Genomic DNA, 865,177 nt, shown 5'->3' with positions numbered 1-865,177 from the left:
AATAGAAACCGTTACTTCAAAACGACTCGAACTTTCACAACCACTAACAGTCTGTGTTGCAAAATAATCTTCGCCATCAACCAGAACTGTTGTGCCTGCAAGTGGCGAACCTCCAGTAGCATTTGCATACCATTGTATACTAGAACCCGTAGCAACTAAATCAGCTACAGTTGCATTATCACTTTCACAAAAACTTTGAGTTGCAGATCCTGTAGGAGCGCTAGGTAAAGCTGGGTCTGATAAAGTAATATTAATTGGACTACTAGAACAACCAGAAGTAGTAACAATTATATTTGTATAATTTCCCGCGTCTAAACCAGTAATCTGAAATACACCTCCTGGGTTAGTATTTACATTTATTGGTCCTACAGGAACCCCATCATCTAAATATGAAACTGTGTAGGCCGTACTACCTTCAAGTTGATTAAAAGTAATAGAACCGTCAACTCCTCCACATGTGGTTGGATCCGTTCCTCCTCCTCCAAAAGAAACATCAGGAACCGTTAATATAGCTGCATTTGAATTGACATCTCCACAGACATAAGCACTATTACCAACTATTACTCGATATTGATATGTGTCAAGACTTTCTGTTGCTCCTGTAATAACTAATGTAGAAGTGTTAACTCCTGAATAAACACCTCCATTAGATAAGTCATTAAAACCACTACCCGTATCTAACTGCCATTGATATGTTAAATTTGAACCTGTCGCAGTAACACTAAAACTTCCATTTGCTCCAGCACAAATTATTTGACTTGAAGGTTGCACCGTTATACTTGGTCCTGTTCCAACCTCTTGAAAATCAAATACCGTATTTGAATCTGCATCAGCGGGTGTTGTATAACCATCAGATCCACTTGTAACCAATCCATTGCCATTTACAGTAACCGTTAATGGTCCTAAAATACCATCGCTATTATCATCTGTATATCCGGCTTCAACTACATCGAAACAACCATCATTGTCTGAATCTAATTGATAAGGATCGTATGTTGAGTTGGAATCTGTATCTGCTATCGTATATGCCAAGAGTCCACTTTCAGCTACAGTTTCCACTGTATCAAAGACACCATTAGCTCCAACTGTTGCTGAAGTAGCTCCATCTATTCTACCATTATCATCGGCGTCTGCAACTCCTGAAACACTGTCTGCATTGGCTTCAATAAGATCAAAGATCCCATCATTATCTGAATCGAGATCTAAGCTGTTAATAATACCATCTCCATCCGCATCTAAGCTTGCTGCTACTCCATTCGAATTTATAGTGGTTCCGTTGGCAACTGCCCAATCAGGGTCCTGATAATTTGGTATGGTGTCAGTATCGTCATCGCCTGCCGGATCAGAAGTAAAACAAGAGAATGCATTATATGGAGGAGTGGCTATTGTAAAATCAGTAGACTCTGAAAATGCGAACGCTCCTCCTGAGGCTACCGTTGTAGCTCCGACGGTTACGGTATATGATCCTGTACCAAAACCGCAACAAATTCCATCTCCGTATGAATCAAATATGGTAAAGTTGAATTGACCGGTTTCTGTTGTATTTACAACAGTATTGAATGTTGTGCCTGCACTTCCATAAGGACCTCCACTGGCAATTTGACCGGAAGGAGCAGTTAAAATCCACGTAGTTTCATTTGGGAAGTTATCTGTTAATATAGAAACTGTTATTGTAGAATTTGTAACTGGTGGTGCCGTTGGATCGGTTCCACATAATTCTTGTGTATCTGTAATTCCGTCATTGTCATCATCAAAATCATCAATATCAAGAATACCATCGGCATCTTGATCTCCAACAATTATAGGGCTTACTGAAACGCTATCTTGATCATCTTCGGTTGGATTATTGTTATTTGGAGTAGAATCTGGATCAGGGTTATTACTCGCTGTTACCTCAGCAGAATTCAAGTAGGAGCCTGTTGCGTTCACAGTAGCAACGATCTGTAAAGTTACTGAAGTACTACTGTTTAAATTGCCTATATTCCAAAGGCCTGTACCCGAATTATAAGCTCCTCCTCCATCATCACTAACATATGTAAATCCTGATGGTAAAAGATCTGTAACCTGAACTCCAGTTGCATCGCTTGGCCCGCCATTTAATACCGATATCGAGAACGTAACATTGGTACCTACAGGTGGTGAACTATCATTTACCGACTTTGTAAGTACAAGATCCGCACTGTCGTTGGTAGTATCTCTAAAATCTACATCACCTCCTGAATTTGCATCTCCGTCAATGTCTGGTAAAATGACCGCCCCAGACAAGGGATCGTCTATAGTACCTCCGGGATCTGTATAATCTGCCGTAGCATCGGTGGCATCATCTAAACCATCACCATCGGTATCTGTATTTGTTAAAGTGATATTGGCCTCGGTGGTGTCATTGGCTCCTTCATTATCACTATCGGTATCTAAGTAATCTGGATTATCGGCTCCGTCTGTATTTGTAGGATCTATACCTGTTAAATAGGCCGTATCTACTCCAAATGAGTTGTACACTCCGTTCGGTGCAATGTACCCTACCGTTGTTTGACCTTCGACATTATCTGGTATCCCATCGCCATCACTATCTAAATCTAAAAAGTTTACTATGGTATCGGTATCGTCTGTGCTTTCAGCAATGGTGTATGCTAACAAACCGCTTTCGGCTACGGTTTCAACAGTGTCAAAAACTCCGTTTGCTCCAACCGTCGCAGCATTGGCACCATCAATCATACCATCGTTATTGGCATCAGCGACACCGCTTACGGAAACAGCATTTGATTCAATTATGTCGAAAATACCGTCATTATCTGAGTCAAGATCTAAGCTATTTATGATTCCATCACCATCTGTATCTAGATTTGCACAAACACCATTGGCATTAAGTGTACAGAAATTGGGATCTTCAAAGTTCAATATTCCGTCGCCATCATCGTCTTCATTCGGATCTCCTGAAAGACAAGAAAATGGGTTTATATTTGTACCCACAACAAAATTTGTTGTTTCTGAAGCTCCAAAACTACCTCCACTTGCTACAGAGGCTCCATTGACAGATACATCGTAAGAACCATTTCCAAATGCACAGCAAATCCCATTGCCTCCACTATCATTAATCGTAAATGAAAAGGCTCCTGTTAAAAGTGTTGGAACTGATGTAGTAATTGTGGTATTTGGTTGCCCTGGGTATGGCCCTCCTGTGGCCAGCACCCCTGAAGGACCGGTTAACGTCCATGTGGTCTCTGCGGGAAATGCATCTGTTAAAATAGATATTACAATGGTAGACGGAATTACAGAAGTTACAGGGTCTGTTCCACATAATTCTTGCGTATCTGTTATACCATCGTTATCATCGTCTAAATCTTCATTATTTAAAATGCCGTCGCCGTCAAAGTCATCTACATCAAAAATATCTCTATAGTCTACATCTCCACCCGTGGTTGCGTCACCATCAACATCTGGCAGTGTTACCGCCCCACTTAGAGGATTGTCTATGGTTCCTCCGGGGTCTGAATAATCGGCTGATGTATCTATATTGTCATCAAGGCCGTCGCCATCTGAATCAGTACCTGCTAATACAATCCCTGCTTCAGAAGTATCATCACCACCATCGTTATCACTATTGGTATCCAAGTAATCGGGATTATCGGTACCATCGGTATTCACTACCGTAATTCCTTCACCATTGCCCGGTGCACTTTCATAGGCATCGTCAAGTCCGTTGTTGTCAGAGTCTATCCCACTTGGGGCTATGTAACCTGTTGTAGTTTGTCCTTCTATATTATCAGGTATACCGTCTCCATCTGAGTCAAGATCGAGATTGTTTATGACTCCATCACCATCAGTATCTCCAACACCTTCAACAGTATCTATAATTCCGTCATTATCATCATCAATATCTGATTCATTATAAATACCGTCATTATCTGTATCTACTAGACATGTTGGGAAAAAGACAACTTGTTGTGTAAAATTATAACCTTGTAGGTCGCCATTATTACAAGTGGCATATGTGCTTATATCTAAAAATTGAAAATTAGCACTTGCTGCCGTAGTTACTGTATTAGGATTTGTTAAATAGTACACATTCCCGCTTCCATTGTCAGCCATGTACATTTGGCCGTCTGGTCCTAATTGTACACCCGCCCAAGCTCCTAATGTTCCATTTTCAATAAGTACCGAGTTGGCGGCACCAATAATATGCATGTATAATGGACTAGCCCATCCAATGGTTGTACTGTGTGCATAATATATTCTACTACCATCAGGTGAAAACTCAAGGCTATATCCAGCTGTTGTAAGTCCGGCAGTAAACGGTACATGAGTCCAAGCACCGATTGCGCCCGTGGTTGAATTAAAGTTGGCATAAAAGATTCCTCCATTTTCAATCGCTATTGCAATCCGATCATTTTGTTGCGAAAATCGGATGGATGCTCTTTCTCCACGAACTGGAATATTAATTGGTAAACTTACTGATACGTCCGGCGCATTTGCTCTTGCCGGTGATAATAAATTCGCCTCATCCACTCTCCATAAATTGATGCTCCCTGCACAATTTGTTGTGCAGCCCGCTACATCATTCGCCATGGTTGCCACCCACGCGCCACATAAAGCCCCATTGTTGGTACCATACAAGGCTTCGGTAGTCGAATTATTTAATAAGGTGTTTTTACTTAAAACGGTATTGGTGGTAACATCAATTATAGAATAATATGCCGTACCGTTGTTACTTTCGTTACTCCCATCTCCATGAAGCAAGTAAATTTGATCTAAATTGGTCCCTGGTACCGGCATGGCCACCGCCATTTGGGTACGTGTAGCATTGGTATTGATGCCTGTCCCATTTGTAAAAAGTGTCCCGGTATTATCTCGTACTGTTCCTAAGTCCGCATAGAACAATAAGTTTCCGGTAACCGGATCACTCCATGCAGAAGTTGCTTCAAAGGCACCATCTGACGGTAAGCTACAGGTAATGGTAGGGGGTGAAGTTCTAAAATCCATGAGATACCCTCTGCCATTCCACCAATGGGCGTCAAAAGTTTGAGCTATCGTCGAAGTCGACAATAACATCATAAAAATTGATAAAAATACTTTTACCTTATTTTTAAGGTTACTCAAGGTTAGTTTAAATTTTGGTTTACTGAGTATTGTTTTTACCATACAATGATTAACATGTTCGACCCTTTTTTTTGATAAAGTCACATTTCATATTTCTTTTTCTTTTTCTAAACAGCCTCCCTTGCCAGTTATAGAACACCCTTAAAACCAAAGCACCCGCTAAGCATTAAAAAAAACTTAATGCCTAGCAAGTAGCAGTATTGCAAATATTTTTAGTGAAAACACCCTTTTTATTTATTCATTATGCAGCTGCAATTTTATGAGCTAAATCGTTACTGCTTATACTTAAGATAAATTACACAAATATATATTTTAGACCTAATGTTGTTAACATTATGTTAATAACCTCAAAAATTTGTTGATAACTTATTTCTTATGCCTATTATAAAAACGCTAAAAGAGTGGATATAGTATTGATTACCTCATATTTATACATACAAAATGTTATAAACAATTATGACGAAATTCATCTAACTCTTGAGGTTTTCTATTTAAGCTAATTAATGTACCTTTGCACTCTATTTAATTTCAGCAAAAATTGAGTTATGATTCAAGTTTCTGATGCAGCAAAAAATAAGGTAATACAGCTCATGAATGAAGGAGGCTTTGACGCTACCACTGATTTTGTTCGTGTAGGTGTTAAGAGTGGAGGATGTTCAGGTTTATCTTATGAATTAAATTTTGATAAAAACCAACAACAGAGTGATAAGGTTTTTGAAGATAACGACATTAAAATAATCGTAGATAAAAAGAGCTTTTTATATTTAGTTGGAACTACTCTGGAGTATTCTGGAGGTCTTAATGGTAAAGGATTTGTATTTAACAATCCAAATGCCAATAGAACATGTGGTTGCGGTGAGAGTTTTGCGCTTTAATTTTTTTACAGCATGAGTAAGTACACAGAAGATGATTTAAAGAAAGAACTCGAAACTAAAGAATACGAGTACGGGTTTTATACAGATATAGAAGCTGATAAGTTTCCTGTAGGCTTAGATGAAAATATTGTTAGAGCAATATCTGAAAAGAAAAATGAGCCCAACTGGATGACAGAATGGCGATTAGATGCTTTTAGAATTTGGCAAAAAATGGAAGAGCCAGATTGGGCCAATGTAAATTATCCTAAACCCGATTTTCAAAATATCTCTTATTATTCTGCGCCAAAGAAAAAGCCAGAATTAGAAAGCTTAGATCAAGTAGATCCTGAACTATTAAAGACTTTTGAAAAATTAGGAATTTCAATTGAAGAGCAAAAACGCCTTTCGGGAGTTGCAGTAGATATTGTAATGGACTCTGTTTCTGTAGCCACCACATTCAAGGAGACTTTAGCCGAAAAAGGAATCATTTTCTGCCCTATTTCAGAAGCCATCCAAGAACACCCAGAGTTAGTAAAAAAATATATAGGGACAGTAGTTCCAAAAACCGACAATTTTTATGCTGCATTGAACAGCGCTGTATTTAGCGACGGCTCTTTTTGTTATATTCCAAAAGGCGTAAAATGCCCAATGGAACTATCTACCTATTTTCGTATTAATGAAGGAGGTACGGGTCAGTTCGAACGTACTTTAGTAATTGCCGACGAAAGTAGCTATGTGAGTTATCTTGAGGGCTGTACAGCTCCACAACGTGATGAAAATCAATTACATGCCGCAGTAGTTGAACTCATAGCTTTAGACAATGCTGAAATAAAATATTCTACAGTACAAAATTGGTTCCCTGGTGATAAAGAAGGTAAAGGCGGTGTATTTAATTTTGTAACTAAGAGAGGATTGTGCGAAACAAACTCTAAAATTTCATGGACTCAGGTTGAAACCGGCTCTGCCGTTACTTGGAAATACCCAAGTTGCATACTTAAAGGCAATAATTCTATTGGTGAATTTTATTCGATAGCAGTAACCAATAATTACCAGCAAGCTGATACAGGAACCAAAATGATTCATTTAGGAAAAAACACGAAAAGCACGATTATTTCAAAAGGTATCTCAGCAGGAAAATCACAAAACTCCTACAGAGGATTAGTGCAAATTAGTTCAAGAGCAGAAAATTCTCGAAATTTTTCGCAATGTGATTCTTTATTAATGGGAAATGAGTGCGGAGCACATACGTTTCCATACATTGAGGCAAAAAACAAATCAGCTCAAATAGAACATGAAGCCACCACCTCTAAAATTGGTGAAGACCAGTTATTTTATTGTAATCAAAGAGGTATCGATACGGATAAAGCTATTGCCTTGATAGTGAATGGTTTCAGCAAAGAGGTGTTAAATAAATTACCGATGGAATTTGCGGTAGAGGCTCAAAAATTATTAGAAATAAGCCTTGAGGGATCAGTTGGTTAATTAATTACTTTTAGCATGAAAAAAATCATTCTTCTTCTTGTTGTATTTACCGTTTTTGCCTGTAAGGATTCTAAAAAAAATCAAAAAGTCACTGAAACAAATGTTTCAAAACCTAAAATCACCTTACATGCTTTAGATGGAGGAACAATTAATGTTAATAAATTAGAACTGTTTTCTCAAGACACCACATACCAAGGAAAATCAAAACAATTTGCTGATGCTTATTATATCATTGAACATCCTAAGGGGGTTTTAATGTGGGATGCCGGTTTACCGGAAAATCTGGTTGGGCAAGATCCTTTTACTGACCCTAGTGGAGCCTTTACTGTTTCGAGAAAAGACTCTCTAAAAAATCAATTAGCAGCAATTAATATTTCATTAGATAGTATTGATTTTATAGCACTATCGCATTCACATTTCGATCATATTGGCCATGCAAATCAGTTAAAAAAAGCTACATGGTTGGTACAAGAGAATGAATACAATTTTGTGACAAATGACTCAGCTCGCTTAAAAGATCCAAACACTTACAATTCAATTAAAGAATTGACAAAGGTTCAAAAACTGAATGGTGATCATGACGTTTTTGGAGACGGTAGCATAGTTATAAAATCGATGCCTGGTCATACCATTGGCCATCAAGTACTTTATGTTAATTTGGGTTTAGAGCAGCCCATTTTACTAACTGGCGACCTATATCATTTTGAAGAAAATAGAAAACATAAAATTGTTCCGTCATTTAATTATGATGCCGAACTTACTAAAAAGAGTATGGAGAATTTTGAAGCATTCGCCAAAGAGAAAAATGCAACTGTAATTATACAGCATTCTCCAAAAGATTTTAGAAGATTAAAAGAATTATTAAACAATTAAAAGCTTACTGCTTAAGATGTTAGAAATAAAAAATTTACACGCAAGCATAGAGGATAAAAACATTCTTAAAGGGATTAATTTAAATGTTAAGCCCGGAGAAGTGCATGCCATTATGGGGCCAAACGGTTCTGGCAAGAGTACTCTTTCTTCGGTTATTGCCGGAAGAGAAGACTATGAAATAACAGAAGGAAAAATCATTCTAGATGGCGAAGATTTGGAAGATCTGGCGCCAGATGAGCGTGCTCACAAGGGTATCTTTTTGTCTTTTCAATATCCTGTGGAAATCCCGGGGGTTACGGTTACTAATTTTATTAAAACTGCCATTAACGAAACGCGTAAAGCGAATGGCAAAGAAGAGCTTCCCGCTAAGGACATGTTAAAGAAAATTCGTGAAACAGCCGAATTATTAGAGATCGATCGTAAATTCTTATCGCGTTCTTTGAACGAAGGGTTTTCTGGTGGTGAAAAAAAGCGTAACGAAATTTTCCAGATGGCCATGCTAGAGCCTAAGTTAGCCATCTTAGATGAAACAGATTCTGGTTTAGATATTGATGCACTTAAGATAGTGGCGAATGGTGTAAATAAACTAAAGAGCAAGGATAAAGCCGTAATTGTTATTACGCATTATCAGCGTCTTTTAGAATATATTATACCAGACTTTGTGCATGTTTTACATGAAGGGAAAATTGTAAAATCAGGTAACAAAGAATTGGCCTTAGAGTTAGAAGAAAAAGGCTACGATTGGGTTAAATAAATAGTTGACAGCGACAAGGCAGATTAAACCACTTGTTGCAAATTGGAGATTGAAAATCAAAGCAATGGATTTAAAAGAAAAATTAGCAGCTTCTTTTTTAGCGTTTGAAAATAAAGTGAGTACAGATATTGAAAGTTCTGTACACGAAATACGTTCAGAAGCATTTACGCATTTTGAAAAAAAAGGATTCCCAACTCGTCAAGATGAAGAGTGGAAATACACCTCGTTGAAGCCTGTATTAAAGCATGACTATAATGTATTTCCCGAGACTGAAACTGCTATTGAGTTCGCTGCTGTAAAAAAATATTTTTTACACGAAATAGAATCCTATAAAATTGTTTTTATTGACGGCGTTTATAGTTCTTTTTTATCTGAGACCTCACATGACGGCTATGATATTTGCTTACTCTCTGCAGCTCTTAAAAAGCCAAAATATAAAATGGTTGTTGACCATTACTTTAACACTATTGCCTCTAAAAAAGATAGTATAACTTCTTTAAATACTGCTTTTTCCAAAGAAGGAGCTTATATTCACGTTCCTAAAAACACTATACTTCCTAAGCCAATTCAGATCGTGCATTTTTCAACAGGAAGTGAAAAAGAAATTTTGCTACAACCCAGAAATTTAATTGTTGTTGGTGAAAATTCTCATGTTCAAATTATTGAACGTCATCAAAGCTTAAGCTCGAATATAACTTTAACAAATTGTGTTACCGAAATTTTTGCTAATAGACGTGCCATTGTTGATTATTATAAAATTCAAAATGACGAGAAATCAGCTTCATTAATTGATAATACTTTTGTGAAACAGCAAAAAAATAGTATCGTTTCTGTAAATACGTTTTCTTTTGGAGGTAATTTAACCAGAAATAATCTTGATTTCTATCAAGAAGGTGAACATTGTAATTCTAACCTAAACGGGATCACCATTATCGGTGAAAAGCAACATGTTGATAACCATACCTTAGTGCATCACAAATTTCCGAATTGTGAAAGTCATGAATTATATAAAGGCATGTATGCTGATAAGTCTACGGGTGTTTTTAATGGTAAAGTAATCGTTGATAAAATCGCACAAAAGATCAACGCCTTTCAACAGAATAATAATATTCTGATGGATGATGGTGCAACTATCAACTCAAAACCTCAACTTGAAATATTCGCTGATGATGTGAAATGCTCTCATGGTTGTACGATTGGTCAATTAGATGAAGACGCTTTGTTCTATATGCGCTCTCGCGGAATACCTCAAAAAGAGGCAAAGGGATTATTACTCTATGCTTTTGCCAATGACGCATTAGAACAAATTAAAATTCCAGAATTAAAAGCTCGTATTACAAAATTGATTGCTAAAAAGTTAGGTGTTGATCTTGGGTTTGATTTATAATAACCACTTAATTTATTGTTGAAACAACACCTTTCAACAATCCATTAAAATCCATTGTACTAAGACCCATTCTAACGATTACCAAATCTTTTGATGGCACTATAAAAACGCGTTGTCCTTGATATCCATTGGCCGAATAAGTATCTTTAGGAGCATCCGGATAGAATCCTCCTGCATTTAACCAAAAATGACCTCCATATCTGCCTTCGGATGTATTTGTTGGTTTAATTACGTAATCTACCCAAGATTCGTCAAAAATCTTTTGACCATTCCAACTACCTCTATGGAGATATAATAAACCAAATTTTCCCCAATCCCTAGGTGTTGCCCACCCATAAGAAGACCCAACATAATTACCATCTAGATCTGTTTCAATCGTCATAGAATGCATACCAATTTTATCAATGAAATCACCATACCAAAAATCTAAATAGGTTTGATGCGAATCAAAATAACCCCTTGAAATATTTGATAAAAGATTAGAAGTTCCAGACGAATAATTCCAAGTTTCATTTGATTTACCCACGAACTTTTTATCTTCTTGCACCTTACCCATGTTTTCAGCTAAAAACAACATCTTCGTAACATCAGAAATGTTATTATAGTCTTCGTCCCACTCTAGACCGCTATTCATTTGCAATAAGTTATTAATTGTTATTTCAGAACGATCGTCGCCTTGCCATGACGTAATTGGAGCTTTATCGTCAATATTTAACTTACCCTTGCTTTGTAGAATTCCAAAAACAGTACTTGTTAAACTTTTAGTCATAGACCATCCTAAAATCTTAGAGTTCTTATTGAATCCCTCAGCATACTTCTCAGTTATAATTTGATCTTTATATATTACCAAAACAGCTCTTGTTTTATTAATACTATCAAAAGCATCGTTAATTATTTCATCTAAATTTTTATAATTAACATTTTTGAAAATGGTATCTTTTTGAGCCAGGTCCCCATATGGATATGGTAAATTCGTTTTGATTTTAATTCTTTTAGGCGATAGAAAAGTTTCACCACCAACATAATCTTTAGGTACCAAAACACTGCCTAACCCATCTCTGTAAATTGCTTTTCTCGTTAAAAGCCCATATACAGAAGCTGTTGTTGATTTTTCTTCTGTATCCACCTCATCTGAAGCTAAATTTACCGGCGAAAAGTTATTATCATGCAAATCTGTAAATTCTAAAGACCTTTTGGCAAGAAAAACTGATGAGCTCATGTTTTTAGCAGAATAACCCGCCAAAATATTAAGCCTAGGATATTGATTATAAACTATATAAACAAGTGCTAACAAAAGAAGTAATAAGAAATATTTTAGAAACTTTTTCATGATTTAATATGCCATTAGATTGAACGGTAAACAAATATATACGAATCGATTGAATTTATACTTTGTTTTGTAGTTTTGTGTTTCATTTATCAACATGTTAGACGTAGAAAAAATAAGAGCTGACTTCCCAATTTTACAGCGCAAAGTAAATGGAAAACCTTTAGTGTATTTTGACAATGCCGCCACCTCGCAAACTCCAAAAATTGTGATTGATAGCATTGTAGATTATTACTCAAATTATAATGCTAATATTCATAGAGGTGTGCATTCATTAAGTCAAGAAGCAACCGATGCTTATGAAGAAGCTCGTAATAAGATTCAAAAGCACTTTAATGCACGTCAACCGCATGAGATTATTTTTACTTCTGGTACAACACACAGTATTAATTTAGTAGCTAATGGTTTTGCTTCACTTTTGAAAAAAAATGATGAGGTTATTGTTTCTGCACTTGAACATCATTCTAATATTGTTCCTTGGCAAATGCTTTGTGAAAAAACAGGAGCCGAGCTTAAAGTTATACCAATGAATAGTGATGGTCAGCTTAATATGCCTACCTATCATAAATTACTTTCTAAAAAAACCAAACTTGTTTTTGTAAATCATATCTCTAACGCTTTAGGGACGATAAATCCAATTGAAGAGATTATTGAGAAGGCACATCAAGTTGGAGCTGCTGTACTAATTGATGGAGCACAAGCTTGTCCACATATTAAACCTGATGTTCAAGCATTAGATGTTGATTTTTATGTGGCTTCAGCACATAAAATGTGTGGTCCAACGGGAGTTGGTATCTTGTACGGAAAAGAAGCTTTGCTGAAGCAATTGCCCCCCTATCAAGGTGGTGGTGAAATGATTAAAGAAGTTACTTTTGAGAAAACCACCTATGCTGATTTACCTCATAAATTTGAGGCCGGAACACCAAATATTGCTGGTGGAATTGCTTTTGGAGTTGCGATTGATTACATGAACAAAATTGGGTTCAATCATATTGCTCGCTACGAAGAAGAATTACTTGAGTTTGGCACTAAAAAACTATTAGAAATTGATGGGCTAAAAATTTACGGAACATCTCCAAATAAAACTTCGGTTATCTCTTTTAATATTGAAGGCATCCATCCTTATGATATTGGGTCTATCGTTGATAAACTAGGTATTGCTGTACGTACGGGTCATCATTGCGCGCAACCTATTATGGATTATTACCAAATTCCAGGCACCGTTCGCGCTTCATTCGCCTTTTATAACACTAAAGAGGAAATCATTAAATTAGTAGAAGCCGTAAAACGAGCAAAGACGATGTTATTATAAACTGGTTATATGCTAAAAGTTTTCTCTTTACTATTCTTAGGATTAATTATCAATTCGTGTGATAAAAATAAAGTTATATACATTGCTCCAAGGCTGGTTGATTGTCAAGGTACTGGAAATCAAATGTGCATGCAAGCTAAAGAGCAACTCGAAGATGAATGGAGTTTATTTTATAATCAAATTGAAGGATTTGATTTTCAAGAAGGGTTTAACTACAAGATTGAAGTTGCCGTTAGTAAGATTGAAAATCCACCCAACGATGCATCATCGTTAAAGTACACCCTCTTAAAACTTATTGAAAAAAAAGCGGTTAAAGAAGAGGTAAATTCATCTCAAACTCTTCAAGGAAATTGGAGAGTAGAGAGAATGAAAGGCATAGCTTCTTTTGAAAAAAAGCCAACTATAAGTTTTATAGACGATCAGATTTCAGGAAATGCTGGGTGCAATAACTATAGCGCAAATTATACTGGTAATAATGCTGAAATTTCTATCGGTCTTGTTATGGCAACAAAAATGTATTGCACAAATATGAACGTTGAAAAAACATTTTTTGATTGTCTGCGAAAAGCTAAATCATATAAAATAGTTATGAATGAGTTGGTAATTTATGACAGTGATAACGTTGAATTACTGACTTGCAATTTAAATAACAAGTAACTATTATTTTCGCCCAAAATCCGCTGGAATTTCACCCCAAGCCTTTGTTTCCCATTTCAAAATTGGGTTTTGGTACGAATTTTCTTGTAACCATTTCTCTGCCCTTTTTATCAAATCGGTTAGATCCTTATTATCTTCGTTAAACAAAATACTTGTTCTACATTGCTTTTTCTTTACCCATGAGATGGCAATTCTAGAATCAGAATAAATAGGATATTTATAAAACTTCTTGCTTTTTAGTAATGAGATACCATGCACTAAAGCTAAAAATTCACCGATATTATTGGTGCCATTTTTAAACGGACCCTGAATAAATACCTGCTTTTTAGAATCAGTTAACACACCTCTGTACTCTAATATTCCAGGATTCCCACTACAAGCAGCGTCAACCGAAAGGCTTTTTAAAATCGGCTGACCATATTTAGCCTTTTCGGATGCAGTAAGTTTTTTCTTCTTGGTATCTTTACCTTTATAATCACTGTACTTTTTTTTGGATGCTTTTTCGGCCTCCTTTTTGTCTGTAAAAGATTTATACTCTGCACCTACAAAACCTGCTACATGCTTTTTACATTCTTCCCAAGAATCAAATACTCCTGTTTTATGGCCTTTCCAAACAACGTAATATTTTTTCTTTTTAGCCATTTTTTAATTTTAACGCAATTAAGAATCTATATTAGTAAGATTCGGTATTTCATTAAGTATTACAGCTTCAATAACCTTGGGGAAATACTTATATTCAAGCTCATGTATTTTTGAAGCTACATCCTCTGGAGTGTCATTTGGATTCAGTTTAACTGACTTTTGAAAAATAATAGCTCCCTCATCATAATTTTCATTTACATAATGAATTGTTATTCCACTTTCTTTTTCTCCATTTTCAACCACTGCTTTATGCACATTCATTCCATACATTCCTTTTCCCCCATACTTTGGTAGTAAGGCCGGATGAACATTCACAATTTTATTAGGGAAGGCTTCTACAATTTTCTGTGGAACACGCCATAGAAATCCAGCCAAAACAATAAAGTCAGCTTCGTCTTTTAATAAATTCAAAACACGATCTCCTGACATAAAGTCTCTTTTATCAAATGCTAATGTGCTCACTCTTAAGTTATTAGCCCTTTCAATAACTTTGGCATGCTCATTGTTTGTAAGCACTTGAACAACAGTAACTAAAGTGCTGTCTTTAAAATATCTTATGATGTTCTCTGCATTAGTGCCAGAACCAGAAGCAAAAATTACAATTCGATTCATGAAGTGCTTAGAAATTGTTTTCGCAAAAAAAAGAATTATTATTAACAATTGAAGTTTAATTGAATTAAAAATTGAAGTATTTTTTTTAAATTAGACGTCATATTTTCGTGGTAAAAGATTGTTTTAAAGCAAAGTTTTATATTTTTGCCCCGATTTTAAATTTAAAAATTAGAAAATTATGTCAGACATTGCATCAAGAGTAAAGGCAATTATCGTTGATAAATTAGGCGTTGACGAGAATGAAGTAACTACTGAAGCTAACTTTACGAACGATTTAGGCGCAGATTCTTTGGATACTGTAGAGCTAATCATGGAATTTGAAAAAGAATTCGATATTCAAATCCCAGATGATCAAGCAGAAAACATTGGTACTGTTGGCCAAGCAATAAGCTATATAGAAGAAGCTAAGAAGTAATCTAACGATACTTATTCAGACTACGAGCATCACCATGGTGATATGCTCGTAGTTCTTTATTATTACAGAACCTAATTAAATTACCGATTTAATATGGAATTAAAACGAGTTGTTGTTACAGGGCTTGGAGCCCTAACTCCAATAGGAAATAACATTCAAGAATATTGGGATGGTCTTGTGAACGGTAAAAGTGGCGCTGCTCCTATTACTTATTTCGATACCGAAAAATTTAAAACTCGTTTTGCATGTGAAGTTAAAAATTTTACAGCTACAGATTTTCTTGACAGAAAAGAAGCTCGTAAAATGGATAAATTCACGCAATATGCCATGGTTTCATCAGATGAAGCCATTAAAGATGCCAACCTAGATCTTGAAACTATCAATAAACTTCGTGTAGGTGTTGTTTGGGGAGCTGGTATTGGCGGATTAGAAACTTTTCAAGAAGAAGTACTTAACTATGGTCGTGGTGATGGAACTCCACGATTTAATCCTTTCTTTATCCCAAAAATGATTGCAGATATTGCTCCAGGTAATATCTCTATTAAGCATGGGTTTATGGGACCAAACTATACAACTGTTTCAGCATGTGCTTCATCTGCCAATGCAATGATAGACGCTTTAAACTATATCCGTTTGGGTCACTGCGACGTGATTGTTACCGGAGGTAGCGAGGCTGCTGTAACAATTGCCGGTATGGGTGGTTTTAATGCAATGCACGCATTATCAACAAGAAATGAAAGCCCAGAAACAGCATCTAGACCATTTGATGCTACAAGAGATGGATTTGTTCTCGGTGAAGGAGCCGGAGCTATTATTCTTGAGGAATACGAATATGCAAAAGCTCGTGGCGCAAAAATTTATGCCGAAGTTTTAGGCGGAGGGTTATCTTCTGACGCACATCATATGACTGCTCCACACCCTGAGGGCATTGGGGTTATGGCTGTTATGCGTAATTGTTTGGAGAATGCTGGAGTTCAACCTTCTGAGGTAGATCATATCAATACGCATGGTACTTCTACCCCATTAGGAGATGTAGCTGAATTAAAGGCTATAAAAGAAGTTTTTGGTGATCATGCCAAAAATATTAACATCAATTCAACAAAATCAATGACCGGTCATTTATTAGGCGCCGCAGGAGCTATTGAATCTATAGCTTCCATTCTTGCCTTAGAACACGGTATTATACCACCAACAATTAACCACACAACGGTAGACGAAAACATTGATCCTGAATTGAATCTTACATTAAATAAAGCTCAAAAACGTGATATAAAAATTGCAATGAGTAATACCTTTGGTTTTGGAGGCCATAATGCTTGTGTTTTATTTAAAAAGATAGATGGATAGATAATACATGAATTTTATCAAAAAAATAATACAATCTCGCTCTAAAGACGACGAGATTTTTTTTGCTGAAATTCAAAAAGTAATTGGTTTTAAACCAAACAAACTTCGTCATTTTAAAAAAGCATTTACCCATAGCTCTTTAAAAAAAACAGCCTCTGATGGAAAGCCTTTAAACTATGAGCGTTTAGAGTTTTTAGGCGATGCCATACTTGGTGCGGTAATCGCACATTTCTTATTTAAAAAATTACCTTTAGGTACAGAAGGTTATTTAACACAGATGCGCTCAAAAATTGTTAGCCGTGAACATTTAAATGAAATAGGGCGTGATTTGGGTCTTATTCGATTCGTAATTAGCAATGTGCCGAAACAAAATTTTGGGGACAACATACATGGTAATGTTTTTGAAGCCTTAATTGGAGCCATTTTTTTAGATAAAGGCTATAAATATGCAGTACGCTTTATTTATAGAATAGTTATTGAACCTTATGTTGATATAGAACGTCTCGAAGGAAAAATAACAAGTTACAAAAGTCTCTTAATTGAATGGTCTCAAAAACAAAAAAGGCGCATTAAGTATGATGTTTATGAAGACACCGGTAACGACTCGCATAAGCATTTTAGTGTAAAGCTTTATTTAGACGAAGATATCATCTCGAAAGGTCGCGCAACCTCTAAGAAAAAAGCTGAAGAGATCGCCTCTAAAAGAGCTTATTACCGACTACAAGACAAAATTGAGCTTCATTAAGACAGTGCTAAAACGTTTTCGTTGAATTTCAGAAATTGTATTAAAACAATACTTAATTTAGCATAAAAGAAAGTGAATGTCAAAAGTTCTTGTCTTAGATTATGAAAATGACCATGACTATAACCTAATCGGGTTACATACGTCGTTAGAAGATTATAGACTTGCTTTTTTTTTGAATACAAATTTAAACATCCAGCTAAACAGAAATTCGGAAGACTTAGATTTTGACTCAAGCCAAGCACATTTTTCATTATTTACTTTTGACTGTGGCAAAACATTTACCTACTGGTCGTTAATCGCCAACAAGTATAATTATGTGTCCAGTGAGGATACATCAAATAATCTATTTAAAGAACAGTTACACACATCAGTTCTGATACCAGAAAAAAAGCAAATCGATTATTTTTTAAAAATTGAAGCCGATATGGATATGCCAAAACTTGACACTATCCTATCAAAAATTAACAACATAAAGAATATACTTACATCATATTCAATTAACCCCAAAACCTTAAAATCGAAAGATTTTTTAATTTTTTAATTATGCGTAACCGTAAAAAAACAAAAATAGTTGCAACACTTGGCCCTGCCTGTAATAATAAGGAAGTCATTGAAGAAATGATGGATGTAGGCGTTAATGTTTTTCGTGTGAACTTTTCTCATGCCGATTATGATAACGTGCGTGAAAAAATAAAAGAAATACGCGAAATTAATAAACGTAAAAATTATAATGTTGCTGTTTTGGCTGATTTACAGGGGCCTAAATTACGCGTTGGGGTGATGGGAGAAAAAATAAAACTTAAAAAGGGGGAGACCTTTACATTTACCACCGAAGAAGGAGAAGGCACTCAGGATAAAGCTTTTATGACTTATCAAAATTTCCCTAAAGATGTGAAAAAAGGAGAGCAGATCTTGGTTGATGACGGCAAGCTACTCTTTGAAGTTTTAGAAACCGATGGAGAAAGAGAAGTTAAAACCAAAGTATTGCGCGGCGGAAAATTAAAATCAAAAAAAGGAGTGAACCTTCCTAATACCGATATTTCATTACCGGCGTTAACTGAAAAAGATATCAAAGATGCACTTTTTGCAATTAGCCTTGAAGTAGATTGGATAGCCCTTTCTTTTGTAAGAAACACCCAAGACCTTATTGATTTGAGAGAATTAATAGACAAACATTCAGATCATAAAATTCCTGTAATCGCTAAAATAGAAAAGCCAGAAGCGGTTGGAAATATTAAGAAAATAACTGCTCATTGTGATGGGTTAATGGTAGCACGTGGTGACCTTGGCGTAGAAGTTGAAATGGAGCGTGTTCCATTAATTCAAAAGAAATTGGTATTGCAAGCCAAAAAGGCAAGAATTCCAGTAATCATTGCTACTCAAATGATGGAAACTATGATCTCGAGTCAGGTGCCAACAAGAGCAGAAGTAAATGATGTTGCTAATTCTATCATGGATGGGGCCGATGCTGTAATGTTATCTGGTGAAACCTCTGTTGGCGAATTCCCTATAGAGGTTATTAGAAAGATGAGAAGGATTATTGAAAGTGTAGAAGATTCTCCGCTTATAATTAAACCGGAATCTTTCATACAAAGTGTTAATGACCGTTTTATTTCAAAAACTATATGTCATCAAGCAGCAAGTATGGCTGATGAAATTAATGCTACAGTTATTTCAACCTTAACTAATAGTGGTTATACGGCTTTTCAAATTTCTGCTTGGAGGCCTAAAACTCATATTCTTGCTTTTTCCAATAACCGAAGAATTTTAGCGATGCTAAATTTACTTTGGGGCGTTAAAGCGCTATACTATGATAAATTGGTAAGCACTGATGACACCGTTGAAGATATTAATGAAATCGCAAAAGAAAAAGGATATACAAAAAAGGGCGATTATGTAATTAATTTAACCTCAATGCCTGTACAAGCTCAAGGGATGGTAAATACATTACGAGTTAGCCAAATTGATTAAGTTTTTCTTGTAGCAATTGAATACCGCTTTCTACGAGCTTAGCAATCGCTTTATTTTTTTCTTTTCTGGTATCTAATTCTTTTAATATCTGCTTGTCGAGATTGTTTTTTTTGGTTAAAAGAGCAATTTCATAAAGTTCTAATAGTGATAGCCATTCTAGAGGATAATCAGATTGAATGGTTCTAAAAAGAGTAGTTAGTTTAATTATATCTGGATTATGATCCTTCCTTAGTCTTCTTATTTCTAGATAAATATTCTCTAATACTTCTCTCTTTGTGTTTTTGGAACTTTTAATAGTCCTTGTTTCTGAGACATGATATAAGTTATTAAATGATTTATAATCAGCACCTCCCGCATAAGCTGATACAATTGAAGAGCCCACCACTAAATTTAGAATTCCATCTTGGGGTGAAAATAAAATTTCATCTTTATGTGATACTGTACATTCTTTTAGCTGAATCAAAATTAGCTTACCATTAACATTTCTTAAACCCGTGATGTTAATTCCTTCTACTGTGATTCCACTTTCATATTCAAATGATAAATATTCTCCATCATAAAAATTATAAGCCTTTAAGTCTCTAGGCCCCATGTTTTCTATAGCGAGGTTAATCCCCTTTAATTTTCCTAATGGTGAACTAAATCCGTTAGGATACATGTCAATACCGTGACCTATTAATTCTTTTTCTCGATATGCCAAGGCAGACGGACCTTTTGTTTTAAAAAAGACCACCTCGTTATCTTCATTTAAAATTGTTCTTGTAAATACCCCTGAAATTTGAAGCCCGGTATTTAACTCAATTGTACCTATTTTTTCTGATTCTATTAATTTTTGGACTCCTCTAAACCCTCCTTTTCTTAATGCCATTGTACCGGCAAATTCCTCCAAAATTTCCATTAAATACGAAAAATCTGGAGTAACAAACAATTGAGGTTGGGGTTTCGTTATATCAAAATCTTGCTCAACAGCTTGAATGCCATAAGGTAACTTCTCAACATTATCAGACATACACCATTCGCTCTCTCCTATAGAAGACAGCAATCCCGCACCATATATTTTCGGGTCATCCAAAGAACCTATCATTCCATATTCAACGCTCCACCAATGCAAGTTTCTAATTTTAGCCATCTCAGAAAGTGGAACCTTCTTATTTTGTAAAGTTTCAACTCTTCTTTCGGCTTCTATCACATCTTTTTCTTCAACGTTGGAGGCTTCTTTGAGTATAGATAATCTACGTACAGCTTCATACATTTCATTATCATGAGATGATAAAATTGCCTTTGCTCCTATTTCACCAAAACGTCTTAAATATTCAGCGTAATCGGGATTGGCAATAATCGGTGCATGCCCCGCGGCTTCATGAATGATATCTGGTGCCGGAGTATATTCTATATTTTCTAATTGTCTAATCTCTGACGCTATAACCAAAACTTTATATGCTTGAAATTCCATGAAAGCATTAGGTGGAATAAATCCATCAACCGCAACAGCTGCCCAGCCAATATCTTTTAAAATCCGATTCATTCCATACATACTGGGTATAGTATCGATGGAAATCCCTGTTCTTTTTAAACCATCAAGATAAGAGTGATGTGCAACTTTACTTAAATACGCAATGCTTTTGCGCATAACATATCTCCAAACAGCCTGGTTAATAGGTGAGTAATCATCGTAATTCTGCGGCTTAATAAATTGTTTTAAATGCGGTGGTAATCGATCAATAATAGGATTACTTTCTATATTTTCCATAGCTTGATATTGTATCCAAAGTTATAAAATTTAAACTTTTAACTTGAATGTACATTGCAAATCAAAATGATTAAATTTACATTTTAATCAACTTTAAATGAGAAAAGTCCTTTTTGGGGTAATAATCACATTGTTAATTCTTTTGCTTTTTAGGTTTTATGAAAACAGAAAAGAAAACAACACAATTCTTAAAGAAAGTTCAACCCTAATTCAAAAAGAAATAAAGAATGCGAGTAAGCTAATTGTTACTGAAGGGCACTTTAGTAAGATTTACGATTATAAAAACTCTCGAACGCTTTTTGGCAATTTAATCTCCTCTGAAAAAAAAGCACTTGTTGTTGCTAATGCAGACGTAAGTGTTTCGTATGATTTAAGTAAAATTGAGTTTAAAATTGACAAGGCGAGCAAAGTACTTCAAATTAGTTTTATTCCAGAACCTGAAATTAAAATTCATCCCGAGTTAGAGTTTTATGATTTACAACAAGGCTTTTTCAATCCATTTAGATCGAACGATTATAATAAAATTAATAAAACCATTAAAGCGGCAATAAAAGAAAAAATAGATGATTCAAATCTAAGAACGAATGCTAAAACTCGACTAATGAGTGAGCTATCAAAATTTTACTTTATCACAAATTCTCTTGGATGGACATTACAGTACAATGAAACTACCATTAAAAGCCCCGAAGAATTTAATACTTTAAAACTGTAATGAAGCCTGAATCACGTAAACAAGAAATTATACAGACAGCTGCAAAACTATTTAAAGAGAAAGGTTATAGTGCTGTAACCATGCGAGATCTCGCCGCAGAAATGGGAATTAAAGCTGCCAGTTTATATAACCACATAAATTCAAAACAGGCTATTCTTAAAGATATTATAATTTCTATCGCCGAAGAGTTTACCTTAGGAATGAATCAGATTCGATCTTCAAATCTAAATACTATAGATAAGCTTAAAGTTATTATCAAATTACATGTTGATATAACCTCGAAAAATACCTATGGTATGGCATCTCTAAATAATGACTGGATGCATTTAGAAGAACAACTTGACTATTACTTAGAACTACGTCATAATTATGAAGACAATTTTAGAGATATTATTCGGCAAGGTATTGAATTGGCTGATCTAAAAAATGAAAACCCCGAGACCATCTTATTTTCCATTCTCACAACACTGAGATCTCTGTATTTATGGATTCCTAAAAAAGAAGATCTGAACCCAGAAGAATTGGCTCAAAGCTTAAGTCAAATCCTTATCAACGGTATTAACAAATAATTACTAAATATTTTGTAAATTTGTCAATCAAACTAACAAGTGTTAGTTTTAGATTATTTATTGAATATGGCAGAATTTCATACCATAAAGGTTACAGATATCTATAAAGAAACCGAAGATACTTCTGTGGTTACTTTTGAAGTTCCTTCAAATTTGCAGGAAACTTTCAAATTTAAACAGGGGCAGCATTTAACCCTTAAAACTGTTATTAAAGGTGAAGATGTGCGTCGCTCGTATTCGTTATGTTCTAGCCCAATCGAAGGACAATGGAAAGTGGCGGTAAAACAAATTCCGGAAGGAAAATTTTCTACCTACATAAATGAAGAGTTAAAAGCCGGTGACGAAATTGAAGTAATGGCACCTAGCGGCACATTTGGTGTAAAGTGTAATCCAGAAAAAGCAAAAAACTACTTGTTTTTTGCCGCAGGCAGTGGTATTACTCCCATAATATCAATGATCAAAACGCATTTGGCTCTTGAACCAAACTCTACTTGCAAGTTATTTTATGTAAATAAAACAGCAAAATCTATTATCTTTAAGGAAGTACTAGAACAACTTAGAAACACCTATTTCGGTAGACTCGAAATCTATTACTTTTTAACCAAGGAGCGAAGAGATATTGAATTGTTTAACGGAAGATTTGACGATGAAAAAATGCAAGTTCTTACCAAAACATTTATTGATATTCCAGATACAAGTGAGGTGTTTCTTTGTGGTCCAGAGCAAATGGTTAATTATGTAAGCGACTATTTGGTTAATGCCGGATTGCCTAAAGATTTTGTTCATTTTGAATTATTTGTTACAGGGCTTTCTGAAGAAGATATTAAAAGAGCAGAGCGCTTAGCTAAGCAGAATGTTGAAGGAATTGAAGTTACCATTGTTGATGGTGGTAAAGAATTTGACTTCACCATGACTAAAGAATATGATAACATTCTAGACGCTGCTCTGAGTGCAGGAGCAGATTTGCCTTTTGCTTGTAAAGGTGGTGTTTGTAGTACTTGTAAATGCCAAGTTATGGAAGGAGATGTTGAAATGAAAATTAATTATGCTCTAGAAGATAAAGAAGTTGCTCAAAACTTTGTGTTGAGCTGTCAAGCAGTGCCAACATCAAAAAAAGTAGTGGTCGATTTCGATGTATAAAATAAAACTCAAAACTATGAGTGAAGAACAAATAAAAAACTTAGAAGCCCAATTTGAAGCGCGCATTGCTCGCGACGAAAAAATTGAACCTAAAGATTGGATGCCCGAAAAATATCGACAAACCCATATTAGGCAAATGTCGCAACATGCACATTCTGAAATTATTGGAATGCTTCCTGAAGGAAATTGGATCACTCGCGCCCCATCATTACGTCGTAAGGTGGCTCTCTTAGCAAAGGTACAAGATGAAGCAGGTCACGGATTATATCTATATAGCGCAACAGAAACTTTAGGTATTTCACGAGAAGAATTGTACGAGCAATTACACACCGGGAAGGCTAAGTATTCAAGCATCTTTAATTATCCTACTTTAACCTGGGCAGATATGGGTGCTATCGGTTGGTTGGTAGACGGTGCTGCAATCATTAATCAAGTACCTTTATGCAATACTTCTTATGGCCCATATGCTAGAGCGATGATTCGGGTATGTAAAGAAGAAAGTTTTCATCAACGTCAAGGCTATGAAATCATGCTAAAATTAGCAAATGGAACCCCTGAACAAAAAGAAATGGCTCAAGATGCTTTGAATAGATGGTGGTGGCCAAGTTTGATGATGCTTGGACCAACTGATGATAAATCTGTGCATACCGCCCAATCTATGAAATGGAAATTAAAACGTAAAACCAACGATGAATTGCGCCAACAATTTATTGATCAAACAGTTCCTCAAGCAGATATTTTAGGACTTACAATACCTGATCCAGATTTAAAATGGAATGAAGAACGAGGTAGTTACGATTTTGGAGAAATCGATTGGGATGAGTTTTGGCAAGTAGTTAAAGGTCATGGTCCAATGAATAAAGAGCGTATGAAAGCAAGAGTTGGTGCATGGAACCGCGGTGAATGGGTTCGCGATGCTGCCATGGCTTATGCAGAAAAAAAAGAAAGAAGAAAACAAGCAGTTTAATTTGATGTGAGATTTGGGTAGTAAGATTTTAAATGATCTTCTCAATACTCAATACTAACTTCTCAATACTAGAAAATATGGCAACAAAAGATTGGCCACTTTGGGAAATCTTCGTAAGAAGTAAAAACGGATTAGAACATAGACACTTTGGTAGTCTTCATGCAGCAGATGCTGAAATGGCATTAGAAAATGCTCGAGATGTATACACAAGACGTAATGAAGGTGTTAGCATTTGGGTAGTAGAATCAAAACATATTACAGCTTCAAACCCTGAAAATAATGGTGAGCTCTTCGAACCAGCTCAAGATAAGGTGTATCGACATCCAACATTCTATGATTTACCAGACGAAGTAAAACACATGTAATGAAGGAAAGCTTATACAACTATATACTCGGTATTGCAGACAATAGCCTGATTCTTGGCCAGCGTATGGGAGAATTATGCGGCCATGGCCCTACTTTAGAAACTGACATTGCTTGTACCAATATCTCCTTGGATTTATTTGGCCAAGTACGTAGCTACTATCAATATGCTGCAAAAATAGCAGGAGACGAAAGAACCGAAGATGACATTGCGATGTTACGCAAGGAGCGCGAGTATAAAAATGTGTTGTTGGCTGAACAGCCAAATACAAACTTTGCCTACACAATTGGCCGGCAATTTTTATTTGACATTTATCACTTAGCACTCCTTAATGAGCTTCAAAAAAGTAATGACTTAACACTTTCTGCCATTGCAAAAAAATGTATAAAGGAAGTGAGTTACCATGTACGCTTTTCATCAGATTGGGTGAAGCGATTAGGAGATGGTACAGATGAGAGCAGTCAGAAAATGCAGGAAGCCATCAATGATCTATGGACCTATACGGATGAACTATTTCATCAAACTCAAGCAGATATAGAAATGGTGGCCGAAGGTGTTGGGGTTGATGTAACAATACTAAAAGAAGCCTACTACAATAATGTTTCAGAAATATTAGAAGAAGCGACCTTAAAGGTTCCTGAGTCTAAATGGTTTCAAAAAGGGGGTAAACAAGGGATACATACAGAACATTTAGGATATCTATTGGCAGATTTGCAATACATGCAACGTACATACCCAAATATGGAGTGGTAAAGCCCGCATTAATCCTCTGAAAGGAGGAAAATAATATGAGTGAGATAAAAAACATATTGAGATTGAGTGAGAATTCTTCCCCTATAGGGAAGATAGATGAGACTTTAATTTCAATTTTAGAGCAGGTTTCAGATCCCGAAATACCGGTATTATCAATTATGGATATGGGAGTTGTGCGCTCTGCAATTATTGAAGGTGATATTGCAAAAGTTGAGATTACTCCAACATATAGTGGTTGCCCGGCAATGGATGTAATAGGCGATGATATTAAAAAAGCTCTAAAAGAGGCAGGTTATAATTCAGAAGTTGAATTAATTCTTGCTCCTGCTTGGACAACCGATTGGATTACGCCTAAAGGCAGAAAGGCTTTAGAAGAATATGGCATTGCAGCACCTTTAGAAGCTGAAGAAGACAAAAGTGTACTCTTAGATGGAAAACGACTAGTAAAATGTACCAATTGCGGCTCACAAAATACGAGATTGGTAAGCCAGTTTGGCTCTACAGCTTGTAAAGCACAGTTTCAGTGTGATGATTGTCAAGAGCCTTTTGATTATTTTAAATGTTTAAAATAATGCTAGGACTACGTACAACCATCTATAAAGTGCCAGATTTAAGTACCGCAAAAGAATGGTATACAAAAGCATTTAAGACAGAACCTTATTTTGATGAGCCCTATTATGTAGGATTTAATATTGGAGGCTTTGAACTAGGCTTATTACCAGAAGGAGAAAAGCCAGTTGAAAAATCAGATAATGTGCTTTCTTATTGGGGCGTTGAAGATATTGAAAAAGAATTTCAACATTTATTAAACTTGGGAGCTTCAGAACATGAAAAACCAACAAACGTTGGTGGTGAATTAATGGTAGCAACCGTTACAGACCCTTGGAAAAATGTAGTAGGGATCATTTATAATCCTTATTTCAAAATATAATTCCTTTTAAAAGAGGAAAATTAATAATTAGGTATGAGTACGAATTCAATTGAATTAAAAATTGAAAATAAAATAGCGTATATAACGCTCAACAGACCCGAGGTATTTAATAGCTTTAATCGTGAAATGGCATTGCGGCTGCAATCGATTTTGGATGATTGTAATACAAATAACAACGTTAGAGCAATTGTTCTTACCGGAAACGGAAAAGCTTTTTGTGCGGGGCAAGATTTAAAAGAGGTAACTTCTCCTGAGTTAAACCCTGGTTTCAAAAAAATATTAGAAGAACATTACAATCCAATTATTAAAAGGATTCGTACAATCAAAAAACCAATTATTGGAGCTGTCAATGGTGTAGCAGCTGGTGCAGGTGCTAATATTGCACTCGCATGTGACATCGTAGTGGCCCATGAAAAAGTTAGCTTTATTCAAGCTTTTAGTTTGATTGGACTGATTCCCGATAGTGCTGGAACTTTCTTTTTACCACGCTTAATAGGGTTTCAAAAAGCACAAGCTTTAGCCATGTTAGGAGACAAAGTTTCTGCAGAAGAAGCAGAGCGTATAGGAATGATTTATAAGGTCACCTCTTTAGAAAATTTTGAAGAAGTGATCCAGAAGCTTGCTTTAAAATTAGCAAATATGCCTACCAGAGCTCTTGGTATGATTAAAGAATTATTTAATGCGTCTATGACAAACACTTTAGATGCGCAATTAGCGATGGAATCAAAATATCAAATAGAAGCAGCACAAAGTGAAGATTATGCTGAGGGAGTAGTAGCTTTTATTGAAAAACGTAAACCAGAATTCAAAGGGAAATAGATATGAATGTAGGAATAATCGGTTCTGGAACTATGGGAAGTGGCATTGCACAGGTGGCGGCTACTGCTGGTTGTAAAGTAAAATTGTACGATACTAATCAAGCTGCTTTAGATAAAGCTCAGCGAGCTTTAGAAAAAATATTATCACGACTTATTGAAAAAGGACGAATTGATCAGGCTGAAAAATCAAGAATCCAAAAAAATATAGATTATGTAGATAGCTTGAAAGATTTGAGTGATTCTAACCTTACAATTGAAGCCATTATAGAAAGCTTAGACATTAAGCAAAAAGTATTTTCAGAATTAGAAAATTATGTTTCTAAAGACTGTATTATAGCGTCTAATACCTCTTCCTTGTCAATTGCTTCAATTGCTTCGTCGTTAAAAAGACCCGAACGTTGTATAGGGATACACTTTTTCAATCCCGCTCCTTTAATGAAATTGGTTGAGGTGATTCCTGCTGTACAAACCTCTAAAGAAGTTTTAGATCATTCTATTGAAACGATTTCTAATTGGAAAAAAGTGGTCGCTGTAGCAAAAGATACTCCAGGTTTTATTGTGAATCGCGTGGCACGACCATTTTATGGAGAATCTTTACGAATTTATGAGGAAGGTCTAGCCGATTTTGCAACGATTGATTGGAGTCTAAAAACCTTGGGAGGCTTCAAAATGGGACCTTTTGAATTGATGGATTTTATTGGTAACGATGTAAACTATACCGTAACCGAAACTGTATTTTCGGCCTTCTACTATGACCCAAGGTATAAACCATCATTTACACAAAAGCGTTTGTCTGAAGCAGGTTATTTAGGGCGTAAATCTGGTAAAGGCTATTATGATTATACGGAAGGTGCTACGAAGCCAAATCCAAAAGAAGATAAAGAGTTAGCGCAATATATTTTTGATCGTGTATTAGTCATGTTAATCAATGAAGCAGCTGATGCTTTATTCTTAAATATTGCTTCGGAAGAAGATATTGATAATGCCATGACGAAAGGCGTAAATTACCCAAAGGGGTTGTTGGCCTGGGCAGATGAAAAAGGGACTGAATGGTGTGTAAACAAATTAGATTTACTCTATAATGAATATCATGAAGATCGCTATCGATGTAGTCCGTTATTGCGAAAAATGAATAGAGAAAATAAAACATTCTTTTAATGGAAGGCGCTAAAATTCCATATAAAATGTTAAGTCAAGATGCTTATAGCCAATGGTTGGGTATTGAGATTCTAGAAAGTGAGGTTGGTCGTGTAAAAATAGCTATGACCATACGCAAAGAAATGTTGAATAGCATGAGCTATGCACATGGTGGTATTAGCTACTCTTTAGCCGATACGGCGTTCGGTTTCACATCTAATACGCATGGTAAATACGCAGTTTCCATTGAAACATCAATCAATCATATTGAAGCATTAGAAGAAGGAGACCATTTAATTGCAGAGTGTGTCATCGAAAAAGTAAATAACAAATTAGGGTTTAACATTGTTGAGGTGAAGCGAGGCAATGAATTGGTTGCTTTATTCAAAGGAGTAGTATATAGAACTCAAAAAGATTGGGAAGAATAAAATTATGAAAGAAGCATATATCATAGATGGGGTTAGAACACCCATAGGAAGTTATAAAGGCACTTTATCAGCAGTAAGAACTGATGATTTAGGCGCAATTGTCATCAAAGAATTAGTAGAACGAAATTCGAATATTCCAAAAGACGCTTATGACGATGTGATTATGGGTTGTGCAAATCAGGCAGGTGAAGATAATCGCAATGTAGCCAGAATGTCTTTGTTGTTGGCTGGTTTACCATTTACCGTTCCCGGCGAAACTGTAAATAGATTGTGTAGCTCAGGATTGTCAGCTATCATTCAGGCAAATCGTGCTATTAAAGCTGGAGATGGAGATCTCTTTATTTCTGGTGGTGTTGAGAATATGACGCGTGGACCTTATGTTATTGCGAAGCCTTCTAGTGCTTTCGGTAACGATTCTAAAATGTACGATTCGAGTTTTGGATGGCGTTTTGTGAATAAAAAAATGCATGAATTATATGGTACCGATGGGATGGGAAATACCGCTGAGAACTTAGTAGAGAAATACAATATTTCTCGAGAAGATCAAGACAAGTTTGCCTATTGGAGTCAAATGAAAGCAGCAAAAGCACAAGAAAAAGGGCGTTTAGCAAAAGAAATTGTTACGGTTGAAATTCCTCAACGTAAAAAAGACTCCATTCAATTTTCAAAAGATGAATTTGTAAAACCGAATACTTCTCTTGAAGTTTTGGCGAAGCTAAGAGCAGCTTTTAAGAAAGAGGGAGGCAGCGTTACCGCAGGGAACTCTTCAGGACTCAATGATGGTGCTGCTGCAACAATTATTGCTTCAGAAGATGCAGTGAAAAAATACAGCCTTAAGCCATTAGCACGAGTTGTAAGTTCTGCAGTAGTAGGTGTTGAGCCAAGGATTATGGGTATTGGCCCCGTTGAAGCATCGAATAAAGCATTGGCGAAAGCCGAGTTAACCATGGATGATATAGATATTATAGAGTTAAATGAAGCTTTTGCGGCACAAGCTTTGGCATGTACAAGAGCATGGGGCTTAGCAGATAATGATGCTAGATTAAACCCTAACGGAGGCTCAATTGCTATTGGGCATCCATTGGGTGTTACCGGAGCCCGAATTGCATATTCGGCAGCTTTAGAATTACATGAACAACAAAAGCGCTATGCCTTAATTACCATGTGTGTTGGGGTTGGACAAGGATATGCAGCAATAATTGAAAGAGTATAAAATGAAGATTTTAATTATAGGAGGAAACGGCACGATTGGCAAGAAAGTTACAGAAAGACTTTCTAAAAAACATGAAGTTATTATTGCAGGTCGTAATTCTGGTGATATACAAGTAGATTTTTCTGATTCAAATTCTATAGAAAAAATGTTCGAAGAAACAGGAATAGTTGACGCCATAATTGCAATAGCAGGTGATGCTAAATGGGATAAATTTGATAAACTCTCAGAAGATGATTTTTATATTGGAATCAAAAGCAAGTTGATGGGACAAGTAAATACGGTTAGAATAGGCAAAGGCTATTTGAATAAAGGAGGTTCTATCACCTTATCTACCGGAATTTTAGCCGATGATCCTGTAGATATGACTACTAGCGCCGCAATGGTTAACGGCGCTATAAATAGTTTTGTAAAAGCAGTAGTATTAGAATTAGATGACATAAGAGTTAATGTAGTGTGTTCTGATTTAGTAGAAGACTCTTTTGAAAAATATAAAGACTATTTCCCTGGCAATACACCGGTGCCTATGCATAAAATTGTTGATGCTTATGTGAAAAGTGTAGAAGGGAAAATTAATGGAAGAATATTACGAATAATGGCATAATAAAGACATTATGAAAAAAATACAACATTACGTTCAAGGTCAATGGACAGAAGGCAAAGAAGAAGGCACTCCCGTATACGATGCTATAACAGGGGAAGTTATTTCTAACATTGCTATTGAAGGTTTAGACGTTCCTGAAATTCTTCAATACGGCAGAACAAAAGGAGGAGAAGTTCTTCGTAAAATGACCTTTCAAGAACGTGGTAATATGCTCAAAAAATTAGCATTACATCTTACCAAAAGAAAAGATGCTTTTTATGACTTAAGCTATCGTACTGGAGCAACTAAAGTTGATAGTTGGATCGATATCGAAGGCGGTTTTGGTAATCTTTTTGCGAATGCATCCTTAAGAAAATTATTCCCAAATCAACCCTTTCATGTAGAAGGTGATTCTATAGATTTATCAAGGGGAGGTCGTTTTATGGCACATCATATTATGGTTCCTAAAAAAGGTGTTGCCGTTCATATTAATGCCTTTAACTTTCCGGTTTGGGGCATGTTAGAAAAGTGTGCTGTAAATTGGATGGCAGGTGTGCCAGCTGTTGTACTACCAGCCCCATCATCTTCATATTTGGCAGAAGCAGTGGCTAGAGAAATTATTAATTCGGGTATTCTACCAGAAGGAGCTTTACAGATCATTAATGGTACCATAAGAACCATTTTAGACACCATTGAATCACAAGATGTTGTAACTTTTACCGGATCGGCTGCTACAGGTCGTTTATTGAAGGCACATCCAAGAATTATTCAAGAAGCTGTGCCATTTACAATGGAAGCAGATTCGTTAAATGCTTCTATCCTAGGAGAAGATGCCGTTCCCGGAACTCCGGAATTTGATCTTTTCATAAAAGAGGTACGTAAAGAGATGACCGTGAAATGTGGTCAGAAATGTACAGCAATTCGTCGAATAATCGTTCCAGAGAACCTCGTCGAAGATGTACAAATATCCTTAGGTAAAGCATTAGATAAAGTAACTATTGGTGACCCACGCTTAAAAGAAGTTAGAATGGGGTCATTAATTAGTAAAGAACAAGTGGAAGAAGTTAAAAAGTCTGTTCAAGATATTGCTAAAGAAGCGCAAATCGTTTATGGTAATTTAGATAAAATAGATACCATTGGTGCAGATGCTAAAAAAGGCGCATTTATTAGCCCTATTTTATTGCGTGCTGATCATCCTTTTAAAAGTACCGCTATTCATGAACGCGAAGCTTTTGGGCCTGTAAGTACAATCATGCCTTATAAAAACCTTGAGGAAGCTGTGCAACTAGCTCAAATGGGTAAAGGGTCTTTAGTATCTTCTATCGCAACATTTGACGACAAAATTGCAAAAGATTATGTTGTGAATGCTGCAAGTCATCATGGCCGTATATTAGTGATTAACCGTGAAATGGCAAAAGAAAGCACTGGTCATGGCTCGCCATTACCAAATTTAGTACATGGAGGTCCTGGACGTGCAGGAGGTGGAGAAGAAATGGGTGGTATGAGAGGCATTAAACATTACCTGCAACGAACAGCTATTCAAGGCACACCAACTACTTTAACAGAAATCACGGGTATCTATCAGCCTAATGCTAAGTATAAAGAGGCGGAACAACATCCGTTTAAATATCATTGGGAAGACATTGAACCTGGAATGTCAATGAAAACGCATAAGCGAACAATTACAGATACAGATATTATAAGTTTCGCGAATGTTACCTGGGATCATTTCTATGCACATACCGATATTACCTCTTTAGACGGAAGCATTTTTGAAAAAAGAACAGCCCATGGTTATTTCATTATTTCTGCAGCAGCAGGACTATTTGTTTATCCAAATAAAGGCCCTGTTTCAGCCAACTACGGATTAGAAGAGTGTCGTTTCTTACGCCCTTTATATCATAATGATACGATTTATGTTCGTCTTACCTGTAAGCAGAAAATAGATCGTGATGTGAACAGCGCAGAGCACCCAAGTGGTATTGTGAAATGGTTTGCAGAAATTTTTGATGCCGAAGATGAATTAGTAGCGCTAGCTACCGTTCTAACTATGGTTCAGAAAAAACAAGAAACCTTCGCTGATATTAATAAACAAACTATTGAAACCTATCTGAATCTATTAACAGAAGATACCAAGCCTGTTTGGGGAAGCATGACACCTCAGCACATGGTTGAGCATCTGGAATATTCTACAAGAATATCTTCAGGAGAAATTCAAGATTTTGAGTTTTCAACGCCTGAAAAAATTATAGAAAAAGTTTATAATACCCTATATAATTACAAACCGATGCCTAGAAATCATGCGGCTCCAGATTTATTAGAAAAAGAACTTCAAAAGCTAAAGCATGATAGTTTAGAAACGGCAAAACAAAAATTATTAGAAGCATATGATGATTTCGAAGCTTATTTTAAAGAAAATCCCGAAGCAACATTAAAGAATATTGTTTTTGGAGACCTTAATAGATATGAATGGAACTTATTCCATAGAAAACATTTTAATCATCATCTTGCGCAATTTGGATTAATATAACATGACACAACCATACGTAAAACAAACCATAGAAAAAGGAGTAGGAACGATCGAATTTTTTCATCCTGCTCATAACTCCTTACCCGGAGATATCTTAGCAGAATTAGCACAAGCTATTACCGATGCAGGAAGCAATGATGAGGTAAAAGTTATTGTTTTAAAAAGTGGCGGAGAAAGAACCTTTTGCGCAGGAGCTAGTTTTAAAGAATTAATAAATATTAATGATGAAGCAACCGGTAAAGTATTCTTTTCTGGCTTTGCCAACGTAATTAATGCGATGCGTAAATGCCCGAAATTTATTATTGGTCGTGTGCAAGGAAAAACTGTTGGTGGCGGCGTTGGTTTGGCCTCAGCAACAGATTATTGTATGGCAACGAAATTTGCAGCAATCAAGTTAAGTGAATTGAATGTGGGCATTGGTCCGTTTGTAGTGGGGCCGGCGGTACAACGTAAATTAGGGCTTAGCGGTATGTCTCAAATTGCCATTGATGCGAATAGTTTTTATCCGGCAGATTGGGCAAAGCAAAAAGGGTTATTCACGCAAGTTTATGAATCAACAGAAGAATTAGATGATGCTGTAAAAGCTTTTGCAGAAAATCTCTGCAATTACAATTCGGAGGCCATGAGAGAGATGAAGCAAATGTTTTGGAAAGGAACAGAAGATTGGGATACTTTATTAGCCGAACGCGCAGCAATTAGCGGGCGTTTGGTACTAAGTGATTTTACTAAGGAAACTTTGAAACGTTTTAAATAAATGATCTACGAATTTCAAGGATACAAACCGGTAGTTCATAAAAGTAGCTTTGTACACCCTTTAGCTGCCGTTACCGGTAATGTGATAATTGGTAAAAATTGTTATATCGGTCCAGGTGCTGCTATTCGAGGCGATTGGGGGCAAATTATTTTAGAAGATGGCGTAAATGTTCAAGAGAATTGTACAATACATATGTTTCCCGGTAAATCTATGGTACTAAAAGAAAGCGCTCATGTTGGTCACGGAGCCATTATTCACGGAGCCAATTTAGGCAGAAACTGTTTGATTGGCATGAACACCGTGATTATGGATGATGCAGAAATTGGTGATGAGTGTATTGTTGGCGCCATGGCATTTGTTAAAGCTGAAACGAAAATTCCTAAAAGAAGTTTGGTAGTAGGTAATCCTGCCAAAGTGATTAAAGAAGTAACTGATGAGATGATTAACTGGAAAACTAAAGGCACACAATTATACCAACAATTACCTAAAGAATGTCATGAAACTTTAAAAGAAGTGGAGCCCTTAAGAGAGGTTCCAAAAAATCGAATGGTTCAAGAAAATACGTATGAAACATTACGAGATTTTATGAAAAAATAAACTAACAAACGCTAGTTAACTTAGATGTCAAAATTAGAATTAAAAATGCCCAAAATGGGTGAAAGTATTACCGAAGGTACTATCATCAATTGGTTGGTCAATGAAGGAGAATCGTTTGAAGAAGGCGATGTGCTTTTAGAAGTAGCTACCGATAAGGTTGACAATGAAGTGCCTGCACCAAGTGCTGGAACTTTGGTTAAAACCTTATTTCAAGCTAAAGATGTAGTTCCCGTGGGTGTAGTAATTGCTGTCTTAGAAAGTTCTGAAGAAGTTTCAGAAAAAAAACAAGACGTTATATCGAACGACGTAGACACTTCTCAAAAGAAAAAGGCAGCCAAAAAAGTAAAATCTACTCAGACGGCTGTTACAACTTCAACCAATTTTTCAGTAAACAATACTAACACTTTTTTTTCACCGTTAATCGTTTCAATTGCAAAAGAGCATCATATTAGTTTTGAAGAATTAGCAAGAATTCCCGCTACAGGAAATGAAGGGCGCTTGCGAAAAAGTGATGTATTTCAATATATAGAAGAAGGAAGACCTTACAAATTTGCACAACCAGTAGTGCAAGACCCAACAGCGTATCGTATTCCTCAGTTAAATTTAGATAAAGGCTCTGGTAAGATTGTAGCGATGGATCGTATGCGTCAAATGATTGCAGATCGTATGGTGTATTCAAAACATACGTCTCCACATGTTACTGCATATGTTGAAGCCGATTTAACCAATATGGTTAATTGGCGAAATACAAATAAAAAAGCCTTTCAAGAAAAATATAATGAGCGCTTAACCTTTACTCCACTATTTGTTGAAGCCGTTGCTAAAGCAGTAAAGGATTTCCCTATGATCAATGTGTCTGTTGACGGTTCTAATATAATAGTTAAAGAGAATATCAATATTGGAATGGCTACAGCGCTACCAACTGGAAATTTGATAGTTCCGGTAGTTAAGAATGCTGATACGAAAGATTTAAAACAACTAGCCTCTGAGGTAAACGACTTAGCTTCAAAAGCAAGAGAAAATAAATTAGGAGGTGATGACATTAAGGGAAGTACTTTTACAATTTCTAATGTTGGTACGTTCGGAAGTGTTATGGGAACGCCTATTATAAATCAACCCGAAGTAGCTATTCTTGCATTAGGTATTATTAAAAAACGACCAGAAGTTATTGAAACCGAGAATGGAGATGAAATAGCTATAAGAAGCATGATGTACTTATCACTATCTTTTGATCATCGTGTAGTAGATGGTTTCTTAGGGGGAAGTTTTGTGCGTCGTGTAGCCGATTATTTAGAGAAGTTTGATGTTGATAGAAAAATTTAAGATTTGGAAGTAAAAACAAGTAACAAAACAATATTAAGAGAAGCCTATTCACATCTTTGCACAGCAAAGGCAATGACTGAACTCTTCGAAGAAAATTTTAAAGTAGTTTCAAAATATGTACATGCAACTTCTAGAGGTCATGAAGTAATTCAAATAGCCTTAGGAATGCAATTGCTTCCTCAAGATTATGTTTTTCCATATTATCGTGATGATTCGATTTTGCTATCAATTGGCATGCAACCTTATGATTTAATGCTACAAGTTTTGGCAAAGCGTGATGATCCGTTTTCAGGAGGACGCACCTACTATTCGCATCCAAGTTTAAAAGACGCCGACAAACCGAAGATACCACATCAGTCATCTGCTACCGGTATGCAAGCCATTCCAGCTACAGGAGTTGCAATGGGTATGCAATACTTAGAAAAACAAGGTTTAAAAAATACTATTCTTAGTGAAGTACAACTTTCAGATGAACTTCCCATTACAGTTTGTTCATTGGGAGATGCATCGGTAACGGAAGGTGAAATTGCTGAAGCTTTTCAAATGGCTGCTTTAAAACAAATGCCAATTCTTTATTTAGTACAAGATAATGGTTGGGATATATCGGCCAACGAAGAAGAAACGAGGGCTCAAAATGCTGCTGAATATGCCGCCGGATTCCATGGTCTCGAAGCGGTTTCTATTGACGGGGCCAACTTTGAAGAAAGTTATAATGTACTGCAAACGGTGATTGAAACAATACGAAAGGAGCGTCGACCATTTTTAGTACATGCTAAAGTTCCTTTATTGAATCATCACACCTCGGGTGTTCGCATGGAATGGTATCGCGATGATCTTGATGAAGCTCGCTCTCGTGATCCATACCCTAAATTAAAAGAGCTACTTCTTGAAAACGGATTTTCATCAAAGGAACTTGAAAAAATAGAATCATCTGCTAAAGTAATCGTAAAAAAAGATTATGAAAGAGCATTAAATGCTGAAGATCCTAAACCTGAAGATTTATTTACGCATGACTTCGCTCCTACTTTAATCACCGAAGAAGTTGGTGAACGTTCACCTAAAGGAGGAGAAAAAGTAGTAATGGTAGATTGTGCACTTTTTGCTATTGAAGAATTAATGGCAAAGCACAAAGAATGCTTACTATATGGCCAAGATGTTGGAGGAAGGCTTGGTGGTGTTTTTAGAGAAGCCGCTACATTAGCCCAAAAATTTGGTGATGACCGCGTCTTTAATACACCTATTCAAGAAGCATTTATAGTAGGTTCTACTGTTGGCATGAGTGCTGTAGGTTTGAAACCCATAGTTGAAGTGCAATTTGCAGATTATATCTGGCCTGGGTTAAATCAATTATTTACCGAAGTAAGTCGAAGTTGTTATTTATCGAATGGTAAATGGCCAGTTTCAATGATCTTACGTGTACCGATTGGTGCTTACGGAAGTGGAGGGCCATATCATTCATCATCAGTAGAAAGTGTTGTCACTAATATTAGAGGTATTAAAATAATATATCCAAGTAACGGTGCTGATTTAAAAGGGTTGATGAAAGCGGCATATTATGATCCGAATCCTGTAGTTATTTTAGAACATAAGGGCTTATACTGGAGTAAAGTTAAAGGCACAAGTGGAGCAACCTCTTTGGAGCCTAGTGAAGATTATGTGTTACCCTTAGGGAAAGCTTGGTTACTACAAGAAATTTGGCCACAAGAAGAAGTAGAAACTGCATCTATCATAACTTATGGTATGGGTGTTCACTGGGCTTACAATGCAACAAGAGATATGAGGGACACAATTGAAATAATTGATCTTAGAACTTTATATCCTCTTGATGAAGATACCATTATGAAATCTGTTAAGAAAACCGGGAAATGTTTAGTTGTTACTGAAGAACCTTCTAATAATAGTTTTGCTTTGGCCTTAGCAGGAAAAATTCAAGAAAAGTGTTTTAAATATTTAGATGCTCCAGTTATGACTATTGGTAGTGAAAACATGCCTGCAATTCCATTAAATTCAACACTAGAAGAAACAATGATTCCTTCTACTGAAAAAGTGAGAGTCAAGCTCGAAGAGCTATTAAATTATTGATTTATCAATCGATAAATTAAAATAGCGGCTCTTTTTGTTAGTGCCTCAATTGTATTAAGGTTTACTGTTTCTTCAGGGGTATGTGCTCTAGACCCCATAGTACCCAATCCGTCAAGACAGTCAACATATTCGGCAACAAAAGAAACATCTGCAGCCCCTCTTTTAGATGGATCATATCCTAGTACTTCGCCATAACCTAAATCGACACTTACACCACTTAGTACCTTTAACAATTCTTTATTTCCTTCTGTTGGACCCATAGCCGGATAGCTATCAATAAAAGAGATTTTTGCTGAAGTTTGTGGTAAATTATTTGCAACGATTTCACGCATTTTTTTCCGAGCATTTTCTTTTTGTTCTTCAGAAATGAAACGTAATCCGCCATCTACAACAGCAGTTTGAGCTACCACATTACTTTTACCAAATGCATTTCCTTTACTATTCGCTTCATCAAAATCAACAAAGGTGCCTCCAAGTAAAACTCCAGGATTGAATGTTAAATACTTCTCTCCCTTAACTTTTGTGTAAAATTCATTTAAGATTCTAGACATTTCAAAAATAGCTCCCGCTCCCACTCTATCATTAAATACGCCTGAAGAGTGTGCACGTTTTCCCTTCACCTTTAATTTCCATCCAGAAGAACCTCTCCTGGCGATGGTAGCGTTATTAAATCCGGTAGCATTTTCAAAACCTAAAGCAATATCACTGCGTTTAGCAGCATCGATCAAATCTTTTCTACTAATACTTAACGGCTTTCCGGTACTTTCTTCATCACCCGTAAAGGCAACGATCACCTGTCTATTTTTTAAAAGCCCATTTTCTCGCAAAGCTTTCAAGGCATACAAAATAATTACATCGCCACCTTTCATATCATTTCCTCCAGGTGCGTGCGCTATACTATCATTAACCATCTTAAACTCTTGAAACGGACTATCTTCCTCAAAAACAGTATCAATATGACCAATAAGTAATAGTTTCTTTCCTTTGGTGCCAGAAGTCTCAGCAAAGAAATGACCTGCTCGGTTCATTTCTTGCGGCATCTCTATCCAATTTGTTTTAAAACCAATACCGTCAAAAGCATCCTTAAAAACCATTCCAACTTTTTTCACACCCTTAAGATTCATGGTACCACTATTAATATTTACCACCTCCTTTAAAAATTGAATCGCCTGTTGATTATTATTTTCAACTGACTTTGCAATCTTTTTTTCTACCCTCGATAATTTTTGAGCTTCACAGTAGCTGTTCTGAATTATTAAAAATAAAGCCGCTAAAAAAAGTTTTCTCATAATCTATGATTTTTGAATTCTTAAAGTTATGAAAATCTTAATTGAATTTGATTATCATGAAATTTGTATATTTCGATTAAAAATTTTCAATGTATACCAGACGTATTTTCCCTATAAGAGGTGTTATTCGATGGACGCGCCGCCATATTTACTTATTTCTATTATTAGCTACTATTCCAGTAATTTTATATGAAATTTTTCGCTGGAAATGGTTACACATACCATGGCTTCCACTGGGTGTGCTAGGTACCGCTGTAGCTTTTATTGTTTCTTTTAAAAATAATGCCTCTTATGACCGACTTTGGGAAGCTCGTAAGATCTGGGGAGGCATTGTAAACGCCTCTCGATCATGGACAGTTATGGTAAAAGATTTTATAACCAACGACCATGCTGAGAAAAAATTATCTGATGACAAATTGTATGGAATTCATAAAGAACTGGTACATCGCCATGTTGCCTGGTTGACAGCTTTGCGCTATCAATTGCGAAAAGATAAACCATGGGAAACACATCTAAAAAGCAGTAAATCGAATCGTGAGTTTCGTGAGACACAATTATATGTTTATGAAGATCAAGTACCTATTGAAAATGTAATTAAAGATTACATCTCAGAAGAAGAATATCAAGAGCTTTTTGCTAAAGGTAATCAAGCATCTCAAATTTTGGGAATTCAATCTAAACGACTGCGTGAATTGAAGCAGCAAGGATATATTGAAGATTTTAGGCATATGGAAATGAACAATATGATCACCGAATTTTATACACTACAAGGCAAAAGTGAGCGCATTAAGAACTTTCCATACCCCAGACAATTTGCTACATTAAACTATATTTTCATGTGGTCTTTTGTATTGCTAGTACCGTTTGCAATTATGGAAGAGTTTCAAGTTATTGGCGAAAAAATAGTTGATTATTTAACTGAAAATCCCGCTTACTTCGAAATTTCACAACGGATAGAGCTTTTTATAGGCAAACATTTTGTTTGGTTTTCAATTCCGTTTAGTGCGTTGATTGGTTGGGTATTTCATACCATGGAAGCAATTGGTGAAAACACTGAAAATCCTTTTGAAGGTGGCCCCAATGATGTACCAATAACAGATATGAGTAGAGGTATAGAAATAGATATTCGGCAGTTAATTGATGATACTGATATTCCTAAGCCCTACGAGTGGAAGAATGATATAGTAATGTAATAATTTAAAAAAATGTATACCAAAAGAAACTACTCCATTAAAGATATGCTGTCGTGGACGCGACGTTATATCTATATTTTTATTGTACTATCACTGATTCCCGTTTTACTTTATAGCGGTTTACATTGGTATTGGTTACATCTACCTTGGCTACCTATAGGTTTAGTAGGTACAGCTCTAGCGTTTATAATTTCCTTTAAGAATAACGCATCATATGGACGTTTGTGGGAGGCGCGTAAAATTTGGGGTGGTATTGTAAATGCCTCACGCTCATTTGCTATTATGACAAATGATTTTATTACCAATGAACATGCAAAGGAAAGACTTTCTGATGAAGAGTTTTTTAGAATTAGAAAACAACTAATTCTTCGTCATGTGGCATGGATGACCTCATTACGTCATGCCTTACGCACGCCAAAGCCATGGGAAATATCAAACTATAATAAGTCTGACAGAGAATATATTGATAATCGATTGAAAGTTAAAGAACGCACAACAAGTCTAGATGAAGAATTAACAGGCTATGTGTCTGACGAAGAAAAACAGTTTATTTTAAGTCAGCGTAATAAGCAAGGCGCTTGTTTAAATTTGCAATCGAAACAACTGCGAGCGCTAAAAGAAAAAGGGTATATCTGGGAATTTTCATATTTAGAAATGGAAAATATGTTGGTAGAGTTTTTTACGCTTCAAGGAAAAGTAGAGCGTATTAAAAATTTTCCATACCCCAGACAGTTCGCTACCTTAAATCGTTTTTTCATTTGGATTTTTGTGTTTCTATTACCTTACGGAATGATGCATGAGTTTAATGGAATTGGCAATCAAATTGTTGAATTGGCTCAAAGCTGGAAGCCATATCCGCAGGGAGGATATCATCATATTATTGAGTTGATAGGAAAGTATTTTGTTTGGTTCACTATCCCTTTTAGTGTGATTATTTCATGGATCTTTCATACGATGGAACGCATAGGTGAAGTGTCAGAAAATCCGTTTGAAGGCACGCCGAATGACGTACCAATTACCACCATGTCTCGTGGTATCGAAATTGACATTCGTCAAATTATTGGAGATGATCCTAACGATATACCCGAGCCTATTCCTACGGTTGAAGGAGCACAGATGTAATACTAAATGATCAAATCAAAATATTTGTATCTTTAGCTTTCATTAATACAAAAACTAAAAAAATATGTTAGGAAGAAGAAGCGGAGGGTTTAAAATACGATTGTTGATTGGTGCGGGTATTGTACTTTTTTCATTATTTCAATATTATTCTAGAAGAGAAACGAATCCTTATACCGGTAAAAAACAAAGTATTGCACTTACAGCTGATGAAGAAATTAGACTCGGCTTAGAGAGTGCTCCGCAAATGGCGCAACAACATGGAGGTTTATATCCAGATCAAGCTGCTCAAAATTTAGTAGATCGCGTTGGGCAACGATTAGTAAATAGTAGTGTCGCCAAAAAAACTCCTTACAGATACGATTTTCACTTGCTTCGTGATCCGCAAGCAATCAATGCGTTCGCATTACCTGGTGGGCAAATATTTATTACCTATGCACTATTCTCAAAACTAGAAAATGAAGATCAGCTCGCTGGTGTTTTAGGGCACGAAATTGGCCATGTTTTAGGTCGTCATTCAGCCGAGCGAATGGCGAATCAGGGACTTACTCAAGGCATTTTATCTGGAGTAATGGTAGGCGGCGGTGCCGATACCGGGCAAATGGCTGCTATGATTGCTAATGTAATAAATATGAAATATGGTCGCGGTGATGAGCTTGAAAGTGATGACTTAGGTATTAAGTTTATGATCAATGCAGGATATCAACCCGAAGAAATGATAGGAGTTATGAAAATATTAAAAGCTGCTGCTGGCCCAAATAGAGTACCTGAATTTCAAAGCACACATCCTGACCCTGAGAATAGAATAGAAAAGATTAAAGAAGCTATCCGTAAATATAGGCAATAGCCCTCATAGGTTTGTTATTGTAACATTTTCACCTTTTTAACTACCAATATTATAAGTGTATGTAATTATATGCTTACAAATATTCATTAATCAAAAAATCAACTATTATGCCTGGCGGTGGATCAATTCAAGGAATGATCACTAGCTTAAAGAATAATAAACGCCCAAGAGCTAGTGCATTCAAAAAGTTAAAAAGGTATCAGAACGTTAAGTACAGCGAAGGGAAAATTGAAAAAAAAGCGACGCCCAAACAACTTAAGTTAATTAGAGAACGTATTCAAAATCAAAACAAGAGGAATCAAACATTTAATATTGTTTTTGTAACGGTAACACTAGTTATTCTCTATATTCTGTTTAATTTTGTCAAGTTTTAAAAATTTGATGAATTATGATGAATCCTTGGCACGAGGTAAGCATAGGTGAAAATACACCTGAAATAGTTACTGCAATTGTAGAAATTCCTAAAAATACACGCGCAAAATACGAGTTAGATAAAGAAAGTGGTATGCTAAAATTAGACCGTGTACTTTACTCGTCTATGTACTATCCAGCAAATTATGGTTTTATTCCACAAACATATTGTGATGATAATGACCCTTTGGATATTGTAGTGCTTTCGCAAGAAACTATTGTGCCAATGTGCTTAGTTGATGCTAAAGTAATTGGAGTAATGCGTATGCTTGACGGTGGCGAAAAAGATGATAAAATTATAGCTGTAGCAGCAAACGACATGTCTGTAAATCACATTAATTCTATTAAAGAATTACCTCGTCACTTTTTTAGGGAACTTAAAAATTTCTTTGAAGACTATAAAAAATTAGAAAATAAGACTGTGGTTGTAGAAGAGTTTCAAAATAAAGAAACAGCATTAGAAATTGTAGCACAAAGTATCGTGGATTATAACAAAAACTTTAAATAATAGAATGTCATTAAAAGCGAAGTGAAGAATCTTAATTAAAAGATTTTTCGCTCCGCTCTAAATGACACCTATTTAAGCTCTTCTCTTTTTTCTTTTATTCTTTCTTTCAAGCTTTTTAGCCTCTATTGCATCAGCAATTATCTTATAAGTATCGTGCGCTTTAGACATTTTAGCATACTGTAATGCTGAGTAACCTCTATCAGATTTAATTTTTAAATCTGCGCCATTACTAATTAATAGTTCAACTATTTCTGATTTATTGTAACGAGCGGCATACATTAAAGGAGTCATCCCCTTAGACTTCTTATTTACGTCTGTACCAGCAACAATCATACTTTTAACTGCATCAATGTCACCTTTTGTAATTAGCTTACAAAAAGTACTCACTTCTGTACTATATACAGATTCAACTTCATCAAAAGAGTTTGTGTTTAGATCCGTTGCAACCGGAGCTGCATTTACAGTTAGCCCTAAAGCTAAAACTGAGGCAAAAATTAATTTTTTCATGATAATTAGGTGTTAAGTTTATACCCTAAAGGACGACAATAACATAACTCTTGTTACTTGCTTTAACAATGTTTAACCCAAATTTAACGACGGCTAAACAAACTGTTAAAACTGTTAACTTTGTTAAAAAATGCAATCGTTATCGTAAAATCAAAGTTCAGGAAACAAATAGCTCTTTTAACTTTAGTACTTTTATACTTTGTTTAATTTTGAAGATTATATTTAATGCAAAAAAAGGTAATTCTACTAATTCTTGATGGTTGGGGCATTGCAAAAAACCCTGAAGTATCTGCTATTGATCAGGCGCAAACTCCATTCATAGATACTCTTTATAAAAAATACCCTCATGCTACACTTAGAACTGATGGCCGCCATGTTGGCCTCCCCGAAGGACAAATGGGAAATAGTGAAGTGGGTCATATGAATTTAGGTGCGGGTAGAATTGTGTATCAAGAACTTGCGAAAATAAATATTGCAGTAAGTGAAGGAAAGCTTGAGAATGAGAAAACCCTACAGCATGCCTTTTCGTATGCAAAAACAAATAATAAGAACATCCATTTTTTAGGGTTGGTATCTGATGGCGGCGTACATTCACATATTAATCATTTAAAAGGATTAGTTGCTGCTGCAGCTAATTCTGGTGTGAACAGTTTTGTTCATGCTTTTACTGACGGCCGTGATGTAGACCCAAAATCTGGTAAAGGATTTATTGAAGATTTAGAGCTTTTTCTATCTAACAACAATAGTAAACTTGCTTCTATTGTTGGGCGCTATTATGCAATGGATAGAGATAAGCGCTGGGAACGTGTCAAACTAGCCTATGATCTTTTGGTAAATGGTATTGGTCAAAAAACAACTAACCCGATAGATGCTATTCAACAAAGCTATGACAATGGTGTTACCGATGAATTTATAAAACCAATTTTAGTAACTGATTCTAAAGGAGAACCTGTTTCGGTCATCAAAGAAGATGATGTTGTTATTTTTTTCAATTTTAGAACTGATCGAGGTCGTCAATTAACTCAAGCTTTATCACAACAACATTTCCATGAGCAAAATATGCATAAAATGAACTTGCATTATGTAACCATGACCAATTATGATGATACCTTTAAAAATATTGAGGTAATATATCCTAAAGATGACCTTACCGAAACCTTAGGTGAAATTTTAGCTAAGAATGGTAAAAAGCAAATCCGTATTGCAGAAACCGAAAAATATCCACATGTTACATTCTTCTTTTCGGGCGGCCGTGAATCTGAATTTGACGGTGAGAAACGACTCTTATGTCCTTCACCAAAAGTACCTACATACGATCTTCAACCTGAAATGAGTGCGCAAGATATTACCGATGCAATTTTACCAGAGTTAGATAGGCAAGAAGCAGATTTTATATGTTTAAATTTTGCAAATACCGATATGGTGGGACATACAGGAGTATTTGAGGCTGCCATTAAAGCCGCTGAAACCGTTGATAAATGCGTAGAAAAAATCATTAATTCAGCTCAAAAGAACAATTATACTGGTATAATTATTGCTGATCATGGTAATAGCGAAGTAATGATTAATGCTGATGGCTCGCCAAATACAGCGCATACCACCAATCCAGTTCCTATCATTATAGTAGATGATGATTTTGAAGCTGTAAATAATGGTATTTTGGCAAATATAGCTCCAACAGTTTTAAGTTTAATTGGTATAGAAAAGCCAGCAATTATGAACGAAGACTCTTTATTATGAAAAAAATCATCTTCTTTTTACTATTTCCTGTAGCCGTGTTGGCGCAAGAAAAAATAACAATTACACAAAACAGGGCTGATCATATTGGAATAAAAACTAAGAAAGATTTTAAAGCAGAGCCTCATGTAAAATGGTTTGATGAAAGCTATAATAATTATGAATTAGATCAAAAAACCGTTAAAAAACTTGGTAAGCTTAAAGAAGGTATTCGTATAAAAGTATTTATGTCTGTTTGGTGTCATGATAGTCATCGAGAAGTACCTCAACTATATAAAATATTAGAAGCCATAAAATTTGACTTCAATAATTTAGAAGTAATAGCACTAAACAGGGCCAAGAAAACACCCAATAACCTACAAGAAGGCTTTAATATTAAAAGAACACCTACATTTATTTTTTATAAAAACGACATAGAAATAGCTCGTTATGTAGAAAAGCCTAGAGCCTCTTTAGATAAAGATCTTATTAAAATTTTTAGTGGAAGGCCTTACAAACACTCTTATGCAAATAATTAAACTTTAAAACACTAAATTTGCAAAAATTAAAAGAGGGACTATGTTGCCGAAAGATCATTTGATTATTGCAATAGATTTTGATGGAACCATTGTTGAGGATGCATATCCAGAAATTGGTGAACCAAAGATATTTGCATTTGAAACATTAAAAGAATTAGAAAAAGATGGGCATCGTTTAATTCTTTGGACCTACAGAAATGGATCACGTTTGCAAGAAGCGGTTGATTTCTGTAAAAAGAAAGGGATTGAATTCTACGCTGTTAATAAAAACTATCCTGAAGAAATATTTGAAGGGAAAGTAAGCCGTAAAATCAATGCCGATATTTTCATTGATGATAGAAATATAGGAGGCATGCTTAGCTGGGGAGAAATCTATCAAAAGATAAAAGGTAATCCTAAAGCTGATATATCAAAGAAAAAGAAAAAAAGCTTTTGGCGTTTTTAAAACCTAGTTATGATTAAGATAAAAACTGCAGAAGAGATTGAATTGATGCGCGAAAGCGCATTAGTGGTATCAAAAACATTAGGTATGCTTGCTAAAGAAGTGAAGCCAGGTGTTACTACCTTACAGCTCGATAAGCTTGCTGAAGAATTTATTAGAGATCAAGAAGCCGTTCCCGGATTTTTAGGACTATATGATTTCCCTAATACCTTATGTATGAGTCCAAATGCTCAAGTGGTACATGGCATACCAAACGATAAATCTTTAGAAAGTGGCGATATTATCTCAATTGATTGCGGCGCGATTAAAAATGGCTTTTATGGTGATCATGCCTATACCTTTGAGGTTGGAGAGGTAGATGAACCTACCAAAAAGTTACTACAGGTCACCAAGGAAAGTTTATATGTAGGAATTCGCGAATTCAAAGCGGGCAATCGCGTTGGAGATGTAGGGTTTGCTATTCAAAATTATTGTGAATCACATGGCTATGGTGTAGTTCGCGAACTAGTAGGCCATGGCTTAGGTAGAAAAATGCATGAAGATCCTGAAATGCCAAATTATGGAAGACGGGGTCGAGGAAAAAAATTTAAAGAAGGGATGGTTGTCGCCATTGAGCCTATGATAAATCTAGGAACTCACAAAATAAAACAACTCAAAGATGGTTGGACAATTTTAACTCTTGATGGAAAACCTTCTGCTCATTTTGAGCATGATGTTGCTATTGTAAACGGCAAACCAGAATTACTTTCTACATTTGCTTATATCTACGAAGCCTTAGGTATAGAGAGTAATGAAGAGAATGAATTTCGTCAAACAGAAATAGCCTTATAATCATGTTTAAAGATATTACCAGCATTCCCTTAAAAGAAATCACGAAAGGTATTCGTGCACGCTTTGTTCATACTAACAATTTCACATTAGGCTATGTTTCATTAGATGAAGGAGCCATTTTACCAGAACATTCTCATATACATGAACAGACAAGCCAAGTAATGGAAGGAGAACTGGAAATGACCATCGAAGGCAACACTACCATCCTTAAACCCGGAATGATTGCGGTTATACCAAGTAATGCTAAGCACAGCGCTAAGGCCTTAACAACTTGTAAGGTGGCAGATACATTTTGTCCTGTTAGGGAAGATTATAAATAGTCTCTTTTGAAACTATTTAAATACATACTCAATACCATCCCACGCCCTTTTTTAATTAAAGCCAGTTATTGGGCACGCCCAATATTTGCTTTTTATTTAACGGGAAATAAATATACAGATCCGATTGACGGGAAAAGCTTTCGAAGGTTTTTACCATATGGATATGGAAATCAAAGACCTAATGTACTTTCACCTAGTACACTTTCATTAGAAAGACATCGTTTACTTTGGTTATACCTAAAAAATGAAACCAATTTTTTTGATAGTGAACAGCCAAAGCATGTACTCCACATGGCTCCAGAACAATGTTTCTTAAAGCGCTTTAAAAGTTTAAAACATATAACGTTGGTTACAGCCGATTTATACTCTCCGATCGTAGATGTAAAAGCAGATATCTGTGATCTTCCGTTTAAGGATAATGAATTCGATATTATTTTCTGTAATCACGTATTAGAGCATATCACAGATGATAAAAAAGCTATGCAAGAATTATATCGTGTTATGAAACCTGGTGGTTTTGGTATTTTTCAAATTCCTCAAGATTATTCACGTGAAATCACCTATGAAGATTTTTCTATTACATCTCCCGAAGAACGCGCTAAACATTTTGGGCAATATGACCATGTGCGTGTTTACGGCAGTGATTATTTTGACCGATTGCGATCTGTTGGCTTTAAGGTTGACGAGGTTAACTACTCGAAAAAGATAACTGAAAAAGATATTGACAAATACCGTTTAATGAAAGATGAAATTTTGCCAGTATGCTTTAAATAATTTGGCGTTCTTAAAGATGAAATTATTTGATCTCCTTTAAATCTTCTTTAGGCATCCAGCCAATTTTACCGTCTACTAGTTTTATTTTATACCAATTATCAACACTTTCTATAAGCTTTACTTTTGCTCCTTCATGTAGCTCAAAGTTCACCTCACCAGAATTTGTTGGCGCACTTCTTACAGCTATCTGCTGGGCAAAAACAATTGCATATTTATTGGTTTTAACATAGTTGAAGTTACTGTAAGCAAAGGTTGTAAGAACCAATACTAAAATAGCACTTATAATACTTGTTATAAAATAAAATCGCTTCCTTGAAGAGCTATAGGAAAAATGATACAATAAAAACAATGTGGCAAACAGAACGCCAAAGATTACAGCAAGCCAAGCCCAAGTATTGTAACTCATTTTTTGAATAAGCCCTTCTGAAAATCGCTCTCCAATGGTCTTCGGTAATGCTTCGATATTATCTATTGCCATTTGCTTTGCAAAACCAAGATTGTATTTAGCATCTTGATTATTTGGGTTAAGTAATAGCGCTTTTTCATAATAATAAATGGCGGGTGCTACTTGATTCATTTTGTAATGCGCGTTTGCCATATTATAATACAAATCATCAGAATGCAATTGGTTATCTTCTATCTGCTTGTATGCCGTTAAAGCTTCACTATACTTCTCTTGCTTATAGAGCTTATTTGCGTCAGAGAATAAGCTGTCTACTGTTTGGGCAAACAGAAAGTTCGATAGGACTACAAATATTAATAGTAATATACTACGCATTACAATTGTTTATCGATTTTGGCAATTACATTTTTTGCCTTGTTATATTCTTGCTGCATCATCACATTAGTTGTTGGAGTATAGCGCGCATAATCACTGTCATCTAACACTTTAATGAATTCTTCGACAGCATTAGCATTTACTTTTCTATCTTTTAATATTGACGCAATCCGTTCTTTACTGATATCGGATGTTTCTACTTGTAATTTTGCTTTTAAATAGTTATGCAATGCTTTTTCTAAGGCAATATAAAATTCTTCTTTTTTACCCAATTGCTTTTTAGCTTCAGAAAGATATTTTCGTGCTAAACGATCTGCTTTTCTCCGTTTATTTCCAATTATATCACTATCGCGTTCACGTTTTTTCTTGCCAATAAAAATTCCAACCGGAATTACTAGTAGGGGAAGTACGAGCAAGGCATAAAAAAGGTCTGATCCTAGAAAATTTTCTTTCTTTTTTATTGGTTCTAGATTCGCATTGCTACTAATATAACGAATACTACTTCCTGTAGCCACTACATCCCGTTTAACCGAGTTATTAGATTCGGCTGTTGGTATCTTTCCTTCGTTAGCATTCAAAACAATTGCTTCCGTAGTGATGGTTTTATAAGCTTTATCTGCCAAACTGAAATATGAAAAAGATACAGGTGGTATTTTATATTTACCTTGATATTGAGGTACAATAGTATACTGATCGTAGACCTTGCCGCTTAATCCACTTAAATTAGTCCGTATGCTTTCTTTATGCTCAGGCTCATATCGCTCAAGTCCATTTGGTGTTTCAATAGAAGGTAAATCGATTAATTTAAGATTTCCTTTCCCAGAAACTTCCACCTTAATTTGTGCAGATTCGTTCGCTTTTAAAATTGCTTTACTTGTACTAACATTAAAATCAAAGTTCCCTACCGCTCCGGAAAAATCTACCGGACGCCCTTCTAAAGGTAAAGGTTTAACATTGATTGAACGTCTACCTGTGGAAACGGTATAATTAGTATTTCTGGTTATCATATTACCAAACAAATCACGTCGACCAATTGGAACACCTGCAGAAATTTCCATTTCCATAGGATCAATTGTTAATTTTCCGGATTTCTGTGGAATTAAAACGGTCTTCTTCACGATTACATATCTTACCTGTTTTCCTTGATACGTTCCGTCTTTAGCCCCTAATCCGTTTACTTCAATATTTTGATTCCAAAACCCATTAAAGGCCGGAGATTCCACTTCGCGAGTATTGCGCACAGAAACACTATTAATATCTACATAAAGCTTATAAACTACCGAAATACTTTCTCCAACATAAGGATTTGCATTGGAAACTTCAGCGACCAAATGAATATTTTGTGAAGCTACATAACGTGGGTCATTCGGATCCTTAGGTATTTCTACAGCTTTTGTAACCGTTACTTTTAATGTATTTGTTTCAACCGTCTTATCTTCGTATTTAGCAGTAGCCCCTCCTATTGTAAAAACTCCTTGGTTCTTCGGTTCTAACGTATAGCTATACGATTGTTCAAAAGATTGTTTACCGTTGATATAAGAAAAATTAGTAGAGGTCATAGGGCCCGCCACTACCTTAAAATTTTTAAAGTTAGGAGGCTTAAAATCATCTGCTCCTTGCTTATTAATAGAAAAAGTAATGCGCAAACGCTCATTAACCCCAAGCCTATTCTTACTTACTTTAGCCTTAAATTCAACATCTTGAGCAGTAATAAGCTGAGTAAAAAATAATAGTATAAATGCTATATTATATTTTTTCATTATCTATTCTTCTAGACGCCAAGGTGGGTTTTTACGATAGCTACCTCCGTTAAAAATAATAATTTGATTATTGTCTTTATCTTTTAAACGTGCCTCTCTCCAGCCCCATGATTTATCATTAGGCAATTCATCAAACTCAATCCCTTTTTCAATTAATACCTTAACAGTTGTATCCAAATCTTGATCTTCAAAATAAATAGAAACCCCGGCGCCTTTTGGTAATTCTTCAACCAAATGCACTGAAAACGTGGCCTCTCCATCTGGGCACTCAAAACGAACATAACGTGGCAAAGCATCTACAATTAGCTTCAAACCTAAGGTTTTATAAAACTCAGTAGACTTATATACATCGATGGACGGAATTGTTACCTGATTTAAGTTCATTACCAGTCTTTTTCTTGTTTCACCTTTTTGCCTTTTGCTTTTTTGGCATTAATTTTTTTCTGCGTCTTATTCTCTTCATTATTCATAGCCTCAAGCAATTGTTTTATTTGTTGGGGTGATAATTTATTAGGCTGAGGCCTTGGCTGTTGTTTATTATCGTTTTGATCTTGTTTATTGTTTTGATCTTTGTCGTTCCCTTTTTGATCTTTATCCTTATCTCCTTGATCACTTTTATCTTTATTCTTGTTCTGATCTTGGTTCTCTTTATTTTGATCTTCTTTATTCTTATCGTTTTTATCTTTGTTGTCTTTATTCTTTTTGTCGTCTTTATTATCGGCTTCATTTTTACGCAGTTTCTGTGCTAAGGCCAAATTATAACGCGTTTCATCATCTTTAGGATTATTGCGCAGTGCGTTCTTATATGCATTAATAGCTTTATCATAATCTTTCTGCTTCATCATTGCATTTCCAATATTGTGGAAATTCTCACCTTTTACAGTTTTATCTTTAGTTGTTTTAGTTACTAAATCATATAATGGCACAGACTCCGTAAACCGATCTTGTTGATAAATAGCGTTCCCCAAATTATAGTTTGCTTTTTCATAATTAGGATTAACTTCTAGGGCTTTTTTGTATTGAACTTCGGCGTCTTCAAAATTATTCTGATTATAGAACTCATTCCCTTGACGGATAATTTGTTTTTCTACCTGTTGAATTACAGGTTTTTTGTCCTTTTTCTGTGCAAAGGAAACCATAGACATTATAATAAAAAGAATGCTCAACTTTTTCATCATTCTGCTTTTTTCTCGTTAAACAGGTTTAATTTTTGTATCCACTTTGTTTTCTTATTCAACATCAAAGTATCGAGTACTAAAAACAGTAGTCCTAAAGCCACAAACCACTGAAATTGATCTTTAAAATCTGAAAATTGCTTCGTTTCAAATTCCTTTTTATCGGCGGCAAGTAATAATTCATCTATATATTCTACCGTATTACTTGTATTATTCCCGTAAAGGTATTCACCTTTTCCATCAGAAGCAATGGTCTTTAAAGTTTTATCATTCAGTTTAGTTATTACAGCCTCTCCTTTTCTATCCTTTTTATATCCAATAAGTGTACCATCTCTTTTAATAGGAATTGGCGCTCCTTCACTGTCACCAACTCCAATTGAGTAGATCTTAATCCCTTCTTCAGTAGCTTCGTCAGCAATATATTTTACATTCTCTTCATGATCTTCACCATCAGAAATAACGAACAAATAGCGATTTGTTTGCTCATCATCATCAAAATAGCTCTTTGCTAATTTAAGAGCTTCATTAATAGCCGTTCCCTGAGAAGAAACCATATCAGGATTTGCATTCTGCAAAAACATTTTTGCAGCTGCATGATCTGTAGTAATTGGCAATAAGGGATATGCATTACCTGCATAAATAATAATACCAACACGATCGCTCCCTAGCTTATCGATTATTTTTGAAATCAATTGTTTAGCCTTCTCCAAGCGATTGGGAGCTATATCTTCGGCGAGCATACTTCTAGAAACATCTAAAGCAAAAACGATATCAACTCCTTGGCGCTTCACCGTCTTTAATTTTGTTCCCATTTTCGGATTCACTAATGCAATTATTAAAAAACATAATGCCAAAGCAACCGTAAGCACTTTTAAGAATGATTTAAACGAAGAAGCCTCAGGGCTTAGTCGTTCTAGTAATGCAGAATCAGCGAACTTTTTTTGCTTATTTCGCCTCCAAAGAACTACCATAACATAAGCAACGAGAAGCACAGCGATTGCTGCAAAATAGATAAAGTATTGTTTTTCTTCTAATTGATACATTTTCTTAATTATTAAATGAAGCTACGGAAAATGGTAAATCTCAATGCCATTTCCAGCAACACCAAAAAGCCTGCTAATAAAACCAGAGGTCTATAACGTTCTTGATAATTATAATATTTAAATTCTTCAATTTCTGTTTTTTCTAACTTATTAATGTCTTCATAAATTGAAGCCAATTTTTTATTGTCTGTAGCTCTAAAATATTCTCCCTCGGTTTCGGAAGCGATATATTTTAACAGCTTCTCGTCTATTTCAACCGGAGCATTTCTAAATAATAAACCTCCAGAAGCGTCACGAGCGTAGGGAAATAAGGCAGTACCATTTGTTCCTAACCCTATAGTATATACTTTAATGCCTAGTTCCTTAGCCAGTTCGGTTGCAGTTTTTGGATCTACGAAACCTGCGTTATTAACCCCATCTGTCAAAAGGATAATGACCTTACTTTGAGCGCGACTCTCTTTAAGTCTATTAACAGCAGATCCTAAGCCCATACCAATTGCTGTACCTCCTTCAAGGTCGCCCCATCGAATCTTTCTAACGGTATTTTTTACAATACGCTTATCGCTAGTAATAGGAGTTTGTGTAAAACTCTCACCCGCATAAACAACAATTCCTATCCTATCATTCGGACGTTTGTTAATAAAATCGGTTGCTACCACTTTTAATGCTTCTAAGCGATTTGGTTTCAAATCTTTTGCAAGCATACTTGCTGAAACATCAATTGCCATAACAATGTCTATACCTCTTGTAGTCTTCGTACGTTTACTAACTTCTACATTTCGTGGCCTTGCCAGTGCCAAAATCAATCCTGTCAAAGCCAATAAACGCAATACATATAATATTGGTTTAAGTTTTGCCAAAATTGACTGTTGCGCAAAACCTTTAGTGTTGGCCATTGTTAATCTGGCGGCATCTTTTTTTCTGTTAAAAATATACCAAGCAGCTAGTAAAGGGACTAATACTAGCAACCAAAGAAACTCAGGGTTTGTAAATTCTAAATTATTCCACAACTTCATTCTCTTCTACAATAATTTTAGGTTTCAGATCATCTATTACTTCTCGGGCATCTTGTCTATGCAGTTCAATTTCATTAATAAGCGGTTTGAACTTAGCAAACTTCACCAAATCAGCATCTTTTAGTAATTTATTTAGCCTATCAATAGTTTCTGGAGGTATATTCAATGCACTAGATGAATTAAAATCTGTCATTGTTTCCAATAATTCATCTGTAGTAGATTCTAGCGCTGGAATGTTCAATTCTCTTTCAATATAAGTTCTAATAATATCTGTTAGCTCAACATAATATTGTTTAACCTTATTTCTTTGCCATAATTCTTTGGCGTCTAATTCTTTCAGTCGCTTCAAAGCTAACTCATAAGGAGGTATTGCCGCTTCAATCTCTTCAATAGTTTTCTTCTTACGTGACACCAAGTAGAAAATAAGAGCTGCAAGAAGAAGTATCCCTAGAATCCACCATAAATATTTCTTAAAGTCTTCAAAAGTATAGGGTTCATTTTGAATCGCCTTAATCGGAAACATTGCTTGTTTGGTAGTATCAACGGCCACTGTAGCCACATCTACTACAACAGAATCTGTTAAATACTCTTGAGACCAAATTTTGATTCGTTGTGCGGGAATAACATACTGACCACTATCAAAGCTGGTGAGTACATATTTTTTAATTAGTTTTTCTTTTAAAGTATCTATCGGTTTTGCTTCCACAATTTCTACCATTCCTAGGCTATCTAGCTCTAACTCTGGAAACTGAACACCCGTATCTGCATTCTCTATCGTAATTTGATAGTTTATTTGCTCACCAATCCTGATTTTAGTGGTATCAGCTTTGGCCGTTACAACGGGTAGTTCTTGTGAAAAGCTTATTAAGCCAATCCACAAAAAAACAAATAGTAAGTAATATTTCTTTTTAAACTCCATTAACAATCTAGGCTCCTTTACGTTTAAAATATCCTAGTAATTTTTTAACATAGCTCTCATCTATTCTAGTACTAATGGTTCCTGAACCACTTCTCTTAAATGTGTTTTGAAACTCATCAACTTTTTTCAAATAGTGCGCTCTATAATTGGTTCTAACCTGTTTTGAATTTGTATTTACCAAAATTGTTTTACCTGTTTCGGCATCTAACATTGGTACCATTCCTAATTTTGGAATTTCTTCTTCATATTTATCATAAACCCTTATACCCGTTACATCATGCTTTCTACCAACTATTTTTAAGGCATTATCATATCCTTCATCCATAAAGTCAGAAAGAATAAAAACTATTGCTTTCTTCTTCATTACATTTGATAAATATCTTAATGCTTGTTCGATATTTGTTTTTTTACTTTTTGGCTTAAACTCAATAAGTTCTCTGATAATTCTAAGTACATGTGTTTTTCCTTTTTTAGGTGGAATAAACAATTCAATATCATCTGAAAACAAAAGTAATCCTACTTTATCGTTATTCTGAATTGCCGAAAACGCCAGTGTAGCACTAATTTCGGTTATAGTATCTCGTTTAAATTGTTCTGAAGTGCCAAAAAACTCAGATCCGCTAATATCAACCATTAATACCATCGTAAGCTCGCGCTCTTCTTCAAATACTTTTACAAAAGGCTCATTATAACGAGCAGTAACGTTCCAATCAATACTTCTAATATCATCTCCATATTGATATTGGCGCACTTCAGAAAAGGTCATACCACGCCCTTTGAATGAACTGTGATATTCTCCAGAAAAAATGTGATCAGACAAACGGCGTGTCTTAATCTCTATTTTTCGAACTTTTTTAAGTATTTCTTTGGTATCCATTTTTCTTTAGTTGTCATTTCACTTTCTGTGAAATCTAAAATTGAGTAGTTAAGAATAAGATTTCTGCTTTCGCAGGAATGACATTAAAGATTAAGGTACTTCTACTTGATTTACTATTTTATTAATAATATCAACAGAAGTTACATTTTCGGCTTCGGCTTCATAGGTAATGCCAACTCTATGGCGTAAAACGTCATGAACAACGGCACGTACATCTTCTGGGATTACGTAGCCTCTTCGCTTTATAAATGCGTAGCATTTAGAAGCCATTGCTAAATTAATACTTCCACGAGGTGAAGCACCAAAACCAATTAATGGTTTTAATTCGGGCAATCTATATTCTTCAGGATAACGTGTTGCGAAAATAATATCGAGTATATATTTTTCGATCTTCTCATCCATATATACTTCTTGAACTGCACTTCTAGCACTTAAAATTTGTTTTAAATCTACAACAGCATTTACCTTTTCAAAACTTCCCTTTAGATTATTGCGCATTATCAATTGCTCTTCAGCTTGTTTTGGGTAATCAATTACTGTTTTTAACATAAAACGGTCTACCTGAGCCTCTGGTAAAGGATATGTTCCTTCTTGCTCAATTGGGTTTTGAGTAGCCATTACTAAAAAGGGTTGATCTAACTTAAAGGTATCGTCGCCAATAGTAACTTGGTGTTCTTGCATGGCTTCCAGTAAAGCTGATTGTACTTTTGCCGGTGCACGATTGATCTCATCTGCAAGGACAAAATTCGCAAAAATAGGCCCCTTTTTTATAGAGAAGTCATTCTCCTTTATATTATAAATCATAGTTCCGATAACATCGGCAGGCAATAAATCAGGGGTAAATTGGATTCTACTAAAAGAGCCTTTTACAGCCTTAGACAATGTGTTTATGGCTAACGTTTTTGCTAAACCAGGAACACCTTCTAATAAAATATGTCCATTTCCTAAAAGACCTATCAACAATCGTTCAACCATATGCTTTTGACCAACAATTACCTTATTCATTTCAAGGTTCAATAAATCAACAAAAGCACTTTCTTTTTCTATCTTCTCATTAATAGCTCTTATATCAACACTAGTAGCTGTTTCTTCCATACTTTTCAAAAAAATTTATGCAATACTAATTTAATTTTTAAAGGAAAGCAAACATAATGCTAAACCTAGGGTTTTCTTGTTAAAAATTGGTTAAATGATAAAACATAAGATATTCTCAAAATACTTGATTCTTTGCAGTTAGTGTATTTTTTTAAATTTATAATTTCTTTAACAAAATTTTACGACTCTGTTAAATTTTGAGGCATATTATTGCTATGTTAGAAAAAAATAGCAATATTTGTTAACGTACTAACTAATTAATTCAAGCATATGAGACAAACACTACGAATTAAAAAGGTGTTGTTCTTTGCTATGTTTTTGATACCGCTAGGTATACTAGCGCAAACAATAACTGGTAAAGTTACCGACACTCAAGGCGAAGCAATTCCTTTTGCAAATATTATTGAAAAGGGTACTTCAAATGGAACCACGGCCGATGGTGATGGAAATTTTTCTTTAAATGTTTCTAACATTCCGGCTACACTCGTTGTTTCTTCTTTAGGCTTTACAACCAAAGAAGTTCAAGTTACCGATGCGAGTCAATCAATAACAATTGCATTATCTGAAGATGCTGTAGGTTTAGAAGAGGTTGTAATTACAGGTCTTGCATCTACTACCAAACGATCTAACCTAGCTAATACAGTGGCATCGGTATCAGCTGCCGATCTTGCAGGTGTAACAACCCAATCTGGCTTTGATTCAGCCTTAACTGGTAAATTTACTGGAGCTGAAATTCGAGCAAACTCAGGAGCACCAGGAGGAGGTATTTCGATGCGATTACGTGGAGTTACTTCAGTTTTTGGAGATCAACAACCTCTATACATTGTTGATGGGGTTTATGTTGACAATTCTTCGATCTCTCTTGGTAATAATATTGTAAGTGCTGCTGCTGGAGGGGGAAATCCTTCAAATACTCAAGATGATGCTTCTAACAGGATCGCCGATATTGATCCTGAAGATATTGAAAGTGTAGAAATATTAAAAGGAGCTTCTGCAGCCGCCATTTATGGTTCGCGAGCAGCGGGTGGTGTTGTTATTATAACAACAAAAAGAGGAAGACAAGGAAAAGCACAAATTTCTTTCTCACAAACAGTAGGTTTAAGAAGCCCAACACAATTATTAGGTCTTAGAGATTGGACCGAAGCTACAATTACCGGCCGAGGAGGTCCTTCAAATGCTACTTTAAGAGATTATGAAGCAGAGCTTTTTGATCACACTAGAGTTTCGTCTACCAGTAGATTTACTACATCTGGCGCAACTGAAAAAACTGATTACTTCTTTGGAGCTACTTATAAAAATGAGCCAGGGCTTGTTGAAAACACTGGTTACGAAAAAGCTTCAATTCGTTTGAATATTGGTCAAAAATTTAATGATTGGCTAGATCTATATGTTACTACGAATTATATAAACTCTACTTCTGATAGAGGATTCTTTAATAATGGTAACGCAAATAGAACTATTGGTTATGCACTCGCTTTCACCTTACCTTGGGAAGATTTATCTCCTGTTAATGGTGTTTATCCTGCAGGAGGTGCAGGTTCAAATGTTTTAGAAACTGTTGCGCTTACTACTAATAGGGAAGAAATAAACAGGTTTATTGGAAGTGCTACTTCTAATGTAAGAATACTAACTAATGATAAACATCAGTTGAAATTAGTTTTACAAGGTGGTTTTGATCAATATTCACTAAGAACCACTAGTATATTCCCAAGAGCTTTATCATATTTTAGAGGTGATGGTACTCTTGGTGGTGCTTCTATCTCTGGTACTACAGTTAATACTAATTATAACTTATCTGCTTTCTTGGTTCATAACTTGTTCTTAGATAATGGCCTTAGTTTTACAACACAGGCGGGGGGATTCTTCCAAGAGTTTGATAGAAATACTGTAATTACAATAGCAACAGATCTTATTGGTTCACAAACTAATATTGGTCAATCTGGTAATGTATCAACACAACAAACAATAATCCCTCAGAAGGATACTGGTTTCTTTGTGCAAGAAGAAATTAATTATGATGATAAAATAATAGGTTCTTTTGGTGTTAGAGGAGATCGTTCTACAAATAATGGTGATGCTAATGAGATGTATTATTACCCTAAGGCTAACTTAGCCGTGAATCTTCATAATTTTGATTTTTGGCCTGATGGATTTATTACTAGTTTTAAACCAAGAATTGCTTATGGTGAATCAGGTAGATTCCCAAATTTTAATGACCGTTTCTCACTGATGAATGCCCAATTTATTGGCGCTACTTCTGGAGGTGGAGCAACTGGGTTAAGTCCAGCTGACCTTAGAGGTACTCCCGATATTGAACCAGAACGTCAATCAGAATTAGAATATGGTATCGATTTCAGCTTATTTGAAAGCAGACTTAATTTTGAAGTTAGTTTCTATAATAAAAAAGTAGACGATTTATTAATCCAATCACAGGTTCCCACATCTTCTGGTTTTACAAGAAAAGCTATAAATGGTGGTGAGCTTGAAAATAATGGTATCGAGTTGGGATTAAATGCACGAGTAATTGATAATGATGATTTCTCTTGGGATTCTAATGTTAAATGGTGGAAAAACAAGTCTGAAATTACACGTTTAGATGTGCCGAGTTTTACAGTAGGTGGTTTTGCATCTTCTCTTGGTACATTCCAAATACAAGAAGGATTTAGTGCCACACAAATTGTAGGTACATACGATGCAACTCAATTTACTGCAGCCGAAATTGCTGCAAGAGACCCAGAAGGAGATGGATTCTTTGTTTATGGAAATGCTGAGCCAGATTTTCAAATGTCATGGCAAAATAACTTGTCATACAAGAACTTTGACTTATCTTTCTTATGGCACTGGAAACAAGGAGGTGATGGTATAAATCTTACTACTTTACTTTATGATTTAGCACAAACAACTTGGGATTATGATGACTTTGGTGCAGATCCATCCGGACAATTAGCAAATGGTCCTTATAGAGCAAGTCAAGCATTCGTGAATCCAGATCCTGTAATTGAAGATGCTGGTTACGTAAGATTAAGGGAAGTTGGTCTTTACTATACATTCCCTAGTGAAAAAGTTAAATTTGCTGATAAAGTAAGAGTAGGTATTTCAGGTAGAAACCTAATTAATATTTTTGATTATAATAGTTATGATCCAGAGGTTTCGAATTTTGGAAATAATGTATTAGCAAATAATGTGGAGGTAACGCCATATCCGGCTTCAAAGTTTATTAACTTTCATTTAAACATAAATTTCTAAGATATTATGAAGAATATATATATAAAAATATTTCTATTCTGTGCAGTTTTGATTATACCTAGCTGCCAATTAGATGATATAGAAAATCCAAATGCTCCTACGGTAGGTAGTTTTGATGAAGGGGCTTCAAGGAATGATGTACAGCTTTTAGCTACTGGGCTTGATGCTGTGATGCGTAATGATCTTGCTTTTCATTATGACACGGTAAGCATACTTGGCAGAGAATATTATGACCTTACCGGTGTAGATCCTCGTTTAACAGGAGAGTTATTAAAGGGGCCATTAGATAATAATGGGTTTTTAACTACACGTGCTTATGCAGCCTGGTACAAAATTGTAAAGTCAGCAAATATACTAATTCAAGCTGTTCAGAATAATTCGGCAGGGCTTTCTAATGAGGTAGTTAATAGTTATATTGGATATGCCAAAACATTAAAGGCATATGCATTGCTAATGGTGGCAAACAGACAATATACTAATGGAATTAGAATCGATGTTGAAGATCCTGATAATTTAGGGCCTAATGTTGGTTATGACGAGGCATTAACGGCAATCATGGCGTTATTAAATGATGCAAATACTGATTTATCAGGTGCGGGGTCAAGTTTTGATTTTGATATTAGTGATGGGTTTAATGGTTTTAATACACCAGCTACATTTAGCGAGTTTAATAGAGCATTAGCAGCGCGTGTTGCTTTGTATCAAAATAATAAAACACTTGCCTTGTCTTTATTAAATGACTCGTTCTTAGATTTAGGCGGAGATCTATTCGCTGGTGTAGCACATGTGTTTGGAGGTACAGGTAATGATATTTTAAATGCGCAATTCCACACGCTAGAAGGTAGTGGTACCAACGATGCGTTTATGGCGCATCCTTCTTGGATAGCAGACGCTGAAGCAGGTGACACTAGAGTAACTAATAAATCTCAACTTTTTGAGCCTGGTACAAGAACATTCGATGATCTCACAGCAGACTATCAAATAGCAGTATATAAAAGCAATGTTGATCCTGTTTATTTAATAAGAAATGAAGAGTTAATTCTTATTTATGCTGAAGCAAACATAGGTACTGATAATGCTGAAGCCGTAGATGCAATTAATGTAGTAAGAAATGCAGCAGGTTTACCAAATTATTCTGGTGGAACTAGCGATACTGAATTACTGGATGAAGTGCTTAATCAAAGAAGATATTCTTTATTTGTAGAAGGACATCGTTGGATTGATTTAAGGCGTACAGGAAAATTAAATAGCACTTATATTCCTCTTGATCGAGCTGGAGATAATGTAATAGATGCATTCCCAACTCCTTTTACTGAAAGTTTATAGAAGGAGACAAATTATTTAATAAAAAAACCTCGCTAAGGCGAGGTTTTTTTATTTCTAATATTGTTCTTTCTCATTCGGAAAGTCTAAGCTTTTCACGTCTTTAATATATTCCTTAAAGGCTCCGCTCATTTCTGTATAGAGATCAAGATAGCGCCGTAAAAATCTTGGATTAAATTCATGCGTCATACCTAACATATCATGTATCACCAATACTTGCCCATCAACGCCATTCCCTGCACCAATTCCTATAATTGGTATTGAAACACTTTTAGCCACTTCTTCAGCAAGTTTTGCCGGTACTTTTTCTAAAACAATTCCGAAGCATCCTAATTTTTCTAAAAGCAAGGCATCTTCTTTTAATTTTTCAGCTTCAGCCTCTTCTTTGGCTCTAACCGTATAGGTTCCAAATTTATAAATAGATTGAGGTGTTAATCCCAAATGCCCCATTACAGGTATTCCTGCATTTAAAATACGTTTTATTGATTCTTTCACCTCTTTTCCTCCTTCAAGTTTAACAGCATGGGCTCCTGATTCTTTCATAATTCGTATAGCAGATCTTAACGCTTCTTTAGGGTCAGATTGGTAACTACCAAAAGGAATATCTACTACAACCAAACAACGATCTATAGCTCTAACTACTGAAGTAGCATGATAGATCATTTGGTCTAAAGTAATTGGTAAAGTTGTTTCATGACCTGCCATTACATTAGAGGCAGAATCTCCAACTAAGATTACATCAATTCCGGCATGGTCTACTATTTTCGCCATGCTATAATCATAAGCTGTTAGCATTGCAATCTTTTCACCATTGCGTTTCATCTCAACCAAAGTATTGGTTGTAATCCTTTTATACTCTTTTTTTGCTGTTGACATCTTTTATATTAGTTGTTAGCCTTTAAAAAGCTATGCGTTAGTATCTATAAATTATCCTTTTTTAACGGCCTCCCATTCATTTTCTAAAATTGAAGGAAATATCATTGGGGCAAGATTCTTAACAGGTTCATATAAGATTGAGGCCTGTATTTTTTCTTCTTTTATGAAGGGTAAGTTTTTATTCAACTTATCAAATACAATTAGAACCACACTCAAAATTAATCCTATTTTAACCACCCCGAAAATGGCTCCAAATACTTTGTTCATAATACCCAAAGAAGCAGCGTCTGCTAATTTAGTAAGTAATTTTCCTGATAACGAAATCAATACAACGATTATTAAAAAAGTACTTGCAAACGCAATAATCTGAATATATTTTTCTGACCACTCAACGCTGTCTTTTAAGAAATTAGCCATAAAATAAGAAAAATGTATTGCGCCATAAAGCCCTAAAACCAAGGCTACCAAAGAAGTGATTTCAATAAATAGTCCTTTCATAAATCCTTTAACCAATCCGAAAAGTAAAAGGGCAGTAAGAATGATATCTAATATACTCATTAGTTAATTTGATAAGAATCTGTCAAAGATATTATTTTATTATAAAAGCAGGAAGCCTAAAACTTAAACTCATTTTATAGAAAAAGTATCTTACTCAGATTATATTTCTTCAACCTTTACAGGATCATCAATATAAACCAATAATTTTTCTTCTACTTCATAGCCCAATTCTTTAACCGCCGATTCATACTTATAAAGTTGTGAGTGGTGTTTCTTTTCTGGTTTTCCTGTTTTATAGTCTATAATAATAGCCTTATTATTAGTATTAATTACCAACCTATCTGGAATAACAATTTCTTTATCTGAAGTCAGAATTTCTCGTTCGCAGTGAACGGTTAGGTTTTGTTGAAAATATCTTTTCAATTTTGAGTGCGTAACAACAAGATTAACGGTTCTTGAAATTTCTTGGGCTTCTTGATTTGTAATGGTTCCATTAATAAGATAATGATCAATGGCATTTTCAATATCTCCAGCTGTCTTTACTTTTGATAAAACTTCATGAATTAAATTTCCGTATAGAATGGATGCTCCTTTTTCTGAATCCCATAATAATCCCGAAGTTGCAACTATATTTACATTATGATCTTGCCATGAAGAGCTAATAAACTGTTCTAACTCGTAACTTTTTTTTACGAGTTCTTTCTTTAAAGAAACACGCTTTTTTGATCCAAATTCATATTCACATTCTTGATCATTATATCTATCAATACTTCTCAAGTATTCAATAAAAAACTGTGAATACCATTTGGGTTCATCTGTAAGTTTTCTTCTTTCTGAAATTATATAAAGTTGTTCAACGGCTCTCGTTAGAGTTACATATAATAGATTTATATTATCTAACTCTAATTCTTTCTTTCTTTGTTGATACAACAACAAGCCATCTTCACTTGCTTGCTCTAGAGCTTTATTCGCATTAATTAAAAGGCTATCAAAGCCTTTAAATTTTTCTTTTACAGGATACCAAACTTTAGGATTCAACTCTCGATAGATATCCAAATCATATGGAAAAATAACAATTGGAAATTCCAACCCCTTTGATTTATGGATCGTCATAATTCTTACTGCATTTTTCTCTTCTGGAACCACAATGCTAAGGCTCTCTTTTTTATCATGCCAGTATTCCAAAAATCCTGATACACCTTCTGATTTTCTAATTGAATACTGTAATGTTTCATCTAAAAAGAATTGTAGATACGCATCGGAAGTTTCGGCTAGTTTAAACGTCTTAATTACGTATTCTATACTTTCATAAAAGGGTAGTTGAGTATAATTAGAGCTGCTGAAATCTACTTCATACTGATTTAATTTTTCAAAAAATTCTACCGTTTCGCAACTAATAAATTCATTTAAGAAATCGTGTTTATCCTTTTTGATCTTTAAATGGTCAAACAAGAAATATAAAATTCTTAATTGGGCTTCTTTATTAGACTGCTGCTGTAAGTAAGTTAGTATATTAACAATGAATCGCACTTTTTTTGAATTCTGCAACAACAACGTTTCTGAGCTAATAATATCAATGCCATTCTGGGTTAAATGGTTCGCTACAGCCACTCCTTGTTTTCTTGTTCTTGTGAGAATACATATTTCATGTAAGTTAAAATCATCGTTTACATCATTTATAACCCTTAAGGCTTTCTCGGCAAAAACTTCATCTTTTTCTTTGACCAATAAACCTTCTTCTATAAAAGACAGGTTGACATAGCCTCCTTCTTTAGTTGTATGCTCTTGATGGTTTTCATTAAAATACATTGCTAGATATTCTTTCTTCTTAAAATATTTAGAGAGAAATTGAAAGAAGTTATTATTAAAGTCAATAATTTCTGAATAGCTACGATAGTTAGTATTTAATTGTGAAATATGTTTTTCAATAAAAAACGGGTTCTCATTGTTGGTTAAATTAATAAACTGCTCAGCTTCTCCTCCTCTCCATCGGTAAATAGATTGCTTTGCATCGCCAACCATCAGCAAACTCGCATTCTCTTGAGACAACGCGTTACCGATAAGGGGAATTAAATTTTGCCATTGTAATTTAGAAGTGTCTTGCATTTCATCAATGAAATAATGCTTATACTTTTCACCGATTCTTTCATAAATAAATGCTGCAGGTTGCTCTTTTATATGCTTACTAATAATTTGATTAAACTCAGCATTTAAGTGTATGTTTTTTTCTTCTTTAAGTTCTTCTAAATTTTCGTTAATCGTACTTAAAACGGCTAAAGGAATTAAACTATCTGAAAAGAGTTTATAGAGTGTATATTCTTTATATTGTTTTTCTGATTTAGTATAGAGATCTAAAAGAGGATTTATAATACTATCAATTGCAGTTTTAACCTCTTCTGGTTTATTTTTAGTATAAAACTGATTAGCCGCAATGCTTTTAGCCAATCCTTTATTGACTTCGAAGCTAGTCTTTGTAACGTCATTAATTAAGTTCTGAAAGTGCTTTGGAAACTGAGAATAATAAAAATCTTTGTATTCAATATCAAAATTGTCAATAAGTTGTAGCCCTTCTTTACCTATATCCGCTAATTCCATTTCAAGCAACGCTACCTTTTGTTGAATATGTTTCTTCAGCTCAATAAAATCATCAAAAGATTTATCTTTTAGTAACTGTACATGCAGCAAGTCATTTTCGTTTAGTAAAATTTGAGCAATTTCTTTGAGCTCTCTTGAAACATCCCATGACTTATCTTCATTCGCTTTTTGTAATGAAAAGTCAATTAGTATTTTGGTTAAATATTTATCTTCCCCAATCTTAGAAATCAATAAATCTACAGCTTCATTCAATAAAGACTTCGCATCCATCTCAACATCAAAATTGAGCGATAAGCCTAGATCAAATGCAAAATTCCGTATCAATCTGTGTGTAAAACTATCAATAGTAGTTATATTAAAAGCTGAATAATTGTAAAGTATACTTTCTAATACTTTTTTAGATCGCTCATGCAGCATTCCATCTTGCAAATTGGTTTCATGCTCAATCTGTAAGAACATTGCTGTTTTTTCTTGTAATATTTTGGGTTTTGAGAAATCACGTAAGTTATTAATTACGCGTTCTTTCATTTCGGCTGCAGCCTTATTTGTAAACGTAATTGCTAGAATATTTTGAAAGCGATTCGAATCTGATGTGCCTAATAAAATCTTTAAGTATTCTTTTACAAGCGTAAAGGTTTTACCACTTCCGGCCGAGGCATTATAGATTTTAAATGTGGTCGTGTTTTGCACAATAGAATTTTAAGCAAAATAATAAATTTGTGTTGTCTTTCTGAATTTATTTTAGAATCTCATCATAAAGATTCTCGTTTTAAGGCCCTGCAACAAGTTCACGGTGACAAAAGCATCATCCTCTAAACAAAAAGAAATCTTCTTTCATTGATTCTATTTCGGTATCATCATTTGTGATAATATAATCAATGGCTTTGCCTGTAAATGATTTTCCTTTTTCAGTAAGCGAAATAATCTGGTTGTTTATAGTAACCATATTATTTTTTAGAGCCAAATCGACCACTGATTGCGATTTTACTTTATGCCAATTTATATGCTCATTCAAATGATTGATATGACGCTCGCGTTCTTCTTGATGATTATTTAGATGCAATAAGAATGTTAATAATTGCACTTCAATTTGTTGTTGTTTATTGCGATAGAGTACTGAAATTAATCCTCTGTTTGGAGCAAATAAATAAACTAATAAAAATACAATCCCTAAGACAGTGGTCATTGAACCCGAAATGGAAGCATCTAACCAATGTGCTACCCAATATCCCATTATCGCAGAAAATACTCCAAAAATTACTGATAGAAACAGCATCTTTTTAAGATCGTCGGTTAATAGATATGCTGTAGCGGCTGGTGCGATCATTAAGGCAACCACCAAAATAGCTCCAACAGCATCAAAAGCACCAACCGTAGTTATTGAGGCAATGCTCATTAATCCATAATGCATTACGACTGGTGAAAAACCTAAGGCAGTCGCCAATCCTGCATCAAAAGTACTCACCTTTAATTCTTTGAAAAAAGCAAATAACAAAGCGACTGTTATTAACAGTATTGTGCCAATAACCCATAAAGATTTAGGGCCAAGATCAATTCCGTTAATAATAATCCTATCAAACGGAGCAAATGCCAACTCACCTAGTAACACCACATCAATATCTAAATGCACATCATTCGCATTTTTAGCAATTAATATAACGCCTATGCTGAAAAGCGCAGGGAACACAAGTCCAATTGCAGTATCTTCCTTTACTAATCCCGTTTTTTGAATATATTCAACCAATACTACCGTTACGATACCTGATAAGGCAGCCATAACTATTAACAAAGGAGAACCTAAGTTATGTGTTATAAAAAAACCAATAACCAAACCTGGTAAAATTGAATGGCTAATTGCATCGCTTATTAACGCCATCTTTCTAAGTACGAGAAACACTCCTGGAATGGCACAGGCTATTGCTACCAGACTAGCAATTAATTGTATTTCTATTTGAGCACTACTCATCTTCCTTACTCGTTTGTTGATTGTATAAGTTACTTGCAAATGCATATCCATCATCTGTCATTGACCACATTTGCCCATCAATAGTTATATAGTTACGATCTTCTAATTTCTTTAAAGTACTTCTAGTAAATCCTTGAAAATTATTCAGAATCTTTATTGTGTGTGGATGTGACTTGTCATCATGCGTTTCTGCAATTCCAAACATAAACGCTAAGGTTTTATGTAACTGTAGATCTCTTCGGTTTTTAATCAATCGAATTTGGCGAAAAAGTAAACCTCTTGAAGGCGAAAAAACAAATGAAAAGATAACAAAAACTGCAGCCACTAACACAATCACCGGACCCGTAGATAGGTTGCTTTGACTTGCGCTAATTCCTGTTCCTACTACGCCTGCTAAAGCGCCAAAAACAGCTGCCAAAACTACCATAACACCAAGACTATTTGTCCATTGTCTTGCTGCTGCTGCCGGAGCTAAAAGCATGGCACTCATTAATACTACGCCCACGGTCTGTAATCCCAAAACAATGGCTAAAACAATAAATGAGGTAATTAAAATATCTATGAACTTAGTATCAAAACCAAGGGTTTTGGTATAATCAGCATCAAATAATAAGAGCTTAAATTCTTTCCAGAATAACACTAAAACAAATAAACATATTCCGGTAACAACAGCCATAAACCAAACATCTCTTGCTAATAGTGTTGCTGCCTGGCCAAATAAAAATTTATCTAAACCAGATTGATTTGCATTTGGTTGTTTTTGGATGAATGTGAGCAGCAACATTCCAAATCCAAAAAAGAGTGATAAAATTAATCCTAAAGCTGTATCTGATTTTAAGTGTGTTTTATTAATGATCCCTCGAATCCAAAATGCACCAATTAAACCGCTTATCAATGCACCAATTAGGAGTATGTTGGTTTCTTTTGTTCCGGTAATCAAAAAAGCAATTGCAATTCCTGGTAATGCAGCATGAGAGATAGCATCTCCTAGCAGACTTTGTTTTCTAAGAACGGCAAAGCTTCCTAACATACCACAGATAGCCCCCAATATGGCCGTCCCCAAAGTGATTGTTCTTAAAGTATAGTCGGTGAAAACCAGTTTAAAATATTCTTGCAGGTCCATTACTGTTGAATACTTACTTTATAATTGATACCATACGTCTTGGTTAAATTGTCATCATTAAAAATATCTCGTACCGGGCCTGTTGCGATCTTCTTGACATTTAAAAAAGTAACCCAATCAAAATATTCTGGTACTGTTTGCAAGTCATGATGTACAACTATTAATGTCTTGCCTTCCTTACGTAATTCTTTTAAGATATTAATAATTGCGATCTCGGTGGTGGCATCTACTCCTTGAAATGGTTCATCCATAAAATAGATAGATGCATTCTGCACCAATGCTCTAGCTAAAAAAATTCGTTGTTGCTGTCCTCCCGATAATTGTGAGATTTGTCGATCTTTAAATGCCAGCATCCCTACTTTTTCTAGTGCTTCTAAGGCAGCTTTCTTTTGTTTTTGACCTGGGCGCTTGATCCACCCTAAACTGCCGTAGGTTCCCATCATAACTACATCGAGTGCTGTTGTTGGAAAATCCCAGTCTACACTTCCTTTTTGCGGTACATAAGCTACCAATTTACGTTGTTTGCTATAAGGTTTTCCGTAAATGGAAATACTCCCAGCAATAGGCTCTATAATCCCTAAAATGGCTTTTATTAATGTAGATTTTCCTGCTCCATTAGGTCCAACAATTGCCATTAAAACACCTTCTGGGATTGCCAAATCTATATCCCATAAAACGGGTTTATAATTATAGGCAACGGTTAAGTCATCAACTGATACTGCAAGTTTTTTACCCATAGTTTTATTTCAAAGCATCAACAATTGTCTTTACATTATGTTTATACATACCAACATAAGTGCCTTCTTCGGTTCCATCATCTCCTAATGCATCTGAATATAAAGTACCACCAATTGTTGTTTCAAATCCTTTTGATTTTACCGCTTCTTGTAAAGCTTCTATTGTACGTTTAGGAACAGAACTTTCAACAAAAATGGCTTTTACCTTATTGTTAATTATAAATTGTGCCATCTTTTGAACATCTAGAACGCCTGCTTCGGTAGCCGTTGATAAACCCTGTAAACCAACCACCTGAAAATCATATGCTTTCCCGAAATAATTAAATGCATCATGCGCCGTTACTAAAATTCGATTTTCTTCCGGTAATTGATTTATTGTTAAGCCTATAGCTGTTTTTAAAATTCTCAAACGGTCTAAATAAGCCTTTCCATTTGTTAAATAGGCTTTAGCATTTTTAGGGTCTAGATCAGATAACTTTGTCGCCACATAAAGCACAACGCGCTCCCAGTTTTTGATATCAAACCAAATGTGCGGATCATAATTTGAAGCAAAATATTCTGATCCTATTAACGTGTTTTCATCTACAGCGTCGGCCACCGCTATAACCTTTTTATTTTGATGACGCATTTTTTCAAAAACCTCCTCAAGTTTGCCTTCTAAATGAAGTCCATTATAAATCACTACATCAGCATTAAATAACTTACTTACATCTCCCTCACTCGCTTTGTACAAATGTGGGTCTACGCCAGTACCCATCAAGCCTTGTACATCAATCTTATCTCCGCCAATATTTTTTACTAGATCGGTGATCATAGTGGTAGTTGTAACTACTTGTAGTTTTCCGTTTTTGTTCTGTTCTTTGGTTTTACAACCTACTATTACTAATAATAGAAGTATGAATATTTTATTCTTCATTTCAATTTTTCTAGCAGGTTTTAAACCTCTTTTACAAATAAGTTTTTAGCCACTTCTTCGGTTATGAGCAACTCGTTAGCGTCTAACATAATTTGCATCGACTTATCAAAAGGTTCAATATTTAAAACCTTTATCGTGCTCCCTAAGGCTATGTTTTTTTTACTCAAGTATTTTAAAAACTCATCAGACGAATCTTTAACTCCCAATAGGATGCTTTCTTCATGTTCTTTTAGCGTAGATAGTTTTACCTTTTTACGTCTTTTTATGGTTCCATTTTTATCTGGTATTGGGTCTCCATGCGGATCAACACTAGGAAATTCTAAAAACTCATCTAATTTATCTATTAAAGCTTGCGACTTTATATGTTCTAATTGTTCGGCAATATCATGAACTTCATCCCAAGAAAAATTTAGCTTATCAACTAAAAAACATTCCCATAAACGATGTTTTCTAACTATTGAAATGGCAATTTTTTCTCCTTTTTCAGAAAGCCTTACACCTTGGTATTTCTTGTAAACCACCAATTCTTTATCAGATAATTTTTTAATCATATCGGTTACCGAAGATGCCTTTGTTTGCATTTTCTTCGCAATAGAATTAGTACTTACACCTTTATGCTCGTTATAATCTAAATGGTAAATAGCCTTTAAATAGTTTTCTTCAGAAAAGCTCAGCATTTTAATTTCTTTAGAATACAAATATACATTTTTTTAACTTTTAAAATTATTTTTTAGACTTATCTAAAAATTAGTTTAAATTTGCATAAATTTTCATTCTTAGTGAGACCATTATCTGTTTTAATTATTTTGTTAATTTCAATATCTTCTTATGCTCAAGAACTGAGCATAAGCGGTACTGTAACAGCCAATGGCAAACCACTTCCCTTTGTGAATTTATATGTGTCAAAATCAGATAAGGGGGCAGTAACTGATGAAAACGGAAACTATAAAATTATCAATTTAAAGCAAGGAACATATACCCTTTATGCTTCTTTCACAGGATATACCACCTTAAAAAAAGTAGTGACTATAACCGATGGGGCACTAATTGTGAATTTTGATTTCAAAGAAAATTCAACCTTAGATGAGGTAGTTGTTACTGGCACGTTAAAGGCCGTAAGCCGACTAGAAAGCCCAGTACCCGTTGAAGTATACACACCTACTTTTCTTAAAAAGAATCCTACTCCTAATATTTTCGAGGCCCTGCAAAATGTTAATGGTGTGCGGCCTCAGCTCAATTGCAATGTCTGCAATACAGGTGATATTCATATTAATGGTTTAGAAGGACCTTACACCATGGTATTAATAGACGGAATGCCAATTGTAAGTGGTTTGTCTACAGTATATGGATTATCGGGCATTCCAAATTCTTTGATAGAACAAGTAGAAATTGTTAAAGGGCCTGCTTCTTCTTTATATGGAAGTGAAGCAGTAGGTGGCCTTATCAATATTATTACCAAACACCCTGAAAATGCACCACGAATTTTTGTAGATGCTTACAGCTCTTCATGGTTAGAAACTAATTTTGATCTTGGTTTCAAGTCATCAGTGGGTAAAGATGCATCAATACTATTTGGTGCAAACTATTATAAGTATGATAATCCTATAGATGATAATAATGATAACTTCACAGATGTTACACTTCAAGACCGCCTATCTATCTTTCAAAAATGGGATTTTAAAAGGAAAGAAAACCGTAAGTTCTCTATAGCTGGGCGTTTTTTTTATGAAGATCGCTGGGGTGGAGAATTACAATGGAATCGCTCTTTTCGCGGCGGAAATGAAGTCTATGGCGAAAGTATTTACACTACGCGATATGAAATACTTGCTAATTACCAATTACCAACTAAAGAAAAAATGTTTCTTTCTTTTTCATATACTGATCATGACCAAAATTCGGTATATGGTGACACACCGTATTTAGCAAATCAACGCATCGGTTTTACTCAATTCACGTGGGACAAGCCCATTAAAAATCATGATCTTTTATTTGGGGCCGCGGCACGCTATAATTACTATGATGACAATACGCCTGCAACGATTGAAAATGATGAGCTTATTATACCATCTCTTTTTATACAAGATGAAATTAAGCTAAATTCTAAAAACACCTTACTTTTAGGAGCGCGGTATGATTATGATAATCGCCACGGTAGTATATTTACACCACGCCTTGCTTATAAATTTAAGCCTTCTGACAATGCTGTTTTGCGATTAAATGCTGGTACGGGGTTTAGAGTGGTAAATCTATTTACAGAAGAGCATGCTGCTTTAACCGGATCAAGAGATGTTATTATCCAATCAGAATTAAAACCTGAACGATCTTATAACATCAATCTTAATTATTTGAAAAAATGGTATACAAAAAACGGTATCGCCTTATCTTACGATGCTTCAGCTTGGTATACTTATTTTACAAACATTATTTTACCCGACTATGATTCAAACCCCAATCAAATCATTTATGACAATTTAGATGGGTATGCTACAACTTATGGAATAAGCAGTAATATAGATGCTAATTTTGGCAACGGACTTAAAGTACTTATTGGGGCAACGCTGCAAGATGTTTCGAAAAAAGAAGATGGTATTAAAACGAGGCAAATTTTAACCGAAAGATTTACCGGAACCTGGTCTATTTCTTACGAATTCTTTAGACCTAAACTGACTATAGATTATACAGGTAATATTTATGGCCCCATGCGTTTACCTTTATTAGGAGATTTAGATCCTCGTTCGGAATATTCGCCTACATGGAGTATTCAAAACATTCAGTTTACCTTTAAAGGTTTGGAGAATTTCGAAATCTATGGCGGGATTAAAAACCTACTTGACTGGACTCCAAATAAAGGAAATCCATTTATCATTGCCAGAGCAAATGATCCTTTTGACAAAAATGTTGAATTTGATACAAATGGAAACGTAATCGCCACAGCTGAAAATCCTTATGCTTTAACATTTGATCCATCTTATGTGTATGCTCCCAATCAGGGTATAAGAGGTTTTATAGGGCTGCGTTATCGTCTACATTAAGTATATTTGGGCATGGAAACGATACAAATGCTCAATTGTCAAAAAGATAAATTTAAACTAGAAGACCATATTACTTATTTAAATGGTTCTTATATGTCACCTTCATTAAAAAGTGTTGAAGAGGTTGGCCATAAAGCAATATCTCAAAAATGCAGACCTTATGAGATTAAACCCGAAGATTTTTTTGTTCACTCTGAGCGATTACGCAAGCTTTTTGCTCAATTCATAAATGCTTCAGATTATAAAAATACGGCTATTATTCCATCTGTTTCGTATGGACTTGCTACTGTGGCAAATAATGTAAAACTAAAAGCTAATGACGAGATTGTTTTGATAGATGAGCAATTTCCCAGTAATGTTTATGCCTGGCAAAAACTAGCAAAAAAATGTAATGCAACCATTAAAACGGTTTCTGCTCCAAAATCTCATGAAAATAGAGCTAAAAATTGGAATAAAAGCATACTAGATAGTATTTCTAATAATACTGCATTGGTTGCAATGCCTCCGGCACATTGGGCTGATGGCACCTTATTTGATCTTAAAGCCATTAGAGAAAAGACCAAACAGTATAACGCATTATTAGTCATTGATGGATCGCAATTTATTGGTGCGGCTCCATTTTCTGTAGAAGATATTCAGCCAGATGCCTTGGTTACCGTAGCTTATAAATGGATGTTAGGACCCTATTCTATGGGAATGGCCTATTATTCAGATACATTTAACGAGGGCGAACCAATTGAAGAAAGTTGGATTAACAGATATAATAGTGAGGATTTTGCAAAACTGGTTCATTATGAGAATAGATATCAGCCTAAAGCAGGTAGATATAATATGGGCGAATATTCAAATTTTATTAATACTCCCATGTTTATAAAAAGTATAGAGCAGTTACTTGAATGGCAGCCTAAAAATATTCAATCTTATTGTCATGAAATTTCAAGAAATGCCATCACAAAATTAAGAAAATTAGGCTGTTATATTGAAGATGACACTTATAGAACCAAGCATTTATTTGGTGTATACTTACCTCAAAGTATAGACTTAGAGAATTTGAAAGCCAACTTTTATAAACAGAACATTTACGTTTCATTTAGAGGAAATGCCATTCGTGTTTCACCAAATGTATATAATGATGAGCAAGATTTTGAGCGATTCATTGCTTGCTTTTAATCATCAATAACAACTAAAACTCATCATTTATTTAGAATATCATTACCGAAGTATTCCCCGAACTGAATTTAGAATAAAGTCTTATTCTAATTAAGTATTTACGATCTTTTACCAGTTTAATTTTTATATAAGAATTTAGTTCAGAACCACTATCATCATCGCCTGAAAGATAAATTTCATTATCACCGTTTATCTCGTATATAACCATTACGGTATCCATGTGTCCAAAAGTTCTAATATCATAATCTCCTGTTAAAGGTGCTGTAAAATGAAAATTTTGCTGCTCTCCGGGTTCTAAATCTATAGACTCACTTCTAAAAAGTTCTAATTCTTGAATATTATCATCAGAAGATGGAGGATAAAATTTTCTAGCCCATACTTTATCCTGATTTGATAAGCCTGGGGCAGGACTAATTCCATCTGTTAATTCTGGAGGTGCTTCTATCCAATTGCCCGGCATCGGATACATCATAATAGAATCTTCATCAAGGTCTGAACCCTCAATTGAATTCGCACTTTTCTTATCAAGCACATTATGTTTAATGGTATCTAAATCCCAGTTATTGGGAGGGCCACTTAAATCATTAATAACATTTTGTTCATTCCAAATAATTCCGGCAAAAGGATTTTGATGTTCGTGAGGGAAACCCATTGAATGGCCAATTTCATGTAAAATTGTGTCTAGATCATTAACAATATCCCAACCAAAATTCATAGTTCTTCTTTCTTTCGGTATATTCCACAGGTCTCTTCCAACATAAGACCAAGAACCATCACCTTTCATAAATCCAATTCTTATATGAGCATTTTGTCTATCATGAACTTCTTCAAAAAGTAATCCTATATTCACATCACTCCAAGTAGTAAACCCCAATCTAACGGCATCCATTTCTTGTTGTGTCCCTTTCCATGGTATAAATGTTAATTGTCCATTCATCATTACATTTGTTCCATCGGTATCTCGATCAAAAAAATAGTATTTAAGTTTCGTTCCATTAACCCATTTTTTTGACATTAGTATGATCATTTCCTCTATCCTTGGGTCATGACCCGGGCGAGGAGCGCGATTTTCAACTACAGGCATACTACAGAAGCGCTTTTCTGTTAATTTACTTGTGCCTTTTTTCTTTTTTGTTTTTTTATATTCTTTCTTAGTCATAACACTAACTTTTATTCTTTAAATTTCTAAAAATTAGTGCTTCAAGACAAGAGGAATTTTCCCGTTTTTGCAAAGGAAAAACACCATGAATCATATAGGAGAAACCCTTTTGATCATAAGCCTTATAATTAACTAAAACAGAAATTTAAATGGTTATCAATGACTGTTAACGGTTTCATTTAAAAACATATTTCAAATTAATTTTCTAGTAACAAACCAAGTACTATATTTGCCCAAAATTTAACACATTGAGCAAACAATCTGTTGTTTCGCTTTACGAACAATCTCCAAAAATCAAGCAGATTGTTCAACATCTCCAACAAGAAAACCAAAAGCTGCAATTACAGCATTTGGCAGGATCTTCATTGTCTTTTATCATCTCAAGTAGCTTTAAACAGCTAGAAAAACCATATCTATTAATCTTTAATGATAAAGAAGAAGCTGCTTACTACTTAAATGATCTTGAGCAATTATTAGGTGATGAGAATGTGTTGTTTTATCCTGGGTCTTATCGCAGGCCTTATCAGATCGAAGAAACCGATAACGCAAATATTTTACTACGATCAGAAGTTTTAAATCGTATTAACTCGCGGAAGAAACCCGCAGTAATTGTTACATATCCTGATGCGCTGTTCGAAAAGGTAGTTACAAAAAGTGAACTAGAAAGAAACACCTTAAAGTTACGTATAGGTGAGCAGTTATCGTTAGATTTTGTGAATGAAACACTATTTGAGTATCAATTCGATCGTGTAGATTTCGTAACCGAACCTGGAGAATTTGCGGTTAGAGGAGGCATTATAGATGTCTTTTCATTTTCAAACGAAGAACCTTATCGTATTGAATTTTTTGGTGACGAAGTTGATAGTATAAGAACATTTGATGTAGAAACACAGCTTTCTACTGATAAGCATAAAAAAATAAGTATTCTCCCAAATGTTGAGAATAAACATCTACAAGAAAAGAGAGAAAGTTTTTTAAAGTATATTTCCAATAAGACAATCATTTTCTCTAAAAACAAAGATTTTCTATTTGGCAGATTAGATAAGTTATTCGAAAAAGCAAAAGTAGCTTTCTCAGAAAATAAAGGGGAAATTAAATTAGCCGAGCCCAGAGAATTATTTTGTAATAGTGATCTTGTTAAAAAGCAACTGGAAGAATATAATCTCGTTGAATTTGGAAATTCTCGTCATTCCGAACTTGTTTCGGAATCTCATCATGAGATGCTGAATCAAGCTCAGCATACCCATGAAATAAAATTTCAAGTGTCACCCCAGCCTTCGTTTAATAAGCAATTTAATCTACTTATTGAAAACCTAAATCAAAATACAAAAGAAGGGTTAGAAAACTATTTGTTTTGTGCTAATGAGCAACAAGCAAAACGTTTTAATGACATTTTTAATGATGTAGAAGAAGAGGTGTCTTATAAAACAATTGTGTTTCCGCTCTATCAAGGTTTTATAGATAATGAGCATAAAATTGTATGCTATACCGATCATCAAATCTTTGAACGCTATCATAAATTCAGGCTAAAAAGTGGCTTTGCAAAAAAACAAGCCATTACATTAAAAGAACTAAATACGCTTGAAATTGGTGATTATGTTACTCATATAGATCATGGTATTGGTAAATTCGGCGGGTTGCAGAAAATTGATGTAGAAGGAAAAAAGCAAGAAGCCATTAAATTAATCTATGGAGATAGAGATGTACTATATATAAGCATTCATTCTTTACATAAGATATCAAAATACAATGGTAAAGATGGTAAGGTTCCAAAATTATTCAAACTTGGTTCTGGTGCCTGGAAAAAGCTTAAGCAAAAAACTAAGAAGCGGGTCAAAGAAATTGCATATGATCTTATACAGCTCTATGCTAAGCGTAGAATGCAAAAGGGCCATAGGTATAATCCTGATAGTTACATGCAATTAGAGCTAGAGTCTAGTTTTATGTATGAAGATACCCCAGATCAATCTAAAGCCACTGCAGATGTAAAGCAAGATATGCAAAGTGAGCGACCCATGGATCGTTTAATATGTGGCGATGTAGGTTTCGGTAAGACTGAAGTTGCTATTCGAGCTGCTTTTAAAGCAGTTGATAATGGAAAACAAGTCGCCATACTGGTACCTACAACGATTCTTGCTTTTCAGCATTTTAAAACCTTTGGTGAGCGTCTTAAGAATTTTCCGGTAACTATAGATTATTTAAATCGATTTAGAACTACAAAACAACGAAATGGTGTATTAGATGGCTTAAAAGATGGCAGCATAGACATTGTAATTGGCACACATCAATTGGTTAATAAAAATGTTCAATTTAAAGATCTCGGATTACTAATTGTAGACGAAGAACAAAAGTTTGGTGTTTCTGTGAAAGATAAACTAAAAACAATTAGAGAAAATGTAGATACCTTAACATTAACGGCAACGCCAATACCTAGAACATTGCAATTTTCTCTAATGGCAGCTCGCGATCTTTCTGTAATCAACACGCCACCTCCAAATAGACATCCCGTAGAAACTAATGTCATACGGTTTAGCGAAGAGATTATACGCGATGCTGTTCAATATGAAATCTCAAGAGGCGGTCAGGTCTTTTTTATTCATAACCGTATTGAAAACATTAAAGAAGTTGCAGGGATGTTGCAGCGACTATTACCGAATGCTAAAATAGGTATTGGTCATGGGCAAATGGAAGGCAAAAAGCTAGAACAGCTTATGCTTTCATTTATGAATAATGAGTTTGATGTATTGGTTTCTACCACTATTGTAGAAAGTGGTCTTGATGTACCAAATGCCAATACTATTTTTATCAATAACGCCAATAATTTTGGTTTATCTGACCTACACCAGATGCGTGGTCGTGTTGGGCGTTCAAATAAAAAGGCGTTTTGTTACTTCATTACACCTCCTTATCATATGATGACAGACGAAGCAAGAAAGCGTATTCAAGCTCTTGAATTATTTTCAGATCTCGGTAGTGGATTTAATATTGCCATGAAAGACTTAGAAATACGAGGTGCCGGCGATCTATTAGGAGGTGAGCAAAGTGGATTTATTAATGATATAGGTTTTGAAACGTATCAAAAAATATTAAATGAAGCCATTGATGAGCTTAAAGAAAATGAATTCAAAGAACTCTACAAAGAAAATAAAGATGCTCCTAAAGCATTTGTAAAAGACACTCAAATAGACACCGATTTTGAAATTCTTTTCCCAGATGATTATGTAAATTCTATCAAAGAACGCCTGAGCTTATATAATGAGTTGAGCGCCATAAATACAAAGGAAGAATTAACAAACTATGAGCAAAATTTAATTGATCGATTTGGTGAACTACCAATACAAGCACAAGATTTATTGAATAGTGTTCGTATTAAATGGATTGCTAAACAACTAGGTTTAAATAGACTAATCCTCAAGAAAGGAAAAATGATCGGGTATTTTGTATCCGATCAACAATCTCATTTTTACCAAAGTGAAGCATTTACCAAAATCTTGCAGTTCGTGCAACACAACGCTGCTAGTTGTAAAATGAAGGAAAAAGAAACGAAGCATGGCTTACGCTTGCTTTTAACCTTTGATACTATTAACTCCATAGATGCTGCGCTCTCAATGCTTCAAAAAATAATGCATTGAAAAAAACTAAAAGAACTTGTTAAAAAGGCTATTGAAGTCCATTAATGTCATATTGAATTAAGCGTATCAAAGTTTCAGTAAATTGTTCTTACTTTGCCATTCCTTCCTTTGCAAGAACGATATAAATTAAATGAACAATAAACACCTTAAAAATATAGCTGAATTAAATCTGGCTATGCTATTTATTAGCACTTCTGGAGTTTTAGGCAGGTATATTTCCATTCCGCCTCCGGTAACTATTTGGATTCGTTGTTTAATTGCTTTATTTATTATTGGACTATTCTGTAAATACCGAAAAGTTAGCCTCAATGTTTCAAGAAAATCTGATCTTAAAGTCATCATTCTTAGTGGCCTATTTTTAGGCGCTCATTGGATCACGTATTTTTATAGCCTTCAACTTTCTAATGTTGCAATTGCTATGTTGTCACTATTTACCTATCCGGTACTAACCACTTTTTTAGAACCCTTATTTTTTAAAACAAAACTGAACAAAAAGCATGTTTTGTTAGGATTTATCGTTTTAATCGGAATCTATTTTTTAACTCCCAACTTAGACTTAGAAAATAATTATACAAAAGGAATTGCTTTTGGTTTACTATCTGCTCTTTTTTATGCTTTAAGAAATAGCATTCTAAAAAAGAAAGTTTCAAGTTATAACGAATCCATGCTAATGTTTTATCAATTAGCAGCTTTATGTGTTGCTCTTTTACCTGTTCTTTTGTTATTTGAGATAAGTATTACAGTAAATGAGATCAATGCAATTATAGTATTAGCTTTACTAACCACTGCGATTGGTCATACCTTATTTGTAAAAAGCTTTAAAAACTTTACCATTAGTAGTGCGAGTATTATGAGTAGTATTCAACCTATTTATGGTATTTTGCTGGGAATGTTATTCTTAAATGAAATCCCTGCTCAAAACACAATAATTGGTGGTATTCTTATCCTTTCTACTGTGGTTATAGAAAGTATTCGGTCAAGAAAATTAGATGGATCAGGTCACAGCTAATTTACGTATCATCGTAGCCAAAACTCTTGGAAAAAAACGTTTAACATACACCGATAATTTTTCTAAAAAACCACCAATCACAACTTCTTGCTTTTTTCGTTGAATGGCTTTTAGCATTTTCTTTGCAAAATAGTTTGGTGGCAATCCGGCCTCAGTTTTTTTGTCCATTGAATTTTGAGGCGATCCATCAAAAGTTAATGCATTTCGTGATATCTCTGTTTTTACATAACCTGGGCATACTAGTGTTACATTAATATTATCTTTATACACTTCTGCCCGAAGGCTATCAAAAAAGCCATGTAATGCATGTTTTGATGCAGCATAGGAAGAACGTAACGGAGTTCCCAGTTTTCCAACAACCGATGTAACAACTACGATATGTCCTTGCTTTCTTGCTACAAAATAAGGCAACATCGCTTTTGTTAAAGCTACTGTACCAAAATAATTTGTTTTAAAAATACGCTCGTCTATTAGCATTCCGGTATCAATGGCCAATGACCGTTGGCTTATTCCTCCATTATTAATAAGAACATCAATCTCGCCAAACAATGCCATCGCCTCCTGAATAAGTTTCTCTAGATTTTTATAGTCATCTAAATCTACTTGTAGTATTTTTACTTTATCAGGATTTTCACATAACAATCTTACTTGTTCTAGTTTTTCAGTATTTCTAGAAGAGATAATAACATTAGCACCTTGTTTAGACAGCTCTAAAGCAGTAGCCTTACCGATTCCAGAAGAAGCTCCTGTTAACCAAACCGTCTTATTTTGAAAACTCATAAAAACTCATTTTAAACAAATGTACTAATTGATTTAAAACTGTATTTTTGGTTCGGTTTTTGTAAATCTTAAAGCATGACTAAAAAACTATTCTTTCTTTTTACACTTTTTACATTAGTAAGCTATGCCCAACATAGTATTAAGGGACAAATGCATCCAACTGAGAATTATCCTTGGATGCTACTTTATAAATTACAAGGTGCTAAGCAAGATTTTATTGCATATGACTCCATTAAAGGAGGTGCTTTTGAAATCACCATCCCTATGGGGGCTACAAGTGGTGTATACCGATTGATTTATGACAATCAAAATCAACTATTCGTTGATGTAATTTATGATCAAGAAGACATTGATTTTAATTTTCACCCAAAACATCCTAATCGTTTAGTACAATTTCATAAATCAAAAAATAACAAGTTGTATTCTGATTATTTAAGAGCCGTTTCCAAACCACAACAGCAACTAGATTCTTTGCAAGTTGCCTTCTTTAGTTCACCTCAAGCAGATGAATCTAAAATAAAAGCCGTTTATCAAAAAAATAAAACCTTAATAGATAAAATTCAAACAACTTTTGAACGCGAATCTCAAGGTTATCTAGCAAGTCATTTTATAAAAGCGAGTAGCAGATATAATGCTGCTGAGCCAATAAAATTACCAGCAGACTATTTAAAAGAAACACAAACACATTTTTTTGATAATATAGATTTTAATAATACCGAGTTAAATAATTCAACTTTTAAGCATGATAAAATCAACGATTTTATCTTCTATCTAAATAGTTCTGATGATCATGAAACGCAGATAAAATTAAGGAAAGAAGCGATCAATCTGGTTTTAGAAAAATTGAAATCTAATATTGCTTTATCTAAAGATGTACAAGAAAGTTTATTGTATAGTTTTGCGCAGCAGCAAGATGTAATAATGACCAATCATATACTAAATCATTACTTGCAACTACCCAAAGAATTACAAGACGTTGGGTTTATTAATGATGTGAAAGGTCAACTACGAACTGCCGTTGGAAATATAGCTCCTAATATTTTATGGGAAGAAAACAACGTACCAAAAACCTTACATAAATTAAGTGGGGCACTTAATTATTTAGTGGTGTTTTGGAGTTCTGGCTGTTCGCATTGTTTAAAAGAGTTGCCGCTATTGAAAACATATTTAAAAGATCACCCAAATGTGCATGTTGTAGCAATTGGTTTAGAGGATAAGAACAGTACGGCAAATTGGCAAAAAGAAATTGCCAAATATCCTAATTGGACTCATGTTTACGGTAAAAACAAATGGAAAAATACATTTGCCAATATTTACGGCGTTAACGCAACACCTTCATTCTTTTTATTAGACAGCAAAAAGAAAATTTTGACTAAACCAGATAGTGTAAAAGAGTTGAAAAAATTCTTAGGTAAGAAATAGTTTTGCTCTACAACTGAACTATTAAAAATGCAAAAAAGCGTCTTCTAAATGCTCAATTGTAAAATTAGTACCATCTTTTACAATAGCAATAATATCAAAACGCACGTTTACGTCCAAATCTTTAGAAGTAACATATTCATCAATGGCCGAAACCAATAATTTTATCTTTTTAGGGTTTACAAAGTCTTGAGGGTTACCGAATTCAATCGTTGATCTCGTTTTCACTTCAATAACGGCTAGAATATCTCCTTTTTTAGCTATAATATCTACCTCAGCTTTTTGATAGCGCCAGTTTTTATCTAAAATAGTGTACCCTTTTTTCTTAAGAAATTCTAAGGCTAATTGCTCTCCTTTTTTGCCTAGCTCGTTGTGTTGTGCCACTAATTTTTAAATTTTACAATTGTTTTGTTATCACGAACTTTTAAAGAAATTTCTCTTCCTAATATCAATGCCCTATTATCTCGTATATGACCTGCAGGAAAATCAAAAACTACCGGGAAATCGTATTCTTCAACTACATCAAGAATAATTTGTTCAACCGGTTTACCAAATTCAACATCATTTTCACGAACCTTAGTAATACCTCCAACAATAAGTCCGTAACAATTCTCGAAATAACCATTGCGTTTCAGGTTTTGCATCATTCGATCTACATGATACGCGTATTCACCTAAATCTTCAATAAATAAGATTTTCCCATCTGTTTTCAGTGAGGTTTTAGAACCTAATAGGCTATATAGAATGGAAAGGTTTCCACCAATTAATTGTCCTTTAGACTTTCCTTTTTTATTGAACTCTGAACTCTTAAATTCATATTCAAGAGATTTTCCAAATAATGCTTTACGTAAAGATTCTTGTGATTGCCGTTGCTCTTCGTTTCCTAACTTTAGTGTAGATGGCATTAAAGCATGTAGAGACTCTCCTCCTCTATTATGAATGGCATTATGTAAGACGGTAACATCAGAAAAACCAACAATCCATTTTGGGTGCTTTTCAAAATTCGAAAAATCTAACTTATCTACAATACGTACCGATCCGTAACCCCCTCGAGCACACCAAATAGCTTTCACTGTTGGATCATCTAAAGCTCTTTGAAAATCTTCTATTCGCTCCTTATCAGTCCCAGCAAAATGTCCGTTAGGCTTGTATAGGTGTTTTCCTAATTTAGCTTTTAATCCCCAGCTTTTTAAAAGTTCAATTCCGTTATCAATAATTGTTGAATCAGAGATAATTCCAGCAGTAGCCACAATCATCACTGTATCACCTTTTTTTAAATAAGGGGCTTGCATACGTGGTGAATTGATAATTTTTGCTTTTCGTTGTGAAAAACAAATCGTCATGTTAAACATTAGTATAACAATGAGTGCGATTTTATGAAAACCATTACTAATCATTGTTTTGAGTAAAAATACACTTTTTCTATAAACGTCAGATACTTGCTTTTTCTTACTTTTGCCCTTACAAATTTTGATAATGAGCAATCCAAAAAGATATACTATTACCGCAGCATTACCTTATACCAATGGCCCTATTCATATTGGGCATTTAGCAGGAGTATATGTGCCTGCTGATATTTATGCGCGCTATTTACGATTAACCGGAAAAGATGTCATCTATATCTGCGGAAGTGATGAGCATGGTGTAGCCATCCCCATGCGTGCAAAAAAAGAAGGTGTTTCGCCTAAAGAGATAATTGACAAATACCATACTATTATCAAAAACTCCTTTACAGAATTTGGAATTTCTTTTGATAATTATTCGCGTACTTCTGCTCAGGTACATCATGAAACTGCATCAGAATTCTTCGAAAAAATGCATAATAAAGGGCAGTTTATTGAAGAGGTAACCGAACAGCTATATGATGCAGAAGCTGATCAGTTTTTAGCTGATAGATTTGTAATTGGTACTTGCCCTAATTGTGGGTTTGAAGAAAGTTATGGTGATCAATGTGAAAATTGTGGTACGAGTCATAATGCGACCGATTTAATTAATCCGAAATCTGCAATTACCGGTAATGCCCCAGATCTTAAACAAACAAAGCACTGGTTTTTACCGCTAGACCAATATGAAGGCTTTCTAAAAGAATGGATACTCAAAGGGCATAAAAATGACTGGAAACCGAATGTTTATGGCCAATGTAAATCATGGATTGATGACGGTTTAAAACCAAGAGCCGTTACGCGTGATCTCGATTGGGGAATTCCGGTGCCGGTTGAAGGTGGAGAGGGAAAGGTTTTATATGTTTGGTTTGATGCTCCAATCGGATATATTTCTTCAACCAAAGAATGGGCTGCACGTGAAGGAAAAGATTGGGAGCCTTATTGGAAGGATAAAGACACTAAATTATTACATTTTATTGGTAAAGATAATATAGTATTTCACTGTATTATTTTTCCAAGCATGTTAAAAGCTGATGGCGATTATGTGTTGCCTGATAATGTTCCGGCAAATGAGTTCTTAAATCTTGAAGGAAATAAATTATCAACTTCAAAAAATTGGGCGGTATGGTTACATGAATACCTAGAAGAATTTCCTGGCAAACAGGACGTATTGCGTTATGTATTAACAGCAAATGCACCAGAAACTAAAGACAATGATTTTACCTGGAAAGATTTTCAAGCTCGCAATAATAATGAATTAGTTGCCATTTTTGGGAATTTTATTAATCGTGTTGTGGTGTTAACCAATAAGTACTACAATGGTGAGGTTCCTGTTGCTGGCGATCTATCTCAAGTTGATAAAGAAACACTAGAACAACTACGAAAATATCCTCAAACTATTTCGAGCTCTATTGAAAGATATCGCTTTCGAGAGGCTTTAAATGAACTTATGAACTTGGCTCGTTTAGGTAATAAATATTTAGCAGATGAAGAACCTTGGAAAGTAATAAAGGAAGATCCAGAGCGTGTTCAGACCATTATGAACATAGCGTTACAGATTGCTTCTGGATTGGCTATTTTATGTGAACCATTTTTACCTTTCACATCTCAAAAGCTTAAGAATATATTGGCTCTGCAAGAGAATTTAAGCTGGAATGATGTTTCTAAAAATAAAGAGTTGATTGCTGCAGGTCATCAAATAGGTAAGTCCGAATTATTATTTTCTAAAATTGAGGATAAAGACATGCAAAAGCAGCTAGATAAACTAGCAGCGACAAAAATAGCAAATGAACAATCTTTAAAAACAGTTGAACCTCAAAAAGAAACCATCGAATTTGATGATTTTACCAAACTAGACATACGTGTTGGAACCGTTTTAGAAGCTGAAAAAGTGGCAAAAACAAAAAAGTTACTCCAATTAAAGGTTGATGTCGGTATAGATGTGCGTACTATTGTATCCGGTATTGCTGAGAGTTTTTCTCCTAAAGAAATTATCGGACAACAAGTAACTGTTTTATGCAATTTAGCCCCAAGAAAAATTCGTGGGGTAGAAAGTCAAGGCATGATTTTAATGACCGATACTCCCGATGGAAAATTAGCCTTCGTTGAGCCTGAAAGAGAAGTTATAAACGGGCAGCAAATAAGTTAAGTATATGAAGTTAATCGCTAAATGTAAGTCTTGCCAAAAAGAAAATGTAATTCTTCATTCTTCTATAAATGATAGAGCTGAATTATCATTTAATAAAGGTAAAGAGTTCTTGGCAACATGTAAAAACTGTCTTTCTAAGCAAAAATATCATGTAAATAATTTTAGAGCTGAAAGCTCAATTAGCTTTAAACTATTCGGCATCATAATGGTAGCGGCAATTGTTACTTCTATATTATTTCTTGAATATACGCTACTTAATTATGGATTTATAGTTATCGGTGGAATATTTCTAGTTCCTTCGATTGCCTATGGTATTTTAAAGCAGCAAGAAACTGTTAAATTAAATTCATTTAATAGATATAAAGTCAAAGAATAATTGTTCTTTTTTAATTGACAATCCGCATTGATAAATTATATACGCTCCAAGACCAGTCTCTCTCAAAAATCAATTCAAAACACAATTGAATTGCTAAATGAAGATTGTACAATTCCGTTTATTGCGCGCTATCGTAAAGAGAAAACCGGTAATTTAGATGAGGTTCAACTAAGTGAAATTGTAAAATTTAAAGAGCTATTTGAAACACTACAAAAGCGCAAAGATGCTATTTTAAAATCGTTAGAAGAGCAACAGGCACTTACTAATGAGTTAAAACAAAAAATTTCTTCTTGTACTGATCTTACCTTGTTAGAAGATCTTTATCTTCCTTATAAAAAGAAGCGTAAAACCAAAGCCGAAACGGCTCTTAATAATGGATTAGAGCCCCTGGCAAAGATCATAATGAGTCAGCGAGCAGATGATTTAGATTATATTGCTTCAAAGTATGTTTCCGCAACCGTTGAAAATGAAGTTGATGCTTTAGAGGGAGCGCGACATATTATTGCAGAATGGATCAATGAACGTACTGATATTAGAAATAATATTCGTTATCAATTAGAGCGATTTGCGGTTATTTCAACAAAGGTGGTAAAAGCAAAATCTAATGATGAGAAAGCACAAAAATTTAAAGACTATTTTAATTGGGAGGAATCATTGTCTAGAATTCCATCTCATCGTCTTTTGGCAATATTGCGTGCAGAAAAAGAAGGTTTTGTTCGAATTAAAATAGAAGTAGATCATGAACGGGCATTGCAAAAAATAAAAGATAGAATTATCCGCTCAAATAATGTGTGTGCTGAACATATATCTATTGCCATTGAAGATGCTTATAAACGTCTACTTTATCCAGCGCTATCAAATGAAACCTTATCTATTGCCAAAGAAAAAGCCGATGATGCGGCAATTGCAGTATTTGCCAAAAATCTGAGACAACTACTTCTAGGCGCTCCTTTAGGTGAAAAGCGAATCTTAGCCATTGATCCAGGATTTAGAACAGGGTGCAAGATTGTATGTTTAGACGCTCAAGGCGGATTGAAACACAACGAAACCATGTATCCGCATCCACCGCAAAATGACCGTAAAGGGGCAATAAAAAAAATAAGTTCGCTAGTCGATGCGTATAAAATAGAGGCTATCGCTATTGGAAATGGAACTGCATCTCGAGAAACCGAGCAGCTTATTAGGCGAATTCAATTTAAAACTGAACTTCAAGTCTTCGTGGTAAGTGAAGCAGGTGCTTCTATATATTCGGCCTCAAAAATCGCCCGTGAAGAATTCCCTAACTATGATGTTACTGTTCGTGGAGCAGTCTCTATAGGAAGACGATTAACTGATCCTTTAGCCGAATTGGTAAAAATTGATGCCAAGTCAATTGGTGTTGGACAATATCAACATGACGTAGATCAACCTAAACTTAAAAAATCACTAGATACCGTTGTTGAAAGTTGTGTTAATACTGTAGGGGTGAACATCAACACCGCTAGTGAATCTTTATTAAGTTATGTTTCTGGGATTGGGCCAAAATTAGCGGAGAATATTACTAATTATCGATCGAAAAATGGCGCCTTTACTTCTCGCAAAGAGATTAAAAATGTAGCACGATTAGGAGGAAAAGCTTTTGAGCAGTCGGCTGGTTTTTTAAGAATAAAGAAAGGTGAAAATCCACTAGATGATTCTGCAGTGCATCCCGAACGATATGATTTGGTACGTAGAATTGCAAAAGATTTACAAGTTGATGTTTCAGATTTAATAGGTAATATTAGCTTACTTCAAAAAATAAACCTTCAGAATTATTGTTCAGAAGATATCGGTTTACCAACCCTTGAGGATATTTTAAAGGAATTGGAAAAACCAGGACTAGACCCAAGAGAAAAAGCCAAGGTTTTTACTTTTGATCAAAACATTAAAACCATTAATGATCTTCGTGAAGGGCAGCTCTTGCCCGGTATTATAAATAATATTACCAATTTTGGCTGTTTTGTTGATATTGGAATTAAGGAAAGTGGTTTGATTCATGTTTCGAATCTATCTGATGACTATGTAAGCGATGTAAATAGCATCGTACGTTTGCATCAACAAATAATTGTTAAAGTATTAGAAGTTGATAAGGTTAGAAAGCGCATTCAACTTAAACTTCACAAATAAAAAAAAGAGGCTATCTTAAAAATTCTTTATGATTCTCCAATGCCGAGTTTTACGGGAGGATACATCAATTTTAAGATCAGTCTCTCTCTTTTATGCTTACAAATATATCAATCAAATCTGTAGTAAATCTAAAGAAATCAGCTAGTTGAGAAATAAAAGAGCGGCAAATTACCACTCTTTTGACAATTTTATTATTTATTTACTTTCCGCCCAGCATAAGTAATTCATTGCATACAATTTCGGTAACATATCTTTTCTCTCCATTTTTATCTTCGTAACTTCTAGATGTTAACTTTCCTTCGATGGCAATTTCATTTCCCTTTACCACATATTTTTCAATGATTTCAGCAGTCTTATTCCATGCTATAATACTATGCCATTGTGTATCTGTCACTTTTTCTCCCTTAGCATTTCGATAAACTTCATTGGTTGCAATTGAGAATTTTGCTAATTTTTTACCCGAATCAAGCGTTAAGATTTCTGGGTTATTTCCTAAATTTCCAATCAACTGTACTTTGTTTCTAAGTGTGCTCATAATTTTAATTTTTTGTTTAACAGTTAAGCCTATTGAATATCATTTGTTCAATTCAACGCTGCAAAGATGTATTGATCATGAAACTATTATCGGTTGTTAATCATTTACTTTCGATTGTAATTGAATGTAAACGAATAAATCGTATATTGCATTACTCAAGAATTTTTTATGGAAATTTTCGCTGAAACCGAAAGATTGATCTTAAGGGAAATCGTAGATACTGACTTAAATGCAATGTTTGAATTAGATGCAGATCCAATAGTTCATAAATATTTAGGTAACAAGCCTATAAGAACAAAAGAAGAAGCCCAAAAAAATATTGACTATATCAGACTACAATATAAGGAAAGAGGGATAGGTCGTTGGGCGGTCATTAATAAAACTAACAATGAATTTATGGGTTGGTCTGGATTGAAACTCAATACCGAAGCAGTTTTAAATAATCACTCAAAATTCTATGATGTTGGTTATCGATTTATTCCTCGTTATTGGGGAAAAGGCTACGCCACAGAATCTGGGAAAGCAGCAATAGATTATGCTTTCAATACAATGAAATTGAACATAATTTACGGTATTACCGAAATGGGGAATGAAGCATCTCATAATGCATTATTGAAAATAGGACTTACCTATATAGAAGACTTTTACTTTGAGAAAGAAAATTTGCAATTAAGGTGGTATGAAATTAAAAACAACTTGTAATGGACAGAAAATGCTTAGAATGCGGTGAAAAAGTACTAGGTAGAAGTGATAAAAAATTCTGCTCAGATTATTGCAGAAACACCTACAATAATAAAGTTAATAAAGAGAGCAAAAATCTTATTCGGAATATTAACAATCGCTTACGAAAGAATTACAAAGTACTTTCTGAACTTAATAAAAGTGGAAAAACGAAAGTGGGTAGAAATAAACTGTACGACCGAGGTTTTGACTTTCAATTGTTCACTTCTATTTATACTACTAAAACAGGTAATACTTACTTCTATGTATACGATCAAGGTTATTTGGCCTTAGAAAATGAATACTATCTACTTATAAAAAGAGATTAAAAAATAATCTCTAATTTTTAGCTTCACCACATAAAATATAATTTAAAATAAACTTTATAGTAGGAGTTTTCTTTGTTCGATTGTTTAATTCACGAAGCCAAGAGAATACAGCTTCAATCGACGTACAAAGGGAAAATTGCTATGAAAAATCTTTTGAAGTCGTTTATTTTCTTCTTTCTCCCCTTAAGTAAGAAAAGTCTTGCTAACAAGAATGTAGTATCTGTTAGTTATTTATTGGAAGTCCACCGAAAGGTGGGCTTTTTCATTTCCAGTTCTGGCCCTTTTGTTCTAAAGCCGCAATTAAAACATCTTTTTGACTTATCTGCCCTACGAGTTTTCCATTTTCTACTATTGGAAATCTTCTACGTTTAGATGTTAAGAACTGTTTTGCAGCATCAAAAATATTTAAATTACCATCGATCGTTTCCACATTTTTTACCATGTGCTTATCAACCGTGTCATTATCTATAGGCATATTATAATAACGACTTTCAGAAATTTGCTTAATACAATCACCTTCTGAAATAATACCTAGCAATTCATTCTTTTCATTCACAACAGGCCCTCCAGATATCTTATTCTTAATCAAAATTTGCATTACCTCGGCAACGGGTTGATCTGGTTTAAAGGTGATTAACTTTTTGGTCATATAATCTGAAACCAATGCTGGTTTTAACTCCGCTTTTTTTGGTTGACTTCTACGTCCTTGAAAACTTTTTATAGCCATAATTCTAGCATTTTATCTCTTAAATATAGATAATAAATCGATAAATGACCTTAAATAGCCCTAATTATGTTATCAACAACTATAAAAACCGCTAAAAATAATTGTAGATACTTTATATTTGGTTCTTCAAAAAAATTACCAGATGAAAACCATAAATGATTTTGATTTTAAAGATAAAAAAGCTTTGATCAGAGTAGATTTTAATGTACCTCTTAATGATGAGTTTCAAGTAACAGATGATACTAGAATTAAAGCAGCAATGCCCACTATTATTAAGATACTTGAAGATGGGGGTAGTTGTGTGTTAATGTCGCACTTAGGACGTCCAAAAGGTATTGAAAATAAATTCTCTCTTAAACACATTTTAAACAAAGTAAGCGATGTAATAGGTGTGCAAGTAAAATTTGTTGATAATTGTGTAGGTGTAAAAGCTGAAAAAGCCAGTGCAGAATTACAGCCTGGCGAGGTACTATTACTCGAAAATCTACGCTTTCATAACGAAGAAAAATCTGGAGATGAAACTTTTGCTAAACAACTTTCAAAATTGGGCGATATCTATGTAAATGATGCCTTTGGCACGGCGCATCGTGCTCATGCTTCTACAACAATTGTAGCGCAATTTTTTGAAAACAAAAAATGCTTCGGAGCACTACTAGCCAAAGAAATTGAAAGTATTAATAGAGTTCTTGAAGACAGCGAAAAACCTGTAACGGCCATTTTAGGCGGTGCTAAAGTATCTTCAAAAATTGGAATTATTAAGAATATACTCGATAAAGTAGATCATATTATTATAGGCGGTGGGATGACTTTTACCTTTATTAAAGCCCTTGGCGGAAATATTGGAAACTCTCTTGTTGAAAACGACAAACTTGATCTAGCATTAGAAATTTTAGAGGAAGCCAAAGAAAAAAACACGAACATTCATCTTCCAATTGATGCTGTAATTGCAGATGATTTTAAAAATGATGCTAATACACAAATCGTTGAGATCAATGATATCCCAGACGGATGGATGGGCTTAGACAGTGGCCCAAAAACCAACGTAGGCTTTTCTTTTGTGATTGCACAATCAAGAACCATTTTATGGAATGGTCCGTTAGGTGTTTTCGAAATGCCTAAGTTCGCAAAAGGAACTATAGAATTGGGTAATGCCATTGCAGAAGCCTCAGCAGACGGTGCTTTCTCTCTTGTTGGAGGTGGAGATTCTGTAGCTGCGGTAAAGCAATTCGGATTTGAAAATAAAGTTAGCTATGTTTCTACTGGTGGGGGTGCCATGTTAGAAAGCTTAGAAGGAAAAACATTACCCGGAATTGACGCTATACTAAATTAGATTTTGATCTTTAGAGAAGGAAATATTTCTGACTTAGCGCAATGTAAAGAAGTTGGGTTAGCATCGTATTCTCAATATTTCGAAGTTTTAGATCCTGAAAACAGAGAAAAGCTAAATCAAATATTGAACAATAGTGATAACGTAAAAAAGTTTATTACTAACAGTACTTCTTTTGTTTGCGAAGTCGAGAATGAGATCGTTGGAGTAATTTATTATTTCGCTAGTGGCAATCCTACCGACTTGTATTCTAGCAATGTTTCTTATATTCGTTCATTAGGTGTAAAACCAGAATATCGGGGCTTAGGTGTTGGAAAAAAACTAACACAATTATGTATCCAGCATGCACTAGAAACCAATGAAAAATTAATAGCCCTACACACCTCTGAGTTTATGGACATCGCTAGAAGTATGTATGAAAAAATGGGGTTCAAAAAACAGAAAGAAGTTCAAAGACTCGGAAAAAAATATTGGATTTTTATTAAAGAACTAAACAAATGAAGTATACCAATCTACCAACCACAGCTATAAAAGTTAGTAAAATATGCCTTGGTACAATGACTTGGGGCGAACAAAACACGGAGGCTGAAGGTCATAAACAGATGGATTATGCCTTAGATCAAGGTGTTAATTTTTTTGATACTGCAGAGCTCTATTCAGTTCCAGCAAAAGCAGAAACCTATGGTGCTACCGAAAAAATTATTGGTACTTGGTTTAAAAAAAGTGGTAATAGAGATAAAGTTATATTAGCCAGTAAAATAGCCGGGGCAGGGCCTTATACGGCTCATATTAGAAAAACCGGATTTTCAAAAGAAGCAATTGCCGAAGCAATTGAAGGTAGCCTTAAACGATTGCAAACAGACTATATTGATTTGTATCAGTTACACTGGCCTGAACGTCCCGTGAATTGTTTTGGAGTCCGTGATTTCCCGTATCATCAACAAACACAATGGGATGATAATTTTGCCGAAATTCTAGAATCTTTAAATGAGCATATAAAAACAGGTAAAATTCGCCATGTTGGTCTTTCAAATGAATCGGCTTGGGGTGTTATGCGTTACCTTGAGGAGTCCAAACAAAAAAACTTACCACGTATGATTACTCTGCAAAATTCATATTCTCTATTACATAGAATGTATGAAACCAATCTTTCAGAGGTTTCTATACGAGAAAATATTGGTTTATTGGCATATTCTCCTCTTGCCTTTGGTGTATTATCAGGTAAATATTTAAACAATCATATGCCTCATGATGCTCGTGTTACTTTATTTCCTAATTACAACAGATATAGTAGTAAAGAATCTGAGAAAGCCGTAATTGCATATAATGCCATTGCAGAAAAGTATGGACTTAGCTTAACACAGTTATCATTGGCTTTTGTAAACCAACTACCATTCGTAACTGGTAATATTATTGGAGCAACAAAAATGAGTCAATTAAAAGAGAATATTGACAGTATTAACATAGAATTATCTCAAGAAGTTATAGATGAAATTAACGTCGTTCATGCTAAAATACCAAACCCTGCAGCGTAGAACATGTCATTTGTGATACTAATAACTTAGTAACCTAATTTTTCACGAACTCGGTCAAGTACTTCCTGTGCTATTTTTCTTGCCTTCTCTGCGCCAATGGCTAGTGCATCATCGATTTCGTTCAGATTATTCATATAATGATTGTAACGCTCGCGCTCTTTTGCAAATTTGGTGACTAGTAATTCAAAAAAGGCTTGTTTGGCATGGCCATAGCCATAATTGCCCCCTAGATAATTGGCTCGCATTTCTGCAATTTGATCTTCATTTGCAACAAGCTTATACAAAGCAAATAAATTACATGTGTCTGGATTCTTAGGCTCTTCTAATGGTGTGCTATCTGTTTGAATTTTCATGACCTGTTTGCGTAATTTTTTATCATCTAAAAACAGGTTAATATCATTCTTTCGAGATTTACTCATCTTTTCACCATCAGTTCCAGGCACCAACATGGTATCTTCTTTCAACCTAATTTGAGGTGGTAATAAAACTGCTCCTACTTTATGGTTAACTCTATTAGCAACATCGCGCGTCATTTCCAAGTGTTGAGATTGATCTTTTCCTACTGGTACAATATCTGCATCGTATAATAAAATATCTGCTGCCATGAGCATTGGATAGGTAAACAATCCTGAATTTACATCTTCTAAACGATCCGCTTTATCTTTAAAGCTATGAGCCAATGTCAATCTCTGATATGGAAAAAAGCAGCTTAAATACCAAGATAACTCGGTAACCTCAGGAATATCACTCTGACGGTAAAACACGGTCTTCGCTATATCTAATCCAAATGCCAACCAGGTGGCCGCTGTGCTATATGTATTTTGTTTTATAACCTCACCATCTTTAATTTGCGTAAGCGTATGCATATTGGCAATAAACAAAAATGACTCATTTGCTGGGTCATTAGCCATTTCAATTGCGGGTATAATTGCTCCTAATAAATTTCCAAGGTGCGGAGTACCTGTGCTTTGTACACCTGTAAGTATTCGTGCCATAATTTACTGCTTTCCCATTTTTTGGGATGTGTTTTGCGTTGGCAAAAATATGAATTAAAAACCTCAATCAACAAATTTCAAACTTTAAAGACGGCCCTCGAATTTTCAATTTTACTATTTGAATATTTTTATTGTTACATTTGACTGCTATGGAGCTATTTAAAAATATCTTCCGCATCTTTTGGCGCGCTTGGTTTTATGGCTGGGTTTTTTTTTCAATTCTTTTTGCATTACCCTTACTTATCTTTGTAATTTATGATGAAAGGTATTACAAAACCTTTTTTAAAATTGCCATTGCTTGGGGAAAAACCATTGTTTTTGTTATGGGCTTCAAGCCTGTTGTAACATATGAGCAAGATATTTTAGCTAATAAAAACTATATGTTTATTGCAAATCATGCATCATTGATAGACGTAATGCTGATGCTATCTGTAATGAAAAATCCTGCAGTTTTTGTAGGGAAAAAAGAACTGCGAAAGCTTCCTGTTTTTGGTTATGTGTTTAGAAAGACCAGCATCTATGTAGATCGAAGCAGTGAAAAAAGTCGTAAAGAAGTATATGTACGCGCTCAACAGAAATTAAACCAAGGATTAAGCATTGCAATTTTTCCTGAAGGATTGGTCCCTGAAGAAAGTGTAATTTTAGCTCCATTTAAAAATGGCGCTTTTAGAATGGCGATAGAGCATCAAATACCCATAGTTCCAATGACATTTTATGATGTAAAAAAACGTTTTTCTTGGACTTTTTTTAGTGGTTGGCCAGGAAAACTAAGAGTTAAAGTTCATCCATTCATAGAGACTAAAGGATTAACCATAGATGATATGGAGCCTTTAAAGCAACAAGCCTTTGATTTAATTCTTAACGAGCTAATTCAAGATATGAAGATTAATGGATGATAAACACTTAACATATTATTCTAAAACCGAAGAACAGCTTAATGTTGTCACACACGGAATAGGATTTCTTCTTAGTATTGTAGCATTAATTCTTCTTGTGAATCATGCAAGTAAAATGGGAACTGCTCGGCATATTGTAAGCTTTACCATTTTTGGAGCGAGTCTAATTTTATTGTATTCTGCCTCGACATTTTATCACTACGTTCAACAACCAAAACTTCGTAAAAAGCTGAACATTTTGGATCATTCTGCCATTTACGTTTTAATAGCTGGCACCTATACCCCGTTCACTTTAGTAACCTTAAAAGGCTGGCTAGGCTGGACTCTTTTTGGAATAACATGGGGAATTGCACTTATCGGCATATTCTTTAAACTTTTTTATACCGGAAGATTCGATAAGATTTCAACGATTGCATACGTTGCGATGGGATGGATTGTAATTTTCGCTATTAAACCTCTAATAGAAAATCTTCCAATTAATGGTTTGTATTGGTTATTATCAGGAGGTGTTTTTTACACGGTTGGCGCAATTTTATACAGCATTGAAAAATTAAAATTCAACCACGCCATTTTTCATGTTTTTGTTTTACTCGGGAGTTTTTCTCATTTTATGGCTATATACTACTACGTATTAAAGCACTAAACGGTTTCCTTTTGATATAAAAGTCGTGTAAGTTTGATTGAAAGATCGAGTAATATAATTTTGGCATTACCGTTTCGCTCAATATGGTAGATCGCATTATTAAGTTCGTTACTTATTTCCAGAATATTACCACTATGTACAAAAGGAGCGAATTTTTCCAAACTAAAATTTGACGTTTTAGGTTCTAAAAAAACTAGTTTATCGGCTTGATAGTTTTTCAGCATCGCTTGTCTAAAAAATTGCAAACAATACTGTAAAAAATTCTTTTGTACTTCGCGCCCTGAAACGGCAATTGCATCACTCCAACCTATAAGATCTTGTATAACAGCTGCATTTCCTCTTGCCCTAAACGCAGTACGAACCCAAGTAACAAACCATTGTTCAAACTGTTCATCACTATCCTCATTATGTGCCAATTTCAATGCTTTATTCCAATTACCATCTGCTTGATGCGCTATTTTTATAGCCTCGTTATCAGTTATATGCTCATATTCAAGCAGTCCGTTTTTAATTTCATTTTCACTTAAAGAAAATAATTTAACAACTTGGCAACGCGATTTGATAGTGTCAAGAATTTGATCTTCGTTTTCAGTAATTAAAAGTAAGACCGTCTTTTCAGGAGGTTCTTCTATCAATTTTAGTAATTTATTAGATGCTGCAATGTTCATTTTTTCGGCCATCCAAATGAGCATAATCTTAAAATTACCTTCAAATGCTTTTAATGATAGCTTTTTAACAATACTTTCAGCCTCATCAACTCCTATTTGTCCTTGTTTCTTTTCAATGCCTAATTGGCTATACCAATCAAATAGGTCACCATAAGGGCTATTGGCCACAAAATCTCGCCATTCATCTAAGAACAAATCACTAACCGGATGCTTTTTTACATTGGCATTTACTGCTACCGGAAATACAAAATGCATATCGGGATGCATCAATTTATTAAACTTTAAATTACAGGCTTCATTCCCGGTAATATTTTCGCCATTAGAGTTTTGACATAAGATATATTGAGAGTAAGCAATAGCTAAGGGCAAAGCCCCGCTACCCTTAGGAGCTACAAATAATTGCGCATGAGGAATACGCTTATTTCCAACCGACTGTATCAATTGTTTTTTGGCCTTTTCTTGCCCAATAATTTCCTTAAAAAGCATAAAGCAAAAGTATGTGAATTTTTTAATTCATTAACGAAGAAAGCAAGATGAAAAAACTTGTCTGTACTTAAAATGATTATTGTTAGTTAAAGAATTGTAGTTAAGAGGCCCCGTTTAAGCCTATTTATAATTTAGCAATTATCACTATCTTTACCAATGATAACTGATTTATGAATTTAGAATCGAAAACTAAGTTTTCGATTTCAAAATATACTTACATATATGAGCTGTAATAGTTGCTCTACAGATACTAATGGTATCCCTAAAGGCTGTAAAAGCAATGGCAGTTGTGGTACAGGAAGTTGTGATAAATTAACAGTCTTTGATTGGCTCTCTAATATGACGCTGCCTAGTGGTCAACAGCCATTTGATATCATGGAAGTCCGTTTTAAAAACGGACGGAAACACTTTTATAAAAACACTAAAAATTTATCTATTACTGTTGGCGATGTAGTAGCCGTTGAAACCTCACCAGGACATGATATTGGAACCGTTTCTTTAACCGGGGAATTGGTAAAAATACAAATGCGAAAAAAGAATGTAAGCGACGACAATGATGCTGTTAAACAAATCTATAGAAAAGCAAGTCAAAAAGATATAGATGTATGGCAGTCTGCTCGTAATAAAGAGCAAGAAGTTCAAAGAAAATCACGTTTAATTATTAGCCGACTTGGTTTAGAAATGAAATTATCTGATGTTGAATTTCAAGGAGACGGAAACAAGGCTACCTTCTATTATACAGCAGATGATCGTGTAGACTTTAGGCAATTAATAAAGGAGCTGGCTTCTACATTTCGAATACGTATAGAAATGAAGCAGGTAGGGCTCCGCCAAGAAGCAGCTCGTTTAGGCGGGGTAGGATCGTGTGGGCGAGAATTATGTTGTTCTACATGGCTGACCGATTTTAGATCTGTAACCACCTCTTCTGCGAGATATCAACAATTATCATTAAACCCTCAAAAGCTAGCTGGCCAATGTGGTAAGTTAAAGTGCTGCTTAAATTATGAGTTAGATTCATACATGGATGCTTTAAAAAGCTTCCCCAATACCGATACCTGGTTACAAACTGAAAAAGGTACAGGTCTTTTTCAAAAAATGGATATTTTTAAAGGGTTAATGTGGTATGCATACAAAGAAAATCCTATACAGTGGCATCAGTTAAGTGTAGAGCAAGTAAACGATATTATTACTTTGAATGGTAATAAGAAAAAAGTGGCTAGCCTTGAAGAATATGCTTCCGAATTTGAGTTCGAAAAAAGTGATGAAAAGATTTTTAGCGATGTTGTTGGGCAAGATAGCCTCACGCGCTTTGATAAAAAAACTAAAAAAAGAAGAAGAAATAAAAATAATAAACGAAGAAAACCACGTAATAATGCCTAAAATATTAGCGTTTATATTATTAGCAATATGTTTTGTATCATGTGGGGATGATAAAGAGTTTGATGAGTATAAATCTATTACAAATGCACAATGGAATAAAGACTCAATTATGAACTTTAAGTTTTCTCCAACTGATACCATTTCACGAAACAATCTTTATATTAATTTGCGGAATAATAAAGACTATGAGTTTAATAATCTTTGGTTAATTGTTGGGATTGACTTCCCAAATAACACAAGTATTATTGATACTTTAGAGTATGAAATGACCGATGCGCAGGGACAGTTTTTAGGCTCAGGGTTAACAGATCTTAAGCAAAACAAGTTAGAGTATAAAGCAAACGTTATTTTTCCATTGAGCGGAGAATATAATATCAATGTTCAACATGCCATGCGCAAAAGCGGAGAAATTGAAGGAATAGCCAACCTTAAAGGCATTACAGATGTTGGAGTGAGTATAGAAAAAGTAACAAACAATGAGTAAAAAAACAAACGAACAATTATCAAGCTTTAAAAAATATACGCGTTGGTTATGGCGTCTCTTTTTTGGAGGAATTGGTGCTATTATTCTTCTTTTTTTATTGGCAGGTTTTGGTGTTTTTGGAAAACTTCCAACTTTTGAAGAATTAGAAAATCCAAAAAGCAACTTGGCCACAGAAGTTATTTCCATCGATGGAAAAACCATAGGAACCTACGCGGTTGAAAATAGAACTCCGATAGGTTACAGAGATTTACCACAAAACCTAGTCGATGCCTTAATTGCAACTGAAGATATTAGATATTATAACCACTCGGGGATAGATGTAAAAGGAACTATTAGGGCTTTTGCTTTTTTAGGTAGCAGAGGTGGTGCCAGTACAATTACACAACAGTTGGCAAAATTATTGTTCCACGGGCAAGGCTCCAAAAATAAGTTTAGTAGAGGATTACAGAAAATTAAAGAATTGGTTATTGCTATTAGACTAGAGCGGCAATACACTAAAGAAGAGATCATCGCCATGTATCTAAATAAATATGATTTCTTAAATCAAGCCGTTGGTATACGTTCTGCTTCTCGCATCTATTTTAGCAAAGAGCCTAAAGATTTGACCCAGGAAGAATCAGCAATGTTAGTTGGCATGCTCAAAAATTCATCGCTATACAATCCTTTACGAAGAAAGGAAATGGTGAAGAATAGACGTGATGTTGTTTTAGCTCAGATGGGGAAATATGATTTCTTAACAAAGCAAGAAAAAGATTCGCTACAAAACTTACCATTAACACTAGACTATTCTCCTGAAGATACAAGTTTCGGCGTTGCTACCTATTTTAGAGAATATTTACGTGGTTTTATGAAAGATTGGGTAAAAGAAAACCCAAAACCTGATGGTAGTGATTATAATATATTTAGAGATGGTCTTAAAATATATGTTACTATAGATTCTAGAATGCAAGAATATGCTGAAGCGGCAATGGAAGAACATATGTCTAACCTACAACGTGTGTTTTTTAAGGCGCAAAAAAATAATAGAACAGCTCCCTTTTATGATTTAACGAAGAAGCAGGTTGCAAGTACTATAGAAGGGGCTATAAAGCGTTCTAATCGTTGGAAGCGTATGAAAAAACAAGGTAAATCTGAAAAGGAAATCCGTGAATCTTTCAATAAAAAGATTGATATGCGAATTTTCTCTTGGAAGGGTGAAATTGACACGCTAATGACTCCTAAAGATTCCATTATTTATTACAAGCATTTTCTTAGGTCTGGCTTACTCTCTACAGACCCCCAAACAGGTCATGTAAAGGCATGGGTAGGTGGTATTAATCATAAACATTTTCAATATGATCATGTAAAACAAGGATCGCGGCAAGTAGGCTCAACATTTAAACCATTTGTATATGCTACTGCAATTAATCAATTACAATTATCACCCTGTCGCGAATTAAATAACACCCCCTACACTATTCCTAAAGGAAAATATGGTTTGCCAGAAGATTGGACTCCCAAAAACTCTGATGGAAAATATGGTGGGGTTAGAACTTTAAAAAATGCACTGGCAAATTCCACCAATGTAATAACCGCTACGCTTATTGATCAAGTTACACCAACCAACGTTGTTCGTTTAGCGAAAAATTTAGGTGTAAAAAATGAAATTCCCGAAGTTCCTTCTATTGCTCTAGGAAGTGTCGATTTAACACTTTACGAAATGGTAGGAGCCTATAACACATTTGCTAATAAAGGGATGTATGTAGAGCCAATGATGATTTTACGAATAGAAGATAAAAATGGCACAGTACTTAGTGAGTTTACACCTAAAACCAAAGAAGTTTTGAGCGAACAATCAGCCTATACCGTAATTAACCTTTTAGAAGGTGTTACTCAGGCTGGTTCAGGTGTTAGACTACGTACGTCTTGGAGTAAATATCCAGACAGTATTGCATCTGGTTATCCGTATAAGTTTACCAACCCTATTGCAGGAAAAACAGGAACTACGCAAAATCAATCTGATGGGTGGTTTATGGGTATTGTACCCAATCTAACAACAGGTGTTTGGGTAGGTGCAGAAGACAGAGCTGCTCATTTTGAAGATTTAGCACGTGGACAAGGAGCGTCAATGGCCTTACCAATATGGGCTTTGTATATGCAGAAATGCTATGCCAATGAAGATTTAAAAATTAGTAAAGAAGCATTTGAAAAACCAGAAAACCTAAGTATTGAACTAGATTGTGAAAAATACAAGAATCCTGAAAATGGTGATGACGGTGAAGAAATTATTGAAGAAGTAGATTTTAATCAATAGATATGATAAATAAAGTAGTAAAAGATGCTCAAGAAGCTTTACAAGGAGTAACATCGGGCATGACTTTTATGTTAGGTGGTTTTGGACTTTGTGGTATTCCTGAAAATAGTATCTCAGAATTGGTTCGCTTAGGTATCAATGATCTAACTTGTATATCAAATAATGCAGGGGTCGATGACTTCGGCCTAGGCTTATTACTGCAACAACGTCAGATAAAAAAAATGATTTCCTCATATGTAGGCGAAAACGACGAATTCGAACGACAAATGCTTAGTGGTGAGTTGGAAGTCGATCTTATTCCGCAGGGAACGTTGGCAGAGCGATGTAGAGCAACAGGTGCAGGTATTCCGGCATTTTATACACCTGCTGGTTATGGCACCGAGGTTGCCGAAGGAAAAGAAACCCGTGAGTTTAATGGTAAAATGTATGTTTTAGAGCATGCTTTTAAGCCAGATTTTGCATTTGTAAAAGCCTGGAAAGGTGATACCGCAGGTAACTTAATTTTTAAAGGAACCGCACGAAATTTTAACCCAATGATGGCAATGGCCGGTAAAACTACCGTTGCTGAAGTTGAAGAGTTGGTTCCTGCCGGAACATTAGACCCAAACCAAATTCATACTCCAGGAATTTTTGTGCAACGTATTTTTGAAGGAAAAAACTACGAAAAGCGTATTGAGAACAGAACCATAACTCCTAAAAATTAATTGTATGAGCCTTGATAAGATCGGAATTGCAAAACGAATTGCCCAAGAATTACAAGATAGATGGTATGTGAACTTAGGAATAGGTATTCCAACACTTGTAGCAAACTATATTCCAAAAGGTATTCAAGTAGAATTTCAAAGTGAGAATGGTTTACTTGGCATGGGGCCTTTTCCATATGAAGAAAATGTGGATGCCGATTTGATCAATGCAGGAAAACAAACTGTAACCGTTTTAGAAGGAGGCTCGATTTTTAATTCTGCAACTAGTTTTGCAATGATTCGCGGTCAACATGTACAGCTCACTGTTCTGGGGGCGATGGAAGTAGCACAAAATGGAGACATTGCTAATTGGAAAATCCCTGGAAGAATGGTTAAAGGCATGGGTGGTGCAATGGATTTAGTTGCTTCTGCAGAAAACATTATTGTTGCTATGATGCATACCAATAAGCGGGGAGAATCAAAACTGCTTAAAAAATGCTCATTGCCATTAACAGGGGTTGGTTGCGTAACTAGAATTGTAACTAATTTAGCTGTTCTTGAAGTGAAAGATAATGCTTTTCATTTACTAGAGCGAGCACCTGGAGTATCGGTTGAAGAAATAAAGAATGCTACTGAAGGAACACTTGTTGTTGAAGGTGAAATTCCTGAAATGACTATTAACTAAAAACTCAAATTCTAAATACCAAATTCTAGAATTTTTGAAAAAATCTACTGTTAGGATTTGATATTTAACAATTGAAATTTATGAATATAATCTCTTACAACGTAAATGGCATTCGCGCTGCTTTAAAAAAAGGGTTTATAGATTGGTTACAAGCTGCCAATCCTGATGTGATTTGTATTCAAGAAACAAAGGCACATAAAGAACAGCTGGATCTAGCCATTTTTGAGCAAGCTGGTTATCCTTATCACTACTGGTTTTCTGCACAAAAAAAAGGGTATAGCAGTGTAGCCGTCCTGTCAAAGATTAAGCCAAATCATGTTGAATATGGTACCGGAATAGAAACAATGGATTTTGAAGGTAGAAATCTTCGATTAGATTTCGACAATGTGTCTGTTATGAGTTTATACTTGCCCTCGGGAACCAATGACGACCGGTTGAATTTCAAACTTAATTATATGGCCGAATTTCAAGAATATATTAATCAGCTAAAACAAGAAATACCAAACCTCGTTATCTGCGGAGATTATAATATTTGCCATGAAGAAATTGATATTCACAACCCAAAAATGAAAGGGGTTTCCGGGTTTTTGCCTGTTGAGCGTGAATGGATTGGCAAGTTTATTGATAGTGGGTTTATTGACACCTTTAGGTATTTTGTAAAAGAACCTCATCACTATAGCTGGTGGAGTTACCGTGCAAATGCTAGAGCAAATAACAAAGGTTGGCGTATTGATTATTGTATGGCCACAGAACCTTTAAAAGATCGATTAAAGCGTGCTTATATTTTACCAGAGGCAAAACATTCAGACCATTGCCCTATTGGGGTTGAAATAGAAACTTAAAACACAAGTGATGAAAAAATTTCTTTTTATTCTAACACTTACCAGCCTTTTAACTTCTTGCGTATCGAAAAAAGTTTACACCGAATTAGAAGATAAGTATCATCGATTGCGCGATAATAACTCTGATCTTTTTGATGAAAATCAAAGTTTAATTGATACAAAAAAAGAGTTAGAGGCTAACAAAGCAAAGTTACAATCTGAAGTTGATAATTTAAGTGCAGATAAAAGTAAATTGAATGACGAGGTTGCGCGATTAGCCGATAAAAAAAGTAAGCTTGAAAAAGAATATGATGAACTCTCACAAATGAGTGCCGAGCAACTTTCTGAAAAAGAAAAGCAAAACAGAACCTTGCTAAAACAACTTCAAGATAAGGAAGCGCGTTTAGCTGCTGAAAGCGGACGTTTAGAAAAACTGCAAGGCGAGCTAAACTCAAGATCAAAACGTGTAGATGAATTAGAAGGGTTAATTGCTGCTAAGGAAGCTAAAATGCTACGCTTAAAAGATGCTGTTTCAGCTGCTTTAAGTGGGTTTGAAGGAAAAGGTTTAACCGTAGAGCGTAAAAATGGGAAGGTTTATGTTTCAATGGAAAACAAATTACTTTTTAGTTCTGGTAGCTGGGCCGTAGGTTCACAAGGGCGAACCGCAGTTGTGAATTTGGCAAGCGTATTAAGACAAAATCAAGACATTGATGTTTTAATAGAAGGACATACCGATAATGTGCCTTATGGCGGAAAAGGTTCAATACAAGATAACTGGGATCTTTCTACAAAAAGAGCAACGGCTGTAGCAAGAATATTAACGAATAATAATGTTTCTCCAAAACAAATAACCGCCGCTGGTCGTAGCAAATTTTTACCTGTAGCAAGTAATAATTCTATTTCGGGTAAAGCGAAAAATAGGCGTATCGAAATTATTCTAGCCCCTAATTTGGATGCGATAAATCAATTATTAAATGAATAGTAGACCTTTGTAATGCTCAACATGATTCAGCTTCCATTAATTTAAAAAGTTCCTGCGCTTTTAAGAGTTTTGCGTGAAGGTTAAATTAGGTAGTCTTATTTGCTAATTGACCACAGGCAGCATCAATATCTTTACCTCTACTACGGCGTACATTAACTACAATTCTATTTGCCTCTAAGGTTTTTATATACATATCAATCGCCTCGGGTGATGCCTGTTGAAATTCGCCATCGTCAATGGCATTGTATTCTATTAGGTTTACTTTACACGGTACTTTTTTGCAATAGGCAACCAATGCATCAACATCTTTTTGGGTGTCATTAATATTTTTCCAAACTACATATTCAAAAGTGATTCTCTTTTTAGTTTTGGCATACCAGTACTGTAATGATTCTAGAAGCTCGGCCAAATTGCTTTTTTCATTTATTGGCATCATTCTACTTCTTACCTCATCAATAGCTGAATGTAGTGAAACGGCGAGGTTAAATTTCACCTCATCATCTGCCATTTTTTTAATCATCTTTGGTATACCAACCGTAGAAAGTGTGATTCGCTTTGGAGACATCCCCAAGCCCTCGTCTGAAGTAATCTTATCAATTGAAGTTAGTACATTTTTATAGTTTAAAAGAGGTTCGCCCATCCCCATAAAAACTATGTTTGATAATTTATGATTATGATATAACCTACTTTGTTTATCTATTGCTACAACTTGATCGTAAATTTCATCAGGGTTTAAATTTCGCATTCGCTTTAATCGGGCCGTTGCGCAAAAGTTACAATCTAAACTACACCCTACTTGACTTGATACACATGCAGTAGTTCGTGTTTCTGTAGGGATCAATACCGATTCTACAATTAAATTATCATGGAGTTTAATAGCATTTTTTATGGTACCATCTGTAGATCGTTGCATTTGATCTACTTCAACATGATTAATAACAAAATGTTCCTTGAGCATGGCCCTTGTTTCTTTTGAAATATTCGTCATATCTTCAAAAGAATGAGCAGCTTTATTCCATAACCATTCATATACCTGATTCCCACGAAACGACTTATCGTTATTTTCTACAAAAAAATTTCGAAGCTCTTCTTTTGTTAAGGCCCGTATATCTTTCTTTTCTATCATTCCCGCAAAAATATAAAATCCTGCCGAAGCAGGATTTATTATATAAAAAGTATTGAAAATTATCTAGCTAGTATCACTGGTTTAATCACCTCTTCACCACTTATCTGACTAGTAATTCGAATAAAGAATATATTCCCCACAAGATGAGAAATGTCTAATTCATTAGTTTGCAATTGTCCATTATACACCTTTTGGCCTAGCTGATTAAAAACCTCGTATTCTAAACCAGAAACAAAGCCTATAACATTATAAATTCCATCTGTTGAAGGGTTTGGATATAACACAATATTTTCTGGTTGAAAATTAAGATCATCAACCTTTATTTTGGTAATGTCTTTAAATTCAAATGTACCATTACTTTCGTAGATAACGGTGTCATTGTCTAGCTTCAAGCTAAAAGAACCGTTGCCCGAGTTACAGCAAATTCCATTACCCAAACTGTCATTAATTTCAAACGTATAACACATTTGACTCTGCACTATAAATGACTCTTCAATAGTGATCCCCTGCTGGTTAGAACTATAAGGGCCACCACTTGCAATAACAGTATTATTTTCATCTTTAAACTGCCAAGACGTTTGATTAGGGAAATTATCTGTTGTTAATGATAGTTTGACAATATTTGTTCTTAACCCATCGGCAATATTGAAATTTACGTTGCTTTCATTATCTAAGCTATTCTGATCTGCAGCTTCATTTAGGCTAATAATATTTGCTCTCAATGTATGAGTTCCTGCATTCACTGTTACAGAGGGTAATTGAATTGATTCTGATGCACCACTTTCCAATGATCCTGTCCACTGAAACTGAGTTTGGCTTTGATTATCTACAAACCAATCTATGTTCGCACTTGTTAAGGTATTTAACCCTTCATTTCGAAGAATGATACTTGGGGTGGCAGAAAAATTATCACAATTGATACTAACTGAAGATGAATTCAAAGATCCATCAAGAGCCAATTTTTCTTCAGCGATAAAGCTATCTAAAGTTAACGGACTCAAATTAAGAGGGTCTAACCAATCTCTTAGTCTCTCAGAAGAACTTGCTCCTTGATCCCAGGCTACTGCAAAACGTCCATATATATCAAATTCATTATTATCGATGGTTCCGTTACATGCTGCCTGCCCGGCGAAAAGCTCACCAATAATATGTCCGTTTTGATTAAATAATGGGGACCCCGATGAACCTCCTTCCGTTACACCTATTTCCCATCCGTCGCCGCTCCCTTGGCTACCTCCTCCTATAAGCCATACTTCGGTTCCACTCGCATTTGCTTTGGTGGCACCCGAGTCATCTCTGGCAACTTTCATAATATCACCTGAAGGATGATGAATTCCAACCTCAAATGATGGGTTGCTGTCAGATCTGTCCCACCCGGCATAGGTTAATTCCCAATCTTCCGGAATAGCATTATTAATTTCAACAAGCATATAGTCTGATCCTTCATTTCTAGCTCTTAAAGTAGCACCGCTCATGGTGAGGTTTTCTGCACTATTAGTACTGTTTGTTGTAGAACCACAAACCGGGTTTGGGCTTATCCAATTAAATCGCATCGAATACAGTGCTGGATTCGATGGGTTATCATTATTATCAAAAAAACAATGATTCGCAGTTAAGAAATATGGTGTTTTATCTTCTGCAGTATTATTCACTAAAGCTCCAGAGCAAATAAATCCATTACCCATACTTAAAAAGGCAACCGATTTCTTTAAAAGATTTTTTTGATCTTCAAAATCTTGACCAATTGGACAATCAACATCGTGATTACAATCTCCCGAGTCGTTTAGCCCTTTTGTATTTAAGTTATAATTTTTTTGAAATTCTTTTCCTAAGCGATATCCGTGAACAAGCGAAGAAATATGTAATTTGCCTTCATTCTTTACTTCTTTGGGTTCAAAATATTCTAACCACACTTTATCACCTCTAACTAACCAGGTGCCTAACATTTGATGCTCATTATTTACTTGGCTCGTGTAGGCTCCTAATAGATCTGACCTGTCATCATTATATAAATACAAATTTGCGCCATTGGGTAGATAAAAATTATCAAAATTAAAGCTCAGGTTTATTGCTTGTGGAGAATGAAATGCTATACGCCAAATTCTATCTCCATTATCAAGTTCAGTCCACACACCTCCATTTGCTAATCCATAGTTTACCTCACGTTGAATACCGTAGCGCCATGGTTTTCCTTGAATCAAATCATTTTTTTGATCCTCTTCTTTTATTTGTTTTATATCTAATGCTGGTAATTGAATAGATGTTAATCCGAGCTTATTGTTATTTAAACTCCAACTAACAGGTTTACCTTTGTTGGTAGTTTGTGCAAAGCTGTAAGAAAAAATTAAAATTAAAGCACTGGTAAAAATAATTCTCATGTCTCCCCTTTATTGATGAGGTAAATATACTGTTTTAAAATAAAAAGCCTTAAGAAAATTCTTAAGGCTTTTTAAATATAAGTAATATCTTTTTACAGTATTAGCATGGCGTCACCATACGAGTAAAAATTGTATTTTTCTTTAATTGCTTCAGCATAGGCCTCCTTAAGGAAATCGTGCCCGGCAAAAGCTGCTGTCATCATCATTAGTGTTGATTGCGGTGTATGAAAGTTCGTAATCATAGCATTAGCGATACTAAAATCATATGGAGGAAAGATAAACTTATGTGTCCAACCTTTAAATGGTTTTAAACGATTATCTGCAGATACCGAACTTTCCATAGTTCGCATTACTGTAGTACCAACAGCACATACCTTTCTTTTATTGCTTAGCGCTTCATTGACAGATTTTGCAGCATTCTCTGGTATGTGAATTTCTTCTGAATCCATTTTGTGCTTAGATAAATCTTCTACTTCTACTGGTTGAAAAGTACCTAAACCAACATGCAGTGTCACTTCTGCTAAATCAACTCCTTTAATTTCTAATCTTTTTAGTAAATGCTTAGAAAAATGTAGACCTGCCGTTGGTGCTGCAACGGCTCCTTCATGTTTTGCATATATTGTTTGGTAGCGTTCGGCATCTTGAGGCTCTGCTTCTCGTTTAATATATTTTGGCAATGGAGTTTCTCCTAAATCCTGCAATTTTTTTCTAAACTCTTCATAACTACCGTCAAATAAGAAACGTAATGTTCTTCCACGAGAAGTTGTATTATCAATTACCTCTGCTACTAAATCGTCATTGTCTCCAAAAAATAATTTGTTCCCAATTCTAATTTTACGAGCCGGATCAACCAGAACATCCCATAAGCGGCTTTCTTTATTCAATTCTCTTAACAAGAATACTTCAATTCTTGCTCCAGTCTTCTCCTTATTACCATATAATCTGGCCGGAAAAACTTTAGTATTATTAAAAACCATGATATCGTCTTCGTCAAAATACTGAACTAAATCTTTAAACAATTTATGTTCTATAGTTTGATCTTTACGATTTAACACCATTAGGCGTGCTTCATCTCTTACCTCTGAAGGATATTCGGCTAATAATTCTTTGGGTAAGTCAAATTTAAAATGTGATAATTTCATGTGAGTTCTTAATCTATTTTCGTGAAAATGAGCGCAAATATACAATATCAACATAGGGCTTGTCAAGTAAATAACCAAATATTTAATTCTTCTGTCTTGACTGATTATGTATCTTTGCCGAAAATAGATTTATGGCCGCTAAAGTTACACCATACAAGGATGCTAGAAGTAAAAAAGAGCAGGTAGCTGAAATGTTTGATAACGTTTCTTATAAATACGATTTTTTAAATCGACTACTAACTTTTGGTATTGATATGAAATGGAGAAAACTAGTGGTTAAAACAGTTGCTAAGAAAAATCCGAAACAAATACTTGATATTGCCACAGGCACAGGTGATTTTGCTTTAATGCTTTCTAAATTAAATCCTGATAAGGTCGTTGGCCTCGACCTCTCACAAGGGATGCTTAACGTGGGAATTGAAAAAGTAAAAAAGAAAAATTTAGAACATTTAATAGAAATGGTTCAAGGAGATTCAGAAAATCTTTCTTTTGAAGATAATAGTTTCGATGCTATTACCGTTGGCTTTGGCGTAAGGAATTTTGAAAATCTTGATAAGGGATTGCAAGAAATTTATCGTGTTTTAAAACCAAATGGAGTCTTTGTAGTTTTGGAAACCTCTCAACCAGAAGGGTTTATTATGAAACCTTTATTTAAATTCTATTCGAAATATATCATTCCAACCATTGGAAAAATCTTTTCTAAAGATAAAAGAGCTTACGATTATCTACCCGAATCTGCAGCTGTTTTCCCTTATGGAAAAAACTTCAACAATATTTTGCAAAAAAATGGGTTTATTAATACAACTAACAAGCCTTTAACTTTTGGAATTGCTTCCATGTACACAGCAACAAAGTAAATTTTAGCAATGAATCGATTTTTTATCCCCTTACTAAGCATAGTATTGTTAGTATCTTCAAATTTATATGCTCAAAAAAGAGATAAGGTAGAGTATCTCCCTAATTTTGACAAGAAACAATTACATTTTGGATATTATCTTGGCCTCAATAAAAAAGGTTTTAAAATTAGATATAATGATATTAATGGTGTTGTAAATAATTTTGACACCGATTATATAACCGTTGAAGAGTCTTATGGGTTTAATATCGGTCTGGTAATCGATTATAGATTACATGACAATATTAATTTAAGATTTGAACCAGGACTTTCAAGTAATACTAAAACTCTTACCTACAATCCGGTTGTGGTTGATCCAAATGATGCTCAACTTGCTGGTAATGTCAGGGATGTTCCGGGCACTTATGCTCGATTTCCATTATTATTAAAATTTAGCACAAATCGAATACATAATATGCGTGCTTTTGTTATTGGAGGTGTATCTTATGATTATAATTTTTCTAGTAATCAGAATAACTCCGATGATAATTTTAGTGGTGAATTTAGAATGAAAACAAGTAATTTCTCTTATGAAATTGGGCTAGGAGTAGATATATACCTATACTTTTTTAAATTTTCTCCATCAATAAGAGGTGTTTTTGCAATTAACAACGAGATTGTTCCTGATAATTTTAATGGAAGTCCTTATACTGGCCCTGTTGATTATTTTGGTACGCGAGGCGTATTTTTAAATTTTACTTTTGAGTAAGCACTTAAGCTCTTCGAAATTCATTAAGGAGAATTGCAGTAGCTGTAGCCACATTTAAACTTTCTGTTTGCTGTAAATTTCCAAATCTTGGTATTGTAACTTTATGAGTTAATAGTTTCGATACTTCTACGGAAATACCATTGGCTTCATTACCCATTACCAAAACCCCTTCTGGGTTAATTTTTGCTTTATGAATGTTTTCACCATTCATAACGGCACCAAAAACAGGCATATCAATATCATTTAAAATATCTGTGAGGTTTGTATACAAGATTGATACACGAGTTAAAGATCCCATGGTTGCCTGAACGACCTTAGAATTATAACAATCTACTGTATCTTTCGAACAAATAATTTGTTGAACACCAAACCAATCACAAAGTCTTATTATGGTTCCTAAGTTGCCTGGGTCATTAACTGCATCAAGCGCGATGATCAGTCCTTTTTTATCTAAAGGTTTTTCTTTTGGCATTTTAAATACTCCCAATACTTTATTAGGGGTCTTGAGTGAACTAATTTTTTTCAATTCAGTTTCACTTAAAAAGATTGCATCTTTAATTGCATTTTTCTCTGAAAAATCTTCGCTTTGAAATAAAAATTCGCATTCAAAGTTTGAGTTTAAGAACTCATTTACCGTTTTAACACCTTCTGCAATAAATAAACCATATTTATTTCGGTACTTTTTTTGCTGTAAACTTGTAATTAATTTTAATTGATTTTTGCTCAGCATTTAAATAATATTACATTTGGTATTATTTGGATATTTTTGCTTTTCAGAAAACTAAAAATTGGCTTGTATTGCTTAACATTTGTACGAAAATAGTATTATTTATTCTATTACTAGCCTTTCTTATTTCATGTAATGTTGTTAAGCATGTTCAAGATGGAGAGTACTTACTTGATAAAAACACCATTTTAGTCAATGGTAAAAAGAAGGTCTCATTAGAACTTCAAAGTTATTTACAGCAAAAACCCAATCAGCGCATCTTAGGGATTCCGTTCTCGCTATTAATCTATAACCTTGGGAATTTAGACACCACAGCGGTTCAATGGCCAGATAATAAGCCGCGTTTTAAAAATTGGTTTGCTAAAACCTTTTCTGATAAACAGCTAAACGCCTTGCGAAGAACTTCAATTGGCTTTAATAGATGGTTATTAAAAAGTGGTAATGCACCGGTAATCTCAGATCTTGATAAAGTTGAAAAATCTGCATCTGCCCTAGAGCGTTATTATTTTAATAATGGATTTTGGGATGCCACAGCCTCTTTTAAAGAACTTCAAGCAAAAAATAAAAGAGTCCAAATAGAATATTCTATAGTTACAGGAGAGCCTTATTTTCTCGATTCTATAGCTGCGCAAATAGAGTCTGCCGTGCTAGATTCAATTTATAAACGGCATATAGACAAATCTATAATTGCTCAAGGTCAGCAGTTTAAACTTAAAAACTTCGAAGATGAAGAAAACCGCATAGTCTCTCTTTTTAGAAATTCTGGTATTTATCATTTTGGTAAAAATATTATGACTTTTGATATTGACACTACAAGTAATCAAGAGCATAAGCATGGAGTTCAACTAAAAATTCCTAACAGATTTATAGAAGTAAACGATAGTATTTACAGTGTGCCGTATAAAATCCAAAAGATTAAGGCTGTAAACGTTTATACCGATTTTTCATTTAATACAAAAGATCAAAAAATAAAAGATTCCGCAACCTATAACAAGATTAATTTTTATTCAATTGATGAGTTAAAATACAACCCGAAATACTTATCAAATTCAATTATAATTCAGCCAGATAGTGTTTATAAAGATTCTGAGAGAGACCTTACTAGAAAGTATCTGAGAGACTTACAAAATTTTCGGCCATCTATTGATATTAAGTATGTAGAAAATGAAGATGAAACATTAACCGCTAATATATTTTTAACCCCTCTTAAAAAATATTCTTTAGGATGGGATACAGAATTCACCACATCTAATATCAAACCTTTCGGGATTTTAGGCAAACTCTCTTTTTTAAATAGAAATGTATTTAAAGGAGCTGAAATATTTGAATTATCATTTCAAGGATCATTCTTAAATACGTCTATCGCTGCTGATGCGAGTAATAACTCTTTTTTTAATGCTTTAGAAATTGGATCAAGTGCTTCATTAAAAATTCCAAGGATATTATTTCCGTTAAATACCAGTAAAATCATTCCAAAAAGAATGACCCCAAAAACTAATATAAGTTTGAGTTTAGGTTTTCAAGAAAATATTGGTTTAGATAGACAAAATATTACGGGTAGTCTTGATTATACTTGGCAAAGTTCAAGAACCACAAGCCATAAGTTAGAGCTTTTAAATGTTCAATACATCAACAATAGAAATGAAGGTAGATACTTTGAAGTATATAAATCAGAATTCAATAAGCTAAATGCTATATCTGGTGATGCTTCCCCAATTAATGGTTTGGGTACTATCGTTGTTCCGGAAAACGAGCGAGATAATTTTTATACACTTGACTCAGAAGGGAATGAAGTGTTGATTGCCCAGGAGTATATAAATTATGTTTTAGATTCAGACAATCCGTTTGCCATAAGTCAGCCAGAGGAATTCAATTTTGTCAATAATGTAGAAGAGCAACGTAAAATTCTTGTGGAGGATGTTCTTGTTCCGGTTATTTCTTATGGCATTACTTATAACAATCGAGAAAACTTTAGAGATAATAGCTTTTCGACCTTTTCGGGTAGATTGATTTCTTCTGGTTCTGTTACTTCTTCTTTTACTAATAAAACGAATGAAAATGGTAGAAAGGTTCTGTTTGGTTTGCCAATAGCACAGTATATAAAAACAGAACTAGAGCATAAAAAGTATTGGGCTTTTAATGAAAACAGCACCTTAGTATTTAGAAATTTTATTGGTATTGCCGTTCCATTTGGAAACTCAGATGAAATTCCCTTTAGTAGAAGCTACCGTGCAGGAGGGTCTAATGATATTCGCGCTTGGAGAACTTTTGACTTAGGCCCGGGTTCAGAATTAAGCACTTTAGAATTTAATGTTGGTAATTTAAAATTCACCTCTAATCTTGAATATCGATTTAAGTTGATTAATAGCTTAAATGCTGCACTTTTTATCGATGCCGGTAATATATGGGATATTGCTAATTCTTCAGTTTCTTCGCCAGAAGCTAAGTTCACAGGTTTTAATTCTGTAAAAGACATTGCTGTTGGTTCAGGTTTTGGAGCACGTTATGATTTTAGCTTTTTAATATTTCGATTCGATATTGGGTTTAAGACCTATGAACCTTACCTGCCTAATTCTAATAAATGGTTTAAAAATTATAACTTTAATCGCGCTGTTTATAATATTGGTATTAACTATCCCTTCTAGATTTCATCTCTATCGATTTCGTTGTTTTATAATTAGCGTAATTAAAAAATAACTACTTTTATATCCTTAAATTTTACATTCAAAAAACTGAAAAAATGAATCATCAAATCAAACCTGGTGTAGCCACAGGAAGAGAAGTTCAAGAGATATTTAAGCTAGCCAAAGAAAAAAGCTTTGCATTACCAGCTGTTAATGTAGTAGGTTCAAATAGTATTAACGCTGTTTTAGAAACAGCTGCTGAACTAAATTCACCTGTAATTATTCAATTTTCTAATGGAGGTGCTCAATTTAATGCTGGAAAAGGGTTGTCTAATGAAGGGCAAAAAGCAGCAATTGCCGGAGCTGTTGCTGGAGCTAAACATGTACACCTAATGGCTGAAGCTTATGGTGTTCCTGTAATTTTACATACAGACCACTGTGCTAAAAAATTACTTCCTTGGATTGATGGTCTTTTAGATGCCAGTGAAGAGTATTTTGCTAAAACAGGTAAGCCACTATATAGTTCTCATATGATTGACCTTTCTGAAGAGCCTATAGAAGAAAACATTGAAATATGTAAACAATACCTAGAGCGAATGAGCAAAATGGGGATGACACTTGAAATTGAATTAGGTATTACTGGTGGTGAAGAAGATGGTGTTGATAATACCGATGTAGATGATTCAAAGCTATACACGCAACCAGAAGAAGTAGCATATGCATACGAAGAACTAAACAAGGTGAGTGATCAATTTACAGTGGCCGCCGCTTTTGGTAATGTTCATGGAGTTTATAAACCAGGAAATGTTAAACTTACTCCAAAAATTCTAAAAAATTCACAAGAATATGTTTCTGAGAAATATAATGTCGATCATAATCATATTGATTTTGTTTTTCACGGAGGATCTGGTTCTACATTAGATGAAATACGTGAGGCGATTGGTTACGGAGTTATTAAAATGAATATTGATACTGACCTTCAGTATGCATTTATGAGTGGAATTCGAGATTATATGGCAGATAAATCAGATTATTTACAAAGTCAAATTGGTAATCCTGACGGAGATGATGTTCCTAATAAAAAATTCTACGATCCAAGAAAATGGCTTCGTGAGGGAGAATTTACCTTTAAAGATAGACTAAAGCAAGCTTTCGAAGATTTGAATAATGTGAATACATTATAGCACTTACTTCAAGTAATTTTTTAGTAACTTGCCTGCCCAAATAATTAGATAGCCTATGTCTGCTTGGTTTAAACGTAAAGATAAGGGGATACAAACTCCTACCGAAGAAAAAAAAGATGTTCCTAAGGGGTTATGGTATAAAACGCCTAGTGGAAAAATTGTAGATACAGAAGAGTTAAAAGAAAATTACTATGTGAGTCCTGAAGATGGATATCATGTACGAATTGGAAGTAAAGAATATTTTGAAATTTTATTTGACGATGATAAGTTTGAGGAGTTAAATGCTGGTATTACGGCAAAAGATCCTTTAAAATTTGTTGACACAAAAAAATATACCGATCGCTTAAAGGATGCCCAAGAAAAATCAAAGCTTAAAGATGCAGTTCGCACAGCTGTAGGAAAGTCACTTGGAAAAGACTTGGTAGTTGCATGCATGGATTTTGCTTTTATTGGAGGTTCTATGGGTAGTGTTGTTGGTGAAAAAATAGCACGTGCCATTGATTATTCAATACAGAATAAAATTCCATTTTTAATGGTTTCAAAATCTGGCGGTGCTCGTATGCAAGAGGCTTCTTTATCGCTTATGCAATTAGTAAAGACTTCTGCTAAGCTTGCTCAACTTTCTGAAGCTAAAATTCCTTACATTTCGTTATGTACAGACCCTACAACTGGAGGTACTACCGCTTCTTATGCTATGCTAGGAGATATAAATATAGCTGAGCCAAATGCTTTAGTAGCTTTTGCAGGACCTCGAGTAGTAAAAGATACAGTGGGTAAAGATCTTCCTGAAGGTTTTCAACGTTCTGAATTTGTATTAGAACACGGATTTTTAGATAAAATCATTGAACGAAAAGATCTTAAAAAACAAATAAATCTTTACCTAGATTTAGTTCAAAATAATCCTATTAGATCATAAAAAATGCGGACCAAGGTCCGCATTTTTATTTTCCCTTTTTTAATTATCTCAGGTTACTCAGGTGAATTTCTCTTTCTTCACCACCATTAATACTCACAGTCGCTAAGTCATCACATTCGCCATCTCCATAATTCAGTATTGCATTGTTTTCGTTTTTATTCAATTCAATAATACCACTCACCAAAAATTTACATGCTAACTCTCTTCTTAAAGCTTCAATTACTTCAGCAGAAAGTACTGTACCATTTCTTTTAGTAAACATCCAATTACCAGTAATTAAAAACACATTATCTCCCCAAGCAGAAGTCCCTTGTCCTTCTATCATCTCTCTTATCTTAGTTCCTTTTTTATTTGCTGATGTTTCATCTGGCCAAGTTACCGTGATATCAAAAGTTTTTGTTGACTGAGGATTTCCATTTTCGTTAGACTTTTCTCTTAAAATAGATCCACTTCCTTCAACATTCTTATCATTAAATGTAAATCCATCAAATTCAAATGATTTCATAGCAGATACGCCAGGATCTTTTTCGTACGTTAAAATAATTTTCCCGCTCACTAGGTTTCCATTTCGTAATTCACACCCATCTCCAAAATCAATGGTTACCGTCTTCATATTCTGCACAAGTACTATAGTAATGGTAACACAGTCAGGCAAGTATCGATCGGTTGGACTTGATTTTGTTTCAGGAAACTCTGCCGTTGTGAAAGCTTCTTCAATAATGGCGCTCGTTTCGTCAGAAATTTTATCAACCTCTGCTTCTTCTTCAGCTGCTTTAAGGTCTACTTCAGAAGATAGATTATCGTCTATTACCTCTTCACTATCGCTACAGCTAGTAAACACTAAACTAAAAAGTGCTAAAGCTATAATTCCAATTCTTAAATTAATTTTTTTCATCACACAAATTTTAAAGTTCTGTTTCTAAGACTTACGATATGTAAAAAGGTTTAATCTATCATTTTTAAAATTATTACGGGAATCCTCAAAATTTTAATAAAAGCTTTTCTTTTTTTTGTAATCTCACTCTATTTAGTTTTACTGATAATCTAAATGCTATTAACCTAGAAGAATCAATACAACCCTTCCCTTATGAAGCTAAATATTATTACTCTTATACTTATAAACCTATCTTTGGCCTTTAATTTAGCTGCCCAGGATTTTGATTCAAAACTGGAAAGATTAGCCGAAGATTTATCGAATAAAATTAACACTAAAGACAAGAAAAAAGTTGCTGTTTGGGGCTTCGTAACAGAGGGAGGGGAAAGAACTTCTTTGGGTAATTTTTTAACGGAAGATTTTTCTGTCTACATCACAAATTTTGGGGAAAATTACCAGGTAATCGATCGAAAGCATCTTGATATTATATTAAAAGAACATAAGTTAAACTCAGAAGGTTATATTGATGAAAAAACGGCCAAAGAACTGCAAAAAATTATTGCGGTTGATGCTATTATTACCGGCACTTATACGGTCTTAAATAAAACTATTAAAATTAGAGCTAAGGTATTAGATACAGAAACTGCTTTACAGTTTGGTGCAAATATGTCTAGTTTACCATTAAATGAAGACGTTGCTTCTTATTTGGGTATTAGTGTAAGTACTGAAAGTGAAGAAAACGCTACTAATAAAACCGTTACCTCAAAAGGAAATACAACGAATAAAGGGTTTAATATTCCTCTAAATTCTAACGAAACTATTAATAATCCGGAGACTGTCGATTCAAAATGCAAGGAAACGAGCACAGGTGATATTTGCTTTAGTAATTCATTAGATGAGAAAGTAATTGTTAGAATTGCTTATTACTCTAATGCAACGTATTATCGACAAAGTGCCTATAAAACAATTATTCTAGATGCGAAGGAAACTAAATGTGCATTTGGAATCATCAATAGGCCTATTACGTTTTATGTTGCGTTATGGACAGATTTTATAGATGACAAGAAGTTTAGAGGAAGTGAGTCTTGGTTATCGTCTTATTACCCTAAGTTTCTTAAAGATAAAGGTGAGCTTAAAATAGAAGCCTGTAGATCTAAAACATACACAATCAAATAAAACCAATTACAATTTAATTCTTTTAATAGCATTGTCTACTGCCTCTTGTGAAGTTTTTAAACCTTGCCCCTTAAACGTGTGAGATTTTGATAAGATTCTTACTCTTTTTCCTGATGTTGTATACGTGGTGAAATTCAATTCTAAATAGCATATTATTACTTCTTCTGTACCCATTTTACTGTTGCCAAAAAAATGCTTGGCAGTGCCAATGCAGATATAGTCGGTATGCTTATTAAGGTTATTCCCTAACACTGAAATATTACCAGCAATTAAATTTTCTTCAATATCTGCGGTGAGCTTTTTAGGTAATACCAGATTTCCCGTTGTATTGTAATCATTAAATACTACATCTTGTAACTGCCTACCAATTTTATTGTTTAATTCTGAGTCTGGACCGAAAACAAAAACCGCCAAATCTTTTACCTCTTCCGTACTTATAACCAAAGGATTTAATGGGTCATTATTAGAATTGTCTTGCCCTATAACTCCTCTGGCTGATTTTACATTTTCATCTATCCTTTGGCCTTCTATTTGTTCGGGGGTGGCAAATGGTTCAGTAGACTTCTCTTTCACATTAGCACTATCCGTCAAAGAAGTTTCAGCTGCTTCTTCATGTATACTTGTATCATCTCTTTTATCGATTATATATGTAGAGATTTTAAACACTACTAAAACAACAATAAGTATTTTTACCAGTATTGATAACCAAAATTTAATTTTTCTCTCAGAATCAAGTTTCATAAAAAAGGGATGTATTGAAAAGGTTATAAGATATCATCAATTAAATCATCATTTTCAACCCCTTCATGATCATCTATTATATCGTTTAACACATTTGTAAGGTTTACTTCATTGTAATTTATTGGTACAAAAAACAACCCAATAGATCCAAAAATTCGATAGAAAAATGTAGCTCTTTTTCGTTCTCTTTTAACCTCTTTAAGTTGAATCTTTAAGTGTTCAATGATATCGTTTTGGATTTTTAGGTCGTCATTTACTTTCTTCTGGAACTCGCTAAAACGTTTATTTGCATCAATTAACTCATTGTTTAAATTTTCAAATTTTTCTTCAGTTATTTTGTTCAAAAGGTTTTCTAAATCTCTTTTCTTTTTATCAATGAACTGAACTTTTTCTGGGTGATCATCAAAAATAAATGCAATAATCTCATCTGAGGGCTTATTTTCTTTATAATGCTTTTCAATTTCTTCTTTATATGTTTTAGCGAATACTTTAAATCTTGTAGGTTTCTTCTTTTCAAAGAAATAGTAGGTAAGTACATTTAATGTTTTAATCTCGGGCTTATTATAGTCTTTGCGTACAATTTCGCCTTTCTTTAAATTCTCTCTCAGATTAAAGGCTCGCCTAATTGTTCTATCTGAAATGGTTTCATTATACAACCCCACTCCTTTAATCGAAATAATTTTATAGATATTATCTGACTCTGCTTCTTCTGATGTAAAACTGTATGCGAGTATTTGATCTGTTAGATATATAAAATCTGGTAAATATTCTTTGGTTAGCAGGTTAGATTTCATGGATTAAAAGTAGAAAAACTATTTTATTAAAATAGCCTTTCAACTTACTTAGAGTAATGCTTTTGTATGACACGTGTCTTTTCGCGTCATGACAAGGAATTAATTGTCAACGCATTAACAATTCATTTGTGACATAAACAATAAAAAATTTATGTCATGAAAAATTTAGTAAAAGCAATCGTTTTAGTCTTTTTATTTAATGTAGTAGCAACTTCTTGCACCCAAGACGATGTCATACTACAAAAACAGCAACAAGAAGTTTTAACTACAGGCGATGATGGGCAAGTTGAACCACCCAGAGAAGATGAAGATGGCGATTAATTAGTGTATTAAGCGTCTAAATTGTTTTCAGTTGTATTCTAATTAAAAATAAGCCTCTGCATGGAGGCTTATTTTTTTATTTTTACAAAGTCCAACCCAGCAGCTATGAAATTATTCAAATTATTTCAACTCGTTATACTCTTATTCTTTATAATAACATGTAATACGCAAAAATCTTCAGAAACAGCGAAGATAGAAGATCAAGAGGTCTTAAACCTGCTTGCAAAAAGTAAAGACAAAGTTTTCACGAAAGAAGAGCGATTAAATTTCATCAATAAAGCATATTCAAAAGTATCTACCAGCCTTTTAGACTCTTCCTCATTAGCGATTGTCTACAAAAAAAGTAGCTTACACTATAGTCTAAATCAGAAAGACAGCACATTTTTTTACGATAAATTACTCTTAAGAAATGCAATACAGACTAAAAATAATTACTTTAAAGGAAAAGCAAGCGCGGCATTAGCCCATTACTATAAGAATAAGGGTGTTTACGATAGCAGTTATTACTATTATAACCAATCTAAAAATTCTTTTTTAAAAATAAGTGATAGCGGTAAGGTAGGAAGGCGCTTATTAAGTATGGGGCTAATCCAACAAAATCAAGGGGATTTTATTGGTAGTAAAGAAACTATTACCGAAGCAATACCTTATCTTAACACAAAAAAAGAGGAAAAATATCTGGCGTCATCATACAGTGTTTTAGCCACCAATCATAGAGAGTTATCCAATTTTGAAGATGCGATCGAGTATTATGAACTTGCAACAAGAACTACTAAAACCCAAAAGGATAAGTTAATCTATCAAAATAACCTAGCAACTACATTTATAAAAAATAAAGAGTACGATAGTGCTATTTCGATTCTAGAAGAAGTTATAGCAGATTCGATCCTTAAAAAAGGCTCAAGACAATATGCCAGAATATTAGATAATTTAGCTTATGCGCAATGGTTAAAAAGTAAGAAAGATGTATTGCCTGATTTTTTAACAGCTCTAAATCTAAGAATACAACATAAAGATAAACGTGGGCAAATAGCTAGTTATTTACATTTAAGTGAGTACTTCTTAAAAAATGATAAACGAAAATCAAAAAATTACTTAGACAAAGCCATTCAAATTTCTAAGCAACTAAAAATCCCTAAAGGAGAGCTAGAGGCATTGCAGTTTTTGATGCAGATAAATCCAAATAACATTAATATAAAAACCAGGTATATTAAGTTAAATGATAGTTTATATAAACAAGAATTGAAGGCAAAAACACAGTTTGCTAAATATAAATATGACGATAAATTAAAGCAATTAGAAATTGCTAATTTAACTTTAGAGAATGAACGTAAAGTGGTAGAAGTCTCAAAACAGAAGAATTTAAAAATTATCGCTTTATTATCTGCTATTGTGGTGTTCATATCAAGTTTATTTCTGTTTTATTATCTAAGAAATAAACATAAAATAGATACGCTAAATGAGGTATACACCACTGAAATCCGGCTATCTAAAAAGGTACATGATGAGCTCGCTAATGATATTTTTAACATTATGAATACTATTCAAAGTGCTCCCGAATTAAAACGAAATCCAGTATTAGATCAGTTAGATAATGTATATCAAAGAACCCGAGATATCTCGTACGAAAGCGGTACAATTAATCTTGATGACGAATTTTATTACTTAGAATTAAAAGAAATATTAGGCGTATATCAAGATCAGAATACAAGAGTTTCTACAATTGGGCTTACTAAAGAATTATTTGAAAATGTAAGAGATCATAAGAAAATTGTTATTGAGCGTGTTCTAAAAGAGCTAATGACAAATATGAAAAAGCATAGTGAAGCTTCAAACGTTGTTATAAGCTTCAAAAAAAATAAAAAGAACCTCTCAATAGCATATTTAGATGATGGTATTGGCCTAGAGGAAACCAACAATTTTAAGAAAAATGGCTTGCTAAATGTGGAAAACCGTATTAAAAACATAAACGGAAGTTTTACCTTCGATTTGAGTTTTGAAAAAGGAGTTAAGCTAAAAATATCAATACCTTATTAATCAGAGCATCCCAATGTTAAATAAAGCCTTAATTGTAGATGATCATTCTAGTGTAAACAACGGAGTTGTTCAGGCGCTTATTCAAGAGGCAAATATCTCAGAGATAGAGCATACTCAATATTGTGATGATGCTTATTTAAAATTTCAAAAAGCAATCTTTGATAAAAAACCATTTGATTTATTGATTACCGATTTATTATTTGATGAAGATTATCGTAAAGAGAAGCTAAAAGGTGGCTTAGACCTCATTGAAGCTTTAAGAGTAAAGCACCCACAATTAAAAGTTATTGTTTTTTCTGTTGAAAATAGGCCAACAAAAATTAAAAATTTGGTTGACAGATATCATATTAACGGCTTTGTCTCTAAAGGAAGAAATGGTTTAAAAAATCTTTTAAAAGCCATTAATAAGGTTAACAATAACAAGAGCCATTATATTTCTAACCAAGAAGATATTGACTTAAATAAGAAGGATATTTATGAAATCAGTGATTATGATATCGTACTTTTAAAGCAACTATCTATAGGTAGTACACAAGAGCAAATTGCTAGACATCTTTTTAAAGAGGGTATTAAACCAAATAGCTTGAGTTCAATTGAAAAGAAAATCAACAGTCTCAAAATACATTTTAAGGCTAAAAATACTGTCCATCTAATTTCCAAAGTAAAAGACTTAGGTCTAATTTAATTTTCTGCGGAAAACCGTAATTTTTTTTTTTCGTTAGTTCTTAGATTTGTTTACTAAACCCCTTCCCTATGAAAAAATTACTGTGTCTTTGCTTACTATTATGTGTGAATATAACTTTTTCACAGAAAGCCAAAAAAGAAGACGAAAAGAAAAAGAATAAAGTTGTAAAAACCGTTGACAAGGTTGGTTCATCTGTTAGTGAAGTAAACGAAACAGTTAAACACACAAATGAAGCTCTAAAATCTTCTGTTCAAACTTCAAAAGAAACATTTACAGAAATTAAAGGACTCTTTAAATCTAAAAAGAAGAAAGCCAAAAAAGAAATTCTGATTACCATTAAGAACATTGATTATGGTAATTCAAACCTTAGCGCCTTACAAAAAGCCATCTCAAAAGCCAAAGGTGTAAAAAATGCCACAAACCTTTTTGAAAATGGTATAGCTACCATATTAGTAGAATATTCAAAAGGAGCAGCTGATAATTTGTGGCAAAATATCCCTGAGAAAATTCGTAGCCATTTTAAAGTTGCATCAATTGATAGTAATAAGATTTTTATCAGCCTAAATAAGTAGGTCATTTTCGCGCTGAAATTCTTCTTGCTACTCATTAAAAAGCCTCGTTTTTAGAAACTCTTATTGTTAGTAACTAATTAATTATCAGAATCTTAAAATTTACATCGTAAGTGAATAAATAGCAAGGTATACTATTAATTATCCTTTAAAAAAAACTTCTTTTTTGTGGCAAACCGTAAGGTGAAGTTCTCTTTCATTTTTAGGTTTGCTAAGTAATTATAAGCCAATTGCTATGGAAGTGTTATTACTCTTTTAGTACATCTAATTTCATTCTCCATCAATATTTGGAATTCTAATTAATGCTGTTGATTTATAATTAACCTTATAAGTCGATTATAAAAATTTAGATAAATAAACCCTACCCAATTATGAATTTAAAAGATATAGATTTTGGTAAAATAATTTTAAAAACTTTACAGTTAATCATCGTAAAACCTTTTACGCTGCCACTAAGAATTTATAAAAATGCTCTTGTAAGTCTATCTAGCACTGATGCCGAAGATGCTGAAGAACGTAATCTATCTAGTGATTTCCCCTTATACACATGGTTAGTTAGCATTTTTAATGCCTTAATTTTTTTGGCATATCCCATAGGTATTATAACGGCAATTATAAGTGGAATTAAATCTCCATATGGAGGTTTCTCAATATTTATTGGTGTCTTAATCGCTTCTTATTTCTTGCCTTTATATCTGGGGCTTATAAGAGAATTGGCTCAAGTTATTCTAAAGATGCTACTCTACTTAAAAATTATATCTAAAAAAGAAACTATTTAAAAACAATTATAATTAAATCCTCTTTGACTATGAAAAATGTATTACTAAAATTCACCCTATTCCTACTAGTTATTCCTTTTGTCCTCAACTGTTCAAGTGACGATGGTTCGCCGAATGAGCCTTTTTCAAATTTAAACGACTTTTCTACTACGGCTATTGAAACAACCATTCCAAGGTTAGAAATTTCTCAAGTTGGAAACCAAATAACACTATTATTATCTGTGACCGATCAAGACGGAAACCCGCTACAAAAATTCACTTTAGGTAATTATGAAATTGAAATTATTACTAATTCATCAACTGAGATTCTAAGCAATAATACTATTACTTTGACTGAACTTGATGAATTTTCAAACTCAGAACCTCTGGCGGCTGCAACTACTTTAGATTATTCTGGTAGCATGTCTTTCAATGATAGAATGAACATGGAGGCTGCAATAAAGAATTTTATTGCACTTAAAGATTCTGATGATCTTGTGTCTATAATTAAATTTGCTTCAACCGTTCAAGAAGTTCAAAGTTTTACTACAGATTCTTCGTTACTCAATACAGCAGTAGATACGAATCATGGAATTTCAGGGTCAACTGCATTCTATAGTGCCTGTGAGCTAGGTTTAGACAAGGCTAATGAAATGACAAATGTACTGCCATTGGTGATCGGGTTTACAGATGGCTTTGATAACAGATCTACAATTAGTCTTAACAATTTAATTGCAAAGTCTCAATCGCTAGGAATTCCTGTATATACCGTTGGGTTTGGTGGTGCTAATGAAAGTAGTCTACAGAAATTAGCAGATGATACTGGTGGAAGATATTATTACGCGCCTAACAGTACGGATATAGAAAGATTATATGAAATCATTAATAATCAATTAAAGAAATTATATGTTTTTTCTTGGAGCGTTAATTACCCAGCCGGTACAACAATTACTATAAAAATTACCACGGAGTATACTGCTGGTAATGGAACTTTTAAAAACGTTTCTACCAAAACGATCACATTATAATATTCACAACAATTTCTTTTTCTAATAGCATGTGGGCTTTTTTTGAGGCCCACATGATTATAAAACACATTAAATTATGAAAAATACTATTTTAATTGTACTCTTTTTGATACCTTCATTATTGGTTGCTCAAGAGTTTAATAAAGGGACAAATGCTATAAATGCAGGAATAAGTTTTGGTGGTTATTATGGTAGTTTCGATTCTTCTTCTGAAGGGATAGGATATGGAATTAATTTCGAACGAGGTATTTGGGAATTGCCGGGCCCAGGAGTAGTAAGCTTAGGTGCACATATAAGTAGAAAAACGTTTCGTTATGACACTTCATTAGTTGATTATAAGTGGTCTTATACAACAATTGGTGTACGTGGCGCCTACCATTACAATGGCCTGAATATTAAAAACTTAGATGTTTATGGCGGTGTAATGCTTTCTTATGATTTTGTTTCTTCTGATGGTGGAGGAAGTTATTCAAGTAGATTTGGGCCAACTGGCTTTATAGGGGGGCGTTGGTATTTTTCAAAAAATATTGCGGTTTTTGTAGAAGGTGGTTATGGCGTTGCTTTCTTAACTACTGGTCTTACATTAAGAATCTAGCTTAATCTACTGGTTAAATAATAAGAATAAACCTAACTTCGTTTTCCTTTTAACTATTTAATTCTTAGGCTAGTTATAATATATAACTCATCTTATTGCCAATCAAAATAATAGTTATACCTTTGCCGCTCGATTTATTAATCGGTACATAAAAATTATTAATAAAATTAATGTTAGCATGTATTTAACAAAAGAAAAGAAAGCAGAGATTTTTGCTAAGCATGGAAAGTCCGCCGGAGACACTGGTTCTTCTGAAGGGCAAATTGCATTATTCACTTACCGTATCAATCACTTAACAGAACACTTAAAAAACAATCGTAAAGATTTTAATACAGAGCGTTCTTTAGTAAAGCTTGTAGGTAAACGAAGAAGCTTACTTGATTATTTAAAGAAAAATGATATTGAAAGATATCGTGCAATCGTTAAAGAATTAGGATTAAGAAAATAAATAAAAGAGAGGCTTCGCGCCTCTTTTTTTCTTTTATAAGGTTCTTTACAAGCTCATCTTTTCTTAAAAATCCACTTTAGTGGATAAACTAAAAAGCTTATTAAACTTTTCATTGGTTAATACACAACACAACAACTTAAAACCAATTGTTTAATTAAAAAATTATTTATGATACCTAAGGTTCATACAGAAATTATTGATTTAGGAGATGGAAGAACCATCTCAATTGAAACAGGTAAATTAGCCAAACAAGCTGATGGTTCTGTTGTTGTTAAAATGGGCAATGCTATGTTGTTAGCTACTGTTGTATCTGCAAGAAAAGCAAGTCCAGGTGTAGATTTTTTACCATTAACTGTAGATTATAGAGAAAAATTTGCAGCTGCTGGTCGTTATCCTGGTGGGTTCTTTAAAAGAGAAGCCAGACCAAGTACTGAAGAGATCTTAACAATGCGTTTAGTAGACCGTGTTTTGCGTCCGCTTTTTCCAAAAGATTATCATGCCGAAACACAGGTGATGATTCAATTAATGTCTCATGATGAAAATGTAATGCCAGATGCCTTAGCAGGATTAGCTGCTTCTGCATGTATTGCAATTTCAGATTTACCATTTGAAACACCTATTTCAGAAGCTCGGGTTGCCAGAATTGACGGTGAGTTTGTAATTAACCCCACTCGTGAGCAATTAGGACAAGCAGATATTGATATGATGGTTGGAGCATCTGCAGACTCTGTGATGATGGTTGAAGGAGAAATGGATGAGGTTTCTGAGGAAGAAATGGCAGACGCAATTAAATTCGCACACGAAGCAATTAAAGTTCAATGTGCTGCCCAAGTAGCTCTTGCAGAAAAAGTTGGAAAACCAGAAGTAAGAGAGTATGATGGTGCTGTTGAAGATGAGGAGTTAGCTCAGAAAATTCATGAAATGGCATATCAAAAGAACTACGATATTGCTAAGCAAGGAACGTCAAAACAAGAACGTGGGTTAGCCTTTAGCGAATTAAAAGAAGAAGTATTAGCTTCTTTTACTGAAGAAGAATTAGAGGAAAAGGGCGAATTGATTTCAAAATACTTTGGTAAAGCACATAAAGAAGCTGTTCGTAATTTAACTTTAAATGAAGGAATACGATTAGACGGAAGAAAGACAACCGATATTAGATCTATCTGGTGTGAGGTTGATTATTTGCCATCTACACATGGTTCTTCTGTTTTTACCAGAGGTGAAACTCAGGCTTTAGCTACAGTAACTTTAGGAACGTCTCGTGAAGCTAATATGATTGATTTACCAACGCATCAAGGTGAAGAAACATTTTATTTACATTATAACTTCCCTCCATTTTCAACTGGAGAGGCCCGTCCGTTAAGAGGTACATCCCGACGTGAAATTGGTCATGGTAACCTCGCTCAACGTGCATTAAAAGGAATGATCCCTTCAGATTGCCCTTACACAGTACGTGTAGTGTCAGAAGTATTAGAATCTAATGGTTCTTCTTCTATGGCTACTGTTTGTGCCGGTACAATGGCCTTAATGGATGCTGGTGTGCAATTAAAGAAGCCTGTTTCTGGTATAGCAATGGGATTAATATCTGATGGTGATAATTATGCTGTTTTATCTGATATTTTAGGTGATGAAGATCACTTAGGCGATATGGATTTTAAAGTAACAGGTACAGAAGAAGGTATTACCGCTTGTCAAATGGATATTAAGATTAAAGGTCTTTCTTACGAAATTTTAGTAAATGCTTTAAAACAAGCTCGTGATGGTCGTTTACATATTTTAGAGAAATTGACCGATACGATTTCTACACCTAATGCTGATGTAAAAGCGCATGCTCCAAAAATGGTTACTGAAACTATTCCTGGAGAATATATAGGGGCATTAATAGGTCCTGGTGGTAAAGTAATTCAAGAATTACAGAAAGAAACTAAGACCACGATCGTTATTAACGAAGATCCTGTAACAGAAGAAGGAATCGTTGAGATTCTTGGTACAGATCAAGAAGGAATTGATAAAGTATTAGCGAAAATAAGTGCAATTACTTTTAAACCTGAACGTGGAAGTGTTTATGAAGTGAAAGTAGTGAAATTACTTGATTTTGGTGCCGTTGTAGAATACGTTGAAGCTCCTGGTAATGAAATATTATTACATATTTCTGAACTTGCTTGGGAACGCACCAACAATGTTTCCGACGTTGTTAAAATGGGTGATACCCTAGATGTGAAATACTTTGGCTTTGACCCAAAAACAAAAAAGGAAAAAGTATCTCGTAAAGCTTTATTACCTCGTCCTCCGAGACCTGAACGTAAAGAACAAAAACAAGAAAATTAGAATATTTAAACCCTCAAAATTTTGAGGGTTTTCTTTTTTTATTCCATTGCAAAACAATCCCAGCATTATAAATAGTATTAACAGAATTTAGGTTCACTTGAAGTTGTAAACCCAAAGAAAACCTTGACCCTGTTTTAAATCTAAGTTTGCCTATCATAGGAAAACCTATATTCGTTTGTCTTTCATACCCGCTTCGTTCTCTATCTATATTAGTTGATTTCCACGAAAAATATCCTAAGCCCGCATGTAAATCAATAAAGATCACCCTGTTCAAAGCAATTTCTTTTCCATAGAGTATATTTAATTGCTCATAACTATCTGGTTTTGCTTCACCCAGAATACTAATTTCGTATTCAGATCCAATAGATGCCGAAAAGGTAATGATACTCTTTCTATAAGTAAACCCAACATCAGCGTTTAATGCCAAGCCTCCTGTGTCATTATCAAAATAAATATTTAATAAAGGCGTGAATGAAAATGATCTATATCCCAATTTATTCTCTTGAGAAAAGCTACTTATAGTTAATAGGAAGAACACTGTAAAGATTAAGTTTTTCATAATAAATATGCTTATAAGGTATATCGCAAATCTAATTGTGAAAAACGCATCTCTTCTTTTTAATTTGATGAGTTTTTATTATTTTTTTATTAAATTTCACAATAAAAAATTAATTCTTATATAATTTTTGTAAATAATGCAAAAGGAATTTTTTGATAAAATAAGTCAGGTAATTTCAAAAAATGCTTCTCTTATCGACGAAGTAGCCACCGTCTTAGACATTGGTTATGATGCCGCTTATAGAAGGGTAAACTTAAAAACAAATTTAAGCCTTGACGAAAGTGTTAAACTAGCAAAACATTTTAAAATATCATTGAATAAGCTATTCGAAGTAGGAAGTCAAAACACCATTCTTACCGAAAGATCGCCAAGTATTATCAACGAAGAGCATTTAGAATCTTACTTTTCTAAATCAATTGAAAATCTTACTCCTTTAACGAAGCTTAAAAGTGCCTCAATTATATATTCTGCGAAAGACATCCCTTTATTTTACACCTTAAAAGATTCCTATATAACAAGATATAAGATCTATGTTTGGTTAAAGCTCGCGAATAAAGAAATGACCAAGAACAAAATTTCATTTGATGAATTCGTTAAAAACACCCCACATACTCTTTTAGAAAAAGCTTTTGAATTGGGTCAAATGTATAACTTCATTAATATTACCGAATTTTGGAATGACAATACTATTAACGGCACTTTAGAACAAATAAACTATTATTTTGAATCTCAATTACTCTCTAAGAAGCTGGCATTAAAAATATGTGATGACCTTGAAGAAATTATTCACCATGTAGAAAAACAAACTATCCAACAAAGTATTATTAATTCAAAAACCAACGCGTCGTATCATTTATATAAAAGTGATTTACTAACCATGAGTAATATACTTTTGATCAAAACTTCATTTAACAAAGTCTTTTTTGTTCCATTTACTGTTTTAGAATATTTTAAAGTTGAACATCAAGAAACATGTTCAATTATGGAAGAATTTTTTAATAAACAAATGACTAATTCTAAATTACTTGTTCATTCTGGTGAAAAAGATAGAACTTTATTTTTTAATAAAATGCATCAAAAAATAAACAACCTCCGAGATACTATTATAAATGAAAGTTTTAGGTAATTAAAAAGTGAAAGCTCCTCTTGCGAGGAGCTTTCTTTTTGATAAAACAATCTTAATTACCCTTCTTATATTTCGATTGAATTATCAATATCGAGAAATAGATCAATAAAATACAGGAGTCATTATCACTATTTCTCTTAATTAGAACCTAACTAATCTCTAATTAAGGGAAAATACTCTTGAGCCAAGAATTATTCGTTTTTTGATTAATTCAAATAATATTTATTCTTTTTCACAATTTCCCAGTATAGGTCAAGAGTATTAATATTTTAATCTATAATTTCAACAATACTATCATTTACTTGTTTAATAGGAATCATTAGTTTTCCTGAATTCGTTTTTAGCGTAAGGCATATATTATCAATGGCATCGATTGTTCCTTCTAATTCTCCCATCTTTATTCTCTGTCCTACCGCCAAGTTTTTTCTTGAGTAAAACCCAAATAATAATCGTTCGATAACACTTTTAGATCCTAAGCCAAATGCAATGGTAAATGCAAGTAATAATGATCCAAAAATTATAGTTAGATTATTGGTTATTATATCTGTATTGATACCCGCTTGATTCAACGCAGTTATGGCTACAATTACAACCATTGCATAAAAAACGATGTTGCCAATTACATTTGAACCTGTTAGACCAACAGATTTAAATAGTGATTGAATTGCGTTTTTTATAATGCTAGCCAAGTAAATGCCTACCATTAAAATGGCTATCGCGCTAAATAACTGAGGTAAATATCTAATTAAAGCCCCAATTTCTTGCGAGACCATGGTCAATCCAAGTATGTCAGATGCCACTATTACTAATATTAATAATAAGAACCATTTTACGATACTTACAATAAAATTGGCAGGTTTAAATTTAAAGTTTGAATTCTTAAAAATTTCTATCTCATTTAATTTATCAGCCCAAGTGTCAATCTTCGTTTTATTTAATATTTTTTTGAGCACCGATGTTATTATCTTTATACATAGCCAGCCAACGATAGCCACTGCGAGTGCCGCCAATACCTTAGGTAAATACATCAAGAGCTCTTGTCCTAGCTCTTTTATTGAAGAAAGATTAATACTTTGAGTTTTTAAGAAGGGTGTCATTTTAATTATTTTGAATTATTGTTTTCAGAGATTTTTAATAAATTTTCTAAGGTTCCAGGATATTTTACAGTGAATAAATCAGCCACATCAATGGTTAATTTTATCATAGAAATATCGTTCATTACCTTTTCCTTCAATACTTTCGGAAGCTCTTCTTGATGTAATATTTTTTTAAACGGATTCTCCATGATTACAAAGTTTTGTATACTTCCATTACCTTCTCTCTTGCTCTCTTCAGTCGCATCTTTACCGCACTTTCACTTATTTCTAATACTGTTTGAATTTCTTTTACAGAAAATTCATCCTGATATTTTAATAGTAAGATCATTTTATCCTTAGGTTCTATCAGAGACAATACTTTTTTTAATTTCTCTGTCTTAATTTGAAAGATATCATAATCTGTTACTTCATCAACCGATTCTTCTTTTATAATAACTTCTTTTACCTCTTCATTTTTATTATATGCATTGCGCTGTACATAATTCACACAAAAATTATATGTAAAAGAATATAGCCAGGTAGAAAACTTCGATTTTCCTTTGAACGTATCAAGTTTAACAAATAATTTAATAAAAATATCATGTGTTAAATCCTCTGCTTCAACTTTAGATTTTGCAAACCCAAGGCATTTGTTATAGACAGTTGCAGCATAGCGATCATATAGTTCTGCGAACATGACGCCATCTTTTGTTTTCACAACTTCTCTCACCAAATCCTCATCGGTTAACTGATGAATTTTGTTCAGGGTACTCAATCTGTTAGGTTTCTACTTTTCAAACTATAAGACACATAAATATTATGTAGGTCACTTTTTCTTTAAAAATTACTACTTTTTTAATAAATAAAGGCAAGAAGTGATTCTTCTTGCCTATTAAAAACTAACTCTAAATAAGTATCTCTTACTTTACATAGCATTTTTCCACTTAGATATGACACCTTATTTAAAAAAGGTCACATTAGTCTATACTTAAAATAAATTTTTACCGTTTTGTAACATTCTTGCCCAATACTCCGTATATATAAGTACGCAAGAAGAATTAAAGCAAGTATTAATTAAGACAATTATATGAGACAACTTAAAATTACTAAACAGGTTACCAACAGAGAAACCGCATCGCTAGACAAGTATTTGCAAGAAATAGGTAAAGTAGATTTAATCACTGCCGACCAAGAAGTTGAATTAGCTCAACGTATTAAGGCTGGTGATCAGGTTGCTTTAGAAAGATTGACAAAAGCAAACTTAAGATTCGTAGTTTCTGTTGCTAAACAATATCAAAATCAAGGATTAACATTGCCTGATTTGATTAATGAAGGTAACTTGGGGTTAATCAAAGCTGCAAAACGTTTTGATGAAACTCGTGGTTTTAAATTTATTTCATACGCAGTATGGTGGATTCGTCAATCTATCTTACAAGCGTTAGCTGAGCAATCTCGTATTGTACGTTTGCCATTAAATAAAATTGGTTCTATTAATAAGATTAATAAAACTTTTGCTCGTTTAGAACAAGAAAATGAAAGACCTCCTTCGGCTGAAGAAATTGCTAAGGAGTTAGATATGACCGTAAACGATGTAAAAGAATCTTTAAAGAATTCTGGACGTCATGTATCAATGGATGCACCGTTAATTGAAGGTGAAGATTCAAATTTATATGATGTTTTACGTTCTGGTGAATCTCCAAACCCTGATAAGAGTTTATTACACGAATCTCTTAAAGTAGAAATAGAGCGTGCCTTAGAAACATTAACTCCTCGTGAAGCTGATGTGGTACTGTTATATTTCGGATTAGGTGATCAACATCCAATGACTTTAGAAGAAATCGGTGAAACATTTGATTTAACACGTGAGCGTGTTCGTCAAATTAAAGAAAAAGCAATACGTAGATTAAAGCATACTTCAAGAAGTAAAATTTTAAGAACTTATTTAGGTTAAGAACCTAGTATTTCATAATTTTATCAACATGAGTAGTCAAGAACTATTCGTTTTTTGATTAATGAATGGAAAACTCTCGCTATGCGAGAGTTTTCTTTTTTTGAGCCATCGGCTCTTCTGTTTTGATTATATTTGCTCAATCTTAATATTTCAACTTTATTCAATGTCTCACTTAATAGCTCCATCAATTTTAGCCGCCGATTTTGCCAATCTACAGCGTGATGTCGAAATGGTAAATAATAGTGATGCAGATTGGTTTCATATTGATGTAATGGATGGTGTTTTTGTTCCAAATATTTCATTTGGAATGCCCGTAATACAAGCCATTAAAAAACATGCTAAAAAAATAATGGATGTGCATTTAATGATCGTAGATCCAGATCGCTTTATCTCTGATTTTAAAAAAGTAGGGGCAGATATATTAACTGTACACTACGAGGCTTGTACCCATTTACATAGAACTGTTCAGACTATTAAGGCTGAAGGAATGCAAGCTGGCGTTGCTTTAAATCCGCATACACCAATAGCTTTGCTAGAAGATGTCATTAGAGACATCGACTTGGTATGTTTAATGAGTGTAAACCCAGGCTTTGGAGGGCAATCATTTATCGAAAACACTTATAAAAAAATCATTCAACTCCGTGATTTGATCGATAAATCTGGCTCTTCTGCAAAAATTGAAATCGATGGTGGCGTAAACGATAAAAACGCTGGTAAATTATTAGCGGCAGGAGCTGATGTTTTAGTTGCCGGAAGTTTTGTGTTTAAAAGTGAAACCCCAGCGCAAACAATTACCAATTTAAAGTCTATATAATTTTTTTAGTACGATTATTCGTTTTACTAAGATTGACACTTAATATCCTTTACATTTAATTGCAAGGATGTTTTTCCATTCCAAACATTTTCTTCAAGGGTGAAAATACAATCAAAAGATTGTTTATCCTTTATTTGTTCATAACAATTCCCTAAACCAAAACCTATAGCATCAAAAGCATACTTGCCATCGGTAATTTTTAATTTTAAATGACTTTCGTCAGATCCTACCAGTCTTGCATACCCGGTATCAAAAACATTTTTAACCATAAATACCGGTTTCATATTTTTTGGGCCAAACGGACCAAATTGTCTTAAAATTCTATAAAACTTTGAAGTAATATCAGTAAGTTCTATTTGATCGTCTATTTTAATCTCGGGGCTCAACAATTCCTTTGAAATTGTATTTCTAACAACCTCTTCAAACTTTTGTTTGAATGAATTATACTTTTCTGGCAATAATGTAAGGCCGGCAGCATATTTATGCCCTCCAAACTGTTCTATGTATTCTGAGCAACTATCTAAGGCCTTATACACATCAAATCCCGAAACCGAGCGAGCAGATGCTGCTAGCTTTTCTCCATTTTTGGTAAAGACTAGCGTTGGTCTATAATACCTTTCTATTAAGCGAGAGGCTACAATACCAATAACTCCTTTATGCCAATCTTGTTGGTACACTACCGTTGTAAAATTATCTTGCTCTTTGTTTTCTTCAATCAACTGTAATGCTTCAGTAGTGATTCGCCTATCCAGGTCTCTTCTATCTGTATTGTAGGTTTCAATAGCTGCGGCATGTTCTAGAGCCAATTCTAAGCTATTAGACGTTAATAATTCAACGGCATAGTTACCATGCTTCATCCGCCCTGCTGCATTTATACGAGGAGCAATAATAAAGACTACATCTGTGATATTTAACCTTGGTTTGTTTAATTGATTGATAATTGCTTTTATTCCCAATCTGGGATTAGAATTAATTCTTTCTAATCCGTAATATGTAAGAATTCTATTTTCTCCAGTTATAGGAACGATATCTGCAGCAATAGCCGTTGCCGCTAGATCTAGATATTCAATTAAATCATCAATGGTTTTTCCTTTTCGAGATGCTAAGGCTTGAATTAGTTTAAAGCCCACTCCACAACCACATAGTTCGTCATAAGGGTAACTACAGTCTTCTCTTTTAGGGTCTAAAACAGCAATTGCTTTAGGTAAATTATTTCCAGGCCTATGATGATCACAAATAATAAAATCAATCCCTTTATTTTTAGCGTAATCAACTTTATCTATGGCTTTTATACCACAATCTAACGCGATGATTAAAGAAAAGTCATTATCTTCTGCAAAATCAATTCCTTGATAAGAAACTCCATAACCCTCTTGATATCTATCTGGAATATAAGTAGCAACATTTTGATAATATGATTTTAAGAAAGATGAAACTAATGAAACCGCAGTAGTACCATCTACATCGTAGTCACCATAAATTAAAATGTTTTCTTCTTTTTCAATAGCTTTTTCAATACGCTCAACGGCCAAAAGCATGTCTTGCATCAAAAACGGATCATGAAGGTCATGTAATGATGGTCGAAAAAAGGTCTTTGCTTTGTCAAAAGACGTAATACCCCTTTGAATTAATAAAGAGGCTATGTTTTTAGCTACCGATAATTCGTTTGAGAGCTGGTTTACTTTTTCTTTATCAGGTCTTTCCTTAAGCGTCCAGCGCATATTATTCATTGTGAAAATTCACTTTCACTTTTACGTCAGCAAATTTTTGAAACATTGCCATTACTCCGCAATATTTTTCGATAGATAAGTCTACTATCTTATTTAATTTCTTTTCATCTAGGCTTTTCCCATAAAAATGGAAATTCATTGCTACTTTATCATAATATTTAGGATGCTCTTCTGTCAACTCTCCTTCTACTTCAATATTAAAATCTGCTACTTCAACACGCATTTTTTTGATTAGTGAGGCAACATCTAATCCTGAACATCCTGCCAGTGCAGATAGCATCAACGCCTTTGGTCTATAACCTTCACTATTCCCTCCATTCTCTTCGCCGGCATCAATCATTAAATTGATTCTCGAAGGATTGTCAGATTCAAATAACATATTTCCTTTCCAGACAGTATTTACTTTATTTGTCATATCTAGTGCTTTTTTGTTTCTTTGAGCATCAAAAGTAATTAAAAAATATACGAACTATGCCCTTAGTAACACCTTTAGATCCGAATCATGATGCTGAAACTAAAAGATTAGCTGATTTTTATAATGAAACCTTAGGGTTTTGCCCTAATTCTGTATTAACAATGCAGCGTAGGCCAGAAATTTCTAAGGCATTTATCAATTTAAATAAAGCCGTCATGGCTAACCACGGACGTGTTACTTCTACACTAAAAAGAATGATCGCTTGGGTAAGTAGTAATGCAACCGGATGCCGTTATTGTCAAGCACATGCTATTAGAGCCGCTGAGCGCTATGGAGCCGAGCAAGAGCAATTAGATAACATTTGGGAATATAGAACACATCCTGCTTTTTCGGAAGCCGAACGCGCTGCCCTTGATTTTTCATTAGCAGCTTCAGGTGTTCCTAACATGGTAGATGAAGAAATAAAGGAACGATTACATGAATACTGGGACGAAGGTGAAATTGTAGAAATGCTTGGTGTCATTGCTTTATTTGGATATCTAAATCGCTGGAATGATTCTATGGGAACCTCTATTGAAGATGGTGCCGTAGAAAGCGGTGAGCAATATTTAGGAAAACACGGTTGGAATAAAGGAAAGCACATTTAATTATAGTATCGTCACTCTGAACTTGTTTCAGAGCCTTATTGTGATGTAATGCTGAAAAAAAATTAGCATTACATGGCTTCGCTTTTTAGACAGTAGGCTTCTGTCATTGTGCGAAGTAAAATGACATAACAATCTTTTAAATAAGATTAGCTAAGGTTTCTAATTTGATTAAAAGCTTAAAATAGTCTTTTGTAATTTTGGAATCACCTCTTCTTCGAACCAAGGATTTTTAGTTAGCCAAAATCGATTTCTTGGTGATGGGTGTGGCATCACAAAATATTTAGGAAGATATTCTTTGTAATTTGCTACTGTTTCAGTGAGCGTTTTTTTTGCTTTATCTTTTAAGTAATAATTCTGGGCATACATCCCAATAAGCATAATAAATTCTAGGTTTGGCATCAGGTCGAATAGAGCTTTGTGCCATTGAGGGGCACATTCGGATCTAGGAGGTAAATCGCCACTTTTTCCTTTACCCGGATAGCAAAACCCCATAGGTACAATAGCAAATTTTGTATCATCATAAAACTCTTCTTCGGAAACATTCATCCATTTGCGCAATTGTCTTCCGCTAGCATCGTCCCATGGTATACCCGAAGCATGCACTTTAGTTCCTGGTGCCTGCCCAATAATCACTACGCGTGCATCTTTATGAGCTCTAACTACCGGTCTTGGCCCTAAAGCTAAATGCTTTTCACAGATGTTACAGTTTTTTATTTCTGATAGTAGTTTTTGCATTTCGTTATCTCTTTGTCATTCCAGACGAAATAATGTGAAATAAAGATTCCCTATATAATCTAGATTCTTCATCTCATTTGATCGGAACCCAGAATGGCTGTTATTTTCTCCCAGCAACAACAATTACAATTTCACCTTTAGGTGGTTTCTTTTCAAAATAAGTGAGCACTTCATTAGCTGTTCCTCGAATGGTTTCTTCATATAGCTTTGTTAGTTCTCTCGACACAGAAACATGTCGGTCTTCACCAAAATACGCTATAAATTGACCTAAGGTTTTAATGAGTTTATGTGGGCTCTCATAAAAAATCATGGTTCTGTTTTCTTCTGAAAGTAATTTTAGTCGTGTTTGGCGGCCTTTTTTTACAGGTAAAAACCCTTCAAAAACAAACTTATCATTTGGCAATCCGCTATTCACCAATGCAGGGACAAAAGCTGTTGCGCCAGGTAAACATTCAACTTCAATATTATTCGCTATACAAGCCCGTGTGAGTAAAAATCCAGGATCAGAAATTGCAGGAGTTCCCGCATCAGAAATTAATGCGATGGTTTCGCCCGATTGAATGCGCTCTACAAGTTTATTCACCATTTTATGCTCGTTATGCATATGGTGACTTTGCATAGGGGTATTAATATCAAAATGCCTTAATAACTTACCAGAAGTTCGAGTGTCTTCTGCTAGTATTATATCTACTTCATTCAAAACCTTTATAGCACGAAAGGTCATATCTTCTAAATTACCTATTGGAGTAGGCACCAGGTATAGTTTGCTCATTGAAACAAATATAGAAACTATCTTTTACAACAAGTCTTTAATCACTAAATTTGCGCATTCTAAAAAAGGAGTGATGTATAGAACACATACAAATGGTGAGTTGCGAATAGCAAACGTTGGAGAAAAAGTAACACTTTCTGGTTGGGTACAAAAAGTGCGTGATAAAGGATTTATGATATGGATTGATTTACGAGACCGTTATGGAATCACACAATTAATCTTAGATGAGGAGCGTACAGATAAATCATTATTTGAAAAAGCAAAAGTTTTAGGACGTGAGTTTGTAATCCAAGCATCTGGTGAAGTAATTGAACGTCAGTCAAAAAATCCAAATATTCCTACAGGAGAAATTGAAGTTTTAATCACGGAATTAATGATTTTAAATCAGTCTGCTACACCTCCTTTTACTATCGAAGATGAAACTGATGGCGGTGAAGAATTGCGTATGCAATATCGATATCTAGACATTCGTCGTAATCCTGTTAAAGATAATTTAATCTTTCGTCATAAAGTAACGCAAGAAGTTCGTAATTACCTGTCAAATCAGGAATTTATAGAAGTAGAAACACCTTATTTAATAAAGTCTACACCCGAAGGTGCACGCGATTTCGTAGTGCCTAGTAGAATGAATGAAGGGCAATTTTATGCCTTACCGCAATCACCACAAACTTTTAAGCAATTGTTGATGGTTGGCGGTATGGATAAATACTTTCAGATCGTTAAATGTTTTAGGGATGAAGATCTTCGTGCAGATAGACAGCCAGAATTTACGCAAATAGATTGCGAAATGGCCTTTGTTGAACAAGAAGATATTCTGAATGCCTTTGAAGGATTAACACGTCATTTATTAAAAAAAATAAATGGTGTTGAAGTAGGTGAATTTCCAAGAATGAGTTATGATGAAGCCATAACAAAATATGGAAATGATAAACCGGATATTCGTTTCGGAATGGAGTTTGGCGAACTTAACCAAGTAGCACAACATAAAGACTTTAACGTATTTAATAATGCCGAATTGGTGGTAGGAATTGCCGTTCCTGGAGGAAATTCTTTTACCAGAAAAGAGATTGATAAGCTAATTGATTGGGTGAAGCGCCCTCAAATTGGTGCTTTGGGCATGGTGTATTGTCGTTGTAATGAAGATGGTTCTTATAAATCATCTGTAGATAAGTTCTATGATCAAGTTGATCTTGCTAAATGGGCAGATAAAACCGGTGCTCAAGCAGGAGATCTCATTTGCGTGCTTTCTGGAGGTGCTAATAAAGTGCGTTCGCAGCTTTCCGCATTGCGTATGGAGCTAGCAGAGCGATTAGGATTACGTAAAGCTAATGAGTTTGCTCCGTTGTGGGTTGTTGACTTTCCATTGTTAGAGTGGGATGAAGAAACAGAACGTTACCATGCGATGCATCACCCATTCACTTCACCTAAACCTGAGGATCTCGCATTACTAGATACAGCGCCTGGAAAAGTAAGGGCTAATGCATATGATTTAGTATTGAATGGAAACGAGATTGGTGGCGGTTCTATTAGAATTCACGATAAAGAAACACAAGCACTAATGTTTGATCATTTAGGCTTTACACCCGAAGAAGCAAAAGAGCAATTTGGTTTTTTAATGAATGCTTTTGAATATGGTGCTCCCCCACATGGAGGCATTGCTTTTGGATTAGATAGACTGGTCGCTATTTTAGGAGGTCAAGAAACGATACGTGATTTTATTGCGTTTCCAAAAAATAATTCAGGAAGAGACATAATGATCGATGCTCCTGCTTCCATTGATGATGAGCAGCTAAATGAACTCCATTTAAAACTGAATTTATAAAATGAGAATCCCGCTTGCGCGGGATTTTTTTATATTTAACCATGCCTAAGTCTAAATCATTACTAGCCAAATTCTTAATCTGGAGGTATAAATATATTTCTGAGCGGAATTTTATATACATTCTAAGTATACTAGTTGGCTTTTTAGCAGGTATTGGTACAGTACTACTAAAAAACTTCACTTACTATATTCAACTTATTTTAGACTTAAACATTTTTAAATCTATTCAAGCATCTCTATATTTTATTTTACCTATTATCGGACTCGTTATTGTGTACTTTATAAAAAAGCGTTTCCTAAAAAAAGAAATTGGTCATGGTATTTCTACAACCTTATATGCCATTTCTAAAAAAAGTGGGATCATAGAGCGTTATAAGATTTTCGCCAATCTTATTACCGCACCAATAACAGCTGGTTTTGGAGGTTCGGTAGGATTGCAAGGCCCAGCAGTAAGTACCGGAGCTGCTTTTGGATCTAATGTAGCACAGCTGTTTCATATGAATACCAAAACAAGAATGCTGTTAATTGGTTGTGCTTCAGCCGGTGCCATGGCCTCTATGTTTAAGGCTCCTATCGCAGCATTAATCTTTGCATTAGAGGTCTTTAGTTTAGACGTAGCTTTTGCGTCGTTAGTTCCGCTATTATTAGCTTCAGTTTCTGCCGTTGTAACCTCTTATTTCTTTACCGGAACTGATGTATTACTTCGTTTTGAACTCGTAGACAAATTTGAAATAAGAGACATTCTTTTCTATGTGATTTTAGGCATTGGTACCGGAATAGCATCTGTATATTTCTCTAAAATGTATTTTGCTATTATTAACTTCTTCAAGCGTTTTAAATCTGCAAAAGCTCGATTACTAGTTGGGGCTATTGCTATTGGTATTATGCTTTATTTTATTCCTCCACTATTTGGAGAAGGATACGGTTTAATCAATAATCTAATTGAAGGAAATCAAGATGCAGCAATTGGTAGCACACCATTCAATGCTAATTTAAATAATGTATGGATAGTTATTGGCTTATTGGTAGGCATTACTGTTTTTAAAGCGGTGGCGATGACCACCACATTTGCAGCAGGCGGTGTAGGTGGTATTTTTATACCAACACTGGTAATGGGTAGTGCATTAGGGAACGCTGTTGCCTTAACCATTAATAATTTAGGGCTTGGGTTTAACGTGTCAGAATCTAATTTCACGTTGATCGGGATGACGGGCTTGATGGCCGGTGTACTTCATGCACCACTTACTGCCATATTCTTAATTGCTGAGATTACAGGCGGTTATGATCTTTTTGTGCCATTAATGTTGGTTGCTGCCATTTCATTTGCGATCACTAAATATTTTGTTTCGCATTCTATTTATACCTTAGAACTTGCTCAGAGGGGAGAATTACTAACACATGATAAAGATAAGAATGCACTTCTATTAATGGATCTTGACAAGATTATTGAAACCAATTTTATAAGTATTAATCCCGATATGAAATTAGGAGTTGTGCTTCAAAATGCTGTAGCAAAATCTAATAGAAATATCTTTCCGGTAGTGAATGAAGAAAATGAGTTTTTAGGTGTTTTATTGCTCGATGATATTAGAAAAATTATGTTTGATGCTAAATTTTATGATTCACTAACGATTAATACATTAATGCAAAATGCACCAGATATTATTAATTATGAAAAGGATGTAATGCAAACGATTATGAAGAAATTTGAAGATAGTGGTGCATGGAATCTTCCGGTGGTTAATAACGGAAAGTATATGGGTTTTATTTCTAAGTCTAAAATGTTAACTGCCTACCGTAGAAAATTAATAGAAGTTAGTTCTTAGCCTCTATAAACTTAACTGTTTCGTCAGGATGATCCGTAAAAATGCCATCAAAATTTAGATGGTTAAATCCATGCTCAAGAAGTGATTCGAAATTTTTGAAAGCGCCAAGATCATCAGCCCGAAATGTATATCCGTGTACTTTTAATCCTAGCTTTTGAGCATTTCTAATAAACTCTGAAGAAACTTCTTTATACCAAGGGCCAATCCCATCTGCATAGGTTGCAAATTCGTTTAGATCCTTTTGCTCATCTTTAAATTCAATAAGTTGCACTAAGAAAAGCTTAGAGCCTAACTCCTCCCTAATCCGCTTTAATTCTTTATGGTCAAAACATTGTAAAATACATTTATCCTCTTTTGTTTTATAACCATATAACGACAATACTTTTAAAACAATTTTAGAGATGTCTTTTCCCTCTTTTAAATGAAATGCCGGTTCTTTAATTTCAGGATAAATTCCAATATCATTATCTGTGCTTCGATTTAGCCCTTGAATTAATTCTATTTCTTCATACAAAGAATGTAATTGAAAATTACTCTTCCCCTTGGGAAACCTATTCGAATATACTTGCTCTTCAGTTTTATGGTCAAAACGCTCAAACGCCTGTAATAATTTTAACTCTTCGAAGTCGAAATCAATCACATAATAACGACCATCTTTTCTTTTTCTGTTTGGAAATTTTTCGGCCACATCGGTAACCTCGTCTAGGTAAATATCATGAATAACTATAGGAATATTATCTTTACTCAACACGATATCTTGTTCAATATAATCGGGATGCATTGCGTATGCCATCGCTTTAGAAGGCAAAGTATGTTCTGGTAGATACCCTGATGCTCCGCGATGAGCAATAACTATTTTTTCTGGTTTCTGTTCGGTATTCATTACTTCTTTCGTAGGTCTTTGACATCCAATTACTAAAACTACAATTAAAATGATTGATAAACGCATCTCTTTATATTTACAAGCATAAATTTAGTAGTTTCGCAAAAGAATATTCGTTATGAAACTAGTATTAAAAATATTATTTTTCTTGTTCTTAGTTACACTTATCGTTGGCCTTTATTTAAAGTATTTTACCGATTATGATAAAGCTGATGCAATTATAGGTTTAGATATCTTATTTCTTTCTTTTATTCTAATGCCGCTATTTATATATCATCGTCACCGTTTAGGGAAGTATAAAAAATATGTATTAGATGGCAGTAAAAAGAATCCGTTTAAGATTGACGAAGATAAAATGGTTTAATTTATAGTCAATTCGTAGTCTTCATGCTAAACTTTTTTCAGCATTATATATTTCAAATAAAATTAGGTTGATGTTAATTTAAATTACGTTTTTGAATAAAAAAGCGTTTGATCAAATTACCACACTCTTCTTCTAAAACACCTCCAACTACTTTTGTTTTTGGGTGTAATTGAGTCTCATAATATTGAAATCCTCGTTTAGGGTCGTGAGCTCCAAAAACAATCTTATTCAATTGCGTCCAATAGCTAGCCCCGGCACACATTTGACACGGCTCTAACGTAACATAAAGTGTGCAGTCCTTTAAGTATTTTCCCCCTAAATAATCTGCTGCCGCGGTAAATGCTTGCATCTCGGCATGCGCAGTAACATCGTTCAATGTTTCGGTTAAGTTATGTGCACGAGCTATTATCTGATCATTTATAACAATAACAGCACCAATAGGTACTTCATTTTTTTCAAACGCAGCTTCTGCTTCTTGTAAAGCTCGCTTCATAAAGTAATTATCATCAAAAGGAGATTGCATTGGTTAAATTTTGAAAAGACAAAGCTATCAAAATTTGTCTTTATAAGAGCGAGATAGCGGAATTTGTATTTTGTCTATTAACGTTAACGAACTACTATTGATTTGTTTTACAAAATTAGAATTCACAATAAAAGAGCGATGACATTGTATAAAATTAGGAGGTAATTCTTCTTTGATTTGACTTAATTTACCCCTTACAAAGTGATTTTTACCATTATCTAAAAATATATTTAAATAATGGTCATCTGATTTTATGTACAAGAGGTCTGAGATGTAGACTTTTGTTTTGTCTTTTAAAACTATGTGATTCTTGATAACTATACTCTTAAGGTGTTCTATCTTCTTTGAACTTTCTATTTTTTCTAATTTTAATTCTTTCTCCAATAGTACTTTTTTGTTTTCAATTTCTTTAACATGTCTTGTTACACCAATAGTGAAAAATATTATTTCTAATGTGCTTCCTAACATATAAGATCCTTCAAAAGCAAATGAAAAGTCCAAATTGAATTTTCCACTAGATAAAAAAATCAACTCCAATAGAATAGATAAAATAGTTGTCAATAAAAGCGAACTATAAGCTAATAAATAAAGTGTACTTTGCTTTCTGTCCTTTTTTATATTTAATACACCAACTGTGATGAGGCTAATAAAAACTATTGCAACAAAAAAGTACTGTTGATACATTAATATTGAAATATATGCTTCAAAAAAATCTAAATAAACTAGAATTCTCAATATTATATAAAATAGAAAAAGAGTTATTGCCAATAATTTTAAGTAATTAGCCCATTTAGGAAGGTTTTGCTTCAGATTTAAGAAAGACCGAGCAAAAAAGAGCATTGATATTAATGTTAATGTAATTATATCTTGATAAATAAAGTCTAAGTAAGGGTGGCCATTCGTAATTAAAAATCTATGATTAAAACCACTTAAGCAAAAGACCATAAATCCAAATATTAATAAATAAAGAGCATACTCGAATAGCATTCGGCTTTTTGTAGAAACCCCTAAAAACAATGCATAAACAAAGAGAACAATAATTAACCCAAAATAAATACCATAAAGTAGATGTACTCTTTGGTTCATTCTCTCAAAAACATGAGCTTCATATATTCTTATTGGAAGCTTTATTAAAGATGTTTTTTTTAGCTCTACTAAAACCTGTTCTGATGTATAGGAAGGAACTATTAATTTACCATTGGCATACCTTTCAAAAGTTGTGCGCTCATCTATTGGTATTAAGGTTCCTGTTATATCAAATAAACTATAATTATTAGATGCCTTGTAGAATTTAGCTGAGTGGATATAATGATTGCCAATTTGAATAACGATATCTAAATCTGAATCTGAATTATTTTTTATGTTCATTAAAATCCACCACCCACGATTATGTCCAGAAAAATTGGCAATTCGATCAAAAACTAAAAGAGAGTCAGGTTGGTTATTGAAAATGTTTAAAGCTTCGCTAGTAGAGTAAGCATTATTATTAATAACTTTTATTTTATCACTTACTTCGAGTTTTTCGAAATCTTTTGATAGATTTATATAGTTACTAGTGCTACTCTGAGAGAATATAACAAACTTTATAAACACAAAAAGATAAGAAAAAATGTATTTTTTAATCAATTGGGTTTTATTAAGTTTAGTTGCTACAAATTAAGTGTTAATTATTCTTTTTACAAATTTTCTCAACGTAGACAGGTCTATCCAATACCTTTGTCATATCCTCTATTTTTGTACCTGGTTTTGTAAAAGTAAAAATAGCAAACCCTACTGTGGAATATAGTTTATAACCTCCATTTTGATAAACAATTTCTTCTGTACCATTTTCAACTTTAAATGCTTTTATCTTTTTGTATTTACCAGTTGTGTGATTCCTGGATGCTAGTTGAATATAAAACTTAGTATCTTTTTTATCTGGGCAGCTAACCTGCACGTGTAGTTTTATAGCAGTTGAACTACTAGACTTACAAAATAATACTGGCCTAACAGTATAGTCTATTTGCACACATGATTCTTGAGAAGAAGCCGAGTAAGTAATTATCATAAAAATTAATGTTATTAAAAAATCTTTCATGGTTTTAAAATTTAAGTTTTATCGTTTATTCAATTGGAAAGGCAATTCCTACGTATAATTTAAAATCTCCTCCAAAAGTTGTTAATTCGTCCCAATCTTCATTAAGGTTAGAGGTTGTATCAAAATAAGAGCTTTCTCCACTTTCATCTTCAATCCCTTTTCTTTTCTGCCAAATCACTCCTACCTTAAGGTATTCTAAGAATCTTAACTCGGCTCCTGGGCTGACATGACTACCTTCTAATCTTTTAAAATCTACAGCGTCATCACATCCATTAACACATACTTCATAATTTTTTATTTTATTATAACTTATAAATGGAGTGAATTCATTAAAAACCTGAAACTTACTTTTGTTCTGAGTTCCTATCGAAAATCCTAACTTAGCGACAAATAATGTAGCCTTGTTTTCTGAGGGAATATTAAATCCTTCTGGTATTGCATTCGTATCTTGTATATCAAATTTTGAGAGCGGCATTGTATTTTTTTCTGAAACGACACTAATCGGCCAACTTGAAGCAATTCCTATGGTAAATCCAAGCGCAAGTTTTGAATTTATTAGCCCATATGTTGAAGAATAATCCATTCCTAAAAGATTAATGTCTCCTGGGTAAAAATTATAACTTAATGCGCCACCATCTTGTGGAGGAGTAGAATCTATAATAGAAGTTAGTACTTGCGCCCCCACTTGACCAAGAGCATGAGCATTCACTGATTGTTTTTCTTTGTAAGAATACAGGTCAGAATTATGCATTAGTTGAGATGCTCTTACATAATCTCCACGAGCCAAAGCACTAGAAACATCTTTTCTTGTTTGCTCATCCAGCTCAGCTTTTATTCTCTCATACTTACTTTTAGCTGAGGATTCTGCTTCAAGTTTAATGGTATTTTCATTTTTTTCTTTTTTAGCTCTTGTACCTACTCTCGTATCTGAACTACTTATTCTGTCTTTCTTTACCTCATTATTTTCTTTCTCTATTTCTCGGTTAATTTTAGAATTTAAATAATTGATTTTATTAAAATCACCTTCTGTTTTAGCGAGCCTTCTAGCTTTTTCAAGCAATGATAACCTTTCTTGTAAAGAATATTTGTGGCTTAAACCTGCTTGAAAGATTAAGTCTTCGAATTTTTCTTTCTTTTTTTGATCGCTTTTATATTTATCAACCGCTCTTGAAATTATTCCTAAATCCCCTCCTTTAACATTCCGAATTGTTAATCTATCTACTTTACCATTTTGAGCCCATGCCGAAGTGTTGTTTTCTGCTATATACCTTCTTAATCTTCCTAATACTGTTTCATTAAATTGCGGCCTGTGAATTGAATAATCTCTTTTGTGTATTGAAGCAGACGTATTAAAATAAGTGTCATAATAGGCTGAGTTCATGGTAAAAGATACCGCTCCTTCAGCATAGAAATGACAATTGTTACACTCGAATGGGAATTTAATCCCATATGAATCTAAAACAGAACCTTCAAACCACTGATTGATGCCTCTAACTCCTGTTACAACCGTTCTTAATTGTTGTATATGTAGTGAAGGTTCACTATCAATTTGTCTTGGTAACGTGATAACTTCTACATAGCCTTGAATGCCGCTGTCGGTTTCAAAATTTCTGGTAAACTTTTGTTTGTTTTGAGAAAAACCAAAATTCAGGAACGTAGTTAGAAAAAATAAAAGAATATAATTTTTCATAATAGTATAAAGTTTATAAATGACGTAAATTTCAAATCAATTATGGAATCAATGTTTAAATCAAAATTAGATTAGAAAGTGTCGCGAAATCAAAAAAATGTCGCGAATGTTATAAGAAATAACGTGAATTACATTTCTTTAAAACATTACCTCTTCTTTGCACCTACTTATCAAACCAAAAAGGAGTATTTTTGTCTTCTGTTTTTATGTCAAGAAGCCTATTAAACAATATTACGCTACCAGAAGATTTGCGTAAACTCTCGGTTGAAGAGTTACCGCAGCTCGCGAAAGAATTGCGTGAATTCATTATTAATATTGTAGCTACAAAAGAAGGACATCTAGGCGCCAGCTTAGGAGTAGTTGAATTAACTATTGCACTTCACTACGTATTTAACACACCAGAAGATTTATTAGTTTGGGATGTTGGTCATCAAGCTTACGGGCATAAAATCCTAACAGGAAGAAGAAAAATATTCGAAACCAATAGGCAATTTGGTGGTATTTCTGGATTTCCAAAACGAGCAGAAAGCGAATATGATGCTTTTGGTGTAGGACACTCATCAACGTCCATTTCAGCCGCTTTAGGAATGGCCATAGCTTCTGCTTTAAAAGGTGAAAGCGAAAAGCAACATATAGCGGTAATTGGTGATGCTTCCATCGCAAGTGGAATGGCTTTCGAAGGCCTTAATCATGCGGGAGTTTCTAAGGCTAATATATTAATCGTTCTCAATGATAATGCTATGGGTATTGATCCTAGTGTAGGCGCCCTGAAAGAATATCTTACTAATATCAAAATAGATAAACGAGTAAGAAAACATAACATTATCAAAGCCTTAAACTTTGATTACTCAGGACCTATTGATGGGCATAATTTAGATGCGCTGGTTTCAGAATTAAGTCGTTTAAAAAAGATTAAGGGGCCAAAATTTTTACATGTAATCACTACAAAGGGAAAGGGCTTGCAAAAAGCAGAAGAAGATCAGGTAAAATATCATGCTCCTGGAAAATTTGATGCAAAAACAGGCGAAATTTATACCAAATCTACTTCCAAACAGCCTTCAAAATATCAAGATGTATTTGGTTTAACACTTGTAGAACTTGCTAAGCAAAACAAAAAAATTATTGGTATCACACCAGCCATGCCAACAGGCAGTTCTTTAAAATATATGATTGATGAGATACCTGGCAGAGCATTCGATGTAGGTATTGCCGAACAGCATGCTGTGACTTTAGCTGCCGGAATGGCAACACAGGGAATGATTCCGTTTTGTAATATCTATTCTACCTTTTTACAGCGCGCATATGATCAAATAATTCATGATGTTGCTTTGCAAAAACTACCTGTTGTTTTCTGTTTAGATAGAGCTGGTTTAGTGGGTGAAGACGGTGCAACCCATCATGGCGTCTTTGATCTCGCTTACTTACGCTGCATCCCTAATATGATTGTTTTTGCGCCTATGAACGAGCTAGAGCTAAGAAATATTATGTATACTGTTCAATTGGGTATAGATCAGCCAATTGCGATTCGATATCCTAGAGGTAGCGGTGTTATTCTTGATTGGCAACAACCTTTTGAGCCATTAGAAATTGGAAAAGGAGAAATCGTAAAACAAGGGGAAAAGCTGGCAATTTTAAGTATTGGCCATATCGGGAATAAAATAATAGATATTTGTAATTCATCATCAGCATATGAGGGCATAGCACATTATAATTTGCGCTTTGTAAAGCCTCTTGATGAACAGTTACTTCATGAAATTTTTAACAGATTTGATACTATTTTAACTATTGAAGATGGTACAATAGTAGGTGGTTTTGGTAGTGCTATTCTTGAATTTGCTCAAGAAAATAATTACCATAAAAACATTAAAATTTTAGGAGCTCCAGATAAGTTCATAGAACATGGTTCTACAGAAAAATTACTCGATTCTATAGGATTAAGTGAAGAAAAACTAAAAAAAATAATACATTCGCTGCTTTAAAATTGTTTTTTAAGTAATATTTATCCCTATTTACTTCTAAACATTTGCAAAATCTAAAACAGATGAAAAGAGTTGCAGTCCTTATTCTTTTTAGCTTTTTATTTCAACTATCGTTTTCGCAAAAGAAAATTACGCCTCCATTTAAAAGCTTTGATACTCTACCTACGGCTTTTAAAATAGATCCCATAAAAATTAAAAAAGCCTATCCTAACGCTATTTACACTAGCAAAGATTCATTACTTTTCGAATTGTATGCTATGGCCAAACCGTTTTATGCAATACGGCATGATTCTATTCTAAATAAAGTTTCTTTTAAACAAAAATATAGGTTATTTGTAGATGAGCTTAGCGGTGATACTACATACATACCCTTGCCTAAGGTCGAAAATTTTATATCATATACTCCTAATCTTAAAATTGATACCATAAGAGTAATGCATGCTATAAAGCCTGTATTTATAGATACATTAAAAAAAGCTGCCGATCCGGTTTGGTGGGCTTATAAAAATAATTTTGCTTTTGATATCAGTGAAGCCGCTTTTGTAAACTGGAATGCTGGTGGAAATAACTCAATTTCGGGACTATTAAAATTATCTTTCGAAAGAGAATATAAGAGACTTTATGTGTTGTGGAAGAATGAAGTGAAGATTAGATATGGATTAAATAGTCAGGAAGATCAAGAGCTTAGAAAAACAGATGATCAATTATATATTAATTCAACATTTGGATATAGAACTGATACCGTCTCCAATTGGTATTATTCGGTTAAATTTAATTTTAGAACACAGTTTACAGATGGGTTTAATTACCCCAATACAGACACGCCTATTTCTCGATTCTTTTCGCCAGCATATTTATTTTTAGGTGCTGGTGCTCAATACGACATTAAAAAAGATCAGTTCTATATATATTTATCTCCAGTTACCTTAAAGTCAACCATAGTAAGAGATCAAAAACTTTCTGATGAAGGAGCCTTTGGTGTTAATCCTGGCAAACATTCAAGAAATGAATTTGGTTTTTTAGTTCAAAGCTCTTGGGACACTGAGCTATTTAAAAATGTTATAATGAAAAATGATGTCACCTTGTATTCTGATTACGTACGAAAATTTGGTAATATAGATATTCGTTATGACCTTACATTTAATTTTACAATAAACAATTTCTTAAAGGCAAATTTAGGTGCGCATATTATCTATGACGATGATATAAAATTTAGAGAAGATACCAATGGCGATGGTGTTTTAGAAACATTCGGGCCCAGAGTACAGTTAAAACAACTATTAGGTGTTGGTGTTTCTTTTAACTTTTAAATTTCAACTCCTTTAATCTTTTTGTGTAACAAAATAGCCGCACTGTCAGACATGCCAGCAATAAAGCTACATACAGATAGAATTCTTTCGTAATTGTTGTTGGTATTTACTTTATATTTTTCTGGTAATAAATTCATTAAAAGCTTATCATAATTTGAAGCTGTTTTATTGTAAGCATTGTTAACCGAATTTATAAATACATCTAGAAGATCTGCTAAAATTCTATAACCTGAAATTTCCTTTTCAATAACCTCTTTACTACGATAAATTCTATCAACACTAATTTTAATGATATCATTTATCTGAGCTTCATATTTACATTTATCCAATAATGAGATCTCATAGGTTCCGGCTAAAATCGAAGCTTCATTTTCTAAAAAAATATTTGCTGCTTCGGTAATCAAATTGCCAATTGCCAATGCTCTTAGATAACTTAGCCTATCTTGCTTTGTTTTTAGTTGATAGTATTTTTCGGTATTGATGGTGTCGCGCACTAAATTAATAAGGTATTCTAGTGCAAATTCTTCTTCAATTAATCCGAGATTAATCCCATCTTCAAAATCGATAATAGTATAACAAATATCGTCAGCGGCTTCAACTAAAAATGCCAGAGGGTGGCGACTAAATGTTACATCATCTCCATCACGAATTTGTTTCAAACCAAGGTTATGAGCAACATCAATAAATACCTCTTTTTCTGATTGAAAGAAACCATATTTTTTATCAATAATATTGGTTGTTGGTTTTTTTGGCAACGATTCTTTAGGGTATTTCATAAAAGTTCCTAAAGTAGCATATGACAAGCGTAAGCCTCCTTCTATGCCTTCTCTGCTTTCGGTTAGTATTCTAAATCCGTTAGCATTTCCTTCAAAATCAATCAGGTCTTGCCATTGTTTTGGGGTTAATTGGTCTTTATATTTTAGTCCATTTCCTGATTTAAAATATTCACCAATAGCCTTCTCACCGCTATGTCCGAATGGTGGATTTCCTATATCGTGTGCCAAACATGCACTTGCCACTATTGCTCCAAAATCATTTATTTGATAGCCGAGTTCTTTCAGGTCTGGATACTTCTCTAATAGTTTCTTTCCAACAATTCTTCCAAGCGATCGGCCTACTACCGACACTTCTAAGCTATGTGTTAATCGTGTATGAACAAAGTCTGTCTTTGAAAGTGGAACTACCTGAGTTTTATCTTGTAAGCTCCTAAAAGAATCAGAAAAAATAATTCGATCATAATCTACCTCAAAACCAACGCGAGTTTCATCTTGATCTTTTCTAATTCTTTTCTGCGTATCGCCAAAGCGTTTCAATGAAAGTAGTTGCTCCCAATTCATTTTTTAGTATCAATTTAAGACCGTGCAATGTACATTATTTTAGAGTTTTTCTACTTAACATTAAATTAAAATTGGAGCTTTTATGGTAACATTTGTCTAACCTAAACATTAAGAATCTTTAACCTCCATTTAACCCAATCTTTACATTAACATTCTTTATTTGCATCAGAAAATAGATCAGAATTAAAATGAAAAAATTCTTAGTACTAATATTCATATTTACAGTCGCTTTAGTAGCAGCACAAGACAAGGGGACTATAAGCGGTGTAATTTTAGATAAAGAAGTAAATAATGAACCTTTGGCATTTGCTCAAGTCGAAGTTAAAGGGACCTCAATAAATACCACCACCGATTTAGATGGTATTCACAAATTAAAAGTAGCTCCTGGGGTATATACCCTAATATTTAATTTTCCTGGCTATCAAAAAGTTGAGGTTACAAATGTTGTAGTTAAAAAAGATAATATAACAACTATTAAAGATATTTCATTAGAGGCAATCACCCTATCAATTCCTGGAGACGTTGGCGAAACGGAGGAAGCTTCTAAACCGAAAAAATAATTCAAAAAAGCATAATGAGACTATTCACTTTCATACTGCTAACTTTAGCAGCATCGATAGCTAATGCCCAATCTAAAGGGACGATACAAGGAACAATATTAGATAAAGAATCTGATAATCAACCTCTTCCATTTGCAAATGTATTTATTAAAGGTACTCAAAGTGGAACAACATCAGATATTGACGGTATTTTTACTTTTCAAGCTGATCCTGGAACTTATACTTTAGTATTTAGCTTTGTAGGGTATCAGAAATTAGAAATACCTAATATTATTGTAAAATCGGGTGAGGTGACTACCTTAGATAATGTTGTAATGAATGCCACCGAAGGAGTTTCTCTTAAAGAAGTTATTGTAAAAGCTACAACCAAAAAGGAAAGTGTTGCCGCTTTATTGACAGAACAAAAGAAGGCAACCGAAATTAAAACTGCTATTGGTGCTGAAGAACTTTCTGCCAAAGGTATAAGCGATGCCGCCGGAGCTGTGAGTAAAATTTCGGGAGTTTCAAAACAAGAGGGTTCAAGTAATGTATATGTTAGAGGGCTTGGCGACCGCTATTTAAATACAACATTTAATGGATTATCTCTTCCTTCAAATGATATCAGTAAAAAAAATATTGATCTAAATATTTTTGGTTCAGATGTTATCGAAAATGTCTCTATTAGCAAGGCATTTTCATCAAAATTCTACGGTGATTTTGCAGCTGGAAACATTGATGTGAAATCAAAAAACTATAGCGGAAATGGTTTCTTTGAAGCCTCTATTAATAGTGGTTTTAATAGTAGAGCTATTAGTGAAGACTTTGTGAAAAATACTGGCACAGGGCAATTTGGTTTTTATGGAAGGTATGATCATGAACCTTTCGCGGTTGTATTATCTCATGGTGTAGACCCTATTGAGTCTCCAATGCCGCCAATTAATCTGGGTATTGGTCTAAATGCTGGTAAATCTTTTAATCTTGGTGATGAATCTCGACTAAATCTTTTCTTTACTGCTTCTTTTGATAGCAACTATGAATATAGAAAAGGTGAAACTACTGATTATACATTAGTAGAAAACAAAAGCTTCGAGCAAGCTGAAGAGTATGAATACGGCACTACCACTACCATAATGGGAAATGTTGGTTTTAAAATAGATGATCATCACAATTTTAAATTCAATTCTTTATTTATTAATAAATCTTCTGATAAAACCAGTTATTTCGGCACCGATGGTTTGGGTAGAAACCGTGATGCCATTGTAAACAGTGATGAAGGATTTTATCAAATGAACGTTCAGTTCAATCAAGATTTAATTACGGTAAATCAATTATTAGGATCACACACCATAACTGATAAATTAAAGTTAGACTGGGGTGTTGGATATAATCGTGTTTTTGCTCATGAACCAGATAGAAAGCGTATTAGTATAGAGAACTATCAATTAGCTTTAGATAATGATCCTAATACAAACCCTGTCTTTTTTACTAACAATGAATTCGACAATCAACGTTATTTCCAAGATATCGAAGATGAGGAGCTCAATGGGCGAATAAACCTTTCATACAGCCCTTCTGATAACATAAAATTTAACTTAGGTTATAACGGTAGAACAAAAGAAAGAGACTTTGAAAATATTCGATATGGTTATCGCTTTTCAGATGATAATCTACCGATTACCGACGTAAATAATTTAGATGCTATTTTTAACACGAGTAATCTAAATACAGATAATAATGGATTATTCTCAACAGTTGTATTTAGATCTGTTTATCCACAGGCTGGTTCTGTTAATGTTCCTGGAAAGCCAGAAAATACTTACAACGGGAAACTAGATGTGTATGCAGGTTATGTTAATGCAGAGTTTAATATTAATGATAAATGGTTAATAGTTCCAGGGTTTAGACTTGAATCTTTTAGTCAAAAAATCAACTACGATGTAATTAACCTACCTCCTAATGATCCTGGATTTAGAGAATCGTCAGAGAACTTTTATCTACCAAGTTTAAGTATTCGTTATGCCATAAACGAAGATCAGAATATACGTTTGGCATTTAGTAAAACCGTTTCAAATCCTGAGTTTAAAGAAATCGCCCCTTTCGTATATGAAGGAGTTTCACAACGTATTGGTGGAAATCCAGATTTATTAAATGATCCATCATTTTCTGAGGTCTTTAATTATGATCTAAAATATGAATGGTTCTTTGGAAGAAGCGAAATTGTTTCATTAGGTGCTTTCGCAAAACAGATAAATAATCCCGTTAATCTGGTTGTGGCATTCGATGCTACTGGTACACAACGTTATTTCAGAACGGGAGATAAGGCTAACATTTATGGTGTTGAGCTAGAATTCAAGAAGAACTTCTTCTTAGATGAAAACGAACAACCAAAGCTCTCAACTGGTCTAAACATAACATATATGTATACCAAACAAGATCTTTTTGAAAACATTGATGGTTCAATTTACGATACAAGCTTTAACAGAAGTGAAGATGAGTTACAGGGTGCTTCTCCATTAATTATAAATGCCGATATTAATTACAGCCCAACCTTTAAAAATTACAAACCAACTGCTAGTTTAATCTTTTCTTACTTCTCTGATAGAATCGATGCACTAGGTTCGGGTCAGCTAGGTAATGTAATCGAAAAGGGAGTGCCTACGCTAGATTTTGTCTGGAAAAATAGAATCAACGAAGGTTTAGAATTTAATATTGGTGTTAAAAATATCTTAGACCCTTCAATTAAATATGTTCGAGAAACAACCGCAGGTGATGTTATAGTTACTTCAGCAAACGGTAAAGGTGTTACCAACTATAAAAGAGGAATCACAGTTGGAGCATCATTAAAGTATAATTTTTAATCAGTCATAAATAAACAATCAAATTAACATTTAAAATGAAAAAAACACTTTTAGGTTTAGCGTTGGTTTCATTATTGTTTTCATCTTGTGGAAATGATGATACCGCTGATATTATTATCAACATAAATGGTGAAACCGGTACTAATGATGCAATAGAATTATTAGGAAATCAAACTTCAGATTTGACGCTAGACGCCAATGAAGATTATATAATTACTGGTCCGCTTATTATGGAATCTGGTACTACATTAACTATTCCAGCAGGAATGACGATAAAAGCAGCTGCAACAGGCGCCGATGTTTATATTGCTATTTCGCAAGGCGCAAAAATTATGGCCAATGGTTCTGCCAATAACCCTATTGTATTTACCTCAAATGCCAATGCACCTAATGCTGGTGATTGGGGAGGTCTTATTCTTTTGGGAAAAGCACCTATTAACTCTGTAACTGGTGGCGACGCTACATCAACTTCAGAAATAGCAAGTTTACCTTATGGCGGATCTGTAGTTGATGATAATTCTGGTACGCTTCGTTATGTGAGAGTTGAATACTCAGGTGGTAAAGCAGATGGCCAATCAGAAAATAATGGTTTTTCATTCTACGGAGTGGGTAATGGAACAACCGTAGAATATGTTCAGGCTTTCGCCGGAAAGGATGATGGTATTGAGTTCTTTGGTGGAACTGTTAACGCTAGTTTTGTCGCAGTACTTAATTCAGAAGATGATTCTGTAGACTGGACAGAAGGTTATAATGGTACACTAACTGATGTTTATATAAAACATGGTACAGATCATGACAAAGGCATCGAAGCAGATGGTTTCAATACTGATATTGGTAATAATTCAAATCCAAAGTTCTTCTCTAAACCTACTGTAACAAACTTAACAATAATAGGCTTAGGTTCTGGCACAGGCAATGAAGCTGTACGATTAAGAGCTGGTACGCAGGGTATTTTTACCAACGTGTTCATTCAAGGTTTTGAAGAGGCATTTGACCTTGATGGTGATAGTGGTGACAGTCCAACGGGTACGGGAGTTACAAATGGTGATTTAAGCGTAACAGATACTAAGTTTGAGGATGTAACAACTGTACTAAAAAATGATACCGGCGTAAACTTTTCACAAGCAGATTTTATTAAAGGTTCTGTAGAAGCAACAGGAACAGATTTTACAAATTGGGGTGCGGGTTGGACAAGACAATAAACTAACAATATCCTTTAAATAAAAAAGCCTGCAATGATGCAGGCTTTTTTATTTAATATCTTTTTGTCTAAGAATTGGCTTCTGTCTCTTTTACACTAATTATTCTTCCATTATCATAATCAACTTCTTTTAAGGTTTTTTCGTAATAGAAATACCACTTACCTGTTTTTACACCCATTTCATAATTACCTATAGCGGTCTTTTTTCCTTGTTCATTATAATAAGTCCAAGTGCCATGCAATTTTTTATCCTTAAAAAATCCATGCTGCTCAATTTTACCATTATCATGATATAGTGTTGCTTCTACCAAATCGCCTTTTTGTACATATGTATCTTCTTTTTGCTGCGCGAAGCCTATACCAACAAAAAGCATTATTAAGAATACCACTATATTTTTCATATTATAAGTTTTGTTTAACAATAACGAAACAAATATAATAATTATTTTACATTAAATCAACGTTTGCTTAACATTAAATTAACATTGGAAATCTAATTCATTATCTATCAGGCAAATAAAATATCATTAACAAGACATAAAAGGTAACATTAAATATTTTTAAATTCGTTCAGGTTTTAAATTATAGACCGTTTGATTACTGTTTAATGATAACATTAGCATAATATTTAACTTATCTATATTTAAGATTTTTGCACGTAATTTTATCTGAATGGAAAATATTTACATTTTAATGATCGCCGCTCTAACCATTTTAGCAATCGCTGATTTGGTTGTAGGTGTAAGTAATGATGCTGTAAATTTTTTAAACTCTGCTATTGGTTCTAAAGCAATCTCTTTTAGAACTATTATGATCGTTGCCAGCTTGGGTGTCGCTTTTGGAGCTATATTTTCTAGTGGTTTAATGGAGGTTGCTCGTAAAGGAATTTTTGTGCCAAGCGAGTTCTATTTTAATGAGATTATGATCATTTTTATGGCAGTAATGCTTACTGATATTCTGCTTCTTGATTTTTTCAACACACTTGGTATGCCCACTTCTACCACGGTCTCAATCGTATTCGAGTTACTAGGTGCAGCGGTAGCCATGGCCTTAATTAAAATAGCAACAAACAATGACTCTTTAACTGAGTTATCTCAATATATTAATACAGAAAAAGCAACCGAAATTATTATTGGTATACTCGCTTCAGTGGTTATTGCCTTTACCATTGGTGCAATTGTTCAGTATATATCTCGTCTTTTATTATCTTTTAATTTTGAACGTAAACCTGACTGGGCTGCGGCCATTTTTGGTGGGCTTTCATTAGCCGCAATTACCTACTTCATAATCATTAAGGGCCTTAAAGGAACCGATTATTACGAACACATTAAACCCTATCTCGAAAACAAAACAGCTCTCATAGTAGCCATAAGTTTTGGTATTTGGTCACTTCTGTCTTTCTTAGTTATAAAGCTGCTCAAAACCAATATCTATAAATTAATTATACTTGTTGGAACTTTTGCTCTAGCCTTAGCCTTTGCGGGTAATGACCTAGTAAATTTTATTGGCGTGCCAATTGCCGCTTGGCAATCTTATGAAGCTTGGGTGGCTTCTGGAGTTCCAGCAACAGAATTTACTATGGGTGTATTAGGAAATAAAGTAGATACTCCAACGCACTTGTTGCTTATTGCTGGAATTATTATGGTGCTTACTTTATGGTTTTCAAGCAAAGCCAGAAGTGTATTAAAAACTTCAATTGATCTTTCTAGTCAAAGTGAAACAAAAGAGCGCTTTGAGCCAAATTTTTTATCAAGAGTTGTAGTTAGAAGCTCTATTTTAGCGTCACGATATTTTAGTGCTATACTCCCTAGATCAACTAAAGATCGAATTGAAAAACAATTTGAAAAACCTATTATTGAGCTCCCAAAAGACAAAACTTATGAATTGCCCGCTTTTGATATGGTGCGGGCGGCAATTAATCTTGTTGTTGCGAGCGTTCTTATCTCAATAGCCACATCAATGAAACTTCCTTTATCAACTACCTACGTAACTTTTATGGTGGCAATGGGTACTTCGTTAGCTGATAGAGCTTGGGGTGCAGAAAGTGCTGTATATAGAGTAGCAGGTGTCTTTAATGTTATTGCAGGATGGTTTGGAACGGCATTGATTGCTTTTATTGCTGCTGCAACTGTTGCTTATCTTATCCATTTAGGTGGTGGAGCTATGATTGCTGTTTTGTTAGGTCTTGCTGTTTTCCTTTTAACTAGAAACTACATTAGCCATAACAAAAAGAGTAAAATAGTCAAAGTTGAAGATAGCTTGAATAAAGCTGAAAGTCAATCTGTTCAAGGAGTTATTGAAGAAAGTGCTGACAATATTTCAAAAGCTCTTAAACGCATCAGCAAAATAAATGAAGCCACGATTAACGGTTTAATTAAGCAAGATTTAGCTTCATTGAAAAAGGCAAAAACCACTGTTGTTAAATTAGAATCAGAAATAGATGATATTCAAAATAACATCTTCTACTTTATTAAGAATCTTGATGATTCATACTTAGGGGCAAGTAAACTCTACATAGATGTTATAGGAGACTTACAAGATATGGCTCAATCTATAAGTTTTATTGCAAAAATTAGCCATAAGCATATTAACAATAACCATAAAGCTTTAAAAAAGAATCAAGCCAAAGAACTTAAAGAAATTGAATTAAAGCTTAGTGATTTATTTGCAAAGATTCAGCAGGTTTTTAATGAAAGATCGTTCGATCAACTTCATGTTATTTTAGAGGAAAAACAATTATTGCTTAATGATGTAAGAGATTATATTCAAATACAGGTAGAGCGTACGAGAACCACAGAATCTAGTCCAAAGAATACCACTTTATATTTTAGCATTTTATTGGAAACCAAAGACCTGTTAAAATCTACATTAAGCTTACTTGAATTATATGCTCAAGAACCTCCTCAGGGAACTTTAGAGTAAAATGTTAAAATTTTTAATAGAAGAATATTTCTATTATATTCGCGTTCTATGAACGCTAAACATTAACAACTTTAACCTTATCCCTTCTAAATGAATATTGCAATACAAGGAATTCAAGGCTCTTTTCACCACATCGTAGCTAACGAATATTTTGGTGAAGATATCTCCTTGGTAGAATGTATGTCTTTTTCAGAAATGCCTGAGTTAATTGCTACCAATACGGTAGAGGCCGCAGTCATGGCAATTGAAAATTCTAATGCCGGAGCCATACTTTCAAATTATGCTTTAATAGATAATTATGATCTCAATGTAAAAGGTGAATTCTACCTCCCAATGATCCATAATTTAATGGCCTATAAAGGGCAAACCATTGATGATATTAAAGAGGTTTGGTCACATCCAATCGCCATACAACATTGTAAGCGCTTTTTTAAAGAACACCCTCATATTAAAATTATTGAAGAAAGAGATACAGCATCGGTAGCAAAATATATCAAAGAAAATAAAGTAAAAGGCGTTGCCGCCATTGCTAGTAAAAAAGCTTCTGAAATCTTTGATCTACCTATCTTGGCTGAAGAAATTCAGAATGATGTGCATAATATGACACGTTTTTTTATCCTAACCAAGCGAAGAGAGCATCAACCTGATGATTATCTAAATAATAAAGCTTCTTTAAAATTTATTACGCATCATCAACTGGGTAATTTAGCCGAGATCTTGAATGTTTGTGTAAAACATAAACTTAATTTATCAAAAATTCAGTCTATACCTATAACTGAAGAACCCTGGCACTATGCCTTCTTTATTGATCTGTGTTTTGATGATTATCATAAATACTGCAAAGCATTATTAGAACTGGAACAAAAAGTAAGTAGCTTAAAAATTTTAGGTGAATACCTAGAAAGCAAGCCAAAGTTTAATAAAATGATCGCCTAAGAAAACGTTGTAGTAACTTTTTTTCATTAAAGCAATAGAAAAATTTGTTTTTTCAAATTTTACGTCTAGATTTGTCTTATAAATATTTCGCATGAACTTAATAAACACTTGGCAAAGTCATTTTTACTTTTTTTATTTTTTTAAAATAAAGCGAGGCTTTGTTGTAGTTTATTAATATAAATAAATATAGAATAAAAAAAGCCTCGAAATTTCGAGGCTTTTTTTTGTTAAAGACTAATCATGAATATAGCAATTCAAGGCATTAAAGGATCATTTCATCACATTGTAGCTAATCAATATTTTGGCAATGACATTACTTTAAATGAATGCATGTCATTTGTGGAAATTCCAGAGTTAATAAATAATAAAATGGCTGATGGAGCAGTAATGGCTATTGAAAATTCTTTGGCCGGAGCTATTTTACCTAATTATGCATTAATCGATGAATTCGATTTAACCATTCATGGTGAAGTTCACCTACCTATTCATCATCATTTAATGGGATTAAAAGGGCAAAATCTTGAAGATATTAAAGAAGTGTGGTCTCACCCGATGGCGATTTTACAATGCAGAAAATTCTTTAGACAACACCCTAATATAAAATTAATTGAAGCAAGCGATACTGCAGAGGTTGCTTCACAAATTCATAAAAGAAAACTTAAAGGTATTGCCGCTATAGCTTCAAAAAAAGCAGCCAAAATCTATGATCTTGAAATTATTGCAGATAAAATTCAAACTCGTAAACATAACTACACCAGGTTTTTTATTCTTAAAAAACAAAATGGTTCTCTAAGTAAGAATTCATTAATTAATAAAGCCTCCTTAAAACTTGTCACAAAACATCAAACAGGAAGCTTATCAGAAGTGTTGCAGATTTTTGCTAAGTATAATTTGAATCTTACAAAAATTCAATCGATGCCAATTATTGATGAACCTTGGCAGTACGCCTTTTTTGTAGATGTTATTTTTGATGATTATCAAGTATATCAAAATGCTCTAGCTCAAGTTGAGCATAAGGTTTCAAATATTAAGATTCTAGGCGAGTACAAACAAAGTAAACGAAAATATGACCTCTAAGGCTAAAAGACTACATAATGTTACTGAGTATTACTTTTCTAAGAAATTGCGAGAAGTTAAATCACTTATTGCTGAAGGAAAACCTATAATTAATGCCGGTATTGGCAGCCCTGATTTAATCCCTCCTAAAGAGGTTATAGAATCATTAAAAAATTCACTAATTAATCAGAATATTCACGGCTACCAGAGTTATCAGGGACTTCAAGAGTTTAGAAAGGCAATTTCAGGTTTTTATGAGAACTACTTTAAAGTTTCTATAAATTCAGAAAGTGAAGTGCTCCCATTAATGGGTTCGAAAGAAGGAATTATGCATATCTCTATGGCTTTTTTAGATCCTGGGGATGGTGTTTTAATTCCTAATCCTGGTTATCCAACATATACCTCTGTTACAAACCTATTAGAAGCGAAGCCTATTTACTATAACCTCGATGAAAAAAACAATTGGTTTCCTAATTTAGAAGAATTATCACAACAAGACTTATCGAAAGTAAAGTTAATGTGGATTAACTATCCGCACATGCCCACAGGAGCAAAAGCTGTCAAAGCTCAGTTCGAAAAACTTATAGTGTTTGCAAAAAGGAATAATATTTTATTAATAAATGATAACCCGTATAGTTTTATTTTGAATGATCAGCCCGAAAGCATATTGCGCATAGACGGCGCAAAAGAAATTGCCTTAGAGCTGAACTCGTTGAGTAAAACTTTTAATATGGCAGGATGGCGTGTAGGAATGGTCTTAGGTTCATCAAAAAATATTCAAACCATTTTGCAAGTAAAAAGTAATATGGATTCTGGTATGTTCTATGGCATACAGCAAGGCGCAATCATAGCGCTAAATACAACCAAAGATTGGTTTGAAAAGATAAACGAAATCTATGGAGAGCGCCGAAAATTGGCCTGGAAAATTTTCGATACCCTACAATGCACATATAGTAAAGATGCTGCTGGGCTATTTGTTTGGGCAAAAATTCCTAAAGGAATCAGTTCTAAGGCTTTTGCCGATGAATTATTATATAATAAAAATGTATTCTTAACTCCGGGAACCGTTTTTGGATCGAATGGGGAAGGATACATAAGACTATCATTATGTGTTTCAAAAGAAAAATTACAAGAAATACTCAAAAGAGTCTCAAAAAACAATTGATATGAAAAAAGTTGCCGTTATCGGATTAGGTCTTATCGGTGGGTCACTAGCTTTAGAACTCAAAAAGAATACTTGGGCAACGATCTACGGTGTAGATTCAAACCCAGACCATTTACAAAAGGCACTCGATCTTGGTATTATCTTTGAAAAAGCGAATTTAGAAATCGTTAAAGAAGTAGATACCGTTATCATTGCTGTGCCGGTAGATAAAATACCAGATATTACTTTAAAGGTTCTCGATTTAATCTCAGAAGACACGCTTGTTTTTGATGTAGGCTCTACTAAATATGAAGTATGTAAAGCTATTACCAAACATCCTAAAAGAGCGAATTTTGTAGCCACACACCCTATTGCCGGAACTGAATTTTCTGGACCCGAAGCGGCCATTTACAATTTGTTTTCCGGTAAGATTAATATTATTTGTGAACAAGAATTAAGTGACCATTCTATGGTGCAAAAGACAGTTAATCTATTTAATAAAATGGATATGGAAACTGTTTTTATGAGCTCAGCCAAACAGCATGATAAACATATTGCCTACGTTTCTCACTTATCACATATTAGTTCTTTTATGTTAGGGAAAACAGTTTTAGAAATTGAAAAAGACGAAAAGAATATTTTCAATATGGCAGGAAGCGGTTTCGAATCTACGGTACGTCTCGCAAAAAGTAATCCACGAACATGGACACCAATCTTTATGAAAAACAAGAAATATATATTGAAATCACTAGATGAATACATAAAAAACTTAGAAGAATTTAAACAGCTTATAGAAACTGAATCTGAAAATAATATTTTCAATACAATGCAAAGTACAAATCGAATTAAATCTGTTTTGACAGGTATCAAAAACAATAATAAATGAACAACACAAATTTTTCAACATGGTTAGACGATATGAAGTTATCGCACCCGCTGGTAATAGCTGGACCATGTAGTGCAGAAACGGAAGAACAAGTATTAAAAATAGCTCATCAATTAAAAGAAACTGACGCTACCGTGTTTAGAGCTGGAGTTTGGAAGCCACGAACGCGTCCGGGTAATTTTGAAGGACATGGTGTACGTGCGCTTCCTTGGATTGCTAAAGTAAAAGAGGAAACAGGTTTATTAACCACAATCGAAGTCGCAAATGCCGAACATGCAAAATTAGCATTAGAGTTTGATATTGATATTATCTGGATTGGAGCGCGAACTACAGTCAACCCTTTTGCTATTCAAGAATTAGCTGATGCTTTACAAGGTACAGACAAAATTGTATTAGTTAAAAACCCTGTTAATCCAGACCTTTCTCTATGGTTAGGAGGCATTGAACGTTTACATAAATCCGGTATTAAAAACTTAGGCGCCATTCACCGAGGCTTCTCTTCTTTCAAAAAGACAAAATATAGAAATAATCCACAATGGCAGATTCCTATAGATTTAAAAAATCAATTCCCAACGCTGCCCATAATTTGCGACCCATCACATATTTGTGGTGAAAGAGAGGGTATTTTTGATGTGTGTCAAACTGCACTTGATCTAAAGTTTGACGGACTAATGATAGAAACGCATTTCGACCCAGACAATGCCTGGAGTGATGCGAAGCAACAAATAACGCCTAACCGTTTACAAGAAATTACAGAAGACCTACGTGTTAGAAAAGATAGAGTTGAAGAGAAAGATTCTCTTAAAAAGCTTGAAAAACTACGTGATGAGATTAATATTTTAGATAAACAGTTGATAGAGTTACTTTCTGAGCGTATGGATGTTGTTGAAAATATTGGCCGTGTAAAAAAAGAAGGAAATGTGGCTATTTTACAACGTAGTCGATGGCAAGAAGTAATTCAAAAAATGATCAATTTAGGTAAAGAAAATAAGTTAAGTGCTGATTTTGTAGAAAAAGTATTTAAAGCTATTCATCAAGAATCTATACAACACCAAAAGAACATCGTTAATAGTTAGCTTATTGTTACCTTTGCATCGTTAAGCATAGATTTAAATGGCTAAAAAATATATTTTCTGCATGAAATGGGGCACTCTATATGGCCCTGAATATGTAAATAGATTGTACGCAATGGTAAAGCGCAACCTCTCTTATGAATTTAAGATGGTTTGTTTTACAGACAACGAGAATGGAATTATTGATGAGGTAGATTGTTATCCGATTCCCGAAATTGATGTTCCTGGCAATCTGCCTGAACGCATGTGGAAAAAACTGACAACTCTTAAGGGTGATTTATACGGGTTGGAAGGAACTGCCATATTTTTAGATTTAGATGTGGTAATTGTAGCTAATATCGATTCGTTTTTTGATGTTCAAGGAGATTTCTTAATCATTAAAGATTATTTAAAACCTACTGGGAATTCATCTGTATACCGATTTGAAATTGGCAAGCACCCTTATGTATTTGATTATTTTGTCAAAAATTTTGATTCTATCAGAAAACGGCATAGAAATGAACAAGAATATTTGACACAATCAATTAAAGATCATGGAAAGCTTGGTTTTTGGCCAACAGAATGGTGCCCAAGCTACAAATACGATTGCGTTTCTAGAATTCCATTTGCTTTTTGGAAAAAGCCGCGAATCCCTGAAGGTGCAAAGATTATTATCTTTCATGGGGAAATTAATCCTCCAAAAGCAATTAAAGGTGGTAGAGGGAAGTGGTATCGTTATGTAGCTCCTGCCCCATGGGTAGCAGATTATTGGAAATAAAATAAGCCTAAAAAATACTCTTTATTACTTGTACTTCGCAGCAAAGATTATATGCAAGATTATAAAAAACAAATAATCGAAAATTATATCAATTCATATAATAATTTTGATATTGAAGGAATGATTCAAGATCTCCATGTTAATATCATCTTTGAGAATATTTCTAATAATAAAACCGAGATCAGTATTAAAGGCTTAGAAGCTTTTAAACAACAAGCTGCCTCTGCAAGAGAATATTTTATTTCAAGAAAGCAACACATTTGCTCTTGGAGCCAAAACAAAGAAACTGTTACGGTTGGCATTGATTATGAAGGGATATTGGCCATCGATCTTTCTGATAATCTTAAGGCAGGAGATACTTTAAAATTAAAAGGGCAATCAGAATTTACTTTTAACGGTCAAAAGATTATAAAAATTAAAGATATAAGCTAAAAAGAAACCTCGGCTAAATAGCCGAGGTTTCTTTTTTTATTGGAAAAATAAAAGTGCTTTTACGATTCTAAAGCTGGTATACGCAATACTTGACCAGGGTAAATTTTATCAGGGTCAGTTAGCATTGGTTTGTTCGCTTCAAAAATTACAGGGTACTTCATAGCGTTCCCATAATATTTTTTAGCGATTTTACTTAAAGAGTCACCACTAACTACTGTGTGAAATTGAGCTTCAGGTTCTTGTACAGCCGTGGTCATTTGATCATCTACGCTTGCAATCCCTTCCGTATTACCAACAACTAGTACAACTTTCTCTCTCGTTGCCTGATTCTCAGCCTCACCATATATTGTGGCTAAATCGTCATCGACAACAATTTTTAACCCTTCTACTTCTAATCCTAAAGCGTGAACCGCTCCAGATAGTTTTTCTGCCTTTTCCGCAGCAGCTTCAGCAGCTTCTTCGGCTGTTGTTTTCCCTATTCCGAAAATTTTAGCTCCTGCGTTTTTAATGAAAGAAAATAATCCCATAATTTAATTTTTTGTTTATTGATTAATAATTAGTTTAATGTATGTGAATATACAATAAATTTCACAAACTTATTGAAATACAACCCTTATCTTTGGCTATATTTCAAGCATGGAATAGCAATTTTAATGCCAATAATATTTTTATAATTTTTAAATAAAAATTTGTGATAATTCATCATTTAGAAAATCAACACTCCGTCCTTAATAAATTTATTGTAGAGGTTAGAGATCATGTAATTCAAAAAGATCGCCTCCGGTTTAGAAGAAATATAGAACGCATTGGTGAAATACTTGCCTATGAACTTAGTAAGTCTTTAAATTACAGAAATACCGAAGTAAAAACTGACCTTGGAGAAAAGAAAATGTTGGTCCCATCAAATGATATTGTACTTTGCTCTATTCTTCGTGCTGGATTGCCTTTGCATAATGGACTTTTAAATTATTTTGACAATGCCGAAAACGCCTTTATTTCTGCATATCGTAAACATTCTAAAAATGACAATGAATTCGAGATTGTCGTAGAGTATTTTGCTGCTCCTTCTATAGAAAACAAAACTTTAATCTTAGCAGATCCAATGTTGGCAACCGGAAAATCAATATTAGCAGTATATGAAGCCATCAAACAACATGGTGTTCCAAAAGAACTGCATATTGCTTCGGTTATAGGTTCTACAGATGGTATAAATTATGTTCGAAATCATTTGCCTAAAAACACTCATTTATGGATAGCTGCTATTGATGACAAACTCAACTCAAAAGGATATATTATTCCCGGTTTAGGAGATGCTGGAGATCTTTCTTATGGAGAAAAGCTATAAGAAATAAATTACTATTGTTAAAGCAAAAAAGCTATATAAAAAAACTTCCTTAAACCAATATTCTTCAACTATTTGTAGGTAATTTGTGTAAATAATTGCCATTGGAAAAAAAAGAAATAATAATTCTGAGCCATTTTTATTTGGCCATGGTAAAACCACAAATACTAAAATAAAAAAATGTGTTATTAGCAATTGCCAAGAACTCTTAAATTCATTATTTACAGCCGTTATTTTTAATGTAGTTGGAAACACTGCCCACAACATTAATGAAACTACAATTGCTAGAGGAACTAATAATTTAAATGAGTTATAACCATCAAATTTAAAATACAAATCAAAATCAAAAATGGTATCAATAAGTTCTAGCTTGCTAGTTACAGCTAGATAAGCAATATAAATAACTATAGGGCAAAAGAAACCGGTTAGCGGTATTAGTATATTTCGAAAAGTCCATTTATCAAATAGGAATATTGCAACAAAAACAAGTAGCAAAATCAAAGCACTCCAAGGGTAAATTAACGTAGCAATTCCAATCCAAAATGCGCTATCAAATAATTTTTCTTTTACATCTTTCTGTGTTCTAAGGCTATAAATACGTCGATAAGAAAGCAAAAGAATAAAATTTGTTATTACCAATTTAAAATCTAATACGGTTAAAGGAAACATCCCAATTAAAATTACAAATAAGAACAAAGTGTAAGAATTATCCTTTACCAGATTATTTTTCCTTATAATGAAGTTTACAGAAAATAGAATAATTAAAAGCAATAAGAAATATGATATTCTCGTAAAGAAAAATGGAATAGAAGCGCCTCCTTCAAAATTTACAAAAGTAGAAATAGTGTAAATAAGAAATAATAATACAACAATTGCCAGTGTATTTATGGGCTTTGTTTTACTAAAAAAATTGGCAATCATCGCTATATTTTATACTTTTGTGCTGTAAATATAATTAAGATATGATTGTGAGCAATATTTTTAGAGCTATAGGTAATTTTTGTACTGAATATGCATTTGCTATTTATGATGCCTTTCGTTTTACTAAAGGCTGGTGGGCTTCGAACATTGTAAATACAATTATTATTATTATTGGCTTCGTTGCTATGTTTTATTGGTTAGGACAAATGTCTACACATGCAAAAACAGGCGATTCTTTATAAACTTGTTCTTTTTTCAAACCTTACATTTTGGGAAGCAAAAATAAATTGAAGCGATTTCGCGAAAATGAAAATTTTGCTAATGTGATTCAGCCATCTCGCGAGGAGGTACTCAATAATTTCTACTTAAAAGGTAATTGGGCAACTCTTTTTAAAAATAATCATCCTATTATCTTGGAATTAGGCTGTGGTAAAGGAGAGTATACATTAGCATTGGCAAAAAAGAATCCCCACTTAAACTATATTGGCGTTGATATAAAAGGCGCTCGCTTTTGGCGTGGGGCAAAAACCGCATTAGAACAAAGTTTAGAAAATGTTGTTTTTTTAAGAACCCAAATAGAATTGATCGATTTTTGTTTTGCTGAAAATGAAATCCATCAAATTTGGATTACCTTTCCAGATCCTCAAATAAAGTTTAAGCGAATGAAACATCGTTTAACAAATGTTGATTTTTTAAAAAAATACCAGCATATTTTAGAAGAAAAAGGGTGCGTTCATCTTAAAACAGATAGTGAATTCTTACATGGATACACCTTAGGTTTATTACAAGAAGGCAACCATGAAATTATATATGCTCACCACGATATCTATGGTAACCCTCATGCACCAGTGGAGGCCACACTTACCCAAACTTTTTATGAAAAACAATTTTTAAAGCAAGATAAAGCCATTACCTACGTCAAATTCAGAACAAAATATTAAAATGAGTTTGATTATTCACTTTTTACTTGGTTTTGCAATCTCTTTTGTAGGAACAATTCCTCCTAGTATGCTTAATATGACTACTGCGAAAATAAGCATTGAGCGAACAAAAAATGAAGGACTAAAATTTGCCCTAGGAGTTTCTTTAATTGTATTAATTCAGGCCTATATTGCTATTTATTTTGCAAGATACATCCATAATAATGTTCATTTTGAATGGTACATTACTGTTTTCGGAATCTTTATTTTCATTTTTCTTTCCGTGTATTTTTTAATGCAAGCAAGAATTGAGAAAAGAGAAAGCTCAAATTTTAAGTTGAAAAATAGTTTTAGAACCGGTGTTTTATTATCAATGTTAAATATGTTTGCCATACCATTTTATTGTGGTGTAGGCAGTACGCTTAGTATGTCTGGATGGATTAATTTTGAGCAATCAAGTATAATTCTTTTTGTGTTAGGAGCGGCAATAGGAACTTATTCTTTATTATATGTTTATGCAAAGTCTGCAATAAAAATAAGAGAAAGAGCTAATTTACTTACGAAGAATTTAAATTATATTCTTAGTATTTTAACAGCAGTAATAGCGCTAATAAGTTTAATCAAGGTACTATGACAAAAACAGACAACTTCTTCGAAAAAGTTTACGATGTTGCTCGGCAAATTCCTTTTGGAAGAGTGACTTCTTACGGGGCCATTGCCAAGTTCTTAGGTGCTGCTCGATCGGCCAGGATGGTAGGTTGGGCCATGAACGCCTCAGGATTAGATAACACCGTTCCTGCTCATAGGGTTGTGAACAGAAATGGAGTTTTAACAGGTAAACACCACTTTCAAGGGACTAATTTAATGCAGCAACTATTAGAAAATGAGGGGATTGTTATTAAAGATAATAAAATATCAAACTTTGATCGTATTTTTTGGGATCCGGCAGAGAATATTAATCAAAACATATAATCGTTACAATATTTTTTTATATTTTTAGTTTGTATTTACACTCAGTCAGATGAGCTGGCTGCTTTTTTTTTTATAAATTGCGCTCAAAAAGGGATAATACATGAAAGCTTGTTATAAATTAATAGTATTAATCTTACTATTTTCATTTACAAAATCGTTTTCTCAATTAGATTTAAGTCACGAAATTGGCATTGTTGCTGGTCCTTTGAGTATGCAAACAGATTATGGTGAGAGACATCATTTTCCAAGTAGCAATGAAACAACTTTTGGTGTAGCAATTGTTCATTACTTAAGTTTTTATGGTAACAACTACAACTGGAGAAATGGAGCAACTTTTTTTTCAGATCATTTTAAGTTAAGAACCGAATTTTCATATTATTTTAATAATAGCCTAGAGCATGAAGGACGTTATGTTGAACAAAACTCAGCAATTGCTCCTCAATTACGCGCCATGAAAGGTGAAACCAAGATTTATAATGTTGGTATGCAATTAGAATATTATTTTAAAAATCTTGAAGATTATGGCTTATTATTTAATACAGCTGATAAGTTTGCACCATATGTTAGTGCCGGTATTCATTATAGTAGGTATGATGCGGAACTAACAAATACTCCAAGTGGCGGATTAGACGTAAATAATTTACCAACAAAATGGCAAGACCGTTTCTTTATAGAGCCAGATAATACCTTTTCATATTCTTTAAGTGTTGGCTCTAGATATAAACTTAATAATGTTGATTTAGTTGCTGATCTTAGATGGCAACAGTTCTTTTCTGATAAGGTAGATGGTCTAGATCAAGTAGATGGATCTAGTAAATACAACGACACTTTAATTTTGTTAAGTGTAGGTGTTATTTTTGATCTTTCTAATATCAGCCGATAAGAACTACTAAATTTTGCTAATTCAATGCTCTTTCTAAGTCTTTTAGAAGGTCTTCTATATCTTCTATACCTACGCTTAGACGAATTAATGAATCTGTTATTCCGATTTTTTCACGCTCTTTTTCTGGAATCGAAGCATGAGTCATTGTTACAGGGTGATTCACTAAGCTTTCTACTCCTCCTAATGATTCAGCTAAGGTGAATAACTTAAAACTTTCTAAGATTTTAAATGCAGCTTTCTGACTTTCATCTTTGAGCTTAAATGAAACCATTCCTCCAAAACCATTCATCTGTTTTTTAGCAATTTCATGATTTTTGTCAGAGGGTAGTCCTGGATAAAAAACTTCTGCAACTTTATCATGTTTTTCCAAGTATTTCGCTATTGCCATGCCATTCTCACAATGCCTTTGCATGCGTATATGTAGTGTTTTGATTCCTCGTAAAGCCAAAAAGCTATCTTGTGGTCCGGCAATTCCACCACCCGCAAATTGAATAAAGTGAAGTTTCTCTGCTAGTTCGGCATTTTTAACCATTAATGCACCCATAACCAAATCAGAATGACCTCCTAAATATTTAGTTGCTGAATGCATAACAATATCAGCTCCTAAATCTAATGGCCGTTGCAGATAAGGTGTAGCAAAAGTATTATCAACTGCAACTAAAATATCTTTACTCTTCAATTTTGTTAGCTTACTAATCTCTTCAATATCAGCTATCTTCATTAATGGATTTGTTGGTGTCTCCAACCAAATAAGCTTCGTATTATCATTAATCAGTTTTTCGACATCCGAGGCGTCTTCCATATTGATAAAATGAAATTTCAAGCCATATTTTTCGAACATTTTAGTAAACATTCTATAAGTACCTCCATATAAGTCATCCCCGGCAATAACTTCATCTCCGGGATTTAATAATTTCAATACACAATCTATAGCGGCTAAGCCAGAAGAAAAAGCAAATCCATGAGTTCCATTTTCTATTGCTGCTAAATTATTTTCTAAAGCAGTTCTTGTGGGGTTTGCAGCCCTAGAATATTCATACCCTTTATGTTTTCCTGGACTACTTTGTGCGTACGTTGATGTTTGATAAATTGGTGGCATCACTGCGCCAGTAGCTGGATCATGTTCTTGTCCTCCATGAATGGTCTTTGTATTGAATTTCATTCTAGTAAGTATTATTAATGGGTTGTTTAGACGTAAAAAATTAGCATTTTATACATGCCTTCAATTTGATGCCTAGAATTTCTGTAAAAGTATTGAATTTTGTGTTTAAAACAAGTTATTTTTATACGATATAAAGACGAGAATAAAATGAAAAAAATCTATCATTTAAAAACATGTGATACGTGTAAACGAATATTAAATCAAATTAATCTCGAAGGAGTTGTCTTACAAGAGATCAAAACAGAGCCCATTACCGTTTCTCAAGTTGAAGAAATGCATGTTTTAGCTGGAAATTACGAAGCCCTGTTTAGTAAGCGAGCAAAAAAATATAAAGAGATGGATTTAAAAAACCAAAACTTAACCGAAAAAGACTATAAACAGTTAATTTTAGACGAGTATACTTTTTTAAAACGACCAGTAGCAATTATAGATGATGAGATATTTATTGGGAATTCCAAAAAAGCAATAGAGTCTTTAAGTGAAAAATTATCTTAAGCAATCTCAAGGGCTCATAAATAACCTTTGAGATTACCATAACATTATCATTTTTTACTATATAACATAGGGTTTAACTCATCATCATTATACATCTTCATTTGCTTATAAACCTTCATGTATTTTTTACCAAAAGAAATATCTTGTAGAAGATTATCTATGGCAGAAGACAGGTCATTTCGTTGCTCCAAAAGAACATTCAATTTTTGCTGACATTGTTGGCGATGATTTTCTGAAGCAGATTCTCTGGTTGCCTCTTCGTTCATATGATAAATTTTCAATGCTAATATAGATAAGCGATCTATTGCCCAAGCTGGGCTTTCCGTATTTATACTTGCATCAGGAAGCACAGACACGCCCTTGTACTTATCTAAATAATAGCTATCAATGTATTCTACCATGTCTGTTCTATCTTGATTAGAAGCATCAATTTTACGTTTTAGCGTTAAAGCTTCTATTGGATCAATATCGGGTAAACGAATAATATCTTCGTAATGCCATTGTACTGTATCAATCCAACACTTACGATATAATAAATGTTCTAATTTATCAGATGTATATGGATTATTGAATTCTTGATCAACTGTATCAACAATATGGTAATTTTTAATTACCGAATCAAATAGTCTATTAAAATCGTTCGATTTCATGTATTAAGTAAATTTACGTTCAATTAAAGCTAAGAATCTTTCTTCATATTCTTCTTTGTTTGACCAATCATAATCTGGTTTAACCATAGTGATTAAAAATTCCTTTGCTTCTTTTTCTGTTTTAAAGGTATTTAGTTGAGATAAGACCCTGTTGAACTCAGATTGATTAAAGTTAAATAAGTTATTTACAAAAGCGATTCGATCATTTAAACCAACCGCTATACTTTTATTAACTAATTTATCATTTAGCGTTTTCTTTGTTGAAGCTTGATTCTCGTCATCATCAAAAAGTGTTGCTGTTTTATCAGCTGAAATAGCATCTTTAAATTCTTCTTTAGAACTGATCTGATTTGCTTTTAACCCTTGCAAATCTATTTTAACCGATTCGAATTTAGGTTCAAACACCGTCTCTTCCTCCTTCGCAGACTTGATAGTTTCTTGTTGTTGTATCAAGCCACCCTTTTTTATTTTTGTTTCCTCTTTAACAACTTCAGAAGATTTTATCTTTAGGGTTTTATCTATTTTTTTAAGAATTTCTTCTTTGGAGCTGGTAAGCTGTGGCGTCGTTTCAACATATTCATCTACATAAGCTAAAACAGCTAATTTCTCATAAACTTCTCTTGCCTTATCGCGCAAAGCGGCAGCCTCATCCTTATTTTTCATTTGCAAAATACTATGCGCTAAGCTTACTAATTCTGCTTCTAATTTTTTGTGCATAAATTGAAGTATTAAATTAAAAAAGGACTACTATTTTTAATACATTTGCTTTCAATACAAAAACAGTATAGTTAACCTTTTCAACGCCGAAAATTACAAAATGTTTCTTGAAAATACAGTAAATCACGCAGAACAATTTGGTTGGATAGAAGTAATTTGCGGTTCAATGTTCTCAGGTAAAACCGAAGAGCTTATTAGGAGATTAAAGCGCGCGCAATTTGCGAAGCAAAAAGTAGAGATTTTTAAACCCGCTGTAGATATACGTTACGACGATGAAAAAGTAGTTTCTCATGATTCGAATGAGATACGCTCTACCCCGGTTCCTGCTGCAGCTAATATTCGAATTTTAGCAAATGATGTGGATGTTGTTGGTATTGATGAAGCTCAGTTTTTTGATGACGAAATTGTTGCTGTTTGTAATGACCTTGCTAATAGAGGTATTCGTGTAATTGCTGCTGGATTGGATATGGATTTCAAAGGAAATCCTTTTGGCCCAATGCCTGCTCTAATGGCTACTGCCGAATATGTCACTAAGGTGCATGCTGTTTGCACTAAAACCGGAAATCTTGCTCACTATAGCCATCGAAAAGTAAAAAATGATGATGTGGTTTTTTTAGGAGAAACCGAAGAGTATGAACCTTTAAGCAGAGCAGCTTATTATAAGGTTATGCTTCAAGAAAAAGTGCAACAGTTAGAGGTGAATGATCCAGAGGAAATTTCACCCCGAGAAAAATAAATTTATGTCTAAAGCTCAAGAAACTATTTTAGAAATAGATCTCAAGGCTCTTGAGCATAACTATCATTTTTTAAGATCAAAAATTAAATCTAGTACTCGGTTTTTAGCTGTTGTTAAAGCTTTTGGCTATGGTAGTAATGCCATTTTAGTTACTAAGCATTTAGAAAAATTAGGTGTAGATTATTTCGCGGTGGCTTATGTTAATGAGGGGGTAGCTTTAAGAAATGCTGGAGTTGCATCCCCTATTTTGGTCTTACACCCACAACCAATTAATTTCAACCTTCTAATTGAGAAATCTCTTGAACCCAGCTTGTACAACACAAGAGTATTAAATGCTTTTTTAGAAATTGCTCAAAAACAACATCTTGAACGTTATCCTATTCACATAAAGTTCAATACTGGTTTAAATCGCCTAGGATTTTGGGAAAATGACTTTGATTATATCATAGATAAATTAAAAAACTCTTCCTCCTTGAAAGTGGAGTCAATATTCTCTCATTTGGCTGCCAGTGAAGATTTAACCGAAAAAGAATTCACTCTTAATCAAATCAATAATTTTAAAAAAATCTCGGTTCAATTTCAAAAAGAAATAGGCTATAAACCTTTACTGCATCAATTAAATACTTCTGGCGTGCTAAATTATGCTAAGGAAGCACAGTTTGATATGGTTCGTTGCGGAATAGGTCTATATGGATTTGGTAATGAGAAAAAGTTTACTTCCCAATTACAAAATGTTTTTAGCTTAAAATCTATTATCTCTCAAATTCATAGGATTGAACCAAATGAAAGTGTTGGCTATAATCGTGCCTTTAAGGCAAAGAATTATATGAAAACGGCAACGATTCCATTAGGCCATGCTGATGGCATTCACAGAAGTTTAGGTAATGGGAAAAGTTACGTTAAAATTAATGGTAAAAAAGCCCCTTTAATTGGAAATGTATGCATGGATATGATTATGGTAAATATTACCGATATTGATTGTAATGAAGGTGATGAAGTGATTATTTTTGACTCACAAAAAACGATCAATGAGTTTGCAAAAAATGCAAATACTATTTCGTATGAATTACTTACCGCCATATCTCAACGCGTAAAAAGAGTGATAAAATAGTTGGAGTAATTTTGTTATATTGCGCTTATTATTAACCAAATAAACGAAAAACATGTTAAAAGAATTTAAAGATTTTATTATGACGGGCAATGTAATTGACTTTGCCGTTGCCGTTATTATGGCTGGTGCTGTTGGCTTAGTTGTTAACGGGTTTGTTAATGACATTGTAATGCCAATAGTAGGTCAGTTTGCTGGTGGAATGGACTTTGCAAGCCTTAAATACGTACTAACCCCTACTTCTGGAATAGAAGGAGAGGAAGGGTATGTAGCAGAGAATGCGATTCGCTACGGAGCATGGATAAATACTTTAGTAAACTTACTCATTGTAGGGTTTGTAATGTTTTTAATTGTAAAGGCATACAATAAAACTAAAAAACCTGCTGAACCAGAAGCTCCTTCTGGGCCATCTGACAATGAGCTTTTAACGGAGATTAGAGATTTATTAAAGAAATAATAATCTTTTTTCAATTACAAAATTTAAGCCTCGCAAAATTTGCGAGGTTTTTTTATTTTTAAATGTAACCTTTTCAAAAATGTCTGGTATTAAATACAGAAACTAACCAAAATGACCAATAGTTTGAATCATTTAACCGATGAGGAATTAATGCAAAAAGTATCTAAAGGAAACTTAGATCTTATGACCGTTTTGTTTGACAGGTATCATGTGCGCATATTTAATTATTTCAATAAAATGGTCCAAAATAAAATGGTAAGTGAAGACCTAACGCAAGATGTTTTTGTAAAAATTTTAAAATACAGGACTTCTTATAAGAATGGAAATTTTGCTTCCTGGGTTTTCACTACCGCGAGAAATATTTTTTCTAGCTATTATCAAAAGTTAAAAAAAGAGCGTGAAAATTTGGCTGAAGCTAATGAATTTAAAGATAAAGGAGAACTAATTGATGAAGGTAATAGCGAAGAACTAAGTCATTTACAAAAAGCGTTGTCACACCTGAATCATTCAGATCGAGAATTGATCATTATGAATCGCTTTCAAGAAATAAAATACCAACAAATTGCAGAAATTATTGGTAGTAACGAAAATGCAGTTAAAGTGAAAACCCATAGAGCATTAAAAAAATTAAAAGACATTTATTTTAAAACTGCTCCTAATTAAAAAGTAAAATGGATTGTAATACTATTAAAGATTGCCTAGTTGATTTTATTGAAAATAAATTAACTGAAGAACAGTATTCGCAAGTTGCTGCGCATATTGAAAAATGTGAATCTTGTGAAAACGAACTGGCCGAAATGAAAGCGTTTTTGGATGTTTTAAAAGAAGAACCGATCGAAACTCCATCTGAACGTTTAAAAATGAGTTTTGAACAAGCTCTTTTAGATGAGAAGCATCAACAGACTAAAGTTGTCTCACTAAAAAACAGATATAATTACAAAACATTTTTAAAGTATGCTGCCGGATTCGCTTTATTAATTAGCACATTCTTCTTCGGTCGTTATCAACAATCTCAACAAGTTGCCAAATTGAAAGAAGATGGTTTACATGTTAAGCAAAAAACTATGCTTACTCTTATGGAAAACCAATCCGCCAGCAAAAGAATAAAAGGGGTTCAATATATCGAGGAATTTTCTAATCCAGATCCTGAAATAGTAGATGCATTGGTCAAAAGAATGCTTTATGATGAAAATACAAATGTGCGTTTAACCGCAGTGAATGCATTGGAAGTTTTCATCGCTTCAGAGACCGTTAAAGATGGGTTTATCAAAGCCTTAGAAACGGAAAAAGACCCTACAATACAGATAAATATCATTAAAACATTAGTGAAAATTCAAGAAAAAAAAGCATTAAAACCAATGCAAAAATTACTTGAACAAGACGAAACTCAATCATTTGTTAAAGATGAAATTAAAACAGTATTAACGAATATCATATAAATTAAAAAACGAATAGTTATGCAAAAAATTAAATTCTTTTATTTGGCTTTTCTTTTAGCCTTTGCAGTAAATGCTCAAGAATATACACATTCATTAGACGGTGTGCAGTGGGTAAAAATAGAGTCTAAAGCAGACGTTACCGTAAAAACACACAATAAGAGTCAGCTATTAATTAAATCTGATAGCCATTCTGAGGTGCCAAGAAGGGCAAAAGGGTTAAAACTGATTGGTGAAAGCGGTACTGATAATACAGATGTAGGATTTTATGTTGTTAAGGAAGGAAACAACTTAATTGTTAAAAACCTTAGAAAATCTCAGCATTCTGAAATTTATTTACCTGCTTCTCAAAATATTTCAGTAATTACCAATGGGCATGGCGATATTGAAATCGACGGTTTTTTAGCTGAAATTGAGGCCACCGCCAAGTTAAATGGAGGAATCGCTATTAAAAATGTTAGTGGGCCATTAACAGCCAATACACTAAATGGAACTATTGAAGTTACTTTCAACAAGGTTACACAAGACTCTCCTATTACAATCTTTTCTACTAATGGCGCTTTAGATATCGCCTTACCGGGGCAAACTCCTGCAGATGTTGCCTTAGGCACCATTAATGGTGAAATCTATACTAACTTCGATTTGAGATTGCCCGATAAGGATGGTTTACGCGCCATTGCTTCAAAAAAAGTTAGTGGTTTAATCAATAATGGGGGCGTAAATATTCAACTTAAAACCACAAACGGAAACATTTATTTAAGAAAAAAATAAAAAGTCATGAAAAATATACTAGCACTATTATTTATACTAACCATTGGTTTTGTACAAGCACAAAAAATAATTGAAAAGAATATTGACTATAACAATCAATATATCGATGTGGAAGTTAAATTCGCTTCAGAGATTGAGGTAAAAACATGGGATAAATCTACTATTTATTTTAAAGCAGATGTTTATACCTTGGATGGTAAATATTTAGACCTTTATGAAATCGATATTAATAAAAATAGTTCTACAATAAGTATAGAATCTGATACAGAAACTATTTTAAAAAAGTTCTGGGAAGATCGTAAAAAAAGTTCTGGTAAAAAAAGGTACTCTTATAACTCAATAGATTGGTATGAATTTAATTATACGTTGTATATTCCGAAAAATGCAAAATTTAGAGTAAGTAGTATCAACGGTAGTCTAAAATCAGATCTAATTGAAGGAAGCTTCACTGCTGATTTGATTAATGGCGATATTGAAATTGCGAAATATTCAGGTAATTTAGACTTAAAAACCATTAATGGTGAAATAGATCTCAAAATGATTAATGCGGATCTAGTAGCCGAAACTATTCATGGCGATATTTATGCCGATGAAAAGTTGAAGTTCACTTCTAAAAATCGTCATGTAGGTCAGAAAATATATGGTAGAACATCTACTGGTAAAAATAGACTACGATTAAACACGATTAACGGAAACATGTACCTAAGGCTTTAAACTATACACGTAAAAAAACCCAAGTTAAAAACTTGGGTTTTTTTTATACTTTAACTATCACATAACCTCTTCGTGTTTTTTTGTAATATCTACCATTCCAGGTATAATATCTTTTCCCTTTTATTACAACTACTTTATGGTATCTTGGTGCCTTTTTAACAACGACCGTGTGATTATGAGCTGGCCTTGTGTGTACAACACAAGAACTACCTAGTAATAACATGGCACAACCAACTAAAATTATTAATAACTTTTTCATTTTTCCAGATTTTTATTTTTCTCTTTGACTGGTTAAAACAAAAAAGGTTTAAAAAAGTAAGGTTATTTTCCTTTTTGAATTCTTTTAGCGGTGTAAGCTTGAGCTATTGTAGCATTCTCCGGTTTATTTTCAAGAAGAACAAGCTCATCTCCCACTTTTACGTTCCCTGTATGTAGAATTTTAAAATAAATCCCACTTTTTGTAGAATGCCAAAAATCTTTCACAATTTTTTGATTATTAAAGCGAAGTCCTAGTTTCATACAAGGCTGACGGGGTTTGGTTACTTCAATTTTAGTTTCTCCTAATTGGTAAATCGAACCAACATGAATTTTGGTTTCATCAAAATCAGAAATAGTAATGTTTTCACCAAACATGCCATATTTCCAGTCTTGACTTGGATAAAGTTCTTTCCAATAGCTATAATGTTGTTCTCCATAAACATAAACCGCTTGCTCTATCCCGCCATGATGAATTCTGTTTTCAATCTTATCACCACGAACATTCTCCGTGTCCAAAAAAATTGGATGGTCTACCGGATATTTAAAAATACCTGTTTCAATGGTCTTTTTTCTCCATTGCACTTTGGTAAGTGCTCCTATATTTACTGAAATGACCTTCATTCAACTAAAAAATTTTGTAAAACATTAGCGATTTTGCGATTGTCAGATAATTGCGGAATTTTATTTTGTCCTCCAAATTTACCAATAGACTTCATATATTCATGAAATCCACCTTTTTTTATTTTACTTATAACCAACGGACGTAAAATTTTTCCTTCAATTAAGTCAAAATAATAAATATTCTGCTCTTGCATGGATTTATCTATTTTTTTGGCAAATTCATCTAAGTCTTCTGGCTCTGTTTCAAATTCTATGAACCATTCATGATATGGTAATCCTTCTTCAGGGTTTACTTGTGGAGCAACCGTAAACTCGCTTACATGAGCATTAGAAAGGCGTATCGCTTCATTGAGAGCTTTTTCAACTTCTTTACCAATTACATGTTCACCAAAAGCCGAGATATAATGTTTTATACGCCCAGTAACCTTAATACGATAGGGCTTTACTGATGTAAATTCGATGGTATCGCCAATATTATATCCCCATAATCCGGCATTGGTATTTAAAATGATTACATAATTAACTCCAAGCGTTACATCTTTTAAAGAAACTCTGGTTGGATTATCACTAAAAAACTCATCTGCTGGAATAAATTCATAGAAAATACCGCTTTTTAACTGTAAAAGCATTCCTTTCTCTTGTTGACTATCTTGAAACGCAATAAATCCTTCTGAAGCCGGATATAATTCAACATAATCAATTTTTTTGCCTATTAAGGATTCAAATTTTGCCTTGTATGGCTCAAAATTAACTCCTCCATACACGAAGAAATCAAAATTGGGGAAAATCTCGCTGATCGACTCTCCTGTTTTCGCAATTAGTTTTTCAAAATACATCTGCACCCAAGATGGTATACCACTTATAATGGTCATGTTTTCCGTTAATGTTTCCTCAACAATTTTATCAACTTTAGTATCCCAATCTTCAATGCAATTCGTTTCCCAGCTCGGTAAGCGATTTTTTTGTAGATATTTTGGTACATAATGCGCTACGATTCCACTCAATCTTCCTAATTTAATTCCGTTCTTTTCTTCTAAAACCGGGCTTCCTTGTAAAAAAATCATTTTGCCATCTACAAAGTCTGCATTATTCTTGTCAGCAATATACATTAACAAGGCATTTCGAGCAGCCTTGATATGAGTGGGCATTGATTCTTTAGTAATTGGTATGTATTTTGCTCCCGATGTAGTTCCTGAAGTTTTTGCAAAATAAAGCGGTTTACCTTTCCAAAGAACATTTTCTTCACCACTGACCATTCTATCAACATATGGCTTTAATCCTTCATAATCATTAATTGGAACTCTTACTTTAAAGTCTTCATAGGTTTTGATCGAGGCAAATTCATGGTCTTTACCAAAAGCTGTGTTCTTCGCATGTGAAATTAGCTTAGAGAAGACTTTCTCTTGAGTTTTTATTGGGTTATTGGCCCATTTATAAATACGTTTTCTTACACGTTTGGCAAAAGGAACTGCAAAAACTGATTTTACACTCATTTATTCAAAATCTATATAATTCATTGGGTTTACGGGATAACCGTCATTCCATAATTCAAAATGCAGGTGAGGGCCGGTAGTAAGTGTTCCGGTAGAGCCTGCATCTGCTATTACTTCCCCTGATTTAACTAAATCTCCTTGTTCTTTATGTAATGCTGAATTGTGCTTATAAACAGTGATAAAGTTCTTAGCGTGTTCTAAAATGATTACGAAACCCGTTTCTGCGGTGAATCCGGTGAAAATTACGGTGCCATCTGCAGCCGCTTTCACCGGTGTATTTTGAGTAACGGCAACATCAACCGCAAAATGCTTTTCTTTTGGGTTATACTTATCTGTAACCTGCCCTTTTACCGGTGTGAAAAATACTAAATCTGCCTTTCGAGTTGCTTTTTCGAATACGCTATATCGATCTTCGCGCTCAACTTCTTGCCTAAAGATTGAATCTTCAACCGATGGGGCAAGATTTGCATCTTCAATGCGCAATTGCTCCATAATAGAGTCTTTATTAACATTTACATCTTTTATTTTACCCGTTAAAACTTCACGAATGTTTTCAATATATATGTCATTAACCGCCAACTCTTGTTCTAAAGAATCTACCTTATAAACTAAATCTGTAGCTTGTTTTTTTAGTTTGGATGACGAATAACCAGGTATGTATTCTCTTAATGGGGTAAAAGCAATCAAAATAGCGGTTAAACCAACTAATAGAATAGCACTTATTCCTGTTAAAACAAAGACATTCAGTCGGTTTAACTTAAACGAAAACCGTTCTTCAAACGTATCTTCGTTTAGCACTACTAACCGATATTTAAAGGTGAGTTTTTCTTTAAATTTATTCTTATTTTTCTTCTTTATTGCCATAAGTCGAATAGCAAATATACAACGGATATTTGAGTTAAAATTGTGACAAAAATCCTATAAAAAAGTTAATTTTTATAGAAGTTCATTTCATCAATATATTGCCAAACATTACAGGGCAATAGTGGTTTAATATTTTTTTTGTCTTTAATGGCTTTTCGGATAAACGTGGCAGAAATTTCCATAATAGGAGCATCAACTTTGTGTACTTTGGGGTGCGTATCAAATTGCGTCTCTGCTACTCGCCCATTGTAAATACGAGGATACACATAAACATCATGATGCTTCAGAATTGTTTCATAATTCTTCCATTTATGAAATGACTTTAAATTATCCTCTCCCATGATTAAATGAAAGCTACCATTGGAGTATCTTTCTGTTATATGTGCCAACGTATTTACTGTATAATTGGGCTGAGGCAATTTAAACTCAATGTTTGAAGCTTTAAGTTTAGGGTAATCTTCTACAGCAATTTGAGTTAATTGATAACGGTGATTGTCATCTAAAAGTGATGCTTTTTTCTTAAATGGACTATGTGGTGTAACTATAAACCATACTTCATCAAGATTTGAAAACTCAACCATATGGTTAGCGATTGCCAAATGGCCAACATGTATGGGGTTAAAAGTGCCAAAATAGAGTCCAATATTCTTCATTATTATAATTCTTTCCCTTTTTTGTTTTCTATGGGTTTTTGAACTTCAACAAAATCAGCTACAAGTTCTTCAGCTTCCTTTAACGCTACCTCTAAGTCGTAATTCTTAATTATATTATCAAACTGAGGTGCCGTAGCCATTTCAACCGAAGCTTTAGCTACTCGCATATTAATTTTATCTTCACTCTCTGTGCTCCGCTTTTTGAGCCTTATTTTTAATTCGTCTACACTTGGAGGCTTAACAAAAACCGCTAAAGTCTCTTCAGGAAATTTCTTCTTAATACGTAAACCACCAACCACATCTATATCAAATATTACATGCTTGCCTTGCGCCCAAATACGCTCCACTTCACTTTTTAAAGTTCCATAAAAATTATCTCGATAGACTTCTTCCCATTCTAAAAACTCATCATTTTTAATTTTGTCTTTAAACGTTCTTGCCGAAATAAAATAATAATCTTTCCCTTCTTTTTCCTTCCCTCGTTTTTCTCGTGACGTGGCCGAGATAGAAAATTCTAAATTCAAGTAATCAAGCCCTAGTAGGTGCCTTACGATTGTTGTTTTTCCTGAACCTGAAGGCGCTGAAAAAACGATCAATTTTCCTTTATGTTTAGTCAATGTTTTTATTTAATTTATGTTTTTGTTAAAAAATACGAACCAGTTGTATTTTATTTTCATTTAAAGCTGTAATATTTTAAACATCAGTAACTTATATACTATTAAATACTAGATAGTATGTTTTAAACTAGTAGATATTGCTTAAAAATTGTGGTTTTAATCTATAAAACGTTTAATAATTGTTCTTTTATCTTTTCTAGCTCGTCCTTCATTTGCACAACTATTTTTTGCATTGGGGCATAATTAGATTTTGAACCTGTTGTGTTAATTTCCCTTCCAATTTCCTGAGTTATAAAGCCTAATTTTTTACCGTTTGAGATCTTTCCGTTGAGCTCTTCGAGAAAATACTCTAAGTGGTTCTTCAAGCGAACTTTTTCTTCGGTAATATCTAATTTTTCTAAGTAATAGATCAATTCTTGCTCAAAACGGTTTTGATCTATATCTTCTTTAAGCTCATCTACCGCTTTTTGCAGTCTTTGTCTTACATATGATAGGCGTTCTTCATCCAAATCAATTACTTCTTCAGAGAGTTTTTGAATTGTTTGAATCCTAATTTTAAAGTCATCCTCTAACGTTTTGCCTTCATCTTTACGATAGTGCTTAAGTTTCTCTACTGTAGTACTGATTCCGTCTGAAATTACCTCCCACTCTTTAGCATCTAGTTCCTCTCGTTCTGTTTTTAATGCATCTGGTAATCGCATTGCTATTTCTAGCGTGTTTTCTGGACTCGTAACAGCAATTCCTCTTAGTTGGTCTATATAGCTATTAACAACCTCTTTATTTATCTTGGTAGTTGTTTCTTCTCCTGTAATTTCAATATAAATAGATAGTTCTACCTTGCCTCTTACCAGTTCTTTTGATAATAATTTACGAATATCCAATTCTTTTTCTTTATAAATCGTTGGTATTCGAACGTTTAGATCCAGATTTTTACTATTGAGTGACTTGACTTCTATAGTTACTTTTTTCTGGGGTAATTGTACTATGGTTTTACCATAGCCTGTCATCGATTGAATCATAAAATATTATAAAAATTAGGCTAATTTAATCAAATTATCATTTGTAAATTTTCACGAATTAGTTAAGCCTTATTTAGTTCTTTTTTTGCATTACTCTTAGTAACAAGATAAACACCTAAAAAAATCAATAATGCTGCAATAATTTTTACGCTATTTAAACTGTCTTTTTTCATTAATAAAGCGTAACTAGAGGCTAAAAGTGGTTGCAAATATATAAAAGCACTCAACGTGGTTGGACGCAATCTTGTAAGGGCAAAAAGATTTAACAAATATGCAAAAAAGGTAGTAAAAACTATTACATAGCCAATGTTAAAGTATATGCCATTTGGAATCTCATTCCATGTAATTTCTTGCATTTCGGCAAAACCAAACGGAAGCACTAAGATTAGACCAAACAGATATAACCACTTAATAAGTGTAATCGCATTGTACTTTTGTGTTAGTTTTTTAACAATAATTAAGTACAGACCATACGACGTTGCGTTTACAAAAATTAGAGAGTTTCCTAATAATGGATCATCTCCTTTTATTGAGCTTTTACCGTAAACAATTAATAATATGGCTCCCGCTAAACCTACTATAATCCCTAATACTTTAACAAAAGTTATTTTTTCTTTAAGGATAATGGCAGAAAGCACCAACACCAAAATTGGAGTATTCACCATAATTACCGAAGCATTAATTGGGCTAGTTAAGCTTAGTCCTTTAAAAAAAGCAAGCATATTGATACATACTCCAAAAAGTGCTGCTAGAAAGATTCTTCCAAAATCTGATGTGTCTACTTTTTGTTTTTGCGTAAATAAGCTTAGCGCCCAAAATAATAACGCAGCGCCCAAAACGCGTAATAAAATAAATCCATAAGGCTTAATATAGATTGGCATTACGTCTTTGGCTATTGTGTAATTAACACCATAAATAATAGCAACTATAAATGCGGCCAATAATGCAATAGATTTACCCTTCATTAGATTTAGTTAAAAGAAAAATTGCCTGAAATGAATTTTTCAGGCAGTTTTCATTTGTTTCCTTTAATTAGGAAAGCATATTTGTAATAGCCCTTCGACGGTGCTCAGGGCGACATTTTTACTTAGATTCAGCGTATCGACGCTCTACTTCATTCCAGTTAATTACATTAAAAAATGCTTGAATATAATCTGGTCTTCTGTTTTGGTAATTTAAATAATAAGCATGCTCCCAAACATCAATTCCTAAAATTGGTGTTCCGCCACAACCAACCTCGGGCATTAATGGATTATCTTGATTTGGTGTTGCACATACTTCAACTTTTCCTCCTTTATGAACACATAACCATGCCCAGCCAGAGCCGAACTGCGTAGCCGCTGCCTTAGCAAAGGCGTCTTTAAAGGCATCTACCGAACCAAAGGCACTTTCAATAGCGTCTTTTAGCTCTCCAGACAAATATCCTTTACCTTCTGGGTTCATAACACTCCAAAATAAACTGTGATTGTAAAAACCGCCGCCATTATTACGAACGGTTCCATTGCTCATATCTAAATTCCCTAAAATATCTTCTATTGATTTTCCGTCAAGGTCTGTTCCTTCAACAGCAGCATTTAACTTATTCGTATAGCCGGCGTGATGTTTAGAATGGTGAATTTCCATTGTTCGAGCATCTATATTTGGTTCTAAAGCATCATATGCGTAGCCTAATTCTGGTAATTGAAAAGCCATATTTTTATATTTTTAATGATTAAACTTCTTTTGATTTCCTTTTTTATAAGAAGGAGACCAAAGATAAAAACTTTACTGCTAAAAGCCTATGTGCCGAGATAGAATGTTTTTATGAAATAATAGTATCAAATTATACATTAAAAAGATTAGCAATAAATAAAATTGTAATGATGTAACCGGTAATTAAATTTCTTGCGGAAAATTCTTTAGATTCAAAAGTTTATATTCTTTTTTGCTTACAGATAAAAGCCAAAAGAAATAGCTCCGCATATTCTAGTTAAAACCATACATGACCCTAGTGATTAGGCATTCGATTTAATTTTTTCAAATGCTTCTACTACTGCATTATGAGTTACAGGTCTTTTCTTAAAATATTCGATTAATCGTTGTTTTTCTTCATCATTTGCTCCTAGTTGATTTAGAATATTCTGCAAATGCATTTTCATATGCCCTTCTTGAATACCTGTGGTTACCAACGCTCTTAATGCTGCAAAGTTTTGTGCTAATCCTACTGCAGCAGTAATTTGCATTAATTGCCTTGCTGAAGGTTTTTGCAGCATTTCAAGAGACAATCTTGCTAAGGGATGTAATGATGTAAGACCCCCAACTGTACCCAGAGCTAGTGGAATTTCAATCCAGAATTTAAAAATGCCTTTATCGATTGTGCAATGTGTTAAACTTCTATATTGGCCATCTCGAGATGCAAATGCATGTACTCCAGCCTCTACTGCTCTAAAGTCATTGCCTGTAGCTAACACAACGGCATCAATACCATTCATTATTCCTTTGTTGTGTGTTACTGCTCGATAAGGTTCTACTTTCGCTATTTGAACGGCCTGATGAAATTTTCTTGCAAATTCATCATGATTTTCACCTAATTCTTCAATACTGCAACTAACTTCCGCTCTTACCAAGCACTCAGGAACATAATTTGATAAGATGCTCATTACAATTTCTACATCATTTTTCTTAAATGTTTTTGCGATGGCCTCTAAGCATGAATTAATAAAATTAGCGCCCATACTATCTTTAGTTTCAAAGGCAACATGAAGCTGGTAATAATTATCTAATTTGTCTGTTTTATCTTTTAATTCAATATCTAAAATTCCTCCACCTCGTTTACGCATGTTTTTAGTAATGGCTTCCGTTGCTTCTAACAATTGTGGCTTAATTTGACTAAAGTATTCTTTTAATTCATCAATATTCCCACTATACATAAAATGCACTTGGCCAATTTTAGTTGTAGAGATAACCTGCGTTTTAAACCCTCCCCTGATACTCCAAAATTTAGCTACTAATGAGGCGGCAGCCACTACTGAGCTTTCTTCAACAGCCATTGGAATAACGTACTCTTCACCATTAATAATGAAATTTGGTGCTACGCCATAGGGTAAATAAAAATTAGAGATTGTATTTTCTATAAATTCGTCATGCAGTTGCTGTAATTGCTCATCTTTATTCCAATATTTCTTTAGCGTTTTTTTTGCGGTTTCAGCATTGGTAAAAAATGTTTTGGCCAGCCAATTGATTTTTTCCTTTTTGGTGAATTTTGAAAATCCTGCAATCGTTTTAGTCATTAAAACTGCGGTTAAGGTTAGATAAGCAAAGATACTAAATTAGAGGTTTTGCTATAACAATCTCGGGGTGTTAACTAAGTGGGGTATGCTTAGATCACCTCTTTTTCCAAGAAGTAGTTTACAATGGCCTCTTTCATCATAATACTCTGTTCTCCGGGTTTTAAGAATGGTAGCTCTTCTTTAACCTTATAATGTGGCCATCCATCTTCATCAAAAAAATCAAACTCATAATAACCCAGAGGTTCTAAAAGACGACAGATTGCTATGTGCATAAGATTCACTTTTTCGTCTTTTTTAAATTTCCGATACCCTTGCCCTAATTCCTGAATGCCAATTAGATAAATTATTCCATCAACATCTAATTCATCTCCATCTGCAAAACGATCTGATAAAATTGACTTTAAATTTTCCCATCGTTCTTTTAATTGCTCATCTCTGGTCATATTCAAAATTTGAAACAACAAAGTTAATTTATCTTATGAAATTAATCGTCAGATTTCAATTACCTTTGTGAAGATTTATAGATTTTAATTATAAAAAATTATCATACAAAATGTACGGAAACATACAACAACATTTAAAAAATGAAATTCAGAGCATTAAAGATGCGGGTCTATATAAAGAAGAGCGCATTATTACATCGCCTCAAGAAGCGGTAATTAAAATTTCAACCGGTGAGGAAGTAATTAATTTTTGTGCTAACAATTACCTCGGATTATCTAATCATCCAGAAGTAATTCAAGCCGGAAAAGATGCTATGGATTCACATGGTTTTGGTATGTCGTCCGTTCGATTTATATGTGGTACACAAGACATTCATAAAGAATTAGAACAAAAGATCGCAGATTATTACGGATTTGAAGATACCATCTTATATGCAGCATGTTTTGATGCCAATGGCGGCGTTTTTGAACCATTGTTAACCAAAGAAGATGCTATTATATCTGACTCTTTAAATCATGCTTCGATCATTGATGGTGTTCGTTTATGTAAAGCGGCTCGCTATCGCTATGAAAATAACAATATGGAAGAGTTAGAGGCTCGGTTAAAAGAAGCGAATGAAGCCGGAGCCCGTTTTAAAATCATTGTAACAGATGGTGTGTTTTCTATGGATGGTATTGTTGCTGATCTTGATAAGGTTTGTGATCTGGCTGATAAATATGATGCTATGGTTATGGTAGATGAATGTCATGCGGCCGGTTTTATCGGTAAAACCGGAAGAGGAACATTAGAGTTAAAAAATGTATTAAAACGTGTTGATATTGTTACCGGAACTCTAGGAAAAGCTTTAGGAGGTGCAATGGGTGGGTATACTACCGCTAAAAAAGAAGTTATAGATATACTACGTCAGCGCTCAAGACCGTATTTATTCTCAAACTCGCTAGCTCCGGCTATTGTAGGTGCTTCTATAAAAGTATTTGATCTCTTGGCAAATGACACATCTTTGCGTGATAAATTAGAATGGAATACAAATTACTTCCGCAAAGGAATGGAAGAAGCCGGCTTTGATTTGGTAGGTGCGGATGCCGCAATTGTTCCAGTTATGTTATACGATGCTAAATTATCACAGACCATGGCCAATGAATTATTAAAAGAAGGTATTTATGTAATTGGTTTCTTCTTTCCTGTGGTTCCTAGAGAAAAGGCCAGAATTAGAGTACAGTTATCGGCCGCACATGAAAAAGAACATTTAGACAAAGCGATTGCTGCATTCACAAAAGTAGGTAAGGCTCTGAATATAATATAATGCCTTGTCATTCTTGCAAAGCAAAATTATTGAACGACAAGGAATCCCTCGAGATTTCTCGCCTTCGTTAGAAATGATAAAAAGAATGAGAAAATGAGTATCATACGTATCACCAAACATTTTGATTTTGAAACTGCACATGCCTTGTATGGTTATGATGGTAAATGCAAAAACGTACATGGGCACAGCTATCAACTATATGTTACAGTTATTGGTAGCCCTATCAATGACTCCAAGCATGTAAAAAATGGAATGGTGCTTGACTTTGGCGATTTAAAGAAGATTGTTAAAACACAAATAGTTGATGTTTTTGACCATGCTACCATCTTAAACAAAAACTCACCACACGCTGATCTTGCCGAAGATATTAGAAAACATTCGCCAAAAGTTATATTGGTTAATTACCAACCTACGAGTGAAAATATGATTGCTGATTTTGCATCCATAATTCAGCAACATTTACCACAAAGTGTTAAATTGCATTCGTTGAAATTGTACGAAACACAAAATTCATATGCTGAGTGGTTTGCTTCAGATCAACACTTAGACGAATATCAAAAAGCCTTAAACGTCTTTAATAAAGGATGACCATAAATCTACCTGCTAATAAAAAAGTTTATATCGCTTCTGATCAGCATTTGGGCATTCCGAATCACGCTGAAAGTTTGGTGCGTGAAAAGAAATTTGTAGCTTGGTTAGATGCTGTCAAGCAGGATGCGCATACTATTTTTTTGCTAGGAGATTTATTTGACTTTTGGTTTGAATACAAAACAGTAGTTCCTAAAGGATTTGTACGCGTTTTAGGAAAACTTGCTGAACTAAAGGATAATGGCATTGATATTCATTTTTTTGTGGGAAATCACGATTTATGGATGCGCGATTACTTTGAAACTGAATTAGAAATTCCGGTATACCATAAACATAAAGAGTTTGTCATTAATGATAAGGTATTTCTTATTGGACATGGTGATGGATTAGGCCCTGGTGACAAAGGATACAAGCGCATGAAAAAGGTGTTTACAAACCCATTATCAAAATGGTTATATAGATGGTTACATCCAGATTGGGGTATTAAACTCGGTGTTTATCTTTCTACTAAAAATAAATTGATCTCTGGTGATGAAGATGCAAAATTCTTAGGTGAAGAAAATGAATGGCTGGTGCAGTATTGTAAAAGAAAATTAGAAACCAAACATTATGATTATTTTTTGTTTGGCCATCGTCATTTACCAATGACCATTAAGCTAAATGATAAGTCTACCTATATCAATACTGGTGATTGGATTACACATTTTACCTATGCCGTTTTTGACGGGAATTTAACGGAATTAAAAAATGCCTAAAACCAAAACTTCCTTTTTCTGCCAAAACTGTGGTACTCAATACGCTAAATGGGTAGGTAAATGTACGGCTTGCAATGAATGGAATACTATTGTAGAAGAGGTACTACAAAAAGAAGAAAAAAGAGCTTGGAAACAAACTTCAGCAGTCAAAAAAGCAGCTAAACCAATTGAAATCCGCAAGGTGGCAATTACCAAAGAAGATAGAATTCATACTCAAAATAATGAATTAAATAGAGTTCTTGGAGGTGGATTAGTAAGGGGGTCTGTCACACTTTTGGGCGGAGAACCAGGTATAGGTAAATCAACATTACTTTTACAAGTAGCACTAGCGATTACTAAAAAAGTATTGTATGTTTCTGGTGAAGAAAGTCAATCGCAAATTAAAATGCGAGCAGATCGAATAAATAAGGAAAGTTCCAATTGTTTTGTGCTTACGGAAACTAAAACACAGAACATTTTCAAATCTATAGAAGATGAGCACCCAGAAGTAGTTGTAATCGACTCTATTCAAACATTGCATACTGATTATATTGATGCTTCGCCTGGCAGCATCTCGCAAATACGAGAAACAACTGCCGAACTCATAAAGTTTGCTAAAGAAACTGCAACTCCAGTTATTCTAATTGGTCACATAACCAAAGAAGGAGCTATTGCCGGTCCAAAAATCTTAGAGCATATGGTTGATGTAGTACTACAATTTGAAGGTGATAGAAACCATACTTATCGAATACTCAGAGCACAAAAAAATCGTTTTGGATCCACAGCCGAGTTAGGCATTTACGAAATGCAAAGTGCGGGGTTAAGAGAGGTTGAAAATCCGTCAGAAATATTAATTTCAGAAAAAGATGAGTCATTAAGTGGTACTGCTATTGGAGCCACTTTAGAAGGAATGCGTCCATTAATGATAGAAGTACAAGCCTTGGTAAGTACAGCGGTCTACGGAACTCCTCAACGATCTGCTACAGGTTATAATATTAAACGGCTACACATGATCTTAGCTGTGCTTGAAAAAAGAGCTGGTTTTAGATTGGGTGCAAAAGATGTATTTCTTAATATCGCTGGGGGTATAAAAGTAGATGATCCGGCAATTGATCTAGCTGTAGTAGCATCCATTTTATCATCAAATGAAGATATCGCTATTCCTCAAGATCTATGTTTTGCTGCCGAAGTTGGTTTGGCTGGAGAAATACGCCCTGTAAACCGAATTGACCAGCGCATTTTAGAGGCCGAAAAGTTAGGATTTTCAACAATTATTGTTTCAAAATTTAATAAAATAGCGAAGTCAGATTATATAATTAAAGTAATTTTAGCTTCAAAGGTTGAAGAAATATTTCAACGGCTATTTTAATTTTCTTTTCGCTTTTTGGAGTTTAACTTCAAGTTTTTTAATCTTATTCTGCCACTTCTTCTCGTCGTCAGGAGAAAGTTTTCCTTTTCGTTTTAGCTTTTCATACCTCTTTTGAGCCTTCTCTAAACGTGTTTGCGCACTTTTGTAATTGTCTTTACGCTGCTTTTTGAGTTTTTCTTCAGCTTTCTTTTTTTCTTCTTTCTTCCGTCTTTTAGTATTTTTTTTATTCTCTTTTTTTCTAGTCTTAAGCTCTTTCAATTTTAAAAAAATGGATTCTTTTTCTGAAGTTGAAAAAGAACTTGTAACATCTTCACCATTCAGAAAAATCTTATCTCTTTTAATTTTATACTCTTTTCCTGCAAAAGCTACTTTTTGAGCATTTAAAATGGTTAATGAGAAAAATAACAGCGTAGAAAGAATTATCTTTAACTGTTTCATATTGATTATTTTTAGTGCTTAGAACAAATGTAATTCTTTTTTAGTTTCACCTTATGGAAGTCTCTTTTATAAAATGTTTGCCTTCAGATTATAAAAAACTGACGGAAATCTCTAAAGTAACGTTTATTGATGCTTTTGAAAAAGATAATAATCCTAATGATTTTAAAGAATATTTAACCTCGGCATTTAGTGAAGAAAATATTAAATCTGAGCTTCAAAATCTTAATTCTACTTTTTATTTTATTTTTTTTGAAAAAACATTGGTTGGTTATATTAAGCTCAATGAAAAAGACGCGCAAAACGAACAATTCACTCAAACTTCAATTGAATTAGAGCGCATTTATGTTTTAAAAGAGCTACAGGGGAAAAAAATTGGACAAAAAGCACTCTTTAAAGTACTTGATATTGCTAAAAAAAGTAATGTCGCTTTCTTGTGGTTAGGTGTTTGGGAACATAATCATGCTGCCATACGTTTTTATGAAAGACATGGGTTCAAAAAATTCGGAAAACACCCTTATATGTTAGGTAATGATGAACAAACAGATTGGCTCATGAAATATAACCTGTCTTAATCTTCAGTAACCGGTTCTGAGCCCCAACCGCCATAGTCACCATAAAAAATAGTTGCCATCTTTATAAACAACTCTGAGAGTTCTTTAATTTTCTTTGGGTTGACCGAGTCTTTACGAGATACTACCGCTCTATAACGATAATAACCCCTTTTTTCTTCTTTTAAAGAATCTACTGAAAATTCCAATTTTTTTGCTCGGTCTAAAAATTGTTTTCTTCTCTTCTCATTTTTAAAATTAATCCAATGATTAACTTTTCTTGGCTTATTTAATTGATCACCATCTATTACCAGTTGGTTTAAGAATTCATGATTGAGAAAAAAGCCATCAGAAAAATCCTTAGGAACAAGGTTTTCTTTATAATGACTCCATTTTTTATCTTGTTTCAAAAGCAGATAATTTTTAGAAAAAGCATAATTATAGTCTAAAAACTTTTGAATGGTGTCTCTAACATTTGTAGTGTCTTTTAAATAATAAACATCAAATCCAGAACACTGGTAAGTTAAAATCCCCACCAACCTCTTTTTTGTTAGTTTACTTAGCTTACTCGAAATAGAGTCTGAGAACATATAAAATTTTGCTAAACCTAATTCTTCTGGATAGCCATTCTTTTTACAATGCCTGGTGTTTGTACCAACAACTAATAAGTTCTTATAATTAGGTTTACCCATAAAGTTATAATAGATATTGGTGGTAATAACCATAGGGCCCTTTTCTTTTTCGGTAACATAAGTTACCCAATCTTGTTTATAGCCTTGGGAGAATCCTAACATAGAAATAGATAAGAAGGCTAGTTTGATTAAGAATTTTGTTTTCATTAAACCATTTACCACAAAAATTATGCCCTTACTTTTTTTCCTTAATCAAATAAATATATGAAGGGAAATGATCGCTATAACCTCCTTGATAGGTGCCATAACTATAACTCCTAAAAGGATAGCCTTTATATTTTCCTTTTTGATTCATTAAATAACGCTTGTTATAAATACCCGCCTTATAAAATCGATAAGAAGTATAATCTTTCTCTAATAAAGGTTGTGTAAATATAATTTGATCAAACAAATTGAGAATCCCTCTATAAATTAAAGTGTTTAAGCCCCTTCTAAACATATTAGCCATAGGGTTGTACAAGCCTGTTGGTTGTTTTACATCGGCTTTCTTTTCTTTAGCATTTAAAACCTTTTCGATGCTATGATTATTGGGGTCGTCATTGAAATCTCCCATGGTGATTATTTTAGCCTTAGGATTGATTTGCTGAAGTGAGTCAATAATTTTGACATTTATTCTTGCAGCAGCCATTCTTAAGGGTCTGCTTTTAGCTTCTCCTCCTCTTCTTGAGGGCCAATGGTTTACAATCAAATGTATTAATTCACCATCTAATAAACCAGAAACCAATAATTGATCTCTCGTATAATCGCGTTCTCCATCATCTTTATATATAAGTAATTTATGCTTTGATTGACTAATAGGTTTAAAATGTTTTTTTTGATAAAGAAGAGCAACATCTATACCTCTTTCATCTGGTGAATCGTAATGCACAATGCCGTAATGTTTCTCTTTCATTTTTTCCGAACCCACTAAATCCTCTAACACAGCTCTATTCTCTACTTCACAAACTCCAATAAGTGCTGGGCTCGCTTTAGCCTCCTCAGACCCTATTTCTGTTAAAACCTTGCTGAGCTTGCCAATCTTATCCCAATAAACCTCTGATGTATACTTGTCTTTACCATTTGGAGTTCTGTAATCATCCATTTTTTTAGGATCATTAATTGTATCAAACAGATTTTCAACATTATAAAATGCAATGGTTCTAATATCGTATTGCTTTTCTTCTTTCTGAGCAAAAAGAGTAATGACGCTAAAAAAAACAAGTAAAAAAGTTAGTGCTCTCATAAATTTATTTATTACTAGCAAAAGTAAAAACAATTTCTGAGCCAAAGTCATTGTTTACGATAACTTAATATACACCAATAGCTAAAAATTGTACTTTAGCTACGCATAAAATTTTGTGCTTAATTAATTTAAAAATGCTATGAAAAAAAAAGTTATAACACCCCTACTGGGTGTTTTCTTCTTTGCAGGAGCTTTAGCTCAAACCTTGAGCTCTATTAAAGGAAAAGTGGTAGACTCAGAGTCACAACAGCCGCTTGACAATGTAAAAGTAATTATAGACAAAACCCTTATTTCTACATTAACAGATGTTAATGGAAATTTTCTTTTGTCTAACATCACTTTAGGAGATCAAATTGTACAGTTTCACTTAAACGGTTATGAAATTCAGAACTTCTTTATTAAAGTAGAAGAGGGAAAAGAAGTAGATTTAGGAACCATCTTTTTATCTATTGATTTTTCAATGATAGAAGAAGGTAGTGGATTAATCTTACTTACAGAAGATGATCTCAACTATGATAATGGTAAGGCCGAAAATACCACTGGCTTACTGCAATCATCTAGAGACGTGTTTCAAAATAGAGCTGCTTTTGATTTTGGGCAAGCTTTTTTCAGAATTAGAAGTTATGATTCAGAAAATGCTACAGTACTAATCAATGGCATCTCCATGAATAAGCTATTTAATGGAAGGCCACAATGGAACAATTGGGGTGGACTAAATGATATTACTCGTAATCAAGAATTAACTACAGGTTTAGCGCCTTCTGATTATACCTTTGGAGGAATCTTAGGCGCTACAAATATTACCGCTAGAGCTTCAAAGTATAGGCCGGGGTTGCGTATTTCTGGCTCTTATTCAAACAAGACTTATTCTGGGAGAACAATGGTAACATATAGTTCAGGCTTACAAAAAAATGGGATAGCATACTCTTTTTCTGCTTCAAGGCGATGGGGTAATGAAGGTTTTGTTGATGGAACACTTTATGATGCCTATAGTGCTTTTGGTTCTTTAGAATATAAACTAAGTGAAAATCATAGTATTAATGTGGTTGCTATGTTTTCGCCAAATAGAAGAGGACAAGTTTCTGCAATTACAGAACGCGTTTTTGAGGAGTTAGGAAGAAAATATAATCCTTATTGGGGAGACCAAGATGGAGATCTTCGTAATTCAAGAGTTCGCGAAATTGAAGAACCCATATTAATGTTTAATTACTTTTTTGAAGGTAATAAAACCTCAGTAACAACTAGTGTTGCGTATCAATTTGGCAAGCAAGGTAGAAGCAGGCTTGATTATTCAAATGCCCCTAATCCATTGCCCAATTACTGGCGATATTTATCAAATATTCTTGAAAAACCACAAATAGATTGGAACGCATTATATGATGCCAACCGAAACACGGCTAACATTTTTGATGGAGGCGCTGCACGTTATATTTTATACGAAGACCGAACCGATGATAAATTGCTTACACTCAATGCCACTCTAAATACCGAATTAAGCAAAAACATTCGTTTAGACATAGGCGGCACTTATAAAAAGCTAATTTCAGAGAATTTTGCTACTCCAATAGATCTACTAGGTGCACAGTATTATGCAGACGTAAATCAGTTTACTATTATAAATGGTAGTCCATCTAGAAATGATGTTTTAGGAAATCATCAAAAGGGTGTTGATGATAAAATTAAATACAATTATGATATTAATTCTGATCAATTAAATGTTTTTGCTCAATTACAGTTTAGCTATAATAACATCGACTTCTTTTTAAGCGGTTCTTATTCAAACACCACACATCTTAGAGTTGGCAAATTCTTAAATGAAAGCTTCGAAAATAATTCTTTAGGTAAAAGTGAAAAGTTAGCATTCAATAATTTTGGCATAAAAGGAGGATTAACTTACAAAATTACCGGACGGCATTTATTATTACTTAATGCGGGCTATTTAACTAAAGCACCAACAATTAGAAACTCATTTGTGAATTCAAGAGAAAACAATATTACTGTAGACGACATCGATAGTGAAAAAATCTCTTCAATAGAAGCTAGTTATATTTTCCGATCATCAGAAATTAAAGCGCGATTAACGGGATATCTTACCAACTTTGAAAACGGTACAGATGTTAATTTCTTTTTTGCTCAGGGAGGTTCAGGTTCTGATTTCTTTCAAGAAGTGGTTACAGGTATTGATAAAATGCATACCGGAGTTGAAATTGGAATTGAATATCAAGCAAACCCAATGGTAAAAACATTTTTTGTAGCTGCTTATGGCGAGCATATATATAGTAATAATGCCAATGTGAGTATAAATTTTGATACTACAGGTTTCAATGATGAGGTCATTAATAATATCGGATTTAAAGATCTTGGCGAGGCGGCTATTAAAAACTTAAGAGTAGCAAATGGCCCACAACAAGCATATTCTTTAGGAGTAGAATATCGCGATCCTAAATACTGGTGGATAAGCGCCACTGCTAATTATCTTTCTAATTCTTATGTAGATATTTCAACTATCAAGAGAACATCTGATTTCTTTATTAATCCTGACGATCCATTGGGGCTTCCTTTTGACGATATCGATACAACATTAGCTAACAAATTACTTGAACAAGAAAAACTTGATGGTTTTTATTTATTAAATCTTACTGGAGGTAAATCTTGGAGAGTTAATGATAATTACTTCAGCCTATTTGTGAGCATCAATAATGCTTTTGAAACGATTTATCAAACAGGAGGATACGAACAATCTCGTACTGCAAATTATGCTAGTTTAATAGAGGATACAGCAAACGGAGATGGTCAACGTAATTTTGGGAACAAATACTGGTATGGCTTTGGAAGAGCATATTTTATAAATCTTACCTTGAGTTTCTAATTACAGAGCTATGAAAACCATCTATAAATTCAATTACTTTTTCCTTACCCTATTAACTTATAGTACTTTTTATTCATGTGTTAAGGGAAAAGACTTTGATCCTCCCAAAGAGGATTGTAATAACACTATAAACACTACAAAAAGTGTACAAGAGATTTTAGATATTTCTTCAAATAATGCGGTTAAATATTCAAGCGTAGATTATATAGAAGGGTATATAACATCTAGCGACCAGGAAGGAAATTTTTTTAAAACTATCTCATTACAAACTTTAGATGGTTCATTAGGCTTTAGCATAGCTTTAGATCAAACCGATTTGTTTACTGTTTACAACCCGGGGAGAAAAGTGTTCGTTAAGCTTAAAAATCAATACACCGAAATTGATAATGGAGCATTAAAGATTGGTAGTTTATTTGTCAATAATTTTAATCAAGAAACGGTAGGTAGAATTACGTATCCAGCTTTTCAGAAGGTCATTATAAAATCATGTGAGGTACTTAGTGAAGAAACTTTAGTAAACAATCTTTCTTTTAACAATATTTCAGATAATTATTTAAATACACTTATTGAATTTAATAATGTTCAGTTTACAGAAGATGCTATAGGGAATACTTTATATGACATTTCAAATGACCTTGGTGGTTCGGCCACTAATCATCTTATTGAAGATGGTAACGGTAATACATTAATTTTTAGAACTAGCGCTTTTTCAGATTTTTCCAATTTAGATGTTCCTAACGGTAATGGAACTATAAGAGGTGTGCTTACTAAGTTTGATAATGAATATCAGCTCTTAATACGAACAATAAATGACTTAAACTTAAATAATGATAGAATAGTGATTGTCCCTAAAAACAACCTCTTTTTTACAGAGTTAGCAGATCCAAATAATAATAGTAAGGCTCGTTTCATTGAAATTTATAATGGCGAAGGAGAAATGATTAATCTCAATGGTTGGCAAGTTAGAAGGTATACAAACGCAAGTACTTCTGTTTCTTCAACTATAGATTTATCGGGTTTTAGTATAAACTCAGGACAAGCTTTTGTGATCGCTGCCAATGCTTCTGAATTTGAAGCCACATTTGGTTTTGCGCCAGACCTAGCTGCTTCATCTGGTGGGCCTGCCGATTCTAATGGTGATGATAATTTAGAGTTGGTCGACCCTTTTGGAACCGTAGTTGACATCTTTGGTGTCACCGGTGAAGACGGTTCAAATACAAACCATGAATTCGAAGATGGAAGAGCTTATAGAAAAGCCTCTATCATAAAAGGCAATCCAACATATACTTTTTCAGAATGGAATATTTGGAATGACTCCGGAGATGCCGAAACAATAAACGCGCCCCAAGATGCTCCTGGTAATTTCACTCCTGGTGTTCGATAGAAAGAAAGCACTTTAAGGGTTTCTTATAGCGCCTGTTTTAACATTTTTCTAAAGTTTATGAATGGGTTAAATGGATCGTTTATTTCTTTTTAGGTATCTTATTTATTGATAGCATCTGTTTTTAATCAGATTTCTTCTTCAAATTTTAAAATTTGCTAAATTCTAATTAAAAATTCCTGCTTTAAGTTTATGTAAATTCACTGTTTTCTGACCTTTCTTTTAACATAAGAACAACCTTTTCGTAATAAAATAACATTACAGCTATTCTATCTTTGGAGCGCTAAACATAAACACTATTAATTATGAAAAAGTCAATTATTCTATTCGCAATGTTTGTATTAAGTGTCTATTCGTCTTTTGCAAGCAATCCTGATTCTGAACCTAAATCTAAAATAGTTTTTGAGATTAAAAACTTATTAGAATCGCCAAAATTTGATTTTGGAAATGAGGAAAAAGAAGCAAACGCTGTAATCATGTTTACGCTTAACAACAAAAATGAAATTGTTGTTATTGACGTGGAAAGTAGTAGCAAAAAAGTAAAACAATTTGTAAAAAACAGGTTAAACTATCACCAATCATCAGATTTATCTCTCATAAAAGGTAAAATCTACGAAATACCATTAAAAATTATAAACTCTTAAAAAAATCGTTTAGCATAAACTCCTACAATTAAACTGTGGGAGTTTTTTTATTCTTTTCAAGAATGATATATACTGGAAAGTGATCGCTATAACCCCCTTGGTGCCACTTACCAATATAAGTTCTAAAAGGACTTCCTTTCCTTTTTCCTTTCCATGATTTTAAAAAATATTCATCAAATATTTTTGCTTGTCTGTAAGCTATTAGCTCTTCTTCATTAAAGAAATTTCGGCTAAAGATAATTTGATCAAATAAGTACCATTCTTTTTCGTGCGTAGCAGTGCCTTTTCCTTTATCAAACAACGACTCATAAGGGTTATAAAAATCATTAGTTACTAAATGCTGTTTAATACTTGGGCTATTAGGATTATCATTAAAATCTCCCATAACAATAATCTTGGCATCTTCGTTTTCGTTCTTAATTCTTGTTATGATACCATGTACCGCCTCCGCAGCTTTAACTCTTTTATGTTCTGTTTCTAATGTTCCTTTTCTGCGGGATGGCCAGTGATTTACTATACAATAAACCAATTCTCCTTTTAATTTTCCTTTAACCATCAAGATATCACGTGTATAATCGCGCTCTCCCTCATCATTGAATAATAACAAAGGAAAAACTTCAGAATCTATCAACTCAAAATCTTTCTTATTATACACTAATGCTACTTCAATTCCGCGTTCATCATTTGAATCATAATGTACCACATCATAAGCGTGTTCTTTAAGTTCGTTGGTTTGAATTAGATCATTTATAACTTCATAGTTTTCAACCTCGGCAACGCCAATAATTGAGGGAACATTTTGAGTTTCATCTTTGCCTATTTGCGAAATCACAGATGCTAACTTTTTTACTTTCCTGAAATACCGTTTTTTATTCCATCTCTTCCTCCCGTTAGGAGTAAAATCATCATCTAAAGTTTCTGGATCGTCTACAGTATCAAAAAGATTCTCGAGGTTATAAAATGCAATTGTGTATAATTCTTTTAGGTCTTTATTCAAAGCATAAATTTAATAAAGCTGAAAAGTACGAAAAATAGACAAACTTAGTACCTTTGCCTAATGTTAGAAAAAAAGAGCTTAGACTTTGAAAAAACTGTCTTGATTGGGGTAATCAATCAGGCACAAGATGAAACAAAGTCTAAAGAATATTTAGATGAATTAGAGTTTTTAACTTTCACGGCCGGTGGAGAAGTAATAAAACGTTTTACCCAAAAAGTAGATACTCCCAATCCAAAAACTTTTATTGGAAGCGGTAAAATGGAAGAAGTCCGTGAATTTGTAGACCATCATAAGGTTGGGTCTGTTATTTTTGATGATGAATTAAGCCCAGCGCAACAAAAAAATATAGAACGTTTACTTCGCTGTAAGATCTTAGATAGAACTAGTTTAATTCTCGATATTTTTGCACAACGCGCACAAACTCACTATGCACGTACGCAGGTTGAATTAGCACAGTATCAATATTTACTTCCTCGGTTGGCTGGATTATGGACACACCTTGAAAGACAACGAGGTGGTATTGGTATGCGTGGTCCAGGTGAAACTGAGATTGAAACCGATAGGCGTATTGTTCGTGATAAAATCTCTTTACTTAAAAAGAAGCTCGTTACCATAGACAAGCAAATGGCAGTGCAACGTGGCAACAGAGGGAAATTGGTTCGGGTTGCGCTTGTTGGTTACACAAATGTTGGAAAATCAACATTAATGAATGTAATAAGTAAGAGTGATGTCTTTGCCGAAAATAAACTTTTCGCCACTCTCGATACTACTGTTAGAAAAGTAGTTATTAAAAATATTCCCTTTTTATTATCTGATACAGTTGGGTTTATTAGAAAGCTTCCAACACAATTAGTAGAATCATTTAAATCAACATTAGATGAAGTTCGTGAAGCAGATCTGCTATTACATGTCGTAGATATTTCACACCCTAATTTTGAAGAACATATTGAGTCGGTAAATAGCATTCTTGACGAAATTAAAAGTGCCGATAAACCTGTATTAATGGTTTTCAATAAAATTGATAACTACTCGCATGAAGTAATTGCTGAAGACGACCTTGTTACAGAAAAAACGAAAGCACACTTCACTTTAGATGAATGGAAAAAGACCTGGATGGCCGAATTAGGTGATAACTGCTTGTTTATTTCGGCTTTAAATAAAGAAAATTTAGAGGAGTTTAGAGTTAAGGTTTTTGAGGCAGTTAAAAAAATTCATGTCACACGTTTCCCTTATAATGATTTCCTTTATCAGGAGTATGACTGATCTTTATTTGATTTGAAAATGGATATGGTCGTCATGTCTAACCGCTTGACACCCGTGGAACCTCACTTTACTATTAGTTAAATTTAATCGCTGCTTTAAGTGAGGTTCAATAAATAATTTATCAATTTTCGGTTGTTTAAGAATTATCTGGGATAGGTTTTTGGTGCCTACTTTAGAAAATTTAATATTTTTATTAATCTTCCCTAGACTTAGGTATTTCGAAAAATCATACTGCCAATACTTCAATCTTTTACAGTTACTTATCTGGTTAAATTCATTCTTTTTTGGAGCTTCATATACTCCGTATCCGCTAATTGAAGGTTTTTTATTTGTTAGTAGTTTTTCATCTTCATAAATAAAAGAAATATCGATCTTTTTTCCATCATTATGACTCAAATGGGGTAATAAGGGGAACCCATTAATAAAAGGAAAGTTAGCGTCAAGATATATAAGTTTAATTCCCTTGTGCCGCTCGGAAATCTCTTTAGAAATTTTATCAATTACTCGGTTTAAATCTGGTTCAACATAATTTCTGTTCATTAATTTGTAAATGAAACTATGCGCTTCTAAAGCTTTCGATTCTTTAATTTTTTCTCTACCAAAAAAAGGGGCAGCGAATGGTATAATTAAAAAAGTAGCTGTGGTATATAAGGTAGAAAATAGAATTACAATTTTTAGCCGTTTGTATTTTGAATTCTTCTTAACCGTAAATAGAGTTATTAAATATACAATACCACCAGTTTGCGTAATTATTGTTAACAACAGAGTGATTAAGAGATGTATTACGCTCTTTATTATACTCATGAATCCGAAGCGCCATCTTCAATAATCCCTAAACGTTTAGCTCTTTTTTCCCAGTTTTTTCGAGCCAATTGTTGCATATCAGAATCAGTATCACTTTCGTCCATAATCTCTAAACCTAGCAAGGTTTCAATCACATCTTCCATTGTTACCAACCCACTAATTGACCCATACTCATCTACAACAAGTGCTATATGTTCTTTCTCTGCAACAAGCTTTTCAAATAAATTTGGAATAGCTACATTGCGATCTACGGCTAATAACTTACGTTTTAAGTCTCCAAGACTTTGTCTATACTTATCTTCCGCTAATTCTTTATAGACATCATCCTTTAAAACATAACCTGTAATGTTATCTTGATTTTCCTTATAAATTGGTATTCTAGAAAAACGAAGGTCTTTATTTTCTTCGAAAAATTCTTTAATATTTTGATCTTCAGAAGCAATCTTAAGCACTGTTCTAGGCGTCATTACGTCTTTAGCTAAGATTGTTTTAAAATTAAGTAGGTTTTTAATCACCATAGATTCCGATTCTTCAAAAACTCCTTCTTCTTGCGCGATGTCTGCCATCGCCGTAAAGTCTTCACGGCTCAATACGCTGCCGTGGTGGCCTTTACCTCCAATTAATTTAGTGGTAAGTTGTAATAGCCATAAAATTCCGGTCCATTTCAACGGAAAGATTAAAACATTTAAAGCTTTACTGGTAAAGTTGGCAAGTTGTTTCCAATAGGTAGCACCAATGGTTTTAGGAATGATTTCTGAAGCCACTAAAATTAAAATCGTCATAATTGTAGAAACTACCCCAACCATAACATCTTCGGTAAACGCTATACCAAAAACTGTTCTTGTCTTTGAGCCATATATTTCAGCATACGCTACTTTTGCTTGCACACCTACTAAGATTGCACCAACAGTGTGCGCAATAGTGTTAAGTGTTAGTATTGCAATCAATGGTTTGTCAACGTCTTTCTTTAAAACCTCTAAATTTTCAGCGTAGGCTTTACCTTCTTTTTTCTTTACATTAATAAATGTAGGGGTTACACTTAGCAGCACTGCTTCAAGTATTGAACATAAAAAAGAGAAGAAAATGGAAATAATTCCATAGAAAATAAGTAAGCCCATTAACGTTTTATTTAGTAGCTAAGTTAATAATTTGATCGTATAAAAAAAGAGTTCTCGAATGAGAACTCTTTAAATTGAAATATTATGATTTTAGAAAGAATAATTTAAGCCTAAAAGCCAGTATGATTGTAAATCATTATCTGTATTAGACAAAGTTGGCATTATTTGAGCAGGAACTGCAGTTGCATCAAAATTAGATAAAGCGTTATTAAACGCTTCCTGTTTGTTATTTCTTAAACCAAACTCAAACCCTAAACCAATACCTTTCCAGAATGTGTAACCAAATGAATTGATCCATGTCCAGTTAGAATAATCACCTTCTTCATAACTCATAAATGCAGAAAGGTTAGATTTGAAATTAATTCCTCCTGGCAATTGTCTAGTATAGTCTGCTAATATTTTAGCTCCTAAAGAAGATTCATACATTGCAGCTCCACTACTAAACACAAAATTATAATTTAGTGGATGGATGGTAACTACCAGATCTTTTACAGGTGTCCAAGTTGCACCAACACCCAGATCTAAATAACCAGGATCGTTAAAATTATCGATGATACTCGTTCTGTATTCAGCTAAACCAGAAACCGCCCATTTGTCACTTAACTTACGTCCGTAAAGAGAAGTTAATGTAAATACATCTGAAGCAGCATCAAAACTGTCACTATCATTTGGATTGTCTTTATCATCATTTTTTACCCAAGCAACATTAACGTTTGTTGAGTTTCTCCAGAAATATTTCTCTTGAAGTAAGTTAGCAAATGCGTTTACAGTAATACCAATATTTCCTGTAGAAGTGTTAGGAGTTCCTTTAGAATACCACTTATCAAAGCTGGCAATATTTCCCCCTATTGTACCAAAAGCTCCAAGTTTCCATCCTGGTAAGGCATCTATCTGTGCCTGTATTGCGTCTACTTCTGATTGAAGTTTTGCAATAGAATCTTTTTTAGGCCCTTGTTTTGCTATAAGTTCTTCTTTTGTTTGTGCAAACATTGATGTTACCCCTAGTATCATTATGCATGCAAGCACTAATTTTCTCATTTTTAATTAATTTTTAGTTTTTCTTTTTTCGATGTGCAAAAATATGCTTTTATACTTAGACCTTAAAACAACAAAAAGTCACAAAAAGGCTATTTCTTTGTTTTAAAAAGAGGAACGGTAGAACATGCTTCACCAAACATAATACTTTTGGCCACAGTTTGTAGTTTTTCAATAAGAAATACTGAAGCCGTAGGTGGTATCGGTTTATTAGCACAACCCTTAACGATCACAGGTTTATCTTTATAGTCTGCTACATCTAAATTTTCTATAATTTCTTGAAAAATTACTGTTTCTAAAAGCTCAAAATCACCTACTACTATTTTTTTTGCATAAGGAGTTAAGTATGTTGTAATTAATAGGTAAGCCCATGAAGGGATTATTGCATCGGTGCTACATGTTAAGGCTACGTAGCTATTTGTATACTGTTGCCAATCATGATTTTTTATGCTTTCTCGAAAGTCTTTTTCGCGTAAAAGTAGACCTTCATAAAGCCAATTAGAAATATCAAGCAAAATGCGTTCACCAGAAGGGTAAGATTCCTCGAGATCAATGGTAACGAGTTTGCTTTGAGAGACTCTATTTATTATTTCTTTAGACATCGTTTACAAAAACCCTAATTCTAGCTTTGCTTCCTCACTCATCATATCTTGACTCCATGGTGGATCAAACGTAATTTCAACCTCAGCGCTGTCAATTTCTTCAAGTGTTTTTACCTTTTCTTCAACTTCTACAGGCAATGTTTCTGCAACCGGGCAATTAGGAGAAGTTAAGGTCATTAAAATCTTTGCCTCTTTATTTTCATTAACAAATACATCATAGATAAGGCCTAATTCGTAAATATCTACCGGAATTTCGGGGTCAAAAATGGTTTTTAAAACCGCTACTATTTTATCTCCTACTTCTTGTACTTCTACTTCTGTCATTAATTCAACTTTTTACAATTCAAAGATACGACTATTGTGCTAATTTTGCCTGAAAAGCAACAGCATACAGCTTTAATTGCTTAATCATTGAAACAAGTCCGTTTGCACGTGTTGGGCTTAAATGTTCCTTTAAACCAATTTCATCAATAAAGTTGGTGTCGGCCTCAATTATGTCTTTGGGTTTTCGATCTGAAAAAACACGTAACAATAGCCCTACCAGGCCTTTGGTTAAAATTGCATCGCTATCAGCTGTAAAAACAACTTTATCATTTTGCAATTCACCATGAACCCATACCTTAGATTGACACCCTTTAATGATATTATCTTCGGTCTTATATTCTTCTTCTATTAGTGGAAGTGATTTTCCGATTTCTATCAAATGCTCATAACGTTCCATCCAGTCATCAAACATTGAAAATTCGTCTACAATTTCTTCCTGTATTTCTTTGATAGTCATTTTTTAAACTTATTTTTGCACAGCCAATAGCTGTTGTAGCTATTAAGTCGGCAAAATTACATTAAAAAAACAAGAATGGGTAAATTATTAGCAGTTGGTACTGTTGCATTTGACGCTATAGAAACGCCTTTTGGAAAAACCGATAAAATCTTAGGTGGTTCGGCCACTTTTGTTGGGCTCGCTGCTTCGCAATTCGGTATTAAAACTGGTATTGTTTCTATTGTTGGAGATGATATGCCTCAAGCATATCTCGATATGCTAAATGAACGAAACATAGATACCTCTGGTGTAGAGATTGTTAAAGGAGGTAAAACGTTCTTCTGGAGTGGACGCTATCATAATGATATGAACTCGCGCGATACGTTGGTTACTGAATTAAATACGTTGGCAGATTTTAATCCTAGGGTACCAGAAGGTTTTAAGGATGCTCCAGTTGTAATGCTAGGTAATTTACATCCATTAACACAAGCTTCAGTACTAGATCAAATGAATGAAAAACCAAAAATGGTCATCTTAGATACCATGAATTTTTGGATGAATTCTGCTTTAGATGATTTATTAGACGTTATTAAGCGCATTGATGTAATTACCATTAATGACGAAGAAGCTAGACAATTAAGTGGTGAATATTCGCTGGTAAATGCGGCAAAGAAGATCCATAGTATGGGGCCACAATATGTTGTGATTAAAAAAGGAGAACACGGAGCCCTATTATTTAATAATGGTAATATGTTCTTTGCTCCCGCTTTACCTCTAGCCGAAGTATTTGATCCAACCGGAGCAGGAGATACTTTTGCAGGTGGATTTGCTGGATATATTGCTAAAACGGAAGATATCTCTTTCGAGAACATGAAAAATGCCGTAATCTATGGTTCTAACCTCGCTTCATTTTGTGTAGAAAAATTTGGAACCGAGCGTATGGAAAATCTCGAACCAGAAGAAGTGAGAAAACGATTGCAGGCATTTAAGCAACTAACACAATTTGAAATAGAATTAAATTAATAGGAATCCGCGTCTAAACACGCGGATTTTTTATTTAGACACTGTTAAGAACAGCGCTAGAAGTAGTATTGAAATTAAGATCAAAAAATTTAGGGCTATCCCAAAATTGACAACAAAATATCAATGAGCGACGCTATTAAGCATGAATGTGGTATTGCTTTAGTACGATTACTAAAACCACTAGATCACTATCAAAAAAAGTACGGTACATCTTTCTATGGCATTAATAAGATGTACTTGATGATGGAAAAACAACATAATCGAGGCCAAGATGGAGCGGGCTTTGCCAGTATAAAATTAGATGTTGAACCGGGTACTCGTTACATCAGTAGAGTACGCTCAAATAAGCAAGCGCCCATTCAAGATATTTTTGGGCAAATTAATGAGCGATTAAACAAGATCTTAGATCAGCATCCTGATAAAAAAAACGACGTGCAATGGCAATTAAACAATATGCCATATGTTGGTAATTTATTTTTAGGTCACGTTCGTTATGGTACATTTGGTAAGAATAGTATTGAAAGTGTTCATCCTTTTTTACGCCAAAATAACTGGAAACATAAAAACCTTATTGTTGCGGGTAATTTTAATATGACAAATTCGAATGAGTTATTGCAAGAACTCATAGAACTTGGTCAGCATCCAAAAGAAAATACCGATACCGTGACCATTATGGAAAAGATAGGGCACTTTCTTGATGATGAAGTGTCAAATCTATATCAAAAGTGCAAAGACGATAATATTAGCAAAAAAGATGCATCGCCTATTATAGAAGAGCAATTAGATATAAAAAATGTACTACAGCGCGCTTCTAAGAATTGGGATGGAGGTTACGCTATGGTAGGTTTAATTGGTCATGGAGATGCTTTCGTTTATCGTGATCCTGCTGGTATCCGTCCAACATATTATTACAAAGATGATGAGGTAGTTGTTGTAGCTTCAGAGCGGCCTGTTATTCAAACGGTATTTAATGTTGACTACGAAAAAATTAAAGAATTAGAGCGAGCACACGCACTTATTATCAAAAAAAACGGATCAACATCAATAGCGCAAATAAAAGATCAATTGCCTAAAAAATCGTGTTCCTTTGAACGCATCTATTTTTCTCGAGGCAGCGATGCCGAAATTTATAATGAACGTAAGAATTTAGGGCGATTGGTGTTTCCTAACATACTAAAAGCCATAAATAATGATGTAAACAATACAGTGTTTTCATATATACCTAATACGGCTGAAACTTCCTTCTTCGGTATGGCGCAAGCTGCTGATGATTATTTGAAACAACATAAACTGGAGACCATATTAAAAGGAAAGCGTTCATTATCTTCTGATCAGGTTACTGAAGTTTTATCTGAAAAAGCGCGTTTCGAAAAAATTGCAATTAAAGATGCGAAACTTCGAACGTTTATTGCTGATGATAATAGTAGAGATGACCTTGTGGCTCATGTATATGACGTAACCTATGGAGTTGTTAAGTCAACCGACAACCTTGTTATTATTGATGATAGTATTGTTCGTGGTACTACTTTAAAGAAAAGCATTATTAAAATTTTAGACCGTTTAAATCCAAAGCAAATTGTTGTGGTCTCTTCGGCACCACAAATCCGTTATCCCGATTGCTACGGTATAGATATGGCACGTATTGATGAATTTATAGCTTTTAAAGCAACTCTAGAGCTTTTAAAAGAAACCAATCAATATCATATTATAGATGAGGTATATAAGAAATGTAAAAATCAAGAAAATATTGCGGTAGAAAATATTGAAAATTATGTTCGAGCTATCTACAAACCATTTTCGGCTGAACAGATTTCAAATAAGATAGCACAAATGCTAAAAACCGAAGATATTAAGGCTGACGTGAAGGTAATCTTTCAATCTATAGAAGGTCTACATGAAGCATGCCCTAATCATTTAGGTGATTGGTACTTTACCGGAAAGTATCCAACACCTGGCGGAATAAAAGTGGTTAACAAGGCATTTATTAATTTTTATGAAGGGAATAAGAAAAGAGCTTACTAATTTGGCATTTTAATTGCTTTAAGTACATTAAAATTATTATTATGAAGAAAATATTACTTATTCCGGTATTTGTAGTTTTAATGAGTTTTTCGAAATGTGATAAAGATAGTTTTGATAAAAAACCTCCTGTTACATTCGGTGAAGTTTATTCACAGGATTGGGCAGGCGGCAAAGCTGGCTCTAGCGGCACCTTAATAACTCTAATGGTAGAGAAGCCTGTAAAAGAAATTGCATTTGATTCGATTTATTTCAATAGAAAAGTTGCGAAAATTAATTCTCAATTTATTGACGACCGATTAACACTTACCGCAAATTTTATAAAGTTGAACCCTAAAGATAGAGATCTAATTATATCTTCAGATCCTAGAGAAGAATTTGGTAATAAACCAACCAGGCGCGAGCCAGCTATTCCTTTTAAATTGTCTGAAAATGAAGCCATTGTAAGTTATATTGTCAATGATGAAAGACGCTATTTTAGGTTGCAGAATATTAAAAAGAAAGAGACCTTATACTATCAATAATTTTTTTTGGCACAGCATTTGATTTCTGACTAACAGAATACTAAAAATTTGTGCCTTATGAAGCTGTTAAAATTACTTTCAGGACTATTTCTAACCATTACCTTATTAAGTTCTTGTGTGGTTTCAGTTGATAATTTTGATGATACTATAACATTAGAACAACTTGTAACCTCATATGATTTGTGGTGTGTAGATTTTAATCGTACTACCGGTAATGGAGATGTTCCTTTTTTATCTAAAGCTTTTACAATTTCATTTCAAAACGGACGTTTATATGCTAATAACAATCTTGTAGGCATTGGTTCTGTTGGAAACGGATTAGGGCTTCAAGTAGGTTATTATGATACTTTTAACGGGGTATTAGAAGTAGACCACAATCAAGACGGGTTCATTGACTTAGAGGTAGATCAATTATCTAGAGATGAAATTGTGATTACAGATACTTTTTCAAATACATCTTATTATTTAATAGGACACTTAAGAAGTAGTTTTAATTACGATCAGGTATTTTATGATAATATTGAATATTTCTTGCAAGAATATGTTGCTTGGGAAAAAACATTTGTAAGTGAAGAAGGTGTTTTGAATGAGTTTGATAATGAGAATTATTTAGAATTTACCCCGAGCTCAACCAATACATTTAGATCATCTCAAGATGATAATGGCACGAATCTTGATAATATTAAATGGGATTTTGTAGGTGACTATGAAGTGTTTGATGTAGAAGGAAGAAGTGACCTAAAAATTTTAACATTAGATTATGATTTCTTTGACAATGAAGAGTTTGAATTGAGCGTTATTAATGATGGTTTAGTTAGTTTATTCCATCGCGCTTCAGGAACAACATATGAATTTACTGGTAGGGGTAACATTCAGTTCAAAAACGGAGCATCAAAGCAAAAGCAAAGAAATACGAAACGATTCAAAACGAATCGCAAAACTAAAAAGATAGCTGTAAAAGCATAAAAATAAGGTTTGGTTAGTTGATTTTGGTTGATTTATTTCAACCATGCCGCCTCAGAAATCTGAGGCGGTTTTTTTATTAATATCTTAACCAAAGTCTCTTAGTCATTAGCTGTCAATTACTTATATTGCATTGGTTTTCGCTAAACTCATTTCTAAAAAATGATTAATAAACGCCTTTTAATTAAAAACTTACTCGCATACAATGATGAGAATAGTTTTTATGATAAAAAGCTAAGAGTTGATTTTGGTTCTAAAGAAGGTAAAGCAAAGTTCTTAAAACATGTATGTGCATTATCTAATTCTAATCCAGAAAATAATTCATATATAATTGTTGGTGTAAAAGATCGAGGTAGTGAGATTATTGGTGTAGATTTTTTCGATGATAGTAAGATTCAAAATCTTATAAATGCTTATTTAATTAATCCACCTAAAATTCAATATGAAAATGTGTCTTTTCCAAGGTTATCTAGGCATAAGGTGATTGGTTTAGTGACTATACATCCAATAAATGAAGTTACTTACTTAAAAAAAACGATCTGGAAATATCCTAGAGATACTGTTTTTTATCGTGCAGGAAGTAATTCCATGCCTGCCGATTACTTTTTTAAGCTAAAAAGCACTAATAAATCTATTGTTGCTTCCATTGAAAAAAATGCTGCCAATAATATTAAGTTGACATTAAATGGTGTATTTGATTTTGTGAATTCTCATGCAACAGAGTTAAATCCGGTTTATAACGTATTTAAAGATCAGTTTGTGTTGTGCTGGGCAGGACTACCTAAAGAAGTTGATAATGAAACTTATTACTCTAGAGTAGATATTGCATTGATTAACGAACAAGTTCGTTTATTTTATTCAGCTTTAGATGAGGTTAAAATTCAGTTTAATACACAATCTTTCATTATAACTGAATTTATACAATTAGGTATTCAACCAGACTTTAAGTTATACCCGTTAGAGAAGACCATTATTAATTTTAAAGATAACGGTACGCACGACATTGCTTCTGAATTACTGTTTGAACCCCCAAAGTTCGACCCTATTGTATTAAAGCATTTATACAATAGTAATAATGCAATTATTGAAAAACTAAAAAAAGGTTTAGCACTTAATAAAAATGAAACCTATGATATGCAACATTTACCCACAACGTACTTGATATGCGCTTTAAGTGGGTTTGAGCGTGCCAAAGATAAATTGGTGCAAGCCAAGCCTTTTCTTAGGTCATTAAGTGATAAAACAGCTTATATTAAATATAAAGATGTGCTTCGAGTATTACGTAAATTGAAATACAGTTAATTATCTAGGGAGCGAACATAATTTACTACATCCCAGCGCTCACTTTCAGAAAGAATTGGACCCCATTTAATCATTGCATTACGGCCATTAGAAACTTTCCAAAAAATCTCACCATCTGCTTGTTTCTGTACCATGGGTAAAGTTAAGTTTTGTGGTTTCGGGCTTAAAGCCTTACTTCCAGGGCCATTACCAATACCCGTAGGACCATGACAAATCATACAGCGAGTTTTAAAAATTCGCTTACCTCTTCTGGCTGACAATGCTCTGTCATTAGGTTTAACTGGGTTTTTAATCGTCTTAGCTTCCTCTGGAGCCTTCCAACGATCTTCTTGTAGGTTCACTCCTACAAACCCAAAAAATAGTAATGAAAGAAATATAATGAGTAATTGTTTTTTCATATAAATGTTTTAACATTAAATAATTGATATTTAATATATTAGTATTAATTTAAAAACAATTTTCATACCAATTTAAGCGATAAATATATAAAACCGCTTCTAAAGAAAAACGCTTTTTAACCTTTTTTATTCTATTGAAACGTTTAAGCTTGGGTAAAGAGTTGGTGTATTTATAGGAAAAATCCTATTTAAAAACAGTGTTTTTCCTGTTGCTAAGACGCAACCTCTTTATGATATTTGTATCCTATTATTAGTTGATATACGTTCAACTTAAAATAATACCAGATTTCTCCCGACAAAGATCGGCATTGAAACATGGTTTTTAATAAAAAAAAGCCCTCGAATTCGAGGGCTTTTGTTATTTCATTATCAACACTAATATTAGTGCCGAATAGTATTTACATAATTTTTTTATAGATCAAATTTTATTCCTTGAGCTAATGGTAAATCTGCCGTGTAATTAATGGTGTTTGTTTGACGCCTCATGTATATTTTCCAAGCATCAGATCCAGATTCGCGACCGCCTCCAGTTTCTTTTTCGCCTCCAAAAGCACCACCGATTTCTGCTCCAGAAGTACCAATATTAACATTTGCTATACCACAATCAGATCCTGCATGAGATAAGAAACGCTCTGCCTCACGAAGATTATTTGTCATTATAGCTGATGATAATCCCTGAGCTACACCATTCTGTATATCAATTGCGTCTTCAACATTGCCAGAATATTTTAATAAATAAAGTATTGGAGCAAACGTTTCGTGTTGTACAATCTCAAATGAATTATCAGCTTCAGCAATAGCAGGTTTTACATAACAACCACTTTCATAGCCTTCACCTTCTAATACGCCACCTTCTATGACAACATTTCCTCCTTCTTGTACAACTCTTTCAAGAGCACTTTGATACATTTTAACTGCATCTTTATCAATAAGTGGTCCTACGTGATTGTTTTCATCTAATGGGTTGCCTATTCTTAATTGTTTATAGGCTTCAACAACTGCGTTTTTCACTTTATCATAAATAGATTCGTGAATAATTAACCTTCTAGTTGAAGTACAACGTTGTCCGCATGTTCCAACAGCGCCAAATACAGCACCAATCACAGTCATTTTAATGTCTGCATCAGGAGTAACAATTATTGCATTATTGCCTCCTAGCTCCAGTAAAGACTTTCCTAGACGCTCACCTACAGTTTTTGCTACAATTTTACCCATTCTTGTAGATCCGGTAGCAGAAATTAATGGTATACGTTTGTCAGTAGTCATGAACTCACCTACTTTGTAGTTACCATTTATTAAGCAAGAAATACCCTCTGGTAAATTGTTTGCTTTAAATACCTCAGCTGCTATATTTTGACATGCTACACCACATAGTGGTGCTTTTTCAGATGGTTTCCAAATACATACATCTCCACATACCCAAGCTAAAGCCGTATTCCAAGCCCAAACGGCAACAGGGAAGTTAAATGCCGATATAATTCCAACTGCTCCAAGTGGATGATATTGTTCATACATTCTGTGTCCAAAACGTTCACTATGCATTGTTAAACCATGAAGTTGACGAGATAAGCCAACAGCAAAATCACAGATGTCTATCATTTCTTGCACTTCGCCTAAGCCTTCTTGATAGCTTTTGCCCATTTCATACGAAACCAATTTTCCTAACGGTTCTTTCAATTCACGTAGTTTCTCACCAAATTGACGCACGATTTCGCCTCTTTGAGGTGCTGGCATAACTCTCCAAGATTTAAAAGCAGTAGTTGCTGCTTTCATAACTTTATCGTAATCCTCACGTGTAGAAGTTTTAACACTTCCGATTAATTGTCCATCTACAGGTGAATAGCTTTCAATGATATCGCCATTAGAGAACCACTGAGAACCGGTTGATGTTCCTTCATTTATTTCTGAAACCCCCAATTTTTCAAGTGCTTCTTTTATTCCAAAATCAGTTGCTACTGCTTCCATATATCGTTTATTAAATTTTTATTAGTATTGGTGCTGCGAAAATACAAATATTGATAGGCTTATAAAACAAAACAGCCGAACTTTTAAAAGTTCGGCTATTTGCTATATTTGGTAACCAACCAAATATAATTAACCAACTAAAACCTAAAGTTCAATCCGGTGTAAATCCCTAAATAATAAGGTTTAAAACCACCGTTACTTTTTGAAAATGTATTCATTTGATATTTAAACATCGGTGAAACATTAATAAAGAGTTTTTTACCTAGTTCATAATCAAAGTCAAGGCCTAGATTTCCACTAAAATTGATATCATTTACGTTTGATGCTTCGCCTAAAGTAGTGCTACCATTTTGATCTAATAAAGAAATTTGATTTTCATACAATACATACGTACTCAAACCGCCCACTACATGTACTCCAAATTTCTTGTTTAATAGTGCGTATTTTGCTTCAATAGGAACTTCAATATAGCTCAACGATTGATTTAAGTCTCCTCTTAAGTTTAAAACACCTCTTTGCGCGTTGAGCTCTGAAGATTGATTTGCTATTTGATTATTTGAAATTGCTATGAGGCTAATCCCACTAATATTTGTGTCAATATTTGTGTCTGATGGCTTAAATTCTCGTGACGCTATTAAAGCGGTAACTCCCTGGGTTTTATAAGCCATTTCAACAGAGCTGATACCCGACTGTAAGCTTAATCTATCGTTTATTTTATAGTTTACTTTAATCCCATAAGCAAGTGAGGCATTTGTTTCTTTATTATTACCAGCTAAAGACGAGCTAATTGGTGATCCTTCACTCAATGTATTAAAATATACCGGGGCAATGGTTGTTCCCACCGACCATTTTTTCTCTACGTCCTCAATAGCATTTTTTTCGTTTAGCTGATCCTCAATGGCATTTGCAATATCATCTTTTGTAATTTCAAAGTCTTCTGGCTTTGTTTTTTGATTATTAGCGATGGTTTCATTTTCTTGCTTTACAAGTTCTTTTATTTCTTTATTTGAATCTTGAATTGCATCTTGAGCTTGCTCTTTCGAATCTTTTTCAGCGCCAACTTCTGTTTCTTTATTTTTGGTGACAGCATTCTTCTGATTTATAACTTTATTGGCTTGAGCTGTTTGCCTTTCTGAGTTAACAGTAGTTGTTAATGATTTTTGAGCTTGTCTAACTACTGTATTAACCGTGGAAACTTCATCTTGTTCTTGAGGATTACTATTAATTGGCTGTAACTGTGAATTATTACTCTGATTTTCTGATTCTTCAATTATTGAATTATTCTGCTCGGCATCAGAAGGTTGTTCTGTCGTTCCATCAATTATAGAAGGAATTGACTTTGGCGTAATTGGTTCTTCAATATTGTCTTGATTGAAATACCAAAATCCTATGCTGGTTAACAACAATAGAATTGCCGCTGCGCTACCTAACCGCAGCCACAGCGGAACAATTCTTTTCCTTTTCTTTTTCGTCAATCGTTGTTCAATCTGCTCCCAAACGTTAGGTTCTGGAAACTTTTCAAAATCTTTTAATTTCTCTTGAAATAGTCTATCAATATGTTTCTTTTCTTCCATTACTCAGAAACTTTATTTTTTTTTAATGTCATACTTTCATCTAATCGTTTCTTTAGAGCCATTCTTGCTCTAGAAAGGTTTGATTTCGATGTTCCTTCAGAAATACCAAGCATTTCTGCAATTTCTTTATGCGAGTACCCATCTAGCACATACAAGTTGAATACAAGGCGATATTGATTAGGCAACTGTTGAATAAGGTTGAGCAAAAAATCTAAAGACACTTGTTCTTCATTTACCTCCACCTCAACCCGTTCTGGGATTTCTTCCGTTACTAAATTCAATACGCTTTTCTCTCTATATTTTTGTAAAGCAGTATTAATCATAATACGCTTTAGCCATCCTTCAAACGACCCTTTAAACTGGTATTGCTCTATTTTTTTAAAAACAGTAATGAAACCATCTTGTAAATTATCTTGGGCTTCTTGATAGTTCTTAGAGTATTTTAGGCATAGCGCAAAAAGTTTACCCGCAAAAAGCTGGTAAACTTCAGATTGAGCTTTACTGTCTCTTTTTTTACATTTTTCTATGAGTTTTTCTAAACTCATTCTTTATATAAGGGTCATTTTTATCTACTCATTAACTGGCACTATTACTTCTTCAAATATATTTTCTCCATCTCCATCTACTCCTTTCCAGAATCTTAAAACATAGTCTGCACGTTGCAATGCCGTAATCTCAAATGTAAAGCTTTCTTCTCTAAGCTCCTCTGTACAGGCAGATACTATATCTACAATTGCATTAATTGCTACCGTTCTTTCATTGGCATTATGCTCAAAAAACAGGCTATGAAAAGAATGACAACCGTTTGGTAAATCATAGGTAACTGTAACTTCATGCGTTTCACCAAAATTAAATTCTGCCGGTACTACAGCTTCTTTAATTGGTAATGTTCTTAGCTCAAAATTATCACCATCATCACTTAAACTACAAGATAAAAACAGTAATACTGTTGCAGCATAGAAAAAAAATTTCTTCATATTCCCTTATTAATTGTGCTTTAAAGATGCTTTTCTTTAAAATGGTTGCGTAAAATTTTATTTAATTTTCCCATAATGTAATTGGGTTTTGAGCTTGGTTTTCAAAGTCTGGACATGTATTATTTCCTGCAATACCGCCAAACTCGCAAACAATCTCTTTTTTGCAATTATAGACCACCGTAATTGCATCTGGACATTGAAAACAAGCATCAATTAAAAATACACTGTCATTATTATAATCGTATTGAATTATCATCTTTTTACTCGGTGATGCAGACACCTCAAAAGCAGTCTTAATATCGCTCAGCCATGCCAGATCTTCTACTGGGTTACTAACTCCACATTTATTTGGAATAGCATCATCACTATTATTGCAAGAGGTTAGAAACATAATCATAACTAACAGTAATAATCTATTTAAGCTTCCAAGTTTCATCTAATCTTGTTTATATCAAAAGATGCTTGTATTATAAAATTAGTTGCGTTAAATAATCCTATTTTTGCCAACTATCATGTTTCCTATATTTAATATACAATCTGAGTTAGAGTTTGAACAATTAGCTTTATCAATTTTCAAGCATCAATTTGAAAATAATACGGTATATCGTTCATTTTGTGATCTACTTAATGTGCATTATAGTGATGTGTCTAAAGTCTCTCAAATACCATTTTTACCCATTGAGTTTTTTAAAACGCATCAAATTCTTTCGTCATATGGTGATGTACAGCAGACCTTCACAAGTTCTGGCACCACGGGGACTTTAACAAGTAAGCATGACTTACTTGATGTTTCTATTTATGAAAAGAGTTACTTAAAAGGCTTTCAACATTTTTATGGTGACATTGAAGATTATGTAGTACTTGCTTTACTTCCCAATTATCTAGAAAGGCAAGGTTCGTCTTTGGTATATATGGTACGTGATCTAATTAAGCGAACCAAAAGCTCAAAAAGTGGTTTTTTTCTAAAAAATCATCAAGATTTGGCCGAAAAACTGGCTTTTTTTAATCAAAATGGGCAAAAAACGCTCTTAATTGGTGTTTCGTTTGCCTTATTAGATTTTGTGGAAACCTATCAGTTTAAGTTAAATAACACCTTAGTTATGGAAACTGGTGGAATGAAAGGAAGAAGAAAAGAGCTTATTAGAAGTGAGCTTCATGCGTTTTTAAAAAAGGGGTTTGGAGTTTCTGAAATACATTCAGAATATGGCATGACCGAATTATTAAGTCAGGCCTACTCTAAAGGAAATGGTCTTTTTAAATGTCCTCCCTGGATGAAAGTAATTACTAGAGACACCGAGGATCCATTACATATACAGCCTAATAATAAAACCGGAGGAATAAATGTTATTGATCTCGCTAATTACAATTCATGTTCATTTATTGCTACGCAAGATCTAGGAAAAACCCATGCCGATGCTTCTTTTGAGGTATTAGGGCGCTTTGACCATTCAGACATAAGGGGTTGTAATCTAATGATTAGTTAGTGTTTATCAACTTATTTCTAAGCGTAGCGATCTTATAATCACTAATTGTTAAATATTCTTGCCTTAAATCTCGTAAGTACTTCACAACAGCATCACGATTTTTATAACGGGGCGATAAACAATCTTTCATTTGATTGTCTAAAACTGTTACGACTATATACCAATGGCCTTTTCTTGTGGCATAAAGATCTCCAAGCATCGGATCCATATCTTTATTATTGAGAGCGGCATCAATTAATAATGGCGCTATATTCAATGTTTGTGTAGATTTCTCTCTTTCGTAAAAAGTAAGTGCATACTCTTTACCAGCTACAAAAAAGGGAACGTTTGATTCGACCAACTCAAAGTTTAATTCAAACCTAGAATTAATAAAATGATAAAACTCATCTGCATTCTTGGGGTCTTCAAAGATAAATGCATATTGATTTGGTAGGTCTCGTTTAAATTTTCTTGCAATTTTCACCTTGTCAGTTTCTATTTTAGGTGCTACCTGTAAAGGAATGCAAGAGGCCGTAAAAAGCAAGATAACTACGATAAGAAAAGGTTTCATATTTGAGTTTTTATAATTGCATCAACTTTTATACCATCTATATAGTCATCTATAATTTTATCAAATAAGTTGTATTTTTAGCTAACTAACATCAGTATACATGAAAACGTTCATATCGTTAATTCTCATTTTTGTCCTTGTTTATTATAGTTTTTACAGTTTAATGCCTCAAGATGGTACTCCAACTACCATTTCACAAACTGATTTTTCAACTGAAAGGGCGTTAATTCCTTTAAAGGAGATTAGTAAAAATCCACATTATATTACATCAGCAGCGCATACCGATGTTAGAAACTATATTATTGATGAGCTTAAAAAATTAGGTATAAGCCCTGAAGTTCAAGAAGGATATGTGGTCAACTCGTATAGCGGAATAGCTGAAGTTGATAAGCCAAAAAATATTCTTGCAAGAATTAAGGGCAGTGCCAATGGTAAAGCTTTAATGCTTATGTCTCATTATGATAGTGCACTTGTGCCATCGCATGGTGCCAGTGATGCCGGTAGTGGTATTGTAACCATTTTAGAAGGTTTGCGTGCGTATTTGGCAAGCGGCGCTGAGCCAAAAAATGATATTATAATTCTATTTACCGATGCTGAAGAAGTTGGCTTAGATGGCGCCAAGCTATTTGTTAGAGAACATCCTTGGGCAAAAGAAGTTAGATTGGCGTTAAATTTTGAAGCACGTGGAAGCGGTGGTCCTAGTAATATGATTGTTGAAACCAATGGTGGTAATGCAGAATTAATACAGCATTTTATTGAAGCTAATCCTAAATTTCCAGTGGCTTCGTCACTCATGTATAGTATCTATAAAATGCTTCCAAATGATACTGATTCAACCATTTTACGTGAAGAGGCCGATATAGATAGTTTCTTTTTTGCTTTTATAGATGATCATTTTGATTACCATACAGCACAAGATAATTTTGAAAACTTAGATAGAAAAACGTTACAACATCAAGGTTCTTATTTAATGCCTTTATTGAGCTATTTTGCTGATGCCGACCTTTCTAATCTAAAATCGCAAGAAGATTATGTATATGTCAATTTCCCATTAATAGGTATGATTAGCTATCCTTTTCAATGGATTTTACCTATGCTTATACTGGCTTTTGTTGTTTTTATAGCTTTAATTGTTTACGGCGTAAAACTGGAAGCACTTTCTTTTAAAGAAATAGGTAAAGGTTTTATACCATTAATATTTTCATTAATCATTAGTGGTTTAATCGGTTATTTTGGGTGGCAACTATTATTAAATATTTATCCTCATTACACCGAAATACAACATGGTTTTACCTATAATGGCCATAAATATATTGCGTTGTTTGTTTTTTTAAGTTTAGGCGTACTTTTTTTATGTTACAAAAGATTTAAAACTAAAAATGTAGCCAATGCCTTTATTGCTCCTTTGTTTCTATGGATACTTATTAATGCTTTAGTAACAGTTTACCTTAAAGGTGCGGCATACTTTATTATTCCTGTATTTTTTGGCTTATTATCTCTTTGGGTATTGATTCGCCAGGAAAAACCGAATGTATTTTTGATGCTACTCTTAGCCACCCCGGCACTATTTCTTTTTTCGCCGCTAATTCAGTTCTTCCCTATTGGTTTAGGCTTAAAAATGTTAGTGGCCAGTTCTGTTTTTACTGTTTTACTATTCGGTTTATTGCTTCCAATCGTAGGATTTTATAGTTCTAAAAGAGCATTGTCATACTTAAGCTTTTTGATTGCAATTGTTATTTTCTTCAATACTCATTTTTCTTCTGATTTTAATGAAGATAGAAAAAAGCCTAATAGCTTAATTTATTATCAAAATGTAGATGCGCAAAAAGCGTATTGGGTTACCTATGATAAAATACTAGATGAATGGACTAAAGGTTATTTGGGTGATCAACCAGAAATAGCATCAAAATATGTAGAGAGTGCAGCCGGAAGTAAATATAATACAGGTTATAGTTATGCTGCTAGTGCACCATTAAAATCTTTAAGCGATTTTAAAGTGCATATTAAAAAAGACACAGTTGTTAATGATTTAAGACAAGTAGATTTTACTCTTAAGCCTCAGCGTAAGGTAAATTTATTGAGGTTTTATACAGGCAAAGATGTTGTATTCGACTCTTTTTATTGTAACGGTAAGGAACTAAAATTTAATGAAAAAAGAGATAATAATTACTTATTTAGGTATTATGTGTCAGACCAAGATTCGCTAGAAATATCTTATAAAGCCCATAAATCATTGAAGGTTAGTTTTAATATTCTAGAATATTCTTATGATTTACTTTCGCATAAAGATTTTACTATTAATAAAAGGCCTATGCATGCCATGCCAAAACCTTTTGTTAATACAGACGCTATTGTTTTAACTAAAAAAGTTGTTATTGATTCACTAGCGTATCACCAAAAAAATCAACCTAATTTAGAATAAATTGTAATTTCAGTTTTAAAGTTGCGACTTATCGCAAAACTTTATTAAAATGAAAAAACTTTTATTTTTTGCTTTGTTTATTTGCTCAGTAGGTGTTTTTGCGCAACAAATAGATTATAATGAACAAAAAAAATTCGTTGCTGGCGGTTATGATGTTGTAGCATACTTTTCTAATAAGGCAAAGAAAGGTAATTCTAAATACGAGTATACTTACGATAATGCTAATTACCGGTTTTCTTCACAGCAAAACTTAGACGTTTTTAAGGCAAACCCTAAGAAATATATTCCTCAATATGGCGGATGGTGCGCGTATGCCATGGCTGATAAAGGTGAAAAGGTTAGCATAAATCCAAAGACTTTTGAGATCCGTGATGGCAAGCTCTATCTTTTTTACAATGCCTATTTTACTAATACTTTTGAGAGTTGGTTAGAAGAAATGCCTAATAAGCTTATAAAAAAGGCAGATGCAAGCTGGGAAAAGATCAAATTTAAATCATAGTGTCTTTTAAGAAGCATCTAAATAAAAGCGTTGCTCTTCCTTTATTGGCTTTAAGGTATCTAAATAGTTCTTAAATTGTTCCATATAGTTGTAAAACAATGCTTTATTATTTGTAGTACGCTTTAAGGTGCGTACACCTTCTAACGAATTAATAATGAATTCTGCTACTGGTTCTGTGTTGATGTGTCTACCTAAATAGCCATCTTCGATTCCTCTGTATAACAGATTAATAATTGCTACTTTCCATTGATCCAAGATATCACGTACTTGTGCCTGTAATTGGTATTCATTGTGCTCATAGCTCAACGTAACAACTAAGTTGGTTAAAGGACTTCCTAAGTTTGCCTCCAATGAATTATCATTTACTAATTTATCTTGTAGTAAGTCTCCTAAAATAAATATTGGGTTTCCTCTTCTATTTATAGGCTCTATAAACTCGCTATGAATTTCTTTTTCTACTCGTTCGTTAATTATTGCCAAAATAAACTGGTGCTTGTTTTCAAAGTGATAATAAAAAGCACCTTTGGTAAGATTTACTTCTTTAATAATAAGGTCTATACTCACCGCATGATATCCATACATATTTATTAACTCATATCCTTTATCAATTAGCTTTTGTCTTGTTAATTTTCGTTTAATTTCCTGTGTCATAACCTTAATTTTTATGCTTTGCTAGTATAACAACTTACTATAAGGAGTTCCTACCTGCAAAATACTTATTAGTTTCTATTCTAGATCAATAAAATCATATTTATTAATTGATTATCAGTTATTTAAAGTTTCTTTTCGCTAAAAAAAATACTGTTTAGTATGTTTAAATTAAAATCGTTAATTGTGTTTTAAGAATAATTTACCTTGATTTTTAGCTAATTTTCGGCGAACTTCGCTCAACAAATGTTAGCCTAGGTTTGGATGGATTTCGAAGAAAAAGTTATTACATATAAAGGCAGAATCGTTTTTGTTAAACTATCAATGCCCTCTTTTAGTAGAACATTAAAACATTATGTTGAAGATGAAGCTTGTTTTATGTTTGTTAATAAGGGAGAGGTAAATGTTAGAGCGCCTGAAAAGCACATTAAACTTGATAAAAACACGGCAATGATTGCTAAGTGTTTAAACTACTTTTTTGAACCAAGTAATAATCAAAAAATTTGTAATAATGGTATTGAATCCGTTGGAGTTTTCCTATATCCTGCTCTGATTAAAGATTTATTCGACTTAGATATTGTACCTTCAAATTATAGGAGTGACTATAATATAAAGCAAGTTAAGGTGGATCTAATGTTAAATAATTTTAGACAAAGTATTGATATACTACTCGAAAATCCTGAACTGGTTGATGATACAATGGTAAAAACCAAATTAAGAGAATTTGTTCAGTTACTTGTAAAGTCTCAAAACACTCCTTCGCAATTAGATTTTTTAGTTGCACTATTTAAGCCCAATGAAATTGAATTTAAGAAAGTTATTAAGCAAAATATTTACGCTAACCTTTCTATTAAAGAGTTGGCGTTGTTAACACATTTAAGCGAATCTTCTTTTAAAAGAAAATTTAAAGAAGTTTTTAATGACAGTCCTAAAAAGTATCTTACTCAAAAAAAAATAGAGCGTGCGGCAGAATTATTAAAATCAAATACTCATCGAATTTCAGAAATAGCATATGATGTGGGGTTTGATTCTGTATCAACTTTTAATAGAAATTTTACTCTTCATTTTGGAAAATCGCCCTCCGATTATCGTTTGAACTAAATTGAGTAGTCTTTGATCTAAACTGCGCCTAAGACTAGATCTATCTTCATGACTTTTGTATCAACATTTAAAATACAAGGTTATGAACAATTTAAAAATCTTAAGAATTTACCTCTTTATTGTAGGGTTAATTTTAGCAGCTATTGGAGGCTTAACCGCTTTTAATTCTATAGCTGTTAAAGCAAATGAAGGCATCAAAATTGCAGGAAATGCTAGTGCACTAAGTGATGTTCGCTCCTTCGGAATATTATTAATCGTCATAGCGGTAATTTCCTTCTTAGGAAGTTTTAAGAACTCATTCAGAAAATTCGCAATACAGTCTACTATTCTACTTTTTCTATCATTAGGGTCTGGAAGATTATTGAGTATGTTTCTAGATGGAATGCCCTCGAGTGGAATGGTAAAAGCAACTGGAATAGAGATCATTTTAGGCTTAGTAGGTCTCTCACTTTTTATATCTAATCGTAAAAAATAATCTTCTTAAAAAATTTAAAAAATGAATAAGTCAATATTAATAACAGGAGCAAATGCCGGAATAGGTAAAGAAACCGCAAGACAACTAGCTCTACTAAAAGAAACTGAAATAATTTATTTAGCTTGTAGAAATTTAGAAAAAGCAGAAGTCGCAAAAAGAGAATTAATTGAAGCTACAGGAAGAGTTATTTTTGAAATCTTAATTCTAGATGTGTCAAAACCAGAAACCGTTAAGCGCGCTGTTCTACAACTGCCTAACTCGATCGATGCTTTAATAATGAATGCCGGGGGAACTGGTGGAAAAACGCCCGAAAAACTAACAAAAGATGGGGTAACCGAGTTAACAGCTAGTAATCTTTTAGGGCATGTTGTACTTCTTGATGAGTTGATCAAACATAATAAGCTTAATAATGTGGCCTTATTTGCCAGTTCTGAAGCTGCCAGAGGTGTTAAAAAGATGGGGATGAAGCGTCCAAATTTAGATGAGAATTCCATAGAAGAATTCGTTTCTATTTTTAATGGAGCGAAGTTTAAAGGAAATTTTGATCCTTTTCAGGTTTATGGATGGATTAAATATGGAGGGACTCTTTGGATGAGTAGTATGGCTAAAAAGCATCCTAATATTAAATTTATAAGTATGAGTCCAGGAGGAACTCGTGGTACAAATGGTATGGATGACCTACCTCTTATAAAAAGAATATTCTTAAAACATATTGGAATGAAATTAATTATGCCTTTATTAGGAATGTCTCATTCTGTAAAAGAGGGGGCTAAGCGCTTTGTTGAGGGTATCAATAATCCAAGATTCAAAAGTGGTGTGTTTTATGCTAGTAAAGAAAATGTATTAACCGGGTCAGTAATAAATCAAAGTGCCATTTGGAAAGATTTAGGTAACCATTCATTTCAAAATAATGCAGATATAGCAATTCATAGGTTTGTTTAATAAATTAAACGCTATTTGAGGCTTATATAATTAATAACAACCTGAATTATGGTTCAGGTTGTTATTAATTTCGGCGAAATACTATTTGGTTTTTAATTAAGTGCTAAAAATTCAACTTTTACGCTTAAAACAAACCGATTAGTTTGTTTTTAAACACTAAAATTTAGCTTAATTCTCTACGTTTAATAAGAAATAGCTCTTTTTACCACGCTGTAAAAGCACATATTTATCTGCTATTAAATCTTTCTCAGTAATTAAGTAATCTTCTTTTACTTTTTCTTTATTAACAGAAATACTATTTTCTTTTAAAGCACGTCGTGCTTCACCATTTGAATTCAAAAAGTTTGTTTTTGCTGCCAAAGCACCAATCATATCCAATCCGGCATCAATATCACTTTTTGAAACGGTTGCTTGAGGCACACCATTAAAAACATCTAAAAAAGTTTGTTCATCTAAGTTTTTTAAATCTTCAGCAGTAGACCTACCGAAGAGTATATTAGAGGCAGCTATTGCCTTTTCTAGCGCTTCTTTAGTATGTACCAATGTAGTAACTTCTTCGGCCAGTTTTTTCTGTAAAGCGCGTATATGAGGTGTTTCTTTATGCTCAGCTATTAAATTTTCGATGGTTGTTTTATCTAAAAAAGTAAAGATCTTAATGTATTTTTCAGCATCTTCATCGCTAGTATTTAGCCAAAACTGATAAAATTTATATACAGAAGTCTTATCAGCATCTAACCAAACATTACCACCTTCAGATTTACCGAATTTAGAACCATCAGCTTTTGTAATTAGCGGACACGTCATCGCAAAAGCTTTGGCCTCTTCGGGAGCATTCATTCTTCGCACCAATTCTGTGCCTGTGGTAATATTACCCCATTGATCTGAACCTCCCATTTGTAACAAGCAATTATGTTCTTTATGCAGATGATAGAAGTCGTATCCTTGAATTAGCTGATATGTAAACTCTGTAAAGCTCATCCCAGATCCTGCTTCGCCAGAAATACGATTTTTAACTGAATCTTTCGCCATCATATAGTTTACCGTTATTCTTTTACCTACATCCCGTGCAAACTCTATGAAGGTAAAGTCTTTCATCCAATCATAATTATTGACTAAAATGGGCGCATTCTTCGTGTCAGCGTTAAAATCAAGAAAACGAGCTAATGTATTTCTTATACCTTCAACGTTTTTGGCCAACGCCTCTTCATTAAGCAAGTTTCTCTCATCTGATTTCCCAGAAGGGTCACCGATCATCCCTGTTGCCCCTCCTACTAATGCAATAGGCTTATGTCCGCTGTTATAGATATGTTTTAGTAGAATTATTGGCACTAAACTGCCTATATGTAAAGAGTCTGAAGTAGGGTCAAAACCAATATATGCCGTAGTCATCTCTTTTTGTAGTTGTTCTTCAGTACCAGGCATTATGTCATGTATCATACCTCTCCACTGTAATTCTTCTACTAAATTCTTGGTCATTTCATTAAATTTTGGGCAAAGATATATTTATAACAACTAAGATAAAAGACAAATAGAAAAAAGACTAAATTCGTTTCATGATTTTAGTTACCGGAGGTACAGGTTTAGTTGGTTCTCATTTACTGTATCAACTCATACAACAAAACGAAACTGTAGTTGCCATTCATAGAAAATCGAGCAATCTACAAGCTGTTAAACGAGTTTTTAACTATTATTCAAACGATGCTGAGGTTTTATTTTCAAAAATTACTTGGAAACAAGCAGATATTATCGATATCACTTCTCTAAAAAAAGTTTTTAAAGACCGCTTTAAACAGGTTTATCATTGTGCTGCCATGATTTCTTTTAATGCAAAAGATTATTATAAACTTCGTAATATTAATATTAAAGGAACCGCCAACCTTGTAAACCTCTCTATTGAAAATGCTGTAGAAAAATTTTGTTTTGTTAGCTCTATCGCTACTATAGATGAAAGGCCCGATCACCAATTTATCACAGAAGAAAATGAATGGAATCCTGAGCAAAGGCATCATGGATATGCTATTACCAAATACGGTGCTGAAATGGAGGTATGGCGAGCATCACAAGAAGACTTAAATGTGATAATTGTAAATCCAGGCGTTATTTTAGGGCCGGGATTATGGAATACGGGTTCTGGCAAATTATTTTCTTCTGTTGCCAATGGATTTAAATATTATACAGAAGGTATTACAGGATTTATAGGTATAAACGACGTAGTAAGCAGCATGTTAATCTTAATGCAAAGTGCCATAAAAAACGAGCGTTTTATTTTGGTAGCTGAGAACTTAAAATTTAAACGTGTTTTAGATGAAATTGCTGATGGGCTATCAGCAAAACAACCTTCTATAAAAGCAAAAAAGTGGATGAGCGAACTTGCTTGGCGATTAGATTGGTTAAAGAGCTTTTTAACAGGTAAGGAGCGGTTATTAACCAAGTACAATGCGAGATCTGGATATCATATTAGTTATTACAGTTCAAAAAAAGTAACCGAAGCTATTGATATAAAGTTTACACCAATAGATGAAGTAATAAAACGAGTATGCAAAATTTACACAAAAGAAAGTATAAATTAATCTTCCTTTTTAACTGGTAATTTTTTTTCTCGTAGCTCTTCAGGCATTTCTTCTTTTTTTAATTTTCGAGCTTTTCTAATAGAATCACGCTTCCAAATTGGCAAATTACTGTCTATATCGGCCATATCCGGATCGTAGGTATCACGTAAATTTTTAATCTTAAGTTCTACGCTCTTAAATAGTTCTTCATAGACTTCAATTTTTGAAGTATAATAAATATTACTTCGCATAAATCGTGCACTATCAATCTTATATTTTTCAAAAATAAAGGGCATATAGTTGATCTTACGCTCAAGTCTTTTATTTTTTACCGCACGTGCTCCATTGGCAATATAGAGATCTGCCCATAAATCAACCATTTTATCTTTTGGTATAAGGTCTTTTGGTTTTTTATAAATGGTTCTACTCGTGCAAGCAACCATTAAAAAAATTGATATTATTCTAAGAATACGTAACATTAGCGGTTAAAAGTTAATCGTTTTCCTTTAATTGCGTCATTAAATTCACCTTGATTGTAGATTAAGTTTCCATTAACAAAGGTATGAGTAATCGTTGAATGAAAGGTGGTTCCTTCAAAAGGAGACCAGTTACATTTATATAGAATATTTTCTTTCGCAACTGTTTGTGGTTGATCTGGATCTACTAAAACCAAATCGGCATAAAAACCTTCTTTGATAAATCCTCGTTTTTCTATCTGAAAAAGTGTAGCCGGATTATGACACATTTTTTCAACCAGTTTTTCTAAAGTAATTTTACCTTGCTTATTTGCCTCTAACATGGCTAATAAAGCGTGTTGTACTAAAGGGCCTCCGCTGGGCGCTTTTGTATAAACTTGCGCTTTTTCTTCTAAAGTATGTGGCGCATGATCTGTTGCTAACACATCTATTCTATCATCTAGCAGGGCCTTCCATAAGCCTTCTTTATCTGCTTTGGTCTTAACTGCTGGATTCCATTTTATATGTGTTCCTTTTTCTTTGTAATACGAATCATCGAACCATAAATGATGCGTACAAACCTCTACCGTAATCTGTTTTTCCTCTAACGGAATATTATTGTCAAACAATTCTGTTTCTTTCGCCGTAGATAAGTGGAATACATGTAAACGAGCACCTGTTTCTTTAGCTAAAGCAATTGCTTTTGATGATGACAGATAACAGGCCTCTTCACTACGTATTTTAGGGTGTAATTCAATAGGAATATCATCGCCATATTTTTCTTTAGCTTCCGCTAGATTCTTACGGATCGTAGCTTCATCTTCACAATGTACTGCAATAACCATTTTTGTTGATGAAAATATTTTTCGTAAAACGTCTTCATCATCCACTAACATATTACCTGTTGATGATCCTAAAAATAATTTAATTGCAGCAACCTTTTTAGGGTCCGTTTTTAATAATTCGTCCAAATTATCATTAGTGCCTCCAAACATAAATGAGTAATTTGCATAAGAGGTTTTTGAAGCGTTATCAAATTTTTCTTCTAGTAATTTTTGAGTAGTCGCTTGAGGAACCGTATTTGGCATCTCAATAAAAGTTGTAATTCCTCCGGCTACAGCGGCTCTACTTTCTGTTTCTATTGTGGCCTTATGTGTAAGTCCTGGCTCTCTAAAATGTACTTGATCATCAATAGCACCTGGTAATACTAGTCTGCCTTTTGCATCAATAATCTCGGCTTCAGAATCTTCAACCGAAGTAGCAATTTTTCTTATGAATTCATCTTCAATTAATATATCTGCCACAAAGGTTTTACCTTCATTAACAATTGTTGCGTTTTTAATTAGCTTCTTTTTCATTATTTAGGTAATCCTTTTAATCTCATTTTAATAACACCAAAAACGGCTTCATTAATAATTTTGCCATTCATTTTAGAAGTACCATATTTTCTATCTGTGAAGATTACAGGTATTTCTTTTATCTTAAATCCATGTTTCCAGGCCTTGAATTTCATTTCAATCTGGAAAGCATATCCGATAAATTTTATTTTTTCAAGATTAATGGTTTCTAATACTTTTCGTTTATAGCAAACAAATCCTGCTGTAGTATCATTAATTGGTATTCTTGTTATAAATCGTACATAACGTGAGGCAAAATAAGAAAGTAAGAGGCGTTTTATATCCCAATTAACTACATTCACTTGGTTGTCTACATAGCGTGAACCTACCGATACATCATTATCGTTCTCTTTACAAGAATTATATAGTCTAACTAAATCTTCTGGGTTATGAGAAAAATCGGCATCCATTTCTATTACATATTGATATGTTTTTTTTAATGCCCATTTAAACCCATGAATATAAGCAGTTCCTAACCCCTTTTTATTTGTTCTTACCTCTAAAAACAGCCTGTTAGCATACTCTTTCTGTAATTTTTTTACAATAGTTGAAGTACCATCTGGCGAATTGTCATCGACTATCAAAACATCGAACCCTTTTTCTTGTGAAAAGACTGCATTGACAATGCGTTCTATGTTGTCTTTTTCGTTGTATGTCGGGATAATTACAAGAGTATCTTGCATTAATCTAAATTTAGTTGGCAAAGATAAAACTTTTAATTGCTAATTTTGTGTTAAGATTCCTCGCATAAATGCAGTATATTTTAATGATAGAAGCTACAGAACGTTTTGTATTTACCAAAGATTGGATTACCATTATTTTTACTGTGTTGTTTGCTTTATTCGCGCTTTCGAAATACCTCAATAATGATCGGTTTTCAAAGCTTTTTTCGTTAATATACTCTCGAAATTATTTGGTATTATACCAAAAGCAAACACCTATCTTGGTGAATTCTTTTCATATTGTTTTTAGTATAATACAAGTTTTAACCTTTGCATTAACCATTTTTATTGGAATAAAGGCTTATAATTCTGTAGCTAGAGAATTAGAAATTACATTTTTTCTTACCATTCTAGCTGGAGTTTTTACATTTTTCGTTTTACGTTTTTTTATAGGAAAGTTATTAGCGCTCCTTTTTGAAAAAGAAAAAGAGTTTGAATATGTTACCTATCTAAAAATGAGTTATCTAAGTAACTTTTGTCTCCTTATTTTTCCTTTATTACTTTTTTCTTATTACGTGCAGTATAATTCTGTCAATTTTTCATTTTTTGTGTTTATTGTAGCTGTAGTTTTATTACTTTTCTATTATGCTCTCATTATAAAAAACAACCAAAAGATGATATTAGGGCGATTATTCTATTTTATTTTGTACCTTTGCGCCCTCGAAATAGCACCTATCATCTTGTTATATAGGCTATTTATTTTGTAAAAACTAAAATTAATGAAGAGTATGAAAGTTAAAACCATTTTAGTTTCTCAACCTGCACCAAGTCAAGATAAGCCATCTCCTTATTTCAACTTATCGGAAAAACAAAAAGTAAAAATCGATTTTCGATCTTTTATTCATGTAGAAGGTGAAAGTGCAAGAGAGGTAAGAAATCAAAAAATTGATTTCTCTAATTTTACAGCGGTTATTTTTACTAGTAGAAATGCAGTAGATAATTACTTTAGGTTAGCTGAAGAAATGCGTTTTAAAGTACCTGATGACATGAAATACTTTTGCCAGTCTGAGGCAGTGGCCTATTATTTACAAAAGTATGTAGTGTATAGAAAGCGTAAGATTTATGTTGGTGAACGTACATTTCAAGATTTAACAAAGCAGATTAAGAAGCATAAAAACGAAAAATTTTTATTGCCATCATCTGATAAGCTTAAGTCCATCGTCCCTCAAATCTTAGATGAATTAGAGGTAGATTGGAAAAGAGCAATTATGTATAGAACTGTAGTTAGCGATCTTTCTGATTTAAAGAATGTATACTACGATATTTTAGTATTCTTTAGTCCTTCTGGTATTCAATCATTATTTGAGAATTTCCCTGATTTTGAACAAAACAAAACCAGAATCGCCGTATTTGGTAATACTACGGTAAAAGCTGCTGAAGAGCATGGGTTACGTGTAGATATTGCTGCTCCCACTCCAGAGACACCATCTATGACTATGGCTTTAGAGAAATACATTCAAGTTGTAAATAAATAAATTTTATTTAGAAATTAATTATAGATAAAAAAAACCTGCTCAGAATTGAGCAGGTTTTTTATTTTTTAATAAGTAGAATTTTTTAGCCTATTTCTTTGATTATTTTTTCTTCTAATTCTTCTGCGAGTTCTGGGTTGTCTTTAATTAATGATTTTACCGCGTCTCTACCCTGGCCTAATTTGGTGTCATTATAACTAAACCAAGAGCCGCTTTTTTTGATAATTCCGTATTCAACTCCTAGATCCAAGATTTCTCCTACTTTAGAAATACCTTCTCCATACATGATGTCGAATTCTGTAGTTTGAAATGGCGGAGCCACTTTATTCTTCACTACTTTTACTTTAGTACTATTACCAATTACTCTATCTCCATCTTTAATTTGCGTTCTTCTGCGAATATCTAAGCGCACAGAAGCATAGAATTTTAAAGCATTACCACCTGTTGTTGTTTCTGGATTACCAAACATTACGCCTATTTTTTCACGCAATTGATTAATAAAAATAACTGTACAATTAGTTTTACTAATGGTACTAGTTAGCTTACGAAGTGCCTGCGACATTAACCGGGCATGTAATCCCATTTTTGAGTCTCCCATCTCTCCTTCTATTTCGCTTTTAGGAGTTAAAGCAGCAACAGAATCAATTACAACTATATCTACTGCTCCCGATCGGATTAAATTATCAGCAATTTCTAGAGCTTGTTCTCCATGATCCGGTTGAGAGATTATTAAATCAGCTATTTCAATACCTAATTTTTCAGCATAAAACCTATCGAAAGCGTGTTCTGCATCAATAAAGGCTGCGATACCTCCAGCTTTCTGTGCCTCAGCAATTGCATGCAACGTTAATGTTGTTTTACCTGAAGATTCAGGGCCGTAAATTTCAATAACTCTTCCTCTGGGATATCCTCCAACTCCAAGGGCTAAGTCTAAACCTAAAGAACCTGACGATATTGCATCTATCTCTTCTGAAACATCATCACCAAGACGCATTACAGATCCTTTACCATAGGTTTTATCAAGTTTATCTAATGTTAATTGAAGTGCTTTAAGTTTTGCCGTTTTTTCTTTGTCTTCTGCCATAAATCTTGCTTAAAAAAATTATAAAATAAGATGTGCTAATGTACAAAAAGAACTTTAATGAATTTTCGTTTTTATTTAGTAAAAAACCGATTTATTATCAATTCTTCATAATTTTCTTTAGTACATTTTTCCTGGAGATAACACTTGCGGTAAGTACTCCTGAAAATAAAGCGGACGCAACGCCTGCAGTTACAATATCTTGGCCAGTTAAATAGAGGTTTTTAATCGGGGTTTTAGGCCTTAAGAATTTTTGTCTAAACCTTTTAGGGGAGTGATCTAGTCCGTAAATCTCACCTTTATCGTAATTTATAAAATGCTTTGTTGTAAGCGGTGTTGAAAGTTCATAATAATCTACTTTACCTTCTGTTTGAGGAATATGCTTATAAAGTTCTTTTAATAAACGCTGTGCAATTTGTTCTTTAAAATCTTCATAGTCTTGTCCTCGTTTTTTCCAACTTGTATCTGACCAATTTTCAAAAGGCTCATATGGTAATAGTGTAATTATATCAATAGTACTTCTATCTGGGTATCTATTTTCCCAATTTGGGTCCTTAGCGGATGGAAAAGAGATATAAACTACTGGAAAAGGTTGATTAATATCTTTAACAAATCTAGAAATACATTCATCATGACCCAGATCTTCAGGATAAATCCAATAATTGGTCTTTGGTAATTTGAGATCTTTTGGAGAGCCTTTTAATCCTACATATAAACATCCATGTGAAACAGAGCGATTAATCTGTTTTAGTTTATTCATAAAATTATACTTCAAAGCTATTTCTTTAGGTATCAATTTAGTATAAGTAGTAAAAATTCCTGCACCACTTACTATGTGTTCTGCATAAAATTGTTTACCATCTTTCATTCGGACACCTTTAGCTTTATTTCTTTCAATAAGAACCTCATCTACTTCAGCACTTATTAAAACCGCACCACCTGATTTATGTATAATTGGTAAAATTGTTTCGGTAATTTTAGAGGAACCGCCTATCGGAAAACTTGCACCACTAAAATAATGTCTGGCTACTGCTGCATGCATTGAAAAGCTACTTTTTTTAGGTGCGAGACCGTAATCTCCATATTGACCAGATAGTACCTTAATTAGTTGTTCATTTGAAGTTAAAGAACGTAATACTTCGTAGGTAGTTTTATCTGAATACCTACGGTATTTTCTTCTCAAAAAACCTCCTATAATTTTACTAGGTAAGAACGATAAAGTTTTTTCTAAATAAAAATTTTTACTCGCCTTGTTTGCTGAAAAAACCAAGTTCACATACGTATCAATAGCTCGTTTTTCACTAGGAAAATATTCATGTATTTGATCTTTAAAATTTTGAACACCTTTTCTAAAATCATATTCTTTATCACCAATAATAATTTTATCATAAACATCACCCATATCAGCCCATTTCAACTGGCTATTAGTAATATAATCGAATAGTCTTTTTACAATGCTTTTTTCCTTTTGTACTTCACCTATATAATGAACACCAACATCCCATTCATATCCTTTTCTTTTAAAAATATGTGTAAATCCGCCAGCTGCATAATGGCGTTCTAGAATCAATACTGTTTTGCCTTGTTTAGCTAAAATTGCTCCAGTAGTTAAACTGCCTATGCCCGATCCAATTATAATTACATCATACTTTTCTTTTAAAACTGGTTTTTTCTTATATGATTGAATCATTTGGTTAATTCTATTGTGAAAGTTATAGGTTATTTAATTTAGCAACATATCTATATGTGGAATACCATCATCTAAATATTCGTCGCTTATTTGTTTAAAACCAAAAGATTCATAGAACTTTTTTAAGTATGTTTGAGCACTTATTCTAATTGAAGCGCTATCTAATTCTTTTGTAATAAAGTCTACTGTTTTTTGAACAAGTATATTTCCTAATTTCTTTCCTCTATCATCTGGGTGGATAGCTATTCTACCAAAAGCAGCTTCTTGGTAATAGTCTCCTGGTTTAAAAATGCGAGAATAAGCAATTATTTTTTCTACATCGTTCTCATCAAAAGCAAATAAGTGAAATGCTTTTTTGTCTTTACCATCTAGCTCACGATAAGCACATTTTTGTTCTACAACAAAAACATCAATCCTTAATTGTAAAATATAGTGAAATTCAGAAAGTGATAATTCTTGAAATGTTTTACAATACCATTTCATTTTTAACAAGCAGTAATTTTCTCCACTCTATTTTGATGGCGACCACCTTCAAATTCTGTAGTTAAAAATATTTCAACAAATGCCATAGCTTGGTAAACAGATACAAATCGTGCAGGTATACTTAATACATTTGCATTATTATGTTGACGTGCAAGTGCAACCAATTCATTGTTCCAACACAAAGCCGCTCGAATACCTTGATGTTTATTAGCAGTAATTTGGGCACCATTACCGCTGCCACAAATAATAATTCCAAGTTCAGCTTCATCATTTTCAACTGCATTAGCGACCGGATGAATAAAGTCAGGGTAATCTACACTATCTTCTTTATCAGTACCATAGTTTACAACCTTTATTCCCTTCTTTTCTAATAACTTTACTATCTCAAATTTATAAGCAGTTCCGGCATGATCATTACCAATGGCTATTGTCTTCATAACTAGTTAATTTACCTTAACAAAGTTACAATAAATGTAGGTTATAAACAGAAATTAGTATGATTGTTAATCTTATTTTATAAGTCTGTAAAAATCAAAGGTATGTGTGAGTTAAGAGAATGTTAACAAAATAACTACTAAATCTTATAATTAAATTTTGAGATATAAATTTTATTTCCAATACAAATATTATAATGATAAAACCAAATTATCTTTTGAGATTTTAAGGATTAATTATAAACATAAAAAAGAAGACTTATAAACAGTTTATTATTCATCAATTATTAAAAAATAGTGTTTATAAACGTTATTAATACTTTGTTAATAAGGTAAAAAATTACATTGATTTTAAACTAGTTAAAAAAAAAGTAAATGTTAATTACTGTTGATTCTTTTTTAAAAGTGAAAAATCAAAATAAAAGATCATTTTTTTATTGCACAAATTAACAAGCTATAATAACTACCATAACTTTTTTAAAATTTTAAAATAACCTAATAGTTATAATTAATATTGTTAAAAACTTATTAGCTAACCTTTGTTGTGTTTTGAATAAGGGAAGAAGAAACTTTAGTAATAGATACCTTAGTAGTGTCTTCATTAAGTGTTGAAGAAATAGTAAAATAACTGATTAAAAAACCAGCGCAGAAAACAAGAATAAATGCTATTACTATTTTATAGAAGTTTTTCATTTTTTAGGTACTTCCTTTTCATTATAGACGAGCCTTTAACATTTCTGTTACACTTTTTTTAAGAAAATTTTAAGATTTAAGTTGTATTTTAGCCTTTGCTACAAACTATTTAATTATTTGGTTATGAAAAGAAATTACCTATTAATGGTATCCTTACTATGTACTATCTTTATTTACGGTCAAAAAATCACAACAGTAGTAGGAAATGGTAAGACAGGTTTTTCCGGTGATGGTGATAAAGCTACAAATGCCCGATTAAACTTACCTTTTAACCTTACCTTAGATGAAGAACAGAATATTTATATAGCCGATACATATAATAACAGTGTTCGAAAAGTAGATGCTAAAACCGGTATTATATCTACTGTTGTTAGAAATGAAGATAAATTTTCTGTTGATGCTTTAAAAGATCCAACAGGGATTGTGGTTGATAAAGATAAAAATTTATATATAGCCGAATTATCCAATCTAAGAATAAGAAGAGTTAATGTTGATTCTGGTAGTGCCATGACGTTGGTTGGAAAAAAGTCTGAAAAAGAGCAGCCAAATATTGATTCTGATTTATCTGGTCCTTTTAATATGGTATTTGATAATGAAGGTAATATGTATGTTTCTGTTATAGGTGAAAATAGAATTAGACGTGTTGATTTTGCGAGTGGAGAAATTTCAAATTTTGCAGGAACCGGAGAAGCCGGTTTTTCTGGTGATGGAGGTAAAGCAGGTAATGCCAAGTTAGCGAATCCTACAGGGCTCGCTATAGATTCTAAAGGAAACTTATTTGTTTCTGATAGTGGGAATGAACGTGTTAGAAGAATTAACTTAGAAACAGGTATTATTACTACACTTGCTGGAACAGGAAGAACAGGTTTTTCTGGAGAAGCTGTTGTTGCCAATAGAGCTAAACTATCAAATCCGTTAGGATTAGCAATTGATAAAAATGATAATTTATATATCGTTGATCGAGGAAATAATAGAATTCGAAAGGTTGATGCGAAAACCGGATTCATTACTACCGTTGTAGGAACAGGAAAATCTGGTTTTTCTGGTGATGGTGGATTAGCTATTAATGCTAAATTAGCGAATCCTACTGGAATTGCTTTTGATGCTCAAAATAACTTATATATAGTGGATAGAGGTAATAATAGAATTAGAATGGTAGCTGGCTTAGTAGACGAATTCTAAATTATATTTTTATGGAATTACAAATTGCAAGCTTCTAGGTATAATTTTTGCTGTAAAGCTTTTAGTACCAATGAGTTCTCCATCAGCTTGAATATATGTTTCTTTAGAATTACTTGTAATATTTATATAGGAAGTTTTATAGGTTTCTACATTTTTATGTTCTACAATTTTTCCATTGTAGAATTTTAGAATGTTCATAATCATTGCTAGTAAACTAAAGTTCTTAGCGATTGAAATGTCGAATAGACCATCGGTAGTATTCGCATTTTTTGTGAGCTTCATTCCTCCACCTGAATATTGACAAATACCAACTAATGTTAAAAGTGAAGTGGTATTAATTTCCTTATTATTAAACTGTATAGTAAGCTCACTTTTTTTATAATTAATGAAACTCACTAAAGTTGCCCATAGGTAACTAAAAGCGCCTAATTTTTTAAATTTATTAATATTTTTTACAACAAATCCATCAAACCCCAATCCGGCAAGATTATTAAAATAAACCTTTTGTTTATTGTTCAATAATTCAATTAATCCTAAATCTTGTAATACAGTTTGTTCTTTTTTAATTATTGAAATCGCTTTTGAAATATTTTTTGGAATTCCATAGGTCTTAATCCAGTCATTACCGGTTCCTAAAGGAATAACCCCTACTTTGAAATCAAAACAGTTTATTTTTTTATAAGACATGATTCCGTTTACCACATGATGTAAAGTGCAATCACCACCAATGCTTATAAATTTTCTAAACCCTTTTTTAATAGCATTTTGAACGAGCTGTATTTCATGTAGATGATAATCAGTAAAAGAATATTCAAATAATAGATTATTATTATTAAGAATAGAAACAATAGTATTCCATTTCTTTTTAACAGTTCCATTACCTGAAACCGGATTTGCAATAATATACCAATGATTTTCTATCACAAAAGATGATTACTTTAAGCAAAGTACAAATAATTAAATAGCAATTTGTACATTTAGTCAACTTAATTTATAAAAGAATACATGTCGAAAAGAAAAAAAGGCTTCTACAAGAAAAAAGGAAGCGTTATTAAAGATTTAGCTTCTAAAATCTTAAAATTTTTAAATAAAAACTCCACACAATCTTTTAATTATAAACAAATAGCAGCTCATGTTGAGGTAAAAGATCATAGTGGTAAACAACAAATAATAAAGAAACTAGAAGAGCTTAAACAAAAAGAACGAATTAAAGAAACTAGTAGAGGTAAATACCAAATAATACAAAATGAACATTATTACACAGGAATCTTAGATGTAGTTTCAAGTGGTAATGCATATTTTATGTCTGAAGATTTAGAACATGATGTATTTATTCCTTCCATTAATCTTAATAACGGTTTAGATAATGATCAGGTAAAAGTTTATGTATATAGACGCAGAAATAATAATCGTTTTGAAGGAGAGGTAATTGAGATTTTAGAACGTGCTAAAACCGAATTTGTTGGAGTTTTACAATTGAGCAAAAACTTCGGATTTGTTTTACCGGATAATCAAAGTATGTATGCCGATATTTTTATACCAAAGAGTAAACTAGGCAATGCTGAACATGGTGATAAGGTATTGGCAAAAATTACAGATTGGCCAGAAAAATCAAAGAACCCATTTGGAAAAATAAAACAAGTATTAGGTAAACCAGGTGAACATGATACTGAAATTCATTCTATTTTATTAGAATATAATTTACCGTATGAATTTCCAAAAGAAATTGAAACCGCAGCACAACAATTACCAATAGATATTACCGAGGCAGAAATCAACAAGCGTAGAGATATGCGTAACGATTTAACCTTTACTATAGATCCTAAAGATGCTAAAGATTTTGATGATGCGTTATCTTTTACCATATTAGAAAATGGTAATTATGAAGTAGGTATTCATATTGCTGATGTATCGCATTACGTTAGACCTGGTACTATTTTAGATGATGAGGCATATCATAGAGCTACTTCTGTATATTTAGTAGATAGAGTTGTACCAATGTTGCCTGAAATGCTATCTAATGGAGTATGCTCATTACGACCAAATGAAGAAAAATTAACATTTTCGGCCGTATTTGAACTTAATGAAAAAGCAGAAGTTCTAAATCAGTGGTTTGGTAGAACCGTTACTTATTCAGATAAACGATTTGCTTATGAAGAAGCTCAGGTTATTATTGAAACAAAAGAAAACAGTATTCCGGCTGAAATTTCTTTAACCGGAAAAGAATATAAGGTTGATAAGGAAATTGTTGAAGCTACTTTAAAGTTAGATGAGCTAGCGAAAAAATTGCGTAATAAACGATTAAAGCATGGAGCAATAACTTTTGATAAAATAGAAGTTAAATTTCATTTAGATGATAATAGTGAACCCGTTGGCGTTTATTTTAAGGAAACTAAAGATGCAAATAAACTTATAGAAGAGTTTATGTTACTCGCTAATAAAAAAGTTGCAGAATTTATTGGCTTAGAGAAAGGAAAGCCTAGTAATAAAACTTTTGTTTATAGAGTTCATGATGAACCAAACCCAGAAAAATTAGCTGGTTTACAATCTGTAATAAGTAAGTTTGGATATAAAATAGATACACGAACTCGTGAATCGACGTCTGATTCTTTGAACAAATTGTTAAATGATGTACACGGTAAAGCTGAATCTAATATGGTTGAAACCTTAGCAATTCGGTCAATGAGCAAGGCATTATATACTACAGAAAATATTGGGCATTATGGATTGGCATTTAATTACTATTCACATTTTACGTCCCCAATAAGACGTTACCCAGACGTAATGGCACATCGCTTATTGCAGCATTATTTAGATGGAGGAAAATCACCTAAAGCAGCTATTTACGAAGAACGCTGCGAACACTCCTCAGATAGGGAATTACTAGCAACTAAAGCTGAGCGAGACTCTATTAAATATATGCAGGTAAAATACATGCAAGATCATCAAGATCAAGAATTTAAAGGGGTTATTTCTGGAGTTACAGAATGGGGAATCTATGTAGAAATTCTAGAAAATAAATGTGAAGGTATGGTGCGCATTCGTGATATTAAAGAAGATTATTATATCTACGATGAAAAACAATATGCGCTAGTAGGTCAGTCAACACAAAACTTATTACAATTAGGTGATGAAGTAATTGTAAAAGTGAAAAAAACAGACCTTGAACGTAAACATTTAGATTTTGACTTAATAAGTTATTAAACGTTTATTTTTATAGCCTTCTTTTTAACATAAATTTTAACAGATTAAAAACACTTTTTACTCAAAAATTAAGTTGCTATCTTTGAATAAAAATTCCTCTTTATCATGAAAATTTTTACTAGCTCGAAGAAATTACTTTTATTAACTTTTCTCTTTACTATAACACTATCCTTCTCTCAAGAACGTGTGATTAATTTAGGCGATTTTAACGTACTTAAAGTATTTAGCGGTGTTACGTTAGAATTAATCCGTTCTGATGAACAAAAAATCGTAATCATTGGCGAAAAGAAAGAAAATTTAACCGTAAAGAATACGAATGGAAGACTAAAAGTATTTTTACGTTTCCCTGAAATTTATAATGATGAAGATGTGAACATTAAGTTATACTATAAAGAAGATCTTGATATCTTAGATGCTAATGAAGGAGCAGCTATTTTTTCAGATCAAACTTTTAGTCAGCAAAATGTTACTATTAGATCTCAAGAAGGTGCATATATTCATTTGGTATTAGATGTTAAATATGCTACTATAAAAGCTGTTTCAGGTGGAAATATACGCTTACGCGGAAAAGTTACTGACCAAGAAATAGAGGTAACCAGTGGAGGTGTTTATGAAGGATATGAATTAGATTCAGAAATTGCTGAAGTTACTTCTGCATCTGGTGGTAGAGTAGAAGTAAAGGCGAGTTCATTTTTAGATGCCAAAGTTCGCTTTGGAGGAAAAATAGAATATAAAGGAAATCCGGTTAAGGTAAAAACCAATAAGATTATAGGAGGAAACATTATTAACAAAGGATGAATAGCATCATTTTGATTTAATTAGTACCTTTGTTACCTAAATTTAGAAAAGATGATTTCAACAACAATATTATTAGGGTTTGTAGGACCATGGCAATGGATAATTATTGGTCTAGCTATTCTGTTGTTATTTGGCGGAAGAAAATTACCTGAACTTATGAAAGGTTTAGGAACAGGGATCAAAGAATTTAAGGATGCCACTAAGACCGAAGAAGAAGAAAAGAAGGTAGAAGAATAAAAATACTATATAGTTTGTAAAAAGGCGCTGAAAAGCGCCTTTTTTATGTTTAGATACAAACTACTTGGTATCTTTTTTATTATTTTTTGCGTTCTTCATGGCTTCACCTATCTGATTACTAGCGGTAAAACTAGCCACCATATCATTTAGCATCTGACTACCAGCTTGAGGAGAATTAGGCAACAAAATTAAATTACTATTTACTTCTTGCCCAATAGATTGCAACGTATCATAATGTTGTGTTACTACTATCAAAGCTGACGCTTCTTGAGAATTGATTCCCACTTTATTTAATACTTCTACAGATTCTTCTAAACCGCGAGCAATTTCACGACGCTGATCTGCAATACCTTGTCCTTGCAAACGCTTGCTTTCGGCCTCAGCCTTCGCTTTTTCAACAATTAAAATACGTGCAGCATCACCCTCAAACTGTGCAGCAATTTTTTCACGCTCTGAAGCATTAATTCTGTTCATTGCTTCTTTTACCTGTGAATCAGGGTCAATATCTGTTACTAGGGTTTTAATAATATCAAAACCATAATTGACCATTGCATCTTGTAATTCAGACTTCACTGCAATAGCAATATCATCTTTTTTTACAAAAACGTCATCTAATTTCATTTTTGGAACCTCGGCCCGAACGACATCAAAAACATAACTGGTTATTTGATCATGCGGATATTCTAATTTATAAAACGCGTCATATACTTTTTCTCTCAACACGACATATTGCACAGACACCTTAAGTTTTACAAATACATCATCTAAGGTTTTCGTTTCTACAATTACGTCTAATTGTTGAATTTTTAAGCTCATTCTACCAGCAATACGATCAACTAAAGGGATTTTAAGATGCAATCCAGAGTGTCGAATACTTTGATATTTACCAAAACGTTCGATGATAACTGCAGTTTGTTGCTTTACAATAAAAAAGATTAGCGGAATTAAAAATAATCCGATAAAAAGAAAAGGTATCAACCCTATGTATGACTCCATAATGTTAAAATTTTAATTTGACTAATGAATAATTATTTCTGTCTTTAAATTTAAGAATTAAAAGCCAAATTGGATATTTTTGAATAAATTAGTTTTATGAAAAAGATACTAGGTATTTTTATAGCTATTGTAGCCGCCATTACGCTGATCTATTTTTTATTTATCTACTACGCAACCTTTAGTGAAGGTTATCGATCTGGTGAATTAATAAAAATAAGTCATAAAGGCGTTCTATTTAAAACCTGGGAAGGTGAAATTAGCCAAGGTGTGTCTGAATCACAACGCTTTGATTTTTCTGTAGAAAGCTCTGAAAAAAAAGTAATAGAACAACTTAAAGACATGCAAGGCCTTAATGTAAAACTTACTTACAAAGAACGGTTTGGTACATTTCCCTGGCTGGGAGATACTAAATATTTTGTTACTAAAGTTGAAAAAACAAATTTAGAATAGCTGCTATTCTTTAATTAATTTTCTTCTTAAAATACCTTCATTTGTATGTAATTTTAGAAAGTATACACCGCTAGACAATGATGTATTAAGTGTAATGTTTTTTGGATCGGAAAATCGATTAAGCTCTCTTATTTTTTTACCACCAACCGAATAGAGCTCTACCTTTTTAAGCGCGTAATTTCCAACGTTCTTAATTGTTACATCTTCTTTAATAGGATTGGGATATATAAAAATAGTATTTGCGAGCTCTTCTTCAGGGGTTGAAAGCACTTGCTCTAATGTGAAAACAAAAGTTCCAACAATTTGATTTGAAAAAGGAGCAATTCCTTGTAAACTACTCATTTCAATGTGCGGTGTTATATCTGCATCACCAGAATTGTACGTAGTTCCGCTATCGGTGCCGGCATCTACCGCATATATATCAACAGAAATCATATTTTCCCAGTTGTTGTCATTATCGGTTAGTTTTTGATTGCCAATCATGGCTACCCAATCTGGGCTAGGCGCAATCATAGTAATTAAACTGATATACGGAAAATCTTCATCAACGCTAACATTATTAATAGTGATTGTTCCGGGCCCCGAACCTAACCCCGAACCATTTATTACATTATATGCCAGCCCGGCATTAATCAATGAATTAATTTCTTGTGTAATAATTGAGGTTCCACCAGTTTCTGCTACTTGCTCAACCCCATCAGAGGCAATAACCTCCGTTTGCAATAAAACGGCAGCATCTTTATGTGTTGTACCAATAAGTGGTGACCAATGCGCTGAAGAAGAAGGGTAGTCTATGGGGTGTGTAGCACTAGACCAATTACTCATAAATTCAATTTTATAAATTGCATCTTGAGCGCCCGAAATATTTGATAAAAAGAGAATAAGTGAAAAGGAAAAGATAAAACCTAGCTGTTTCATGTTGATTAGGTTAAGTTAAATCAACAGTCGACGCTACGAATCAAAACTTACACAGATAATGTATTTACTGTTCTTTTTATACTCGCAATAGTTTCTTCTTTACCAATTAATCCCATAATACTAAATACATCTGGCCCTTGAAGTGAACCAACAAGACTTAATCGTAATGGCATCATAACCTTTCCAAAACCTATTTCTTTAGATGTAATCCACCCTTTTACAATCGATTGAATGGAATCACTTGAAAAATCTTCAATAGACTCAATAACTTCAACCAATTCACTCATTAGTTTAGGAGTATCTTCCTTAAAAGCTTTTTTCGCCGCTTTTTCATCATATGTAGACGGAGTTACAAAGAAGAATTTTCCAAGCTCCCATATATCAGAAACGAAAGTAGCTCGCTCTTTAATTAAACGAATTACTTTAGTTACATAATCATTGTTATTCTCAACAAATAAGGCAATCTGATCTTTAGCACCGTCTTTATCTAGAGCGGCATCTAGCAGTTTCTCTTCAAGAAGAGGGATAAATAATTTGGTAAGGTCGGCATCAGATTTTTTTTGCAAGTATTGTTGATTGAACCATTTGGTTTTATCAGGATTAAACTTAGCGCCCGATTTACTCACATGTTCTAAACTAAAGGCAGCAATAAGTTCTTGTAAAGAATAGAGTTCTTTTTCTACACCATCACCCTCATTCCAACCTAAAAGGGCAAGCATATTTATAACGGCCTCATTAAAATAACCATCTTCGCGATATCCTCGTGAAACACTGTCATTTACGTTCCATTCTAATGGAAATACCGGAAAACCTAATTTATCACCATCACGCTTACTTAATTTACCCTTTCCAATTGGTTTTAAAATTAAGGGTAAATGTGCAAATTGAGGAGCTTCCCAGTCAAAAGCTCTATATAGTAAAACATGTAAAGCCAATGACGGTAACCATTCTTCACCTCGTATTACATGAGATATTTTCATTAAATGGTCATCAACAATATTTGCAAGGTGATATGTTGGCATTCCATCAGATTTAAATAAGATTTTATCATCAAGAATATTCGTGTCTATTTTTATTTCACCTCGAACAATATCGTTTAGATGAAGTATCTCATCTTTAGGAGACTTAAATCTAATTACAAACTTTTCACCGGCATCGATTCGTTTTTCAACTTCATTTGCTTCAAGGGTTAATGAATTATCTAACTTTAAACGATTATGCCAATTGTAAATAAAAGTTTTCCCTTTTGTTTCATGATCTTTTCTATGGGCGTCTAAGGCTTCAGGAGTATCAAAAGCATAATAAGCGTGACCGTTTTCAAGCAGCTGTTGAATATATTTTTTGTAGATACTCTTTCTTTCAGACTGACGATAGGGGCCGAAATTACCACCAATTGTCGGACCTTCATCGAACGGAATGTTTAACCAGTTTAACGCCTCAACAATATAATTCTCTGCACCCTCAACGTAACGTGTCTGATCTGTATCCTCAATTCGCAAAATAAAATCTCCAAGGTGTTTTTTAGCAAATAGATAATTGAATAATGCCGTACGCACCCCTCCAATATGTAAGGGCCCTGTTGGGCTAGGAGCAAATCGAACTCTTACTTTGTTAATCATTCTGTTAAAATTTGGCTGCAAAGATACAGCATGGCAATGAAAATAGTACTTTTAGAGTTTAATAAATATGACCAGCTTTACCAACATACAAAGTAAGCTTCAACAATTCATTAAAAAATATTATACGAATGAATTGATTAAGGGGATTATTCTTTTTTCTGCCTTTGGCTTGTTATATCTTATTTTCACTTTATTTATTGAATATTTTCTATGGCTGTCACCTAATTGGCGCAGTGTTTTATTCTTTTTGTTTATAGGTGTTGAGACTGCCTTATTAATTCGGTTTATTGCTTTTCCATTATTTAAATTAGTTGGCTTGCAAAAGGGGATTAGCTTAGTAGAAGCTTCAAAAATTATTGGAAATCATTTTCCTGAGGTTGATGATAAACTATTGAATGTACTTCAATTAAACCAATCAACTAATAAATCGGAGCTTTTTTTAGCAAGTATTGAACAAAAATCTTTGCAATTACAACCCATTCCATTTCAATCTGCAATTAATTTTAGTGGAAATAGAAAATACTTAAAATACTTAGCGATTCCGGTATTAATTTGGTTTTTCACTTTGTTATCTGGAAACAATGGTATTTTTAAAGACAGCTTAACTAGAGTTGTAAATTATCAGACCGAGTATGAGCCTCCAGCACCTTTTTCGTTTAAGATAGTAAATAATACTCTGAATGCTATAGAAGGGAAATCATTTGAACTACAGGTTGAAACTAAAGGAAATGTAATTCCTGAAAATGCACAGATATATTTTAATAATGAAAGCTATTTCTTAAAAGATGAAGGAATTGGACGTTTTGGTTTTCAGTTCGAAAATCTTAAAGAATCGGTTGAGTTCTATATAAGCTCTAATGGTATAAGTTCTAGACCCTATAAGATAAATGTGATCAAAACCCCCTCGGTTACTGGTTTTACTATGATTCTTGATTATCCTAATTATACGCAGAAACGTAATGAAACGATCCAAAACACCGGTAATGCTATTATTCCTGAAGGTACACGAATCACCTGGAATATTGATACACAACAAACGGATTCGGTTCACTTTTTTAGCACAAATACTGAAAGTTTTCGTTCAAATGATAATGGTTCTTTTTCATTCAGTAAAAGAGTAAAGAAACCTTTGAATTATCAAATCGCTACAAGCAATCGAAATTTAAGAAATTATGAACAATTGGCTTATGGTATTCAGGTGATTAAAGATGAATTTCCGAAGATTGTAGTGAAATCTGATATTGACTCTATCACGAGAGGACCGATACAATTCGCCGGACAACTAAGTGATGATTACGGGGTATCTAAACTTCAACTTGTATACTATGAACTAGAAAATAAAGAAGCAGTTAAGAAACATCCTATACCAGTTAAAAATTCATCTTTTGAAGAGTTTTATTATTTGTTTCTTCCTGATGGAGAATTAGACTTTGAGGCAGGAAAGAATTATGAACTTTATTTTGAGGTATTTGATAACGATGCTGTTAATGGCGTTAAATCTGCAAAAAGTGAAGTGTTTAAGTTTCATAAAAAAACGCAGCAAGAGTTGTCGGATGATTTATTAAATGAGCAGAAACAAAGCCTGGATAACCTTGATAAAAATGCTAAGCAAACAGAAGAATTAAATAAGGATTTTAAAGAATTTACCGATAAATTAAAAAAGAAATCAGAGTTAGAATGGAATGATAAGAAAGAATTTGAACAGTTTCTAAAAAGACAAGAGCAATATCAAGAAATGTTTGACAAACAAACTGATAAACTCAAAGACAATCTTGATGAACTTAATGAAACTGATGAAACTATTAGGAGCAAAAAAGAAGAACTGCAAAAACGTATCGAAGAAACCAAAGAATCTCAGAAAAAGAAAAAGCTATTGGAGGAATTAAAAAAGATGGCTGAGAAATTAGATAAAGATGGCTTGATCAATAAGTTGGATAAATTGGCGGAACGGCAAAAACAAGAGAAAAGATCTTTGGAGCGTTTGCTAGAATTAACAAAGCGGTTTTATGTAGATAAGAAAGCTGCTGATATTTCAAAAAAACTAGATACGTTATCCAATAAGCAGGAAAAATTATCGAACTCAGAGGAAAATGACGCAGAAAAGCAAGACGAATTAAATAAAGAGTTTGAAGATATAAAAAAAGACCTGGAAGATATGCGTAAGCAAAATCAGAAGTTACGTGATCCGATGAGTTTACCAGAAACCAAGCAGGATGAGAAGAAGGTTGATGAGAAGATGAAAGAAGCTTCTGATGAATTGAAAAAACAAGGAGAAGAACGTCAAGAGCAAGAAGGGGAGCAGAATAAAGAACAAAAGAATAGCTCTAAACAAAAAGCGCAGAGAAACCAGAAATCTGCTGCTAAAAAAATGAAGCAAATGAGCCAGTCTATGCAACAATCAATGGCTGGAATGCAAGGAGAGATGATGCAGGAAAACATTGAAACCTTAAGAGCTATTTTAGAAAACCTTGTTACATTTTCTTTAGACCAAGAAGCACTAATGTTATCATTAACTGATGTTGATGCCTCACATGCTTCATTCCCTCAGAAACTAAAGAAGCAACAACTACTTAAGGAGCATTTTGAACACATAGACGATAGTCTTTATGTCTTATCCATGCGGCAACCAAAGCTTTCAAGCAAAATACAAGAAGATTTAACAGAAGCGCATTATAATATTGATAAGTCTTTGGAGAATATTGCTGAAAATAGAATGCAACAAGGTAGATCTAATCAGCAATATACAATGACGGCGGCCAATAATTTGGCAGACATGCTAAGTGATATGTTAAATAGTATGATGAATCCCAATATGGGAAGTGGTAAAGGACAAGGAAATGAGATAAGCCTTCCTGATATAATTAAAAAACAAAAGGGTCTCACTGAAGAAATGAAAGAAGGGATGAAAAAATCTAAGCAAGAAGAGGAAGGACAAGAAGGCGAGCAGGGAAAATCTCGTGAACAAATGAGCGGTGAGCAATATCAAATTTATCAAGAACAGCAAAGATTAAGAGAACGACTGGAGGAGCTTATGGAAAAGGAAGGAGAGGGCGGAAGTCAAGGTAAAAAAGCCCTCGAAAAAATGAAGGAACTTGAAGAGCAGTTATTGGATAAAGGGTTTGATAATGACGTGCTGCAAAAAATGTTGCAACTTGAGCATGAGCTTTTGAAACTCGATGACGCCCGTTTAAAACAAGGAAAAGAAAATAAAAGAGAAGCGATTACGAATTTCAAATCTTTTCGAGATCGAAAAATTGAAGAATTACTGCAAAAAAGTCATTTTTTTAATCTTAAAGAAATTTTAAATCGCGAACCACTACCTTTGCGAAATAATTATAAGAAGAAAGTTCAAGATTATTTTAAAGCGTTAAATGATTAGTTTTTATTCTGAAACTGATTTCGAGTTGTCAAATCAGTTAGAAGTTGCAAACTGGATATCAGAGGTAATTGCAACCCTGGATTTTAAAGAAGGCGACCTGTCTTATATTTTTTGTGATGATCAGTATTTGCTTGAAAAAAATGTTAAATATCTGAATCACAACACTTTAACTGACATAATTAGTTTCGATTACACCATGAGAAGGTTAATTTCTGGAGACATATTTATATCAGTTGAGCGAGTTAAGGAAAATGCTAAGGACTTTAATGTAACTTTCAATGATGAATTACATAGAGTAATTATACATGGTATTTTACATTTTGCGGGATTTAAAGATAAAACGCAAGAACAGAAGAAGTTAATGAGAGAAAAAGAGGATAATTGTCTATCTTTGCGCACTTTTTAATAAAAACATGTTCCACGTGGAACACTTTAATAGGAGATTGAATGTTTAGCAATGAATATGATGTTATAGTAGTTGGTGGTGGTCACGCCGGTAGCGAAGCTGCTGCGGCAAGCGCTAATCTTGGAGTTAAGACGCTACTTATTACGATGAATCTGCAGAATATAGCTCAAATGAGCTGTAATCCTGCTATGGGCGGTATTGCTAAAGGGCAAATTGTTCGTGAAATTGATGCGCTCGGTGGTTATAGTGGAATTGTAACCGATAAGACTGCTATTCAGTTTAAGATGCTTAATAAGTCGAAAGGTCCTGCTATGTGGAGTCCAAGAGCACAGAATGATAGAATGAGATTTGCTGAAGAATGGAGAATGCTGTTAGAGAAACTTCCTAATCTTGATTTCTTTCAAGATATGGTTAATGGTTTGATTGTTGAAAATGATAAGATTGTTGGGGTTAAAACGGCTTTGGGTGTTACAGTTAGGGCTAAAACGGTAATATTAACTACAGGGACTTTTTTAAATGGATTGATCCATATTGGTGATAAGAACTTCGGTGGAGGAAGAGCAGGCGAACGGGCTGCAATTGGTATAACAGAAGACTTAGTAAAGTTTGGCTTTGAATCAGGGAGGATGAAGACCGGTACGCCACCAAGAGTTGATGGTAGGTCTTTAGATTTTTCTAAAATGATCGAACAACCAGGTGATGAGAGTCCTGAGAAATTTTCATATTCAAATAGTACGAAACCGCTAAGTGAACAGCGCTCTTGTTATATGACGTATACGAGTAATGAAGTACATGATTTGCTTCGCGAAGGTTTTGATAGATCTCCGATGTTTAATGGAAGAATCCAAAGTATTGGGCCTAGATATTGTCCTTCTATAGAAGATAAGATTGATCGATTTTCCTCGAAAGAAAGACATCAACTTTTTATTGAACCTGAGGGATGGAATACTGTAGAAATCTATGTTAATGGATTTTCTACATCTTTACCAGAAGATGTTCAAGATAAAGCATTGCGTAAAGTTGCTGGATTTGAAAGCGTTAAGTTTTTCCGATTTGGCTATGCTATTGAGTATGATTATTTTCCCCCAACACAGTTAACACATACGCTTGAAACAAAGCTAATAGAAAATCTCTTCTTTGCAGGTCAAATAAATGGAACTACTGGTTACGAAGAAGCTGCCGCCCAAGGCATGATGGCTGGAATTAATGCGGCATTGAAAGTAAAAGAACAGTCTTCTTTTATTTTAAAGCGAAACGAGGCCTACATAGGTGTTTTAATAGATGATCTAATTACTAAAGGAACGGAAGAACCATATAGAATGTTTACATCTAGAGCTGAATATAGAACACTTTTAAGGCAAGATAACGCTGATTTACGCTTAACACCCAGGTCTTTTGAAATTGGTCTGGCTTCAGAAGATAGAATGAATCGGGTTTTGGAAAAGCAGCAAAAAACAGATTTATTTGTCAACTACTTAAGAGATTCGAGCATTAAGCCAAACGAGGTCAACCCGATTTTAAGAGGTAAAGATTCTGCTGAAATTTCTCAGTCTATGAAGATGTTTAAGATTGCTGCCAGACCTCAATTAGATTTTAATGATGTACGTCAGTTCCCTGGAGTAAATGATTTTATTATTGATAATACTATCGACAACGAAATTATTGAGCAAACCGAAATTCACGTGAAATATGCTGGCTATATTGAGAAGGAAAAGAATAATGCAGACAAGCTAAATAGGCTTGAGAATATTGCAATTCCTGCTGATTTTGACTATTATAAAGTAAAGTCTTTATCATACGAAGCGCGTGAAAAACTAACTACAATTCAACCAACCACCATAAGCCAGGCGAGTAGAATCTCGGGTGTATCACCTAGCGATGTGTCTGTTTTGTTGGTTTATATGGGTCGTTAAATTCATTGTTCCACGTGAAACATATAGATAAATCCCCTATAGATAATTCGAAATTGAAATCGTTTTTGAGCTGCAAAGACTACACTGTTTCTCAAGAAAGGTTCACAATTTTAAAAGATGAAACTAATGAACTTTTAATTACTTCACCCAGACCTTTGGAGGAAAAATTAGGTGAATATTATACCAGCAACGATTATATTTCGCATACCGATTCTAAAAAATCTATATTAGATAGTGTTTATCAACTTGTTCGTAATTATACACTAAAACAAAAACTTAAGCTAATCAATTCTTTTAAGCATGAATCAAAATCTGTTTTAGACGTTGGCGCAGGAACGGGAGATTTTTTATTGACGTGCCAAAGAGGTGGATGGAAAACACATGGTGTTGAACCTAGCAAAAAAGCACGTAACACTGCAGAAGAAAAACTTGATAAAAAACTAGTATCACATATTTCAAAACTTCCTCCTCAAAAGTTTGATATTATTACCTTATGGCATGTACTAGAACATGTGCCAGATTTAAATGAAACGATTGCACAACTTAAACGACTTTTAAAATCTAATGGAACTTTAATCATCGCCGTACCAAATCACAAAAGCTATGATGCAGATCATTATGGAGAATATTGGGCGGCTTATGATGTGCCTAGACATTTGTGGCATTTTTCTCAGAGCGCATTGAGTGCATTATTTGCAAAAGAAAATATGCACATAGAAAAAATAGTACCAATGAAATTTGATGCCTTTTATGTGAGCCTGCTTTCAGAAAAATATAAGAATGGCTTTATGAATCCTTTTAAAGCATTTTATAGAGGACTGCGTTCAAATCTTAATGCTAGAACAACAAAAGAATATTCATCGTTAATTTATGTTGTAAGAAACGATGAAATCGCAGTTTAAGGCGGTATAAGACGTTTTTTAACAACTCCACGCGTCATAATATTAAGAGATGTCGAAACGCTCTAAGAAGCCTTAATTTTAAAGCCTGTTTTAATAATTAAAAACTATGTAATACTTTTTTAACATAAGTTTTAATTATACATTTTTTTAAAGCCCTGACCTGATCGAATTTTATATATTTGCCGCTCAAATATTAAACAAGTAAAATGAAAAAAATAGTAGCAGTATTTGCATTAGCTTTTTTGGTTGCGTCTTGTAACCAAACAAAAATTGCTTATGTTGATGTAGAAGAAGTATTAAAAGAATACAAGGGAACAAAAGAAGCAGAGAAAGAAATGACTAAAAGGTCTGATGAATTAAAAAAGGAATTAGATCAATTAGCGGCTGATTATCAAAATAGAGTAAGGGATTATTATGCAAAAGCTCAGAAAATGTCTAATAAAGCAAGACAAGAAACTGAAGCCACTCTAACACAACAGCAACAGTTGTTAAATCAACGTCAGCAACTTGCACAGCAGGAAGTTCAAAAAAACGGTCAAGAAAAAATGGATGAAATAAATGAAGAAATCCAAGACTTTGTAGCCGATTATGCTAAAGAGAATGGCTATACCTACATATTGGGAACCTCTGAGCAAACCAAAGCAGTGCTTTACGGAGACTCTAAAACAGATCTTACTGACATTATCTTAGAGGCTTTGAATGATGCGTATAGAAGTGAAGACAAAGAAACGAAAGAAACCAAAAAAGATTCAGTAAAATAATATAAATTACTGTAGATCAACACATAAGCGTTGCGAAAGCAACGCTTTTTTTGTTTAAAAACACCTATATTTTCTAAAAACAGAGATACTTTTCAACAAGAAATTAACAATTTAAATACTTAAACAAAATTTTCTTCGTTATAACTTCACTTAACGAAACCATTTATCTTATCATGAAAAAGTACACATTATTAGCAATTTTAATGTGTTTTAGTTTAATCACTAAAGCCCAAACCTCCTCTGGCAAACATCATATAAAGTATTTAGATATCAACTCTGGAAATCCAGATAAAGGAGTGGCATTTATCAATGACAATAAAGTGGTTTTTACCGCTACGGTGTCTGATAGAGTAATCAATACTCAAAAATACAATCCTTATTTAGATTTTTACACAGGTACCGTTGGAGACGATGGCGCGATACTTGAAAAGAAACGATTAAATACAATTAAAAACAAGAAGATTAGTAAAAATGCAGCTACATTTTCGAAAGACGGGAAAACAGTTTACTATTCTGCGAATAAATATTCTAAAAGAAAATCTAAAGCACCACTCTATCAGATATTTAAGGCTTCAATAAACGAAAATGGTACGTGGGAGAACACAGAAAAACTGCCATTTAACAATAAGAGATATTCCTATAGTTATCCTACCATAAATAAAGATCACTCTAGGCTTTATTTTGTATCTAATATGACCCCATCTCATGGAGGAACGGACATCTTTTATGTTGAGATTAAAGAAGATGGTTCATATGGAGATCCGGTGAATTTAGGAGAAAAGATCAATACATCGGGTGATGAAACCACACCATTTATAGCCGATAATAATTTTCTATACTTTTCTTCAAACGGACACAAAGAATCTATGGGAGGAATGGATGTATACACGGTTGAAGCGTTCGAAAACACATTTTCTGACCCTTTACATTTAGCATCTCCAATCAATAGTATCAATGATGATTTAGGATATATTGTTAATACAGAAAATAAAGGTTTTTTTGCTTCAAATAGATTACAAGGTCAAGACAACGATGATATTTACTCATTTTACATTGAGCCTGATAAACCTATTGAATGTTTACAAGAAATTGTAGGAACCGTGCGCGACAAAGAAACTGAAAGTTTAATTGCTGACGCTTCAATTACGGTAGTTGATGATGACGGAAAAGAAATTCATAACTTAAAGACTGATGATTCTGGTAATTACAGATTCACATTAAGTTGTAGAAGCACGTACACTGTAAAAGCTACTAAATTGCAATATGATAAAGAAGAACATATTGTGAATACTGCTAATTACTTTAACGCACCACCATTAGAGGTAAATCAATTGTTAGAAAAGCAGATCAAACAAATTACTGAAGAGAAAGTGGTAATTAAGGCAAGCCCTATTTATTTCAGATTTGATAAACATTCTATCACAAGAGAAGCAACTAAAGAGCTTGATAGAATTGTTGAGATCATGAAAGAAAATCCTTCTTTAATTATTGAAGCAGCTTCACATACAGATTCTCGAGGGCCAAAAGCATACAACCAGAAACTATCTGAAAGAAGAGCTAAGGCTACAGTAAATTATATAGTTTCTAAAGGAGTTTCAAGAGATCGTATCACGGCAAAAGGTTATGGAGAAAGTCAATTAATTAATAATTGTAAAGATGGTGTTAGATGTGGTATCGAGAAGCATAAACTTAACAGAAGAACTGAATTTGTAATTATGAATAAGCAGGTGCTTAACTTACCTCAAAATAATGGTAAACCTGTAACCGCAATTACGAAGAAAGATATAAAAACCATATCAACACCTAAGGTAACAACTGCTCCACCTAAGAGCCCAGTGAAAGAAGGAGCAAGTAATGATTCAAGTAAAGGAGAAATAATATTCTTAAGCGATGAAGAAGAAACCGAAACCGAAGAAGTAGCTCCTAATGAAGAAATAGATCAAGCAAATGATCAGGCAAGTGTAAATATTAAACAAGATTCTGAAAATAGGCTACCAGCTGTAAAGTATGAAACAGAGATTGCAATTAACAAAGCAACAACAAAAAATGAGCTATTAACCGTTACCGAAGATAGTCAACAAAATAACCTCAATAATGATTCTGAGGTTGCACGACGGATAAGAAAAGATAAAAAAGACATGACCAATATTTCTGAGAGTGCTCCTAAGATTAAAGGAAAGAGATTAGGAAAAACGGTCTTAGTTGAAAACACAAAAGATTTTAAAGAAGAACAAAAAGAAGCGAATATCACCGAACAAGAAGCTATTCTGGTTGCAGAGATAAATACAAATAAAGTCCTCCCAGATAAAGATGATGTAGAGTTCAAAGTAATTGATGAAAATAAGATTACGGCCAACACTAATGGAAAACATATCGAATCAAACATAAACCTAACCGAAAAACCGACCCTTAAGTCGGATTTTTCTATTACCAAAGAAACGGGTGATAAAAGTGAAGTTGCCTTAGAAAAACAAAAGAAAGATTACGAGCAATTCAATAGAGATTTCGCGAGTGAAGAAAACAATATAAGCGCTGTTTCAAATACTTTATTTAATGATGAAGATGACTTTGAATCTTATGATGATAAAGCAACAACAATCAATAGGTTTACCTCTAAGAGATCATCTGGACCTAATCCAACAAGCTATGACGATACAGCATATTTTGAATTACAAAAATCAATTATAAAAAAACAATTTATTGAAAGTACCAAAGACGTACCTAAAGAAGAGGTTTTAGTGGTAAATTCAATAAATATTACACCAATGTCTGTTAAGAAAAAGGGCAATTACAAAGCAACCGACCAAGCAAGCAAAGTAGATGTAATGCGCATTAATTTTCTAATTAATAACAATCAATATATCACACCCGGATATAAAGAAGTATATATACTGATTCAAAACCCAGAAGGTAAAATCTTAAATAGAAAAGGTGCGTTTAAGATGAATAATGGAGAGGAGCTTACCTATACCGAAAAGACAAATGCTTATTATAATAACAATCACTTAAATTTATCAATGATGACAGATAGGTTTATTCAGAAAATTGTGAAAGGTATTTATACGGTAATTATTTATATAGAAGGCTATCCGGTTGGCCTAGATATGATAACTCTTGGTTGAAAAGCTTATTACTCTAACTTTATATATTTTTCTTTGCAAGGCTCTATACACGGGTAGTTAATTTCAAGAAACTTATCGTTAACCGCATAGGTATAAAACATTCCCATCAGCGATCTACAATCGTTAATTGTTAACCTGTTTTCGGTGAACGTCCCACTACTGTTTGTTCCGGCTTCACTAAACATATTACACATATTACCGTTTGAGATAAATGTACTGTCGCTAAAGAAAGTAATCGTTTTATCGCTGTCAACATTTGTAAAAACACCGCTTCCATCTCCAGGGTCTGCTAAGACTTGAACAAGTTTCCATTTACCGATAATCTCCATATTCTGATCATCTTCAGAACAGCTAAAAAGTATAAAGATGATGAGAAAAGTTAAAAGAGTTCTCGCTATATATTTCATAGAATTATTTTTTAATTAGATGAGCCTGATTCTAAAACCGTTGCGTAAAGAAGCTATAAATTCTTCTAATTGACTAAAAATTGTGTACTTTCATTAGCCGTAATTTCAATTAAAAATCTGCTAAGATGAAAGTCAAAAACGTACTTCTTTATATAGCTATTACCTCAACATTTATTACTTGTAAAAAAAAGAGTATACAAGAAGAAACAGATAATCTTTTTAAGTTTAAAGAGTATATAAATTATACAACCTCAGGCATAGTTTCAAAAGCATCTGTTTTACAAATTGGTTTAGCAAAAGAAGTTGAAGGCTGGCAGCCTAATGTAGAAATTAATGACAGAATTATATCGATTACACCTTTGGTAAAGGGAAAAATAACAGTATTAAACAGTCGTACATTTACTTTTCAACCTAATGAAGATCTAAAGCCTGATACTGAATATTCAGTGTCGGTAGATTTAGAGAGAATTTATAACAATGTGCCTTCAGAGTTTAAAACCTATAATTTTAAATTTAAAACAATAAAACAGAACTTTTCCATTAGCACTACTAATTTACAGTCATACAGTAAAGAATGGCAATATTTAGAAGGAGTAATAAAGTTAGCAGATGTTTTAGAGCTAGAAAAGGTAAAACAACTAATTTCTGCCCAGAAGAATAAAAAATCGTTAACAATTCAATGGTATGAAGCTTCAAAAGCTTCTAGAAACTATCAATTTAAAATAGATAGTATCAAGAGAGAGGTTGAAGATTCAGAAATTCTCATAAAGTGGTCTGGAAAATCAGTTGATATTGATAATGAAGGTGAGTCGATTAAACGTATTCCTGGCAAGAATAATTTTTCAATTGTAGATGTAAATGTATATCAATCTCCAGAACAACATTTGGCAATTAATTTTTCTGACCCGCTAAAGAAACAACAAAACTTTAATGGTTTGGTAAATATAAAAGGCACTAAGAGCTTACAGTATGTTGCTGATGGTAATTTGTTAAAAGTGTACCCAGACACAAGACTTACAGGTAGCGTGCAGGTAGATGTTTTTCAAGGAATTAAAAGTATTGACGAATATAAACTCAAACAAACATTTACCGAGAATATAGCCTTTGAACAATTAAAACCTTCCGTTCGCCTTATAAGTAATGGTGTAATCTTACCCAATTCAAATAATTTAAAATTCAATTTTGAAGCTGTTAATTTGAAAGCTGTTGATGTGCGTGTTATTAAAATCTATGAAGACAACATATTACAGTTTTTACAAGAAAATAATTTAAGTGATATTAATAGATATAATATTAGAAGAGTTGGTCGTAGAATTGCTAAAAAAACAATGCAACTTATAAAATCTGATATAGAAGATGATGGAAAGTGGAAAACGTACGCGATAGATCTTTCAGAAATTATTAAAACAGAGCCAGGAGCTATTTATAGGATTGAACTTGACTTTAAAGAGAAATATGCCATTTATAATTGTGATGGCGGGACTAGAGCTTCAAATAATGAAGAAGATTATGATCATTATGAAGAAGACTACTATTACAATGAAAATCATCAATATACGGTTGCAGAAGCAGAAGAATTAGACGAAAGAGAAGAACAATATTGGGATAATCTTATATACAACTATAGAAACAACAATTATTACAATTGGCAAGACAGAAATAATCCGTGTAAAAGAGCATATTATCTTAACCAAAACAATATCGTATCAGCCAATATATTAGCAACAAATATTGGAGTTATTGCTAAAAAAGGAGAAGATAAGTCATATCATTTCGCAGTAACAGACTTACTAACCATAAACCCTTTGAATAATGCCACAATAAGATTATATAATTATCAACAACAGCAGCTAGCGTTGATTAAAACCAATCAAGAAGGCTTCGCTACGTACGCCGCAGATAAAAATGCATATTTCGCTATTGCTGAAAGCGGACAGAATAAAACCTATGTAAAGCTAGACGACGGACATGCTATCTCAATGAGTAAGTTTGATATTTCAGGAAAGAAACTGCAAAAAGGCCTAAAAGGATACATTTATGGTGAACGAGGTGTTTGGAGACCGGGTGACACGCTGCATTTAAATTTTGTGCTAAATGATATGGCAAATCCTTTACCAGACAATCATCCTGTAAGAATGGAAATAACAGACCCATATGGAAAACTCTCTTACAAAAAAGTGCTCACCAAAGGCGTTAATGGGTTTTATGCTTTTACAGTCCCCACCAGTTCTTCAGCAGCTACAGGTAATTGGAGTGCTAAGGTAAGCGTTGGAGGAGCTAATTTTTATAAGCCTTTAAAAATAGAAACGATTAAACCAAACCGGCTTAAGATCAAAATTGACTTTGATAATGAAACGCTTTCTTCTCAAAAACCAATGAACGCAGATATTGATGTGAAATGGCTGCATGGAGCACCGGCCAAAAACCTTAAAACAGAAATAAAAGCAAAATTCAAGACTACACAAACATCATTTAGCAAGTACAGCAACTATCTATTTAATGACCCAACACGTAAATTTTCAACTGAAGAAATAACCATTTTTAATGGAACACTAAATCATGAAGGGTTAGCGCATTTTAGCAAAAAAATAAATTTTGACACCAAAGCTCCAGGCATGTTAAAAGCTTCTTTTTTTACACGTGTTTTTGAAAAAGGAGGGGATTTTTCAATTGATGTTGTTTCAAAAAACTATGCGCCTTACACATCTTTTGTTGGGCTTAAATCGCCTAAGGCAAGAGCATATGGATCGTATTATACAGATGAGAACATTAATTTCGATGTAGTTACAGTTGACACCAAAGGAATTCCCATTTCTCGTAAAGGATTAGAAGTGAAGGTATATCAAATAAAATGGCGCTGGTGGTGGAATTCTTCGTATGATGATTTAGCCTCTTATGTAAGTAGTCAATATCATAAACCGATACATTCTGTTAAGTTAAACACTAACGCAAGTGGTAAGGCAAACTTCAATATCAATATACCTGATGAAGAAGGTGGTAGGTATTTAATACGAATTTATGATCCGGAGAGTGGGCACGCTACAGGCAGAACTGCTTATTTTTATAAAAACTGGTGGAAACGGCCAAGTGACAGCGACCCTCAAGCTGCTAAAATGCTTGTCTTTTCATCAAATAAAGACACCTATAATGTTGGAGAAACAGCAAAGGTAACTTTCCCTTCGGGTACTGAAGGCCGCGCACTTATTAGCCTGGAAAACGGCACAAAAGTATTAGAACAGCGATGGATAAAAACACAAAAAGGAGAAACTACTGTAGAAATACCAATTACAGAAGAAATGACACCTAATGTGTTTATCAATATTTCATTATTACAACCACATGCTTCTACAGCAAATGATCTACCAATTAGATTGTATGGAATCATTCCAATACTCGTAAATGATCCGAGTACAATTTTAGAACCTAAAATTAGTATGCCAAGTGTTTTAAAACCCGAAGAAAACTTTACAGTCAAGGTTTCAGAAAAACAAGGAAAAAGAATGACCTATACACTTGCAGTAGTTGATGAAGGCCTATTAGATATTACACGTTTTAAAACACCGAATGCTTGGAATGAATTTTATACCAAGGAGGCATTAGGCGTAAAAACCTGGGATGTTTTTGATGATGTTATTGGCGCTTATGGTGGCAGTATCAAACAAGTATTTGGAATAGGAGGAGACGAAGAAGCGGGAGCTACTGATCCAAAAAAAGCAAATCGCTTTAAGCCGGTGGTAATGACACTAGGGCCTTTTACACTTGATAAAGGGAAAACACAAAATCATACTATTACAATGCCGAAATATATTGGTTCAGTGAGAACAATGGTAGTTGCAGGAGATAATTCAAAAAGTGCTTATGGAAGCGTAAATGAAGCGACGCCAGTTAGAAAACCACTAATGGTATTAGCTACGCTTCCTAGAAAATTGAGTCCTGGAGAAACAGTTAGATTACCAGTAACAGTTTTCGCTATGGAAAACAAAGTTAAAAACGCCACAGTTAGCTTAAAATTAAGTGAGGGAATTAAAATTATTGGCGCTAAAACGCAGTCGGTTTCCTTTAATAAACCAGATGAAAAAATGGTTTATTTTGACTTAGATGTGAGTGAGGCACAGGGCATCGGTAAAGTTGAGGTGCTGGCATCAGGCAATGGACAAAGATCATCGTACGAAGTGGAGCTCGATGTTATTAACCCCAACCCTACAAGCATAGTTGCAACGGAAATGGTTCTGGAACCTAATGCTACACAGAATATTAATTTTAATACGTTTGGAGTGGCGGGAACCAATTCGTCGGAGGTAGAATTCTCAACCTTACCTCCAATGGATTTTACCAGAAGACTTTCATATCTTATTCGCTATCCACATGGATGTATCGAACAAACAACTTCAAGTGTATTTCCGCAATTATATCTTTCTGATATTCTAGATCTTGATTTTACAAAAAAGAGGGAGATTAAAAGCAATATAGAAAAGGCAATTAATAAACTAAGTGATTTTCAAAGACCCTCAGGAGGATTAAGCTATTGGGAAGGGCAAAATATCGTCAATGATTGGGGAACAAGTTACGCCGGACATTTTATGATGGAAGCTCAGAAAAAAGGTTACGTTATGCCGTTAACTTTTATGAGCAATTGGATAAAATACCAACAAGAAGCTGCTAGAAACTGGCGTTCCGGACATAGAACACATAATACAGATCTAGCTCAAGCCTATCGATTGTATACGTTAGCATTGGCAGGACACCCAGATTTAGCATCAATGAACCGACTGCGAGAATTTAATGCCTTGTCTAATGATGCTAAATGGCGATTAGCAGCAGCGTATGCTTTGGCAGGGCAAAAAGAGGCCGCAGCAAAAATCTCAGCTTCTGCAAATATTAGTTTTAAAGTTAACAGAGGTGATTATTATACCTACGGATCGATAGATAGAAATAGAGCAATGGCTATGGAAACCTTACTTTTATTAAAAGACAATCGTTTTAGAGAGCAAGCAGAATACCTGGCTAAAAAATTATCATCAAATAACTGGATGAGCACTCAAACTACAGCGTATGCATTACTGGCTATGGCAAAAATGGTTGAAGTTAACGGTGGCAAATCGATCAAAATAAACTTTTCGTTAAATTCTAATAAAAGCACTAATGTAACTACACAAAAAGCAATAGCTTTAAGAGAACTAAACATAAAAGAAGGCAAAAATATATTAAACGTGGCCAATCATCAAGCCAATGTAGTTTATATTCGTGTTTTGAATTCAGGAATCTTACCTCTTGGTCAAGAATTAGCGGAAAAACGAAATTTGAGTGTTAATGTTCAGTATAAAGATGCAAATGACAATTCGATTAACATTAATAAATTAAGTCAAGGTACCGATTTTAAGGCAATTGTAACGGTTAATAATCTAAGAGAAGAAACGGTTCGAGATATTGCCTTAACAGAGATCTTTCCGTCTGGATGGGAAATCATTAATACCCGCTTTACCGATTATGGAAGTACTACAACTGATACTGTCGATTTTACTGACGTTAGAGATGATAGGGTAAATTTCTATTTCTCATTACAACCTAGAAAATCAACAACATTTACAGTACAGCTTAATGCATCTTATCTGGGGAGGTATTACTTACCAGGTATTCAGGCAGAGGCCATGTACGACAATGATTATTTTGTAAGAACTAAAGGGCAATGGGTAGAGGTTGTAAAATAACCACTAGCAAAAAATGAAAAAGGGAATTACTTGGATAAAAAACAACAAGGTTAAGTCGCTACTCTTTTTAGTGGTGCTTATTTGGTACTATTTTTCATTACCCAAACAATTATTTGATAACCCCACTTCTACTGTTATAGAAAGCACTGAAGGACATCTTTTAGGCGCTCAAATTGCCGCAGATGGCCAGTGGCGATTTCCTCAAAATGATAGTATTCCTCCAAAGTTTAAAGAATGCATTCTAACCTTTGAAGATGAGTATTTCTTTAAACATCTTGGGTTTAACCCTGTTTCAATGGCTAAAGCCTTTTGGCAAAATGTGCAATCGGGCTCCATTAAACGCGGAGGCAGTACCTTAACGCAGCAGGTAATAAGACTTTCCCGTAAAGGAAAAAAAAGAACCTATGTAGAAAAATTTATAGAAATCATTTTAGCAACACGCTTAGAACTAAGAGAAAGTAAAACGAAAATTTTGGCACTATACACTTCAAATGCTCCTTTTGGAGGAAATGTTGTTGGTTTAGATATTGCTTCATGGCGTTATTTTGGTAGAAAAGCTAGCAATTTATCATGGGCAGAAAATGCAACATTGGCAGTATTACCAAATGCTCCAAGTTTAATTTATCCTGGCAAAAACCAAGATAGATTATTAAAAAAAAGAAATAGATTACTTAAGAAGCTTTTCGAAAAAGAAAAAATAGATGAATTAACCTATCAGTTAGCTATTCAAGAAAAGTTACCACAAAAACCATATCGATTACCACAAATAGCTCCACACTTATTACAAAAATTTGTAAAAACACATAAAGGAAAAAGAATACAAACCACAATAAAAAGAAGTCTGCAGGCACGAGCCAACGATATTATAACAAACCATTATAATAACCTTAAGCAAAATAACATATATAATGCTTCGATTCTGATTTTAGAAGTAAAATCGCGAAAGATACTGACTTATATTGGCAATACACCAACAGATAATGCACATCAAAAAGATGTAGATATTGTAGATAAGCCTAGAAGCACAGGTAGTGTGTTAAAACCTTTTCTTTTCGCCGGAATGTTAGACGCAGGCGAGCTCTTACCGAATACTTTGATTGCAGATGTACCCACTCAAATTGCAAATTATAACCCCAAGAATTTTGATCTTGAATATGACGGCGCGGTTTCAGCGAGCAGAGCATTATCGAAATCATTAAATGTACCATCCGTTAGAATGTTACAGAAATTTGGTTTAGACAGATTTCATCATTATTTAAAAGAATTACAACTTCAAGACATTACATTTAATGCGAATCACTATGGCTTGTCTTTAATATTAGGTGGCGCTGAAAGTAATTTATGGGATTTATGTAAAAGTTATGCGTCATTATCATCTACTATTAATCACTATGATAGTACAAACGGAAATTATTATACCAATGAATTTATTGAACCCATATTAGAAAAGGACATTCAACCTAATTTTGGAAAACTTTCAACAGAGAAAACAGTATTTGATGCCGGGTCTATCTATCTTACCTACGAGTCTTTAAAAGAAGTAAACAGGCCCGAAGGCGAAGAAAACTGGCAGTTCTTTGATTCATCGAAACAAATAGCATGGAAAACGGGAACCAGTTTTGGTTTTAGAGATGCCTGGGCTGTTGGAACTACTAAAGATTATGTAGTTGGCGTATGGGTAGGCAATGCTGATGGAGAAGGTAGAACAGGATTAGTGGGACTGTCAACAGCGGCCCCCATATTATTCGATATTTTTGGCTTACTACCTAAAAGTAAATGGTTTTCAAAACCTTTTGATGAATTAAGAAAGGTTGCGGTTTGCTCAAAAAGTGGTTATAGGGCTAATGAGTTTTGCGAAAAAAAAGATTCAGTTTTTATTCAAAGTTCAGGACTTAAAACCAAACCATGCCCGTACCATTTCTTGATACATTTAGATACCAATGAGCAGTTTCAAGTGAACTCATCTTGTTACCCATTTCATAAGATGAAACATAAAAGCTGGTTTACATTACCGCCCTTAATGGAATATTACTATAAAAGTAAAAACCCAACTTATAAAACACTTCCAAAATTTAAAGAAAACTGCTTATCAGGAGCCATAAAAACAATGGATTTCATTTATCCTAAGGAAGCAGTAAAGGTATTTTTACCTAAAGATTTTAATGAAAAAACAAATGAGGTTGTTTTTAAATTGGCACATAGTCATCCCGATATCAAAGTGTTTTGGTATCTAGATCAACACTTTATTGGCAGCACACAAACCTTTCATGATATGGCACTCTTTCCAAAAAAAGGAAAACATATAGTTACTGCCGTAGACGAATTGGGAAATGAAATAAAAAGAATAATTGAAATTTTAGAATAAAACCACGAATTATTACTATTGCTAGTATTCTGTATTTGTACTATCTTGCTAGCTCTTTAATAACTCTAAGCCATGTTAAAAACTGTTCTTATTGATGATGAGATTAATGCCTTGGAAGCTCTAGAATGGAAGCTCAACAGGTATGCTGCAAACGAGGTCAACATTATTAAATGTAACTCACCATTACAAGGAATAGACATTATCAATAAAGAAAAACCAGATATTGTTTTTTTAGATATTGAAATGCCCGAAATGGATGGCTTTTCTTTACTTCAAGAATTAACGTATAAAGATTTCAAACTTATTTTTACGACAGCGCACGATGAATTTGCGTTAAAAGCAATTAAGGTTTCAGCTATTGATTATTTATTAAAGCCTGTTGATAAAGACGAGTTGATTACTGCATTAGAGAAGGTAAAATCGTCTAAGAAAGATGTAAACCTTGAAGATAAACTACAATCTCTGTTCACAAATTTAAACTCAGGAAAGACAAGTAAAATTAATGTTTCTGCAGACGGTAAGGTTTTTTTATTAGATGTCGATGAAGTTATTATGCTAAAATCTGATAAAAGCTACACAACGGTTTTCTTAACTGATGATCGTGATATTTTGGTATCAAAAACCTTAAAAGATGTTGAAAAGAAGTTCGATTCTCCAGTATTTTTTAGAGTTCATAATTCGTATTTAATTAATATTAACCACGTAAAAGAATACATAAAGAATTTAGGAGGTGAACTGATGATGAGTAATGGTATGCGTGCCAGCATTAGCAGAAATAAAAAAGCTGAACTTTTAGAAAGGCTAGCCTTAGACAGATAAGATGTTATTAGATTTAACTTCAGAGTTATACTCGTGGATACGAGGTGGGTTATTGATTCTTTCGATTTATCATTTAATGATATTTCTTCAAAATAAGAGAAAGCTTTACCTATTTTACAGCCTGTATTCTTTTTCAATTTTCATTTACTTTCTAAGTCATGTTTGTCCAGAACCATATTTATGGATCTATGACTATATTAATTTTGCAATACAATTTGTGGCTTTTGGTTTTTATGTATTGTTCGCTAGAGATTTGCTAAAAACAAAAAAGCATATTTCAGATTGGGATGTTTTACTCGTACTTGAGTATAGGGTATTCTTTCTTTTATCAATTGTCTTTATAAGTGTGCAGCTATTTTTTTCTTATCAGCATCAAGAAAAATTATTTTTAACCCTAGCCCCTATTTTTACCGTATTTTCTCTATTAACCTATGTAGTATTAACTAAAATTAAAGGGCGTTTTGTTACCTTTTTTATAATTGGCTCCTTGACCTATGTAATTTTGGCTAATTGTAGTTTGTTATTACCAATGATCTTAGGCAATGAATTTTTTGTTAATATAAAAATTGACCCTATGTTTTTTACCTATGTAGGTGTAACTATTGAGTTGATTATGTTTGCCTTAATTGTAGGCTATAACGTAAATCGTATAGAGCAAGAAAAAATTGAAATTGAAGAAGATCTTGCCGAAAAAGTCAAAGAAATGTCTGATCTAAAAATGACCGCTTTACAGAGTCAAATGGATCCACACTTTTTATATAACTCATTAAACTCTATTAATAATTTTGTTTTACAAAATGATGCTGAAAAAGCCTCAGATTACATCACTAAATTTTCTAGGTTGATTAGAGAGATTTTAAAAAAATCATCGAATAAAACAATTCCATTAAGTGAAGAACTAGGTATTTTAGGATTGTATGTACGCCTAGAACAAATGCGCATGGATGGTGGATTCGATTATATTGTTACAGTTGATGATAATATAAATCTTGAAAAAATTGAAGTGCCTCCTTTGTTTATCCAGCCTTATATAGAAAATGCTATTTGGCATGGATTTGTGAATAAAATTGGCGGTAAAAAAATCAACTTATCAGTATATGATGAAGAAGATAAAGTGCGTTGTGAGATTATTGATAATGGAATCGGTATTAAAAAATCTAAGAGCTTAAAAAAATCATCAAGTCATCATAGAAAATCATTTGGCTTGCAAAGTTCAGAAGACAGAATTAAATTACTACATGAAAACCAAAGAGTATATGTAATTATTGAAGATATTACAGATAGCCATTCTTCTGGTACCAAGGTAACTATCAAATTCCCAAAAAACACCGAGTAAGAGCAGCGTTTTTTATAAATAACTGAAAATTAGTCTTCTTTTGGTATAAATTTCCTAATGAAAACCTACTAATTATGGCTAAATTGACAACTTTAAAGCGTTCAAAAGAATGTGGCTTAATTACCATTTATTAGAGAATTTATACCATTTATTGCTTATTTAGATTCAATTGTTTGTTTGTGAGAAAATGAAAGCAAAATAAATGTACATTTGAATAGAAACTAACTCCCTTTTATTACATGTCAATTATTTCATTCTCCAGACCTTCTGACACGGAAATTCTTCAAAAAATTACCAAAAAAAATCAAGTTATAAGTTTCGTAGGTGAGGGAAGTGTACGTCAAAATGCAAACGAAACGGTATACATTCGAACTGTAAAAATTCGGCAAAAAAAAGAAGAACTACTAAAAAATGTTATTTATATAAAAAGAGGAACCTCATGGTTTTTTAAAGCTATGGAAAGCGCTTCTTCTGCCTGAGCAAGAGCCAACTTGCGTTCGTTGGGAAATTACTATACGAAAAAGAAACCCCTACTATTAAAGCCTCAATCTCTATTGAGGTTTTCTTTTCCCCAGTTTTTATACGAGTGCTTACTTAACTGCGAATTGTAATATTTAATTTCTCCCGTTACTTCTTTACCTAGCCAATCTGGCTTTAGAAAATTTTCATTTTCGTTAGATAATTCTATTTCAGCCACAATAAGCCCATAATTATCCCCTAAGAACTCATCAACCTCAAAAATATGTGTATTATAATTTATAAGATAGCGGTATTTTTCTATAATACCTTCTTCACACAAAAGCATTAGTTGCTTTGCGTCATCTAAAGAAATTTCTTTTTCCCACTCAAAGCGACTCGTACCTGCTTCATTAGATTTTCCTTTAATCGTTAAATACCCTTTGTTGTCAGCGATACGAACTCGAATAGTTCGTTTTTTATGTGTGTTTAAAAAACCTTGCTTGATATATAGCTTTTGGTAACTATTCTTTTTATAGATTTCAGAATTCACTAAAAACTTCCGTTCAATTTCTAAATTCATTATCATTTCATTAATGACCATAAAAATACATTTTTATCGTTATGTTTATATTAAATATCTTTGAGCACTATTTACCATTTTCATGAAAAAAATTTTCAATCTTTTTCTTCTTCTTTTTTGCTTGCTTTCTTTTGGGCAAACAGACTTTTCTAATAGCTGGGAAGATTTTTATTCATACAATAATGTAAAAGATTTTGTGAAGGTCGGTTCAAAATTTTACGCTGTTGTTGATAATGCCGTTTTTATCTATGATACCGTTAGTCAAGAGATAGAAAAACTATCTTCTGTTCAAGGTTTATCTGGTGAAACGGCCACCAGTATTTACTTTAGTGAAACCCAAGAGAAGTTGGTAATTGGTTATCAAACGGGGTTAATAGAAATAGTTGATGCAGACGGAAAGATTACACTTTCAAATGATATTGAACGATTAAGCATTACAGGTGAAAAACAAATCAATGATATTGCAGAGTTTAATAATACCCTGTATTTAGCTACACCATTTGCCATCGTTGAATATGACCTTATTAACCTACAATTCGGTGATACTTTTTTTATTGGACCTGGTTCTTCAGAAGTGGTCGTAAATCAAATAGAAGTATTTCAAGATATAATATATGCGGCCACCGAATCAGGTGTATTTACCGCAGATGTTTCTAACCCTAATTTAATTGACTTTAATAATTGGGCACAACCCCAAGGAAGTTTAACAGGTGATTTTAGAACGATGGAAGTATTTGGCAATCGATTATTTACATCAACAGGTGCTTCATTTTATGAGCTTCCCTCTGTAAATACAATTCAGTTTATTGCCGCTATGCCACAAACAATAAATGACTTAAAAGCATCGTCAGAATTTATAACTATTGCTACTAATAAGCAGGCACAAATATTCAATACTTCGTTGGCACAAACTGTAGTTTCGAATGCTATTGACCAATTCGACTTTAATTTGAATACCGCTTTTGCTGAAAATCAAACGATTTTTTTAGGCACCACAGAATTTGGTATTTTACAACGTAGTTTCGCCGACTCGGTAACTCATACAGAAATTCATCCTGAAGGCCCTATTGCAAATGATATTTTCTCTATAACTGCCCAAGACGACCACCTTTGGGTAGTATATGGTGCTTATGATGACGCCTTTACACCATTAAGTACAACACGTGACCTCGATCATTTTAACGGAACGAATTGGACAACGATTCCACTTAAAACAGAATTTCCGGTAAGAGATTTAGTTCATGTAACGATTGATCCCGATGATCAAGATAAAGCATATGTAAGCTCTTGGGCACAGGGAAATGTTAATACACCAACTTCAACAGGTGGACTTTTAATTATAGAGAATGACCAGGTAACTTCTTTTCTAAATCAAGATAATAGTGGACTTGAATCGGTTATTTTACCAAGCATACCAGATTATAGAAGTGTACGGGTAAACGGAACAGCATTTGATAATCAAGGAAATTTATGGGTAACCAATGGTTTTATAGACAATCGTTTAAAGAAATTATCGCCCAATGGCGGTTGGAACAGTTACGATTTAAGTAGTATAATCACCAATGAAGCGTTCGGACTAACCGAGTTAAAAATAGATAGAACTGGTAGTATTTGGATTGGCACCAGAAGGAATGGAGTGTTGGTATATAATGAAACTGGTGATAGAAAGAGAGCGCTAATCACAGAAGCAACGAAAGGCTCTTTACCCGATTTGAACACCAAAAGCTTAGCCATAGATAGAAGTAACAGAATATGGATAGGAACTAAAAAAGGATTGGTTGTATATTCAAATGCAGGCGGTATTTTTGATAGTGCTATTTTTGATGCATTTCCGGTAATTATCGATGATGATGGAATTCCAAAGCGTTTACTGGGCGAACAACCGGTAAATACAATTGCAATTGATGGTGCTGATAACAAATGGTTTGGTACAGATACTGGAGGTGTACTGGGCACAAACCCCTCAGGACAAGAAACATTGTTCAATTTTAATAAAGACAACTCACCGCTACCATCAAATAGAATTATTAAAATTCAAGTAGATAATAGTAATGGTAAAGTATTTTTCGCTACCGATAAAGGAATTGTAGCTTTTAATAATAATGTGGCACCGTTTGGGGATAGCTTAGGTGAAGCCTATGCTTACCCGAACCCTGTACGCAAAGAGCACTCTTTTGTAACGATAGATGGCCGAAATGGCACTCACCTACCTCGTGGAACCAATGTTAAAATTCTCGACGCAGGAGGCAGATTGGTTCACGAAACCAATGTTGTAGAAGGACAAGAGCTCAAAGGAGGAAAAGTTGTTTGGGATAAAACCAATTTAGCCGGAAGACGCGTTGCTTCGGGTGTGTACATTGTATTATTAACCACACCAGATAAATCTGAAACATCTTCTACCAAAATAGCCATTATTAATTAGTATGACTGTTGAAACCAAAGCCATAGTATTGAATTCTATCAAATATGGCGATACAGACCTTATAGTGAAATGTTATACGCAAGAAGGCCTTAAATCATACCTATTAAAACGTGTTTTAAAAGCTAAAAAAGGAAAGTTAAAGGCTTCGTACTTTCAACCTTTAACGCAACTAGAGTTAATCGCATCGCATAATAATAAAGGGAACTTAAACTATATAAAGGAAGCTCGAATTGGTAAACCCTATAAGAGCATTCATATAGATATTATTAAACAAACAATAGCGATATTTTTATCAGAGGTGTTATCAAAATCGATAATTGAAGAAGCGCCCAATGAACAACTTTTTACTTACCTAGAAACTTCATTGATTTGGCTAGATACGCATGACACTATTTCTAATTTTCACTTGTTGTTTTTATTAAATCTAACCAAGCATTTAGGATTTTATCCTGATAAAGAAAACGATCAGTACGATTATTTTAACCTAGAAGAAGGATTGTTCACAAGTCAAACCCCGCTTCAGCAATATATTAAGGGTGAAAATTTAACACTTTTCAAAGAGCTGCTCGGCATAAATTTTGATAGATTACATTCGTTAAAATTTAGTGGCAAAGAACGCCATCAATTATTAGAGGTATTGATTAAGTATTTTGAATTACATTTGCCCATGTTTCAAAAACTCAAATCGCTTACTGTACTAACAACTGTTTTTGTGTGAAGATGAAGAAGATCTTATTTTGTATTGTTTTACTGTTCGGATGGACTACTTCAGCTCAAAAGATTACCATTTTAGATAAAGAATCAGAGTTTCCGATAGCTAATGTTACAGTTGTTAACGAAGATAACTCAAAACGCGTGGTATCGAATGCTGATGGTATAGCCGACCTATCAATATTTGGTGATAACGATATCTTAACCTTTAGCCATGTTGCTTATATAGAATTTGAGGCTTTAAAAAGGCAATTAACCAAGGCAAAATTTGTCTACTTGCACAGTAAATCAGAGCGCTTAGCTGAGGTGTTTTTATCGGCTTCAAAAGGAGAAGTTTCCATTAAGCGTATCGCCGAGCAGGTTGCTGTTTTTTCAAGTAAAGACATTCAACGAACCGCACCACAAACATCTGCAGATATGTTAGCGGAGATTCCAGGGATTAAAGTACAGAAATCGCAGTTTGGAGGCGGTAGTCCCGTTCTAAGGGGTATGGAGGCCAATAGAGTACTATTGGTGGTAGATGGTGTACGCATGAATAATGCCATTTATAGAAAAGGGCACCTACAAAACTCTATTACCATTTCGCCAAATTTACTCGATAGAACAGAAGTTATTTTTGGTCCGTCTTCGGTAATCTATGGTTCTGATGCGCTAGGAGGAGTGATCCACTACTATACAAGAAAACCAATGACGAGTGAGAAAACAAGAGTGAACACTTCTTTTTTAGCACGCTATAGCACGGTTAATAATGAAAAAACTGTGCAGGCTGGTATCGAATTACAGTTTAAGAAATTTGCTTCTTACACGAGTGTTTCCTATAGTTATTTTGGAGATTTACGTATGGGAAAAAACCGCTCTCATGATTTTGATGATTGGGGATTAGTTCACGAGTATTCAAATAACACGGATTCATTTTTTAATGAAAACCCAGTAAGTAATTCAGATCCTGACATCCAGCGAAATACCGGATACAATCAAACAGATATATTACAAAAGTTCTTTGTTCCATTATCAAGTCAGACGGATCTCTCTTTTAATATTCAATACGGCACTTCTTCTGATATTCCACGTTTTGATAGATTAACAGAGCGCAGAGATGGCGAACTTCGTTTTGCTGAATGGCATTATGGCCCGCAAAAGCGATTATTACTTTCTTCTCAATTATCTATAAATCCTGATAAAAAATGGATTCAAAAAGGAACAATAACCGCTGCCTATCAGAATATAGAAGAATCAAGAATAAACAGACGATTTGGGAGCTTGAACAGAACCACAAGAAGTGAAGAAGTAGATGTTTTTAGCATAAATGGTGATTTTTCGGTACCGCTCACCAAAGACAACAAACGTATTTTGTCTTATGGTGTAGAAGTAACACATAATGACGTAAGCTCTACTCCCAAAGGAGAGATACTTTCGGTTAATGGTAACCAGATTACCGGCGTTTCAACAAATTTTCCAGTGCAGTCTAGATACGCCGACGTAGGTAGCACCTATACCAGTGCCGCTGCATATATAAATTACCGACAAGATATTAGCGAAAAGTCAACACTAAATACAGGTGTGCGATTTACAGATACCTATTTAAATGCGAAATGGATTGACGAGACCTTTATTACCTTACCTGATAATGACATTTATTTAGCAAATTCTGCATTTACGGCAACCATTGGTTATGTTTATAAACCCACAAATCAATGGCAGTTTAATGGCGTATTATCATCTGGCTTTCGATCGCCAAATATAGATGATGTAGGCAAGGTGCGTGAAAAAAACGGATTGGTTACGGTACCTAATATTAATCTAAGACCTGAATTTGCATACAATGCTGAATTAGGAATCTTAAAATACTTTGATGATAAAAGTACCTTTATAGGTCTTACGGGATATTATACCCTGCTAAATAATTATATTATTAGAGATAATTTTATGTTGAATGGCAGCTCAACAATTATTTTCGATGGCGAAGAAGGAGATATTGTTGCGAATATAAATAAAGGGAATGCCTATGTAATTGGTGGTACGTTTAATTTCAAGTCACGCTTGAGTAATTACTTTACTACACGAGCTAGTGTAACGTATACCAAAGGTAAAGCTTATGATACCGATGAGCCATTGTCTTCGATTCCTCCAGTTTTCGGCAGGGCCGAACTTAATTATGCAAAGAATAAATTTGAAGCTGGATTCAATATTCGCTTTAATGGAAGAAAAAAGATTACCGATTATAACTTATTAGAAGGCATAGACAATCAACAACAAACACCAGTTATTGATCCTGATGCCGAAGAAGACATTAATAAATATTATGGTACACCTTCTTGGGTTACTTTAAATGCGAATTCAAAATATAGACTTACTAAAAATATTGACTTGCAAGTGGCCATTGATAATATTTTGGATGAACATTACCGTGAATTTGCTTCCGGTATTAGTGCTCCTGGCCGTAATTTTTCATTTTCGGTATTGGCAAATTTTTAGGCATTTTTTATTATACTATTTTAACTGAATATGGCACCTCTTTGTTAATATACTTAATGAGCTACTTAACGTTTTCGGGGTATAACATTGCTTAAGAAACACCTTTATTACTGAACATTTTTATGCTTATGATAAAAAATAAAATAACTTTATTTTTATTAAATCTAAATAAGCGTATATTTGCAGGGTTTTATAAAAAGAATAAATGTTAATCATATCGCAAGACAATGCAATCGTTTCTATTGAAAGCCCTCCAAAAAAAATAAAGGTAGCAAAGAACCTAAAAACGAAATGTTGTAAGAAATATAAAAAAGACAATCGCTGTAAGCGTTGCCCTTGTTATGATTTACTTCAAAAAGCTTCTTAATTCAATATCTAATCAGAATTTTCTAATAAGACAGTTGTCTGCTTAAAAGCCGCAGAAATATTAGGTGTTTCTTTAGGTTGTTTTTTTCTTAACGGAATTACAATGCTTGCTCCAAAAGCACCACCCAAAGTAGTATATAAAGCATCAGTTGGGTTTCTAACTCTACTTAATAAATTAGGGTCTATCAGCTCTTTTAAAAATCCAACTGCAGAAGCAGTCAATGTGCCAAATGCCCAAGCTTTAAACTTATTATCCGTTTTCTTAAACACATAATAAGAAGTAACACCACCAATAAGAGTTCCGGCAATAAAATGTTCTGGATATCCTTTTTCTGAGAATACAGGTTGTGCGTACAGCTGCCAGCTAAAACCAACAAACAGTACGAGTACTAAAATCTTTTTCACACGTCTAAATTTTAATAATTCTTTAAGAACGAGTTATTTACAAAATTTGTTAACATTCGTTCCATGCTTTAAATGTAATTAAAATTACTTAAAAGCATTTAAACCTGTAATGTCTAAACCTGTGATTAATAAATGTATATCATGTGTACCCTCGTAAGTAATTACACTTTCAAGGTTCATAGAGTGTCGCATAATGCTGTATTCTCCAGTAATACCCATACCGCCCAACATTTGGCGTGCTTCACGTGCTATGTTAATCGCCATGTCTACGTTATTACGCTTTGCCATTGAGATTTGTGCAGAGGTAGCTTTTCCTTCATTACGAAGTACTCCTAAACGCCACGTTAATAATTGCGCTTTGGTAATTTCGGTGATCATTTCGGCCAATTTCTTTTGCTGTAACTGGAATCCTCCAATAGGCTTTCCAAACTGTATGCGCTCTTTACTATAGCGAAGTGCAGTATCGTAGCAATCCATAGCGGCTCCAATTGCGCCCCAAGCAATACCATAACGCGCAGAATCTAAACAACCTAAAGGTGCTCCTAAACCAGATTTATTGGGTAATAAATTCTCTTTAGGCACTTTTACATTATCAAAAATAAGCTCACCAGTTGCAGAAGCTCTAAGTGACCATTTATTATGTGTTTCTGGAGTTGTAAAACCTTCCATACCGCGCTCAACGATTAATCCGTGAATACGACCTTCTTCATTTTTGGCCCATACTACAGCAACTTGAGCAAAAGGAGCATTAGAAATCCACATCTTAGCACCATTTAAGAGATAATGGTCACCCATATCTTTAAAATTGGTCACCATACCACTAGGATTAGAGCCATAATCTGGCTCTGTTAACCCAAAACAGCCCATCCATTCACCACTAGCCAATTTTGGTAAATACTTTTGGCGCTGCTCTTCATTGCCATATTTCCAAATAGGGTACATCACTAATGATGATTGCACCGAAGCCGTAGAACGCACACCAGAATCACCTCGTTCAATTTCCTGCATGATGAGTCCGTACGAAATTTGATCTAAGCCGGCACCACCATACTCCTCCGGAATATAAGGTCCAAAAGCACCAATTTCGGCTAAACCACCAATAATTTGTGTTGGAAATTCAGCTTTTTGAGCATAATCCTCTATAATGGGTGAAACTTCTCTTTTCACCCATTCTCGTGCAGCATCGCGCACTAATTTATGTTCATCTGTAAGTAATTCGTCTAGTTGATAATAATCAGGTGCTTGAAATAGATCCTGGCCCATAAACTCGTTTTTAAGATTCTCCAAAAATAGTAATTCCTGCATTTTACAAATGTATTTTTACAAACTAATTTATTAGCTACTTTTGTCGTAATGCAATATACATTTACGAAAGATGAAAAACTAAAGAGCAAGAAGCTCATTGAACAATTGTTTTCTAAAGGGAAATCGGTGAGCGTATATCCAATAAAATTAATCTATTTTAAAACAGATCATCAAGGTAATTATCCAGTGAAAGCTGCAGTTTCCGTTTCAAAACGGAAGGTGAAAAAGGCCGTTCAAAGAAATAGGGTTAAAAGATTACTTAGAGAGTGCTACCGTAAGCATAAACACTTAATATATGACCAAATAGGCGAAAAATACATTTTTATGTTTATCTATTTAGACGAAAATGAGCATAAATACGTTGTGTTAGAAGAAAAAATGATAGATTTATTAGAAAAATTTATCAGAAAGACTGGGAAAGATAGTTGATTAGTGGTTATATATATGTAAAAATCCTCTTGTTCAAAGAAGCCCCGAATAATAATAGTATTGTATCTGTCAAAAGATAGCTTCTGTTTAGAGTGTTAAAAAAAGAATAAAATTAACCATAGAAGTGAGGAATCATAATTTTTAAAATTACCTTCACAAAAAGGAACTTTAAAAGCTATTTGTGAGAACAAAACAATACTATACGATCTCAAATAATAATTAAATTATTATCAGAAAACACTAAAAATTAAACTTGTGAAAAAGTTAAAAAAAATAGGTCTTACACTACTATTATTTAGTACGATAGTGATTTCTTTAGCATACAAATCAGATTTTTTTGAAGTAGCTAAGCAGATTGAAATTTATACTACATTATTCAAAGAACTGAACATGTATTATATCGATGAGACCAACCCTGCAGACCTCACTGATACAGCTATTAAAAACATGCTGAATGATTTAGATCCTTATACCGTATACTATGATGAGCAAGGGGTTGAAAATGCGCGTATAAATGCGGCAGGAGAATATGGAGGAATTGGAGCAGCTTCTGCATATATTGATGGAAAACTAATTGTGGTTGAACCTTATCAAGATTCACCAGCAGATAAGGCCGGACTTAAAGCGGGAGATGAAATCTTAAAAGTAGACGATGTTTTAGTAACCGATAACCAGAATGATGCTGCATCTTCACTTTTAAAAGGATTACCTAATACTAATGTAAAACTTCAGATAAAGCGACAGGATGAAACCTTTGATGTAGCGTTAACACGTGAAAAGGTAGTAGTAAATCCGGTACCATATTACAAAATGATTGACGATGAAGTAGGTTATATTTCATTTATAAAATTTAATCAAAAAGCATCTACCGAAGTAAAGAATGCCTTTGAAGACCTTAAAGAACAGGGTATGAAAAAGTTAATTCTCGATATTCGAGGTAATCTCGGTGGATTGGTAAATGAAGCTGTTGAAATAGTAAACTTTTTTATCCCTAAAAATGAAGTAGTTGTAAATACAAAAGCGAAAGTAAAGAAGTGGAGTGATACTTATAAAACGAGAAAATTACCGATTGATTTAGAAATTCCTATTGTTGTTTTAATTGACGGTCGTTCAGCATCAGCTTCAGAAATTTTGGCAGGTGCTTTACAAGATTTAGATAGAGCTGTAATCATGGGAGAGCGCTCTTTTGGTAAAGGTTTGGTACAACGTTACCGTAAACTTACCTATGGTACACAATTAAAACTAACCATTTCTAAATATTATACACCTAGTGGTAGAAGCATACAAGAATTAGACTATACCAATAGAGATAAAAAAGGGAATATTCCAAAATTTTCTGATAAAAAAAGAAATCCGTTTAAGACAAGAAACGGAAGAACCGTTTATGATGGTGGAGGAATTGAACCCGATATCAAATTTGAAAGCCCTAAACGTTCAAACGCCACTGAAGCATTACTAAAATCAAATACTATTTTTGACTTTGCAACGAGATATTATTATTCTAACCCAACGATTTCAGAATCAAAAGACTTTAAGATATCTGAAGACGTTTATCAAAACTTCGTGAAATTCTTAAACTCTGATAAAGCATCATTTAAAACAGCTACCGAGACTTATTTTGAAATGGCCTCGAAAAAAGCGGCAGAAGAAAATTATAAAAAGGCAATAACGCAAGATTATACGAAGCTTTTAAACAAATTAAGAACCGAAAAAATAAATGATCTTGCTGTTAATAAAGAAGAGATCAAACAAAACCTTCAAAACGAAATTATAAAAAGGTATTACTACAAAAAAGGAGAGTATATCAATAAGGTTCATAATGATATTGCTATTACCAAAGCTGTTGAAGTACTTAAGAATACCAATCGCTATACAGACATCTTGAATTAAAGACTAATCTAAAAGCATCTGAGTTTTATTCACTAAAGAATTGATATATTTGATCAATTATTTAAAACGAATAGAATGATTAGAACCAAATCTCAAGAATCTTCTAATGCTATAGAACGTCTGTACATAACCATGCGCCATTTATTTAATAGAGGTTTTTATAAGCCCATGGGCGTCTCTGGTAAGACCTTAAGGCAGTCATTATTATTACTTCGCCCTGAGATTTATGGATCTATAGCAGAAGAGAAGACAGAGTTAAATGGATTGATCTATGTTATTGACCGTTTACCGGAAGGGATTGAAGAATGTCAATTTATCAATCTTACCGCAGACGAAGGTTATAAAGATTCACACTTTACACCAATTATTCCACCCAAAAGACGACGTAACTGCTATAGGATCGATAGAGATCAGATGAATATCGAAATTACGCGTGGTCGATCTGAAATCTATGATATTTTAACACACCTCACCTTCTTATTTATAGAGTCTCACAAAATAAAAAATAGAGTTTTAATTGATGAAGATGAACGTACGATTCGCGAATGGAAACACCTCAAAGAGGTCGTTTTACATAATAAGAAACTTAACAATAAAGAACACGAGGTACTTTTAACACATGTAGGGACCATTTTGGGCCGTACTTTTGAAGAAGTACAGGAGATCGATAAAACATTTGCTACAGAGGCGAATCCATATAAGTTTTTCAATACTATATTTTGGTTAGGGCAATTGGCATTAGATGAAGAACTTGAGAATAAAAAACGTACAATCACTTTTAGTTCTACATTAAGAGAAAGTATTGGCCATCATATTTATGGAGAAGTATGGGCGAATAATATTAAAAGCGTTCTTGAAAAAGAGCTCTTAATTAACAGACCGATTAATATTATTAGTGCCAATATGCATAGCGTGATGAATTCTATTTATGCTCCTATGTTTTTAAGTAAAGAAGCGAAAGAAAACGAAGGTATCAAGCTATTTGAATTGTTAAGTAATGATGCAAATGAAGATTTACGTAAAAAAGTAAAAGAAGAAGCTTCAAAAAAAGGCTTGTTCTATGTAAAAGATACATCAGGCACAAACATAAATGTTCAGATTATCGACACCTCGAAAATAGATTTTAGTAAAAGTAATTATAAGATTGAAAATGCTAAAACCGATAATATGCCCGTTATTATAGTGATGGACTACGCTTTTGGAGAGCAGGCATATGAAACCATGGATGAACTGCTAAAACCATATATATGTGAAAATAATAATTTGCACTATATGAATGTAGAATCGGTTTCTATAATGGGTAAAGCAGGAATTCTTGAAGGTGGTAAAAGTGATATTATGATTCCTTCGGCGCATATTTTTGAAGGAACAGCTGATAATTATCCTTTTAAAAATGAATTAAGAAAAGAAGATTTAGAGGGTTTTGGCGTTGATGTTTACGAAGGCTCTATGGTGACCGTTTTAGGAACCTCTTTGCAAAATAAAGATCTATTAACATTTTTTCATGACTCTACATGGCGCGCTATTGGCCTAGAAATGGAAGGAGCACATTATCAAAAGGCAATTCAATCGGCTTCAAAAATTCGGGGAAATATATCACAAGACGTTAAAGTACGTTATGCGTATTATGCCTCAGATAACCCGTTAGAAACAGGAAGCACATTGGCTTCAGGAGGCTTGGGAACATCGGGCGTTGGGCCTACATATGCTATTACACAACGAATATTAGAACAAATTTTTTAACAATTGCAAATCGTATTTTATAGAACTGTATGTCAACAAATCAAGTAAATAATGAAGAAGTAGATTTAGGGAATCTTTTTAAAATTATTGGTAAAGGTTTCAGTAATTTATTTAAAGCAATTGGCAACTTTTTAAAGGCTATTTTTCATTACTTCATAGTACTGCTTATTTTCCTTAGAAATAATGCTTTAAAACTTGGATTGGCAGCAATTATTGGTGGGGGAATAGGACTCTATTTAGATTTAACAAAACCTAAGGTATATAGTTCAACCATGATTGTTGAACCCAACTTTGAAAGTACTCAACAATTATATAACAATATTAATTTTTATCATGAATTAGTAAAACAAAAAGATAGTATTGTTTTAGCTAATGTATTAGGGATTACGCCATTTGAAGCTACTAAATTAAAAGGATTTCGAATAAACCCTATTAGAAATGAAAATGAAAAATTAGAATTATTTGATGAATTTATAGAAGAGGTGGATACCACAACTGTAAAAAATATTAATATTAAAGAGTTTAAACGAAACTTTACAGATTACAACTATAAATATCACAAAATAAAAGTCCTATCAGAGATCAATAATATTTTTGGCAAAATAAGTAGCCCTATTATTAATTCAATTGCAAATAATAACTATTTTAAAAATCAAAAGCTGATTAATGATGAGAATCTTTTGGAGAATGAAAAATTATTAAAAAAATCGCTCACAGAAGTAGATACATTACGTAATGTGTATAATGAAGTCTTACTTGCTGAAGCTAAAAAAATAGCGCAAGGCACCAATATTTCATTAGCTGAAGGATCCAAAAAAAGAGGTGAAATAGAACTGTTTAATCAACGATTAAGATTAGGAAAAGAACTAATTGAAAATAATAAAGAAAAAGCAAATACTACAGAAATTTTAAATGTTGTATCTTCTTTTAATAGTGTGGGGGCAAAAGAACGTAATTTATTTAAAAAATATACTTTTCAATTAGCAGGATTGTTATTTGGGTTAATGCTTCTATTAATTTTAGGCCGACGATTGAATACTTATCTTATTAGTTACATAGACTAGTTATTTAGTACTCACAAAATGGTTGCCATAAAAAATTCTAAGAATTAATAACGCAATGTTATTACATTAATTTAAAAAATGTAAAGTCGCTTCTAAAATGTTTCTAAAGTTTATACTAAAAGATAATTCATTTGCTTTTTTTATCACAAAAAAATAAATTTTTTTCTAGTCATTTTTCAATGATGAAATTGATAAATGTTGCTCTAAGAATTGGAGGGGTAGGAAGCAAGTTTGTGGTCTTAACTTTACTATCAAAATACTTTAGCGCTAGTACTTTTGGAGAATATAGCTTAATAATATCTTTAATTACTATTTTAATATTCATTCTGGGGTTAGATTTTTACAATTTCAGCATTAGAAATATTTTAGTAACCAATTCAAAACAAGAAATTAAGAATAAAATCGCTACACTTAGTTTGTTTTATGCTGCAATCTATATTTTTTTCATCGGAGTTGCTTTGATTGCTTTTAATTTTATCCCCTATATTAGACCCTATCTTACATTGATAATTCTTCTATGCATTACTGAACATTTATCGCAAGAAATTTATAGACTTCTAGTTGGTTTTAAAAAAGTACTATTAGCTAATATCTTACTCTTTATAAGAACATTTGGTTGGGCCATAATTATTTTTTATTATGCCGTTTTCAAAATTCCTTTTAATATTGAGTTTGTTTTTGTGCTTTGGTTATTAGCCAATTCGCTTACTATTTTTTATGTTTTTGCTATGATAACATGGAAAAACTATCAATCACTTAATAAAATAATTGTAAGAATTCAATGGATAAAAGAAGGAATAAAAGTTTGCTATTTGTTTTTTATTGCAACCATTTCTTTAAAGATGATTGAGTACGCCAATAGATTTATAGTAGATTATTATTTAGGCAGTGAAATGGCAGGAATATTCACATTTTACTCTAGTATTTCTATTTTAATAACGGTGTATGTTAATACCATTGTAACATCATTTGAAATACCTGAATTAATAAAATCTGCTTATTCTGAGAAGATAGAAAAATTACTTTTAAAGCTTAAAAGATCCTTAATAATACACACTGCAATTATTTCCATCACTTTATTAATAATTATTAAGCCATTATTATATTGGCAAAATAAAGAAGAATTTAAAGAATACCTACCACTACTATTGTTCATGATTGTAGCAGTTGGATTAATGAATTACTCATTACTTTATCATTTTAAACTATATATTTTTCACAAAGATAAATCACTCTTTAAAATAATGATTATCGGCGGAATATTTAGTTTATTCGTTACCATTATGTTAACAAGTTTAATAGGGGTTTATGGAGCCGCAATTGCGTTTGTTCTCACTGGGATAATGTTGTTTTATTTGCGCTATTATGAGGCTAAAAAACTAATAAATGATTAATCTTTTTGTAGGAATATCAAAAAATCAAATAACATCGTATGAAGCTATATTGTTAGCCATTGAAAGTAATTCTCATGTTAATATCTTAATTACTAGCTCTACTGTTTCAGTTAATAAAGACTTTTGGGATAAAATTATATTCGCAGAAACTTCGTTTAGTAATCAAGCATTTAATATAAAATCGTCCTTTAAAAACATTATAAAAAAAATAAGAGCGTATAAAAAGATTATAAGACAGTTAGAACAGTATAAAAGTGAAAAAGAAATAACGCTATATTTTACATACATTGAAGATGTTCTTACCAATTATTTATTATTATCATTTAATAAAAACCTTAATGGAATTACAGTTGAAGATGGCACACTAAACTATTATTACCATACCATAAAATCACTCTCTAAAAAGAAAATTCTTTCTAAATGGATATTAAGTAACATGTTGGGAGTACGATTTAAATATTATAAAGGACATTCTAGCGGTGTAGAATATGAACATGTTTTAAAGCAATATGTTAGGGCTCCAGATTTAGCAATTTGCCACAAAAAATCTGTACAATTACCATACAACCTCAAAAAACCGAAATTAAACAATACATTACTAATTGTGGGTCAAGAAGCATATATAAACATGTTCGGAAGAAAACTTTATGAAAAACGATTAACTGAGCTAATTTCTATAGCAAAGAACCAGCCATACTTCAACTCAATTACAAAAGTGTATTATAAACCTCACCGAAACGGTGAAAGAATTGATTATAGTAAATATCGTTTGATGTTTAGAAGTATTGATTTTGAAATTTTAAGCGTAGAAGAACCCCTAGAACAGTTGTATTTTGAGAAGTTGGGGTCAAAGTTTATTTATTCTTTTGATTCAAGCGCACTATTAAATATTTTTTTGGAAATAGACAATGGATTAAGAAAATTAGTTCATTTTAACGTGTTGTTAAAATATAATATTCTTTTAGAGCCGATGTATAAAAAGCTAGATTTTAACATTTATAAATGATCTTTTTTGTAAATATAACGGTAACAATTATAGCAATTTTATTATTGCTTTATTTACTTGAAAAAGACTTAGGACTTTTCATTATATCTTTTATGATTCTTGTTCAATATTTATGGATGTTTATGTCTATCATAAAAATTGAGTCAGGTGTCTTTATTAATGAGCAAGGAAAGGATGGTTATTTTGTTTATAGTAGCTTGATATTAATGTTATTTTACGTTACAACTTTGTTATCACTGATTTTTTTCAAGAAGGTTTTTAATAAAGTGTTTGATAAAATGAGAACGCCGAAATTAAGAATTGCTAAGATACCCGAAGAAAAGTTAACAATATTGCTAATATTTGCGGTACTTTTCATCGCTTTTTTAAATTTACTTTCGTCGCCCATTCCTTTGTTTTCGGAATCTGTGGATAAATTTAATTTCTGGGAATATGCACGCTATCCATTCTTAAGATCTATTGTTGGTAATGTTATGGGGTTTGTAATTTTTGGTGCGGCATTACTTTTTAGATATTCCAAGAAAATATCCATTTTTTTTATTCTAATGTATATTATATATTTATTAATGATAGGACAAAAATTCACGGGTTTTTTAATTGCAATTTACGCAATAGCTGTTGCGTTGTATTATTCTTCAAAAAAGAAAGTACATTTCCAATTTAAATGGATTGTGAATAAATATACAATTGGCGTTCCAATAATGTTGTTTCTTTTGGTTTGGTACAAATATTATATAAAGAACCCATTTGAATATATGGGACTCACACCTTTTGAGTCAGTTTTTTACCGAGCGTTTGGTTTACAAGCGCATTTATTTTGGGGTGTAACAGAACAATATGTTTATTTAGATAAACCAAACTCCTGGAATATCGCAGAGTTATGGAAGGGAATGCACGTACTAATGTCAGAATTTTGGCCATGGAAACAAGAAGTTCTAATATCAGTTACTCAAAGGGGAGTTAGCTGGACAAATGCATACCCTTCAATTCTAATAAGAATTTTTCCTCTTAGCATAGCTCTAATAGTAAATTTCTTTTTAATGTCAATAGTTTCTCTATTTCAATCAATACTTGTTAAATTTATTAAAGGAAATTCTATTCTATTGAGTATCGTTTTTTTCCAGCTTTTAGTATGGGTAAACTATACATATAACATGGCCTACTTCCATCGACTAACAATACCTTTTATTTTTCTATCACTTTTTTTAATTTATAAATACCTAGTTTATAAATCAACTCGCAAAATAGAAATAAATAAATGAAATCAGCTTCATTAATCAATATAGGTCAATATTTTTATTATGGCTTGATGCTTTTTTTACCATTGTGGCTTTTTATTGATAACATTTTTTTGATACTTTTATTCGCCAGTGCTATTTTATTTAAAAAAGAAAAAGTAGACCCAAAAAGCTTAACATTTCGCTCACTAACCGTCTTTACCGTTTATATTTTAGTATTAGGAATTTTCTCAAACAAATTTTCAGAAGAAATAAATAATTATATTAAAATAGTACCTTTAGTATTAATACCTATAGGCTTAGCACCTTTATCAAAAAAAGAGTTAGAAAAAGGACTTTTTTTTATGTTATTAGGAATCTTAGTAATGCAAGCTGTAGCTTTATATGGAATACTAGATTACTATTTCTTTTCTGAGGGCAAGAAAGTGGCATTAAGAAGCTATGCTAAGGTAAATGACATTTTAAGATTTGAGAGGCCCTATGTTGGTTTTTTTTCTGCTCTAGGGCTAATAATTAGTTATTATTTATTTAAGAATAGAAAATACTGGTTAATCTTATTGCCCGCCGGGATTTCTGTTCTAGTAATTATTACAATTTCTGCAAGGTTGGCGGTTATGATCGTTTTTTTTTCTGCTATGGTAATTATTGTACATGAAATCAAATCTCTTAAATATAAACTTACTTTTTTAGCGAGTATTATTTTATTAGGAATTCTTACGCTAAAACTAAGCGATACTCCATTACAACACAGGTTTTCAGAAATGAAATATGACGCTCGTATAATTATATGGAAAGGAGCATCAAATATTTTCGAGATGAACTCTAAATATATTTTTGGATTAGGCGGACAACAAGAAATAAGACATTCTCTTTTGAACTATTATAAAACTTCTGCCGAGTTCGAATACCCACCAGACAAAACAAGGTTTATAAATCAAAATTACAATACTCATAATCAATATTTAAATGAACTATTAAGAGGCGGTGTTATTGGATTGTTTTTTTATATAATTCCATTTATAATATTGATTTATGGAGCAATTAAAACGAAAAATATATTATCAATATTATTGTTATTTTCTATAGTTACTTTTTCTATGGTTGAAAATGTCTTAGATAGACAAATGGGTGTTTATATTGTGGCATTAATAATATCTCTTGCAAGTACTTTTATGAATGAAAAAATTTAGCTTTATAATATTCCTAATTGTTTTTTTTCTTTCCTGTAATAAAAAAGGAAAACCAGAAAAAGTTAAAATAAATATAGTTGATTCTTTATATACTATTAACGCTTCGTATGCCATTGATGATGTAAGAAGGTATGGTATAATTCCTGGAGAAAGTATTGGAACGCACCCAAAGCTGTTAAAGGACAAAATGGATGTTATACTCGATCTTGCGCGAAGCGGAGTAAAATTGAACTTTCCACAAGGAACTTATAAAAGAGCATTTAATATTGAAGACGTCGAAGATATAGAAATGCAATTTAACAAAGCAATATTTAGCGGCGCAATTAATATTAAAAATTCTAATAATATAAAACTAACTGGATCAATCACAACTTTGGTTAAACTTTACATAAGAGAATCTGATAGAATAGAGCTTGATAACGTTGTAGTGAGATCTGATACATTATTAAGTGGTAACAAAAAAAGAAGCATGGGATGTTCTATACATTCTGGAACAAATAATATTAAAATTAACAAACTTATTATAGAAGAATTAACATCGGGTATTGAAGAAAAGCATGTTAAAGCTGCGTTAGCAATACATGGCCATAATAATGAACCAACAAAAGTATATATCGATTCAGTACATATTAAATCATCAGATCGACATGGAGCGTACTTAACAGGTGAAAACATACATATTAAGTTCCTGTACGTTGATAATTTTGGAATAGGATCTTCGGAAGGAATGAAACCTATGGAAGGGGGAATTGAAGGGGAGCAGAAAGAATTTTCCGGATTATGGATAAAAAATGCTCATAACTCGACTATACAAAAAGCAATTATAAATATTGAAAACTCTAACGCTACTTATAGTACAAATTTTGACATTGGAGAATCTTTTAGACCATTTAAAATAGACACCCTCATAATTAAAGGAGAAAATAAAAACCTTAAAAATAAAAGTTTACAGAGAACAGGAGTCAATGTAAAAGTAAGCCTTCATGAATAGAAGCATATTTTTGTTAACATAAATTTCTTTACTTTTAATAAAGTAATAAGCTAATGATTAAAATAGCGCACATTGCAAATCCTGTTGCGGGTGTAGGGGTATACCTAAACTTACTAGTTAGGCATTCAAATAAAATAAAATTTTCACATATAATTTTATGCGACTCAGATATCAAGTTTTCAAATATACATTTTGATTCAATCCATAACGTTACACTAACTAGAAGTATAAATGTCACACAAGATATTAAATCTCTTCTTAACATAATAAGTATCTTAAACAACATAAAGCCAGATATAATACATTGTCATAGCGCAAAAGCAGGAGTTCTGGGTAGAATAGCTGGTAGTCATTTAAGCATACCAACTTTATATACTCCGCATGCGTATTCATATTTAAGTGCAGAATCAAAAGTCAGAAGAATATTTTATAAAAATCTTGAAAAATTTTTTCGTTTTTTTCCATCAAAAACTTTGGCTTGCTCACCATCTGAATATAATAGAACAGTGAATGAACTAAATTTTAAAGTAAATAAGGTGTTTTTATGGAATAATACTATAGAAGACATTTTAGAAATAAGTAATTCTGAATTACCGATTAAATTTCCTAATAATTTTATATGTTCTGTTGGGAGACCGTCTTATCAAAAAAACACAAAGCTACTTATTGAAACAATATTTGAAGTAAAAAAGGAAATAGAAGACATTCATTTGGTAATTTTAGGAGTAGGCTTCTATTCCCCAGATTTAAAAGTTATTGAAGAACTTATTAAAGACTATAAGCTAAAAGATAATGTCACTTTAATAAAATGGTTAAAAAGACCAGAATTATTAGGAATAATAAAAAAAAGTTCATTGTATATCTCTACTTCGAAATACGAGGGTTTACCGTATGCGGTCATCGAAGCATTGGCACTTTCAAAGGCTTGTATCGTAACCAATGTAGATGGTAATAAGGATTTGATTAAAGATAAGCTAAATGGTTTTTTAGTTGAAGAAAATGCACGTTTGATTGCTGAAAAAATAGTTGAACTCTTAGAAAATAAAGTATTGTTGAAACAGATGTCTAAAAACGCAAGAAAAGATTTTGAGGAAAAATACGTTATACAAAATAATATCTCTTCTTTAGAAAAAATTTATTTATCTCAAATAAAAAACAACTGTATTGAAGAATAGATACTCTCATCTTATAACTCCTTTACTTTTGTTCATTGATTTATTACTAATCAATGGGGTGATTTTGTTCGTAAATAATGAAGAATTTTTAAATACCAAATTTTTACTTTATATCAATTTTTTCTGGATTGTTACCTCTTTTTTTATTGGGTTTTATAAAGTTTATAGATTTACCAAAATCTATAGAATTTTCACTTTATTATTTATACAATCTTTCCTTATTACTTTAGTGTATTTTAGTTATTTCACCATTTTTAGAGAAGGTTTTATTGTAGGGGATCAATTTAAGATTTTAGTATCGATTCTTGTGGGAATAAGTCTTTTAAAGTTACTTTCCTTTTATGCATTGAAGGCCTACCGAAAAGGGGGAAAGAATTATAGAAATGTCGTTATCATTGGTCAAGATGATACTTCAAAGAATGTAGCTCAAATATTTATCGAAGAAGAAGTTTTAGGGTACAAGTATCATGGGTTTTTTTCTAATAAGCCAAAAAGACAAGAGAAGTATCTGGGGAAAATTGAAGAATGCTTTGAGTATATAGTTAACAATAATATTGATGAAATTTATTGCACAGTATCTGTAATGAAAAAAGAGCAAGTTAAGGAATTAACAAAATTCGCCAATAGACATTCAAGAGTGATCAAACTGATACCGAACTCAAATGAGTTGTATAGTAAAAATTACAGCGCTGAATATTATAGCAATACTCTTGTTTTAAATGTTAATAGGCTTCCTTTAGATATTGCAGAGAATAGAGTAATGAAACGTACCTTTGATATTGTTTTTTCTATTTTAATTATTGTATTCGTGCTTTCTTGGTTACTTCCTTTGTTAGCCATACTTATTAAATTAGAATCTAGCGGTCCGGTACTTTTTAAACAAGAACGTGAAGGTTTAGGTGGATACCATTTTACTTGTTACAAGTTCAGATCAATGAAAGTAAATAAAGAATCAGATAAGATGCACGCAAGAAGAAATGATGAAAGGGTTACTAAGATTGGTGCGTTTTTGCGTAAAACTAGTATTGATGAACTACCACAATTTTTAAATGTTTTTATTGGAGATATGAGCGTCGTTGGTCCAAGGCCACATATAAGTGCATTCTCTGAAGAATACCAAAAAGAAATAGATAACTATATGGAACGGCATGCCGTTAAACCTGGGATTACAGGACTCGCTCAAGTAAGTGGTTATCGAGGAGAAGTAATTGAGCATTCAGATATTAAAAACCGAGTACGATTAGATATTTTTTACATAGAAAACTGGTCTCTTTTATTGGATATTAGAATAATAATACAAACAATACTTAATGTGCTAAAAGGAGAAGAAAATGCCTATTAATTACAATTGAAGAATTCTTTACAAATAACGGGAGCAATTGTATTATACAAGGAAAGCGAAAAAGAGCTTACCAAAGCGATTAATAGCTTTTTAAGAATAAAGAATGCAAAGAAGCTTTACTTAATAGATAATTCACCTACCGACTTAATTAAGGATAAATTTAATCACCCCGATATAGAATATATATTTAATAATTCGAATCTTGGCTTTGGAAAAGCACATAATCTAGTTTTAAGTAAAATTGAAAAAATATCTTCTCACCACTTAATATTAAATCCCGATGTAGAATTTTCATCAGATGTTATATCCACTTTAATTGAAGCATTAGATAATGAAAACGATGTTGCAATGATAGCCCCAAGAGTGATTTTTCCAACCGGAGAACATCAATATTCTTGTAGAAGATACCCTTCTTTGTTTGAATTAATTATTAGAAGACTATCGGGAATAAAAAGATTATTTCATTCTTTAATAAAAAAAGGTGAATATGGAGAGAAAGATTTAAGCCAACCTTTTTATCCTGATTTTCTTCAAGGATGTTTTCAGCTTTATAAGACCAAAGATTTGGTGAAGATGAAAGGCTTTGATGAACGTTATTTTCTTTATATGGAAGACGTTGATATTTGTCGTAAAATTGATCAGATTGGCAAGAAGAAACTGTACTATCCCCAAGTACAAATTATGCATACCTTGAAAAAGGGCTCTTCCAAAAACCTTCGATTATTTTTTATACATCTCATATCTAGTATTAAGTATTTCAAAAAATGGGGATTTTAGCTTGACAAGCTTTTTAGACAGTGTATATTTGCATCCAAATTAACAACACAACATGAATATTCTTATTTTGGGCTCTGGTGGCCGTGAGCACGCTTTTACTCTAAAGCTCAATAAAAGCACTAAAATCAATCAATTGTTTGTTGCTCCGGGTAATGCGGGAACTGGTAAAATTGCAACAAATCTTGCGATGGATATAATGAATTTCAATGCTGTTAAGCAAGCGGTTTTAGATAATAAAATTGAAATGGTTGTAGTGGGTCCAGAAGCACCTTTGGTAATGGGTATCCATGATTTTTTCTTATCTGACAATGATTTAAAAGATATTCCGGTTGTAGGCCCTAAAAAAGACGGTGCTTTACTTGAAGGGAGTAAAGATTTTTCAAAGCAGTTTATGCAAAAGCATGAAATACCTACTGCACAATATAAATCCTTCACAAATGAATCATTAGAACAGGGCTATGCATTCTTAGAAACACTAAATGCACCGTATGTTTTAAAAGCCGATGGGCTTGCTGCTGGTAAAGGAGTACTTATTTTAGAGTCTTTAGAAGAAGCTAAAAAAGAACTTAAAGAAATGTTAGCCAATAAAAAATTTGGTGAGGCATCTACCACCGTAGTAATCGAAGAATTCTTAAAAGGAATTGAATTATCGGTTTTTGTGCTAACCGATGGTAAAAGCTATAAAACGCTACCTTCAGCTAAAGATTATAAACGCATTGGTGAGGGTGATACAGGTTTAAATACTGGAGGTATGGGGGCTATTTCGCCAGTTCCGTTTGCAGATGAAACTTTTTTAAATAAGGTTGAAGAGCGTATTATAAAGCCAACTATTAATGGTCTACAAAAAGATGGAATAGACTATAGAGGTTTTATTTTTATTGGACTTATGAATGTTGATGGAGAACCTTATGTGATAGAATATAATGTTCGTATGGGTGACCCCGAAACCGAAGTCGTTTTACCAAGAATTACTTCTGACTTATTAGATCTTTTTGAAGGTGTTGCAAATCAGACATTGCATGAAAAATCTTTTGAAGTAAGATCTCAAACGGCAATTACAGTAATGCTGGTTTCTGGAGGATATCCAGAGGCTTATGAGAAGAATAAAAAAATAAAGGGAACAGAGGAGGTAGAAGACTCGATTGTTTTTCATGCCGGAACGAAGCACGAAGATGGAGATATTTTAACAAGTGGAGGTCGTGTATTAGCCATCACCTCGTTTGGAGACTCAATCAAAGAAGCATTAGAAAAATCATATAAAAACATAGAAAAGATTCATTTCGAAAAAATGAATTATCGTACCGATATAGGATTTGATTTAACCTAGTTGTTTTTCTAGATGTACGATTTCCATATTTGATTTTAGCGCTTCAAATCGTATTATGAAGGATAAAAAAGTTCTTGTTGCACCACTCAATTGGGGCTTAGGCCATGCAGCGCGTTGTATTCCTATTATTAATGCACTACAACAAAATAAATTTACTCCTGTAATTGCCTCGGATGGCGCCGCGCTTAAACTACTAAAGAAAGAATTTCCTGCGCTCGAAAGCTTAACTTTGCCTACTTATAATATACGCTATGGTAATCATTTAAAGCTGAGTTTACTTTTACAAGCTCCAAGAATTTTAAAAGCGGTTAAAAAAGAGAATAAGATTATCAACAATTATATAAATGCAAATGAAAACGTAGTTGGTATTATTTCTGATAATCGTTTTGGAGTTAGAAGCAGCAAAGTGTTTTCTGTATACCTAACACATCAGCTAAAAGTTTTATCAGGAAGGCTAACCACTATTACTACTAGAATTCATAGATTTATTATTAGAAAATTTGATGAATGCTGGGTTCCCGATCTAATGGGAAGCGTATTTTCTGGGGAGTTGTCATCATTTAAATTAAAAGATACACAAGTAAGATATATAGGAATTTTAAGCAGGCTTACTAAAATGAATATCCCTAAAAAAAATGATGTTTTGATCATACTCTCTGGGCCAGAGCCAAACAGAACAGATCTAGAAAGCAAACTTTTAAATGAATTCACCAATTTTAAAGGAAGGGTAACTCTAGTTAGAGGAGTAATAGATAATAGATTAAATAAGCATATTCACAAAAACATAGAGGTTTATAATTATTTACTTTCAAAGGAATTGGAAAAAGAAATCAATCAATCAGAATTAATTATTTGTAGGTCAGGATATTCGTCTGTAATGGACCTAGCAATTTTAGGTAAAAAAGCATTTTTTGTTCCAACTAAAGACCAAAACGAACAGCAGTATTTGGCTGAGCATTTAAAAGGACAGAAAATTGCTTATTTTGAAAACGAAGAAAGATTCAAAATTTCCATATTAGAAAAGACAAATGAGTATACTGGATTTAAAGAAAAAGAATATTCAACATTCAATGTTAATTTATTGCACCTTTTCAAGCGTAAATGAAAATGTAGAACCATTACCATAAGTACTTTCAACAAATACTTGTTGGTTATGACTTTCAATAATATGCTTTACAATTGATAAACCAAGTCCAGAACCACCTTGCTCTCTTGATCTACTTTTGTCAACTCTGTAAAAACGTTCAAACAACCTCGAAATATTTACTTCTTTTATACCCTCGCCGTCATCAGTAATTTTTACAATGAGGCTATTATCATTATAATTGCCGATACTAATAACCGTATTACCGCCATTTTTACCATACTTAATAGAATTTTCAATTAAATTAATAAGCACTTGTTCAATTCTATTAATATCGGCATATACAAAAACCGGAATGTCATAAACCTTATCAAAAGTTAAAATAATATTGCGTTTTTTTGCTTTCATCTCTAAAAGTTCAAACACATTTTTTACAAGCTCTATAACATTAAATTTTTCTAAAACAGGATTGAGGTTTCCAGTTTCAAGCTTTGAGATCATATCTAAGTCTTTTACAACGTCTATTAAACGTTCTACCCCTTTATTAGCACGCTTAAGATATTTTTCTCGGATAGACTTGTCATTTATAGCGCCCTCAATTAGTGTAAGTATATATCCCTGAACAGTAAATAAGGGGGTCTTTAATTCATGAGCAACATTCCCTAAAAATTCACGACGATATTCTTCACGAATTTGTAACATTTCTATTTCCAGACGCTTATCTTCGGCAAACTTTTTCACCTCTTTAGATAGCGTTTCCATATCAGATGTTATTGATTTTTTTTTCAGATCATTAACATCTAGAAGTGTTACTTCGTCATAAATTTTCTTTACACGTTTATAGATAAATAACTCTACGCGAAACTGAATAATTAAAAAAGAGAGTACATAAAAACAAACGGAGGTAATGAGAATAAACCAAAAATTGGTTTCTTTATTGAAAAAATAAGATAAAACCGTTGTTAGAAAAACAACAACAATTGTTAATAATAATGAGGATTTAAAAGCAAATTTATAGGTGCGTCGTAATTTCATTAAATATTGAATTTATAACCAACGCCTTTAACAGTTTTAAAATAATTATCTCCTATTTTTTCACGTAATTTTCTAATATGAACGTCTATAGTTCTGCCGCCTACAACAACGTCATTTCCCCAAACAGTTTCCAAGATGACTTCTCGCTTAAATACCTTACCCGGTTTAGAAGTTAATAAAACGAGCAGTTCAAATTCTTTTCTTGGAAGCGAAATTTTTTCATTTCCCATTTGAACAAAGTATTCATCTTTATTGATGGTAATATCGCCTATATTAACCACATTTTCAGTTTCACTGGAAGTATCTTTTAAACGCCTTAACAGTGATTTTACCTTACTAACCAAAACTTTTGGCTTTACAGGCTTTGTTATATAGTCGTCAGCACCTGCCTCAAAGCCAGCTACTTGCGAATAATCTTCGCCACGAGCCGTGAAAAAAGCAATGATCACATCTTCTAAGCCTTTTGTTTCACGAATTCTTTCACAGGCTTCCATACCATCCATTTCGGGCATCATTACATCTAATAAAATAAGGTGAGGAGCAACTTTTTTAGCAGCTTTTACGGCCTCGATACCATTTGATGCTGTGAAGATTTGATATCCCTCGTTTTGTAAATTGTAACTTACAATTTCTAAAATATCGGGCTCGTCATCAACTAATAGAATTTTAATATCTTTTTTCTTCATTGAAATGGTTATTAAAAACCAAAAATAACCATTATATCTTTTGATTTGTAAACTTAACAATTTGATAACACTAATTAAAAATTAGAAATATCAAATTTTAATGTGTTGATGCAATAATATTTTAAATTTTACGTTACCCAGCGAAATTTCTGGGATATTTTTTTTAACTTTACTGCTAGTCAACTAAGCTAGAAATGGAACATCTATGAAGAAACACTACTTTCTTTTTTTCTTTCTTTTACTTAGCATCACTGCTTTAGCTCAAGTTGATGATAGCAAGACTGCAACTCAAGATAAGCATTTACAACAAAAAGAAATAGATGGATTTAAAATGTACCCTAACCCTGTTGCGAACGGTATATTGAGTATATATACTGCCAATAATGCTATTAAATCTATAGAGATTTTTGATGTATTAGGCAAGAGAGTGTTGTCTAAAAAGATACTCAATCCTCAAATAAATGTTGCTAGTCTTAAGGCAGGAGTGTATATCTTAAAAGTTACCGAAAATAATAAAACAGCTACACGAAAATTAGTTATCAAATAGTATAAACCAAACCTAATTTTAAGCGAACTTTTAGTTCGCTTTTTTTATGCGTTAAAATTTGCTACTTTTAAACTAAATTTATGATGCTAAACAAAATTAACTTAGAAAATATCTTATTTCTAGATATTGAAACCGTCCCTGAAGTCGAAACATATTCAGAGTTATCAGAAGAAAAACAAGAACTATTTTCACTAAAAACGGCCTATCAGCGTAAAGATGAAATTACTGCTGAAGAATTTTATGATCGCGCTGGAATTTGGGCCGAATTTGGCAAAATTATTTGTATTTCAATTGGTTTTTTTACGAGCATTGATGGTGTTAGAAATTTTAGGGTTAAATCATTATCAGGAAATGAAAAAGAACTCTTAGAAGAGTTCAAGAATTTAATAGAACAACACTTTAATAAACCACAGCACTTACTTTGTGCACACAATGGTAAGGAATTCGACTTTCCATACATTGCCAGGAGAATGATTATCAATAAAGTAGTATTGCCTGCTAAATTAAACTTGTTTGGTAAAAAGCCTTGGGAAGTAGCACACCTTGATACCATGGAACTATGGAAATTTGGTGATTATAAACATTATACTTCACTGCGCTTACTAACCAGCATTTTGGGAATCCCATCTCCAAAAGATGAAATTGACGGAGGCGATGTGGCACATGTATTTTATAAAGAGAATAATTTAGAGAAAATTATAAATTACTGCGAGAAAGACACGATAACAGTAGCACAATTGTTACTTAGGTTTAATAATATGGAGTTGCTTAAAAATGAAGAAATAATAAAGGTTTAATTTATCCTTCTAATTTCATAGAGAGTTCAAGCCAACGCTCTTCTTTATATTCAATGTCATTGATAATTTCTTGAAGTTTTTTTGAAAGGTCGGCGATATCATTAGCGTTTACTTTGTTAGTTTCAAATTGATTTTCTATTGTTTTCTTCTGTTGCTCTAGTTTCGAAATTTCTTTTTCAAGATTTTGAAACTCTTTATTTTCAACATATGATAACTTACCTTTCTGAGGCGTTTTTATACGGGAGTCTGTTTTTTTCTCCTTAATCACTTGATCTTTGGGTTGAGAGTCTTCATAAACGCGATAATCAGTATAGTTTCCAGGGAAATCGGTAATATTCCCTTCATTATCCAAAACAAACATGTGGTCAATAATCTTATCCATAAAGTAACGATCATGTGAAACCACCAAAAGATTTCCGGGATAATCTAACAGAAAGCTTTCCAATACATTTAGGGTTAAAATATCTAAATCGTTTGTTGGCTCATCTAGTATTAAAAAATTCGGATTTTGAATCAATACGGTACATAAATACAGTCTTTTTTGTTCACCTCCAGAAAGTTTTTCTACATAATCATATTGTTTTTTTCGATCAAATAAAAAGCGTTCTAACAATTGGCCAGCAGAAATTTTTCGTCCTTTAGTTAAAGGAATGTACTCACCAAATTCTTTAATAACCTCTATAACTTTTTGGCCTTCTTTGATCTTAATTCCTTTTTGAGTATAATACCCGAACTTTACAGTTTCTCCAATAATTACTTTACCCGAATCAGCAATAATCTTTGAAGTAATAATATTTAGAAATGACGATTTCCCTGTTCCGTTTTTTCCTATAATACCAATACGTTCTCCACGCTTAAACACATAATTGAACTTATTGAGTACAACTTTTTCGCCAAAAGATTTTGAAACATTATGAAGCTCTACAATTTTACTGCCCAAGCGCTCCATATTAATCTCTAAGGTTACTTTATGCTCTTTTCTGCGCTGATGTGCTTTTTCTTTTATCTGAAAGAAATCATCAATTCTTGACTTTGATTTTGTTGTTCTCGCTTTTGGTTGTCTTCGCATCCAGTCAAGTTCTTTTTTAAACAAATTCTTAGCTTTCTCTAAATTGGTTTGCTCAATAATTTGACGCTCTTCCTTTTTTTGAAGATAATATGAATAATTACCTTTGTAAGTATATAATTTTCCTTGATCTAATTCAACAATTTCATTACAAACGCGCTCAAGAAAATATCTATCATGTGTTACCATAAAGAGCGTCATTTTTTCTTTATTAAAATAGTTTTCTAACCATTCAATCATTTCTAGATCCAGGTGATTGGTTGGCTCATCTAAAATGAGCAGGTCAGGTTTATTTATAAGAATAATGGCTAGGGAAAGTCTTTTTCTTTGTCCACCTGAAAGGTTATTTATCTTTAGAGATAAATCTTCTAACTGAAGTTTAAATAATATTTGTTTGTATTGTGTTTCAAAATCCCAGGCATTATGTTGATCCATTAGTTCGAATGCCCTTTGATATGTTTCGGTGTCTTCAAGATTTTTTAGAGCATTCTCATATTGACGTATAATTTTTAGCGTTTCATTATCTGAGTTGAAAATAGCCTCTTCTATAGTTAGAGCTTCATTTAAGGTATCTTTTTGAGCTAGAAAAGCAATATGAAGCCCTTTTCGAGAAATCACGTTTCCTTTATCTGGAATATCGTTTCCCACAAGAATATTTAATAAAGATGTTTTACCGGTGCCATTTTTTGCAACAAATGCAATTTTTTGATCTTTATTAATTCCAAAAGAAATGTTTTCGAATAATGCACGTTCTCCATAAGATTTAGAGATGTTTTCTATAGAAAGATAATTCATAACTGCAAAGAAACTAAAAAACCCGAGCAAATGGCTCGGGTTTTTACTAAACAAATGAATGATCTCACTATCTAATAATTAACTTTTGAGTTTCACTAAAGCCATTTGAAGAGCTTATGTTAACAAAATATAAACCACTTTGTAAAGCAGAAACATCAATTGTTTTGTTAAAGAAACTGTTTTGAACAGCATCCCATGTTTTAGATTGTATTAATCTTCCTTGAATATTATAGATATTCATTTTTACATCAACAGCATTTTCATCTTCAATATCTAATTCAACTTTTAAAGAGGCTTCTGCTGAAGCCGGATTAGGTGAAACGGATAGCCCATCAATTTCTAATGAATTATCGTTATCAGACGCAGCAAACCCATTAAACCCGCTACCCAAACTAGCAATTGAGTTAGGAGCAAAAGCGCCACCGCCAGAAGTGGCCGTAATTTTAACCTTGTCAATATATACTTGATCGGCATTTGCGCTAGCATCACATCTAAATCTAAATTGTGCATTCGAAGAGAATGTATAACTAGAAGATGGAATATTTACAGTTGCCGTGTAGAAGCTTCCATTGTTAAAGCTAGAACCACTTGCATAGCTCGCAACAGTATTCCATCCAGAGCCATCATTATATTGTACCCAGAAATCTTCACCATTTTCCATACTATTGGGATAAAAGAAGAATACAATTTCTATATTATCATAACTTGTAACATCAAAAGATCCTAATGTCATCGAAGAGGCAGTGCCAGAGTTATCTCTTAATCTGATCGAATAGGTACCATCGTACGATCTGCTTCCACTATATCTAAAAGCATCACTCCCACCATCAACCCAGCCTTCCCAGCCGGTCTCAAAACTACCGTCAAATAGTACCTGAGTAGTTCCTCCTCCGTTTGATTGAGTAGTAGCATTAACGGTGTTGCTTGCAGAAGAGGTATTCCCCGCCGCATCTTTAGCTACTACATAAAAAGCGTAGCTTGTACTTGCTGTTAAACCAGTAATACTTGTAGATGTTCCTGTAGCGGTGCCTATATTCGTTCCGTCTTGATAAATATCATAGCCTGTTACACCTACGTTATCTGTTGAAGCTGTCCAAGATAAATCTAAAGTAGTTTGAGTTACATTAGATGCACTTAGGTTTGTTGGAGCAGTAGGAGCTTCGGTATCAGCTCCTGATCCAGTTGTAAAAGTAACAGTGTTACTTGAGGCCGATTCATTACCAGCAGCGTCTTTTGCTCTTACAGAGAATGTATAGCTTGTATTAGCCGTTAAGCCTGTGATATTAGCAGTCGTTCCAGTTACATTACCAATATTAGTACTACCTTGATACACATCATATCCTGTTACTCCAACATTATCTGTTGAGGCTGTCCAAGATAAAGTTGCGGTGGTCTCGGCAATATTAGATGCTGTTAAGTTAGTAGGTGCAGTAGGAGCCTCAGTATCCCCGCCAGAGGCACCAATATTTATAGTATAATCTTCTACTTCACCATATGTAAACGTTTCACAAGCTGTTGGAACCCCATTGTATTTCATAGATACACGCATTCTTGTTGCTCCATCTGCTGCTGATGAAGGTACCGTGAACGATCCACTTACGGGAGTTGTTTGTGTTGGAGATTGACTCCAAACTAACTCTCCAGAGTCACTAAAATCTCCATCGCTATTATAATCAATCCAAACTGCATATCCCTCGGAATAAACAGTACCAGTCCAAGTTGGCGTTACTGTAATCGTATATTGTGTATTTTTAGATAGATCGGTTGAAACTGAAGTAAAATCACTGTAAAACTGAGCGCCAGAAGAGTTATCAATTGTATTTAGTTGTACACGACCAATGTATTCATCATTTACATTTGTACTAGCAGAAGCACAATATGACGGGCCACTACCATATGCACTTCCAACTCCTACAGCATGCCAGGCATTTGTTACTGCAATCTCTTCAGCTGATCCAGCCCCATGTAAGTCAATTGCAGATTGAATGCCTTGCGTTCTAGCATCAGAAAAAGTTGAATTAGCTGATAGATATACGCTCTCCAACCTATAAGCAATGTTAGCCGCTTTTGCCATACCTATTGAAGATACATTAAAGCTACTGCCAATATCATTAGTTCCAGAGCCACCTACTACAAGTAAATAGAACCAATAGTTTAATACTCCAGAGTTGGTATGAACACCACAATAGTCATTACTCTGTGTTGGAGTGCCACATTGAGGGTTGATCCAATTAGTTCCGCCATAGGTGTCTGGTTGGCCTAAAGAAGTAGGATTACTCATAGAGCGCAAAGCAGCTGATCCGTTTCTTCTATCTATTTCATCACCGATTAACCATATTGAAGGATCAGGATTAGCGTCGTTCCCGTTACCTTTTGCAAAGTGCTCAACGGCAGCACCCCAAATATCAGAAAACCCTTCGTTCATAGCTCCAGATTCTCTTTGATATGCTAGGTTTGCCGTAAATTCGCATACGCCATGCCCAATTTCGTGAGCGGCTACATCAATAGAGGTTAAGGCATCAAAAAAGCCATTTCCTTCATTACCATTTGAACTCCCATCACCATAAGACATTACATTTAAAAACCAAAAAGCATTATCATAATTATTATCAACATGTACATAACTTCTTAATTGAGAGCCATTACCATCATAGCTATCTCTACTATGGACGTTATTAAAATAATCATAAGTCATCATTGCTCCCCAATGTGCATCAAGGGCTGCATTGTCTTTATCGGCATTGTCATGTTCTGCTGCCGTCCAATTATTATCATTGTCAGTAAACTCAGAATAATTAGTGATATATGGTAGTGAATTACCTATAGGTGCCTGATTATTAGCATTTCTTGTATATACTTTTCTTGAAGCGTCGTTTAGGGTATAATTTCCACCACTTAAAGTAGTCTCAATAGTTTGAGTACCACTATATCTTGTTTGAGCTGTACCCGCAACTAACATTGGTGAAAATGTTTTCACAATATGTTCCGTTGCTTCTGTTGAATTTACCTTAGCCAGGTGTCTACCATCGTGCCCAAAATTATCAACATGCTTTACTCTGGCATTGTAAAATAAGATTTCACCGGTTTGAGCATCAACATAAACATCTGCCCCTCCCATTGGTCGTATACTAAATATTTCAAACTTATAAGCAAGTTTTAATTGTTCTTCAGTGCCTTTTTTGCCTATTTTATCAAAGTTTGGCAATAACACTAATTCTCCCTCAGGTTTTTGATAGCCTAGTTCTTTGGAAGCTGCTACATCTTCCCATAAATATGCTTTAGCTCCAAATCGATTAATGGCATTTTGAAATGCTTGAGACTTGGATAAACGCGGAGCAACATTCACATTTTTTGTTTCATAAAATTCGCCACTCATAGATTCAATTTTTCCCTTTTTTGAGTGAACGGTATAGGTGCCAAACTCTACTTTAACTCCCTTAAAGTATTGTTGGTGTTTTTCATGAATAAACCCTAAGCGATCTTGTTCTGTTTTGATCTTTTTTAGATCGTCATTTGCCTTTAATTTTAACTGACTTTTTAATAATTGTTTTGATTGATTTTGATTGTAGTTTGAAGATTTTTCGAGTACAATTAAGGAAGGATTTCCGTTAGCTCCAGCAATTTTTTGTTTTACGAGATTTTCTTTTTCTTGTGCCGATAATGAAGACGCCCCCAAAATCATTATGCAAGAAAGAAGAAAACCACAGAAGTAGTTTTTCTTCATTTTTTTGAATTTTGATTGAATTAATATTTTGTTTATTTTCTTTTAAAAAATTCATTTTTTAAAGCTTAATTTGCTAATATTTTAAAGAATTCATCAAAAGATTGCCAAATATATAAATATTTATTAAAAATGCAATTCATGGAAAATGGTGATTTTTTTCTAGTGGTTTTCCACTAGTTTTAGCTTGTTGTTTCAAAAAATAAAGTACATTTAGGAAATATAATTACGAGTTTACGATGCTAGAAATAAAAAATCTTAATATTTCTTTTTTGTCTGATGGATTAAAAAACCAGGTTGTTTATAATAGTAGTTTTCACTTAGGAAAAAATGAGATATTAGGGATTGTTGGAGAATCAGGTTCAGGCAAGTCTGTTTCTTCGTTAGCCATTTTAGGCTTATTACCAAAGAAGAATGTAATTAAAGAGGGTGAAATTCTTTTTAATAATCAAGATTTAATGACCCTCTCTGAGAAAGAATTCCAGAATATTCGAGGGAATAAGATTTCAATGATTTTTCAAGAACCGATGAGTTCACTTAACCCTAGCTTAACATGTGGATATCAAGTTCAAGAAGTACTTTTGCAACATCAAAATATTTCAAAAAAAGAAGCAAAAAGCGAGGTTTTAGAACTATTTAATAAAGTAAAATTACCTCGAGTGACCAGCATTTTTGATCAGTATCCACACCAGCTGTCTGGAGGGCAAAAACAGCGCGTAATGATTGCATTAGCCATTGCTTGTAAGCCATCTATTCTTATTGCTGATGAACCTACTACGGCCTTAGATGTAACGGTACAAAAGGAAATAATAAAACTTCTGAAAGAGTTGCAGTTGGAAACTCAGATGAGCATTATTTTTATTTCGCATGACTTGTCTTTGGTGTCTGAACTGGCAGATAATATCATTGTAATGCATAAGGGAATGCTATTAGAACAAGGTGCTGCAAAAATGGTATTTAAAAACCCTAAGCATTCTTATACAAGAGCTTTAATTAAATCTAAACCGAATTTATCAGAACGATTAGTAGAATTACCAACTGTAGAAAGTTTTTTAAATGATACGGTTAATGAAGAAGTTATTTCTGAAAATGCTAGGAAAGTGCGCCATAAAGAATTATATAAGGAAGTGCCCTTATTAGAAGTTAGGAGCCTAAAAACCTATTTTAATACTGACAAATCGCTTTTTGGAAAAAGTAATATATTGGTGAGAGCAGTAAATGATGTTAGCTTTGAACTATATGAAGGAGAAACATTAGGATTGGTGGGAGAATCGGGTTGCGGGAAGACAACTTTAGGAAGAACCATTATGAACCTTGAAAAAGCTACAGCAGGTGAAATTTTATATAAGGGTAAAGATATCACTAAACTTAAACCCTCTGAAATTAAAAACCTGAGAAAAGAAATTCAATTAATTTTTCAAGATCCGTATTCTTCCTTGAACCCTCGAATACCTGTAGGAAAAGCCATTTTAGAACCAATGAAGGTTCATGGTTTTTGTGCGTCAGATGCTGAATGTAAAAAACAAGTAATAGATATCCTTGAACAAGTGGGGTTAAATGCCGAACATTTTAATCGCTATCCTCATGAGTTTTCCGGAGGACAGCGTCAGCGAATCGGTATAGCCAGAACTATTGCTTTAAAACCAAAATTGATTATTTGCGATGAGTCAGTGTCGGCTCTAGACGTGTCGGTTCAAGCACAGGTGTTAAATTTGTTAAATGAGCTTAAAAGAGAGTATAAATTTTCATATATCTTTATTTCACATGATCTAGCTGTAGTAAAATACATGTCTGATCAATTAGTGGTTATGAATCAAGGCAAAATTGAAGAAGCTGGTGAGGCGGATAATGTTTATGAAAGCCCAAAAACAAATTATACACAGCAATTAATTGATGCTATTCCAAAAGGAATTTAATTTATGAAACAACTAACTAAAGAAGAAAAATCTATTTTTAGAGCTTTATTGTTTAAACATCAAGATGGTTTGGCGATTTCTAATACCATTGCCGTGCTTCAAACCAATGGAGTGTTTAATTTCATAAACCAACAGCAACAGACTACACTTCAAAAAATTACTCAAAATTTTTTAGGCTTAAACGCCGGTTATTTAAATGTTGCTTTACGGAGTTTAGCATCTCAAGGTTTTTTCGAATATCAGGTAACTAAGACTAAAATAGAAATTAAGAGTACTCCGAAATTTCTAAGATTACAGAAGTATGTTAACCTCTATGTGATCTTCTCTGAGGTTTATGATGCTCAATTAGAATTATTAAAAACAAATTTCAAAGCTTCTTTTGCTATTAACGAGAATGTGGTAGAACTATCAAAGAAGTTGAAAGAAATACGTCAAGAGAACATAGAGGATGAGTTTTATCAAAATGAGGTAATTGTGCATTTAGAAGGGATTTTACTTTTACCTGTTTTAGTTTTTCTAAATTTTAATGCAGCTATTGAAGATATAGAAGTTAAACAGGTTATTTCAGAAAACGGTAAACTAAAAAATCTTTTAGAAAACTTATTACTTGTTCAAGGAGGTGAGTTCACGAAAAAAGGCAGGTTTCTCTTTGATAAAAGTTATGCCTACGGCGTAACCACATCGTATTTGCCCATTATGGCAAATGTAGAAGATTACCTTAACGGAAATTTTAGGCGTTATTTCGAAAGAGATAATGAAGGTAATGAGCAACATGTTTTTAGAACCATTAATGTTTGGGGAAGCGGTGGCTCTCATTCTACCTATTTTAAACGAATTGATGAGGTATTACTCGATATTTTTAACCAGCCTTTAGATCAACAACCGAAAGGTATAATTGATGTTGGCTGTGGTAACGGTGCACTACTCGAGCACATGTTTAATTTAATATGGAATCAAACCAATAGACGAGATGATTTAGATAAGAATAAACTTATTTTAATTGGTGCCGATTATAACAAAGAAGCTTTATTAAGCACTCAGCGAAATTTAAAAAGAGCTGATGTTTGGGCCGAAGTAGTATGGGGAGATATTGGAAATCCTGCCGAAATTGATGAGAAGCTTGGAAATCTTTACGGAGTAAAACTAGAAGATTTATTGAATATTCGATCATTTTTAGATCATAACAGACCCTTTAATACACCTAAATATAAAAGTGAACACTTACCCATATCAACAGGAGCTTTTGCGCACCGGGGCATGTTATTGAATAATGCAGATGTAGAACAAAGCCTAGTAGAACACTTACTAAAATGGAAACCATATGTTCAAAAACATGGATTGCTGTTAATAGAACTACATACAATTAATCCGAAAACTGTTAGTTTAAACTTGGGAAAAACTCCTTGCACTGCTTACGATGTTACACATGGTTTCTCTGATCAATATATTATCGAAGTGGAGGTATTCAATAAGGCATTAGAACGTGCAGGATTGAAGATAGATCAAGATCATTACTATAAATTTCCTAACTCTAACCTTTCAACAGTAAGTATTAATCTTATCTCTTAAAGTAATTTATTTAAATTCGGGCTTAAAGTTTTTTTGGTAGGTCGCCCACTGGTCTTTAGTCGTCACTGATTTGTAATCGTTTGTAGCGAAAACCTTTAAATAGATTTCCAACTGCTTAGGCCTTAAAAATCCCCTTACAGGGGTTAATAGGTCCGCATTTTCATCTAAAAAAACAATTGTTGGATATGCAGAAACACCAAAATAACTTGCTAATTGGTGTTGGCTATTTCTACCTCTTCTGGAAGCATCATAATTAGGGTTTGAAAAGGTTTTATCTTTAAACTTCACTTCTCCATCACCTTCAGCATTAAACTTTACTGCATAATAATTTTCATTGATGTAGCTTGCCACATCTTTATTTTGAAAAGTATGTTTATCTAACATTTTACATGGTCCACACCAATTTGTATACATATCAACAATAACTTTTCGAGGTTCTTTTTGTTGCGCAGCAAGAGCCTCCTCAACTGTCATCCAGTTTATTTTATGTTCTTGAGTATACCCAGTTAGAGTATAGCCTACAATCATAAATAATATCAATAGTCTTTTCATTAAAATTCTTTTATCCTCTTCAAGAGACGCAAATAGTGTGCCTAAATTACAAAAGAAAACGCTCCAAAGGAGCGTTTCGTATATTTTTTATCTCACACCATGCATGAGTTTTTTTAGAACTGGATTTAACAATATGGATATAATACCAACTCCAATTGGAATTAATGTAAATATTAAGAAGAAGGTACCCATAGAATATTGCTCCGATATTTTATCAATCATTCCACCCATAGTTCCTGCTGCTTTTTGTCCAACCGCAATAGCTAAATACCATACACCAAACATAAATCCAATCATTCGGGCAGGAACTAACTTACTTAAATAAGATAAACCAACTGGTGATAAGCACAATTCACCCATCGTATGTAATAAATAGGCTACGATTAGAAATATCATACTCACTGATGCGGTTTTCGCTCCTTGAGGAATATCTGAGCTTCCATACGATAAAAAGGCAAAACCTAACCCAAGTAAAATCAGTCCCAAACCATATTTCATAGCGGCACTTGGGTTGTATTTACTTTCCCACCAGCGAGAAAATAATGGTGCAAGGGTAATAATGAAGAATGAATTTAAAATGCCAAACCAGGTAGCATCAATCTCAGCGGCATCATTAGAAAACTTGTCATAAACTCTATAAAGAACTAATGCCCAAATGCCTACAAAGGCGACAGCTAATACTATATTCGAAAGTCCAATCTTAGAATAAGTCTTACTAAATAATAAGTAAAGCACCCATGTAATTATTGCTAAGGGCCCAATGGTTAGGATAGCATCTACAATTTTAAAAATCATTCCAGAAGATCCAATTAATTCACGGTTGGTATAATCGCGAGCAAATAGAGTCATAGAGCCTAGAGATTGCTCGAAAAAAGCAAAAAAGAATACAGTGAATACTCCAAAGATAGAAACTGCAATAATTCGATCTCTTACTATAGGAATATATCTTGATATTCTGGTGACCAGAAGTATTAAGAATAAAATTAATGCACCCAAAACTATAGCATTTGAACCGCTTAATCCAAACAATTCAAAAGGTGCTAAGCTTTTTCCTCCTATCTTTTCTAAGGGATCATTGAATAAATAGATTAAACCTCCTATTGAAGATAAAGCGATCAGTATTTTATCAAATAAGGTAAAAGGGTTTAATTTTTCATTCGGTTTTGCATCTTCTTGCTCGGCAGGAGCTTCTTCATTTATATTTTGAGGCAACTCAACTTCATGTTTTTTACTAGGTTTCGCACCAATACTTCCAAATAATGGCCCTGCAAGCCAAAATTGGAGCATACCAATTAACATAAAAATACCTGCTAACCCGAAACCATATGACCACCCAAAATTTTCGGCCAAATAACCACATAACATCATTCCAAAAAAGGCCCCTGCGTTAACACCCATATAGAAAATAGTATAGGCGCCATCCTTTTTCTCTTCTTTACCCTTATACATTTCAGAAATAATAGAGGCAATATTTGGCTTAAAGAACCCGGTTCCTATAACCAATAAAGCCAATCCTGCATAAAAACCAAATTGAGTTTCTAATGCCATAGCACCATGTCCTAAGGTCATTATTAGACAACCAATTACAACTGCTAGTCTATATCCGGTAATTTTATCGGCAATCCATCCTCCAACAATTGGAGTAAGATAGAGTAGTGAAGCATAAGTCCCTATTAGTGCCAAGGCGTGCTCTCTGGGCCATTCCCAACCCGGATTATCACTTACAAAAGGAGCAGTAAGAAACAATACTAGTAGAATGCGCATTCCATAAAAAGAAAAACGCTCCCACATTTCGGTAAAAAACACAATGAACAAACCAGCAGGATGCCCAAGAACTTTATCTTTAAAAAGATTTTCAATATCAGTATTCATAAACGTTATTTAGGTTATATAAAAAGAAAAGCCCTACTTTAAAAGTAAGGCTTCTGTTTAGTAATTTTAATTGCTAGCTATTTCTGATTGTTCGGAAACGTCAATTACTCTTTCATTGTCTTCAGCACCATGAGTTAAAGCTTTTAATTTTTTAAAGAAAGCCCAAATCAGAAGACCAAATAAAATACAGAAAACAGCAATTCCTGTAAAAACTGAGAATTCCCCAAACTTAGAGGCAGATTCCCCTAATAATCCTGCAACCTTGTTTCCTAATCCCGTAGTAGCAAAGTATAAGCCCATCATTAATGAAGCATATTTAGCCGGAGCTAATTTTGTTACAAATGATAATGAAACAGGAGATAAGCTTAATTCACCAACTGTATGAAATAAATAAGCTAATACTAACCAATACATTGCTGAAGATCCAGAATTTTGATATTCGACAGATGCTGCAGACATAAATAAAAATCCTGTACCCATTATAATGAGTCCCATAATCATTTTAAATAAAGACGATGCTTGTTTTCCCTTTAGTTGTCTATTGGCCCAAAAAGCTGCAACGGTTGTTCCAAGAGTTATTATGAAAAATGCATTAAGTGATTGAAACCAAGAAGCCGGAACTTCCCAGCCCATCAACATTCTATTTGTGTTATCATTTGCGTAAATATTCATCAACCCACCAGCTTGCTCAAATGCTCCAAAGAATACAATTACCATTAAAAAAGATAGAATTAAAACAATTACTCTGTCCTTTTCAATTTTAGTTAGAGGCTTTTTTAATAAAGCTCTTTCTTCTTCATTTTCTGATTTCCCTAAGAAATCGCCAACGCCTTTAAGATACTTTTGTCCAGCAATAAACTGTATTAAACCAAATAACATACATATTCCTGCTAAACCAAATCCATAATGCCAACCATGTACTTCACCTACATAACCCACTATTAAACTTGACAGAAAAGCACCGACATTAATACCAATATAAAAGATAGTAAAACCTTTATCTCTTCTTATATCTCCTTCTTTGTATAACCCCCCTACCATTGTAGAAATGTTAGGTTTCAACATACCAACTCCAGCGATGATAAAACCTAAACCGGTATAAAATGCCCACATCTCTTCTATTGCTAAGATACTGTGCCCAATCACTAATAAGATGGCGCCAACAACAACAGATTTCTTTTGACCGAGAAAATTATCAGCGATCCAACCACCAGGAATGGAAGCAACATAAACAAGCATCGTATACCATCCATAAAGCGCAAGCGCTTCAGCATTTGACCATCCTAATCCTGCATTTTGCTCTGTAGTTTTAGTAACGAGATATAAGACAAAAATGGCGCGCATTCCATAATAGGAAAAACGCTCCCACATTTCTGTAAAAAATAACACATATAATCCAACAGGATGTCCAAAAAGTTCCTTTTGATGAGGTTGTTTCACAATATCAGCCATAAGTTATAAGGGTATTTATTTAATGTTTAATTTCTTGTTCTTGCGTAATTTTATTTGAAGCACTACCTAAATGCTCATCTATAAAATCAGACATTTTTTTATATAAGTGTAAACGTGTATTCTTACCTCTATAAATTCCATGCGCTCTATCTGGATATACAAATAAATCAAATTGTTTATTAGCTTCCACCAAAGCATTGATCATTCGGGTAGTATTTTGTACATGTACATTATCATCACCAGTACCATGCACTAATAAATAAGCTCCTTTAAGCTTATCTACATGATTTATTGGTGAATTGTCGTCATAACCAGAAGCATTATCCTGAGGAGTTTGCATATATCGTTCGGTATAAACGGTGTCATAAAAACGCCATGAGGTTACTGGGGCAACTGCAATAGCCATTTTAAATACATCGGCACCTTTAGTAATTGCTAATGACGACATGTAACCACCATAGCTCCATCCCCAAATACCTATTCTATCTTCATCTATATATGGCAGTTTACCTAATTCTTTAGCTGCTTCAATTTGATCTTCAATTTCATATTTTCCTAACTCTTTATAAGTTACCTTTTTAAAATCTCTTCCACGATACCCTGTACCACGCCCATCCACACAAGCCACAATATATCCTTTTTGAGCTAGCATTTGATACCAATAATCATTACTTCCTCCCCAACGATTGGCAACAGATTGCGATCCTGGTCCCGAATATTGATACATTAATAACGGATATTCCTTATTTGGATCAAAATTTGTAGGTTTCAACATCCAAGCATTTAAGTCGCCATTTTTTGTTTTTAGCGAGAAGAATTCTTTTTTAGAAACATTATAGTTGTTTAGTTTTTCAGAAAGCGCTTTATTATTTTTAATCTCTTTGAGTTGTTTTCCAGATTTAGCATCGTTAAGTGTATAAATGCTAGGAGTGTTAGCACTAGAAAATGTATTTATAAAATAGTTAAAACTATTGCTAAAAGCAGCACGGTTCGTACCACTATTTGAACTTAATAATTTCTTGTCTTTTCCATTTAATTTAATTGAAAACACGGCTCTGTTAATTGACCCGCCTTCAGTTGATTGATAATAGATGCGTTTCGTATTTGGATTATATCCATAATAATTGGTAACTTCCCAATTACCATCAGTTATTTTATTTTTTAATTTTCCGTTTGCGTCATAATGATAAATATGATTAAAACCATCTTTTTCACTTGTCCAGATAAAACTATTATCTTTTAAGAAAGTTAAATCGTCAGTAATATCTACATACGCCAAATCTTTTTCATTTAATACCAATCTAGATTTCAAGGTTTTTCCGTCAACAAAAATTAAATTTAAATCATTTTGATGCCGATTTAAGGTAATTACCGATAAGGTATTTGGTTCATTAGTCCACTTAATTCTTGGAATATAATATTGAGAGACACCTTCTAAAACTACTTGTTTTCCTATTTTATCGTTTAAGTTGTACATGTGTAATGTTACTAAAGCATTTTTCTCACCTGCTTTAGGATATTTAAACACTTGTTGCGTTGGATAAAGTGCTTTTCCATAAATATCCATGGAAAATTCTGGAACTTCTTTTTCATTAAAGCGCAGATAGGCAATCTTATCTGAATTTCCATTCCACTGAAAAGCTCTTACAAATGAAAATTCTTCTTCATATACCCAATCAGCAATTCCATTAATAATCTCGTTTATTTTACCATCATTGGTAACCTGAACAGTGATGTCGCTAACCAAGTTTTTAAAATAAATATTATTATTATAAACAAAGCCAACTTTAGTCCCGTCTGGTGAAAATGTTGGCTCTTGTATTTTATGGTTTGACACTAATTGAAGTGCTTTTGAAGCAATATCATATACATAATAAGTGCCCCTTGAAGAGTGACGATAAATTTGCTCAGAATTAAAACCTAATAAAAGTTTTGTTTCGTCATCATTAAACTCATAACTTTCAAAATAAGGTAAACCATTTAAATTTTTGCTATCTACTATAGTTTCAATTTTTTCTAAAGTCTTATAATCATATTTATCTAGACTTGTACTTTTACTTTCATGATTAAAATTTAAGATGGTATAATAATCACCTTTATTCATAGAATGAAATGAGTTAAGGTATTCAGCTCTAAATGTTCCATCAGACCAAATGTCCTCTAAAGTTATGTTCTTTTTTTGGGCTATTAAGGTTGTGGAAAAGGCCAAGAACAGGATGAGAAGTTTTTTCATTGTCAAATTGAGAAATTGGAAAAATTTTGCCAAGTTTACGGAAATTTCATCAAAAATCATCCCAAAAAACAGACAAAATAAGATTTTAACGCATTTATGAAGAGTTTGTTAGAAGGAAAATAAGACTCTTTTTCTTAATTTTAATAAGTCATTTAAGTAGGTGTAGTGCCATCTGGCTAAATTGCTTCAAAAAATTTACCCGGTAATGGACGTATTACAGATTTGAGCTCTAAGTTTAACAATAAGGAGGCTGTTTTATGTATGGTATAATTACAATGAAGTGCTATAAAATCTAATTGTTGTTTCCCTTCTTTTAATAAATAATGATAGACCTTCTGTTCATCAATGGCTAATTCATTAAAAAGTCTTTTTTGAATAGGTTTTTGTTCAGACTCTCTTTTCCAATTTAAAATATATGCCAGATCTTTGGCGGAAGTAAGTACAGAGGCTCTATTAGTTTTTATAAGATTATTGCAACCGGCGCTATAAGCATCTGTAACTCTACCAGGCAAGGCAAATACATCACGATTATATGAATTTGCAATGTCAACAGTAATAAGAGAACCACCCTTTTCTGCAGATTCTATCACCAATGTTGCTTGAGATAATCCGGCAACGATTCGATTTCTCTTAATGAAATTTTCGCGATCTGGTTTTGTACCAGACCAAAAATCTGTAAACAAGCCACCATTTTCTTGCATTTTTCTTGCTTCTTTATGGTGCTTTGAAGGATAAATTCTATCAAGACCATGTGCGAGTACAGCTATTGTTTGTAGCTTATGATCTAATGCTAGCTGATGCGCATAAACATCTACACCATATGCAAGACCACTTATAATAATAGGGTTGTAGTCTTTTAAATCTTTAAATAATGTTTTTAAAAAATCTTTACCATATGCGGTGATTTGTCGCGTTCCAACAATGCTTATTATATTTTTATGCTGAAGACTAATTTTCCCTTTCTGAAACAGGATCAATGGAGCATCGAAACAAAATTTTAAATATTTCGGATAACGATCATCATAAAAAGAAATAACTTCTATATCATTTTTAGTTATAAATTCTAGTTCATTTTCAGTTTTAGCAAACACAGATTTGCTTTTTAAAGCCTTAATTATAGAATCACCAATACCTTGAATTTTTAGTAAGCTGCTTTTGTTTTCTTTAAAAACAGCTTCTGCACTCCCGCAATACCTAATAAGTTTTTTTGTATAAATGTCTCCTACCCCTTCAACTTTAGTAAGAGCCATCAAATAATATTGATTTGTATTCAAGATAATTAAACATTGGAGCGCGAAATATACAAAGTCCTTGTTAATAAAAATTGGGTTACCTACTTGATTAACCTACTTTTTTTTTTACATTTGCTTGTAATGAAACTGGCCGAATATATTAGTGATCTCCTCTACCGGTATGAGTGTGTTATAGTACCAGAATTTGGTGGTTTTGTAACCAATACGCAATCGGCCAAGGTAAGTTCTTATTCTAATACCTTTTATCCGCCTCACAAGAGACTTACTTTTAATAATCATCTAAAAAATAACGACGGATTATTAGCGAATTATATAGCTTCAGTTGATAAGATGCCATTCAAGTCTGCTATGAACTTTATTAATTTTGAGGTAAGTCAATGGAAAGAAGAGCTGGCAAAAACAGATATTTTCTTAGATGAGATAGGTAAGCTTAGCCTCGAAGGTGATAAAATTTTGTTTGAGCCCCAAAAGGAGGTTAATTACCTAACAGATGCTTTTGGATTAAGCACCGTTGTTTCTTCTGAAATCAAGCGAGAAACCTATATTAAACAGGTAGAAGAAATTGAAGAGAAAGCACCAATTTTAATAACAGAGCAAGCTAAGAATAAGCCAAATTATTTAAAATATGCAGCTATTTTCATATTGGGGATATCCCTTTTAGGCTTGGGAGCATATCAATTACATAAAGATAGTAAACGGACTCAAGAAATAGCAATAGATAAAGAGCGAAAGAAGGAAGTTGATCAAAAAATTCAGCAGGCTACCTTCATCGTATCAGACCCACTGCCATCAATTTTACTAGACGCTACTAGAACTACGTATCCTTATCACGTAATTGCAGGAGCTTTCCGTTTCCCTGAAAATGCAGATAGAATGGTAAAAACTCTAAGAGAGCAGGGTTTTGAAAATGCTCGTATCTTAGGGATTAATCATTGGGGTTTAACACAGGTGTCTTTTAATAGTTTCGATACACGTTCTGAAGCTAAAACTTCTTTAGCTACAGTTAGAAAAACCATGAATAAAGACGCTTGGTTACTCGTACAAGACTTATAATTTTTTCCTAAAAATTTCTTCTATTTAGGCTATTGAATTAGCTATCTTTGCCAAGTTTTAAGACATTTTATTCTACATACATTATAGAACACTACAAATAACAGTATTTATGAAAGCAAAGACATCTAAGGAGTCATTAACCGTAGTTACCGACCTGATATTACCGGGAGAAACAAACCCACTAAATAATCTATTTGGAGGAGAACTTCTGGCAAGAATGGATAAAGCATGTAGCATTGCGGCAAGAAGACATTCGAGTAGAATCGTGGTAACTGCTTCGGTAAATCATGTTGCTTTTAACAAAGCGGTTCCTGTTGGTAGTGTTTTGATGGTTGAGGCAAAAGTTTCACGTGCATTCAAATCTTCAATGGAAGTTTATGCTGATGTGTGGATAGAAGATCGTGAAAGTGGAGAGCGTACAAAGGCAAACGAAGCTATTTATACTTTTGTTGCTGTTGATAGAACGGGCACTCCAGTAAAAGTTCCTGAAATTATTCCTGAAACCGATCTTGAAAAAGAGCGTTATGATGGCGCATTACGAAGAAAGCAATTGAGTTTAGTATTGTCTGGAAGAATGAACCCAGAAGACGCGCACGAATTAAAAGCGCTATTTACCAGCTGATGCAATAATATTTCCGCCTTGACTTATCCAATTCTCGGGATTTTGAATGGATGCATTTTTAAATAAACCAAATTCTAAGATGGTTTTTCCCGTAACCGCATCGGTATGAATTGTGCCAATTTCTTGTTTTGTTGTTATAGACTGCCCTCTTTTAACTGAGACGGTTTTAAGGTTTTTGTAAACAGTAATATAGTTACCATGTTGGATTAAAACCATTTTTTTTCTACCTGGTTGTAACTGAATAGCCAGTACTTTTCCTTTAAAAATAGAACGAGCTTTAGCATTGGTTTCAGTGGCTAAATGCAGACCATGGCTTTGGATGGTAATTCCAGGCATTGTAGGGTGTTTTTGTTTACCATAACGCCTAACTACAACGTAACGTTTGATGGGCCATGGAAGCTTACCTTTATTGGCTGCAAAATTTGAAGCCACAATTTTATCTTCAGGAGACATACTAAAACCCGAAGATTTAGAATTTCCTTTTTTATTTGATTTTGCAATGGCTTCTCTAATAAGTTTTTCTATCTGCTTATCTAAAATGGCTTCTTTGCGCTGCTTCTCTTTAATTTGAGAAACATATTTTTGCTCTTTCTTTTTTACCTTTTCTACTAATTTTAACTGAGAATCTTTTTCTTCCTTAATACTATCTTGCTCTTTGTTATGTAAAGCAAGCAGCAGCACTTTTTCATCTTGTTTTAGAGTTAAAGAGTCAGTTAAAACGGTAAGCTCAATTTGTTTATGTTTAATTTCTTCTCCTTGTAATTTTCTATAAGAACTATATTGCTTAAGGTACTGTAACCTCTTATATGCTTGCGCAAAACTTTCTGATGACAATAAGAACATAAGCCTACTTTGTTTTGTCTTAGTTTTATATGACTTAACAATCATCTGGGCATATTCTTCTTTAAGGCTCTTAAGAGATTTCTCTAAGCTGGTAATTTCTTTCTTGTTTTTTTCAATTTCACTAGATAGTTCTAATTCTTCTTTTTCTATAGTACTAATTAATTCAGAACGTACATTAATAAGTTTATTAATATCACCGAGCTCTGATAATAACGTTTCTTCTTCTTGCTTAGATTTAAACAATAAGTTCTGGGCTTCTTTTATTTCTTTTCGAAGTTGTTTTCTTTTTTTCTCTAGCTGCCACTTAGATTGGGCGTTGACATTAATTGTCACAGCAAAAAAGATACTTATGAAGATAAAAAAATGTAACCTCATATACACAAAGCTATTTCTTTTTTGTGATTTTCGCTTCATTTTAGCTCAATTTCTTTATATCCATTTGGTATAGAAAACGGAAAACTTATCGATTTATTAAATTCTACTGTGCGATATTCCACATTTACCGTGGTTGTATATTTTTGATCTTTTGCAGTTATTAATAAACCTTTTGGAAAAAATTCACCATCAATTTTCTCGTAATTACTATAGTCGACACTCAATTTTTTATGTTCATCAGGTTGATCAACTTCTTGCTTAATAAGCTTAAAATTATGAGGGTCAAGAAGGTATAAAATATCAAATAGCTCGTTAGCTTTTTTAGGGGTGAGCTCATAGTATTGATTTTGCAGAGTAATTTCATGCTTCGTATCTTTTAAATTTAAAATAGCTTGGCCTAATAATAAATTCTGCACTTTTTCATAATCTAAATCAGTACCCAACCAATTACTTAATAAAGCAAAATCTCCTTTGAAATAGGTTTTATTAATCTTTTCGTAATAACTAACATTATCTTTTGTAATAAGTGCTTTTCCAATCGGAAATCCAAGTTTTGTTAGACTTATCCAAATAGTATTATCCTTTTTAATGCGAAGGGAAGCTGTAACACTAGGTAAGCTCTCTTTACCTCTATATTTGACTTTCATTTTCGCCGAAATAGTTTCTTTGTCAAAACTATTATTGTAATGATTTTTAATCACTTTACTCACAGATAATGGTTTAGTGGTTGTACCAGTAACTACTGATTTTGTTTTACATGAACTAATCACTAAAAGAATAACTAATATAAAATAAACCCTTTTAAACATAATTACGACTTTTTTTGACGTTTCTCCATTGCCAGATTATAATATTTGCTTGATTCTGTGTTTTTACGTAAACCTTTATAACTTAAACTTAATTCTTCGTAAAAATCAGCTTCAACAGTATTATCATCTATTACATAATCTAGGCCATTTTTTAAATAAGGGACCGCTTCATTGTATTTTTTGAGTTTATTTAAAGCTTTACCGTACATTAAATATACATATGGTTGTGCTGGAAATAAATCTAATCCTTCTTTACTGTCTTTCTCTAGATCTATAAATTGATTTAGTTTTAATTGCTCGCTTAATATTTGTTTTAGAACAGCGAAGGTTTTTTTATTTGCATATATAGCTTTCAGTTGATCAAGCGATTGTTTTTCTAGTTGCTTTGGGGTTTCATCTGAAGAGACTTCTCTATTACTTCCAGGGAATAAAGAGTCTTTAAAAGGAGCCAGACTTTCAGAAAGCAATCCTTTTTTTTCTAGATCGACTAATAAATTCCTTGCGTCTTCTATACGATTATTCCGTATATAAAGAATTATCAGGTCGGCCTGATTCTGCGGCTTGAAATCAACAATTTTTAACTGAATCTCTAAAGCTTTTTTATAATCTTTTTGACGAACATAAATATCTTTAAGATGCTCTAGTAGAAAAATGTCATCAGGATTCTTTTCTAAAGCCTTTTCAGCGAAAGCAATGGCTTCAAAATACTTTTCTTGGGCGAAATAATTTTTTGAAAATTCAAATATTACAGCCAAATCATCTTTGCGTATGTTCTGGCAATTTTCTAATGCTTCAATCGCTTTATCGTAATTACCAATGGCTTTTTGTTGCAGAGCCTTAAAAAAGTAATCTTGGAAATTAAGGCTTTTTTGTTCTAGCTGTAATTCCTTTAGATTCTTTTGTGCCGCCAAGGTATCTATTTCTTCTTCTTGAGCCTGTATACAAGTGACGGCTAGTAGAAAAAAAATAAAAAATAAATATGTTTGGGGCTTCGCCATAAAACGCTTTAAACCAACTTAGAATAGTCACCAATACTTACTGAGGTAAACTCACCATTATATTCAACGTGATTTCCTATCATGGCATTGTCTAAAACAGCATTTTTAACAATTGTGTTTGTTTGTATTAATGAATTTTTAATTGTTGAGTTTTCTACAACACTATTTGTGCCAAGTGATACATTAGGGCCAATTTTTGTATTAATAAGTTTTACATTTTCACCAATATAGCAAGGTTGAATAATTTCAGAATTTTCTAGAATAACCGAGTTGGCAACTAAACTTTGTCCTTCGGCATGTGTGAATTGTAAAATACGACCATTAGTTTCAACAGTAATTTCTTTATTTCCACAATCCATCCACTCATCGACTTTTCCCGGAACAAATTGTGCACCTTTTTGTTTCAAGTTCTCTAAAGCATTAGTTATTTGATATTCTCCTTTTTCTTTAATATCATTATCAAGTAAATATTGAATTTCATTTCTCAAAGCTGCACCATTCTTAAAATAATAAATACCGATTATAGCGAGATCTGACACAAAACTTTGTGGTTTTTCAACAAAATCTGTAATAATGCCATCTTTGAGTTTAATTACGCCATAAGCACTTGGATTTTCTACTTGTTTTACCCAGATAGCTCCATCTTTAGAAGCATCTAATGTGAAATCAGCTTTAAATAAAGTGTCTGCAAAAGCAATCACACATGGACCATCTAATGATTCTTTAGCGCATTGAATTGCATGTGCAGTACCCAAAGCTGTTTCTTGCACGGTAACAACCCCTTTTGCACCTAAATCATTTGCAATTTTCAATAACTTCTTTTCAGTATCGTTAGGAAAAGTTGGCCCAATAACAAATGCAATTTCCTCAACATCTTGATTTAATACTTTTACAATATCTTCTACCAAACGTTGAACGATTGGTTTACCGGCAATTAATGTTAGAGGTTTAGGTATAGTAAGTGTATGAGGGCGTAATCTTGAACCAATGCCCGCCATAGGTACAATAATTTTCATGAGCTAAATCTTTTTTAATCGCACAAATATAGCCAAAATAGTAAGAGCTTAGAGGTTTATTTTGTTAGTATAAAGGCACCATCTTCATTGGTATAATGAAATGGAATTTTGTAATTATAGCAGGTTTGCTTCCACCGTGTTACAAAACTTTTATAGTTTGAATTATCTGCAACTATTTCTTTAGGCTGAATGATTTTAATTAAACGTTCTAAATTAATCTTAGGTGATTGTGTAAGAAGTATAGATTTTGGTTCAAAATTTTTTATCCTGTATATGTTTAGGCTATCAATTAATAGGACATTTCTTCTCAAAAAGGCATTGTTATTTACAGAGTCAATAAAAACAACTGTATCTATATTATTTGAGCCGATAATATAAGATTTAAGAATGTGATCATTAATGTTCAAAGAGTCTAAAGAATGGTTTATTATTAATTGACCACTTTTTCTTTCCCCAATAATTGACCCTTTATTTTTATTAAATACAATTAGTTCATTCTTAGAAGAAGTTGACCATTTTTCATAAATAAAAACAGATTGTAATACGATTAATGAAAACAACGCATATAAGAATCGATGGTATGTTTTCTTTTCAATCCAACGAAAACCAAAAACAACAACAAGATAAGAGGAAATCATTAAAAAGATTGAAAATGAAATATTTTGAAATATAAATGATTCTTCATTAGCAATTAAACCAATAAACTGGTTCATAGAATAGATAAGTTTTTGAAAAGCAGATGCTAAAAACGTAGGTATTAAATCTATGATAGAAAGGAAAATAACGAGTAGTCCAAACCCAAGAATAAATCCTAAGACAGGAATGATTAGTAGGTTGGTTACAAAAAATAAACTTGGAAATTGATGAAAATAATATAAACTCAAGGGCAAAACTCCAATTTGAGCTGCAATCGACACTGTAAAAATTTTCCAGAAGTAATCAATAGATCTCCATTTTGGTTTCCAAACTTTATAAATAATTGGTTGCAACCATACTATAAAAAAGACAGCCAGATAACTTAATTGAAAACCAACATTGAATAAATACATCGGGTTTAATAATAATAAAAAGAAGATTGAGATGATTAGATTATTATAAATGCTTGATTTGCGACTTCCTAAAATACTTATTGCTACAGCGGTAAACATTGTTACGGCTCGTACAACCGATGGCGATAACCCAACAGCAAAAGCGAAACACCATAGCAGAAGCAAGGCAAGGAGTAGCCTTATGGTTTTTCCATTTTTAAAATACGTTATTGGTTTTAAAGAATAGTTATTAACCAAAGAACGATTCCCACATGTAAACCAGAAATAGCTAAAATATGTATGGCCCCGGCCTTCGTATAGTTTTCAATAAGTTCTTTAGAAACTTCTTGTCGCTGACCTAACAGAAGTGCATTAATTATGTTCAATTCGTTGCTTTTAAATCCTGCAGCAATTAAAGAACTATTAATTTTTTCTCTAAATCGATTCGCAAAACCACTTGAACTTATTTTATTGGAATCTAGAAATAGGTAATCATCATGACCAATAGTTATCTGCCTATAAATTTGTTGCTTTTCTAAATGTACTTTATAGTTAAACTGATGCGGATTTTTAGGCTTATGAATTTTCTGGAGCTCACCTCTAATGAGAATTTTATCCCCAATACCAAACTTTAATAAGGAAGTATCTTTAATTACATTGAGTAACAATTTTCCCTGTGATTTTCGGGTATTAATTTGAAGCACAGAAGCTTTAAATTTTTGATGATAAGAACTAGATTTTAATTTAGTATCAATCTTTAAAACATAATTATTGAACTTGTTTTTTTCAATATTATGTGCGGTATAATGATAATTCTTGTTAACATTATTTTGGAACAAAACTGAAACCAACCCAATACCAAAAAATAGGATTAAAGTAATTATGGTAAAACTTGTAAAGCGCCGTAAATAAAGTCTTTGATGGAGATAGGCTATTGTTAATAATATAAATAGAAAAACCAGTATATTAGAAACTAAAGATGTGTTTAAGCGATAAAAATACCCAGTAATAATACCGAGAACTAAAACGAAAGTTAGTTGCAATGGTATGAATTTCAAAAGCTTCAACTAACTAAAAAGGACTAAAATTCTCAATTTTCAACTTTTTTGCCATTTATTGGCAAAACTAAACCATTTGTTAAGAAATTACAGACAATTATTTATTTAATACTAAAAAAGTAATTTTTGCGTTTAACTTTGAGGAACAAAACAAAATTGCCTATAGACGGAAAGTTACTATTGTAAAAGAAAAATTTAGAGTTATTTAATAAAAAGCCTCACAACGTTTTCTCATGACGAAGGGAGGTTTTTTTCTTTTACAAGTATAGGCTTTTTTACGAACTTCGCAACTTTATTTGAAGTTGAGCAATTGAAATCCAAAATCACATTTAAATATATAAACCAACTTGCTATACCAGCTATTATATCTGGTATTGCAGAACCTTTATTGTCAATTACAGATACTGCGATTGTGGGTAACGTAGCTATTAATCCGGTGGAGTCATTGGCTGCAGTTGGTATTGCAGGTTCATTTCTGTCTGCTCTATTCTGGATATTGGCGCAAACGCGTTCGGCGATATCAGCCATAATTGCGCAATATTTAGGAGCGAATAAATTGAACGAAGTAAAAACCCTACCAGCACAAATCATTGTAATAAATGTTTTAGTTAGTGCTGTTATTTACATCGTTACAATCTTTTTTGTAGATGAAATTTTTAGGCTTTACAATGCCGACGGCTTAATTTTAAACTATGCTGTTGATTACTATAAGGTAAGAGCTATTGGTCTACCATTAACCTTATTTACGTTCTCAGTATTTGGAGTATTCAGAGGGATGCAAAATACGTATTGGCCTATGATAATTAGTATCATAGGAACTGTTTTAAACATATTGTTAGACTATATGTTGGTTTTTGGGATAGAAGGATTTATCCCTGCAATGCATATACAAGGAGCGGCTTATGCGAGTGTTATTGCTCAGGCTGTGATGGCTTTGATTGCTTTAGTTTTAATGCTTCAAAAAACACCTTTTAATTTAAAACCCTCGATGCCCTTTAACAAAGAAATTAAACGTTTAATTTCTTTAAGTTTCAACCTGTTCATACGAGCTTCGGCTTTGAATATTGCGTTATATTTTGCAAACGCCTACGCAACAAAATATGGCGATAGTTACATTGCTGCTCAAACTATAGCCTTTCAAATTTGGTTGTTTTTTGCCTTTTTTATTGATGGTTATTCGAGTGTAGGAAATATAGTTTCAGGGAGATTGCTCGGAGAAAAAGATTACAAGAATCTTTGGAATTTAAGCATAGATCTTACCAAATTTGCAGTTATTATTGCGATCATTTTAGGAACTGTTTGCTTTATTCTTTATAAACCGATAGGTCAACTATTCACCGAAGATTCTTTGGTTTTAGAAAGTTTTTTTGCCATTTTTTGGATCGTGATAATAATGCAACCATTAAATGCTATTGCTTTTGTCTTTGATGGTTTATTTAAAGGGCTGGCAGAAGCTGTTACACTGCGTAATACACTTTTAATAGCTACTTTTTTAGGATTTATTCCTGTGCTATTAATTAGCGATTATTTTAATTTAAAATTATACGGAATATGGATTGCATTTACCGTTTGGATGTTTTTAAGAATGGCCATTCTTGTTATAAAATTCCGCAAAAAATATCTAGTATAAAGTCCGCTTACTTAACGGGAATGCACAAATCAACGATCGCTTTTTTTTCAGGATGCTGATTAAAATCATTATGATAAATTCCAAAGGGTTCGCGCTCATTGTCAAACTCATACCCTTTTTCGTTCATCCAAATAAACATGCCTTCCCAAGCTTCGGTAAATTTATCTACAGTAATTTCCATGTGCCCAATAATACATTTTCCAGGTGAGAAATCACGTTTAGAAATGTCACCACTTGTTTCAATATTCTCATCAATAGTAAAAGATGCACTTATACGTAACTTGTCTTCTTCGGTAACTTTAGGGCTATCATGGTAAATAGTAACCGCCTTTAAATGGGGTGAAGCTAAAACACCTTTTGGACCAGCCCATTTCATGAGTTTAGCATAGGCTTCACCTATTTTGTCAAGGCTTCCTACTTGTGTTATGTATGCCAATCTCATTTTCGGCAACTCTTTTATGGTAATGTCTGCATTCATACTAATAAAATTTAAATGATTATTTATGTTGCAAACATAAGGTTCAATCAAAAGTATGTTTTTACCATTCTTGCTATTGACTTTGCATATCTTGCTAAATTTCGAATCAGTTAATTTTTTAAATTTAGAAGGACTTAATCCATAAAATTTATTGAAAGATCGGGTGAAAGACGCATTGCTATTGAATCCACAAATTGTAGCAATTTCACCAATTGTCAATGTTTCTTTATGCATCAAAAGTGAAGCTGCCTTTTCAATACGTTTTCTGTTAATATAAGTGTTTAGGGGCTCGCCAATAATCGCCGTGAAAACTCTATGAAAGTGATATGGAGAATAAAAAGCACGTTTGGCAACGTGTTCTAGCGTCAAATCTTGACTTAAATTTTCCTCAATATACTCTAAGGCATTATTGATTCTTTTTATATAGGTATTGGTATCCACCAAAATCAAGAAATAGATTCGTAGATCAATTTCGCTGCTTTCGCACTAGCACCCTTACCCCCTAATTTTTGTTCTAAATCATAGTAGTCTCCAAATAGTTTCTCACGATGTTTTTCATCTAGAATTTTTTGAAGTTCTTTTTCTAAACGTTGTTCGTTTAAATCATTTTGAATCAACTCAGTTACTACTTCTCGATCCATAATTAAATTCACTAAAGAAATAAACTTTAAAGTAATTATACGTTTGGCAATATAATAAGAAATAGCTCCAGCTTTATAGCAAACTACTTGAGGAACTTTAAATAATGCTGTTTCTAAGGTCGCTGTACCCGATGTAACTAAGGCCGCATAAGAAATAGCTAAAAGATCATAGGTTTTATTAGCAATAAACCTCACATCGTTATTACTTATAAACCCTCGGTAAAATTCGTAATCTTGACTTGGGGCTCCGGCAATAACAAATTGATAATCTTTAAACCTAGTAACCATTTTTAACATCACAGAAAGCATTTTGGTTATTTCCTGCTTCCTGCTTCCAGGCAACAAGGCAATAATAGGCTTATTTCCTAAATCATATTCCTTTCTAAAAGTATTTTCAGCAACTGTCGGTCTATTTGCAATGGCATCTAATAGTGGATGGCCAACGAAAGAAACTTCGTAGTTGAATTTTCGATAGAACTCTTGCTCAAATGGTAAGATGACATGCATATGATCTATATCTCTTTTGATAGCTTTCACCCGACTAGCACGTGATGCCCATACTTGAGGAGAGATATAGTAATTGGTTTTAAATCCGGCTTTTTTTGCCCATTTGGCAATTCTAAGGTTAAACCCAGAGTTATCAATAAATATTAAAGCATCTGGGTTATATTGGGCGATATCTTTTTTGCAGAAAGAAATAAGCCCAAAAATTTTACGGAGATTAGAAAGCACTTCAGCAAACCCCATAAAAGCACGTTCTTTATAATGTACTACTAATTTACCACCAACAGATTGCATTAAATCGCCACCCCAAAACCTGAACTCAGCTTTTGGGTCAACCTTTTGCAATGCCTTCATCAAGTTCGAAGCATGCAGGTCGCCTGAGGCTTCACCAGCAAGTAAGTAATACTTCATGTTAGATAAACTGAGATATCAATATCATAAATGCAATAAAAAAAGTAGCGATTAAAACACCTCTAGCTCTATAATCTTGTTTTCTTTTTATAAAAACAAAAAATGCCAATAAGTTGGGTATGGCAGCAATACTTAACACCATACCATATAATTTTCTAGACTTAATTACCTCTAATGCCTCAGTAAATGACCCTTTCAAAGCAAATTCTACATATAGATAAAACCCAATGGCTGTAGCCAATAATCCTGTTAAAATTCCAATGCCAATTTCTTTTCGCATTATAAATCCCAATTATTTAGTTTATGAATAAAATGATGTGCAGTAAGATCAAATTGTACGGGTACTACCGAAATATATCCGTTTTCTAAAGCCCATATGTCGGTATCTTCACCATGATCCAGATTAACAAACTTTCCCGAAAGCCAATAATAATCTTTCCCAAGCGGATTGGTACGTTTATCAAAATCTTCTTCCCATAAACCATGTGCTTGACGACAAACTTTAATACCCTTAATAGCTTCTTTTTTTGCTTTAGGAATATTAACATTTAATACAATGCCTTCTGGAAGTTTATTCTCTAGAACGTTCAGTGTAATTCTTTTAACAAACTCTCTAGATGGACGAAAATCAGCATCCCAATTATAATCTAATAAAGAAAAGCCAATGGCTGGTACACCTTCAATTCCTGCTTCAACTGCAGCACTCATCGTGCCCGAATAGATAACATTGATTGATGAATTTGATCCATGATTTATACCAGAAACACAAAGATCGGGCTTCTTATTTAAAATTTCATTAACTGCCATTTTAACGCAATCAGCAGGAGTACCAGAACAACTATATTCTAATTGCGGGCCATCATCAACTGTAATGGGGTTACAATACAAGGTTGAATTTACGGTAATTGCGTGCCCCATACCACTTTGAGGACTATCAGGAGCAACTACTACTACATCACCTATTTCATTCATAATAGAGATCAACATTCGTACACCTGGTGCAGTAATGCCGTCGTCATTGGTTACTAAGATTAATGGTCTGTCTTTCATTTTGATTTGTTAGCCAAACAAAACTACTACTTTTTTATAGGTTGACCATCGATGTATGGTTTAACATTTTGTTAGTATCAGAAACTATTGAAAATCACTAACTTTGTTATTCATCCAAACCTACAAGCAATGAAAATTAGAAATTTTTTTCTAGCAGTAGCACTATTTTGTGCTACTTCTACGGTAATAATCGCTCAAGAAACAACAAAAAAATCATGTCCTTGTTGCACTGATGAACACCAAGCCTTTGATTTTTGGATAGGTGACTGGACTGTTTATAATACTGATGGAAAGGTAGTTGGGACAAATCTAATTACTAAAGATAAAGAATATGGAAATTGTGTTTTGAGAGAGCAATGGAAGTCAGCTAGTGCAAACAGAGGAACGAGTTATAATTATTACAACTTAACGGATAAAACATGGAATCAGGTGTGGATAGACAATTCTGGCTTCAGTTTAACGTTAAAAGGTAATCGCGTTAATGATAAAATGATTTTAAAAAGCGAATTGCTTGACGGTAAAAATGGAAAGTATTATAACCAAATTACATGGCAATTAAGTGAAGATGAGTCAGTTACGCAAACCTGGGATATTTTTAATGAACAGGGTAAATTAGTACAACAAGCCTTCAAAGGCATTTACAAAAAAACTGTTAAATAAGCTTTTTATTAAACAATTGGCATTATTTTAGTAGTTTGATAAGAGAATGTTAATGAACCGAATGATAAAATTTATGAAAAGAAATTATAAGATTATAGTGCCATTGGTACTATTGACAGGAATTTTATTGAGTTTTAGTATCAAAAAAAATTCTTCTGACCCTGAAAAAGATAAAGTTCTATTAGGATTAATTCGTTATGCCCTTACCCAAGGTCATTATGAGCCTCAAGATATTAATGACGAATTCTCCGCTTCTGTATTTAATGACTTTATCGATGGATTAGATCCTACAAAGCGATTCTTTACTCAAGAAGATATCAAGCAATTTGAATTTTATAAAGATAAGATTGACGATCAAATAAAAAATGAAGACCTTACATTTTACAATGTGGTTTATAGCCGCTATGCGAAACGTTTACGTGAAGCTAGAAATCTATATAAAGAAATCTTAAAATTTCCCTTTGACTTTAATAAGGATGAAGAATTAAATGTAAACTACGATAAAAAGGCATTTGCAAAGAATGAAGTGGAGCAAATTCGTAATTGGCGTAAGCAATTGAAATTAAATACCCTTGTGCGTTTGCATGATAAGATTGAAACAGAGAAAGACAAGCAAAAAGAAGATGCTTCGTATAAAATAAAACCTTTTGAAAAGCTTGAAAAAGATGCACGTATGGCCACTTTAAAAAGCACGGAAGAATTTTTTGACTTCATGGATGATCTCGATGATAATGATTGGTTTTCGGTTTTCGTAAATAGTATTTCAGGAGAATTTGATCCGCATTCAAATTATTTTGCCCCTAAGATCAAAAAGAGATTTGATATAGATATGGCTGGTAAACTTGAAGGTATTGGAGCTCGGTTACAGCGCAAAGGAGATTATACCACAGTCGCTGAATTAATCTCTGGTGGACCTGCATGGAGAGCAGGTGAGTTAGAAGTAGGAGACGTTATTTTAAAAGTTGCGCAGTCTGATCAAGAGCCTTTAGATATTGTTGGAATGCGTTTAGATGATGCGATTGAGTTTATTAAAGGTAAAAAAGGAACTGAAGTTAGACTAACCATTAAGAAAATTGATGGATCTACTAAAGTAATATCTATTATAAGAGATGTTGTAGAACTCGAAGAAACTTTTGCTAAAACGAGTATTGTAAAGAAAGATAATCGCAAGTTTGGAGTGATTAATCTTCCTAAATTTTACATAGACTTTAGCGAGCGTAATTTTAGAAACTCAGCAACAGATATGGCACGTGAGGTTGAACGTATGAAAAAAGAAGGCATTGAAGGGCTATTGATAGACTTGAGAAATAATGGAGGAGGTTCTTTAGAAACGGCCATTGCTATTGCGGGATTATTTATTGAGGATGGCCCGGTGGTACAGGTAAAGTATAGAGAAGGTAAACCTAAAATAAGAAAAGATCGTGACCAAGAGATTCGTTGGAATAAGCCATTAGTTGTCTTGGTTAATGAATTGTCGGCATCAGCCTCAGAAATTTTTGCAGGGGCAATGCAAGACTATAACAGAGCAGTAATTATTGGTAGCAAACAAACTTTTGGTAAAGGAACCGTACAAACGGTAATGCCTTTAAATAATTACATTAAATACGATAAAGATCTTGGTGCATTAAAAATGACAATCCAAAAATTTTATCGAGTAAGTGGTGGTTCTAATCAGTTAAAAGGAGTGATTTCTGATGTGGCTATGCCTAGCAGATATACTTACATGAATATTGGCGAGCGAGATGAAGAGAACCCGTTACCATGGGATAAAATTGCAAATGCTAACTATACCGCATGGGATGGTTATGATAATTTTTACGAAGTAGTGAATAACAGTAAGAAACGAATAGCTGCAAATCCGCACTTTAAACTGATTAATGAAAATGCTCTTTGGCTAAAAGTTGGTCAAGACGATGAAACAGTAGCGTTGAGCTACGAAAACTATGTAAGAGACCTAGAAACGAGAGAAGAAGAAAGCAAAAGATTTAAACCTATCTACGACTATAAAAACAATTTAGTATTTGAGTCTCCTGAATATGAAAAACCATTAGTGGCGAAAGATGACGTGTTAGCAGATAAAAGAAGGGTTTGGCATAAAAACTTAAGTAAAGATATTTATATTGAAGAAGGTTTAAATGTATTAGCCGAATTGAAACTTAGAAAACCTATTACATTTGTAAAAAATTAATTTCACGTTAACGTGTCAAATTCACTTACCCAATTAGCCCTGAAAAAATTCAAAAAGAATCGATCAGGGCTTTTTAGTTTCTGGTTTATTATTCTTGTTGGTATAGTAGCGATATTTGCTTATGTTTTTGCACCGGATGACTCTCAAAATGCCAATCAAATGCATTTAGAAATCCATTCTAAAAAACCTGGATTCACTGTTCAAATGCTATCAATACCATCAGAGCAAAAAACAAAGGATTTTTTTTTCAAAACATTGTTTTTTGGCAAACAAAACACCTCTACTGAAATACCAATTTCTAACTTTAAAATTACAAACGATCAATTAGAAATTGTGCAATATGCAGAAGAAGAAACTCAAAGGCTTGTTAAAACATACCCGCTATCGCAATTTCAAGGAAACCCCAATAAGTATATTAAAACCAAGAAATTTATTTTAGGAACTGATAAGTATGGTCGAGACTTATTAAGTAGAATGTTGGTAGGAGCTAGAATTTCTTTTTTTATAGGCTTCATTGCGGTATTCATTTCATTGATTATAGGCATTACTATTGGAGCAGTTGCTGGTTACTTTGGAGGTAAAATAGATGCTTTCATTATGTGGCTTATTAATATTACATGGTCTATTCCAACCTTGTTGCTTGTAATAGCAATCACATTGGCCTTGGGCAAAGGATTTTGGCAAGTATTTATTGCGGTTGGCTTAACGATGTGGGTAGAAGTAGCACGAGTAGTACGAGGTCAAATTATAAGCGTTAAAAAAGAGCAATATGTTGAGGCTGCTAAGGCATTGGGCTTCTCAAATGCACGAATTATTTTTAAACATATTCTGCCAAATATTATGGCACCGGTAATTGTTATTTCAGCAGCCAATTTCGCTGCGGCTATTTTGATAGAAAGCGGACTTAGTTTCTTGGGCATAGGAGCACAACCACCTACACCATCTTGGGGAGCAATGATCAAAGATCACTATAGCTATATTATTCTTGGTAAAGCATATTTAGCGGTTATTCCTGGTTTAGCAATCATGAGCTTGGTAATGGCTTTCATGTTAATAGGCAATGCACTAAGAGATGCCTTAGATGTGAGAAATTAACTATGATATCTTATTCTTAATAATAGGTAAAAATTCATAATAGCTTTACCTTTGCTACGTTTTGCTAGCAAAATTTCAAGAACATATTAACATTAGATTTCCCTTTTTAGAGGATAAAAAACTATTGATTGCCATATCAGGAGGAATTGATAGTGTTGTACTTGCACATTTACTACATCAATCTAATTTAGAAATAGAGTTGGCGCATTGTAATTTTAAATTACGAGGAAAGGATTCAGATGCAGATGAGCAATTCGTGAAAATTTTGGCCTCGAAACTAGGTTTAAGAGTTTTTATAAAATCATTTAATACTAAAGAATATGCATTAAATAAAAAGCTTTCAATCCAAATGGCTGCAAGAGAATTACGCTATAACTGGTTTGAAGAGCTTTCGCAAACTAATAAATTAGATTATGTTGTGACCGCACATCATCTAGATGATAATTTAGAAACCTTTTTAATCAATTTTATAAGGGGAACTGGTTTATCTGGTTTAGTTGGGATTCCAGAAATAAATGGAAAAATAATTAGACCGTTATTATCATTTTCAAGGTGCCAAATAGAAGAATATGCCGCAGAGAACAATATTACTTGGCGTGAAGATGGTTCTAATGCAGATACAAAGTATACCCGTAATAAAATTAGGAATGAAATTATTCCTTTGTTAAAAGAATTAAACCCAGGTTTATTGAAGTCATTTAAACAAACTTCAAAGCATCTAAAACAAAGTCAAGATATTATTACTGAAGAGGTTTCTAAAGTAATTCCAGAAGTTTTTGAATTCAAAGGGAAAGGGGTATATAGAATAGACATTCAAAAGATTCAGCAATTGGCGAACCCCAAGGCTTATCTGTATGAAATATTAAAACAATATGACTTTACCGAATGGAAAGACATTACTGATCTTATGAGTGCGCAATCTGGCAAGCAAATATTTAGTCATACACATCGATTGATAAAAGACAGAGACCATTTTTTATTACAAGAACTTCATTATACAGAAGTGCCTCATAACTTTTTGATTAAGAAAGAAGATGAACAGCTGACAACTAAAGAATTCTCTCTTCATCTAAAACGAAAAAACGTTGAATCTAAAGTAGATAGGCAAGAGCTTATTGAAAAAGGTGTAGAAAGTTCAAACTTAGTTTTTATTGATGCCGATAAGTTGCGCTTCCCTCTTATGCTTAGAAAATGGCAAAAAGGTGATTATTTTTATCCGCTTGGCATGACCGGCAAGAAGAAGCTAAGTAAGTTTTTTAAAGATGAGAAATTTTCGCTTATTGACAAAGAAAATGTTTGGTTGCTTTGTTCAAAAAATCAAATAGTTTGGGTAATAGGTAAAAGATTAGATAATCGATTTAAAATTACAGAAAACACTAAAAAAATAGTACAAATAAAATACAACTCTTAGTATATTGTACAACATATTACAGATGGATAAAGAAATAGAAAAACAGGTACAGCAGCTCAAAGCAAAATATGATGCAATTGGGCAAGATCTAGATACACATTTAGATGGTTTGCTACAGAGTAAACCCATGACATATTGGGATTATATTCAAACCGACGCCTTACTCAATTTACAAGTACAACGTACCACATTACCTGATGAAATGGTTTTTATTATGTATCATCAGATAAATGAATTGATATTTAAGATGATTTTATGGGAGATCAAACAAGTTTCTCATAATGATAAATTAACAACTGATTTCTTTGCTTCAAGGCTCATGCGTATTAGTCGTTACTTTGATATGCTGGCCACCTCATTTGCGATTATGCAAGAGGGAATGGAAATAGAGCAGTACATAAAATTTAGAGATACTTTAACGCCTGCTAGTGGCTTTCAGAGTGCACAATATAGACTGATTGAATTTTGCTCAACAGAATTAATCAATTTAATTGACTATCGCTTTAGAGGTACAATAGATAGAAACACACCATTTGAACATGCTTTTGAGCATTTATATTGGCAAGCAGCAGGGAAAGACTACAAAACAGGCAAGAAATTGTATTTTTTAGAAGAATTTGAAGAAAAATATAAAGGTAAGTTTATTAGAACCATGAAAGAATACAACATGATTAATTTATGGACAAAGTTTAAAGCTTTACCTAAAGAAGATCAAGATAATGTTGACTTAAAAAATGCAATGAGACATTATGATCATACGGTTAATGTACGGTGGGTAATGGCACATTATAATGCTGCTCAAAAATACATTGGGGGTGAAGATATTGAAGCTACAGGAGGTAGCGAATGGCAGAAATACATGCATCCTAGATATCAACGACGTATATTTTTTCCAGATTTATGGAGTAAAGATGAACTTGAAAACTGGGGTATCGATAATTTAGTAACGCATAAAGTACTGAGTTAAACTAAAATTTTAATTAAAAAATAAACTCCTTTAAAGGCACAACTTTTTAGGAGTTTTTTATTTTTGGAACAGTAATTGTTTTAAGCTGATTGGCTAAACATATAAAAATGAAGAAACTACTAACAATATTAGCGTTTTTTGTACTATTTACCACCATGGCGCAAACTGATGCCAAGGCTTTTAAAACAGGAGAATGGCTTCGTTTTCGAATTAGTTATAGTAATTTTTTTAATGCAGGTAAAGCTACTTTAGAAATAAAAGATGCTAATCACAGGAGTAAAGAGGCGTATCATGTGGTAGGTAAAGGAAAAACCACAGGAGTGATAAGTTGGTTTTTTAAAGTTAGAGATAATTATCAAACATATTTTTATAAAGAATCACTTTTACCATATCATTTTGTTAGAAAGATCAATGAAGGAGGGTATACTAAGAATAGAGAAATCTTTTTTGATCATGAAACCAATAAAGCAATGGTTAAAGACCACAAAAGAAAAACCGAAAAAAGCTTTGATATCGAACCATCTGTACAAGATATGTTATCTACGGTATATTATCTCAGAAACAAAGACCTGAGTACAGTTAAAAATGATGATGAGATACTGCTAGATATGTTCTTTGATGATGAAAATTATAAGTTCAAATTAAAGTGCCTGGGTAGAGAAGTGATACGAACAAAATTTGGTAAAGTAGCTACGATTAAATTTAGACCAATTGTGCAATCTGGACGTGTATTTAAAGAACAAGAAAGTGTTACCGTTTGGATAAGCGATGATAAAAATAAAATCCCTCTACGTATAAAGGCCTCCTTAGCTGTTGGTTCATTAAGAGCTGATATTGATGCTTATAAGGGGTTGGCAAATCCGTTTCCAATTATTTTTTAACAAAACAGTTTTTTCTTAATTACATTAAAAATAGTAGATTTGTCAAATTATTTTCAAATGACGCTGCTAACATGAAATATATACTTCCCCTGCTTCTAATCTTAGTATTTTCTTGTAAAAATGAAAAAAAAATAGCTGAGATACCAGGGAAAATAGCTACTGAAGTTCCTCTTATCGAAAGGTATGGTTTTATATTTAATGATTTTAAAGTTGTTGAAGATACCATTCAAAAGGGAGAAAGCTTTGGAGCAATCCTTGATAGAAATCATGTGGCAGCATATGAAGTATTTAAAATCGCCGAAGCCTCCAAAGACACATTCGACGTCCGTCGTTTAAGAGCTGGAAAACCGTATACTATTTTAGCAACAAAAGACACTACAGAAAAAGCTCAGGTGTTTATTTATCAACCAAGTAAACAAGAATATGTTGTTATTGATTTTAGAGATTCAATAACAACAAAGTATAAAAGAAAACCGATTAAAACGGTTACTAGAACAGCAGCTGGCATTATCAGTTCAACACTTTCTGAAGCAATGGATGAGCAAGGATTAGACTATGCTATTGTGAATGAAATGTCTGATATTTATGCCTGGACCGTTGATTTTTTCCATCTGCAAAAAGGTGATAATTTCAAGATTATTTTTGAAGAAAAGTATGTTGATGATTCTACATATGTAGGAATAGGAAAGGTAAAAGCGGCATATTTTGAACATAAAAATAGTCCGTTTTATGCATTTAATTTTGTTACAGATTCAACAAAGAATATTTTTGATTTTTACGATGATAAAGCCGACAATTTAAGACGTCAATTTTTAAAAGCTCCTCTACAGTTTAGTAGAATATCTTCACGATATAACTTAAAGCGTAGAATACGTTATTATGGCCGTGTAAGGCCACACAGAGGCACTGATTTCGCCGCACCTGTTGGCACACCAATTAAAAGTACGGCAAACGGAACGGTTGTTGAATCTGCAAGAAGAGGCGGGAATGGCAATTATGTAAAAGTTAAGCATAATTCAACGTATACAACGCAATACCTTCATATGAGAAAACGAGCAGTTAAAGTTGGAGATTTTGTTAAACAAGGAGATGTAATTGGTTGGGTTGGAATGACAGGAAATACATCTGGGCCACATGTTTGCTATCGTTTTTGGAAAAATGGCGTACAGGTAGATCCTTTCAGACAAAAATTACCTTCGGCAGAACCTCTTAAAGAAGAATATAAAGAAGCATATTTTAAGTTTATTGAGCCGTTAAAATATGAGTTAGATTCTATTATTATAAGTGAACCAACTGCCTTGGCAACAATTTCTGAAGACGAGCTGTAACCAAACTCTTAATTCTTAACTTTCCGATAAGGTTTTCGTAAAATAATTACCAACATACTTGTTGATTACACTTGTTAGGTTAATTTTACTGTTCAAATAATTTAATAAGCATGGCCTTAAAAACCATTAATCCCTCTACCACAAAATCTTGGGTAAAACTTCAAGAATACTTCCAGCAAGTAAAAGACACCACAATCAAATCATATTTCCTTAAAGACGATAGAAGAAAAGAAAGATTTACAGTTAGTTTTAATGAGCTAGAGCTTGATTTTTCTAAGAATAAGATTGACCAGAAAGCATTTGATTTGTTGATAGAACTTGCTTCTGAAGTCGACTTAAAAGATGGAATCGAAAAGTTATTTTCTGGAGATAAAATTAATGCCAATGAAGAAAGGGCAGTATTACATACAGCCCTAAGAAATAAGGGGAAGAATGTTGTAAACGTTGAGGGTAATGATGTAATGCCAGAAGTAAGAGCATGCTTAGAGAAGATTAAAACTTTCTCAGAAAAAGTAATTTCGGGGGCTCATAAAGGATATACAGGTAAGGCAATTACAGATGTTGTAAATATTGGTATTGGAGGATCAGACCTTGGACCACGAATGGTAGTCGACGCGCTGCAGTATTATAAAAACCATTTAAACACCCATTTTATTTCAAATATTGATGGAGATCATGTAGCCGAAACTCTTAAAGATTTAAATCCAGAAACAACCTTATTTATTATTGTTTCAAAAACATTTACCACGCAAGAAACTCTTACAAATGCATTAACGGTAAAAGATTGGTTTTTGCAATCTGCAAAAGAAAACGATATCCAACATAATTTTGCGGCGGTTTCTACGAATCTGGAAAAAGTGATAGAATTTGGTATTTCCAAAAACAATGTATTTACAATGTGGAATTGGGTCGGCGGACGTTATTCTTTATGGAGCGCGGTAGGTTTATCAATTAGTTTGGCACTGGGTTTTGGTAAGTTTAGAGAATTACTCGATGGGGCTTATGATATGGACACACATTTTAGAACCAGCTCTTTTGACGCTAACATACCGGTTGTATTGGCAGTGCTTAGTATATGGTATAATAATTTCTATGGATCTGATAGCGAGGTTGTAATACCTTACTCACAATATTTAAGTCAATTGGTTCCTTATTTGCAGCAACTATCTATGGAAAGCAATGGTAAATCCATTGATAGAAATGGTAAAGAGGTTGAATATCAAACGGGCAATATTATTTGGGGTAATACGGGTACCAATGTGCAACATGCTTTTATGCAATTAGTTCATCAGGGCACAAAGCTGATTCCTGTTGATTTTATAGGCTATAGAAATTCATTGTATGGATATAGTGACCACCATAAAAAGCTAATGGCAAATTTTTATGCACAAGCAGACGCCTTGTCTATAGGCAAAACAAAAGAACAAGCGCACTTAGAACTAAAGTTGTCTGCCAATCAAAATGCATCGACATTATTGCCATATAAAGTATTTGAAGGAAACCGTCCTTCTAATATGCTGCTTTTCGAAAAACTAACTCCATCTTCCTTAGGGGCCTTATTAGCATTGTATGAGCACAAAACTTTTGTACAAGGCTACATATGGAATATCTATAGTTTTGATCAGTACGGTGTTGAATTAGGGAAAGAAATGGCTAATAAACTTTTAAAATAGCCTGATAGTTTTTTAATTTAGAGTTAAGGTTTTATAAATTTTCTGCCCTAAAAAACTTAACTAACTGTTTATTAGAAAATTATAAAAATACATATATTTGTCTGTTGCAGCAAAAGTTAATGTTTTCTTAAAGTTGGAAATAACTTTAAATATTTACATTTGCCGCGCGAAACATAAACTAATTCAATTTACGCATGAAAAAAATTACATTATTGTTAATGGTGATGTTGTTTGCCACAACGTCTGCCATTTTTGCACAAACACTTACGGGAACTGTTAACGCAGATGATGGACCGCTTCCAGGAGCAAGTGTCATTGTTAAAGGTACGGCTACTGGTACTCAAACTGATTTTGATGGAAAATTCTCTTTAGGAGTTTCTGAAGGTTCAGGTACACTAGTTATATCATTTGTAGGATTTAACTCTAGAGAGGTTACTTATACTGTAGCGGCTGGAGAAACAAAAGACTTAGGAACTATTACTTTAGAATCTGACAACACGCTTGATGAAGTTGTTGTAACAGCCACATCGTTTGCGATTGATAGGCAAACACCAGTTGCTGTATCTACGGTTAGAGCTGTAGAGATTGAAAATAAGTTAGGAACCCAAGAATTTCCAGAAATTTTAAAGAATACTCCAGGGGTATATGCTACAAAATCTGGAGGAGGTTTTGGTGATGGTGATTTACAGTTAAGAGGTTTTAACTCAGAAAATGTAGCCGTTATGATTAACGGTGTACCAGTAAATGATATGGAAAATGGTAGAGTTTTCTGGTCTAACTGGGCAGGTCTTGCAGATGTTACTGGAGCAATGCAGGTACAAAGAGGTCTTGGTGCTTCTAAACTTGCAGTGCCTTCTATTGGTGGTACCGTTAATATTATAACAAAAACTACTGATACAGAATTAGGTGGTAATGTTATGGCTGCTGTTGGTAATGATAACTATTTAAAATATGGAATTACATTATCTACAGGTTTAATGGACAATGGTTTTGCTGCGTCTGTATCTGCATCTAGAACTACAGGTGACGGATATGTAGATGGAACAGAATTCAAAGGAGCGAATTACTTTGTAAACATTTCTAAAAAGTTAGGTGACAAACATAAATTATCACTTACTTCTTTTGGAGCACCTCAACGTCATGGACAAAGACAAGATAGATCTTTAATTTCTGCTTATAGAAATGCGGAACAAGGGATTAAATTCAACCCAAACTGGGGTTATAAAAATGGTCAAGTGGTACATATAGAGGATAACTTCTACCACAAATCACAAACATCTTTGAATCACGAATGGATCATGTCTGATAACACCTTTTTATCTACCGCTCTTTACGCCTCTTGGGGTACTGGTGGTGGTGGTGGTACTGCAGGAACCAACAGAGATTTATTTAGAGTAAGATTAGGAGGAGATGATCAACCTGTTGATTTAGATAATATTGTTGAAATCAATCAAGCGAATGGTGCTAATGGTTCAGAAGCTATTCTAAGAGCGTCAAGAAATGACCATAGCTGGTTCGGATTATTATCTACTTTTAAAACAAATTTCTCTGAGAAATTAGCGTTCATAGGAGGTATTGATTTAAGAACGTACACAGGTGAACACTTTAGAGAAGTTACAGACTTATTAGGAGGTCAATATTTCTTAGACAATGATAATGTAAACAATCCAAATGCTGCAGTAGGTGTTGGTGATAAAATTGCTTATCACAATGATGGTGAAGTGGGTTGGCAAGGAGTTTTTACACAATTAGAATATAATAATGATGTTTGGGCTGGTTTTATATCGGCTGCAGTATCAAATACTTCTTATAGAAGAATTGATTACTTCAATTACTTAGATAGCGATCCTTTACAAGAAACAGATAAATATAACTTCTTTGGTTATAGTGTAAAAGGTGGATTGAACTTTAACATGAATGAATATAACAACGTTTTTGTTAATATTGGTTATTTTGAAAAAGCAGCTGGTTTTGACTCGGTTTTCTTAAACTTTAATAATGAAAACATCAATGAAGATGCTGAAAATCAAAAAATATTTAGTGCTGAAGCTGGTTATGGTTTAAGAGGAGAAAAGTTAGCAGCAAATATTAACGTATATTATACGAAATGGGATGATAGAACTTTAACAAGATTCTTCCAAAATCCTGATGGAACAAACGGTACTGCTAACATTACAGGTGTAAACGCAGTTCACCAAGGTATTGAGTTTGACTTTGAATACCGCCCTTCTGATAAAATTCGATTTACTGGTATGCTATCTTTAGGTAACTGGGAATGGGATAATAATGTAGAAAATGTTCAGATTTTTGATGAAGAACAAAATCTTATTGAAACAATTGATTTATTCATTGAAGGATTGAAAGTAGGTGGGCCAGCTCATACTACTGCTGCATTAGGAATGGATTGGAGAATTATGGAAAAAGCCAATTTCACAGTAGATTATAACTATTTTGGAGATATCTATGCTAGATATGATCCGAATGATAGAGGTGAACCTGGACCACAAGCATGGGAATTGCCAGACTACCATACTTTCGACGCTAGCTTAAGATATAGATTTAAAATCTTAGACTTAGACGCAAATATAACGGGTAGAATGAACAATGTGTTTAATACTGAGTATATTCAAAATGCTGTAGATGGTTCTGGATCTTTAACTAGTACTGCCTTAGTATGGTATGGCTTTGGTAGAACATTTAATATAAGTGCAAAGATTAATTTTTAAGAAATAGAAAAATGAAAAAAATAATATACTTATTAGCGGTTGTTACAACATTTTTCACAAGTTGTGACCCATTAGATGATATATATGACGAATTAGATGCGAATTCATCTAATGTTATTGTTGGAGAAGCAAAATATACATTAACAGATGAGGATTATGATGATTTAGGTTTATCATTCCCTAATTTTGGTTCTACTGATGACGCAAAAGCTTTGTTACCTGCTTTTTTAAGCGATTTATATCCTGTTTGGGGCGAAGGATCTCTAGCTGAGGTTACTTATGACTTATGGGCTCCAAGAAGAGATGAAAGAAGTTTAATAAGATACACTGTTACTTCAGATGATTATGATGAGCTTGGACATAGCTTTGGTAATTTCTCTAGAGACAGTCATTTATACGATTTCTTAGAGTATAAATATCCAGACCCAGATGATAGAACATTAGTTTCATTAACATATGACTTTTGGAATGGGAGTAGTGTAGATGAATTAAATAATGGCTTCTTATATCTTAATGGAGAATGGGAGTTTATCTTAGGATTTACAGATGAAGAGTATACATTGATGGGAGAAAGTTTTCCAAATTTCTCTAATGAAGATGAAGCTGATGCTAAAATTCCAATTATCTTATTAGATAAGTTAAAGTTTGATGGCTATGAGGCCGGAGATGTTGTTGGTATTATGTACAAATTATTTGTTACTGATGTTGATGATATTGATATGGATGGAAGAACAGATGATAGAACGACTTATAGCTATGTGAAATACTTCGTTTTTGATGGTTCAGCATGGTCAGTTTATAATAATATAGTATCTGAGTCATTACAATTTGGTCATGACGGAAATACTTGGGTGCCAGATAATACTATTAGATATAGAATTACGAGTGCCGATGTAACGTTTATATCTAATACGTTCATCGATATTTATCCTGGGCCAGCAGATAACGTTGGTTTCTTCGGTTCTTTTGATAGAAGACCTGGTAGTAGCAACTACTGGAATGATGATATGCTATTAGAAGCATTTAATGCACTTTTAGATAATATTAATCCATCAGCTGAAGAAGGACAAAAATATGTGCTTACGTACGTTATTTACAACGGTTCAACTGTAGATGAAACAATGAATGTGATTAAAACTGGAGGTGAATGGGTTTATAATAACTAAACCTTCTATTTTTAACATATAAAACTATAAAACCTCTTATCTTTACACGGTAAGAGGTTTTTAATTAAAAAGTAAATGAAAAGAGTTGTAATAATAGCATTATTAAATCTAATATTCTTTGGTTGTAGCAGTGATAGTGGCGGAACAGAACCAGCACCACCACCTCCTACAAATGAAAAACCAGTAGCTGTTGATGATGCTGTTACCTCGGTAGAAGATTCAGAATTTGTAATCTCAAATTTATTGTCAAATGATACTGTAATAACAGGGGCGAGAATCACCTCTTTTGATGCTACTAGCTCAAATAGCGGAACAATCGTTGATAATAGAAATGGGACTTTCACCTACACTCCACCAGATGGTTTTGTGGGCAATGACACCTTTACATATACAATATGTGATAATGATTCAACTCCAGATTGTTCTACAGCTACAGTCACAATAACAGTTACTGACGAGGGAAACCCTACAGCAGCAAATGATGTAGTAAACACCGCTAAAAACACTTCGGTAACGATTAATGATTATGCACAGAATGATGATACGGTAGACGACACTGAAATAGACTCAGTTGATTCTTCAAGTACACAAGGAGATGTTACTTTAAATAATGATGGTACTATTCTGTACACACCTCCAACAGATTTTATTGGCGACGACACTTTTTCGTATACTATTTGTGATGACGATCAGCCAAACGCCAGCTGCGCTACCGCTACAATTACGGTTTCTGTTTTAGAAACAGTTTCTTTTAATATTCCTGCGAATTTAATTAGCTATTATTCAGACTTATTAATAACATCAGATACAGACTTAAATTATACGTTTGTAAGCGATCTCACTATAGACAAACACACAACAATACTGTCTTATGGACAAAGACATAATTATTTGTATGATGCTGATGAAGATGAAGCAAATGCAGCCAATGTGATATTAATGTATACAGGAGAAAGTAGAGATGAAAGAGAATATACATCTGGAAATAACTCACATTCACCACAAACGTTTAATACCGAACACGTATATCCACAATCAAGGCTGAATGCTGATGATGCTGTGTCAGATCTACATCATTTAAGAGCATGTGATGCAGATGTTAACTCTGATAGAAGTAATTTCCCTTTTACAACTGGAAGTGGCTCAAACGGCGTTATCGATGGTGATAAATGGTATCCTGGTGACGATTGGCGAGGAGATGTAGCAAGAATGATTATGTATTTGAATGTTCGATACGGAGAAACTTTTGATAAGGTAGGAACATTAGATTTATTTTTAGAATGGAATGTTGCTGATCCTGTTTCTTCATTTGAACTACAAAGAAATGATATATTCCAAGGTGCTCAAGGAAACAGAAATCCTTTTATCGATAATCCATATTTGGCTACCCTTATTTGGGGAGGTACACCGGCCGAGAATAAATGGGAATAAAATTGAAATAATATAAACTAAAGAGATAACTAAATATTTTGCCATGATGAAACTTATCCATTCTTATTGGGCGTACATAGTACTTATAATCTTAATAGCTGCGGTTATAAATGCGATTAGCGGAATGTCATCCAAAAGAACATTTAAAGATAAAGACTTACGCATTTCTTTATTTGCTTTGATTGTAACGCATATTCAGTTATTAATTGGATTGGGTTGGTACTTTATGAGCCCATGGTATAAGTCGATGAAAGAAATAGGTATGGGAGAAACTATGAGTAATTCAGCACTACGTTTTCAGGCGATAGAACATCCTATCACAATGATTTTGGCAATTGTATTAATTACGATGGGCTGGTCTCGTCATAAAAAACAAACTACAGATAGTGGTAAGTTTAAACAAATAGCTATTTTCTATGGCCTAGGCTTGGTTCTAGTTTTAAGCAGAATCCCCTGGAATCAATGGTTTTCTTGATAGAATTCAAGAAGTGAGAGAAAATTCATCTCTATCATTTAAAAACTGTAGTTTTTCTCTATATTTTTTAATTAAACCTTTATCAAGAGTTATCACTTCTATTTGTTCAATATCAGGAGTAATAGTTGATATTTTATTGCCCAAAACATCATACGCGGCTGAATGCCCATTATATTCATAATTATTTGCATCAAAACCAACTCTATTTACACCAATACAATAGCTCATGTTTTCTATCGCACGAGCTTTTAAAAGTGAATTCCAGGCAGTAATTCTAGGCTTTGGCCAATTTGCAACGTAAAAAAGTAAATCATAGTCATCAACATTTCGAGCCCAAACAGGAAAACGTAAATCGTAGCAAATAAGAGGATAAATTTTCCAGCCCTTATAATTCACCAATAGCTTTTTTATGCCAGCGGTATACACTTTGTCTTCTCCTGCCAAGGTGAAAGTATGTCGTTTATCATATGTTTCAATTTTACCATCTGGATGAACAAATAACAATCTATTAAAATACTGATCACCTTCTTGAATAACCAGACTACCCGTAATGGCAGTTTCCCTCTCAATAGCTATGGTTTTCATCCAATTTACGGTTTCACCTTGCATAGTTTCAAACACTCTTTCGGGATACATCGTAAAACCAGTGGAAAACATTTCTGGAAGTAGTATTAAATCAACAGGTTGAGAAATTGAATTAATCTTTTCTGCGAATTGTAATCGGTTTAACTTAGGGTTCTCCCAAGCTAAATCGGGCTGTATTATAGCTACTTTTAATTCTTCTTGCATACTTAAATACCATTTAAAATTTCGGCCGCACTTTTAAGGGTTTCATCCGTTTTTGCAAAACAAAAACGAAGCATTTTATGATCTTCATTATTTTCATTAAAAACAGATATTGGAATTGACGCTATTTTGTTTTCAATGGTTAATCGCTTGGCAAAGTTCACATCATCTTCATTTGAAATTTTGGAATAATCTAATGACTGGAAATAAGTTCCTTGCGCAGGAATAAATTCAAACCTTGAATCTTTAATTAAGTCTAAAAATAGATCGCGCTTTTGTTGAAAGAATTGAGGTAAAGACTCGTAGTGTTCTGAATTATTTAAATATTCTGCCAGAGCAATTTGCATTGGATGGTTTGCCGAAAAGACGTTAAACTGATGTACTTTTCTAAACTCTTTCATTAATTCTTTAGGCGCACAGCAATATCCTAATTTCCAACCAGTATTATGAAATGTTTTTCCAAAAGAAGCAGTAATGAAACTACGCGATTTTAAATCATGATATAAGCAAACCGATTGGTGTTGCTCATTATCAAAAATAATATGTTCATAAACCTCATCGCTTAATAGTATAATGTTTGTTCCTTCAGTTAGTTTTTGAAGCATGTGCATGTCCTCTTTCGTAAAAATACGACCACTGGGATTTTGAGGCGTATTAATGATGATCATTTTGGTTCGATCATTAATTTTTTGCCTGACCTCGTCCCAATTAACATTATAATAAGGAGCTTTTAGCTGAACTGAAATAGCCTTACCCCCGTTTAATTCAATTGTGGGCTCATAGCAGTCGTAAGAAGGCCTAAATATAAGCACCTCATCATCTTGTCTTATAAATGCCGAAATAATAGTAAAAATGGCCTGTGTAGCTCCAGAAGTGACTGTTATTTCAGACTCTGGGTGATATGAAGTAGTGTATAAATGCTCAAATTTTTTAGCAATGGCTTTGCGCAAGCTTAGTGCTCCTGGCATTGGTGCATATTGGTTATAATTTGAATTCATGGTTGCACTCACAAGATCAATAAGTTTTTGATCGCTCTTAAAATTTGGAAAGCCTTGTGATAGATTAATGGCATCATGCTTATTGGCCAGTGCACTCATTATTGAAAAAATTGTAGTACCAATATCAGGTAATTTTGAAATGTGCTGCATAGGGTAAAGATAACAACTTATGAAAAAGAAATAGCATTGAGAACTTTGTTATCTTTGATCGCAATCTAAAAATATAATGATGAAGCTTTTAAAATTTTTATTACTGTTTGTAACAATTCAAATTTCGGCTCAGCAAGGAGGAATGTGGATACCTTCACTTTTGGAAGGAATGAACGAGGAAGAGATGAAATTACTTGGGAGTAAGCTTACTGCTAATGACATTTATAACGTAAATAATTCTAGCTTAAAGGACGCGATTGGTCATTTTAATGGCGGCTGCACAAGTGAAGTAATTTCCCCTAAAGGATTATTATTAACAAACCACCACTGCGGATTTGGCCAAATACAATCACATTCATCTTTAGAAAATGATTATCTAAAAGATGGTTTTTGGGCTAAAAATTTAGAACAGGAATTGCCTAATGAAAGCCTATATGTTGAATTTATTGTTAGAATAGAAGATGTAACAAAAAAAGTACTTGCTGGCGTTTCTGATGCAATGACTGAAAGAGAAAAACAATCACGAATTGACCAGAATAGTAATGCGGTTCAAAAGGCGATTAAAAAAGAAGCATGGCAAGATGTAAAAGTGAAGGCTTTTTATAAAGGAAATCAATATTTTTTATTTGTTACAGAGCGCTTTGAAGATATTCGCTTAGTTGGTGCACCACCAAGCAGTATTGGTAAATTTGGAAGCGATACAGACAACTGGGTTTTCCCGAGACATACAGGCGACTTTTCGTTATTTAGAATTTATGCCGATAAGGATAACAGACCGGCAAAATATAGCAAGGAAAATATACCGTATAAGCCAAAACATTTTTTACCAATATCATTAGATGGCGTTTCTGAAGGAGATTTTACAATGGTATTTGGTTTTCCGGGAAGAACAAATGAGTATTTACCTGCTGTAGCGATAGAACATATTACAAAAGAATTCAATCCTACTAATATTGCCATTCGAGAGGCAGCTTTAAAAGTCATTGACGAGAAAATGAAACAAGATGATGCAGTAAGAATTAAATATGCCTCAAAGCAGGCAAGAATCGCGAATGCCTGGAAAAAGTGGATAGGTGAAAATTTAGGGATAGATAAGAGTAACGCTATTGAAGAAAGACAAAAATTTGAAAAAACTTTTAAGAAAGCATTAAAAGAAAAAGGCTTAGAGGCTACTTATGGTGGTATCTTACCTCAATTTGAAAAGTTATACAAAGAGTACGCCTCTATTAACATTAAAAGGAGAAACTTTATTGAGGTTTTTTTAGTGACAAATGAATTAATGCAAATGGCCTTTAGAGCTTATCAATTAGAGCAAGCTATAGAGCGCAATCCAGCTGCATTTAAGAAAGCAAAAGCATCGCTTATAAGTAGGCTTAAAAGGATTCATAAAAACTATGATGCAGGAGTTGATAAGGAAGTTTTTAAAAGTGTAATGCCATATTATTCTAAAGATGTTGATCCAACTATTTATGAAAAAACGGCATTTGTAAACCTTGATCAAGCCTTAAAATTATTAGAAGGTTCGCCTGAAGAAGTAAAAAAGAACCTCGATAACGACCCCGCATATAAATATGCAAAATCAATGGTATCTGAATTTTTTAATGTAATGAATCCAGAATTCCAACAAAGAAGTCAGGCCATTGCGGCTTTACAAACTAAATATATGAAAGCGCTAATGGAGGCATTACCGAACGAACGTTATTTTCCAGATGCCAATGGCACCATGAGAGTTACATATGGGCAAGTAAGCGGATATTCACCAAGAGATGCTGTTTACTATCAGCCCGTAAGTTACTTAGATGGTGTAATAGAAAAATATGTTCCCGGAGATTATGAATTTGATGTGCCACAGAAACTAAGAGATTTATATAAATCGAAAGATTTTGGGCAATATGCAGATAAAAATGGAAAGGTTCCTGTTTGTTTTTTAGGCACCAATCATACTACTGGAGGTAATTCTGGAAGTCCGGCAATTGATGCGCATGGAAATCTAATTGGGTTAAACTTTGATCGGGTGTGGGAAGGAACCATGAGCGATATGAACTATGACCCTGAGATATGTAGGAATATTATGGTTGACGCGCGTTATATTTTATTTATAATAGACAAATATGCCGGTGCAAATCATCTTATTGAAGAAATGAAATTGGTACATCCAAAGCAAAAGTAGTAATACAAAAAAAGCTCTAAACTTTACCTGTTTAGAGCTTTTTTATATTTTCTTTATTATAATCTAATTATCCTTTTAAGCTGGCTTTTAGATATTCTGAATTCATTCTTGCAATATTTTCAAGTGAAATTCCTTTAGGGCATTCTACCTCACAAGCACCCGTGTTGGTGCAATTTCCAAAACCTTCATCATCCATTTGTTTTACCATATTTAGTACACGGTCAGTAGCTTCTACTTTACCTTGTGGTAACAAAGCAAATTGAGAGACTTTTGCAGAAACAAATAGCATTGCACTAGAGTTTTTACAAGTAGCAACACAAGCTCCGCAACCAATACAAGTAGCGGCATCAAAAGCAGTATCAGCATCGTGTTTGTTAATTGGCAGTGCATTGGCATCTTGAGTGTTACCAGATGTATTTACTGAGATAAACCCACCAGCATGCTGAATTCTATCAAAAGAACTTCGATCTACAACTAAATCTTTAATTACAGGAAAGGCCTTTGCTCTAAATGGCTCAATATAGATAGTATCACCATCTTTAAACTTACGCATGTGCAGCTGGCAAGTAGTTACTCCTCTATCTGGCCCATGAGCTTCACCATTAATATAAAGTGAGCACATTCCGCAGATACCTTCACGACAATCATGATCAAAGGCTACCGGTTCGTCACCTGTTTCAATTAATTGCTCATTCAAAACATCTAACATTTCAAGGAAAGACATATCTGGCGACACATCATTGATTTTATAGTCTACCATTTTTCCTTTATCATTTGCGTTCTTTTGACGCCAAATTTTCAAAGTTAAATTCATAGCTCTCCTATTTATATGAACGTTGTTTTAATTCTATATCTTTAAATTCTAAATCTTCCTTATGTAGTACAGCATCGCTTGGTTCACCTTTGTATTCCCAAGCAGCTACATAAGCAAAATCTTCATCATTACGTTTGGCTTCTCCTTTTTGAGGGCCATCTTCTTCAACAGATTCTTCTCTAAAGTGGCCACCACAAGATTCAGAACGATGTAAAGCGTCTTTAGCAAAAAGCTCACCTAACTCTAAGAAATCTGCTACACGACCTGCCTTAGCAAGTTCTTCATTATATTCATTTGCAGCACCGGGCACTTTTACATCTTTCCAGAATTCTTCACGCAATTCTTTAATTTCAGAAATAGCCTCTTTTAATCCTTGCTCATTACGTGACATCCCAACTTTATTCCACATGATCTTTCCTAGTTTTTTATGGAAATAATCTACAGAATGTTTTCCTTCATTATTTACGAAGAAATCAATACGCTCTCTAACATTTTTTTCAGCAGCTTCAAATTCTGAAGTATCAGTAGAAATTGGTCCTGTACGAATATCATCGGCTAGGTAATCACCAATTGTATATGGTAACACAAAATAACCATCTGCTAAGCCTTGCATTAGTGCAGAAGCTCCTAATCGATTGGCGCCATGATCAGAAAAATTTGCTTCACCGATACAGTATAAACCTGGCACCGTTGTTTGTAAATTGTAATCTACCCAAACTCCACCCATAGTATAATGCACGGCAGGATAAATCATCATTGGGGTTTCATATGGATTCTGATCTACGATCTTTTCATACATCTGGAAGAGGTTTCCGTATTTCGTTTTTACTACCTCTTGACCAAGTTTTTTAACTAAAGCTTTATCGTTTTCATCTAAGCCCTTAATATGTGCTTGCTCCTTCCCATAACGCATAATTGCAGAAGCGAAATCAAGATACACTGCTTCACCAGTTGCATTTACACCATAACCGGCATCACATCTTTCTTTAGCAGCGCGCGAAGCAACATCACGAGGGACTAAGTTACCAAAGGCAGGATAGCGCCTTTCTAAATAGTAATCTCTGTCTTCTTCAGCTATCTCAGTAGGTTTTAGCTTTCCTTCACGAATAGCTTTTACATCTTCCATTTTTTTAGGAACCCAAATGCGCCCATCATTACGTAACGATTCAGACATAAGGGTTAATTTGGATTGATGATCACCTGAAACAGGAATACATGTAGGATGAATTTGAGTATAACATGGGTTAGCAAAATAAGCACCACGTTTATGAGCTTTCCAAGCAGCAGTTACATTAGAACCCATGGCATTGGTAGACAAAAAGAATACATTTCCATAACCACCGGTTCCTAATACCACAGCATGTGCTGAATGCCTTTCAATCTCTCCAGTAACTAAATTTCTAGTAATAATTCCTCGAGCTTTACCGTCAATAATCACCACATCTAACATCTCATGGCGATTGTACATTTTTATTTTACCACGACCAATTTGTCGATTCATAGCAGAGTAAGCGCCTAATAATAATTGCTGACCTGTCTGTCCTTTCGCATAGAAGGTTCTTGACACTAATACACCACCGAATGAACGATTGTCTAACAGACCACCATAGTCACGCGCAAAAGGCACTCCTTGCGCTACACACTGATCGATAATATTTGCAGAAACTTCTGCTAAGCGATATACATTTGCCTCACGAGAACGATAGTCTCCACCCTTTACGGTATCATAAAATAATCGATAAGTAGAATCACCATCACCTTGGTAATTCTTAGCAGCATTAATTCCTCCTTGAGCGGCGATTGAGTGCGCACGTCTTGGAGAATCTTGAAAGCAAAATGCTTTTACGTTATAACCTAATTCAGCTAAAGTTGCAGCAGCTGAACCTCCGGCAAGACCTGTACCAACAACAATAACATCAATGAGTCGTTTGTTTGCTGGATTCACTAGGTCGATTTTATTTTTATGATTGGTCCATTTATCAGCGATCGGACCTTTAGGAGTTTTAGAATCTAAAGCCATACTTTATTAAGTATTAGTGATTGTGATTAAAATGGTGAAACAAAGCAATAATTATAAATCCTAACGGAATTAATATTGCGTATAATTTTCCAAAAGTTTTCAATCCTTTTGTGTATTTATTATTTGCTCCAACCGATTGAAATGCTGAATTAAATCCATGTAATAAATGTAATGCCAAGAAAATGAATGCTAATACATAAATTCCTACACGAACCGGACTTAAAAATTTCTCTTGTAGCTCATGAAAGTATCTAAGCTGGCCATCATATAAACCAGACCAGTCTCCATCAATGAATTTGGTAGTAATTTCAGGAATCCAGAAGTCATAAAAATGCAATCCCATAAAAGCCAAAATAACTAAACCACTCCATATCATATTTCTACTCATCCAAGTAGAATTTGCAGCACCATGGTTTTTGGCATATTTAACCACTCGAGCATTTTTATTTTTTATTTCTAGAATAAAACCCATTACAAAGTGAAAAATCACACCGAAAATTAACACGGGTTGCAAACCATATTGAACAAGTGGATTCGTACCCATAAAATGAGAAAGTTCATTAAATGTTTTTGCACTAAAGATGGATGTTACGTTGATTGCAAAATGTTGCAGTAAGAAGATCATCAGAAAAAATGCTGACAAAGCCATGGCAAATTTTCTTCCGATAGAAGATTTTAAAAATCCGCTCATTTTGATTAGTTTTATATAGTATGCAAAGGTAGCATTTAGTTTTTGCTCTTAAAAGTTGAGAGCTTTATTTTTTGTTATTTAGAAAGATTATAAAGATATTATATATGATTGACTTTAGGTAAGTTATTCCTATAATGTAAGACAAATCAACAAACAAACTTTAATTCATGTATAGTAAAAAGCTTCAATTTAAAAACAAACAAGGTTTAATGCTTGAGGGAAGTATTGATTTTCCGATAGATCACAAGCCTAGAGGTTTTGCCTTATTTGCCCATTTTTTTACAGGAAACAAGAACTTTACAGCGGTAAGAAATATATCTAGGGCGCTTACGAAAAACCGCATTGCTGTTATGCGCTTTGATTTTATGGGATTAGGTAATAGTGAGGGAGACTTTTCAGATTCTAATTTTACAACAAATATTGACGATCTTATTTCGGCAGCTAATTATTTAAAAGAAAACTATCAATCGCCTAAAATTATTATTGGCCACTCCCTAGGTGGAGCTGCTGCCATTTATGCGGCAGATGCTGTTGATTCTATTGAGGCAGTAGTGACAATTGGCTCTCCCTCTAACCCATCGCATGTTGAACACTTATTCGAAGATCATATAGAAGATATAGAATTGCAAGGAGAGGCTACTTTTGAGATATCAGGAAGGCAGTTTACCATAAAAAAACAGTTTTTAGAAGATGTTGAATCTAAAGACATGACACAACTACTTCGAAAATTAAGAAAGCCATTATTAGTTTTACATTCTCCTCAAGATAAGATTGTAGAAATAAAAAATGCTAAAGAAATTTATAACGCTGCATTTCATCCAAAAAGTTTTATATCACTTGATGGAGCAAATCATTTATTAACGAATAAAGAAGATTCCTTTTATGTAGGTGAGATTGTTGCCAATTGGGCAAAACGCTATGTGTCTTTTAAAGAAGAAAAAGATTTAGAAACAGATAAACAAACGGTAGTGCGAATTGGGCGTTCTAAATATCGCACTGAAATAGCCGCACGGTCACATTCAATAATTGCAGATGAACCAAAGAAATATGGAGGCCAAGATACCGGTTTAACACCTTATGAGTTGTTACTTTCTGCTTTAGGCTCGTGTACTGCCATTACTTTACGAATGTATGCTGACAGGAAAAAGTGGGATTTAGACGAGGTTTTAGTTCATTTAGAACATTTTAAACAACATGCCGAAGATTGTAACTCTTGTAGTGATGATCGAACGGCAAAAATCGATAAGTTTGTAAGAACTATTGAGCTAGTAGGTAATTTGACTTATGATGAACGAAAACGATTATTAGAAATAGCTAATAGATGCCCGGTTCATAGAACATTAGAAAACAAAATTGAAATCGATACTGTATTACGCTAACATTTACCATGAAAATATTTGTACTCTCTGTTGGTGAAAATATCTATTCTACAAAACGATTAGTAGATGAGGCAGAAGAACGCGGTCATGATGTTCGTGTTGTTAACCATACAAAGTGCTCTGTGCATCTCGGTAAAGGGAGGCCACAGATTATTTTTGAGGGAGAGAATATTATTGATAAGGTAGATGCAATTGTTCCAAGAATTGGAGCATCGGTAACACGGCATGGAGCGGCTATTGTTAAAGAATTTGAAATGAATGGTGTTTTTAGTACAGCACGTTCACTAGGTATATTAAGAGCTTATAATAAAGTGCGAACGCTCCAAATTATGAATAGAAAGAATATACCAATACCTCAAACGGTATTTTCTACAGATGCCAAAAGTATTAGTCAGCAAATTGAATTACTAGGTGGCCTCCCAATCATTATAAAATTACAAGAAGGAACGCAAGGCTTAGGTGTGATTTTAGCTGAGACCAAAAAGTCAGCCAAATCAATCATGGATACCTTTTATAATATGAATACCAGTTTTATGCTACAGGAGTATATTGAAGAATCGAATGGTGAAGATATTAGAGCCATTGTGGTAGGCAATAAGGTGGTTGCTGCGATGAAACGAAAGGGAGAAGTTGGAGAGTTTCGGTCTAATATTCATAGAGGTGGTACGGGAGAAATTGCCGATATTACAGAGAAAGAAATACGTATAGCATTACGAGCTACTAAATATTTAGGGTTGCCGGTGGCAGGAGTAGACATGATTCGATCTAGGCGAGGACCTTTACTGATTGAAGTCAATGCTTCCCCCGGTTTTCAAGGAGTAGAAGCATACACAAAGGTTAATATCGCCGAAGATGTTATAAAATTTTTAGAAAAAAATGTTCGACGAAAATTTTAGAAATGAACCTGTAGAAATACGAGGACATACTGTTGAGTTAGGAGAAAATAAACTCATAAAAATTGAAATAGATCGGTTGCCTACGGGCACGAAGATTGAGGTACCAATCTATGTTTTTAATGGCAGAGAACCCGGCCCTACAGTATTAATACAAGCAGGCCTTCATGGAGATGAAGTAAATGGAATAGAATTAGTTAGACGCATGCTTTCGCGCGATTATTTTAAAGTTCAAAAAGGGTGTGTGATTGTAGTACCATTGCTTAATGTATTTGGATTTTTAAATTTATCTCGCGATTTACATGGTAAAGATTTGAATCGCAGTTTTCCGGGAAGCAGAACGGGTTCTTTAGCAAGTAGGATTGCGTATTTTCACATGCGTGAGATAGTGAACAACATTGATTTTGGTATTGATATTCATACTGGTGGCGCACAACGAAGCAACTACCCTCAAATTCGCTATACGCCTAACTGCGATCGTAGTAAGAAATTAGCCGAATTGTTTAATGCACCTTATAATTTTACATCTAAGCTGATTCCAAAATCATTTAGAAAAGAAGCTAGTAAATATGACATTCCAATAATTGTATATGAAGGAGGTGAGTCATTAAGAATTAGTAAGACGGCGGTAAAACATGGCATTGATGGTGTTTTAAATGTATTAGAGCATTTTGAAATTATTCCTTTAAGAGAAGAAAAAAGGTCATTAATTAAATCTGTTGAACTTAATAATCGTAAATGGATTCGTGCAAAAATTGCAGGCTTATTCAATATAAGAGTTAAAAATGGTGAGGCCGTTGAAAAAGGGCAAACCTTGGGGTATATTACAGATACCTATGGTGAAACGGTTGCCAGTGTAAAAGCACCATTTGATGGCTATATTTTTGCCATAAATAATTTTCCAATCATTAATAGAGGCGATGCACTTTTTCACATTGGTAAATAATTTATGTTTGATGTAAAAGATTGTATATTTATCGTCTAATTGTCGAGAATCAACTATAATGGCAGAAGTCAAAGAACATACTTTAAACCCAGATAAATGGGTTGATCTACATTCAGATTATCTATATAATTATGCTATCACCCGTGTTGATAATGATGAGTTAGCAAAAGATATTGTTCAAGAAACATTCTTTTCTGGATTAAAAGCAATGAAGAATTTTAGAGGTCAGGCCGCCGAACGTACTTGGCTCATATCAATTCTAAAACGCAAAATTATTGATCATTATCGTAAGATAAACTCTGCAAAAGGTAAGGCTGAGGTGCGAATGAATTTCTATGAAGATGGTGATAAGAAAGGAAGTTGGATTGAAGAAAGGGTGCCGAAAACTTGGGATAATGAAGCTGAACGTGATATTGAAAATGTAGAACTAAAAAATGCAATCGAAAAATGTATCGATAATTTACCCGATAAATACAGAATTGTCTTTTTGTTAAAAAATGTACAACAATACGAAACCGAAGAAATATGTAATGAGCTAGACATCACGCCGTCTAACCTGTGGGTAATCATCCATAGAGCCAGACATCAATTGCGTAATTGTTTAGAAAGTAATTGGTTTGCTAAATAGAATTAGTAATGAGTAAAGGATTTTTTATTAGTTGTGATGAAGCAACAACAATTTGTACTAAAAATCAGTACAATGAAGCTACACTTTGGGAAAAAATAAAGCTCAATATTCATATATTGACTTGTAAAATTTGTGGCTTATATTCAAAGCAAAACGGAAAGCTAACAGAAGTGTGTAATCAGCATCTTAAGAAGCCTGATTGCGAGCATACGTTAACAGATGCCGATAAAACAGCATTAAAAAAGAAGTTAGCTGAAGTAGATAAATAAAAAGGTAGTTGAAGTTTAAACCTGGCGACACTTGTGTCGCTTTTTTTATGATTTTTTGTTGCACTAATAACGAATACTATTTATATACTCCAAAAGCGTATTTTTATCCTAAATTTAATTGCAAATGCACTTTATACCCGAGAATATAGACAATTATGCTGTTGAGCATACAGAAGACGAACCAGAATTACTAAGGAAACTAGCCCGTGAAACTTGGCAAAAAGTCTTAGTTCCACGTATGTTGAGTGGGCACTATCAAGGACGCGTATTAGCATTATTGGCAAAACTGGTAAATCCAAAAACTATTTTAGAAATAGGAACTTACACAGGATACTCAGCTCTTTGTATGGCAGAAGGATTGCAAAAAGAAGGTGTATTGCACACTATTGATAAGAACGAAGAGCTCTTTGATTTTCAACGAAAATATTTTGACCTTTCTGAGTATGGTCATCAGATAAAACAGCATTTAGGAGATGCTTTAGAAATTATTGAAAATCTAGACACCAAATTTGATATGGTTTTTATTGATGCAGACAAGAGTAATTACCCAAATTACTTTCATGCAATTATTGATAAAATGAATTCGGGAGGAATTATTTTATCAGATAATGTTTTATGGAGTGGGAAAGTAACCGAAACTTTAGCTCCGAAAGATGAAGATACAAAAGCGTTAGTGATGTATAATAAATTACTTAAAGACGATGATCGTTTAGAAACGGTATTATTGCCAATTCGCGATGGTTTAACGATTTCTCGAGTGAAATAACGTCATTTTGAACGAAGTGAAGAATTTCGGTGATGGTTCACTTCGTTCGTTATGACCAAAACTATTAGATTCCGTTTCCGGTAACCGCTTTTAAAGCGTCTATATTACCATATCCAAAATCATTATTTTTATTAGGATATAGATCTGAAGATTCCTTTAGTCGATGTAAGACTTGATCTCGATTCCAATATGGATATTCTGACCAAACCAAGGCCGCTACACCTGCGGTAAATGCTGTTGCCACAGACGAACCGCCAAAGTATTGAGATTGTCCATTATTAAACCCTAAAACTGGTTGATTATTATTGTTTCCACGCTCCATGATGATCGTGAAATCCATATCACCGATATGGCAGGTATCACATTCTTCATAACCCGCTCCTTCTTCCACGCCGGTTACTGCTACAGTTTCATTCATACTTGCCGGAAAAATAATACCATACCAATTGGTAAAATTCGTTGAAGTGCCACCCGCTGCAAAAATCAATTTTCCTCTAGAATGCGCATATCGAACGGCGTCGGCAATACTTCCAATACTCCAAGGATAGCCAATCGACATTGAGATAATTTGAACATCTCCACGATTACCCAGAGCGGTTAATGCATTAGCCACACCTCTGCGTTCATGATACCCATTAAGTACCACATCACTGGTTGCTCTATATGATATTAAGTTACACTCGTAGGCTACGCCTACAAATTGTCCTGAGTTATTGTTGGGTGCTGCTATCGTAGCAGAAGCACTTGTGCCATGCCCACACTTATCATTAGGACCGTCAGTTCTGGTTGACCAAGGCCACCAAGAATCTACATAAGTGCCATATTTTTGTACATATCTTCCAGAATAAAAATCATCGAATTTATAGCTTAAATTAGGTTGATTTGAAGATAAGCCTGTGTCTATAACGCCAACGCCAATACCTCTACCTTTACTATATATCCAGGCGTCGTCTACATTATGATCATAATAATTCCAAGGTACTTTAGCGCCCGAAGTAAGTGTGCTATAATCTGCTGAACTTATTGATTGCCCTGATTGACTACATCCAGATGATGATTTTTCTATAGAAGTTTGAAAGGTGTAGCCTTCTGGCTCAAGATAGCGAATGTTATGGTTTTTTCTTAATTCTGATACTGCTTCTAAGGTGTAAACTCTAACATCTATAAGATTTAAAATTGCATCTTCATAAACTAAAGTTTCTTCCCCACTTTTCTTTTGCTCATTTATAGAAACTGTTTGAATAATCTCAGCTTTAATATCATTTAAAGCTTGATTTTTGGTGATTGAAAAGCTTTCTGCTCCATAACCTACACTTAGAATATTGCCTCCATGAACGGTGGCACTCCATAACATGTGGTCATCGGCGTCTTTCCAATTAAAAGATCCGGTAGTTTCGAAAGCTTTTTGAATTTTTGCATTGATTTGTTCAATGGTCAATGCATCTTTTTGGCTGATTTCTGTTTGAGGCATTTCCTGAAATTGAGAATCATCTTTTGCGCATGAATACACGAAAAGAAGCATCACAAAAACTGAAAACAAATTCGTTTTTTTCATTGTTGATTTGTTAGTTTAAGTTAAACATTCATTAAAAAAATAGGTACAGATAAGGGGAAGTTTGAACATCTTTTTAAAAAAGATTTTCTGTACGGGAATCGAATTTAATGAATTTTCTTCAAAAAACTAACACTTATTTTGAAAAATGTGTAACCTATTAACAGTCCTAATAACATTCCTACAAAAATATCAACAGGAAAGTGAACACCTACATAAATACGACTGTATGCAAAAAGTAGAGGCCAAATTAAAAGGAGGTATGGGTATTTGTAGAATTTCTTTAGTGTTAAGATCATAAATGTAGTTACCGCAAAAGAGGTAGTAGAATGCCCAGATACAAAACTAAAACTGCTTGGCCTTTTTAAAATGCGAATAACTTCATTAATGCTCGGATCATTATTTGGGCGAAGCCTTCCAAAATAATCTTTAATAAAATTCACAAATTGATCAGAAAAGGTAACTAACAAAGCAGCAATGAGCATTAATAATAATGTTTTCTTCCAACCATAAGCCCTGTAAATTAGAAAAAGCAATAAAACAAATAAAGGAATCCAGCTAAACTGGTTGGTAACTGTCATCCAGAAGCTATCCCAGGTTTCGGTACCTAATGAATTAAGGTATACAAATAGTTCTTTGTCTTTGGTGATGATGGAATCTAGAAAGCTCAATTATAAATTACGTTTTATAGGTCCAGTAATTTCATCAACGCCTTCTTTTACAGAGTTAATGCCTTCATTTAGGTCTTTGGCGATATCTGTATCTATGCCATGTTTTTCTGCAGAATCTGAGATTTCGCGTTTAATCTCATTGGTAGCATCTTTTAATTGGCGCATGCCTTTACCCAAACCGCGTGCAAGTGTAGGTATTTTATCCGCCCCAAATAGCATCAATACGATTACTAAGATCACAAATATTTCGGCACCACTTATAAATAGAAAATGCATAGTTTTAATACTTGAGGCAAAGATAGTACAATTGACTTAGTAGTTAAGTTAAAATTTTACTTTCCCGTTAACATCCTTTTAATCTCATTCAATTTCATTAAAGCTTCAATAGGCGTTAAGGCATCAATATTGGTTGAAAGAATCTCTTCTTTAATATCTTCTAATAAAGGATCGTCTAGTTTAAAAAAACTTAGTTGTAGATCGTTTTCGGCTTCTTGTTTTAGTTTTTCCTTGATTTCTTCAGAGCTATGACTTTGCTCTAATTTTTTGAGCATTTTTTCCGCACGATGTAGAACAGAGGTTGGCATTCCTGCTAGTTTAGCAACGTGAATACCAAAACTATGCTCGCTACCACCAGGTACTAATTTTCTTAAAAAAATTACATTATCTTTTAGTTCTTTTACCGAAACATTAAAGTTCTTAATGCGTTCAAAAGTTTCGGCCATATCATTCAATTCATGATAATGCGTGGCGAATAGTGTTTTGGCTTTTGAAGGATGTTCATGTAAATACTCAGCAATTGCCCAAGCAATTGATATACCATCATAAGTTGAAGTACCACGACCAATTTCATCAAGTAATACAAGGCTGCGCTCAGAAATATTGTTCAAAATATTGGCGGTCTCGTTCATTTCTACCATAAAAGTAGACTCCCCCATCGAAATATTATCACTAGCACCTACACGCGTAAAGATTTTATCTACTACACCAATACGCGCTTGTTGCGCGGGTACATAACAGCCCATTTGCGCAAGTAAAACAATAAGTGCTGTTTGACGAAGGATGGCTGATTTACCACTCATATTAGGTCCGGTGATCATAATGATCTGTTGTTGATTTCTGTTCAAAACCACATCGTTGGCAATATATTCTTCGCTAATAGGCAGTTGTTTTTCAATAACCGGATGACGTCCATTTTTAATTTCTAGATCAGTACTATCATCCATTACAGGACACACATAATTGTTATCATTGGCAATCTGTGCGAACGAACATAAACAATCTAGATAGGCAATTTGTTGCGCATTTTGTTGCACTTGTTGTATATAAGCTAGCATAAAGTGCAATAATTCGGCAAATAACTGCTGTTCTAATTGTGCTATTTTTTCTTCGGCACCTAGAATTTTGGTTTCGTACTCTTTTAGTTCTTCAGTGATATAGCGCTCAGCATTCACTAAGGTTTGTTTTCGAATCCACTCTTCAGGAACCTTATCTTTATGCGTGTTACGTACTTCAATGTAATAGCCGAATACATTATTAAAAGCAATTTTTAAACTTGGTATACCGGTTCGTTCTGTTTCACGAGCTAACATGGCATCTAAATATTCTTTTCCAGAATTAGCAATGCCTCTTAATTCATCGAGCTCATTAGAAACACCTTCGGCAATGGCATTTCCTTTATTAATATTTACAGGAGCATGATCATAAATGGTTTCAGAGATCTTATTAATTAACTCTTGACAAGTAAATAGGTTTTTCCCTAAGCTTTGAAGTGATTTGTTATTGCTCTTTTCTGAAGCTTCCTTAACCGGAAGAATTGCTTTTAGTGAATCTTTTAATAAAACAACTTCTCGAGGATTAATTTTTGCAGTAGCAACTTTTGAAATCAAACGTTCAATATCACTAATTTGCTTAATTTGGTAGGTAGCTGTTTGATAAAAACTGTCATTATTGATTAGGTATTTTACAATTTCATGACGTTTTTTAATTTGTTTTAAGTTTTTTAATGGTAAGGCGAGCCATCTTTTTAATAATCGCCCTCCCATTGGAGAAATAGTTCTGTCAATAACCTCTAATAGGGTGACAACTTCAGGGATAGTTGAATAATAGAGCTCAAGATTACGAATGGTAAATCGATCCATCCAAACATAGTGATCTTCTTCAATTCTATGAATCGAAGAAATATGCTCAAGCTTATTATGTTGTGTTTCAGAAAGGTAATATAGAATGGCGCCACCGGCAATGATTCCGTATGGAAGGTCATTGATACCAAAGCCCTTTAAAGACTTCATTTTAAAGTGATTGGTTAGGCTTTCGTTAGCATAATCTTCCTGAAAGACCCAATCATCTAAATAGAAAGTATTAAAACGCTCACCAAAAAACTCATTGAACTTTAATTTGTGTTGTTTTTGAACCAATACTTCACTCGGACTAAAATTCTGTAGCAATTTATCAATGTACTCTTCATTTCCCTGAGCAACTAAAAATTCTCCAGTAGAAACATCCAAAAATGAAATACCGATTCGCTTTTTTGTAAAGTGTATTGCGGCTAGAAAGTTATTGGTTTTTGATTGTAAGACCTCATCATTTAATGCCACACCAGGAGTAACCAACTCCGTAACCCCCCTTTTTACAATTTTTTTGGTCAACTTCGGATCTTCTAATTGATCACAAATGGCAACACGAAGCCCGGCTTTCACCAGTTTTGGCAAGTAGGTATTTAGTGAATGGTGCGGAAATCCGGCTAAAGCTGTTTCACTTTCGCTTCCCGATCCACGTTTTGTTAACACAATACCTAAAACATGAGCTGCTTTAATGGCATCTTCACCAAAGGTTTCGTAAAAGTCACCTACCCTAAACAATAACATTGCATCAGGATACTTAGCCTTAATGCTATTATATTGCTTCATTAAAGGAGTGACTTTTTTCGCTTTGGTTTGAGCCAATTTTAGCAGTTTTTACGTTAGTTTTGCGAAGATAAAAAAAGTGCGCTGTTGGTAATGGGTGGCGGGCGGTTTTTTATTAAGATTTACTAAAAGCGATGAGGAAATTAAAAAATAGCGAATTAGATAGATTGAGCAATAACGCTTTTAAAGAAGCAAAAAAGACACCGTTAATTGTTATTTTAGATAATATACGTAGTCTTAATAATATTGGATCAGTATTTAGAACTAGCGATGCTTTTTTAATTGAAAAAATTTATCTCTGCGGTATTACAGCGAAACCACCACACAAAGACATACATAAAACCGCTTTAGGATCAACAGAATCTGTAGACTGGGAATATGTGGAAGACACCTTGCAGTTAATAACAAAACTTCAAAGGGAAAATGTTGAGATTGCTTCTATAGAGCAGGCTGATGCTGCTGTAATGTTAAATGAATTTCATCCTGCTAGAAATAGAAAAATGGCGGTGGTTTTTGGTAATGAAGTAAAAGGTGTACAACAAGAAGTGGTTTCAGCTTCTAATTATTGCATTGAAATACCTCAATTTGGCACGAAGCATTCACTAAATATTTCGGTAAGTTGCGGTGTGGTTCTGTGGGACTTATTTAATAAACTTTCAAAAACTAAACTTTAACAAAACCTTGTGTAGAAGACCTTGTGTAATTTGTAATTTGACCTTCTATTTTTATTTAAAATGGATGACTTTAAACTTTTTCTAGAATTAGCCTTTCGTCATGTTTTAGACTGGAATGCTTATGATCATATATTATTCTTTATTGTTCTGGCTGTTGTTTACAGCTTTAAAGATTGGAAAAAAGCACTTTGGCTGATTACTTTTTTTACCATAGGGCATACCATAACTTTAGCATTGTCTGTATATGAAATAGTTAAAATCAAAGGAGAAATTATTGAGTTTTTAATTCTTGCTACCATATTTATTACGGCTTTTGTAAACTTAATTACCGTGGGTAAAAAGAATTTTCACCAGTCGAATATTAATCAACTTTTCGCACTTTTCTTTGGTTTAATTCATGGCTTAGGATTATCTACAATACTTAAAATAACAATTGAAGATTCTGCAAATAAACTCTTGCCCATGTTATATTTTGCTTTGGGTGTTGAACTTGCTCAAATAGTGGTTGTAACCGTTATTATTTTGGCAGGAATTATCGCTCAAGATTTCTTAAAAATAAAGCGCAGAGATTGGGTTTTGATTCTTTCATCCATAGTAATAGGCATAATTTTACCCTTACTTTTTGAGCGCAAATTTTGGTAAAAATTTAACAGGCCTCAAACAATTTTTACCTGTTCTTTGTTATAATTAAAATAAACTGTTAGTTTCACAGTTCTATAATACTAACAGCTTACATACCTAATGACCGAAGAGAAACAACGCAAATACGATGTAGCTTATCTCAAAATGGCGAAAGAATGGGCAAAACTATCGTATTGCAAACGTAAACAAGTAGGGGCTTTAATAGTAAAAAATAAGATGATCATTTCAGATGGTTATAACGGCACTCCTACTGGTTTCGAGAACATATGCGAAGATGAAGCTAATTACACAAAGTGGTACGTATTGCATGCTGAAGCAAACGCTATTTTAAAAGTGGCTTCATCAACACAAAGCTGTAAAGGAGCCACATTATATATTACAATGTCACCATGTAAAGAGTGTAGTAAATTAATTCATCAGTCTGGGATAAACCGTTTGGTGTATGCAGACGCATATAAAGATGACTCTGGATTAAAATTTTTACAAAAAGCTGGCGTTGAGTTAGTACATATACCTCAAAATGAATTCTAAGAATAAAGTTTATATTCCCCTTTTTTTAGCATTAGCAGTTGCATTAGGAATATTTATTGGAAGTACGTTAAATTATCCTAAGAAGAACACTGTAATGCTCTTTAATAGGAATCCCCAAGAAGCGAAAATTAAAAAATTAATAGACTATATTCAATATGATTATGTAGATAAGATTGATACTGATAGTTTATTAGATGGTACGATACGGCAGATTTTAGGAAAACTAGATCCACATTCTGTATATATTCCCGCATCCGATCATGACGATATTACCGAACGAATGAATGGTAAATTTGTAGGTATTGGAGTGCAATTTAGAATGCATCAAGATTCTATAACGGTAATAAGTGTTATCCCAGATGGACCAAGTGATAAAGCCGGGTTAAAAGCTGGAGACCGTATTTTGATTGCTGAAAATGACACACTTTACGGAAAACAGCTTCGCAATGAATATGTTATTAAAACTTTGAAGGGAAAACCTAATACCAGAGTGAATGTTAAAGTGTTTAGAAAAAGTGAAAACAAACATTTAGATTTTAATATTAAACGTGGTAGTGTTCCTATTAAAAGTGTAGATGCTGCGTATATGGTAAATGACAGTCTGGGTTATATCAAAATCAATCGCTTTGCAGCTACAACTTATAAAGAATTCAAACAAGGTTTAGACGAGTTGATAGTTCAAAACATGAAAAATCTGATTTTAGATTTAAGAGGAAATCAGGGAGGATTTTTAGGAGTAGCCACTCAAATAGTCGATGAGTTTTTAGAAGATAATAAACTCATTGTATTTACTAAAAATAAAGGGGGAAGAGTCGATAAGTCATTTGCAACCAAGAAAGGTGACTTTGAACAAGGAAAGATCTATGTGCTTATAGATGAGAATTCTGCATCGGCCAGCGAAATTGTAGCTGGAGCACTGCAAGATAATGATAAAGGTACCATTGTAGGAAGACGCTCTTTTGGAAAAGGATTGGTACAACAAGAAATGGATTTAGGCGATGGCTCGGCAGTACGATTAACAGTTTCAAGGTATTATACGCCAACCGGACGTTCAATTCAAAAGCCCTATGAGGGTAATGAGAACTACTATAATGATGATTTCAGAGAAAGGTATTTAAATGGAGAATTACAGAGTGTTGATAGTATTAAGGTTGCCGATTCCTTAAAATTCACAACACCTAAAGGTAAAACCGTATATGGCGGAGGAGGTATTATACCTGACGTGTTTGTTCCTATAGATACAACGGCTTACTTCGGCGCTTTTCATTTTAGAGCAATGAACGATTTTGTATTTAATTATGTTGATAATAACCGTAAAGAACTAGAAGAGCTAACTATTGAAGATTTTATTAAAGAATTTGATAAAGATGAGAAAATCTTCAATAAATACTTAGCGGTTATAAAGGAAGAATACAATGGAATAACCGCTGATAAATCATATATAAAACATTATTTAAAATCATTATTTGCACAATTCTTATTTGACGATAATGTGTTTAATATGGTTTTAAACAAGAATGATAAAGTAATAGAACGAGTTAAAGAATTAGAACACCAAGTAGATTATGTAAAGCACTAAAATTGGTGCAAAATCTCATCTATTTCATTTTATCGTGAACTTTTACATGTTCACCATTATTCCATAAAGTAAGAATGTCTGTTGCGACAGAGGCTCCACTGCCTGAGGCTATTGAAAATTGACTACGCCATCCAGCTAAAGTGCCAGCTACATAAATACCTTCTGTTACCAAGTGATCATTGTTTTTTAACTGAATACGTTCTTTTTCAGGTTTTGCTTTTGCATGAGGTTCAATATATGCTTCCATTCCTTTTATGAAGAAATTTTTAGTGTACCCTAAAGCAATAACAATGATTTTTGCGCTATAAGATTTTTTATTGGTCGTTACCTTAAAATCATCAGGTTTGCCTTCTATTTCCAGCACTTTTTCTTTATGAATTTGCTGAATTTGAGGGTATAATTTGGTTAGTTGCTCGAGTCCATCTTTCAAGACACTCACTCCGTTCGTGCCCGGTGAAAGACCTAAAACGTTATTGAACAATGCCGTTTGTAGATGCGATGATTTTTGATGCGCAATAAGGCCAATCTTCTTTTCTTTAGCAAAATCCTTTTGATGTGCAGACCCCAATACTAACGCGCAAGACATACCTGCAGCCCCACCACCAATTATTAGTGCATCATACATTAAAATAAAGCTTTAATGTTCGTGGTAAACAATTTTACTGCAATGGCAAGTAAAATTACTCCAAAGACCTTACGAACAATCTTAATACCATTGGGGCCAATAAAACGTTCGATTCTAGATGAGGTCTTTAATACTAAATATATCACCAGAACATTTACCAGCACAGCTATAATAATATTTTCAATATGAAATTCTGCACGTAAAGAAAGTAAAGTTGTTAAACTTCCCGGTCCTGCAATTAAAGGGAACGCAAGCGGAAATACAGAAGCGCTAATCTCTTCCCCATCTTCATCTTTATATAGTGTAATTCCTAAAATCATTTCAAGAGCAATAAAAAACAAAATAAATGCTCCTGCTACTGCAAAAGAATTCACATCAATACCTATGAGGCCTAACAAGCTTTGACCTAAAAATAAAAAAACGATCATAATAACACCAGCAATGATCGATGCTTTTTCAGATTGAATGTGTCCTGCTTTTTTTCTTAAATCAATAATGATTGGAATATTACCGATAATGTCAATTACCGCAAATAATACCATAAAAGCGGTTAAAATTTCCTTTATATTAAAGCTCATGACGTTAGATTTAAATTTTCGGCAAAAATATGGAAAGCAACTTTCATAATAACATTAAATTATTGTAAAGTTAATCATAAAAAGAAGGATGAATAAATTACTTTTGTTGTATGTTTCAGTTAGGAAAGACTATTGTTTCTGAAGAGATTATTGAAAACGAATTCGTTTGCAATCTGTCAGCCTGTAAAGGCGCCTGTTGTATTGATGGAGATGCAGGTGCACCTTTAGAAGAAAAAGAACTTGAAAAACTTAGGAATGTATATCCCGAGGTAGAGCCTTTTCTCCGTCCTGAAGGAATTGCTGCAATAGGAAATCAAGGACTCTATACTACCAATAATGACGGTGAACATGAAACGCCATTAATTAATGGTAAAGACTGTGCTTATGTTACATTTAATGATAAAGGGATTGCTTTATGTGGAATAGAAGAAGCATACAATGAGGGAAAGATTGATTGGAAAAAACCAATTTCATGTCATTTATATCCTGTACGAGTACAAGACTATTCAGAATTTTCAGCAGTGAATTATCACCAATGGCAAATATGTGATGATGCCTGTACATTAGGAAAAGAACTGCAAGTGCCCATCTATAAATTTGTAAAAGAGGCTCTAATTAGAAAGTTTGGCGAAGACTGGTATGCCGAGTTGGAAAAAATTGCAGACAAATTAAAAAAATAAAGTCTAAGGTAATTTGTAAATTTATAGTAGCTTATTTAATAAGTTGCTATAATGATACCCACATACATCATATTTAAGACTTACCGAGTTGCATTCTTTATCTTAGGCTTTTTTTGCTGTCAGTTAATCAGTTCGCAATCTCAGATTTCTTTTAGGCAGTTATCTGTTAAAGATGGCTTGTCTCAGAATAGTGTGGTTTCGATTGCTCAAGATAGCATAGGTTATTTATGGGTTGCCACGCAAAATGGACTTAACAAATACGATGGTAAAAAGTTTACCAACTATAAATTTGATTTTGTTGATATAACAAGGCCTACTTATAGTCATTTAGGTAAGATTTATGTAGACAGACAAGGCGATGTTTTCATTATTCCTCTAGACAGAAGGCTTTATAGGTATAATTCTTTACAAGATGTATTTGAGCTAATTTCTGAAGCATATGATGTATCTAGTATTTTTCAAGATACCAGTGGTACATACTGGGTTGGCACTTATACCAATGGTTTACATTATTATGATAAGAATTTAAATGCAATTGAAACCTTAATAACTGCAGACCAATTACCCACCACTATTTATAATATTTCGGAAACAGGAAAAAAATCACTCTTAATAACTACCAATGAAAGACTTATTGAGTTAAATATTGAAACTAAGGAATTTAACTTTATAGTGCCAGAAACTATTTTTGGAACTAAAGTTTTGCAAAATTTCAGCATGTCAATTAAAGAGAATGAAAGAAAACAATGGGTTGGTACTTTTGGTGATGGACTTTATTCTAAAGATATAGCAAGTAATACTTTAAGTCGATTTTCAGATGCAGAATTTACCGATCCTTTGCCCGATAATCTAAATATACTCAATTTATATAGAGATCAAAAAGGTCGCTTGTGGATTGCGACCTATGGAAGCGGACTTTATTTGTTAGATTTTACCACAAAAAGAGTAACTCATTTTTCACCTGAAAAATACAATCCTAAGGCAATTCATTACAATGATATTCTGTGTATTTATGAAGACTATACAGGAACGCTTTGGTTTGGCACAGATGGCGCTGGGCTAAGTTTTTATGATGAATCTTTAGAAAAGTTTAATTCATTTACAAATCTTCAAACACCGGAAAATATAAGTATTGATGTGGTTAGAGCGATTACCATTGATAGGAATAATACGGTATGGCTAGGTACTTCTGGTAAAGGCTTAACAGAATATAACCCTGTGACCAATAGCTGGAGAACGTTTACTACTATTAACTCTAATCTCCCGTCCAATCGCATCATGAGTTTATTTTTAGATGAAGAAGAGGTTTGGGTTGGTACTCAGGGAAATGGACTTGTTTTTTATCACGAAGCAAACGGATTTAAGAAGGCGCAAAAGTTAAATGCAAAGACCATATGGACGATCTTTAAAGATTCCAAGGATAGAATATGGCTAGGATCTCAAAACGACGGCTTAATTCTTTACGATAAGGATAAAGGAGTTTTAACTAGCTATAAAAAAGAAGGGAGCCAACTATCAAGTAATAATATAAGAGCAATTACAGAAGATGTGTTTGGCAATCTGTGGGTTGGTACAGATAATCAGGGTCTTGTGAGGTTTAATCCCGAAAAGGAGACTTTTATCTCATACGAACAAGGAACAAATTCACTTTCTGGAAATGGCATTAAGTCATTGTATTATGATTCTAATAATATTTTATGGATCGGCACGAATGGAAATGGCTTAAATGCTTTTGACATAAAAAATAATCGATTCTATTATTTTACCGAAGAGCATGGTTTGGCCAATAATGTGATCTATGGTATTTTACCCGATGCTAATAACAATTTATGGTTAAGCTCTAATAAGGGAATTACCCGATTCACAATTAGTGAGAATATGGATGAGCCGATGATTAAGAATTACGACAATTATGCCGGCTTGGCTACAGAATTTAACACAGGAGCTTATTATAAACATACAAATGGCGATTTATACTTTGGCGGATTAGAAGGATTTTACTGGTTTAATCCGAATTCGATAAAAGAAAATGCAGTATTACCTAAATCAAGAATTACAGGTCTTGAAGTTTTAAACGAGACCAAGCCCCTTACTAATAAATCAGCCTTTAGTCATAATGAAAACACATTAAGCTTTACATTTTCGAGCTTCCAATTCGCGCTCCCAGAAAAGAATCAATTTAAATATAGATTACTAAACTATGATGATGACTGGGTGGAAGCAACCTCAAACTCAGTACGGTACACAAGATTGCCGCCTGGCGGATATGAATTTCAGGTAAAATCTAGTAACTATGACGGTGTTTGGAATGAAATACCGGCAACATTTTCTTTTAGAATAAATGCGCCGTGGTATTTTAATATGTATTCAAAACTTGCATATATAGTATTAATAATGCTGGCTCTTTATGGTATTTATAAATATTTTAAATGGCGTTGGCAGATGAGAATGAATCTTCAATTACAAGAACAAGAATCACATCGATTAAAACAATTAAATGATTATAAATCGAAGTTATATACCGATGTAGCACATGAGTTTAGAACACCGCTAACATTAATTTCTGCACCTATAGATGCAAAACTTACACAAGGAAAGCTGTCAGATTTCGACCATGCTAATTTTTCTGGAATAAAGCGAAATACAAATAGATTGATTGCACTGGTTGACCAGTTATTACAACTCGCAAAGCTTGAAAAAGGAAAACAGCAATTAAAATTATCAAGAGGAGATTTAGGGTTGTTTTTAAAAACTATCGTAGAACCTTTTCAATATCAAGCACAGTCAAAAAGAATAGAATTGAAAACCCATATAAATAAGATTGGCAATGTTTGGTATGACGAAGACGCCGTAGAAAAGATAGTAAGCAACTTATTATCAAATGCCGTTAAGTATACACCTGAAAACGGAAGGTGTAGTATAAAAGCAAAAGAAGAAAATCTAAAGTTAGCTGTAGAAGTGTCCAACATTCTAAGTGGTGATTTACCCGTTGAAACAGAAAAGTTGTTTGATCGGTTTTATCAGCAAAATGAGTATACAGAAGGTGTGGGTGTTGGTTTGTCGTTAGTTAAAGAGCTTGTGAAACTTTATAAAGGCACTATTAATATAGAATTGATCAAAGATACCATTACATTTAAGGTTGAATTGCCTTTAGATAAGAATGTATTCGGCCCTAAGGAAGTAGAATTACTAAAAAAAGGAAAATCTAAAATAGTTAAAGAGCTAGCAAGTAGCATTGACCTTAAAGCTGAAACAGACCTAAATACTACAGATGAAAAGCCAATTTTATTGGTTGTGGAAGATAATAATGAGGTGCGTAGTTTTATTTCAAGATCTTTAAAACATAAATACCAAATACTAGAAGGGGTTAATGGACAAGAAGGGGAGGAAAAAGCAATAGAACATGTGCCAGATATTATATTATCAGATATTCGTATGCCTATAAAAAATGGCATAGAACTTTGCAATACCCTAAAAACCGATGAGCGCACTAGTCATATTCCTATAATACTTTTAACGGCAGATACTGGTGAGGAAAATGAATTGAAGGGCTTAGAATCTGGTGCAGACGATTTTATTACAAAACCTTTTAAACTTCGAATACTAGAAAAACGACTAGAGAACCTTGTTAATTTAAGAAAGGCATTACGTAATAGATATGGTCAAGAATATATCTTAAAACCTACAGATATCTCCTTAACTTCAACTGATGAAGCATTTTTAAATAAACTTCAAGAAGTCATAGATTTAGACTTTTCAAACCCAGATTTTAATGCCGCCACGTTTAGTAAAAAAATTGGTATGAGTAGAATGCAATTACACAGAAAATTGCTAGCCTATACCGGACTTTCAACTTCGGCGTTTATACGTTCTCAACGCTTAAAACAGGCGGTACAAATCCTAAAAACTTCAGACGCTACAGTTAATGAAGTTGCCTATACAGTTGGCTTCAATACACCTTCATACTTCATAAAATGTTTTAAAGAAGCTTACAAAAAAACACCTTTAGAATATTTGCAATCACTTGATAAATAGCCCTTTAAGTGTGTGGTTACATATGTTGCATAGTTAGTTACATATGTAGAACCACTGGTTGATTAGCGTCTTTACTTTTGAGCTTATAAAATGTATCTAGAATGCTATGAAAAGAAAAGCTTTAATAACCTTATTATTATGTGTACTTGGTTTCTCTATGGTGAAATCACAAAGTAGAATAACTAAAGAAGCTAAAATCATCTTTGCGGTTTATAAGAAAACAAATAAGGTGAAAAATGTTGCCTTATTAAGCACCTTTCAAAAACTAGATAAATACCAAGCAGCAAAGAAATACCCTGGATGTAATTTTTACGTAGGTCTTCTTAAAGGAAGTTACACTACTTCTAAAAATGGAATTCTACCAGCGTTAAATTCAACACTTACCATGTATACAAATAAGAAGTTTTTTCCAGGTGATCAATTTTTTCCGGGTGATCAATTTTTTCCGGGTGATCAGTTTACAATAGGTAAGGTAAGTTCTAAAGTAATTTCAAGTAAGAAAGGTGAATTAATCGTTAAAACGTTGTAACATGAGCCGATTAAAGATCATCTTACTTTTTTTATTCCTTATGATTGGCGGTTCATTAATTGCTCAATTAACACCTGAGCAAAAGAAACAAATCGAAGAGGCGCAAAAAAAGGCAGCTGAAGCTCAGAAGAAAGTCAAAGAGATGTTGAATACTCCAGAAATGAAAAAAATGATGGAGCAGATGAAAGCGCAAGATGCATTATATGAAGCAGAACGAAAAAAACAACAAAAAACAAAACCGAAAAAGAAACCACAACCAAATAAGAAAGGAGAGAATGATTTTTACTGGCGAAATAGAATAGTTAGCAATGTAGAAGGTAAGTTTAAGAATTGGTCTTTTGGAAATGCCGAAATAAGAGCGGGCTATAGAGGTCAAAATAGAAAATGGCACGAAATAAAGGTTGGTGCTATTTCTTCTAATGGTGTGGTTACTATTAATTTTCCTAGAGTAGATGAGCTAACGATAAATCCAATGAGTGCTTTTCAACATGAAAGCGAAGAGGTTGTTGGTAGAAAAGAGACCGATTTAAAATATACAGATAAGAATGTTGGATATTTTTCTGTAAGGCATTCATTAGCTGTTTATAAAGGAGAAGAGAGACTCGGTTATATAAGTATCGGTAATACAGTAAAACCTGTTGTAAATCTAAATTCACCATGTTGTGTTAATTATGCCGGATCTGGTTATATGTTATATTGGGTATATGTTACGCGAGATAATAATATTTCAGGAAGAACAGAAGCTACAAAAAACTTTGGAGAAATTATACATGATCTAAATTTCAAAAAAGGATGGAATTTGGTAAAAATGGAAGTTAATGGAACCAGAGGAATGACCGGACAAACGGAAATTGGGCGTTATTGGAAGAAAAAGTATGTAACTAGTACTACAGCTTTACCTTCAGACGCGAAATATTACTTTATGTCTCATTTAATAAATGAATAAGAGGTTTATTAAGAAGACATTGTAACCACCTTCGGGGGAATTGTGAAATAAGGAAAAAGATAAAAGATTGCTATGAAAAAGATTGTTTTATTCTTGTGCCTCTTCACTACATATAGTGTTATAGCACAAACAACGCACAGGCTAGATTCACTACATATTTTTGATTGGGATAATGTTTTAGATGAATGGAAGCATAATACCAGAGAATTATATAGTTATACTAATGGTGGTGTTAAAGAAACTCACCTAATTCGATTGGTTTTAAATACGAGTGCCGAATGGGAGAGTTTTTATCAGTTTAATAAAGAATACAACGCAGATAATAATCTCACCGAAAGTATTCAACAGACTTGGAACAATACTTCTGATGTTTGGCAAAATGCAACTAGAGTAACTAATACCTATGATGGTCAGAATATTGATATAGCTACGCAATATATTTTCTTAGGTGTTGATTGGCAATTCACACAAGAAAATGATTTCGCTTACGATGGCCTTAATAATAGTATTGAAGACGAGCAATCTATTTGGGATTTTGTGTTAATGGCCAAAGTAAATGATCGAAGAGTTGAAACCACTTTTATGGGGAATAATCCAGAGATACGTATAGAACAAGAGTGGATAACTGCCTTGAATGATTGGCAAAATGATGAGCGCATTGAGTTTTTTTATAATGCAAGTCAACTGTCTCGCGCTGAAGAACGGACCTGGGTTGTAGGCAATAGCGCTTGGTCAGACCCATTTAAACAGCAACTATTTTTTTATAATGCAAATGACTTAATTAATGAAACTATAAATCAAAATTCAGTTGGCGGGATATGGGTAAATACGAATAGAGTATTGCAGGTTTACGATGCAAACAATAACATTCTTGAAATTACCTCTCAAGAATGGAGTAATAGTTTGTCTTCCTGGGTAAATAGTACACGCCAATTAAGAACATTTGATGTTAATAATAATGAGATAGAGCTCATTTTTGAAAACTGGGATGCATTAAGTAGTGAATGGGTAGGATTTCTCCGCATACTAAACTTTTGGTCTCCCTCTCAAGTTCTAAGTACCTCTAGTGAAGAAAAAGGCAGAATTAGTGTTTATCCAAACCCTACAACAGAAAAGATCTACATACAGTCTATAGAGCCATTAGAAAATGCCTCACTTTATAATTTATTAGGTAAGAAAGTCCTTCAAGTAAAGAATAAGAATGAAATTAATCTTGCACCACTTTCAAAAGGAATTTATGTGTTAAAAGCAAAAAGCCGAAATGAATTAATTAGCAAGAAAATTATATTGAATTAAACAAATACCTTGTGCTATGAAACCCAAGAACTGTCGGTTAACAACCGAATTGTTATGAAGAAGATAAAGAATAGGATTTCTACTTTTTGTTCTTGGGTTTTATTTTATAATTAAGGCTTATAGGTAACATATTTAAACCATTAGTTTGTAAAAGTGTCTTACTTTAACAAATAGTAATATTTTGATTTAGAACTGATTTTGGTGATATAATTACCAATTGTAAGTTGATTGTAACCATTTGTAAAACTTACTAGAAAGAAAAAGATATTTTTTGTATATTTAGTATGTTATTAGCCAACGATATAACATATTTCTTAAATCTATTTGCTATGAAAAAGAAATTATATGTATTGGCTACGTTTATTGTTTTAAATGTTGCCGCCCTTCCTTCGTTAAACGCTTCAGGCAATTATTGCTCTGCTATGTATGCGTATACAGAACCTGTAAAAGAAACTACTACTGCCAAGGCTGATGTTATTATTAAAATTAATTTAAGTATTGATGTTAAACGAGAAATTATCACCATAAAAACTACACAAGCCATAACAGAATTGGCCTTATATGATTTATATGATAAAAAATTGGTTGAAGCTAAGGAGCAAAATGTAATTAGTCTAACAAATCTTACTCGAGGAGTTTATTTTTTAAGGGCAAAAATTAGAGGGAATATTATTAGTAAAAAAATTATTTTACAATAACCCAAAATTCTACAAATTTTTAATTGGCATTATGGCCTTTTACGCAGAATGGCGATGAGCCCAGTAAACATCGCTGTTTGTGAAAAATTCATTTTTTTAAATTATTGATAATCAGTAATTTACATGTTAACAAAATGTTAATTGTAAACAAGATTTTTGCCTGCATGTTAAAAACTTACCGTTGATTGTGGATAATTAGCTCTTTAATTTCTCGCCGAAAAATCGAATATTTGTTTCAGCCGATTTTAGTAAAAAATCCACTCACCATTTTTTCGATTTAAACCTAATAAAATGTCACAGATAGAACCCATTTTACAACCTAACGACGATAGATTTGTCATTTTTCCCATTCAGCATCATGATATTTGGGATTGGTACAAAAAACAAGAGGCCTGCTTTTGGACAGCCGAAGAGATAGATTTACACCAAGATCTTACCGACTGGAGCGCTAAGCTTAATGATGATGAGCGCTATTTTATTAAACATATTTTGGCCTTTTTTGCGGCTTCAGATGGTATCGTAAATGAAAATTTAGCCGAAAATTTTGTAAATGAGGTTCAATATAGTGAAGCGAAATTCTTTTACGGCTTCCAAATTATGATGGAGAACATTCATTCAGAAACTTATTCATTATTAATCGATACATATGTAAAAGATGAAACGGAAAAGAATAGATTATTCAAAGCGATTGAAATCTTTCCTGCAATTAAACGTAAAGCCGATTGGGCATTAAAATGGATTGAATCGCCAAGTTTTGCAGAAAGATTAATTGCGTTTGCGGCCGTTGAAGGAATTTTCTTTTCGGGGGCATTTTGCTCTATTTTCTGGTTAAAGAAAAGAGGTTTAATGCCAGGGTTAACATTCTCAAATGAGTTAATCTCTCGTGATGAAGGAATGCATTGTGATTTTGCTGTTCACCTGCATAATAATCACTTAATTAATAAAGTTCCGCAAGAAAGAATTAAAGAAATTATTATTGATGCGCTAGACATTGAACGTGATTTTGTTACCGAATCTTTACCCGTGAGCCTAATTGGAATGAATGCAAAACTAATGACGCAGTATCTAGAATTCGTTACTGATAGATTATTGGTTGAATTAGGATGTGAGAAAGTATACAATGCGACCAATCCATTTGATTTTATGGAGATGATATCTTTAGAAGGGAAAACAAATTTCTTTGAAAAGCGCGTGTCAGAATATCAAAAGGCAGGAGTAAAATCAGGAGGCACTGGTGCAATTAGTTTCGATGCTGATTTTTAATAGAATCGCTTTTAGTTTTAAAAAAAAATAAACCCATAACCTAACCTAAATAATTGTAGAATATGTATGTAGTAAAAAGAGACGGCAGGAAAGAACCTGTAATGTTCGATAAAATTACCGCGAGGGTAAGAAAGATGTGTTACGGATTAAATAATTTAGTTGATCCGGTAAAAGTAGCAATGCGTGTTATAGAAGGTTTATATGACGGAGTTACTACTTCTGAACTTGATAATTTAGCTGCTGAGATTGCAGCAACCATGACAGTTCAACATCCTGATTATGCTAAACTTGCGGCAAGAATAGCAGTCTCTAATCTACATAAAAACACCAAAAAATCATTTTCTGAAACCATGACAGACCTGTACACTTATGTAAACCCACGTACAGGGAAAAAGGCACCGATGATAGCCGATGATGTTTACGAAATTATGATGACCAACGCAGATAAATTAGATTCTACCATTATCTACAATCGTGATTTCGGGTATGATTATTTTGGATTTAAAACATTAGAACGTTCCTACCTATTGAAAATCAATGGAGAAATTGTTGAACGTCCACAACATATGTTGATGCGTGTTTCTATTGGTATCCATAAAGAAGATATTGATGAAGCTATTGCTACTTACGAATTAATGAGTAAAAAATACTTCACACACGCAACACCTACATTATTTAATGCTGGTACTCCAAAACCACAAATGTCATCTTGTTTCTTACTACAAATGCAAGATGATAGTATTGATGGAATTTATGATACGTTAAAGCAAACAGCTAAGATTTCTCAATCTGCAGGAGGTATCGGTTTATCTATCCATAATATTAGAGCAACAGGCTCTTATATTCGTGGTACAAACGGTACATCAAATGGTATTGTACCAATGCTACGTGTATTTAATGATACCGCTCGTTATGTAGACCAAGGTGGTGGAAAGCGTAAAGGTTCATTTGCAGTGTATTTAGAACCTTGGCATGCTGATATCTTCGATTTCCTTGATTTAAAAAAGAATCATGGTAAAGAAGAGATGCGTGCTCGCGATTTGTTTTATGCTATGTGGATTCCAGATTTATTCATGAAACGTGTTCAAGAAGATGGAGAATGGACCTTAATGTGCCCGAATGAATGCCCACATTTATTTGACACTTACGGCGAAGAGTTTGAAAAACTATATGAAGGTTATGAAAAAGTTGGTAAAGGTCGTAAGAAGATAAAAGCACGTGATTTATGGGAGAAGATCCTAGAATCACAAATAGAAACTGGTACACCGTATATGCTTTATAAAGATGCGGTAAATAGAAAAACGAACCAAAAGAATCTTGGTGTAATTCGTTCTTCGAATCTATGTACCGAAATTATGGAATATACTGCAGAAGATGAAGTAGCAGTATGTAATTTAGCATCAATTGCGATGCCTATGTTTATTGCCGAAGACGAAAAAGGCAAGAAGTATTTTGATCACCAAAAACTTTATGAGGTTACTAAAAAAGTAACTAGAAACCTTGATACGGTTATAGATAGAAATTACTATCCGGTTAAAGAGGCAGAAAATTCGAACTTCCGTCATAGACCAATTGGTTTAGGTATTCAAGGATTAGCAGATGCTTTTATCACATTGCGTTTACCATTTACTTGTGATGAAGCCAAGCAATTAAATCAAGATATTTTTGAGACCATGTATTTTGCTGCAGTATCTTCTTCTATGGAAATTGCTAAAGCAAAAGAAGCATATTCAACTTTTAAAGGCTCTCCAATGTCTGAAGGTGAATTCCAATTTAATATGTGGGGCGTAAAGGAAGAAGACCTTAGTGGAAGATGGGATTGGAAAAAGCTTCGTAAAGATGTTAAAAAACATGGTGTACGTAATTCATTACTAGTTGCACCAATGCCAACGGCATCTACTTCGCAAATCTTAGGAAACAATGAAGCCTTTGAACCATATACATCAAATATTTATACAAGAAGAGTATTATCAGGTGAGTTTATTGTAGTAAACAAACACTTACTTGAAGATTTGGTGAAATTAAATCTTTGGGATAATAGCATGAAAGAAGAAATCATGCGTGCTAATGGTTCTATTCAGCATATTGAATCAATACCACAAGACTTAAAAGAATTATATAAAACAGTTTGGGAAATGAGCATGAAAGATATCATTGATATGGCACGCCATAGAGGATACTTTATAGATCAGTCTCAATCATTAAACCTATTTATGCAAGATGCTGATTTTGCTAAGTTAACCTCAATGCATTTCTATGCATGGAAAAGCGGCTTAAAAACAGGGATGTATTACCTGAGAACAAAATCTGCGGTAAATGCTATTCAGTTTACAGTATCTAAAAAACAAGAAGAGAAAAAACCAGTTGTAGCCAGTGAAATACCAGGTGCAACCCAAGTAAACGCGGTATTACCCGAAGGAGGAGAAATGACTCCCGAAGAGTATAGAGCAATGATTGCTAGAGCCAAAGAAGGTGAAGGCGATGACTGCTTGATGTGTGGTTCTTAATTAACTAATTAGGGTTTAGTTTAATTAAAAAGAGGTGCTTTTTCGGCACCTCTTTCCATTTGCTGTTTTTATTTCTTTAATTTGCTTAAATTAATATTTAAATATGTCTATTGAAGTACAAGAAGTAACAAAAGTTTACGGTAAGCAAAAAGCCTTAGATTCAGTAAGTTTTAAGATTGGATCAGGAGAAATTGTTGGCTTTTTAGGGCCTAATGGTGCAGGAAAATCTACAATGATGAAAATCATTACTTCTTATATTTCTCAAACCGAAGGTTTCGTTAAGGTTAATGGATTTGATGTATCTAAACAACCAATGGACGTAAAGAAATCTGTAGGCTATTTGCCAGAACATAATCCGCTATACCTGGAGATGTATGTCAAAGAATATCTGCACTTTTATGCAGATGTACACGGTATTTCAAAATCGCGTATTGAAGAGGTTGTTTCGGAAGTTGGACTAACACCCGAAAGCCATAAAAAAATAGGACAACTCTCTAAAGGATACCGCCAAAGATGTGGATTGGCAATTGCTTTGTTACACGACCCTGAAGTGCTGATTTTAGATGAGCCAACAACCGGCTTAGACCCAAATCAATTAGTTGAAATAAGAGGATTGATTCGCGAAATTGGTAAAACCAAAACGGTGCTACTATCTACGCATATTATGCAAGAAGTAGAGGCGGTTTGTGATCGTGTAATTATTATCAACAAAGGTCAAATAGTTACCGATAAAAAAATAAATGAGCTCAAAACAGGTAAAGAACAATTATTGGAGGTGGCGTTTGATTTAAGAGTTGAAGAACAATTGCTAAAAAACCTTCCGAAACTAATAAAAGCAATCAATTTGCACAATACTACTTGGCAATTGACCTTTGATACTATCGAAGATATGCGACCAGTAGTTTTTGACTTTGCTCAAGAAAACGGACTAAAACTTTTACAATCACAGGTGAAAAATCAAGATTTAGAAAGTTTGTTTAGAAGTTTGACGAAATAAGCACCTATGAAATCAAGGCACAAGATTAAATCAATTTACGGTATCTTTTTTCTTTTTACCAAAAATTCCCTTTAATAGATCTTTAGCTGTTTCTTTTACGGCATTAGTAGATGTCTTGGATGAATCTACCTTAGCAGTATCTTTATTCTTATTCAAGAGCTTATCTAAAGCATTGTTTAACTGCTCTTTACCCTTGTTAACGAGCTTGTCCTTTTGATTATTCGCAACTTGCTTAGACAGTTCTGTAATTGCCGATTTTAAATCTGTAGAAACAGAAGGATTCGTAAAGCTACCTTTTAATAATGCCGTTATAGGCACTTTAATACGATTTTGCTCATCTGTATTGAGTTGTTGAAGTAGTTTTTCGGCTTCTTTACCTAAATATTTCGCCGGAACATTAAATACAACATCATAATCTATGGTTTTATCAAAACCATGATTGCCATCAACGGCTATTTCTATATCTTCATAGTTTAGAGAAAAGGGTTTAAGCACTACCTTACCATTTTTAAATGCTAAGGAGGCTTTTAGGTTATTCAAATTTAACTTTTGCGCATCAAAGAAATCTAACTTACTTGTAAGTTGTTGCAATAAAGTTGATGAATTGGTATTTATTTGAGAAGAAAATAGTTGTGCTAAAACATCGCCTGTAATACTAGATAGATTAGGTGTAAAATCGTTTTGTAAATCACCTGAAAGGCTAATATTCGTATTAATTTTTCCTTTAACAACATTAGCGATAGGAGCAAGAGCAGTAAACAGATCTAATGAAGTAAAAGATTGCCCAATATCAAAGCTCTTAACATCTAGTTTCATATCGAATTTAGGAGTTTCTGTTTTTGTAGATACCGATCCATCTAAACCTAACTTACCTCCAAAAACATCAGACGTAAGATTTCTAAGAGAAGCAGTTTCATTTTTAATTCGAAGGTCACCGGAAACATTTTTAAGGCTTATATTATCATAAACCACGGTAGTGGCTTTCGCATTGATCGTTGCATCTAAAAACGAAGGTATTTTTAATTCTTCTTCACCTGATTTTTGTTCATCTTCTAATGTAGTTTCTTCCGTTTTAGAAGACATAAAATCATTTACTAAAAATTTGTTTGATTGCAGTTTAAAGTAACCCTTTAGGGTTTCTTTATTGAACAAGAATCCTAAAATATTATCAACATTTCCTTTTAGGTTTATGTCTGTTTCTCCTATAGTAGCATCAAATCGGTTTAGATGCGCTCTTCTAGGAACAAAATCAACTGTTGATTTTTCAATATGTAGAGGGTTTGCCAATTCGTGCGAGTTGTATACGAAATCTGAAAGATTTATTTTACCAGAAATTTTAGTGTTTTCATAACGTTTTTGCTCGATAGAATTTATATCAAAAGCAGCAGCTATATCGGCTTTTAGAACTCCCTGTAAATCCTTTAAAGCTTCAGCGGGATGTATTTGCGCTAATTTGGCCAAATCAATAACACCGTTTAATTGCGCATTAACCTTCATATTATTGATAAGATCTTTTAATTCTGCCTTGGCATTAAATACTTCATCATCTATTTGAAAAATAAGCTTATCAATATTAATATTTGTGTCTTTTGAAAGCCCTGTTGTATTTACAATTTCGGTGTTTATATGAATATTCTCGAGTGACTTTGGTAACTCAGGGTATTTAAAAGAAGCATTATCTGAATTGATTTTAATATCAAATTTAGGTATGTGAGTATCATCTATAATACCTTGCATAGAACCTTTAACATCAAAGTTCCCGGTAGTGGTAACACCCTCAATATTTTTAGAGTATACTTTAGGGATGAGTGCTAAGAAGTTTTTAAAATCAGAAGATGGGGTTTTAAAAGTGAGATCTAACTCTTGATGATCATCATTTACTTGTACATAGCCATTAAAAACTAATGGCAATTCATTGATCTTAGCCGAATTCTCTAAAAAAGTATATCGATTCTCATTCAAGTCAATTTTAATATCGGCATCAAGAATCAGTCGCTGATGGCTTATATAGTCGATACTATCTAGTGAAAGCGTAGCAAAAGCGCTTGATTTAGTTGTTAAAATAGATTCATTGGCAGATAAATTACCCTTACCCCAATGGTTAAGGTCATTAATCTTAAAAGAGGTTTTAGAACCTACATCACTATAAGATATTGAACTGTTTGTTAGCTGATATTCGTTGAGGTTGAATGAAAAAGTCGTTGACTCAGCACTTTCAGAAGTGTTCTTTTCTAAACTCTTTTTTGCAATATCATAGTTTGCATTTCCAAGAGAATCAATTTTAATAGTAACATCTGCATTATCAATGAAGAAACCATTGATTGAAATTGCTTCTGAAGCCTTACTGAATAAACTTTTAAAGGGAAGTTCTAGATCAATTTTAGAAGCCTTTACTAAAGTATCACCCGCAAAAGGCCCATGATTTGCAATATAAAAATCATGCAATTGCAATCTAACATTAGGAAAACTGGTTAATAGGCTAAGGTCTGCTTGCTCAAAATCAAGCGTAGCATTGATATTGTTATTTGCTGTTTGTTTAACAAGTTCTACAATTTTCCCTTTAAAAACGAATGGGAGAACTAAGAGTAAGAACAATATAAACAAAAGTGTAAATCCTAAAACTTTAAGCTTTTTCTTCATAAAAGATGATACTAATAATGTAGTTTAAACGAAAATTAAAAGTACAGATTATATCTAAAGGAAAGTTTAAGAAATGATTAACGCATTCCTTATATTCCTGTAAAAGTTGGATAAATACACTAGTTTAAAATATCGTACTTTTGTCAAAATTTTTTAACTATGAATGTTGGTTCAATTCCTAAAATAAAACATGCTAATAGCGGTAATTTTTTCCTGCTTGCAGGCCCTTGTGCTATAGAAGGAGAAGATATGGCTATGCGTATTGCTGAGCGTGTGGTTGAAATAACTAATAAACTAGAAATACCTTATGTATTTAAAGGCAGTTTTAAGAAAGCGAACCGTTCTCGTGTAGATAGCTTTACAGGAATTGGAGACGAAAAAGCATTGGAGATTTTACAGAAAGTAGGTCAGCATTTTGATATACCTACGGTAACAGATATACATGAGGTTTCAGATGCATACAAAGCCGCTGAGTATGTTGATGTACTGCAAATTCCTGCTTTCTTAGTAAGGCAAACCGATTTGGTTGTGGCAGCGGCGAAAACAAGTAAAGTTGTAAACCTTAAAAAGGGCCAGTTCATGAGTGCAGAAAGCATGAAACATGCGGTAAAAAAAGTAACTGATTCTGGTAATAACCATGTAATGATTACTGATCGCGGAACAATGTTTGGATATCAAGATATGATTGTTGATTTTAGAGGTATTCCAACAATGAAGCAATTCGGAACCACGGTGCTTGATGTTACACATTCATTACAACAACCTAATCAAACAAGTGGAGTAACCGGAGGACGCCCAGAAATGATAGAAACAATAGCGCGCGCAGGAATAGCCACTGGTGTTGATGGATTGTTTATGGAAACACATTTTGATCCGGCCAATGCCAAATCAGACGGAGCTAATATGTTACACTTAGATCACCTAGAAAACTTGCTTGGTAACCTCACGGCGATCCGAAAAGTTGTGAGGGCATTACAATAATTTGGTCTGATTTATGTTGTAAAAGTGGCATGAGAACATTCCTCATATTCTTTTTTTTATCCTTTACCGTTATTCAGGCTCAAGACTATGCTAGTGTAGATGCCAGAGTAAAACAGTATCCGAAAAAATATGCTTCCGTTGAGGCCTTGGTTGCACAAATTCAAAAAGATTTTTCATTAGATACAGACAAGGTGCGTGCAGTATTTACATGGTTGGCTTTAAATATAACCTATGATATGCAAGAATACCTTACTGGTGAACGATTAATAAGGTTTCAGTATTCTAATGAACAAGAATTATTAGAAAAACAAAGGGCAATTAAAGAATATGCCATTAACAGTACCTTAAGCGATAATAAGGCGGTCTGTGAAGGATATGCGCAAACGTTTAAAAAAGCTTGTGAACTAATGGATATTTTGTGCTTGTTTATTGATGGCTATTCAAAAATTAATATACATGATATTGGCAAAAATCCATCTATAGGAGACCATGCCTGGAATGCGGTAAAGATCAATAACCAATGGAAACTAGTAGATGTAACTTGGGCAGCTGGTTCAGCTAATGGCGCTACTTGGAAGCAAAATTTTAGTGATTATTACTTTTTTACAGATGCTGATGATTTTGTAAAAACACATCTACCAAGCTCACAGGGACTATCATTTTCTAACAACGAACCAACAAAAAAAGCTTTTTTTAACGCTCCGGTTTACACCAAAGGGTATTTTAAGAATAAAATAAAATTAATAAGCCCGTTAACAGGAGAAATTAATACCAAGTTAGGTGAGGCCATAGAATTCGAGATAGAAAAGCCAAAAAACGGAGTGCAACTACATTATGCTTTTGGTGGAGAACGTTACCCGAAAGAGATTGAATTGAGATGTAATTCTAACAAATGCACATTTGATATTCCTTTTTCCAAAAATTCTGATACCGTACTTTACATTATTGCTAACAGGCAAACAGCGTTACAGTATAAGATAAAAATTTCAAAATGAAATTAGTATCTTAGTGCGAAGGGCTGTGCTATGATCAGATTGGTATTTTTCACTTTTTTATGTTTTTTCATTTCGTCAAAATCGCTTGCACAAGATTTTGATGACGTAGACATTATTGTTAAAAGCTATCCGAAAAGTTTTAATAATATCGAGACTTTTACCGAAAGAATAATGAATGACTTTAAGAGTGATGAAGAAAGAGTACGTGCTATTTACAGTTGGTTATCAATAAATGTGAGATATGATTATTTTAAAGATAATTTTGATCTTAGTAAAAAAATTATTGTTTCATCAAGTACGTATGAGAAAGAGTATTTATTAAAAAGACGGAGGCTTCATAGAATCAAGAAATTATTAAGAACAGGTAAAGGTGTTTGTTTAGACTACAGTTATACCTTTAAGGAACTATGTGATAGGCTGCATATAGCGTCTACAATTGTTACCGGTTATAGTAAAACCAGTCTAGATGATATTGGTAATATAAAAGGTTATAAAGATCATGCTTGGAATGCTGTGAAAATCAATAGTAAATGGAACTTACTGGATGCCACCTGGGGCGCTTTTTATTCCAATAAAAAGAAGATTGATGATTATTATTTTTTTACGGAACCAAACGAGTTTATCAAATCACATCTTCCGGTAGAAAGAAAATGGCAACTAACAGATGAACTAGTTACAAAGAAGGATTTTTTTAATAGCCCTTTATTTTATCATTATTATTTTGTTGATGGCGTTAAAATATCAGACACGAAGATGATACGAAAAGAGAACAAGAAAATAAGCATCCTATTCGATAGTTTGCCAAAGGGGAAAAGCTTGTTTTATGGCCATGACAGATCAACTTATATAAAACCGGTTAAGCTAGATAAAAGACAAAATGGGGATTATGTAGCAACAATAAAGATCAAAGAAGATGCTATTTCAAAAATTACAATTTATTCTGATAGTAAACCTGTAATTGGATTAAAAATAAAGTAATTACTCTTTCCAAAAGCCCTTATGATTTACGTTATAGGCTTCCTCTAAAACAGCAAGAAAAATTTCTTGTTGAATATCACTAACAGATTTATAACGAAAAGATTTTACAACTTTCCTTCCTGCCGAAACCAAATGTTCATTGTATTTTGATAGATGAGCCGAAGCCCAAAAACCAACCTCAACAAAATCTTTCTTTTTAGGGATGTTTAGATAACAAAAAGGCTTACCGTCTAAATAATAAAAAGGTATTCTATACTTATAACGGAGCTCAACATCTTTAAAGTTGGTTTCAATTAGCACCTGTAAATGCAATAAAATTGATTTATAAGGTTCTTCTTGTTGTAAGATATAGTCTTCAGCGGGATTCATGTTTTAAAATAAAAATGCTCTTATTAAAAAAAGCAACACGTTAATTGTGTCGCTTTTAAACGTTAATTATATACTGTGTTAACTGGGCATAGTATAAAAAAACTGTTCGCTGGCAATTTTCCCGTCTTTTACTCCATAGACGCAAACTTCGCTAAATTGTTGTCTCCCTCTGTCCTTAAAGGTTATATCCATCCACATGGTGCAAGAAAAATGATCATTTGCTACCTGAGGATCAGAAACTTTGACACCATGAAACTCTTCAACATTGGCAAACCAGTTTTCACTTTTTTCAAAAACAGCCTTTATTCCTTCAGTTACTTCCTGAGGATAACCAGGCATTTCTCTACTAACTACATTGTCAGCATATAGCGCTTCCATGGCCTCCATATTTTGACCATTACGACACATTTCTACTAATCTGTTGGCAACTTGTTCTGTGTTCATTTTCTTGAGGTTTAGAATTATTTTCCTTCTAAGTTAAAAAAAGTGCAACAGAAACGCTTGACTTTGGTCTGATTTAACAAAAATTTATAGACCTATTTTGTGCGAATTTTTCGAACTAAATCTTCAAGCCCATTTAATTTCAATTCATAAACCAAACCAAGCATGTTTCCTAATTTTCCTTTAGGAAACCCCTTGCGATGATACCAAACCACATAATGCTCTGGAAGGTCAATTAAAAAAGTACCTTTATATTTTCCATAAGGCATTTTAAAATGAGCCAAGTCGATTAAAAACTGTTTATCCGACTGCATTTATTGCTCTTTACCGTCTACATAGTCTTGTAGATAATTATAGCGTTCGGTCAATTCACCATTTTTAGTCATTTGAGCACGAGATAAAACACCATCTTCATCATTATTGAAAAAGGCAGGAATTACGGCTTCTAAAAACATGTTTCCAAAACCTTCACTAGCATCTTTTGGCAGTTCACAAGGTAAATTATCTACAGCCATAACTGCAATTGCTCCATTTTTATCAAAGGGAACTTCTTTTTCAGTAATCGGATCATACCCATAAAAAGGATCGGCAATGGTTGATGCTCTTAAAGTGCTTGCAACAGGGCCGTCTATATCACAACTTATATCGGCAACTAAATTAATATTAAAGTCATTATGCTTAGCATCTTCTCTAGTGAACAGGTATGGCGCTCCATCTCCATAAAAATGTCCGGCAATAAATAGATCGGTTTCCTTGGCATAAGGCATAAAATTACTTTCATAACCAGAAGGATCATCGTAAAACTCATATTTATCACCTACTTTTCCGTCTTTTCGTTTACTGTATTCCATTACATCTACCATGCAATAAACCGGCTCCGTAAACTTAGAAGTAAGATATAAGGCATCACTAACCTGCTTGATCTTTAAATGATCTAGAATCTCTTTCGCCCCATAGGCCACTTTTCCGGTTCCAGAGAGTAAAATCTTAATGTTAGGGATTGTGATTTTATCAAGTTCTTTCTTTACCTCATCCAAATCAGCTAGACTTTCAACTTTAGGTAAATTAAATAACCCATCTCTTAAACCAAGCGCTCTAAAACCATTATAAGTACCGACCAAACCGGCATAACGACCAAACCCAATAAGTCTTAAGCCATTTTTCTTAACGATAGTTTCATGATCAAATAGTTCGATTTTTTTGTCTAGAATAGCTTTTAATAGCTTTCTATTGTAGGGCTGTTTTTTGATAGTATGACTAAAGAAAAAGTATTTCTTATTTGGAATCAATTCATCAATAGGAACCTCTTTAACTCCTAATAATATATCACAATCACTTACGTCATCGGTTATAGTAAACCCTAAATCTTCATATGCTTTATCTGGGAAAACACGGATATTAGAACTTTCAACAACAAATTGGGCTTGAGGGAATTGATCTCGCGCTTGGGCTAATCCTTTAGGTGAAAAAACAACTCTACGATCGGGTGGGTTTTTTCGCTCTTTTATTAGGGCAATTTTCATTCAGTTAATTTGGTATAAAATTTGCCGCAAGGTATTATGAATTAAAGATTTTCGCAAACGAAGATGATTAATTTTTTTGTAGATTTGCGCACTTTCTTTGAAATATTGGGGACGACTGGTTTTGACAGCAAGATCAGTTGAACTGTAAGCATGTCGAGCAATGAAATAGCACTCGTAAAAATCATTTTCAAAACTTTAAACGGCGAGAATAACTACGCTTTAGCTGCTTAATAATCTGAATTATAGTAAGATTCAAGCCCTGGTACACAAGGTGTACAAGCTAAATGTTTCTTGAAAGCCTTGGTTTATGGCGTTCTAATAAGAGGCATCGTAAAAGTAAACCTAGAATTAATAGTGCTTCGATAGTAATTCGAAATTTAAGAGGCTAAGCTTTAAGTAGGCAGTTTTTGGTCAGCTTTTAGTCTAAAACCAAACAAAAACTAAACATGTAGAAAGCACTTTAATTGCTTGTTTGGACGAGGGTTCGAGTCCCTCCGTCTCCACTTTTATTAAATATAATAGTTGATTCCAATTATTAGTCATACTTTTACACCATAGAGCAAGGGTTTCATTCTTGAAAAATCATAAGATTTTCAGTTTTAATTTTTAGCGATTATTTAGTTCGTCGATCGCATTTTCCCAAAAAGATTCTTACTGTTTCAATTTTTATACTCTTTCATAACTACACAAAGTTTTAATTGCTTTTGTGATGAGATATTACTTTTGGCTTTAAATTAAAATTAACAAAAACTATTTTCAATGATTAAAATTACTGTAAAAGAAGGTGAGAATATAGATAGAGCGCTTAAAAGGTATAAGCGTAAATTCAAAAATATTAAAGTGCTTCAAGAATTAAGGGAGAGAAAACAGTACACTAAAAAATCTGTTATAAAAAGAAAACAACTAAAAAAAGCGCAGTATAAAGAGCAATTCTTGCGCGATAAAGAGTAGCAACATTTCTCCAAAAACAATAAACAAATTCTTTCATAGCTGCGTTTTCTATTTTCCCGAAGTTATTCTCACTTTAGAAAATTGTTCTAAATTCTTTATATTGCAGAGCTGACATAGTTTTAAACTATGTATAAGCAACACCTATGGCAAAAAAAGTAATTAAAGATATTTTAGACGATGCATTAGATAGCTCTATCGAGCAAATTTCTGCACAAGACGCCACTTTTTTATACGCTGAATCACCTACCAGCCCAATGCATATCGGTTCATTAACCATTGTGGAAGGCTCTCTTAATTTTGAGGATTTTAAAGCAATTTTGGCTTCTAAATTACACCTAATGCCAAAGTTTAGGAAGCGCTTATTAAATGTGCCATTTAATCTCGATTATCCGTATTGGGTAGATGATCCAAACTTTGATATTGACCTTCATTTAGATCGAATTAAATTACCAGACCCTGCTAATTGGAAAACTTTGCGCGAAATAACCGCTACAATATTTAGCGGATCATTAGATTTAAGAAGACCGTTATGGTCAATTAGTTTTATTGAAGGCCTAGATGAAATTTCGCAAATTCCGAAAGGATCAGTAGCCATCGTTACTAAGGTACATCATGTAATGATCGATGGGGCTTCGGGTGTTGGTATAATGGGTTTGTTATTCGATAGAGAAAAAGAAGATAGGCGTAAGTCGATTCCATTACCAAAACCTTATGAACCGGACCCACTTCCAGATGAGCTTAGCTTATTATTGAAAAGCTCCTCAAAGTTCATAAAAGACCCTTTAAAAGCACCAGTTACTATTGGTGAAACTGCGATTGCACTTATAAAAGGGCAAGCAAATAAAAAATTAAAAGGTAAAAAAGCATTTAATAGACGATCATTTTCGGTTCCTCGCACTATTTTCAATAAAAATGTATCCCCTAAAAGAACATGGGGAACAGCCATTCTCTCTTTTGACAGGATAAATAAGCTTAGAAAGATAATGGGAGTTAGTATTAATGATTTAATCTTGGCCATGTGCGCAGGAGCTTTGAGAAGATATCTCATCGAACGCGAAAAATTACCCTCTCAATCATTGGTCGCTAATGTGCCAATTTCTATTCGCGTAGAAAGTCAAAAACAAAAAATGGAGAATAAAATCTCTAATATGCTTATACCAATCGCGACTCATATTGGAGACCCTATTGAACGATTGGAGTATATACAAGAACAAACAGAAATTGGTAAAAGCCGCCATAAGGCCGTAGGTGCTAAAAGCTTAATGCAAATGGCAGAGAGTGTGCCTTTTGGTTTAGCCAATCTTGCCGCAGGCTTGTATAGCCGTTATGATATCAAAGAATTAGTACGCCCTCCATTTAATGTAACAATCACCAATGTTCCAGGCCCAAGCGGGATGTTATATTTACGTGGGCATAAAATTGTAACCACCTTTGGCCTTACCCCAGTTCTTGATGGTTTTGGGCTGATTATTGCTGCGTTTAGCTATAATGGTCAGGTTACAATTACAACAACTTCTGATGCCTATACAATGCCCGACGCTGATAAATTCTCTAGATATATTCGTGAATCGGCAAATGAATTAGAAGAGATTATCAAAAAAAGAGGGAAGAAAAAAGAAGAGGCTAAAATTGTTAAAATAGAAAGTACGGTATTCTTTAATAGATTACGTAAGTATCTTAAAAGCGACCCTAAAAGTGCCAAAAAACACAAAGAAGCTTATGGCTTTAAAGTACTATTAAAAGATGGATCTGAAGCAACTTGGCAATTAAAGGAAGGTGTGTTAAAGAAACAGAAGCTATCCAAAACTAAAGCTACCTTAAAAATAAGAGACGAAGTATTGATGGCGTTGTATACTAAAGAACTATTATTTGAAGAACTTAAAATACAGGGAAGAATATTGATAGACGGATCAGCTGCGCATCAAAAGAAAGTAATGCAACTCGTAGCTGATTTTTTGAAGAATGACTAATGAATTATAATACGAATACATTTATAGCTAATGATGGCGAGAAGATTTTTTACTATCACTGGCAAAGCAAAAACCCCAAAGGAATTGTGCAAATAGCACATGGCATCGGTGAACATGCCGGACGCTATATTCCAATTGCTTCGCTGCTTCAAGAACATGGTTATGAAGTATTTGCTAATGACCATAGAATACATGGAAACTCTGTAAAATCTAAAGAACAATTAGGCTTCTATGATGGTGAAAACTACTTCAACGACGCCGTTGAAGATATGCGAGAACTTACAAAGCTTATAAAAGAAGAACACCCTAATCAAAAAATCATTTTATTTGGTCATAGCATGGGCTCATTGCTAAGTAGAGAATATGTTACTAGATATGGTAATGATTTACAAGCATTAGTTTTATCTGGTACTGCTAGTTATATGAAAGGTTTAGGCACGGTTGGTTTGGCTGGAGCCAATGTTGTAAAGTTTTTTAAAGGAAAAAAACATAGTAGCACAACGCTTAAATCATTATTCTTTACAGAGTTCAATAAAAAATTTAAGCCTAACAGAACGAAGGTAGATTGGATAAGTCGCGATGAAAAACAGGTAGACCTTTTTGAAGCTGACCCCTTGAGAATTGAGAACTTTTCAACAAGTATTTTTATAGACATTCTAAAAGGAAGTAAAAAGATCAACGAAAAATCAACGTTCGAAGCAACGCCAAAGCACTTACCTATTTATATTTTTTCTGGAGACAAAGACCCCATTGGTGAAATGGGCACTGGCGTAAAAAAAGTAGCGAAGCAATACAAAAAAGCAGGTATTAACGACCTAACGATAAAAATTTATGAAGGAGGAAGGCATGAAATGCTAAATGAAATTAATAAAGAAGAAGTGGAAAGAGATTTTATTAATTGGCTCAATACGCGCATTGATGCTAAAAACTAATTATGGAAAACAACAAAACACTCTACAAATCATTTACGAAATTGGCCATTAAAGTTGCCTTATCTAAAGGTTTTACACTAAAGAAATCAAAAGATTTAGTGGCATCAAAATTTGAAAATCACCCATATGAGAAACTGATTTTAAAATCTATTAAGAATGACGAATTCGATAAAGAAACACTTATTACTTTACTTAATAATTGCGTTTCTGTTTGCGAAGATTTTGGACCCGATAGAGATTATGTAACACTTATTTTAGTGTTAGAGAGTATTAACAATGAAAAATCAACAAAAGAAACCAAAGACATTTCAACGAAGATCGTTCAGCACTTCCGTAAAGAGATCTCGCGAATTAATAAAAACATTGCTGCCCCACCATTGTTTAATATGGTTTTAGAAAGTCGTTCCATCATTGAGTGGAGCACAATGGTTGGCTTATATCACTTAATACCTAAAAGAAAAAAGGGTAATAATAAACCTGTGTTATTAATGCCTCCATATTTAGGGAATGATCACTCTACAAAATTTGTTCGTAAATATCTAAAAGCGGTTGGTTTTAAAACCTATAAATGGGATCTTGGTGTAAATATGATTAGTTCTAAATACCTGCCAAAGTTAGTGGAGCGTTTAGACGAAATTTATGAAATCCATCAAGAAAAAGTAAGTCTTGTAGGTTGGAGCGGAGGCGGAATTTTTGCGAAAATCATAGCCAATCGATATCCAGAAAAAGTAGAGCAATTAATTACCATTGGATCACCAGTTTGGGGTGTAAAAAATATGCAAACTCCTTTAGTTCGGGTACTCGAATTTTTACGTGGAAGGACATTACGAGAACGCAACGCTAAATTTTTAAAAGAATTAGAAGAAATACCTCAAGTACCGATTACCTGTATTTATACAAAAACAGACGGATTAGTACCTTGGAAACATTGCTTAGAAGCCGAAACGTTGCGAAATGATATTACCAATATAGAAGTATATGGCAGTCATATTGGCTTGGGAGCTAATGCCTCAGTATTGGTTACAGTAGCAAATACACTTATTAAAAACACGCAAGGTGAAGCGCCAAAAGGGCTAATCACGAAGCTTGAGAATTTATTTTTCCCACGTTTTTGGGAACGAAAAAAACTTGAGATCGTTAGAGATTTGCTATTTGTCAAATAATAGAACAGTTATATTTTTTGACCAAAACCCCTTTATAACGTAATTTTTTATACAAAAACCAGCTATGAGGGCTTCATTTCTGTAAATTAGTATCTTAAAATAGTATCTAAGTGCAAAAAGTCATTAATCAACCCAAGTTTCAAGAAGAGCTAAAGAAGATAGCCAAATCGCAAAAGCGAAAACTTGATGATGTTCAAAAAGAAGCCGAAGCTTGTATTGCAGAAATGTATGCTAAGCAAGACCCTTTTGCAAATATGGCAACACTTAAGGGGTTTGAATATATGATGTCTAAGGCATACGAAGATAAAATAGATGTTGACCCGCAAGAGATAAAATGGCTAATGAAATTAATGCGCAAAAACTCCGTTGCGTTTATTCTCACTCATAAGACTTATTTAGATACCGTTGTTCTTATTAATACCTTAGCAGGATATGGTATGCCAATCCCTTATTTCTTTGGAGGAATTAATTTGGCTATGCCTGGAATTAAACAGCTAGGAAAAAATTCGGGGCTCATTTTCTTACGACGGAGTTTTAAAGACGATGAAGTATATAAGGCCTCTTTACGTCACTATATTTCTTATCTAATTGAAAAGGGAGACCACTTAACGTGGAATATAGAAGGAACCCGCTCACGTACCGGAAAAATAGTATATCCTAAAATGGGTATTTTAAAATACATCATGGAAGGCGAACAGGAAAGCTCTAGAGATATTAAGTACGTACCTGTTTCTATTGTATATGATCTAATTCCTGATGTAAAGGAAATGACCGAAGAAGGTAGAGGAAGTAAAAGTAAGCGGTCGGAAGATCTGGGAGTTTTTGCGAACTATATGAAAAAATTAGGCCACCAATATGGACGTGCTGCAATACGCTTTGGTGAACCCGTAGATGTTTCTGCACATCGAAATGCGATTATTCCAGATGATGAAGAACAGAGTTATGCCGATAAGAATACATTACCCCGATTTGCATTCGAACTGATCCATAAAGCGAATACAATAACTCCGGTAACTACGGTTTCATTAGTTTGTAACGTATTACTTAACAATTTTGCACTCACTAAAAAAGAGATTGAGGCGAATGTGATTAGGCTCATGAATTATATTGAGCAACGTAAAGAAGATGTACTACTTGATCGTGGAAATAAAATTGGAGTAACAGTTCAAAAAGCGTTGAATTTATTGCTTAGCGCTCATATTATTCAAAAGAGCAAAGCTGGTAGAAAAACACAATATAGCTTAGCCGCTAACGAATATTTATCGGCTACTTATTATGCAAATATGTCTTCAGGACATTTATACCACCGGGCCTTTATAGAAATGGCCTTGGTCAAGATTAAAGATAACACTTCTTCAGATAGAATTATACATTTTTGGGAAGAGATCATGCGATTGCGAAATCTGTTTAAATTTGAATTTTTCTATACAAATAAGCCTCAATTTAGTAGCGAAATAGAAGAAGAACTAAATTTATTTGATAAAGATTGGCGAACAATAATCGCAGACCCGAAAGGAGATATTTATGGTTTGTTAAAGCGTCAAGAATTGTATGTTTCTAAAGGAATACTTTTGATTTATTTGGAAGCAAATAAAGTAGTTTGTCACACTTTAAATTCTTGGGATCTCGATGATGATTTCATAGATTCAGAGTTTATAGACCTTTGCTTATTTAAAGGGAAAGAACTTCATTGGCAATCACGTATTACACGATTAGATAGTGTTTCAAAACCGTTCTTGGTTAGTGCATTACGTTTTGCTAAAAATAGTAATCTAACCCCAGTTGGTGGGCAATTAGAGTATGAACGCTTAGATGCCTGGATGGAAGAATTAGATGAACTAACCAACCGATTCAATGTATTGCAGAAGTTAGAATTACGAGCAACAAGAAAAGCACTGGAAATTGAGCATGAAGAAGAAGAAAAAGAAACAGTTCCTGGATCTGATATAGAAACCATATCAGAAAAGGTTTTACGTCAAGAAGAAGGGCCTCATATTGCAGCTTTTTTTGATCTCGATAGAACTTTAATTAAAGATTTTAGCGCAAAACGATTTGTTACTTCGCGCTTATTGAGTGGTAAATCAACTTCAAAGGAGTTATTATCTCAATTTGCTACGGTTTTATTGTATTCGGCAGGAAATAGAGACTTTGAAGTATTAACCAAAGTATCGGCATTAGGCGTTAAAGGGATTAAAGAAAAAGAGTTCGAAGCACTTGGTAAAATGGTTTTTGATGATTACTTGGCCGAAACCATTTATCCTGAAGCACGTAGTTTAATTGCTTCGCATATGGAAAAAGGACATCGCGTAGTAATTGTTTCAGCGGCTACCGCTTATCAAATACAACCTTTCGCAGATGAATTGGGTGTTGAAGAGATTTTCTGCACAGAAATGGAAGTGAAAAAAGGACGTTTTACAGGCCAAATAACCGAAATGTGTTGGGGAGAAGGCAAAGCAAAAGCTGGGAAGAAATTTGCAAAGGCAAATAATGTAGATCTTTCTAAAAGTTTCTTTTATACCGATAGTTTTGATGACTATCCTTTATTAGAAATTGTGGGAAATCCCATAGCAACAAATCCAGATAATAGATTGTCTCAAGTGGCTTTTGAAAATGGATGGTCTATTTTACGCTTTGATGAAGTTGATGATCAACCGATTGTAAATACATTTAGAACGGGTTTAGCAGCCGCAAGTCTGTATCCTTCTGTAGTGAAAGGCTTAGTAAAAGGGGCTCTTACAATGTCTCGTCAAGAAGCCGTTAATACAACGGTGGCGAGTATTGGTGATTTAGGGACTAAGTTTGCCGGACTAGATATTGCAGTGAAAGGAAAACAAAACTTAGAAGATTATCGCCCTGCAGTATTTTGCTTTAACCATCAAAGCTCGGCAGATTTTTTTATCTTATCTAAATTACTAAGAAAAGACGTTACTGGTATTGCGAAGAAAGAACTAGAAATGAGCCCAATGGGCCCCCTCTTTAAAGCTTTTGGAGCAATTTTTATTGATAGATCAAATAAAGAGAAAGCAATAAAGTCGTTAAATCATGCGGTCGAAGTTTTAAAGGGAGGAATGTCTGTAGCAATAGCACCAGAAGGAACGAGAAGTGGAAGCAAAGAATTAGGACCATTTAAAAAAGGAGCTTTTCACTTAGCTATGAAAGCAGGCGTACCCATCATACCTATAGTTATTAAGAATGCATACATGGCACTTCCTAAAGGGAGCTCGGTGTTTAAACCTACGCATATTGAAGTGGTAGTATTAGAACCTGTTGATACTTCTGAGTGGAAACCAAAGTATGTTGAGAAATATGTAGAAGAAGTACGTAATTTATTTGTCAAAGAATTAGAAGATTAACTAAAATAATATCAAATGAAACTTAAAGTTGGGATACTTGGTGGAGGTTCTTGGGGCACAACAGTTGCTTCGATTATAGCTAAGAATGCTGAAGCTATAATTTGGGCTAGAAACCCGAATACCGTTGCCGAAATAAATGAATATCATACAAATAACAAATACTTGCCAAATGCTAAATTAACCAGGTCATTAAAAGCTTCAAATTCCATTGAAGAGACCGTTAGAGAGGCCGATTTAGTGGTAATGGGAATTCCTTCGCAAAGTTTTAGAAAGGTTTTATTAGAGGCTAAAGAACATATTCGTGCCTGGATACCTATTGTTAGCTTGGCAAAAGGACTTGAAATTGGCACGAAGAAACGTATGACTGAAATTATTGAAGAAGAAATGCCCGGACATCCAGCAGGAGTATTAACAGGTCCGAATTTGGCTAAAGAGATACATTTTGGCAAAGCCGCGGCTGCCGTAATTGCTATGGTTGATGATACCATTGCAAAAAAATTGCAGCCAGTTTTTAGTTCAGGATTATTTCGGGTTTATACAAATGATGATGTGGTAGGGTGTGAACTTGGAGGAGCTCTTAAGAATATTATGGCAATTGCTTCTGGAATGGGTGACGGAGCTAATGCCGGCGATAATACAAGAGCGGCAGTTATTACTAGAGGACTATCAGAATTAACTCGTTTAGGAGTTGCAATGGGTGGAAAACGCAGAACCTTTGCCGGTTTGGCTGGAATGGGAGATCTAGTAGCAACCTGTTCTAGTTCTAAGAGTAGAAATCATCATGTAGGATTTCAATTAGGTCAAGGGAAAAGCTTAGATCAAATCATAGAGGAGATGAATGAAGTAGCCGAGGGAGTAAAAACTGCAAAAGTGGTAATGGAACTCGCAAAAGATTATAAAGTAGAAATGCCGATTTCTACAGAAGTATATAAGGTTCTTTATGAGGGTAATACCGTAAACGACGCCTTTAGAGGATTATTAAAAATTGAAGTTGGTTCTGAAAAAGAACCGGGATAAAATTAAATACCATGGCTAAAAAAGCAGAACAAACAGCTTCGTTTATGGTACGTTTTAATCAACGTATTTACGAAGAAGATGGCGAATCTAAAGTACAATGGCGTGGACGCATATCTCATGTGCAAGATGGTGATGAAAAGCGATTTTCAGACTTTAATGATGCCTTAAAGTTTATGCAGCAGAAACTTTCTGAATTAACGAGTGAAGCCACCAAAGACCAATCTTCTGAAGAGCAGGAAAATATATTGCATAAGAGTTTGTCTATGTGGAAGACAATGAAAACAATGGCGCCACATATTATTAAAGAAACTATAAAAGATCCTAAAAAACAATTCTCAAATATTCAGGATCAATTACAAGATCAGATTACTAATATTGGTGAAGAAATTGGTGAAAAGGTACAAATAGATCAATGGCGGAATGCTTCGCGTTCTGACTTTAAAGAAGTACAAGATTCTTTAAAACAATTGGCAAGAGAAATTAAGAAACTCAACAATAAAGTTGACGCGTTAAGTAAAAAATAAGTGTACCATGTCACTTTCTCCCGAATTGCAGGAATTGAAAGATTTTTATGACAAAGCTGAAATTAGAGTTCAGACTTTAGGGCAATTCAATGTATGGCGAAATGATGAAAAAATTGATTCAAAACAATGGGCAAGAGATAAGGCAGTACAATTATTGCAATACTTGATTTCAAATCGCCAAAGACATGCACTTCACAAAGAAAAAATAATGGATCATCTCTGGGAGGAAGGTGATGATCGCGATTTTAAAGTTGCTTTACATGGCATTAATAAAGCTCTTGAGCCAAATAGACCCCCGAGAACAGAACCTAAATATTTAATTAGACAAGGCCTAAGTTATCAACTAGAAATGGATCACGTTTGGATCGATGTTGAAGCTCTAGAAAAGTATGTAATTATTGGAAACGAGTACTACGGATCAGACAATGTAAAGGCTAAGAAAGCATATAAAAACGCAATTGATCTCTATAAAGGAATCTATTTACCAAATAGAATCTACGAAGATTGGTCATCAGAAGAGCGTGAAAAAATTCAATTATTAATATTAGGAGCTTATATTACACTTGCAGAAATTATTCTTGAAGAAAATCCATTGGAAAGCATTCGTTTAGCACAAAAAGCATTGGCAATCGATTCTACCTGGGAAGATGCTTATCGTATACAAATGCAAGCATACCTTGCGAAAGGGAATCGCCCACAGGCAATTAAAGCATATCAAAAATGTGTAGATATTCTTGATGAAGAATATGGTATTGATCCACTTCCCGAAACAAAAAAACTTATCAAAGAAATTGAAGAAATTAGCTGATTTATCGTTCTGCTATCTTCTAGGACTTTATTGATAGAACTCACACCGAGGTCTTTAAAGAATTTCACTCTTAATACTTCCTAAAACTATCTTGTAACTCATTTGTAACTCACCTGCTGTATGTTTGCCCCAGATTTAATAATTGAAGCAAAATTTAGAATTAAAAAATATAAAAGATATGGCAACTAAAGCAAAAAAAACAGTAACAAACAAAGTTTTTAAAACTGTAGATACAGTAAAAGAAGTAGCTACTAAAACAAACGATTTCGCTTTAAAAACTACGGAAGAAGTGGTTACAGAAATGATTAATGCTGCTACAAAATGGCAAACGGTAACTGCTAAAGCAGTAAAAGGCGGATTGAAAGTAGCAGATACGCAGCAAAATATGATTTTTGACTCATTAGAAACTGCTAAAGGTCACGTTTTAAACGGTGTTAAAAGATCAAAAACATTGTTTAGCAAAAATTAGTTCATAGAGTTAGGTTAGTTAAAAGGGTCAAGTTTCAAAATGAAGTCTTGACCTTTTTCTTTTTAAAAGACTGATAAACATTCTTGTAACTCATTTGTAACTCTCACTAATTACTTTTGCACTATAAACATTTGAATAAAACATAAACAACATAAAATGACAGCTAAAAAAAGTAAAAAATCGAAAAAACTAGAGAACGCTAAAAAAATCGTTAAAAAGATCAATAACGATTTAATTGATGCCTCTTTTAATGCCATTGAAACTACAGTGAAAACTGGAGAGAAGTGGCAAAAATTAACGTCTAAGTTGATTAAAAAAGCAGAACCTTTATCAAAACAACAAATCAATATGGTTGTTGATACTGCAGAAACTATCAAAGGTCAGTTAGAACAAAGTACAGATCGTTTAAAGAACTTAGTTGGTTATGACCCTAAAATGATAGCGCAAGCTAAAAGAATGGTAACGGGACATCCTTTAGCTCAAAAGGCTGAAGAAACTGCTGAGAAGATTAAGAAAAACCCTTTGGTTAAGAAAGCCGAAAAAATGGCGGATAAATTAAAAAAGGAATTGAACGAGACGATTGAAGATGTAAAAGATAAAGTAGAAGATACTGCAGAAGATGTACAAGATAAAGCTAAGAATGTAGTAAAAGAAGTAAAGGAGAAGGTAGAAGATGTTGTTGAAGACGTTCAAGAGAAGGTAGAAAAGGCAATAACTCCAGAAACTAAAAAAGCACCAGCTAAGAAAAAGACGGCTCCAAAGAAATCGGTAGCAAAAAAGGTAGCGAAAGAAGTTACTAAAGTAACTAATGATTTGAAAGTTATTAAAGGAATTGGTCCTAAAATGGAAGCTACATTAAATGCTGCAGGAATCTCTTCTTTTCAAGGTTTGTCAAGCGCCACTTTAAAAAGTGTTGAAAAAATATTGACAGATGCAGGTATGAATACAAAGATGTATAATATTTCTGAGTGGAAAGCGCAAGCTAAAGAATTACTTAAAAAATAAATCTTTTAAAGGTACAACAGATGAAAAAAAATATAGAAAACATGAAAAAGACTTTCAAGAACATAGATGTTAAAAAAGCAGTTAAAAATTCGAATGAATTTGCCTTAGCAACAGCAGATGGGTTTGTAACGGAATCGTTAAATGTTGCTGAGCAATGGCAAAAAGTCACTCAAAAAGCCATCAAAGGAGGATTTAAATTGGCTGGAAATCAGCAAGATTTAGTGTTTCAAACATTAGAAGCTGTAAAAAGTCAATATAATTATGGAAAGAAACGAGTAAATAAGCTTTTTGCTTAATTCATTATAGATTATTTGAAGTTAGTTAATAAAAAAGCCTGGCAACTGCCAGGCTTTTTTAATTTGTAATATATTTTTCATTAAACTTTGATGGAACAACCAATAGCCTTTGTATTTGTAGTTGGTATCTCTTTATCCTCCAATAATGCATCCACTGCATTTTCTACGTATTTAGTTTTTACGCGAGCTTCATTTCTTGAACTATCATCTATTGCACCGATATATTTTACCCGAAGTCCTTCTTTTTCTTTGTTTAATATGTAAACATGAGGTGTTTTGGTGGCCCCATATTTAGGATACACTTTTTGTCCTTCATCAAATAAATAAGGGAAGGTGAATCCTTTTTCTTTTGCACGAACTTTCATTAATTTAAAACTATCACCAGGCTGCACTGCAGGGTTATTAGGATTGATCGCAATTACAGGATATCCTTTACTCTTATACTTTGCATCTAAGGCATTCAAACGATCTTCATTTGCCACGGAATAGGGGCAAGTATTACATGTAAATACCACGATAAACCCTTTAGCTTCCTTATAATCTGCTAAAGAAATCATTTTTCCATCGATGTTTTTTAACTTAAAATCGTCAGCAAGATCGCCTACTTTGTATCCCGATCCCGTTAAGGTATATGCTGAAAAAACACCAACAACTGCTATTAATAAGATTAATTTTAAATATTTCATAATTTAAGATTTTGTGAATTTTTTTACTTCATTAAATAATTGTTCTCTGGTAAAAGATTGCTCATAAAAAGCACGTTTTTCTTTATTAAATATGATCGTAGCCGGAATAGCGCCAGACCAAGTGGTATCTACTTTCGGAATCCATTCATTTTCATTTGGAGCGTCTAGTAATAGCACTTCTGATTTTAGCTGATGTTTTTCAATAAATGGAATTAATTTATCATTTAATTTCTCCGGAAAGTCTAAACTTATAAGCTTTACACTAAGTTTATCATCGCTATATAAGCTATCTAGTTCTTTGAAATAAGGCAATTCTTTTACACAAGGTTTACACCATGTGGCCCAAAAATTTATTACGTAAGTTTTAGTATCTGTTGTAGTTAAGAGAGGTTCAAGCCCTTTAAAATCAACAACTTTTACCGAATTGTTTATTTTCTTGGCAACCGATTGTTTGTCTTTTTTTTCTTTTTGACATGAAATTAACAAACACAGTATAGAAACAATAAAAACCTTATTAAACATATCTCAATTTTAGCCAAGCTAAAATAATGAATAGCAATATGTGATGCTAAGTTTTATTAAAAGTTTAACAGAAATATAACTGTTTCATTTCCAGTAGATACGAGATATACTATTTGGTTAATATTTACGTTAGATGTATAAAGACTCGTCATGAAAAAATTATTATTCTTATTACTAATCGCTCCTCTTTTTGTATTTGGCCAAAGTCAAAATACTATTGCTCAAAATGATACTGATATAGAAGAAGCAATAGAGAAAACAAAAGAATCTAAAGAAAAGAAATCAATTCCGAAAGAAGTGTGTATAGCTGGTGATTGTAATATTGGTAAAGGCACCATGCAATATAGAAGCGGAGCATATGAAGGTGAATGGAAAAATGGCCTTAGACATGGTTATGGGAAATTTACTTGGAATAATGGAGATACCTATTCAGGGCTTTGGTTTGAAGACAAGCGACATGGGCAAGGAACTTATGTTTGGCATGATGGCTCAAAATACAAAGGAAATTACAGCCATGGTATTCGCAGCGGTTACGGTGTCTATTATTACACGAATGGATCGATATATGAAGGAACCTGGCAGAATAACTTAAAACACGGTATTGCTAATTTTTACTATAAAGAAAGTGTAAATATTGGTGGAAAATACCATAATAATGAATACGTAAGCGGAACAGGTATTTCTCAAGAATCATATAAATATAAACCAAAAGAATAATTGTAAGGTTTTTTGTAACTTTACGACTTAAGATGGTGTAAATCACTTGATTTACAAATCTTTTTCATAGCAATTTCCCACCTTTGAATAAAAGGTGGGTTTTTTATTTTGCTTTTAACGCATCAGATGGTTTTGGTACATAATGATGTTTACCTCCAGCTCTGTCGTCGTTGAAGGTTACGGGAATATCATCGTTCTGTGTTCGTTCATCCCAGGTTATATGTTGTGTCCCATCATCTCGTTTCTCCATCGTAATGCAATCTTCAACCGGGCAAACCAGCGAGCATAGGTTACACCCCACACAGTTCTCTTCTATAATACTAGGGATTCTATTGGTAGGGTCATCAGATAAGGCAATCGCTTGATGTGCACCATCGTCACAAGCTATATAGCAGAGTTCACAACCCACGCATTTATCTTTATTGATTTCAGCAACTACCTTATGTTTTAAATTAAGATGTTTCCATTCGGTAACATTAGGCAGTGCCTTTCCAGCAAAGTCGTAAATTGTATTGTAGCCTTTTTCTTCCATAAACTGGCGTAAACCTGCCTCCATTTCACGTACAATGCCAAATCCATAATGCATTACCGCAGTGCATACTTGAACTGAAGTTGCTCCTAACAGGATAAATTCAACCACATCGCGCCAAGTTTCTACGCCTCCAATACCAGAGATAGGTGTATTAGAAATTTTTGGGTGCTGCGCCAATTCTCGAATCATATGCATTGCGATAGGTTTTACCGCGGGACCACAATAACCACCGTTGGTGCCCTTTCCATCAACCACGGGCAGTGGTGCGTAAGTGTCTAAATCGATTCCTACAATACTTTTTATGGTATTAATGAGCGAAATAGCATCGGTACCACCTTTTACAGCCGCTAAACCGGGGTCGGTTATTTCAGAAATATTAGGGGTCAATTTTGTGATTACTGGAATATTAGCAGCATCCATTACCCAACCAACAATAGTCTCTAAAACTTCGGGTTCTTGACCTACTGCAGAACCCATACCGCGTTCGCACATACCATGAGGACATCCAAAATTTAATTCGATGCCGTCTGCTCCGGCATTTTCAACGTCTTTAATAATTTGCTGCCACTCAGCCTTACTTTCTACCATTAAAGAGGCAATTACAGCATGATCTGGAAAATATTTTTTTACTTCTTCAATTTCTCGAAGATTATCTTCTAACGGGCGATCTGTTATCAATTCTATATTGTTAAACCCCATCATACGGGTATTGCGGTAGTTCACTGAACCGTAGCGACTAGAAACATTAACCACCGGAACACCTAGTGTTTTCCATACCGCACCTCCCCAACCTGCGTCAAAAGCTTTCATTATTTGATACCCCGAATTTGTTGGTGGCGCAGAAGCCAACCAAAATGGGTTTGGTGCTTTAATTCCGGCAAAATTTATGGATAAATCGATCATACTCTTAGTTTTTAATTAAATATTGAAACATACCCTGCGCTGCCATCTTACCATCAAAAGCAGCGTTTACAACTTCTGCACCTCCATTAATAGCATCTCCACCAGCAAAATACATAGCATTCGATGTTTGAAAGTGCTCATTTACTTCAATTCTTGTTTTATTATCAATTGAAAGCTTATCTATAAGTGCATAAAAATGGCCTTGTTTTGCCTGTCCCGTAGCTTTTATGACCATATCACAAGCTACAATGAATTCGCTGCCTTCGATAACCTTTAATTGCCCATCAATTGACGCTGTCTTCTGGAATTTGACACCTTCTACATGTTGACCACCAATAATTTCAACAGGAGTGGCGTTAAAGAGGCTATCGACACCTGAACTGATGGCTAGATCATACTCAAAACCATACGCACCCATACGCTCTTTACCATTTCTATATACCAATACTGTTTTTCTAGCACCCATACGGGCAGATTCAGAAGCGGCATCCATAGCAGTATTTCCTCCTCCGATAACCACTACTTTTTCCGGTACCGAAATGCGATGTTGTTTCATTCGTAATTCTTCTATAAATTCTACCGCACCAACTACACCTTTCTTATTTTCACCTTCTAACTGTAATTCACGTGTTTGCCCTAACCCAACTCCTAAGAAAATGGCATCATAATCATGCTCTAATTGTTTTAATTGCTCTTTTGAGTTAATGCCCGATTTGTAATGAATGTTAAACCCAAGTTGATCTTGCAAATAATCAATTTCTTTTAATACTTCTTCATTTGTTATTTTATAAGGTGCAATTCCATACACGGTTAAACCGGAGGGTTTTTCCTTAGCCTCAAAAATATCAACCTCAAAACCTAGCGTTCTGGCTTCACAAGCACAAGCAATTCCGGCAGGGCCTGCACCAATGATGGCTATTTTTTTACCATTAGATTCTCCTACTTGAAACAATTTTTTCCCAGAATCTATTGTTTTATTAGTTGCATAATTTTGTAAACGCCCAATCTGAATGGGTGGTACATCTTGATGATTATAAACACAGGCACCTTCACATAAAACTCCAGTTGGACATACTACTCCACAGGCATTACCAAGCCAGTTGGCATCGAAAATAGTTTTTGCTGCTCCCGTTACATTGTTTGTGTGAATTTGCTTTATGAAAAGTGGAATATCAATGTGTGTTGGACATGCTTGTATACAAGGAGCATCATAACAAAATAAACATCTAGAACTTTCATAATACGCTTCGGTATTATTCATTAAAGGTTTTTTCTGTTTGAAATTTTTATCAAACTCCTCTTGTGTGGTTGGTCTTTTATATTCAGCCATAGACTATAGTTCTGTTAAACGTCCATAAGTTTCAGGTCTTCTATCCCTAAAGAATTGCCATGTAGAACGTACTTCTTCGATAAGATCAAGGTCAAACTCAGCAACTAATAATTCATCATTATCACGTGATGCTTCTGCAAATATTTGTCCGCGAGGGTCCACAAAATAGGATTGCCCATAAAATTTACCTAGGTCCCATGGTTTTTCTTCACCAACACGATTGATACAGCCCATAAAATAACCATTGGCAGCGGCATGTGCAGGTTGTTCGAGTTTCCATAGGTACTCACTTAACCCAGCCACAGTGGCTGACGGGTTATATACGATTTCAGCACCATTTAGCCCCAAGGCTCTCGCACCATCGGGAAAATGACGATCATAACATATATAGACGCCTACTTTAGCATATTTGGTTTGAAAAACAGGATATCCCAAATTACCAGGTTTAAAAAAGAATTTCTCCCAGAAACCAGTGGTATGCGGAATATGATTCTTTCTATATTTACCTAAATACTTACCATCTGCATCAATAACAGCAGCTGTATTATATAATACGCCGGGCTGTTCTTTTTCGTAGATCGGTACAACAATTACCATATCATATTTTTTAGCATAGGCTTGCATTTTCTCAATAGTTGGCCCAGGAACTGCTTCTGCCGAAGCATACCATGCTCGATCTTGCCCAGGACAGAAATAGGGAGTATTGAATATTTCTTGTAGACATAAAATTTGCACACCTTGTTTACCCGCATCTTCAATATAAGGAATGTGCTTGTTGTACATGGCATCCATGATTTCTTGTATCGTCCCTTCTCCTTCTGTCATCGGAAGGCTCATTTGTATTAATCCTGATTTTACTTTTCTTGGCATAACTATATGTTTATCAACTTATTGTTTTAATATTTTTTGCTATTTTTTATTAAGATATTCTCGCTACTTTCAACTAATATTTCACCTACAAATACATCACATTTGAACTTTTCCTTTATCATTTTAGCAATTTCTTCTTCATTTAATTTTTTATTAGAGTTAGATCTAATTTTTATCATAATTGGTCTATCATAATCACCTTTACTCCAATCATGAGATCTACTAATATTCAAATAATATTCTGAGTTGTCATCTTCAGATTCTATCCATTCCCAAACATTTTCATAATCTCGATAAAGATTATTAACTCCAAATATTTTTTCAAAATCAGGGAGTAACTCAGAAAGCTCCCTTTCAAGATAAATCCAAAATTTCATTTTATCAAATTACTGTTTTTGATGTTTTTCCTCGTGCTATAAATTGCCCATTACCTGCTTTTAGCAAACATTCGTCATTTTCTATAGCTACTTGCCCTCTTAATAGTACGGTTTCGGTTTTCCCAGTTACTTTTTGCCCTTCGTAGGCTGAATAATCACAATTCATATGATGTGTTTCTACAGATATTGTATGTTCTTTTTTAGGATCAAAAATTACGACATCGGCATCGCTTCCAATAGCAATGGTGCCTTTTCTAGGATACATTCCGAATATTTTTGCCGCATTGGTACAGGCTACTTCAACATATTTTGTTAATGATATTTTCCCTTTGTGAACGCCTTCTGAATACAATAATTCCATGCGATGTTCGATAGCCGGATGCCCATTTGGAATCTTAGAAAAGTCATCCTTACCCATCTTTTTTTGTTCCCACATAAAAGGGCAGTGGTCAGTTCCCACAACCTGTACTAATCCTTGATTGATTCCAGACCAAAGTGCTTCTTGATCTTTCTTTTCCCGTAAGGGAGGACTCATCACCCATTTAGCACCTTCAAAATCTTTCTCATATAAAGAGGCATCTAACATTAAATATTGTGTACAGGTTTCAACAAATACTTTTTGATTACGTTTAGTAGCGTGCCTTACCGCATTCAGAGCGCCTTCACAGGTCATATGTACAATATATCCAGGGCAATCGGTATAATGCAACATGTCTGCGAATCGTGCTGAAGCCTCTGCTTCTGTTACTTCCGGTTGTGACAGATAATGATATAATGGAGACAAGTTTCCTTGGGCTCTGTTCTTGGCAATTAGTGAATCTATCATATCTCCATTTGTAGCATGTACTGTGACCAAGCCACCATGTTTTTTTACTACCTTCATAAGCTGCACCATCTGTCCGTCATCAATCATTAAAGCACCTTTATAAGCCATAAAGGTTTTAAAGGAAATAATACCTTCCTTTTCAATCATTTGTACCACTTCTTTAGCAACATTTTCATTGAAATCGGTTACTGCCATATGATATGAATAATCACCAATGGCTTTCCCTTCTGATTTTTGTTGCCAGGTTTTTAAAGCATTATAAAGCGTGTCTCCTTGGGTTTGCAAAATAAAATCAATTACCATAGTGGTACCACCATGTAAAGCGGCACGTGTTCCGGTCTCATAATCATCACTAGAATAAGTACCCATAAAAGGCATATCTAGATGCACGTGTGGGTCTATTCCGCCAGGAAACACTAATTTATCAGTAGCGTCTATAACCTTATTGGCTTTATAGGTGAGATTTTGGCCAATGGCTATGATCTTCTCACCTTCAATATAAACATCGGCGTTATAATTTTCGGAGGCCGTAACTACATGGCCATTTTTTATAAGTATAGACATTTTATGCTTTCTTCATTAATAGTAAATACAAAATAAATGATATAATAAATCCGGTAAACCAGGACAATGAATATAAGAAATTTAATGCCGGTACCCAATAACCAATAAGTGCAGAAAAGACGCCCACAAATAGGGCAATCATCGCTGCACGATTAAAACCAGTTTTATTATAAGAATAGATACCTTCTTCTTTATAGAGTTCGGCCAATTGCATGTTCTTTTTTCTTACAAAAAAGTAGTCAGCGATCATAATTCCTAATACAGGGCCCAAAAGTCCACTTACAAATATTAAAAATCCGGAAATCTGATTTAACAACCACCAAGGCATAATAATAATACCTACGATCCCAGTGATAATTCCACCTGTTCTAAAACTAATTTTCTTGGGCCATAAGTTTGAAAATGCATTAGATGGTGCAATTACATTGGCCGCAATGTTCGTGCTTAGCGTGGCAATGATCATAAATATCTGAGCTATAATTACTACCGTAGGATTTTTAAAGCGAGCAATGAGCGATACAGGATCCCACGGTGCGTCATCAGCTATTAGAACATCTTTAAAATTAATGACAGCTGCACAGGTAACAAATATTCCTACAAATGAATAGAGCATCATAGTAAGTGGTAAACCTGTAAATTGCCCAACCACTTGGTCTTTCTGGGTTGCTGCATAACGTGTGATATCAGCAATACTAATAGACATTGTTGCCCAAAAACCAACCATTGCTGTAAGCCAAAGTAAGTAACTCCAAAGCTTACTTCCAGTTGATGTATTTGAAGCACTAACTACAGTTGGTATTACGATACCTGATAATATTGGGGTTTCATCTTCCGTATTTCTGAATTGTACCTGCAAATCTTCACTGGTAGATATTTTTATAGGGTCATTTGTAAAAGGTAGCCACGAACTAGTCTCATCTGAAACAATCTTATAATCTGTGACCTTCAAACTACCATCTTTATTTTTCAAAGAATTGAGATTGAGATAGGCAGTATTTTCATCATTTGTAATTGTAGCAGCAACATGCTCTAGTTGTTTGCTTTGATCTAGTACAATTTTAAATCCGCCAGCTTGACTATATCCCCAATAGATGAGTGCCAATCCCATAATGATGAGTATAGGTGCCGAATAGGTTTCTAGCCATTTGATGCTCTCGGTTCCCTTCCATATAAAATACATATTGATAATCCAAAAGATGGCAAATCCCACGAATTTCCCAATGGATAAACCAAGTTCGCCTGTTGAACCCGTGATAGCATTAAAAATAGCATAGATAGCAAGTCCACCAATCCAGGTTTGTACCCCAAACCAACCGCAGGCAATAATACCTCTGGCAACGGAAGCCAGATGCACACCTTTAGTGCCAAAAGATGCGCGTCCAATGACCGGAAATGGAATACCATATTTAACTCCTGCATGTCCATTAAGTACCATAGGCACTGTGATGATTAGGTTTGCCAATCCAATAATGATCAATGCTTCATACCAGTTTAATCCGGTTTTAATCATATATGAAGCTAACAAATAGGTCGGAATACAAACGGCCATACCAACCCAAATGGCGGCCAGATGCCATTTATTCCAAGTACGACTTTGCGGAGGAACTGGAGCTAGATCTTCACTATATAATGGTGAATTCGATACGTCTTCGTGTAATTCTACAATGTCTTTACTCATGAAATTAATTAATTTTGTTCTGGATATGCTTTCCCTTCATCTTGACTATGAGCTGCTGTTGAAGCATTTCTATGAATCCAAACCCAACGATCATCCAAGTGTTTAAGAACAATAGTCCAGCGAATAGGAACTTTTATATTTTGTTCCTTATAATCTAAATGAATAATTAATGTTACCGAGGCAACAGCATGATTTTCAGAGATGCGAATATCTAACCATTCCCATTCAAATTGGGTAGCGGTAGCGTCATTAAAATTTCTCAAAAAAAGATCTTTTACTTCCCGGCGCCCAACACATAATTCATCTGAACCCGTTCCTATAGCGGAAATATTATCAGAATCATCGAAAACGGACATAAGCATATTAATATCTTTAGCACAATATGCTTTGGCATAATCTTCCAAGGTCGATTTGATTCTTTCTTTAACCATAATAGAGACTAGTTACAGTATTGATCTGCAATCGCTATCGCTTGAGAAATAATTTCTAAACCTTTATCAACCTCATCTTTTGTAATATTAAGTGGAGGTGCAATAAAAATCCAGTTCCAACGTACAAAAGTGAACATACCGAGCTCTCTAATTTTTGAAGCCATTTTTAATGTTACTTCCATTTCACTAGGTTTTGCATTCCAAGGTGTAATAGGCTCTCTTGTATCTCTATTTTTTACCAATTCGATACAACCTAATAAACCGGTATTTCTAAAATCACCGATGGATGGATGCTTATCCTTTAATTTTTCAATTTCGGCCTCTATATATTTACCCATATCGGCGGCTTTATTCACCAGATTTTCTTCTTCAATGATCTTTAGATTCTCTAATGCAGCTGCACAGGCTACAGCATGTGCCGAATAGGTGAGCCCTAAAGTCATTGGGTTTTCATTAAAATGATTTGCAATAGTATCAGTGATGATCATTCCGCCTAAAGGAAGATAGCCAGACGTTAACCCTTTTGCCATACATAGAATATCTGGTACCACATCATGGTGTTCTATGGCAAACATTTTTCCGGTTCTTCCAAAACCGCTCATTACTTCATCATCTATTAAAAGGATGCCGTACTTATCACAGATTTCTCTAACTTTTTTGAGATACATCGGCGGATATTTAATACATCCTGATGAACCTGATTCTCCTTCAAATAAAATAGCCGCCACCGCATCTGGATTTTCAAACTTTATAACACGCTCTAAGTGGGCAGCCGCTCGTTCACCACATTCTTCTATTGACGATGAATTCCATGGACAGCGATAGAAATATGGATTTTCTATATGTACAAAATTATTAACGGCTTGATTGTCTACTGCAAATTTCCGTGGGTCGCCTCCGGCCGAAATAGCACCGTAAGTAGCGCCATGATAAGAGCGATAATGTGTAATAATTTTGTGCCTTCCGGTATAGATTCGCGCTAACTTTATGGCATTTTCTATGGCTTCGGCACCACCTAAGGTAAAAAAGGTCTTTGTTAGATTTCCAGGCGTAATCTCGGCTAATTTTTTTCCTAATTGCCCTCTAACATCTGTGGCCATACCAGGATATACATAGCTTACTTCCTGCATTTGTTTGGAAACGGCATCAGTAATTCGTTGATTACCATGACCAATGTTCACATTCATTAGCTGCGATGAGAAATCCAGGTATTTTTTTCCATCTCTATCAAAGACATATGATCCCTTTGCATGAGAAGCATTAATGGGGTTTAGACCACCTTGCTTTCCCCAAGAGAATAGTGTGTAATCTAGGTTGTTTTTTATGATTCGTTGGTTATCCATTAAGTTGATTTAGTTAAGATATTAGCTCATCCAATTTGTTTTAGCTTCTGGATTCCATTTAATGGTTGTTTTTTTATTCCGTGTCCAAAATTCAATAGAACTTCTCCCGGTGATGTCTCCAACACCAAATTTTGATTCATTCCATCCGCCAAACGAAAATGGTTCTCGTGGTACTGGTACTCCAATGTTTACTCCTATCATTCCTGCACTGGCACGCTCCATTACTTGTTTTGCGAGCCCACCACTTTGAGTGAATACTGCAGCAGCATTACCATAATTAGAACCGTTTTCAATTTCAATGGCCTCATCTAAATTTTTTGCTCTAAGAATTGATATTACCGGGCCAAAAATCTCTTCTCTGGCAACAGACATTTCTGTTGTTACATAATCTATAATTGTTGGGCCAACATAAAATCCGCCTTCTTTTCCCGGAACAGTTGTATTTCTACCATCTAATAAAATTTTAGCACCATCTTTTTCTGCTTCGGCAATATATCCTTCAATACGTGCTTTAGCTTCTGAGCTTATTACTGAGCCAAGATTTTCTCCAGGAACTATTTTTTTAGCTTCGTCAACCATTTTGTCTATTATATGTTGCACTTTATCAACACCAACCATAACCGAAGCTGCCATGCAGCGTTGGCCGGCACAGCCAGACATTGAAGCAACTACATTATTGGCAGTCATTTCTGGATTGGCATCTGGAAGCACTAACAAATGATTTTTGGCACCACCTAGCGCAACACATCTTTTTAGGTTTGATGTTGCACGTTTGTAAACTATTTTCGCCACCTTGGTTGAACCTACAAATGATACTGCCTCAATTTTTGGATGATCGCATATAGCTTCAACCACTTCTTTACCACCATTTACAATATTGAATACACCATCGGGTAGCCCGGCCTCTTTAAGTAATTCAGCCATACGCATAGTGCTTAGTGGCACAAGCTCAGAAGGTTTCATCACCATAGTATTACCTAATACTAGTGCATTTGGCATCGTCCAGTGTGGAACCATATTCGGGAAATTAAAAGGTGTAATACAGGCAACCACCCCCAAAGGTTTACGTTCAATTCTACATTCAACCCCTTTACTTACTTCTTGAATTTCATTAACAATAACTTGAGGAATGGAAACAGCAAATTCGCACAATTCCATACTCTTTTCTACTTCAGCTTTTGCTTCTCCGTAGGTTTTTCCATTTTCTAGATGAACAAGATTTGTAAGCTCTTCTATATTTTGCTCAAGAAGCGTACGATATCTAAAAAATATCTGAACACGTTCTTTAAATGTCATGGAAGACCATTCAGGAAAAGCTTTTTCGGCAGCTTTAACAGCTTCATCTACGTCATCATAAGTTGACAATGGTAAATTTGAAATAACACTGCCGTCCAAAGGGCTCATAACATCCATGGAACTATGCCCATTTCGTTCAAATTGTCCGTTTATAAAATTCTTTACTTCTGGTTGTTTCGCAATTGCTTCCATAACACAGTGGTTTTATGTGTTTAAAAAATAACTAATAACTAAGATGTAATTGCTAAAAAAGTAGGGCTTCAGACCCAAAAACTAAGTGACAAACATCTAATAAAAATGCAAAATTTTGCTTCAATGTTTATCAAATATATAAAATATCTTAGTGTATCAAAAGGTATTTTAATTTAATTGGCTTAATTTTTATCATAATGTTTAAATGCGATTTTAGTACTTACATTTTAAAATTTAAAAACCAATCAGTTAATTTTTTTACTTTCGTTATCAATTAAAACAAGGCCTTGCAGCGAATAATAATATCTGTTACAAATGATTTGATTATAGATCAAAGAGTGCATAGAGTTTGTACCACTTTGCATGAAGAGGAGTTTGATATTTTATTAATAGGGAGAAAATTAGCCAATAATTTACCATTAAACAGAGCTTATAAAACGCAAAGAATAAAACTAATCTTTAACAAAGGTTTTTTATTCTATGCTGAATATAATATTAGATTGTTTTTTAAGCTTCTTTTCGAAAGAAAAGACATTTTACTTGCAAATGACATCGATACACTATTACCAAATTTCTTAATTAGTAAGATTTTCAATAAAAAATTAGTCTTTGATAGTCATGAACTTTTTAGCGAAGTGCCAGAATTGATTTCTCGGCCGAGAGTAAAATGGTTTTGGAGTATCTTGGAAAAAAGAATGATTCCGAGGCTAAAAAATTGCTATACTGTATCAGATAGCGTTGCAAAGTTTTATATGGATACATATGGAACAAATTTTAAAGTAATAAGAAACCTTCCTATTAAAAGAGAACACAAGATTTTAGAAGATTTATTGCCTGATATAAAGGATAAAAAAGTAATTCTTTACCAAGGAGCAGTAAATGTAGGTCGTGGATTAGAATTAATGATCAAAGCAATGGACTTTATTGAAAATGCCGTATTTATTATTGTAGGTGATGGAGATATTCTTGAGCGATTAAAGACAAAAGTATTAAAAGAGAAAAAAGAAGATAAAATTCGATTTCTAGGACGCGTTTCTCCTAATAAATTAAGAAGCATTACTCCTAAAGCTACTATAGGAATTAGTATTGAAGAAGACTTAGGCCTTAATTACCGGTATGCTCTACCAAACAAGCTATTTGATTATATTCAAGCTGAAATACCTATTATAGTTTCTGATCTACCAGAAATGAAGAAAATGGTTGAGTCTTATGATGTTGGTTTAGTTTTAAATGAAAGAACTCCTAAAAGTTTAGCAAATATGATAGAAGAAATGTTACTTAAGGGAAAGGATTATTGGAACCTTAATTTAAAAAAAGCAGCCCGAGAATTAGTCTGGGAAAAAGAATCAATAAAGCTTAACGAATTAATCCGAAATCTAAAATAATTAGTTCTTCATTATCATACCCAGCAAGCCTAGTCGGTATAAGTCAAATACAAAAAGAGACGGACTAGAGGATTTTAAATTATGTTTTAATATAGATTTTGAAGTATTAAAAAGGAGTAAAAAAGAGGGTAATAAATTCCATTTTTTGAGCTTTAAAACAGTATCTAACAATCTACTATTCTCAGAGCTAATCATTTTCTCTTCATATAACTTATTGAGGTTTTTAATGGCATATTCAGTTTTGTTCAAAAAAATAGTAGATGTATCTAAACCTAGATGAATAACTGGATTATCAATATGTTTAATGATAATATTTCTTTTTTTAAGTTCTTGTGAAAATAAAAGGTCTTCATATCCATAACCTGAGAGTTTGTTATGAAACTCAACAAAATCAAAAATTGATTTATCAATCAAAAAATTCGAAGCGAAAAAAAATCGATACGGAGAACTATTCCTTTTTTTTACGGAAACCTGTTCTCTATTTTTACCGTATACCCAACGCAATACTTGCCCCTTGTTTGGTTTCTGATCAATGTATGAAACTCCTCCACATACTATTTGATCAACATCAATAAGTTGCTTAACGTATGAACTAATAAAAGTCTTGTGTAGTGGTGCTACATCGCAATCCAAAAAAAGCAATTTCTTATAGCGTGCCTTTTTCACGAGTAGATTTCTTATTTTACTCCTTCCAATATTCTCATCTAATTTGGTATATGAACAAAAAGTGAGCTGGTTTATCAATTTATTTGTTTCAGACGCTGAATTATTTGACGCATCATCAACACAAACTATTTCAAAAGATAAATTTGAATTATCAAGTTGCCTGTGAATTTCTTTTACTAAAGGAAGCGAGTTATAATTAAATATTGGAATAAGAACAGAAATCACAAAATAAAAAGCTCAAATTAAACCACTTCAAATACTTTTTCACCCTCGCATTTTATAGTTTTATGAGGATATTTTAAGATCAACGCATAATCATGAGTTGCCATTAAAATAGTTTTCCCGCTTTTGCTAATTTCTTCGAGTACGCTCATTACTTCAAGAGAAGTTTTAGGATCTAAATTACCTGTAGGCTCATCTGCTAATATCAGCTCTGGGTCATTTAATAATGCTCTAGCAATAGCAATGCGCTGCTGCTCACCGCCTGAAAGTTGAAATGGCATTTTGAACCCTTTCGTTTTCATACCTACTTTTTCAAGTACATCATTAATTTTTACCTCAATCTTTCCAGTATCTTTCCACCCTGTCGCTTTTAACACAAATAATAAATTATCATGAACATTTCGATCATTAAGCAGCTTAAAATCTTGAAAAACAATACCCAGCTTTCTGCGCAAAAATGGAATATCTTTTTCTCGAAGCTTTTTCAAATCAAAACCTACAATACTCCCTTCGCCTTTATTAAGCGGCAAGTCACCATAAAGGGTTTTCATCAGGCTACTCTTACCACTACCTGTTTTTCCTATTAAATACATAAAATCACCTTCAAAAATGTCTAAATCAATATCAGATAAGACTAAATTTTCTTGCTGAAAAATAGAAGCGTTTTTTAAATGTAATACAGGTTTAGCCATTAATTTTATGTTTTATTGCTACAAACTTACTGTTTAAATTTTAAATACTAAAGCAGCATTTTTATAGTGTTTTTAATTTTATATTTGGATGACTTAATAGCTTATAATGAAATATATTCTAACGCTTGTTTCCGTAATAATTTTTTTTGGCTGCACCTTAAAAGAGAAAGAATTGTCCAATCTTTGGAAAATCAAACTTCTGAAGGAATTACCTGAGTATACTACAAATAATGCAGTAGTAGAGGGTTTTATAAATGGAAAATCGTATGTATTTACATTTGCAGGATTAGATAGCACAAAAAAATACTCTGGTATCCATTTACGATCTTATAGATATGATGTTATCAATAATAAATGGGAACAAATAGCTGATTTACCAGACACTTTGGGGAAAATTGCCAGTGCAGCAAGTAGAATAAAAGATACTATTTATATTATTGGAGGTTATCATGTTCTTGAAGATCATAGCGAACGTTCTTCCAATAAAGTTCACAGATATAGCATAAAAGACAATAAATTTTTTGAAGACGGCGCTTCGATTCCTGTTCCTATAGATGATCAAGTTCAAGCGGTTTGGAGAGATAGTTTGATTTATGTTGTAACAGGCTGGTCTGATAAAGAGAATGTTCCTAACGTGCAAATTTATAACCCTTCATTGAATAACTGGATGCAAGGAGAATCTTTGCCAAATAACCATATATACAAATCTTTTGGTGCATCGGGAACCATAATAGGAGATACTATTTTTTATTTTGGAGGTGCATCGATGGGGAAACATTATCCGATTCAAAATGTACTGCGAAAAGGACTTATTAATTCTAAAGATCCAACGAAAATAGAATGGTCGCATGCAGTTTTAGATACTTCTATCGTAGGTTATCGCATGGCTGCAACTTCGAGACAGAATGTTCCACACTGGATTGGAGGTAGTACCATTACATATAATTATGATCCGATTGCCTATAACGGGTCGGGAGGAGTAAATCCGTCTAATAGAGATTTGTATTATAAAAATGGTGAGCTCCAAACTAATTTTGTAAATAAATTTCCCATGGATTTGAGAGGAATTGCAGAAATTAACGACTCAACCAAAATAATTATTGGAGGTATTGAAGAAAATCAACGCGTAAGTAATAAAGTATATCTTTTGAAATGGGAAAACAAATAGTAAAATTAGTAGTTACAATTCTTTTAACTGGATTATTATTTTCATGCAAAAAGGAAATTAAAAAAGTTGATTTGCAAGAAGGTATTTGGAGAGGGGAAATTCTTATGCAAAACCAAAAATTGCCTTTTAATTTTGAAATATTTAAGGATAACGGTACATATAAGGCTAATCTAATAAATGCTGAAGAAAACCTGCCTTTAGATGAGGTAGAAATTGTTGAAGATTCTTTATTTATTACCCTTCATATTTTTGATATTAACCTGAAAGCTAAAATAGAAGAGAATAGACTAAGTGGCTATTATATTAAGAATTATAAAGATAATTATAAACTACCTTTTACAGCTATATATAACAAATCAGAACGGTTCGATAACCCTAAAAGCAATACCACTTTTAATGGGAAATGGCAAACTGTGTTTACAGAAAAAGATGGTAAAACCTATCCTGCCGTTGGTATTTTTAAACAAGAAGGGAATTTGGTGAAAGGGACATTCTTGACTGAGACAGGTGACTATCGATATTTAGAAGGAACGGCTTCTGGTAATCAAATGAGCTTATACACTTTTGACGGCAATCATGCCTTTATCTTTAATGCTACAGTAGAGAATGATTCATTAATCAAAGGCGAATTTCTTTCCGGTTTAGATTATAGAGCTACATTTTCGGGGTCTAAAAATGAAAATGCTGAACTTACAGATGCTGATAAACTTACTTTTTTAAAACAAGGTTATGATAAGGTAACGTTTTCATTTCCTGGGTTAGATGGTAAGCTGGTGACGCTAGATGATGAAAAGTATAAAAACAAAGTAATACTATTGCAAATATTTGGTACATGGTGCCCAAATTGCATGGATGAAACGATATTCTACGCTGATTGGTATCAAAAAAATAAAGATAGAGGTGTTGAGATAATAGGATTGGCCTATGAAGCAAAAGATGATTTTGAATATGCCAAGCGAAGAGTAGAAAAGATGAAAAATAAATATAATGTAGCATATGACTATGTTATTGCTGGTGTATACGATAAAGAAGCAGCGGCAAAAACATTACCAATGCTTAATCATGTGTTATCTTTTCCAACAACAATTTTCATTGACAAAAAAGGCAAAGTACGTAAGATTCATACAGGCTTTTCAGGGCCTGCCACTGGTAGCTATTATGAGGATTTCGTACAAGATTTTAATAACTTCACAGAGCAATTAATTAGCGAGTAAATTCACTTTGGCGCGATATATGCACTCCCAGAATCACTGATTTAACATTTTTTTCTTAACAAAATGTTATAATTAATTAACAATTATACAATTTAAAATTAGTTAAACGTTGTTTAATTTAGGTATGCTCTATTTTTTTGCATACTATAAAATAGACCCTTTAGAATGAAGCATTATAGAAACCTGTTTGCAAGCTTGCTTTTACTTTTTTCATTAACAAGTTTTGCTCAGAAATCAGACATTTATACCAATTCGCTTAAAGAGTATAATCATGCAGTAGAACTCTATAATAATAGAGATTTTATGGCTGCTAGGCATCTGTTCGATGAAATTAAACCCCAGTTTAGTAATGATTCTGAACATAAGGCCAATTGCGAATATTACGCTGCTTTTAGTACAATTCAGTTAGGTGAACGCGAAGGTGATCAAATGATGCGTGATTTCGTAGAACGTTATCCAACAAGTACCAAACAAAATACAGCATTTTTGGAGGTAGGTGATTATTATTTCAAGAACGCTAATTATCCATACGCACTAAAATGGTATAATAGAGTAGAAACTCGCAACCTATCTATAGGTCAAGAAGAAGACTTTACTTTTAAATATGCATATGGTTTATTTGCCGTACGAAGCTATAAACGCTCAAAAGAGTATTTTCAAAAATTATTGAATTCTCCAGAATATGGTTCTCAAGCCAAATACTATTATGGTTTTATAGCTTATCAAGATGATGATTATGAAAATGCCAATCGATATCTAAATGAGGTCGCGAACGATAAAGAACTTGGTGACGATGTTCCTTATTATATGGCGAATATTAAATTTAAAACAGGCGAGTTTGAAGAAGCTATAAATGTAGCGCAGCCTTTTTTATCAAAGGCAGACAGAAATCAACACTCAGAAGTTTCAAAGATTATTGGTGAAAGTTATTTTAATCTTGAGAAGTATGACGAGGCGATTCCGCACCTGCTCAATTATAAAGGAAAAAGGCGCCGCTTTAAAAACACCGATTATTATTTTTTAGGATATGCGTACTACAAGCAGCAAGATTATGAAACTGCAATTACTTATTTTAATAAAATTATAGGAGGTAGTGATGCCGTTGCGCAAAACGCCTATTATCATCTTGCAGAGTGTTACTTAAAAACAGATCAGAAAACAGAAGCTCTAAATGCATTTAGAAATGCCGCATCAATGGATTTTAATAATGATATTAAAAAAGATGCATGGCTTAATTATGCAAAACTGAGTTACGAAGTAGGAAACCCTTATAAAAACGTACCCGATGTGTTACAAGAATACCTTGACCTGTATCCACAATCGGCAGCAAAAGATGAAATAGAAGAATTACAGATTAGTGCCTATGTTACTTCAAAAGATTATGCTGGCGCGTTAGAAGCTTTGAAAAATCGGAAAGAAGCAGATTATAGAAAAATGTATCAAAAGGTTGCACTTTATAGAGGAATTCAACTGTTCAATGAAGAAGATCTAGAAGGAGCAAAGGAGTATTTTGATTTGGCAATTGCAGAGCCTAGAGATTCAAAAATAACCGCAAAAAGTACGTACTGGAAAGCTGAGGCAGATTATCAACTTACCAATTATAATGATGCCTTGATTGGTTTTACGCAGTTTGAGAATATGAATGATGTAGCAAGCCTACCCGAAAAAGGGCAGGTAGATTATAATTTAGGCTACACACATTTTAAGTTAAAAGATTATCCATCAGCAGGCAAGAAGTTTAGAAACTTTATTAACTCAAACCCGGATGATGGAGGTTTATTAAGTGATAGTCAAGTTCGTCTAGGCGACACCTATTTTGTAAATAGTGACTATAGAAAAGCAATCAATGAGTATAATAAAGTAATTGATGCCAAAGGACAAGCGATTGACTATGCGCATTTTCAACGCGCAATGAGTTACGGATTAACTGCTAGAAATGAAGATAAAATTGTTGACTTAACTAAGTTTTTAAGCACTTATAGAGGATCATCTTTAAGAGATGATGCTTATTATGAGCTTGGTGAAGCTTATACCAGAGCAAATAAATCAGATGAGGCTATTGAAGCGTATAATAATTTAATGAAATACTATAAACGTAGCTCATATGTACCTAAAGCATTATTAAAACAAGGGTTGATTTATTATAATACAGATCAAGATAATCAAGCATTAGACAAATACAGACGTATAGTAAATGATTATCCTAATACTGATGAGGCGAAGCAAGCAGTTGCTAATGCTCGTCAAGTCTATGTTGATCTAGGGCGGGTAGATGAATATGCAGATTGGGTAAAAGATATAGACTTTGTAGAAGTAAGTGATAATGACCTTGATAATGATATGTATGAATCAGCTGAAAAACAATATTTACAGAATAATAGAAGTAAGGCTATTTCGGCATTTAGAAAATATATAGAAAGATTCCCGAAAGGTGCTCATGCTTTAAACGCCAATTTTTATTTGGCCGAATCATTGTTTGCTGAAAAGCAACAAACAGCTTCCGTAAGCCATTATCAATATGTTATTGATCAAGAACGAAATGAATTTACGGAAAAAGCCTTAACAAAGCTGGCGCAAGTTTACCTAGATGAAGAAAATTGGAAGCTTGCGATACCAATACTTGAGCGTTTAGAAGAACAAGCTGACTTTGCCCAAAATATTACATATGCGCAGAGCAATTTAATGAAAGGACATTATGAATTAGAACATTATCAGGATGCTGTTGCGTATGCAGAAAAGGTTTTAAAAAGACCAAAATTAGAAAAGAGGATACGTTCTGATGCGAAAATAATCATTGCTCGATCTGCCTGGGAAACAGGAGATGAAGCTAAAGCGCAACAAGCATTCAAAGAGGTAGAAAAAATTGCTACCGGTGCGTTAAAAGCTGAAGCCCTGTACTACGATGCTTATTTCAAAAACAAGGAAGGTAATTATAAAGTTTCTAATACAGTTGTTCAAAAATTAGTTTCAGATTATTCAGTATATAAATACTATGGAGCTAAAGGTTTGATCGTAATGGCCAAGAATTTTTACGAGCTAGATGATGCTTTCCAAGCCACATATATATTGGAAAGTGTAACTAAGAATTTTAAAGATTATGATGAGGTAGTTCAAGAGGCAAAAGTAGAATTACAACGTATTAAAACCGAAGAATCTAAAACAAATGAGTCTGTAAATCCAGACGGAAACTAAAATATTGCGAGTCACTTCTGTATGAACCTGAACTCATAAAAAACAAACATGAAAAAAAGTATTTTAATATTAATAACGCTACTAACTACCTCAGTTGTTTTCGCTCAAAAACGAACAAAAGATACGATTGATACCGAAGAAATTACTGTTGTTAGACCATATTCTCCATCCGTTTCTGACGCTTTTAAGATTAAAGTAAATCCCGAGATTACCGATAGCGTTGCTAAAAAGCGGGTAAGCTATTCCATTTTTTCAATACCGGTAGCATCTACGTTTACACCCGCAAAAGGAAAAGCAAAGGTATTACGAGTTGATCCAAGTGCTCCAGTGTATTATAATTTTATTACAGGAGGTTTTGGTAATTTTAGCACTCCGCAAGCGGAAGCCTTTTTCACGACAAACAGTAATGATTATAATGAATTTGGTGGGTTTATTAATTACCACTCTTCTAAAGGAGGTGTAAAAGATGCAATACTAGATGATAACTTTTTAGACACTAGAATAGATCTTTTTTATAAACAAGAAGAGCGCGATTTTGATTGGCAGTTAAATGGAGGGTTCCGATATCAAAAATATAATTGGTATGGTCTATCCGAAAATATTCCATATGAAACAACCGTAATTGATAATATCGCCGAAGACCTAAATTATACTGAGGTTTATTTTGGTGGACTCATCGATTATACAGATTCATTTTTTCAAGGAGCTACGGCAGAAATGTATCGTTTTACGGATGACGAAGGGAGTTCAGAGTTTTATGTATTGGCCAAACCAAAAATCGAATTCCCAATCGCGTCAGAATATATAAACGCTGAGGCTAGAATAGAGTTTCTAACAGGTGAGTTTTTTCAGAATTATGAAGCAACAAACGATATTGGATATACTTTCTTTAATGCAGGGTTTAGTCCTAATTTTGAAGTCTTAAGAGATGATTTAACCATTAATCTGGGTGTAGATTTGGTGTATAGCGCTGCTTCTGGTGTTGCAGAAAGTAAAGGGTATATCTATCCTAAAGTTACAGCTTCTTATATCTTAATTGATCAAGTTTTAACTACCTATGCTGGAGTTACAGGTGGTTTACACCAAAATTCATTCAGAGATTTTACCGCAGCTAATCCTTTTGTGTCTCCAACATTAAATATTCAACGTACGGATGAACAATACAACGCATATGGAGGTTTAAAAGGAAAACTGGCTTCTAACGTAAGTTATAATTTTAAAGGAGGTTATAAAAGTGAGCGAAGCAAAGCTTTATTTAAATTGAATCCTTCGAAAACAAATGGACTTAATAATGTGGTGAAAGGCTATGAAGCAGGAAATTCATTTCAAGTTGTATACGATGATTTAAAAACTATTTATGGTTTTGTAGAGTTGAGCGTTGATTTTTCAAAAACTTTAAAATTTGGAGGAAGTGTAGGATATAATAATTTTTCTACTGCGAATGAGGAAGAAGCTTGGAATTTACCAACTTTAGAAGCAACAGGTTTTGCTAATTTCACTAAGGACAAGTGGTTTGCAGGAGCTAATCTATTTTTTATAGGTGAACGTAAAGATGAACTAACTTTTATAGATGATGCCTTAGGAACATCAAGAATTATTGATGTAGGAAATTATGTTGATTTAAACCTAAATGGAGGCTATAAATTCACCGATAAATTAACAGCTTTTGCAAAAGTTAACAACGTTTTTGGTAGTAACTACCAAAAATATACTAATTTTAACGTGCAAGGATTGCAGGTTTTTGCTGGACTAACATATAAATTTGACTTATAAATCAAATTTATTATTGAAATAAAATATAAACAGTCATTTGGAGTGGCGTTATGTGTTTTTCTACTCCTTTTCCCTTTTTACGTAACGCCGCTTAAATGACATTACTGATACATTTTCTTATAGTAATCTTGGTAAGCACCCGAAGTAACATTATGCAACCAAGAATCATTTTCTAAATACCAATCAATTGTTTTTGATAAACCTTCTTCAAAAGTAACGGATGGTTTCCAGCCTAATTCTTTACTTAGCTTTGAAGCATCAATAGCATAACGTCTGTCATGACCAGCTCTGTCTTTTACAAAAGTGATTAATTTAGCCGAGCTTCCTTTTTCTCGATCAAGTTTAGCATCCATTTGTTCACAAAGAAGATGTATTAAATCAAGGTTTGTCCATTCATTAAAACCACCAATATTATACGTTTCGCCCTGCTTAGCTTTATGAAAAATCAAATCAATAGCTTGTGCATGATCAACAACATATAGCCAATCGCGAGTGTATTGTCCATCGCCATATACAGGAAGCGATTTGTTATTTTTTATATTATTAATAAATAATGGAATTAATTTTTCAGGAAATTGATTGCCTCCATAGTTATTTGAGCAGTTACTAATAATGAAGGGCATATTATAGGTATTTCCGTAAGCGCGAACTAAGTGATCAGATGCCGCTTTAGATGCCGCATATGGTGATTGTGGATCATACGATGTGGTTTCCGTAAATAGGCCGGTTTTACCTAACGAACCATAAACTTCGTCGGTAGAAACATGATAGAAAAGCTTGTTATCGAAATTTTCATCACAACTTTCACGAAAAGCATTCATTAAATTGGCCGTACCAATTACATTTGTTTCAATAAATGCATTCGGATCGGTAATCGAACGATCTACATGACTTTCGGCAGCAAGGTGAATTACGGCATCAAAAAGATGCTCTTTAAAAAGAGTATTTAAGAATTTATAATCTTTTATATCACCTTTTATAAAATTATAGTTATTACAATCTGCTATATCAGCAATATTTTCAAGATTACCAGCATAAGTTAAAGCATCCAGATTATAAATTTGATAATTGGGGTATTTGTTTACAAATAAACGAATTACATGAGACCCGATAAATCCTGCTCCCCCGGTTATTAATATTTTCTTGTCCATACACTTATTTTAATCTTGTCAAGTATCAGATTTTGATACCCAAGTTTCTTTTTTTAAAAAAGAAGAGGTAAACATTTCTTACTTGGTAATAATTTTTCTTCCTACAGATTCATAATGAAACTCATGACTTTGCATTACTTCGAGGTCGAAAATATTCCTACCATCAAATACAACAGCATCATTCATTAACTCTTTTATCTTATTAAAGCTTGGAGAAATAAATTCACTCCACTCTGTACAAACCACTAAGCAATCGGCATTTTTTACAGTGCTGTAAGCATCATCTTGAAAATCAATTTTGTCTCCATAGATACGTTTCATATTAGACATAGCCTCTGGGTCATACGCAGAAATTTTAACATCTTCTAAGAGTAGTTCATTAATAACATCAATAGATGGTGCTTCGCGAATATCGTCAGTATTGGGTTTAAATGCTAACCCCCAAATTGCAATTTTTTTACCTTTTAAATCATCGTTAAAATACCTTTTGATCTTAGGGATTAAAGATTTTTTTTGGTTTTTATTGATATCTAAAACTGACTTTAAAATCTTAAAATTATATTCGGCTTCATCACTTGATTTTACTAGGGCATTAACGTCCTTAGGGAAGCATGAACCTCCATATCCAATCCCTGGGAATAAAAATCGATTACCAATACGCGCATCAGATCCCATACCCATACGTACCAAGTCGACATCTGCACCAATTCTTTCACATAAATTTGCCACCTCATTCATAAAAGTAATTTTGGTGGCTAAAAAGGTGTTTGATGCATATTTTGTTAATTCGGATGAACGTTCATCCATATAAATAATTGGGCGTCCAACCGTAACAAAAGGCTTGTATAGCTCGGCAAGTATCTTTTTAGCTGTATCACTATTAGAACCAATAATAATACGCTGAGGTTTTATAAAATCTCGTACAGCATATCCTTCTCGTAAGAATTCAGGGTTTGAAACTACATCAAATTGTACATCCGTAAGATCAGAAATAATTGAACGAACTTTATCAGAAGTTCCAACTGGTACCGTACTCTTATTAATAATGATTTTATAATCATTAATTAAATTACCCAAATCGTTTGCTACAGCTTCTACATACGATAAGTCTGCCGAACCATCTTCATCTTGAGGAGTAGGTAAAGCTAAAAAGACAACAGTTGAATCCTTAATTCCTTCCTCTAAACTGGTTGTGAAATGCAGACGATTGCCTTTAATATTTCTATGAAAAAGTTCTTCTAGATTTGGCTCATAAATCGGAACTTTTCCCGATTTCATTAATTTAACTTTTTCTTCATCTATATCTACACAGGTAACATTATTACCCATATCTGATAAGCAAGTTCCGGTGACTAGACCAACATAGCCTGTACCTATAACAGTTACATTCATAGATTATTCTTCAACAAAATTTAAAACTGTTTGAGTGATAAATTGCAATTGTTTTTCCTCAAACTCCGTATGCATTGGTAATGATATGACAGTATTTACCAATTCATTGGTTACTTTAAAATCTTCTTCATTATAACGTTCATCTACATAAGCTTTTTGCTTATGTAACGGGACAGGGTAATAAATGGCATTTGCAATACCATTGTCTAACAAGTGTTGGTGCAGGGCATCTCTATCTATATCTTTAAGGCGTAGGGTATATTGATGGAAAACATGCGTTGTAAAATCACTTGTAATAGGAGTAATGACTTTATCATTATTTGCAAAAGCATTATTATAATACTCAGCAGCTTTTCTTCGTGCATCACAATATGCATCTAAGTAAGGAAGTTTAATATCCAAAATTGCCGCTTGAATACTGTCCAATCGCGAATTTACACCTATAACATCATGATAATAGCGTTTGTACATACCATGATTTACCATACCCCGTAATATATGTGCTAACTCATCATCATTGGTAAATATGGCACCCCCATCGCCGTAACAACCTAAATTTTTAGATGGAAAAAATGAAGTTGTACCAACTTCACCCATGGTCCCTGCTTTTTGAACAGTTCCATCAGAAAAAGTATAGTTAGCACCAATAGCCTGTGCAGTATCTTCAATGACATATAAATTATGTTCGTTAGCTATTTCTAAGATAGCTTCCATATTTGCACATTGCCCGAATAAATGTACCGGAACAATTGCCTTTGTTTTAGGGGTTATTGCTTTTTTAAGGGCATCAATGTCTATATTAAATGTTTCGGGCTCAACATCAACTAAAACAGGTGTTAACTTTAATAGACCAATTACTTCAACTGTAGCAGCAAAAGTAAAATCAGCTGTAATGACTTCATCACCTTGCTCTAAACCGAGACCCATCATTGCAATTTGCAAGGCATCAGTACCATTTGCGCAAGGAATTACATGTTTAACATCCAAATAATCCTCCAAATTTTTCTGAAAACTTTTCACTTGAGGGCCATTAATGAAAGCTGAAGATTCTACAACATCAATTATAGCTTTATCAACGTCATTCTTTATTTTTTTATACTGACCTTTAAGGTCAACCATAGGTATTTTCATAGTAAGATTTGAATCATAAACGCACAAAAATACGAATTATTTAAGTGCAGTAATACTAAATTTATATTTTAGCGCTTAGTATGAATTTTTTGTACAACGTTGCTTTAGAAATAGTTGGCTTACTACTCAAAGTTATAGCTGTTTTCAATAAAAAAATTAACCTTTTTGTTGAAGGGAGAAAAGATGTCTATGGAAAAATTAAATCCCATATTTCAAAATCGGACACTGTTATTTGGTTTCATTGCGCATCTTTAGGTGAGTTCGAGCAAGGACGACCGGTAATAGAGCGGCTCAAGAATAAAGCTGCAGATATAAAAATATTGATTACTTTTTTCTCACCTTCTGGCTACGAAGTTCGAAAAGATTATGCATTTGCCGATTTGGTAACTTATTTACCCTTAGACACTGCTGCAAATGCAAAGAAGTTTATAGCATTAGTTAACCCCAAAGTGGCTGTTTTTGTAAAATATGAGTTTTGGCCAAACATGCTCAAAGAGCTCAGTAATAATAATATAAAGACCATTTTAATATCAGGGATTTTTAGAAAAGATCAATCTTTTTTTAAGTGGTATGGTGGCTGGATGAAAGATTCTCTTAAGACATTTGATCATTTTTTCGTGCAGAATGCAGGGTCAAAAAAATTACTTGAGAGTATTAGCTTTAGTAACATAACTGTTAGCGGAGATACACGATTTGACCGCGTTTATGATATCTTAAACCAAGATAATACAATTCAAGAAATTGAAAATTTTAAAAATAACAAACACACTTTAGTTGCTGGTAGTACCTGGTCCGAGGGCGAGGCGATGTTGGTTGATTATATTAATAATCTTGCATCTGAAGAGGAAAAATTTATCATAGCACCTCATAATATTCATCAAAAAGAAATTGAAAAATTAAAAACATCAATTAGCAAAAATGTTGTATTATTTTCTAATAAAGATCAAGAAAAGTTTAATCACGCACAGGTGCTAATCATCGATTCCATAGGTATTTTAACCAAAGTGTATAATTATGCTGATGTGGCTTATGTTGGTGGCGGTTTTAAAACAGGCTTACATAATATTTTAGAACCTGCTACTTATGGTGTGCCCATTGTGATAGGACCGCATTATCAAAAGTTCAATGAAGCTATTGAATTGGTTGTAAAGGGAGGTTGTATAGTAGTAAACTCTCAAGAAGAATTCGATACCACTTTGAATACATTATATAAAAGCAAACAAATTTTAACAGAAAAAGGGGATATATCAAAAAACTATGTTAAAAGTAATGTAGGAGCTACAGATTACATTGTTAATTACCTTCTTCAAAAATTATAATCTGCCCCTTTCTTCGTAACTTGCAAGTTCCAATATGAGTGAATTAATAGACAAATTCGGACGGCAAATTTCTTATTTGCGATTGGCAGTTACTGATCGTTGCAATTTGCGTTGTCAATATTGCATGCCTGCAAATGGTATAGATATCGTTGGCAGAAAAGAGTTATTGACTTTTAGGGAGATGTATAGAATCACTAGAGCATTAAGTGAGCTAGGAGTTAACAAAGTACGTTTAACAGGTGGAGAGCCTTTTGTGCGTAAAGATTTTATAAAGTTTTTGGAGATGCTTTCATTTAATGATCTGTTAGATGAAATTAATATTACTACTAATGGAGCACTTATTTCCAAGCATGTTAAAACATTAGAAAAACTTAAAATCAAATCAATAAACTTAAGCATAGATAGTTTAGATTCAGAAAATTTTGCCAAAATTACGCGTAGAGATGTTTTTGACGAGGTTTATAAAACATTAGAGTTATTAGAGCAAAGTTCTTTGAATTTAAAACTGAACATGGTCGTGCAATCAGGAGTAAATACGCATGAAATAATTGACTTTGTTGAATTTACTAAATCTAAAAACCTAGCAGTTCGTTTTATTGAAGAAATGCCTTTTAATGGCAAAGGTCAACGAATAACTAAAGAAACATGGAATTATAATAGAATTCTATCAGAAATACAGTCAAATTATAATGATATTGAGCCTTTGACATCTGAAAAATCATCGACTTCTAAGAACTTCAGAATTAATGGTTATAAAGGAACATTTGGAATTATTCCTGCTTTTACAAGAACTATTTGTGGAGATTGTAATCGTATTCGGATAACAGCTACAGGAATGTTTAAGAATTGCCTGTTTGATGAAGGGATATTTAATGTACGTGACTTTATCCGTAAAGGAGCCAGTAATGAAGATTTAAAAGAACTATTCTTAACTATAGTAAAAGAGAAACCTAAGGATGGATTTGAGGCTGAGGCAAACCGAAAACAAAATAGAAATGTTTCCGAAAGTATGTCTACAATTGGAGGATAAATTCAATTAAATAATAATAAAATTACTTTAAAAGAAATAGAAAGGTTCATAAAATGATTTCATCACCAGAAGCATTAAATATTATTCTTGACAATACCCAGGATTTTGGTATTGAAGAAGTTTCTATGAGCGAAAGTTTAGGGCGCATTCTTAAAGAAGATGTGGTAGCTGATAGAGATTTTCCGCCATTCAATCGAGTAAGTATGGATGGAATTGCCATTAATTATGATTCTTTTAGTAATGGGAAAAGAAGTTTTCCTGTTAAAGGAGTTCAAGCAGCCGGTAGCTTACCACTGATTTTAGACAACCAGGAAAATTGTCTTGAGGTAATGACCGGAGCAATGCTTCCTGAGAATACAGACACGGTAATTCGATATGAAGATCTTACCTTTGAAAATAATGCTGCCAGAATTAATGTTGAGAATATTTCAAAAGGGCAAAATGTTCATAAGAAAGGGAAAGATAGAAAGCAAGGAGATGTTTTGATTCGAAAAAATAAGTCGATCTCTGCCGCTGAAATGGGAGTTTTAAGTACAGTTGGCAAATCAACGGTTAAGGTAGCTAAAATACCACAAGTGATGATCGTTTCTACGGGAGATGAATTAGTTGAAATACATGAAACACCATTACCATATCAAATAAGGCGAAGCAATAGCTATTCATTAGTATCGCTCTTACAACGATTAAATATTAAAGCAAACGCAGATCATATCAAAGATGATAAAGCTGCTTTAAAGGATAGAATAGCAGCCTATTTAGCGAATTACGATGTTCTATTGTTTAGTGGAGCAGTAAGCAAAGGAAAATTTGATTTTTTACCAGAAGTATTGAATGAATTAGGAGTTCAGCAATTATTTCACAAGGTTGCTCAACGACCAGGAAAGCCATTTTGGTTTGGAATTAAAAGTAAATTGAGCACAAATCAGCAGAATAAAAAAGCAAAAGAAACAAAAACTTTTGTTTTCGCGTTTCCTGGTAATCCGGTTTCTACATTTGTAAGTTGTTTAAAATATTTTTATCCGTGGTATAAAAAATCGACAGGATTACTTTATAACGGAACTAGTCAGGCAATACTTGGCGAAGATTTTGAATTTAAGCCTCAACTCACTTATTTTTTGCAAGTAAAACTTCAATACAATGATGGACTTAAGATTGCGAAACCGGCAATTGGAAATGGCTCAGGTGATTTGGCCAATTTAGTAGCTATTGATGGTTTTTTAGAATTACCAGCGGATAAGATTAGCTTTAAGGCAGGCGAAGTTTATCCGTTAATAACTTTTAGATGAATGAATGAATTTTCACATATAACAGATAAAAATCATCCTAAGATGGTACATGTTGGCGATAAGAAGATCACCAAAAGAAGAGCGGTTGCGAGAGCCGAAATGTATTTAGGAGATGAGATCATTTCTCGATTAGAAGGGAATGAGCTAAACACTAAAAAAGGACCTGTTTTTCAAACAGCAGTTATTGCAGGAATTCAGGCAGTAAAGAAAACTTCTGATCTAATTCCAATGTGCCACCCATTAATGATTAATGGAGTTGCTATTGACATTAGCATCCGAGATAAGGAGCATTTAGAAATTCTATGTTCAGTAGAAATTGAAGGGAAGACAGGCGTAGAAATGGAAGCGCTTACAGGTGCTTCGGTTGCAGCCTTAACGATATACGATATGTGTAAATCTATTTCACAAGAAATGATTATTAAAGAAGTGAAATTATTAGAAAAAACAGGAGGAAAATCAGACATTAAGAATGGATAATATTAAACATTATAAACATGCCAAATTAAAGCGTAGAATTAATGATAATTTTGCGCCTAATGAAATTGCTGTTTTAGGTGCAAAATGCTCTATTATTGCTGATTTTGTGCAAAAAACGAGTGAAAAGCTTCAAAATAATGCTAAAATTGCCTATTTAGACGCATCACATAATGATGCAATTCAAGCACCTATTTTCGATGAATATATAGCACATCATTCAGGTAATTTGTCTGTTACAACACAACACCACTTGAATCAATATAATGAACGTATCCACTTTTCAAACTATGATTTAGTTTTTATTAATGGAAACCATTTTAAAGGCACCAAACAAATACTCATTTTAGATAGTGAAAAAGAGGCTTCGGTTAAAAAACGATTAGATCAATTAGATCGAATTCAATTTGTTGTTAAATTAAATGATGACGCCGAATATTTTGATTTTTTATTAGAGGAATACCCCACCATAAAAAATCTAAGATCATATCATATTACTGAAATTGATGCTATCGCTGATCATATAAATAATTTAATTCAAGAGACTATTGCTCCACTACAAGGATTAGTGCTTGCAGGAGGTAAAAGCAAACGAATGGGGCAAGATAAAACACAAATCGACTATCACGGCAAACCGCAGTTAGCACATACCGTAGAATTACTAGAGAATAATTTACTAGACACGTATGTTTCGCTAGCCGATGATGAAAATTTAAGTGGTTATCAGGTGATTCAAGATAAATTTGTTGGTCTGGGAGTATTTGGAGCTATTTGTTCCGCTTTTATGAACAACCCTAATAAAGCTTGGTTTGTTTTAGCAACAGACTTGCCTTTTGTAGATGATGACTTGATTCAAGAACTATTAAAACGTAGAAATCCTTCAAAAATGGCAACAGCTGTTAAAGGAAAATCAAAAGAATTTGTTGAGCCTTTAATTACCATTTATGAGCCCAAAGCATATTCCATTTTATTGAATTATTTAGCTCAGGGTTACTCATGTCCAAGAAAGGCATTGATCAATTCTGAGGTCGAGATCGTTGAAGTGGATGATAACTTGATTCGGAATGTTAATACTCCAGAAGAATATCAAGAAGCCATTAAAGAAATAAAAAACTCTTAGCTTATAAACTTTAATTTGGGAAAGCAAATTATTAAATGATTCAAAAACCTATAGAATTTTATACGAAGGAAAAGCAGTTTTTTGAAAAACAACGAAACCTTATTAAAAAACAATTAATTGTCTCTAGCACCCTTCGATTATCAATATTTTTAGCAAGTTGTTTAGGTTTCTATTATTTTTTTGGGAATGTATGGGCTATGATTTTAGTAGGAATACTTGGTTTTAGCATTTTTTTGTATTTACTGATACGCCATACCGAATTACAGAATAATCGAAATTTAACCACAGCCTTAATTTTTCAGAATAATAGAGAAATAACTGTACTTAATGGTGATTTATCTGTGCTTGATGAAGGTAGAGAATTTATAAATTCGAATCACTTTTATAGTTATGATATCGATTTATTTGGTAGAGGTTCTTTTTTTCAATACATCAATAGAACTGCTATTATACAGGGGAAAAATTTATTGGCCGAATTACTCATTAAAAATGAGAATGCCCATATTCTTATAAAGCAAGAAGCTATTAAAGATTTAGCTACTAGACCAAAATGGAGACAGCAGTTTTCTGCTGTAGCTGGTTTAGTAAAAGTAGAACATTCTTCTAAATCAATCTTAAATTGGATTCAAAACTATCAACCTGTTTTTCAGAGCTATATAAAATGGTTGCCGTTTGTTTTTTCGCTGGTTTCATTTGCGATAAGCATGCTCACTATCACTCAGCTTATCGATTTCAACATACTTCTGCTTTGGTTTTTTATAGGTTTGATGATTAGTGGCATTTACTTTAAAAAAGTAAATATGATATATCAAAAAGCTGACAAGGCAAAAAGTACTTTTAAACAGTATTATAAGCTTTTAGAGCTAATTGAATCTGAGAGGTTTAAGGCCAAGTTTTTACTTGATCAACAAGATAAAATTAAGACAGAAACTAAAAAAGCCTCTTTAATTTTTGCTCAATTTTCGAAATTCATAGATGCTTTAGATCAACGAAATAACGTACTTATTGCAATTCTTGGGAATGCTTTTTTTTTAAGAGATCTACAAATTTCAAATAAGGTAGAACAATGGATTTCACAATATTCAAAAAAGGTTGAAAACTGGTTTGAAGTTATTGCTTTTTTTGACGCCTATAATTCATTAGGAAATGTTGTTTTTAATCATCCTAATTATGTTTTTCCACTGATTAACAATGATAAAAGTATCATAAAAGCTCAAATGCTAGGTCATCCGTTATTGAAAACACAGCAAAGAGTGGATAATGATTTTTCTATTTCTGACCAACAATTTTTTATTGTTACAGGGGCAAATATGGCTGGTAAAAGCACTTTTTTACGCACGGTCTCATTGGCTATTGTAATGGCGAATGCTGGGCTACCAGTGTGTGCAGCATCCTTTGAATATGTTCCGATTAAATTAATTACAAGTATGCGAACTTCTGATTCTCTAGCAGATGATGAATCTTATTTTTTCTCTGAATTAAAACGCCTAAAATTCATCATCGATGAAATTAAAACTAAAGATTATTTCATTATTCTAGATGAGATTTTAAAAGGAACAAACAGTACCGATAAAGCCATTGGCTCTAGAAAATTTGTAGAGAAATTAGTTGCTTCTAATTCTACAGGAATAATTGCCACTCACGATCTTAGTTTATGCGAAATAGAAAAGGAATTACCAGAGATTAAAAACTACTATTTCGATGCCGAAATAATAGATGATGAGCTTCATTTCGACTATAAACTTAAAGAAGGTATTTGCAAGAATATGAATGCTTCCTTTTTACTAAATAAAATGGAGATTGTCTAAAAATTATTGACTGTTAGTGATTCATTATATAGAACTGTGTCAACCTGAACTTGTTTCAGGTTCTCATGACAGAGAATGAATATAGATATTCAAGAATAACTAGTCTTTAAACGAATATAGCAACACCTTCTTATTTTTCTTTAAAATTTCATCTAATTCATCTAAAAATTTAATTGAAACCGTTGGGCAACCCCAGCTCAACGCAATTGGATTTGGATAAACTTCTTCATTTGGCACATGTTCCCATGCATGCAAAACAACAACTCTTTTTCGCATATTGGAGTTGGACGTTTCTAATCCGTCTATCCAATACTTGTATTTTTTACCCCATCTGCTATAATCTCGCTTAGCCATAACCGCCATGCCTAAAGTAGTACAATAGCTCTCAGGTGTATTACTAAAGATTACTGCTTTTCCGTTAGTATTTTTTCCTTTACAACTTCCATGGCACACCAATCCATGGTTTATAATTTTTTCTTGCACTAGATCAATAACAAAAAATCGATTTTTACCACTATGTAAAGAATAATCAATTATAAAGGCGATCTCATTGTTATAATTGTTCTGCTTTGCGAATGATTTTACGTAATCTATTTGATCTCCATAAGATTTTTCTAATGATTTTGTTTTATTTGAACTTATTAGAGATGGCTTTTCTTCTTTACAAGCAAGAAGTATAAAAAGTGCTAAAAAAGCTATTTTGATTTTCATGGCGTAGCATTCACCCAAACTTCACCATCTACAAAATGCTCCTTTTTCCAAATGGGTACAGTTTCTTTTAATGTACCTATCGCAAATTGACAAGCTGCAAAAGCAGCTTTTCTATGAGGCGCCGAAACAGCAATAATTACGGGAATATCACCAATCTGTAATTTTCCTTCGGCATGATGAATGGCGATTTTTAAAATATCAAAATCCAATAAGGCTTTATCAGCAATTTTTTGCATTTCCTTTAAAGCCATAGCTTGATAGGTAGAGAAATCAAGTAAGGTCACTTCTTTATCTTTTGTTTGATTTCTTACGGTGCCAACAAATAAGGCAATCCCTCCACAAGAAGCATCATGAACAAAATCATAACATTGTTGTAGATTAAGTTTTGAAGGGGTAATTAGAACCGAACTCGTATTGTTCATAAAATCAAAATTATAAATGGGTTGCTAAACGCATTTAATTACAAGGTCAATATATCAAAAACTGCGCCTATTTTAACAGAATTCATTACAAATTTAACGAATCGGGTTGTACTTTTGCAGACGAAATTTTATGATCATGAAGAATGTATTTAGAGTAGTTAGCATATTGGAAGGCTTATCTTATATATTATTACTGTTTATAGCAGTTCCAATAAAGTATTTTGGTAATGATGAAAGCTATGTAAAAATGCTAGGGATGCCGCATGGCTTACTATTTGTAGCCTATATAGTATTGGCTTACTTAATAAAAGACAATTTAAAATGGGATTCTAAAATTTTTTTTACAGTTTTAGTAGCTTCCATAATTCCTTTTGGAACATTTTATATAGACAAGAAATACCTAAGAGCTTAGCCACCACTAACGGGAGGAATTAAAGCAACGGTATCATTAGCTTGTAACAAGGTGGTGTTATCGGCATATGTCTCGTTAACAGCTACTAGATAATTATAATTGGCTAAGTCGTTATAATCTTGAACCAACCGTTCTTTTAACTGCGCAACGGTCAAATCGTTCGAAACGGTTAGATTCAATTCACCCTCACCTATAATATCTCTGGTAATTCCAAAAAGCAATACTTGTATGTTCATTGTTCAAAGTTATTAAAATCTGCTACATTTGTTATAAATACCAGATCGATTGAAAAAATATATTCCAATACTCGATTGGCTTCCTAATTATTCTTTTTCATATTTAAAGGGCGATTTAATTGCCGGACTAACGGTTGGTATTATTTTAATTCCACAAGGAATAGCCTATGCAATTATTGCCGGCTTGCCGCCTATATATGGATTATATACAGCGCTAATTCCGCAGGTAATGTATACTATTTTCGGCACTTCTAGGCAGTTAGCTACCGGACCAATTGCCATAGATTCATTAATTATTGCAGCAGGAGTTTCGGCAATAGCCTCGGTAAACCCAGAAAATTATATAGCCGTAGTTCTAGGTCTAACCCTAATGGTTGGTTGTATACAAGTAATAGTAGGCTTTTTTAAATTAGGGTTTATTGTTAATTTTTTATCAAAACCGGTATTAACAGGCTTTGTTACGGCGGCAGCTCTAATAATTGGTTTTAATCAATTTAGGGCATTACTTAGAATAGATATTGAACGCAGTAACCACATTCAAAATTTAATTTATGACCTTTTTAATAGTTTTTCTGGAGCTCATTTAAAAAGCTTATTAATTGGCGGTATTGCAATTTTGGTCATCTATAGTTTACGAAAAATAAACAAGCGTATACCTGGAGCGCTTATTGTTGTGGTATTAGGTATTTTAGTCATGAAATATTTTGGGAGTACCTTTTCTGGAGTCGAAATTGTAAAAACGATACCTAAAGGATTACCTCCCTTTGAAATTCCTGAGCTAAATTATGACCTCTTTAATAAGCTAATTCCTGTTGCCTTAACATTAGCTTTTACAGGATTTTTACAGGCCATTTCTATCGCAAAGGCTTTAGATAATGATGATGCAAAACCTAAACTCAATGCTAATCAAGAGTTGATAGCATTAGGGATGAGTAACATTTTTGGATCTATGATGAGCTCTTATACCTCTTCAGGTAGTTTTGCAAGATCAGCACTAAATAAAGAGATAGGAGCTCAAACAGGAATGGCTAGTTTGTTTTCAGCACTATTTATCTTAATAACATTATTGTTTCTAACACCTGTATTTTACTATCTGCCTAAAACGATCTTAGCCGCAATTATTATTGTAGCGGTTTTTAGTTTGATTAAGTTTGAAGACATTCAGTTTTTATGGAAAAGTAATAAGAAGGACTTTTTAATGATGCTGGTAACTTTTATCGTTACACTCACTATAGGAATTAAAGAAGGAATAATTATTGGGGTTTTGGTATCAACTTTTGTGGTAATTTTTGAAACTTCTAAGCCGCATATGGCCGTACTGGGAAAAGTACCCGGCACCACCCATTTTTATAGAAACGTTTCACGTTTTGATGAAGTAGAAATACATCCCGAAATTTTAATTGTTCGCTTTGATGCCCGATTATACTTTGCAAACGCTAATTATTTTAAAGATAAAATTGATGAATTTGCGAAGCATAAAAAAGATGATTTAAAGCTTATTATAATTGATGCTCAAGTAATAAATAGTATTGACAGCACAGGTATTTCAGCTTTAAGTGACATTATAGATCGCCATATGGTAAAAGGGGTTGAGATTTACCTTACTGGAATAAAAGGTCCGGTAAGAGACGCACTTGGAAAGAGTTCCTTTATTAGTAAAATTGGAGTGGAAAATATGTTTATGAGCATTCAAGAAGGTGTTGACAATTATTTTAAGAATGATCCCAATAAAGAAAAAAAATACAGCAAATACATACGACAAACCAATCTTGATTAATTACTTTATGATAAATATTAGTTTTGTTAATCTATTTTGTGTTTAACTTTGCTTTTTAAACAATGATGAAATGAATATAGAGCAGATATATACCGGGTGCTTAGCCCAAGGAGCATATTATATAGAAAGTAATGGAGAAGTTGCTATCATTGATCCACTGAGAGAAGTAGCTCCATATATTAAAAGAGCTAAAAAAGATCAAGCCAAGATTAAATATATTTTTGAAACGCACTTTCATGCCGATTTTGTGAGTGGTCATGTAACCTTGGCTGAAAAAACAGGTGCTAAAATTGTCTATGGACCAACTGCGAAAACTTCCTTTGATTCTCATACTGCTAAAGATGGAGAAGTATTTCAATTAGGAGATGTTTCGATTATCGCTTTGCATACACCTGGTCATACCATGGAGAGCACTACTTATCTTCTAAAAGATAAAAATGGTAAAGATCATGCTATTTTTAGTGGTGACACGCTGTTTTTAGGTGATGTTGGGCGCCCTGATTTAGCTCAGAAAGCGGCAGACATGACTCAGGAAGAATTGGCAGGATTACTTTATGATAGCTTACGTACTAAAATAATGACATTAAGTAATGACGTCATTGTATATCCAGCTCATGGAGCGGGTTCCGCCTGTGGTAAAAACATGAGTAAAGAAACGGTTGGTACCATTGGTGAACAGAAGGAAACGAATTATGCCTTAAGAGCCAATATGTCTAAAGCTGAGTTTGTTAAAGAAGTTACCAATGGGTTGTTACCTCCACCTCAATATTTCCCATTAAATGTGAAGTTAAACAAAGAAGGATATGAAAGTATTGATAAAGTCTTAGATAAAGGAGCAAAGCCTCTAAGTCCTGATGAATTTGAACAATTAGCAAATGAACATGAAGCTTTAATATTGGATGTGCGTCATCAATCAGAGTTTATTAAAGGATTTATTCCTCGTTCGATTTTTATCGGTATCGATGGTGGGTTTGCACCTTGGGTTGGTGCTTTAATAATGGATATCGCCCAACCAATTTTATTAGTTACTCCTTCTGGAAGAGAGGAAGAAACAATAACACGTTTATCTCGAGTTGGCTTTGACAATACATTAGGTTATTTAGACGGTAGTTTTGATTCATGGAAAGATTCTGGAAAGGAAGTTGACTCTCTGGAGTCTATTTCAGCGGAAGATTTAGAAAATCGCATAAATACCCAAAATGCATTAGTTTTTGATGTTAGAAAACCAGGAGAATTTCAAAGCGAACATGTTGAAAATGCCTTGAGCACACCATTAGATTTTATTAACCGTCATATTAATGAATTCCCTTTAGAAGAGACTTTTTATGTGCATTGTGCAGGTGGATATCGTTCAGTCATTGCGGCCTCTATATTAAAAGCAAGGGGATTTCATAATGTAATTGATGTAGCCGGTGGATATGGAGCCATTAAAAAAACTGAAATTAAAAAAACAGACTATGTCTGTCCAACAACAATAAAATAATACGTCTTTAATATAAAGACAAATTATGATGAAATATATTCTTTTATCCTTTGTACTATTATGTGGATTTAACCTTAATGCACAAACAAAAGTGAGCGAGCATATTTTAACACTAGATAGTTTAGCAACTTCACCTAAGGCAAAAATTACTGATGTAGCTTGGATTTCTGGACAATGGAAAGGCAAGGCATTCGGTGGAATCACCGAAGAAAATTGGAGTGAGCCATCTGGAGATTCTATGATGGCCGCTTTTAAATTGATTAATAACGGTAAAGTATCTTTCTACGAAATCGAAATTATTAGAGAAGTGAAAGAATCGCTCATACTGCAGCTAAAACACTTTAATGGTGACCTAAAAGGCTGGGAGACAAAAGACGAAACAGTAGATTTCCCGTTAGTTAAACTTACTGATAACGCAGTCTATTTTGACGGGATGACTTTTGAGAAAGTTAACGCTGGTGAAATGAACGTTTATGTGTTAATGCGTCAAAAAGATGGTAGTCAAGAAGAACTAAAATTTAACTATAAAAAATGAAACATTTGGCAATATTTTTAATATTGGTTATTGCATTTTCTTGTAAAGAGAAAGTTGAAAATAAAGTCCCTACCAAAGTTATTGAAGATGTTTCGGTAGTAGATTTTAAAAAATTAATGGATGCTAATAATTTGCAATTAATTGATGTACGAACTCAAGAAGAGTTTGAACTTGGCTCAATTTCTAATGCACGTTTAATTGATATAAAACAGGGTGATTTTCTAACCAAAGCTGTTAAAGGTTTGGATAAATCAAAACCTGTTTTGGTTTATTGTAGAGCTGGTGGTCGTAGTGCAAGAGCAGCTAAGCTGCTAGAAGAGAATGGTTTTTCTAAGGTGTATAATCTACTGGGCGGTTATACCGGTTGGCAAGAAAAAAATTAGATATATCTACAAATAGGTAGAATGCCTTTCTAAACAAGGTGAAAAACCTTTATAAGAATTTTCACCTTATCCAAAATGACAAACTCAATTTTTAAAATTTTAAGGTAGCCCCAACCAAGAAATTAATAGTCGCTTGAGGATAATAACCCGCTCCATCTAATGTTGTTGTTACATCTGGTACAGACCAGGTATCATCAAATGTAAAGTAATACCCTCTATCTACATATTCATTATTAAAAATATTGTTCACTAATCCTTTAAGTACAATAGACTTAAATATTTTATTGGTTCTTATTTCATAAACCACATTAAAATCACTTGTAAAATAATCATCTAATTTTTCTACATCGGATATTCTTCCTCCAAGGTTGCCCATATATTGTTCACCTACATATTTAGACAGAAATGCCAATTGTAAATTCTTTACAGGTATGTAAATAAGAGCATTTCCAAATATCACATCTGGAGAAAATGAAATGGGAGTGTTTCCAAGATCTTCTATTTGCCCATCTATTGATGTTTTAAAATCCTTATTTTTATTAGTGCTAATCGCTATGTTCGGACGTACAGAAAAAGACTTACTTAAATTTAAGTTAGCATCAACCTCTATACCTAAACGATAACTTTTTCCACTGGTAGCCCTAATTGGTGCTCCAACATCATCAATAGCACCGGTAAGTACCAATTGATTTTGATAGTTCATATAATAAATATTGCTGTTGAGCTTAATTTTTTCTTTATTCAAACGCCAACCCAACTCAAAATCATCTAAACTTTCATGTTGATCTGTTCCATTTTCAAAATCATTTCTGTTGGGTTCTCTGTTCCCTCTAGCGTATGAAGCATATAAGCTATTGCTTTCATTAATCGCATAGGTTAATCCTAATTTAGGATTAAAGAAGTCAAAATTCTTATCTACATCAATCGGTACTCTATCTGAAGTTAATCCTTCTGTTTGATAGCTTACAAAACGCGCTTGGAGATCTATAAACGCGCTTAGTTTTTGATTTAGATTAAAATTAGCCTTAGAAAAAACACTAAAGTCTGTTTTTTTAGCATCACTAAAATAATAACGATCTCTTATATTGGTGTCAGGTGATAAGTCACTTCCCCAAATCACTTCCCCAAAATGATCTCCGGTATAATCACTATAAGATAATCCGGTAATTATGTCAATCTTTTCATCTTTATAATTTACATTAAAATTGGCCACATAAAAATCATTGTCTAACCATCTTCTAACGATAACATCTGAGTCATCTTCTATTAAATTGGCAAAATCTTCAGCCGATTCTTCAGGTTTATATTGTTCAAAAAAACCTTCACCTTTAGTATAGTTCAAACCAAGATTTGTAGACCATTTATCTGATAATTTTTGATTCCAATGAACCTGATAATGATTTTGCTCATAATTATCCGTTTCATTTTCATAAGTATATGGATTTTGACGTCTATCTTCTTCTAATTGCTCAGTGGTTAAACCGAACCATGCCTGATACGTTTTTTCCTTACCACCAAAAGTTAATGCTTTGATCAATGTATTATCGCCGATATAAGAAGCTTGTAGAAAATAAGATTTTAAATCGGTAAATGCACGATCTACATATCCATCGGAGTAAATATTCGATAAACGACCTACAACCTCAATATTATCATTAATTAATCCGGTACTCAGTTTTACTGTGTGTTTTCGCGTTCCAAATGAACCAAATGAATTAGAAATTTCACCATAGGCCTTATCTGAAATGGCATCTGTCAATAGGTTTAAACTGGCACCAAAAGCACCCGATCCGTTGGTTGAGGTGCCTACACCTCGTTGCAATTGCAAACTCTGTGTAGAAGACGCAAAATCACCAAGGTTTACCCAAAAAGTACCTTGGCTTTCAGCATCATTGTACGGAATTCCATTAATAGTTACATTAATTCGCGTTGCATCAGAACCACGCACTCTTAAATAAGTATATCCAATACCAGCACCTGCATCAGAAGAGCTAACTACCGAAGGCAAATAGTTTAAAAGCATCGGTATATCTTGCCCAAGATTACGTTTAGCAATTTCTTTTTTGGTTAAGTTAGAATGTGTTACTGGCGCATCAGACTTTACTCTTACTGCCCTTACCAAAACTTCATCTAATTTTTCTACTTTGGTTGAGTCTTGTTTTTTTTCTTGAGCGTATAAACTGACCGAAAGGGCCAATATTGCCAAGAATAACGAAATTTTTTTCATTACGATTATAGTTTATAACCGAATAAAAAGAGGTAATTATTCTTAATTAATAATTAGATTTTAATGAATGAAGTATCGCTTCATTCTTGCACCAATTAAAAGGTCTATAAGACCTTCCTTTAATGCTCACTTCCTAAACAGCATTACCTGTTCTAGGTTCAATGGGTATGATCTCAGCCAATTTTAGGCACCCCTTTATGAGAACATGGCAAAATTACTAGCAAAATTTTAATTAGCAATGCTAAAATCAAAATTATTATATGAGCATATTATTTGATATTTTAGCTATTCTAATTTCAAAATTTTCTATGGGCCAATCTTTCAAGGTAAAAGTCAATCAATCTTATGACTTTAGTTTTTCTGAAGGAGAAATGAAAAACTTAGATATTGCAAAAAAAACAGAAAACAGCTTTCATATTTTAAAAGAAAATAAATCTTTTGAAGCCACAGTTTTAGTATCTGATTTTAACAAAAAACAATACATCGTACAGGTAAATGGCAATAGCTATGAAGTAGCCATTTCAAATAGTTTGGATATGTTGATTACTGAGTTAGGATTGGAAGCTTCATCTACACAAAAGGCTAATGATGTAAAAGCGCCAATGCCGGGATTGATTGTGTCTGTTGATGTAAAAGAAGGACAGGAAGTAAAAGAAGGAGAAGGCATTTTGGTGTTAGAAGCAATGAAGATGGAAAACACGCTTACAGCTCCTAAAGATGGAATCATAAAGGCAATTACCATAAAAGCCGGTGATAAAGTAGAGAAAAATGAACTATTAATTGAAATGGACTAAGATGAAAAAGATTTTAATAGCTAATAGAGGAGAAATTGCCTTACGTGTAATGCATACAGCAAAGAAAATGGGAATAAAAACGGTAGCTGTGTACTCTGAGGCCGATAGAAATGCTCCACACGTTCGTTTTGCTGATGAAGCAGTTTGTATAGGCCCGGCACCTTCGAATCAGTCCTATTTATTAGGAGATAAAATTATCGAAGTAGCGAAATCATTAAGTGTAGATGGTATTCATCCCGGTTATGGATTCTTAAGCGAGAATGCTGAATTTGCAGAGGCAGTTGAGAAAGCAGGAATTATATTTATTGGCCCTAAATCAAAAGCTATAAAGGTTATGGGAAGCAAATTAGCAGCCAAAGACGCAGTTAAAGATTATGATATTCCTATGGTTCCGGGGATAGACAAAGCAGTAACGGATGTGGCTTTTGCCGAAAAAATTGCCAAAGAAATTGGGTTCCCTATCTTAATAAAAGCCTCGGCCGGTGGCGGAGGAAAAGGCATGCGCATTGTAGAAAAAGAAGAAGATATTACCGAACAAATGGAACGTGCCATTTCTGAGGCTACTTCGGCATTTGGTGATGGTTCTGTATTTATTGAAAAATATATAGGTTCACCAAGACATATAGAAATTCAAGTGTTGGCCGATAGCTATGGAAATACGGTTCATTTATTTGAACGTGAATGTAGTGTTCAACGACGCCATCAGAAAGTGGTTGAAGAAGCACCTTCGAGCGTATTAACACCCGAAATTCGAAATAAAATGGGAGAGGCGGCCGTAAAAGTTGCTAAGGCTTGTGATTATTTAGGGGCAGGAACGGTTGAATTCTTATTAGATGAAAATAAGAATTTCTATTTTCTAGAAATGAACACCCGTTTGCAAGTAGAACATCCTGTTACAGAAATGATCACTGGCATAGACCTTGTAGAGCAGCAAATAAAAATTGCCAGAGGCGAGGCACTATCCTTTACACAAGAAGACCTGGAAATTAAAGGACATGCTCTTGAATTAAGAGTTTACGCGGAAGATCCTTTAAATGACTTTCTTCCAAGTATTGGAACTTTGGAAACGTACAATCCTCCTAAAGGAAAAAATATAAGGGTAGACGATGGTTTTGAAGCAAAAATGGAAATTCCGATATACTATGACCCAATGATTTCTAAATTGATCACATATGGAGAAACTCGTGATGAGGCCATTGAATTAATGAAGATAGCTATAGATAATTATAAGGTTAAAGGAATTCAAACCACGTTACCATTTGGAAAATTTGTATGTAATCATGAAGCTTTTGTATCTGGTAATTTTGACACCCATTTTGTAAAAAAGTATTATTCGAAAGAACTGCTAGAAGAAACCTATAAAACGGAAGCTGAAATTGCTGCTAAATTGGCTTTGAAAATGTATTTAAAAGAACAACAAATCTTAAAAGTGCCAACTCGTGAAATCTAAAATAGAACAATTACAAGATAAAATTGCCGAAGCAAAGTTAGGTGGAGGTGAAAAAAGAATTGATCGTCAGCATCAAAAAGGAAAACTTACGGCTCGAGAACGTATAGATTATTTGCTAGATGAGGGTTCTTTTGAAGAAGTGGGTATTTTAGTTACACATCGCACTACGGATTTTGGAATGGACAAACAGCAATTTTATGGAGATGGTGTTGTAACAGGTTATGGAACTATTGATAACCGGCTGGTTTACGTTTTTGCCCAGGATTTTACCGTTTTTGGAGGGTCACTATCAGAAACTCATGCTGAAAAGATCTGTAAAATAATGGATTTGGCTGTGAAAGTGGGCGCACCTTTAATTGGATTGAATGATTCGGGAGGAGCTCGTATTCAAGAAGGCGTTCGATCACTAGGCGGATATGCAGATATCTTTTATAGAAATGTACAAGCATCTGGTGTAATTCCGCAAATTTCAGCCATTATGGGGCCATGCGCTGGCGGTGCAGTATATTCTCCGGCAATGACCGACTTTACGGTGATGGTTGAGAATTCGAGCTACATGTTTGTAACAGGACCTAATGTGGTAAAAACAGTAACCAATGAAGAAGTAACCTCTGAAGAATTAGGTGGAGCAAGCACACATGCTACAAAATCTGGAGTGACACATTTAACCTCAGAAAATGATGTGCAATGTCTAGAAGACATTAAAACATTGTTGAGCTTTATGCCACAGAATAATCAAGAAACTACCAAACAGCTGGCTTATCAATTAGGTGATGAGTTTCGAGATGAATTAGCTAGTATTGTTCCTGATAATGCGAATAAACCTTATGATATGCGATCGGTAATTAACGGAATTACCGATGTAGATTCTTTCTTCGAAATCCATAAAGATTATGCCGATAATATTGTAGTAGGTTTTGCGCGATTGACAGGTAGGAGTATCGGGATTATTGCCAACCAACCAATGAGTTTAGCAGGATGCTTAGATGTAAATAGTTCAAAAAAAGCTGCACGATTTACACGTTTTTGCGATTGTTTTAATATTCCATTATTAGTACTAGTTGATGTGCCCGGGTTTTTACCTGGTACGGACCAAGAATGGAATGCGATTATTACGAATGGTGCTAAACTATTATACGCACTAAGTGAAGCAACAGTACCAAGAGTAAGTGTGATTACTCGTAAGGCTTATGGAGGAGCTTATGACGTAATGAACTCGAAACACATCGGTGCCGACATGAATTTTGCCTGGCCATCTGCCGAAATCGCCGTGATGGGAGCAAAGGGGGCAAGTGAGATTATCTTTAAAAAGGAAATTGCCGAAGCAAAAGACCATGAAGCAAAACTGGCTGAAAAAGAAGCTGAATACGCGGAAAAATTTGCGAATCCGTATCGAGCTGCACAACGCGGATTTATAGATGAGGTAATCTTACCACAAGAAACACGAAGAAAGTTAATAAAGGCATTTGCCATGCTCGAAGGAAAAGAAGTAGATAGGCCCAAACGAAAGCATGGGAATATTCCTCTTTAAACAGACGTTTTATTATGAAACGAATCCAACTATTTGAATTTGAAGATTTTTCTTGGTTTCCGAGTTGGATACGCTCTAGTATGACCAATTTAATTGCGGTACTTCATAAAATGATTGGTACTAAGGAGGTACTAGCCAATCTACTTAATGAAATCCAAAAGAAACAACCTTATGGTCAAATCATTGATATAGGCTCTGGCTCTGGTGGGATTATGCTAAATGTAGTTGAATATATAAATAGAGAGGGTAATAGCCCTGTCTCTTTAGTATTAACAGATTTATATCCTAACTCACAGTTTATAGATTATATTAATAATCAAAAATTAGAACATATTACATATAGCGATGAATCTTTAGATGCCAGCGATCTTGAAAAAGCTCCATTAGGACTAAAAACCATGGTGAATAGCTTTCATCACATGCCTCCTGAAAAAGCAAAGGCGATTTTAAAGTCAGCTCAAGAAACAAAACAACCCTTTTTAATCTATGAAATAGCAGAAAATAAAATGCCTTTATTGTTATGGTGGTTACTATTGCCAATTTCATTAATAATTGTTTTTATAATGGCCTTATGTATGACACCTTTTAGTAAGCCACTAACACTTAAGCAGCTTATTTTTACCTATATCATTCCGCTTATTCCATTTTTTTATGCTTGGGACGGGCAAGCCTCGTTACCGAGAATGTATACATTCGAAGACGTAAATGAATTGTTGGAAGGAATAAGAAATGATTCTTATTCATGGAAAATGGAGGTTGCAACTAAAGGTAATGGCAAAAAATTAGGATATTATATTTTAGGGTTACCAAAACAAACTTAAACTATGGCACAGTCAAAAGGATTAAAAACTTGGCATGATTTTATTAAAAATAGAGATCTAACAATGTTGGATGACTTTCTTTCAGATGATGTTATATTATATTCTCCCGTGGTATTTACACCTATTGAAGGCAAGTTTTTTGTAAAAATGTATTTAATGGCGGCCGAACAGATTATCGCTAATGAGAGCTTTGAGTATGTAAATGAAATTGCTAATGAAAATGATGCCGTTTTAGAGTTTAAAACCACTATTGAAGCAATAACGGTAGAAGGAATTGATATGGTGTCATTTAATGAAGAAGGTAAGTTAAAATCAATAAAAGTTATGGTACGTCCATTAAAGGCAATGCAGATAGTTCATCAAAAGATGGGAGAGTTTTTAGAGAAAATGAATCAATGATTTAAAAAATCTGAAACGAGTTGCTTATAGCTTATGCCTATAGGTATTTCAATCGCACCAATTTCTATATCTTGAGAAGTATAAGCAGTAATTTTTTGAGTATTTACAATATAAGAACGGTGTGTTCTGAGAAAAGTGGAAGGTAGTTTTTTCTCAAAGTCACTGATTTTTTCTTTTGTAGTAATAGAAGTATCTTTTGTATGTATTCTTATATAATCTTTTAGACTTTCTGCGTAAAGAATATCATCAAAAAGAACTTTAAAATGTTTTTTATTGGCATTTACATAAATATGATCACTAGAATTGGTATTATTTTCTTTTGAGACAGAACTTACACTTTTAGGTTTTGAATTCTTGAAGTATTTATTAATTGCTTTAAAAAAACGATCGAAGGAAATAGGCTTTAATAAATAATCAACTACATCGAGCTCATAACTTTCTAAAGCATATTCTCTATATGCGGTTGTAAAAATAACTTTTGGAGGATTATTTAAGGATCTTAAAAACTCAATTCCGGTAAGCATTGGCATTTGAATATCCAAAAACAATAGGTCAACAGGTTTTGACTGTAACAACTCTAGACCCTCTAAGGCATTTTGACAACTGCCAACAAGCTCTAGGTTAGGAAATTTTGAAATATGTGCTTTAATTAACTCAATAGCTAATGGCTCATCATCAATTATGATACACTTTGTTTTCAATCTTCAATTAATTTTTAAGCATACTACCAGATTTCAAATCTACATCAAGTTTTACATGATAAGAAAGCTCTTGCTCATTTATTTCTAGCCGATGTTTGTTTGGATATAAAAGTTGTAGCTGCTTCTTGATGTTATTTAGTCCAATACCTTCTTTAAAATTAGTTTCGTCAGATTGTTTAAATTTAGTTTTGGTATTAAATACTGAAAATTGTAATTGATTATTTTTTACAGATACATCAATTTTAATTAAAGGCTTATCAATAGCACCACTAGCACCATGTTTAAAGGCATTTTCAATAAGCGACATTAAAATGAGTGGAGCTATAGGTGCTTGTAAATTATCTACATTTCTATTAGAAACAAGCTCTAAACGATCTCCATAGCGCAATTGCTCCAGATCAATATAATTTTGTATGAGATTGAGCTCTTTTTCAATTGGCACACTTGCATCATTGCATTTATAAAGCATGTAATCTAATATCTCAGATAATTTTAATACGGTTTCAGAAGCTTTATCAGATTTTTGCAAGGTTAAGGTGTATAAATTATTGAGTGTATTGAACAAAAAATGAGGATGAATTTGCGCTTTAAAGAAGTTCAATTCAGCTGAAAATTTTTCCTTTTCTAATTGCTCCAGTTGACTTTTTTCATTTGATTTTTCTCGTATAAGCTTTAAAATATAAAACAATAAAGCTGGAAAATAAACACCAAGGTAATAATTGGCATATAACCTTTTTATATCAATAAGTATTTCTAAAATCGATTCTTGAGCAAATGGTTTTGGTCTTATTAATTCTTCAACGAAATGTACAACCATTATACGGGCTAATACAGAAAATAGATAGCTGGTTATTAAAAAAGATAGCGCAAACAGTAAGTATTTCTTTTTGTATAAAAATTTTGGGATCTGATAATAGATAAGTACATAAGTGGCAATTACTTTAGGAATTAACATAACAGACTTATGAATAGCAACCTGATAGGTTTCATAATATTCTGATCCAGTACTTAGCGTTTGAATTAAAAAGAAAATAACCCAAAACAATAAGTGTCCTAACCATCGACGGTCTTGTATATAATCTAATGCTTTAGAAAGATAATCTTGCATGCGTCAAAAATAGATAGAATTGAATTGTTTTTAAACACATTTAGACCAATTGGCTTTATCAACCTACGAATTTTAGATAATTACCCATAAATACCAATCAACAGCTAATATCATTTAAACGGGCTTATTATTAACCCAATAGTCTACTTTTTAGCTGAAGCACTATAAAAATAGGCTCTTTTGTATCATCAATTTTAAAATATATATAATGATACGTTTGGTTGTTACCCTTTGCTTGAGCTTAATTTCTTTGATGACTTTTGCAACCCCTTCTATAATAAAAAAGAGTATTTCAGGAATAGTTAGAGATGCAGAAACTCATCAACCTATGGAATTTGCTACGGTAACCATTTTTAGTGGAGAAACTCTTATTGATGGAACGATTACCAATGAATCTGGGGAATTTAATTTAAGCGCAAAGCCAGGACATTACAGAATTAAAATAGAATTTATCTCGTATAATAGTTATGAGAAAAGCATCGAATTAAAACAAGATATAGACTTAGGTATTATACTTCTTCAAATAAATGAACAAACCTTGGAAGAAGTGGAAGTAGTAGCTGAAAAATCAACGATTGATCTAAAATTAGATAAAAAAGTATTTAATGTGGGTAAAGATTTATTGTCTCAAAATGGATCACTTGTACAAATTCTCGAAAATGTACCTTCAGTAGCAGTTGATTTAGACGGAGGAGTGAGCCTTAGAGGAAATACAAATGTTACCGTTTTAATTAATGGAAAACCATCTGTACTCGTTGCTAATAATGGCTTAGATCAAATTCCTGCTCAACAAATAGCTCGAATTGAAGTTGTAAGTAACCCTTCTTCAAGATATCAAGCCGCCGGAACAGCAGGTATTATTAATGTAATTTTAAAGAAAAACAATCAAAACGGATTTAATGGATCGCTAAGTGTTAGCAATGCAGTAAGGGCCGATGTAAATACCAATGCAAATATAAATTATAAAACAGAAAAATTTAATTTCTTTTCTACTATAGGATATCGATTTGTAGATAATGAAATTAGCCAAACGGTATATCAGAATTCTACAGAAAAGAATAATCAAACATTCCTTGAACAGCGAGCAGACGCCTATAGAAATTCAAAGTTAACAAGTATGTATTTTGGTACCGATTATCTTATTAACGATCAAAATACTTTAACAGCTTCATTTTATCATGTTTTGGTAAAACGTAACAATAGCATTGATTATAACTATGATTATTTTAACAACAATAATATTTTAGAAAGTACAATTATTAGAAATGAAAAATACTATGAACCTCAAGATCATAATCAACTCGAGGTGAGCTATGTAAAAACCTTCGATAAAAAAGATAAAAAACTAACTATTGATTTTCAATATGATTTTTGGGATGATGACGAGAATGAAAACTTAAGTACTTCGGAGGTAATTCCTGTGATCACCAATGAAAATCTTTTAAGAACGCGTGATATAGAAAGTAGTAAAGATTTTTTAGTACAGCTAGACTATGTGAATCCAGTAAGTAAAAATTCAACTTTTGAAATCGGACTTAGAGGTGAAACACGAGTAATTACAAGTGACTATAAAGTAGAAACCTTTAATGGGATAGATTGGCAAATTTTTAATAATATATCTAATGCCTTAGACTATCAAGAAAATATAGGTGGTGTCTATGCACAATTTTCAAGTAAATCAAATAAGTTGAGTTACCAGTTAGGCTTAAGAACTGAGTTTACCAAGATCGACATAACAGATAAAAACAACGAATTTAATGACTCAAAAGAGTATACGAAGTTTTTCCCTACAGCACACCTTACGTATACTTTTTCTGATAAAACCAGCCTTCAATTAAGCTATAGCAGGCGTATTAATCGCCCCGGCTTTTGGTTTTTAAATCCTTTCGGAGGCTTAGCGCAAATTAATACACAGCGTCAAGGAAATCCAGATATGGATCCAGCATTAACGAATTCATTAGAGCTAGGATTTTTAACCAGAATAGGAAAGCTTAGAATTAATCCATCGTTGTATTTTCAAAATACCGATGATCCATTTCAATTTTTCACCAATCGAAATGCCGAAGGTGTTCTAATTACTAAACCCATTAATATTGATGGTGAAGATCGTTTAGGGTTTGAATTATCTGCAAATTTTGCTCCATTTAAATGGTTGCAATTGTCAGGAGAGTTTAACTATTTTTCTTATGAACAGCGTGGTAGTTATAATGGGCTAAGCTTTGATTTTGAAGACAGTTCTTGGTTTACAAGATTAAATACGAGAGTGAAACTACCATCAAAAACTAACTTTCAAGCTAATTTTAGGTATAATAGTGAAAATGAAAATGCACAGAGTATTACAAAATCTAATTATTATCTTGATCTAGGATTAAATAAACAGCTATTGAAAAATGCAGTTACCATAACTTTCAATATCCGAAATGTACTTGATTCTAGGGAGCAAATTATTACAAGAACCGGAGAAGATTTCTTTTTTCAATCGCACAGAAAATTGCTTGGGCCAAAATATATGTTAACGTTAGTTTACCGTTTTAATCAAAAAAGTAATACCAAAGCGAGACGTCCTGGCGCTAGTAATAGAAGCTAGGATAGGAGCGATTATCTTAAACTAACGAAATGAAAAGATTAAATCAATCTAAACGATCTAGATTCAAATTCATTACCATTCACTATAAATGCAACCTTATGCGCTCCCAAATGAAATTTTCTAGTGGTTATAAGTTTAAAAGATTGTTTTCTATTAATGATTGTAGAAGAGTTTTTTGAGTAGATCTTTTCACTAATCTTAAATACTTTCTTAGATAAACTTCCATTGGCTTTTTTATAATATATCGCATATTCAAGACGAATTTTGACATCTGTAGAACCTACATTATTTAAAACACCATTAAACGCAAGGTACGCACCTATTTTTACCTTGGGCGTTAAAACCCTAAAGTTTGTTATGCTAATGTTTTTAATGGAACCAAACCCAAATAATGGTAACACTTCTTGATGCCCTTGCTTAAGCAAGGTTCTGCAAGCATGCTTTATAAGTTTATCTGTTTCGGCCGTTTTTCCCAGCCATTTTTTAGCGATTGAAATTACAAGATTAGGATTGTCTTTAGAAATATCATTTAAATTATTAGCAACACTCCTTCGTACAGATTCTGAAGGATCATTTTTTAAATTTTCAAGTATAGGTAATATTGGATTAGGGTCTTTTTTTAGATCGGGCAACACCATTGCCCATGGCAAGCGAGGGCGACAACCTTCAGAAGCGAGTCTTCGTACCATAGCTTTTGGGTGATGAGACCATTTTAGTAGCTGAGGTAGTACTTGTTTTGGGTATTTTATGATAAACGGGCGAATAGCAAATTCACAGCTTGTAAAAGTGGTAATCTTTTCCATTGCCCTCACAGAATCTTCATAATGATTTAAACCAAAAACTTCAATATAATCGGCTAAAAACATATATTCAAAACTATTCTCTTTATATCCGTCTACTAATAACTGATCAATGAGCTTCACAATTATTTGGGTGTCTTTCTCAAAGTTTTTTGATAATTGATTATTCAAGGCCAACGTAATATGTCGCATACGTGGCTTCAATTCTTTTTGATCCCATTCATTTGTAAAGATTTCTTTTAAAAATTGATCTTTATTAAAACCTGCAACTGTTTTCTTTAGTGCTGAAGTAAATTTATTAAAGAACGAATGATTATATACATTTTTAAGAGGTTCGGCCATAGCTCGATACTATATGTTTATGAAGTTATTATAGGAATCTGAAGGCAAAAATCGAAATAATTATAGTTTAAAGCTGTTAAAGAAATGTTTAAAGAACTAGTTTAAGTTTGGTTTTTGTCGATTTGCTTTTTTCTCTGCTAATTTCTTTTTAGTATCTAATCTTTTTTTAACAGATGCCTTTGTTGGTTTCGTTGCTTTTCTCTTTTTAGGTTCTTTTAATCCATTTTTTAAAAGTTCAAAAAACCGCTTGATCACTAACTCTTTATTTTTATGTTGACTTCTACTTTCATCACAAAAAAGAATAAGCGTAGTATCTTTTGTAAGCTTTGTGTTGAGGTTTTTATAAAGAAGTTCTTTTTCTTCGGTAGATAAAGCATAAGAGCTCTTCACATTAAAAAAGAGCTCAATTTTAGAAGAAACCTTGTTTACATGTTGGCCTCCGGCACCAGAACTTCTAACCGCCTTAAATTGTAATTCTCTTTTAATGGTATCAAAATCCATTATCGGGATTAAAGCTTTGTTGATCGGTATTTTGATGTAAAAAGTGCAAATCTAAATCTATTAAAGTCTCAGAAAAACGATCTAAGTTATCTCTCTTGTCGAGTAGTTTATCAATAGCATTTGTGGCAATATTTAATCGAGCCTCTTTATCTCCCTTTAGTAAAACATACGGCTTGTTATATTTTTTTAAAGCTTTTTCAAAGGCATTAAACATCTCTAATCGCTGCTCGGGTCTATCACGGAGATCATCCTCTTCCCATGGCGTATCTATATAAGTTAGAAAATAGAGGTCATAACTATTTTCTTGAGCAGCTTTATCAAGTTTTGGGTCTACAAATCCGCCATAGTATTCTTCTGAATATACTTTGGTCTCTAATAGGTCTGTATCACAAATTAAAACTCTATCGGCTTTTTTAACCAGTTCATTTTCTAATTTCATTTGTCCGCTTGCAATTGGTAGTAAATCATGATTTTCGCAAGTCTTTCGTTCATTGTTCCATTTATTCTGCAAGTATTCTCGAGCATACTCTGGAACCCAAACTGTATTATAAAAGCGTGCTAATTGCTTAGAAAGTGTTGTTTTACCTGTAGATTCAGGACCAAACAAGACTACTTTTATGATGTTTGCACCAACTCCTTTGAATTGTTTAAGACTTTTCTCCATGCTAAGTATCCAGATATAGCTATAAAAGTAAATATTAAATATTGAAAACTAGTAAAAGTAAACCCTTTATATAAATACAACGGAGCAGATATTATATCTCCAATGATCCAATAGATCCAGTTTTCAATTTTTCTTTTGGCCATTAGCCACATTCCTACGAAAAAGATGGCGGTTGTAAACGTGTCAACATAAGCGGTCCAACTTGTCCATTTATCAAAAGAGGTATATACAAAATACACAAAGATGAGCGTCGCAAGAAAAATTAAGACACTCGTTTTCTTTTCTTTTATGGTGGTTCTTGAAATAGGAGTTACATGATTTTCATCTACTTTACGAGTCCAAATATACCATCCATAGACGCTCATAATAAAGTAATAAGCATTAATCATCATATCGCCTAAGAGCTCCCATTTTAATAATAGATAAACAAAAATAGAGGTGCTAATCATTCCTGTAGGAAACACTAATACTTTATTCTGTTTTGAAAACCAAACAGATAAAAACCCGAAGATTACCGCAATAATTTCAAGTGTTATATCTGTTGTTGACGAATTGGCATATTGACCAAAAAGAAAATCAAAAATCTGGTTCATAATCGCTTCTATCAGATTTAACAATTTTCATTAATAATAATCCTTTATCGATAAGCTCAAAAGTTTCTTTTATCTCAGAAGTTAAAACAGCCATTACCTTATCATAATCACCATAAACCTGAGTACTTAAAGGATTTTCAAGAACAGTAAGCCCCGATGATCTTAGTTTTTTAATAAAGTTAACAATTGGTTCTTCAAAGTTATCTTGAAGAGGAGTTAACGTTAATTCTACTGATATTTTCATTTTTTCAATTCATTAAAAAAATCTTCATTTTCTTCAAAAGCAGTTCCAATAACGACTATATCTGCACCTGCTTTATAAGCTGTATTTAATTGTTGTCTGGTTCTAATTCCTCCTCCTACAACTAAAGGGATGGCAAGAGCTTCTTTTACTGTTTTAATAACTTCTGGAGTTACTGCTTTAGTAGCTCCTGAACCAGCTTCGAGATATATAAGTTGATTACCAGAATATTGTCCGGCTAAGGTAGTATTAACAATCAATGATAGATTATCTTGAGACATAGGCTTTGTTTTACTAACACGTGCCACAGCGGTCTCTTTTCCTCCATCTAACAAGAGATACCCCGTTGATATAATTTCTAGAGAACTTTTCTTTAGAAAAGGAGCGGCTTTTACATGCTGCTCTATAAGATATTCTGGGTTTCGCCCTGAGATCAAACTTAAAAACAAGATGCCATCTGCTTCATTAGTAATTTGTGAATAATCTCCAGGAAATAGTACTACGGGTAAACTTGTAAGTTGTCTAATAACCTTTACAACTTCATTGGTTTTTTGAGTTTCATCTGTACTTCCTCCAACAAAAATATGTGTGGCTACAGAAGCATTTATTTTTATAAATAAACTTGGTAAGTGGTCTACTTCAATTTTTTCCGGATCAATCAAAACAGCTAGTAACTTTTCACCAGCAGCCATTGCTTTAATCATTTGATGGTATAGTTTCTGCATTTTATTGTAAAGCGTATACGCAGGTAAAACCTTCAAATTCTAGGAACTTAATGGAGTAGTTGGTAATATCTCCTTTGTAACGAACCTTTCCTGTAGTTTGAGCATCATCAAAAGAGAAGTCTTCTATATAGATATTGTTTAAAAAACTTAAACCTTCAGCCGGATAGATTTTAAACAATGATTCTTTGGCGCCCCAAACGATGGTAAGTTTGCTTACCAGGGCATCGTGATTAGCGATGATCTTATATTCGCGCAATGGTGTAAATTTATTGGCTATACGCACAATTTTATCACGTTGTTTTTCAATATCAATACCCACAGGAATGCTCTCGCTAACAATAATAGCTGAAAAATGAAACGAATGTGTAATAGAGATGTAATTGTTGTCTTTTAGATGTGGTTTGCCCAATTGATCATAGTACAAATCAGCATCAACATATCCAGCTTCAGCTAATAAATGACGCACACTCATAAACCCACGGCGATGGAGGTCAGATCGCATTCCGTCAACTCGATTTTGACAAATCTGTGTTAACTTAATATCTTTAGATAGAGCATCATAAGATTCTTCAATCTTCCAGATATAGACCTTGGTTGTGTCGTTTACGTCTATTGTCTTATATAGAGGCATATTAAAAAGTTATTCCGTAACTTTGCAAACTAAATTAGAGATAAACAAAGATACGAATATGAGTACAAAAACCGCTACTTACGTGCCTTATAAAGTTAAAGATATTTCTTTGGCAGATTGGGGAAGAAAAGAAATTGAATTGGCCGAAGCCGAAATGCCAGGTCTAATGTCTCTTCGTGAAGAGTATAAAAATGAGCAACCTTTAAAAGGAGCTCGAATAGCCGGATGTTTACATATGACGATTCAAACGGCGGTATTAATTGAAACTTTAGAAGCTCTTGGGGCAGAAGTAACTTGGAGTTCATGTAATATATTCTCTACTCAAGATCAAGCTGCTGCGGCCATTGCTGAGGCTGGAATTCCAGTTTATGCCTGGAAAGGAATGAGTGAAGAAGAATTTGATTGGTGTATAGAGCAGACCTTATTCTTTGGTGAAGATAGAAAGCCTCTTAACATGATCTTAGATGATGGGGGAGACTTGACGAACATGGTATTAGATAAGTATCCTGAGTTGGTAGATGGGATTAAAGGATTATCAGAAGAAACTACAACAGGAGTACATAGACTATATGATAGAGTTAAAGAAGGTACTTTACCGATGCCTGCGATTAACGTAAACGACTCTGTTACTAAATCAAAATTTGACAACAAATATGGTTGTAGAGAATCTGCTGTAGATGCTATTAAACGTGCTACAGATATTATGATTGCTGGTAAGCGTGTTGTGGTTTGCGGTTATGGAGATGTAGGTAAGGGAACAGCGGCATCTTTTAGAGGTGCTGGAGCAATTGTTACAGTAACTGAAATAGACCCTATTTGTGCTTTACAAGCAGCAATGGATGGTTATGAGGTAAAAAAATTAGATACGGTAGTTGGTAATGCAGATATTGTAATTACTACAACGGGTAACAAAGATATTGTTGTAGGGCATCATTTTGAAGCGATGAAAGACAAAACCATTGTATGTAATATTGGTCATTTTGATAACGAAATCGATATGGCATGGCTGAATGGTAAATATGGATCTACCAAGGTTGAAATTAAACCTCAGGTTGATAAATATACCCTTAACGGAAAAGATGTTTTGGTTCTGGCGGAAGGACGTTTGGTTAACTTGGGATGTGCCACAGGGCATCCAAGTTTTGTAATGAGTAATTCGTTTACAAATCAAACTTTAGCACAGATTGAGCTTTGGAACAATTCTGACAAGTACGATAATAAAGTATATATGTTACCTAAGCATTTAGATGAAAAAGTTGCCCGATTACATTTAGAAAAAATTGGAGTTGAACTTGAAACACTAAATGAAGATCAGGCTAAATATATTGGTGTAACGGTAGAAGGACCTTATAAACCCGAATATTACAGATATTAATCTATACCATTGAAAAATGGAAAACATATAGTAATGAACCCTTATCTCTTGAAGGTAAGGGTTTTAATTTTAATTGATTTATCTTTACTAAAAAATTTTAGATGAAAAACTTATTAGTCCCAATAGGCACCAGTGGTAATGCTGCTAATACATTGCAGTATGCAATTGATTTTGCACATGATTTAAATGCTAAAGTATATGTAACTCAAATTTATGAAAGCACACGAATATCTGGAGCTTTAAAGAATATTGACGCCATATTAGAAGAGGACAGTAAAAAAGACATTCAAGCTGTTTTAAGCAATGTAGATACAAAAGATGTTGAAGTGGCTTCAGTGGCTATGAAAGGAAACTGGATTGATAGTTTGGAGGCCCTTTCTGAAGAATTAAGCATTGACTTGATCGTCTCTTCAGCAAAAAGCATATCAACAGATGAGTCTTTGTATTTGGGTAAAATTTCTGGTAGTATTGTTAAAGATGGCTCAACACCTGTTTTAATTGTGCCTGCGCAATATAGATATAAATCGTTCTCAAAAATTTTAATGGCAGTAAAGTCTGGAAGAATAAAATCAGATACGGCCTTAAATGTTTTAAAGAAGATTCTTACCAAGTTTTCATCTAAATTAAACTTAATTCAGATAATTACTCCTCGCTCAACCGATGGAGATAAAGAGGTTAATATAGAACTAAAAGAATTGTCTACTTCTTTTAAAACAAGTGAAAATGCTACTATTTTTCAAGGGGTTTTAGAACATCTACATATTACAGAGCCAGATCTTTTATGTGTTATTAGACGTCAACGTGGTTTCTTTGCTCGCTTATGGCAAGAAGATGTTGTAAAAAAGAAAGATTTTGAGAGCAGAATACCCTTGCTAGTCTTAAAGGGTGTATATTAGCAGCCGTTTTGGGGCATTAGCTCAGCTGGCTAGAGCGTTTGGCTGGCAGCCAAAAGGTCATCGGTTCGACTCCGATATGCTCCACAATCCTTAAGCCCCTGTAAGCACAGGGGCTTTGTTATTTTAGCACTTCACTTTTTCATATCAAAATTTGTAATTATTATGGTAAAATATATATAAATGAATCTGTTAAGTTTTTTACCTCACAAAGAATAACTAAAAAAGGCCAATATTACAGGAAAATTCCTGTATAAAAAGGGTGTTTTTCTGGTTTCATAAGTTTATTTAATTTGAGATAATTGCAAGATCAATTTTATTAAACTTAATTATAACCATGAAAAGAAGTCTTTGTTTTTTGTTAATAAATTCCATAGTATTTATATTTTTTAGTTGTGAAAGTGAATCAGTTGATCTGCAGGAGCAGCCAATTGATAGAAATAACAACAAACGGGTTGCCTATATTTCAAAACAAGAAGTTGAGGCCAATTTTAATCTTGTTCAAGAGTTAGGACAAATTCAAGAAAAAAGGAATATATTGAATACTAAATCTTATGGAGAAGGGATTCTAGATTTCGAAATTGATTATACTAAAGTTGTTTATATTGAAACAGAAGAGAAACATTCTTACACCTTCCATATAGAACGAGAACTTTGGCTTGAAAACAGTTTTGAAAATTTGCTATTGTCAAGTAACGACAACGGAGGATACGATTCTTATATTATGAAATATGAATCGTTAACCGCAAAAATTAACCCTTTAAAAGATGACTTTGATATAGCAAGTTTGATTTATACGAGAACTCCAATTATTTTAAATTATGAAAATATTTTAACGAAAAGTGACGAGACTGAGTGTTATACTTGTAGCTGGACAACTGAATGGGGAGAAGTTAATGAAGGAGAGAATGACGAGGGAGAAATAGACTGGTATACGCCAGACCCAATTTATGGTTATATATGGGTATTGGAATGTTATGAAACTACATGTAATTACGATGAAAATGGAACCGAAGATAATAATAATGATGGGCCGAACACAATAGGAGATCCGGGGCCAGGAAATAATAATGGTGAAAACGGAGTAGGTGAAGAAGATAGCGGGGGATCAAATAATGGTAACTCCGGGACAAATACTACCCCAACAACTGGAACCTTACCAAGCCCTGCATGGATTGAAGATGCTTTAAATATTGATTTAACGACAAATCAAATGGATTTTTTAAGAGATTATCCAGTAGTATTTAGAAATGCTAAAGATTTATTAATGGATAATAGTTACTCTACTGAATCGGAAAACTTTGTAACTTCCTACATTGATCAGGGGGTAGGTGAAAAAATTGTTACGGCTTCTCCATTGGTTAAATACCCTAAGAATTCAAACTATGAAACTCAATATCCAAAATTAACAGCATTATTGAAAAATGAGATTCCTAAAATTGCAAATAATCAAAAGATAATTGATGAAATTCATTCTTTAACTGATACGCCTATAGCAAAAATAAAGGAGGCTTTAAAATGGGGCGAAGGCCCACTTATTAAAATTCAACAATTAGGAGGAGAAGGTGAAAATGAAAGGTATGGAGTTTATAAAGGACATGTTGCTGAAGAATTTAAGAATATTTTATTCTTAGATATAGATATGGTTGTTGATTTTGAAACTGCAAGCGAGACGAATGTTTCTGATGCAATGGCTTTTTTAATTGCGGTTACTGTTCTACATGAATATACTCACTTAGGAGATGTTGAATTTGGGAATAATTTTTGGGGAGAATTATTGTTAAATGATGACTATAATGATGAAAATGAAGTTGGTCTGATTTTTGAAGATGCAATATTTGGAGAAACAATATGGAGAGATAATGCGGAAGTAGTATTATTAAGAACCGGAGGATTACTTGATGATTAGAATAATTATACATATTTTTTTAATATTTTATTTAAATGGCTATTCCCAAAAGAGCTGTGAAAGTTCTATTTTATATGAGTTGTCGTTAAAAAAAACCTTTAATAATGATAAACGATATATAGTGGGGTTTGACCTAAATTTAAGCGATTTTACGAAGGAAACTTTGTTGAAAAGTTCAATTTTATCCAAAGAAGAAAAGCTCATTGTCGAATATGAAATTAACAATAATAACTTTACTCCATGTAAGGCGTTAAGGAATAAAGTTAAAAACCTTGAAAATAGACCATTGAGCGACAAATTAAGATATACTAAATTGAACTATTCAAAACCTATATTTGTCTCTGAAGATAAGGTCTTTTTATTTGTGGAAATGCTTATTTTTCAAGAGGGAGTTGAAAGAGTTCGGGGAGGTGGATGCGTTATGCAAACGTTTATTAAAAAAGGCGGAATTTGGGCGCTCACAGATAGACAAATTTTAGAAATTTACTGAGTAAATAGAAATATAAAACATATGTAAAGCATATGTAATTAACGTAAAACCCACTTAAAATACTGATAGCCAGATAATAAATATTTGGTTGGCAGCCAAAAGGTCATCGGTTCGACTCCGATATGCTCCACTAAGCTCGTCTAATTATAAAGACGGGCTTTTTTTATAATGTAAACCACTCTTTTACATTTTCGATCATTTCGGTGTCTCCATCATTAATTTCGAATTCATTATTTTTTGGATTGTAGGCATAGCCTTGTTTCCAATCATCAATGTTTTCAGCAATTTGTTTAATAGCATCACAAATAAATCGAACTTCTTCATTGGTAGTAATTGGATGTAGCGATAAGCGCACCCATCCTGGTTTTGTTGTTAGATCTTTTTTTGCAATACCTTCGGTTATTTCTTTAGAATAATTTTCATCTAAATCAAATAAATGATGGCTATAGGTACTAGCACAAGACCAACCACCTCTTACTTGAATACCAAACCGATCATTTAATAATCTTACAATTAAATTGTAATGAATATTCTCAATTCCAAAAGAAACAGAGCCAATACGTTTTTCATCATTATATGCCAAAAGATATAATCCGGGTATTTTTTTAAGCTCACTGAAGCAAAGCTTTAATAATTCTTCTTCACGTTTGGCCATATTTTCTTCACCCATTTTCTCTTTTAAACGAATAGCTAATGCAGTACGCATTACCTGTAAGAATCCTGGAGTACCGCCATCTTCTTTTGTTTCAATATCATCATAATAACCATATTCACCCCAAGGATTGGTCCACTTTACATTGCCACCTCCTGGCACATCAGGACAACTGGTTCTATACAATTCTTTATTGAATACAAGAACGCCACAAGTTCCTGGGCCTCCTAAGAATTTATGAGGAGAAAAATAAATGGCATCTAATCGTTCTTCAGGATCTTCGGGATGCATGTCTATCTTTACATAAGGAGCAGAGGCAGCCAAATCAATAAAACAATAGCCTCCATGTTGATGCATGATCTTGGCAAGTTGATGATAAGGAGTAATAATACCAGTAACATTAGAACAACCAGTAAAAGCGCCTATTTTAAGAGGTCTGTCTTTATATTTTAATAAGGCCTCTTCTAATTTATGAGGGCAAACTAATTTGTGTTCATTGCATTGTAAAATAACCACATCTGCAATAGTTTCCATCCAAGGTACATGATTGGAGTGATGTTCCATATGTGTAATAAAAACTACAGGGCGTTCATTTTCTGGAATGGTTATTTTATTTAAAGCAACATCAGGCCAGCGTAATCCCATTACTCGTTGTAGACGTGATAGTACACCGGTCATACCGCTTCCAGCAGTAACTAGTACATCATCTTCATTAGCATTGACATGTTCTTTAATGATCTCACGAGCATGTTGATAGGCATAGGTAGATGCTTTACCCGTTTCACTTGAAAACGAATGTGTATTGGCAACCATAGGGCCAATTATATTTTGCATTGTATCTTCAATAGGTTGATACAATCTACCACTGGCAATCCAATCTGCATAGATTAATTTTTTTCTACCATTTAAAGATTGAAAGGTATGTTGGTCTCCAACGATACCTTTTCTAAATTGTTGAAAATAGGCTTCAAGATTATCAAGATTTACTTGATGGTTATTTTTGGTGAAAGTATTCATGTTACAACAGCTTATAAATCAAAAAAACACTTTGACAAAATTAACAAAGTGTTTTTAATAATATGATAATTTAGTTGTTTTCTCGTTAATTGAATATGGAAGCTGTGTCTTTCTTAAAGTTTCCTATTCCTTCTTTAAGCCATTCGTAGTAACTATCAATATCAGGATCATAAGCTGAATATTCATTTAGATTAGCACCATTATGATCTAATAAGACATAATATGGTTGAGCATTGGCTTTGTATTTTTTAATTTGAAAATCACTCCACTTATTACCAATAGATTTTATTTTTTTACCAGTAGTTTCAGAAACATACCGTTCGTTTTCAGGTAAAAGTCTTTTATCATCAACATATAATGAAATTAATACAATATCATTTTTTAAAATATTAAGAATCTTAGGATCAGACCAGACGCGCTCTTCCATTTTTCGACAGTTTACACAGGCATGACCGGTAAAATCTAATAATACCGGTTTATTTTCTTTTTTAGCATAATCCATCCCTTTTTGATAATCTAAAAAAGCTACAATATCATGCGGGCCGTATTTAGCACCATCTGGAAGTTTATTTTTTACACTTACTGCAGCTCCAGATTTCATATAACCAACTCCATTTGGAGATTCACTATACTGCATTGGGGGTGGAAATCCACTTATTATTTTTAATGGGGCACCCCATAAACCAGGAATTAAATAGATTGTGAATGTTAAAACTAACAAACCAAAACCTAATCTCCCAACAGAAATATGGGTTAATGGTGAATCATGAGGGAGCTGTATTTTACCAAATAAATATAAGGCCAGTGCTCCGAATATTGCAATCCATATGGCTAAGAAAACTTCTCTTTCTAGTAGATGTAATTGTAAAACTAGGTCGGCATTTGATAAGAATTTAAAGGCTAAAGCCAATTCTAAGAAACCTAAAACAACTTTTACAGTATTCAACCAGCCACCTGATTTTGGTAATGAATTTAGCCATCCAGGAAAAGCTGCGAACAAGGCAAAAGGTAAAGCGATGGCTAATGAAAACCCTAGCATACCTACTATTGGGGCTATTCCTCCTTTTGAGGCTGCTTCGACCAATAAAGTACCAACGATAGGCCCGGTACAAGAAAAGGATACAATTGCTAAAGCCAAGGCCATAAAGAAAATCCCTATTAACCCTCCTCTATCTGCCTGGGCATCTACCTTTGTTCCCCAAGAACTTGGCAAAGTTATTTCAAAAGCACCTAAAAATGATATAGCGAAAACTACCAATAATAGGAAAAATATAATGTTAAACCATACATTAGTAGACAGTGCATTCAACGAATCTGCACCAAAAATTGCTGTAACTAATGATCCTAAAAGAACATAAATTACTACAATTGATAAACCATAAATAATGGCGTTTCTAATTCCAGCAGCTTTCGTTTTGCTTTGTTTAGTGAAAAAACTAACGGTCATTGGAATCATTGGGAAAACACAAGGAGTCAGCAATGCTGCAAAACCTGAAAAGAACGCTATTAGAAAAATTCCTAATAATCCTCTATTTTCCTTCTTTTCACTTTTAGAGTTACTAATTGTTTTAGTATCTTCTTGTGGTGTTTTTTCTACTGCTGTTTGAGCGCTGGCTTTACCTTGTAGTGTAAAGCTCAAATCTACCTCGGTAGGCGGTAAACAGTTTGAATCATCACAAACCATAAATTCAACGGTTTCATTTATGGTAATTTCTTCTTCGGTTAGTAATTCAATTTTTTGTTTAAATTCAGCCTTCTCTTCAAAATATTTAATATTCATTTCAAAGACTTTATCAAATTCTTCATGACCTTCACCCTCAATGGTCTTACCAATCAATTTATACTTTCCTTCTTCATTCTTAAAGCTGAAAGTAGTTGGAATTGGTCCGTCTTCCGGAATTGTTTGAGAATATAAATGCCACCCTGTATCAATAGTAGCTGTAACTACTAAATTGAATTCTGAGTCTGATATTTTTTCAACAGAGGTAGCCCATTTTACAGGTTCGAATATTTGAGAAAATGCATTAAAACTTAAAGCTATAAAAAGAAATGCAAGAACTATTTTTTTCATTAAACTGGATTTAAAGTCAAATTACATCATTAGGCGGATGTTAATTAAGAACATTACAAAAAGAAGTAAATATTGTTTTAATTAAGGTCAAAAGTAGCTGATTTTAAATAAAATCAATTGTTTTTTCCATCACTTTTTGCAAATGAAACGTTAAACTATTTTCATGCCAAGGATGTTTAGCACCAAAGGTGTGATCTGCATCTTCTAATAAATAGAGTTTACTATTTTTATTCCATTTATGTAGATTTTTACCTTCTTGTACATGAACTGTTGGATCGCCCGTTCCGTGTATAATGAGATGTGGAATATTTAATCTTTTGGCTGCATTTTCAATATTAAGGCGATCTTTATTTGTAGCAAAATCTTCGTAGAATTGAAAATAATGAGGCATTTTTTGTTTTGTACGCGAATTTTCTATGTATGAAACGCCATTTTTCCTCCAAGTTTCTAAGATAGCACCTCTTGGAAAACGAGCTTCATAATCTGAAACGCCGGCCCAAGAAATAACTTTTGAAATTCGAAGATCTTCTGATGCTTTTATAGTAACAATACCTCCGCCACGAGAATGACCAATAAGGGTTATATTGGTATGACTGATTTCTTGTTTAAAATCATGCGAATTTAAGACAAAATCAATGACAGAACCTAGATCATCTAATTCTTTGGTAAAATTATTTTGTCCGAAAGCCTCAAGATCTGGAAAGTCAATAGGTTGTTGTATCGTACCTCCATTATGTGAAAAATTAAATTTTACAAAAAAGAACTCGTTTTTAGCAAAATGTTCGGCAATTAGATTCCAACAGCCCCAATCTTTAAAGCCTTTATACCCATGAGCAAAAATAATAATGGGCTTTGACGTACCACTTTTATTAAAGAAGAAGTCGGTTAAAATAGGTTTTTTATGAAATCCTTGAATGATATGATTTTTAATTACTTCCATATATTAAAAGTAGGCATTCTCATTTTCAACAAAAGAAATTTCGGTGTTGAATATCTCTGTTATTAAAGTTTTTAATTGACTTGTAAAATTATCGATGTCTTCTTGAGACACGGCCGAACGGTTAATTTTTATGAATTCAGACTTGAGGTTTTTAAAAGAAATGATGCCAGTCTCTAAGGGTTGAGAATCTAGGTTAATATGTGTCATATTTCTATACATTAATGCATATAGTAATACCTGAAAGCTTTTACTGTATTTGTAATCTGTTGTGATTAAAGTCCAATCTTTTATGGTAAGATCCTTTTGTGCAACTTTTCCCGTTTTATAATCTATTATTCTTAAGGTACCATCAAGTTCATCAATTCTATCAGCTTGCCCAATGAGTTTAACGGAAAAATCTATTCCTTCAATAAAGATTTTGGTTTCTAAGTCATATTCTAGCTCGAGAATTTTAAGCTGTTTACCGCTTTTGAGCACTATTAATTCTTGTTCTAAAAAATTAATTATAAACTGTTTTGCTACATTGTAAATAAGTAAGTTTTTTCCAGAAGAAATATCTCCATTTTTATAAACTTCTATAAACCACTTTTGCACTTCAGCCTCTACATTATCTTTCATTAAAAGAAGATCTTCTACTTTAAGATACTTATTTTTAAAGGGAGTATAGAACGACTCTAAGGTTTTATGAATGATGGTTCCTAAGGTATTAGCTGCAATGGTTTCTTCTGCGTCTTCAGCTTCTTTTATTCCTAAGATTTTTTGTTCATAAAAACTTATTGGATTATTCATATAATTGGTCAACGAAGTTGGAGAAAACCCTTTTGTTGCGAGTTCTTGCAATCTTACTCTTATACCTTGAGATTTTTCAATTTTAATTAGATCATCTTTTTTTGAAGCTATCTTAGGGCTTACAATATATTTTTGAATATCGTCGGTTTTAGTAATTTCTAACTCCGTAATGAATCTACTTTGCTCACCAGAACCATATTGATCATTTTCGGTATTATAAAGTAGGTAAACATTTTTAGCACGTTGTATCAATCGAAAGAAATGATATGAAAAAATGGCATCTCGTTCTTGATATGTTGGTAGACCAACTTCTTTCTTTACGTCGAATGGGATAAATGAATTATCAGATTTCCCAGCAGGTAGAATGCCTTCATTAACTGATGTTAGTATTATATTTTCAAAATCTAAAACACGAGTTTCTAACATTCCCATTAGTTGTAAACCGGATAAGGGCTCTCCCTGAAAAGATAATTTTTCTGTTTTTAGTAGTTGTTTATAAAGCTGATGTAACGTTTTTATATCATTTATATATCGTGTTTTAGAGTTTAATTGTTGTAATTGATGAAGAACAGTTAAGTTTTTAAATAAAAACTCTTTCTCAAGCTTATTTTTAGCATGCTCCTTTAGAAGATCAATTAATTTAATCGTGTTATTTAAAGCAAGCTCTACATTGTTATCCCAATTCTCAAATACGAATGTTATGGGGGCAATATTAATTTTTAACCTCTTGGAAATACGATCAATTGTATGGCTATTTATATAGATGTAATTATTCTTAAGAATGTCATCTATAATTAGTGATGTATTGACAAAATTGCTTAAACTCGGATGATTTAAAAGAGTAATTACCTTTTTGTAGTAATAAGCACCTTTAGAATCTGTATGTAGTTTAAATACTGTTTCTATTAATGATGAAATTAACATATTTGATAGTTCATATCCCATAGTGATATTAACTTTATCAACAGTATTTGGTAATGAACTCAGCATTACCGGTAATAGAGACTCATCTGCTAGTACTAAGGCTGTATTTTCATAAGAATGATTGTTAGCTGCTATTGTCAATAGAAGTTCGCTTACATGTTTTATTTGGGAGGTATTTTTGGGAGCGCCAATAATTTTAATATTCTTTTTTTGTTTGAAATTATTTTCAATCCAATTAAAAGAATGGTATTGATAGTGCTTCCAGTCATATTTATATTTCTTTAAAAATGTAGCGGCAGGATGTTCATCAAAATAATAGGAATCTACATCCCAATAAACAGTTGCAATTTCGTTTTCAAGTAATTCTTTTAGAATATTTTCTTCTGCTTTATTTAGAGCATTAAAGCCTATGAAAATTAATGACTTCTTTTTGTTGTTTTCTATAAAATTTTGAAGGTTTTCGATAGCTTCTCTGTACTGCATACCCTGATAACCCTGCCGTTTTTGTAGTAAATGATCATATAGTTTTTTATAATAAACTTCTAATCGTTCGAAAAACGTGAAGTGATTTTTGATGATCACTGTTTCTGACCCTTTTTCAACATTCCATTTTTCTAAACGCTCAATACTTCTTAAGTAATTAAATATGTATGATGTATCAACAATATGCCTGTCGATTTCGTTAAAATCTTGCAAAGCCACAGTCGCCCATTTTGAAAAAGAGTCAAAATGCTCTAATGAATCTTTTGGGGTATTGCTTGCGTATATAGTATAAAATTCAAAGAGTAAACTCGTGGTATCTAGAAGTGCAATTGAAGAAAGCTCATAAATGAAATCTTCAATGCTAATAATTTCAGGGAAAAGCGCTGGTTTATCTAACTTGTTTCTTAGTTCTTTTTTAAGAAAATTACCAGCTCTTCTACTCGGAAGGATAAAGACACTATCAGAAATAGTCTTATTTTTTTTTAAGATATCATCTACAACATTTGACAAAAAAGTAGGCATAAAACGAAAGTACAAATGTTATGAGTAATAAAAAAGCCGCGCAACGCGCGGCTTTTAATATTTTATGTTAAAGAGTTGAAATTAGTCGTTTAAGTTAATTTCAGTTCTTCTATTTTGAGCTCTACCTCTTCTTGTTCTGTTTGAAGCAATTGGATTGTCTTCACCGAATCCTTTAGAACTTAATCTACCTGAAGGTACACCTTTAGATACTAAGTAATCTAATACAGCTTTAGCTCTTTCTTCAGAAAGTTTTTGATTTAATTCTTTAGAACCTACACTATCTGTATGACCTTCAACACTGAATTTAGAATCTTTATATTCTTTCATGATATCAGCGATTAAGTCTAATTTCTCTTCTACACCTGGTCTGAAAGATGATTTACCAGAGTTAAAGTAGATAGCTTTAGCAAACTCATCTAATTTAGCTTTAGCTTCTTCAGTAATGATTACTAAAGGACAACCTTGGTTAGAAGCAGGACCTACTTCGTTCACACAGTTATCATCTTTATCTAATACACCATCACCGTCAGTATCAGGCCAAGGACAACCTTTATTTTCTTTAGGACCAGCAGTATCTTTACACTCATCATCTTTATCATATACACCATCACCGTCAGTATCAGGACAACCGTTGTTTGCAGCTGTACCAGCTTCATTTGGACATTGATCATCTTTATCAGCTACACCGTCGCCATCAGCATCAGGACAACCGTTTAACGCAGCTAAACCAGCAGTGTTTGGACAAGCATCATCTCCATCTTTAATACCGTCACCGTCGGTATCAGGACAACCGTTGAATGCCTCTAAACCAAAAGTTTCTGGACACTCATCGTCTCTATCGTAAATACCATCTTTATCAGTGTCTTTACCGCCAAACTTAACAACTACGCCTAAAGCATGTTGAAAGTGAGGTAATACACGGTCTTCATCAAAAGAATGCTTATAAGTAGATTGAATATTAAGACCTAGGTTATCGCTAAACATAATGTTAAAACCAGCACCTCCGTTGAAAGTACCAACACCTAAATCATCCATCCAAGTATAACCACCACCTACATGTAAGAATGGATCAAACCATTTTGACTTACCAAATAAATTTTTAAGGTTATAACGAATGTCTAAATCTCCAGCATAATAAGATAAATCACTTGCTTGAATATCACCTAATTGTTCAATTCTATTTAGTGACGCCGCAATACCAACAGAAAACCCATCGCCTAAATATCTACCAACACGTATTCTTGAGATAGAAGGAATAACGTTATAGTGATCATTGACGTTAAAAAATTCATCAAACCAACCACCTTGTGTAGGCTGATTCGTTGGATACGTATCAACGGCATTGATACCAAAGTCAATTGACCAAGGATTGTTCTCGTCTTGTGCGTTCATACCTAATACAGTAAAGAATGCCAAAACGAAAATTACTTTTTTCAAATGTTTCATTTCAAATAATTTTAATTTATAATTTCTGTTTAAATCTGTTACAAATTGAGTGTTTGCAGTTGCAAATATAGCAAAAGTTAAAAAATATAAAATTTGCTTTAAATATTAATTTTTGTTAATCAAATATAAATATAGCAATTACTAGTAAAAAATTGTTCTATTATCTTCAATATCTGCTGATTTCTTTAAGACATCATAAGCTTTGTTTCCTTTGTTTTGCAAGTTTCTCGCAATGGTATTGGCAAAGTTCTTATAGTTATCTATTTGTGTGGGTAATTCTATTTTAGTAAGTTTTACAGCAAACATAGCGTTTTGCCCTTCTACGTCAACATACATTCTATCAGTATTTAAAGAACCAAGAACATTAATTAGTTCAGGTACTCTACCTACACCTGGCAATACAGGGCTTGAAACTGAAACCGCTTTACTAGAACTTACATTGGTGTTAAATTTAGTGGCAATTTCTTGAAGCGTAGCACCTTCCATTTGGTCTTTAATCATTTTCGCCTTTTTTTCCTTAATCAGAATGTTTCTGATTCTTGCTTTTGAGTTACCTATTGAAAGTCCTTTTTTATTTTTCTTATCAAGCCTTACTACAGCATATCCGTCTTCTATATCAAATCTCTTGATAGTTCCTTCGTCAGAATCTTTTTCAAAAGCCCATTTTATGATTTGTCTTTGATTACCCAATGTAGAAACGCGTTCATCTAATTCTTTTAAATAATATATTGGTTGAACTGTATAGGTATTTTCTTTTGCAAGTTCTATCAATTCTTTACCACCATTAAGATCAGAAGCAAAGGTTTCGGCTTTTTCAAAAATATCGTTTTCGGTTTCTTCAGAAGGTTCAATTTTTCTTGAGAACGTTGCTAATTTTAAAGCATCTTGTCTGTTCTTTTGACCTTCAATTTCTATAATATGGAATCCAAAGTCAGTTTTAACAACACCTAAGTCGCCGGTTTTTCCTTCAAAAGTGAAATCTCTAAATTCTGGCACCATTTGACTATATGGATACCAATCATATTTCCCTCCTTTATCTAAACTGCCTCTGTCAGAAGAGAACTCTTTTACAAACTCCTCAAATTTAGATTTATTAGCGTTTAAAATAGTCAAAAGACTATCTGCAGTATTTTTAGCTTGCTCTTCTGTTTGAGTAACTGTTGGACCACCACTTCTCGATCCAACAAAAGGAATTAAAATATGTCTTGATTTTACAGAGTCTGGCAATTGCTTAACATCAATTACCTTTGTTAGTTTAAAATACTCTCCATCTTTATAAGGGCCATAAATAGCACCTTTGTTAAATGAAAAGATAGTGTCTTTAATAGAAGGGAGCATTCTAGATTTTGTATAATATGCTTCATCTAAAGGGGTATCTGACCTGTTTTCTATAAAAAACTGAGAATCATCGGTTGCATTTGCGAATCCAATAACTTTAACATTACCTTTCGCAGCAGTACTATATTCTTCACGATCATCAATTAGCTTTCTTAAGCCTTCTTTTATCGCTTCTTCGTCTTCAGAAGTAGCTTTAATATCGAACTTAACAAAACTCAGGTTTCTTGAAGCTTCAGATTCGAACTCTTCGCTGTGATTTTTTACATAATCTTTTATTTCATCATCGGTCACAGTAATTAAGCTATCAGCTATATATGTAAAAGGAACATGTACATATTCTAAATCGAATTTGGTGTTTTTATCTAGATAATCGCGTTCACCATCTTTTAAGGTAGCACCTAAACCAACTTTAATAAGATTAGAGTAGGTATTTAATTCAAGATTAGATTTAATGTTTCTTTCATATTCTAACCAGCCTAACCATTGAGATTTACTCTGCTCATCTTCTCCAGAATTATCTTTTAATGTAGCAATGTATTCTTTTAATTTTTCTTCATCAAAAAGACCTACTTCATTTTTAAATAAAGGGCTACTTTGAATAAAAGGCTGCTTTAAGATTTCATCCCATACGTCTTTTTCTCCAACAACAATACCAGACTTTTCTAGCTGTGTTTTATAAACTTTCTCTCGAACAAGATTATCCCAAGCAGTTTTAACATTTTGCAGTTGCGAACTTCTGTTGCCTGAACGTGCTCTTTGTTGATCTACTAATTGAGCAAAATCTTCCCTAGAGATCGTCTCACCGTTAATTTCACCAATTATGTTTGTGTTTTTATTAAATAATGGACTGTTTACATCAAAAAGGCCTGTTAATACAAAAGCAAACAATGCCATAGCGATGATGATAATTAAAAATACTGAGCGTTCTCTAATCTTTCCTAAAATTGCCATGCTTCTTTTCTTTTTAAATGAGTGTGCGAAAATACAATTTACGTCGAAATAAAAAAAGGATAAATTAAAGGAAATTTAGATATCAAAAAAGAGGCTATTCTTCTTTAAATAAAACCTTTAAGTAGATGTTTTCAATTTTTGACGATGAAACCTCTTTAATTAAGAATTGATAATTTTCAATTTCAACAATTTCATCTTGCTCAGGAATAGTTTCGGTATGATGAACAATTAACCCGCCAAGAGTTTCGTAGGCATCATTTTCTGGGAGTTCTAAACTATATTGTTCATTCACGTAATCTACTTCTAATCGTGCAGAAAGTTCAAATTCGCGATCATTAATCTTATGCTCTAAAAGTTCTATAGAATCGTGTTCATCTTCTATTTCACCAAATAATTCTTCAACAATATCTTCAATAGTAATTAAACCTGAAGTACCTCCATATTCATCTAATACGATAGCGACACTTTTTCTTTTTTTGGTTAGACCATTTAAAATGTCGTTGATCATCATCGTTTCAGGTACTATCTCAATTGGCATTAGTACAGAACGTATATTTTTTGGCTTTTTAAACAATTCGAAAACATGTACATAACCAATGATATCGTCTAAAGAATCGTTAAACACCATAATTTTTGAAAGCCCGGTTTCAATAAACAACTTTTTGAGTGTAGAAACGGGTTCATGTACATCAATTGCGATGATCTCAGTTCGCGGAATCATTGCTTCACGAGCTTTTACATTATGAAATTCTAGAGCGTTTTGAAAAATCTGAATTTCTGAATCAATCGTTTCTTCATCAGAAGTTTCTAATTGTTCAATAATATAGTCGCCAAGCTCTACTTTACTAAATACCGATTGCGTTTCATCTTTTTTTGTGTTAAAGAAAACACGAAGTACAAAATCAGAAATAGCAATAATAAACTCAGAAAGAATATAGAACAGAATAAAGAACACATATGCTGGAAGAGCGAAAAGCTTTAACGCTTCATTGGCATAAACTCTGTAGATGGCTTTTGGAATAAATTCGGCACTTACAAGAATAACCAATGTAGAAATAATAGTTTGTGTTAAGAGTATTAAAAAATCGTTAGGCAAATAGGGTGCTACATATGGAGTTAATAATTCACCCATAAAATAACCATAAATCACTAATGAAATGTTATTCCCAACTAACATCGTTGTGATGAACTTCGATGGGTTTTCGGTAAGTTTTGTTAGAATTTTAGCAAAGAAACTATTGGTTTTCTTTTCAATTTCTATATGCATTTTATTCGCTGAAATAAATGCAATTTCCATACCTGAAAAAAAAGCCGATAATAGTATTGAGATTAATATGATGGTCAACTGTAAGGCCATTTACTTTACTTTGATGGGGATGATTTCTTCTTGACGAGTATTTATATAACGGAAACCATTTTTACCGTAAAAACCTGGTTCTTCAAGCATAATACGAATGTCTCTATTCCATTCTTTAATGTATACTGTTGTGTTTAATTCTATCGCATAGGCCGTATTTCTGTATAACGGATAATCTCCATTAAAAGGGACACCTTGTTGAGAATCCCACATACCAATGGTAGATCCAGATGAATGACCATATAGACCTAAAGGATGCGTATAAATAGAAGGCCTTAGACCTTCAGCCTTGGCCTCTTTTAATGATTTCAATAAAATTTCATTTCCTGTTCTACCTGCTACAAAATTTGAGGTCAAAATATCTTGTAATCGATTTCCTTTTTTAAATGCATTTTTTAAATAAACGGGAACAGTTAATTCATCATCTTTTAATACATAAGCATGTTGCTGGCAATCAGTATTTAGTCTTAAATAGGTAATGCCAAAATCACAGTGAAGTAAATCGCCTTTTTGCACGACATTTTCCTCTGGGCGTTTTGAGAACGAAGTAATATGGCTACCTAAGACTTCATTACTTCGTTGTATATCAATAGTTGGATGGAACCAAGTTTGTAAACCGAGGTCGTTCACGCGCTGCCTTAAGTACCAAACAATGTCTTCGGTGGTAGTTACTCCTGGTTTTATGATGTTGTTTGAAAATGCTTCTTTAATTACGTCATGGGTTAGTTTGGTGAGCTCTTCAAAAAGCTTCATTTCTTTTTCAGTTCGAGTTTCAATCCATGAAATTGCTAATTTTTCAGCAGAAACAATTCTTTTTTTATAGGTTTCCGGTAGTTTCTTGGTGAGCCAATCATAGTCAGTTTTTACTAAACCATCTGCTATAGCAAAATGTTCAGACATATTTAAACCAATTCTACTCGGATTACGTTCTTCTATAATTTTAAATAAAGCTTTCCATTGATCTGGTTGCTGTTCTTTATTCCAGGCAGATTGGATGTTTTCTCCAACATTATAACGTGCAACAGCCAACTGTTCAATAGTATTGAGATTCTTATTTCGATAAAAAACTAATATAGTGCGTCTTCTCGCGTTTAACCAAGTAGGGGGTAACATGGTTTTTAATACCGGATCCTCATTATATTCTCGTGAAATTAATATCCATAAATCAATAGATGCCTTATCCATTAACTTTGGTAGTAGATTGTCAAATCTATCCTTGAGTATTTCGCCTTCAACTTTTGCACGTTGTTGCATAGGCAAAACTTGTCCAGCGATATTAATAGTACTGAATAAAAAAAAGACTACAAAAAAGTAATGTATTTTTAAAAAACTATTCTTTTTTGTCATTTTCATTTTTTCTACGGTTTTCATAGTTAATTCTGAACCGTCGTTTAAAGTAAAATAGTATAACTAAAAGTACAGAAAAAAACAAAAAGATATAGGCATTGTTTCGATCAACATCCCATCTTTTATAAGACATAAACAAAGAGAATATGATCAATGCGATATAGGCAAACTCAGAAAATTTTAAATATTTTATCATGTTTAGTTATTTTCGTTAACATATACAGCGCCACTAATGTTCTTCATGTTAACTTTGGTTAAATCTTCACTAGACTCAAAACCTCTGCCATTAATTGTATCGGTTTTCGTGATAAGTCTAAAATCTTTTTCCGTATAAATATAGTGTGTATTTTGATCCCAATAGAGTTGCTCTGTGTATAATTTAGAATTATCACTATGATTAGTAACAATAACATTCCCTCTTACTTCAGAAATGGCTGTTTTGGCAAATGTTCTAGCATAATCGGCGGTTAATGTTGTAGAATCACCATTTTTTTCAAAATTAGTGATGGCTATTCCTTTAGGAAATTCTCGATATGGATGTAGTTCTCGATTTGCATAATCATGCAGCAATGGTGTAACCATTCGGGTTTTAATCCTACCAGAATCAGTATGAATAAGATTTACATTTTTAGCTACACCTATTGGTAGGTTTTTATCGGCTAAAAAGTCTTGCACATCTTTAATATTATTTTCACATGAAAAAAAGAATGCTACTATGAAGACAGTAGCAATTGTTTTTAGAATATGTGTTATGCTTTTCTGCATAGTGCAAAATTAAGGAACGCTAACGGTCTCTCCAATCCAGCATCCAATTTTAAATGATTGACCAGATTTGTAATCACTACTAAATACTAATTTTTTATCTGGAGCTAAAGCTCTATAGCTTTTAATATATTTATTTGCAGTAGAAGTTAAACTTGGATCTGCTTTTTTTGCTTGTGAAGCCTTATTCATAGCTGCAACAAAGACCATTTTTTTAGATAGCTCATCAGTACCACAGCTATTTGCGCTAGCCGCATAAGCACGAGCTATTAAAAGGTACGCTCTTCCCATGCTCGGTTGGTATGATAAAGCTTGTTTAGCATAAGAAGCTGCTGTTGCCGGACTTCTTCTGGTATAAGTAGAACCAATTTTATAAAGATATTTTGCTTTTTTATAAGGATCAGTTTCTAGATCGACAGCTTTTTTTCTATAATCGGTAGCTTTTGTCTTTTCACCTCTATCTTCAAGAATAGATGCAATCAAAACATAGGCTTCTGGAGAGGGTTCAACGGCAACATATGCTTCAACTAGTTTAGGGTAAATAGCATCTTCCGTACATTCTTTAGCATTCAATCTTGAAGCTGCTCTTCGTAACCATTTCGCATCGGCTTTATGTGCTTCAAAATTTTTGGTATAAAGAGGAACAAGTCGTTCACAGGTTGCAACTTCACCCAAAATCTGATCTAGAACACCTTCAACTTGACCTAACCCTCTTAAATTGATTTCATCATTCTTTAATTTAATCGCATCTTTTTTGCTGAGTGGGTTTTGACCTGCCTTCTTATCTAATGCATCTTTTGATCTCGTATGTACATCGATCTTTTTATTTACGGCATCTAAAGCATCATCATATGTATCAAAAACAACCTGAGGGTTGGTTTCCTTATTTCTATCCGTAATTTCTTGAAAATACTTAGCTAAGTTTTTGATGCTCATTTGAGCAGGATCAGATTTAAAAGCAACCTCTAATTTTTCAAACAATTCCTCTTTAGAAGCACTCCTTTTCTCTAGTGATAGGGCCCAGTCGCTATATACTTTTCCTAAATTATCAGGAAAGTATTGAATACGTTGTTGGTAGACTTTGTCAATTAATTCAGCTTCTTTCTTTTTTTGTTCAGGTGAAGCTTTTTCATATTGATATTCAGCAATTTTTAAACCATATTTATATATATTCTTTGAAGCCTTTGGACAATTCTCGAAAGTCCATAACCACGGTTTATAAGCATATTCATAATCCTTGGTTTTTGCATATTCAAAAAATTCAGATAGTTTTTCTTTACATAGATCAGGGTTTTCACCGTATTTATCTTGAGAAAAAGCCTTTTCAAAAATTAATAAACAAGATATAAGTATTAGAATTTGAAAAGGCTTTTTCATGATATATGTTTTTTATATGTTATTTTAAGTTAAGGAATTCTAACAGTTTCTCCAATCCAACAACCAATTTTGAAAGGAGCACCGGATGTAACACCTTGCGTAAATATTAATTTCTTAGAAGGTGCACTTGCATTATAACTCTTAATATATTTATTAGCTCTAGATGTTAAACTAGGGTCAACTTTTTTAGCCTGAGCCGCTTTATTTCTAGCTGCTACGTAAACCATTCTTTTTGAGAATTCATCTGTACCACAACCATTAGCACTACTTGCATATAAATTAGCTATTAGAATATATGCTTTTCCCATACTAGGTCTTGCTTTAAGCGCTCTGTTTGCATAAGCTCTTGACTGGCTTTTGCTTCTTTTTCTCATGGTTAAAGCAATTTTATATAAATAATCTGCTTTCTTATAAGAATCAGTTTCTAAATCAACTGCTTTGTTTCTATATTCTAATGCCTTACTTGCTTCTCCTCTCTTCTCTAATAGACCTGCATAGAAAATATAGGCATCAGGTGATGGAGCTGCATTTACATAAGCTTCAACCAACTTAGGATAGATTGGGTCTTCAGTACATTCTTTAGCATTTAATCTTGAAGCTGCTCTTCGTAACCAAGTAGCATTCGTTTTATTGGCCTCAAAACCTTTATTGTAAAGTGGAATCAAGCGCTCACAGGTAGCAACATCACTTACAATCTTATCTAAAATGCCTTCAACTTGCCCCAATCCGCGTAAGTTAATACCGTCATTCTTAAGTTTTCTTTCTTCTTTCTTAGATAAAGTTTGACCTTTTTCTTTTTTGGTATTTAAGACATCAGCTGATTTTGAGTGAATGTCAATTTTCTTATTCACTGCTTCTAATGCATCATCATATGTATCGAAAATTGACTGTGCATTCGTATCTTTATTTCTATCCGTAACTTCTTGAAAGTATTTTGCTAAATTTTTAATGCTCATTCTTTCTGGACCAGCTTTAAATGCTTTTTCCAATTTTTCGAAAACGGCATCATTAGATTTGCCTCTCTTTTCTAAAGACGTAGCCCAATCACTATATACTTTACCAAGGTTGTCTGGAAAATGCTCAACTCTCATAGTATATACTTTATCGATAAGTTGGCTTTCAGTTTCTTTCTGCGCTCCAGTAGCATTATCATATCTATGCTGCGCAATTTGCAATCCGCGACTATAAATATTTTTAGAAGCTTTTGGACAGTTTTCTAACACCCAAGTCCAAGGCTCATATGCTGGATCGAAATTTTTTGCTTTTGCATATTCAAAAAATATTGACAAATTGGTTTTACATTTTTCTGAATCTGCCCCATACTTATCTTGCCCATAAGCCTCGCTCACTCCTAATAAAAGGATTAAGCTCAGCACTAGATTTGTAACATTTCTTTTCATCTTGGTTATATTTATGTTAATCTAATTTACGTTTTCTAAACCATTTATCGCTAAGCGATAAACCAAGTCTAAAGTTAAAATAATTTTCTCTAACGAGATTACCACTTGCTTCACCTCGTTGTCCTAGTTCAAAGCCTAGGTTCAATCTTGACAATTGACGGCCAATCGGAAAGCCTACTCCAAAAGATATGCCAAAGTCATTTATAGTAGTATTATTAACAACTATTCCAGCTTGCTCAAATTTAAAGCCAGCTCTATAAGTCAATCGTTGCCAATAGTTTGTAACTGAGTTAAATTTTGGGGTATAAAAACCTCCAACAGAAATTTTACTCGAGTTATCATATCTAAATGCCGAATTATTTTGATCTAACCCATCATTAAATTCCAAAGCTTTTTGAAAAGAATATTCAACACCAGCATACCATTTATTTTCTTCTCCTATTCCGGCGCTCAAAATAGTTTTTACTGGGTTTTTGAAACGTTCATCAACATCACCAGTAAATGTTGTGTCTCTTGGACTAACAACTCCATCAGGCCTATTTTCTAATGAAAATCTATATTCACCACCTTTATTAGTGAGCTCATCGCTAAGATCTACTACTGCTCCTGTTTTTAAAGTTAATTTTTCAGAAACTTTAGTTTGGTATTGCGCTCCTAATTTTACGTTGAGACTAGCGCTCCTAATTTCGGTATCTGTTTTTTGAATAGTTGCTAAGGGAACACCTACACGTCTATTAAGTAAACTGTTTTCTATACTACCAAATATATACGACGCTTCAACACCAAGGCTGAATTTTTTACCGATTAGGTGTCCAAATCCTAAAAAGATTTTGTTGGTACCTCCTTCTCCAGAGAATAAATTTGTAGCCGTTAACTCATTATTTCCGTCAAAAAAATCTTGAGATAAAGAGTATCCTACAGAAGTATTCGGGGTTAAACCAAATGCAAATCCAGCCTTATCACCAATCGGAAAACCTAAGGCTATGTACGATAAAGAAGCATTAGAGCCGGTATCTTTGTTCGTGCCATCATCTATTTGCATTGCTCTATTAACTCCAGCTAAAGAAAAGTTGGTGAATCTTAAATATGCCAAGGAAGCAGGGTTGGTAAGCGATAGTTGAAAAGAACTATTAAATGCTCCTCCAATTTCACCCATTCCTATTTCTTCAACAGTTTCACCATCTGCATTATCGCCAATTCCGAAAAAAGAATATGGGGAAGTGTTATTTCTTTGAGCAAAAGTTTGAAGGGAAATTAGTAGAAAAAGAGCTCCTATTATTTTTTTAATCATTCGTCTGTGTTATGTATCAAAATACTGTTCAGTCCTTCCAACAAAAAATTTGGAATGGCAAATATGCTACTTTTTAGCTTTTTAGCCAAGAAATTTGAGTCACCTCCTGTTAAAACTACTGTTAAATTTGAATATTTCTTCTGATATTGATTAATAACTCCTTCTATTTCATGAATGATTCCGTTTAAAATACCTGATTGAATCGATTGATTTGTTGTTTTTCCTACAAGCGAAAATTTATCAATTTCTAATAAAGGAAGATTCGCGGTATAATCATGTAATGACTTGTAACGGATGTGAATGCCAGGAGAGATAGCCCCACCAAGATATTCATTTTTTTTATTGAGAATATCGTAGGTAATGCAAGTACCGGCATCAATTATAAGAACATTTTCTTTAGGATATTGCACCGCTGCTGCTGAAACTAAGGCTATTCTATCAACACCTAAAGTTTTTGGTGATTCGTATTTGTTTTTGAATGGAACTTTAGTACTATGATCTAAGAAAAGCGTGGTGTTAAAATCACTAAATAGTGCATTGTTTAAAACATTTGAATTACCTACCGATGATATGATAACACCGTTAATTTCATTTTTTTTACCCCATGATTCAATATTTTTCGCTACAGCTTTGTAGGAAGAAATTTTCATCTTCTTTAAAGTATCTCCTTGAAAAAGAGCTAGTTTTACACGGGTGTTACCTACATCTATTATTAAATTCATGTTTCATTGCTAAAGGGGTAAATTTACAAAACCAATTTTTATAAAATTTCGCTTTGTCAATTTTAAAAATGGAATTATATTTGCATCCGCATTTATGCAACTGGTGCCTTAGCTCAGTTGGTAGAGCAAAGGACTGAAAATCCTTGTGTCCCTGGTTCGATTCCTGGAGGCACCACCACTAAAAAGCCGAACAATTTGTTCGGCTTTTTTGGTTTTATATCATTTTTAGATTATTTACTTCTTGCTGCGTTAAATGTCGCCAATGACCACGGGGTAAATTTTTCTTGGTTAATTCGGCAAATAAGACCCTATCTAATTTTGTAACCTTATAACCAAAATGTTCAAATATTTTATGAACTATACGGTTTCTACCAGAATGAATTTCAATTCCTACTTCTGTTTTTGGTTGATTTTCTATGTAAGATACAGCATCAACAAAAACCATTTTACCTTCGAGTATAAAATTTTCTTCAATTTTTTGAAGGTCTTTCATTGCTAATTTTTTATCTAACGAAACTTGATAAAGTTTCTTAAAAGGAACTTTGGGTTGTGTTAGTTTTTTAGCAATATCGCCATCATTTGTAAATAGTAGCAGACCTGTAGTATTACGATCTAATCTACCAACGGGATATAATCTTTCTTTGGTAGCGCCACCAATTAATTCCATTACCGTTTTTCTTCCGCGTTCATCATCAATATTGGTGATATAGTTTTTAGGTTTATTCAGTAAAACATATCGCTTAACTTCGGGGTTAATTAATTGTCCGTCAAACCTTACTTCATCTGTAGGTTGAACTTGATACCCCATTTCGGTAATAACTTTACCATTTACTGTAGCACTCCCTGCTTTTATATAAGTATCGGCTTCGCGGCGCGAGCAAATACCGGCATTCGCTATATACTTATTCAAACGAATGCTGTTAGAAACAGGCTTTTTTTGAGCTGTAGACTTAGCTCGTGATACTTTGTTATACTTAGGTTTTCCTTTTTTAAAGGTTTTTTTTTGTGAATTCGAATTTCGAGAAGTACCACTGGCGTGTCGTCCTCTCGACGATGATTTTTTAAATGCCATTTCTAAAATTTTTGGCAAAGGTACTGCTTTAAATTCTTAAAAAACAAAGTATTATAATGAATATTAGTTATATTTATAAAACCTAACTATTCCTAAACACGTATTTATAAAAGGAATATTATGAGAAATCTTTTTTTGTTAGTGCTGTTTCTATTTGTTTCTTGTACATCAGATGACGACAACAGTAATCCAACACTCCCTGGTAAAGAGGTGAAACTTACCTTTCAATGGGAAAATGAAATTGCCTCTTTTTTACCACAAGGAATGGTATATGATCAACAAAATAGACCATATTTATTTTTGGTGGCAAAGGGTGGGGGCCTATTGATATTTAAAGATAATGGTATTAATGAACCGAGTCAGGTGGCAAATGTTTCTATTGGAGATTTAAAAACATTACACGCAATGAATATTTACCAACAAGGAAATTATCTTTATCTGTCATTAGGTGATTTTTTTGGTGAAAACTCAAAAGCGGGATTGGCAATTATAAACGTTAGTAATCCAGAAATCCCTGTTGTCGAAGATGTTTGGGATAGTGACACCTTAATTGAAGGAAGTGCGATAGTGCATGTAGATGGAAACTATGCATATCTTGGAGCCATGAAACATGGATTGTATATTTTCGATATTTCAAACCCTAAACAGATTAAAGAATTGGCTAATTATGTGCCTGATAAAAACTTTCCAATTGAAGACCCACCACAGGCTCAAATACCCAATGCAAGAGGAATGGACGTAATAGGTGATTTTTTATATCTGTGTTATGATGCCGGAGGTATTCGTATTATTGACATTAGTAATAAAGAATTTCCCGATGAAGTAGGGAAATTTGCTAATCAAACGAATCAACACAATACGCCCAAAGCTTATAATAATATTATAATAGAGGGAAATTTGGCCTTTTGCGCAGTTGATTATTGTGGTTTTGAAATTTGGGATATTACAAACAAACAAGATGCAGAAATGATTGGTTGGTGGAACCCGTGGAATTGTGAAACCTTAGAGAATTTATGGTTTAATAGTCAAGGACATTCAAATCAAATGATATATGACCGAACTAATAAATTAATGTTTGTAAGCACAGGTAGAAGTGATCTTTCTGTATTAGATGTTTCTGATTCTGAAAACCCCAGTTTAAAATCTTCATATGGGGTTTTTGATGATGCCGAAGCAACATGGGGGATGACGATGCAAAATAGAGATATTTATCTTTTATATATAAAGGCAGGAGTTCCGCTTTATAGCGACTGGTCTGGTCTTAAAAAGTTAACATGGGCATTTCAGGATTAATCACTGAATCTTACTGTAGATTGTCGTTCTCGATTAACTGATAATCTGGTTACGTCCGGGCGGGAATAGTGTCCAACCGGATCAAAATTTTGTCGCTCTTCTAAGACACGATTAAAATTTAATGTTTGAATAATTAATCCCTCTTTATGAAGTTGCGGCTCTATAATCCATTCGCCATCTGGCCCTGCAATACAGCTACCGCCATTAGCCAAGACATCTGGAGCATTCTCTAAAATTCGATTAAGGTGAGGAGTGTCTTTCGGGAAGTCATTTTTATTCATTAAGCTAGAAACAGACAAAACGAAAGAGCGTGATTCACGAGCAATAAAACGCGTAATATCTTTGGTATTATGATCACTCCCTGGCCAAATGGCAACATGTAAATTTTCACCTTGACCATATAGCGCTGCCCTTGGTAAAGGCATCCAATTTTCCCAACAATTTAAGCCTCCAACAGTAAATTTTTTCAACTCATGTACTTGCAATCCATTTCCGTCACCTGGGGCCCAGGTAAGGCGTTCATCATATGTTGGCTGTAACTTTCTATGCACTGACTTTATTTCACCATTCTCGTTAATATATACAAGTGATGCATAGATACTATGGCCTCCACGATCTAAGGGGCGTTCAATAATGCCCAAGTATATGCTGATTTTATGTGTTTGAGCTAGGCCGCATATAGCATCAAGATCACCATTTTCAATCGTTACTGCATTAGCAACATAATGCGCATGTAGCTCCTTATTTACCTTAGTATTCCATTCAGCACCTCCTGTTAAGGCAAGCCAAAAAGGATAACCGGGGATTAAACCTTCTCCAAAAACAACGAGCTCACATTTTTCTTTTGCCGCATCGGTGATCGCTTTTTTTACTTTATCTAGGGTTTTTTCTTTATTTAACCAAACTGGTGAAATTTGGCCCAAGGCTACTTTTAGGTACTGATCCATATTACAAAATGCGTTTTATTATTACTGAAGTATCTATTAATACTAAACTAAAAACACCTAAAATTAAAATAAGTTTAACGACATTATGTAAAAACACATAGTTTTTTTTCGAAGAGCGCATCCATAGGATTATAATCATTACAAGTAAGGTTAATCCGGTGATGTAGAAATAGTATTTCATATGCCCAATTTCAGGATATTTCCATAAAAAGTAAGTTGGTAATACAACTAAAACCGCTAAAAAGCTTATTAAAAATTTAGTAAAAACCTCTCCATATACAATTGGTACGGTCTTATAGTTTTGCAATAAGTCTCCTTTCATATTTTCTAATTCTTTGATCAACTCTTTTATAAGAAGTATAATCCCTAAGAAAAGGGCATGAACAAAAATTACGGTAGAAAAGTTTCGATAATACACAAAAATCACAAAAAATGGTAATAGAGATAATACTGTTGAAGAGAGAAGGCCAGTTAGCGGATATTTGGTTAATTTATGTGAATAAAACCATATTAAAAAAATATAAACAGCAAAGAATAGTGCCGCCTTCCAAGAAACCAGAAAACCGAGAATAAATCCTAAAAAATTAAGAAAAAAGTAGATGTTTAATTTGGTTTTTTGATTTACAATGCTGTCAATTTTAGCTTTTAAAGGGCGATTTATGCGATCTTTCTCGGCATCATAGAAATTATTAATAATGTAGCCAGCAGCAATTACACAAACAGAAGCAAGTACTACAAAGAATAAATCTGTGTTTAGTAAAACCTCCTTTAATGACTTTTTGGGTGAGAAAATAAAAACTGCAGCTAAATATTGAGCAATTATAATAATGAGAATATTATAACCTCTTACAACCGAGAGTAGGCTGAAAAATTTATGAAAAATAGAATATTTCCTTTGAGATACGTTACTCACAACGACATCAAAGATATCCAAAAAAAGTTTTGTTTTAGAATCTGTATACTAGTTCTAACTTATAATCTTTTAAGAGCTCTTTTGCTTTTTGATAATCGTGCGTAAAGCCTAAAATATAACCTCCTCCTCCAGAGCCACATAGTTTTAAATAATAGTCATTTGTTTCAATGCCTTTTTGCCAAACTTTATGAAACGCTTTTGGAATCATTGGTTTAAAATTCGCCAAAACCACTTTTGATAATTGCTTTACATTACCTAATAAAGACTTGGCATTACCGTGTAAAAAATCTTCAATACAAGCATCGGTATACTTGGCAAAATCTTCATTAATCATTTTTCTAAAACCTTCGTTCTTCATTTTATTCATAAAGATGTTTACCATAGGTCCTGTCTCTCCAACTTGCTGTGAATCTAATAAGAAAACAGCTCCTTTCCCTTCTTTTTGAGAAGGAATCCCTGTTGGTTCTAAATTATCTTTAGAGTTAATTAAAATAGGGAGGCTTAAATAACTATTTAACGGATCTAAACCAGAACTTTTGCCATGAAAGAACGACTCCATGCTCGCGAAGATCGTCTTAAGATTTAATAATTTCTCTCGTGTGAGATTTTCTAGAACCGTAATCTTATTAATTGCATATTTATCATAGATCGCAGCAACTAATGCTCCCGAGCTTCCTACACCGTATCCTTGGGGAATACTTGAGTCAAAATACATGCCTGCATCAATATCGCGTTGAAACTCTTCTAGTCTAAACTGCACTAAATCCTTTGAAAGGTACTTAATATAGTCATGAAATTTAGCTAAATTTTCATTTGAACTCTTAGCAATATTGTTAGGATTTTCATCGGTTTTTAATGCACCTTGATAAGAGTTATATGGGATAGCTAATCCCTTAGAATCTTTAATAATTCCGTACTCTCCGAACAATAATATTTTTGCATAGAATAAAGGCCCCTTCATAAATTTCTAGCGGTTTTTATAGTATAACGCAAATATAGTAGATTCTGTTGTAAATCAAACTTTTAAAAAAATAAAAGGGTTTTTTATTAATCATCATCAATACCATCGTAAAAATACATTTTCCAAACACCCACTTTTTTGTCATTTTTATATTTCCCTTCGCCTTTTAGTTTTCCATTTTTATGGTATTCTTTCCATGTACCGTTTCGCACACCATTTTCAAATTGTCCTTCTTCATCGGGTTTTGAATTTTCAAAGAAACTTACCCAAGTGCCATGAATTTTCCCATCGGTATTATAGTTGTACTGACTTTTTAATGGGCCCGTTTCGTGATAGTTTTTACGAACACCATTTAAAACGTTGTTTTTGTAGCTAACAGTTTGCATTACGTTGCCATTTTCGTAATACCAAGTAACAACTCCATTAAAAAACTCAGAATCTGGTGATGTTGATAAGGCTTCCATTTGTTTAGCACCAGATAAGTAATAATCAACTAGCCAGAAACCATCACCTTTTTTTTCTGGAGCTGGGCGATAATAAGATGCTACATTTTTTTCAGACTTACCCCAATTGGCATCATACCAAATCGTATCTTTTACAACTTGCGAATCAATTGCAAGTGTCGATAACAGAAAACATACTAGAAGTAAAAGAGAGCTATATTTTTTCATGATTTGAAGATTAAGATTAAACAAAAACGACCTTAACAGTTTAAAAAACTGCTGCAATTTTATTATGCATTGGTTCTCTTAAGCTTCAAAATTTAATGGTAGGGCACATTAAATTATAAGCGGATATTCGTATTTACATTTGCTTGGCCCCGTTACCCGCTCTATCACAAATATAGTGATTATTTTGGCAAAATTGAATTAATTCGGATGTTATAAATTTATTGATAAGCTCCTTTTCATTCTCAGGATAAAGCACGTGAACATTGGCTCCGGCATCAAGCGTAAAACAAATATGTGTATTGGTTTGTTTACGAAAATCCCATATTTTATTGATGATTGAAAGTGTGTTTGGTTTCATCAGAATGAAATATGGATTACTAGTCATCATCATAGCATGTAAACTAAGTGCTTCGCTCTCAACTATTTCAATAAATGACTTTAAATTACCATTTTGAAGTACTTCGCTAATTCTTTCAATGTTTTTATTTGCTTGAAGAAACCGTTGAGAGGCAAAAGGATGGTTATGCATTAAATTATGACCTACTGTGCTGGAAACTTGCTTTTGACCTTTATCAACTAAAAGAATAGTGTCATGAAAATTCTTAAAATTCTCATGGACATAATGTGGAAACTCAATTCCAAATAAATCAGAACTTCCTTTAATTGTGTCATGTGCTCCCCAAACGACTAAATTGCCTTTAATACTTCTTGCAGCACTACCCGAGCCCAATCTAGCTAAATAAGATGCCTTTTTATAAAAATAATCATCAGACATTTTCGGGTTTAACGCTTTTTCTATACTCATAATACATAAGGCCAAAGCCGCCATTCCACTAGCTGAAGAAGCAATACCACTGCTATGTGGAAATGAATTATGAGTTTCAATGACTATATTATAGTCAATTAAAAAAGGAATGAACACGATAGTTCTAGTTAGGAATGTACGTACCTTTTTTTGAAATTCTGGTTTTTTTTCACCATCTAAAAAGATATCGATCTTTGAAAAACGTTGGGTAATTACCTGTTCAAATTGTTTGTGATCTTTATCATTGTCAATCTGATTTTTAATAGCTTTTGTATTAAGAATGTCTCTGTTTTTCTTAAACTTAAGAGTTGTAATAGTATGACATGCATCAAGCGTAAAACTTATTGAAGCATTTTCCGGTAACTGAGGTTCGCGTTTTCCCCAGTATTTTACAAGGGCAATATTACTCGGGGCCTTCCATGTAAAACTACCACTCTCAAGGTCTTTAGAGTTGGTTGACTTGTAAATGAATTCGTTTTCGTTCAAGAATTATGATTTTGTGCAAAGATAGAATTATTAGTTTTGCACTTCAAAAGAAATAATATGAATAGAAAAATAAAACTGATATGGGATTTTCGTGGACCTGCTGCTCAAAAAACAGCCGAACATCATGTGATACACCTAAAAGAGTATGCTCAAATTGAAAATGTAAAAACCTATGGTATTAATTCGGAAAAATTCTCAGATTTTATTTCTACTGCTTTTATGATAATTGACGAAAAAAATATGCTTATTGTGCGCGATGCTTTAAAACCGCATAGAGGAGAAGTAGCCAAATAATAATTAAGATAAAAGACTCACTGTAGATACTTCCATAACGTAATCATCCATAATATAGCCATTACCTATATCAAATTTTTTTTCTTCTACAACATTAAAACCTCGTTTCTTGTACCAGTTAATAGTGTTTGAATTATGACGATTTACAGTAAGCCAAATAGACCCAATATTTCGTTCACTGCATAATTGCTTTATAAAATCTAATAATTGGAAACCAAACCCTTTTCCTCGAGTAGTAGCATCAACATAAATCTTACTAATCATTAACTTACCATCGGGATGGTTAGGCCGTAAACCTAAATACCCAATTGCTTCTTCTTTTTCATGAAGCAAATAATATTCGTAATCAGAGTTAATTTGCTCAGTAATTGCTTTTTCACTTTGAAATTTTTTCAACATATAATCTACTTGATGCTGTCCAATAATCGGAACATAATGATGATTCCATATTTTATGGGCAAGATTGGCGGTAGTTTTTATTTGTTCTGCGTTTGAAACTTTATGGATCATAGTTTTAATATTCATTCGCAAAATAGCTAAAAATTATGTTACTTTTTATCAAATAACTCGTCTATTGAGCAAATAATAATATTATTAAAAGCGTTAAAAAAAGAATAAAAATATCTTAACATTGGGCTAATCACCTTGATATTAAGATTAGATTGCTTTATTTCGCTATCGATAAATTTCTAATCATGCAAAATTACACCTTTAAGGTTTTTTTATTTTTTGTTTTAATAACAGGGTTCACAGCTCAAGCACAGGTTATAAGTTCAAAAATTGTAGATTCAATAACGAAGGAACCTGTACCCTATGCTACTATCTTGTATAAGAGAAGCGGAATGATTAGTAATGAAGAAGGCCGTTTTAGTTTTTTGTACAGAGAAAATTCGAAACCTACAGATACCTTAACAATCTCTTGCATAGGTTTTAAAACTATTTCTAAACCCTTAAATCAATTTAAAGATAGTGTTATCTACTTAGCACCTAAAGCAATTGAATTGAAAGAAGTAGTGCTAAGTGGTAAAAAATATACGGCTAAAGAGATTATAGTTAAAGTCAAAGAGAATATGTCTAAGAATTACAATTTCGATTTGACCAAAAAACGCTTGTTTTTTCGAGAGTCGAATCATCAGAATTTTGTAAAGTCAGATTATACACTTAAAAAATCAACAATTAAAGAATTAAGTAAATCTTTCTTAGATAGTGTAATGCAAAGCATCCCAAAAACAAATTCCTATTACACAGAGGTTTTATGCGATCTCTATGGTAATTTTAATAAGGAGAAGCAGAAGATTGACCTTATAAAGGCATCAGAATTGTATGATAAAGACAATGAAATGGGCATGAATGCCTTAGAGGAAAAATTCAATCAAATAATAGAGAAAAATGTAAAGCCCGATTCTTACTTTAAGATAAAATCAGGCATTTTTGGTCAAAAGGTTGATATGGATGAATTTAAGGATAAAAAAGTAGATTCAACAGATAGTAATGCTTTAAATAAAAAGCTAGAAGAGGAAAAGAAGAAAAGAGCCGAAAGAAAAAAGAACTTTGCTAAATATAGAAGAAATAGCTTAGCGAATCTTATGGGAGATTTATTCTTTCAAGAAAAAACGAAGCAAAACTTCATCAAAAAATCGGGTAGATATGAGTTTACCTTACTAGACATTACATTTCTAGGCGAAGATGCTGTTTATGTGCTTGAATTTAAGCCGAAGCGATCTGAAGATTATAAGGGTAAAATTTATGTAAATACTGAAGATTTTGCTATACTCCGAGCAGATTATGAAAGTGTTAAGGCAATTAAGAATTTTAATTTGCTAGGAATCTCTTACCGATTGTATTCATCAAAAGGAAAAATGATTTTTGCACAAGGAGAAGACAAGCGTTATAATTTGCAGTATTTAGAGAAGGAAGAAGGTAGTAGATTCGGTATTCGAAGACCATTAAAAATTATAGAAAAGAATAAAAATGTTAGAGGTAGACGTAAACAAAATGAACTATACATTAAACTAGATATGGCGATTAGAAGTATGAATAAAAATGAAGTAGTTGTTTTTGATACGGAGGCAGTGACCAATCAATCATTTAGCAATCTGAAAGAGCAAAACACTGTTTTACCAACCTACATGCCTAAATACGATCCAGAGTTTTGGAAAGGCTATAATATTATGGAGCCAAATCAGGCGATAAGAGACTTTACAGTGATCGCAGAATAGAGAATTAACATTATACCAATTGAGTAATTTTCTACGTATATTAATGAAGAACAAATCAAATGCGACGTAATTAAATTGATAAATTTTACAAATTTATTTGGAGATTTAAAGATTAATCGTACATTTGCGATGAACTATGAGTAAAACATTACAACATATAGAGTATTCAGATGATGCAAAAGAGTTAGCTGCCTATGCAAAGGCACTTGGGCACCCGGTGCGATTGGTAATCTTAAAACACTTAAGTAATCAAACTTGCTGCTATACCGGTGATCTGGTGGAAATATTACCATTGGCACAATCTACTATATCGCAACATTTGAAAGAACTTAAAGATGCAGGCTTAATCGAAGGTGAAGTAAATCCGCCAAAAATCAGGTATTGTATCAACCAAGAAAATTGGAATAAGGCTAAAAAATTATTTGAAACATTATTTGAAGAGGATTTCAAATCGATTAAATGTTGTTAAACTATTTTTTTGACCATATTCATCGTTAAATTACGATATGGAAATAAAGCAAATGAGATCTAAAGATTGGCAGGCTGTTGCAAATATATACGAGCAAGGCATTCAAACTGGTATTGCCACTTTTGAGACTGAAATGCCAACTTGGAAACAATGGAATGCATCACACATTGATGCTTGTAGGCTTACTGCATGGCTGAATAATAAAATAGTTGGTTGGGCTGCACTTTCGCCCGTTTCGAGTAGATGTGTTTACGAAGGTGTTGCAGAGGTAAGTGTATATGTAGATACTAGTTTAGGAGGGAAAGGTGTCGGATCACAACTATTAGAAAAATTAGTCCTTGAAAGTGAGGTTGCGGGGTTTTGGACTTTACAATCTGGTATTTTTCCTCAAAATATTGCAAGTATTAGATTACATGAAAAACATGGATTTAGAAAAATAGGCTATCGGGAAAAAGTGGGGAAATTAGATGGTGTTTGGCATGATAATATTTTAATGGAAAAAAGAAGTAAAACAATAGGAATAGAATAAATAAACATCGTCAATTTGAGTGATTTCAATTTATTGAAACCGTATCTGTGAAGATTTATAGATACTTCATTCATTTAAATTTTACTCGAAATGACATAAATACTTAGAAAAATGAAAACGCAAAATTTATTACAATTATTAAAAGAGAATTCAGAAAAAGAACTGGTTTTTGAATATAAAGAAGGTGAATACGTAGGAGCCAATTATCATATAACTGAAGTTAAAAATACAGTAATTAAGTCTGTTGATTGTGGAGGTAGAAGCGACGCTTGGAATGAAACAATTATTCAATTATGGGAAAGCCCGAAAGAAATTGGTAAACGCGATTTTATGAAAGCGGGCAAAGCACTATCTATACTAGAAAAAGTAGACAAAATTCATACAATTGATAGAGAATCTCCGGCCTTTTTTGAATATAGTAATGACAAATTTCATAAGGCAAACCTTGAAATACATAACGTTGAGTTAACCTCAGACAAATTACTAATTAAGTTATTTGTATCGCAAACAGATTGCAAGGCAAAAGAAGCTTGTGAAGTGAATGATAAAAAGTTAGTCACTGCAGAAGATGCTTCTTGTTGTACTGGATCTGGATGCTGTTAAACAAAAGATTACAGCTATTTCTGCTTTAACAGAAGTTTAGATAAAATAGAAAATGAAAAAAAATAGTAAAGCGAAATTATTTAATGAGTTAAAGGATGTAATAGCCACCATTGATATCTCAACAATAAGTGAAGAGCGCAAACAAGTGTTACAACCTTTAATTCATTTTATACAAAATAAAGTGGATGTAAAGACAGATTTTCGATTAAATTTTATCTGTACACACAATTCACGAAGAAGCCACTTATCGCAAATTTGGGCACAGACCATGGCTCGACATTTTAGAGTTCGAAATGTATTTTGCTATTCAGGTGGTACAGAAGCAACTGCTATGTACCCCATGATAGCCGAAACATTAAAAAAGACGGGGTTTAAAATTACCACCATTTCAGAAACGGAAAATCCTGTTTACGCAATTAAATTTGGTGAAAGTACGCATCCTATAATTGGTTTTTCAAAAGTTTTTGACAATGCTTTCAATCCTCAATCTAGATTTGCTGCCATAATGGTTTGTTCTGAAGCAGAAGAAAACTGCCCATTTATAAGCAGTGCTGAGAAGCGCATATCAGTTACATATGAAGATCCGAAAGAATTTGATGGAACCTCACTGCAGGCAGAAAAATATCAGGAGAGGAGTATGCAAATAGCTACCGAAATGTTTTATGTTTTTTCTAGTATTAGATAAACAGTGCGCTCAATAAAAGAATACATAGGAGAATTCTTAGGAACTTTGTTACTTGTATTTTTTGGATGTGGAGCAGTAGCTGTTTCAGTAGTTTTTGGTGCATTAAACTTATTGGGTGTCGCAGTTATCTTCGGATTGGGAGTGTCTATTGCGATTTTTTCAGTTAAAAATATATGCCCGGCACACTTAAATCCTGCCGTTAGTATTGCGATGGCTGTTAATGGACATTTAAAGCTAAAAAAGCTCCCTTTATATGTAATTGCACAGTTTCTTGGAGCCTTACTTGGAGCGCTTCTGTTATTTCTTATTTTTAATAATGCTATAATTAATTTTGAAGAAACCGCTGGGATCATAAGAGGAAGCGAAATATCTTATCGTTCTGCAATGATGTTCGGAGAGTATTTTCCTAACCCTGCTTTTGCTGAAAAACTTTCAGTTTCACTTTTACAAGCTTGTTTTATGGAAGGACTGGGGACGTTCATTTTGGTATTTGTAATTTTTAAGCTGACGGAGAAGCAAGAATTAATTAATAACATGACTCCACTCGCTATAGGACTAACTGTTACGATTTTAATCTGTTTGATTGCACCTTTTACACAAGGAGGATTCAATCCTGCTCGCGATTTTTCGCCTCGAATAATAGCTTATTTCGGCGGTTGGAAACTAGCGGCATTTCCAATAATAAATTATAGTTTTTTTACCGTATATATTTTATCACCTGTTTTAGGAGGAGTGCTGGCAGCTTTTTCCTGTAAATTATTAAAAAACTAGCCTGAATTGATTCCCTGAGCTCACTCATTTTGAATTTTCATTTCGAAGATTGCGCAAGAACTAAACGAATTTTGAGAGTCTAAGCTAGTCGTAGGCAATAGATTTACCGGCGATGTACCCGCCTGTCCATGCATTTTGAAAATTAAATCCTCCGGTAACTGCATCAATATTCAGTACCTCACCGGCAAAAAATAGGTTTTTATGCAATTTACTTTCAAACTTTTTAAAGTTAATTTCTTTTAAATCTATGCCACCAGCTGTAACAAACTCTTCTTTAAAAGTTGTTTTTCCATTGGCATCAAATAAGGAACTTGTAAGTTGATTAGATAGATTTTCTAGCTGTTGATTGCTTAAATCTGCCCAGCGATTTTTTGAGTTGATTCCAGATGCTTTACTCAAATTTTCCCACAAGCGCTTCGGAATCTCCTCAAAAGCACTTTTCTGAATAACAAACTTTTTTGATTGTTCTAATTTAGTCAACTTTAGAGTACCGAGAATTTCGTTTTTTGATTTTGAAAGCCAATTTACAAGTACGTTATATTGGTAGTTTTTACTTGCTAGAAATAACGCCCCAAATGCTGATAATTTTAACACCGCTGGACCACTTATTCCCCAATGTGTAATTAGTAATGGCCCAGAGTTTATAAAATTCGAATCAACCAATTGAACGGTTGCGTTAGGAACGGCTATTCCAGGAATTTCTTTAATCCTTTTATCATTGATTTTAAATGTAAATAAAGAAGGAACGGGAGGAATAATTGTGTGCCCAAGACCTTCTAATAATTTCCAGAACTTCGGACTACTTCCGGTGGTAATAAGTACTTTATCTGCTTCAATCACCTGTGAATTGGTTGAAATCTTGAATCGATCATTTATTTTAGAGAGGTTTTTTACATTCTGATTCAATTGTATATCAACGCCTGCTTGCTTAGAAGCATTCATAAAACAATCAATAATAGTTTGAGAAGAGTTTGTAGTGGGAAATACCCGATTATCAGCCTCTATTTTTAACGCTACTCCGCGTTCTTCAAACCACTCCATAATATCTCCTGTCATAAATTGATGAAATGGGCCTAATAATTCTTTTTTGCCTCTAGGGTAAAATGCTACTAATTCTTTAGGGTCAAAACAAGCATGTGTCACATTGCACCTCCCACCACCAGAAACCTTTACTTTTTGCAGTACTTTATCTCCTTTTTCAAGAATAGTAACTTTTAAATTTGGATTGCTTTCAGCTATAGTTATTGCTGCAAAAAAACCTGCCGCTCCACCTCCAATAACAATAACTTTCTGTTTCATCTATTTAAAATTTAGTTATTCTTACGGGTTTCATAAAATCATTTCTGAATATGAGAGTATCGTATTAAAACCTTTATTTTTAAAATAATTTGGAGTGTCATCATTTCCGGTTGCTAAGATGAAATCTCCTCCCCAGGCCCCCAAACTTTTTACTTGCCCAAAATAATCAGAAAATAAGGTTTGCTGTATAGGTGGTGTTTTAATAATTGAAGAAATAATTTCTTCGTGTTGAGCTAAACTTTTTTCAAAATCAACTACTGTGGTAATTTTTAAGATTTCTGTGGTGAGATCAGATATTTCACTAATAAAAAAGTCCTTATTTTCATTAATACTAAGGTAATGTTTAATGCTGTCTCGACTATTTTGTTTTTTATTAAGATGTATAAAATATAATTGCTCCTTAAAGTGAGGGCTAAAATTAACAGGATTAACTATTGGAGTTCCGCTTTCTAACTGATATACTATAGGAGTATTATTTTGCGCGCAAGCAATGTCATAGGCACTTCCACCAAAAACTTTAAATTGTAATGAGAAGGCATTGACATTAGCCCATTGAGCAATATTATTAATTAGGGTGGATGACGACCCTAAACCCCAATTTCTTTGAAAATCTAATCTTGACTGCACATGCCACCCACTGTCATTTGTCAAAAATTGCGGATTTAGTTGATTTGCTTCTAGAAGAATTTCTTGAAGCTTTAAAGCCAAGGAATCATTACCTCCATCAATTTCAGAATCAAATGTTTCTGAAATAATTCTAAGTTTTGGAAGATCGAATTCTACTTTTAGCCAGCACTTGCCTTTCTCGTCAAGACTTTCCCAGAATAGTATAGGTTTATGAATAGGTTTTATTTCTAAAAACTGTCCTTTTTTAGTGGGTAAAGCCAATGATTTTGCGCCATCAAGTACTAAATACTCACCTGTTAAGAGTAATTTTCCGTTGCTATAGAATCTATTCATTAGGTTCTATTTCGATTATAAATTGGTAAGAGTAAAAATGACAACCCTCCAAAAATAATTACCATTAAAGTTTGAGCGGTCCACATGATCCATCCAAAAGCATTAGCTGGATTTTGAGCAACGCCATATAGTGTAAGCGCACTTGCCACAAAAACGGGGTATATTCCTAAACCACCATTTGTTAATGCCATACTCAAACCCCCAACAACAAAACCTACGATCACGGCCGAAAACGGTAGGTTGGAAGTTTCTGGCAAGGCAAAGGTAACAGCATAAAACATGGCAATATACATGGTCCAAATAAAAATAGTATGAAAGATGAAAGGCCATTTATTCTTCATTTTAAAAATACTAATTACGCCTTCGTATAACCCATTCACAAAATTTTTAACTTTTAATAAAAAACCCGCTTTTGCTTTTTGAATTAATTTAAACCCTATAAATGCACCGCCTCCTATAATAGCTACAAGAAGTAAGCTAATGACCGTGCCAGACATACCATCTTTGAATAAGTAACTTTTAATTAATTCTGCTTGAGATATAAAAGCAATTCCTATAATGAATAGTAATAATATTACATCTGCGATGCGTTCGGCTACTATGGTGCCAATAGCTTTTTCAAAAGGGATTTTTTCGTAGCGAGAAATGGCAGTTCCTCTAGCAATATCACCAGCTCTTGGCATAGCAAGATTAATCAAATACGCCATTAGAACTGTCATAAAGCTATTAGCGAATTTTGGTTTGTAGCCTAATGGTTCGAATAAATATTTCCAACGATAGGCTCTTGAAAAGTGACTCAATATTCCAAAGAATAATGATAAACCAACCCACCAATAATTAGCAGATTTGAATGAATCTACAATATCTTTTTTGTCTTGTGGTGATAGCTGAGCCAAGAAATACCAAATAACACCAACACCAATAGCGATAGGTATAATGGTAAGTGCTGTTTTTCTAAGTTTTGAGTTCAAGTTTGATTGCAGTTTTTCGCTGACAAAAGTAATTAATTTAAAGCGATATTATCTATCAAACGAATCTTTCCGGCGTAAGCAGCCACAAAAGCTCGATATTTATTTTTTTTAAGCTTTCGTTGGGCTGATTTAAGTGTTTTAGCATTAGCAATTTCGAAATATTCGAGTTCTAAATCAGGATTATTTAAATATTGCTCTATTGCCCAATTTTTAACATTAGAAATAGACTCATTTTTAAACTTTTCTTTAGACTCGTTAAGCATTTTAAATATAAACGGTGCAGCTTTTCGATGTTTTTTTGTTAATCGTGTATTTCTAGAACTCATGGCTAAACCATCCTCTTCTCGATGAATTTTACAACCAATTACTTTTACAGGAATGTCATACTTATCAACCAATTTTTTTATGATCTGTAATTGTTGAAAATCTTTTTCACCAAAATAGGCATTATGAGGTTTCACAATTTCAAATAAACGTTTTACAATGGTACCAACACCATCGAAATGACCATCACGATGCTTGCCTTCCATTTCATGTTCGAGACCATCAAAATAGAATTTTTCAGACTGAATGTTTTTTTGATACATTTCTTCCACTGAAGGTGAAAAAACCATATCGCAACGAATGGTTTTTAATAACGCAACATCGGCATCAAGTGTTCGAGGGTATTTTTGTAAATCTTCACTTTTATCAAATTGAGTAGGATTTACAAAAATGCTTACTACTACAAGATCATTCTCTTTAATAGCTCTTTTAACAAGTGCTAGGTGTCCTTGATGAAGAGCTCCCATAGTTGGAACAAAGCCTATTGAACTTGAATCTCTGTTTTTATCAAGAGAAGCTTGAAGTGCTTCGACTGAATGAAAAACTTGCATGCAGATGTTAATTAGGAGTTAAAAGCGGGTAAACTTACTATTTTTAGGGCTAAATCTGCTTAAAATTTTGTAATTTTGCATATTCGTAACTAAGATGGATTTATGAAAGATAAGAGAATTCTGTACGTTTCTTCTGAAGTTGTACCTTACCTGCCAGAGAATGAAACGGCTAATATGTCTTTTGAAGTAGCAAGGAAAATGCATAATAATGGTGCTCAAACGCGTATTTTTATGCCAAGATTTGGTGTAATTAATGAGCGCAGACACCAGCTGCATGAAGTAATCAGATTATCAGGAATGAACTTGATCATTAATGATATGGATATGCCTTTAATCATTAAAGTGGCTTCTATTCCGAAAGAAAGAATGCAAGTTTATTTTATTGATAATGAAGAGTATTTTAAGCGTAAAGCATTATATACTGATGAAGAAGGTAATTTATTTCCCGATAATGATGAGCGTGCAATCTTTTTTGCCAAAGGTGTTGTTGAAACGGTGAAAAAATTAAACTGGGCACCAGATATAATTCATGTTCATGGGTGGATGGCGTCATTATTACCATTGTATTTAAAAGAATATTATAAGAATGATCCATTATTTGCAGAGAGTAAAATTGTAACTTCTATATATAATAATGACTTTAAAGGTTCTTTAGGAGAAGAGATGGTAGAAAAGATTAAATTCGATTCTATTTCTGAAGAAAAATTACAATCATTAACAAAAGCAAATCATACCAACCTTTTAAAAATAGCCATTGAAAATTCGGATGCGGTGATTAAAGGAAGCGAAAAACTTCCTAAAGAAATTTTAGATCATATTGAAACTTCTGAAACACCTGCATTAGAATTTCAGCCTTTAGATGATTTTACAGAGGCCTATGCTGATTTTTACCTAACCAAAGTTTTATAATTAATTATTTAAATAGTAAAATTTGTTTATGACTAATAGAATTGTAAACAGCTTTAAGTCGTTGCTTATTTTTAGCATTGTACTTTTTAGCATTATTGCCTGTGAAAAAGATTTTGAAGATGTTGGGGTGAATATCGTTGATAATAATCTTTTTAATACAAAAGACACCATCTTTGAAGTAGTTACCTACACAAAAAATATTGAACGTTCTGAGGTTATTGGCGATAATGCAGCCAGTGGCGCATTAGATGGTTTGCCAGTTTTTAATATCGGAATATTAAAAGATCCTAACTTAGGTACTTTAACAGCATCTTTTATATCTCAAGTTCAGCGACCTGCACTTGGAATAGACTTTGGATTAAATCCGGTGATCGACGCCGTAGTATTAGATATTCCGTACTTCGCAACAAGACTAACAAATAATGACGATAATACTCCTAATTTTGAGCTTGATTCAATTTTTGGAAGTTTAGATACTATAAATTTAAAAGTACATAGGCTTAAAACGTTTTTAAATACTTTAGACCCAGAAGATCCGACTCAAAATAAACGCTATTTTTCGGATGAGAGTTATGAAACACTAGAAGAACTATACGCCTCAAGCTTTATACCTAATAAAAATGACACGGTATTATATGTTCCTAGAAATTTATTTGAGGGCTCAGCTGCAATAGACACCATAAAAAAGGATGATTTAAGTCCTTCAATTAAACTTCAATTAGATAAAGGATTAATAACGAATATTTTTATTGATAATATTACTGAAGGAGATTTAGCTTCGTCTGAAACTTTTGTAAATTACTTCAGAGGGCTAATTATTGAAGCTTCAGAAAAGACACCAGGCCGCGGAGGCCCATTAATGCAGTTAGCATTGAACAATGCTACTATAAACATTTATTATACGTTTGATCTATTAACAGATGAGACCACGGCAGATCTTAACGGAGATGGGGATACGGATGATTTGCAAGTTCCGGTTAAAACTAAAGGAACATTATCATTACTAGTATCAGGAATCCGTACTGCAATATATAATAGAGATTATTCTCAGGTGCCAGATCTAATGGAGGCCTTTAATAATCCTGATTTAACTGAGGGTAGTGAAAGATTGTATATTTCTGGCGCTGCTGGAACAAACATAGAGTTAGATTTGTTTAAGAATGTAGATATAGATGAGATACGAAATGAAAATTGGCTCATTAATGGCGCGATCTTAGAATTATATATTGATCAAGACGTTGCTCATAACGACGATCTGTATATTTTACCAAACAGACTATATTTGTACAACGTTGATGATAATATTATTGTTAAAGATGTAATAACGGAAGGACAGGTAACTGGGATAGGAGGATTTTTAGTAAGAAATGAAGATGATGGAACACCAGAAAAATATCAATTTTTAATTACCGATTATTTATCAGATGTTTTAAAATCTGAAGATCCTGATGATTTGAGTAAATTAGCAATTAAAATGTATCACCTTACGGATGCACCTGTAAGCATATTTGATACCATTGTTCGAGATTTAAGCTGGGATCCGAAAGGAGTTGTGATAAAAGGGAATAAACTATTTTTAAGTGATGGAATAACACCAGATCCAGAACGATTAAAATTAAAGATCTATTATACCGAAGACCCTCAATAAAAAGAAAAATAAAAAAATAGAGCTATGTGTGGAATTACTTGTTACATAGGTTATAGAGATGCTTATCCTATTATCATTAACGGACTACAACGTTTAGAATATAGAGGCTACGATAGTGCTGGAGTTGCCTTGTATAATGGTAAAGATGTAAGTCTTGCAAAAACAAAAGGAAAAGTTAGTGATCTGCTTGAAAGAGTGGAAAAAGAAATTACTACAGAAGGGAATTTAGGAATTGGTCATACACGTTGGGCAACTCATGGAGTACCTAACGATGTTAACGCACACCCACATGTTTCTCAATCAGGTGAATTAGTTATTATTCATAACGGTATTATTGAAAATTACGATACCATAAAAAAAGAATTAATAAAGCGAGGCTATAGTTTTAAAAGTGATACAGATACCGAAGTTTTAGTAAATCTAATCGAGGAGGTTAAAAAACAAAATGATGTTAAGCTAGGTAAAGCTGTTCAAATCGCTTTAAATCAGGTGATTGGAGCTTATGCGATTGCAGTGTTTGATAAAACGAAACCTAATGAGATCGTTGTTGCACGATTGGGTAGCCCTATTGCTATTGGATTAGGAAAAGATAAGAAAGAATATTTTGTAGCTTCTGATGCATCGCCATTTATTGAATACACGAAAGATGCAGTGTATTTGGAAGACGAAGAAATGGCTATAATTAGAGTAGGTAAAGATGTAAAAATTCGTAAAATTAAAGATGATTCTTTGGTGTCTCCTGATATCCAAGAGTTACAGATGAATTTAGAGCAAATTGAAAAAGGAGGCTATGAACACTTTATGCTCAAAGAAATTCATGAACAACCAAGAGCTATTACTGATACCTATAGAGGTCGTTTATTAAGAAATAAAGCTATTATTAAAATGGCTGGTGTTGAAGATAACATGAAAAAATTCTTGAATGCAGACCGTATTATAATAGTGGCTTGTGGAACTTCTTGGCATGCAGGACTGGTTGCTGAATATATTTTTGAAGATTTTGCTAGAATTCCTGTAGAGGTAGAGTATGCTTCTGAATTTAGATATCGCAATCCGATTATTACGGAAAAAGACGTAGTTATTGCAATTTCTCAATCTGGTGAAACTGCTGATACATTAGCGGCTATTAAATTGGCGAAATCTAAAGGAGCTTTTGTATTTGGTGTTTGTAATGTTGTAGGCTCGTCAATTGCTCGTGAAACACATGCGGGTGCGTATACGCATGCCGGCCCAGAAATTGGAGTGGCGTCTACCAAAGCCTTTACGACACAAATTACTGTCTTAACGTTAATTGCACTTCGATTATCTAGAGCAAAAGGAACAATGTCTAGTTCAGATTACCGAATGCACCTACAAGAACTTGAGTTAATTCCTCAAAAAGTTGAAGAATTATTGAAAATCGATGAGCATGTAAAGTATATTTCAAGTGTTTATAAAGATGCTGCTAACTTCTTATACTTAGGGAGAGGATACAACTTTCCTGTAGCCCTAGAAGGCGCTTTGAAGTTAAAAGAAATATCATACATACATGCTGAAGGTTATCCTGCAGCAGAAATGAAGCATGGGCCAATAGCTTTAATCGATGAGAATATGCCAATTGTAGTAATTGCTACCAAGAAAGGGCATTATGAGAAGGTTGTAAGTAATATTCAAGAAATCAAATCGCGAAAAGGTCAAATTATCGCTGTTGTAACCGAAGGAGACGAGCAGGTAAAAGAAATTGCTGATCATGTAATCGAAATACCTGAAACGGAAGAGGCATTAACTCCGTTATTAACAACAATTCCGTTGCAGTTGTTGTCATATCATATTGCGGTAATGCGCGATTGTAATGTTGATCAACCTAGAAATTTGGCGAAGTCTGTGACGGTAGAATAGCTTATTTACCGTTAAATTCATTCATGGTATTTTTAATACCAGCAGTGCCGAAAGATTTAATTACTTGAATCGCTTTTTCAAGCCTTTCAGGTAATTTTTTTTGCTCATCATCATTCCAGGTGCCCAATACATAATCTATTTGTCTTCCTTTAGAAAATTCATTGCTAATACCAAACCGAAAACGAGCATACTGTTGAGTATTTAAGATTTGATTAATGTTTTTAAGTCCGTTATGACCACCATCGCTTCCCTTAGCCTTAACACGAAATGTACCAAAAGTAAGATTGAGGTCATCACCAATAATAAGAACGTTTTCTAAAAGAATCTTTTCTTTATCCATCCAATATCTCACGGCTTTACCGCTTAAATTCATAAAAGTAGAAGGCTTTAATAAGATAAAAGTTCTTCCTTTGAATTTAAATCTTGCTAAAGCGCCTAATTTTTCCATTTCAAAAGAAATATCTTCGGCTTTAGCTAGCTCGTCTAAAATTTTAAAACCAATATTATGGCGGGTTTCATGATACTTTTCACCTATGTTACCTAAACCGACAATTAAGTATTTTTTCATAGATTCTTCTGTAGTTGTTTCTTTTCTGAAAAGAGACTTTAAAAAAGAAATTATTTGCATAGAACAAATATAAAAGAAAAAGCTCCGCGTATAGCGAAGCTCTTACTAATGTTCATTTGAACTGAAATTTTATTCTTGAGCTGCTTCAGCAGTTGCTTCTTCTGCTCCTTCTTCTGTAGCTGCTTCATCATCTTCATCTTCATCCGAATCACCAGCGATGGCTGCTCTAGACATTCTAACTTGAGCAACAACCATATTGTCTGGGTGTAAGATCGTGTAATCTTCATTTCTAAGATCAAGAACGTATATCTTATCTCCAATTTTTAACTTAGAGATATCAGCATTGATAAAATCAGGTAAATTTGCAGGTAAAGCACGTACTTTAAGTCTACGATTCGGGAAACGCAATGATCCACCAGCCATAACACCAGGAGCGTTACCATGTAATTTTACCGGAATATCTAAACTAACTTCTTTATCATCAAATAATTGATAGAAGTCAATGTGTAAGATTTTATCCGTAACAGGGTGAAATTGAATGTCTTGCAAAATTGCATTAACTTTTTCACCACCTTCAAGTTCAATCGATGCTGTGTAAACATTAGGAGTGTACACTAAGTTTCTGAATGCTAATTCATCCGCTGAAAAGTGTAATGGTTTTTCCCCTCCGTATAACACGCAAGGCACCTTTCCAGCATTACGTAAGGCTTTAGTTGATAACTTGCCTACGCTTTCTCTTTGAGATCCTTTGATCGTAATTGATTTCATTACTTAAATTAAATTTATTTACATTAAAAATTGATCACTTATTGACTTGTTGCTCTGCACTTTATGCATAACGTCCGCGAATAAGGGCGCGCAAGTTACAACTTTTATTTTGGATAATTGCCTTTTTATTGGAATAGTATCCGTTATGATTAATTCTTCGAGTTTAGATTTTTCGATTCGTTCATATGCCTCACCAGAAAGTACCGCATGCGTGCATATTGCACGCACACTTTTAGCCCCTTTTTCAATCATTAGATCAGCGGCTTTCGTTAAAGTTCCAGCAGTATCAATCATATCATCTACCAAGATTACGTTTTTACCCTCAACATTACCAATCAATTCCATATGAGAAACCACATTAGCCTTTTTTCGCTGCTTATAACAGATAACAACTTCACTTTCTAAAAACTTAGAATAAGCATAGGCTCTTTTAGATCCGCCCATGTCTGGAGAAGCAATAGTAAGGTTTTCCAAATTCATTTTTTGAATTTCTGGTAAGAAGATTGTAGAAGCATATAGGTGATCTACTGGTTTTTCGAAAAAACCTTGTATTTGATCGGCATGTAAGTCCATCGTAATGATTCGAGTTGCTCCTGCAGCTTGCAATAAATTAGCAACCATTTTTGCAGCTATTGGCACTCGTGGTTTATCCTTTCTATCTTGACGTGCCCATCCAAAATATGGTATAACAGCTGTAATATGTCTTGCTGAGGCTCGCTTAGCAGCATCAATAAATAAGAGCATTTCCATAAGATTATCCATCGGAGGGATTGTAGAACCAATAATAAATATACGTCTACCGCGTATAGACTCTTCAAAAGATACTTGGAATTCACCGTCACTATAGACGTTTTTCTTAGATTTTCCTAATTCACCTCCATAAGCATCTGCAATTTTTTGGGCTAATTCGAGTGATTGAGAACAGGCAAAAAGTTTAGGTTTAGGTACTTTTTGTTTCATGTTGAGTAGTTGTGTGTTAAATAGTTAGTTGTACTGTTTTTCAGTTCGGCACAAAAGTAAAAATTATTTAAAAAGTGAAGCCATTCTTCTTTTACTATTTTATGCATTGATAGCAAAATATTTTTTAGATTTGCAACCCATTCGCCAAAGTGGTGGAATTGGTAGACACGTTGGATTCAAAATCCAATGCTAGCAATAGCGTGTGGGTTCGAGTCCCACCTTTGGTACAAAAAAAGCTGAGATTTTATCCCAGCTTTTTCTATTTTAAACTCTAAGCAGAATCTTTAGCGAACTTATCTAGATTTTTACGCATTTTTAATAGGCTATCTTTTATCAGTTTTGTGTTTACCGAGCTATAACCCATTACTAAACCATTTTTAACTTCTTTATTAATAAAATATTTGCTCAAGGGATGCGCAATAATATTATCTTTACTTAAGTGATTGGCCAGATCAACATCTCTAAAATTTTGTGTTACATTGGCAATAAGATGTAAGCCCGTATTAGTAGCATCTAATAACAGCTGATCGTCTAAGTTCTTATTAAAGTGGTTTATAAAAACATTTTTTCTCTCAAGAGAGGCTTCAATTACATTTCTTAAGTGTTTGTTTAAATAATCTCTTTCAATAAAAGCACTCATAGTTTTCTGTATAGATCTGGCGATAAATCTGCTTGACTGCTCATACAATGCAATTACCGCATCTAATAAATAATCAGGCACAATCATATATCCCAATCTAATAGAAGGATGTAATAACTTGTTAAAAGTTCCGAGATAAATTACCCGCTCTTGCCTATCTAAGCTATAAAGCGATGCGAATGGATGCTCCCAATTACTAAACTCATGGTCATAATCATCTTCGATTATTAACGTACTTTTTTTAGACGCCCATTTTAAAAGTTCAGATCGACGCTTCATACTCATTTTAATTCCTAAAGGGTATTGATTTGAAGGTGTGGTATAAATGAACTTAGGTTTTTTACACTTTGCCTTTTTTATATTAATACCTTCCTGATCTACGTCAATAGAACAAATGGATGCTTTTAAACTGTCGAATAAGCCATAAGCATGAGGGTAAGTGGGATTTTCAATTATTACCTCATCGTTCTTATCTAACAAAACGTTAGAGATTAAAAATAACGAATGTAGCGAACCCGAAGTAATCACTATTTGATCTGCATTACAATCTATATTTCTATAGAGCTTTAAATAATTTGCAATATTTTCACGAAGACTTTGGAGACCAATTGTATTTGAATATGATAGTTCTGATGACTTAATTGAACGCCAATACTGATCAATTAATTTTTTCCATTGTTGCACAGGAAAAACATCTAATGGAGGTAAACCAGGTCTAAAAGCAATTCCTTTATTCGATTCTTTATTTATAACATGAATGTTTTTTTTAAAGGCTTCTCCTCTTTTCGAAATACTAGGATATTTCCCTTTGTTCTTTTTTGATTGAAGCCTGTAATAAATTTTTTTGTCTTTTGAAGACAATACATAGTACCCAGAACCTTTAATAGATTTCACATATTTTTCTAAAACAAGAAGGTCGTAAGCTTTTAAAACAGTGCTACGAGAAATATTTAAATCTTTTGCCAAGACTCTCGATGGAGGTAGTTTTACTCCTTCTTCTAAAAACCTGTTTATAATGGCCTTTTTTAATGAAGTATATAGATTGATGTAAATGTTCTCATAATCATCTTTATTGCCAAAACCATTGTTCTTTAGAATACTTTTAATGTTAAAATGCATAATTGGTATGCTATATAGTTTATAATTGGTATGTGCAATATACTATATTCTACAATTAATTTTGGTTAGAATTCAACTAATTAACTCATGAGACCCTTAACTAGTAATAATGCCATATACCTTTTATTTGGATTATTTCTGATCATACTCGGGGCTTGTAAGAGTGTAAAAGAGGTAAGCTTTAAAACTCCTGTTGACACTACAACCAAACAAATTACTTTTCAAAGCAAACAAGTATATAATCTAGAAGGTATAGACCTATATGTTAGTAATCAATTTGATGGAGCCCGTTTAAATGGCTTAAAAAAGGTAAATGATAGTACAGCCATTGTGGTTATTAGTCCTGAAAACGAACCAATTAATAATAGCGCTTATTATGCTTTTAAAGCATGGTCTGAAGCGCCAAAAACAATGTATTTTACTTTTCAATACCCAAAGGGGTATAAACATCGTTACTTACCAAAATTAAGAAAGAAAGATACTTGGAAAGTTATCGATTCTGCCAATATTATTAAAAAAGATACTAAAGTATCTATTCGGGTAAAGTTAGATAAGTCTCCTTTAACAATAGCGGCTCAAGAACTTCAAACATCTGCCGATGTAAAAAATTGGTATACTAACTTAATTAAGGATAAAAAATATGTTCACTTTAAGAATTTTGGAAAATCTAAGTTGGGGAGAGATTTACCTGTACTAGATATATTTAAGGGCGTTAAAAAGGATAAACCAATAATTGTTTTGGTTACTAGACAACATCCTCCAGAAGTAACGGGTTATTTCGCTTTTCAAGAATTTTTGCAAACCATATTAAATGAATCTAAACTTTCAAATGACTTCTTAAGTGAGTATCGGGTTTTGGCTTTTCCTATTATGAATCCCGATGGAGTGGATCTTGGACATTGGCGTCATAATGCTGGAGGAGTAGATACTAATAGGGATTGGTCTAAATACAATCAACCAGAGGTTAAACAAACCGTAAAATACATAACCAAGCAGTTAGAAAAGGATAATTCTAAATTAATTCTTGGGCTTGACTTTCACTCAACCTGGTACGACGTGTTTTATACTAATAAAATAAGAGAAGGAACGACACTGCCCAATTTTATTGATGATTGGTTTACCAGTTTAGAAGCAAATATTAAAAATTATAAAGTAAATGAAGCCGCCGGAAATAGTACTAAGCCCGTTTCAAAAGGTTGGTTTTTATATGGGCACAATGCTACCGGAATAACCTATGAAATTGGAGATGCTACGCCAAGAGCTAGAATAAAATTGATAGGCAAAGTTACTGCCGAACAAATGATGAACATATTACTAAACAAATAATTTATTAACTAAACTCAATCAATTATGATTAGGAAACTATTTTTATGCTTATGTGCACTACTACTTTCTAGTAGTATGTTATTTGCACAAAAAGAGGTTGCTGGTACTGTAAGCGATGCTTCAGGGCCTTTACCTGGAGCAAGTGTTGTTGTAAAAGGAACAACCACAGGAACAACAACCGATTTTGATGGTAATTATACGATTACCGTACCCAATGATGAAGCTGTTTTAGTATTTAGCTTTCTAGGGTATGTGAATCAGGAAATTACTGTAGGAGGACAAACTACCATTAATGTTACGCTTGTTGAAGATGCTCAAGCTCTTGATGAAGTAGTAGTAACTGCTTTAGGCTTTGTAGAGAAACGTGATAAAATGGCTTCTACATATTCTAAAATTGAAGCTGATAAGCTTGTACAACCTGTAGAGAATAAAATTATCGATGGTATTGCAGGTAAAGCCGCCGGAGTAAGTATTAATGCAACTTCGGGCGATCCGGGAGCAGGTTCAAATATCCAAATTAGAGGAACAAGCTCTTTAGGAGGGTCAAGTCAACCTTTAATTGTAGTTGATGGTATTCCATTAAATAATGATAATATTTCGGGATCAGGAGATAGTGATCCTTCTGCTGGTGTTTCACAGCAATCCCGTTTAAATGATTTAAATCCTGATGATATTGAATCTTTTCAAGTATTTAAAGGTGCGTCAGCAGGTGCATTATATGGATCTAGAGCTTTGAATGGTGTAATTGTGATTACCACTAAAAAAGGTAAGGCGGGTAGATTTACTGCCACTTTTTCCACTGGTATTTCAATTGATGAGATAGCTTATAAACATCCTTTGCAGAAATCTTTTGGTCAAGGTACTAATGGTAATTATAGTCCGACTTCAGCTTTTTCTTGGGGTGATAGAATTTCTGATAGAGCAGGTGGTGCAGATGCTGTGGATACGTCAGGTCAATTTTTTGAATCGTTAGTTTCAAATAATGTCATTTACCCTATTACTCAAAAAAATTCTCAAAATGTTTTTACTGATAGTAATTTTGATAAAGTATTTAGAACCGGTATTACCTATGACAATAGAGTAACTGTTAGTAGTGGTAATGAAAAAGCCACCTATTATTTAAGTGCAGGTCATGTTTCTCAAGATGGAATTATAGAAAGTAGTTACTATAAGAAAACAAACTTTACATTAAATACTACTCAAAACTTAACAGAGAAATTAAAGGCAAACTTCAAAGCAAATTATATTCATACAGGTTCTAATAGAACGCAACAAGGTTCGAATACGGCAGGTTTATATTTAGGCTTATTAAGAACTGCACCAGACTTCGATATTACAGATTATATTGGTAATTATCACAGTAGTTCGGGCTCTATTACGCCATCTAGACATCGTTCATATAGAAGATATTTAGGTAATAGTGATAATGCCATTTACAACAATCCTTTATGGACGATCAACGAACAACAAAGTACGGCCAATGTGAACAGGTTAGTTGGTACAGGTGAAATTTCATATCAATGGAATGATCACATTACCTCTGTAATAAGAGGAGGTGTTGATTTTTATGTAGACTCGAGGGTGTATTTCTTCCCTTGGTATACCGCAGGTTCTGCTAGAAGATATGGTAGATTATTTGATGAAACAATTAATAACCAAGAATTTAGTGGTGACTTAATCACAACATTTAATTACAGTATAACAGAAGATTTAAACACTAACGTTGTTGTAGGTTTCGGTTTAAATGATAGAAGACGTAAAAGAAATTTCACAGAAGCTGATAATTTCTTAGCGAATTTTAGAAGTCCTTTAGATCCGGCAGAAATTGCTGCAAAAGAGAATATTGGCTCTGAAACCACAAGAACAAGTCGAAGAAATATTCGTTTTTATGGTACCGCTAATTTTGACTTTAAAGATCAATTGGTAGTGCAATTGGGAGGTGCATACGAAAAACATTCTGTTCTACCTAAATCAGATAATGGCTTCTTTTATCCTAGTGCCGAATTAGGTTGGACATTTAGCAGATTATTAGAAGACACCAGTACGTTATCATTTGGTAAATTAAGATTAGCTTATGGACAAGTAGCAAACGTGCCAATAGCACATAGAGAACAAACAGTTTTTGAGGTTGGTAGTTTTTCAACATTCTCTGATGCAATTGCCATTGAAGATTTTGGAGGTGGTTTTCAATTTGATGAACGCCTTGGTAATGCTAATTTGAAACCAGAGATTAAAACTGAGTATGAAATTGGTCTGGATTTAAGATTCTTAAAAAATAGACTTTCTCTTTCTACAACTTATTATACAAATAAAACTGAAGATGTTTTGCTAACAATTTCAATTCCTCCTTCACAAGGATTTGATGAGATCTATGGTAACGGAGCAACAATTGAAAATGAAGGTTTTGAATTAGAATTAAAATATGATTTCTTAAAGAAATCCGATTGGAGAGGTTCGGTTTCAGTAAATTATAGCACTAATGATAATGTGGTTTCAAAATTAACAGGTGGAGGAGTAATCAATTTTACAACTGGTAGTTCTATTCAATCTGTTGCCATTGAAGGACAACCTTTAGGAGTTCTATATACGCAAGGAGCTTTAAGAAATGCTGACGGTAGTTTTGTATTAGATGCCAATGGTTTCCCTCAAGTTGATACAGGCGGAAATTTAATTGTTGGAGATCCGAACCCAGACTGGAGAGGTGGAATACAATTTGATTTGTCGTATAAAAACATATCACTATCAGCTCTTTTTGACACGAGTCAAGGTAATGATATGGCTCAAAGAACACGCTTTATTACTTCTTATTTTGGAACACATGCCGATGTTGGTAATACTATTACATTAACAGAAGATTTAGTAAATCACGACGGAGATGTATTCCCCGCAGGATCAGTTGTAAGAGGTAATGTTGGTAATTTTGGAGGAGGTAATGTTCTTCTTGATGAAGATTATTATAGAACATTATATGGCTTTGGAGATGGGAAATTAAATGAATTTGCGGTTGATGATGCAAGCTGGACGCGTTTCAGAGAATTGTCATTGTCTTATTTAATCAATTCAGAGAAATTTAAGAAAGCAACAGGTTTCCAGTCAATTGAGTTTACTGCTTCAGGTCGGAATTTAGTTATTTGGACAGATGTTGTAGGTATTGATCCTGATATTAACCAATTTGGTGTTGGGCGTGGTAGAGGTTTAGATTATTTCTCTAATCCTGGTGCTAGAACATATGCTTTTGGAATTAAGTTCACTTATTAATTATTAAAAAATTATGAAATCTACATATAAAATAATTTTATCATTTATTTTTCTAATATCCGTTACGGGATGTGATGATTATCTAGATGTAAATGATAATCCGAATCAATTAGTAGAAGTTCCATCAGGAGACCTGCTATTATTAGGAACCCTATTGGCGAATGCGCAAGTGCAGCAAGGTCAATTGGCGAGAACATCAATGTATTATACAGGCGGTCTTATTGGCTTGAATTTAGTACAACAAACATTATATAATTATGATTATACTCCTGGAGATTCAGATGCTGTTTGGGGGCATATTTATAATGGCATTTTGGTTCAGAATAAGGAAATTAGAAGATTATCTTCTGATGTAGGAAGGCTGCAAGGCATTATTGACGTAAACGAAGCATTAGCGGTAGGTACCGGCGCTTCTCTATTTGGAAATATACCTTACTCTCAAGCGATACCTGATGCACCTGGTTTAGATGCTGAAGATCCTGCTTTAGATCCTCAAGCAGATGTGTTTACAGCTTTACAGACGTTACTTGATAATGCAATTCCTAAGCTTCAAACTGGTTCAACAACAGCGAACACAAATTCTCAAGATAATTATTTCGGAGGTGATGAAGATAAATGGATTGCTGCTGCTTATACTTTAAAAGCACGTTATTATTTACAAACGAAACAATATTCGCAGGCTTTAGCAAATGTAGCTAACGGAATTAGCGATGGTTCTGGAACGATGTCTTATAACCCAATTGGTGACGTTGATGGTAATAGTAATTTATTATACAACTTTGTAAATAGTAGCCGTGCAGGCGATATGACTGGCGACGGCGCTTTTTATAGAGACTTGTTGGATCCTGCAAATCCTAATGGAAGAAACAATGCAAAAACGAATGAAACTGCTCGTAGAGTTTATTCTTATATAAGTGGTGATGGAGAGCAGGCGGGAGGAATAGATGATGCTACCACACCTATGAAATTAGTTAGTTATTACGAAAACCTATTAATATGGGCCGAATGTTTAATTAGAGTAAACAATGATGCTCAAGGCGCAATAGATAAATTAAATGAATTGCGTGCATATCTAAGATCAGGGAATGCTTTCAATATAAATGGAGAACCGTTTTTATATGATGACTATGTATTGGCAGATTTCGAAGCTGGCGGGATGGAAAACATGGATAATATAGATGTTGAAAGAGCAATTCTTAGAGAAATTATCGAAGAACGTTATGTTTCTGGGTTCAGTACCTATATGCCATTTAACGACGCTAGAAGATTAAGATCGGCAGACAGTGATTTGATTGTGCCGTTTCCATTAAATAATAATACGACAACTGTAAATCCTCAAAGGTTTTTATATCCTCAGGATGAAATAGATGGAAATAGTAACATTCCAAGCCCGATACCTGATTTATTTACACCTACTCCGGTGAATCAATAGTAACCAACTAAATTTTGTTTAGTAAAGAGAGGTTGTTTAAAAGCTTTTTAAGCAGCCTCTTCTTTCCAAATAAACAATTATGCAACTATGATTAATGTTTTGCAAATAGGGTTTGGACCGTTAGGAATTCAAATTGCGAGGTATATATCTGATAAATCTACTGTAAAAACGGCTGGGGTTGTTGATATTGACCCTAAGTTAAAGGAAAAATCACTAAATGAATTAGATGCAAATCTGTCAAAAGATGCCTTTATTTATACTTCAGTGAAGAGCGCATTAAAAGCAATAGAGACACTTCCCGATATTGCAATTATAACAACCGTTTCTAGTTTAAATAAAATAATTCCTCAGGTAGAAGAAGTTGCACAATATGGAATTCCGGTAATTTCAACCTGTGAAGAACTTTCCTATCCTTGGGACTTGCAACCAGAATTAAGTAAAGAACTTGATAACATCTGTAAAAAGTATAATATAGCTTGCTTAGGAACAGGAATAAATCCTGGATTTTTAATGGATTATTTACCAGCCGTAATGAGCTCTGTTTGTAAAGATGTTGAACAAATTATTGTTGAACGTGTTCAAGATGCCACACCAAGACGCATTCCATTTCAAAGAAAAATTGGAGCTGGTTTAGATCTGCAAGCTTTTAAAATAAAGGAAGAAGAAGGTAGTTTGAGACATGTAGGACTTCCAGAATCAGTTTACTTATTAGCCAATAGCATTGGGATGAATCTGGATAGAGTTACTGAAGAACTGCAGCCGGTGGTTTCTACGCACCAAATTATTACTGAAGCTATTAGAATTGAAAAAGGTGATGCCCGTGGTGTTGAACAAACCGCATATGGATATCAAAAAGGATATTGTAAAATTAAGATGCACTTTAAAGCAGCCATTGGTGAACCAAGATCATTTGATAAAATTACTATTATAGGAACGCCCTCTTTTTCATCAGAAATTGATGGTGGTGTTAATGGAGACATTGCCACCTGTGCCATAGCAATTAATAGTATTAAAAGTGTTTTAAAAGCAGAACCAGGATTACACACCATGGCAGATATTTCAGTACCAGGATATATTAAATAAACAACCTTACTCATAAAGAACACTTTGTAAATTATGAAAAAACTATGGCTCATATTAGTTGTTATATTAAGTATAGCATGCACCAATAAAAAAATTACAGCCGACATTTTAATTGAAAATGGAATAGTTTACGATGGAATTGATTCAATACCTCGGCATACTTCAATTGCAGTAAAAGGGGATAAAATTGTTTTTATTGGTAACAATGCAGGCGATGCTGTTTCAGCAACCAATAAGATAGACGCTACGGGCTTAATTGTTTCTCCTGGATTTATTGATCCACATACACATGCTGATAGAGATTTGAAGGATTCAATAATATCACATAATCGACCTTTTCTTTTTCAAGGTATAACCACCGTTATTACAGGAAATGATGGGGATAGCTTTTACCCAACTTCTAAATATGTAAAGCTTTATAAAGCCCATGGAATTGGTACAAATGTAATTCCACTCGTTGGGCATGGAACAGTTAGAGAACAAGTAATGGGCAATAGTGATAAGAAGGCGAGTAAAGATGAACTAATAAAGATGCAAGTATTGATGCAACAAGAAATGGATGCCGGTGCTTTCGGGATGTCTACGGGGTTATTTTATTCACCAGGGAGCTATTCTGATACAGATGAAGTAATTGCTTTAGCAAAAATTGTTTCGAAGAATAATGGAATTTACGATACCCATTTAAGAGACGAAAGCTCATATACCGTTGGTTTAATTCCGGCAATAAAAGAGGCCATAGAAATAGGTAATGAAGCAAAATTGCCAATACATATTTCGCATATTAAATGCTTAGGGGTAGATGTTTGGAAACAAAGTGATTCAATAATAGCACTCATAGAAAAAGCAAAGAAAGAAGGTATTAATGTTACCGCAAATCAATATCCTTATGATGCATCGGCAACAGGATTAAAAGCGGCCGTTGTTCCTCGTTGGGCTGAAAGCGGAGGTAAAGATTCATTATTCATTCGATATAATGATTCAAAGTTCAAACAAAGAATACTAAAAGAGACCAAAGAAAATATTACAAGAAGAGGAGGAGCTGACAAATTATTAATAGTGAAAGCTTCTGATTCGAGCTTTGTAAATAAAAATCTTTTCGAGGTTTCTAAAGCGCTTCAAATGAGTCCAGAAGAAACCGTATTTAAGGTGCTTGAAACTGGTTATGTACGTGTCGCCTCTTTTAACATGAATCCATACGATATTCAAAATTTTATGCAGAAAGAATGGGTGGTTACTGGATCTGATGGTAACACAGGCCATCCTCGTAAGTATGGTTCATTTCCACGTAAGTATAATAAATATGTGAAGCAAGAAAATGTAATTGATATAGCCTCATTTATTAATAATAGCACTTCTAAAACAGCTGAAATATTTAGAATCCCTAAAAGGGGAAAACTAGAAGAAGGATATTATGCAGACATTATCATATTTAACCCTGAAACATTTAAGGACAAAGCAAATTATAAAGATGCTTTTCAATTAGCCGAAGGTTTAGAGTATAGCATTATAAATGGAAAAATATCTGTTGAAAAAGGAAAATTCATAAACAAATTAAACGGGAAGGTTCTAAAAAAATAAATAAACTATGAAGAAGTTTGATCTTAAAGTTACAATGCTAACCATTTTATTATTGATTGGTTGTAAGCAAAACGCTTCTAAAGAAACTATCGTAAAAAATGAAATAAAAAAAGGGGACATTGTTGAAACTATTATTAATGATAAAGAAAGTTTTTATCATGTTGATTTCTCAAATTACCCTACAGAAGATAAGACCTTACCAATAGGTGTTTTTGATTCTGGAACCGGGGGTCTAACAGTTCTGAAGGCTATTGTGAATTATGACGAAAACAATAATGAGAACTTCGAAAATGGTGGTGATGGGATCATAGATTTTAATAAAGAATCATTTATCTATTTAGGTGATCAAGCCAACATGCCTTATGGTAATTATTCTAAAGAAAATAAGGTTGATCTATTAAACGAACACATTATTAAGGATGCCCAATTTTTATTGAGTAATAAGTATTATTCTGACAGGAATGATACTTCAATAAACTTAGATAAACAACCAGTAAAAGCTTTAGTAATTGCTTGTAATACTGCTACGGCATATGGTAAAGAATATATTGAAGAATTCTTAAGAAAAGCAAATGCCAATATTAAAGTAATAGGTGTAATTGATGCCGGAGTTCGTGGCACATTGCAATCTATAGAAAAGAATGAAGATGCCATTATTGGAGTATTGGCGACCGCAGGAACAGTATCATCTAAAGGTTATCGAAATACAATTTTTAAGCTAAAAGATGAAATGGGTTACACCGGAATAATTGAGGTATTTTCTCAAGGCGGTGTGGGCATCGCAGAAGCCGTTGATGAAGATCCTAATTATTATGATAAGAACTTAGAAAAACCAAGAAACGATTATAAAGGCCCGAGTCTTAACGGAGATATTAAGATTGATAGAACACTTTTTGATATTTACAACTTTGATTTTGATAATAGTAAAATGCTTTGTGATTCAGAAAAGGCCGATGATTGTTCAATTCTTCAAATAAATGATGCTCAAAATTATGTGCGTTATCATTTGGTAACTTTAATGGAAAAAATCCGTCAATCAAAAACAAAAAATAAGCTTAAATCTTTAATATTAGGATGTACACATTATCCATATATGATGCAAGAAATTAATGATGTTTTGAAAGAGCTTTTTAATTACAAAGGAAAAGACGGTACATATCTATACAGAGATTTAATGGTAGAAAATGTGAAATTAATTGATCCAGCTGTAGATACTGCTAAAGAATTACACGAATATTTAAAAGAAGAATCGTTGTTTAATCCGAACGGAACGATTAAGGACAGCGAATTCTATATTAGTGTAGCTAATAAAGACAATAGAAATGTTACTATTGATGATCAAAACCGTTTTCCGTACGATTATAAATATGGTAGAAATGCAGGTGAGATTCAAGAATATGTAAAAGTCGTTCCATTTAGTCGTGAGAATATTTCATATGACATTTTAACAAGATTTCAGAAACAAATCCCACACGTTTATCAACTTATGCAAAACTTTAATCAAAAAAATGCAAAAGCTCAACATCTCTTGACTGAGAATAAAATATGATTAAAAATAGTCTCATTATAATTTTTGTTTTAGTTATCTCTATGGTTTCTGTTGCTCAAACGGCAACAGGAGCCATTGATGATTATATAGGAGCAATTATTGATAATGCTCCTGGAAATGGTGGAGATGATTATAATGAACCAAATGTTTCTCAATTAAATACTTGGAATAGTATTATCACAAGCATTATAAATGAAGATATAGTCACTGCTAGGCAGAATGCGAATGCTATTAATTATCAGGTAACAGAATTTATAGACACCTCACTTTCTCCTAATCAAACATTTTATGTGTTAGAAGAAAAGAGTCTGCAATCAAATTATTGGGGTACCTATGTTTTTAGTAAAACACCAGTTCGAAATAATTTGATTATTCAAGCACCCCATTCTAGATATGATACGAATACCGGTAAACAAGCGATATATTGTTTTAAAAATACAATTGCTCGAGCAGTCTTTATTAATGGTGCACATCGTTGTAATAGCTTAAATTTTTCTTCTTGTTCTGGAACCACTGGTGTATGTGGTACAAGTGGACAATCTTATAGAATCTCAGACCTTGCACATGTAACAAACGCGATGTTTCAGAAAACAACAGAGAATTTACTTAATACTATTGCTAATTCTATTTTTATTCAGCTTCATGGGTTTGGAAAGCAAACAACAGACCCCTATGTAATTATGAGTAATGGTACCCGAGAAACTCCAACAACAGATTATGCGGTACAGATAAGAGATGCGCTTTTAAATGAGGACAATACCTTAACATTTGAAATTGCACATATCAATACTAGTTGGACACGTCTTATAGGGTTTACCAATACACAAGGGCGTTTAATAAATAGCTCTTCAGATCATTGCGAGACATCAGCTACAACCACAACAGGTAGGTTTATTCATATAGAACAAGAACGCTCAAAATTGAGAGAGAATGAAACTGCTTGGGCAAAAATGAGCAATGCCCTAGCAAATGTATTTGATAGCACCTTAAACGAAGAAGAGTTTCTTGAAAATCAGATACTAGTATACCCCAACCCGTCTTCAGGGAAAATATATGTTAATGGGTATCTAATTAATAAAATTGAGATATATAATTTCTTCGGTGAAAAAATAAAAACAATAGATAATTTTAATAACGAAGCTGTTGTAGATTTGAGAAATTTCTTATCTGGCGTTTATTTCTTGAAGATGAGATTAAGTAGAAAAACGGTAATAAAGAAGGTTATTTTAGAGTAAAAGTGAGCCTCTTATTTTGCTTTAAGAAATTTCTATTGATCATTTGAGTCAACTTTAAAATACGAATAATTATGCTGGCATGGCTAATTACATTTTTTACAGTGATTTCAGTTTATTTCTTAGATCGTTGGGAGAATAAATATATTAAATCGTTGTTCGACTGGGTGCCAGCAATATTATTAGCTTATTTAATTCCTGCCTTGTTGTCTTATATTTTGGGTAAAGATCTGTCCGCTCATAATATACATGAATATAGTAAGCTCTATTTTATACCATTAGCTATTATTGCTGTAATGAGTAGTTTATCATTAGATCAGTTAAAGTCTATTGGATGGAAACCAATTTTAGTGTTTGTTTCGGGATCGTTATGGATAGCTGTTTTTCCTCTAATGGCTGCATATTTATTGTTGGATAGTAGCTTTGTTTCAGAAATACTTGTAGGTCAAGACTATTGGAAAGGAGTACCCCCTATTGTAGGAAGTTGGATTGGGGGTAGTACGAGTCAATTGGTGTTAAAGGAACTAGTAGAATGCCCGGAGAATATTTTTCTAGCTGTATTAGTTCTGGATAATATTTTGGTAAATATCTGGACAATATTAATGTTTCAAGGAATTAAAAAAAGTAATTTTTTGAATGAAAAACTAAAAATCACAAACTTAACAATACCTAAAAGTATCGATCATACTGCTAAAAAAACGTTACACCCTATATCTTGTTTACTTATATTGATAATTTGCGTTCTAGCTATAGATTACACGTTGCAGAGCTTTGTAACAAAAATCATTGTTTTATCATTTATAGGATTGTTATTAAGTAATTTGATTAAAAAATGGAATTTTAGTTTTGTGCTGAAACTAGGAGGAATTTTAATTCTGATAGTTATGTCAATTTTAGGTTTAAAATTAAAATTTAATCTTTTTCAATTTGAGCCTCATTTTCTTACTTTTTTAATTGTTTGGTTAATAAGTCACTTTGCAGTGATGCTTATAATAGCAAAATTATTGAATGTAAATATGGCTTGGGTACCAATTGCTAGTATGGCTAATGTTGGAGGAATTGCAACGGCTCCCGCTGTGACTGCTGCTTATGAGTTAAAATGGATGTCTCATGCAATTATTTTAGCGATATTAAGTATGGCAACTGGTACATTTTGGGGAATGTTAACCATATATCTTTTTAAAGCATTGATTATTTAACATTGCTACTAAAAAGTACCAAACTACTTATACTGTTTGTTTAGCTTTTTATTTTTTTAATCCCCTCACTTTTACTACTTTTGCACGGCTTAAAACTAAAGTTAACTTAATAAAATCATAGAATGGAATCAAACATGATCTTTGTACCAATTGCATTAGCAATTTTAGGATTGTTATTTATGTTCGTTAAAATGTCTTGGGTGAAGAAACAAGCTGCGGGTAACGAAAAAATGCAAGGTATTTCAAAAGCAATTAAAGAAGGAGCGCTTGCGTTCTTAAATGCTGAATATCGTCTCTTATTAATCTTCGTAATAATTGCATCTGCTGCACTTTTCGGAATTTCACTTTTAGTAGATACTACAAGTTGGATGATAGTGCCTGCTTTTATTTCTGGAGCTATTTTTTCTGCCTTAGCAGGAAATATAGGAATGAGAGTTGCTACCGAAGCAAATGCTCGTACTGCAGAAGCTGCTAAGACAAGTTTACCTCAAGCATTACAAGTGTCGTTTGGTGGAGGTACAGTTATGGGCTTAGGTGTTGCCGGCCTTGCTGTATTAGGATTAAGTTTATTCTTTTTATTCTTCACGAATCAGTTTATGGGCGGTGAAGGTTCATTCTATACAAATATGACGATCGTTCTTGAAGCCTTAGCTGGTTTCTCTTTAGGAGCCGAATCAATTGCTTTATTTGCGCGTGTAGGAGGAGGTATATATACAAAAGCTGCTGATGTTGGAGCCGATTTAGTTGGTAAAGTTGAAGCAGGTATTCCAGAAGATGATCCACGTAACCCAGCTACAATTGCAGACAATGTTGGCGATAATGTTGGTGATGTTGCTGGTATGGGAGCTGACTTATTTGGTTCGTACGTAGCAACAGTATTAGCTGCAATGGTATTAGGTAATTATGTTATTAGAGATATGTCTGCGATAACCCCGTTTACTGATACTTTCAATAATATGGGCCCAATTTTATTACCATTGGTTATTGCTGGTGTTGGCATATTGGCGTCTATCTTAGGAACATTTTTAGTAAGAATTTCTAATAACGATGCTAAAGAAGCTCAAGTACAAAAAGCATTAGATATGGGTAACTGGGTGGCAATTTTAATCACCTTAGCCGCTAGTTACTTCTTAATAGATTATATGTTACCAGAAACAATGATTATGAATTTCTTTGGTGAAGGAGCTAAAGAAGTTTCTTCAATGAATGTATTCTGGTCTGCATGTATCGGTTTGGCGGTTGGCGCCTTAATTTCTGCAGTAACAGCATATTACACAAGTTTAGGTAAGAAACCTGTATTAGATATCGTTCAAAATAGTTCAACTGGTGCAGCTACCAACATTATTGCTGGTTTAGCCGTGGGTATGAAATCAACTTTTGCATCGGTAATTTTATTTGCAGCAGCAATTTATGGATCTTATGCTTTAGCAGGATTCTACGGCGTTGCTTTAGCAGCTTCGGCAATGATGGCAACTACAGCAATGCAATTGGCAATTGATGCCTTTGGACCTATTGCAGATAATGCAGGTGGTGTGGCTGAAATGAGTGAATTAGAATCACATGTTCGTGAGCGTACAGATATATTAGACTCAGTGGGGAATACTACTGCTGCAGTTGGTAAAGGTTTTGCAATTGCTTCGGCTGCTTTAACCGCCTTAGCTTTGTTTGCAGCTTATGTAACTTTTACAGGTATTGATGGTATTAATATCTTCAAGGCTGATGTTTTAGCCGCCTTATTTGTTGGAGGAATGATTCCTGTGGTATTTTCTGCACTAGCAATGCAATCTGTAGGGAAGGCTGCTATGGAAATGGTTGAGGAAGTACGTCGCCAGTTTAGAGAAATTCCTGGAATTATGGAAGGAAAAGGTACTCCAGAGTACGCTAAATGTGTCGATATTTCTACAAAAGCTGCTTTAAGAGAAATGATATTACCAGGATTGATAACTATAATTACTCCAATTATTATCGGATTAGCATTTGGTGCTGAACCACTTGGAGGATATATGGCAGGTGTATGTGTGAGTGGTGTTATGTGGGCAATCTTCCAAAACAATGCAGGAGGTGCATGGGATAATGCTAAGAAATCATTCGAAGCAGGAGTTGAGATTAATGGCGAAATGACTTATAAAGGTTCTGATGCACACAAAGCTGCTGTAACTGGCGATACTGTCGGAGATCCATTTAAAGATACATCTGGCCCTTCAATGAACATTTTAATTAAGTTAACATGTCTTGTTGGATTAGTAATTGCCCCGATTTTAGGTGGTCATACATCTTCAGAAGATCATGCAGAAGCAGTAGTTAATGAGGTAATATTGAATGAAGATCGTGTGAATACAGAAATGAAGGTATTAGTTAAGAAAGAAAACGGAGCAAAAAATGCTACTGTCATTACAACTACAGAAAAAGATGGTAAAAAAGATGTTACCGTTGAAACGGTAGAAGGTGATGAAGTTGATAATTTAATTGCCGAGCACGAAGAATAAGTTATTATTTGATAACTCAATAGATAAAGGCGAACTGAAAAGTTCGCTTTTTTTATTTAATAGATAGCAGATTTCTTACCTACGATTTCTATATTTTCTGGATCAATCTTTAAAAGATACCAATCTTCAAATTTTTCTATGGCTCCGGTAATTTTTGATGGTTTTCCGATATAAGGCAGAACCTCTTTGTTTATGGGTTGTCCATTTAAATCAGTAATGAGATAATACTCAGAAATGTTATTACTATCGGTTGTTGCTAAAACAGGTGGAATTCCTCCCGAAACGCAACGAACGGCACAGCTGCGATGTATTTTTCCAAAACCTGGTTTCATCACACCAAAATAGCACTTTGGATCTATAATTTCACCTTCGAGCACCATTTCACTAATATGTTCTTTAGTTGGAATATGTCCACTACCATTCTCTAATAGCACTTTTTCATTATTGGTAATTTGTAATAGGGTTTTACCATTATAATAAATAAGATTGCCTTCAATAGAAAGTACTTTTCCATTAAGATTATCCTCCTTATTCAGCAGTTTTTGTAAAAAAGGATTGGCACTAGATTTACCGAATCCTAGCAATAAGACATTCTTAAATGTACTTTCATTTAATTGAACGCGAAGCATTGGATAGGGATCTTCGTGAAAAACTCCTACGACTTTTGTTTCATTATTAAGTTCGAATGTACTATTCTTAAAGGGTTTCTGAAAAAAGCTAAATAGTGAAGCCCCTAAAACAATAAATCCTAAAACAATCCATACAAATTGCTGTAATAATCTTTTGGTTTTAGCACCCAAACTCTCTTTGATGTAAGAAACATAAAATTCTTTTTCTTCCATATTAAAATTGTATAGGTTCTATTTCTGTTCCTTCTTCCTGCGCTTTTGGATGAATATATACTTGATTATCCTTTAACTTTAAATTATAAGTGGCTACTTTTTCTGTAAATGGCGGAGGTGATTGCCCGTTGTGTGGTAAATATTGATATCCATGCCATGGGCAGGTTATACAGCCATCAATAATCTTTCCTTCCCCTAATGGGCCTCCTTGGTGTTTACATACATTGTGGATGGCAGCTAATTTACCATTGTATTTAAAGATAGCAACGCGTTCGTTAGCTATGGTAAAGATCTTTGCTCTATCATTCTCTATTTCATCGATTGTACATACTTTAAGCCAGCCATTTTCTTGAGCGATATTGGCATTATCAATTTTATATTCTTTAAAGGCAGCAATCAGATGGAGGCTACTAATAATTATAAACCCTAGAATAAGAAACCCTATTGTGAATGGAGATGTTTCTTGTTGAAAAGCGCCTAAAAATACATGCGCTATAATTAAAGCGTAGGCAAAATACACAAGCATATGAAGTCTTTTCCAAGTTTTGGAAGATAGGTTAGCTAGAAAAAAATCGTGGCTTGTGGAGGCCATAATAAATAGAATAAGCAATGCTAAAAATCCAAGAACTTGAAATGGAAAATTCGTCAATGAATTATAATCCATATTTGATGTAAATATGGAATATATAGGATTCACATCACCTAAGGCATGGAACTGAAATATAGAAAATCCACCATGCACCAATGCCGCTAAAAACATACTTACCCCTAAATGCCTTCTATTATATAAAACCGGCAAGAATTTATTATTTAAACGGCTTAATGGCCCAATAACTAAAATGATATGTAACATAATTAATGCAAGTGTTCCAAAAGCCCTAATTATCAATGTTTCTATGCTCGTTTCAGAATTAAAAATAAAAGTTATAGTAGCGAATACAATTATATATAGCAACATGCCAAATGCAATAATTTTATCATATTGCTTTTTAAAGGGATTCCAGATAACTAGTTTATAATCTATTGCCATTAAAAGAGAATTTTAGTTATTTCTGTTTGCTTAATAGCATCATATAAAACGATACCTTTTAAATCTTCTTTAAAGGAAAAATGATAAATGCCAGATGTTGTGATCTGTCCAAGACTATTTAGATATGTTCCGTTTTTATCTATTGAATAGACGGTTGTAGAAGCATTTTTTAATGGAGTTTTTAGAATGACCTTTAAGTCATTCTTATATAAGTTAACCTTGATCAAATCATTTTCAGCGCTATTTAATGGCGCTCTTGAAGATATTTTTTCAATATTTTTAGAATGTTCTTTTGTATTTTTTAAATCCATTTCTTTCAAGGAAAAGAACATGAGAAGCGATATTATGATTACTAATAACAACCAAATAATACGATGAACATTACGTTGCCTAGAAGTCATGTTAAACAGATTTAGGTTTAAAGAATTTTTTTAAAAAAAATGGCCATGTAGCAATAATCCCTGGAAAAAGTAAAAAACGAACTCTTTTTTTAGAGTTTCCCAAATATGGATCTACTGTAGGCGCTTTGAATAAGAAATAAATTCCGAATAGAAAACCAATCAAAAAGTAAACCGCTAGCAGCATTAGAAAAATATTGATAAGGCTTTTCATATTAAATTAGATTAGCATCTGTTATAATTTCTAAAACGCCGGGGCCTGGTTGTTCATACAATGCTTTCAAAGCCGCTTCTAGTTTATTTTGAAGGGTTACGCGTTTTCCCCAAGCACCACAAGATTCTGCGAATTCTGCAAAATTTGGATTCGACAATGAAGTTTTCCATACATCAAATTCACCCGCACGTTGTTCTTTAGATATTTTACCTAGCTCATGATTATTTAGAACTATAAGTTTTATTGGCATATTGTATTTTACCAATGTGGTTATTTCTGCCAAGTATTGACAAACCCCACCATCACCAGCTACTGCAATAACAGGTCTAGAATTACCAACTGCGGTCCATGCGCCAATAGCCGCCGGGAGTGCAAAACCAATGGAACCTAAATACCCCGACATTAAAAAATCTTGATTTGTAGGCTCAAAATAACGACCAAAAGAGTAAGCATTATTTCCAACATCTACGCACATTACTGCATTGTATGGAGTGAGTTTATTCATAGTATCAAATACGGCAATAGAGCTAATACCTTTATCGGAGGTTTCTAGTAATCGCTTTGCTTTTTCTATTTTCCATATTTTCCAGCGATCTGCTATTTCCGTTCGCTGGTCATAAATAGGTTTAAATTGCGCTAAAGCTTGAGAGAATATGTCTAACGTTCGTGATATTTCTCCCCAAACAGCTACTTCAACCTGATGGAATTTACTTAAAGCTAAAGGATCAAAATCTATTTGTATAATTGGTTTTTTAGGAGTAATTCCGGTATGGTTAGAAAAAGAAGCACCAAAAACAATCAAGAGATCACTTTCGTTCATAAACCACGATGCAATCGGGGTACCGCTTCTTCCTAAAACACCACCTCCAAGAGGATGGTTATCGGCGATAAGTCCTTTTCCTTTAAAAGTAGTTACTACGCAAGCATTCAATTTTTCTGCAAAATCAATAATAGATTTCTTATGCTTTCGAGCACCATGCCCCATAATAATAACAGGCCTTTTTGATTTTTTTATAAGGGCAATGGCGTCCTCAACCGCTGCCTGAGGTGGCGCAATATCTAATGTCGTAATTCTATTTTTCGGACCTTTGGGCTTAGCTCCGGCTTTAGCAGGTCGCTCTTGAACTTCATCCGGAAAGGTTAAATGTGATACGTCTCTTTTTAGAAGTGAATGTTTTATAGCTAATGACATTAACTCTGCATGTCGACTATCGCTCTGCACTCTATGATTGAATTCTGCAACTGAATTAAAGGCTTGAACTAAATCTACTTCTTGAAAGTTACCGGTGCCAACCACCTGAGTAGCTACCTGACCTGTTAGTGCTAATAACGGTGCGCGGTCAACTTTTGCATCCCACATGCCTGTATACATATTAGTTGCTCCAGGGCCCGCAATTGAAAAACAGGCAGCGGGTTTTCCGGTTAGCTTACCATATGCAGAAGCGGCAAAGGCCGCAGTACCTTCATGACGAATACCATAGAAGCTCAGATTTCCTTTTTCTTCTTGTCTTCGCATAGCATCGGCGAAACCAAGATTAGAATGTCCAACCATTCCAAATACTTTTGTAACACCCCAATTCACCATAGTTTCTGCCATGATATCTGATATTGTGGTCTGATGAGGTGCCTCCTCTTCGAGTCCTACATATATAGCATCACCATCTTCTTTCACAGGGAATGTATCAATACCGTCATCATAACCTCCTGGTGGTTTTCCCGAACAAGGATCGAAATCCCAACCATGCCACGGACAGCGAAGTAATCCATTTTCAATTGAACCTTCACCTAAAGGACCTCCTTGATGTGGACATCGATTATCTAAAGCAGAGAACTTTCCTTTGTAATGTGTTAAGCAAATTCCTTTGTGAGCTGCAGTAACTGTTTTTACTCTTCCCTCTGGCAACTCACTTTTATTGTGAAGTACTTTATGCCAAATAATTTTTGTTTCTACCATGATATTATGGATTAATTCCTGCGTAAGTTATTCCTGTTAAATGGTGTATGTCTTTACTAAAAGTTGAAAGATCTTCTTTATTAAATTTTGAAATATCATCATAACCACAGGCTCTTGCAATTACTTTAATAAGGTTATTGGTTGCATCGAAATAGTTATGAAGCTGTTTTGCAGAACTATCAATAATTAATCTGCTTCTTAAAGATTCTTTTTGAGTGGCAATACCAACCGGACAGTTATTGGTTCCGCAAGCACGCATTCCCAAACAGCCAATTGCCTGAATGGCCGAATTAGAAACAGCAATGGCATCAGCACCGAGCATCATGGCTTTAGCAAAATCTTCTGCAATTCGTAATCCTCCGGTAATAACTAGTGTAATATCCTTGGCTCCAACTTTATCTAAATATGTTCTCGCTCTTGCTAAAGCGGGTATGGTCGGTACGTTTATATTATCTCTTAAAACAGTTGGAGCCGATCCGGTTCCTCCACCTCGGCCATCAAGAATAATATAATCAACACCAACATCGAGTGCAAATTGTATATCTTTTTCGATATGGCTAGCTGCTAGTTTAAACCCTACCGGTATTCCGCCTGTATGCTCTCTAACTTTAGCAGCAAATTCTTTAAAATCGTTAACACCATGAAAATTAGGAAACGTTGCTGGTGAGATAGCAGCTTCTCCTTCGTTCAAGCCTCGCACTTTGGCAATCTCAGCACTTACCTTATTGCCTGGTAAATGACCTCCCGTTCCCGTTTTTGCACCTTGCCCTCCTTTAAAATGAAATGCTTGAATGTTATCTAATTTATCCCATGTGAACCCAAATTGAGCAGAGGCCAATTCATAAAAATATTTAGAATTATTTTGTTGCTCTTCCGGAAGCATACCGCCTTCACCCGAGCAAATTCCAGTCCCGGCCAATTCAGCACCTTTTGACAATGCAATCTTCGCCTCACGGGATAAAGCACCAAAACTCATATCACTAACAAATACGGGTATCTCTAATTCTAATGGTTTTTTAGCTTTGGGTCCAATAACTACTTTGGTAACTACACTTTCATTATCTAACAGCGGACGATTGGTTAATTGAGCTGGTAAAAACTGTATGTCTGTCCATTTAGGTAAAGTATTTCTATTAACTCCCATTGACGCTGAAAAACCATGATGTCCTAATTTTTTTAGCCCATTCTTGGCTAGTTCTTTTATATATCCGGTATAGGGTTCGGTATCTTCAGGATGTGTATCGGCATAAGTACCTAAGTATTCATTTCTATTGAAGGGTTGAGGGTGCTCTTTTTCAAAAGCAATGACCTCAGTTGTATCAATTAATAATGAATCTCCTTCAATATATTCTTTAAATTTATGAAGCTGTTCATCGTTATTATATTCGCTAATACCGGTGTCGTAACGATAATCCCAACCATGAACACCACAGATTAAATTATTACCATCTATATGACCATCGGCTAATAATGCTCCTCTATGATGACAGCGACCATATAAGATAGAAATGCCTTTTTCATGTTTAATAATTACTAAATCGGTGTTTTTAACGAGTGCGTATGCTGGTTGTTTTTCTTTAAGGTCTGAAATTTTAGCAATTTCAATTTTGGTAGTTGCCATAAAATTGTTTGATTAGATAAGACGTTCTAATTTACAACTTTAAGACGAGAAGTATTTTAGTAGATTACAAATACGAGCGCTACTTTTCTTGAAAGCAAAGTTTATTTATACCCTATTGAAACTTAATATACCTTGGAGGAACAAGCCCGTTTAATCTCATATATACAAGCATTTGAGCTCTATGATGAGTAACGTGATCTGCTAGCAGTAAAAAAATTTGCCGCTTCGTTCTTTGTAATCCAAGGTAATCTAGTTGTATGTCAAATTGTGATGTGTTAAACGCTCTAATAACGTTTGCTGCTTCATCAAATGTTTTATTAATAAGAGTAATCATTTCTTTTTTTGATTTTGCACCCACTTGGAATGTTGTATCAATACGATGGTCTCTTGGCTTTCTATTACCAATTAAAGTTTGGCTATGCCAATCCACTGCGTATCCTAAATGCATTAAATTTTCGGCGAATGTTTTTGATTCGGGTGTAGCCTTAAAATTGTATTTATTTTCAGGCATAGCTTCTGCAACAAGAATTAAATATTTTTTGGAGTTCTCCCAGCGTTCTAAATAATCTTTGATAAAATTATCTTGTTGGGCAGATAGGGGGAATAGCATTAAATAAAAGAACAAGAATGTTACTAAGGAAAATGTGTGTTTCATAATTTATGGATTATGAAGCAAAGAACATTAAGGTGAAGGATAAAAGCTAGATTTTAAGGTAGTAATTAGGTACTAGTACCTGTACTATTTTTTAAATTTAAGTGCTAATTCATTTCTATTAGAAACATGAAGCTTTTGATAAATATTAGTAATATGAGATTTTACTGTATTTAAACTAATAAAGAGTTCGCTAGCTATTTCTTTATTGCTTTTGCCATCCAGAATAAGGCTTTTAATAGTGGTTTCTTGTCTGCTTAACGATACTTCCTTAATAGTCTTGTGTCTTCTTCTAATAGTTAGAATATAAAAATATAATAAGATACACGTAAGGATAGTAAGAATAAGAATGATCAATTTACTATTTGCGTATTTTTTTTCGGTTTCGTCTAATGAGTGCAAAGCTATTTTATTTTCCAAAAACAAATACTCGGTGGGATTTATATCACTCACTTTTAACTGCTCTAATAAATCTTTATAAAAAGAGAAATTTAGAAAAAGATCTTTTTCTAATAGATTTTTTTCTTCTAACTCTTTAATACTTATGAGCTTTACGGCTAGTATTTGTAAAGAATCTTTAGTGAAAGAATGTATTTCGTCTAAGTATTTCTTTTGATTTTTTTCTTCAGAAATTTTTGATTTAAAAGCTTTAAATTTTTGTAATTCGTAAGCCGTAGAATTATAAACGGGTTTTTTCTTTGGTGCAAGTTCAACTCTAGTAATAATAGAATCTTTGGCCGAAGCAACTAGGGTGTCTAAAACACTAGTTTGTGCAATAGTAAAGTTTAAAGTAGAGAGAAAAAATAGTATGAAAACTACTATTCTCATTTAAAACAAACCATGAATTTGAGCATCAATTTTATCAATAATAAAACCTAAGTCTTCTGGCTTATCAACGAAATCGAGATTATCTACATCTATAATTAAAAGTTTACCTTTAGTGTAGGTGGAAATCCATGCTTCATAACGCTCATTCAGGCGACTTAAATAATCAATACTAATGGTGTTTTCATATTCTCTTCCGCGTTTATGTATTTGCCCTACTAACGTTTGAATATTAGCTCGTAAATAGATAAGTAGGTCTGGCGGTGCAACCAATTTTTCCATTAACTCAAATAATGAAGAATAGTTGCTAAAATCACGATTGGTCATTAAACCCATAGCATGTAGATTCGGAGCGAAGATATGCGCATCTTCATAAATGGTACGATCTTGAATAATATTTTTACCACTTTCACGAATTTCTAAAATTTGACGGAATCTACTATTCAAAAAATAAATCTGTAAGTTAAATGACCAGCGTTCCATTTCACCATAAAAATCATCGAGATACGGATTTTCTTCTACAGACTCATAATGAGGGCTCCATCTATAGTGTTTCGCTAAAAGTTTGGTAAGGGTGGTTTTTCCGGCGCCAATGTTTCCTGCAATAGCAACGTGCATTATTTAGTTTTTTGTTTGATTATTTAAAGATGCTAAAGGTACTAATTTTTTAAAATGTCATACCTATAAAGCTTGTCGGAGCGGTAAAAATAGATTCTATTTTTATTAACAAAATAATTTGTTGATAAGTGTTTACTTTTAACACCACTAATTTTTAGATCACTATCATTTTTTTGAAAGTACAATTTACCGTTTTTAATAAAAACTAAATCATCATTAAAAGGTTGTATTGCCGAAACATCGCTAGACGACATTGCCTTAATAAAGCTTCCATATTCGTTAAATTGAATAACAGATGAATCTGATAGTAGCCAACAATATTCGTAGCTGCTAATTTGCCTTTTCGCTTCAAAATTAGTTTGATAAAATTGTAATGGTTGAGAGTCAAATACCGTTTGCTTCGTTTCATAATCCCAAAGAGTAATAATGTTGTCGTCTAAGCTATACAACCAAAGATTATTATTAGATGATACAGTAACAAAAGCTGCATTTTTACCATAGGATTCATCATTTAAATTGATGCGATCTGAAAGTTCATTTAAACGATTATCTAAAAAAATAATGGTATTAAAATCTCGATAAAATACTAAAATCTTTAACGGATTGATAATATCAATCGAGCTTATAATTCCTAGTTGCGTATTGGTATATGAATACGTTTGCTGCGAAGTTTTTTTATATAATGTATTTCCTTTTGTATAATAATAATTCTCAAAATCATCTACTCCAAAAAACTCATCGGCATTTAATGAAACAGAATCTAAAAATTGAGCCGTAAGGTCTTTCTGGCAAAATGATTTATTAAAAGAAATAACCAAGAAAATAAGTACTAAAAATCTCACAAAGGGCAAAATACTAAATTATTAATTAACAGATAAGTTTGTAACCATATCCTCTTACATTAATAATCTGAACCGAATCATCCTTTTTTAATTTTCTTCGAAGTTTGGTTATAAAAACATCCATACTACGTGCATTAAAAAAATCGTCATTACCCCAAAGTTTTTTTAATATAAAAGTTCTATCTAAAACCTCATTCTTTTTTTGTGTGAGATGTAATAACAATTCCGACTCTCTATGAGTTAAAAGCTCAGCATTTTTTTTGTAAATCAAAGTTTGCTTTTTATAATCAAAGAGATAATCACCTATAGCAATTTTTGAGATGTTTTGCTTTAACGTAATTCTATTTAATAATGAATTAATTCTCACAATAAGCTCTTCAATAGAAAAAGGTTTTTTTAGATAATCATTCCCTCCATGATTAAAGCCTTCAACCACATCTTTAGTTTGTGATTTAGCAGTAAGAAATATAATCGGAATAATTGAATTTTCTTCTCTTATTTCTTTTGCAAGCGTAAAGCCATCTTTCTTTGGCATCATTACATCTAAAACCAAGATATCAGGTATCTGTTTTTTATAAGCTTTATAAGCCTCTTCGCCATCTTTCGTTAAAACAACTTCAAAGTTTCGTGTTTCAAGACTCTCTTTTACTATTTGCCCTAAACTTGGTTCATCTTCAGCTAAAATAATTTTTATCAAATCACTCATTTGCTAAAGAAATTTTAAAAGCGGTATTTTTTGAATTAGAACTCAAACTAATAGTGCCTCCATGTTTTTCAACAATTTTTTTGGTATAATATAATCCAATTCCAAAACCTTTAACGTCATGTGTATTCCCTTTAGGGATGCGGTAAAATTTATCAAATATCTTTTCGCGTTGCTGTTTGTCGACACCTTCACCATTATCAGCTACGGTAATTTCTATCGTATTTAAAATTGAAGTTATGGTAATTTGAATAGTTTGCCCTCCATATTTAATGGCATTATCAATAAGATTAGAAATCGCATTTTCAAAATGAAATGAATCAACTTCTACATTTAAAGAAGATACATTTGACGAAAATTGTAGTTTCTTTTCCGTTGCGATTAGTTGATGTCTCTGAACTATTTTTTGGGTTAAGACAACGAGGTCTTCAAGTTCTCTTTTTAGTAATAATTTCTCACTATCTAGAGTGGCAGTTTCTAGTAATTTTTCTACCATGCCATGTAATTTTTTCAATTGAACTGAAGAAATACTAAGATACTTTCTTGTTTTCTCTTTATCGTTAACAGCATTAAAATTTTCTAGGGCTTCAACCGCCGTAGACACAGTGGCAATAGGAGTTTTGAATTCATGAGTGATATTACTAATTAGGTCATTTTTAATTTCGGCTAACTCTTTTTGTTGATTAATAATTTTTAAAAGATAAAATAGACTTGATATAACAGCTATGGCCAATAAAAGTGACAATAAAATTCCGGTTAGACTTCTTTTAAATGCTTCGTAAGAGGGGTTTTTATAGTGAAGTGTAAATTTTTCGTTCGGTCTTAAATAGGTAGATTTTGCATGGCTTGACAGATTAAACTTAGGTTGTTGATTAATTCTAGTAGAATGAAATAGCGTATCAGATTTGATATGGTCAAAATAATAAGATGTGGAAATTCTTTTAGTTTTAAGTTCTTTTTTTAAAATAGAATCTATTTTGTGATGATTTAAAGAATCATTTTGAATAGCTACAAAGATGGTTTGAAGCCCTTTAATTAATTTTAAACTATCCGTCGCTCTTTTTCCTCGAAAAACTTGAACTTCACTAACAGTATTTGTTGAATCAAAATGCAAGCCTTTTCTACCATTCTTAGAAAATTGGGTAAATCTCTTAATTCTGGGAAACTTTTGTAATGAGGTATCTTTAATATTTTTATGTAATCTTTTTTCTACTCCTGTAAATAATGAATCCATAAAGATAGAATCGAACTCTTCAAGTTCACGTTTCGAGTCAGTACTTATTTCAATCGTTGAAAATTCTAAATCCATCGTGTCTTTTTCAGAACGATTAAGAACCGAATTTATAATTCTACTTTTATTAATTTCATTATTCTGAATATTTTCAGATTCGACAATAGCAAAAAAATTCTTCTTAGAGAGATCTGTATAATAGGCTTCTATCGCATTGTCTAAACTTATTTGGATTTCGTTTAAAACACGTTGTTTATTGAGTTGATAGTTTTTGTAATTCCAATATAATTGCACGGCAATTGTTGTAATAATTGTTGCCGTTATTAAATAGAAAATCCAATTATATTTTTTAGTGTTCACGGTTCAAATATAAATAGTTATAGACTATAAAACGCACCACTTAACACTCGTTAACACTCGTTAACCAAGAATGTATTTTTCATAGTACATATTTGTATCAGAAAATAAACTTTACACATATGAAAAATAGCATCACATTTTTAATTTTAATCAGCTCTTTGTTGATCAATGCGCAAAACTTTCAAGGCAAGGCTACTTATAAAACGCATAGAAAAGTAGACATACAATTAGATAGTTCATCAAATGCACCTAGTGCTGACGTTCAAAAACAATTAATGAAACAATTGCAAAAGCAATTTCAACGAACGTATACATTGAGCTTTACAAAGTCAGAGTCTATATTTAAGCAGAATGAACAGTTAGAAACTCCCAAAGCTCAGGTTGGTGGAGCCGAAATTAGGATTATGGAAGTTGGAGGCGGAGGTACAGATGTGTTTTATAAAAACATAGCTGAAAAAAGATATACCAATAAAACAGAGATAAGCGGTAAGCGCTTTTTAATCCAAGATAATCTTGAAGATTTTGGCTGGGAAATGTCTGGTGAAACTAAAAATATTGGCAATTATACTTGTTATAAGGCTACTAGATCAAGAGAGGAAGACAGAATTTCACTAAGTGTAGAGAATGGTGAAGAAAAAGAAAATAGGGAAAAAGTAACGGTTATAACCACGGCTTGGTATACACCAGATATTCCAGTTAGCAATGGGCCAAGAGAATTTTGGGGCTTACCAGGATTAATCTTAGAAATTCAAGAAGGTAGAGAAACCATTGTATGCACCGAAATTATTTTAAATCCTTCCGAAAAAATTAATGTAGAAGAACCAACAAAAGGTAAATCGATATCACAAGAGAAGTTTGATAAAATTATGGACGATCATAGCAGAGAAATGATGGAGCGTTTTAGAAATAGAAGAAAAACCAGAGATGGTAACTCCATGAGAATAGAAATTCAAGGATAAATCATTCAGTAATGATTCACATACTAATTTACATCATTTTAATCCTATTGTTTTCATTTAAGTAAAAACGCGCTTAAAGAATAAATAAAATTTAATGAAAAGACTAATATACGTGGTCGTTCTGATGGCCACCTGGAGTACTTATGCCCAAATTACAATAACTGGCACGGTTAAAGATAGTGTAGGGAATGTATTAGAAATGGCTAATATAATTGCTATAAATCAGTTAACAAAAAAAATAGATTCATATGGCTTTACCGATTCACAAGGGAGGTATAAATTGAATCTATTAGAGAATTCGCCTTATAAAATAAAGGTAAGCTATATAGGCATGAAAACTACCGAAATTAGCTTGGAAACAAAGGAGTCTAACTTTGTTAAAGATATAAGCTTAATTGAAGACAATACATTAGAAGAGGTAAATCTAACGTATAAAATGCCAGTTACTATAAAAGGAGATACAATAATATATGATGCAGATTCTTTTAAAAGTGGACGAGAGAAAAAATTAGGCGATATATTACAAAAATTACCTGGTGTAGAAATTAATGATGAAGGAGAAATCAAGGTTGAAGGCAAAACAGTAGATAAAGTAATGGTAGAGGGAAAAGACTTTTTCGATGGAGATTCTAAGTTAGCAACAAAAAATATTCCTGCCAATGCTATCGATAAGGTTGAAGTATTAAAGAACTTTAATGAAGTTAATCAACTACGAAATGTTACCGACAATGAAGATAATATTGCACTTAATATTAAATTAAAAGAAGGAAAGAAAAACTTTTGGTTTGGAGATGTTAAAGTTGGCGGAGGTATAGGAATGGATGAATCAAGACATATTATAAATCCTAAATTATTTTATTACAGTCCGAAATATAGCCTAAATATAATGTCGAATATTAACGATGTTGGAGAAGTTCCTTTTACTTGGCGCGACTATTTTAAGTTTACCGGAGGCTTTGGAAACCTGGGCAATGGAGGTACTTCAATGAATGTGACCGATGACCTTGGTTTCTTGGTTATGCGTAATAATAGAGCCAAGAACATTGATGCTAAATTTGGAGCATTAAATTTTAGCTATTCACCTAGAAAAACATGGGATATAAGCGGGTTTGCAATTTATTCTGGTATGAAAACCGATATTGAACAAACCAGTGAACGTAACTATATAAATGCAGAAATCACAGAATTAACAAATAGTTTAACGAAACAAAAGAATGATCTGGGCCTTATTAAATTAAGCTCAAGGTATATACCCAATATAAATAATCATTTAGATTATGATATTTTCGGTAAGGTCTCTAAACTTAGTCAAGATCAGAATTTTTTCTCATCAGAACTTGAAACAATTTTAGAAAGCGAGTCACAATCTCCTTTTTCAATCAATCAGAACTTAAATTATTACTATACATTAAGCGATAGACATATCTTTGCGTTAAAAGCACAGCACCTTTGGCAAGATGAGGATCCTTTTTATAATGCACAGTTAGGGCAGTTGTCTTTTTCAAATACTCTAGGGCTGGATGGAAATCAGAGCCTGTTTAATGTTTCTCAAAATAATAGGGTAAAAACAAATAAAATAGATGCGAATTTAGATTATTACTATGTTATAAATTCTAAAAGCAATTTAAATGTAACGCTGGGTACAACATTAAGCAATCAGAAATTTAATTCAAATATTTATCAAATCTTAGATAACGGTTCAAGAAATGAAAATTTATCGTTGTCTACGTTAAATGATGTTGAGTACAACTTCAAAGATTTTTATGCAGGCTTACATTATAAATTTGTGACAGGTATTTTTACTTTTACTCAAGGAGTAACAGTACATAGTTATCTCGCAAGAAATATGCAGCTTGAAGATACTTTTACAAATAGGTTCACGAAACTTTTGCCAGATGCATTTATTAAGGTCAATCTTAAAAAATCTGAAACCTTACGTCTAGCTTATAATATGCAAGTTGGTTTTACAGATATTAATCAATTAGCAGAGGGGTTTGTGTTCAATAATTATAATCAATTATATTCTGGCAATAGAGTGTTAGAAAACTCCTTATCGCATAATGTTAATTTAAACTATTCAAGCTTTAGTATGTTTAATTATACCAATGTATTTGCTTCCATAAATTATAATAAACGAATTGATGGGATTAAATCTAATACTGAACAATTTGGTGTAGATCAACTAACAACATCAATCAACTCATTTTTTCCTGATGAAAGTATCTCAGCGAATGCTGATTTTCAGAAAAGTTTTAGAAAAGTAAAGGTTAATTTGGGTGGAAATGTCTCTTACTCTAAAAATAATAATTTGTTTACATCACCTCAAACCCAATTAACAGAGAATAGAGAATCTAAATCGTTTACTCAATCATACAGAGTAAAGGTGAGCTCTAATTTTAGACACGCTCCTAATTTTGATATTGGCTACAATTTCATGGTTAATGATTACAATCAGGGCTCGGTTAAGAGCAAGTTCTTTACGCACAGTCCGTATGTAAATTTTGATGCATTTATTTTTAAAGATTTTATCTTCAATACAAAATATACATACAATAATTATCGAACAGAAGAAAGAGCTATCAATAACTATAGTTTCTGGGATGCGCATTTAAGCTATCAAAAGAAAGATAGTAGCTGGGAGTATGCAATAAGTGTTACAAATATTTTAGATACTAAATCATTAAACACCGATAATACTGTTGAAAATATTTTTAATAGCACATCGGCTTATATTGTTCAGCCCAGGTATGTGATTTTAAGCATTATTTATAATTTATAAAAGCCTATGTGTAACCACTTTTAAATTAACTACGTCATAGGTACTGTAAGCAAGTAATAATTAAAAAATCAGTATTATGCACGCAGAAGAAATATTAATCCCTATAAGTTTATTCGGTTCAATTTTTGGAATTATCTACATCTACATTACCGCAAGAAACAAAGAGCGAATGTCAATGATAGAAAAAGGAGTTGATCCATCAATTTTCACTGCTAAAAGAAATTACGCTAATATGACCCTAAAGTTTGGGATGTTATTAATTGGTGTGGCGTTAGGTATTTTGGTAGGAGCTTTAATAGATGAATTTACCACACTACAAGAAGAGGTGGGCTATTTTTCTATGATCTTCTTGTTTGGCGGCTTGGCATTAGTTATGAATAGTATTATAGAGAATAAAAAATCTTAAAATTAAATAGACTAACCATTTCTTAACAGTAAAGACATCATTTGGTAACAGCTAAGTGATGTCTTTCTTTTTTATTTAATCTACAGGTAATACTAACTAAACAAAGGGTTTAACTTAGAGTACTACCTTGCGTGCTATTAGAAATAATCTAATTTTTTCAATGCCTAAAAAAAGCATCAAAAAAAGAAAGGTAGAACTCGTTGTTATTTCAGATATCCATCTTGGAACGTATGGCTGCCAAGCTAACGAATTACTTAATTATTTAAAGAGTATACAGCCTAAGAGGGTAATTCTTAATGGAGATATTATTGATATCTGGCAGTTTAAAAAGCATTATTGGCCCAAATCACACATGAAGGTAATCAAGCATATTATTGGCTGGATCACCAATGGTGTCGAGGTATATTACATCACAGGTAATCACGATGAAATGTTACGTCGTTTCGTAAATTTTAAAATCAATTCTTTTTCTATACAAAATAAAGTCGTGTTAGAATTAGATGGTCAAAAGGCATGGTTTTTTCACGGTGATGTTTTTGACGTTACCATGCAACATTCTAAATGGATCACTAAACTCGGAGCCATAGGTTATGATATGCTTATTTTACTAAATGGGGTTGTTAACAGCTTAAGCAAATTTTTAGGAAAAGGGAAAATATCACTATCGAAAAAGATTAAAGACAGCGTAAAGAGCGCTGTAAAATACATTAATAATTTTGAGCAAACCGTAGCCGATATTGCTATTGAAAATGAGTATGATTATGTGGTGTGTGGTCACATTCATCAACCAAAGATTAAAACTTATAAAAGTAAAAATGGTAAAGTTTTATATTTAAATTCTGGTGATTGGGTCGAAAACTTAACAGCTTTAGAATATCATCGCAAAAAATGGAGTATTTATCAGTATGATGAAGCACATTTTATGAATTTTAAAGACGTGCAAGTAATTGAAGATGATATCACTGAAAAATCTAACAAAGAAATTTTCAACGAACTATTAGCCGATTTTAACATACAACGAAGCTAAAAGATGAAGATTTTATATGCAATTCAGGGCACAGGCAATGGGCATTTGAGTAGAGCTGGAGAGGTGATTCCTGCCCTGATGAATAGGGCACAGGTTGATGTACTTGTAAGTGGTACAGAATCACAACTAAAACTTCCGTTTGAAGTAAAGTATAAATTTAAAGGTGTGAGCTTTGTTTTTGGAAAAAATGGAGGAATTAATTACTTAAAGACACTTAAGAAAAATAATATTTTTCGAATCATTAGGGAGATTAGAAAATGCAAGGTGAACGAGTATGATCTTGTTATAAATGATTTTGAACCTATTTCTGCCTGGGCGTGCTATTTTAAAAACATAGTTTGTGTATCGTTAAGCCATCAAGCAATTTTACTAGATGAAAGAGTGCCTAAACCCACCAAAAAAAGTAGGATTGGAAGTTTTATTTTAAGAAATTATGCACCTTCTGTAGAAAAATATGGATTTCATTTCAAAGCATATGGAAAGCGAATCTATTCTGCCGTAATAAGACATGCCATTCGAAAGCAAAAGGTGAAGAATAAAAAATATTATACCGTTTACTTACCGGCATACAGTGACGATAAGATTATTAAAGTACTGTCAAAAATAAAAGGGGTAAAATGGAAAGTTTTTTCAAAAAATTGCAAGAAACCATATCAGCGAAAAAATGTATTTATAAAACCCATCAAATCAAATGAATCTTTTGAGCGTAGTATGGCATGGTCAAAAGGAATTTTATGTGGTGCGGGGTTTGAAACTCCTGCAGAAGCATTGTTCTTAAAAAAGAAATTAATGGTAATACCTATGAAAGGTCAATATGAACAAGCATATAATGCAGAAAGTTTGCGTCAACTAGGAGTGCCAATAATAGAAAAATTAAGTAAAAAAAATGTGATAGCTATAGAACAATGGGTGCAGTCAGATAAAACTGTTCAGTTAAAGTTTCCTAATCAAATACAAGCTATTGTAGATAAGATATTAACAAACCATATTATTGCTACAGAACTTTCTAATGAGGTTCTTCAAGGCCTTTAGTGTTCAATATCTAGATATCTTTAAGTCTATTTGTCATTTTAATTTTCATTAAAAGTTTTCTAATGCAATAAGTTTAGCTTTAAATTCTTATTTTTCGCATAAATTTGAGGCAATGATAGAATTAGCTGGCATAATTATTCTAGGAATCTTAGCACAATGGGTAGCATGGCGGTTCAAAATTCCTGCTATTTTACCATTAATATTAATAGGATTGCTGGTTGGGCCTATAGCCGCTGAATACCTTTCTGAAGATGGTTCTAAATGGATTGAACCCGTTTGGAATGGTAAGAAGGGATTATTCCCTGGAGACGGTTTGTATTATTTTGTCTCATTGGCAATTAGTATTATCCTTTTTGAAGGAGGTCTTACGCTCCGTAAAGATGAGATAAAGAATGTTGGCCCGGCAATTACTAAATTAATTACACTAGGTTCTGTTGTTACCTTCTTTGGAGGAGCTGTTGCTGCACATTATTTCTTTGATTTAAATTGGGAAATATCGTTTTTATTCTCTGCATTAATTATCGTTACCGGACCTACTGTAATAACACCTATATTAAGAAATATACCACTAAAAAAGGATGTTTCCGCAGTATTGAAATGGGAGGGAATTCTTATTGACCCAATTGGGGCTTTAGTGGCTGTACTTGTTTTTGAGTTTATTAGTGTTGGCGGTGGTAGTGGGTATACAAAAACAGCATTTATAGAATTTGGGAAAATACTTCTGTTCGGAACTACGTTTGGATTCACTTTTGCACACGCACTAAAATTTGTAATTAATAAGAACATGATACCTCATTATCTCTTAAATGTGGTGTCTTTATCTACCGTACTACTTGTTTTTGTAATGTCCGATATATTCGCACATGAATCAGGTCTTTTGGCTGTTGTGGTGATGGGAATGGTCTTGGGGAATAGTAAACTTCAAAATTTAAGCGAAATATTATACTTTAAAGAATCTTTGAGTGTATTACTAATATCAATATTATTTATTCTCTTAGCGGCTAATATTAACATGTCTGACATGATGTTGCTTTATAGTTGGAAAACAGCATTGCTTTTTGCCACAGTTGTATTTATTATAAGACCGTTGGCTGTTTTTTTAAGTACCGGACAATCCAAGCTTAAAGTGAGTGAAAAAGTATTTATTAGTTGGGTGGGTCCTCGAGGGATCGTTGCTGCCGGTATCGCTTCATTATTTGGTTCAAAGTTAATGAAACAAGGAATTGCCGGAGCCGAGTATATAACGCCGTTGGTATTTATGATTGTTTTAGGAACGGTCTTATTAAATGCTACGACCGCACGACTTATTGCTAAAGTTTTAGGAGTATTTTTATCTAAATCTGATGGTATTTTGATAATAGGAGCGAGTCAATTGTCTCGTTTAATCGCCAAATATTTAAAAGATAATGATAGACATGTTGTTTTGGTTGATAGTAATGGAAGCAATATTCAAAAGGCTAAAGAGATAGGTTTAGAAGCTTCCAAAGAAGATATCTATTCAGAAGATCTTTCGAATAATATAGAGCTCAATGATATTGGGTTTTTATTGGCTCTTACCGGAAATGCAGAAATAAACACTTATGCAATAAATAAATTCAGAGATCAATTTGGAGAGAATGGAAGTTTTCGTTTAATAACGTCAGCCGAAATGAATGACCCAGAGAGTAATCCAAAAGAGGGGTTGTTTTCTCAGACAGATGATTTTATAAAACTTACCGATGTTGTTCGAGAGTTTCCTCAGATTCATGAAACTAAAATTAATTCCCGAGCTCACTTTGATGAATTACTAAAGATTACAAATAAGAATGAACTTTCAATACCATTGTTTATAAAAACTAAAACAGGAAGTCTTGAAATTATTCCAGCTTCGCTAAACGGAATCAAAATAGAAGACGGAGACGAATTTGTATATATGGGTGAAGAATTAGTAGCAACTAAGAACTAGTACCACTATTTTCCTATAATATGAATTTCAGTAAAATTCTTATCAACCACCATTGAATGTGTGCCATTTTTTTTCACATGTTTTAATGGAATAATTTCATTGTCTAATTCTATTTCTTTGATATCGAAAGGTAAACCATGAATGCATAGCTTGAAATTTTCATATTCGGTTATGAACTTACCTTCTTTGTGTTGTTGAAGAATCAATTCTGTTTTTCTTCCCGTTAGTTTAAAGGTTCTGAGACTATAACGACCTTTGGTATAATCATAACCGTCATGCGCATCATCAAAAAGTTGAGACTGCTCTTTACCTTCTTTATAATAAATATCGAGTGTTACCTCTTCAATTTTTCGCTCTCCTACATATTGCTGAACAGGATATTTAGGAATAATAGCTCCCTCTTTTATAAAAATAGGCATACTATCTATTTCGGCATCAACCCACTTTTCTTTTCCACCCTCAAAAACCTCATCATTCCACCAGTTATACCATTTGCCTCTTGGAATATACATTCTTCGCCCCTTTGCATTAGGTTCTTGTACTGGGCAAACTAGAATGTGATTGCCATAGATAAATTCATCGGTTCTATAATGTGTTTGATGATCTTCTTGATCATACATAACTAATGATTTCAGTATCGGAGTGCCATGATCTATCAAGTTCCAAAAAGCAGTATATAAATATGGTAGTAACTGATAGCGTATTTCTACAAATTTTCTAACGATATCTGTCACATCATCATCGAAAGCCCATGGCTCTTGGTCGCCATGATCACCAGACGAATGTACTCTGCAGAATGGATGGAAAATACCTAATTGTATCCACCTTGTAAATAATTCACCTTGTGGTTGTTCAGCAAAACCACCAATGTCACTACCAACAAATGAAAAACCAGACATTGCCATGCGTTGGGCTTGCACATTTGCAATCCATAAATGTTCCCAGGTAGCAATATTATCTCCAGTCCAAGAAGAAGTATAGCGTTGTGTACCAGAATATGCGGCTCTGGTAATTACAAACGGACGTTTAGGATATGCAAACTTCTTTAAACCATGATAAGTGGCTCGAGCCATTTGCATACCATAAATATTATGTGCCTTTCTATGACTACATGGATTTCCATCATAATCGTGACGAACGTCACTTGGGAATGTTTTATTTGGAACTTCCATAACTGCTGGCTCATTCATATCATTCCAAACACCTTTCACACCTATATCTTCAATAAGCTCCTTAAATAATCCGCTCCACCATTCACGTACTTCTTCTCTTGTGAAATCGGGGAAATAACATTCGCCGGGCCATACTTTTCCTTTCATGTAAGGACCATCTGCACGTTTACAGAAATAATCTTTTTCTAGAGCCTCTGAAAATACACTATAGTTCTTATCTACTTTTATCCCTGGATCAATAATCACAACAGTTTTAAAACCTTCATCTGATAGTTCTTTCACCATTTTCTTAGGGTCCGGAAAGTGCTCATTATTCCAGGTAAAACATCTAAAGCCATCCATATAATCAATATCAAGATAGATAGCGTCACAAGGAATTTTTAACTTTCTAAAAGTTGAGGTAATTTCCCTTACCTCACTTTCTGGATAATAACTCCATTTACATTGATGATAACCTAATGCCCAAAGTGGCGGTAATTGATGAGGTTTTCCGGTAAGATCCGTATAACTTTCAACAACATCTTGCATTTTGGGTCCGTAGAAAAAATAATAATTCATTTCACCACCTTGTGCCCAAAAGCTAGTTACATTCCTTCTTTCATTCCCAAAATCAAAATAACTTCTAAATGTATTGTCGAAGAAAATACCATATGCTTTATTATGATGTAAACCGGTATAGAACGGAATTGCCTTATAAATAGGGTCTGTGTCGCGACCATAGGCATACGAATCAGTTACCCAATTTTGAAAACGTTTCCCTTTTAAATTTAGATGATCTGGCTTATCTCCAAGACCATAATAGCTTTCACGATCTTTAATGGCCTTGCTCATTTTTACAATATTACCACCAAACTCATAACTTTCTTCCCAATGAAAGCCAAATTCATCTTCGTTTAGAAGTACATTATCAATAGCGTCATAGATTTTTACTTTGAGATTCTTTTTATCAATATTACAAATGAGTTTAGAAGTACTAATTTCATAATGATCTTTTTTTTCTTCAATTTCTAAGCGATTATAACCTTTACTGGCATATTTCGTTATTGCATAAGAAAAATCATTTTTAAAAGTACCTGTGGTAGAATATCTAAAACGTAATACACTATCTCTAACTACGGTTAATTGCAGCACTACATCGTTATCTGTATAAAAATAAAGTGTATCTACATCTTTTTTAAAGTCTACAATTTGTGATGGAAACAGATTTCCTTTATGTTCTAATTCAGTGTTTGTAATCATAAGTAACTACTTCTTTGTAAAAATCATGTAAAGAAAGGAAAAGTAAAGAGATTTAATAGGCTAAAACAGGCTAATTTCAACGAAAACGATGTAATTTTTAATACTTTACAAATATTTCAAAATTGTTATAAAAATGAAAATCATTTGAGGTACTTAAATGCTACCATACCTAATGGTGGAATGGTAATTTCGATTAAGTTTTCTCTAAAATGCCAATTTTCAGACTTGCTAATAAGGGATTTATTTTTATACTTACCGCTGCCGGCATATTTTTTAAGATCACTGTTGAAAATTTCTTTTAATTTCCCTTTATATGGAAGCCCAATTCTATAATGTTTACGTGGTTCGGGAGTCATATTGCAGGCTATTATAATATCATCTTTTTGATCATTTCCTTTACGTATATAAGTTAATATAGAATTTTCAGCATCATTATAATCTATCCATTCGAATCCTTCGGCTAAAAATTGTTTTTCATAAAGAGCAGGTTCTTTTTTATATAATAGATTTAAATCTTTAATCAATGATTGTATGCCTTTATGAACTTTATATTGTAATAAGTGCCAGTCTAAACTTTGCTGAAAATCCCATTCTTTACTTTGTCCAAATTCAGCCCCTTGAAATAATAATTTAGCTCCAGGATGTGTAAACATATAACTATACAATAACCTCAAATTTGCAAAGCGTTGCCATTCATCACCAGGCATTCGCCCTAAAATAGATCGTTTACCATAAACTACCTCATCATGACTTAAGGGTAGCATAAAGTTCTCTGTAAATGCATAAGTCATGCTAAATGTGAGATCATTTTGATGATGCTTTCGGTGAATAGGTTCTTTGGTGAAGTATTGCAATGTGTCATGCATCCAGCCCATCATCCACTTCATGCCGAAACCAAGCCCGCCTATAAATGTAGGTTTTGATACCATGGGGAATGATGTAGATTCTTCGGCAATCGTTTGAATATCTGGAAAACTGGCATAAACTGCTTCATTCATTTCTTTTAAGAATGTGATAGCATCGAGGTTTTCACGCCCTCCGAACCGATTTGGTTCCCATTGTCCATCTTCTCTAGAATAATCTAAGTATAACATGGATGCCACGGCATCTACACGCAATCCGTCTATATGATATTTATCTAACCAGAATATGGCATTACTGATTAAGAAGGATTTTACTTCATTTCTACCATAGTTAAATATCAGACTTTTCCAATCAGGATGATATCCTTTTCTTTTATCGGGATGTTCATATAAATTTGAACCATCAAAAAAACCTAAACCATGTGCATCTTCAGGAAAATGCGAAGGCACCCAATCTAGAATAACCCCAATATTATTTTGATGAAATTTATCTACAAGAAGTTTAAATTCTTCCGGATACCCAAAACGTGAAGTTGGAGCGAAATAACCCGTTAATTGATATCCCCAACTAGGATCATACGGATACTCCATAATAGGCATTAATTCTACATGCGTGAAGTTCATCTCTTTCACATAATTAACCAATTCATCGGCTAATTCATAATATGATAATGAACGGTGTTCTTCAACATGTTTTTTCCAAGATCCTAGATGCACTTCATATACCGAAAAAGGAGCATCTATCGCGTTATTTTTCTTACGGCTCCTCATCCATTTTGCATCTTCCCATTTATAATTCTCGTCATCCCAAATTATGGATGCCGTTTTTGGAGGATGTTCACACCGGCGAGCAAACGGATCAGCCTTCTCTGTTTTTATATCGTTGTGATGACTCTGTATTTTATATTTATAAATATTGCCTTTGCCAATATTCGGAATAAAACCTTCCCAAATACCACTACCATCCCAACGAACGTTTAACGCATGTTGATCTTCGTTCCAGTGATTAAAGTCGCCTATTACCGATACTGCTTTTGCACTTGGTGCCCATACTGCGAAGTAGGTACCTTCTACACTATTTAATGTTATGCTATGCGAACCAAACTTTTCGTATAAACGATGGTGTTTACCTGCTTTAAAAAGGTTAATATCAAAATCTGTAAACAGACTATAAGAAAGTACATTAGTCATAGGTATTGGTTAAATGGTATAACCGGGAGGAATCACAGCATCTTTTTTTATTACTACAATTCCTTCTTTAATAAAGTAGGTATCTGTTTCAATATCTTCTAAATGCTTACCTCCATTTATTTTTACATCATCTCCAATACGGCAATTTTTATCAATAATGGCATTTTTAATATAACAACGTTCACCTATACCCATTAAAATTTCAATATTGTTGTTTTCAATTTCTTCTAAAGATTCATAAGAGTCACAACCCATCATATATGTGTTAATAACGGTTGACTCATTGCCTATTCTTGATCGAATACCAATAACTGATTTCTCAATCTTAGCAGCATTTATAATACAACCTTCGGCAATAACGGTTTTCTCTAAAGAGGTTCCTGATATTTTTGATGTTGGAAGCATTCTAGCTCTCGTGTAAACTCGAGTTGAGCGCTCATAAAGATCGAATTTAGGAATATCGTCTGTTAATCCTAAATTGGCTTCAAAGAAAGAATCTATATTCCCAATATCGGTCCAATAACCTTCGTATTGATAACTTAATACTTTATGTTTATCAATAGATTGAGGAATAATCTCTTTACCAAAATCTATGGTATCAGGATTTTCCATCAATTTTACCAGTAGATCTTTGTTGAAGATATATATACCCATAGAAGCAAGATAAAATCGTTCTTCTTTTTTCATTTCTTCACTTACTTCAGAAGTCCAATTGGGTAATAATTTTGCTTCGGGCTTTTCAATAAAAGAGGTTATCGTATTGTTGGTGTCAGTTTTTAATATACCAAAAGAAGTTGCTTCTTTGGCATTTACAGGTAAGGTCGCAATAGAAATTTCGGCATTGCTTTCAACATGTTTATCGATCATCTCTTTGAAATCCATTTGATAGAGTTGATCACCAGATAGAATTAAGGCATATTCAAAATCATGACGTAAGAAGTGATGCATACTTTGCCGAACGGCATCAGCCGTACCTTGAAACCAAGTTTTATTCTTTGGAGTTTGCTCGGCCGCAAGTACATCTACAAAAGCAGAGCTAAAAAAACTAAAGTGATAGGTGTTTTTTATATGCCTGTTTAATGAGGCCGAATTAAATTGTGTTAACACGTACATACGTTTTATGTTTGAGTTAATACAATTTGAAATAGGAATATCTACTAATCTATATTTACCAGCAATTGGTACAGCCGGTTTCGATCTGCTTGCGGTAAGAGGATATAATCGAGACCCTTGACCGCCTCCTAAAATTATTGATAATACCTTGTCATTAACCATAACCCTTAGTTTAATAATTTATAAAGTTTTATATATTCATTTGCTGATACATTCCAAGAATGATCGATCTGCATTATTAGCTGACGATTTTCTTTGAAAGAATGTTGATTGCTATAGAAATTTGTAGCACGCCCAATAACAGCAACTATATTTTCTACTGATAATTTTTTAACCACAAGCCCAAAACCATTGGCGTCGATATCTATAACAGTATCTTTTAAACCTCCAACTTCTGTTACAATGGGTACACAGCCATATCTTAATGCATATAGCTGATTTAAACCACATGGCTCTACACGAGATGGCATTAATAAAAAATCTGCGCCAGCATAAATAATATGTGCTAGTTTTTCATCATAGCCGATAAATGCATTATAAGAAGTTAGGTCATTTGATTTTAACTGTTCTAATTGGTTTTCAATAGCATCATGCCCGGAGCCTAAAATCAAAAAAGAAATGTCATGTTGATCTAAACTCTGTTTAATAATATCTGGTAAAAGATCAGCACCTTTTTCACCAACTAATCTCCCGATAAATGCGAACAGTGGTTTTTTAATATCTAAACCAAAATGATCACAAAGCCACTTTTTATTTGTTTTTCTGCCAGATTGAACCGTTTTTTTAGAATAATTTTTTGGCAAGAAAGTATCTGTTTCTGTATTCCATACGGCGGTATCTATACCATTTAAAATTCCAATACTTTTGGCACTCTCATGGCTTAATAAATGCTCTAGACCGTTTGCATTAGATTTTAATTCTTCCATATAGTTTGGTGAAACGGCAGTAATGCGCCATGCACATTTGATGCCTGCCGCTAATGGATTGACACTACCATTCCAATCTAATAAACCTACATTAGAAAAATCAAATTCTGGTATTTTATAGATTTGATCATGAGAGAACCATCCCTGATATTGAGCATTGTGTATTGTGAGTACCGATGGTGTTTTTCTAAGTGCATCGTAACGGTATGATTGTGACATCATAAAAGGAATTAATCCGGTATGATGATCATGACAATGTATAACATCAGGTTTATTTTCTAATTCAGTAATCCAATCAAGTATGGCGATCTGAAATGCTAAAAACCTATCAGTATCATCATAAGAATAAACATAATCCGTATGCAAAAGATCGGGTTGATCAATGAGGAAAACATCAAAATCTAATGTGTTATTAAGTAACTCTAAGACCTTATATTCATATGTTTCAGTTCCTAAATTTAATGTAGATTCGTAAACAGACCTGAAAGAATTTTCTGCCGTAAATGCATTCTTATAAAAAGGTAAAATAACCTCGCTTTTTACATTCAAACTGTTTTGGTACTTTGGTAATGCACCAACAACATCGGCTAATCCGCCAACTTTAGCTATAGGGTAACATTCAGCACTGACATGTGTAATATGCATACCCTAAAATTACGAAATGTTTCATCGCGAAGTTTTAACGAATCGTAAAATTTAAGATAACGTTTTCGCTGGACAGTGCTATTTATTTAGTCATTTAGTTTTAGTACCGCCATAAATGCTTGCTGAGGAATTTCTACATTTCCAACCTGGCGCATCCGTTTTTTCCCTTTTTTCTGTTTTTCAAGAAGCTTACGTTTACGAGAAATATCACCACCATAACACTTTGCAGTTACATCTTTTCGAAGTGCTTTTACAGTTTCTCGAGAAATAATTTTAGAACCAATGGCCGCTTGAATTGGGATGTCAAATTGTTGACGCGGGATCAATTCTTTTAGTTTTTCACACATTCTTTTACCAATGTTGTACGCATTATCAGCATGTAGTAATGCCGATAGGGCATCTACATTTTGGCCATTTAATAGCACATCAACTTTCACCAGTTTAGAGGCACGCATACCAATAGGAGAATAATCAAATGAAGCATATCCTTTTGATACCGTTTTTAAGCGATCATAAAAATCGAAAACTATCTCAGCTAAAGGCATATCAAAATTGAGCTCAACACGCTCTGGAGTTAGATATGTTTGGTTAGTAATCTGCCCACGTTTTTCTATACATAAGCTCATTACAGGCCCAATAAAATCGGCTTTTGTAATAATTGAAGCCTTAATATAAGGTTCTTCAACTCTATTTAATTTTGATGGATCTGGTAAATCACTAGGATTATTTACCAAGATTAACTCATCAGGTTCTTTGTTAGTATAAGCATGGTACGATACGTTAGGTACTGTGGTAATCACAGTCATATCAAATTCACGCTCAAGACGTTCTTGAATAATTTCTAAGTGTAGCATTCCTAGGAATCCACAGCGGAAACCAAATCCTAAAGCAGCAGAACTTTCGGGTTGAAATACTAATGAAGCATCATTCAATTGCAATTTTTCCATCGAAGCACGAAGTTCTTCATAATCTTCGGTGTCAACCGGATAGATGCCAGCAAATACCATAGGTTTTACATCTTCGAAACCTTCAATCGCATTTTGTGTTGAGGTTTTGGCATCAGTAATAGTGTCACCAACTTTTACCTCACTGGCAGCTTTGATTCCAGTAATTAAATATCCAACATCACCAGTTTTAATGTTTTGTTTAGGTTCTTGCTTAAGTTTTAAAGTACCAACTTCATCAGCAAAATACTCATTGTTGGTTGCCATAAACTTAATGCGCTGCCCTTTTTTAATCTCACCATTCATAACTCTAAAATACGTCTCTATACCTCTATAAGGATTATAAACTGAGTCAAAAATTAAGGCTTGTAATGGCTCATCAGGATTTCCTTTCGGAGACGGGACACGATCAATAATAGCTTTTAAAATATTTTCAACACCAAATCCGGTTTTTCCACTGGCAGGAATAACTTCCGAGGCATCGCAACCTAATAAATCTACAATGTCATCAGTTACTTCTTCTGGATTTGCACTTGGTAAATCAACCTTATTTAATACCGGGATAATTTCTAGGTCATTCTCTAAGGCTAAGTACAAATTTGAAATAGTTTGTGCTTGTATACTTTGTGCGGCATCAACAATTAATAAGGCACCTTCACAGGCAGCGATTGAACGAGATACTTCATACGAGAAGTCAACATGACCAGGAGTGTCAATAAGATTTAGTATGTATTTTTCTCCTTCATATTCATAATCCATTTGTATGGCATGCGATTTAATGGTAATACCGCGCTCGCGTTCAAGATCCATGTCATCTAAAAGTTGGTCTTGCTTTTCACGATCAGTAATTGTACCGGTAAACTCCAACAATCTATCTGCCAAGGTACTTTTACCATGGTCTATATGCGCAATGATGCAAAAATTACGAATGTTCTTCATTCAAGTCCTACTAAAAATAAGGGCACAAAGATACTTAAATTAGCAATAAGATTATATGTATTTTTACAGAACCTATTTTTATGAACCTATGGAATTTAAACGACTTAAGAAACGTAAGCGCCCTAATTATAAACGTTCATTGATTTTGATCATTTTACTTTTGCTAGTGATCTATTTTTGGTTGAATGCTGAAAGTATAATGCAACGATTCCTTTAAAGCATGAATTTATTAATTACCGGAGCAACGGGATTGGTTGGAACCGAACTTGTTAAACAAAGTTTAGCTAAGGGTTATAAAGTTCATTATTTAACCACCAATAAATCTAAGATTGTTAGTCAAGATAATTATCAAGGATTTTATTGGAACCCTAATAATGGGGAAATAGATACGAATTGCCTTAATGGAGTGGATACTGTTATAAATTTAGCAGGAGCGAGTATTTCAAAGCGATGGACTAAAAAGTATAAAAGAGAAATATTAGAGAGTAGGATAGACTCGGTTAAAGTCTTGTATGAATTACTATCTAAGAATAAACATCATGTAAAGCATTTTTGCTCAGCTTCGGCATTAGGTATTTATCCATCTTCATTCACGAAAAAATACGAAGAGACAGAAACGCTGGTAAGTAGCGAGTTTTTAGGCAGGGTAGTTAAAGCATGGGAAGATGAAGTTGATACCCTTGGCGAATTAGAACTGATTGTTAGCAAAGTTAGAATCGGTATAGTTTTAACAAAAGAGGGAGGTGCTTTGATTGAAATGATAAAACCAATAAAATTAGGATTTGGTTCGGCTATTGGTGATGGTAAGCAATGGCAATCTTGGATACATGTAAAAGATTTAGCAAGATTGTTTTTATATGTGGTAGAAAATAATCTAAAGGGAATTTATAATGGGGTGTCATCTCAACCGATTACCAACGCTCAAATGACCAAGGCAATTGCAAAGCAATTAAAAAAGCCTTTATGGTTGCCAAATGTTCCTTCATTTATGATGAGGTTATTATTGGGCTACATGTCTGACCTGGTATTAGAAAGTCAGTACTTAACCAATGATAAAATTAAAGAAGCGGGATTTGAGTTTGAGTTTGATACCATTGAGCAAACTTTACAGAGCATTACTTTTAATTCTGAAACCTCGGTATAAGAAATCTGTTTTTCTAGATTTCTCAATCGCTATGCTCATTTCGAAATGACATCCCTAACCTTTTGTTAGGCGCCATGTGAGATTCAGAATTGCATTTTAATGAGGCTCAGATCTAAACTCAGAAGAAGTAGTATATTTAATCAGAAAGTTCTACTAACTTGTTCACTGTTCTCCAATTGCGTGATGAAGCTCTTACTTTAAGCTTACTTTCAAAAAAATTATTACTCATTTTAGCATTACCTGCCCCATTAGCAGCATAGAAATAAATAACCTTACCATCTAAAATATATTCTTCCGGACTATAATCATAAGTAGCCAGTATATCTATGTTTTTCTGTAGAGGTTTTTCTTGCAAGAATACTAGATAAAACTTTTTTGGATCTTTGGTTGTATCTTTTTCAAAAGGGTTGTTTACTATAGCATCTTTTATGTCTTCTGGAGTCAAAATAATAACGGTAACGTTAAAACCAAAATCACTAAATAACATCTGATGAATGATGTTTTCTAGTTTTTTTAAATCATTTTCATCGGATCTAAAAATAATATTGCCACTTTGAATATAAGTTACAACATCTTTAAAACTTAAAGCTTCAAAAGCTGCCTTGAGTTCCGCCATTTTTATCTTCTTTTGGCCACTAACATTAATACCACGAAGTAAACAAATAAATGTTCCCATTTATTTATTTCTATATTTTTCAAACCATGCCAAAATGTGATCTACTTTGGTAATCAATTGGCTTGGGCGCCTAACGATACCATGAGAAGCTCCTGGTATTTCAACTAACGCTGTTGGTATTTTTCTAATTTTTAAGGCGCCATACAATTGCTTGGCCTCGGAAAGAGGTGTTCGTAAGTCTGCAGTACCCACCATTACCAAAGTTGGCGTTTTAATTTTACCCACAAGAGAGACTGGCGAGAATTTCCAATAGGTTTCAAAATTTTCCCATGGTTGTCCAGGATAACGATAATCAGCATAATAGAAATAGTTGTCCGCCACTAAGGTCTTGCTAATCCAATTCATTACGGGCTTTACTACTGCGGCAGCTTTAAAACGATTATTCTTACCGATCACCCAGGCGGTCATAATACCACCCGCGCTACCCCCCGTAACGTACAACTCATTGGTGTTAATATACCCTTTAGCAATAACCGCATCTACACCGTCCATTACATCGTTATAATCTTCACCCGGATAATTATGATATAGTAGGTTCCCGAACTTTTCACCATAGCTGGTGCTTCCCCTTGGGTTTGGATAAAAAACAACATAGCCAGCCGCAGCATATAGCTGAATTTCAGGGGAGAAACGATCTCCATAATTTGAAATCGGGCCTCCATGATTTTCTACCATGAGTGGATATTTCTTTGAAGGATCAAAGTTTGGCGGATAAACAATCCATCCTTGAATTTTATTATCATCAACAGAAGAATTGTACCAGATTTCTTCTGTTTTACCAAGTTTTCTAAAAGATAAAATATCGTCGTTTAAGTTTAGAACTAATTTAGGTTTTTGCCCTTTAGAAAGGACTGCAATCTCAGCAGGATGATATGGTGTTGTATAGGTATAGGCAATTTTACCTGTACTTGAAATAGAGTAGGAGCCACCACCATATGGACGACCTATTGAGGTACCTCCCAGATTATCGGCTATTTTTGTGATTTTTCCAGAAAGCGTTGTATAGGCAATTTTAGTATTTCCTTGGTCGTCATAAGTAAAATACAGGCCTTTTCCATCTGAGCTCCATTTTAGGTTTGATTTACCACGGTCTAAATTAACATTGATAGTCTTTTTATTTGAGCCATCAATATTCATAAAGTAAATCTTATTTACCTGATAAGTTTGAATCTTATCATCATAACCCAAGTAAGCTATATGTTTTCCATTTGGCGATATGGCAAGACCAAAGTCAGGACCATTTCTATTGGTCAATGGGTTTACTTTTCCATTTATAATATCTAGAGTGTAGATTTCAGAATTGCGTGTTTCATATTCCCAATTTGGATTATGATTTCCACTAAAAAAGAGGGATTTACCATCTTTTGACCACTTTGGAACGCCATAATTAAGGTTTCCATTAGAAATTTGCCTAGCTGACCCTCCTTCTGCATTGATCATAAATAAATGCCGATACCCTGGTTTGGTATAACCAGAACCATCTGCTTCATATTTTAATCGCGTGGTTACTCTTGGATGATCGGCCCATTTCGCTCCTTTTGGTTTTTTAGGAGGTTTTACTAATGTAGGTTGTTTGCTATCTACTTTCATAGTAAATGCAATGTATTTTCCATTTGGAGACCAGGTTAAAGCACTTGGCGATTTTTCTAATTGTGTCAATCGTGCTATTTTGTTAGTTCTTAACCAATACACAAATATTTCAGAGCCATTTTTAGTACTGCTTGTAAAGGCTATCCTAGAGCCATCAGGAGACCATTTAGCGTTTGATTCATTTACATCATTATTGGTAAGCTTTGTATGATTCTGCCCGTTAGTATCTAATATCCACAAGCGAGAAATACGCTTGTCATTCATAATGTCAAATCCACTTCGTTGATAGACAATTTTAGTACCATCAGGTGAAATTTGAGGGTTTTGAGCCCACTCTAATTCAAAAACATCCAGATTTTTAAAGGGTGTTTTCTGTTGTGCTTGTAAAGAGGTAATAAGGAAAATAAATAAAAATAATAAGCTACGCATGGTGTATAAATTATGGAGCTTAAAGTTAGGAAAACTAATTAAGTTTTAAAGATTCTTAAGAAAATTGGAAAACTAACTGTTTCTACAGTTTCCTTCCAAAAAGGGGTTAATTGTTGAATTACAGTTGGAATTGGATTTTTACCCCTTGCATCGATGTAGTTCTGCACGCTAGACCAAGAATTTAGATATCCTTCTAAATGACTTAGTGACCATTGGGTATTGATAGAAAAGTATTGCTTCACTTCTAATTCGTAAAGATCTAGTTCTATAGATTGATATTTATTGTCAATATGTTTGCGTTCATCATTCCAATAAGAACCGATGGTTTTTGTATAAAAAGAGTTGATAATTTCATCTATTTCAGGACGAATATTTAATAATCCATATCCCCAAATGGCTAAAGTCCCCTTAGGTTTAAGTACCCGTTTTACCTCTTGAGTGAAAAATTGAAAGTCAAACCAATGAATCGCTTGAGCTGCAGTAATTAAATCAAAAGAACCATCTCGAAAATTTGTTTGTTCGGCACGTTGAACTGAATAAAAAACATTCTCTTTTTTTATGGCATTCTTGAGTTGATTTTCACTTAAATCGGTTGCATAAACATTTTCAAAATGACTTGCCAATACAGATGCTACTTGTCCGTTACCGGTTCCGCAATCCCAACAATTGCTTTTTTCATCAACAAAAGATAATATATATTGGTATAGTTCTAAAGGGTAATGTGGCCTAAATTTTTTATAGAATGAAGACTGTTTAGAGAATTTGTCTTTTGATTTTTTCAATAGTCTTACTTTTTTAAATTTCTAAAAACGAAATCTACTGATTTTTCTACCATTTAAGATAGTATAGTTATCAAACATATTAGCTGCGGTACAAATATGAACAGGTATGACCTTTAAAAGATCTCCTACAGAAACAGATTCGATAAATTTCTTTGAAGCACTAATTACGCCATGCTCTTGTGAGATTTTTTTTACAAATACGTTCTCAACAATTTTCGAACAACCGTTTTCATCCTCACTAAGTATACTGCCGTAAGTACGAGTGCCATCTAACTTGGTTAAAATATCTGAAGCAAAATGAATACTGCCTCCATAAATTAGTATTTCACCTATTTCTTTATGAATGGCGACAATTGGGCAGGCAATTGCAGTGGCAATTTCATCAATAGTACAGGAACCAATTTGTAATTGCATAATATCATAAAAAACAAATACTCCGGGACGCATTTCATCAATCATAGAAAAGTCGTTAGCCACAGAACAAGTGGGTGTATCTCCAATTGATACAATAATGTTTGGATATTGGTTTTCAAAATGGTGCTTTAATTTCATTATTTTCGAGATGCTTTCATTATGAACATTCTCAATTTCTTGTTGCGATCTACATTGATAGCTTTGCCCTGCATGGCCTAAAAATCCTTTTAGTGTAATATTTTTTGATTCTTGTATTTGCCTAAGTAAGGTTGAAATACCTTCAATATCGTTAGGTGCTAATCCGGCGCGATTATTACCAATATTAATTTTCACAAAGGCATTTACTTTAAATTCTAATTTGGTATCTATTATTTTGGTTGCTTCAGATGATTCGAGTAAAATATTCAGATTTATATTAGATGCTAAATTATTAATCGTATTTATCTCTAAAATATTTATAGGAAATGCAACTGTTATATCGTTCCATCCATCATCGGCAAAATATTTTGCCATTTCTAATGACGAAACGGTAATTTTAGTTACACCTAATTCTCGAAACCATTCGCCTATTTCTAGAGATTGATGCGTTTTAAAATGTGGTCTAAAATCAACATTATTCCTTTTGGCTTTGTCGGCCATTTTTTTAATATTGGCTTTGCATTTGCTTTCGTCTAAAAGTAGTGTTGGTTTGGAATACATGAATTGGTTTTTAGTATAGTTCTATTCTTTAAAATACCAAAAAGGAATGGTGGTAAAACTCACTTCAACCGTATCTTTTTCTCTAAAGCTGTCTCTTTTAAGGCGTAAGATATGTTTGCCTTCTGACAACTCCTTGATGCTGATATACGACTCAAAACCGAATTCTTTAGTGCGGCTTTCTCCTAAAATAAAGTTAGATTTATATTGAATACTATCTATGTAAATCTTATAGGTGTTGTTAAATGTTTTGAGATATTCTCTTTTTAAGCTATCTCGCTTTCTTACGTTTATGGAAGAGTTAGTAAATACAATATTTGTGTTCAACCCTCTTTTATCTTTTTCAGGCTTTAAGCCTTTGTTGCGAGAAAACATTCTATTTTCAATTCGATCGGAAAAAACTATAAAAATTTTAAGATGAGCATCTTTAATGGTCTTGGATGGAATAGCGGCTGTTTTTATAAACTGTCCCTCTTCTGTTAACATATCTTCATAGTTCTGATAATTTGCAAAGTACTCGGTAGAATTATTTGACTTATCAAAATAGTTAGACTGGCGATGCTCAATTGATGTGATAACTAGTAAAAGAATATAGATAGGAACCAATAAAAAGCTCAAACGCCTTCCAAATTTATTGTCAAGAAAATTATAGACCAAAGGTCTATATAAAAATGATAAGGTTACAAAGCTAAATAACCAGTAAAACGGAAAATAAATCTTCGAAATCCATTTTTTACGCTTTAAAAAGCCTTGGGTTAAAAAATCTATAAAAGTTAGAAATATACCTAAAATGAGTAGTAAAACTAGCGGTATACCAATACCTTTTCCCAACCAATCGGGCAAGTTGTCATTATCTAAGGTGTATTTAATTATGGCGACCAATGTAATGATGGTAAATGCAAAAGCCAGCACATAGAATATTAATAAGAATGAAATAGCAAATATTACACTACAATAGTTTTCGAGTGTCGCTATGTATTTGTCGAAAGAACCAATTTTTTTGCTAAGGTATTTGGTGAATTTCTCACTATATTTTAATTCGTCATAATTTATATCGCCAGATACATACCTAAGTCCTAAAGCGCCAATCCAAAGCCCGCGTAAGATGACATGTAATAGAAGATTAAAAAGTAAAATGGCGATTGATACCCTTAGGAACGTAAAAATTAAACCTCTGTAGATCTGATCATTACTTTGTGCTTCTTTAATGACTATTTCTACCGGATCCCAAGCAGAGAATAAACCAAAAATAGCAAAACCAGAAATAAGTAATTCTAGTTGCCAGCTTTCTTCTTGAAGTTTTTGTAATAATTTTTTAAAGGCAGGGTTGTTGAAGTCCTTACTCATGATCGATTAATTGATAAGGTAAGATACTAACTTATAAAAATAAAAAAAGCCTATCAAGTAAATGATAGACTTTTTTAATTGAAAAACGGTAATTTAAAATATTATAATACTTTTACGTTTACTGCGTTTAACCCTTTTCTTCCTTCTGTTAGATCGAATTCTACATTGTCTCCTTCACGAATATCATCAATCAAACCAGACACATGAACAAAATGCTCTTTGCCAGATTCTTCTTCGGTAATGAATCCAAATCCTTTAGAGTCATTAAAAAATTTTACGGTACCTCTACCCATAATAAAAAAATAAAATATTAATAAAGTGCAAAGGTAGTCTATTGAAATTCAATAGAATGTGTTTTTTTGATTTATTTTATTTTTTGATAAACTACTATTGTAGAGCTACTTAACTTCAGAATTAAGCATTTGCCACAATTTATCTTTTAATTCGGTTAAGCCGGAATGAGCAACAGAAGATATGAATAGGTGATCAATTTCATTAGGAAGTTCTTTTTCTATTTCCTCTATTAACTCATCATCAAGCATATCTGATTTCGAAATCGCCAAGAGTCGATCTTTATCCAAAAGTTCAGGATTATGCTTTTCTAATTCGTTTAAAAGAATATCATACTCTTTAGAAATATCAGCAGAATCTGCGGGTATTAAAAACAATAAGGCGGAATTACGTTCAATATGGCGTAAGAAACGATGACCCAAACCTTTTCCTTCCGCAGCACCTTCTATAATTCCTGGAATATCGGCCATTACAAAACTTTGAAAATCACGATATTCAACAATACCCAAATTGGGTTTTAAAGTTGTGAAAGCATAATCAGCAATCTTAGGTTTAGCAGCTGTTATTACAGATAAGAGTGTAGATTTTCCGGCATTCGGAAACCCTACCAAGCCTACATCGGCGAGTATTTTTAATTCTAATTGAAACCAACCTTCTTGCCCAGGAATTCCGGGTTGTGCGTATCTAGGTGTTTGGTTAGTAGATGACTTAAAATGCCAATTACCACGACCGCCCATACCGCCTTCAACCAATATCTTCTCTTGCTTATCTTCGGTTATTTCGAAGATTTGTTCATTGGTTTCTCCATCCCGAACAATAGTTCCTAACGGAACATCAATATAGATATCTTCACCATCCTTACCGGTACTACGATTTTTACTACCATCGCCACCATGTTCAACCTTAAAGTGTTTTTTGAATTTCATGTGGAAGAGCGTCCACATATTTTTATTACCACGAACAATTATATGACCTCCACGACCACCATCGCCACCATCAGGTCCTCCTTTTTGAATGTATTTTTCGCGATGTAAATGCACTGAGCCTTTACCTCCTTTTCCAGAAGATGCAAAAATCTTTATAAAGTCTACAAAATTGCCCTCAGTCATTTATCTTTTATTATTTCTGCTTTAGAATAGAAATCTTCTAATTAAAGCTCGCCAATCGCTTTACTTAATCGTTCAGTAATTTCTTCAATGCTGCCAACACCATTTACCCCAAAGTATTTATTTTGAGCTTCATAATAGTGCTGTAAAATAGCAGTTTTAGTGTTGTATTCGTTGAAGCGGTTTCTAATTTTATCTTCGTCGGTATCGTCTGAACGACCACTTGTTTTACCACGTTCTAATAAACGTTCAACCAATAAGTCTTCAGGTACTTCAAGAGCGATCATCCCATTAATACTTTCACCTTTTTCCGATAAAAACGCATCTAATGCCATCGCTTGGTCTTCTGTTCTTGGGAAACCGTCGAAAATAAATCCGTTTGCATCATGATTCTTATCTACTTCTGCTTTCAACATATTGATGGTTACCTCATCGGGCACTAAATCTCCAGCATCAATATATTTTTTGGCTAATTGCCCAAGTTCTGTTTCGTTCTTAATATTTTGTCTAAAAACTACACCAGTTGAGATGTGTACCAAGTTATATTTATCTTTTAAAATATCAGCTTGAGTTCCTTTTCCAGCTCCTGGGGGGCCAAATAATACGATGTTTGTCATTGTTTGTGTTGTGTGTTGATAAACGCTTTTTAAGTTTCTCCCTAAACCATCATAATCTAATCCATAACCAACAATAAATTTATCAGGTACCGAAATACCAATGTAATCTACTGGGAGCCCTTTACGAAAAACATCAGGTTTAAAGAAAAGCGTCGCTATTTTTAATTGTTTTACTTTTTGATTTCTAAAAATATCATAAATCTCTTCTAAGGTAGTACCTGTATCGATAATATCTTCGAGAATGACAACAGTTTTGCCTTCTAGATTTTCATCTATGCCAATAAGTTGTTTAACTGCTCCTGTTGAATTTTCGCCTTTATACGAAGCGAGCTTTACAAATGAAACTTCACAATTTCCTTTATATAAACGTATAAAATCAGCGGCAAATACAAATGATCCATTCATAATACCTACAAAAAGGGGTATTTCGCCATTGAGATCACTTTTTATGCGCTCAGCCATTCTATTTACAGTTTCAGCAATTTGCTTAGCTGAAATAAAGGGCTTAAAATATTTATCGTGAAGTTTTACACTGTTCATATTTCTAAAAAAATCAAACCGTTTTGAATCACTGTATTAACAGTATATACAAAACGGTTCGTCATAAATTTTAGTTTAGATTACTTCTTTTTTGTCAACTTAGTAGTAGTATCATACATAATTGGAGAAGCAATAAATAATGATGAATAGGTACCTACTATTACACCAACAATCATGGCGAACATGAATCCTTTAATAGAATCACCTCCAAAAATGAAGATAGATAACAATACAATTAAAGTGGTTAATGATGTATTGATGGTTCTACCTAATGTTGTGCTCAAAGCACTATTTACAGTCTTTGCAAATGGCCATGTGGTGTGCTTGTCTGCAAACTCTCTAATTCGGTCAAAAATTACCACGGTATCATTCAATGAATAACCAACTACGGTTAAAAGTGCTGCAATGAATGATTGACCAATCTCCATATCAAATGGTAGTACTTTCCAGAATAATGTAAAGATTGTTAATACAATTAATACATCGTGGAAAACAGCTGCAACGGCGCCTAAACTATATTGCCACTTTCTAAATCGTAATAAGATATATAAGAATACCACGATTAATGATCCTATAATTGCCCAAATGGCTTTTTGCTTAATATCATCGGCAATGGTCGGTCCAACTTCTAAGTATTTCATAATACCTATCTTATCTGCAGTTTCTTCTGTACCTACTTTAAAGTTTGTTAAGGTAGTTCCGTCAGGTAAGTATGTTTGTAATCCATTAAATAATAATTCTTGAATTTCATCACTTACTGCGATATCATTATCTTCAACTTTATAATCAGTTGTTATCTTTAATTGATTAGAACCTCCATATGTTTTTACTTCTGGAGCATCACCAAATACCTCTTTTAAAGAAGTTCTTGCTTCAGTAGCGCTTACTGGTTGATCAAAACGAACAGTATACGTTCTACCACCTTTAAAATCTACACCTTGGTTAAAACCTTGAGTAAACATGGAAGCTAAACCTATAATAATAACTATACCAGAAATGATATAAGCTAATTTTCTTTTCTTTAAAAACTCAACATTAATATTTTGGAACCACCCTTTGGTAATGTTTGTATTGAAGGTCATGCCATAGTCTTTATTGGCATACCAATCAACCAATAATCGAGTAATAAATACTGCAGATACTAAAGATGTAGCAATACCTATCATTAAAGTTGTAGCGAAACCTCTAATAGGACCTGAACCAAAAACGTACAAGATAAAACCAGTTAAGAAAGTAGTTACGTTGGCATCAATAATGGCAGATAAAGCACCTTTTACACTAAACCCTTCAACAATAGCCTCTTTTAATACTTTTCCTCTGCTTAAAGCCTCTTTAATTCGTTCATAAATAATTACGTTGGCATCTACTGCCATACCAATGGTAATGATAATACCGGCAACACCTGGAAGTGTTAATACAGCACTAAATGCAGTTAGTACACCAAAGATGAATAGAATGTTTAATACCAAAGCGATATCAGCAAAAATTCCTGCTTTACCATAGTAGAAGATCATCCAGATTAATACCAGAACGAGCGCAATGCTAAATGCTACAAAACTATTGTTTATTGATTCTTGACCTAATGAAGGACCAACAACAGATGATTCTAGTATGCGAGCACCTGCCGGTAGCTTACCAGACTTTAAAGCATTTGCTAAATCTTGTGCTTCATCAATTGTGAAATTACCAGAAATTGACGTTCTTCCGTTAGGAATAGGTTCGTTTACGTTTGGAGCAGAATAAACTAAGTTATCTAAAACCACAGCAACAAATTTTCCAACGTTCTCTTCAGTCATGCGGCCCCATTGCTTAGTTCCTTTACTATTCATGTTCATGGTAACCTCAGGATTGATTCCTAATTGATCAAATACTTGACTAGCATCAGAAACTACGTCACCATTAATAGGAGCTTCATCTTCTCTATTTGATTTTATTGCATATAGATTGATTACTTCAGAATCTTCAATAGGTTTTGCTTCCCATAAGAACTTTGCATAGGTCATATTTGAAGGAAGTAAAGCGCGTACTTCTTTCATAGCTAAGTACTCGTTTACTGTAGCTGTATCTTTCACGCTCGCATAACCAACTGCAGAACTTCTTTGTTGTTGATTTTGTGGAATACTAGGGTAGAAAATAGAAAACAAAGGGTTTGCGGCTTTTGTGTCTATAGAGTCTTGAACTTCACCTAATAATTCATCGATCTCTGCATCTTTAGAAATTGTAGTATCCTGCTCTTCTTCAGGAGCTTGATCCTTTAATATCTCTGCTAATCTTGTGTTTGCCTGAATAAAGAAGTTTGAAGTTTCGGTATTTTCAAAAACTTCCCAAAACTCTAACTTAGCAATACCTGTCAATAATTTCTTTACACGATCAATATCTTTCGCTCCAGGTAACTGAATTGAAATTCTACCCGATTCGCCTATTTGTTGAATGCTTGGTGAGGTAACACCAAAACGGTCAATACGATTACGTAATACCTCAAATGCAGTGCTGATTGAACCTTTAACCTCTTCTCTTAAAAGAGGCTTAACCTCGTCATCAGACATTTTAAAGTTTATCTTATCCTTTAAAGATTTATTACCAAAGATAGTAGGGTCACTTAAGCGAACCGACCCATTACTTGCTTTTGCAAAGGTGTCAAAGAACAGATTTAGATAATCATCATCACTATTTTTTTGAGCTTCTGTAGCATCCGCTAAAGCTTTATTAAAAACTGGGTTTTTAGATTGATTAGAAAGTCCAGCTAAAATATCTCTTACAGATACTTCTAAAGTGGCGTCTATTCCTCCTTTAAGGTCTAAACCTAAATTGATAGCACGATCTCTAACTTCTTTACCCGTATATTTTGTAAATCCATAATTAGCTATGGGTAAATTAGCTACCGAATCTAAATATGCTTGTTCTTGTTGAGCATTACCATTTGCATAAGCCTTTGCATCATCATTTATAGTGTTATTTACCCAAGTAAATGATAAATAATACACACAAATTAATCCAAAAATTATGGCTAATGTTCTTATGAGTCCTTTGTTCTGCATTCTCTTTTCTGTTTAAAAAATCTTCAATTTGTAATTAACGCGCAAATATAGTATTTCGATAATGAATAGCCAATTGTTTTGCACTTTTTTCTTTTTCAGCTTCTTAAGTCAAAAATCTTAGGAAATAATTGATTTTACCATGTTCATTCTTAAAATTCTTAGATGTAAATTTTAGTATATTAGCACTCTTAAATTCTTCAAAATGGCCCACCTTACCGATATTGAAATTGCACAACAAAATAAAATGCAGCACATTAAAGAAGTGGCTGCTAAAATTAATGTAGATGAAGATGATCTTATTCTTTTCGGAAAATATAAAGCAAAGCTTCCTATTCGATTGATAAATGAAGAAAAGATCAGCCAAAATAATTTGGTATTAGTAACTGCATTAACACCAACGCCAGCCGGTGAGGGGAAAACAACAGTTTCTATTGGGCTAAATGAGGGGCTAAATAAAATTGGTAAACAAGCAACTGTAGTGCTTCGTGAGCCATCGTTGGGTCCTGTTTTTGGTATAAAAGGAGGTGCAGCCGGAGGAGGTTATTCTCAAGTTGTTCCAATGGAAGATATCAACCTCCATTTTACTGGAGATTTTAATGCAGTTGAAAAAGCCAACAACTTGCTGTCTGCGCTAATAGATAATAATTTACAAAGCAAGGTTAATAATTTAGGAATTGACCCTAGAACAATTGTTTGGAAACGTGTTATTGACATGAATGACAGGGCTTTGCGAGAAATTACAATTGGCCTTGGTGGTATTTCAAACGGTGTTCCGCGTGAGGATGGTTTTAATATTACACCGGCCTCTGAAGTAATGGCAATTCTTTGTATGGCAAAAGATTTTGATGACCTAAAAAAGCGATTGGGTGATATTTTTGTAGGGTTTACTTTTGATAAAAAACCAATTTTTGCTAGAGATCTTAAAGCCGAAAATGCAATGGCTATTCTGTTGAAGGATGCTATTAAGCCAAATTTAGTACAAACGCTTGAAGGCAATCCGGCAATTATACATGGTGGCCCTTTTGCTAATATTGCGCAGGGAACGAATACAATTATTGCAACTAAGATGGGCTTATCATTATCAAATTATGTGGTGACCGAAGCTGGTTTCGGAGCGGATCTTGGTGCCGAAAAGTTTTTAAATATTAAATCTGCTTACGCCAAGTTAAATCCGAAATGTGTGGTATTAGTTGCAACAATTAGAGCATTGCGTCATCATGGAGGTTCGCCAAAAGATGAATACAATACACCAAGTGTTGAACGCGTAAAAAATGGCTTTGAAAATCTTGAAAAGCATATTGAGAACATTAGAAAGTTTAATATTGAGCCGGTTGTGGCCATTAATAATTTTATCAGTGATTCTCAAGAGGAAGTAGATTTTGTAATTGATAAATGCAAATCTTTAGGAGTGCATGCAGTAGTCTCTAAAGGATGGGCAGAAGGAGGAAATGGAACGCAAGATTTGGCTAGAGCGGTGGTAGATGTTGTTGAAAATAAATCAACAGTATTTAAACCTTTATATGATTGGAAATCGCCGGTAGTTGAAAAAATCGAAAAGATCGCTAATGAGATTTATGGTGCCGATGGTGTAGTTTTTGATAATAGAGCTAGATTAAACCTAAAACGAATAGACCGTTTAGGGTTTAATGATTTTGCTATCTGTATGGCAAAGACACAAAAGTCATTTTCTGATAATGAAAAACTAATAGGGCGCCCTTCTGGATTTAAAGTAACTGTAAGAGAAATAGAAATCGCAGCCGGAGCTCAGTTTTTAATACCTATACTCGGAAAAATGATGCGTATGCCAGGCTTGCCAGGACAGCCGGCTTCAGAAAATATGACCATAGATAACGATGGTGTCATTTCTGGATTATCGTAATCCATTCGTTAAAAATTGTAACATAATTTGCATTTCAGCTACTAATTATAAAATTAAAAATTTTATAAAATGAGAAAAGTAATGATGTTGGCATCACTAGTAGCTATTTTAATAAGTTGCAGTAGTGTGAAAACAGCAGCACCAAATGATTTAGCTACACAACTACCCATAACGTCTTTTATCGACCTAACTAAAGTTGCCAATGATAAAGTTCCCGTGTCCATTAACCCTGGGCGTTTTACTATCGATACTGTAACCTATCGCTTGCCTAAAGTAGTTCAAGGCACCTATGAGGTTAGTGATTTCGGATATTTTATAGACGATTTTAAAGCATTTGACTATGAGGGAAATGAGATAGCAACAGAAAAAATAGCCACCAATACTTGGAAAATCCCAAATGCTACAAGTTTAGACCAGATTACATATTTGGTAAATGACACCTTTGATGTTGAAAATAATAAGGAAATAACCACACCTTATTCAATGGCGGGCACAAATATTGAGCCGGATAATTATGTGTTGAACCTACATGGTTTTATTGGTTATTTTGATTCTTTAAAGAATAATCAATACAAACTAGGGGTTAATGCACCTGCAGATTTCGTTCGAACTTCAGCATTACAACAAGTTGGCACTACAACGAGTGAAGATGGAAAGTCAATGACTTCAAACTATTTCGCTCAGCGATATTTCGATATAACTGATAACCCGATGATGTATGGTAATTTAACGGTTGAAGAATTTCAGGTAGGCGACATTAAAATTGTTTTGAGTGTTTATTCACCGAACAAAAAACATTCGGCAGCCTCTTTAAAAGAGACCATATATACCATGATGAAAGCTCAAAAAGCATATTTGGGTGACGTTAATAGTACACCACGTTATGATATTTATGTTTATTTGGCGAGAGGTGATAAAGATGCACCAACAAAATTTGGAGCCCTAGAACACCATACTTCTACAGTAGTGGTAATGCCAGAATCTATGCCCGATCAGGCACTTGCTAAAAGTTTAGTAGACATAGTTTCGCATGAGTTTTTTCACATTGTAACACCATTGAGTGTGCACTCAGAAGATGTTCACTATTTTGATTACAACCAACCAACTTTTTCTAAACATTTATGGATGTATGAAGGAATGACTGAATACTTTGCCACATTATTTCAAATCAATCAAGATTTAGTTTCGGAAGATGAATTTTATACGAAAGTGATGAATAAAATAAACTCATCTTTAGGGTATAATGATGCATTGAGTTTTACCAAAATGAGTGAGAATATTCTTGAGAAAGAAAATGCCGATAATTATGGTAACGTATATCAAAAAGGAGCTTTAATCGGTATGTGTTTGGATATTTTAATGAGAGAAGAAAGTGATGGGAATAGAGGAGTTTTAAGCTTAATGAAAGAATTATCACTAAAATATGGAAAGAATAAGCCCTTTGAAGATGATAAGATCATAGAAGAGATAGTAGCCATGACCTATCCGTCAATAGGACAATTCTTTACAACTCATGTAATTGGTGAAACTCCAATTGATTATAATCAGTTTTTTAATAAAGTAGGCTTAGAGGTTAAAGAATCTAAGGTTAAAACGAACTATGTTCAAAATGCTGGAGCACTAATTTTTGCAGGAGATCAAGAAAAGGGTAAAATTTATTTTAACGACTTAGTGGCAAATAATAGTTTTTGGAACGAGCAGGGTGTAAAACCAAAAGATATTATTAAGACGGTTAATGGAACTGAGGTTACGTTGCAAAATGCGAACCAAGTGATTGGGCAAGTTTTTGGATGGCAACCTGGGCAAGAAGTTGAGGTAGTTCTAGATAGAGAAGGTACAGAAATACCAATTAAAACTACGTTAACACAATCTTATACAAAAGGGAAAAAACTCAACCCAAAAGAAAATACAAGTGAAGCACAAGTTAAGTTGAGAAATGCTTGGATAAAAGGCTAGGAAACTTGAAGAAATGAAAACTCATAAATAAAAAACCAGCCTTTTGGCTGGTTTTTTATTGTAATTTAGTCTACACCAGCGGGTGTTGGCTTTTCCATTTTTGAGTAGCCTTCAGGTACTGTCATGTCAAATTTACTGTCATCTACCTTTTCTTCTTTTACGTTAGTAACCTCAATAGTAATTTGCATGTCTATTGGGCCTTGTTTTGTGTTTAAGATCATATATAAAGGAAATCCGTTGATCTTATCTCCAAGCCCTACAGTATTTTGATTAGGAGCAGTTATTTTATCTGTAACATACATCGTCATTTTATTTTCTACGCCATCTTTAATGGCTACAACATCATACCCTTTACAAGTATAGCCAGCTACTACCTTTTCGTTTCCGTTTTCTGTAACCGTAATATTTTTCAAATCATCTGGAGATACAGAAATATCTGACTCAGTATATTTTTTACCCATCATAGGATTGTCCATCAACACTAATATTTTTTTCGTATTGCTATCTACAATAGAGGTATTATTTCCGGTCATTTGATGATTCTGCTCTGTTCTAGACTTCGTTTCCTTAAAATAAGTTGTGGCCGTTATATCTCCCATCATAGCCAGAGCCGCTTTTGCCTGCTCATTGTCGGTAGACATGGTCATTTTTAACGTTAGTACCCCTTCCTTCAGCTCTTTTTGAGCGAAAGTATTAAAGCTAAGCGCTATAGTAAACAATAAAATTATTTTTTTCATTTTTTGATAAGTTTATAATTAATAAAACCTCTTCCATTGATATTTAATGAAAGAGGCTTGGTTTATAAGTGTTTGATTTTTAGATATCTAATAATGTATTGGTTTTAGATACGCCAGCTGCCGATTCGGTCATGTGTGCTTTCTCAGCATCGCTTAAATCTATTTCTACAATTTTTTCAATTCCATTTCGACCCAATACTACAGGAACTCCAATGCAAAGGTCTGACAAACCATATTCTCCATTTAATAATGTAGAACAAGGGTAAATTTTCTTCTGGTCACAAGCAATAGCTTGAACCAGTCCGCTCACTGCAGCGCCTGGAGCGTACCAAGCGGAAGTCCCTAATAATTTAGTTAATGTAGCACCACCTACTTTTGTGTCTTCCTTTACCTGATTTAAGCGTTCTTCAGAAATGAATTCAGAAACAGGAACCGAATTTCTTGTTGCCAATCGAGTTAAAGGAACCATACCTTTATCAGAATGCCCACCAATTACCATTCCATCAACATCAGAAATAGGAGCACCTAAAGCTTCAGCAAGACGATATTTAAAGCGAGCAGAATCTAATGCACCACCCATACCAATAATTCTATTTTTTGGTAAATCGGTTGTTTTATGAACTAAGTAGGTCATTGTATCCATTGGATTTGATACCACGATCATAATTGTATTTGGCGAATGTTCAATTAAATTCGCTGAAACAGATTTTACAATACCAGCATTGATACCAATTAATTCCTCACGAGTCATACCAGGTTTACGCGGAATACCAGATGTAATTACGCAAATATCAGAATTGGCTGTTTTAGTATAATCATTAGTTGTACCTACAATTTTGGTGTCAAATCCATTAAGAGAAGCTGTTTGCATTAAATCCATGGCTTTGCCCTCAGCAACACCTTCTTTAATATCTAATAGCACAACTTCTGATGCAAAATCTTTAATGGCGATATATTCGGCACAACTGGCACCAACTGCACCAGCACCTACTACAGTTACTTTCATTTTTAATTTTTGTTGTTTTTAATTATTATATATCAATGTTTGCGTAAATCGCATTATTCTCTATAAATTCTCTCCTTGGAGGAACGTCATCACCCATTAGCATAGAGAAGATTCTGTCTGCTTCGGCACCATTGTCTATAGTAACTAAGCGCATAGTTCTAAATTCAGGATTCATTGTAGTATCCCATAGCTGTTCTGCGTTCATTTCACCAAGACCTTTATATCTTTGAATTGAGGCGCTACCTCCAAATTTCTCTACGATGACATCACGTTCTTCATCATTCCACGCATATTCTTTCTTCGCTCCTTTTTTTACTAAATAAAGTGGAGGGGCAGCAATATAAACATAACCTTCTTCAATTAATTCTCTCATGTATCTAAAGAAGAAAGTAAGAATTAACGTTGCAATATGGCTACCATCTACGTCGGCATCACACATAATTACAATTTTATGGTAGCGAAGTTTCTCTAAATTTAAGGCTTTACTATCTTCTTCGGTTCCTATGGTAACACCTAAAGCTGTAAACATGTTTTTGATTTCTTCGTTTTCAAAAACTTTATGCTGCATTGCTTTTTCCACATTCAATATTTTACCACGTAATGGCAAAATAGCCTGGAAGTTACGGTCACGTCCTTGCTTTGCTGTACCACCTGCAGAATCACCCTCAACCAAGAATATTTCACATTTTTCTGGTTCGCTCCAAGCGCAATCAGATAATTTACCAGGTAAACCACCACCGCTCATAACTGTTTTACGTTGCACCATTTCACGCGCTTTACGGGCTGCATGACGCGCCTGAGCAGCTAATATTACTTTTTGAACAATGGTTTTTGCGTCATTAGGATTTTCCTCTAAATAATTAGTTAACATTTCAGAAACGGCCTGACTAACAGCAGATGTAACCTCTCTGTTTCCTAATTTGGTTTTAGTTTGTCCTTCAAACTGTGGCTCAGCAACTTTTACAGAAATAATTGCAGTTAATCCTTCACGGAAGTCATCACCAGCAATTTCAAATTTTAATTTATCTAGCATTCCTGAAGCTTCAGCATATTTCTTTAAAGTACCCGTTAGCCCTCTTCTGAAACCTGATAAATGGGTGCCTCCTTCATGGGTGTTGATATTGTTTACATAAGAGTGCAAGTTTTCAGTATATGAAGTATTATATACCATTGCTACTTCAACAGGAATGCCATTTTTTTCACCTTCCATGGAGATAACATCTGATGTTAACTGCTCTCTAGTTGCATCTAGATATCTAACAAATTCTTTAAGGCCTTCTTCACTATAAAAATCTTCTCTAATAAAGTTACCTTCATCGTCATTGTTGCGTTTATCAGTAATTGATATTTTAATTCCTTTATTTAGGTACGAAAGTTCACGTAAACGTGTAGCTAAAGTTTCGTAATTAAAAACTATTTCAGACTGAAAAATGGTATCATCAGGAGAAAAGGTAACCATGGTGCCATTTTCACTAGAATCGCCTACCGTTTTTACAGGGTATAAAGTTTTACCTTTTTCATATTCTTGCTCCCAAATTTTTCCATCACGATATACCGTAGCCTTTAAATGATTTGATAGTGCATTTACTACTGATACACCAACACCATGCAAACCACCTGAAACCTTATAAGAGTCTTTGTCGAATTTACCTCCAGCACCAATTTTGGTCATTACTACTTCTAGCGCAGAAACCCCTTCCTTTTTGTGCATTCCTACTGGTATACCGCGACCATTATCTTTTACAGTAATTGAATTGTCTTCATTTATCCAAACATCTATAGCATCACAATGGCCAGCCATCGCTTCATCTATAGAATTGTCAACGACCTCATACACCAAATGGTGGAGCCCTCTAACACCTACATCACCTATATACATTGATGGACGCATTCTTACATGCTCCATTCCTTCTAGTGCCTGAATACTATCGGCAGAATAATTTGGTTTTTTTGCCTCTTCACTCATAGTTTATTTCTCTCTTTTTTAGGGATTTTCAAAAACATACAAATATAAGAAAACACGCTTGTTTAAGCGTGTTTTCACCTTGTTTAATAACGGAAGTTATTAACAAAAAATTAGAAAATTATAATTGTTTAGTGAATTTTATTTTCTGTAAAAGAAATAGCCTAAAATAATTGCTTATTTAGGCTATTTCACCCCTATTATGAGCCATTTTATGGATTTTCTAGCTCTTTTGAGTTTAAGAAGATTTAGGTTGCGCCTTTATCTCTTTTTTCTTAAATATTTTTCCTTCAGAATCTAAGCCAACTTTAAGCCATTTTCCATCTTTTTCTAACTTAGTATAATATTTAACGTCGCCACTTTCACTTTTTACTTTGTAGGCTTTCTTAATATTATAATCTGCAAAAGATTCTTTTAGTGTTGCTTGAATGGCACTTGGAAGGTCGGCTACGGCTACTTCAGCTTTTTCTTTTTGAGCTTTCATCTCTTTTTTTACTTCTTTTTTTACCTCTTCTTTAGTTTCTTGAGCGAAAGCCGTAGTACCAGCTAAGAAAAACACTGCGAAGACGAATAGAATGCTTGCTTTTTTCATGACGATTGTGTTAAATTAAAATTTAGTTTTTGTTTGTTGGCTCAAAGGTAGTCTGTGATTCTAAAGGAAATCTGAAACTAGGGGCTATAAAATGTTAAAGTTAAGTGAATAAAAAAGCACACCGAATCGAGTGTGCTTTTTATAACTAATTCAAATTTATAAATCAATTTTTGTTTGCAAGAGCATTTTGATTTAACACTTCTTGATCATGAATTTCTTTGAGTACACGACCGTTATTATCTACTGCCACCGTAAATAATGTTCTACTTTTTCTAAGTTCTATAAAGAAAACATCCCCGTTCTTACTTTTCTTATATGCATTTGTTACGAAGTGTTTAGCATAAGAATCACGTAATGATACTAAAATGGAATGAGGGAGTCTGTCTAGATCTATTTTTACTTTTCGATTTTGAATCTCTTTTTTTGCAATGACTTCAGTAGTTTCTTTTTTTGTTAATTCTTCACCTGCCTCTTGCGCAATGGAAGTAGCGGTAAAACATAAAAGAATAATTAAAAATAAAATGTTTAGCCTTTTCATAATTATCGATTTTATATTATTAGATAGTTTTTATTTCACGGGTCAAAACTAGGTATTGATTCTAAAGAAAATCTGAATAAACAGAGAGGGTGTGAAACAAAAAACACGCTATTTAGCGTGTTTTTTATGCGTGTAATAACGGAAGTTATTAACAAATTTAGAGTATATTTTAGTTTCGTGTTAGTGCTGTTTTTTTAAAAGAAATAGTCTAAAATTTTGAAGTAATTTTAGACTATTTCACCCTACAAGCCATTAACCGAATTAGCTTTCTATTCTGATTGATTGTTTTTTAATTTTTCCCCTTATGCCATTAAATGAAAAATAAAAAAAAGTTATAATTTGGAATTCAATCAGTATTTAGCTTTTCAATTATTGTTCAAATGTATGATAAGAATCTAAAGAAATTCTAAAGATTTAAAACCGCACCATAATTTGATGTTCTTTTTTTAAATAGGTGTAATCTATTTTCCAACTATTAATATCGCATATTTTCTTTACTATGGCTAATCCTAAGCCTGAAGAATCTGGTGATTTACTCGCTTTTTTAAACCTGTTAAACAAGCTCTCGGGCTTTAACTTTAGCTCGTCACCAGTATTAGAAATGTAAAGATATTCTGGCTGCAATTCTATGTTTAATTTTCCGTTTTCTACATTATGCCTTATTGCATTAGACAATAAATTACTTACGAGCATATCAACTATCGTATTGTTAGCTTTTAGTTTCGCATCTTTATGTAGTTTTTTAGAAACAATTATTTTTTTCTGTTCAATAAAATCCTCATAAATCTCAAGTTTATTATTAATTAATTCTGTGAGATTGATTTCATCCATTTCGGTAAATTGGCGATTTTCTACTTTCGCCAACGTCAACAATGTTTTATTAAGTTTTGACAAGCGTTGCCCCGCCTGATATATAGATTGCAACTGCTTACTATCTTCTTTATTTAGATTTTCAGACTGAAGTAATAACTCAATTTTTGATTGCATGATGGCTAGGGGTGTTTGCATTTCATGCGAAGCGTTGCCGGTAAATTCTTTAAGATTGTCAAAATCAGAACGTAATTTTTCTGTTAAGCTTTTAATCGAATGATTTAGTTCTTTAAATTCATCAATATTAGACTCTTTTAGTTCTATAGGTTTTTGATCTTGAATTGAAAAGTTCTTAAGGCTGTTTAAATTATGATGAAATGGATTCCAGATACGCCCGGCGATTCGAGTATTTAAAAACCAAAGCCCTGTTAAAAGCAAGAGTATAATAAGAGTTGTTGATCCGGTAATAATTGAAATAAAGTCTTGATTTCTAACTAAAGAATTTCTGGTAACAATTTTATAGCGTTTACCCTGTAGAGTTTCATAGGCTGTTAATTGCCGGTATTTTTCATATTCATCAGCACCTTCAACATCTTCAATTGCGTGAAAGATCAAAGTGTCTTTGTAGATCACAGTGTCATTCGGGTACAATTTATTCTCCTCCGCTGTCATTTCGCGAGGTGCATCGAATATTGTGAGTGGATACTCGTACTTATAAACTTTTGCAAGGACTTCTTTATTATAAAGTAACTTTTCATCTAAGCGACGATTCATTACCGTAGTAAGAATAACAGCAAGTAATATACCACCTAATATAAAAAGTATAATAGATAATACTAAATAAGCTCTACCGGTTTGCTGGATAAGTTTCATTAGCGTTTGAACTATTCGGCGAATTTATAACCAAGTCCATACATCGTCTTTACATAGTCTTTAGAGCCGAATTTTTTCATTTTTTTTCTAAGATTCCCCAAATGAGTATATATAAAGTCGTAGCTATCAGCCATTTCAATTTCATCGCCCCAAAGGTGCTCAGCTATAGATTCTTTAGTAACCACCTTGTTTTTATTTGAAATAAAATATAGAAGAAGGTTATATTCTTTTTTAGTGAGTTCAATAGGTTTGTTATCTATTTTAACTGTTTTCGAACTAGGATCGATTTCAATTTCATTAAAAATAATTGACTCGCTTCCTCCAAAATTTCGTCTGCGAATTAATGAATTTATCCTTGAGTTCAACTCTGCAAGATGAAAGGGTTTCGTTATGTAATCATCAGCGCCTAGATCAAGCCCTTCTAGCTTATCATCTAAAGAATTTCTTGCCGATACGATTAACACACCTATATTAGAATCTCTTTCTTTGATAAGTTTTAAGAGGTCGATACCATTTCCGTCAGGTAAATTAATATCAAGAACGACTACATCGTACTTAAAACTAATGAGTTTGTCTTCAGCATCAAAAAAAGTGGATGCTTTTTCACAAATAAAATCTTCGTTTTTTAGAAAACTAACGATACTTTCTAGTAGCTCTATTTCGTCTTCTACAATTAATATTTTCATCTATTCATACTTTAAAAATGAAAATGGCTTGTTGGTGATGTAAAGTTACGGATAAGTATTTAAGAAAAGTAAATACGGCTTCAAAATTAACTTTTGAAACCGTATTAGAACAAAAACACAACTCTTATTTTTGATATTTTTAGCCAATTAATAGGCGTCGTCGTGTACCATAGCAATGGCACGACCACTTGGTTCATTCATGTTTTTAAAACTTTCGTCCCATTCTAATGCAGTGGGTGTACTACAGGCTATAGAAGGCACCGATGGTACAGTTAATGCTGCAGCTTCACTTGGGAAGTGCTCTTCAAATATACTTCTGTAATAGTATTCTTCTTTGGTTGCCGGAGTTTGTTTTGGAAATCTAAAAGAAGCATTTTTCATTTGTTCATCGCTTACTTCATTTTCTACCAATTCTTTTAAGGTGTCAATCCAATTATACCCTACGCCATCACTAAATTGCTCTTTTTGTCTCCAAGCAACGCTCTCAGGCAAATAACTTTCAAATGCTTTACGAAGCACCCATTTTTCCATGCGTTCACCATTGATCATTTTATCTTGAGGGTTAATTCGCATGGCTACATCCATAAATTCTTTATCTAGAAAAGGAACACGACCTTCTATACCCCAAGCCATTAAGCTTTTATTAGCTCTTAAGCAGTCATATTGATAAAGTTTATCTAGTTTTCTTACAGTTTCTTTATGAAATTCTTCTGCATTAGGCGCTTTATGAAAGTATAGATATCCTCCAAAAATTTCATCTGCTCCTTCGCCAGATAATACCATTTTAATCCCCATAGATTTAATAACGCGCGCCATTAAATACATAGGTGTTGAAGCGCGTATTGTAGTTATGTCGTACGTTTCCAATTGATAGATAACATCTTTAATCGCGTCTAAGCCCTCTTGAATTGTAAAAGTAATTTCGTGATGAACCGTTCCGATATGATCAGCCACTTTTTGAGCAGCAGCTAAATCAGGTGATCCTTTTAATCCTACCGAGAAGGAATGTAATTGTGGATACCAAGCATCTTTTTGATCATCAGATTCTATACGCTTAGCAGCATATTTCTTTGCTATAGCAGAGGTTATCGAAGAATCTAAACCACCAGAAAGTAAAACCCCATAAGGAACGTCAGACATTAATTGACGGTGTACAGCGGCTTCTAAAGCGTCACGTAATTCAACAATACTAGTTTGGTTTTCTTTTACTGCTTCATACTCCATCCAATCACGATGATACCATTCTTTTATTTCGGCATCTTTACTATATAGGTAATGTCCAGGAGGAAATATTTCAATCTTGCTACAGATGCCTTCAAGTGCTTTTAATTCTGAAGCCACGTAAAAAGTACCGAATTTATCCCATCCAATATATAATGGAATAATTCCCATATGATCTCTTGCAATTAAATATGCATCTTCTTCTACATCATATAAGGCAAAACCAAAGATACCATTAAGGTCGTCTAAAAAACGCTCACCTTTTTCTTTATATAATGCTAAGATTACTTCACAATCTGACTTTGTTTGAAATTTATAGTTCTTTTCAAAATTTTTACGAATATCCCTATGATTGTAGATCTCTCCATTAGCAGCTAATATGAGTTTTTTATCTTCGCTAAGCAATGGTTGTTTGCCTGAAGCCGGATCAACTATGGCCAAACGCTCATGGGTTAAGATCGCCTTGTCGCTGCTAAATATTCCGCTCCAATCTGGACCTCGATGGCGAATTTTTTTTGCCATTTCTAAGATTTGAGGCCTTAAAACTTCTGAGTGCTGTTTTAAATCAAATGCACATACAATTCCACACATAATCGTTGTTTTTGTTCTTTTAATTATGATGCAAATATTCACTTATGTTTATTGATTATAAATCAAAATGCAGTTTTTAATTACATATTTATATTATTTATAGTTATTTTAGATTAATTTGTAATTTTTCTTATAGTCTCTTAGCTTCATTCTAATAGATTTTAACTTGAAATCCGTTTAGAATACTAAAGCCTTTTGTTTAAGCGTTACTAATAAGTGTAACAAAGACATCATGAAAAAAAGACATTACGCTGCATTTTTTACTTTTTTATTTCTTTTTACAATCTTAATCGAAGCTAAAGCTCAAAGCTTTAAAAGTTTAGATAAGGTGCCTCACGACATATCATATTATAGAGCATCTAGAATCGCAACACCTTTAATAAAAGTATTGTATGGCCGTCCGTCAAAAGAAGGTGAAAAAATCTTTGGTGGTTTGGTGCCTTATGGGAAAATATGGCGTACAGGATATAATGAAGCGACGGAAGTTAAATTTTATAAAGATGTTGAATTTGGTGATGTAAAAGTTGCATCAGGAAGATATGTTTTATTAACTGTGCCAAATGAAAAAGAGTGGAAGATTATTTTAAATTCTCGGCTAGATACCTGGGGGGCATTTCAATATGACCCTATGTTTAATGTAGCCGAAATTACAATTCCTGTTGATAAGGCTGAAGATCTGGAGACATTTTCAATTGCTTTTAAAAAGAAAGCTAAATTAATTGAAATGATTTTAGGATGGGGGACAACCCGAATAAAAATACCTTTACAGTTTAACGAAGAACATAATTCACTTGCGCATAGGCAAGAACGTTGATTTTTCGTTTAATTAAAAACTCATTTAACTTTTTCGCCATTTACATATGTTTCCAAAACTTTGGTATGAGGCACTTTGTCTATATCAATGGTCATAACATCTTGATCTAAGATGATAAAGTCAGCAAATTTACCTACTTCAATACTTCCTTTTTCACTTTCCTCAAAGTTCGAATAAGCAGCCCAAATAGTCATCCCTTTTAAAGTTTCTTCCCTCGAAAGTGCATTTTCCATTTGATATCCATTTTCAGGATAGTTGTTTAAATCTTTACGGGCTACAGCCGCGTAAAAAGTTAAAAACGGATTAACCTTCTCAACTGGAAAATCTGTACCCAAAGCTATTTTTCCATATTGCTTTAATAAGTGTTTATAAGCATAACCTCCTTTAATGCGGTCTGCACCAACACGATCTTCTGCCCAATACATATCACTGGTAGCATGTGTTGGTTGAACAGAAGGAATAATATTGTTAAAAAACTTAAAATCTTCGGGTGACACAATCTGAGCATGTTCAATCTTCCATCGTCTATCTTTTTTGTCTTTCAATACACGTTTGTAGGTCTCTAAGAGAAAGTGATTCGCAGAATCACCAATAGCATGCGTATTCATTTGAAATTCTGAATTAGCAATGCGCTCAGCCGTATCTTCAAGAAAATCAATTGTTCTCACGAGCGCTCCATAATGGCCAGCTTGATCGCTATAAGGCTTTCGCATTGCTGCCCCACGAGACCCTAAGGCTCCATCACCATAAACTTTAAAAGAACGAACGTTTAATCTATCGGTTTTACTTACACCTTTGTTTAAATAATAATCCAGATTTTCTGGGTACGCAGATGCCATTGCATAGATGCGAATTTTTAATTCGCTAGACTGTTGCAAACTGTCAATAAGTTCAATAGCTTCTCTAGACAATCCAGCATCATCAACAGTGGTTAAACCCAAATCAAAACAGATGCGCTCGGCATCTTTTAAAGCATTAACACGGGTTTCTAAGCTTTCTTCTGGAATAGTTGCTACGATAAGTTCCATGGGCTTATCAATAAATATCCCTGTGAGTTTACCATCTTTTTGTAAGATATATCCTTCAGAAAAAGGAGTGTCAACCGTAATTTTTGCTAAATCAATTGCGGCCTGATTTACTAATAGAGCATGCCCATCAACTCTTCGAATTGCAACAGGAGTGTCAGGAAATATAGAGTCTAACTTTTCTTTGGTAGGAAATTCTTTCACCTCCCAATCATTTTGATCCCAGCCTCTACCGGTTATATAACTGAGGTTTTTTTCATTTTGAAAATCAATCAATCTTTGTAAAACTTCGTCAAAGCTTTTAGTGCCTTCCAATCGAACTTTTTGCTCTGCTAAGCCCAAACCAAAAAAATGACAATGAGCATCTATAAACCCTGGGTAAACCGACTTACCCTTAGCATCAACAGTTTTTATTGCTGTATAATTATTCTTAATCTCATCAGAACTTCCAACCGCAATTATTTTTCCATCTTTTACGGCAAAAGCTTCAACTTTAGAAAAAGTACTATCAACGGTGTAAACAGCTCCGTTTACAATAAGTAGATCTGCTTTTTTTTGCTGTTGACAGGCTAAGAAAGAAACAGTAAGTAATAAGAAAAGCGCTTTTTTCATGGTTTTAGTTTATGAGGCCTAAATGTACAAAAAAGAGTACTTTTAATCTCAAAACAAATTTTTATGAAAATAGTTGTTGTAGGTGCTGGAGGAGTTGGAGGTTATTTTGGAGGGAAATTAGCACAAGCGGGCTTTAACGTAATTTTTATTGCTCGTGGAGCACATCTAGAGGCAATTCAGCAAAATGGGCTGCAGGTGAAAAGTATAAAGGGCGATTTTACAGTTTTTCCAAAAGCGACTAATAGGATTGAGTCAATTTATAATCCTGATCTTATTATTCTAGCAACTAAATCATGGCAAGTTAAAGAAGTAGCTTCACAGATAAAACCTATTTTGGGCGTAGACACCACGGTATTACCATTACAGAATGGTGCAGATAATGCAGATAAGCTACGTTCTATATTAGAGCATAAAAATGTACTTGCCGGATTGTGCAAAATAGTTAGTAAAATAGAAGCTCCGGGTATTATCAATCACTTTGTATATGAACCTGAAATAATCTTTGGTGAATATAATAATAGTCAGACAGATCGGGGGAAAAAAATTCATGAAATCTTCAATCAATCAGACATAAAAAACAAGATCTCTCTAGATATTCATTTAGATATTTGGCGCAAATTTTTATTTATTGCTACGGTTAGTGGGATTGGTGCGCTTACAAGAGCTCCCTTCGGTGAATTTCAACATGATGAAAATATAATGAATCTCATTAGGGGAACGGCCGAAGAAATTAAGAGGGTTGCTAACACCAAAGGCATTAATTTAACAAATGACGATGTAGAACGAGCTATTCATATGTTTCTAAGTATGGGGCCAAGTACTACAGCTTCAATGCAACGCGATATTATGGAGGGTAAACCTAGCGAACTTGAAAATTTTAACGGTTATATTGTAAAAGAAGGAAATAGATTAGGTGTAAAAACTCCAATAAATGCCTTTACATATTATTGCTTAACTCCTCAAGAAAGACTTGCGAGAAAGGTTCATTAAAGGTTTTAGTTTCTGTTAAGAAAATGTAACTTTGCCACTTCAAAATTTTGAAACTGAATGAGCTACCATTTCAATGAAATAGAGGCCAAATGGCAAGAATATTGGGCCAAGAATGAGACATTTAAAGCCGAAAGTAATTCTGATAAACCCAAGTATTATGTTTTAGATATGTTTCCTTATCCTTCAGGAGCAGGTTTGCATGTGGGGCATCCACTTGGATATATTGCAAGTGACATCTACGCACGCTATAAACGTCATAAAGGTTATAATGTACTACATCCACAAGGATATGATTCGTTTGGTTTACCGGCAGAACAATATGCCATTCAAACCGGTCAACATCCAGCAATTACTACCGAACAAAATATTAAAACATATCGACGCCAATTAGACCAATTAGGCTTTTCTTTTGACTGGAGCCGAGAAGTACGCACATCAGACCCAAAATATTATAAGTGGACGCAGTGGGTATTTATTCAGTTATTCAATTCATGGTATAATAGTGATACCAATAAAGCCGAAGATATTTCGAGTTTAATTGTTGTTTTTGAGAACGAGGGAAATACAAATATTAATGCTTCAACCGATGAAGATGTTCCTGTCTTTTCAGCTCAAGAATGGAAAACTTTTACAGAAAAAGAACAGCAGGAAGTGTTGGCGAAATATCGATTAACTTTTTTATCAGAAACTGAAGTTAATTGGTGTCCGGCTTTAGGAACTGTATTAGCAAATGATGAGATCGTTAATGGCGTTTCAGAGCGAGGAGGGTATCCTGTTATAAGAAAAAAAATGAAGCAATGGAGTATGCGAATTTCTGCATATGCGCAGCGTTTACTTGATGGCTTAGAAACTATTGATTGGCCCGAGCCATTGAAGGAGATTCAACGTAATTGGATAGGTCGCTCAGAAGGAGCCATGGTTTCTTTTGATGTAGATGGTCATAATGCGAAAATTGATGTCTTTACCACTAGACCTGATACCATTTTCGGAGTGTCTTTTATGACATTGGCTCCAGAGCATGAACTAGTGTCAAAAATTGTTACTAATGAACAAAAAATAGCTGTAGAAACGTATGTAGAAGCAACAGCAAAACGTAGCGAGCGTGACCGTATGGCAGATGTTAAGACAATCTCTGGAGTATTTACAGGAGCATATGCTTTACATCCTTTTACTGGAGAAAAAATTCAAATATGGATTAGCGATTATGTATTAGCGAGCTATGGAACCGGTGCGGTGATGGCAGTACCATGCGGAGATGAACGCGATTATGCTTTTGCAAAACATTTTGATATACCAATCCCAAATATTTTTGAAGGAGTAGATATCTCTGAAGCGTCTTTTTCGGATAAAGAAAATACTATTATAGCAAATTCAGATTTCTTAAATGGATTGAAGTATAAAAAAGCCATGAAAACTATTATTTATGAGATAGAAAAACGTGATTTGGGGTATGGTAAAGTGAATTACCGTTTACGCGATGCCGTATTTAGTCGACAACGTTACTGGGGAGAGCCATTTCCTGTATTTTATAAAAATGGAATTCCTCAGATGATCGATGTTCGGCATCTGCCAATTGTATTGCCAGAAGTAGAAAAATACCTACCTACAGAAGATGGAAGACCTCCTTTGGGAAATGCTGAAGTATGGGCTTGGGATACCAATACAAATCAGGTAGTAAGTAATGACAAACTTGTCATTTCGACACCAAATGGCTCGGGGGAGAAATCTGAAGACAATGGAATCTACCCTCTTGAACTAAATACTATGCCTGGATGGGCGGGAAGCTCACAATATTTTAATCGATATATGGACCCGCATAATGATGAAGAAATTTTCTCTCAAGAAGCAATTAATTATTGGCAAGATGTAGATTTATATATTGGTGGTGTTGAGCATGCAACAGGACATTTACTGTATTCTCGTTTCTGGCAAAAGTTCATGTTCGACAAAGGTTTAGTACTTAAAGATGAGTATGCCAAAAAACTGATTAATCAAGGGATGATTCAGGGCACGAGTGCTTTTGTGTATAGGTTAAACGGAGAAAATAAATTAATTTCTAGAGGGTTAATTGAAGATAATGATGTGCATCCTATTCATGCAGATGTTTCTTTTGTTAATAGTTCTAATGAGTTAGATATTAACGCTTTTAAGAATTGGAGACCAGAGTTTAAGGATGTAGAATTTGTTTTAGAAGATGAAAAATATATCGTTGGGCGCGAAGTAGAGAAAATGTCCAAATCTAAATACAACGTTGTTAATCCTGACAATATTTGCAAGCAATATGGTGCGGATAGTTTACGCTTGTACGAAATGTTTTTAGGTCCGTTAGAACAATCTAAACCTTGGAATACCGCCGGTATAACAGGAGTGCATGGTTTTCTAAAAAAACTTTGGAAATTATATCATGAAGGAGATGTGTTTCATGTAAGCGATGCCGAACCAACAAAAGATAATTTAAAGACACTACATAAAACGATAAAAAAAGTAGAGGAGGATATTGAGAACTTTTCATTCAACACATCGGTATCTACTTTTATGATTGCAGTTAACGAATTAACAGCTCAAAAATGTACTAGTAAGGCTATTTTAGAGCCATTGTTAATTTTGATTTCACCGTATGCGCCTCATATTGCAGAAGAATTGTGGAGTAAATTGGGCTATAAAGAATCAATAGCTTATGCCACATTTCCAATATTTGAAGAAAGTTATTTAGTTGAAAGTACTAAGAATTACCCAATCTCATTTAATGGAAAAATGCGTTTTACCATGGAACTATCATTAGATCTTGATAAAGAAGCTATTGAAGCCGCGGTATTGGCTAATGAAAAAACGCAAGCGCAGTTACAAGGCCGTACACCAAAAAAAGTGATTGTGGTACCTGGGAAAATAGTAAATATAGTTGGGTAACTTACTGAAGATTAAATTATTGTAATCAAATTGTAAAATTTTTATTTTTTTAATTTCTAATTAAAATTTCTGTTGTACATTCGCCGCTCAAAAATTGAAAAGCTATGGCATTTAATATTGAAATTTTAGGACTTTTAGCAGGTGCATTAACTACAGCATCGTTTGTTCCACAAGTGTATAAAACTTGGAAAGAAAAATCAGCAGAAAATTTGTCTTTAGTAATGTTTTCTCTATTTTTTATTGGTATTATGACATGGTTAGTCTATGGGTTTTATATCAATAGCTTAGCTATGATCATAGCTAATGGTATTACAGGGGTTTTATCTATGATGCTAATCTATTTTAAATTAAAATATAAATAATCAAACTTTTTTTGGTTAATTAAATAAACTTTTTACATTTGCTACAACAAATTAAAAAATGAACAAAACATTAAATCATACGTGGTGGTGGAACTTTCGAAACTCAGAATTCGTGAAGTAGATCCTCGTATATTTAATTTAAATAATATCAAAAAGGCTTGTCATTCACGACAAGCCTTTTTTAATTAATAAAATTTCGCTCCAAGCATAGTCTAAGGGCCTTTCAATAAAAAATGATAAAATATAAACTCCAAACCGATTATAAAAAAATCATTGCAGACACGATTACTCCTGTGAGTATCTATTTAAAGATTCGTGATCAATTTCCTAATAGTATATTATTAGAGAATAGCGATTATCGAGCCACAGATAATAGTTTTTCTTATGTCTGTTTTAATCCAATTGCCGATATCAAGGTGATTAATGAAAAGGTGTTCCAGAATTTTCCCGACGGAGTGAAATCTGAGATTCGTATAGAGCAAACAACAAATGTTCCTGAAATTTTACATGAATTTTCAAGAAAATTTAGTGTAGATATAGAAGAGAAATTTAAGTTCATTACGAATGGGATTTTTGGATATACTGCTTATGATGCTGTTCGTTATTTTGAAGATGTAGCGATTTCAAAAAAACAGAATTCTTTAGGAATTCCAGACATGTATTATGCGGTTTATCAAAATATTATAGCTATAAGTAACTTTGAAAATGTAGCCTATATTTTTTCAAACAGTTTTGACGGAAGCCATAATTTAGATGAAGTTCATCAATTGCTTAAAGCTAAAAGTTATGCAACCTTTAATTTTAAAACCGATGGTTCTATTACATCTAATCTTACTGATGATGAATATAAAGAACATGTTGCTTTGGCAAAAAAGCATTGCGCAAGAGGGGATGTTTTTCAATTGGTTTTGTCAAAAAAATTCTCACAAAAATTTAAAGGAGATGAATTTAATGTATATAGAGCTTTAAGAACGATAAACCCTTCTCCTTATCTATTCTTTTTTGATTTTGGAGATTTTAAGATTTTTGGGAGTTCACCAGAAGCGCAATTGGTCGTTAAAGACGGGCAAGCAGAAATCCATCCGATTGCAGGAACTTTTAAAAGAACAGGTGATGATTTGAAAGATGCTGAATTAGCGAAGCAGTTAGCCGTAGACGAAAAAGAAAACGCAGAACATGTAATGTTAGTTGATTTAGCACGTAATGATTTAAGCAGGCATGGTTCTAATGTATTTGTAGAACGTTATAGAGAAGTACAGTTTTTTTCACATGTAATTCATTTGGTTAGTAAGGTTACAGGTAAAAAACATCAAGAAACTTCAACAATGCAGGTTGTAGCAGATACTTTCCCTGCTGGAACATTAAGTGGAGCCCCAAAGCATATGGCGATGCAGCTTATTGAAAAATACGAGAAAACAAGTCGTGAGTTTTATGGAGGAGCCATTGGGTTTATGGATTTTGAAGGGAATTTTAATCATGCAATTATGATTAGAACATTTTTAAGTAAGAATCATTCTCTACATTGGCAGGCAGGTGCCGGATTGGTATCAAAGTCAAACCCCGAACATGAATTACAAGAAGTATATAATAAATTAGGAGCATTAACAAAAGCTCTAGAAGCAGCAGAAAGAATATCATAAACATGAAAGTATTAGTTATCGATAATTACGACAGTTTCACTTACAATTTAGTTCATTATTTAGAAGATCTAGATTGTGAAGTAGTGGTTAAGCGAAATGATAAATTAACATTAGAAGAGGTTAATGATTTTGAAAAAATTGTACTCTCACCAGGGCCTGGTATACCTGATGAAGCAGGCTTGTTAAAACCAATCATAGAAAAATACGCTCCTACAAAAAGTATTTTAGGCGTATGCCTGGGGCAGCAAGCCATTGGCGAAGTGTTTGGCGGTAGTATAACAAATCTTGATACGGTTTATCATGGAGTTGCAACAACCATTAAGCTATGCGTTGATGATGAGGTGTTATTCAGTGGATTAGATAAAGAATTTCCGGTTGGAAGATATCATTCTTGGGTGGTCAATGTAGATTTACCAGATAGTTTGGAGGCCACTTCTTTTGATGAAAACGGACAGGTTATGTCGCTACGTCATAAAGAATATGATGTTAAAGGAGTTCAATATCATCCGGAATCTGTATTAACACCAAATGGAAAACAAATTTTAAAAAATTGGATAGAAAATTAAAAGATTGCCATGCAGAATGAAGTAGAAGCACCTTTTATTTAGTATTAGAATGACAAAGAAAGATCATGAAAAAATTATTAAATAGACTTATAAATCACGAAACCATTTCTAAAGAAGAAGCCAGAAATGTGTTGGTTAATATTTCCAAAGGGGAGTACAATCAAAGTCAAATTGCTTCTTTTTTAACAGTATATATGATGCGTACAATTACTGTTGAAGAATTAGAAGGTTTTCGAGATGCTTTACTAGAATTATGTATTCCGGTAGATGTTAAAGATTATAATACTATAGATCTATGTGGTACCGGAGGCGATGGAAAAAACACATTTAATATTTCAACATTATCGTCGTTTATTACTGCTGGAGCAGGAATTCATGTCACGAAGCATGGTAATTATGGGGTGTCTTCTATCTCAGGATCAAGTAATGTAATGGAGTATTTAGGCATTAAGTTTAGTAATGATAGTGATTTTTTAAAGCGTTCATTAGATGAAGCCGGTATTTGTGTGTTACATGCACCATTGTTTCATCCGGCTATGAAAAATGTTGCTCCTATTCGAAGAGAATTAGGTGTAAAAACGTTTTTTAACATGTTGGGGCCCATGGTAAACCCGGCATTTCCTAAAAATCAACTAGTGGGAGTTTTTAGTCTAGAACTCGCCAGATTATATGGCTATTTATACCAAAAATCGAATAAGAATTATACAGTTTTACATGCCTTAGATGGATATGATGAGATTTCCCTTACGGGGAATACGAAACTCATTTCTAATACATCAGAAGACATGCTTTCACCAGAAGATTTTGGAGTAAAATCAATTCTCCAAGAAGATATTTTTGGAGGAGACTCGGTTGAAGAATCGGCTGCCATTTTCATGAATGTTATTTCTGGAAACGGAACGGATGCACAAGATAATGTGGTTTCAGCAAATGCCGGAATGGCCATTGCCACAGTTAAAAAATTATCTCCTAAAGAAGGATTTGAATTAGCTAAAGAATCTTTACTTTCTGGAAAAGCAAAACAGAAATTAGAAAAACTTGTAGAATTGAGTAAATGACAATACTTGACAAAATAGTAATAGATAAGCGAAAAGAAGTTAGTTTGAAGAAACAGCTAATTCCTTCAAAACAATTAGAACAATCAGTTTTATTTGATAAAGAAATACATTCGTTAACCGAAAAGCTTAGAAATAGTAAATCTGGAATTATTGCAGAACATAAAAGACGTTCGCCATCTAAAGCTGTGATTAATCAAAGCTTAAACATACAAGATGTTGCTCTAGGATATGAAGAAGCTAATGCTTGCGGAATGTCTGTTTTAACTGATGGTAAGTATTTTGGAGGCTCCCTTGATGATTTATTAATAGCCAGAGCAAGTTGTGATTTACCATTATTGCGAAAAGAATTTATTATTGACGAATATCAAATTATTGAAGCCAAGGCTTATGGTGCTGATGTTATCTTACTGATTGCTGCTATTTTAACCAGAACAGAAATCAAAAAATATTCTGAATTGGCTCGGAGCTTACAATTAAATGTGCTTTTAGAAGTACATAATGAAGAAGAGTTACATAAGTCATTAATGCCAAGTTTAGATTTGCTTGGAGTGAACAATCGAAACTTAAAAACCTTTGAAGTTAGTACGCAAGTCAGTAAAGATCTTAGTGGTATAATTCCTAATGATTTTGTAAAAGTATCAGAAAGCGGTATTAGTTCTGTTGATACGATCCGAGACTTGAAACAATATGGATATCAAGGATTTTTAATTGGTGAAAATTTTATGAAAACTGATAATCCAGGGTTGAGCGCAAAGAAATTTATAAGTATTCTCTAATTCCAAAAAGGAGGAGAACTCTTTAGATTATGAATAGTAAAAATAAAAATATCGGTATAACGTTCTCTCCTCTGGAGAAAACTGGATTGAAGTTAAAAGTTTGCGGAATGAAACATAATACAACTGATGTGGCCGCACTTCGACCAGAATATCTGGGGTTTATATTTTATGATAAATCGCCGAGAAATTTTGTAGGTGAGATTCCTCAACTGCCAAAGGGAATTAAAAAAGTTGGTGTTTTCGTTGACGAAGAGTTAGAAGAGGTTTTGGAAAAAATAACTAAATACAAATTAGATGCTGTTCAACTTCATGGAAGAGAATCTTCTATTTATTGTGAGAAACTAAGAAATCGTTATTCCGAGCTTATTTCAGAATCTCATCGTAAGAATCTGAAGCAAGTGCAGGTTGACCAAACATTAGAAATCATAAAAGTATTTTCAATAAAAGATGAATTTAATTTTAAACAATTAAAGCCATACGATAAAGTTGTAGATTTCTTTTTATTTGACACCAAAGGTAAATTACCAGGAGGCAATGGCTATATTTTTGATTGGAGCGTTTTGCAAGAATATCCTTCAAATAAACCATTCTTTTTAAGCGGAGGAATTGGTCTAGAAGAAAATGAAAAACTAATCTCATTTTTAAAATCTAATGCAGCTAGATATTGTTATGCAATAGACGTAAATAGTAGGTTTGAAGTTGAGCCTGGATTAAAGAATATATCGAAATTAAAGAAGTTTAAACCTCAAATATGAGTTATCACGTAACAGAAAAAGGGTATTACGGAGAATTTGGAGGAGCTTACATTCCAGAAATGTTATATCCAAATGTGGAAGAACTACGTCAGAATTATTTAAAAGTAATGGCCGAACCTTCTTTTCAAGAACAGTTTGATTCGTTATTAAAAGATTACGTTGGGCGTCCATCTCCGCTTTACTTTGCGAAACGACTTAGCGAAAAGTACAACGCAAAAGTATATTTAAAACGAGAAGATTTAAATCACACAGGGGCCCACAAAGTTAATAATACGATTGGTCAAATTTTGATGGCAAAGCGTTTGGGCAAAACCAGAATTATTGCCGAGACTGGGGCAGGACAACATGGAGTTGCCACAGCCACCGTTTGCGCATTGATGGGAATGGAATGTATAGCGTATATGGGCGAAATAGACATTGCTCGTCAGGCACCAAATGTGGCAAGAATGAAAATGCTAGGTGCAGAAGTAAGACCTGCATTATCTGGAAGTCGAACTTTGAAAGATGCTACGAACGAAGCTATTAGAGATTGGATTAATAATCCGGTGAATACACATTATATTATTGGCTCGGCTATTGGACCACACCCATATCCGGATATGGTTACTAGATTTCAATCAGTAATTTCAGAAGAAATTAAATGGCAATTAAAAGAAAAAGAAGGTAGAGAAAATCCCGATTATGTTGTAGCTTGTATTGGTGGAGGAAGCAATGCTGCAGGGACTTATTATCACTTCTTAGAGAATGAAAATGTGGGAATCATTGCTGTCGAAGCGGCGGGGAAAGGAATTCATTCTGGTGAAAGTGCTGCTACTTCTGTTTTAGGGAAAGAAGGAATTATTCATGGTTGCAAGACTCTATTAATGCAAACTAATGATGGGCAAATTACAGAGCCATATTCTATTTCAGCGGGCTTGGATTATCCAGGTGTTGGACCTTTGCATTCACATTTATATAAATCAAGAAGAGGTGAATTCTATTCAGCTACCGATGATGAAGCGATGCAAGCCGGGCTCGAACTAGCAAAATTGGAAGGTATTATTCCTGCTATTGAAAGCAGCCATGCCCTAGCTGTTTTTAAACATAAATCATTTAATTCCAATGAAATTATTGTGATTAGTTTATCAGGGAGAGGCGATAAGGATTTACAGAATTATATTGATTATTTCAATTTGTAAATGAAGTGTTATTTTTTATAAAGAGAAGAATCTTAAGAGAAATTAAAAAAAGAGATGATATGTAATTTTGCTCTTTGTAATAATAAATAAGAAAGTAGAAAACATAAAAAATTAAGTTCCTGTATTTGTAGGAATGACAAATATGAATAGAGTAAAACAAAAATTACTAGAAGATAATAAGAAGCTATTATCTATCTATTTTACAGCTGGATATCCTAATTTAAACGATACAGTCTCTATTATTCAAAATTTGGAAAGTGCTGGAGTAGATATGATCGAAATTGGATTGCCATTTAGTGATCCTTTAGCCGATGGACCAACGATACAAGCAAGTTCTACGCAAGCACTTAAAAATGGAATGACCACAGAGTTACTTTTTGAGCAACTTCAAGACATTCGTAAAAGTGTAAATGTTCCATTAATAATTATGGGATATTTTAACCCCATGCTACAGTATGGTATTGATGCTTTTTGCAAAAAGTGCTACGAAATTGGCATTGATGGATTAATAATCCCAGATTTGCCCGTAGATATTTATCATCATGAGTACCAGGATGTTTTTGATAAATATGGGCTTATCAATGTATTTTTAATAACTCCACAAACTAGTGAAGAGCGTATTAAATTTATTGACTCAGTGTCAAATGGTTTTATCTATATGGTTAGTTCGGCTAGTACAACAGGGGTAAAAAGTGGTTTTGGAGAAGAACAGACCGATTACTTTAATAGAATTGCTGAGATGAACCTTAGTAACCAGCAGATTGTTGGTTTTGGCATTTCTAACAATCAGACTTTTGTACAAGCAACACAACATGCCAAAGGAGCAATTATTGGTAGTGCGTTTATAAAACATTTAACTAGAAATGGAGTCGAGAAGATTGATGATTTTGTACAATTTATCAAAACACTATAATTTTATACATGTTTTCTTTTAGAAATTATGTTATAAAATTTATATTCCTAGTATTGTTTTTAATATTTTCTTGTAAGGATAAAAACAGGGATGTTCTTAATCAAAACTCTAAAGAATGCATTAATTCTATTTTTAAGAAAGATGATTCATTGGGTACTATTAGAAATCACTCTTGTGAAAATATATCTTTAAGTAAAACAATTAAACAATACACTACCAATCTTTCTAATTTAGACTTTTCTAACTGTCCTGAAGAATTTTCAAATGCATTTGAAGCACATATTTCTTCCTGGAATAATATGATTATTGTAACGAATAATCATAAAGATCTTAGAGGAGAAATGCATGATCTTTTCGATAGTATTAAAAAAAGTAAAGATTCAAGCGAATTTAACTTAAGATTACAACACATTTGGAATACATGGAAAATTGTAGAAAAAGCTAAAGGTCAATAATATTTTTTAGGAATGATATTTGCTATCTTTACCGCAATAGATTCTTAAATGCAGCTAAAAAAAACTTCACTACGTACTCGTATTTTTGTAGCAATGATCTTATTAGTGGTCATTGCTTCTGTTTTAATTGCCTTAATCACGATATATCAATATAATGAGCAAGCTAAAGATTATCATGAAGGTCGTTTATTGCGTAAAGAAAACGCTATTAAGGCAAGCATTGATATAGAGCTAATGCGAAGAACAACTTACCCGGTAGATGAAGATCATTTAGATGAAATATTTAAAGAGAAGATTTACGATATTTCAGATATTAATCAAATGGATGTCTACATTTATGATATTCAAGGGAAGTTAAAAATAAGCTCGGTTTCAACATTCGGAAAAGAGACAACCGACTATGATATTTCTCCGGAAACTTTGATTAACGTAGCCGATGATGCCAACCATAGGGTTGTATTAGAAAAGTATACACCACAAGGCAAAAAATACCAATCTTCTTATAGCTATATTAATGATAATAAATTTAAACCAATAGGTATTTTACACCTCCACTATTTAAATGATAATACTTTTCAAGATAAAGAACTAAAAGAATTCTTATTGCGGTTAGGATTAGTATATCTGTTGATGTTGCTTATTGCCATTACCATTGCGTATATAGTTTCAAAATATATCACTAAATCAATTAAAACGGTAAGTGAAAAGATCAATCAAACAAAACTCGATAAACGAAACGAAAAGATCATTTTAGAGAATGCCAGTGAAGAAATGCATAATTTGGTCAATGCCTATAATGATATGGTTGATGAACTTGGTGAAAGCGCTGTTAAATTAGCAAAGAGTGAAAGAGAACAAGCTTGGCGCGAAATGGCAAAGCAAGTTGCACATGAAATCAAAAACCCGCTAACACCAATGCGATTAACGGTACAAAGCTTTGAACAACGTTTTGACCCCAATGATCCAAAAGTTAAAGATAGACTTAATGAGTTTAGTAAATCTTTAATTCAGCAAATAGATACAATGAGCTCAATTGCGTCGGCCTTTTCGAATTTTGCGGAAATGCCAAAGCAAAAGCGTGAAGAATTAAATGTTATTGAAGTTGTAAAACTGGCGTTAGATATTTTTAATGAAGATTATATCCATTATTTTCATGATAAAAATGAGCTGTTAGCGCAATTAGATAAGACCCAATTAATTCGTGTTGTGACCAACCTTGTTAAAAATGCTATTCAATCGCTCGACCAACAGGAAAGCCCTAAAGTTGAAGTAAAAGTTGTTGAAGACAATGGTAATGTTATTATTTCAGTTGCCGATAATGGTAAAGGAATTCCTAAAGAAGATAAGAATAAGATTTTTGAACCAAAGTTTACTACAAAGTCAAGTGGAATGGGCCTCGGTTTACCAATGATTAAAAATATTGTGGAAGCTTATGGCGGAAACATTACCTTTGTCTCAGAAATCAATCGTGGTACTGTATTTACAGTTACTATTCCTAAAAAATAAATTATGTGAATTCCTGAAGATGTAGAAATTAATAACTTCTTCATTTTTAGAAAATTGTAAAATTTTAAATATGAGTTATAACAATATTTTAGTTGTCGAAAATAACGGAATAACAACAATTACGATCAACCGTCCTTCAAAGTTAAACGCCCTAAATAAAGAAACGATTAGCGAATTGCATGCTGCTTTTGATGAAGCTGATTCTGATGCAGGTTGTAAGGTTATAATTATTACTGGAAGCGGAGAAAAAGCCTTTGTTGCAGGCGCTGATATTTCTGAATTTGCAGATTTTACAATTGATCAAGGAAAAGAATTAGCAAGAAATGGTCAAGAGACTTTATTTGATTTTGTTGAGAACCTTTCTACTCCGGTAATAGCCGCTGTAAATGGCTTTGCTTTAGGAGGAGGGCTAGAATTAGCAATGGCAGCACATTTTAGAATTGCTTCAAGTAATGCAAAAATGGGATTGCCCGAAGTAAGTTTAGGAGTTATACCGGGATATGGTGGAACACAACGACTAACTCAGTTAGTAGGTAAAGGAAAAGCTATGGAAATGATCATGACGGCAGGTATGATATCAGCCGATGAGGCTTTAAATTATGGACTTGCAAATCATGTAACCACTCAAGAAGAACTACTTGGACTAGCCGAAAAAATTGGCACTAAGATTATGCGAAATTCTTCTACAGCAATTTCTGCAGCTATTAAAGCTGTTAATGCCAATTTTAAAGAAGGAGTTAATGGATATGAAACAGAAATTGAAGAATTTGGTAATTGTTTCGGAACAGCTCATTTTGAAGAAGGAACTACTGCTTTCTTAGAGAAACGTAAGCCGGACTTCAATTAGTAGAATGAGATTTAGGTTTCAAATATTTATACTACTAATTGCATTAACATCCTGTTTGTTTTGCGGTGCACAGGTATCGCAAAAAATATACAATTCAGTTTTAGAAAACACTAGGTTAAACCCAAACTTAGCTATTGAAAATGCTAAGAAGTTATTGGCTCTAGCAAAAGAAAATAAGAGCTACGATACTATTGCAATTGCGTATATGTATCTTGGTAAGGCTGGAAGAGTAGCAGGGGAGTTTGAGCAAGCCCTGGCATATACCGACTTGGGTATCGAAGTTGCTCAGAATAATAATGTTCCTAAATCGATACTGGCAGAACTGTATTTAACTAAAGCCAATAATTTAGCTGATTCAGGGAAAGCAGATGAATCTGCGATAATCATGTTTAAAGGCGTAGACATTGCGAAATCTACCAATGATATAAAACCGCAAGTATTATTAAATCATGGCTTAGGTTATACCTATTTAGCCTCTAATAAATATAATAAGGCCATTGAGATTTTAAAAAAGAATATATCGCTTATAGAAGAACATGAACTTCTAGATAAAAAAAGTTTTGAAGTCTATTATAAAGGCATGGCAATGCTGGCCAGAGCATATGAAAGTAAAAGTGATAAAGACTCTACCTTATTGTACCTCAATTTGGGCTTAAAGCATGTATTAACTACAGGAGATATTTTTAGTACTAATGCATTTTATGAAGGTTTAAGCACAATTTATCTTGACAAAAAAGAATACAATAAAGCATATAACTTTTTAATAAAAGCAAAAAAACTAGGTTGGAAGATTGGAAATGAATTGGCAAATGATGGCATTGATTATAACTTGGCTAGATATTATTACGAAACGAATGATTATCAGAAGAGTATTTCTCAGTTAGATTCTATTATAAATTATTACGATAAAAACCTAAGCATTGTAAATCCGGAAACATATAAACTTTTAGCAAAGAATTATAAAAAACTTGGAAAATTAGAAGAAGCTAACAAGTATTATGAGTTATACGTAATTAATTATGATAATATTAGAGAGGAGAATCAGAAACTTTCAAATATCGTTCAAGATAAAGAGTTAGAAGAGGTTCGGTTAGATGAGAAAAGGCAAAAAAGAAATACACTGTATTTGTTAATTGCAGGTACTATTGTTATTATCTTACTTGTGGGGTATTTATTCTTTTTGTCTGTCAAGAGGAAAAAAGAAAAAACCCATTTCGAATCATTAATTCAAAAAATAAAGGCATCTGAGCATCATCAGCAAAATTTAGTAATAGATAGTAAGGATGCGTTATTAGAAGAGTCTGGCAGCCCAGAAATCAATGAAAAAACAACTCAAGAAATAATTGAAGGACTTAAGAAATTAGAAGAGCAAAAATATTATTTAAAACAAGAATGCAACTCATATAACGTTGCCAAGAAAATTAAAACGAATACTTCTTATCTTTCAAAAGTTGTAAACTCACATTATCGGAAAAACTTTAATACGTACATAAATGATTTACGTATTAATTATGTAATACTTCGCTTAAAAAATGATAAGCAATTTAGATCTTTTTCAATACAATCTATTGCTAATGAAATAGGTTATAAGAGCTCTGATTCTTTTACTAAATACTTTAAAAAACACACTGGTTTAAACCCATCTTTCTATATTAAAGAATTGAATTCTATAACTTAAATTTAGTAAAACAGTTCAATTAAAACCCTAAATTTATAAAAATAGGGTTCACTTTTTTATGATTCTTTTAATATTTATAAAGTTAATTTAATCTTCTTATTTTCAATTATTTAAGTAGTGATTACATGATCCCTAATTTTCTAAAAATTGCAATACTTCTCTTTTTATTTTAAATGTTATACTATTTCTTTGTTCTAGAAATCAATCATTAATAATCGAAGAATTATGAAAACATCAGCCAAGACAATTGTAATTATTTTAATAGGGCTTATTGCCGGAATTTGGTTAGGCTATTCAATAACATCGGCTTTACTTGTTAAGGACAAATCTGTTAGTATAATCGAGGTTTTAAAAGAAAACTGTGACTGTAGTGAAGTAAATCAAGTAATTTATGCCAAAGGGATTCAATTTGGAGAAAACGGAATTAGTACTGAAAAAGCCGAATATGAATTAATAAATTGTGACTTCTCGATTGCTTTAGAACATAAAGCAAAGGAGTTAAATGAAATACTAAAAAAGGAGGTAAAGGGCTACACTAATATTGATCTTCTAGAATTGGAGTTCGTAAATGATCATCAGAAAGAAACAATATTAATAAGAAACGGTAAAATTTAATAACATGTTAATAGTAATAATTGAAGTAGTATTAAGAATAATAGAAGTATTTATTTAAAAAGATAACCATAATGAAGACAATCAAAAAACAGTTTGCACTACTAATTACTTTTTTAACCATTTTAATTTCGAGTGCTCAAGAAAAAGAAAATGCCCTGCTATGGAGAATTGAAGGTGATAGTATTAAAACCTCTTATTTATTTGGTACTATACATATGTTACCACAAAAAGATTTTAAATTAGATGAACATGTGAAAAAGGCATTTAATGAATCAGAAATTGTAACACTAGAATTAGATATGGATGATCCTAGTTTTATGAAGGATGCTTTGCAATATTCCTATTTATCTGAAGGAGAAAATTTAAAATCCTATATGGATGAAAGCGAATATAATCTATTAGATGAATTTTTAAAAGAGAATTTAAAAGTTGGAATGGCCCAATTTTCAAAAGCGAAACCATTTTTATTAATGTCATCATTAATGACCACTTTCGTTGGAGAACAATTGGCTAGCTACGAATTAACTTTTATTCAAATGAGTAAAGAAGCGAACAAAGAAATTAAAGGCCTGGAAACGTTCGCCGATCAAGTTGCTGCGTTTGATACCCAATCTTATGAAGAACAAATTGACGGTTTGATAGAAATGATAGAAGAATATGATCACTATCGTAAGCTTTATAATGATTTACTAGAAGTTTATAAGAAAGAAGATATAGAGGCCATTTATAAGGGTTCTAAGGTTTATTTTAATGAAGATAAAGAGTTAGAAGAAAAACTATTAAATGAAAGAAATAGAAATTGGATTCCGAAGATTGGGAAATTGTCAAAAGAGCATAAAGTATTTTATGCAGTAGGAGCTGCTCATTTAGGAGGAGATCAAGGAGTGATTAATCTATTAAGAGAAAAAGGCTATAATGTAATACCAGTGGCTCATTAAAATTTCTAAACTTGATATAGGCCACGAATCAATAAGAGTAGTGGCTTATATATTTTTTTCGAATATAATCTTGGTTTGTCCACTGTCATTAGAGTAAACCTGCTTGATATTAAATCCGTTTTTTAGATTTAATATCATCATGGGTTTAAACCGATTCATAGACTTGGTTCGTAATTTAGTATACTCATGTTCTTTAGCCCATTTTTCTTGAAATTTGGCTAATTGCTTTGCGACACCTTGTTTTCTATAATTTTCGGTAATACCTCCAACCCAACTATAGAATGTAGAATGATCGTATTGATAACCTATCTTAAAACCAATAGGCTCTTTTTTGTTATAGGCGATAAGGCATAATAAATCGTCTTTTTCATGAAGCCTTTGAATAAAGAACTTAGGTCTTGCATCTTCAAAAATAAGTTGATAAAGTGATAGAAGGATCTTCATCTCACGCTGATGAGGTGTACCTTTGATTGCCTGAAAATTAAAATCCTTATTTTTTTCCATTCCATTCATCATAAAACTGTTCAAGATAGTTTTTCATATACTTATGACGCTGTTTTGCAATTTTTTGCCCAGTTTTTGTATTCATTTTATCCTTTAGCAAAAGTAATTTCTCATAAAAGTGATTAATCGTAGGGGCTTTTGATTTCTTGTATTCACTCTTGGTCATATTTAAATTAGGGGCAATATCAGGATTGTGCAATTCTCTATTCTTATATCCACCATAATTAAATGCTCTTGCGATACCTATTGCTCCAATGGCGTCTAATCGATCTGCATCTTGAACAACTTCTAATTCTTTTGAAGTAAATTTTGCGCCATTTGCTTCCAAGCTATTTTTATATGAAATGTTTTCGATAATTTTAATTACATGTTCTATTGTCGTGCTATCAACATTTTGAGAAAGTAAAAAATCGGCAGCTTTTTTGGGAGCGATAGTTTCATCTCCATCATAAAATTTGGCGTCGGCAATATCATGCAACAAAGCACCCAAAGCGACTACTAAATCATTTACATCTTCTCCTGTAGCAATTAGTTTAGCATTGTTAAACACTCTTTCAATATGAAACCAATCATGGCCACCTTCGGCACCTTTAAGCGTTTCTTTAACAAATTCAATGGTGTTTTCAATAAGTTGTTTTTCATTCATATTGCAAAATAAAAAATCCCCTAATAATCTAGAGGATTTTTTCAAAACTTAAATTAAAATTTATACTGTTTCTAAGTTTGAGAATACTTTATCTACTATATGATCGCAATTATGAGCACCAAATTCGAATAATTCTGATTTAGGAATTATTTCATAGAGGTGATCTTTCAATTTTAATTTCGCCCTATGTAATCGAACTTTTACATTTGAAGGGGTAATTTTTAAACATTCGGCAATTTCTGCAATGCTCATATCTTCTACAGCACGCATTATATAAACATTTCGGTATTTTATATCCAACCTGTCAATGGCTTTTTCTAATAGCATTTTAGTCTCTTGTTGTATCATATTTCGCTCCGGATTGTCTTTTTGATGGTCAAATAATTTTATAACCTGTCTATCAATTGCCAGGTCGCCTCCTTCTTTTAGCGTTACCATCCTACTTTTAGATTTCAATTTTGCCAGGGCTTCATTAATACCTATTCTTATTAACCAAGTTGAAAATTTTGACTGATGTTTAAATTGATGTAACTTTTCAAAGGCTTTGAGATAAGTGTTTTGCATAACATCTTCAATGTCTTCATGCTTATTAAGATAACCTCTAATAACCCGAAATAATAGCTGATTATTCCTTCGTAAAAGCACCTCGTACAATGCTGTTTCTCCTGCCAAGATTTTTATAACAATCTCAGTGTCAGAATTTCTATAATCTCTATAATCTTTGATTCTGGCAATTTGCATAGGTATTCTTCGTTTAAACATTTAGATGATTATTCCTTAAAAAAATTACAAAAAATGTAACCTTTTTATATGTTTTTTATCAAAAAGGATGTGAAGTTAGAACACCTTTACGGATTTGAGTATTGGTTTATTTAATAATTAAAAACAAAAATATGATGAAGTTAGCACTACGATTTTTATTCGCATTAGCAATTATTATGTATTTGAGTAGCTGTTCTAGTGATAGTGAAGATGATATAACACCACCACCAACAAATGGAAAAGTTACGTATGACCAAAATGTAAAACCTATTATTGATGGTAATTGTTTAGGATGCCATTCAAGCCCTCCGGTCAATGGAGCGCCATTTCCTTTAACAAATTTCAACGAAGTAAATAGTAGGGCAACGGCAATTTTAAATGCCATCTCAAAGCAATCAAATGAAGCTGGGGTAATGCCTCCGGGAAATAGACTATCTCAAGCATCAATTGATATTGTTGATCAATGGATAAAAGATGGCCAGCTTGAAAATTAGTATGAAATATCTATTTTTCATACTATTATTTTTAACCACTATAGTTACCGCACAAGATAAATATATAGAAAGAAAAGGAGTAATTTCTTTTGAAGCCTCAGAAGCTACTTTTGAACCGGTAAAAGCCAAAAACAATTCTGTAACGGCTATTATTAATGTGCAAACGGGAGAAATAGCTTCTTTGGCTTTGATCAAAGAATTTCAATTTAGAAATGCACTGATGCAAGAACATTTTAATGAAAACTATATAGAATCTGATACATACCCAAAAGCAATATTTAAAGGGAAAATTTCGGAATTTAATTTTGACAAATTATCAGCCGATGAAAGAGAATATATAATTACTGGAATTTTAAGTTTACATGGAGTTGATAAAGAGATCCAATCAAAGCTTTTTATTGCTAATCGCGATGGCGTTCTTTATTTAAGAGGAAATTTTACAACGAAACCGCAGCATTTTAATATTAAAATACCTAAAATAGTTCGTAACAAAATTGCAAAGGAGGTTTTGGTAAAGTTAGATTTTAAACTTAAAGCACAATGAAAAGAAAAGGAATTGTTGTAGCTTTTGCAATATTGCTTTTTGGGTTTTTTGCTTATAGATATGTATATAAAGATCACCGAAATGTTGCTCTAGAAAGGTCAATTCAAACTATTGAATCCATCGAATTTTATCGTTTGTTTCAAGAAAATACTGATAGATTTAATGCTATTTATTTAGATAAAACGATCGAAGTTTATGGTAAAATAACCATGATTGAAGGTAATGCTATTGTATTAGATACCAATAGCTATATCATTTTCAAAGATAGTTTTAAAGAAAATGTAAAAATTAATGATAAGGTTACGGTAAAAGGCCGTTTTGTTGGCTACGATGACCTCTTTGATCAACTTAAAATCGATCAAGCTATTTTAATAACCAATTAACTAAGTAATATGAAAAAATTACTACTTCTCTTATTCGTTCCATTATTATGTTTTTCGCAAAAAAACCTATTGAAAGATATTGATAAAGATAGTGATAGTCAAATAGCCGATGCGGCCTTTAAAGGATTAAAGATTGTCAACTTTGAGTCCACAAAACTAGCTAATGAAAAATTGTTCTATTTGGTGGTTTCGCATCGATTTAGTTCCATAAAATCAGGAATTGAAGATTTTTTTGGCTTAGACGATGCGGTAACAAGATTAAATCTCATTTATGGCATTACAGATTGGTTAAATATTAGCGTTTCTAGAAGTTCATTTCAAAAAACCTATGAAGGCGCATTAAAATATCGACTCTTACCGCAAAGTGAAAGTGACTTTCCATTTACGTTGGTTGGTTATAATAGTATAACCATTAATACGAATCTAGATGAAGATGTTTTAACCGGATTAGAATTTAAACATCGTGTTGCATATGTACATCAATTATTAATCTCGAGAAAGTTCAACAAAAACTTTTCTCTCGAGATTATTCCAACCTTACTTCATGAAAATTTAACAAAATTAAGCACCCAAGATAATACGCAATACATCATTGGAATAGGTGGGCGACATAAATTAACCAAACGATGGTCAGTAAATATTGATTATGGCTGGCATTTAAACCGAGCTAGTAATTCACCGTTTAAAAACCCATTGTCAATTGGATTTGATTTAGAAACCGGAGGGCATGTCTTTCAGTTACATTTTACAAATGCTCAACCTATGAATGCAGCCGGTTTTTTAAGTCAGGGTACCGGAGACTGGAGTGATGGCGATGTATTTTTTGGATTTAATCTCTCGCGTGTATTTTAATTTGAAATAGATGCATAAATTCCCACACACTTACCGTCTTCACATGCTAATTCAATAGGAGGAGAAACAAATAAACAATCCGAGGCAATTTCATATTTAATATAAAACTCTCTTTGAAGAAGATTATATTCTTTTACTTTCAATTCTAACAGATCGACATCTATTGAGGTAGGATAAACCAAATAAGACCATGGGCCACCGCATGGCTTACTACCAAATGCAATATAGGCACATTCCGAGTTCTCATTACATGTAGCCCCATCAACAAGTGTCATTATCTCATCTCCGAGGCCATCTATTTTCTTTTGATCTGCCTCAAAGTTGTTATCATCGGAGGAGCAAGAAGTTAGAAAAAATATAAAAAGTAAATAAAAAAATGATTTCATACCATAAGTTTTATCTTAAGATATAAAATCATTTAATCAGTTGCGTTCAATTCTAATTTTTTAGCAAAATTCTGTATAGGCTTCGCTTAGATTCTCAGCAATCATTTCGGCAGATCTTCCTTCTATATGATGGCGTTCAAGCATATGAACTAATTCACCATCTTTGAATAAAGCAACTGCTGGTGAAGAAGGAGGGAAAGGCACCATATATTCACGTGCTTTATTAACCGCAGCTTTATCTACACCGGCAAAAACAGTCGTTAAATGATCGGGTTTTTTATCACCTTGCAATGAAGCTATGGTTCCTGGTCTTGCCGTACCAGCGGCACAACCACAAACAGAATTTACCATTACGAGTGTAGTTCCCTGTTCTTTTAGTATTGAATCAACATCAGTTGCAGTAAATAATTCTTTAAATCCGGCCTGTACAAGCTCAGCGCGCATCGGTCTAACTATTTCTTCTGGATACATATTTTTCTAATATTTTTTAGTAACAAATTCTATCGCAAAGATACGTATAAATACAATAAATGTATATTTGAAAACGAATAGAGATAACTTTAATATATGAGTTTTGCAAAATGGTTAGGAGCCAGTCTCGGTTGGTCTTTTGGTGGCCCTATAGGAGGCATTTTAGGTTTTGCTTTAGGAAGCGTGATCGATGGTTTTTCTGACGCCGACCTAAGAGATTTTAGACAAACAAGTCAATCTGGAAGAAGACCTCGTATCACTTCTTCTGGAGATTTTGAAGTGAGCTTGTTGGTATTGGCAGCTGTAGTTATAAAATCTGATGGAAGAGTTGATAGAAGAGAGCTTGATTTTGTGCGCCAGAGTTTTAAAGGAATGTATGGAGCAAGCAGGGCTAATAAGGCATTTAAATTATTTAATGGAATTATTAAGAATAATAATATTTCTACACGTCAGGTTTGCATGCAGATAAGACAGCAAATGGAACATGCCTCACGTTTACAATTACTACATTTTCTGTTTAATATTGCTAAAGCAGATGGGAATGTAGCCGAATCAGAAATGAAAACAATTCACAAAATTGCGGGCTATCTATACATCAATGATCGCGATTTTGAATCAATAAAGGCCATGTTCTATAATGAAGTAAGCAGTGCTTACAAAATTTTAGAAGTTGATAAAAATGCTTCTAACGATGAAGTTAAAAAAGCATATAGAAGAATGGTAAAAAAGCATCATCCAGATAAATTAAGACATTTAGGTGAAGAACATGTTAAAGGTGCTGAAGAAAAGTTTAGAAAAATTCAGGAGGCCTATGAACAAATACAAAAGGAAAGAGGTATCTAAAGTAAATTAAACTTAATGTTTATGATTTATACTAATTTTTAATAACAGAACTTAGTTATAGATAAAGATCAAGACTTTTGGGTCCTTCCAAAATTGTTTTAACAATTTTATTCTGGTTTTGATCGTCAATGCTATTATGCCACTTTACTAATGAAATCTCTAAATCTTTTATCTCAATACCAATTATTGATTTAGGATGTACACAGCTACCATCATTAAAATATGGGATATCACCCGGTTCTGGAAATCGTGGTCGGTGCGTATGACCTGCAATTACCATTTGATTATTATTGTTGATAATCCAATCTTGAATATTACGTTCTACTTTGATAAGGTTTTTATAGTTTTTGGCCGGACTCGTAGGGTCTTTCACATTAAACCATTTCTGCAATGGCATCCATAGATAACGAACAAAAAATAAACTTAGCTTCCACATTTTATAATTAAACCAATCTGCTTGATGGCCATGAATCAATAAAATGGTTTTATCAGTACCTTCTATTTCGAGTAAAATACTTTCATTGTAATGCAGATTAAATAGTTGCTGTTTCTCTTTTAGCTCATCAGGCTTATAGATATACTCATAAACCATTTTCTCAACAACTTTAGGATCTCTAAAAACCATATCATGATTTCCGTAGAGCATATATGCTCTTTGTTCGAGATGAAATTTACGCAATAGTTCAAATGATTCTTTATGTGCTCTGTAAATAGGTTCAAATGAATTATTTTCCCATAGTTCAACTCCGTCTCCTAATTCAAAATAAGTAAATCCGTTATCATAATAGGTTTGCAAGGCATAACTATAGATTTGCATATTGTGAGCAAAATCATCAGCATAGCTGTTATCGCCTCTATGCAAATCGCTAAAAAAAATAAGCTTAGAATCACAGTTGATCGTGACTTTTTTTGCGGTAGCCAGTGAATTATCTAAAATAGAGCGCATGATCATTTATTAGGGCAAAGCAAAGTAGTAAAAATAAAAGAGGAAGGCAATATGTTTATCTGCTAAGGCTTTTGAAAATCTGGATTATTGACAAACTCTTCATCTGACAATGACAATAAAAAGGCCTTAAGATTGCTCTTATCTTCATTCGTTAATTGCACACCTCCTTGATCTACTTTTTTCATTAGAGGATCAATAGTTGGAGAAAATACCAAACCTTCGCTATAGTGATCAATTACTTCTTCGAGGGTAGCAAAGCGTCCGTCGTGCATATAGGGAGCAGTAAATTCTAAGTTTCGTAATGAAGGAGATTTAAATTTACCATTGTCATTTGGATCTCCGGTGACTGCACCAAGACCAAGATCTATGAATGAAGCATCTAAACCATTATTGTGAAAAATATTATCTGTCCAAAGCGGATTGTTATCACTTCCATGACAATGAAAACAATCCCCCCGCGCTTCATCCATAAAAACATTAAAGCCTTCTAATTCGGCTTCCGTTAATGTAAGTTCACCCCGCAAATGTTTGTCAAAACGTGAATCACCAGAAATTAAGGTGCGTTCAAATTGAGCAATAGCCTTAGTTACTAATGTAGAGTCTATTGAAGTAGTACCAAACGCTTGAGAGAATAAAGTTGGATATTCAGGATGATTTTGCAGCTTAACAGCTACTTCTTTCCAGTCACTATGCATTTCAATAGGATTAGAAACTGGCTCAAAAGCTTGTTGCTCTAACCCTAATTCTTTGCCATCCCAGGCAAAGCGCTCATCAAAATTCCAAGCTAGATTAAATAAAGGCATTGAATTTCTTGTGCCTAAAAGGCCATCAACACCATCGCTAAATTGGTCATTATCTGTAAAAGCTTTTTCTGGCGCATGACAAGTAGCACATGATTGTGAGTTGTCTTTTGAAAGGATATTATCAAAAAATAATCGCCTACCTAGTGCAACTCCTTCTAGGGTTAACGGGTTGTCTGATGGTATAACAGGATCAATCAGTTTCTCTTGAAAAAGTGAAGGTATTTCCAATTCAAATGGAGTAGGTGCAAAAGGCTCTTCTCGATCTTCTGAAGAACAGCTTAAAAAGATCGATAAAAGCAATAATATACCTATTCCTTTTTTCATTACTCTTGGGTTACATTACCTAAACTAAATACGCTTTGCCCATTTTCACTCATCATTATTTGGGCATCAAAATTTGGCATCAAAGTAGTGTTCAGAACATTTAAATCCCAAGTATTTGGATTTTTAAACCATTCTGCTAGGTTTGTTTTCACTTCTATTGCCGTATTACCTGATATGGTTACCGAACCTAAATTAACTGTAAAGAAAGTATTCTGAAAAACGAGATTATCAGGATCTGATGCATTAACAGCCCTTATTGCGTGATAGTTAAAGTTTTGTGGTGTTGCCAAGCCACTATTGGTATATTTCCCATCAAATTGCATATAATGATAACCACCGCCTAGCATAGCTGGCACATTCCATGAAACAGAATTTAAATCTTGATAAACTCCATCTTGATTATCGGTTTCATTAAATCCGAAAGTAAACGATACTTGATAGGTTCCGTCATTTACCGCACTCGGAATTGTGAATACCAAATTTGTATTATTTGTTACGTCTACTAGGCTATAGCCAATGAAAGGCGTAGCTCTATTATTGGCATCTGTAAATGTAATTCTGGAAATTAGGTAGCGCAGTCTTTCGATACTCAATGTTTCTCCATTAGCATTGGTGAATTTAAGATCGTTAAAATCGGCATTAGTAACATTGGTCCCATCCCAGTTATGTGTAAATTGAAATGTAATATCTGCTGGCGCAATTGTGTTATCGTCGCTCGAGCAAGAACTCATAAGTACTGTTAAAAAAACTAGTATTGTTATTATTTTATTCTTCATTTATTCTAATAATTAATGCGTCTGTAAATCCTTTATTTTCTTTAATGTCTAAATCTGAACTTGAAGAGTCACCAACTACAATAATGCTATTATCTTGTAATTGGGTAACTCCATATGCAAAATCAATGTCACTTCCACCAATAGATTTTTCCCATAATAAATTACCATTATCACCATTTATTTTCAGAATCCAAACATCATTTTGTCCATTATTTTGAGAAACATCGAGGTCTTGGCTTCGGGAGCTTCCGGCAATTACATAATTACCATTATTAGTTCGAGTAAATGCGCGGGCAGCATCAAAACTAGAGCCGCCATAATTCTTCTCCCAAATAATTGTGCCGTTAGTATCTATTTTGACAACCCAAATATCTGCTCCTCCGTTTTGACTTGAGATATCTTGATCATTGCTGCGGGTTTCTCCTACAAGGATAAAATTTCCGTCATTCGTGTTTAAAATCTGATAGGCGGTGTCAATTTCTTTGCCTCCCAGTGATTTTTCCCAAACTAATTGTCCGTTTTTATCAATTTTCACTAACCAATAATCATAAGCTCCTTTGCTGCTTTTAATGTCAACATCGTTACTATCTGATGACCCTATTAATATATACCCATCATTTACCTCTAACGCGTCATAAGCAGTATCAGTATTGGTGCCTCCAAAATAATTACGCCATTCTAGTGCTCCCAAAGCGTCTATCTTTAAGGTCCAAAAATCGCCTCCCGCATGCCTATTTTTAGTATTATTTTTATTGCCCTGGCCCCCGGAGGCAGTAACGTCTAAAATCCCAGTGATTAAAAAACCACCATTTGAAGTTTGTAATACCGAAAATCCTCGATCATCTCCTGCAAACCCATAACTTTTTTGCCAGGCAATATTTCCTAAGGCATCTAGTTTTATCATCCAAACGTCTTGAAATCCTGCATTCTCTGACGCATCATTGTCATCACTTCTATTATAACCGATTAATGCATAGCCCCCATCGTTTGTTTGAATGATCTTTTCGCCACGATCATCTTGACTTCCTCCAAATGACCTCTGCCATTGTAATTGATCGTTGGCATCAAATTTTAATAGCCAAAAATCATATTGCTCATTGGGTTTATTTGTTATATCACCATCATTGCTTTGAGAAAACCCTAAAGCTACATAGCCACCATCTGAAGTTGCTATAACCGATCGTAAAGCATCATTTTTAGAGCCACCAAAAGTAGTAGTGAATTCAATGACAGGATCACTACCTGAAGCAATAGATTTCTTATCAGAACAGCTTATATAAATAAAAACCGTGCTTAATAGTAATAGATATGTTCTTGCTGTTATTTTCATTTAATTAGATGCCACTTTTGCGAACTATAAACAATCCATTAGCTCTATCACTTATTATTATATTTTTACTTTCGAAGTATGGGTATACGCTCCAGGCTCCTTCATATGAAGAATTATCTGCGTCAGGGTGCGTATCAAAAAAGCCTATTTCTCTCATTTCTATTTCAATATTAGTTACATCAATTACCCTTAGCCCGGCTTCGTAATTTGCCAAGTAAAATGTATTACCATCAACATAGCCGTTATGATCTGTAGCAGGTGTTGTTCCAAAATATTCATATAATATTTTCGGTGCATCAAGATCTAGTAAATCAAAAACAATGGTTCTAGAATTATGCCCTAATTGCCCCTCATCGCCTTCATCACCCAATAAAAAATAGCGATGATCTTCAGTAAGCCAACCCTGGTGTGGTATGTATGTATTTTCATATTCACCTTTTGAAATAAGTTTTGGATTAAAGGTGTCAGTAATATCTAGAATATCTAAGTTATCTGTAGAAGTATTAAGTCCAAAGTAAATTTCTTTACCCGTATAGTCCGCATCGGGCCCTTTATAGGTTACCACTTGAGCATCATGGTGAGATACATTAATAGCATTCTGGGAGCCTGGAGATGTATAAGAATGAAAGTCACCAACTGCAATTGGATTTTTAGGATCTTGAATGTTTGTAAAAAATGGTCCTTGAATTAAAGTCTGACCATTAGTAGGTTGCCCTTGACTACCAACTGCACAGAGCATACCCGTTTCTTCATTGATTGCCAAATTGTGAACATTCACAAAACCAGTGTAATGGACGTCGGCTTCAAATGATTGAGGAGGGTTGTCTACATTTCGTAATTTAGTTAAATCAAAAATCTGCATCCCATGACCTACTAATTGTGCTGCCATAAATGCATGATCTTTGTAAACTTTAACATCTCTCTGGCTGTTGTGGCTACCTCCAATTGCACTAGGTAAAGTGCCTAAATATATTGGAGATACGGGATTAGAAATATCAACAAATGCCAAACCGGTATCTAGACAAATGAGCGCATATTCTTTCCCTGTTTCGCTATCTGTCCACCCCCAAATATCCATAGCTCTGCTCGCTCCCATACTAGCAGGGTTTAAACGCGCAAGCAAATCATAATCGTTACAAGGGAATTGATCTGCAAATCCATTTTCGCAAGTTACCTTACCATTATTACCGCATACATCTCCTATACCGTCTCCATTTGAATCGGCCTGATCATTGTTCGCTATAACGGGGCAATTATCGTTAACATCTAAAATAGCATCGTTGTCATCATCGGTATCGCAAACGTTACCCATACCATCACCATCTGTATCTATTTGACCACTGTTAAAAGTCAATGGGCAATTATCATCGTCATCTGCTACACCGTCGTTATCAATATCATTGACTATAACAATAGGATTATTAACAGGGTCATTATCTTTTTCACAAGAAGCTAAGCATATAAGGCAGCTTAAAAGCCAAACAATTTTTTTTGTCATATTTTAATTACTTTTCTTTAGAATAAATAAACCATTGTTAACATCACTAACAACAATTTTATTACTTTCAAAATAAGGATAAGTACTCCAAACACCATTGAAGCTTACTCTATTTGTATTGGGAAAGGTATCAAAAAATCCGACTTCTGATACGATTCCACTACTGATGTTAGAAACATCAATAAATCGAACACCGGCCTCGTAGTTGGCCAGATAATAGATATTATCTCTAATGTATCCGTTATGATCTATTGCAGATGTTGGGCCTAAATACTCTGTTAGTAAAACCGGATTATCTAAATCAGTTACATCGTATATTAAACTACGAGAATTCAAACCAAAATTGATCTCATCTCCTTCATCGCCAACAATTAAATAACGATGATCTTCGGTTAACCAACCTTGATGCACATAAGCAAGGCTGCTATATGTAGCATTAGATATGTTTTTCGGATTTGCTTTATCGGTAATATCGGCAATGATGATTTCACTTTCATTACTACCAATGTATATTTCCTTACCTACATAATCTGTATCAGGCCCGTTATAAGTAACCGCTTGTGCGTCATGACTATAACCATCATCACCATACCCTTCTTCAAAGATAGGATTTTTAGGGTCTTGAATATTCATAAAAAGCGGCCCACCTTTATAAGTACCATTTCTATCGGTGCCAACAGGATATGCATATCCTGTATCTTCATTTATAACAATATTATGTGCATTTCCAAAAACCGATGAATGTGCATCGGTGGTAAATGTTTCCGGCGGATTTGTAACATTTCTAAGTTTTGTAAGATCAAAGACTTGCATCCCATGGCCAGGTGCCTCACTAACAATATAGGCATGATTTTGATATGTTTTAATATCGCGCCAAAGGCTATTATCTGTAGCAGTAGGAAGAAATCCTAAGTAAATGGCCTCATCAGTATTAGTAATATCTATAAATGCAGTACCATTATTTAAACCTAATAATGCGTATTCTTTGTTGGTTGTTGGGTCTGTCCAGCCCCAAGAATCATTTGCAGAATCAGTGCCAAAAAATGCTAATGGTATATGTAATAAAAGATCATAGTCATTACATGGGTAAACATCGGCAAAACCACCAGAACATGCTTTAGAAGAAAAATTAAAAGTAGCATCGCACGCATCACCTAATCCGTCATTATCACTATCGGTTTGGTTGCTATTCGCAATATTGGCGCAGTTATCATTAGCATCCGCAATACCATCGGCGTCAGTATCATCTATTGTACTGTTGCCGCCATCATCAGAAGACGAACATGAGTACATAATACTTAATAGTATGAAAATTATAAATAGTAAAGGAATTTTTTTAGTCATTTTGAGTATAGTTTGAGTTAAAAGCATCAAAAATCATGCTATATTACAATAATATCTTATTAGTAGAAACAGTTTTGTAAATATTTACCCTACCTCGAATATTTAAAAGTTTATAATGAGCGACCTAACAAAAGTAATTCATTAATTTTGCATCTCAAATGAATACCATGTTAGAAGATAAAAATCAAAATAGAACTTCATTATCAAGTTTAGGTGAATTTGGACTTATTCAGCACTTAACTAATGCTATTAAGCTTGAACATTCATCTTCAATTAAGGGAGTTGGCGATGATGCAGCTGTGCTAGAATTTGATAAACAAGTTTTAGTAACAACAGACTTATTGGTTGAAGGTGTACATTTTGATCTATCTTATATGCCCTTAAAGCATTTGGGGTATAAGGCTGTTATGGTTAATCTTTCAGATGTTTATGCCATGAATGGGAGTGCGTCACAGATTACAGTTTCTATCGCTGTTTCTAATCGATTTCCACTAGAGGCAATTGAAGAATTATATGCAGGTATTCATTTGGCTTGCAAGAATTACAAAGTAGATCTAGTGGGAGGCGATACTACTTCTTCTACAAAAGGTTTATTACTAAGTATTACTGCAATTGGTGAAGCCGATAAAAAAGAGGTTGTATATAGAAATGGCGCTAGACCTAATGATTTAATCGTTGTTACTGGTGATCTAGGAGCTGCCTATTTAGGCCTACAGGTCTTAGAGCGAGAGAAGCAAGTTTTTGAAGCAAATCCAAATGCGCAACCAGAGCTTGATAATTATACCTATTTAGTAGAGCGTCAATTAAAGCCCGAAGCACGGAAGGACATTGTAAACTTATTGAAAGATTTAGATGTAAAACCAACTTCTATGATTGATATTTCTGATGGCTTATCTTCTGAGATTATTCATATATGTCAACAAAGTAAAGTAGGGTGTAATCTATATGAAGATAAGTTACCCTTAGATCCTCAGGTAATTTCTACTTGCGAGGAGTTTAATATTGATAGCACTATGGTTGCTTTGAGCGGCGGAGAAGACTATGAATTAGTATTCACAATCTCATTAGATGATTTTGATAAGATAAAAGCAAATCCTAATCTTACCGTTATTGGCCACGTTACCGATAAGAACGAAGGAATGAACCTGATCACACGAGCTAATCAAAAAGTTGAATTAACTGCTCAAGGCTGGAATGCTCTGTTAAAAAAGAGTTAATTCATTTTATTTCAATCTATTTCATTACTCAAAATTCTATTTTTAAGAAACAAAAATCAATTTCTTATGATTAGAATTATACTTTTTCTAGTTACACTATTCGTTTCAATTTTATCATTTTCCCAAAAGGAAGCAATGCCCTTTTTACCCGAAGTTTTTGAAAATTACCCTAATGTTCGTGATATTGCTATTTCACCAGATGGTAATGAAGTATATTTTACGGTAGACGACCTCAAAAGCAGAATTGCATTAATATCTTATGTGAAAAAAACAGATAAAGGTTGGTCAAAGCCTCAATCAGTTTCATTTACCGGTAAATATCGCGATTTAGAACCGGCTTTTACACCAGATGGAAAGCGATTGTATTTTGTTTCAAATAGACCTATTCATCAAGATTCTATTAAACCTAAAGATTATGATATTTGGTATGTTGACAAAACCAATACAGGTTGGTCTCAACCAAAAAATATAGGTGCGCCAATTAATACTGCTGCACATGAGTTTTATCCTTCAATAGCAAGTAATGGAGCAATTTACTTTACGGCCGAACGCGAAGGTGCCGTAGGTAGAGAAGATATTTTTGTAAGTAAGTTGAAAGATGGAAATTACCAAGCACCGGTTTCCTTAAAAGGAGAATTAAATACTAAATATTTTGAGTTTAATGCTTTTGTGGCGCCTGATGAAAGCTATATAATTTTTAGCGGACAACGCCCAAGAGAAGGAAAAGGAAGAGGAGAATTATACATTAGCTATAATAAAGATGGTGTTTGGTCTAAAGGCAAACTGTTAGAAAAGATCAATACAGAGTATCTTGATTTTTGTCCATTAGTAGATGTTAAAACCGGTAAACTATATTTTACAAGCCAAAAAACAAATGTAAAAAGACATTATAATGAACCTTTAGATTTAAATAGGTTTTTAGAAATGTACCAAAACGCACCTAAAGGATTGAACAGAATTTATACCATAGACTTTAAAGAAGTCAATTAAACTATTTTTTAATTTGCTCTTCTATAAGTGATTTTAGTGCTTCACCATGAATGTTTTTTGCTAAAATTTTCCCGTTTTTATCAATTAAAAAATTATCTGGTAAAGCAGTTACTGCGTAGTCATAAGCAGCAGGAGTTTTAAAACGCTCTAATGTAGAAACATTGGTCCAGGCTCTTTTGTCTTTTTCTAAAGCAGCAAGCCATTTATCACGTTTATCATCTAGAGAAACTCCATAAATAGTAAATTGTTCTCTAGGGTACTTTGCCATTAATTCATTTAATTTTGGAGCCTCTCTTCTACAAGGTGCACACCAACTTGCCCAAAAATCGATAAGCGTATAATCTGAATTTAATGAAGATAAACTAATAAGGTCGCCTGCAGCATTAGGCATTTCTATATTTTTTACTGTACCACCAATAGCAGTTTGCTTTAAGCGGTTTACTTTTTCTCTAATCTTCTTTGAGATTTCTAAATTCGGGTGTACTGCTTCAAACTTTGCAGCCAGCGCATCGAAGTTTGCCAACTGATGAGCACCCTTCCAACGAATAGAAGTAGCATATAAACCTAAAGTTGAAGTCATATTTTTTTGGATATAATCAACCAATTCATCAAGGTGTTTGTCATAATTAGTGAGTTCCAATTTCCCTAATTCGGCAATTTTTTCTTGATCTGGGTTTTCAGCTTTTTTTAATTCTTTAATTTCTCTACGAACAGATTTTACCAATCTATCTAATGATTCTCTTCTAAAGGTTTCGTAAGCTAATAGTTCTTCGGTGTCTTTTGAGCCCTCAGCTGTTGCTTTAAAATCATCGGTTCCATAATCCGATATGTTTAGGGTTACATTTTGATCTTTTTGTAAAGCGATATCTATTTTCTTTTTATTTGGAAAATTTAACGAATACAGATAAGGTTCATCGGTAAACGAATATGTAAAATTCCCCTGGTTATCGATAGCAATAGTGTCAATAGTTTCGGTTATTTTACGCTCTATATCAGATTCTTTTTTAACAATGATAGATTTAACTGAAGTAGAACTTACGTTTCCTGAAACAATAAATGAAGGAGTTTCTTTTTTACTGCAAGCAAAAGTAATCACAGCAACGATAGATAGAAGAATAAATTTTTTAAGCATAAAGTTTAGGTTATTGGCTCAATGGTCGCTAAAAGTAAAATTTAATTACATGATGTCTTGTTAAAAGTGTTATAAAAAACTAACCACATTTTTTTATAAACCACTGCAATTCAAATAAACACTCTTCATAGTTTTCTATATAACTCATATGTCCATCAGGAAACTCTACGAGATCAACGTCTGTATTTTTCGTTTGTTCAATTAGAGAATTATATTCTAAAACAGGGTCCTTTTTACCAATAATGAGCAGTTTTTTATACGGAGAAAAATGCAATAACATTTCACGATCATCACGTATTTTCATGCCTTCAAGGGCGGCAATAATACCTTGTAAAGGCGTTTTTAAAGCTTCTTTTTTTAATTGCTTAATCTCATTTAAAAAGATCTTTCGATTTTTAGGGCGAAATAGATTCGCTATAGCCATTCTCACAAAAGTTGTATGTACTTGTTTTACGGCTTTAATAGCTCTATCTCGGTTTTTCTTTTTCTCATTTGAATCTGCTCTCGCTGTTGAGTTCAATAGACATAATCCTTTTAGTGCGTCTGGCTTTTTTTCCGCAAAAGCGAGGGCTACATAACCACCCATAGAATGTCCTATCATTACAGAGCGTCTAATTTTTAAATGATGTAAAACAGCCTCAACGGCTTCGGCCATAAGTTCCATGGTATGAATATAGCCCAAACAACCACTTTGACCATGCCCTAAAAGATCGATGCAGATCACACGATTTTTCATACTTAGTTGGTTGGCTATTCGCTCCCACATAGAAGAATTCTCTAGAAATCCATGTAATAATACTATCGCCTGACCTTTACCGGCGTCAGTATAAAAAATGTCGATGCCTTTATGTGCTAAAATCATTTTACTATATTCGACAAATATATAAAAGATGGAAGCTGAATGTTTGATATTGGTATTACCAAAAACAACGAATTATTAACAAATTAATGACACACTTTCACAAAATAAGATGAATAAAACTAAAGAAATCTGGATTAGCGGCTTTGCCTTATTTTCAATGTTTTTCGGCGCGGGAAACTTAATTTTACCTCCATTTTTAGGCTTTAAAGCAGGCGGTGATTGGTTTTGGGTAGCGCTAGGATTTGCCATTACAGCGGTGCTGATACCATTATTAGGTATTTTGGCGCATGCTCGTTTACAGGGCACCATGTTTGATTTTGGTAAAAAAGTGTCTCCACTCTTTAGTTTAATGTATTGTTTGATTGTGTATGCGATTTCTGTGGCATTACCAGCACCCAGAACAGCTTCTGTAACCCATGAGATGGCGATTGCACCATTTTTTGGTACGAGTTCTTTAGTAACTAGCAGTATCTATTTTATTTTGGTATTCATTTTTGTAATGAATCGCTCTAAGATTTTAAGTTTTATTGGTAAATATCTTACTCCTTTAATTGTATTGATCTTACTGACTATTATTGCCATTGCTATAGTCTCACCAACACCTTTGCAAAACCCTTCATTGTTTGAAACGCCCATCGTAGATGGCCTGCTAGAAGGTTATCAAACTTTTGATGCCATTGGTGCTGTGGTTGTAGGTGCTGTGGTTATTATTTCATTAAAATTACGTGGGCACGAATCTTTTGAAGCCAAGAAAGAGCTGATAACGAAATCTGGGTTTATTGCTGGTGCGGGACTCTTTATAGTTTATACAGGACTTATTTTAAGTGGTTCACTATTCAACATGTCTTTTGAAGCTGAGGCTACGCGTACAGAGGTTTTAGCAGGATTGAGTACCATTACGTTGGGGAATGTAGGCACCACCTTTTTGAGTGTGTTGGTGGCCCTGGCTTGTTTTACCACGGCTGTAGGAATCATTACCGGAACTGCCGATTATTTTAAAGGATTATTTAAAGAATCACAATTAGCTTATACTAGTACAGCTATATTGGCCTGTATTATTGGTGTTGTGGTTGGGCAGTTTGATGTACATTATATTATTGATATTGCCTTACCGGCATTAATGTTTATTTATCCGATTACTATTGTTCTGATTCTTCTAAACGTAATACCTGAGAAATATGCCGCACCATTGGTGTTTAAAGTGGTAGTTGCGGTAACTTTTTTGTTTAGTATACCTGATTTTTTAAAGTTTTTAATGCCTCCCGAAAGTTTAGATGGTATAAAAAGTTTAATACCCTTGTCACAATACAGTTTGGGTTGGGTATTGCCTTCTTTGGTGGCTTTTATTTTAGTGAATTTGTTCAAAAAAAATGAAGTATAGTTTTATAGTTAAACCTGTAGTTAAACTAATAGTAGCTTTAATTCAGTAGATAAATTAAAAATCAAGAATTTGACTTCTTGCGATGTATTCTTAAAAAAATAAAAGAAGCAATTAATCCTATCAAAGAAAAAATGGCCAATGTGATAAACACATGTTGATGACCTGTTCTTCCTGGAGAGTTGTCTAGTAAATAACCCATTAATGGTCCTGCAAATATATCGGGCGTATAGCCTACAACAGAAATAACACCTACCGCTGTACCCGTTAAAGTTAAAGGGATGTTACCTTCTTCTAATACCGCAAAATATAATACGCGCGCAGCATAAACGCCCAATGCCACTAAAAACACTGAGAGTAAGAAAAATACATCCATAGAAGGGTCAATTAAATCGGTTGCAAATAATATAGAACCTAGAATTGCCACTGCAAACCCTGCAACCAAATAAATAGAGGCTTTGGCTCTATCGGCTAGAAAACCAACGAATACACCAACAACGGGTCTAATAAATAATAAATATGTACCCGTTTTAGCAGCATCAATTTCATTATAGAGCATCACTTCTTTGGCGTATAACGAAAAAACATCGGTAAATTTATAACCTACATAAGCGCATAAAATAATAACCATTAACAACCAAACAGCAGGTAGTTTTAATACCATTTTTACATTGGCTGCAGATATGGTTTTTACCTGGTGCTCGGCAGCTTCTTTTTGAGGAAGTTTTAAAAAGAAAAAAGTCAAAATACCTACAAAAGCCACCAAAATTGATGAAATAAAAATAACACGGATAAATGCTTCACTACTTTGTGCACCGGCTGCAATTGCCTCTGCCGAAGGGATGAAAATCGAAAAAATAACGACGCCTAAAGTCCCAAAGAGCGCTGCTACTAATCCTCGGCCACCATCTAAAAAACCAAAAGCTTTTCCTTGAGAATCAACTCCGCCCCAAATGCGAGTTGCTTTAATCATTGCCGCCCAAAATAAAAAGATGGTAGTAAAACCCCAATAGCCATAAAGTACTTTTAGCATTAATAAATTAGGTATGGTTGTCATGTAAAATCCTCCCAAGGCCGTTAACCATAGAGCGATGGCCATTAATCTATTCGGTTTGAACTTATCGGCCAATATACCGCCGAAAAAGTACGATATAAAGGCAACGATTCCATAAACAGAAAAACAGATACCCAATTCTAAATTGGTTAAACTAAAGGTTTCTAAATAGGTAGGGCGAAAAATGCGCGCAAGTACAAAAGGTAAAATAAAAACGGCTTCACCTGCTAAGATGAGCAATAGAATAAATGTGTATCTTGAAAGTGCTTTTTGTTTGATTTCTCCAATTTATTTGGTGATTGGGCAATTTAGTATAATTTTTGGATTCTTTTAGTTGAGTACTTTCTTATTTGACCTCTTTTTATGTTAAATTTCTAAAATTTTACGACTAAAGCTTCACAATAAAACTTAAATGGCTATTCAAGACATACAAACCTATACATATAAAGATATCTTTTCATTAAACGTGGTAGATTTTGAAGAGGCTTGTGTAGTAAATAAACCAGAACAGGTAAATACCTATCGTATCTATTGGATTAAAGAAGGAAAGGGCACGTATAGCATCGATTTTAATTCATACGATTTTGATGGCGAAGTATTATTCTTTCTTTCACCTGGCCAAGTGTTTTCTGTAACTTCCGAAAAAGTAAAAGAAGCATATCAAATTTCTTTTGTGCGAGATTTTTATTGTATACAAACACATGACAAGGAAGTGTCTTGTAATGGTGTTTTATTTAATAATATTTATGAATCTCCATTTGTAAAACCCAGTGAACAAGAAAGTGTTAAACTGAATGCAGTTCTTTTTAATCTAATTGAAGAATTTCGTTTAGAAGATACGGCTCAATACGATATGCTACAGGCTTATTTAAAACAGTTTATAGTACAATCTGTACGGATAAAAAAAGAGCGCGACATTATAAAAGATGCCACCGAAACGAAATTGTTTAAAGATTTTAGTGTACTAGTTGATTTAAATTTTAAAAAAGAACATTCAGTAAGCTATTATGCCGAGCGATTAGGAGTATCACCAAAATCTCTTACGAAGCACTTTCAAAAAATAGGAGCGCAAAAGCCTAGTGATTTTATTAAGAATAGAATTGTACTTGAAACGAAACGAAAATTGCTTTATTCAGATGCTTCGGTAAAACAAATTGCATATGAACTAGGCTTTAATGACCCTGCCTATTTCACCAGATTTTTCTCTAAGGCTACCGGAAAATCACCTTTACAATTCAAAAAAGAGCTGAAAAACTAACTCGTCCAAAACCAAGGAACTTTTGTCCATTTATTGCCCTTTGTTCTCATTATAATTTTGTGCTATCAATAAACCGATTGTATAATTAAAATTTTAGAATAATGAAACAAATTAAAAAGGCATTACTATTTTTAAGTATTGCAATATCAAGTACTGCAGTTTTTGCACAATTACCAGATCCTGGGTTTAAAATTGATGATAGAACAGCTATCGTAATTACCGATCCTCAAAATGATTTTCTTAGCCCAGAAGGTGTAACATGGGGCGTAGTTGGCACCAGTGTAACAGAAAATAATACGGTTGCCAATATTGAAAAATTATTTAAGTTAGGTAGAGAACATAACTTACCTGTTTTTGTATCGCCGCACTATTATTACCCACATGATCATAAATGGAAGATTGAAGGTGCCTTAGAAGCTCTAATGCATAAAATAGGAATGTTTGACCGCAAAGATGCATTGTCTATAGATAAATTCGAAAATTCTGGAGCAGATTGGCTTGCACAGTATAAACCATATATTAATGACGGAAATACAGTAGTGACAAGCCCTCATAAGGTATATGGGCCAGATACGAATGATTTAGTATTGCAATTACGTAAAAGAGGTATTGAAAATGTAATTCTTGGCGGAATGTCAGCTAATTTATGTACAGAGTCACATATGCGAGAACTTGTAGAGCAAGGATTTAGAGTGGCCGTGGTAAAAGATGCTACAGCTGCAGCAAAGTTACCTGAATTAGATGGCTATCAAGCAGCTTTAACTAACTTTAGAATGATCTCTAGTCATGTATATACTACTGAAGAATTAGAGAAAGAGCTTAAGAAATAGTAACTTTAAAGACTAACCAAAATATATATAGTATGATCAATGGAAATTTATTAATTAGAATAGGAATGGGTTTGCTTTTTATTTGGGGTGGACTTGAAAAATTCTTTATTGGCTTTCTTGGAGGTGTAGGGCTCCAAAAGATGGCAGAAGGATTGCAAAGCATTGGCTTTGGATTTCTTGGAGATACCGGAAATTTAATATTGGCTGGTTTCTTAGCCTTAGCGGAATTAGTAGCAGGTATCGCCATATTATTAAACAAGAGATTGTTCGAAGCATATGGTGCTATGGCCGTTGTAATGTTAGTAGCATTAGTAATGGTTCATATTCCTTCGGGCAGTTGGATGAATAGTATGATACATGTTGCATTAACCTTAACCTTAACAGGATTAGCACATAATAATAAACAGAAAGCCTAAGCTACTTTTCGAAAATTGTAAAGCCCGATTCAAACGAATCGGGCTTCTTTTTTTAATGGAATATTGAACCTGTCCAATCCTTAGGAACTTTTGTCCATTTTCTTGCCTTAATATCTGCCGCATCTTTGTGTCAGAATTTAAAAACAAAGAATCATGGACATACAATTAGATCAAAAAGATTTTCAAAAAACAATAGAGGATAATAAAAATGTGCTAATCGATTTTTATGCCGATTGGTGTGGACCCTGTCAAACCTTATTACCAACAGTTCATAAACTAGCAGAAGAATTTGATGGCGATGTTACCATTAAAAAAGTAAATGTTGACCAAAACAGAGAACTAGCCATTCAGTTTGGTGTAAGAAGTATTCCAACCTTAGTTCATATTACTGATGGAAAAGAAGTTGGAAGACAAAACGGACTTATCTCTGAAAGAGATTTAAGAAATCAGATCAATCAATTAAAATCCGCATAAGCGAAAAAAATAAGTAATAACAATTTAAAAAATTAAACATTATGAGTACTAGAATTGAAACATTAAACCCAGAAACTACTACAGGAACGTCAAAAGAATTATTTGACGCAGTAAATAAAAAATTAGGCTTTATACCTAATTTGATTAAAGTATTTGGTAATTCACCAGCTACACTAAAAGCCTACTTGTCTTTAGGTGAAATCGCCGGAAGTGGAAACTTTAATGCAAAATTTAGAGAGCAATTAGCACTAGCAATTGCTGAAGAAAATAGCTGTAATTATTGCTTATCTGCACATACTGCAATTGGAAAAATGAGCGGATTAACCGACGAGCAAACAGAACAAAATCGTTTAGGTAAATCTGATGATGCAAAAGTAGAAGCAGGTTTAAAGTTTGCTCAATTGGTAACCAAAAACCGTGGAGTAGTGAGCAATCAAGAACTACAAGCAGTTAAAGACGCAGGTTATACAGATGGCGATGTGTTAGAAATAGTATTGAATGTAGTTTCGAATACATTAACAAATTATGTGAATCACATAGCCGAAACTGAGGTCGATTTCCCTAAAGTAGAGGCCGGAAGATTTGCTGTTGCACAATAAATATAAAATCAAGAGTGCCATAAATATTTATGGCGCTCTTATCTAAAATTAACGAATCATGGAAAACCAAATAAAAGAGGGACTTAAAGATTTAAAAGAATTACTTGGAAACGGACAGTTTTTAGAAGCAATGCATAAATACTTAGCGGATGATGTAGTATTGCAAGAAGCCAATGAAACTCCTAAAGTAGGTAAAGATGTATGTATACGGGCTGAAGAGGAATTATTAGCTGACGTTTCTGAATTTATTAGATACGACATTAAAAACGAATCAGTTTCGGGAGACATTTCTTACTACGAAGCTATTATGGAATTCAAAACGAAAGATGGCCAACATCATAAATTTGAACAAGTAAATAGAACGCAATGGAAGGATGGTAAGATTATTAATGAGCGTTATTATCACGCTTAAGTAATCTACGATCATAGATTAATGGTGAAAGCGAGTTTAGGCTCGCTTTTTTTGTTTAAGATTTTCTTAACACAGGGGCGATTTTTAATTCTATATCTTTGAGTAAAACCTTTATTATGAAATCTATAACCATACTTCTCGCACTTATTTTCACTTTACAATTAGCAGCCCAAGATAAAGCGCAGGTCATTAAAGATGTAACACAAGCAGGGTATAACTATATTGATACTTTTTATAAAGTTGATACAACACTTGCTTATAAAAGCGTTCATAAAGATTTACGAAAAGTAGGCTGGTGGTTTGACAAAAAAAAGGATGCCTATTCTGATAAATCTGAAATGTCTTTTGAAAGATTGATAAAACTTGCTAAAAGATGGAATGCTAAAGGAGACAGAACAAATGACCAATCGCCTAGAAAAGTTGAGGTATTAGAAGTTTCAGATAAAATAGCCGTTGTAAAGGTTGTGGCCGAGTGGGGAATAGATTATCTAAACATGGTAAAAACAGATGACGGTTGGAAAAGTATCAATATTGTTTGGCAATCACCACCTAAGTTTTCTTTAAAAGAATAAAAAAAACCGGTCTATGACCGGTTCATTATATCTTCAATTTCTTCAACTTCTATTGGGATATTCCTCATAAGGTTAAATGGGGAGTCTTTTTCTTGTATAATAACATCATCTTCTAATCGAACACCAAAACCTTCTTCAGGAATATAAATTCCGGGTTCTACGGTAAAGACCATATTTGCCACCATAGGTTCGGTTAAAATACCATAGTCATGTGTATCTAGACCAATATGATGAGAAGTACCATGCATAAAGTATTTTTTATAAGCCGGCCAATCAGGGTTTTCATTTTTTACATCCGCTTTATCAATTAATTTTAATCCTAAAAGCTCAGATGTCATTAATTTACCAACTTCAACATGATAGTCAGCCCAGATCGTACCCGGAACCAACATATTTGTGGCTTCATTTTTTACTCGTAATACCGCATTATAAACCTCTTTTTGCCTCTTGGTGAATTTACCAGACACTGGTATGGTACGAGTCATATCACTCGAATAGTTTGCATACTCCGCGCCTACATCCATTAAAATGAGATCACCAGGTTTACACTCTTGATTATTTTCTATATAATGTAAAACATTAGCATTAGTACCAGATGCTATAATTGGAGTATAAGCAAATCCTTTAGACCTATTTCGCAAAAATTCGTGCATGTATTCAGCCTCAATCTCATATTCCATTACACCAGGTTTTACAAAGTTGAGCACCCTTTTGAACCCTTTCTTAGTAATATCACAAGCTTTTTGCATTAAGTCTAGCTCTATCTGATCTTTTACAGAACGTAAACGTTGTAAGATTGGATTACTTTTAGCAACAGCATGTGCAGGGTACTTTTCTTTTAGCCATTTAGTATATCTATCCTCTCGAGTTTCTGTCACTACAGAGGCTCTATAATGTTCATTGGTATTAATATAAACTGTGTCACACTGGGTCATCAGTTCAAACATAACCTTTTCCATATCTTGTAACCAATATACGGTTTTAACTCCGCTGGTTTCAAACGCCTTTTCTTTGGTTAATTTTTCACCTTCCCAAACAGCAATGTGCTCATTTGTTTCGCGTAAGAATAAGATTTCACGATGCTTTTCTTTTGGACAATCGGGAAATAAAATCAAAATACTCTCTTCCTGATCTACTCCGCTTAAATAAAAAATATCTCGATGCTGTTCAAAAGGTAAGGTGCTATCTGCACTAACCGGATAAATATCATTAGAATTAAAAACTGCTAAGCTATTTGGTTTCATTTGAGCAGCGAAATTTTTACGATTCTTTATAAATAAATTTCGATCAATAAGGGCATATTTCATGGTAATAAGTATTATTAAGAGATTCAAAAATAATTAAAGATAAATTGAATTTACCAGCCAAATGGCGTTATTTTATTTCTTTACGTATTCTACTCATATGACGGGTAGAAATTCCTAAAAAGGATGATAGGTAGTGTAAGGGTACCTGTTGCAATAAATTAGGCTCATTGGCTAATAATTTTTTATAGCGTTCTTCTGGGCTATATATCAATAAATCGATGCGATAATCATCTATTAAGAAGATCTGGTTTTCGATAAGATTATAGTAAAAAGTATAAAAAGCCTTATTATTTTCTACAAGGTTTCTAAACGTCTCAAGATTTACCGTCATTAATTCGCAATCACTGATAGCTCTAATATTTTTTCTTGAAGGTATTTTGTGAAGAAAACTCTTTAATGCTGATGTACATGAATTTTTTAAAGCTAAATATGTGGTTTTTTCTTCGCGGCCTATTTCAATAGAGTGTTGTAAAATACCGCTCTTTAGATAGCAAAAATGCTTACATATTTGTCCTTCTTTTACTAGAAAATCATTTTTCTTAAGCTCTAAAATTTCGAATGAATCAATAATTTCTTCTACGTGGTTTTGTAATTTCTTATTATCTATAAATTTTAACACATAATTTTTAAAACCGGCGTCTAATTTTTTCATTTGTTAGTCAAAAGCTTTTAAGGGTTGAATTTAAAAATAAAAAAGCACCCTTTACAGAGTGCTTTATAAATTTTAAAACTGCTAGCTTATTTGTTCATAGCATTTTTAATTAATCCTACAATCGCCATCAAAACACCACCACCAACACCGCCTCCGGCAACGCTTCCTAAGATACCAGCAAGATCCATTTCTCCACCACCAACATCAAGGCCTACCATACTAAGTAGTTGACCGCCAAGACCACCACCAAGAATACCTAAAACGGAATTCCATAAAGTGCCCATAGAGGACTTTTTCATTAAAGATCCAGCTAAATTACCGCCTACGGCACCGCTGACAAGTTGTACGATTAATGGGAGTAAATTTTCCATAAAATTGAAAATATTTTGGTTAAGTAATTGTAAATTAACAAAATAAATAGTTATTTAACAATTATTCTTAGATTTAATTGCGAATATGCTAATTTAAAATTCTATTTTAGAGGGTCAACTTTGATTTGCTTTGATGAATATAAGAAAGCTATTTTACTTGTGCTTTATTTTTTTATTTTTTGGATGTTCCTCAGCCTTAAAAACGTCGTTTTCTAAGCTCTCCAAACCAGAAAAAAATTGGGTCTTGTGGCATCCTTTTAAAGCTAAACGAGCCTATAGTATCTCGAAAGAGGCAGAAAAGGTTAAAGATTCTATTTTAAATATAAATATTATTGATAGCGATAATAATGGAGGACAATTAGATGCGTTTAAGCATAGTTACTGGATGGCAAGATTAACACAAGGTATTGGTAGAAGAGCGGCCTATAGCTTAGGAAAAGCACATGAAAAGGGTAATTATTTGACGTATCAGAAACGAGCGCTAGAAGATGGTTTTTTACCGGATAAGCCATCAACTGAAATGGACTTACACAATAATAAAGTTGGAATATCAATTGGAAGACGATTAAAATCTGCTGCTAGAAGTACATTAATTCAGGCTGTTCTAGACTCGGTGAGAAAAGGCAAAACGATTGTCCTTCTAAAAGATGTAAACGGTCATTTCTTGTATTGTGATAAAAGTAGAATTCCACTTGACTCATTAAAGGGCAAGTGGAATACTAAAAAATGTTTAGTGCCTTCAAATAAGTAGTTTACTCATTTCAAATAAGTAGATAAAGGAACTAGATCATAAATCATACTGCGTTTGATGAACTTATTGAAAAATGCGGCATGCGTTGCGCCAGAAATAATCAGTAGCCGATCACTTTTGGTCATTTTAACTTTATTAATATTGGCAAATAATCTAATGTTTCGATGATAAAATTTAGCAGCTTCATCTGCTCCCTCAAAGGAGTTTTTTGAGTTTACAAGCATGAGCATATCAGCATTTATGTTTATTAAAAAGTTGTAAACTTTATCGGTATTCAATAATAATAAGGTGTTTTTTAATCCATTTTTTTCAACATTGTTAAGCACGGAGTTTTTTAACTCATCCAAATGTTTTAAAGTAGTATAAAATTTTTGAGCGTCTAATTTCTCAGCCAGGGCAGACATATCATAGTTATAGCTCATTTTATGATCAATGCCTATTATTTTTTGAACATTTGATAACCGTCCTATTTCGAATGCTAAAAGTTGAATTTCGTTGTTTTGATAATTGGTTTTAACCTTAGTGTTTTGCACATATTTTTTATAGTCATTTTCTAGTTCTTGTTGATATTTTGGTTGTTCTTCAACTAAGATAATTGTAGGCTTAAACTTTGCAATGGCCTTGGTGATTTTTTCGATTTCTAGCTTTGATTTTCTAGAGGCTTCATCATATTCTGTAGAATTAGCATCAGTAGTTTCACCCATGTGAAACACACCAATGTTGAGCACTTTAATTTTTTTAAGTTCTGAATCATGGCTTTGGCTGGTGCTTATTTGAGCCTGGTTGGTATTAGATAGAAGAACAATTAATGCAGTTAATAAAAAGTTGAGTTTCATAATAGGAGATTTAAAAATTCTTCAACAATGGTAGCAACAATTTTATGCTTAAAAATCAATTTTACATCAAAGGCCTTCAAAAATTGATGAACTAGAATTATTATAGGATCAATGATTACATCGGCTAAAACGAATGGTTCATGTAATAAAAGCATGATTTTGTCTAAAACATGTTTATCTTCTTCACTTTCGTGCTATTTTTGATTATATGAAGATTAATAAGGAATTCACTTTTAACTTATTAGTGATATTAGTTTTATGGAGTTTAGAGATATTGGGTAATATTATTTTAAAAGATATTTCTTTATCTGAGTATAAATTATCTATATCATTATTTTCACTCACATTTTTAACCACCTCGCTTCTTGTTTATTACTTAAACTATGTGATTTTTATTCCGCAACTTATTACCGATAGAAAATATGCCAAATATGCTCTGTCGTTTGTAGCAATGTGTTTTCTGTTTGCCAGTATTCGGTTTTTTTTAGATGAGGTTTTGGTATTTAATTTTACAGGTCGTCATAACTACTTTTATGATAAAATTGATTTTAGTTTTATTAAAAATTATTTTTTCGATAGTTTTTATTACACCTTACGCATTTCTTTATTAAGTGGTATTATAGCGTTGTTTTTTCGCTATAAAGAAAGCCAAGGGAAAAATCATCAGCTCGAACTAGAGAATAAACAAGCACAACTGTCGGTGTTAAAATCTCAGATTAGCCCACATTTTTTATTTAATACATTAAATAGCTTTTATGCCAATTTGATTGACACAAAACCAGAAATGGCAAATGATATTTTGAAGTTATCTAATTTGATGCGTTATGTAACATACGAAGCTACTGATGACTTTACTTTGTTAAAGAAAGAAGTGGCATTTGTAAAAGATTATCTTCATTTTTATAAACGGAGGTACGAAGACAATCTACATGTTTATTTAACCGTCAATGGGAATGTAAAAGAACAAAAAATTCCAGCAATGATGTTGATCCACTTTATCGAAAATGTGTGTAAGCATGGAATTATTAACGACAAAAATAGGCCGGCGGAAATAGTAATTAATGTTCACAAAAAATCGTTAGAAGTTAATACCAAAAATTTTATTAATGAGGCCGAAAAATATTCTGATAATGGTGTGGGAACTAAAAATATGGAAAAACGATTAAGTGTTATCTTTAAAGATTCCTATGAACTAACTTCGTCTAAAGAAGATAAAATTTTCAATTCTTATTTTAAAATTCCATTAAGATAAAATGAGTGATTTACTAAAATGTATTATTGTAGATGATGAACCACCGGCAATTAGGTTACTAAGCAAATATATTGAGAAAGTATCTTTTTTAGAATTGGTTAAATCATTTACAAATCCGCTAGAAGCATTACGGTATTTCGAAAGTAATAATGTTGATGTTCTTTTTTTAGATATCCAGATGCCCGAAATAACAGGCCTACAACTCTCCAAAATTATTAGTAAAAATACGCAAGTAATTTTCACAACTGCTTATCCTCAATTTGCGATAGATAGTTATGAAGTAGAAGCCAAAGATTATTTGTTAAAACCAATTGCATTTGAGCGTTTTTATAAGGCCATTACTAAATTGAAGATTAAGACCGTTGATCATAGTTTTACAAAAGTGAAAACTGAGGGCAACTATATCTTTTTTAAAACAGACGGAAAAAATAAATTCTCAAAAGTATTTCTAGACGATATATTATTCGTAGAAGGACTGAAGAACTATATATGCATTCACCTACAGAATGAGCAAATAATCACCTATAATACTTTAAAAAAAATTAAAGCGAGTTTACCCGAAGACAATTTTATTCAGATTCATAAATCGCATATCATTTCATTAAAGCATATTGATAAGATTTATAATGACACTGTTTTGATAAATAAAAAAGAGCTTTCTATAGGTAATACCTTTAGAAAACCCTTTTTTGAAAAAATTGCCAAGAATAAACTATAAGAATTATTCTTTTAACTCTTTATAATCTTTAAATAAACTTAGATTTAAATTTTCAATTTGCTTTCTATAATAGGGCCAACTATCTTTATAAAACGCGTTAATTGGTCTTATAGCGTTATCAACTTTTTCATTTGCATTTTTAATAGCATCATTTTCCGTTTTACCGGGCATTTGTAATAAAGAACCTACATAGCGTCGGGCAGTATTTATAAATGTTAATGGGGTAGGATCTGGATTTCTTGTAATTCCTTGGCGTTTGTCTTCTTTTCCGATCATTCCATCTATTAATTTACCAATGGTCTTAGTGATAGAGTCTGTTGCCTTTATGGCATCTTTATATTGATCGCCTTTTTGCTCTTTCAACTGCTTTTTATATGATGCGGCTATTTTCTTCGATTCTTTTAATTGTTCTAATGCTTTTGATACTAAACTTGTCTTTTTCTCCAATTGCTTAAGCAGATCATACTTTGCCTTTAATGTACTTGCTGGCATATCAACTCTTGGGTCATAAGCTACTGAAACAGTTGTAGAATCTTTATTAGAGCCATAGTGAATCACCACTTTATAATCGCCTGGTAATACGGTCACCCCTCTAGGCTCAGGTCCATTTTTTCTAGCTGATCTTCTAGAAGGTCGTTGAACACCTTTTTCATTTAGTCTCCAATACAAACGATGTATTCCATTCTCTTTAGGTGCCTTACGCTTTAAGGTTCTAATAAGTTTGTCTTGTGAATTGTAAACTTTAACAATGAGCGAATCACTTATCTTTTTGGAAGTGCTCTTAGCATCATTTTTTGCTTCATCTTTTGTTTCAGGTTTGTTGATACTATAACTAATCATAGCACCACGACGCCTGTTTTCACCATTAAATATTGCATTACCTCCGAAGCGAGTTCCTAAGGGCTGTTGAATCTGATTAATATATGCTTTTGGAGCCTCAAATACATTTAAGGCTTTGTTTAATTCGCTCGCACCTTTCTGTGCTAATTCTCTTAATGGGCGAATATCGTCTAATACATAAAAGGAACGTCCGAACGTACCAACAACAAGATCATGCTCACGAGGATGTATTCCTAAATCCATGGTAGGAACTGAAGGATAACCTTCTGTCCATTTTGTCCAATTTTTACCTTCATCAATAGAAATATATAATCCATTTTCGGTACCCAAAAACAATAAGTTTTTTTCAATAGGATCTTGAATTAATGAAAGCGAATACCCGAAGGTTTCCTCTTTTTTATCAAGTAAACTTTCCCAGGTTTTTCCATAATCTCTGGTTCTAAATAAATAAGGTTTAAAATCAAAATTTCTGTAATTATTAACTACAGCATAGGCTTCGCCCGCGTTAAAAGGAGATGCTTTTATTTGAGCGATCCAACTGCCTTTTGGAAAGCTTTTGTTTTTAGGGGTTACATTGCTCCAAGTTGTACCTCCATCTCTGGTTAATTGTATTAATCCGTCATCGGTTCCAACCCATAATAGTCCTTTTTCTAGCTGAGTGGGCGTAATAGCTAAAATAGTTGTGTGATTTTCTGCGCCGGTAGCATCCATGGTAATTCCGCCACTCTCATGTTGTTTTTGTTTTGACTTATCATTGGTTGTAAGATCTGGAGAAATGATTTCCCATTCATGACCTTTATTTGATGATTTATGTACAAACTGACTGCCAAAATAAATGGTTTCGTTATCGTGAGGGTCTAAGGCAATAGCAGAATTCCAATTGAAACGGAGTTTTATTTTAGAATCTGGATGTGTGGGACGAATGATTTTACCATTTCCTGTTTCTCGATCATAACGCACAATAAACCCTTGTTGCGACATGCTATATCCATAACGAGTATCTTTAGGGTCGGGAACTACATCAAAACCATCACCAAAAGAAATTTCTTGCCAATATGCATTTCTAATACCTTGCGCTTTTAGAACATATGCTGGTCCTGCCCAAGATCCATTGTCTTGCATTCCTCCATAGAGATTGTAAGGATATTCCATGTCATAAGAAATATGATAGAATTGTCCTACAGGCAAATTTTCAACAAATCGCCACGTTTTACCTCGATCTTTAGTAATATTTAGTCCGCCATCATTACCGTCTATCATAAAATTAGGATTCTCAGGATGTATCCACCAAGCATGATGGTCTGGATGTACACCAACATTAGTATTGTACGCCGGCATAAGCTGTTTAAATGTCTTACCACCATCTTCACTGACGTTTACGTAAGTGAAAACACTATAAATTCTATTCTCATTAGAAGGGTCAACGAAGATATCAGAATAGTAAAAAGGTCGATTTCCTATGCCCGGTTTATCATTTATTTTTTTCCATTTAGCACCGCCATCAATAGATTTGTATAAGGCATTTTTCTTTGCTTCAACTAAAGCATAGATGATGTTTGTGCTGCTAGGCGCTATGGCAATACCGATTCTTCCTAAGTTACCCTTTGGCAAGCCTTCTTTGCTAGTGATCTTTTTCCAATTCTCACCTCCATCATGTGTGATATAGAGACCAGACCCTTCTCCTCCAGAATTAAAGGTCCAAGGTTTACGACGATGCTCCCACATGGCAGCAATTAATTTATTCGGATTGTTCGGATCTACAACAAGGTCGGCAGCCCCAGTTTTATTATTTACAAATAGTATTTTATTCCACGTTTTTCCGTCGTCTGTAGTTTTAAATATACCTCGCTCAGGATGCTCACCCCATGGAGAACCAATAGCTCCAACATAAATGGTATTCGGATCATCACGGTCTATTATAATTCTATGGATGTTACGTGTTTTCTCTAATCCCATAGATTTCCAAGTTTTACCGCCATCTAAACTCTTGTAAATTCCATAGCCACCATTTAAAGAATTACGTGGATTTCCTTCACCAGTTCCTACCCAAATAACATCAGGGTTACTCTGTTGAATAGCAATAGCACCAATTCCTAATAAGGGCTGATCGTCAAAAATAGGTTTCCAATCGATTCCACCACTTTCAGATTTCCAAACGCCACCAGAAGCCGCACCTACATAAATAATATCTGGATTCTTATTTACAACATCTATGGCAGTGATACGTCCGCTCATACCTGCCGGACCAATTGCTCGTGGTTTTATATTTTTAAACTTTGAAATATCTAGCTGTTGTGCAGAAATAACAAAACAACCTAAAAAGAAAAAGGCGAGTAGTTTTTTCATTGTATTTGAGTTTGGTTAAAAGGACTTCTAAAGTAATTTGATTTTTGATGAGAACCTAATTTTTAACACTCTGGTAACACATTAATAGTAGATGCTACTAATAGAATAGACAAGTACATTTTTAGTATATTGCAATTTTAAAATTGGGATCTAATAAATTGATGCGAAAACGACCAACTAAATACCTTCAATCAACTTTCTTACTGCTTTTTCTTATTTGTTCTAGCATTGCCTTTGGTCAAATAGAAATCCCACCAAAACCTGAGCTGCAAACAAGCGTTTATGATGGCGCTAAGATGTTAAGTGGTTATGAGAAGCAAGCCTTGGAACAAAAGTTAATAAATTATGCAGATTCTACATCCACACAGATCGTAGTTGCAACCATTACCACTTTAAATGGAGAAAACATATCATTATATGCTACAGAATGGGCTCATAAGTGGGGAATTGGTCAAGAAGATAAAGACAATGGTGTCATTGTTCTAGTTGCAAAAGATGATAGAAAATTAGCAATACAAACAGGATATGGTGTTGAGCACTTACTTACAGATAATTTAGCGAAACGTATTATTACAAATATAATTACTCCTGAGTTTAAGAAAGGTAATTTCTATGGAGGCTTAGATCGCGGTACTTCTGCGATTATTGATATATTAAGCGGAGCGTATAAAGAAACACGTGATTTTAAGACTGAAGGCAAAATACCAATATTCTTTATAATTCTATTCTTTATTATTTTGCTCATTATACTGTCTAACAGGAAGCGAGGCGGACGTGGTGGAGGAAGACGTTATAGAGATGATGGCACGGCACGTTCAATATTAGAAGCCATAATTTTAAGTAATGCCGGTCGTGGTGGTTTTGGCGGCGGCGGTGGTTTCGGAGGAAGCTCAGGCGGCGGCTTTGGTGGCGGTTTCGGCGGTGGTTTCGGCGGCGGCGGCTTTGGTGGTGGAGGAGCTTCTGGAGGATGGTAATCTAGATATGAAATATTCAGTCTATATTTTTTTAACGGTTTTTATGTTTTCTTGTACAAAGGAGCATAAAAGCTCTATTGAAAAACCTTTAAATCCATATATATTAGTTCTTGGAATTGCACAAGATGCCGGATATCCTCAAATTGCCTGTGAAAAAGAATGTTGCAAGCTTCTAGATCAAAACACCAAAGGCAAAAAAATGGTTAGCTCAATTGCCTTGGTTGACCCTGTCTCCAATGAAAGCTGGGTATTTGATGCTACTCCCGATTTTACAGAACAGGCAAAAACAGTTTCTAAGCATATAAAAGATAAACAGTTGCCTGACGGAATATTTCTAACACATGGACATATTGGTCATTATACAGGATTAATGTATCTAGGGAGGGAGGCAATGAGTGCAAATAAATTACCTGTATATACAATGCCGAGAATGCAAAAGTACCTTTCAGAGAATGGTCCATGGAGCCAGTTAGTAAAATTGAAAAATATTGAATTGATATCATTAAAAAGTGATTCTACAGTAGTATTGAACGAAAGAATTTCTGTAAAACCAATTCTGGTTCCACATCGTGATGAATTTACAGAAACCGTTGGTTTTATAATTAATAATCAAAACAAAAAAGCGCTATTTATTCCAGATATTGATAAATGGAGCAAATGGGAAAAAAGCATTACTTCATATATCAAACAAGTTGATATAGCTTTATTAGATGCTACCTTTTTTAAAAATGGTGAAATCAATCGAGATATGAGTGAAGTGCCACATCCATTTGTAGAAGAAAGCATGCATATTTTTAAGGCGCTTTCAAAAGAGCAAAAAAGAAAAATTTACTTCATCCATTTTAATCATACAAATCCGTTATTGATTGAAGGTAGCAGTGCTCAAGAACAGGTAAAACAGAATGGGTTTAATATAGCTCAACAAGAAATGACTATTCCCTTCTAAAAATTACTTTCTATAATTTAATGCAGGAGTCCTTTCACCTAATAAAGGAATGTATTTAAAATCAGCACCTCTTCGTTTAATAAACTCTTCTTTTGCTTTATCTATGATGGTTTGATCAGTAAACAAGTCTATGGCGGTTAACGCTAATGTTTTAGCGGCAACCATCATGCCTTTATTACCAATATCGGTTCCACCCGCCGACACGGCTTGCCAACTGTGCGCTGGAGTGCCAGGTACCCAGGTAGCAGCTCTCATGCCTACAGTGGGAACTGCAAAACTCACATCGCCAACGTCTGTAGACCCCGAACCTTTAGAGTTTAAGTTCGTTTCATATGGAAAAACCCCTTCTGTATATGTAAGATCTAAAGATGCTATACCAAGGCTTTTAGAAATTTTCTCAGCAAATACCTTTTCTTCAGGCGTATAGTTAAACCCTCCTACAGTAGTTAAATTATCATGCATTAATTTTTGCAATGTTAGATTATGAAGCATTTCATGCGTGCCTCCAATCATTTCATAATCCATGGTGGTGCCTGTTCCCAATGCTGCTCCCTCTGCGGTTTTAACGATCCTATCAAAGATCTTTATAACTTCATCTCTTCTCGGGTGTCTTGAATAGTAATAGACTTCAGCATAATTAGGAACAACATTTGGAGCTTTTCCTCCATCGGTAATTACATAATGAATTCGAGCTTCTTGAGGGATGTGTTCGCGCATCATATTAACCATGTAATTCATAGCTTCAACAGCGTCTAAAGCTGAACGACCTTGGTCGGGTGCACCTGCGGCATGAGCAGAAACACCATAGAATCTAAATTTTGCTGATTTGTTAGCAAGTGCTATACGAGGATTAGCACTGTTTTTATTACTTGCATGCCAGTGTAAAACAACATCTACATCATTAAAAAGACCTTCTCGTGTCATGTAAACTTTACCAGAACCTCCTTCTTCGGCAGGGCATCCGTAAAACCGTACTGTACCTTTTGTATTCGTTGCTTTTAGCCAGTTTTTAACTTCTATAACTGCTGCAGTTGAAGCGGTTCCAAACAAATGATGCCCACATGCATGCCCTGCTTTTCCATTAGCCGATTTCTTCTCAGGAACTGCCTGTTGTGATAAACCAGGGAGTGCATCATATTCTCCTAAGATAGCAATCACAGGACTCCCAGAGCCGTATTCAGCTATAAAAGCAGTAGGAATACCAGCAACACCTTTTTTTATAGTAAACCCTTCGTCATTTAAGTTTTTTTGTAATAAAGCGGCGCTCTTTTCCTCTTGATAACCCATCTCGGCATAATTCCAAATAGCTTGAGCAACATTACTGTATTTAGCTTTTTTAGCATCAATTTTCTTTAAAACTTCTTGTTTTGTTTTTTGACCAAAAAGAATTGAGGTACAAAAAAATACACATAACGTAATTACTATTTTAAGGTTCATGATAGTACATTTTGAATTGGAGAAATAAATGTACAAAATAATAAGAATAAGAGAGGGTTACTTCTTTCTAAAATAGATTACTATGGGTACTCCAGTAAAATTAAAATGCGTTCTCAATTTATTTTCAATAAATCGTTTGTACGGGTCTTTTACATACTGAGGAAGGTTAGCAAAAAAGGCAAACTGAGGAGTTGGAGTTGGCAGTTGCGTACAGAATTTAATCTTTACATATTTCCCTTTATATGCTGGTGGAGGATTTTGTTTAATGATATCTAACATTGTATCATTTAGCTTACTTGTAGAGATTCTATTAGTTCTGTTTTTGTGAACTTCAACAGCTGTTTCTATCGCTTTAAAAATCCGTTGTTTTGTTAATGCCGAAATGAATAAAATGGGTACATCCGTAAAAGGAGCTATTTCTTTTCTGATTTTTGCTTCATAGTCTTTGACGGTATAATTGTCTTTTTCAACAAGATCCCATTTATTAACTAGAATGACCACTCCCTTTTTATTTTTCTCTGCTAGCCAAAAGATGTTTTGGTCTTGCCCTTCAAATCCTCGGGTAGCATCTAAAACCAATATGGCAACATCGCAGTGTTCAATGGCCCGAACAGAGCGCATAACAGAATAGAATTCTAAATCTTCTTTTACTTTTGATTTCCTTCTAATACCAGCTGTGTCAACTAAATTAAATTCAAACCCAAATCGGTTATATTTGGTATCAATAGCGTCACGCGTTGTCCCGGCAATATCGGTAACGATATAACGATCTTCACCTATAAGTGCATTGATAAATGAAGATTTACCTGCATTCGGACGTCCAACTACTGCGAATCGAGGGAGCTCATCAATAGCTTCATCTTCTAATTCAGGTAATACCTCTACCAATGCGTCTAATAACTCACCTGTGCCACTTCCATTTATACTGGCAATCGGATAGTACTCTCCAAGACCAAGAGAATAAAATTCTACGGCATTATCTCTACGTTTGTTATTATCTACTTTATTAACTGCAAGTAGTACAGGTTTTTTAACCTTACGAAGTATACTGGCAACTTCTTCATCCATACCGGTAACTCCAGTTTCAACATCTACCATAAAAATAATGGCATCGGCTTCATCTATGGCAAGTTCAACTTGCTTATCAATTTCAGCTTCAAAAATATCATCAGAACCAACCACATAACCACCAGTATCAATTACAGTAAACTCTTTGCCATTCCATTCAGACTTACCATAATGGCGATCACGTGTAACACCACTCACAGCATCGACAATTGCTTCGCGACGCTGGATCAATCTGTTAAAAAAAGTAGACTTTCCTACATTAGGTCTTCCTACTACGGCAACGATGTTTCCCATGATACTATATAATTGGGTGCAAAGATAACTTATTAGTTATAGATTTAATAAATTTAATCTCGCTATTAAATATGTTTTAATGAGTACATCTTTATTTAACAATCAGTTAAACAAAATCGTTCTTAAACCACGCTTTTCTTTCCAACAGAAAGAAGGAAAAGAAGTGCTACTTGAAAAATTCAAAAGGGCATTTGAATTATCCTCTCAAAACTTGAGGGGGAAAGCGGTTGGTGACCATATTGTTATTGATGTTGCTAAAAAAGAGGAACACTTTTGGTCACCACAATTACAAATTGAAATTGAGGCTATTGAAGAGAACACTTCACTGATAAAAGGGTTATTTGGGCCAAAACCACAATTATGGACGCTATTTATGTTCATCCACTTTGCTGTAGCATTAACATTTGTCATTTTTATGGTGATGTTATACACTAATTGGAGCTTGGAAAACGACTATACTTTTTCTTTACTAATGACAATTGCCATGCCTGTCTTATGGGTATTATTTTATCTTTTCGGGCGATGGGGTAAGAAAAAAGGACATGGTCAAATGGTTGAATTGAGCCAATTTTTAAAGGAGGTTTTAGAAAATAACTAAATGTATTTTTTCATTTCCTTTTGTAGTTCAAGAGCTTTTTCTTGTGCTTTTTTAGCAAAATCAGATGTATTAGAAGCATAAATTATGCCTCGAGAAGAGTTAATTAATAACCCGATGTCATTATTTAATCCAAACTTACAAACATCTTCAAGTTTACCGCCTTGAGCTCCAACGCCGGGTACTAATAAAAAATGATTGGGTACTATTTTCCTTATTTCAGCGAAATACTCTGGGCGTGTGGCGCCTACTACATACATAAGCTGATTTGAATTTTTCCAGTTTAGCGAAGTTTTTAGAACTTTTTTATAGAGTTCTTCATTATTGATTTGAAGCGTTTGAAAATCTAACCCACCAGTATTTGAGGTTAGTGCTAACATGATAGTGAATTTGTCTTCAAATGCCAAGAACGGTTCAACCGAATCGCTACCCATATAAGGTGCGACTGTTACCGAATCAAAACTAAGGTCTTCAAAAAAGGCTTTAGCATAGCGTGTCGAAGTATTGCCAATATCTCCTCGTTTTGCGTCTGCAATTGTGAAAATTTCAGGATACTTTTCGTTTAAGTAATCAATGGTTTTTTGCAGCGCGAGCCATCCTTTAATACCATAAGCTTCATAAAAAGCAATGTTTGGTTTATAGGCTACAGTTAGATGATGGGTTGCATCAATAATCTGTTTATTAAACTCAAATATAGGATCATTTGCATTTAATAGATGAAGTGGTATTTTTTCTAGATCTACATCTAATCCAATACATAAAAATGATTTCTTTTTTCTAATCTGCTCAACGAGTTGTTGTCTTGTCATTGCCTAAAACGATAAGTTGTGCAAAGATATCCATTTTAGTGAACGTATTATATTGACATTTAAATTAATATTTAATAAAATGTGATAGTTAAAAATGATAAATTAATAAATCTATGGTCTAAATGAACTCTTACAGATAAAATTGATTTTGATTAAGCTATATTTGACAATTAAATACAGATTTTTTTGATTAACTATATTCTAAACAAGTCTTTATATGGAGTTTTAACACTTTTTGGAGTGGTCACCGTTATTTTTATTCTGTTTACAATTTTACCTGGAGACCCCGCTCGAATGATGTTAGATCAACGCGAAGATAGCGAGCAGTTGTTAGCTGTTAAGAAAAAATATGGCTTTGATAAACCAATCACAACGCAATACCTGTATTATCTAAATGATTTGTCGCCAATTTCCATTCATAGTAAAGATGCTAATGACTATACATATTTAGAATCTGGTAAATATTCATTTTTTAAACTACTATCCATTAAAAATTCAACGATGGTGGTTAAATGGCCTTACTTGCGTGAATCTTTTCAGAAGAATGGCAAAAGTGTTGCGCAGGTCATTGGAGAGACTTTACCTAACACCTTTGTTTTGGCTGTGTCTGCAATCACTATTGCAATTTTAATCGGTGTTTTTTTTGGAATAATATCGGCTATTTTTAAAGATACCTTCTTAGACCGATTTATATCTGTTGTTAGTACCTTGGGGATGAGTGTTCCGTCCTTCTTTTCGGCAATTATTTTTGCGTGGTTTTTCGGATTTATCTTACATAAGTATACAAATTTAAATATGACGGGCAGTCTATACGAGGTTGATGATTTTGGAGAAGGAAAATATATTGTTCTAAAGAATTTATTATTGCCGGCCATCGTTTTAGGAATTCGACCTTTAGCAGTTGTTATTCAGTTGATGAGGAATTCTTTATTGGAGGTGATGAACCAAGATTATATTAGAACCGCAAAAGCTAAAGGATTAACAATGTTTAAAATAATACGCAGACATGCATTAAAAAATGCATTAAATCCTGTAATTACAGCAGTTTCAGGGTGGTTTGCTTCAATGTTAGCTGGAGCTGTGTTCGTAGAATACATCTTTAATTGGAATGGTCTTGGTAAAGAAATCGTAAACGCGTTGAATACGCTGGATTTACCTATCATTATGGGTAGTGTACTCGTAATCGCTACTATGTTTATTATAATCAATATTTTTGTGGATGTTGTCTATGGATGGCTAGATCCGCGTGTAAAACTCAAATAACAACAAACTGAATCTTTTTAAAATGAGAAAAAAAATTGTCGCAGGTAACTGGAAAATGAATTTGAATAGAGATGCATCTTTAGATCTTGTAGATGCGTTAAGTACTGGTTTACCAAGCTTAAACGAGGCTGTCCGGGTGATTGTAGCTCCGCCATATGTGAACATTCCTTATGTGCAGGATGCTTCACAAAGAAATTCTAAAATTGAAGTGGCTGCTCAAAATATGCACTTTGCAGAAAGCGGTGCTTATACCGGAGAGGTTTCGGCAGAAATGTTACAAAATATTGGTGTAAATACCGTAATTATTGGTCACTCTGAACGAAGAGAATATTTTAATGAAGATGCACATTTGTTAACTAGAAAAGTAGAACAGGCGCTAGAGCATAAAATGGAAGTAGTTTTTTGCTTTGGTGAAAAGCTAGAAGATAGAAAAGAAGAGAATCATTTTGATGTTGTTAGAGAGCAGCTTAAAGATTCACTTTTTCATTTAGCAGATGTTGATTGGGATAAGATAATTTTAGCCTATGAACCAGTTTGGGCTATTGGTACCGGAGAGACGGCAACACCAGAACAAGCGCAAGAAATGCATGCTTTTATAAGAAATTTAATGGAAGAACAATATGATGCTGCATTAGCAGATAATGTTTCTATACTTTATGGCGGAAGCGTTAAACCAGCTAATGCTAAAGAAATCTTCTCTAAACGAGACGTAGATGGAGGTTTGATAGGGGGTGCATCTCTAAAAGCGGAAGATTTTCTGGCCATTGTCAATTCTATTTAGTAATTGATGACTTGGTAAATACAAATTTAAAGAATGGATAATATCTATATAGCATTTGATTTTAATGTATCACCAAAAGAACCGGCAACAGAGATTTTAATTGCGGAACTCGGCTATGTTGGTTTTGAAAGTTTTGTAGAAAATGAAGAAGGGGTCACTGCTTATATTCAAAAAGCCCATTTCCATGAAGCTATATTAGATGATGTTTTTGCATTAAAAAATCAAGAATTTACTATTTCTTATACTAAACAAGAAATAGCCCAGGTAAATTGGAATAGCGAATGGGAAAAGAATTTTCAGCCTATTCAGGTTGATAATATGGTAAGTATACGCGCCCCATTTCATGATAATCCAGAATTAGAGTTCGACATTGTTATAGAACCAAAAATGAGCTTTGGTACAGGGCATCATGAAACAACTCATATGATGGTACAACATCTTATTGATTTAGATTTGAAGGGCAAGAGAGTGCTCGATATGGGATGTGGCACAGGAATTCTCGCCATTTTTACAGAACTTAAAGGAGCAACATCTATTGATGCTATTGATATTGACCGATGGTGTTATGAAAACTCCCTTGAAAATTGTGATCGAAATGGTTGTAAGTATATAAATGTATATGAAGGCGATGCTTCATTACTCATCAATAAAAAATATGATTTAATTATAGCGAATATCAATAGAAATATTCTGTTAAAAGACGTAGTGACTTACAAGGATTGCTTAGATGAAAATGGAATCTTACTTTTAAGTGGTTTTTATCAAGAAGATATTCCTATTATAGACGCCGAAGTTTCTAAGTATAACTTAACGCTTCATAAGATTATTGAACGTAATAATTGGGTGGCATTAAAGTATTTACAGAACTAATGGTTTTCCACGAGTTTTAAAAATCATGGTTTCCTCTATTGATATAAAAACGTAGAATCGGTATATTCGTAGAAGTATCTGTATTAATATCAAGACCATTTAAGGATTAGTTTAGCAAATTCCTTAAAGAAAAAAGAGGTGTGTAAAACTCACCTCTTTTTTGTTTATTTTATTTATTATTTTTGTGTAAAATAAGCGTTATGAGTATACGAGAAAACCTACAAGAAGATGTTGATGTAATTGAAAAGAAAGTAAATCTACACGAAATTATATTGTATAATGATGATGTGCATACATTTGATTTTGTGATTGATTCTCTCATTGATGTATGTGATCATTCTCTTGAACAAGCCGAGCAATGTACCATATTAGTTCATTATAAGGGGAAATGTGCTGTAAAAACCGGAGCGTATGATGAACTAAAACCTCGCTGTACACGCTTATTGAACCTCGGATTGTCTGCCGAAATCGTTTGAAATAGGCAATTTCTTAATGAAATCCGTTTTTAGGTTATTAAAATCCACATATTCATTTTATGAATATTTCAATAAAAACACCCAAAAATTATTGACTTTACAATAATAACTTCTGTTTAGGATTTTATTTTAGGGGTATCCTAAAAAGTATTTCAAAAAGAGTAACTTTGCACTCGTTAATTTAACCAAATATTTTAAAGTATGGCATTTGATATTGACATGATAAAAAGCGTTTACAAAAAGATGGGTGAACGCATAAATAAGGCAAGAGAAATTACAGGTAAACCCTTAACATTATCTGAGAAAATTTTGTACTCTCACCTTACAGAAGGGATACCTTCACAAACTTTTGAAAGAGGGAAGTCATATGTAGATTTTGCTCCAGATAGAATTGCATGTCAAGACGCTACAGCTCAAATGGCTTTATTACAATTTATGCAAGCTGGTAAAAAGAAAGTGGCAGTGCCAACGACGGTACATTGCGATCATTTGATACAAGCTAAAATTGGAGCTAAAGCAGATTTACAGAATGCTTTAAATACAAGTAATGAGGTGTTTAACTTTTTAGAATCCGTTTCGAAAAAATATGGTATCGGCTTTTGGAAACCGGGTGCAGGAATTATTCATCAAGTAGTATTAGAAAATTATGCTTTTCCTGGCGGAATGATGATTGGTACAGATTCTCATACTGTAAATGCCGGAGGATTAGGCATGGTTGCAGTTGGTGTTGGTGGAGCAGATGCAGTTGATGTAATGGCCGGAATGCCTTGGGAGCTTAAATTTCCAAAATTGATTGGTGTTAAGCTAACTGGTAAACTAAATGGATGGACTTCACCTAAAGATGTAATTTTAAAAGTAGCTGGGATTCTTACTGTAAAAGGTGGTACCGGTGCTATTGTAGAATATTTTGGAGAAGGAGCTAAGAGCATGTCTTGTACAGGTAAAGGAACAATCTGTAATATGGGTGCTGAGATTGGTGCAACTACATCTACTTTTGGATATGATGAGTCAATGGAACGTTATTTAAGAGCTACGGATAGAAGCGATGTTGCAGATGCGGCTAATGAGGTTAAAGAACATTTAACAGGGGATGCCGAAGTATATGCGAACCCAGAACAATATTTTGACCAAGTAATTGAAATTAACTTATCAGAGTTAAAACCGCATTTAAATGGCCCTTTTACTCCAGATTTGGCTACTGAAGCAGGAAGTGATATGACACAAAAGGCAACAGAGAACAATTGGCCTTTAGAAGTAGAGTGGGGTCTAATAGGGTCTTGTACAAATTCTTCGTATGAAGATTTATCTCGCGCAGCTTCTATTGCGGAACAGGCCATTGATAAAGGACTAGAGACAAAAGCTCAATTTGGTATCAACCCAGGTTCAGAGCAAGTTCGATTTACCGCAGAGAGAGATGGCCTACTTCAAAAATTCGAAGATTTAGATGCTACTATATTTACTAATGCTTGTGGTCCTTGTATAGGGCAATGGGCGCGTTATAGTGACCCTAAAAATGCACCAAAGAATAGCATTGTTCACTCTTTTAATAGAAACTTTGCCAAAAGAGCCGATGGAAACCCCAATACACATGCCTTTGTAACTTCACCGGAGCTCGTAGCAGCAATAGCTATAGCCGGAAGATTAGATTTTAATCCAGTCACAGATACGCTAACAAATAAAAATGGTGAACAAGTAAAGCTTGATGAACCTACAGGATGGGAATTACCCCCAAAAGGATTTGATGTAGAAAATGCCGGTTTTATTGCTCCACCAGAAGATGGATCTAATATTAATGTTGTTGTAAAACCAGATTCAAAGCGATTACAATTATTAACACCTTTTGTTCCAATTGGTGGTAATATTAAAGGCGCCAAATTATTGATCAAAGCAAAAGGGAAATGTACTACAGACCATATTTCTATGGCAGGCCCTTGGTTACGTTTTAGAGGGCATTTAGATAATATATCAAATAATACGCTAACAGGCGCGGTTAATGCTTTTAATGATAAAACAGATTCTGTTAAAAATCAATTAACTGGCGAATATGGAACCGTACCAGCTACGCAAAGAGCTTATAAAGCGGCTGACGTACCAACAATAGTGGTTGGTGATCATAATTATGGTGAAGGTTCTTCTCGCGAGCATGCTGCAATGCAACCTCGTCATTTAGGTGTGATAGCTGTATTAGTTAAATCGTTTGCAAGAATACATGAAACCAACTTGAAAAAACAAGGAATGTTAGGCTTAACCTTTGCTAACGAAGCAGACTACGATAAGATTAAAGAAGATGATACGTTTGATTTTGTAGATCTTAATGAATTTGCTCCGGGAAAACCATTAACGATTCTTGTTAAACATGTTGATGGTTCTGAAGATACCATTCTTGCAAATCATACATACAATGCAGGTCAAATAGAATGGTTTAAGGCAGGATCAGCCCTGAACTTAATTAAAGAGCAGAACGCCGCGTAGTAATAAAATAAAACTAAATTTCTATTTAGCTAGTATATAAAATAAAAAACTCCTGAAAATATTCAGGAGTTTTTTGGCTTTGGCATGTAGGGTGATATTTATTAGGCAAGCTTAGGTTTTGATTCTATAATCTTGCCATCAATAATATTTAATTTTTTACCTGCAGGTAATCTTACAATTTTTCCTTTGTAGGTAAAACTTACTTCACCTTCTTTACAAAGAATCTCAAAGAAATTAGCACGCTGCTTTACCTTAAACTTGGTGCCTACCAAATCATTAATCGTTCCAGACCAAGTTACTACTTCAAAAACAGAACCTTCTTTAACATCAAAATCTGCTTCACCTACTAAATTAACGATTCTCTTATTTTTAAAATCCGATTTCTTATATCTTATTTGTGAAGTGCTGTTTAGCGCTACCAACGAAGCATCAGGTAATTTAACGGTTTTTTGATTTTCGGCAGTTTTTATGGTTTTCATATTATCATAGAAAGGCCCAAAATAAATCGCTAGACCCATTACGAATATTGCCGCAATTTGCATGAACGGTCTTAATTTTTTGAACAAAGGAATTGCTTCCTGAGAGTTAGTTTGATTTTTAGTTGTCATCCTTTTTTGTGCAATTACTGCATTAAGTCTATTATACTCAGCGTTGACGTCATACGAATTATCTTTGAAAAGCTTCGCTGCATCCGAAATCTTCTTATAAGATTCGTATTCAGGCAACTTTTTAAGCGTATCCAACTCAGAGCTGCTGAGCTCATTACTTAACCATTTTTGTATTAATATTTCCTTTTCCATATGTTAATGCTATATAAATACAACAACTTAAAGTATGTTTTTCCTACCCATAAAGGTAATTATTTTTAATAAGTTGATGTTTTGATTCATATCTATAACAATTAAAAAGGTTTTTTTCCTACTTTATATACCTTCTATTTCTTTTCTTAACTTTTCTAGCGCACCATAGATTCGTTTTTCTACAGCTTTTCTCGAAATACCTAATATTTCGGCAATTTCTTTATGTTTTTTGCCCTCTGTTCTATTCATTAAAAATGCAACACGCTGTGCTTCGGAAAGCTTTGCTAAAGCTCTTTCATACTTCTGCATGAATTCAGACTCTTCCATAATATAGTCTGGACTCTCATGTGTATAATCTTTAGGTTTTGTTTGTTGATGCTTTAAAACAACCTTTTGGTGTTTCACTTCATTAAGCATCATATTATTTGCAGTAGTAAATAAAAAAGACTTTACTTTATCAGGGGCTACTTTTTTACAATTATCCCATAATTTAATAAAGGCCTCTTGAACTTTATCTTTTGGATTAAGGTTATCTCCAAACTTATATCTTAAAAAACTATATAAGTCATTAGAATAACTTTGAAACATTTTTGAAAAAATATGTTCCTCACAGACACTATTTTCAAGTGCTTTTATCATTCGTTCGTTTGGTTAGATTAAGGTAGTATTCAATTTATAGAGACACTAATATAAATTATAGTCTTATTCATAAATACATTATATAACAATTATACAATACTTTGCAAGAAACTAAAATTTTTGCAAAAATTATTTAAAATGTTAAAATATTGACCTATTAACTACTATAATAAAGCTTTTATTGCCCTATTAGGTCAATTTAATTCTGATTTAAGAAGGGATTAGAATTAAATTCTTGCTGCTAAACTAATAATTAAATTTCATTTCTACGTTAAGGGAACTTTTTTTTAATAATCAAAACTAATTTTAAAATATTGAATAACAGCGAGTTATGATTTTTTTATAATTTTTTTATTTTTTTTGGTAGGACTTTTATGATAACTGTTGTTTCATTAGTGAAAGTCGTTGATGACAACTTAAACAGACGCATCAATAACAATTAAAAAACGTTCTATCTAATAATTAATTAGTCACATTTTAAAGTTAAAAAGACGCATTCAATAAGTGAAACATAAAGTAAACTTACTGGTGAAGTCCCTAAAAAGAAACATTTATTGCTAGAGTGCTTTTGACTTAGAAAATAACTAAATAAAACATATAAAAACTTAAAAATTAGTTTCTGTTAGTTTCATTTTGATGAAGGGAAAATTGCTGTGAATTAATTTGGTTGCAAACTGCCTTTATAAAGGCAGTTTGTTTAACAAAAATCTTATGAGATCTGTCGAAGAAAATTTCCTTTCTCTCCTTTCTATGATAAAAGAATACTATTTTCCAATTCATGATAAGTAAAAACGCTTGCCTTTTGGTGAGCGTTTTTTATTTTTAAATAATTCGAACTTAGTTTAAAAATAAACCCTAAGAACTACATTGGGCGCTATTCTTAATGCTGTTAAATTACTTTCTATTAATTCACTGTTATTAGATGAGTCTACGGCAATGAAATACGATTTATTTAAGATATTCTTTCGATCGTAAATATTTAGCACCGAAAGCCCCAATTTACCTCTTACTCTTGAATCTTTTGTGAAATTAAATCGATAGGTGGAAGAAAAATCAAGCCTGTGATAGTTGGGCAATCGACTATCATTAATGTTGTTATAGGTAACAACTCCTTCTTGTTGATCTAATTTTAGTTGGGTAAATGGTTTCCCTGTTCTAAACCTCCAACCTAAGGAAAAATTAAATTTACCTAACTGGAGTGTATGAGACCAGTTAAAATTATGCCTTATATCAAAATTACCAGGAAAGGTATTACCATCCTCTATATCATCAAACTTAAAATCAGACCAAGAGAGTGAATAACTAGCCCATGTTCTATAATTTTTTATTTTCTTTTTTATTAGGAAATCAATACCATAATTGCTGCTGGTGCCATTTGAAAAATTTGATGTTGTAGTTGAAAAGCCACGTGTAAATGAAGAAAGACCTTTAATTTTTTTATAATAACTATCAATGCTGACATTCCAGTTGTTTCTATTGTAATTAAACCCTAAGCTAATTTGTTTGCTATTAAGTACAGGAAATAAATCGCCATTTGCCAAGGTCCACACCTGATTTTCTAGGCCGAAATCTAATGTTTCAAACTCTATGATTTGACTTATTGATTGATTTTTAATCTCACCAGATAAAATAAGCCTTAAGTCTTTATTTATAAAAGCCTCAATATTAAACCGAGGTTCTAGTAAAAAATCATCTGTAATAGATAATGTGTTTATACGAAGACCAAAACGCATATTTAGTTTTTGAAGTTTTTTATAGAAATATTCACCATAAATTGCATGGGAAATATTTGTAGCATTGTCTTCTTCAGAAAAATCATCATTTTGTATGTATGAGTCTCTTAATAATAAAAAAGAAACCCTATTTATTGCGTATTGATACCCTAATTCTAAAGCACTTTTTTTCGAAAGGTTAATATTTGTGTTCAATTTAACTTCATGATCTTTAATGTCATTGGTTTTAGTTATTATTAAATTGCCCAATTCATCAAATTGATCATTACCGGTATAGTCAAAATTATAATTAGAAGAACTTACGCTTAAACTATGACTAAAGTTTTTAGTCCATTTTCTTGCCCACAAGGCTTGTAATCCGGTATTGTTAATTTTAAGTTTATCATTGGAAGTATCAGAAAAATCAACATCGGTAAATAAAGCTGAGTAGTCTAATTTATTTTTCACAAAAAGACCACTAAATATAAGCTTGTCTTTTGTGGAAATATCGGCCATAACTTTAATGTTGAAATCTGAGAAATAAAAATCGTTTTTTGTTTCATTAACATCAATACCAAAAGGGTTTTGATTCTGACTAACTCGAGAGTTTTGAAACACCTTTTTTGTTAGTTTTTTATAGGTAAAAGTGTTTATTGCATCTGTAAACGATCTTCGTGCTGACATAATGACACCAACTTTACTATTAAATAATGGTAATTTTAAATAGGCATCAGTATGCGTCATATTAAAACCCAAACCGCCTTGAATTTCTTTGGGAATTTCTTTACTGGTTTGTATATCTATTACTCCAGAAATTCTATCCCCATATCTAGCATTAGTCCCGTTTTTATAAACGGTAACCTCATCTGTTATGTATGGGTTGAAAGCCGAAATGGTTCCAAAAAAATGGCCACTGTGATAGACTTTTATGTCATCCCACAATATTAAATTCTGATCAGGGGTTCCCCCTCGAATGTTTAATCCGGAAGCTGTTTCATTAGGGCTTTGAATACCGGGTAATGATTGTAAGCTTTCCAAAACATCAGGTTCTGTTAGTCCTGGAAGAATTTGAAGATCATTTGGTTTTATCTTTATAGCGTCATTGGTTTGAGAAATACCTTGAGTAATATATTCTTTTAATAGTACTTCTTCTAATTGCTCATGAATTGGTGTTAAAAAAAGCTTCTCACATTTTTCGCTATTAAAATCTTTAACGGAAAGCTTTTGAGTTTTAAATCCTAAAAAATGGATTGCTATGGTATCTTTTTGATGCACGTTATGCAGTTCAAAAAAACCTTTCGAATTCGTGATTGTACCAGTTCCTTGACTACTATTAACTATTTCGGCTTTGCTTAGCGTTTCTTGAGTACTTTCGTCAAAGATATAAGCACAAATTGTATGGAGTTGCCCATTTTTTCTTCTAATAACATAGTATCTACTATTTACCTTTTCAAAAACTAGATTAGAGTTTTGTTGAATTTTATTTAATAGAATTTGTAATGAAACATTTTTACCAGAAAAGGTAAAGTAATGCCCTTTAACCGTACTGTCTGAATATGAAAATCGTAAATTGTATGTACTTTCAAGTTGCTTTAATACAGCTTTTAAAGGTTCATTTTTATAATCATGATCGGCTGATTCTTGTGAATAAGAATAAATTGAGAATGTTAAAAAGATACCCCAGAAGAAATGTTTCATTAGCCTTTAACGAGAATAACGATATTTTCGTTTTTAAAGGTATAATTTATTTCCATAGGAATGAATACTGTCTTTAAGGCGAGCTTTACATCCGTATGAATAAAGCTTCCTGTAAACCTTTGGTCAACATCAATATTGTTGAATTCTATTCTAATATTAAACTGTTTCTCTAGCGCTTTGATTACCTGGATTAAAGGCGCACTTGTAAAGGTTGATTCGCCTTGTAACCAAGTTGGTGCTTCTTGATTAAAAGTATACGCTTCTGTTTTGTTTTTATTATTTCTAAAAGCGTTACCGCTAGTAAGAATTACTTTTGCACTATTACTTTCTACACTAACTTTACCTTCATGGCAAGCTACCTCAAAAAAAGTATCATTACTGCTTACATTAAACTGAGTGCCTAGAACTTCAACATCTCCTAATTTAGATACAACTTTAAACGTGCTTCCTTTTTTAACTTTAAAGAAGGCTTCTCCCTCAAGATTCAACTTTCGACTTTCCTCCCAGCTCCTTTCATTGTATCTTATGGTCGATTTAGCATTAAGCATTACCTCAGAACCATCTGGTAAAACTACGGCGAGTTGCTGTCCAAAATTAGTAGAGACCGTGGTTGTCATTGTAAGAAAGTAGTATGCACCAAGTAGTATGGCTATTGATGCCGCGGCAGCATATACCCAATTAGGAGCTAGCTTCTTCAATTTAGCTTCAACCTTTATTTTTTGTTGCACTTCGGCAAAGGCAGTTCTTTTATCATATTTAGGCATTATAAATTTATCAGAACCTTCTAATATCTTTTTATAATCTTTATAGGTTTCCGATTGCTCAAAATCTTCTAACTCTTTTGCGCTCAACTCTCCATTAAGCCAACGTTCTAAAAAAGTTTCATCTGTGTAATTTTGTTCCATAACAACCTAAAATGTATTTATACAACAGGCTTTCATTAGTTTACCCTACCTTATATGTTCTTAATTTCTTTTCTTAAACTAACCAGTGCCTTACTCATGCGTTTTTCAACTGCTTTAACAGAAATACCTAACATTTCTGCAATTTCTGAGTATTTCTTTTTATCAATTCGACTTAATAAAAAAACCTCGCGTTGTGCTTCTGTTAAGTTAGCAATGGCGGTTTGCAATTTTAGCATGAATTCTTTTTCTTCTAACAAAAATTCTGGGTCTTGATGCTCTTCTCTCGAAGTGAAACTTTGTTCATATTTCAAAACAACTTTTTTATGAGCAACTTCATTATAAAATAGATTATTTACTACCGTAAACAAAAATGACTTTGCTTTTCCAACTATTACTTTAGCACAATTTTTCCATAATCGTACAAAAGCTTCTTGCGTAAGATCTTCTGCTTGATCTATGTCTCCACATTTATAAAAAATAAAATTTCGAACAGTCTCAGAATGCTCGTTAAAGACTTTTTCGAATATAGCTGGTTCACAAATTGACCCTTTATTCTTCTGCATTAATTCTATTGGTTCAAAAATTTCAAAGCTAAAATTTTTTTTAAAGGTAGGGTATTTTTGATCATACCTGTTTTTAACTCAAAGCAAAAATATAGTAACCAAAAAAATGATGATTATGAGATCAACAAGAATTTACAAATGGATAGTATTCGTTTTTATTTTTTCAATCACTTTTAGTGCTTGTAATAAAGATGAAGATATAATTATACCCCAGCAGCAGGTCGCTGATAATGGAGGCTCAACAGGAGGGGCTGGAGATAATTCAGGAAACAATGGTAATTCAGGAAACCAGCAAGGTTCAGAAGGAGAAATTACCCTCTATAGAGTTAATGGTGGTGATATAGAAAAAGTAAGAGATTATGCAGTTTCTGGTGAAGATTTAAACTATCAAAAAGATGTAGCAAAACACCAAGAGCTTTGGAATTTGGTAAAAAAAGTAGTGCCATCAAATTACAGACATTTTATGAGTGAATTTATGATCTATAATGGCGATGTTAGCGGATCAGCAGGATATGTATACCAAACTCAAAATGATTTATCAAAGTGGCAAATGGGTATCGCTATTAATTATGCTGATGATAAAAAGGAATTAACATATACGGTTATTCATGAATTTGGGCATATACTTACGCTAAACAAAACACAGGTAAATTCTAGTATAACATCTGATGCTTGTTCTAATTATTTTACAGGTGAGGGATGCTCAAAAAGCGCAGCATATATTAATAAATTACATAAAGGCTTTTGGGCCGATGTTTGGGGAGAATTTCAACAAGCACGTGATAGTGAATCTGCACATCAAGATTTCTATGAAAAGTATAAAGATCGTTTCGTGACGAATTATGCAGCTACAAACCCGGGAGAAGATATTGCAGAAGTATTTGCAACTTTTGTGACTATGAATAATAAACCTTCTGGAACTACAAAGGCCGAGCAAAAATTATTATTGATGTATGAGCATGATGAGTTGATTCAATTGAGAGATTATATAAGAGGGAATGTAAATTCACGAGCAAAAAATGGCAGTCCATTTCTATTACCTGCTCCAGGAAGCTGGAAACAAGCCAATACACTTGGCAATTCTAAAAAATCGCATTGTAAGTTAAAACATTAATTGTAATAAGTACTCTTGGCAAGGTTGCTCAGGGTACTTCTTTAAAATTCTAAAAATGAAAAATATTGTTTTATATATACTCCTATCAACTATTTTGAATCTTTCTTGTAATTCATCAAAACTTTACCCTCAAGATGCCTACATACAGCTTACTAAGAAACGATGTTTCGGCAAATGTCCTGTTTATGATCTCTTTATTTATAAAAACGGATATGTAGTATATAATGGTATTGATCATGTAAGTAAAAAAGGAAAGCATCAATTTAAAATTTCCAAAGAAGAGTTGGCTGAAATAGAGCAATTATTTCATAAAGCTGATTTTACTTCCTTAACCAATAAAATTGATCAAAAGGTTCGAGATCTCCCAATTACTTTGATAAGACTAAATGGGAAAAAAGTCTCGTTTCAGGGACGTCGTATTCCTGAAGAGGTTAAAAAAATCATAGAGAAGCTAGAAACCCTAATTTAAAAAAGGGGATATTTAGGTTTGGTTTGCCCGGCAAGAAAATTGCCGGGTTTTGTAATTATAATCAGTATAATTGAAATTTTAATTATTCTTTTGGCCATTTCCATGCTTGATAAATAATTACACTAAATATCATTATTTCAACAAGTTGATAGAGATCATAAAAGGCAGACCATGGTAGACCGCCATCTGCTAAATCCCAAACAAGAATAATAAAAGACATTGATGACCATACAACTGCAACGATAATGTTTAACCATTTATTTAATATGGGTTTTAAAAGAACCGATAAACAGATCATAAAGGACGGAACAATTAGAATCATTGAGAAAATGACCAGTAGTTTTGGGGTTACGGCCCCAACTGGAATTTCTAAGTTCATTTTTTGCTCGATAGCACCGGGCATCATCATAGCAAAGTAATCACAATAGATATATAAAAACATTAACGATTTCCAAAGTGCAGCAAGGCGAATTTATTGTATTTGCCGATGGGGAAGATAGAACGATACGATTCAAAGTTTCCCAAATAAAAAAGAGGACTACCAAAGCCTAAAAGTGCATACAGCAATAATGAAATTCATGAGAATTTTGAAAGAATTCATAATGATATTAGGTAATTGTTTATATAGTATTTTCAATTTTTAAAGCACTTTTTAATAAGCGATAGAACATTCTATGCTTAAATTATAATTAAAAAACTTCCAGGGTTTAATCAAAAAACCACCACTAAAAGTGGTGGATATTAACTTCTAGATTAGCTTGCTTGAAACTTTCTAAAGCTTACCGAAAGTATAACTATAATTTAAAAAAGGCACAAAAAAGGTCGTTCTTTGTTCAAAATAACCTGAGCTTCCGGTTATGTAGGTGCCAAGTCTAAACTTTGATTTATTATTACTATATCCAACTGAAATTTTATTTGCACTGTAAGCATAATCAGCTAAGGTGGATACGTTACCTACAAATTGTCCATTATTATCTAGGATGGTCTCTGTATAAGTGAATTCACTATTTCTATTTAAAAGAGATACTCCAGCGTTAACTAATAAATCTCCTTTTTTAAAAATTGGAAAGTGATAATCTAAATTAATGTGATATCCAAATAGTAATCCTCGTTGGGAGTTCGATACATTCTCACCGGATAAGCCTACGTTTTCCTGAGAAGTAATTAAGTCATACCGCATGGAGGCTATAATTCCTACACTTAATCTATCAATGATATAATAATCTACTCCTAAATTGATTGCCAAACCTGAATTTTGTAGATCGGGATTTGTAAACCCAGCTTTAATAGAATAATCACTTAGCTTATATATGGGAGTTATTCTGACTTCAGGACCAACATTAAAAAAGAACTTTCTTTTACGCTCGACATCTTGTGAAAAACTTGTAGATGATATAGTTAAAAATGCAGTAATTAAAAATACTTTTATAGGAGATAGTAAATTATTTATCATATTATATTAATAAAAACTATTATGGTCATAATCTATAACGCTATTACTCAATCCGAAACCAAAACCCCAATTATAAGGGTAACTTGAATCTTTATTCGCTTTAACTCCGTAAGATATATATTTATCATTATAAGAGCGCCAATAAACCCTTTGAGTGTGTCCCATAGGTAAGTTTGTAAAAGTATTATATTTAATTGGAGCTGGCCAATTATCATATTCGAAAATTGTATAAATAGTTAAACCTCCATGTCTGGAGTTAACTAATTCATAATTTACAGTTATAGTTTTTCGATCTTTCACATCTCTACTGCTAACCTTGGCCATTCTATAAATACTATTTCCATAATTAGGGTGGTATTGTCTAAAATAATTAGCCTCTTTACTTGATTCAGAGAAGAAACTCATATTAAACCCGAAAATATGTATATCTGCTTTTTCTAACCAAGATTCCTTTTTATCCTTTATTACGAATGATTTGAGTGTTAGCACTTTGTCTTGAGTCCCCCCAGAGCTACCTCCAGAGCCTCCGCCTCCTGAACAATCACCAACTTCTATAAGTTCATCTGTTTTATTCTTTAAAAGCTCTTCTTCATATTCACACGGCTGAAGAATCTTTAAAGTATAATAAGATGAGGAATCATTGCTTTTTTTATTCCCTGAGAATTCTTCTTCTGTAAAATTATCATCAACTAATATTAAATCACCATTCTCATTCGGTTTATAAGCCTTTACATATTCTTTATTCAAATTTTCATCAAAGCTTTTAATAAGGTATACACTATTATTTATTTTAGTCAGTCCATCTTTAAAAAGTTCTAAGACAGGATACCAAGTCTCACCTTCTAAGTCCATAAAAGCTCCTAGAGATGAAACATCATTTTTTGAGTTCTTGATATTTTTATTCAACAAACTTTCTATATAAACTGCAGGTTTATTATCATTACCTACTTTTTTAAATTGACTAAGGCTTTCCAAGTCTGGTCGTTGTTGAATTATTTCTTCCATGAGTGATGTTAAATGATAATCTTTATAGATTAACTTCTCACTTAAGGTTGCATTTTCAATATAATTTTTATCTATAATTATTGGGTCAAATTCAGTATTATCGAAAATTATAGGCGAGCTCAGTAGTTCTTCACCAGATAAATTTTCTTTAGTACAGGAAAAGTTGACGAATATTAAAAAGAATAAAAAATATAATACTTTTTGTTTATAAATATTTCTTGTTTTGTAAAAACGATATCTTACACTAGCTTTAAAATTTTCTTCTTTGTATTTCATGATTTGGTAGTTTTTATTATGTTTTTTGAGTATTATTTTCGGAAATTTTATAGGGTAAAACCAAACCACTTGGAATATGAAGTTCCAAGTGGCTAAAAAACTGCACAAAGTTTTACAGAATTTTCATTTAATTAATCTTTTTCATATACTAACCTACTACCTTTCCATACATCTCCTCTTCTTGTAGCACCTACAAAATCCATTTTAACAGCATCATAGTCGTATAATTTTGGAATTTTTATATGCTTAAATGCGTCAAAGACATTATTAATATTATCTAAATCAGTACCGATAATTCTTCCATCATTATCATAATTAACATTAAACTTAATGCCTAAACCAAAATTATAGTCGAATCTATTTATAATTTTCTTTGTACTCAATTTTCTATTCTCTAAATCGACAAAATTGAAAAATACCTCCTTGGGTGTGAATACAATGTGTGCCACTCTACTCGGTGCTTTACCTTTAAATTGCTGAAAAATTTGTTTGGAGACTTGCCAAACTCCATTGTAAAACTCCTCTCTCATTTTATTGAGCGTCATTTCAACCCCAAACGTAAGATCTAGATATTCGACAGCTACAACGTCATTTACAAAAGGGATATCTGGGAATGGAGGCTTGTAAATAGTATTGTAGTATTGGATAGCCCTACCAGCATTATCAAATATTTTGTCCTCAAAGAAGAATAATTTTTTTGGTGAATAACCAGGAGGAAGTGTTGGCATGGTATACTTATACTTAAAGGTGGCTTGACTAATTAATAAAGCAGCCTCATCTGTTTTTTTGGCTCTCCATAAACCTGTCCAACCTTTTTTCTGATGCTTTACTTTTACGCCAATAGAATTATATATTTGATAATTTTCTTGCCAATATTTGGTTTTGGTTCTATATTTCGAGCTAAAGTTTGAATAACATTTTCTACTTGCACCCAATAAACCAAAGCCACTATCTAGAAAACCATTTAATGGATTACATGCTTCTAATCCGTTAACTAAGTTCATTAAATTTTGAGTATGATCAACGGTTGTCGATGTTCCTCCTGTACTACCACTTCCCGATCCGCCAGAACCTCCAGAGCTACCACAACTATCATCAAAGACGGTTAGAACAGGCTCATCATAAGCAGCATATGGTTGATCATCTACAATTTCTTCTAGACAATTCGAACTTTGTTCAATCATCTGTTTAGTTGGAACCAGCTTTGTAATTGCAGAACTAATTTTTTCCTCTCCCCTTATTATTTCTTCCTCTACTGGTATTAAATACTCAATATTATTTTCTTCTATATAAGTATCTAATATAGGTTTGTCATTTGCGTTAACACTAAAAATTCCACTATAAGTGTATTTATACAATGTGTTATCCACAATAATTTCTCGCTCATCGTTTAACAAGGACGCAAATTCGTCATCCGAAATTAAGTCATCATCATATTCTTCCACTAACTCACCATCTTCATCAATTTCTGTAGGAACAGATTTTTGGTGAATATTATTTGAATTATTCTTTTGAAAAGAAATTAATTTTTCTAGTCTAGATCTTTTTCGCTTAGAAAATTCTAGTGCTTTATCAATATCACTTTCATTAAAGTGAGGATACAATGGCATAAAACCTTGATCATAATACTTACTTAGCTTAAGTTCCATTTCTTTTTCATTCATCTTTTTTAACTCCTTTACTGTATTACCAAGTAGATCTTTACTTGAGAAAGATAGAATGCCATTTTTTATTTCAATTTTTTCAATGGTTTGTTGATCTTGATTTAGATCATTTATTTCATCCGTATTACAGGATAATAAAAGCAGCATGACAGCTGCTGATAATAATATTTTTTTCATATTTAATATTTTAGAATATTATTCCGAGACTTAGAATAGCACCCTTTACCTGTACCCAGCTTTCAGATTTCCTGATAGGTAAGCCATCATTACTTATGGATTTATAGCTATATCCTAAATCGGTAACAAATAATAACCTGCTATCTTTGTTTAAAGAGAATTTATATCCTACACCAATATTGAACATAGAACCGTTGTTAATTCCATTTTCGACTTTAATTAATGTCCCATAGTCAAGATAAATGTATGGGCTATTCTTATCATCTTTTAGGTATGACCTAATATCTAAAAATATTGGGAGGGTATTAAAATTAGGGTTGTTATAGCGATCTAAACCAATACCTACACCTGCTGAAAAATGAGGGCCAAAGAAATAGCCATTAATTGTTTGTAAGCTTAAAGAGCTAGAACTATCAGTTGGTAATCCAGTGTTAAGAACCCCATTAGTTGGTGAAAATGTTTCAAGTCTGGCAGAGTTGACAAAAATATAGCTGAACTTAGTTATATTAAAAAAGCCTTCATTTCTAAATTCATCAACGTCTTTTTCTGTTTTTGAAACGTTGGTACTTTCTTGTGAAAAAACAGACATAGAAAATAATAAAAGAACCGGAATAATAAATTTTGTTTTTAATTGCATTTTTTGATTTTTAAATTTTAACAAACATAACACCTCAAAAACTTATCCATAATCCATTTTATAATAAAAATATTCACTTCTTTTTTTCATGTTAGTGTTTTCAATGATTATTTATTTAATATTTGACCAATCGGGGAGAAAGGTTTATGGGATCAAATCTAGAAGAGAACTAGACTAAAATAAAGACATGTTACTTTAGATTCTAGGAATCGTTACTCAAGATTCTAGGAATCTTTAGAATGTCTTGGAAGGTTCAATAGCAGTTAAACAACATGAAAATATTTTGTTGATTCAACATTGAAGGATTACGATGATTAAATGAAGTTATTTTATTTCTATGTTAAAAATATAATTCATTGCTGTAGTTATTAAGATTCGAGGAATCTTTACTTATTAAATTTTTTGATAAATAATTTTTTAGCTTCCTTTAAAAAAGGAAAAAGTTCTTCTAATATTCAAAATCAATCATAATATTATGCAAAAGGAATCGATCACTAAAAATGTCATTCAAAAAGAAAGTTTGGAAAATAAACTTTCCCTAATACAAGGTCAAACTTTAACTAGAGATCATAACCTGAATGAGTTTTTAAAAGATGTAAACAAGAGCTCATTAAACTATAATAAATGTAATGTGGTATATGTGGATAAAGAGTTACACGAAGCTCTATTGACTGTAAAATCAATAATATCTTCTTCAGAAGAAATAGATGAAAAGCTAATTATTTCTAATCTTATGAGTAAATTAATTGAAGTTTTTATAAATGAATTTAAAGATGAATTTAAGAAAATCTCAAATAATAAAACAAATAAGTTTATTGATTTTTAGGTAGATTCTTAAATAAAATTAAATATTCAATTATTCAGAGGTGTTTTATACTTCTTTAGGCATAAACTTGATAGCGTATTTTAGTCTGAATATTTCTTCATAAAAATTGGTGAAACACCAAATATAAACTCTTTAGATTTCATAATTGAGTTATGCAATAATTACCTACTTTAAAGTCTTTTTTTATATTTTTGATAATAGATCATCTTTAGTCTAGCTTAATATATCATATTTTTAGATTAAATATCATATAGGAATCTATTTAACCAGATTTTGGAAAAATAATCAATGAGATTGGATTAAGGAAATTGTAAATGTCGATTTACTGATTATTTAACAGGAAAAAAATAAATTGTTTTGAAAATGAACCAATGTGCTCTTAAAAGTTACTTTTCTCTTTTTATTTGTTTCTTTTTTGTTCAAAATATTTATGCTCAAGAGAAGCCCATTGATACATTAAATAATAAGTCAGTGACTGATATTTATGGTCTGTTTTACTCACTTTTAGAGTCTGGTGATACACTTAAGGCCTTTGATATCTCTAAATATTTTATTGATAAACAAAAGAACAACAACCCTGTAGATTACTTGAATTTGCTTGATGGTTACATTCTTAAAATTGAGTCGGATTTTTCTAGCAAAGAAAAATATCTTGATACAATTGTGGATCTTTCTCATAATTTGGAAAACGATATTTATTATCCAGCCAATGGATACTTTACTATTGGCACGGAACTTTTTAACAGAAAGAAATTTATAGAGGCGTTAGATTATCTCATTAAATCTTATGAACTTTCTAAAGCTTCAGGAAATTACTTGATAGAATTTCAATCATTATCAACTATAGGTATTGTTAAGCTAGAAAGAATAAATGATGAACAAGAGGCGATTAAACTTTTCTTGCAGTGCAATAAAATATATAAAGACGAGTATAAACATGCTTTAAAAGAAAATTACGCTCTTCTAAACTTTAATTTAGCCGAAGCATATAGGAAAACTAACAATTTAGATTCATCAAAGTATTACACTGAAAGAGGTTTAAATTATACGATTCAGAATAATCTAAATTTTTTAAAAGACTATTTTATTTATGAAAAGGGGATAAATGATTATCTGTCAAATGATTACAAAAGCGCTATTCAGAACCTTCAATCATCCTATAATTCTTTATCGAAATCAAAAGATTATGCAAACTTAATAGTAGCAAATTTTTATTTAGGTAAAAGTTATGAAGCACTGAATGAAATTGAAAAAAGGAATTATCATTTAAATTTGGTTGACACCTTACATAAAAAAAATAAAATTTTTATTCCTCAAGTTCGAGATTACTATATAGAATTAAAAAATAAGTATAAATCAGAAAAGGATCAAGGCAAAGAACTTTATTACTTAAATAGAATTTTAGAGATAGACAGTATATACTTGAAGGAATATAGAGTAATAAATGAAACTTTTAATAGAAAATTTAATCACCTTGCTTTACAAAATGATAAAATTGAATTAAATAAAAAGATAAGATCACAATCTGAAAGTCACAAGTTAAGAATAATATTCTTCACTCTTTTAAGTGTACTATTAATAGGTATTGCCCTTTATTATTATTTTCATTCATTAAAACAGAGAAAGAGATTTAATAGTATTCTCAAAAAAATAGAAAAAGAAAAACTGAAAAGAGACTCAATTTCTAAAAAGATTATAAGTGACGATAAAGAAAAAGAAATATTAGATAAATTAAATTTGTTTGAAAAGGAAAATGGGTTTTTGAAAAAGAATATTCTCATCAGGGATTTTGCCCGAAACGTTTTGAAGAGTAATGATAAATATGTAAGGTCCGTATTGAAAAAATATAAAAATAAATCCTTTCCTCAATATTTAAATGATTTAAGGATTGAATATTGCATTGAAAAATTAAAAAATGAATCAGTTTTCAGAAAATATACAATGGAAACATTGTCTTCTGAATTTGGTTTTAACAATGTAACCTCATTTTATAACGCATTTGAAAAGTTTACTAACTCAAGTCCTTATTTCTTTATAAATCAGCTGAATAAGTCTAAAGATTCCTAGAATGTTTAGACCTTTAATTTCTGCTAAACGATTAGTTGACCTATATTTGGACTTGTTAAATTATAATAATATCATATTATGAAAAAATCAAATAAGCAAAAATTGAGTTTAAACCATTTTAAGGTTAACGAAGTAAAAAACAGCTCACAATTGTTTGGAGGAGGTAATACGGATGCTCCCGATACTGTTGGACCAGTTAAAACTAAACCAAGAGGAGTAATCAAATAAAATTCTAGTCTTACTCTCTAAAAAAACCTTTATTAAAAGGTTTTTTTACTTTTAACTCTTAAAATTTTTAACTGTGAAATATTTTCTTTTATTACTTTTCCCCCTAATTATTCTCAGCTGTGTAAAGCAAAGCAAGAACCTTTCGTATAATAATCCAGTTATTATTAAAGGAGATTCTACATTTTATGATAGTCTACAAAAGAGGTGGTATTTCAGAAGCTATGATAATGATTCTGTCTGTGGAATAAGCCTAAAAAAAGCTTATAAAGAAATAATTAAAGGTGAATCAGGAGAACAGGTGATAGTGGCTATCATCGATACAGATGTGAATACTGAACATGAAGATTTAAAAGATTTTATTTGGGTCAATAAAGATGAAATTGATGGTAATTCGAAAGATGATGATGGTAACGGTTACATTGATGACATTAACGGTTGGAATTTTTTAAGAAAAAGTAATGGCGAGAGGATTATATACGCAAACAATTCAAATGTAAATTATGTTAAAAAATACTCTAAGATTTTAGAGAATGATACGGCTTCTTACCCAGAAAAGTATAAGCTATATAAAAAGGCATTAGCAGATATAGAAGAAAATAAGAATTTGTATGATACTTACATGAATCAAGCGATTAATTATGAAAATGAATATTTAAGTAGTAAAAAAGTTGTTGATTCAATCTTTAAGGAGCATAACCCAAGTTTTGATGAATTAGACTCGATATATTATAAGTATGAAACAACCAATCCTAATGTTGCTAATAGTGCCGCTTTTATTTTCGATCATAGACTATATGACTATTCCGACTATGCTGATTTAAGAAAGCAAGATGCCAAAGCAGTTAGAGATATTAGCAACAATATAAGTTGGAACGTTGAAGATAATTCCAACGGGAAATTAGGACACCCTAAAATTAATGGCGACTTAAATAAAATGACACATGGTACATTGGTTTCTGGTGTTTTAGCTTCTAACCAAACTAATGGGAAGGGAGCTGAAGGCGTTACAAATAATGTGAAGTTAATGATATTATCGCTAGTTGTTAGACAAGGTGCAGAAATTGATAAATATGTGGCTGAAGCAATAAGATACGCTGTTGACAATGGAGCTAAGGTGATTAACTATTCTTCATCAAAAAGTTACAGTGCTGATGAAGAAGTAGTAAAAGAAGCTTTAAAATATGCCGAAGAAAACAATGTTATGTTTATCACTTCAGCAGGCAATGACGGTAAAGATTTAGATGAAAACCCTATGTATCCAAATGCTAAGTTTAATGGCTCTGATTTAGATAATTTTATCACCGTAGGAGCATCTCATGCATATTTAGGTGATGAGTTGAGACTTGAATGGTCTAATTATGGGAAAAAATATGTTGATTTATTTGCTCCTGGTATTCAAATTAATACGACAACTTCAAAAGGAGGTTATAAACTTGAAAATGGTACTTCTTTGGCAACCCCATTAGTTTCTGGTGTAGTAGCTATGCTTTATTCTTATTTTCCGAATTTAACCGCAAATCAAGTAAAAGATATTATTTTATCTACTACTGATAAGTATGATATTGAAGTTGATTTAGGAAATGGTAATAAAAGAAACTTTAAAGACTTGTCCTCTTCCGGTGGAATATTGAATGCCTATGAAGCTTTAAAAAAGGCAGAAAGTGTTACTTCAAGCGATGAAAAGTAGCTTTAAAATATATGATAAATATATTTTAAGAAAACCTTTTTTGCCTTTATCCTTTTTTGAAACTCTTAATAACTCAAAAAATACTTTTGAATTATTAGAAATCCCTTTCCTTGAGGAAAATATATTTCTAAACTCAAATATCGTTTATAGTGCTGCATATGTTAAAAAAGAAAAGTCAAAAAAACTAGAATTGACGTTATATAAGTATTTTTCAAGGTTTTCAACAAGGGCAACGCCCTTAAATACAGTAGGCAACGTTTCCATTCAAGAATTTAGTTCAAAGAGAAAAGATCAAATGAGATTAAGCAGAAAGACTAGATTGAATTATAGTGCTTTATATGACATTGTCAAAAAAGACATACTTGATAAAAGAGAATATGAATTTCTAGCTTTTTCTACTAACCCCACAATCTATTTATTCGAAAACTATTATAGATTTCAAAACTTTCAAAATTCAACAAATGGAGGCTGTATAAGTAATGAAAAAGTAGAATTTAATCAAGTATTGAGTTTTATTACTGAAAATTTAAAAATAAGCCAACCTTATCAAAAAATTAAAAAGATAATTTTGTCAAAATTCAATGAGCAATTTGATAATTTAGATAACGTTATCGATGATTTTCTTTTTAATCTAATTGAGGTTGGTTTTTTGATTTCAGAACTAGAACCGAATAGTAGTTCAGTTAATTATTTTGATTTTCTTCTGAATTCTGAAACCCTAAAAATTAACTATCCTTCAACTTTCAAAAAGCTTAATAACTTAAACTCTTCTATTAATAATTTAGATTTAAAATTTACAAACTCTAATATCGAATATGAAAAGATATTTAAGAACTATAATCTAAAGGGCAAGAATGATTTTCATATAGATTGTTTTGACAACTCTAAATATCAATCAAATCCACCTAATGTTAGTAAGTTAAAAAAAGTACTACAATTCTTGGATTTCTATTCATCAAATCAAGTTAACGATTATATAGACAAATTTAAAAGTGAGTTCAACTTTAGATATCCAGGAAAAACTAAAAGACTATGCGGAATTTTTGATGAGGAGTACGGATTAACTTTTGACAAGAACAAATTTTATGATTTCGATTTTTTAAACATAAAAATTAATGTCTTTCGTACTAGTGATGAGTATAGAAATGAGAATCAATATACTTTTTTAAGTAAGTACTTGAAAAATGATTCATTTCCAAAGATTATAGACATAAATGATCTCTTTCCTAAGGGAAAGAATGAAGAATTTATATTAGATAATGAGTTGTCCTTCGTTTATGAAGAATATTATAACGAAGACTTTAAATACTTCATTAAATACGCCGCAGCCAATTATCAAACCAATTTAATTTCTCGCTTCTCTCAAAATAATGAAGTCTTTTTAAACCTTAAAAATGAATTGTCAAAAGAGAATAACTGTTTTGATATAAGGATTCTTGAAAATTTGAACAATGGAAATATTTACAACAATTCACTATCTAAGGAAAAAACGTTAGACTTTAACAAACGACATGTGAATCAAATCGAATTATCAGATTTAACCATTAGTATTGAGAGTGATAAAATTTATTTGAAAGACGGTAAAGGACGAAATATTGCTCCGAGGTTATCAAATGCACTTAATTATACTAAAACAAAAAACCGTGTTTTTCGTTTTCTAGCAGAATTTGATCAATATTACTCAAAAAAAAATTACTCTTTCAATTGGGACTCTAGGTTTTATGAGTACTCTTATTTGCCTAGAATTGTATACGACAATATAATAATAAATAAAGGGTGTTGGATTCTAAAGTATGATAAATACAATAGCCCTGCAAAAATTAAAAAATGGGCAGCCTCTGAGAAATTACCCGACATTCTGAGTATATTAAATAATGACTTAGAAGTAGCTCTAAATCTTTCCAATTCGATATCATATGAAATAATTTTTAAGGAGTTAAAAATCAAGAAAGTGGTTTTTCTATATGAATATTTATTCAACGTTAAAAACGGAGAGAAGATAAATAACAAAAGTTATTCAAACGAAAAAATAGTATTTATATATAATGAATCTTGATTTTAGAAATAGCTGGATATATTTCAAACTATACACTAATGATAACCTGTCAGAAACTGTTTTAGAGAGAGCGACTATTCTTATTGAAAAAATAGAAGAAAAAGCTTTTTGGTTTTTTATACGCTATAAAGACCCATTTTATCACTTAAGATTGAGGATTAACTTTAACGAAAAATCTTCAAATACTCTTTTTAAAAAAGCATTGAAAGAGTTCGTAGGAAAAAATTGTAATTTAGTTTTTAAAGCTATAGAATTAGATTATGAGAGAGAACTCGAAAAATATCATTTATTTCCTATTGAATTTACCGAAGAATTATTTTGGCTAGATAGTCAAATAAGTGCATCAGTGTTGAATACATCGGTTGACGATAAAGTCAATATTAACATAATATCATCTTATAATTTATTACAATCTTTTTATTCTGAAGATGAAAAAATAATTGAGCTAATAAATAGTATTCTTCCTTTTTATTATAAAGAATTCGGACTTATTTCAAATCTAAAAAAACAAATTTCACTAAAATATAGGCACTCTAATTGTGAACTTGTTATAGATAAAAATCATCCGGTTCATTCAATATTGAGAAAAAGAAAGCAATTAATAAAAAACCAGATAACAAAAAGTAAATATGAAAGTCTAGATCAGTTTGTAACTAACCATATTCATACAAATACAAATCGAATGTTTATCAATAATCAAAAACTTTATGAATTAATTACTTATGAGTTTTTGATTCGATCTTTAAAATCTAAGATGTATTTTGAGAAAATTTCCTAGTTATATACAGTTATATAGTAAAGATTGTGGCCCAACATGCTTAAAAATAATATCCAAATACTATGGAAAAACAATTAGCACCAAAGACCTAATAGAACTTTGTCAAACCTCAAGAGTAGGTACATCTTTAGAGAGTTTATCAAAAGCAGCAGAAGAAATAGGATTTAAAACTTTAAGTGTAAAAATTTCTCTAAACGATTTAATTAATGCTCCTTTACCATGTGTGCTTTTATGGGAAAAAGATCATTATGTAGTCTTATACAAGATTAAGAATAAAAAATACTTCATTTCTGATCCGGCCATGGGGTTGTTGAAATATTCTGAAAAAGAATTTTTATCTAAATGGATAGCGCCAAACGCCAAAAAAGATACTTCTGAAGGTATTGTCTTGTTGTTCGAAACAACTCCAATGTTGTATAAAACAAAGTTTAATAAGAAAGATAAAGGCTTTAGCTGGAAATTTATTTCAAGTTTTTTTGGCAATCAAAGTAAGTTAATTGTCCAATTAGTAATTGGTTTAATAATAGGATTGATTATACAATTAATTATGCCATTTATTACCCAAAATATTGTTGATAAGGGTATAGTCAATAAAAATTTTAATTTTATTTTTTTACTGCTCGTAGCGCAGCTGTTTCTTTTCTTTAGTCTAACGATGGTTGAGATAATTCGGAGTTGGATATTACTTCACATAGGAAATAGAATTAAAGTTTTTTTTATTTCGGACTTCATTATTAAGCTAATGAAACTTCCTATATCATTTTATGATGTTAAAAAGACAGGAGACATAATGAAAAGGATGGAAGACCATATAAGAATTAAAAAGCTACTAACAAACACATCTTTGAATTTCATTTTTTCAATTTTCACATTATTGGTTTTTAGTGGCGTACTGGTATTTTATAATGTGAAACTTTTTTTAATATTTCTATTAGGGACTTTGCTATACTTCATTTGGTTTACCCTATTTCTTAAAAAAAGAGCTGTAATTGACAAAGAAGCATTTAAGTTAATCAGTAAAGACAGAAGTTACATAATCGAACTTCTAAGAAGTATGAAAGATATTAAATTAAATAACTCCGAAATAAAGCAAAGAACCAAGTGGGAAGAAATTCAGGCTGATGTTTATGACAATGAAAATAAATACTTGAGTATACAAAACTATCAAAATATCGGAGCCGACTTAATTAACGAGATTAAAAATATTACTATGGTTTTTTATTCGGCAATTTTGGTATTGAAAGGAGACATTTCTCTTGGAATGTTACTAGCCATAATGTATATAATTGCTCAATTAAATAACCCTTTGACTCAAATTTTAATATTTATACAAGAATTTCAAGATGCTTATTTATCAATAATTAGATTAAATGATATTAATGATCAAGAATTTGAAGAGAATATTGATAAGATTAATGTCGAAACTGTAAATAATTCTAGTTTAATTTCTATTAAAAATTTATCATTTAGTTATCCGGGTTTTAAAAAGCAAGTATTAAAGGATATAAATTTTGAAATAAAACCAAATCAAACGACTGCATTAGTAGGGAAAAGCGGTAGTGGTAAAACCACATTGCTAAAATTACTTTTACAATTTTATGAGCCAAATAAAGGATCTATCAATGCTGGAAATACCAATTTAAAAAATATTTCATTCTATTCTTGGAGAGATCATTGTGGGGTTGTAATGCAAGATGGTGAAATAATGAATGATACCGTTTTAAACAATATTTGTTTATCTGATAATGAAATTGACTACAATAGATTTTACCAGGCAGTCAAAATAGCTAGTCTAGAAAATTTTATTGAAGAACTCCCCTTAAATGAAAACACACCTATTGGAGCCGAGGGGCTAGGCATAAGTGGTGGTGAAAAACAAAGAATTTTAATAGCTAGAGCAATATATAAAAATCCAAGAATTCTATTTTTTGACGAAGCAACTTCTTCACTTGATACAGATAACGAAAGGATAATTGTAAAAAATTTAGATTCATATTTAAAGGAAAAATCTGCATTAATAATAGCTCATAGATTAAGTACTGTTGAAAGAGCAGATAAGATTTTGGTTTTAAACAATGGCTTGGTTGTGGAGTCAGGATCGCATGAAACCTTAGTTAGCAAAAAGGGACATTATTATGAACTTATTAAAAATCAATTAGAATTAGGGTCATAATGGAATCTAAAAATGTATATACAGATAAATTAAAAGATATAATAAATTACCAACCTTCATGGCTAATTAGATGGGGAAATAGCTTTGTTTTAGTATTTATCGTATCTAGTTTAATCGTATCGAATCTTATAAAATACCCAGAAGTTATAAGAGGAAAAATCATTCTAACCAGCTTAAACCCTCCTCAAAGATTAACTAACAAAATTACCGCTGCAATTGATACTGTTTTTGTTCAGGATAATGATGTTGTTACAAAAGATCAATCCTTAATCTTATTGGAAAATGATGCCGATTATAACGATATACTTTTTTTAAAAGAAATTCTAAAAAAATACGATTTTAGTGGTGATTCAATTTATTTTCCAACTGATAAAATACCAATTCTTATTCTAGGATCTTTGCAAAAAGAATATTCATCTTTTGAAAAATTATACCTTCAATATGACCTGTTCAATAAGTTAAATAAGTTTGAAATTCAACAAAAGACCAATCTATTTAATGTAGAGGAAAAAAAACGAAAATTAAATTCTTTAAAACACCAATTAAATATAAATTTCAGGGAGCTTAGGTTATTAGAAAAGAACTTAAATAGGTCTAAAAACCTATTAGAAAAAGGTGTAATTGCCCAAAAGGAATATGAGGGTGATGAATTAAATTATCTCCAAAAACAGAAATCTATTAATGATACTAAAGTTCTTATTTCCGAGATAAAAAATGAATTAAATAATAAAGATGAAAATATAGAATTAAATAAGCTTGAGTTTAATACTGAATTAAAACAACTGATAAAATCGGTTGTCCATTCTTATAATCAGCTCAGAGTTGGTGTTAAAAAATGGGAAAGGAATTTTCTAATTGTAAGTAATAAGAACGGGATTGTTACTTTCAATAAAATTTACACAAAAAAACAATTTTTAAATGAGAATGAATTCATAGGATCGGTAGCCAATGTTGAGAAAAGTGTACCGATAGTTAAATTGTATGTCCCCATAAAAAATGCAGGTAAGATTCAAACAGGGCAACAGGTAAATTTAAAATTTGATAATTATAACTTTATAGAGTTTGGAATTGTATACGGAAAAGTGAGTACTATATCAAAGCTTCCCAACAAGGATGGTTTTTATCAAATAAGTGTAGGTTTAGAGAAAGGTTTAGAAACGAGCTACAATAAAAAAATTGAATTCAAAAACGAAATTACTGGAACAGGTGAAATTTTAACGGCAAATAAGTCTATTTTTAAAAGGATTTTCGATCAATTTTATAGCTTACTTAAAAATAAGTAGTTAAAAACATTTTGTTATTTGTGCCTAATTAATACTCCTGCAGATAAGGTATTTCTTATTCACACTTTTTGTATTTTACTTTCTCTTAAGTCCTTGTTTTTCGTCCTCCTGTTCTAAAGATTCCTAGAAACCAAGCCAAAATTTCTAAGAAAGTGTAATGATATCATTTTATAATATTATTACTCTATAGTAGATTTGAGTAAATAAAGTAGAAGCTAGTGTCAAATATTAAACTTTACATGATGTTGTTTCAGGAGTTGTCTCAAAAATTAGAGAAAGAATTAGATAAAATAAATACGAACAGCAACGATATAATTGAGATTGCTAATTTGTCTATCGTTGGATGTAGAAATACATTATCTGAGATGAACAGAACAGTTTTGAAATCCGGATTTAGTTCAAAACAAGAAGAAATACATTTCTTTAAAAAAATAAAATTGTACCCCTTGAGTAGATTAATATACTTTGCAGAATTAAGGAGCTTTGAGCTGCATTTCCCAAAGTCAGATATTAATGAACAGAGAAAATATACTTACCTTAAAATAAAAAAGATCAATAGGTTTTTTAATGAGAATGTTGAATTTTTGCTTTATTGTCACAGAGATGAATCCTATTTTGATGAAGTCTATTTTACTAGAAATAAGAATTATTTACTTAGTGTAAAAAATTTAAATACCTATTATCGGCCACTTGATTTTAGTACCTCCCATGACATTCTGTTAGGAAAATTGGAAGGACTTAAATTACTCTTAAAATATTTAGAGAAAAGAATTTTTAATCTTGACAAAACAAGAAATAGTAATAAAAAGCTTAAATTAAAGTGGTTACTTTCTAAAACAGCATTAATAGAATTAATGTATTGTTTAAATAGCTGTAATGCCATTGATGCTGATATAAGTAAAATAAAATCTGTCTTTGAAGCTATTTTTGACTTAAACATGGACAACCTTTATCGCACGTTCTCCGAAATCAAAATCAGAAAAACAAACCGAACATTATTTTTGGATAAAATGAGGTTTTCATTGGGAGAAAGAATGGAAGAGGCTGACGAATGATCAAATTTATGATTTCCGAACTCGGAAATGAGATATGCAATTGTTTTAACGGACTTTTTTGTAATAGTTTTTCTTCAAGTCTTATGCTTTATGATCTCAAATATTAAAAGGCTATAATTTTCCGAGTTCGATACACCTTGTGAATAAAACACAATAATCCGTTTCAAATTTACCAAAGATGGTCAAATCAACTATAGCAGTTCAATCAATTAATTTGCTCAAAGTGTCTGCTTTAGCAGACACTTTAAAAAAAGGTAACCGATTAGCGGACATTTTAATTCAAAACAATTCAAATTAAATGAATTTCTAAAAACTTGAAAACCACACAAATCTTATGAATTGTGTGGTTTCGTGGCTAATTAGTTTTAGCTTAATGTGACCTCGGCAGATTATCTCTGATGTTCCCTAGCGCTCCGTAGTCTAAATGAAAAGTCACGAATCTCCGATTTGTGCTTTTTTGTTTGTATTTCGATCCTTGAACAAGTTCAAATCTCATCCAAACTAAAAAGTCTGCAATATTATGCAGACTTTCCATTCTTAAGTGACCTCGGCAGGATTTAGACTTAATCTCCGAAGCCTTATATTTTAAACGATTTTTGAACTTTACAAAAATCTGTTGACCGAATTGTTGACGGTCTATTTGATTGCAAATGATATCATTTGACTTTACAAGCTTAAATTTAAAGAAAAATTAAATAAAGATGTGGTTTGCTACCCTAAAACTATTTGAACCAAAGATTCAAAATCATTATTCTTGCTCTCATCTTCAGGAAAACCATACGTCTCAATAATAAATTTGAATCTTTGGTCTTGTTTAGCAAGTCTTTTATAGTCATCAGTCCAATCCATGCTTTATAAATTAAAAGTATAGCTGTACTTTAATTGTAGGCTTTGGAAATTATTTGTAGGCAAAATGGGAAATGCCCTCGTTCTATCTTGATTGAAATCTCCGTTATATACCAAATAGAAATCGTTACCTTCTTTGGGGTTGTACCTTAAGCGCAAATTTCCTGCATACGTCTTAGTTAGGCTGTTATACTGAACCTGGGAGCTAAGAGTCAGCTTTGTGCTGAAGGTGTAAAGTAACTTCAAACTTCCAAGTGTAATTTCCTCTGTTAGGTTTTTACTGTCAAAAGTTAATTTGTTGTATGAAAGACTGCCTTCAACAATAAAATCTGGTGTAATATTCATAAACGGTGAAGCTGTCAAGGTCAGCTTTTTCCCATCATAAAAATTACCATATTCGGCCGAAGCACCATAGGATAATGCCTGGGCAACGGGGCTTACTACGGATGCGCGTAGGTTATTGAAATTGTATTCCCCTACACCTATGGTAATATTGCCCGGAAGTGCTAAATCTTGCAACAGAAGCTCTCGGTTATTGGTAAGACTCGCATTATAGCTCCAACCTAATTTGGTTAATAATTGAAACCCAAATTGTGCATTTCTCGTTTCGAGTTCTTTGGACGTATTACCCCAAATTGAAGTGGTGTTCACATAGGGGCCGTATTGCACAATTTTTGATTTAGCCTCAGGGAAAAAGTTGTACGATACATTTGCACTTAATTGCTTGTAGTCCGTTCGACGTTCAAATCCCATTTTTGGTAAGTAGTTTTTACCTGTTCTTGCATAGTTAACATCGTAAACGATACCATTTTGGGAACGCTTGGCGAATTGAATAAAGTATTTTGAGTTGTCAGATTCCGCATTTTCTATTTGTGTATCAAAACTTTGAGCCCATCTTGCTGAGACATAGTTCTGTCCAACTACTTTAATATTGGTATCAATACCGTAAACCGTGTTGTTGTTTCCATTCAAATCTGTTCTATTGGTGCTAATCAACCCAATATTTGAATTTTCATTGATAATTCTCCTTCGAGCTCTGATTACCCCAAAATTTTCTGAGTTAATATCTCCTTCAGAAGCTGTTTGCATATTTAAAAAACCAGCTTCCCATTTTCCAAATTTTGCAACGGTTCTTACCCCACCATAGATTCTTGTTTGATTGCCATTTACAATACCGATTCTTCGACTGTAGAATATTTTATCGAAAGAACCGAAGTTGAAATCAAACAGGCTAGCACGTTCTTGAAAAAACAGGCGTTTTTCTGGGAAAAACAGATTAAACCTGGTAAGGTTTATTTGCTGGTCGTCGACTTCAACTTGAGCAAAATCTGTGTTTAATGTAATATCAGCTATAACATTACTACCAATAGCCATTCTGGCATCTAAGCCAGCTTCTCTTTTAAATGCCTCATCAGCGGTATATGCCTCTCCAGATTCAGTCAAAGCGTTAAGTTGTTCTCCTCCAGTTAGAATATATGGTGTAAGCCTGAAAGGTTTTTTCTCTTCGATGTTTTTAAAAACAAACCGTTGCGTCAATGAAGCCCTGAATGAACTCCCGGTGCTTAAATCCCTCGGTGGAAAAATATCTGTTTCATCATTTCTAGCTAGATATCTCCATGTGGTAATGCCCATTACGGTTTTGCCATCTTTTACTTCAAAAGGTAAGCTGGAAAAAGGAATTCTGATTTCTGTAAACCAACCTTCTTCTGTAATAGTGGATTCGGCATCCCAAAAGGTGTTCCAATCGACATTAAAAGCATTGGGGCCAACCATATCATTTGATAAGGCCATGTCTAATCTAGAACCATTCGGCGTTACGAAAAATGCAAGAGCATTTTCTCTATCATCATAGGTATCTATTAGTAAACCGCACCATTCGGTGTTTTCGGTAAAGTCATCTCTCTTTTTAGAGTTCTTGTTTATTTTATCAGGCTCATTATCGTATAACCTTCCTGACAGATAAATGTATTTTTCATCATAGGTGATTCTTATTTCAGTCTTCTGAGTGGGCTGGTCAAAAGCATTAGGTACTTTTTGTGACACTTCTAAGGGTTTGATGAGTTCCCATGCCGCTTCGTTTACTATGCCATCGATGGTTATTTTAGTATCAACTCTCGGAGCTTCAATTAAACCGCTAAAGTCATAAGATTTGTTGCTCTTTGTTTTCGTAATACCCTCCTTAAAAGATGAAGGGTCTATTTCCGCTGTATCTTGAGCTTTCATAAGAGATGTTCCTAATAGTAAACTCAATACAAGTAGTGAACTTCTCCACTTTCTTACTATGTGTTTTGTATTTAACATGATTGTGTTTTTTTAAGCCTTTTTACTATTTGATATAAGGCATGTCTTTATAATATTTTAGAATACTATTCACTCTGAGAGCTTTAGTTTTTTGTTTCTCATCTTCCATTAATTTGGATGATGGTATTGGTCTGTTTTTGAGTTTGAATATTAAGCTTATCATGATTTTACGTTTTAAGGTTAGTTTATTTATGCATCCATTGATTTTCCTTTGAGAAAAAGTAATACGGTAACCACAGCTAATACTAGAGATATGGCGTAGTACACGTTCATCTTCTCTCCGTAGTAGAAAATGGATACGCCAATAGAAGTTGTAATGATTGCTAGTATGGCATAAAGCGTATATGAATTTGCACCATACCCTCTATATAAAAAGTATAGAAAGATGTTCAAAATCAACATACCACCGCCTGTCATGGCAAACCATTTGATGTTTCCCATTGCATATGCATACAACTGTTCTGTTTTATATAGGAATGCAATGGCAAATAAGCCCGCGGCGGCAAACAACAATGAAAATGCCCCAAAGAAAAAAGGATTCTCATAATTGCTTGCGTTTTTTTGCCCAACCGTAACCATTGCATTCCCTATTGCAGCTATTAATGCCAGTACAAATGGTATTATTATTCCTGATACTTTCATCTTAGAATGATTTGGTCATAACTTCATAATCGGCTTTCAGGTTCTTATACTCATAGTGGTATTTTGTCTTTTTTGTAAAGCCTTCGCGCTCATAAAATTTTATAGCTTTAGGGTTTTCGTCCCAAACAGCTAACCACAGAGTTTTCTTACCTTGTCTTTTTACTTCTTCAAAAAGTGCATCTTGAAGCTTTTTCCCAATGCCATGCCCTATATAATCGTTTAACAAGTATATCTTTTGTAATTGAGTAGGGCTTTCGTCCGAGAGCTTTTCATACGGAGAGTGAATCTTCAATTTTGCGTATCCAACAGGAAGGTTGTCTGCAAATGCAATCCAGAACACATTATTTTCCTTACCAACGCTGCTTCTTAATTTTTTTACTGAGAATGTATTCTTGAAATAGTTACGTAGTACTTCTTCATCAGTCCAGAAGTGTCCAAAAGCTTCTCTAAAGCTTACTTGTCCCAATAATGCCAAAATAGTTGCATCATCAATAGTTGCCTTTCTAATGGTTATTTCCATTTTAGTTGAACCATTCAAGGTTGCTTTCTTAATTGTTGATTCCATAATAATATTTTTAATAATTAAAATTATACTTCAAAGTTATGGCATATAATTGTAATATATATTAATATAAAAAGGTATATATCATTTTTTAATTAATATTATTATGTATACATTAAAAAATTAATTTAATAATTAATTACACAGTTTTAAATAAAGTTTTTAATTATTAAATATTTATTAATTTTTGAATATTTTGCATATAACAAAATAAAATTATATATTTGTATATATTAAAGTATAAATGTTATGCAGATAGATAAAATGAATTGGGCGATTCTCGCAGAACTTCAAAAAGACGGAAGGATGTCCGTAAAAGACATAGCTAAGAACATTGGATTATCTTCTCCAGCAGTTTCGGAACGTATTCAAAAACTGGAAGATTTAGGTATTATAAAAGGATACACAACAAAAATCAATATTGAAGCACTGGGTTATCCTTTAGGTGTAAACATTTCTATAAAACTTAGGTATGGACAAACTCAGAATTTCATCGAGTTTATTAAAACCGTGCCTGAAATATTTGAATGTCACCAGTTAACAGGCCATGATTGTATGCAAATGAAAGGATACGTTAGAAACCCTAACCACTTACAAAACCTCAATAGCAGATTGGCTGCTTATGGAGAAATGACTACTTCATTGGTTTTGTCTTCCGTAATTACGGATAAAGTGTTAGAAAATGATATGCCTTTTCCTGGATAGCTTTAAATTCTTTTAAATACCATAGGTTTAAAAGAATAATCACTTAAAGTAAACAGACTTTCCTGTTCCGAGAATTTTAAATAGCCATGATGCGTCGATTCCGAAGAAAAAAGGTTATTCATTATTGGCAAATAATTCATGAGTTTTTTGTTGTTTACAAATACATCTATACCTTTTTCTTCTCCTTTTTTTAATTCGTAAGTTAAGGCCAAGTCATCATTTTTGTAGGTTCCAAGAAATCTATTCCACTCAATGCTCCAATCGGTAGACGTTACAGGATTATACTTTTGATATGTATACATTTGCAGCCCATTTCTTAAAAAATTCATACTCTTAGAATCTGGTTTAAAATCTATAGTATAGTTGGTTATAGTGCCCAACACTTTAAACTTGTCTTTGGCTATGGGCTGAAGCTTGTAAATTCGGTTTTCAGATTCTATATAATTCAGCGTGTCATTGACGATTTTTATTTCTCGCACGTAGCCGTTCTTATACCCAAAATAATTACCCACGTAATCTTTGAGTTTTTTTCTTTTAACTTGGTAATTCTTTACAAGCGGTTCTTTTTTTGGATAACTCTCTAGTAATACTCCAGCTACATCATACGCATTGTTAGGGCTAGATATAGAGCTATTATTTGTTAATGAAATCACCCATAAATCTATCTCTGTAAATTTTAAGAACATGGCACTGAAACCAGCCCAATAGCCGCTGTGCGCGACAAATGGATGGCCTTTTTCAATACCATGTTCAAGGCCTAGGGCATAGCTTAACTTCTCCCCATTATTTCTCATGTTTTGTTGCGTTAATCTTTGCTCTAAGTTTTGAATGAGTGAGCTGCTGTTTTGGAGGTTATCGCCCCATTTTTTAAAATCATTCAATGAGGTATATAATCTTCCGTCACCATAAGCTGAAAAATCGTAATTGTGATTTACTTCAAAAGTATCTTCTGTTTTTTGATAACCTATTGCTCTATTCTTCACCAGTTGATTAGAGCTTGAGTAATAAAAGGTACTTGACATTCCAAGAGGTTCAAATATTTCTTGTTTAGCATATTCCCAATGTGGTTTTCCGCTGACTTTGCTTATTATCTCAGATAACAAAAGGTAGTTGGAGTTGCTATATTCATACTCTTGCCCTGGAGGAAACCCTAATTTCTTTTTACGTTTTATTAATGCATAGGCATCTTCATTGGTATAATGCGTTTTCCAAGATTTTCCTGACATACTCAAACCAACTAGATAATCCATAATACCACTAGTATGATTTAGTAAGTTGTTTATGGTAACAGTACCTTCTTTATAATTAGGTAAATCATTTAAGTATTTTCTTATGTCATCGCTTAGCGATAGTTTTTTTTCATCCTCTAACTTTAAAATACAACTTGCCGTAATGTGCATGGCTAAAGAGCCCACTTCGAAAATGGTATTTTCATCAATTGGAATGTCATAATCAAGATTCGCCATTCCAAAGGCCTTTTCGTAAATGTATTCGCCATTATGATGAACAGCAATGGCCATTCCAGGAGCTTCTTGGTTGACATCGAATAGTTTGTCGATTTTTTCAGTTTGTGCTTCGACTGAGAAGGACGAAATTAGAATGGCTAATACCGATATCTTTTTAAAGTCCATATTTTCTTATTGATTTTTATTGTTAAAGGCATCCAATATTTTCGTAGCAACTGTGGCTGCAGCAGTTGGATCCTGGCCAGTTATGATTCTTCCATCAACTGTATAGAAATTATCCCAACCATCTTCTGAAAAAACAAAATTTCCACCTCTTTCTTTAATGGCTTCTTCGATTGAAAAAGGGAATTGTTTGTAGTATTCTGCATCTTTTCTCTCAAATTTGTCAGGAAATCCGTTTATATTTTTTCCAGTATACAAATACTTTCCATCAGATGTTCTGAGGTTGACAATTCCCGCTGTACCATGGCATATTGCTGAGACGATGCCATCATACTTTTCATAAATTGTCATTACGATTTCTTGAATTTCTTCATTCTCGGGAACACCGTACATAGCAGCTCCACCACCACCATAATAGACTGCATCGTATTTTTGGGGGTTGATTTCAGAAGGTTTTTTAGTGGCATTAAGCATAGCCATAAAGTCGCAATCATATAAATAGGTTTTTTGCAGCTTATCTGAAGTGGATATATAACCTATGGGGATGCTACCTCCTTCTGGACTTACAAAGTCAACATCGACTCCTGCATCCGCAAGAACATCGTATGCCAAGACTATTTCTGCGAAGTGATTGGATGTATTAATATCGGAAGAACCATACGTATGTTGGTTGGAAACAATAAATAGAACTCTCTTTTGAGAGCTACCTATCTCAAAGTGTTCGCTCAAAGCATTTGCTTCTGCAATTTCTTTTTTTGGTTTATGGTTGCATGACATGATTGCCGTCGCAGTCAGAAGAATAAGAATTTTTTTCATGGTTATAATTTTCCACGAATATCTTTTCAATCTCATTCTAAGGAGTAATTTTTTATAGAGTAGAAGTACAGTTCTATAGATTCGTACTATGAGAATCCTTATACGCAGATGGAGTTGTACCTGTATATTTTTTAAATGCGGAATAGAACGTTGACTTTGAATTGAAGCCGCAATCATATCCAATAGACTCTAAGGTGAGCATTTTGTTTGCAACTATTAAGTCTTTGGCTTCGGCTATTCTAAGCTCGTTGATGTATTGGTAAAAAGTCTTTCCAATTTGTTCATTAAGTAGCTGCGAAAGCTGATGTACGGATATTTTAAGCTCTTTTGCTAATTCTGGCAACTTTAAATTTGAGTCTTTAAATAATTTTTCCTTCTTCATTTTGCTATCCAGAATTGTGATTAATCGAACAGCTTCATCATCGCCTATTTTTTTATAGTTTTCTTGTTTATACGATTTATAAAGAATGGATGATTTCTTTTTATTGAATACAAGTAGAAGAATTAATAGGTAGATGATAAATGTGAAAGACAAAGCGCCAACAATATAATATGTGTACCTGAAAGAGTAGAACGCGGCAAGAATTATGACATTACCGAAAAAAACACTCAAAGCCCAAACTTCAATATTCTTTAGTCTCTCCTTTGCTTTTATGAGTTTTCTAAATAAATCCCGAATAATATACCCTGAAGCTAATGAGTAAATAAACCACACTAAGTAAATGCTCATAATAATGTATTCCCTCCATAAAGTTGAGTGCGTTTTAAAAGGAAATTTGTAGCCTATAAAAACGATTATTGGAAGAAGTATTAATATATGATATTTCCAATGCTGTTGAATTTTACTCTCAGGATTGAAAACGGAGTCTAAATAAAAGTATAGAAATGGCCCAATAAACAAGCACGAAGATAAACCAATCTGTAAATAAATAGAAGCTAAATCAGGGTTGAAGTAGAAAAAAACAGACTTACCAATTCTAACACTCAAGATTATAAGTAGAGCCCCTAAAAATCGATTTGAAATATGTTTAGGTTTGGCAAAAAATAAAAAATAAAAACCCATCAGTAACCCATTAAGAGCACCAATAGCACTAAAAAGAAACAATAATTGTGAGTTAAAATTCATATTTGTTTTTCTATTTCTTTTTTTACTGTTCGCACTTTGCGATTAAATAAATTAACTTCATCAAGAAAGGGCGAGTGGGCTGATTCTTCAAAAAGGAAAAACTCCTTTTTAATTGCCTTCAATTGATTATAAAACTTCGCCGTTATTTCTAATGGTGATTGATAGTCATGTTTCCCATGAAAAAAATAGACTGGAACTTTCAAACTGTCTATTTCTTCAAATAAATTGGAAGCTAATTCATCATCCCATAAATGGTTCATCGAAAAGAAATTTCCCTTTAAGAATTTGTGCTTATCGCGTAGCGTATATTCTCTGGTGTTGATTATTCGCATGGTAACGTCTGTCCATGTATTGAATTCTCTCCTCGTCATACCACCACCAAATTTGTTTACATATTTTCGCTGAACCATTAAATAATCAAGCCACTCTTTATTCGATGCGTTCTTGAGGGGTAGATTGATTTCGTCAAGCTCATTTTGAGCATTTTTATCTTCCAATTCTATCGCTTTTTGTACAACCCAGTTTAAAGAGATTTTCTCAGCTTCATATTGGTTGCATACTTGGCCGATTCCTATGTAGACATCAAACAATTCGGGTTGCCTATCGACGGCTTTCAAACCAATTAAAGTTCCCCACGAATGACCCATTACATAGACTTTATTCTTGTTGAATTTTTTGCGCAATAGCTGAGATAATTCAATAGTATCTTCGACTAACTGATTAAGATTCATGGATTCCATTGGAATGTCTTCTGAATATGATTTTCCAGCACCTAGCTGCTCCCAATATACCATGACAAACTCATCTTCTAAATTGAGTTTGGGATTCTTTAAGAAAGCATATTCAGGAGAGCCAGGGCCGCCATGTAGAAAAAGCAGTACAGGGTTTAACGAATCTTTTCCTCTTATTATCAAATATTGTTTTATCTCGCCAAGTACAACTTCTTCTATTTTCGAAATACTCTTTGGAATAACGCGTCCATTCTTAGCCACTAAAGGAACCGCTTTCCCTGGGTTTTTTATGCCAAGAAACGAGAATACAATTAAGGCTAGCAGCAAAAGAACTGCGAGGATAACTACTATTTTTTTTAACCATTTATTCATAATTGCGGTAGCAATACTGCTAATTATTCTCCAACCAACTTTTGAATCCAGGAGACCTACTGTTGGATGTATATAATGTTGCTTTCGGGTTATCCAATTGAATGGCTAGCCTATTCTTGGTATAGAGACTGTATTTTATAATACTAGCGATGTTTACAATTTCGCTTCTATTTATTTTGAAAAATTGCTCTGGATTAATTGCCTCTTCTATTGATGTCAAGGTATAATTTAGTATATGTTTTCTGCCCTTTGAATCAATTGCAAGCACAAAGTCACCTTGGGCCTGAAAGTAAGAAACGTCATTAGTTTTCAGTAAAAACACACCCTCCCTCTTTTTAACTGAAAAAGTTTTTTTATAGTTAATGCTCTGATTTTCTACCAATGACTTTAATTCGGTTATAACCTCTGAAGAGATATTGAATTCTTTCTTTTCTTCATCTTTGAAGAGTTTGAGGTACTTGTTCCAGGCGCTTTCAAATTGTTCATTCGTATATGGTTTTAACAAGTAGGCAATTCCATTTGTGCTAAATGCGTCAACATAAAATTCATTGTATGCAGTACAAAAAATAATAGGGCAATTGGGCTGAAAAGTATCATAGATTTTAAAGGCATTACCATCTAGTAGTTCAATATCAGAGAAAATAACATCAAAGTCTTTGTGCTCTCTTAAATGAATGATTCCATCGGATACGGTTCGTTTCCATATAATGGTTGCATCAGGACAATGTTTTTTTATCAAATCGTTTAATTTTTCACCAGCCCTTTGTTCATCTTCGAGTACAAGAATTTTTTGAGTCATATTAGGTCAATTTCTTTATTAACGGTAAAGTCACTTTAAAGTGGGTATTATCTTCAATTGTGATGTGTTGATTACTCAAAAGATAAAATCTCGATTTTAGGTTTTTCAAGCCAGTCCCTAGACTTTTAACATTGGTTGTTTTTAATTTCTTTTCGTGTTCTACAGTAACACCTTTTTCGTCTAATCTGATGGTTACCTTTAGAGGTTCATCTATACAACCTTGATTGTGTTTTACTACATTTTCAATAAGGTTTTGTATGGATGCTGGTGGAATTATATAGTCCTTAATGGATAACAAATCGTTAATCTTGAAGAAGTCATACGCTTTTGCATAACGCTCATCAATCAGATAGATGTAATCATCAATAAAATGCCACTCATCAGTAAGGCTAACAAAATCGTTGTCCAAACTTGTTATAAAGTAACGGTACATATTAGAAAGGCGATGCAAGTATTTTTTTGCTTTCGTTTTATCCCTTTCTATTAAATCATCAAGGGCATTCAGGTTGTTGAATAAAAAATGTGGGTTTACATGAGCTTTCAAAACATTAAGCTCCATCTGGATTTTTTCGGTTTTTAGTTGTTCTATAAGCTTGGTGTTGGCAATTCTATCTTTTGTAAATCGATAAATGAATGAACTGAGTATAGCAAACCAAAATATACTCGGCGCACCGACGAAAATACTATCTCTTCCTAGAAGTTCATGCTCATACCCCTCAATTGAAAAATTTGGTATCGGAGAACCAAGAATCGTGACGGTTGCTCTAACCAATTCTATAGCTATCGCTAAAGCACCAACTGCAATAAGGTAACGTATCCAGTTTCTGCCCTTTAAAATTTTAGGTATGGCCCAGAAAGCATTTCCGTAGAAAAGGATTGGAAACAAAATAACAAGAATGGGCGCAGGAGTATTTAGGCGTATGCTTTTATCAAACCAATTAGAGAACCAGTCCACATTGGCAAAGCTAAAATACAAAATCCAAATCGCTAAATGAATCAGTAATTCGGTGTTTTTTTTAAAGAATGTTCGCGTAGAACCCATTCGTTTTTTTGTGGGCAATCTATAAAATATATTGAAAATACCAATCGGTTTCACTTTGAACTGAGGTGAAAGGCCTAGGAACTGGACCAAAAGCACTTTGTATTGGGGGATTAACTTCTATTTATTTAAAAATCAATGAATTGCTCATTTATCGAAGATTTCCCCTAATTAGGCAAAAGACTACCTCTGTATAATGAAATATCCTTTGAATAGCACAGCTCTCAGAATAGTTTAGCGGTATCAAAACTCAAAGTCATGAAATTAAAAGCACTAACAACAGCTGTTCTTCTCCTTACCATAGGTTTGGGAATGAACTTTATTAAAAGAGTATATCCAGCGACAAGAATTTACTGGAAAAAGTTCTTAAGAAAAAGGGAACTGAAAAGCTTGAAAACAATTTATCTAGTATGGCTGGATAATGCGTTCAAGGTTGAGGCCATTTACCAATTAAGATTATTTAAAAATTCATTTCAAAAAAATAACATATGAAACTTTCCATTCAAAATTTGACAAAGACCTATAGTAATGGAGTTAAGGCCATCGATAACCTGACTTTGGAAATAGGAGCTGGTATGTTCGGTTTGTTAGGACCAAACGGAGCAGGTAAATCCTCATTGATGCGAACCATTGCCACTATGCAAAGACCAGATTCAGGACTCATAAAATTTAATGATATAAGTGTTTTGGATGACCCTATGTCGTTACGAAAAGTATTAGGCTATTTACCTCAGGATTTTGGGGTGTATCCAAAAGTTTCTGCAGAAAAGTTGCTAGACTACTTTGCAATACTTAAAGGTATAGGTTCTAAAAAAGAAAGAGGTATTATCATTGATGAAGTATTGCAGTTAACCAACTTACAAGAGGTTAGAAAAAAGAGCGTAAGTGGCTATTCTGGAGGAATGAAACAACGCTTTGGTATTGCTCAACTATTGTTGAATAATCCACAGCTAATTATTGTTGATGAGCCGACGGCAGGTTTAGACCCAGCAGAAAGAAACAGGTTCCTAAATGTTTTAAGAGAAATAGGCACGAATAATACAGTAATCTTCTCTACCCACCTTGTTGATGATGTTAAAGACCTGTGCAACAGCCTTGCCATTATCAACGGAGGCAAAATACTTATGAAAAGCACTCCTGCAAAATCAATAAAGGAGCTAAATGGTAAAGTTTGGACGAAAAAGGTTGACAGTAGCGAACTGCCTAAAATTGAAAGTGTATACCAAGTCCTTTCCTCAAACTATAATGACGATAACTCTTTATCAGTAAGAGTATATTCTCCAGGGCAACCAGACAGCTCTTTTGAGAACGCAGATTCTACTTTGGAAGATGTTTACTTCACAGAGTTAAAAAAAGAAGCATAATAACCTTAAAGATAAAATCATGTTATCAAAAATATATACATACGAGTTAAAGAATTGGCTTAAAAAACCAGGTACATACATCTATATATTGGTTTTCTTCTCAGTTGCTCTAGTTACTATGTTAGGCACTGGTGGTTTTTTTGACGGACCCTCAACAGCAACAGGTAAGGTAAGGTTATTGAACTCTCCACATGAAATCAATTATCTGCTACAATTTTTCAATAAGTTTTTTTTGTTCCTCCTACCAGCAATCATAGGGACGACCATTTATAAGGATTACAAGAGCAGAACCCACAGTATTCTATATTCATACCCGATAGATAAAAAGGGTTATTTACTTGGCAAGCTCTTTGGGGCGTTGACAATAGTTTTGCTAATTACATTTTCAGTTGGAGCAGCTTTCTTATTGTCAGAAATAATCTTAGGAACTGCTAACCCTCAAATTGATGTTACAAATGTGCTTGGTTATATACAAACCTATCTGGTTTTCACCATACCAAATATGTTGATGTACGGTGCCTTAGTATTTCTAGTAGTCGCTGCTACACGCAATATTTATGCTGGATTTGTAACGGTAATATTATTGTTCTTGGTTCAAATAATTGCTGAAAATCTATTCGTCAATAATAATTACCTAATTGGTTTGTTCGACCCATTTGCTCAAAATGCAGTAGGTTACGAGACAAGGTTCTGGACACTTGACGAAAGGAATACCGAGTTCATTCCTTTATCTGGAATAGTTATGTTTAATAGGCTAATTTGGTTCGGTATCATCGCTGTAATCTTTGCGTTTTTTTACAAGGCCTTTAAATTTAACCAAGATGGTTTACAATTCAATTTTAAAAAAGCGAAAGGGAAACGCCTTATCAAGAATAACTTTCAGAGTACAGGAAAGGTATATATATCAAAGGTTAATCATAAGTATGATTTTCGAAATAATTTAAAGACACTTTGGAAACTTGCCAGAATAGAGTTCTCTTATATTATCAAGAACCCTATGTTTTTGATATTGGCCGCTGTAGGCATTATGACCATGGTTTTTGTACTTACCAAAGTAACCAATACTGGAAATATGGTATTGTTGCCTGTAACCCGAATAATGATATCTGGCCCTGCGTTTTTCTTCACTTTATTAGCAATGGTAATCACGTTTTTATTCTGTGGTATGTTGGTGCATAGACCAAAATCTACGCGAATGAACCTTTTAACTGACATTACACCAACACCAAACCGGGTGTTTATGCTATCTAAAGTGATTGCCATTATTAAAATGCAGATAGTGCTGCTATTTGGTTTAATGTTGTCTGGTATTATCGTTCAACTGTTTAATGGTTTTACAGGGATTGATTTAGGGCTATATGTATTTCACCTATTTGTGATAATTCTTCCTGTTTTAATTGTCTGGGCACTTGCATCCATTTTTGTGCACACCTTGGTTCCAAAATTATACCTCGGACTTTTCCTTTTGATATTGGTATGGATTGCTGTTGACAGCTTGCCAATGGCAGGAATTACGTCAAGGCATTTCAAGTTCAATGCTCCTGAACAACTAAAGTATAGTGATTTGGATGGGTATGGAAGTAGTTTACCATCATACATAATGGTAGAGTCCTATTGGATGATTTTTGGTTTACTACTCCTAATACTTGCTTTATTGCTTTGGAGAAGAGGATTCACCTTTTCAATTAAAGAAAGATTTTCTCTATTGAAATCCAGATTTAAAGGTAAGGTAGCCTTGTTGACCAGCATTCTTTTTTCGGCATTCGTAACACTTGGATTTATGATACATAGGGGAGAACAAAAAGTTCAATTCTCTAATCAGGTACAGAAAACTGCATTAAAAAAATTCAAAGAGAATTATGAGTCTTATATGAATATAACTACTCCTAAAATTTCTGCAGTGAAAATCGAATTGGACATTTACCCGAAGAGAAGATCGTTTAAGGCTACTGGGCAATATACAATAACCAATACCTCTGAAAAGCCTATTGATACACTTTTGATAAAAACAGGATTCGACGAGATAACGAGTTATGAGTTAAGTATTGCAAATACGGTTATCAGTAAAGACAGCATGATGCAATTTACCATTCATAAATTGAGTGAACCTATACTTCCTAAAGATTCCTTAACGATGAATTTTGAAGTAAAGAACAAAGTGAATACCATATTTGAAAGGAATTCAACGGCTCTAAAAAATGGAACATTTATTTTGAATAATGCTTTTCCAAGACTTGGGTATTTCATCAATGAAGAAAAGAAATCGCCGATTGATTCGACGGCGCACAAAACTAGTTATGCAGCTTGGGATGCGGATTTAGTATCCTTTGAAGCCATTGTAAGTACTTCTGATGAACAAATAGCCATAGCTCCTGGTTATCTAAAAAAGGAATGGAAAGAAAATGGACGCAATTACTACCATTATAAAATGGATAAGGATATCAAATTACTGTATGCCTTTAATTCAGGTAAGTTTGAAAAGACTACAACGGAGTACAAAGGGGTTAATTTGGAGATTTATAGTCACAAGAAGCATCAATCAAATAATGAAGCCATACTAAATGGTTTAAAAGCAGCCATTGATTATAACTCAAAGTATTTTAGCCCATATCAACATAGAGAAGCAAGGGTAATCGAATTTCCAGATTCAGAAGGAACTTTCGCCACAACAGCGGCTAATTCCATACCTATGTCTGAAACAAGGTTTATTATCAATTCAAAAGAGGAAAACGATAAAATTGATTTATCATTTTACGTTCCTGCGCATGAGTTAACGCACCAATGGTGGGGCAATCAATTGATTCCTGCTGATGCTTATGGTGCAAAGATGCTTACCGAAAGTATTACCGAATACATCTCTTTAAATATGTACAAAGAATTCTTCGGTGAGTTGAAAGGAGGCAACTTTTTAAAGTTTCAGCGTAACCGTTACTTGCGAGGCAGAACGAGAGATTCTAAAGGAGAAAGCCCGTTGTATTTGGTTAGTGATGACCAAACCTATATCTCTTATGGTAAAGGAACAATGACTTTTAATACGCTTCGACACTATTTAGGCGAAGATGTTCTCAATAATATTTTAAAAGAGTTTTTGTTTGAGTACCAGTATAGAACAGATGAATATCCGACTTCATTGGATTTGATAAATACGCTTAAAGCCAATGTTCCTGAAAAGTTTGTCTACCTCATTGATGATATGTTTATGAACAAAGTGTTCTATGAGAATTCTATAGAAAAAGCTGAAATAATTGAGGTTGGTGACGAGTACAAAGTTTTAATTGATTTGAACGTAAACAAGTATTCTGAAAATGAAGAAGAAGTTGAAATGCCTTTGAATGATTTCATTGAAGTAGGCTTCTATGGAGCAGATGATAAACTCTTGTCAGTAGAGCAAATAAAAACCAACAGTAACAAGGTTCATCACTCCTATACACTTGAGCAAAAGCCAGCAAGAGTCGTAATCGATCCTAACATGTTAGTGATAGAAAAAGATATCAAAAACAACGTTTTTGAATTCTAAATAAAACCTCTGACCGATGATTCAGTTTGATAAAATAGTCGATGAATTGAATGATGCTCTAAATAATCTAGAGGTGGAGACTTCAGATATATTTCTGAAATCTGAAAAGGCTATTCAATTGATTAAATCATCGGTAGAGGCATTAAGAGGTTTGGTGATAAAATACGACTTTGAGAATGATGAAGAAGAAATATACTTCTTTAAAAACACCAAACCTCTTTTTGTTTTCTTAAAATAGGATTGTACATATTTCATAGTTGTCATCCTTAAAGTTAAACAGTAAGATGAAAGTCAAGTCAACTAAGACTCGTGTTTTGACTATTCGGTCAACATGTTGACCGATTAAAAATATGTTGACCGATTTGTTGACGTTTGGAATCATATCAATTCAAATCGTATTATCGCTTAAAAACAATGAAACCTTGCAAATCATAGATTTTGCAAGGTTTTTAATTCGTTTGGAGTTCCTTTGTACGCTCTCCTGAAAATACAAACTTGCATCACTTGTGTGCTGTGGTCTTGTCATTTCCCGTAGCTTAAAAAAGCTATTCGCTTTCGACACTTCCAGAAAAAACAAAACCCTGCATTTTCATACAGGGTTTGCACTTTAAGTGACCTCGGCAGATTATCTCTGATGTTCCCTAGCGCTCCGTAGTCTAAATGAAAAGTCACGAATCTCCGATTTGTGCTTTTTTGTTTGTATTTCGATCCTTGAACAAGTTCAAATCTCATCCAAACAAAAAAGTCTGCAATATTATGCAGACTTTCCATTCTTAAGTGACCTCGGCAGGATTATTGTATTTGTATAACACTATGATTGATAGTTGATTATATTTTTATTTGTGTCAATTTTGTGACACATTTTATTTTTTTCTTTTATCGAATTCTTCAATTATTTTACACGTGAGAGGGTAGACTTCATGATGTTCTTTTCTAAATTCTTTAAATACTTCTTCAAAATTATATTTTTTACCATATTTTTTACTCGTATAATCAAGCAATTCCACACAAAATTCTACTTCTTCATAATTCATATAATGGCAGGCGTATGTAAGCAATCTATATATATCAGCAGTGCTAATTTTATTAAGAAAAGATTTATCAATTATAAATTTTGCCATTTCAACGTCGCCTGATTCTCCGTTCCTTGAGAGAATTCCAAAATTCGATCCTGAATGACGGTAAGTTAGAAATTCATTCTTAAAATGCTTCATCAACTCTTTAATTTCAAATTTCCCTTTAAGGCTGCCACTTATATTATATAAAATTTGTCTTAAGGTATGGTACTCGAGATTTTCAATTAAGCGAAACAAATCTTCCTCGCTAAAAGATCTATAATCCTTAAGGTTTTTAAGCATAAGATCACTTCTCTTATTTTCTTTAGTTTTGTCACTCAGGATTTTGATGATTTTACTTTTATGTCTTTCATTGTTGTTGTCGACCAACACGTTGAGTATAATAGATATGCTATTATGTTCGAAATTGTCTTCAAATAATTCAAAACCCAGATCAATCGTTTTGTTATAATTAAGAGCTAAAAGCTTATGGAAAAGACCATAGATATTGTTGTTAGTAAATGAATTATTCGAAAGGCTAAATTCTTTTTTTAGAAATTCTGAAAAATTCTGAAAATCATTATTATAATTTAATTGTGTATTGTCATATGCTTTACTAATTGCAAGCCATCTTTTAAACGGATCTTTTAAAGGGAGATCTCTATATATTTCTTCCAGCTGATTTGAATGAATTTTTTTTATAATTTCCTCCGGAATATCCATAACCTGGGCCAATAATTCTTTAGCCTGTGTCATTTTTCCAAATGAGTACAAGCCAAAAATGACTATGATCATTGTAAGGAACATCCCGAAAAGTACAGTTGTGTAGTTTAAGTAAGAAGTAGTTCTGTCAAACTCTTTAACTATTAATGTTTCTACAGATTCTTCGATTGTACTTTCAAATTCCTTTTTCGAATAAGAGTTAAATTCATTTAATGTCAACGAGTCTACTACCGAAAGAACAGGGTTAATTTTTAAGTTAATATTCTTTTCTTTTTCATAAATCGACCCAAGGAGAATTCCTAAAAATAATATAGAAAAGAAAGTTATTACACTGATTAAAACGACTCTTATTGAAATTTTATTCATAACGGGTTTGAAGTTACATTCATAATAATAAATTTTGACACAGAGTAGTAAATTTGTGTCAAAAATGTGTCAAGCTTAATTTTTTTATGTTTTTAAATAGCTCATTATCAGCTGGTTAAAATATTAATAATTTGAATTTATTTTAAAAGCATAAAACCCTAATTTTCAGAGAGTTAAAATTTGAAATACAAATTAAATGTCTGATAATCAGGGTTTTAAATAAGTGACCTCGGCAGGATTCAAACCTGCAACCTTCTGAGCCGTAATCAGATGCGCTATTCAGTTGCGCCACGAGGCCATTTTTAGGGCTGCAAATATACCTTATTTTATACTATAACCAAAAATATAATAAAAATAATTTACACAGTAATTTGCAGCACCAAAGGGTTGTTACACGTGAAGTAAAGTATATACAAAAGCAATAAATAAAACTATTATTGCAACAAGGGCTATTGCGATATAAAGACTGTCATTATGCTTTATTTCTGTACGTTTACGTTTTGAAGATTTATTTTTCATTCTGCATATTTAAGTCAATACCTAAAATTTTATTCTTAATACCCTGATCTTGTTCCATAGCGGCTTTTCTTTCAATATATACCGTAAAAATTGCTTCTTCAATACTCTTATTTTCATAGCGACCATTAAATACGTGACTTATCATTCTATCACTATAAGGAGTTCCTTTTTTAGATGTTATTTTATTAAGTGCAAGCTTCTGTTTTACATCAGCTATATAATCGCCTTTAAGTACTTTTTTTAATTGTATTTTTGCTCAGGGGTAATCATTTTTTAGAAGAAAAGCTACTATTTATTATGGTATTATTACTAAATTGCGAGATAATTGCGATACAAAATAATAAATTATAGTTTATAAAAACAAATTTTTTATCGATTAATTTATATAAAAAATGAAAATAGTTGACAGAATTAGACTATTTATTGAATATAAAAACGTTAGCTTAAGAAAATTTGATGAGTCCATAGGGATGAGTAAGGGCTATATGAGTCGTCAAATAAAATCTAATGCTTCTGTTGGCGGCGATGTGTTGGAGAAAATAATCGACACATACCCAGAATTGAATCCAATTTGGCTATTACGTGGAACTGGAGAAATGATTGTTCCTACAAATTTAGTTAATGAGCAAGAGCTTACCTATAGAAAAACTTCTGACGCTTTTGCAGACACGCTACTTGAATACTTAGATCATCCGAAGATTAGCAATAAGATCAGAACGATGATCGATGAGCGCCTTGATAATGAAGGGTGATCTTTAAATGGCTGCACATCAACTAATCGATCGCATTTTTTGTTATAAAATACCTCCAGCCTATAATTGCTAGTTGTAACTTAGACGCTTTAGAAATATCTAGTTGTCTTTTTGTAAAGCTCGGTAGAATTACTTTGTTAAATTTAGCTAAGAGTTTAAAGAGTTGTTTTTTCATAGCGTAAAGCTACAAATAAAAGCCTTTAATCTTAATAACTCATTAAGATAAAGGCTCTTTGGTTAGTGTAATAATGGCTATTTATTTTCTACCACCATTTTTTTTGCAATCTCAGCACCTATAAGTGATTCTAATAAATTGCCCGAATTGGTTGATTTGCTACTACCTTCTATATAGGTAGCAGGTAATTTAAGCGACTTTAATTCGGCGGCAACTCCAACGGCAGTTTTAAAGTTCCATTCAGCGCGCTCTTGCGGAGTTAAACCTGCACTTACCAATTTGGTATTTTCATATGCTTGTGCATCTGCTAAGGTTTTGCGAGTTTTGGCTTTAAAGATTGCCACTTCATAAAGTTTCTTTTCTTCAATTAAATTGAATTCAGCAACTTTGGCTTGTGTTTCCGCGGTTATGGTTTGTTGTATTTGTTCCTTTTCCAAGCGAGCTCTTTCGGCAGCTTTTTCGGCTTCACCCTTAGCTTTTTCCTTTTGTGCACGATAAAACTCGCGCTCAGCTTGTTGTTTCTCTAATTGGGTTTGTGCTACCTCTTCCTTTTGTAATTGTAAACGTTTGTCAAAAGTGGGCTCCCAGTCAATTTCGTTTACTACAGCTTGCACCACAGTTAATCCGTAAGATTTTAATGAATTACCATGTACACGCACTGGTTCACCATCTTTAAGCTTAATTCTAAAGCGCTTTTGGCGCGTTTCTTTATTAATTACTGTTCTTACTACAGTACTGTCGCCAATTACATCAGGGGTTTCGTATTCAACGTACTCTTCGAGTACATACATTCCATTCTCTAATTGATCTTGAAAATATCTGTCAAAATCGGCTGCTTGCCCTGAGATATAATCTTGGGCTGCCATTAATTTGCACGTATTTTTAATCGATTGGTCAATATTTGGTACAATGCGCGAACGTATTAAGTTTTTTTCAGTTTTATTTCTATCGGCTACAGATAAGAACTGTTGGTTATCGCTAGTATTAATGCTTATTACTACTGAAGTTGCAATTTTGCCTTTCACAGCATCATTAAATTCCCAGTGTCTCGCAGGATCTGCATATGCATATCTACTTTGATCACCTAAATCGCCATCTTGATTAGGAATGACATATTTAATTGGCATTTCAAATTGAATAGGAATTAACCTTCCCCACATTTTTGTATGAATTCCTTGACGGAAAACTGCTTTTTGTCCTCCCCAAGGATATTGAACGGCATAAGCAGTACCAGGTTCTGCATAAAAAAAGATGCCTGTAAAAATGCTTAAAATGATTCCAGTAACAATAAACTGTATACTTCTTCTACGTGTAAACCAGCCTATAACTTTATTGTTTTTAAAGATTGGTTTTAAAATGATCGATAAGATTCCAATAATGAGCACTAAGGCTCCTAAAAATGTTAGCATGACTTTTGGTTTGTAAGGTTAATAATTAAAATAAATTGATAATCGTTTCAACAATAAAAATGATTAATACTATCATGGTTGTTTAAGGTTTTGGTTGATAAAATTTAGTTGTTAGAATTAATTCTTTATTCAGTATATGAAGTTTTCAAAAATTAGGTCACATAAAAAATCAAATATTTATGCGTTTGCCTATCAAATTTCAATTATTTTTAAAAATTAAAACCACAGGTGTAATCATTCAATCTACAGTATTGTTAAATATTTTAATCATATATAACATTTTGTATTAACAATTGTAATATTTGTAGTAGCTTTTTTATGCTTTTTTTATCTTTTTGATCAAAAACCGTCTTTTTTCACCTCTTTTTTTGCGTTTTCGTCTTTTAATGATGCCTAATTGACTATTTCTTGTTGAGATAAATAACATTGATTTTTGCTAAAAAAATTGACATTTTTGGTTTAGTATGTTTTTATAGATTTAGCATCAAATTGATAATAGCGGTATTTATTATTATTTAAGATTTCAAAGAGTATACTAAGTGTAGGTTTGATTTAAAATTTATATTTGTCGAAAAATTACCTATGAGTATTCTTTATATTGTTTTGGGCTTGGTCTTATTGGTTTTAGGAGGGAACTGGCTACTAAAAGCTGCTGTAGGACTATCCTTGCAATTAGATATTCCAAAAATAGTTATAGGTATGACGGTAGTGTCATTCGCTACCTCTGCTCCAGAATTGATTGTAAGCGTAAATTCTGCTTTGGAAGGAGCAACAGGCCTTGCCATAGGTAATGTGATTGGTTCTAACATTGCAAATTTAGGGCTCGTCCTAGGAGTCACAGTTACGTTAGCCAGCATACAAGTTGAAAAAAGTTTTTATATCACCGATTGGCCGGTTATGATGGCAGCTTCGGCTATATTGTATTTTTTTATATTTCAAGACGCAATCATACAGCAATATGAAGGCGTGATAATGTTCTCAACATTAATAGTCTTCTTAATTTACTTATTGAGATTTCAAAAACCGGCTGTTGTTGATGAAATGCCAGAAGACGATGTACCACTACCTTTATATAAAATTGTTTTGTTTTTAATTCTTGGTGGTATTGGTTTATGGGGTGGCTCAGAACTTTTAGTTGATGGGGCCAAAACATTAGCACGGGGTATGGGCGTGAGCGAAGCAATTATTGGGGTGACCGTAGTTTCGGTGGGTACAAGTGTTCCGGAGTTGGCAGCGTCAATAATAGCAGTGATGAAAAAAGAGAAAGCCATTTCTTTAGGGAATCTCATAGGTTCTAATATCTTCAATATTTTGGCTGTTCTTGGCATCACGTCAATGATTTTACCAGTTGAGGTTAAGCCGGAAGATATGAGCTTAATTACGAATGATATTTTTTGGATGTTAGCAATTTCCTTTTTGATATTACCATTGGTATTTTTGCCAAAAGGATTTCGATTGAATTGGCGAGATGGTATTTTTTTATTAGGAATATATGCAGTGTTTATCTACCGATCATTTAATTAAGAAATAAAAAAGCCAACTTAAAGTTGGCTTTTTTATTTTATATGAAATTGAATTTATACTAATGCTTCAACATCTGCACTTTTCACGGTTTCAACAATTTTACCGGCTACCTTATATGGGTCGGCATTTGAAGCCGGACGTCTGTCCTCTAACCAGCCTTTCCAGCCTTTTTCTACGGTAATAATTGGTATTCTAATAGAAGCACCTCTATCTGAAACTCCATAACTAAAATCTTTTATAGAAGCAGTTTCATGTAAACCTGTTAAACGCTGATCGTTGAATTCACCGTAAACATCTATATGTTCTTTTGTAACGGGTCTAAAGGCTTCACAAACTTTCTCATAAACTTCTTTGCTTCCACAAGTACGTAATAAAGAGTTAGAGAAGTTAGCGTGCATACCAGAACCATTCCAATCTCCTTTTACAGGTTTTGGGTGATATTCTATATAGTAACCATAATCTTCGGTTAATCTATCTAATAAGTAACGAGCAGCCCAAACCTGATCTCCAGCATTTTTAGCGCCTTTAGCAAAAATTTGGAATTCCCACTGACCGCAGGCAACCTCTTGATTGATACCTTCGAAGTTAATTCCGGCAGCTAAACATAAATCTGCGTGGTCTTCAACCAATTGTCTGCCATGAGTATTTCTACCACCAACAGAACAATAATACATACCTTGTGGACCAGGATATCCGCCTACAGGGAAGCCTAAAGGCAACTGCGTAGCAGTATCCATAATAAAGTATTCCTGCTCAAAGCCAAACCAGAAATCATTATCATCATCATCAATTTTTGCTCTGGCATTTGTAGGGTGTGGTGTGCCATCAGCCTTTAAAACCTCAGTAATTACCAAATATCCATTTTTACGGGCCGGATCTGGAAAAATAGCAACAGGCTTTAATAAACAATCAGATGAATCTCCTTCAGCTTGTTTAGTAGAGGAGCCATCAAATGACCAAATTGGACAATCTTCTAACTTTCCACTAAAATTGTCTTCAACTTTAGTCTTACTTCTCATGTTTTGAGTTGGAAAGTAACCGTCTAACCAAATGTACTCAAGTTTAGCTTTACTCATAAATTTAAATTTTAAGATGCAAAAATGTAAAAATCCATTGAAATTGAAAAATATTTAGGGGTCTTTTTACTGTTTTTTATCATTTTATTGATTTTACCCCCTATTTTTTATGGGTATTATTTTTTGAAACACATATTTTTATATATTTGACTATATAATAAATAAGTATAAATATGTCAACCCTAAGATTTAATGCCTTAAAAGAAACATTAAATAGAAAACCGATTAATATTACAGAAAGCGGGCGACGCTCAGAAAATTTTGCCACTAATGTGTTTAACGAACATGCCATGAGGCAGTATCTTACTAAAGATGCCTTCAATAGTGTAATGAATGCAATTCAATATGGCACTAAAATAGATAGAAAAATCGCCGATAGTATTTCTACTGGAATGAAAGAATGGGCTATTGCCAAAGGAGCCACGCATTATACACATTGGTTTCAGCCGCTTACAGGAGCAACCGCTGAAAAACATGATGCTTTTTTCGAACCTATGAATGGTGGAGGTGCAATGGAAAAGTTTGGAGGAGATCAATTAGTGCAGCAAGAACCTGATGCATCAAGTTTCCCGCATGGAGGAATTAGAAATACATTTGAAGCACGTGGGTATACCGCATGGGATCCTACTTCCCCAGCTTTTATTTATGGTACAACTTTATGTATTCCTACAGTATTTGTTTCTTATACAGGTGAAGCCTTAGATAATAAAGCTCCTTTATTGCGAGCATTACAAGCGGTTGATCAAGCTGCAACCGCAGTAGCAAAATATTTTGATAAAAATGTAACTAAGGTCAATGCTACATTGGGTTGGGAGCAAGAATATTTTTTAATTGATAATGCATTAGCAGCTTCCAGACCAGATATTACGTTAACAGGAAGAACATTATTAGGGCATTCACCCGCCAAGGGACAGCAATTAGATGATCATTATTTTGGTTCTATTCCCTCTAGAGTAATGAGTTTCATGCGTGATCTAGAACAAGAATGTATGTTGTTAGGTGTTCCGGTGAAAACACGTCATAATGAGGTTGCGCCCAATCAGTTCGAGCTTGCACCTATTTTTGAAGAGGCAAATTTAGCAGTAGATCACAATTCGCTATTAATGGATGTGATGGAAAAAGTAGCGCAACGCCATAATTTTAAAGTATTATTTCACGAAAAACCTTTTGCAGGAATCAATGGTTCTGGCAAACATAATAACTGGTCTTTAGCTACAGATACAGGCGTTAATCTATTAAGTCCCGGAAAAACACCAATGAAGAATCTACAATTCTTGACTTTTTTTGTGAATACAATTAAAGCTGTGAATGATAATGAAGAACTCATTAGAGCTTCTATAGCCAGTGCTAGCAATGATCATCGTTTAGGTGCGAATGAAGCTCCTCCGGCAATAATTTCTGTTTTTATTGGCTCTCAATTGTCAAAAGTTTTAGATGAATTAGAGCATGTCACTAAAGGGAAATTATCGCCACAAGAAAAAACAGATTTAAAACTAAATATTGTAGGTAAAATACCCGAAATTTTATTAGATAATACTGATAGAAATAGAACTTCCCCATTTGCCTTTACAGGAAATAAATTTGAATTACGAGCAGTTGGTTCTTGGGCAAATTGTGCCGGCCCTATGACTGTACTAAATACAATTATCGCAAAGCAGTTAAAGGAGTTCAAAAAAGAGGTTGATGCTTTGGTTGCTAAGAAAAACCTTAAAAAAGACGAGGCCGTTTTTAACGTACTAAGAGAATATATAAAAGCTTCTAAAAAAATACGGTTTGAAGGTGATGGCTATGGTGAAGCCTGGGAACAAGAAGCAAAGAAAAGAGGTTTAAGTAATAATAAAACTTCACCCGAGGCTTTAAAGGCAAATATCTCTAAAGAAACAATTGCGCTTTATGAAGAGATGGGCGTGATGAATGAAGTAGAAGTGAAAGCACGCCATGAGATTAGACTTGAAGAATATACGATGCGTATTCAAATTGAGGGAAGAGTGCTTGGAGATATTGCTCGAAATCATGTAATTCCAACGGCAGTGCGTTATCAGAATATTTTAATAGAAAATGCACGCGGATTAAAAGAAATTTTTGGTGCTAGTTTTAAAAAACAAGCCAAAGAACAACTAGAGCTAATAGAGCAAATTTCATATCACATTGCCGAAATTAATTCTAAAGTTGAAAAAATGATCGGCGAACGTAAAAAGGCAAATAAGCTTTCAGGTCAGAAGGCAGCAGAAGCTTATTGCAATAAAGTAAAACCTTATTTTGAAGATATACGTTATCATTGTGATAAACTTGAAATGATGGTTGATGATGAGCTATGGCCTTTAACTAAGTACAGAGAGTTATTATTTACACGATAAATAACTTTGTTAAATAAGAAATAAGAATCCCGCTATCGGCGGGATTTTTTTATCTTTAGAAAAATTTAAACCTACCTAAAAATGAAACAATTATTAGTACTTTTTTTAGCATTATTTAGTTTTAGTATTTACGCTCAAGACGCCAAGATTAAAAAAATGGTTGATGAGGTAGAATCAAAAGTAATAGAATGGCGGAGAGATTTTCATCAAAACCCAGAGCTCTCTAATAGAGAATTCAAAACTGCTGAAAAAATAGCAAAGCATTTAAAAAGTTTAGGCCTTGAAGTTGAGACTGGCATTGCTCATACTGGTGTTGTTGGAATTTTAAAAGGAGGAAAACCTGGGCCAGTGGTTGCATTAAGGGCAGATATAGATGCTTTACCTGTTACTGAAAGAACTCCAGTGGCTTTTGCTTCGAAGGTGAAAAGTATGTACAATGGCATTGAAACAGGTGTAATGCATGCTTGCGGCCATGATACACATATAGCAATTTTAATGGGAACTGCTGAAGTACTTACCAAAATAAAAAAGGATTTAAGAGGGACTGTAAAATTTATTTTTCAACCTGCAGAAGAAGGGACGCCTCCCGGGGAAAATGGTGGGGCAAAAATGATGGTTGAAGAAGGTGTTTTAAAGGGTCCTGATGTAGATGCCATTTTTGGCTTGCACATTAGTGCAGGTATGACAGTAGGGAATATTTCTTACAAACCTGCAGGTATTATGGCAGCAGCTCAACGATTTGTTATTAAAGTTAAAGGAAAACAAACACATGGTTCTCGCCCTTGGGGAGGAATCGATCCTGTAGTGATTTCTGCACAAATTATTAACGGACTTCAAACAATTGTAAGTAGAGATACTGAATTAACAAAAGAAGCTGCAGTAATTTCGGTAGGACTAATTCGTGGAGGTGTTCGTAATAATATTATTCCAGAGGAAGTTGAAATGATAGGTACTATTAGAACACTCGATTATGACATGCAAACAAAGTTAAATAGTGAAATGAAAAAACGTGTTCCGGCCATTGCTAAGGCATTTGGAGGTGATGCCACGATTGAAATTGAAAAAGGGTACCCAATAACTTATAATGACCCTCAATTAACAGCTAAAATGCTACCATCTTTACAAAAAGCTGCGGGTAAAGGAAAAGTGCATCTAATAAATGCGATTACTGGAGCAGAAGATTTTTCATATTTTCAAAAAGAAGTGCCGGGGTTATACTTTTTCTTAGGTGGTAAACCAACTGATGTAAAACCTGAAGATGCTGCCTCACATCATACGCCCGATTTTTTTATAGATGAAAGTGGTTTAAAATTAGGGGTGGAAACCTTTATTAATTTAACTCTTGATTATATGAATGGAGCTGGAAAATAATTTCAGTTTAAAAGTAATTATTAGTTTCTTTGCAGTATAATTAAAATTGAACGAATGGGATTTTTTAGTAAACCAGAATTTGGTGACGTTGCAGCATATTTAGAAAAAGGTGCTGTGGTTTTGGATGTTCGAACAGATGCAGAGTATGAAGAAGGACATGTCGAAGGATCTGAACATATTCAATTAGATTTTTTGCCAGATCATCTTGATGAGATAAAAGGTTGGGATAAACCGGTAATTACATGTTGTCGTAGTGGTGCAAGAAGTGGTAGAGCAGAAGAATTTTTAGCCGATCATGGTATAGATGTAATTAATGGTGGGCCATGGGAAAACGTAGATCAGCATATTGATTAGATAATTCTAAAGATTTTGATTAAAGTGCAAAATCTATTTAAGAAACCTTAAAAATTTATAAATGGAAATGTTTTTCTAAGCATTTCCATTTTTTGATCTAAAGAGGCTAAGAATTTTTGATGTTGATCTGAATTAGGATTAAAGGGTTTATGGGAAAGTCCTTTTTGAATAGTGTCTATTTCTTGCATAGTTGATTTAGCAAGATCTGAAACCCATACTTCTTGAAATCGTTCCCAGATATAATCTATTGCCGTTTGATTAGGGTGGATTAAGTCTTCTGAATAAAAACGATAATCTCTCAGCTCATCCATCATAATTTCATAACTAGGGAAATAGTGTATTCTTTTTCTTGACTCTACAATTTGATGAATAGCGGCTAATAAATGCGCTTTACTACGATTGTTTTCTGTAAAACCATCTTTTAAGTGGCGCACAGGAGAAACAGTCAAGATGATAGATGCCTTAGGGTTGGCACTTTTTATCAATGAAATTGTGGCTTCTAAGCTTTCAGTTATTTCATTGACAGTTAGTAACTCTTTTAAAAATTTCTTTTGTTGAACTTTATGACAATTAGTAACTAATTGATCACTCTCTAAATTCCTATAGACCCAAGCAGTGCCAAGCGTAATGATAATATGAGAAGTTTCGCTTAATTGTTTATTGGTGAGTTTAATGGCGTCATTCAGGTTGTTTAAAATCCTTTCCTTACTCGCATTGCTAAGCTTAGAGTGTACATCGAAACAATGCCATTGTTCATTTAAGAAGAATAGATCAGATTCTGCGTATTCTTTTTCATTAATGGCGTTTGTTACCAAATTTTCAATAGCCTTTGGCTGAAACAGAATTCCAAAAGGATTAACGAGCTGTTGAAATTTGAAGTAGTTAAGTTTAGCGCCCATATTTTCTACAAAACAAGAGCCCAATAGCAACAATTTTGATTTATAATCGATTTGATCGAATTGTTGATTTTGTAATGGTACTTGAGTTGTAAATTGCATGCCAATTCGCCAAAAACTATTTTAAATACTCCTTAGCTTTTTCCAAAGCATTTTTAATACCGCCAGGATTTTTCCCTCCAGCAGTAGCATAAAACGCTTGTCCACCACCACCACCATGAATAAGCTTTCCAAGTTCTCGAACAATTTTACCAGCGTTTAATTCATCACTTGCTATGTTTTTTGAGATATAAATTGTTAACATGGCCTTGCCTTCATTTTTCGAACCTGCAATGAAAAACAGGTCATTTATTTCACCACCTAATTGAAAAGCCAAATCTTTAATAGCTCCTTGATCTAAAGATACTTCGGCAGCAATAAAATTTACACCATTGATGGTTTCAACCTTATTCTTTAAATCATTTTTTAAAGAAGAGGCTTTATCTTTCATTAATGATTCTATCTGCTTTTTTAGTTGCGTATTCTCATTTTGTAATGCTTTTACAGATTCCACTGGGCTTAAAGAGCTTTTAAACAAATCTTTAATTTCGAAATAAGCTCTATTTGTTTCAAAATAAAAGTCTTTAACCGCGTCAAAAGTAATTGCTTCAATTCTACGTATTCCTGCGGCAACTGCGCTTTCAGACTTTATTTTAAAATGCCAGATATCACCCGTATTTTGTACGTGAGTACCACCACATAATTCTATAGATTTCCCAAAGCGGATAGTTCTAACTGTATCTCCGTATTTTTCACCAAATAAAGCCATCGCACCTCCTTCCAATGCTTTTTCCATAGAAACACTACGATGCTCTTGCAGCTTTAATTTATTATTGATACGTGCGTTAACAAAATCTTCTACATCACGTAATTCTTCAACAGAAAGTTTTGAAAAATGTGAAAAATCAAAACGCAGGTATTTAGAATGTACTGCTGATCCTTTTTGCTCAACATGAGGCCCTATTATTTCTCGTAAAGCCTGATGTAAGAGATGTGTTGCGGTATGATTACAGGCTGTTCTGTAACGTTGCTTTTCATCTACCACTGCTTTAAAAGTATCAGTGATATGTTCAGGTAAATCTTCAGTAAAATGTATGATGAGGTTATTTTCCTTTTTTGTATCGACTATATAGATCACGTCTCCATTGGGTGTCTCCAAATAACCTTTATCACCCACTTGTCCGCCACCTTCAGGATAAAAAGGTGTAAGGTTGAAAACTAATTGATACATGTTGCCATCTTTTTTTGAGGTAACTTTTCTGTATCGAGTAATTTTCACATCGGCTTGTAATGAATCATAACCAATAAACTCTTCTTCTTTATCATCAATTAAAACATTCCAGTCATCAGTTTCAACTGCAGAAGCTGCACGAGAACGATCTTTTTGTTTTTTAAGTTCTACATTAAATTCTTCTTCATCAAAAGACAAATCTTTTTCTGAAAGAATTAGTGCAGTTAAATCTTTTGGGAAACCATAAGTGTCATAAAGTTCAAAGGCTTTTGCGCCAGAGATAGTTTCGCCATTAGCTCCTTTTATAATACCATCAAGCATCACAAGACCTTGCTCTAATGTTTTTAGAAAAGAGTGCTCTTCTTCCTTAATAACATTAGTCACTAATTGTTTTTGTTCTTTTAATTCAGGAAATACTTCTCCCATTTCCTTGCTTAAAATCTGAATTAGCTTAAAAATAAAAGGTTCTTTTTGATCTAAAAAAGTAAACCCATATCGAATAGCACGACGTAGAATTCTTCTAATTACATATCCAGCTCCTGTATTTGATGGTAGTTGTCCGTCAGCAATAGCAAAAGCAACCGCACGCACATGATCAGCGATGACGCGTATAGCAATGTCTATTTTTTCATTAAGACCATATTCAGTTTGAGTAATAGTTTCAACTTCGCGAATGAGAGGTGTGAAAATATCGGTATCGTAATTAGAAGTTACATTTTGCAATACCATACAAAGGCGTTCAAAGCCCATTCCGGTATCTATGTGCTTGGCAGGAAGTTCTTCTAAAGAACCATCGGCTTTTCGGTTGTATTGCATAAAGACCAGATTCCATATTTCAACTACTTGTGGATGATCTTTATTTACGAGGTCTTTTCCCGGAATTTTTGCTTTTTCTTCATCAGATCGGATGTCTACATGAATTTCTGAACAAGGTCCACTTGGGCCTTGAGCACCCATTTCCCAGAAATTATCTTTTTTATTTCCATTAATAATTCGATCTTCATCTATATGTTGTTTCCAAAAATCATATGCCTCTTGGTCAAAATCTAGATTTTCGTTTTTATCGCCTTCAAAAACGGTTACATAAATATTGCTTTTATCAATCTTATAAACCTCGGTTAAAAGTTCCCACGCCCAAGCAATTGCTTCTTTTTTAAAGTAATTACCAAAGCTCCAGTTACCTAACATCTCAAACATGGTGTGATGGTAGGTGTCAATCCCTACTTCTTCGAGGTCATTATGTTTACCAGAAACACGTAAACATTTTTGTGTATCGGCGATTCTTTTTACTTCAGCTTTCTTTTGGCCTAAAAAGTATTCTTTAAAAGGAACCATCCCAGCATTGGTGAACATAAGGGTAGGGTCATTTTTTAAGATCATAGGCGATGATGGAACAATTTTATGCTCTTTTGACCTAAAATAATCTAAAAAATGTTGTCGAATCTCTTGCGATGTCATAAAATGTTAATTAAAAGCTAAATGAATTGCCTGTTTTTTCTGTTGCGAAACATTTTGTAAATTTGGGCGTCGCACAACTAAAATAAGGTATATTAATGCCTCTTGGCAATTGCGATTAAAAGTGCAAAAATAGTACAAATTCACATTATGGCGAAGGTAAAATATTATTACGATTCTGAAACCCTATCGTATAGAAAAATAGAGCTAAGAAAAAGAGATAAAATTAAGAATACATTCGTTTTTATAGTAAGTTCTGCCTTATTTGGAGCCCTGATGGTTTTGATTTCATATCAATTTGTTGAATCTCCTAAAGAAAAAGCGCAAAAAAGAGAATTAGATAATATGAAATTGCGCTATGGTTTACTAGATAAAAAGATGGTGCAGGCAGAGAAGGTATTAGAGAATATACAGCAGCGTGATAATGATATTTATCGTATGTATTTTGAGGTTAATCCTATTCCCGATGAGCAACGCAAAGCAGGTTTTGGAGGTGTAAATAGGTATAAATCATTGGAAGGTTTTGAAAATTCTGATATGATTATTGAAGCAACAAAAAGCATGGATATTCTGTCTAAGCAGCTTTATATTCAATCAAAATCATTAGATGAAGTTATAAATTTAGCCGAAGATAAAGAAAAATTATTGGCATCTATACCAGCGATACAACCAATAAAGAAAGAAGACCTAACGCGTATGGCTTCGGGTTATGGCTGGCGTTCAGACCCGTTTACTAAAGCGCGTAAAATGCATAAAGGAATGGATTTTACAGCTCCAAAAGGAGTTCCTATTTATGCTACTGGTAATGGAATTGTTAAACGAGCGGATAACAGAGCTTCTGGTTTTGGAAATCACATACGTATTGATCATGGTTTTGGATATATGACGCTATATGCGCACTTATCTAAATTTAATGTTAGAAAAGGCCAGCGTGTTAAGCGTGGAGATTTAATTGGATTTGTTGGTAGTACTGGTAGATCAATGGCGCCTCACTTGCATTATGAAGTGCATAAAGATGGTAAAGCTATTAATCCTATTAATTTCTATTATGGCAATCTTACACCTGATGAATTTAAGGAAATGCTAAAAGCAGCTACACAAGAAAATCAATCTTTCGATTAATGCATATTAACTTACCAGATAAACGATATTATAAAATAGGCGAAGTTGCAAAAGCCTTTAATGTAAATACATCATTGATTCGTTTTTGGGATAAAGAATTTGATGTTATCAAACCCAAAAAAAACGCGAAAGGCAATCGCCTTTTCACGCAAGAAGATGTTAAGAACTTACAGATGATCTATCATCTGGTGAAAGAAAAGGGATTTACCTTAGATGGGGCGCGAAAAAAATTAAAACAGAACCCTGAAAAGTTTAAAGAAAATCATGCAATTATTACTAGATTGGAGGCAATAAAAGATGAACTCACTCAAATAAAAAACCAATTATAATCAACTTTAAAAATTAGTATTATGAAAAAAGGATTAATCGTATTAATAATTTTAGCAATTGTAGGTTTCGGCTTATACAACTGGTCAGTTGGCTTTAATAATACCGCTGTAGAACATGAAGCTAATGCTAAAACAGCTTGGTCAAATGTAGAAAGCGCTTATCAACGTAGAAATGACCTTATTGGAAACTTGGTAAAAACAGTACAAGGCGCGGCCGACTTTGAGAAAGAAACCTTAGAAGGGGTAATTAATGCAAGAGCCAAGGCCACCCAAACAACAATTGATCCTTCAAATATTACTCCTGAGAACATGGCTGCTTTTCAACAAGCACAACAGGGTCTAAGCGGAGCATTATCCAGATTATTAGTAACGGTAGAACGCTATCCCGAACTAAAAGCAAATCAGAATTTTTTAGAATTACAATCGCAGTTAGAAGGAACAGAGAATAGAATTAATGTTGAAAGGAATCGCTATAACGAAGCAGTAAATACATATGATATTTTCACAACGAAATTCCCTGGCAAGTTGTTAGCAGGATTATTTGGATTTGAAGAAATGCCTCGTTATAAAGCTGATCCAGGTTCAGAAAATGCACCTGATGTTAACTTTGATTTCGGTAAGAAAGAATAATAAATGTCTAAGGTAGAAGATTTTTTAACTGCTGCTGAAGAGCAAGATATCATCAATGCTATTCGCGAATCTGAGAAAAACACCTCAGGTGAAATTCGTGTACACCTAGAAAAGAGCTCAGAAAAGAATCCGCTTGAGCGTGCTAAAGAAGTATTTTATTTTTTAAAAATGGATGAAACCAAGCAACAAAATGGGGTACTATTTTATGTGGCTGTTGATGATAGAAAATTTTCTGTTTTGGGAGATAAAGGTATAGATAATGCTGTTCCAGATGATTTTTGGAACAGCATAAAAGATACTGTTATTCAACAATTCACTTCGGGTAACTATGCCAATGGTTTAAAATTAGGAATCATTGAAGCAGGTAAAAAACTAAAAGAATACTTTCCTTATCAATCAGATGACACGAATGAATTATCCGATGAAATTTCTTTAGGATAATTTTGAGAGGTTGCACGCTTCATTTTTGTATTTTTGACGCCATAATTTTTCCTTAATCATAGTATGGCTAAATTCTACATACTTTCTATAAAAGAAGTTCGTAAAGAAACACCAAATTCGGTTTCTATTTTATTTTCAGTTCCTAACAGTTTAAAAGAAACATTTAGGTTTATTCCAGGTCAATATATAACGCTACAAAAAGAGTTAAATGGCCAACAGATTCGTCGTGATTATTCCATTTGTTCATCTTTGAACTCGGGAGAATTGAAAGTAGGAATAAAAGCAGTTGAAAATGGAACCTTTTCGCAATATGCGACGTCTCAATTAAAAGCGGGAGATGAATTGGAAGTTTCTGCTCCTCAAGGTAGGTTTAACTTAAATGTTAATACAGAGAATGTTAAAAATTACATGGCTTTCGCGGCTGGAAGCGGTATTACACCTGTATTATCAATGATAAGTTCAGTTTTAGAATCTGAGCAACAAAGTAAGTTTGTACTGATATATGGTAATAAAACACTTGAAGAGGTGATGTTTAAAAGTAATCTTGATAGATTACAGCAAGTCTATTCAGATAGGTTTTATGTACACTATATCTTTAGCCAAGAAGATTGCCAAGAGCATTTGTCGGGTAGAATTAATTCAGACTTAGTAAATGAAATGTTAGAAGCAACACATAAAGGAATAAAATTTGACCATTTTTATTTATGTGGCCCTGAGGCAATGATTAATTCTGCAAAAGACACACTAAGAAATCGACAAATAGGTGAAAGTAATATTCATTTCGAGTTGTTTACTGTTTCAGCTACCACTGAAGCGGATAGTGAAATATCCAATCTATCTGGTGAAACCAAAATTACAGTCATATTAGATGATGAGGAAGAAACTTTTACAATGCAAAATGAAAGTACTATTTTAGAAGGTGCTTTATTACAAGGGTTAGACGCTCCATATTCTTGTCAAGGAGGTATTTGCAGTACATGTATAGCTCAGATTGTAGAGGGTAAAGCTGTCATGGAAAAAAATACTATTCTAAATGAGGATGAGGTAGAAGAAGGTTTGATATTAACTTGTCAAGCTCACCCAACCACAGCAAAAATAATTGTTGATTATGACAATGTTTAAGAATAGTTAATGCAAGATATTATTAATGCCATACCATTGGGGATAGCACTGGCCTTTATGATAGGTCCTGTGTTTTTTGTGTTACTAGAAACGAGTGCTATTAAAGGCTTTAGAGCTGCTGTAGTTTTTGATATTGGAGTAATTATAGCCGATATAATTTTTGTGCTCTTTGCTTATTATGGTAGTAGAACATTACTCGAGAAAATCAAAGATGATCCACGTTTATTTATACTTGGAGGTGGAATTCTTTTTATTTATGGATTGTTTACCTTTTATAAACGAAGAAAACCTGTAATTACTGACGAAGACTTAGTGGTAGTAGAGAAGAATAATTATATAGGATTATTTGTAAAAGGATTCTTTCTTAATTTTATTAATATTGGGGTATTGGCATTTTGGTTGGGAATGGTAGTTGTTATTAGCCCAAATTTAGAAATGGACGATATGCGGATCTTTAAATATTTTTCTGCGATTATTCTCGCTTACTTTTTAACCGATCTTATAAAAATCTTACTCGCTAAACAATTAAAAAGTAAACTAACACCTTTTGTTATTCGAAAAATAAAGCGAGGTATGGGCATTGCACTTATGATCTTCGGTTTGGTATTAGCGGCAAAGGGTTTATTGCCCAAGGAAGCGCAAAATAGAATAGATACTGTTATTGAAGATAAGGTTAATTTACCTAAAGAGTAATAATGTCACGTGTAGAGATTTCCAAGAGTATTAGTTTAAAGAGAATTTCAGCAAGCGATCATGCTGTTTTGTTTAATTTAATGCAAGCAATTTATCCACCGGCTTATAGTCATTATTGGAAAGATGGAGGTGCTTGGTATATCAATAATCAATACTCTAAAGAAAGTTTAAATAATGAACTTTTGGAAGCGAATCAACACTACTTTTTTGTCTTATTTGAAGGTGAAATTATAGGAATACTTCGTATACTTATTAATTCTTCTTTAGCCAGTTTTCCTAACAAAAAAGCGGCAAAATTGCATCGTGTTTATTTGCATCAAAAGGTACAAGGCAAAGGAATCGGTAAACTTTTATTGGAATACATAGAAAAAAGTGTTAGAACCGAGGGCTGCAAAGTCTTATGGTTAGAAGTTATGAAAAAACAACCTCAGGCTTTTAATTTTTATAAAAAATTAGGATATGGAATTGCTGATGAATATAAGTATGATAAAGAGCTGCTTTATAAAAAGTATCAGCCTATGTATGCAGTCTATAAAGAATTAGCTTAGACTCCAGTACTACCGAAGCCTCCAGCTCCACGTTCGGTTGTTTCTAACACATCTACTTCCTTCCAAACGGCCTGTTCGTATTTTGCAATCGCTAATTGTGCAATGCGCTCACCATCATTAATTACAAAATCTTCATTTGACAGATTGATTAAAATTACACCTATTTCACCTCTATAGTCAGCATCAACAGTTCCTGGAGCATTCAAAACGGTTATACCTTTTTTAGCAGCTAATCCACTTCTTGGTCGTACTTGAGCTTCATAGCCTACAGGTAAAGCAATAAATAACCCTGTTTTAATAATAATACGCTCTAAAGGTTTTAAAATAATGGCTTCATCAAGGTTCGCGCGCAAGTCCATGCCAGCTGAAGCTATAGTTTCATAATTTGGCAATGAATGTTTTGATTTATTAATGATTTCTACGGTCATTTTTTTAAGATGGTTTTAAGTTCTTTACGTTCATTAAACAATACAAATCCTGAAAAAGCGATAACGAATAAGGTTGATATAAAGTAATTACCTCTAAACTTTTCAAATGATATAAATGATAAAGCTATCGCGATACCTAAATACAATAATATACTATCAAATTTATAGGGCACTCTATAATATTTTTTTCCATAAAAATAAGAAACCAGACACATGCTTCCGTAAACTACTAAAGTAGCCCATGCAGAAGCCATATATCCATATGTTTTTATTAACACTAGGTTCAATGCTATGGTTAAAACTGCTCCAAAAATTGAAAAGTACATACCGTATTTTGTTCTATCAGTTAATTTATACCAAACCGAAAGATTATGATAGATGCCTAAAAATAGATTAGCGAGCAGAATAATCGGTACAATGGCTAGTGCTTCAAAGTATTCTTCCCTTGCTAGTAAAATACTCGCCGGAATATTAATATACACCACTACTAATAGCATAAACAAAGCACCCACAATTGCAAACCATTTCATAATTAAGGCATAGGTTTGTTTAGCATTCTTTTTACTTGCTTCATTAAAAAAGAAGGGTTCTGCACCAAGACGAAAAGCCATAATGTATAAGGTCATAAACACTCCTAACTTGTAACACGCGGCATAAATACCCATTTGATCTTCACCAATCACATCTCTTAACAATAGTTTATCGAGATTTTCATTTGTAACATATGCCAGCGTACCAACCATTATAGGTATTCCATAAGCTAACATTTTGCGCAATATGATCGAATCAAATTGGAATTTAAACTTAAACATGTATGGTAGCAACATCAAAAATGTAGAAAAGCTTGCTATTAGGTTCGCAATGAAAATGTAAACTACGATTGGTGTTTTTTGATAGTGATCAACCAAAAATTCAGGGAGCCCGATATTATTACTTATGGCATACGGAACATATAATAAGAAGAATAAATTGAATAAAGCATAGATTAAAATATTCGAGATCTTAAAAAATGCAAATTTTATAGGTCTATTAGTAACGCGTAAATAAGCATAAGGAATAACTACAAATGTGTCGAATGCGGTTACTAGTGTTAGTATTTTTAAATGTTGCGGATTACTAAAGCCTAACCATTGGGAAAACTGATTGTTAAAAACAAGTAGCGTTATTAGAAATAAGGTAATAGATGTTACTAGTGTTAAAAAAGAAGTTGAAACTACTTTTCCTTTTTCCTTTTCTTTTGTAAAAAATCTAAAAAAAGCGGTTTCGAGTCCGAAAGTTAAAAATCCTATAAAGTAAGCTGCAAAAACGAAGTACCAAGTGTTTTCGGCAAATTTATCAGCCTCAAGCTTATCGGTGTGTAACCGAGTTAAAAGGATGTTTACCGCTCTTGGTAAAACAGCTGCGATGCCGTAAATAATGGTGTCTTTAAAAAATCCTTTTAGCGAACTCAAGTTAAAATTAGGTTAGTTTGTTTTCTTATTGAGGAAAAATATTTCACAAAAGTACACGATTTTTTTAGTTTATATACTGTATTAATCTAGCAAAGAAAATATGAATGAAAGAACTGATTATTTTGTTAGGGTATATAAAATAAAAAACCCTCACCACGCCGGTGAGGGTTCTATTCTGTTAAGAATAAAATTTAATTCTTAAGCTTCAAATGGATCAATTGAAACATAAGATTTATTATTTCTCTTTTTGGTAAATTTTACAATACCATCTACTTGTGCATGTAGCGTATGGTCTTTACCCATATATACATTTTCACCTGGGTGGTGTTGTGTGCCTCTTTGACGTACTAATATATTACCTGCAATAGCAGCTTGCCCGCCAAAAATTTTAACACCTAAGCGTTTCGATTCTGATTCTCTACCGTTCTTAGAACTACCTACACCTTTTTTATGTGCCATGATTTATAGTTTTAAGTTGTTATTATTTAGTTAAAGCAGCAATTAAATCAGCTTTTTTCATTGAAGAAATTCCTTCAATTCCTTTAGCTTTTGCTAACTCTTTTAATTCAGCTACAGTTTTTTTACTTAAATCTTGTGAAGCATCAGTTTTTACTTCAGCTTTAGGAGCAGCCTCTTTTTTAGGTGCAGCTTTTTTAGCAGCTTTCTTAGCTCCACTCGCAGCAATGCTTTCGATTTGAATCTCAGATAAGAATTGACGGTGTCCATTCTTTACTTTGTATCCTTTTCTACGTTTTTTCTTAAAAACGATTACTTTATCACCCTTTAGGTGCTTTAATACTTTGGCAGTCACTGCTGCTCCTTCTATAGCTGGGGCGCCAATAGTTACTTTACCATCATCAACTAAAAGAACATTGTCAAAAGTTACTTTCGACCCTTCTTTTTCTTGTAAACGATGCACAAATACCTTTTGGTCTTTTGCTACCTTAAATTGCTGCCCTGCTATCTCTACAATTGCGTACATAATTTAAAATTTTATTTCGCTTCTTTTAATTTAAATTCACCCATCTTATTTAGGCGGGTGCAAATATAAGCTTATTTTACAGATTGACAATAGTTTGATTGTAAAATTATCTATTAAAATATAGGTTCAACGTAGCGTAAAGATTATTAAATTCGCATTACTAAATTTTCTTTGAAAAAAAGTAACAAATTAATTTTTGACACGACAGATAACTCAAACAACTACTAATTTAATATTTAACATATGAAAAAATGGAATTTAGCTCTAACTTTTCTTTTTGTAGCATGTGCTGCTATATATGCTCAAAAAGTAAATTTTATAGAGTACGATTTAGATAATGGATTACATGTTATCTTACATCAAGATAATAGCGCTCCTATTATTTCTACTGGTGTTATGTATAATGTGGGAGCCAAAGATGAAGAAACTGGTAAAACCGGAATGGCTCATTTTTACGAACACTTATTATTTACCGGGTCTAAAAATATAGGAAGAGGAGAATGGGATAAAATCATTTCTTCAAATGGAGGTTCTGATAATGCTAATACCAATTGGGATAGAACCTATTACTATGAAGTATTTCCTTCGAACAACTTAGAATTGGCACTTTGGATGGAGTCTGAACGAATGCTACATCCTATTATCGACCAAAAAGCAGTTGATACTCAAAATGAAGTTGTAAAGGAAGAAAAAAGACAACGTATGGATAATGCTCCTTACGGTAAAGCAATCTATGGTGATATCTATAGTCATCTTTTTGATAAGCATCCGTATGGTAGACCAATGATCGGTTATATCAAAGACCTTGACGCTGCCACATTAGAAGAATTTCAAGCTTTTTATGATAAATGGTATATGCCAAATAATGCTGTATTGGTAGTTGCTGGAGATTTTGAAATTGAACAGGCTAAAAAAATGATCAAAGATTATTTTAGCTCTATACCAAAAAGAGAGCTAAAAGAAAGAACGATCGTGGCTGAACCGCAAAGAACAGAACAGAAACGAGTAAGTGAATACGACGCCAATATTCAATTGCCAGCGTTATTATTAGCATATAAAACGGCCTCTATGAAAGATAGAGATGCACGTGTGTTGAATGTGATATCAACAATTTTAAGTGATGGTAAAAGTTCACGCTTGTACAAAAAATTGGTTGATGATAAGAAAATTGCACTTCAAGCTTTTTCTTTTTCGCGCCCACTAACGGATTATAGTGTTTACATGATGGGTGCAATTCCGTTAGGTGAAACTTCTTTAGATGAATTAATTAAAGAAATTGATGAAGAAATTGAGAAGCTGCAAACAGATTTAGTATCTGATAAAGATTTGCAAAAAGTTAGAAATAAGTTTGAAAACAATTACGTGAGCTCAAATGCAGGTGTACAGGGTATTACAAGTTCTTTGGCTAGGTATTATATGCTCATGGGTGATACAAATATGATCAATAAAGAACTTGATATTATTAACTCAATTACCAAAGAAGAGATACGAGATGTTGCGCGTAAGTATTTAGATAAAAATAGGCGTGTTATTATTGATTATTTACCAGAATCTAAAAAGAAAAACAACTAAAATAGTTCCAATGAAATTTAAAATATTTTCACTAATCACTATCGTAATGCTTTCGCTAAGTATTACAGCTCAAATAGATAGAAGCAAGCAACCAAAGCCAGGACCTGCGCCTAAAATTAATTTAGGGAAACCGGTTTCGTTTGATCTAAAGAATGGATTAAAAGTATTGGTAGTTGAAAACCATAAGTTACCTAGAGTTTCTGCAACGCTCACTATTGATAATCCTCCAAAAGCTATGGGAGATAAAAAAGGAGTGGAAGGTCTTTTAGGAGGGCTCTTGGGTACCGGATCAGTAAATGTTCCTAAAAGTAAGTTTGATGAAGAAGTAGATTATCTAGGTGCTAATATTTCTTTTTGGGATGAAGGAGCCCGAGCAAATAGCTTAACCAAATATTTTCCTAGAGTGCTTGAATTAATGGCAGATGCTGCCTTGAATCCTGTATTCTCGCAAGAAGAATTTGATAAACAAAAAAAGCAAAACCTTGAAGGTATTAAGAACCAGGAAAGTAGTGTAAAAGCAATAGCGAGTAGAGTTGAAGATGCTTTAACTTATGGAGGAAAACACCCTTTCGGCGAATTTACCTCAAAAGAATCATTAGAGAATATCACTATTGATGATGTTAAAAAGCTCTATAGCAATTATTATAAACCTAATAATGCCTATTTAATTATTATTGGTGATATAAATGCTAAAGATGTTAAGAAACAAATTAAAAAGTTATTTAGCAATTGGGAAAAAGCTGATCTGGCATCGAAAGAATTGCCGGAGGTAGAAAATGTTGGTAAAACGGAAATTAACTTCATAGATGTTCCTAATGCTGTGCAATCTGAAATATCTGTAATTAATTCGATCAAACTACGAAGAAATGATAAGGATTACTACGCAGCCTTATTAGCAAATCAGATTTTAGGTGGCGGAGGTACAGCAAGATTATATAAAAACTTGCGTGAAGATAAGGGATATACCTACGGTGCTTATTCTGGTATAGGTAGCAGTAGGTATGCATCAAGATTTAAAGCTACTGCTGCAGTAAGAAATGCTGTTACCGATAGCGCGGTTGTTGAGTTTGTTAAAGAGATTAAAGATGTTAGAAGTAAACCTGTAACGGCAGAAGAGTTAAAAGTAGCTAAGGCCAAATATGTAGGCAATTTTGTGAGGGCTGTTGAAGATCCATCAACGATAGCTAATTATGCTTTAAACATCTTAACCTTAAACTTGCCAGACGATTATTATGAAAATTACTTAAAAAATATTGAAGCGGTGTCCTTAGAAGATGTGCAGAGGGCAGCAAATACGTATTTTAAAATAGATGAGGCTCGAATTATAGTAACCGGAAAAGGTGCTGATGTAGCTGATAAGCTAGAGAAACTAAATTACAACGTAAATTATTTCGATAAAAAGGGGAATAGCATAGCAAAACCCAAATTCTCAAAACCGATTCCTGCTGGTGTAACGGCAAAAACTGTTTTAGAAAATTACCTTAAAGTTATTGGAGGTATTGATAAAATTAAAACTGTTTCCTCGGTAGTTACAAAGTATGAGGCTGAGGCTATGGGGTCTAAAATGCTATTTGAAGAGAAAAGAGTAGCCGATAAGTATCGACATACTACATATATGAATGGTAATCCTTTTATGATGGTGGTGGCCAATGATTCTGAAGTTTATATGAAGCAAGGTGCCAATAAAATGCCAATGCCAGCTCAAATGTTGAATGATCTTAAAAATTCATTTGGAACCTTTGTTGAATTAAATTATCTGAATAATGATAAATTAAAATTGGCTGGTATTGAGACTGTAAATGGTAGAGATGCTTATAAAGTAGAGATGCCAGGGGAAACCGTTTCTGCTGCTATGTTTTATGATAAAGAAACAGGGTTTAAAATAAAAGAGGTTTCTGTTATTAAAATGGGAGGTCAAACCCAAAATCAAGAAACAACCTTTGCTGATTATAAAGATTATGATGGGATTAAGTTCGCTACTAAAAGAGAAGGAACATTTGGTCCGCAAAAAATTAAATCAACGCTAGTTGAGGTATTAATTAATAAAGGAATTTCAGAAGAGGATTTTAAATAAAAAGTACTTCAAAATATTAGTATAAAAACCGAATGCAAAGTATTCGGTTTTTTATTTTTTACTTGCTAGATAAACCCCTAATAAAATTATACTTCCGGCAATTAATTGAATAAAACTTAAATGCTCGCCATCTAGAACGCCCCAAAAAATTGCAACTATAGGGATAAGATAGGTAACAGATGAAGAAAAAATAGGTGATGAGATTTGTACTAATCGATTAAAAAGGGTTTTAGCGAATGCAGTACCAACTACGGCTAAAATAATTACATAAACCAGTGATGATGTTTTCTCTGGAGTAGCGTCATATGTTGAGAAAAAATCAGAATACCAAAGTATTATTAGCGTAGGTATAATAATGAGTATAAAATTACCCGTGGTTATGGCAATAGCACTGAGATCGTCTAAATGCTTTTTTAGAATATTTACATTGAAGGCATATCCAATAGAAGATAATATGGGTAATAGTGCATACCAATAATTCTGATCAGGATTTAATTCAGCTCCTTTAAGAATTAAAATAGTTGTTCCTACTAAACCGATTAAGATACCAATTAGTTGATAGCGTTTAAAAGAAAAACCAAAAACCAGAAAACCAATAATTAACGTGTTTAATGGAGTTAATGAGTTGAGTATAGAAGCAATAGAACTATCAATATCATTGATAGCATAAGCAAATAAGAATGCTGGAAAAAAAGTACCTAAAATCGCAGTTAAAAAAATATACCACCAATGGTGCTTTTTTATAGTAAAAAGACTCTTAAATCCCACCAAAAGCAGTGCAATGGCAGTAATTAAAATTCGTAAGGCTCCAACTTGAATGGGAGTTAAACCTATCAAGGCTTTTTTCATCAAAATAAATGAGCTTCCCCAAACTATTGCAAGAATACCTAAATAGAGCCATCGAATTTGTTTATTACTCATAAATTTTAATAAAAAGAAACAAATGTCGTAAATATTAATATCAAAAAAACATTTTCACAGAATCATTTAAAAATAAAGTAAGATGGTTGTATTTTTGTTTTAAAATAGTATCAGAAGCGTGAAACAATTATTGGCTTTAAGTTTTACATTATTGTACGTCTTAGCGATGTGTAGGCCAATACTTCCATTAGCTACCTATTTGGTTTATCAAGATTTTATAATTGAGTACTTATGTGTTAATAAAGATAAGCCTCAAATGGAGTGTAATGGTAAATGCTATTTGTCTAAACAAATAAAGAAAGAGGAAGAAAAAAGAAAGAATGCTCCGAGAATCCAGTTAGAAGATTATCCTATTGGGTTTGTCTTTTTCTTGAATTTTAAGAATAATAATGTAGAGGAAGTTATCACTAATAAGTTTTTATGTATTGAAAATTATTCATTTAGACCAATCTTTGAAATTTTTCATCCACCCACCACATAGTTTACATAAAAGTTAAATATGAAAGAATGATGACTAATCATTCTCACAACAATTATTGTAAACATTAAAAAAACAAATGAGAAAATATTTCTGTGTCATAATTTTAATGACATATGTGGCAGTTTTTGCCCAAAAAAAACAAGAATCAGATATTAAATGGACTTCTTCTAGGCCTGATGGTCATGCGCCAATATCAATCATGGGAGACCATTCTCATAATAAAGGTGAATTTATGGTTTCATATCGCTATATGTACATGAATATGCAAGATTTGAGAAATGAAAGTAATGATGTTGATTTTTCTAGTGTGCTTTTGCCAAATGGAGGCACTTATATGGTGACACCAACAGAGATGCCAATGCATATGCATATGCTAGGAGCCATGTTTGCAGCAAGTAATAAACTGACTATAATGACCATGTTGAACTATGTGTCTAGCGAAATGGAGCATTTAACCGCGATGGGAGCCAATTTTACAACGGAATCTTCGGGTTTTGGAGATATGCAGGTGTCAGTACTCTATAAGTTGGTTAATAAAAATCGCCAACAACTATTAGGGCAGTTAGGAGTTTCAATACCAACAGCAAGTATTAATGTAAAAGATGTAACACCTGCTTCGGCACCCAATAAGAGTATTTTACCTTATCCTATGCAAATTGGTAGTGGAACATTTGATGGAATTTTGGCATTAACCTACTTGGGTCAGTTAAATAAACTTTCATGGGGAAGTCAATTTCAATCAAAATTGAGGCTAGGAGAAAACGATAATGACTATAGATTAGGTAATCAATACAAATTAAACAGTTGGCTAGCCGTAAAGACTGCCAAATGGCTTAGTTTTTCTGGTAAACTCGAAGGTTTGGTAGTTGATAAACTATCTGGTGAGAATCCAGTTTTAAACCCTATGATGGTAACTACGGCAGATACTGGTAACTCAGGAGGGTCTTATTTAAATGCTGGCTTGGGTTTTAACACATACATAGCCAATGGAAGTTTAAAAAACTTTCGCTTGGGTTTTGAAGTTATTTTACCAATGTACCAAAAACCTAATGGAATTCAATTAAAACAAAAGGAATCTTTGGTTTTTGGAATACAATATTCGCTATAAAAAAAGAAGCAGCTTTGAGTTTTAAAACTCAAAGCTGCTTAAAAAGTTAAAGTTTCGTTAGTAAGTGTTAACAAGTTCTATCAAATTGGTTTTTATTTATATTTTTGTGTCAAACTAAAATTTTGATAATGAATATTTTGAAAAATATTAGCGGATTGTTTATGGTGATGCTGATTTTTATGTCTTGTAATGAATCAAAAGATACCCAAGTTAAAAAGGGAGATGTTTTGGCTCATGAAATGGAAGCCAACATTAAGAAAGTATCATTAGATATTGAGGGAATGACCTGTGAAATAGGCTGTGCCCGTACCATACAATCTAAACTTTCAAAGAAAGAAGGAGTTAAACTTGCACTGGTTAATTTTGCAGAAAAAAAAGGTGTAGTTGAGTTTGATGCTAATAAAATATCTGAAAAAGAAATTGTTGCTACTGTTGAAAAAATAGCGGGTGGAGATTTGTATAAAGTTACTCATAGTGCTGAAAAACAATAAATAAAGCAAAAAACCTTTGTTAATCTAAAATATAATTAATTAATTTGCGTTTCGTTAACGTATAAAACTAAAATTATCAAACAAATGAAATTAATTAAAGGATTAATGATGCTTGCTATCGTTGCTTTGGTAGCTGTGTCATGTAAAGAAACTGCAAAAGGAGCAAAAGAAGATGCTAAGGATGCTGTAGAGGCTGTTGAAGGAGCAGCAAAGGATGTTAAAGAAGGAGCTGAAGAAGCTGCTAAAGATGTAAAAGAAGGTGTAGAAGAGGTAGTAGATTCAGTAAAAGCTAAAGCTGGTGATGCTGTTGATGCTGTAAAAGAAGGTGCTGAGAATGTAAAAGAAGGCGCTAAAGATGCAGTAAAAGAAGGTGCAGAAGCAGTTGAAAAAGTAGCTAAAGATGTAAAGGAAAAAGTAGAAAACTAAATTTCCTTATAAACTTTTTAAAGCCTCCATTTTTGGAGGCTTTTTTTATGCTTTTACCTTATCTTTGTGCAAAATTTTTTAATGAAGAATTACTTTGCGTCACTCGTTAAAATTTGCCTTGTTTCTGTATATATTATTATCCTTGCTGGTGCTACGGTTCGCATGACTGGAAGTGGTATGGGGTGTCCAGATTGGCCTAAATGTTTTGGACATTTAATTCCGCCCACAAACGAAAATGAATTACTTTGGAAACCTGAGACAGAATTTAAAAAAGGATTTGTGATTATCAAAGACGAAACCTTATTTGTGGCCAAAGATAAATTCACCACCAGTAGTAAATTTAATTCAGAGAATTGGAAGACCTATACAAAGCATGATTATGCAAAATTTAATGTTACTCACACTTGGGTAGAATATATTAATCGCTTGGCTACAGCCGTGTCGGGTATTTTCTTTCTACTTTTAATTATTACCTCATTTTCATATTGGAAAGATAGTAAGAAGCTTGTTTTATTAGCCTTTTTAGCACTGTTTTTAATGTTATTTGAAGCATGGTTAGGGAAAACTGTAGTTGACTCTAATCTCGCTGTTTCTAAAATCACCATTCACATGTTGGTGGCTTTGCTTATTGTTGGGGTATTGCTCGTTTTGAGATTTAACACAAGAACAAATAAAGTGTATAAATCAGATAAACTATTTAGAAATTTACTTTTTATAGCCTTTGCAATGACAATCGTACAGATTATTCTGGGTATAGATATACGTGAATTTGTTGATGAGCAATTGAAAAATTTAGGTTTTAGTAATAAGCATTTAATTGCACTTGAAGCAAATACGAATTTTTTAATTCACAGATCTTTTTCAATAATTGTGGTATTTCTAAATATTTGGTTATTTATTAGAAACAAGAAACTTAATTTGGGGTATACGTTACCTTTTTGGATGCTAATAGTTCTTTCATTCGAAGTTTTGGCGGGTGTTTTAATGTATTATTTTAACTTTCCGTTTGGTACACAGGTAATTCACATGTTGTTCGCAGCCATTTTGTTTGGAATTCAATTTTATTTACTGCTACAAACCAGTAAATCGAAGGCTAAAGTTTAGTTTTTCCATTCCATGGTTTCCATTAAGCGTTTAATGTCTTTTTCAACATGTTTTATCGCAGGTAAAATGGAATCATAATTAGGTTGCACTTCAAAATATAAAGCTCCCGTAATAAAATGTTTTGTACTGTCGGTTAAATGAAACTGTAATGGTGAAGCTGCATTTCCGGTTACCTCCAATAACGACCCATACATCTTTTTTTCATGGTTTTCATACGGTTGTGCACTAATTCCGTCAGCCTTTATAGAATGCTTATAAGTAAGCTTTTCTGATTCTTTAATTAATTCTATTAGATTATTTTCTACAGGTCTATAGGTTATATTCAATGAAGCCTTTAAGCTTGGGTAATGTATGTTCATCCAGCATTTCTCATTTGGTTTTACGGTTGAGAGATTAGAGAATTCAAAACTATACGGGCAGTCAGTACTTGTTTTTTGATAGGTCGTTTCGCTATAAGCTAAGCGTAAATATGCTGAGGGTTTAGGCAATGTTTCTTCTTTACAGGAAGTAAATTGTAATAGCACTAAAAAAAGTAAAACATATACTATCTTATATGAAAAGGAGGATTTATTTCTTTTAATCATTGGGTAAAGTTACTTTAACTTGTTTAATTCGTTTTTTATCGAGGGCTTCTATCTTAAATTGATATTTTTTAAACTTTAGCACTTCATTTTTCTTGGGAAACTTACCAGAAATTTCAAGAATAAATCCGGCTAAAGTTTCTGCTTCGCCTTTAAATTCTTCAAAATCAGTTTCATCAATATCTAAAATTTTATAAAAATCTTTTAGAACTATTTTGCCTTCAAATACATAATTATGAGCATCAAGCTTCGAATAAGTTAGGTCATCGTCGTCAAATTCATCACTAATATCACCAACGATTTCTTCAATAACATCTTCTAAAGTTACAATGCCCGATGTGCCACCATATTCATCTACAACAACAGCCAAATGATTTTTCTTCTCTTGAAATTCTCTTAAGAGATCATCTAATTTTTTATTTTCAGGAACAAAGAAAGGGTCGCGTAGTAATTTTTTCCATTGATAACTCTTTTTGGATAAATGAGGCAAAACATCCTTGGTGTAAAGAACACCGATGATAGTGTCCATATTTTCTTGATACACAGGAATTCTAGAATGTCCGTTTTCAATTATTTGCTTCACCACTTCAGTAAAATTGCTATTATCTTCCAATGCAAAAACATCAGTTCGTGGGCACATTACTTGAACGGTTTCAGTATTTCCAAAACTTACAATTCCTTCCAAAATTTTTTGTTCATCTTTAGTGGTCGCTTCTTCTGAAGTTAATTCGAGAGCTTGTGATAATTTTTCAACCGAAAAATCTGTTTGTTTTTTACCTAATCGCTTTTCAACAATATTAGTTAAACCCATTAATGTTTTGGCCGGATAATGAAGTAAATAGTTTAAGCCTTTAATGGGGACTGCCATCATTGCTGCAAATTTCATAGAATTTCTGCTTGCATAAATTTTAGGCAATACCTCTCCAAAAAGTAATATTAAAAAAGTAACGATAATTACCTCAATAACAAAACGAAGGATTGTAGGTTGAATGTCGTTAAAAAAATAATCGCCGATATATGCAAACAACAGGACAATTAAAATATTTATGAAATTGTTAGAAATAAGTATCGTGGCTAGTAACTTTTGTGGACGTTCTAATTGCGCAGCAACAATGTTCTTCTTTTTTGATTTATGACTTGAAGCCTCGTCTAAATCGGTTTTCGAAAGGGAGAAAAAAGCAACTTCAGAACCAGAAATTAAAGCAGAAATGATCAATAGCGCTAAAAGAGCTAAAATACCTATAACTAGCGGCCAATCTATTACTGTTTGTAAGAATAAACTCGGAGGCTCAGAATCCAAAGAAAATTAATTTAGTTAAACTTAAAATGGTAGATCGTCGTCAAATTCCTTGCCTGGTTCATTAACAACCTCACTACTTGGCTTAGGGTCATTCTGAATCGGAGCAGGGGCATTTTGTTGACCTTGTTGTAAATCTTTCTTAGTAGTTAAGAATGTCATATCGGTAACATGAATTTCTGTTGAATAACGTTTACCACCATCTTGCCCTTCCCATTGACGTGTTTTAATACGACCTTCAACATACACCTTATCACCTTTAGAAAGGTATTTTTCACAAATTTCAGCAAGTTTATTACGCACTACAATATTATGCCATTCAGTGGTAGTAACTTTTTCACCAGTTTGCCTGTTAGTGTAGGTTTCATTAGTGGCAATTGGAAATCTTCCAATAGAATTTCCACCTTCAAAATAGTGCATCTTTACCTTATCACCTAAATGTCCAATAAGCATTACTTTGTTCAATGTACCAGCCATAATGTTTAATTTAGAATCAAAGATAACTAAAAAATTCAATCGGAATTCTTAAATTTTTCCACAAAATTGGCAATTAATATTGGAACGGGATATTTCTCAAAACTATTCCACGGAATACTGTTTTCAAAGGATTTCTTAGAATTAAGAATCCAAAATTTAACATGTAAATGTTGATGTGATAGTTTATGGACAATAGGTTTTTGATTATAGAGTTTTATCGTAGTTTTTTTGGCATTGAATAACTTGTTGAACAAGGGGGTATTTAATAATTCATTGATGTCAATTTCATCGATACTTTCTACCAACGGAAATTCATAAAGGTTTTTCCAGATTCCATTTTGAATTCTTTTTTTTAAAATAGTTTCATTCTCATTAAGTACTAGGTAATTAAAATATCTATTTCTAATCTTTGTTTTCTTTTGCTTGAAAGGGAGTTCGTCAATACTTTTTTTATCAAGAGCTATGCAGCCTGAGTTTAAGGGGCAGCCAATGCAATTAGGATTTTGAGGTTTGCACTGACGAGATCCAAACTCCATAATTGCTTGATTAAAAATTCCTGGTTGTTTTGAGTCAATCAGCTTTTGAGCTAATTCTTTAAACTGTTTTATACCGTTAGTAGAATTAATAGGTGTTTTAACGCCAAAATAACGTGCCAATACTCGATAAACATTTCCATCAACAACAGCTGTGGGTTCATTGTAGCAAATTGAGGCGATCGCCGAAGCCGTATAATCTCCTACACCTTTTAGCTTCAGAAGTTCTTTGTAGGTTTTAGGAAACGTTCCGTTTAATTCATTCACAATATATTTAGCTGAGTAATGCAAATTGCGTGCTCGCGAATAATAACCCAAACCTTGCCATAGTTTTAAAATAGTTTCTTCGTCTGCGTCTGCAAGTTCAAAAACTGTTGGGAATTTTTCGATAAATTTTTGATAATACGGAAGTCCTTGATCAATTCTGGTCTGTTGTAAAATAATCTCAGATAGCCAAATAGCATATGGATCATTGGTTTTGCGCCATGGTAAATCACGCTTATTTTGTAAATACCAGTAAATTAATGTGTTAGAAAAAATCATGTTTTTAGTATGATTTGGCAATAATACAGTTTTTATCTTATTAAATTTTAACGGATTAGCTTTTCGAAATTGATTTAATGTCTTATATTTGCCACCCCAAAAAATGAATAAATAACACTATAAATTTTAATAATAATGACAAAAGCAGAAATCGTTGCTAATATTTCAGAAAAATCTGGGATCGAGAAAGCAGACGTGTTGAGGGTAGTAGAAGATTTAATGAAAGAAATTAAAGGATCTTTAGAAAATGGGAATAATGTCTATTTAAGAGGTTTTGGAAGCTTTACAGTAAAGACTAGAGCTGAAAAAACAGGTAGAAATATTTCTAAAAATACTACGATTAAAATTCCTGCACACAATATTCCTGCGTTTAAACCAGCAAAAGTTTTTGTTGAGGGCGTAAAGAAAAATGTTCCTGTAAAATAACAATATTAACATAATTAAATACGTTTGAATTATGCCAAGTGGTAAAAAAAGAAAACGCAGTAAAATATCTACTCATAAGCGTAAAAAAAGAAGTAGACAAAATAGACACAAAAAGAAAAAATAGTCTTTAGACTATTTTTTCTTTTTAAGAAGTAAAATCGTTCTTTGAAAAAAGAGATTTATTTAAATAAATCTCGTCGGGTTATAAAAATTATAACCTGTGATTTTTTAACCTATCTACATAATTGAGTTTATTAACTCATGTAGGTATAAAACATATACAGAGTGAAAACAGAATTAATAATTAGATCAAGTTCCTCTGATATAGATTTTGCCTTATTAAGAGATGGTAGGTTGGTTGAATTACATAAAGATGAAAGTAGTAATGACTTTAATGTTGGCGATATTTTTTTAGCAAAAATTAAAAAAACACTAACTGGTCTTAACGCCTCATTTGTGAATGTAGGAAGTGAAAAAGATGCTTTTCTACATTACCATGATCTAGGTCCACAATTACAATCTTTAAGTAAATTCATCCACCGTGTAAACACAGGTAAGCAAAAAGAATTCACTTTAAAAAATTTCCGCTTTGAAAAAGACATCGATAAGAATGGTAAAATCGATGATGTTTTAAAAGCTGGTCATAATTTATTAGTACAAATTGTTAAAGAACCAATATCTACAAAAGGCCCTCGCATAAGCTCTGAGCTTTCTATTGCCGGAAGATATTTGGTGCTTGTTCCTTTTTCTGACAGAGTTTCGGTGTCGCAAAAAATATCGAGTCGTAAAGAAAAAGAACGTTTAAAACGATTAGCACAAAGCATTAAACCAAAAGGGTTTGGCGTTATTTTACGTACTGTTGCTGAAGATATTAAAGTAGCAGACTTAGATAGAGATTTACAAAATTCTTTGCAGCGCTGGGTAGAACTATGTAAGAAATTGCCCCAAGCGAAGGCACCAACAAAAGTTTTATCAGAATTAAATAGAGCATCTTCGATTTTAAGAGATGTTTTTAACGATTCTTTTACAGGCATTGTTACAAATGATAAGACATTAGCTGCCGAGTTAAAAGAATATTTAAGAAGAATTGCTCCAGAAAAGGAGTCAATTGTAAAACTACATAGATCTAAAACTCCCATATTTGAGCGCTATGGTATAGAACGACAGATTAAAACGTCATTCGGAAAAACTGTATCTATGCCAAAAGGAGCCTATCTGGTGATTGAACACACCGAAGCATTACATGTAATAGATGTAAATAGTGGTAATCGTTCAAATAAAGCAAACTCTCAAGCCGATACAGCTTTGGAAGTAAATATGATTGCTGCATCAGAAATTGCAAGGCAATTACAGTTACGAGATATGGGTGGAATTATTGTAGTTGATTTTATTGATATGCATACAGCTGAACATAGACAAAGGCTGTTTGAGCATTTAAAAAATGAAATGAAATTAACACGCACAAAACACAAAGTTTTACCACCAAGTAAATTTGGCTTGGTGCAAATTACAAGACAACGTGTTCGCCCAGAAAGAATTATTAATACCAAAGAAGAAAATCCGAACAAAAATGGAGAAGTCGAGGCTCCGATTGTTTTGATTGACAAAATAGAAAACAAATTAGAAAAACTGATTGCTAGTAATTCAAAAGGAATATCGTTACATGTGCATCCATTTGTAGCATCGTATATTAAAGGAGGATTTCCTTCATTACAAAGCAAGTGGTTTTTTAAATATAAAAAGTGGATTAGACTCATCCCTAGAGATGCTTACCAATATTTACAATACCGTTTTTATACAGCAAATCGTAAAGTTGTAAAATAAGGTGTAGAATATATCAATAAATCCCGTAGCTTTTAGTTACGGGATTTTTTTATGGGTACCATTAAACCTTTTTAAATAGTTAGAGTCTTAAGATTATAAATTGATTTAGGTTTGGTTAGTTTGGATTTGAAAACCGCTTTGTTATTTCACAAAGCGGTTTTAACTTTTAATAGATTAAGAATTTCTTAGTTATCTTTTGATTGTTATCTAAAACTACATTAATTAATAGAACTGTACCCGTTTTGATGTTGCTGATATCAACATTAAACTTAGCTTTACCCGGATGACGATCAACAATAAGTTTACCGAGAATATCAAAAGCTCTAAATGAGGTAATAATCGATTTATTTGCAGTACTCACTTCTAGAATATCTTCCCTTTTAATAAGTATTAACTCTTCTGAAGCAATAGTTGTGTCTTCAGTACCTAAAACGGTATCTCTACTTAATAACAACTCAAATCGATCATTGTAACCTATTATTTTATCTATTACAAACTTATAATCTGCGAGTTTTAAATTATGAGTTTTTTCCAATTTTTTATCTTTAAGATAAACATTATACTCTTTTAGTTTTCCTTCAATTTGATTGATGCTTATTTCAAGGCTGTCACCTTCGTTTATAAATGAATAAAACCCAAGTTTAACAACATCCTCATCTTCAATTGGCAACCTACCTTGAATTGCAAGATAGTTGTTTTCAACTATAGAGTAGAAAGAAACAAATCTATTACCAGAAAATCGACGACCATCAAAATTTCTGTCAATACCATCAGTTGCCCCATCAATAAACCCAATTAATATTTGGCTAAAAGCGCCTTCATCATTTTTTAAATCCAACCAAATCCTATCTTTTGTTTCAGTAGAGTTCTTAAGGTTATTTCTAAACAATTGATTGTTATTGTCAGTAACACGCATCGAATTACTAAAAGTAATATTTCCTGGAGTTATCGCTTGAAGCACAAAGCCTTGCCCAGAAGCAATATAGCCATTTGGTATTGGTCCCCCAGAAATTGCTGATATACCACCTGTTCCTGAGGTGTAGATAGCATAGTCATTGGCACTATAGCTGAGCCTTCCGGAATTTGAATTTGACGCTGACCTTTGAGTGTTATGTGTCCATAAATATATGCTTCCATTAATAATTGGAGTGTTTCTTACATCCATTAATAAGCTATCGGCATGAATTGCAGATGGGTAAGGGTTCCCTATAAGGTTCCAATTTTCAAACTCCCCAGGCCCTCTGGTTATCGAAGTTAGTACATTTCCCGTGTTTACTGTTCCATCAAAAATTACGGATTGGGTTTTCGGAAAAGAACCAGAAGTATCTCCCATTGCTATATAGCCTATTCCTGGTTCCATAATCGATGAACCTGGCATAAAAACCCACCCGTCTTGATAATCCCATCTATATATTTTTGAGGCCTCTGAAGAAGCTAAAGCACTACCTATAGTTTCATTACTTGTTGGTGATGACCAATACATGTAATCATATTGATTGAAAAGCGTAGATGTTTTATGAATATTTGTTGTACCCGTTCCTGAAACCGTTCCGTCGTCTTGAACCATTACTAAAGAACCTTCATGCTGTACATCTAAAGTTCCATTTACAGTTAAATTATTATCTACTAATACATGTGTATTTGCACTAACGGTAAGTGTATTACCATTATTAATTGTGCAATTACAAGAGTCAAAACTACCTTGCGAACCTGTGCTATAATTTCCGTTTATGGTAACCGAAGTGAATTGATCGGGAGCACCATTTATCCAATTAGTACCATTCCAAGTTGTGGAAAAAGGGCATTCTGGAGAAAAAGCTACTATATTAAAGCTTCCGGTTGAAGCATTATTCCATGCCCAAACGCGAATATAAACTGTAGTATTAGGTATTCCAGAAAGAGAAACTCTTGAAAAGAGGTTTCCTACAGAGAAGTTTATATCATCATTACAATCTAATTGAGTTAAATTGCCACAAGTGCCTTGATATGCAGCAATGGCTGTGTCAATTCCAGAACCGGCATTTTGAGTTTCTATTGTTAAAATTCCAGATCCGGGCACTTGCGCAGTAAACCAAACATCGTTACCGTTATATGCTCCACAAGTTGGGTTTGGTAACTCTCCGGAAGAAGAAGCTCCCGCATTGGTTCCGGTAACAACATTTTCGGTATTACTATTCCCAACTGTTAAGGTGGTGGCATTAAAACATCCATTGTTAGATGGAGGAGGAGAAGGCTCCTCTAGTGCGATAGTAAAGGCGCCAGCATTAAAATCATCATGCCATACCTGTAAAATATAAGTTGCTCCGGATGTTAAGCCAGTAATTTGATGAAAAGAAGCATTTGTATTATCACAAAATACTTCATTCAAATTACAGCCGTCCCAAACCGCTACATTAATGTCGCTTCCGGTAGCACCACCAGTTAATACATTTATTGATGTTTGGCCGGTAGGGACAGTAAAACTATAAAATAAATCAAGATTTTCATTTGATGTAAAACTATCACAGCTTGTATTTGCCATGCTACTCGGAGTCGCAGAAGACGTATTAGCACCAGCCTCATTCCCTGCACTAGCTCCATTATTATAAACTGTTAACGTTTGTGCACCATCACAATTATCATTAGGTATATTAGAACTTTCGAACAGCCTTATATCATCAAAGCCAGCTCGATCATTATTTTGATTAGACCTAGCCGAAAGAATTACTCTTACATTATTAACCGAGCTAGGTATGTTTACAGTTTCCGTAACCCAGCCATTGGTGTTATCACTACCTCCACCAACTCCATCAACTACAACTACTTCCCCCTGACTTACATTGTCATAAAATAGCTCGTATTTTAAATCATCATTGTTATCCATGCCTACGGCATAATAATCAAAAGCGAATACTACATTTGAATTTGATGATATATTTATATTAGGGAAATTGATTGATTCAAATCCATTGCCTCCACAACTACCGTTAAGATCTCTTATTCCCCAGAACCGACTACCATCATTAGGTGATAAAATAGAAAATCCTGTGGTATAATCCCAAATATCATTTCCTATAGTACAAGGAGGTGTAGAAAAAGTCAAAGGTGTCCATGTATCGCCAGAAACTTCAAAGCTCTGTTTGGCGATAGTAGTTTGAGCGAACGACATATAACTCCCCCATAGCAATACCAAAAAGAATGCAACTCTTTTCATAGTTAGGTTCGGTTCTAATCTTACAAAGGGGAAAATTGTAAGTATTGGCTTGTAAATATAACTTATCAATGATTACTATTTAACATCATCTTTATATGTTAATAACAATTTTATTAACGAATTTCCTACGGTAAAAAGTATATTTTTTCTTGATTTTATGTTACTTTTAGCGCAATGCATCGAAAAATTTATACAGTAGAAGAAGCAATAAAAAAGTTAGAATATTATTGCTCTTATCAAGAACGCTGTCATCAAGAAGTTGAGAAAAAACTTAAAGAGATGAGCATGATTGCCGCTGCTAAAGAAACAATAATTGTTCATTTAATTGAGAATAATTTCTTAAATGAAGAACGTTTTGCAAAAGCTTTCGCAGGAGGCAGATTCAGAATTAAGAAATGGGGAAAACAACGAATAATAAGAGAATTAAAAGCAAAACAAATATCTGACTACAACATACAGTCTGCATTGAAGGAAATTGATGGCACGCAGTATAAACATGTTTTTAATCAATTATCGCATAAAAGATTTACTGAATTAAAAGAGCTCGATAAGTATAAAAAGCGAAAAAAATTGGCAGATTATTTACTTTACAGAGGATGGGAATCTGATATAGTATATAAAAAAATAACAGAGCTCATTCCTTAATGCCATTGAGTCCATGGGTTCGTATGATTGCTTGTTCATTTTTCCAATCGATCCATTTTTGCCCTTTAAACTTACGCATTAAATTATCATAATACCGCATAACTAATATGTTATAAACTGCTTTAGAAAGGTTTTTTGGGTTTCTCGCGATTGCCCGAAGACTCATAGAAAAACCAGGAGTAATATAACGCATATAATGCCAATAACCCTCTGGCATATAAAGAGTATTTCCATGTTCTAAATCAGCAATATATCCTTTGGCTTTTTTTAAAGCGGGCCATTTATTAAAATCTGGATTGGAAAAATCAATATCTTCTCTAGTAATAAGCGAATGCGGTATCTTATAGAGGTATTTATTTTGTTTTTGATCGAAAAGAATACATTGCTTTTTTCCATGAAAATGGAAATGAAAAATGTTAGCCAGATCAATGTCATAATGCATAAAAGTATGTGAGTCTTTACCACCAAAGAATAGCATAGGTAGTTTTTTCATTAAGCGAAGGCCAAAATCAGGATAGATAAAGTCATTTTGTAATTGTGGAACCTCCTTTAAGATGTTCCATAAAAAGATGCGAAATTTTGTGGGTTCTTTTTTAAGTAATTGAATATAATCATGCATCTTCATCTTAGCATGAGGCTCATTAAAACCATCTTTATAATCTACGGGTCTGTCATCATACAGCGGAACTATTTTATTACCGGCAATTTGCGACATATAATCTAGATTCCATTTAGAGAAAGCAGGCCAGTCACTAATAAAAGATTTTAAAATTAAAGGTTTTTGAGGTTTAAAATAATATTTGATAAAATCTTCTTTAGTTATTGAATCGACAGCATCAACTTGAGATAAATTCAGCGGCATATTCATCAAATTTTGCGGATAAATATACTCAATTTCGAAAAAATTGAACTACTTAAATAGGAAGGCGAAAAAATGGAAAGGACTTATGCTCTTATTCTAATATGATTTTTTTTACCAAAGACTTATCTTCTATGTTTAAATTCATAAAATAGATTCCTTTACTAATTGATGACATGTCTAAAGGAAAGTTATTTTGAGTAATTCCTTCTATATTGAGAATAAGACTTCCTCTAACGTCATAAACCCTAATATTCATATTCTTACCAAAAAAATCTGTCCTCTCAATATTGAATAAATCTTGAGATGGATTAGGATAAACCATGATATCTGCCGTGTCTAGCTCTTCGCTATCTGGTATAACTTGTGAAGCATCAATCTTAAAATCATCTATTAAAGCACCTTCGCCATTAACAGCCTGATCTGAAGCAAAAACAAATCTAAACATCATACTTTTCTGATCTGCAAAATCACTGAGATCGAAACTGTATTCTTTTAAATCCGAATCTAAACCTGTCCACTGACTACCAATGGTAAGTGGTCTTGATGAATTTTGAAAGCTGCTGTTATACCAATCGGGGTCATTTGCTGTTCCTAAAACTTGCCATGTTGCTCCATTATCTGTAGAGTATTCCATATACAATACATCCCAGTTTAACTCAATGTCAAAGGCCATTTTAAATTTTAAAACCGGATCGATTAAAGTAGTTATGTTATAACAAGGAGATGTTAAATAGGCAACCGTATTATCTGAATAATTTCCAGAAGGGTTTGTAATATAACCTGATGTTACAAGTTGATTGAAATTAGTAGTTGTTGGAGTACCTATTCTCCAAAGGCTCCCAGATGTTAGCCAAGAAGTGTTATTTTCATTTTTACCAGGATTTAAATCTCCGAAAGTATATGTAATCTGTCCATCGCCATTTTGATTAACATCAAATTTCACTGAAGAATTATTATTAAATAGGTTTTCATCATCGTTTAATAATTTTACATTAAAAGTATGAATGCCTTCTGAAGCGCCAATAATTGGGAGCTCAATGATTTTGGTTTCGTTTGGCTCAATAACTCCTGTCCAGTTAAATTCTTCAACGGCGGTATCATCAATATTATAATTTATTGTTAACGTTGTTATTGGATTAGCTCCATTATTAGCTACTCTAATTGAAGAAGAGACATTATCGCATGCCACACTATTATTGGGTGATAAAATTTTCACAAGATCTGCATCATTAAGAGGTAATGAAATCGACGGAATGACTGACTGCCAAACACTCCTACCATAGGTCGAAGCTGTAATGGTATTATCGTATGGGTTAACTTCAAGGTCGGTTATAGCAATATTAGGTAGATTTGTAGAAAAGACTTCCCAGGTATTAGTATCATCGTTTCTGTGATAGACACCTAAAGCCGTGCCAACATAAATGGAGTTATTTGTGGTAAAAGGATGATGTTTTATAACAAGTTTTGACTCACCTGGTAAGTTACCCGTTATATTTTCAAATGTTAGACCTCCATCGATTGATTTATATACACCTCCTCCAGTATGGCCACTGCTTGGAAATTGAGGGTTAAATCCTGATGTAGTTACCCAAATAATATTACTATTTGAGCTATGTACTTCTATCGAGCTTATAAATGAACCTCCAATCTTGGTTTGAGCTGGAGTAAGTTTAGTAAATGATAGTCCTCTACTAGTACTTTTATAAAGAGTATCTCTTATAGAAAGATAAATATTATCATTGTTACTAGGGTCAATTTCAATTATCTCAATATTATCTTCAAAACCTTCATTTGACAATTTAGACCAAGAATTATTTTTTAACTCATATAACTGATCAAATCCGGCATATATATCACCTACTTTATTACTTACTAGTGGAGTTACCCAATTGCCTTGAACCGGACTAGCAGTAACAGTACTGCTATTTAACCCATTGTCATTAGTTACGGTTAATACACCTCCAAATTGAGTAAATCCGTAAAAAGTATTTTCATTAGTTGGGTCAGAAGCGGCATCCATACCATCTCCTCCATGATAATTATGCCAGATATCATTATTAAAGGAAAATCCACCATTATCTTGTAGGCCACCCGCTAGTTTTGATGAATTTCGTTTTGATACGGCAATCTTATAAAATTGACTGATTGATAAGTTTTCAGTTAAATCAGTAAAAGTTTCTCCCTTATCGGCTGACCTGTATATACCTCCATCAGTACCAGCATACAATACACCATTATAATACCTCATGAAGTGAATATCGGCATGAGTAAAACTTTCATTAACAACGCGCCAGTCATTCGTTTTTTCAAAATCATCTCCTTTATTAATCGACTTCCAAATGTCTAAAACACCAACATGCATAATTTCTGAATCCGTATCAGAAATACAAAAAGCCAAATCGTACCAAGCTTGATTACTGCCAAAAATATCATCGCCTTCTAAAGTCTTAATAAAAGAAGCCCCCTCATTAGTAGAAATATAAACCCCGTCGAACGCCCAATTTTGATTTCTTGACTTCGCGATTAAAAGATAAACATTATTGGGTTCGATGTTAGTTACTTCAACTCGCATTCTTCCTCTACTAGTTGCATTTGGCAGTCCCGAAGAAATTAAAGAGAAGTTATTGCCTCCATTTACCGATTTATAAAAAGCAGTACTCGAAACGGCATATATAGTATTTGGGTCATTCGGTTTTAATTTAAAATCGCGAATATGACCTTGAAGTTTTTGTGCCCAGCTTACACCTGCATTGTTAGATAAGAATAAACCATTACTTGTAGCCACCCAAACCTTACTTGAATTTGTGGGGTCGATAACTATTTCATTGCTAGAAATAGGGTCTCCCAAAATAGATCCGGTCAAATTCCAGGTGAGCCCACCGTCAGTTGATTTTAATACACCAATTGAATATGAGTCACCCCCATCATCATCTCCAGTAGAAATATAAATAATGTTAGAGTTGTTGGGGTCAATTGCGATACCAGATACTCCAATTTGTGGTAAGTGATCAGTTAGTGGAATCCAATTTACTCCAGAATCTGTGGATTTCCACAAACCTCCTGCTGGAGCACCTATATAAATAATGTTATCATCATTGGGGTCAACCATGATGGTGTTAATTCTGCCTTGCCCACTTTTACTAGACTGATCAAAAGGCCCTTTTTCTATCCAATTACTGATCGCCTTAGAAGATTTTTGTAGTTCAATTTTTTGTTGCCATGCTTCCCATAGACGCGCTGCAGGAGCTATGGTTCCATCATTTTGTAAATAGTGACTCCAGTGATATTCCCATCGTTTAAATGGTTTATATCCACTTCCTTTTTTATCTATGTCAATTCCAGAAAAGTATGACTCAGCTTTTCTAATAGATTGCTCGAATCTGCTATTAAATTTTGAGTTTTTAATGGAGCCAAAATTTTCTTCAAAAAGCGGTAACTGTTGAGAAGAAGCTAATTGCGATATAATAAGTAGAACTATTGAAAATATTCTTTTCATTCAATTTTCATGTGTTACAAATATAAAAATCAAATTATTAGATAATTAATAAAAACGAATTTTAACTTTAATTATTTGATGACTTGTTAAAAGTTGTCAATTCTTTTTCTAAATTTTCCTGACGAACGGTATTATTCAATTTATTAGTAATAGACGTAAAGACACTAATTAAATTACTTACTTCACCCTTAATTTCTTCATCGGTTAACTTTGGGATCTGTTGCATATCATATAACCGTAACGCAGTCGTATGTAGCACATTTAATCGTATTTTAAAATCAGGGTCATTAAATTTATCCACACGTATAGAATCTCTTAATTGTTGAGTCGCATTCGATAGCTCTTGAGCATTAGCAATAGCATTGGTTGTAGTTATATTATAATATTCACTAATAAGATTTTCTACGATAGTATATTCTTCCCATGAGTCAATCAATTTTCTGGATTCAGGATTTAAAACTTCTCCCAAACTATGTGTAATCTTGGTGTTTATATTTTCTTCATTAACGTCAATCTGATTTTCTAATTGTTTTTTGTCAGGATTAGTACAAGCAATAAGCAAGAAACTAAAAAGAAATAAAAGCCTGTAAAACATTGTAAAAAATTTCTAACAAATGTACTATTATTAAATAAATAAAAACTTAGGCTTATATATGGATTTCTATATATTTGTTTGCAGTTTATTAAAGAATGAAAAATAAAATACTTGTAATTGGAGCTTGTGGCCAGATTGGTTCTGAACTCACTATGAAATTACGTGAAATTTATGGTAATAACCATGTTATTGCTTCAGACATTGTAGCAGGCAAAGCAGATTTGATGTGGTCTGGTGATTTTGAAATATTGGATGCGACTGATAAGAATGAAGTAAAAGATACTATTCTTAAGTATGATATTAAGGAAGTGTATCTCATGGCGGCAATGTTATCTGGCACTGCAGAAAAATATCCTGATAAGGCTTGGAACCTAAACATGAACTCATTATTTCATGTGTTAGATTTAGCGAAAGACGGCCTAATAGATAAGATCTTTTGGCCAAGTTCGATTGCTGTTTTTGGACCAACTACACCACAAAAGGATACCCCTCAACATACGATTACAGACCCCACTACGGTATATGGCATTAGTAAGTTTGCTGGAGAAAATTGGTGCAATTATTATAAAAAAAGATTTGGCGTAGACGTACGAAGTATTCGTTACCCTGGACTTATCAGCTATAAAACATTACCTGGAGGAGGGACTACAGATTATGCTGTAGAAATTTTTCATAAAGCTTTGTCAGAAAACAGGTACACTTGTTTCTTAAAAAAAGATACTCGATTACCTATGATGTATATGGATGATGCTATAAAAGCCACAGTCAACTTAATGCAAACAGAACCTTTAAAGAATTTTACTTCTTATAATATTTCTGCTATAAACTTTACGCCGGAAGAATTAGCTATAGAGATTAAAAAGTACTTACCTGATTTTGAAATAGATTATAATCCTGATTTTAGACAAGCTATTGCAGATAGTTGGCCTCATTCAATTGACGACTCTCAAGCGAGAAATGATTGGAAATGGCAACATGATTTCAACTTAGAACTTATGACACAACACATGATTGAAAATTTAAAGCGTTAAATTTTCCTTGTATTGCTCGGTTTGTAAGTTTTTCTCTTTTTTAAGTCTAACCTTCAGAAATTACTTTTAATATGGAAACTATTATTGAAAATAGCTTGGGTAAATCAATGACTTATAAAGAATATAGAGATTTGGTAAAATCTTTATTGCTGGAAGGCAAATCTACCGGCAACACGCAGTCTGAGTCGCTGCTTAATTACAGTAAATTAAATGATTCAAGAATGAAACGACTAGATAAGACTACTAAGTTGTCTAATACAGTTGTTAATGTTGCTGAAGGCTTACAGGGAGAATATACCTGGTTAGTTTTAACCGAAGGATGGTGTGGAGATGCTGCTCAAACGTTACCAATAATTAATAAAATTGCCGAACAATCAGATAAAATTGACTTAAAAATAGTCTTAAGAGATGAAAATGAAGAACTGATGCGTCAGTTTTTAACAAATGGTAATAAATCTATACCAAAGCTTATTGCTATTAATAAAGAAACTAAAGAAATTGTGAATTCTTGGGGGCCGCGACCATCAATTGCAACCAAAATGGTGAGTGATTATAAAAGTCAACATGGCGCTTTAGATGATGAATTCAAAAAAGACTTGCAAATTTGGTATAATACAGATAAGGGTGATAATACGCAACAAGATATTTTAGAGCTACTCGAAGCTTCGTAATTGCTCTAAAAATTGTTCTATTGTTTGTGCTTTTTTAACTGAAAAATCTCCAATTTTTGTACGCTTTAAAGCTGAAAGATGCGCTCCCGAATTTAAAGCAATACCAAAATCATGTACCAAAGAACGAATATAAGCTCCTTTGCTACAAACTACTCTAAACTCTATTTTTGGTAAATCAATATTAGTAATTTCGAATTCAGAAATAGTAATTTTTCTAGATTTAATTTCAGTTTGCTTGCCTTCACGTGCAAGTTCATATAAACGCTTACCATCTTTCTTAATTGCAGAAAAAATAGGTGGTTTTTGATCAATTTCCCCAATAAAACCAGCGGTGGCTAGATGAATTAAATTTTCCGAAATGTGATCAATGGGAAAATGCATATCGATTTCTGTTTCTAAATCGTAAGATGGAGTTGTTGCTCCTAAAACAAATGTTCCGGAATATTCTTTTATCTGTCCTTGATAGATTTCAATTTTTTTTGTGAATTTTCCAGTACATATAATCAACAAACCAGTAGCTAATGGATCTAAAGTTCCTGCATGACCTACCTTAATTTTCTTTAACCCAAATTTCTTTTTAATTGCCCAACGTAGCTTATTTACCACTTGAAAAGAAGTCCATTCTAATGGCTTATCAATTAAAAGAAGTTGTCCGTTTTTAAAATCTTCGGCAGTCATAAGAGCTCTTATTTTGCTTGAAATAAGTTTATCGTGTAATCTAATAATTCTGTTCCACCAATTTTACCATGTCCAGGAATCACATACTTTAAATCTGGATAAGTTTCTTTTATTCTTTTTACGGTATTTGGCCAGGCAACAGTATCAGCTTCTTCAATATATCCTTTTTTGGCGTTGATACTTTTTATGATGCACCCTCCGAATAACATTTTTTCAGATGGAATATAACTTACAATATTATCATAAGTGTGCCCCTTGCCAAAAAAAGCATTTATTATTTTTTTACTCCCTATTTCCAATTCTAGTTTCTTTGAAAATCCATTTTTTGGCACCTCAATAAGCGTATCTTTTGTTGCGAAATTTATCGTTAAATTATTGGCGTAAGATTCAATATTTTGATGGTGAAACTCTAAAAGTCCTCCAAGACAGTCATCATGAGCATGCGAAACAATTACGGCTTTAATTTTAGATTTTAGTTCGGTTTGTACCCAATTAATTAATTCTTTGGCTCCTTGATTGGTAGTTGGGCTGTCAAAAATAATGGCTTCATCATTAGAAAAAAAGACTAAACCATTACATGCCACTTTTCCAAAGCTTTCAGTTTCAACATACGAAACATGTTTATAGGTATTAGGAGTAATACGCTTTATTTTTAGAATACTAGAAGAATAACTTGTAGCGGTCTCTTTTTTATTATCGCAAGAAATAAAAACAATGAATGCCAGTATAACGAGGTTTTTCATGCTATAAATCTATGTTAGAAACGAGTACGCTATAGCTATTGAGCCAACTAATGCACAGTAAATAGCAAAATAAGAAAGTTTACTTTTTTTGACTAATGCGATCATCCAGTTACATGCAAATAAGCCAGAGATAAAAGCTGCGATAAAACCAAGACTCATGATACCAATTTGAGAAGATTCTAAGCCAATGCCTCCTCCAATAATATCTTTGGCTACTTTTCCAAAAATCAATGGAACTACCATTAAAAAAGAAAAGCGTGCGGCTTTGGTTCTATCGATTCCCAATAGAACAGAAGTCGAAATAGTAGCACCTGAGCGCGAAATACCGGGTAACATAGCAATTGCTTGAGAAATACCAACTATAAAAGCACTATTGTAAGAGACATCCTTATTCGTGTTTTTAGCCTTATCTGCAAGTAATAATAGTACTGCAGTTATTAAAAGCATAAAACCAACTAATAAAATCTTACCACCAAAAAAAGATTCCAACTGCGCTTCAAATAAAACACCTATTAAAACGGCTGGTAACATAGAAACAAGAATCTTTATTGAAAATTGAAATTCTTCGTTCCATTTAAATTGAAGTAATCCTTTTATAATTTCGCTAACTTCTTTTCTAAAAACGACAAGCGTGCTTAAAGCTGTAGCAAAATGCAGTATTACCGTAAATGTTAAGCTTTCTTGGGGTAAAGATTCATCTCCAAAGATGGCCTTTACAAGCTCTAGATGACCACTTGAAGAAACTGGTAAAAATTCAGTTAAGCCTTGAATAATTCCAAGGATAATTGCTTCTAAGTAACTCATTAATTTTCTTTCTTAGGATTCGCCAGTATGGCATAGATCTCAATAACAAAACCAATAATTACTAAAGTAGGAGCTAAACGAATTCGTCTAAAATTATAAATTTCTTCATTAAATACCTTTGGATCATCGCTACCACCTCCGGCCATAAGAATAAAGCCTAAAGCTATAATTAATAGACCAATGAGCATAATAATATAATTGCGCTTTCCAAACAAGAATTCGCTCTGTGATTTCTTTTGTTTTTTATCTTTTGCCATTTTAGTAATACAATTGATCTGTTCGTAAATTTAAGAAGCGTTGTGTAGCAAAAAACGCACTAATCCAAGTAATTAATAGCCCTGCCAATAAAACTGCAGCAAAGAGAATGCTTAGGCTTTTAATGTCTTTTAAAAGGCTAAATTCTGGAAAGTAATCATTAAGATAATAAACTGCCACAGCTAAACCTGCCAATGCTATAAGGGCACCAATTACCCCAAGCTTAATACTACTCCAAATAAAGGGCCTCCTAATAAATCTTTTAGTCGCTCCAACCATTTGCATTGTTTTAATGGTAAAGCGTTTTGCATAAATTGATAAACGGATAGAGTTGTTTATTAATAACATTGCAATCAACGCGAATATGGTACTAAAAATTAATACCCACATACTTATTTTTCTGACATTATCAGTAAGTAAACCAATCAAGGGTTTATCATAAGAAATTTCAAAAACAGCATCATTAATTGAAAGTTCTGTTTCAATTTCATTCATTTTTTCTGGAGTAACATAATCGGCCTTAACAAACAAATCAAATGAATTTTTCAAAGGATTATAACCTAAGAATTCCATGAAATCTTCACCATTTTCTTTTTTAGCAATCTCTGCAGCATTTTCTTTAGAAATAAAGGCTAATGATTTTGTATAATCTTTTTGTTTGAGGATACTTTCAAAGCTCTCTCGCTCGCTCTTATCAACTTCATCTTTTAAAAAAATGGTAATAGAAGCCTGTTCTTTAAAATAATCAGATATCTTTTTGGTATTCAATACTAATAGCCCCAGTAATCCTATTAAAAATAATACAAAAGCGATACTAATGACTGCAGAAAAGTATGAAGAACGTAATCTGCGTTTTTGGTATTTGTCAAATGAAGTGCTCAATTAAATGTATACGTTAAGATTGTTGTTTTTTGAAGACGCAATATACAAACTTTTAGGTCTTTTATTTTTTATCTTTTTCAGGATTATCCTGACACAATTCAATAAGCACCCCATTGGTACTTTTAGGGTGTAAAAAAGTAATTAATTTATTGTCGGCCCCTTTTTTTGGTGTTTCGTTTAATACTTTAAACCCTTCAGCTTGCAAACGTTTTATTTCTTCTTTAATATTATCAACAGCAAATGCAATATGATGAATCCCTTCGCCTTTCTTCTCTATAAATTTTGCAATTGGACTATTAGGGTTTGTAGCTTGTAAAAGTTCAATCTTATTTGGTCCCGATTTAAAAAATGAAGTTTTGACCCCTTCACTTTCTACTTCCTCTATTTTATAATGTTTTTTTCCAAAAAGTTGAGCAAAAAGCGAATTAGAATCTTCTAAATTTTTAACAGCTATGCCAATATGTTCTATTTTTTTCATTTATTTAATATTCGAGTGATGATATTTCACAGCTTTACTAAAATTTAAGAATAGTGCGAAATTATAATAATCACCAAAAATATAGAATTTATAATGGTTTTTAAGCGTATTTTTGCACTATGGAAACGAATAGACAAAAAAAGATAGCAGGTGTTTTGCAAAAAGACCTAGTTGATGTATTGCAAAAAGCTGCAAGAGATGGAATGAAAGGTGTGCTGATATCAGTTACAAAAGTAAATGTGACAAGTGATCTATCTCAAGCCAAAGTGTATTTGAGCGTTTTTCCGAATGATAAAAGAGATGAGTTGCTTGAGGGAATCAAGTCTAATACATCCTTAATTCGCCATGAATTAGCACAACGAACGCGCAATCAGCTTCGCCGTGTTCCAGAATTACTTTTTTATGTTGATGACTCGTTAGATTATATTGAAAATATTGATAATTCCTTACGAGGAAAAGATATCGACCCAATTAAGAATCCCGATGTGTTAGATAATAGAAAGAAAATTTAGTTGAACTTTTCTCTTTACATAGCTAAGCGATACTTATTCTCTAAAAGTAATAATAATGCCATTAATATAATTACCATTATTGCCACGGCTGGAGTAATTGTTGGAGCGGCCGCATTGTTTATTGTTTTATCTGTGTTTTCTGGCTTAAAGAATTTTAGCTTGGATTTTATTCGAGTTTCTGATCCCGATATAAAAATAACTTCCACGAAAGGGAAGTCATTTTTTTTTACTGATTCAATAGCCGAGACATTGCAAGAACCAGATATTGCATCCTATACAAAAGTAGTAGAAGAGAAGGCATTTTTTAGTTATCATGAAAAACCGCAAATAGCCAAAATAAAAGGAGTTGATGAAAACTATTTATCGGTTAATAATATTGATACAGCCATTTATGTTGGTGATTGGATCGATCCGAGTATATCTAATTCGGCAGTAATTGGCAATGGTATATCTTCTTCCTTATCTCTGGGAACCTATGATGTAATTGAACCGTTAAAAGTTTATGTCCCAAGACCGGGTAAAGGTTATATAAATAATCCTAAAAACGCATTTAACCAATTTAACTTGCAGCCAACAGGTGTTTTTAAGCTTACGGAAGAGCTAGATAAGCAATATGTTTTTGCAAATTTAAAGCTTGCACAAGGTTTATTGAACTATAAAGCTGATCAAATCTCTGCCATAGAAATAAAGTTGCAGAAAGGTGTAAGTAGCGATGGGATAATTGAAAGATTGATGACAAAACTTGGACATGGTTTTGTTATACAAACCAGAGCACAGCTCAATGCCGTTTTTTATCGAATGATTAATACCGAGAACCTAGTGTCATATCTTGTCTTTACGCTTATACTTATTATTGCGTTATTTAATGTTGTTGGAGCTATGGTAATGATGATTTTAGATAAACGCGAAAATTTAGCAACGCTATTTAATCTTGGAGCTACAATTAAAGATATTCGTAAAATATTCGTTTTACAAGGGTTCTTGTTATCATCTTTCGGGCTCATTATTGGTCTGACATTAGCTATTGTTTTCGTTTTACTTCAAAAACAATTTGGACTTATTATGATTACACCGTCTTTAGCATATCCTGTAGAATTTAAACTAATGAACGTACTTATCGTGATTTTAACGATTTCCCTACTAGGATATTTAGCTGCAAAAATTGCGAGCGCGCGTATTTCAAAAAAAATTATTCAATAAATTTAACAGTAAATAATGTTACAAAATCGGTCAGGAAACGTCTGATTTTACGTCATATATTTAAGAATTACTAACTTTGTTAGTTAAAACCGTGCGGTTATGAAAATAATTGAATCAGATATAACGAAAGATTTGGAATTACCCTTACAGTTGTTTGTCAGCTTTAAGGAAGTATTTGAATTTTTTAAAAAATATACAGAAGATAAACAGCATCCATATTATAAGTCTGCTAAACAAATCATAGAACATTTGGGTCAGTTTCCTGAGCTTATAGAAGGTTTTACTGATCCTTCATTGTTGAAGAAATATGAAGATGAGATCGATTTAATGCTAGATGGTTTATTTCCTGAGATTTTAACTTTAAATGAGATAAAAGCGGCTAGTATTCCATTTTCATTTACTTCTTTTAAGTTTACACAACGCTTTGAGAATATCTTAGATAATGCAGGAGATGACTACGAATTTAAGATCAGAAACTTTGAAGAAGATCAAATGTATATCATGGCATGTACAATGATTTTAACTTTCTACCATCAAAAACCTATAGATTTAAAACGACCTTTCTTTTTTGATATACCCGATAAGAAAGCGGGTGTAATGAAACATTATAGAGTTGCTTTTAATGGTGATTTCATGGACATCACTGCTACGGAGGAAGCTCCAGAAATTACAGAAGATGATATTAAGCTGTTATTAGATAATTATAATAATGTAGATGTTTGGAAAGAAAAGTTCCCTCCAAATAGTTATATTTTTAAAGGATTTGGGCTAATGAGCTTGTTTGATGTAACGGCCGATGAAACGTTGTCATCTATAAAAGAAAATTTACTAAGAACAGATAATAATGTTGTAGTTGATTTGCAGCAAAACTTAAGAGAGTTCTATAACATTAAAGATTTAATGCTTGGTTATTCAATTTTTGATTCAATGAATACGCAATTATGTGAAACCACAGCTAAAAAATCTGAAAGTTTAATTCTAAGTCAAGATGCCAAAATTTCGTGCAGCCAAGATTATTTTTGTCAAGGTGTTATAGATAGTGTCTTTAAGAAGCATGAAATAATTACTATTTCTGATGTTGAAAGCTATGGACGTATGACAAATCAAAATCCTTTTTATAAAAATTTAAAATCAAAGGGGATTGGCAGTATTATTTTAGTGCCTATTAAGGCAACGTCTAACGATGATCTGGCATTATTAGAAATAGCATCGCCAAGACCTTATGAATTAAATTCGGTAAATCAACAAAAGTTGCGAGATATAATTCCGGTATTTAAAACGGCTGTTGAAAGATCTGCAGAAGAACATCAAAATGTTCTAGAGGCTACGATACAAGAACATTATACGTCTATTCATCCTACGGTTAAGTGGCGTTTTTATGATGCAGCAGAAAAATATCAAAACGATATGTTTAATGGAGTAGAATCTCCTCAATTAGATGATATTGTTTTTCATGATGTAGTTCCATTATTTGGTCAATTAGATATAAAAGGATCTTCTTTAGCGAGAAATACGGCTATAAAGCATGATTTAACTACCCAACTTACTTTGGCGATCAATGTGCTAAAAGAAGCTGATCAAGAAGAGCCGTTACCTATTTATGAAGAATTAAAGTTCCGTGTGAGCGAATATTTAACCGAAGTTAAGGAAGGCTTAAAAGCAGGAGATGAAGTGGGTATTTTAGATTTTTTGAAACGAGAGATCTACCCTGTTTTTAATCATGTTAAAAAGATCAACGAGAAACTATCCAAACTGGTTAAGGTGTATATGGATCGTCTAGATAGTAAATTACATGTGGTTTATGAAGAAAGAAAAGATTACGAAAACAGCGTAACCTTATTAAATGAAAAGTTGGCCAATTATATTGATAAAAAACAAGAAGAAGCGCAACTAATGTTTCCGCATTATTTCGAACGATATAAAACAGATGGAGTTGAGTACAATATGTACATCGGTCAATCATTGGTTAAGCATGAAGAATATGATTCACTGTATTTGTACAATCTACGTTTATGGCAATTACAATTAACATGTGAAATGGAAAATGTTGCTTATAAGCTTAAGGATGAAATGGATCATGAATTAAGAGTTGCTTCATTAATTTTAGTACATAGTAATCCGATGGCTATTAAGTTTAGAATGGATGAGAAACAGTTTGATGTTGATGGCGCTTATAATATACGTTACGAGATTATTAAAAAGCGAATAGATAAAGCACATATTAAAGGTACCAATGAGCGATTAACAATTCCTGGTAAAATAGCGATTGTGTATTCTCAAGATAAGGATGCCGTTGAGTACTTAAAATACATTAAATATTTACAGTCTAAAAACTTATTAGGTGAAGTTGAGCAATTAGTTCTAGAAGACTTACAAGGAGTTTCCGGATTAAAAGCTTTGCGAGCTGAGGTGATTTATCAAAAAGATTTTAATGAAAAATCTACAATTACAATTGATGAGTTAATTGAAGATATACAGGCGTAATAGTTTTAATGATATCTAATAAAAAACAACCTCTATTGAGGTTGTTTTTTTATACATTAGGTACATCTTGCATTTGAAATGAGACAGCAAAAGCAATAACACTTACTACAATGCCAATTATAAAAACGGTATAAGTTGTACGTAGTAAATTATATTTTCTGTTAAGAACCAATCCTAAAAAGTAAAGATCTTTGGTTAATGAACTATATAGGTAATCGCGATCTTTCATCATTTCTTCCATTGCCCATTCGAAATCATTTAATTTCATTTGGTGGAAATTTCCGAAAAATAATAAGTTTACTTTTTTATTATTAACATCTTCTTTGGTGAATTTTCCTTTAGTCACATTTGGCCGTGTAGCTAAAACAGATAAAACAATAGATGCCACTGTAAAAAGTGTAAAAATAATTGTAGGTGCTATTAGATATTGATTTGAAGGGTTATCTAATTTAGACAAAAGGTTTGATAGCACTAAAGAAATAATAATTGCATTAACCGAGAGTAAAATGTTTGCTTTGGTATCGGCAATGTCGCTTAAAGTAATGTGATTTCTTAATGCCACACGAAACATAGTTTCTATACCTCGCTCTGGCAATTCTACCTTACTTTTCTTAAAAGCTAATTCCTCTTTTTTCTGCTTCAGTTTATTGTTTTCTTGCTGTAATTTTTTAAATGATTTCAAAAGTTGCGCAAGGTTTTTACCTTTTTGTTTATCCCATGAAGTAGAGGCAATATCAGAGTAAAATCGATGTTTATTAGTTAAGAAATCGATGTTTTCACTTAGCCACTCACTTTCATTTAATTTTCTATCTTTAGTTAATTCCCACTCTTTACGAAGTAATTCAGTAAGTTCCGTAAAACTTTTACTACCAATATGTGAGCAATCAGCATCGCAAAGAATTTTTTCTAGCTCCGTTTTAGGCGCATTACCCATTTTCGTTGCTAAAATAAGATTGGTAACATTTTTTATTGTTTTCTCTGATGCTTCATGTTGTTTTAAAAAAGCAGTAGCAATTTCCACTCCTTTTTCTTCATGATCATCAATTTGCTCCGTATATCCAGTATCATGAAACCAAGCTGCTAATAGTAGTTCGGAAGCATCATCACCTGTCAATTGAGCGGCTTCAATTAATTCTTGTGTTTTTTCAACTACACGTAAGGTATGGGCAAGATTATGATATACAAAAGAATTGTCTAAATGATCATTAAGATGATTAATAACAAATTTCTTTGAAGCAGCTAACAAGTTTTCCATAAATGTTTTTTTAGTGAGATAAAGATAAAAATTTAAAATTCAAGCGGAGAAATTAGATTAATTAAGGCCATACTTATCTAACAAGAACTTTTTAAATTTTTGAGTGTTTTTAATATTTCCTCTTATTAGTGACAAAAATAAACTATCTAAAATTTCATTTAATAGCATGGCTTCGTTTTTTGGATCATCATAACCAAGTTCTTTAAAAGCATTTTGAGAATGATCAATAAAGGGTTGCATCTTTTTTTGATCGTAGTATTTGTCGTTCATTTTTAATAGGTATTGCAGGCGCCAATAATGATATTCTGATTTTGGTATTTTAAAAGGAGCGTTTATCGCTTTTGTTAAAATCTCTTTAGGGTCGTTTTCCATCAAGATTTCACCAAACTCTTCATTCAATTTTTCTTGCAAATCATTAATTAAGTGATCTAATAATCCTTGTTTATTTTTAAAATGTTTAAAAATTAATCCTTCCGAAACCTTAGCATTCCTAGCAATTTTTATTGTAGAAGTACCATTAAATCCATCTTCAGCAAAAAGCTTTAGGGCTGCCTTTATAATTCGTTCCTTTTTATCTGTCATGGTTTCTTTTTGTTTTATAAAGAAATAATTGTAAATTTAAAGTTCAAATGTAAGTTTTATTTTTTAATTAAAAAGTGAGTACTTACTTTTATAATAACTTTAACATAATATGAAACAAACACATCTTTGGTTTTTATTCACCTTTGCCTTGTGCGGCACCCTTATAATGGCTGCTAACTATTCAAAACTAGAAGGTGATAATTATGTCGCTTTAGAAAAGAATGATATTCTTGATTCTAATATTAATAAGGAAAATTTTGATAAGATGATGGATGTGCTTACCCATAAGAGATGCATGAATTGCCATCCAAATGACAATATTCCGAAACAGGGCGAAGATAGTCATCCTCATTATTTTGGGATGTCTCGAGGAAATAATAATTTAGGATACCAAGCTACAAAATGTACAACCTGCCACCAAACAGAAAACAATAATTATTCTGGCGTTCCTGGAGCTCCTGAATGGAGCTTGGCACCGGCACAAATGTTTTGGGAAGGTTTATCACGTAAAGAAATTGCTGAATCTATGATGGATCCTAAACGCAATGGTGGAAGAACTGCTAATGAAACCATGCATCATCTTACAGAACACGAATTAGTTTTGTGGGCTTGGGAACCTGGGGTTGACGCTGAGGGTAACCTAAGAGAAGAACCACCTGTGCCTAAAGATGAATATATTAAGGCTGTTAAGCAATGGTTTAAAGACGGAGCAATAATTCCCGAGCATTAGAAAATAATAGAACGTATTAAAAAAACTTTTAAATGAAAATATCTTTTCAGGTTAATGAACAACCTCAAACAATAGAAGTAGAAGATGTAAATACACCTTTATTATGGGTAGTAAGAGATGTCCTACAACTTAAAGGTACGAAATTCGGATGCGGTAAAGCGGCTTGTGGAGCTTGCACCTTGCACATTGACGGGCAAGCAATTAGATCTTGTTCCTTTCCTGTGCATTTAGCCGAAGGAAAAAAAATTACAACCATTGAAGGCTTAGGAACTCCAGAAAATCCGCATCCTGTTCAGCAGGCATGGATTGATGAAATAGTACCACAATGTGGTTATTGTCAACCAGGGTTTATTATGGCAACAGCAGCCTTATTAAATGAAAACCCTAATCCAACGGATGAGGACATTGATAAAAATATTATCAATGTATGTAGATGTGCTACTTACTATAGAATGCGAAAAGCCATTCATAGAGCTGCTGAGCTTAAGAGCAATTCAAACAAAACAATAAATTCTTAAGCTATGAGTAAAGAGAAAAAAACAAAAAAGAAAATCTCTCGACGCAAATTTTTAGTTAGAGGCGGTTTAGGAACCTTAGGAGTTTTGGCAGTTGGAACATATGCATTTAGAAATCCAATTCGAAGAAGCATGTTAAGCTATTTGAACTCGGCGGATATGGCATACATGGGCAGCGGAATTGAGCCCATGATTTGGTTTGAGGTTAATGAAGATAATACGATTACTTTACATTCACCTAAAGTAGAAATGGGACAAGGTACATTTACTAGCTTAGCTCAAATGGCAGCCGACGAATTAGACGTTTCTATGGATCAAATTAACGTAGTTCATGCAACAACAGCTACCGGAAATATTGATATGATGAGCACAGGAGGAAGCACTTCGGTTGCAAGTTTGTGGCAACCATTACGCGAACTTGCTGCTACAACCAGAGAAATGGTAAAATCTGAAGCAGCAAAAAAACTTGGTGTTGATGCAGCAAGTTTAACAGTAGCTAACGGAGTTATTTCTGGAGGAGGAAATACAATGACCTACGCAAATGCCGTAAAGGGTGTTACCGAGTGGAAAGTGCCAGATACTCCTAAATTAAAGGAAATAAATGAATATAAGTTCGTTGGTAAACCTTTGCCACGTATTGATCTAAAAGCAAAAGTCTTTGGGGAACCAATTTTTGGCATGGATGCAGAAATGCCAGAAATGTTATATGGTGCAGTAGTTAGGGCAACTCATATTGGTGCAATATTTAAATCGGCGGATACTTCTGAGGCTGAAAAACTTCCGGGTGTGATAAAAATTGTTGAAGAAAATGATTTTGTGGGCGTAGTAGCCAAGTCATATATTGAAGCTCTTAATGCAAAAAATGCGATTAAAGTAGAATGGCAAGCAAATACTACTTTAAATACGAGTGACATCGAAGAAATGATGAAGGTTGGTAATGGTAATGCTACAATTATTCAGAAGCAAGGTTTAGATATAAGCAATGACAAGGAAGTTCTTACCATGGAATTTAAAAGCCCAATTGGCGCTCATGCTCAAATAGAACCAAATGGAGTAGTTGCTTCAGTAGAAGACGATAAAGCCACTATTAAAATTTCCACTCAGGTAATAGGTATGACCAGAAAGGAGGTAGCAAAACGCCTTGGCTTTGACGAAGAAAACGTAAATGTTATTCCTACTTATTTAGGTGGTGGTTTTGGGCGTAGATTGCATACTCCACATGCTGTACAAGCCGCAGTTATGTCAAAAGCCGTTGGTAAGCCGGTAAAATATTTCTTTACAAGAAAAGAGGAGTTTCAGCATGACATGTTCCGCCCACCTACCCATCATATACTTAAAGGAAAACTAACAAAAGATGGAGGTATAGATAGTATTAAACACGAATTCTCTAGCGGTGATGTAGCAATTGATTCAGCATTATTACCAGGATTTGCAAATACTATTTTAGGAGCCGATATTGGAGCTATTCGAGGAGGTTTTTGTCAGTATGGAGCAATACCTAATATTCGTTCTATTTCTTGGCATGTTGAGCTACCCTTTGCTACAAGTTGGTGGCGTAGTTTAGGTCTACTTGCTAATACGTTTGCTTGGGAAAGCATGATGGATGCCTTAGCAGAAAAAGCAGGAAAAGACCCCGTGGATTTCCGTTTAGCCCATATACAAGATGATGAAGCTGGTAACCGACTAAAAGCGGTTATTAAGGCAGCTGCAAATAAAGCGGGCTATAGAGATAAAGCTTACAATAATCGAGCTATGGGATTTGCAGCATCTACAGATGCCGGCACTCCTTGCGCCCAAGTTGTTGAAGTTTCTATTGAAAATAGTCAAATTAAAGTACATAAAGTTACCTGCGCTATGGACCCTGGAATCGCGGTTAATCCTGATCAGGTAAAAGCACAATGTGAAGGAGCCATTCTTATGGGAATGAGCGCTTCTTTATTTGAGCGGATGTTTGTAGAAAATGGGCAGCTACGCCCAATAATATACGGTCCTTACAATATGACATTAATGAAACATGCTCCTAAAGAGATAGATGTTGTTTTACTCCAGGGTATCGATAAACCTGGACCAGTTGGAGAACCACCACTTGGTCCAATTGGAGCTGCAATAGCAAATGCCGTTTATAGATTAACAGGGGAAAGATTACATAACTTGCCTTTACAATTATCATAAAATTACGTTAACACTATAGAATTAGGTAAGGTTTTTATATAGATTTTACCTAATTTTATTTTTTACAGGGATGACACACGAGTTTAAAGAAATAATAGAGCAGGCGATAGTCAATCAACAAAAAGGCCTAAAGTCGGTATTGGCAACCGTAGTCTACTTAGAAGGGTCTTCATATAGAAAACCAGGAGTACGGATGCTTATTGATGAGCAAGGTGGGATGGTGGGTGCAGTTAGTGGTGGTTGTGTTGAAAAGGAGGTGTTTCGAAGAGCAAAATCGGTTTTTGACAATGGTAAATCTAAGGTTATGGCTTATGATGGCCGTTATCGCCTAGGATGTGAAGGAACACTCTATATTTTAATTGAATCAATGGTCATTGAAGAAAATTTATCACAAGCGTTTAATGAAAATTTGATAGCCCGCAAGGAATTTATTATCGATTCTTATTTTCAAAAAGAAGATGAAATTATTGGCAATTTTGGCTCTATTCTTAGATTTAAGAATGGCGATACATTTACTTTTGGAACTGGTATTGATAAAAACCTTCAAGTTTTCTCTCAAGAGCTACAACCTTTATTCAGATTGCTAATAATAGGTGGTGAGCACGATGCCGTTGCCTTATGTAAAATGGCATCTCTTTTGGGGTGGCAGGTAGATGTAATTACTTCAATGAACGATCCTAAGCGTTTGGCTGATTTTCCAGGAGCATTTTCTGTAGTCGGACAGTCACCAGATACCGTAGATTTTACAGATATTAATGAAAATATGGCGATCGTTATAATGAATCATAGCTATGTGCAAGATTTGAGATATACTGTAAAACTTACTGAGCGCAGTATTAAATACATCGGTATTTTGGGAGCAGCGAAACGTAGAGAACGTTTGTTTAATGAATTGTTTGATTTTGTTCCTGAAGTTTCTGAAGAATTTTTAGAATCAATCTATACACCAGCAGGACTTAATATCGGGGCCGAAACTCCAGAAGAAATAGCCCTGTCAATACTAGCAGAAATACAAATGGTCATCAAAGAAAAAGAGCCATTTTCTCTTAGAAAAGTTACAGGAAAGATCAATGTCTAAAACTGCTATTTTAATTCTAGCTGCAGGATCATCTTCCCGAATGGGAAAAATAAAACAGCTTCTTCCATATAAAAATACTACCTTATTAGGATGGGCTATTGATCAAGCGAAACAATCTCTTACAGACGAAGTTGTTTGTGTTTTAGGCGCTAATTTTAAAGAAATAGAAACTTCAATTAATGATGAACTAAACATTGTTTACAATTTAAATTATGAAGAAGGGTTGAGTTCTAGTATTGTTAGCGGAATTGATAAATTACAAAATAGAGATGCAATACTTATTATACTTGCAGACCAACCTCATGTCACAACAGATTATTTAAATAAATTTTTAGAAAACCATGTTAAACACCCTCATAAAATAATTGCTTCAACTTATGGGAGTACTATCGGTGTGCCAGCACTATTTCCTAAAAAATATTATCCAGATTTACTACAACTACAAGGTGATAAAGGAGCTAAAGCATTCTTAAATCAATATCGTTCTGAAATAGTAAAGATAAATTCAGTTAATCTTAAAGATATTGATACACCTTCTGATTATCAAAAATTAAATTAAATGTATCCGTATCATAATAAAATAAAACAACGTATTAAGAATGGCGAACTTACTAAATATGAGTATGTAGACGAGTACAATAGTATTGCTCCTTGTTTATTACTTTATTTTAACACAGAGCCTTATATCCGCCCTATTCGAGAACACAGATTTAAAGAATATGAGTTAATTTTAAAGAGATAGGTTACTACTTTTATTGGATCCATGGTGCTTTTGTACTTTCTGTGGTAAGCATGCATAAATCCGAATTCCTTGTCTACTAGATAAACGTAAAGCTTTAATTCACTTTTAAGTATTAGGTTTAGACTGAATGCCTAAAAGTGTTTTGTCCAATTTGTTTTAGATATACTGCTTTATTTTAGTATATTATAAAACCTAAAACTAGCCTTAGATTTAAATGAATTTTAAATATGTTAATTTTAAAAATCGAGGAAGTCTATTTTTAACAGACTTTAATTGCGCCTCTTTTGATAAACGACTAGGTGAAGGTGATTTTTATAAAATCATTTGGGCAAAAGATAATGATCTTGATTTGGCCATTGATGGGTATCATTTAAATATTAAAAAGGGACATATTATATTTTGTACGCCGTTAAATAAATTATATATAGAACCCTATACTCAAGGAGCAATTTCATATATTTTTAATAGAGATTTTTATTGTATTAGAGACCATGATAGTGAAGTTTCGTGTAATGGCTATTTGTTTTTTGGTTCTTCAAAACCACCAATTGTAGAGTTGACTAAAAAGGAACAGAAAAGCTTCAATTTGCTTTTTATGTTTTTTGAAGAAGAATTTGAAAATAAAGATCATATACAAGGAGAAATGCTAATGGTTTTATTAAAAAGGCTTCTTATTATGTCTACTAGGATAGCTCGTAAAAATTTACCAAACCCAAAAATAGAAACTAAGAAATTAGATTTGGTGAGAAGGTTTAATATTTTAGTAGAAACCCATTTTAAAGAGAAACATAAAGTTACTGACTATGCTGAAATGCTTCATAAATCTCCTAAAACCTTATCAAATCTATTTAACAAGTCTTATAACAAATCTCCACTTCAAGTAATTAATGAAAGAATAACTTTAGAAGCAAAAAGATTATTGATGTTTTCCGATAAAAAAACGCAACAAATTGCTTACGAATTAGGTTATTCGGAAGTTGGTCATTTTTCAAAATTTTTTAAGAAACATACGGGTTTGTCTCCTAAACAATATAAAGAATCAAAGGCTTCATAACAATTAGGAAAAATGTATAAGAAGTAAGGAACTATCCTCATTTCAATCCGTTAAACCTCACCATAGTTTTGCTGTAATAATCCTTTAAAGGGTATGCAGCAGATAATAGATATACAAATTAGGAATATTGAGAAAAATATATTTTCATTTAGAGAGTATAGAGATCAATTATTACATATTGTCAATTCACAGCAATATCATATTATTTTTTTTGATAAAGCTTGTGAATGTGAAGTCAATTTTAAAGCATGTAAAGCAGAAAATACTCAAGTATTATTTCTAAATGCTTCTGATATTTTTTTATGTAAAACAAAGGGGGGTGTAATTTCTCAGTTAAGTTTTGATTTCAATCTTTTTGATAGGGAGCATTGTGAAACTCAACGAATGATAAATGGTTTGTTGTTCGACAGCTTATTGAACTGCAATCTTTTAAAATTTAATGTCAAAGAACTTTCAAAGTTTAAATCTCAGCTAAATAGAATAATATCATTTCAAAATGAAAGGGATTATGAAAATTTAGAAACATCTTTTAAAGAACTTATAATTCAATTAATTCACAATAGACATCAACAATCGTTTTCTGAGACTGTAATTTCAAAAGATCATCAAGCCGTTTACAAATATCTTTCTCTAATAAATGAGCATTTTAAAATGGAGCACAATGTATTTGTATATGCGCAAATTCTAAGGGTACAACCTAAGATTTTAACAAAGATTTTTTCTGACCTAAAAATTAATAACCCGAAGAGTTATTTAAATAAGAGAATACTATTAGCTGCAAAAAAAATATTGGCATATAGCACAAATAAGTCAACTGAGATTTCGTATGAAATCGGATTTAACGAACCAGCTTATTTTGCTCGCTTTTTTAAAAAAAATACAGGCGTTACACCTAAACAATTTAGAGCACAAAGAAAGGCCTCAAAATCAATTAATTAAAAAGAAAAATGTCCAGTAAATTTTAACAGTCATCAAGTAATTTTAACATTCATAAACTAAAATAATCGCATTATGCTTATCAAACTAAAAAGAGTATTCTTATTAATCGCTGTTCTGGCTTTGTTTTCTTGTAATAATGAAAAGCAAGATTACAAAAAGGTGTCTTATTATACCTTTAATGATAAAGGAGAATTAGATCGTCCACAAGATTATCGTACTTGGGTTTATGTTGGTACACCAACTACACCAAATGACATGAATAATGGAAAAGCACCATTTCCAGAATTTCACAACGTATATATTGACCCTATGAGTTATGATTATTGGAAGAAGAATGGTACATGGCGAGATGGTACGATATTAATTAAAGAATTGGTAAGTGTGGGGACAAAAGCTGCTGTAAGCGGTAATGGTTATTTTATGGGTGAGTTTATAGGTTTAGAAGCTACTATAAAAAGTAAAGAACGTTTTCCAGATGAGCCAGGTAATTGGGCTTATTTTAGCTTTACTAATCCTGGCGGAAATTTAAAAGCTACGGGCAAGGCGTTTGAAACAAATCAGTGTAACGCATGCCATAATGCAAGTGCGAAAGATGATTTTGTATTTACGCAACATTACCCGGTATTAAGTGCAGCAAAGGCAGTTGGTGAAGGTATAATACCAGAGAATGTCGCAAAAAGAGCAGCTTCAGAAGTAAATGCTTTTTCAGATGCCGGTACTTGGGATCCTACAGCACCAACACCAGATGGTCTTGATCTCGAAATTCCATTAGATAAAGACAAATTATTCGCATACTTGGTTTCAAAAAAATATCAAGAATTTAAAAATCAAGAAACAAAGTTGCATCCTTCATTAGGGCCACACACAAAATTAGGCCTACCAGTTAAAGTATTTATGAACGATAAAATTGCAAAGTCATTAAAAGAAGGTAATACAGAGCATCCCATGGGTTCAGGTATCATCAAAGAAATGTATGACAATGATGAAAAACTTGCTGGTTGGGCAGTAATGATGAAAACCCAAGACAAATCAGAAGATGGCACTGGCTGGTTTTGGTATGAAGTAACCAGCATAGATGATAAAAATGCAATTGCAGCCATCGGTAACGGTGTGAAAGGTTGTACGAGCTGTCATACAATCGGTAATGATATGGTAAGAACAGTATTTCCTCTAAAATAAAATAACGAATCAGATAAAATTAAAATTATGAATTATAAGAATTTAAGCTTAGTAGTAATGGTCTTTTCTCTATTACTAATATCATGTACAGACAAAAAAAAAGGTGGAGATTATAAAAAGGTTTCTTATTTTACTATGAATGCCGAAGGTGACCTTGTACGTCCAACAGACTATAGAAGTTGGGTATATGTGGGTACGCCATTAACACCAAATGATATGAATGATGGTAAAGCTGCTTTTCCCGAGTTTCATAACGTATATATGGACCCCGTAAGTTACGACCATTATAAAAAAACGGGTGAATGGCGAGAAGGCACCATACTCATTAAAGAATTAGTAAGTGTTGGTACAAAAGCAGCTGTAAGTGGTAATGGCTATTTTATGGGCGATTTTATTGGTTTAGAAGCGACCATAAAAAGTAAAGAATTATTCCCTGATGAACCTGGTAATTGGGCATATTATAGTTTTACAAATCCTACTGAAGGTACATTGGCTGCAACAGGTAAAGCATTTAAAACAAATCAGTGCAATGCTTGCCATAATGCTAGTGCAAAGGATGATTTTGTTTTCACACAGCATTACCCTGTTTTAAGAGCTGCAAAAAATGTGGGTGAAGATGTAACACCTGAGAATACCGCCAAACGATAGATATAATATTAATTTATAAACGCTGATAATTTTAGTTTTTAAACATGGAGGGTTTTATAACGAGAATTCTCCATGTTTAACGTTTATGCGTCACTTTATAAACATGGAAAAATTAAAACAACGTTGGAATATTAATTCTAACTTTCAACTACTTATTATCTTATTGGTATTTACCATAAATGGATCGTTGTCTGTAGCATTGGCAAAACCATTTATGCAATTTATTGGGCTTTCTTTAAAAACACTTCATCCAATTGTATTCTGGTCATTTAGAATATTATTGATGTTTATTTTATATCAAATTCTTTTAGTAGTAATTGGAACGATTTTCGGGCAGCATAAGTTTTTTTGGAATATGGAAAAGAAAATGTTGTCAAAATTAGGGTTTAAAAGGCTATTTAATGATTAAGCTTTAAAATTAAGATGATATGAAAAACACTTTGATAATTATATTACTTTGTTTTTTATTTACTCCTTTAGCGCAAATAATTGCTCAAGAGAATGAACATAAAAATTCTCAAGATAAAGAGCATAATAAAGACCCTGGCCTAGAGATAGTGTTTTCCGGACTATTTATTTATAATACAGAATTAGAAAAACTGGACCCGGCTACCGAATTACACATTACGTATTGGACTTCCCATAAATGGGCATTTGGGGTTGGTTATTCCGTAGTTTTTGAAGAAAATAGTAGAATAGGGCACGAATTAGCTGCCCTAATTAGCCATAAACCCTGGCCTTTTCTTACCGTAAATGTAGGACCAAGTTTTTCACTCCCAAATTCTCATAAAAATACCGAAGTTTCTGCGTATATTGAAGGGGAGCTGAATCTAAAATTAGGTGAATTTCATGTTGGGCCCTTAGCAGGAATGCTTTTGGGAGACACTATAAAACCTTTTGCAGGAATTCATCTGGGGTACGAATTTTAGGCTTCATTTATCTAATAAAGGAAAAAAGTCCAATTTTTTGGGAGTTATTGATATTGCTTAAAGCTGATTCCTATGGTACTTTTGCTTTATAAAAACATAATAACTAAAAGAAAGGACAAAATTTATGTTAACTTGGAAAGATGTAATTAACTTTTCGGTAGTTGGTAATCCCAAACCAGATCGTCGTGTTGAAAAAACAGATAATGAATGGAGAGAATTATTAACCCCAGAACAATTTAGAATCACTAGACAAAAAGGTACAGAGCGACCCCATACGGGAGCGTTATGTGGTATTCATGATGCCGGCAAGTACAACTGTGTGTGTTGTAATACACCCTTGTTCGATTCTACTATCAAATTTAGTTCAGGTACCGGATGGCCAAGCTTTACACAGCCTATAAAAGAAAATGCTATTAAGTACAAAAAAGACACCTCTTTTGGTATGATAAGAGTAGAGGTAATGTGTAATACTTGCGATGCCCATTTAGGGCATGTATTTCCAGATGGACCAGAACCTAGCGGATTGCGCTATTGTATTAATTCAGAATCCATGACACTAGAAAAGGAGGTTCAAAATGAAAAATAAAAACTTAGAATTAGCCACTATTGGTGGTGGATGTTTTTGGTGTATAGAAGCTATTTTTCAACAGATTAAAGGTGTAGAAAGAGTAGTTTCGGGATATACAGGCGGTAATGTTCCGGGTAAACCAACATATCGCGAAGTCTGTTCTGGTTTAACCGGTCATGCAGAAGTGGTGCAGGTATACTTCGATTCTGATATCATTTCATATGAAGAACTATTGGTGATTTTTATGACAAGCCATGATCCTACAACTTTAAACAGACAAGGAGCTGATGCTGGAACACAATATCGATCTGTCATTTATTATCAAAATGATGAACAAAAGCGACTAGCGCAAGAAATTGTAAAGCAACTTGAGTCATATTTTGATAAACCAATAGTTACAGAAATTAGTACTCTGGGTGAATTTTTTGAAGCTGAAGAATATCATCAAAACTATTACAATAATAATAGTAGTCAAGGCTATTGTAATTTTGTAATTACACCTAAATTGGCTAAGCTTCGTAAACAACATGCCAATAAATTAAAAGATGTGGTTGTAAATTAACAACACCAACTATAATTTTTTTGACAGCAGTTGTTCAAAGAATGATTTTGAATAGCTGCTCTTTTTAATTAAAAATTAAAAAAATGAAAGAAGTAAACGATATAAAAGCCAAAGAGTTTAATGTAAAACATTGGGTAGATGCTTTTGGAAATGAAACAAATCAAATAAAACTATCAGATTTTAAAGGGAAGTTTAAAATAATCTATTGTTTTCAAAGCTGGTGCCCTGGATGTCATAGCCGAGGACTACCTGCATTGCAAAAAATGGTCTCTGCTTTAGAGAAGAATGATAACGTAATTTTTTTGGCTGTTCAGACAGTTTTTGAAGGATTTCAAGCAAATACCTATGAGAAAATGCTAGAAACGCAAAAACAATATGATTTAAGAATACCTTTTGGACACGATGCCGGAGATGACGATAAGTCGACTTCAAACATTATGAAAAACTATCAAACCGGTGGCACGCCATGGTTCATTTTTATTGACCAGCATGATAATGTTGTGTTTGCAGATTTTCATTTAAATGAGGATGCGGCCATAGAATTTCTAAAAAGTATTTAATAAATGAATACGATTCCCACCATAAAATTGTATGGAGCAGAAAGATGTCATAAAACCAAATATTATATGGCTCTTTTAAATAAAACAACGTTGCCATATCAATTTTTAGATGTTGAAGAAAATAAAGGCTACGCAGAAGAACTGCGTGGCCTATATGAAAACAGAAAATTAAATTTTCCCACTATAACTATTGGGAAGAAGAAACTAAGAAACCCTAGCGATGCTGAATTAGAAAAATGGTTAAATAAATTAACCCCAAGCCGTTTAGAAATTCACCATGACAAGAATAATAAACGCTTTGTTTTAAACATTAATGGGGAAATTGCCAGAATAGATTATCAAATAAGGAATGATAAAATGTACTTAATACATTCAGAATTACCATATCATATAAGAGGTAAAGGCATTGGTAAAGTGTTAGTAGAAAAAGCATTTGAAAAATTAACCAAAGAAGGTTATGAAGCTGTTGCTGTTTGCAGTTATATAAAAGCTGTGGCCAGACGTAGTAAAAAATGGAACACTATTATTAGTCAAAATTAAATTCATGAAAAGGAACTTAAAAAATGGATTAGCTGTTCGAGGTTATGATCTTGTTTCAATTATAGAAGAGAAGCAGGCTATAAAAGGAAAACAAGCTATTGATATACAATTGGATGAGGCTAGTTATTGGTTTAAATCAGAGAAAAACAAACAAATGTTTAGTGATAATCCAAAAAAGTATTTACCTCAATATGGAGGGTTTTGTGCAATAGCGATGAGTGAAGGCGCTTTGGTAGATGCAAACCCTAAAAGCTTTATACTTCAAGACAATAAACTATTTATTTTTTATAGTAAATATTTTGGATTGATTGATACGAGAAGACAATGGGTTAAGAGCCCTAAAGAGTTGCAAAAGTTAGCTGATGTAGAATGGAAAACATTAAAATTGGATTGAAATAATTAACAAGATTATTAAAAAAATGATTCTAAAACGTATTCAAAATATTACAAATGGGTATTCAGAAGCACTATATAACAACAAAAAATATGGCATAACTAAAGCTGAATTTAACAGTAGGAAAAGCTATAAGATTTATGCCAAAGAATTAGGAGGTAATGATTTTATCAGTTTAAACTATTATATAACTGCTAGTAAAGAATTGTTAAAACCCTGTGAAATGCCAGAGCAAAAAGTACTTAACTTTTTAAAAGGTTTTAAATTGATAAAATAAGCATAACCGCATAATTTATGGAAAACTTGAAATTTAAAAACATAAGATTTAACCCTGATATTACACCATTTCATGACTTAGCAAAAAGCATGGCAAAGGCAGTTGGATATACTGCCGATCTATCTTTAGATAAACAATTAGCTCAGCTTTTACGATTAAGGGTGGCTCAGAAAAATGAATGCGCCTATTGTATCATTTTACATGCAAAAGCTGCACGCAATGCAGAAATATCTCAAGCCAAAGTAGATAATATTTCATCTTGGTATAATAGTGATTTATTTACTGAAAAAGAAAATGTCGCATTAGCGTATTGTGATGTTTTAACTGATGGGAAGTCGAAAGATTTTCAGCGTTTTCACGACAGACTTACCGTTCATTTTAACGAAAAAGAAATCGCAGAAATCGCGGCAGTAGTTATTAATATGAATTTATGGACGCGTTTGAAATTAGCGCAGGGAGAAACACCTTATTTTGATGAATGAATTAGGCCTAGGAACAGCTGCTTTAGGCAGACCTCAATATATCAACATTAGACAAGAAGATTCTTTTTTTAATGATTTGAAGGCATTTAAACATAACAGTTTTCAAGTGTTAAATACCGCTTATAATTTTGGTATACGATATTTCGATACAGCGCCGGGGTATGGATTAGCAGAGCAACTACTGTTAGATTGGCTTCAAATTAAAAATGACCCAAGCATTAATGTTGCTACCAAATGGGGCTATACCTATACCGCCAACTTCGATCCTAATGCTTCAATACATGAGGTTAAAGAGCATTCATTGTTTAAATTAAATGAACAATGGCAGATATCTAAACAACTGTTGCCTTATTTAAAAGTATATCAAATTCATTCTGCCACCTTTGATACTGGTGTTCTTGAAAACGAAGCAATACTTCATAAATTATATGAATTAAAAGAAATGTATAGCCTTAAAATTGGTATTACTACAACGGGGCATAATCAAGTTGAAGTAATTAAAAAAGCGCTTGATGTATCTGTTGTAGAAACACCCTTATTTGATGCCTTTCAATTTACTTTTAATATTTTAGATCAAAGTATATTAGGAGTAGTGGATGATCTACAAGACCAAGGTAAAAAGTGTATTGTAAAAGAGGCATTGGCAAATGGTCGTTTGTTTCCTAATGAAGCATTCCCAGAATACCGAAAATTGTACAGGTGCCTTCACCAATTATCAAAAAAGTATAAGGTGGGTATCGACGCTATTGCGCTAAATTTCTGTAATAATAAATTAAATAAAAGTATTGTATTAAGTGGTGCCAGTAGTCAAGTACAATTACAACAAAACATAAAGCAAAACTTATTTGCACTAACAGAAGAAGACGTTGAAATGCTACAGCAGTTTGCTGTTGAGCCTAAAACATATTGGTCAGAGAGAAAACAATTAACCTGGAACTAAGAATAATACAATTATGAACTGGTATTTGCCTATAACTATCATACCTGGATTGGGGATGCTAATTTTATCAACAACATCACAAACGATGACTTTAAGTTCTGAAATAGGAAATTTATTATCTAATAAGTGCTCAGAATTTCAACATAAAATTTCAGAACGTAAAATAAGGCAATTAGGATTATTAACAAGAGCAAGTGCCCTCCTATATTTGGCCACTGGAAGCTATGTGTTATCGGGTATATTAGGTGTAGTTTTTGAAAATAAATCAATTTTAGATTTACCAAGTATTACATTATATCTAGGTACAATTTTGGTGTTTATTGCCCTTACATTACTAATAGTATATGCATTTAGAGCCGTAGGAATTAGAAAAATGCAATTTGACAATAATCATGCATTAAAAGATTAGAAATATGGTTGATAAAATTGCATTTGGTGGTGGCTGTCATTGGTGTACTGAAGCCGTGTTTGAATCTTTAAAAGGAGTTGTAAAAGTTGAGCAAGGTTTCGTAAGTGCTACAAAAGAAAACCATTCGTTTTCTGAAGCTGTGATTGTTCATTTTAATCCCGATGAAATACCCTTAGAAATATTGGTAGAGATTCACTTATATACTCATAAGAGCACAAGTAATCATTCTATGAGAACAAAATATCGATCAGCCATATATTTCTTTGATAAAGCCCAAGAACATGAACTAAGAAGAATTATTAATGAGCTTCAAAATGAATTTACACTTAAAATAATTACCAAAATTCTAGAATTTAAGTCTTTTAAATTGTCAAAAAAGCAATTCTTAAATTATTATTATAATAATCCAGATAAGCCTTTTTGCGAAACCTATATAAATCCTAAATTACATACTCTAATTAAGAGGTATATGCCATATGTAAACACATCAAAATTAAAATTACAGTCTTATGAATCTTATAAACAGTCTTAAATCGTATTTTCAAAAAAAATCAAACAACCAACCTGTTGGTGATGCACCAGAAGGAATTTGCCCAAATTGTTGGGGGAAGCAAGAATGGGATGGAGAATTTTATAAAAAAATTAAAGCCAATAATATTACTCCAGATCATAATACTTATAACAGCTTTGTTCATCAAGTTGCCGAAAAACTTGATAAAATCACGCTTAAAGAAGATGTTTTAATATGTGAAACGTGTAAAATGTCTTATAATAAAAGAAACTAAGTTCTATTGACCATAGTTTTATATTTTAGTAACTTTATAGTACAATACTAACCAACCTGTCATGAAAAATCTTTTCAAAACAATTGTAATAATAGTGATTACAATTTTTTTAAATGCCTGTGCCACTTACGAAACACATATTAAGAATAATGTTAATAAGCCACAGTTTCCTAATAAAGAGATAATACATTCTTTTTATTTAATTGGTGATGCCGGTAATTCTGAGTTAGGGAGCAAGACAGAGACCTTGCATGAATTTCAAAAAACTTTAAATGAAGCATCAGGTAATAGCACGGCCTTATTCTTAGGTGATAATATTTATGAAAAAGGACTACCTGGAAAAAATACTGAAGACAGAAAATTGGCAGAATATCGCTTGAAAGTACAAGTTGAGTCGGCTAAAGATTTCAAAGGGAGAACTATTTTTATTCCAGGTAATCATGATTGGTATTCAGGGTTAAAGGGCTTAAAACGGCAGGAAAAATTTGTTGAAGATGCATTGGGTAAAAATACTTTTTTACCCGAAAATGGCTGTCCGCTAAAACGTGTAACCATTTCTGAAGATGTTGAATTAATTATAATTGATTCAGAGTGGTATATCACTAATTGGGATCGTCACCCAAGTATTAATGACGACTGTCAGATTAAAACTCGAGTTAAATTTTACCAAGAATTAAGAGGGTTGATTAAAAAAACAAGAGGAAAAACAACGATTATAGCACTGCATCATCCAATGTATACCAATGGCCCGCATGGAGGTCAGTATTCATTTGGAAGTCACATGACACCTGCTCCAGTTTTAGGAACGGTAAAAAACATTTTACGTAAAACAAGTGGTATTTCTCCGGCAGATCTTCAAAATAAACGATATAATGAATTTAAACGCGAGGTAGTAACATTGGCCCAACAAAATGATAAAGTGATCTTTGTTTCTGGTCATGAACATAGTTTACAATACCTTGTTGAAGATAATTTGCCACAAATAATTAGCGGATCAGGATCAAAAGTAAGTGCCGCAAGAAATGTTGGAGCCGGGCAATTCGCCGCAGGGAAAAATGGATATGCGCGGTTAGATATTTTTAAAGATGGGTCTTCATTTGTGCGCTTTTATGAAGTAAATAAAAAAGAACCGATATTTAGTACAGAAGTCTTAAAACCCGATGCTAAGAAGACCATTCCTGATTTTGATACAAATTTTCCAGCTACAGTAAAAGCATCTGTTTATACCGAAGAACAAACCGATAAAGGAGGCTTCCATAGATTTTTATGGGGAGATCGCTATAGAAAATACTTTAGTACCAAAGTAGAAGCTCCTACAGTTAATCTAGATACACTTTTTGGCGGATTAATACCAGTTAGAAGAGGGGGAGGAAATCAATCTAAGTCTTTGAGAATGAAAAATGACAAAGGCCAAGAATATGTGATTCGAGCTTTGAAGAAAAATCCATCACAATACTTACAGGCCATTTTGTTCAAAGATCAATATGTAGAAGGACAATTTGATGATACTTTTACCGAGGATTTACTCTATGATGTTTTTGCAGGCTCCCATCCTTATGCTCCTTTTACTATCGGCGACCTTTCTAGCGCAGTTGGCGTCTATCATACGAATCCAAAATTGTACTATGTACCCAAGCAAAAAGCCTTAGGGATGTATAATGATGAATATGGAGATGAATTATATATGATAGAAGAACGTGCTGCCAATAATCATGGCGATAAAGCTAGTTTTGGGTTTTCAGATAAGCTTATTAGTACTGATGATGTTTTGCAAAAATTACAGAAAGATGAAGATTTTATATTAGACGAAGAGGCATATATAAGAGCACGTTTATTTGATATGCTAATTGGTGATTGGGATCGGCATGATGATCAATGGCGATGGATAGCCTTTAAAGAAAATGGTAAGACTGTATATAGACCTATGCCACGCGATAGAGACCAGGCATTTTCAATTATGTCTGACGGTTTTTTACTAGGCGCTGCAGTAACACTTATACCTAATGCAAGATTGTTACGTGAATATGATACCGATCTTAAAGATGTAAAAGGAGTAAATGTAGAGCCGTATCCATTAGATATGGCATTGATTAATCAATCTGGAAAAGAGGTTTGGGATGCCCAGGTTAAACATATTCAAAACGGATTAACTGATGAGGTTATTGATAAAGCATTTTTAAATTTCCCTGAGGAGGTTAGAGATCAAACCTTAGACGAGATTAAAAGGAAATTGAAGGGAAGACGTTCAAACCTTCAAGCAATTTCAGATAGATATTTTGATGTTGTAAACAGGTCTGTGGTTATAAAAGGAACTGATAAAGATGACTATTTTACAATAGAATGTTCTCCAAATCACCAAGTTACAGTAACAGCTCAGCGCATTAAAAAAGGAGAAAAAGCAGCTATTTTTCATAAAAGAACTTATAACCCAAGTGAGACTAAAGAAATTTGGATTTACGGTTTAGACGATGACGACGTTTTTGAAGCTAAAGGCAAAAACAATAAAATAAAAATAAGGCTAATAGGAGGGCAGAATAATGATAAATTCATAATACCGAATGGAGGCAGAATTTTTGTATACGATTATAAAAGTAAAAAGAATGATATTTCGCGAGCAAAGAAAGCAAGGTTACGTATAAGAGACGACTACGAGTCTAATGTTTATGACTTTAAAAAGTTAAAAAATAATACAAATCAATTTATTCCAACCTTGGGCGCTAACCCAGATGATGGCTTTAGAATTGGTGTTAGTAATACGTATACAGCCTATGGTTTTGAAAGAAACCCGTTTACTTCAAAACATATCATTGCAGCGGCGTATTATTTTGCCACAAGTGGTTTCGATATAAATTATAGTGGTGAATTTGCAAACATTTTCAATAATGTGAATTTAGGTGTAGATGTACATTTTAATAGTCCAAACTATGCAGTAAACTTTTTTGGATTTGGTAACAGTACTTTAAACCCAGAAGCTGAAGATGGTGATAATTTTGACTTAGATTACAATCGAGTAAAAATAAGAACATTCAGAGGTGCCCTATCATTAGTTTTTAGAGGGCAACAGGGGTCTAGTTTTAGAATAACTCCGTTTTACGAAAGCAATGAGGTAGATCGTACGGCAGGAAGATTTATTGAAATGCTAGCACCAAATAATGTTGTTTTTGACAAACAAGACTTTTATGGAGCAGAAGCCAGATATCATTTTGCAAATGCAGACGTAGAGGCGTTTCCTACTTTAGGAATGCAAATTTCTATACTAGCTGGCTATAAAAATAATGTAGATACTTCTAAAGGTTTTGGTTATTTAATCCCTGAACTCGGATTTGATTATAAACTAATTCCAAGTGGGCAATTAGTTTTTGCTACTAAAGTAAGAGGGCATCTAAATTTAGGAGACGATTTTGAATTTTATCAAGGCGCACAGTTAGGTGCAGATACGGGATTAAGAGGGTATAGAGATGAACGTTTTACCGGTAAAACAGCTTTTGTGCAATCTACCGATTTAAGATGGAACTTTGGAAATCTTAAAACAGGATTTTTACCAATTTATATTGGTATATATGGAGGTGTAGATTACGGGAAGGTTTGGATTGATGATGATAGAGTTATGAATCCTAATATGAATAATATAAACGATTGGAATACTTCATTCGGAGGTGGTTTCTTTATTAATATGGCTAATATGATGACAGGTAATATTTCGGCATTTAATAGCGATGATGGTTTACGATTAGCATTTAAAATCGGTTTTGGGTTTTAAGAATTGAACTATGTTTATAAGGCTATAAAAAGTATATTATGGATACTTCACCAATTATCGTAGAAGAACTCTTTAATACCTCGCCAGAAATCGTTTGGAAAGCAATTACAGAGCGAGAACAAATGATTCAATGGTTTTTTAATAGTATACCAGCGTTTAAGGCTGAGGTAGGATTCAAAACAACGTTTTTAATTGAAAATGAAGGAAGAAAGTTTACTCATTTATGGAAAATTCTAGAAGTAATTCCTAACAGAAAGGTTGTCTACGATTGGCGATATCAAGAATATGAAGGTCAAGGTTTAGTTATCTTCCACCTTAAGCGCTTTGGTAATCAAACACAATTGAAATTAACAAGTACAGGTGTAGAGACCTTTAATGCAGATATACCAGAATTTAAAAGAGAAAGTGGAGTGGCCGGATGGACATATTTCATTAATAATAGACTCAAAGAATATTTAGAAAATAAAAACAATTAATGTTAAACGCTAACAATTTAATAGAAGTATTAACCTTAGATAAAGTATCAGAAAATAAATTTAATGGAATTAGTAAGACGGTAGGTAGTCCAAATGTTTTTGGCGGTCAGGTATTAGCTCAATCGTTAAATGCTGCCTATAGAACCATTACTAATAACCGTACATTACATTCGATGCATTCTTATTTTCTCGAAGCAGGCGATCTAAATAAGCCCATTTCTTATAAGGTAGACAGTATGCGCGATGGAGGAAGTTTCTCTACAAGACGAGTAACGGCAATGCAAGATGAGCTTGTTATTTTTATTTTGGCCTGTTCATTTCATAAACAAGAAGAAGGATATGAACATCATATCGAACTAAAGTCAAATATAAAACAACCAGAAGAGTTGATGAGCTGGAGTGAAGCCCTCCTGCAATTTGGAGATTTCTTGCCTCAGAAAACCAAAACATTCTTAGAAGTTCCTAGGCCAATTGAGTTTAAACCTGTTGAGTTTCCAAACCCATTTGATAAAAAAGATATGTTGCCACATACAGACGTTTGGTTTAAGCTAAAAGGCGATACAACTAATTTTGATCTACCAATGAAACAACAAATACTCACCTATATTTCTGATTATCATATTTTAGGAGTAGCCTTATTTACACATGGTAGTAAAGCACATTGGGGAAATACTTTAACTGCTAGTTTAGATCACTCTATGTGGTATTTTAGAGATTTTGATTTTGATGATTGGTTGCTCTATTCACTCGATTCGCCGAGTACTTCGAATGCTCGTGGATTTGCAAGAGGAAATATTTTCACACGCAATGGTAAACTGGTTGCTTCGGTCACGCAAGAAGGATTGATGAGACCTATTAAAAAATAAAGAATGGTAAAATTAACCTTAGCTTTAGCGTGTGTTTTAGGGATGCTCGCTATTATTTTTGGAGCTTTTGGAGCTCATGCATTAAAGAAAGTGTTGAATGATGAACAATTAAAAAGCTTTGAAACTGGTGTAAAATATCAAATGTATCATGCCTTACTATTAGTGATTATTGCTTTTAATTTATCATTAAATAGCACTTTAGAAAAGCTCATAGTATACATTATATTTTTTGGTACATTATTTTTTTCATTTAGTATTTATGGCCTGGTATTATCTGATGTTAAAAATAAGAAATTAGGCTTTTTGGGGCCTATAACTCCTTTAGGTGGTTTATTACTTGTGATAGGATGGGGCTTATTATTAGTATATGCAATTACTTAGGTAATGCAATAGAGAACTCGTATAAATTTCCTCCCATACCATGAGCCCATTCATCGGTAATATAGACCGAATTATCATTTTTAAAACAGACTCCTTCTTTTTGAGAGAGATCGGCTTTAAATGGAAGTTCTGTAGCTTTTCCACTAAAAAAATCATCTCCTTTAAAGTCGGTAAATAACCAAATGGACTTATGATTTAAGAGCATTACTTTTTTCTTATCCTTAGAAATGTCGGCAGCAGTAATCCAACACTCCATGTCATTGCAAGACTTAAACGAATTTATATATATAGCGATGTGATTACCTCGTTTAGCAGGTATTTTATATAAATTGGTTTTTCCAAAGTTATTTTTTACGCGGCTTTTAGTAAAAATATATAGACTGTCATTAAAAAAGAAAAATGACTCACTATCAAAATGCCTTTGTTTCTTTTTTGGCGGAAATTTTTTCTGATTAGGGTAATTAAAATTGATCCTTTCAACTTCAACAATTTCGTTTGAATTAAGATCAGAAGCTTTTATTTTTAGGATTGTTAGATTTTTTCTCTTATTTGCATTATTCCCAAAATCACCAATGTAGATATTGCCTTGAGGATCTGATGATAAATCCTCCCAGTCATGATTTTTAGCATTAATTTTTATTACTTTTTTTATTTTTCCTCTTCGGTTTACGCCAAATAATTCTGGTTTATTACCACTGTCATTCAACATCCAAATAAGGTTAGAGGTGTCTGTTGTTTCTATACCAGAAACTTCCTCAAGTGATTTTGGTAGGTCAGCTAAAACCTTTAATTGTCCAAAATTGGTACAGCTATATAGAAGAAAAATGAGAACTAATAAAAAAAAACGTTGCATTTTAAGCGAATTGATGGTCGGCAAATTTTTCAAGAACTTCATCAAAAACACCATAAATGTCTTGTGGATCATCTAATGTTACCATTTTTAAGCGATATTCTTTAAAGTGAGGAATACCTTTAAAGTAATTCGTATAATGACGACGAGTTTCTACAACCCCCAATCGTTCACCTTTCCAGTCTATAGACATTTGTAAATGACGCCTCGCTATATCAACACGTTCGGCCAGCGTGGGTTTAGGTAAGTGTTCTCCTGTTTTAAAATAATGTTTCACTTCATTAAAAAACCATGGGTAACCAATACTCGCTCGACCAATCATAGCACCGTCTAATCCAAAGTCATCACGCATTGATTTGGCGCGTTCAGGTGAAGAAATATCTCCATTACCAAATACGGGGATATGCATTCTTGGGTTGTTTTTTACTTGAGCAATTGGTTTCCAGTCAGCTTCACCTTTATACATTTGAGCACGAGTGCGGCCATGAATGGCAATAGCTTTGCAACCTACATCTTGTAAACGTTCTGCTACTTCGACTATCTTAATAGAATCATGATCCCATCCTAAACGTGTTTTTACGGTTACCGGTAAGTTGGTATGTTTAACCATAGCCTCCGTAAGTTTTACCATTAATGGAACATCTTTTAGAATTCCAGCGCCAGCACCTTTAGAAACAACTTTTTTTACGGGGCAGCCAAAATTAATATCAATAATGTCGGGATTTGTCTTCTCTACGATTTCAACCGAACGCAGCATAGAATCAAGATTGGCGCCAAAAATTTGAATACCTACCGGACGTTCTTTCTCATAAATATCTAACTTCATTACACTCTTAGCCGCATCTCTAATTAATCCTTCACTAGAGATAAATTCGGTATATACAACATCTGCGCCTTGTTCTTTACATAATGCACGAAAAGGAGGATCAGAAACATCTTCCATTGGAGCTAATAATAGCGGGAAGTCAGGGAGTTCTATGTTATCAATTTTTACCACGGTGCAAATTTACTGCTTTTATATAGATATAAAAACGCTTGTAAATTGTTAATGTTTCGTTATTAGTTAGTTGATAATTACAGAATGCTTTATTTTTGCAGGTATACTATGATGAAAAACATCCTTCTTTTCATATTGATTTTTGTAATGTTTGTTCCTCCGGTACAAGCACATGTTGATGTTATTATTTTTGATGGATTTGAAAATCATCAGTCAGATATTTTAGTGCAAGATCACGAATTCGATAATCATCAGCTAGACGATGATAGAGAGAAAAGTAGTGAACATCATCATCATTGTACGTTTCTTGGTGTTACAAATGCAATTGTCTTACAGGAGTTTAATTACGAAATAGCTGAATTTTTGCAAAAAAGAAAGCGAATTCTTTTTAATAAAACGTTACACACTTCTAATTACTTAAACGGCATATTTCAGCCGCCCCGTACTTGTTGATTCTTTTCATATTGAATTCATTTCTAATTAGAAATGAACTGTTAAATTTAAATAATTAATAAGTAAAAAATGTTAAAAAATATAATAATGGCCTTAGTTATTGGGCTATGTGCTACACAAATAATAGCACAAAATACACTTACGGTAAAAGTGATTTCTGAAGATCAAGAACCAATAGTTGGCGCTTCAGTTTTTATTAAAAATACAACACTAGGAACAACAACCAATTTCAATGGATTGGCTACGATTAATAATATTTCTAGTGGTGAGAAAATTCTTGTTGTATCATTTGTAGGATTTGAAACAACCGAAAAGACTTTGATTTTTCCGTTAAAAGAAGAACAGATAATTATTGAACTGCATGAAAGTGAAGAAATGCTTGAAGATATTGTTATTCAATCAACACGAAGTAGGCGAACTATTGCCGAAATCCCTACCAGAATAGAAGTCATTGCAGCCGAAGAATTGGGAGAAAAGGCAGCAATGAATTCTGCAAATATTGCGATGGTCTTGCGTGAAAGTACCGGAATACAAATGCAGCAAACTTCGGCCAATTCAGCAAATCAAAGTATTCGTATTCAAGGATTAGATGGTCGTTTTACACAATTGCTAAAAGATGGTTTTCCATTATTTGGAGGTTTTTCAAGCGGACTAAGTATTATGCAAATTCCTCCATTAGATCTAAAGCAGATAGAAATCATTAAAGGAAGTTCTTCAACACTTTATGGCGGCGGAGCGATTGCTGGCTTGGTAAATTTAGTATCGAAATTACCAAGAGAAGAAAGCGAAGTTAACTTAATGCTCGATCTAACTTCACGTCGAGGGAGTACTTTGAATGCTTTTTATGGTCAACGATTCAATAAATTCGGATTAACACTTTATGGGTCTGGTAATCTACAAGAGGTTACTGATGTGAACAATGATCATTTTTCTGATATTCCTAAAGTTAGGAGTGTAAGCATTAATCCTTCATTCTTTTATTACCCAAATGAAAGCGAACAATGGAGACTAACTTTAAATTCTTCTTTTCAAGAACGTATTGGAGGAGATGTTGATGTAGTAGATAATAATCCGAGTCCTCAGCATAATTTTTTTGAAGAAAACAACTCACAAAGACTCGCTTCACAGCTAACCTATAGCAATGAATTGTCGGAGGCTAAGTCAATTAATTTTAAAAATAGTATTAGCTATTTTAATAGAGAGTTAATGTTACCATCATTTGAATTTAATGGAGAACAATGGTCAACCTTTACAGAAGGAACATATAACATATATGATGAAAAATCTGATTGGGTTTTAGGAGTTAATATGGTAACTGAAAATTTTATAGAAGATGAAAATTCTAGCTTAGATAGGAGCTATGATCAATTTACTTTTGGCGGGTTTGCTCAAAATAATTGGGATTTTAAAGAGAATATGACTTTGGAAAGTGGACTTCGAGTAGATTATAATAATGATTATGGTGCTTTTATATTACCAAGAACGTCGTTATTTATTAGGTATAATGACGATGTTTCGAGCAGAATAGGTGGTGGTTTTGGTTATAAAATCCCAACGATATTTACAGAAGATGCTGAGCTACGCTCTTATCAAAATGTACTACCAATTAATGTAGATGATTTTGACCCTGAGACTTCAATTGGATTTAACGCTGATGTTAATTATAAGACAAGAATTTTTAATGATAATGTATCCTTATCTTTTAATCAAATGGTTTTTTACACCAGACTAAATAATTCACTTTTATTAGAGCAGAATGGCGCTGATTATGAATTCACAAACTCAGAAGATCCTTTGAATAGTTTTGGTTTAGAAACGAATTTAAAATTAAAGTATAATGACTTTATATTATTTACAAATTATGCTTTCAATAATGTAAGAGTTAATGGTAATCAAAAAACATTAACACCAAAACACAGTATTGGTGCCGTTCTAATGTATGAGGTACATGATAAATGGAGAGTGGGCTATGAAGCATATTATAAAAGCTCTCAATTACGCAATGACCTAACGAATACTCCCGATTTTTGGACTATGGGTTTTATGATTATGAGAACTTTTGGTAAGATTAGTCTCTACGCAAATTTTGAAAATTTTACTGATACCAAACAACAGAATTATCAATCGATGATTACTCCGCCACATAACGATCCAACGTTTACCGATATCTGGGCTCCAACCGATGGATTTGTTTTTAATGGAGGTATTTTGGTGAAACTATAATTTGTATTTTTAAGCTATGGCTGAAAATCATGACGGACATAACCATGGAGTTGCTGATTTATCTCAGGTAAATAGAGCATTTTATATAGGTATATTTTTAAACGCAGCTTTTACAGTTATTGAATTTATTGTTGGAATTGCCAATAATTCTTTAGCACTTATTGCCGATGCAACACATAATTTAAGCGATGTTGCAAGCTTGATTATTTCATTGATCGGGTTAAGATTAATGCAAAAAGCAGCTACAAAATTGTACACTTATGGTTATAAAAAAGCCTCGATTTTAGCTTCTTTAATTAATGCCGTTTTATTGATAGTTGTTGTAGTGAATATTACAAGAGAAGCCTTAGAAAGATTTGAATCGCCGCCTCAAGTTACAGGTAAAGTGATTATTATTACGGCTCTTATTGGGGTGGCGATTAATACCATTTCGGCCTTTCTATTTTACAAAGGGCAAAAAGATGACATAAATATAAAAGGTGCATTTATTCATTTATTGGTTGATGCTTTGGTCTCTGTTGGAGTAGTTATCTCTGGAGTGATTATTATGTATACCGGATGGAATATTATAGACCCTATAATTAGTTTAATCATTGCAGCAGTTATTTTAATCTCCACCTGGGGTTTATTAAAAGAGAGTGTAAAGCTAACGTTAGATGGTGTTCCTAAAGAGATTAGCGTTGAGAAAGTACAGCAAATCATTATGAAAAATAAAGCGGTACAAAAAGTACATCACACGCATATTTGGGCTTTAAGTACAAATACCAATGCAATGACAACGCATATAATTTTAGATAAAGATTATACCATTGATGAAATTTCAAAACTAAAAAAAGAGATTAAACATGATCTTGAACATGAAAATATTCATCATGTAACTTTAGAGTTTGAAACAGAAAAAGAACATTGTAAAAAAGAAGGATGTGATTAATGAATGAGTTTATAAATTATATTAAACGGTATGTCAATCTTTCAAAAGATGCAGAAGCCGAGATTAGAGCACTGGCCTTTTTAGAACATATTGAAAGGAATAAAGTCTTATTAGAAGAGGGTAAGATCTGTAAACGCTTATATTTTCTGTCAAAAGGAACAATTCGAACCTATTTTTATCAAAAAGGGAAAGATGTTACCTATTGGATTTATCCTGATACTACTTTAGTCACTTCTTGGCATAGTTATATATTGCGTAAGCCATCTTCTGAGTATATTGAAACGACCGAAGATTCAGAATTAATATCCTTAACATTTGATCAATGGCAAGAACTATACAGTAAGTATCCTGAATTAGAACGATTTGGAAGGCTTATTCTTGAAGAACAAATGGCCTTGATTGATGATTTTTACAAGGGCTATTATTTTTTATCAGCAAAAGAGAAGTATGAGCTGTTGGTAAGTGCTTTTCCAAGTATTACACAACGAGCCAATCTTGGTCATATTGCTTCTATGCTAGGAATTAGTCAAGAAACCTTAAGTAGAATTAGACGATAAAAAAAATCACTAATGTTTAAACATTGGAAAACTATATTAGCACTTATTTTAATGGCACTCGCTATTTATTTTAATTGGCAGTGGTTTTGGGCCTTATTTATCTTTTTAGGTTTGGTTAATATGATTAAGAGTCGAAAAATTCATTTTGTCGAAGAAGTATCATTAGAAGAATCTCCAAAACTATATTGGACTATGATCATAGTGTGGTCATTATTGGCGCTTTATTCGATTTTAGCATATCTAAATATTTTGATTTAGGTCAAAAAGAATAATTTAACCTAAGACTATTTTTGCCTTATAATCTTAGTTGATAAATTATGATAGAAAATAATTTTATTTGGGCCGATTTATCTAGTTATAAACCTACTATTACAAGAAAATTTTATGAAAATGTATTCGGGTGGAATTATGACGATAATTTTGGTTATTTAACTGCGTATAATCCTAGTCAAGGAGTTGCTGGTTTATACGAAACTCCTGATAAATTCAAAAAAATGAAAATGCCTTCCTTTTGGATGTCATACATTCAAGTGGATAGTGTCTTGGCTACGGTTAGTAAAGCGAAGGCGCTAGGAGGTATTGTAGAGTTAGTAGATACAAAAAATCCATTTGGAGGAGTGGCTTTAATTAGAGATCCTTTAGGAGCGGGTTTTACCATATATGAAGGTGGGGAACTTAATTCTAAAACAAATAACGAAGAAGGAACATTTATTTTTAATGAGTTACATGTGTCTAATATTAAACAAGCAATTTCTTTTTATCAAAATTTATTTAAGTGGAATTTTAAGAAGATTTATGAAAACTCTTACGAAGTTTATAATCAAGAGAATGAGCATATTGCAACAATTAATGAAATTGATAATTCAATAAAGGGGAAATATGAATATTGGGTAGTGGTTTTTGCTGTAAAGAATTTAAAGATTACCTTGAACAAGATAGAAGCTAATGGAGGTAGTTTAATTTTTGATGAAGGTGATAGATTACTTTGCTCAGATGGTTCTGAAGCCTTTTTTTATATTCAAAAAGTATAGATAAATGAAAAATTCAACATTATTCTTTAGAAGCTTAGCTATCATTATTTGCATTGCTGGTGGGGCTCACTTAATAACATATGCATCACAAAACTCACTATCAAAGGTTCAGGTTACTGAGGAAATTTTTAGTGAAGATAAAAACATTGAAAAAGAACCTCAACCAGAGGATTCTTTAAAAATGCTTTCTAAAGACTACGATGAAAATATCGATTATATTATTGGAAAATGGAAAGTAGCTTACAATAGCAGTGATTTTAAAGGTTCCATAGTGTATACGATCAAAAAAGAAGGTAAAACGTATAATGCCTATACGAGTAGTTATGAAGATGAAAGAGGTAATTCTACAAAAGCAGAAAAAATAAAAACCTTAATTATTAAAAAGTTTGATGGTTATAAAGGAAAGGGAGTATATAAAATCGAATATGAAGGAACGCAATATGATGTTAAGTGTAACATCGATATGCTAGACGAAAATACATTTAAGTTAAGTTATGACTATTATGGTTATAGTGATATCGAAACCTGGAAAAGACAATAGTTATGATTGAGTTTCTATCAAAAAAATTAGAGTGGATTGATGTTCAATACTGGTTTTATGTATTGAATGATCTAAGTCTATTGTATATAATCGTTCCTTTTTTTGCAATCGAGCTGATTCGTTACGCTTTCTTAAAACGTTTAAATAAAGATTTAATACTTGATTCTGTTGCAAACATTATCACTTTTGGTGGTTTTTTTGTTGTTGAAATAATTCTTGGAATACTAGCAGTAACTAAAATCTATTTTTGGATATATAATAACTTTAGTTTACCACATCTAGAGTTAAATTGGACTACCATTGTTGCATGTGTATTACTGGCCGACTTTGCTTATTACTGGGAACACCGAATGATGCATCGAATTGGTATTGGTTGGGCAACACATACGGTACATCACAGTTCACCGCATTTCAATATGTCGGTTGCTTATCGTTTTGGGCCTTTAGATGCTATAATGCCGATTCTATTTTCATTACCAATAGTGATGCTTGGTTTTGATCCTATTTTAGTGTTATTATCAGAAGTTTTTGTGCAAGTTTTTCAAACGTTGCTACACACCGAGATTATAGGAAAGCTCACTAAACCAGTTGAATTCATTTTTAATACACCATCACACCATAGAGTACATCATGGATCAAATCGACAATATTGGGATAAAAACTATGCCGGGATATTAATCATCTGGGATAGAATGTTAGGCACCTTTGAGCCAGAAGTTGAAAAAGTGAAGTATGGAATTTCACAACCTATACATACAACAAATCCGTTAAAGGTATTTTTTCATGGAATCTTTCGGTTGTATAAAAAAATAAAAACTATCGATGGAATTAAAAATAAGCTACTAGCATTTATAAAACCTCCTGATTGGATGCCTTCGAAAAAAGAATACCCTAAAACTTAGCATTTGGGGTATTCTTTTTTTTAAATATTAAATGCTTTTTTAACCTTGTCGATGTAATCTAATTTTTCCCAAGTGAATAGTTCAACATCAATAGTTTTTGATACTCCATTAGGAGAGCTAAATGTTTTAGAAACAGTTTCATTGGTACGTCCCATATGTCCATAGGCAGCAGTTTCGCTATACATCGGTTGACGTAATTTCAATCGTTTCTCAATGGCATGCGGTCGCATATCGAATATTTCGGCAACTTTATTAGCAATTTCACCATCAGATAAATTCACTTTAGAAGTTCCATAAGTGTCTACAAAAATTCCCATGGGTTCTACTACTCCAATAGCATACGATACTTGCACTAAAATTTCATCAGCAATTCCTGCAGCTACCAAATTTTTAGCAACATGACGCGTTGCATAGGCAGCACTTCTATCCACTTTACTGGGGTCTTTTCCAGAAAATGCACCACCACCATGTGCACCTTTACCACCATAAGTGTCTACAATAATTTTTCTTCCAGTTAAACCAGTATCTCCATGAGGGCCTCCGATTACAAATTTCCCCGTAGGATTTATATGGTATTTAATATCGTCATTGAATAATTCCTGAATCTCAGGTTTTAATTTAACCTTAAGTCTTGGAATTAAAATTTCAATAATATCCTTTCTTATTTTTGCTAGCATAGCCTCGTCAGAAGCAAAATCATCATGCTGAGTAGATACTACAATGGCTTCAATACGTTGAGGCTTATTGTCATCTGAATATTCAATAGTAACTTGACTTTTAGCATCAGGTCTTAAATATGTGATGAGATCATTTTCTCTTCTTAGAGCTGCAAGTTCTTTTAATATTTGATGCGATAAATCTAATGCCAATGGCATGTAGTTCTCTGTTTCTTTAGTTGCATAGCCAAACATCATTCCTTGATCTCCTGCTCCTTGCTCTTCCTTAGTTAGTCGATCTACTCCGCGATTAATATCTTCAGATTGTTCATGAATTGCAGATAATACACCACATGAATTACCATCAAACATATACTCACCTTTAGTATATCCTATTTTATTAATAACATCTCTGGCAATTTTTTGAACATCTAAATAAGTGTTCGATTTTACTTCTCCAGCTAATACAACTTGACCGGTTGTAACTAGCGTTTCGCAAGCAACTTTAGATTCTGGGTCAAAGGCCAAAAAATTATCTATCAGAGCATCAGAGATCTGATCTGCTACTTTATCTGGATGTCCTTCCGAAACACTTTCAGAAGTAAATAAATATGGCATAAATTCTTCTTTTTAATTGTCTTAATTTGAAGCTGATTGGTCGGGTAAAGAAGTATATAATTACTGCTTTAGCATTTGGTTTTGCTGAACTTGTTTTAGTCTCTTATCAACAATTTTCAGCAACGAGGTTGCAATCAGTCAAATTTTTCCTCAAAATTCGGCTACAAAAGTACAGATTAAATTAGAACAAAAAAACTTTAAAACAGAAACAAAATGGAAGCATATAATATAAAAGTGTCATAAAAATTTGGATATTAAAATTTTATGACCGAATATTTGCACTTGTAAAAGTTCAAACACTTATTGACAATGTTATCAAGAAAGGTGGAGGGATTAGACCCTGTGAAACCTTAGCAACCCTTTACTATCAATGTAAAGAAGGTGCTAAATTCTACCAAAACAATACATGTTCTGGATAGATAACCAAAAAGGAAGTTTCTAAAACTTCTTGCAATTTCTTAATAACATTTTTCTAGTAAGCAACATCTATCAGATGTGTTTTGGCTTTTGATTAATTAAATCAAAAAAAAGAAAAATGAGCACACAAAAATTTGCAACAGATGCATTACATGCAGGGCATGATGTAAAACAAACAGGCGGTACAAGAGCGGTTCCGATCTATCAAACAACATCATATGTTTTTAACGATTCTGATCACGCTGCTAACCTATTTTCATTAAAAGAATTAGGGTTTATTTATACACGATTAAATAATCCAACAAATCAAATTTTACAAGACCGTTTAGCAGCCTTAGAAGGAGGAATTGGAGCTGTAGTATTCGCTTCAGGAACGGCGGCTATTTCAACAGGATTACTAACCTTATTAAAAGCTGGAGACCATATTGTAGCGTCGAGTAGTTTATATGGAGGAACATATAATTTATTAAGCGTAACACTGCCAAGACTAGGTATAACCACCACTTTTGTTGATGCTTCTAATCCTGAAAATTTTTCAGAAGCCATTCAAGAGAATACAAGGGCATTTTTTGTTGAGTCTCTTGGGAATCCAAAATTGGATGTACTTGATTTACAAGCGATATCATTGCAAGCTAAAGAAGCTAAAGTGCCTTTTATCGTAGATAATACAGTAGCTACTCCGGCATTACTTAACCCAATTGAACACGGAGCAGATATCGTGATTCATTCACTAACAAAGTATATAGGCGGTCAAGGAAATTCACTTGGAGGTGTTATTGTTGATGCAGGAAATTTTGATTGGGCAAACGGTAAATTTCCAGAATTTACAGAACCCTCTGCAGGTTATCATGGGCTAATATATCATGATACTTTAGGAGCGGCCTCTTATACTTTTAAATTAATACTGGAAGGATTGAGAGATTTTGGAGGTGCTTTAAGCCCTACAAATGCATTTCAAATTATTCAAGGGTTAGAAACCTTAGAAGTGCGAATTCAAAAACATAGTGAAAATGCGTTGACCCTGGCAAAATGGTTAGAGCAGCAAGAAGAAGTTGCATGGGTAAATTATCCCGGGTTAGATAGCAGTGAATACAAATCTTTAGCAAATAAATACCTACCAAAAGGACAAAGTGGTATTGTAACATTCGGTGCTAAAGGAGGTTATGAAGCTGCCAAAGCGATTGCCAATAACACGCAAATATTTTCGCTATTAGCTAATATAGGCGACACTAAGTCATTGATAATTCATCCTGCAAGTACTACGCATCAACAGTTGAGTGATGATGCTCAAGAGAATGCCGGTGTAACACAAGATCTAATCCGTTTATCTGTTGGTTTAGAAAATATTGATGATTTAAAATTAGACCTGAGTAACGCATTTTCTAAAATTGCCAGCGAAGCTTTAGTATAAAACATTTCATAGAACAATTATGAATTTAGATAATAGTTTAAAGCACATTACCATTACCAACTATCTAACAGAAGGTGGTGTTCAATATTCCAATTTATCATTGAGCTATCAAGTATTTGGTTGTGAATTGGGATCAGCTCCTGTTATTTTGGTGAATCATGCCTTAACAGGAAATAGTGATGTAGCCGGAGAGAAAGGATGGTGGAAAGATCTTATAGGGAATAATAAAGCTATTAATACCGCTAAATATACTGTACTTTCTTTTAATATTCCTGGAAACGGATACGATGGTTTTGTGCTAAATGACTATAAAAATTTTATTGCGAAAGATGTTGCAAGAATATTTTTATTAGGGCTAGAATATTTACAAATAAAACAACTTTTTGCAATTATTGGTGGGTCCCTTGGTGGTGGTATTGCATGGGAAATGGCGGTAATCAATCCAAAAATTACAAAGAACCTTATACCCATAGCTACCGATTGGAAATCAACAGATTGGTTGATAGCTAATTGTCAGGTACAAGAACAGTTTCTATTAAATTCAAAACAACCGGTTCATGACGCTCGTATGCATGCAATGTTATGCTACCGAACACCAGCCTCGTTTAAAGAGCGCTTTCAACGCTCTAAAAATGAAGAATTACAAATTTTTAATGTTGAAAGCTGGTTGTTGCACCATGGTAAAAAATTGCAAGAGCGATTTCAATTATCGGCATATAAGCTAATGAACCAATTGCTTAAAACTATTGACGCAACTAGAGGTGAAAATAAAAGCATTCTAGATACTATTGAAGCAGATATACATATTATTGGAGTAGATTCTGATTTGTTTTTTTCAGCTGATGAAAATAGAGAAACACAAAGACAATTAGCACAAACCCATCCTAATGTATCTTACAATGAGATTAATTCTGTGCATGGGCATGATGCTTTTTTGATAGAATATAATCAGCTACATAAAATTATTGAGCCCATTTTTGATCCTGAAAAACGGCATAAAAAAATGAAAATATTAAAGTTCGGAGGGAAATCTCTGGCCAATGGAAAAGGGCTGAACAATGTTATTGACATTATTGAACATAAAATTAATCATGGAAATCACATAGCGGTGGTTGTTTCGGCAAGAGGTAATACAACAGATGAGTTAGAGGTGATTTTGGAAAAGGCTAAACAAAATCAAGCCTATAAAGCACAATTAGAGGCGTTTAAAAAGTATCAAAAAGAGGCTTCGAATGTTGTTGATTTTTCTCAAGAATTTTCAAACCTTGATAAGCTTTTTGAAGGCGTTAATCTTTTAGGAGATTATAGTCAAAAAACCAAAGATGAAGTTTTAGCTCACGGTGAACTATTATCGGTTAAAACGGTCTCTTCTTTATTAAATGAAAGAGGAATTAAAGCGAACGCTGTAGATAGTAGAGCCCTTATTAAAACTGACGCGCAATTTGGTGATGCGCAACCATTATTAAAATTATCAGAAGACAATGTTCAAAATTATTTTAACGGAGAGGAAGAGCATTCTGTAAATATAATTACCGGTTTTATTGCATCTAATTTAAAAGGCGAAACAACCACTTTAGGGAGAAATGGCAGCAATTATACAGCCTCTTTATTAGCTAATTATTTGGGAGCTGAAGAATTACAAAATTACACACATGTTGATGGTATTTTTACCGCAAACCCTGACCTAGTGCCGGCAGCCAGAAAAATTGAACATTTATCATTTGGCGAGGCTAATGAGCTAGCCAATTTTGGCGCTAATATTTTACATGCCAAAACAATAATTCCGCTATTAGAAAAGAATATTAATCTTCGTATTTTAAATACATTTAATCCTAGCGATAAAGGTACGTTAATAACGGCACAGCCTAGGGCGAAAGGGATTAAGTCTTTATCTGTATTAGATAAGGTTGCACTCGTTAATTTTGAAGGAAGAGGATTGCTAGGGAAAGTTGGGGTTGATGCTCGCATTTTTAGGGCTTTAAGTCACCATAATATTAGTGTAAGTATTATTTCTCAAGGATCATCTGAAAGAGGAATTGGTTTAGTGGTTAACGCTGAAAAATCGCCTGAAGCAGTTATTGCTTTAGAGAAAGAGTTCGAGCACGATCTAAAAACAAAAGATGTTGATTCTATTTCTATAATTGAAGACGTTGCTGTAATTTCTATTATAGGATTAGACTTAAGTGAATTTCATCACCCTTACAGTTCCTTGATCAAAAACCAGATTACCCCTTTACTTTTTAACAATACTATAACTGGCAGAAATGTGAGCTTAGTTGTGCAGAAAAAAGATTTACATAAATCTTTAAATGTAATTCATGGACAAATATTTGGTATTGCTAAAAAAGTGAACATAGCTGTTTTTGGAAAAGGTTTAGTTGGTGGAACCCTGATAGATCAAATTTTAGAAAATCGCGATTCGGTACGAGAAAAAAGAAAAATTGAATTGAATGTTTTTGCGGTAGCTAATTCTAAAAAAGTATTGCTTAATAAAAATGGTGTTGATACGAATTGGAGCCATGAATTAGATCAAAAAAGTCTTGAAAACTATACCATATCAGATGTCATTCTCTACGCTAAAAAACATCATTTAGAAAATTTAATTGCGGTAGATAATACGGCAGACAAGGGCTTTGTTGAGAGTTATGTGCCATTGGTTGAGTCAGGGTTTGATCTAGTGTCTTCAAATAAAATAGCGAACACGTCTAATTTGTCTTTTTATAAAGAACTAAGAGGAGTTCTTGAAAAGCATAAAAAGGCTTACCTGTATGAAACAAACGTTGGTGCCGGTTTACCGCTTATAGATACAATTAAACTATTGCATGAATCTGGAGAAAATATTACTAAAATTAGAGGGGTGTTTTCAGGATCGCTGAGTTATTTATTTAATAATTTTTCAACGAGCGATAAGCCCTTTTCAGAAATTTTGCAACAAGCAATTGACAAAGGATTTACAGAGCCAGATCCGCGGGAAGATCTTTGTGGAAATGATGTGGCAAGAAAATTATTGATTTTAGCACGTGAACTTGATTTACATAATGAATTTGATGATGTAATTGTTCACAATCTTATACCGAAAGAATTAAGGGAAATCTCGATAGAAGAATTTCTTAATTCATTAAATAAGATGGATGATATCTATCAAAAGATTAAGGGAAGTCAAGAGTCGAAACATGTGCTGAGATTTATCGGCGATTTGCATGGTAATCTTGCAGATGAGAAAGGCGCTAAACTAGAGGTAAAGCTTGTATCGGTTCCAGAAAGCTCACCATTGGGCGCATTGAAAGGATCTGATGCGATTTTTGAAATTTATACAGAGTCGTATGGCGAGCAGCCTTTGGTAATACAAGGGGCCGGAGCTGGAGCTAAAGTAACGGCCAGAGGTGTTTTTGGAGATATATTAAGGTTGGCCAAGAATCATAGGTGATATAGAACAGCCTATTTAGGCTTGTTGGTATATCCGGTTAAGAATAAATTAAATAATATTATGAAAAGTAATTTTGAAACTGAAGCGATTAGAAATCAAACGGAAAGAACACAATTTTCTGAGCACTCTACACCGTTATATTTAACTTCAAGTTTTGTTTTTGACGATGCAGAAGATATGAGAGCCTCATTTGCTGAGGAAAAAGACAGGAATTTATACAGTCGGTTTTCAAATCCTAATACTACAGAGTTTGTAAATAAAATTGTAACCATGGAAAAAGCAGAAGCGGGTTATGCTTTTGCTACAGGTATGGCGGCTGTATTTTCTACGTTTGGCGCCTTATTAGATGCAGGTGATCATATTGTTTCATGCAGATCGGTTTTTGGTTCAACACATTCATTATTTACCAAGTTTTTACCTAAATGGAATATTGAAACAAGCTATTTTAAAGTTAATGAAATAGCTACAATTGAGCGCCTAATCCGGTCAAATACAAAAGTTTTATATGCCGAAACGCCTACAAATCCAGCTGTAGATATTTTGGATTTAGAGGTGTTAGGAAAAATTGCCAAAAAACATAATTTGTTACTAATCATAGATAATTGCTTTGCTACTCCTTATTTGCAGAATCCCATAAAATTTGGAGCAGATTTAGTAATTCATTCGGCAACTAAACTAATTGATGGCCAGGGTAGAGTTTTGGGAGGCATAACGGTTGGAAAGGCTGATTTAATTAGGGAGATCTATTTATTTTCAAGAAACACAGGGCCCGCTATGTCACCTTTTAATGCATGGGTGTTGTCTAAAAGTCTAGAAACTTTGGCTCTCAGAGTTGAAAGGCATTGTGAAAATGCATTAAAAGTTGCCGAATTTTTAGAAAATCATGGTAAAGTTGGTTTGGTAAAATATCCTTTTTTAAAATCGCACCCACAATATGCCATCGCTAAAGAACAGATGAAATTAGGAGGTAATATTGTAGCTTTTGAAATTAAAGGCGGTATAGAAGCCGGGCGAAAATTCTTAAACGAAATTAAGCTTTGTTCGTTATCAGCAAATTTAGGAGATAGTAGAACAATTGTTACGCACCCGGCGTCAACCACACATAGTAAATTAAATGAAGAAGATAGGTTAGAAGTGGGAATTACAGATGGTTTGGTGCGATGTTCTGTTGGTTTAGAACATGTAGATGATATTATAAACGATTTAAACAATGCGTTGAACAAAATATAATAATATCTTTGTTCGATGCTTTCTAAGAAAACAAAATATGGCTTAAAGGCACTTGCTTATATTGCTCGTCAAGAGAAAGGGACACCTGTTCCCATTGGTGCAATTGCCGAAAGTGAGAATATTTCACATAAGTTCTTAGAGAGTATTGTGCTAACACTTCGTAAATCTGGTTTTTTGGGTTCAAAAAAAGGAAAAGGTGGCGGAGTATATCTTATTAAAGAACCTAAGGAAATCAGAATGGTTGATGTGATACGAATACTAGAAGGCCCTATTGCATTGGTACCTTGTGTGAGCTTAAATTTTTACGAGAAATGTGATGATTGCCCAGATGAAGAGGCTTGTTCTATAAATAAATTGATGATAGAAGTTAGAGATAGCAACCTTGCAATTTTCAGGAAAAGAACACTTTTAGACTTGATGTAATATCAAATCTGTAAAAAATTTAAGGAATTTTTATCAAATTTTTAGGAGTATTAAATAAATATATATATACATTTGCATTAAAATCCTACTAATCCTATAGGATTATATATTTAAATAATTAAAACTACATGTTAGAGAACATTGATATTGAATTTTGGAATAAAGAACTGAGAGCTAAAACTCCAGATGAAATTATAGACTGGGCACTTAAACTGTCTGATAGAAGAATTGTAACAACCAGTTTTGGTAAGTATTCAGCAGTATTATTGAGTACTTTTTACAGAAAAGAAAGCGATATAGATATTATATGGTGTGACACCGGATATAATATTCCCGAAACTTACGATCATGCTTTTTATTTGATGAACAGGTTTGAGTTAAATGTTCACACGTATGTCCCCTTACAAACGAAGGCATATACAGAATACACCATAGGATTGCCCACTATAGATGACGAAAATCATGCAAAATTCACCGAAGTTGTAAAATTAGAGCCTTTTAGAAGAGCATTAAAAGAGCACCAACCAGATATCTGGTTTACTAACATTAGAATAAGACAAACAGAACTTAGAAGCTCTAAAGATATTTTAAGCTTTAGCAAAGAAGGAATTTTAAAAATTAGCCCATTTTATTATTGGACTGATGAAGATTTAGATGCTTATCTAGAGGAAAATGAGTTGCCTAAGAACAGTACTTATTTTGATCCGGTAAAGGCATTAGAAACAAGAGAGTGTGGTATACATTTACAATAAATTATGTTAAGTTTTAGAACTGAAATAGAAAATCCTGTAGTTGAGAAAGATATTATCGAATTAGAAAAAAAGATTCGATTATTTAAAGAAGGTAAAGTTGATGAAGAGCGTTTTAGAAGCCTTCGATTGGCAAGAGGTGTATATGGGCAACGCCAAGAAGGTGTACAAATGATACGCATTAAATTACCTTACGGTAAAGTTTTGAGTAAACAGCTGCACCGAATTGCAGATGTGTCAGATGAATATTCTCGCGGGCGTTTACACATAACAACACGCCAAGACATTCAAATTCATTACGTTGACCTGGATAGGACTCCCGAATTATGGGCTGAACTTGAAAAAGATGAAGTGACGCTACGCGAAGCCTGTGGTAATACAGTTAGAAACGTAACAGCTTCTGAGACAGCAGGAATAGATTTGAATGAACCCTTCGATGTGTCGCCATATGCCGATGCTTTATTTAGGTTCTTTTTAAGAAATCCTATCTGTCAAGAAATGGGAAGGAAATTTAAAGTATCCTTTTCAGCAACTGATGAAGATACGGGTCTTTCCTATATGCATGACCTTGGCTTTATAGCAAAAATTAAAGATGGAATTCGTGGTTTTAAAGTGATGTTGGGCGGCGGATTGGGTTCACAACCACGCCATGCTGATGTATTCTATGAGTTTTTACCATCCGATAAGATTATTCCGGTAATGGAAGGAGTGTTACGAATCTTTGACCGTTATGGAGAGCGTAAAAGCCGAGCCAAAGCCAGGTTGAAATTTTTAATTAAAGATATTGGTTTAGAAAGTTTTAAACAACTTGTAGAAGAAGAACAAAATGCTATTGCATTAAAAACCGTAGTAGTTGATGCCAATAGCTACTTGGCTTCAAAGCCGAAACAGGTTGAAGCACCAATTGTTAATATTAATGATGATAAAGCATTTAAACTATGGAAATCAACAAACTTGATTCAACAAAAACAACATGGCTATGTGGCCATTGGGGTGAAAGTATTACTGGGTGATTTTTATACGGATAAAGCACGTTTATTGGCAGATTTAGTAGAAAAGTATGCCGCCGGAGAAATACGGTTAACCCTGCGCCAGAATATATTGATTCCTTTTGTTAGAGAAGACTTAGTGCCTTATTTCTATCAAGAATTAAAGAAACTCGGTTTTGCCTCTCCTGGTTATAATAAAGCTGTAGATATTACGGCCTGCCCGGGAACCGATACTTGTAATTTAGGAATTTCGAGTAGTACAGGTATTGCCGAAGAGTTAGAAAGAGTTATTAAAACAGAGTACTCACATTATTTAAATAATCCAGATTTAGTTATAAAAATTAGTGGATGTATGAATGCTTGCGGGCAGCATAATATGGCAAATATTGGCTTTCAAGGAATGTCAATCCGTACCAAAGATAAGCTTGTTGCGCCAGCCTTACAGGTATTGTTAGGAGGAGGTAACTTAGGAAATGGTAATGGTCATTTTGCAGATAAAGTAGTTAAAATTCCTAGTCGCAGAGGACCCGAAGCGCTGCGTAGAATTTTAAATGATTTTGAAAGATATGCTAAAGGAAAGACCTTCTTAAGTTACTACAAACAGCAAGGAGAAAAATACTTTTATGAAATGCTTACAGATTTGTCTGACAGCACAAATCTTACAGAAAAAGACTTTGTTGATTGGGGTAATGAAGAAAAATATGTAAAAGCAATTGGAATTGGTGAGTGTGCGGGAGTTGTAGTTGATTTGGTTGCAACGCTATTTCTAGAAAGTGAAGAGAAAATTGAATTGGCAAAAGAAGCTTTAAAGAACAATGTATATTCTAACGCTATTTATCATGCCTACAGTGCATTGGTAAATTCGGCAAAGGGATTATTGCTATCTGAAAACGAAAAGACAAATACACAAGCCGGTATTATTAGAAGATTTGATGAATTATTTATCGATACAAAAAGAATTTCGTTAGACAATTCTTTTGCAAAATTCGTATATCAAATCAAAGAATATGCGCCTAGCGAAGACTTTGCGAAGAGCTATATAAAGAATGCCGAACTGTTTGTGAAACTAGTTAAAGAATATCGCGAGGCCGAAGTGTTAAATTAATGATAAGAATGAAATGAGAAGTGAAGCAAAATTAACAGTCGTTGGAGCTGGTCCTGGAGACCCAGAATTGATCACGCTAAAAGCTATAAATGCATTAAAGTCTGCTGATGTGGTTTTGTACGATGCTTTAATTAATAATGAATTACTCAACTATACACGTTCTGATGCAGAATTAATTTATGTAGGTAAACGAAAGGGGTGTTATTCATATCAGCAAGAACAAATCAATGAATTGATCGTAAGTAGAGCTAAAACAGATGGTCATGTGGTTCGTTTAAAAGGAGGTGATCCTTTTATTTTTGGGAGAGGTGCCGAAGAGATGGAATATGCTTCTCAATTTGGAGTAAAAGTAGAGGTGGTACCAGGTATTTCGTCTTCTCTAGCCGTTCCGGCATATCAAAATATTCCATTAACAAAACGAGGAAGTTCAGAAAGCTTTTGGGTGATAACTGGCACCACTAAAGAGCATAAATTATCAAATGATATTGCTTTAGCTGCGCAATCAACAGCTACAATAGTTGTTTTAATGGGAATGGGTAAACTCTCAGAAATTGTTACGCTCTTTCAGCTTAATAATAAAAATGATTTACCCGTGGCAATTATTCAAAATGGTACTACACCACAAGAGAAAATTGCAATTGGCACAGTTGATACCATAGTAACTATTGTAAACGAAAAGCAATTAAGTAATCCGGCAATTATTGTATTGGGCGAAGTTGTACGTCATAGAGCACAATTATTAAAAGTTCAAAAAGAAGTTCAATTAAAAGAGGCATTATGTTAGTAGAAAATAAAAACGAATTGTATCCCATCTTTTTAAAAGTATCGCAATTAAATGTACTTATCGTTGGTGGTGGGAATGTAGCTTTAGAGAAGTTAAGCTTTCTATTAAAATCTAGCCCTAATGCAAGGGTAGCATTAATTGCCTTAGAATTTTCTAAAGAAGTATTGGAGCTGGCTAGAAAGTACGATATTTTAACGATGCATAGGCCCTATACTAGTAATATATTACATAAACAGCATATCGTAATTGCCGCTACTAATAATGAAGAAGTAAACAAGCAGATTTACTTAGATGCAAAAGCTAAACAGCTATTGGTTAATGTTGCAGACACCCCAGATTTATGTGATTTTTACCTTGGCGGAATTGTAACGAAAGGAAATATAAAAGTGGCAATTTCTACAAACGGAAAATCTCCAACGATGGCCAAGCGATTACGTCAGTTTTTTGAAGTGGTCTTACCAGACGAAATTGATGACTTAGCCAAAAATCTAAACAAGTTTAAAAAATCCATCAAAGGAAATTTTGAAACCAAAGTGAATACCTTAAATAAATTAACAGAGAGTTTAGTAAAATAAAAGTAAATGATAAAGACAGATATACTAATAATAGGTGCCGGACCAACAGGTTTATTTACCGTTTTTGAAGCGGGATTATTAAAACTAAAATGTCATTTAATAGATGCTTTGCCTCAACCCGGAGGGCAATGCTCTGAAATCTATCCTAAAAAACCAATTTATGATATTCCTGGTTTTCCTGAAATTTTAGCTGGTGATTTAACAAAGAACTTATTAGAACAAGGAAAGCAGTTCGAACCAGGATTTACTTTGGGTGAACGAGCAGATACCATCGAAAAATTATATGATGGATCATTTATTGTTACCACTAATAAGGGTACAAAGCATCATGCTCCGGTGGTAGCAATTGCTGGAGGTCTGGGTTCTTTTGAACCACGTAAACCTCAGTTAGAAAATTTATCTTTTTATGAAGATAATGGTGTTGATTATATCATTAGAGATCCTGAAAAATATCGCAATAAAAAAGTGATCATTGCTGGTGGAGGTGATTCGGCATTAGACTGGAGTATTTTCCTATCTGATATCGCCTCTGAAGTTACTTTGATTCATAGAAGAAATGAATTTAGAGGAGCCTTAGACTCTGTAGAAAAAGTAAGAGAGTTAAAGCTACTAGGTAAAATAAATCTTATTACACCTGCAGAAGTTGTGGAATTAAAGGGAGAAAAAAACCTAAATGCTATCGTTGTTCAAAAAGATGGCGAACAACAATTTATTGAAACAGATTATTTTATTCCGCTTTTTGGTTTATCTCCAAAATTAGGACCTATTGCCAATTGGGGACTAGAAATTGAAAAGAATGCCATAAAAGTAAACACATTTGATTATCAAACTAATATTCCGGGAGTCTTTGCCATTGGTGATGTGAATACATATCCTGGAAAATTAAAATTGATATTATGTGGTTTTCACGAGGCAACACTAATGAGTCAATCTGCTTTTAAAATCATTCACCCAGATAAAAAGTATGTGTTAAAATACACAACGGTAAGTGGTATAAACGGTTTTGATGGGTCAAGAAAAGAAGCACCTAAAGCCGTTGTGCAGGCAATTGGATAAAATCCATTTTCAAAGATGAAAAGGTATGGCTGACGTTAATATTTTCATAAAAGATAGAGAAGGTGTAATTCATGAGGTTGCTGCACCGACAGATATGGCAATGAACCTAATGGAGGTGTGTAAAGCATATGAGCTTCCGGTAGAAGGTACATGCGGTGGTATGGCTATGTGTGCTTCGTGTCAGTGTTATGTACTGTCAGATCATGAGTTACCCGAAAAGCAAGATGAAGAAGAAGCAATGCTGTCAGAAGCATTTTATGTAGAAGAGAATAGTAGATTAGGGTGTCAGATTCAAATTTCAGAAAGATTAGAAGGTTTAAAAATAGAATTAGCCCCAGCATCTTAAAATTATGGAAACCATTGAAAAAAAAGCGATTAAAAACTACCATGTTTGCTTAAAAGATACTATAGAAACGTTCACAAAGCAATTGTTCTATACACTATTTGATGAGGCCTATTATAATGCGTATATAGATTCGGTTGAAGAATTATTTTTAAAGATTTCTCAAAAACTATCTGTAGAAGAAAGTCATTTGATATGGAATGTTTATAGCGATAAATTTAGAGAGATTAGAGAAAAACTAGATTTAGATGCTTTAGCATTTGAAAAATTTGATCCCGCATGTAAAAGTTTGGAAGAAGTGTATTTAGCATATCCTGGATTTCATGCCATAGCGGTGTATCGATTAAGTCATGAATTACATAAATTGAATGTACCAATTATTCCAAGAATGATGAGCGAATATGCACATGGGCTAACCGGTACAGATATTCACCCTGGAGCAAGAATTGGAAATTCATTTTTTATTGACCATGCTACAGGTATTGTAATAGGTGAAACCGCTGTTATTCATGATCATGTTAAAATATATCAAGGCGTTACACTTGGTGGACTACAGGTAAAGAAAAGCCTTGCGTCGTCAAAAAGGCATCCTACGATTGAAGAGAATGTAACAATTTATGCAAATGCTACTATTTTGGGCGGCGATGTAACCATTGGCGCAAATAGTATCGTTGGCGCGAATGTTTGTGTAACGAGATCAGTACCTAAAAACTCAATATTATCTTATGAAAAAGAGTTTAACATTAGAACCAGAAATAGTAGGTAAGAGTATTACCGATCAAATTGGCAATACACCGCTTATTGAGGCAAAGAATATTCTTTCTAAAGAAGGTGTTAGATTATTTTTAAAGCTTGAAGGTAATAATCCGGGAGGAAGCGTAAAAGATCGCCCGGCCTTTAATATGATCAAACAAGCTCTAAGGCGCGGTGATATTAAAAAAGGAGATTATTTAGTAGAGGCTACAAGCGGTAATACAGGTATCGCATTAGCACTAACAGCAAAACTCTTAGGGTTAAATATTGTATTGGTGATGCCAGAAAATTCAACGGAAGAGCGTGTTAAAACAATGAAGGCATATGGCGCGGAAGTATTACTTACTTCTGCCAAAGAAGGGATTGAGTATGCTAGAGATGTAGCATTAAATATTCATAAGAATAAAGGATATTATCTGCTAAATCAGTTTGAAAATAACGATAATTGGAAGGCGCACTATAATACAACCGGGCCAGAAATATGGAAAGACACTCGAGGTAGAATTACCCATTTTGTGTCGGCCATGGGCACAACCGGAACTATCACCGGTGTCTCTAGATTCCTAAAAGAGAAAAATGAAGCCATAACGATTATTGGCGCACAACCAACAGACGGATCGAGAATTCCGGGTATTCGTAAATGGTCACCAGAATATGTTCCAAAAATTTTCAATAAATCAAAAGTTGATAAGATTATTGAAGTAAGTCAGATTGAAGCTAAATTAATGACACAGCGATTGGCCAAAGAAGAGGGTATTTTTGCCGGAATGAGTAGTGGTGGTGCAGTGGCATGTGCCTTAGAAGTTGCAAAGAGAATAAATAATGGTAATATTGTAGCAATCATTTGCGACCGCGGAGACCGCTATTTATCTTCAAATCTTTTTGAATAAAATTTGTTTTTTAAAGTTGTGATATAAAGAAATAATTATGTTTCTTTGTATCGTTCATTAACGTATTGATTGTTATCATGAAAGGTGGAGGGAATAGACCCTGAGAAGCCTTAGCAACCCTTTTCTAATTTATTTTAGATAAGAAGGTGCTAAATTCTACCAAACTGTAGTGCGGATAGATAACGAATGGATTTTCATTTCTTAAACCCTTTCCTGATGACATATTGATATTAAATTATCAAGAATGTTAACAATAGATCAAATTTTACATAATCGGATACTCGTACTCGACGGAGCTATGGGGACAATGCTGCAACGCTATAATTTCTCAGAAGAAGACTTTCGTGGAGAACGCTTTAAAGAGTATCATATTTCTTTAAAGGGTAATAATGACCTACTGTCTATAACACAACCTCAGGCTATAAAAGAAGTTCATGCAAAATACTTTGAAGCCGGAGCTGATATTATTGAAACAAATACATTTTCTGGAACTACCATCGCAATGGCAGACTATGAAATGGAAGATTTGGTATACGAATTGAATTTCGAATCAGCAAAAATTGCAAAAGAAGTCGCCGATAAATTTACCAGAGAAGAACCACATAAACCAAGATTTGTAGCTGGTTCTATTGGACCCACAAATAGAACTGCAAGCCTATCGCCAGATGTTAATGATCCAGGTTATAGAGCAGTAAGCTTTAATGAACTTCGAATAGCTTATAAACAACAAGCTGAAGCTTTGATAGAAGGGGGCGTAGATATATTATTGGTAGAAACTATTTTCGATACCCTAAACGCAAAAGCTGCATTATTTGCAATAGAAGAAGTAAAAGAAGAACAGAACATTGATATCCCCATTATGGTATCTGGAACCATCACAGATGCCTCCGGAAGAACACTCTCCGGGCAGACAGTGGAAGCCTTTTTAATTTCTATTTCACATATTCCATTGTTATCAGTAGGATTTAATTGTGCCTTAGGGGCAGAACAGCTAAAGCCTTATTTAAAAAGATTGGCAAGAGCCACAGACTATCATACATCTGCGCACCCAAATGCCGGATTGCCAAATGCATTTGGAGAATACGATCAAACACCACAACAAATGCAAGAATATATAGAAGCTTATTTAAAAGATGGGCTCATAAATATCATTGGAGGATGCTGTGGTTCAACACCAGAACATATAAAAGCTATTGTTGAGGTAGCTTCGAAATACAAACCAAGAACGTTGGCATTAACAGTTTAAATGCAATAAGTTATTAATTATGGAGAAGCTAGAAAGTATAGTGAGTTTTCTTTTTGAGTCTTATAATGAAGTTAGGTATACCGCTATCTATACGGATCAAAAACTATTTTTTAAACAAAGAGATGAAGTAGAGAATACATCTAATGAAGAAACTGATAAATATGAAGAGCTATTGGTAAATCCAACCCTTTTAACATTGGCAAGACAACGTGGAAATATTGATTGCGGAGGTTTAAACTTTATTATTATTAGATATGGTAATTTTTATCAATTGATTAAAGAAGTAAAAAACGGACATATTTCAATTTGCCTAGAAGGATCAAGTGATTTGAATACACTCCCTGAAAAAATTTTTGCAAGTCTAAAAACTAATTTTTCTGAACTTTTTTAGTTTGAAAAGATGATTGAAGAAAGAAAATATTTAAAATTAAGTGGCCTTGAGCCATTGGTAATAACACCACAAAGTAATTTTATAAACGTAGGTGAGCGTACCAATGTTACCGGATCAAGAAAATTCTTACGATTAATAAAAGAAGAAAAATATGACGAAGCACTTGAGATAGCCCGTCATCAGGTTGAAGGAGGAGCCCAGATTATAGATGTGAATATGGATGAGGGCATGCTAGATGGTGTAAATGCAATGACCACCTTTTTAAATTTAATTGCCTCTGAACCAGATATTGCTCGTGTTCCGGTTATGATAGATAGCTCAAAATGGGAAATTATTGAAGCCGGATTGCAGGTCGCTCAAGGAAAATGTGTTGTGAACTCTATTAGTTTAAAAGAAGGAGAAGAAGAATTTATCCGTCAGGCTAAATTGATCAAAAGATACGGCGCTGCAACAATTGTTATGGCATTTGATGAAGAAGGCCAGGCAGATACTTATAAAAGACGAATAGAAATATGTGAACGCTCTTATAACATTTTAGTAACCAAGGTAAATTTTTCACCTCAAGACATCATTTTTGACCCTAATATATTTCCGGTTGCAACCGGAATGGAAGAGCACAGAAGAAATGCTATCGATTTTTTTGAAGCAACAAAATGGATTCGTGAAAACCTACCACATGCGAATGTTTCTGGAGGAGTAAGTAATGTTTCTTTTTCCTTTAGGGGTAATAACACAGTGAGAGAAGCAATGCATTCATCTTTTTTATACCATGCGATTAAAAATGGAATGAACATGGGGATAGTAAATCCGGCAATGCTTGAGGTATATGATGACATTCCTAAAGATTTGTTAGACCATGTTGAAGATGTGCTGCTAGATAGGCGTGATGATGCAACAGAGCGTTTATTAGAATTTGCAGAAACAGTAAAAGGTAAAAAGAAAGAAGATGATGGTAAGGCTTTAGAATGGAGAAATAAGCCTTTACAAGAACGTATTACCCATAGTTTGGTGAAAGGAATAGATGCTTTTATAGAAGAAGATGTTGAAGAAGCCCGGCAGTTAGTAGCAAGGCCGATTGAGGTAATTGAAGGACACCTCATGAATGGAATGAATGTGGTTGGTGACTTATTTGGTAGTGGTAAAATGTTTTTACCTCAAGTAGTAAAATCAGCGCGAGTTATGAAAAAAGCTGTGGCTTATTTACAGCCGTTTATTGAAGCAGAAAAAGATGGAGTTACACAAAGTGCTGGAAAGGTCTTAATGGCAACGGTAAAAGGAGATGTTCATGATATAGGTAAAAACATTGTTTCAGTTGTTCTTGGATGTAATAATTATGAGATTGTAGATCTTGGAGTTATGGTGCCACCAGAAAAAATTATTGAAGTTGCCAAAAAAGAGCAAGTTGATATTATTGGTTTAAGCGGATTAATAACACCATCGTTAGATGAAATGGTTTATTTGGCAAATGAGATGGATAATGAACAAATGAATATTCCACTATTGATAGGCGGAGCAACAACATCGAGGGCACATACAGCGGTTAAAATTGCTCCAAAATATCAAAATACGGTAGTGCATGTTAATGATGCTTCAAGAGCAGTAACGGTTGTTGGTAGTTTACTGCAAGAAAATAACAAAATATATAAAGGCCAGATTAGAGAAGAATATACAAAGTTTCGTGAGCAGTTTTTAAATAGAAGCAAGCAAAAAGAATACATTTCTTTAGAAGAAGCAAGACGGCGCAAGTTTAAAATTAACTGGAATACGTCTAAGATTGTAAAACCTAATCAGCTAGGAATACAAACCATCAATGATTTTAATTTAGAAAAATTAATTGATTATATCGATTGGAGTCCATTTTTCCGTTCATGGGATTTGCATGGTAAATTTCCAAATATATTAACCGATGAGGTTGTTGGGAAGCAAGCAGCCGAACTTTTTGAGGATGCAAAAACATTACTTAATAAAATATTAAACGAAAAGTTATTACAGGCCAAAGCAGTTTTCGGGCTTTTCCCAGCGAACACCATTAATGATGATGATATTGAAATTGATCTTTCAACTATTTCCAAACGAAGTGAAAAGCACAAATTTCTAACCTTACGGCAACAGTTAAAAAAACGAGAAGGTGTACCTAGCTTTGCATTAGCAGATTTTATAGCCCCACGAGAAACAAGAATTCAAGATTATATAGGCTGTTTTTGTGTAACTACTGGTTTTGGTACCCAAGAGCTGGCTCAGCAATTTGAAGCTGCAAATGATGATTATAATTCTATTATGGTTAAAGCGTTGGCCGATCGTTTGGCCGAAGCTTTTGCAGAATATTTACATGAAAAGGTACGAGTAGAATATTGGGGGTATGCTGAAGGTGAACAATTAACAAATGAAGAGCTGATCAAAGAAAACTATAAGGGGATTCGCCCTGCCCCGGGTTATCCTGCTTGCCCTGATCACCTAGAGAAAAAAACTATTTGGGAACTTTTAAATGTACAAGAAACCATAGGTGTTGAGCTTACTGAAAGTTTGGCTATGTGGCCAGCCGCAAGTGTAAGCGGTTATTATTTTGCGAATAGCGAAGCTAAATACTTTGGTTTAGGTAAGATCAAAGAAGATCAATTAAAAGCATATTCAAAACGTAGAAATATTAAAGAAGCAGCAGCAAGAAAATGGTTAAATCCTAACCTTGCCAGTTAATAAAAATTAACCTAATTAAACAGATTTCCGTTTTTGCGGAAAACAACTATGAAAGTAACAGACCACATAAAGAAAGCGAATGGAAAAACCTTGTTTTCCTTTGAAATATTGCCGCCTTTAAAGGGGCAACATATAGACTCCATTTTTAATAATATAGACCCGCTTATGGAGTTTAAACCTCCATTTATAGATGTTACCTATCATCGTGAGGAGTATATCTTTAAAGAATTAGATAATGGGTTTCTTAAAAAACAAGTAGTTAAGAAACGGCCCGGAACTGTTGGTATCTGTGCGGCTATTCAAAACAAATATCAAGTAGATGCGATTCCTCATATTTTATGCGGGGGATTCACCAAAGAAGATACCGAGAATTTTTTAATAGATCTTGCTTTTTTAGGTATAGAAAACGTGGTTGCTTTAAGAGGCGATGCTGTTAAAAGCGAAACGTATTTTAAGCCAGAAAAAGAAGGGCATCGCTATGCAAACGAATTGGTGTTACAGATACAAGATTTAAATGAAGGTAAATATTTAGATGATGAGCTTCTAAACACCTCAAAAACAGATTTTTGCATTGGGGTAGCTGGTTATCCTGAAAAGCATATGGAAGCTCCAAGCCTTGAAAGTGATATTCATTTTCTAAAAAAGAAAATAAAAAGTGGCGCTGATTATATAGTGACGCAAATGTTTTTTGACAATAAAAAGTACTTTGAATTTGTTGAAAAATGTAGAAGTGAAGGAATTACCGTACCAATCATTCCGGGTTTAAAGCCTATAGCAACAAAAAAACAATTGAATTTAATACCACATCGATTTAAAGTAGATTTACCCGATGATTTAATAATGAATGTAGTAAAATGTAAAGATAATGCTGAGGTGAGACAAGTTGGGATTGAATGGTGTATTGCTCAAAGCAAAGAGCTAATAAAAGCTAAGGTGCCTTTTTTACATTATTATTCGATGGGTAAATCTGATAATATTAAGGCGGTAGCAGAGGCTATTTTCTAAAGTTGTAAGGAAATAAGCTTTTTATATACTATTATAAGCAAAAATAATTTGTGCATTAAAAATTGGCAAAATAATTGCTTAATTTTGCATGAGTTATAACTAGAATTAAAATTTAAAAGATAATAAAATGGCATTAGAAATTACAGATGCTACATTCGAAGATGTAGTATTGAAATCAGATAAACCGGTATTAGTAGATTTTTGGGCTGCTTGGTGTGGACCATGTAGAATGTTAGCTCCAACGGTAGAAGAGTTAAGCACTGATTTTGATGGTAAAGCAGTTGTTGGAAAATTAGATGTTGATGCTAACCAAGAGTTTGCTGCTAAATATGGTGTAAGAAATATACCTACGGTATTGATCTTTAAGAACGGAGAAGTAGTTGATAAGCAAGTAGGCGTAGCGCCAAAAGCTACTTATACAGAAAAACTAGAAGCGCTTGTATAAAAACTAGCATTTCTGAATAATACGTTAAAAGGTTTGGCTATTGCCAAGCCTTTTTTTATTTTGTCAAGATTAAGAAATTTATGAAAATCTCAGAGCTAAAAAATATAAAAGAAATTGGCAATCTAGAACTGTTGGCTACCCAGGTGGTTGAGGGATTTATTACAGGAATGCATAAAAGTCCGTTTCATGGTTTTTCGGTTGAGTTTGCAGAACATCGTCTATATAATAAAGGAGAAAGTACGCGACATATAGATTGGAAATTATATGCAAAAACCGATAAGCTCTTTATAAAAAGATATGAAGAAGAAACCAATTTACGGTGTCATTTAATCATTGACAATTCGGCCTCTATGTACTATCCAAAATTAGATACGTATACAATTGATAAGCTGAATAAAATTAGCTTTTCGGCAATAGCAGCGGCAGCATTACTTGAGATTTTGAAAAGACAACGTGATGCTTTTGGATTAAGTATCTATGCCGATACTAACGAATATTTTGCACCGGCAAAAGGAAGTGAACGACATCGAAGAATGCTATTGTCAAAACTAGAGCTAGTGTTACAAGATGTTACCAAAAGATCAACTGCTACTTATGAAGCGTTACATGAAATCGCTGATAAGGTACATAGGCGTTCTATAATATTTTTATTTACTGATATGTTTCAAGCAGATAAAAAGGAGGAAGAACTTTTTGAAGCATTACGGCATTTGAAACATAATAAGCATGAAGTAATCTTATTTCATACATATGATGCTAAATATGAGCTCAATTTTGACTTCGATAATCGTCCTAAGAAATTTATAGATGTTGAGACAGGTGAACATATTAATCTATATGCTGATTCTGTAAAAGAGAATTATAAAAAGGCCGTTGATGATTATTTTAATAGATTAAAAATGAGGTGTATGCAATATAAGATAGATTATGTGCCAGTTGATATTAATAAGGGCTTTGATCAAATTTTGTTGACCTATTTAGTGAGTAGAAAAAGATTTTTGTAAAAAGTTAAAAAAATGCTTTGCATATTTAGAAAACCAAAGTATATTTGCAACCGCTAATTGAGCAACGGTCTGGTAGTTCAGCTGGTTAGAATACCTGCCTGTCACGCAGGGGGTCGCGGGTTCGAGTCCCGTCCAGACCGCAAAAAAGAAAGTTGTGTTGTTTTTAGTAGTTTTTCATAAACTACTCTAACTGTTAAAGTTAGTCAATGGAAAGTGTCTCAAATTGAGATGCTTTTTTTGTTTTTAGACATTTCATTCTCTACTATTTATCGTCAACTTGTCAAGTTTTTTTCTTCTAAAAGGTACACTTTAAGTACCCTACTATTCAATTGAGTACCCCAAAATTTCCTATTTCAATTAAAATCTAAATAAATGAATAACAATATCTTATATATATTATTTCTAATAGAAAAATCTAAAACCAATGGTAAAGGTTTATGCCCTGTTAGATGTAGATTAACATTTAATAAAGACCGAAAGATGTTTTCTACAGGATTATTTATAAATCCAGATCATTGGAATAGTAAGCATCAAAAATTAGCTGACTACCCAGACTATGCCGACTATACCAATACCCAATTAAGCCTGATAAGACAAAAGTTAAATCAGGCTTTTTTATTTCTACAAGTTCAGGAAATAGAATTTGATGTATTAGATATCTATAAAAAGTATAAAGGTGAGCTGCCAAAAAATCAAATGACCTTATTAGGATATTATAAATTGCATAATGAGAAAATGAAAAGTTTAATTGGTATTGATATAGTAGAAGTAACCTATAAAAAGTATTTAGAAACTGAAGTGCATATAAAACGATTTTTAAAACATAAATATGACAGGAATGATGTTAAATTAAGTAATCTGAAACTAAGATTTTTAGATGATTTAAGCTATTATTTAAAGACAGAGAGAAAACTACAACAAGCCACAGTAAATAAGACTATACAGAGGCTTAGAAAGGTTGTTAAAGATGCTGTAAAAGATGATTATTTGGTAAAAGATCCATTTGCTTCTTATAAATATAAAACAGTAAAGAAAGAGATTATATTTCTAACAAAAGAAGAGCTTAAAAGGTTGGAGGAGTTTGACTTTAAAATAGAAAGATTAAATCAAATAAGAGATTGTTTTGTTTTCTGTTGTTACACAGGATTAGCCTATAAAGAAATGGAAAGACTGAGGTCAAATCATATATTAAAAGGAAAAGAAGGATTAGATTGGATTAGAATGAAAAGACAAAAAACTAATTCAGAATTATCTATTCCATTATTAGCAAAAGCTAAAGAGATATTAGAGAAGTATAATTATAAATTACCAATTGTAAGTAATCAACGATTTAATGGGTATTTAAAAGAGATTGCTCATCTGACCAATATAGATAAGAATTTAACACATCACATGGGGAGGAAAACATTTGCTACCACTATATTACTATTAAATGGTGTTTCAATGGAGGTAACATCTAAATTATTGGGTCATTCTAGAATTGGAATTACACAATCTGTTTATGGAGAGATAGTTGAGGAAACAGTTAGTTTAGCTGTTAAGAGATTATATGAGAATTCATAGATATGAAACTAATAACAAATAGGAAAAACACCCTGTTAAAAAAGGGGATTTTTCCCCTAAGATTTTTCAAAATTAATTTTCTACATTCGTCACTTAATTACTGAGGTTAGGAGTTCAGTTTTAATTAAGATACGTCTCTGTTTCTCATCTCAAACACTATTTTTTAATTCAAATACCTTTTTTAAACTATGAAAAAACTCTTTTCAAGGTCAATGGCCTTTTTGTCTCTTTTGATAATTTTTTCTAACTGTCAGAACGAGAGCACTGAAATTATACAACAAAAAACGGAAGTCACATTACGTAAAATAACATTTGAAGAAATAAGGAGCAATAGTGAAATTATAGAAGAATTAGGAAAGCTTAATTCTGTTAATAATAAAAGCGGAATCAAAGAAAAATCAGATTTTATATATAACGCAGAAAATGATTTTATAATTGATATAGACGAGGCTGTTTATGTAGAGAAGGAAGATTATAATTCATATACTTTCAAAATTTATAGAACAATAGAAAGAGATGGTCTAGAAAATTTAGTATTAAGTCGAAAAAATGACGGAAGTTATAAAAGTTATATAGTAAACTATGCTTTAACAGATGAAGAAAGAGAAGCGATTACAAATTCTGAAACTGTTGATTTAAATGGTAAAGTATCTTTTAGGGAAGTTGATTTTGATTCAGATATAATTTTTAGTCAAAAATCTGGGCCAATAAATGAATGTCCACCAGGTGCGTGCTGTGTTATTGAAAATGGCATAGATGAAAATACAGGGTGGCCTATTACTTATTATGTAGAAGTTCCATGTGATGATTCTAATGGAGGAGATGGTTCAGATAATGAAAGTGGGTCACCTTATGATACGGACGGAGGTTCAGATGGGGGTTCGGGAAGTTCAGGAGGTAATAGTGGTGATGAATCTGGCTTACCTGGAGGTGGCGGAGGAAGTGGAAGCGGAAGTGGCTCTAATGGAGATTCGTCAAATGATAGTGAGAATGAAGAAGAGGAGGTAATTACTTCCCCTACAGAAGGTAATGATCAAGAGGATACGACCGAACTAGATCAGTTTAATGCTGATAGAGTAGCAGCTTTAGGGCTTAATCTTAACCAGCCTCAAACAGATTTTTTGATAGATAATGGCGACTTTTTTTCAGAAATAAGAGATTTTCTAAATGAAAACAACAATACTCAACAGGCAAAAGACTGGGCAAGATTAGCCGTTGAGGTCGACAGAGTATTGGACAATTCTTTCACAGTTAATACTACAGGAAAACACCCTTCCGAACTAAATGGATGTTGTCCTGGGGATTGTTGTCCAAATCCAGATGTTTATGGAGATGACTTGATAATTAAAGAATACGGGATTAAACCTATTCAAGCAGCAATCGATGCTACTTTCAATTCTTTAGTAATGCATACAGAACTTACAATGAGTGACGCATGGATAGGCAAAAGAATAAGAAGTCTTATGCAAAAAATTGGAATAAATGTCTCTTCAGATATAGATAATAAGCATCTAGCTGAAATATATAGAATGCGTAAAAGGGATGGGATTCTAATTGTGGAATATAGACCAGGTATATTAACAAGTATGTTTGAAGCAGCTTTAAACACTTTAGACATATTATCATTTCTAACGCCTAGTCAAAATGGAGGAGCTTTCTTAGCGTCAAGAATAGGGGGGAAAATAACGGTAACTTCTTTGACAAATCACATAAGAAATATAACTCTAACGAATATTAAATTTGATAATGTTATAAATTCACTTAAAAATAACGCTCAATATTTACTTGATGGTACAGGGGCTTATAACTTGGTGAGAGGTCATCACCCTTTGGCTAAGAGTGCATTTAAAAGCGATAAATTTTATGATTTACAGCAAGCTTTTAGCGTGTCATCAAACAAATTGCAAGATGTTTGGGATGCAGCTAATCCTAATTTACCTTCTATTTCAGTACATCATAAAATTACTGGGCAACAAAATAGTTTGTATTCCGCTTTTGCAAATAGTGGAGATGTATTAACTTTGGATAAGATGGCGCAGATTGAAATACAAGCAATGACCAATGTTGGAATTCCTGAAAATATTGCAACTGGCTGGGTAATAAAAGCTTTAGAAAACTTAAAAGATCAAGGGGTTAAAGTGATTACTCATATCCCTTGGAATGGAGTCAATTAAATAAATGTTTATGAGTGTAAGTAATAAATATGAGGATTTTGGAAAAGTTATAATTGAAAAGTTAAGAGATTCGAGTTACAAAAGTTACAAGAAGTTTTCTGATTATTCACAATCAATGACGTTAGGTCAATACGAAGACTTATCTAAAAATCCTAATATTGATAAACGAATTCAGGAGAATATTGACAATGCGTTTAAATTTCTAAATAGTTTAGATGATTTTCAGAGGAAGGAGTTGGACAAATTAATATTAAAAACCCTTGACGAAGCGGCGTTTTCCTTTTTAAGGGAAGTTGAAGAAAGATTGATTGATCGTGATGGTATTGGGTTAACTTATGAAGGGAAAAACATTCAAGACCTATATGATGAATTCCTTTCAGGAACTTTTTTTGGTGAATATTTTTTATGGGCAGAAAGATATAGCTCTTTTGGAAAAGTACAAGAATAATCAGTTAAATATAATATTATAATAATTCGATTTTTTTCAAAAAATCAAAAGCAGTAGTCAATAAGGCTGCTGTTTTTGTTTATTAAAGTAGGTTATTTATTATAATATGGGCGAAGCTACATGGTCTAATTTACAAGAACAAATTAAACAATGGATAAATGTTAACGGAGGCCAAGCTATAACAGTGCCCAAAACGGCAGTACGTTTAGACAAGACTAAATTAAAACAAGCATTAGAAAGCAATCAAACAATAGATCAAATTAATTGTAATTAAAAGTAATGAAGGATATTAATATTAGTTTAAAAATTATTTCACCACCTATTTTATGTGCTGTAGTGATAATAATCACTAAAATGGGTTTGGATTACTACCCCTTATCGTTTGGATTAATAATTGGTATTTTAAATTGGAATAATCATAGATTTGCACCATACCTTGGAGTAATACTAAGCCTAGTTATTTCTTATGTTATTTTTATTGTTTCTTTTGTGGTAACTGGGATGTTAGCAGAAATATTACAGCCCTTACTAGGAGAAGATAAATCAAGTATTGTCTCTTTTGTATTAATACCATTTATGATAGCTCCTATGTTGATTTTCATATTATATAGGTTTATTTTTAATTATAAGATAAAAACGAAATTTAGTAACATTGTACTTATTACTTCTATAAGTTTATTAGTAATAATATTTTTTTCTAATTATGAATATGCAGAGTTTGGTAGAGACTTTCCTGAATTCAACACTTTTTTGAATCCATATACACTTTGGCAAGTAGTTGTGGCATTATCACTTCAATTACTTATTTATCAAAAAAAATTAATAAAAAGTCAGTGACGTTGTACAAAATGCGGCAAAGAATTAATAGAAAAAATTATTGAAAAGCAAAATACAAAAGTTAGAAATATTTCGGAAATAAGTAATCGAACAAATGTCATAGAGTTAATTAAACATGAAAAATTAGATATTTCATGGTCTAATGTTTTAAAATATTATAAGAACTCAGAACATGAATTGGCATGATTTTTATTTATATTTTTCTATGCAAGGTTTACATGAATCTCAAGCATTTCAAAATCAAATTGAAAATAATTCTTTGAAGAATGATTTATACAATGCTTATAGGTCTGAAGCTAGAAGATTTAGTAAGAATTGTTAAAATTAAAATTTTATGAAAAAAATATTAGCGCTATTGTTTTACACTTCAAGTTTGGTAGTAATTGGTGCTCAGGATTTGAACGAGATAAAAGAACAAAATGTAGTTTTCATACTTTTTGACGGCAATAATAAAAATGAAGATAGGATAAATTTATCAAGGAAAAGAAATACTGAAATAGTTGATAGATATAAGTATATATTTTTTTATTATGATAAGGTGAGGGAAGAAAAAAGGAAGTTTGATTTTTCTTTTCATTATTCTAAATATCAAAATTATGATGATGCCGAAAATGAATTAAATCCAGCAATGCTGTTTAAAATAAACAAGAGTTTTATTAAAAAAAATAAAAATCTTATTATGACACGTGAATTTTTTGAGCGTATTGGAGAGAAAGAAGTTATCAATTTGTTGTTTAGATCTAATGTTTATGTGCTATTAATTGATAAAAACGAAATCAAAAATAATAAGGTACTTTTGAGAGAAGTTCAGTTTGATTATACACCTGTTGACCCTGAGCCAATAATTGAAAATATAATAGAAAACAGATAGAAATAAGAATTAATTATACAAAAAAGGAGTATTTTTTTTATGCACTTGTTGTTTTATTTTGATTAACCTTCCCCTTTTAAAAGGAAAACTCATTCAAATTCAAACAATTCAGAAATAGGGATTTTAAGAGCTTTAGATATTGTATGTATCCTTAAATAGAAGCTAAGAATCAATTAATACAAAAAAATCAGAGAGTTTAATTTCTTTTGCTTCACAAATTTTCTGAAGAGTTTTTACAGGAATTCTATAACCGTTTTTACTTAAGATCTTTCTTACGGTTTTCTCATCAATATTATGATCTATAGCGAAACTCCTATTGGATTTACTTTTTTTTACCCATTCAGAAGCTATATAGTTACATATCTTTTTATTGATATCAGTCATACAACAAAGGAAAATGTTGTATTTAAATTTAATGCGGACTAAAGGACGCATTAATAAGAATTTATTTATATTTGAATATTAATGTTTTAGAAAAATTTAATACTATGAAAAAGACTTATTATTTAATACTCATTGTTGTTTTGTCTTGTTTGACCTGTAATGAAAGTGATGACATGCAGCTTGAAGATGATACCCAAAGTATGAGTAGCAGAGAGAAGCTGCTTGTTAGAAGAACTTCAAAAAATATTCATGAGAAATATGGTTTAGATGCCGATACACTTATCTATTCTAATGGTAAGTTATCTAAATTTTTTTCAACTGCTGGGTCAAATAGTTTATACCAGTTTATTTACAATAATGATTTATTAGTTAAACACTATGCAGATGATAAAAATGGAACAGCTACTTTATCTGACGATATTACAACATCATCCAATAGTTTTGATTACATATACAATACAGGTGGTCAATTAATTAGAAGGGATGATAATTCAGAACAGCCGTTGGATTTTGAATGGCAATACCAAGATAATATGGTAATTACTAGTTTCAGATATTATGTTGGAACGCTTCAAGAAAAAATGGAAATTTCCTATGAAGGAGATAACATTTCCAAAATCTTACTTTTCTCTAATTCTGGCACAACAGAATTCACTTTTGAATACGACAATAGCGTTAATCCAATTTATATAATATCAAAGGCTAGTGGATTCAATATTATAGAGACGTTTAGTACAGCATTGGATATACAACAACATTATGGCGTCTATTCAAAAAACAATGTCTTAAAGGCTTATAGAAATAAGGAATTAATATATAGTGCAAGCTATCAATATGACGCTGACGGTTATCCCGTTGTATGCAATTTTAATCATATAAGATTTGGTATTAGCGATATTGAGTATTATCAATATAACAACAAAAACAGTTATAAATAAATCAAAAATGAGTAGTGCTTGGATAGATATAATTAAAGAATCAGTTAGAGTAAGAATTGAAAATGAAATAACAGAAGTAGGTGAAAACCCGCTATATAAAGGTGACCAAACTACTTTGTTGGCCGTAGTGTTCCTAACTATAGACAAAGTATGTGAAGATGAAATAGATAAATTTATGTTGCTAGAATCTGTCAATTTATCAAAAGAAGAAATAATAAGCTCTGTTCAAGAAGTAGGTATCTATATTAAAGGTCAAATAGTTGATCATTTAAAAGGTTAAATTCAAAAAAAAATTTTTCAGAAAATTTTTCAGAACCTCTTTCCTAACGTAAATGCAATCTAACCCAGAATCACCCGCCCTCTAGTTGACCTTTGGGGGTTATATCCGCCCCTTAATATTAATTTAAAATTTTATTAGATGGTAAGTATTGTAAATTATGAAACACGTCAGAATAAAGCTGGCGGTAAATTCAATGTTCTTGTACTTCAGGGTGGTGTGCATGCGATTAGAAGTGTTAGTAGCGGTAGATTATATTTTACAGCTAAAACTTGTACTGTTCCAGCATCTTTTGATGAGGCAACATGTAAAAATTTAATTGGAACTTCCTTTCCTGGAAGTATAAAAAAAATTGACTGTGATCCTTACCAGTATAATATACCTGGTACAGATGAGTATATAACGATCAGTCACACATGGGAATATCAAGATAACACAGATGAAATAGTCTCAGAACATTTAGTAGATGAGGCTGCTGCTATTATTTAAATACTTACTAATTTGATTTAGCAGTTTCATTTGAGCCTTTAGTTTGATTACTAGAGGCTTTTTTTAAGACCCTATAATAATTATTCTTAAAAGCTATAACAAAAGAATTTATACTTATTGCCTTATAGTATATCTAATGTATTACCGTAATGGTTTTGATTTAATAATTTTATCTTTGAGTAAATTGAGATAGTTTTTACTTCGATTGATTCAAACCTTAAATATTTATAAGGTTTATCAATATTATCAAGAAAGTTAAAACATACATAAACAAAATATAATTTACTAAGATGGAAACTAAAATAATTGTCGCCTTAATAGCCTCAATAACATCAATTGTCGTTGCTGTTATTGGATTAATTAGTAATTATTATTCAAACAAGAGGATTTTAAAGGTGAATGAGGAAATTGAGTCATTCAAACTTGAAGTTGATAAGAAGCGTAGTAAGTTTGAAATTTATGACAAGCAATTAAAGAACAATTTCCGAGCACTAGGAAATTATATAAAGGAGATTCAAAGTTTAAAAGACTATTTGCTTTTAACAATGGATTCCATAGAAGATTCATTAGATTCAAATACAGTAACCTCCAGAATTTCTGAATTAAGAGAGAGTTTGTTTTTAAGCTATGAAAAAAATTCGCATCACCTCAATGATGAAGCTAGGGAAAAGGCACATTCAGTAAAGAATTATGCTCTTAAAATTGAAAATGAGTTAAATCAATTGTTAGAAGGACGTAAGTACGTGAATCTATCTGAAAAAGAGCGTCTCCATTTAAAAAGTGAAAGAGATGTATTAACAGATTTTCAGCATGATTTTAGAGATAAACGCATGAAAATATTGTATGAAGTATCATGAAATTTAAAGTTGCCTGTATTGATGATAATACTATAAATCTTATTATAGCGAAGAAAGTTTATTTAAATCTTTATGATCATGAAGTTAGAGTATTTTCTAGTGCAGAGACTTTCCTAAAAGAAGATGATATTGATGACTATGGATTAGTTATTACAGATTGGATGATGCCTTATTTAAATGGGGCCGAATTAACGAAGTATTTGAAAGCTAACCATCCTCATATTAAAGTGGTAGTATGCACTGCAATCTCTTTAGATGGGGAAAGAGGAGAATTTGCAATAGCAGATGGGGTAATTGCTAAACCATTTAAAATTGAAAATTTTAAGAGAGTAATTGACACAGCTCTCGCTACTTAGAATTAATAAGTTTTCAATAGTATTATTTAATATTGAAATGGTTAATTAGTTCAGAGATTACATTTAAGACCTCTTTTTGTACCATTAAAAAGTTATTTTCAATATCAGCTATACCAGAACCTTTATTAGCTAATTTCTCAATACTAATAATTCTATTTCTAGAATCTTCAATTTCAAAAATATCTAGATTTGGTTTTAATTTATGAGCCAATTTATAGATGGAAGCATAATCTCCTATCTTTATTGCTTCTTCTAGATAGTTAAGATCATTTGGAACTTCTTCAATAAAGGTTTGAACCAAAATTAGAATAAAGTCACTTTCTCCACTTGCTAGTTCGTTAATTTTATTTAGGGAATATATCATGGCATCTAAATTTAATTCATTTAATCTTTTAAACCCAATGAATCACCTTTCCTAATACTAAGATGAATAAGTGAACTGATACAAATACCCCTAAAATCAATCTAAAATCACGATTTTTTACTGAATAGACATACTTATTCTATAGCTATTTTGTATTAACCTAGAATAAAATCAAAACAATCAAAATGAATAAAAAACAATTAGCTGAATTATTAAAATATAGCCATCCTAATGAACTTTATGTTGTTACTTGGGATAATAGATTGAAGAAATTAAGATGCCCTTTTATAGTAAAAGTAATTAATGAAGTTGCAGATTTAAAACTAGGGCAGATAGTGGAAGTAGAAGAGGTAAAAATCACTAAAGATTTGAAAACAGTTTTTATAATAGGTAGACAAGCTTATCACTATTACTATTTTGACATTGAAATGTAGTTCTTTAGTATATTTGATATATAGTGTTATAACATATTAGTACAAAACTTGACAACCTGACGTTAATCCGTCAACTAAATCTTTGATAAATGCATACCGGTATTACATTTTTGAATTTCAAAACAGAAAAAAAATATTTAGAATTACAAAATAGATTTGCTGGGTATGATGAAAGGCAGGATCCTCGTTATAATGCTTATAGTGAAATCGTAAAACATGATTTTACTATTATTTATAAAAAAGTAAATGAAGTGACCTATGAAGAAGATTATCTGGAGCTGTCATTTTATAATGACTATTTATTTTCTAAGATCGATTCTTTATCAAAGAGATATATAAATAACTTTAAAAGAGAGTTAGATAGCAAAGCAATTCTCGAAGAGAATAGAATTAAACTGTATGCAGGTCAATTTTTAAACAGATTTTCAGAACTTGAGACTGTGATTAGAAATGCAGATCATTTAGAGTTAAGAATAAAACAAAAGCTTAAAACCCAAGTAGAAGTAATTACTGAATACTTATCTAGAGTTCACTTACTACCCAATTATAAACTCGAAGATAAAATAAAAGTTAAACTAAAAAAAACAGATTTACTTTTACTATTGTTATTGATGAGAGAACAAAAAATAATTGATTACCCCTATGACAGTGAACTAGGCTTTCTAATAGACAAGAGCTTTCTTTATTATGATGAAAGAGGTAAAGAGTATAAAGAAATTTTAGATTCCAAAAAGATTATTAACGATATCAAGAATGAAAATCGTCCAGTTAATAAAGCTATGGAAAGATTAAAGGCTGTTTTCACTAATGAGAAATTTTATAAACTCTTTCCTTAAAACTCCTCTGAACAGGGGATAAAATCTTTTCCCCTATAAAACTTTTCACTTATCTAGATTTTTGCTGTGTATATCGGATTAAATATCTGATTTACAGCAGTTAAATCGACCCGCTGATATTAAGTGGTCGATAGTTTAAAATTTTTTTATGATAAAAAAAAGAATTAGTGAAAAGTCAGTTTTTTGGAAAAAAGAAGATGAAAAACTGAAAATTTTACATTCAAGACTTATTGCCTTTCTAGAAAGGAAAGGGTTTATGCGTGTTAGATTGGATGACACGAATTATTTATTGGTCAGGGAGTCAAATAATATGATTTCTATGACATCAGAAACAGAAGCTATAGGGGTGATTAAGGATTATCTCCTTGGCTTAAAATTGTATGAGGTATATGAGCTATTCGCCAAGGGAATTGGTTCTTATATTTCGGGAAGGAAATTAGACTTATTGAAGTCGGTTAAATTATTAGATGATAGAGATGCTAAGGATAGCTCCATTTTTTACTTTGAAAACTGTTACTGTGCGATAGACGCCAATGGTATTAAATTTAATGAGTATCAGAATCTCACAAAAGTGATTTGGAAAAATAGAGTAATTAACAGGAATTTTAGTATACCAGATGAAGAAGCTGGACAGTTTGAAGCATTTTGTTCAAATATCTGTGGAAACTCTGAAGAGCGGTTGAAATCTCTAAAGTCAATATTAGGATATCTTCTACATAGGAATAAGGACAGAGGAGAAACGGTTGCAATTATTTTGTATGATGAAAAAATGGGGCTGAATAATCAAGCTCATGGCGGAACGGGAAAAACTTTATTAAGTCAAGCATTAGCCAAATGTAGAGAAGTGGAATCATTTGATGGTAAGGAAATTAAAACAGGAAGTTGGTTTAAAAATCAAAGAATAAATATCACAACTGATGTTCTTGTTTATGATGATCTTAATAGAGAAATAAGTCTAGAGAATTTTTATTCAATGGTTACCACTGGTATAGAGGTAGAGAAAAAAAGACAGCAAGCTTTTTTTATAGAATTTAAAAAATCTCCTAAAGTATTAATTACATCTAATTATGTTGTTAAGGGTACTGGTGGGTCGTCAGATAGACGTAGAAGATTTGAGTTTGAATTACACAATTATTATAACGATAAATTTGACCCTGAAACAGAATTTGGAAACAGATTTTTTGATGATTCTTGGAGCGAAATTGAGTGGAACAAGTTTTATCTTTTCATGATGGAATGCTTACAGTGCTATCTTGAAAATGGATTAATTGAAGCAAAACCATTAAATCTTAATCGAGCTAGAGTTATTAGTAAAAGTTGTAGCGAATTTCATGAGTATGTTTCATATTTTTTAGAATTCAATAAATGGATTGATAAAAGAGAATTTGAAGAAGTTTTTACCACTTTTTATCCTGATAAAGGGATTAGCCCACACATGATGAAAAAATGGCTAAGTAATTACGCTATTGAATTAGGGAGTAAGTTAGAAATTAATAATAGTGGTGGTAATTATTCTTTTAGAATTAAAAAGGAAGATTCAGATGAAAAATAATAATAATAAATATGGACTTGTCTATAGCTGTCAAAATAAGTTGACAGGAAAATATTATATAGGTTGTACAACCGGAACATTAGAGGATAGAAAGAGTGATCATATAAATAAGGCTAAAAATGATGTTGGTCATAAATTTCAAGAAGTAATAAGCACTTATGGTGCTGCTGCTTTTGAATGGGAGGTTATTGATACCGCCTTTACAACTGATGAGTTAGCTTCTAAAGAAAAACAGTACATAATAGAATATAATTCTAAAGAAGATGGCTATAATTCGGATCAAGGAGGTGGTTTTCAAAAAACCATCTATCAATATAATTTATATGGTGATTTGATAACATATTACGATTGTCTAAAAGAGGCAGCAGATAGCATTAATGTAAGCTCTAAAGCAATCTCTAAGACTTGTTTAAGTGTGAATCAAACCCTAAGAGGTTATTATTGGAGTTATGAATATAGAGAGCCATATACTCCTAATAAAGATGACAGAAAAAAATATGTCATTCAGTTAGACTTAGATGGTAATTTTTTAGCTAAGTATGTTTCAATTTCTGAAGCTTCAAGGCAAACAGAGGTAAATAAAACCTCGATTGCTAAAGTTTGTAGAGGAGAAAGAAATCATGCAGGAGGATATTTTTGGACTTATAATGAAGTAGAATATAAAATGGAGAGAGAAGATGGAATTAGAAAAGGCGCTAAAGATAGCAAATAGAGTGAAAGAGGAATTAGAGCCACATTGTGATAGAATAGAAATTGCAGGTAGTATAAGGAGAAAAAGTCCTTATGTAGGAGATATTGAAATAGTAGCAATTCCTAAATATTATAATGTAGGTTTATTTGAAAGTGGTGTAGCCACAGTGGTTAAAAAATGGAAGAAAATTAAAGGTGAGCTACCTTGTAAGTATACCCAAAGGATGTTGCCTGAGGGTATAAAATTAGATTTGTTTTTTGCCACACCCGAGAATTGGGGACACATTTTAGCTATTAGAACAGGGAGTGCTGATTTTAGTTATAAAAAATTAGCCACAGGATGGGTAAAAAGAGGTTATAAGAGTAAAAAAGGAGTTTTACATGATTCCTCTGGAAATCCTTTAGAAATTAAAGAAGAAAAAGATCTTTTTGATTTAATAGGAATCGATTATATAGAACCTAAGGATCGGTATTAGTATTAATTTAAAGTAATTAGAAACAAAAGGGTAGCAGAAATGTTACCCTTTTTTAATATAAAAACATATGAAAAACAATATAGCAGAAATAGAAGTAAAATACAGCTTAAACGGACAGCAAAAAGAAAGAGTTAAAATCTCCAATAGTCAAGATGCATATGAGGCATTTATTAGTAAATGGAATATGAACACTATTGAGATTAGAGAAGAATTTAAAGTGTTATTATTAAACAGAGCCAATGAAGTATTGGGTATTTATACACTTGGTAAAGGTGGAATTACAAGAGTTTCTATAGATGTTAGGTTATTATTTGCTATGGTACTTAAAAGTGGCTCTACAGCTATTATAACAGCTCATAACCACCCAAGTGGTAATCTAACACCTAGTAAACAAGATATTATAATCTATGATAAGATTAAAAACATAGCGAAGATAATGGATATTTCTTTATTAGATAATTTGATTATATCAAAAGATGGATTCTTTAGTTTTGCTGATGATACTAGATTATAAAAAAAGTCCTACCGAAGCAGGACTAAAGATTTTCATCTACGGCATATAGCCTTATTGTGATAAGATTAAAGATTAGAATTTTCTCTCACCAGATAAAAGTAACTAAAATGAATATAATAAAAAAGGGGTTTTTCCTCTTTTTTAAGGGTAAATAAATTTGTAGCTTTATTATTGAATTAAGATAGTTATAAAGTGGGAAAAATTTTAGGCTTAGATTTAGGAACTAATAGTATTGGTTGGGCTATAGTAGAGGATGTTAATAAAAGAATACTCGGAATGGGAAGTAGAATATTTTCCGAAGGAGTTGTTAATCTAGGTGAAGGTGAAGGCAGAGAAACTTCAAAAAACGCGAGTAGAAGAGAAGCAAGAAGAAGTAGAAGAATTTTTTTTAGAAGAAAGTTGAGGAAACGATACCTTTTAAGAGAACTTGCTAAACATAATTTATGCCCTATAGATTATAAATTAATTAAAGAATGGAATGGTGAAGAAGTTTTTAAAAATCAATCACTTCAGGATTGGTTCAAGTTAAATCCATACGAATTGCGATCAAGAGCTATTCATGAAAAAATTTCTTTAGTTGAATTGGGTAGAATTTTTTACCATATGATCCAACGAAGGGGCTTTCAAAGCAATAGTAGGAGCGCAACAGATAATAATGAAAAGAGTATCATTTTTAAGGGAGACAAAAGGATTGGTAAAATAGGAATTAGTGAAACAATTGAGAGTATCAAAGGAAAAACCCTTGGCTCTTATCTTAATACTATTTATCCCAAAGAAAATTCACCATACTTAGGAAATGTTGAGAGAATAAGAAATAGATATACTACGCGTCAAATGTATATTGATGAGTTTGAAGCTATTTGGGAGTTTCAAAAGAAACATCATTGTGAACTTAAAGATGAATTAAAAGCTATTTTAGGAGGAAGAAAAAAAGATGGATACTCAGTTGACGGAGTGTTATTTCATCAACGCCCCTTACTTTCTCAAAAGTATTTAGTGGGCAATTGTTCATTTGAAACTTCAAAACCCAAATGTCGACTTAGTTCAATACCCTTTGAATTATTTAGGGTTAATCAATGGGTAAATACTGTTGAATATAATAGTAAGAAATTAATTCCTGAAGAAAGAAAGAAAATAATTAATTTATTACTAACTAAAGATAAAGTAGCTTTTAAATTAATAAGAGAAGTAATTGATAAATTAGATGGTTATTATCAATTTAATTATAAAGATGATGATAAAATAATTGGCTCTTATACCATAAGTAATTTGTCTAATAAAATTTTTTTTGGAAAGGAATGGTTTAATTTTTCAAACAAGGAGCAAGAAGATATTTGGCATGTATTAACATTTTTCGATGATAGGGAAAAGCTACAAGAATATGCAATAAAAAAATGGAATTTTGATAAAAATAAGGCGATTAAAATTTCTAAATTTAATTTAAAAGAAGGATACTCCAACTTGAGTAGAAAAGCAATTAGTAATATTTTACCTTTTTTACAACTTGGATTTACTTATGATATTGCAGTTGGGCTTGGTGGTGTAAAAAATGCACTCGCAGAAAAGTGGGGCGAAAATAAACAGTTTATTCTTGATAACGTTCCAATGATGATTCGTTCCAATTTAAAAGGGGGATATATTGAGCCTTTAAAGAATATGCTTAGACATGAGTTTAATGTTTCAGAAAAGCAATTAAAGAAATTATATCATCACAGTAGTACTATTGAAACTGAAGAAGTATTAGATAAATTGCCTGTCAATTTAGAAGCCGACAATGAGATACAAAGTATAAGAAATCCAATTGTAATTACTGCTTTGTTTGAAATTAGAAAGTTAGTTAATAAAATCATTATAGAATATGGTAAGCCTGATGAAATCAAAATAGAATTAGCTCGAGATTTGAAAATTTCAAAAACAAAAAGAAATGAAATCAGAAGAGAACAAAAAAGATTAGAAAGAGAGAATGATAGGGTAAAGTCGGAACTTGACTATATTGGTCAACGACACAGCCATGATAATATTTTAAAATTCAAACTTTGGGAAGAGTGCGATAAGCGTTGTCCATATACTGGAAAAAACATTGAAGTAAATCAATTATTTAGCGGAGAAATTCAAATTGAACATATTTTTCCCTGGAGTAGATCATTAAATGATAGTTTTATGAACAAAACGCTTTGTTTTGCAGATGAAAATAGAGCTAAAGGTAATTTAACACCTTACGAATTCTATAGTAAGCAAGGAGAACATAGGTGGGAAGAAATAAAATTACAGGCATTAAGTTGTTTTAAAAACAAACCACATTACCCAAATGCCTACTATAAATTTAAGCAATTTGTAAAGAAAAAATACGATGAAGATTTTATTCATCGTCAGTTAAATGACACACGTTACATAAGTAAAGAAGCAAAGAATTATTTATCAAAAATTTGTGACAATGTGCTAGTTGCATCGGGACAAGTGACATCAAACCTGCGTCATAAATGGGGATTAAATTCAATATTAAATAAAGAAGGTAATATGAAAACAAGGGAAGATCATCGTCATCATGCTTTAGATGCTTTGGTTATGGCTTGTTCTACGAGAAAGCATTTAAATGAGTTGACAAAATGGAATAGATACAATAGAAATTATGAACTTAAAGAATTTCCGATGCCATGGAAAACATTTAGGGAGGATGCTGAAAAGTCTATAGAACAAATTCTAGTTTCATACAAAAAAACAAATAATAGTATAACCGTTCGAAAAAATAAAGTCAAAAAAAACCGTATTGTCTATACAAATATTGGAATAGCAGCTAGAGGACAATTACATAAAGAAACTGTTTATGGCAAAAGGACTGCGCCAAATTCTAATGAAGCATTTCATGTACGAAAACCTATTGAAAGCTTGACAACTAAAAAACATATAGATAAAATTGTTGATGATATCATTCGTATTTTGATTTTAAAACGCATTGATGAATTAGGTGGTTTTGTAAAAGGTAAAATACCCGAAGGCACTTTTTTTATAAGTAATGAAAACGGTATAAGACAGCCTCAAATATTTTTACCAAATAAGAATGGAAAACCAGTTCCTGTTAAGAAAATAAGAATAAGAGAAGCTATGAATAAAGCAAAGTTATTGAAATCAAAGTCCAATCAGTTTGTAAACCCTAGAAATAACCATCACATATTGGTTTACGAAAGACTTGATGGTATTTTGGATAAAGAAGTAGTTAGTCTCTGGGAGGTTGTTGAGAGAAAGAAGCAAAAAATGAACGTTGTTTTACTACCAAATAATGGAAAATATGTAATACAAACTTTTTCTGAAGGTGAAATGTTTTTGTTATTTAAGCATGAAGATGAAATAGATTGGGAAAACATTAATTATTCTAATATTTTTGACAATTTGTATAAGGTGCAAAAAATTGCTGGTGCAGATTATTTTATGGAAATATGTTTTAGGAAACATAACGATTCTAGAGAGGATAAAATAGCAAAATTAGATTATAAATATATTAAAGGTTTTGGAGATGGTAAAACAGGTTGGTTTACATTTAACCCTATTAAAGTTAAAATTTCCACTACAGGGAAAATTACTAAAATTTAAATCATAGTTTTTTAACATGATTAAAGATTAGGAAAGACGATATTACCTTTTGATTGTACAGTATCTATCTTTTCGTTGTGGTTTGATTAAAGATTAGGAAAGACGATATTGATTGATTTGTTTCAAAAACAGTCAGGAGTGTTGTGGTTTGATTAAAGATTAGGAAAGACGATATTCCAACATTATTGGTAACAGATTGACTACTTGTTGTGGTTTGATTAAAGATTAGGAAAGACGATATTTTCTACTCCAGACTATGTAAATGGCCAACTGTTGTGGTTTGATTAAAGATTAGGAAAGACGATATTTGAAATTACTCGCGATAAAGCCATCATTGGGTTGTGGTTTGATTAAAGATTAGGAAAGACGATATTAGGAAAATACTTATCTAACGCCCCTAACATGTTGTGGTTTGATTAAAGATTAGGAAAGACGATATTTCAGTAAGTGTAATAGGTAATTCAGCCCCTGTTGTGGTTTGATTAAAGATTAGGAAAGACGATATTTTACTAGGTTCTCACGACGATAATATAGTAGTTGTGGTTTGATTAAAGATTAGGAAAGACGATATTCATGATTATCATAAAGACCCACAAGGATTAGTTGTGGTTTGATTAAAGATTAGGAAAGACGATATTTGCAGTCTGGGTTACCTGTTGCAGTAAATAGTTGTGGTTTGATTAAAGATTAGGAAAGACGATATTGTATGCTAATTTTGCTATGATTTATATCATGTTGTGGTTTGATTAAAGATTAGGAAAGACGATATTGTATGCTAATTTTGCTATGATTTATATCATGTTGTGGTTTGATTAAAGATTAGGAAAGACGATATTAAATACTGATCCATTAATTGCTCAAGTCTAGTTGTGGTTTGATTAAAGATTAGGAAAGACGATATTTTTCCGTTGTAAAAGGCACAGCGTCTTTTAGTTGTGGTTTGATTAAAGATTAGGAAAGACGATATTCCCATATTACATCGAGATGCACCCAGTTTAGTTGTGGTTTGATTAAAGATTAGGAAAGACGATATTAAGATTGGCACTTTGATTTTAATGCTCTTGGTTGTGGTTTGATTAAAGATTAGGAAAGACGATATTATTAAAGATCGAAAAGTAAACTTTACGAATGTTGTGGTTTGATTAAAGATTAGGAAAGACGATATTAAGAGCTTCTTTTATTTTGTTATATGAAGTGTTGTGGTTTGATTAAAGATTAGGAAAGACGATATTAAAACTAAGTTTTTTAATACGATGTACTCTGTTGTGGTTTGATTAAAGATTAGGAAAGACGATATTAGTGTACTCATTTATTTATATCTTAGAGATGTTGTGGTTTGATTAAAGATTAGGAAAGACGATATTTCTTAAGGTCATCATTATTGTGTCCAAATTGTTGTGGTTTGATTAAAGATTAGGAAAGACGATATTCCCTTTATTACATTGATAGGACTGTCTCTGTTGTGGTTTGATTAAAGATTAGGAAAGACGATATTGTGGTCAAAATGTAAACAAAGTGGAAACCAAGTTGTGGTTTGATTAAAGATTAGGAAAGACGATATTAATAACACAAACAATCCCTTAATGATGAAGTTGTGGTTTGATTAAAGATTAGGAAAGACGATATTTTCCAAATGTTGCTAATGACGCTGAAGTTTGTTGTGGTTTGATTAAAGATTAGGAAAGACGATATTATGAAGATAAAGCACCAATTTCTTTAGCGGGTTGTGGTTTGATTAAAGATTAGGAAAGACGATATTAGTTGGTGTGTTACCTACTAACTATCAAAAGATTGAAATAAAATATCGTATAAAAAAATGTCACTTATAAAGATGTAATTGCTTTGTTTGAGACATTTTTTAATTCCTGTTAAAACAATTCTAACTGCGTAGGAGGAGGTTCTTTAGGTCTTGCTACTTTACCCCAAAAGTTCATTATATTACCATATTGTTTATCGGTTATTCGTAATACACTTACTTTGCCTAATGGTGGTAATAGTAATTTTATACGTTTTTCATGAGCGTTAGCACTTTCACTACTAGCGCAATGACGCATATATACAGAAAATTGCATCATAGTAAACCCGTCTTTTAACAGATTTTTTCGAAATAATTGTGCATTTCTTCTATCTTTTTTAGTTTCGGTAGGTAAGTCAAAAAACACAAATAACCACATAATTCTATAGCCGTTTAAATCCATAATTTTGGGTAAATTATTTTTCGAGATTCACCTGCAAAACATCGTTGCAAAGAACTTGTAGTAGTTGATAAGCCAACCATTAAAGGGCTTTTTTTGTCTTCAAAATATACAGTTTGGGTTAAAATATTTAATAATTCTGCTTTTATAGGTGTTATTAAATCATGCTCATCATAGTTATTTATAATTTCTATAACTTTAGCATCTACTAAAGGTCTGTATGGTTCCATAATGTCATCAGCTAAGCAAAAAGCATTATACTTGTTGTGATGATGAATTCCTAAAGTATTTAACAAGCCACTTCCAGAAAGAGCTCTAGCTACAGCTGCTCTTAAAACAATATAGCCATAATTTAAAAATAAGTTGGGGTAATCGCCATAACGTTCTCTTTTAAAATCAAAATCAAAAAGATGTTTCCAATAGTATGCAGCAGCAGCAGCTTCTCTATGATCGCTATCTCCACTTAAAACCTTAGAAGCGTAATGTTTTAGTGGATTTTTATTTTTTTTTAAAGTGTTTAAATGTGCTGCCTGATTCAGTATTTTTGTTTTTACTACTTGTTGCCATAATTGTTTCTTTATTGGTTCTGAGGCATTTATTTGATTTTTAAAATGCTCTTGTTGTATATGATGGCTGTCTAAATTAAGGAGCATACTTTGTGGCATATGCTTGTTGTCACAAAAAATTATTGATACATTATTAGATGATAATTTAGAAAGAGCGGGAATAGAAATATACGTTTCTTGATTTTCTATAACTATAAAACCAATATCTTCTATGGGGACAGTTGTTTCTTTTGTTGAATTTTTAATGACTAATTGCTCGTACTTTGTAGTTAATGAGCACTTATTGCCAAAAAAGAGGGTTCTTTTTAGCATATCTTTTTATTTAAAGATAGATAATTTTTTATAGATCAAAAAATCAATTACTTATCACATTTTAAAATGTGAAAAAACTATTTTATTCGAGTCCCGTCCAGACCGCAAAAAAGAAAGTTGTGTTGTTTTTAGTAGTTTTTCATAAACTACTCTAACTGTTAAAGTTAGTCAATGGAAAGTGTCTCAAATTGAGATGCTTTTTTTGTTTTTAGACATTTCATTCTCTACTATTTATCGTCAACTTGTCAAGTTTTTTTCTTCTAAAAGGTGTGGTAAAAGTGCCCCAAATCATAGCTAGGTGCCCCATTATTATCTAAAAATTTCAAACACAAAACATGAATAAATATAAACTGAATGTATTATTTGTTATTGATAAATCTAAATCTAATAAAAAGGGTTTATGTTGTGTTAAATGCAGAATTACATATATAAAAAAAAGAAAAGAATTTTCTACAGGATTATTTATAAATCCAGATCATTGGAATAGTAAACATCAAAAAATAGCTGACTACCCAGACTATGCTGACTACACCAATACCCAATTAAGCCTGATAAGACAAAAGTTAAATCAGGCTTTTTTATTTCTACAAGTTCAGGAAATAGAATTTGATGTATTAGATATCTATAAAAAGTATAAAGGTGAGCTGCCAAAAAATCAAATGACCTTATTAGGATATTATAAACTGCATAATGAGAAAATGAAAAGTTTAATTGGTATTGATATAGTAGAAGTAACCTATAAAAAGTACTTAGAAACTGAAGTGCATATAAAACGATTTTTAAAACATAAATATGACAGGAATGATATTAAATTAAGTGCCTTAAAACTAAGGTTTTTAGATGATTTAAGCTATTATTTAAAGACAGAAAGAAAACTACAGCAAGCCACAGTAAATAAGACCATACAGAGGCTTAGAAAGGTTGTGAAAGATGCTGTAAAAGATGATTATTTAGTAAAAGACCCTTTTGCTTCTTACAAATATAAAACAGTAAAGAAAGAGATTATATTTCTAACAAAAGAAGAGCTAAAAAGGTTGGAGGAGTTTGATTTTAAAGTAGAAAGATTAAATCAAATAAGAGATTGTTTTGTTTTCTGTTGTTATACAGGATTAGCTTATAAAGAAATGGAAAGACTGAGATCAAATCATATAATAAAAGGAAAAGAAGGATTAGATTGGATTAGAATGAAAAGACAAAAAACTAATTCAGAATTATCTATTCCATTATTACCAAAAGCAAAAGAACTATTAGAGAAGTATGATTATAAATTACCAATAGTGAGTAATCAACGATTTAATGGGTATTTAAAGGAGATTGCTCAATTAACTAATATAGATAAGAATCTAACACATCATATAGCGAGGAAAACATTTGCTACTACTGTACTATTATTAAATGGTGTTTCAATGGAGGTAACATCTAAACTATTAGGCCATTCTAGAATAGGAATTACACAATCTGTTTATGGTGAAATAGTTGAGGAAACAGTTAGTTTAGCTGTTAAGAGATTATATGAGAATTCATAGATATGAGACTAATAACAAATAGGAAAAACACCCTGTTAAAAAAGGGAATTTTTCCCCTAAGATTTTTCAAAATTAATTTTCTACATTCGTCACTTAATTACTGAGGTTAGGAGTTCAGTTTTAATTAAGATATGTCGCTGCTCTCTTATCTCAATTACTTAACCAAAACTATTATTTATTATGAAATATATTTCAAGAATCAGCATTAAAGCTATTTTAATTTTATTTGCATTTATAGCTCTTATTGGATGTGAAAAAACAAATGAAAATACTACACATGAAATTTTAGAAAGTAATTCGTCACAATCTGAAGATACTTTTAAATTTACAATTCATAGCTTATTGGAGAATGACAAAACATTTGTAAGTTTAAATAAAAATGTTCTTAATGGTGAACTAACTAATAACAATCAATTCCTAAAAAGCCAAAATCAAGAGGATTTAATAATAACCTCAGACACTGTTAATGTGATAGATGAAGATGGTTATAAATCTTATACCATTAGAGTTAAAAGACCAGGTAAAAACTATCAGACAGAAAATTTAATTATAGAGGAAAAAAATGGTGAACAGAATGCTTTTATTCTCGGGTATACCTTTACTGATGAATGGGTAGATCGACACTTAAGCGGAGAACATACTCCACCAGAAGGAAAGGTAACTTATACAAGTTATAACAATTTAAACTTTCAAAAATCTGGCCGATGGATAAGAGTTACAGTTTATATTACAATTCCTTGTGGTTGTGGTCATTATGGGTCGTGTATAAACCCTGCAGGTTCAACGTGTGGGCCACCTCAATACGCAGAAACGGTTGCCGTTTCAACAATGGTTTATATTGATGGTAGTGGATCAGATTATGAAGCAGATTTATATACCACAGACGGTACTGATGGCCCTGGTGGTGGTGGATCTTCTACTGGAAATACTGGTGGAGAATCAGCATCTCAGTTAAATTTAGAGGATGCTAAAGAATTTAATGAATTTAAAATTAACAAAGTTATTTTAGATGATCCTTTTTTTCTATTAGATGTTGACTGTGATCAAATTCAAAAATGGCAAACTATTGCACAGCATAAGGCACCTCAGGTTGTTTTAGATAAAATAAATGATTTACCAAGTAGCATTTCGAATAATTTTGAAATACAAACTTTAAATGGAGCAAGAGGAACTATAGTAAATTTAGATTATTTCTCAGTGAAAATTACCTCATTACCAATTAAACCAAATTCAAATAATAACGAAAGGTTCACGGCTGATGAATTCTTAGATTATATCCGTAGAAATTTTAATGATTTTGTTGATGATTCAACTTTTGAACCTTATTGTGAAATTCAAAGTATGTGTTCAACCGAAACAACACTTTGGAATTCTAATGATCCTGAAGGTGCAATAGTTTATATAGACATCCCTGGAGATGATGGTACAGTGGTTTGTACAGAATACACCAACTCTTATTGGTATTTTCAAACGATGAATGCTCCATATTCGGGCAATCACCCTGTTAGTGGAACCAGACAATTTGGTTATGAACAAAATGAAGATGAAAGTTATAGCTTTTTTGTACGAGGCGTAGACAGATTTGATAATAATTTAATTGAAAATGTATTATATGTCGGAACACTAGGAAATCCTTTCTCTGGAGCAGATGCTCTTTGGAGAAGTTTTCAAACCAAACTACATAACTTTGTCACTAATAACGGTGGGGCATCAACTAAACCTGCGGCAATAAAGAATAGACCTGATTGGGATGATGTAAAAGATGTTTTGGAAGGGAAAAAACCAATATCAGATTTAGGTTGCAAAAATTAAAATAAAATGAAAAAGCTACCTTCTTACAATCAATTAAATATACTATATTTAATAGTACTACTAATAAGTGCTGCAATAATTTTGTTGCCTACAGATTTTAGAGTTAGAGGTTACAGCTTAACAATTCTAGGTTGGCTGTGGGTACTAATGTTAATCCCTATAACTTTAATCAGCTTTAGTTGGCTACTTATTTTAGATATTAAAAATAAAAAAGGAAAATATCTGTTAAAAAGAATTGTAATAACATTGTTAGTATTTCTAACAAGTTTTACATATTGGTATTTATTTCTAAAATAAATGCTCTACTCAAAAATTAATAACATATTTTATATTTCTACAATTAGCTCATTAATATTATTTCTGATACCAACAAAGTATACATTTGGCGTTTATACGCCAAATGTATTGGGTTACATAATGTATTTGGTATTAATACCACTAAGTCTAATTAGCTTTATTATATTAATTTTTTATGATGTAAAGAATGAAAACAGGAATAAATTTATTAAAAGACTAATGCTATATTTAGTAGTTATTTTAATTGCGATCATGTATTGGAATTTAGCTCTGAAAACAGGATAATCCAAAAAAAACGTAAGTGACCTTACGCAAAATAACTTTTGAAGAAATTAGCGACAATAATGAAGCTCTTAAAGAATTAGGAAAATTTATTCCAGTTGAGAATGAAAACAATCTTAAAACTAAATCAGATTTTGTCTATAATGCGGAAAATGATTTTATTATAGATTTAGATGAAGTTTCTTTTATAGAAAAAGAAAATTACAATTCATACACCTTTAGGGTCTATAGAACAATAGAAATAGATGAGTTAGAGAATCTTATTATTAGTCAGAGAAAAGATGGTAGTTATAAATCATATTTAATAAGTTATGATTTAACTGATGAAGAAAGAGAGGCTATTTCTAATAATGAAATAGTTGATTTAACAAATAAATATTCTTTTAAAGAAATTAATTTTGATGCTGATGTAGTACTTAACATAAAATCAGATTATCTAAATTCTTGTCCAGCAGGAGAATGTTGTAGAGAGGTACGTGTTGTAAGTGAATTAACGGAGTGGATTAGTATCAAATTTGAAATAATTCCATGTGATGAGAACAACACTGGAGGTAATGATTCGGATAATGAAGATGCCCCCAATGATACAAGTGGGAGCACTGGCGGAAATTCAGGGAGTTCAGGGAGCACTGGAGGCACTGGTGGTGGAAATAATGGTGATGAATCTGGCTTACCTGGAGGCGGCGGAAGCGGAAGTGGAAGTGGTTCTAATGGAGATTCGTCAAATGATAATCAGAATGAAGAAGAGGAAATAATTACTACTCCTACAGAAGGTGATGACCAAGAGGATACGACCGAACTAGATCAGTTTAACGAAAATAGAATCTCTGCGTTAGGGATTAATTTTACAACTTCCCAAATTAATTTTTTGATAGGGAGACCATATTTGATAGGGGATTTAGAGGTTTATCTAAATACTAATAACAATTCGGAAGTTGAAAGTATTGTTATAGAAATTATAGATGCTTTAATGAATAATGATTTATTAGAATTTGAGCAAGAATATAAAAATAGAATGTCCGCCTCGGAATTGGTAATATTTAACAATATGCCTAGAATTAAGCAATTAGGTTACTTATTTAATGCTCAAAAAGCTACATGGAGAGCAGAAGATTTATATCCTTCTTCATTATATAATGGTATAGGAGATGCATTTAGACATGCTTATTGGAATGGCTTAAATGTAATATTATTAGGTGATAGTTTAGCAGATAGTTTAGCAACTGCGCACGAAGATAAACCAGCTTCATATCCGTATAGTAACAAAGAAAAACAAATGGATTTGTTTAATAACAATATTGGTAGAAGTAGATATAATTTTTTATCTGACGGTTTTAGTTCATTAGAAGAGAGTATTATAAGTGTTTTAAATAATGGCGGTTTAAGATATCTAAATAACCTTGCCCCTAACGGTAGGGCAACAATAAATTCTCAATTAATACCTACCCATTAATACTATGAAAAATGTTTTTAAACTTTTTATAATAACTATAATGCTTTATTCTTGTAGTTATAATAACAATCCTTTTTTTAGGATTAAAAACCAATCTAATGTGAAATTGGATAGTATCTTGATTGGGGTGTCAAAAAATAATCCAAGCGTGATTTTAAACTTAAAGTCGAAAGAATCTAAAGAAGGAAGAATATTTTTTGAAGAAGATATTGTAGGAGATGGGAGCTACTTTATTGAAATTTACAATAATAAAATAGCATGGACATCTAAATATTTTGGATATTACACTAACGGAAAATCATTAAATAATAAATTTGATATTATCGTATATAATAAAGATTCGATATCTATAAAATATTAGATTGGTTTTTATTAATGAATAAAATTATTAGTTTAATTCTAATATTTTGAATGTAAGAGTGCATTTAAAAGCGATAAATTTTATGATTTACAGCAAGCTTTTAGCGTGTCATCAAACAAATTGCAAGATGTTTGGGATGCAGCTAATCCTAATTTACCTTCAATTTCAGTACATCATAAAATTACTGGGCAACAAAATAGCAAGCTTATACCGATATTAGAGATTTTCTAGATGAACATGGAAATACTACTCAGATTAAAAACATTGCAGAACAAATAACAACTGCATTAATGAATGGAGAAATAAATAGTGTTGATGATAATAAAGTTGTTGACTTTATGAATAACATCTTTAACGAACTTCCAAATGCTAAGTTTGTAAGATATCTGGAATTAGTTAACCTTATTAATGATGCCCCTTTTTCATTATTAGAAGATTGTGCACAACAAAACGGACTTAATACTGATAATTATATAGAATTGTTTGACCATACTTTACCTCCATCTTGTACAAACAGATTAGCTGCTTTAGGAAGTGATTTTCAAGACCAGCCTCTTAATACTGGTAACGTTGCTGTAGCAAATGTTGATTATTATGGTGTAGAGATTACCCAAAATCCTGATTTTAATTTAGATGGTAACCCAGACACTAATGCAGAAGTTTTTAACGTATATAAAGAAAATTTTACTAGTTGGGCTTCTGGTAGCAAAGATGACTTTCAATTTAGCTGTGATGTCCCCTTTGATAGCGATAATAGAGCTGATGTTAGTTGGACTTTCTCTCCTTATTCTTCTGCTGACGCGACTATTTGGAGCTCTGGAAATCCATTGGCTGCAATAATAGAAATTGATGCCAATTCCTCAGTAACGTTTGGGAGTCTAATTTCTGATGATGGTGCTATTATGATTTCTGAATTTACTTCGGAATATTGGATTGGCTCCACGGTGCAAACTCTTAGAACCTTAACTCAACCTTTTTCAGGGAATCGTCAATGGGGTCGTCGAACTAATGAAAATGGAAATTTAGAATTATTTACCAGAGCTGTTGATGTGGCAAGAATTTCAAATATTGTTGGATTTGGACCTGGCAATGATGAATGTAAATCAGATACTTATTATAATATAGGCGAAGCTACATGGTCTAACTTACAAGAACAAATTAAACAATGGATAAATATTAATGGAGGTCAGGCAACAACTTTTCCTAAAACTGCGGTGCGATTGGATAAAACAAAATTAAAACAAGCGTTAGAAAGCAATCAAACAATAGATCAAATTAATTGTAATTAAAAGTAATGAAGGATATTAATGTTAGTTTAAAAATTATAGCACCGCCTATCTTATGCGCTATGGTAATAATAGCAACCAAAATGGGTTTGGATTATTACCCCTTATCATTTGGATTAATAATTGGACTTGTAAATTGGAATAATCATAGATTTACTTCATACCTTGGGGTATTACTAAGCCTAGTTATTTCTTATGTTATTTTTATTATTTCTTTTGCGGGAACTGGGATGTTAGCAGAAATATTAAAACCCTTATTAGGAGAAGATAAATCAAGTATTGTTTCTTTTGTATTAATACCATTTATGGTAGCTCCTATGTTGATTTTTATATTATATAGGTTTATTTTTAATTATAAGATAAAAACGAAATTTAGTAACATTGTACTTGTTTCTTCTATAAGTTTATTAGTAATAATATTTTTTTATAACTATGAATATTCACAGCTTGGTAGAGACTTTCCTGAATTCAACACTTTTTTGAACCCATATACACTTTGGCAAGTAGTTGTGGCATTATCACTTCAATTACTTATTTATCAAAAAGAAGTAATAAAAAGTTAAGAACTTATGTTGTAAAACTGCTTCTGTAAATCAGAGGCATTTTTTAATATTAGTAATGTCAATTTTCCAATTAGAACTTAAAAAGATGAAAGGTATATTAGGTTTTGTTTGTTCTATTCTATTTATTTCTTGTGCTGTAGGACAAAAGAAATATCAAGAAAATAGTACAATTATTATAAATCAAATTATCAATAAGATATCGAAAAATAAAGATTCAATATATGTAATTGATTGGCCTTCAATAAATGATTTAAAGGATTCTATTGCTTATGTAAACTATTTAGATAATCAAATTTTAGAAATAGAAAATGATTCCCTTAGTTTTGATCAATTTAAAATAGATGTATCTGAACTTAATATAGATTATAAAAATGAGAGATCGTACTTTATAAAACAATTGAAAAGATTAGATACTATTAATAAAGAACAAATTAATTCTAAAAAGGTTCGATTTTTTCCTTTTGGTACCAACCCTGAGTCTATTTCTTATGATAAGAACTATCTAGCTACTAACTATTTTTTTGATTTAAAAAAACCAATTTTCACTAGGGATGGGATGAATGCTTTACTTTTTTTAAAAGATAAAGATTCTTTTAAATCAATAATTCATTTCAAAAAAATAAATGGTGAATGGAAAGCCCAGTTAGAGTATTTATTCGGTACAATAACTATAGATTAGACTTCATTAAAGTGAATACTATTTTTTCACTTAGTTTTTGATAGGGTAACTTTTTTAAAGTGCTTTTACCTCAATTCTGTAACCATTTTTACTTAAAACCTTTCCAATAGCTTTCTCATCAATATTATACTCTTTATTATCCTCATTCATTTGTTGTACTTCAAATATTCAGTTTTTTACAGACGAGTAGCCTTTAAAGTTAGATAAGTTGTCAATTTAAAAATTGCAAAAACCTGCTTGAACGCACGATTTAATCACTAACTAGAGTGTTAATAAGTTGATTTTGTGATTTCTATATATTATCAGTATTTTTATCATAACTAATTCAATTTACAAAAGCTATGAAACAAGGCTATCTTAAAAAGCGCCCATTGTTATGGGTTGCTCTAACTTTTCTTTCAATTTTAACGTATGCTCAAGTACCAACTTATTATAATGGTACAGATATTACAGCTACAGGAACTCAACTAAAGGACAACTTATCGGTATTAATTATCAATACGCAGACTACAAATCTAAGCTATACTCCAGGGGTATGGGATGCATTAAAGCAAACAGATCTAGATCCTGCAAATCCCGATAATGTGTTTTTAATATATGGTTATGACGATGCAGATGCCGATATTACCAATGATAGAACTAGAGATAAAGATATGAATGGAGGTAATGTTGGCGATTGGAATCGAGAACATACATATCCACGGTCTTTAGGGAATCCAAATCTTGGCAGTACCGGCCCGGGTTCTGATGCACATCATTTACGGGCATCTGATGTAACATTTAATAGTACAAGGAGTAATTTTCCATATGCCGATGCAGATGGAGTCGCTCGCGTTATTAACGGAAATACATTTTATCCCGGCGATGAATGGAAGGGTGATGTCGCCCGCATGATGATGTATATGTATTTGCGATATGGAAACCAGTGTTTACCTACCGTAGTTGGCGTGGGCCCTACAACCTTTAGTGCCGAAATACCAGATATATTTTTAGAATGGAATGCCGAAGATCCTGTTTCACAATACGAAATTAATAGAAATGCACTTCTAGAAGGCATTCAAGGAAATAGAAACCCTTTTATTGATAATCCAGCCTTTGCCACTTCTATCTGGGGTGGTCCTCAAGCTGAAGATAGGTTTGATGGAACCACAGTAGATGATGAAGCGCCAACAGCGCCAACAAATTTAGTGGCTTCTAATATCACGCAAACAGAAACTACACTTACTTGGGATGCGTCAACCGATAATATTGGCGTAATTGCTTATCAAATTTTTGATGGGGCTACGTTAGTAAGTGCTACCACTTCAACAACTTATATGGTCACCGGATTAACTCCGAATACTTCATACACATTTACGGTTAGAGCATTAGATGCAGCGGGTAATAATTCATCAGATAGTAATATCGCAAATGTTACTACACTAGAAGACGTAACACCACCGGTAGCAGATAATGCTTTAGTAATTACAGGGGTTTTTGATGGTCCTTTAACGGGCGGTGTTCCAAAAGGGGTTGAATTATATGTAAAAGAAGATATAGCCGATTTAAGTGTTTATGGCTTAGGCTCTGCGAATAATGGTGGTGGAACAGATGGAGAAGAATTTACTTTTCCTGCAGATGCAGCTACGGCAGGAAGTTTTATTTATGTAGCTTCAGAAGCAACGGGCTTCACTTCATTTTTCGGATTTGCTCCTAATTATACTTCTGGAGCAATGGCTATAAATGGTGATGATGCTATAGAGTTATTCCAGGGAGGATCGGTTGTAGATGTTTTTGGAGATATCAATGTAGATGGAAGCGGACAGCCATGGGATTATGTAGATGCTTGGGCCTATAGAAATGAGAATACAGGCCCAGATGGTAATACCTTTGTAATAGGTTCATGGAATTTTAGTGGAATCAATGTTTTTGATGGTCAGACCACCAATGCGAGTTCACCTACACCATTTCCGTTGGGTAGCTATACCGTTGTAGGTCCGGCAGAGGTTGTAATTAATGAAGTAGATGCTGATCAAACGGGAACCGATGCTACGGAGTTTATAGAGCTTTATGATGGTGGTGTTGGAAATACTTCATTAGATGGATTGGTAGTTGTATTATTCAATGGAAGTAGTGATACAAGTTATGATGCGATCGATCTAGATGGGCAAAGTACCAATGCAGAAGGATATTTTGTAATAGGTAGTTCAGGAGTTCCGAATGTTGATTTGGTTGAGTTCACCACCAATGGTATTCAGAATGGAGCAGATGCAGTTGCATTATATCAAGATGATGCTACGAGTTTTCCATCGGGCACACCAGTAACAACGACAAACTTATTAGATGCTTTAGTTTATGATACGAATGATGGAGATGATGCAGGCTTATTGGTATTGTTAAATGCAGGAGAGGCACAGGTTAATGAAGGAGGAGCAGGAGATAAAGATGTACATTCAAATCAAAGGATACCAAACGGATCAGGAGGATTAAGAAATACAAGTACTTATAATCAATTAGCACCTACACCCGGGGCAGAAAATGTTGGCGGTGTGGTAGATAACGAGGCACCTTCAACTCCTTTAAATGTAATCGCTTCTAACATTACAGATACAGAAGTAACATTAACTTGGGATGCATCAACTGATAATGTAGCCGTTACAGAATATCAAATTTTTGACGGAGCTACATTAATGGGATCTACTGCCGACCTTACAATTACGTTAACGGGGCTTACGCCAAGTACAGATTATTCGTTTACAGTTGTTGCTTTAGATGCTGCAAATAATGCTTCAGATGCAAGTGCAGCGGTACCGGTAACAACACTCGATGCAAGCGGAGGCGCAAGTGCTTTAGTAATTACAGGAGTTTTCGATGGTCCTTTAACAGGTGGTGTTCCAAAAGGGGTTGAATTATATGTAAAAGAAGATATAGCCGATTTAAGTGTTTATGGTTTAGGTTCTGCGAATAATGGTGGTGGAACAGATGGAGAAGAATTTACTTTTCCTGCAGATGCAGCTACGGCAGGAAGTTTTATTTATGTAGCTTCAGAAGCAACGGGCTTCACTTCATTTTTCGGATTTGCTCCTAATTATACTTCTGGAGCAATGGCTATAAATGGTGATGATGCTATAGAGTTATTCCAGGGAGGGTCGGTTGTAGATGTTTTTGGAGATATCAATGTAGATGGAAGCGGACAGCCATGGGATTATGTAGATGCTTGGGCCTATAGAAATGAGAATACAGGTCCAGATGGTAATACCTTTGTAATAGGTTCATGGAGTTTTAGTGGAATCAATGTTTTTGATGGTCAGACCACCAATGCAAGTTCACCTACACCATTTCCAATAGGTAGTTATACAGTTGCTGGTCCTGCAGAGGTTGTAATTAATGAAGTAGATGCTGATCAAACGGGAACCGATGCTACGGAGTTTATAGAGCTTTATGATGGTGGTGTTGGAAATACTTCATTAGATGGATTGGTAGTTGTATTATTCAATGGAAGTAGTGATACAAGTTATGATGCGATCGATCTAGATGGGCAAAGTACCAATGCAGAAGGATATTTTGTAATAGGTAGTTCAGGAGTTCCGAATGTTGATTTGGTAGAATTCACTACCAATGGTATTCAAAATGGAGCAGACGCAGTGGCACTGTATCAAGATGATGCTACGATTTTTCCATCGGGCACACCAGTAACAACGACAAACTTATTAGATGCTTTAGTTTATGATACGAATGATGGAGATGATGCAGGCTTATTGGTATTGTTAAATGCAGGAGAGGCACAGGTTAATGAAGGAGGAGCAGGAGACAAAGATGTACATTCAAATCAAAGGATTCCAAATGGATCAGGAGGATTAAGAAATACAAGTACTTATAGTCAATTAATACCTTCGCCCGGAACAGAAAATGGAGCAGTGATTCCTCCACCGGCGCCTATTTCAATATTAGAGGCTCGTAATACGGTAGATGGCGAAATTGTAACAGTAAGTGGAGTGCTTACAGTAGCCGACCAATTTTCTGGATCGGCATATATTCAAGACAGCACAGGTGGTATCGCAATTTTTGATGAATTAGTGCATGGCGATGGTAATTTTATGATTGGAGATTCAATTACGGTATCTGGTACACGAAGTTCTTTTAATGATCAAATTCAAATAAGTCCGGTAACGGTAGTAGAAAATAATGGATTACCGAATCAAACCATAGAACCAATAACAATAACATTGAGCGAATTGGCCAACCACCCGGCCGAATTAGTTCGCATTGTTAGCCCTAGTTTTCCAAATCCTGGAGATATCTTATTTGGAAACGCTAATTATGTATTAACAGATGGTAGCGGTACAGGCCAATTACGTATTGATAATGATGTTGCCGAAATCGTTGGATTGGGTCAACCGGATAGCTGTGGAGAAATAATTGGTGTTGTAGGTAGATTTTTTGAAACATATCAATTATTACCAAGACAAGGATCTGATATGTCTTGCGCCGGTCCATATGTACCTCCAATGCCTCCAATTACTGTTCCTCAAGACAAAACGCTTGATATTGTTACATGGAATATTGAATGGTTCGGTGACGAAACAAACTCACCGGCAGCTGGAGATCCAATGTCTGATGCGATTCAAAAAGATAGCGTTAAATCTGTAATTAATCGTTTAAATGCTGATATATATACAGTACAAGAAATTGCTGATGATGCATTATTCGCACAATTGGTTAGCGAATTACCGGGGTATGATTATGTACTTTCACCGGCAGTATCAAGGCCAAATGACCCTGGAGTAAAACAAAAAGTAGGGTTTATCTATAATACAGCTACTGTAAATGTTACAAGTACAAAAGTATTATTAGAATCGATTCATCCATTGTATAATGGAGGTGATGATACTGCTTTAGTGAATTACCCAAGCACTACAGATCGCTTCTTTGCGAGTGGCCGTTTACCATTTTTAATGACCGCCGATATAACTGTTAATGGAGAGACGGAGCCTTATAATATTGTTGCACTACATGCAAGAGCAAATCTTAGCTCAGATCCTCAACTTAGATATGACATGCGAAAATACGATGTTGAGGTCTTAAAAGATAGTTTAGATGTTCAATATTCAAGTTCTAATATTATTCTATTAGGAGATTATAACGACGATGTAGACGTAACTGTTGCTGATGTTGCAACTACCGTAACCTCGTATGATGATTACGTGATGGATATGACGAACTATAATATTGTATCTAAGGCTTTAAGTGATGCAGGATTCCGTTCTTTTGTCTCAAGAGAAAACATGATTGATCATATTGCAATTTCTAATGAATTAAATGATAATTATATAGAAGAAACGGTGCGCGTGCATTATGAATATTATGATAACGATTTCACGAGAACAACTTCTGATCATTTTCCTGTTTCAGCGCGCTTTCAGTTAAAAGAATTACAATTAGCGAGCTCATCATTCACCAATGTAACATGTAATGGTGGTTTAGATGGAACTGCATCGATTACCGTATCAGGAGGGATAACACCATATACGTACGAATGGAGCGACGGTCAAACAACCGCTACCGCATCTGATTTAGCAGCAGGTACTTATAGTGTAATTGTAATGGATGCTTTAGGGAATGGAGTAACAGAGGTGTTTACCATTGATGAACCAACAGAAATCCTTATAACAACTTCTGGTGATGCAACGGTTTACGACGGGTATCAGAATGAAGCTTGTGCCACAATCTCGATAGAAGCTGTTGAAGGAGGTACAGCTCCTTATTCTTACGAATGGAGTACGGGTGATACATCAGAATCATTAGAAGTATGCCCAGAAGAAACAACAACCTACACGGTTACCGTAACTGATGCAAACGGCTGTTCTGTATCTAAAGATATTGTAATTGAGGTAATAGACGTTAGTTGTGGTAATAACCCTTATAGACCTAAAGTAAAAGTTTGTCATAATGGTCGTACCATCTGTATTCCGCAATGGGCTGTTAAGTGGCATTTACGTCACGGTGACGTATTAGGGTCTTGTGAAGATACCGATCAAGTTTTTATTTCTAATTTAAGAGCTTATCCTAATCCGTTTAGAAAAAATTTGAATATAAAACTAACGACTAACAATGATGCCGATGTTGACATTGCTCTTTATAGTTTTTACGGGAGTAAAGTATTTGAATCTCAAGAACAGCTGGTGGAAGGAGAGTCCATATTAAATTATAATCTTGAAAATTTACATAACGGTGTTTATTATTTAAAGGTATTTGTAAATGGAAATCTTAAAAAGGTTAGAGTAGTTGTGAAAATATAGTGTTCTATATAATAATTAATGAATAAAGAGCACCTCAATTTGAGGTGCTCTTTTAGTTTTATCAGAATTGAAAATAAAAGTAACTTAGAAATCGAATAATTGACGAATCACATTTTGTTTACTGTTATTAGAAAATCTTTTCAATACCTGTATGTCTAGATTAGTATATAGGTTATGGCAAATGTTTTTTGAATTGTGCCTATTTAATAAATTATGCATTTCTAAAACAACTTTTGTTTGCTTAGCAACCGCTAATCCTGAATCAATAATGGTTACATTATTGCCAATAATTTTTCTTATCTGCGGTATTAAAAAAGGGTAATGGCTGCAACCTAAAACCAAATAATCTATACGGGCATCTAACATGGGTTGCAAGTATTTCTTTAAGAGTTGTTGCATTTCAAGGCTGTTTAATTTTCCTTGTTCTATCAATGGAACAAGGCCCTCACCAATTCGCTCTACAACCTTTACATTTGATGCAAATTTATCGGCTGTTTGGTTAAACAATTCGCTAGATAAGGTTCCTTTGGTGGCTAAAATACCTACAGCATTGGTTTTAGTTTGTAGTGCAGCAGGTTTTATTGCAGGTTCAATACCTATAAAGGGAATATCATAATTGGCTCTTAGGTAAGAAATAGCGTTTGTAGTTGCTGTATTACAAGCTACAACGATAATCTTACAATCTTTATTCAAGAGTAACTCCGTGTTCTTTATGGAGAGCTCAATGATGCTTTCTTTTGGTTTTTGGCCGTAAGGAGCGTTTTTACTATCGGCTAAATAAATTGTATTTTCATTAGGCATAAGTTTAGTGATCTCTTTCCAAATAGTGATGCCTCCTACACCAGAATCAAATACGCCAATAGGTTGATTACTCATAAAAGCAAAAATAAAAAATCCCGCTACATGGGCGGGATTTTTATTATGTATAATTTTTATCTTATTTTATACCTAATTTAGCTTTTACAGCTGCCATTAAATCTTCACCATCATAAACAATTAATCCTTTACCAGGAGAAGAATCCATAACATATTGAATGCCTTTTTCTTTTGCTACTTGAGAAATAGCATTTTGTGCTTTTTCAGCGATAGGCTTATATAGATCAAACTCCTTCTTTTGTAACTCTTGCTGAGCGGTTTGAGCATATACTTGAATTTTCTTCTGTAAATCTTGAACTTCTTTAGCTCTTTTAGCATTCTCAGTATCAGTCTGTGTAGCTGCTTCTGCATCATACTTTTGTAATTTTGCTTGTAAAGCGCTTCCTTGTGACTTGTATTCAGTATCGTATGTCTGTGCAATTTTCTTCAATTCTTCTTGCATTTGTTTAGTTTCTGGCATTGCAGCAACTAAAGCTTCAGTATTAATATGTGCTATTTTAGACTGTGCGCTTACTGCATTAAATCCTAAAAATAATACACTTGCTAATAATAGTAATTTAATCGATTTCATGTGTGTAAAGTAAATTTATTAATATTAATTTTCGTTGTTGTTTTCTTCGTTTTCTGTTTCTTTTTGCTTCTTGCGTTTCTCTAATTCTTCCAAACGTTTTTTACGTTTCTCTTCGCGTGCCTTAATTATTTCTTGTCTTCTTTTTTCTTTTGCCTCTTTAGCTAATCTTGCTCTTTCTAATAATGCAGCACGTTTGGCAGCTTTTGCACTATCAATTTTTCTTAAAGCAACAGTGTCTTTAACTCTTTTTGGTGTAGTAACCACTTCTTTGGTTTGTGTAGTGTCACTACTTTTACTTGTTGTATTAGTACCTTTTATTTTAGCTTCACGTTCTTTTCTACGACGTTCAATTTCTTCCAATCGTTTTTTTCTACGTTCATCTGCGGCTTTTTTAAGTGCCTCTCGCTTCTTAGCTTTTTCTTCATTTTGGGCTTTTATACGAGCCTCAAGTGCATCACGCTTTGTTTGCTTTTCATCTGCCTTACTCTGTGTTTCCTCTTGGGCATCGGTAGCATCTTGTAAACGTTCTTTTTTCTTTTCTTCTAAAGCTTTAGCCTTTCTGCCTTTTACGATACGATTTAAAACCTGATCACTAACATCAAACTTTTTATTTGTATAAAGCATAATGAGATCACTAGATTTGTCTAAAATAATATCATACTTTCTTCGCACGGCAATTTCTTGTACGGCATTATAAATCTGATCTTGTACCGGTTTTACCAATTGCTTTCTCAGTAAATATAAATCACCTGTTGGGCCAAAATACGATGCTTGTAAATTTTTGAGATCTAATTCTTTAATCTCAATATCTTCTTCACGCTCTTCAATTAAATCAGTCGTTAGCAATGCCTTTTCATTGCCAAGATCGGTTTTCATTATTTCAATTTCGCGCTTTAGGTCATCAAGCTTTTTTTGCCACCCTTGTACTCTTAAGTTTAGTCTAGCTTGTGCATCTGCATACTCAGGAACATTTTCTAAAATATATTCCATGTCAATATATGCAATTCGTTGAGGTTTTTGCCCCCAAGAACTAATGCTTACAGTAAATGCTAGTATGATTAAAAAAGTACGTATCATAGTGCAATGAGTATTTAGAAAAAACCGTGCCAAAATGCTGATTGTCTGCAAATGTACTAATTTAATTAGTTAGAATTGTTGCCCAATTATAAAATGCGTTTGCCATCCTGATTTCACACCAGGCTGCCCTACAGTATCATCAAATCCATGACCAAAATCAATACCCAGTAAACCAAAGGCAGGCATAAATATACGTACACCTACTCCGGCAGATCTTTTTAACTTAAATGGTTCGAAGTTGCTAAAACTATCAAAAGAGTTACCGCCTTCAAGGAAACCTAGTGCATAAATAGACGCTGAAGGTTTAAGAGTTAGTGGATACCTTAACTCCAAGGTGAATTTATTATATACCGAGGCCCCCACTACATTTCCTCTTTCATCAAGAGGAGTTAAACTTGCATTTGGATACCCTCTTAATCCAATGGTTTGTCTACCATCAAACTGTCCTTGACCAAGCCCATCACCACCTAAGTAGAATCGCTCAAAAGGAGAAATACCTTTGTCTTGATTATAAGCACCTAAAAATCCAAATTCAGCACTAGAAAGTAATACTAATTGATTTCCAGGGCTTCCGGCGATAGCATTGTACCATTTACCTGAAAAATTAAATTTATAAAACTCTAGTAGCTCTACTTTTTCTATATCTTCGATTGTTGGATCGCTATAGTCTTTACCTGTAAAAAGTGAATATGGAGGCGTTAATTTAAGTCCCAAATTAAAGGAAGAACCTCCAGTAGGGAAAATTGGGTTTGGTCCAGCCGAATTTCTTCCAAAATTTATAGCTAATGATAAGTTATTTGAAATACCATTATCATCTCCTAAAGCTGTTAAAAAGAAATTTTTAATATCGTAACGCTGGTAACTTAATACTGTTGAAAGTGTGAAAAAATCATCTGGCCATTTAAGTCTTTGACTCAACCCAATAGTTGCACCTAAAATATTCAATTTTCGATTTCTATCTACATCTCTTGTAGCCGGGTTAAAGCTAAATTGGCTTGAATTAAATATAGAAAATGAAAATGATCTAGGCTTTTTACCACCTAACCAAGGCTCTGTAAATGATAAACTATACGTACTTGAGAAACGACTTGCCTGTGCACGTAATGATACACTTTGTCCATCACCTCTTGGTACAGGTTTGTACTCACTTCCTTTAAATATATTTTTAATAGAGAAGTTGTTGAATGATAAACCTAGTGTTCCAACAAATGAACCACCACCAAAACCTCCTTGGAGCTCGATCTGGCTTGATCCTTTTTCTGCAATACTATATTCAATATCTACTGTTTTGTCTGTGTAGTTAGGTCTTACATCTGGAACAATATTCTCAGCATCTATATATGGTAATTGCCCTAATTCACGAATTGTACGTATAATATTTTCTCTACTAAATAATTGCCCAGGTCTTGTTCTAATCTCACGATACAATACATGATCATTAGTTACTTCATTACCTACTAAACCAATATTTCTAATAGTTGCAGGATCATCTTCTCTAATTCTAATTTCTATATCGATCGTGTCGTTTTCTACTTTCGTTTCAACCGGAACTACTTGACTGAAAAGATATCCATTGTTAAGATATGTATTTGTAATATCTTGAGAATCTGGAGTACCATCACCTTTTACCCGCTCATTTAAAAGTTTGCCATTATAAATATCACCTTTTTCCAGACCTAAAAATGCCGTTAGTTGCTCATCTGAATAAACTGAATTTCCGAGGAAGCGGATATCACCAAAATAATAACGACTACCTTCATTTAAGAAAATATCTAAGTTAATGGTGTTATCTGCATTCCAAGAGATGGAATCTTTTAAAACTTGGGCGTCACGATATCCTTTTTCGCGATATTTCTCAACCATACGCTCTAAATCTTCGGTATACTTATCTTCAATATACTTAGAAGGTGTGAAAAGATGCAGAACATTTTTTTGCTTAGTCTTTTTTAGTAATCGTTTTAAACGCTTGGTTTTAAACGCTTCATTTCCATGAAAACGTAAGTTTTTGATTTTAATCTTATTTCCTTTATCAACTAGTACCAACGCTTTTTCAGCATTGTTATCGGTGGTGTCAATTTTAGTGGTTATAGTAGCTTTAGCTTTTAAATAACCTTTATCAACATATTTTTTTTCTATATAGTTCTTGGTAGTAGTTAATAGGTTTTCGGTAATTCGAGCTCCTTTTTTAAATTCTGTTTCTTTTTGTAAGTCTGATGCCTTGTTCTTTTTAATGCCCCTCCATTCAACGGTACTTAATTTAGAAAGTTCCTTTACTTCAAATTCTAAATAAATAGTTTCTCCATCTACCTTAGTAACATAAAGATCTACATTGCTAAAAAGTTTAGAGTTCCATAATTTTTTAATGGCAGACGTTAGTTTGTCTCCAGGTATTTTAATGGGCTGACCAACTTGTAATTCAGAAAATATAGTAATTGATTGGTCACTAAATTGTTGATTACCTATTACCGAAACCCCACCCAGAACATAAGTTTTAGTGGTTTTAAATAAGTCACGGCTTAAAGGGATTTCCTTTTTGGGGATGGTGTCTGTGGCTACGCTGGCAACTGAATCTTTTTGTACAGTTATATTGTTAGTTTCGGTTTCTTGGGCTTGCGCTTTAAAAATAAAGCCGAAAAGTAATAGACAGATTTTAAGTTTATTCATTATCCTTTTCTAATTGTTCACTAGTTTTTCCGAAGCGTCGCTCTCTTTGCTGATAATCTAAAATGGCTTCAAAAAAATGTTCTTTTCTAAAATCGGGCCAAAGTACTTCAGTAAAGTACAATTCAGCATAAGCAATTTGCCATAAAAGGAAATTGCTTATACGCTGTTCGCCACTAGTACGTATCAAAAAATCAACGTCGGGCAAAGTAAATGTATATAAATGATTATTTATAATTTTTTCATCAATTTCTTCAACTGAAAGTTGCTTATTAACAACTTTTTTAGAAATTTTTTTAATGGTATTAACAATTTCCTCCCTCGAGCCGTAGCTTAGAGCAAGATTTAAAACCATATGACTGTTATTATCGGTTGTTTGGATGACCTCGGTTAGCTCTTTTTGAGCTTTTTTAGGAAGATTTTCAATATTACCGATACATTGAAGTTTAATATTATTCTTTTGCAGTGTCTTTAATTCATTTTTTAATGAACTCACTAAGAGGCTCATTAAGGTATCTACTTCTATTTTAGGTCGATTCCAATTTTCTGTAGAAAAAGCATAAAGTGTTAGTGCTTGAATACCTAACTCAGCCGCAGATTCAACAACCTCTCTAACTGCTTTTACACCATTTTTATGGCCAAAAACTCGAGCCATGCCTTTTTTCTTGGCCCAGCGACCATTACCATCCATAATTACGGCAACATGTTTGGGAACTCTAAGGGGATCTATTTGAGTTTTTAATGTCATAAGTTAAAAAATGCCTTTATAGCAGCCAGGCCTTCCGAAACCATAGGTAATTGTAAAACCGGTAAATACATACCAATCGTCACTATCTGTGTTACCAACACCGATATTACCTACTGACACCTCATCGATATCATCTTTAAAGGTATATCTAAAACTGGATTCGATTGACATCGCAAGATTTTCGACAATACGCATTTTATAGCCCAAACCTAAAGATGGCATTACAGCAAACTTTCTTTTACTATAAAAATCTCCAGGATTTTTCTCATATACCACTGCATAATTTGCAACGGAAGCTTGCGCGATGATATAAGGAGTTTGAGTAAAACCTGTTTGATTCATACTATATTTTAAGAAGTTGAATTCTATCCCACCAGAAGCTTCAAGTATATTATTCTTAACACTTAGGCCTCTTTGAACCCTAAAATCTGAATCAGATTTAGAATCTTTAGCGTTTATCTGGGTATAAATAAAGGTACCTCTAAAGTTTATGTGAGGCGTAAAATTAAACTTAGCAATGCCACCAACCGCCGGAAAATTAGGGTTAATATAGTTAGTAGGGCCTATATCACCAATATAATTACTACCACCGGCAAATAAACCAATTTCATACAATTGAGCTGTCGCAGTACTGGTAATCAGTACAAAGATGTAAATAAAAAATGTTTTTTTCATTTTAAAAAAAGGGTTTGCAAATATAAATAAATCTATTTGTTTGGGTAGTTTTCAGAAAGGTCTTTTTTGATTAACAGTTTTTACGATAAAATATTGTTGTAAAGCTGCTTAACTTATTAATTTTTTAAACTAATTGCGTTTGTCTTCTCCCCATAGTAGCTTTTCTCTTAAGGTCTTTAAAAAAGTTTGATTCTGTAGCTGAATAGTTTTAATGGTAAAAGGTGCTTTTTCTACAGTGATCTCAGTATCATTATCTATGGTGAATATTCTGGAGTCTAAAGAGATTAATGCCTGCTTCTCTCGGCTACTTACTTTTAACTTTATGAGCGTATCATCGGGTATAACTAAAGGTCGAGCGCTAAGATTGTGAGGAGCTATTGGTGTTAAAACTAAACTTTTAGCTTGAGGCATAATTACAGGTCCGTCGCAACTTAATGAATACCCTGTAGAGCCTGTAGGTGTTGCAATTATGAGTCCATCAGCCCAATATGAAGTTAAATATTCATCATTCAAATGAGTTTCTATTGTAATCATTGAAGTAGTATTCTTTCTGGCAACAGTTACTTCGTTCAAAGCAAAGTTTATATCAGTTATTCCGTTAGTTTCAGTAGAAGTTTTTACAGTAAGTAATGAGCGCTCTTTAAGCTCATAATGACCATTTAAAAAAGCTTCTATTGATGATTTAATTTGATTCTTTTGTATAGTGGCTAAGAATCCTAACCTACCGGTATTAATACCTAGAATAGGAATGTTTAGATCTCTAATAAAAGTTACCGCTCGTAGAAAAGTACCATCACCTCCAACAGTTAACATAAGGTCAAAAGAAGTGTCGAGATCCTCATAATGAGAGTAGGTCTTATAGCTTTTTTTCGAATCAATTAGCTCGCAAAATTGTTCTTCAATATAAAAGCTAATGTTTCGCTCTTTAAGAACATCAAGTAGTGTTGTTACATATTCTACTGCTTCACTTTTATAATATTGACCATAAATAGCTACTTTCATTACTTAAATATTAAGGTATTTTTGAAGGTAATCTGAGCGCTCTTTAAGACTCTTAAGGTATTCATCCTCATAAATTCCTGTTAAAATGGTATACTCATAGCGCCTGAATGACTGTATGGTGTTGTTAAGGTCAGAATCATTTAATTTAATTGTGATCTCAGCAATTTCTTCATCAATTTTCGAAACAAATGCTCCTAATAATTTGCCATTATTTGATTCTATAATTTGTGCGATTTCACTAAAGGAATAATCCCGTACTTGTTTTGAAACAACTAAAATAGCACCCGGTTCATTTAAAAAAGGAGTATGATTAAATAGGTTGAGTATGTCAGATAATTCAAAATAACCCATATATTGCTTGTCTTTACTTAAAGCCGGTATGATGGTTGTTTCATTAACTGCAAATTCTTTTAATAACTCAAACCAATTAGCATTTTCATCAGCGAAAAAAGTACTTAAAAGATATCGAATATCATTAATTTTTCGATCAATCTCATCTAGTGTACTTACATCTGCTTCAGAGATACATCCTAGATAAATAGCATTTTCTACTATGGGTATGTGCGTAAAAGTCAGCCTATTGAATAACTCTTGAGCATCCTTAATAGTATTGTTCAGAGACAATGCTTTTACATCTTTCGCTATGTAATCTGATGTTTGCATAATAAGTTGCAAAATAGTTAAAATACAAATACAAATACACTAATTTTGCTCCCTTAAGTTGCTAAAGAAATTTATTGATGACGAAATTAAGTGTTAATATAAATAAAATTGCTACGCTTAGAAATTCGCGCGGAGGAACTACACCTAACCTTGTAAGAGCGGCAATTGATATACAAGAATTTGGAGGAGAAGGGATTACTGTGCATCCACGTCCAGATGAACGCCATATTAAATATCAAGATGTTTACGATCTAAAACCCGTAGTGGTAACTGAGTTCAATATTGAAGGAAACCCCATAAAGAAATTTGTAGATTTAGTTCTTGAAAACAAACCAACTCAGGTTACTTTAGTACCAGATGCTGTTGATGCAATTACTTCAAATGCAGGTTGGGATACGGTTGCGAATCAAAGTTTTTTATCTGAAGTAATTACCGAATTTAAGAATAATGGCATTAGAACTTCCATTTTCATGGAAAATATTCCGGCTTTTATTGAAGGAGCGGCTAAAGTGGGCGCAGATAGAATTGAGTTATATACCGAAGAATATGCAACACAATATGGATTGGGTAATAAAGATGCTATTAAGCCATATGTTGAGTCGGCCAAATTAGCATCTGAACTTGGGTTAGGAATTAATGCTGGACATGATTTAAGCTTGGATAATATTCAGTTTTTTGCAGAGAGCATACCTAACTTATTGGAAGTTTCAATAGGTCATGCGCTTATATCAGAATCATTGTATTTAGGTTTGCAGAACGTGGTAAGTATGTATTTGCATAAGCTCAAGAAATAGAAATAAGAAATGGAAGTTTTACATTCACAAATTGTAGGAGAAGGAACACCTTTATTAATTCTCCATGGCTTTTTAGGAATGAGTGATAATTGGAGAACGCTAGGCAATAAATTTGCTGATAACTATGAAGTTCATCTAATTGATCAACGCAATCATGGTCGAAGTTTTCATTCTGATGAGTTTAGTTACGAAGTTCTTGTAGATGACCTTCTAAATTATATGAATTATCATCAATTAGAAAAGGTACATTTACTTGGGCATTCTATGGGTGGTAAAACCGCTATGTTTTTTGCAGTCTCATATCCAGAAAGAATTGATAAACTATTGGTGGCCGATATCGGACCTCGCTATTATTCTGCACATCACCATGATATACTAGATGGTTTAAATGCAGTTGATTTTTCAAAGGTTTCGTCAAGAAAAGAAATAGAAGGGTTATTAAGCGATTATGTAACAGAATTTGGAGTTCGGCAGTTTTTATTAAAAAATGTTTATCGAATTTCAAAAGATGAATTCAGCTATCGATTCAATTTAGAAGCACTTACTTCTAATTATGATGAAATAGGGATTGCACTAGCACCATTGACACGTTTTGAAGGGGAAACATTGTTTTTAAGAGGTGAAAATTCTGGTTATATTGATGATAATGATCGTAGCTTAATTGAGGCACATTTTCCTAACTCAAAAATTATAACTGTCAAAAATGCAGGACATTGGCTTCATGCAGAAAATCCAATTGATTTTTATGATGAAGTTGTCAGCTTTTTAGCCAAATAACTATTTCGGCACATTTATAGCTATAGTTTTTCAAACTATAAGTTATTATTATGAAATTAATTTTGAAAATGCTACTAACCGCCGTTGCTGTACTGGTTTTAGCACAACTATTACCCGGCGTCCATGTTAGTGGCTATACGTCTGCAATTATAGTGGCAATAGTCTTAGGTCTATTACGGGTATTTGTAAAACCTATATTAGTTCTGTTTACCTTACCAATAACCATTTTATCATTAGGTTTATTCTTATTTGTTATAAATGCACTAATAATTCTTTTAGCCGATAAATTGGTTGATGGTTTCATTGTAGATGGATTTTGGTATGCCTTACTTTTTAGTTTATTACTGTCATTCTTCCAATCAATTTTGTATTCACTATTAAAGGATAAAAAACGAAAGTAGAAACAATAAAAAATTGGAATAATTTTATTAATTTTGCGCCCGCAAATTTGGTAGTAATCAAGATATTATAAAAGAAATACGTAAAAGATGAATATTACAAAAGAAAAGATTGATGATTTAAATGCAGTGGTAAAAATTAACATTACCGAAGCTGATTATAAAGACAAGGTAACCGAAATTTTACAAGATTATCGTAAAAAGGCTAATATTCCAGGCTTTAGAAAAGGTCATGTGCCTATGAGCCTTGTGAAAAAGCAATATGGTAAGCCAGTTATGATTGATGAAGTAAATAAACTATTGCAAGAATCGTTAAGCAAATTCTTGGTTGAAGAAAAATTAGATATTTTGGGTAATCCATTACCTAAAGCACAATCTGACGATTTCTCTTGGGATGCTGATGCTTTTTCTTTTGAATTCGAATTAGGTTTAGCACCTGATTTTAATGTTGATTTACAGCCTAAAAAAGCCATAACTCATTATAAAATTACTGCAGATGATAAAATGATCAATGATCAAATGCAAAATATCCAGGAGCGTTATGGTAAAATGATTACGCAAACCGAAGTTGCAGATAATTCTAATGTAACAGGAACTTTTGAAAACGAAGAAAAAGAAATCAATAAAAAAGCCACCTTTAAGTTAGATAAGATCAAAGGGAAAACGAATTTAAAGAAGTTTACTGGTGCCAAAGTAGGTGACGTTCTAGAGTTAAAAACAAAAGGATTATTTACCGATGATCACCTACTTCAAAATCATTTAGGAGTGTCTCATGATGATGCGCATGAGTTGAATGTAGTTGTAAAATTCACTGTTGAAGAGATTACAGAGACAGAACCAGCAGAATTAAATCAAGAATTATTTGATAAATTATTTGGGAAGGATGCTGTAAAAAATGAAAAAGAATTTAAAGCGCGTTTAAAAGAAGATGCCGAAAAGCAATTCGAACAGCAATCTGATCAACAACTGTTAAATGCAGTAACAGAGAGCTTAATAGAAAACACCAAATTTGAACTTCCTGCTGAATTTTTACAAAAATGGTTAGCAGTTGGTGGTGAGAAACAATTAAGTCCAGAAGAGGCTACAGAAGAGTATAACCGTTCTGAAAAAGGATTGCGTTATCAGCTAATTGAAGGGAAGATTGCTAAAGACAATAATTTACAAGTAACATTTGATGAGTTAAAAGAGTTTGCAAAGGGCTTTATTAAGTCGCAAATGGCACAATTTGGTAATGCGAACCCTGAAGAAAAAGAATTAGAAGAAATAGCTGGCAGAATATTAAGCAATCAAGATGAGGTAAAACGCTTGTCTGAGCAATTAATGAGCCAAAAGTTGTTAAACTTTTACAAAGAAAATGTGAAGCTAAAAGTTAAAGAAGTTTCTTTTGATGATTTTGTAAAAGAAGTATATAAATAAATACTTGTAATGCTGAACTAGACCCAGCATTTCATTATAAAAAGCTAAAACCCGGAAATTATTTCGGGTTTTTTATTAGTAAATATTTAGCAAATTGCTCAGATACAATATTAGAATAATGTTAGTATATTTACCTGATTAACATATTTTAAAAACTACAAATGAATTACGGAGAAGAATTTAAAAAATACGCCACTAAACATCATGGTATCAATAGCTTGTATTATGATAAAATGGTTAGTGCAATGTACCCTGTAGGATTAACACCAAACATTATAGAAGAACGTCAAATGAATATTGCGGTTTTTGACGTATTCTCACGCTTAATGATGGACCGTATAATTTTCTTAGGTACGGCTATTGATGATTACGTTGCTAATGTAGTACAAGCACAGTTGTTGTTTTTAGAAAGTACAGATAATTCAAAAGATATTTCAATTTACATTAATTCACCTGGAGGTAGCGTTTATGCCGGTTTAGGAATGTACGATACAATGCAATTCATAAAACCAGATGTTGCCACCATATGTACAGGTATGGCGGCTTCAATGGCGGCCGTTTTAATGTGTGCTGGTGAAAAAGGGAAACGCTCTGCTTTACCACATTCAAGAATTATGATACATCAACCTTTAGGTGGAGCGCAAGGTCAAGCATCTGATATTGAAATTACTGCAAGAGAGATACTAAAACTAAAAGATGAATTGTATCAGATTATTGCAAAGCACTCGGGCCAATCGGTTAAAAAAGTTCATGATGACTCAGATAGAGATTATTGGATGAAGGCCGAAGAAGCAAAAGCTTATGGTATGGTTGATGAAGTTTTAACTAGAGATTAATACAATAGTACGTTAGGTTTTTAGTTTAATATACACTAATACTTAACGAAACCCTATAAGAATGGCAAAGAAGGAAGAATTAGAATGTTCGTTTTGTGCACGTAAAAAAGCAGAGACCAATTTATTAATTGCTGGTTTAGATGCGCATATTTGTGATCGTTGTATAGAACAAGCTCATGGCATTGTACTTGAAGAAATTTCTGAAACAGATGCTACAGGTCTTTCAGGAGAATTGATTTTAAAAAAGCCAATTGAAATCAAAAGCTTCTTAGATGAATATATTATTGGCCAAGAACAGGCCAAGAAAGTAATGTCTGTAGCTGTATATAACCATTATAAACGTCTGTTACAAAAACCTAGCAAAAAGAAAGATGATATTGAAATTGAAAAAAGTAATATCATTTTAGTTGGTGAAACTGGTACGGGTAAAACCCTTTTGGCAAGAACCATAGCAAGAATGTTAAACGTGCCTTTCGCTATTGTTGATGCTACAGTATTAACCGAAGCAGGCTATGTTGGAGAAGATGTTGAAACAATTCTAACACGATTATTGCAAGCGGCTGATTATAATGTACAGAAAGCAGAAAAAGGAATTGTTTTTATTGACGAAATAGATAAGATCGCTCGAAAAAGTGATAATCCATCTATTACACGCGATGTTTCTGGAGAAGGCGTACAGCAGGCTTTATTAAAATTATTAGAAGGAACAACAGTTAATGTACCACCAAAAGGAGGACGTAAACATCCTGATCAAAAGTTTGTTGAAGTTGATACACGCAATATTTTGTTTGTAGCTGGAGGTGCTTTTGATGGCATTGAGAAGATTATTAGTAAGCGTTTGAATATGCAGGCTGTGGGTTATAGTGCATCTAAAAACGAAGAACGCGTTGATGAAGATAATCTACTACAATATATTGTTCCGAAAGACTTAAAAGATTTTGGTTTAATACCAGAAATTATTGGTCGTTTACCAGTATTAACATATATGAACCCCTTAGATGCAGGTACACTTCGCGCTATTTTAACCGAACCCAAGAATGCTATTATCAAACAATACGAAAAACTATTCGAAATGGATGGTATTGAATTTAGTATTGACGAAAAAGCATTACATTATATAGTAGATAAAGCAGTTGAGTATAAATTAGGAGCTCGTGGTTTAAGATCGTTGTGTGAAGCGATTCTAACTGATGCGATGTTTGAATTACCTGGTAGTGATGAAAAATCATTAAAGGTTACTCAAAAATATGCTGAAAATAAACTTACTAAATCTACTTTAAACAAGCTCAAAGCGGTATCATAAAGTATATATGATTACCAAAAACACCATAGACAAAGTTTTTGAAACGGCTCGTGTCGAAGAGGTTATTGGTGATTTTGTGCAGCTAAAAAAAGCGGGTAGCAATTTCAAAGGATTGAGCCCATTTGCTGATGAAAAAACACCATCGTTTATGGTGTCTCCTGTAAAGCAGATATGGAAAGATTTTAGCTCGGGGAAAGGAGGTAATGCAATTTCATTTTTAATGGAGCATGAACATTACTCTTATCCTGAAGCAATTCGCTATCTCGCTAAGAAGTATAATATAGAAATAGAAGAAACAGAGCAGTCTGATGAGCAGAAGCAACAGGCAAGTGAACGCGAAAGTCTGTTTTTAGTTTCAGAATATGCTCGTAATTATTTTCATGATACTTTACTAAATACCGAAAAAGGGAAAGCAATTGGTTTAAGCTACTTTAAGGAGCGAGGATTTACCGATGAAACTATAGCTACGTTTGAATTGGGTTATGCTTTAGATGAATGGGATGCTTTTACCAAAACAGCTATAAAAAAAGGATATCAACTGGAATTTTTAGAAAAAACGGGTTTAACTATTGTTCGAGAAGAAAAGCAGTTTGACCGATTTAAGGGTAGAGTATTGTTTCCTATACACTCTATGAGCGGACGCGTACTCGGCTTTGGTGGAAGAATTTTATCAAACGAGAAAAAGGCTGCAAAATATCTTAATTCACCTGAAAGTGATATCTATCATAAGAGCAAAATACTTTATGGAATTTATCATGCGAAGCAATCTATAGCAAAAGAAGATAATTGCTACTTGGTGGAAGGGTATACAGACGTTATTCAATTTTACCAATCGGGTGTTAAAAATGTGGTGGCCTCATCGGGTACTGCTCTTACCTCAGAGCAAATAAGACTTGTAAGCCGCTTAACATCTAATATAACTGTATTGTTCGATGGTGATGCCGCCGGTATTAGAGCTTCTTTGCGAGGGATAGACCTAATCTTAGAACAAGGGATGAATGTAAAGGTGGTAGCTTTTCCAGAAGGTGAAGATCCAGACAGCTTTGCAAAGCATCATTCCGAAGATGAATTGAAAGAATATCTTAGCGAAAAAGCGCAAGATTTTATTCAATTTAAGGTGTCATTATTGATGGAGGAAGCCCAGAATGATCCTGTAAAAAAGGCGGGTTTAATTCGCGATATTGTAGTGAGTATTTCGAAAATCCCTAATAACATTCAACGTGAAGTTTACGTACAAGAATGTGCCAGGATTATGGATATTTCTGAGAAAGTATTGTTCAGTGAACTCGCGCAATTGGCAAAAAAAGAATTAAGGGATGCTTCCAAGCGCCCTAATAAGCAGCAAGGCTCAACGTTTGAAGTAGTAAAAACAAAACCAGAGCAGCAGCAAATAAAAAAAGAAGATCAATTAAATCGATTAGAGAAAAAGCTCATTGAAATTTTACTGCTTTATGGAAATCAAACGGTTGATTTTGTGGATTATGTTGAACAAGAAGATGAAGATGGAAATAGTAAGATTATAAGGGAAGAATACCAGAACACGGTTTCCAATGAGATTTATTTGCACTTGCAAGATGACGAGATTGAGTTTAGCAATGAAGTGTTTAAAAAAGTGTATTACGAGGCTATTCATCAATTAAATCAAGACGAGCAAATTAATATTGATTCATTTGTTAATCATGAAGATACTGAGGTGGCAAGAGCGGTTACCGATATTTTAATGGACGATGAAAAATATGTATTGAGTGACTGGTTGCGTAAAGAAATTTATGTGAGAGGGAAAGATAAGAATCTTACTAAGCTTGTAATGGATGCAATATTAAACTTACGTCGCATACTCATTGAGTTAAAAATAAAAGAATTATTAGATGAATCTACCGAAGAAGAAGAGCGAAAAACCATGTTAGAAATGGTGGTAAATTACACTTCTTTGAAGAAATTACTATACGAAAAACTATATCGGGTAGTTTAAGATTTTAGCGCCTTTGGTATTTCGCAAACGGGAATGGGTACCATTTTATGTTTATTGGCATTATGACGCCAGGTGTAAATTTCTAATACGCGCTTTTCTCTTCCCTCAAAGTCATCTGCGGTTTTATCCTTATCAACTTGTTCCATAGCCCATTCTAATTCGTCATAAGACGCGCCAATTTGATCTTCATCTGTTCGAGAATCGCCGAATAATCCATCTGTAGGCTTCGCTATTAAAATAGATTCAGGTACTTTTAAATATTTCCCTACATCATAAACTTCAGATTTTAAGAGATCTGCAATAGGGCTTAAATCAACTCCGCCGTCGCCATATTTGGTAAAAAAGCCAACGCCAAAATCTTCTACTTTGTTACCCGTTCCGCATACTAAATATCCGTTAATCCCCGCCATATAATATAATGTAGACATTCTTAAACGTGCGCGAGTATTTCCTAAAGATAAATCTACTTTTTCTTGTGAGGCATCATTTGGTAAGATCGATTTCATTTCGTCAAAAGTAGAAGTTAGATCAATATTTTTAGAGCTAACATTTGAATAGCGCTCTTTAAGCTGTGCTATGTGTTCTTTCGCTCGATTCACCTGATTAACGCCCTGATGAATAGGCATTTCTAAGCATAAAACATCAAAACCAGTTTCGGCACATAGCGAAGATGTAACAGCAGAATCAATCCCACCAGAAACACCAACCACAAAACCATTTACTTTAGCATTTGTAGCGTAATCTTTTAACCATTTAACGATATGTTTTGTTACTTTTTCAGTTTGCATTGCGAAACAATTTAGTAGTTTTGTCGATTGAAATCTTTATCCAACGAAAGTACTAAAAAATCCAATTATCGTGTACAGAGCCTTATCCATTTTTATGTTTGCCGTTTTACTTATAAACTGTGTGAAGAAAGATCAAACAGAAGTTGATATTTCTCAGATTCAAGCAGAAGTAATTGTTAAGCGTTTTGAACAAGACTTTTACGATTCAGATAGCTCAGAATTGCCGGAGCTAAAACAAAAGTATCCAAATCTATTTCCGGTTAACGTTCCAGATAGTATTTGGGTCGCTAAGATGAATGATAAAGATGAGCAAGAATTATTTCGTGAAGTTAACACTACCTATGTTGATTTTCATAAGGAGGCTCAACAACTATCCGATCTTTTTAAACATGTTAAGTATTATTACAAAGGTTTTAAAGAACCAACTACTTATACGGTCATGTCTAATATTGATTACGCTAACAAGGTAATTTATGCTGACAGCTTATTATTTATTTCGCTGGATGTTTTCTTGGGTAAAAAAAACAGAGTGTATCAAGATTATCCTGAATATATCAAGCAAAATTTCACAAAGAAACATTTAATAGTTGCAGTGGCTAAAGCTTTGGCCGAGCGAGAAATGCCTAGAACAACAGATAGAACCTTTGTTTCAAGAATGATTCAACGAGGAAAGTTAATATATCTTATAGACACATTTTTACCAAAAGTTGATGATACTTATAAAATAGGATATACACAAGAGCAAATAGATTGGGCGGAATTTAATGATGTTGAAATGTGGAAATACTTTGTAGAGAAAAAACTATTATTTAGTAATGACCAAGAATTAAATAGAAGATTTTTAGATGATGCACCATTCTCTAAATTTTATTCGGCTCAAGATAATGAAACACCTGGTAGGATAGGTGAATGGTTCGGATGGCAGATTGTTCGTTCTTATATGAGAAATAATAATGTAACACTGCAAGAGATGTTAGGCGCAACCAATGAAGAGATCTTTAAAAAATCAAAATATAAACCCACAAAATAAATAATCATTCTAAGTCTAAATCGAAGTTAAGAATGAAATCAAGCTATAAATAATATGTCAGCACATACATCAGAAATAAAATTTAAGGTAGAATTAGACGAAAATAAGATACCCGAAAAACTTTCATGGGATGCCCAAGATGGAGGAATTACAAATGAAGATACCAAAGCATTTTTAATATCAGTTTGGGACTCTAAAAAGAAAGAAACGTTAAAAATGGATTTATGGACGAAAGATATGCCGTTAGAAGAAATGAAACATTTCTTTCATCAAACCTTATTGTCAATGTCTGATACATTTTACCGTGCTACTAATGATGAAAAAATGACAGCAACAATGCGCGATTTTTGTGATTATTTTGCTGAAAAATTAGAATTGTTAAATAAATAAACTGATCTTAAATGGTGCCAATCTTAGTACTTATACAGAGCATCATTTTTTTCTGTACTTGCCATAATTCATTTTAATTGGGCATTTGGAGGTAAATGGGGCTTAGATATAGCACTACCTAGCAACCAAGAGGGAAAGAAAGTGTTAAATCCAAAATGGTTTGATAGCCTTATAGTTGGGCTAGGTCTACTATTTTTTGCATTTTTCTTTTTGGTTAAAGGAACAATTATACCAGTTGTTTTACCTATTATATTTATTAAATATGCCGGATGGATTATTGTAATAATATTTCTATTAAGAGCTATTGGAGACTTTAACTATATAGGCTTTTTTAAGAAGATTAAGAATACAAAATTCGCAAAAGCCGATACCAAGTATTTTTCACCATTATGTCTTCTGTTGAGTATTATTTCAATACTAATTCAGGTGTTATAGAAATTTTTAGATTTATTGTAGCTGAAAGTCATTAATTAGCTTAATAATGTAGTTATAGTCATCTGAATTATTAACGAAATCAAGATCAGAAACGTCAATTATTAGCGTATTTAGGTTTTGTTCTGTTTTTATGAAACTCGAATAACCCTGATGAATTTTTTCTAAATATGCCGCTTCAATATTTTGCTCATAGTCTCGTCCTCTCTTTTTAATATTCTGCAGTAAACGTTCGGTATTTTGATAGAGATAAATATATAAATCAGGCTTAGTTATCTCTTTATACATAATATCGAACATACGCCTGTATAAAGCATATTCTTCTTTTGCTAGAGTTACTTGGGCAAAAATGAGTGATTTAAAGATATAATAGTCTGAGACTATAAAATTCTTGAAAAGGTCGAATTGAGCAAGATCATCAGATAATTGTTGGTAACGATCTGCTAAAAAGCTCATTTCAAGTGGAAATGCATAACGATCATTATCGTCATAGAATTTTGGTAGAAAGGGATTATCAGCAAAACGTTCTAATACGAGTTTCGCGTTAAAATCATCACCAATCATATGAGATAGTGTAGTCTTTCCGGCACCAATATTTCCTTCAATGGCGATATAATTATATTTCTCAACAAGTGACGTTGGTCGTCGAAGCTGAAGATCGGTTTTGTCAATTTCAGAACTATCATTACAGCTTTGTAAGCATATTAATGTAGTTTTCTTAGCAATAGGATGTTTTACGTTTGGAGCAATTTCTGCTAGAGGTACTAAAACAAACTTTCTATCCAACATTCTTGGGTGTGGTACCTTTAAATTCTTATAGAAAATTATTTCATCGTCAAAGAGCAATACATCAATATCAATTGTTCTTGCTTTATATTCATTAGAATCAGAACGTTCTCTACCTAATTCTTTTTCAATAGCTAATACTTTTTCTAGTAATTTTTCAGGATTCAGATTGGTTGAAACCTTAATACAGATATTAAAGAAATCATCACTTTTAAATCCCCATGCCGCAGTTCTATATACAGAAGAGACTTTTACAACGCGCCCAACTTTTTCCGCAATTTCATTAATAGCTTTTTGAAGATTTTCAAGCTTATTACCTTCATTGCTGCCAAGAGATAAATATGTGATACGTTGTATTTTCATTAAGGATTACAAAGAAACTAAAATCAATATATAAAAAGTTATATTTGCGCACTGAATTTATAAACATTTTAAGAAGTGTACTTGTAACTTTTTCAGGTATTTATAGACTTACTTAAAAATGGAAATTTAAAAACAACAAAAAAACAACAAATGAAATTTTTGAGAGAATTGCTGGCGGCTATTTTAGGGGTTCTAATTGCCTTTGGAATTATGTTCTTTATGTTTATGATAATAGGTTCCAGCATTAGTAGCGCAGAGAAAATAGTAGTTAAAGAAAATTCAGTTCTAAAACTAAAATTTGACGAACCTGTTAGAGATGACTATAGTGTAACCGATCCGTTCGCTGATCTCATTGGAGAGAGTGATGCTGATGTATTAGAACTACATGAAATAATAAATGCCATAGAGAATGCGAAAACAGATGATAAGATAAAGGGTATAAGTATTAGCGCGATGTGGGTAAACGCTGGTATGGCACAAACACAAGCAATACGTGATAAACTGCTTGATTTTAAGGAGTCTGGTAAATTTGTAAATGCCTACGCAGATTATTACACGCAAAAGGGGTATTACCTAGGTTCTGTCGCAGATTCAATATATGTAAACCCAGTTGGTGGTTTAGACTTTAAAGGTTTGGCCAGTGAAGTACTATATTTTAAAGATTTTGAAGATAAATATGGCATTAAAATGGAAGTCATCCGTCACGGTAAATATAAGAGCGCAGTAGAGCCATTCTTAACAAATAAAATGAGTGATGCAAATAGAGAGCAAATCACATCATTTTTAAAATCTATCTGGAGTAAAATGACTGCAGATATTGCCGAGAGCAGAGGCAAGTCTGAAGCTGAGATAAATTTGATCGCAGATGATTTATTGGCTAGAAACCCACAATTAGCCGTTGAAAATAATATGATTGACGGACAATTGTATAATGATGAATACACAAGTAGACTGAAAACAGCAGTAGGAATAGATGTTGATGCCAAATTAAATACAATTTCATTAAAAGATTATGTAGCTTCCGGTAAAGGGCGTATGAAATCTACTTCGAAAAATAAAATTGCTGTGCTTTATGCATTAGGGGATATTATGTACGGAGAAGGAGATGAAAATTATGTTGGGCAGGAAGCAATCATTAAGGCATTAAAGAAGATTAGAAAAGATAAAAATATTAAGGCTGTAGTTTTACGTGTTAATTCACCGGGAGGTAGCGCATTAGCATCAGATTTAATATGGCGCGAATTAGAATTAACAAAAGAAGAAAAGCCATTAGTAGTTTCTATGGGTAATCTTGCCGCTTCTGGAGGCTATTATATTGCATGTGGAGCGAATAAAATCTATGCAGAACCATCTACAATTACTGGTTCTATAGGTGTATTCGGGATGATTCCTAATATTCAAAAGTTTGCTGATAATATCGGCATAAATGCTGAACAGGTAGGAACAAACAAGCAATCTACCGGATACAGTGTTTTTGAACCCATGAGCGAAGATTTTTATAACGTAACCAAAGAGAGCGTTGAAGATATCTATAACACTTTTGTGAGTCGAGTAGCTGAAGGCAGAAGTATGACATTTGCTCAGGTTGATAGCATAGCTCAAGGTAGAGTGTGGTCTGGAAAAGAAGCAGTAGACAATGGGTTGGTAGATGAACTTGGAAGTTTGAGTGATGCTATTGAAGCTGCAGCAGAATTAGCTGAGATCGACAGCTATAAAACTACCAATTACCCACGTTACAAGAGAGATTTTGAAGATGCCTTTCAACCATTTTCTTTCGCAAAAGCCAGTAAAGAGGTAATTCTTAAAGAAGAACTGGGTGAAGAACAATTTAGAGTTTACCAATCTGTTAAAAAACTAACTACACTAAAAGGTCTTCAGGCCCGTATGCCTTTTGATATTGAAATAAAATAGTTACTGAATCATGCGCTTCATCTTGTTTCTATCCTTTGAGGCGCTTTTTCCGGTAAGTTCTTTAAATACTTTGTTGAAATGAGAAGTTATTAAAAAGTGAATTCTTTTTTAGGTTCACTTTTTTTTGTAAACAACAAAGCTGTAATTATACTTATGTTCTTCATCAGCGAGATGGTCCTCTCGAGAAACTTCTTTCCAAATAGATTTATCAATCTCCGGAAAAAAGGCATCAGCTTCAAGGGAGGCATCAACTAAAGTGAGATCTAAAACATCTGCAATCTTCATGGCCTGTTTATAGATTTGAGCACCACCTAATATATATGGATTCTCATCTTCCTTAGCTGCTTCCAAGGCCTCATTTAAAGAATGAACTATTACACAACCTTCTGCACTATAATCTTCATTACGGGTTACAATAATATTAGTACGTTTCGGTAAGGGTTTTCCAAGCGACTCAAAAGTTTTTCTTCCCATAATAACATGGTGACCAGCAGTTACTTTTTTGAAACGTTTTAGATCATTTGGTAAGTGCCAAACTAAATCATTGTCTTTACCTAACTCACCATTGGTGCCTATTGCTGCTATGAGCGTTATCATTTGTTTAAGCTTTTTTTTTCTAGAGTATCTGATAACGCATCATCTGGGGTTATCAAACCATTTTTAATGAGTTTTTTTTCGAGTTTTTGAACTTTTTTGTGATGTTTTTCTATGAGTTTTTCAGTTTGAATTCGTTCCCAATCTTTACCAAAAAAACGTTTGGTAATAAAAACATTAACAAAATGTAATAGCCATAGAAAGAACCATACTGCTACAGCATATTTAAACCACTCACCAAATTGCTCACCAACTTTAAAAAATAGGTTAAGAACAATTAAAAAAACAGAGCCAATAAGAAATAAGACAAAATGATAATATAGGCGCTTCTTTTGCTGAACGCGTTTACGTGTTTTTTCGTAGATTTCGTGCTGATCTTTAGATTCCATTTTTAGTATTTAAACGGAATACGAAAGTAGTATTTTTTTAGGAAAGAAATTAAATTACATATTTTTAACCCACTCTTTAATATAGCCGGTAAAATCCTCTTTTTCTAAAACTTCATTGATATTATTAAGATCTACTTCTTCGTTTTCTAAAGTATTTAGAAAAGACTGGATGGCATTCAAAATATTCATATCATCAATATTTTCAATGCGCTGAAGTACATGATGTTTAAGTTGTTCTTTTTCCATTATTTGCTAAATTTTTTTATGACTTCTAAAATAACCCCTTATGTGCGAATTTCAAAGCTTTTTACTTTAAACTTCTATTATAGCTTCTTTTTCTAAAATTTTAGGAAAATTTACAGTGCAATTTATCTGTTTTTTACGTTTCTATATGTTAAAGAAACGGTAAAATGAAAATTTATCAACCTAAATTTTTTCATATAATTTTTTACAGGTTGTTAAAATGAATAATTGATAAAAATAACCCTTTGATAACAATTATTTCATATAATATTTACTTTGTTAAGTATCTTTGTATTAGTAATTTAAATTGAAAATTATGGCAATTAAAAAGCAATACTTAAAAAGTAAACCTGTTTGCAAAGTAACTTTTACCGTACCTGCTAAAGATGCAAATAAGGTATCGGTTGTTGGAAATTTTAATGATTGGAAATCCGATGTTCTTAACCTTAGAAAATTAAAGAATGGAACTTTCAAAGGAATTGTAGATTTAGAAAAAGATGCTTCATATGAATTTAGATATGTGGTTGATGGTACTTATATAAATGATGATCAGGCCGATGATTATGTTTGGAATGATTATGCGGCAGATGAAAACAGTGTTTTAAATCTATAAATAAAAAAAAGGCTTTAATAATTCAATATTAAAGCTTCTAATTATATTTTAAGGTTATTAAATGGCAACAACACCTTTTATATGTGGGTGTGGGTCATAATCAATCAACGTAAAGTCTTCAAAAGTAAAATCTTCAATATTCTTTACTTCAGGATTAATGTGCATTTTTGGAAGTGGTTTAGGATCTCTAGATAACTGTAATTCTAATTGCTCCATATGGTTGCTATAGATATGTGCATCACCAAATGTGTGTACAAATTCTCCTGGTTCATAACCACATACTTGAGCCATCATCATGGTAAATAAGGCATAGGATGCAATATTAAAAGGAACGCCTAAAAAAATGTCAGCACTACGCTGATATAGCTGACAAGATAGTTTACCGTCAGCAACATAAAATTGAAAGAATGCATGGCACGGAGGCAAAGCAGCTTTGCCATTTGCTACATTTTCGCCAAAACTTTTAGAAGTATCGGGCAATACGCTAGGGTTCCATGCAGAAACCAGCATTCGTCTACTGTCAGGGCTGTTTTTTAAAGTCTCTATAACTATTTTTAATTGATCAATGTCATCACTATTCCAATTGCGCCATTGATGCCCATAAACAGGGCCTAAATCGCCGTTCTTGTCTGCCCACTCATTCCAGATACGAACACCATTTTCTTGTAAGTATTTTACATTAGTATCTCCTTTTATAAACCACAATAATTCATAAATGATAGATTTCAAATGAAGCTTTTTAGTAGTTACCATTGGGAAACCTTCACCTAAATCGAATCGCATTTGATAACCAAATACACTTTTAGTGCCTGTACCGGTTCTATCATTCTTTTCATTGCCGTTTTCTAACACATGCTTTACTAGGTCTAAATATTGTCTCATTTTATCTTTTTATTGACGGAAATAAAAGTAAAAAAAAGCTTCAATCTTTTAGAATTGAAGCTTTAAATTGTATAAAAAGTTATTAACGACTTAACCAATGATCATGCCTGCGATGGTAGCCGAAATTAAAGAAGCTAAGGAGCCACCAATTAAAGCTTTCATGCCAAACTCAGATAAGGTTTTTCTTTGCCCAGGAGCTAATGAGCCAATACCACCAATTTGTATACCAATAGAGGCAAAGTTGGCAAATCCACAAAGCATATAAGTTGCCATAATAATAGATTTATTATAAGTTAAATGCGTAGCATTAGCAACCTCTTTTAAATCTGCTAATTGAATATATCCTACAAACTCACTTGCCGCTAATTTAATTCCAAGTAATTGTCCCATTAACATCATGTCTTCACGAGCAACACCAATTAGCCACATTAAAGGAGCAAATATAGTACCTAGAACTGCTTCTAATGATAATTTTGGATAAGGCGTATTAGCTGCCATCCAAGAATTTATGGTGGTAACATCTCCCAACCAGCCAAAGATTCCATTGATCATTGCGATAAAAGCCATAAAAACAAGAAGCATTGCCCCAACATTAATTGCAAGTCGTAAACCTTCGGTAGTACCATTAGCGATGGCATCTAAAATATTCGAGCCAATCTTTTCTTGCGAAACCTTTACATCTGTGTTAACTTTTTCTGTTTGAGGATATAATATTTTTGAAATCACTATGGCTCCAGGAGCAGCCATCACTGACGCGGCCAAAAGATGCTTTGCATATACTAATCTTAATGCGGGATCATCTCCACCTAAAAAACCGATATAAGCGGCGAGAACAGCTCCTGCTACCGTGGCCATACCGCCAATCATAACTAGCAATATTTCTGAGCGATTCATTTTTTCCAAATAGGCCTTTATTAACAAAGGAGCCTCTGTTTGACCCAAAAAGATATTACCGGCTACAGATAAACTTTCAGCCCCAGAAATACCTAAAATTCTCGTTAATAATTTTGCCATAAATTTTACCACTTTTTGAATAATCCCTAAGTAGAAAAGTACCGAGGTAAGTGCTGAGAAGAAAATGATGGTTGGTAGTACTTGAAAAGCAAAAATGAATCCAAAGGAGTTAATGTCCATTACACCACTAAACAAAAATTCACTACCCGATCTCGTAAAATCTAATATGTTTACAAAAATCTGCCCTACAAAATCAAAGGCTTTTTGTATAAAAGGTACTTTTAAAACACCAATGGCAATAAGTAGCTGTGAAGCTAATCCTAAACCAACAGTTTTCCAATTAATACCCTTGCGATTACTACTGAATAAAAATGCGATAAACAATAAAGTAAGCATTCCTAGTGCGCCTCGCCATAGACTGTTAAATGTAAACCCTTTGCTAGGAATAATTACATCTTTACTTTCTTCCTTATGAAAATAATTAGGATGGGAATCAGAGATATATACAAGTACCTCATTTCCATTTTTTAATTTTAAATGATTCTCAGATTTTTCGATTACTTGATAATAAATATCTACTGCTAAAGGAATTTTTTGTTTGAAAATAATCAGGTTATTATTTTGTAACCAATATCCTTTATTAAAAAGGTTTTTATTTATTGAAGTGTATTCTCCATTAGCCTCAAGAGATAAAAATTCTTTTCCTTTTTCAAAATCTAATTTAGCTTTTATACTGTCAGGGTAACTTTCATAAATAATATGTTCAGAAAGTTGCCAATTATTGATTTTAGAATCATTAGAATTCTGCGATTCGATTTGATCTGTTCTAAATTTATAATTAACATTATTCTCATGAAAGTTTAATGTTGAATCAGTTAATTGCGAAATCTTATATGTTCTAATTGTATCATTAGGTAATTTGTAATAAAAAACTAGAACATCATCTCTATGAATATAATCGCCAGAAGCTTTTAAATTATCTTTTGCGGCAAGGTTGTAACTAAATTTACCCTTTTCAAAAGTCAAAATATCAGATTGGTCAATTGCAAATAGAGATTCATCACTTTCATTCGTAATAGAATTAAATTGCCATTTTTTTTCTAGTTGCTGTGCTGATATACTTAATGTAAAAAGCGCAAATAGAATACAAAGAAAATTTCGCATAATAGTTGGGGTGTTATTTCTGACGTCTAGAAATTTCGTCACGTAGTTTAGCCGCTAGCTCATAATCTTCATTAGCAACAGCTTCATCTAATTTATTATTGAGTTCGGCCATGGTAAAATCGCTATAAGAGGTGGTATCACTAGAAGTATCTTCTAATAATTCTTCTACTTCAATTTTTGAGGCCTCCATTTCGGCAGGTTCTTCTTTAGATTTTAGATAAATTCCAGCTTTATCCAAAATATTCTCATAGGTAAATATAGGAGCATTAAATCTTGTCGCTAAGGCAATAGCATCTGAAGTTCTTGCATCTATAATTTCTTCAATACGATCGCGCTCGCAAATTAGGCTCGAATAAAAAACACCATCTACCAGCTTATGTATAATTACCTGCTTAACTTTTATTTGAAAACGATCAGAAAAAGTTTTGAATAGATCATGAGTAAGTGGTCTTGGAGGCTTTATTTCTTTTTCAAGTGCAATCGCAATTGACTGCGCTTCAAAAGCCCCAATAATAATTGGTAAAGTGCGTTCTCCATCGACTTCATTTAATACCAAAGCATATGCCCCACTTTGTGTTTGGCTGTATGATATTCCTTTTATATTCAGTCTTACTAAACTCATTAAAAACTAAGATATAAAAAAACTGTCTAATTAAGGATTTGCGTGTCCTTAACCAGACAGCCTTTGCGGCACAATTTATAAAAAAATTACGCGTTTTGAGCTTTAAACTCTTTTAATTTTTCAATTAGTTGTGGAACAACTTCAAAAGCGTCGCCAACGATACCATAATCAGCAGCTTTGAAAAACGGAGCTTCAGGATCTGTATTTATTACAACTTTCACTTTAGAAGCATTTACACCTGCTAAATGTTGAATAGCACCTGATATACCAATGGCAATATATAAGTTAGAAGCTACGGGCTTACCTGTCTGTCCAACGTGTTCACTATGAGGCCTCCAACCTAAGTCAGAAACAGGCTTCGAACAGGCAGTAGCCGCTCCGAGGATAGAAGCTAATTCTTCAATCATTCCCCAATTTTCAGGACCTTTTAATCCGCGACCTCCAGAAACAACAATATCGGCATCTGCAATGGTAACTTGTCCACTTGCTTTACTAATACTTTCTGAATTTACACCTAATTCGGGTAGGCTGGCATTAAAACTTTCGGTAACGCCGGATACAGCATTTTCATGTGCTCCAAAAGAATTCTTAGCAATACCAACTACTTTTTTATCAGTAGTAATTACGGTATTATTAAATCCTTTGTTTGAAAATGCTTTTCTTTTTACTGCAAATGGACTAGTACTACTTGGTAAAGCAACTACGTTAGAGGCATAACCAGCTTCTAAAGCAACTGCCACCAATGGAGCTACTGTTAAACCATCAATAGATGAATCAATAATCACTAGGTCAATATTCTGAGCATTAGCAACTTGCTCAATTATTGCAGCATATGCTTTGGCATTAAATGAGGTTAAATCAGTATCTTTAACTTCTACTACCTTTTCTGCTCCAAATGCATAAAGTTCGGCCGCATCACCGCCATTTATTGTTAAAGCTGTAAGGTTGCTACCTAATTGTTCAGCAACTTTTTTTCCGTATGAAACTACTTCAAAAGCAGTTTTTTTAAATTTTCCTTCCGATGAATCGGCAAAAACTAATACAGACATATCTATGTTTTGTTTTTTTGATTAATTAAATAGCTTTCGCTTCATTATGTAATAAGTCAACTAAATCACTAACATTATCTACTAGCTTAACAGCTCCTTTTGGCGCTGGCTTTTCAAATGTTTGTGAAGCTGTAGCAGCCTCAACTCCTGTTGGTTCAACAACAGTTAAAGGCTTTTTACGAGCCATCATGATTCCACGCATATTTGGTATACGAAGGTCTTTTTCTTCTACAATCCCTTTTTGCCCCGCTACAACTATTGGTAAGCTTGATGAAAGTTTTTCTTCACCACCATCAATCTCTCTTGTTAAACTTGCATTAGTACCGTCAACTTCCATACCTACGCAGCTATTCACAAAATTATAATTTGTTAAGGCAGCTAACATACCCGGTACCATTTGACCATTATAATCAGCTGATTCTTTTCCTGCTAATACTAAATCATAAGCACCATTCTTTACTACTTCGGCTAATTCTTTAGCCACTAGCATTCCGTCTGTAGGTTCTACATTTACGCGAATCGCCTCGTCAGCGCCTATAGCCAATGATTTTCGTAAGGTAGGCTCGGTAGTAGCATTTCCTACATTAACCACTGTTACAGAAGCGCCTTGTTTCTCTTTAAACCACATGGCACGGGTAAGAACAAACTCATCGTAAGGATTAATTACAAATTGTACACCGTTAGTGTCAAACTTTGTGTCATTATCTGTAAAATTGATTTTTGAAGTTGTATCTGGTACGTGACTTATACAAACTAATATCTTCATTATTTACTATATTTTAAGTATGATTTTACTCATTTTATTGATGTCAGCGAAGTTACTACTTTTTTTTAAAAATGCTATGCGTGCATAGTATTTTTTTCATGATTTATTACAATAACTAAAACGGCAAAAGGTATGATCATACCTAAATATGATATATCAAAAAGATTTCCATATAAATTGTTATGAAAACCTTCTTCAAATATATTTATGACAAAGGTTAGTGATAAAAATGTAGCCAACAACAAAAAAGAGAGATTCGTAACGTCATGTACATTTTTTGATTTAAACGAAAAGAAAAATGGCAATAATAATACCAATAACTGAAGTAATTTGGGAGCATACCTAGTTTGATGATTAAAAGGATTATGTTCTAACATTATATTATCATTGGGTAAATTTATAAGTATGGGTAGCGATATAAGAAATAAGAAAAACAATCCACTAAAGGCAAAATATAGTTTTGCCTGTAAATCGGCTTTAAGAAAATCTTTAAAAAGGAATAATGTTAATGGTATAACTACGATTCCTCTTGTTAGTACGAAAAATGCGCAAAAGAAAGCAAGGAGTATTGGTTTTTTAAATGAATGTTCTCGGTATTTATTACTCCAGAAATATATAAAGATTAAAAGCAATAATAAATTACTCATTAAATCACTTTTTGCAAAAATTTCCCAATGATAAGCCGGAGATAATAAAAATAAAGTTAAAATGGAAAGCTTTTTTGTGTTACTAATTTTTTGTTTTATTAAAAAAAAGGAACCAAATAAAAATACAAAAGCTTGTAATAGACCAATATTTCCCAATAAGTAAAAAGGTAATCCTAAATAAAACAATCCTGGTAAATTAGAGGAAGTCTTTCCTAAATGATCTTTAACAGAATATGGGTAATTTCCATTAATAATACTTTCAACGGTTACCTGTAAAGCTGACCATCTATCAGTATTCAAAGAATTACCATCAATAATATAATTCACTATAACGAATAGAGCAAAAACAAATAATGTGGTGAGAGAATAGTATAAATTGAACTTTTTTGTTCTATTAATTTTACTTTGATATTTATAAAGTATAAATAAGGTTATTAAGACAACTGCAATATAAATTAATAATAAAAAGTGGTTCGAAATATACGGTTGTCTAACGCCATATTTCAGAATAAAAAGGGCATTAACAGCTAAATAAAGTGCAAAAGCGAAATTTTTGGTGATTTTATAATAATTTAAATAGCCGTACATTTAATTTTCAATAGAGAAACGGTGTTAAAATTACACTTTTTTTACTGGTAATTTTCTTACTTTTGCTTTTCAATTTAATTAAAGATTCATGAGAACAATTCAATTTAGAGAAGCTGTATGTGAAGCTATGAGCGAAGAAATGCGAAGAGATGAAAGCATTTATTTGATGGGGGAAGAGGTAGCAGAATACAATGGTGCTTACAAGGCTTCTAAAGGCATGCTTGATGAATTTGGTCCAAAACGGGTTATTGATACACCTATAGCCGAGCTCGGTTTTGGCGGTATTGCTGTGGGGTCTGCGATGAATGGTAATAGACCAATTGTAGAATATATGACCTTTAATTTCTCATTAGTTGGGATTGATCAAATTATAAATAATGCCGCTAAAATTCGCCAAATGAGTGGTGGTCAATTTAACTGCCCAATTGTTTTTAGAGGCCCAACGGCATCGGCCGGACAACTAGGAGCAACACACTCCCAAGCATTTGAAAGCTGGTATGCTAATACACCAGGTTTGAAGGTAATTGTTCCTTCCAATCCATATGATGCAAAAGGACTATTAAAAGCGGCCATTCGAGACGATGATCCGGTTATTTTTATGGAATCAGAGCAAATGTATGGTGATAAAGGAGAAGTGCCAGATGGTGAATACATAGTGCCAATTGGAGTTGCAGATATAAAAAGAGAAGGAAAAGATGTTACAATAGTATCTTTTGGTAAAATTATTAAAGAAGCTTATAAAGCGGCCGATGAATTAGAAAAAGATGGTGTTTCTTGCGAAATCATTGATTTACGCACTGTCCGTCCTATGGACCATGACGCAATTTTAAATTCAGTTAAAAAAACGAATAGATTGGTTATTTTAGAAGAGGCATGGCCGTTTGGAAGTGTAGCATCTGAAATTACCTATCAAGTACAAGAACAAGCATTCGATTATTTGGATGCCCCGATACAACGAATAACTACAGCAGATACACCTGCACCTTACTCACCAGTATTATTAAAAGAGTGGTTGCCAAATGCAGATGATGTTATAAAAGCTGTAAAATCTGTACTCTACATTAAGTAATTTGGTACAGAAATTGTATTAAAGGTTCCTTTCATACATACTATGGAAGGAATTTTTCTTTTAAAGAATTTTATGACAAGAAGAAACTTATTTACACTATTACTGATGTTCGTTTCGGTTTTAGTATTTGCACAAGTTAAAGTTAGCGGTATCGTTGTTGATGTAGACAATAACCCTGTACCTTTCGCCAATATCGTTTTTAAAGGGTCAACGATTGGTACAGTCTCACAAGAAGATGGTAAATTTTACTTAGAATCTGATAAGACTTATAAAGAATTAACCGTTTCTTTTTTAGGTTTTGAAAGCAAAACCATTCCCCTTAAATCACGTAATTTTGATTTGCGAATTGTTTTATCTGAAGGAACAACTTTAAAGGAGGTAGTGGTTTATTCTGGTAAACAAAAGAAAAAGGGGAATCCGGCAATTGCTATTTTACGTAAAATTTGGGCGAAAAAACGCCAAAATGGCATCTACCTATATAAACATTATCAATACGATAAATATGAAAAAATAGAGTTTGACTTAAATAATATTGATGAAAAATTTAAGAATAAGAAGCTCTTTAATGGGATGGAGTTTGTTTTCGATAAAGTAGATACTTCAAACATTACAGGAAAACCATACTTGCCTATTTTCATTAATGAAGCCATGTATAATACCTATGGTCAAAATCAACCTTCTAGCAGAAAGAGAGAAGATTTGGTTGGGAATAAGAACTCCGGCTTTGACAACAATCAAAATATTATAGCCTTTATTAAAGATTTGTATGTTGATTTTAACGTATATGATAATTACTTGAAGTTTTTTGATAAAAGCTTTACAAGTCCGCTTTCAAGAACTGGAGTATCTGTTTATAATTATGTTTTAACAGATAGTGCTTTTATTGATAATAAATGGTGCTACAATATTTTATTCTATCCACGACGAAAAAGTGAATTAACATTTAAAGGAGATTTTTGGGTAAATGACTCTACGTTTGCGGTAAAACAAATTGAGATGGACGCTACCAAAAGCGCCAATATAAATTGGGTGAAAGAAATCCATATAGAACAAGAGTTTAATGTTTTAAACGATTCTGTTTTCTTGTTAAAGCGTGATCACATGATGTCTGATTTTGCTTTCAATAAGAAAGATAAATCTAAGGGAGTATATGGTAGGCGAACTACACTATATAATAACTACAAGTTCGATATAAAAAAGGAGCCCAAATTCTATGCTAAGAGAGTAGATACATATAAAGAAGAAATTTATAATAGACCCGATGATTTCTGGAAAGAAAATAGAATGGAAAAATTAAATGATGATGAAGAGGGTATTTATAAAATGCTTGATACTTTAATGACAGTAAGAAAGTTTCGGCAACTTTATGATATCGGTGCAGTGTTAGCAACAGGTTATATAGAATTGGGTGGTAATTTAGAATACGGACCTATATTTTCAACATTTGGGAATAATGATGTTGAAGGTACTCGTATACGTGGTGGCCTACGAACTTATAAAAGTAGTTCTGATAGATTTAGAATACAGGCATTTGGCGCTTATGGTTTTGAAGATAAACAATTTAAATATGGAGTTGCGGCCAAATGGTTAGTTAATAAGCGTAATAGGCTAATAATTTCGGGAGGTAATAAGCGTGACATAGAACAAACAGGTGTAAGTCTTACGACATCAAATGATCTTTTAGAACGTAGTTTCGCATCGGCAGCATTTTTTACGCGAGGAGATAACTTTAATCTAACTTCAAAGAATATTACCAATTTGGCAATTGAGATAGAGCCAGTTAAAAATTTAAGTTTTAAGACAAGTGCAACGTATAAAACTCTGAAATCTGCGGCGCCAGATCGATTTAGTGTAGATTATGTTGATCCAGAATCTGGAACAGTAAGATCGGAAGTACAACAAACTGAATTGGATTTTGCTATAAAATATACTCCATTTAGAAAACCTTTTGGTTTTGGTGTTGAACGTGGCGAGATTAATGCTGGTAAATACCCAACTTTTTACTTAAGTTATACGCATGGATTTGATGGGGTTACAGATAATGATCTTGATTATAAGAAGTTACAATTTTATTATCAACAGCCTTACTTATTAGGTGGATTTGGTCGATTGGTGTCTACCATCGAAATTGGAAAAACCTTCAATGCAGTGCCTATTACATTGTTAGATGTAGTTCCTGGGAACCAGACATTATTTATAGCGAAGAATACATTTGATCTTTTAGATTACTACGATTTTGTAACTGATGAATATGCTGCCGTGCATTTAGAGCATAATTTTAATGGACGCATCTTTTCGAGATTACCTTTACTAAGAAAATTAGACTTGAGGGCTATTGTTGGTGCTCGTGCAGTAGTAGGTGATATTTCTCAGGAGAATAGAGATATTAATAGGTCGTTAAGCTTTCCTGAATATAGAACACCTACAAAACCTTATTGGGAATATCATGTGGGAGTTGGTAATATTTTAAAGCTTTTACGCATTGATTTTGTTTTTAGAGGAAATTATAAAGATATACCTGGTGCAACTAAATTTGCCGTTAAAGGAGGAGTAGGTTTCTATTTCTAATTTCTAAAAATCAATTTCCCGGTATAATATTCTTGAACATCAACAATGGGTGGGTGATTGACGGAAATTACGTTTCCGGTACCACGAATTTCACCTCTTATTTCTTCTAAAGGGTTAACCACCAAATCATTTGTACCTCGGTGAAATAAAAATATTTTTTGTGCCATGAAGGTTTCAGTAAGTAATTTACCTTGCCCAGAAGCGAAGTTGATATTGAAGTTTTGTGTTTTTCCCGAAATGGTAAAGTTTGACACATTATTAGTTACAATTGATAAAGTCTGGTTATTTATTATAAGATTAAAATCACCAACATTAACCTCCTTTTCATTAAAGTCTTCTGAGATAAGGGTTAATGATGAAAATCGTAAGGTATCTATGCTCGCAATCTCGTATTGAGATGCATTTCTAATCTCAGTAATATCATTGGCGGTTAGTTTGACTTTTGCCGGTTTGAATCCATTGAAGAATTTACATTCATTATTATTATCAATACTTAATCTACCGTCTATTATTTTGGTTGTAATATTATCTATAAGGCCTTCTCCAAAGGTAATCTCAATATTGTTTTCAGTTCCTTGTTGAATTTCTAGTTCTATGCCTTCACGTACAATAAGCCGTGAAAAATCATCTAATGCCATTCGCTGCGTAACTTCATTACCGGTAGCCTCAAAACAACTGGTTGGATCTTCAATAGCGCAAGTTGCGCAACATAAGACGATCAATATGTAGATAAAATACTTCATTATAATCGAATTCCAATACCTAGATCAATAGATTCTGCTAAAAACAAATGTGCCTTGATTGAAGCCGTTGCAAACCATTTATCTCCAAAATATTTTTTGACGCCAATACGTTCGTAATATCGTTTATCAAGTTCATAGGGGTAGTAAACGTAATAGCCTATTTGGGTTAGAATTGAGAAGTTATTTACGTCTAATTCATGACCAACAATTAAACTTATACGTTTATAATCAGCATCGCCACTTTCGCCTTTCTCAGGGAAAGCAATAGCATTAAATTTTATCAATTCTTTTAAATAGTTTGAAAAGAAAACCTCACTGCCTATTTGCAAAATGCTTTTACTATTAATGCGTTTGTCAGCGTAGATGGTCCCAACGTAATAAGGAAATTGCTTACCACCAATATTTGTAGAACTATTAATACCACCACTAAATTGAAGGTTAATTCTAAAACGCTCTTTTTCAACAATTTCAACATCGGCTCTTGGTTCTTCTGAATAGTCGATAGGATTATTGTGATCAAAATCATAGCTAATTCCTGTACTGAACGAAAATAAATTCAAACCAACATTTGGAGATTTTATAGAACCGTTGGAATAATGATTTAAAAGAAGTCCAAGATGCGCATTAAAGGCCCGGGATAGCTTTCTTCTATAATTAAATCCAATAGTTGTATTTGCTAATAAATGTGAGCCTAAAGAGACGTTTTTATTATTGGTTTCAGGGTCAAATGGATTTGTGTTGTAGGCAATACCTTGCCCCAATCTTAAATAAAATAAATTTTTATTAGTCTTTTTTCCAAAGTAAAATGTGTAATTAATATTTAGCCCATATGCTTTTCCTAAAATAGGGTTTTGAAAATCGTGGTAAATAAATGAAAATCCATATTCGGGATAATTGTAACGGCGCATCACAGTAGTATTCTCACTTTTCTTACTCCAATTAAGTATAAAACCTCTTGGGAATGAAATAGCGAGATGCGAAATTTTATCCTTATGCTTTATAACATTGCCATAAAAATAATCAAGCTGAAGTGAAAAGTGGTTCTTTCTATCATGTTGAGAGAATCCTATATAACAGCAAAATAAGAGGAGTACAAAAAGGTTCTTTTTTATACTCATAGAATCCATTTAAAAATCAAAATACCAATTAAAGAGGTCTGTTTTTAAGCCTACTGTGAACCAAGTAGTGTTTTCGCTACTAAAGTTTGAAGTTTCTGTAGTTGGATCAAAATTTCTAAGTGTTAATCCGGCAAAAAAACGCAAATTGGTAGATGGATTAATAATATAACCAGCTTGAAGATCTCCAATTACAATACTAGTTTCATTACCTTGTAATAATTCTACACCTGTGTTTCCTGTACGATTATCATTAGAAGCGTAAACATCACCCCCAAAACTTGTTGGGTTATTTTCAAAATCAAAACCTTTTTTGCCAATTACCAATTTTGCAGATCCAAACCACCTATTTTTTCTGTATTGAGCTATACCGATGGCTTCCCAAAAATTACTTCCCCATAAATGGCCTAAGGGTTGATTAAAATGTGCATAATTGAGTGTGCCATTTTCAAAATGGCTAAATGTATATGGTCGCGATATATTTAATTCACCTTGTAAGAATAAATTATCAACTTTAAAAGCATTATAGTATTTACCACCGAGCTGAAAGGCAAATTTATTACCCCAATAACCATCGCCGTCAAAAAAACGACCTACTGTAAGTTCGTCAAGCACAAATTGAGAGTAGAATGAAAAATTATCAGATAACTTGTATTTAGCATTTAAGCCAATGATGGCATTACCACTTTCTGATCCTCGAGTAAATTCTACCGCACGGTAGAAAATAATTGGATTGTAAAAATTTATGTCAAACCCATCACGAGCTCTATTATCAGTAATTACAGCCTCAAATAAACCTAGATTTAAACGTTTATTTACATTCCAACTCAAGTGATGAATTGCAACATATTTTCTAAAGTTAGTATTGTTAACACTTAATTCGGGGCGTACATCATCTAGCCACATCCATAAATTAGTGTATTTAATTTTCCAGAATTTTGTATTAATCTTAAGGAAAGGATAGGGCGATGCAACATCAGAAAGCATGAATGAACGATAGCCATCACCAATAAAATTCTTACCATTACCAAACTGAAAGTTAAAAGTTTTATTTGGAGTATAAGAAAGATAGGCTTCAGCAACGGGGTAGTCAAAACCACCATCCTTAAAAGCTTTTCCTTTTCCTCTTCCTGGTACAGTGCCGGCCGCTCCCAAAGGATTGTTTGTACGGGCAAATCTATTTACATAATCTGCAAAACGCCCTTGGCTTTCATAAAAAGTACTTGAAAAACTTAAATGCTTGCCAATACCACCTTGTATATGTATCGAGCGTGTATTATTATAAGTGTCATCTACGGCATCTGAATTATCTTTACCAACTTGTAAGTCAGCTCCTGGGTTAATAGTAAACCAAAAATCATCTCCTTCTACTATAAACATATGCTCGTTCCACCATTTTCTTCCAAACCAACTCTCTTTATCTTTAAATAAGGGTTCTTTTAGGTCATCTAAATTCACATATTGATTTACCTCGTTATATAAATATGGTTTAGAAGCAGTATGCGTGTTTTCACCTTTATTGTAATAGTAGTCGAGTTCATTATAGGTGCTAAATGTGAGAGGGATATTTAATTGGCTCTTATGTTCTGGAAATAAAGATTTATTATTCGTTTTTTGAGCAAAACCAAGCTGAAAAGATAAAATGATAAGAGTACCCGTTAGGAATTTTCTCATGAACAATTAGATTATAATTTTGTTACTTCGTTGTTTTTTAATAGATATTCTTCGTTGCTTTCTGGGCAAACAGCGGTGTTATTTTCATTAAAGTTTAAGCGATGACCGAACTCACTTATCCAACCAATTTGCTTAGAAGGGTTGCCTACTACTAAGGCATAAGCGGGGATTTCTTTCGTTACAACAGCGCCGGCTCCAATAAAAGCAAATTTCCCGATGTCATTGCCACAAACGATAGTGGCATTGGCGCCTATACTCGCTCCCTTTTTCACAACTGTTTTCATATATTCATCACGGCGAATCACGGCACTTCTAGGGTTTATAACATTGGTAAATACCATCGAAGGCCCCAAGAAAACGTCATCTTCACAAATAACACCAGTATAAATAGAAACATTATTTTGAACTTTAACGTTATTACCAAGAACAACATTAGGTGAAACTACCACGTTTTGACCAATATTACATTTATTGCCAATGGTACATTTAGGCATTATATGGCTAAAATGCCAAATTTTTGTGCCCTCACCAATGGTGCATCCTTCATCAATCACTGCGGTTTCATGTGCAAAATAATTCGTGTTCATAGCTTCTAATATAATTTTTTTGTTGTCCCTCCATCAGCGATTTTCTTCGCAGATGAAGTTCCGATTCTTAAAACGCCTAAGTTAATCATTTTTACTGCATCATGGTATGATTTTATACCTCCAGCGGCTTTTATTGGAAGAGGAGCTGAATGTTCCAGCATAAGCTGTATACTTTCTAATGTTGCTCCATTGGGTCTATTCTTTGTTGTCTTATAAAACCCAGTTGAAGATTTTACAAATACGTATTTAGCTTTCGACTTTTCAAAATTTGTGAGAACCGTATTTTTTAATAGTTTGCAAATGGCCATAATGTCATGATTACTAAGAGCAGCTACTTCTATAATCCATTTAATAGTTTTGTCATTATTTAGCGCAAGTCTTGTTCCTTGAATGATTTCGTCTTCAACAAGATTCGTTTCTCCATTAAGAAATGCGGTATAATTAATTACAAAATCGAGCTCATCTGCACCATCTTCTATTGCTTTTTGAGCTTCAAGTAATTTTTCATTGATACTAATAGTTCCCTCGTGAAAACCAATAACAGTACCTATCAAGACATTACTGGCACGGCTTGTAATCATTTCTTTCGCCAGTGTAACATGTGCTGGCCGTATCATTACAAGTTTAAAATTATTATCTATAGCCTCAGTAATTAGTTTTTTAACTGTTATGAGGGCTTCATGTTCAGAGATTTGAGCTTGCTCAGCTAATTTTAAGTAGGTAGTATCTAAGTATTGATTGATCTTCACTAGAAAAAGATTACTAAACGAAAGTACAAATTTTTGCTAAGAAAAAATCCTGTGCATAGCACAGGATTTACTTATTAATTTAGTCGGAAATTTACTGGTACCACATACTTAACCTTGACATTTTTGCCGCCCTGTTTACCGGGGATCATCTCAGGAAGTTTTTCGACAGCTTTGATAGCTGCTTTATCTAATGATTTATGTTGACTCATTCCGCGAAATGTTTTTACATCACGTATTGAACCATTTTCATCTATTAGAAATTCAATATAGGCCCGCCCTTGTTGTCCTAATTCAATGGCGCTTTCAGGGTAAATGAGGTTTTTATTAATATATTTTTGCACATGCCTTTGGAAGCATTTGTTTTGCTCAATGCCAATCAGACCTTGACATTGTTTAAAGGTTGGTTTAATTTCTACTTTTACATATTCAATTTCTTCTTCAATTTCTTCATCGGTGATACCAGGTAAACTATTAATTGCCTCATTTAAACTGTTATCATCAATAGGTTCTGTTGGGTGCAATTTGGGTTCTGGTTTTGTAGAATTATTCTCATCAAGTATGAAGTTAGTACTTGGTTTTTTTGAACTAGACGGTTCTATCATCTCAATTGGACTTTTGGGTTGTTCAATTACAAATTCAGGGGGTGCTTCTGGGTAAATAAAAATATCAATTTCTGGGCTTTCTTGCTCTAAAAAAGCAAACTCTTTTAGCTCGAATTTAGATTCTAAAACTCCATAAACAAAAAGCATTGCAAGAATTAATCCTAACTGAAGGAAGATAATTGAACTTTTTTGTAAATTGTCATTTGGATGATGTTTTTGTGATTTCATAATATTAAAGTTAAGATGTTAAAATTATGTTAACAACCGCAAGAAACATACCAAAAAAAATCCCAGCCATTTGGCTGGGATTTATATATTATATAAAACTAAAATTACTCTACTAACAGGGTTACTGGTAGCGTGTATTTAACACCTACAGGTCTACCTCTTTGTTTACCAGGAACCATTTTTGGTAATAATTTTACCACACGAATCGCCTCCTTTTCTAGTCTGGCATGAGGTCCGCGAGCTCTTACATCTGTAATGGTACCAGTTTTACTAATTTTAAACTGAACATAAACTCTTTTCTTACCAGGATCCAATCCTAAGTCTCCAGCAAGACCAGTATTGTATTTTTTGTTTACATGTTTTTTAATCTTATCTTGAAGACATTGCTTTTTCTGAGCTTTACTTCCTTTACAACCAGGGAAAATAGGAGCATCTTCAATAATTGCGAAAGGAACATCTTCTGCAACTTCTTCTTCTTCTACAACTTCTTCAATTTCTTGAATCTCCACAACTTCATCCTCATCGGTTTCCGTAGATTCTAAAACCGTTTCTTCAACCTCTTTTTCATCTTCTACCACTTCAATTTTTTCAGGGGCAGGAGGTGGAGGTGGAGGTGGCTTGATCTGTTCGATACGTTCTGTAATTGGAATTTCTTCTTCAATTTCGTCATCGCCAGCCACGTTTGCTAAGTCAGAAAGACTTCTGTCAAATGTTTTGTATTCTATACCTACATAAATAATAAGCAATGCTAAAACTAAGCCTAGTTGCAAGAATAACTTGCTATAGTTTTCTAGATTAGCTTTTGGATTTTTTTTAACTTCCATCTGAAAAGAGATTTATTTGTTCGCTAATTTAATAAATAAAAAAATATACACAACTATTTTAACACAGAATTAAACCAAGTTCTCAACTGATTAAAACAGATTGCTGCTATTAAAATTCCTATAGTATTTGCCAAAACATCGTTAAAATCAGCTTTTCTATAGGTAGTCAATCCTTCTTGTAAAGCCTCAAGAATTATGCCGAAAGCAATTAATAGTAAAACCAGTAAGATTTTGTTATTTAAAGAGTTATATCGCAGTCTAGTAGCATAGAACCAACTCAAGCTTAGAACAAAGTAGGCGATAATATGTGCTAACTTATCTGAGTATTTAACATGAATCATTTTTACACCAACACTTGAAAAGGAAGCAAGGCTTAAAATGATTACAAAAATTGTTAGACCAATAGCTACACTATAGGCATTACGCTCCAACAAGCTCTTTATAGGCTTCAGCATCTAATAACGAATCTATTTCACCTGCATCACTCAGCTTAATCTTAATCATCCAACCTTCACCATATGGATCTTTATTAACACTTTCTGGACTGTCTTCAAGGTTTTCGTTAAACTCAATTACCTCACCAGTTAATGGCATAAACAGGTCTGAAACTGTTTTAACGGCTTCGACAGAGCCAAAAACTTCATCTTTATCAACCGTATCATCTAATGTATCAACATCTACATAGACAATATCACCTAATTCACTCTGAGCAAAGTCAGTAATACCAACTGTGGCTACATCGCCATCTATTTTAACCCATTCGTGGTCTTTGGTATACTTAAGTTCTGAAGGAATGTTCATTCTTTTTAAATTTTAATTTAGGGATTAAGTGATGCGAATTTAACTTTTTTGAATTAATTTCCAATAGTGTATCGCAAACTTATTCCAGCATTAATAGAATTTCTTGGGAATGTATTAGAAATTAAAAACCTTGATGAATTCTGATCATAAAAGAAAGAAGCCATCAAATTACTATTCAAAGCCCAGTCTGCATTAAACTTAATAGAAAGTAATCGTTGCCCTCCTGTAACCTGATTATTATCAATATCAATAGATCTAATAACTGTAGAGTTGTCACGAATACCAATATCAGCTTTTAAATTAATATCTCCTTTGAAGCGCGTAGTTGTAGGTCCGGTTTTTATAGTCCATTTTACATCTTTAAAGCGATAGCCAAGGCCAAAAACATATTCTTTACCACGTATTTCGGTAATCGTATTGTTGTTAAGATTTAGATTTAGTGATTTATCGCGTCTAACTTCAGCCCTAAGTGAAAAATTATTGCGCATCTTCATATCTACTCTAATAAGCGGATTAAATTCTTCTACCAAATTAATACCGTTGAATAACTTTTCTGGTTGATAGTTTCCGTTTAAATCAGCATTAGCTGAAGGATTCGTAGCGTCAAATTGTAAATTATTAGTGAATCCAATGATTGAGTAGGTTGAATTATATCTATGCTCAACATTAAAGCTTCTAAAGTGTTTTTTAAACCAAGCAAATTGCATAAACCCTTTATAATTAATCCTCCAATTTGGAATAGGAATATTTCTAAAGGCCCCAAGTTTTACGTTGGAAGCATTTTGACCTGAATAGGCTGCCAAGAAAGCAGGTAATAATACTTGAGAACTATTTTCGCCATATCCAGTAGGGAAACTACCATTAGGGTCAACCGGTACTCCTGCCAATCGTTGGGCAATAGCCAGACGGTTTTCTTTAAATTTTTCGAAAGTAGTATCCCCATTTCCATCAAAAGCATTTGGCAACATAAAATAGCTAATGCTAAAATTACCTGATTCATTAGCTAAGGTTTCGTTAAAGATACCGGGCGTCGTATCTTGATCATCGGGATCAATAACATCAATTAATTGCGAGACATTTTTTGTAAAAACTCTATTCGCAGATAATTCTATGTTAAAATTTTTAAAAGGTCTTATATCGGCATTGACATCTAGTTTTTTGAAATGCGTATTGCTATATGTTCTATTATAGTAATCGGCGTCTTGACTTTGTCGAGATACGAGCCAATTGTTTGCCAGTGCCAGATCTCTAATATCTCTTTGACTACCAAATACAAAACCAAATGTAGGCGCAAGTCCGGCATCTGTATTGTTTCTGCCTAAGAAACCTATTTCGGGTCTATAGCCCGGTAAAATAGTACCATTATTTTCTGCATAAGAAACGCGTATATTTTTAACCGAAGTTATCACATCAACTAAACCTTGCACCACTTTTTGTCCGGCAGACATATTTTTAGTGTTTCTTCTTGATGAAGTTCTACCTCCAATAGACGGCGTTGCTGGTTTGTTATTATTTTTTTTAGCGTTTTTAGATCGACGTTTCTTTTTTACTGCAAGATCAAGTATACCTGTTTTTTTATATAACCTACCCATATTTAAATTAGCTGTTAAAGAATGGGTATTTGCATTTTGTATGGTGTTTCCAATTTCTTCAACAAAACTTTGCGAAGGAGCTTGCCAGTCATAATCTGCGGTATAGCGATAAGTAGCATCCACAAAATCAAAAATAGGTATTTTGTTTAATGGTATTTTATAATTAACATCCAGCGTTTGGTGATAATTGTTTGGTCTATCTATTTTGAAGAAATTACTAAATAGAGTTATATCATTATTAGTAGACTCTATATCATAAATATAATTATTAGTTGCTCTAAAAGTAAATTGTAACGATTTAGTGAGGTTGTAAGCAATATTATAATCCCAATCAAAAAAGAATCTTCGTTGTGTTAACTCTGGTAAATCAGGTAATGTAGGAACCAATGATCTGGATTTTTGCTGATTAAAGCTTCTTATAATATTAGAATTCACAGAAATTGAAGATGGCAATAGGTTAATATTTAATTCTCTTAAGAATTTTAAATAACTCCCTTTCTTTAAAAATTTCCAATTCTTTAATGGTTCTAGATTAAGAGGTTTAAAGCTATAGTTATAGCTAGCGGAAGCTCTTACATTTTGATCGAGTGCCCGTTCTATATTATAGTCTCTGTGATACGTTTCATTAAACGAATATGACACTGAAAGGTTTTCAACATCATAAAAACGTTGTTTTTTATCTGGGTTGGTTCTTTCTTTACGAACGTTTATTAAGTTAATACTTCTACGCTTCGTATAATCTCTAGAATTTTCACTATTCGCATTCGATTCGTTCGAATCTTCAAATAACACATCTTGAAATTGTGGATCCCATCTTGGGTCTCTAAATTCTTCTGAAATACTATAATTCAAAGGAATTTTAACTCCAATTTTTTTTGGTAATAATTGGCCCAAATTTACATTAGTAACAATGTCGTATTGCTTAACATCTTCTTGACTACGCTCATTAACTCGTTGGTCTATTGACCCAAAACCTTGTGAATGTGCTCTTCCGGCAATAGAGATATCGGCAAAATCGGCAAAATTAGCATCGGCGTTTATTACCGCAGCCCAACCACCTTCATTATCAAAATCTGTTACACGTAATTCGTTAAACCATAACTCTGCACTTTTAGGGTTTAACGCATCATTTCTAACACCTACCATTAAGGTTCTTATGTTTGATAAGTTTGGAGATCCTTTTACTCTTATTCTAGCATTCGGATCACTGGCTAAACTTGGAAAAATTTCATTTTTAGGAAACGTAGTAGTTTCTCGCTCTAGTTTTAACTGACCTAATTGTTTGAGCTGCGTAT

795 protein-coding genes, 5 tRNA genes, 1 other RNA gene, 1 CRISPR repeat array and 2 riboswitches (1 of these 804 cut by a window edge) are annotated in these 865,177 nt (G+C 33.3%); of the genes, 464 read left to right on the top strand and 337 right to left on the bottom strand.

What is annotated here, in order from left to right; genetic code table 11:
- Nucleotides 1-5,097, bottom strand: a 5,097-nt coding sequence (locus tag AC1EUU_RS12885) for an Ig-like domain-containing protein (RefSeq protein WP_480201841.1), incomplete at its 3' end; no start/stop codon positions are given.
- Nucleotides 5,098-5,642: 545 nt separating this feature from the next.
- Here AC1EUU_RS12885 and AC1EUU_RS12880 point away from each other — a divergent pair.
- From AC1EUU_RS12880 to sufD, 5 genes are all read left to right on the top strand, one after another.
- Entirely contained in the window at nucleotides 5,643-5,972 is a 330-nt protein-coding gene (locus AC1EUU_RS12880) for a HesB/IscA family protein (protein WP_480201840.1), read from the top strand.
- A 12-nt stretch (nucleotides 5,973-5,984) separates the two neighbouring features.
- A complete protein-coding gene (gene sufB / locus AC1EUU_RS12875; RefSeq protein ID WP_480201839.1) occupies nucleotides 5,985-7,433 on the top strand; it encodes a Fe-S cluster assembly protein SufB in 1,449 nt (482 codons plus the stop codon).
- Nucleotides 7,434-7,448: 15 nt separating this feature from the next.
- On the top strand, nucleotides 7,449-8,306 hold the full coding sequence (locus AC1EUU_RS12870; RefSeq protein ID WP_480201838.1) for an N-acyl homoserine lactonase family protein: 858 nt from the start codon (nucleotides 7,449-7,451) through the stop codon (nucleotides 8,304-8,306).
- Nucleotides 8,307-8,322: 16 nt separating this feature from the next.
- Entirely contained in the window at nucleotides 8,323-9,060 is a 738-nt protein-coding gene (gene sufC / locus AC1EUU_RS12865; protein WP_480201837.1) for a Fe-S cluster assembly ATPase SufC, read from the top strand.
- A 64-nt stretch (nucleotides 9,061-9,124) separates the two neighbouring features.
- Nucleotides 9,125-10,447, top strand: coding sequence for a Fe-S cluster assembly protein SufD (sufD, locus tag AC1EUU_RS12860; RefSeq protein ID WP_480201836.1), 1,323 nt, complete (start codon nucleotides 9,125-9,127; stop codon nucleotides 10,445-10,447).
- Between the two features lie 7 nt (nucleotides 10,448-10,454).
- On the opposite strand, the gene AC1EUU_RS12855 is transcribed toward sufD, so the two are convergent.
- Nucleotides 10,455-11,777, bottom strand: a complete 1,323-nt coding sequence (locus tag AC1EUU_RS12855; protein ID WP_480201835.1) for a serine hydrolase domain-containing protein — start codon at nucleotides 11,775-11,777, stop codon at nucleotides 10,455-10,457.
- A gap of 94 nt (nucleotides 11,778-11,871) precedes the next feature.
- Between AC1EUU_RS12855 and AC1EUU_RS12850 the strand changes: the two genes are divergently transcribed.
- Nucleotides 11,872-13,086 carry an aminotransferase class V-fold PLP-dependent enzyme gene (locus tag AC1EUU_RS12850; protein ID WP_480201834.1) on the top strand — a complete coding sequence of 405 codons (1,215 nt, stop codon included), beginning with the start codon at nucleotides 11,872-11,874 and terminating at the stop codon, nucleotides 13,084-13,086.
- 9 nt (nucleotides 13,087-13,095) lie between these two features.
- The gene (locus AC1EUU_RS12845; RefSeq protein WP_480201833.1) at nucleotides 13,096-13,743 is read left to right on the top strand and encodes a DUF4377 domain-containing protein; all 648 of its coding nucleotides are present in this window, start codon (nucleotides 13,096-13,098) and stop codon (nucleotides 13,741-13,743) included.
- A gap of 3 nt (nucleotides 13,744-13,746) precedes the next feature.
- Here AC1EUU_RS12845 and AC1EUU_RS12840 read toward each other — a convergent pair whose 3' ends face one another.
- Both AC1EUU_RS12840 and purN read right to left on the bottom strand, forming a co-directional pair.
- The gene (locus AC1EUU_RS12840; RefSeq protein ID WP_480201832.1) at nucleotides 13,747-14,385 is read right to left on the bottom strand and encodes a ribonuclease H family protein; all 639 of its coding nucleotides are present in this window, start codon (nucleotides 14,383-14,385) and stop codon (nucleotides 13,747-13,749) included.
- A gap of 18 nt (nucleotides 14,386-14,403) precedes the next feature.
- Nucleotides 14,404-14,997: a phosphoribosylglycinamide formyltransferase gene (purN, locus tag AC1EUU_RS12835; RefSeq protein ID WP_480201831.1), complete on the bottom strand. Its 594-nt coding sequence runs from the start codon at nucleotides 14,995-14,997 to the stop codon at nucleotides 14,404-14,406.
- A gap of 178 nt (nucleotides 14,998-15,175) precedes the next feature.
- Here purN and AC1EUU_RS12830 point away from each other — a divergent pair, with 178 nt between their 5' ends.
- The 5 genes from AC1EUU_RS12830 (at nucleotide 15,176) to pyk (ending at nucleotide 19,475) form a co-directional block, all read left to right on the top strand.
- A complete protein-coding gene (locus AC1EUU_RS12830; protein WP_480195612.1) occupies nucleotides 15,176-15,412 on the top strand; it encodes an acyl carrier protein in 237 nt (78 codons plus the stop codon).
- 93 nt (nucleotides 15,413-15,505) lie between these two features.
- A complete protein-coding gene (fabF, locus tag AC1EUU_RS12825) occupies nucleotides 15,506-16,759 on the top strand; it encodes a beta-ketoacyl-ACP synthase II (RefSeq protein WP_480201830.1) in 1,254 nt (417 codons plus the stop codon).
- A 7-nt stretch (nucleotides 16,760-16,766) separates the two neighbouring features.
- The gene (rnc, locus tag AC1EUU_RS12820) at nucleotides 16,767-17,504 is read left to right on the top strand and encodes a ribonuclease III (protein ID WP_480201829.1); all 738 of its coding nucleotides are present in this window, start codon (nucleotides 16,767-16,769) and stop codon (nucleotides 17,502-17,504) included.
- Between the two features lie 76 nt (nucleotides 17,505-17,580).
- Nucleotides 17,581-18,045 carry an IPExxxVDY family protein gene (locus tag AC1EUU_RS12815; RefSeq protein WP_480201828.1) on the top strand — a complete coding sequence of 155 codons (465 nt, stop codon included), beginning with the start codon at nucleotides 17,581-17,583 and terminating at the stop codon, nucleotides 18,043-18,045.
- A 2-nt stretch (nucleotides 18,046-18,047) separates the two neighbouring features.
- Nucleotides 18,048-19,475 (top strand): pyruvate kinase, encoded by a 1,428-nt coding sequence (pyk, locus tag AC1EUU_RS12810; RefSeq protein WP_480201827.1) that lies wholly within the window; start codon nucleotides 18,048-18,050, stop codon nucleotides 19,473-19,475.
- Here the strand turns inward: pyk and AC1EUU_RS12805 are convergent.
- Nucleotides 19,459-21,225: an aromatic amino acid hydroxylase gene (locus AC1EUU_RS12805; protein ID WP_480201826.1), complete on the bottom strand. Its 1,767-nt coding sequence runs from the start codon at nucleotides 21,223-21,225 to the stop codon at nucleotides 19,459-19,461. The two genes, pyk and AC1EUU_RS12805, sit on opposite strands and share 17 nt — an antisense overlap.
- Nucleotides 21,226-21,322: 97 nt before the next feature.
- Here AC1EUU_RS12805 and AC1EUU_RS12800 point away from each other — a divergent pair, with 97 nt between their 5' ends.
- The 18 genes from AC1EUU_RS12800 to AC1EUU_RS12715 all read left to right on the top strand — a co-directional run bounded on the left by AC1EUU_RS12800 (nucleotide 21,323) and on the right by AC1EUU_RS12715 (nucleotide 38,123).
- Nucleotides 21,323-21,937, top strand: coding sequence for a DUF4230 domain-containing protein (locus AC1EUU_RS12800; RefSeq protein WP_480201825.1), 615 nt, complete (start codon nucleotides 21,323-21,325; stop codon nucleotides 21,935-21,937).
- Entirely contained in the window at nucleotides 21,937-22,506 is a 570-nt protein-coding gene (locus AC1EUU_RS12795) for a TetR/AcrR family transcriptional regulator (RefSeq protein ID WP_480201824.1), read from the top strand. Before AC1EUU_RS12800 ends, AC1EUU_RS12795 begins: the two co-directional genes overlap by 1 nt.
- Before the next feature lie 66 nt (nucleotides 22,507-22,572).
- Nucleotides 22,573-23,646, top strand: a complete 1,074-nt coding sequence (locus AC1EUU_RS12790; protein WP_480201823.1) for a 2Fe-2S iron-sulfur cluster-binding protein — start codon at nucleotides 22,573-22,575, stop codon at nucleotides 23,644-23,646.
- Between the two features lie 16 nt (nucleotides 23,647-23,662).
- Nucleotides 23,663-24,613, top strand: coding sequence for a 1,2-phenylacetyl-CoA epoxidase subunit PaaA (paaA, locus tag AC1EUU_RS12785; protein WP_480201822.1), 951 nt, complete (start codon nucleotides 23,663-23,665; stop codon nucleotides 24,611-24,613).
- Nucleotides 24,614-24,690: 77 nt separating this feature from the next.
- Nucleotides 24,691-24,978, top strand: coding sequence for a 1,2-phenylacetyl-CoA epoxidase subunit PaaB (gene paaB, locus AC1EUU_RS12780; protein ID WP_480201821.1), 288 nt, complete (start codon nucleotides 24,691-24,693; stop codon nucleotides 24,976-24,978).
- Nucleotides 24,978-25,730: a 1,2-phenylacetyl-CoA epoxidase subunit PaaC gene (gene paaC / locus AC1EUU_RS12775; protein WP_480201820.1), complete on the top strand. Its 753-nt coding sequence runs from the start codon at nucleotides 24,978-24,980 to the stop codon at nucleotides 25,728-25,730. Before paaB ends, paaC begins: the two co-directional genes overlap by 1 nt.
- Nucleotides 25,731-25,765: 35 nt before the next feature.
- Nucleotides 25,766-26,302, top strand: a complete 537-nt coding sequence (gene paaD / locus AC1EUU_RS12770) for a 1,2-phenylacetyl-CoA epoxidase subunit PaaD (RefSeq protein WP_480201819.1) — start codon at nucleotides 25,766-25,768, stop codon at nucleotides 26,300-26,302.
- On the top strand, nucleotides 26,302-26,661 hold the full coding sequence (locus AC1EUU_RS12765; RefSeq protein WP_480201818.1) for a VOC family protein: 360 nt from the start codon (nucleotides 26,302-26,304) through the stop codon (nucleotides 26,659-26,661). Before paaD ends, AC1EUU_RS12765 begins: the two co-directional genes overlap by 1 nt.
- A 33-nt stretch (nucleotides 26,662-26,694) precedes the next feature.
- Entirely contained in the window at nucleotides 26,695-27,480 is a 786-nt protein-coding gene (locus AC1EUU_RS12760; protein ID WP_480201817.1) for an enoyl-CoA hydratase-related protein, read from the top strand.
- 2 nt (nucleotides 27,481-27,482) lie between these two features.
- On the top strand, nucleotides 27,483-28,637 hold the full coding sequence (locus tag AC1EUU_RS12755; RefSeq protein ID WP_480201816.1) for a 3-hydroxyacyl-CoA dehydrogenase NAD-binding domain-containing protein: 1,155 nt from the start codon (nucleotides 27,483-27,485) through the stop codon (nucleotides 28,635-28,637).
- Nucleotides 28,637-29,044 (top strand): PaaI family thioesterase, encoded by a 408-nt coding sequence (locus AC1EUU_RS12750; protein WP_480201815.1) that lies wholly within the window; start codon nucleotides 28,637-28,639, stop codon nucleotides 29,042-29,044. The genes AC1EUU_RS12755 and AC1EUU_RS12750 overlap by 1 nt, the downstream gene beginning before the upstream one ends.
- Before the next feature lie 4 nt (nucleotides 29,045-29,048).
- A complete protein-coding gene (gene pcaF, locus AC1EUU_RS12745) occupies nucleotides 29,049-30,257 on the top strand; it encodes a 3-oxoadipyl-CoA thiolase (protein ID WP_480201814.1) in 1,209 nt (402 codons plus the stop codon).
- Nucleotide 30,258: 1 nt separating this feature from the next.
- The gene (locus tag AC1EUU_RS12740; protein WP_480201813.1) at nucleotides 30,259-30,858 is read left to right on the top strand and encodes a short chain dehydrogenase; all 600 of its coding nucleotides are present in this window, start codon (nucleotides 30,259-30,261) and stop codon (nucleotides 30,856-30,858) included.
- A gap of 10 nt (nucleotides 30,859-30,868) precedes the next feature.
- Nucleotides 30,869-33,367: a phenylacetic acid degradation bifunctional protein PaaZ gene (paaZ, locus tag AC1EUU_RS12735; RefSeq protein ID WP_480201812.1), complete on the top strand. Its 2,499-nt coding sequence runs from the start codon at nucleotides 30,869-30,871 to the stop codon at nucleotides 33,365-33,367.
- 1 nt (nucleotide 33,368) lies between these two features.
- The gene (locus AC1EUU_RS12730) at nucleotides 33,369-34,121 is read left to right on the top strand and encodes an enoyl-CoA hydratase/isomerase family protein (RefSeq protein WP_480201811.1); all 753 of its coding nucleotides are present in this window, start codon (nucleotides 33,369-33,371) and stop codon (nucleotides 34,119-34,121) included.
- Entirely contained in the window at nucleotides 34,122-34,718 is a 597-nt protein-coding gene (locus tag AC1EUU_RS12725) for an acyltransferase (RefSeq protein WP_480201810.1), read from the top strand.
- A 24-nt stretch (nucleotides 34,719-34,742) separates the two neighbouring features.
- Nucleotides 34,743-36,041, top strand: coding sequence for a dihydrolipoamide acetyltransferase family protein (locus tag AC1EUU_RS12720; RefSeq protein ID WP_480201809.1), 1,299 nt, complete (start codon nucleotides 34,743-34,745; stop codon nucleotides 36,039-36,041).
- Nucleotides 36,042-36,113: 72 nt separating this feature from the next.
- A complete protein-coding gene (locus tag AC1EUU_RS12715) occupies nucleotides 36,114-38,123 on the top strand; it encodes an alpha-ketoacid dehydrogenase subunit alpha/beta (RefSeq protein WP_480201808.1) in 2,010 nt (669 codons plus the stop codon).
- On the opposite strand, the gene AC1EUU_RS12710 is transcribed toward AC1EUU_RS12715, so the two are convergent.
- Nucleotides 38,117-39,412, bottom strand: coding sequence for a M20/M25/M40 family metallo-hydrolase (locus AC1EUU_RS12710; protein ID WP_480201807.1), 1,296 nt, complete (start codon nucleotides 39,410-39,412; stop codon nucleotides 38,117-38,119). The genes AC1EUU_RS12715 and AC1EUU_RS12710 overlap by 7 nt on opposite strands.
- An 89-nt stretch (nucleotides 39,413-39,501) precedes the next feature.
- Here AC1EUU_RS12710 and AC1EUU_RS12705 point away from each other — a divergent pair, with 89 nt between their 5' ends.
- The 5 genes from AC1EUU_RS12705 (at nucleotide 39,502) to AC1EUU_RS12685 (ending at nucleotide 43,490) form a co-directional block, all read left to right on the top strand.
- Nucleotides 39,502-40,605 carry a bestrophin family protein gene (locus tag AC1EUU_RS12705; protein WP_480201806.1) on the top strand — a complete coding sequence of 368 codons (1,104 nt, stop codon included), beginning with the start codon at nucleotides 39,502-39,504 and terminating at the stop codon, nucleotides 40,603-40,605.
- A gap of 12 nt (nucleotides 40,606-40,617) precedes the next feature.
- Entirely contained in the window at nucleotides 40,618-41,727 is a 1,110-nt protein-coding gene (locus AC1EUU_RS12700) for a bestrophin family protein (protein ID WP_480201805.1), read from the top strand.
- Nucleotides 41,728-41,791: 64 nt separating this feature from the next.
- On the top strand, nucleotides 41,792-42,571 hold the full coding sequence (locus AC1EUU_RS12695; protein WP_480201804.1) for a M48 family metalloprotease: 780 nt from the start codon (nucleotides 41,792-41,794) through the stop codon (nucleotides 42,569-42,571).
- Nucleotides 42,572-42,678: 107 nt separating this feature from the next.
- Entirely contained in the window at nucleotides 42,679-42,945 is a 267-nt protein-coding gene (locus tag AC1EUU_RS12690; protein ID WP_480201803.1) for a hypothetical protein, read from the top strand.
- Nucleotides 42,946-42,959: 14 nt separating this feature from the next.
- Complete coding sequence (locus AC1EUU_RS12685) at nucleotides 42,960-43,490, top strand: inorganic diphosphatase (RefSeq protein WP_480201802.1); 531 nt, start codon at nucleotides 42,960-42,962, stop codon at nucleotides 43,488-43,490.
- A 72-nt stretch (nucleotides 43,491-43,562) separates the two neighbouring features.
- Here AC1EUU_RS12685 and AC1EUU_RS12680 read toward each other — a convergent pair whose 3' ends face one another.
- Entirely contained in the window at nucleotides 43,563-43,997 is a 435-nt protein-coding gene (locus tag AC1EUU_RS12680; RefSeq protein WP_480201801.1) for an ankyrin repeat domain-containing protein, read from the bottom strand.
- Nucleotides 43,998-44,222: 225 nt separating this feature from the next.
- On the opposite strand from AC1EUU_RS12680, the gene gpmI reads away from it, so the two are divergent.
- The 6 genes from gpmI to AC1EUU_RS12650 are packed head-to-tail and all read left to right on the top strand — an operon-like array spanning nucleotide 44,223 to nucleotide 48,619.
- Entirely contained in the window at nucleotides 44,223-45,737 is a 1,515-nt protein-coding gene (gene gpmI / locus AC1EUU_RS12675) for a 2,3-bisphosphoglycerate-independent phosphoglycerate mutase (RefSeq protein ID WP_480201800.1), read from the top strand.
- A complete protein-coding gene (locus AC1EUU_RS12670) occupies nucleotides 45,734-46,252 on the top strand; it encodes a thioredoxin family protein (protein ID WP_480201799.1) in 519 nt (172 codons plus the stop codon). Before gpmI ends, AC1EUU_RS12670 begins: the two co-directional genes overlap by 4 nt.
- A gap of 40 nt (nucleotides 46,253-46,292) precedes the next feature.
- Nucleotides 46,293-46,697: a BT0820 family HAD-type phosphatase gene (locus AC1EUU_RS12665; RefSeq protein ID WP_480201798.1), complete on the top strand. Its 405-nt coding sequence runs from the start codon at nucleotides 46,293-46,295 to the stop codon at nucleotides 46,695-46,697.
- A gap of 9 nt (nucleotides 46,698-46,706) precedes the next feature.
- Nucleotides 46,707-47,525: a type I methionyl aminopeptidase gene (gene map / locus AC1EUU_RS12660; protein ID WP_480201797.1), complete on the top strand. Its 819-nt coding sequence runs from the start codon at nucleotides 46,707-46,709 to the stop codon at nucleotides 47,523-47,525.
- Nucleotides 47,526-47,527: 2 nt separating this feature from the next.
- Nucleotides 47,528-47,845 carry a cupin domain-containing protein gene (locus tag AC1EUU_RS12655; RefSeq protein WP_480201796.1) on the top strand — a complete coding sequence of 106 codons (318 nt, stop codon included), beginning with the start codon at nucleotides 47,528-47,530 and terminating at the stop codon, nucleotides 47,843-47,845.
- Nucleotides 47,846-47,851: 6 nt separating this feature from the next.
- Entirely contained in the window at nucleotides 47,852-48,619 is a 768-nt protein-coding gene (locus tag AC1EUU_RS12650) for a class I SAM-dependent methyltransferase (RefSeq protein WP_480201795.1), read from the top strand.
- 22 nt (nucleotides 48,620-48,641) lie between these two features.
- On the opposite strand, the gene AC1EUU_RS12645 is transcribed toward AC1EUU_RS12650, so the two are convergent.
- The 9 genes from AC1EUU_RS12645 to AC1EUU_RS12605 form a co-directional block, all read right to left on the bottom strand.
- Nucleotides 48,642-49,397 carry an SH3 domain-containing protein gene (locus AC1EUU_RS12645; protein WP_480201794.1) on the bottom strand — a complete coding sequence of 252 codons (756 nt, stop codon included), beginning with the start codon at nucleotides 49,395-49,397 and terminating at the stop codon, nucleotides 48,642-48,644.
- Complete coding sequence (locus tag AC1EUU_RS12640) at nucleotides 49,397-51,157, bottom strand: BatD family protein (RefSeq protein WP_480201793.1); 1,761 nt, start codon at nucleotides 51,155-51,157, stop codon at nucleotides 49,397-49,399. The genes AC1EUU_RS12645 and AC1EUU_RS12640 overlap by 1 nt, the downstream gene beginning before the upstream one ends.
- A 3-nt stretch (nucleotides 51,158-51,160) precedes the next feature.
- The gene (locus AC1EUU_RS12635; protein ID WP_480201792.1) at nucleotides 51,161-51,541 is read right to left on the bottom strand and encodes a VOC family protein; all 381 of its coding nucleotides are present in this window, start codon (nucleotides 51,539-51,541) and stop codon (nucleotides 51,161-51,163) included.
- Nucleotides 51,541-52,332, bottom strand: coding sequence for a tetratricopeptide repeat protein (locus AC1EUU_RS12630; protein WP_480201791.1), 792 nt, complete (start codon nucleotides 52,330-52,332; stop codon nucleotides 51,541-51,543). Before AC1EUU_RS12630 ends, AC1EUU_RS12635 begins: the two co-directional genes overlap by 1 nt.
- Entirely contained in the window at nucleotides 52,332-53,375 is a 1,044-nt protein-coding gene (locus tag AC1EUU_RS12625) for a vWA domain-containing protein (RefSeq protein ID WP_480201790.1), read from the bottom strand. Before AC1EUU_RS12625 ends, AC1EUU_RS12630 begins: the two co-directional genes overlap by 1 nt.
- Nucleotides 53,376-53,386: 11 nt before the next feature.
- On the bottom strand, nucleotides 53,387-54,391 hold the full coding sequence (locus AC1EUU_RS12620) for a vWA domain-containing protein (RefSeq protein WP_480201789.1): 1,005 nt from the start codon (nucleotides 54,389-54,391) through the stop codon (nucleotides 53,387-53,389).
- Entirely contained in the window at nucleotides 54,375-55,310 is a 936-nt protein-coding gene (locus tag AC1EUU_RS12615) for a hypothetical protein (RefSeq protein ID WP_480201788.1), read from the bottom strand. Before AC1EUU_RS12615 ends, AC1EUU_RS12620 begins: the two co-directional genes overlap by 17 nt.
- 7 nt (nucleotides 55,311-55,317) lie before the next feature.
- Entirely contained in the window at nucleotides 55,318-56,187 is an 870-nt protein-coding gene (locus AC1EUU_RS12610; RefSeq protein ID WP_480201787.1) for a DUF58 domain-containing protein, read from the bottom strand.
- A gap of 90 nt (nucleotides 56,188-56,277) precedes the next feature.
- Entirely contained in the window at nucleotides 56,278-57,282 is a 1,005-nt protein-coding gene (locus AC1EUU_RS12605) for an AAA family ATPase (protein ID WP_480201786.1), read from the bottom strand.
- Nucleotides 57,283-57,552: 270 nt separating this feature from the next.
- Between AC1EUU_RS12605 and AC1EUU_RS12600 the strand changes: the two genes are divergently transcribed.
- A complete protein-coding gene (locus AC1EUU_RS12600; protein WP_480201785.1) occupies nucleotides 57,553-60,528 on the top strand; it encodes a SusC/RagA family TonB-linked outer membrane protein in 2,976 nt (991 codons plus the stop codon).
- A 6-nt stretch (nucleotides 60,529-60,534) separates the two neighbouring features.
- Nucleotides 60,535-61,854: a RagB/SusD family nutrient uptake outer membrane protein gene (locus AC1EUU_RS12595; protein ID WP_480201784.1), complete on the top strand. Its 1,320-nt coding sequence runs from the start codon at nucleotides 60,535-60,537 to the stop codon at nucleotides 61,852-61,854.
- A 54-nt stretch (nucleotides 61,855-61,908) separates the two neighbouring features.
- On the opposite strand, the gene panB is transcribed toward AC1EUU_RS12595, so the two are convergent.
- The 8 genes from panB to AC1EUU_RS12555 all read right to left on the bottom strand — a co-directional run bounded on the left by panB (nucleotide 61,909) and on the right by AC1EUU_RS12555 (nucleotide 71,239).
- On the bottom strand, nucleotides 61,909-62,727 hold the full coding sequence (gene panB / locus AC1EUU_RS12590) for a 3-methyl-2-oxobutanoate hydroxymethyltransferase (RefSeq protein ID WP_480201783.1): 819 nt from the start codon (nucleotides 62,725-62,727) through the stop codon (nucleotides 61,909-61,911).
- Nucleotides 62,728-62,778: 51 nt separating this feature from the next.
- Nucleotides 62,779-63,285 (bottom strand): CvpA family protein, encoded by a 507-nt coding sequence (locus AC1EUU_RS12585; protein ID WP_480201782.1) that lies wholly within the window; start codon nucleotides 63,283-63,285, stop codon nucleotides 62,779-62,781.
- A 99-nt stretch (nucleotides 63,286-63,384) separates the two neighbouring features.
- Complete coding sequence (locus AC1EUU_RS12580) at nucleotides 63,385-66,510, bottom strand: UvrD-helicase domain-containing protein (protein WP_480201781.1); 3,126 nt, start codon at nucleotides 66,508-66,510, stop codon at nucleotides 63,385-63,387.
- 115 nt (nucleotides 66,511-66,625) lie between these two features.
- A complete protein-coding gene (locus AC1EUU_RS12575) occupies nucleotides 66,626-67,786 on the bottom strand; it encodes a metal ABC transporter permease (RefSeq protein ID WP_480201780.1) in 1,161 nt (386 codons plus the stop codon).
- Nucleotides 67,779-68,909, bottom strand: coding sequence for a metal ABC transporter permease (locus AC1EUU_RS12570; protein ID WP_480201779.1), 1,131 nt, complete (start codon nucleotides 68,907-68,909; stop codon nucleotides 67,779-67,781). The genes AC1EUU_RS12575 and AC1EUU_RS12570 overlap by 8 nt, the downstream gene beginning before the upstream one ends.
- Nucleotides 68,909-69,646, bottom strand: a complete 738-nt coding sequence (locus tag AC1EUU_RS12565) for a metal ABC transporter ATP-binding protein (RefSeq protein WP_480201778.1) — start codon at nucleotides 69,644-69,646, stop codon at nucleotides 68,909-68,911. The genes AC1EUU_RS12570 and AC1EUU_RS12565 overlap by 1 nt, the downstream gene beginning before the upstream one ends.
- A 4-nt stretch (nucleotides 69,647-69,650) precedes the next feature.
- Nucleotides 69,651-70,562: a metal ABC transporter solute-binding protein, Zn/Mn family gene (locus tag AC1EUU_RS12560; protein ID WP_480201777.1), complete on the bottom strand. Its 912-nt coding sequence runs from the start codon at nucleotides 70,560-70,562 to the stop codon at nucleotides 69,651-69,653.
- A gap of 20 nt (nucleotides 70,563-70,582) precedes the next feature.
- Nucleotides 70,583-71,239 (bottom strand): metal-dependent transcriptional regulator, encoded by a 657-nt coding sequence (locus AC1EUU_RS12555; protein WP_480201776.1) that lies wholly within the window; start codon nucleotides 71,237-71,239, stop codon nucleotides 70,583-70,585.
- Nucleotides 71,240-71,341: 102 nt separating this feature from the next.
- Here AC1EUU_RS12555 and AC1EUU_RS12550 point away from each other — a divergent pair, with 102 nt between their 5' ends.
- The gene (locus AC1EUU_RS12550) at nucleotides 71,342-73,594 is read left to right on the top strand and encodes a TonB-dependent receptor (RefSeq protein WP_480201775.1); all 2,253 of its coding nucleotides are present in this window, start codon (nucleotides 71,342-71,344) and stop codon (nucleotides 73,592-73,594) included.
- Nucleotides 73,595-73,606: 12 nt separating this feature from the next.
- On the top strand, nucleotides 73,607-74,764 hold the full coding sequence (locus AC1EUU_RS12545) for an aminotransferase class V-fold PLP-dependent enzyme (RefSeq protein WP_480201774.1): 1,158 nt from the start codon (nucleotides 73,607-73,609) through the stop codon (nucleotides 74,762-74,764).
- Between the two features lie 31 nt (nucleotides 74,765-74,795).
- Here AC1EUU_RS12545 and AC1EUU_RS12540 read toward each other — a convergent pair whose 3' ends face one another.
- Nucleotides 74,796-75,923 carry a M12 family metallopeptidase gene (locus AC1EUU_RS12540; protein WP_480201773.1) on the bottom strand — a complete coding sequence of 376 codons (1,128 nt, stop codon included), beginning with the start codon at nucleotides 75,921-75,923 and terminating at the stop codon, nucleotides 74,796-74,798.
- Nucleotides 75,924-76,216: 293 nt separating this feature from the next.
- On the opposite strand from AC1EUU_RS12540, the gene mfd reads away from it, so the two are divergent.
- Both mfd and AC1EUU_RS12530 read left to right on the top strand, forming a co-directional pair.
- Nucleotides 76,217-79,555, top strand: a complete 3,339-nt coding sequence (gene mfd / locus AC1EUU_RS12535; protein ID WP_480201859.1) for a transcription-repair coupling factor — start codon at nucleotides 76,217-76,219, stop codon at nucleotides 79,553-79,555.
- Nucleotides 79,556-79,685: 130 nt separating this feature from the next.
- Nucleotides 79,686-80,564 carry a DMT family transporter gene (locus AC1EUU_RS12530; RefSeq protein ID WP_480201772.1) on the top strand — a complete coding sequence of 293 codons (879 nt, stop codon included), beginning with the start codon at nucleotides 79,686-79,688 and terminating at the stop codon, nucleotides 80,562-80,564.
- Here AC1EUU_RS12530 and AC1EUU_RS12525 read toward each other — a convergent pair.
- Complete coding sequence (locus AC1EUU_RS12525) at nucleotides 80,550-81,344, bottom strand: SDR family oxidoreductase (RefSeq protein WP_480201771.1); 795 nt, start codon at nucleotides 81,342-81,344, stop codon at nucleotides 80,550-80,552. The genes AC1EUU_RS12530 and AC1EUU_RS12525 overlap by 15 nt on opposite strands.
- A 75-nt stretch (nucleotides 81,345-81,419) precedes the next feature.
- Between AC1EUU_RS12525 and AC1EUU_RS12520 the strand changes: the two genes are divergently transcribed.
- Nucleotides 81,420-82,766 carry a TlpA family protein disulfide reductase gene (locus AC1EUU_RS12520; RefSeq protein WP_480201770.1) on the top strand — a complete coding sequence of 449 codons (1,347 nt, stop codon included), beginning with the start codon at nucleotides 81,420-81,422 and terminating at the stop codon, nucleotides 82,764-82,766.
- 21 nt (nucleotides 82,767-82,787) lie between these two features.
- On the opposite strand, the gene AC1EUU_RS12515 is transcribed toward AC1EUU_RS12520, so the two are convergent.
- Complete coding sequence (locus AC1EUU_RS12515; RefSeq protein WP_480201769.1) at nucleotides 82,788-83,147, bottom strand: YraN family protein; 360 nt, start codon at nucleotides 83,145-83,147, stop codon at nucleotides 82,788-82,790.
- The gene (locus AC1EUU_RS12510; protein WP_480201768.1) at nucleotides 83,147-84,106 is read right to left on the bottom strand and encodes a S66 peptidase family protein; all 960 of its coding nucleotides are present in this window, start codon (nucleotides 84,104-84,106) and stop codon (nucleotides 83,147-83,149) included. The genes AC1EUU_RS12515 and AC1EUU_RS12510 overlap by 1 nt, the downstream gene beginning before the upstream one ends.
- Before the next feature lie 133 nt (nucleotides 84,107-84,239).
- Here AC1EUU_RS12510 and metG point away from each other — a divergent pair, with 133 nt between their 5' ends.
- The 3 genes from metG to AC1EUU_RS12495 are packed head-to-tail and all read left to right on the top strand — an operon-like array spanning nucleotide 84,240 to nucleotide 88,815.
- Entirely contained in the window at nucleotides 84,240-86,294 is a 2,055-nt protein-coding gene (gene metG / locus AC1EUU_RS12505) for a methionine--tRNA ligase (RefSeq protein ID WP_480201767.1), read from the top strand.
- 4 nt (nucleotides 86,295-86,298) lie between these two features.
- Nucleotides 86,299-86,670: a hypothetical protein gene (locus tag AC1EUU_RS12500; protein WP_480201766.1), complete on the top strand. Its 372-nt coding sequence runs from the start codon at nucleotides 86,299-86,301 to the stop codon at nucleotides 86,668-86,670.
- 27 nt (nucleotides 86,671-86,697) lie between these two features.
- A complete protein-coding gene (locus tag AC1EUU_RS12495; protein ID WP_480201765.1) occupies nucleotides 86,698-88,815 on the top strand; it encodes a Tex family protein in 2,118 nt (705 codons plus the stop codon).
- 199 nt (nucleotides 88,816-89,014) lie between these two features.
- Here the strand turns inward: AC1EUU_RS12495 and AC1EUU_RS12490 are convergent, their stop codons facing one another.
- A complete protein-coding gene (locus AC1EUU_RS12490; protein WP_480201764.1) occupies nucleotides 89,015-89,350 on the bottom strand; it encodes a single-stranded DNA-binding protein in 336 nt (111 codons plus the stop codon).
- Nucleotides 89,351-89,518: 168 nt separating this feature from the next.
- On the opposite strand from AC1EUU_RS12490, the gene AC1EUU_RS12485 reads away from it, so the two are divergent.
- Both AC1EUU_RS12485 and AC1EUU_RS12480 read left to right on the top strand, forming a co-directional pair.
- Nucleotides 89,519-90,052: a GNAT family N-acetyltransferase gene (locus AC1EUU_RS12485; protein WP_480201763.1), complete on the top strand. Its 534-nt coding sequence runs from the start codon at nucleotides 89,519-89,521 to the stop codon at nucleotides 90,050-90,052.
- Entirely contained in the window at nucleotides 90,052-90,399 is a 348-nt protein-coding gene (locus AC1EUU_RS12480; protein WP_480201762.1) for a hypothetical protein, read from the top strand. Before AC1EUU_RS12485 ends, AC1EUU_RS12480 begins: the two co-directional genes overlap by 1 nt.
- 262 nt (nucleotides 90,400-90,661) lie before the next feature.
- Here the strand turns inward: AC1EUU_RS12480 and AC1EUU_RS12475 are convergent, their stop codons facing one another.
- The gene (locus AC1EUU_RS12475; RefSeq protein ID WP_480201761.1) at nucleotides 90,662-91,126 is read right to left on the bottom strand and encodes a CBS domain-containing protein; all 465 of its coding nucleotides are present in this window, start codon (nucleotides 91,124-91,126) and stop codon (nucleotides 90,662-90,664) included.
- Between the two features lie 142 nt (nucleotides 91,127-91,268).
- On the opposite strand from AC1EUU_RS12475, the gene AC1EUU_RS12470 reads away from it, so the two are divergent.
- From AC1EUU_RS12470 to AC1EUU_RS12460, 3 genes are read left to right on the top strand one after another with little or no spacing between them, the layout of a single operon-like run.
- Nucleotides 91,269-92,456 (top strand): phosphoglycerate kinase, encoded by a 1,188-nt coding sequence (locus tag AC1EUU_RS12470; protein WP_480201760.1) that lies wholly within the window; start codon nucleotides 91,269-91,271, stop codon nucleotides 92,454-92,456.
- 3 nt (nucleotides 92,457-92,459) lie between these two features.
- On the top strand, nucleotides 92,460-92,954 hold the full coding sequence (locus AC1EUU_RS12465) for a GNAT family N-acetyltransferase (protein ID WP_480201759.1): 495 nt from the start codon (nucleotides 92,460-92,462) through the stop codon (nucleotides 92,952-92,954).
- The gene (locus AC1EUU_RS12460) at nucleotides 92,951-93,988 is read left to right on the top strand and encodes an NADP(H)-dependent aldo-keto reductase (RefSeq protein WP_480201758.1); all 1,038 of its coding nucleotides are present in this window, start codon (nucleotides 92,951-92,953) and stop codon (nucleotides 93,986-93,988) included. The genes AC1EUU_RS12465 and AC1EUU_RS12460 overlap by 4 nt, the downstream gene beginning before the upstream one ends.
- A 26-nt stretch (nucleotides 93,989-94,014) precedes the next feature.
- Here the strand turns inward: AC1EUU_RS12460 and trpS are convergent, their stop codons facing one another.
- A complete protein-coding gene (trpS, locus tag AC1EUU_RS12455) occupies nucleotides 94,015-94,983 on the bottom strand; it encodes a tryptophan--tRNA ligase (RefSeq protein WP_480201757.1) in 969 nt (322 codons plus the stop codon).
- A gap of 149 nt (nucleotides 94,984-95,132) precedes the next feature.
- Here trpS and AC1EUU_RS12450 point away from each other — a divergent pair, with 149 nt between their 5' ends.
- Nucleotides 95,133-95,879 (top strand): lysophospholipid acyltransferase family protein, encoded by a 747-nt coding sequence (locus AC1EUU_RS12450; protein ID WP_480201756.1) that lies wholly within the window; start codon nucleotides 95,133-95,135, stop codon nucleotides 95,877-95,879.
- Entirely contained in the window at nucleotides 95,872-96,522 is a 651-nt protein-coding gene (gene trhA, locus AC1EUU_RS12445; RefSeq protein WP_480201755.1) for a PAQR family membrane homeostasis protein TrhA, read from the top strand. Before AC1EUU_RS12450 ends, trhA begins: the two co-directional genes overlap by 8 nt.
- On the opposite strand, the gene AC1EUU_RS12440 is transcribed toward trhA, so the two are convergent.
- Nucleotides 96,519-97,676 carry a DNA polymerase III subunit gene (locus AC1EUU_RS12440; RefSeq protein ID WP_480201754.1) on the bottom strand — a complete coding sequence of 386 codons (1,158 nt, stop codon included), beginning with the start codon at nucleotides 97,674-97,676 and terminating at the stop codon, nucleotides 96,519-96,521. The two genes, trhA and AC1EUU_RS12440, sit on opposite strands and share 4 nt — an antisense overlap.
- 222 nt (nucleotides 97,677-97,898) lie before the next feature.
- On the opposite strand from AC1EUU_RS12440, the gene AC1EUU_RS12435 reads away from it, so the two are divergent.
- From AC1EUU_RS12435 to AC1EUU_RS12405, 7 genes are all read left to right on the top strand, one after another.
- Nucleotides 97,899-99,056, top strand: coding sequence for a PSP1 domain-containing protein (locus tag AC1EUU_RS12435; RefSeq protein ID WP_480201753.1), 1,158 nt, complete (start codon nucleotides 97,899-97,901; stop codon nucleotides 99,054-99,056).
- Complete coding sequence (locus AC1EUU_RS12430; RefSeq protein WP_480201752.1) at nucleotides 99,049-99,540, top strand: gliding motility lipoprotein GldH; 492 nt, start codon at nucleotides 99,049-99,051, stop codon at nucleotides 99,538-99,540. Before AC1EUU_RS12435 ends, AC1EUU_RS12430 begins: the two co-directional genes overlap by 8 nt.
- Nucleotides 99,533-101,833 carry a transglycosylase domain-containing protein gene (locus AC1EUU_RS12425; RefSeq protein WP_480201751.1) on the top strand — a complete coding sequence of 767 codons (2,301 nt, stop codon included), beginning with the start codon at nucleotides 99,533-99,535 and terminating at the stop codon, nucleotides 101,831-101,833. The genes AC1EUU_RS12430 and AC1EUU_RS12425 overlap by 8 nt, the downstream gene beginning before the upstream one ends.
- A gap of 2 nt (nucleotides 101,834-101,835) precedes the next feature.
- Complete coding sequence (locus AC1EUU_RS12420; RefSeq protein WP_480201750.1) at nucleotides 101,836-102,537, top strand: CoA transferase subunit A; 702 nt, start codon at nucleotides 101,836-101,838, stop codon at nucleotides 102,535-102,537.
- Nucleotides 102,538-102,541: 4 nt separating this feature from the next.
- A complete protein-coding gene (locus AC1EUU_RS12415) occupies nucleotides 102,542-103,201 on the top strand; it encodes a 3-oxoacid CoA-transferase subunit B (protein WP_480201749.1) in 660 nt (219 codons plus the stop codon).
- Nucleotides 103,202-103,281: 80 nt separating this feature from the next.
- Nucleotides 103,282-104,043, top strand: a complete 762-nt coding sequence (locus AC1EUU_RS12410; RefSeq protein ID WP_480201748.1) for an exodeoxyribonuclease III — start codon at nucleotides 103,282-103,284, stop codon at nucleotides 104,041-104,043.
- 10 nt (nucleotides 104,044-104,053) lie between these two features.
- Nucleotides 104,054-105,004 carry an OmpA/MotB family protein gene (locus AC1EUU_RS12405; protein ID WP_480201747.1) on the top strand — a complete coding sequence of 317 codons (951 nt, stop codon included), beginning with the start codon at nucleotides 104,054-104,056 and terminating at the stop codon, nucleotides 105,002-105,004.
- 85 nt (nucleotides 105,005-105,089) lie between these two features.
- Here AC1EUU_RS12405 and rlmN read toward each other — a convergent pair whose 3' ends face one another.
- The 3 genes from rlmN to queA all read right to left on the bottom strand — a co-directional run bounded on the left by rlmN (nucleotide 105,090) and on the right by queA (nucleotide 109,650).
- Nucleotides 105,090-106,130: a dual-specificity RNA methyltransferase RlmN gene (gene rlmN, locus AC1EUU_RS12400; protein ID WP_480201746.1), complete on the bottom strand. Its 1,041-nt coding sequence runs from the start codon at nucleotides 106,128-106,130 to the stop codon at nucleotides 105,090-105,092.
- 59 nt (nucleotides 106,131-106,189) lie between these two features.
- Entirely contained in the window at nucleotides 106,190-108,508 is a 2,319-nt protein-coding gene (locus tag AC1EUU_RS12395; protein WP_480201745.1) for a T9SS type A sorting domain-containing protein, read from the bottom strand.
- A gap of 92 nt (nucleotides 108,509-108,600) precedes the next feature.
- Nucleotides 108,601-109,650 carry a tRNA preQ1(34) S-adenosylmethionine ribosyltransferase-isomerase QueA gene (gene queA / locus AC1EUU_RS12390; protein WP_480201744.1) on the bottom strand — a complete coding sequence of 350 codons (1,050 nt, stop codon included), beginning with the start codon at nucleotides 109,648-109,650 and terminating at the stop codon, nucleotides 108,601-108,603.
- Nucleotides 109,651-109,781: 131 nt separating this feature from the next.
- Between queA and ubiE the strand changes: the two genes are divergently transcribed.
- Nucleotides 109,782-110,507: a bifunctional demethylmenaquinone methyltransferase/2-methoxy-6-polyprenyl-1,4-benzoquinol methylase UbiE gene (gene ubiE / locus AC1EUU_RS12385; protein ID WP_480201743.1), complete on the top strand. Its 726-nt coding sequence runs from the start codon at nucleotides 109,782-109,784 to the stop codon at nucleotides 110,505-110,507.
- A 9-nt stretch (nucleotides 110,508-110,516) separates the two neighbouring features.
- Nucleotides 110,517-111,254 carry a type IX secretion/gliding motility protein PorT/SprT gene (gene porT / locus AC1EUU_RS12380; RefSeq protein ID WP_480201742.1) on the top strand — a complete coding sequence of 246 codons (738 nt, stop codon included), beginning with the start codon at nucleotides 110,517-110,519 and terminating at the stop codon, nucleotides 111,252-111,254.
- A gap of 4 nt (nucleotides 111,255-111,258) precedes the next feature.
- On the opposite strand, the gene AC1EUU_RS12375 is transcribed toward porT, so the two are convergent.
- Entirely contained in the window at nucleotides 111,259-111,984 is a 726-nt protein-coding gene (locus AC1EUU_RS12375) for a TrmH family RNA methyltransferase (protein ID WP_480201741.1), read from the bottom strand.
- A gap of 68 nt (nucleotides 111,985-112,052) precedes the next feature.
- On the opposite strand from AC1EUU_RS12375, the gene tamL reads away from it, so the two are divergent.
- The 3 genes from tamL to accD all read left to right on the top strand — a co-directional run bounded on the left by tamL (nucleotide 112,053) and on the right by accD (nucleotide 116,705).
- Nucleotides 112,053-114,626, top strand: coding sequence for a translocation and assembly module lipoprotein TamL (gene tamL / locus AC1EUU_RS12370; protein ID WP_480201740.1), 2,574 nt, complete (start codon nucleotides 112,053-112,055; stop codon nucleotides 114,624-114,626).
- A 95-nt stretch (nucleotides 114,627-114,721) separates the two neighbouring features.
- Nucleotides 114,722-115,789 carry a class II fructose-bisphosphate aldolase gene (gene fbaA, locus AC1EUU_RS12365; protein WP_480201739.1) on the top strand — a complete coding sequence of 356 codons (1,068 nt, stop codon included), beginning with the start codon at nucleotides 114,722-114,724 and terminating at the stop codon, nucleotides 115,787-115,789.
- Between the two features lie 55 nt (nucleotides 115,790-115,844).
- Complete coding sequence (accD, locus tag AC1EUU_RS12360; RefSeq protein WP_480201738.1) at nucleotides 115,845-116,705, top strand: acetyl-CoA carboxylase, carboxyltransferase subunit beta; 861 nt, start codon at nucleotides 115,845-115,847, stop codon at nucleotides 116,703-116,705.
- Nucleotides 116,706-116,748: 43 nt separating this feature from the next.
- Here the strand turns inward: accD and AC1EUU_RS12355 are convergent, their stop codons facing one another.
- Nucleotides 116,749-117,600, bottom strand: a complete 852-nt coding sequence (locus tag AC1EUU_RS12355; RefSeq protein ID WP_480201737.1) for a hypothetical protein — start codon at nucleotides 117,598-117,600, stop codon at nucleotides 116,749-116,751.
- A 192-nt stretch (nucleotides 117,601-117,792) separates the two neighbouring features.
- Here AC1EUU_RS12355 and AC1EUU_RS12350 point away from each other — a divergent pair, with 192 nt between their 5' ends.
- Entirely contained in the window at nucleotides 117,793-118,755 is a 963-nt protein-coding gene (locus AC1EUU_RS12350) for a FlgO family outer membrane protein (protein WP_480201736.1), read from the top strand.
- A gap of 6 nt (nucleotides 118,756-118,761) precedes the next feature.
- Here the strand turns inward: AC1EUU_RS12350 and AC1EUU_RS12345 are convergent, their stop codons facing one another.
- Together AC1EUU_RS12345 and AC1EUU_RS12340 are read right to left on the bottom strand one after the other, a co-directional pair.
- Nucleotides 118,762-119,496, bottom strand: a complete 735-nt coding sequence (locus AC1EUU_RS12345; protein WP_480201735.1) for a hypothetical protein — start codon at nucleotides 119,494-119,496, stop codon at nucleotides 118,762-118,764.
- Between the two features lie 23 nt (nucleotides 119,497-119,519).
- The gene (locus AC1EUU_RS12340) at nucleotides 119,520-120,290 is read right to left on the bottom strand and encodes a hypothetical protein (protein WP_480201734.1); all 771 of its coding nucleotides are present in this window, start codon (nucleotides 120,288-120,290) and stop codon (nucleotides 119,520-119,522) included.
- 156 nt (nucleotides 120,291-120,446) lie between these two features.
- On the opposite strand from AC1EUU_RS12340, the gene AC1EUU_RS12335 reads away from it, so the two are divergent.
- From AC1EUU_RS12335 to AC1EUU_RS12295, 9 genes are all read left to right on the top strand, one after another.
- Nucleotides 120,447-120,611, top strand: a complete 165-nt coding sequence (locus AC1EUU_RS12335) for a hypothetical protein (RefSeq protein ID WP_480201733.1) — start codon at nucleotides 120,447-120,449, stop codon at nucleotides 120,609-120,611.
- Nucleotides 120,612-120,716: 105 nt separating this feature from the next.
- Nucleotides 120,717-122,648: a tetratricopeptide repeat-containing sensor histidine kinase gene (locus AC1EUU_RS12330; RefSeq protein WP_480201732.1), complete on the top strand. Its 1,932-nt coding sequence runs from the start codon at nucleotides 120,717-120,719 to the stop codon at nucleotides 122,646-122,648.
- 13 nt (nucleotides 122,649-122,661) lie between these two features.
- Nucleotides 122,662-123,333 carry a response regulator gene (locus AC1EUU_RS12325; protein WP_480201731.1) on the top strand — a complete coding sequence of 224 codons (672 nt, stop codon included), beginning with the start codon at nucleotides 122,662-122,664 and terminating at the stop codon, nucleotides 123,331-123,333.
- Between the two features lie 68 nt (nucleotides 123,334-123,401).
- Nucleotides 123,402-123,905 carry a hypothetical protein gene (locus tag AC1EUU_RS12320; RefSeq protein WP_480201730.1) on the top strand — a complete coding sequence of 168 codons (504 nt, stop codon included), beginning with the start codon at nucleotides 123,402-123,404 and terminating at the stop codon, nucleotides 123,903-123,905.
- Between the two features lie 368 nt (nucleotides 123,906-124,273).
- Entirely contained in the window at nucleotides 124,274-124,681 is a 408-nt protein-coding gene (locus AC1EUU_RS12315) for a hypothetical protein (RefSeq protein ID WP_480201729.1), read from the top strand.
- Between the two features lie 29 nt (nucleotides 124,682-124,710).
- Nucleotides 124,711-125,688, top strand: coding sequence for a vWA domain-containing protein (locus tag AC1EUU_RS12310; protein WP_480201728.1), 978 nt, complete (start codon nucleotides 124,711-124,713; stop codon nucleotides 125,686-125,688).
- 76 nt (nucleotides 125,689-125,764) lie between these two features.
- Complete coding sequence (locus tag AC1EUU_RS12305) at nucleotides 125,765-126,283, top strand: hypothetical protein (protein WP_480201727.1); 519 nt, start codon at nucleotides 125,765-125,767, stop codon at nucleotides 126,281-126,283.
- 178 nt (nucleotides 126,284-126,461) lie between these two features.
- The gene (rpsO, locus tag AC1EUU_RS12300) at nucleotides 126,462-126,731 is read left to right on the top strand and encodes a 30S ribosomal protein S15 (protein WP_480201726.1); all 270 of its coding nucleotides are present in this window, start codon (nucleotides 126,462-126,464) and stop codon (nucleotides 126,729-126,731) included.
- A 168-nt stretch (nucleotides 126,732-126,899) separates the two neighbouring features.
- A complete protein-coding gene (locus AC1EUU_RS12295) occupies nucleotides 126,900-129,056 on the top strand; it encodes a polyribonucleotide nucleotidyltransferase (protein ID WP_480201725.1) in 2,157 nt (718 codons plus the stop codon).
- 13 nt (nucleotides 129,057-129,069) lie between these two features.
- Here AC1EUU_RS12295 and AC1EUU_RS12290 read toward each other — a convergent pair whose 3' ends face one another.
- Nucleotides 129,070-129,615: a hypothetical protein gene (locus tag AC1EUU_RS12290; RefSeq protein WP_480201724.1), complete on the bottom strand. Its 546-nt coding sequence runs from the start codon at nucleotides 129,613-129,615 to the stop codon at nucleotides 129,070-129,072.
- A gap of 136 nt (nucleotides 129,616-129,751) precedes the next feature.
- Between AC1EUU_RS12290 and AC1EUU_RS12285 the strand changes: the two genes are divergently transcribed.
- Entirely contained in the window at nucleotides 129,752-130,741 is a 990-nt protein-coding gene (locus tag AC1EUU_RS12285; protein WP_480201723.1) for a hypothetical protein, read from the top strand.
- A gap of 269 nt (nucleotides 130,742-131,010) precedes the next feature.
- Here AC1EUU_RS12285 and AC1EUU_RS12280 read toward each other — a convergent pair whose 3' ends face one another.
- Genes AC1EUU_RS12280 through AC1EUU_RS12270 form a run of 3 tightly spaced genes read right to left on the bottom strand, consistent with a single transcriptional unit; the run spans nucleotide 131,011 to nucleotide 132,592 of the window.
- Nucleotides 131,011-131,838: a mechanosensitive ion channel family protein gene (locus tag AC1EUU_RS12280; RefSeq protein ID WP_480201722.1), complete on the bottom strand. Its 828-nt coding sequence runs from the start codon at nucleotides 131,836-131,838 to the stop codon at nucleotides 131,011-131,013.
- Between the two features lie 5 nt (nucleotides 131,839-131,843).
- Complete coding sequence (locus AC1EUU_RS12275; protein ID WP_480201721.1) at nucleotides 131,844-132,026, bottom strand: hypothetical protein; 183 nt, start codon at nucleotides 132,024-132,026, stop codon at nucleotides 131,844-131,846.
- Nucleotides 132,027-132,028: 2 nt separating this feature from the next.
- The gene (locus AC1EUU_RS12270; protein ID WP_480201720.1) at nucleotides 132,029-132,592 is read right to left on the bottom strand and encodes an RNA polymerase sigma factor; all 564 of its coding nucleotides are present in this window, start codon (nucleotides 132,590-132,592) and stop codon (nucleotides 132,029-132,031) included.
- A gap of 312 nt (nucleotides 132,593-132,904) precedes the next feature.
- Here AC1EUU_RS12270 and AC1EUU_RS12265 point away from each other — a divergent pair, with 312 nt between their 5' ends.
- Nucleotides 132,905-133,768 (top strand): sigma-70 family RNA polymerase sigma factor, encoded by an 864-nt coding sequence (locus tag AC1EUU_RS12265; RefSeq protein WP_480201719.1) that lies wholly within the window; start codon nucleotides 132,905-132,907, stop codon nucleotides 133,766-133,768.
- A 163-nt stretch (nucleotides 133,769-133,931) separates the two neighbouring features.
- Complete coding sequence (gene rpe, locus AC1EUU_RS12260; protein WP_480201718.1) at nucleotides 133,932-134,582, top strand: ribulose-phosphate 3-epimerase; 651 nt, start codon at nucleotides 133,932-133,934, stop codon at nucleotides 134,580-134,582.
- Between the two features lie 26 nt (nucleotides 134,583-134,608).
- Here the strand turns inward: rpe and recJ are convergent, their stop codons facing one another.
- Complete coding sequence (gene recJ, locus AC1EUU_RS12255; RefSeq protein ID WP_480201717.1) at nucleotides 134,609-136,303, bottom strand: single-stranded-DNA-specific exonuclease RecJ; 1,695 nt, start codon at nucleotides 136,301-136,303, stop codon at nucleotides 134,609-134,611.
- A gap of 1 nt (nucleotide 136,304) precedes the next feature.
- Nucleotides 136,305-136,727 (bottom strand): OsmC family protein, encoded by a 423-nt coding sequence (locus AC1EUU_RS12250; protein WP_480201716.1) that lies wholly within the window; start codon nucleotides 136,725-136,727, stop codon nucleotides 136,305-136,307.
- A 56-nt stretch (nucleotides 136,728-136,783) separates the two neighbouring features.
- On the opposite strand from AC1EUU_RS12250, the gene AC1EUU_RS12245 reads away from it, so the two are divergent.
- The gene (locus AC1EUU_RS12245) at nucleotides 136,784-137,374 is read left to right on the top strand and encodes a carboxymuconolactone decarboxylase family protein (RefSeq protein ID WP_480201715.1); all 591 of its coding nucleotides are present in this window, start codon (nucleotides 136,784-136,786) and stop codon (nucleotides 137,372-137,374) included.
- 168 nt (nucleotides 137,375-137,542) lie between these two features.
- Here AC1EUU_RS12245 and AC1EUU_RS12240 read toward each other — a convergent pair whose 3' ends face one another.
- Both AC1EUU_RS12240 and rsmI read right to left on the bottom strand, forming a co-directional pair.
- The gene (locus AC1EUU_RS12240; RefSeq protein ID WP_480201714.1) at nucleotides 137,543-138,109 is read right to left on the bottom strand and encodes a uracil-DNA glycosylase family protein; all 567 of its coding nucleotides are present in this window, start codon (nucleotides 138,107-138,109) and stop codon (nucleotides 137,543-137,545) included.
- A gap of 100 nt (nucleotides 138,110-138,209) precedes the next feature.
- Nucleotides 138,210-138,881: a 16S rRNA (cytidine(1402)-2'-O)-methyltransferase gene (gene rsmI / locus AC1EUU_RS12235; protein WP_480201713.1), complete on the bottom strand. Its 672-nt coding sequence runs from the start codon at nucleotides 138,879-138,881 to the stop codon at nucleotides 138,210-138,212.
- Between the two features lie 73 nt (nucleotides 138,882-138,954).
- Between rsmI and aspS the strand changes: the two genes are divergently transcribed.
- Nucleotides 138,955-140,703, top strand: coding sequence for an aspartate--tRNA ligase (gene aspS, locus AC1EUU_RS12230; protein ID WP_480201712.1), 1,749 nt, complete (start codon nucleotides 138,955-138,957; stop codon nucleotides 140,701-140,703).
- 41 nt (nucleotides 140,704-140,744) lie between these two features.
- A complete protein-coding gene (locus AC1EUU_RS12225) occupies nucleotides 140,745-142,529 on the top strand; it encodes a chloride channel protein (protein ID WP_480201711.1) in 1,785 nt (594 codons plus the stop codon).
- Here AC1EUU_RS12225 and glpQ read toward each other — a convergent pair.
- Nucleotides 142,519-143,478: a glycerophosphodiester phosphodiesterase gene (glpQ, locus tag AC1EUU_RS12220; protein ID WP_480201710.1), complete on the bottom strand. Its 960-nt coding sequence runs from the start codon at nucleotides 143,476-143,478 to the stop codon at nucleotides 142,519-142,521. The genes AC1EUU_RS12225 and glpQ overlap by 11 nt on opposite strands.
- Nucleotides 143,479-143,530: 52 nt before the next feature.
- Between glpQ and AC1EUU_RS12215 the strand changes: the two genes are divergently transcribed.
- Nucleotides 143,531-143,776, top strand: a complete 246-nt coding sequence (locus AC1EUU_RS12215; protein ID WP_480201709.1) for a hypothetical protein — start codon at nucleotides 143,531-143,533, stop codon at nucleotides 143,774-143,776.
- Nucleotides 143,777-143,849: 73 nt separating this feature from the next.
- Here the strand turns inward: AC1EUU_RS12215 and AC1EUU_RS12210 are convergent, their stop codons facing one another.
- Genes AC1EUU_RS12210 through AC1EUU_RS12195 form a run of 4 tightly spaced genes read right to left on the bottom strand, consistent with a single transcriptional unit; the run spans nucleotide 143,850 to nucleotide 148,066 of the window.
- On the bottom strand, nucleotides 143,850-144,299 hold the full coding sequence (locus AC1EUU_RS12210; protein ID WP_480201708.1) for a nucleoside deaminase: 450 nt from the start codon (nucleotides 144,297-144,299) through the stop codon (nucleotides 143,850-143,852).
- A 27-nt stretch (nucleotides 144,300-144,326) separates the two neighbouring features.
- Nucleotides 144,327-145,925: a 7TM diverse intracellular signaling domain-containing protein gene (locus AC1EUU_RS12205; RefSeq protein ID WP_480201707.1), complete on the bottom strand. Its 1,599-nt coding sequence runs from the start codon at nucleotides 145,923-145,925 to the stop codon at nucleotides 144,327-144,329.
- A 37-nt stretch (nucleotides 145,926-145,962) separates the two neighbouring features.
- Nucleotides 145,963-146,376, bottom strand: a complete 414-nt coding sequence (locus tag AC1EUU_RS12200; RefSeq protein ID WP_480201706.1) for a hypothetical protein — start codon at nucleotides 146,374-146,376, stop codon at nucleotides 145,963-145,965.
- A 25-nt stretch (nucleotides 146,377-146,401) separates the two neighbouring features.
- Complete coding sequence (locus tag AC1EUU_RS12195; RefSeq protein WP_480201705.1) at nucleotides 146,402-148,066, bottom strand: hypothetical protein; 1,665 nt, start codon at nucleotides 148,064-148,066, stop codon at nucleotides 146,402-146,404.
- 206 nt (nucleotides 148,067-148,272) lie between these two features.
- On the opposite strand from AC1EUU_RS12195, the gene dxs reads away from it, so the two are divergent.
- Together dxs and AC1EUU_RS12185 are read left to right on the top strand one after the other, a co-directional pair.
- A complete protein-coding gene (dxs, locus tag AC1EUU_RS12190) occupies nucleotides 148,273-150,045 on the top strand; it encodes a 1-deoxy-D-xylulose-5-phosphate synthase (RefSeq protein WP_480201704.1) in 1,773 nt (590 codons plus the stop codon).
- A gap of 62 nt (nucleotides 150,046-150,107) precedes the next feature.
- Nucleotides 150,108-151,355, top strand: a complete 1,248-nt coding sequence (locus tag AC1EUU_RS12185; RefSeq protein WP_480201703.1) for a DUF3078 domain-containing protein — start codon at nucleotides 150,108-150,110, stop codon at nucleotides 151,353-151,355.
- Here the strand turns inward: AC1EUU_RS12185 and AC1EUU_RS12180 are convergent.
- Nucleotides 151,352-152,692: a deoxyguanosinetriphosphate triphosphohydrolase gene (locus AC1EUU_RS12180; RefSeq protein ID WP_480201702.1), complete on the bottom strand. Its 1,341-nt coding sequence runs from the start codon at nucleotides 152,690-152,692 to the stop codon at nucleotides 151,352-151,354. The genes AC1EUU_RS12185 and AC1EUU_RS12180 overlap by 4 nt on opposite strands.
- Nucleotides 152,693-152,880: 188 nt before the next feature.
- Between AC1EUU_RS12180 and AC1EUU_RS12175 the strand changes: the two genes are divergently transcribed.
- The 3 genes from AC1EUU_RS12175 to AC1EUU_RS12165 are packed head-to-tail and all read left to right on the top strand — an operon-like array spanning nucleotide 152,881 to nucleotide 157,291.
- Complete coding sequence (locus AC1EUU_RS12175; protein WP_480201701.1) at nucleotides 152,881-153,252, top strand: carboxypeptidase regulatory-like domain-containing protein; 372 nt, start codon at nucleotides 152,881-152,883, stop codon at nucleotides 153,250-153,252.
- A 14-nt stretch (nucleotides 153,253-153,266) separates the two neighbouring features.
- On the top strand, nucleotides 153,267-156,089 hold the full coding sequence (locus AC1EUU_RS12170; protein ID WP_480201700.1) for a TonB-dependent receptor: 2,823 nt from the start codon (nucleotides 153,267-153,269) through the stop codon (nucleotides 156,087-156,089).
- A 35-nt stretch (nucleotides 156,090-156,124) separates the two neighbouring features.
- Nucleotides 156,125-157,291: a multidrug transporter gene (locus AC1EUU_RS12165; RefSeq protein WP_480201699.1), complete on the top strand. Its 1,167-nt coding sequence runs from the start codon at nucleotides 156,125-156,127 to the stop codon at nucleotides 157,289-157,291.
- Between the two features lie 67 nt (nucleotides 157,292-157,358).
- On the opposite strand, the gene AC1EUU_RS12160 is transcribed toward AC1EUU_RS12165, so the two are convergent.
- A complete protein-coding gene (locus AC1EUU_RS12160; protein WP_480201698.1) occupies nucleotides 157,359-157,691 on the bottom strand; it encodes a toxin-antitoxin system YwqK family antitoxin in 333 nt (110 codons plus the stop codon).
- Between the two features lie 271 nt (nucleotides 157,692-157,962).
- Between AC1EUU_RS12160 and AC1EUU_RS12155 the strand changes: the two genes are divergently transcribed.
- The 8 genes from AC1EUU_RS12155 (at nucleotide 157,963) to AC1EUU_RS12120 (ending at nucleotide 166,496) form a co-directional block, all read left to right on the top strand.
- Nucleotides 157,963-160,212 (top strand): inorganic phosphate transporter, encoded by a 2,250-nt coding sequence (locus AC1EUU_RS12155; protein ID WP_480201697.1) that lies wholly within the window; start codon nucleotides 157,963-157,965, stop codon nucleotides 160,210-160,212.
- 90 nt (nucleotides 160,213-160,302) lie between these two features.
- Nucleotides 160,303-161,148: a prephenate dehydratase gene (locus tag AC1EUU_RS12150; protein ID WP_480201696.1), complete on the top strand. Its 846-nt coding sequence runs from the start codon at nucleotides 160,303-160,305 to the stop codon at nucleotides 161,146-161,148.
- 240 nt (nucleotides 161,149-161,388) lie between these two features.
- On the top strand, nucleotides 161,389-162,225 hold the full coding sequence (locus AC1EUU_RS12145) for a prephenate dehydratase (protein WP_480201695.1): 837 nt from the start codon (nucleotides 161,389-161,391) through the stop codon (nucleotides 162,223-162,225).
- On the top strand, nucleotides 162,215-163,369 hold the full coding sequence (locus tag AC1EUU_RS12140; protein ID WP_480201694.1) for a pyridoxal phosphate-dependent aminotransferase: 1,155 nt from the start codon (nucleotides 162,215-162,217) through the stop codon (nucleotides 163,367-163,369). Before AC1EUU_RS12145 ends, AC1EUU_RS12140 begins: the two co-directional genes overlap by 11 nt.
- Before the next feature lies 1 nt (nucleotide 163,370).
- Nucleotides 163,371-164,234 carry a prephenate dehydrogenase gene (locus AC1EUU_RS12135; RefSeq protein ID WP_480201693.1) on the top strand — a complete coding sequence of 288 codons (864 nt, stop codon included), beginning with the start codon at nucleotides 163,371-163,373 and terminating at the stop codon, nucleotides 164,232-164,234.
- Nucleotides 164,231-165,310, top strand: a complete 1,080-nt coding sequence (locus tag AC1EUU_RS12130) for a chorismate mutase (RefSeq protein WP_480201692.1) — start codon at nucleotides 164,231-164,233, stop codon at nucleotides 165,308-165,310. Before AC1EUU_RS12135 ends, AC1EUU_RS12130 begins: the two co-directional genes overlap by 4 nt.
- A 37-nt stretch (nucleotides 165,311-165,347) precedes the next feature.
- Nucleotides 165,348-166,064, top strand: coding sequence for a glycosyltransferase (locus tag AC1EUU_RS12125; RefSeq protein WP_480201691.1), 717 nt, complete (start codon nucleotides 165,348-165,350; stop codon nucleotides 166,062-166,064).
- 51 nt (nucleotides 166,065-166,115) lie between these two features.
- Nucleotides 166,116-166,496 carry a nuclear transport factor 2-like protein gene (locus tag AC1EUU_RS12120; RefSeq protein WP_480201690.1) on the top strand — a complete coding sequence of 127 codons (381 nt, stop codon included), beginning with the start codon at nucleotides 166,116-166,118 and terminating at the stop codon, nucleotides 166,494-166,496.
- Nucleotides 166,497-166,555: 59 nt separating this feature from the next.
- On the opposite strand, the gene lysM is transcribed toward AC1EUU_RS12120, so the two are convergent.
- Entirely contained in the window at nucleotides 166,556-167,023 is a 468-nt protein-coding gene (lysM, locus tag AC1EUU_RS12115) for a peptidoglycan-binding protein LysM (RefSeq protein ID WP_480201689.1), read from the bottom strand.
- A 164-nt stretch (nucleotides 167,024-167,187) separates the two neighbouring features.
- Between lysM and upp the strand changes: the two genes are divergently transcribed.
- The gene (gene upp, locus AC1EUU_RS12110) at nucleotides 167,188-167,841 is read left to right on the top strand and encodes a uracil phosphoribosyltransferase (RefSeq protein WP_480201688.1); all 654 of its coding nucleotides are present in this window, start codon (nucleotides 167,188-167,190) and stop codon (nucleotides 167,839-167,841) included.
- On the opposite strand, the gene AC1EUU_RS12105 is transcribed toward upp, so the two are convergent.
- Complete coding sequence (locus AC1EUU_RS12105; protein WP_480201687.1) at nucleotides 167,836-168,759, bottom strand: DUF6427 family protein; 924 nt, start codon at nucleotides 168,757-168,759, stop codon at nucleotides 167,836-167,838. The two genes, upp and AC1EUU_RS12105, sit on opposite strands and share 6 nt — an antisense overlap.
- A gap of 47 nt (nucleotides 168,760-168,806) precedes the next feature.
- Here AC1EUU_RS12105 and AC1EUU_RS12100 point away from each other — a divergent pair, with 47 nt between their 5' ends.
- The 5 genes from AC1EUU_RS12100 (at nucleotide 168,807) to AC1EUU_RS12080 (ending at nucleotide 171,534) form a co-directional block, all read left to right on the top strand.
- Complete coding sequence (locus tag AC1EUU_RS12100) at nucleotides 168,807-169,001, top strand: DUF6341 family protein (RefSeq protein WP_480201686.1); 195 nt, start codon at nucleotides 168,807-168,809, stop codon at nucleotides 168,999-169,001.
- A 27-nt stretch (nucleotides 169,002-169,028) separates the two neighbouring features.
- A complete protein-coding gene (gene trmB, locus AC1EUU_RS12095; RefSeq protein WP_480201685.1) occupies nucleotides 169,029-169,700 on the top strand; it encodes a tRNA (guanosine(46)-N7)-methyltransferase TrmB in 672 nt (223 codons plus the stop codon).
- A gap of 1 nt (nucleotide 169,701) precedes the next feature.
- Entirely contained in the window at nucleotides 169,702-170,313 is a 612-nt protein-coding gene (locus AC1EUU_RS12090; RefSeq protein ID WP_480201684.1) for a LysE family translocator, read from the top strand.
- The gene (locus AC1EUU_RS12085; protein WP_480201683.1) at nucleotides 170,310-170,651 is read left to right on the top strand and encodes an MGMT family protein; all 342 of its coding nucleotides are present in this window, start codon (nucleotides 170,310-170,312) and stop codon (nucleotides 170,649-170,651) included. The genes AC1EUU_RS12090 and AC1EUU_RS12085 overlap by 4 nt, the downstream gene beginning before the upstream one ends.
- A gap of 100 nt (nucleotides 170,652-170,751) precedes the next feature.
- Nucleotides 170,752-171,534, top strand: a complete 783-nt coding sequence (locus tag AC1EUU_RS12080; protein WP_480201682.1) for a THC0290_0291 family protein — start codon at nucleotides 170,752-170,754, stop codon at nucleotides 171,532-171,534.
- A gap of 16 nt (nucleotides 171,535-171,550) precedes the next feature.
- On the opposite strand, the gene AC1EUU_RS12075 is transcribed toward AC1EUU_RS12080, so the two are convergent.
- On the bottom strand, nucleotides 171,551-172,696 hold the full coding sequence (locus AC1EUU_RS12075) for a cystathionine gamma-synthase (protein ID WP_480201681.1): 1,146 nt from the start codon (nucleotides 172,694-172,696) through the stop codon (nucleotides 171,551-171,553).
- A 147-nt stretch (nucleotides 172,697-172,843) separates the two neighbouring features.
- Between AC1EUU_RS12075 and AC1EUU_RS12070 the strand changes: the two genes are divergently transcribed.
- The gene (locus AC1EUU_RS12070; protein WP_480201680.1) at nucleotides 172,844-173,191 is read left to right on the top strand and encodes an arsenate reductase family protein; all 348 of its coding nucleotides are present in this window, start codon (nucleotides 172,844-172,846) and stop codon (nucleotides 173,189-173,191) included.
- A 47-nt stretch (nucleotides 173,192-173,238) separates the two neighbouring features.
- Here AC1EUU_RS12070 and AC1EUU_RS12065 read toward each other — a convergent pair whose 3' ends face one another.
- The gene (locus AC1EUU_RS12065) at nucleotides 173,239-173,841 is read right to left on the bottom strand and encodes a DUF4254 domain-containing protein (RefSeq protein WP_480201679.1); all 603 of its coding nucleotides are present in this window, start codon (nucleotides 173,839-173,841) and stop codon (nucleotides 173,239-173,241) included.
- 3 nt (nucleotides 173,842-173,844) lie between these two features.
- Entirely contained in the window at nucleotides 173,845-174,558 is a 714-nt protein-coding gene (locus AC1EUU_RS12060) for a hypothetical protein (RefSeq protein ID WP_480201678.1), read from the bottom strand.
- A 100-nt stretch (nucleotides 174,559-174,658) separates the two neighbouring features.
- Here AC1EUU_RS12060 and AC1EUU_RS12055 point away from each other — a divergent pair, with 100 nt between their 5' ends.
- The 7 genes from AC1EUU_RS12055 to AC1EUU_RS12025 all read left to right on the top strand — a co-directional run bounded on the left by AC1EUU_RS12055 (nucleotide 174,659) and on the right by AC1EUU_RS12025 (nucleotide 179,780).
- A complete protein-coding gene (locus AC1EUU_RS12055; protein WP_480201677.1) occupies nucleotides 174,659-175,294 on the top strand; it encodes a thymidine kinase in 636 nt (211 codons plus the stop codon).
- Between the two features lie 4 nt (nucleotides 175,295-175,298).
- Nucleotides 175,299-176,405: an alanine racemase gene (gene alr / locus AC1EUU_RS12050; protein ID WP_480201676.1), complete on the top strand. Its 1,107-nt coding sequence runs from the start codon at nucleotides 175,299-175,301 to the stop codon at nucleotides 176,403-176,405.
- Nucleotides 176,406-176,457: 52 nt separating this feature from the next.
- Nucleotides 176,458-176,859, top strand: coding sequence for a large conductance mechanosensitive channel protein MscL (gene mscL / locus AC1EUU_RS12045; protein ID WP_480201675.1), 402 nt, complete (start codon nucleotides 176,458-176,460; stop codon nucleotides 176,857-176,859).
- A gap of 111 nt (nucleotides 176,860-176,970) precedes the next feature.
- The gene (locus tag AC1EUU_RS12040; protein WP_480201674.1) at nucleotides 176,971-177,522 is read left to right on the top strand and encodes an RNA polymerase sigma factor; all 552 of its coding nucleotides are present in this window, start codon (nucleotides 176,971-176,973) and stop codon (nucleotides 177,520-177,522) included.
- 8 nt (nucleotides 177,523-177,530) lie between these two features.
- Nucleotides 177,531-178,298, top strand: coding sequence for a HEAT repeat domain-containing protein (locus AC1EUU_RS12035; protein ID WP_480201673.1), 768 nt, complete (start codon nucleotides 177,531-177,533; stop codon nucleotides 178,296-178,298).
- Nucleotides 178,299-178,316: 18 nt separating this feature from the next.
- The gene (locus tag AC1EUU_RS12030) at nucleotides 178,317-179,066 is read left to right on the top strand and encodes a DUF4097 family beta strand repeat-containing protein (RefSeq protein ID WP_480201672.1); all 750 of its coding nucleotides are present in this window, start codon (nucleotides 178,317-178,319) and stop codon (nucleotides 179,064-179,066) included.
- Between the two features lie 6 nt (nucleotides 179,067-179,072).
- Entirely contained in the window at nucleotides 179,073-179,780 is a 708-nt protein-coding gene (locus tag AC1EUU_RS12025; protein WP_480201671.1) for a DUF4097 family beta strand repeat-containing protein, read from the top strand.
- A 43-nt stretch (nucleotides 179,781-179,823) separates the two neighbouring features.
- On the opposite strand, the gene AC1EUU_RS12020 is transcribed toward AC1EUU_RS12025, so the two are convergent.
- From AC1EUU_RS12020 to AC1EUU_RS11970, 11 genes are all read right to left on the bottom strand, one after another.
- Entirely contained in the window at nucleotides 179,824-180,039 is a 216-nt protein-coding gene (locus tag AC1EUU_RS12020) for a DUF6515 family protein (protein ID WP_480201670.1), read from the bottom strand.
- Nucleotides 180,040-180,101: 62 nt separating this feature from the next.
- Nucleotides 180,102-180,659 (bottom strand): MOSC domain-containing protein, encoded by a 558-nt coding sequence (locus AC1EUU_RS12015; protein ID WP_480201669.1) that lies wholly within the window; start codon nucleotides 180,657-180,659, stop codon nucleotides 180,102-180,104.
- Nucleotides 180,656-182,152: a GH3 auxin-responsive promoter family protein gene (locus AC1EUU_RS12010; RefSeq protein WP_480201668.1), complete on the bottom strand. Its 1,497-nt coding sequence runs from the start codon at nucleotides 182,150-182,152 to the stop codon at nucleotides 180,656-180,658. The genes AC1EUU_RS12015 and AC1EUU_RS12010 overlap by 4 nt, the downstream gene beginning before the upstream one ends.
- Complete coding sequence (locus tag AC1EUU_RS12005; RefSeq protein WP_480201667.1) at nucleotides 182,153-183,016, bottom strand: M23 family metallopeptidase; 864 nt, start codon at nucleotides 183,014-183,016, stop codon at nucleotides 182,153-182,155. It lies immediately after the preceding gene.
- 65 nt (nucleotides 183,017-183,081) lie between these two features.
- Nucleotides 183,082-183,669 (bottom strand): nicotinate (nicotinamide) nucleotide adenylyltransferase, encoded by a 588-nt coding sequence (gene nadD, locus AC1EUU_RS12000; RefSeq protein ID WP_480201666.1) that lies wholly within the window; start codon nucleotides 183,667-183,669, stop codon nucleotides 183,082-183,084.
- Nucleotides 183,670-183,671: 2 nt separating this feature from the next.
- Nucleotides 183,672-184,286 carry a guanylate kinase gene (gmk, locus tag AC1EUU_RS11995; RefSeq protein ID WP_480201665.1) on the bottom strand — a complete coding sequence of 205 codons (615 nt, stop codon included), beginning with the start codon at nucleotides 184,284-184,286 and terminating at the stop codon, nucleotides 183,672-183,674.
- Nucleotides 184,287-184,447: 161 nt separating this feature from the next.
- On the bottom strand, nucleotides 184,448-185,305 hold the full coding sequence (locus AC1EUU_RS11990) for a YicC/YloC family endoribonuclease (protein WP_480201664.1): 858 nt from the start codon (nucleotides 185,303-185,305) through the stop codon (nucleotides 184,448-184,450).
- 62 nt (nucleotides 185,306-185,367) lie between these two features.
- On the bottom strand, nucleotides 185,368-186,270 hold the full coding sequence (locus tag AC1EUU_RS11985) for a DMT family transporter (protein WP_480201663.1): 903 nt from the start codon (nucleotides 186,268-186,270) through the stop codon (nucleotides 185,368-185,370).
- A 118-nt stretch (nucleotides 186,271-186,388) separates the two neighbouring features.
- Nucleotides 186,389-186,997: a superoxide dismutase gene (locus tag AC1EUU_RS11980; RefSeq protein ID WP_480201662.1), complete on the bottom strand. Its 609-nt coding sequence runs from the start codon at nucleotides 186,995-186,997 to the stop codon at nucleotides 186,389-186,391.
- 302 nt (nucleotides 186,998-187,299) lie between these two features.
- On the bottom strand, nucleotides 187,300-188,574 hold the full coding sequence (locus AC1EUU_RS11975; RefSeq protein WP_480201661.1) for a hydroxymethylglutaryl-CoA reductase, degradative: 1,275 nt from the start codon (nucleotides 188,572-188,574) through the stop codon (nucleotides 187,300-187,302).
- 89 nt (nucleotides 188,575-188,663) lie between these two features.
- Nucleotides 188,664-189,017: a hypothetical protein gene (locus AC1EUU_RS11970; protein WP_480201660.1), complete on the bottom strand. Its 354-nt coding sequence runs from the start codon at nucleotides 189,015-189,017 to the stop codon at nucleotides 188,664-188,666.
- A 110-nt stretch (nucleotides 189,018-189,127) separates the two neighbouring features.
- Here AC1EUU_RS11970 and kbl point away from each other — a divergent pair, with 110 nt between their 5' ends.
- The 4 genes from kbl to radA all read left to right on the top strand — a co-directional run bounded on the left by kbl (nucleotide 189,128) and on the right by radA (nucleotide 193,012).
- Entirely contained in the window at nucleotides 189,128-190,321 is a 1,194-nt protein-coding gene (gene kbl, locus AC1EUU_RS11965) for a glycine C-acetyltransferase (RefSeq protein ID WP_480201659.1), read from the top strand.
- A 93-nt stretch (nucleotides 190,322-190,414) separates the two neighbouring features.
- A complete protein-coding gene (locus AC1EUU_RS11960; protein ID WP_480201658.1) occupies nucleotides 190,415-190,909 on the top strand; it encodes a 6-pyruvoyl trahydropterin synthase family protein in 495 nt (164 codons plus the stop codon).
- Nucleotides 190,906-191,664, top strand: a complete 759-nt coding sequence (locus AC1EUU_RS11955; RefSeq protein WP_480201657.1) for a UDP-2,3-diacylglucosamine diphosphatase — start codon at nucleotides 190,906-190,908, stop codon at nucleotides 191,662-191,664. Before AC1EUU_RS11960 ends, AC1EUU_RS11955 begins: the two co-directional genes overlap by 4 nt.
- Nucleotides 191,657-193,012, top strand: coding sequence for a DNA repair protein RadA (gene radA, locus AC1EUU_RS11950; protein WP_480201656.1), 1,356 nt, complete (start codon nucleotides 191,657-191,659; stop codon nucleotides 193,010-193,012). Before AC1EUU_RS11955 ends, radA begins: the two co-directional genes overlap by 8 nt.
- On the opposite strand, the gene AC1EUU_RS11945 is transcribed toward radA, so the two are convergent.
- On the bottom strand, nucleotides 193,004-193,450 hold the full coding sequence (locus tag AC1EUU_RS11945; protein ID WP_480201655.1) for a hypothetical protein: 447 nt from the start codon (nucleotides 193,448-193,450) through the stop codon (nucleotides 193,004-193,006). The two genes, radA and AC1EUU_RS11945, sit on opposite strands and share 9 nt — an antisense overlap.
- A gap of 53 nt (nucleotides 193,451-193,503) precedes the next feature.
- Here AC1EUU_RS11945 and AC1EUU_RS11940 point away from each other — a divergent pair, with 53 nt between their 5' ends.
- The gene (locus AC1EUU_RS11940; RefSeq protein ID WP_480201654.1) at nucleotides 193,504-194,022 is read left to right on the top strand and encodes a GNAT family N-acetyltransferase; all 519 of its coding nucleotides are present in this window, start codon (nucleotides 193,504-193,506) and stop codon (nucleotides 194,020-194,022) included.
- Here the strand turns inward: AC1EUU_RS11940 and AC1EUU_RS11935 are convergent.
- Entirely contained in the window at nucleotides 194,019-194,837 is an 819-nt protein-coding gene (locus AC1EUU_RS11935; RefSeq protein ID WP_480201653.1) for a DUF695 domain-containing protein, read from the bottom strand. The two genes, AC1EUU_RS11940 and AC1EUU_RS11935, sit on opposite strands and share 4 nt — an antisense overlap.
- A gap of 28 nt (nucleotides 194,838-194,865) precedes the next feature.
- Nucleotides 194,866-195,912 (bottom strand): endonuclease/exonuclease/phosphatase family protein, encoded by a 1,047-nt coding sequence (locus AC1EUU_RS11930; protein ID WP_480201652.1) that lies wholly within the window; start codon nucleotides 195,910-195,912, stop codon nucleotides 194,866-194,868.
- A gap of 139 nt (nucleotides 195,913-196,051) precedes the next feature.
- On the opposite strand from AC1EUU_RS11930, the gene AC1EUU_RS11925 reads away from it, so the two are divergent.
- From AC1EUU_RS11925 to AC1EUU_RS11915, 3 genes are all read left to right on the top strand, one after another.
- Complete coding sequence (locus AC1EUU_RS11925; RefSeq protein ID WP_480201651.1) at nucleotides 196,052-198,781, top strand: carboxypeptidase-like regulatory domain-containing protein; 2,730 nt, start codon at nucleotides 196,052-196,054, stop codon at nucleotides 198,779-198,781.
- A 10-nt stretch (nucleotides 198,782-198,791) separates the two neighbouring features.
- Complete coding sequence (locus AC1EUU_RS11920) at nucleotides 198,792-200,165, top strand: DUF5689 domain-containing protein (protein ID WP_480201650.1); 1,374 nt, start codon at nucleotides 198,792-198,794, stop codon at nucleotides 200,163-200,165.
- A 302-nt stretch (nucleotides 200,166-200,467) separates the two neighbouring features.
- Nucleotides 200,468-200,806, top strand: a complete 339-nt coding sequence (locus tag AC1EUU_RS11915; protein ID WP_480201649.1) for a hypothetical protein — start codon at nucleotides 200,468-200,470, stop codon at nucleotides 200,804-200,806.
- 28 nt (nucleotides 200,807-200,834) lie between these two features.
- Here the strand turns inward: AC1EUU_RS11915 and AC1EUU_RS11910 are convergent, their stop codons facing one another.
- The gene (locus tag AC1EUU_RS11910) at nucleotides 200,835-201,803 is read right to left on the bottom strand and encodes an endonuclease/exonuclease/phosphatase family protein (protein WP_480201648.1); all 969 of its coding nucleotides are present in this window, start codon (nucleotides 201,801-201,803) and stop codon (nucleotides 200,835-200,837) included.
- Nucleotides 201,804-201,863: 60 nt separating this feature from the next.
- On the opposite strand from AC1EUU_RS11910, the gene hflX reads away from it, so the two are divergent.
- Nucleotides 201,864-203,066 carry a GTPase HflX gene (hflX, locus tag AC1EUU_RS11905; protein WP_480201647.1) on the top strand — a complete coding sequence of 401 codons (1,203 nt, stop codon included), beginning with the start codon at nucleotides 201,864-201,866 and terminating at the stop codon, nucleotides 203,064-203,066.
- A 3-nt stretch (nucleotides 203,067-203,069) separates the two neighbouring features.
- Here the strand turns inward: hflX and AC1EUU_RS11900 are convergent, their stop codons facing one another.
- From AC1EUU_RS11900 to AC1EUU_RS11875, 6 genes are all read right to left on the bottom strand, one after another.
- Entirely contained in the window at nucleotides 203,070-203,828 is a 759-nt protein-coding gene (locus tag AC1EUU_RS11900) for a hypothetical protein (RefSeq protein WP_480201646.1), read from the bottom strand.
- Between the two features lie 38 nt (nucleotides 203,829-203,866).
- The gene (locus AC1EUU_RS11895) at nucleotides 203,867-204,988 is read right to left on the bottom strand and encodes a CNNM domain-containing protein (RefSeq protein WP_480201645.1); all 1,122 of its coding nucleotides are present in this window, start codon (nucleotides 204,986-204,988) and stop codon (nucleotides 203,867-203,869) included.
- A 90-nt stretch (nucleotides 204,989-205,078) separates the two neighbouring features.
- Nucleotides 205,079-206,026 carry a DUF3078 domain-containing protein gene (locus AC1EUU_RS11890; RefSeq protein ID WP_480201644.1) on the bottom strand — a complete coding sequence of 316 codons (948 nt, stop codon included), beginning with the start codon at nucleotides 206,024-206,026 and terminating at the stop codon, nucleotides 205,079-205,081.
- A gap of 89 nt (nucleotides 206,027-206,115) precedes the next feature.
- On the bottom strand, nucleotides 206,116-206,625 hold the full coding sequence (locus AC1EUU_RS11885; RefSeq protein ID WP_480201643.1) for a DUF2480 family protein: 510 nt from the start codon (nucleotides 206,623-206,625) through the stop codon (nucleotides 206,116-206,118).
- A 3-nt stretch (nucleotides 206,626-206,628) separates the two neighbouring features.
- A complete protein-coding gene (locus tag AC1EUU_RS11880) occupies nucleotides 206,629-206,949 on the bottom strand; it encodes an iron-sulfur cluster assembly protein (protein ID WP_480201642.1) in 321 nt (106 codons plus the stop codon).
- A 31-nt stretch (nucleotides 206,950-206,980) separates the two neighbouring features.
- Nucleotides 206,981-207,406, bottom strand: a complete 426-nt coding sequence (locus AC1EUU_RS11875) for a SufE family protein (RefSeq protein WP_480201641.1) — start codon at nucleotides 207,404-207,406, stop codon at nucleotides 206,981-206,983.
- A gap of 75 nt (nucleotides 207,407-207,481) precedes the next feature.
- On the opposite strand from AC1EUU_RS11875, the gene AC1EUU_RS11870 reads away from it, so the two are divergent.
- The 5 genes from AC1EUU_RS11870 to AC1EUU_RS11850 all read left to right on the top strand — a co-directional run bounded on the left by AC1EUU_RS11870 (nucleotide 207,482) and on the right by AC1EUU_RS11850 (nucleotide 213,216).
- The gene (locus tag AC1EUU_RS11870; protein WP_480201640.1) at nucleotides 207,482-208,408 is read left to right on the top strand and encodes a PfkB family carbohydrate kinase; all 927 of its coding nucleotides are present in this window, start codon (nucleotides 207,482-207,484) and stop codon (nucleotides 208,406-208,408) included.
- 123 nt (nucleotides 208,409-208,531) lie between these two features.
- A complete protein-coding gene (locus AC1EUU_RS11865; protein WP_480201639.1) occupies nucleotides 208,532-210,430 on the top strand; it encodes an amidophosphoribosyltransferase in 1,899 nt (632 codons plus the stop codon).
- 41 nt (nucleotides 210,431-210,471) lie between these two features.
- Entirely contained in the window at nucleotides 210,472-210,951 is a 480-nt protein-coding gene (locus AC1EUU_RS11860; RefSeq protein WP_480201638.1) for a hypothetical protein, read from the top strand.
- Between the two features lie 57 nt (nucleotides 210,952-211,008).
- Nucleotides 211,009-211,917, top strand: coding sequence for a hypothetical protein (locus AC1EUU_RS11855; RefSeq protein WP_480201637.1), 909 nt, complete (start codon nucleotides 211,009-211,011; stop codon nucleotides 211,915-211,917).
- A gap of 159 nt (nucleotides 211,918-212,076) precedes the next feature.
- Nucleotides 212,077-213,216 (top strand): DUF5929 domain-containing protein, encoded by a 1,140-nt coding sequence (locus AC1EUU_RS11850; RefSeq protein ID WP_480201636.1) that lies wholly within the window; start codon nucleotides 212,077-212,079, stop codon nucleotides 213,214-213,216.
- On the opposite strand, the gene AC1EUU_RS11845 is transcribed toward AC1EUU_RS11850, so the two are convergent.
- From AC1EUU_RS11845 to AC1EUU_RS11820, 6 genes are all read right to left on the bottom strand, one after another.
- Nucleotides 213,213-213,614, bottom strand: a complete 402-nt coding sequence (locus AC1EUU_RS11845; protein WP_480201635.1) for a c-type cytochrome — start codon at nucleotides 213,612-213,614, stop codon at nucleotides 213,213-213,215. The genes AC1EUU_RS11850 and AC1EUU_RS11845 overlap by 4 nt on opposite strands.
- A gap of 411 nt (nucleotides 213,615-214,025) precedes the next feature.
- Nucleotides 214,026-215,579 (bottom strand): L-piperidine-6-carboxylate dehydrogenase, encoded by a 1,554-nt coding sequence (gene amaB, locus AC1EUU_RS11840; RefSeq protein ID WP_480201634.1) that lies wholly within the window; start codon nucleotides 215,577-215,579, stop codon nucleotides 214,026-214,028.
- Nucleotides 215,580-215,716: 137 nt separating this feature from the next.
- A complete protein-coding gene (locus AC1EUU_RS11835) occupies nucleotides 215,717-217,153 on the bottom strand; it encodes an outer membrane beta-barrel protein (RefSeq protein WP_480201633.1) in 1,437 nt (478 codons plus the stop codon).
- The gene (locus AC1EUU_RS11830) at nucleotides 217,153-217,698 is read right to left on the bottom strand and encodes an RNA polymerase sigma factor (protein WP_480201632.1); all 546 of its coding nucleotides are present in this window, start codon (nucleotides 217,696-217,698) and stop codon (nucleotides 217,153-217,155) included. Before AC1EUU_RS11830 ends, AC1EUU_RS11835 begins: the two co-directional genes overlap by 1 nt.
- Nucleotides 217,699-217,722: 24 nt before the next feature.
- Nucleotides 217,723-218,130: a hypothetical protein gene (locus AC1EUU_RS11825; protein ID WP_480201631.1), complete on the bottom strand. Its 408-nt coding sequence runs from the start codon at nucleotides 218,128-218,130 to the stop codon at nucleotides 217,723-217,725.
- Between the two features lie 61 nt (nucleotides 218,131-218,191).
- The gene (locus AC1EUU_RS11820; RefSeq protein WP_480201630.1) at nucleotides 218,192-218,566 is read right to left on the bottom strand and encodes a DUF6970 domain-containing protein; all 375 of its coding nucleotides are present in this window, start codon (nucleotides 218,564-218,566) and stop codon (nucleotides 218,192-218,194) included.
- A 76-nt stretch (nucleotides 218,567-218,642) separates the two neighbouring features.
- Here AC1EUU_RS11820 and AC1EUU_RS11815 point away from each other — a divergent pair, with 76 nt between their 5' ends.
- On the top strand, nucleotides 218,643-219,614 hold the full coding sequence (locus AC1EUU_RS11815) for a LuxE/PaaK family acyltransferase (protein ID WP_480201629.1): 972 nt from the start codon (nucleotides 218,643-218,645) through the stop codon (nucleotides 219,612-219,614).
- Here the strand turns inward: AC1EUU_RS11815 and AC1EUU_RS11810 are convergent.
- On the bottom strand, nucleotides 219,607-220,164 hold the full coding sequence (locus AC1EUU_RS11810) for a hypothetical protein (protein WP_480201628.1): 558 nt from the start codon (nucleotides 220,162-220,164) through the stop codon (nucleotides 219,607-219,609). The two genes, AC1EUU_RS11815 and AC1EUU_RS11810, sit on opposite strands and share 8 nt — an antisense overlap.
- 100 nt (nucleotides 220,165-220,264) lie before the next feature.
- Here AC1EUU_RS11810 and AC1EUU_RS11805 point away from each other — a divergent pair, with 100 nt between their 5' ends.
- Nucleotides 220,265-222,586 (top strand): M20/M25/M40 family metallo-hydrolase, encoded by a 2,322-nt coding sequence (locus AC1EUU_RS11805; protein ID WP_480201627.1) that lies wholly within the window; start codon nucleotides 220,265-220,267, stop codon nucleotides 222,584-222,586.
- A 49-nt stretch (nucleotides 222,587-222,635) separates the two neighbouring features.
- Nucleotides 222,636-223,085 (top strand): YHS domain-containing (seleno)protein, encoded by a 450-nt coding sequence (locus tag AC1EUU_RS11800; RefSeq protein ID WP_480201626.1) that lies wholly within the window; start codon nucleotides 222,636-222,638, stop codon nucleotides 223,083-223,085.
- A gap of 6 nt (nucleotides 223,086-223,091) precedes the next feature.
- Here the strand turns inward: AC1EUU_RS11800 and AC1EUU_RS11795 are convergent, their stop codons facing one another.
- On the bottom strand, nucleotides 223,092-223,736 hold the full coding sequence (locus AC1EUU_RS11795; RefSeq protein ID WP_480201625.1) for a TetR/AcrR family transcriptional regulator: 645 nt from the start codon (nucleotides 223,734-223,736) through the stop codon (nucleotides 223,092-223,094).
- A gap of 261 nt (nucleotides 223,737-223,997) precedes the next feature.
- Here AC1EUU_RS11795 and AC1EUU_RS11790 point away from each other — a divergent pair, with 261 nt between their 5' ends.
- The 3 genes from AC1EUU_RS11790 to AC1EUU_RS11780 all read left to right on the top strand — a co-directional run bounded on the left by AC1EUU_RS11790 (nucleotide 223,998) and on the right by AC1EUU_RS11780 (nucleotide 226,251).
- Nucleotides 223,998-224,834: a helix-turn-helix domain-containing protein gene (locus tag AC1EUU_RS11790; protein ID WP_480201624.1), complete on the top strand. Its 837-nt coding sequence runs from the start codon at nucleotides 223,998-224,000 to the stop codon at nucleotides 224,832-224,834.
- A gap of 82 nt (nucleotides 224,835-224,916) precedes the next feature.
- Complete coding sequence (locus AC1EUU_RS11785; RefSeq protein WP_480201623.1) at nucleotides 224,917-225,309, top strand: DUF4345 domain-containing protein; 393 nt, start codon at nucleotides 224,917-224,919, stop codon at nucleotides 225,307-225,309.
- A gap of 21 nt (nucleotides 225,310-225,330) precedes the next feature.
- Nucleotides 225,331-226,251 carry an SDR family NAD(P)-dependent oxidoreductase gene (locus tag AC1EUU_RS11780; protein ID WP_480201622.1) on the top strand — a complete coding sequence of 307 codons (921 nt, stop codon included), beginning with the start codon at nucleotides 225,331-225,333 and terminating at the stop codon, nucleotides 226,249-226,251.
- A 168-nt stretch (nucleotides 226,252-226,419) separates the two neighbouring features.
- Here AC1EUU_RS11780 and tyrS read toward each other — a convergent pair whose 3' ends face one another.
- The gene (gene tyrS / locus AC1EUU_RS11775; protein WP_480201621.1) at nucleotides 226,420-227,727 is read right to left on the bottom strand and encodes a tyrosine--tRNA ligase; all 1,308 of its coding nucleotides are present in this window, start codon (nucleotides 227,725-227,727) and stop codon (nucleotides 226,420-226,422) included.
- 77 nt (nucleotides 227,728-227,804) lie between these two features.
- Here tyrS and AC1EUU_RS11770 point away from each other — a divergent pair, with 77 nt between their 5' ends.
- Complete coding sequence (locus tag AC1EUU_RS11770; RefSeq protein WP_480201620.1) at nucleotides 227,805-228,821, top strand: NAD-dependent epimerase/dehydratase family protein; 1,017 nt, start codon at nucleotides 227,805-227,807, stop codon at nucleotides 228,819-228,821.
- Here AC1EUU_RS11770 and AC1EUU_RS11765 read toward each other — a convergent pair.
- The 3 genes from AC1EUU_RS11765 to AC1EUU_RS11755 are packed head-to-tail and all read right to left on the bottom strand — an operon-like array spanning nucleotide 228,818 to nucleotide 231,335.
- The gene (locus AC1EUU_RS11765; protein ID WP_480201619.1) at nucleotides 228,818-229,279 is read right to left on the bottom strand and encodes a DUF4296 domain-containing protein; all 462 of its coding nucleotides are present in this window, start codon (nucleotides 229,277-229,279) and stop codon (nucleotides 228,818-228,820) included. The genes AC1EUU_RS11770 and AC1EUU_RS11765 overlap by 4 nt on opposite strands.
- On the bottom strand, nucleotides 229,279-230,613 hold the full coding sequence (locus AC1EUU_RS11760) for a dihydroorotase (protein ID WP_480201618.1): 1,335 nt from the start codon (nucleotides 230,611-230,613) through the stop codon (nucleotides 229,279-229,281). Before AC1EUU_RS11760 ends, AC1EUU_RS11765 begins: the two co-directional genes overlap by 1 nt.
- Complete coding sequence (locus AC1EUU_RS11755) at nucleotides 230,613-231,335, bottom strand: polyprenol monophosphomannose synthase (protein WP_480201617.1); 723 nt, start codon at nucleotides 231,333-231,335, stop codon at nucleotides 230,613-230,615. Before AC1EUU_RS11755 ends, AC1EUU_RS11760 begins: the two co-directional genes overlap by 1 nt.
- A gap of 68 nt (nucleotides 231,336-231,403) precedes the next feature.
- Here AC1EUU_RS11755 and AC1EUU_RS11750 point away from each other — a divergent pair, with 68 nt between their 5' ends.
- Together AC1EUU_RS11750 and AC1EUU_RS11745 are read left to right on the top strand one after the other, a co-directional pair.
- Nucleotides 231,404-232,081 (top strand): DUF4271 domain-containing protein, encoded by a 678-nt coding sequence (locus tag AC1EUU_RS11750; protein ID WP_480201616.1) that lies wholly within the window; start codon nucleotides 231,404-231,406, stop codon nucleotides 232,079-232,081.
- Between the two features lie 21 nt (nucleotides 232,082-232,102).
- The gene (locus AC1EUU_RS11745) at nucleotides 232,103-232,849 is read left to right on the top strand and encodes a uroporphyrinogen-III synthase (RefSeq protein WP_480201858.1); all 747 of its coding nucleotides are present in this window, start codon (nucleotides 232,103-232,105) and stop codon (nucleotides 232,847-232,849) included.
- Nucleotides 232,850-232,931: 82 nt separating this feature from the next.
- Here AC1EUU_RS11745 and recA read toward each other — a convergent pair whose 3' ends face one another.
- The 4 genes from recA to rpiB all read right to left on the bottom strand — a co-directional run bounded on the left by recA (nucleotide 232,932) and on the right by rpiB (nucleotide 236,537).
- On the bottom strand, nucleotides 232,932-233,930 hold the full coding sequence (gene recA, locus AC1EUU_RS11740) for a recombinase RecA (RefSeq protein ID WP_480201615.1): 999 nt from the start codon (nucleotides 233,928-233,930) through the stop codon (nucleotides 232,932-232,934).
- 97 nt (nucleotides 233,931-234,027) lie between these two features.
- Entirely contained in the window at nucleotides 234,028-235,617 is a 1,590-nt protein-coding gene (locus AC1EUU_RS11735) for a phytoene desaturase family protein (protein WP_480201614.1), read from the bottom strand.
- A gap of 33 nt (nucleotides 235,618-235,650) precedes the next feature.
- The gene (locus tag AC1EUU_RS11730; protein ID WP_480201613.1) at nucleotides 235,651-236,100 is read right to left on the bottom strand and encodes a GNAT family N-acetyltransferase; all 450 of its coding nucleotides are present in this window, start codon (nucleotides 236,098-236,100) and stop codon (nucleotides 235,651-235,653) included.
- Nucleotides 236,101-236,102: 2 nt separating this feature from the next.
- Entirely contained in the window at nucleotides 236,103-236,537 is a 435-nt protein-coding gene (gene rpiB / locus AC1EUU_RS11725) for a ribose 5-phosphate isomerase B (RefSeq protein ID WP_480201612.1), read from the bottom strand.
- 813 nt (nucleotides 236,538-237,350) lie between these two features.
- Between rpiB and AC1EUU_RS11720 the strand changes: the two genes are divergently transcribed.
- Nucleotides 237,351-238,409 carry an NHL domain-containing protein gene (locus AC1EUU_RS11720; RefSeq protein ID WP_480201611.1) on the top strand — a complete coding sequence of 353 codons (1,059 nt, stop codon included), beginning with the start codon at nucleotides 237,351-237,353 and terminating at the stop codon, nucleotides 238,407-238,409.
- Nucleotides 238,410-238,418: 9 nt separating this feature from the next.
- Here the strand turns inward: AC1EUU_RS11720 and AC1EUU_RS11715 are convergent, their stop codons facing one another.
- Nucleotides 238,419-239,333, bottom strand: coding sequence for a diacylglycerol/lipid kinase family protein (locus AC1EUU_RS11715; protein ID WP_480201610.1), 915 nt, complete (start codon nucleotides 239,331-239,333; stop codon nucleotides 238,419-238,421).
- Nucleotides 239,334-239,414: 81 nt separating this feature from the next.
- Between AC1EUU_RS11715 and rnr the strand changes: the two genes are divergently transcribed.
- From rnr to tatA, 3 genes are all read left to right on the top strand, one after another.
- Nucleotides 239,415-241,613: a ribonuclease R gene (gene rnr, locus AC1EUU_RS11710; protein ID WP_480201609.1), complete on the top strand. Its 2,199-nt coding sequence runs from the start codon at nucleotides 239,415-239,417 to the stop codon at nucleotides 241,611-241,613.
- A gap of 105 nt (nucleotides 241,614-241,718) precedes the next feature.
- Nucleotides 241,719-242,411: a head GIN domain-containing protein gene (locus AC1EUU_RS11705; protein WP_480201608.1), complete on the top strand. Its 693-nt coding sequence runs from the start codon at nucleotides 241,719-241,721 to the stop codon at nucleotides 242,409-242,411.
- Between the two features lie 51 nt (nucleotides 242,412-242,462).
- Nucleotides 242,463-242,648 carry a twin-arginine translocase TatA/TatE family subunit gene (gene tatA / locus AC1EUU_RS11700; RefSeq protein WP_480201607.1) on the top strand — a complete coding sequence of 62 codons (186 nt, stop codon included), beginning with the start codon at nucleotides 242,463-242,465 and terminating at the stop codon, nucleotides 242,646-242,648.
- A 60-nt stretch (nucleotides 242,649-242,708) separates the two neighbouring features.
- On the opposite strand, the gene AC1EUU_RS11695 is transcribed toward tatA, so the two are convergent.
- A complete protein-coding gene (locus AC1EUU_RS11695; protein WP_480201606.1) occupies nucleotides 242,709-243,644 on the bottom strand; it encodes an SPFH domain-containing protein in 936 nt (311 codons plus the stop codon).
- Nucleotides 243,645-243,740: 96 nt separating this feature from the next.
- Here AC1EUU_RS11695 and AC1EUU_RS11690 point away from each other — a divergent pair, with 96 nt between their 5' ends.
- Complete coding sequence (locus tag AC1EUU_RS11690; protein ID WP_480201605.1) at nucleotides 243,741-244,094, top strand: 6-phosphogluconate dehydrogenase; 354 nt, start codon at nucleotides 243,741-243,743, stop codon at nucleotides 244,092-244,094.
- Nucleotides 244,095-244,097: 3 nt separating this feature from the next.
- On the opposite strand, the gene AC1EUU_RS11685 is transcribed toward AC1EUU_RS11690, so the two are convergent.
- Together AC1EUU_RS11685 and gltX are read right to left on the bottom strand one after the other, a co-directional pair.
- Nucleotides 244,098-245,012: a spondin domain-containing protein gene (locus AC1EUU_RS11685; protein ID WP_480201604.1), complete on the bottom strand. Its 915-nt coding sequence runs from the start codon at nucleotides 245,010-245,012 to the stop codon at nucleotides 244,098-244,100.
- A gap of 47 nt (nucleotides 245,013-245,059) precedes the next feature.
- Nucleotides 245,060-246,631 (bottom strand): glutamate--tRNA ligase, encoded by a 1,572-nt coding sequence (gltX, locus tag AC1EUU_RS11680; protein WP_480201603.1) that lies wholly within the window; start codon nucleotides 246,629-246,631, stop codon nucleotides 245,060-245,062.
- Between the two features lie 67 nt (nucleotides 246,632-246,698).
- Here gltX and AC1EUU_RS11675 point away from each other — a divergent pair, with 67 nt between their 5' ends.
- The 6 genes from AC1EUU_RS11675 (at nucleotide 246,699) to AC1EUU_RS11650 (ending at nucleotide 257,114) form a co-directional block, all read left to right on the top strand.
- Nucleotides 246,699-250,010 carry a DUF4175 family protein gene (locus tag AC1EUU_RS11675; RefSeq protein WP_480201602.1) on the top strand — a complete coding sequence of 1,104 codons (3,312 nt, stop codon included), beginning with the start codon at nucleotides 246,699-246,701 and terminating at the stop codon, nucleotides 250,008-250,010.
- Nucleotides 250,003-250,416, top strand: a complete 414-nt coding sequence (gene ybeY / locus AC1EUU_RS11670) for an rRNA maturation RNase YbeY (protein ID WP_480201601.1) — start codon at nucleotides 250,003-250,005, stop codon at nucleotides 250,414-250,416. The genes AC1EUU_RS11675 and ybeY overlap by 8 nt, the downstream gene beginning before the upstream one ends.
- A 41-nt stretch (nucleotides 250,417-250,457) precedes the next feature.
- Complete coding sequence (mnmG, locus tag AC1EUU_RS11665; RefSeq protein ID WP_480201600.1) at nucleotides 250,458-252,329, top strand: tRNA uridine-5-carboxymethylaminomethyl(34) synthesis enzyme MnmG; 1,872 nt, start codon at nucleotides 250,458-250,460, stop codon at nucleotides 252,327-252,329.
- 65 nt (nucleotides 252,330-252,394) lie between these two features.
- Entirely contained in the window at nucleotides 252,395-253,231 is an 837-nt protein-coding gene (locus AC1EUU_RS11660; RefSeq protein WP_480201599.1) for a class I SAM-dependent methyltransferase, read from the top strand.
- A 206-nt stretch (nucleotides 253,232-253,437) separates the two neighbouring features.
- Nucleotides 253,438-253,992: an OmpH/Skp family outer membrane protein gene (locus AC1EUU_RS11655; RefSeq protein ID WP_480201598.1), complete on the top strand. Its 555-nt coding sequence runs from the start codon at nucleotides 253,438-253,440 to the stop codon at nucleotides 253,990-253,992.
- 173 nt (nucleotides 253,993-254,165) lie between these two features.
- Nucleotides 254,166-257,114 (top strand): OmpA family protein, encoded by a 2,949-nt coding sequence (locus AC1EUU_RS11650; protein WP_480201597.1) that lies wholly within the window; start codon nucleotides 254,166-254,168, stop codon nucleotides 257,112-257,114.
- Nucleotides 257,115-257,122: 8 nt separating this feature from the next.
- Here the strand turns inward: AC1EUU_RS11650 and AC1EUU_RS11645 are convergent, their stop codons facing one another.
- Nucleotides 257,123-257,521, bottom strand: a complete 399-nt coding sequence (locus AC1EUU_RS11645; protein WP_480201596.1) for a hypothetical protein — start codon at nucleotides 257,519-257,521, stop codon at nucleotides 257,123-257,125.
- Between the two features lie 125 nt (nucleotides 257,522-257,646).
- Here AC1EUU_RS11645 and AC1EUU_RS11640 point away from each other — a divergent pair, with 125 nt between their 5' ends.
- The 5 genes from AC1EUU_RS11640 to AC1EUU_RS11620 all read left to right on the top strand — a co-directional run bounded on the left by AC1EUU_RS11640 (nucleotide 257,647) and on the right by AC1EUU_RS11620 (nucleotide 268,228).
- Nucleotides 257,647-263,229 (top strand): alpha-2-macroglobulin family protein, encoded by a 5,583-nt coding sequence (locus AC1EUU_RS11640; RefSeq protein WP_480201595.1) that lies wholly within the window; start codon nucleotides 257,647-257,649, stop codon nucleotides 263,227-263,229.
- A gap of 13 nt (nucleotides 263,230-263,242) precedes the next feature.
- Nucleotides 263,243-265,594 carry a penicillin-binding protein 1C gene (gene pbpC / locus AC1EUU_RS11635; protein ID WP_480201594.1) on the top strand — a complete coding sequence of 784 codons (2,352 nt, stop codon included), beginning with the start codon at nucleotides 263,243-263,245 and terminating at the stop codon, nucleotides 265,592-265,594.
- Between the two features lie 72 nt (nucleotides 265,595-265,666).
- Nucleotides 265,667-266,413: a LytR/AlgR family response regulator transcription factor gene (locus AC1EUU_RS11630; protein WP_480201593.1), complete on the top strand. Its 747-nt coding sequence runs from the start codon at nucleotides 265,667-265,669 to the stop codon at nucleotides 266,411-266,413.
- 1 nt (nucleotide 266,414) lies between these two features.
- Nucleotides 266,415-267,749 carry a sensor histidine kinase gene (locus AC1EUU_RS11625; RefSeq protein WP_480201592.1) on the top strand — a complete coding sequence of 445 codons (1,335 nt, stop codon included), beginning with the start codon at nucleotides 266,415-266,417 and terminating at the stop codon, nucleotides 267,747-267,749.
- 239 nt (nucleotides 267,750-267,988) lie between these two features.
- Nucleotides 267,989-268,228, top strand: a complete 240-nt coding sequence (locus tag AC1EUU_RS11620; protein ID WP_480201591.1) for a hypothetical protein — start codon at nucleotides 267,989-267,991, stop codon at nucleotides 268,226-268,228.
- 65 nt (nucleotides 268,229-268,293) lie between these two features.
- On the opposite strand, the gene AC1EUU_RS11615 is transcribed toward AC1EUU_RS11620, so the two are convergent.
- The gene (locus AC1EUU_RS11615) at nucleotides 268,294-268,788 is read right to left on the bottom strand and encodes a CYTH domain-containing protein (RefSeq protein ID WP_480201590.1); all 495 of its coding nucleotides are present in this window, start codon (nucleotides 268,786-268,788) and stop codon (nucleotides 268,294-268,296) included.
- Between the two features lie 82 nt (nucleotides 268,789-268,870).
- Here AC1EUU_RS11615 and porZ point away from each other — a divergent pair, with 82 nt between their 5' ends.
- Genes porZ through AC1EUU_RS11600 form a run of 3 tightly spaced genes read left to right on the top strand, consistent with a single transcriptional unit; the run spans nucleotide 268,871 to nucleotide 274,396 of the window.
- Nucleotides 268,871-271,210 carry a type IX secretion system anionic LPS delivery protein PorZ gene (gene porZ, locus AC1EUU_RS11610; protein WP_480201589.1) on the top strand — a complete coding sequence of 780 codons (2,340 nt, stop codon included), beginning with the start codon at nucleotides 268,871-268,873 and terminating at the stop codon, nucleotides 271,208-271,210.
- Nucleotide 271,211: 1 nt separating this feature from the next.
- A complete protein-coding gene (gene recO / locus AC1EUU_RS11605; protein WP_480201588.1) occupies nucleotides 271,212-271,928 on the top strand; it encodes a DNA repair protein RecO in 717 nt (238 codons plus the stop codon).
- Between the two features lie 2 nt (nucleotides 271,929-271,930).
- Entirely contained in the window at nucleotides 271,931-274,396 is a 2,466-nt protein-coding gene (locus AC1EUU_RS11600; protein ID WP_480201587.1) for a TonB-dependent receptor plug domain-containing protein, read from the top strand.
- 375 nt (nucleotides 274,397-274,771) lie between these two features.
- Here AC1EUU_RS11600 and AC1EUU_RS11595 read toward each other — a convergent pair whose 3' ends face one another.
- Together AC1EUU_RS11595 and AC1EUU_RS11590 are read right to left on the bottom strand one after the other, a co-directional pair.
- Nucleotides 274,772-275,167 (bottom strand): hypothetical protein, encoded by a 396-nt coding sequence (locus tag AC1EUU_RS11595; RefSeq protein WP_480201586.1) that lies wholly within the window; start codon nucleotides 275,165-275,167, stop codon nucleotides 274,772-274,774.
- Nucleotides 275,168-275,251: 84 nt separating this feature from the next.
- The gene (locus tag AC1EUU_RS11590) at nucleotides 275,252-276,430 is read right to left on the bottom strand and encodes an acyl-CoA dehydrogenase family protein (protein ID WP_480201857.1); all 1,179 of its coding nucleotides are present in this window, start codon (nucleotides 276,428-276,430) and stop codon (nucleotides 275,252-275,254) included.
- Between the two features lie 90 nt (nucleotides 276,431-276,520).
- Here AC1EUU_RS11590 and rnpA point away from each other — a divergent pair, with 90 nt between their 5' ends.
- The 14 genes from rnpA to AC1EUU_RS11520 all read left to right on the top strand — a co-directional run bounded on the left by rnpA (nucleotide 276,521) and on the right by AC1EUU_RS11520 (nucleotide 293,143).
- Nucleotides 276,521-276,901, top strand: a complete 381-nt coding sequence (rnpA, locus tag AC1EUU_RS11585) for a ribonuclease P protein component (RefSeq protein WP_480201585.1) — start codon at nucleotides 276,521-276,523, stop codon at nucleotides 276,899-276,901.
- 255 nt (nucleotides 276,902-277,156) lie between these two features.
- The gene (locus AC1EUU_RS11580; RefSeq protein ID WP_480201584.1) at nucleotides 277,157-278,791 is read left to right on the top strand and encodes a S41 family peptidase; all 1,635 of its coding nucleotides are present in this window, start codon (nucleotides 277,157-277,159) and stop codon (nucleotides 278,789-278,791) included.
- 75 nt (nucleotides 278,792-278,866) lie between these two features.
- Entirely contained in the window at nucleotides 278,867-280,534 is a 1,668-nt protein-coding gene (locus AC1EUU_RS11575) for a DUF6909 family protein (protein WP_480201583.1), read from the top strand.
- A 29-nt stretch (nucleotides 280,535-280,563) separates the two neighbouring features.
- The gene (locus tag AC1EUU_RS11570; RefSeq protein WP_480201582.1) at nucleotides 280,564-281,598 is read left to right on the top strand and encodes a hypothetical protein; all 1,035 of its coding nucleotides are present in this window, start codon (nucleotides 280,564-280,566) and stop codon (nucleotides 281,596-281,598) included.
- A gap of 179 nt (nucleotides 281,599-281,777) precedes the next feature.
- Nucleotides 281,778-282,992: an oligosaccharide flippase family protein gene (locus AC1EUU_RS11565; protein ID WP_480201581.1), complete on the top strand. Its 1,215-nt coding sequence runs from the start codon at nucleotides 281,778-281,780 to the stop codon at nucleotides 282,990-282,992.
- A complete protein-coding gene (locus tag AC1EUU_RS11560; protein ID WP_480201580.1) occupies nucleotides 282,985-283,998 on the top strand; it encodes a hypothetical protein in 1,014 nt (337 codons plus the stop codon). The genes AC1EUU_RS11565 and AC1EUU_RS11560 overlap by 8 nt, the downstream gene beginning before the upstream one ends.
- Nucleotides 283,995-285,260: a DUF6418 domain-containing protein gene (locus AC1EUU_RS11555; RefSeq protein WP_480201579.1), complete on the top strand. Its 1,266-nt coding sequence runs from the start codon at nucleotides 283,995-283,997 to the stop codon at nucleotides 285,258-285,260. The genes AC1EUU_RS11560 and AC1EUU_RS11555 overlap by 4 nt, the downstream gene beginning before the upstream one ends.
- Nucleotides 285,257-286,426 (top strand): O-antigen ligase family protein, encoded by a 1,170-nt coding sequence (locus tag AC1EUU_RS11550; protein WP_480201578.1) that lies wholly within the window; start codon nucleotides 285,257-285,259, stop codon nucleotides 286,424-286,426. Before AC1EUU_RS11555 ends, AC1EUU_RS11550 begins: the two co-directional genes overlap by 4 nt.
- Nucleotides 286,413-287,417, top strand: coding sequence for a hypothetical protein (locus AC1EUU_RS11545; protein WP_480201577.1), 1,005 nt, complete (start codon nucleotides 286,413-286,415; stop codon nucleotides 287,415-287,417). The genes AC1EUU_RS11550 and AC1EUU_RS11545 overlap by 14 nt, the downstream gene beginning before the upstream one ends.
- A 53-nt stretch (nucleotides 287,418-287,470) precedes the next feature.
- Nucleotides 287,471-288,592: a glycosyltransferase gene (locus AC1EUU_RS11540; RefSeq protein WP_480201576.1), complete on the top strand. Its 1,122-nt coding sequence runs from the start codon at nucleotides 287,471-287,473 to the stop codon at nucleotides 288,590-288,592.
- A complete protein-coding gene (locus AC1EUU_RS11535; protein ID WP_480201575.1) occupies nucleotides 288,582-289,934 on the top strand; it encodes an undecaprenyl-phosphate glucose phosphotransferase in 1,353 nt (450 codons plus the stop codon). Before AC1EUU_RS11540 ends, AC1EUU_RS11535 begins: the two co-directional genes overlap by 11 nt.
- Nucleotides 289,935-289,940: 6 nt before the next feature.
- The gene (locus tag AC1EUU_RS11530; protein ID WP_480201574.1) at nucleotides 289,941-290,711 is read left to right on the top strand and encodes a glycosyltransferase; all 771 of its coding nucleotides are present in this window, start codon (nucleotides 289,941-289,943) and stop codon (nucleotides 290,709-290,711) included.
- Between the two features lie 52 nt (nucleotides 290,712-290,763).
- Nucleotides 290,764-292,038 carry a phosphoribosylamine--glycine ligase gene (purD, locus tag AC1EUU_RS11525; protein WP_480201573.1) on the top strand — a complete coding sequence of 425 codons (1,275 nt, stop codon included), beginning with the start codon at nucleotides 290,764-290,766 and terminating at the stop codon, nucleotides 292,036-292,038.
- Between the two features lie 55 nt (nucleotides 292,039-292,093).
- Nucleotides 292,094-293,143: a glycosyltransferase gene (locus AC1EUU_RS11520; protein ID WP_480201572.1), complete on the top strand. Its 1,050-nt coding sequence runs from the start codon at nucleotides 292,094-292,096 to the stop codon at nucleotides 293,141-293,143.
- Here AC1EUU_RS11520 and AC1EUU_RS11515 read toward each other — a convergent pair.
- Nucleotides 293,117-294,157: a sensor histidine kinase gene (locus tag AC1EUU_RS11515; RefSeq protein WP_480201571.1), complete on the bottom strand. Its 1,041-nt coding sequence runs from the start codon at nucleotides 294,155-294,157 to the stop codon at nucleotides 293,117-293,119. The two genes, AC1EUU_RS11520 and AC1EUU_RS11515, sit on opposite strands and share 27 nt — an antisense overlap.
- Nucleotides 294,157-294,843 (bottom strand): response regulator transcription factor, encoded by a 687-nt coding sequence (locus tag AC1EUU_RS11510; protein ID WP_480201570.1) that lies wholly within the window; start codon nucleotides 294,841-294,843, stop codon nucleotides 294,157-294,159. Before AC1EUU_RS11510 ends, AC1EUU_RS11515 begins: the two co-directional genes overlap by 1 nt.
- Before the next feature lie 205 nt (nucleotides 294,844-295,048).
- Between AC1EUU_RS11510 and AC1EUU_RS11505 the strand changes: the two genes are divergently transcribed.
- On the top strand, nucleotides 295,049-295,390 hold the full coding sequence (locus AC1EUU_RS11505) for a T9SS type A sorting domain-containing protein (RefSeq protein ID WP_480201569.1): 342 nt from the start codon (nucleotides 295,049-295,051) through the stop codon (nucleotides 295,388-295,390).
- A gap of 83 nt (nucleotides 295,391-295,473) precedes the next feature.
- Nucleotides 295,474-296,187, top strand: coding sequence for a 3'-5' exonuclease (locus tag AC1EUU_RS11500; RefSeq protein ID WP_480201856.1), 714 nt, complete (start codon nucleotides 295,474-295,476; stop codon nucleotides 296,185-296,187).
- A gap of 1 nt (nucleotide 296,188) precedes the next feature.
- Here AC1EUU_RS11500 and AC1EUU_RS11495 read toward each other — a convergent pair whose 3' ends face one another.
- Nucleotides 296,189-298,048: an ABC-F family ATP-binding cassette domain-containing protein gene (locus tag AC1EUU_RS11495; RefSeq protein WP_480201568.1), complete on the bottom strand. Its 1,860-nt coding sequence runs from the start codon at nucleotides 298,046-298,048 to the stop codon at nucleotides 296,189-296,191.
- Between the two features lie 67 nt (nucleotides 298,049-298,115).
- Nucleotides 298,116-301,772 (bottom strand): M4 family metallopeptidase, encoded by a 3,657-nt coding sequence (locus AC1EUU_RS11490; protein WP_480201567.1) that lies wholly within the window; start codon nucleotides 301,770-301,772, stop codon nucleotides 298,116-298,118.
- A 236-nt stretch (nucleotides 301,773-302,008) separates the two neighbouring features.
- Here AC1EUU_RS11490 and AC1EUU_RS11485 point away from each other — a divergent pair, with 236 nt between their 5' ends.
- Both AC1EUU_RS11485 and AC1EUU_RS11480 read left to right on the top strand, forming a co-directional pair.
- A complete protein-coding gene (locus tag AC1EUU_RS11485) occupies nucleotides 302,009-303,685 on the top strand; it encodes an ABC transporter ATP-binding protein (RefSeq protein WP_480201566.1) in 1,677 nt (558 codons plus the stop codon).
- 3 nt (nucleotides 303,686-303,688) lie between these two features.
- Nucleotides 303,689-305,254 carry a class I SAM-dependent methyltransferase gene (locus AC1EUU_RS11480; protein WP_480201565.1) on the top strand — a complete coding sequence of 522 codons (1,566 nt, stop codon included), beginning with the start codon at nucleotides 303,689-303,691 and terminating at the stop codon, nucleotides 305,252-305,254.
- 6 nt (nucleotides 305,255-305,260) lie between these two features.
- Here AC1EUU_RS11480 and AC1EUU_RS11475 read toward each other — a convergent pair whose 3' ends face one another.
- The 5 genes from AC1EUU_RS11475 to dprA all read right to left on the bottom strand — a co-directional run bounded on the left by AC1EUU_RS11475 (nucleotide 305,261) and on the right by dprA (nucleotide 312,613).
- Nucleotides 305,261-305,806, bottom strand: coding sequence for a thioredoxin family protein (locus AC1EUU_RS11475; protein ID WP_480201564.1), 546 nt, complete (start codon nucleotides 305,804-305,806; stop codon nucleotides 305,261-305,263).
- Nucleotides 305,807-305,893: 87 nt separating this feature from the next.
- Nucleotides 305,894-307,678, bottom strand: coding sequence for a peptide MFS transporter (locus tag AC1EUU_RS11470; protein ID WP_480201563.1), 1,785 nt, complete (start codon nucleotides 307,676-307,678; stop codon nucleotides 305,894-305,896).
- A gap of 66 nt (nucleotides 307,679-307,744) precedes the next feature.
- On the bottom strand, nucleotides 307,745-309,130 hold the full coding sequence (locus tag AC1EUU_RS11465) for a peptide MFS transporter (RefSeq protein WP_480201562.1): 1,386 nt from the start codon (nucleotides 309,128-309,130) through the stop codon (nucleotides 307,745-307,747).
- 19 nt (nucleotides 309,131-309,149) lie between these two features.
- Nucleotides 309,150-311,363: a S9 family peptidase gene (locus AC1EUU_RS11460; protein WP_480201561.1), complete on the bottom strand. Its 2,214-nt coding sequence runs from the start codon at nucleotides 311,361-311,363 to the stop codon at nucleotides 309,150-309,152.
- Nucleotides 311,364-311,539: 176 nt separating this feature from the next.
- Nucleotides 311,540-312,613, bottom strand: coding sequence for a DNA-processing protein DprA (gene dprA, locus AC1EUU_RS11455; RefSeq protein ID WP_480201560.1), 1,074 nt, complete (start codon nucleotides 312,611-312,613; stop codon nucleotides 311,540-311,542).
- A gap of 123 nt (nucleotides 312,614-312,736) precedes the next feature.
- Here dprA and AC1EUU_RS11450 point away from each other — a divergent pair, with 123 nt between their 5' ends.
- Both AC1EUU_RS11450 and AC1EUU_RS11445 read left to right on the top strand, forming a co-directional pair.
- Complete coding sequence (locus tag AC1EUU_RS11450; RefSeq protein ID WP_480201559.1) at nucleotides 312,737-313,669, top strand: HU domain-containing protein; 933 nt, start codon at nucleotides 312,737-312,739, stop codon at nucleotides 313,667-313,669.
- A 109-nt stretch (nucleotides 313,670-313,778) separates the two neighbouring features.
- Nucleotides 313,779-314,291, top strand: a complete 513-nt coding sequence (locus AC1EUU_RS11445) for an acyl-CoA thioesterase (RefSeq protein WP_480201558.1) — start codon at nucleotides 313,779-313,781, stop codon at nucleotides 314,289-314,291.
- Here AC1EUU_RS11445 and AC1EUU_RS11440 read toward each other — a convergent pair.
- From AC1EUU_RS11440 to AC1EUU_RS11415, 6 genes are read right to left on the bottom strand one after another with little or no spacing between them, the layout of a single operon-like run.
- Complete coding sequence (locus AC1EUU_RS11440; protein ID WP_480201557.1) at nucleotides 314,277-315,548, bottom strand: murein hydrolase activator EnvC family protein; 1,272 nt, start codon at nucleotides 315,546-315,548, stop codon at nucleotides 314,277-314,279. The two genes, AC1EUU_RS11445 and AC1EUU_RS11440, sit on opposite strands and share 15 nt — an antisense overlap.
- Nucleotides 315,545-316,318 (bottom strand): lipoprotein insertase outer membrane protein LolB1, encoded by a 774-nt coding sequence (gene lolB1, locus AC1EUU_RS11435; RefSeq protein WP_480201556.1) that lies wholly within the window; start codon nucleotides 316,316-316,318, stop codon nucleotides 315,545-315,547. Before lolB1 ends, AC1EUU_RS11440 begins: the two co-directional genes overlap by 4 nt.
- A gap of 2 nt (nucleotides 316,319-316,320) precedes the next feature.
- Nucleotides 316,321-317,316 carry a tetratricopeptide repeat protein gene (locus AC1EUU_RS11430; RefSeq protein ID WP_480201555.1) on the bottom strand — a complete coding sequence of 332 codons (996 nt, stop codon included), beginning with the start codon at nucleotides 317,314-317,316 and terminating at the stop codon, nucleotides 316,321-316,323.
- A gap of 8 nt (nucleotides 317,317-317,324) precedes the next feature.
- Nucleotides 317,325-318,332, bottom strand: a complete 1,008-nt coding sequence (locus tag AC1EUU_RS11425) for a sugar nucleotidyltransferase (RefSeq protein ID WP_480201554.1) — start codon at nucleotides 318,330-318,332, stop codon at nucleotides 317,325-317,327.
- Between the two features lie 56 nt (nucleotides 318,333-318,388).
- A complete protein-coding gene (locus tag AC1EUU_RS11420) occupies nucleotides 318,389-319,546 on the bottom strand; it encodes a ComEC/Rec2 family competence protein (RefSeq protein WP_480201553.1) in 1,158 nt (385 codons plus the stop codon).
- A 50-nt stretch (nucleotides 319,547-319,596) separates the two neighbouring features.
- A complete protein-coding gene (locus AC1EUU_RS11415) occupies nucleotides 319,597-320,403 on the bottom strand; it encodes a ComEC/Rec2 family competence protein (protein WP_480201552.1) in 807 nt (268 codons plus the stop codon).
- Between the two features lie 325 nt (nucleotides 320,404-320,728).
- Here AC1EUU_RS11415 and AC1EUU_RS11410 point away from each other — a divergent pair, with 325 nt between their 5' ends.
- Nucleotides 320,729-322,048, top strand: coding sequence for an MATE family efflux transporter (locus tag AC1EUU_RS11410; RefSeq protein WP_480201551.1), 1,320 nt, complete (start codon nucleotides 320,729-320,731; stop codon nucleotides 322,046-322,048).
- A 7-nt stretch (nucleotides 322,049-322,055) separates the two neighbouring features.
- On the opposite strand, the gene AC1EUU_RS11405 is transcribed toward AC1EUU_RS11410, so the two are convergent.
- The 4 genes from AC1EUU_RS11405 to surE are packed head-to-tail and all read right to left on the bottom strand — an operon-like array spanning nucleotide 322,056 to nucleotide 325,132.
- Nucleotides 322,056-322,967 carry an AraC family transcriptional regulator gene (locus AC1EUU_RS11405; RefSeq protein WP_480201855.1) on the bottom strand — a complete coding sequence of 304 codons (912 nt, stop codon included), beginning with the start codon at nucleotides 322,965-322,967 and terminating at the stop codon, nucleotides 322,056-322,058.
- 5 nt (nucleotides 322,968-322,972) lie between these two features.
- Nucleotides 322,973-324,082: a lipid-A-disaccharide synthase gene (lpxB, locus tag AC1EUU_RS11400; protein ID WP_480201550.1), complete on the bottom strand. Its 1,110-nt coding sequence runs from the start codon at nucleotides 324,080-324,082 to the stop codon at nucleotides 322,973-322,975.
- Between the two features lies 1 nt (nucleotide 324,083).
- Nucleotides 324,084-324,362 carry a hypothetical protein gene (locus AC1EUU_RS11395; RefSeq protein WP_480201549.1) on the bottom strand — a complete coding sequence of 93 codons (279 nt, stop codon included), beginning with the start codon at nucleotides 324,360-324,362 and terminating at the stop codon, nucleotides 324,084-324,086.
- A complete protein-coding gene (surE, locus tag AC1EUU_RS11390; protein ID WP_480201548.1) occupies nucleotides 324,362-325,132 on the bottom strand; it encodes a 5'/3'-nucleotidase SurE in 771 nt (256 codons plus the stop codon). The genes AC1EUU_RS11395 and surE overlap by 1 nt, the downstream gene beginning before the upstream one ends.
- A 129-nt stretch (nucleotides 325,133-325,261) precedes the next feature.
- Here surE and AC1EUU_RS11385 point away from each other — a divergent pair, with 129 nt between their 5' ends.
- The 12 genes from AC1EUU_RS11385 (at nucleotide 325,262) to AC1EUU_RS11330 (ending at nucleotide 341,133) form a co-directional block, all read left to right on the top strand.
- Nucleotides 325,262-325,792, top strand: a complete 531-nt coding sequence (locus AC1EUU_RS11385) for a hypothetical protein (protein ID WP_480201547.1) — start codon at nucleotides 325,262-325,264, stop codon at nucleotides 325,790-325,792.
- 73 nt (nucleotides 325,793-325,865) lie between these two features.
- Nucleotides 325,866-327,980, top strand: coding sequence for a carboxy terminal-processing peptidase (locus tag AC1EUU_RS11380; RefSeq protein WP_480201546.1), 2,115 nt, complete (start codon nucleotides 325,866-325,868; stop codon nucleotides 327,978-327,980).
- A 12-nt stretch (nucleotides 327,981-327,992) separates the two neighbouring features.
- Entirely contained in the window at nucleotides 327,993-329,075 is a 1,083-nt protein-coding gene (locus tag AC1EUU_RS11375; RefSeq protein WP_480201545.1) for an ABC transporter permease, read from the top strand.
- 61 nt (nucleotides 329,076-329,136) lie between these two features.
- Nucleotides 329,137-330,486 (top strand): tRNA lysidine(34) synthetase TilS, encoded by a 1,350-nt coding sequence (gene tilS / locus AC1EUU_RS11370; protein ID WP_480201544.1) that lies wholly within the window; start codon nucleotides 329,137-329,139, stop codon nucleotides 330,484-330,486.
- 22 nt (nucleotides 330,487-330,508) lie between these two features.
- Nucleotides 330,509-331,453 carry a tryptophan 2,3-dioxygenase family protein gene (locus AC1EUU_RS11365; protein WP_480201543.1) on the top strand — a complete coding sequence of 315 codons (945 nt, stop codon included), beginning with the start codon at nucleotides 330,509-330,511 and terminating at the stop codon, nucleotides 331,451-331,453.
- A gap of 107 nt (nucleotides 331,454-331,560) precedes the next feature.
- Nucleotides 331,561-332,334 (top strand): DUF3108 domain-containing protein, encoded by a 774-nt coding sequence (locus AC1EUU_RS11360; protein ID WP_480201542.1) that lies wholly within the window; start codon nucleotides 331,561-331,563, stop codon nucleotides 332,332-332,334.
- 71 nt (nucleotides 332,335-332,405) lie between these two features.
- A complete protein-coding gene (locus AC1EUU_RS11355; protein WP_480201541.1) occupies nucleotides 332,406-333,662 on the top strand; it encodes a peptidoglycan DD-metalloendopeptidase family protein in 1,257 nt (418 codons plus the stop codon).
- A 110-nt stretch (nucleotides 333,663-333,772) separates the two neighbouring features.
- Nucleotides 333,773-335,335, top strand: coding sequence for a glucose-6-phosphate isomerase (gene pgi, locus AC1EUU_RS11350; protein WP_480201540.1), 1,563 nt, complete (start codon nucleotides 333,773-333,775; stop codon nucleotides 335,333-335,335).
- A 194-nt stretch (nucleotides 335,336-335,529) separates the two neighbouring features.
- Nucleotides 335,530-338,061: a TonB-dependent receptor gene (locus AC1EUU_RS11345; protein ID WP_480201539.1), complete on the top strand. Its 2,532-nt coding sequence runs from the start codon at nucleotides 335,530-335,532 to the stop codon at nucleotides 338,059-338,061.
- Between the two features lie 11 nt (nucleotides 338,062-338,072).
- A complete protein-coding gene (locus AC1EUU_RS11340) occupies nucleotides 338,073-339,227 on the top strand; it encodes a hypothetical protein (protein ID WP_480201538.1) in 1,155 nt (384 codons plus the stop codon).
- A 75-nt stretch (nucleotides 339,228-339,302) separates the two neighbouring features.
- On the top strand, nucleotides 339,303-340,658 hold the full coding sequence (locus AC1EUU_RS11335) for an endonuclease (RefSeq protein ID WP_480201537.1): 1,356 nt from the start codon (nucleotides 339,303-339,305) through the stop codon (nucleotides 340,656-340,658).
- A gap of 43 nt (nucleotides 340,659-340,701) precedes the next feature.
- Nucleotides 340,702-341,133 (top strand): hypothetical protein, encoded by a 432-nt coding sequence (locus AC1EUU_RS11330; RefSeq protein ID WP_480201536.1) that lies wholly within the window; start codon nucleotides 340,702-340,704, stop codon nucleotides 341,131-341,133.
- Nucleotides 341,134-341,139: 6 nt separating this feature from the next.
- Here the strand turns inward: AC1EUU_RS11330 and AC1EUU_RS11325 are convergent, their stop codons facing one another.
- Both AC1EUU_RS11325 and AC1EUU_RS11320 read right to left on the bottom strand, forming a co-directional pair.
- On the bottom strand, nucleotides 341,140-341,922 hold the full coding sequence (locus AC1EUU_RS11325; RefSeq protein WP_480201535.1) for an amidohydrolase: 783 nt from the start codon (nucleotides 341,920-341,922) through the stop codon (nucleotides 341,140-341,142).
- A 2-nt stretch (nucleotides 341,923-341,924) separates the two neighbouring features.
- Nucleotides 341,925-343,067, bottom strand: a complete 1,143-nt coding sequence (locus AC1EUU_RS11320; RefSeq protein WP_480201534.1) for a methionine aminotransferase — start codon at nucleotides 343,065-343,067, stop codon at nucleotides 341,925-341,927.
- A 79-nt stretch (nucleotides 343,068-343,146) separates the two neighbouring features.
- Here AC1EUU_RS11320 and AC1EUU_RS11315 point away from each other — a divergent pair, with 79 nt between their 5' ends.
- Nucleotides 343,147-345,237 carry a S46 family peptidase gene (locus tag AC1EUU_RS11315; RefSeq protein WP_480201533.1) on the top strand — a complete coding sequence of 697 codons (2,091 nt, stop codon included), beginning with the start codon at nucleotides 343,147-343,149 and terminating at the stop codon, nucleotides 345,235-345,237.
- A gap of 67 nt (nucleotides 345,238-345,304) precedes the next feature.
- Here the strand turns inward: AC1EUU_RS11315 and AC1EUU_RS11310 are convergent, their stop codons facing one another.
- From AC1EUU_RS11310 to AC1EUU_RS11300, 3 genes are read right to left on the bottom strand one after another with little or no spacing between them, the layout of a single operon-like run.
- Nucleotides 345,305-346,051 (bottom strand): succinate dehydrogenase/fumarate reductase iron-sulfur subunit, encoded by a 747-nt coding sequence (locus tag AC1EUU_RS11310; protein ID WP_480201532.1) that lies wholly within the window; start codon nucleotides 346,049-346,051, stop codon nucleotides 345,305-345,307.
- 7 nt (nucleotides 346,052-346,058) lie between these two features.
- Nucleotides 346,059-348,071, bottom strand: a complete 2,013-nt coding sequence (locus AC1EUU_RS11305) for a fumarate reductase/succinate dehydrogenase flavoprotein subunit (RefSeq protein ID WP_480201531.1) — start codon at nucleotides 348,069-348,071, stop codon at nucleotides 346,059-346,061.
- Between the two features lie 13 nt (nucleotides 348,072-348,084).
- The gene (locus AC1EUU_RS11300; RefSeq protein ID WP_480201530.1) at nucleotides 348,085-348,762 is read right to left on the bottom strand and encodes a succinate dehydrogenase cytochrome b subunit; all 678 of its coding nucleotides are present in this window, start codon (nucleotides 348,760-348,762) and stop codon (nucleotides 348,085-348,087) included.
- Nucleotides 348,763-348,929: 167 nt separating this feature from the next.
- Between AC1EUU_RS11300 and AC1EUU_RS11295 the strand changes: the two genes are divergently transcribed.
- From AC1EUU_RS11295 to AC1EUU_RS11270, 6 genes are all read left to right on the top strand, one after another.
- A complete protein-coding gene (locus tag AC1EUU_RS11295) occupies nucleotides 348,930-350,141 on the top strand; it encodes a bifunctional alpha/beta hydrolase/OsmC family protein (protein ID WP_480201529.1) in 1,212 nt (403 codons plus the stop codon).
- Nucleotides 350,142-350,149: 8 nt separating this feature from the next.
- Nucleotides 350,150-351,037: a RimK family alpha-L-glutamate ligase gene (locus AC1EUU_RS11290; protein ID WP_480201528.1), complete on the top strand. Its 888-nt coding sequence runs from the start codon at nucleotides 350,150-350,152 to the stop codon at nucleotides 351,035-351,037.
- Nucleotides 351,018-351,980, top strand: coding sequence for a succinylglutamate desuccinylase/aspartoacylase family protein (locus AC1EUU_RS11285; RefSeq protein ID WP_480201527.1), 963 nt, complete (start codon nucleotides 351,018-351,020; stop codon nucleotides 351,978-351,980). The genes AC1EUU_RS11290 and AC1EUU_RS11285 overlap by 20 nt, the downstream gene beginning before the upstream one ends.
- Before the next feature lie 58 nt (nucleotides 351,981-352,038).
- Entirely contained in the window at nucleotides 352,039-352,608 is a 570-nt protein-coding gene (locus tag AC1EUU_RS11280) for a sigma-70 family RNA polymerase sigma factor (protein ID WP_480201526.1), read from the top strand.
- A gap of 8 nt (nucleotides 352,609-352,616) precedes the next feature.
- A complete protein-coding gene (locus tag AC1EUU_RS11275; RefSeq protein ID WP_480201525.1) occupies nucleotides 352,617-352,877 on the top strand; it encodes a hypothetical protein in 261 nt (86 codons plus the stop codon).
- A 124-nt stretch (nucleotides 352,878-353,001) separates the two neighbouring features.
- Nucleotides 353,002-353,643 carry an O-methyltransferase gene (locus AC1EUU_RS11270; protein WP_480201524.1) on the top strand — a complete coding sequence of 214 codons (642 nt, stop codon included), beginning with the start codon at nucleotides 353,002-353,004 and terminating at the stop codon, nucleotides 353,641-353,643.
- A gap of 64 nt (nucleotides 353,644-353,707) precedes the next feature.
- On the opposite strand, the gene AC1EUU_RS11265 is transcribed toward AC1EUU_RS11270, so the two are convergent.
- The 4 genes from AC1EUU_RS11265 to mutS form a co-directional block, all read right to left on the bottom strand.
- Nucleotides 353,708-355,198, bottom strand: coding sequence for a S8 family peptidase (locus AC1EUU_RS11265; protein WP_480201523.1), 1,491 nt, complete (start codon nucleotides 355,196-355,198; stop codon nucleotides 353,708-353,710).
- Between the two features lie 104 nt (nucleotides 355,199-355,302).
- Nucleotides 355,303-355,866, bottom strand: a complete 564-nt coding sequence (locus tag AC1EUU_RS11260; protein WP_480201522.1) for a phosphatase PAP2 family protein — start codon at nucleotides 355,864-355,866, stop codon at nucleotides 355,303-355,305.
- Entirely contained in the window at nucleotides 355,867-356,142 is a 276-nt protein-coding gene (locus AC1EUU_RS11255; RefSeq protein WP_480201521.1) for a Sec-independent protein translocase subunit TatA/TatB, read from the bottom strand. It abuts the gene before it with no gap.
- Nucleotides 356,143-356,198: 56 nt separating this feature from the next.
- Nucleotides 356,199-358,772: a DNA mismatch repair protein MutS gene (gene mutS, locus AC1EUU_RS11250; RefSeq protein WP_480201854.1), complete on the bottom strand. Its 2,574-nt coding sequence runs from the start codon at nucleotides 358,770-358,772 to the stop codon at nucleotides 356,199-356,201.
- A gap of 131 nt (nucleotides 358,773-358,903) precedes the next feature.
- On the opposite strand from mutS, the gene AC1EUU_RS11245 reads away from it, so the two are divergent.
- The 4 genes from AC1EUU_RS11245 (at nucleotide 358,904) to AC1EUU_RS11230 (ending at nucleotide 362,195) form a co-directional block, all read left to right on the top strand.
- Nucleotides 358,904-359,443: an RNA methyltransferase gene (locus tag AC1EUU_RS11245; protein ID WP_480201520.1), complete on the top strand. Its 540-nt coding sequence runs from the start codon at nucleotides 358,904-358,906 to the stop codon at nucleotides 359,441-359,443.
- A 60-nt stretch (nucleotides 359,444-359,503) separates the two neighbouring features.
- Nucleotides 359,504-360,085 carry a HupE/UreJ family protein gene (locus AC1EUU_RS11240; RefSeq protein WP_480201519.1) on the top strand — a complete coding sequence of 194 codons (582 nt, stop codon included), beginning with the start codon at nucleotides 359,504-359,506 and terminating at the stop codon, nucleotides 360,083-360,085.
- 99 nt (nucleotides 360,086-360,184) lie between these two features.
- Nucleotides 360,185-360,616, top strand: a complete 432-nt coding sequence (locus AC1EUU_RS11235; RefSeq protein WP_480201518.1) for a deoxycytidylate deaminase — start codon at nucleotides 360,185-360,187, stop codon at nucleotides 360,614-360,616.
- Entirely contained in the window at nucleotides 360,606-362,195 is a 1,590-nt protein-coding gene (locus AC1EUU_RS11230; RefSeq protein WP_480201517.1) for a S41 family peptidase, read from the top strand. Before AC1EUU_RS11235 ends, AC1EUU_RS11230 begins: the two co-directional genes overlap by 11 nt.
- A gap of 19 nt (nucleotides 362,196-362,214) precedes the next feature.
- Here the strand turns inward: AC1EUU_RS11230 and AC1EUU_RS11225 are convergent, their stop codons facing one another.
- Nucleotides 362,215-362,820: an FAD-dependent oxidoreductase gene (locus tag AC1EUU_RS11225; RefSeq protein ID WP_480201516.1), complete on the bottom strand. Its 606-nt coding sequence runs from the start codon at nucleotides 362,818-362,820 to the stop codon at nucleotides 362,215-362,217.
- Nucleotides 362,820-363,398, bottom strand: coding sequence for a MarC family protein (locus AC1EUU_RS11220; RefSeq protein ID WP_480201515.1), 579 nt, complete (start codon nucleotides 363,396-363,398; stop codon nucleotides 362,820-362,822). The genes AC1EUU_RS11225 and AC1EUU_RS11220 overlap by 1 nt, the downstream gene beginning before the upstream one ends.
- Before the next feature lie 110 nt (nucleotides 363,399-363,508).
- Here AC1EUU_RS11220 and AC1EUU_RS11215 point away from each other — a divergent pair, with 110 nt between their 5' ends.
- From AC1EUU_RS11215 to gldA, 9 genes are all read left to right on the top strand, one after another.
- Nucleotides 363,509-364,078, top strand: coding sequence for a DUF3109 family protein (locus AC1EUU_RS11215; RefSeq protein WP_480201514.1), 570 nt, complete (start codon nucleotides 363,509-363,511; stop codon nucleotides 364,076-364,078).
- 51 nt (nucleotides 364,079-364,129) lie between these two features.
- The gene (locus tag AC1EUU_RS11210) at nucleotides 364,130-368,113 is read left to right on the top strand and encodes a hybrid sensor histidine kinase/response regulator transcription factor (protein ID WP_480201513.1); all 3,984 of its coding nucleotides are present in this window, start codon (nucleotides 364,130-364,132) and stop codon (nucleotides 368,111-368,113) included.
- Between the two features lie 106 nt (nucleotides 368,114-368,219).
- Complete coding sequence (locus tag AC1EUU_RS11205) at nucleotides 368,220-368,642, top strand: hypothetical protein (RefSeq protein ID WP_480201512.1); 423 nt, start codon at nucleotides 368,220-368,222, stop codon at nucleotides 368,640-368,642.
- A gap of 1 nt (nucleotide 368,643) precedes the next feature.
- Complete coding sequence (locus tag AC1EUU_RS11200) at nucleotides 368,644-369,588, top strand: MCP four helix bundle domain-containing protein (protein WP_480201511.1); 945 nt, start codon at nucleotides 368,644-368,646, stop codon at nucleotides 369,586-369,588.
- Between the two features lie 72 nt (nucleotides 369,589-369,660).
- Nucleotides 369,661-370,884, top strand: coding sequence for a T9SS type A sorting domain-containing protein (locus AC1EUU_RS11195; protein WP_480201510.1), 1,224 nt, complete (start codon nucleotides 369,661-369,663; stop codon nucleotides 370,882-370,884).
- A gap of 329 nt (nucleotides 370,885-371,213) precedes the next feature.
- Nucleotides 371,214-371,582 carry a T9SS type A sorting domain-containing protein gene (locus AC1EUU_RS11190; RefSeq protein ID WP_480201509.1) on the top strand — a complete coding sequence of 123 codons (369 nt, stop codon included), beginning with the start codon at nucleotides 371,214-371,216 and terminating at the stop codon, nucleotides 371,580-371,582.
- Between the two features lie 291 nt (nucleotides 371,583-371,873).
- Nucleotides 371,874-372,845, top strand: a complete 972-nt coding sequence (locus tag AC1EUU_RS11185) for a ribonucleotide-diphosphate reductase subunit beta (RefSeq protein WP_480201508.1) — start codon at nucleotides 371,874-371,876, stop codon at nucleotides 372,843-372,845.
- A gap of 62 nt (nucleotides 372,846-372,907) precedes the next feature.
- Nucleotides 372,908-375,352, top strand: coding sequence for a ribonucleoside-diphosphate reductase subunit alpha (locus AC1EUU_RS11180; RefSeq protein ID WP_480201507.1), 2,445 nt, complete (start codon nucleotides 372,908-372,910; stop codon nucleotides 375,350-375,352).
- Between the two features lie 103 nt (nucleotides 375,353-375,455).
- On the top strand, nucleotides 375,456-376,349 hold the full coding sequence (gene gldA, locus AC1EUU_RS11175) for a gliding motility-associated ABC transporter ATP-binding subunit GldA (protein ID WP_480201506.1): 894 nt from the start codon (nucleotides 375,456-375,458) through the stop codon (nucleotides 376,347-376,349).
- Nucleotides 376,350-376,379: 30 nt separating this feature from the next.
- Here gldA and AC1EUU_RS11170 read toward each other — a convergent pair whose 3' ends face one another.
- The gene (locus AC1EUU_RS11170) at nucleotides 376,380-378,989 is read right to left on the bottom strand and encodes an AsmA family protein (RefSeq protein ID WP_480201505.1); all 2,610 of its coding nucleotides are present in this window, start codon (nucleotides 378,987-378,989) and stop codon (nucleotides 376,380-376,382) included.
- A 159-nt stretch (nucleotides 378,990-379,148) separates the two neighbouring features.
- Between AC1EUU_RS11170 and kdsA the strand changes: the two genes are divergently transcribed.
- The 3 genes from kdsA to AC1EUU_RS11155 are packed head-to-tail and all read left to right on the top strand — an operon-like array spanning nucleotide 379,149 to nucleotide 381,943.
- Nucleotides 379,149-379,970 (top strand): 3-deoxy-8-phosphooctulonate synthase, encoded by an 822-nt coding sequence (gene kdsA, locus AC1EUU_RS11165; protein ID WP_480201504.1) that lies wholly within the window; start codon nucleotides 379,149-379,151, stop codon nucleotides 379,968-379,970.
- A 29-nt stretch (nucleotides 379,971-379,999) separates the two neighbouring features.
- Nucleotides 380,000-380,965, top strand: coding sequence for a transglutaminase domain-containing protein (locus tag AC1EUU_RS11160; protein WP_480201503.1), 966 nt, complete (start codon nucleotides 380,000-380,002; stop codon nucleotides 380,963-380,965).
- Between the two features lie 30 nt (nucleotides 380,966-380,995).
- Entirely contained in the window at nucleotides 380,996-381,943 is a 948-nt protein-coding gene (locus tag AC1EUU_RS11155; RefSeq protein ID WP_480201502.1) for a transglutaminase domain-containing protein, read from the top strand.
- On the opposite strand, the gene AC1EUU_RS11150 is transcribed toward AC1EUU_RS11155, so the two are convergent.
- The 4 genes from AC1EUU_RS11150 to AC1EUU_RS11135 all read right to left on the bottom strand — a co-directional run bounded on the left by AC1EUU_RS11150 (nucleotide 381,944) and on the right by AC1EUU_RS11135 (nucleotide 384,276).
- Nucleotides 381,944-382,312, bottom strand: coding sequence for a DUF1801 domain-containing protein (locus AC1EUU_RS11150; RefSeq protein WP_480201501.1), 369 nt, complete (start codon nucleotides 382,310-382,312; stop codon nucleotides 381,944-381,946).
- 78 nt (nucleotides 382,313-382,390) lie between these two features.
- Entirely contained in the window at nucleotides 382,391-382,756 is a 366-nt protein-coding gene (locus AC1EUU_RS11145; protein ID WP_480201500.1) for a SnoaL-like domain-containing protein, read from the bottom strand.
- 92 nt (nucleotides 382,757-382,848) lie between these two features.
- Entirely contained in the window at nucleotides 382,849-383,067 is a 219-nt protein-coding gene (locus AC1EUU_RS11140) for a DUF3820 family protein (RefSeq protein WP_480201499.1), read from the bottom strand.
- Nucleotides 383,068-384,276 carry an NAD(P)-dependent oxidoreductase gene (locus AC1EUU_RS11135; protein ID WP_480201498.1) on the bottom strand — a complete coding sequence of 403 codons (1,209 nt, stop codon included), beginning with the start codon at nucleotides 384,274-384,276 and terminating at the stop codon, nucleotides 383,068-383,070.
- A 107-nt stretch (nucleotides 384,277-384,383) separates the two neighbouring features.
- On the opposite strand from AC1EUU_RS11135, the gene ssrA reads away from it, so the two are divergent.
- The 12 genes from ssrA to AC1EUU_RS11075 all read left to right on the top strand — a co-directional run bounded on the left by ssrA (nucleotide 384,384) and on the right by AC1EUU_RS11075 (nucleotide 396,764).
- Nucleotides 384,384-384,782: a transfer-messenger RNA gene (ssrA, locus tag AC1EUU_RS11130) on the top strand.
- A 253-nt stretch (nucleotides 384,783-385,035) separates the two neighbouring features.
- Entirely contained in the window at nucleotides 385,036-385,227 is a 192-nt protein-coding gene (gene rpsU, locus AC1EUU_RS11125; RefSeq protein ID WP_480201497.1) for a 30S ribosomal protein S21, read from the top strand.
- A 143-nt stretch (nucleotides 385,228-385,370) separates the two neighbouring features.
- Nucleotides 385,371-387,197: a WS/DGAT/MGAT family O-acyltransferase gene (locus tag AC1EUU_RS11120; protein WP_480201496.1), complete on the top strand. Its 1,827-nt coding sequence runs from the start codon at nucleotides 385,371-385,373 to the stop codon at nucleotides 387,195-387,197.
- Complete coding sequence (locus tag AC1EUU_RS11115; protein ID WP_480201495.1) at nucleotides 387,197-388,129, top strand: alpha/beta hydrolase; 933 nt, start codon at nucleotides 387,197-387,199, stop codon at nucleotides 388,127-388,129. The genes AC1EUU_RS11120 and AC1EUU_RS11115 overlap by 1 nt, the downstream gene beginning before the upstream one ends.
- Before the next feature lie 2 nt (nucleotides 388,130-388,131).
- Entirely contained in the window at nucleotides 388,132-389,292 is a 1,161-nt protein-coding gene (locus tag AC1EUU_RS11110; RefSeq protein WP_480201494.1) for an alpha/beta hydrolase, read from the top strand.
- 110 nt (nucleotides 389,293-389,402) lie between these two features.
- Nucleotides 389,403-392,645, top strand: a complete 3,243-nt coding sequence (locus AC1EUU_RS11105; protein WP_480201493.1) for an HAD-IB family hydrolase — start codon at nucleotides 389,403-389,405, stop codon at nucleotides 392,643-392,645.
- A gap of 15 nt (nucleotides 392,646-392,660) precedes the next feature.
- Nucleotides 392,661-393,662, top strand: coding sequence for an NAD(P)H-dependent glycerol-3-phosphate dehydrogenase (locus AC1EUU_RS11100; protein WP_480201492.1), 1,002 nt, complete (start codon nucleotides 392,661-392,663; stop codon nucleotides 393,660-393,662).
- 11 nt (nucleotides 393,663-393,673) lie between these two features.
- On the top strand, nucleotides 393,674-394,186 hold the full coding sequence (locus AC1EUU_RS11095; protein WP_480201491.1) for a hypothetical protein: 513 nt from the start codon (nucleotides 393,674-393,676) through the stop codon (nucleotides 394,184-394,186).
- Nucleotides 394,187-394,193: 7 nt separating this feature from the next.
- Nucleotides 394,194-394,994 (top strand): AfsR/SARP family transcriptional regulator, encoded by an 801-nt coding sequence (locus AC1EUU_RS11090; protein ID WP_480201490.1) that lies wholly within the window; start codon nucleotides 394,194-394,196, stop codon nucleotides 394,992-394,994.
- Nucleotides 394,995-395,172: 178 nt separating this feature from the next.
- Nucleotides 395,173-395,463, top strand: a complete 291-nt coding sequence (locus tag AC1EUU_RS11085; RefSeq protein ID WP_480201489.1) for a hypothetical protein — start codon at nucleotides 395,173-395,175, stop codon at nucleotides 395,461-395,463.
- A 156-nt stretch (nucleotides 395,464-395,619) separates the two neighbouring features.
- On the top strand, nucleotides 395,620-396,468 hold the full coding sequence (locus tag AC1EUU_RS11080) for a hypothetical protein (protein WP_480201488.1): 849 nt from the start codon (nucleotides 395,620-395,622) through the stop codon (nucleotides 396,466-396,468).
- 41 nt (nucleotides 396,469-396,509) lie between these two features.
- Nucleotides 396,510-396,764, top strand: coding sequence for a hypothetical protein (locus tag AC1EUU_RS11075; protein ID WP_480201487.1), 255 nt, complete (start codon nucleotides 396,510-396,512; stop codon nucleotides 396,762-396,764).
- 80 nt (nucleotides 396,765-396,844) lie between these two features.
- Here AC1EUU_RS11075 and AC1EUU_RS11070 read toward each other — a convergent pair whose 3' ends face one another.
- Nucleotides 396,845-397,450: a thioredoxin family protein gene (locus AC1EUU_RS11070; protein WP_480201486.1), complete on the bottom strand. Its 606-nt coding sequence runs from the start codon at nucleotides 397,448-397,450 to the stop codon at nucleotides 396,845-396,847.
- A 3-nt stretch (nucleotides 397,451-397,453) separates the two neighbouring features.
- Nucleotides 397,454-397,972, bottom strand: coding sequence for a TlpA disulfide reductase family protein (locus AC1EUU_RS11065; RefSeq protein WP_480201485.1), 519 nt, complete (start codon nucleotides 397,970-397,972; stop codon nucleotides 397,454-397,456).
- 150 nt (nucleotides 397,973-398,122) lie between these two features.
- Here AC1EUU_RS11065 and AC1EUU_RS11060 point away from each other — a divergent pair, with 150 nt between their 5' ends.
- Complete coding sequence (locus AC1EUU_RS11060; protein WP_480201484.1) at nucleotides 398,123-398,689, top strand: MORN repeat-containing protein; 567 nt, start codon at nucleotides 398,123-398,125, stop codon at nucleotides 398,687-398,689.
- Nucleotides 398,690-398,792: 103 nt separating this feature from the next.
- Here AC1EUU_RS11060 and preA read toward each other — a convergent pair whose 3' ends face one another.
- From preA to AC1EUU_RS11015, 9 genes are read right to left on the bottom strand one after another with little or no spacing between them, the layout of a single operon-like run.
- A complete protein-coding gene (preA, locus tag AC1EUU_RS11055; protein WP_480201483.1) occupies nucleotides 398,793-400,124 on the bottom strand; it encodes an NAD-dependent dihydropyrimidine dehydrogenase subunit PreA in 1,332 nt (443 codons plus the stop codon).
- A gap of 4 nt (nucleotides 400,125-400,128) precedes the next feature.
- On the bottom strand, nucleotides 400,129-401,454 hold the full coding sequence (locus AC1EUU_RS11050) for an FAD-dependent oxidoreductase (protein ID WP_480201482.1): 1,326 nt from the start codon (nucleotides 401,452-401,454) through the stop codon (nucleotides 400,129-400,131).
- 3 nt (nucleotides 401,455-401,457) lie between these two features.
- The gene (locus AC1EUU_RS11045; protein WP_480201481.1) at nucleotides 401,458-402,324 is read right to left on the bottom strand and encodes a nitrilase-related carbon-nitrogen hydrolase; all 867 of its coding nucleotides are present in this window, start codon (nucleotides 402,322-402,324) and stop codon (nucleotides 401,458-401,460) included.
- Nucleotides 402,325-402,350: 26 nt separating this feature from the next.
- On the bottom strand, nucleotides 402,351-402,701 hold the full coding sequence (locus tag AC1EUU_RS11040) for a hypothetical protein (protein WP_480201480.1): 351 nt from the start codon (nucleotides 402,699-402,701) through the stop codon (nucleotides 402,351-402,353).
- Between the two features lie 4 nt (nucleotides 402,702-402,705).
- A complete protein-coding gene (hydA, locus tag AC1EUU_RS11035; protein ID WP_480201479.1) occupies nucleotides 402,706-404,091 on the bottom strand; it encodes a dihydropyrimidinase in 1,386 nt (461 codons plus the stop codon).
- 1 nt (nucleotide 404,092) lies between these two features.
- Nucleotides 404,093-405,769: an NCS1 family nucleobase:cation symporter-1 gene (locus AC1EUU_RS11030; RefSeq protein WP_480201478.1), complete on the bottom strand. Its 1,677-nt coding sequence runs from the start codon at nucleotides 405,767-405,769 to the stop codon at nucleotides 404,093-404,095.
- A gap of 8 nt (nucleotides 405,770-405,777) precedes the next feature.
- Nucleotides 405,778-406,200, bottom strand: coding sequence for a nuclear transport factor 2 family protein (locus tag AC1EUU_RS11025; protein ID WP_480201477.1), 423 nt, complete (start codon nucleotides 406,198-406,200; stop codon nucleotides 405,778-405,780).
- An 8-nt stretch (nucleotides 406,201-406,208) separates the two neighbouring features.
- Nucleotides 406,209-407,543, bottom strand: a complete 1,335-nt coding sequence (locus AC1EUU_RS11020) for an aminotransferase class III-fold pyridoxal phosphate-dependent enzyme (protein ID WP_480201476.1) — start codon at nucleotides 407,541-407,543, stop codon at nucleotides 406,209-406,211.
- Nucleotides 407,544-407,564: 21 nt separating this feature from the next.
- Nucleotides 407,565-409,031: a CoA-acylating methylmalonate-semialdehyde dehydrogenase gene (locus tag AC1EUU_RS11015; RefSeq protein WP_480201475.1), complete on the bottom strand. Its 1,467-nt coding sequence runs from the start codon at nucleotides 409,029-409,031 to the stop codon at nucleotides 407,565-407,567.
- Nucleotides 409,032-409,318: 287 nt separating this feature from the next.
- Between AC1EUU_RS11015 and AC1EUU_RS11010 the strand changes: the two genes are divergently transcribed.
- Nucleotides 409,319-410,416, top strand: coding sequence for a glycosyltransferase (locus AC1EUU_RS11010; RefSeq protein ID WP_480201474.1), 1,098 nt, complete (start codon nucleotides 409,319-409,321; stop codon nucleotides 410,414-410,416).
- Here the strand turns inward: AC1EUU_RS11010 and AC1EUU_RS11005 are convergent, their stop codons facing one another.
- Both AC1EUU_RS11005 and AC1EUU_RS11000 read right to left on the bottom strand, forming a co-directional pair.
- Nucleotides 410,417-411,307, bottom strand: coding sequence for a glycosyltransferase family 2 protein (locus tag AC1EUU_RS11005; protein WP_480201473.1), 891 nt, complete (start codon nucleotides 411,305-411,307; stop codon nucleotides 410,417-410,419). It lies immediately after the preceding gene.
- Nucleotides 411,308-411,324: 17 nt separating this feature from the next.
- Complete coding sequence (locus AC1EUU_RS11000; protein ID WP_480201472.1) at nucleotides 411,325-411,996, bottom strand: cell division ATP-binding protein FtsE; 672 nt, start codon at nucleotides 411,994-411,996, stop codon at nucleotides 411,325-411,327.
- Between the two features lie 106 nt (nucleotides 411,997-412,102).
- Between AC1EUU_RS11000 and AC1EUU_RS10995 the strand changes: the two genes are divergently transcribed.
- The 4 genes from AC1EUU_RS10995 (at nucleotide 412,103) to AC1EUU_RS10980 (ending at nucleotide 419,343) form a co-directional block, all read left to right on the top strand.
- Nucleotides 412,103-413,164 carry a Kelch repeat-containing protein gene (locus AC1EUU_RS10995; RefSeq protein WP_480201471.1) on the top strand — a complete coding sequence of 354 codons (1,062 nt, stop codon included), beginning with the start codon at nucleotides 412,103-412,105 and terminating at the stop codon, nucleotides 413,162-413,164.
- Nucleotides 413,149-414,378 (top strand): peroxiredoxin family protein, encoded by a 1,230-nt coding sequence (locus AC1EUU_RS10990; protein ID WP_480201470.1) that lies wholly within the window; start codon nucleotides 413,149-413,151, stop codon nucleotides 414,376-414,378. The genes AC1EUU_RS10995 and AC1EUU_RS10990 overlap by 16 nt, the downstream gene beginning before the upstream one ends.
- A gap of 165 nt (nucleotides 414,379-414,543) precedes the next feature.
- Nucleotides 414,544-417,570: a tetratricopeptide repeat protein gene (locus AC1EUU_RS10985; protein ID WP_480201469.1), complete on the top strand. Its 3,027-nt coding sequence runs from the start codon at nucleotides 414,544-414,546 to the stop codon at nucleotides 417,568-417,570.
- Between the two features lie 48 nt (nucleotides 417,571-417,618).
- Complete coding sequence (locus tag AC1EUU_RS10980) at nucleotides 417,619-419,343, top strand: porin family protein (RefSeq protein WP_480201468.1); 1,725 nt, start codon at nucleotides 417,619-417,621, stop codon at nucleotides 419,341-419,343.
- Nucleotides 419,344-419,444: 101 nt separating this feature from the next.
- On the opposite strand, the gene rfbB is transcribed toward AC1EUU_RS10980, so the two are convergent.
- From rfbB to AC1EUU_RS10965, 3 genes are all read right to left on the bottom strand, one after another.
- Complete coding sequence (rfbB, locus tag AC1EUU_RS10975) at nucleotides 419,445-420,494, bottom strand: dTDP-glucose 4,6-dehydratase (RefSeq protein WP_480201467.1); 1,050 nt, start codon at nucleotides 420,492-420,494, stop codon at nucleotides 419,445-419,447.
- A 78-nt stretch (nucleotides 420,495-420,572) separates the two neighbouring features.
- Nucleotides 420,573-421,886 (bottom strand): UDP-glucose dehydrogenase family protein, encoded by a 1,314-nt coding sequence (locus AC1EUU_RS10970; RefSeq protein WP_480201466.1) that lies wholly within the window; start codon nucleotides 421,884-421,886, stop codon nucleotides 420,573-420,575.
- Nucleotides 421,887-421,889: 3 nt separating this feature from the next.
- Complete coding sequence (locus AC1EUU_RS10965) at nucleotides 421,890-423,005, bottom strand: DegT/DnrJ/EryC1/StrS family aminotransferase (protein WP_480201853.1); 1,116 nt, start codon at nucleotides 423,003-423,005, stop codon at nucleotides 421,890-421,892.
- Between the two features lie 92 nt (nucleotides 423,006-423,097).
- Between AC1EUU_RS10965 and AC1EUU_RS10960 the strand changes: the two genes are divergently transcribed.
- From AC1EUU_RS10960 to AC1EUU_RS10935, 6 genes are read left to right on the top strand one after another with little or no spacing between them, the layout of a single operon-like run.
- Entirely contained in the window at nucleotides 423,098-424,336 is a 1,239-nt protein-coding gene (locus AC1EUU_RS10960; protein WP_480201465.1) for a 3-deoxy-D-manno-octulosonic acid transferase, read from the top strand.
- A 34-nt stretch (nucleotides 424,337-424,370) separates the two neighbouring features.
- Complete coding sequence (gene moaA, locus AC1EUU_RS10955) at nucleotides 424,371-425,366, top strand: GTP 3',8-cyclase MoaA (RefSeq protein WP_480201464.1); 996 nt, start codon at nucleotides 424,371-424,373, stop codon at nucleotides 425,364-425,366.
- Nucleotides 425,367-425,419: 53 nt separating this feature from the next.
- Nucleotides 425,420-426,652 (top strand): molybdopterin molybdotransferase MoeA, encoded by a 1,233-nt coding sequence (locus AC1EUU_RS10950; RefSeq protein ID WP_480201463.1) that lies wholly within the window; start codon nucleotides 425,420-425,422, stop codon nucleotides 426,650-426,652.
- On the top strand, nucleotides 426,653-427,129 hold the full coding sequence (gene moaC, locus AC1EUU_RS10945; RefSeq protein WP_480201462.1) for a cyclic pyranopterin monophosphate synthase MoaC: 477 nt from the start codon (nucleotides 426,653-426,655) through the stop codon (nucleotides 427,127-427,129).
- Nucleotides 427,122-428,246 (top strand): NTP transferase domain-containing protein, encoded by a 1,125-nt coding sequence (locus AC1EUU_RS10940; RefSeq protein WP_480201461.1) that lies wholly within the window; start codon nucleotides 427,122-427,124, stop codon nucleotides 428,244-428,246. The genes moaC and AC1EUU_RS10940 overlap by 8 nt, the downstream gene beginning before the upstream one ends.
- 35 nt (nucleotides 428,247-428,281) lie before the next feature.
- Nucleotides 428,282-430,054: a MutS-related protein gene (locus tag AC1EUU_RS10935; RefSeq protein WP_480201460.1), complete on the top strand. Its 1,773-nt coding sequence runs from the start codon at nucleotides 428,282-428,284 to the stop codon at nucleotides 430,052-430,054.
- 99 nt (nucleotides 430,055-430,153) lie between these two features.
- On the opposite strand, the gene AC1EUU_RS10930 is transcribed toward AC1EUU_RS10935, so the two are convergent.
- Together AC1EUU_RS10930 and AC1EUU_RS10925 are read right to left on the bottom strand one after the other, a co-directional pair.
- Nucleotides 430,154-430,765 carry a murein L,D-transpeptidase catalytic domain-containing protein gene (locus AC1EUU_RS10930; RefSeq protein WP_480201459.1) on the bottom strand — a complete coding sequence of 204 codons (612 nt, stop codon included), beginning with the start codon at nucleotides 430,763-430,765 and terminating at the stop codon, nucleotides 430,154-430,156.
- Nucleotides 430,762-431,187 carry a molybdenum cofactor biosynthesis protein MoaE gene (locus AC1EUU_RS10925; RefSeq protein ID WP_480201458.1) on the bottom strand — a complete coding sequence of 142 codons (426 nt, stop codon included), beginning with the start codon at nucleotides 431,185-431,187 and terminating at the stop codon, nucleotides 430,762-430,764. The genes AC1EUU_RS10930 and AC1EUU_RS10925 overlap by 4 nt, the downstream gene beginning before the upstream one ends.
- A gap of 136 nt (nucleotides 431,188-431,323) precedes the next feature.
- Between AC1EUU_RS10925 and AC1EUU_RS10920 the strand changes: the two genes are divergently transcribed.
- Nucleotides 431,324-431,599: a DUF3817 domain-containing protein gene (locus AC1EUU_RS10920; protein WP_480201457.1), complete on the top strand. Its 276-nt coding sequence runs from the start codon at nucleotides 431,324-431,326 to the stop codon at nucleotides 431,597-431,599.
- On the opposite strand, the gene AC1EUU_RS10915 is transcribed toward AC1EUU_RS10920, so the two are convergent.
- Nucleotides 431,596-431,835 carry a MoaD/ThiS family protein gene (locus tag AC1EUU_RS10915; RefSeq protein WP_480201456.1) on the bottom strand — a complete coding sequence of 80 codons (240 nt, stop codon included), beginning with the start codon at nucleotides 431,833-431,835 and terminating at the stop codon, nucleotides 431,596-431,598. The two genes, AC1EUU_RS10920 and AC1EUU_RS10915, sit on opposite strands and share 4 nt — an antisense overlap.
- A 49-nt stretch (nucleotides 431,836-431,884) precedes the next feature.
- Here AC1EUU_RS10915 and AC1EUU_RS10910 point away from each other — a divergent pair, with 49 nt between their 5' ends.
- The 4 genes from AC1EUU_RS10910 (at nucleotide 431,885) to AC1EUU_RS10895 (ending at nucleotide 436,013) form a co-directional block, all read left to right on the top strand.
- Nucleotides 431,885-433,612 (top strand): SulP family inorganic anion transporter, encoded by a 1,728-nt coding sequence (locus AC1EUU_RS10910; RefSeq protein ID WP_480201455.1) that lies wholly within the window; start codon nucleotides 431,885-431,887, stop codon nucleotides 433,610-433,612.
- Nucleotides 433,613-433,682: 70 nt separating this feature from the next.
- Nucleotides 433,683-435,095: an MBL fold metallo-hydrolase gene (locus tag AC1EUU_RS10905; RefSeq protein ID WP_480201454.1), complete on the top strand. Its 1,413-nt coding sequence runs from the start codon at nucleotides 433,683-433,685 to the stop codon at nucleotides 435,093-435,095.
- A 25-nt stretch (nucleotides 435,096-435,120) separates the two neighbouring features.
- Nucleotides 435,121-435,630 (top strand): DUF6265 family protein, encoded by a 510-nt coding sequence (locus AC1EUU_RS10900; protein ID WP_480201453.1) that lies wholly within the window; start codon nucleotides 435,121-435,123, stop codon nucleotides 435,628-435,630.
- Entirely contained in the window at nucleotides 435,627-436,013 is a 387-nt protein-coding gene (locus AC1EUU_RS10895) for a rhodanese-like domain-containing protein (RefSeq protein ID WP_480201452.1), read from the top strand. The genes AC1EUU_RS10900 and AC1EUU_RS10895 overlap by 4 nt, the downstream gene beginning before the upstream one ends.
- Before the next feature lie 91 nt (nucleotides 436,014-436,104).
- On the opposite strand, the gene AC1EUU_RS10890 is transcribed toward AC1EUU_RS10895, so the two are convergent.
- Complete coding sequence (locus tag AC1EUU_RS10890; RefSeq protein ID WP_480201451.1) at nucleotides 436,105-438,240, bottom strand: TonB-dependent receptor; 2,136 nt, start codon at nucleotides 438,238-438,240, stop codon at nucleotides 436,105-436,107.
- A gap of 260 nt (nucleotides 438,241-438,500) precedes the next feature.
- Here AC1EUU_RS10890 and AC1EUU_RS10885 point away from each other — a divergent pair, with 260 nt between their 5' ends.
- The 5 genes from AC1EUU_RS10885 to AC1EUU_RS10865 are packed head-to-tail and all read left to right on the top strand — an operon-like array spanning nucleotide 438,501 to nucleotide 443,235.
- Complete coding sequence (locus AC1EUU_RS10885; RefSeq protein ID WP_480201450.1) at nucleotides 438,501-439,034, top strand: biotin/lipoyl-containing protein; 534 nt, start codon at nucleotides 438,501-438,503, stop codon at nucleotides 439,032-439,034.
- Between the two features lies 1 nt (nucleotide 439,035).
- Entirely contained in the window at nucleotides 439,036-440,484 is a 1,449-nt protein-coding gene (gene accC / locus AC1EUU_RS10880) for an acetyl-CoA carboxylase biotin carboxylase subunit (protein ID WP_480201449.1), read from the top strand.
- Complete coding sequence (locus tag AC1EUU_RS10875) at nucleotides 440,474-442,015, top strand: acyl-CoA carboxylase subunit beta (RefSeq protein WP_480201448.1); 1,542 nt, start codon at nucleotides 440,474-440,476, stop codon at nucleotides 442,013-442,015. The genes accC and AC1EUU_RS10875 overlap by 11 nt, the downstream gene beginning before the upstream one ends.
- 14 nt (nucleotides 442,016-442,029) lie before the next feature.
- Nucleotides 442,030-442,836 (top strand): hypothetical protein, encoded by an 807-nt coding sequence (locus AC1EUU_RS10870; RefSeq protein WP_480201447.1) that lies wholly within the window; start codon nucleotides 442,030-442,032, stop codon nucleotides 442,834-442,836.
- Between the two features lie 3 nt (nucleotides 442,837-442,839).
- Nucleotides 442,840-443,235, top strand: a complete 396-nt coding sequence (locus AC1EUU_RS10865; RefSeq protein ID WP_480201446.1) for a nuclear transport factor 2 family protein — start codon at nucleotides 442,840-442,842, stop codon at nucleotides 443,233-443,235.
- On the opposite strand, the gene AC1EUU_RS10860 is transcribed toward AC1EUU_RS10865, so the two are convergent.
- On the bottom strand, nucleotides 443,229-443,936 hold the full coding sequence (locus tag AC1EUU_RS10860; RefSeq protein ID WP_480201445.1) for a LytR/AlgR family response regulator transcription factor: 708 nt from the start codon (nucleotides 443,934-443,936) through the stop codon (nucleotides 443,229-443,231). The genes AC1EUU_RS10865 and AC1EUU_RS10860 overlap by 7 nt on opposite strands.
- A 7-nt stretch (nucleotides 443,937-443,943) precedes the next feature.
- On the bottom strand, nucleotides 443,944-445,044 hold the full coding sequence (locus tag AC1EUU_RS10855; protein WP_480201444.1) for a sensor histidine kinase: 1,101 nt from the start codon (nucleotides 445,042-445,044) through the stop codon (nucleotides 443,944-443,946).
- Between the two features lie 253 nt (nucleotides 445,045-445,297).
- On the opposite strand from AC1EUU_RS10855, the gene AC1EUU_RS10850 reads away from it, so the two are divergent.
- Nucleotides 445,298-447,631 carry a TonB-dependent receptor gene (locus AC1EUU_RS10850; RefSeq protein WP_480201443.1) on the top strand — a complete coding sequence of 778 codons (2,334 nt, stop codon included), beginning with the start codon at nucleotides 445,298-445,300 and terminating at the stop codon, nucleotides 447,629-447,631.
- Between the two features lie 38 nt (nucleotides 447,632-447,669).
- On the opposite strand, the gene AC1EUU_RS10845 is transcribed toward AC1EUU_RS10850, so the two are convergent.
- The 7 genes from AC1EUU_RS10845 to AC1EUU_RS10815 form a co-directional block, all read right to left on the bottom strand.
- Complete coding sequence (locus AC1EUU_RS10845; RefSeq protein WP_480201442.1) at nucleotides 447,670-448,773, bottom strand: DNA alkylation repair protein; 1,104 nt, start codon at nucleotides 448,771-448,773, stop codon at nucleotides 447,670-447,672.
- Between the two features lie 96 nt (nucleotides 448,774-448,869).
- Nucleotides 448,870-449,274 carry an alternative ribosome rescue aminoacyl-tRNA hydrolase ArfB gene (gene arfB, locus AC1EUU_RS10840; protein ID WP_480201441.1) on the bottom strand — a complete coding sequence of 135 codons (405 nt, stop codon included), beginning with the start codon at nucleotides 449,272-449,274 and terminating at the stop codon, nucleotides 448,870-448,872.
- Nucleotides 449,264-449,938 carry an AAA family ATPase gene (locus AC1EUU_RS10835; RefSeq protein WP_480201440.1) on the bottom strand — a complete coding sequence of 225 codons (675 nt, stop codon included), beginning with the start codon at nucleotides 449,936-449,938 and terminating at the stop codon, nucleotides 449,264-449,266. The genes arfB and AC1EUU_RS10835 overlap by 11 nt, the downstream gene beginning before the upstream one ends.
- Nucleotides 449,890-450,531 (bottom strand): nicotinamide riboside transporter PnuC, encoded by a 642-nt coding sequence (gene pnuC / locus AC1EUU_RS10830; RefSeq protein ID WP_480201439.1) that lies wholly within the window; start codon nucleotides 450,529-450,531, stop codon nucleotides 449,890-449,892. Before pnuC ends, AC1EUU_RS10835 begins: the two co-directional genes overlap by 49 nt.
- Nucleotides 450,515-450,775: a thiamine-binding protein gene (locus tag AC1EUU_RS10825; protein WP_480201438.1), complete on the bottom strand. Its 261-nt coding sequence runs from the start codon at nucleotides 450,773-450,775 to the stop codon at nucleotides 450,515-450,517. Before AC1EUU_RS10825 ends, pnuC begins: the two co-directional genes overlap by 17 nt.
- A complete protein-coding gene (locus tag AC1EUU_RS10820; protein ID WP_480201437.1) occupies nucleotides 450,772-451,497 on the bottom strand; it encodes a phosphoglycerol geranylgeranyltransferase in 726 nt (241 codons plus the stop codon). Before AC1EUU_RS10820 ends, AC1EUU_RS10825 begins: the two co-directional genes overlap by 4 nt.
- A gap of 1 nt (nucleotide 451,498) precedes the next feature.
- The gene (locus AC1EUU_RS10815) at nucleotides 451,499-452,128 is read right to left on the bottom strand and encodes a 4'-phosphopantetheinyl transferase family protein (protein ID WP_480201436.1); all 630 of its coding nucleotides are present in this window, start codon (nucleotides 452,126-452,128) and stop codon (nucleotides 451,499-451,501) included.
- A 58-nt stretch (nucleotides 452,129-452,186) separates the two neighbouring features.
- Here AC1EUU_RS10815 and ahcY point away from each other — a divergent pair, with 58 nt between their 5' ends.
- The 5 genes from ahcY to AC1EUU_RS10790 all read left to right on the top strand — a co-directional run bounded on the left by ahcY (nucleotide 452,187) and on the right by AC1EUU_RS10790 (nucleotide 456,795).
- On the top strand, nucleotides 452,187-453,503 hold the full coding sequence (gene ahcY, locus AC1EUU_RS10810; protein ID WP_480201435.1) for an adenosylhomocysteinase: 1,317 nt from the start codon (nucleotides 452,187-452,189) through the stop codon (nucleotides 453,501-453,503).
- 101 nt (nucleotides 453,504-453,604) lie between these two features.
- The gene (locus tag AC1EUU_RS10805) at nucleotides 453,605-454,399 is read left to right on the top strand and encodes a universal stress protein (protein WP_480201434.1); all 795 of its coding nucleotides are present in this window, start codon (nucleotides 453,605-453,607) and stop codon (nucleotides 454,397-454,399) included.
- Between the two features lie 10 nt (nucleotides 454,400-454,409).
- A tRNA-Ala gene (locus AC1EUU_RS10800) sits at nucleotides 454,410-454,483 on the top strand.
- A gap of 250 nt (nucleotides 454,484-454,733) precedes the next feature.
- Nucleotides 454,734-456,305, top strand: a complete 1,572-nt coding sequence (locus AC1EUU_RS10795) for a hypothetical protein (protein WP_480201433.1) — start codon at nucleotides 454,734-454,736, stop codon at nucleotides 456,303-456,305.
- Entirely contained in the window at nucleotides 456,298-456,795 is a 498-nt protein-coding gene (locus tag AC1EUU_RS10790; protein WP_480201432.1) for a hypothetical protein, read from the top strand. The genes AC1EUU_RS10795 and AC1EUU_RS10790 overlap by 8 nt, the downstream gene beginning before the upstream one ends.
- Nucleotides 456,796-456,958: 163 nt before the next feature.
- On the opposite strand, the gene AC1EUU_RS10785 is transcribed toward AC1EUU_RS10790, so the two are convergent.
- The 13 genes from AC1EUU_RS10785 to AC1EUU_RS10725 all read right to left on the bottom strand — a co-directional run bounded on the left by AC1EUU_RS10785 (nucleotide 456,959) and on the right by AC1EUU_RS10725 (nucleotide 476,184).
- On the bottom strand, nucleotides 456,959-458,464 hold the full coding sequence (locus AC1EUU_RS10785; protein ID WP_480201431.1) for an aminotransferase class V-fold PLP-dependent enzyme: 1,506 nt from the start codon (nucleotides 458,462-458,464) through the stop codon (nucleotides 456,959-456,961).
- 85 nt (nucleotides 458,465-458,549) lie between these two features.
- Nucleotides 458,550-460,535, bottom strand: coding sequence for a protein-disulfide reductase DsbD family protein (locus AC1EUU_RS10780; RefSeq protein ID WP_480201430.1), 1,986 nt, complete (start codon nucleotides 460,533-460,535; stop codon nucleotides 458,550-458,552).
- A gap of 103 nt (nucleotides 460,536-460,638) precedes the next feature.
- Nucleotides 460,639-461,475 carry an alpha/beta hydrolase family protein gene (locus AC1EUU_RS10775; RefSeq protein ID WP_480201429.1) on the bottom strand — a complete coding sequence of 279 codons (837 nt, stop codon included), beginning with the start codon at nucleotides 461,473-461,475 and terminating at the stop codon, nucleotides 460,639-460,641.
- A 3-nt stretch (nucleotides 461,476-461,478) separates the two neighbouring features.
- Nucleotides 461,479-464,193 carry a PD-(D/E)XK nuclease family protein gene (locus AC1EUU_RS10770; protein WP_480201428.1) on the bottom strand — a complete coding sequence of 905 codons (2,715 nt, stop codon included), beginning with the start codon at nucleotides 464,191-464,193 and terminating at the stop codon, nucleotides 461,479-461,481.
- Nucleotides 464,194-464,274: 81 nt separating this feature from the next.
- Entirely contained in the window at nucleotides 464,275-465,639 is a 1,365-nt protein-coding gene (locus tag AC1EUU_RS10765) for an OmpA family protein (protein WP_480201427.1), read from the bottom strand.
- Nucleotides 465,640-465,780: 141 nt separating this feature from the next.
- Nucleotides 465,781-467,928, bottom strand: coding sequence for a peptidylprolyl isomerase (locus AC1EUU_RS10760; RefSeq protein ID WP_480201426.1), 2,148 nt, complete (start codon nucleotides 467,926-467,928; stop codon nucleotides 465,781-465,783).
- Between the two features lie 94 nt (nucleotides 467,929-468,022).
- Nucleotides 468,023-469,285 (bottom strand): hemolysin family protein, encoded by a 1,263-nt coding sequence (locus AC1EUU_RS10755; RefSeq protein WP_480201425.1) that lies wholly within the window; start codon nucleotides 469,283-469,285, stop codon nucleotides 468,023-468,025.
- Complete coding sequence (locus AC1EUU_RS10750) at nucleotides 469,286-470,632, bottom strand: M24 family metallopeptidase (protein WP_480201852.1); 1,347 nt, start codon at nucleotides 470,630-470,632, stop codon at nucleotides 469,286-469,288. It abuts the gene before it with no gap.
- Nucleotides 470,633-470,830: 198 nt separating this feature from the next.
- Nucleotides 470,831-471,397 carry an LPS export ABC transporter periplasmic protein LptC gene (gene lptC / locus AC1EUU_RS10745; RefSeq protein WP_480201424.1) on the bottom strand — a complete coding sequence of 189 codons (567 nt, stop codon included), beginning with the start codon at nucleotides 471,395-471,397 and terminating at the stop codon, nucleotides 470,831-470,833.
- A 9-nt stretch (nucleotides 471,398-471,406) separates the two neighbouring features.
- Nucleotides 471,407-472,771 carry a tetratricopeptide repeat protein gene (locus AC1EUU_RS10740; protein WP_480201423.1) on the bottom strand — a complete coding sequence of 455 codons (1,365 nt, stop codon included), beginning with the start codon at nucleotides 472,769-472,771 and terminating at the stop codon, nucleotides 471,407-471,409.
- 29 nt (nucleotides 472,772-472,800) lie between these two features.
- On the bottom strand, nucleotides 472,801-474,171 hold the full coding sequence (locus AC1EUU_RS10735) for a tetratricopeptide repeat protein (RefSeq protein WP_480201422.1): 1,371 nt from the start codon (nucleotides 474,169-474,171) through the stop codon (nucleotides 472,801-472,803).
- Between the two features lie 16 nt (nucleotides 474,172-474,187).
- A complete protein-coding gene (bamG, locus tag AC1EUU_RS10730; RefSeq protein ID WP_480201421.1) occupies nucleotides 474,188-475,462 on the bottom strand; it encodes a BamG family beta-barrel-assembly machinery protein in 1,275 nt (424 codons plus the stop codon).
- The gene (locus AC1EUU_RS10725; protein ID WP_480201420.1) at nucleotides 475,459-476,184 is read right to left on the bottom strand and encodes a type III pantothenate kinase; all 726 of its coding nucleotides are present in this window, start codon (nucleotides 476,182-476,184) and stop codon (nucleotides 475,459-475,461) included. Before AC1EUU_RS10725 ends, bamG begins: the two co-directional genes overlap by 4 nt.
- A 102-nt stretch (nucleotides 476,185-476,286) precedes the next feature.
- On the opposite strand from AC1EUU_RS10725, the gene AC1EUU_RS10720 reads away from it, so the two are divergent.
- Nucleotides 476,287-476,362 (top strand) — tRNA-Phe (locus AC1EUU_RS10720).
- 36 nt (nucleotides 476,363-476,398) lie between these two features.
- On the opposite strand, the gene AC1EUU_RS10715 is transcribed toward AC1EUU_RS10720, so the two are convergent.
- Nucleotides 476,399-477,256: a pseudouridine synthase gene (locus AC1EUU_RS10715; RefSeq protein ID WP_480201419.1), complete on the bottom strand. Its 858-nt coding sequence runs from the start codon at nucleotides 477,254-477,256 to the stop codon at nucleotides 476,399-476,401.
- A gap of 120 nt (nucleotides 477,257-477,376) precedes the next feature.
- On the opposite strand from AC1EUU_RS10715, the gene AC1EUU_RS10710 reads away from it, so the two are divergent.
- Nucleotides 477,377-478,549 (top strand): LVIVD repeat-containing protein, encoded by a 1,173-nt coding sequence (locus tag AC1EUU_RS10710; protein ID WP_480201418.1) that lies wholly within the window; start codon nucleotides 477,377-477,379, stop codon nucleotides 478,547-478,549.
- Here AC1EUU_RS10710 and AC1EUU_RS10705 read toward each other — a convergent pair.
- The 5 genes from AC1EUU_RS10705 to AC1EUU_RS10685 form a co-directional block, all read right to left on the bottom strand.
- Nucleotides 478,546-479,496 (bottom strand): carbon-nitrogen hydrolase family protein, encoded by a 951-nt coding sequence (locus AC1EUU_RS10705; RefSeq protein WP_480201417.1) that lies wholly within the window; start codon nucleotides 479,494-479,496, stop codon nucleotides 478,546-478,548. The genes AC1EUU_RS10710 and AC1EUU_RS10705 overlap by 4 nt on opposite strands.
- 1 nt (nucleotide 479,497) lies before the next feature.
- Nucleotides 479,498-480,430, bottom strand: coding sequence for a geranylgeranylglycerol-phosphate geranylgeranyltransferase (locus AC1EUU_RS10700; protein WP_480201416.1), 933 nt, complete (start codon nucleotides 480,428-480,430; stop codon nucleotides 479,498-479,500).
- Between the two features lie 13 nt (nucleotides 480,431-480,443).
- Nucleotides 480,444-481,370: a mevalonate kinase family protein gene (locus tag AC1EUU_RS10695; protein ID WP_480201415.1), complete on the bottom strand. Its 927-nt coding sequence runs from the start codon at nucleotides 481,368-481,370 to the stop codon at nucleotides 480,444-480,446.
- An 86-nt stretch (nucleotides 481,371-481,456) separates the two neighbouring features.
- A complete protein-coding gene (locus AC1EUU_RS10690; protein WP_480201414.1) occupies nucleotides 481,457-482,041 on the bottom strand; it encodes a toxin-antitoxin system YwqK family antitoxin in 585 nt (194 codons plus the stop codon).
- A gap of 133 nt (nucleotides 482,042-482,174) precedes the next feature.
- On the bottom strand, nucleotides 482,175-483,332 hold the full coding sequence (locus tag AC1EUU_RS10685; protein ID WP_480201413.1) for a diphosphomevalonate decarboxylase: 1,158 nt from the start codon (nucleotides 483,330-483,332) through the stop codon (nucleotides 482,175-482,177).
- Nucleotides 483,333-483,389: 57 nt separating this feature from the next.
- On the opposite strand from AC1EUU_RS10685, the gene AC1EUU_RS10680 reads away from it, so the two are divergent.
- The gene (locus AC1EUU_RS10680) at nucleotides 483,390-483,626 is read left to right on the top strand and encodes a hypothetical protein (protein ID WP_480201412.1); all 237 of its coding nucleotides are present in this window, start codon (nucleotides 483,390-483,392) and stop codon (nucleotides 483,624-483,626) included.
- Between the two features lie 3 nt (nucleotides 483,627-483,629).
- Here the strand turns inward: AC1EUU_RS10680 and AC1EUU_RS10675 are convergent, their stop codons facing one another.
- On the bottom strand, nucleotides 483,630-484,151 hold the full coding sequence (locus AC1EUU_RS10675; protein ID WP_480201411.1) for a GNAT family N-acetyltransferase: 522 nt from the start codon (nucleotides 484,149-484,151) through the stop codon (nucleotides 483,630-483,632).
- Between the two features lie 170 nt (nucleotides 484,152-484,321).
- Here AC1EUU_RS10675 and AC1EUU_RS10670 point away from each other — a divergent pair, with 170 nt between their 5' ends.
- From AC1EUU_RS10670 to AC1EUU_RS10645, 6 genes are all read left to right on the top strand, one after another.
- Nucleotides 484,322-485,845 (top strand): carboxypeptidase-like regulatory domain-containing protein, encoded by a 1,524-nt coding sequence (locus tag AC1EUU_RS10670; RefSeq protein ID WP_480201410.1) that lies wholly within the window; start codon nucleotides 484,322-484,324, stop codon nucleotides 485,843-485,845.
- A 136-nt stretch (nucleotides 485,846-485,981) separates the two neighbouring features.
- Nucleotides 485,982-486,314 (top strand): ArsR/SmtB family transcription factor, encoded by a 333-nt coding sequence (locus AC1EUU_RS10665; protein ID WP_480201409.1) that lies wholly within the window; start codon nucleotides 485,982-485,984, stop codon nucleotides 486,312-486,314.
- A gap of 37 nt (nucleotides 486,315-486,351) precedes the next feature.
- Nucleotides 486,352-486,843 carry an N-acetyltransferase family protein gene (locus AC1EUU_RS10660; RefSeq protein ID WP_480201408.1) on the top strand — a complete coding sequence of 164 codons (492 nt, stop codon included), beginning with the start codon at nucleotides 486,352-486,354 and terminating at the stop codon, nucleotides 486,841-486,843.
- A gap of 111 nt (nucleotides 486,844-486,954) precedes the next feature.
- Nucleotides 486,955-487,446 (top strand): DUF6428 family protein, encoded by a 492-nt coding sequence (locus tag AC1EUU_RS10655; RefSeq protein ID WP_480201407.1) that lies wholly within the window; start codon nucleotides 486,955-486,957, stop codon nucleotides 487,444-487,446.
- A 52-nt stretch (nucleotides 487,447-487,498) separates the two neighbouring features.
- Nucleotides 487,499-488,131, top strand: a complete 633-nt coding sequence (locus AC1EUU_RS10650) for a low molecular weight phosphatase family protein (RefSeq protein WP_480201406.1) — start codon at nucleotides 487,499-487,501, stop codon at nucleotides 488,129-488,131.
- A 3-nt stretch (nucleotides 488,132-488,134) separates the two neighbouring features.
- Complete coding sequence (locus tag AC1EUU_RS10645; RefSeq protein ID WP_480201405.1) at nucleotides 488,135-488,902, top strand: MIP/aquaporin family protein; 768 nt, start codon at nucleotides 488,135-488,137, stop codon at nucleotides 488,900-488,902.
- Between the two features lie 84 nt (nucleotides 488,903-488,986).
- Here the strand turns inward: AC1EUU_RS10645 and AC1EUU_RS10640 are convergent, their stop codons facing one another.
- Genes AC1EUU_RS10640 through panC form a run of 4 tightly spaced genes read right to left on the bottom strand, consistent with a single transcriptional unit; the run spans nucleotide 488,987 to nucleotide 493,007 of the window.
- Nucleotides 488,987-490,201 carry a BaiN/RdsA family NAD(P)/FAD-dependent oxidoreductase gene (locus tag AC1EUU_RS10640; protein ID WP_480201404.1) on the bottom strand — a complete coding sequence of 405 codons (1,215 nt, stop codon included), beginning with the start codon at nucleotides 490,199-490,201 and terminating at the stop codon, nucleotides 488,987-488,989.
- 30 nt (nucleotides 490,202-490,231) lie between these two features.
- Nucleotides 490,232-491,161 (bottom strand): GYDIA family GHMP kinase, encoded by a 930-nt coding sequence (locus tag AC1EUU_RS10635; protein ID WP_480201403.1) that lies wholly within the window; start codon nucleotides 491,159-491,161, stop codon nucleotides 490,232-490,234.
- Complete coding sequence (locus AC1EUU_RS10630; protein ID WP_480201402.1) at nucleotides 491,161-492,132, bottom strand: lysylphosphatidylglycerol synthase transmembrane domain-containing protein; 972 nt, start codon at nucleotides 492,130-492,132, stop codon at nucleotides 491,161-491,163. The genes AC1EUU_RS10635 and AC1EUU_RS10630 overlap by 1 nt, the downstream gene beginning before the upstream one ends.
- Before the next feature lie 32 nt (nucleotides 492,133-492,164).
- Complete coding sequence (gene panC, locus AC1EUU_RS10625) at nucleotides 492,165-493,007, bottom strand: pantoate--beta-alanine ligase (protein ID WP_480201401.1); 843 nt, start codon at nucleotides 493,005-493,007, stop codon at nucleotides 492,165-492,167.
- A 102-nt stretch (nucleotides 493,008-493,109) separates the two neighbouring features.
- Between panC and AC1EUU_RS10620 the strand changes: the two genes are divergently transcribed.
- From AC1EUU_RS10620 to glmS, 3 genes are read left to right on the top strand one after another with little or no spacing between them, the layout of a single operon-like run.
- Entirely contained in the window at nucleotides 493,110-493,916 is an 807-nt protein-coding gene (locus AC1EUU_RS10620) for a glycogen/starch synthase (RefSeq protein ID WP_480201400.1), read from the top strand.
- A gap of 28 nt (nucleotides 493,917-493,944) precedes the next feature.
- Nucleotides 493,945-495,564 (top strand): DUF4270 domain-containing protein, encoded by a 1,620-nt coding sequence (locus AC1EUU_RS10615; protein WP_480201399.1) that lies wholly within the window; start codon nucleotides 493,945-493,947, stop codon nucleotides 495,562-495,564.
- Between the two features lie 24 nt (nucleotides 495,565-495,588).
- Nucleotides 495,589-497,442 carry a glutamine--fructose-6-phosphate transaminase (isomerizing) gene (gene glmS / locus AC1EUU_RS10610; protein WP_480201398.1) on the top strand — a complete coding sequence of 618 codons (1,854 nt, stop codon included), beginning with the start codon at nucleotides 495,589-495,591 and terminating at the stop codon, nucleotides 497,440-497,442.
- A 1-nt stretch (nucleotide 497,443) separates the two neighbouring features.
- On the opposite strand, the gene pth is transcribed toward glmS, so the two are convergent.
- From pth to AC1EUU_RS10595, 3 genes are all read right to left on the bottom strand, one after another.
- Nucleotides 497,444-498,010, bottom strand: coding sequence for an aminoacyl-tRNA hydrolase (gene pth / locus AC1EUU_RS10605; protein ID WP_480201397.1), 567 nt, complete (start codon nucleotides 498,008-498,010; stop codon nucleotides 497,444-497,446).
- A 129-nt stretch (nucleotides 498,011-498,139) separates the two neighbouring features.
- Nucleotides 498,140-498,778 carry a 50S ribosomal protein L25/general stress protein Ctc gene (locus tag AC1EUU_RS10600; RefSeq protein ID WP_480201396.1) on the bottom strand — a complete coding sequence of 213 codons (639 nt, stop codon included), beginning with the start codon at nucleotides 498,776-498,778 and terminating at the stop codon, nucleotides 498,140-498,142.
- Between the two features lie 18 nt (nucleotides 498,779-498,796).
- On the bottom strand, nucleotides 498,797-499,738 hold the full coding sequence (locus AC1EUU_RS10595) for a ribose-phosphate pyrophosphokinase (protein ID WP_480201395.1): 942 nt from the start codon (nucleotides 499,736-499,738) through the stop codon (nucleotides 498,797-498,799).
- A 143-nt stretch (nucleotides 499,739-499,881) separates the two neighbouring features.
- Between AC1EUU_RS10595 and AC1EUU_RS10590 the strand changes: the two genes are divergently transcribed.
- Nucleotides 499,882-499,965: transfer RNA gene (locus AC1EUU_RS10590), tRNA-Leu, on the top strand.
- 44 nt (nucleotides 499,966-500,009) lie between these two features.
- Here AC1EUU_RS10590 and pdxR read toward each other — a convergent pair.
- Nucleotides 500,010-501,497: a MocR-like pyridoxine biosynthesis transcription factor PdxR gene (gene pdxR / locus AC1EUU_RS10585; RefSeq protein ID WP_480201394.1), complete on the bottom strand. Its 1,488-nt coding sequence runs from the start codon at nucleotides 501,495-501,497 to the stop codon at nucleotides 500,010-500,012.
- Nucleotides 501,498-501,584: 87 nt separating this feature from the next.
- On the opposite strand from pdxR, the gene AC1EUU_RS10580 reads away from it, so the two are divergent.
- The 9 genes from AC1EUU_RS10580 to AC1EUU_RS10540 all read left to right on the top strand — a co-directional run bounded on the left by AC1EUU_RS10580 (nucleotide 501,585) and on the right by AC1EUU_RS10540 (nucleotide 516,640).
- The gene (locus AC1EUU_RS10580; protein WP_480201393.1) at nucleotides 501,585-502,823 is read left to right on the top strand and encodes a M14 family metallopeptidase; all 1,239 of its coding nucleotides are present in this window, start codon (nucleotides 501,585-501,587) and stop codon (nucleotides 502,821-502,823) included.
- 24 nt (nucleotides 502,824-502,847) lie between these two features.
- Complete coding sequence (locus tag AC1EUU_RS10575; protein WP_480201392.1) at nucleotides 502,848-506,081, top strand: SusC/RagA family TonB-linked outer membrane protein; 3,234 nt, start codon at nucleotides 502,848-502,850, stop codon at nucleotides 506,079-506,081.
- Between the two features lie 13 nt (nucleotides 506,082-506,094).
- On the top strand, nucleotides 506,095-507,513 hold the full coding sequence (locus AC1EUU_RS10570) for a SusD/RagB family nutrient-binding outer membrane lipoprotein (RefSeq protein ID WP_480201391.1): 1,419 nt from the start codon (nucleotides 506,095-506,097) through the stop codon (nucleotides 507,511-507,513).
- Nucleotides 507,514-507,600: 87 nt separating this feature from the next.
- On the top strand, nucleotides 507,601-508,596 hold the full coding sequence (locus AC1EUU_RS10565; RefSeq protein ID WP_480201390.1) for an NAD(P)H-dependent amine dehydrogenase family protein: 996 nt from the start codon (nucleotides 507,601-507,603) through the stop codon (nucleotides 508,594-508,596).
- A 33-nt stretch (nucleotides 508,597-508,629) separates the two neighbouring features.
- Complete coding sequence (locus AC1EUU_RS10560) at nucleotides 508,630-510,174, top strand: N-acyl-D-amino-acid deacylase family protein (protein WP_480201389.1); 1,545 nt, start codon at nucleotides 508,630-508,632, stop codon at nucleotides 510,172-510,174.
- A 7-nt stretch (nucleotides 510,175-510,181) separates the two neighbouring features.
- A complete protein-coding gene (locus AC1EUU_RS10555; RefSeq protein ID WP_480201388.1) occupies nucleotides 510,182-511,723 on the top strand; it encodes a glutamate racemase in 1,542 nt (513 codons plus the stop codon).
- Nucleotides 511,720-512,958, top strand: coding sequence for a T9SS type A sorting domain-containing protein (locus AC1EUU_RS10550; protein ID WP_480201387.1), 1,239 nt, complete (start codon nucleotides 511,720-511,722; stop codon nucleotides 512,956-512,958). The genes AC1EUU_RS10555 and AC1EUU_RS10550 overlap by 4 nt, the downstream gene beginning before the upstream one ends.
- Nucleotides 512,959-513,029: 71 nt before the next feature.
- Nucleotides 513,030-514,154 carry a DUF819 family protein gene (locus AC1EUU_RS10545; protein ID WP_480201386.1) on the top strand — a complete coding sequence of 375 codons (1,125 nt, stop codon included), beginning with the start codon at nucleotides 513,030-513,032 and terminating at the stop codon, nucleotides 514,152-514,154.
- A 122-nt stretch (nucleotides 514,155-514,276) separates the two neighbouring features.
- Complete coding sequence (locus AC1EUU_RS10540) at nucleotides 514,277-516,640, top strand: sodium-translocating pyrophosphatase (RefSeq protein WP_480201385.1); 2,364 nt, start codon at nucleotides 514,277-514,279, stop codon at nucleotides 516,638-516,640.
- A 56-nt stretch (nucleotides 516,641-516,696) separates the two neighbouring features.
- Here AC1EUU_RS10540 and AC1EUU_RS10535 read toward each other — a convergent pair whose 3' ends face one another.
- The 11 genes from AC1EUU_RS10535 to AC1EUU_RS10485 form a co-directional block, all read right to left on the bottom strand.
- Nucleotides 516,697-517,482, bottom strand: a complete 786-nt coding sequence (locus AC1EUU_RS10535; protein WP_480201384.1) for a hypothetical protein — start codon at nucleotides 517,480-517,482, stop codon at nucleotides 516,697-516,699.
- Between the two features lies 1 nt (nucleotide 517,483).
- On the bottom strand, nucleotides 517,484-518,512 hold the full coding sequence (locus AC1EUU_RS10530; RefSeq protein WP_480201383.1) for a Rieske 2Fe-2S domain-containing protein: 1,029 nt from the start codon (nucleotides 518,510-518,512) through the stop codon (nucleotides 517,484-517,486).
- Nucleotides 518,512-518,913, bottom strand: coding sequence for a hypothetical protein (locus AC1EUU_RS10525; protein WP_480201382.1), 402 nt, complete (start codon nucleotides 518,911-518,913; stop codon nucleotides 518,512-518,514). The genes AC1EUU_RS10530 and AC1EUU_RS10525 overlap by 1 nt, the downstream gene beginning before the upstream one ends.
- Before the next feature lie 212 nt (nucleotides 518,914-519,125).
- On the bottom strand, nucleotides 519,126-521,078 hold the full coding sequence (locus AC1EUU_RS10520) for a thiamine pyrophosphate-binding protein (protein ID WP_480201381.1): 1,953 nt from the start codon (nucleotides 521,076-521,078) through the stop codon (nucleotides 519,126-519,128).
- A gap of 4 nt (nucleotides 521,079-521,082) precedes the next feature.
- Nucleotides 521,083-522,699: a glutamate synthase-related protein gene (locus tag AC1EUU_RS10515; RefSeq protein ID WP_480201380.1), complete on the bottom strand. Its 1,617-nt coding sequence runs from the start codon at nucleotides 522,697-522,699 to the stop codon at nucleotides 521,083-521,085.
- Nucleotides 522,700-522,811: 112 nt separating this feature from the next.
- Complete coding sequence (locus AC1EUU_RS10510) at nucleotides 522,812-523,354, bottom strand: DinB family protein (RefSeq protein ID WP_480201379.1); 543 nt, start codon at nucleotides 523,352-523,354, stop codon at nucleotides 522,812-522,814.
- An 84-nt stretch (nucleotides 523,355-523,438) separates the two neighbouring features.
- Nucleotides 523,439-524,179 carry a response regulator transcription factor gene (locus AC1EUU_RS10505; RefSeq protein WP_480201378.1) on the bottom strand — a complete coding sequence of 247 codons (741 nt, stop codon included), beginning with the start codon at nucleotides 524,177-524,179 and terminating at the stop codon, nucleotides 523,439-523,441.
- Nucleotides 524,180-524,794 carry a deoxynucleoside kinase gene (locus AC1EUU_RS10500; protein ID WP_480201377.1) on the bottom strand — a complete coding sequence of 205 codons (615 nt, stop codon included), beginning with the start codon at nucleotides 524,792-524,794 and terminating at the stop codon, nucleotides 524,180-524,182.
- A 41-nt stretch (nucleotides 524,795-524,835) separates the two neighbouring features.
- Nucleotides 524,836-525,636: a hypothetical protein gene (locus AC1EUU_RS10495; RefSeq protein ID WP_480201376.1), complete on the bottom strand. Its 801-nt coding sequence runs from the start codon at nucleotides 525,634-525,636 to the stop codon at nucleotides 524,836-524,838.
- A gap of 25 nt (nucleotides 525,637-525,661) precedes the next feature.
- Complete coding sequence (locus tag AC1EUU_RS10490) at nucleotides 525,662-526,342, bottom strand: response regulator transcription factor (protein ID WP_480201375.1); 681 nt, start codon at nucleotides 526,340-526,342, stop codon at nucleotides 525,662-525,664.
- Nucleotides 526,335-527,930 (bottom strand): sensor histidine kinase, encoded by a 1,596-nt coding sequence (locus AC1EUU_RS10485; RefSeq protein WP_480201374.1) that lies wholly within the window; start codon nucleotides 527,928-527,930, stop codon nucleotides 526,335-526,337. Before AC1EUU_RS10485 ends, AC1EUU_RS10490 begins: the two co-directional genes overlap by 8 nt.
- 119 nt (nucleotides 527,931-528,049) lie before the next feature.
- On the opposite strand from AC1EUU_RS10485, the gene AC1EUU_RS10480 reads away from it, so the two are divergent.
- The 6 genes from AC1EUU_RS10480 (at nucleotide 528,050) to AC1EUU_RS10455 (ending at nucleotide 536,078) form a co-directional block, all read left to right on the top strand.
- A complete protein-coding gene (locus AC1EUU_RS10480; RefSeq protein ID WP_480201373.1) occupies nucleotides 528,050-528,889 on the top strand; it encodes a GLPGLI family protein in 840 nt (279 codons plus the stop codon).
- A 94-nt stretch (nucleotides 528,890-528,983) separates the two neighbouring features.
- Entirely contained in the window at nucleotides 528,984-531,668 is a 2,685-nt protein-coding gene (locus tag AC1EUU_RS10475) for a carboxypeptidase regulatory-like domain-containing protein (protein ID WP_480201372.1), read from the top strand.
- A 76-nt stretch (nucleotides 531,669-531,744) separates the two neighbouring features.
- Nucleotides 531,745-532,074 carry a DUF6249 domain-containing protein gene (locus AC1EUU_RS10470; RefSeq protein WP_480201371.1) on the top strand — a complete coding sequence of 110 codons (330 nt, stop codon included), beginning with the start codon at nucleotides 531,745-531,747 and terminating at the stop codon, nucleotides 532,072-532,074.
- Between the two features lie 160 nt (nucleotides 532,075-532,234).
- A complete protein-coding gene (locus AC1EUU_RS10465) occupies nucleotides 532,235-533,101 on the top strand; it encodes a UDP-2,3-diacylglucosamine diphosphatase (RefSeq protein WP_480201370.1) in 867 nt (288 codons plus the stop codon).
- 3 nt (nucleotides 533,102-533,104) lie between these two features.
- On the top strand, nucleotides 533,105-534,133 hold the full coding sequence (locus tag AC1EUU_RS10460) for a glycosyltransferase family protein (protein WP_480201369.1): 1,029 nt from the start codon (nucleotides 533,105-533,107) through the stop codon (nucleotides 534,131-534,133).
- Between the two features lie 112 nt (nucleotides 534,134-534,245).
- Nucleotides 534,246-536,078: a cation:proton antiporter gene (locus AC1EUU_RS10455; protein WP_480201368.1), complete on the top strand. Its 1,833-nt coding sequence runs from the start codon at nucleotides 534,246-534,248 to the stop codon at nucleotides 536,076-536,078.
- 5 nt (nucleotides 536,079-536,083) lie between these two features.
- On the opposite strand, the gene AC1EUU_RS10450 is transcribed toward AC1EUU_RS10455, so the two are convergent.
- The 5 genes from AC1EUU_RS10450 to lepA all read right to left on the bottom strand — a co-directional run bounded on the left by AC1EUU_RS10450 (nucleotide 536,084) and on the right by lepA (nucleotide 545,110).
- Nucleotides 536,084-538,489, bottom strand: a complete 2,406-nt coding sequence (locus tag AC1EUU_RS10450) for a glycoside hydrolase family 31 protein (RefSeq protein ID WP_480201367.1) — start codon at nucleotides 538,487-538,489, stop codon at nucleotides 536,084-536,086.
- A 140-nt stretch (nucleotides 538,490-538,629) separates the two neighbouring features.
- On the bottom strand, nucleotides 538,630-540,543 hold the full coding sequence (glgB, locus tag AC1EUU_RS10445; protein WP_480201366.1) for a 1,4-alpha-glucan branching protein GlgB: 1,914 nt from the start codon (nucleotides 540,541-540,543) through the stop codon (nucleotides 538,630-538,632).
- Nucleotides 540,544-540,552: 9 nt separating this feature from the next.
- Nucleotides 540,553-541,818 (bottom strand): glucose-1-phosphate adenylyltransferase, encoded by a 1,266-nt coding sequence (locus AC1EUU_RS10440; protein WP_480201365.1) that lies wholly within the window; start codon nucleotides 541,816-541,818, stop codon nucleotides 540,553-540,555.
- 5 nt (nucleotides 541,819-541,823) lie between these two features.
- The gene (locus AC1EUU_RS10435; RefSeq protein WP_480201364.1) at nucleotides 541,824-543,227 is read right to left on the bottom strand and encodes a glycogen synthase; all 1,404 of its coding nucleotides are present in this window, start codon (nucleotides 543,225-543,227) and stop codon (nucleotides 541,824-541,826) included.
- 86 nt (nucleotides 543,228-543,313) lie between these two features.
- A complete protein-coding gene (gene lepA / locus AC1EUU_RS10430; protein WP_480201363.1) occupies nucleotides 543,314-545,110 on the bottom strand; it encodes a translation elongation factor 4 in 1,797 nt (598 codons plus the stop codon).
- 220 nt (nucleotides 545,111-545,330) lie between these two features.
- Between lepA and AC1EUU_RS10425 the strand changes: the two genes are divergently transcribed.
- The gene (locus tag AC1EUU_RS10425) at nucleotides 545,331-546,254 is read left to right on the top strand and encodes a TIGR01777 family oxidoreductase (RefSeq protein ID WP_480201362.1); all 924 of its coding nucleotides are present in this window, start codon (nucleotides 545,331-545,333) and stop codon (nucleotides 546,252-546,254) included.
- Nucleotides 546,255-546,390: 136 nt separating this feature from the next.
- On the opposite strand, the gene AC1EUU_RS10420 is transcribed toward AC1EUU_RS10425, so the two are convergent.
- From AC1EUU_RS10420 to secDF, 9 genes are all read right to left on the bottom strand, one after another.
- Nucleotides 546,391-546,930 carry a DUF1697 domain-containing protein gene (locus AC1EUU_RS10420; protein WP_480201361.1) on the bottom strand — a complete coding sequence of 180 codons (540 nt, stop codon included), beginning with the start codon at nucleotides 546,928-546,930 and terminating at the stop codon, nucleotides 546,391-546,393.
- Nucleotides 546,931-548,949, bottom strand: coding sequence for a S9 family peptidase (locus tag AC1EUU_RS10415; protein ID WP_480201360.1), 2,019 nt, complete (start codon nucleotides 548,947-548,949; stop codon nucleotides 546,931-546,933).
- A 38-nt stretch (nucleotides 548,950-548,987) separates the two neighbouring features.
- Nucleotides 548,988-549,731: a class I SAM-dependent methyltransferase gene (locus tag AC1EUU_RS10410; protein ID WP_480201359.1), complete on the bottom strand. Its 744-nt coding sequence runs from the start codon at nucleotides 549,729-549,731 to the stop codon at nucleotides 548,988-548,990.
- 21 nt (nucleotides 549,732-549,752) lie between these two features.
- Nucleotides 549,753-550,844: an alanine racemase gene (locus AC1EUU_RS10405; protein ID WP_480201358.1), complete on the bottom strand. Its 1,092-nt coding sequence runs from the start codon at nucleotides 550,842-550,844 to the stop codon at nucleotides 549,753-549,755.
- A gap of 21 nt (nucleotides 550,845-550,865) precedes the next feature.
- Nucleotides 550,866-552,188, bottom strand: coding sequence for a hypothetical protein (locus AC1EUU_RS10400; protein ID WP_480201357.1), 1,323 nt, complete (start codon nucleotides 552,186-552,188; stop codon nucleotides 550,866-550,868).
- A 101-nt stretch (nucleotides 552,189-552,289) separates the two neighbouring features.
- Complete coding sequence (locus AC1EUU_RS10395; RefSeq protein ID WP_480201356.1) at nucleotides 552,290-552,481, bottom strand: cold-shock protein; 192 nt, start codon at nucleotides 552,479-552,481, stop codon at nucleotides 552,290-552,292.
- 105 nt (nucleotides 552,482-552,586) lie between these two features.
- The gene (gene obgE / locus AC1EUU_RS10390) at nucleotides 552,587-553,588 is read right to left on the bottom strand and encodes a GTPase ObgE (RefSeq protein ID WP_480201355.1); all 1,002 of its coding nucleotides are present in this window, start codon (nucleotides 553,586-553,588) and stop codon (nucleotides 552,587-552,589) included.
- Nucleotides 553,589-553,629: 41 nt separating this feature from the next.
- Nucleotides 553,630-554,742: an adenylate kinase gene (locus tag AC1EUU_RS10385; RefSeq protein ID WP_480201354.1), complete on the bottom strand. Its 1,113-nt coding sequence runs from the start codon at nucleotides 554,740-554,742 to the stop codon at nucleotides 553,630-553,632.
- Nucleotides 554,743-554,822: 80 nt separating this feature from the next.
- Nucleotides 554,823-557,780 carry a protein translocase subunit SecDF gene (gene secDF, locus AC1EUU_RS10380; RefSeq protein ID WP_480201353.1) on the bottom strand — a complete coding sequence of 986 codons (2,958 nt, stop codon included), beginning with the start codon at nucleotides 557,778-557,780 and terminating at the stop codon, nucleotides 554,823-554,825.
- 202 nt (nucleotides 557,781-557,982) lie between these two features.
- On the opposite strand from secDF, the gene AC1EUU_RS10375 reads away from it, so the two are divergent.
- Together AC1EUU_RS10375 and AC1EUU_RS10370 are read left to right on the top strand one after the other, a co-directional pair.
- Complete coding sequence (locus AC1EUU_RS10375; RefSeq protein WP_480201352.1) at nucleotides 557,983-559,659, top strand: formate--tetrahydrofolate ligase; 1,677 nt, start codon at nucleotides 557,983-557,985, stop codon at nucleotides 559,657-559,659.
- Between the two features lie 69 nt (nucleotides 559,660-559,728).
- Nucleotides 559,729-561,615 (top strand): M61 family metallopeptidase, encoded by a 1,887-nt coding sequence (locus tag AC1EUU_RS10370; RefSeq protein WP_480201351.1) that lies wholly within the window; start codon nucleotides 559,729-559,731, stop codon nucleotides 561,613-561,615.
- Nucleotides 561,616-561,680: 65 nt separating this feature from the next.
- On the opposite strand, the gene AC1EUU_RS10365 is transcribed toward AC1EUU_RS10370, so the two are convergent.
- From AC1EUU_RS10365 to asnB, 8 genes are all read right to left on the bottom strand, one after another.
- A complete protein-coding gene (locus tag AC1EUU_RS10365; protein ID WP_480201350.1) occupies nucleotides 561,681-562,352 on the bottom strand; it encodes a hypothetical protein in 672 nt (223 codons plus the stop codon).
- Nucleotides 562,353-562,431: 79 nt separating this feature from the next.
- Nucleotides 562,432-563,358 carry a malate dehydrogenase gene (gene mdh, locus AC1EUU_RS10360; RefSeq protein ID WP_480201349.1) on the bottom strand — a complete coding sequence of 309 codons (927 nt, stop codon included), beginning with the start codon at nucleotides 563,356-563,358 and terminating at the stop codon, nucleotides 562,432-562,434.
- Between the two features lie 25 nt (nucleotides 563,359-563,383).
- A complete protein-coding gene (gyrB, locus tag AC1EUU_RS10355; RefSeq protein WP_480201348.1) occupies nucleotides 563,384-565,324 on the bottom strand; it encodes a DNA topoisomerase (ATP-hydrolyzing) subunit B in 1,941 nt (646 codons plus the stop codon).
- A 235-nt stretch (nucleotides 565,325-565,559) separates the two neighbouring features.
- On the bottom strand, nucleotides 565,560-565,913 hold the full coding sequence (locus tag AC1EUU_RS10350) for a hypothetical protein (protein WP_480201347.1): 354 nt from the start codon (nucleotides 565,911-565,913) through the stop codon (nucleotides 565,560-565,562).
- A 163-nt stretch (nucleotides 565,914-566,076) separates the two neighbouring features.
- Nucleotides 566,077-566,451: a hypothetical protein gene (locus AC1EUU_RS10345; RefSeq protein ID WP_480201346.1), complete on the bottom strand. Its 375-nt coding sequence runs from the start codon at nucleotides 566,449-566,451 to the stop codon at nucleotides 566,077-566,079.
- A gap of 414 nt (nucleotides 566,452-566,865) precedes the next feature.
- The gene (locus tag AC1EUU_RS10340; RefSeq protein ID WP_480201345.1) at nucleotides 566,866-568,134 is read right to left on the bottom strand and encodes a sensor histidine kinase; all 1,269 of its coding nucleotides are present in this window, start codon (nucleotides 568,132-568,134) and stop codon (nucleotides 566,866-566,868) included.
- Nucleotides 568,135-568,145: 11 nt separating this feature from the next.
- A complete protein-coding gene (locus AC1EUU_RS10335; protein WP_480201344.1) occupies nucleotides 568,146-568,820 on the bottom strand; it encodes a response regulator transcription factor in 675 nt (224 codons plus the stop codon).
- 147 nt (nucleotides 568,821-568,967) lie between these two features.
- Nucleotides 568,968-570,632 (bottom strand): asparagine synthase B, encoded by a 1,665-nt coding sequence (gene asnB, locus AC1EUU_RS10330; protein WP_480201343.1) that lies wholly within the window; start codon nucleotides 570,630-570,632, stop codon nucleotides 568,968-568,970.
- A 232-nt stretch (nucleotides 570,633-570,864) separates the two neighbouring features.
- Between asnB and AC1EUU_RS10325 the strand changes: the two genes are divergently transcribed.
- Nucleotides 570,865-571,446 carry a DUF2911 domain-containing protein gene (locus tag AC1EUU_RS10325; protein WP_480201342.1) on the top strand — a complete coding sequence of 194 codons (582 nt, stop codon included), beginning with the start codon at nucleotides 570,865-570,867 and terminating at the stop codon, nucleotides 571,444-571,446.
- A 20-nt stretch (nucleotides 571,447-571,466) separates the two neighbouring features.
- Here the strand turns inward: AC1EUU_RS10325 and AC1EUU_RS10320 are convergent, their stop codons facing one another.
- On the bottom strand, nucleotides 571,467-573,083 hold the full coding sequence (locus AC1EUU_RS10320; RefSeq protein WP_480201341.1) for an amidohydrolase: 1,617 nt from the start codon (nucleotides 573,081-573,083) through the stop codon (nucleotides 571,467-571,469).
- Nucleotides 573,084-573,146: 63 nt separating this feature from the next.
- On the opposite strand from AC1EUU_RS10320, the gene AC1EUU_RS10315 reads away from it, so the two are divergent.
- From AC1EUU_RS10315 to AC1EUU_RS10240, 16 genes are all read left to right on the top strand, one after another.
- Complete coding sequence (locus tag AC1EUU_RS10315) at nucleotides 573,147-574,073, top strand: ketopantoate reductase family protein (RefSeq protein WP_480201340.1); 927 nt, start codon at nucleotides 573,147-573,149, stop codon at nucleotides 574,071-574,073.
- Between the two features lie 57 nt (nucleotides 574,074-574,130).
- The gene (leuS, locus tag AC1EUU_RS10310; protein ID WP_480201339.1) at nucleotides 574,131-576,980 is read left to right on the top strand and encodes a leucine--tRNA ligase; all 2,850 of its coding nucleotides are present in this window, start codon (nucleotides 574,131-574,133) and stop codon (nucleotides 576,978-576,980) included.
- Between the two features lie 104 nt (nucleotides 576,981-577,084).
- Nucleotides 577,085-577,342 carry a SemiSWEET family sugar transporter gene (locus AC1EUU_RS10305; protein ID WP_480201338.1) on the top strand — a complete coding sequence of 86 codons (258 nt, stop codon included), beginning with the start codon at nucleotides 577,085-577,087 and terminating at the stop codon, nucleotides 577,340-577,342.
- Between the two features lie 233 nt (nucleotides 577,343-577,575).
- Nucleotides 577,576-578,982: an anthranilate synthase component I family protein gene (locus AC1EUU_RS10300; RefSeq protein WP_480201337.1), complete on the top strand. Its 1,407-nt coding sequence runs from the start codon at nucleotides 577,576-577,578 to the stop codon at nucleotides 578,980-578,982.
- Between the two features lie 2 nt (nucleotides 578,983-578,984).
- A complete protein-coding gene (locus AC1EUU_RS10295; protein WP_480201336.1) occupies nucleotides 578,985-579,548 on the top strand; it encodes an anthranilate synthase component II in 564 nt (187 codons plus the stop codon).
- A gap of 65 nt (nucleotides 579,549-579,613) precedes the next feature.
- Nucleotides 579,614-580,606 (top strand): anthranilate phosphoribosyltransferase, encoded by a 993-nt coding sequence (trpD, locus tag AC1EUU_RS10290; RefSeq protein ID WP_480201335.1) that lies wholly within the window; start codon nucleotides 579,614-579,616, stop codon nucleotides 580,604-580,606.
- Entirely contained in the window at nucleotides 580,603-581,382 is a 780-nt protein-coding gene (gene trpC / locus AC1EUU_RS10285; RefSeq protein WP_480201334.1) for an indole-3-glycerol phosphate synthase TrpC, read from the top strand. Before trpD ends, trpC begins: the two co-directional genes overlap by 4 nt.
- An 86-nt stretch (nucleotides 581,383-581,468) precedes the next feature.
- Nucleotides 581,469-582,137, top strand: coding sequence for a phosphoribosylanthranilate isomerase (locus tag AC1EUU_RS10280; protein ID WP_480201851.1), 669 nt, complete (start codon nucleotides 581,469-581,471; stop codon nucleotides 582,135-582,137).
- Nucleotides 582,134-583,315, top strand: a complete 1,182-nt coding sequence (gene trpB, locus AC1EUU_RS10275) for a tryptophan synthase subunit beta (RefSeq protein ID WP_480201333.1) — start codon at nucleotides 582,134-582,136, stop codon at nucleotides 583,313-583,315. Before AC1EUU_RS10280 ends, trpB begins: the two co-directional genes overlap by 4 nt.
- 142 nt (nucleotides 583,316-583,457) lie before the next feature.
- Complete coding sequence (trpA, locus tag AC1EUU_RS10270; RefSeq protein WP_480201332.1) at nucleotides 583,458-584,228, top strand: tryptophan synthase subunit alpha; 771 nt, start codon at nucleotides 583,458-583,460, stop codon at nucleotides 584,226-584,228.
- A gap of 53 nt (nucleotides 584,229-584,281) precedes the next feature.
- A complete protein-coding gene (locus AC1EUU_RS10265; RefSeq protein ID WP_480201331.1) occupies nucleotides 584,282-584,683 on the top strand; it encodes a hypothetical protein in 402 nt (133 codons plus the stop codon).
- 48 nt (nucleotides 584,684-584,731) lie between these two features.
- On the top strand, nucleotides 584,732-586,189 hold the full coding sequence (locus AC1EUU_RS10260) for a sensor histidine kinase (protein WP_480201330.1): 1,458 nt from the start codon (nucleotides 584,732-584,734) through the stop codon (nucleotides 586,187-586,189).
- Nucleotides 586,190-586,259: 70 nt separating this feature from the next.
- Nucleotides 586,260-587,036, top strand: coding sequence for an enoyl-CoA hydratase/isomerase family protein (locus AC1EUU_RS10255; protein ID WP_480201329.1), 777 nt, complete (start codon nucleotides 586,260-586,262; stop codon nucleotides 587,034-587,036).
- Between the two features lie 4 nt (nucleotides 587,037-587,040).
- Entirely contained in the window at nucleotides 587,041-588,714 is a 1,674-nt protein-coding gene (locus tag AC1EUU_RS10250) for a helix-turn-helix domain-containing protein (protein ID WP_480201328.1), read from the top strand.
- 225 nt (nucleotides 588,715-588,939) lie between these two features.
- The gene (locus AC1EUU_RS10245; RefSeq protein WP_480201327.1) at nucleotides 588,940-589,329 is read left to right on the top strand and encodes a hypothetical protein; all 390 of its coding nucleotides are present in this window, start codon (nucleotides 588,940-588,942) and stop codon (nucleotides 589,327-589,329) included.
- Between the two features lie 71 nt (nucleotides 589,330-589,400).
- A complete protein-coding gene (locus tag AC1EUU_RS10240) occupies nucleotides 589,401-590,267 on the top strand; it encodes a TraB/GumN family protein (RefSeq protein ID WP_480201326.1) in 867 nt (288 codons plus the stop codon).
- Nucleotides 590,268-590,312: 45 nt separating this feature from the next.
- Here AC1EUU_RS10240 and AC1EUU_RS10235 read toward each other — a convergent pair whose 3' ends face one another.
- Genes AC1EUU_RS10235 through AC1EUU_RS10225 form a run of 3 tightly spaced genes read right to left on the bottom strand, consistent with a single transcriptional unit; the run spans nucleotide 590,313 to nucleotide 592,179 of the window.
- Nucleotides 590,313-590,771, bottom strand: a complete 459-nt coding sequence (locus AC1EUU_RS10235; protein ID WP_480201325.1) for a GNAT family N-acetyltransferase — start codon at nucleotides 590,769-590,771, stop codon at nucleotides 590,313-590,315.
- On the bottom strand, nucleotides 590,758-591,417 hold the full coding sequence (locus tag AC1EUU_RS10230; RefSeq protein WP_480201324.1) for an HD domain-containing protein: 660 nt from the start codon (nucleotides 591,415-591,417) through the stop codon (nucleotides 590,758-590,760). The genes AC1EUU_RS10235 and AC1EUU_RS10230 overlap by 14 nt, the downstream gene beginning before the upstream one ends.
- Nucleotides 591,418-591,477: 60 nt before the next feature.
- Complete coding sequence (locus AC1EUU_RS10225; protein WP_480201323.1) at nucleotides 591,478-592,179, bottom strand: RNA polymerase sigma factor; 702 nt, start codon at nucleotides 592,177-592,179, stop codon at nucleotides 591,478-591,480.
- 131 nt (nucleotides 592,180-592,310) lie between these two features.
- Here AC1EUU_RS10225 and AC1EUU_RS10220 point away from each other — a divergent pair, with 131 nt between their 5' ends.
- Genes AC1EUU_RS10220 through AC1EUU_RS10205 form a run of 4 tightly spaced genes read left to right on the top strand, consistent with a single transcriptional unit; the run spans nucleotide 592,311 to nucleotide 594,452 of the window.
- A complete protein-coding gene (locus tag AC1EUU_RS10220; protein ID WP_480201322.1) occupies nucleotides 592,311-592,673 on the top strand; it encodes a hypothetical protein in 363 nt (120 codons plus the stop codon).
- Between the two features lies 1 nt (nucleotide 592,674).
- The gene (locus AC1EUU_RS10215; RefSeq protein WP_480201321.1) at nucleotides 592,675-593,217 is read left to right on the top strand and encodes a YceI family protein; all 543 of its coding nucleotides are present in this window, start codon (nucleotides 592,675-592,677) and stop codon (nucleotides 593,215-593,217) included.
- Complete coding sequence (locus tag AC1EUU_RS10210) at nucleotides 593,214-593,600, top strand: OB-fold protein (protein ID WP_480201320.1); 387 nt, start codon at nucleotides 593,214-593,216, stop codon at nucleotides 593,598-593,600. Before AC1EUU_RS10215 ends, AC1EUU_RS10210 begins: the two co-directional genes overlap by 4 nt.
- Before the next feature lie 9 nt (nucleotides 593,601-593,609).
- A complete protein-coding gene (locus AC1EUU_RS10205; RefSeq protein WP_480201319.1) occupies nucleotides 593,610-594,452 on the top strand; it encodes a DUF5777 family beta-barrel protein in 843 nt (280 codons plus the stop codon).
- Here AC1EUU_RS10205 and AC1EUU_RS10200 read toward each other — a convergent pair.
- Both AC1EUU_RS10200 and AC1EUU_RS10195 read right to left on the bottom strand, forming a co-directional pair.
- Nucleotides 594,449-594,838 carry a hypothetical protein gene (locus AC1EUU_RS10200; RefSeq protein ID WP_480201318.1) on the bottom strand — a complete coding sequence of 130 codons (390 nt, stop codon included), beginning with the start codon at nucleotides 594,836-594,838 and terminating at the stop codon, nucleotides 594,449-594,451. The two genes, AC1EUU_RS10205 and AC1EUU_RS10200, sit on opposite strands and share 4 nt — an antisense overlap.
- A gap of 60 nt (nucleotides 594,839-594,898) precedes the next feature.
- Nucleotides 594,899-595,309: a BrxA/BrxB family bacilliredoxin gene (locus AC1EUU_RS10195; RefSeq protein ID WP_480201317.1), complete on the bottom strand. Its 411-nt coding sequence runs from the start codon at nucleotides 595,307-595,309 to the stop codon at nucleotides 594,899-594,901.
- Between the two features lie 96 nt (nucleotides 595,310-595,405).
- Here AC1EUU_RS10195 and AC1EUU_RS10190 point away from each other — a divergent pair, with 96 nt between their 5' ends.
- Nucleotides 595,406-596,152, top strand: a complete 747-nt coding sequence (locus AC1EUU_RS10190) for a TerB family tellurite resistance protein (RefSeq protein ID WP_480201316.1) — start codon at nucleotides 595,406-595,408, stop codon at nucleotides 596,150-596,152.
- Between the two features lie 55 nt (nucleotides 596,153-596,207).
- Here AC1EUU_RS10190 and AC1EUU_RS10185 read toward each other — a convergent pair whose 3' ends face one another.
- From AC1EUU_RS10185 to AC1EUU_RS10160, 6 genes are all read right to left on the bottom strand, one after another.
- Complete coding sequence (locus AC1EUU_RS10185) at nucleotides 596,208-597,098, bottom strand: metallophosphoesterase (RefSeq protein WP_480201315.1); 891 nt, start codon at nucleotides 597,096-597,098, stop codon at nucleotides 596,208-596,210.
- Nucleotides 597,099-597,160: 62 nt separating this feature from the next.
- Nucleotides 597,161-598,225, bottom strand: a complete 1,065-nt coding sequence (locus AC1EUU_RS10180) for a cytochrome-c peroxidase (protein WP_480201314.1) — start codon at nucleotides 598,223-598,225, stop codon at nucleotides 597,161-597,163.
- Nucleotides 598,225-599,001, bottom strand: coding sequence for an MbnP family protein (locus tag AC1EUU_RS10175; RefSeq protein ID WP_480201313.1), 777 nt, complete (start codon nucleotides 598,999-599,001; stop codon nucleotides 598,225-598,227). Before AC1EUU_RS10175 ends, AC1EUU_RS10180 begins: the two co-directional genes overlap by 1 nt.
- Nucleotides 598,991-600,331, bottom strand: coding sequence for a hypothetical protein (locus AC1EUU_RS10170; protein ID WP_480201312.1), 1,341 nt, complete (start codon nucleotides 600,329-600,331; stop codon nucleotides 598,991-598,993). Before AC1EUU_RS10170 ends, AC1EUU_RS10175 begins: the two co-directional genes overlap by 11 nt.
- A 4-nt stretch (nucleotides 600,332-600,335) precedes the next feature.
- Nucleotides 600,336-601,829, bottom strand: coding sequence for a choice-of-anchor B family protein (locus AC1EUU_RS10165; protein WP_480201311.1), 1,494 nt, complete (start codon nucleotides 601,827-601,829; stop codon nucleotides 600,336-600,338).
- Between the two features lie 3 nt (nucleotides 601,830-601,832).
- Nucleotides 601,833-603,173, bottom strand: coding sequence for a choice-of-anchor B family protein (locus AC1EUU_RS10160; protein WP_480201310.1), 1,341 nt, complete (start codon nucleotides 603,171-603,173; stop codon nucleotides 601,833-601,835).
- Nucleotides 603,174-603,340: 167 nt separating this feature from the next.
- Here AC1EUU_RS10160 and thiL point away from each other — a divergent pair, with 167 nt between their 5' ends.
- Entirely contained in the window at nucleotides 603,341-604,390 is a 1,050-nt protein-coding gene (gene thiL / locus AC1EUU_RS10155) for a thiamine-phosphate kinase (protein WP_480201309.1), read from the top strand.
- A gap of 66 nt (nucleotides 604,391-604,456) precedes the next feature.
- Nucleotides 604,457-605,380 (top strand): TolB family protein, encoded by a 924-nt coding sequence (locus tag AC1EUU_RS10150; RefSeq protein WP_480201308.1) that lies wholly within the window; start codon nucleotides 604,457-604,459, stop codon nucleotides 605,378-605,380.
- Nucleotide 605,381: 1 nt separating this feature from the next.
- On the opposite strand, the gene AC1EUU_RS10145 is transcribed toward AC1EUU_RS10150, so the two are convergent.
- Both AC1EUU_RS10145 and AC1EUU_RS10140 read right to left on the bottom strand, forming a co-directional pair.
- Nucleotides 605,382-606,512 carry a TlpA family protein disulfide reductase gene (locus AC1EUU_RS10145; RefSeq protein WP_480201307.1) on the bottom strand — a complete coding sequence of 377 codons (1,131 nt, stop codon included), beginning with the start codon at nucleotides 606,510-606,512 and terminating at the stop codon, nucleotides 605,382-605,384.
- Nucleotides 606,513-606,591: 79 nt separating this feature from the next.
- Nucleotides 606,592-607,374 (bottom strand): alpha/beta fold hydrolase, encoded by a 783-nt coding sequence (locus AC1EUU_RS10140; RefSeq protein WP_480201306.1) that lies wholly within the window; start codon nucleotides 607,372-607,374, stop codon nucleotides 606,592-606,594.
- A 109-nt stretch (nucleotides 607,375-607,483) separates the two neighbouring features.
- Here AC1EUU_RS10140 and brnQ point away from each other — a divergent pair, with 109 nt between their 5' ends.
- Complete coding sequence (brnQ, locus tag AC1EUU_RS10135; RefSeq protein ID WP_480201305.1) at nucleotides 607,484-608,755, top strand: branched-chain amino acid transport system II carrier protein; 1,272 nt, start codon at nucleotides 607,484-607,486, stop codon at nucleotides 608,753-608,755.
- A 61-nt stretch (nucleotides 608,756-608,816) separates the two neighbouring features.
- Here the strand turns inward: brnQ and AC1EUU_RS10130 are convergent, their stop codons facing one another.
- Nucleotides 608,817-610,046 carry an MFS transporter gene (locus tag AC1EUU_RS10130; protein ID WP_480201304.1) on the bottom strand — a complete coding sequence of 410 codons (1,230 nt, stop codon included), beginning with the start codon at nucleotides 610,044-610,046 and terminating at the stop codon, nucleotides 608,817-608,819.
- 172 nt (nucleotides 610,047-610,218) lie between these two features.
- Here AC1EUU_RS10130 and AC1EUU_RS10125 point away from each other — a divergent pair, with 172 nt between their 5' ends.
- From AC1EUU_RS10125 to AC1EUU_RS10095, 7 genes are all read left to right on the top strand, one after another.
- Nucleotides 610,219-611,064: a helix-turn-helix domain-containing protein gene (locus tag AC1EUU_RS10125; protein WP_480201303.1), complete on the top strand. Its 846-nt coding sequence runs from the start codon at nucleotides 610,219-610,221 to the stop codon at nucleotides 611,062-611,064.
- 101 nt (nucleotides 611,065-611,165) lie between these two features.
- Nucleotides 611,166-611,894, top strand: coding sequence for a cysteine hydrolase family protein (locus AC1EUU_RS10120; protein ID WP_480201302.1), 729 nt, complete (start codon nucleotides 611,166-611,168; stop codon nucleotides 611,892-611,894).
- Nucleotides 611,895-611,926: 32 nt separating this feature from the next.
- The gene (locus tag AC1EUU_RS10115; RefSeq protein WP_480201301.1) at nucleotides 611,927-612,310 is read left to right on the top strand and encodes a DoxX family membrane protein; all 384 of its coding nucleotides are present in this window, start codon (nucleotides 611,927-611,929) and stop codon (nucleotides 612,308-612,310) included.
- Between the two features lie 153 nt (nucleotides 612,311-612,463).
- Nucleotides 612,464-612,784, top strand: coding sequence for a thioredoxin (gene trxA / locus AC1EUU_RS10110; RefSeq protein ID WP_480201300.1), 321 nt, complete (start codon nucleotides 612,464-612,466; stop codon nucleotides 612,782-612,784).
- Between the two features lie 41 nt (nucleotides 612,785-612,825).
- Nucleotides 612,826-613,383, top strand: a complete 558-nt coding sequence (locus tag AC1EUU_RS10105) for a carboxymuconolactone decarboxylase family protein (protein ID WP_480201299.1) — start codon at nucleotides 612,826-612,828, stop codon at nucleotides 613,381-613,383.
- Nucleotides 613,384-613,441: 58 nt separating this feature from the next.
- The gene (locus AC1EUU_RS10100) at nucleotides 613,442-613,795 is read left to right on the top strand and encodes a nuclear transport factor 2 family protein (protein ID WP_480201298.1); all 354 of its coding nucleotides are present in this window, start codon (nucleotides 613,442-613,444) and stop codon (nucleotides 613,793-613,795) included.
- Between the two features lie 116 nt (nucleotides 613,796-613,911).
- Nucleotides 613,912-614,367, top strand: a complete 456-nt coding sequence (locus AC1EUU_RS10095) for a nuclear transport factor 2 family protein (RefSeq protein WP_480201297.1) — start codon at nucleotides 613,912-613,914, stop codon at nucleotides 614,365-614,367.
- An 11-nt stretch (nucleotides 614,368-614,378) separates the two neighbouring features.
- On the opposite strand, the gene AC1EUU_RS10090 is transcribed toward AC1EUU_RS10095, so the two are convergent.
- The 3 genes from AC1EUU_RS10090 to AC1EUU_RS10080 all read right to left on the bottom strand — a co-directional run bounded on the left by AC1EUU_RS10090 (nucleotide 614,379) and on the right by AC1EUU_RS10080 (nucleotide 616,697).
- A complete protein-coding gene (locus AC1EUU_RS10090) occupies nucleotides 614,379-615,674 on the bottom strand; it encodes an aminopeptidase P family protein (RefSeq protein ID WP_480201296.1) in 1,296 nt (431 codons plus the stop codon).
- Between the two features lie 67 nt (nucleotides 615,675-615,741).
- Nucleotides 615,742-616,326, bottom strand: coding sequence for a Crp/Fnr family transcriptional regulator (locus tag AC1EUU_RS10085; RefSeq protein ID WP_480201295.1), 585 nt, complete (start codon nucleotides 616,324-616,326; stop codon nucleotides 615,742-615,744).
- 86 nt (nucleotides 616,327-616,412) lie between these two features.
- A complete protein-coding gene (locus AC1EUU_RS10080) occupies nucleotides 616,413-616,697 on the bottom strand; it encodes a hypothetical protein (RefSeq protein WP_480201294.1) in 285 nt (94 codons plus the stop codon).
- Between the two features lie 133 nt (nucleotides 616,698-616,830).
- Here AC1EUU_RS10080 and AC1EUU_RS10075 point away from each other — a divergent pair, with 133 nt between their 5' ends.
- The gene (locus tag AC1EUU_RS10075) at nucleotides 616,831-617,448 is read left to right on the top strand and encodes a DUF6973 domain-containing protein (protein WP_480201293.1); all 618 of its coding nucleotides are present in this window, start codon (nucleotides 616,831-616,833) and stop codon (nucleotides 617,446-617,448) included.
- Nucleotides 617,449-617,453: 5 nt separating this feature from the next.
- On the opposite strand, the gene AC1EUU_RS10070 is transcribed toward AC1EUU_RS10075, so the two are convergent.
- On the bottom strand, nucleotides 617,454-618,284 hold the full coding sequence (locus AC1EUU_RS10070; RefSeq protein WP_480201292.1) for a DUF5694 domain-containing protein: 831 nt from the start codon (nucleotides 618,282-618,284) through the stop codon (nucleotides 617,454-617,456).
- A complete protein-coding gene (locus AC1EUU_RS10065) occupies nucleotides 618,281-618,439 on the bottom strand; it encodes a hypothetical protein (RefSeq protein WP_480201291.1) in 159 nt (52 codons plus the stop codon). Before AC1EUU_RS10065 ends, AC1EUU_RS10070 begins: the two co-directional genes overlap by 4 nt.
- 53 nt (nucleotides 618,440-618,492) lie before the next feature.
- Here AC1EUU_RS10065 and AC1EUU_RS10060 point away from each other — a divergent pair, with 53 nt between their 5' ends.
- Both AC1EUU_RS10060 and AC1EUU_RS10055 read left to right on the top strand, forming a co-directional pair.
- Nucleotides 618,493-619,536, top strand: a complete 1,044-nt coding sequence (locus AC1EUU_RS10060; RefSeq protein ID WP_480201290.1) for a sensor histidine kinase — start codon at nucleotides 618,493-618,495, stop codon at nucleotides 619,534-619,536.
- Nucleotide 619,537: 1 nt separating this feature from the next.
- Nucleotides 619,538-620,254, top strand: coding sequence for a LytR/AlgR family response regulator transcription factor (locus tag AC1EUU_RS10055; RefSeq protein WP_480201289.1), 717 nt, complete (start codon nucleotides 619,538-619,540; stop codon nucleotides 620,252-620,254).
- 3 nt (nucleotides 620,255-620,257) lie between these two features.
- On the opposite strand, the gene AC1EUU_RS10050 is transcribed toward AC1EUU_RS10055, so the two are convergent.
- On the bottom strand, nucleotides 620,258-623,440 hold the full coding sequence (locus tag AC1EUU_RS10050) for a WD40/YVTN/BNR-like repeat-containing protein (protein WP_480201288.1): 3,183 nt from the start codon (nucleotides 623,438-623,440) through the stop codon (nucleotides 620,258-620,260).
- Between the two features lie 161 nt (nucleotides 623,441-623,601).
- Between AC1EUU_RS10050 and AC1EUU_RS10045 the strand changes: the two genes are divergently transcribed.
- Nucleotides 623,602-624,414, top strand: coding sequence for a TPM domain-containing protein (locus AC1EUU_RS10045; RefSeq protein ID WP_480201287.1), 813 nt, complete (start codon nucleotides 623,602-623,604; stop codon nucleotides 624,412-624,414).
- 7 nt (nucleotides 624,415-624,421) lie between these two features.
- Nucleotides 624,422-625,360, top strand: coding sequence for an MBL fold metallo-hydrolase (locus tag AC1EUU_RS10040; RefSeq protein ID WP_480201850.1), 939 nt, complete (start codon nucleotides 624,422-624,424; stop codon nucleotides 625,358-625,360).
- Nucleotides 625,361-625,363: 3 nt separating this feature from the next.
- Here the strand turns inward: AC1EUU_RS10040 and AC1EUU_RS10035 are convergent, their stop codons facing one another.
- Nucleotides 625,364-626,797, bottom strand: a complete 1,434-nt coding sequence (locus AC1EUU_RS10035) for an amidohydrolase (protein WP_480201286.1) — start codon at nucleotides 626,795-626,797, stop codon at nucleotides 625,364-625,366.
- 57 nt (nucleotides 626,798-626,854) lie between these two features.
- The gene (gene der / locus AC1EUU_RS10030; RefSeq protein WP_480201285.1) at nucleotides 626,855-628,159 is read right to left on the bottom strand and encodes a ribosome biogenesis GTPase Der; all 1,305 of its coding nucleotides are present in this window, start codon (nucleotides 628,157-628,159) and stop codon (nucleotides 626,855-626,857) included.
- A gap of 79 nt (nucleotides 628,160-628,238) precedes the next feature.
- Between der and AC1EUU_RS10025 the strand changes: the two genes are divergently transcribed.
- Complete coding sequence (locus AC1EUU_RS10025; RefSeq protein ID WP_480201284.1) at nucleotides 628,239-628,757, top strand: GTP-binding protein; 519 nt, start codon at nucleotides 628,239-628,241, stop codon at nucleotides 628,755-628,757.
- Here the strand turns inward: AC1EUU_RS10025 and pyrF are convergent.
- The gene (gene pyrF, locus AC1EUU_RS10020; RefSeq protein ID WP_480201283.1) at nucleotides 628,754-629,563 is read right to left on the bottom strand and encodes an orotidine-5'-phosphate decarboxylase; all 810 of its coding nucleotides are present in this window, start codon (nucleotides 629,561-629,563) and stop codon (nucleotides 628,754-628,756) included. The genes AC1EUU_RS10025 and pyrF overlap by 4 nt on opposite strands.
- 186 nt (nucleotides 629,564-629,749) lie before the next feature.
- Here pyrF and AC1EUU_RS10015 point away from each other — a divergent pair, with 186 nt between their 5' ends.
- The 5 genes from AC1EUU_RS10015 (at nucleotide 629,750) to AC1EUU_RS09995 (ending at nucleotide 635,425) form a co-directional block, all read left to right on the top strand.
- Entirely contained in the window at nucleotides 629,750-630,826 is a 1,077-nt protein-coding gene (locus AC1EUU_RS10015) for an ABC transporter permease (RefSeq protein WP_480201282.1), read from the top strand.
- A gap of 22 nt (nucleotides 630,827-630,848) precedes the next feature.
- Nucleotides 630,849-631,607: a triose-phosphate isomerase gene (tpiA, locus tag AC1EUU_RS10010; protein ID WP_480201281.1), complete on the top strand. Its 759-nt coding sequence runs from the start codon at nucleotides 630,849-630,851 to the stop codon at nucleotides 631,605-631,607.
- Nucleotides 631,608-631,640: 33 nt separating this feature from the next.
- Nucleotides 631,641-632,477, top strand: a complete 837-nt coding sequence (gene prmA, locus AC1EUU_RS10005) for a 50S ribosomal protein L11 methyltransferase (RefSeq protein WP_480201280.1) — start codon at nucleotides 631,641-631,643, stop codon at nucleotides 632,475-632,477.
- A 200-nt stretch (nucleotides 632,478-632,677) separates the two neighbouring features.
- Entirely contained in the window at nucleotides 632,678-632,953 is a 276-nt protein-coding gene (locus AC1EUU_RS10000; protein WP_480201279.1) for an ATP-dependent Clp protease adaptor ClpS, read from the top strand.
- Nucleotides 632,954-633,154: 201 nt separating this feature from the next.
- A complete protein-coding gene (locus AC1EUU_RS09995; RefSeq protein WP_480201278.1) occupies nucleotides 633,155-635,425 on the top strand; it encodes an aconitate hydratase in 2,271 nt (756 codons plus the stop codon).
- 101 nt (nucleotides 635,426-635,526) lie between these two features.
- Here AC1EUU_RS09995 and AC1EUU_RS09990 read toward each other — a convergent pair whose 3' ends face one another.
- From AC1EUU_RS09990 to AC1EUU_RS09970, 5 genes are all read right to left on the bottom strand, one after another.
- Nucleotides 635,527-636,225 (bottom strand): FecR domain-containing protein, encoded by a 699-nt coding sequence (locus AC1EUU_RS09990; protein WP_480201277.1) that lies wholly within the window; start codon nucleotides 636,223-636,225, stop codon nucleotides 635,527-635,529.
- A gap of 123 nt (nucleotides 636,226-636,348) precedes the next feature.
- The gene (locus AC1EUU_RS09985) at nucleotides 636,349-636,864 is read right to left on the bottom strand and encodes an RNA polymerase sigma factor (protein WP_480201276.1); all 516 of its coding nucleotides are present in this window, start codon (nucleotides 636,862-636,864) and stop codon (nucleotides 636,349-636,351) included.
- Nucleotides 636,865-637,706: 842 nt separating this feature from the next.
- Nucleotides 637,707-640,274 (bottom strand): TonB-dependent receptor domain-containing protein, encoded by a 2,568-nt coding sequence (locus AC1EUU_RS09980; protein ID WP_480201275.1) that lies wholly within the window; start codon nucleotides 640,272-640,274, stop codon nucleotides 637,707-637,709.
- Complete coding sequence (locus AC1EUU_RS09975) at nucleotides 640,274-641,179, bottom strand: FecR family protein (protein ID WP_480201274.1); 906 nt, start codon at nucleotides 641,177-641,179, stop codon at nucleotides 640,274-640,276. The genes AC1EUU_RS09980 and AC1EUU_RS09975 overlap by 1 nt, the downstream gene beginning before the upstream one ends.
- A gap of 50 nt (nucleotides 641,180-641,229) precedes the next feature.
- Nucleotides 641,230-641,742 carry an RNA polymerase sigma factor gene (locus AC1EUU_RS09970; protein WP_480201273.1) on the bottom strand — a complete coding sequence of 171 codons (513 nt, stop codon included), beginning with the start codon at nucleotides 641,740-641,742 and terminating at the stop codon, nucleotides 641,230-641,232.
- A gap of 115 nt (nucleotides 641,743-641,857) precedes the next feature.
- Between AC1EUU_RS09970 and AC1EUU_RS09965 the strand changes: the two genes are divergently transcribed.
- On the top strand, nucleotides 641,858-642,856 hold the full coding sequence (locus AC1EUU_RS09965) for a zinc-binding metallopeptidase (RefSeq protein WP_480201272.1): 999 nt from the start codon (nucleotides 641,858-641,860) through the stop codon (nucleotides 642,854-642,856).
- A 55-nt stretch (nucleotides 642,857-642,911) separates the two neighbouring features.
- Nucleotides 642,912-643,325 (top strand): DUF6438 domain-containing protein, encoded by a 414-nt coding sequence (locus AC1EUU_RS09960; RefSeq protein WP_480201271.1) that lies wholly within the window; start codon nucleotides 642,912-642,914, stop codon nucleotides 643,323-643,325.
- An 82-nt stretch (nucleotides 643,326-643,407) separates the two neighbouring features.
- On the opposite strand, the gene AC1EUU_RS09955 is transcribed toward AC1EUU_RS09960, so the two are convergent.
- The 5 genes from AC1EUU_RS09955 to AC1EUU_RS09935 all read right to left on the bottom strand — a co-directional run bounded on the left by AC1EUU_RS09955 (nucleotide 643,408) and on the right by AC1EUU_RS09935 (nucleotide 648,537).
- Nucleotides 643,408-643,797, bottom strand: coding sequence for a DUF6326 family protein (locus tag AC1EUU_RS09955; protein WP_480201849.1), 390 nt, complete (start codon nucleotides 643,795-643,797; stop codon nucleotides 643,408-643,410).
- Nucleotides 643,798-644,097: 300 nt separating this feature from the next.
- Nucleotides 644,098-644,778, bottom strand: a complete 681-nt coding sequence (locus tag AC1EUU_RS09950) for a hypothetical protein (RefSeq protein WP_480201270.1) — start codon at nucleotides 644,776-644,778, stop codon at nucleotides 644,098-644,100.
- Between the two features lie 6 nt (nucleotides 644,779-644,784).
- Nucleotides 644,785-646,059, bottom strand: a complete 1,275-nt coding sequence (locus AC1EUU_RS09945; RefSeq protein WP_480201269.1) for a hypothetical protein — start codon at nucleotides 646,057-646,059, stop codon at nucleotides 644,785-644,787.
- Between the two features lie 131 nt (nucleotides 646,060-646,190).
- Nucleotides 646,191-647,900, bottom strand: coding sequence for a hypothetical protein (locus AC1EUU_RS09940; protein ID WP_480201268.1), 1,710 nt, complete (start codon nucleotides 647,898-647,900; stop codon nucleotides 646,191-646,193).
- A 10-nt stretch (nucleotides 647,901-647,910) separates the two neighbouring features.
- Complete coding sequence (locus AC1EUU_RS09935) at nucleotides 647,911-648,537, bottom strand: hypothetical protein (protein ID WP_480201267.1); 627 nt, start codon at nucleotides 648,535-648,537, stop codon at nucleotides 647,911-647,913.
- Nucleotides 648,538-649,012: 475 nt separating this feature from the next.
- Here AC1EUU_RS09935 and AC1EUU_RS09930 point away from each other — a divergent pair, with 475 nt between their 5' ends.
- From AC1EUU_RS09930 to AC1EUU_RS09890, 9 genes are all read left to right on the top strand, one after another.
- Nucleotides 649,013-649,363 carry a hypothetical protein gene (locus AC1EUU_RS09930; RefSeq protein WP_480201266.1) on the top strand — a complete coding sequence of 117 codons (351 nt, stop codon included), beginning with the start codon at nucleotides 649,013-649,015 and terminating at the stop codon, nucleotides 649,361-649,363.
- A gap of 363 nt (nucleotides 649,364-649,726) precedes the next feature.
- The gene (locus tag AC1EUU_RS09925; protein ID WP_480201265.1) at nucleotides 649,727-651,430 is read left to right on the top strand and encodes a hypothetical protein; all 1,704 of its coding nucleotides are present in this window, start codon (nucleotides 649,727-649,729) and stop codon (nucleotides 651,428-651,430) included.
- Nucleotides 651,431-651,508: 78 nt separating this feature from the next.
- Complete coding sequence (locus tag AC1EUU_RS09920) at nucleotides 651,509-651,658, top strand: hypothetical protein (RefSeq protein WP_480201264.1); 150 nt, start codon at nucleotides 651,509-651,511, stop codon at nucleotides 651,656-651,658.
- Nucleotides 651,659-651,731: 73 nt separating this feature from the next.
- On the top strand, nucleotides 651,732-653,345 hold the full coding sequence (locus tag AC1EUU_RS09915) for a S8 family serine peptidase (RefSeq protein WP_480201263.1): 1,614 nt from the start codon (nucleotides 651,732-651,734) through the stop codon (nucleotides 653,343-653,345).
- Nucleotides 653,335-655,401, top strand: a complete 2,067-nt coding sequence (locus AC1EUU_RS09910) for a lantibiotic dehydratase (protein ID WP_480201262.1) — start codon at nucleotides 653,335-653,337, stop codon at nucleotides 655,399-655,401. Before AC1EUU_RS09915 ends, AC1EUU_RS09910 begins: the two co-directional genes overlap by 11 nt.
- Nucleotides 655,391-656,179 (top strand): thiopeptide-type bacteriocin biosynthesis protein, encoded by a 789-nt coding sequence (locus AC1EUU_RS09905; protein ID WP_480201261.1) that lies wholly within the window; start codon nucleotides 655,391-655,393, stop codon nucleotides 656,177-656,179. The genes AC1EUU_RS09910 and AC1EUU_RS09905 overlap by 11 nt, the downstream gene beginning before the upstream one ends.
- Nucleotides 656,163-658,352: a peptidase domain-containing ABC transporter gene (locus AC1EUU_RS09900; protein WP_480201260.1), complete on the top strand. Its 2,190-nt coding sequence runs from the start codon at nucleotides 656,163-656,165 to the stop codon at nucleotides 658,350-658,352. The genes AC1EUU_RS09905 and AC1EUU_RS09900 overlap by 17 nt, the downstream gene beginning before the upstream one ends.
- A complete protein-coding gene (locus AC1EUU_RS09895) occupies nucleotides 658,352-659,635 on the top strand; it encodes a hypothetical protein (protein WP_480201259.1) in 1,284 nt (427 codons plus the stop codon). Before AC1EUU_RS09900 ends, AC1EUU_RS09895 begins: the two co-directional genes overlap by 1 nt.
- Before the next feature lie 218 nt (nucleotides 659,636-659,853).
- Nucleotides 659,854-660,690, top strand: a complete 837-nt coding sequence (locus AC1EUU_RS09890; protein WP_480201258.1) for an RteC domain-containing protein — start codon at nucleotides 659,854-659,856, stop codon at nucleotides 660,688-660,690.
- A gap of 711 nt (nucleotides 660,691-661,401) precedes the next feature.
- Here the strand turns inward: AC1EUU_RS09890 and AC1EUU_RS09885 are convergent.
- From AC1EUU_RS09885 to AC1EUU_RS09870, 4 genes are all read right to left on the bottom strand, one after another.
- On the bottom strand, nucleotides 661,402-661,539 hold the full coding sequence (locus AC1EUU_RS09885; RefSeq protein WP_480201257.1) for a hypothetical protein: 138 nt from the start codon (nucleotides 661,537-661,539) through the stop codon (nucleotides 661,402-661,404).
- 3 nt (nucleotides 661,540-661,542) lie between these two features.
- Complete coding sequence (locus AC1EUU_RS09880; protein WP_480201256.1) at nucleotides 661,543-663,837, bottom strand: DUF5916 domain-containing protein; 2,295 nt, start codon at nucleotides 663,835-663,837, stop codon at nucleotides 661,543-661,545.
- 189 nt (nucleotides 663,838-664,026) lie between these two features.
- On the bottom strand, nucleotides 664,027-664,479 hold the full coding sequence (locus tag AC1EUU_RS09875; RefSeq protein WP_480201255.1) for an EamA family transporter: 453 nt from the start codon (nucleotides 664,477-664,479) through the stop codon (nucleotides 664,027-664,029).
- Nucleotide 664,480: 1 nt separating this feature from the next.
- The gene (locus tag AC1EUU_RS09870) at nucleotides 664,481-665,044 is read right to left on the bottom strand and encodes an N-acetyltransferase family protein (RefSeq protein ID WP_480201254.1); all 564 of its coding nucleotides are present in this window, start codon (nucleotides 665,042-665,044) and stop codon (nucleotides 664,481-664,483) included.
- Between the two features lie 246 nt (nucleotides 665,045-665,290).
- Here AC1EUU_RS09870 and AC1EUU_RS09865 point away from each other — a divergent pair, with 246 nt between their 5' ends.
- Entirely contained in the window at nucleotides 665,291-665,746 is a 456-nt protein-coding gene (locus tag AC1EUU_RS09865) for an Lrp/AsnC family transcriptional regulator (protein WP_480201253.1), read from the top strand.
- 2 nt (nucleotides 665,747-665,748) lie between these two features.
- Here AC1EUU_RS09865 and AC1EUU_RS09860 read toward each other — a convergent pair whose 3' ends face one another.
- From AC1EUU_RS09860 to AC1EUU_RS09835, 6 genes are all read right to left on the bottom strand, one after another.
- Nucleotides 665,749-667,377, bottom strand: a complete 1,629-nt coding sequence (locus AC1EUU_RS09860) for a serine hydrolase domain-containing protein (RefSeq protein WP_480201252.1) — start codon at nucleotides 667,375-667,377, stop codon at nucleotides 665,749-665,751.
- 6 nt (nucleotides 667,378-667,383) lie between these two features.
- Complete coding sequence (locus tag AC1EUU_RS09855; protein ID WP_480201251.1) at nucleotides 667,384-668,226, bottom strand: type 1 glutamine amidotransferase domain-containing protein; 843 nt, start codon at nucleotides 668,224-668,226, stop codon at nucleotides 667,384-667,386.
- A gap of 37 nt (nucleotides 668,227-668,263) precedes the next feature.
- Nucleotides 668,264-669,178 (bottom strand): helix-turn-helix domain-containing protein, encoded by a 915-nt coding sequence (locus AC1EUU_RS09850; protein ID WP_480201250.1) that lies wholly within the window; start codon nucleotides 669,176-669,178, stop codon nucleotides 668,264-668,266.
- A gap of 134 nt (nucleotides 669,179-669,312) precedes the next feature.
- Nucleotides 669,313-670,374, bottom strand: coding sequence for an alpha/beta fold hydrolase (locus AC1EUU_RS09845; RefSeq protein WP_480201249.1), 1,062 nt, complete (start codon nucleotides 670,372-670,374; stop codon nucleotides 669,313-669,315).
- A gap of 64 nt (nucleotides 670,375-670,438) precedes the next feature.
- Nucleotides 670,439-671,218: a LytR/AlgR family response regulator transcription factor gene (locus AC1EUU_RS09840; protein ID WP_480201248.1), complete on the bottom strand. Its 780-nt coding sequence runs from the start codon at nucleotides 671,216-671,218 to the stop codon at nucleotides 670,439-670,441.
- 1 nt (nucleotide 671,219) lies between these two features.
- Nucleotides 671,220-672,260: a sensor histidine kinase gene (locus tag AC1EUU_RS09835; protein ID WP_480201247.1), complete on the bottom strand. Its 1,041-nt coding sequence runs from the start codon at nucleotides 672,258-672,260 to the stop codon at nucleotides 671,220-671,222.
- A gap of 255 nt (nucleotides 672,261-672,515) precedes the next feature.
- Between AC1EUU_RS09835 and AC1EUU_RS09830 the strand changes: the two genes are divergently transcribed.
- From AC1EUU_RS09830 to AC1EUU_RS09815, 4 genes are read left to right on the top strand one after another with little or no spacing between them, the layout of a single operon-like run.
- Nucleotides 672,516-672,749 (top strand): hypothetical protein, encoded by a 234-nt coding sequence (locus AC1EUU_RS09830; RefSeq protein WP_480201246.1) that lies wholly within the window; start codon nucleotides 672,516-672,518, stop codon nucleotides 672,747-672,749.
- Nucleotides 672,746-673,621 (top strand): ABC transporter ATP-binding protein, encoded by an 876-nt coding sequence (locus AC1EUU_RS09825; protein ID WP_480201245.1) that lies wholly within the window; start codon nucleotides 672,746-672,748, stop codon nucleotides 673,619-673,621. Before AC1EUU_RS09830 ends, AC1EUU_RS09825 begins: the two co-directional genes overlap by 4 nt.
- A 19-nt stretch (nucleotides 673,622-673,640) precedes the next feature.
- On the top strand, nucleotides 673,641-677,138 hold the full coding sequence (locus AC1EUU_RS09820; RefSeq protein ID WP_480201244.1) for a M1 family aminopeptidase: 3,498 nt from the start codon (nucleotides 673,641-673,643) through the stop codon (nucleotides 677,136-677,138).
- Nucleotides 677,139-677,154: 16 nt separating this feature from the next.
- On the top strand, nucleotides 677,155-677,376 hold the full coding sequence (locus AC1EUU_RS09815; RefSeq protein ID WP_480201243.1) for a hypothetical protein: 222 nt from the start codon (nucleotides 677,155-677,157) through the stop codon (nucleotides 677,374-677,376).
- Nucleotides 677,377-678,001: 625 nt separating this feature from the next.
- Here the strand turns inward: AC1EUU_RS09815 and AC1EUU_RS09810 are convergent.
- The 3 genes from AC1EUU_RS09810 to AC1EUU_RS09800 all read right to left on the bottom strand — a co-directional run bounded on the left by AC1EUU_RS09810 (nucleotide 678,002) and on the right by AC1EUU_RS09800 (nucleotide 679,946).
- Nucleotides 678,002-679,282 (bottom strand): hypothetical protein, encoded by a 1,281-nt coding sequence (locus AC1EUU_RS09810; protein ID WP_480201242.1) that lies wholly within the window; start codon nucleotides 679,280-679,282, stop codon nucleotides 678,002-678,004.
- A gap of 224 nt (nucleotides 679,283-679,506) precedes the next feature.
- Nucleotides 679,507-679,580: transfer RNA gene (locus AC1EUU_RS09805), tRNA-Arg, on the bottom strand.
- Between the two features lie 210 nt (nucleotides 679,581-679,790).
- Nucleotides 679,791-679,946 (bottom strand): hypothetical protein, encoded by a 156-nt coding sequence (locus tag AC1EUU_RS09800; RefSeq protein WP_480201241.1) that lies wholly within the window; start codon nucleotides 679,944-679,946, stop codon nucleotides 679,791-679,793.
- Between the two features lie 247 nt (nucleotides 679,947-680,193).
- Here AC1EUU_RS09800 and AC1EUU_RS09795 point away from each other — a divergent pair, with 247 nt between their 5' ends.
- A complete protein-coding gene (locus tag AC1EUU_RS09795; protein ID WP_480201240.1) occupies nucleotides 680,194-680,553 on the top strand; it encodes a hypothetical protein in 360 nt (119 codons plus the stop codon).
- A 252-nt stretch (nucleotides 680,554-680,805) separates the two neighbouring features.
- On the opposite strand, the gene AC1EUU_RS09790 is transcribed toward AC1EUU_RS09795, so the two are convergent.
- The gene (locus AC1EUU_RS09790; RefSeq protein ID WP_480201239.1) at nucleotides 680,806-682,137 is read right to left on the bottom strand and encodes a hypothetical protein; all 1,332 of its coding nucleotides are present in this window, start codon (nucleotides 682,135-682,137) and stop codon (nucleotides 680,806-680,808) included.
- A 582-nt stretch (nucleotides 682,138-682,719) separates the two neighbouring features.
- Here AC1EUU_RS09790 and AC1EUU_RS09785 point away from each other — a divergent pair.
- Nucleotides 682,720-683,661 carry a calcium/sodium antiporter gene (locus AC1EUU_RS09785; RefSeq protein ID WP_480201238.1) on the top strand — a complete coding sequence of 314 codons (942 nt, stop codon included), beginning with the start codon at nucleotides 682,720-682,722 and terminating at the stop codon, nucleotides 683,659-683,661.
- A gap of 53 nt (nucleotides 683,662-683,714) precedes the next feature.
- Here the strand turns inward: AC1EUU_RS09785 and AC1EUU_RS09780 are convergent, their stop codons facing one another.
- Nucleotides 683,715-684,737, bottom strand: coding sequence for a glutamine synthetase beta-grasp domain-containing protein (locus AC1EUU_RS09780; RefSeq protein WP_480201237.1), 1,023 nt, complete (start codon nucleotides 684,735-684,737; stop codon nucleotides 683,715-683,717).
- Between the two features lie 173 nt (nucleotides 684,738-684,910).
- Between AC1EUU_RS09780 and AC1EUU_RS09775 the strand changes: the two genes are divergently transcribed.
- From AC1EUU_RS09775 to AC1EUU_RS09765, 3 genes are all read left to right on the top strand, one after another.
- A complete protein-coding gene (locus AC1EUU_RS09775) occupies nucleotides 684,911-687,094 on the top strand; it encodes a glutamine synthetase III family protein (protein ID WP_480201236.1) in 2,184 nt (727 codons plus the stop codon).
- A gap of 81 nt (nucleotides 687,095-687,175) precedes the next feature.
- Nucleotides 687,176-688,465: an amidohydrolase gene (locus AC1EUU_RS09770; RefSeq protein WP_480201235.1), complete on the top strand. Its 1,290-nt coding sequence runs from the start codon at nucleotides 687,176-687,178 to the stop codon at nucleotides 688,463-688,465.
- Between the two features lie 54 nt (nucleotides 688,466-688,519).
- Nucleotides 688,520-688,819 (top strand): rhodanese-like domain-containing protein, encoded by a 300-nt coding sequence (locus tag AC1EUU_RS09765; RefSeq protein ID WP_480201234.1) that lies wholly within the window; start codon nucleotides 688,520-688,522, stop codon nucleotides 688,817-688,819.
- 47 nt (nucleotides 688,820-688,866) lie between these two features.
- On the opposite strand, the gene AC1EUU_RS09760 is transcribed toward AC1EUU_RS09765, so the two are convergent.
- Complete coding sequence (locus tag AC1EUU_RS09760) at nucleotides 688,867-689,817, bottom strand: GSCFA domain-containing protein (RefSeq protein ID WP_480201233.1); 951 nt, start codon at nucleotides 689,815-689,817, stop codon at nucleotides 688,867-688,869.
- 16 nt (nucleotides 689,818-689,833) lie between these two features.
- On the bottom strand, nucleotides 689,834-692,443 hold the full coding sequence (gene alaS, locus AC1EUU_RS09755) for an alanine--tRNA ligase (protein WP_480201232.1): 2,610 nt from the start codon (nucleotides 692,441-692,443) through the stop codon (nucleotides 689,834-689,836).
- A gap of 147 nt (nucleotides 692,444-692,590) precedes the next feature.
- Between alaS and AC1EUU_RS09750 the strand changes: the two genes are divergently transcribed.
- From AC1EUU_RS09750 to AC1EUU_RS09720, 7 genes are all read left to right on the top strand, one after another.
- Nucleotides 692,591-693,562: a peptidoglycan DD-metalloendopeptidase family protein gene (locus tag AC1EUU_RS09750; protein WP_480201231.1), complete on the top strand. Its 972-nt coding sequence runs from the start codon at nucleotides 692,591-692,593 to the stop codon at nucleotides 693,560-693,562.
- The gene (locus tag AC1EUU_RS09745) at nucleotides 693,562-693,891 is read left to right on the top strand and encodes a MerR family transcriptional regulator (RefSeq protein WP_480201230.1); all 330 of its coding nucleotides are present in this window, start codon (nucleotides 693,562-693,564) and stop codon (nucleotides 693,889-693,891) included. The genes AC1EUU_RS09750 and AC1EUU_RS09745 overlap by 1 nt, the downstream gene beginning before the upstream one ends.
- A 21-nt stretch (nucleotides 693,892-693,912) precedes the next feature.
- Entirely contained in the window at nucleotides 693,913-694,521 is a 609-nt protein-coding gene (locus AC1EUU_RS09740) for a LemA family protein (protein WP_480201229.1), read from the top strand.
- A gap of 3 nt (nucleotides 694,522-694,524) precedes the next feature.
- Entirely contained in the window at nucleotides 694,525-694,962 is a 438-nt protein-coding gene (locus AC1EUU_RS09735) for a TPM domain-containing protein (RefSeq protein WP_480201228.1), read from the top strand.
- Between the two features lie 63 nt (nucleotides 694,963-695,025).
- Nucleotides 695,026-696,084: a 2Fe-2S iron-sulfur cluster-binding protein gene (locus AC1EUU_RS09730; protein WP_480201227.1), complete on the top strand. Its 1,059-nt coding sequence runs from the start codon at nucleotides 695,026-695,028 to the stop codon at nucleotides 696,082-696,084.
- 9 nt (nucleotides 696,085-696,093) lie between these two features.
- Nucleotides 696,094-696,777, top strand: a complete 684-nt coding sequence (locus AC1EUU_RS09725; protein ID WP_480201226.1) for a LysE family translocator — start codon at nucleotides 696,094-696,096, stop codon at nucleotides 696,775-696,777.
- A gap of 2 nt (nucleotides 696,778-696,779) precedes the next feature.
- Nucleotides 696,780-697,325, top strand: a complete 546-nt coding sequence (locus AC1EUU_RS09720) for a GNAT family N-acetyltransferase (RefSeq protein ID WP_480201225.1) — start codon at nucleotides 696,780-696,782, stop codon at nucleotides 697,323-697,325.
- Here the strand turns inward: AC1EUU_RS09720 and dut are convergent.
- The 4 genes from dut to rplU all read right to left on the bottom strand — a co-directional run bounded on the left by dut (nucleotide 697,322) and on the right by rplU (nucleotide 700,186).
- Entirely contained in the window at nucleotides 697,322-697,753 is a 432-nt protein-coding gene (gene dut / locus AC1EUU_RS09715; protein WP_480201224.1) for a dUTP diphosphatase, read from the bottom strand. The two genes, AC1EUU_RS09720 and dut, sit on opposite strands and share 4 nt — an antisense overlap.
- Nucleotides 697,750-699,204 (bottom strand): lipopolysaccharide biosynthesis protein, encoded by a 1,455-nt coding sequence (locus AC1EUU_RS09710; protein WP_480201223.1) that lies wholly within the window; start codon nucleotides 699,202-699,204, stop codon nucleotides 697,750-697,752. Before AC1EUU_RS09710 ends, dut begins: the two co-directional genes overlap by 4 nt.
- 198 nt (nucleotides 699,205-699,402) lie before the next feature.
- Entirely contained in the window at nucleotides 699,403-699,663 is a 261-nt protein-coding gene (gene rpmA / locus AC1EUU_RS09705; RefSeq protein WP_480201222.1) for a 50S ribosomal protein L27, read from the bottom strand.
- A 22-nt stretch (nucleotides 699,664-699,685) separates the two neighbouring features.
- On the bottom strand, nucleotides 699,686-700,186 hold the full coding sequence (gene rplU / locus AC1EUU_RS09700; RefSeq protein WP_480201221.1) for a 50S ribosomal protein L21: 501 nt from the start codon (nucleotides 700,184-700,186) through the stop codon (nucleotides 699,686-699,688).
- Nucleotides 700,187-700,429: 243 nt separating this feature from the next.
- On the opposite strand from rplU, the gene AC1EUU_RS09695 reads away from it, so the two are divergent.
- Nucleotides 700,430-701,758 carry a M16 family metallopeptidase gene (locus AC1EUU_RS09695; RefSeq protein ID WP_480201220.1) on the top strand — a complete coding sequence of 443 codons (1,329 nt, stop codon included), beginning with the start codon at nucleotides 700,430-700,432 and terminating at the stop codon, nucleotides 701,756-701,758.
- Nucleotides 701,759-701,768: 10 nt separating this feature from the next.
- On the top strand, nucleotides 701,769-703,832 hold the full coding sequence (locus AC1EUU_RS09690) for an insulinase family protein (RefSeq protein ID WP_480201219.1): 2,064 nt from the start codon (nucleotides 701,769-701,771) through the stop codon (nucleotides 703,830-703,832).
- A gap of 51 nt (nucleotides 703,833-703,883) precedes the next feature.
- Here the strand turns inward: AC1EUU_RS09690 and AC1EUU_RS09685 are convergent, their stop codons facing one another.
- A complete protein-coding gene (locus AC1EUU_RS09685; protein ID WP_480201218.1) occupies nucleotides 703,884-704,753 on the bottom strand; it encodes a DMT family transporter in 870 nt (289 codons plus the stop codon).
- Nucleotides 704,754-704,871: 118 nt separating this feature from the next.
- Here AC1EUU_RS09685 and AC1EUU_RS09680 point away from each other — a divergent pair, with 118 nt between their 5' ends.
- The 5 genes from AC1EUU_RS09680 to AC1EUU_RS09660 all read left to right on the top strand — a co-directional run bounded on the left by AC1EUU_RS09680 (nucleotide 704,872) and on the right by AC1EUU_RS09660 (nucleotide 708,363).
- Entirely contained in the window at nucleotides 704,872-705,234 is a 363-nt protein-coding gene (locus AC1EUU_RS09680) for a hypothetical protein (protein WP_480201217.1), read from the top strand.
- 76 nt (nucleotides 705,235-705,310) lie between these two features.
- Nucleotides 705,311-706,342 carry a transporter gene (locus AC1EUU_RS09675; protein ID WP_480201216.1) on the top strand — a complete coding sequence of 344 codons (1,032 nt, stop codon included), beginning with the start codon at nucleotides 705,311-705,313 and terminating at the stop codon, nucleotides 706,340-706,342.
- A 128-nt stretch (nucleotides 706,343-706,470) separates the two neighbouring features.
- Nucleotides 706,471-706,833: a cation transporter gene (locus AC1EUU_RS09670; RefSeq protein WP_480201215.1), complete on the top strand. Its 363-nt coding sequence runs from the start codon at nucleotides 706,471-706,473 to the stop codon at nucleotides 706,831-706,833.
- Nucleotides 706,834-706,917: 84 nt separating this feature from the next.
- Nucleotides 706,918-707,259 carry a hypothetical protein gene (locus AC1EUU_RS09665; protein ID WP_480201214.1) on the top strand — a complete coding sequence of 114 codons (342 nt, stop codon included), beginning with the start codon at nucleotides 706,918-706,920 and terminating at the stop codon, nucleotides 707,257-707,259.
- 81 nt (nucleotides 707,260-707,340) lie between these two features.
- Nucleotides 707,341-708,363 carry a COX15/CtaA family protein gene (locus tag AC1EUU_RS09660; RefSeq protein WP_480201213.1) on the top strand — a complete coding sequence of 341 codons (1,023 nt, stop codon included), beginning with the start codon at nucleotides 707,341-707,343 and terminating at the stop codon, nucleotides 708,361-708,363.
- Here AC1EUU_RS09660 and gldD read toward each other — a convergent pair.
- Genes gldD through mutY form a run of 4 tightly spaced genes read right to left on the bottom strand, consistent with a single transcriptional unit; the run spans nucleotide 708,360 to nucleotide 711,794 of the window.
- The gene (gene gldD / locus AC1EUU_RS09655; RefSeq protein WP_480201212.1) at nucleotides 708,360-708,947 is read right to left on the bottom strand and encodes a gliding motility lipoprotein GldD; all 588 of its coding nucleotides are present in this window, start codon (nucleotides 708,945-708,947) and stop codon (nucleotides 708,360-708,362) included. The genes AC1EUU_RS09660 and gldD overlap by 4 nt on opposite strands.
- A complete protein-coding gene (gene gldE, locus AC1EUU_RS09650; protein ID WP_480201211.1) occupies nucleotides 708,940-710,244 on the bottom strand; it encodes a gliding motility-associated protein GldE in 1,305 nt (434 codons plus the stop codon). The genes gldD and gldE overlap by 8 nt, the downstream gene beginning before the upstream one ends.
- A 21-nt stretch (nucleotides 710,245-710,265) precedes the next feature.
- Nucleotides 710,266-710,718, bottom strand: coding sequence for a single-stranded DNA-binding protein (locus AC1EUU_RS09645; protein WP_480201210.1), 453 nt, complete (start codon nucleotides 710,716-710,718; stop codon nucleotides 710,266-710,268).
- 35 nt (nucleotides 710,719-710,753) lie between these two features.
- On the bottom strand, nucleotides 710,754-711,794 hold the full coding sequence (gene mutY / locus AC1EUU_RS09640) for an A/G-specific adenine glycosylase (RefSeq protein ID WP_480201209.1): 1,041 nt from the start codon (nucleotides 711,792-711,794) through the stop codon (nucleotides 710,754-710,756).
- A gap of 135 nt (nucleotides 711,795-711,929) precedes the next feature.
- On the opposite strand from mutY, the gene AC1EUU_RS09635 reads away from it, so the two are divergent.
- Nucleotides 711,930-712,220 (top strand): HU family DNA-binding protein, encoded by a 291-nt coding sequence (locus AC1EUU_RS09635; protein ID WP_480201208.1) that lies wholly within the window; start codon nucleotides 711,930-711,932, stop codon nucleotides 712,218-712,220.
- A gap of 285 nt (nucleotides 712,221-712,505) precedes the next feature.
- Nucleotides 712,506-714,044, top strand: coding sequence for an Rne/Rng family ribonuclease (locus AC1EUU_RS09630; RefSeq protein ID WP_480201207.1), 1,539 nt, complete (start codon nucleotides 712,506-712,508; stop codon nucleotides 714,042-714,044).
- Nucleotides 714,045-714,210: 166 nt separating this feature from the next.
- Here the strand turns inward: AC1EUU_RS09630 and AC1EUU_RS09625 are convergent, their stop codons facing one another.
- Nucleotides 714,211-717,237 carry an autotransporter outer membrane beta-barrel domain-containing protein gene (locus AC1EUU_RS09625; RefSeq protein WP_480201206.1) on the bottom strand — a complete coding sequence of 1,009 codons (3,027 nt, stop codon included), beginning with the start codon at nucleotides 717,235-717,237 and terminating at the stop codon, nucleotides 714,211-714,213.
- A 174-nt stretch (nucleotides 717,238-717,411) separates the two neighbouring features.
- Here AC1EUU_RS09625 and AC1EUU_RS09620 point away from each other — a divergent pair, with 174 nt between their 5' ends.
- Nucleotides 717,412-717,882: a regulatory protein RecX gene (locus tag AC1EUU_RS09620; RefSeq protein ID WP_480201205.1), complete on the top strand. Its 471-nt coding sequence runs from the start codon at nucleotides 717,412-717,414 to the stop codon at nucleotides 717,880-717,882.
- Here AC1EUU_RS09620 and AC1EUU_RS09615 read toward each other — a convergent pair.
- From AC1EUU_RS09615 to AC1EUU_RS09605, 3 genes are all read right to left on the bottom strand, one after another.
- On the bottom strand, nucleotides 717,872-718,744 hold the full coding sequence (locus AC1EUU_RS09615; protein ID WP_480201204.1) for a cupin-like domain-containing protein: 873 nt from the start codon (nucleotides 718,742-718,744) through the stop codon (nucleotides 717,872-717,874). The two genes, AC1EUU_RS09620 and AC1EUU_RS09615, sit on opposite strands and share 11 nt — an antisense overlap.
- A 91-nt stretch (nucleotides 718,745-718,835) precedes the next feature.
- On the bottom strand, nucleotides 718,836-722,240 hold the full coding sequence (locus tag AC1EUU_RS09610) for a T9SS type A sorting domain-containing protein (protein WP_480201203.1): 3,405 nt from the start codon (nucleotides 722,238-722,240) through the stop codon (nucleotides 718,836-718,838).
- Between the two features lie 67 nt (nucleotides 722,241-722,307).
- A complete protein-coding gene (locus AC1EUU_RS09605; RefSeq protein WP_480201202.1) occupies nucleotides 722,308-722,835 on the bottom strand; it encodes a hypothetical protein in 528 nt (175 codons plus the stop codon).
- A gap of 95 nt (nucleotides 722,836-722,930) precedes the next feature.
- Here AC1EUU_RS09605 and AC1EUU_RS09600 point away from each other — a divergent pair, with 95 nt between their 5' ends.
- Nucleotides 722,931-723,866, top strand: a complete 936-nt coding sequence (locus AC1EUU_RS09600) for an NAD-dependent epimerase/dehydratase family protein (RefSeq protein WP_480201201.1) — start codon at nucleotides 722,931-722,933, stop codon at nucleotides 723,864-723,866.
- Nucleotides 723,867-723,937: 71 nt separating this feature from the next.
- On the top strand, nucleotides 723,938-724,537 hold the full coding sequence (locus tag AC1EUU_RS09595) for a thioredoxin family protein (protein ID WP_480201200.1): 600 nt from the start codon (nucleotides 723,938-723,940) through the stop codon (nucleotides 724,535-724,537).
- Here AC1EUU_RS09595 and truB read toward each other — a convergent pair.
- The 6 genes from truB to mce form a co-directional block, all read right to left on the bottom strand.
- Nucleotides 724,520-725,215, bottom strand: coding sequence for a tRNA pseudouridine(55) synthase TruB (truB, locus tag AC1EUU_RS09590; protein ID WP_480201199.1), 696 nt, complete (start codon nucleotides 725,213-725,215; stop codon nucleotides 724,520-724,522). The two genes, AC1EUU_RS09595 and truB, sit on opposite strands and share 18 nt — an antisense overlap.
- A gap of 8 nt (nucleotides 725,216-725,223) precedes the next feature.
- Nucleotides 725,224-725,958, bottom strand: a complete 735-nt coding sequence (bla, locus tag AC1EUU_RS09585) for a subclass B1 metallo-beta-lactamase (protein ID WP_480201198.1) — start codon at nucleotides 725,956-725,958, stop codon at nucleotides 725,224-725,226.
- Nucleotides 725,959-725,967: 9 nt separating this feature from the next.
- Complete coding sequence (locus AC1EUU_RS09580; RefSeq protein ID WP_480201197.1) at nucleotides 725,968-726,762, bottom strand: undecaprenyl-diphosphate phosphatase; 795 nt, start codon at nucleotides 726,760-726,762, stop codon at nucleotides 725,968-725,970.
- On the bottom strand, nucleotides 726,762-727,019 hold the full coding sequence (locus AC1EUU_RS09575) for a DUF3098 domain-containing protein (RefSeq protein ID WP_480201196.1): 258 nt from the start codon (nucleotides 727,017-727,019) through the stop codon (nucleotides 726,762-726,764). The genes AC1EUU_RS09580 and AC1EUU_RS09575 overlap by 1 nt, the downstream gene beginning before the upstream one ends.
- A gap of 1 nt (nucleotide 727,020) precedes the next feature.
- On the bottom strand, nucleotides 727,021-727,899 hold the full coding sequence (locus AC1EUU_RS09570; protein ID WP_480201195.1) for a cell division protein FtsX: 879 nt from the start codon (nucleotides 727,897-727,899) through the stop codon (nucleotides 727,021-727,023).
- A gap of 61 nt (nucleotides 727,900-727,960) precedes the next feature.
- Nucleotides 727,961-728,377, bottom strand: a complete 417-nt coding sequence (mce, locus tag AC1EUU_RS09565; RefSeq protein WP_480201194.1) for a methylmalonyl-CoA epimerase — start codon at nucleotides 728,375-728,377, stop codon at nucleotides 727,961-727,963.
- Between the two features lie 119 nt (nucleotides 728,378-728,496).
- Between mce and rbfA the strand changes: the two genes are divergently transcribed.
- From rbfA to AC1EUU_RS09550, 3 genes are all read left to right on the top strand, one after another.
- A complete protein-coding gene (gene rbfA, locus AC1EUU_RS09560; protein WP_480201193.1) occupies nucleotides 728,497-728,889 on the top strand; it encodes a 30S ribosome-binding factor RbfA in 393 nt (130 codons plus the stop codon).
- Nucleotides 728,890-730,089 carry an ABC transporter permease gene (locus AC1EUU_RS09555; RefSeq protein WP_480201192.1) on the top strand — a complete coding sequence of 400 codons (1,200 nt, stop codon included), beginning with the start codon at nucleotides 728,890-728,892 and terminating at the stop codon, nucleotides 730,087-730,089. It begins immediately after the preceding gene.
- A 99-nt stretch (nucleotides 730,090-730,188) separates the two neighbouring features.
- Nucleotides 730,189-732,573, top strand: coding sequence for a GAF domain-containing protein (locus tag AC1EUU_RS09550; protein WP_480201191.1), 2,385 nt, complete (start codon nucleotides 730,189-730,191; stop codon nucleotides 732,571-732,573).
- A gap of 49 nt (nucleotides 732,574-732,622) precedes the next feature.
- On the opposite strand, the gene AC1EUU_RS09545 is transcribed toward AC1EUU_RS09550, so the two are convergent.
- Together AC1EUU_RS09545 and AC1EUU_RS09540 are read right to left on the bottom strand one after the other, a co-directional pair.
- Complete coding sequence (locus AC1EUU_RS09545; RefSeq protein WP_480201190.1) at nucleotides 732,623-733,828, bottom strand: Pycsar system effector family protein; 1,206 nt, start codon at nucleotides 733,826-733,828, stop codon at nucleotides 732,623-732,625.
- A gap of 57 nt (nucleotides 733,829-733,885) precedes the next feature.
- A complete protein-coding gene (locus tag AC1EUU_RS09540; RefSeq protein WP_480201189.1) occupies nucleotides 733,886-734,410 on the bottom strand; it encodes a TetR/AcrR family transcriptional regulator in 525 nt (174 codons plus the stop codon).
- Nucleotides 734,411-734,519: 109 nt separating this feature from the next.
- On the opposite strand from AC1EUU_RS09540, the gene AC1EUU_RS09535 reads away from it, so the two are divergent.
- The 27 genes from AC1EUU_RS09535 (at nucleotide 734,520) to AC1EUU_RS09405 (ending at nucleotide 755,396) form a co-directional block, all read left to right on the top strand.
- Nucleotides 734,520-735,140 carry a hypothetical protein gene (locus AC1EUU_RS09535; protein ID WP_480201188.1) on the top strand — a complete coding sequence of 207 codons (621 nt, stop codon included), beginning with the start codon at nucleotides 734,520-734,522 and terminating at the stop codon, nucleotides 735,138-735,140.
- A 32-nt stretch (nucleotides 735,141-735,172) separates the two neighbouring features.
- A complete protein-coding gene (locus AC1EUU_RS09530; RefSeq protein ID WP_480201187.1) occupies nucleotides 735,173-735,658 on the top strand; it encodes a (2Fe-2S)-binding protein in 486 nt (161 codons plus the stop codon).
- A 3-nt stretch (nucleotides 735,659-735,661) separates the two neighbouring features.
- A complete protein-coding gene (locus AC1EUU_RS09525; RefSeq protein WP_480201186.1) occupies nucleotides 735,662-737,827 on the top strand; it encodes a xanthine dehydrogenase family protein molybdopterin-binding subunit in 2,166 nt (721 codons plus the stop codon).
- 70 nt (nucleotides 737,828-737,897) lie between these two features.
- The gene (locus tag AC1EUU_RS09520; protein WP_480201185.1) at nucleotides 737,898-738,905 is read left to right on the top strand and encodes an XdhC family protein; all 1,008 of its coding nucleotides are present in this window, start codon (nucleotides 737,898-737,900) and stop codon (nucleotides 738,903-738,905) included.
- Complete coding sequence (locus AC1EUU_RS09515) at nucleotides 738,898-739,464, top strand: nucleotidyltransferase family protein (protein ID WP_480201184.1); 567 nt, start codon at nucleotides 738,898-738,900, stop codon at nucleotides 739,462-739,464. The genes AC1EUU_RS09520 and AC1EUU_RS09515 overlap by 8 nt, the downstream gene beginning before the upstream one ends.
- The gene (locus tag AC1EUU_RS09510; protein ID WP_480201183.1) at nucleotides 739,465-739,647 is read left to right on the top strand and encodes a hypothetical protein; all 183 of its coding nucleotides are present in this window, start codon (nucleotides 739,465-739,467) and stop codon (nucleotides 739,645-739,647) included. It abuts the gene before it with no gap.
- A 214-nt stretch (nucleotides 739,648-739,861) separates the two neighbouring features.
- A complete protein-coding gene (locus tag AC1EUU_RS09505) occupies nucleotides 739,862-740,701 on the top strand; it encodes a helix-turn-helix domain-containing protein (protein ID WP_480201182.1) in 840 nt (279 codons plus the stop codon).
- Between the two features lie 93 nt (nucleotides 740,702-740,794).
- Nucleotides 740,795-741,640, top strand: coding sequence for a helix-turn-helix domain-containing protein (locus AC1EUU_RS09500; RefSeq protein ID WP_480201181.1), 846 nt, complete (start codon nucleotides 740,795-740,797; stop codon nucleotides 741,638-741,640).
- 72 nt (nucleotides 741,641-741,712) lie between these two features.
- The gene (locus AC1EUU_RS09495) at nucleotides 741,713-742,819 is read left to right on the top strand and encodes a cytochrome P460 family protein (protein WP_480201180.1); all 1,107 of its coding nucleotides are present in this window, start codon (nucleotides 741,713-741,715) and stop codon (nucleotides 742,817-742,819) included.
- A gap of 27 nt (nucleotides 742,820-742,846) precedes the next feature.
- Nucleotides 742,847-743,467 (top strand): cytochrome P460 family protein, encoded by a 621-nt coding sequence (locus tag AC1EUU_RS09490; protein WP_480201179.1) that lies wholly within the window; start codon nucleotides 742,847-742,849, stop codon nucleotides 743,465-743,467.
- A gap of 103 nt (nucleotides 743,468-743,570) precedes the next feature.
- Entirely contained in the window at nucleotides 743,571-743,876 is a 306-nt protein-coding gene (locus AC1EUU_RS09485; protein ID WP_480201178.1) for a DUF6787 family protein, read from the top strand.
- A gap of 19 nt (nucleotides 743,877-743,895) precedes the next feature.
- On the top strand, nucleotides 743,896-744,396 hold the full coding sequence (locus AC1EUU_RS09480) for a hypothetical protein (protein WP_480201177.1): 501 nt from the start codon (nucleotides 743,896-743,898) through the stop codon (nucleotides 744,394-744,396).
- A gap of 124 nt (nucleotides 744,397-744,520) precedes the next feature.
- Nucleotides 744,521-744,982, top strand: a complete 462-nt coding sequence (msrB, locus tag AC1EUU_RS09475) for a peptide-methionine (R)-S-oxide reductase MsrB (protein ID WP_480201176.1) — start codon at nucleotides 744,521-744,523, stop codon at nucleotides 744,980-744,982.
- Nucleotides 744,972-745,526: a peptide-methionine (S)-S-oxide reductase MsrA gene (gene msrA / locus AC1EUU_RS09470; protein WP_480201175.1), complete on the top strand. Its 555-nt coding sequence runs from the start codon at nucleotides 744,972-744,974 to the stop codon at nucleotides 745,524-745,526. The genes msrB and msrA overlap by 11 nt, the downstream gene beginning before the upstream one ends.
- Nucleotides 745,527-745,609: 83 nt before the next feature.
- The gene (locus tag AC1EUU_RS09465) at nucleotides 745,610-746,086 is read left to right on the top strand and encodes a peroxiredoxin family protein (protein ID WP_480201174.1); all 477 of its coding nucleotides are present in this window, start codon (nucleotides 745,610-745,612) and stop codon (nucleotides 746,084-746,086) included.
- Between the two features lie 3 nt (nucleotides 746,087-746,089).
- Nucleotides 746,090-746,626, top strand: a complete 537-nt coding sequence (locus tag AC1EUU_RS09460; protein WP_480201173.1) for an N-acetyltransferase — start codon at nucleotides 746,090-746,092, stop codon at nucleotides 746,624-746,626.
- A gap of 4 nt (nucleotides 746,627-746,630) precedes the next feature.
- Nucleotides 746,631-747,020 carry a YHS domain-containing (seleno)protein gene (locus AC1EUU_RS09455; RefSeq protein WP_480201172.1) on the top strand — a complete coding sequence of 130 codons (390 nt, stop codon included), beginning with the start codon at nucleotides 746,631-746,633 and terminating at the stop codon, nucleotides 747,018-747,020.
- A gap of 25 nt (nucleotides 747,021-747,045) precedes the next feature.
- Nucleotides 747,046-747,297: a peptide methionine sulfoxide reductase gene (locus AC1EUU_RS09450; protein WP_480201171.1), complete on the top strand. Its 252-nt coding sequence runs from the start codon at nucleotides 747,046-747,048 to the stop codon at nucleotides 747,295-747,297.
- A gap of 17 nt (nucleotides 747,298-747,314) precedes the next feature.
- On the top strand, nucleotides 747,315-747,779 hold the full coding sequence (locus tag AC1EUU_RS09445) for a carboxymuconolactone decarboxylase family protein (RefSeq protein WP_480201170.1): 465 nt from the start codon (nucleotides 747,315-747,317) through the stop codon (nucleotides 747,777-747,779).
- Complete coding sequence (locus tag AC1EUU_RS09440) at nucleotides 747,772-748,719, top strand: aldo/keto reductase (RefSeq protein WP_480201169.1); 948 nt, start codon at nucleotides 747,772-747,774, stop codon at nucleotides 748,717-748,719. The genes AC1EUU_RS09445 and AC1EUU_RS09440 overlap by 8 nt, the downstream gene beginning before the upstream one ends.
- A 13-nt stretch (nucleotides 748,720-748,732) precedes the next feature.
- On the top strand, nucleotides 748,733-749,128 hold the full coding sequence (locus tag AC1EUU_RS09435; protein ID WP_480201168.1) for a hypothetical protein: 396 nt from the start codon (nucleotides 748,733-748,735) through the stop codon (nucleotides 749,126-749,128).
- A 4-nt stretch (nucleotides 749,129-749,132) separates the two neighbouring features.
- Complete coding sequence (locus AC1EUU_RS09430) at nucleotides 749,133-749,660, top strand: peptide-methionine (S)-S-oxide reductase (protein WP_480201167.1); 528 nt, start codon at nucleotides 749,133-749,135, stop codon at nucleotides 749,658-749,660.
- Nucleotides 749,638-749,913 carry a hypothetical protein gene (locus AC1EUU_RS09425; protein ID WP_480201166.1) on the top strand — a complete coding sequence of 92 codons (276 nt, stop codon included), beginning with the start codon at nucleotides 749,638-749,640 and terminating at the stop codon, nucleotides 749,911-749,913. Before AC1EUU_RS09430 ends, AC1EUU_RS09425 begins: the two co-directional genes overlap by 23 nt.
- Nucleotides 749,914-749,974: 61 nt before the next feature.
- Nucleotides 749,975-753,673: a metallophosphoesterase gene (locus tag AC1EUU_RS09420; RefSeq protein ID WP_480201165.1), complete on the top strand. Its 3,699-nt coding sequence runs from the start codon at nucleotides 749,975-749,977 to the stop codon at nucleotides 753,671-753,673.
- A gap of 38 nt (nucleotides 753,674-753,711) precedes the next feature.
- Nucleotides 753,712-754,149, top strand: coding sequence for an SRPBCC family protein (locus tag AC1EUU_RS09415; protein ID WP_480201164.1), 438 nt, complete (start codon nucleotides 753,712-753,714; stop codon nucleotides 754,147-754,149).
- Nucleotides 754,149-755,015 (top strand): acyl-CoA thioesterase, encoded by an 867-nt coding sequence (locus AC1EUU_RS09410; RefSeq protein ID WP_480201163.1) that lies wholly within the window; start codon nucleotides 754,149-754,151, stop codon nucleotides 755,013-755,015. Before AC1EUU_RS09415 ends, AC1EUU_RS09410 begins: the two co-directional genes overlap by 1 nt.
- 3 nt (nucleotides 755,016-755,018) lie before the next feature.
- Entirely contained in the window at nucleotides 755,019-755,396 is a 378-nt protein-coding gene (locus tag AC1EUU_RS09405) for a DUF423 domain-containing protein (RefSeq protein WP_480201162.1), read from the top strand.
- On the opposite strand, the gene AC1EUU_RS09400 is transcribed toward AC1EUU_RS09405, so the two are convergent.
- Both AC1EUU_RS09400 and dusB read right to left on the bottom strand, forming a co-directional pair.
- Nucleotides 755,389-756,249: a hypothetical protein gene (locus tag AC1EUU_RS09400; protein ID WP_480201161.1), complete on the bottom strand. Its 861-nt coding sequence runs from the start codon at nucleotides 756,247-756,249 to the stop codon at nucleotides 755,389-755,391. The two genes, AC1EUU_RS09405 and AC1EUU_RS09400, sit on opposite strands and share 8 nt — an antisense overlap.
- A gap of 1 nt (nucleotide 756,250) precedes the next feature.
- Nucleotides 756,251-757,243, bottom strand: a complete 993-nt coding sequence (gene dusB, locus AC1EUU_RS09395; protein WP_480201160.1) for a tRNA dihydrouridine synthase DusB — start codon at nucleotides 757,241-757,243, stop codon at nucleotides 756,251-756,253.
- Nucleotides 757,244-757,351: 108 nt separating this feature from the next.
- On the opposite strand from dusB, the gene AC1EUU_RS09390 reads away from it, so the two are divergent.
- The 8 genes from AC1EUU_RS09390 to AC1EUU_RS09355 all read left to right on the top strand — a co-directional run bounded on the left by AC1EUU_RS09390 (nucleotide 757,352) and on the right by AC1EUU_RS09355 (nucleotide 763,881).
- The gene (locus AC1EUU_RS09390) at nucleotides 757,352-757,696 is read left to right on the top strand and encodes a hypothetical protein (RefSeq protein ID WP_480201159.1); all 345 of its coding nucleotides are present in this window, start codon (nucleotides 757,352-757,354) and stop codon (nucleotides 757,694-757,696) included.
- A gap of 87 nt (nucleotides 757,697-757,783) precedes the next feature.
- Nucleotides 757,784-759,919, top strand: a complete 2,136-nt coding sequence (locus AC1EUU_RS09385; RefSeq protein ID WP_480201158.1) for a TonB-dependent receptor — start codon at nucleotides 757,784-757,786, stop codon at nucleotides 759,917-759,919.
- A gap of 16 nt (nucleotides 759,920-759,935) precedes the next feature.
- The gene (locus AC1EUU_RS09380; protein ID WP_480201157.1) at nucleotides 759,936-760,850 is read left to right on the top strand and encodes a cation diffusion facilitator family transporter; all 915 of its coding nucleotides are present in this window, start codon (nucleotides 759,936-759,938) and stop codon (nucleotides 760,848-760,850) included.
- The gene (locus AC1EUU_RS09375) at nucleotides 760,850-761,407 is read left to right on the top strand and encodes a Crp/Fnr family transcriptional regulator (RefSeq protein WP_480201156.1); all 558 of its coding nucleotides are present in this window, start codon (nucleotides 760,850-760,852) and stop codon (nucleotides 761,405-761,407) included. The genes AC1EUU_RS09380 and AC1EUU_RS09375 overlap by 1 nt, the downstream gene beginning before the upstream one ends.
- Nucleotides 761,408-761,419: 12 nt before the next feature.
- Nucleotides 761,420-761,665, top strand: a complete 246-nt coding sequence (locus AC1EUU_RS09370; RefSeq protein WP_480201155.1) for a hypothetical protein — start codon at nucleotides 761,420-761,422, stop codon at nucleotides 761,663-761,665.
- A gap of 59 nt (nucleotides 761,666-761,724) precedes the next feature.
- Nucleotides 761,725-762,438, top strand: coding sequence for a VOC family protein (locus AC1EUU_RS09365; protein ID WP_480201154.1), 714 nt, complete (start codon nucleotides 761,725-761,727; stop codon nucleotides 762,436-762,438).
- Nucleotides 762,439-762,442: 4 nt separating this feature from the next.
- Nucleotides 762,443-762,979, top strand: a complete 537-nt coding sequence (locus AC1EUU_RS09360; RefSeq protein ID WP_480201153.1) for a hypothetical protein — start codon at nucleotides 762,443-762,445, stop codon at nucleotides 762,977-762,979.
- A gap of 2 nt (nucleotides 762,980-762,981) precedes the next feature.
- Entirely contained in the window at nucleotides 762,982-763,881 is a 900-nt protein-coding gene (locus AC1EUU_RS09355; RefSeq protein ID WP_480201152.1) for a sterol desaturase family protein, read from the top strand.
- A 20-nt stretch (nucleotides 763,882-763,901) separates the two neighbouring features.
- Here AC1EUU_RS09355 and metK read toward each other — a convergent pair whose 3' ends face one another.
- Complete coding sequence (metK, locus tag AC1EUU_RS09350) at nucleotides 763,902-765,155, bottom strand: methionine adenosyltransferase (RefSeq protein ID WP_480201151.1); 1,254 nt, start codon at nucleotides 765,153-765,155, stop codon at nucleotides 763,902-763,904.
- Nucleotides 765,156-765,464: 309 nt separating this feature from the next.
- Nucleotides 765,465-765,581: riboswitch (SAM riboswitch) on the top strand.
- Nucleotides 765,582-765,690: 109 nt separating this feature from the next.
- Here metK and AC1EUU_RS09345 point away from each other — a divergent pair.
- The 25 genes from AC1EUU_RS09345 (at nucleotide 765,691) to AC1EUU_RS09225 (ending at nucleotide 791,985) form a co-directional block, all read left to right on the top strand.
- Entirely contained in the window at nucleotides 765,691-766,983 is a 1,293-nt protein-coding gene (locus tag AC1EUU_RS09345; RefSeq protein ID WP_480201150.1) for an O-acetylhomoserine aminocarboxypropyltransferase/cysteine synthase family protein, read from the top strand.
- Between the two features lie 19 nt (nucleotides 766,984-767,002).
- A complete protein-coding gene (gene thrA / locus AC1EUU_RS09340; RefSeq protein ID WP_480201149.1) occupies nucleotides 767,003-770,410 on the top strand; it encodes a bifunctional aspartate kinase/homoserine dehydrogenase I in 3,408 nt (1,135 codons plus the stop codon).
- A 60-nt stretch (nucleotides 770,411-770,470) separates the two neighbouring features.
- Nucleotides 770,471-771,640, top strand: coding sequence for a trans-sulfuration enzyme family protein (locus tag AC1EUU_RS09335; RefSeq protein WP_480201148.1), 1,170 nt, complete (start codon nucleotides 770,471-770,473; stop codon nucleotides 771,638-771,640).
- Between the two features lie 15 nt (nucleotides 771,641-771,655).
- Nucleotides 771,656-772,063 carry an RrF2 family transcriptional regulator gene (locus AC1EUU_RS09330; protein WP_480201147.1) on the top strand — a complete coding sequence of 136 codons (408 nt, stop codon included), beginning with the start codon at nucleotides 771,656-771,658 and terminating at the stop codon, nucleotides 772,061-772,063.
- Nucleotides 772,064-772,191: 128 nt separating this feature from the next.
- Entirely contained in the window at nucleotides 772,192-772,815 is a 624-nt protein-coding gene (locus tag AC1EUU_RS09325; protein WP_480201146.1) for a phosphoadenosine phosphosulfate reductase domain-containing protein, read from the top strand.
- 3 nt (nucleotides 772,816-772,818) lie between these two features.
- Entirely contained in the window at nucleotides 772,819-774,906 is a 2,088-nt protein-coding gene (locus AC1EUU_RS09320; protein ID WP_480201145.1) for a HEPN domain-containing protein, read from the top strand.
- 13 nt (nucleotides 774,907-774,919) lie between these two features.
- Nucleotides 774,920-775,690: a uroporphyrinogen-III C-methyltransferase gene (gene cobA / locus AC1EUU_RS09315; protein WP_480201144.1), complete on the top strand. Its 771-nt coding sequence runs from the start codon at nucleotides 774,920-774,922 to the stop codon at nucleotides 775,688-775,690.
- Nucleotides 775,684-776,265, top strand: coding sequence for a precorrin-2 dehydrogenase/sirohydrochlorin ferrochelatase family protein (locus AC1EUU_RS09310; protein ID WP_480201143.1), 582 nt, complete (start codon nucleotides 775,684-775,686; stop codon nucleotides 776,263-776,265). The genes cobA and AC1EUU_RS09310 overlap by 7 nt, the downstream gene beginning before the upstream one ends.
- A 6-nt stretch (nucleotides 776,266-776,271) precedes the next feature.
- The gene (locus tag AC1EUU_RS09305) at nucleotides 776,272-777,321 is read left to right on the top strand and encodes an NAD(P)/FAD-dependent oxidoreductase (RefSeq protein WP_480201142.1); all 1,050 of its coding nucleotides are present in this window, start codon (nucleotides 776,272-776,274) and stop codon (nucleotides 777,319-777,321) included.
- A 25-nt stretch (nucleotides 777,322-777,346) separates the two neighbouring features.
- On the top strand, nucleotides 777,347-777,667 hold the full coding sequence (locus AC1EUU_RS09300; RefSeq protein ID WP_480201141.1) for a 2Fe-2S iron-sulfur cluster-binding protein: 321 nt from the start codon (nucleotides 777,347-777,349) through the stop codon (nucleotides 777,665-777,667).
- A gap of 4 nt (nucleotides 777,668-777,671) precedes the next feature.
- A complete protein-coding gene (gene epsC, locus AC1EUU_RS09295) occupies nucleotides 777,672-778,430 on the top strand; it encodes a serine O-acetyltransferase EpsC (protein WP_480201140.1) in 759 nt (252 codons plus the stop codon).
- Entirely contained in the window at nucleotides 778,390-779,307 is a 918-nt protein-coding gene (gene cysM / locus AC1EUU_RS09290) for a cysteine synthase CysM (RefSeq protein ID WP_480201139.1), read from the top strand. The genes epsC and cysM overlap by 41 nt, the downstream gene beginning before the upstream one ends.
- A gap of 69 nt (nucleotides 779,308-779,376) precedes the next feature.
- Nucleotides 779,377-779,493: riboswitch (SAM riboswitch) on the top strand.
- Nucleotides 779,494-779,551: 58 nt separating this feature from the next.
- Nucleotides 779,552-780,553, top strand: a complete 1,002-nt coding sequence (locus tag AC1EUU_RS09285) for a homocysteine S-methyltransferase family protein (RefSeq protein WP_480201138.1) — start codon at nucleotides 779,552-779,554, stop codon at nucleotides 780,551-780,553.
- A 19-nt stretch (nucleotides 780,554-780,572) separates the two neighbouring features.
- Nucleotides 780,573-780,944, top strand: a complete 372-nt coding sequence (locus AC1EUU_RS09280; protein ID WP_480201137.1) for a hypothetical protein — start codon at nucleotides 780,573-780,575, stop codon at nucleotides 780,942-780,944.
- A 9-nt stretch (nucleotides 780,945-780,953) separates the two neighbouring features.
- Nucleotides 780,954-783,638: a methionine synthase gene (gene metH / locus AC1EUU_RS09275; protein WP_480201136.1), complete on the top strand. Its 2,685-nt coding sequence runs from the start codon at nucleotides 780,954-780,956 to the stop codon at nucleotides 783,636-783,638.
- Between the two features lie 48 nt (nucleotides 783,639-783,686).
- Entirely contained in the window at nucleotides 783,687-784,643 is a 957-nt protein-coding gene (gene metF / locus AC1EUU_RS09270; RefSeq protein ID WP_480201135.1) for a methylenetetrahydrofolate reductase [NAD(P)H], read from the top strand.
- A 127-nt stretch (nucleotides 784,644-784,770) separates the two neighbouring features.
- The gene (gene trxA, locus AC1EUU_RS09265) at nucleotides 784,771-785,088 is read left to right on the top strand and encodes a thioredoxin (RefSeq protein WP_480201134.1); all 318 of its coding nucleotides are present in this window, start codon (nucleotides 784,771-784,773) and stop codon (nucleotides 785,086-785,088) included.
- An 80-nt stretch (nucleotides 785,089-785,168) separates the two neighbouring features.
- Nucleotides 785,169-786,092, top strand: a complete 924-nt coding sequence (locus tag AC1EUU_RS09260; protein WP_480201133.1) for a DUF58 domain-containing protein — start codon at nucleotides 785,169-785,171, stop codon at nucleotides 786,090-786,092.
- 66 nt (nucleotides 786,093-786,158) lie between these two features.
- Nucleotides 786,159-786,232 (top strand) — tRNA-Asp (locus AC1EUU_RS09255).
- Nucleotides 786,233-786,464: 232 nt separating this feature from the next.
- Nucleotides 786,465-787,655, top strand: coding sequence for a site-specific integrase (locus AC1EUU_RS09250; RefSeq protein ID WP_480201132.1), 1,191 nt, complete (start codon nucleotides 786,465-786,467; stop codon nucleotides 787,653-787,655).
- A gap of 188 nt (nucleotides 787,656-787,843) precedes the next feature.
- Complete coding sequence (locus AC1EUU_RS09245) at nucleotides 787,844-789,829, top strand: hypothetical protein (protein ID WP_480201131.1); 1,986 nt, start codon at nucleotides 787,844-787,846, stop codon at nucleotides 789,827-789,829.
- A gap of 10 nt (nucleotides 789,830-789,839) precedes the next feature.
- Complete coding sequence (locus AC1EUU_RS09240; protein WP_480201130.1) at nucleotides 789,840-790,277, top strand: hypothetical protein; 438 nt, start codon at nucleotides 789,840-789,842, stop codon at nucleotides 790,275-790,277.
- 106 nt (nucleotides 790,278-790,383) lie between these two features.
- On the top strand, nucleotides 790,384-790,551 hold the full coding sequence (locus AC1EUU_RS09235; RefSeq protein ID WP_480201129.1) for a hypothetical protein: 168 nt from the start codon (nucleotides 790,384-790,386) through the stop codon (nucleotides 790,549-790,551).
- Between the two features lie 5 nt (nucleotides 790,552-790,556).
- On the top strand, nucleotides 790,557-791,114 hold the full coding sequence (locus tag AC1EUU_RS09230; RefSeq protein WP_480201128.1) for a hypothetical protein: 558 nt from the start codon (nucleotides 790,557-790,559) through the stop codon (nucleotides 791,112-791,114).
- A gap of 334 nt (nucleotides 791,115-791,448) precedes the next feature.
- On the top strand, nucleotides 791,449-791,985 hold the full coding sequence (locus tag AC1EUU_RS09225) for a hypothetical protein (RefSeq protein ID WP_480201127.1): 537 nt from the start codon (nucleotides 791,449-791,451) through the stop codon (nucleotides 791,983-791,985).
- Nucleotides 791,986-792,147: 162 nt separating this feature from the next.
- On the opposite strand, the gene AC1EUU_RS09220 is transcribed toward AC1EUU_RS09225, so the two are convergent.
- On the bottom strand, nucleotides 792,148-792,369 hold the full coding sequence (locus AC1EUU_RS09220) for a helix-turn-helix domain-containing protein (RefSeq protein WP_480201126.1): 222 nt from the start codon (nucleotides 792,367-792,369) through the stop codon (nucleotides 792,148-792,150).
- 200 nt (nucleotides 792,370-792,569) lie between these two features.
- Between AC1EUU_RS09220 and AC1EUU_RS09215 the strand changes: the two genes are divergently transcribed.
- The 5 genes from AC1EUU_RS09215 to AC1EUU_RS09195 all read left to right on the top strand — a co-directional run bounded on the left by AC1EUU_RS09215 (nucleotide 792,570) and on the right by AC1EUU_RS09195 (nucleotide 795,286).
- The gene (locus AC1EUU_RS09215) at nucleotides 792,570-793,307 is read left to right on the top strand and encodes a hypothetical protein (protein ID WP_480201125.1); all 738 of its coding nucleotides are present in this window, start codon (nucleotides 792,570-792,572) and stop codon (nucleotides 793,305-793,307) included.
- Between the two features lie 7 nt (nucleotides 793,308-793,314).
- Nucleotides 793,315-793,587 (top strand): hypothetical protein, encoded by a 273-nt coding sequence (locus AC1EUU_RS09210; protein ID WP_480201124.1) that lies wholly within the window; start codon nucleotides 793,315-793,317, stop codon nucleotides 793,585-793,587.
- A 138-nt stretch (nucleotides 793,588-793,725) separates the two neighbouring features.
- A complete protein-coding gene (locus AC1EUU_RS09205) occupies nucleotides 793,726-794,073 on the top strand; it encodes a hypothetical protein (protein WP_480201123.1) in 348 nt (115 codons plus the stop codon).
- Nucleotides 794,074-794,363: 290 nt separating this feature from the next.
- Nucleotides 794,364-794,930 (top strand): hypothetical protein, encoded by a 567-nt coding sequence (locus AC1EUU_RS09200; protein WP_480201122.1) that lies wholly within the window; start codon nucleotides 794,364-794,366, stop codon nucleotides 794,928-794,930.
- The gene (locus AC1EUU_RS09195) at nucleotides 794,927-795,286 is read left to right on the top strand and encodes a response regulator (RefSeq protein WP_480201121.1); all 360 of its coding nucleotides are present in this window, start codon (nucleotides 794,927-794,929) and stop codon (nucleotides 795,284-795,286) included. The genes AC1EUU_RS09200 and AC1EUU_RS09195 overlap by 4 nt, the downstream gene beginning before the upstream one ends.
- Nucleotides 795,287-795,308: 22 nt before the next feature.
- Here the strand turns inward: AC1EUU_RS09195 and AC1EUU_RS09190 are convergent, their stop codons facing one another.
- Nucleotides 795,309-795,650 (bottom strand): Hpt domain-containing protein, encoded by a 342-nt coding sequence (locus tag AC1EUU_RS09190; protein ID WP_480201120.1) that lies wholly within the window; start codon nucleotides 795,648-795,650, stop codon nucleotides 795,309-795,311.
- A gap of 185 nt (nucleotides 795,651-795,835) precedes the next feature.
- Between AC1EUU_RS09190 and AC1EUU_RS09185 the strand changes: the two genes are divergently transcribed.
- The 7 genes from AC1EUU_RS09185 to cas9 all read left to right on the top strand — a co-directional run bounded on the left by AC1EUU_RS09185 (nucleotide 795,836) and on the right by cas9 (nucleotide 803,740).
- Nucleotides 795,836-796,084, top strand: coding sequence for a hypothetical protein (locus AC1EUU_RS09185; protein ID WP_480201119.1), 249 nt, complete (start codon nucleotides 795,836-795,838; stop codon nucleotides 796,082-796,084).
- 89 nt (nucleotides 796,085-796,173) lie between these two features.
- Nucleotides 796,174-796,920 carry a hypothetical protein gene (locus AC1EUU_RS09180; protein ID WP_480201118.1) on the top strand — a complete coding sequence of 249 codons (747 nt, stop codon included), beginning with the start codon at nucleotides 796,174-796,176 and terminating at the stop codon, nucleotides 796,918-796,920.
- Nucleotides 796,921-797,068: 148 nt separating this feature from the next.
- On the top strand, nucleotides 797,069-798,472 hold the full coding sequence (locus tag AC1EUU_RS09175; RefSeq protein ID WP_480201117.1) for a hypothetical protein: 1,404 nt from the start codon (nucleotides 797,069-797,071) through the stop codon (nucleotides 798,470-798,472).
- Nucleotides 798,462-799,184 carry an NUMOD1 domain-containing DNA-binding protein gene (locus AC1EUU_RS09170; protein ID WP_480201116.1) on the top strand — a complete coding sequence of 241 codons (723 nt, stop codon included), beginning with the start codon at nucleotides 798,462-798,464 and terminating at the stop codon, nucleotides 799,182-799,184. The genes AC1EUU_RS09175 and AC1EUU_RS09170 overlap by 11 nt, the downstream gene beginning before the upstream one ends.
- Nucleotides 799,150-799,638 (top strand): nucleotidyltransferase family protein, encoded by a 489-nt coding sequence (locus tag AC1EUU_RS09165; RefSeq protein WP_480201115.1) that lies wholly within the window; start codon nucleotides 799,150-799,152, stop codon nucleotides 799,636-799,638. Before AC1EUU_RS09170 ends, AC1EUU_RS09165 begins: the two co-directional genes overlap by 35 nt.
- A gap of 67 nt (nucleotides 799,639-799,705) precedes the next feature.
- Entirely contained in the window at nucleotides 799,706-800,152 is a 447-nt protein-coding gene (locus tag AC1EUU_RS09160; protein ID WP_480201114.1) for a JAB domain-containing protein, read from the top strand.
- A gap of 192 nt (nucleotides 800,153-800,344) precedes the next feature.
- Complete coding sequence (gene cas9, locus AC1EUU_RS09155; protein ID WP_480201113.1) at nucleotides 800,345-803,740, top strand: type II CRISPR RNA-guided endonuclease Cas9; 3,396 nt, start codon at nucleotides 800,345-800,347, stop codon at nucleotides 803,738-803,740.
- Nucleotides 803,741-803,748: 8 nt separating this feature from the next.
- Nucleotides 803,749-805,499: a CRISPR direct-repeat array (repeat unit 36 nt; unit sequence GTTGTGGTTTGATTAAAGATTAGGAAAGACGATATT).
- Nucleotides 805,500-805,608: 109 nt separating this feature from the next.
- Here cas9 and cas2 read toward each other — a convergent pair.
- Nucleotides 805,609-805,938, bottom strand: coding sequence for a CRISPR-associated endonuclease Cas2 (gene cas2 / locus AC1EUU_RS09150; protein WP_480201112.1), 330 nt, complete (start codon nucleotides 805,936-805,938; stop codon nucleotides 805,609-805,611).
- Entirely contained in the window at nucleotides 805,929-806,813 is an 885-nt protein-coding gene (gene cas1, locus AC1EUU_RS09145; protein ID WP_480201111.1) for a type II CRISPR-associated endonuclease Cas1, read from the bottom strand. The genes cas2 and cas1 overlap by 10 nt, the downstream gene beginning before the upstream one ends.
- A gap of 335 nt (nucleotides 806,814-807,148) precedes the next feature.
- On the opposite strand from cas1, the gene AC1EUU_RS09140 reads away from it, so the two are divergent.
- The 9 genes from AC1EUU_RS09140 (at nucleotide 807,149) to AC1EUU_RS09100 (ending at nucleotide 821,350) form a co-directional block, all read left to right on the top strand.
- The gene (locus tag AC1EUU_RS09140; RefSeq protein WP_480201110.1) at nucleotides 807,149-808,339 is read left to right on the top strand and encodes a site-specific integrase; all 1,191 of its coding nucleotides are present in this window, start codon (nucleotides 807,149-807,151) and stop codon (nucleotides 808,337-808,339) included.
- A gap of 180 nt (nucleotides 808,340-808,519) precedes the next feature.
- Nucleotides 808,520-810,151 carry a hypothetical protein gene (locus AC1EUU_RS09135; protein ID WP_480201109.1) on the top strand — a complete coding sequence of 544 codons (1,632 nt, stop codon included), beginning with the start codon at nucleotides 808,520-808,522 and terminating at the stop codon, nucleotides 810,149-810,151.
- Between the two features lie 598 nt (nucleotides 810,152-810,749).
- The gene (locus AC1EUU_RS09130; RefSeq protein ID WP_480201108.1) at nucleotides 810,750-812,183 is read left to right on the top strand and encodes a DUF6973 domain-containing protein; all 1,434 of its coding nucleotides are present in this window, start codon (nucleotides 810,750-810,752) and stop codon (nucleotides 812,181-812,183) included.
- A gap of 100 nt (nucleotides 812,184-812,283) precedes the next feature.
- Complete coding sequence (locus AC1EUU_RS09125) at nucleotides 812,284-812,544, top strand: hypothetical protein (protein WP_480201107.1); 261 nt, start codon at nucleotides 812,284-812,286, stop codon at nucleotides 812,542-812,544.
- 105 nt (nucleotides 812,545-812,649) lie between these two features.
- Nucleotides 812,650-812,775: a hypothetical protein gene (locus AC1EUU_RS09120; protein WP_480201106.1), complete on the top strand. Its 126-nt coding sequence runs from the start codon at nucleotides 812,650-812,652 to the stop codon at nucleotides 812,773-812,775.
- Between the two features lie 59 nt (nucleotides 812,776-812,834).
- Nucleotides 812,835-813,833 carry a hypothetical protein gene (locus AC1EUU_RS09115; RefSeq protein WP_480201105.1) on the top strand — a complete coding sequence of 333 codons (999 nt, stop codon included), beginning with the start codon at nucleotides 812,835-812,837 and terminating at the stop codon, nucleotides 813,831-813,833.
- 5 nt (nucleotides 813,834-813,838) lie between these two features.
- Nucleotides 813,839-814,393, top strand: coding sequence for a hypothetical protein (locus AC1EUU_RS09110; protein ID WP_480201104.1), 555 nt, complete (start codon nucleotides 813,839-813,841; stop codon nucleotides 814,391-814,393).
- An 85-nt stretch (nucleotides 814,394-814,478) separates the two neighbouring features.
- Nucleotides 814,479-815,072: a hypothetical protein gene (locus AC1EUU_RS09105; RefSeq protein ID WP_480201103.1), complete on the top strand. Its 594-nt coding sequence runs from the start codon at nucleotides 814,479-814,481 to the stop codon at nucleotides 815,070-815,072.
- Nucleotides 815,073-815,413: 341 nt separating this feature from the next.
- The gene (locus tag AC1EUU_RS09100) at nucleotides 815,414-821,350 is read left to right on the top strand and encodes an endonuclease (protein ID WP_480201102.1); all 5,937 of its coding nucleotides are present in this window, start codon (nucleotides 815,414-815,416) and stop codon (nucleotides 821,348-821,350) included.
- A gap of 84 nt (nucleotides 821,351-821,434) precedes the next feature.
- Here AC1EUU_RS09100 and murI read toward each other — a convergent pair whose 3' ends face one another.
- From murI to AC1EUU_RS09060, 8 genes are all read right to left on the bottom strand, one after another.
- Nucleotides 821,435-822,226 (bottom strand): glutamate racemase, encoded by a 792-nt coding sequence (gene murI / locus AC1EUU_RS09095; protein ID WP_480201101.1) that lies wholly within the window; start codon nucleotides 822,224-822,226, stop codon nucleotides 821,435-821,437.
- A gap of 61 nt (nucleotides 822,227-822,287) precedes the next feature.
- A complete protein-coding gene (locus tag AC1EUU_RS09090; RefSeq protein ID WP_480201100.1) occupies nucleotides 822,288-822,797 on the bottom strand; it encodes an OmpH/Skp family outer membrane protein in 510 nt (169 codons plus the stop codon).
- Nucleotides 822,798-822,821: 24 nt separating this feature from the next.
- On the bottom strand, nucleotides 822,822-823,874 hold the full coding sequence (locus AC1EUU_RS09085) for an OmpH/Skp family outer membrane protein (protein WP_480201099.1): 1,053 nt from the start codon (nucleotides 823,872-823,874) through the stop codon (nucleotides 822,822-822,824).
- A gap of 69 nt (nucleotides 823,875-823,943) precedes the next feature.
- Nucleotides 823,944-826,538 carry an outer membrane protein assembly factor BamA gene (gene bamA, locus AC1EUU_RS09080; protein ID WP_480201098.1) on the bottom strand — a complete coding sequence of 865 codons (2,595 nt, stop codon included), beginning with the start codon at nucleotides 826,536-826,538 and terminating at the stop codon, nucleotides 823,944-823,946.
- A complete protein-coding gene (locus AC1EUU_RS09075) occupies nucleotides 826,531-827,283 on the bottom strand; it encodes an isoprenyl transferase (protein ID WP_480201097.1) in 753 nt (250 codons plus the stop codon). The genes bamA and AC1EUU_RS09075 overlap by 8 nt, the downstream gene beginning before the upstream one ends.
- A 3-nt stretch (nucleotides 827,284-827,286) precedes the next feature.
- Nucleotides 827,287-827,958, bottom strand: coding sequence for a type IX secretion system protein PorG (gene porG / locus AC1EUU_RS09070; protein WP_480201096.1), 672 nt, complete (start codon nucleotides 827,956-827,958; stop codon nucleotides 827,287-827,289).
- 129 nt (nucleotides 827,959-828,087) lie between these two features.
- Complete coding sequence (locus AC1EUU_RS09065; protein ID WP_480201095.1) at nucleotides 828,088-828,960, bottom strand: NAD kinase; 873 nt, start codon at nucleotides 828,958-828,960, stop codon at nucleotides 828,088-828,090.
- Nucleotides 828,961-828,963: 3 nt separating this feature from the next.
- A complete protein-coding gene (locus tag AC1EUU_RS09060) occupies nucleotides 828,964-829,623 on the bottom strand; it encodes a CBS domain-containing protein (protein WP_480201094.1) in 660 nt (219 codons plus the stop codon).
- A gap of 77 nt (nucleotides 829,624-829,700) precedes the next feature.
- Here AC1EUU_RS09060 and AC1EUU_RS09055 point away from each other — a divergent pair, with 77 nt between their 5' ends.
- The 7 genes from AC1EUU_RS09055 to dnaG all read left to right on the top strand — a co-directional run bounded on the left by AC1EUU_RS09055 (nucleotide 829,701) and on the right by dnaG (nucleotide 837,119).
- Nucleotides 829,701-830,417 (top strand): pyridoxine 5'-phosphate synthase, encoded by a 717-nt coding sequence (locus AC1EUU_RS09055; RefSeq protein ID WP_480201093.1) that lies wholly within the window; start codon nucleotides 829,701-829,703, stop codon nucleotides 830,415-830,417.
- 9 nt (nucleotides 830,418-830,426) lie between these two features.
- The gene (locus tag AC1EUU_RS09050; RefSeq protein ID WP_480201092.1) at nucleotides 830,427-831,194 is read left to right on the top strand and encodes an alpha/beta fold hydrolase; all 768 of its coding nucleotides are present in this window, start codon (nucleotides 830,427-830,429) and stop codon (nucleotides 831,192-831,194) included.
- 50 nt (nucleotides 831,195-831,244) lie between these two features.
- Nucleotides 831,245-831,595 (top strand): phage holin family protein, encoded by a 351-nt coding sequence (locus AC1EUU_RS09045; RefSeq protein ID WP_480201091.1) that lies wholly within the window; start codon nucleotides 831,245-831,247, stop codon nucleotides 831,593-831,595.
- 87 nt (nucleotides 831,596-831,682) lie between these two features.
- A complete protein-coding gene (gene tig / locus AC1EUU_RS09040; RefSeq protein WP_480201090.1) occupies nucleotides 831,683-833,008 on the top strand; it encodes a trigger factor in 1,326 nt (441 codons plus the stop codon).
- Between the two features lie 161 nt (nucleotides 833,009-833,169).
- Complete coding sequence (clpP, locus tag AC1EUU_RS09035) at nucleotides 833,170-833,844, top strand: ATP-dependent Clp endopeptidase proteolytic subunit ClpP (RefSeq protein ID WP_480201089.1); 675 nt, start codon at nucleotides 833,170-833,172, stop codon at nucleotides 833,842-833,844.
- Between the two features lie 61 nt (nucleotides 833,845-833,905).
- On the top strand, nucleotides 833,906-835,147 hold the full coding sequence (gene clpX, locus AC1EUU_RS09030) for an ATP-dependent Clp protease ATP-binding subunit ClpX (RefSeq protein ID WP_480201088.1): 1,242 nt from the start codon (nucleotides 833,906-833,908) through the stop codon (nucleotides 835,145-835,147).
- Between the two features lie 7 nt (nucleotides 835,148-835,154).
- Nucleotides 835,155-837,119 carry a DNA primase gene (gene dnaG, locus AC1EUU_RS09025; protein WP_480201087.1) on the top strand — a complete coding sequence of 655 codons (1,965 nt, stop codon included), beginning with the start codon at nucleotides 835,155-835,157 and terminating at the stop codon, nucleotides 837,117-837,119.
- On the opposite strand, the gene nadE is transcribed toward dnaG, so the two are convergent.
- The gene (nadE, locus tag AC1EUU_RS09020) at nucleotides 837,116-837,907 is read right to left on the bottom strand and encodes an NAD(+) synthase (RefSeq protein ID WP_480201086.1); all 792 of its coding nucleotides are present in this window, start codon (nucleotides 837,905-837,907) and stop codon (nucleotides 837,116-837,118) included. The genes dnaG and nadE overlap by 4 nt on opposite strands.
- A gap of 94 nt (nucleotides 837,908-838,001) precedes the next feature.
- Between nadE and gldB the strand changes: the two genes are divergently transcribed.
- From gldB to AC1EUU_RS09005, 3 genes are all read left to right on the top strand, one after another.
- Nucleotides 838,002-838,937, top strand: coding sequence for a gliding motility lipoprotein GldB (gldB, locus tag AC1EUU_RS09015; RefSeq protein ID WP_480201848.1), 936 nt, complete (start codon nucleotides 838,002-838,004; stop codon nucleotides 838,935-838,937).
- A 54-nt stretch (nucleotides 838,938-838,991) separates the two neighbouring features.
- The gene (gene gldC / locus AC1EUU_RS09010) at nucleotides 838,992-839,327 is read left to right on the top strand and encodes a gliding motility protein GldC (protein WP_480201085.1); all 336 of its coding nucleotides are present in this window, start codon (nucleotides 838,992-838,994) and stop codon (nucleotides 839,325-839,327) included.
- A 63-nt stretch (nucleotides 839,328-839,390) separates the two neighbouring features.
- Nucleotides 839,391-839,762, top strand: a complete 372-nt coding sequence (locus AC1EUU_RS09005; protein WP_480201847.1) for a DUF3995 domain-containing protein — start codon at nucleotides 839,391-839,393, stop codon at nucleotides 839,760-839,762.
- 12 nt (nucleotides 839,763-839,774) lie between these two features.
- Here AC1EUU_RS09005 and folK read toward each other — a convergent pair whose 3' ends face one another.
- On the bottom strand, nucleotides 839,775-840,908 hold the full coding sequence (folK, locus tag AC1EUU_RS09000; protein ID WP_480201084.1) for a 2-amino-4-hydroxy-6-hydroxymethyldihydropteridine diphosphokinase: 1,134 nt from the start codon (nucleotides 840,906-840,908) through the stop codon (nucleotides 839,775-839,777).
- 150 nt (nucleotides 840,909-841,058) lie between these two features.
- Between folK and sppA the strand changes: the two genes are divergently transcribed.
- Nucleotides 841,059-842,819: a signal peptide peptidase SppA gene (gene sppA / locus AC1EUU_RS08995; RefSeq protein ID WP_480201083.1), complete on the top strand. Its 1,761-nt coding sequence runs from the start codon at nucleotides 841,059-841,061 to the stop codon at nucleotides 842,817-842,819.
- 114 nt (nucleotides 842,820-842,933) lie between these two features.
- On the opposite strand, the gene AC1EUU_RS08990 is transcribed toward sppA, so the two are convergent.
- The 3 genes from AC1EUU_RS08990 to AC1EUU_RS08980 are packed head-to-tail and all read right to left on the bottom strand — an operon-like array spanning nucleotide 842,934 to nucleotide 844,048.
- Complete coding sequence (locus tag AC1EUU_RS08990) at nucleotides 842,934-843,416, bottom strand: dihydrofolate reductase (protein WP_480201082.1); 483 nt, start codon at nucleotides 843,414-843,416, stop codon at nucleotides 842,934-842,936.
- Nucleotides 843,413-843,802 (bottom strand): 2TM domain-containing protein, encoded by a 390-nt coding sequence (locus AC1EUU_RS08985; RefSeq protein ID WP_480201081.1) that lies wholly within the window; start codon nucleotides 843,800-843,802, stop codon nucleotides 843,413-843,415. The genes AC1EUU_RS08990 and AC1EUU_RS08985 overlap by 4 nt, the downstream gene beginning before the upstream one ends.
- A 54-nt stretch (nucleotides 843,803-843,856) precedes the next feature.
- The gene (locus tag AC1EUU_RS08980) at nucleotides 843,857-844,048 is read right to left on the bottom strand and encodes a hypothetical protein (protein ID WP_480201080.1); all 192 of its coding nucleotides are present in this window, start codon (nucleotides 844,046-844,048) and stop codon (nucleotides 843,857-843,859) included.
- Nucleotides 844,049-844,361: 313 nt separating this feature from the next.
- Between AC1EUU_RS08980 and AC1EUU_RS08975 the strand changes: the two genes are divergently transcribed.
- Complete coding sequence (locus AC1EUU_RS08975) at nucleotides 844,362-844,658, top strand: isoamylase early set domain-containing protein (protein WP_480201079.1); 297 nt, start codon at nucleotides 844,362-844,364, stop codon at nucleotides 844,656-844,658.
- Between the two features lie 57 nt (nucleotides 844,659-844,715).
- On the opposite strand, the gene AC1EUU_RS08970 is transcribed toward AC1EUU_RS08975, so the two are convergent.
- The 6 genes from AC1EUU_RS08970 to AC1EUU_RS08945 form a co-directional block, all read right to left on the bottom strand.
- A complete protein-coding gene (locus AC1EUU_RS08970) occupies nucleotides 844,716-845,540 on the bottom strand; it encodes a thymidylate synthase (RefSeq protein WP_480201078.1) in 825 nt (274 codons plus the stop codon).
- Nucleotides 845,541-845,630: 90 nt separating this feature from the next.
- Nucleotides 845,631-846,995 (bottom strand): NupC/NupG family nucleoside CNT transporter, encoded by a 1,365-nt coding sequence (locus tag AC1EUU_RS08965; protein ID WP_480201846.1) that lies wholly within the window; start codon nucleotides 846,993-846,995, stop codon nucleotides 845,631-845,633.
- Between the two features lie 676 nt (nucleotides 846,996-847,671).
- Entirely contained in the window at nucleotides 847,672-848,280 is a 609-nt protein-coding gene (locus tag AC1EUU_RS08960) for a bifunctional nuclease family protein (RefSeq protein WP_480201077.1), read from the bottom strand.
- 86 nt (nucleotides 848,281-848,366) lie between these two features.
- Nucleotides 848,367-849,329 (bottom strand): electron transfer flavoprotein subunit alpha/FixB family protein, encoded by a 963-nt coding sequence (locus AC1EUU_RS08955; RefSeq protein WP_480201076.1) that lies wholly within the window; start codon nucleotides 849,327-849,329, stop codon nucleotides 848,367-848,369.
- Nucleotides 849,330-849,354: 25 nt separating this feature from the next.
- On the bottom strand, nucleotides 849,355-850,095 hold the full coding sequence (locus AC1EUU_RS08950; protein WP_480201075.1) for an electron transfer flavoprotein subunit beta/FixA family protein: 741 nt from the start codon (nucleotides 850,093-850,095) through the stop codon (nucleotides 849,355-849,357).
- 74 nt (nucleotides 850,096-850,169) lie between these two features.
- Nucleotides 850,170-851,069 (bottom strand): hypothetical protein, encoded by a 900-nt coding sequence (locus AC1EUU_RS08945; RefSeq protein WP_480201074.1) that lies wholly within the window; start codon nucleotides 851,067-851,069, stop codon nucleotides 850,170-850,172.
- Nucleotides 851,070-851,418: 349 nt separating this feature from the next.
- On the opposite strand from AC1EUU_RS08945, the gene AC1EUU_RS08940 reads away from it, so the two are divergent.
- Entirely contained in the window at nucleotides 851,419-852,399 is a 981-nt protein-coding gene (locus tag AC1EUU_RS08940) for a pyruvate dehydrogenase complex E1 component subunit beta (protein WP_480201073.1), read from the top strand.
- 42 nt (nucleotides 852,400-852,441) lie between these two features.
- On the top strand, nucleotides 852,442-854,967 hold the full coding sequence (locus AC1EUU_RS08935) for a DUF5686 family protein (RefSeq protein ID WP_480201072.1): 2,526 nt from the start codon (nucleotides 852,442-852,444) through the stop codon (nucleotides 854,965-854,967).
- Here AC1EUU_RS08935 and AC1EUU_RS08930 read toward each other — a convergent pair.
- From AC1EUU_RS08930 to sov, 10 genes are all read right to left on the bottom strand, one after another.
- Complete coding sequence (locus AC1EUU_RS08930; protein ID WP_480201071.1) at nucleotides 854,964-855,710, bottom strand: head GIN domain-containing protein; 747 nt, start codon at nucleotides 855,708-855,710, stop codon at nucleotides 854,964-854,966. The two genes, AC1EUU_RS08935 and AC1EUU_RS08930, sit on opposite strands and share 4 nt — an antisense overlap.
- Nucleotides 855,710-856,828 (bottom strand): acyloxyacyl hydrolase, encoded by a 1,119-nt coding sequence (locus AC1EUU_RS08925; protein WP_480201070.1) that lies wholly within the window; start codon nucleotides 856,826-856,828, stop codon nucleotides 855,710-855,712. The genes AC1EUU_RS08930 and AC1EUU_RS08925 overlap by 1 nt, the downstream gene beginning before the upstream one ends.
- Nucleotides 856,829-856,837: 9 nt before the next feature.
- The gene (locus tag AC1EUU_RS08920; protein ID WP_480201069.1) at nucleotides 856,838-858,499 is read right to left on the bottom strand and encodes a gliding motility protein RemB; all 1,662 of its coding nucleotides are present in this window, start codon (nucleotides 858,497-858,499) and stop codon (nucleotides 856,838-856,840) included.
- Nucleotides 858,500-858,510: 11 nt separating this feature from the next.
- Nucleotides 858,511-859,086, bottom strand: coding sequence for an acyltransferase (locus tag AC1EUU_RS08915; protein WP_480201068.1), 576 nt, complete (start codon nucleotides 859,084-859,086; stop codon nucleotides 858,511-858,513).
- Nucleotides 859,087-859,091: 5 nt separating this feature from the next.
- A complete protein-coding gene (gene deoC / locus AC1EUU_RS08910) occupies nucleotides 859,092-859,835 on the bottom strand; it encodes a deoxyribose-phosphate aldolase (protein ID WP_480201067.1) in 744 nt (247 codons plus the stop codon).
- A 74-nt stretch (nucleotides 859,836-859,909) separates the two neighbouring features.
- Entirely contained in the window at nucleotides 859,910-860,665 is a 756-nt protein-coding gene (locus AC1EUU_RS08905) for an energy transducer TonB (RefSeq protein WP_480201066.1), read from the bottom strand.
- A 104-nt stretch (nucleotides 860,666-860,769) separates the two neighbouring features.
- Nucleotides 860,770-861,489: an energy transducer TonB gene (locus tag AC1EUU_RS08900; protein ID WP_480201065.1), complete on the bottom strand. Its 720-nt coding sequence runs from the start codon at nucleotides 861,487-861,489 to the stop codon at nucleotides 860,770-860,772.
- Between the two features lie 53 nt (nucleotides 861,490-861,542).
- Nucleotides 861,543-861,944: a VanZ family protein gene (locus tag AC1EUU_RS08895; RefSeq protein ID WP_480201064.1), complete on the bottom strand. Its 402-nt coding sequence runs from the start codon at nucleotides 861,942-861,944 to the stop codon at nucleotides 861,543-861,545.
- The gene (gcvH, locus tag AC1EUU_RS08890) at nucleotides 861,910-862,290 is read right to left on the bottom strand and encodes a glycine cleavage system protein GcvH (RefSeq protein WP_480201063.1); all 381 of its coding nucleotides are present in this window, start codon (nucleotides 862,288-862,290) and stop codon (nucleotides 861,910-861,912) included. Before gcvH ends, AC1EUU_RS08895 begins: the two co-directional genes overlap by 35 nt.
- Nucleotides 862,291-862,343: 53 nt before the next feature.
- Nucleotides 862,344-865,177, bottom strand: partial view of a T9SS outer membrane translocon Sov/SprA gene (gene sov, locus AC1EUU_RS08885; protein WP_480201062.1) — the 3' portion only. 4,519 nt of this gene lie beyond the right edge of the window; only the last 2,834 of its 7,353 coding nucleotides appear in the window; the start codon falls outside the window, past its right edge — the gene reads right to left on this strand; its stop codon occupies nucleotides 862,344-862,346.

It is taken from the genome of Maritimimonas sp. 2205BS37-2 (assembly GCF_056591755.1).
Note: the sequence above shows the minus strand (reverse complement) of the source record. Positions and strands in the feature narration are given on the sequence as shown.

What these genes read in the sequence shown, in the direction of transcription:
- AC1EUU_RS12880 (WP_480201840.1), top strand. Translation starts at nt 5,643, where the DNA reads ATGATTCAAGTTTCTGATGCAGCAAAAAATAAGGTAATACAGCTCATG.
- sufB (WP_480201839.1), top strand. Translation starts at nt 5,985, where the DNA reads ATGAGTAAGTACACAGAAGATGATTTAAAGAAAGAACTCGAAACTAAA.
- AC1EUU_RS12870 (WP_480201838.1), top strand. Translation starts at nt 7,449, where the DNA reads ATGAAAAAAATCATTCTTCTTCTTGTTGTATTTACCGTTTTTGCCTGT.
- sufC (WP_480201837.1), top strand. Translation starts at nt 8,323, where the DNA reads ATGTTAGAAATAAAAAATTTACACGCAAGCATAGAGGATAAAAACATT.
- sufD (WP_480201836.1), top strand. Translation starts at nt 9,125, where the DNA reads ATGGATTTAAAAGAAAAATTAGCAGCTTCTTTTTTAGCGTTTGAAAAT.
- AC1EUU_RS12855 (WP_480201835.1), bottom strand. Translation starts at nt 11,777, where the DNA reads ATGAAAAAGTTTCTAAAATATTTCTTATTACTTCTTTTGTTAGCACTT.
- AC1EUU_RS12850 (WP_480201834.1), top strand. Translation starts at nt 11,872, where the DNA reads ATGTTAGACGTAGAAAAAATAAGAGCTGACTTCCCAATTTTACAGCGC.
- AC1EUU_RS12845 (WP_480201833.1), top strand. Translation starts at nt 13,096, where the DNA reads ATGCTAAAAGTTTTCTCTTTACTATTCTTAGGATTAATTATCAATTCG.
- AC1EUU_RS12840 (WP_480201832.1), bottom strand. Translation starts at nt 14,385, where the DNA reads ATGGCTAAAAAGAAAAAATATTACGTTGTTTGGAAAGGCCATAAAACA.
- purN (WP_480201831.1), bottom strand. Translation starts at nt 14,997, where the DNA reads ATGAATCGAATTGTAATTTTTGCTTCTGGTTCTGGCACTAATGCAGAG.
- AC1EUU_RS12830 (WP_480195612.1), top strand. Translation starts at nt 15,176, where the DNA reads ATGTCAGACATTGCATCAAGAGTAAAGGCAATTATCGTTGATAAATTA.
- fabF (WP_480201830.1), top strand. Translation starts at nt 15,506, where the DNA reads ATGGAATTAAAACGAGTTGTTGTTACAGGGCTTGGAGCCCTAACTCCA.
- rnc (WP_480201829.1), top strand. Translation starts at nt 16,767, where the DNA reads ATGAATTTTATCAAAAAAATAATACAATCTCGCTCTAAAGACGACGAG.
- AC1EUU_RS12815 (WP_480201828.1), top strand. Translation starts at nt 17,581, where the DNA reads ATGTCAAAAGTTCTTGTCTTAGATTATGAAAATGACCATGACTATAAC.
- pyk (WP_480201827.1), top strand. Translation starts at nt 18,048, where the DNA reads ATGCGTAACCGTAAAAAAACAAAAATAGTTGCAACACTTGGCCCTGCC.
- AC1EUU_RS12805 (WP_480201826.1), bottom strand. Translation starts at nt 21,225, where the DNA reads ATGGAAAATATAGAAAGTAATCCTATTATTGATCGATTACCACCGCAT.
- AC1EUU_RS12800 (WP_480201825.1), top strand. Translation starts at nt 21,323, where the DNA reads ATGAGAAAAGTCCTTTTTGGGGTAATAATCACATTGTTAATTCTTTTG.
- AC1EUU_RS12795 (WP_480201824.1), top strand. Translation starts at nt 21,937, where the DNA reads ATGAAGCCTGAATCACGTAAACAAGAAATTATACAGACAGCTGCAAAA.
- AC1EUU_RS12790 (WP_480201823.1), top strand. Translation starts at nt 22,573, where the DNA reads ATGGCAGAATTTCATACCATAAAGGTTACAGATATCTATAAAGAAACC.
- paaA (WP_480201822.1), top strand. Translation starts at nt 23,663, where the DNA reads ATGAGTGAAGAACAAATAAAAAACTTAGAAGCCCAATTTGAAGCGCGC.
- paaB (WP_480201821.1), top strand. Translation starts at nt 24,691, where the DNA reads ATGGCAACAAAAGATTGGCCACTTTGGGAAATCTTCGTAAGAAGTAAA.
- paaC (WP_480201820.1), top strand. Translation starts at nt 24,978, where the DNA reads ATGAAGGAAAGCTTATACAACTATATACTCGGTATTGCAGACAATAGC.
- paaD (WP_480201819.1), top strand. Translation starts at nt 25,766, where the DNA reads ATGAGTGAGATAAAAAACATATTGAGATTGAGTGAGAATTCTTCCCCT.
- AC1EUU_RS12765 (WP_480201818.1), top strand. Translation starts at nt 26,302, where the DNA reads ATGCTAGGACTACGTACAACCATCTATAAAGTGCCAGATTTAAGTACC.
- AC1EUU_RS12760 (WP_480201817.1), top strand. Translation starts at nt 26,695, where the DNA reads ATGAGTACGAATTCAATTGAATTAAAAATTGAAAATAAAATAGCGTAT.
- AC1EUU_RS12755 (WP_480201816.1), top strand. Translation starts at nt 27,483, where the DNA reads ATGAATGTAGGAATAATCGGTTCTGGAACTATGGGAAGTGGCATTGCA.
- AC1EUU_RS12750 (WP_480201815.1), top strand. Translation starts at nt 28,637, where the DNA reads ATGGAAGGCGCTAAAATTCCATATAAAATGTTAAGTCAAGATGCTTAT.
- pcaF (WP_480201814.1), top strand. Translation starts at nt 29,049, where the DNA reads ATGAAAGAAGCATATATCATAGATGGGGTTAGAACACCCATAGGAAGT.
- AC1EUU_RS12740 (WP_480201813.1), top strand. Translation starts at nt 30,259, where the DNA reads ATGAAGATTTTAATTATAGGAGGAAACGGCACGATTGGCAAGAAAGTT.
- paaZ (WP_480201812.1), top strand. Translation starts at nt 30,869, where the DNA reads ATGAAAAAAATACAACATTACGTTCAAGGTCAATGGACAGAAGGCAAA.
- AC1EUU_RS12730 (WP_480201811.1), top strand. Translation starts at nt 33,369, where the DNA reads ATGACACAACCATACGTAAAACAAACCATAGAAAAAGGAGTAGGAACG.
- AC1EUU_RS12725 (WP_480201810.1), top strand. Translation starts at nt 34,122, where the DNA reads ATGATCTACGAATTTCAAGGATACAAACCGGTAGTTCATAAAAGTAGC.
- AC1EUU_RS12720 (WP_480201809.1), top strand. Translation starts at nt 34,743, where the DNA reads ATGTCAAAATTAGAATTAAAAATGCCCAAAATGGGTGAAAGTATTACC.
- AC1EUU_RS12715 (WP_480201808.1), top strand. Translation starts at nt 36,114, where the DNA reads ATGACTGAACTCTTCGAAGAAAATTTTAAAGTAGTTTCAAAATATGTA.
- AC1EUU_RS12710 (WP_480201807.1), bottom strand. Translation starts at nt 39,412, where the DNA reads ATGAGAAAACTTTTTTTAGCGGCTTTATTTTTAATAATTCAGAACAGC.
- AC1EUU_RS12705 (WP_480201806.1), top strand. Translation starts at nt 39,502, where the DNA reads ATGTATACCAGACGTATTTTCCCTATAAGAGGTGTTATTCGATGGACG.
- AC1EUU_RS12700 (WP_480201805.1), top strand. Translation starts at nt 40,618, where the DNA reads ATGTATACCAAAAGAAACTACTCCATTAAAGATATGCTGTCGTGGACG.
- AC1EUU_RS12695 (WP_480201804.1), top strand. Translation starts at nt 41,792, where the DNA reads ATGTTAGGAAGAAGAAGCGGAGGGTTTAAAATACGATTGTTGATTGGT.
- AC1EUU_RS12690 (WP_480201803.1), top strand. Translation starts at nt 42,679, where the DNA reads ATGCCTGGCGGTGGATCAATTCAAGGAATGATCACTAGCTTAAAGAAT.
- AC1EUU_RS12685 (WP_480201802.1), top strand. Translation starts at nt 42,960, where the DNA reads ATGATGAATCCTTGGCACGAGGTAAGCATAGGTGAAAATACACCTGAA.
- AC1EUU_RS12680 (WP_480201801.1), bottom strand. Translation starts at nt 43,997, where the DNA reads ATGAAAAAATTAATTTTTGCCTCAGTTTTAGCTTTAGGGCTAACTGTA.
- gpmI (WP_480201800.1), top strand. Translation starts at nt 44,223, where the DNA reads ATGCAAAAAAAGGTAATTCTACTAATTCTTGATGGTTGGGGCATTGCA.
- AC1EUU_RS12670 (WP_480201799.1), top strand. Translation starts at nt 45,734, where the DNA reads ATGAAAAAAATCATCTTCTTTTTACTATTTCCTGTAGCCGTGTTGGCG.
- AC1EUU_RS12665 (WP_480201798.1), top strand. Translation starts at nt 46,293, where the DNA reads ATGTTGCCGAAAGATCATTTGATTATTGCAATAGATTTTGATGGAACC.
- map (WP_480201797.1), top strand. Translation starts at nt 46,707, where the DNA reads ATGATTAAGATAAAAACTGCAGAAGAGATTGAATTGATGCGCGAAAGC.
- AC1EUU_RS12655 (WP_480201796.1), top strand. Translation starts at nt 47,528, where the DNA reads ATGTTTAAAGATATTACCAGCATTCCCTTAAAAGAAATCACGAAAGGT.
- AC1EUU_RS12645 (WP_480201794.1), bottom strand. Translation starts at nt 49,397, where the DNA reads ATGCGTAGTATATTACTATTAATATTTGTAGTCCTATCGAACTTTCTG.
- AC1EUU_RS12640 (WP_480201793.1), bottom strand. Translation starts at nt 51,157, where the DNA reads ATGAAAAAATATAATATAGCATTTATACTATTATTTTTTACTCAGCTT.
- AC1EUU_RS12635 (WP_480201792.1), bottom strand. Translation starts at nt 51,541, where the DNA reads ATGAACTTAAATCAGGTAACAATTCCGTCCATCGATGTATATAAGTCT.
- AC1EUU_RS12630 (WP_480201791.1), bottom strand. Translation starts at nt 52,332, where the DNA reads ATGAAAAAGTTGAGCATTCTTTTTATTATAATGTCTATGGTTTCCTTT.
- AC1EUU_RS12625 (WP_480201790.1), bottom strand. Translation starts at nt 53,375, where the DNA reads ATGTATCAATTAGAAGAAAAACAATACTTTATCTATTTTGCAGCAATC.
- AC1EUU_RS12620 (WP_480201789.1), bottom strand. Translation starts at nt 54,391, where the DNA reads ATGAAGTTGTGGAATAATTTAGAATTTACAAACCCTGAGTTTCTTTGG.
- AC1EUU_RS12615 (WP_480201788.1), bottom strand. Translation starts at nt 55,310, where the DNA reads ATGGAGTTTAAAAAGAAATATTACTTACTATTTGTTTTTTTGTGGATT.
- AC1EUU_RS12610 (WP_480201787.1), bottom strand. Translation starts at nt 56,187, where the DNA reads ATGGATACCAAAGAAATACTTAAAAAAGTTCGAAAAATAGAGATTAAG.
- AC1EUU_RS12605 (WP_480201786.1), bottom strand. Translation starts at nt 57,282, where the DNA reads ATGGAAGAAACAGCTACTAGTGTTGATATAAGAGCTATTAATGAGAAG.
- AC1EUU_RS12600 (WP_480201785.1), top strand. Translation starts at nt 57,553, where the DNA reads ATGAGACAAACACTACGAATTAAAAAGGTGTTGTTCTTTGCTATGTTT.
- AC1EUU_RS12595 (WP_480201784.1), top strand. Translation starts at nt 60,535, where the DNA reads ATGAAGAATATATATATAAAAATATTTCTATTCTGTGCAGTTTTGATT.
- panB (WP_480201783.1), bottom strand. Translation starts at nt 62,727, where the DNA reads ATGTCAACAGCAAAAAAAGAGTATAAAAGGATTACAACCAATACTTTG.
- AC1EUU_RS12585 (WP_480201782.1), bottom strand. Translation starts at nt 63,285, where the DNA reads ATGAGTATATTAGATATCATTCTTACTGCCCTTTTACTTTTCGGATTG.
- AC1EUU_RS12575 (WP_480201780.1), bottom strand. Translation starts at nt 67,786, where the DNA reads ATGAGTAGTGCTCAAATAGAAATACAATTAATTGCTAGTCTGGTAGCA.
- AC1EUU_RS12570 (WP_480201779.1), bottom strand. Translation starts at nt 68,909, where the DNA reads ATGGACCTGCAAGAATATTTTAAACTGGTTTTCACCGACTATACTTTA.
- AC1EUU_RS12565 (WP_480201778.1), bottom strand. Translation starts at nt 69,646, where the DNA reads ATGGGTAAAAAACTTGCAGTATCAGTTGATGACTTAACCGTTGCCTAT.
- AC1EUU_RS12560 (WP_480201777.1), bottom strand. Translation starts at nt 70,562, where the DNA reads ATGAAGAATAAAATATTCATACTTCTATTATTAGTAATAGTAGGTTGT.
- AC1EUU_RS12555 (WP_480201776.1), bottom strand. Translation starts at nt 71,239, where the DNA reads ATGCTGAGCTTTTCTGAAGAAAACTATTTAAAGGCTATTTACCATTTA.
- AC1EUU_RS12545 (WP_480201774.1), top strand. Translation starts at nt 73,607, where the DNA reads ATGGAAACGATACAAATGCTCAATTGTCAAAAAGATAAATTTAAACTA.
- AC1EUU_RS12540 (WP_480201773.1), bottom strand. Translation starts at nt 75,923, where the DNA reads ATGACTAAGAAAGAATATAAAAAAACAAAAAAGAAAAAAGGCACAAGT.
- AC1EUU_RS12530 (WP_480201772.1), top strand. Translation starts at nt 79,686, where the DNA reads ATGAACAATAAACACCTTAAAAATATAGCTGAATTAAATCTGGCTATG.
- AC1EUU_RS12525 (WP_480201771.1), bottom strand. Translation starts at nt 81,344, where the DNA reads ATGAGTTTTCAAAATAAGACGGTTTGGTTAACAGGAGCTTCTTCTGGA.
- AC1EUU_RS12520 (WP_480201770.1), top strand. Translation starts at nt 81,420, where the DNA reads ATGACTAAAAAACTATTCTTTCTTTTTACACTTTTTACATTAGTAAGC.
- AC1EUU_RS12510 (WP_480201768.1), bottom strand. Translation starts at nt 84,106, where the DNA reads ATGACGATTTGTTTTTCACAACGAAAAGCAAAAATTATCAATTCACCA.
- metG (WP_480201767.1), top strand. Translation starts at nt 84,240, where the DNA reads ATGAGCAATCCAAAAAGATATACTATTACCGCAGCATTACCTTATACC.
- AC1EUU_RS12500 (WP_480201766.1), top strand. Translation starts at nt 86,299, where the DNA reads ATGAAGTTAATCGCTAAATGTAAGTCTTGCCAAAAAGAAAATGTAATT.
- AC1EUU_RS12490 (WP_480201764.1), bottom strand. Translation starts at nt 89,350, where the DNA reads ATGAGCACACTTAGAAACAAAGTACAGTTGATTGGAAATTTAGGAAAT.
- AC1EUU_RS12485 (WP_480201763.1), top strand. Translation starts at nt 89,519, where the DNA reads ATGGAAATTTTCGCTGAAACCGAAAGATTGATCTTAAGGGAAATCGTA.
- AC1EUU_RS12480 (WP_480201762.1), top strand. Translation starts at nt 90,052, where the DNA reads ATGGACAGAAAATGCTTAGAATGCGGTGAAAAAGTACTAGGTAGAAGT.
- AC1EUU_RS12475 (WP_480201761.1), bottom strand. Translation starts at nt 91,126, where the DNA reads ATGGCTATAAAAAGTTTTCAAGGACGTAGAAGTCAACCAAAAAAAGCG.
- AC1EUU_RS12470 (WP_480201760.1), top strand. Translation starts at nt 91,269, where the DNA reads ATGAAAACCATAAATGATTTTGATTTTAAAGATAAAAAAGCTTTGATC.
- AC1EUU_RS12460 (WP_480201758.1), top strand. Translation starts at nt 92,951, where the DNA reads ATGAAGTATACCAATCTACCAACCACAGCTATAAAAGTTAGTAAAATA.
- trpS (WP_480201757.1), bottom strand. Translation starts at nt 94,983, where the DNA reads ATGGCACGAATACTTACAGGTGTACAAAGCACAGGTACTCCGCACCTT.
- AC1EUU_RS12450 (WP_480201756.1), top strand. Translation starts at nt 95,133, where the DNA reads ATGGAGCTATTTAAAAATATCTTCCGCATCTTTTGGCGCGCTTGGTTT.
- trhA (WP_480201755.1), top strand. Translation starts at nt 95,872, where the DNA reads ATGGATGATAAACACTTAACATATTATTCTAAAACCGAAGAACAGCTT.
- AC1EUU_RS12440 (WP_480201754.1), bottom strand. Translation starts at nt 97,676, where the DNA reads ATGCTTTTTAAGGAAATTATTGGGCAAGAAAAGGCCAAAAAACAATTG.
- AC1EUU_RS12435 (WP_480201753.1), top strand. Translation starts at nt 97,899, where the DNA reads ATGAGCTGTAATAGTTGCTCTACAGATACTAATGGTATCCCTAAAGGC.
- AC1EUU_RS12430 (WP_480201752.1), top strand. Translation starts at nt 99,049, where the DNA reads ATGCCTAAAATATTAGCGTTTATATTATTAGCAATATGTTTTGTATCA.
- AC1EUU_RS12425 (WP_480201751.1), top strand. Translation starts at nt 99,533, where the DNA reads ATGAGTAAAAAAACAAACGAACAATTATCAAGCTTTAAAAAATATACG.
- AC1EUU_RS12420 (WP_480201750.1), top strand. Translation starts at nt 101,836, where the DNA reads ATGATAAATAAAGTAGTAAAAGATGCTCAAGAAGCTTTACAAGGAGTA.
- AC1EUU_RS12415 (WP_480201749.1), top strand. Translation starts at nt 102,542, where the DNA reads ATGAGCCTTGATAAGATCGGAATTGCAAAACGAATTGCCCAAGAATTA.
- AC1EUU_RS12410 (WP_480201748.1), top strand. Translation starts at nt 103,282, where the DNA reads ATGAATATAATCTCTTACAACGTAAATGGCATTCGCGCTGCTTTAAAA.
- AC1EUU_RS12405 (WP_480201747.1), top strand. Translation starts at nt 104,054, where the DNA reads ATGAAAAAATTTCTTTTTATTCTAACACTTACCAGCCTTTTAACTTCT.
- rlmN (WP_480201746.1), bottom strand. Translation starts at nt 106,130, where the DNA reads ATGATAGAAAAGAAAGATATACGGGCCTTAACAAAAGAAGAGCTTCGA.
- AC1EUU_RS12395 (WP_480201745.1), bottom strand. Translation starts at nt 108,508, where the DNA reads ATGAGAATTATTTTTACCAGTGCTTTAATTTTAATTTTTTCTTACAGC.
- queA (WP_480201744.1), bottom strand. Translation starts at nt 109,650, where the DNA reads ATGAAATTATCACATTTTAAATTTGACTTACCCAAAGAATTATTAGCC.
- ubiE (WP_480201743.1), top strand. Translation starts at nt 109,782, where the DNA reads ATGGCCGCTAAAGTTACACCATACAAGGATGCTAGAAGTAAAAAAGAG.
- porT (WP_480201742.1), top strand. Translation starts at nt 110,517, where the DNA reads ATGAATCGATTTTTTATCCCCTTACTAAGCATAGTATTGTTAGTATCT.
- AC1EUU_RS12375 (WP_480201741.1), bottom strand. Translation starts at nt 111,984, where the DNA reads ATGCTGAGCAAAAATCAATTAAAATTAATTACAAGTTTACAGCAAAAA.
- fbaA (WP_480201739.1), top strand. Translation starts at nt 114,722, where the DNA reads ATGAATCATCAAATCAAACCTGGTGTAGCCACAGGAAGAGAAGTTCAA.
- accD (WP_480201738.1), top strand. Translation starts at nt 115,845, where the DNA reads ATGTCTGCTTGGTTTAAACGTAAAGATAAGGGGATACAAACTCCTACC.
- AC1EUU_RS12355 (WP_480201737.1), bottom strand. Translation starts at nt 117,600, where the DNA reads ATGAAAAAAATTAATTTAAGAATTGGAATTATAGCTTTAGCACTTTTT.
- AC1EUU_RS12350 (WP_480201736.1), top strand. Translation starts at nt 117,793, where the DNA reads ATGAAGCTAAATATTATTACTCTTATACTTATAAACCTATCTTTGGCC.
- AC1EUU_RS12345 (WP_480201735.1), bottom strand. Translation starts at nt 119,496, where the DNA reads ATGAAACTTGATTCTGAGAGAAAAATTAAATTTTGGTTATCAATACTG.
- AC1EUU_RS12340 (WP_480201734.1), bottom strand. Translation starts at nt 120,290, where the DNA reads ATGAAATCTAACCTGCTAACCAAAGAATATTTACCAGATTTTATATAT.
- AC1EUU_RS12335 (WP_480201733.1), top strand. Translation starts at nt 120,447, where the DNA reads ATGAAAAATTTAGTAAAAGCAATCGTTTTAGTCTTTTTATTTAATGTA.
- AC1EUU_RS12330 (WP_480201732.1), top strand. Translation starts at nt 120,717, where the DNA reads ATGAAATTATTCAAATTATTTCAACTCGTTATACTCTTATTCTTTATA.
- AC1EUU_RS12325 (WP_480201731.1), top strand. Translation starts at nt 122,662, where the DNA reads ATGTTAAATAAAGCCTTAATTGTAGATGATCATTCTAGTGTAAACAAC.
- AC1EUU_RS12320 (WP_480201730.1), top strand. Translation starts at nt 123,402, where the DNA reads ATGAAAAAATTACTGTGTCTTTGCTTACTATTATGTGTGAATATAACT.
- AC1EUU_RS12315 (WP_480201729.1), top strand. Translation starts at nt 124,274, where the DNA reads ATGAATTTAAAAGATATAGATTTTGGTAAAATAATTTTAAAAACTTTA.
- AC1EUU_RS12310 (WP_480201728.1), top strand. Translation starts at nt 124,711, where the DNA reads ATGAAAAATGTATTACTAAAATTCACCCTATTCCTACTAGTTATTCCT.
- AC1EUU_RS12305 (WP_480201727.1), top strand. Translation starts at nt 125,765, where the DNA reads ATGAAAAATACTATTTTAATTGTACTCTTTTTGATACCTTCATTATTG.
- rpsO (WP_480201726.1), top strand. Translation starts at nt 126,462, where the DNA reads ATGTATTTAACAAAAGAAAAGAAAGCAGAGATTTTTGCTAAGCATGGA.
- AC1EUU_RS12295 (WP_480201725.1), top strand. Translation starts at nt 126,900, where the DNA reads ATGATACCTAAGGTTCATACAGAAATTATTGATTTAGGAGATGGAAGA.
- AC1EUU_RS12290 (WP_480201724.1), bottom strand. Translation starts at nt 129,615, where the DNA reads ATGAAAAACTTAATCTTTACAGTGTTCTTCCTATTAACTATAAGTAGC.
- AC1EUU_RS12285 (WP_480201723.1), top strand. Translation starts at nt 129,752, where the DNA reads ATGCAAAAGGAATTTTTTGATAAAATAAGTCAGGTAATTTCAAAAAAT.
- AC1EUU_RS12280 (WP_480201722.1), bottom strand. Translation starts at nt 131,838, where the DNA reads ATGACACCCTTCTTAAAAACTCAAAGTATTAATCTTTCTTCAATAAAA.
- AC1EUU_RS12275 (WP_480201721.1), bottom strand. Translation starts at nt 132,026, where the DNA reads ATGGAGAATCCGTTTAAAAAAATATTACATCAAGAAGAGCTTCCGAAA.
- AC1EUU_RS12265 (WP_480201719.1), top strand. Translation starts at nt 132,905, where the DNA reads ATGAGACAACTTAAAATTACTAAACAGGTTACCAACAGAGAAACCGCA.
- rpe (WP_480201718.1), top strand. Translation starts at nt 133,932, where the DNA reads ATGTCTCACTTAATAGCTCCATCAATTTTAGCCGCCGATTTTGCCAAT.
- recJ (WP_480201717.1), bottom strand. Translation starts at nt 136,303, where the DNA reads ATGCGCTGGACGCTTAAGGAAAGACCTGATAAAGAAAAAGTAAACCAG.
- AC1EUU_RS12250 (WP_480201716.1), bottom strand. Translation starts at nt 136,727, where the DNA reads ATGACAAATAAAGTAAATACTGTCTGGAAAGGAAATATGTTATTTGAA.
- AC1EUU_RS12245 (WP_480201715.1), top strand. Translation starts at nt 136,784, where the DNA reads ATGCCCTTAGTAACACCTTTAGATCCGAATCATGATGCTGAAACTAAA.
- AC1EUU_RS12240 (WP_480201714.1), bottom strand. Translation starts at nt 138,109, where the DNA reads ATGCAAAAACTACTATCAGAAATAAAAAACTGTAACATCTGTGAAAAG.
- rsmI (WP_480201713.1), bottom strand. Translation starts at nt 138,881, where the DNA reads ATGAGCAAACTATACCTGGTGCCTACTCCAATAGGTAATTTAGAAGAT.
- aspS (WP_480201712.1), top strand. Translation starts at nt 138,955, where the DNA reads ATGTATAGAACACATACAAATGGTGAGTTGCGAATAGCAAACGTTGGA.
- AC1EUU_RS12225 (WP_480201711.1), top strand. Translation starts at nt 140,745, where the DNA reads ATGCCTAAGTCTAAATCATTACTAGCCAAATTCTTAATCTGGAGGTAT.
- glpQ (WP_480201710.1), bottom strand. Translation starts at nt 143,478, where the DNA reads ATGCGTTTATCAATCATTTTAATTGTAGTTTTAGTAATTGGATGTCAA.
- AC1EUU_RS12215 (WP_480201709.1), top strand. Translation starts at nt 143,531, where the DNA reads ATGAAACTAGTATTAAAAATATTATTTTTCTTGTTCTTAGTTACACTT.
- AC1EUU_RS12210 (WP_480201708.1), bottom strand. Translation starts at nt 144,299, where the DNA reads ATGCAATCTCCTTTTGATGATAATTACTTTATGAAGCGAGCTTTACAA.
- AC1EUU_RS12200 (WP_480201706.1), bottom strand. Translation starts at nt 146,376, where the DNA reads ATGAAAGATTTTTTAATAACATTAATTTTTATGATAATTACTTACTCG.
- AC1EUU_RS12195 (WP_480201705.1), bottom strand. Translation starts at nt 148,066, where the DNA reads ATGAAAAATTATATTCTTTTATTTTTTCTAACTACGTTCCTGAATTTT.
- dxs (WP_480201704.1), top strand. Translation starts at nt 148,273, where the DNA reads ATGTCAAGAAGCCTATTAAACAATATTACGCTACCAGAAGATTTGCGT.
- AC1EUU_RS12185 (WP_480201703.1), top strand. Translation starts at nt 150,108, where the DNA reads ATGAAAAGAGTTGCAGTCCTTATTCTTTTTAGCTTTTTATTTCAACTA.
- AC1EUU_RS12180 (WP_480201702.1), bottom strand. Translation starts at nt 152,692, where the DNA reads ATGAATTGGGAGCAACTACTTTCATTGAAACGCTTTGGCGATACGCAG.
- AC1EUU_RS12175 (WP_480201701.1), top strand. Translation starts at nt 152,881, where the DNA reads ATGAAAAAATTCTTAGTACTAATATTCATATTTACAGTCGCTTTAGTA.
- AC1EUU_RS12170 (WP_480201700.1), top strand. Translation starts at nt 153,267, where the DNA reads ATGAGACTATTCACTTTCATACTGCTAACTTTAGCAGCATCGATAGCT.
- AC1EUU_RS12165 (WP_480201699.1), top strand. Translation starts at nt 156,125, where the DNA reads ATGAAAAAAACACTTTTAGGTTTAGCGTTGGTTTCATTATTGTTTTCA.
- AC1EUU_RS12160 (WP_480201698.1), bottom strand. Translation starts at nt 157,691, where the DNA reads ATGAAAAATATAGTGGTATTCTTAATAATGCTTTTTGTTGGTATAGGC.
- AC1EUU_RS12155 (WP_480201697.1), top strand. Translation starts at nt 157,963, where the DNA reads ATGGAAAATATTTACATTTTAATGATCGCCGCTCTAACCATTTTAGCA.
- AC1EUU_RS12150 (WP_480201696.1), top strand. Translation starts at nt 160,303, where the DNA reads ATGAATATTGCAATACAAGGAATTCAAGGCTCTTTTCACCACATCGTA.
- AC1EUU_RS12145 (WP_480201695.1), top strand. Translation starts at nt 161,389, where the DNA reads ATGAATATAGCAATTCAAGGCATTAAAGGATCATTTCATCACATTGTA.
- AC1EUU_RS12140 (WP_480201694.1), top strand. Translation starts at nt 162,215, where the DNA reads ATGACCTCTAAGGCTAAAAGACTACATAATGTTACTGAGTATTACTTT.
- AC1EUU_RS12135 (WP_480201693.1), top strand. Translation starts at nt 163,371, where the DNA reads ATGAAAAAAGTTGCCGTTATCGGATTAGGTCTTATCGGTGGGTCACTA.
- AC1EUU_RS12130 (WP_480201692.1), top strand. Translation starts at nt 164,231, where the DNA reads ATGAACAACACAAATTTTTCAACATGGTTAGACGATATGAAGTTATCG.
- AC1EUU_RS12125 (WP_480201691.1), top strand. Translation starts at nt 165,348, where the DNA reads ATGGCTAAAAAATATATTTTCTGCATGAAATGGGGCACTCTATATGGC.
- AC1EUU_RS12120 (WP_480201690.1), top strand. Translation starts at nt 166,116, where the DNA reads ATGCAAGATTATAAAAAACAAATAATCGAAAATTATATCAATTCATAT.
- lysM (WP_480201689.1), bottom strand. Translation starts at nt 167,023, where the DNA reads ATGGGATTATTTTCTTTCATTAAAAACGCAGGAGCTAAAATTTTCGGA.
- AC1EUU_RS12105 (WP_480201687.1), bottom strand. Translation starts at nt 168,759, where the DNA reads ATGATTGCCAATTTTTTTAGTAAAACAAAGCCCATAAATACACTGGCA.
- AC1EUU_RS12090 (WP_480201684.1), top strand. Translation starts at nt 169,702, where the DNA reads ATGAGTTTGATTATTCACTTTTTACTTGGTTTTGCAATCTCTTTTGTA.
- AC1EUU_RS12085 (WP_480201683.1), top strand. Translation starts at nt 170,310, where the DNA reads ATGACAAAAACAGACAACTTCTTCGAAAAAGTTTACGATGTTGCTCGG.
- AC1EUU_RS12080 (WP_480201682.1), top strand. Translation starts at nt 170,752, where the DNA reads ATGAAAGCTTGTTATAAATTAATAGTATTAATCTTACTATTTTCATTT.
- AC1EUU_RS12075 (WP_480201681.1), bottom strand. Translation starts at nt 172,696, where the DNA reads ATGAAATTCAATACAAAGACCATTCATGGAGGACAAGAACATGATCCA.
- AC1EUU_RS12070 (WP_480201680.1), top strand. Translation starts at nt 172,844, where the DNA reads ATGAAAAAAATCTATCATTTAAAAACATGTGATACGTGTAAACGAATA.
- AC1EUU_RS12065 (WP_480201679.1), bottom strand. Translation starts at nt 173,841, where the DNA reads ATGAAATCGAACGATTTTAATAGACTATTTGATTCGGTAATTAAAAAT.
- AC1EUU_RS12060 (WP_480201678.1), bottom strand. Translation starts at nt 174,558, where the DNA reads ATGCACAAAAAATTAGAAGCAGAATTAGTAAGCTTAGCGCATAGTATT.
- AC1EUU_RS12055 (WP_480201677.1), top strand. Translation starts at nt 174,659, where the DNA reads ATGTTTCTTGAAAATACAGTAAATCACGCAGAACAATTTGGTTGGATA.
- alr (WP_480201676.1), top strand. Translation starts at nt 175,299, where the DNA reads ATGTCTAAAGCTCAAGAAACTATTTTAGAAATAGATCTCAAGGCTCTT.
- mscL (WP_480201675.1), top strand. Translation starts at nt 176,458, where the DNA reads ATGTTAAAAGAATTTAAAGATTTTATTATGACGGGCAATGTAATTGAC.
- AC1EUU_RS12040 (WP_480201674.1), top strand. Translation starts at nt 176,971, where the DNA reads ATGACCAATAGTTTGAATCATTTAACCGATGAGGAATTAATGCAAAAA.
- AC1EUU_RS12035 (WP_480201673.1), top strand. Translation starts at nt 177,531, where the DNA reads ATGGATTGTAATACTATTAAAGATTGCCTAGTTGATTTTATTGAAAAT.
- AC1EUU_RS12030 (WP_480201672.1), top strand. Translation starts at nt 178,317, where the DNA reads ATGCAAAAAATTAAATTCTTTTATTTGGCTTTTCTTTTAGCCTTTGCA.
- AC1EUU_RS12025 (WP_480201671.1), top strand. Translation starts at nt 179,073, where the DNA reads ATGAAAAATATACTAGCACTATTATTTATACTAACCATTGGTTTTGTA.
- AC1EUU_RS12020 (WP_480201670.1), bottom strand. Translation starts at nt 180,039, where the DNA reads ATGAAAAAGTTATTAATAATTTTAGTTGGTTGTGCCATGTTATTACTA.
- AC1EUU_RS12015 (WP_480201669.1), bottom strand. Translation starts at nt 180,659, where the DNA reads ATGAAGGTCATTTCAGTAAATATAGGAGCACTTACCAAAGTGCAATGG.
- AC1EUU_RS12010 (WP_480201668.1), bottom strand. Translation starts at nt 182,152, where the DNA reads ATGAGTGTAAAATCAGTTTTTGCAGTTCCTTTTGCCAAACGTGTAAGA.
- AC1EUU_RS12005 (WP_480201667.1), bottom strand. Translation starts at nt 183,016, where the DNA reads ATGGCAATAAAGAAGAAAAATAAGAATAAATTTAAAGAAAAACTCACC.
- nadD (WP_480201666.1), bottom strand. Translation starts at nt 183,669, where the DNA reads ATGAAGAATATTGGACTCTATTTTGGCACTTTTAACCCCATACATGTT.
- AC1EUU_RS11990 (WP_480201664.1), bottom strand. Translation starts at nt 185,305, where the DNA reads ATGATTCAATCGATGACAGGCTATGGTAAAACCATAGTACAATTACCC.
- AC1EUU_RS11985 (WP_480201663.1), bottom strand. Translation starts at nt 186,270, where the DNA reads ATGAAGGGTAAATCTATTGCATTATTGGCCGCATTTATAGTTGCTATT.
- AC1EUU_RS11980 (WP_480201662.1), bottom strand. Translation starts at nt 186,997, where the DNA reads ATGGCTTTTCAATTACCAGAATTAGGCTACGCATATGATGCTTTAGAA.
- AC1EUU_RS11975 (WP_480201661.1), bottom strand. Translation starts at nt 188,574, where the DNA reads ATGACTAAAACGATTGCAGGATTTTCAAAATTCACCAAAAAGGAAAAA.
- AC1EUU_RS11970 (WP_480201660.1), bottom strand. Translation starts at nt 189,017, where the DNA reads ATGACCAGAGATGAGCAATTAAAAGAACGATGGGAAAATTTAAAGTCA.
- kbl (WP_480201659.1), top strand. Translation starts at nt 189,128, where the DNA reads ATGTACGGAAACATACAACAACATTTAAAAAATGAAATTCAGAGCATT.
- AC1EUU_RS11960 (WP_480201658.1), top strand. Translation starts at nt 190,415, where the DNA reads ATGAGTATCATACGTATCACCAAACATTTTGATTTTGAAACTGCACAT.
- AC1EUU_RS11955 (WP_480201657.1), top strand. Translation starts at nt 190,906, where the DNA reads ATGACCATAAATCTACCTGCTAATAAAAAAGTTTATATCGCTTCTGAT.
- radA (WP_480201656.1), top strand. Translation starts at nt 191,657, where the DNA reads ATGCCTAAAACCAAAACTTCCTTTTTCTGCCAAAACTGTGGTACTCAA.
- AC1EUU_RS11945 (WP_480201655.1), bottom strand. Translation starts at nt 193,450, where the DNA reads ATGAAACAGTTAAAGATAATTCTTTCTACGCTGTTATTTTTCTCATTA.
- AC1EUU_RS11940 (WP_480201654.1), top strand. Translation starts at nt 193,504, where the DNA reads ATGGAAGTCTCTTTTATAAAATGTTTGCCTTCAGATTATAAAAAACTG.
- AC1EUU_RS11935 (WP_480201653.1), bottom strand. Translation starts at nt 194,837, where the DNA reads ATGAAAACAAAATTCTTAATCAAACTAGCCTTCTTATCTATTTCTATG.
- AC1EUU_RS11930 (WP_480201652.1), bottom strand. Translation starts at nt 195,912, where the DNA reads ATGAGAGCACTAACTTTTTTACTTGTTTTTTTTAGCGTCATTACTCTT.
- AC1EUU_RS11925 (WP_480201651.1), top strand. Translation starts at nt 196,052, where the DNA reads ATGAAAAAAAAAGTTATAACACCCCTACTGGGTGTTTTCTTCTTTGCA.
- AC1EUU_RS11920 (WP_480201650.1), top strand. Translation starts at nt 198,792, where the DNA reads ATGAAAACCATCTATAAATTCAATTACTTTTTCCTTACCCTATTAACT.
- AC1EUU_RS11915 (WP_480201649.1), top strand. Translation starts at nt 200,468, where the DNA reads ATGAAAAAGTCAATTATTCTATTCGCAATGTTTGTATTAAGTGTCTAT.
- hflX (WP_480201647.1), top strand. Translation starts at nt 201,864, where the DNA reads ATGTTAGAAAAAAAGAGCTTAGACTTTGAAAAAACTGTCTTGATTGGG.
- AC1EUU_RS11895 (WP_480201645.1), bottom strand. Translation starts at nt 204,988, where the DNA reads ATGGGCTTACTTATTTTCTATGGAATTATTTCCATTTTCTTCTCTTTT.
- AC1EUU_RS11890 (WP_480201644.1), bottom strand. Translation starts at nt 206,026, where the DNA reads ATGAGAAAATTAGTGCTTGCATGCATAATGATACTAGGGGTAACATCA.
- AC1EUU_RS11885 (WP_480201643.1), bottom strand. Translation starts at nt 206,625, where the DNA reads ATGTCTAAAGAAATAATAAATAGAGTCTCTCAAAGCAAACTCGTTACC.
- AC1EUU_RS11880 (WP_480201642.1), bottom strand. Translation starts at nt 206,949, where the DNA reads ATGACAGAAGTAGAAGTACAAGAAGTAGGAGATAAAATAGTAGCGGTT.
- AC1EUU_RS11875 (WP_480201641.1), bottom strand. Translation starts at nt 207,406, where the DNA reads ATGACTATCAAAGAAATACAGGAAGAAATTGTAGACGAATTTTCAATG.
- AC1EUU_RS11870 (WP_480201640.1), top strand. Translation starts at nt 207,482, where the DNA reads ATGGGTAAATTATTAGCAGTTGGTACTGTTGCATTTGACGCTATAGAA.
- AC1EUU_RS11865 (WP_480201639.1), top strand. Translation starts at nt 208,532, where the DNA reads ATGAGCGACGCTATTAAGCATGAATGTGGTATTGCTTTAGTACGATTA.
- AC1EUU_RS11860 (WP_480201638.1), top strand. Translation starts at nt 210,472, where the DNA reads ATGAAGAAAATATTACTTATTCCGGTATTTGTAGTTTTAATGAGTTTT.
- AC1EUU_RS11855 (WP_480201637.1), top strand. Translation starts at nt 211,009, where the DNA reads ATGAAGCTGTTAAAATTACTTTCAGGACTATTTCTAACCATTACCTTA.
- AC1EUU_RS11850 (WP_480201636.1), top strand. Translation starts at nt 212,077, where the DNA reads ATGATTAATAAACGCCTTTTAATTAAAAACTTACTCGCATACAATGAT.
- AC1EUU_RS11845 (WP_480201635.1), bottom strand. Translation starts at nt 213,614, where the DNA reads ATGAAAAAACAATTACTCATTATATTTCTTTCATTACTATTTTTTGGG.
- amaB (WP_480201634.1), bottom strand. Translation starts at nt 215,579, where the DNA reads ATGGAAGCAGTAGCAACTGATTTTGGAATAAAAGAAGCACTTGAAAAA.
- AC1EUU_RS11835 (WP_480201633.1), bottom strand. Translation starts at nt 217,153, where the DNA reads ATGGAAGAAAAGAAACATATTGATAGACTATTTCAAGAGAAATTAAAA.
- AC1EUU_RS11830 (WP_480201632.1), bottom strand. Translation starts at nt 217,698, where the DNA reads ATGAGTTTAGAAAAACTCATAGAAAAATGTAAAAAAAGAGACAGTAAA.
- AC1EUU_RS11825 (WP_480201631.1), bottom strand. Translation starts at nt 218,130, where the DNA reads ATGAAGAAATTTTTTTTCTATGCTGCAACAGTATTACTGTTTTTATCT.
- AC1EUU_RS11820 (WP_480201630.1), bottom strand. Translation starts at nt 218,566, where the DNA reads ATGAAACTTGGAAGCTTAAATAGATTATTACTGTTAGTTATGATTATG.
- AC1EUU_RS11815 (WP_480201629.1), top strand. Translation starts at nt 218,643, where the DNA reads ATGTTTCCTATATTTAATATACAATCTGAGTTAGAGTTTGAACAATTA.
- AC1EUU_RS11810 (WP_480201628.1), bottom strand. Translation starts at nt 220,164, where the DNA reads ATGAAACCTTTTCTTATCGTAGTTATCTTGCTTTTTACGGCCTCTTGC.
- AC1EUU_RS11805 (WP_480201627.1), top strand. Translation starts at nt 220,265, where the DNA reads ATGAAAACGTTCATATCGTTAATTCTCATTTTTGTCCTTGTTTATTAT.
- AC1EUU_RS11800 (WP_480201626.1), top strand. Translation starts at nt 222,636, where the DNA reads ATGAAAAAACTTTTATTTTTTGCTTTGTTTATTTGCTCAGTAGGTGTT.
- AC1EUU_RS11795 (WP_480201625.1), bottom strand. Translation starts at nt 223,736, where the DNA reads ATGACACAGGAAATTAAACGAAAATTAACAAGACAAAAGCTAATTGAT.
- AC1EUU_RS11790 (WP_480201624.1), top strand. Translation starts at nt 223,998, where the DNA reads ATGGATTTCGAAGAAAAAGTTATTACATATAAAGGCAGAATCGTTTTT.
- AC1EUU_RS11785 (WP_480201623.1), top strand. Translation starts at nt 224,917, where the DNA reads ATGAACAATTTAAAAATCTTAAGAATTTACCTCTTTATTGTAGGGTTA.
- AC1EUU_RS11780 (WP_480201622.1), top strand. Translation starts at nt 225,331, where the DNA reads ATGAATAAGTCAATATTAATAACAGGAGCAAATGCCGGAATAGGTAAA.
- tyrS (WP_480201621.1), bottom strand. Translation starts at nt 227,727, where the DNA reads ATGACCAAGAATTTAGTAGAAGAATTACAGTGGAGAGGTATGATACAT.
- AC1EUU_RS11770 (WP_480201620.1), top strand. Translation starts at nt 227,805, where the DNA reads ATGATTTTAGTTACCGGAGGTACAGGTTTAGTTGGTTCTCATTTACTG.
- AC1EUU_RS11765 (WP_480201619.1), bottom strand. Translation starts at nt 229,279, where the DNA reads ATGTTACGTATTCTTAGAATAATATCAATTTTTTTAATGGTTGCTTGC.
- AC1EUU_RS11760 (WP_480201618.1), bottom strand. Translation starts at nt 230,613, where the DNA reads ATGAAAAAGAAGCTAATTAAAAACGCAACAATTGTTAATGAAGGTAAA.
- AC1EUU_RS11755 (WP_480201617.1), bottom strand. Translation starts at nt 231,335, where the DNA reads ATGCAAGATACTCTTGTAATTATCCCGACATACAACGAAAAAGACAAC.
- AC1EUU_RS11750 (WP_480201616.1), top strand. Translation starts at nt 231,404, where the DNA reads ATGCAGTATATTTTAATGATAGAAGCTACAGAACGTTTTGTATTTACC.
- AC1EUU_RS11745 (WP_480201858.1), top strand. Translation starts at nt 232,103, where the DNA reads ATGAAAGTTAAAACCATTTTAGTTTCTCAACCTGCACCAAGTCAAGAT.
- recA (WP_480201615.1), bottom strand. Translation starts at nt 233,930, where the DNA reads ATGGCAGAAGACAAAGAAAAAACGGCAAAACTTAAAGCACTTCAATTA.
- AC1EUU_RS11735 (WP_480201614.1), bottom strand. Translation starts at nt 235,617, where the DNA reads ATGATTCAATCATATAAGAAAAAACCAGTTTTAAAAGAAAAGTATGAT.
- AC1EUU_RS11730 (WP_480201613.1), bottom strand. Translation starts at nt 236,100, where the DNA reads ATGAAATGGTATTGTAAAACATTTCAAGAATTATCACTTTCTGAATTT.
- rpiB (WP_480201612.1), bottom strand. Translation starts at nt 236,537, where the DNA reads ATGAAGACAATAGCCATTGGTAATGATCATGCCGGAACTGCTTATAAA.
- AC1EUU_RS11720 (WP_480201611.1), top strand. Translation starts at nt 237,351, where the DNA reads ATGAAAAGAAATTACCTATTAATGGTATCCTTACTATGTACTATCTTT.
- rnr (WP_480201609.1), top strand. Translation starts at nt 239,415, where the DNA reads ATGTCGAAAAGAAAAAAAGGCTTCTACAAGAAAAAAGGAAGCGTTATT.
- AC1EUU_RS11705 (WP_480201608.1), top strand. Translation starts at nt 241,719, where the DNA reads ATGAAAATTTTTACTAGCTCGAAGAAATTACTTTTATTAACTTTTCTC.
- tatA (WP_480201607.1), top strand. Translation starts at nt 242,463, where the DNA reads ATGATTTCAACAACAATATTATTAGGGTTTGTAGGACCATGGCAATGG.
- AC1EUU_RS11695 (WP_480201606.1), bottom strand. Translation starts at nt 243,644, where the DNA reads ATGGAGTCATACATAGGGTTGATACCTTTTCTTTTTATCGGATTATTT.
- AC1EUU_RS11690 (WP_480201605.1), top strand. Translation starts at nt 243,741, where the DNA reads ATGAAAAAGATACTAGGTATTTTTATAGCTATTGTAGCCGCCATTACG.
- AC1EUU_RS11685 (WP_480201604.1), bottom strand. Translation starts at nt 245,012, where the DNA reads ATGAAACAGCTAGGTTTTATCTTTTCCTTTTCACTTATTCTCTTTTTA.
- gltX (WP_480201603.1), bottom strand. Translation starts at nt 246,631, where the DNA reads ATGATTAACAAAGTAAGAGTTCGATTTGCTCCTAGCCCAACAGGGCCC.
- AC1EUU_RS11675 (WP_480201602.1), top strand. Translation starts at nt 246,699, where the DNA reads ATGACCAGCTTTACCAACATACAAAGTAAGCTTCAACAATTCATTAAA.
- ybeY (WP_480201601.1), top strand. Translation starts at nt 250,003, where the DNA reads ATGATTAGTTTTTATTCTGAAACTGATTTCGAGTTGTCAAATCAGTTA.
- mnmG (WP_480201600.1), top strand. Translation starts at nt 250,458, where the DNA reads ATGTTTAGCAATGAATATGATGTTATAGTAGTTGGTGGTGGTCACGCC.
- AC1EUU_RS11655 (WP_480201598.1), top strand. Translation starts at nt 253,438, where the DNA reads ATGAAAAAAATAGTAGCAGTATTTGCATTAGCTTTTTTGGTTGCGTCT.
- AC1EUU_RS11650 (WP_480201597.1), top strand. Translation starts at nt 254,166, where the DNA reads ATGAAAAAGTACACATTATTAGCAATTTTAATGTGTTTTAGTTTAATC.
- AC1EUU_RS11645 (WP_480201596.1), bottom strand. Translation starts at nt 257,521, where the DNA reads ATGAAATATATAGCGAGAACTCTTTTAACTTTTCTCATCATCTTTATA.
- AC1EUU_RS11640 (WP_480201595.1), top strand. Translation starts at nt 257,647, where the DNA reads ATGAAAGTCAAAAACGTACTTCTTTATATAGCTATTACCTCAACATTT.
- pbpC (WP_480201594.1), top strand. Translation starts at nt 263,243, where the DNA reads ATGAAAAAGGGAATTACTTGGATAAAAAACAACAAGGTTAAGTCGCTA.
- AC1EUU_RS11630 (WP_480201593.1), top strand. Translation starts at nt 265,667, where the DNA reads ATGTTAAAAACTGTTCTTATTGATGATGAGATTAATGCCTTGGAAGCT.
- AC1EUU_RS11625 (WP_480201592.1), top strand. Translation starts at nt 266,415, where the DNA reads ATGTTATTAGATTTAACTTCAGAGTTATACTCGTGGATACGAGGTGGG.
- AC1EUU_RS11620 (WP_480201591.1), top strand. Translation starts at nt 267,989, where the DNA reads ATGTCAATTATTTCATTCTCCAGACCTTCTGACACGGAAATTCTTCAA.
- AC1EUU_RS11615 (WP_480201590.1), bottom strand. Translation starts at nt 268,788, where the DNA reads ATGAATTTAGAAATTGAACGGAAGTTTTTAGTGAATTCTGAAATCTAT.
- porZ (WP_480201589.1), top strand. Translation starts at nt 268,871, where the DNA reads ATGAAAAAAATTTTCAATCTTTTTCTTCTTCTTTTTTGCTTGCTTTCT.
- recO (WP_480201588.1), top strand. Translation starts at nt 271,212, where the DNA reads ATGACTGTTGAAACCAAAGCCATAGTATTGAATTCTATCAAATATGGC.
- AC1EUU_RS11600 (WP_480201587.1), top strand. Translation starts at nt 271,931, where the DNA reads ATGAAGAAGATCTTATTTTGTATTGTTTTACTGTTCGGATGGACTACT.
- AC1EUU_RS11590 (WP_480201857.1), bottom strand. Translation starts at nt 276,430, where the DNA reads ATGGGCCAGGATCTATTTCAAGCACCTGATTATTATCAACTAGACGAA.
- rnpA (WP_480201585.1), top strand. Translation starts at nt 276,521, where the DNA reads ATGCAATATACATTTACGAAAGATGAAAAACTAAAGAGCAAGAAGCTC.
- AC1EUU_RS11575 (WP_480201583.1), top strand. Translation starts at nt 278,867, where the DNA reads ATGATTAGAACCAAATCTCAAGAATCTTCTAATGCTATAGAACGTCTG.
- AC1EUU_RS11570 (WP_480201582.1), top strand. Translation starts at nt 280,564, where the DNA reads ATGTCAACAAATCAAGTAAATAATGAAGAAGTAGATTTAGGGAATCTT.
- AC1EUU_RS11565 (WP_480201581.1), top strand. Translation starts at nt 281,778, where the DNA reads ATGATGAAATTGATAAATGTTGCTCTAAGAATTGGAGGGGTAGGAAGC.
- AC1EUU_RS11560 (WP_480201580.1), top strand. Translation starts at nt 282,985, where the DNA reads ATGATTAATCTTTTTGTAGGAATATCAAAAAATCAAATAACATCGTAT.
- AC1EUU_RS11555 (WP_480201579.1), top strand. Translation starts at nt 283,995, where the DNA reads ATGATCTTTTTTGTAAATATAACGGTAACAATTATAGCAATTTTATTA.
- AC1EUU_RS11550 (WP_480201578.1), top strand. Translation starts at nt 285,257, where the DNA reads ATGAAATCAGCTTCATTAATCAATATAGGTCAATATTTTTATTATGGC.
- AC1EUU_RS11545 (WP_480201577.1), top strand. Translation starts at nt 286,413, where the DNA reads ATGAAAAAATTTAGCTTTATAATATTCCTAATTGTTTTTTTTCTTTCC.
- AC1EUU_RS11540 (WP_480201576.1), top strand. Translation starts at nt 287,471, where the DNA reads ATGATTAAAATAGCGCACATTGCAAATCCTGTTGCGGGTGTAGGGGTA.
- purD (WP_480201573.1), top strand. Translation starts at nt 290,764, where the DNA reads ATGAATATTCTTATTTTGGGCTCTGGTGGCCGTGAGCACGCTTTTACT.
- AC1EUU_RS11520 (WP_480201572.1), top strand. Translation starts at nt 292,094, where the DNA reads ATGAAGGATAAAAAAGTTCTTGTTGCACCACTCAATTGGGGCTTAGGC.
- AC1EUU_RS11515 (WP_480201571.1), bottom strand. Translation starts at nt 294,157, where the DNA reads ATGAAATTACGACGCACCTATAAATTTGCTTTTAAATCCTCATTATTA.
- AC1EUU_RS11510 (WP_480201570.1), bottom strand. Translation starts at nt 294,843, where the DNA reads ATGAAGAAAAAAGATATTAAAATTCTATTAGTTGATGACGAGCCCGAT.
- AC1EUU_RS11505 (WP_480201569.1), top strand. Translation starts at nt 295,049, where the DNA reads ATGAAGAAACACTACTTTCTTTTTTTCTTTCTTTTACTTAGCATCACT.
- AC1EUU_RS11500 (WP_480201856.1), top strand. Translation starts at nt 295,474, where the DNA reads ATGCTAAACAAAATTAACTTAGAAAATATCTTATTTCTAGATATTGAA.
- AC1EUU_RS11495 (WP_480201568.1), bottom strand. Translation starts at nt 298,048, where the DNA reads ATGAATTATCTTTCTATAGAAAACATCTCTAAATCTTATGGAGAACGT.
- AC1EUU_RS11490 (WP_480201567.1), bottom strand. Translation starts at nt 301,772, where the DNA reads ATGAAGAAAAACTACTTCTGTGGTTTTCTTCTTTCTTGCATAATGATT.
- AC1EUU_RS11485 (WP_480201566.1), top strand. Translation starts at nt 302,009, where the DNA reads ATGCTAGAAATAAAAAATCTTAATATTTCTTTTTTGTCTGATGGATTA.
- AC1EUU_RS11480 (WP_480201565.1), top strand. Translation starts at nt 303,689, where the DNA reads ATGAAACAACTAACTAAAGAAGAAAAATCTATTTTTAGAGCTTTATTG.
- AC1EUU_RS11475 (WP_480201564.1), bottom strand. Translation starts at nt 305,806, where the DNA reads ATGAAAAGACTATTGATATTATTTATGATTGTAGGCTATACTCTAACT.
- AC1EUU_RS11470 (WP_480201563.1), bottom strand. Translation starts at nt 307,678, where the DNA reads ATGAATACTGATATTGAAAATCTTTTTAAAGATAAAGTTCTTGGGCAT.
- AC1EUU_RS11465 (WP_480201562.1), bottom strand. Translation starts at nt 309,130, where the DNA reads ATGGCTGATATTGTGAAACAACCTCATCAAAAGGAACTTTTTGGACAT.
- AC1EUU_RS11460 (WP_480201561.1), bottom strand. Translation starts at nt 311,363, where the DNA reads ATGAAAAAACTTCTCATCCTGTTCTTGGCCTTTTCCACAACCTTAATA.
- dprA (WP_480201560.1), bottom strand. Translation starts at nt 312,613, where the DNA reads ATGGCTCTTACTAAAGTTGAAGGGGTAGGAGACATTTATACAAAAAAA.
- AC1EUU_RS11450 (WP_480201559.1), top strand. Translation starts at nt 312,737, where the DNA reads ATGAAACTGGCCGAATATATTAGTGATCTCCTCTACCGGTATGAGTGT.
- AC1EUU_RS11445 (WP_480201558.1), top strand. Translation starts at nt 313,779, where the DNA reads ATGAAAGCAAAGACATCTAAGGAGTCATTAACCGTAGTTACCGACCTG.
- AC1EUU_RS11440 (WP_480201557.1), bottom strand. Translation starts at nt 315,548, where the DNA reads ATGAAGCGAAAATCACAAAAAAGAAATAGCTTTGTGTATATGAGGTTA.
- lolB1 (WP_480201556.1), bottom strand. Translation starts at nt 316,318, where the DNA reads ATGTTTAAAAGGGTTTATTTTATATTAGTTATTCTTTTAGTGATTAGT.
- AC1EUU_RS11430 (WP_480201555.1), bottom strand. Translation starts at nt 317,316, where the DNA reads ATGGCGAAGCCCCAAACATATTTATTTTTTATTTTTTTTCTACTAGCC.
- AC1EUU_RS11425 (WP_480201554.1), bottom strand. Translation starts at nt 318,332, where the DNA reads ATGAAAATTATTGTACCTATGGCGGGCATTGGTTCAAGATTACGCCCT.
- lpxB (WP_480201550.1), bottom strand. Translation starts at nt 324,082, where the DNA reads ATGAAGTATTACTTACTTGCTGGTGAAGCCTCAGGCGACCTGCATGCT.
- AC1EUU_RS11395 (WP_480201549.1), bottom strand. Translation starts at nt 324,362, where the DNA reads ATGCGAAAAGAAATTGGCATTGGAATTTTAACAGGATTATTGGCTACA.
- surE (WP_480201548.1), bottom strand. Translation starts at nt 325,132, where the DNA reads ATGAAAGACAGACCATTAATCTTAGTAACCAATGACGACGGCATTACT.
- AC1EUU_RS11385 (WP_480201547.1), top strand. Translation starts at nt 325,262, where the DNA reads ATGAAAATTAGAAATTTTTTTCTAGCAGTAGCACTATTTTGTGCTACT.
- AC1EUU_RS11380 (WP_480201546.1), top strand. Translation starts at nt 325,866, where the DNA reads ATGAAAAGAAATTATAAGATTATAGTGCCATTGGTACTATTGACAGGA.
- AC1EUU_RS11365 (WP_480201543.1), top strand. Translation starts at nt 330,509, where the DNA reads ATGGATAAAGAAATAGAAAAACAGGTACAGCAGCTCAAAGCAAAATAT.
- AC1EUU_RS11360 (WP_480201542.1), top strand. Translation starts at nt 331,561, where the DNA reads ATGAAGAAACTACTAACAATATTAGCGTTTTTTGTACTATTTACCACC.
- AC1EUU_RS11355 (WP_480201541.1), top strand. Translation starts at nt 332,406, where the DNA reads ATGAAATATATACTTCCCCTGCTTCTAATCTTAGTATTTTCTTGTAAA.
- pgi (WP_480201540.1), top strand. Translation starts at nt 333,773, where the DNA reads ATGGCCTTAAAAACCATTAATCCCTCTACCACAAAATCTTGGGTAAAA.
- AC1EUU_RS11345 (WP_480201539.1), top strand. Translation starts at nt 335,530, where the DNA reads ATGAAAAAAATTACATTATTGTTAATGGTGATGTTGTTTGCCACAACG.
- AC1EUU_RS11340 (WP_480201538.1), top strand. Translation starts at nt 338,073, where the DNA reads ATGAAAAAAATAATATACTTATTAGCGGTTGTTACAACATTTTTCACA.
- AC1EUU_RS11335 (WP_480201537.1), top strand. Translation starts at nt 339,303, where the DNA reads ATGAAAAGAGTTGTAATAATAGCATTATTAAATCTAATATTCTTTGGT.
- AC1EUU_RS11330 (WP_480201536.1), top strand. Translation starts at nt 340,702, where the DNA reads ATGATGAAACTTATCCATTCTTATTGGGCGTACATAGTACTTATAATC.
- AC1EUU_RS11325 (WP_480201535.1), bottom strand. Translation starts at nt 341,922, where the DNA reads ATGCAAGAAGAATTAAAAGTAGCTATAATACAGCCCGATTTAGCTTGG.
- AC1EUU_RS11320 (WP_480201534.1), bottom strand. Translation starts at nt 343,067, where the DNA reads ATGCAGCACATTTCAAAATTACCTGATATTGGTACTACAATTTTTTCA.
- AC1EUU_RS11315 (WP_480201533.1), top strand. Translation starts at nt 343,147, where the DNA reads ATGAAGCTTTTAAAATTTTTATTACTGTTTGTAACAATTCAAATTTCG.
- AC1EUU_RS11310 (WP_480201532.1), bottom strand. Translation starts at nt 346,051, where the DNA reads ATGAATTTAACTTTGAAAATTTGGCGTCAAAAGAACGCAAATGATAAA.
- AC1EUU_RS11305 (WP_480201531.1), bottom strand. Translation starts at nt 348,071, where the DNA reads ATGGCTTTAGATTCTAAAACTCCTAAAGGTCCGATCGCTGATAAATGG.
- AC1EUU_RS11300 (WP_480201530.1), bottom strand. Translation starts at nt 348,762, where the DNA reads ATGAGCGGATTTTTAAAATCTTCTATCGGAAGAAAATTTGCCATGGCT.
- AC1EUU_RS11295 (WP_480201529.1), top strand. Translation starts at nt 348,930, where the DNA reads ATGTATAGTAAAAAGCTTCAATTTAAAAACAAACAAGGTTTAATGCTT.
- AC1EUU_RS11290 (WP_480201528.1), top strand. Translation starts at nt 350,150, where the DNA reads ATGAAAATATTTGTACTCTCTGTTGGTGAAAATATCTATTCTACAAAA.
- AC1EUU_RS11285 (WP_480201527.1), top strand. Translation starts at nt 351,018, where the DNA reads ATGTTCGACGAAAATTTTAGAAATGAACCTGTAGAAATACGAGGACAT.
- AC1EUU_RS11280 (WP_480201526.1), top strand. Translation starts at nt 352,039, where the DNA reads ATGGCAGAAGTCAAAGAACATACTTTAAACCCAGATAAATGGGTTGAT.
- AC1EUU_RS11275 (WP_480201525.1), top strand. Translation starts at nt 352,617, where the DNA reads ATGAGTAAAGGATTTTTTATTAGTTGTGATGAAGCAACAACAATTTGT.
- AC1EUU_RS11270 (WP_480201524.1), top strand. Translation starts at nt 353,002, where the DNA reads ATGCACTTTATACCCGAGAATATAGACAATTATGCTGTTGAGCATACA.
- AC1EUU_RS11265 (WP_480201523.1), bottom strand. Translation starts at nt 355,198, where the DNA reads ATGAAAAAAACGAATTTGTTTTCAGTTTTTGTGATGCTTCTTTTCGTG.
- AC1EUU_RS11255 (WP_480201521.1), bottom strand. Translation starts at nt 356,142, where the DNA reads ATGCATTTTCTATTTATAAGTGGTGCCGAAATATTTGTGATCTTAGTA.
- mutS (WP_480201854.1), bottom strand. Translation starts at nt 358,772, where the DNA reads ATGAAGCAATATAATAGCATTAAGGCTAAGTATCCTGATGCAATGTTA.
- AC1EUU_RS11245 (WP_480201520.1), top strand. Translation starts at nt 358,904, where the DNA reads ATGAGGAAATTAAAAAATAGCGAATTAGATAGATTGAGCAATAACGCT.
- AC1EUU_RS11240 (WP_480201519.1), top strand. Translation starts at nt 359,504, where the DNA reads ATGGATGACTTTAAACTTTTTCTAGAATTAGCCTTTCGTCATGTTTTA.
- AC1EUU_RS11235 (WP_480201518.1), top strand. Translation starts at nt 360,185, where the DNA reads ATGACCGAAGAGAAACAACGCAAATACGATGTAGCTTATCTCAAAATG.
- AC1EUU_RS11230 (WP_480201517.1), top strand. Translation starts at nt 360,606, where the DNA reads ATGAATTCTAAGAATAAAGTTTATATTCCCCTTTTTTTAGCATTAGCA.
- AC1EUU_RS11225 (WP_480201516.1), bottom strand. Translation starts at nt 362,820, where the DNA reads ATGTATGATGCACTAATAATTGGTGGTGGGGCTGCAGGTATGTCTTGC.
- AC1EUU_RS11220 (WP_480201515.1), bottom strand. Translation starts at nt 363,398, where the DNA reads ATGAGCTTTAATATAAAGGAAATTTTAACCGCTTTTATGGTATTATTT.
- AC1EUU_RS11215 (WP_480201514.1), top strand. Translation starts at nt 363,509, where the DNA reads ATGTTTCAGTTAGGAAAGACTATTGTTTCTGAAGAGATTATTGAAAAC.
- AC1EUU_RS11210 (WP_480201513.1), top strand. Translation starts at nt 364,130, where the DNA reads ATGATACCCACATACATCATATTTAAGACTTACCGAGTTGCATTCTTT.
- AC1EUU_RS11205 (WP_480201512.1), top strand. Translation starts at nt 368,220, where the DNA reads ATGAAAAGAAAAGCTTTAATAACCTTATTATTATGTGTACTTGGTTTC.
- AC1EUU_RS11200 (WP_480201511.1), top strand. Translation starts at nt 368,644, where the DNA reads ATGAGCCGATTAAAGATCATCTTACTTTTTTTATTCCTTATGATTGGC.
- AC1EUU_RS11195 (WP_480201510.1), top strand. Translation starts at nt 369,661, where the DNA reads ATGAAAAAGATTGTTTTATTCTTGTGCCTCTTCACTACATATAGTGTT.
- AC1EUU_RS11190 (WP_480201509.1), top strand. Translation starts at nt 371,214, where the DNA reads ATGAAAAAGAAATTATATGTATTGGCTACGTTTATTGTTTTAAATGTT.
- AC1EUU_RS11185 (WP_480201508.1), top strand. Translation starts at nt 371,874, where the DNA reads ATGTCACAGATAGAACCCATTTTACAACCTAACGACGATAGATTTGTC.
- AC1EUU_RS11180 (WP_480201507.1), top strand. Translation starts at nt 372,908, where the DNA reads ATGTATGTAGTAAAAAGAGACGGCAGGAAAGAACCTGTAATGTTCGAT.
- gldA (WP_480201506.1), top strand. Translation starts at nt 375,456, where the DNA reads ATGTCTATTGAAGTACAAGAAGTAACAAAAGTTTACGGTAAGCAAAAA.
- AC1EUU_RS11170 (WP_480201505.1), bottom strand. Translation starts at nt 378,989, where the DNA reads ATGAAGAAAAAGCTTAAAGTTTTAGGATTTACACTTTTGTTTATATTG.
- kdsA (WP_480201504.1), top strand. Translation starts at nt 379,149, where the DNA reads ATGAATGTTGGTTCAATTCCTAAAATAAAACATGCTAATAGCGGTAAT.
- AC1EUU_RS11160 (WP_480201503.1), top strand. Translation starts at nt 380,000, where the DNA reads ATGAGAACATTCCTCATATTCTTTTTTTTATCCTTTACCGTTATTCAG.
- AC1EUU_RS11155 (WP_480201502.1), top strand. Translation starts at nt 380,996, where the DNA reads ATGATCAGATTGGTATTTTTCACTTTTTTATGTTTTTTCATTTCGTCA.
- AC1EUU_RS11150 (WP_480201501.1), bottom strand. Translation starts at nt 382,312, where the DNA reads ATGAATCCCGCTGAAGACTATATCTTACAACAAGAAGAACCTTATAAA.
- AC1EUU_RS11145 (WP_480201500.1), bottom strand. Translation starts at nt 382,756, where the DNA reads ATGAACACAGAACAAGTTGCCAACAGATTAGTAGAAATGTGTCGTAAT.
- AC1EUU_RS11140 (WP_480201499.1), bottom strand. Translation starts at nt 383,067, where the DNA reads ATGCAGTCGGATAAACAGTTTTTAATCGACTTGGCTCATTTTAAAATG.
- AC1EUU_RS11135 (WP_480201498.1), bottom strand. Translation starts at nt 384,276, where the DNA reads ATGAAAATTGCCCTAATAAAAGAGCGAAAAAACCCACCCGATCGTAGA.
- rpsU (WP_480201497.1), top strand. Translation starts at nt 385,036, where the DNA reads ATGATTAAAATTACTGTAAAAGAAGGTGAGAATATAGATAGAGCGCTT.
- AC1EUU_RS11120 (WP_480201496.1), top strand. Translation starts at nt 385,371, where the DNA reads ATGGCAAAAAAAGTAATTAAAGATATTTTAGACGATGCATTAGATAGC.
- AC1EUU_RS11115 (WP_480201495.1), top strand. Translation starts at nt 387,197, where the DNA reads ATGAATTATAATACGAATACATTTATAGCTAATGATGGCGAGAAGATT.
- AC1EUU_RS11110 (WP_480201494.1), top strand. Translation starts at nt 388,132, where the DNA reads ATGGAAAACAACAAAACACTCTACAAATCATTTACGAAATTGGCCATT.
- AC1EUU_RS11100 (WP_480201492.1), top strand. Translation starts at nt 392,661, where the DNA reads ATGAAACTTAAAGTTGGGATACTTGGTGGAGGTTCTTGGGGCACAACA.
- AC1EUU_RS11095 (WP_480201491.1), top strand. Translation starts at nt 393,674, where the DNA reads ATGGCTAAAAAAGCAGAACAAACAGCTTCGTTTATGGTACGTTTTAAT.
- AC1EUU_RS11090 (WP_480201490.1), top strand. Translation starts at nt 394,194, where the DNA reads ATGTCACTTTCTCCCGAATTGCAGGAATTGAAAGATTTTTATGACAAA.
- AC1EUU_RS11085 (WP_480201489.1), top strand. Translation starts at nt 395,173, where the DNA reads ATGGCAACTAAAGCAAAAAAAACAGTAACAAACAAAGTTTTTAAAACT.
- AC1EUU_RS11080 (WP_480201488.1), top strand. Translation starts at nt 395,620, where the DNA reads ATGACAGCTAAAAAAAGTAAAAAATCGAAAAAACTAGAGAACGCTAAA.
- AC1EUU_RS11075 (WP_480201487.1), top strand. Translation starts at nt 396,510, where the DNA reads ATGAAAAAGACTTTCAAGAACATAGATGTTAAAAAAGCAGTTAAAAAT.
- AC1EUU_RS11070 (WP_480201486.1), bottom strand. Translation starts at nt 397,450, where the DNA reads ATGAAATATTTAAAATTAATCTTATTAATAGCAGTTGTTGGTGTTTTT.
- AC1EUU_RS11065 (WP_480201485.1), bottom strand. Translation starts at nt 397,972, where the DNA reads ATGTTTAATAAGGTTTTTATTGTTTCTATACTGTGTTTGTTAATTTCA.
- AC1EUU_RS11060 (WP_480201484.1), top strand. Translation starts at nt 398,123, where the DNA reads ATGAAAAAATTATTATTCTTATTACTAATCGCTCCTCTTTTTGTATTT.
- preA (WP_480201483.1), bottom strand. Translation starts at nt 400,124, where the DNA reads ATGATCGATTTATCCATAAATTTTGCCGGAATTAAAGCACCAAACCCA.
- AC1EUU_RS11050 (WP_480201482.1), bottom strand. Translation starts at nt 401,454, where the DNA reads ATGGCTGAATATAAAAGACCAACCACACAAGAGGAGTTTGATAAAAAT.
- AC1EUU_RS11045 (WP_480201481.1), bottom strand. Translation starts at nt 402,324, where the DNA reads ATGCCAAGAAAAGTAAAATCAGGATTAATACAAATGAGCCTTCCGATG.
- AC1EUU_RS11040 (WP_480201480.1), bottom strand. Translation starts at nt 402,701, where the DNA reads ATGAAATTTTGGATTTATCTTGAAAGGGAGCTTTCTGAGTTACTCCCT.
- hydA (WP_480201479.1), bottom strand. Translation starts at nt 404,091, where the DNA reads ATGTCTATACTTATAAAAAATGGCCATGTAGTTACGGCCTCCGAAAAT.
- AC1EUU_RS11030 (WP_480201478.1), bottom strand. Translation starts at nt 405,769, where the DNA reads ATGAGTAAAGACATTGTAGAATTACACGAAGACGTATCGAATTCACCA.
- AC1EUU_RS11025 (WP_480201477.1), bottom strand. Translation starts at nt 406,200, where the DNA reads ATGGTTAAAGAAAGAATCAAATCGACCTTGGAAGATTATGCCAAAGCA.
- AC1EUU_RS11020 (WP_480201476.1), bottom strand. Translation starts at nt 407,543, where the DNA reads ATGGATAACCAACGAATCATAAAAAACAACCTAGATTACACACTATTC.
- AC1EUU_RS11015 (WP_480201475.1), bottom strand. Translation starts at nt 409,031, where the DNA reads ATGGAAGCAATTGCGAAACAACCAGAAGTAAAGAATTTTATAAACGGA.
- AC1EUU_RS11000 (WP_480201472.1), bottom strand. Translation starts at nt 411,996, where the DNA reads ATGGCTAAACCTGTATTACATTTAAAAAACGCTTCTATTTTTCAGCAA.
- AC1EUU_RS10995 (WP_480201471.1), top strand. Translation starts at nt 412,103, where the DNA reads ATGAAATATATTCTAACGCTTGTTTCCGTAATAATTTTTTTTGGCTGC.
- AC1EUU_RS10990 (WP_480201470.1), top strand. Translation starts at nt 413,149, where the DNA reads ATGGGAAAACAAATAGTAAAATTAGTAGTTACAATTCTTTTAACTGGA.
- AC1EUU_RS10985 (WP_480201469.1), top strand. Translation starts at nt 414,544, where the DNA reads ATGAAGCATTATAGAAACCTGTTTGCAAGCTTGCTTTTACTTTTTTCA.
- AC1EUU_RS10980 (WP_480201468.1), top strand. Translation starts at nt 417,619, where the DNA reads ATGAAAAAAAGTATTTTAATATTAATAACGCTACTAACTACCTCAGTT.
- rfbB (WP_480201467.1), bottom strand. Translation starts at nt 420,494, where the DNA reads ATGGACAAGAAAATATTAATAACCGGGGGAGCAGGATTTATCGGGTCT.
- AC1EUU_RS10970 (WP_480201466.1), bottom strand. Translation starts at nt 421,886, where the DNA reads ATGAATGTAACTGTTATAGGTACAGGCTATGTTGGTCTAGTCACCGGA.
- AC1EUU_RS10965 (WP_480201853.1), bottom strand. Translation starts at nt 423,005, where the DNA reads ATGGTTGACCTTAAAGGTCAGTATAAAAAAATAAAGAATGACGTTGAT.
- AC1EUU_RS10960 (WP_480201465.1), top strand. Translation starts at nt 423,098, where the DNA reads ATGAATTTTTTGTACAACGTTGCTTTAGAAATAGTTGGCTTACTACTC.
- moaA (WP_480201464.1), top strand. Translation starts at nt 424,371, where the DNA reads ATGAGTGAATTAATAGACAAATTCGGACGGCAAATTTCTTATTTGCGA.
- AC1EUU_RS10950 (WP_480201463.1), top strand. Translation starts at nt 425,420, where the DNA reads ATGATTTCATCACCAGAAGCATTAAATATTATTCTTGACAATACCCAG.
- moaC (WP_480201462.1), top strand. Translation starts at nt 426,653, where the DNA reads ATGAATGAATTTTCACATATAACAGATAAAAATCATCCTAAGATGGTA.
- AC1EUU_RS10940 (WP_480201461.1), top strand. Translation starts at nt 427,122, where the DNA reads ATGGATAATATTAAACATTATAAACATGCCAAATTAAAGCGTAGAATT.
- AC1EUU_RS10935 (WP_480201460.1), top strand. Translation starts at nt 428,282, where the DNA reads ATGATTCAAAAACCTATAGAATTTTATACGAAGGAAAAGCAGTTTTTT.
- AC1EUU_RS10930 (WP_480201459.1), bottom strand. Translation starts at nt 430,765, where the DNA reads ATGAAAATCAAAATAGCTTTTTTAGCACTTTTTATACTTCTTGCTTGT.
- AC1EUU_RS10925 (WP_480201458.1), bottom strand. Translation starts at nt 431,187, where the DNA reads ATGAACAATACGAGTTCGGTTCTAATTACCCCTTCAAAACTTAATCTA.
- AC1EUU_RS10920 (WP_480201457.1), top strand. Translation starts at nt 431,324, where the DNA reads ATGAAGAATGTATTTAGAGTAGTTAGCATATTGGAAGGCTTATCTTAT.
- AC1EUU_RS10915 (WP_480201456.1), bottom strand. Translation starts at nt 431,835, where the DNA reads ATGAACATACAAGTATTGCTTTTTGGAATTACCAGAGATATTATAGGT.
- AC1EUU_RS10905 (WP_480201454.1), top strand. Translation starts at nt 433,683, where the DNA reads ATGAATATAGAGCAGATATATACCGGGTGCTTAGCCCAAGGAGCATAT.
- AC1EUU_RS10900 (WP_480201453.1), top strand. Translation starts at nt 435,121, where the DNA reads ATGATGAAATATATTCTTTTATCCTTTGTACTATTATGTGGATTTAAC.
- AC1EUU_RS10895 (WP_480201452.1), top strand. Translation starts at nt 435,627, where the DNA reads ATGAAACATTTGGCAATATTTTTAATATTGGTTATTGCATTTTCTTGT.
- AC1EUU_RS10890 (WP_480201451.1), bottom strand. Translation starts at nt 438,240, where the DNA reads ATGAAAAAAATTTCGTTATTCTTGGCAATATTGGCCCTTTCGGTCAGT.
- AC1EUU_RS10885 (WP_480201450.1), top strand. Translation starts at nt 438,501, where the DNA reads ATGAGCATATTATTTGATATTTTAGCTATTCTAATTTCAAAATTTTCT.
- accC (WP_480201449.1), top strand. Translation starts at nt 439,036, where the DNA reads ATGAAAAAGATTTTAATAGCTAATAGAGGAGAAATTGCCTTACGTGTA.
- AC1EUU_RS10870 (WP_480201447.1), top strand. Translation starts at nt 442,030, where the DNA reads ATGAAACGAATCCAACTATTTGAATTTGAAGATTTTTCTTGGTTTCCG.
- AC1EUU_RS10865 (WP_480201446.1), top strand. Translation starts at nt 442,840, where the DNA reads ATGGCACAGTCAAAAGGATTAAAAACTTGGCATGATTTTATTAAAAAT.
- AC1EUU_RS10855 (WP_480201444.1), bottom strand. Translation starts at nt 445,044, where the DNA reads ATGCAAGATTATCTTTCTAAAGCATTAGATTATATACAAGACCGTCGA.
- AC1EUU_RS10850 (WP_480201443.1), top strand. Translation starts at nt 445,298, where the DNA reads ATGACTTTTGCAACCCCTTCTATAATAAAAAAGAGTATTTCAGGAATA.
- AC1EUU_RS10845 (WP_480201442.1), bottom strand. Translation starts at nt 448,773, where the DNA reads ATGGCCGAACCTCTTAAAAATGTATATAATCATTCGTTCTTTAATAAA.
- arfB (WP_480201441.1), bottom strand. Translation starts at nt 449,274, where the DNA reads ATGGATTTTGATACCATTAAAAGAGAATTACAATTTAAGGCGGTTAGA.
- AC1EUU_RS10835 (WP_480201440.1), bottom strand. Translation starts at nt 449,938, where the DNA reads ATGGAGAAAAGTCTTAAACAATTCAAAGGAGTTGGTGCAAACATCATA.
- pnuC (WP_480201439.1), bottom strand. Translation starts at nt 450,531, where the DNA reads ATGAACCAGATTTTTGATTTTCTTTTTGGTCAATATGCCAATTCGTCA.
- AC1EUU_RS10825 (WP_480201438.1), bottom strand. Translation starts at nt 450,775, where the DNA reads ATGAAAATATCAGTAGAATTAACGTTAACTCCTCTTCAAGATAACTTT.
- AC1EUU_RS10820 (WP_480201437.1), bottom strand. Translation starts at nt 451,497, where the DNA reads ATGCAGAAACTATACCATCAAATGATTAAAGCAATGGCTGCTGGTGAA.
- AC1EUU_RS10815 (WP_480201436.1), bottom strand. Translation starts at nt 452,128, where the DNA reads ATGCCTCTATATAAGACAATAGACGTAAACGACACAACCAAGGTCTAT.
- ahcY (WP_480201435.1), top strand. Translation starts at nt 452,187, where the DNA reads ATGAGTACAAAAACCGCTACTTACGTGCCTTATAAAGTTAAAGATATT.
- AC1EUU_RS10805 (WP_480201434.1), top strand. Translation starts at nt 453,605, where the DNA reads ATGAAAAACTTATTAGTCCCAATAGGCACCAGTGGTAATGCTGCTAAT.
- AC1EUU_RS10795 (WP_480201433.1), top strand. Translation starts at nt 454,734, where the DNA reads ATGAAAAGAAGTCTTTGTTTTTTGTTAATAAATTCCATAGTATTTATA.
- AC1EUU_RS10790 (WP_480201432.1), top strand. Translation starts at nt 456,298, where the DNA reads ATGATTAGAATAATTATACATATTTTTTTAATATTTTATTTAAATGGC.
- AC1EUU_RS10785 (WP_480201431.1), bottom strand. Translation starts at nt 458,464, where the DNA reads ATGAATACTTTCACCAAAAATAACCATCAAGTAAATCTTGATAATCTT.
- AC1EUU_RS10780 (WP_480201430.1), bottom strand. Translation starts at nt 460,535, where the DNA reads ATGAAAAAAATAGTTCTTGCATTTCTTTTTATAGCTTTAAGTTTTAAT.
- AC1EUU_RS10775 (WP_480201429.1), bottom strand. Translation starts at nt 461,475, where the DNA reads ATGGAAGTAATTAAAAATCATATCATTCAAGGATTTCATAAAAAACCT.
- AC1EUU_RS10770 (WP_480201428.1), bottom strand. Translation starts at nt 464,193, where the DNA reads ATGCCTACTTTTTTGTCAAATGTTGTAGATGATATCTTAAAAAAAAAT.
- AC1EUU_RS10765 (WP_480201427.1), bottom strand. Translation starts at nt 465,639, where the DNA reads ATGAAACATTTGAAAAAAGTAATTTTCGTTTTGGCATTCTTTACTGTA.
- AC1EUU_RS10760 (WP_480201426.1), bottom strand. Translation starts at nt 467,928, where the DNA reads ATGGCAATTTTAGGAAAGATTAGAGAACGCTCAGTATTTTTAATTATC.
- AC1EUU_RS10755 (WP_480201425.1), bottom strand. Translation starts at nt 469,285, where the DNA reads ATGGCCTTACAGTTGACCATCATATTAATCTCAATACTATTATCGGCT.
- AC1EUU_RS10750 (WP_480201852.1), bottom strand. Translation starts at nt 470,632, where the DNA reads ATGACAAAAAAGAATAGTTTTTTAAAAATACATTACTTTTTTGTAGTC.
- lptC (WP_480201424.1), bottom strand. Translation starts at nt 471,397, where the DNA reads ATGCAGAAAAGCATAACACATATTCTAAAAACAATTGCTACTGTCTTC.
- AC1EUU_RS10740 (WP_480201423.1), bottom strand. Translation starts at nt 472,771, where the DNA reads ATGAAAAAGCCTTTTCAAATTCTAATACTTATATCTTGTTTATTAATT.
- AC1EUU_RS10735 (WP_480201422.1), bottom strand. Translation starts at nt 474,171, where the DNA reads ATGAAAAGAAATGTTACAAATCTAGTGCTGAGCTTAATCCTTTTATTA.
- bamG (WP_480201421.1), bottom strand. Translation starts at nt 475,462, where the DNA reads ATGATTAAAAAAATAATAGGAGCTCTTTTTCTACTAATTTCCCTTCAA.
- AC1EUU_RS10725 (WP_480201420.1), bottom strand. Translation starts at nt 476,184, where the DNA reads ATGAATTTAATAATAGATGTAGGTAACACCCGTGTAAAACTAGCTCTT.
- AC1EUU_RS10715 (WP_480201419.1), bottom strand. Translation starts at nt 477,256, where the DNA reads ATGGCATTTAAAAAATCATCGTCGAGAGGACGACACGCCAGTGGTACT.
- AC1EUU_RS10710 (WP_480201418.1), top strand. Translation starts at nt 477,377, where the DNA reads ATGAGAAATCTTTTTTTGTTAGTGCTGTTTCTATTTGTTTCTTGTACA.
- AC1EUU_RS10705 (WP_480201417.1), bottom strand. Translation starts at nt 479,496, where the DNA reads ATGGATCAGTACCTAAAAGTAGCCTTGGGCCAAATTTCACCAGTTTGG.
- AC1EUU_RS10695 (WP_480201415.1), bottom strand. Translation starts at nt 481,370, where the DNA reads ATGAAGGGGCCTTTATTCTATGCAAAAATATTATTGTTCGGAGAGTAC.
- AC1EUU_RS10690 (WP_480201414.1), bottom strand. Translation starts at nt 482,041, where the DNA reads ATGAAAAAATATAGCTCTCTTTTACTTCTAGTATGTTTTCTGTTATCG.
- AC1EUU_RS10680 (WP_480201412.1), top strand. Translation starts at nt 483,390, where the DNA reads ATGAATAGAAAAATAAAACTGATATGGGATTTTCGTGGACCTGCTGCT.
- AC1EUU_RS10675 (WP_480201411.1), bottom strand. Translation starts at nt 484,151, where the DNA reads ATGAATATTAAAACTATGATCCATAAAGTTTCAAACGCAGAACAAATA.
- AC1EUU_RS10670 (WP_480201410.1), top strand. Translation starts at nt 484,322, where the DNA reads ATGCAAAATTACACCTTTAAGGTTTTTTTATTTTTTGTTTTAATAACA.
- AC1EUU_RS10665 (WP_480201409.1), top strand. Translation starts at nt 485,982, where the DNA reads ATGAGTAAAACATTACAACATATAGAGTATTCAGATGATGCAAAAGAG.
- AC1EUU_RS10660 (WP_480201408.1), top strand. Translation starts at nt 486,352, where the DNA reads ATGGAAATAAAGCAAATGAGATCTAAAGATTGGCAGGCTGTTGCAAAT.
- AC1EUU_RS10655 (WP_480201407.1), top strand. Translation starts at nt 486,955, where the DNA reads ATGAAAACGCAAAATTTATTACAATTATTAAAAGAGAATTCAGAAAAA.
- AC1EUU_RS10650 (WP_480201406.1), top strand. Translation starts at nt 487,499, where the DNA reads ATGAAAAAAAATAGTAAAGCGAAATTATTTAATGAGTTAAAGGATGTA.
- AC1EUU_RS10640 (WP_480201404.1), bottom strand. Translation starts at nt 490,201, where the DNA reads ATGAAACAGAAAGTTATTGTTATTGGAGGTGGAGCGGCAGGTTTTTTT.
- AC1EUU_RS10635 (WP_480201403.1), bottom strand. Translation starts at nt 491,161, where the DNA reads ATGAATAGATTCTATAGCAACGGAAAATTACTCTTAACAGGTGAGTAT.
- panC (WP_480201401.1), bottom strand. Translation starts at nt 493,007, where the DNA reads ATGCAAGTTTTTCATTCAGTCGAAGCACTTCAAGCTTCTCTTGATAAA.
- AC1EUU_RS10620 (WP_480201400.1), top strand. Translation starts at nt 493,110, where the DNA reads ATGAAAGATAAGAGAATTCTGTACGTTTCTTCTGAAGTTGTACCTTAC.
- AC1EUU_RS10615 (WP_480201399.1), top strand. Translation starts at nt 493,945, where the DNA reads ATGACTAATAGAATTGTAAACAGCTTTAAGTCGTTGCTTATTTTTAGC.
- glmS (WP_480201398.1), top strand. Translation starts at nt 495,589, where the DNA reads ATGTGTGGAATTACTTGTTACATAGGTTATAGAGATGCTTATCCTATT.
- pth (WP_480201397.1), bottom strand. Translation starts at nt 498,010, where the DNA reads ATGAAAAAATACTTAATTGTCGGTTTAGGTAACATAGGTGAAAAGTAT.
- AC1EUU_RS10600 (WP_480201396.1), bottom strand. Translation starts at nt 498,778, where the DNA reads ATGAAATCAATTACGATCAAAGGATCTCAAAGAGAAAGCGTAGGCAAG.
- AC1EUU_RS10595 (WP_480201395.1), bottom strand. Translation starts at nt 499,738, where the DNA reads ATGAAACAAAAAGTACCTAAACCTAAACTTTTTGCCTGTTCTCAATCA.
- pdxR (WP_480201394.1), bottom strand. Translation starts at nt 501,497, where the DNA reads ATGCATTTTAACATTAAAAGTATTCTAAAGAACAATGGTTTTGGCAAT.
- AC1EUU_RS10580 (WP_480201393.1), top strand. Translation starts at nt 501,585, where the DNA reads ATGAGACCCTTAACTAGTAATAATGCCATATACCTTTTATTTGGATTA.
- AC1EUU_RS10575 (WP_480201392.1), top strand. Translation starts at nt 502,848, where the DNA reads ATGATTAGGAAACTATTTTTATGCTTATGTGCACTACTACTTTCTAGT.
- AC1EUU_RS10570 (WP_480201391.1), top strand. Translation starts at nt 506,095, where the DNA reads ATGAAATCTACATATAAAATAATTTTATCATTTATTTTTCTAATATCC.
- AC1EUU_RS10565 (WP_480201390.1), top strand. Translation starts at nt 507,601, where the DNA reads ATGATTAATGTTTTGCAAATAGGGTTTGGACCGTTAGGAATTCAAATT.
- AC1EUU_RS10560 (WP_480201389.1), top strand. Translation starts at nt 508,630, where the DNA reads ATGAAAAAACTATGGCTCATATTAGTTGTTATATTAAGTATAGCATGC.
- AC1EUU_RS10555 (WP_480201388.1), top strand. Translation starts at nt 510,182, where the DNA reads ATGAAGAAGTTTGATCTTAAAGTTACAATGCTAACCATTTTATTATTG.
- AC1EUU_RS10550 (WP_480201387.1), top strand. Translation starts at nt 511,720, where the DNA reads ATGATTAAAAATAGTCTCATTATAATTTTTGTTTTAGTTATCTCTATG.
- AC1EUU_RS10545 (WP_480201386.1), top strand. Translation starts at nt 513,030, where the DNA reads ATGCTGGCATGGCTAATTACATTTTTTACAGTGATTTCAGTTTATTTC.
- AC1EUU_RS10540 (WP_480201385.1), top strand. Translation starts at nt 514,277, where the DNA reads ATGGAATCAAACATGATCTTTGTACCAATTGCATTAGCAATTTTAGGA.
- AC1EUU_RS10535 (WP_480201384.1), bottom strand. Translation starts at nt 517,482, where the DNA reads ATGGAAGAAAAAGAATTTTATGTTTCTTACATCAAAGAGAGTTTGGGT.
- AC1EUU_RS10530 (WP_480201383.1), bottom strand. Translation starts at nt 518,512, where the DNA reads ATGGCAATAGATTATAAACTAGTTATCTGGAATCCCTTTAAAAAGCAA.
- AC1EUU_RS10525 (WP_480201382.1), bottom strand. Translation starts at nt 518,913, where the DNA reads ATGACTTCTAGGCAACGTAATGTTCATCGTATTATTTGGTTGTTATTA.
- AC1EUU_RS10520 (WP_480201381.1), bottom strand. Translation starts at nt 521,078, where the DNA reads ATGGTAGAAACAAAAATTATTTGGCATAAAGTACTTCACAATAAAAGT.
- AC1EUU_RS10515 (WP_480201380.1), bottom strand. Translation starts at nt 522,699, where the DNA reads ATGGCAACTACCAAAATTGAAATTGCTAAAATTTCAGACCTTAAAGAA.
- AC1EUU_RS10510 (WP_480201379.1), bottom strand. Translation starts at nt 523,354, where the DNA reads ATGAAACACACATTTTCCTTAGTAACATTCTTGTTCTTTTATTTAATG.
- AC1EUU_RS10505 (WP_480201378.1), bottom strand. Translation starts at nt 524,179, where the DNA reads ATGAGAATAGTAGTTTTCATACTATTTTTTCTCTCTACTTTAAACTTT.
- AC1EUU_RS10500 (WP_480201377.1), bottom strand. Translation starts at nt 524,794, where the DNA reads ATGCACGTTGCTATTGCAGGAAACATTGGCGCCGGAAAAACCACCCTT.
- AC1EUU_RS10490 (WP_480201375.1), bottom strand. Translation starts at nt 526,342, where the DNA reads ATGAGTGATTTGATAAAAATTATTTTAGCTGAAGATGAACCAAGTTTA.
- AC1EUU_RS10480 (WP_480201373.1), top strand. Translation starts at nt 528,050, where the DNA reads ATGAAAAATAGCATCACATTTTTAATTTTAATCAGCTCTTTGTTGATC.
- AC1EUU_RS10475 (WP_480201372.1), top strand. Translation starts at nt 528,984, where the DNA reads ATGAAAAGACTAATATACGTGGTCGTTCTGATGGCCACCTGGAGTACT.
- AC1EUU_RS10470 (WP_480201371.1), top strand. Translation starts at nt 531,745, where the DNA reads ATGCACGCAGAAGAAATATTAATCCCTATAAGTTTATTCGGTTCAATT.
- AC1EUU_RS10465 (WP_480201370.1), top strand. Translation starts at nt 532,235, where the DNA reads ATGCCTAAAAAAAGCATCAAAAAAAGAAAGGTAGAACTCGTTGTTATT.
- AC1EUU_RS10460 (WP_480201369.1), top strand. Translation starts at nt 533,105, where the DNA reads ATGAAGATTTTATATGCAATTCAGGGCACAGGCAATGGGCATTTGAGT.
- AC1EUU_RS10455 (WP_480201368.1), top strand. Translation starts at nt 534,246, where the DNA reads ATGATAGAATTAGCTGGCATAATTATTCTAGGAATCTTAGCACAATGG.
- AC1EUU_RS10450 (WP_480201367.1), bottom strand. Translation starts at nt 538,489, where the DNA reads ATGATTACAAACACTGAATTAGAACATAAAGGAAATCTGTTTCCATCA.
- glgB (WP_480201366.1), bottom strand. Translation starts at nt 540,543, where the DNA reads ATGACTAATGTACTTTCTTATAGTCTGTTTACAGATTTTGATATTAAC.
- AC1EUU_RS10440 (WP_480201365.1), bottom strand. Translation starts at nt 541,818, where the DNA reads ATGGTTAATGACAAGGTATTATCAATAATTTTAGGAGGCGGTCAAGGG.
- AC1EUU_RS10435 (WP_480201364.1), bottom strand. Translation starts at nt 543,227, where the DNA reads ATGCATATTACACATGTCAGTGCTGAATGTTACCCTATAGCTAAAGTT.
- lepA (WP_480201363.1), bottom strand. Translation starts at nt 545,110, where the DNA reads ATGAAGAACATTCGTAATTTTTGCATCATTGCGCATATAGACCATGGT.
- AC1EUU_RS10425 (WP_480201362.1), top strand. Translation starts at nt 545,331, where the DNA reads ATGAATTTATTAATTACCGGAGCAACGGGATTGGTTGGAACCGAACTT.
- AC1EUU_RS10420 (WP_480201361.1), bottom strand. Translation starts at nt 546,930, where the DNA reads ATGGGAACATTTATTTGTTTACTTCGTGGTATTAATGTTAGTGGCCAA.
- AC1EUU_RS10415 (WP_480201360.1), bottom strand. Translation starts at nt 548,949, where the DNA reads ATGCGTAGCTTATTATTTTTATTTATTTTCCTTATTACCTCTTTACAA.
- AC1EUU_RS10405 (WP_480201358.1), bottom strand. Translation starts at nt 550,844, where the DNA reads ATGTATTCCAAACCAACACTACTTTTAGACGAAAGCAAATGCAAAGCC.
- AC1EUU_RS10400 (WP_480201357.1), bottom strand. Translation starts at nt 552,188, where the DNA reads ATGAGTAAGGACTTCAACAACCCTGCCTTTAAAAAATTATTACAAAAA.
- AC1EUU_RS10395 (WP_480201356.1), bottom strand. Translation starts at nt 552,481, where the DNA reads ATGGGTAGAGGTACCGTAAAATTTTTTAATGACTCTAAAGGATTTGGA.
- obgE (WP_480201355.1), bottom strand. Translation starts at nt 553,588, where the DNA reads ATGACTGAGGGCAATTTTGTAGACTTTATAAAGATTTTTGCATCTTCT.
- AC1EUU_RS10385 (WP_480201354.1), bottom strand. Translation starts at nt 554,742, where the DNA reads ATGAACAGTGTAAAACTTCACGATAAATATTTTAAGCCCTTTATTTCA.
- secDF (WP_480201353.1), bottom strand. Translation starts at nt 557,780, where the DNA reads ATGCAGAACAAAGGACTCATAAGAACATTAGCCATAATTTTTGGATTA.
- AC1EUU_RS10375 (WP_480201352.1), top strand. Translation starts at nt 557,983, where the DNA reads ATGGCCCACCTTACCGATATTGAAATTGCACAACAAAATAAAATGCAG.
- AC1EUU_RS10370 (WP_480201351.1), top strand. Translation starts at nt 559,729, where the DNA reads ATGAGAAAAGTAATGATGTTGGCATCACTAGTAGCTATTTTAATAAGT.
- AC1EUU_RS10365 (WP_480201350.1), bottom strand. Translation starts at nt 562,352, where the DNA reads ATGAAAAAAATAATTTTATTGTTTACTATAGCGCTTAGCTTTAATACT.
- mdh (WP_480201349.1), bottom strand. Translation starts at nt 563,358, where the DNA reads ATGAAAGTAACTGTAGTAGGTGCTGGTGCAGTTGGTGCCAGTTGTGCC.
- gyrB (WP_480201348.1), bottom strand. Translation starts at nt 565,324, where the DNA reads ATGAGTGAAGAGGCAAAAAAACCAAATTATTCTGCCGATAGTATTCAG.
- AC1EUU_RS10350 (WP_480201347.1), bottom strand. Translation starts at nt 565,913, where the DNA reads ATGAAAAAAGCAAGCATTCTATTCGTCTTCGCAGTGTTTTTCTTAGCT.
- AC1EUU_RS10345 (WP_480201346.1), bottom strand. Translation starts at nt 566,451, where the DNA reads ATGAAAAGGCTAAACATTTTATTTTTAATTATTCTTTTATGTTTTACC.
- AC1EUU_RS10340 (WP_480201345.1), bottom strand. Translation starts at nt 568,134, where the DNA reads ATGAAACTTATCCAGCAAACCGGTAGAGCTTATTTAGTATTATCTATT.
- AC1EUU_RS10335 (WP_480201344.1), bottom strand. Translation starts at nt 568,820, where the DNA reads ATGAAAATATTAATTGTAGAAGACGAAATAGAGCTACTAGAAAGTATC.
- asnB (WP_480201343.1), bottom strand. Translation starts at nt 570,632, where the DNA reads ATGTGTGGAATTGTATGTGCATTTGATTTAAAACAGCACTCAGAAGTT.
- AC1EUU_RS10325 (WP_480201342.1), top strand. Translation starts at nt 570,865, where the DNA reads ATGAAAAAAAGACATTACGCTGCATTTTTTACTTTTTTATTTCTTTTT.
- AC1EUU_RS10320 (WP_480201341.1), bottom strand. Translation starts at nt 573,083, where the DNA reads ATGAAAAAAGCGCTTTTCTTATTACTTACTGTTTCTTTCTTAGCCTGT.
- AC1EUU_RS10315 (WP_480201340.1), top strand. Translation starts at nt 573,147, where the DNA reads ATGAAAATAGTTGTTGTAGGTGCTGGAGGAGTTGGAGGTTATTTTGGA.
- leuS (WP_480201339.1), top strand. Translation starts at nt 574,131, where the DNA reads ATGAGCTACCATTTCAATGAAATAGAGGCCAAATGGCAAGAATATTGG.
- AC1EUU_RS10305 (WP_480201338.1), top strand. Translation starts at nt 577,085, where the DNA reads ATGGCATTTAATATTGAAATTTTAGGACTTTTAGCAGGTGCATTAACT.
- AC1EUU_RS10300 (WP_480201337.1), top strand. Translation starts at nt 577,576, where the DNA reads ATGATAAAATATAAACTCCAAACCGATTATAAAAAAATCATTGCAGAC.
- AC1EUU_RS10295 (WP_480201336.1), top strand. Translation starts at nt 578,985, where the DNA reads ATGAAAGTATTAGTTATCGATAATTACGACAGTTTCACTTACAATTTA.
- trpD (WP_480201335.1), top strand. Translation starts at nt 579,614, where the DNA reads ATGAAAAAATTATTAAATAGACTTATAAATCACGAAACCATTTCTAAA.
- trpC (WP_480201334.1), top strand. Translation starts at nt 580,603, where the DNA reads ATGACAATACTTGACAAAATAGTAATAGATAAGCGAAAAGAAGTTAGT.
- trpB (WP_480201333.1), top strand. Translation starts at nt 582,134, where the DNA reads ATGAGTTATCACGTAACAGAAAAAGGGTATTACGGAGAATTTGGAGGA.
- trpA (WP_480201332.1), top strand. Translation starts at nt 583,458, where the DNA reads ATGAATAGAGTAAAACAAAAATTACTAGAAGATAATAAGAAGCTATTA.
- AC1EUU_RS10260 (WP_480201330.1), top strand. Translation starts at nt 584,732, where the DNA reads ATGCAGCTAAAAAAAACTTCACTACGTACTCGTATTTTTGTAGCAATG.
- AC1EUU_RS10255 (WP_480201329.1), top strand. Translation starts at nt 586,260, where the DNA reads ATGAGTTATAACAATATTTTAGTTGTCGAAAATAACGGAATAACAACA.
- AC1EUU_RS10250 (WP_480201328.1), top strand. Translation starts at nt 587,041, where the DNA reads ATGAGATTTAGGTTTCAAATATTTATACTACTAATTGCATTAACATCC.
- AC1EUU_RS10245 (WP_480201327.1), top strand. Translation starts at nt 588,940, where the DNA reads ATGAAAACATCAGCCAAGACAATTGTAATTATTTTAATAGGGCTTATT.
- AC1EUU_RS10240 (WP_480201326.1), top strand. Translation starts at nt 589,401, where the DNA reads ATGAAGACAATCAAAAAACAGTTTGCACTACTAATTACTTTTTTAACC.
- AC1EUU_RS10235 (WP_480201325.1), bottom strand. Translation starts at nt 590,771, where the DNA reads ATGGAAAAAAATAAGGATTTTAATTTTCAGGCAATCAAAGGTACACCT.
- AC1EUU_RS10230 (WP_480201324.1), bottom strand. Translation starts at nt 591,417, where the DNA reads ATGAATGAAAAACAACTTATTGAAAACACCATTGAATTTGTTAAAGAA.
- AC1EUU_RS10225 (WP_480201323.1), bottom strand. Translation starts at nt 592,179, where the DNA reads ATGTTTAAACGAAGAATACCTATGCAAATTGCCAGAATCAAAGATTAT.
- AC1EUU_RS10220 (WP_480201322.1), top strand. Translation starts at nt 592,311, where the DNA reads ATGATGAAGTTAGCACTACGATTTTTATTCGCATTAGCAATTATTATG.
- AC1EUU_RS10215 (WP_480201321.1), top strand. Translation starts at nt 592,675, where the DNA reads ATGAAATATCTATTTTTCATACTATTATTTTTAACCACTATAGTTACC.
- AC1EUU_RS10210 (WP_480201320.1), top strand. Translation starts at nt 593,214, where the DNA reads ATGAAAAGAAAAGGAATTGTTGTAGCTTTTGCAATATTGCTTTTTGGG.
- AC1EUU_RS10205 (WP_480201319.1), top strand. Translation starts at nt 593,610, where the DNA reads ATGAAAAAATTACTACTTCTCTTATTCGTTCCATTATTATGTTTTTCG.
- AC1EUU_RS10200 (WP_480201318.1), bottom strand. Translation starts at nt 594,838, where the DNA reads ATGAAATCATTTTTTTATTTACTTTTTATATTTTTTCTAACTTCTTGC.
- AC1EUU_RS10195 (WP_480201317.1), bottom strand. Translation starts at nt 595,309, where the DNA reads ATGTATCCAGAAGAAATAGTTAGACCGATGCGCGCTGAGCTTGTACAG.
- AC1EUU_RS10190 (WP_480201316.1), top strand. Translation starts at nt 595,406, where the DNA reads ATGAGTTTTGCAAAATGGTTAGGAGCCAGTCTCGGTTGGTCTTTTGGT.
- AC1EUU_RS10185 (WP_480201315.1), bottom strand. Translation starts at nt 597,098, where the DNA reads ATGCGCTCTATTTTAGATAATTCACTGGCTACCGCAAAAAAAGTCACG.
- AC1EUU_RS10180 (WP_480201314.1), bottom strand. Translation starts at nt 598,225, where the DNA reads ATGAAAAAAGGAATAGGTATATTATTGCTTTTATCGATCTTTTTAAGC.
- AC1EUU_RS10175 (WP_480201313.1), bottom strand. Translation starts at nt 599,001, where the DNA reads ATGAAGAATAAAATAATAACAATACTAGTTTTTTTAACAGTACTTATG.
- AC1EUU_RS10170 (WP_480201312.1), bottom strand. Translation starts at nt 600,331, where the DNA reads ATGAAAATAACAGCAAGAACATATCTATTACTATTAAGCACGGTTTTT.
- AC1EUU_RS10165 (WP_480201311.1), bottom strand. Translation starts at nt 601,829, where the DNA reads ATGACAAAAAAAATTGTTTGGCTTTTAAGCTGCCTTATATGCTTAGCT.
- AC1EUU_RS10160 (WP_480201310.1), bottom strand. Translation starts at nt 603,173, where the DNA reads ATGACTAAAAAAATTCCTTTACTATTTATAATTTTCATACTATTAAGT.
- thiL (WP_480201309.1), top strand. Translation starts at nt 603,341, where the DNA reads ATGTTAGAAGATAAAAATCAAAATAGAACTTCATTATCAAGTTTAGGT.
- AC1EUU_RS10150 (WP_480201308.1), top strand. Translation starts at nt 604,457, where the DNA reads ATGATTAGAATTATACTTTTTCTAGTTACACTATTCGTTTCAATTTTA.
- AC1EUU_RS10145 (WP_480201307.1), bottom strand. Translation starts at nt 606,512, where the DNA reads ATGCTTAAAAAATTTATTCTTCTATCTATCGTTGCTGTGATTACTTTT.
- AC1EUU_RS10140 (WP_480201306.1), bottom strand. Translation starts at nt 607,374, where the DNA reads ATGATTTTAGCACATAAAGGCATCGACATTTTTTATACTGACGCCGGT.
- brnQ (WP_480201305.1), top strand. Translation starts at nt 607,484, where the DNA reads ATGAATAAAACTAAAGAAATCTGGATTAGCGGCTTTGCCTTATTTTCA.
- AC1EUU_RS10125 (WP_480201303.1), top strand. Translation starts at nt 610,219, where the DNA reads ATGGCTATTCAAGACATACAAACCTATACATATAAAGATATCTTTTCA.
- AC1EUU_RS10120 (WP_480201302.1), top strand. Translation starts at nt 611,166, where the DNA reads ATGAAACAAATTAAAAAGGCATTACTATTTTTAAGTATTGCAATATCA.
- AC1EUU_RS10115 (WP_480201301.1), top strand. Translation starts at nt 611,927, where the DNA reads ATGATCAATGGAAATTTATTAATTAGAATAGGAATGGGTTTGCTTTTT.
- trxA (WP_480201300.1), top strand. Translation starts at nt 612,464, where the DNA reads ATGGACATACAATTAGATCAAAAAGATTTTCAAAAAACAATAGAGGAT.
- AC1EUU_RS10105 (WP_480201299.1), top strand. Translation starts at nt 612,826, where the DNA reads ATGAGTACTAGAATTGAAACATTAAACCCAGAAACTACTACAGGAACG.
- AC1EUU_RS10100 (WP_480201298.1), top strand. Translation starts at nt 613,442, where the DNA reads ATGGAAAACCAAATAAAAGAGGGACTTAAAGATTTAAAAGAATTACTT.
- AC1EUU_RS10095 (WP_480201297.1), top strand. Translation starts at nt 613,912, where the DNA reads ATGAAATCTATAACCATACTTCTCGCACTTATTTTCACTTTACAATTA.
- AC1EUU_RS10090 (WP_480201296.1), bottom strand. Translation starts at nt 615,674, where the DNA reads ATGAAATATGCCCTTATTGATCGAAATTTATTTATAAAGAATCGTAAA.
- AC1EUU_RS10085 (WP_480201295.1), bottom strand. Translation starts at nt 616,326, where the DNA reads ATGAAAAAATTAGACGCCGGTTTTAAAAATTATGTGTTAAAATTTATA.
- AC1EUU_RS10080 (WP_480201294.1), bottom strand. Translation starts at nt 616,697, where the DNA reads ATGGAAAATTTACTCCCATTAATCGTACAACTTGTCAGCGGTGCCGTA.
- AC1EUU_RS10075 (WP_480201293.1), top strand. Translation starts at nt 616,831, where the DNA reads ATGAATATAAGAAAGCTATTTTACTTGTGCTTTATTTTTTTATTTTTT.
- AC1EUU_RS10070 (WP_480201292.1), bottom strand. Translation starts at nt 618,284, where the DNA reads ATGAAACTCAACTTTTTATTAACTGCATTAATTGTTCTTCTATCTAAT.
- AC1EUU_RS10065 (WP_480201291.1), bottom strand. Translation starts at nt 618,439, where the DNA reads ATGCTTTTATTACATGAACCATTCGTTTTAGCCGATGTAATCATTGAT.
- AC1EUU_RS10060 (WP_480201290.1), top strand. Translation starts at nt 618,493, where the DNA reads ATGAAGATTAATAAGGAATTCACTTTTAACTTATTAGTGATATTAGTT.
- AC1EUU_RS10055 (WP_480201289.1), top strand. Translation starts at nt 619,538, where the DNA reads ATGAGTGATTTACTAAAATGTATTATTGTAGATGATGAACCACCGGCA.
- AC1EUU_RS10050 (WP_480201288.1), bottom strand. Translation starts at nt 623,440, where the DNA reads ATGAAAAAACTACTCGCCTTTTTCTTTTTAGGTTGTTTTGTTATTTCT.
- AC1EUU_RS10045 (WP_480201287.1), top strand. Translation starts at nt 623,602, where the DNA reads ATGCGAAAACGACCAACTAAATACCTTCAATCAACTTTCTTACTGCTT.
- AC1EUU_RS10040 (WP_480201850.1), top strand. Translation starts at nt 624,422, where the DNA reads ATGAAATATTCAGTCTATATTTTTTTAACGGTTTTTATGTTTTCTTGT.
- AC1EUU_RS10035 (WP_480201286.1), bottom strand. Translation starts at nt 626,797, where the DNA reads ATGAACCTTAAAATAGTAATTACGTTATGTGTATTTTTTTGTACCTCA.
- der (WP_480201285.1), bottom strand. Translation starts at nt 628,159, where the DNA reads ATGGGAAACATCGTTGCCGTAGTAGGAAGACCTAATGTAGGAAAGTCT.
- AC1EUU_RS10025 (WP_480201284.1), top strand. Translation starts at nt 628,239, where the DNA reads ATGAGTACATCTTTATTTAACAATCAGTTAAACAAAATCGTTCTTAAA.
- pyrF (WP_480201283.1), bottom strand. Translation starts at nt 629,563, where the DNA reads ATGACAAGACAACAACTCGTTGAGCAGATTAGAAAAAAGAAATCATTT.
- tpiA (WP_480201281.1), top strand. Translation starts at nt 630,849, where the DNA reads ATGAGAAAAAAAATTGTCGCAGGTAACTGGAAAATGAATTTGAATAGA.
- prmA (WP_480201280.1), top strand. Translation starts at nt 631,641, where the DNA reads ATGGATAATATCTATATAGCATTTGATTTTAATGTATCACCAAAAGAA.
- AC1EUU_RS10000 (WP_480201279.1), top strand. Translation starts at nt 632,678, where the DNA reads ATGAGTATACGAGAAAACCTACAAGAAGATGTTGATGTAATTGAAAAG.
- AC1EUU_RS09995 (WP_480201278.1), top strand. Translation starts at nt 633,155, where the DNA reads ATGGCATTTGATATTGACATGATAAAAAGCGTTTACAAAAAGATGGGT.
- AC1EUU_RS09990 (WP_480201277.1), bottom strand. Translation starts at nt 636,225, where the DNA reads ATGGAAAAGGAAATATTAATACAAAAATGGTTAAGTAATGAGCTCAGC.
- AC1EUU_RS09985 (WP_480201276.1), bottom strand. Translation starts at nt 636,864, where the DNA reads ATGATAAAAGCACTTGAAAATAGTGTCTGTGAGGAACATATTTTTTCA.
- AC1EUU_RS09980 (WP_480201275.1), bottom strand. Translation starts at nt 640,274, where the DNA reads ATGAAACATTTCTTCTGGGGTATCTTTTTAACATTCTCAATTTATTCT.
- AC1EUU_RS09975 (WP_480201274.1), bottom strand. Translation starts at nt 641,179, where the DNA reads ATGGAACAAAATTACACAGATGAAACTTTTTTAGAACGTTGGCTTAAT.
- AC1EUU_RS09970 (WP_480201273.1), bottom strand. Translation starts at nt 641,742, where the DNA reads ATGCAGAAGAATAAAGGGTCAATTTGTGAACCAGCTATATTCGAAAAA.
- AC1EUU_RS09965 (WP_480201272.1), top strand. Translation starts at nt 641,858, where the DNA reads ATGAGATCAACAAGAATTTACAAATGGATAGTATTCGTTTTTATTTTT.
- AC1EUU_RS09960 (WP_480201271.1), top strand. Translation starts at nt 642,912, where the DNA reads ATGAAAAATATTGTTTTATATATACTCCTATCAACTATTTTGAATCTT.
- AC1EUU_RS09950 (WP_480201270.1), bottom strand. Translation starts at nt 644,778, where the DNA reads ATGATAAATAATTTACTATCTCCTATAAAAGTATTTTTAATTACTGCA.
- AC1EUU_RS09945 (WP_480201269.1), bottom strand. Translation starts at nt 646,059, where the DNA reads ATGAAATACAAAGAAGAAAATTTTAAAGCTAGTGTAAGATATCGTTTT.
- AC1EUU_RS09940 (WP_480201268.1), bottom strand. Translation starts at nt 647,900, where the DNA reads ATGAAAAAAATATTATTATCAGCAGCTGTCATGCTGCTTTTATTATCC.
- AC1EUU_RS09935 (WP_480201267.1), bottom strand. Translation starts at nt 648,537, where the DNA reads ATGCAATTAAAAACAAAATTTATTATTCCGGTTCTTTTATTATTTTCT.
- AC1EUU_RS09930 (WP_480201266.1), top strand. Translation starts at nt 649,013, where the DNA reads ATGCAAAAGGAATCGATCACTAAAAATGTCATTCAAAAAGAAAGTTTG.
- AC1EUU_RS09925 (WP_480201265.1), top strand. Translation starts at nt 649,727, where the DNA reads ATGAACCAATGTGCTCTTAAAAGTTACTTTTCTCTTTTTATTTGTTTC.
- AC1EUU_RS09920 (WP_480201264.1), top strand. Translation starts at nt 651,509, where the DNA reads ATGAAAAAATCAAATAAGCAAAAATTGAGTTTAAACCATTTTAAGGTT.
- AC1EUU_RS09910 (WP_480201262.1), top strand. Translation starts at nt 653,335, where the DNA reads ATGAAAAGTAGCTTTAAAATATATGATAAATATATTTTAAGAAAACCT.
- AC1EUU_RS09905 (WP_480201261.1), top strand. Translation starts at nt 655,391, where the DNA reads ATGAATCTTGATTTTAGAAATAGCTGGATATATTTCAAACTATACACT.
- AC1EUU_RS09895 (WP_480201259.1), top strand. Translation starts at nt 658,352, where the DNA reads ATGGAATCTAAAAATGTATATACAGATAAATTAAAAGATATAATAAAT.
- AC1EUU_RS09885 (WP_480201257.1), bottom strand. Translation starts at nt 661,539, where the DNA reads ATGGATTGGACTGATGACTATAAAAGACTTGCTAAACAAGACCAAAGA.
- AC1EUU_RS09880 (WP_480201256.1), bottom strand. Translation starts at nt 663,837, where the DNA reads ATGTTAAATACAAAACACATAGTAAGAAAGTGGAGAAGTTCACTACTT.
- AC1EUU_RS09875 (WP_480201255.1), bottom strand. Translation starts at nt 664,479, where the DNA reads ATGAAAGTATCAGGAATAATAATACCATTTGTACTGGCATTAATAGCT.
- AC1EUU_RS09870 (WP_480201254.1), bottom strand. Translation starts at nt 665,044, where the DNA reads ATGGAATCAACAATTAAGAAAGCAACCTTGAATGGTTCAACTAAAATG.
- AC1EUU_RS09865 (WP_480201253.1), top strand. Translation starts at nt 665,291, where the DNA reads ATGCAGATAGATAAAATGAATTGGGCGATTCTCGCAGAACTTCAAAAA.
- AC1EUU_RS09860 (WP_480201252.1), bottom strand. Translation starts at nt 667,377, where the DNA reads ATGGACTTTAAAAAGATATCGGTATTAGCCATTCTAATTTCGTCCTTC.
- AC1EUU_RS09855 (WP_480201251.1), bottom strand. Translation starts at nt 668,226, where the DNA reads ATGAGATTGAAAAGATATTCGTGGAAAATTATAACCATGAAAAAAATT.
- AC1EUU_RS09840 (WP_480201248.1), bottom strand. Translation starts at nt 671,218, where the DNA reads ATGACTCAAAAAATTCTTGTACTCGAAGATGAACAAAGGGCTGGTGAA.
- AC1EUU_RS09835 (WP_480201247.1), bottom strand. Translation starts at nt 672,260, where the DNA reads ATGGGTTCTACGCGAACATTCTTTAAAAAAAACACCGAATTACTGATT.
- AC1EUU_RS09830 (WP_480201246.1), top strand. Translation starts at nt 672,516, where the DNA reads ATGAAATTAAAAGCACTAACAACAGCTGTTCTTCTCCTTACCATAGGT.
- AC1EUU_RS09825 (WP_480201245.1), top strand. Translation starts at nt 672,746, where the DNA reads ATGAAACTTTCCATTCAAAATTTGACAAAGACCTATAGTAATGGAGTT.
- AC1EUU_RS09820 (WP_480201244.1), top strand. Translation starts at nt 673,641, where the DNA reads ATGTTATCAAAAATATATACATACGAGTTAAAGAATTGGCTTAAAAAA.
- AC1EUU_RS09815 (WP_480201243.1), top strand. Translation starts at nt 677,155, where the DNA reads ATGATTCAGTTTGATAAAATAGTCGATGAATTGAATGATGCTCTAAAT.
- AC1EUU_RS09810 (WP_480201242.1), bottom strand. Translation starts at nt 679,282, where the DNA reads ATGAATAAAATTTCAATAAGAGTCGTTTTAATCAGTGTAATAACTTTC.
- AC1EUU_RS09800 (WP_480201241.1), bottom strand. Translation starts at nt 679,946, where the DNA reads ATGATAAGTCACGTATTTAATGGTCGCTATGAAAATAAGAGTATTGAA.
- AC1EUU_RS09795 (WP_480201240.1), top strand. Translation starts at nt 680,194, where the DNA reads ATGAAAATAGTTGACAGAATTAGACTATTTATTGAATATAAAAACGTT.
- AC1EUU_RS09790 (WP_480201239.1), bottom strand. Translation starts at nt 682,137, where the DNA reads ATGCTAACATTTTTAGGAGCCTTAGTGCTCATTATTGGAATCTTATCG.
- AC1EUU_RS09785 (WP_480201238.1), top strand. Translation starts at nt 682,720, where the DNA reads ATGAGTATTCTTTATATTGTTTTGGGCTTGGTCTTATTGGTTTTAGGA.
- AC1EUU_RS09780 (WP_480201237.1), bottom strand. Translation starts at nt 684,737, where the DNA reads ATGAGTAAAGCTAAACTTGAGTACATTTGGTTAGACGGTTACTTTCCA.
- AC1EUU_RS09775 (WP_480201236.1), top strand. Translation starts at nt 684,911, where the DNA reads ATGTCAACCCTAAGATTTAATGCCTTAAAAGAAACATTAAATAGAAAA.
- AC1EUU_RS09770 (WP_480201235.1), top strand. Translation starts at nt 687,176, where the DNA reads ATGAAACAATTATTAGTACTTTTTTTAGCATTATTTAGTTTTAGTATT.
- AC1EUU_RS09765 (WP_480201234.1), top strand. Translation starts at nt 688,520, where the DNA reads ATGGGATTTTTTAGTAAACCAGAATTTGGTGACGTTGCAGCATATTTA.
- AC1EUU_RS09760 (WP_480201233.1), bottom strand. Translation starts at nt 689,817, where the DNA reads ATGCAATTTACAACTCAAGTACCATTACAAAATCAACAATTCGATCAA.
- alaS (WP_480201232.1), bottom strand. Translation starts at nt 692,443, where the DNA reads ATGACATCGCAAGAGATTCGACAACATTTTTTAGATTATTTTAGGTCA.
- AC1EUU_RS09750 (WP_480201231.1), top strand. Translation starts at nt 692,591, where the DNA reads ATGGCGAAGGTAAAATATTATTACGATTCTGAAACCCTATCGTATAGA.
- AC1EUU_RS09745 (WP_480201230.1), top strand. Translation starts at nt 693,562, where the DNA reads ATGCATATTAACTTACCAGATAAACGATATTATAAAATAGGCGAAGTT.
- AC1EUU_RS09740 (WP_480201229.1), top strand. Translation starts at nt 693,913, where the DNA reads ATGAAAAAAGGATTAATCGTATTAATAATTTTAGCAATTGTAGGTTTC.
- AC1EUU_RS09735 (WP_480201228.1), top strand. Translation starts at nt 694,525, where the DNA reads ATGTCTAAGGTAGAAGATTTTTTAACTGCTGCTGAAGAGCAAGATATC.
- AC1EUU_RS09730 (WP_480201227.1), top strand. Translation starts at nt 695,026, where the DNA reads ATGGCTAAATTCTACATACTTTCTATAAAAGAAGTTCGTAAAGAAACA.
- AC1EUU_RS09725 (WP_480201226.1), top strand. Translation starts at nt 696,094, where the DNA reads ATGCAAGATATTATTAATGCCATACCATTGGGGATAGCACTGGCCTTT.
- AC1EUU_RS09720 (WP_480201225.1), top strand. Translation starts at nt 696,780, where the DNA reads ATGTCACGTGTAGAGATTTCCAAGAGTATTAGTTTAAAGAGAATTTCA.
- dut (WP_480201224.1), bottom strand. Translation starts at nt 697,753, where the DNA reads ATGACCGTAGAAATCATTAATAAATCAAAACATTCATTGCCAAATTAT.
- rpmA (WP_480201222.1), bottom strand. Translation starts at nt 699,663, where the DNA reads ATGGCACATAAAAAAGGTGTAGGTAGTTCTAAGAACGGTAGAGAATCA.
- rplU (WP_480201221.1), bottom strand. Translation starts at nt 700,186, where the DNA reads ATGTACGCAATTGTAGAGATAGCAGGGCAGCAATTTAAGGTAGCAAAA.
- AC1EUU_RS09695 (WP_480201220.1), top strand. Translation starts at nt 700,430, where the DNA reads ATGAAAAAATGGAATTTAGCTCTAACTTTTCTTTTTGTAGCATGTGCT.
- AC1EUU_RS09690 (WP_480201219.1), top strand. Translation starts at nt 701,769, where the DNA reads ATGAAATTTAAAATATTTTCACTAATCACTATCGTAATGCTTTCGCTA.
- AC1EUU_RS09685 (WP_480201218.1), bottom strand. Translation starts at nt 704,753, where the DNA reads ATGAGTAATAAACAAATTCGATGGCTCTATTTAGGTATTCTTGCAATA.
- AC1EUU_RS09675 (WP_480201216.1), top strand. Translation starts at nt 705,311, where the DNA reads ATGAGAAAATATTTCTGTGTCATAATTTTAATGACATATGTGGCAGTT.
- AC1EUU_RS09670 (WP_480201215.1), top strand. Translation starts at nt 706,471, where the DNA reads ATGAATATTTTGAAAAATATTAGCGGATTGTTTATGGTGATGCTGATT.
- AC1EUU_RS09665 (WP_480201214.1), top strand. Translation starts at nt 706,918, where the DNA reads ATGAAATTAATTAAAGGATTAATGATGCTTGCTATCGTTGCTTTGGTA.
- AC1EUU_RS09660 (WP_480201213.1), top strand. Translation starts at nt 707,341, where the DNA reads ATGAAGAATTACTTTGCGTCACTCGTTAAAATTTGCCTTGTTTCTGTA.
- gldD (WP_480201212.1), bottom strand. Translation starts at nt 708,947, where the DNA reads ATGATTAAAAGAAATAAATCCTCCTTTTCATATAAGATAGTATATGTT.
- AC1EUU_RS09645 (WP_480201210.1), bottom strand. Translation starts at nt 710,718, where the DNA reads ATGGCTGGTACATTGAACAAAGTAATGCTTATTGGACATTTAGGTGAT.
- mutY (WP_480201209.1), bottom strand. Translation starts at nt 711,794, where the DNA reads ATGATTTTTTCTAACACATTAATTTACTGGTATTTACAAAATAAGCGT.
- AC1EUU_RS09635 (WP_480201208.1), top strand. Translation starts at nt 711,930, where the DNA reads ATGACAAAAGCAGAAATCGTTGCTAATATTTCAGAAAAATCTGGGATC.
- AC1EUU_RS09625 (WP_480201206.1), bottom strand. Translation starts at nt 717,237, where the DNA reads ATGAAAAGAGTTGCATTCTTTTTGGTATTGCTATGGGGGAGTTATATG.
- AC1EUU_RS09620 (WP_480201205.1), top strand. Translation starts at nt 717,412, where the DNA reads ATGCATCGAAAAATTTATACAGTAGAAGAAGCAATAAAAAAGTTAGAA.
- AC1EUU_RS09615 (WP_480201204.1), bottom strand. Translation starts at nt 718,744, where the DNA reads ATGCCGCTGAATTTATCTCAAGTTGATGCTGTCGATTCAATAACTAAA.
- AC1EUU_RS09610 (WP_480201203.1), bottom strand. Translation starts at nt 722,240, where the DNA reads ATGAAAAGAATATTTTCAATAGTTCTACTTATTATATCGCAATTAGCT.
- AC1EUU_RS09605 (WP_480201202.1), bottom strand. Translation starts at nt 722,835, where the DNA reads ATGTTTTACAGGCTTTTATTTCTTTTTAGTTTCTTGCTTATTGCTTGT.
- AC1EUU_RS09600 (WP_480201201.1), top strand. Translation starts at nt 722,931, where the DNA reads ATGAAAAATAAAATACTTGTAATTGGAGCTTGTGGCCAGATTGGTTCT.
- AC1EUU_RS09595 (WP_480201200.1), top strand. Translation starts at nt 723,938, where the DNA reads ATGGAAACTATTATTGAAAATAGCTTGGGTAAATCAATGACTTATAAA.
- truB (WP_480201199.1), bottom strand. Translation starts at nt 725,215, where the DNA reads ATGACTGCCGAAGATTTTAAAAACGGACAACTTCTTTTAATTGATAAG.
- bla (WP_480201198.1), bottom strand. Translation starts at nt 725,958, where the DNA reads ATGAAAAACCTCGTTATACTGGCATTCATTGTTTTTATTTCTTGCGAT.
- AC1EUU_RS09580 (WP_480201197.1), bottom strand. Translation starts at nt 726,762, where the DNA reads ATGAGTTACTTAGAAGCAATTATCCTTGGAATTATTCAAGGCTTAACT.
- AC1EUU_RS09575 (WP_480201196.1), bottom strand. Translation starts at nt 727,019, where the DNA reads ATGGCAAAAGATAAAAAACAAAAGAAATCACAGAGCGAATTCTTGTTT.
- mce (WP_480201194.1), bottom strand. Translation starts at nt 728,377, where the DNA reads ATGAAAAAAATAGAACATATTGGCATAGCTGTTAAAAATTTAGAAGAT.
- rbfA (WP_480201193.1), top strand. Translation starts at nt 728,497, where the DNA reads ATGGAAACGAATAGACAAAAAAAGATAGCAGGTGTTTTGCAAAAAGAC.
- AC1EUU_RS09550 (WP_480201191.1), top strand. Translation starts at nt 730,189, where the DNA reads ATGAAAATAATTGAATCAGATATAACGAAAGATTTGGAATTACCCTTA.
- AC1EUU_RS09545 (WP_480201190.1), bottom strand. Translation starts at nt 733,828, where the DNA reads ATGGAAAACTTGTTAGCTGCTTCAAAGAAATTTGTTATTAATCATCTT.
- AC1EUU_RS09540 (WP_480201189.1), bottom strand. Translation starts at nt 734,410, where the DNA reads ATGACAGATAAAAAGGAACGAATTATAAAGGCAGCCCTAAAGCTTTTT.
- AC1EUU_RS09535 (WP_480201188.1), top strand. Translation starts at nt 734,520, where the DNA reads ATGAAACAAACACATCTTTGGTTTTTATTCACCTTTGCCTTGTGCGGC.
- AC1EUU_RS09530 (WP_480201187.1), top strand. Translation starts at nt 735,173, where the DNA reads ATGAAAATATCTTTTCAGGTTAATGAACAACCTCAAACAATAGAAGTA.
- AC1EUU_RS09525 (WP_480201186.1), top strand. Translation starts at nt 735,662, where the DNA reads ATGAGTAAAGAGAAAAAAACAAAAAAGAAAATCTCTCGACGCAAATTT.
- AC1EUU_RS09520 (WP_480201185.1), top strand. Translation starts at nt 737,898, where the DNA reads ATGACACACGAGTTTAAAGAAATAATAGAGCAGGCGATAGTCAATCAA.
- AC1EUU_RS09515 (WP_480201184.1), top strand. Translation starts at nt 738,898, where the DNA reads ATGTCTAAAACTGCTATTTTAATTCTAGCTGCAGGATCATCTTCCCGA.
- AC1EUU_RS09510 (WP_480201183.1), top strand. Translation starts at nt 739,465, where the DNA reads ATGTATCCGTATCATAATAAAATAAAACAACGTATTAAGAATGGCGAA.
- AC1EUU_RS09505 (WP_480201182.1), top strand. Translation starts at nt 739,862, where the DNA reads ATGAATTTTAAATATGTTAATTTTAAAAATCGAGGAAGTCTATTTTTA.
- AC1EUU_RS09500 (WP_480201181.1), top strand. Translation starts at nt 740,795, where the DNA reads ATGCAGCAGATAATAGATATACAAATTAGGAATATTGAGAAAAATATA.
- AC1EUU_RS09495 (WP_480201180.1), top strand. Translation starts at nt 741,713, where the DNA reads ATGCTTATCAAACTAAAAAGAGTATTCTTATTAATCGCTGTTCTGGCT.
- AC1EUU_RS09490 (WP_480201179.1), top strand. Translation starts at nt 742,847, where the DNA reads ATGAATTATAAGAATTTAAGCTTAGTAGTAATGGTCTTTTCTCTATTA.
- AC1EUU_RS09485 (WP_480201178.1), top strand. Translation starts at nt 743,571, where the DNA reads ATGGAAAAATTAAAACAACGTTGGAATATTAATTCTAACTTTCAACTA.
- AC1EUU_RS09480 (WP_480201177.1), top strand. Translation starts at nt 743,896, where the DNA reads ATGAAAAACACTTTGATAATTATATTACTTTGTTTTTTATTTACTCCT.
- msrB (WP_480201176.1), top strand. Translation starts at nt 744,521, where the DNA reads ATGTTAACTTGGAAAGATGTAATTAACTTTTCGGTAGTTGGTAATCCC.
- msrA (WP_480201175.1), top strand. Translation starts at nt 744,972, where the DNA reads ATGAAAAATAAAAACTTAGAATTAGCCACTATTGGTGGTGGATGTTTT.
- AC1EUU_RS09465 (WP_480201174.1), top strand. Translation starts at nt 745,610, where the DNA reads ATGAAAGAAGTAAACGATATAAAAGCCAAAGAGTTTAATGTAAAACAT.
- AC1EUU_RS09460 (WP_480201173.1), top strand. Translation starts at nt 746,090, where the DNA reads ATGAATACGATTCCCACCATAAAATTGTATGGAGCAGAAAGATGTCAT.
- AC1EUU_RS09455 (WP_480201172.1), top strand. Translation starts at nt 746,631, where the DNA reads ATGAAAAGGAACTTAAAAAATGGATTAGCTGTTCGAGGTTATGATCTT.
- AC1EUU_RS09450 (WP_480201171.1), top strand. Translation starts at nt 747,046, where the DNA reads ATGATTCTAAAACGTATTCAAAATATTACAAATGGGTATTCAGAAGCA.
- AC1EUU_RS09445 (WP_480201170.1), top strand. Translation starts at nt 747,315, where the DNA reads ATGGAAAACTTGAAATTTAAAAACATAAGATTTAACCCTGATATTACA.
- AC1EUU_RS09440 (WP_480201169.1), top strand. Translation starts at nt 747,772, where the DNA reads ATGAATGAATTAGGCCTAGGAACAGCTGCTTTAGGCAGACCTCAATAT.
- AC1EUU_RS09435 (WP_480201168.1), top strand. Translation starts at nt 748,733, where the DNA reads ATGAACTGGTATTTGCCTATAACTATCATACCTGGATTGGGGATGCTA.
- AC1EUU_RS09430 (WP_480201167.1), top strand. Translation starts at nt 749,133, where the DNA reads ATGGTTGATAAAATTGCATTTGGTGGTGGCTGTCATTGGTGTACTGAA.
- AC1EUU_RS09425 (WP_480201166.1), top strand. Translation starts at nt 749,638, where the DNA reads ATGAATCTTATAAACAGTCTTAAATCGTATTTTCAAAAAAAATCAAAC.
- AC1EUU_RS09420 (WP_480201165.1), top strand. Translation starts at nt 749,975, where the DNA reads ATGAAAAATCTTTTCAAAACAATTGTAATAATAGTGATTACAATTTTT.
- AC1EUU_RS09415 (WP_480201164.1), top strand. Translation starts at nt 753,712, where the DNA reads ATGGATACTTCACCAATTATCGTAGAAGAACTCTTTAATACCTCGCCA.
- AC1EUU_RS09410 (WP_480201163.1), top strand. Translation starts at nt 754,149, where the DNA reads ATGTTAAACGCTAACAATTTAATAGAAGTATTAACCTTAGATAAAGTA.
- AC1EUU_RS09405 (WP_480201162.1), top strand. Translation starts at nt 755,019, where the DNA reads ATGGTAAAATTAACCTTAGCTTTAGCGTGTGTTTTAGGGATGCTCGCT.
- AC1EUU_RS09400 (WP_480201161.1), bottom strand. Translation starts at nt 756,249, where the DNA reads ATGCAACGTTTTTTTTTATTAGTTCTCATTTTTCTTCTATATAGCTGT.
- AC1EUU_RS09390 (WP_480201159.1), top strand. Translation starts at nt 757,352, where the DNA reads ATGATGAAAAACATCCTTCTTTTCATATTGATTTTTGTAATGTTTGTT.
- AC1EUU_RS09385 (WP_480201158.1), top strand. Translation starts at nt 757,784, where the DNA reads ATGGCCTTAGTTATTGGGCTATGTGCTACACAAATAATAGCACAAAAT.
- AC1EUU_RS09380 (WP_480201157.1), top strand. Translation starts at nt 759,936, where the DNA reads ATGGCTGAAAATCATGACGGACATAACCATGGAGTTGCTGATTTATCT.
- AC1EUU_RS09375 (WP_480201156.1), top strand. Translation starts at nt 760,850, where the DNA reads ATGAATGAGTTTATAAATTATATTAAACGGTATGTCAATCTTTCAAAA.
- AC1EUU_RS09370 (WP_480201155.1), top strand. Translation starts at nt 761,420, where the DNA reads ATGTTTAAACATTGGAAAACTATATTAGCACTTATTTTAATGGCACTC.
- AC1EUU_RS09365 (WP_480201154.1), top strand. Translation starts at nt 761,725, where the DNA reads ATGATAGAAAATAATTTTATTTGGGCCGATTTATCTAGTTATAAACCT.
- AC1EUU_RS09360 (WP_480201153.1), top strand. Translation starts at nt 762,443, where the DNA reads ATGAAAAATTCAACATTATTCTTTAGAAGCTTAGCTATCATTATTTGC.
- AC1EUU_RS09355 (WP_480201152.1), top strand. Translation starts at nt 762,982, where the DNA reads ATGATTGAGTTTCTATCAAAAAAATTAGAGTGGATTGATGTTCAATAC.
- metK (WP_480201151.1), bottom strand. Translation starts at nt 765,155, where the DNA reads ATGCCATATTTATTTACTTCTGAAAGTGTTTCGGAAGGACATCCAGAT.
- AC1EUU_RS09345 (WP_480201150.1), top strand. Translation starts at nt 765,691, where the DNA reads ATGAGCACACAAAAATTTGCAACAGATGCATTACATGCAGGGCATGAT.
- thrA (WP_480201149.1), top strand. Translation starts at nt 767,003, where the DNA reads ATGAATTTAGATAATAGTTTAAAGCACATTACCATTACCAACTATCTA.
- AC1EUU_RS09335 (WP_480201148.1), top strand. Translation starts at nt 770,471, where the DNA reads ATGAAAAGTAATTTTGAAACTGAAGCGATTAGAAATCAAACGGAAAGA.
- AC1EUU_RS09330 (WP_480201147.1), top strand. Translation starts at nt 771,656, where the DNA reads ATGCTTTCTAAGAAAACAAAATATGGCTTAAAGGCACTTGCTTATATT.
- AC1EUU_RS09325 (WP_480201146.1), top strand. Translation starts at nt 772,192, where the DNA reads ATGTTAGAGAACATTGATATTGAATTTTGGAATAAAGAACTGAGAGCT.
- AC1EUU_RS09320 (WP_480201145.1), top strand. Translation starts at nt 772,819, where the DNA reads ATGTTAAGTTTTAGAACTGAAATAGAAAATCCTGTAGTTGAGAAAGAT.
- cobA (WP_480201144.1), top strand. Translation starts at nt 774,920, where the DNA reads ATGAGAAGTGAAGCAAAATTAACAGTCGTTGGAGCTGGTCCTGGAGAC.
- AC1EUU_RS09310 (WP_480201143.1), top strand. Translation starts at nt 775,684, where the DNA reads ATGTTAGTAGAAAATAAAAACGAATTGTATCCCATCTTTTTAAAAGTA.
- AC1EUU_RS09305 (WP_480201142.1), top strand. Translation starts at nt 776,272, where the DNA reads ATGATAAAGACAGATATACTAATAATAGGTGCCGGACCAACAGGTTTA.
- AC1EUU_RS09300 (WP_480201141.1), top strand. Translation starts at nt 777,347, where the DNA reads ATGGCTGACGTTAATATTTTCATAAAAGATAGAGAAGGTGTAATTCAT.
- epsC (WP_480201140.1), top strand. Translation starts at nt 777,672, where the DNA reads ATGGAAACCATTGAAAAAAAAGCGATTAAAAACTACCATGTTTGCTTA.
- cysM (WP_480201139.1), top strand. Translation starts at nt 778,390, where the DNA reads ATGAAAAAGAGTTTAACATTAGAACCAGAAATAGTAGGTAAGAGTATT.
- AC1EUU_RS09285 (WP_480201138.1), top strand. Translation starts at nt 779,552, where the DNA reads ATGTTAACAATAGATCAAATTTTACATAATCGGATACTCGTACTCGAC.
- AC1EUU_RS09280 (WP_480201137.1), top strand. Translation starts at nt 780,573, where the DNA reads ATGGAGAAGCTAGAAAGTATAGTGAGTTTTCTTTTTGAGTCTTATAAT.
- metH (WP_480201136.1), top strand. Translation starts at nt 780,954, where the DNA reads ATGATTGAAGAAAGAAAATATTTAAAATTAAGTGGCCTTGAGCCATTG.
- metF (WP_480201135.1), top strand. Translation starts at nt 783,687, where the DNA reads ATGAAAGTAACAGACCACATAAAGAAAGCGAATGGAAAAACCTTGTTT.
- trxA (WP_480201134.1), top strand. Translation starts at nt 784,771, where the DNA reads ATGGCATTAGAAATTACAGATGCTACATTCGAAGATGTAGTATTGAAA.
- AC1EUU_RS09260 (WP_480201133.1), top strand. Translation starts at nt 785,169, where the DNA reads ATGAAAATCTCAGAGCTAAAAAATATAAAAGAAATTGGCAATCTAGAA.
- AC1EUU_RS09250 (WP_480201132.1), top strand. Translation starts at nt 786,465, where the DNA reads ATGAATAACAATATCTTATATATATTATTTCTAATAGAAAAATCTAAA.
- AC1EUU_RS09245 (WP_480201131.1), top strand. Translation starts at nt 787,844, where the DNA reads ATGAAAAAACTCTTTTCAAGGTCAATGGCCTTTTTGTCTCTTTTGATA.
- AC1EUU_RS09240 (WP_480201130.1), top strand. Translation starts at nt 789,840, where the DNA reads ATGAGTGTAAGTAATAAATATGAGGATTTTGGAAAAGTTATAATTGAA.
- AC1EUU_RS09235 (WP_480201129.1), top strand. Translation starts at nt 790,384, where the DNA reads ATGGGCGAAGCTACATGGTCTAATTTACAAGAACAAATTAAACAATGG.
- AC1EUU_RS09230 (WP_480201128.1), top strand. Translation starts at nt 790,557, where the DNA reads ATGAAGGATATTAATATTAGTTTAAAAATTATTTCACCACCTATTTTA.
- AC1EUU_RS09225 (WP_480201127.1), top strand. Translation starts at nt 791,449, where the DNA reads ATGAAAAAAATATTAGCGCTATTGTTTTACACTTCAAGTTTGGTAGTA.
- AC1EUU_RS09220 (WP_480201126.1), bottom strand. Translation starts at nt 792,369, where the DNA reads ATGACTGATATCAATAAAAAGATATGTAACTATATAGCTTCTGAATGG.
- AC1EUU_RS09215 (WP_480201125.1), top strand. Translation starts at nt 792,570, where the DNA reads ATGAGTAGCAGAGAGAAGCTGCTTGTTAGAAGAACTTCAAAAAATATT.
- AC1EUU_RS09210 (WP_480201124.1), top strand. Translation starts at nt 793,315, where the DNA reads ATGAGTAGTGCTTGGATAGATATAATTAAAGAATCAGTTAGAGTAAGA.
- AC1EUU_RS09205 (WP_480201123.1), top strand. Translation starts at nt 793,726, where the DNA reads ATGGTAAGTATTGTAAATTATGAAACACGTCAGAATAAAGCTGGCGGT.
- AC1EUU_RS09200 (WP_480201122.1), top strand. Translation starts at nt 794,364, where the DNA reads ATGGAAACTAAAATAATTGTCGCCTTAATAGCCTCAATAACATCAATT.
- AC1EUU_RS09195 (WP_480201121.1), top strand. Translation starts at nt 794,927, where the DNA reads ATGAAATTTAAAGTTGCCTGTATTGATGATAATACTATAAATCTTATT.
- AC1EUU_RS09190 (WP_480201120.1), bottom strand. Translation starts at nt 795,650, where the DNA reads ATGATATATTCCCTAAATAAAATTAACGAACTAGCAAGTGGAGAAAGT.
- AC1EUU_RS09185 (WP_480201119.1), top strand. Translation starts at nt 795,836, where the DNA reads ATGAATAAAAAACAATTAGCTGAATTATTAAAATATAGCCATCCTAAT.
- AC1EUU_RS09180 (WP_480201118.1), top strand. Translation starts at nt 796,174, where the DNA reads ATGCATACCGGTATTACATTTTTGAATTTCAAAACAGAAAAAAAATAT.
- AC1EUU_RS09175 (WP_480201117.1), top strand. Translation starts at nt 797,069, where the DNA reads ATGATAAAAAAAAGAATTAGTGAAAAGTCAGTTTTTTGGAAAAAAGAA.
- AC1EUU_RS09170 (WP_480201116.1), top strand. Translation starts at nt 798,462, where the DNA reads ATGAAAAATAATAATAATAAATATGGACTTGTCTATAGCTGTCAAAAT.
- AC1EUU_RS09165 (WP_480201115.1), top strand. Translation starts at nt 799,150, where the DNA reads ATGGAATTAGAAAAGGCGCTAAAGATAGCAAATAGAGTGAAAGAGGAA.
- AC1EUU_RS09160 (WP_480201114.1), top strand. Translation starts at nt 799,706, where the DNA reads ATGAAAAACAATATAGCAGAAATAGAAGTAAAATACAGCTTAAACGGA.
- cas2 (WP_480201112.1), bottom strand. Translation starts at nt 805,938, where the DNA reads ATGGATTTAAACGGCTATAGAATTATGTGGTTATTTGTGTTTTTTGAC.
- cas1 (WP_480201111.1), bottom strand. Translation starts at nt 806,813, where the DNA reads ATGCTAAAAAGAACCCTCTTTTTTGGCAATAAGTGCTCATTAACTACA.
- AC1EUU_RS09140 (WP_480201110.1), top strand. Translation starts at nt 807,149, where the DNA reads ATGAATAAATATAAACTGAATGTATTATTTGTTATTGATAAATCTAAA.
- AC1EUU_RS09135 (WP_480201109.1), top strand. Translation starts at nt 808,520, where the DNA reads ATGAAATATATTTCAAGAATCAGCATTAAAGCTATTTTAATTTTATTT.
- AC1EUU_RS09115 (WP_480201105.1), top strand. Translation starts at nt 812,835, where the DNA reads ATGAATGGAGAAATAAATAGTGTTGATGATAATAAAGTTGTTGACTTT.
- AC1EUU_RS09110 (WP_480201104.1), top strand. Translation starts at nt 813,839, where the DNA reads ATGAAGGATATTAATGTTAGTTTAAAAATTATAGCACCGCCTATCTTA.
- AC1EUU_RS09105 (WP_480201103.1), top strand. Translation starts at nt 814,479, where the DNA reads ATGAAAGGTATATTAGGTTTTGTTTGTTCTATTCTATTTATTTCTTGT.
- AC1EUU_RS09100 (WP_480201102.1), top strand. Translation starts at nt 815,414, where the DNA reads ATGAAACAAGGCTATCTTAAAAAGCGCCCATTGTTATGGGTTGCTCTA.
- murI (WP_480201101.1), bottom strand. Translation starts at nt 822,226, where the DNA reads ATGAGTAATCAACCTATTGGCGTATTTGATTCTGGTGTAGGAGGCATC.
- AC1EUU_RS09090 (WP_480201100.1), bottom strand. Translation starts at nt 822,797, where the DNA reads ATGAAATCGATTAAATTACTATTATTAGCAAGTGTATTATTTTTAGGA.
- AC1EUU_RS09085 (WP_480201099.1), bottom strand. Translation starts at nt 823,874, where the DNA reads ATGATACGTACTTTTTTAATCATACTAGCATTTACTGTAAGCATTAGT.
- bamA (WP_480201098.1), bottom strand. Translation starts at nt 826,538, where the DNA reads ATGAATAAACTTAAAATCTGTCTATTACTTTTCGGCTTTATTTTTAAA.
- AC1EUU_RS09075 (WP_480201097.1), bottom strand. Translation starts at nt 827,283, where the DNA reads ATGACATTAAAAACTCAAATAGATCCCCTTAGAGTTCCCAAACATGTT.
- porG (WP_480201096.1), bottom strand. Translation starts at nt 827,958, where the DNA reads ATGAAAAAAACATTTTTTATTTACATCTTTGTACTGATTACCAGTACT.
- AC1EUU_RS09065 (WP_480201095.1), bottom strand. Translation starts at nt 828,960, where the DNA reads ATGAAAGTAGCTATTTATGGTCAATATTATAAAAGTGAAGCAGTAGAA.
- AC1EUU_RS09060 (WP_480201094.1), bottom strand. Translation starts at nt 829,623, where the DNA reads ATGCAAACATCAGATTACATAGCGAAAGATGTAAAAGCATTGTCTCTG.
- AC1EUU_RS09055 (WP_480201093.1), top strand. Translation starts at nt 829,701, where the DNA reads ATGACGAAATTAAGTGTTAATATAAATAAAATTGCTACGCTTAGAAAT.
- AC1EUU_RS09050 (WP_480201092.1), top strand. Translation starts at nt 830,427, where the DNA reads ATGGAAGTTTTACATTCACAAATTGTAGGAGAAGGAACACCTTTATTA.
- AC1EUU_RS09045 (WP_480201091.1), top strand. Translation starts at nt 831,245, where the DNA reads ATGAAATTAATTTTGAAAATGCTACTAACCGCCGTTGCTGTACTGGTT.
- tig (WP_480201090.1), top strand. Translation starts at nt 831,683, where the DNA reads ATGAATATTACAAAAGAAAAGATTGATGATTTAAATGCAGTGGTAAAA.
- clpP (WP_480201089.1), top strand. Translation starts at nt 833,170, where the DNA reads ATGAATTACGGAGAAGAATTTAAAAAATACGCCACTAAACATCATGGT.
- clpX (WP_480201088.1), top strand. Translation starts at nt 833,906, where the DNA reads ATGGCAAAGAAGGAAGAATTAGAATGTTCGTTTTGTGCACGTAAAAAA.
- dnaG (WP_480201087.1), top strand. Translation starts at nt 835,155, where the DNA reads ATGATTACCAAAAACACCATAGACAAAGTTTTTGAAACGGCTCGTGTC.
- nadE (WP_480201086.1), bottom strand. Translation starts at nt 837,907, where the DNA reads ATGCAAACTGAAAAAGTAACAAAACATATCGTTAAATGGTTAAAAGAT.
- gldB (WP_480201848.1), top strand. Translation starts at nt 838,002, where the DNA reads ATGTTTGCCGTTTTACTTATAAACTGTGTGAAGAAAGATCAAACAGAA.
- gldC (WP_480201085.1), top strand. Translation starts at nt 838,992, where the DNA reads ATGTCAGCACATACATCAGAAATAAAATTTAAGGTAGAATTAGACGAA.
- folK (WP_480201084.1), bottom strand. Translation starts at nt 840,908, where the DNA reads ATGAAAATACAACGTATCACATATTTATCTCTTGGCAGCAATGAAGGT.
- sppA (WP_480201083.1), top strand. Translation starts at nt 841,059, where the DNA reads ATGAAATTTTTGAGAGAATTGCTGGCGGCTATTTTAGGGGTTCTAATT.
- AC1EUU_RS08990 (WP_480201082.1), bottom strand. Translation starts at nt 843,416, where the DNA reads ATGATAACGCTCATAGCAGCAATAGGCACCAATGGTGAGTTAGGTAAA.
- AC1EUU_RS08985 (WP_480201081.1), bottom strand. Translation starts at nt 843,802, where the DNA reads ATGGAATCTAAAGATCAGCACGAAATCTACGAAAAAACACGTAAACGC.
- AC1EUU_RS08980 (WP_480201080.1), bottom strand. Translation starts at nt 844,048, where the DNA reads ATGGAAAAAGAACAACTTAAACATCATGTACTTCAGCGCATTGAAAAT.
- AC1EUU_RS08975 (WP_480201079.1), top strand. Translation starts at nt 844,362, where the DNA reads ATGGCAATTAAAAAGCAATACTTAAAAAGTAAACCTGTTTGCAAAGTA.
- AC1EUU_RS08970 (WP_480201078.1), bottom strand. Translation starts at nt 845,540, where the DNA reads ATGAGACAATATTTAGACCTAGTAAAGCATGTGTTAGAAAACGGCAAT.
- AC1EUU_RS08960 (WP_480201077.1), bottom strand. Translation starts at nt 848,280, where the DNA reads ATGAGTTTAGTAAGACTGAATATAAAAGGAATATCATACAGCCAAACA.
- AC1EUU_RS08955 (WP_480201076.1), bottom strand. Translation starts at nt 849,329, where the DNA reads ATGTCTGTATTAGTTTTTGCCGATTCATCGGAAGGAAAATTTAAAAAA.
- AC1EUU_RS08950 (WP_480201075.1), bottom strand. Translation starts at nt 850,095, where the DNA reads ATGAAGATATTAGTTTGTATAAGTCACGTACCAGATACAACTTCAAAA.
- AC1EUU_RS08940 (WP_480201073.1), top strand. Translation starts at nt 851,419, where the DNA reads ATGAGAACAATTCAATTTAGAGAAGCTGTATGTGAAGCTATGAGCGAA.
- AC1EUU_RS08935 (WP_480201072.1), top strand. Translation starts at nt 852,442, where the DNA reads ATGGAAGGAATTTTTCTTTTAAAGAATTTTATGACAAGAAGAAACTTA.
- AC1EUU_RS08930 (WP_480201071.1), bottom strand. Translation starts at nt 855,710, where the DNA reads ATGAAGTATTTTATCTACATATTGATCGTCTTATGTTGCGCAACTTGC.
- AC1EUU_RS08925 (WP_480201070.1), bottom strand. Translation starts at nt 856,828, where the DNA reads ATGAGTATAAAAAAGAACCTTTTTGTACTCCTCTTATTTTGCTGTTAT.
- AC1EUU_RS08920 (WP_480201069.1), bottom strand. Translation starts at nt 858,499, where the DNA reads ATGAGAAAATTCCTAACGGGTACTCTTATCATTTTATCTTTTCAGCTT.
- AC1EUU_RS08915 (WP_480201068.1), bottom strand. Translation starts at nt 859,086, where the DNA reads ATGAACACGAATTATTTTGCACATGAAACCGCAGTGATTGATGAAGGA.
- AC1EUU_RS08905 (WP_480201066.1), bottom strand. Translation starts at nt 860,665, where the DNA reads ATGAAATCACAAAAACATCATCCAAATGACAATTTACAAAAAAGTTCA.
- AC1EUU_RS08900 (WP_480201065.1), bottom strand. Translation starts at nt 861,489, where the DNA reads ATGGAAGTTAAAAAAAATCCAAAAGCTAATCTAGAAAACTATAGCAAG.
- AC1EUU_RS08895 (WP_480201064.1), bottom strand. Translation starts at nt 861,944, where the DNA reads ATGCTGAAGCCTATAAAGAGCTTGTTGGAGCGTAATGCCTATAGTGTA.
- gcvH (WP_480201063.1), bottom strand. Translation starts at nt 862,290, where the DNA reads ATGAACATTCCTTCAGAACTTAAGTATACCAAAGACCACGAATGGGTT.